The organism is Mucilaginibacter jinjuensis, from assembly GCF_028596025.1.
In the GTDB taxonomy this organism is placed as follows: Bacteria; Bacteroidota; Bacteroidia; order Sphingobacteriales; family Sphingobacteriaceae; genus Mucilaginibacter; species Mucilaginibacter jinjuensis.
This window is the reverse complement of the sequence record NZ_CP117167.1, coordinates 689,432-1,612,177: the sequence shown is the minus strand read 5'-3', so window position 1 is coordinate 1,612,177 and position 922,746 is coordinate 689,432. Positions and strand designations below refer to the sequence as shown.

Here is a 922,746-nt window from a genome sequence, read left to right as displayed (position 1 = left end):
GCCAGCGTAACAGCTGCGGCCTCCGCAAATGAAAGCGCTTCCGGTTTGTGGATAAGAATTTGCGCATCTGCTGCTGCATATTCTGCAAAACTTCCAGGATGAGAGATAGCGAGTGATCCCATCACTTCGTCACCGGCTTTAAATCCGGATACGTTTTCGCCTACCTTTTCAACAACGCCGGCGATATCATACCCCATGGTATAGGGAACGCTTAGACCGAGCATATCGAAAAAGCCATATTCTATGGTCTGCCAGTCGATAGGATTGATCCCGGCTGCCCTGATTTTTACCAAAACCTGGTCTGGATTTATCGTTGGCACCGGAACACAGGACAATACATAGGCTGCCGGTGCAATTTGCCCGGTAATGCTTAATGCTTTCATTATCGTTTGATTTATGGTAAGGATGAAGTAGCGGGATGAAACCGGCTACCTATTCAGTTTATTGAAGGCTTAATTATTCAATTTCAGCCTGAAAACTTTATATGGATATTGGGTTTTGTTTTCTCCGTTATTGAAGAATAACATTTCATGGATCTGTGAACAGGTGATGTACAGGTAACCGTCTTTGCTGATCGCATAGCTATCCGGCCAGATCAGGTTATCTTTATCTACTACAAGGGTAGTCATTGTTTTATCCGGGGAGATACGTACAATGCGGGAGTTCTCGATGTCACCCAGATAGAGGTTACCGGCCTTATCGAAAACCATGCCGTCAGAGGTTACAAAATCGCCAACCTTTTCTACCTGGCCCTCTACATCACTTTCAGTGCTGTTAAAGTTACGTAGTACTTTTGTGCTCACGCGATGTAGGTGGTTATCAGTTAAAGACTTGTAATAAACCCAGGCATTGTCAGGAGATAAAGCAATACCATCTGTATTAGCTTTAAAAGCACCTTGTGGGGTAGCCAATTCTTTGCCATTTAAGGTAAAGTGATAAGCCGGATCTGTAAATGCAGAAGCGTGGCCGCTTAAAACCGCCCTTGATTTGCCGGTGTTCAGGTCGATGATCACCAAACCACCCAGGGTGGTATTTGATAAATAAGCAAAGCCATGAGCATTGTCAACGCGTACATCGTTCAAAAAGCTTTTGCTTCCGGCAACGTCCGCAGAAAAACGGATAACCCGTTTAACCTTGTTTGTGCTTAAATCAACTTGTACCAATTTGTTGCTTTGCTGATAAACATCGCCAAAGCTGATATTTGCAGGGTCTAAAATCCAAAGGTTGTTTTTGTCATCGGCGTAAATAGCCTGTACACTCACGAATTTTTGACTGCCGTCATCGCCTTTTTTGAAACTATTCCAGGCTGCATTAGGAAATGGATGCGGTTTTTTGTCTGCACCAATTTCGACTACAGAATAACTATGCTTTTCAAGCCAGTAAGGATAACTAACAAACATTCTTCCTTTTGGAGAAATGGCTACACCTGCCAACTGATAATCGGCGTCTGTGTAAACTTCTTCTAATCCGGCAGCAGGTTTGGTTTTAACTATTTCTGAACTGTCTACGTTTGTTTTGCGTGATACGGTTAATGGATTTGCCTTTGTTAAATTAATCGTTGAGCCTGTCATTAAGAGCCCAAGGAATAGATATTTCATTTTCATTTTTTTAATTTTTTAAATCTTTTTGTTGTCGACGGTACAAACGTAGAAAAAGTAGTATTAAATCGATACTACTTTTCGATATTTTAACGATTTTTAACGCTTTCTTGACACAGCAGTTACAAAGTCAATAAGATTAAGCGGCAGCTTAAGTATTGACAATCAGCGAACAAATATTTAAAATGACTTTTGTAATTTTGCGGGATTAAAGTGGTGTGAACCTGAACGTAGGTATATGGAACATAGATCAGACTGTCCAATCAGTTACACATTGGACGTATTTGGAGATAAATGGTCATTCCTGATATTAAGGGATATGATTACGCATGGAAAATCATCTTTCCTGGAATGGAAGGCTTCTGACGAAAAGATCGCGCCATCCGTTTTGACGGCAAAGCTTGCATTATTGGTTCGTGAAGGTTTTCTTGTAAAAAAAGCTTCACCTCAAAATGCCTCTAAGTTCCTGTATTATTTGACCGAAAAAGGTATCGAAACCATTCCTATTATTTTAGATATGTTCGCTTTTGGCGGGAAATATATGAATCCGGAAGGCAACTCGTCATTTATCCAGCAATTGAGAACAAATCGGGAAAGTACTATAACCGGCATACAAGAAGCCATGAGGGCCAAACGGAAAGCAGCGTTAGGTGAAGTTAATTAATTATAAACGGCTTTCTGATCGGCAATTTTACACCGCGTTTCCCTAATGCGTTGGCTCAAATCAATATCTGGTTAAACGATGGTAAGTGTGATCGACATAATTCATATAACCCTTGATCGAAAACCAACCTGCCTCTATAATAGTTTTGTGGTATCTGTTATCAAGTTCAAGCGCTTTTCTAAAAAAGGCGTTTCCTTCTTCTAATCTGGAGATTCTGTTGAACTTGACCACTATGTTCTGGGACAAGCCGATTAAAAGCGACTGGCTAATTGTGCATAACGTTCTGTAAGTGACTCATAACGTTCTTCCGCCGATTGGTAAGATTGTTAATAATCCGGCATGTGTTCCTAAAAAGAAAGCCAATTTTAAAGACGAGGAAAAAGGAATTGCTTAAGTGAGGGAGATCTTAGTGAAATACGTCGACCTCAACCTTACCTATTAGTGCCGGTTACGATATAGAAGTTAGAAATTTTAGCAAGGGACATGCCTTTCTTGCTGATGAAAGCCGATTGCAGAAAAGCGGGGAGCACCGGATCGCTAACTCAATCGGGCTGAGGTTTTTATGTATGAATGAATCATTTCTAATACCCGTCATTTACCAGCGCAAAGAATACGAATTTAAGGCACGGTTTGAGCGCTGGGGTTATACCCACCGCATCGCTGTGCTGATTGATGAAATCACCTTCACCTTCGATCCCGACGAAGAAGGCGGTTACCGGGCATTAGTACACCCTAAATCAGCAATCTCGGCAGATCCGCCTTTTGCAGCCCTGCTTAACGCAGTTGCTGAAAAATTAGCCGGGTTAAGTTCCTGAGCAAGGCATCAAATATGTGTCAGCAACTTACAGGCAAACTGAATCGGGTAAAAATTTAATTTAACGGAGAACTTACGTTTTCCGTGTAAACGGATAGAGATCAGGTATAAATGACTTACCTTGTAAAATTAACTGGTCTTCAAGTTTTTACCTATACTCGCGGCTGTTTTTTTATTTAAATTACATCAACAATGTAAAAATTCAATCAGGTAAAAGCGGTCGTCGCCGCTACGAAAGCTGACTTTGTAGCATTCTTCGTGAAAGGCAACAAAGCAGCGGGAACAAGAGTACGTAACGCGATGCAACAATTGAAAACACTTGCGCAGGAAATCAGGACGGAAGTAACTGACAAAAAGAGCGAATCAAAATAATTCAAGTTAATAACTGCCTATGGTAAAAAGAAAGGGTTGTCTGAAGACAACCCTTTCTTTTTACCATACTGACTATTTACCTAACGCGTGTGTTCTTTGGTTCCGAACTGTCACGATGGATGTTTATGCCATCTCTTTTCAGGTATAGCACTAGTTTGTGAATGGATTTATAAACCGTTGGATCTTAAAGGGCTTTTTTATTGATTTCAATACAACATAGTCCTTTAAACAGAATTAAAAAACGTCTTTTTATATTAGTCCTGATTAGCGCGAACATAGATGTTGTGAAACCCGTCACTAACAAATAAATCATCTGTGTAGAGTGTGTCTTTATAGATCTTACCCGATTTCGCATTATCTGTCCTGAACCCAGAGATATAATAATTGTTGGTAAAGTTCGGTTGCAACACGACTAATGCGCAGCTTCGCGTACACATTATCACCAGCAGCTTCGCCTTTCATCGGACGCCAGAAGTAAGAAGTATAAACGTGCACACTTCCACCTCTGTTGTCTATGCAGGGCATGCCGGACTGTTCAAAACTATTCGTTTTGTTCTTCTTATACTTAAAATGGGGCATTGGCCGTAAGACGGTTACATTATATGTCACTGAGTTCAGAAAGATAGAAAAGTTTTATCCTGACAAATTGATGGACTTTGGTTTCTTTATGCCGGTACAAACCCCGGTTCACAGACCGACAGATCGTTATTTAGAATTTGAAAAAGTACTCCCCTATATACTAAGGGAGTATGAGGACCACCAGATTATTGCTACAGAAATCTGGAAGGAATACAAGCTCATTTATCCTGAAGGATACACACAAACCGTCTTTAAAGATCTTTTAATACAATATTGCCTGGATCATCATATCAACCGACAAGAGCGCGTTTATTTTCCGGAGGAAGAACAAATCATATTAACAGAATGGCGTAATGGAAATGACCATAGAAGATGGCAAATAGCCGTAGCGCTACAAGATGCAGCAGAATACATTCCTATTGATAAGACCCAGGCCAAGATCGAAGTGTGCAGGGAGACCTTGCTACGCTGGTATAAGACTTATAAAAAGTACGGTTTAGACGGATTTAAAAGAAAATGTTGCGTAGGTGAGGCAAAGAAATCAGCCATTAAAACTAAAACTGATAACCTGGTCGATCTGCTTCATCAATCACCACACATTTACCATATTAACCGCACTTCCTGGCGACTTGAAGATTTAGCTACTATTTACAAACAGGTATACCATGTTTCGATGGGAACGCATATGATCAGCAGGTATCTGAGGCAACGAGGATACCGTTATATCAGTTCCAAGACAAAACTCACCAGTCCCGACCCTTTGTACAAGGAAAAGTTCCAAGTCATTCAGGACATTCTTGCAAATCTTGGAACAAAAGAAAAGTTCTTCTCCATCGATGAATACGGGCCTTTTGCTATAAAAATGAAAGGAGGCCGAAAATTAATGAAACAAGGGACACGTAAAATCATCCCTCAAACTCAGAAAAGTAAGGGCTATATCATTTGCACAGCCGCAATAGAACTTTCCACTAACCAGGTGACGCACTTTTATTCACCCAACAAGAATACGGATGAAATGATTAAGCTCATCGATAAGCTATTAATTCAGTATATGGATCAAGATACTATTTATCTGTCCTGGGATGCTGCTAGTTGGCATACGTCGAAGCAACTTGTTGAGTATATTGATATACTCAACAGCGAAGCATTTCAAAAATTACAACGTTTGCCAAAGATCGTACTGGCAACATTACCCTGTCGTGCACAATTTTTAAATGTGATTGAATCGGTATTTAGTGGCCTTGCCCGCGCGGTCATACATAATAGCGATTATCCATCTGTAAAAGCCTGCAGACAAGCTATCGACCTTTATTTTCAAAGCAGGAACACCTATTACCAAATGAACCCCAAAAAGGCAGGCAAGAAAATATGGGGAAAAGAATTGGTTGCTCCGGTATTTGATAAGGCTAATCAATGTAAGCCCAGCTATCAAAGTTGACTATTAAACAGTTAGGCCAAAATCTGTTAAAAGCTGATTTTTAACAATGTTCATGTCTTCCTTCATTTTCTCATATACATTTTCGTAGTGAGCACACATGTCAAAAATAGCTATAGCATATTGCTGATATAACACCTCCGTTTCATCCCCATTTGCTTTTTTTATTTTATCCATCAGGTCTAATACACTGAGATAGTAAAGATGAGATTGTTCGTTAGCCTCCAACACCTCGCTGCTTGTGAAAGAGACATTATAGTACAAGCTTATGAGATTATATTTCCAGTTTTCTTCGTTCAACTTATCAATATAGGCTTTGAATGTGATCATCTCCTTTTTAAGATAATCCAAACTGGCTTCACTTCTCGAATTGTTCCAGTTCTTCCAATAGCCAATGTTCTTTTTAACAATAGTCATCTTTTCTCCAGTTATGTAATAAAAGTTCTCTCCAATCTCTATCTTTTTCGCCCGGTGTAAGTCGCGGACACCGTTATTATACTTTCGCCTCTCACTGAAATAAGCGAATAGCCCTGAGATCATTTGGGTTAACAGCGCACCTGCCAGTCCTGAAAATGCACTTATTGCAATTAATGTTGAGTTATCTGCCATATGATTTTAAATTCAAACATAGCAATATACTAATTAAATTAGCAATCAGGTTTGGCAATTGATTTCAAATGATATAATCCCTGCCAACGCCAGGCTGCATATTTTAATCCTGACGGATTGTTTTTCATACTTTTTAGGGTCCTTACATTTTCTTGCTAATACTAATCCTGCCTATTTGGCGGAGGACGACAACGAACTAAAACACTGACTTAAAGAGCACTAAATAAAAACCAAAATCTATTTAAGGGTCCGACCCAATTGGTGCAACGGCAGCTTCCAACCTTTGTATCGTTGGCCAGGCAAAGATTTAATCGTGCTTAAAACGATTAAATAATGCCGCGTATGGTACAAGCGGACTCCAGAAACCTGCGGCTCCTCTTGCTCCGCTAGCAGCGCCGGGCAAATCAACCAGGCTGACTGCTCTTTATCGTTCTGGGTTTTCTCCGGTGACGATTTTAACTTGAAGATCAGCGACCCTGAACAACCTTCTATCCTTATACTGGCTAATGATCCAAACACCCAAAACATTAATGCTGCCTGCTATTCTGTAGTTTTAAACCGCCTCACACGTCTGGTAAATACCAAGGGGAATTCACCTACAGGCCTAATTATCGACGAAGTACCTACGCTCTATGTTCACCGCGTGGAGAACCTGGTCGCTACGGCAAGAAGTAATCAGGTTGCCGTGCTGATGGGACTTCAGGAATTGCCGCAGTTCCAGCAGCAATATGGAAAGGATACCGCCAGTACAATCGCAGCGGTGGTTGGGAATATCCTCTCAGGATCCGTCCGGAATAAGGAGACACTCGACTGGCTGGAACGGCTATGCGGCAAGATTAAACAACCCAGTGAGAGTTTGTCGATTGACCGGAATAAGACTTCAGCTTCCCTGAGCGAGAAAATAGAACCCCTGATCCCTGCTGGTAAAATCGCTTCGCTGAAAGCGGGGGAACTCATTGGCGTATTGGCGACAGACGCCGTGACGAATTTTAACGGACAATTTGAAACGACCGCGGTGAATTGCAAAGTTAACCTTGATCTGGAAAATATCCGGAAAGAGGAAGCAGTCTACCCGGACCTGCCAATATACTATGACTTCAACCACAGGAAGGCCGAAATCTTACAGGATAACTTTCTTAAAATTAACTGGGAAGTCCAGCAATTGGTTAAAAGTTTTAAGAAAACAGTCGACGTACCTGCTATACCAATGAATAAAGGTTCAATGCGCGCAGGTTTTAAAAATTAACGGCCAAAAAAGGTCATCAATTACTTAACACCAATCAAATATGGAAGAATTAACAGGAACGGTTGTGCTGGTCAACCCGGCGCTGCCCTATGACCCCGCCCGGAGGCAAGGTCAGCTCGGTGTGATCGCCACTACAGACTTAAGCATCGATGAAATACAAGTCGGATTCGGCAATGGCCCAATCAGCGTTTATGCCCCCAACGCCTTATTGTCCCTAAAGCCGCATCACCAATTGTATCAGGATATTCTCACGCATGTTAAGGAAATGGATATCGCGGACTTTAAAAACCTGTTAAAAATAAGCATGTTGATTCAGGATGTGCCGGGCCCCAAGCAGCTTCGGGAAGCGTTCGAACTGTCATTGAGCTCTCCTGCGACATTGGCTTACAGCACTTTGCCATTGAATGAAAAGTTAGGCATCATCGCCGAGCAGCAACAGCAACTAAGGTTTTCTTTCGGCCGGTAATTCCGACATCAGCATTTGATTTATGGAAGAATTAAAAGAAAAGATGGTGATGGTACATCCTACGTTAGATCATGATCCTATCAGCAAACAAGGTGAATTAGGCACTATTTGTCATATCATTCCGGAGCTGGATGAAATTTATGTGCTTTTTCCAAATGGTCAGCTTGGCTTATATAGTTCCGATGCATTATTGATGCTAATACCTGCACCATTTATCGTAGATAAATTGCGAACCGAACATCAGCGACTACAGCCTGCAGATCTCCTGGCTATTCTGGAAATTTATCTGCTGCAGTCCACCGGTCAACTGAAGTATCAACGCGAGGCCATGCAGATCGCCTTTAGTAATGCCTCCCTATTTTTTGCCACAATCGTCAGTCTAAAGGATTGGATTGATCTCGGCATTGAAAATAAAAGAGATATAGAGCACCCTAACAGGACACGCTGAAAACCAAACCTTTTAACTACCTAACCAATCACAGCGATTGTCATTACTGCCCAAATCCTGATCGAAAGCCTAACCATCTTACGCTGTATTTTGTGGGTCTCTGCGTCTTTACCAGCGATTTGGCCATTTCTATTGTGTATAGACTGACCATCAGTACAGCCTATTAAATACGGGCTGCCGCCGGTATTTTGATATCCGTCTTCCCCATTCGACTGACACTTCATTTATTAACTCATGTAATTATTATGAATAACCAAACCAACAAACATCTGGCGGCGCTGGAAAATAAACTACAGCTACTGGCGCAGGGACAGGTCATCGGACTAACTCCGGAAGAGGCCGCCATTTACGGCGTAGAAGATGCAGATATCTACGATCAAGCCTTAACACAGACATGGGACGATGACTTTCCGGATGAATTAGAAATCTCCGATCCATTCACCACAAACTTTTAACAAATGCCCATTAATGAACATGGCAGAGCGCCTGCCAAAGCATTGCATACACTGGTTGCCGAAAAACTTATTGCGCAGTTAAAAAACGGCACGGCACCTTGGCTTAAGCCCTGGCGGGCCGGAGATCCGGATTCCTTCCAGCTTCCTTATAATGCAGTGACCGGCAACCGCTATAAAGGTATCAATACCCTGTCGCTGCTGACGTCCGACTATACTGATCCGAGGTGGGTTACTTTTAAGCAAGCTGCTGCTGTGGGATGGCAGGTAAAAAAGGGAGCTCAGGGTACACAGATTCAATTCGTGAAGTTTAAGGATTTTATAACAAAACGCGATGAAACCGGAAGGCCTGTTTTAAACGAAGCCTCGGAACCAGTACAAATGCTTGCCGCACTTCCGCGGCCGATCATTACTAACGCCTGGGTATTCAATGCTGCTCAAATATCCGGGATCCCTCCTCTTTTGCAGGTTCTGCCTAAATCACCGGAATGGGATCCTCATCATCGCGCTGAGTCTCTGATCCAACAATCAGGTGCACAAATTGAGCACACAGCTGGGGATCGTGCCGTTTATAACCCGGTCCGGGATCATATTACCATGCCTATGCGGCATCAGTTTGATACTGCGGACCAGTATTATGCCACGCTCTTACATGAACTCGGTCACTGGACCGGTCATCCAACCCGGCTGGACAGAAGCCTTTTTAACCAGTATGGCACGCCCGGGTACGCACGTGAAGAGCTTCGCGCAGAAATCGCCTCCTTGCTCATCGGAAGGGAACTGCATATCGGGCATGATCCTGGCCAGCACGCTTCCTATATCAACAGCTGGATCAGCTTACTGGAAAATTCCCCTTTTGAAATCCACGCTGCGGCAGCCGATGCGGAAAAAATTCTAAATTATCTGGTTGGCATGGAAAGAAAAATGGACTTAAATTTAACGCAGGATCAGACCGGTACATTAGGTCCCAACCCTGGAAAGCAAAAGAGTACTCACTTTTCAAACGGAGAAAAGATCCTTTATAATAACGTTGTATACCGGGTATTAAGCCATTTAAAAAGGGCCCGCTATCTCCTAGAAAATGAAAACACGGGCACGTCCTTCGTCCTTTCAAAAAGTGATGGTCTATACCAATCGTTAGTTGCCGCAAAATCAGCCCCCGTCCATGCAATTATTACCCCGGACAAATCATCTGAAATTCTCCCGGCCCGAAATTCAGCTGTCAGATAACGATAAAAACTGATATCAGCTTCAGGCACCTGTATTTCGGAATTAAACATCATCAGTTTTTTGAAACTTATAGATTATTAATGAGCAATATACTGCTGAATTTAGGTATCAGGCCCATCGTGCTGAATTACTTTCTACCCTATCTGGGAATACTCACCGAGAATTCAGCGGTTTTTCCGTATTACACTGGCGACGACGTTCAGGACCACGAAATCTTTCAGAAGGGAAAATACAGTATCCCAAACTGTCAGGCGATATGGACAGCATATCCAATATCTTCGCCCGCTGTACGTCAGCATTTCCTTTTTTATTCCGCATTGGAATCGCTTTGTTATTTCAGTCTGCATACCGAGTGGATGAGTTGTTCTGACAGTATTGGTGTATCTGCTGTTGGCTTATCCCCAGAACCCAGCCAGATCGTTCGCCTGTGCGCAACGTTTCCAAATGCGAAGCTCCATTTAGGATTTGGAAACGACTTAACCGGACAGGTCATGGATTGTCAGGTCCCTCTGTGGCTGAAACGGAAGTACTGGCAATTTTCCTACCATAAGGGTCTGCTGTATATTAATAGCGGACAGCGAACGTTTTCAATTGCTGCAGAAAAATTTTCATGTAAAACCCTTTTGGGAACCGGCAGTACACGCCATTTCAAAAAAGAGAAACCAAGAGGAGGATTCACGTCTTTTTACGAACAACTCAGGTATGGCAATTGAATATTGACACTGCACATTTACATTGTGACATCCGTTAAGAACAATAAGTTATAAAAGGCTACACATTCTTCAGGGCATATATACCGGGATTACTTTTTTCGCTCCCTTTAGCGAGGCGATAGAAAATTATAAATTAGCATTTCCATTAGAAAAAACATTAGAGGCCGTTGAGTAAAGCGTTATCAATCAAGTCGAAAAAAACTGCATTATCGCTAATTTTATTATTGCCCGCTTCTATTGCAAATAATTAAACTAAGAAACAGTAGTTTCTAAAAGACAATACATTTTTTTCAAATATCTTAGTGTAATATTTACACTAAGATGAAAAATTAACTCTAAATACACTTTATCTTTGTGCAGCAAAACGGGAAAGGATTTTATCCGCTTATCTGTCCGAAAGCCCCTAAGAAACCTGCCTGTTTGAGCTTGTATCTGAAAAACAACCAGATGCAAGTTTTAACATCACAATAAAATTAATCAAAATGAAAATCAAAATTTTATCCTTAATCACAATGCTTATTGTGTTAGGATCAACCTCAAAAACCTTTGCAAACAATAACGCTACGCTATTAAAAGAAAAAGCTGCCATCAGTAAAATTGAAGTTCGCGGTAATGTGGAACTTTATATCTCAGATGCACCGTCAGACCAGATTAAAGTTTACAACAAATATTATTCTGAAAGCGCATTGGTACAAAGCCAAAATGGTGTATTACGTATTGCCTCATACACTAACGAAAAACTAATTGTATGGGTAAGTTCTTCAGATCTGCGTTCGGTTTCTGCTTATGATAATTCGGTTGTAAAGTCATTTGGTCATCTTTCAAAAATCGAATTCAATGTTGATCTGCATAATCAGGCAGAAGCTAACCTGAACTTAGATACCTATGCAGCTACTTTAACTGTAAAGGATAATGCTAAGGTAAGCATGAGCGGATCTACACAAGATTTAAACCTGCATTATGACAATCAAACTAACGTAATAAGAAATGCTTTTATAGTACAACATTTGTACGAAGCCCGCCCTTCATTTACAGCCGCTGTAGAGAGCAACAATATTTTAAGCATGTAATACTGCTTAATAATAACCATCACAAACGAGAAAGCCCTCCCGATTTTATCAAGAGGGCTTTTTATTTTTATGAATACTTAGTTTCCTTTATGCAAACGTAGCATCACCACATCATGCGATGCTATGGTTTGTTTAAATGCTTTTTTAGTGGTGCCTAAATCTTTCTTAGCCCATAGGTCACGAACCTTATATTCCCCTTCAGTAAAATTGATGTTTAAGTGCGAAACAGCATCCTGCAACACATGTGCCTCCCAGGTATAATCTATATTTTGTGGGTGCGTGCTGCGATTCAAAAAGCATATAGCTACATCTTGTTTACTTAATGGCTTCACCCACATTTCTAAACCATCAAAGGCATAAAACCTAAATCCCTGGATGCCTAACGAGTCCTGATCTACAGCAATAGCTTCTTTGTTAGTCAAGATTTCATGCGTTTGCGGCGACATTTTACGCAGATCATTACCTGCCATTAACGGGGCAGCCAACATACACCATAACGAGAAATGCGCACGGTCTTCGCTTACGCTCATGCCATTACCAACCTCCAGCATATCGGGATCATTCCAGTGACCGGGGCCTGCATACTGGCGAATTTTATCCTGTTTATCCAAAATCGTCATCACACTTAAAGCCGTCCAGGCGCCAATGTTTTTATCTTTATCAAACTGGTTGCAAATATCACCGGTACTGCGCCAAAGCTGGCCAACACCTTTACCCCATAACCAGGGTTGGTGGTTGCCCCACTCACAAAGGCTAAACACAATTGGTCTGCCGGTTGCCTTTAAAGCTTTACTCATGGTAATATAAGCTTCGCGGGCATTCAGGCTATCGGTATTACACCAGTCGTATTTCAGGTAATCAACATCCCATGAGGCATATAAGTGTGCATCCTGATACTCATGACCACGTGTACCCGGGTAACCGGCGCAGGTACGGTCGCCTGCACAGTTGTAAATCCCAAACTTTAAGCCTTTTGAATGCACATAATCGGCAAAAGCCTTCATGCCATGAGGGAACTTTTTGGGGTCGGCCACCAAATCACCGTTGGCATCACGGTCCATGGTCATCCAACCATCATCCAGTACAAAGTAACGGTAACCCGCATCGCGCATGCCCGATGATACGTAGGTATCCACCATTTCCTTCAGCATCTGCTCATTAATATTGGTTTGGAAAGTATTCCAGGTATTAAAGCCCATTGGCGGGGTTAATGCCAGCTGGCTGTTATCGGCCTCTGCCTGCCTTATAACTTTTACAGGCGCGGCGGCGTCTTGCGCAACTGTAATATTAACAGTTATAAAACTGGCCGCAAAAAAAAGAACCAGGCTTTTTAGGTGGTTAAACTTCATGATAATTTATTAAGCAATACTATTAATTCGGTTTATAATTTCAATACAGGCGCGGGTATTATGGTACGGGCATTTCCACAAACCTGCTTTATCTTCATCAGGCATTACCTGGCCGTGTTGGTTTACGCCCCAGTGCCATTCGCCATTCTTCTCGTCCAAAATCTTGTCTTTAACGAAGTTCCAATTATTTAGGGATAATTGTGCAAACTTTTCATCATTGCTGATCTGGTAAGCATTGAGATAGCCTATCATGGCCTCTGCCTGCACCCACCAGTGCTTTTCTTTAATGAGGTGATCTTTTGCCGGTTCATACTCATACCACATACCACCATCTTTATCCAGGCCTTTTTCGGTGGTTTTTGCAATATCAACAGCAATGGCTTGCAGTTTAGAAACCAGTTCTTCATCCCCAATAATTTCTGCTGCGCGCAGAACGAGCCATGCAGCTTCTATATCATGACCGTAAGAAACCAGGTCTGACCGTAATTTCCAGTTTTCATCAAAAAACAAATTGAGCGTGTGTTTTCGAGTGTCGATGAAATGATCTATAAAATCGTAAAGTAAAGTGAGGATCTGTTTACGTAAACCACTATCGGGCCAAATGCGGTACAGGTTGGCATAACCTTCCAGTACATGTAAATGCGTGTTCATGGTCTTTTTCTCATTGGCATCTTTAGCGCTCAATCTCAAATCTGCAATGGGCTTCCATTCACGGTCGAAAGCTTCAAAATAGCCGGTATGTTCGGCATCAAAACTTTTCTCAACTAATAGATGGTAGAGCCTGATTGCCAAATTCTTTACATGCTCATCTTTCGATGCGATATAATATTCGCTTAAACCATAAATAGTGAAAGCGATGGCATAAACCTGCTTTTTGGTATCTAAAGGCTTACCCTGGTAATCAACCGTCCAGTAAACACCACCGTGTTCGTGATCGATAAAATGATCTACAATATATTCATAAGCCCGTTGCGCCAGGTCTAAATAATAAGGTGTTTGGTCCTGATTGTAAGCAGCAGAGAACGACCATAAAATACGTGCATTCAACACAGAGCCTTTAGGCGCATTCGGTGCGATGTTATTATGCTGATCTATCTTGCCAAAGAAACCGCCATTAGTATCATCAACCGTATATCTCGACCAGTAATCCATTATGCGGATCAGTTCAGTATTCAGTTCATCTTTATAAGTCTGCAGCGCTGCGGATAAATCAGTTGTCATAGGTTTAGTAAAAGGTTGACCCGAAACTACTTATTTAATTTTTTATTTTTATCGATGATGCTATACAAAGTCTGCACAGATGCAGCCGAACGCAGGCCATCTGCAGGTGTGTTTTTCACATAGTCAACCAGCTTATCAACCGTACTGGTAGCCACGTGCATGCGGGTATCTGACGATGCATAGTAGATAAACACCTTGCCATCATCATCCAAAATCCAACCATTACTGAAGGTTACGTTCGATACATCACCCACGCGTTCTTCGCCTTCAGGAGCAATAAAATAACCTGCCGGTTTGTAAATTACTTTGGTGAGATCGTGCAGATCCGTCATAAACATATATAACACATAACGTAAACCGGCCGCAGTATTACGCACACCATGCGCCAGGTGTAACCAACCTTCCGGGGTTTTTATCGGTGCAGGACCTTGTCCGTTTTTGGCTTCGTAAACGGTATGATATTGTTTGGTATCGATGATCTTCTCCTCGCCTATTTCGGCATTTTCCATACTCTCGGCCAAACCGAAACCTATACCGCCACCGGTACCGGCTTCAATAAAACTATCCTGCGGTCGGGTGTACATGGCATACTTACCTTCTACAAACTCAGGGTGTAATACCACATTACGTTGCTGTGCCGATGATGTTTTCAAGTCAGGCAAACGCTCCCAATTAATCAAATCTTTAGTTCGCGCAATGCCACAGGCAGCAACAGCCATTGATTGATCGTGAAGCGGAGCAGCCGGGTCGCGGCGCTCGGTACAGAACAAGCCATAAATCCAACCATCCTCGTGCTGGGTTAAGCGCATATCATAAACGTTGGTATCCGGGTCTTCTGTTTCGGGCAGATTGACAGGATAATCCCAGAATTGGAAATTATCTATCCCGTTAGGGCTTTCGGCAATCGCAAAAAATGATTTACGGTCGAGCCCTTCGGTACGCACAGCCATCACATATTTACCGTTCCACTTCATAGCACCGGCATTAAAAGCAGCATTGATACCGAAACGCTCCATCAGGTACGGATTAGTTTCGGGATCGAGATCATAACGCCAGAAAACAGGTGCATGCGCCGCTGTGATAACCGGGTTTGCATAACGGTCGTAAATACCATTACCGAGCTCAACTTTGTGATTAGGTTTCTCTACCAGTTGCTGCCAGGCTTGTGTTAATTGTGATAAGCGCAGGTTGAATTGTTCTGTCATCATATTATTAATAATCGCTCAGTTTGTTCCACCATGTTTTTTTGAGGATAGCCGCAATTACCGCCAAAATACCCACCGTAATAGCTAATGCCATTTTTTGCATCAGCACCAGGTACATAGGTAAAATGGTAAAGCAGAGTTGCGCTATAGTGCCCAAAACCACGTTAAACATATTAAGCTTGAAGTTTTTATTCCGTTGAAAATTGGGATCTTCGGCCATTACAGCATCATGCACCGGCCCCCAGAAACCCCATGGGCGCACATTGGAGTAGAAAGATTTAAGCACCTCCATATCTGTAGGCGGCGCGATATAAGTACCGATAATTGAACCCGCCAGCGATAAGGCAAACAACACCGGGAACCAGTAAAGTAATTGTGCATCATCAATAAGTTTTGAGAAAACCAGGGCGGTTAATATCCCGGTAAGCATCCCCCAAAAGAAACCGCTTGCATTAAAGCGCCACCAATGCCATTTCAGCACGTTAGATGCTACGTAACCGCCGTATAGGGCAGACACGATCCACAACAAAACAGCATTTACATCCTTGGCAAAAAAGCCGAGGAACACGCCGATGATCACCACCACAATACCTACCAGATAGTTCATGGAAATGATCTTTTTGGTTGATGCCGTTGGATCGATATATTTAAGGTATATGTCGTTTACGATATAAGCCTGCGCTGCATTTAACGTACCGCTAAAAGTACCCATAAATGCCCCCAGCAACCCGGTAAGCAGCAAACCTACCAAGCCAACCGGTAAAAAGTTATTGATTACCGCAGGCAAAATCCGTTCAAAATCGATAGTGCCGTTAGCATCTTTCAGGTTCATCTGGTTATAGTACAGCAACGCCAAAACGGTTAAACCAATGATAAGCGAATAACGAATGGGTAGCAAAATCACATTTACAAAACCACTCATCTTACTGGCTTCTTCGGGAGAGCGGGTGGAGAGGATCTTCTGCATATCATAGTTAGGTGCAGGCCCGGCCAAGGCAGCGAAGATACCTTTGAAAGTGATCATCATAAAAAAGATGCCGAACAGCGAGTAGCCATCGCTCTTTATCTTCTGGTTTACATCACTAATGATACCAGTCCAGTTCATGCCTAGTTTCCAGCCGAAAAATGGACTATACCAGCCATCGGGTACATTCAGATGATGACCTTGTAAACGGATAATAGCAATAATGGCCACCCAGATACAGGCCACCGTCATGATGCAATATTTGATCACATCGCCCAGTACAATACTATGCATCCCACCCAAAATAGAGTAGAACATGGCAAACAGGGTGAATATAATACCGTAGAAATGGGCAACATATTGAGGAGGAACATTAAAGGGAACGTAAGCTTTCACAGCATCCCAGGGCACAAAAATTTCGATGAATTTACCCAGACCGATAAAGCCGTAAGCGAGATAACCCAGGCAGCTTAACAGCGCAAAAGCGATAACTACTTTGTGCGAATTGCCAACGCTGGGTCCAGTTTTGCCAAAACGTGTTTCCAGCCATTCGGCACCGGTACCGGCGTTAGAGCGGCGTAGCCAGCGCGAAAGGTACATCATTAAAAAGATCTGGTTAAACACCGGCCAAAGCCAGGGTATCCAGATGCTTTTCATGCCGTAAGCAAAGCAGAGGCTCACCATCCACATGGTACCGCTGATATCGAACATATCCGAGGCATCACTTAAGCCCAGCTTATACCAGGGCAATGTACGGCCGCCCAACATGTAGCTATCCTTATTCTGGGTCGCCTTTTTACGGTACCATAAACCAATAAAAATGGTTGATATAAGGTAAATGATAATAATAAAAGCGTCCAGTAACGATAGTTTCATTGGTTATTCAGGCTTATAATGGGTCGATAATGTAAATAAATTATCAACTCAACCCTAATTATTGGCTGGGGTAAAACTATGTATTAAACGTACCGGTAACTAATACTTTTTTAACCAAACTAAGTACACAATTTTTAATCGATTGCTTAACTCAGTGTAAAAGCACTAAATAAATACCCGGTTACCTGCATAGGTTTCCCTGAACTCTTTAGGGATACAGAATTTTTTACGCTTAAATATGCGGTTAAAATTAGAGATATTATTGAAGCCGCACTTGTACGCAATTTCGGCAATGGTGTTAGTTGTATCAATGAGCATACGCGCTGCGTGACCCAAACGGATCTCATTCAGGGTATCAATAAACGTTTTACCAGTACGCTTTTTAATGAAGCGGCTAAACGATGCTTCGGGCATATTAGCCAGCTTAGATACCTCGGCCAGGGTTACCTGGCGGTTGTAATTATTGTTCATGTATTCAAACACGCGCTCAATCCTACGGCTATTGTACTGGAAACGATCGTTAGAAAAACTAAGATCAGACAGGGTTTTAAAGTTGCGCGAAACAGAAAGATCATGTAAAATAGAAAGTAGCTCTAACACAGAATCAAAGCCACTTTTTTTATCCAATGAAAGGATCCTATCTTTCAACAAAGCGATGGTTTCCGGCGAAAAAAGCACACCGCGCTGCGAATGATCGAGCATGTTTCGGACAAAATTCAGTTGGTTCCGTTTCAGGAAACGGTCATCGAAAAGGTCTTTATGAAACTGGATGGTAACCTCGGTAATGGCTTCGCTCTCGCACTGATGGGTAAACCAGGCATGGTATAAATTAGGGCCAATGAGCACTAGTTCTACTTCCTCAATAACATCAATATGGCCGCCTACTACACGTTTGGCACCTTTAGCATTTAATATCAGGTTAAGTTCGTACTCCTCGTGGTAATGGAGCGGAAAGTCGAACTTTTGCTTCGTTCTCGAAAAAATGGTAAAACAATCACTTGGAGTAAGCGGAGTGATCTCGCGCATCACATTCCCTGTCATAATAAATAGTTAAAATTGGTGGTACGAATTTAACCATTAGCACACAATATTTACTATCTTTTTACAAAAACGTTATTTATACTTAGTATTATTAGGAGTACGTTTGCCTGTATAACGTAAAAACTGCTTAATTTACACCGGCCGTTAAAACAACATCGGTTAGCATTTGTAAGTAAACATGGTTAGTTTAAACAACCATCAACCATAAAATGATTAATGGATATACCAGATAGCACAGCAGAACAAGTACCGGTTAAACGCAAGCATAAATTACTACAAAGCCTGTCCGGTGCTTTTACTGACCTATATAATGTAACCCGCTTCATCCTTCGATTTTTTAAGGAAGCTTTTACGCCTCCTTATGAAGCCAAAGAACTTTTAAGGCAATGCTATGAAGTGGGTGTGCGCTCATTAGCCTTAATTACCTTAACCGGGTTTATTGTCGGGTTAATTTTCACCAAACAATCACGCCCTTCCCTATCCGAGTTTGGGGCAACATCATGGCTGCCATCACTGGTATCTATTGCCATTATGCGCGCGTTGGCACCCTTAGTAACGGCGCTCATCACTGCCGGACGCGTGGGCTCGAGTATAGGCGCAGAGTTGGGCTCGATGCGGGTAACCGAGCAAATTGATGCCATGGAAGTTTCGGGCACCAACCCTTTTAAATATTTGGTATGTATCCGCGTATTGGCAACTACTATTACAGTGCCTATCCTGTCAACTTATGCTGCTTTTGTGGCCATTTTAGGTGGCTATTTAAACGTTCACCAAAACGAGGGCACCAGCTATAGCACTTTTATTGCGCAGGTTTTTGAACCTTTAAGCTTTCTTGATTTTGAATCATCACTGATTAAATCTATCGTTTTTGGATTTACCATAGGTTTAGTGGGCAGCTATAAAGGCTATAACTCATCGCGCGGAACAGAGGGTGTAGGTAAAGCAGCTAACTCGGCGGTAGTAACAGCTATGTTTTTGGTATTTATTGAAGAAATTGTGATTGTACAAATAGTGGGCTGGTTTAGATAATTTATGGCGAAACCAAATACAAATATAGATTATAACCAAACGGTGATTAACATCAGGGGATTGAAGAAATCCTTTGAAACCAACCACGTTTTGCGCGGTGTTGACCTCGACCTTTACCAGGGCGAAAACCTGGTAGTACTGGGTCGTTCAGGTACAGGTAAATCAGTGCTGATTAAAATTATATCTGGCTTGCTGAAAGCCGATGCCGGCGAAGTACTGGTTCTGGGTAAGGACATGAACAACCTGTCGGAAAAAGAGTTACGCGCCTTGCGTATCAAAGTAGGTTTCTCTTTTCAGAACAGTGCTTTGTATGATAGTATGACGGTGCGTAAAAACATCGAGTTTCCGCTGGTACGTAACAGCCCTAAATTAACCCGCAAGGAAATTGACATGCAGGTAGCAGAGGTATTGGATAATGTGGGCCTGCTGCAAACCATCAACCAGATGCCGTCAGAACTTTCGGGCGGACAAAGAAAACGGATAGGTATTGCACGCACTTTAATTTTAAAACCCGAAATTGTACTGTATGATGAGCCAACTGCAGGCCTGGACCCTATTACCTGTATAGAGATTAACGAACTGATAAACGAAGTACAGCAACTATACCATACTTCGGCAATTATAATAACCCACGATTTAACCTGCGCCAAAATGACCGGCGACCGCATTGTGATGCTGCTGGATGGTAAATTTGAACGTCAGGGAAGTTTCGAAGAGGTATTTGACACAAATGATGAACGAGTAAAAGCATTTTACGATTATAACTTTACACATTAATGGATAACGCAGACAACAAAAAAGCCGTTTGGGTAGGCATATTTATAGCCGTAGGATTGGTGATATTTATTGTTGCCGTTTTCACCTTCGGCAATTCGCGCAAAAGCTTTAGCAATGGTGTGCACATCAGCGCTGTATTTAACGACGTGAACGGGTTGATGAAGGGCAACAACATCTGGTTTTCAGGTGTACGGGTAGGCACTATTAGCAATATCAGATTTACCGGCATTTCGCAGGTTTATGTAACCATGAACATCGATAAAAATGCTCAGCAATATATTCACCGCAATGCAGGTGTAAGGGTAAGCTCAGAAGGTTTTATCGGTAACAAGATTTTGGTGATTGATGGCGGAAGCCCCAACGCGCCAGTTATTGAGGATGGCGACAGGTTAAAGGCGGAAGCCCTGATGAGCACCGATGACATTATGAAAACCCTGCAGCAAAACAACACCAACCTGTTGGCTATTACTACAGATTTTAAGGCGCTAAGCCATAATATAGTAACCGGTAAAGGTTTGGTTGGGCAATTAATTAGCGATTCTGTACTTTCTACCCGTTTCAGAACTATGGTTGATAACCTGAACCGCACCACCGCCAACACAGCAAAAATGGCCGATCAGCTAAATTTATATGGCATCAAATTGAATAGCAAAGATGGCTTAGCCAATAAATTTGCTACAGATACAGCTACGTTCAAACAATTTCAACGTGCGGTTGCAGAATTACAGCAAACCACCAAAACAGCCAGTGATTTTGCAGATAACCTAAATAAAGCAAGCAATAAGCTAAATACCACTGATAATGCCATTGGTGTTTTATTAAATGACCCAAAAGCGGCGGTTAAAGTTCAAAATACCATAGAACAGCTACAACAAAGCTCAGTAAAATTAAATGATGACCTCGAAGCAGCCCAACACAACTTCTTTTTAAAGGGATATTTCAAGAAAAAAGACAAACAGCAAAAGGAACTACAGAAACAACAGCAGGATTCGATAGAAAAAGCGAACAAAACACACTAATTGTATAAAAAAAGACAAAATATTAAGCTTTTTCTTATAAAATTTTGATTTAATTACAATAAACATTATAATTGTGTTCTATTAACGCATTAACTAACTAAACTAACAGCAACTCGAACGCTTATTAAGCTATTTATCCCTAATTAAACTAAACTATTGACTCGAGTTCCTGAAAGTCTCTCCCAAAAGGGGAGACTTTTTTATTTATGATTTTTGGAACACATTTTTATTTTATATCCTATCTTTCAGCCTTAAAATACCGCCACAATTTTAACAGCTTCTATTATGCATAGAAACACAAATTCATTGTATCCCTTAAGATTCTTAGCCGCATTAACCGTCGTTTTATATCACTATACTCCAAAATCAATACAGCACGACATAAATTTTATAATAAAGAATGGCAACGAAGCAGTAAACTTTTTCTTTTTCATCTCCGGTTTTGTAATGGTATTGGCCAATGGTAATTTCTTGAAAGACGGATCAGCAACTTTTTCAAAATGGGATTTCTATGTAAAACGTCTGGCCAGGATTTATCCATTATATTTATTCGCGATAATTGCTTTGGCTATTTTTCACTATCTAATCAGGCCGATTGATACCAATACTGTAAAATATAGGTTGATTTTTGAAACCTTAGGAATTCAACGGTGGTTATATGCAGGCTCCTTTAATTATCCCGGCTGGACACTTTCTTCCGAATTTTTCTTCTACGCGTTTTTCCCATTCACCTTTGTATTAATGAAGAAAGACTATCGTTATTATAAAAAACTGGTAATTGCCTATTTTGTCTTGGCACTAATCATCACGGGAATATTATTCAAAATCGAACATCATGAGGGGTTGTCTCCTGCTATAAAAAAGATCACCTCCATTCTATATTTGCACCCAATTTTTAAAATTTCAATATTTTTACTAGGAACTATTTGCGGAAAAGTATTTATTGATAATAAGATAAGTTTTTTTCAAAAGCCACTCAACAGCGTATTATGCGTGTGTTTTTGCTTTCTGATTATCTTTTTCACCAAACAGCTACTACCAATAGATCATTATCTGCTTAACGGAGGAATATTAGCTATTGCTTACTTTTTGTTAGTACTTGCAATTACCAGTTTTGACAAGACTAAAACTCCTTTCTTTAACAATAAATTCATTATCATGTCTGGTGAGATTAGTTACGGCATTTACATTCTTCAATATCCGGTATACATCTATTTTACAAGTTTCATTCGCCCAATAACAGACTCATTATCGCTAAGTATTTTTGTGGTGGTATTAATTTCTGTATCGATAATAACTTATTATTCAATTGAATTACCTGTTAAAAATCTGATTCTAAATCTTTACAAAAGAAACAAAGCAGCTAAAAACAGCCAATTTGTTCGATTATAAGCAGATAGGAGAATTTGAAAATTTAATTCTTTAACGCTCTAAACTTACGCCTACTAATTTACCTGCAATATCCAATGCAAATATTTAGCGAAAAAAAAACTATCCCCCATGTAATTGCTAATAAATCTTCTGTATATCAGCAATTGGATGCATGGCGAGCCCTTGCCGCCATTTGGGTTGTGATGGCCCATGCCTGTTCTACGGTTATAACAGACATTCGTGTTCTTCCAAATGGCATGGCACTACTATCCGGAAATTACCTCTACATGTTTAGCATGTCCGGACAGTTGGGAGTAGCAATGTTTTTCGTTATATCCGGATACTGTATCGTACTGGCCGCCGATAATGCTATAGCGAAACAAAAGTCGGCTATGAATTTTCTAAAGGCTCGTTTTCGACGCATTTTTCCGCCTTATTATGCGTCAATAGTACTTGCCATTGCGCTAACGTTAGTTTTTATATTAGCCGCTCATTTAAAGTTTATTCCAAAACCAAGCCATGGGCCAGAATTTATAAATAATTCGTTTCTTTATTACTTTTCAAACTTGACTCTCACGCAAGTCCCATTCAATATAAAACCGATTCAAGCCATATATTGGTCTCTTTGTTATGAAATAGCATTTTATATTATTATTGCGGCATGCATATTTTTACAAAAAAAACTCAATTACAGCCTGCACGGTATACTATTTATACTTACTCAGCTATCATTGATATGGTTAATACTTGCACCTGATACTTGTCCATTTCCACTTGATCTGTGGTATCTGTTTGGCATGGGGGCATTTGTTTATATAAGGATTAAAAATCCTGACAATTTCCAATCCAAACTCTTCTTTGACATAACATCTGTGCTTGTACTTCTTTTCGCAAGCTTACACGCGGGACATTACACACTTGGTCACCCGGCGAGCAGAACACAAGCTATATTTGGATTCGTCTTTTCACTTGTTCTATTACTTTTGTACCGGTTTGATAGCATCCTGATCAAGAATCGTTTCATTAAAATCTTATCTTTTTTGGGAACCATGTCTTACAGTATATATTTATCACATCCTACTGTAATAGCAATTCCACGACAATTAATGATTAAAATGGGCTTCATAGGTGATAAATACTGGATCACGCTTATCGTTCAGGTAATTATCGGAATTGGCGTTGGATATATATTCCATATCATCTGCGAGCGTCCATTCATGAGCTCATACGCCAAGCAAAGGGAAGCACGCGTGAAGGATATCATATAATATTAATTGATTTATTTGTAGACTAAAATCCTTATTGCTCCGTCAGCATAGTTTTCGTCAGGGTAACGACATGCCTATCAGGACGGCCAAACAGCGATAGCTCCCAAACAGTTTATCAACCTCAGGGTGGCTCTACTAGTTAAGGCGTTGTCCATTGCCGCAAAATGGAAAAGCTTGGTCCGTAAAAATTAAACGATTAATCAATAGCGAATCAAGGAACTACCGATCGACGAAATACAACTATAATTTTATTAGTGTGTTGCTAAATTAGCATGAAAACACATCTCTTATTCCTTCATTTAAAAAAGTTTACTTGTATTTAAGCGCATTGCCTGCAATTGTCGTTTTTCCTTTGCTTCTGCTAAGCAATTGATTTCCAGACCTGAATTTTATGACTACTGGGCTCTTAATGCGTATTAAAAAGATATTTATCAATTGAAAATCAAACACTTGCACAAAAAGAACCTTGTTTAATTGGTTTACATTTCTATAGATTTGCTTCATCAAACCTAAGAAGGACATAGTTATTTTCAACGCCAACGCGTAAAAACACCGGGATACATTTACAACACGTATCCACGCAGAGCTTGTCTGGCTTAGATTTTATTATTTACAAAACATCCGGTAGATGCCGGGCTTTAAAATTGGTTTTATGATAACAAGATTGCCTTTTATTTCTTTAATACTGCTATTCATTTTTACTTCTGCCAGCCAGGCGCAGACAAAAGAATGCGATGTAAAAAATGGCCGAATCGTTCTAAATTTCAGTAAAAACGCCGCTGATAAAAACTCAAAAGGCCCATATCTTATCAAAAGGGCAAAAGGCCGTTTTGGCAACTACGAAACAATAGGCACTACCGCTACCCCTTCTTTTACTGATAAAACAGCAAAGGGAAATCTATATGATTATTATTACCAGGTATCAGATAACAACCGCCCTGTTGCCCAAACAAGCTTGGAAACCGAACTCTTCGGCGAAAACACATACATCTATAACCCTACCGATAGCATGCAGGCCATTAGTCGCGAGATGAACGCTATTCATGATCAGATGTTCGGCAAGGAATTTAGCCCTAACCGGTATGCCATGTTCTTTAAACCGGGCGATTATAAAAACGCAGGATTGTTTAAAATCCCTTTCTACATGCATATAGCAGGTTTGGGAAGAACACCTTATGAAGTGCAGGTCTCTAACCTCCATACGCCACCACGCGGCAAAGATGGAAACGGCACCGTCACTTTCTGGCGGTCGGCAGAGAACCTTTCGGTTATTGGCCCGGAAACCTACAATGAGGATGAAACTTTCAAATGGGCAGTTTCTCAGGCCGCTCCATTACGCAGAATCTATTCTACCCGTGTGGTACGCTATCAATGGGGAAATGGATGGGTAAGCGGCGGCTATGCAGCCGACTGTGATTTCCAAAGTGCAGCAGGGTCAGATCATCAACAGCAATGGTATACCCGCAATTCTTTTCTGAATAAAGGACGTGGCCAGTTTCAGGAAATTAAATACAATTATTGTTTCCAGGGGGTTAATTTTGGGCCCGGTGCAGATATGAGCACCTACCAGAACAACTGGGACAAAGGCGGTAACGTAACCATTATACCTAACACACCGGTTATCCGCGAGAAACCCTTTTTATTTATAGACAAGGATCAGCGCTACAAGGTATTCCGCCCGGCGCTAAAACATGATCATAAAGGCCTATCATACACCAAGGATGAAATGGGTGAAGGAGAAGCCATAGATGTACTGAAGAGCTTCTTTGTGGCTAAACCGGGCGCTACTGCACAAGAAATGAACAAGCAGCTTAAAGCAGGTAAGCACTTGCTGATCACTCCCGGCATGTACAAGCTTTCGGAGCCGCTTCATGTAACCCAACCTAATACCATTATCCTCGGGCTGGGTTTCGCTACACTAATACCCGATCAGGAAAATTCAACCTCGGCTATTGTGGTTGATGATGTCGATGGTGTGACTATTGCATCATTACTTTTCGACGCGCATTACAGTTCACATAGTCTGATCCAGGTTGGGCAGGAAAAAAATAAAATAAGGCATAATGAGAACCCTACCCTGCTGGCCGATCTGTTTTTCAGGATCGGCGGCTTCCGACCGGGCAATGTGCATGTAGACCAGTCGGCTGTTGTTAACAGTAATGATGTTATCGGTGATCATTTCTGGATCTGGAGAGCCGATCATGGCGTAAAGGGCAGCGTAGGCTGGGATGTTAACACAGCAACAAACGGACTGGTTGTTAATGGCGATTATGTAACCATGTACGGGATGTTTGTGGAGCATTTCCAGCAATACCAGGTTTACTGGACAGGTGAATATGGCAAAACTTATTTCCTGCAGTGCGAAACCCCTTACGATGCCCCTAACCAGGCAGCATATATGAGCGAAGCCGGCACGCGCGATGGTTATGCAGCTTACAAGGTTGCAAATACCGTGAATAACCACGAGGCATGGGCATTTGGTATTTATGATGTATTGCATAACGAGATCAGGATAAATAGTTCGGTCGAGGTGCCGGATAAACAAGGTATCAGGCTTCATAATATCTGCAATAATAGCTTATCAAGCCCGCCAAACAGAGGCATTGGTTTTGTTATAAACGACATTCAAAAAAGCACCTATAACACGCATAGGGATAACCGCACTTATGTGGTAGACTTTGTGGGGAAAAACCCGGCTTCTAAATAAGCCGGGAGCCCTTGGTTTAGAAAGTTTGGTAAAAGCCTTTTATATTGCATTGTTTTTATAACAAAATCAATATAATCATGAAAACGCTGGCAGATTTTAAAGCATCATTAAAACTCGACCAGCCGGCCAAGGAGCTTTCTGTGCAGTTAAAAAGCCTTTGGTATGATGCTAAAGGAGACTGGCATAAGGCACATGCGCAAGTTGATCAGTTGAGCGATCTGTCATCGGCATGGGTACACGCCTATTTGCACCGCAAAGAAGGCGATATATGGAATGCCGATTACTGGTATAACAAAGCGCATAAAACCCGCCCCGAACTATCATTGGATGATGAGTGGGCGCAGTTGGTGCTACATTTTCTTAAATAGGATTCCCAAAAAAGGGCCGTCTATTAACGGCCCTTTTCTTTTACAAATACATTAGTTATTATACTTTATGGCATCCGCTTTTTCAAAAGGTGTAGAATCCTTGCCACCTGTAAAATCGAGCCCCAGGATTATCACTCCGTCTGCGCCAACGGCTTTCGCTTTCTCAACAATTTTTGCTTTTGCATCATTTTCACTTGTGCCGGTTGCTGCCGAAATATGCCCTATTACTTTATACTCACGTTTAACGTCGCGGGCAGCATAGTAAACATCGATCTTTTCTGATGGTGTTAGTGTATCGCCGATGTAAGAAGTAGTGGCGCATGAGGCCAACAGGACAACCGCAAACAGCCCCGCTGCGAATTGCATTTTTAAATTTTTCATAAGGTAGATTTTAAGTTAATGATAGTTTGATACTTAAATGCAGCAATGGTTTATCTGCAATAAAGTATCCATCAGTAACAATTCTGTGCATATACACATTCAATCTACCTCTTTCCGCCACCTCCTATGCTTTAACTCGAAGGTTGGCCATCAATCCATCCGGCATTGGTAACATTTGCTTTAATGGTGCCTACGCTGTTAAACGCCGTAACCAGTTCATCTCTTAAACTTGGGGTCTTATTCAAATCGCGCTGAAATTTACAGTCATCCATAATATATTCGGTCATTGCCTCACCTATGGCCTTCATCAAATCAAATTTGCTTACATCATCCATTTGCACGTTTAAATCATCGTCTGTTAAACTGTGCAGGCTATCGGCATTGGTAAAATGCAGGGCCGATATATCCAGGTTGGGCAGTTTTTGTATGGCTGCTGTATCAAATGAGATCTGAAACCTCCGGTAATCCAGTTTAATAATCCCTGCCCTGAATAAGTCTACCTGCATGGTACTGGCATCCTGGCTCGATTCGTCCATCACATAGTTCAGCCAGAAGTAAACATCCGGCCCATCTGGATGGGCTGCTTGCTGTGGCTGTACAGATTTAACCAGCTTGCCCGTCCCCAAACTAAACATGGTAATATTGGGCAGGCTGTATTTACCTGTACCGTCATAATTAACGGCTTCCATAATGGCAGCCAGCGATGGGTTGTTATAAGTTGTAGTACCGCCATCTACAAACCTTTCCAAGGGGCTAAAGTAGGTTGGCGCACTCATAGTGGCTTCCAAAACAGTTCTCAGTAGGGCATCCTGGTAAGTACCTTTTACCTCTGTTGTATTAAAACAGGTAAAATAGGTTTCTTCATTATCTGTCAGATCCTTAGAAGTTATAAAAACGTCGACATCATTTTTAATACACACATCCTTTAGGGTATCATCTCCCAAAACCAGCTTTAAGGCTTCGCGGTAATTCTTTTTATCATAAGCGGGCGGGTTTAAAAACCGGTTTCCTAAAAAGCCACGCTTCAGAAACACTTTAGATACCAGCTGAATATAAAGCTTCTCAATTTCTACCGCCGTATGGCCGCTGGCCAATAAACCCGCAATAATGCCCCCGGTTGAGGTACCGGCAAAAAGATCGCAAAATTGGTTTAAAGGTATTCCTGCAATTTCCTCTATTTTTTTAAGCAATTGCAAGGTCAGGATCCCCCTGATGCCACCACCATCTAAGCTAACGATGATTCGATTTTTAGGGTCGATGTTCAGGTTTTTATAGGCAGTTTTCTGTGCTGGGGTCAGTGTTTTTGTTGCCATAACTGTAAGGTCTATTTAATTGGTTAAACTCTTAATAAATTTACAAACAAATATCTCAATAAGAACAAGTTACCGCAGGGTGAAATGACCCATTTTTGATGTACATTCAAAGCAGAAAAATATGTTTACAGAAGCACAACTAAAGGCAGCCCACGCAAAGGTTAAAACCGGGGCCGATTTCCCAAAGTATGTACAGGAAATTAAAGAATTAGATTTATTAAGGTATGAGTACATTGTAGAAGATGGCCGTACCGTGTATTATGGCGCAAATGATTTTAAAATAGACTCGGGCGCCAGGTATGACCTGCTTCCCATCTCTCAAAAATCATCCCCTGCAGATCTTGAGCATACCATAAAAATACACCAGCAAGGCCAAACAGATTTTATGACTTTTTGCAGGCAGGCTGCGGCAGCAGGTGTAGAAAAATGGACCATCGATACTCAAAAAATGATGTGTACCTATTATGACCTGGCCGGAAATGAAATGGTAGCTGAACCTATACCACAGACCGGATATTAATTGGACAAATAATAGATAAAGGACAAAAGAAAAAGGATATTAAGATTCTGTTATATTTTACATTAAGCCAAACATCTTTCGTCCTTTGTCCTTAATCCATAAGTCTTTTAAGTCCCGATATGCACCCCAAACCCCTGTACGTTAATTTTATAGCAGAGTTTATTGGCACAGCCTTATTATTAGGCATTGGGTTAAGTTCTGTGATCCTGGATTGGGGTCAGGGATCAATCGTAGCGCATTATATTCCATCCGTGCAGGCCAGGCGTTTGCTTACCGGATTGCTATTTGGCTGTACGGGCTGTGCGGTTACTATATCGCCGGTGGGCAAAATTAGCGGCGCACATATTAACCCTGCGGTAAGCATAGCTTTCTGGCTTCGGCATAAAATGAAACCACATGCATTGGTTGGTTATATCGTTAGCCAGATGCTGGGAGCGGTGGTAGGTTGCATCCCTCTTTTATTATGGGGGCAACAAGGCAAAAGCGTTGGTTACGGAAATACCCTCCCCGGCATAGGCGGCAATATGGGTGCTTTCTTGGGTGAAGTGATTACGACAGCAGCCTTGATATTGGTGATATTTGTATTTGTAGGCAGCCCTAAACTACGTAATTACACACCTTTTACTATGCCTTTTTTATACAGCTTTATGGTTTGGGCAGAGACCGCCTACTCTGGCTGTAGTACCAACCCAGCACGAAGCTTTGGCCCGGCGGTTATCAGCAATAATTATACCGGGTATTGGATTTTTTGGGCTGGCCCGCTAACGGGCGTAATTGTACTTACCGCCATATTTAAGATCTGTCGCCTGCACAAATACTACCATATTGAAGCAGCAAGAATGAGCCACCATGACGAGCCTACGAATGCGAGTTTGAAATCGGCATAAAATACATTAAGCCTGTAGCCAGTCATTTTTTGATGCCGGCTACAGGCTTAAGGATTTTGTAGAAATTACTGAGGTAAATCGCAGGTAAATGTAACCGGGCTACTGCTTGAGAATGTTACACCCGGGAATGTAACATTTGAGCCTTGCTGGTTTGCATACCCTGTTACTTCGTAATAAACAGGCCCGCTTGATGAAAACTGAACATCATAAGTACCGGCCGGAACTGAATAAGTACCAGAACTGTAACCCGGAGGTATGTTAAGTACAGTTTGCGGGTGCCCGAATTGCATAAATAAAACAGTAATGGGGAAAGAGTTACTGTTAAAGTAACTGCCATTAACTTGGTCGAAAACAAGCTTAGATTTTTTAGTCTTCAGATGTTTTGCATTAATACTTTTTACTGAATTAGAAGCAGAAGAAACATTGGTTTCGCCAACCAGGCAAAGCGCAGCAATGCCAGAGAGAATAAGGATTTTTTTCATGTTGATAATAGGTTTATATCAACTAAGTTAAGCACCTTAAACTATCATTAAAAGCAAATTTTAACTATTGCGAAATTTTCAACAATCAAATTAGGACATTAACTAAATTTCAGTATGGCAAACTTTTATTGCATTTTACAAAACAGATTTAGTTTACCTAATCAATCATTATTGCTTCATCCTCATCGTCCGTTAAGCTTAACTGGATATTATCGCTACCGGCAATACCTTCTATCGAGCCTTTGATATGAGCTGCGCTTAACAACACTTTCTCCAGTTGTTTTTCACGGCTTTTCCAGAGTTTTTCCATCGCTTCGCGTTCTTTGAGGATCGACATACGCATGCTCATAAAACCTTCGCGAATGGCTTTCCATTGTTCAGAGAACTCATTGCTGGTCAGGAAATCATACAACAAATGCATTTTATCACCTTTGTTATCATGCTTGCGCACCTCATCCGAAAGCTTGATCACAAAATCGCGCAGAATATAAGCCACAGCTTTAACCTCGTCGAAAGAGCAAATCCAAACGCCGTCCTTTTCACCAAAGCAATCCATACCTTTAGGGTAGCATTGGGTCACAATTACAGCCACTTCTGCACCTGTGCTACGCTTATCTTTTTTCAGTTTTTCTATCCAGTCGCCGCCAAAATCTTTGGTACGCTTGCTCTCGTAAATAATACGACCGCACTCTTGTCCAAATTGGTTACGCACGGTTTGGATACAATCGGCACCACGTACGCCCTTGCCCACCTCTCCTATCATATCAAACGGAAAATGGGTACGCAATAATTCTTCCAATACCAGTTCCTGCGCTTCGCCCTGTAATTGCATAGAGCCTTGTTCGGCTTTACGCTTCATTTCTTCGGCCAGCTTTTTTTGTTGCTCCAGCTGCATTTCCAGTTCTTTCATACGCAACTGGGTTTCGGTATCTTTTATAGTATGCTTATCCGCCTCTTGCTTGCGGATCTGCTCTACCAAATCATTACGCTGCTCCTGCAACTTGCGCTGCATTTCCAGCTGCATATCTTCTTCTTTTTGCTTCAGGGCTTGTTCCTTCTGCAAAAACTCGAGTTCTTTTAAACGGCTGGCTTTTAGTTTCTCTTCAGTATCCTTGGCGTTGCTTTGCAGCATCAGCATCTGGTTTTCAAAATCGGCGGCAATGGTACGGCGCAGGTTTTCTTCGAGGGTTAATTGCAATTGCTTTTTCTCGTCCAGTAAACGCTGGTCGAATTTCAATTGCTGCTCGTGCTGGCGGGCATTAAAGTCTTCCTCCTTTTTACGGTATTCGTCTTCTTTTTGCCGGGTATATTCCTGCATTTTAACACGAAGCTGCTTTCTATACTCCTCGGTCATCACTTCCTCAATCGGAAATGGATGACCACAACTCGGACACTTTACTTCTGTTGCCATGATTTAAAATAAGCTTTTGGATACTGATATTTTACAGGTTTAAAGATAGCGGTTTTGTTAATATTTTTAGCAATTTTCATTTTGAGGTGTGTTGAATGGCTGTCAAAATAACCAATGAAAAACCTCAACTTGTGGTAATTTCATTGATACGTAAAGCTTTAAAAACCGGCCAACCGCCTTCAATAAAATAATTAGTTTCGGGGACTGGGTTCTGATTTTTATTTTAGGGGTTTAAAATCTTTCACGGCCTCAATCGTCATTACCAATAAAGTAATACCACATGCAAACAAGTACCCCTAAGCCAGCCGCCAAACCACCCGGTGTTTTTAGTATCCTGAAACCTTATATGGGCCTGGTTGTGCTGCTCCTGCTTTTTGCCTTGCTAAGTAATGGCATTAACCTTTGGCTGCCTAAAATTATTGCCGGAGGTATTGATGATTATACGAAGAAAGTATTTGTATTCGACACGCTGATCAAAAAGTTTTCGCTGGCCGTATTGCTCATCTTCATTTTCGGCTATCTGCAAACGGTGATCCAAACCTATGCCTCTGAACGAGTGGCACGAGATTTAAGACAGCGCTTATCCGACAAAATATCACGCCAAAGCCACGCTTTTATTGAGCAGGTTAACCCATCAAAACTGCTAACTAACTTAACTGCGGATGTAGATTCGATCAAGCTCTTCGTATCGCAGGCACTGGTATCTTTGGTATCGTCTTTCTTTATTATTATAGGCGGTAGCATCCTGCTGCTTACTATCAACTGGAAGTTAGGGCTGGCGGTAATTGCCATTATCCCTATCATAGGTGGTACATTTTTTTATGTTTTGAAGAATGTGCGCGCCCTGTTTATCAAGAGCCGCGGCGTTATCGACCAGCTAAACAAGGTAATTAACGAAAGTATTTTAGGTGCGGCACTCATCCGCGTAATCAACTCCCAACAACTAGAATATCATAAGTTTTTAGAGGCCAATACCGAAGCTAAAAGTTACGGGCTGCGTATTTTGGGCTTTTTCGCCGGGCTGATCCCTATTGTAACCTTTACTGCTAACATGGCGGCTTTAACCATTTTGGTAATGGGTGGGCACTTTGTAATTACCGGCAGCATGACGCTGGGTAGCTTTGCCGCCTTTAACAGTTATTTATCGCTCATTATCTTCCCAATTTTTGTGATTGGGTTTATGAGCAATATTATTGCCCAGGCTACCGCATCCTTCCAACGTATTAATGTGGTGTTAAACGCACCAGATGTAGCAGAGGGTGGAACATTAAAAGAAACCCTGCGTGGCGATGTGGAACTACAAAATGTATCGGTTAGTTACGGACAAAAACCGGCACTAAAAGATATATCACTAAAAGTATCGGCAGGATCAAAAATTGCCATTATAGGTCCAACCGCTGCAGGTAAAACACAGTTACTTTATTTATTAACCGGGTTAATTAATCCAGGTTCCGGTTCGATATTATTTGATGGGCAACCGATCAATTCTTACGATAGTGAGAACTTCCACAGCCAGGTTGGCTTTGTATTTCAGGATAGTATCATTTTCAACATGAGTATTCGGGAAAATATTGCTTTTAATGATAAGGTGACGGATGAATCGCTGGAAAAAGCCATTGATACGGCCGAACTGCGCGATTTTATCAATAACCTGCCGGATGGGTTGAGCACCATCGTATCTGAACGGGGCTCGAGCCTTTCAGGCGGGCAAAAGCAGCGCATTATGCTGGCACGTGCCTTAGCCGTTAATCCTAAAGTTTTATTACTGGACGATTTTACTGCCCGGGTTGATAACAATACCGAGAAAAAGATCCTCACCAATATCCAGAAAAACTACCCGGGTCTAACGCTGATCTCTGTTACCCAGAAGATAGCCTCGGTTGAACATTACGACCAGATCATCCTGCTGATGCAGGGCGAAATTGTAGCCAGCGGCCTGCATGATGAGCTGATGAAAACCAGTACAGATTACGTGCAGATCTTTAACTCGCAACAAAGTACCAGCAATTACGAAACCGGCGTTACCCACTAATTTACTGCTCAACACAAAATGAATTACGATTTAAACAAACTCAGCAAAGAGCAGCAAAAAACATCAACGTTTGCCGGGCTTAAAAAGCTGTTTCAACTTATAGCGCACGAGAAGCGCACCTTACTGATTGCACTTGGAGCCATATTAACCAACTCTACGCTCAACCTACTGGGCCCACTTATTATTGGGCATACCATTGATAAATATGTACAACATAAAGATTATACCGGGGTATTGCACAATGCCGCCATCCTGCTTTGTATGTACGTTGTAGCCTTGTTTACCAGTTATAAGCAAACCACATTGATGGGTGGCGTGGGCCAGCGTATGCTGTTTACACTCCGCAATTCTATCTTCAATAAGCTACAGCAATTGCCGGTAGGTTTCTTTAACCAGAACAAGGCAGGCGACCTGATTTCACGTGTAAACAACGATACCGATAAACTCAACCAGTTTTTCTCGCAATCACTGATGCAGTTTATCGGCAATATCTCTACCATGATTGGTGCGGGAATATTTTTGCTGTTGATCAATATTAAATTGGGTGCAGCAGCCCTATGCCCTGCCCTGGTGATCCTTTTCCTAACGCTGATCCTATCACCATGGATTAAACGCACCAATGCCCTCAACTTAAAAAGCGTGGGTGGCATGAGTGCCGAGATACAGGAAAGCCTCAATAACTTTAAGGTGATCATTGCCTTTAATCGCCGCGATTATTTCCGCAAGCGTTTTGATATAGCTAACCGCGAAAATTACAGAACCGCCATTGGCGCAGGGTTAGCCAATAACGTGTTTGTGCCTGTATATGGCTTGTTTGCCAGTATTGCGCAATTAATTGTGCTGTCGTTTGGTATTTACCTGATCTCGATCGGCGAGTTTTCTATCGGTTTACTGGTGAGTTATTTATCGTACGCCACCAACTTTTATAACCCACTGCGCCAGTTAGCAGCCCTGTGGACTAACTTCCAGGTAGCGATGGCAGGTTGGGACAGGATTTCGCAGATCTTATCCCTCGAAACTGATTTGCCTTTAATTGCTGAGGGCATCACAGAACCATCTGCCACATTATTGGAATTTAGGAATGTACACTTTGGTTATGACGAAAGCCGGGAGATCTTGCACAATATCAGCTTTAAGCTGGAGCAGGGTAAAACTTACGCATTGGTTGGCCCTACAGGTGGTGGTAAAACAACCACGGCATCGTTAATTGCCCGTTTGTACGATCCGTCAAAAGGCTTGGTATTGCTGGATGGCAAAGACATTCGCACTTATACTTCTGAAGAACGCAGCCAAAAGATCGGCTTTATTTTGCAGGAGCCTTTCTTGTTCACCGGTACCGTAAAAGACAATATTTTGTATGGCAACGACTTGTATAAAGACTATACCAACGAACAACTGGAAACGGTAATTAAAGATGCCAACCTCGGCAACCTGCTGGCTATATTTGAAAGCGGTCTCGAAACCCCGATCATTTCTGGTGGTGATAGCATCAGCCTGGGTCAGAAACAATTGATTGCCTTTATGCGTGCCGTATTGCGCAACCCGCAGATATTGATTTTGGATGAAGCAACGGCTAACATAGATACCATTACAGAAAAGCTATTGAGCGACATCCTGAATAACCTGCCCGCCACAACAACCCGCGTAATCATAGCCCACCGCTTGAACACCATTGAAAATGCGGATGAAATTTACTTTGTGAACTCGGGCGAGGTAATTAGGGCAGGATCCTTAAATGATGCGATGGATATGCTGTTGCAGGGGAAGAGGGCGAGTTGAATATTGACCTTATATGCTGGCGCAAGTTTAGCGCAGCGTAACTTGTGACGAATCTTGTGGAAGCTTTCAGCTTCCGATAAGGTGAAACCTTATCACTGTTTTACCATCCCGATGATAATCGGGACGGTAGCCAAGCGAGTTAATTATTTAATTAAAAACCAATGACGATTTGTAAGGATTATTATAATCATAAACGACCCTTACTTTAAAAGGCAGTTTTGACCGGTAAATTAAATTCAAGACCGGCCCGTCTATCAATGAATAATACAATACTTGCTTTTGGTTGTAAACCACATCTTTCACGGTATAGGTATAATAAACAGTGACACCGTTGGTTTTATATACATTCCCCTGCGATTTCGTTTGTACAAAATCTGTACTGGAGCTTCTATTGGTAACCAAGGCTGTTGTTATAACATTTTTACCCCGCTGCTGCAACAATAAGGCATAATGCCCCCTGTTAAACAGAAAGAAAAAAAGCAGGAAGACACCGATCAGAAAAATAGAAGTTTTGAGAATGGTTGCCCAATCATAATACTTAGTGTCTTGCCACTTAATCATAAGCGAATATAAGTTTTCGGCTATATAAGCGCAAGTACACGATTTTCGCTATCGCAAACCTACTTAGCTTTATCATCAGGCAAGTTTTCCTGCATCAACTTAATCTCCGTCTTTTCTTTTGAAATATCCTGACGGATAAGCCCAAACAAACTCATATAAACGTTGGCTATCCAAACCAGCGCAAACCCGGCAATAACGTAGCCGCGCCAGTCAACCATCAATAGCTTATAACCCGTAAGTATCAGAAACAGAACGGTAACATAATGGCTGAAACAATATTCGCAGGTAAAGAGGTAGAAGAACTTCCTTTCCGGCAAACTCTTCCCTGTTTTGCATCTTCGCACGCAATATTCTCTCGGCTCCCTGAATACCTCCTCGTGCGTAACTGTCCAGGCCACGCAGGCAATTGGCAGCGCCAGGAGAAAAAGCCATATAATTTGCAGGTAGATCGTCATTCTTACTTTTTAAATGAGTGTTACATCATCTAAACGCAGAAATGGGCTTTGTGTTCGAGATGGGCTTAATTGTCCGCTGTCGCAAGTTTAGCGCTGCGTAACTTGTGACTGTACATTGGGAAGCTTTCATCTTCCTATAAGGTGAACCTTATCAAAGATTTACCACAAGTTACGCTGCACTAAACTTGCGGCAGCAATGTGAATGTTATTATTATCAAATCCGAAATCGAACATCCGAATTCCGAAATCAATCACCCCACAAACACATTCAAAACCAACACCCCAACCAATCCTATCACAGCAACCAAAGTTTCCATCATGGTCCATGAACGGAGGGTGTCTTTAATGCTGAGGTTGAAGTATTCTTTGTAGAGCCAGAATCCTGAGTCGTTTACGTGCGAGAGTACCAGGCTGCCTGCACCGATAGATAATACCATTAAGTTAGGGTTGATATGGTACTTGGAGATCATCGGCGCAACAATAGCCGCAGCAGTTAACCCGGCTACCGTACTCGAGCCTAAGCTGATGCGGATAATGGCCGCAATCAACCAGCCCATAATCAATGGTGGGATATTAAGGGTTTGGATCTGGTCGGCAATAATACTGCTTACGCCGCTGTCGATCAAGACCTGTTTAAAGGCTCCCGAGGCTGCGATGATAAGCAGGATAACTGCAATATCTTTTAGTGCATCAACATACACATCGCTCAGGGCACTCATTTTTTTGCCCCTGGCGATACCCAGCGAAAACGTGCCGAAGATCAAAGCAATCAGCATTACAATGGCGGGATCGCCAACGAAAGCTACCAGTTTATTGGTGAATTCATCTTTTATGTTTAAATGCGGATAAGCAGCCGCCAGCATCAGTAATATTACGGGCAGTAATGCCGTAAAAAAGCTATTGAAAGCGTTGGGCATTTCGGCGGTAGATAACTCGGCGGCACGGAAGGTGGCTAATGGTTCTGATTTGATGTTCTTCAAAGTCCGTGCATAAAGCGGACCAGCCAGTATGATAGTCGGTATAGCGATGATGATACCATAAACCAGCGTCATCCCCATATCGGCATGGAACAGTTTTACCAACGCAGTTGGCGACGGATGCGGCGGCAAAAAGCCATGCGTAACCGACAAGGCTGCCAGCATAGGCAAGCCGATATACACTGCATTGATCTTATATTTATAGGAAATAGAAAATATCAGGGGAACAACCAGCACAAAGCCTATCCCATAAAACAATGGGATACCCACTATAAAACCAGCAAGTACCAATGCCCATTGAATGTTTTTTTCGCCGCCGGTTTTAACCAGTACATCGGCAATTTTTTGGGCGGCTCCGCTGGTTGCAATCAGCTTGCCCAGCATAGCACCGAGGCAAATGATAATAAGCAGCGAACCCATAGTATCGCCCATTCCTTTTTGTACCGATGCGCTCACCTTATCCAGCGGGATACCCAGGGCCAGACCGGCAATTACGGATACCAGCAATAAGGCCAGGAAAGGGTTAACTTTAGCCCAGCTCACTAAAAGCACAAGCAGTACAATGCAGATCAGGATGGTCAGTAAGGCCATTGAGGATAATAAAAGGTTAAAATGGTATCATAGGCAGCGTTTCTCATCTGCGCATTAGCTAAAGTAGCAAAATCCTTGTAATTAGTGTTGTTGTAACACCTTAGTTTCAATGATGATTTTGTATTATTGGCGAAATCAATGCAAGCCAATATGCAACCTGAAATTGTTTCTTTACGCACATTTATCGGCTCTAAGGACTTCGCCGTTTCTAAAGCATTTTATGCCGAATTAGGTTTTCAGGAGTTCCCGCTTTCTGATAACTTGTCGCTGCTCCGGTTCAATGAATTGGGTTTCTACTTGCAGGATGCTTATGTGGAAGATTGGCTCAACAACACCATGCTTTTCATCGAGGTTAAAAATGTAGAGGCTTGCTTTGAATGGCTCACACAATTGCAGCTCCCTCAAAAATATCCGGGCGCAAAATTACACCCAATAAAAAGAAACGATTGGGGTGATGAGTGTTTCGTGATCGACCCGGCCGGTGCATTATTGCACTTCGGACAGTTTCATAAATAGGTTGTTACAGGCAGACACCTTACGATAATCAAGGTAGCAAATTACTTGTAAAATTACCAGGTGCCACCCGCCCCGCCACCACCGGTATCACCACCGCCATAACTTCCCGAATCTGACGATGAACTACTCCCGCTATCAGATGATGAACTACTGTTCGATTGGGACAGGGTTGCAATTACTACCATTTTAATTAGCTCTTCATAATCGCATTGCTCGCAATGACGTACTTTTTTGCCCTCGCCCTCTTTAGTGTGGGTTGGGTGTACCAGCACTTCTGTTTCGGCCTTTTTTAATGTTTTAAAGCCGCATTGCGGGCAAACATCGTGACTGCCAAATGAAGAACCTTGATTCTGTATTACCTTAAACTCTTTATCGTTGCTGGCAGATACCCATATATCATAACAATACACGTCCAGTTTTTCTTCGGTTCTTTGTCCCGGGCTAAGGTATGGCTTACCTTCCCTATTAACGTCGCGATCAACCCTTATCATTGATTTACCAGCTGCATCAGCAATCGCAGTAAAGCGTTTTGCACTATTACGAAGCCTGATATACTCAATCAGCAATACTATAATTACAGGGGGAGAAAATACAATACACCACCAGGTTGCCTTCAGGTAACTTTTTTCGGCTTCATTAAAATTAAAATCGTCCTGGTGTTGCCTGCGGATAATGCCTAAATTACCGAGATACTTTGTTAGTATAATTAAAGCGCTAACATCATATACCAGCCAAGGCACATTCTGTACAGGAAGTGCCTTAAACCAGGCAAATTTATTAAGCCCCGAAATGATGACAATCGCAATTATCCCTAAAAAAAGAATTACACCTATAACCGTCGCTATAATATCGTATGCTGATAATTTTTTAGCCTGCTTTATTTTATGAGTAATGGCTTTGCGCTTATTGATGACACGCAGCACCCAAATTAGTATGATGATTAACAGGCCGGATATGGCCGCAGGTAATTGCCATGCTATCTTTTGCTTACTTTTTGCCAGTAAATCTGCCAGTTCTTTATGATTGGCCGGCTGATTAAGGTAGTTTGAAATAGTGGTTATGGCATTAACAACACCTTCGCCGTAATTGCCTTGCTTAAAGGCAGGTACCATTTGGTGTTCGCCAATCAATTTCAAATCGGCATCAGGCAAAAGCCCTTCCAGGCCGTAGCCTGTTATAAAACGGTAGGCCTTGCGGTCGGTAGCAACCAATAATAGTAAACCGTTATTGGCTTTCTTTCTACCTATTCCCCATAATTTAAACAGGTTTACAGCGAAGTTAAAATCGTCCTGATCGGTGTTAAAATTATGTATAACCACAACGGCAGTTTCAACACCCTGCTTTTGTTCCAGCTGCGTAAGCAACCGGTTAAGCGAATCGGTCTCGGGTTCACTAAGTATACCATCTGGGTTACTTACTGAGCCCGTTCTGTCAACTTTAGGATTGGGGATGTCATTTACTGTTTTATAGACGGTTTGTGCCCCTCCGTCATAAGCAAATAAACATAAGAGCACAATAAATGATAAGCGGATAAGCAGTTTGTTGATTATCATAAGGTGTTATAATAAATCCACAACACATTTATCTGCTTACAGTTTGGCAGAAAAAAAGCAATTTATTGCTTCACCGCCGTTACGCGCGAACCATCTTTATCCAGCGTTTCGAAAGTGATCTGTTTATCGCTAAGCGAAGAAACATAGAATGGAAAATCCCTGCTTTTACCATTGGGCAGTAACTCATGCACATTGAGGTTTTTGCCCGAGATTTTATAAGTGCCGTGCGATAAAAGCTTACCTCCCCAAAAGATATTGAGGTTACCATCAGGTTTAATTTCGATATAGGGCTTGTTCTCTTCCAGGTCGGCAGTGGTTACGGTATCGGGCGGGCTGCTGTTGGGTACGCCTACTTTAACATACTTCCATTTACCGTATAATTGTTGTGTATTCAAGCCGCCTGTACATGCGGTGGCGAATAAAATAATTGTAGCAGTAATAGTAAGCAGTGCCTTTTTCATGGTTGTGAAAATAGGAAAATATAGTTTAATCCTAAAAAACCGGATTACTCATCGCAAGCATCCGGTTTTAGTAAAGGTGCATATTGTTACTTTAGTTTCTCAACCAATACACTAAAATCAACCCCGGCTACTGGCGTATGCTTCCATGCATTATTTTCATAATTCCAGGTACCTCCGTTAAACAAACCGATGTGAAAAGATGGCTCTGTAACCTGCTGGGTATTTAACCATTCGATTGATACTAGGATGTTGCCATTTACCTCAATATCATAGGGCGACAGATCTACAATAACACGGCTATTTCCTTTAGGTATACCGCCTGTAATAATTTGTTTAACCAGGTTATCATCGGGCAGTGTTCCGTTAAAGCCATATACATTTACTTTAAACTTCAGGGTATCGTTACTGTGGTTTTCTACCCCGAAGTTTAATTTCAACAGCTTAACCATTTTCTTGCCGGCATTCATTTTAATGCCTACCTGCTGCCCTTTTATTACCGCAAATGTGCTATTGCTTGAACCCGTACGAGGTGTATTGCCAATAGTTGTAGTATGTTGTGCATGCACAGAAAAAACGGTAAGTAAGATGAGAGCAGTAAGCATCATCTTTATTTTTAAGGTTGATAATTTGTTGATCATAACAAGGCTAAAGTTTAATATAATACAGGCAAGATGCTTAATCTGCCACATTGGTTGCATCAAACTTAAATTCCTATCCGAGTTGCAATAAATATTCCTGAACGTTAATGTGTTAATAAATTTGTTAATAATTATTTCGTATAAAGCAAAACATAAACAAACGCGATAACGTATTAATCATTGTTTACAGCCGTTCATCTACCTATATGCAATCGTTGCTCCACCATAGAATGCAGGAAGAACAACTGATTTCGAAGATCAGAAACCAGGAGGCTTCTCTGCGCAAGAAAAGGGAGTACCATGAAACTGCCGCTGTTCTGGATAATATCAAGCAGCTGCAAATGGATTTGGCCGCAAAGCAATTGGAGATTGAACGTATACTAAACGCCGAATTGAAAAAGTTAGTAGACGCATTGAAAAACAGATCATAGTTTAATTGAATAAGAAATGACACAGTTAAAGAAGGATAAAGCGAAACTGGACAGTATTAAAAAAGCTGTTGAGTATTTATTAGATCAAAAAAACAATCTGCAAGTCGGCAAAAACAAAATAATGCGCACCCTGGCCATATTACAGGAAGAAGAACGCAAAACCGAACAAAGCCTTAATATGCACAGGCGTGCTACCAGTTAATTAAACCGGTAGCTCATATAAATAATACGGGCATTGGTAGCCTGCCTTTACCAGTATCGGTTTGGCCACATTATATACCTTAATACTTCCGTTAATATCCCCTTCTAAAGTACCTGCGTGCGCATGGCCGTGGAAACAGGCAGTTACCCCCTTACGGATCAGAGGCTCTACCAAACGCGAGGACCCCAGGAACGGATAAATAGCTTCAGGCTCTCCTACCACCGTTGCCTTAATTGGCGCGTAATGCAAAACTGCAATTTTATGCTCTACAAATGGATCTGCCTCCAGTTTACTAAGGGCACGTTCCAGGTGCAGGGCTTCGTCAACAGCTTCCTGTACAAAGGCTTTCATGGCATTTTCGCCAAACATGGTAAGCATGTGGTTATCAAAACCTCCTCCAAAACCTTTTATACCGGCAAAGCCAACATTACCAATGGTAATAGCTTCTCCATCCAGCACATGTACATTTTGGCTTTGGATAGTTTGGCGAATCAATTTTTGCCTGCCCTTTTCGTAATCGTGATTGCCCAGTACGCAAACAACGGGTATGGTGCAAGCACGCAGCTCTTCGGCTAATATGGTGGCTTCATCTTCATCGCCGGTATCGGTTAAATCGCCGCAAATCAGTAATACATCTGCTTTTGTTGATACTTCTTTAAAATAATCAGTCCATTTGCCTTTATCGATTTCGCGTACGTGAATATCGGCAACAGCAGCTATGCGGGTTACTTTGGTATCTTCCATAAAAAATTAAACAGTAATTATTGTGTACGATTTATAATCCCACTCCTTAATATCAACCGCGTATTGGGTTTGGTCAATCATCGGTCCACGGCAAACGCGCACCACGGGTTCGGGTAAATCATATTGTTCATTCGCTTTTCGCATCAGTTCGTCAAAAATCCACTTAGGGATAATTTCCCGGTATTCAGACGGGTATACAAACTGAAACTGCAGGATCTGCGCCAGCAACAAATGCCAGTGCTGCTCAACCCGGTTAAACAGGCGTTGCCAGTCGAAATCTTTCCCGGCTTTCAACAGTATGTGGTTCATATCTGCACCATCATACCGCTCGCGGTTCTGCACATAAATTTTGCACCAGAATAGTTCTTCGCCCGGGATGATCTTTACATCACAGTCAAAAAAATGGGCATTAGTGGCATGGTCAAACCAACTGTCATCAACCTTGCAGATATTATTAACGGTATCAAATATCACATCGATAAAATAATCGCCTTTAAAAATTTTGGCCAGCCAACGCACATCTGTGTATTCAACTGTATACCCTTTATCGGCAAAAAACTTCAAAATTTTGGTACAGTCGGCATAGCGGCAGTACACATCCAGGTCTTTGGTATCCCGAAACAGGCCGGTGTAATGAAACACAGCAAAAGCGCCGCCCAGCATATAATCTATGCCGCTTTCTGTAAGCGTTGTAAGGGCTTCTGCATAAAAGGCATGCGCTTGCTTATCGTCGTTAATGGTCATATTTCGGTTTATCAGTATTAACAGTTTGGTCTGTTAACTTATTGATAGAACCAAAACTTATGTGTTTGTGTTTGCCGATAGCTTATAAAACAAAAAGCGTGTGCGGCTGTCTCTCTCGGATAAGATAACGAGATAAGGCACATGGAGAATAATTATGAACCGATAGAAAATTACGGGGTAATAGGCAACCTCAACACCGTTGCGCTGGTATCAAACCGGGGTTCTATCGATTATATGTGCCTGCCCCAGTATGATTCGCCCACCGTTTTCGGTGCATTGTTGGATGCTGATAAAGGCGGCTATTTCTGTATCCGCCCACAATTAAGCAATCCGCGCAGCAAACAACTCTATCTTACCGATTCGGCCATTCTGGTAACCCGTTTTTTCTCTGAGGATGGCATTGCCGAGCTCACCGATTTTATGGCGATTGATAAAGAGCATAAGCGCATTACCCTGGTGCGTAAACTCAAAACCATTCGCGGAAAAATTAAATATACCATACAATGCCACCCGCGTTTTGATTATGCAAGGATTGAACACAAGGCTGAACAAGCCGAAAATAACCGCGTTGATTTTACAAGTGACGACGGACAAAAGCTCCACCTCTTTTCTGAAATTCCACTAACGATTAAGGATAACGACATCGACCATGACTTCGAGCTGAATCAGGACGAGATGTTATGTTTTGTGATGCAGGATAATATTGAGAACAGCAGTTTTCTGCACGAGCTGCACCCCTACTGTATTACCTGTTACGGGCAGACTTATGATTACTGGAAAGCCTGGATTAACCAGTGCAATTTTACCGGCCGTTGGATTGAGATTGTGCGGCGCTCTTGCATCACCCTAAAATTACTTACTTCTTTAAGGCATGGTTCGGTAATGGCTGCAGCAACTTTTGGCCTGCCCGAAACCATTGGCGGCAAACGCAACTGGGATTACCGCTACACCTGGATCCGTGATACGGCCTTTACCATGTTTGCCTTTTTGCGCTTAGGTTTTATGGACGATGCTGCCGCCTTTATGCACTGGGTACTGGAAAACTGCATCCCGAAAGACATGTTTGTGATGTACACCATGGAGGGCAAACGGTCACCCAATGAAACGGAGCTGAAGCACCTGTCGGGCTACCGCAACTCTAAACCGGTACTCATCGGCAATGATGCCATCAATCAAACACAACTGGATATTTATGGCGAATTGATGGATACCATTTACCTGTACAACAAATACGGCGGCGAAATTACCTACGAATTTTGGCAGATGCTGGTTACCCAGGTAGAATTTGTATGCACCCATTGGCACGAACCAGACCATGGTATGTGGGAAATTCGCGGTGTGAAGCGCGAGTTTCTGCACTCGAGACTAATGTGCTGGGTAGCTATCGACAGGGCTATTAAGATAGGTAACAGCCGCTCGTTCCCATTTCCGCATGAGCGGTGGATTGCTATAAGGGACGAGATCTTCGAAGACATCTATAACAACTTCTGGAACGAGGAAAAAGAGGCTTTTGTACAATACAAAGGATCGGACGAGTTGGATGCTTCTGTTCTGTTGATGCCGATGCTGCGGTTTATTAGTCCGCACGAACCCCGTTGGTTGAAAACCCTTGCCGCTGTAGAACGCGACCTGAAACTCGACGTGCTGATATACCGCTACCGCAACACCGAACTCAATGTAGATGGCCTGGGCAGCGAAGAAGGCACCTTTACCATGTGCTCTTTCTGGTATGCCGAATGCCTGGCCAAAAGCGGCGAAATGGATAAGGCTAACGAAGTATTTGCGAAGATACTGGGCTATGCCAACCCGCTGAGGTTATTTTCAGAACAGTTAAGCAAAAGCGGTGAACAAACAGGTAATTTCCCACAGGCTTTTACCCATTTGGCACTCATAAGCGCAGCGATAGAAATAAATCGCCTGAGCGAAAAAAAGAAACCGGAAGTAGTTTAAATATTTGATTTACTGCGTGCTAAACTATTACATTAGTAGCGGTGAAGAAACTAATTTTAATATACTGTTTGCTTGTTTTTCCGCTTTTTGCCATTGCGCAAACAGGGTTAGATTGCCAGCACCCTATAAGCCTCACAACCCTGTCAGACTATTGCTCTGCCAATGCACAATACAATAATAGCGACCCTCAACAGGCCGGCATTACCTGGTTTCAGTTTACTGCGTTTTATGGTTTGGTTAACGTTGTTATCAGCGGCGCCAATACAGGAGGTGGTACTTTAACATCGCCCAACGCTAAAATTTATACCGACTGTACTTCGGCAGCGCTTGCTTCAACCAACAGCACAACAGGTGGTGTTGCCACCTTGCATGCCGAAAATTTAACAAGCGGTGGCACCTATTATATTGCCGTTACCGGGCAAAACAACGGCACTTTTAAACTTTGCATTAATAACTACCTCGCCCCTTCTACAGATGGTAAAGACTGTGAAACCGCCAATTTTTTATATAATACCAATAACATTGGGATATCGCAATTTTATGGTGCAGGCTTAAAAAATACGGAAAGTGCGGGCACCTGCCTGGGCGGCGAATCAAACTCTACCTGGTATAAATGGAAAGCGGCCAATAACGGCACACTGGTTTTTACAATAACACCCGATAAGACAAGCGATGATGTTGACTTTGTACTGTATGACCTGGGCACAACCGGTGATTGCGCTAACGTTATGGCCGACAGTGCAATTAGATGCGCAGCCGGGCATGGTATATGTGCTATTGGCCCCAATTACTCACAAACAGGTCTCGATTTCCATTCGATAGATTTATATGAAGCCACTGGCTGCGACGGCACACAGGATGGTAAGCTTAAATATGTTAATATGATTGCGGGTAATAATTATGCCTTGCTGATCAACAATTTTACGAGCAGCGGTGGCATGACACTTAAGTTTACCGATCAAAATAACGTGGCTGGCACGGGTACATTTGGCGCACCCACTGTTACTATTAATGTAGTGCCGCCAACATGCGCATCAAATAAAACTTATGTTTTCAACAACTTTCAGACCAAAGACCACGCCTTTACCTGGGATTTTGGGCCTAATGCCAATATTATTAATGTAGATGCCGACTTTAATTTTACTGTACAATTTACCACGCCCGGCAACCATAATATTGCACTTACCGTTTATAACAGCATAGGCGCACCCTCATCAAATACCATATCGATAAATGTGCCCGATGTGCTTACACCTGCCCAACCGGTTATTAATGCTAATAAAACCATTTATTGCCCGGGCGATGTTATAATATTATCAACCACCCCTGTAGCCGGCCTAACTTACCAGTGGACCGGCCCCGGCGGTTTTATGGCAACCGGGCCAAGTATACAGGTACCCATTACTTCAACCTATACAAACGGCGCTTACATTGTAAACGCGGTTGATGGCACCTGTTTAAGTGCGCCCGGCACCTATTTACCGGTTATAAGTACCAACCCGGTTGCAGCCTTTACGGCTACCCCGGTTTTCCCTGCCGAATTACTAGTACCGGCCACAGCAACTTTCACCAACCTGTCAACCAATGCCGATACCTATCTTTGGGAGTTTGGCGACGGCAGCACCTCCACAGGTTTTAGCCCGCAGCACATTTATACCGTTGGCGGCACTTACCATGTAAAACTTACAGCAACTAACAGCACAAACGGTTGCGCCATCTCTGTTACCGAAGGCGATTATGTGATTAAGTATGGCAACGTTATTTTTATCCCCAATGCCTTTACGCCAAATAATGATGGGGTTAACGATAAGTTTGCGCCCAGCATCACCAACATTAAAGTTTACCATATCCAGATCTTTAACCGCAACGGCAACGTGGTATTTGACTCGCGCGACCCAATGCAACCCTGGGATGGCAATTACGGCACACAGCAAGTTCCTGTTGGCATCTATTACTACGTTATTGATGCTATAGGATTGGATAATAATACCATTAAACAAGCAGGGTATATTACATTACTCCGGTAAATTACCGATACGTTTTAAGGACTTAAAATGGAACGTTCCACTCTAAAAGTAGCAACTACAAACGTCATTGCGAGGTACGAAGCAATCGCGAACAATACAGAGCCACTCTGTAAGTCGGATGCTTCGACGGAGCTCAGCATGACAAACGCTTCGTTCCCCGCAATTACGGTATGATGGTTCTGTCTTTTGTCTTTCTTCCTTAATCCTTTATCCCTTCCCTACGCTGCTGTCACCGCCCCGGTAATCAAATTAACTTTATAATTAGTACCATTAAGCGTTAACTGGGCATAGTTGGTATTATTGAATGTAAGTGTACCGGTATAGCTATAGTTACCACTGGCTGTAGTGCTGGTGCTGTTTGTACCTGTAATGGTAAAGGTGGCTGTCCCTCCTACAATGCCCCGATAGGGTTTACTTACTAAGAGTTTATTAAGTACAATATCTGTACTGCTGGTTGTAGTGTTTTTAGCACCCGTATTGTATTGGTAATTACCCGTACGCTTGTACTCACCATCAACAGTATAATTGGTGGCAGCCGCCAGTATACCGCCAATATTAAAAGTAGAACTACCCGAATTTGACGAAGTTAAACTGGCATTGCTGAAAGTACCGGTGTAGGTAGCAACGTTTAAAGCGCTATCAGCCTGGTTGCTGCTATTACACAGTACAGTTAAATTACTTTTAGTAACGTAGTTGTAGGTTGTGCTTGCCCCGGCGGCACTTTGCTTGCTCGTACTGTCTGATTTAATGGTGCCGCAGGCCGAGTGTGCGCTCACCATCGATTGGGCATCGAGGGTAACATCGGCCACCAGGTTTACAATACCATTGGCATCTTTAGCAAGCGACGACCCCATGATAGTTGCTGCATTGCCGCCCGTCGATTGCATCGGGTCAACATCTGGTCGTCTGTAATCGTGGTCGTACTTGTTGCAGGCGCTCACCGCCGCGAGTAGAATTACTCCTGATAAAAGTCTTATATTTTTCATGATAATAGGGGTTATATTTTGCTATGACTGCGAAGGTTTGAGCAGGTTTAATTGAAAAGAAAAATTTTAACACTTTTTTGAGATGCTAATCTGATAAGCCTTAAAACTGTTATTCAGCCTTTTGTATACACCTTGCTTCACTAAATCTTCATTAAATTAATTATGGCCTAATACTTGCATGTGTCAACTTGTAATAAGAAACAACAACTATGAAAAAAATATTTTTTTGCTTTAGCTTAATATTTAGTGTACTGGCATTTAGTAATCCCAGCCAGGCACAGCATCATAAACTAAGCGACCAGGGTCGCGGGGCTATTATAGGCGGTGCCGGTGGCGCAGTTGCAGGTGGCTTAATTGGCCACGGCGTAGGTGGCGCCCTTGTTGGCGGTGCTATAGGCGCAGGCGGCGGTTATATTATTGGTAATGAGCACCGTAAAAATGTAGAAAGAAAACACCGTGCTAACTGGAGAGCCCATCACACCCTTGTACGCAGGGCTAAATACCGTTATCATAACTAATTTATTTTGCAGTATTTATAAGCCCCGGCCAATGGCCGGGGCTTTGTTTTTTTAAGTTCTTCTGAGTCGACTAAGATGTATCTCTGATGCCGTGTTCAAACTCCCGCAGAAAGAAACTAATAAATTTCACACTCAAACAAAAAACACCGTTTCCTTACAACTTTCTACTCCAAATTGGCGTTAAAATTCAGTGTAATATTTTTTGACATTTGGCTGACTTTTTGCAATAAGTTGCTAAATTACAATTCCAATTAACGCTTAAATGAAGATACTCGTATCGTGGCTTTTACTTGTGCTGCTTCCGGGCTTGCTGTTTGCACAAAGCAGCAACTCGTTTGGCTCGGCGCAAAAAGAAGTTGATACGGTTGGGCAAAAGGATCTTATCGGTCTCTTTAAAAATGTCTTCAAGATAAATACTGCCCCAAGTACCAGCATGGAGGATGCGCCAAGAAAATCTATCTATTTTTCTATTCTTCCTATATCATCGGCAGTACCGGGTGGCGGCCGTGCATTAATTACCTCTACTACAGCAGGTTTTTATGTTGGCGATAGAGAAACCACCAATATATCGAACGTAACGTTTACGCCCTATTTTAACTTTACAGGCCGCTTTGGCTTACCGTTGCGTTCTAACATCTGGCTTAATAATAACAACTGGTTTATACAGGGCGATACACGGTTCCTGATATACCCGCAAGATACCTGGGGCCTTGGTGGCGCAACCCGGCAAAACAACAAAATAAGTGTCGACTATAAGTACATCAGGTTTTACCAAAGTGCCCTTAAACGTATTACATCGTACTTTTTTGCAGGTATTGGTTATGCGATGGATTACCATGTTGATGTTGATGCCCAGCACGAAAACGTACAAAACCTGCAACAATTTACCGGCTATCAATACGGCACCAGTAATGCCAATTCGTTTTCATCGGGCGTAACATTTAATTTACTGTACGATACCCGCAATAACTCGCTAAATCCCCTACCAGGCTGCTACTCAAACCTGGTTTATCGTTATAACACACCGATGCTGGGTAGTAATGCCGCCTGGCAATCGCTGTATGTTGATGTGCGTAAGTACATTCACTTTACCCAAACCCGCCAGCAAAATATGCTGGCCTTGTGGACTTATTACTGGACAACTCTCGACAAAGGTGTACCATATCTTGATCTGCCAAGTATCGGGTGGGATTTTTATAACCGATCTGGCCGGGGAATTCAGCAAAATCGTTACCGTGGGCAAAGCCTTGCTTATATGGAAGCTGAGTACCGACGGGATATTTTACCAAGCGGGTTACTGGGCTTCGTATTATTTGCCAACAGTACTTCGGTTTCCGAACCTAATACCCACCAGTTTAAATACATTCACCCTGCTGGTGGTGGTGGTTTGCGGATAAAATTCAATAAAGGATCTAATACCAATATTGCTTTAGATTATGGTTTCAGCAAAGGCTACTCGGGTTTTGTGCTGGCTTTGGGCGAGGCATTTTAAATAAAACTTTATAAAAATTAACCAAAGGGAAAATACAGGCACGTACTTTGTTATAATACCAGTATTGAGGGGATGTAAGTGAGTGCAGACGCGCCACACTTTTTAGAAAGTGTGGCGCTATTTTTTATAAGGCTTTCGGTAAACGGAAATAAAAGGTTGAACCTTGCCCCGCTTCGCTTTTTACATCAATTTCGCCATGATGCAGAGCCATAATTTCGGCAGAGAGGTACAGCCCGATACCAAAGCCCGAGAAGCCACGGGTCTTCTCATCCTGTACACGGTAAAAGCGTTGAAATATTTTTTGCAGATCGTAGGTATTAATTCCGATACCCTGATCTTTCACAGCCACTTCAACCCAATTCCCAGTATCGAGTGTCGATAAAGTTATCGTAGTACCTTTGGGCGAATATTTAACCGCATTATTGATGAGGTTAACAGCCACCTGCATAATCTTTTCACGATCGGCATGTACAATCAGATCTTCTGTAGGTTCAAGCACAATCTGGTGGCTTTGTGTAATAGGCCTTACATCAACAACGGCTTCATTAATAGCATCGTTGATATTAAAATTACTGAGCTCAAGCTGTAACTTTCCCGATTCTATTTTCGACAGATCGAGAAAACCATAGATCAGCTTCGTCATTTTCTCAATCTGGTTATCTGCCTTTTCGAGCGAAGCACTGAAAAACTGGTTATCAGATTTTCGCGCACTCGAGAGCAGCATCTGGATATATGCTTTGAGCGAAGTAAGTGGTGTTTTAAGCTCATGACTGGCCATGGCTATAAAATCATTCTTACGGATCTCATCCTGCTTGCGGTCGGTAATATCAACCACTGTACCTACCAAACGCAAGGGGTTACCCTGCTCGTCAAACACAGCCTTACCCTTGGCCCTTATCCAGCGCAGTTTTTTCTCGTTGAAACTAATAATTCGGTAATCAACATCATAATCACCTTCGCTTAGTTGTTTATTGCAGGCATAATCAAGCGCTTCAATCACCCGCTCATGGTCATCAGGGTGGAGGCCTTTTAAAAACCTATCTAAGGTAATGGTATCGGTTAACGAGTACCCAAACAACTGTCTGTGGCGTTTGTCCCACTCCAGTTTATCTTCGGCTACATTCCAGTCAAAGGTGCCCAACTCTGCAGCCTGGGTTGCCATGCGCAGGTTTTCTTCACTTCGTTTTAGTTCGTTAATGATATGCCGTTGCGAGGTAACATCCACCACGGCCCCTACCATGCGGATAGGTTTACCATCGTCATCAAACAACAAGCTGCCCTGTGTGCGGAACCAGTGGATCGATCTATCAGGCCATATATTGCGCACTTCATAGAAGTACAATCCCCCGTTGGTTAATGCTTTTTGAAAAGCCTTTTGCACGGTACCCATATCCTCGGGATGTACATGCGATTGCAGATCTTTATGTGTGAATTGCTTTGTATTATCGTACCCGAAAATCTCAGCCAACCGTGGCGAATAAACGATACTGCCTTTAATAAGGTCAACATCAAACGTACCGAAACCTGTAGCCTCAGTAGCCAGTCGTAAGCTTTCTTCGGCCAGCTCCAGTTTATGGCGTGCCTCTACCTGCCCGGTAACATCATAGGCGGTAACCATAATGCCCCATACCCGGTGCCCAACATCAAAAAGCGGCCTGTATGAAAAAGTGATATATAATAGTACAAGCCCACTATTGGTTTCAATATAGGCAGGCACTTCATTGCCCTCAAAAGGCTCACCTGTTTCATATACCTGCTTAAGCAAGGCTGGATACTGCTGATCTTTTAGTTCGGGGAATACATCAATCAGCTTTTTACCTGTAACCTGCTGCCCGGTTTTATCCCATATTTTTAACAGCGCATCGTTATACAGATCAATCACCATATCGGGGCCGCGCATAATCCCCATCGCAACAGACGACTGTGAAATGAGGTTACGGAACTGCTTTTCGCTCTCTTCTATTACATGCCTGGCCTGCACCTGCTCGGTAACATCTGTGGCGATGATAATTACGCCGGTATATTCGTTATTTTCTTCTAAAGGGTAATAAACAAAGTTAAAGTAGAAGGTATCTTTAACGCCATTACGCATTAAAACAGCAGGGGTTTCTGTCCCATAATGCGGCTCACCGCTGGCCAATACATTTCTTAACAGTTGTACAAAGGGCTGGCCTTCCAGTTCGGGCACAGCTACAGCCAGGGGCTTCCCTAAAACAGCTTCAGATTTGCCCCAAAGTTCCAATATCTGTTTATTGGCTGTCTCAATAACTAACTCGTAGCCACTGCAAACACTAATGGCAAACGGCGCCTGCATAACCAGTTTACGGAACAAGGCATCGCCATGTAATTGTGCTTGTTTGGCAACCTCCTGGGTTATTTGTTCGGTAATATTAACGGGGGTGTGGATGATATAGGCCACCTTACCATCCTCATCTAATACAGGCTTATTGGTTACCGACCAGTAATGCTGGCCGCTCTGGTGTACAAATACATTTAAATGATCAGGGTATTGCAAATAAGCAATTTCGCGGGTTTTTATAACCTGCTGAAAAGAATTGCTTAGTGCATCGGCAACATAAAAATGTTCGGTGAGTTTGGTAAGTATTTCAAAAAAGCCATGCCCTACTATTTCTTCCCTGCTGATACTCGCCATTTGCAAATAAGCATCACTTACCGCAACAACTGTAAAAGCAGCATCGGCTTTAACCAGCAGTGCATTTGTTGATTTTTCAAAGATGCTTAGAAACAGATTGTCTGACAGCGTATTAGTTAACACAGGTGTAATTAGTATTTTACAAATTTAAAACAATATAGCTGTATATAATATTAGCCTTTAATATATATCTTTACTTATTAATTGATTAACTGATACGATTTTATTAGCCCGAACGTTTCATTAAGTGTAGCTATTCTGCTCATTACCCCGTATCCTTATTGTATCGTATCACAAGCATCCTCAATTAATTTTTAATATGGCAAAAAGAATTTTAATAATTGATGACAATCAGGATATTCTTGACATTGTGCAGGAAACCCTGGCCTACGAAAATTTCGAGGTAATGGCCAAATCCGATTCCAGCGATTATATTGCCGTAGTTAATGAGTTTAAACCCGATCTTATTATCCTAGATTACCGGCTGGGAAATATTAACGGCGGCGAAATATGCCGGCAGATTAAAGCTATCCCTGCTCTTAACGCAATACCTATCATTATTTTTTCGGCATACGTTAACCATAGCAACGATTTGTTTGCTTACGGTTGTGATGCCATTATCGACAAGCCCTTCGATCTGGTTGAACTGATTGAGAAGGTAAATAACCTGGTGGATGTTGAATGAGATTAATCTTGTCTTGAATCTGAATTAACAGAATTAGAGAATTGGCAGAATTATTTCATTATCCCTTGCCTTTATTAAGATAATTTAAGAATGACCAGTTTAAATCCATTAAGGCATTCTGATCATTCTTAAATTCTGAAAATCCTGATCCTTATTTCAACCCTAACGCATCACTATAAGCCTTATTAGGGCGTGCATTGGCAAACTTGCTATTCCATTAAGGCATTCTGATCATTCTTAAATTCTGAAAATTCTGATCCTTATTTCAACCCTAACGCATCACTATAAGCCTTATTAGGGCGTGCATTGGCAAACTTGCTATTCTCAATCATATCATATAATGCCTTTTTAATGGCAGCCCGGTCTGCAGGGGCAGCTTTACGGATATCTTCAAAGCTTTCGCGTTTCTTTTCGGTATATTCAACTATGGTATCATAACCATCAGGTTTATTAAAGGTCATGAAACTGCTTTCGGCATCCATTTTTTTGTATGGCCAGAAGTGCCAGCCCACATTATTTTTCTCCAGCATTTTGCGGAAGGCTTCATCCCAGTCGTTCTTATTCTCGCCGGTTTCGCCGCAATAAACCGGCACATTATATTTATCTCTAAAATCAAGATAATCCTGTATTACGTCCTGCGTGCTGGCCGTCCAGTATTTGTGAAACGTATACACTGCTTTGCTATCAAATGGTTTACCAAACACTTTAAAGTTACTATCCCATTGCGCTCCACCCAAAAACACGAGGTGATTTTTATCAACCGTACGAATGCCAGCTACAATTTCTTTGTACACAGGCTCCAGGTATGGGTTAATTTCTGCTGTGTTAAAATAATGCGCAATAGGTTCGTTCAGTAAATCATATCCTAAAACAATGGGCTCGTTATAGTAACGGGCAGCAATCTTAGTCCAGATATCCACAGTAAGCTTACGCGATGCCGCACTGGTGAAAAGGAAAGGGTACCCATCGCCATCATCAATATTATCGCCGGTTTGGCCGCCGGGTGCAGCGTGCATATCCAGTATCACATACAGGTTTTCTTTTTTACACCAGCCAATTAAGCGGTCTAAGATCCTGAACCCACGATTGGCATCGGTAGTACCCAAATAAGTTTCGTTAGTAAACAAACGATAGTTAAACGGTACCCGGATAGAGTTACAGCCAATGCTCTTTAAATAATGGATATCTCCTTCAGTAATATAGTTATCGAGATACTTAGTCCAGAAGGCTTTAGTCTCTTCAGGGCCAATGAGTTCATTAAAAGCCTCATTGATCAGTTTTGGCGAACTAATGTCTTTAAATTTAAACATATAGCCCTCTGGGATAAGCCAGTTACCCAAATTTGTGCCTTTGATTAAAAAAGGCTTATTATTAATATCAACAATTTCTTTGCCTTTTACACTGATGAATTTTTTCGGCTGACTGATAGCCGATGTGTAAATAAGCCCCATAAGGCATACAAATGCGGTAAATTTTTTCATAAATAATGTAACGTGATGGTATTGTATTTACAAAAATAACAACTTAATATAGCTGTGAATTAATTGATAGGTGCTTTTTACAACTATTTAAAAATATGGTACAGTAATTGCACATTTGTGTATAACTTACGCTTTGTAATATATGTCTATAAGAGTAGACGAAAGCTGATACAGACTGACCAGATCTGAACTAAAAAAGCAAATCTGAACGCAAATTGAAACGACACATGACAAGGATTTTAGCGGTTGACGACGATAAAGATATCTTAGATATACTACAATTTATTTTAGAGGATTCGGGCTACGAAGTAGATACGCTGGCTGATGGCCGTTTGCTTTTTGACAGGATAAACCAAAACGAACCCGATTTGATATTAATGGACATTATGCTTGGTACTGCCGATGGCCGCGACCTATGCCGCACCATTAAATCGCAAGATAAAACACGCACCATACCGGTAATCATGATCTCGGCCAGCCACAATATTGCCGATGTATTGAAACAAGATTGTGCCCCCGATGATTTCTTAGCTAAGCCTTTTGATATTAACGTATTACTGCAAAAAATACAAAGGCAGTTGCCAAACGCTGCGGCTTAATTTTTAAAAGCAGCCAGTTCTTTATCAATAAACTCATTCCACCTTTGTTGGGCCGATGCATTTACACCATGGTCGGTTTCGTTATCGTATTGCTTTTGCATGCGGTCCATTTCGCGCAATGCATCAAAATAAGCTGTATTAATACTGCCATCGTAGTTTAATACAGGTATAGTCTCTGCAAGCATTTGCCGCTTAAATTTCTCACTTACCAATTTTACAATATCAAAATGCCGCTGCTCGTGGTTAAGGTTATAGGCATTTTCGGCACCACTCTTTACCCAGCTTGCACTTTTAGGCAGATAAACCTTCATGGCTATATGAATAGTTATAATGCCCTTATTGATTGACGTTTGTTCGGTAAAACCCAAGCCCGGCATAACCGCTGCCGAATAACTACTGCTAATGTTTCGCTTATCTTTAAAATCATCCCATGTAATTGGCCGTTTGAGCGAGTAATAAATGGTATCCCCCTCGGGCTGCTCATCATGATAATCAGTGAATATCAGCTTTACATTTTTTGCCAATAGCGGGTTTACATCAGCCTGCTTTTCCATCCAGGTATTAAAATATATCACTGCATTTTCAATGGTGGTCCGCAAAGCAGAACTGGCAACATCTGCCTGGTTATTTGCGCGGATGTAATGCGCGCCTCCTGTATAGTTTACAAGGTGGGCTTCCATGTCCTCACCCGTTTTCAGATCGAATGACAGGGACAATTCAATTTTACCATCAACCCTTCCATCGGACAAAGCTGTTTCATTGATCAATAGCTTTTTCACCTTGATAATAACCGGTTTATAGTTATCCCGATAAGGCAGGTTCTCTTTCAAAAACCGTTCAATTGTAAGCAAACCACCGCCCTGCAATGCTACCGGTTCGGCTATATTTTTATTGTTTGAAGCAGTAACCGGGATTAAACGGGCAATTATTTTTTTATCCGTCCGCTCATCAATAACATTAGTAATATAAAAGTTAGCTGCCTTTATTTTCAGGGGCACATCGCGCCATACTAAAACACCTTCATCTTGATTTTGAGGCAATTGAAACGCACTGAAAATCAACCAAAACACAGCAACAGTTAATAAATTAACTAATATTGTAAACTTTCTCAATCTCAACTTTGTTCCCCTTAACACATCTTATAAACGTATGCTGTTTTTACATATTTCAATATCCTATATTTTCATATTTATCGCTTTTTTTCTGAGAAGCTATACCATCATTTTTTTACCTTCGTTATAGAAAAGTATTTTACCACCTTTGTGGAAATTTACCATGAAACGCATTTTATAGCTGTTTACAGCGCCGTTATTATCAATTATGATTAAACCCAAATACATTGCTTTACTGGCTCCGTTATGTTTAACACTCACTGCAACGCAGGCCCAGCAAAATCCATCGTTCCAGGTTTACCGCACATACCATACCGCTACCGAATTGCTTGACAAAGGCGAATATGTAGCTGCCGCAGAGCAATTTAGACAGGTAGAGAAACTGGGTTACAAAACCACCAATCAATCTAAATTCGAATCGGAACTAACGCTCGTTCAGGAAAACGCACAATACTACGAAGCCCTTTGCGCCCTCGAGCTAGGTAACGATGATGCAGAAAGCATGTTTCTGCGCTTTATTAAAGAGCATCCCGAAAACCCGTTTACTAAACTGGCTTACTTCCAGATGGGCCGCTCATACTTTAAACGTGCCAGCTATGCCGATGCCTTGCGCTGGTTTGATAAAGTAAAAGCCAGCGACCTAAGCGGCAAGGAAAACACCGAATATAAGTTCCGTAAGGCTTATGCCTACTTTGCCACCGGCGATTTAAAAAATGCGCAACCGCTGTTTGGCGATGTACGCAATACCCACTCGCCATATACCGAAGATGCTACCTATTACTTCGCCTACATCGCTTACTTAAATAAGGACTATCATGTTGCGCTGGTTAACTTCGAAAAACTAAAGAACTCTAAAAAATACGAGAGCAGCTATCCTTATTACATTACTGCCGTTTACTTTTTAGATAAACGTTACGATGATGTTTTAAGTTACGCCATCCCGATCATCAACAATACCCATCAGCAGCACGAAACTGAAATGCTGCGTATAATTGCCGCATCTTATTTCGCCAAGGCCGATTACCCTAACTCAGTTAAATACTACAGCCGTTTTAAAAGCCAAGACCAAGGCAAAACCCAGAACACACAGGATAGCTACCAAATGGGTTATGCTTATTACGAGGTTAAAGATTACCCCAAAGCTTCTGTTGAGCTGGAAAAACTGGTTGATGGTGGCGACATATACAGCCAGAATGGTAATTATACGCTGGGTGATGTTTTCTTAAAACTAAATAACAAGCAAAGTGCGCGTAACGCCTACTTTGTAGCCTCGAAATTAACCTTCGATAAGCAATTACAGGAAGATGCGCTTTTCCAATACGCCAAACTTTCATACGAACTCGATTTTAATACTCAAGCTTTGGATGCTACACGATTGTATCTGAAGAACTATCCGCGCAGTACCCGTACCGATGATGTAAAGATCTTACTGGGTGAAGAATTACTCAACTCCCGCAATTATCGCGAAGCTGTCGAGATCCTGGAACCTATTGCCAACAACTCAGAATCTGCTAAAATGGCTTACCAAAAGGTTACCTATTACCGTGGACTGGAGTTTATTAACGAACGTGCATTTGAGAATGCTATTGGTATTTTCATTCGTTCACTGCGTTACCCCGAGGATGATAAGATCACCGCGTTAACTACCTATTGGGAAGCAGAAGCCATGTATGAGGTGCGTAAGTACCCCGAATCGGTAGCTAAATTTGAGGCATTTTTGGATATGCCTGCTGCGCGCGAAACTGATGTAGCCAATTTCGCTAACTATGCGCTAGCTTATTCTGCCTTCAACGCCGAAGCTTATAGCAAAGCGGCTAACTATTTCGAGAAATTCTTAAACGGAACCGAGAAAGATAAAAACACAGAGAATGATGCCATTGCCCGCTTAGGTGACAGCTATTTTGTATTGAAAAGCTACAGCCGAGCGCTGGAATATTATAACCGCATTATTGAGCAACAAAGCAAGGGGCAGGATTACGCCTTATTTCAGCGTGGTATGATCCAGGGTTTAACAGGCGCACCGGATGCCAAGATTGCTACGCTGAATGATGTACTAACCCGTTTCCCAAATTCGGATTTTGCGGATGATGCCGATTTCGAGATTGCTTATACCAATTTCATCCAAAACAAAGGAGATTTGGCCAAAACGCAAATGCAGGCCATGATCCAGAAATACCCGCAAAGCAGCTATGTGCCGCGTGCGCTGGTATCTATCGGTCTGATCGATTACAATGCTAACCGCGATGATGAGGCTGTTACCTCATTTAAGCAAGTGGTACAGCAATACCCGCAAACAGATGAAGGTAAGCAGGCATTAAAACAGATTGAGAAGATCTATACCGATAAGGGCGATGCGCAAACCTTTATCAGCTATGCCACCACCACGCCTATCGGTAACTATACTACTTCGCAGCAGGAAGACATTATGTCGACTGCGGCCAATAACCTTTATTTAAAGGGCGACTGGCAAGGTACAGTATCAGCAGTTAACGCTTATTACGATAAGTTCCCTAAGCCGATCTACGAAAAGCAGATGCGATTTATCCGCGCCCAGGCATTGGTTAACTTAAACCGTGGCGACGAGGCGTTGATGGACTACAACGTGATTTTGAACGACTGGACCAGTCCTTATACCGAGAAGTCGCTCATCAGTATGGCTAACTACTACCTGAAACAGAAAAAGTATAACGAAGCTGTAGTGTTCCTGAAACGTCTGGAAACTAATTCAGAATACAAGGCCGATTACAACTTCGCGATCAACAACCTGGTAATTTGCTACTCGCAAATGGAAATGTCGGACGATGTGCTTAAGTATGTGAAGCTGATCCGCGAGAACGAAAAATCGTCAGATGAGGATAAATTTAAAACAGGTTTGTTCGCCGGTAAAGCTTACCTTGATAAAGCGGATACCAGCGCTGCCCTAAAAGAACTGAACTACACCGTAGCCAACACCAAAACCATAAGTGCTGCCGAGGCCAAGTACAATATTGCTTTGGTAGAGTATAATAAAGGCAAATACAAAGAGTCGCAAAAAACCTGCTTCGACCTCGTAAACAAGATGCCTAACTACGATTACTGGTTAGCCAAATCATTCATATTACTGGCAGATAACTATGTGAAGCTAAAAGATAACTTCCAGGCAAAGGCTACACTACAAAGTGTGCTCGATAACTACAAAGCCGACGATGACATTATCCCTACAGCTACAGAAAAATTGCAAAAACTTTCGCCTGCTATACCGGAGGGTAATTCAGATACCACAGCTACCAATCCTGCGGCAACAACTAAGAAAAACAAAAATAACTAAGGAGAAGAGAACGACTAATGAAGAACTCAAGATATATATTCAGCTTGCTTGTTTTAGGATCAGTTGCTTGCTTTTCCGCTGCTAACGCACAAACAACCACACAGAAGCCTAAGGCCAAAACTACAGCTAAACCGGCTGCAAAGAAACCTGCTGCTACTGTGCCTGCTAAAAATACCAACGCTAAAAAACTGGGCGATGTGGCTGCAAAATCAGCCGCCCGCGATACTTCTAAAAAAGGTGGCGCCAATAACCCCAATACCGACCCGAATAAGAACAACAGCTTATCGGAAGAAATTGTGATTACCACAACCTACAAACCGGTACTGGCCGATGCGGTAAAAATTCGCCGTAACCCCGATCTGGAAGAGAAGATCCCTTTCAAGGCGCCTCTCACTTACACCAGCATTGATAAACGCCTGGAGCAAAACACAGCTATTAAACAATTAGAAGCTGCCAAGCTTGCTGCCGAGCGCGATTCTATCAACTACAATAACTATGTTAAAGTAGGTGTTGGTAATTTAAAAACCACTTTTGCCGAAGCTTATGTTGATAACGGTAAAGACCAGGCTTTACAGTTTGGTGCCTGGGCCAAACACTTCGGTCAGCAAGGTTCTGATGCCGAGAAGCAGAACCAGAGCCGCGAAGAAGTTGGCGTTTTCGGTAAATCAATCGGCGATCAAAATACTTTAAGTGGTAAGCTTACCTACAACTATGGCAGCAACTATTTTTATGGTTTTGTACCGCAAACCCCGCCGGTAACTGTCGATCCTGCCCATCAACACTTTAGTACTATTGGCGCTGAAGGTGAACTGGTAAAGAATTATAAAGATACCGACCGCGTACTCGATTATGCTTTAAAAGCTAAAGGGTATATTTGGAGCAATGCATTCCAGGCTCGCGAAAATAATTTGGTGTTAACCGGTTTCTTAAACCAAACCATTAAACAGTTTTATGCCGGTTTGGGTGGAACGTTAGATCTGACGTCGCAAAAAGATAACGCTTATAGCATGGGTAATAACCTGCTGCGTTTAAACCCTTACTTAAAATTTCAGGGCGATAACTATAAGATTGATGCAGGCGTTAATATCGTAACAGAATTTGGTGCATCATCGCGTGTATCGGTATTCCCGGCTGCTAAGGCAGAGTTACAGGTAATCCCGGATTATGTGCGTTTATATGTGGAGGCCAAAGGCGATGTAAACAAAGCTTCATTGAAAAACTTTGCAGACGAAAACCCTTTCATCGGTCAGGATATCAATATCAAGAACAGTGTAGATCAGCTTGACCTTACCGCCGGTGTAAAAGGAACCTTAGCGCCAGGCTTAGGTTTCAAAGCCGAAGTTTTCCGTTACCAGATTAAAGACATGGCTTTATTTGTGAGCAACTTGTTGCCGGTAACAGGTAACAACCAGTTCCAGGTGGTTTATGATAATGGTAAATCGAAAGTAAGCGGATTTAAAGGTGAGCTGGATTATAAAGCATCAGACGATGTGGACATTTTCGGTAAAGGCGAATTTAAAAGCTACAGCATGAACAGCCAGCTTTACGCCTGGAATATGCCTAAGTTTAACATCAGCGCAGGTACTGTTTTACATATTACCAACCAGTTGAATATTACAGGAACTTTAGTAGTTCGAGGCGAAACTAAAGACTTGCCTTACGTAAGCAGCAGCACGCTTTCGCTGGCCGATCAGGAGAAAACAACACCATATACTATAAAATCATTCGCCGACGTAAGCGCTGGCGCTAATTACAAAATCAACCGTAAAATATCGGTATTTATACAGGCCAACAACCTGTTAAATGGCAATAATAAAACTTGGTTGTACTATCGTAATTACGGATTTAATATATTTGGAGGCGTTGGGTTTGGTTTCTGATACGCAGACTACCAGTTTACTGCCTGATATGGGGATGGATTTATCGAATTACGTAAGCAAATTATTACAGCAGCACGGCCATTTATATGTGCCCGGTTTAGGCTATTTTGTGCATTTGCGTAAAAGTAGTTACTATGATAAAGCCACAGAAACGCTGTATCCACCCTATTACGAAACCACGTTTGATGCCGACCATATCGAGTCGGAAGATCACAACCTGTTAAACTTTATTTCTTCGGAACGGAATATTTCGGCAGTATCAGCCCAATATTTTCTGGAGAAATATCCAGCGATGGTAAAGGCTAAAGCCGAAGCTGGCGAATTTGATTTTGAAGGCCTGGGTACATTCTTTATCGATGAGCAATCGAAACTGGTGTTCAAACCTAACCAATCGGGCACTAATTTTAACTCGCCATTGTATGGTTTGCCTCCGGTAAAAATTAAAAAACTGGCAGATGTTGGTCAGCCAATTCAGACTGAAGCAGAAGCGCCTGTTGCTGTTGTTCCTGACTTTGTTCCAGAACCGGCGATACCTGTTGCCTCTACTCCTGTTAAGGAAACTTTTGTACCACCTGTACCAATTTATAATACACCTCCTCCTCCGGTAGAAGAAGCAGAGGTTGAGCCAGAGATTGAGGAAGAACAACCAAAAAGCAAAACCATCTACTGGGTTGTATTAGTGGTGATAGTAGTTGCAGCGATAGCAGGCTTCCTGGTTTATCAATACAAATTGATAAACTTTGGTACTGCCCCGGTTGCTGTTAAAACTAAACCTGTTGTACAGCCAAAAGCTGATAGTGATTCTACTAAGAAAGATACTTCGGCTACTGCAACGGTTAAAGCAGATTCGACGGTTAAAACTGCGGCGCAACCTGCGGCAAGTACAACCCCGATACTTGGCGAAATCCCGAAAGATACCTGGCTTATTTTGGGAGGCAGCTTTAATAATTATGCAAATGCTACCCGCGCGGTGGCTAATTACCGGGCGCTGGGCCACCCCGAAGCCCGCCTGCTGGATTCTGTTCAGCATAAAGAATTTTTTGTTTATAAGATTGTGTTCGGGTATCAGCCTACTAAAAAACAGGCAGACTCTGTTAAAATGGAGATACTGAAACCAAGAACCATCAAAGCCAAATTTATATTCGTAGAACCCTATAAGTAAAAATACAAAATGACGCTATTACTGCTGATAACTGATACTGCTTCACATATTGTTGATTCAATTAGTCACGCTACTGCTGCACCAACCACCATCCCGCAGGAAGACCTGCGCTTTGGCGACCTGCTGGTAAAAGGTGGCTGGGTGATGATCCCTATCGCTATACTGGCAGTATTGGGCTTAGTTATATTTTTCGAACGCTTTTTTACTATCCGTAAAGCATCGAGGGACGAATCGAGCCTGATGGCACAGGTTCGTGATAATATCCATAACGGCCGGCTGGAATCAGCCATTGCCATCTGCAAAAACAGCAATACACCGCTTGGCCGTATGCTGCAAAAAGGTTTGTTACGTATCGGTCGCCCGATAAAAGATATTGAAGGCGCTATCGAGAACGTAGGTAAGATTGAAGTATCTAAACTGGAGAAAAACATTGGTATCATTGGCATTGTGGCTGGTATTGCACCCATGTTTGGTTTCCTCGGTACCATTGCGGGTGTAATTAAGATCTTTTACGATATTTCTAAAACAGATAACATCAGCATGGGTGTAATCTCAGGCGGTTTATATGTAAAGATGGTAACCTCGGCAGCGGGTCTGTTTGTGGGTATCGTGGCTTACGTTTGTTATCATACATTAACAATGATGGTTGATAAGGTAATCCTGAAACTGGAAACCGATGCCATTGAATTTATTGACCTGTTAGAAGAACCAAGCAAATAATGAATTTAAGGACAAGAGGTAAACGGGCATCTGCCGAGGTACACACCTCGGCCATGAACGATATTATGTTCTTCCTGCTGCTGTTTTTCTTAATTGCATCAACAGTAACCAACCCGAACGTAATTAAGCTGATGCTGCCCAAATCATCATCAGGCCAATCGGTATCTAAAAAAACAATTACTGTATCGGTAACTAAAGATCTGCGTTATTATGTAGATAAGAAAGAGGTGCTCGAAGCTGATCTTTCTACCACGCTGGCATCCTACAAAACCATGGCTACCGAGTTAACCATTGTATTATATGTCGACAAAACTGTTGCCATACAAAACGTGGTAAGTGTGATGGATACCGCGCAAAAATTAAATATAAAACTTGTTTTGGCTACCGAGCCTAAATAGTGGAGTGTGATGGATTACCGCAGCGAAGAAAATAACTACCCCAAAGCATTTTTGGCAACAGGCATTATCCTGGGGCTAATTATTGCTATGTGTTATTTTATGGTATTTAAAATGCCCGTAAAGCAGGAAGACGGTACAGGAGGCATACTGGTTAATTACGGCACTACCGACGAAGGTATGGGCAACGACTACATGAGTACAGAAGAACCATCGACTGCCGAGCATGCCAACCATACCAAACCTGATAAGGTAACCCCTGCCCCACCAACAGACCAGCCTACGCCGGTTGATAACAGCAGCAAACAAGTTGTAACCCAAAACAACGAAGATGCGCCAGAGGTAAGCAACGATAAAAAACCAAGCGAAACCGTAAAGGCCCAGCAAGAAGTAACAAAAACGCCACCTAAGCCTGCAGTAGTAAACCAAAATGCACTATACAAAGGCCCAACCAATAAGGGTACCGGCGAAGGTGATGGTAATGGTAGCACGCCGGGCAACCAGGGTAAACCTACTGGCAGTACCATGGCAGATAATTACGATGGCACAGGATCCGGAAACGGCGGAACAGGAATAGCGCAGCGCAGTTGGACCAACACGCCTGTAAAACCAGACGGTAAACGGCAGGTAGGCAAAATTGTGGTTGATTACCGCGTTGACAAAAACGGCAACGTAGTATATGCCAAAGCTGGCGGCCGTGGTACAACAATAACCGATTCTGATTTGCTGCAAAAATGTGAAGATGCGGTTAAAAATGCCAAATTAAATGCCCCCGACTCAGCGCCCGATCTGCAACAAGGTAAGGTGACTTTTATATTTAAAGCGCAATAGGTTTTGAGTAGCAGTGGCGGGTGGCAGTAGCAGTATGCTAATCTTACTTTAAAAATAAGTAGCAGTGGCGAGTGACAGTAGTACTGTATTAATCTTATTTTAAATTAAGTAACAGTGACGAACGGTATGAGTAGTTAAACCTAACCCACACAATATACTATACCATGACAGGTAGTTTTAAAGAACTTAAAGTTTACCAACTGGCTTTCGATGCTGCCAAAGCCATATTTATAATTAGCAAATCATTCCCGAAAGAAGAAACTTATTCATTAACAGATCAAATCAGGAGATCCTCGCGATCTGTATGTGCCAATATTGGTGAAGGCTACAGGAAACGTTTGTACCCAAAGCACTTCACTTCAAAAATGACAGATGCTGATGGCGAAGCTACTGAGACAAGTATATGGCTCGACTTTGCTTTAGAGTTTGGCTACATCAATACTGAAGATTACACTGCACTTCAAAAGAAATATGAAGACATAGGCCGAATGTTAAATTCGATGGCTAATAATCCCGAAAAGTTTCTTCCTAAACCAACTACTCACTAACTTTACCATTACTAATTGCATTGCTGAGAACTGACTGCTACTGCCACTCGACACTGCTACTTTTTACCATGAATTACCAGGAAACACTCGATTATCTATACGCCCAACTCCCTATGTTTACACGCGTGGGCTCTTCTGCCTTTAAAGCTGATTTGACTAACACTTTAGCTTTATGTGCACTTGTAGATAATCCTCAAAATAAATTTAAAAGTGTGCACGTAGGTGGCACTAACGGCAAGGGTTCAACCTCGCACATGCTGGCTGCGGTGTTGCAGACTGCGGGTTATAAAACCGGGTTATATACCTCACCCCACCTGCGTGATTTTCGAGAACGCATCCGCATTAATGGCGAGATGATCCCCCAACAGGATATTATTGATTTTGTGGCCTATCACAAAGCAGATTTTGAAAGTATCCAGCCTTCTTTTTTCGAGATGACGGTGGCTTTGGCTTTTGATCATTTTGCGAAGAATGAGGTTGATATTGCCATCATTGAGGTAGGTTTAGGCGGAAGATTGGATTCGACCAATATAATTACGCCACTGGTATCCGTAATTACCAATATCGGCTGGGACCACATGAATTTGCTGGGCGATACCCTACCCCTCATTGCAGGCGAAAAGGCTGGCATAATCAAACCCAACATCCCGGTTATCATTGGCGAATATCAAAAAATAGTTGCCCCGGTTTTTGAGCAGAAAGCAGAAAAAGAACACGCCCCTATCACCTTTGCATCAGAACGATGGGATATCGAAGTAAAAGATAAGGATAGCAAGTATCTAACCTTAGACGCCACCCCAAAACTGACAACTGACAGCCGGCAACAGACAACCGAATACCGACTGGATTTAACCGGAAGCTATCAGCTTAAAAATGTAAAAACAGTGCTAACCGCCGTGGCCGAGCTGCGCAAACAGGGTTTCGAAATTACTGACATTCATATTCGCGCCGCACTTAAAAACGTGCAGGGCATTACCGGCCTGCAAGGCCGCTGGCAAACCTTAAGCACTAACCCGCTTACCATTTGCGATACAGGCCATAACCCCGAAGGCATACAGGAAGTTTTGAAGAATATTGCCTCAGTAAAATATAACCACCTGCATTTTGTAATGGGTGTGGTGAATGATAAGGACGTGAGCAAGATTTTAAAAATGCTGCCGCAGGATGCTACCTATTATTTCTGCCGGCCGGATATTCCGCGAGGATTGGATGCGGCTTCTTTACAAGCCCAAGCTGTTGAAGCAGGTTTAAAAGGGAAAGTATATCCATCGGTAAAAGAAGCATTAGCTGCCGCACAATCAGCGGCACAAAATGGCGATCTGGTTTTTGTTGGCGGCAGTACTTTCGTGGTAGCAGAGGTAGTTTAATTAATGATAAAATGATTGCCTTCGCATCGGTCTGCAAACGGCCAGGCTACGGCATTTCGCACAATTTCCGAGAATATTTTAAACATTATCGGCTCCCATCTATTATATAAAATACTTTTTATTATCATATTTGAGCTAACAGAAATAATCACGCTGTAAAACATAAAACAATCACATAAATGCAGGCTTTAGATCCAACCATTCTTCAGAAAGTAAACTCATGGCTTCAAGGAAACTATGATGCTGATGTTAAACAACAAATTCAAAAATTACTTGATGAAAATGCCGTTACCGAGTTAACCGATTCATTTTACCGCGATCTGGAGTTTGGTACCGGCGGTCTGCGTGGCACCATGGGCCCAGGCTCAAACCGAATCAATAAATACACGATTGGTGCTGCCACACAGGGCCTGGCCAATTACCTGAAAAAGAAATATCCTAACGAGAAAGTTAAAGTTGCCATTGCCCACGATAGCCGTAACAATGCCGATTTGTTTTCTAATATCACTGCCGAAGTTTTTTCGGCCAATGGCATCCATGTTTACTTCTTCGAAGCCTTGCGCCCTACTCCTGAGCTTTCGTTCGCGGTTCGCCACTTAGGTTGCAAAAGCGGTGTAATGCTTACCGCATCGCACAACCCAAAAGAATATAACGGTTACAAAGCTTACGGCGCAGATGGCGGTCAGTTTGTATTCCCCGAAGACCAGGCTGTAATGGACGAAGTTGCTGCTGTAAAAAGCGTCGACGATATCAAATTCGACCGTGTTGATGAAAATATTGAACTGATTGGCGAAGAGATTGATCAGCTTTACCTGGATAAGATCACCGAACTATCGGTATCTAAAGATGCTATTAAACGCCAGAAAGATCTGAAAATCGTTTACTCTCCTATCCACGGAACCGGTATAACCCTGGTGCCTAAAGCATTAAAAATGTTCGGGTTCGAGAATGTGATCTTAGTTGATGAACAAACCACGCCAGATGGTAACTTCCCAACCGTTATTTATCCAAACCCCGAAGAAAAAGAAGCTTTAACCCTCGCTCTTAAAAAGGCTAAGGAAGTTGATGCAGACTTAGTACTCGCAACTGACCCTGATGCGGACCGTGTGGGTATCGCCATTAAAAATAACGATAACGAATTTATCCTGCTAAACGGTAACCAAACCGGTAGCATGCTGATCAACTACCTGCTTTCTGCATGGGAAGATGCAGGCAAGTTAACAGGTAAAGAATACATTGTTAAAACCATTGTGACCTCGAACCTGATTGAGGCTATTGCTAATGCTAAAGGCGTTAAATTTTTTAACACCTTAACCGGCTTTAAATACATCGGCGAACTGATGACCCAACTGGAAGGCAAAGAAACCTTCATCGGCGGCGGCGAAGAAAGCTATGGCTATCTGGTTGGCGAACTGGTACGTGATAAGGATGCCGTTGTATCGAGTGCGTTTATTTCTGAAATGACTGCTTATTATAAAGACAAAGGCAGTAGCTTGTTCCAGGCTTTAATTGACACTTACATCCAATATGGTTTCTACAAAGAAAAACTGATCTCAATCACCAAAAAAGGTAAGAGCGGTGCCGAAGACATCAAAGCCATGATGGAAAAATTCCGCACCAACCCTCCTGCTACCTTAGGCGGATCGAAAGTAATTACGCTGAAAGATTACGAAATGGGTACAGAAACAGACCTGAACAGCAATACCATCACCAAGCTTAACTTCCCTAAATCGGACGTATTGCAGTTTATCACCGAAGATGGCGCTGTTATTTCGGCCCGCCCATCTGGTACAGAACCTAAAATTAAATTCTATTGCAGTGTAAACGGCAAACTGGCCAGCAAAGAAGCTTACGAAGAAACCGACAAACAACTGGAAGCAAAAATTGACACCATCATCCAGGATTTAGGTGTATAAGCCTTATTTCTAAACAGATAATCAAAAGCCCGGCTTGCTATGGTAAGCCGGGCTTTTTTATTTTTTAATAAATGCCTCAAATAAGGCCAAAATGGGCTTTGTAAATTAAAACCTATTTCTATCTTTGCAGTCCCAAACGGGAGGAGTGGTAGTTCAGCTGGTTAGAATACATGCCTGTCACGCATGGGGTCGCGGGTTCGAGTCCCGTCCATTCCGCAAAAACAATATCAAATCTGTTTATAACCGCTTAAATCAATGATTTAAGCGGTTTTTTTATGTCATAACCGCTCATCTTAATCTGCCTTTTATGATTCAGCCGGTGACCTATTCGGTGACCTGTTTGAATTGGCTAATTTAGACACCGAATTAACTTATAATAGGTTGATTTTAAAGTGCTTGTATTGATTTTATCGAGCTTAAAACAGCTCATTTAAACTCAAAATTAATGTCATCAAGTAACTTAAAAATTAGTGTGTTATGAAAACAACCCAAAGGTTCTCAGTCTTAATCTGGACTGACAAAAGAAAAACAGATACCAGCGGCCTCGCCCCTCTTTATGCGCGGATCACCTATTTAGGGCAGCGCGCAGAAATTTCCCTAAAGAAAAAAGTAGACCCCGCCAAATGGGATGCCAAGACCGGCTTTGTAAAAGGCAGTAGTCCCGAATCAAAAAGGATCAACGCTGTGATTAACGAAACCTTGGACGGAATTGATGAAGCCTTCAAAACCTTAAAGCGCTCTGAAGAATTTATCACGGCTGAGAAGATCAAACTATTCTATTCAGGTGATGATCGCAGCCGGAAAATGCTGTTGGAGGTTTTCGACCAGCATAATGCAGACCTCGAAAAGCTGATTGATAAAGATTTTGTTAAAGCAACGTTGACCAAGTACAAAACAGTCCGGTCAAAGACTGCTAAGTACATTCAGCATAAATATAACAAACAGGATATACAACTGGAGTCTATAGATTATGCATTTGTATCCGGGTTTGAGATGTATTTAAAGACCGTAGATAACATTGAACACAATACAGCGATGAGGTACATCAAAAACCTTAAAAAGATCATTAACCTGGCTGTAAATAATAAATGGCTTATCCATAATCCTTTTAATGCATTTAAATGCACTTACCGTAAAGTGAACCGGGTGGAACTGGAATGGGAAGAAATTACAACATTGGCAGCGCATGAGTTTAAGATCAAACGATTGGAAGAAGTAAGGGACACCTTTCTGTTTTGTTGCTTTACCGGATATGCTTTTGTAGATGTAGAGAAGCTAACGCCACAACATATTGTTGCAGGCCGGGATAAAGTGCTTTGGATCAAAACCACGCGTACCAAAACAGAAATAGATTCCAATGTACCATTGATCCCGCAGGCTATTGCCATATTGGATAAGTATAAAGATCATACTTGCCGGGAAGTTGAGGATAAATTATTGCCTGTTAAAAGCAATCAGAAGATGAATGCTTATCTCAAAGAAATAGCAGATCTCGCTGGAATCACTAAAAACTTAACAACCCATATAGCCAGGCATACTTTTGCCACTACTGTAACCCTTAATAATGATGTGCCATTAGAGTCGGTCAGCAAAATGCTCGGGCACACTAAGCTGACCACTACACAAATCTATGCGAAGACAAAGGACAGGAAAGTTAACCGTGACATGACCGCGTTAAAGAAACGTTTGAAAGAACAGAAATCATTAGCAGGAGGAGAATTAGCATGAGCTTAAATGAATCAATTATAGCCGACATCCAATCGATTATAAAGACCGCAAGGGGTAAAGCCGTCCTTGTCGTTGACAATGAAAAGGGTGTTAATGTACTGGCAGATTGGTAAGCGAATTTTTGAGGAAGAGCAAGGCGGTAGAGAAAGAGCTATATACGGAGACAGGCTAATAAGCTACATATCGGAAGAATTGGCCCCCAAGTTTGGTAGTTCCTTTTCCCCGAGAAATCTTAACTACTTCCGGCACTTTTACAGATGTTTTCCAATTGTGAACGCAATGCGTTCACAATTGAGTTGGACGCATTATAGATCATTATGGAGTATTGATAGTGAGGAAAAAAGAGGCTTCTAAAGTGGAGAATTCGGAGCCGTTGATCACTGATTTGCGGAATCAGTAATCAACGGCTCCGTAACACTTTGACCATCTCAATTGATTGATTGATTGATTGATTGTAAGAAGCTCATTGAATTTTCCACAAACATTTCCCCTATAAGGCACAGAACAGGGTGGTCAATGGCCCCATATTCTCCACACATTGCTCGTCACACCTTCGCAACGACGATCACCCTCAATAACGGTGTGCTGATAGAAAGCGTAGCTCAGACGATGGGAGATACCAGCATCAAGACTGAGCAGATCTATGCAATAGTCATGGATCATAAAATAAGTGAGGATACGAGCTTGTTAAGGCAAAAACTTGCTAATTTATAATATCCAACGATGTTTGAAATCACTGATCGTGATTTCAAACATATTATAAGACATAACAATCAATTTCAAGTAAAGACGAACAATAAATCTATATGATTTATAACCAATATCTCGACAAATTCAAATTAACGATTACGATACTTAACTATATTTTTTATTTGACATATTTATTATTCGTAAAAACCACCCCAGTTTTCCGATTCCGGAAAGCTTAGTTTATATACTTTCGTGTCCGATAGATTAAATAATAACATGCCCAAATATTTATATAATTCTCTCCAAACCCCATACGCCAAAATTTGTCATGTTTATCAATCTGAGGAAAGGCGTACCAAGGAAGTAAAACCAATTTTGGGTTAGGGCCAATTTGTAACATTCTCCCGATCTTCCTTAATAATATTATAATTAACTCTTACCTCATTGGCTGCCGCAAATAGTCAAATCGTTCATTTGAATTTTATTGCAGACTATTTATTTACTTAAAAATAATGCCCAGCAGCTAGGTAATTATACCATTAACAAATATGCGAAAAGACTAAAAATTTGAAAACTTCATACGTTTCCGAAACTTATAAAGATTGTATTCATTAAAGCAATTAATATTTGATATCTTATGCTAAAGCTTTCTAAATAAAAGAACGACTACTTTTTAAATCTTTTAAAAATTCGTTGTTGATATTCTAATTTTTTCCATATGTGATCATAAGCGTCTAATTCATTGTTAAAAAACATTAAATCATGTCTCTCGCCCTTTTCATCTAAGAAAAAATATTCCCATATACTATGATTTCTATAAATGATGCATGCATCAGGTTTTAGCCCATCGTCTATTGAATACCAGCGATCAGGAATATTATTAACTTTAATCTTATTTTTTAACTCATCTAAGTCCATATATAAATTAAGGTATAAATTTTGTATAGCCAAAATCATCAAGATAATTTAGTCCAATAGGCAATTTAAATTGAGTTCCTAGTCCAATATCCCAAGCGGTGGGCGCGATCAAAGATTTTTGTATGGGGAATGGCTTTACCACTTCAAATTTCAAATAGTCATTAATATCAGTTGATGGAGAGAGTGCTCTCATGTTGAATGGTGTGCCTACCGGAGATGCGTAAGAACCATAAATAGATCCATATCTATCCATTACTTGTCCAGGCATTGCTATCTCATTGGTCCAATTTCCCAGTGCACCTCCATTTGGAGGCCAAAAATTGGCAACATCGGTAGAAGTGTTAGATATTTCTGCAGATTCTACCTGTAGTGCTTTCACTGATGATGATATTTCCGATTCACCCGTAAAAAATAGAGCTGTTGAAGCTAATCCTGCAATGGCACCGCCAACATCATTATTTTTCGCCGCATTAACAAAATCAACAACGCCTCCAAATGGTGTTATACTTACTAAAAACCCTCCAATCCCTCCATACCAACCCTGTGAGCTGGGGCCACTATTCAGTGCCCCCCAAAGTCCTCCGTCGTCGCTCGCGCTCGATCCCTTGCCTCTCCAATACACACTAAACATATCCATGGTATGACTACTCATCTGATTAATCATTGCGTTCCACGATGCATCATATCTAAGAGGTGGGTGCTCAGTTTGTCCAGATAAATATTCCATATATGCCCCATAGTCGGCAGCGTCATTCATTGCATTATTATATCCATTGTATTCGATTTTGCCCAATGAATAGGATGTTGCATTTGCAATCTCGGACGAATAATCATAACTGAAATTCCCATCCGGATCGATATTTCTAATTGGATTATTGTAGGCATAGGAGTATGGACTCCATCTACGGCTTTGCTCGGCAGCATTATCTACACCATTCCATCTTGCAGTTACCGGGTTGTAATACCTTGCACCATAATCATACGCCCCTAAGTCTGTAGAAAGTTCTTTACCATTGTACTTGTATTGGTAATTATTATTGATATAATTAATGTCCCGGCCAAAGCCATAGTAATCACTTGTCTGTACAATGTTATTGGTTGATAAGGAGCTACCTGAGCCGTCAAACATGACCCTGATGTTGCCGAGATGGTCTGCAATCTGATATTCCTGCACATAAGAACCGGGGCTTCCTGGTCTTGCGCGCCCCTCATCTGCATGTATAAAATCAATCGTATTACCCGCATATTCGATACCGTTAATATAGCTTCGGTCTTCTCCGGCACCTGCTACCTGAATGATTCTTTCCAGCTTTTGTCCAGAGGTGCTATAGAGAAATTTGATCGTTTTGCCACTACTAAAATTGACTTGATCGGGTAGGCTTAGTTCGTTGTAGGTAATCAATGATATGCCTTGTTGCGTATCGGTCTTTTGGCTTCCATTGGAAGTATAGGTATATGTAGGATGATAATTTTCAGATCCGCCGTTATCCTGAACATCCAATAGAACATTTCCCCTTTGGCTACCTGTTCCATAATCATAAACAAGTTTGTTAAGGTATGAAGTTGGCGAAGAATTACGACTTAATGAAAGGATATTTCCAAGCTCATCATAGGTGGCGGCCTCATTAAAATTATCGTTGTTTGCGGATGATTTATAAAATGAATTAGTCAGGCGGTTCAAGTTATCGTAACCCAATACGTAGCCTTGCGTGCCAATTGGAGATGAAGCCCCCGGCTTGTTCAGGGTCTGCCAACTCACCGTACTGATATTTCCGTTGTATTGCGCTTTAGTACCGGCGTAATTTCCATTGGGCTGATCAAAATCAATCTGTTCAGCAAACAAGTCTGTCTGTGCGGGATAGGTTTCGTCTGCCAAATTTCCCGAAGTGGGATTATTTATGCGGGTCAACCATCCCCTGGTGTTGTAACGGTAATCTATGTGCTGATAAAACTCTGAGGATTCGGGATTATTACTTGCACTTAAACTGTGCAGATGCTTAGTAACAAGCTGTCCCATTTCGTTATACTCATATTTAGCGAGATTGATAACGGGCCCGGTAACAGCAGGTGTTATATACTGCTCCTTAAGTAAAATTTTCCTGCCGCCTTCATCATAACTGATAAAACTGTTTGTAGTAAGTTGTAACGAGGAAGACAGATAATGGGTGCGAATAGTCCTTGTTGGTAAGCCATTGTAGCTAAATTGAAATTCGTACTGGTCATATTGTCCGGAAGAGGTTACCGAATTTTTTACAGATTGCGCAATAGTTTTAACCGTATTTCCATAATTATCAAAATGATTAATGCTTAATAAATAGGTAGGCGTTGTCAAGCCGATGACCTCCGTTTTTTGGCCTGTTAGAAGCCCTATTGGCGAATGCTCTAATGTATCTATCGCTGAATTAGGTGGTACAAACACGGAGGAATTAGGATTGATATTACTGTTATTTAAAAAATCATAATTGTCATAATAGCTGACAGTAAGTACTTTTTTATTGTTTCCCAGTGCGATAGCCGGGTAGCTATTGTCTGAATATCCAAAATTGGTTGAATTGTTAGTAAAGGTTTCCGTAAATGGACCTGTAAAACCATCAATAGCGGTTTGGAGTGCAGCACGTGAAGATGTAGTATAATAATCTCCGGTTACCACAGCTCTGCTCCGTGCGTCATATTTCACATAAGACCATATTCCAAGTTCTGCCTGTGCGGGATTTTGAGACAGTACCAGTTGATCTAACTTGTTATAAACTGAATACTCCCATCCTTTGCCAGGTATTCTTTTTTCAATTAACCTGTTCCTGCCATCGTAATGATAGGCGTAGAAAAAATTTATTGCTACAGCATCGGATTCTATAAAACTGGTTGGCAGATTTACGGCAACGGGAATTGTCGGCAACGGTGGTACAACGTAGCGCAGATTTCCGGCATCGTCATAAATATAATCTGTTGTCAGCATCGCCCCATTGTCTCCCTGCATTTTTCTGCATATGGTATGACCATTTAAATCCTGATATTGAATAACACTATGGTTGTTCTCATCAGTTGCAGTTGTAGAAAAAAGCGTACCAGCCGGATAGTAAGTGTAAGATGCTCCACTATTTGAGGTATTTACCCGCCATAGCTTAACATCCTGACTACCATTCGTTCCATAAGATGATTGCAGATCATGACCCGCACCAGTTTTCCAGGTCGTTCCTGGGTAACCCTGTTCCATAGGCCTGCCAAAAGAATTTTGCTCATAGATGCTCTCGCTGTATGGGTTTGTCGTATTCGCAACTTTTAAATCCGGTTGCTGAAAAAACTGGTATTGATCGCTATCAAAATAACTGGTTGGGCCGGTAAGCGCAGTATTTCGGTAACTACCGGAAATATTGTTGCCGTCTGTGTAAGCCTGATATTGTTTAGCCTGCCTACCCATTGCATCATACTCAACTGGCGAAATAACATCATTTAAATTTGGACTTGCCTTCGTATTAACTGTTTGTTGTAGCCGCCCGAACCCATCGAGATATTGAATCTGTTGACTGACCTCATTAATATTTTTACCCGGTATCTGACTTGCATCGGTTGTTGCGATTCTAGGAACATTAGTTACAACATAATTGTGATCGTTATTGGGCGTGCTGTTAAGGGGAATTACAGGCGAAATACCTAAGGTCATCGGACCATGGGAGCTAAAACCAGTCACTAGCCTGATACTTTGTGTTGCAACAATATTTCCTGTTGTATTGGGCTTACTCAATACAACATTCTTTTGCGCATTTACCTGTGCAGGTAAAAAAGAAAGTCCGCTAATAAAAGCAAAAATATATATTACGGAACATTGGAATATCTTTCTTTTCATCAGCTTATTGTTTACTCGTTAAAACGATGTTATTTTTCTTTTGTATTGCTATCCTGTCTTTTGCGCGTTTGTCAGAAATTGATTGATTAATTACTGAGTCCAACCTTATTCTTTCGCGTCTATCCAGTAAGCTGTCAGCAAAGGCTTCTCTTTCTTTGACTATTCCCTTAATGCGATTCTGCCTGTCATGAGGATCCATTGCCTGATCTTTAATAAGTGATTTTATTTGTTGTTGGCTTTTCTCCATTTCTACCGAAAGCAACATTGCCTTTCTTCTGCTTATCGACAAGGCCTTCTGAAGCTTGATAACCCTAATTGTATCTGGAAAACTAACCTGACACACTGCATTAGTAGAATTAAATGATAAAATCGTAAATATCATAATTAGAAAAACTTTGGTATTCATTGCGATTATTGTTTAGTAGGTAATGGGGTATAAATTGTTGTATAATCTGTAGACAAAGCATAACTATATGAATAAGTATCTGTTACGCTGCCATATCCGCTTTGAGGATCGGTATAACTGCTTGTGCTATATAAAACCTGATTGCCCACGAAGTAAGAATTTGAACCGGCCGGAACATTAACTGTGAAATTTGAAACTGGAATAGCAGGACTTCCATAAGCCAGTTGCTCATCGGTGGTTTGTGCGATCACCGCGTTAATAGGTAAGTTTAGTGACAAAGGAATTGTACAGTTCGCATCTGCGTAAAATCTCACATATATGTCCGCTGTAGTTTGATTCCCATAGTCGTATTGATCCTGCGTGTAACTTGTATAGTTGTAATTGTTATATTCTACTCGGGCATATATAATCGGTTGTAAGACACATCCACCCGAACTGTTTGCCAAATTTTGTGCATAAATGGTGGCTTGCAGATCAGCATCTGCCTGTGAATAAGGGGATGAGACCGTCCCAGCGGCTATATTATAGATAGTTTGAATACCTGCATACCCCGGACCGCAATTATCCGACGGTAGCGAGACTGATTGTGCCGTATTTGAATAAAGAGGATTAGGTGATACGTTATGATAAACATAATTTTTAAGAATATTTCCATACCGGTCTCTCACATTTACCAGCCGCGTAAAACCATCGTACTCATAAGACGAGGTTTGACCTTTGGCATCTATTAAGCTTAACATGCCTATAAACGGGTCGAACGTACTTGTTGAGAGAAGAGCGTCAGAAGGGCAGATACGGATATCGTCATACGCATCCCCGCCTGTCAGTGTAAATGAATTGGATGAAAATGTTTGTGGCGGCGAATATTTCCAGCTTCCACTTTGGTGGTACCAGAAAGATATAACATAACTTCGGCTATCCGGGATTGTCCAGTTTAATACATAAGAGCTGCCCGAATAATAACGCGTGCCGGTATGGGCTGCTCCGGTGGTTACTCCCGAATTGAAGTTTCCTTCAAAATCTTCGACAAAGACCTCATTTCCTGTCGCGTTTTTTATTTCAGCTAGAGGAAGCATACCATTATGTGACCACAAAAACCCGCTTGGTCCTTCGGCTGTAAATGCACTTGCCGATGTAATCAGGTTACCGTAGTTATCATAAGACAAAATTTTTGTAGCCTCCATGTGACTATCATTCGACATAGTTTCAGTTGAGCCGTTATTTGAAACAGTGGAGAATGTAAATGATTGAGGGTTGAAACTGGCATCTGCATTCAAGCGATAAACGCTGTACGGCTTAACAACATTACTATTAATAGCCTTATAACTGGTCAATGTAGCGTTGGTTATTTTTTCTACACCATTACTTACAATAGAGTTAACAACCTGCACTGGATCGGACACCATATTGTTTGATACCATATATGAAATTGGCATATTGGTATTTGCCGTACTGACATAATTTACCAATATATCATTAGGATGCCTATATCTTGTCCTCGCCACATCTCCATTACTCAAAGTTTTGTCAACTGTATTAGTTAAATTGGGGGCTAAAAGATTATAAGTGTAGCTTTCATTCTCGGTTACGGAGTTGACAAGTGTTGCTCCGGAGTAAATATTAGTTACAGTTGTCTTAGAGTTTAGCTGGAGGTCTTGAGTAAAAAAATCGTACTTACTGCGATAAAATCCCGAATTTACATTCAAAATATATTGAGGCAGTATGACTACTCCAACAACATCACCTGTTTTTCCTGAAAGAACATAATTATTCGTAACAGATTTTACGACTTGTTTATTACTATTAAGATATTCTTCAGATAGCACTTTTCCTCTTGCAAATGCATAAGACGTATTAACGACATCACCAATCGTCAAAGCGGAACTAGATGAAGGGCTATCTGTATTACCTGCAGTGTTATAATAATATGTAATCGTATTATAATCTTTATAAGTATTGGCGTCAGTAAACTTATAGCGAATAGCACTTCCGTCCGGTTTATTTATGGTGACATAGCTATAGCCAATTTGTACACCTGTTAAATCAAATAATGCCGATACCGGCTCTGAAGAGACGTAGTTAATGTAGTAATTATCAGTAACGTTATTATAACTCTGTAGTACGATACCACTTGATTGATTTGTGCTCGGGTCAGTATAATCATATGTTTCCGAATTAATTTCCGTACTGCCGTTCATTTGGCTGATCTTTTTTACACGCAACCCACTTTCTTTAACACCTCCGCTAATTTCATTTTGTTCATAGAAAAAATTAGTTGCACCGCCTAAATTATTGATAACAGATGTAAGTATGTTTGCCTGTGACCTAGCTAAGTCAGGGGATTTATCGCATCCCTGATATCCTTGAATATTAGATGTTCCCGGATTTGAATTATATAGCCCCAGATAGTCCGTTTGTATAGAATTTCTCGGCGGTAGATTAAGGCTATTATAATTAAAAGAATAGAGATAATTGATTGCATAATTTTTGTTGGATACCTGGCTGATTCCATCTAATCTTAACCTTAAATCACTTCCCCCCGATGAGGGAAAATAAGAATAATGAAAACCATAAATAGCTTTAACCTGGTTGCTTTCACGAGCATCAACTTCTGTTAATGCCAACGCATTGGGCAGATCTGTACGGCTCAAATTATATTTAAAATCTATTTCAAAATTTCCACTAGCTATTTTCGCTAGGTATAGCGGCTCAACGTAATCAGTAGAGTTTTCGTCGTAGGTCGTAATTATAGGGTCTATATTGTTATGTGAGTTATCTTTCTTCTCAACATTTACATAGTTAGTATAACTAACACTGCCACTTTTTAAATAATCAAAAGATATTACGAGATTATCTGATGTGATAATTTTTTTGATGTACCAGGCATTGATACTTTCAATATTTCTAATATTATTTTGTCCGTTTGTTCGCGTATAATTGTCCTCTACATATTCGTCTCCGAAATAATATTTATTTCCGGATTGATCCTGTATAATCCAATCTTCAGCACCGCCATACAGACGACCATTCGTATGATTGAAAGGGCTATATAACATTTTTAACCCGTAAGAAGATTGCAAAACGGGATTACCATTTGTATCTAATTCAAACATCCCGGAATAACCCAGAAAAGAAAAATAAAAGCGATCGGGGCGTGAATCGTAGGCACCACTCAACACATTTGTATAATAATCCAGATTTTGTGCTGAATAATTTTTTGCGCCAATATTATTGATTCCGCAATAACCATATGGTGCTTCATCCGGCAATCCAGCAACAAATCTTGTGATTGCTCCCCCCATTGACAAACTCCATCCCAAGCCCTCGGGCCCGGATATATCCTGAACACGAATACCGGAAGTAGAATAAGTTAGTCCCAATGACATATTGATCTTACCGATTGTAAAATCTTTCAACTTGGCATAATAGTTTAGCTTACCTGAATACAGGCTTACATTATAGCTACCCAACGCTGAAACGGTACTTGTTGCATTGGGAGATGGCGGAGTATAGTTGCTTAAATTATTTATGGTTTGCGCTTTTAATATGCTTGTTGCGGCTATTAGATAGACTATGCATAAGCTTTTTATGATTTGCCTCATTTCAGAGTAGTTTATTTATGTTTTATAAAGATTGTTGCTGAATGTTGGTTACCGTAATTTCCCAATTTATGAGATCATAGTGAGCAGAGTTTCTCATTCTTGTTATATCTTATTAAGCCTATGAATTTATTTCCTCTTAGTATGTTTGATTTTATTGATCTCATTTTTTAGGGTCTTAATTTGCTGATCAGTCGGTTGTTTTTCTTGTATTAAATAGAGTGTCAGCTCTTCAATTTTTTTAAGAAGCTTCGAATTCATCTCCCCCAAATCAATTCCATCTTTTTTAACCTGTTCTTCAGAAGGCACATCGGGCAGGTGATGATTTTGATCGATATAGGCTTTTACTGCCCTAAGTGGAACGAGTTTATAAGATCGGTTGAAAACATAATCTGACCAACCAACCATATCGACTTTAACGGCTTGAGAATGTATTACACCAGCTACAGCGAGGGATGCATCGGGATTCGCCGTTCCAATTCCTACTTTATTATTTATTATTGTCATTCGGAGATAACTATTCAAGTTGGCGTTACTAATTGTATAGTTAGATCCGCCAATACTGGTACCGCTATAAAAATTAATTGCCCCTGCGTTACCACCACTATTATCCATTCGGATGGCGCCAAAATAATTGCTTCCGCCGTCTCCTAATACGGTATAATTACCATCGCCGTTGTAACTGATCGCACCTCCTAAAAAAAGATTGGTATAGCTGTTCCGATAATCTCTCGCAGATGACAATCTACCGTAATATTGTACGGACGCATCACCATTTATATCGAGTTTAGCACCTGGCGTAGTAGTACCGATACCGACATTACCGCTTATAAAGGCGTTACCGGAACCAAAACTTCCGCCATTTCCAGAGGTGTATCCAACTAAAAGGCTTGAATTAATTATTTTGACAGGTTGATAGCTTGACCCAGTAATATTGATACCCCAGTTTTCCTGTATAGAGGTTGCATCACCAGCACTCAAAAATCTGATCCACGATCCTGGTGCAACCGGCCCGCCAGATGCATTCGGTATGTCAATTTGTGCGTAAGACAATGAACTAAACAGCAGACCCATCAAGATTAATAAATATTTTTTTTTCATTTTGAATTGTGATGTTCGGTTTTCAATTGCTTAACTTCCTTTTGCAGTCGCAGTATTTGCTTATTTTGTTTAAGCATATATTTGTTCTGATCAATCAAATACAGTGTGAGCTCTTCGATCTTTTTAAGGAGTTTGGAATTCATCTGTCCGAAATCAATACCGTCTTTTTTAACCTGTTCTTCTGAAGGAACATCGGGCAAGTGATGATTTTGATCGATATAATTTTTCACATCGGCAAGTGAAGTGAGTTTATAAGATGGCTCAAACACAAAATCAGACCATCCGGTCATATCCACATTAACTGCCTGCGCATGTACATTTCCAGCCACCGCAAGTTGATAATTTCCTGGGTTATAAGTGCCAATTCCAACATTGGAACCGAAATAACTGATCCCTCCTCCATTGAAAAATGCAGTTCCTCCACCGCTCAACCCATTAGGATTTACATATAGATCCACTCCTGTTTTGTAGCTTCTCGCAGGCCCGTTTGTTTCCTGATAAGGTAGGGCGTTCTGGACACCGTCATATACCACCGGCGTAATATTTACCGGGGAATTAAAATAATAATGGTTCGTACCACCTTTAAACCAGATAATAACTACCTGATCTCCATTGGAACTTGTCCCATCCGTCCATCCGCCAATCATCGGTCCCGAGTATGGGCTAAACTGGCGGATGTCAGCATCGATAAAATTTGATCCGTGGCCATAATTGGTTGTGTGGACGCGAAACTTTGCAATAAGGGAGCCGCGCCAGGAAGCGTCCGTGTGGACATTGGACCGTCCAACTTCAAATTCTGTGGCTTTATTATTACCCCACGAAAGATCCTGGAAAATGACAGGATAGAATTTGTCCAGATCTCCTGCCACATAAAACACCCCGGAGTACTGTGCAAGGGATTTTAATGTTGTTATGAATAAAAAAAGTGACAAAAGGATTAGGTATTTTTTCATTTAATTATCATTGATGCTTTTTAGGTTTTGGTTTAAGGTTGTCATTTGCCGCTTTAACCGATGAACATCGTTCTTAAGTTGGCTGTTAATCTTATTTTGTGCCTTAATTTCTTTGTCTTTTTCAATGAGGTATAGTGTTAATTCTTCTATTTTTTTAAAAGCTTTACATCCATTTCTGCAAGATTGATCCCCTCTTTAGCGACCTGTGCTGCAGATGGAATTTCAGGTAAATGATGGTTTTGGTCGATGTAGGTGCTTACCTTCTTTAAGGGCGCGAGGTCGTAATCCTTGTCGAAAACGTAGTCTGGTTGAGGGACATTTTGATCGATTAAAACCTCAGAAGCGTGAATGGTACCTTTTACGGTTAGTTCTTTATCCGGTTGCGTTGTGCCTATGCCAACATATCCCGCGAAATGATTATTTGACACGCCATCATAAAAGGCGCTTCCCGAACCTGTGAATCCATTTGTATTTACATGGGGGTTTATACTGGTCAAATAAGTGCGGATTGGACCATTTAACTCCTGAAATGGTAGCGCGTTCTGAACCCCATCGTACACTACAGGATTGATATTCGCTGATGAATTAAAGTAATAACTATTGCTACCTCCCTTAAACCATATAATTATGGCAAAACTGACGTTACTAGAACTGCCATCGGTCCAATCTGCAATAAATGAATTATTATATTCTCTGACATCTCCATCTATCAACATGGAACCATTTCCCCAATCATTGGTATGGGTTCGAAATTTGGCAATTAATGATCCTCTTCCGGTAGCATCTTCATGCACACTGGAACGGCCAATCTCAAAATCAGTTGTTTTATTACTATACCAATTAGCATCTGTGAAAATTACCGGGTAATATTTGTTGGCGTCTCCTTGTACAATAAAACTTCCACTGTATTGCGCGAAAGTCTTTGCGGACATAAAAAAACATAGTAAAATAACGTATACTAATCTTGTATTCATTTATTTAATCTTGTTTTGACTGTTAGTCGACTGATTCTTTAATTTATCGAGCTCTATCTGTTGTTCGCGGCTATCTTTTAATAGTTTTGCGATAACGGTATTTTGAGCATCCATTTGTTTATCCTTTTCGATTAGATACAGGGTCAATTCTTCAATCTTTTTCAGCAGTTTGGCATTCATCTCACCAAGGTTAATTCCTTCTTTCGCAACTTGGGCGGCAGATGGAATTTCGGGCAGGTGATGATTCTGATCGATATAAGATTTAACTTCAGCAAGTGATGCCAGGCTATAAGACGGTTTGAAAACATAGTCAGACCACCCTATCATATCCACCTGAACGGATTGCGAATGAATACCACCCGCTACAGCAAGTTGATAGTTTCCCGGGCTATTAAGCCCTGTTATATTCACTTTGCCATTAATATTAAGCTGTGAAACATCAATAGTTTGCGGCATATTCGGGACAAAGTCCTGAATGTTACTGATCAGACTCTGGTTAACGGGTTGGCTGTTAACCATATAATTGACCACTTTTAAACATTCACCACTTGAATTGGCCCAACCCGCAAATTGAAAGCCCCAATTTTGGTAGGCGGGAGAATAAGGTATATCAACGGCGAGGTATAACTTGCCATTATACATACAGGTTTTCAACTTCCAAATCGCGTCGCTGGTAATGGATTCAACGGTACCGTACGTTGCATTATAGGCAGATGATGTGTTTATAAGGGCAACGTTTGTTCTGTTAAAAGCTCCCTGGTGCCCTCTGAAAGCTGTAAGCGTGCCTACAGCATTGTTGAATGCTAATAAAGTTCCATTATAAGCCTCATGCAATAAGATAAGGGATTGTGTGTAATCACCATTATTATTGGTGCCGAGATCCACAACCCGATAGCCTTGGGGGCCGGAAACGGTTTGAGCAAAAGTAAAATTGACAATAACGAGCAACGGCAGAATTGCCGAAAGAATTTTTTTCATGAAATTGTGATACGGTTAAGCTTTAAAACTTAGCCCTAAGATAATTGTTAAAGACAGATTTGGCAGCGTTATTTTTTTTAAATTTTACTAAATAATCGACCTTTATTTAACAATAATTACAATATTGTTAAATTAGATATCGCATTATAGTATAGATTAATTATTTATCGACTGTTCGCAAACCACTCTTTTAATTTAGATGGTGACGATTTAACTTTTTATTGATCTCCGCCTGTTCTTTTTTCAAAGCATCATTTTCTTTTTTGAGGGCAATTAGATACAATGTCAATTCCTCAATTTTTTTGGTTTGTATTTCAGCGATTTTGCCGACATCTATTCCATTTTTAATAACCTCGCCTTCAGATGGCATATCGGATAGGCGATGATTTTGGTTGATATAATTCTCCACTTGTTTTAATGAGGCAAGTTTATACTTCGGAGCAAATACGTAATCTCCCCAGCCAGCCATATCAACATTTACGGCTTGCGTATGAATTGTACCCGCTACAGCAAGTTTATATCCTCCTGGGACAGCCGTACCTATGCCAACATTGCCTGTTGCACTGATATAAAAAGGGGCGTTGTTTAGATCCACACTAAAAATATAAAAATCATTAATGCCGTGTGCGCCGATATCATTACCGATTTCCCAGTTACTTTTGTACGCGTTACCATTTGCGTTCATACCATAAAAAAGGATCGCGCTGCTTCTTGTCCCTCCAGGTGTGGTAGTACTATTTCCTATCGTTAAGCGGGTTCGGTCAAAAGTTCCAAATAGATCCGCAATGGCAGGAGCTCCGGTATTTGACACTGTTCCGGTGCCTTGGATACTTAATTTTGCCGTGGGATTAATCATTCCAATGCCTATATTACCCGCCTCGGTTATCCTCATTCTTTCGTAAACACTTCCGCCAATAGCAGGGCTGGTATAGAATTGAAAATTACCGCCATTGGACGATGCTGACATTACAATTGCTGTGGAACCTTTTGTGCCGTCAACAACTGCTCCGGTCAGAGGATTTCTATTAGCAGCAAGTTGAGCGTTGTCAAGAAAGATACTTGGCCCGGTCCCGGCTATTTCAAGTTTAGCTCCTGGAGTTGTCGTGCCAATACCAACTTTGTCCGTTGTTACCGTCATGCCAGTTGAGGGGGTTGAAAACTGTGCGTATGCACATATAGTTGCAAATGATGATAAAATTAATAGTAATATTCGTTTCACGGTTTATAGTATTATTGTTTTTTGTAAAGGTTGAGCAATTGCTTTACCTGTGTTTTTAACTCATCAACTTCTCCTTTTAGACCCTCAATTTGTTTTGATTGCCCGTTCACTTGCCTATCTTTTTCAAGCAAGTACAAAGTCAGTTCTTCAATCTTCTTAAGCAGTTTAGTATTCATTTCACCGAGATTAATGCCTTCTTTAGCAACTTGTGCCGCCGAAGGAATTTCCGGTAAATGGTGGTTTTGATCGATATAGGTTTTTACATCTTTAAGAGATGTGAGATCATAATCCTTATCAAAAACATAGTCAGGAAAAATGTTGGTATCAACAATTACTTCGTTGGAATGCACGATACCCTTAACAGTAAGCATCTGGTCTGGCGTTGTTGTACCAATTCCCACATTACCAGCAATAGGCTGTAATAAAAGGTTTCCTCCATTTACAACGTTATGATCGCCTGTTTGTAAAGAATAACTTCGATTCGCAAGTACTGGCGCTCCGGTAACTAAAAATGTCAACTTAAATGGATTAATGGAAAATGCTTCATCTGTCTTAAATTCGGCAACCTTGGTTTGAGTAACCACAGTCTTGCTGCTATTTGATTGTACTGTCAATGGTGAAAAATACGTTTCCGAAGTTCCAATACCAACAGCGTTGTTAACAAAGATATTTCTTGCCGTAAAGTCACTGTTTGTATTATTTAAATTACCATTGTGCCATACTTCGTGCCATTGGTTCCAAATCGAAGCGTCGCCATTACGAGTTCTAAATGATAAATGATTGCCCCCGTTTAAATAATCTGTGCTTAACTGGCAGTCATAGTTATTAGTAAAACCACCGAAACTTATTAATGCGCCATTCCACGGACTGCCTGCCGTAGCATACGAAAATGTATACCCTCCGGTGAAAGAGTCAATCGCATTTGGAGTACTGATGGCTTGTGTGGGATTAAGCGTCTGCCCGGCGCATTGCTGCACGGCCAACAGGGATAGAATTTGCAGTAGAAGTTTTTTCATTAGGTTTAATAAGTAATTTATTTTATGAGACAGTAGAAACTTAATTGCACTTTAAGATGAGTAACCACGACACACGATTACTCAATAACAGCTTTATGCATTTGAGATTCCAGGTTCTTAAGTCGTTTTTTGAGTCGGATCAGTTCTCTCTGCTGGACTTCATCCTTTTTTTCTTTTTTAATTAAATAAAGAGTGAGCTCTTCTACCTTTTGCAGTAGTTCTTTATTCAATTCACCAATGTTCATCCCTTCCGATGTCATCTTTTCTGCGGATTTTATTCCTGGTAAGTGATGATTTTCAGTTATGAACTTATCCACTTTGGCAAGAGAGCTTAAATGATAATTCTTGTCAAATACAAAATCTGCACCGGTGCTGTTCACTACAACTTCGTTGGCCCTTACACTTCCGGCGACATCCAATTTATAACCTGGATTGGGTTGGGTTGATTGTCCGATTAGCAAACTACCAGTACTACTTATCCGCATTCTTTCGACCGGAAGACTATTATCTGCAGTCGCAAACACCATTTCTCCGGAAGCGTTATTCGTAACATCGCCTTTAGATAAGGCTGCTATATAAGCCAATCCCTGCGTACCTGTTGAACTCTTCGACATCCACGATATGGTTCCAGCGGAGCTATTTGACGCCAGAGATGCTGTACTTAAAATTAGATGAGATTGACTGTTTATAGATGTATTGGGGTTGAAAATTTCTAAAACCCTATTGTTCCCACCATGAAAGTAGGAACTTGGGCTAATTGTTCCGATGCCGACGTACCCGGTTGAATTAATTACCAATCTGCTCCCTGCCTGTGTATCATAAATAGCAAAATTACCTGCTGCGCCGGTTCCTGCGGCATCAAGAGCTCCCGAACTTACCAGCCCCCACATTCTGCCATTGTTTCCAGATAAGCCGTTCAAATATAGTATTGGCCCATAGATATTTCCACTTGCATTAGTGTTGATCTGCACACTCGGGTAGTCACTAGTAGCATTTGTTCCGCCCCTTACTATTTGCAATGCCGTAGTTGGACTAGTTGTTCCAATACCAACATTAGAGCCACTATTGGTAAATGTGTTTTGTGCGTAAGACTGTATTGAAACTAAGAAAGGCAGAAACGCCATTAGCGATTTTTTCATGAAATTGTGATACGGTTAAATCTAAAACTCGCCTCTAATATAATTAGGTTGAAGTGATTATATTCCACCTTTTAAATGAAATATTCCTAATAATAAATCAGTTTCATCTATCAAACTTCAACATTTTAAAAATTCTCACTTTAAAAGTATTTTTTGAGCAATGACTTAGTACTCATTGATCATCAGAGTCGCAAGAATCGTAATAAGTTTTCCTTCAAGACATTAATTATTACATAAAAATATCACAGTCTTTGGCATTCAACTGGCGTACTTATAATTCCGTTAATCTTTCAACCGATACAAGATAATTTAATATATCGCATCTCCGACTCGGATAAACTCGGAGTAATTTTCCATTTGCTTGAGTCAATTTTGTACCAAAGCATTGCATTCATTATACGTGATGCATCAGGTTAAGCCCATGTGATTGGGTATGTGCTTAACTGCTATCAAAAAATGGTTTAACAAAATTGAAGTTTATGGCAACAGAAATTATCACCAGAGAAGACCTGACAGAGTTCGGTGAGAAACTCGTTAACCAGATCAAGGCATTATTATCCGGTGAATCGGCCGAAGGACAACCGCCCAAATATCTCAAGAGTTACCAGGTCAAGAACCTGCTCAAGATCTCTAACAACACCCTCCAAACATTACGGGACAATGGCACCATTCCCTTTACCAAGATCGGCGGCATATTATACTACAGCTTCGAAGATATACAGAAAGTATTACGGGGAGAAGTGCAAAGCAAACGTATTCGTATCGCGAAATGAAAACTGTCTTTTCGATATGGAGCAAGCCATGTTTTCGCTACGCTTAAACGGCTTGCTCCTACGGAGTTCAGCACCATTTTGCACTGCGTTTAAAATCAAAAATCATGGGAAGACCAACATTGAACGAGGAGGAGAAAAGGGTCATTCAGGTCAACATCCGGTTAACAATAGACGAAAATAAGATAGCATGTAAGTATGCCGAAGCGTCCGGCTTAAGTTCCGCGAACTGGATTCGGATCAGGGCATTTACAGGCAGGTTCCCGGCTATTAAATTATCGCCAGTTGATGCCTCGCTTTATCAGGAACTGCATAAGATCGGTATTAATCTGAACCAGGCGGTAAAGCAGTTACATACCGGTAAGTTATCCCCCGCTTATCTTAACATCCTGACCGCGCTGATGAAGACGCAGGGAGAGATCTTAAACTGTTTATTGAAATGACAGCAGATCAGGTAAAGGGAAAAAGTTTTAAAGGGGCACTGGATTATAACCTTAAAAAGGTCGATAAAGGGGTTGCCAAAATTTTGGACTCGACTTTTACATCTAGCAATGAGCTTTCTACCCTGAGAGAAGTCGCTTTGGTCAAAATGTTAAGGCCAAACCTTAAAAAATACTTTTACCACACTTCTCTGAACTTCCCGCTTCATGAGAACCTGGGCGATGAACAAATGAACAAAATTGCAAATGAATATTTGAACAATATGGGATTTACCCAGCACCAGTATATCATCTTCCGGCATTTCGATGCAGATCATCCCCATCTGCATATTCTGGTCAACCGGATCGCGAACGGGCTATACAGATTAACATTCAGCTCGTCCGTATTTTCACCCGCCTAAGACAAATGTTTAATAGCCAAACAGAGCTAAGACTTGAAATAGAAAAGATCAAGCAAGAACTAAATAACCAGGGGCGAAATGTAGAAATCGTCTTCGCGTATTTGGATGAGCTGTCAAAAAAGATAGATCAACCCGAAACCAATGGTCCAAGAAAGCGAATTGGGTACAAACCGGAATCCGATTTACAATAAAAATTGCTTTGAGCCGATTAGGGGACTTAAGCGGCTCAAAAAACACAGATATCATGAGCCGATTAGCAAGATTAATTAAGACCAAAATAGATTTCTGAATGAATATTTGTTTCTTTCCATAGTTTGTTATTGATTTTCTGGTAATACTTTTACTTGGGGATGCATTATCTCACTCGTTTTCTGTTTAAGATATTCGTATCCAGCGGTATACAGGCTACCTGCTGCTGCCGCCGCATGATCTAAATGTACGGTTCCTTCAACGGTAGCAGGACCAACTTTCAGAGATCCGCCTAATTCAGATGAATTATTTACTGTTATCGATCCCTTAGAGACCGTAGCACTTGAATCTATTACTTTTATTTCACCTTTCATTGGCCCCTTGCCTAATGGGACTTCTGCTGTACCCTTTATAAAATCGACACCCGCAGACGCTTTTGCCCCACCTAATCCCAAATCCACTTTGGATGTGACTACAGATCCCTCAAATTTCAATGTGCTATTTTCCACTTTAGCCTTGGCGTTCCACACCCCGACGTCAATACCAGCTTTCAGAGGACCGGCCTTAACACTTCCTCCTAATCCTTCAACCCTCCATTCTAAGGAAGCTGAGCCTGACAATACTTGTTTCATTTCCGAAGTAAACTTCTTCATCGCCGCGGTAACCGGATCATCCTTATCCATTCCATCGGGATCAATATACCTGATTGGATTATTTTCAACATAGTTATATGGACTAAAGCGCCTATTCTTCTCCGACAATGGATCAACACTCGTCCCCCTACCAATTACCGGATCATAGAACCTTGCACCATAATCGTATTGCGTCAGCTCATCCTGTAACTCTTTCTTGTTATAAAGATAACGGTTACCGTTTGAGTTATCATATAACCCGTGCCGTAAGCCAAAGGCGTAATATTCATCTTCCTGTATTACTTCGGCTGCGCCGGTACTGGTATTTTTATCGAAGGTTACCCTAACGTTACCTAAATGATCTTTCAGGTCATAGGTGTATTTATATGTTCCGCTGTTATTCTTCGCTCTGCCCTCTTCCGTCGTGATAAAAGCGATTGTTCCATTATGATAGGTAATGCCGTTGATATAGTCCCAGGTGCCGTCCGCCGTGCCGGTGGCATGGTGCATTCAAAGAACGTTTGTACCTATCTGCTAAGATAGATAAAGTATTACTTACTGTCTGTCAGCTTAGCTAAAGCTGCCTTCAACTCATCTTGTCCCTTCTTTAGTAGTTCAATTTCTTTCTTTTGCTCCGACAACTGTATAGTTTGATCATTCACCTGGTTTTCCTTATCTATAAGGTACAGCGTCAACTCCTCTATCTTCTTGGTTTGAACTTTTACTATCTCACCTAAGTTGATACCATTCTTTGCCACTTCCTGTTCAGAGGGCATGTCAGGCAGATGTTGGTACTGATTGATGTAGGTTTTTATTTCTGACAGAGAAGGAAGTTTATAAATTGGTTTGAACACATAATCAGGCCATCCTGTCAAATCCACCTTTACTTCTTTCGTGTGAATGGTACCATTAACCGATAGTTTAGCGTCAGGCGCGCTGGTTCCAATACCTACGTTGCCATACCAATCTATCCTCATTCTTTCGGCCACCGTATTTGCTACTCCTACCTGGGTAGTAAAAAAAGCGAGTTGACTGCCCCAATTGGAATATAAATTACTGTAGCTTCTGATCTGTGAATAATTACCGGTTGCATTGCCGTAATCACCGTCGAAGGTCATAGCGATATAATGCTGGGCATTATCACTGTTGATGGTATTACCTTGCAGGATCAACCCTGTGGAATTTGGTGTGTTTTGATAGATATGCAATAAGCTTTGAGGTGTCTTTGTGTTTATACCTATGCTGCCATTACTCACAATATTAAAATAATCGCTATCTCCATAGCGTATGCCGAATAAGTAATTCGATGTTACTGGATACCTGACAAATGACCATTGACCGACACCTGAACCGGAGGTTCCTGCTATTGCTCCTAAGGCGATACTTGAGAAGCCAGCATTAGACGGAGGCAATCTTAAATTTTCGTTATAATTAGTTCCTCCTGGATTGGATAAAACTGTTAAACCAGATACCTGCAAATCTGAGACAGGGCTCGTTGTCCCAATTCCTACATTACCACTTGAAGGAAAGGTATTAGTTTGCGCATAAGAGCAATAGCCGACAACAGCTATAGTCAATGTTAAGAGAAATCGCTTCATTTTGATATGATCTAAGTTTGCCTCTAAGTTAATGGTTGGCTAATCAAACAGCAACACTAAAATAGCGAACCGTCCTACGCGAATAGAGGGTTAGGTCCTTATAGAGGTAGCGCAAGACGACTATAAGGAATGCATCACAAGGCATTGGCGCTGCATTTGAACAATGCGAGTAGCGTTGTAATGTCAAATGCTGTGAACGATGCTGATGCCTAACCCGAGACGTAGGTGAGCAAAATAGATATTCGCATCTGACCTTTTAAAGGATGAACCTTGCAAGCTTCACCTGGTCGATAGACCAAGTGCTGCGCAGCATTAGTGAAACTTATAAAAGGTAAGCGAGAGCGAATGTGGAGTTTGCTGCTTGCTACAGACCAACAACATGACAAGTCGGCTATAGCCGGTGAGTGACAATGTGGGTGAAACCCTTATTGGCATGAGCGTAACTTGGCGCGATGTTGGTAAGCATAAGGCAAACGTAACTCCTTATTTCCTGTGCGTAGGGCATGAGCGATGGGTTGAGGGCATAAGCATAGCTACCCTTTGCAATCCTAAGCAACAAGAGAGTAAAGGGTAGCGTGGGCTTATGTTAATTAGGGGACTTGATCGGCTCATTTTATTTATGATCTTAATTCTGATTGTTAAACGGTGTTTTTGTCAACTCCAGCCATCCACTCATCTTCGCAGTTTAAATTAGGATCAAGCCAGACTGCTTTGTGATTTGCCCAAGCAAGCCATTCATTATCTGAGGTCTGAATTGCGTTTAAATATTCCCTTAAAAGTTCAGCCTGTTTCCAACGTTTTGCAGCGTTCATAAGCGCTTTAAACTTTTTAACATCTTCCCTTTGTTTCGCTTCCCGTTCTGCTATAGCCTTGCGTTCCCGTTCCCAGCTTTCGCGTCTTATTTGAGCTTTTAAATTGTCATCCTCTTCCTGCTTTGCGAAACTTCCAGTTTTGCTAATATCCTGGGCAGTTGATCTTCCATTAACTGTAATTTAAGATCCTTCCAATCTCTCCGATAATTGCCGTCGAGTCGGAAGACCAGTTTGCCGTTAGGCCGCCAGTCGTAATCCCTGTAGGGCTTATTAATTTTGGACTTCGTTGTCAGTTCTCTAAACTTGACCTTTAGTTTGATACCGCGGATAACAACATAATTGCCTTTGATGTCTGTTTCATATTGGTGTCCACGCGCCCGAAGACATTTAATCAGCGTATCCATAAAACGAAGCGCTCGGCCAATGCTGGCAGGCGCAACACGGATATCTAATTGCTTCTTACCGGTTACCGCCATGCCGGGATAACTAATATCTTTCATCGTATTTAAGTTCTCCCTGGCTGCAATGATGAGTGGATCAGGACTGGTCAACCGGTCAGGAACTTTAAATGGTAATTTCTCAATAGCAATTTTCTTGGCCAATTTATGCTTAGCAGACGGGCTTTTAACCGGTTCGTCGGCTGCACGCTCTTCCAACTCAATAAACGCTTTGCCTTTCCAGGGCAAAGGCAGTTTGGGCTTAGGCACTTTCCTTCCTGAACGCACTTTCATCCAATGAGCAACAGCCGGTATCGGAATATTCATTCGTACACAAGCTTTTCTGAAACCTACATCAGATATTTTATACATCCTGGCAATCTCGGTCATCGGCTGTTCCCAGCCCAGCTTGTAAATCTCTTCGCGTGTAAGCTTTACCATAATTTCGGTGCTGCTGCTTCCAATTCTTCCGCATTGAACTCGGCTATGTTAAAACGCCCAAATGAACTGAATGAGCTTTCTGAAACAGATCGCGAAGGTATTTTATATGCTCTTGATGGTTTGCTGCGCGATGCTAAAGCGCGGAAAGCTTACGCTCATTAAACAAAAAGCCCCTTTTGGGGCTTCTTATTAATGGACTCGTTAAGTGTGACTAATACTTTTCTAAGTAATTTTTCCAATCATTTGGGTAGTTCTCTTGAGCTTTCTTTTTTATATAATCCGGTATAGGCGCATTTTTATAACTAACACCCTTACTTTCAAGAAAGGATATAATCTTCATCTTATTTTTATGGTCTTCTGTGTCTAAATCAACGAAAGCTTCCCGCAACACATCAACCAAATACATATCCTTACTTTCTTCTTCTCTGTAAAAGATGGGCGCTTTATAATCAGCTCCTCCTTCAAGTAAGCTTAGGGCAACATTATATTTGGCTGTTAGTATCGCAGTACTCAAAGCAGATTGTTTAAACTCGTTTACGTAATTGATATTAGCCCCATTTTTAACAAGTAGTTCTACCAATTCTACGCTACCCGTTTTTACAGCGGCCATTAATGGAGTAAGGCGAGTTGAATTGCCTGCTTTTCTTTTTCCGGTTTCTACATCATTAACATTTGCCCCACTTTTTAAAAGTAGTTCTGCGTATTTGATATCATAGTGTTTGGAAGAACAAGCTTCTATCAAAGCGGACGCACCGCTGAATGTATTATGTATGCTAACATCTGCTTTATTGTCAATTAATGCTTTAAATGGTTTCCATTGCTGATTCATTATGGTCATTTTCAACAGGGTATTTCCATATTTAGGTTCCTGGTAATTGATAAGCCTTGGATCTTTTTTTACTATTTGCTCTATACCCTTTACATTCTCATCCTTTACAAACATAGCTAATTCGGATGCTGGGGTTCCTTGAAAAAGTCGATAATCCTCGCCCGTCAAATTTGATTTATCCACGTTGTTATCGTGATTAGTGCCTGTACAAGAAATCAGCAACAAAGACATTATTATCGGTATTAATATTGTTTTCATGTTAGTCGTTACTTTATTGGAAAGTTCTTTAATATATTATCCATGCTATGGCCATTGTACACGGAAGGGATATCTTTTGGCCATAAGTAATGGCGATTCCCGTTTACATCAGGCATTATAGGGCTGTTGTTCTGAAGTGTGTTCAGAGGGTCTGTCCGTAATATAAAAGCGTCTATCCCACTTTCAGATTTAAATGGAGTTTTCCAGTTACCTTCAGCAATCTTAGTTATATCACCCACACCCGCCGCATTAAAAGTAATGGCCTTTCTATCTGTAACTAAAGCATTTAACGCCGCTTCCCCACCTCCTAGTGAGTGCCCAGTAAACGTCAACTCTGTCTTTCCTAGAATACCAGAGATTGTTTTTGCGTTGTTTGCTGCATCTTCATATTGTTTCGATAAACCCAATGGCTGTTTTACATCGGCTCCAACATCTTTCCAGTTAGGTTCTGTTCCGGCTGTGGCATACGAGTACTCAGTTACTTTGCCTTTAACCACCCGTTCATAAACTTGAGATTTTAAGCCATTTTCACTAGTAAGTGATATTCCAAAATCTCTATGAGACACTCGCCAGCCTCCTTTCAATATGTTATCCTTTTGATCACCATAAACATGTCGAGCCATTCGAGCTGCCTCCGCAGGTGTAGGCTCCATTCCATCTGGATCGACAAACCGCATTGGATTATCGAAAGCATAATTGTAAGGAGAGTACCGTCTCATCTTCTCCGCAAGCGGATCAGGTGTTGTCCAACGGCCTATTACAGGATCATAAAACCGCGCGCCATAATCATATTGGTTAGTTAAATCTGTTTGTATCTCCTTTCCATTATAAAGATAACGGTTATTGTTTGAGTAATCATAACCTCCAGGTTTGCGCAGGCCGAAACTATAGTATTCATCTTCCTGCACCACACGAGCAGCCCCATTGTAAATATCAAAGCTCACCCGGTTATTGCCTAAGTGGTCTTGCAGATTGTATTCGTAATTATAAGTACCGTTATTATTGGCAATGCGTCCTTCGTCGGTTTGGATAAACGCTACGGTTCCATTTTTGTAAACTACACCATTAATATAGTCCCAGGTACCATCGCTGCCCGTATTACGAAGCTTTTGTCCTGAGGCATCATAAGTGTAACGGGCCACAATGGCATTATTGCGTTTGGTATCCTGCGGTAAGTTAAGCATATTGTAATCAATCTGCTGGCCTTGTCCGTCAGAGGTAGCGTTACCATTGGCGTCATAAACATAGCTGCGCGGACTATACCCGGTTACGGTGTTAAGCTGGCTACCTGTATAGCTGGTATAGTTGAGTGTGCCTGCATTAGCCCTGCTTAACTGGGTAATGTTGCCCAGTTCATCATAACTGATGTTTTCATCGAGTGCATCGGTTGCCAGTCCACCCGAGAAAGCGGCAACTTTCAACCTGTTCAGGTTATCGTAAGTATAATTAAATGTACGATTGCCAGGTTGGGCTGTCTTTGTCGTTAAGTAGGTCATCTGGCTGATGTTGCCGTTCCATTGCGGTGCAGCTCCTGTATTGTAGTTGAGCTGCATAGCAAACAGTGGAGCACTGCTACCTGTTAACCAGCCCCGTTCGTTGTACGTATAAGCTACCTGTTGTGCATTATTACCCAGGTGCTTGGTCATCAGTTGCCCAACCTCGTTATAATCTTCCTGGCTCAGTAACACATTGGCTCCGCCGTTCAGTTGTTCATTCGTCTGGGTTTTACGGCCCATGTGGTCGTAAGTGTAAGCTGTACCTACGGTTAATGCCGGGCTGCTGGTATTGGCCTGGGTGTAATGGTGCCTGGTCGTTTGGGTTACCTGGTCGTTAAAGTTATAACTGAAGGCCGTTTCATCATAATCACTGTTACTTGTGCCACCATTAAGGTAATGCTGCTGGTAGGTTTGTGCCTGCCTGCCTTTGCTATCGTAAAAGTGAACCGTCCATAACATGGGCCCAAAGGTGCCGTCGGGCAATAAGACAGCTGTTTTACTTGCCGTTAGTAAACCGGTTGGCTGTGTTAAAGTATTGCTTACCGTAGTATTATATGGGTTATTAGGATAATTATAGTTATCATAAAAGTTGAGTGTAAATACCCAGCTTAATGCCGGGTAACTGTTTAAGGTATACCCTAAGCCTGTACCGGTATATGTTTCATATTGCGCTGCGGCGTAAATGTTGGTTTGCAGTTGTGCCTGGGTTAATGCAGGTGTTGCCGTGTCTTTAAACAAACCGGTTAAGATCACACGGCCTAAAGCGTCGTACTTCGTCAGTATCCATTGCTTATTAGCCCGGTGGGTACCGTCTTGGGTAAGCACCAATTGATCAAGCTGGTTATACACCATGTATTCCCAGTCCTTGCCCGGGATCTTCTTTTGCACTAACCGGTTCCGTTCATCATAGTGGTAACCGTAGATGTAGTTTTGGAACACGCCATCGGTTTCGGCAAAACTGGTTGGGTAGGCACCAGGCATCTGCGGAATCACATACCGCAGGTTGTTCAGGTCGTCATACACATAACAGGTCGACTGGAAAGTATTGGTTCCTGATTGTACCTTTTTGCAAACTACGTGGTTTTCCTTGTCTTTGAACTCGATGCTTTGGTTACCGTTTTCATCGGTGGTAGTTGTTTTATACAACTGACTAGGGTCGTATGGACCAGTGCCTGTTGCCCCATTACCGTTACTGTTAACAACCCATAGTACTACTTCACCGGTAGCATTACTCCCATAGCTAACCTTTACCGTATGGCCTGCACTTGCTGTGGTATTGGGTGTACCAGCCGGTTGCCAGTCGTTACCCGGTGCGCCTTGTTCCAAAGTCCTGTTGAGTGGCGATGCTTCGAAAACAGTTGTGGCCGAAGGGATGGTAATCGTGGGCACCCCTGACGGCGGGGCATTATAAAAACTATTCTGACCGGTGGTCAATGCATCTGCTTTATAACTGCCATCATTACTGGCTGTGGTATAGGGCAGGTATTTGGTAGCCTCACGTCCAAACTGATCGTATGCTACCGGCTGTACCACATCGCGTGTGGCATTGGGGTTGCCTTTCACCTGTACCGTTTGTAGGGGCCTGCCCAGGCCGTCGATATATTGTACCGTCTGCATTACATCGCAGGTACTATAACCCGTATTGCCAGGAACGTAGCCAGGTATACGCGGAACTACTGTACTAACATAGTTCTGCGTTGTGCTTAATGCCAGATTGTTTAAAGGCAGGCAGTCGCCTACGGTATAAATATGCACCCGCTGACCGGCTCCCGGATTAATATGGGCATTGGTGATATGGATGGACCCGCTGCTATAGTATTCGCCCGATGATATGGTACCGGTCATTGAACCGTTTACATTGGTTTGGGCATGCACGGCAAGTCCTGCGAATAATAACAGTGATAAAGCAAAATATCGCCGCTTTATCCTGTTTAAAATATGTTGTGTTTTCAATTGACTGATTTGATAGGTGATCGCTTAGGTTTATTGGTTCTGATAATGGTAATCGACGTGTTTCACGATGTTGCCATCTTTATCCTTGACGTTCATCAGCCGCAGGAAACTGTCGTATCCTTAAAAGTACGCACCGTCGTCTGGCCGTACCCGCTTATAGCGACGAGCAATAACGTAATTGTCCCGATGTGCTGTTTTAGGTTGAGTTTCATCTGTGATATGATTACTGGTTTTGGTAATGATAATCAATGTGCTTAATGATATTGCCGTCCTTATCTTTAATATTCATCAAGCGCATAAAGCCGTCGTACTCATAATAAGTCGTTATCCCTTTGGCATCGGTCATCGATGTCATACCAACAAGCGGACTATAAGTGTATGTCGTCACCTGTGCATTCGGTAAGGCGGTACGTAACACAGCCAACTGACTTCTGATTTGTGCATCTGTTCCGGGTGTATTATTCAATTGATTTATAACACCCTGGCCTAATACGTTTACTAAATCCTGATACGACGCATTTTTCACTGATGCAACGGGATACTGATGATGATATCCCCACAGATAGGTATCCGCGATTAAGCCTTCTTTCAAAACCGTAGCAATATTGGTAGCATCATCATAACTATAATTGAATCTGCTCTCATATTTTACAGGGTCAACGCCGGTACCATCATAGAAAGCCAAACCAGCGGGGTCGACAGGTTGCGGGGTCTTGAGCGTGTAGTAGGCGTCAGGAAATTCGCCTGGCTGGTTTTTGTAAGTAGTAATCGAACCATTAATGACACTACTGCCATTATTAACCATTAGCCGTTTCTCGATAACGGGGCTTGAATTGAAGGCAAAAGCCGGGTTAATATCTTTCGGGTATCGCAGCAAAACATTGTAATTATCGCCGTTGCTTTTGCTTACTTCTTCCCGGGTCAGCTCAATATGGGCAGCATTATCGTAATGATAATTTTCTGTAGTTATCAGTTGTTTGGTCGAATCAGCAGGGTCATAATCAGTCTGAATTTTTGATACCGGATAAAACCAGGGCGAGTCGAGATGATATTCCGTTACCACAAATTGGGGTGACCGAGGGCACGGATATATTGTGCAGGCGCCTAATTGGTTGATTACCCCCGGTATAAATAACCCGATCGCAAGTCCACGTACATTATGCCCGTTGGGGTAAATCAAAGGATCGCCGAAACCGTATTGATATTTGTTAACTACCTTTCTAACCGGGTTGTATTTCCCGGTTACATTGTTGTAGATATAGTCTGTTGTTTCAAGCGGAAGCCCTTCAAGCCAATCGTAAGATACTATTGGGGAATAGGGATACCCAAGTACACCAGATACATCACCTTGCGATAATACGTTCACGGTATATCCCATCCCTATAGAATCCCGGGTATAAACTTTAACGCGGGTATAAGCTACGTTTCCACCCTGTATCGTGCTCAATGGTGCAAGCGAATTGGATGATTGCGACGTGTAATAACATTCCTGGAAATAATTTCCTTTATTTACATCCTTATGTACCATATAGTTCATATACTGAGGTTTGTACCCCAGTACGCCTGATGATAAACCGTTGGTATTCTTATACTCGAAATATTTGGTCACTAAAGTATTCGAAGCCGGGCCCGAATAGTTCGTAATAGATTTGATCCTTAAACCACCTGCAAATTTGTTGAATGTTGCCGTTGTCGAGGGATCCGCGGGGTGCGTCCATTGCACCGTTAAGAATGGGCTGCCGAAGTCGCCGTTACAGACGATTTCGATATTGTAATTGCCGGGGGCCAGATCGGGTATGGTTAATCCTCCGTTGACGCTTTTGCCGTGATAAATAGCGCTGAAATTACTGGGCCCGGTTAAAGTAATTTGCGCCTCACTGTCACCTGTTGGTGGTATACCTCCCCCGGGGGTTTTGACAGGATTGCCAGAATCATAGGATAAGGTGAAATAGCTGGAATTAGCGGTCACCATAAATGATTGGTTGACTGTTTGATTGGCAAGGCCAGTTAATTGTGCGAATCCTTGGGTTGTTCCGGTACGTTCGGTTGTTACGTAATCATTCGCATCATAGTCAAATGAAGAGTATCCTCCGGTTGGATAAATGATCTTTTTTAAAATCCCCGCCTTCATAGCAGCCGTATCGGGTTCCCTGTTAGCTCCTGTGAAAAAACCATGGGTATCGTCCATTGGTAATAATGTACTATTTGTCTTGTTATTGAAATAGCCCCAGTGATCTTGTGATGGGCTGAAACGCGCAGGCAGGGTCGGGCCACCATATTCGAAACTATAAGGAGCGGCTCCACTTTCCTTTACCCCTGTCAACTTTAACCGGGTACCGGATGAAAAATAATCATAATTTAAGTCGAATGTTTTTAATGGCGAGTCCTGATTTTTATAATATAAGGCAATTTGTGTCAAAGCCTGCGTATTAGGTAAATCAGTTCGGTTGAGGTTATAGTTAAAAACCACATGGTCTCCAGTCGATGCGATAATCTCCCGGATCCGCCATGCAGTTATCGTAGTGGTACTGGTTTGAAGCCGGCTAAAACCAGGATCACAGGCATTATCAGCTACGGCTTTCCCATAACGTATTTCTGTAGGTTGGTTATCAAAGTTGTATTTTAAAGAATCATATAAGAAGCTGATTGTATCATGGTGAGCGGTAATTATCCTTGTCAAATACCAGGATGGCGTAGGATAAAATGGCCTGAAAAGCGAGCCTCCAGTACCAACGGACTCCGTTATTGCATCTTCTTCTTTGTTAAACTCGAAATAATTGTCATGCTCATCAGTCACGGTAAAAGCATTCCCCCCGGTGGCATAGGTCATTTTGATACGTTGGTAAGGTATCGTGTAAATATTTCTATCCTGATCAAAGAAAAACTTAATGTTTTTACCGGGCATGTTCAGGTAAAATAAATCCGGTTTGGTATCTATTGAGTCAGTCGCTGCTCCATACATAAACATGTATTGGGGATCGCGATTCCAGGTAAACGCGTCGAAGGAAGCTGGTAATGTGCCCGTTTGCGGTGTGCGGTCCTGCGGCCCCAGCCATCCAAATATATCGGGCAAGCCATTTACAGCACAGGTAATACCGCCTCCGGCCTGCAAACTCCATCCTAGCCCTACAGTGGTTGCAATATCGTTTACTTTATTTCCTGAAGAATGGTAATTCAAACTAATGGGGATTTCTATACCCTTAGCTTTGATGGTGTAAATTGGAACAGTAATATTAGGGACACCCGTGTATAAGCCCACCGGGATATCTCCAAATTTACCGAATGCAGTTGCCTCCGGGGATATCGAGTTGGGCGCTAGTTTAGGCGGCGTTGTTTCCAGAATGGTTTGGGCTTTAAGTGTATTCACAGTCAGGGCCAGTGCAAGACAGCAGCACACCTTTTTATAATTGCTCAGCATGATAAGAATTAGTAATTTTTGTTGTTTTAAGTGCAGAGATTTAGGGGTTATTTCAATTTCAGCATTTTCCTGATCGCGTCAAGCTCCTTTTGCTGGGCATCATTTCTTAACTTTTCCTTGCTTAGGTCTTTGTCTTTTTCTATCAGGTATAAGGTTAGCTCTTCTATTTTTTTCAGCAATTTGGTATTCATCTCTCCCAAATTCATACCCTCTTTGGCAACCTGGGCTGCGGAGGGAATTCCAGGTAAATGGTGATTTTGATCGATGTAGGTTTTTACATCTTTTAAACTGGCGAGATCGTAATTTTTGTCAAAAACATAATCCGGTATTGTTACATTAGGGTCTACTAAAACCTCCGTAGCATGAATGGTCCCGCCAACAGTTAGTTTGGAATTAGGGTCAGGGGCTGATGTCCCAATACCGACACTGCCGTTATTGTCAATCATCAATCTGTCCGTTAGATTTCCCCAATAAGATCCATCCGGATTGGGAGAATTTCCGATATAGAATTTTCCATTTAATGATTGCAAGTACCAGTTAGCACCGGAATGCGCCCAGTTTCCCTGGCTCACAACAAGTTGTGGGGAATCACCGGGATTACTCGCTTGTAGCCTAGCGACGGGGGACACTGTTCCAACACCAACATTCCCTAAAGTATCAATAGCAAATACGGTAGCTGTTGGGCGTTCAATAACAAATGTTTGCTTACCTGGGGTAGGATCATTGTCCAAACCTAAATACCATTGAATTTTCCCGTTGGTGGAATATAGCGTTCTTGCATACTGCCCAGTCATACGATTCAGTAAAATGTCAGTGGCATATGTACTGGTTAAGGAAAGTAAACTTGCTGGTCTCGCTGTCCCCGTTCCTATACCTACGTTTCCGTCTGGCGGGAAAGTATTTGTCTGCGCTCGGGCATAGCTTAAAGTTGAGACAAATAAAATGGTGATAAATAGTTTCTTCATGCTTATTTTGCTTTTGATATGTTCTTAATCTGGTTCTTCAATTCATCAATCTGTAGTTGCTGACTTTGAGAGTCTTCTGTTTGCTGCGTTTTAAGCGCTTCAATTTGCTTGTCCTTTTCTATTAAATAAAGCGTCAGTTCTTCTATCTTCTTCAAAAGCTTCGTATTCATTTCACCCAGGTTAATCCCACCTTTAGCAACCTGTGCAGCTGAAGGAATATCGGGTAAATGATGGTTCTGATCGATGTAGGTTTTTACATCTTTTAAAGTCGCGAGCTCATAGCCTTTGTCGAATACATAGTCCGGTATTTTTACGTTAGCGTCTACTAAAATCTCGGTAGCATGAATTAAACCGCTTACAGTTAATTTGGAATTAGGATCAGGATTCGAAGTACCTATACCTACATTTCCAGCGTGCTGTATCACGAGAACTGGATTACCAGAACTGTTGCTAAAATAAATGCCCGATGCCCCAGATGTCAGGTAGCCAGGTGTGATATCGCCGAACTTGATAACATTAGTGTAAGTTGAACTCTCCACTGAGACATCTAGTGTTGCACCCGGGCTATCCGTGCCGATACCAACTTTACCTGAGTTATCAATTTTAAAAAGCGTTTTTTCTAAATAAGTTGTGGAGGCTGAACGGCTTACATTAAAGTAATCTGTAGCACTTCCACTACCAATACACACTCTCCAAGCAGGCAAATTGGGGTTTACAAATCCCCATATGTTAGATGAATTTCTTAATATATTAGAGGTAAGGTTGATGGAAGAGTAACTCGCTGAATTCTCAGGCATCAGTGCATTTCCGTTAGGCATCCATAGTGCGTTATAATAATAATGGCCCGAAGGGACCACGGTATTTATAGCGGCATCACCGGATGAGCCAAATGTGTTTTGCGCCAAAGTGTATTGAATTGTCAATAATGATAGAATTAACGGAAGAAGTATTTTCATAAATGGAATTAGTTATTCGTTTTTAAAAGAGTTTTAATTTGTTTTTTTTACTCATCAATCTGTATTTGTTGATTTGTAAATTTAATTTCGGAATCCTCTTTCTGTTGAATTAAGTACAACGTCAGTTCCTCAATCTTCTTTAATAGTTTAGCATTCATCTCACCGAGGTTAATACCCTCTTTAGCAACTTGGGCAGCTGAAAGTATTTCAGGTAAGTGGTGATTTTGATCGATGTAGCTTTTTACATCTTTAAGTGACGTGAGATCATAGTCCTTGTCGAAAACATAATCAGGTGCGGGAACAAATTGGTCAACTAAAACTTCGGTGGTGTGAATAACGCCATTTGCGGTCAGGGTTTTATCTGGTTGTGTAGTACCTATACCTACGTTGCCTCCGTTTGGGTTAATTATGCTATTTCCCCAAGCACTACCAGAGGCAGATATACTTTGAATGATACCATAACCATTTGCATCAGTCGAAGTGTTCATTCTTATATAAGTCTTCCCCTCATCTGTTGAGCCGGCCCAAATAGTTGACTGTCCGGCAGGATTATACACCAGTGTGTTTCCCCGTACCTCCAGCTTAGCAATTGGAGCGTTGTCCCACTACCCATATTGCCGTATGCATCAATGAACATTTTCTCAGTCAGTGAGCCTTCATTAACGGTAGAGAATAAGCCCACCTGTTTCATTTCCTGTTCCTCCGTTACTAATTTGTAGACCTATGCGCACATACGTTGCTATTACTCCATTAGCTGCTGAAAAATCCATCCCAGTGTCATTTCCCGATCCTACTGCTACACCAGTAATATTTAATGCACTTCCAGTTGTTCCTTTATAAACATCAAGTTTATATTCAGGATTTGTTACCCCAATTCCCACATTACCGGTGTTCAAAAAAAGATTGCCATTAAGCGGTTGCCACGTTTGGGCATAAGAATAGCTTGCCGCTAAAATTGACAGAATTATCAAGAAAAGCTTCTTCACAGAATTGAGATAAGTAAAATTTATTTTGTATTGGACAGCTTTAATAAAGCAGTAACCTGAGCTTTTAGGTCGTTAATTTGTTGTTGCTGGCTATCAATTTGAGTTTGTTGTTTTTTAACTTCTTCATCCTTTTCGATTAAATAAAGGGTGAGTTCTTCAATTTTCTTAGTTTGTACCTTGCCGAGTTCGCCAAGATTAATTCCCTCACTAGCTACTTGTTTAGCAGCTGGCATTTCAGGAAGGTGATGGTTTTGGTCAATGAAACTTTTAAGCTCTGTTAAAGACCTTAAAGTGTAATGTTTATCAAAAACAAAGTCCGGCCATTCGCTTTGAAGCTGTACGGTGACAGATTCAGCAATCGCACTTCCGGCGACTGCAAATTTATAGCCTGCAGGATGCAATGTTGTTCCAATAGCTATATTACCACTAAGGTCTAAATGTAAACCGGTCTTATAATTCAAGCTTGCATAGTCACTTGTGGAAGGTGCATATTGCAAATTTAACCCTGGTGCCCCATGATCGATGTCTATTGAAAATCTAATACCATAAGAGTTTGTGTAACTTGTATGGTTAACAAATTCCAATGCGCTGTTACCGTTACTAATTTGGCCAAACCTTACCTGTTCGAAATTATAGGTCCCGGGAATAATTATTTGATTTGAATTGCTGGTTTGAAATGGACCTATTTGAAGTGCAGTTGTCGGGTTATTTACCTTAATACCTACATTACCTGTGTTGGGATCGGTTGTGACCTGAGCATAGCAATAGCTCATCGAGAATAGTGGCAGAATTGCCAAAAGAAGTTTTTTCATGAAATTGTGATACGATTAAATACTTAACGATGCGAATATAAGTTTAGGAAAGTACACTTAATAAAGCTGCGTAAAATTTAACTGACGGCTAATATTATTAATATATTGATGCCAACATTTACCTAACCTATCCGGAAAATTTAAAGCTTGTTTCAGCTCACCGGATTAACACCTTTACTTTATTCTTCTTTTGTAAGAACACGTTTGGATAGTGTTTTTATTTTAAGCGGTCTGATAACGATTCCACCTAAATATGCTTCCTCTGCTTTACTTGTTACTCCTTTGATAAAACATTTTGCCGAACGATATAACTTACCACTGTCAATATATTTTCCTTGGCAGCCATGTCCATCAAGCGTAATGTTGAAAAAATCTATTAAGTATCCTTGTTTATTAACAGCCAATTTTTCGCATCGGCTACAAACATAGTCCAGATAACGGCTAGAATATTTCACATATTGTTTGCAGGTAGGGCAATGTTGTTGTTTAATATGTTCCTGGGCATCATTTGTTTTAAAGTTTTTGCTCATAATTCTGTATAATCGATTCTAAGTGATAAAATATTGCCGGAGATAAACGAAAAGGAGCGAGCTGCCTATTTGCCCACCATAAGGATTGATCGCTGCGCTCCGGCAATAAAATGTCATGAAAAAGCCTGAACTTATTAAGTTCAGGCCGCATCTTTCTTCATCCATTCGTTTTTTCTTCAAGATAGAAGTAAACTGTTTTACCATTTTTGTGCCTTGGCATCCCGTCCGATATCCTACGATTTAGTGCAGCCTTGCTAATACTAAAAAGATCCATAACTTCTTCTCTTGTAAGTCATTCTTTACTTAGCCGTTTTTTGGCATCCTATATTACATCGAGCCTTTCTTTAATATCATCAACCGTCAGCCTTTCTGACGTATTCATTAGATATTCAATTGCTGCATTAATCCATTTGATAGGTTCGTAATGCTGTTGCTCAGTGATATCAGACATTTCTTCGTCAATCTCACCTTTAAATTAAAGCTGATTTAGTCTCTTCCCATAAAGATTGTAAAACTGAAAATAACGTATTGCAGTCTTTAGACTTAGATGCGTTAGGATTTTTCCTAATAAAATAATACCTTAGCGTAGCCTTATCAAATATGAAGTGTCTTCCCCTAAAAATAAAAAAGCATCACTACGTAAAAGCATTTACGCTTACAGAAGCGCTAGTTGTTTTGATCATCATTGGCATTATGATCTTATGGGCTTTGCCTAATTTTATGCCGGTACTTACTAAAGCGAAAGAAATGGAGGCCAAGATCCAATTGGAACACATTCAGACTTTAGAAAAAAGTTACTTCTACGAACACTCCAAATATACGAACGATCTTACTGAACTCGGTTTTATCCAGGAGAAACTATCCACAGAAGGCAAGGACGGTAGGGCAAATTACAAGATTGAAATCTCAAATTTCACTACTACTACTTTTACCGCTACTGCTACAGCAGTAGTAGATTTTAATGGGGACGGTAAATTTAGTGTATGGCAAATTGATCAAGACAAAACGTTAAAAGAGGTGACCCCTGACTAAAATGATATTTGCCAAGGTACTTGCATTAATTTTCTTGTTTATAATTTTTATACAGGATCATAAAAAGCATCGTGTTTATTTTCCGTTATTTCCGGCCGTATGCCTATTATTAATTTTTATTGAATTAAAGTCGGGTGGCAACTGGATTAATCTATGTATTGATTCCGGGGTCAATTTACTTTTTATTTTCATGCTGTATGCTTTAATGACCATCTTTCTCAGTATCACACGAAAGAAGTTGATCGATCTGAATAAGGGTTATTTTCATACAGGTGATTTGCTTTTATGGATCTCCGTATCCACTTATTTTCCACCGTTAAATTACTTTGTATTTTTGTTTTCCAGCTTGTTTATCGTCTCTTTATTTTGGTTTATTTACCAGTTACAATCCGTAGCAAAGCAAAAATATTTGCCGTTAGCCGGTTATCAGGCGTTGGTTTTTGCGATCATACTTGTGGTTGAGTGGATCAATCCTAACTTAAAATTGGGAAATGAGGAATGGTTCATTGATCAATTTATCTGATGATGGAAATGGGGATAGAGGAGATCATTTTAGGATCGGAGCAGATCCATCTTATTACGAAGGAGCAAGCCTGGCATTATAAGATCTTACCACTTGAAAAAAAAGACACATATCTGAGCTTATACTGTGAAGACAGTGCTAACCTGGAGAACCTGGCTTTTGAATTGGAGATCGTGACGGGCAGGCAAGTTAATCTGTTTCCAAGATCTACGCATCTGATCAACAAGTTATTGTCGAAATATTATCTAACGGAAGATTCTGGTCACAAAAGCAGCCAGCTCAGTTTGAACGATTCCGATGATTTTTTGACACGTCTGATTGGCGAGGCCAAAAATTTAAAAAGCAGCGATATTCACATTGAAAACTATGAGCAAAAATGTCGCGTAAGGATTCGTATTGATGGCCTGATGGTGGAAAGGTACCTGCTGGAACACAAGGACTATCCGGCTTTGATCAATAAAATCAAAATACTGGCCAATCTGGATATCGCAGAAAAACGCCTTCCTCAAGATGGGCGTATTAACTTTAAAACAGAAGAGCACAATTTTGATATTCGTGTGTCTATACTTCCTACGTTGCATGGCGAAAAAGTGGTTCTACGTTTATTGAATAATGATGCGACGGATATTGATCTTTATAAACTTGGCTTTTCGGAAGAAGATCTCGATAATTACCTGCAAGGGGTCAAACGGCCGAATGGAATATTGTTAATCAGCGGTCCGACAGGTTCGGGCAAGACGACCACCCTTTACGCCACACTAAAATTGCTGAACAAGGAAACCCGTAATATCCTGACGATTGAAGATCCGATTGAATATACCATGAGCGGTGTGAACCAGGTACAGTTAAAGGAAAATATCGGGTTGAGTTTTTCGGTTGCTTTGAAAACGTTTTTGAGGCAGGATCCGGATGTTATCATGGTGGGCGAGATCAGGGATAGTGAAACGGCCAATATGGCTATCCGCGCCGCCTTAACAGGACACCTCGTACTTTCCACCATCCATACGAATTCCGCCTGGGGAACGGTATCCCGCCTGATAGATATGGGAGTTCCTTCATTTTTGTTAGCTAACACCCTAAATACAACGGTAGCGCAAAGGTTGCTCCGGCTGTTGTGCCCTGTTTGTAAAAAACAGGCGCAATTTGATAGTAATTTATACCCCAGACAGTTCAAACCCTATCGTGAGGTGCTCCACCACTACCTTCCTACTGGTTGCGAAGCTTGTCATTATACCGGTTATAAAGGACGCAAGGCCGTATATGAAGTTATACCGATAGATCAGTCATTTTCATTGGCCATCAAAAATGCTGATACAAACGTAAGTGGGTTATTGACAGATCGTGGTATACAGACTCTTGCGGAAAATGCATTTAACCTCTTTTACGATGGTACGACTTCGTTAGAAGAAATCTATCCCCTATTATTTAACTATTGATTATTACACTTTATGCATAAAACCTTTACCTATTTATGGTTGGTTCTCTTTCTTACTTTAATGATGCCAATGCAATTAATGGCACAGCAGGCAAATCGCGTTGACCAAATCAAGCAAAGGCTTGATAGCCTGTCAGCTACTATGCCTGGATTAAATGAAAAAGTCCAGATTTCAGTTAGCGGAGTACCCGTAAAGGATTATTTGAACGCGATCGCCCGGGCAAATAATTTAAGTTTTCACATTGATCCTGCGCTGGATTTCAAAGTCAATAATACTTTCAGCAACGTTACTGCCGCAAATATATTGACGCTGATCGCACAGCAGTATAGCCTTGATATTGCCTCTGTGGGTTCAATAATTGTGGTCAGGCCGTATCCCAAGGAAAATATTAAACCTCCCGCAAAGGTGTTAGGCATAAAATATCGTGCCCCGGAAAATTTATTATCACTTGAGTTAACTAATGATAGTTTAACTGCGGTAACGCATAGGATTACCCAGCTTTCCGGCAAAAACATGATCGTTCCTGCTAGTCTTCAGGGTAAATTAGTCAATGCTTTTATTACGGCAGCACCTTTTGATGTGGCAGTTGAGAAACTCGCTTATGCTAATGAGGTGAAACTCGTTAAAACGAGCGATGGTTTTTATCTGTTTCAACCGCTGGAAGAGGGAGAACAGCTATATGTAAATGGTGATAATCGCACAGACGTGCGTAAAACCTTCAAAGCGCTTACCGCTACCGGTGCCAATGGAAGTACAGGGTTATTCAGCCGTACCATTAATGGCCAAAAGCTTTTGTCCGCAGAAGCGACAAATGCATCCATTCTGGACCTCATAAAAGCAGCTTCAAGGGAGTGTAACAAAAATTACTTCATTTATTCAGATATTAAAGGAACCATATCCATGCACGCCAACGATCTTTCGTACGATGATTTTGTGGATATGATCCTTAAAAGTACAGCTTATACTTACAGCCAGCAGAAAGGCGTATACATGTTTGGTGAGCGGAGCCTGGAGAATTTAAGGGACAATAAAGTTGTGCAGCTGCAAAACCGGGCTATTGATACAGTAATGGCTATGATCCCGGCAGATTGGAAAAAAGGTGTTGAAATTAAGGAATTCAGGGAACAAAATATGATTTTGCTATCCGGGTCCAAGCCACAGATTGCGGAAATAGAATCATTTATCAAGCAGATCGATTTGCTTATACCGATGATACTGGTCGAAGTTACGCTAATTGATTTTCACAATACCAGGACAGTTACAACGGGTATTGCAGCAGGAGTTTCAGATAGCGTCAAAACAGGCGGGAGTGTGTTACCCGGGCTGAATTTTACGATGAGTGCAAATTCCGTCAATAGTTTTCTAAATAAAATAAGTGGCGTCGCACATGTCAACCTCGGACATGTCGTCCCGAGCTTTTATGTGTCATTACAAGCTTCTGAAAATAAGGATAATGTAGATATCCGGTCTGTGCCTAAATTGTCTACATTAAATGGCCATTCTGCGGTGCTTAACATCGGTAATACCAGGTATTATAAGAATACGACTTCAAATTTTATCCCCTCTTCTGCAACAACCCAGACAGTACTCAATTCTACCTATACGGAAACGAAGGCAGATATGGTAATTGACATTAAACCAATTGTTTCCGGTGATGATCAGGTGACACTGCATATCAAAGTCAATATCTCCGATTTTACCTCAATTCCTACCGACGGTTCACCACCGCCTAAATCAAACAGCAATTTCGAATCTATTATACGAGCACGTAATGAAGACACCATTGTTCTTGGCGGGATTGAGCGTACAGAAAACGACGAATCCGGATCAGGTATACCAATCCTTTCCCGGATACCAATTTTAAAATATATTTTTAGCTCGCGGTCAAAAACCAAGGCTAAAGTAGTCACAGCTGTATTCATTAAGCCAACCATTATCCGTTAATTATGCTTGATAAATATTGTCGTTTTAGTAAGGTGGCGGGAGTTTCAATCGAAATCCAAATGAATGGAAATGCTCTTGCGCACATTTGTCTGTTAGCCATTAGTGGTAATCAGCTGACTATTGAGAAAAAAATGGTGAAGTTGACAGATATAAATGAGATCAAAAAGCTACTTCCAGAAAAAACGATCGTTGCTATCAACTTAACAGGTAAGGGGATTTTAATTAAACAAAGTGTTACCCCATTTCAGAATGAAACGGACCTCAGCACTATAATCCCTAATGCAAAAACAGAAGACTTTTACACACAGATATTTGATTCAGGGAAGGGATCATTTGTTTCTTTAATTAGAAAGGCGGAGGCAGATAGATGGGTTATTCAGTTACAAGAGTTAGGATTGGTGCCAGTTGCCTTAAGCTTGGGGCCATTTGTAGTCAATCAAATTATCCCTCAACTCAACGTATATGGCCAGGAGTTGATTTTTGACAGGCATGTTATCCTTCGCGACGAACAGAATGCCTGGCTCAGTTATAAATACGTAGCCACAGCAACCGCAGTATTTCCTTTTAAGTTGGAAAACGAGCAGATTGACGAATCATTACTGTTGCCTTATGCCTGCGCATTTCAACTCGCTTTATATCCAAACATTACGCTGACCCAAACAAATGCAGAGATCTTAAATAAGGAACTACTTAACAGAATAGATCACAACAAATTAAAGGTCAAGGGTATGGCCATACTGATCGGGCTTTTTACTCTGCTTTTAATTAATTTTTTGCTGTTTTCTTATTTCACTTCATCCAACATGAAATTGGCAACCCAAGTGGGGCAAAGTACGATATTAGCCAATAATGCGGCGTCTGTAGCTGATAGTGTCAGGATGAAGAAAAAACTTCTGGAGATGATCGGCTGGGAGCATAAGATTAATAAAAGTGCTTTAATAGATCAGATTGCTCAATTATTGCCTGAGGAGTTGTATTGGCAACAGGTGAGCGTAGATCCATCGGAAGTAAACCAGGACCATGGTGTCACCCAAAATACTTTTGCAGCAAGACAAATCAGGGTTACCGGTACTTCAGTGCGTTTAATACCGGTCAATGAATGGATTGCCCGGCTGAAAACTAAACCATGGATCAAGGATGTACAATTGCAAAGTTATAACTACAATAATGAACTGGATACCGGTGAATATGTCGTAGTAATTACCTATTGATTATGAAAGAAAAGCTTCGTCCATATCATAATAGTCTGCTTATTGTAGCATCGATATTATTGCTGGTGATCAGTTATCAGTTGTCGTTCAAAAAAACAATTGAAGCCTGGCAACTTAACCGGAAATTCAAAACCCAGGTTACAGGCATGACTTTGAATAGCCAACCGGCTTATCTGGAAAGACAAGACCGCATATTGAGATCGGTAATCCATACCTATCAAATTGATACTGTTAATTATAAAAACAGTATGGCTATGGAAGTAGCAGAGGTCGGAGACAAAGAGCATGTCCGTATTGTTGAAGTACCGATGAAATCTGGTATTTCGGATAACCATTATCTGGTGCAAAAGATTGTATTGAAGGGCGACTTTTTCGACCTGTTAAAAACACTTAACCATTTACATCAACTGAACAGAATTGGGTATATACGTTCTGTATCGTTGAAAAAACTTAGACAATTGGATAGATCAAAGACAAGCAATGACTTGAATTTGGAAATTTACACTGCAATAATTAAATAATAATACATTAACAGCATTCTGATGAACAGGAAATCTTTGTTCCCTTATTTTTTATTGTTTGGTGCTATTGCGGCAACGTTGATAAGCTCGTGTAAAGATATTATTGAACCCTCGATAACGGATAGAACAATTACTGCGGAAGCACCAGGGGATAAATTTCAAACCACAAGCTATAACATCAACTTTTGGTGGGATGATGTGGACGATGCCTTGCAATATAGACTACAGGTGGTGACTTCCAAATTTGATTCGGTGCCGGGTTTAGTATTGGATACGGTTGTTAAGGCTACCAAATTTTCGATCAACTTGAATCCAGGTAATTACCAATGGCGTGTAAGGGCTGAGAATGGCAGTACTAAAACAAATTATTCCCAAGCCAAATCTTTTACCATTTTACAATCTTCTATCAAACCCCAGACCGTACAGTTATATACCCCTGCCAATAATTTTTTAACCAATCAAAGCAGTATCGCTTTTAGCTGGGGAAGTTTGTATGGTGCCACTCAGTATCATCTTGAAATAGATACCGCGAACTTCGTGGATGAAAGCCATATTTATTATGATAAATCGATTCCTGGTCAGCAAATCAGCGTGAGCCTGACCAGGGACCAGGTTTATCAATGGCGGGTTAGGGCGGAGAATGACACGGCACAATCTAAATGGTCACCTGTTTATTCGTTCACATTCGATCACACGCCACCTGCTGTAGTAACTTTAGGTGCCCCTGCCGACAAACAGTCAGTTGGATCACCCGTAAGCCTGCAATGGAACAGTGCAAGTACTGCTATTAAATATCGTTTGTATCTCTACAAATCAGATGGTGTTACTTCCTATGCCGGTAATTTTCCCATTTCGCTTACAACGAACAGTTATAGTTTTACGACAGGTGTTTCAGGCGATACAGTTTATTGGAAAGTAACAGCCATCGATGCAGCAGGGAATGAAAGTGCAGCCAGTACTACCAGAAGTTTTATGATCCAATAATCCGGTCATGAAGAATAAGATGTTAAACTATTTTTTGATCCTGGCTGTTGCCGCAATATGGGGTTTGATCATCTATCGTATTGTGAATGCGTACAGCAATCAGGATGATCCGCCCATTAACGGACCAAGCGTTCAGGTGATTGACAAACTACCGGAGGACTATGGTAATTTAAAAGATACCACGACACTGATTTTAAAATACCGGAATCCATTTATCAGTGAACCAAAAAAGGTTGACCAGGAAGTACCTGTATCAGATTTGATCGGTAAAATGCCTGTCGTCCGTAATACTCCAGTTAAACCTGCGCCTGCTGCCATCAACTGGAATTTTATTCAATATTCCGGTTATATCAGGAATTCGAAAACAAAAAAATTACTAGCTATTGTCAGCATCAATGGTCATCAATATATGATGGACGAAGGGGAGACTGATGGGCAAGTGAAATTGCTTAAAAACTTGAAGGACTCGGTTAAGATTATCTTTGAGGGCAGGACTAAATTTATTACCATGGCTGTGAAATAATATGAAAAAAATCATACTGTTAATCATATTTCCTTTCTATTCGTTGGCGCAAAAAATGCCGGATTTAGGGATAACTAAGGTAAGAATTGTCAAGATGGAAGAGACCATTGTAGCGGAGCTGGGCCCTGTATCACATCATATCGATGTACAAAATGACAAGCTTTATTACTGGTACAGTAGCAATAACGTGCATGCGACACAGGGTGGTTACAGTGGAGATCTGCTTAATGGCCTTTACACCGTCTATTACAGCAATAAAGGATTAAAAGAACAGGGTGCGTTTAAAAATGGATTAAAGGAAGGTGTTTGGAAAACATGGAATGAATCGGGTACTTTAAGCAGGGAGCTGACCTGGAAAAAAGGATTGATTAATGGTGACTTCAGATCTTATAATGAACAAGGCAAACTGATACAGGAGGGTAATTATAAGGACAACCTGCTTGAAGGACGTTCTAAGTTATATCTTGGAAACGATTCGACCAGGGTAATTAAATACCATCATGGGCAAATTGATAACGCCAGGGATTTATCTATATGGCAGAGACTTTACCTGGTTAAAAGGAAGACTGATAGTACAGCAATTAAACCTGTTGAAAAGAAACATCCCAAACCAAATCCGGGCGATAAAACAAGCATTAATAAATCGTGATCAAAGCCTCTGCTTTATATATTGTTATTATTATAGCATTGGTTATAGCAGTGCTTTGTTCATCGCTTATTGTCGCGGGATATTTCTATAAAATTCAGTACCAGCGAAAATTCAGAGGTGATTTGCTGTACAGTAATGTGTGCTCAGGAACCAATATTTTATTGGCAGAAGATGAGCATAGCTATTCTTCCAGAAAAGTAAGCTTATTTGGTGGTGATCAGGATTCGGTTATCCTTAAAAGAATCAACTGGGGATTGTACGATGTAGCTGTCGCACAGGCTTTTATTCATAATGATACCTTGACAAAAATATTTTCAACCGGTTATCTGGCCGATTCGGCTAAATGGGCGGCGTTGTATCTCATTGATGAAGACAGGCCTATATCTGTCAGCGGAAAAACCCTGATTAAAGGCGAGGTCTTCATTCCTAAAGCCGGAATAAAAGAAGCATACGTCGATAACATGGCCTATCAGGGAGATAAAAAACTGGTGGACGGTTTAAAAAAAACGAGTGATAAAAAGCTACCTGTGTTAACGGAAAGCAGCTATGCAAATTTAAAAAAGCTCTTATCAGTTCAGGCGGATGCAGATAGTAGCCTGGCAATTGCTGATTCAATGTTTAGATCTTTCGATGCGCCTTTAAAACTGATTGGTTTAGGTAAACAGGCAATACATTTGCGTAAAAAAATGGATGGCTATATTTTAATCAGGTCTGACACGACCATTACGATAGACAACACATCAATATTGGATCACGTAATTATTTTTGCCAGGTCAGTTAATGTTGAATCAGGTTTCAAGGGTAATTGTCAATTGTTCGCTTCGGATTCCATTCATATCCAATCAAACTGCCATTTTAATTACCCCTCGGTTATCGGTTTGTTATCTCAAAATCAGTCAAAAAACAAAGAGCCTGGTAAAATTATTATAGATTCCGCAACAACCATTGATGGCACGGTCTTTAGTTATGATCCAAATGCTTCGGCTATAAGGCCGGTAATTATTTTAGGAAGTCAGACAACCGTTAATGGCCAAATTTATTCGCAGGGGATTTTAAGTTACAAAAAAAACGTTGCTGTCAATGGCAGTGTTATGACTAATCGGTTTATTTATCAAAGTGGTTACACGATGTATGAGAATTACCTTATCAATTTCAGGGTAAACAGTGTCCCGCTTTCTAAATATTATTTAACCAGTGAGTTGTTGCCTTTTGCATCAACTAAAAGAAGAGTATTAGAATGGTTAAAGTAGTCCGTTTCCTAATTAATAAAAAAGTGCAGGCTTCTACCATGATAGAAATGATCGTGGCGATGACGGTCATTATATTAGTTATTGGTTTAGGCCTGATGATACTTTCAAATGTGATGAGATTATCATTATCTGGCAAGCAGATTAAAGCTAATGCGTTGCTTCAGGAGGAGTTAATTAAAACAACAAATTCAGGACAGGTGACCAACGAAAGCCTGATAAAAAACGGCTGGCGCATTGATAAAACATTTAAGCCGAATATCTATGGCGAATCTTTACTCGAAGCCGATTTTATAATTTACGATCAGAATAATATAAAAATTGCTCATTTGGAAAGTATTATAGTTCATGAAATTAGATAGTTGGGTAAAAGCTTTCACGATCATGGAGGTTGTGATAGCTGCTTTAGTTGCAACACTGGTGATCACCATGGCTTACACCGCTTATTTGATGATGAACCATGCTTATTTAAATTTTACCAATAAAAATGATGATATGCAGGTATTATTGAGATTGGACCAATTATTAAAAAGGGATTTTAATCATAGCCAAAGGATAATGAGGGATAAACAGAACCTGTTATTTGAGGATTCTACGCAAACCGTAAGGTATGAAATCGGCCCCGAATTTATAATCAGGAGCGCGTTGATTTCAGATACGTTTAAAATTAAAACCACCATATTCAATACAGCTTTTGCGCATCACTTTGTACCTGAAGAAGGGGCGGCAATCGCTGAGGCCCAACCCATTGATGAGTTAGCATTGGACATTCTGTTTCGTTCCGATACAATATCTTATCACTACAATAAAAATTATAGCTCAAAAGACCTTATTAGAATCACACAATATGCCATCAATTGACCTGCGCAGATACGAGCGCAAAGAAATACCAAAACAGAAGGCAAAAGAATCTGGGGGGAGTGGTATTATAGAGTTATTAAACCGTGACATCACTTTTGGTAAGAATGAGTTAAGCGATAAAAAAAAAGAAAGTTTTTATCTTGAATTGGGCTCACTGCTACAGGCCGGTATAAATTTAAAAAGTAGCCTGGAGCTGATTACCGCCGACCAGACCAAGCAGCAAGATAAACAGCTATTAACGAATATACAGAAAGCCGTTTTAAATGGAGACGCATTGTCTGTAGCATTAAAGGCCAGCACCCGCTTTTCATTATATGAAACATTTAGTTTACAGATCGGTGAGGAAACAGGGAAGATCATTGAAGTATTGAATGATCTGGCTAAATATTATCAAACAAAAATTAAGCAGCGCCGGAAGATTATTTCCGCATTAACTTACCCCTGCATTGTCCTGGCCACCTCAGTGGGGGCTGTAACCTTTATGTTGAAATTCATTGTGCCGATGTTCAGTGAGATTTTTCATCGCTTCGGAGGTCAGTTGCCGTGGATTACCCAAAAAATAGTCGGCTTGTCGAATGCGTTGGAAAATAACTTTTACCAGGGATTGGTTTGTATTCTGATCATTATAGGCGTGGTGTTCAAAATACGGGACCGTCCACAGTTTAGAAAAATAGTTTCTTCAGTTGTATTGAAATTACCGGTTGTCGGCAACCTGGTACAAAAAACATACCTGGCACGTTTTTGTAACTCCATGCGCCTGTTGATTAATGCTAAACTCCCTTTGTTAAAGGCGATCGCGCTTATCCGGCAAATGATCAACTATTACCCGATCGAATCGGCGCTGCAAATCGTTGAAGATGACATCATGAAAGGAATGCCCTTACATCAAAGCCTTCAGCGCTTTACTATTTTCCCACCTAAAATGATACAACTGATTAAGGTGGGTGAAGAAACCAATCAGCTTGATTATTTCTTTGCCCGGATATCAGAGCAGTATATTGAAGAGGTAGAGTATAAGACATCAACACTGAGCAGCGCAATGGAGCCGCTGATTATCCTGTTTTTAGGCTTTGTGGTGGGTATTATTCTGCTGTCTATGTATTTGCCGCTATTTCAAATGAGTAATATTTTGCAATAAATACAGGCTATAAGTTCAGAACAAAATTTAAACGAGTACTGCCTAAATGATTTGAAAGCTCGCCATTTTATCTAATCACTAAAGATCGATATCATGACCCACTCATTCGTGTAAGAGAGATTACAACACTATCTGATGAAGATAAAAGGCAACTATACGCTGTGATAGATGCTTTGCTACAAGACTATAAAGCAAAGAGATAGGAAATAGAAAAGCCCAGCACGATGGTGCCTGTTGCACAACTCTGGGTTGATTAAAGAGCAAATGGCCATCCTGCCATTTGCTCTTTTTTGTTTTTGCAGAAGTTCCGCAAAACAGACCTATATTCAGATTGGCCGTTACGAAATGGGCAAGTCTGTACCATCTTCTGATGGCGTACAAAAACTGGCGCAGGCGTTGGATACGACAACCGATTATTTAATGAATGGCGATCACGATGAGGCTGTAGCGGCGCAATTAACTGACCGGGAACTCCTCAAACAATTCAAAGAAGTAGAGATGTTAAGTCCCGAAGATAAACACCTGGTTAAGACTTTTATTGATGCCTTTCTTACTAAAAGACATATTCAGGAGTTAGCTAAGTAAAGATATTATAAACGAATAAAGCCCTTCAATAGGGCTTTACTTTGTATTCACTTTTTCACCCTATCCAAGGTTAATGTTTCAATAACTTGGGAAGTGTCTTTGTTTTTTATTTTAACTACAAATATCGGAATTGAGTCTGGGAAGACTATTCCGTTATATTCTTTATAAACAAGATAGGTACCTGGCGCTTTGAATCCTTGTATCTTCCAGCTAATGCCATACCCGGTATATTCGGTAGAAAAAGGTTGAGTTGAGACTATAACTAATTGTGACTGGCAACAATTTATTTCTTTCTTTAGCCATATGTTATCCTCTCTCCAAAATTTCCTTTCTGCAAAAACCGTCTTTATGCCTACAGAATTAATAGAGTTACCTCTAACTTTATACTCACATATAAACGTTTCGTGTCCTTGAGATTCCTCTACAGACATACTCATTTGCGGCCCGGGCGATTATTAATATTAAAGTCGCAAGAGCACATAAAAAGTACTCCTGCCATTAAAAACCCACACATCCAGAATTTTCCATTCATCTCTATTTCCCTGGCTTTATTATTGTTCCTTTATTATTCTCCTTTATCCGCTTATATTTGTGATTAGGGCTAAGTGCTTGTGCTATAGCCACTAAGCCGAGAGCGTGTGGCATACCTGTAGTTAAACCAGCAGAACCATCATTGAATCCCGCTTTTTTCAATCCTGTTTGGCAGGCAGTAGCACAACTTGATGATATAACATCATAAGGTTGTTTTAGTACTTCTTTTTCCCCCTCAATATTCTTCTTATCCTGTTCCTTGGTTGCAGGTATAATATAGCCTTCTGAATATTCTCTTTCTCCCGTTTTCTTATTAATTACAGGATTTAAATCACTATTCATAAAATCTTTTGGAGTTTTAAAACTACCTACGCCAACTTGCTCACCTGGGGCCTGATCATTTGGCCCTTTCATGCCTGAGCTTTCATTCGTTCCATTTTTTGAATATAATCTGTAAATACCGTCTTCACCCTGAATCAATTGAGCCATATGACCCTCGCCAGCAGCTCCATGAGGGGCATTCAAAACCACTGATGTATCACCATTTATGTCTATACTTTTAATTGGATTATTTAAAACATATACATACGATGAATGGGCATGATATTTCTCCGCAAACCTATCGATTGATGTCCACCTCCCAATCACAGCATCATAAAACCGCGCGCCATAATCGTATTGCCCCTTGTAAGTTTTATGATTTTCCCTGGTTTTTCAACTTGCACGTTTTCGGTGCTATAAAGAACGTTTAGGCACGTAAAGTTAAGAGATATTTTTTTCCATACACCCCCCGGTGGTTAGTTGATTTTTACCACAGTGGGCCGCCGGGTTGGTTATTTTTCGAGGATTTTTCCAGCACAACAACGCAATTTTTTTATGATAAAGTTAGTGGATGATGCTTATTTAAGGCTTCTTTCAGGTCTTCCAGATTGGTGGTTTTATACCTTTCAGTTGAGCTTACGTATCGGTGCCCGGCCATATATTGAACAGTGCGCAGGTTCTTTTCTTTGAGCCATTCCGTGATCAGACTTTGCCTGATCTGCTTGGCATGCTTGTATTTTGGGTTTAGTTTCCGAAGCGCGTAGTTGAGGTGTAAAAGGCTGTTTTTGATGTCTTCCAGTGAGTTTATACTGATAAACAAGCGTTCAATTTCCTGTGCATCTTTATAGTGATCCGGCTTTCGCCCCGGTCTTTCGGCCAAGCGCTCGGCCAGTATTTTTGGACGGATAACCAGCAGGTATTCATGCAGTTCGAGGATTTGATGAGGCTGTAATGGAAGTAACCGGCCCAATTGCCTGCCGGTGGCGGGGATGTGGATTTTCCCCTCCCTTAGTTTGAGGTGTTCTGGGCGTAGATGGCTCAGTTCATCTCGTGTAACGCCCTGATAAACAAGCAAACCAATGATGATTTTATTTCGGTAAGTCCGATTGTCTGTAACCTGATAACTTTCATAAAGCGCCTCCATTTCAGGCATAGTCAGCAGGTCGTGCGGGAGGTTTCTGACCGTGCCTTTCAGTATGATATCAGCTGCCGGATTGATGCCGATCTCCTGTTCCTGTTGCGGGTGCGAGAAGTAATACCGCAAAGTACGCATGATCTGGTTGATCAGCTTGATACTAAAGCCTTTCTGCCTTAACTGGTCGGCAAACTCCATTACGTCGGCATGGGTGAGCTGCGCCAACACCAGGCTTTGGCCGGTGAGCCATTCCTGGAATGTAGCGGTATAGTTGATGGTTTGGTGTATGTAGCTGTGGCTGAACTGCTCTTGTTTCAGGTAAGCCCGGAAAGGTTCTAAAGCGGCTAAGGTAGCCGGAGCGAACTCATATTTTTTGTTCATGCTGTAGGTGGGCGTAGATCTGGGTACTTTCCATGCTGCCATGCCCTAAAAAGCGTTGTATTTGTTCAAGTTGCATTCCGGAATGTAGCAGATGGCTGGCAATGCTGTGCCGCAGGGTATGCAGGCCCACGGGTTTAGGGATAGCCGCCGCTGTTTTCAGCGTTTGTAAGCGGTCATAACAGGTTTGGCCGGTGAGCCGTTTACCACTGACATTAAGCAGTAACGCGTCTTCTTTTTTGTCACCTGCAAAGTGTGGCCGGGCATACAGGATGTAGTTCTCCAGGTCGGTTTTAGCGGTACCAGCCAACGGCACATAACGCTCTTTATAACCTTTGCCTTTGCGGACGTAAACCAGTTCTTTATCCGGCAGGATGTCGCGGACATTGATATTAACCGCCTCATTTTTCCGCAGGCCACACCCGTAATACAGGGCAAGCATCGCCCGATCCCGAAGCCCGTAGATATCATCTTTTACCACCTCATATAGCTTGCTGATCTCGGCCAGGGTGAGTATGCTTTTGATATTGGTGCTTTTGCCTTTGATGCGGAGTTTTACCGTAAAACTGGGTTGGCCGCTCTCCATCAGGTAGCGGCTGAACTTGCGGATCACCTGTAAGTGTTTGCGGATATAGTTCAGGCTGATCGCACCGGCAGCGGTCTGGCTGGGTCTTTCATGCAGGTGTTCCAGGTATTGTTTAAGATGCTCAGGCTGTATATCATGCGGATGGTCGCAGCCCTGCGCCTCAAGGTAAAGCAGGAACTCGGCCAGCATTTTAGGCATATCGCGGGGACTGGTAGGTTCAAAGTTGAGTATCCGGAGCCATTGAGTAAAGCCTGCATGCAGCCGGATATATAATGGATTTATTAAGGTGCCTTGCATTTTCTATTGTTGTTGGGCTACTGCGGTTTTCTTGCTGGTTTTCTGCACGTTATGTAACCCATCAGGGCTTTGGGCTACACCTGGGCTACCATGATTTACCTTACCTATCTCTGCAAGGATATTTTCCATCATTTCATGGGCATCATTGGTCAGGGTTTCCAGATCATCCCAGCTTTGCACTTTGTATTCAAAGCCCTTATACCGGCTGCCGCGAGCTATTTTGATATAACCCATGCGTTCCAGTTCATACAGATAACGGCTTACACTGCTCGGGCTAAGGCGAAAGACGGGGCGCACTTCCTTGCTGTAGAAGGTTTCGCTGTCGTTTTGCCTTAGCCAGGCTTTCAGCTTTTCAAAGAATGAACGGCAGGCATCGTTCAGCTCATCGCTCTTTTTAAGCAGGGTTGTTTCCAACAGTGAAAAGGCCACCTCAATATCTTCAATCGTGGTTTCTACGTACTGCTCACCGGTCGTGATATCGGTTTGCAGCTCCCGCTGATATTGATGATAGAACGTTATTGTTTCGGTAAACAACAATAGCAGTAGCATGGTGCGCCTGGGTTTAAAGATAGCCTCCGGCAGTTGCAGGTAAGTGGCGAACGGGTTTTTAACGCTGACCGGCTGCAGCAGGCGCTGCACGTTCTTCAATTGCTCACGCACGTTGCGCTCGGCCTGGTGATCAACCAGCCCCGCACTTTGCTTGCGCTGGTAGTCCATGATCTTTTTATCCTGCTCAGGGCTGTCGTCCGTGTACAGCAGGATGCAGCGGTTGGCGTTATCCTCATACAGTTGTTCGCGGGTGGTACACCCGCTGACACATACAGGCCCTTCAACATTAAGCGTTACCGTTTTCAGGTTACCCTTGCTGTCTTTCAGGGTGACGGTCTTGCTGATCCGGCGCTTGCTTTGCAGTTCCCGGAGCGGGTACAGCACGTTATCGGCACCATCCATATCCTCGATCAGCAACAGTTTGTTTTTAAGCTCATCTTTGCCGAAGTAGTAAAACGCATTCATGGAAAGCATGGTGATCTCCAGCTTATCTTCTTCCGGGATCAGTTCGCTGACACGTTCCTGAAGCCAGGTCTTGCCGGTGCCCGACGGCCCCAGGCACATCAGGTGCAAAGGCGTATTGCGCTTGCGCGAGGTGTAGACCAGGAAAGCGATCAGGCTGTTCACTTCTTCGCCGACAATGCCGCTGGCCGAGATGGCCTGCCTGGTTTTACCGAGCAGGCCTGGCGCTTTGAGGTATTGCAAGGCGATCTTGCGCTCGGCCTCGGTGAGCTGTTTCTTTTCGGCCTGTTTAGGCTTCATGGCTTCCAGCCGCTCAGTCCGGTAATCTTCCAGGGCGGTGGTCAGGCGGCTGATCACTCCGGCCAGTTCAGCGGCAGCCACATCCAGCGCATCACCGGCTTTCTCTATGAGCTGCTCGGTATGAATGCTGTTATACAGGTCGAGGTTGTGGCGAAAGGCTCTGTTAGTGTTGCTACCGCAGACTATCTTCAATGTGACTTTTTAAGCGGTCAAAGCCGATCAATTTGATACCGCCTAATACAGTAGTATGCAGTTAACCATCAATATACAAAAGCAGTTTAGGATTTTCTACAATAAGCTTAGGTACTATATTCATCGATATTTTTATTATATACTACTTTTTTATCCTGCAATAATAACTATGGCGTTCGCACAAACGCAAGTGATACTCATTTGTATTTTACCACGAACTTTATGTATCATTCTTAGTATTTTTGATGGAATAGGATTAAAGAATAATGAGTTTAGGAACCCGGATCAAGGACTTACGCATCCAAAAAAGACTGAAGCAGGCAGAGCTGGCTGAGATCGTCGGCCTGAACTCTTATGTGCAGATTGGCCGCTATGAAACAGGCAAGGCCAAGCCAGCAGCAGACATGCTTTCCAAGCTGGCAAAAGCATTAGATACCACTACTGATTACCTGGTGAATGATGATATGAACGATGCTTTCGTAACAGCGCAATTGACCGACCGGGAACTGCTTAAACAGTTTAAAGAAGTAGAACAGTTCAGTGCTGAGGATAAGCAGGTTGTAAAGATTTTTATTGATGCCTTTATCACTAAAAGGCATATTCAAGAATTGGCTAAGTAAAAGCTATATAACGAACAAAGCCCCAATCGGGGCTTTGTCATTTAGGATTATTTTGTTTTTTTCTTCAGCTTCTCAGCTGTTTTTTTTGCTTTCGAGCTATCAGCGAATGCGTAGGGATTATTCTGCTTCGGGTCTTTTTTTCGCATCATGTGATACGCTCGGTGAGCGCTATCTTGTTGCGTAGTTTGAGCGCCTACTGTATAACTTAGACTTAATAATATGAACAAACTCAAGATTTTCATGATCAATTTTTAGCTACTTTATAATCACCATTTTTATCAATAATCAAGGTGACACCCGAACCAATTTCTGACCCTGGAATAGAGATAGAGTAATCAAGGGCTACTTGATTTTTATCTCCTTTTGTTGATGATAAGTAAGGTTTCATTAAGATTCCATAGCTTTTAAGTTGATCAGTTATAACAGAGCTGAAATTACCTTTCTTAATGGTTTTATTGAAGATTATATTCCCATTTTGAGTTATTACAATGTCGGATGCAAAGTCGTGTGTGATGAAATCACGAGGTGATTTTTCGCCAAAAACATACTTTTTAGGTATTACTAAACTGCTATCTTTTATACAATAGTATTTCAATTTTAAGTGTAAACTGTCACTTCCTACCTTCAACACAGTATCAATTTTTTTGACTTCGTTATACGATTTTGACAACAGTTCTCTTTCTTCGGTTGGCGATGGGGATTCTTCCTCACTCTCTGGTCTTGCTCCTTCAGCCATTTGCGCATCAATCGCTTTTTGTTTAGCATCAGCAGCCTTTTTTGATGTATCGCTAACGTTTGATGAATCAGTAGATTTTACACTTGATTGGCTATTACAGCTTGTCAAGATACCGAATGCAATTAGGAGTAATATTGAAAATGATTTATTCATCTTTTTATGTTTAGATTATTACATGTTGTCCATTATGTAGTTAAAGGTGTTTGTAACGCTGGTTTTAATAGAATTCCATAACCCTTGACTTTGTTGAGGTTGAGCAGCTTTACTGTTAGTAGGCGTTGATGGCGCATCAGGTTTTGTATCCCATTTTCGATAACCATCAACTCTTTGCCCCCAGTAGTTCTCTTTTCCATTTGTTACAAGATTACTTACTCTTGGGCCTGATGTGCCACTCGATGGTTGTCCTCCAGAGTCTATCATCTGTTCATTTACAATATTACCATCTTTATCCCTTTGAACCAAAGTAATGATACCCGTATGTGTTGAACCGTGCAGAATAACAATATTTCCTGGTACTACGTCTTTAGGATCGACTGGAGTGGTGTTATCAGCTATGTTAGTTACCCCATTACTGGTTCCTTTATTTGGATCTTTTTCTCCCCCTGCTACAACAGATTTTGACACCAAATTTGAACAATCGCATGGTTCTCCTGGGTTACCCTTTGCACCCATTTTATAAGAATTACCCTTTCCGTTATCATTCTGTTTTACAAATTCCCTTGCTTTTGCCTGAGCTTGTGCTCTTTGAGTAGAATCTCTTCCATCAGGGTCCATCAATAATATAGGATTGTTATAAACATAAGCATACGGTGTCCAAGAATGATGATTGCTTTCAATTAATGGATCGATGGTTGTCCAGCGAGCAATTACAGGGTCGTAGAAACGTGCACCGTAATCATATTGGTTAGTTAAATCTGTTTGTATCTCCTTTCCATTATAAAGATAACGGTTATTGTTTGAGTAATCATAACCTCCAGGTTTGCGCAGGCCGAAACTATAGTATTCATCTTCCTGCACCACACGAGCAGCCCCATTGTAAATATCAAAGCTCACCCGGTTATTGCCTAAGTGGTCTTGCAGATTGTATTCGTAATTATAAGTACCGTTATTATTGGCAATGCGTCCTTCGTCGGTTTGGATAAACGCTACGGTTCCATTTTTGTAAACTACACCATTAATATAGTCCCAGGTACCATCGCTGCCCGTATTACGAAGCTTTTGTCCTGAGGCATCATAAGTGTAACGGGCCACAATGGCATTATTGCGTTTGGTATCCTGCGGTAAGTTAAGCATATTGTAATCAATCTGCTGGCCTTGTCCGTCAGAGGTAGCGTTACCATTGGCGTCATAAACATAGCTGCGCGGACTATACCCGGTTACGGTGTTAAGCTGGCTACCTGTATAGCTGGTATAGTTGAGTGTGCCTGCATTAGCCCTGCTTAACTGGGTAATGTTGCCCAGTTCATCATAACTGATGTTTTCATCGAGTGCATCGGTTGCCAGTCCACCCGAGAAAGCGGCAACTTTCAACCTGTTCAGGTTATCGTAAGTATAATTAAATGTACGATTGCCAGGTTGGGCTGTCTTTGTCGTTAAGTAGGTCATCTGGCTGATGTTGCCGTTCCATTGCGGTGCAGCTCCTGTATTGTAGTTGAGCTGCATAGCAAACAGTGGAGCACTGCTACCTGTTAACCAGCCCCGTTCGTTGTACGTATAAGCTACCTGTTGTGCATTATTACCCAGGTGCTTGGTCATCAGTTGCCCAACCTCGTTATAATCTTCCTGGCTCAGTAACACATTGGCTCCGCCGTTCAGTTGTTCATTCGTCTGGGTTTTACGGCCCATGTGGTCGTAAGTGTAAGCTGTACCTACGGTTAATGCCGGGCTGCTGGTATTGGCCTGGGTGTAATGGTGCCTGGTCGTTTGGGTTACCTGGTCGTTAAAGTTATAACTGAAGGCCGTTTCATCATAATCACTGTTACTTGTGCCACCATTAAGGTAATGCTGCTGGTAGGTTTGTGCCTGCCTGCCTTTGCTATCGTAAAAGTGAACCGTCCATAACATGGGCCCAAAGGTGCCGTCGGGCAATAAGACAGCTGTTTTACTTGCCGTTAGTAAACCGGTTGGCTGTGTTAAAGTATTGCTTACCGTAGTATTATATGGGTTATTAGGATAATTATAGTTATCATAAAAGTTGAGTGTAAATACCCAGCTTAATGCCGGGTAACTGTTTAAGGTATACCCTAAGCCTGTACCGGTATATGTTTCATATTGCGCTGCGGCGTAAATGTTGGTTTGCAGTTGTGCCTGGGTTAATGCAGGTGTTGCCGTGTCTTTAAACAAACCGGTTAAGATCACACGGCCTAAAGCGTCGTACTTCGTCAGTATCCATTGCTTATTAGCCCGGTGGGTACCGTCTTGGGTAAGCACCAATTGATCAAGCTGGTTATACACCATGTATTCCCAGTCCTTGCCCGGGATCTTCTTTTGCACTAACCGGTTCCGTTCATCATAGTGGTAACCGTAGATGTAGTTTTGGAACACGCCATCGGTTTCGGCAAAACTGGTTGGGTAGGCACCAGGCATCTGCGGAATCACATACCGCAGGTTGTTCAGGTCGTCATACACATAACAGGTCGACTGGAAAGTATTGGTTCCTGATTGTACCTTTTTGCAAACTACGTGGTTTTCCTTGTCTTTGAACTCGATGCTTTGGTTACCGTTTTCATCGGTGGTAGTTGTTTTATACAACTGACTAGGGTCGTATGGACCAGTGCCTGTTGCCCCATTACCGTTACTGTTAACAACCCATAGTACTACTTCACCGGTAGCATTACTCCCATAGCTAACCTTTACCGTATGGCCTGCACTTGCTGTGGTATTGGGTGTACCAGCCGGTTGCCAGTCGTTACCCGGTGCGCCTTGTTCCAAAGTCCTGTTGAGTGGCGATGCTTCGAAAACAGTTGTGGCCGAAGGGATGGTAATCGTGGGCACCCCTGACGGCGGGGCATTATAAAAACTATTCTGACCGGTGGTCAATGCATCTGCTTTATAACTGCCATCATTACTGGCTGTGGTATAGGGCAGGTATTTGGTAGCCTCACGTCCAAACTGATCGTATGCTACCGGCTGTACCACATCGCGTGTGGCATTGGGGTTGCCTTTCACCTGTACCGTTTGTAGGGGCCTGCCCAGGCCGTCGATATATTGTACCGTCTGCATTACATCGCAGGTACTATAACCCGTATTGCCAGGAACGTAGCCAGGTATACGCGGAACTACTGTACTAACATAGTTCTGCGTTGTGCTTAATGCCAGATTGTTTAAAGGCAGGCAGTCGCCTACGGTATAAATATGCACCCGCTGACCGGCTCCCGGATTAATATGGGCATTGGTGATATGGATGGACCCGCTGCTATAGTATTCGCCCGATGATATGGTACCGGTCATTGAACCGTTTACATTGGTTTGGGCATGCACGGCAAGTCCTGCGAATAATAACAGTGATAAAGCAAAATATCGCCGCTTTATCCTGTTTAAAATATGTTGTGTTTTCAATTGACTGATTTGATAGGTGATCGCTTAGGTTTATTGGTTCTGATAATGGTAATCGACGTGTTTCACGATGTTGCCATCTTTATCCTTAATATTCATCAGGCGCAGGAAACTGTCATATTCGTAATAGGTTGGTATCCCTTTGGCATCGGTCGTCGAGGTCATACCGATTAAAGGTGCGTAGGTGTAGATTGTTACCTGTGCATTGGGCAAAGCTGTCCGCAAAACCGCCAGCTGATTTCTGATGGCTGCATCTGTACCGGGTGAACTATTTAGTCCATCAATTATACTTTGCCCCAGTGCATTAACTACGGCTTGATAAGTGGCATTTTTGATTTCTGCGACGGGGTATTGGTTGTTATATCCCCACAGATAAGTAATTGGAGGCCCCGACACCTGTGACAAACTAAGCACATTTCCAATTTTGTCATATCCTGTATAACTTAAGCGTGGCTCAGAGCTATTACCGAGTACCTGCGATTCTATCGATTGCGGCTTGATGTTCTGATTCGTCCACTGATTTGAATAGTTTGTTTTAGTCTTTTCCGTAAATGAGGTGTTTTTATAAGCAATATCTTCAATAACAGGACTAAGCATGTTGGCATTTACCATAAGTGTATAAATCCCTGTAGGGTCATTGCCGTTAGCTACCATTTCTGAAGGATAATTGTACACATGTTTTATCGAATTGCCGATACTATTAATAAGTGTAGAGGTGGTTAGTTGCCTATGTACATTATTATCATACGTCATATTGGTCACTGTAACGGTCGAATCATTTCTCGTATAGGTTACATCCCGCTCGACTGAGTTAACGAACCATGTTGATAAATTATCGTAGAACCGGAACCAAAAAATGGGGTACTCAGAGGTAACAAAAGGTAAACCAAATGCTTTCACACCCTTAATTGAATTTGTTTCTTTAATTTCATAATCATATTCCTTTTTGTTAACCGGATTACCCAAATTATCATACGCTATACTTCTGATTAATTTGCCATTACGTATATCTCCGATGGTCGGAATATTGGGATAGGCATCTTTTGACTCTTCAATATTATAATAGTAATATTCAGTTTTTCCACCTTCTCCATTATTACCTATTAATTCGGTAACTTTATCATAGCCGATTACTGTACCTGAAGCGGACAACCCGGGTTGGTCAATAGAACTTGAAGAACGTACCACATAGTGACCAAGATAAGTGCAGTCGCCATTTGATTGTCCATCTGAAGCGTCTTGTTGATAGTCATACAATGGATGTGATAGCAACCGCCCCGAAGAAACGTTTCCATTAATTCCTTTAGTATATTGAAGCCGCTTAATAATGCTGTTTCCTGCATTGTCATAACTAATAATAGATTTAACACGAATACCTCCACCAATTTTTTGTGTCACCGGCGTATAAGTGTTATAATTTAGTGTTGCGCTTGTCGTATAGCCTGGTATGTTTTTAACCGTCAACGTATAGTGTCCTACATCGAGCCCGAGCGTCTTTACCCCTACATTTTGCAATGTACCATCACTATTCGCATTATATAACCCTGGTACAGCTTGCCCGTCCTTGTATAGTGCTGCAAAAATGTCTGTGACACCATTTGGATTGCAGGGTGCACAATTATACTCATCATATACATACGCGATTGTGGCTATTTGTTTCTTAGTGATGTCAAATTCAACTGATTTATAAAGCGTATTCGGGTCATTATTACTTACCGAAGCAAATTGAGCCGATGGCATGAATGCTTCGTCACCTATTAAGTTTGAATAATCATGCAACTCGTAGTCGAAGTCAGTATGGCCGCCGGTAGGGTATTTAATAGAAGACAACACCCCCGATTTTATATAATTGCCGGAAAGCTCCGGCTCTCGGCTACCACCGTCAAGAACTAAAGAATTCAATGAAATCGGCAATGTTTCTAAAGGTAAGAGACTTTGGTTACCGGCATTGTTATAAAACCCCCAATGATCTATATCTTTCGTAAGCTTAGGAGGCAGCCACCCGCCATTATAATCAAAATAACTGAATACATAAGGCTTATTAACGTTTCCATTGGGGTCTGATTCGACCATAGACTCCAGCTTAAGCCGCTTTGTATTATCCAGATCTGAGAAATAGTTGTAATTAAAATGAAAGACTTTTAACGGCTGGCCTGCTGTATTCTTAAGTGTAATTGTGCTTAGTTTTACCGGTTGTTGGTTAGCATCGGGAAATTCAATATCGTCACGGATAGTCGTGCCAAATTCGAGACTTCCGTTTGCAAACGAGATTTTTTTCAAAAAAATATCGTGAATAAGCTGTTTAGATGCTCCATAAGTCTTGTAATTTCCGGGCAATTGTGAAGAAACCGTACACCCCCCGCCTGCAAAGGCTGTTAAAAAATATTGCTGCTCGGATTTGTTCAGCAAGCCAAAGCTTTCTGAGGTGCTATATTCGAACTGAACCTTTTCTGAAGTTGGTGAAACAATATAATCTAAGTACCATGCGTTCGCTGACCTATAAGTTGAAAAGTCATTAGCTAAGCCTCCTAAACCTGCCTGAGCGGTGAATTCAATTGAAGTGCCAGGTGCGAACCAATCCTCAGAAATCTCCTGTGTAGCAAAATGATATTGATATCCCTTTGCGTCTGTAACGATCCATTCACCATTTGAATAAATAAATTTTAGGTTATTTTTGGCATCCATATAGATTGGGCTGCCATCAGTACTCTTACCAAGAACAAACTTACCGGCAAACTCCCCGAAATTATAATTAAAAATATCCGGCTCTCCATCTGCGGAACCACCATACAACGTGTGAAAGAAAGTGTAATCAACTGAAGGATTCGTAGCATGGGATAAATCGTAACTATTATCTTCTGCGGATGGGGGCAGAGGTCCATTGTTGTAATAACCCATGTTATTAATTGCAAAGTCGTCCTTTCCTCTCACCGTACGTGTAATTACACCACCACAAGAAAGAGACCAGCCCAATCCTACCCAACTGGCTTCAGTAGCTGGCTTTGTACCCGACGCATTATAATTTAAGGCGATATTGAGATTATGATTTGCTGTTTTGATGTTATAGATCGGAATATTAATATTCGGCGTTCCGCTATAGTATCCTACCGGAAAATCTCCGTAGACACCTAACGATGCTGCGGTAGGAGAAGGAGGAATAAATTTCCCAGGCTGATATTTTTCCTGGGCATGCAGGCCATAGCCCCCTAATATCAAAACAGGAAACAATGCACCCTTGATAAGGCTTTTTAGTATATTCATAATTTAGGTTTAGATAAATTGATTCGTTTAATTGTGAGAGGAGTTCGTTAATTGGCCTTTTAATTGATTAATTAACTTTTGTTGCTCTTTAAATTTCATGCTGGCTTTCTCAGCATTAGCTTGAATAAGCCTTTTTTGTTCTTTTAATTGTTTTTCATTTTCAATTAGATACAACGTCAGCTCTTCAATCTTTTTCAAAAGCTTAGCGTTCATCTCCCCGAGGTTAATTCCTTCTTTAGCCACCTGTGCAGCGGATGGAATTTCGGGCAGGTGATGGTTTTGATCGATGTAGTTTTTTACGTCTTTTAGTGAAGCGAGATTATATTCTTTATCGAATACATAGTCAGGTGTTGGGACGTTGGGGTCAACTAGGACTTCAGTAGCATGTATAGTACCTTGCACCGCCAATTTAGCATCAGGATTAAGTGTTCCAACGCCAATCTGGCCAGTACCATCAATTACCAAGTCGTCTCCATAATTCCAGGTATAGCCTGTCCCGGTCTTTTTGTCGAACGCCCTCCTTGTTCCTATAATCATTTTACCTGTTGCATTCCCATTATCAGCATTTCCCGCTACTGTAATAATTCTTCCCTGCCCCCAAGGATTACTTCCATCGGTGTTAGCAGGAATTACAAATTCTAAAGTTGCACCACTTGTAGAATTTCGGCCTCCAGAATTTCCTTGTATAACCATATTTCCATTGTATACCCCGGTTGAATTTGAAGACGTTCCAGAATCGGAAATATGAAGCTTTGCCATTGGGACAGCAACTCCGACCCCAATATTTCCGGAAGTTGTTAGATTTGCATCAACATGTAAGCGAGAGAAATAGCTATTAGGCCCTCCTCCGTATGCCAACGGGCTTCGGGAGGAATTAGCACCTGCACTTTCTAAATAAAGCACATTTGAACCATCTGCTGCTAATCTAAACTGCGGTCCACCGGACCCATATCTGTGAAAAACGAGTGTAGGAGACAGGTTGCTTACGGTTGCATTGTTATTGACAATTTCTATACTATTAGTAGTAAGGGCTGCATTCGTCCAGGAGTAGCCACTCATATTGTTGTTTCCGTAACTAAACCATGCCTGGCCATTGATATTACCAGTTCCGGCTACATCCAATTTGTAATTTGGTATTGATGTACCAACTCCTATGTTGCCATTCTGCTTTATAATCATCTGGACATTATCGGTAGTGCTGCCATTGAAGGTGGTAAATTTGAAATCACCAGTTGAATTTCTTATACCAAAGATCAGACTACCTGTATTGGATGATTGGCCAATACGGAGAACCGCATCGCCTTGTTGTGCAATATCCGAATAGTAGTATGGCGATGTTGCCAAACCTGCCTGGAATGAGAAAGAACCCGCATCTAAAAGTAAGCCGGGGCCACTGGTCCCTTTTATAAGAACCCCTCCTCCGGTAGCGCCTCCGGCATCGACAGTTAATTTACTCGCAGGAGATGTGGTTCCAATACCAACATTTCCGGTATTAGGATCTGTCGTAATTTGTGCATAGGAGTAATTTATTGCCAAAACAGGCAAAATTAAAATCAGAAGTTTTTTCATGAAACTGTATAGAATTATTTTTTATTTGAAGAGCTTAACAAGTCTTCTATTTGTGTCTTCAATTGAGCAATTTGCCTTTGTCCATCGTTAATTTGATTTTGCTGAGAGATAAGTAACTTATCTTTCACTTTATCGCCTTGATCCTTTTCAATCAAATACAAAGTCAGCTCTTCAATTTTTTTCAACAGTTTCGCATTCATCTCCCCCAGACTGATACCGTCTTTAGCGACTTGTGCAGCGGATGGTATTTCGGGTAAGTGGTGATTTTTGTCGATATATGTTTTTACATCTTTTAGTGAAGCGAGATTGTAATCTTTGTCAAAAACATAATCAGGATGAGGAACCGCTTGATCTACCAAGACTTCGGTGGCGTGTATAGTACCATTGACGGTGAGTGTCGCATCAGGGCTCGGAGATCCGATACCTACGCGACCATTTCTGCTCACTGTCAAAATATTTTTATTATCCAGATTACCAACAGTAAAAAGCTGACTGGTATCAAACTCTGTAGACGTATAGCCAGCGGGGATAAATCCGGGTGTCCAGCTCTCCAAATTCCAGTCGCCATTCGCAAACGGATGAATCAGATAGGCATTGAAAGATGAATTGTTATTATTATGCGGGTTAACATAAACTTCTACAAACTGATCATTATAAGTACCCTGAGTTAAAATTCTAATCCTGGTAAAGGTTGGTGCTGCCCAATAGCTGTGACTTGTTATGGTAAAAGATGAACCCGAATTACCGCCACCATAGCTAACGCCCAATTCGAAACGCAATGTTGAGTGGTCGGCATCTTCCCGCAATTCGAAGGTCGCATTACCACGTATTAGCGCAGCGGTTAATCCAGAGCCAGGTATGGAAGCAATGCGGTACCACCCAGCCGGGCGTTGGCTGAAATCCCAATTATAAATGGAGGCAAGTTGTACTAAAGGTTTACCGTCAGGCGATGTTTGTGCTTTGCACACAATAGAGAGGCTTATAAATAAACCTAAAAAGAAGCTTTTCATTAAAATACTTGTAGATTATTGATTTTTGTTTGCTGTAGCTAACAGTTTCTTTACCTGATTTTCCAGTCTGTTAATTTGTTGCTGCTGCCTGTCATCTTTCTTGTCTTTTTCAATTAAATACAAAGTCAACTCTTCGATTTTCTTAAGCAACCTGGCATTCATCTCACCGAGGTTAATACCATCTTTGGCAACTTGCGCAGCAGACGGTATTTCAGGTAAGTGATGATTTTTATCTATGTAGCTTTTTACATCCTTCAGTGAAGATAATTCGTAGTCTTGGTCGAAAACATAATCAGGTGTTGGGACTGTCTGATCTACTAACACCTCGGTAGCATGGATGGTCCCATTTACAGTTAACTTCTGGTCCGGTATATTAGTACCGATGCCAACCTTTCCTGATGCCAACACGGCTATCTGTTCGTTGCCGCCTGAAAATAAATACAGGTTATTTGGCGTAAATAAGGTAAAATCGGTAGCAGCACCGCCTCTCTTGGCCCAAGCATAACTCCCTACACCACCTGCAAAATTTTGGCCGTCATATACGCGGAACGCGCCGTATTCGTTGACGGATATATTATCTATAGGGCCGTTAACCAAAAGCCTTCCATTCGTCGGAAAAGTCGTAGTGCCGATGCCCACACTACCGGTCTGAGGCCAAGGAAAAGTATTTTGTGCATAAGATAATGAACATGCCAATAAAGGCACAATTACCGAGAGAAGTTTCTTCATAAAATTGTGATACAAGTTATTTTTTTTTTTTAAGTGATCAACAAATCCTTCATTTGCATTTTCAATTGATCAATTTGTTGCTGCTGAGTAGTGTTTTTTGATTGCTCCGTACGCAGCTGATCATCCTTTTCAATCAAATACAAAGTCAACTCTTCAATCTTTTTCAAAAGCTTAGCATTCATCTCACCTATATTAATGCCATCTTTAGCTACCTGTGCAGCGGATGGTAATTCTGGTAAGTGATGATTTTGATCGATATAGTTTTTTACATCTTTAAGAGAGGTGAGATCATAGTCTTTGTCGAAGACATAATCAGGCTGAGGTACATTGGTGTCAACCAACACCTCTGTTGCATGAATAGTTCCCTTCACCGCTAACTTGGCATCAGGCTGGATGGTACCAATTCCCACATTTCCAGCGAAGTATGCGCCTCCGGTTTGATCGATGTATGATTTTTCGATCCCTGTTAGTCTAAAGGACGCTATTTTATAGATGGCTGGAACTGTACTCCGATTATCATTATCTATAATAAGACCACCAGCAATACTGTTGCCCGGCCAGGACCTCATTATAGTTAGTGGTTGTTGATAGGCCATTATCTGGGCGTTATTATAAAATAATGCGTTACCGCTATTGAAGCCTGTATTCCCGTCAGTGCGTGTGCTAAAATTCTGACTTGAAAGTGCATAAATAGATGTATAACCAGTTTGGCCGTTGTAAATAATAGAATAATTTCCCTGTGCATTTCCAACCACAAATCCCGTGGCGGAAGATGAAATTATTCTTTGGGAGCCTAAAACGTCCAGTGCTACTGTGGGATTAGTAGTTCCAATGCCGACGTTTCCGGTTGACGGCCAGGGAGAAGTGTTTTGGCCAAAAGTGATCTGAGCAAAGACAATAGCGACAAAAAAAAGGAATATTTTTTTCATGAATTGTGATAGGTTTAAGTAAAACTGAGCTAATATAAGTTGAGGAGATAATACTTAATACAATCGCTGAAAATTTAACCAGAAGATAATATTATTAATATATTGTAATGGTAGAATTATACCGTTTTAAGATTTTTGGAATTGTATGGTCGCAGATTTTTCCCTTTATAAGGCAGATAAAAGATTTGATAGCATTCACCAAGTTGCCATAAAAAACCATCCTGGAAACTATCGAAATCCTGTTTTAAAACAGTAAGCTTGTTGTAGTCCTCGCTCAGCCAGTTCAATAGATATTCATCCTGAAGGTTGTCAATCAGGTGGAAATGGAAATTTGTCGGCGTTATGGGTTCAATGACGAATAGAGACACTTTGTAATAGTGCTCACTGATATCTTTTCCATTGGTTTTGATAACCGGCTTAAGCTGATAGTAGTCTCCCTGGTCGCTTAATATAAAGCTGATCTCCAAATCGTCCATGGTGACCCTGGTAGGTTTCGCATCCGCCTTTCTCGGACGGTCACGGTAGCAGGAACTACTATGGGAATAGATACTTTTTAAATGCTGCTCAAACCGCAATTTAGGGATGGCCTTTCTCCAAAGTTCGAGCATCAACGGCATGTATCTTTCGTTTCTGCTGAGTATTCTCCTTTGACTTTATTATGTTCGACTGAAGTTGCAATTTTCAAACATACCGTTAGATATTTCATTCAATATGATCTGGTCATTGGACAGCTTTAAACCATGATTGAACTGCTTCTCTTTAACGAGGTAATAATCGTAATAACCAATATCGTCCCCGCTTTTAGTTGTAGTTCCTACAAAAGGGAGTAGACAAGGTAGGTGATTCTTATAAAACGAATACCGGTTATATAATAGCTGATAACCTAATACCTGGTGAGCGCCTTCTTTTCTTTTTGCTGATTGAGGGAGTTTGTGGTCGAAGACAATCACACTTTGTTTTTTTAAGCCCAGGTCGCGTCTATAAAGGTTACCGAAATCAGTTCGGGGCGATATATAGGCCTCAAGCCTTGTGATATCCATGTCCAAATATTTGCCCACGCCATTGCTGTCGGATTCAAACACCGGCCAATAATAACGTTCAAGCTTGCAGTTTTGCCCATAGGTTATATTACTAATTCCTTTATAAGCATGCCCACATAGAATAGCTCCCGGCATACCGCAATAGCAGGCCACATATAAAGTATCCTTTTCAATGCCTAAGTAGATTTGCTCAAAACGGATATCATTCTGCTGCATGACGAGCGTAAATATCCCGTCGCGGTAATCGGTGAAGATGAAGTGCATTCCATTTTTTTCTTTTGGAGGCTTTTTATAGGCGGGATAGTGTTTATTGAGGATGGCCTTATTCAGTAACAAATCATTGTTTTCTAAGAGTATCTTAACGAGGGGGACAAGTTTGAGAACGCTGAAGAACGTCGTGTGTTCTACGTAGCTATTACCCGCGCGAGGCATAAAAATTATCTTTTGTACGACACCCTTAACCCTAGTAAATTCCTAACGGAGTTAATGCAAGCCCCAACCATCGGCAACCCCGGTTTTCAGAAATGCCCAGAATGTCAAGGAATTCTGGTAAAAAGAAAAGGCCACCATAATGAATTTTACGGATGCTCTAATTATCCCCAATGTAACGGAACACGGCCTCTTTTGACCTAAGATTATAATATTTAAAGTAGTAGATGCTCTCGTTAGAGATTTTAAAGCAAAGAGATAGGAAATAGTCAAGCCCAGCACGATGGCTGGGCTTGACTTTAAATACTATTTGTTAAATGGCACGAGCGACACGCTCAAACTAGTAGTGGGTATCAACGCTTAGTTTTAATAAAGTATAGGCCTTTTATATTCTCAGCATAATACAAGTCCCTTATAGAGTCCCCCTCCAGACAAATTTGTGTTTTATCATCATAAGAAAAACAGTTAACCAAGAGCGAATTTTGAGGCAATAATATTTTAGCTCCAATATGTCTGTTTAACAAACTTGAATGGAGTTTAAACTCATAACTCGTGTTTACTTTAATTTTATAATGAGATTTAACGCTATTTTTTTTTGAAACTATCTTAAAAAGTGTATCATGACCTCTGGCATAAATCAAATAATAAGTATTTATCGAATCAATCTTATAGACTTTATAAGATGTAGCAACATTCTTGGCTGGATGTTTTACGCCTTCTCTCTTGGATGAAGCACAAGCAACGAGCGCTATAGATATTAAAATTAGAGTGTATTTCATATTATGGTATTGTCATGATTACAACTGGTGGTTTATTCGCTGGCTGAACGGAATACTCTGCTCGAACAGCACCTGGATAAGTAGGTGGTCCAACGATGTTTCCTTGTTTATCGTAGGCTTTCTCATATATCGGCCCTGCTTGAGGTGTTGCAGCTGCGTGCGCCGCTGGATAAACTGTCCCCGGTGATTTCGAATCCCCAGAAGAAACACCAGTTGCTTGTGATAACTTTGCACCTTGATATGATTCAGTAACCTCATGTAAAGTATTCGCGCCAGCTTTTCCATAAGGTGCATCTGCAGCACCAAGCACTGTTGGATTAATTTCCTGCTTTGTACTCACCGTCGCAGTTCCTCCCGGCGATGAGGCGGCCGTAACTGTATTGCCAGAAAATGCGCCACCAATAAATAAACTATTACTGGATGTAGTTTTATTATTAGTCGCATCTACATTAACTGTAACTGAATGGTCATCTATAGCCGCCATTAATTGCTTAGCATCGGCCCCAATTAACAAATCTGGAGCAGACTTTGTATAACTAACATTACCTTTAGCATCAGTCGACAACGTGAGTTGACCTTGTACTGATTTTTGCAATTCTTGTACAGCCTTTTGCTGAGCAGGCCCTTGAATATCAACATCAAGCATACCATCTGGATCAATAAAGCGAATAGAATTATTTTTTCCGTATACATAAGGACTAATCCGTCTCCCCATCTCCGCCAATGGATCTACGCTCGTCCATCTACCAATTACAGGGTCGTAGAAACGTGCACCGTAATCGTACTGGGTGAGTTCTTCCTGTAGTTCCTTCTTATTGTAAAGATATTCATTTTTAGGGCTGCTTACTATGCCTCTCGATATTTCTAACCCGAATGGATAGTAATCTTCCACTTGTTTGTTGGTACCATTCTGGTCAAAGTTTAAACGGGTATTGCCCAAATGGTCTGAAAGAGTGTATTCGTAAGCATAAGTGCCACCACTGTTAATCGCACGCCCTTCTTCCGTTTGTACAAACGTGATGGTATTGTTATCATACTGTATGCCATCAATATAATTGGTGGTATTAGTCCCGCTTACCTTTCTCAGCTTTCTGCCTGTAACGTCATAGGTATAGCTTAAGTTCTTGGTTGCAATGTTTGCCGGTAAGTTCAGCATGTTGTAGGTAATGGTATTACCCTGCCCGTCACTAGTGGCATTGCCATTGGCATCATAACCATAAGTCCTGAAGCTACTGCCATTATTGGTTACGGATGTTAACTGATTACCATTGTAATTATAGCCAAGTACATAATTACCCTGCCCGCTTCTGTTCAGGCTGGTGATATTACCCAAAGGGTCATAGCCGATGTTATTTTCAGTATAACCTTCACTGGATGTTCCTGCTGTTAAGCGGTTTAACGGGTCATACGTATAGTCATAATGTTTACCCAGATTGTTAGGTGTACCCCAATACTGGCTGCTAATATTACCATTCCATTGCGGTGCAGTTCCTGTATTATAGTTGAGCTGCATAGCAAACAGTGGAGCACTGCTACCTGTTAACCAGCCCCGTTCGTTGTACGTATAAGCTACCTGTTGTGCATTATTACCCAGGTGCTTGGTCATCAGTTGCCCAACCTCGTTATAATCTTCCTGGCTCAGTAACACATTGGCTCCGCCGTTCAGTTGTTCATTCGTCTGGGTTTTACGGCCCATGTGGTCGTAAGTGTAAGCTGTACCTACGGTTAATGCCGGGCTGCTGGTATTGGCCTGGGTGTAATGGTGCCTGGTCGTTTGGGTTACCTGGTCGTTAAAGTTATAACTGAAGGCCGTTTCATCATAATCACTGTTACTTGTGCCACCATTAAGGTAATGCTGCTGGTAGGTTTGTGCCTGCCTGCCTTTGCTATCGTAAAAGTGAACCGTCCATAACATGGGCCCAAAGGTGCCGTCGGGCAATAAGACAGCTGTTTTACTTGCCGTTAGTAAACCGGTTGGCTGTGTTAAAGTATTGCTTACCGTAGTATTATATGGGTTATTAGGATAATTATAGTTATCATAAAAGTTGAGTGTAAATACCCAGCTTAATGCCGGGTAACTGTTTAAGGTATACCCTAAGCCTGTACCGGTATATGTTTCATATTGCGCTGCGGCGTAAATGTTGGTTTGCAGTTGTGCCTGGGTTAATGCAGGTGTTGCCGTGTCTTTAAACAAACCGGTTAAGATCACACGGCCTAAAGCGTCGTACTTCGTCAGTATCCATTGCTTATTAGCCCGGTGGGTACCGTCTTGGGTAAGCACCAATTGATCAAGCTGGTTATACACCATGTATTCCCAGTCCTTGCCCGGGATCTTCTTTTGCACTAACCGGTTCCGTTCATCATAGTGGTAACCGTAGATGTAGTTTTGGAACACGCCATCGGTTTCGGCAAAACTGGTTGGGTAGGCACCAGGCATCTGCGGAATCACATACCGCAGGTTGTTCAGGTCGTCATACACATAACAGGTCGACTGGAAAGTATTGGTTCCTGATTGTACCTTTTTGCAAACTACGTGGTTTTCCTTGTCTTTGAACTCGATGCTTTGGTTACCGTTTTCATCGGTGGTAGTTGTTTTATACAACTGACTAGGGTCGTATGGACCAGTGCCTGTTGCCCCATTACCGTTACTGTTAACAACCCATAGTACTACTTCACCGGTAGCATTACTCCCATAGCTAACCTTTACCGTATGGCCTGCACTTGCTGTGGTATTGGGTGTACCAGCCGGTTGCCAGTCGTTACCCGGTGCGCCTTGTTCCAAAGTCCTGTTGAGTGGCGATGCTTCGAAAACAGTTGTGGCCGAAGGGATGGTAATCGTGGGCACCCCTGACGGCGGGGCATTATAAAAACTATTCTGACCGGTGGTCAATGCATCTGCTTTATAACTGCCATCATTACTGGCTGTGGTATAGGGCAGGTATTTGGTAGCCTCACGTCCAAACTGATCGTATGCTACCGGCTGTACCACATCGCGTGTGGCATTGGGGTTGCCTTTCACCTGTACCGTTTGTAGGGGCCTGCCCAGGCCGTCGATATATTGTACCGTCTGCATTACATCGCAGGTACTATAACCCGTATTGCCAGGAACGTAGCCAGGTATACGCGGAACTACTGTACTAACATAGTTCTGCGTTGTGCTTAATGCCAGATTGTTTAAAGGCAGGCAGTCGCCTACGGTATAAATATGCACCCGCTGACCGGCTCCCGGATTAATATGGGCATTGGTGATATGGATGGACCCGCTGCTATAGTATTCGCCCGATGATATGGTACCGGTCATTGAACCGTTTACATTGGTTTGGGCATGCACGGCAAGTCCTGCGAATAATAACAGTGATAAAGCAAAATATCGCCGCTTTATCCTGTTTAAAATATGTTGTGTTTTCAATTGACTGATTTGATAGGTGATCGCTTAGGTTTATTGGTTCTGATAATGGTAATCGACGTGTTTCACGATGTTGCCATCTTTATCCTTAATATTCATCAGGCGCATAAAACTGTCATATTCGTAATAGGTTGGTATCCCTTTGGCATCGGTCGTCGAGGTCATACCGATTAAAGGTGCGTAGGTGTAGATTGTTACCTGTGCATTGGGCAAAGCTGATTTAATAGTAGCGAGGAAACTGTCTATTCGCCCCTTTGCAGGTATCTCCAGTCCGAAATTATCGACAACTGATTTTCCGCCTAGCGCGGCTTCTACTGCATCATAACTTGTATTTTTGATTTCAGCCACTGGATAAGTGTTATTAAATGACCACAGCAGCACTATAGGAGTACTTCTTTGTGTGTATTGACGAAGCGTTTTATCCGGTCCATACCTGTCAAATGTTACGTCGGTAAACATGGTCGCACCATTATAAGACCTTGTAATATCATTTTGTACAACCAGCCCACTCTCTACGCGATAACTCACTTTGTCTTTTGCTAATTCTGTATTATCATTCAATAACGTAGTTTGCTGTTGTAGGTTATTATATAAGCCGTTACTTATTAATGTTGCCGACATCGGGTCACCGGGATTATCAAGGGGATAAAGGTTGGATACAGACTTTTTACGTAACCTGCTGTCGTAGGTGTCCATTTTCACCATTTGCCCTTTCGTATTGTAAGCATAGGCTTCGGTGGTAATTACAGATTGCCCGTTATCAGTTTTCACAGTAGTTTTTCCGGATGGCAGGTACCAAAAAGAATTGAAAGGATAAGAACAGATCAGGAACTCATGTTCGTAATTGCGGGAAGGCTGGAAGGCGCTAAGTGAATAATCATAAGCATTGCCGCAGCCTGGAGTGCCTACAAATGTTAAAGCTTCTTTATAGCCTGTATACAACCAGGCATTGATATAATCATAACTGTAGGTGGTTTCCTGTAGTGGCACAACTGATCCATTACTATAAATTTGGTCTCTAAAAATCAGGCCATTTAAGGGATTTGGATTAGCAGGCGTATTTACATGCCATTCGCTTTCAGCATTGTTATAATTAAATACGTGCCTGCCGTTCAAAGACCCATCCTGTGCAACATCGTCTTCTTCCACACGTGTATAACCGATCATATTACCCTGGGCTGCATCTGAGAATGGCACAGCGCTTTCAGAAGATATAAACCAAACATCTGCTTTGGCTGCTGAATAATTGGGATTACCAGTCGAATTTGAACTATTTATCATGCCATACATTGTCCGCCTGTAAAGCGGTTTTACCGGAGACATCAACAAACCGGAAGATGTATTGTCTGCATTCTGGTATTTGATGACTTTTTTATTGGCTATTGCCCCCGATTGGGTGTAATTAGTGATAGAAGAAACACGTAAGCCTCCGCCATAGCTGATCTTAGATGCCGCCGGACTATCGAAATAAGAAAAGTTAACACTAACTGAAGCCGCATCGGTTGAAGTTCCCTGCGGGCCCAGGTTATCCGGCAAATTTGCTGTAATTGTGTAAACTGCCCCCGGTGTATAAGTGATAGATACAGGAGTAGTCCATTGCCGGGTACCGGTGGCATTGAAATTATCCAGATCACTGTTGTCCATTTGCCAGGTATATAACGTTGTATTTACACCCGAAACAGCTTGTGTAAGGGTAACGGTACTGGGCTGAAGTGCATAAAAACCATGTGAAGTATTTGGACCTTCAGTAATGATGACATTAAAAGGGATAACCTGGTCTTTGGATAAAGTAAAAGTGGTTGATTTGGTATCTGATGGTAAATTATAATCTGCAATGTAACCACTTTTCTGACTTTGGGTTATTTTGTTCATGTCAGGATAAGCGTGATTAGCGAAATCATGGGGTTCATAAGTAAAATCAGAATAGCCGCCTGTTGGGTAGGTGATACGTTTCAGCATCCCCACCTGCATATAGGCTACATTTGGTGAACGGTTAGCCCCTGCAAATAAAGTGGTCAGGTTAGCAGGCATTATATTGTAGTCAGGATCGTCCGACATGACGAAAAAGGATAAGTCAGGGATCAGTTTGGTATTACCTATGTTATTATAGTACCCCCAAAAATCTTTAGCATAAGAAGTTTTTAATGGCATCGATATAGACTCGTTATAAGCAAAACTATAAGGCTGATTCAGCAATTGTTGCCCATTAGTATTATACCCAGCCTCTTGAACAGACAATAGTTTTAGGCGCCTGGCGTCTGCTGAATAAACCGACGGATCAATTGTACCTACATGCCCGGTCAGAAAACTTCCACCTACGGGCGCACTTAAACTAACAAAGTAGTCGTAATTAAATAAAAAAGATTTGACTTTAGTGCCTGTATTGAGCGCTTTAACATCAACCGATTTTATTCTTTTAACAGGCAAAGTCGATCCGTTAAAAGATTCAACGGGCATATCATCCCTGCTTTCGAGATTAAAATCAACACTGACAAGATCTGTACTGATATTGGTCAGCATTTTTACAGTATGATCTGTTACGCTCATATTGGGCACAACAGTGTTAGTACTTCCATCATTAATGCTCAAGGGATAATCTGAGTGAAAAGATTCGCTATATTGAAATGAGGAGTAATAGCCATCCTGATAAGTAAAGTTTACCGTCTTTCCATCATGCAGCTGGATTTGTGATAGCTTAAATGTTTCACCTGATATATTAGGATAAACCCCTACGGTTTCTACCGCTGAAAAATGGAAAATGTTCCCATCCATGGTTTTTGCAGTCCAGCTATTACCATCTTTCGAAAAACTAATATCCTGTTGCCGCGGGTTTATTAAAACCACATTCCCAATTTCCGGGTTGATATAAAATTTCCCTGAGTAGCCTGGAAAATTAAATTGATAGATGTCGGGTTGCCCCATCCCCCGGTTTACAGCGTCCAAAGCCTGATAATCATCGGCACCCTCTGTGTCGGTAAAACTACAGCCACCAGCACCTGTGAAATAAGCATCGCCAAACTCATAGCGTTCTGTGTAAACCCCTTGCGGGCAATGTGCTTTTAAAAACCCATATCCATTTGTTGTCGTTAAGTTGTCGAGGTTATCAACGCTACCATTTACAATATGAACGATCGCGCCGCCGGGATCAAGGCTCCATCCAAGACCAACATTAGTGGCTTCGTCTTCTACTTTAATTCCAGATCCGTGATAACTTAGGACAATGGGGATTTCAATTCCGGATGCCTTAATGGTATAAATAGGGATCGAAACGTCGGCCGTTCCTGTATAATAGCCGATCGGGATATCCCCGAACCTGCCTAACATCGCGGCTTCCGGTGATGTCGCAAGCAAATTCTTAACATCAAATTTTGGCGCTGATGTCTGCGCTAAAGTGATAAATGGCACACCTATCGCGCATAGAGCTATAAATGCTTTTTTGAAAAACATGGTTATAATGGTTTAGTGAGGAAGTGAGGTAATTGTATTTAAAAAACTATATTTGTGACGCTTTCGCCAAAGCTTTTATCTGATGTTTTAATTGATTGATCTGACGTTGTTGTATCCTGTTTTGCCTTTGTGATTCTTCCTTTTGTTGAATCAAATACAAAGTGAGTTCTTCAATCTTTTTCAACAGCTTGGCATTCATTTCGCCCAGGTTAATGCCCTCTTTGGCAACCTGTGCAGCGGATGGAATTTCGGGTAGGTGATGATTTTGATCTATGTAGGTTTTTACATCTTTTAGTGAAGCGAGATCGTAGTCTTTGTCAAAAACATAATCGGGAGTGGGGACTGTTTGATCTACTAAAACCTCTGTGGCATGGACGGTACCCTGGACAGTTAATTTGGCATCAGGGTTATAAGTACCAATACCCACGTTAGAACCGAAATAGCTATTGCCGGTACCATTAAAGAATGCGGTGCCACCACTGCTAAATCCGTTCGAATTAACATAGGGCTGAATAGTGGTTATGTAGTTTCTGGCTGGTCCGTTAGTTTCCTGATAGGGTAACGGGTGTTGAACACCATCATAAACGGTTGCATTGATATCAGCCGGGGCATTAACAAAATAAGTGTTACCGCCGCCTTTTAACCATATAATGATCGTTTTGTCGCTATTTGACATACTTCCGTCTGACCACGCAGCAATAAACGCGGTATTGGTGACCGGATTAAATTGTCGGATATCAGCATCTATAAAATTGGAGCTGTTTCCCCAGTTGTATGTATGAAATCTGAACCTTGCAATTTCAGATCCACGCCATGTTCCATCAGTGTGGACGTTGGATCGGCCGATATCAAGTACCGTAGCCTTATTGTTATCGAAATCAACATCACTGAATACGACCGGATAAAATTTATCAGCGTCCCCCTGAACTACAAAGCTGCCATAATATTGCGCTGAAACTTTAAAAAAAACTGTTGATGATAGTAAAATTGTGAGGGTTAAAATTAGTTTACGCATTTGATTTGTGATTGTATTTGGTGGAGTTTTTTCGTGATAAGAACATCGTACTTTTGTTGGCTTCTTATGACTTTATTCTGCTTTAAAACCATTGTCTCTAAACCTTCTTGCTTTTTATCTTTCTCAATCAGGTACAAGGTCAGCTCTTCAATCTTCTTCAGCAGTTTGGCATTCATTTCACCGAGGTTGATGCCCTCTTTGGTAATTTCGGCGGCCGATGGTATTTCGGGTAAGTGATGGTTTTGATCGATATAGGTTTTTACATCTTTAAGTGTAGCCAGGTCGTAATCTTTGTCGAAAACATAGTCAGGGGTTTGGACTGTTTGATCTACTAATACTTCGGTAGCATGGATGGTGCCATTTACAGTTAACTTCTGGTCTGGCACTGTCGTTCCTATGCCAACCTTGCCAGAAGATGTAATTCGAAATCTTTCACCCCCTCCTGTATATATTCTGGTATCTCCTTGTGCTGAATAGAGTATGGCATCATTTGCATCGAAACTTCCAGATGCTTGTTTATAGAATTGAGTTTGATTACCTGCATCATTTTCGAGGGTGAGGCCAGCTCTGGCCGCAAAGTTATTAGCCGTATTTTTAAGCGTTAATGTCGCAGAATAGCTGGTATTTGCATTCTGAAGATATAGCGTGGTAAGCGGATTGCTTGTACCAATACCCACGTTTCCGTTATTAGCGATGCGCATTTTCTCTGTGTTACCAGTGTACAGTGCAAAATCATGATTAGAAGCAGTACCAACAATTCCCCACAAGGCACCACCAGCTCCCATGAATGTGCTTATCGTGTTGTTACCAGCTGAAATATAGGTATTGTTATTATTTGCCTGAAAGACGGAAAACGTTGTCCAAGGTGTATTTGTACCTATCCCAACTCTATCAGGCGTCCATGTGATACCGCTGACCGGAGACTGAAATTGCGCAAAAGAACTAAATGCAGCAAGTAGCGGCATAATTGTGAGTAGAATTTTTTTCATGAAACTATGATAAGTGGGGTCGTTTTATTTTTTTTTAATTGATAGAATTTGCTTCTTTAATTCATCAACCTGAGATTGTAAGTCCCGATCCTTTTTGTCCTTTTCAATCAGATACAAAGTCAGCTCCTCGATCTTCTTTAATAATTTAGCATTCATTTCACCAAGGTTAATACCTTCTTTAGCAACCTGTGCAGTGGATGGAATTTCGGGTAAGTGATGATTTTGATCGATATAGTACTTAACATCTTTGAGCGGGATGAGATCGTAATCTTTATCGAAAACATAATCGGGATGAGGGACACTTTGATCTACCAATACTTCCGTGGCGTGAATAGTGCCGTTTACGGTTAAAGGCGCATCTGTTTGTGTAGTGCCAATTCCAAGATTGCCATTTAGAAAAGTATTATTATTTATGACGTGCTCAAAGGGGACACTGTAACCTCCGGGAGCGGTTGTTGAGCTGCTTAAATTGGAAGTCCAAATGCCTGTAGGGTCTTCCACAGAGAAAAAGGTACTGCCTGGGTACGGCCCACAATATATAAATATACCGTAAGAGGTTGCATTAGTGCCACTGGCATTAGGGACAATTCTTATATCAGCAATAAAACGATTTCTTTCGTAGGATACTGCTGTTGCAGAAAAGCCATAACCGTTTTCATCCACAGATGCCCCATTACTGGTTCTCATGTGTAATTCAACATATCCCTGTTGAGATTTTAAGGCGTTGTACCCACTTCCGCCAACAATTCTCAGGAAGCAATCATTCCCTCCTTGTGGTAATGCTAAGTCTCCAAGCTTTATCCACAACTGGTTTCCTGTGTTCTGAGTAGTAAGCGTCTGAGCAAATGAACAATAACCAAAAAGAACAATGGCGAGGACAAGTATTATATTTTTCACGATTATAATGTGTAAGTGGTTTGAGTAATTACGGGCAAACGATATTTGTGTGTATAGTTATTTTTCTGATGCTTTTGTTAGCAATTCTTTGATTTGTATTTTCATTTGATCAATTTGCTGTTGTTGCGAAATATTTTGTGACTCTTGCTTATCAATCTGGGCATCCTTTTCAATTAAATACAGGGTAAGCTCTTCGATTTTCTTTAATAGCTTCGCATTCATCTCGCCCAGGTTAATACCATCTTTGGCAACTTGTGCAGCGGATGGAATTTCAGGTAAATGATGGTTTTTGTCGATGTAGGTTTTTACATCTTTTAAAGAAGTCAAATCGTAGTCTCTGTCAAAAACATAATCGGGATGAGGAACATTGGTATCCACTAATACTTCATTGGCATGAATAGTTCCATTTACAGTTAATTCTTTATCAGGCTGCGTTGTGCCAATCCCTACGTATCCGTTAGCCGTGATTCGCATTTTCTCAATTGAAGATCCAAATCCATACTGTGTATAGAACCTTAAGCCTGCAGTATTAAAAGTTTCCTTTTCGAAACCCATCCCCCCTCTTCCTCCACCAGAATCGAAAAGCAATTTGATCACCCCTGTTGTAGCGTTATATGCAATTCCAGGATCACTGATCGTAAGTTTTTCAGAAGGATTTGTTGTACCGATACCGACGTTCCCGCTACTATTGATTATCATATTGCTAACACTTCCATTTCGAAACAGGGTATTATTGTTATAATCTAAGATCATATTAGCCCGTAAACCATCCCGGATAACTCCTATGCCAATTTGTGGAACAAGCACACCTCCCCAGGAAGTCTCGATCGCACCTGTTGGTATACTTGAATTATTTTGATTGTCAACACCAAAATAAATCGCCCCGCCGTTATTATTTCCGGGAACAATTGCCGACATCGTACTCCTGAGTTGTATGACCGAATTGTTATCCCTTACATCGAGAGGCGCAAAACCTGGGTTTGATATCCCAATTCCTACATTTCCGCTTAATGGCCAGGGATTAGAATTCTGTGCATAACAATAGCTTGCTGTCAAAATCGATAGCATAAGCAATAAGACCTTTTTCATAAATTATAATAAACTAAAGCGTGATTTGATGAGATGTTATTTCTTCTGTGGTACCAACCCTGTACCTGTCGGTAACTGCTGCATTATTTGGCCGACCTGTTTTTGAAGATCATTTACCTGTTTGTCTTTCTCAATCAAATACAAGGTCAACTCTTCTATCTTCTTAAGCAATTTGTTATTCATTTCACCCAGGTTAATGCCGTCTTTAACTTGCTGGTTAGCTGAAGGGATTTCAGGAAGGTGATGGTTTTGGTCGATATACGTTTTGACATCTTTAAGTGTTACAAGGTTGTATTCTTTGTCAAAAACATAGTCGGCAGGCGCGACATTGGCATCAACCAAGACTTCGGTGGCATGAACAGTTCCACCGACAGTTAATTTGGAATCGGTATTGTTTGTCCCGATACTAACATTACCGTTCTCTATTGCTTTAATGGCCAAGTTTGCACCATTGCTTGTAAAGTCATTGCCGACATATAAATTCCATTCATTTGTCATTGGCAAGAACTTAGTGACGCTTAAATCATTTTCGGAAATATTCAACGGAGTCCACGAACTATTGAAATTTATAGAGTGCACCTTAATATTTACCGCTATGGGGTCAGTGCCTACGCCGTATGTATTAATAGCTCTTACCCTGAATCGGGCATATCCATATTGCGTATTGCAATCGATCGTAAAATTATATATCCCACTTCCTGTATAAGGATTGCCGTTTACTCTTCCAACCTCTCTCCATAGACTGGGATTAGAATGACTGATACTTGCCAGATGGGTAGCCGCAGCAGCTATATTTCCCCGTGTGTAAGAAATTGATATTTCATAATACCCGGAAGCTCCGGCATCTTGAGGTGCAACCAATACAAATTCATTGGAATCTCCAATTTGGTATCCGGCCGGAAAAGTAACACTCGTAGTATAATCCTGTGCAAATAGCTTATTTGCAGCGAATACTAATAAAAAAACATAGTAAAATTTTCTCATATTATTTTTTGTTTTCTAATTTTTGTACCCTTTGATTTAATGCGTCGTTTTCATTTTTAAGATCAATCAAATACAAAGTCAGTTCTTCAATCTTCTTTAAAAGTTTCGCATTCATCTCACCCAAGTTAACCCCGTCTTTAGCGACTTGTGCAGCAGAAGGAATTTCAGGCAAGTGGTGGTTTTGATCGATATAGGTTTTTATATCTTTTAAAGAAGCAAGACCATAGTCTTTATCAAATACATAGTCTGGAGTAGGGACTGTTTGATCTATTAGAACTTCGTTGCCGTGGATTGTACCTTGAACCGCTAATTTGGCATCGGGGTGACTTATTCCAATACCTACATTGCCGTTATTAGCTATAGTCATTGCGAGACCTGTTCCTGAAACTGTATTTCCACTAACCCCATTGTTATAAACAGAAAAAGTAATATTTCCGTTTGAGCCCATACCCAGAGATGATGCGTATCCATTTAGAATATATTTAGTTGCCCCATCAAAATATGTATTTTGCTCAATTGCAACTTGGGGAGTAACTTCATAATCTTGAATCATAAGCTCCCCCACCTGTAAAGACGACGACGCATAACCAGACCATTGGTTGGTAAAGTGTACCCTTTAACAGATAGATTTGATTGAGGATTTGTAATCCCAATACCGACGTTTCCATTATTAATTGTTAAATATGTTGCGCTATTAGTTCCCCAAGACTGAATGTTTGCATTTGGATCCCTTTCCCACCACGTTAACGTATTTATTTGAGGATTTAAGAATGAGTTATCTACGGAAATACCATCATGTACACGTGTACTATACCAATTATTGCCAGTTACATTTCTAACCAGCCAGGTATTATGGTAGACTGAATTCCCCGAACCTGAACTACCCCCTATCGTACTTAAAAGAGTAGTGCCTTGTTGCGCTGACGGTAGTGGAGCAGACTGATAGCTAATTAACTGCGCATAAGAATAACTTGCCGTTAATATTAGCAAAATTGCCAGAAGAAGTTTTTTCATGAAATTGTGATACGGTTAAGTATTTAACGATGCTAATATAGGTTGAGGAGATAACACTTAATAGAACCTCTGAAAATTTAACCGGAAGATAATATTATTAAATATATTGACTTGATAGATTTATTCCTTTTCAATACCTTTTTAAACTATATGCCCGCAGGTTTTCGCTTTATAGGGGAGATAAAAGATTTGATAGCATTCGCTAAGTTGTCTTAAAAAAACTCGTGGAATTTTCGAAACCCTGCTTTAAAACAGTCAGCTTGTTATAGTCCCCGCTTAACCAGTTTAATGGATGTTCGTCCTAAAAATTGCCGATCAAGGGTAAATTAAAATCCGTTGACGTCCAAGTTGTTGCTGTTCATATTCGCCTCAATATCATCCATGCCTTGGCGCATTTGCAAGTTAACTGGTCGAATGGCTAATCCAGCTATAATATACATGCCCTACTCAGTTTCGAGGTACGCTTAGCCAAGTCGGATGTTAAAGCGACCTATATTGAATACCCACTTTATTAATAGTTTTACAAAGTATGAAGATTTTAGGCATGTCGAAGAAGTAATTATCCGAACCGAAAAAAAATTATTTAGAAAATACTTAAATTATAGTTCTGCTCTCAATGAGCTTATTCGTATTAAGCAAAAAGAATAAGCTTAACCTGCTTTCGAGACTTAAAGCCTAATTAGCAATACTTGCATTCTAAAATTTGGTTGCTTATATTTACCATATATAAAGTTCTTTAAAGCAACTCATAATTATTAAAATTATACGGTGTCTGTTTAGATAGCTATATGATTTTCGCAATTGTAAACAACTGATAATTAAACACATAGCGCCATGGTTCGAGTCCCGTCCATTCCGCAAAAAGCTCATCAGGTAATGATGGGCTTTTATTGTTTTATGCCTTATTACGTTTGCCCGACTCCTATAAAAACTCAATCCTACTTAAACGTTCTTCACTACCTGGTTTCAACTCCCTGTTAAAGTAAAAAATAGGTGTTTTAACGTATTGATTTAAAATGATTTAATACTAAATTTAGCTAATAAATTAGCAGAGCTTAAATCATATCGCAGTTAATAGCTTACAATTTCATTTTCATCAACTACACACAACCCGGTGATTTTGAATTTCCCGATGGATTTGATGATTCCGCTGATTAAATGCTGCTAATCATTAAAATCAAATTCAATAAGGGTTATTGATAAGAAAGCACCATATCTAATACTTACACGAACTATCATTTTTATTGCAATGTGTGAATGATAAGCCGGGAAACCAACGAGGATTTTAATTAAATTAAATATTAACTGAACTAATAATTATGGAAAATTATGTTGAGTTTGATTTAGGAGAAGGTAAAAAAATATTCATTGAAACCGATGCCAGGCTTGCTCCGGTAGGTGGTGTTGTAAAGGCATCGAGGGCAGGTGACCAAATCGAAAACGCATCTAAAACTATCTCACAAGCATTTGAACCATTAAGATCAACAACAGAAAGTCTTTTTTCTGTGTTTGATGGAATCATTAACAGGCCCGACGAAATTGAGATCGAAATGTCTGTCAAAATCACTGCAGAAGCCGGAATGATTATAACCAAAGGATCTGTAGAAGGTAATTTTAAAGTTTCTTTAAAATGGACAAAATAAGTTAAAATGGACGGCTCAGTTGTTGCTATTTGGGAATTTGATGAAAGCAGGGACAGGATTGATTTTGCAAAAGAAGCTTGCTTAGGGGTAGGCTTACTGGTTGCTAATGATATAATACTAACTTGTACACATGTGGTTACATCACAAAACGGGGGCGTAATAAAAAATGTTACTGTCGTTTTTCCCTTATTAGGCGGGAATTTTAAAACTATTGAGGTTAAAGGAGAATATATTGATCATACGGAAGTTTCCGGAACTGATATTATTATATTCAGACTAAAAGAAATTGATAGTAAACTTAATAATGAAATAAAACCTGCTATCCTATCCACAGATGTACCCCAGGGTAGTGCAGTTTGGGCTTATGGGTATCCCAGAGAAAGAAGTATAGAAGGTATAAATGCAAAAGGCATTGTATTTGGAAAAACAGGCAGGGGCTTGGGGCAAATCCAGGGTGATACCCAATATGGATATTTTGTAAGGCCGGGGTTTAGCGGCGGGGGTGTTTATGATAAAGGTGCAAATGTTTTTTATGGGATATTTACGGAGTCTGATGCAAATGAGGAAACCAGACTTGCTTATTTTACTTTAGCTGAAACCATCGGACAAAAGTGGCCTCAATATATCAAACTAAAGTGGCCTCAGCCTATCAGGCAATTTTCCATACTAAAGAATTATAATGAGGCATTTATGTGCGACCGCGTCGAGTTTTCCGATAACTTCAGAGAGTACTATGATAGCAATAAACATACTATTCAAAATTATTTAATTGTTGGCGAGCAGCCAAATTCTACTGTCGGCCTGGCAAGAAAACTCATCTATGAGAATTTTATCAAAGAAAAACATGAATCGCAATATAAGTACCCGCTTGATCTGAATTTAAACATTAAACATTCAGATAACGAAGGTATCATACAAATACGAGAGAATACCACATTTACAAGGTTTGTTACTAAAATAGTTGAGGTATTAGGCCTTGAGAATGAGAATACAAAGGATTACAACACATATCAACACCTTGATAATATTATAGCCGAATTAAAAAAAGGAAAACCAAGCTTACTATTCTTTGAAATTGCTTATGGCAATGGCAGAATTGACAAAATCTTATCTGTATTTAAAGAATTTACAGATCTGGTAAATACACAGAATACAGGCACTAATAAGGTCTTATTTTTCTGGTGTGTATCATATCCCCCTTCAATGTTTAAAAAAGAGGCATTTATCATCCATCAATTTCTAAAAGTATTCAACAGCACAAGTAATAAAATCTCTGTGATCAATTCGCTCGCTTATTTTATTCCGTTTGTATCAAAATATAAGTTAAAAAAAATACTAACCACTATCGGCACTGAAAACTCGGGTAATATATTCCCGGTTAATAAAGAGCTTGTGCTTAAAGTACCTCCGATAGAGGACCGGTCAACATGGATGAACAGACTGGAAACAGACTGCAAGCATTACAAAGTACCTTTCACAATTGATGCTAATTATAAACAAACCGTACTTGATGAAAAAAGGGCCACCGAAATTGAAAGAATATTTGTAAACATCCTGATCGATTATAAAAACATTGTTGAACAGCACCCTTAATACTAATTAAGTTTTACTGCAAATTAAACCTAAGTAATTACAATGGAACCTGTTAAAAACCTGTATCACTTTTTACAAGAAGATCTTATCATTGGCAAAGAGCTCCTGGATGATGAATCATACATTATCGAACCCGGCCTTTATCAGGCCATTAAGGTGGCTATGATCCTTAAGCAGCCGCTATTGCTTACAGGCAAACCCGGAGCCGGTAAAACTACACTGGCTAAAAAATTAGCACGTGATTTTGCGCTGAATTTTCCGGGTAAATTTTTATCCCGGCCATTGGTATTTAACACTAAAACCACATCTGCTTATACAGATCTTTTTTATAATTACGATGCCTTAGGCCACTTTCACGCGGCTAACCACAATGGCAACCTGGATGTTACCGGCTACCTTCAACTCGCCGCTTTAGGGCAGGCAATTTTATTATCTATCGACAACTATGATCAACGTTATAAGTCGATGCCGAATTTACCCACAATTACTCCGGGTGCTGCAATAGGTTCTGTTGTATTAATTGATGAGGTTGACAAAGCTCCGCGCGATTTTACCAATGACTTGTTAAACGAGCTTGATAAAATGGAGTTTACTATTAAAGAAGATAAAAATGCAACTTACTGTAAGGGTTCTGCCAACATATTTGTTATCATGACAAGTAACTCGGAGAAAAATCTGCCCGATGCATTTTTACGGCGCTGCGTTTTTTACCACATCGATTTACCCGACGAAAGTATCCTGAAAGATATTGTTTTAAGCCGTCTTTTCAGCGACTCGGATGATAAAGATGATACGGGTTTTAAAACAACTATAGACAGCTACCTCAGTTTTTATAATACGTTAACTAAATCCACCAATTTATCAAAGCCCCCGTCAACTGCCGAGTTAATTAGCTGGGTGTACTATCTAAAACCCTATATTCTGCAAGGTGTACTATTCGAAAATCTTGACACCTCAATCAGAAACGCGAGCCTAAGTATCCTTATTAAAAACCAGGAAGATTTTAAGTTGAATCAGATTTCGTAGTTCAAAATGGACGAAGAGCTGTTGTTATACGTTGCTATACCTGTTGGCGAACTCATCAGGTGTCTGCAGATGGATAATTTTCCGGTCAGCTCGGATGCCTATATCCAAATTTTTAATTTATTAAATATTTACTATCCGTTAGGTTTGCCACTTAATGAAAGCGTTGACGGAGAAAGGATTATTTCGGGGCAAACAAAGGCAGAATTAATCAATGTGATTTGTCTGGTGCTGGCTAAGAATCAGGCCGATTCAGACCGGATGAAAACCACATTAACCCGGTTTGATGAATGGGTTCTCCCACAAAAAACAGTAAATCAGAAAGTCAAAGAAATACTGGATAACTATAGGCTTAAGATAGATAGCAAAATTTCTTACAGGCATGAACCTGTTAAATTAACACGCCTGTTTAAGCTAAATTATTTTATGTGGCCTCTTATCCTGCTTATTTATGTGGGGATAATGATCTGGTATACACAAGTATATATAAAAGAAGGTATTAGGATAAATACCCATCCGCTAAATAAAAATACGTTTTCAATAAAACTGCTGCCATCTCCTAACAACCCTAAAACAGTTACCTGGACTTTTTCTGATGGGCTAAAGCCCATTATAGCCGCAGGTATCGATTCCCCCAAAATAAGCTTTTCGAAGGATGGTATTTCCAAAATCTATGTTGAAGGTACTATCTACAACCAAAATATCTGGGACCAGCTTTGCCGCACACAAACCCGGGTTTACCGGGATTCGATCCCGGTAATTGTTAACGCTGGTGTTATAGTTACCCCGGGGCCTTATAATCCTGTTGAGATCCCCTTGATTGAAGACGGAACACTTACACCCGATTCAAATAGCGGGCTAAATTATTTTTATAGCGTTATTATTCTGTTTTTTGCCCTTTGTATTATTCTTTGGCTCTGGAAAAGATTTTTTCCAAAACTGCAGCTAAAAAATTTGCCCCCATTATTTTATTTATATCCCAATCAGGACCATCTCATTAACCGGGATAATTTTCTGTATTCCTGGTCGCAAAAATTATTTCTAAGGTTTGAGGGTGAGCGGCACCTATTGGATGTTAAGAGATCTGTTAAGGAAACGATCGATCGTTTGGGCATTCCATGGTTATCGTATAAAACTAATACGGTTAATGCAGGCTATCTGATTTTGATTGATGTAGCCGAAAACAACAATCAGCAAATAAACCTATTTAAGTTTGTAGCTAAATTTCTTTCACGTGATGATATTCCTGTAGAGATTTTTTATTTCAGATCTGACCCCCGGACATCCTGGAATAGCAAATACTCCGACACGGGCATAAAATATTTATCACAGGTTTATCAGGATTTTAAACTGATCATCTTCACTCCCGGCAACAGGCTTATTAATTATGATACCGGCCAGGTTGGCAATTGGGTTATTGACCTTTTTTCTGAATGGAAATATAAAATACTAATTACCCCTCATGATCAGGTTTCATGGGGAAGTGTTGAAAAAATCCTGTCTGAATACCTTATGGTTTTCCCTTTCACCGAGCAGGGGCTTTTGCAGGCTGCAGAGCACTTATGTTCAAATGCAGAAAACGACCGCAATGTGAAGAGGTACAAATCTAATTTAAAAAACATAGATCCTTCACGTTGGAACCTCACAACGCTTGATATTGAACAGATAAAACAATATTTCATATCTAATCATATTAACCCCAGTAAGGGGTTGTTACAATGGTGCCTTTCTACAGTACTTTATCCTGTACCATCATGGGAGGTTACACTTATTTTGGGAAAAGCTATTGAGGACAGGTTCCCGGAAACTGAAAAACTTTTAACCGTACGTAACCTCGCACTTATTACACGCCTCCCCTGGCTAAAAATGAAGCTTGTTCCGGATAACCTGCGTTATAGTTTATTGCACACAATGCTTCCCGATTATAAAGAAGTTTGCCTGGAAACGCTTGGTGATTTTCTGCAAAAAAATATTTTAGAAAAACTTAACACAGAGAGTGTTGCCTCAGAACAATTATCAGTTTCTATAGCAGAATTAAATGCTTTAAGTAAGGACAGCCAAAAGAAGAAAGATGCTATAAAAACATTAATGCCTTATATAGGCACAGGCCTGATTAAAGACGTATCACTTAAAAGCTTATTAATAAATAGAAATCGTAAAATTAGTTATTCTGTAATAGCACTTGCTGCCTGCTTATTGATGTTGGGTGGTTTATCTATAAACTTTTTAGGCCATATAGGGCCTAAAAAATATACTCTGTCCCAGGATAGCGCTGCATTTTATAACAATAACGCACAAAAAGAAGGCGCGGCTGATTATGGTTTTAACCGGCCCCACACTTATCAAAATGTGTTGTTAAACCTTAATAAAGCCATTCATTACAGAAACAGTTTCTATTCTTATTATAACCTGGGCGTTAATAATTATAATTATGGCAGCCATTTGTATAGAGATCAGAATAAAACGGGCGCTGCCAACCCCGTGTTAGATACTGAAACTAAGAAACAGTTTTTATTAATTATAAAACCCCTGTCTATAATTACTTCCGGCGACACTACTTTTCTGCCGGTAAAGGATGTGCTAACAAACTATCTAAAATTATTATACAGTAATAAAGGCACATCTCAACTTATCTGGGAATACGTCATCAGCCATTATAGGGATCAGGATTCTGTTTCTGCCAATTACTTTCGCAAAGTACTTTTATATAATAAGGGCTACGACGATCCAATTTTCCTGGCAGCCTTGGCGAGGGCAAGAAATGCAATTAATCTATTCACTATAAATGTTTATGATCCAAATAATAATAACTTCCGGCGGTTTACCTGGAATGGCGATAATTCTGATACATCTCACATCATAGACCTCTTAAAGTTAAAAGCATCGTCTATTTTATTGTTCAGGGATGGTTATCACAGCCCTTATTACCCGCCCCAATATAATTCTAATCCCAATAATGCTAACACTAACCCATTACCGGTTAACGGAAAAGGCTACACAAATACTAATACACCAACAGACACAACCAATACAAACGCAAATACTGATAATGAAATAGCATTAAATCGTATTGCCATACTGTTTAAGCCATTCCCGTTAATGGGTTCTTCTTTCAAAGATGTGCAACTAAGTGAACACGAAGACAGTATTAAAACATACAGGACGATACCGTATGACCAAGCTGTGGTTGCGCCTGAGTGCATTACAAGAGATACTGCCCGGGTTAAATACTGGTGGGAATATATGAACAGATCTAAGTATTCGGGATACGTAAATGAGGAATTAGCGTTTTTGAATTTAAACCAAAATGCGGGTAACTATTTTATCTTTTTTTTCCGGGCTGACAAATTATTCCGAATAGAAACACGCGCTTATCTAAGTGATCAACAATATGCCGCACTACTCGAAAAACTAAATATAAGTACATATATGGCCGATAAGCAAACTCGTTTTTACTATAAAGGCCAACTTTACTTTTGCGCAGTTGTAAAAACGGATTACTACAACCAGGTGAAAATTATATTTGGCCTTGCCGGGTCGGAGGGACTATGTTCTGATGATTGGTTTGCGCAAAACAAGCGATAAATATTAGGATCAGGTACTATTAACCAGCTTTTACTTACACACATCTAATAATTTGAGAACTTCTTCTATCTCATAAGGTTTACATCACCTCATGGATCAGCTTCAGTTTATCAAATAATTGTTTGGGTTGAAAAGGCTTGTGTACGTAATCCTGCATGCCAACCATCTTTATTTTTGCGTATAGCTGATCAGATACAGAGGCTGTTATCGCAATAATAGGCACATTTGCTTTCATCTGATCTGCCAGGTTCCTTATAGATGAGGTGGCAGTATACCCGTCCATAACCGGCATGTGGATATCCATTAAAATACAATCAAAATATTGAAGTTGTAACTGATCTATAGCTTCCTGGCCATTCCATGCTATAACGGTTTCAACTTCCCATTTACTTAACAGTTTTTGCAGGAGCAATACATTGATCCGGTTATCTTCAACTATCAATAATTTCAGGCCTTTTAAATAGGTAGTATCCGCCTTTTGTTCGGCCACGGCTTTCATTTGTGTCTGGCACAGCGGGAGCGTTAAATGGAATTTAAATACCGATCCTTTACCGCTATGGCTTTCTAACTCAATGGCACTGTCAAACAGGCTGAGCAATCTTTTTACAATGGCCAGCCCAAGGCCTGTACCTCCATATTTGCGGGTGGTATCTGATGATGCCTGCGTAAACGGATCGAAAATAGCTTGCTGGCGCTCTTCTGCAATTCCAATACCCGTATCACTAATGCAGAAATGGAAAGTAGCCCTATCACCAAGCAACTCACGTAGTGTAACCTTAATTTTCACCATCCCCTCATCGGTAAACTTTATAGCGTTGCCGGCCAGGTTATAAATAATTTGAGTTAACCGGGTAGGGTCTGTAATTACCCAAATGTTTTCCAGGCTTTCGTCTGTCTCCAGCACCAAATCCAGGTGTTTTTCAGAAGCCTTTAATTCAAGGCCCGAATGGATCTTCTTTAACAATTCGGGCAAACTTACCGGAACAGCTTCCAGTTCAATCTTCCCGAGTTCACTTTTATTATAATCCAGTACATCATTAATTACCGACAATAGGTTATTGGCCGAAAACTCAAGTATATTCAACTTATCCTTTTGTTCTTCCAGGGCCGAGTCTTTCAGCAGATAAGCCATACCGATAACCCCGTTTAAAGGCGTTCGCAACTCGTGCGACATGGTTGATAAGAATAACGATCTTGATTCGGCAAGGGCGTTTAGCTCTACCACGTTGTTTTGAAGCTGCAGGTTCAGCGCTTCTTTTTCCATCAGGTTTTTACGGAATGCCCGGTAATACAAATAATGGATAAGCAAGAACGACGCAAAATTGAGGATCACCACAGCATCAGACACTTCTGAATCTACTTCTTCTGAAGGCATGTTGATATGAACAAATCCGGCATGCCGTGCGATGAGGTAATATACAGCAGGCAGTATAGCCATCGCCGAATAACATGCCGCCTGCACACCACCAATAAGGTAATAGCTCACCAACGTTGTCAGAAAAATTAACTGGATAGTGAAGATATTGATAGCCTGCACGTAAGCAAACAGGTTTGACCAAATTGTTGCCAACGACATTACGAGCATAATGTGTGAGATAGCCAACAAACTTGCCGGTTTGTATAAGATTATTTTAGTAAGAACAAGAAGCGAAACAATGATGAAAATTAAACGTGCCAGTTGCAGGTGCTGCTCATATTTAATAACATAAGGCAGTACAATAAACGCCTTAAGCAACGAAAAAGTAAGAATGGTAAACACAATCTGGTACCTGGCTTTTTTAAAAGAGTCGGGCTCTAAATCAAGTACCTTTTTAAGGGAAAAATTAAAAATTGATAATTGTTCTTTCATTCAGCATTGGGCAAGTAGATAGATTTTAATAATCGGGCAATTATTTATCGATTTTATAAATATACAAGTTTGAACATCTTGTATAAAGAAAATAGCTGTTCATTTTTTCTAAAAAAATTTAGTTAAGGTTAGATGCTATTAATTACAGCAAGGCAGACCTAAAGCCATGCAACTATCTGTAGTTCAGAATATTAATTTTGATATTAATTATTTAATTCTTAGTTTTATTTTATCAACCTGAATTAAAAATAGTTCGGTAATAAACCTAAATTTTAACATTATGGCAATCACTCCACTTCCCGGCACTGTAAAGCCGGCTCCAGCAGGACTCACCGGTTTTGATGTTAACGGGCCTTTATCTCATGCCCAGGCCGCAAGTTTCAAAAATGCAGGTTATGCTTTTTGCGTTCGTTATTTACCACGTACAGCTGCCCTTGTTGCCGGTAACCTTACCAACCAGGAAGCTCTAGGTATTGTGCAGGCCGACCTTGCATTAATGGCCGTACAACACGTTGCACTACCTGGATGGGCACCAACCGCGGCATTAGGAACCGAGTACGGCACTTTTGCAGCCACTTATGCCCAACAAACCGTAGGCCTCCCTGCTGGTGTAAACATTTGGCTCGACCTGGAAGAACCTGCTGCAAGTACCCCAGCCGCCGATGTAATAGCTTATTGCCAGGCCTGGTATACTGCAGTACACAATGCCGGTTATGTGCCCGGTGTTTATGTGGGCTATGGCGCAATACTTACAGAAGAGCAATTGTACAGCAAGCTTTCTTTCCAGCATTACTGGCGGGCATACAATGGGCCACAGGTGGCAACACGTGGATACCAGATACTGCAGAAAACCCAAAAAGCCGTTAATGGATTTGAGATAGACCCTGATGTAACACAAAACGATAATTTGGGAGGCACAGCCCTCTGGCTTTCATTATAGATATTAATTATGGAATCTTCATAAACAGGGTTGTCGCTTAAAAACGGCAACCCTGTTTATTTCTGTTTAGATCTTCCTCAGCGTGTTCACATTTACGTGCGGCCATAAAATATCGCCCGGCAGGTTATGTTTTTTAATGAAGTTCAAGTCTGCTTGTTGCGAATATTGCAGTTGCATACAGCTAACACCATCAACACTTACCTCTTCTATCCAAAAGGTAGATTGGAAACGGCTTGGGTTTACATGCGCATCAACAAACGGGATATTTGATATACTACCGCCCTTGTTATGGGTATCAACAGTAATGGTAGTTACTTTACCAACAGTTTGCGCGGCAGCTGTAGCCTTTAGTGTGCTGTTTACGTCAGCTGTATCAAACTGTCCTGAAAACTGGTTTAGGGTATAAGGATCGGTATAGCCAAACACCGGAGGTAACCCCGGAGGTTGCGGAATGGCAGAAATAACCGGAAACTGGGGCATACCGCTTGAAACACTTGCATTACCCAAGGCAATTACCACATCGCCATGCGGGATGCTCGACATACGGGCTATACCAAACGGCTTAACCAATGTCGACTCCACAACAGGGCCATCGGGCTGGGCTTCAATATCTGTAAGGTTTAACCACATGCCGTTTTCAACGTGTAATATCCCGTTAGGGTATTTCATATCGGTTATGGTAAGCTCATACATTAACCCGGTAACAAATTGCTGCACGGCACCGCCACGATTAGGCACCGGGGCAGTTATAGGTGTAAATATTATAGTTTCATCATACTGCTGCATCAATAGCGTAAATGACGGATCGCCATCCCGGCGTGATGGCACAGCGATGAGGTTCCATCCCGAGTTACCTTTCCAGGTACCTTCCAGGTCGGCAAGTGGTCCTAATTTGTTGGCTACTTCTTCGGGCGAACCGCCTAAACGGATAAAGCCCTTCAATAATTCTTGAGGTTGAGATTCCATTGCGATAATTTAGTTTATTGGTCTGAATACTAAGTTACTACAAAAGAAAATACAAAAGCAAAAATTATTTAAAGCTTAATATTTCCCCTTTCCAGATACAATCATGGATGCCAAACGATCATCCAGGTTATAAATATCCTTGCGGAAATTTATCTTCCCATCCCGGTCAACAAACGAGGTTAGGTAGGCAATATAAACAGGCACTTTTTTAGTGAGCGTTACATACTGCTCGCGGCCCTGGTGCATGGCTTTGTTTATTTTATCGGGGGTCCACTGCTTATAATCCTGTAGCAGGAAATTAGCCAGTTTGGTAGGCTCCCCTACCCGGATACAGCCATGACTAAATGCCCGTGTGGTTTCACCAAATAATGATTTAGAAGGTGTATCGTGTAGGTAGATATTGTAACTATTAGGGAACAGAAACTTAACCAGCCCCAATGAATTTGCCGGGCCGGGCTTTTGCCGTACAACAGGCAGGCCGCCTTCGTAGCCGGTTAGCTCCATATTATGCTGCGCCAGATAATTCTTATTACGTTTCATACCGGGAATAATCTCATTCTTTAATATACCGGGCGGCACGTTCCAGTAAGGGCTAAATACCACGTATTTAACTTCACCATAAAACACAGTTGTTTGATGCACTGTTTGGCCTACCACTACATTGCAGCTCCATAACAGGCTGTCGGCATTGTAAACGTGCAATTTAAACTCGGGGATGTTAACCGCAAGGTAGTACGAATCCATGCTTACCGGCAGCCAGCGGCTACGCTCCATGTTTACCAGTATGGTGGTAATGCGGTTGCTTAACGGTACATTAAGCTCAGCAATAGTGGGTTTATTTAACAACCCAGTAACTGTAAGCCCGCGTGTTGACTGGAAGCTTTTTACTGCATCCTGTAGTTCAGTGTTAAATGTCTGGTTTGTGGTATCTCCCTTAAAATATTCCAGCAAAAACAATCGCCTTTTTATACCCGATATAACTGTTGACGAATCGCCAACCTTATAAATTTTAGCCGGAACAATAGGTGCCCAGGTTTCCTTTGTTTGCAGCGCACGGTATTTACGAAGGTAACTCCTCAGCAATTCGTACTGACGGTAAACCGGCTCATCAATTTTAGCCTGACCGGCTGGTGCGCTTAGAAGGCTGTCGAGGTATTGATCGTACGCCACTTTTTTACGTGGCAAATACCATTTGGCCGACTTACTGGCCGACTCATCCATACCCTGCCACACCAGTTGCGAAAAGGCAAAGTACTGGTAGGTAAGCATCAGCTCCAGTTTAATATCTGTCTGGTTTTTCTTTGTACCGATGCTGTTTAACAGCGAATCGAGTTTAGGCTGATAAGGCAATTCTTTATAAACCCCGTTTCGTTTTAAGTTACCCACGCGGTTAGCCAGGTTCGATGCCTGTTCAATCAGCTTACCTTTATCAAACCAGGCATAGGCGTATTTTCGCTTTTTGTAGAACTCGGTTACATCACCGGTATAGCTTTTAAGATCTGGGTAAAGCTTAATAAAGTTATCGATCTGGGCGCTGTCGAAAACAGAATTCACCTGCTCGCTGAAGTTTCCGGGAATGGTTTTATCCCACTCTTTAGACAAAGAGTCTTTTTTAGCCACTTTTTTTGGTGGCTGATTCTGACTACAGCTTGTTAACGAAAAACAACTGATCAGCGTAATAACCAATAAAAAATATTTGAATTGCCCGAACCTCATATCTGCATTATTAATTAAAGCTTTATGATACATTTCACAATAGCTGAATGTAGCTTTTTTTGCAGAAATACAAGAGACGTGCACACCTTTTAGGTGTAATGCTACAAAGTATTTTCTGTGAAACAGGTTTTCACAGCATAATAACGTAGCGAAGAAAGCGGTCGGTCTTAGATCCGGTACCGCAAAGAGATCATATTACCAATGGCGCTTATTAAACCCTGCTTAGGTTCATCGGCATTATCAACGCCCCATTTGCCTGCCATTTTTTGTAATTGATAGGTTTCACCTTCCAGCATAATATCTATTTTCTGGTTATTGAAAGATGGCTTCTTATTGAGGATGTAAAATACCACATCCGAATTTCTGTAAGTTAAACGTAAAGGCTGACTCATATAAATGTTGTTTTTGTATTTAGCTATAAGCCAATAGCATACCAAACCCTACAGTTAACCATAGCGCGATTTTAAATAACTATAAGTTTAAAATTTTGGAGATTACTTAGATAAGTAAGAAAACGCTGTATAATTTAATGTGCAGAGGGTGTAGCAAAAGCCCCCCAGCCCCCTAAAGGGGGAGCAGAAGAGAATCAAGAATCGAGAGACAAGAATCAAGACAGCTACACCCTGCACGTCATTGCGAGGTACGAAGCAATCGCGAACTTTACAGAGCTGTTCTTCAAGTCGGGGATTGCTTCGTACCTCGCAATGACGGTAACAGTTCAATAATGGAAAAGAAGTCTTGATTCTTGTCTCTCGATTCTTACCTCTCTCCTATTCCCCCTAAAGGGGGCGAGGGGGTTTTCAGTTCATCCAAAACACTAAACATCTTTCGCTTAATGCCCGAAGTAGAACCATTGTAGTTATTTACGATGATGGAAAAGCATAATTCTCGCCCATTATAAGTTTGATAACCTGCATAGGCCAACGTATTGTTAATGGTACCACTCTTCATGTGCATGTTGTTATACACAGGCAGGCTCTCATAAAAATCGGGGAACCAAGTTTCCTTTTTCGCGGTTTGCAGAATCTTGGCCATCGTCATAGTGGTAACGCGGTTGCCGGGCGACAGGCCGCTGCCATCGACAATATTCAGCGAATTAACATCAATGCCATGTGCCTTCCAATAGTTGCGGGTTACAGATGGATAGTCGGTAGTCTTCAATGAATCGGCCATAGCCAGCAGAATTTGCTCGGCGTAGAGGTTAATGCTTTTTTGATTAAGCCAGTAAATCACTTTTTTTAATGGCGGCGAGTAGTGCGTTGCGAAGATTTTACCCAGGGCAATATCAACTTTGCTCTTAGCTGTATTCAGCATAGTTTCAGAGGCTGCATTACCGCTTACAGTGATACCTGCACTTTCTAAAGTATCCTTTAGGCGGCGGGCAGCTTCATAAGCAGGATCAGGCAGGGCTGCGGCAATTTTCCCTTTAACCTGGTCAATCGCATAAGTACCTTGCAGAAAAACCTTGTTACTGTTAACCGGTAAAGTAGCATAAGCATTGTCGCCGGTACCGGTCGAGCCGGTAATCAGTTCATTAATAAACTGCAGATAAGGCATGGATGGGATTGTGCCTGCCATAGCAACAGGCTTATCAACCTGGGTTGTTCTCAATAAAATATCATAAGAGTTTTCGCGCCAGCATAAATTATTGGGGAAAGCGCCGTAGTAATTACCCATATCCTGCCAGATCCAGCCCTGCGGCGGGTGGTTTACGCCGGTGGCTATGATAGAGCCGTTGATCTTTCTAATACCAGCCTTCTTTAATCCTTCCACAAACTGATGCAATACAAAACTCTCCTTCGTTTCTTCCCAACGGAAAGATCCTAATGTTGGATCATCGCCACCATTGATGATGATATTGCCATTCCAAGTACCATCGGCGCTTAGTGATCCACCTGTACTACCTGCCAGCGTGGTTTTAAACCGGTAATCTGCCCCCAGCAAATTCATGGCTGTAATGGTGGTAACCGTTTTAAGGGTTGACGCTGGGGCTAATCCCATATTTGGATTGGCAGAGAAAACTACTTCCCCTGTTTTGGCATCAAGTACGGTTAGCGATATAGAGGCATAAGTGCTTTGTGCATCCTGCTGAAGATGACTTACTGCTGTTTGGAGTTTTTGGTTGAGGGTTTGAGCCTGTGAAAAACCAACTAACAATAAAAGCAAGGTTGCGAGGACACACCCCTTAATTAATGGCAGTGATAGTACCTCTGCCCTGCAATTCCCCTCTCGAGAGGGGAAAGTATTGTCACTGCAATTAACAGTAAACGTTGATTGGGGTGTGTTATTTAAACTAAAAATAATATATTTTCTTCTACCTCTTCTATTCATAACAAATTTCCAAACTACACCGAAGAACCATTAATAACTTAAACAATGTGGCCTCTTGATTTTCGGATAGCACAACACTGGCCTTAGCACTACCTTCAAAAGAAAATCGAGCAGCCACGACTTTTCTTTTTAGTTCTTTTTCTTTTGAGAGAAAAGAAAAAGAACATCCACTGACGATCATATTACTCACTCTACCCTCCCTAATGGAAAACGGATTGTGCAACATTCAGGTCTGTGCTAATCGGTCTGAGATTGCTTCGTACCTCGCAATGACGCGGTGGGAGAATCACTCCAATCTAAACCGGGCTTTCATAAACCTCTTCCTTTACATTCCTTTGCGAAATATAATAAATCGGGATACCAATCAATACAATAATAAAACCAGGCCAGGTAAACTCAGGTTTGTAGATGATCAATAACACACAAAACGTTAAACCCATTATCACATAAATGGCAGGCAAAATCGGATAGCCAAATGCTTTATATGGCCGTGGCGCATCGGGACGTTTTATGCGGAGGATATAGATACCGAGAATTGTCAGCACATAGAAAATTACCACTACAAATGAGATCATATCCAGCAGATCGCCATACCTGCCGCTGAGGCAAAGTAACGAGGCCACTAAACACTGAATCCACAGACCAAATTCTGGTACTGCGTTCTCGTTCAGCGTACCTGTCCGTTTAAAAAACAGGCCATCTTTAGCCATCGTATAGTATACACGTGCACCGGCGAGGATCAACCCGTTATTACAGCCGAAGGTGGATACCATAATCATCAATGCAATAACCACTGTACCCACATTACCGAATATTACATGCGAGGCTGCAACGGCAACACGGTCTTTCTCGGCATTGGCAATATCATGTAGTGGTAATACGGCGGTATACATTACGTTGGCCGAAACGTAGATCAACGTTACAATCAGAGTACCTAAAAATAAGCTTAAACCTACGTTGCGTTGCGGGTTTTTCATTTCGCCGGCAATAAAGGTTACGCTGTTCCAGGCATCACTACTGAAAATAGAACCCACCATTGATGCTGCAATAGCCCCCAGCGCCGCCGTAATACCTAAACCGGCAACTGTGCCCGTTGTGCTTAGCGAGTGGATATCCCATGCGTTAGTCCAGTTGGCATGCCATACATCGCCTTTAAACATAATAAAGCCGAAAATGATTAAGCCGAATAAACTCGCCAGCTTGGTTAGAGTGAATGTTGTTTGGATGATCTTGCCCGTTTTAACACCTCTTGTATTGATATAGGTAAGCAGGATAATCAACACGATAGATACAATCTGCGCTGCACTAATATGAAAGTTACCTGCCTGAAACAGAATATTATCCTCACTAACCGCAGGGATCAGGTAGGCCGTAAATTTCGAAAAAGCCACCCCTACTGCGGCAATAGTGCCAGTTTGTATTACGGCAAAAAAGCTCCAGCCGTATAAAAAAGCAATGAGTTTATTGTAAGCTTCTTTCAGGTACACATATTGCCCGCCTGCTTTGGGGAACATGGCGCTCAGTTCGCCATAACTTACGGCAGCAGTAAGTGTCATAAAACCGGTGAGCAGCCAGATAGCTATTAACCAGCCGGCCGAGCCTACGTGCCTGATAATGTCGGCACTTACAATAAAAATACCTGAGCCAATCATGGAGCCTGCTACCAGCATAGTGCCATCGAGCAAGCCCAGCTCGTGTTTCATTTCTTTCTTTTCGGGGGTATGTTCCATCAATAGTTTGTGAATTGGAGCCCTAAGCTATTTAAAAAATTTAACATGCCCATACAGGCACTACAAATTCAGTGTCAAATACTTGCAAGTCCCAAAAATTTTACGAACATTCGTTTTATACCAATTATATACCTGACTTTATGGATTTTTTGAACACTTACTTAATTTATCTGATCCCTGTTTTCGGGCTCATCAGTATTGCCGTCATGATCGGCAAGTCTGCCTGGGTAACCAAACAGGATGCCGGTGATGAGGGCATGCAAACCCTTGCCGGTTACATTGCCGATGGCGCTATGGCATTTTTACGTGCAGAATGGAAGGTAATGAGTTACTTCGCCGTTATTGCCGTTATTTTGTTGGCTTGGTCGGGCACCACTGTTGCCACCTCGAGCCCGGTTATTGCCGTTTCATTTATTATCGGGGCATTTTTATCGGCTTTCGCCGGTTTCCTCGGTATGCGTATTGCCACTAAGGCCAACGTACGCACCACACAGGCTGCCAAAACCAGCCTGGCCAAAGCACTTAAAGTATCTTTTACCGGCGGCACCGTGATGGGCCTTGGCGTTGCCGGTTTAGCTGTTTTAGGTATTGGTTCGTTATTCATTGTGTTTTACACCATTTATGTTAAAAACGTACATGGCAATGTAAACGGCGAAGAAATGCAGAAAGCCCTCGAGGTTCTGGCAGGCTTCTCTTTAGGGGCTGAGTCTATCGCCTTGTTTGCCCGTGTTGGTGGCGGGATCTACACCAAAGCTGCCGATGTTGGCGCCGACCTTGTGGGCAAGGTTGAAGCCGGTATCCCCGAAGATGACGTGCGTAACCCCGCTACCATTGCCGATAACGTAGGTGATAACGTGGGCGACGTAGCCGGTATGGGTGCCGATTTATTCGGATCATACGTGGCTACCATGTTGGCAACCATGGTTTTGGGACGTGAGATTGTATCGCATGATAACTTTGGCGGTATTGCACCTGTTTTATTACCGATGCTGATTGCCGGTATCGGTTTGATATTTTCGATCATCAGCGCCTCATTTGTCCGGATTACCAAAGAGACTGATAGCGTACAAAGCGCACTAAATATTGGCAACTGGATGGCAATTGTATTAACTGCCATTGCCACGTTCTTTGCCGTGAGATGGTTACTGCCCGAAGGTAATTTATACCTCACCCGCGATTTGGATATTAGCGGTAACATCAAAGCAGGATCACTGGTATTTACCAAGACAGGTGTGTTTCTGTCGATTGTTGTGGGATTGATTGTGGGTACACTGATGTCGATCATTACCGAATATTATACCGCTATGGGTAAACGCCCGGTGATGACTATTATTCGTCAATCATCAACCGGACATGCTACCAATATTATTGCAGGTTTGGCTGTTGGGATGGAATCAACCGTGTTACCTATTTTGGTATTAGCATCGGGTATCTATGGATCATATCACTTTGCCGGTTTATACGGTGTGGCTATTGCTGCCGCAGGTATGATGGCAACCACTGCTATGCAACTGGCCATCGATGCTTTCGGGCCAATTGCCGACAACGCAGGTGGTATTGCCGAAATGAACCAGTTACCCGAAGAAGTACGCCACCGTACAGACAACCTGGATGCTGTAGGTAACACTACTGCTGCCACAGGTAAGGGATTTGCCATTGCATCTGCAGCTTTAACTTCACTGGCTTTATTTGCGGCTTTTGTAGGTGTAGCGGGCATCGATCATATCGATATTTACAAGGCTGATGTACTGGCCGGACTGTTTGTAGGTGGGATGATTCCTTTCATTTTCTCGGCATTATGTATTGCGGCGGTAGGTCGTGCAGCGATGTCGATGGTAGAAGAGGTTCGCCGTCAGTTCCGCGAGATACCGGGTATTATGGAATACAAAGCCAAACCCGAGTATGAGAAATGCGTGGCAATCTCAACCCAGGCATCAATCCGCGAAATGATTGCGCCCGGAGCTATTGCATTGATCACTCCCATCATTATCGGTTTTGCATTCGGCCCCGAAGTATTGGGTGGTTTGCTGGCCGGTGTAACCGTATCGGGCGTGCTGATGGGTATGTTCCAGAGCAATGCCGGTGGTGCATGGGATAACGCCAAAAAATCATTCGAGAAAGGCGTAGAGATCAACGGTGAGATCTACTACAAAAAATCGGAACCACACAAAGCTTCAGTTACCGGTGATACCGTGGGCGATCCATTCAAGGACACCTCCGGTCCATCGATGAATATTTTGATTAAGCTGATGTCGATCGTGTCTTTGGTAATTGCACCGCATTTACATAAAGAGGTGAATACGAATAAGCATATTCAGAAAGAGATTAAGATACAATCGATGATTGTACATGTAGGGAAGGCGGAGAAAAAAGCATAAACAAAGAAGGGAGGAATCAAGCCTCCCTTCTTTGTTTATTACCAACTCGTCATTGCGAGGTACGAAGCAATCCCCGATATACAGAGCGGCTCTATAAAGTTCGCGATTGCTTCGTACCTCGCAATGACGTGCTTACGGTGGTTACCCGCACATTCCTAAACCCGATTGCAGCGGATACCGGCCTCGCGCTTAATGCCTCGTGCAGTATAAGCGCAAAGCGGGACTACTGGAACATCAATGCTATTGTACCTGCTTTCAAAAAGCTCATGCATAATTCTATAGAATATCTAAATTATCCTATAGAATTTATAGTCATTTAGCATTTATCAAGTTTATCTAAAACTACATTACCCGGCCAAACACCTTAACACTTACATTTTGGTGATTTTCAATGATAAATTTGTGTCAAAAGCACACTTTGAACCTTATTTACACCTTCAAAAAGCCGCAAATACATCTATTTAGGTTAATTGTTTTCTTATTCTTGATTGTTACAAGCACCCCTTTCCGTTTTTGGAGAAAATTAAGTACGTTTGGGACTGCTAAACATGATTAAATCCTTACAACTGAACAAAAACAATGAGTTTATTTATTAAGAAGTCCATTCAGTCGTTGTTGGCTGCGTCAGCCGAATCGGAGAAGACCTTAAAACGCACCCTTGGGCCAACTGCATTAATTGCATTGGGTATAGGTGCTATTATTGGTGCAGGCTTATTTGTACGTACAGCTGCTGCTGCTGGTGGTAACGCAGGCCCTGCGGTTACTATATCTTTTATAATTGCTGCCGTAGGGTGCGCCCTGGCCGGTTTATGCTATGCCGAATTTGCCAGTATGATACCTATTGCCGGTAGTGCTTACACCTACTCTTATGCCACTATGGGCGAATTTATTGCCTGGATAATTGGCTGGGATTTAGTACTCGAATACGCCCTGGGCGCGGCTACCGTGGCCATTGGCTGGTCGCAATACCTCAATGATTTACTCCAGACCTTCTTTGGGCTCTCCATACCTTACGAGTGGAGCCACTCGCCTTTCCAGGTATCTGATGCGGGAGTTCACGGCCTGGTTAACTTACCGGCTATCTTGATCATCTTTTTACTTACCTTATTGCTGATCCGCGGTACTGCAGAATCTGCAGCGGTAAATAACATTATCGTATTGGTAAAAGTAGCTATTGTATTACTGATCATCGGTTTCGGCTGGCAGTTTATTAACCCGTTAAATCACACACCTTACATGATCCCTGCTGATGCCGGAAGCATTAAATTAAACACCGGTGTAATGCACAACTACGCCGATTCGGGCAACCACGGCTGGTTTGGGGTTTTACGCGGTGCAAGTATCGTATTCTTTGCCTTTATTGGTTTCGATGCCGTATCAACAGCTGCGCAGGAAGCTAAAAACCCACAAAAAGATATGCCAATGGGTATCTTAATTTCGTTGGTTATCTGTACTGCTTTATACATCCTGTTCTCGCACGTATTAACCGGTATTGCTTCATACAAAGAGTTTTTAACACAAGGCAGCGAGGCTTCGGTTTCTTATGCAATCCGCCATCACATGCCGGGTTTCGAGTGGCTGGCTAAACTGGTTACCGTGGCAATTCTGGCAGGTTTCTCATCTGTGATCCTGGTGATGTTAATGGGCCAAACCCGTGTATTTTACACCATGAGTACTGATGGTTTAGTACCGGGCGTATTTTCTAAGCTGCACCCAAAATTCCGTACCCCATACAAATCACAATGGTTGTTCTTTGGTTTCGTATCTATTTTTGCGGGCTTTGTACCAGATAGCATTGTGGGCGATATGGTAAGTATCGGTACCCTGTTTGCTTTCGTATTGGTTTGCGTGGGTATCTTTATTTTGCGTAAAACAGACCCTAACATTAACCGCCCTTTCAAAACGCCTTTATATTACATTGTATGCCCTCTGGGTGCAATAGTTTGTTTGTTTATGATTGCGAGTGAAGGCTGGGAAAACTGGGCACGTTTAATTGTATGGTTAATTATCGGCTTTATTGTTTACTTTACTTACAGTATTAAAAACTCTAAAGTTCGCCATGGTATTGACGAGATCCCTAATGATCCGCCAAATCCAAAATATGTAGAATAACACATTTTTGTGACATTATTGAAGAAGGTTCTGTGCAAGCAGAACCTTTTTTTGTTGATATTGCCTAAGAATTATCACCTGTTATCATTCCAAATGAAAATAGCTTTAACCTCGCCCCCATTTCCAAAATCAATTAACGATGGTTTATTCTGGGTAGATAAACTGGCCAAAGAAGCAGCCGAAAAAGGAGCAGCCATTATCTGCTTCCCGGAATCGTACATCCCAGGTTACCCTCTCGCTGAATTTGAGGTAGAGCAGCCTTCTCAAGAAGAACTTACAATGGCTCTGAAGCAGGCTTGTAAAATTGCAAAGCAGCATCGTATAACGCTTATACTACCGATGGATTGGTACGATATGGGCTTCCTCAATGTTGCTTTCGTAATTTCTGATAAGGGCTCAGTAATGGGTTATCAAACCAAAAATCAGCTTGATCCATCAGAAGATAATCATTGGACACCGGGTACGGAACGACATATATTTGAGGTACAAGGCGTAAAATTTGGCATTGTAATTTGCCACGAAGGTTTTCGTTACCCCGAATCTGTGAGGCAACTGGCAAGGCGTGGTGCCAAAATAGTTTTCCACCCGCATTTTGCAGGCAGCAATAAGCAGGGCACTAAACCCGTTGTATGGGGACATCCTGATAACCCTTACTATGAAAAAGCCATGATGATGCGTTCGATAGAGAACACTATTTATTTTGCCAGCGTAAACAACGCGACAGAGTTCCCGGAATCGGCTACCTCATTAATTGCGCCTGATGGTAAATACATAGCCCACCAACCTTACGGCGAAGCGGGTGTACTGGTAGCCGAAATAAACCCCGACCTTGCAACCGGCTACTTAGCCAACAGATTAAAACCAGAGCTTTATCAACAATAATCCCAATAATTTTAAATGAAGGCCGATAAAAATCTGTGGGTACTGATCTGTGTTTGCGTAATTAACTCGCTGGGCTTCGGCATCATTGTTCCGTTAATTTATTCGTATGGTAAAACCTTTGGCATTAATCAGCAAACGGTGGGTTACCTCACGGCATCTTTTTCTATTGCACAGTTTTTTGCTACGCCGCTTTTAGGTGCAATCTCAGATAAATGGGGACGAAAGCCGGTATTGGCTATCAGTCTGGCCGGCACTTGCCTCTCCTTCCTCCTATTTGCCACAGCTCATAGCATAGTGATGCTTTTTGCCGCGCGCATACTGGATGGTATTACAGGCGGCAATATCTCGGTAGCTCAAGCCATGATATCTGATACGGCTACGCCTAAAGACAGGGCGAAGAAGTTCGGCTACCTTAGCTCGGCATTTGGTTTTGGCTTTATATGCGGGCCTGCGCTTGGTGGTTTGCTCAGCAGGTTTGGCATGCAGTTTCCGTTTTATTTTGCCGCGGGGATTGCTTTGCTGGGTACATTGGCAACCGTATTTCTGTTAAAGGAGACCTATACTAAAGATAAGCGTGTAAAGGGTGCAAAAAGCAAATTTACATTTGCCTCTTTAGCCACCGTCATGAAAAAGCCTGTTATCGGCACTGCGGTATTAACCGGTTTCTTTTTAACGATGGCGCAGTTTACCATGATCATCGGTTTCCAAACCTTTAGTGTTGATGTGCTGAAGATAAGCCCTACTAACATCGGCTTATTTTATGCAGGCTTTGCGGTAACGGGTATTATTATGCAGATGTGTGTATCGCTATTTACTAAAATATTCCCGTCTAAATCGGTGATCTTGTTACTCTCTACCATGTTGTGTATGGCGGCTATGTTTGCGGCGGGCTTTACCAAAACTTTTTTCTTTTTTGCGGTATGCCTGTTTGTTTATGGCTTGTTTAATGGTTTACGTAACCCTATGCTCAACGCCATTATTGCCGACCATAACGATCCGCGTAAGCAGGGCGAAATACTCGGCGTTAACCAATCGTACGCCTCTATTGGCCAAACGCTTGGGCCTGTTGGCGCAGGGCTGATCAGTGCTATCTCTATACATTCGGTATTTTTTCTGGCTTCATTTTATATTTTAATCGGGTTTTTGCTTACTTTCAGGTTGAAATCTAAAGAACAACAAAACTGCATCGAGTGACCTATTTCGACTTTAACCAAATACTATCTGTAACCATGATCCTTTTTGCCATCATTGATGTGCTGGGGACCATACCCGTTATCATCGAACTGCGAAGCCGCGTTGGGCATATCCAGTCAGAAAGGGCAAGTATTGCAGCATTGGTATTAATGGTTGGTTTTCTGTTCGCAGGCGAAGCTATCTTAAAGGTAATTGGCCTCGATATTGCATCATTCGCCATTGCAGGTTCGTTGGTGATCTTCATCATTGCCATGGAAATGATTATGGGTATTAACCTGTTTAAAGAGGAAATGCCTACCACTGTTTCTATCGTACCCATCGCCTTCCCGCTTATTGCAGGTGCCGGCACCATGACAACCCTGCTATCCCTTAAATCGCAATACCAAACCCAGAATATTGTTGTGGGTATTGTAGTAAACACCATTGTGGTTTACCTGGTGCTAAAAAACGTGCAATGGCTGGAGAAACTGCTCGGCCCAACCGGGGTAAATATTTTGCGTAAAGCATTCGGGGTAATTTTATTGGCTATTGCTATTAAGTTGTTTAGGAGCAATACGCATTTGTAGCCCCAGCCCCCTAAAGGGGGGAGTAACCTTAGCTACCGTCCCGATTATCATCGGAATGGTCAAACTATGGCAAGGTTTCACCTTGCGTAAGCTGGAAGCTTACAATAGTATAAGTCACAAGTTACGCTACGCTAAACTTGCGACAGCGTGATAAACCCAATCCTGCATTTTGCGCAACATAGTATTGTTGTATAATTGCAGCATGAAAATTATTTCTACCTTTCTACTGTTCCTTTTCATATCTTTTTCTGTTAAAAGCCAAACACCGGTTAATCTATCGGGGTCGGTTTACAATACGCAACATCATCCAATAACCGGAGCCACTGTCCGAATCTTAAATACCAACTACAATACTGCCACAGATAAAAACGGTCAATTCAATTTTAAACAAATTACTGCCGGTAAGTATACACTCAATATCAGCGCTATCGGTTATGCCGATAAAAATCAGCAGATCAATATTACCGGGCAAAATCAGCAAATCAATATCCAACTTAATCCATCCAACAAGCAATTGGATGAAGTAACAGTAACAGCACAAAAAACTGAACAAGATCAGCAAACTGTACCGACCGCCATTACTACACTCAACGCCAGACAAATTGCCAATTACAGGTTATGGGATTTAAAGGATCTAACTGCCATTGCACCTAACCTATACTCGGCCGGGCCGGGCGATAACCGTACAGTTACCGGAATTAGAGGCATTGTAACCACCTCTTACGATCCGGCGGTTGCTACTTATGTTGATGGCGTAAATCAATACAACCTGGATACTTACATCCCGCAATTATTGGATGTGGAACGAATTGAAATTCTAAGCGGGCCGCAATCTACACTTTATGGCCGCAATGCAACGGGCGGTGTAATTAACATCATTACCAAACAACCCTCTAATACATTAAGCGGCTTTGCGGGGATTGATTTTGGCAACTACGGCCAGCAGCGTTATACACTTGGCATTAAAGCGCCTTTAATAAAAGATAAACTATACCTCGGCATTGCCGGAGTTTATTCGGGCTTCAACGGTTTTTACACCAATACTTATAATAATAGCCATTTCGATAAGCAGCATTTCTTTCTCGGTAATTACTCGCTTAAGTTTCTGGCTAATTCAAAGCTTAATTTTAACCTGAACGTTAAGAATTATAACAACCGCAACAATGGCGCTTTCCCGCTGGCGGGCTCATCAGCAGATGCGTTGAGTAAGCCATACCATGTGGATCAAGATGCGACAACCAAAATGATTGATAATACCTTCTATTCATCTTTAGCTGTTAACTATACGGGCCGAAGTTTCAATTTCACATCCCTATCGTCGTACCAGGTAAACAACCGCTATTATACCACACCAATCGACGGCGATTTTTCGCCGCTTGATGCCGTGTCTATCGTAAATAATTATGGCGACGGCTGGAATAAGGTAAAAACCGGCATCCAGGAATTTCGTTTCACCTCCCCGGCCTCAGCCTCTAAATTAAAATGGACTGGCGGCTTGTATGGCTTTTACCATTATGCACCAAATAAACAAGGCACACATTACGGTGCGGATGCCGCAGCCTTGGGTTCGCCGGTGTCAGATTTTACCAGCATCAACACCAATACCGACCGTGACCTTGGCCTGGCAGCTTACGGACAGGCTACTTATACCATCACTCATCATCTGGATATTACAGCAGGTTTAAGGTATGATTACGAACATAAGAAAGAAAACGTAATTGGAGAATACCAGCCCGATGGGCAACCCGCCATCGTAACCCAGGCAGATACATCGGCCAAGGCTAATTTTAAGGCTTTCTCACCAAAGCTTAATATCGATTATCACCTTTCGGCCAATAATAATTTATATGGGGGTTACAGCCGTGGTTTCAGGGCTGGTGGCATAACAGAGTTATCGTCAGATCCATCACAGCCACCGCTTTATACATTTAACCCGGAGTATAGCAATAACTTTGAAATTGGTTCGAAAAATAATTTCTTCAATAACAAACTGCGCTTAAATGCCGATGTGTTTTATATCCACGTAAATAATGCACAGGTGCCCACGCTTATTTTGCCTGATGCCATAACCGTTACTAAAAGCGCAGGCAGGATGAACAGCAAGGGCGCAGAACTACAGCTTAATGCCCTGCCCATAAAATGGCTTAGCGTTGATTATAGCTTTGGCTATACCCATGCCCGTTATACTGATTTGGTAGTTGGCAATAATGGTGTGGCTGTTGATTTAAAAGGTAATCACCAGATCTTTACACCTGATGTTACCTCTATGCTGGCCGTTCAATATAATTATGAACTGGAAGGTACGCAATCGGCACGGCTTACTGCTCGCGGAGAATGGCGTTACCTTGGCGATCAATACTTTGATCTCGCTAACCAGATTGAGCAAAAAGCTTACAGCAAATTTAACGCGCGTTTAGGTTTGGAAACTAAAAGGTTTGGCCTGTTTTTATGGGAGCGTAACATAGCCAACAAAAAAGTAATTGATTATGCTTACGATTTTGGAGCATCACATTTGGCTAACCCGCGTACTTATGGGGTATCATTAAGTACTACTTTTTAAACAGAAATAATATAAGTAAGCTGAAAGCTTACTATAGTACGGGTCACAAGTTACGCTGCGCTAAACTTGCGACAGCATCTTCTTATTGTAATGTCATATTCATATCAAACGGGATAACTTCGGGCTCAGGAACCGGGCGCGGGTTCTGGATTAAGCGGGCAGCGAACATGGTGTCTGCTTTGTGCGTATAGCCTTGCAATACTTGCTGGTCTTCGAGTCTTAGGTTGAGATTTTTAACGAGGTAATCAACCACCTCTTCGTTCTCTGCTTTAAAGGCTGAGCAGGTGATGTAGATTAAGGGTTTACCTTCTTTAAGGTATTTGGTAACGTTTGGCGTAATAGTTTTCTGTAAACGCTGGAAAAACTCCATCCGATGATCTTCAAAGTGACTGATCATCTCCGGCGTTCGGCCCCAGGTGCCCGAACCACTACAAGGGGCATCAAGGATAATACCATCGAATTCATAGTTGGCCAGTTCGGGGTCAACATTGCCGGTTAGGTCAACCAGTTTCTTTTGATATTTGCGGATACCGGCCTGTTCGAAACGCTCGTCGAGGTTAGCCAAAATACTTTCACGAATGTCTGATACCACCAGTTTAACTGTAGGCTCCTGTTCGTACAATAAAAGCGATTTACCGCCCGATGCTGCGCAGGCATCCCACCAGTGCTCCCATTTCTGCGGTTGAAAGAATTGGGCTGTTTGCTGCGATGAACGGTCTTGCACCTCGAACAAATGTTGTTTCTGGAATATGTTTTCGAGGCGGGTTCCGTTAGGTAAAGAGAGGCAGTTATTGCCTTCATCCTTAAAAGTAACCTCGGCTTTGGTGAGTTCGCTTTTAACCTGATGCTCAAAGCCTTTACGTACCCGGATAAATAAATCGGGCTGGATAAAGAATGATTTGAGGAATGCTTCGCGATCTATCCCTGCCGAAAGCTTATCGCTCCAGGGGTAAACATCGGTTAGTTTAAAATCAGGATAAGTAGCTTTAACAATGGCAAGCTTTTCATCCAAAGTAAAGCCAATACAAGCAGCCCAATCGGGTTTAAAATGCTGAATAAAGGAGTTAAGCTGGTTATTGCATAAAAACTCGGCAACCATTAAACGGTCTTCATCAGGGTGATTGGCCAAAGCCCTGCCTAAACGAAAATAGTTATAGATGAGCCTGCTGGCTACCTTACGGTCGGTAGAACCCATTTGCTTGTTTTGCCTGAAAAAACCGGGTAGAAACTTGCCGAGAGGCACGTCAGCCGGGTATTCAGCCAAAATTCGTTGAAAGGTTTTAAGCTGGTTCAGAGCCTTCATTCTATCGCTTTTAACTCAAAGTTAACGTATTTCAAAATATAAACATGGGTGTTTACCCAACCTGTTCCAGGTTTTTTTACGAAATGGAAATCGTTATGCAAACCTTCAAAATCGTGCTGCTCTGGTTTTATCGCACCGGTTTCGTCTTCAGCCAATACACGGCCGAAATATAAGCCTTCATCAAAACCTTTAATCGCAAATTCGCTTGGCTCCAGGTGATAGGCTTTGCGATAGGCCTTAATAAAGGCAACCATGCTGCCTGATTTGTAATTAACATGATCACTTGAAGTAATCACTGTTTTCAACCGTTGCAACAGGTCTTCTTTCAGAAAAGAAAGCTTTTCCCAGCTCGGATGACCTATCAAAACTATCGGATAATTCTTCGCCAAAGTATCAAGCGAACGAAGTGTTACCTGCAAAAATGCCTGGTTAGTAGATGGCATCACAAACACGTTAGGTTCTGTTTTAGAAAGTTGCGGCAACAAAGCTGTTAAGCTACCCCGCACCACCACAAAAGGCACAACCTTGGTTTTCAGCTTGCTTAAACTATCCATTTGTTGCTTAAATGGCGTAATGTATTTATTCTCTTCAGAAAAGCCCGATTTCAGGATAAATACCTTTTTAGCCTTCAATCTTTCAAAAACATACTGCGCACTCCTACGGGCATGGTAAGCCAGCGGCGGAATAACAGTAATTAAGTCGGGGTTATGAAAGCCCGCGGGCGATGACGGTGACAGCGGCGATAATAAAGGCTTCCCTCCCACACCAAAAGCTTTGATCCCGTCTGGAAATATCGGCCCAACTATTAAATCGCTATTGCGAATTTTAGGGTTAAGCGACAGGTTATGCGCCTCGGCAGGGATGTCTTTCGAATCGAATAATTGCAAACGGTAGTTATAGCCATTAGCCGTTAATGAATCGAGTGCCAGTTTAAAGCCCTGGTAATACTCAACTCCCATATTAGCCTTTTGCATATCGGCTTTGCTGTACTTACCACCGGGATTTAAATTATCCAGGTTTAAAGGCAGCAGCATACTAATACTCGAAACTTTTTGCGATTGCAGTACCGGCGGCGGTAGTTTTGCTGTCGGTTTATTAACCGGCTTTTCAATAGCCTTTGCAGGCGGAACTACCGGCTGGGGTTTCGGGCTGGTGGCTACCGGATGTGTTTTAGGCGAACACGCTGCCGCCAAAAACACAACCGATAGTATCAGCAGCTTATATTTATTCCCACTCAATGGTAGCCGGTGGTTTCGAACTAATGTCATATACTACCCGGTTGATACCTTTTACGTTGTTAATGATTTCATTTGAAATTTTAGCCAGCAGGTCGTATGGCAAATGGCACCAGTCGGCTGTCATACCGTCTAATGATTCAACGGCACGTAAACATACTACATTTTCGTAAGTACGCTCATCGCCCATTACCCCTACCGACTGTACAGGCAAATAAATTGCGCCTGCCTGCCAAACTTTATCATAAACACCGGCCGAGCGTAAATTGTTGATGTAAATTGCATCGGCTTGTTGCAGTATGTCAACCTTCTCCGGTGTAATTTCACCCAAGATCCTGATAGCCAGACCCGGACCCGGGAAAGGGTGGCGGCCTAAAATATTATCATCAATACCTAACGCTTTACCCACTTTACGTACTTCGTCTTTAAACAAAGTGTTTAATGGCTCAACCACTTTAAGCTTCATAAAGTCGGGCAAACCGCCCACGTTATGGTGAGATTTAATAGTGGCAGATGGGCCTTTAACCGATACAGATTCGATCACATCAGGATAAATTGTACCCTGGCCTAACCATTTTACATCCTGTACCTGGTGTGCTTCATCATCAAACACTTCGATAAATACGCGGCCAATGGCTTTACGTTTTTTCTCAGGGTCTGATAAGCCGCTCAACGCATCATAGAAACGTTGTTTGGCATCAACACCTTTTATATTTAAGCCCATGTGTTTGTACGATTCGAGTACCGACTCAAATTCGTCTTTACGCAACAGGCCATTATCAACAAAAATACAATGCAGGTTTTTACCGATAGCGTGGTGCAGCAATACCGCAGCAACCGATGAATCCACCCCGCCTGATAATCCTAATACTACTTTATCATCACCCAGTTTTTCTTTCAGGGCAGCGATGGTAGTTTCAACGAATGAATCCGGGGTCCAGTCTTGTGCGCAACCGCAAATATCAACCAAAAAGTTTTGCAGCAATTGCTTGCCGTCAATACTATGGGTTACCTCTGGGTGAAATTGGATACCGTAAGTCTGCGTACCTTTAATCTGGTAAGCAGCAACCTCTACATTATCTGTACTGGCAATGATCTCGAAGTTATCGGCAATACGTTTAATGGTATCCGCGTGTGACATCCAAACCTGTGAATTGCCCGGTATATCTTTAAACAGTGGGTTTTGCTGATTAATGTAGTGCAAATTAGCACGGCCGTATTCGCGTGTGTTTGAAGCCATTACTTCGCCGCCATTAAAATGGGCAACGTATTGTGCGCCATAACAAACGCCCAGGATAGGCAGTTTGGTGTGGTGTTTGGCAAATTCGAAATGCGGTGCATCTTCCTGGCGTACAGAATACGGGCTACCCGAAAGGATAATACCTTTTACTGAACTGTCTACTTCCGGAAAATTATTGAATGGATGGATCTCGCAATAGATATTGAGCTCCCTAACCCGGCGCGCGATGAGTTGTGTAAACTGCGAACCAAAGTCAAGAATGAGGATTTTTTCTTGCATGGGCAAAGATAATATTTTGAGATGAGATTTGAGATGAGAGATTTGAGATTAGTAGTGAGGCAGTTTAATCATTTAGGTAAATTCTGGCGTCATCGTGAGGTACGAAGACAACCTCTTGCTCACAGAAGGTAATGCTTTGTCATGTCAGTAACCGGATTAAAGATTGGTGCTACTATTAAAGTCAGTCCCGCTCAATCGCCGCGGGTTGGGCTGTTACTTTTTCTTGATAAAAAGTAACCAAAAATCAAGAAAGAAAAAAGCTTCCCCGCTCAAGGCCTACGCATGGCCCGCTTTTCTTTCAGGCCACCGCTCACAAGGAGAATAATCCTCCACCCCGCGCGAACCCACCACTACCTTAACATAATCTCTTCTCATGCAGCATTGGCAATGTTGCGGCAACCACTGTCCTTGCCTAACCACTACACTCAGTAGCAACAGGGCCCGGCTGCGACTTTTCTTTTGGTTACTTTTCTTTTGAGAGAAAAAAAAAGTGACATCCACTGACGATTAATAAATTACCTTGCCCTTCCTAATGAAAAACGGATTCTGCGCTAACTAAGGAAGTGCTAATCGGTCCGAGATTGCTTCGTACCTCGCAATAACGGTTAAACAATTGACTATTTAAATAACCAATAAGGCTTCACCTTATTCAACGTAGCCTCATCCAAAATAGCTATATCCTTCATATCATCTAAATTATCATAATCACCATGCTCACTTCGGTATTGAATAATAGCATTAGCTTGTTTGTAACTGAGATATGGATAGCGGCGCAGATCATCAAATGTGGCTTTGTTGATATTGACTTTATGAATGGCAGATGGATTCAATTTAATAGCGTCTTTAATCAGCAGGTAATGTTCTTCATCTATACCGAACACTTCTTTCAATTGCTCTTTACTATAGAAGCCACCCAGTTTATCGCGGTAGCGGATTATCCGCATCGCATAAGCGGGGCCAATACCTTTAAGGGTTACCAACGAGGCAGAATCAGCATGGTTAATATCAATGATGCTTGCCGGGCCATCAGCAGGTAGTTGAATATAAGGTTCGAGGCGTTTATAATCATCCAGAGTGATGGAGTAGATCTTTTGTACATCGCTCTTTTTGTAGAAACGGCCGCCTTTATCTTCATAATGTTTCAATACATCAATCTGTTTCTGGCTCAAGCCAAGTTTAAGCCATTGTTCGGCAGGCAGGTGGTTGGGGTTAAAAGCAAATAGTGTGGGATGCAAAACCTTCGTATTTGCGGCATTACTGCTATCTTCGGCAGGCAATTGTGTTGCATCTGCATTAAAGTTGTTAAAATTTATTATCTTATCTTTGTGAAATAGCCGGTATGCATACGGCGTTAGCAAAACCAATACAACCAACGTAACCAATACAACCAGGCCATTCCACTCTTTTTTTGTGATGGAGAGGTAATTTTTGAGAGAAGATTTCATGTGATGGCTTTATTAGCCGTTAAATTAAATAAATTTGAAGTTACAAACATCAATATCTGTATAAACAATATATGAAGGTAATTACCACAGAGGAATTTGCAAAAGCCACTAAGTTAGATAAGCTGAAAATGCCCGGACTGGCGGCCCTGCTGATGGAAATTATGAAAATAAACCAGGTGAACGATTTGTTTGCCCAGGCACAACCCAAAGTAGGCCCCGATTTTGTTGACGCCATTCTGGAAGGATGCGGCGTTAAAATAGAGTTTGACGAAAGAGAACTAAAAAATATACCCGCGGATGGTGGGTTTATAGCTATAGCCAACCACCCTTATGGTGGTATAGAAGGCATGGTTTTGCTTAAAATATTATGCATGGCCAGGCCGGATGCCAAAGTAATGGCCAACTTTTTATTAAAAAAAATCCCCAACCTGAGCGATTATTTTGTTGCTGTAAATCCTTTCGAAAATATAGAGCACTCATCGAGCATCAGTGGTATAAAATCAACACTGGAGTTGCTTAATAACGGTACACCTATCGGTATTTTCCCGGCCGGAGAGGTATCAACATTTAAGATAGAACAGCAGCAGGTTACAGATCGTCTCTGGCACCCGGTTGTGGGTAAAATCATCCAGAAATCGAAAGTGCCGGTTGTTCCTATTTATTTCCATGGCAATAATGGTTTATTGTTTAACCTGCTAAGCATGATCCACCCGGCGCTGCGTACCGCCAAGCTGCCATCAGAACTGTTTAATAAACAAGGCCAAACCATTAAGCTGCGTATTGGCAAGCCAATTAACGTACAGGAAGTACCCGATAATAAAGACCCTGTTAAACTGCTTAATTTTTTGCGCGCCAAAACCTATGCTTTGGGTACCGGCCTGGAAGAAGAGAAAAAACTTTTCAACCCGCGTAACCTGTTTAAAATCAAAAAAAGGCCAGAGGAAATAGAAACGGCAATTAGCGCCGATATATTAAGCAAGGAAGTTGATCAGTTACGAGAGGATTATCTTGTAACCAAAGAAAAGGCCTACGAAGTATTTGTAGTCCCTACCTCGGTTATCCCTAATATCATCCGCGAAATTGGCCGCCTGCGTGAGATCACCTTCCGGGAAGTTGGCGAAGGCAGCAACAAGAGTATCGACCTGGATGAGTACGATATTTACTACAATCACCTGTTTATTTGGGACACCGAAGCTAAAATGGTGGTGGGTGCATACCGCATTGGTTTGGGCGATGAGATTTTTTACAGCATGGGTAAAAAAGGCTTCTATACCGCTACCCTGTTTAAAATAAAAACCCAGTTTACCCCGGTGCTCAAACGCAGCCTCGAACTGGGCCGCTCATGGATCCGTAAGGAATACCAGCAAAAACCATTACCCCTGTTTTTATTATGGAAAGGGATCCTGAAATTTTTGATCGATAACCCGCGTTACCGTTACCTGATTGGACCGGTAAGTATCAGTAACAGTTTTTCGAAATTCTCTAAATCACTTATTGTTGATTACATCACCCGCAACCATTTCGACCATGAAATGGCCGAGTATGTAAAGCCGCGTAAACAGTTTAAGGTTGATTTCTCAAGCATCGATGCAGACTTGCTTTTAACCGGTGAAGACAGCCTCAAGAACCTTGACAACCTGATCTCTGAATTGGAAGTACGAAACATGAAAGTGCCTGTACTGCTCCGTCAGTACATCTCATTAAATGCCAAAATTATCTGCTTCAACATCGACCCTAAGTTTGCGGATTGCCTGGATGGTTTCCTGGTACTCGACCTGCAAAAGGTGCCGCAAGAGATATTATTGAAGCTGGCGAAGAATCTGTAGACAATTTGCTAATTCGGCAATTTGTTGATTTGTCGATTAAGTATAAAAAAGCTCATCTCCTTTGGAGATGGGCTTTTTTTGTGTCCACCCCGTACGTCATTGCGAGGAACGAAGCAATCGCGAACTATACAGAGCCGCTCTGTAGATCGGGGATTGCTTCGTTCCTCGCAATGACGTTCTACGATTAAAAGTCGCACTTTTTCCTCCTCAAAAACAACAACTTACCCCTCTCTCCCATTATCCAATAGTTAAACACTTAAACCCTTCGGCACGATACTTGTCATATTACTATAACAACGATGCTGAAAAGCATCAATTATTGAGTAATAACATCTGATATGAAACGTATAACCTTTTTAGCAGTAATAGTTGCCTTGTTTACTATCAACGCAGCAAAAGCACAAGTTCGCGTACACGTAGGTTTAAATGTTGGCGCACCTGTATATTATGAACCAGCTCCACCTGTTTATCAACCTGCACCAGTAGTATATGAATCTGCCCCGGCAGTTTATTATGGACCGCGATACCGTTACTACCACAGGCCATATTATGTACACCGTTATTATGGACCACGCCGTGTAGTGTATGCCAGGTACCACCGCGGTTACAGAAGATGGTAATTAAGAGCTTAATACGCCAGCCTTATAGAAAGCCCTTTAGTGAAAGCTAAGGGGCTTTCAGGTTTAAAATAGAATCAGGAAACGAGAGTCAAGAACCAAGAATCGTTCCGATAAACACGTCATTGCGAGGAACGAAGCAATCCCCGACCTACAGAGCGGCTCTGTAAAGTTCGCGATTGCTTCGTTCCTCGCAATGACGAGCTTAATTAAATATTTCCATCACCTCACCAACCTCGCATCTACAGGCAACTCTTCAACAGCTATAATCTTCACCAGATCATGAAAACGGGGAAATAGCGGGTTCAGCAGATAATTATATTCTAAAGTATTAACAGCCGATTTTATTTTGATAGCAATAAACTCCTGTTCATCCATTAATTTATCACCTAAATTTTTGTTAGAAAGGTTGCCAATCTGCTGCCAGTTTTGCGGGTAGGCGTTGGGCGGAAGTGTATAAATCAGGCTATCATCAGCCTTAATATCAATAGTAATAATGTACAGGTTAGGTGGTGCGTTTTCGGGCTCGAAATGTACCAGGCTTTCGAGGTACGCCAGCGAACTGTTTTCGGCAGCGTATAGCATATAAGTACCGGGATTATTCCACCGGCCACCTTCTTTAAAAGCGCCCATGCCAGACAGATCGGTTGTACGCTTTTTAGTTTTTACAATACGGTAAACCAGCATCAGGAGTAAACGCCTTCTTCTATGCGGCCTAAAACATTATCAACCATGCCGAGGCCGGTAGGCATATAAAATAAATCGAGGGGTTTCATTTGGTTAAGTGCACGGTTAGGGGTGCTCAACCATTTTTGCACTTTTTCTTCGCTTTCAAAAACATCAAAAGCATGCTCAACCACCTTGGCTACTTCTATCACGTGCGAAGAGGTTTGCCTGTCGAGCAGGTCATCACTCTTTTTGCGTTCGAGTGTTTTTACAGAAAGGTTCAGAATATCTTCGGCAAAGTTTTTCTTGGTAACACCCATGTGCCCTGCCAAGGCATCTAACGATGCTTTTTTAATCCCTTTATTACTGAGCGTAATAAGGTCAAAAGCTGACCCGATTTTTTCGGTAATCAGATCCACGCCGCCCAGTAAACCAACCAGATTAATGGTGCGATATTCTTTTTGATGCAAAACAGCCATATACGACATTTTTACCAAATATAAGGAATATTTGTCGTATTTGTTTTTTTGATCAGATAATTTTACAAATGTTTATTTTAAGATTTTTTTGGACAGATAGATAAACGATGTTTTGTATTGAAGGAGTGATTAAGTTTATTTGAGAATATTAAGGAAAGCAATTGTAGTGCTGCTATTAATGTTTGTTCCCGCTCTTCGTTGCAAATCCTCGCCTGCCACCCCTATTGCCCTCGCACGCTGCGGGTTTTCCACTACGATCGGGTTTATCATGAAGGGTTCTGCAAGTTGATTTTAAAAGCACCTTCTATTGAAAAGAGGTAACAAAACATTCATGAAAGGGGAATTCACCAACGGGCATGAAAGTGTTAAATTGTAGGTACCAAACTTCAATTAACATGTCAACCCAGGTAGAATTCCCTTTATTATTTGATCGTTGCGCAGGAATAGATGTGCACAAGGAAAGCGTCGTAGTAACAGTTAAAGTTAATAAATCTTCGGATGAAACGCGCACATTCGGTACATTCACGGAAGACCTTATCGACCTTAAAGACTGGTTGTTAATGCTTAAGGTGGGTCATATTGCGATGGAAAGCACCGGTGTTTACTGGAAGCCTGTGTTTAATATTCTGGAAGAAGATTTTGAGATCATGCTGGTTAATGCCCGCCATATCAAATATGTTCCGGGTCACAAAACCGATTGCAAGGACAGCGCATGGATCGGCAAATTGTTAATGAGCGGTTTGTTGAAAGGAAGTTTCATTCCGCCGCAGCAGATCAGGGAAATGCGTGAACTTTATCGATATAAGAAGAAACTGATCAGTCAACGGGTGGCCGAGCGAAACCGTTTGCAGAAGGTGTTGGAAGATGCCAATCTTAAACTGGGAAACGTAGTTAGTGATGTTTTCGGAAAGACCGGCTGGGCGGTTATCTGTGCACTGATTGATGGGCAGACAGATGCTGTTTCGCTATCATCACTTGCAAAAGGAAGTTTACGGAAGAAGATACCTCAACTTATCTGTGCCTTAAACGGCAGAATAACAGAGCACCATCGCTTTATGCTACAGACCAGCAGACTGGCACTGGAAAATATCCAACAACAGATTGATCGCATAGATCGCAGGCTGAACGAATACCTCAGCCATCATACCACCGAGGTGGAATTGTTGGAAACCATTCCGGGTATCAGTCACGAAACAGTTAAAGGTATTGTAGCAGAGATTGGTTTCGATATGAGCGTTTTTCCTACTGCTAATCACTTAGCCTCATGGGCTGGTGTATGCCCTGGTAATAATGAAAGCGCAGGCAAGAAGATGAGCAGCCGGGTCACGCAGGGTAACAGATCGCTCAAAACAGCGCTCGTTGAGGCAGCATGGTCTGCTGTAAAAATGAAAAAGGGATGGCTCCGAAATAAATATTACGCGCTGTCTGTCAGGCGGGGTAAGAAACGGGCTTTAATGGCCGTCGCGCACAAAATACTGTTAGCTGTGTATCATGTTCTTTCAACCCATTCACCCTTCAAAGAACCTGTACTTAGAATAACATCCTGAAATCGAGCTTTTATTGATCCCTTAGAGGTCGGAAACAAAACTGATTTAATCCATCAGGAACCAACGGTTGTTGCCTAAGAGCACGTAGAAAAAATTCTTTTAACCATGGTGGATTATATGATTTGCTATTTACTTTCAGAAAAAAAAAGGCCTCCGATAAATCGGAGGCCTTCGTATTATAATTACTGTTTTGAAAAATTCGTTTAGAAGCTGTAACGAGCACCAAACTGCATTTGCCAGCGTGAAGCAAAGTAATCAACTGAATACGGTAAACCAGGGTTGGTAAATGTATAAGTTGGGTTAGTTGTTGCTGCATTAGCAAAAGATGGGGTTGTTTTTGGTGTTAAACCAATGCTTGATGTTGAGTTGTAAGTGTTTGGAGAGAAGTAGTATTGACCCCATTTCTTGTTCAACAGGTTGGTTAAGTTAACAATATCGTAAGTGAAAGTGATAACTTGTTTGTGTTTAGCACCGAATTTGAAGTCTTGTGCAAAACGGAAATCTAAGTTATTGTTCCATGGAGTAAACGCAGCGTTACGCTCTGTGAATTGACCACGACGAGATTTCAGGTATTTATTAGCATCGATAAAGGCATCAAATGCAGCAGCTTGTTGTGCAGCAGTTTGGCCACCAGCGATATCCTGGAAGAATTTAGCAGTTTCGCCAACTTTAGGGATGTAAGCTAAACTAACTTGCTGACCAGTACCGTCGATAGCGTTAGGGTAGAAACCATAAGTGTATGGGTTACCAGATTGTGCGCTAAAGAACAAGGTAAAGTTTGCAGTGTATTTTTTATCAGCATCCCAGTTAGTCATGAAGTTGAATGTTGATACAATACGGTTGCGGATATCAAAGTTTGAGTTAGCCAAGCCCGGGTTGTTTGGATTTAAGGCCTGGTTTAACTGCCAGTTAGACTCCATTGAGTTACGGATACCATTGGTAACATCTTTAGAGTGACCGTAGGTATAAGCTACTGTAGCATTAATATTGCTTAATGGGCTTAATGTAAACAGTTTAGCAATTTGTGCTGTAGCACTGTAACGGTAACCTAAGCTTGTGTTTGACAATAAATAAGCGTTAGTATATAACGGGTTGATTTTAGTGTTAACAAAGATTGGTTGTTGGTGCTGAGTATCGTAAGGATAATAAGTTACCTGATCGGTAGTATTAACCTGTTGGAATTTCAAGTCATGGATAGTTTTGGTGTAGATACCTTCAACAGTGAATTTCCACTGATCTGGGGTAGTAACATCCATAGCTAAACTGCTTCTCCAAACCTGTGGCATTTTGAAGTTGTTATCAATCATATCCACCTGGGTTGCGCCATTTGGAGTAGTGTTGAAACCTTGTTGGTTAACAAAACCTAAACCACCGTTTGCAGGTGCCTGTACAGGGTTTGTACCTGGTTTAATTGGAGCAGCAGTAGTTGGTTTAACATCATAAGCGCCATAAGTTACACCGTTGTTGTAGAATGCATAACCAAACCATGCAAATGGAACACGACCGGTAAACATACCGCTACCACCACGCAGAATAACGCTTTGATCGCCATTTACATCATAGTTAAATGATACACGTGGGTTAATCTCAACATTGTTCAGGTATTTGTTTTGGATGTTTTTTGGCAAAGTGTAAGTAAAGGTGTTACCGTAGTTAGGGTCAACCGGTGCACCTGTAGTTTTAGAGCTTAAAGGTTGTTTATCTGGTACACCAGCATAGTCAAAACGGATACCAGCGGTTAACTTAAAGTTATCAGTTAACTGCATCTCATCCTGCCCGTAAAAGCTTAACAGGTCAACTTTAAACTGAGCTGATGGGTTAGCCAGGATATAATCGCGGGTGTTATCAGTATAGTTAAAGTTAGCACGTGTACGAGAAGGAATGTTAGCCAGGAAGTTAGCAATGCTGCTGTAAGCAATACGGCCGTTCCATGCGTTAACAAAGTTATAAGTGATGTTATAAAATTCGTTGTGTGTACCGAAAGTAAATGTGTGTTTACCTTTAGTCCAGGTAAAGTTATCAGTTAACTCAGTGGTTTTTTGGTGCATATCAAAAATAGCAGCCTCGCGGTCGGTACCCATAAAAATAGTTGTACCAGGCGTATTACCGTTAATTTCGATCTGAGGTAAAGCAGGGTTCGAATTAGGGTCACGGTAATCGTGTACGTTTGAGTAACCCACCAATAAGCTGTTACTTGCGTTATTTGAGATTCTTGATTTTAACTCAGCAACTGTTGAAGATGAGTTGTTATGTGAAGTATAATCAATACCACTGAAACGGAAGTTAGTCTGGTCACGCTCTAAGTTAGTAGCCTGAGAAGAAATGGTATTGTTACGGATAGTTAACTGGTTTTTATCGTTGATATTCCAGTCTAAACGGTTGAAGAACTTGTTAGAGTTAGAGAAAATGGTAGTGTTACCATAAGTACCCGGATCTAAACCGCTGTATGATTTAAATGCGGCAGCCAGGTTTTGTGCATCTTGTAAGCTCAAAATTTTGGCAGAACCTGCAGTACCGGCAGCAGAAATAACCGGATCCTGACGGCGGTTGATCTCTTCGTTGGTAAAGAAGAATAATTTGTTTTTGATGATAGGGAAACCTAAACGGCCACCAACCTGGTAATCATGAAAATCACTTGGTTCTTTAGCACCATCGCCACCTGCTGCTGCAGAAGCGTTGTTATGACCTGTTAAGCTAGCGTTACGGCCATAAGTGTAAAGTGAACCGGTAACATCATTTGTACCGCTACGGGTTACCGCGTTGATACTACCACCTAATACGTTACCAATTTTAATATCGAAGGGAGCTACATAAACTTGTATATCCTGTACGGCATCCATCGGTACCGGGTTGGTACGTGTACTGCTACCAACCTGACCAGAGCTATTGTTTTGGCCACCTAATGAAGGGCTGAAACCAATCGCATCGTTGTTGATGGCACCATCTAACGTTACGTTATTATAACGGTAGTTAGTACCCTGGAAAGAGTTGTTGTTGCTTTGCGGGGTAGTACGGGTTAAATCGGCAAAGTTACGGTTGATAGATGGTAACGTTTTAATTGCGTTTTGACCGATACGTGTACCTGCACCAGTTTTAGTTGGGCCTGCTGTAGAACGTACAGTAACCTCTTTCAAAGCAGTAGCTTCTTCAGATAACATAAAATTGAACGTCATACCACCTAAATTGAAGGTAAGGTCCGGGCGTTCTTCTTTTTTGTAACCGATAAAAGTAACTGTGATGGTGTAAGGGCCACCTGGGTTAACGTTGGCGATGGTATACCGGCCATCTGCGTTAGTTTGCGCACCGTAACGTGTACCTGTGCTAGTGTTTACCGCCTGGATAGTTACACCCGGCATGGTAACGCCTTTCGAATCTACAACTTTACCACTTAACACCGTAGTAGTGATCTGCGCACTGGCAGGAATGGCAAAGGAGATTGTGAGAACGGATAAGAGAATTAAGTAGAGCTTCTTCATGTGTGTTCAATTTGAGCACAAAGGTTCAGCAATAATATTAAGCCAATGTTAACAAAGGATTATGTTTGAAACCAAAACAGAACTAATATTTAACAATAATTTGCCAATTCGGCAATTTGTCAATTTGATAATGTTAAAGACCGAATGTGTTATAGCTAAGGAAAATATTTTTCTAATTGCTGATTAAGGTTTTTCAGGCATTAACAAATTATCGAATTAGCAAATTGTCAAATTAAAATCGCGCACCGAGTTTTTTGGCGAGGAAACTTACCAACCACACAGGCAATTGCAAAATGGTGCTTACAAAAGCTGTTTGACGTTTACGGGAAATGACAAATAAACTAATCAATGATGCAATTAAAACAGGTGTACAAATAACCCATACCGGCGGGCCAACCAACGCGCCAATCTCGGCCAATTGCGATGCACAGTACGATAATGCAAATAATAGGATGAATAAAAAATAAGATAATACCGGCGACTGCTTGTACCAGTAAAAGCCCAAACCAGCCACATAAAACGAAGCCCAGGTAAAGTAACCTTTAAAACTACTCAGCCAGCTCAACTGTGGAAACGGGACAATCCACACCAATCCTAAAATAGAGAAATAAAAACCAAGCAAAAATATACTCAGTATCAGTTTATCGCCAACAGACGGGTAACGCTCATTATACAGCGCAAAATAAACATCAATGGGGCGCTGGGCCCCACTGATGTTTTTAGAAGTTTTTTTTGTATTTGGTTTCAATACGATTGAATCTCTTGTATCAAATATTGTAGCCCTCTCCGCCGTTAGGCGGAAGGGTTTGGGAGGGGCTTTTATTTAGCAAACGCTACCGAACGGGTTTCCCTGATTACGGTAACTTTGATCTGGCCCGGATAGGTCATCTCTGTTTGGATACGGTTTGAAATATCCGCCGCCAGTATTTCAGACTGTGCATCACTAATCTTTTCGCTCTCTACCACAACACGCAGTTCGCGGCCGGCTTGTATAGCGAAGGTTTTTTCAACGCCAGGGTATGACAGGGCTAACTCTTCCAGTTCTTTCAAACGTTTAATATAGCTTTCAACCACCTCGCGGCGTGCACCAGGGCGTGCGCCAGAAATAGCATCACAAGCCTGGATAATCGGCGAAATCATTGATGTCATCTCGATCTCGTCGTGGTGGGCACCGATAGCGTTGCACACTTCCGGGTGTTCTTTATATTTCTCGGCCAGTTGCATACCTAAAATTGCGTGTGGCAACTCAGGGTTATCATCTGGTACTTTACCAATATCGTGTAATAAGCCGGCGCGTTTAGCCAGTTTTACGTTTAAGCCCAGCTCTGCCGCCATAGTAGCACAGAAGTTAGCTACCTCGCGCGAGTGTTGCAGCAAGTTTTGACCGTAAGATGAACGGTAACGCATACGGCCAACCATACGGATCAGTTCCGGGTGTAAGCCGTGGATACCTAAATCGATCACGGTACGCTCACCGATCTCTACTATTTCTTCTTCAATTTGCTTTTTGGTTTTGGCAACCACCTCTTCGATACGTGCCGGGTGGATACGGCCATCCGTTACCAAACGGTGCATAGCCAAACGGGCAATCTCGCGGCGAACCGGGTCGAAACCAGAAAGGATAATAGCCTCGGGGGTGTCATCAACAATAATCTCGATACCGGTTGCTGCTTCCAGCGCACGGATGTTACGACCTTCGCGACCGATGATACGGCCTTTAATCTCGTCGTTCTCGATATTGAAGATAGATACAGTATTTTCGATAGCACTCTCTGTAGCGGTACGTTGGATGGTTTGGATAACCACCTTTTTAGCTTCTTTAGTAGCAGTCAATTTAGCCTCATCAACAATATCCTTGATCTGCATCATGGCTTTGGTACGGGCTTCTTCGCGCAGGTTATCTACCAGCTGGTTTTTAGCTTCTTCGGCGCTTATGCCTGCTATGGTTTCCAGTTGCTGTAAGTGCTGTTGCTTTAAATGCTCAACTTCTTCCTGCTTTTTAACGGCAAGTTCTGTTTGGCGCTCCAGGTTTTTACGTACGTTGTCAACTTCCGCATCGCGGCGGTTAGCGTTTTCGAGCTTAGAGTTTAATGATTGCTCCTTTTGTTTCAGCGAGTTTTCGCGCTGATTGAGGTTATTATTTTTTGAATTAACTTCCTGCTCATGCTCTGCTTTTAGCTGTAAAAATTTCTCTTTAGCTTCCAGCAGCTTGTTCTTTTTCAAAATCTCGGCATTGTTCTCTGCCTCTTTTAAGATCTTCTTAACTTTATTTTGAGCCGATGTTTCTTGTTCCTTAAATAGCTTCCGTAGAAGAAATCGACCGATGACGATACCGATAATGGCACCAATCAGAAGCCCGATAATTACATAGAGTGTGTTCATAATGGTTATATATGTATAAAAAAACCGCAAGTAAATTTCAAGTGTCATCGCTTTGGAAACAAATTCACAGAGGGACATCACAGCATTAAGCGCCTGCTATTAGTCCGCCCGATCACAGTATTTCCTGTTTTCAGTAGTGAAACTTAAAATTTAACCGCGGTTAAACTTTGCCCTTTGTATGTAAGAACGTTATTACTTCGAGAAAAAATCAGTCAATAATTGGTCTAATTTGTATACGCCGTCGGCTACTTCCGTATCCTCAACCGTAACCTTACGCTCTGCCTTTAATGATGCTGTTGCATAATGCAATACTGCCATCGAAAGCAGGTCCTGCTTGTCTCTAACGGCATAATTTTCCTGATATTCCTTCAGTCTGTCGCCGATGAGCTTTGCTGCCCTGCGTATTATTTCTTCCTCTTCCATGCTTACCTTTAAAGGGTAAACTCTGTCAGCAATATTTATTTTTATGGAGATTTCTCCCATTGAGCTTGTTCACTTTTTTGCGTTACTTCTTTAGTAACACAATACACTTATCAATTTCCTGCACAAATTCGTTAATTTTTTGCTTGATGTCAAGGCTTTTTTCACTCGTTTCCGAAAATGATTTAGCCAACTTCAATACACGAAGCTTCTCTTCCAACTCAACGTGCTTATTTTTGCTCTCTTTGATGGTGCTTGTAAGCGTTTCCCGTTCACGCTTCAACAAATCATTTTCCTGCTGCAATACAGTACAAAGCTCAATTAAGCGCTCCGTTTTCTCTGTAACTGCTGATAACTGCTCGGTTATTGAAGGCATGGTAAATTAGTTTTGAGTCGCGAGTGAGTGAATTAGTGAGTAACAGACTTTGTGAGATTACTCACTAACTCGCAACTCACTAACTCAAAATTATTTTCTTATCTCCGCTCCTGCTTCTTTTCCTAAGTTATGAATTAATTTCTGCATTATGCTGTCAATAGCCTTGTCTGTCAGGGTTTTCTCTTCATCCTGTAAAATAAAGCTTAAGGCATACGATTTTTTACCTGCAGGCAGTTTATCGCCCTGGTAAACGTCGAACACGTTAACTTCGGTTAGCAACTTACGCTCGGTCTTCTGAGCAATTAATTTCAGTTGGTTAAAGGTAACCGATTGGTCAACCAGCATCGATAAATCGCGCCTTACAGCCGGAAATTTAGATACATCCTTAAACGTGATCTTGTTTTTTTGCACCAGCTGCAATATCAGGTCGAAATTAAACAGGGCGAAGAATACTTCTTTCTCCACATCTGTTTTCTTTAATGCCGATCCTTGTACCGAACCAAACTTAACCAGCGTTTTACCGCCACGGTAGTTGTACTGCAAGCCGTAAGATAATTCATCGTCAGCCACATCTTCTACACTGTAATCATTCAGGTTCAGGCGATCGATTAACTCGTCAACCGCACCTTTTAAGTGGTAGAACGAAACCGTTTCTGATTTATGCCCCCATTGCTCGCCCTGGTTTGCACCGCTGATGAATAATGAAAGCTGACGGTTCTCAGTATATTTATCTTCCTTAACACCATACACCTTGCCAAACTCGTAAAGCTTAACATTCGCATTTTTACGATTTTGATTATATGCAATAGCCTCCAGGCCCGAATACAGCAAAGTTTGGCGCATAATGTCCAGATCATTGCTCAGCGGGTTCAGGATCTTAACGGCATGCTCCAGATCTGTAGCGTAACTTGAACTGGTTAACGAGTTAGCCAGCATTTCGTTAAAGCCATTCGCAGTCAGCAATTCAGAGATTATACGCTGAATAGTATCACGCTCTGGTTTAGCCGAAGTATTTAACGACGCACGGATCTGCGTTGGGATTTCGATGTTGTTGTATCCGTAAATACGCAATACCTCTTCAATCACGTCAACCTCGCGGGTAACATCCACACGATAGGCAGGCACGGCCAATAACAAGCCTTCTGCGCTCTCTTGTTCTACCTTAATGTCTAAAGCCTCGATAATGGCTTTAATCTCGGCAGCAGGGATATCTTTACCAATCAGACGAATCGCATTTTTATAGCTAAACTCAACCTGGAAGGCTTCGGCTTTAGCCGGATATATGTCTGATGTGTCGGATGAAATACTTCCGCCTGCAATTTCTTTAATTAACAGGGCTGCACGCTTCAATGCGAACACAGTCATATCCGGATCGGTACCTCTTTCGAAACGGAAAGAAGAATCGGTTTTCAACCCAAAACGTTTTGATGTTTTACGTACAGAAACCGGATTAAAGTAAGCGCTCTCTAAAAATATGTTAGTAGTAGCATCACTTACGCCCGAGGTTGCACCACCAAATACACCGGCAATACACATCGGTTCGTTAGTGTTGCAAATCATCAGATCATCCTGGTGCAGTTTGCGTTCAACGCCATCTAAAGTAACAAAAGGAGTTCCTTCAGCCACAGTTTTCACAATCACCTTGTTACCGGTAATTTTATCGGCATCAAAAGCATGCATCGGCTGACCCAAATCGTGCAGCACAAAATTGGTAATATCAACCACATTATTGATAGAACGTACGCCGATAACAGCCAAACGCTCTTTCAACCATTTTGGCGATTCGCCTACTGTAATGCCAGAAATAGTTAAGCTGCTGTAACGGATAGCCGCCTTGCTTTCCACTTCAACAGGGATCACCAAACTGTTATTATCTACCGCAAAGGCAGAAACATCGGGTTTGGTAATATGTGTACGCAGGTAAGCCGCAATATCGCGCGCAGTACCCAGGTGCGAAGTAGCATCGGCACGGTTTGGCGTTAAACCGATTTCGTACATGTAATCGTCGGGCAGGTTAAAATAGTCTTTAGCCAGGGTGCCAACTATAGCATCCGCAGGTAATTCCATAATCCCGGCATGCGATTCGCCCAATCCAATCTCGTCATCAGCGCAGATCATCCCTTCGGATACTTCGCCCCTGATCTTCGATTTTGCAATTTTAAACGGTTCGCCATGTGTTGGGTAAACGGTTGTACCAACTACAGCAACAACCACTTTTTGTCCGGCAGCCACATTGGGCGCACCGCAAACAATCTGCAGGTCTTCGCCGCTGCCAACGTCAACGTGGGTAACACGCAGGCGGTCGGCATTGGGGTGCTGGGCACAATCTTTAACGTAACCAATTACCAAACCTTCCAGTCCACCCGGAATTGCCTGTACTTTTTCCAGGCTCTCCACCTCTAAACCAGTGCTGGTCAGGATCTGTGAAATTTCAGCCGGGGTTTTATCTGTCTGTATAAATTCTTTAAGCCAATTATAAGATATCTTCATTCGATGTGATGATAATCGGCAAAGATAGAATTTTTTGTTTCGGATTGCGGATTTTCGATTTCGGATTTAACAATAAACGTTCACCCCGCGCGTCATTGCGAGCGATAGCGTGGCAATCCCCGACCTACAGAGATTATACTTACATAATGCACAATCCGTTTTTCATTAGGAATGGCAGTGTTGAATATGAATCGTCAGTGGAAGTTCATTTCTTTTTTCTCTCAAAAAAGAAACGAACCAAAGAAAAAAGTCGTGGCTGCTCAATTTTCTTTAAAAGGCAGTGATTAGGCCGGTGCTGTGCTGCCCGAAAATTAAGAGGCCACAATAATTAGGTTATTAAAGGTTCTGTGCTTTGTTGAATCTGAAATCTCCATTCCCCTCTTGAGAGGGGGCGCGGAGGGCTGTGCGCTGGCGGGGGTGTGTTTCTACGATATACTAACTGCAAAGACACACCCCTAACCCCTCTCAAGAGGGGAAGAAAAGCGAACAACCCCAATAAATCCGAAATCTAACATCCGACTTCCGAAATCAAAGAAGCCCTTCATCCGCAAAACTCAAAAACCCATCATCGGTAATAATTAAATGATCGAAGACATTAATGTCGAGAATCTTTCCGGCCTGATGGAGTTTACGGGTCAGATCAATATCCTGTTGACTGGGTTTTAAATTACCTGAAGGATGGTTATGCGCCAGAATAATAGATGATGCCTGGTGAAGCAGCGCGATGTTGAAGATGATCTTTGGATCGGCGACAGTACCTGATAAACCACCCTTGCTGATAAGCTCTTTACCGATCACTTTATTGTTGCGACTGAGTAACAATATCCAGAATTCTTCGTGATTGAGATCTACCAGGTGGCGGCGAAGAATTTGCCAGGCGCTATTGCTGCCGGTTATTACATCAGCCACTTTGGTTTCTGTATCGCTGCGTCGACGGCCGAGTTCGAGGGCAGCTATAATGGAGATTGCTTTGGCTTCGCCGATACCTTTAAAGCGCGAAAGTTCGCTGACAGAAACTTTACCCAGTTTATTAAGATCGTTACCGTAATGGTGTAAAATTCGTTTACTCAACTCGACAGCTGATTCATCCCGATTGCCCGAGCCAATGAGGATGGCAATGAGTTCGGCATCGCTTAGGGCGCGGCGGCCCTGGGCATTCAGCTTTTCGCGGGGGCGGTCTTCTTCGGCCCAGGCTTTAATACTGATCTTTGTTTCATAAGGTTCCACGATGGTAAGTTATTAAAAATCGCGGCAATAAAAAAAGGGACAATGCTTGTGGCACTATCCCTTTTGTATATTTTATTTGCTTAAGCTTATGCTAAGCCGTTAACAAATTTAGTAAGCTTTGATTTATTGTTCGAAGCTTTGTTTTTGTGGATCACGTTTTTCTTAGCTAAACGATCAAGCATAGAGATAACCTTGCTTAAAAGCGGAGTTGCATCTGCTTTAGTAGTAGAACCTCTTAATTTTTTAATAGCGGTTCTTGTAGTTTTAGCCTGATATCTGTTGCGTAAACGCTTAGTAGCGTTAGCTCTGATCCTTTTAATTGATGATTTATGATTTGCCATTTTAGCTAAGTATTCTTTTTATTTTTCGGACTGCAAATATATGGTGAATATTTTAAACTTCAAAGATGTTTTTAAATATTTTTCCACACTAAGTGCTTCTGTTTCTTTAACATCACAAAGATAAATAAATTTATTTAAAGCCCCGCACTTTCGGGCAAGCATGGGCAAGGTTGCTATATTTGAGCAATGAAACCTGCCTTACGGTTACTCGTAGCCCTTATCATCCTGTTCTCCTGCTCCTCGTGGGGATTTTTTGCACATTACCGTATCCACCACCTCGCCGTATTTACTTTACCCAAAGCGATGGCTACTTTTTATAAAAGCAACATCGATTATATTACCGAACACGCCGTCACGGCCGACAAACGCCGGTATACCGACAGCACCGAAGCACCTCGCCATTTCCTGGATGCCGATTATTACGGCAAAACGCCCTTTAAAACCATCCCCCATAAATGGAACGATGCAGTGGATTGTTACAGCAAAGATACCATCATTAAATACGGCACAGTCCCTTGGAGCATCCAATACGAATATTACCGCCTGGTGCGTGCCTTTAAAGCACATGATACTACAGACATACTGCACACCTCTGCCGATTTAGGTCATTATGTATCTGACGCGTGTGTACCGTTGCACACTACCATGAACTATGATGGCCAGCTCACCAACCAAAAAGGCTTGCATGCACTGTGGGAGAGCCGCCTGCCCGAGCAATTTGCTGACAAGTATCACTTATACATCGGTAAAGCCCGCTATATTGAAAACCCATTATCAGAAGCATTTATTTTGTGCCGAAGCTCATTTAAGGGTGTAGATTCTGTAGTTCGTTTCGAACAAATATTGAACAAAACCTTCCCTGCCGATAAAAAATATAGCAAGCAACAACGTGGTACCCGCAAGGTTACCGACTACTCGCCCGAGTATTGCGCAGCCTACCACAAACTGATGCACGGCATGGTAGAACGCCGCATGCGCACTGCCATACTCGCCGTTGGCAGTTACTGGTACTCGGCCTGGGTTGATGCCGGTCAGCCAGATTTAAATAAGCTGATAGCGGTTAAAATGAGTGAGGAGGAGAAGGTTAAGTTGGATAAGGAGGAGGTTGCGTTTAAAGCGGTTGTGGGTAGTAAGAGGAAGAAGAAATAAGACGTCCTTTAACAACGCGTCATTGCGAGGCACGAAGCTTTTGTCATACTGAGCTCCGTCGAAGTATCAGACCGATATGCAGAAACTTCAATACCGCAGAAGCTACTATGAATAGGTTGGGCTACTATTAATGTCAGTCCCGCTCAATCGCCGCGGGTGGGCTGTTACTTTGGGGCGCCAAAGTAACCAAAGCGCTCATCGGCAAAAGGCTTCTTTGCGCACAAGGGCCATACCGCACAAGCGGTCAGAACAACACATCCCGATAGCTATCGGGACGGGATATTTTGCCCGGCTGTCGCATCGCACAACCCAGCCCTTCTGCAAAATCTCCAATGCCTCTTTCCTGCGCACAAGGCCAGCATTGTTCTGCCCGCTTTGGCCGAAGCTGTTTGCCGACGGAAGAGAATCAAGAAACGAGAATCAGGATCAGGAATCAAGATTTAATTTAAAGGAAGTTGATATGCCGAAACAATCACTACCTTAACATAACCTCTTTTCATGCAGCATTGGCAATGTTGCGGCAACCACAGGTACTGCCCACCTACTGCAAGTTCATAGCAACAGGGCCCGGCTGCGAGCTTTCTTTTGGTTACTTTTCTTTGGCGATCAAAGAAAAGTGATATCCACTGACGATCATATTACCCACACTACCATTCCTAATGAAAAACGGATTATGCGGTATTGAAATTTCTGCTAATTCTGTTACCGAATTACTTAACCTTTACAGCAATGACGGGCCAATTTAAAGGCAATCTTGTTTCCTTGCTCTTGTTTCTTGCTTCTAAGCTCTTTCTCTTCTACTCTTAATAATGCCCCAGATAATCGGCACTACAGAAATCAGTACAATAGCAATAGTAACTACAGAGAAATGTGTTTTAAAGAAAGGCAGGTTACCAAACATATATCCGGCAAACAGGAATAGCAGGATCCATGCTGTACCGCCAATGATATTGTAGATACTATAACGCAGGAACGACATGCGCCCTACCCCCGCCACAAACGGCGCAATGGTACGGATGATGGGGATAAAACGGCTTAGTATTACCGCTATAGGCCCGTGCTTATCGAAGAAAGCCTGGGTTTTGATGTAATATTCGAGTTTGAGTACCTTATTTTCGGGTTTAAATACCTTTTCGCCAAGGTAATTACCCAGGAAATAATTTACGGTATTGCCTGTAAAGGCAGCAATAACCAGTATTAAGGCCAGCAAAGAAATATTAAGTCCTGTACCACCTGCTGCAATTAGTGCACCTGCTGCAAAAAGCAGTGAGTCGCCGGGAAGAAATGGGGTAACCACAAAGCCGGTTTCGGCAAATATGATAACGAAAAGAATTAAGTAAGTCCATCCCTGGTACTGGCTTATAACCGGGCTCAGGTGCTTATCAATATGCAGAACAAAATCTATGAGGCTTTTTATTACTTCCAAAACGTGTGGTATTTGGCACAAAAATAAAAATATAGCTCAATATCAGCTTACTTATTATTTATTAGTAATAACTCCCGAGTTAAAGGCCGCACTATCGGTACGCCCTACTATGCCGTAAGTGTAAATGGTGTACAGCTTACCATCACCAACCGTTTGCCTGAATGTATTTAATATGGTACTCATATCACCATTGGCATATACCGTAAAATTATAGTCGCCCACAGGTATATCTATAAACTTTGTGCAGCTATCGAGCTTTATGTTTTTAAATGCGATTGTACCGTTAGCATAAACATCCAACGGGCTCGATCTCGGTGAGGTATTAATAAAACGTATTCTTCCCCGGCCAACAACCGGTAAAACCGATGTATCTACAACAAAAACGTACCTAAGGTTACCATCATTTTTTATACCGGTAATAAACAAGGTGTATTTAGCATTTGCGCGGGGCACGCTGTCTGTGGTAAGCAAGGTAGGTTTAGTGCCGCCGTTTGATCTTATTTGTATGGGAGAACCAATCGTATTCAGATAAAAATAAGAACTTGCTATTGGATAGCGATAAGGCGTGGTTCCGTTCTGGATATTATTATTGATGTACAAATCAACCGGGCCTGCATCCTGGCTTAAATTGGCCATCACTAACTGCGAATTGTAACTGTTAACCGTACCATCTGAAGTTTTACCGCACGATGCCATAAAAGGAACAACCACTACTGCCAGTAACAACAGCATCAGGAAATTAAATATATACTGATCTCTCTTTTCTGCCATTTTATTGATTATTTACAAACACGCCAACTGTAAGCGCCGATTTGCCAACCCCATCCGGCACACCTTTTACATATAGGGTATAAGTTGTATTGCTTATCAGGGTAACTTTTTGCGTAGCTTTTACATCTGTACCACCTGCCAGGTAAACATTTATTATCTTATTAGCGCCCGCAACCTGAGATTTAAACTTACTCATACTGCCATAGGTTTGATTTTTAAAGTTGATGTCGCCAATGGATAAATCGAGTGCCGGTGCGTTAACAGCCGAGTGTACAAACCGAACCATTGAGCTATCAGTATTAACTTTTATGGTATCGAGCTTTAAAAAACTTTTATCGGCACCTTCGCCATTTACAAAAAGGGAGTATCCCCTTATTCTCGAAGTTATCAATGTTGTTGATCCGTTAGCATTTTTTATACTTACAGTATCAGCATACTTCGTATGGATAGTATCAAGGTTTAACGGCAAATTAAACAGTACCTCATTATGCCCGTTTTTCCTGAACTGATAGTTTTGCAGGGTTGACTGAACAGATAAATACCCGCTGGACCCACCACTATAAATGGCCGATTGACTATTTAACCTTGTACCATTAAGATAGTAATTAAGCGTATCTGCGGTAGTATTAATTATATTAAGAACCGTGGCAGGCGCGGTGGCAATTGGTGCATCGCTGGCTTTACCGCAGCCGTAAATACCGGCAACAGTTAATAATATGATGATCGATTTAAATTTCATGTAGTTTCTGCCTGCATTATAACAGTTGCAAACAGGTTTTAGTATCACTCAACAAAAAAGTCCGGCTTTTGACGTCCGGACTTGTTAAATATTTTCAATATAGCTTATGCGTAGCTGTTCAGCATTACCGGCATAACCAGCATTAAAACGTCTTCGTTTTCATCACCACCAACAGGCAACAATAAACCTGCACGGTTAGGGGTCGACATTTCGAGGTTAATTTCTTCGCAAGCCAGGTTTTTCAGCATCTCGATCAGGAAACGGGCATTGAAACCAATTTCCAGATCATCACCTTCGTACTGGCAGGTTAAACGCTCGTGAGCTTCGTTAGCAAAATCAATATCTTCTGATGAAATATTTAGTTCGCTGCCGCTGATCTTCAACCTTACCTGGTGGGTGGTTTTATTAGCGTAAATAGCTACACGGCTTAATGAACCTAAGAACGATAAACGATCGATAGTCAGTTTATTGGTATTATTCTGCGGAATAACAGCTTCGTAATCCGGGTAACGCTCGTCAATTAAACGGCAAACCAAATTGATATTACCGAATTTGAAGAAAGCGCTGGTATTGTTGTATTCAATAGCCACGTTAACATCATCAGCAGGTAGCGATGATTTTAACAGGTTTAAAGCTTTTTTAGGCAGGATGAATGATGTTGTGCTTTCGGCCTTGGCATCTTTACGGCGGTAACGTACCAGTTTGTGGGCATCGGTAGCTACGAAGGTAAAGTACTGGGTTGATAACTGTGCGTAAACACCAGTCATAGCCGGGCGAAGCTCATCATTACTAACCGCAAAAATGGTTTTGTTAATTGCCTCGGCCAATACAGATGCAGGCAGGTTTACCGAAGTTGCATTTTCAACAACCGGGATTTTAGGAAAATCCTCACCGTTCTCGCCGCTCAGTTTATATTTACCATCGCCTGCGTTAATCTCGATAGCGAAGGTCTTATCATCCACAGAAAAAGCCACCGGCTGCTCTGGCAATGATTTAAGGGTATCCAATAATATGCGCGACGGGATAGCGATACGTCCGTTCTCTTTGGCCTCTACAGTCAGCGATGTGGTCATGCTGGTTTGCAGGTCGGTTGCAGATATGGTAAGGTTGCCGTCTTTTATCTCAAATAAAAAGTTTTCCAGAATAGGCAATACGGTGCTGTTACTTAACGCGCCGCTTACCGACTGTAGTTGCTTTAGTAAAGTTGATGTAGAAACAATAAATCTCATTCCTGATGGGTTAATCAATCAAAAGTAAAAAAATTAATGCGCATACTTTCGTTTGCGGACATAATGTTGAAAAATAGCGAATATTAACACTAACGCCGGCGGGATTATATTATTGACCAGCTGCCAATATAATTTCTCGTTCCGTACGCGTGCTTTATTCAGCAATCTGATCTGGATTTCTTTGGCCCTAAGGGCTATTAATCTGGTATCGCCGGTAAGATAATCAACAATATTTAATAACAATGTTTTATTGCCTGATGTTTGTTGGGTATAATGATCGTAACCCAAAGGATAAGGCGAACCATCAGCCGCCAATTGGTTCCTGAATACGTCGCCATCGCTGATAACGATCATTTTGGCAGGCTCACTTTTTTGCAGCACATTTACCTGCTCTGTAAAACCTTCAGGCAACGGGCGGTTCATAAAGTCAGACTTGAAATTACCTTCCAGCAAAACCCCAACCGTTTTAGGCGCGCTTTGAAAAGCCTTCGGATCAGGCTGCTGCTCAATAGCCGCCAGCGACAACATGTGCGGAGCTGTAATTTTATTATTATATGGCGAAGTGGTTAACAGGATGGTTTTCTTCACCCCTTTTACGCCCAGAGTATCTATCGTACTGATAAATTGCGTGGTGATACCATCTACATTTTTCACAATCGGGTTGCGCGATACCGGTACCAGTATCGGGTTAAACAACCATGGCACCATTTGGATCTGCGGCTGACCGCCCACACTACCTGTGGCAACGGGGATTTGAGAACTATTCAGGTCGGCAATCAGATCATAATTGATACGTACACCGTAGGTAAATAATTGGTCGTCGAGGTTCAGTTGCTTGTTGAAAGCCAGCTCTTCGCCGCCGTGCCCACGCAGACTGTCCAGCTCGGCACTTACCTGGTCAATGGTCCACAGTACGCGGCCGCCGTGCATCAGGTATTGGTCTACCTTAAATTTCTCTATTTCGGTAAAAGGGGTTTCGGGCTTGGCTATTACTACCAGTTTAACTTTTAGCAAATCGGCCAATGAGATCTTTTTCAGATCAACCCTGCCCACCATAAAGCTACTCGAAAGTGTGTTGATGGCATCATGCAATTGCACATCATCCAATTCATGATGGCCTTCAATAATACCTACTTGCTGATTACCACCTGTAATAGCTTTTTTTATTCCTGATGCAAAAGCATACTCCAGGTTTTGGATCGAATTGTTAAGTACCTCATCCTCGCCCAAACCGATGCGTCTTTGCAGTAAGTTAACCGGCACCTGCTTATCGCCGGCTGTAATTACCGCAGCAGGAACAATCAGTTTCTGGATCAAACCATCATCTGTTTTAACCGAAAGATTAGTTGGTTCAATACCGCCGCCCATCATATTTTTAATGGTGCTATCCTGCTCGCTTTGGCTCTGTCCTTTCAGCGGGTCAACAAATTCGAATTGTAGTTTGCGGTGACTGTAAGCCTGCATATCGCTCAGCATATCGCGCGTGGCGCGTTGCAAACGTTTAAAGCCACCCGGTAAATTATCGCCCTGTAAATACACGGTAACCTTAACCGGTGTTGTAAGGCTATCCATCATGTTCTGGCTCACCGGCGAAAGGGTAAAACGCTTCTCTTTAGTGAAATCGATACGGGTAAATCCAAATTGAGCAATCACGATGGCTACCACAAATACACCGGCATAAACGTAAATATCGGTTTGCCATAATTTGCGCTGCATCTGTAGCTTCAATGCACCGAGTGCCAGTAATATAAATAAAGCTGTAAGGGCGATGAAATAAAACAGATCGCGCGTATCCAGCACACCCCGGCTTACCGAACTATAATGCGAGCTGATACCCAACTGCTCAATCCCAACGTTTTGCAGGCTCAGCAACTGACTCATTGAATCGAACCCGCTATACACAAAAAACGACAGGAACACCGCGATAGTAAATGCAATGATCTGGTTTTTGGTAATGGCCGAAGCAAACATCCCAATAGCCACAAACGAAGCACCCAGCAAAAACAACCCGATATACGAGCCAATTACAGCCCCGCTATCAATATTATTTTGCGGGTTACCCAGCACCGTAACCGAGTAGTAATAAACATAAGTTGGCAACAGTGCAAACAGCACCAGCAGCACACAGGCAAAGTACTTGCCCATAATAATTTGCCCGAAGGTAACCGGCCGGGTTGCCAGTAACTCAAATGTTCCCTCCCTCCGCTCCTCAGCCAGCGAACGCATGGTTATAGCCGGTATCAGGAACATAAACAGGTATGGCACCGTATTAAAAAGGCTCTCCAAACTGGCATACCCATAATCCAGTATACTGGTATCAGGGAACACCCATAAAAACAATCCGAGGACGATTAAAAACACGCCAATGGTGATGTATGCCACCATTGAGCTGAGGTATAGTACTATTTCTTTTTTTAGTATTGTGAACATTTATATGTTTTGTATAACTATTATCTTCTTCTAATTCCCATCCAGCGCGTTATTGCGAGCGACAGCGTGGCAATCCCTAACTATACAGAGCCGCTCTGTAAGTCGGGGATTGCTTCGTTCCTCGCAATGACGTGCGTGTTCGTTTGTCGTCGTTACACCAAGCGCGTCATTGCGAGCGATAGCGTGGCAATCCCTAACTATGCAGTTCAACTATACAGAGCCGCTCTGTAAGTCGGGGATTGCTTCGTCGTACCTCCTCGCAATGACGGTCTTATTTATATTTATTGACTCATCAACTCATCATACAAATCCTTCCATTCAGGATTCATACCATTTATTAACTGAATCTTTTTATCTCTGTTACTTCCTTTTATCGTCTTCTCTGCATTTATTGCCTCTTCAATATGGAAGTACATATAATGATAGACCAATTTATCACATCCATATTTAGCGGTAAAGCTTTTAGGATATGTTTTATTTTTATGTTGCCAAATCCTGCCAGGTAAATCGGATGTCACACCTGTGTATAAAACGCTGTGTGTTTTGTTGGTTAATATGTAAACGCTTCCGCCTCGTTCCATTGCGCTAAAATAGTAAAACTTAGTTCAAACCTATCCCGTCATTGCGAGCGATAGCGTGGCAATCCCCGACTGTGCAGATTGAACTTGCTTAGCGGCTCTGTAAGTCTGAGATTGCTTCGTACCTCGCAATGACGTGGGTTATCAACGTATTGCTTATCCACTACTTTACAGCAATACATCCCCTTATTAATTCGTCAACTTAATAAAAATACTCTCTAACGATTTCCCCCCATTATCAGCACGCAAATGCTCCAACGTATTATCGGCTACAATATTCCCTTTGTTGATAATGATTACCTGGTTACAAACCGCCTCTACTTCCTGCATAATGTGGGTAGAAAGGATAATGGTTTTGGTTTTACCCAGCTCGGTAATCAGCTGACGGATACCCACCAATTGATTTGGATCGAGACCTGATGTAGGTTCATCCAAAACCAAAACTTCGGGGTTATGGATAATAGCCTGTGCCAGGCCTACCCTTTGGCGGTAACCTTTTGAAAGCTGACCAACTTTTTTATGTTGTTCGGGGCCTAATCCGGTTTGCTCAATTACTTCGGCAATACGGGCTTCGGGCGAGGCGATGTTGTGGATACCTGCAATAAATGCCAGCGATTCTTTCACATACATATCCAGGTAAAGCGGGTTACTCTCGGGCAGGTATCCAATGTTTTTACGGACATCTAATGATTGTGTGCTGACATCAAAGCCAGCCACGGTAGCTTTGCCCGACGTTTGCGGAATAAAGCCCGTCAGGATTTTCATCGTGGTTGATTTCCCTGCCCCATTCGGACCCAGAAAACCTATTACACCTTTGCCTGCACTAAAGCTGATACCATCTACCGCCTTTTGCGTACCATAAATTTTGGTTAATGCTTCAACCCGGATACTCATGCCGTAAAAGTAGCAATTAGTACGGAAGTCCGAAAGTCGGTAGGTCCGTAAGATTAGGTCTCATTTTATAATATTTTTCTTGTCTTTCGGACTTCCGGACTCACGGACTTTCCGACTTCCGGACTAAATCATATCTTTACGCCCGTTATGAGCAAAAACACCGACGAACTATTTAAAAATGTAATTGCACATGCCAAAGAGTATGGCTTTGTATTCCCTTCAAGTGAGATATATGATGGTTTAAGCGCCGTTTATGACTACGGTCAGAATGGGGCTGAATTGAAAAACAACATTAAAACCTACTGGTGGAAAGCTATGGTGCAAATGAACCAGAACATCGTTGGTATTGATTCGGCTATTTTTATGCATCCTAAAATTTGGGAAGCCAGCGGCCACGTAGGCGGCTTTAGCGACCCGATGATTGACAACAAGGATTCGAAAAAACGCTACCGTGCCGACCAGTTATTAGAAGATAAAATTGCCCGTTACGGTAAAGACGGCAAAACAGATAAAGCAGAGCTGCTGCAAAAAGACCTGGACGATGCCTTGAATGCCGAGGATTTGACCCGCTTGCGCGATCTGATCATTGAGCATGAGATTGCAGATCCAATCAGCGGCACACGCAACTGGACAGATGTGCGCCAGTTTAACCTAATGTTCAGTACCCAAATGGGTGCCATTGCAGATGATGCCGATAAAGTTTACCTGCGCCCCGAAACGGCACAAGGGATCTTTGTTAACTATTTGAACGTGCAGAAATCGGGCCGGATGAAAATCCCGTTTGGTATTGCGCAAATTGGTAAGGCTTTCCGTAACGAGGTTATTGCCCGCCAGTTCATCATCCGCATGCGCGAGTTTGAGCAAATGGAGATGCAATTCTTTGTTCGCCCAGGCACACAAAAAGAATGGTTTGAACAATGGAAAACAGCGCGTTTAAAATGGCACCTGGCTTTAGGTACCGATGCTGCAAAATACCGCTACCACGAACATGCCAAACTGGCTCACTATGCCGATGCAGCTTTTGATATCGAGTTCGAATTCCCGTTTGGCTTTAAAGAGGTGGAAGGTATCCATAGCCGTGGTAATTTCGATTTAAGCCAGCATCAGGAATTTTCTGGTAAAAAGATGCAGTATTTTGATCCTGAACTGGGCGAAGATGGCAAGCCTTATGGTAACTACATCCCTTACGTAATTGAAACTTCAATTGGTTTGGACCGTATGTTCCTGCTGACGATGATCAATGCTTACGAGGAAGAAGACCTGAGCACCGAAGATAGACAAGACAGCCGTACCGTATTACGCTTACACCCTTGCCTGGCACCGGTTAAAGCTGCAATTTTCCCACTGACCAAAAAAGATGGCCTGCCAGAGAAAGCACGCGAAATTATGGAAACGCTTGAGCTTGATTTCAACCTGCAATACGAGGAGAAAGATGCCATTGGTAAACGCTACCGTCGCCAGGATGCTATCGGTACGCCTTTCTGTATCACGGTAGATCACCAGACGCTGGAAGACAATACCGTAACCCTGCGCCACCGCGACAGCATGCAGCAGGAACGCGTAGCCGTTGACCAACTAGATAAGATCATCGGTGATTTTGTAAGCTGGAAAAATTTATTGAAGAAATAAGGCGAAAGCTGAAAGATAAAAGCGAAAGGTTCTGCATTTGATGCAGAACCTTTTTTTGTTTTCGTAATACTCAAAGGAGCGTTGTCATGCTGAGGCACTCGAAGCATAAGGAGCCCCCCTGCACCATACTTCGACGGAGCTCAGCATGACACCTCACTCACCTTTAATTACGATTAGAAAAACATATTCCCTATTTTTTTATTCCCTATAGTACTACACCAATTACTATATGGCCATCAAAGAGTACCCGTTTTATTTAAAAACAACTGTAATCCTATTCGGGATTATATTACTGGTTTATATACTGGCAGCATTGGGCGATATTTTGGTGCCGCTGGCCTTTGCCATGTTGCTGGCTATATTGCTTAACCCTTTAGCCAGTTGGTTGCAACGCCATAAAGTACCGAAGGTACCTTCCATACTCATTTCGTTATTTAGCACGCTGTTGTTAACGAGTGCCATGATGTACTTCCTGTCATCACAGATTATGGCCTTCGGCGATTCATTGCCCGCCTTGAAGGAGAAATTCGGACATATTATCACTGATCTGGAAGCCTGGGTATATACGCATTTCGGTGTAAACACCCAGAAACAGGTAGCCTTCATTAAAAGCACATTAGATGGCAGCAAAGCATTAGTTGGCCGAACCCTCGATACCGTATTAGGTACATTAAGTGTTGTTTTCCTGATACCGGTTTACACCTTTATGTTGCTCTTCTATAAACAATTAATCCTCAATTTTTTATATGAGGTTTTTTCTGAAGAAAACTCAGCCCGTGTAGCCGAAGTTTTGAAAGAAACCAAATCTGCCGTGCAAAGCTATATTGTGGGGCTATTGTTAGAGATGGTTATTGTAGCCGTCATGAACTCTGTTGCCTTGCTGATACTCGGCGTTAAGTACGCCATATTACTGGGTGTTATCGGCGCTATTTTAAATATGCTGCCTTACATTGGCGGTATAATAGCCATAGCCTTGCCTATCCTGATGGCCACTATAACTAAAGACGGCTACTCTACCCAATTGGGTGTAATTATAGCCTACCTTATTATCCAGTTTATAGACAATAATGTAGTGTTCCCACGTGTGGTATCAGTTAAGGTGCAGATCAATGCGTTAATTTCTATCGTAATTGTATTGCTGGGTAATGCACTCTGGGGTATTTCGGGTATGTTTTTATCAGTACCGTTTGTGGCAGTGCTTAAGATCATCTTCGACCGGATAGACGGATTGAAACCCTGGGGTAAATTACTGGGCGATAATGTACCGACCCGCCACATCGGCGAAATCTGGCATCGGCGTCAAAATAGAAAAACGCTCTCCGAAGAAATTGTTGAACCGAAAAAGAAATAATAAAGGCGCCTTTACGGCGCCTTTATTATTTGGTATGCTTTTTTAATATTAATGGCTAACCGGATTATCAGGACCAGCAAGTCCATTGGTATACAGCAGCGGATTAACCTTTTTGGTATCGCCCTGGTAAACCCAAACAATATTGCCAATGTATTTGCGGAAGGCATCATTCACCTCGCCTGGCGTTAATTTCTTAACATCATCGGCCAGGGTTAAAGAGCGTTTCCAGTTATCATGGATCACTTCGTTTGATACGATTGAACTTGCCTGTGCACTATTGGTTTCCTGCTTGTAATAAAAACTGGTGAGGTAGGTGGTTTTCATGTTTTTCACTTCATCACCGGTAAAACCTTCCTGTTTAATTTTATCTACCAGTTTATCAAACACAGCAATGTATTTATCGGGCTGGGTGGTTGATACCGAGAATTTAGCGAACGAGGTACTGCCATTGCTAAACGTTGCACCCGGGGCATAAGACAGGCCGTTATTGGTACGTACATCTAAAAAGTGACGGTCGTAAAAAATACGCATAGCCACCTGGAAAGCATTATAATCTGGTGTGCCTGGTAGCGGCCCGCTGGTAATGCCCACCACATAATTGGTAGCCAGTTCGCGCGGTTGCGACGAGAAGGTGTTTTTATATACCCTGAAGAATGATTTCTTTAACTCAAAAGGCGCACCTGCTTTTACACCGGCCAGCAAACCTTTTACTTTGGTTTCAATTTCTTCCTTGCTCAAATCGGCCACAATTACAATAGTTAAGTGCGATTTTACAAATATCGATTTGTAATAAGCCTTAATCTCATCAGGTGTAAAGGTTTGCATAATATCTGCGGTCCCGGCCGGGTTCTTGGCGTAATCGCGATTGGCGAAAGCTACCTGGTTGGCATAATTGTTAATAGCCACATCCGGGTGCGAATCTGCATCTTTCAGAAAGTTAATCTGGTCTTGTTTAACCCGTGCAAACTCTTTGGCATCAAATGCGGGTTCTTTCAAAGCTTCTACATACAACGGCCAAACGGTTTCAAAATCAGTTTTAATACAGTTCATCCGCACTACCGAATAATCTTTAAAAGCAGAACCGTATACATTGGCGCTCACTTTATCCAGCTGGTTTTTAAAACTGTTTTTGTCGTGCTTTAAAGTACCACATTCGGTTAAGGCATTCATGGCTATTGCCTCGATGCCTTGTTTGTTTGCAGGGTAGTTTTGTACACCGCCTTTTATGGCAGTTTGTATTTCTACAATATCATTGCCGCTGGGCTGCACAATTACTTTAACACCATCAATAGTGGTTTCATAAGCCCCGCTTTGCGCGTAAACCGGCTTTATATTATATAGGGTTGCCGCTATAAGCAGCACAAAAATTCTTTTTTTCATAACGATCAAAATTATTTAGCTGCAAAAAAGGCTGCTGCGTTAGTTTCTTTACTCAGTTCGGGTTTAATAATCATACCGGCTACCATAGGTTTACCTGCAATATATTTTTGCACATAACGGGCAATATCATCGCGGGTTATTTTCTGGTAATTGCTATCGTTATCGGTAAAATACTCGAGCGAAGTACTGCACCACTGGTAGCTTAACTGGCTTGCCAATGACGATGGCTTTTCTTTACTACGCACTGCATTTCGCAATAAAATAGCCTTAGCATCTTTCAGCTGTTCATCGGTATAATAATCGGATTTTACCAACAGGGCTAATTGATTTTGCACCTCGGCATAACATTCTTTTAGTTTGGCGGGGTTAGGCATTACGTACAAATCAATCTCGCCGGTATAGCGCGTGGTTTGATAGCTTGCCTGTACAGCTGATGCTAATCCCTTATCAACCAAAGCCTGTTGTATTTTTGACGAGTTAAGCCCCAGGATGGTATTAAATACATCTGCTACTATAGTGCCGGCAGAATCTGCCTTAAAACCCGGCCCCTGCCACGAGAACAGCATATAAGGCGTTTGCGCTATTGATGATTCTTTAATATAATACTCCGTTTTATCCAACGGCTTAAACGGCGGGATAGGATATTTTACCTGTGGGTCTTCGCCGCTGCTTTCCCAGCTGCCAAAAATCTTTTCGGCCATGGCAAAGGCATCATCGTGTTTTACATCACCGCAAATGGTAAGCAGGCTGTTATTAGGTACATAATATTTGCCTTTGATGATCATCATTTTTTCGGGCGTGGCCGTATTAATGATCTCGTGGATACCGATTGCGTTTTTACGGGTGATCAGATCGCCCCAAAGATGTTTCTGTGTTTCGTACCAGATCTGGAAACCCGGATCACTTTCGGCACGCTGAAACTCACCATCAACAACAGGGCGTTCTTTCTTCATATCCTCTTCGCGATAAATTGGGAAACGGATAGCCGCATTCATAAAACGCAAACCTGCATTCAGACTGTCTTTATCGAAAGTGAAGAAGTAGTTTACGCGTTCTACATCAGTGGTGCCATTCCAGATAGCACCCAACTCCTGTGTACGTTTTAAAAACGAAGCCTGGTCAGGGTAATCTTTGTTGGCTTTAAAAAACATGTGTTCGAAAAGGTGCGAAAGTCCGCTATACTCGGGGCCTTCGGTATAAGCACCGTTTTTAACAGCAATTTCGATAGTGGTTAGCGGTACTTTGTTATTCTCAATAACAGCTACCTGCAGCCCGTTGGGCAGCTTTTTCCAGAAATAGCCCTGTGGCAGCCGGGGTTGGGCCTGCACCATAACAAGGCACAATACACCCGCAGCAGATAAGCTCAGGCGTTTGATAAGGTTTTGGATCATATTTTTCACAGCATTATAAGTTAATGCCCTAAGATAATACTTCCGAATATAATTGTAACTATATTGATACCTAATATTTTCTGAAAACTAACTTTTTAGGAATATGATTCGATATTTAATATTGGTAAGGATATGAGCATCGTCATAGTATCTCATACTTACCCTTCCGTTTGTCATTTCGAATCCTTGGAGGGAGGGCATTGGTAGAGGAAAGGTGAGAAATCTTCTACAATACGCATTAGTTACAAAGCTTAATCAAGGCGCAGAAGATTTCTCCTCGCCTCTTGCGCACAATCCCACCTGGCTCGTTCGAAATGACAAATTCGATTATTAAACGATGTTGGTACACTCTTGCGCGCGTTTGCAACGCGTGCTTAACACTTCCCGGCGTTTGCAACGCCTTTATCTAAACAAAAATCCAAAATCGAACACCATCCCACTTTGCACCAAATAAAATATTTTCCCAATTACAGAGTTATATTTCTCGACGTTACTGATAGAAATACTTTACATGCGGCTGCAAAGCCAATTTTTCTATTTTTGCTTCAAATTCCAAACTTTACAAATTAGGATAAACTATGAAACTAAAACTATTACTCGCTCTGGCAGCGGTTAGCTTTGCTATGCAGGTGCGGGCTCAAACCCAGGAGTTTTCGGGCTGGGGAGCCTGGTTCCACACGCAAAAATTTTCTGAACACTGGGGCATGATGTTCGACGCGCAATTTCGTTCTTCTGATAATTGGTCGTACCTCAAAAATCCGTTGATCCGCCCGGGCGTTAGCTACTATTTTAAGAAAAACAAAATTGCCACCGTTGGCTATCTGTATACCGGCACCCACAAAGTTACCGATATCGAAAATAGCTTTCGCCGCGAACAACGCATTTGGGAGCAGTACATTTACACGCACAAAATACAGCGCACCAGTGTAATGCACCGCTTTAGGTTAGAGCAACGCTTTGTAGACAGCCAGGGCGCTAAGGAAGAATTTTTCGCCCAGCGGATGCGTTACTTTATCCGTGGTGTAATACCTACCACCAAAGTGAATGAGTTTACCCAGGGTACTTTTGTAGCCCTGCAAAACGAGGTATTTGCCAACGTACAAAACAAGGATGCCACCAACGGCAGCGTGTTCGACCAGAACCGTGCTTACGTGGCCTTCGGGTACCGTTTCAGTAAATTTTTTGATATGGAAGCCGGTTACTTAAACCAATACATTAACCAGATTGAAACACAGGCCAATACGATGAATCACGTAGCGCAGCTTGCGTTGTATACGAGATTCTAAAAAAGTCTCATCCCTGAATTGGGTGCGAGATGAAGACATTGCTGCCCTCTCCTGAAGGAGAGGGCTTTTTTGTTGATTGAGTTTTTTATTAATTATTCCAGACTGTGCAGCTTGCATCTTTTTTACTACGCTGAAATATAACAAGTGCAATAACCTCAAGTGCAAGGCCTAAACCCATTATAACTCCTTTAACAAAATCCGGCAAAAAGAAATAACGGCCGGCAACGGGCATAACAGTTGAAATTAACAAACCACTAATAAAGATGATTAAAGCGGCTTTAGGGATATTGTTTCTTTTCATATTATTTAAGTTGATTTAAAATATTTTCTAATCGTTGCCGGGTGGCATTTAGCTTTGCCACACCTTTTTTAAATTTGCGGGGGCGTACATAAAACCACATGAATGACAGATAAATAAAGAGCGCGGCATAAGTACAAACAAGCAAAACCGGATACTGGCGAACAGCCTCATAAGGGTATAACATCACACCCAGAGTGCAAAATGCCATGATAATAACCATCGTTTTTTTATAGTATTTAATCTGGTTTTGCAGTGTTTGCTCTATAAAAAGCAGGAATTCCTGGTTACTGTAGTAGTCGAGCTGATAAAAACGTTTGAGCGACCTGATGTTGGTGGCAGCAAGTAACAAACCGGAAGTTGCTATCAATCCTCCGCCTATATAAGTTATCACCATTTTAAAATCTACAATAAATAATATAGAAATTATTAGAGACGATAACAGACTGGATGCCACAATGACCAGCCATTTATTTCGCAGCTTTTCATTGCGGAACTTACTGATCAATAACACCATCTCATCTGAAGTAGGCAGACTGTCTGTCTTTGCAGTATGCCAAATGGCTTTCAAATCATCTAATCTGTCCATACGCTTTTAAATTTTTGAGCCAGCTTTTCTTTTATCCGATGGATTTTCACCCGTACATTTCCATTGCTCAAACCAACAACTTCGGCTATTTCTGCCTGTGGCAGGCCCTCCAGCTCCAATGAAATGATAATACGGTCTGTTTCTTCCAGTTCGGCAATGCAGCGGTATAAAAAGTTCAGTTTATCTTCCTGCGGTTCCTCGAATGTTTCGGCTAAATTGACTGGTAATTCTGCACCTGGCATACGTTTGGAAACCTCTAAAGCACGCAGACAATGGTTTGTTGCGATCCGGAATATCCAGGTGCTGATTTGCGATTTACCCTTAAAGCCGGGCAGCCCTTTCCATACGGATATAAAAGTTTCCTGTACTAAATCCCTGGCCTGATCAGCATCATTGGTATAGCCCAAGCACACCCTAAATATTTGCGGTGCATAGCGGTTATAAATTTCCTCAAACATTGTCATCTCGACCAGGCTGATTTAAAGAGATTTTTCATTTATGCCGGGTTAGATACGACACTTTATAAAATGTTACAGCCGATTTTTCGCTCCGGAAAATATTAAGTATGCGTTGTAAACGCGCGCAAAAGAACGAATTACTAAAATATATCATATTGAAAATCAAGTATCTTTTAAGTTAATTGATATTTTTTTGTTTTAAAAAATGTCAATCAAATTAAAAGGCCTATATTTAAAAAGTATTTTTTTACCTAAAACTTTATTACACATGAAAAAAGTATTTTCAATTCTCGGAATCTTTTGGATGATTCTTTTCGTTTCAGAAGTTAAAGCACAAAATCTTCCCGACCATGCTTTTGGTGTTTACAATGCCGGCGCACTAATTTGCAAGTCAAATAATGGACAATACACATTTTGGTATCAAGGCGATGGCAATCTTGTTTTATATAATTCTGCTCATGTGGGATTATGGAATTCCGGGACTATAGTTAGTAACCCAGGAAGCGTTACTTTCGATATAATGGGCGAAATTACTTGCCGTACATCAACAGGGCAAGTTTATTGGAAAACCAGTTATAATTGGAATGGATTACCTTGTAATCCAACAGATCCGGGTAGTGTAAACGGCCCCGATCATTCATGTTTTCAATGGGTTCTGCAAGATGATGGCAACTTTGTAGGCTATTTTAATATCCCTAATTATGCCCCTAAAAGTGTAGATACCGATACAGGAGGCAACAGGGTTAGTAATCATAATACTAAAATCAAGTAACATAGTAATATAAGATTAAAAGTGATGACTTAATAATTCATCGCTTTTAATCTTATAAACATCTTACGCCAGCCTGCAATATATCTCGTTGCAAACGTGATTTGAATATTATTAATCACTTAAACTTTATCATTTATTATCATGAAAAAAACATTGTTTGTCTTAGTCCTGACATTTACCACATTTGTGGCTCGAAATGCTTTGGCTCAAAGCAAACAAATTGTGAATGGAACAGCTTTTTATCCAAATCAAGTATGTGCTAAGTCTAATAATGGCCTTTATAGGCTAGTTTATCAAGGCGACGGCAATCTTGTTTTATATAATTCAGCTAACGTTGGACTTTGGGCATCTGGGCCATTACAAAATGGCAATCTTAGTAGTTGTGATTTTGCCTACTTCAATATAGTAATACATAGAAACGGTGGTAGCGTACTTTGGTCATACTCTCCACCTCAGCATGATGCCACCACTGCGGGTAGTTGGGTATTGCAAGATGATGGAAATTTTGTTTTTTACGCAGTTCTTAATTACGCTGGCGGATCCTATTCGGTTTCTACAGGAACACAAGGAGGTAAAAAGAGTGGAAATTTCGGCACTTTTAAATAATTCAATTTATACGAGATAGATCGAAACCATCTTACTAAGATCGCTCAAAAAAAAAATTCTATTTATATGAACAAAAGCTCAGATTTCGAAAAAAAATCTGAGCTTTTGTTTTATTTGGATATTAAAAAGACCCTCCTAACTGGCACAACTATGCAGCGCAAGCCTACGTTGTTGGATATTTTTAGCTTTGAGCAGATAGACACAGTACTATTCCGCATCTCACTGGCGCGAGCGCACCACTCATGTTCTCATAACTAATTATAATAGCTACATTTTCTGCAAATGGCAGTGGTAATAGATTACTACCAGATCATAGAAATCATCACTCACGTACGTACTTTCTTTCTACTTAAACCTAATCACCACCACCTTACCCGACACATTCTCCAACATCGGCTTAAAAATTAACTGCGCATTCTCTTGTGCCTTGCTTACAATGTTCATATCGTTGGCGTTATCCAGCAGGCGCTTTTCGGCAACTTTATAAATATCTTCTACCATATTTTTGGCATTGCCGGGGAAGATGGCGCCGGTTATATCATACACCTTTGATTTTTGGTGGTCGAGCTTTACGTAGCAGATCTCTGCTTTGGGCAATAGTACGGTTACGGTATCATGGTTGACGGTTTGGGTAATATCAGTCTTTTTAATTTTGGTGAGATCGATACAGGCAGTCACCTCTCCTACTGCCAGAAACAGTACGCGCTCATCGGGCCAAAAGGTATGGATTTCTTTCTTTTCGATCACATCTTTCATCGAATATTTCACAAGTTCGAGCTTGCCCATGCTGGTTATTTTTTGCACCATTACATCTTCATTCACTTCGGTACGCACCGTGGTAAACTGATGTTTGAGATAGAAGAACAAGAATACAAGGAAGCCAACAATTACCAGGGATACAATGAGGCTATAAGATACGCGCGAACGTGAGGTAAAGGCCATAATGTTTAAATATAGTAATTAGACAAAAAAATAGCCGATAAGTTTATCGGCTATTTTTGTATATCGTTGCACGTCATTGCGAGGAACGAAGCAATCCCCTATTTACAGAGTGGCTCTGTATAGTTCGCGATTGCTTCGTTCCTCGCAATGACGTGGTAAAAGTTTTATGCGCCGTAAGTCACACTCAGTGTAATTGGCACGTTCAGTGCTTTTGATACAATACAACCCGCTTTAGCGCCTTCGGCAACTTGTTTAAATTGATCTTCAGATACACCGTCGATAGCTGATGCTTTAAGCTCCAGGTGAATGCCTTTAATTTCTAAAGCAACCATATCCAGGTCTAAGATAGCATCGGTGGTTAAATCGCCCGGAGTGATGCCTTGCTGGGTAAGTGCTGCGCCTACTGCCATGGTGAAGCAACCTGCGTGTGCAGCTGCAATCAGTTCTTCAGGGTTGGTACCAACACCATCTTCAAAACGGGTTTTGAAAGAATATTGTGTTTTGTTTAAGGTGGTGCTTTGGGTGGTTATTTCACCTTTACCATCTTTTAATGTGCCATTCCAATGTGCATTTGCTGTACGTTTCATAGTAATTTATTTATGTGATTTTAATTTAATTTGTCGATTTGTTAATTCGGCAATTTGTCAATGCCTTGTTTCAATTTGTTAATTTGTCGATTCGGCAATTTGTCAATGTCCTGCTTTCGGACTTACGGTCTTACCGACTTCTGGCCTCCTACTTATTTATGAAATTTTGCCCGTTCGTATTGTACCGGCCATTTAACTTCTGCTTCCAGTTCAAAGGCAGCACGGAGCGGGAAGTTAGGGTCGCGTAGTTCTTCGCGGGCTAAGAAAACCAGATCAGCCTGGCCGCTGCTGATGATCTCGTCAGCTTGTTTGCTTTCTACAATGAGGCCTACCGCTCCGGTTAATATCTCTGCTTCCCGTTTTACCTTTTCGGCAAACTCAACCTGGTAACCCAGTTTAAGGGGTATTTGTTGCAATGGAGAGTTACCACCAGAAGAGCAGTCGATCAAATCCACACCTTTTGTTTTGAGGATCTTAGCCAAAGCTACAGAATCATCCACAGTCCAGCCGCCGTCAACCCATTCTGTGGCCGAGATCCGAACGAAAAACAGTTTTTCTGCCGGCCAAACTTCGTGCACTGCATCTACAAGCTCTAACAACAATCGGATGCGGTTATCAAATGAGCCACCATATTCATCAGTACGTTTATTGCTGAGGGGTGATAAGAATTGGTTGATCAAGTACCCATGCGCACCATGCAATTCAATTAAATCGAAACCTGCTTTATCTGCACGGATGGCTGCGGCTTTAAAATCGGCTACTACTTTTTCGATGCCAGCTTTATCCAAAGCTGCGGGAGCTTCTTCACCATCAGTAAAAGGCAATGCACTTGCCGATACAGATACCCAACCATTTTCATGACCTGATGCAATCTGCGCACCACCCAGCCATGGCTTCTCATGACTGGCTTTGCGACCGGCATGTGCCAGCTGTGTGCCAATGTAAGCGCCCTGCTCGTGTACAAAATCGGTGATCTCTTTTAACTTTTCGATATGCTCATCTTTCCAGATGCCCAGGTCGGCGTAGGTGATACGGGCTTCGGGCGATACGGCGTTGGCTTCGGTAATTAATAATGCTGCGCCGCCTACTGCCCTTGCACCTAAATGCACCAGGTGCCAGTTGTTGGCAAAACCGTCTACGCTCGAATATTCGCACATAGGTGATACCACGATCCGGTTTTTAAGTTCTATATTTTTTATTGTAATTGGAGAGAATAAGTTTGCCATAGTGCCATCAAATGTAAAGGAATGAAAGTCTTTTTCATACCTCACATTTGTAATAATTAAATGAAATTAATGTGAACTTTCTGAGCAGAAAAATGCCGTTTTAAGCAAATTGAATTTAACAGAAAAGGCAGGCAAAATTTGCCTGCCTTTCAATTTCTTATTACTTATTTAAGGTATTCGCCGTCGTTCTTTGGGTAACCTTCTTCATCAAGGTCGTCGCGGTCATCTTCGGGTGTGCGGGCCAGCTCTTCATCAAGCGGGCTTAGCTCGGCAATCTTGCCATCGTCAATATGCATACCTAACGAATCAACATCAGTTTCTATCGAGCGGTTCCTGTCGTACTCGCCGCGGGTATCATACGGGTTAGATTCATCATAGTCCGAATTGGCATCGCTGCCACCCGGAGCTGCAGTATCAAACAACGCAGGTGGGTCGTAGTCCGGGTCGTCACCATCAACTTCTATTTCGTAACTATCGGTTTCGGGATCATATTTCAAATCCTGTGCTGCCGATTCTTCGCCAAGATCATCTTTTAATGTTTTATCTCTGTCCAGGTTTTCATCGTTAAACTCTGGGTCGAATTGGGTTTTGCTCATGATAGTAATTTTTAAAATTTAACTTAAACCTGTGGATATAAAACGCAATGGGTTGATGTTTGTGTTAGCAAGTTACGAAAAAAGAGAAGCAAGAAACAAGAGCCAGGAATCAAGACTGTTTTGCGTTAGGGATAGTAGCGGATACCGTCCGCCTATCGGCGGATAATGCCTGTGCAGTATGAGCGGATAGCCCGGCCCGCCGATAGCGGGAACGTCCTTTTTACAGAGAAACAAGAATCGAGAGACAAGATAAGCTCCGATCGCGAACCGTACAGAGCGCCTCTGTATAGTTAGCGATTGCTTCGTACCTCGCAATGACGAGCTGTTTTACATTCTCTCCTTCTATCATTCACTCCCTCACTCATTCAAAACTGATTCCGCTATGTATAAATGTATTTACAAAGTCATACATTTCGGTTTTAATTAATATTGATAAACTCAATTTTATATATTTGACACCACTAACCGAAAAAGTTATCAAAAATGTCAAAAATTAAAGTAGAAAATCCGGTTGTTGAACTGGACGGCGATGAAATGACCCGCATTATATGGAAGTTTATTAAAGATAAACTGATCCTGCCTTATCTTGACCTGGATATTAAATACTATGATCTGGGCATTGAGTACCGTGACGAAACTAACGATCAGGTAACTATCGACGCAGCTAACGCTATTAAACAATACGGTGTTGGTATTAAATGTGCTACCATTACACCGGATGAAGCCCGTGTAGAAGAGTTTGGTTTGAAACAAATGTGGAAATCGCCAAACGGAACTATCCGTAACATTCTGGATGGTACCGTATTCCGCGAGCCGATTGTAATGAACAACGTACCTCGTTTAGTGCCTAACTGGACTGCCCCTATCTGCATTGGCCGTCACGCTTTTGGCGATCAGTACCGCGCTACTGACTTTGTAACCAAAGGAAAAGGTAAACTAACTATTAAATTTACACCAGAGGATGGCGGCGAAGAGCAATCATTCGAGGTATTTAACTTTAAAGGTGATGGCGTTGCTTTGGCAATGTACAATACTGACGAGTCTATCAAGGGTTTCGCTCATGCTTGCTTTAACCAGGCATTAATGAAAGGCTGGCCTTTATACTTATCAACCAAAAACACCATCCTTAAAAAATATGATGGCCGTTTCAAAGATATCTTCGAAGAGATCTACCAAAACGATTACAAACAAAAATTCGCTGATGCTGGTATCACTTACGAGCACCGTTTGATCGATGACATGGTTGCATCGGCCCTTAAATGGAATGGTAACTTTGTTTGGGCTTGTAAAAACTATGATGGCGACGTACAGTCTGACACCGTAGCTCAAGGTTTTGGTTCATTAGGTTTAATGACATCTACCCTGGTTACCCCAGATGGTACTGTTATGGAAGCTGAAGCTGCACATGGTACAGTTACCCGCCACTACCGCGAGTATCAGGCCGGCCGCCAAACTTCTACCAACCCAATTGCATCTATTTTTGCATGGACCCGTGGTTTAGAGTTCCGTGGTATCCTGGATAACAATCAAGAATTGATCGACTTCTGTAAAGCATTAGAGGAAGTTTGTATCGAGACTGTAGAAAGTGGTAAAATGACCAAAGATTTGGCTATCACCATTAAACCTAAAGTTGAACACGGTACCGATTATCTGTACACCGAAGAGTTTTTAGAAGCTATTAACGAAAACTTAAAAGCTAAATTAGCTAAGTAATCAATTCGCAAAATACTTTATAAAAAATGCCCTGCCTTGTGCGGGGCTTTTTTTTGATCTGCTGTATCATTATACAAACTTGTGTCGTAATAATAGTTGAATGAATAAACTATTTCGGCCTGCTACCTTATTTATAATCATATTGATATGCTTATTTATTGCCTGTATGAAAGCAGGCGACAAAATGGTTAATAACAAGTGCGATATAGTAAGCATACAACAACAGAACAGCAGCCGTATTACTATAACCAATGGTGTTTGGGGTACGGTGTCATTACTGCAAGGCAATTGTATGCCTACAACTGATAAAAATTCAACTTGTTCGCAATGCCCTGTAGAACGCGAGGTAAGGATATATAACTATACAACCATACAAGATATTGTACCCGCCGATGATAACCCCGCTTTAGCCAAAAGTTTTAAAACCCAATTAATTAAGACCGTAATGGCAGACGAGCGCGGTTTTTATCAGGCTGATTTACCGGAAGGAAAATATACCATAGTTGTTGTTGAAGATGGGAAACTTTATGCACCCACATTTGACGGAAATGGAGGATTATCCAGCGTAGCTGTAAAGCCCGGTAGGGTTAATTTTAACTTAGTGCTTAACCACGCATTAGACTAGTTAAACTAAATTTTAATATTTATAAAGCCTGCTTAACATTAAGCAGGCTTTATTGTTATTATATATATTTGCTCAACGTAATTCACGTCAGTGCGAGGCACGAAGCAATCGCGAACTTTACAGAGCAATTCTGCTTATCGGGGATTGCTTCGTACCTCGCAATGACGTGTTGGACTAATCATTTTTTTTAAAAACATTTTACCATGTCATCATTATATCCATTAAAATTTAAGACCATTTACAAAGACAAAATCTGGGGCGGGCACAAAATTGAAACTTACCTGCACAAAGATTTTGGCGACCTGCCTAACTGCGGCGAAACCTGGGAAATATCGGGCGTTAAAAGCGATGTTTCCGTTGTTGACGGCGGCGCACTGGACGGCCAATCATTAGCCGACCTATTAGAGCAGTACAAAGACGAACTTGTAGGTAAAAAAGTATATGATCATTTCGGCAATATCTTCCCTTTACTGGTTAAGTTTATCGATGCCAATGATGACCTTTCTATCCAGGTACACCCTAATGATGAACTGGCAAAAAAACGCCACAACTCGTTCGGTAAAACTGAAATGTGGTATGTGATTGAAGCCGATCCGGGTTCGTCATTAATTACCGGTTTTAACCAGGAAGTTAACGAGCAGATCTATTTAGATAAACTGAACAGCGGCCATATCATGGATATTCTGAACCGTGAGCAGGTTACAGCAGGCGATGTTTTCTTTTTACCGGCAGGCCGTGTGCATACCATTGGTAAAGGTTTACTGATTGCAGAAATTCAGCAAACATCAGACATTACCTATCGTATCTATGATTTCGATCGTGTGGATGCTAATGGCAACAAACGCGAACTGCATACCGAAGAGGCTTTAGCAGCTATAGACTATAAATTTTACGACGAGTACAAAACCAAGTACCACGCAGAGAAAAATCAGGATGTACATTTGGTAACCTGCCCTTACTTTACCACCAATGTAATGGACTTTACCGAAAGCACTGCCAAAGATTACAGCAACCTGGATTCGTTCGTGATCCACGTGTGTGTTGAAGGCGCTTACGAGTTAACTTATGCAAATCAAAGCTACCATGTAAAAATGGGAGATTGCATTTTGCTGCCAAAAACCATTGATAAGGTTGAGTTAATTACCGAGAATGGGTTTAAGATTTTGGAGAGTTATATAGAATAACAAAACGGGTGTCATACTGAGCTACGTCGAAGTATGGTGCTGAGGGCCGACGCTTATGCTTCGAGTGCCTCAGCATGACAACGCTCACATTTTCTCTACCCCATACGTCATGCTGAACTTGTTTCAGCACCCCACAGGACAGGTGTACAACCTGCATAGTTCGCTTAGCAAGTGAGGTGCCGAAACAAGTTCGGCATGACGTTTTTATATAATATCACTGATACTTCCAATTCCTCGATTTCCCCTCACTAATCCATTCAACAGCCTGATTCATCCGTTTTAAACGGGTTGCTTCTGTTTTGGCGTCTGCAAACCACTCAAGATATTCCTTTCGTTTCGAATAGCTGAAGGCATCGAAAATATCTTTAGCTGTTGCATTGGTATCCAGCAAATCTTCAAAATCTTCGGGGACAGATAATGCTGTTTTAACTGCCGCTGCTTTAGGCGCTTTAGATGGTTTAATACCAGCTTTATTGTTTTCAACAGCATGGCGCATATACCACAATAATATTTCATCGGCAGGCAGATCGGTAAGGGTGCTTAGTTGGGTTAGCGGGCCACTATCGTCGCCGTGCCCTCTCAACAAACCTTCGGGATCTGGCAATAAGCCGCTATGCCAGAAACCAAAGCGGCAATGTTTTTTAAAAGCAGCCATATAACATACCGGGCTTTTGAGATCGAAATGCACATGGCCCCATTTCATGGTTTCTTTAATTTCGGGTTCGGCCTCATGAATTAGCTTGCGGATGTGCTGTAGTATCGGTTTTGCAAAATCTGCCGCCTTATCAATATAAGCATCAACCCGTGGATCTGTAGTTCCCATAATTTGTTGTTTTAACCGGTTAGTTTATAATCAAACTCAAGTTAGCAAAAACCTTATAAATTCAAAAACCCGCGATACGCGGGCTTTTACATTCTGCGATGATGTAGAAGAGGGCTCTTCTAATGGGTTTCTGATAAGGTTTAGGCTATTAAACAAATATGATATAAAGAGACACAAAATGAACAAAATGCGCAATCCGTATAATCACTCAATCTACTGGGTGAAAACACCCTATTTTAATCTAAATAGCTATAAAAAAGCCGGGGCTTGCGCCCCGGCTCCTGCCCTTTTCAGGGCGCTATCAATCACAAATTTCCTCTCAGTTCTTGCTCGCGTTCAATCGCTTCGAACAAAGCCTTAAAGTTACCGGCGCCAAATGAGCGGGCGCCTTTTCGCTGTATAATTTCAAAAAATACGGTTGGCCTGTCTTCTACCGGTTTGGTAAAAATCTGAAGCAGGTATCCTTCGTCGTCCCGGTCTACGAGGATACCCAATTTTTTCAGCGGCTCCAGATCTTCGTCAATATGGCCTACCCTATCCAGCAGGTCATCATAATAAGTAGTAGGTACGGTTAAAAATTCAACCCCACGGTTCTTTAACGCGGTTACCGTTTCCACAATATTGTGTGTAGCAAGCGCCATGTGCTGCACACCTTCGCCCTCGTAAAACTCCAGGTATTCTTCAATCTGAGATTTTCGTTTACCTTCAGCAGGCTCATTGATTGGAAATTTTACATAACCATTTCCATTGCTCATTACCTTGCTCATCAGGGCCGAGTACTCGGTCGAAATCATCTTATCGTCAAACGTCAGGATGTTACGGAAACCCATAGTGTCTTCATAAAAATTAACCCAGTCGTTCATTTTATGCCAGCCTACATTGCCAACGCAATGATCTACATACAATAAACCGGTAGGCTCCGGGTTGTAGTCCGATTTCCATTCCTTATAACCCGGTAAAAATGCCCCATGATAATTTTTACGTTCGATGAACAGGTGCACTGTTTCGCCATACAAAGCAATACCGCTGGTACGTACTTCGCCATGCTCGTCGGTTAATGTTTGAGGCTGTTGGCAAGCTACCGCACCACGCTTGGTGGTTTGCTCAAAGGCATCGTAAGCATCATCAACCCAAAGGGCTAAAGTTTTTACACCATCGCCATGCTTCTTGATATGTTCCGAGATCGGGTGATCCGAATGCAGCGGTGTGGTGAGCATAATTCTGATCTTATCCTGCTGCAAAACGTACGAAACCCGGTCACGCACCCCAGTCTCCGGCCCCGCATACGCCAGGCTCTGAAACCCGAAGGCCGTTTTATAAAAATGAGCCGCCTGTTTGGCATTACCCACATAAAATTCGATGTAATCCGTACCGTTCAACGGCAGGAAATCTTGTGTTTTTGCTGGTTGTTCTATTGTTAGTGTTTCCATAACCTCTCCCTAACCCCTCTCCGGGGGAGAGGGGCTTTTGATTTGATGTGTGTATATTGTTTAATATCTTTTACTCCTGATCAAAAATTCTGATCATTCTTTAATTCTGTAAATTCTGGTTCAGACCTTTACTCCGCCCAACTCTTATAATAATTCGGGTCCTCAATCTTAATCGCATCCTCCGTAAGCATCAGCGGGTGGAACGGATCAATCATCACCGCCAATTCCTCTGTACTCTCCTTCCCTATCGATTTCTCTACCGAACCCGGGTGCGGGCCATGCGGAATACCTCCAGGATGCAGGGTAATTTGGCCTTTTACTACATTTTTTCGGCTCATAAAATCGCCATCTACATAGTAAAGCAACTCGTCGCTATCCACATTACTGTGGTTGTAGGGTGCAGGTATTGATTGTGGGTGATAATCGAACTTACGCGGCACAAATGAGCAGATCACGAAATTGTTGCCCTCGAAAGTCTGGTGTACCGGTGGCGGTTGATGCAACCGGCCGGTTATTGGTTCAAAATCATGAATAGAGAACGCCCAGGGATAATGCAAGCCATCCCAACCAATGAAATCGAAAGGATGGGTGCCGTAGATGTATGGATAGATAAGCCCCTGCTTTTTGATGAGCACTTTAAAGTCGCCTTTCTCATCGTGTGTTTCCAGGTTTTGCGGGCGTTTAATATCACGCTCGCAATAAGGCGAATGCTCCATCAACTGACCGAAAGCGTTACGATAGCGTTTCGGTGTGCGGATGGGGCTAAAGCTTTCTACAATAAACAGGCGGTTATCGGTATCGTTAAAATGCAGCTGGTAAATAGTTCCGCGCGGAATAACCAGATAATCTCCGTACCCGAACTTGATATTGCCGAAACCGGTTTTTAATGTACCAGATCCTTTGTGGACAAACACCACTTCATCGGCCTGGCTATTTTTGTAGAAATAGTCCGTCATGCTTTGGCGTGGTGCCGCGAGGGATATATGCAAATCGCTGTTCACCAGTACAGGTTTACGGCTTTTCAAGTAATCGTCTTCGGGCTCAATATTGAAGCCGATTAAACTGGTATGTTTCAGATGTTTTTCACGCGCAATTTTAGGTTCAACACTGTAAGGCTCGCCCAACTCTTTAACAATAGTGGGTGGATAGCAGTGATATACCAGCGAATACATGCTCGAGAAACCTTCGGTCGAAACCAGTTCTTCGGCATACAGCGAACCATCCGGCTTACGGAAAATGGTATGACGCTTATGAGGGATCTCTCCCAGCGTATGGTAAAAAGGCATAATGATTACTAATTGGTTAATAGTAAAACGTTACAGCAAGTAAATGGTTGTATGTAAACAGATTGCAGCCTGATACCACGATGGTATGGCCTGCAAAAAACGGTTAAAGGGTAACCGAGTATTGAGCGAACACTATTTTCGACAGCATAGCGTAACGGATGGCAGCAACAATTCGCATCGAGATCAGCCTTTGTACGCGGTATGTCTGTTTAAACAGGTTCATGGGTGTTTTTGGTAGGGCTAAGTTAGCGCATAAAAATTAATATGCAAGCATAATATTAACGCAGCAAAATTTGTTTTAGTTTTGATTAACCACCAATATTATCAACCTTATGAAGTTAGTATCGTACAAAACCGAAGACCGGGAGCATTTGGGTATTTTTGTTAACGGACATATTTACAACCTCCACTCCTGCGATAAGCTGATCCCCGATAATATGAATGCCTTTTTAGCGGAAGGCGACGAACTGATGGAACATGCCCAGCGTGTACATCAGGCCATTAGCAGCGGCAAGCTTGAGGCTCGCGAAGAACTTTTCTTTGAGTTGATAGCTCCCGTTCCGCACCCAACTTCGTGCCGCGATGCTTACGCTTTCAGGCAACACGTAGAAACCTCGCGTCGTAACCGTAAGGTGCCAATGATACCTGAATTTGACCAATACCCTGTATTTTACTTTACCAACCATAATGCCATACAAGGCCCGGGCGAAATTGCCTGCATGCCCGATCATTTCGATAAGCTTGATTTTGAACTGGAAGTAGCCATCGTAATCAACAAAAAAGGCTGCAACATTAAAGCCTTTGAGGCCGACACGTATATAGCGGGTTACATGATTATGAACGATATGAGCGCCCGCACCCTGCAGATGGAAGAAATGCTGCTCAACCTCGGCCCCGCTAAAGGCAAGGATTTCTCTACCGTAATTGGCCCCTGGTTGGTTACCCCCGATGAATTGGAACCTTATAAAACAGCTACTAAACGCGGCCACACCGGCACCACTTACAACCTGCAAATGAATTGCCGTGTAAATGGCAAACAAGTATCCGCAGGCAACCTCGCAGATATGGACTGGACCTTTGCCGAGATCATAGAACGCTGCTCGTACGGCTGCGATTTATTGCCCGGCGATGTAATAGGTTCTGGCACAGTAGGCACAGGCTGTTTTTTAGAATTAAACGGCACGGGTTTATTAAACGATCCTAACTATCCCGTACAATGGCTGCAACCTGGTGATTTAATTGAGATGGATGTTACTGGTTTGGGAATGCTGGGCAATGTGATTACGAAGGTGGATAGTGATTGGAGTATTTTGGGGTTGAAGAAGTAACCGCCAAACGTCATCCCGTCCCGACTACTGTTGGGATCGGGGTCCCACAGGACAGGTAGACTTTTGATAAGTTGCCGACCTACATATCCGCTTAGCATGTGGGGTGCTGAAACAAGTTCAGCATGACGGGTTTATACTTTTAAAATTTGTCATTGCGAGCGATAGCGTGGCAATCTCGTCGCATACATATTCGATCTGTATAGCTACGAGATTATTAATGATGTGTTTGTTCTCATCGGTATTAATGAGCTCCCTTCGGTCGGTTGTCTTCGTACCTCGCAATGACAAGTTTTTTAGTTTCTATATTAAGGAAGCATAGTTCAATAAAACAACCAGCCTCTATCATTAGTATATCTATCATGATCGTTAACTACACCCAACAAGGCTGGGAAATTATTACCCAAAGAGCACACGGCTTGCTGGCAGCCCAGTTGGCTATGCACTGGCAAATAAAAACCAGACCGCAGCGCTGGACCGAAACCTTAATTGCTATAGCCGGCCATGATGATGCCCAAACCGAGCTGGAAGAAAACGACCTCCTCACCCCGCAAGGCGGACCGGTTAACTTCGCCATGAAATTATTTGAGCCGGAGCGTTGCCAGCGGCTATTGGATTTTTCTTTATCAAGGAGTAGGTATACCGCGCTTCTCGCTTCTATGCACATGTGCTTTTTGTATAAAAAAGAGATTGATACTAACCCACTGGTGAAACACTTTTTGAAAAATCATCATCAGCAACAAACCAAATGGTGCAAGGAACTAAAAATTACCAAAGCAGAAGCCGACCGTATTTATGGTTTGATGGAATGGTGCGATGCATTCTCACTTTTACTTTGCCAGCATGAAGTTCAGCCGGAGCATAGGGTTATAGAAATAAGTCGTGGATTTGACGATAAACAGTATACGTTGAACCGATCCGCCGATGGTTCACTCCATGTTTCGCCCTGGCCTTTTGAGGATAGGAGCTTTGAAGTGCATGTAGAAACGAGAGTTATTACGCAATTGCAGTTTAAGAGCGTTGAGGAGTTTAAGAAAGCGTTTTTGGAGGCGAAGGTTGTGGAGAAGAAGTGGGTTTTGTCTTGAACCAGAATTTACTGAATTAGAGAATTAACAGAATGTTAGGCTCTTTGCCGTCATCCCGAACTTGTTTCGGGATCCCACAGGACAGGTATACGTTTGCGAGGTAGTCGACATGCATATCCGCTTAGCATGTGGGGTGCTGAAACAAGTTCAGCATGACGGGTTTATAAAACCTACCAAGGCCTGTCATGTTGAGGCACTCGAAACATGGCGGGTAGGCCCTCTACCATACTTCGACGGAGCTCAGTATGACGCCCGTTTTAGCTACTTCTATTCCCCCTTTAGGGAGTTAGGGGCTTTATATCCCCAGTACCTGCTTCAACTTCACATAGCCCGATTTACTAACCGGGATTTTAGCGCCCGATTTAAGGATGGCTATATGCGAATCTTTCTCGTAAGGATCTATGCGGGTAATCTGGTCTATAGCTACAATATATGAGCGGTGTACGCGCACAAACTGGCGAACATCGAGCACCTTCTCGAAGAAACTCATGGTTTTGTTTTTCAGGAATGAGCCTTCGGCAGTGTGCACACTTACGTAGTCATCATCGGCTTCGAGATAGAGTACATCGTGTACCGGGATAATTTTAACTTTGGTACCGGTCTTCACCACAATACGATCGTGCTGCACAGGCGACTGGGTTGCAACTTCTTCCAACAAACTCTCTGTTTGTTTTTGCTGTTGAACCGGTGTACCGCTTTGTGCCAAATATTTCTCAACTGCTTTATGGAAACGTTCTTTACTGAAAGGTTTCAATAAATAATCTATCGCGTGGGCCTCAAAGGCTTTAATGGCAAACTCATCAAAAGCGGTGGTAAAAATTACAGCGGGTGGCTGCTCTAACAATTCGAGCATTTCAAAACCATTGATCTTGGGCATTTGCACATCCAGAAAAATCAGGTCGGGCTGAGATTGCATAATGGCTTTCATGCCTTCAAAGCCGTCGCCACATTCCTGCAGCACCTCTATCTGGTCTTTATAATCCTGCAAATATTCCAGAACCACCATGCGTGCCAGTGGTTCATCATCAATGAGTAATGCTCGTTTCATTTAGGGCTGAGGTATTTTTATAATAGTTGTAAATATATTATCATTTACATAGGTTTCAACCAAATCATTGCGGGTATATATTAAATATAAACGGCGCTGCATTCCGCTAAGGCCAAAGCCTGTGCCCTGGCGTGGTTTAGCAGTCTGTGGGTCATAAGGATTTTGTACGATGATTACCAGGTAACCCTCATCAACTTCACCCCTTAAACTTACTATTACTTCGCCGGTGGTATCGTATAAACCAAACTTAATGGCGTTTTCTACCACGGGTTGTAAGAGCAAAGGCGGCATTAAAGCACTACGGCATTGGTCATCACAACTAATCTCGGTTTGTAAACGGTGCCCAAAACGTACTTTCTCAATATCGAGATATAATTGCAGGTGCGCCAGTTCTTCGTTCAAAGTAACCTGCTGTTGATCGTCTTTTTTCAATGTCCCTCTTAAAAAATCCGATAACTGGTGGATCATTTTTCTCGCCTCTTCGGGTTTAAAACCTATCAGTGCATTGATAGAGTTTAAACTATTGAATAAAAAGTGTGGTTGTAATTGTTGGCGCAGGGTATAAAGCTCGGCCTCTTTTGCAAGTTTTTCGGCTTCGGCTTTGCGTTTTTCGTTTTCTTTATTGTCTTGCTGGGCGTACCATACCAAACTGATCATGGCCATCCAGCCTATGGCCATAAAATTGGTAAAGTAGCGTATAACAAGCGATTTGATGACGAATACAAAATACTCGCCATCTTTTATCATGGCTGGTAAGGCAAAGCGTGAAATGGCTAAACAAATACCGGCCAGTAATGCACACCAGATGAGTAAGTTTAAATAACTGCTTTTTGAGGGCTGATAGAAACGCAGCGTATTATCAATTAACCAGCAGGCACCAGCCAGGGCAACTGTACTAACACAGCTATCGGTAATAGCAATATACCAATCAAAGCCGTAGCTATGTATCAAATACAGCTGCAATGCAGTCCATATAGCGCCACAGGCTACAAAGCCCCAGCGAAGGTTTACAAAGGTTGATACAGGTGCGCTCAAAACGGTTTGGTTTAATATTCAGTTTCTACCAGGGAAATTATCCCTGGTATAGATGGTTGGCAATTTTTGCCTTGCGTATGTTAGGGTTTCGGCATTAAATCAGGCGCGGTTATTAAGCCGCGCCTGATGGGATTGTTTTAGTGTGATTGTGATTAGTAGCTTTTAATCTCAACCCCAGCGAATATTGATGTGCCTTTCAGGATCAATATTTTATCGGGGCTAAGCGGGATACCACCCGGGCGGCGTTTATCATCAATACCGGCAAATACTGCAGCCATGTCTGATGTTACCTGCCAGTGCGGTGGCACAATAATTTTGATACCGCCAAACAACTGGGTTACGTCTATATAAACCCGTCCATTAATATCGGCCTGGGTAAAGTTCAGTTCAGTTCCGCCGAAGATGTTTACTACCTCGCCACCTTTAAAATCTTTAGATAGGATTGATTTGTGCACGCTGCCAAATACCGATGTGGTATCTAAATGATCGTCACCAGCGGCAAACTTTGAACCATAATTAAAATTAGATTGTGGTTGTGGTTCTCCTTCAATCGGGTTACCGTTTTCATCTAAGTTTACTTTAGCATCCCACTCAGGTGCAGCGTATTTATAATTATAGTTGTAATCATAAGTGTTGGCTGCATCGCCCTGATGGCCCCATTTACGTGCGAAACTTTTTTTGAATTTATCTTTACCGAGGATAACCCAAAGGCCGAGCGTAATCAATATCAGCGGCCAGATAAAATGTGAAAGATCGAAACCGGGGAAGATATCATCGGCCAAAAACAGTGTACCGATTACAATCATGATAATTGAACCTGTATTTCTGAAGTTGTGTTTAGCACCGCTGTATACACCTACGATGATAAGGATTACCGGCCATCTGAATAACCACCATGGTGCAACTAAAAAGTTTAACTGTTGAAAAAGCAATATTGCTCCAAAAATCAACAGTACAAGTCCGGCGATGGCTTTTCCGTTGCCGGGCTTTTTAGGATATATTGTGTCGTTGTTCATTGTTCTGAATTAAAATCTGATTCAAAACTATAATAACAAAGCAGATATGCCAATTAATAACTGGCTGTTAGTAAAAAAAACTCGGTAAACGGGTATTATGGAGCGGTGAAAGTTGGTGAGTTAGTTATTGGTTATTGAGTTATTAGGTTAATGGGAATTAGTTATCGGTTATTGGGTCATTAATATATAAGCAGAAAAAGTTATTAAGTGCCTTGCCCAGGCACCTAATAACTCAATAACCAATAACTTAATAACTAAACTACAAGAACATCCCACCCGATGCCTCAATCCTTTGTGCAGTGATCCAGCGGGCGTCATCTGAACACAAGAAAGCTACCACGCCGCCAATATCATCCGGCTGACCGATACGGCCCAGTGCGGTTTGTGACGACAGGAATTCTACCACACCAGGATGCTCGCGGGCGGCAGCGGTAAAATCGGTTTCGATAATGCCGGGAGCCACCAGGTTAACGGCAATACCACGACTGCCTAACTCTTTAGCCAGATATTTGGTTAATACTTCGATAGCGCCTTTCATTGATGCGTAAGCCGAATATCCCGGCGTAGCAAAACGGGTTAAGCCGGTTGATGTGTTAATGATGCGGCCTCCATCGGCAATTACCGGCAGCAGAATTTGGGTTAAAAAGAAAACGCCTTTAAAGTGAATATTGAACAGGTTGTCGAAATCCTCTTCAGTAGCTTCGGCAAATGGTGCACGGGCATCAATGCCGGCATTATTGATCAGGAAGTTGAACTTATCGGTATTCCAAACCTTTTGCAGGGTTGCTATTAGTTCGGTTTTAAAAGCTGCGAAAGTTTTAACATCGCCGGTGTTAAGTTGTATAGCGGCGGCTTTGCGGCCTAAAGCCTCAATTTCGGCCACTACTTTGTCGGCCTCGTCTTTGCGGCTGTTGTAGGTGATAATTACATCGTTACCCTTTTTAGCCAGGGTAATGGCTTCGTTTTTACCTAGTCCACGGCTGCTGCCGGTTACCAGGGCTATTTTGTTTGTTGCTTCCATTTGATCTCTTTGATTGTTTAATTGAACAATACAAAGTTCCAAATAGTTGGTGCAGAAATTATGGTGACTGTTTCAGATTAAATGGTGACTGTTTCAGTTTTTTGATGCGCCTGGCGATACTTATTTGGTGTCATCCCCTCAAAATGCTTGAAGAACTTGGTGAAGTTGGAAGGGTCGTAGGTGAGATTGCGGGCAATTTCGGCAATGGGCATGTTGGTATTCACCAGCTGATCTCGTACAATATCCAGTATTCGATGTTCGATAAAATAACAGGGCGCTTTACCAGTAGTGAGTTTTATAGTATTACTTAAATGCGTGGGATGGATATGCAGCAATTCTGCAAAATCCCTGATCTCGTACATATCAACTGCAGCACCGCTCAAAATATCGTCGAGATGCTTATCAATCGCCTTCAGGTAATCGGCAGTAATTTCGTGTTGGCGGGCGAAGATCTTTTTCGGGATTTTGGCTGCAAGGGTTTCCATATAACGAAGTTAGTGAATTGTTGATGGAGTTGATTATGTGAAATAGTTAGCATCTGTTATATTCGGGTCATGAATACCTCTACAACCTTATTATATACCGAAAAAGAATATAATGTTAGTAGAGGTTCCAAAATATTGGCTTATGTATTCTCTGTTGGTTTGGGCGTTGGAGCTATTGCATGCTTTTATCTTGCATCTCAAAAGCATACAGACAGCTGGTATATCTGGTTGGGGGTTGGATTGTTAATTCTTGCTGTATCGCTATATATAGATTGCGCCAGGTCAAAAATTATCATATCTAACGAAAAAATCATCGTTACAGGCTTTTTTAAAACTAAAGAACTTCTGATAAAAGATATAGCAGGCTATAAAACAGATAAAAATCAGATCTTCATAAAACCAGCAGCAAAAGGTTTGCCTACACTCGCTGTTTCAGGGGTTACTCATTATAAAGACTACGAATTATTGCTTATGTGGATACATACCCACTTTAAGGATCTGGATAAGCAGGAATATAATAATCAAGTTGCTAAGATTCTTAACAGCCCTGATTTAGGAACTTCTACAAAGGATAGAAAAGCAAAATTAACACAAGCCCGAAAAACATGCAAATTGCTTAATATAGCTGGAGCGGTGTTACTTATAGCTCTGCTAATTTGCCCCATTTATCCAATTCTATACAAGCTTACTATACCAATTGCTATTGGGTTTCCCTTGCTCTGTATTATAATCTTATATGTTAACATCGATATTATTACGCTAAAGGATGATGATAAAACCAACGCCTATCCTACTTTAGACACCGCCTTCTATACATCCGGTGGAGGCCTTTTGATAAGATCATTATTTGATTTTAAGCTTATGAGCTATGTGGATTGTTTGTTGCCGGTGACTGGGTTTGTAGTTATTTTAAGCTTGATATTTTTCTTAATCTGCAAATCAAAAAACACATTCCGCTTTGGCGCTATTGCTATATTTTTTGTTTTAATATATAGCTATGGTAGTTGCATTGAAATCAACTGTAATTTTGATAATAATTCCCTTCAAATACTGTATGCAAAGGTTATGGATAAACGAACGTTTTCAGGCAAAAGTACGGAGTATGATTTGTACCTATCGCAATGGGGCTCCCAAACCGGCATTCAAGAAACAAGGGTATCTCACGCTTTATATGACAGAGTTGCCAAAGGCCAGCGGATAAACGTATATGTTAAACCCGGCCTTTTACGCATACCGTGGTTCTTTGTATCAGACTATTAAACTTTTATCCCCATTCTCCGCATACTTTTTAATTACAGCATTTCGATCGATCAGTAATTTTTTGAGATAAGCAGTCAGAATTAGTTTATCAGCAATAAACCCTAATACCCCAAACGGAGATTGAAAACAGAATACATCCGTCATCAATGTACCGCAACTCTGGGCTTCGAAAGTATGCGTGTGTTTGATTGATTTGAACGGCCCTTTCAGCATCTCATCTATAAAAGATTCGTTAGGTATAAGACTGGTGATTTCAGAAGTCATCTTAAACCAGATACCAAAGTGGCGGGCTCGCCAGGTTACATATTCGCCAAGTTTAATGAGGCCGATGGTAGTGCCTTCAATGGCTTCTTCGTTGGTATGGGCAGTGGAAATTTTATGCAGATCGATACTCAGGGAAAGATCAAAACAAACCTTTGCGGGTGCTGAAATAAAGGTTTGTAGGATGATCTCGGGCATGGTGGGTTCTATAAAAAAGAGCGTCATTGCGAGCGATAGCGTGGCAATCCCCAACATACAGAGCGGCTCTGTATAGTTCGCGATTGCTTCGTTCCTCGCAATGACGTGTATTTTTGATGGAGCCCGTCTTGTTTCTTGGCTCTTATTTCTTGATTCTATAGATGGACTCTCTTACAAAGCCGGTTCCTGCTGGCTCAAGCAATGGAAACTACCTAATCCCCAGATAATATCTGTAGAATCGATACCTACCACCTTACGGTCAGGAAAACAATTTTGCAGAATCTCTAATGCCAGCGCATCTTTATCGCAACGGTAAGTTGGTACCACTACGGCGCTATTGGCAATATAGAAGTTGGCGTAAGATGCCGGTAAACGCTGATCGTCATAGATCACCGCATCGGGCATCGGCAGCTCAACTATGTTTAATGGTCTGCCATCCAGCAAACGCATGGTTTTTAAAGTTTCCAGGTTTTCCTGCAGGATGTGATAGTTCTCATCTTCCGGCTTATCTTCTACTACGGTAACTACGGTATCCTCGTTAATAAAGCGGGTAATATCATCTATGTGGCCGTCGGTATCATCACCTATAATACCATCGCCCAGCCAAAGCACCTGTTTAACACCGTAGTAATTTTGCAGATATTCTTCAATCTGTTCTTTGGTTAAATGCGGGTTGCGGTTCTCATTCAGCAAACAGGCGGTAGTAGTTAACACCGTACCGGCACCGTTAAAATCAACCGAACCACCTTCCATCACAATACCGGGGTGGTAAACAGGCAAGCCAAACTGGTAAGCAATACGTGTTGGGATCACATCATCCAGATCAAACGGTGGATATTTGCCGCCCCAAGCGTTGTAGCCCCAGTCAACAATCACTTTCTCCTTCGTCTCTGCATTAATCAAAAACGCCGGACCGTGGTCGCGGCACCAGGCATCATTGGTAGGGAATTCGTAGAATTCAATCTTACTCAAATCAGCACCAACTGCTTGTAGTTGTTCTTTGGCAAAAGCCATCATCAGCTCATCTTTTACGTTGATGCGTACCAGCTCACCTTCGGCAACTACTTTGATAAACTCGCAGTATTTGCTGTAGATAAGCCCGATTTTACCTGGCCATGATTCTTCCTTGTGAGGCCAGCTTAACCAGGTAGCGGTGTGTGGCGCCCATTCGGCAGGAAATGCAAATCCGGCTTGGCCGGGAAGGTTTGGAGTTGATTGATCCATGATGTTTATAGTTCAAACGTCATTGCGAGGTACGAAGCAATCCCCGATCAACAGAGCGGCTCTGTATAATTTGGGATTGCTTCGTACCTCGCAATGACGTGTAAAGATATTAAGACTAAATTTAATCCTCGTCGATTAAACGTTTTGTTATCGGCTGATAAGAGTCAATTCTTCTGTCGCGTAAAAACGGCCAATGCGTTCTGTAATGATCTGTTTTATTCAAATCCAGTTCAACGATGGTAACCTCTTCTTCGCTGTGCGAAGCCTGATACATTACTTTGCCGAATGGATTCGACACAAATGAACCGCCCCAGAATTCAACACCTGCTTCTTCGCCAACGCGGTTTACACTTACTACGTGTACAGCATTGGCAATAGAGTGTGAGCGCTGAATGGTTTGCCAAGCATTGTATTGCTCGGTGTTAGTATCAGCATCTTGTGTGGTTGCCCAGCCAATAGCAGTTGGGTAAAACAAGATCTCAGCACCCATTAAGGCGGTGATACGTGCTGCTTCGGGGTACCATTGATCCCAGCAGATCAGCACGCCGATGGTGGCAAATTTGGTTTTGAAAACTTTATAGCCCAGGTCGCCCGGGGTGAAGTAGAATTTTTCGTAAAAGCCCGGATCATCAGGGATGTGCATCTTGCGATACTTGCCCAAATACTGGCCGTCGGCATCTAAAACAGCAGTAGTGTTATGGTAAAGGCCTTGCGCACGTTTCTCAAATAACGAGGCAATAATTACCACACCCAGTTCGGCAGCAAGCTTAGACAACTCGTCTGTCGACGGGCCAGGGATTGGCTCGGCCAGTTTAAAATTGTCGTAATCTTCTACGTCACAAAAATAAAGGGAGGTAAAAAGCTCCTGCAAACAAACGATCTGCGCACCCTTTTGGGCGGCTTCACGCACCTTTTCAATAGCCTTCTGCAAGTTCTGCTGCTTATCGGCAGTACAACTCATTTGCACCAGGCCCACTTGTACTTTACTCATCTGCTTAAATTTTGCGCAAAAATACGGATTAGTTGATTAAGTTGAATGGGTGAATGGTGAGTTGTTGTCTCCCATTTGTAAACGTTTGTTTATTAAGTGAGTGGTTGATTAGGTTCGGTTGGTTAAGTTTTTTACAAACTATTTAACTTAATCAACTGCTCACCCAATTAACTAATCAACCATCTTTAACTAAATTTAACATAATCAACAAATTAACCTATTCTAACCAATTAACCAAAAACACTATCTTTGCGCCCAAATGAGTGAAACGGAAGATTTTGTTGCCCCTAAAACACCCAAAACTACCAAGCAGAAGTTATGGGATGCCGCTAAACTAATTCTGAAAATAGTTGTAACCGCAGCTTTGCTGTGGTACGTGTTCAGCAAGGTGCCCCTTTGGGAGGTTAAAGACAGGCTGGTACATGCCAATTACTGGTGGATGGCCGCTGCTTTATGTACATTCATTATTTCCACATTTGTTTCCTCATGGCGCTTGTTAAGCTTTATTAAATCTATCGGCCTAAAGCTCGACTGGCGTTTTAACCTGCGCTTGTACCTATTAGGCATGTTCTACAACTTCCTGCTCCCGGGTGGTATCGGTGGCGATGGTTACAAGATTTGGCTATTGAACAAACGTTATAAGCTACCTGCTAAAAAAGTATTCTGGGCGCTATTGTTTGATAGATTAAGTGGCCTATGGGCAATCGGGTTGATTGTTTGTGCGCTCATCATTTTCATCCCACAAATTGATTTACACTTTGCCATACCAGGCAGCATATTTATTGTAGGCAGTATTATTTATTACGGCGTTGTCCATTTCTTTTTTAAAGATTACGGCCGTTACTTTTTCACTGCACACTTAAAAGCTGTGCTTGTACAGTCTTTACAGGTATTAACCATCCTATTGGTTATGATGGGTCAGAATTTCAACGGTAAATTTGCTCCCTACCTTTTATCGTTCCTGTTATCTGCATTGGCGGCAGTACTGCCAACTTTAGGAGGAGCAGGTGCCCGCGAAGCTATATTTACCCGCCTTGCCGGCGTATTTAACATGCAGGTTGGCTTGGCTGTTTATCTGAGCATTTCTTTTTATCTGATCTCTTTAATTGTGGCATTATTTGGCATTTACTATGTATTACGCCCAAGCCGTTTAGAAGAAGGTTTACCACCGATGGATCATGAAACGGCTCCGATAGAAGAAGAAAACCCTTTTAGCCCTTTATAGATTTTATCGGAGGACAACTCGAACATATTCCCGAATTCTACCCCTTATCAATGTTAGAAGTGGTAGCACTGTCATTGCATTCTCCTAATTTAGGGGCACACTATTGTCTGCGCAATTTGCTACAGCGCTAATAAGGGATATAATCAATATTGCCATTAATAATTTCGAAATCGAACATCCGAATTCCGAAATATTAAATCACTATTTGCCTATTTTTGCGTTTAATTGTAAACCCAATTATACGCAATGAGCGATTTTAATGATTTTAACAATCCGCAGGTAGCTAAACTGCCGCGGCACTTAAAGCAGTTTATTGTAGATCAGCATTATGAGCATTATACCCCGGTTGACCATGCTGTATGGCGTTATGTAATGCGCCAGAATTATGCCTACTTAAAAGACGTTGCCTACTACCCATATATTCCCGGATTACAAAAAGCAGGGTTAACCATCGAGAAAATTCCCGACCTGCAGGAGATGAACAACGCCCTTGCCCAAATTGGCTGGGGAGCGGTTACAGTTGATGGTTTTATCCCTCCCGCTGCCTTTATGGAGTACCAGGCTTACCGGGTTTTAGTTATCGCAGCCGATATCCGTCAGCTAAAACATATTGAGTATACGCCTGCGCCGGATATTATCCACGAATCTGCCGGCCACGCACCTATTATTGCTGATAAGGATTATCATGAATATCTGAGCTATTTTGGATCAATAGGTGCAAAAGCTATGTTCTCGGCGCAGGATTTTGAATTGTATGAAGCCATCCGTGCCTTATCAATCTTAAAAGAAATGCCGGATGCAAATCCTGATGAGATAGCTAAAGCAGAAGAACTCGTTACTTATCGCCAGGAAAACATCGGCGAGCCTTCTGAAATGGCTTTATTAAGCCGCCTGCATTGGTGGACGGTTGAATATGGTTTGATTGGCCCGCTTAACAATCCAAAGATCTATGGTGCAGGCTTGCTTTCATCAATCGGCGAAAGCGCAAGTTGCATGCAGGCTGATGTGGCCAAGTTGCCTTATACCATCGATGCCATTAACTATACTTACGATATTACCAAAACGCAGCCGCAGCTGTTTGTAACACCAACTTTCCAAAACCTGATTGATGTGCTGGAAGAGTTTGCCAACACCATGTCGTTCCGCCGGGGCGGGGTTTATGGTTTGCAAAAGGCTGTCGACAGTAAAAATACCTGCACAGCGGTTTACAGTTCGGGCTTGCAGGTGAGCGGTATATTTACCGGTTTTGCACAGCAAAACAATGTGCCTACGTTTATTAAAACTACCGGGCCAAGCAGTTTATCGGTTGATAATAAAGAGCTGAAAGGTCACGGAAAAGATTATCATAAAGATGGCTTTAGCTCACCTGTAGGTAAATTAAAAGGATCTGAGAAAGCACTGGAAGACTATAGGCTTGCCGATTTAGACAAAGCCGGAATTGAGGTCGGAGAAAATACCAACCTCACATTCGAAAGTGGCATTACCGTACAAGGCCGGGTTAAAGGCATGGTAATCAACAGTCATAAAATCCAGGTGATTTGCTTTACCAATTGCACGGTTAAAGATGCAGAAGGCAATATCTTGTTCGACCCAAGCTGGGGTGTTTATGATATGGCAGTAGGTGACCGGATAACTTCTGTTTTCTGCGGTGCAGCCGATAAGGAAGCTTTTGAGGAAATCGTCTATAAATCGAACACCAATACGGTGCATGCAGAGCATGATGCTAATACCTTAGAGCTGCACAAACTATATCAGCAGATAAGGAATTGCAGACAATCGCACACAGGTTACAGCAATCTGTCCGGTATCTGGCAAACCTTACAGCATAATCATGCTGATGACTGGCTTTGTGCTTTAGAACTTTTAGAAATCCTGGATCATGAAGAGATAGAAACCCACCTTGCCGACGAGATCCGAACTTTCTTAGAGGCAAAAGCTATAAATGAGCCCGAACTTAAAAAACTCATTAACGATGGTCTATATTTAATCAAACATCCGGTTGAGCAAAAACTGGTTGTATAAAATTTTGTTTGTAAATTAGGAGTATGGCTATTTTACGAGTTTCTGTGGATGACGAACATGAGGAAGCACTAAGAAATGTGCTAAATCAATTACCATATATTAAAGCCATTGAGAAGGAATCAGAATCCCAAACAGACAGTACATTAGAACGCATTAAACAAATTCAAGCCCGCTTAGGTAATAAGGAATTATTTAAAGATATTGAAGACCCATCCGAATGGCAACGCCAAATCAGGAGTGAATGGGAGCGAGATTTTGATCGCTGATAATAAACAACATATAAGTAATCAACTATTTAATTCCCCTCTTGGGAGGGGGCGTGTTAGATAGCAGGGGTGGGTTCTTTTATGATTGACACACCCCTAACCCCTATCAAGAGGGGAATTATACTATCGAACTATTCTAAAAAAATACATGAATATCATTATTACCGGAGCCAGCAGTGGCGTAGGCTTTGAGGCCGCTCTCGAACTCATATTAAAAGACCATTATAAAGTGATTGTGCTTGCGCGATCACAAAATAAACTAAGCCGCTTACAGGAAATTGCCAACAGCCTTAATCCCGGCTGTACCATTTACCCGGTGGCCTTTGATCTGGTGCACGATGATTACAACGATCTGAAATCATTTATCAATGCCCGATTTGATGGCCATGTTGATATCCTGATCAACAATGCCGGTGCGCTTATTAACAAACCATTTGACCAGTTGGATGAGATGGATTTTGTTGATATGATGCAAACCAACTTCCTCGCTCACGTGCGTATCACACAAGCATTATTGCCGATGATGAGCGCTGGTTCGCACATTGTAAATATTGGCAGCATGGGCGGCGTACAAGGCAGCGCTAAATTTAAAGGCTTATCTGCTTATTCAGCCAGTAAAGCTGCACTGCATAACTTTACCGAAACACTGGCACAGGAACTTGTGGATAGAAAAATCAGCGTAAACTGCCTGGCTTTAGGCTCGGCACAAACAGAAATGCTGGAGCAGGCTTTCCCGGGCTATGAGTCGCCGGTTATGGCGTTTGAAATGGGTAAGTATATTGCCGATTTTGCGATTACAGGAAGCAAGTTTTTCAATGGAAAGATATTGCCGGTAGCGGTTACAACACCTTAGGAAGAGAGTCAAGAATCGAGAGTCAGGAATCAAGATAAGCTCCACCCAGCCCGTCATTGCGAGGAACGAAGCAATCGCGAACTATACAGAGCGGCTCTGTAGATCGGGGATTGCTTCGTTCCTCGCAATGACGGGCTGGGTTAAAACAAGAAAGGCTTTCCATTTTGGAAAGCCTTTCTTAATTATATAAATCTGAAATCACAAAGCGTCTTGATTCCTGGTTCTCGATTCTTGACTCTCTTTCAAATTAATTGTTTCTCAAAAACTCCAGCGTTAAAGCCCATGATTCTTTCGAGGCCGATGGGTTAAAACTTGGGCGGTCTTCACAATCAAAAGCGTGATGGGCATCAGAGAAAACAACGTTAGCGTACTGCTTACCGGCGTATGTTAAAGCTTCGGTAATTTTATCAACGGTTTCTTTAGGGATGTGCGTATCCAGCCCTCCCCAGAAAAACAAGTGCTTGCCGCTCAACTGATCGGCCAGGTGAAGCAAACCATCCGTGCCACCGCCATAATAAGAAACCGCGGCAGCCAAAGGCACTGTAGCATTTGCTAAAAACGAAACACGGCCACCCAAACAATAACCTACGCTAAAAATTCTTGATTTATCACCCTCTTGCTTGTTTAGCCAATTGTATGCAGCGGTGATATCGGCTTGCAAACCTTCGTTTGTTAAGGCGCTGTAATGCGGCATTACACCGGCAAAATTGCTGTAATCACCCTCAAAACCCACAGGTGCGGTACGGTGAAATAATTCGGGACAGATGGCAATATAGCCTTCGCTGGCAAAGCGTTCGGTTACACGGCGCATGTGTCCGTTTACGCCAAAAGCTTCCTGAAAAACCAGGATGGCAGGTGTGCTTTCATTTACGTTTTTCGGTAAAACGGTGTAGGCTTGCATGGCTGTGCCATCAGCCACATTTAAAGTTACATAACTGTTATTCATAGTATTTTAGATAGATGTATTAACTAAGATCGAGATTAAAACGCTTATACAGCTCTGCTAATTGTGGGTTTTTAGCGTTCATGTGCTGAAACTTTTCAACATCTGTGTATGGCCGCCGCGCAGTTGTTATTTCTTCAATCCGGGCCTTTACCTCAATGCTGAAATTCTTTAGCTCGGTACGCAAAAAGTTCATCAGGGCAGGTTTCTCATCCCTGAAATCATTGTCCTGCGCTTTATTACTTACTACAACTTCAAACTCATTTAAGCCAACCATGGCAGGCGCAGCAGCGGTAAAAATGGTAAATAAGCCCATCTTTTTTTCATTCCGTAGCTTAACCGAATACTCGTTCCATTTCTGCAAAAAGGCATCCATGGTAAAAGGCATCTGGTCGGTACCTTTAATGTAAGGGTCGTCATCATCAACCACCGCTTCGGCAGTAGCCGTACCTATGGCATTGAGTGATGGAGTCATTGTCGACCGCATGGGCATCTGGATCTTAGGTTTTTCACCGTTGATAGATGGTGTTGCCGGTATAGAAGGCGTACTTGCAGTTGGCGCAGCAGCCGGAGGTGTTATTTTAGGGATACTTGTACTAACCGGAGGCGTTACCTGCGGGGCTGACACAACCTGCTGTTGTTGAGCAACTTGCGGTTGCGCAGCTTGATAACCCGCCTGCGGTTCGTTAGTTATTGGCGGCTGAACTGCTTCAGTTACTGGTTTTTTTTTTAGCTGGCTATCATTAGCCTGCCCGTTTTGTAATGGTGAAGTTGCCAGGTTAAAGGCCGAAGGCAGGTGGCACATTTTGAGTAGCGCCAGCTCAACCTGCAAGCGTTGGTTTTTACTCAACCGGTAGTTAATCTCGCACTGGTTGGCAATATTTAAAGCCGATAACAGGAACGAACCTGTTGCCTGCTGCGATTGCTGCAAGTAACGCTGCCGAACACCATCACTCACCTCCAGCAATTTCAATGTGGCCGGATCTTTACCCACCAGCAAGTTACGGAAGTGGTTGGATAGGCCATTGATGAAATGGCTGCCGTCGAATCCTTTAGACAAGATTTCATCAAAGATCAAAAGCGTCTTCGAGGTTTCTTCATTCATCAGGCCATCCGTCAAACTGAAATAGTAATCATAATCAAGGATGTTAAGGTTATCGATTACCGTTTTGTAAGTTACGTTACCTCCCGAGAAGCTTACGATTTGATCAAACATCGATAAGGCATCGCGCAAACCACCATCAGCCTTTTGGGCTATAATGTGCAGGCCATCATCCTCATAAGAAATACTTTCTTTTTGAGCGATTGATGCCAGATGCGAAGCCATATCTTCTACCCTGATGCGGTTAAAATCAAAGATCTGGCATCGCGATAAAATGGTAGGCAGGATTTTATGCTTCTCGGTAGTAGCTAAGATAAAAATAGCATAGTTGGGTGGTTCTTCCAGCGTTTTCAGGAAAGCGTTGAACGCTGCCTGCGAAAGCATGTGCACCTCATCTATAATATACACTTTATAGCGGCCGGCTTGTGGCGGTATACGCACCTGATCTATCAGGTTACGGATATCATCAACCGAGTTGTTTGATGCCGCATCCAGCTCATGTACGTTAAAAGAATTTCCGTTTTGAAATGCGCGGCACGAATCGCATGTACCACAAGCCTCGCCATTAGGCTGCAGGTTGGTACAATTGATGGTTTTTGCCAAGATACGCGCACATGTGGTTTTACCTACCCCACGTGGCCCGCAGAATAAAAATGCCTGCGCCAGCTGATTACTTTTAATCGCGTTTTTCAGGGTGTTTGTCACATGTTGCTGACCAACAACGGTTTCGAAAGTAGCCGGGCGGTATTTACGGGCCGAAACTATAAAATTATCCACAGCCCCTAAGTTAGCAAGAAAACAGGAAAGGGTAAAGAGCAAAAACGAAGTTTTGGATGGTAACTACAATAAAAACACAGGCAATACCAGCTGATGTAAACGTTCTAAATTTATCTTTAAAACCTGCTCTTAGCTATTATTTATAACTTTAGTACCATATATACCACCATGGAAAACGATTTTATTTTACAGGGCAAAGTATTATGGAGCTATGCTGATGAATATGCTCAAATTGACGATGGTATAAAATTCACAGCATCGCTTGTGTCTCTTGGCAGCCCGCTACATAACCATAGCGGCTATATTGCGGTAACAGAAAATCAACTGATTATAGAAGGTTTGGAAAGCGATCTTGACTTAACCATTCCGCTAAATGCTATCGAAGAAATATACTTGGGCTTTGATGATATTTTCACCGCTACATCTGTAAAAAACCTCGGTGCATTTTGGCAACCGTTAAGAATAAAATTCCATACCGGCCATTCGCTACAGCAAATCTACCTCATTATTGATCATAATGGTTTATTTACACACAACAAACGCTGGTATGATACACTTGTGAATATTTTACAAGCTTAAAAAACCACTAACTTTTTAATTAATGATAAATTTTATACAATTTTTTAATAACTATAATAAAAATAACACCAATAATCTATAAAATATCTATATAAAAAAAAATTTTAATCATATATTTCATTATTTTAGTAAAAAATGCAAGCACAATCTGCATATAATAATGAAATATAAGTTTTTAAAGCTTCTTTTTCTTTTCTCTATCATCCTCAGCACTCAAATCAAGAGCGATGATGACAGGTTATGCAATTTTGTATTTACAAAACATTCACATAGTACATATTTAGGCACAGCTAAAGGCAATCGCAGTCCCTACATCTATTTTTTAGGTTTAAATGGCACCTTTCAAATTTATCGCGCGCAAACACAACGCGGCGGTAACTTTATCAAGTCGCTGTTGCTTGGTACATTTTGGTTCTGTACCGGTTTTAAATCATTAAGCGTATCATTTTTACGCACGGGCGCAGGGCATATCAGCTCGCGTAAGCTCATTCTTTTTCCTTTCCACGATTTTTGGTAGTCGACCACCGCTTTGATTTACCGGAACATGTAGTTTAATTCATCTTGCCCATAAGGTTGGATATAGCTTTGCCTTATTATGTTTAAACACTAACATTGGCATCAACCTGCACCGGTATTTCAGCAACCTAGTCCCTCTAAACAATCAACCACTCTGCTTATGCAGTCCATCAAGCATGGATCTGCATAGGGACCACCATTTTCAAAAAAAATTGAATGAAAAAGATTTTACCTTTTATCATACTGGCACTTATTGTGGTGCTGGCACTCGTTTTCCCCTCTATTGATACCGTTACCGTTGCCGACAGCAAAATAGATTCGGGCGATACCGCCTGGTTGTTAACAGCCACTGCGCTTGTTTTATTGATGACTCCCGGCCTTGCTTTTTTTTACGGCGGTATGGTGAGCAAAAAGAACGTATTATCAACCATGATGCAAAGCTTTGTGTGTATGGGCGTTATTACTGTTATCTGGGTAATATTCGGTTTTAGTTTAGCCTTCGGCGATTCATTTCATGGCATTATAGGCAACCCTGCTACCTTTTTTATGATGAAGGGCATGCTGGGCAACGCCACCTGGAAACTGGCACCAACCATCCCATTGGTATTGTTCGCTATGTTTCAGCTCAAGTTTGCCGTAATTACACCGGCACTAATTACCGGTGCATTTGCCGAGCGCATCCGCTTTACCTCGTACCTTATTTTCATTTGCCTGTTTATTGTTATTATTTACGCTCCATTAGCACACTCGGCCTGGCACCCGGATGGCCTGATGTTTAAGGCCGGGGTGCTTGATTTTGCAGGCGGAACGGTAGTACACATGTCGGCAGGCTGGGCAGCACTGGCATCGGCATTATATTTAAAACAACGTAATGATAAAGCACACAACCCGGCGCGTATCAGCTACATCTTATTAGGAACTGGTTTACTATGGTTTGGCTGGTTTGGGTTTAACGCAGGTTCGGCACTGGGCTCGGGGCCGTTGGCTGCAACAGCCCTGGCTACCACCACAACAGCATCGGCAGCGGCAGCCATGGCCTGGATATTTTTTGAAATGATGCGCGGGCACAAGCCAACCGTAATGGGAGCATGTATTGGCGCAGTAGTGGGTTTAGTGGCTATAACCCCGGCAGCAGGTTTTGTAAGTATCCCGCACTCACTGGTTATTGGTATTGTAGCATCTATCATCAGCAGTTTAATGGTAATGTGGCGCAGCAAAACTTCTATCGATGATACGCTGGATGTTTTCCCTTGCCACGGTGTTGGCGGCATGGTGGGTATGCTGTTAACCGGCGTATTTGCGCACCAAAATGTAAACAGCGGTAACACAACAGGCAACGGCTTATTTTTTGGCGAAACGCATTTGTTTTTCACTCATACAGTGGCCTTGATCGCGGTTTCGGCCTTTGCCTTTTTCGGTTCGTTATTATTACTTAAGGTAACCGACCTGATAAGCCCGTTGCGTGTTAGTGCAGAAGAAGAAATTACCGGACTGGATATTACCCAGCACGGCGAAGAGCTTTAAACAAGTCTGATTGTTTAGAGCGTGTTTAATTGTTTGAGTTCAGTTAGAAGGGTCCCGAGTAGTGACGGGGCCCTTCATTTATATATTTATCAAACCGTTCCCCAGGCGGTTACTACCACACTGCGATTGCCGCCATGGTTACGGTGTTCGCATAAATAAATTCCCTGCCAGGTGCCCAAAGCCAGTCGGCCATTACGTACGGGGATCATTACCGAACTACCCAGCATAGCAGCTTTTAAATGCGCAGGCATATCGTCTGATCCTTCATAATCGTGCAGATAATCGGGATCATTCTCGGGTACAGCCTTATTAAAATACATTTCAAAATCAGCACGAACGGTTGGGTCGGCATTCTCATTAATGGTAAGCGAAGCCGAAGTATGCTGAATAAACACCTGGCACATCCCCGTTTTTAATTCGCGCAGTTGTGGCAAGGCTTGCAAAACCTCATCGGTAATTAAATGAAAGCCCCTTGGCCGGGCACGGAGTTGTATGGCTTGCTGATACATGTTCATGGTGCTAAAATATTTAATATTGGGGGATAGTTTGGATACTTATAAACATACTTCTCAAACATGGCAGATTATACTCAAGTTTTATCAGCCAATTATCAACCTATCACCCTCATAACATTCAGAATATCTATTTTGATTATCTTAGCTTAAATTAATCTGCCGCTCACATGTCTAACATTAATCTCATCATCGAAGAACGCCCGCGCGATATTGGTAATTTTATGGTTGGCCGCCTGCTGCCTTTTAAGGATAAGCGCATGGTTGGCCCCTTTATATTTATCGATCACATGGGCCCCGCCGCTTTAAAAGCTGAAGAGAATTTAGACATCGCACCGCATCCGCATATCGGCCTTTCAACCCTTACTTATTTGTTCGAGGGCAATATTATGCATAAGGACAGCCTGGGTACCGAAATGGAAATTAAACCCGGACAAGTGAACTGGATGACTGCCGGTAAAGGCATCACCCACTCGGAACGTGCACCCGAATACCTGCGCCACACCAACAAGATGCTGCACGGTTTACAGATCTGGGTGGCATTACCCAAAGAGCTGGAGCAAATGGAACCTTCATTTTACCATGCTGATGTGGAAGACCTGCCGCAATGGGAACAGGATGGTGTAAGCTACAGGCTGATTGCAGGGAGCTTCATGGATCATAAATCGCCGGTACCGGTATTTAGTCCGCTGTATTTTTTGGAGTTGAAGAATACAACTAAGCAAACCGTAAAAATTGGTAAAGACCTGTATGGAGAAGCCGGATTATACATTCTGGAAGGCAGCATCGAAAATGAAGGCACTACATTCGGCCCCAAAGAATTATTGGTAGCTAAAGACAGCCAGTTGTGCGAATTTACCATGAACGAAAACACCAGCATCTACTTCTTCGGCGGTGATGCCCTGCCCGAACCACGCTTTATTTACTGGAATTTCGTAGCTTCAGATCAAGCCCTCATTGATCAGGCCAAGCAAAACTGGAAGGATCAAAGGTTTCCGCAAGTACCGGGTGAAACTGAATTTATTCCGTTACCGGAGGAGCATATTAATTTGAAGCCAAGGGCGTAGATTCTCGCGCTAACAAAAAGGCCGTCATGCTGAGGTACTCGAAGTATGGTGTGGTGGCCTCTACATTTTAACCGAATTGAATATACTGCATTACCTTTAATTAGCATGGTACAGATGGCCCTCGCTTATGCTTCGAGTACCTCAGCATGACAACGCTCTCTGTTTAATTACTACCCCCTATTCTCTTTTTACCATTTGTTAAGTAGATCAGCCCCTATCGCCCCGACCTTTGATCTAACAAAAAGAATACAAATGAAAACACAAAATCAGAATTCAACATTAACAGGTAAAAAGGTAATTATATTGGGTGGCAGTACAGGTATTGGCCTGGCCACAGCACAGGCAGCAGCTGGCGAAGGTGCAAATGTGATTATTGTATCAAGCAGCCAGCAACGTATTAATGATGCATTAAAAACCCTGCCTCAAGGCAGCGAGGGTTACGCCATTGACCTGAGCCACGAGCAAAACATTAAAGATTTCTTCGACAAAACAGGCCAGTTCGATCACCTGATTTATACCGCAGGCGAAAATTTAACGCTCACTAATTTAAACGATTTACAGATTGATGATGCCCGTAAGTTTTGGGGATTACGTTATTGGGGGGCATTAGCCGCTGTAAAATATGCTTCACCATATATTAACGCAGGTGGCTCTATTAACCTAACAGGTGGTATCGCGGGCGCACGTCCGGGTGCAGGCTGGGGCGTTGCAGCCAGTATTTGCGGCGCAATGGAAGGCTTTACCCGCGCTATGGCGGTTGAACTGGCCCCCATTCGTGTAAACCAGGTTGCCCCTGGCGTTACCAGAACCAACCTATGGAACAGCATGAGCGAAACAGACCGCGAGCAGCTTTACACCAATGTAGGTAATGCCCTGCCCGTAAAACGCATTGGCGAGGCCGAAGATATTGCCCAAACTTTCATCTACATGATGAAACAACACTTCGCAACCGGGCAGGTTATTACCGTTGATGGCGGCGCGGTGCTAATTTAAGAGGCAAGAAATAAGAACCAAGAGACAAGATTCTTACAACACGTCATTGCGAGGAGGTACGACGAAGCAATCCCCGATTTGCAGAGTCGCTCTGTATAGTTCGCGATTGCTTTGTACCTCGCAATGACGTTCGGGGTGGCTTCTGACTTGTCTCTTGTTTCTTGCCTCTTGCCTCTATAAACTAAAACTTCAACTCCTCTCCTCCCGCATCTTCTTCAGCTTTTTGTTCAACCAGTTCTATTTTGGCTTCGGTGTCAATAAATAACCTGCGTTTTTCGGTAAAATTGGGCGGCACACCTGCAAGCGCAATACCGGCAACAGCCAGTGTCATATAGATAAGTAACCCACAAAGGCGGATTACTCTTTTAAGATTTTTCATGATCAGAATTTGAAAAATAAATGAGGTAGCTGACACGCGAAAGGCACCAGCACAATTAATAAAGAATCGCTTTGCGATTAAAATAAAATGGGGATTATCCTAAACGGATGGCAGGCTCGTCGCTGTTACTTTGCGGAATAGTTTTGGCCTGGTAAAAGAAGTTAAAATGCCAGCCGCTTGCAGGAGTAAAAGCGCAGCAGTTCTTTGCCTTACATTGCTGGGTATGCAGGGCACTTAAATCAATATCAAACAACAGCAAAAGCCAGTCTGATACCTTCCTAACCTCTACCTGGGCTACGGCTCTTTTGTAAGTGATACATTTTTTAATAGCCTTTGGCTTGCTTGCAGCTTTGGTGGTTTGCTGTGCAAAAAGCTGCGCCTGCCCTGGAATAGCCAAACCCGAAACACTCAATAACGTAAGCAGCAAAACGGCCAAGTACAGCCATTTCGAACTTGCTTTTTGAGTACTATTTTTTCGGACGCGGTTCATTTAAAACAAAAGTACATTTTTTATGAATACAAGCCCCCCGTGAAAACACTGGAAATTAATAGATTAAAACTCATTTCATAAACAGAGGATGCCATGCTGAGCCCAGTCGAAGCATGGTGCAAAGGGCCTGCGCTTGTCCTTCGACGTAGCTCAGGATGACATCCCGCAAAGATTTATCATGACTTTATTCTACATGTTCAAATATATCTTTTGAGAAAAATTTTTCTTGAACGAGTTCTTATTGAAAAAAATAATAACATTTTTTTCAATAATATCAACCACAAAAACTACTGAAAATAAATAAGTTAACTACGATACCAATAAAAAAATAAAGCCTCCGTAGGTCAACCGGAAGCATTATTTCGTTACAAGCAAATACTATTCGATATAGTTTACCGTTTTGGATTATAAGTAAGCACTCTTTGCTTACCTATTGTGATAAGGTTTAGGTTGAAAGCCCCCAGCAGCGAGTGCAAGGGGCTTTCTTTTTTATCCCTAATTATCTAATTATTGCTAACTTGTTGGAAACGGAGCCCCCCTATCCCAACACCATCGAAAGTACAGTATCCGAAAAATGCTGGCAATACTTGGAAACAGGTATTTTAATTGTCAAAAATACCTTATATTACTAATAGCTTATTTATATACGAATGCCTATACCAGGAATTGCAAAATACTCACCAGAAATACAAGCCCGCATCCAATCCATCCATGATATATCGCCCTACATTCCCGGTGTAATTGTAATACATGATATTGATTTTAATGTGGTATACCTGTCGCCCAATGGTTTGCAGGACATAGGCATTACTCTGGAGGCATTGCAGCAGCTCGGTTCAAAATACATTGATATTTATTATCCTCCAGAAGACATTGAAGAGTATCTACCCCGGTTGAAAGAACTAATAGAGCGTAATGACCCTGACGAAAAATTCTCATACTTTCAACAAGTGCACTATATAGAGAAAGGCGGCAACTGGGTTTGGAACATGGTTGATTTCAGGATCTTTGCCTGGGACGAAGCAGGTAAACCCATACTCACCATTGTAATTGGTACCCGCATTGACCAGGTACCCGATCTAATTATCCAGGCCGAAAAGATAAGGCAGGACAATAACTTTATCCGCGAAAAATATCAGGAATTTAGCAAACTGGGTAAACGTGAAAAAGAGGTGCTTAAACATGTGGCCCTGGGCTATAATACCAGCGAAATTGCCGGCATGCTGCACATTTCATACACCACTGCAGAAACCCACCGGCGCAACATCCGTAAGAAATTAAGTGTAGATACCAGCATGGAACTGGTACAATATGCTCGTGCATTTGGGTTGATGTAATTGATACATCTGCAATAAAACGTTATTTTGCGTTTTGTTAGATTATGAAGTACACGAAAGTAACCAAGGCATTTGCGGAATTGACCCCAACAGAGCTTTACGACATACTGCGCTTACGGAGCGAAATATTTGTGGTTGAACAAAACTGCGTGTTTTTAGACGCAGATAACAAAGACCAAAAATGCTACCACACCATGTTGTACACCGGCGACGAACTGGTGGCCTATGCGCGCCTGGTACCTGCAGGTTTATCATACAATGAAATTTCGATCGGTCGTATTGTTACCGGTGATTCTGTACGCGGAAAAGGCATGGGTAAAGTTTTAGTGCAGGCAGCTATTGATGATTGCGACTTATTTTTCGGCCCGCAACCTATCCGTATTGGGGCGCAGGCTTACGCCATTAAATTTTACGAGATCTTCGGCTTTAAAACCGATGGCGAGCATTATGACGAAGACGGGATTGACCATGTGGAAATGATCAGGGATTAAACTATTTCAACATAAAAGAAGCCCTTCGAATTGGTTTTCGAAAGGCTTCTTTATTTAATATCGATCTCCTCAAATAAAAGCTTTGTCATTTCGAACCCTTGAAGCGTAGGGATGTGTTAGGCAAGGGTGAGAAATCTTATACGATATATAGCTTTAAGCAGGAAGCAGAAGATTTCTCCTCGCGCCTGCGCACAATTTCCTTACCCGCTCGTTCGATTTCTATGATCTATGCAATTAATTTATGATAATTTTTTTCGTACGGCCTGTTTTGGTTTACGCAAGCGAAAATACGCAAGATGAGTTTGTTTCTGACCGCATTAATCACACTCATCTTATTCTTCTTTTCCTCTAATACCTTACGTTCATAAAACCGTTTTAGATCTGCGTTATATTGTATAGCAACGATGGCCGATAGGTGCAATAAAGTTTTCACCTTTTTATTTGCCATGTGCGATACCCTGGCTTTTTTGACAACCTTACCGGAATCCTCTTTGAATGGAGCTACACCACAGTAACACGCAAAGCTTTTAGGGTTATTAATGTCCTTGAATTCATTGGTCGTAATAATGGTCTGAAGCGCAGTCACTTTACCGATACCCACTACCGAGGTGACAAGACTGAATAAGCGACTAAGTTCTGTATCTCCCTGGATTATTTGCTCAATGGCTTTGTCTGCCCTTTTAATATCCTCATCGATCGCTTTTAATGAATGACTACAGATCTGCAGGCTTTGCCTTGCTATCTTACCGGAGTTAAACACGGCATGCTCGTTTAGCGGGACCTTGAGTTGTTTTTTGATCGTTATTAATCGCAAACGTGTGGCCGAAAGATGGGCCAGCTGTTGTACAACTTCGCGTTTTGGAACCCATAGGCTTAGCTTATTTCGTTTATCATAAGCGTAGCCAGCGATCCGTTTTGCATCTATCTTATCGTTCTTGCCCCGAATATTTCCTAATGAGTTCTTGATCTGGGTAGCTGCTTCCAGACAGATATGGGCTTTCTTTTTTTGTAGGCAAGCCAGCGAATGATTGTTGTAGATGCCGGTGTGCTCCATGCAAAACAAGGCCTTGTCCAGCTTGAAACCCGGAAGCTTATTCAACTCTTTGATAAAAGAGCCTATTGCCGATGGCTCATTAGCGATCTCTCTGTGAAGTAAGAATCGATCCCCTTGCTGAATTGCAAAATCCAGTTCATTTTTTGACACATCGATACCGATGAAAAACTCAAATTCCATAACTTTACACTGTTTATGTAAGTAAACAGTTAACATGTTTTAAACACCATCAATTCCTTACTAATGAGCCTCGTGAACTCTAATTTCTATTTGATGCCTTAGTTTAAAACAAGCGGTAAAGGAGTAAATCGAACGATAGGCCTCAATACCTGGAAATGACAATAATGCGCCTTTACCGCTGTTAACTTTATCCACAAAATTCGAGGTTATTAACAAAGAAAAAGAAGCAAAAAGAAACCTTTAACAATAATAACAACCTGTTTACTGTGTTGAAGCTAATCTAAAGGAAATGACAAACCTTTTATTTCTTATATAGAATCAGTTTTATTTTACCGGGTCCAACCCACCTCTTCTGATTGCTTTAACCGGCACAGGCCACTTAACGCCTTCGGCTTTAGTAGTTGTTGTTTTAGCCGGATCTTCGCTGGCTAAGTAAGCCATAATAGCGGCCAGCATGGCGTTATTTTTCAGATCGTCGAAGATCACCTTATCATAAGTATCGCGGTTAGTATGCCAGGTATATGAACCGTACGACCAGTTCAACGAACCCAGTGAAAAGCCCGGAGCGCCAGCAGCTACAAATGAAGCAAAGTCAGACCCGCCACCACCCGGCGTGCCTGGGAAGGTTGTTTTGATGCGATTTTTCAAGGTATCAGGAACAGAAGCCAACCAACGGCCCAGGTAATCTTTCGCGTCAGCAAAACCTTGTCCAGATAGGTTAACCACACGACCTGTACCGTTATCCTGGTTAAACAAAGCTTGCAGATTCTTTACAATTTCGGGGTGATCTTCCACAAAAGCGCGAGAACCGTTCAGGCCTTCTTCCTCACTACCCCAATGGCCAACCAGTATGGTACGTTTAGGGTGTGGGTAGAATTTCTTTAACAAGCGCATCGCCTCCATCATGGTCAAAGTACCTGTACCATTATCAGTTGCACCAGTACCACCATCCCACGAGTCGAAGTGAGCAGAAAGCATTACATACTCATCAGGTTTTTCGGTTCCCTTAATTTCGGCAATGGTGTTAAACGTTGGCACCACGCCTAATTCTTTCGATTCTGTATGGATGCTCAGTTTCGGGATCATGCCACCTTCTGTCAAACGAAAAAGCAGGGTGTAATCTTCCAGCCCAATATCAACCGTAGGTATAGTTTTGGTATAAGCGCTAAAGATTTTATCAACCCCAAACCCTGCAGACCAGGTATTAGTTAAAATACCAGCCGCACCTGCTTTCTCTAAAGCAAGTGGTAATGTTTTGGTGTTATACCCTGTTTTGGTGATGCGTTTTTTCCAGGCATCAGTCATGGCAGTACGCTCAGCCTTCATCTTGTCGAATGATTCCTTCAAGGCAAATTCCTGCCAGTTATAATCGGGCCTGCCGGTTGGCTGGTTCATGGAAATCATTACCAGTTTACCTTTTACACTCGGCATCCAGGCGGCATAAGCAGCAGAATCGGCCAGATCGGGTAAAATAATCACTTCGGCAGTAACCGTCTTTTTACCCATACCCGGGCTCCAGGCCAGCTGCGTACCCTCCAGCGATTTTACGCGAGGGTAAATCATATCAATGTGCGAAATGCCGCGTTCCCAGCCACGCCACTCGCCCCATTTTTCGTTATGTGCTTGTATATCCCAGCTTTTATATTTGTCTACAGCCCAGTCGTTCGCCTGTTTCATTTGCGGCGTGCCTACCAGGCGCGGCCCAATTTCATCAAACAGTTCGTGCGCCAGTTTGTGCACCTGCGAGTTATCGGTTTCTTCTTTTACAATGGCATCAATAACGCTTTTGTCAGGCGTTTGGGCAAAGCCTAAACTACTGCAAAGCATTAGTCCTAATACAACGGGCATGGTTTTGCGCCAGTTATTAAGATTTAAAGGGTGATGAGAAATTTTCATGAACCTAATTTAGAAAATCAGGCCGAGAAGTATCTTACAGGGAATGTATCATTTTAGTTTCCAAACGCAACCAATCGGGCATCAGGCGCGGAAAGCTATTGGAGTAAAGTTGGTTTGCTTTTTAAAGTATTTAGAGAAATGCGCCAGATCATCATAACCCAAAGCATAGGCAATTTCACTCACGCTCCAATGGGTTTGTTTGAGCAGGATCTTAGCTTCCTGGATCACCCTGTTACTAATAATCTCGGTTGTGGTATGCCCGGTAGCTTCTTTTAAAACTTTGTTCAGGTGGTTTACATGCACAGCCAGGCGGTCGGCATAATCTTTGGCGGTACGCAGGGTTAGCTTTTGATGAGGAGATTCGAGTGGAAACTGCCTTTCCAGCAATTCGACAAACAGGGACGAAATCCTTTCAGAAGCATTCTGCGTAGCACTCATGGCCGACATAGGCTGCAACTTTTGCCCGTAATGAATAAGTTCCAGAACAAGGTTGCGCAGCAGATCATATTTATACTGATAATCGGCCCCAATCTCGCGGATCATTTTACGGAAGATGTACTCGACTTCCTTAACCTCTTCACCCGAAAGCTGGAACACGGGCAATTGTCCCGGCTGAAATATCGGTAGTTCATCCAACAGCACCCCACTTTTACCCTGGGTTAAAAAGTCGGGCGTAAAAATGCAGAACATACCGTACTGATTGCTATCCGCAGGCAACCAGTGGTAGGGTATTTTCGGCGTGGCAAACAGCAAGGCACTTTGTTTAATATCTATTACCTTATCGGCGTATTCGGCCTTGCTTTTGCCCTGCAACCAACTGATTTTGTAGTACGCCCGCCTGCTGTAAGGCATTATGCGCGAGCCCGTTTTTTTATCGAACAACTTCTCGGCTTCAAATACATTGAAATGGCCAATCTCACGCGCTACACCTTCGGGCAGCGGGGCGCTGTTCCGTTGGTAAAAGTCATCAAGTGTGGTTTGGCCGATCATTGGGTTTTGTATAATTCAAATATAGGTATTCGTTCTTGCTAATTCCCCTCTCGAGAGGGGGCGGGCTGGATGGCGCGATGGCAGGGGTGTGTTCTTCTTTATTAAAGGACACACCCCTTGCCCCTCTCAAGAGGGGAATCCTAACGCACAAGCCTATATTACACGATATATCTATCCAACTTTACATTCCCCTCTTGAGAGGGGGCGGGCTGGATGGCGCGATGGCAGGGGTGTGTTCTTCTTTATTAAAGGACACACCCCTTGCCCCTCTCAAGAGGGGAATCTAACACACAGGCCAATCCCTGTAAATTTTATTTACACAAACATACCACCCGATGCTTCAATCCTTTGTGCGTTAACCCAGCGGGCATCTTCGGTACACAGGAAAGCAGCTACGCCGCCAATATCTTCAGCAACACCTACACGGCCTAATGCGGTAATGCTGCTTATTGCTTTTTGAGTATCTTCGCTGTTACGTACATGGGCACCGTTAAAATCGGTAGCTATAGCACCCGGCGCAATCGTATTAGCCCTGATGCCGCGCGGTCCAAGCTCTTTGGCCAGGTAACGGGTAAACACTTCTATAGCGCCCTTCATGCAAGCATAGGGCGATGAACCAGGAAAACTTACGCGGGTTAATCCTGATGATATATTGATGATACCACCACCATCGTTCAGCACCGGGATCAATTTCTGAGTAAAGAAATAAACACCTTTAAAGTGCACGTTCAATAGTTCATCAAACAGTTCCTCGGTTACATCTTTAATCGGTGCAATTGCACCAACCCCTGCATTGTTGATTAAGAAATCGAAATGATCGGTATTGAATTTATTAGTCAGCACCTCTTTCAGTTGACCGATAAATGCATCAAAACTTTTCAGGTCGCCGGTATTGAGTTGCAGGGCTGCGGCTTTTTGTCCGGCCTGTTCAACCTGGGCAACAACGTTCTGAGCATCATCTGCTTTGCTATGATAGGTTAGTATCACATCAAGTCCCTTTTTGGCAAGGCGCAACGCCATATCTTTGCCCAAACCCCGGCTTCCGCCGGTTACTAATGCAATTTTACTTTTACTTTCCATCTTGTTTGTTTTTGTAATACAAAGGTGGCAAGATTAACCATCAGGCTGTTTGTAACAATCAATCGGTTATTTGTATAATTCAAATATATTTCGGATTTCGAATGTTCTATTTCGGATTTGCTTTATCATCTGATATAATATCGGATGTTCAATTTCGAAAATGTCTAAACTTGACATAAATCCGAAATCGAACATCCGAAATCCGAAATCAATCTATCGTGCTCTAATATCCACCACCTCATAACTATTTGCCCCATTAACTACTACCGGCTGATAATAGGTATTGTTATAAACCAGGTAACGGTTGCCGCTGATTGTAGCTTCGGCAGCACCATCGGGCAGGTTAACTACAACTGCGCCAACAGGAGGGCCAACTACACGATAGCCACCGCTATACCGCGTATAATATGCACCGCCATAATAGTAATAGCTTACTCCCGAAACCGGCACTACGGTATAACCATCGGGCAGTACGGTAATTGAAGCGCCAACAGGTGCGGGTATTACGCGGTAACTGCTGTTATAAGGTTCGTAGTACACACCATTAACGTAGTGGTAATGCTGGTTATTAACCGCAATAGCAATAGCCGTAGTTGCCAGTGCCGCTACAACAAAGCCAAGCGGATGCCATGACGGGCCCCAGTAATATGGACGGTAAGGATGATAATAATAGCTATGATATGGCCTGCGGTATACATACACAGGGCGCGCAGGCCTGAACACAGGCGGCCTTGCTACCGGCGGACGATATCCATAACCTGGCCTGTTGGTAATAGGCCTGTGATTAACCGGCGGCCTGTGGTTGTTTACAGGTGGGCGATGATTATTAGCAGGAGGCCTGTGGTTATTACCTGGCGGACGGTGGTTATTTATCGGAGGACGGTGGTTATTGCTTGGCGGCCTGTGGTTGTTAGATGGCGGACGATGATTATTACCCGGATGACTACCTCCTGGTGGCCTGTGATTATTTGATGGCGGACGTTGACCACCACCAGGATGCCCTCCTCCACCCGGAGGACGCTGACCGCCGCCCGGATGACCGCCACCGCCAGGCGGACGTTGACCACCGCCTGGATGCCCTCCTCCTCCTGGGGGACGACCGCCGTCACCTGAATGTTGACCTCCGCCAGGATGCCCACCACCTCCGTGCCTTTGTGCAAAGGCAGGTACAATGGGATCAAGAATCATAATAAATGTGGCCGACAACAATACCGTTGCCATCCATTTTGGAGAATGTTTTTTCATAGGTTTTGAAGGGGTATTGGATTGATGTACTATGCTATCACATAGAATAGCTATAGTGAAGATAAAGTTTTATTTCCGTCTAAAATATAAGTGATGAACTTTATAAATGCGCTTATCCAACCTATACTCCATTTTCTACCCCTTATTAGTATTAGAAGTGGCAGCCCTGTCATTGCATTCCCCTAAATTAGGGGAACACTAAGCCGGTGCAATTTGCAGCAACGTTAATAAGGGGTAAACTTAGACTAATCAAACATACAATATCCGATCCCAACAATAGTCGGGACGGGATGACGTACTACTTTTGGGCAGCCCAAAAAATTGCGTTTGTAAACAGCGTTGTATAATCTTTACTACTAAACAATACGGGCGAATGGCCCATAAAAATATATATGTTACGGGCTTTGTATTTGGTGTTGGTCCACACCACGGGGTGGTCACCCATTTTAATGTCTGAGTTAGGTTCGTAGGTCGATTCATCAACCGATGCCAGTACATGCACATTGGGGCGCGGGTCTTTATCGTAGGTGTACCATTCTTCCTGCTGCACGATGAATGATGGCGAAACACCTTTCATAACCGGGTGCTTTTTATCTTCAATATTTACTTTGGCTTTGGCAAAGGTGGCGATGTAGTTTTTAAACCTAATGCCACCCATAAACCCGTGAAACCATTGCCACATCGGGTAACCATCAAACTCACCCAATAAGGTAGCGTGATGGAAGCCTATCCAGCCGCCTTTACCTTCATTAATATAGTTTTCGAAAGCCGTTACAGCCTTTTCTTTCCAGGCGTAAGGCGGGTAATCGAGCTGGATGAACAGTTGGTAATTAGCCAGAAAAGCATCATCAATTTTATCGGTATTCTGGATATAATCAATGCTGAAATTGCGGGCCGCAGCTAGCGAATCGAGCCAATGCCTGGCAGCTTTAGAGTATTCTACATGGTGACCGCCGTTTTCATAGAGCGCTATCACTTTAAACCGTGGTGCTTTGGTCTGTGCAAATAAATTACCGATACCAAACAGTACTGTAAATAATAATAAGACAATGTTTTTCATAAGTGAGGGATGTAGCACTAATTAACGCGATTTTTTAAAATCCTTGTTAATCTCGTTCAACAAATATTCTTTTTTATCTTCTACATACTCCCAGAACATCACACCGGCCATATCGCTCTTCTTCACATAATCGCATTTCTTTTGCACCGACCATTCATCGTCCATACTGATAAATTGTTTGGTTTCTGCATTATACAGGTACGCTGCTTTAGCGCCATTATCGCGGTAATATTTAAATCCGTTTTGGTTTAAGAGACTGTCTTTAATAAAAGTATAGCCACTGCCTCTCATACGTTCTACCGTTTTTACGCCTAAGCCGTGGTTAGTACTATCTGTTGCCACCCGGTACGATCGACCGTAAAAAGCAATGCCCATTACCAGTTTGTTGCGCGGTACCCCGGCGGCCACAAAATCTTTTACAGCATCATTGGCATCGTCACGGGTATAATATTTTTTTGATGCATACAGGTTGGTATGGTGTACAGTGATCCCCAGGCTATCCTGCAGGTAATCGTAGGTCATCAAGTTTATATAGTTAAGGTAATTGGCTACCTTATCCATTTCTGTATGCTGTAGAAAGCGCTTGAAACCTCCAACCGCGGCAGTGAGCAAAAGCTTTTTACCTGTTTCTTTTTCCAATGTATCCAGTTGTTGGCGCAGGGCTTTAAACATCAGCGTGTAGTTCTGCTTATCTTCGGCACGGAATATATTGCCGGCTCCTTTGTTATCGGGGTACTCCCAGTCAATATCAATCCCATCCAGTTTATATTGCCTGATGATGCCGACCGCGCTCTTCGCAAAGGCTAACCTGGAAGTATCGCTAAGCGCCATGTCCGAAAAATTATTGCTCCACGCCCATCCACCGATAGAGATAAGCACTTTCAGATCGGGGTTTATCTTTTTCAGCTTAACCAGGTTTTGTAAATTGGTGGTATCTGTACGGCGGTGCCTTAAGTAGGCCCGGTTATCCTGCAGGTCTACAAAGGCGTAGTTGATATGCGTTAGTTTACGGGCATCAACCATGGTGGTATCATACAAACCTTTATAGCCTCCAACGTAGCCAATTACTACGTACTTATTTTTAGCAGATTGGGCTTTTGATGTAAACACTATTGCGGTAACAAACAAGGCAACAAGTAGCAGCGGCAAAATCTTTTTAAGCATCATTTTAATTGTGATAATTGTTAAATTTTTAGTCGTAAGCGTTTCTTTTCCATCAACCCTACGAGCCATATTAATATAAACGACACAGCGAACGAACGTAGCAAGCCAACCATTCCATTTCTTAACAGATACGGAAATTTGATACCGAAAAGCTCCATCAAAAACACCTGGAAGTAAGGCATTAAATAACATGTTAATGTACTGGTACCTGCCGGGCGGATAGCTTTCAAAAAGTTTTTTTGCCCCCGCATATCCACAATGTAAATAAACAACTGAAACATGAGTATGGTAATACCGGCACAGATAAATATCCAGGCGGGGGTTGAGCGTATTTTAGAAATACCATCAGCATAAGGGCGGATCAGCAATCCAGCGGCGATGAGTAATACTCCAATTACAATAAATGTTACAGGGATCAACCGGGCTTTGCCCTGCTCTACCCATTTGGCATACAATCCCGAGATAATAATGCCACCCATAGTTAAGCTTACTGCCGATGCATCCCCTATTATCCATAGCTTTTCGGTTAAAATTCCGGTATGCTCTGCTATGTTGATGCCTACAAAAACAAGCACTGCAATAATCAACACACTTAACCGGCCTTTACATAGCCAATAGATACAGGCACAAACCAAATACGACCAGCCAATGATACCCAGTATCCCCCACCACGAAGTGCGCATCCAGGTTATATGATCGCCTTTGCCACCTTTGTAAATTACAGCCATGGCAATAAGCAATATAATGCCTAACCCCATCAAGGCATACTTGCGGGCCTTCTTCATGGTTTCGGGATAATCCAGCCAGATGAGGAAAAACGCAACCGTAATTATCAATGCCCAGGCGGCTTTGGGTATCAGTGCGGCCTTCGAATTATAACTTTCGAGATTAACATGATAAAACCCCATAATGAGCAGCGCTGCACTACGGGTTAAAATGTAAATGAGGATGTTTTTGGATGATTCGCCCTTTTTAATGCGGTTGTTGATGGCAAAGGGCAGCGACAAGCCCAATATGAAAAGGAAAGCCGGGAAAATGGTATCGGCAAAACCCATCGCGTCGGTATCACCGGCGGCGTGATCTATCCATTCGGGGATGTGTTTTACCCCGCTGGCATCGTTCACAAAAATCATTAAAAACATGGTAAGCGCCCGCAGTACATCTATCGATAACAGGCGCTTAGGTAAAGTTTGCATTGTGAGAGGCAATATTTCTTAAATATAGCGTATCAATTGGGTGGTGCAAATGGTTAAGGGGAATTTATTTTTTGAGATGCTGGGTTGACCGAAAGGCTAATCGCCATGTAAGGCCTCAAGCGATGAGGAGGTAGCTGTATTATTAAGGGGTTGTATGCTTATTGTCGGTAGTCCCGCTCAATCACCTCGGGTAGGCTGTTACTTTGGAGCGCCAAAGTAACCAAAGCGCCCATCGGCAAAAGGCTTCTTTGCGCACAAGGCCATGCTGCACAGCGTTCAGAACAACACATCCCGATAGCTATCGGGACGGGATCTTTTGCCCTACTTGCGTTCGCACAATTCAACCCTTCTGCAAAATCTCCAATGCCTCTTTCCGGCGCACGAGGCCAACATTGTTCTGCCCGCTTTTGGCCGAAGCTGTTTGCCAGAAGAAAGAATCAAGAATCGAGAGCCAAGAATCAAGACAATGAATAACAACAAAGCGGTATCAGGACAATCAAAAGAAGCGGTGGCCCAGACAGAAAAGCGGGGCCGAGGGTGAGCCTTGTGCGGTGGAGCTTTTTTCTGTCTTGATTTTTTGGTTACTTTTGGATCAAGCCAAAAGTAACAGCCTACCCGCGGCGATTGAGCGGGACTGACATTAATTATTCGCACAAACCATTTATAATAGTTTCTGCGTTATTGAAGTCAGTGTTAATCGGTCGGGGATTGCCACGCTATCGCTCGCAATGACGTGGTTTATTTAAGGTGTAACCACTCGGCTACTCTTCCTCTTTATCCTTCTTCCTATCCTTATTAAACCCGATTTTCACTTTACCGGTGCCGTCATCTTTGGCGGCGAGGTGTAGCACGATGCCCTTATAGCGTTTCTTTTTCAACTCTTCCTTATCGGTAATGGTGGTATCGTTTTTGGGATTACGGAGCGGTACATCCATAGTTATATCTGTACCCCTATCCAAGCCGTATACCCCGGCAACATCGGCATTAATTACGCTCGAGGTTAGTTTCATAGGTTTAATGGTGATCATCCTGCCGTTAATATCAAACTCGGCATCGAGGTTGGGGATCTGGATGTTATTGAGGTTACGGAACGGAAATGCAATTTTACCGGCCGTTTTTAGCGGGTTAAAATTAATTAAGGCACCATCTGTTAAATTGAGCAGTACCATACCTTTTAAAGATTGCGACAGGATACCTCCATGCCCGTTGAAAGTCCCTGCAAGCTGTGCTTTGGCTGATAACAGACCTTTCAAATTTTCATAAGTTGGGGCTGTGATGCCGAAATTGTTGAAGGCATAAAAGAAATCATGAATGTTAACGTGGCTTATCACCGTGCTTACATCGAAACGGTTGGCCACATCATCCTGCACTATGCGCCCCCTAATAGCCAACGTGCCGCCGGAAGTTTTCAGGGCGATGTCTTTAATTTCGATCCCATCTTCAGATAATTTCAGCTTCGCTTTGGCATCGGTAGCCAGAAACTTGTTGTAATGTACATTGGCAACCTGCATATTCAAATTCACCTGCGATTTGTTGATCACGTTGGTAAACTGATCTACCATATTGCTGCTGTTACCCTTTGCCGAACTTTTAACCGCAGCTTTTTTGCGCCTGTTTATAATACCCAGAAACTCGGCTAAATGGATCTGCGGACTGTTAACATTCCAATCAACCACAATCTTCTCAGGTGCATTGTAGTACAAGTTCATCAGGTTATCGGCCCTGCCGTTCATGGTTACAATGCTTTGGCCAACCTGTACCCTAATGTTGTTGAGCATCAGATTCCCATTTGTGAATTGCATAGAGAGGGAAGTTTTCTTTAAATTGAGGCTGTTGGGCAAATAAGTAAATTCGGCATTATTGATGTTGATGTTACCGGCAACATAAGGCTTGTTTAGTTGCAAGTTAATGATGTCTGCTCTAAAATGTAATAGCAAATCGGCGGTTCCCATGTTAAAGCGAAGAACTTTGGCGAACAGCTCGTTCATATCCGTAAGCGGAAAATTTGCCTGTAATACGCCGGTAGCAATTGGCGTTGTGAGGTTAATGACACTGGCAGTATCAACTTTAAAAGGTATGCCCTTGAAACTGCCGGAAAGTTTGGTGAAATGAATAATGGAGTTTTCGTCGCCCAGTCCCTTGCCTTTTACGTAGTTATTGGTAAATATCCCGTTAAAATTACAGTTGTCAATTACAGCACCCGGTACGGTAAGCCTGTTGTTTTTTACTGTTGCGGTGATGTAAAGCAATGGTTCGCCACCGCCAAAGTTGCCATCTATATTGGCGGTAACATCAATTGGTTTATCTAAATTAAACTTGTTAAGTGTTTTAGTAATATTAGCCGATACCAGCGATGCGGCATTGCGCCAAAGTATTTGATTAACTTTTAGATGGAAGGCAAAGTTCATCGATTTGGCAGCGGGTGCAAATAAGGCATTCAATGTAAAGTTATCGCCGGCTATGTTAAAATTGTCTGACTTTATGTTGATCTTTTTACTGGTTTCGTTATACCCGGCCACCATATCAGTTTCAATCAGTTTATCTTTAATAAAGCTGCCGTGCGATAAATTAAATGCCAGGCTGCGCGACATTACCTTCATGTGTACCTGTGCTGTCCAACCCGAATCCGGGAAATCCATCTTGCCGTTCAACTCGTTTACATCAAATTTAAACAGCTTGCCGCCGTGCTGGTTATCTATGGTGAGGCTAACATTGTGCAGATTAAACCGGCTCAGTTGTGCCGATGTGCTGCCTTTATCTTTGGGATTTTTCGGTTTGCTTTTATTTTTCTTAAAAACAGAAGTATTGCTATAGCCCGAGGTATCGGTGTAAATATCAATTGCGGCGTCATTAATATCCACATGGTTAATATCTATTGTACCATGCAAAAGCGCAGCGGCATTTACAGAAACATCAAAATCTTTCGAGTCTAAAAGTGTATGGCGGTGTTCGGTCCATTTCCTGTCGCGTACAATAACATTTTTTAAAGAAAGCGATACACCAGGAAAGCTTCTGAAAAACGAAGGGCTCATGTCACCTATCGACAGTGAACCATCGATATTCTTATTAAGCTCGGTATTAATGAGTGCAATAACCTTGGCTTTATGGCTATTGATGTAAAGAGTTGCTCCAACTAAAAGCAAAACAACCAGTAATATTAGTCCGCCTAATATACCGAGCACCCATTTTAACCAACTTGCCATAAATAAATTGAGGTAATAATTATATACAATATACAACCAAATAACCCAAATGTGTTTGAAAGCCAAATTATTGCTGTTGCAGATTGGCATTTGATACAATTTGGAGGAGCAGATTACCTACAAATTCAATCTACCTAAGTTCTACCCCTTATTAACGTTGCTGCAAATTGCACCAACTTCGTGTTCCCCTAATTTAGGGGAAGGCAATGACAGTGCCACCACTTCTAACTTTAATAAGGGGTATAATCTAAAGAATACAGGTAGTTTTATAAGGCAACTATAAAACCTCTATTTTCAACTTTCTGCTATTTCAATTTTGCTTACCTTCAACTGTATTCAAAACATCACCCCTATGACTAAAAACATCACCCCGAAAAGTCACCGAAGTACCTTAAAATCGGCCATAACATTAATTGCTGTAGCATTATTAAACCTAAATACGGCATCGGCACAAACCAAACTTCCGGCAGTGGGCACGTCGGCAGTTGTGGGCACAGTTGACCATATCGATATTACCACAACGGTGCAAAGCCCATCTAACCAGGATACACCACTGCAAATTATCTGTGTGTTCGAATATACCGAGGGCGATATCACCAGCACCCAGGCATTACCCGCCGCCGCAAACGGATTATTGCATGTAGACAAAGCCCTTAACGGCCTGCTTACCGACCTGCGCAAAAGTGGCAAGTTTGCGGGCCACGCGCTCGAAACATTATTGCTTACCCCACCTAAAGGCACCATAGCTGCACAGAAATTACTATTAATTGGCCTGGGCAACCGCAACAATTTTACGCCCGACCTGATGATAAACGTTGGCCGCGTGGGTATGCGCGAAGCCCTACGCCTTGGTGTAAGCAGTTACTCGCACGCCAGCGATTTAAAGGATGCAGGTATTGATTCGCCAACGGGTATTGTAGCCAGTAACGTAATAAAGGGTGCTTTAGAGGCTTATGAGACTGAACTGTACCTTAAAAGTAAGAACCTGAGCAATACTAAACCCATCACCAAAATTACACTACTAACAGGTCCGCCATTCTTTGCCCCATCCGGCGATGCCGTTAAGGCTTTTATTCAAACCTACCGCCCTGCTGTAAATTGATACAGCCTTAACAAATAAATCATTTGGCTTTAGCAAAACCATTTTTTAGTTTTAAGCATGAAAAACCTTCACAAATTATTATTACCCCTAATTGTGGCCTGTTGCATCCATTTATCAGCATCGGCACAAAATAATGCAGCTAACGATTTAATAAAACAAGGTATTGCCTTCCACAACCAGGGCAATTATACCGATGCTGTTACCAAATTTAACGAGGCCTTAAAAGTTGATCCGCAAAACGAATATGCCCATTATGAGCTGGCGTTTTCGTTATATGAATTAAAGAAACCTACTGATGCTATTCCGCATTTAGAGATCGCAGCCAAATCAGCCAATAAAGATCTTGTTGTAGCCTCTTACTCTTTGCTGGCCAGCATTTATGATCAGGATAATCAATCAGCCAAGGCGTTTGATATTTATAACGAAGCCATTAAAATAAACCCCGACTACCCCCAGATTTATTATAACCTGGGCATTGCCTACTCGCGCGCGCAGCGATATCCTGAAGCCGAGAATGCTGCCATTGAAGCTATTAAGCATAACCCCAAAAGTGCCAGCAGCCAGCGTTTATATGCCCTGGTGTGCTTTCACCAAAACAAAAGGGCTAACGCTTTGATGGGGCTTTGCAGCTTTATTTTGCTGGAGCCAACCGGTGCGCGGGCGGCCGAGGCTTACGGTAATATCCAGCATATTTTGCAGGGAGGTGTATTGAAAGATGCCAATGGCAAAACCACACTTCAGGTTTCGCTAAGCGATCAGCAAGAAATCAGCACGTTCAATATGGCTATCAGCATGGCTATGTTATCGGCACAAACCAAAGGGCTTGCCGGTTTAGCTTTGTTGGAGTATCAGCTTAAAACCACATTTGGCATAGTTGGCGAACTATCTGCAAAGAAAGCCGACAAATCGTTTTTCGATAAGTTCTTTGTTGATTATTTCTACAAGCTATCGCAAACTAACTACATGCCTGCCCTTACCCACACCATTGCCCTAACCGACCCTAAAGCCGACAACGCCAACTGGGGCAAACAAAACACAGACCAGATAAACGGCATGGCAACCTGGTTACAAAATACGCCGAGAGGCTATTGAGATATAAGATGTGAGATGTGAGACGAGGATGCGCTAATCTCACATCGCTTTAGATATGAGATGTGAGGTATGAGACAACGATGAGTTTTATCTCATATCTAATATCTCACATCTCCCCTACTGCATTTCATGATTTACATTCCAACCCTTTCGGCCGAATGTGAAGGTGGCCGTTACAGATGGGCCGTTATATCCCCATTTCAATTCGCCGTCCAGTTTTTCCCTGTCAACATCAACCTTGAAATTTAAACCGGTGTACCCTGCGGCAAAAGTTAAGTTTTTAATTGCCCTAAAGGTTACAGCAGCATTGTAGGCTATAATACGGCCGCTAATGTTATCTATCGTAACGTCTAAATAATCGGCTTCGGCATTAAAGGCCCAGCGTTTACCCATAGTCCAGCCGCCCCAGAGGCCAAAATCTGGCAGTGGTGCTGTTAAGCCAACATTGGTTGAGGCACTGCCGCTTATGTTATTGCCGGTAGCAGCAATACCTATCCCAAACCTAACCACGTGTGCACCTATTAAAAGCCCGGCTTCATAATCTGGCTTGCTTAAAATGGCGTAGCCATAAGATAAGCGGTAGATGTTAGAATTAAAGTAAGCATCAATCTGTGCACCTATGTTATAGGTATTGCCATTAAAATTAATATCTTTTTGGATTTGGTAGCTCGAGCTCCTGTCTAAGCGATAGTAACTAAAATCGAACCGTGAGCGGCTTGATGAACGCCATTGAAAATCGCCCAGAAAGGTGGAGGTATTTTTGTTGAAACCCAGGTCGTCTTCAAAATCAATATCGGTACCAATTTTACCATTGGTGCCATTAACCCTGATGTTGGTATTATTAACCGGGGCAAAAAAACCGGCGGTTAATTTAAACTTATCTACAAACCAGGGCACCGTGCGTACTGGTTTAACTTTTTTATAGGTAGTAATTGTGGTATCCGTATTTGCTGCCGCATCTGCAAAGGCCTTTGGCTGCCGGGAGCTTACCGTATTGTTTTGAGCATACAGGTTGCCTTGTGCGCTGCAAACTGAGGTTAACAATAAAAACAACAGGCTTGCAAGTGCTGCACTTTTTAAGCCGGCGGGGGTATACTTATTCATTTTTTAAATGTTTTATAAGGTATATCTCGATATGCGATTGAAAACCTAAAATTACGCAACAATAAACCTGTAAATATTTTATCAGGTTGTAGCAGGTGTTGCATATTTAAATTTGCAACTCAATTAATCCACGTTTCTTCAATCATCCATTATTTGATTTTTGCACATGAGAAATGTGTTAAGTGGGGCGAGGGATTTAAAGCGGTTGGATTGCGCCTAACAGAAAGGTAACACAGGCTTTAAATCATTTTATCACGCTTTCGTTATCATTACACTATAAAATCCAATGGCCCGAATTTCCTTTCCGATCAACTCTTTTAATCACTTCAAAAATTGTCTGCCGGATATACTGGAGGAAGAGATATCACGTACAAACATCAGGCTTAAACTAAGTAACGGCTCCCAGACTAACGAAGAACGCCAATTATACCAGGAAGAACTGGATAGACTTAGCGCCTTAAAGTATATCAGCCAGTTAAGAAAAGGGAAATTAACCAAAGAAGAGTTTAACCAGAAAGTGGAACTGGCTGCTTTATAGGTTAAGGCCCCAATGATGTAGCAAGCCAAGCTATACTACTAAAAGGCAATTGTTTTTAATCAAGAAACTATCAGAGTTTCCCGAATGGCTTTTTTGCCCTGCACAACCATCCTTGTACCTTGTAAGGTAGTTGCGATGGCACAGCCAACACCAACAATGGCAATAACTATAAAAACCGGAAGCTGGTGTTGGGTTAACAGCATACCTGCAAAAGCAACAAGGCACGTCCAGGCGCCCATAAAGTAATCGAATGATCTTTTGTATATGTAAGCCAATGGAAAGAAATGCAAGCCTACAATAAGCGCCATTGCCGGTACAAAGTAGTTAAAATACCCGGTGTTAATAAGCACATTGGCGGTTAGAAATATAGCCAGCCCTTCTAAACTACCAATGATCATAAACCATTTGTCTTGTTGTTTCTCTTCAACAGATTTGGTTGCAGGATAATTACCCTGCAAGGTTTTGGCTGCGCTATTAAACTTAAAATAGTGGCTTATAAACACTAAAATTATTGCCAGAAACACTACGCCTATCACTCCATAGTCTCTTCCCTTAAGGTTATACTCGGCCAAACCAATCCACCCGGCAGTAAAAATGCTCATTAGAAACAAGCCACCGGTCATGTTGTCGAGAGAAGTTTTTGTGTTGGTTGTCATGGATCTTTATCGTTATAAGTGTATACAGGAATTTGCGATTAACTCAGCAAATTACAATAAATCTTAAAACAAAAAAGTCTCTTAGTCTCACCAGGAGGCTTTCGTGGTATCAGCATCACTAAAACATAAATGTTATGTCAGTTAGTTAAAATAAATGAAGTATTTTGCCGTGCTTATTGCGGTTAGTAAATGCTTTTTAATTCGATAGAATTCCTCTTATTTTTCCTGGTTGTTACCACCTTATATTACCTTTTACCTTATAAATACAGGTGGGTTTTATTGTTACTGGCCAGTTGTTATTTCTACATGGCATTTGTGCCTGTGTATATTCTCATTTTAGGCTTCACCATTATTGTCGATTATTTTGCCGGCTTATACATAGAAAAAAATACTGGCAGAAAACGAAAACTATTATTGATAGTAAGCCTGGTTGCCAATATTGGCGTACTCTGTGTTTTTAAATATTATAATTTCTTAAACGCCAACCTAAGTTTCCTGCTGGCTGCCGGTGGGCACAAAGACCCCTTTCCTTTTTTAAGCATCCTTTTGCCGATAGGATTATCTTTCCACACCTTCCAGGCTATGAGTTACACCATCGAAGTATATCGTGGTAACCAGCCTGCCGAAAAAAGCTTTGGCATATACGCCTTATATGTGATGTTTTATCCGCAGCTGGTGGCAGGCCCTATTGAGCGACCGCAAAACTTGCTACACCAATTCAGGGAAAAACACGATTTTAACAGCTACAATGTTAGCAGCGGGCTTAAACAAATGCTTATTGGCTTTCTAAAAAAGCTGGTAATAGCAGATAGGATTTCTATTTATGTAGACACGGTTTATAATAATTCTGCCAGCCAGAATGGGAGGTCGCTGGCATGTGCTACTATATTTTTTGCATTCCAGATCTATTGCGATTTTTCTGCATACTCTGATATTGCAATCGGAGCAGCAAAAACGATGGGCTTTGACCTGATGAAAAATTTCAACCGGCCTTATTTAGCTACTTCCATCTCACAATTTTGGCGCAGGTGGCATATTTCACTCTCCACCTGGTTTAAAGATTATCTGTATATCCCGCTGGGTGGCAGCCGTGTAAAACATAAATATAGGCAATATCTTAACCTGCTTATTGTGTTTACCATTAGCGGCCTATGGCATGGCGCTAACTGGACTTACTTAGTATGGGGTGGCTTAAACGGGCTCTTTTTAATTGTCGAATCAGCCCTGCCAACTGTGCATATAGCTAAAAACTGGCTGTTAACTACTCTTAAAACGCTTATTACCTTTTTTGCGGTTTGCACTACATGGGTATTTTTCAGGGCCGAAAACGTTTCACAGGCATTTATCATTTTAAGAAAAATTATAAAGTTTGATGGCCCGCTTTATCCGGGGAACCCTAAAGATCATTTTTACTATGCCGCAGCTGCCATTTTCTTCCTAATATTTTTTGAATGGGTGGCCGAGTATAAGCCCCGCCTCTATCAATACATCCCCAATAATTATATAACCCGTTTAGGATACTACACATTTATTGTGGCGATTATTATGCTATTCGGTGTATTCGGTGGCGGTCAATTTATTTACTTTCAGTTTTAAGATCAGACCAGTATAGAAAATGGATTCACTAAAAACTTTCCTTTTAAAACTGCTGGCCTTGATTTGCCTTGTTGTAGTTGTTGATATAAGCATCGGTCTGCTGTTCAAAAACCTTTTTTATAAACAAAAAAGCGGTAAGTATTTCACCACTTCGCATGCTTTGAAAAATGCCGGCGAAGACATTGTGATATTCGGCAATTCACATGCGGCCCAACACTTTAATGCGCCGCTCATGCAAGCTAAAAGCGGTAAAACAGTATTCAATTTCGGAAACCAGGGACAGGGATTATTTTATATTTACCCTACTCTAAAATCGATGCTGGCCTATCATACACCTAAACTGATCATCATTAATTTAGATTACGAAGAACTTAGGTATGATGAAGCCGAATATCAGCGGCTGTTTGTTTTTTTACCCTACTACCACTTAAACCCAATAATAGATTCTGCTATAGCCATGAGTGGAAAGTATGAACAAGTGAAGGCGTGTTCTGCCATGTACCGTTATAATTCCTTGTTGGGTTATATGCTGTTAAACATCTACAAACCAACCTTTAATAAAAGCATGGCAAGCCTGGGTTATGACCCCAATGAAGGCGTTATATCCCCCTCGGCAATTAATGAGAGTGAAAAAAAATCGCTGCCTGAGCAATACGTTTTTGATAAAAATAAGATCAAGTACCTTATTAACCTGATCAACTACATCCAGGCAAAACACGTACAGCTTATGGTTACAACTGCCCCACTTTACCGATATAACGATAGCAAGAACTTATATAAGGATAAGTTGACAGCGCTTCTTAACCAAATGCAAGTTGCTTATTTCAACGATGGAGATGACGCAGCGTTCCGGAACAGGAACGATCTTTTTCATGATGATAGCCACCTTAATCCAAAAGGCGCAGATATCTGGACGCAAAAATGCCTTAACTATATACAGGGTAAGCATTTAATGAATTAATAACACCCAAAAAGGACATATCGCATTTTAAATCATAAATGATGTTTTTTTTACACCACAAAGCCTAATTTTACCAAAATTAGAAAGCGCCACCGCATACATGATCGCTATTTTTGTCCTGATATATCTTCTTTCTTTTATAATGGCCCTGTACAATATCTTATTAGATAACAGGCAGGGATTTATGCTGTTCCTCATTTTTGGCCTTTCTATTTATACAACGGCAATGTCCGTTGCCTTCATGCTCGGGTTAAAGCAGTTTATTCCGTTTTTTCAGGGGTTTAAAGAATTACTGGTATTTATTATGCTGCTCATCAATATTGCTGCTTTAAAAACCCGGCCCCGATGGCATGTTATTGATTATCTTATCCTGGCATTTTTAGGTTATACCACGCTTTACACCTTACTGCCTGTAGGCGGGCTAAGCTTTGTAGCCAGGCTTACCGCGTTAAAAAGCACTTCGTTTTTTCTATTAGTATATTTTACGGGCCGGTTATTTGATATTAAAAGTCTTTATATCAATAAATACTTCACTTATATAGCCATACTGGCCATTGCTGCCGGCGTAGTAGTTTCATTTGAGGCTGCTACCTATGAGCACCTGCAATCTCATACCGGTTATGCCGATTACGTTTATTACTACTTTAACATTGAGCCCGATGGGAGCTTTGGCCTAAGTACCACATTTGAATCAGAAGGTGGATATAAACGCTTTGGGAGCTTTTATACTAATCCTTTAGAACATGCTGCTGCAACACTAATTGCTCTGGCGGCTATTATGGCCCTATACACCCGCGACGACAATAAAATTGAATTTAAACCCATGGCTGTGTTGGCTTTCGGTGCAACATTATTGTCTATTATTTTTGCTTTTTCAAGAGCGCCTTTTGTCAGCTATTTTTTGATGATCTATATTTATGCGCTGGTTACGCATAAAAAATCCCTCGTCAAACTCATTCATTATGGTTTTGGGTTAGTGGCTTGTTATCTCATTTATCAAATCATATTGTTTGATAATAAAACTGATGGAATAATTGCGGTAGTAATCAGTACGCTTAATTTCAGCAACCCATCAAGCGTAGGGCACGTGGTTGCCTGGCTGGAGGGGATTACCGCCATTGTGAACCACCCTTTTGGTATGGGCATGGGTGCAACCGGTCGGGTAGGTGCCAGCTTAAATGATGAAGTTGTAGGCGGCGAAAACCAGTACCTTATTATTGGTGTACAGGCCGGCCTCATCGCATTGATTTTATATCTGTCTATTTACATTATGTTTATTAAACAGGGGCTTAAATGGGTTAAACTGTTAAAAGGTAAAGAACGTAAAATCTGTATTGCTGTACTGATGTTAAAGATCGGTTTCTTAATTCCGTCTTTTACTTCCGAGTTTGAAGGTTCATCTTATATTTCATATATGAACTGGTTTTTATCAGGTTTATTTATCGCAACTATTATGCAGCACACAGCCGATGAAGTTCCTGATACCAAAGCACTACCAGTTCCGGTAAATGCATAAAGGTTGTTATCGCAATACAAAAGCACGCTCAATTAAGCTTTTGGCTTAATGAGCGTGCTTGCTTTTAACTTATATAGAAGTTAACCTCATGCGCTTCCCATATAGCAGGCACTTCCAGCTTATAAATCAATTTATCCAAAACAGCCGCCGGTACAATGGCATCCCGACTTTTATTTTGACTGTGCAAATGTTGATAAGGTACTTCGATATAAACGATATTTACCTTTACCTTATACGTAGTGAACAGATCGATCAACTGCGTACGCATCTGGCTGGTGGTGTTGGTTGCGTTCCACACAAATGATTGTTGCTTGCGCAGGTAAACCCGTGCCTGCTCTTTCGCTTCCTGGATCACTTGCCCATTACCCGTTTTATCCGTTGGCGAAATACCGCGCTTTACCCGTATGGCATCTAATGAAATAACGGGACATCCGGCATAATGCCTTTTAATAAACGTGTCTTTACCGGCACCGGGCAAACCGCTCATTAAAACAATCTCCGCTTCAGGCTCTTCAAATGGTACATAATCCAGGTAGGCATCGTCGTGCTGCATGTAGTACATTTTTGCATTGCCTGATATAAATCCACGAGGTTCTCCCCAGCAATTATTTTCCTGGCAAAAAGCCTCGAAGCAGTCAATACGGTACAGCATTTCCTCCTGGTCGTCACAAATCCGGCCGAGCATGTCGGCTCTGGCAAGCAAGGCCAGCCATTGGGTGTTTACTTCCATACCGGCTTTAACTAGTGCTTTTAACGGGTCTGGTTTTTCAAACAACCATATTGGCAAACCATGGTACCGCACCAAACCCACAATTTGTTCGCGGATGGCAAAGGGTGCGGGTTCATTTACATACAACAATTGCCTTGTAAACTGAGCGCCTTTGCGGGCATGCCCGTTAGATGTAATGCTGCCATTAGCCTCCAAAACTGTGGTGCTGTATTTTTCAACATCGTGCAATAAAGCCGCAGCCCACAAAATCTCCTGATCCTGTGGGGATAAATCCTGAAAAGCCGTTTCATTCCCCAGCGCATTTAATACCATTTGCGTGTGGATGGCCACGTTACCTTCGGCATGATAACGTGTATCCTGCGGCACCTCATTCATGCGCTTTACCCAGTCGAAGCGTTCTTCCAGGTATTGCCAATCTTTATTTTCGCTAAATACCCACATACTTGCCTCCTTCGTTTATTAATGCTGCACGTTTCCAGTTACGGGTCCAGTGCTCATCGGTTTTAACGTGCCCTTTTCGTACATATTTAAATACATTTTGTGCGAATGTATCAACGCTGTAACGATCCGCATTTCTGCTCACGATGCCTTCCATCGTGGTCGCTGTTTTATCATGTACATCATACGGCTCAAACGCCCCGGCGCCGTTTACCAGCGCAAGCATTTCTGTTTCAAATTGCTGCTGCTCCTTTGGTGTTTCTTCCTTTTTTACTATCGGAACTGTAGGCAGATCGAGCATATCGGCATAAAACCGGGTTTCTTCCCAGCTTAGCCAACGATCATGCTCCCGGATCCCGAATACATAATAATGATGTTCCAGCTTACGATATTCAATGGAATGGATGGCATAAAGGTTCTCACCGAAGATTTCCAGATCGCCCAGGTCATGTTTTACCAGTTGCCAGAAACGCCGTAAACTTTCTGTCCACGCAGAGGTTGTTGGTGCAGCATGCGAACGGGCAAAAACGCCCAGTTTGGACAGGCAATTATTTTCGCCGTCCAGTTTTTCGGTATGTATTAAGTTTGGGATGTGTTGCAGATGCTCCCAATAGTCGTGCGCTATACGGTCGTCGCTGGTTGTGCCCGGCGAAAACGGATAATGATAGGTACGACCATATTTTTGTGATATAGCCATGTTTTCAAGAATTAAATTAGAAAATAGAAATCGCTTCCTCCCCTGGGATGGGAAAGACCATAAATAATTTTATGCGCTGGCGATTACATGGCTCAAAGACTTATAGCGTTTTTGTTGACGCAAATGTAAGAAACTAATTTATAATCTGTTAATGAAAATAATTACCCGGTTGCGTCTGCAACCGGGAATTATCAGTCTTGCTTAAAGTAATTCCGCTTTTATCGTTTTAACCGGGTTGCCACGCTCCAATGCATTGTGCTCACGCCATTGGCTTTGCTGTTGGGCCATCAGTTGCTCGGTTTGCCAAACCAGTATTTTAGCTTCGAGCCGGGCTAAACAGAGTTTCTTGTTTTCCAGCTGCGAGCGGGTATCCATAGCCATTACCTGTAACCCGGATGGCAAATGTGTTCCCCTCACGGCGGTTTCAACCTTGTTTACATTCTGCCCACCCGGACCGGCTGAACGGCAGGTTTCCAGTTTTACATCTTTCGGGTTCCACTGCATCAAATCCTTCACATCAAAAGCAGCAATGCCAACAAACCAGTTTTTACGTTTGTGAAATTTACGATAAGGGCTTTGCGCTATCCATTGTACGGTTCCGGCCCATTCTTTTATAAATGCATCCAGGTTACTACCTGTGGCCATCATGGTTGCAGAAAGTAAAGTATCTTTAATTTCACCCGGGATATTTTCCAATACCTCCAGCTCAATACCTTGTTGTTTGGCCTGTTTCGTCATCAGGTTTTGCACACAGGCTACAACCCGGCAGCATTCTGCCGGGCCTTTACCTGATGTAATTTGTATGATCATCTTTTTCATCACCTAATCCTTGTTCATTCTAACAATACGTGGATAAAACTTCCCCTGGATATCAACCAGATCGCTTTGCGCAGCAATAACAGACTCAATATCCTTGTAGGCCATAGGGTTCTCTTCAACCGTGCCGCCAATCAGGGTAACACCAGCATTGGTCAGCATCTTTTTCATGGCCGAAACCGTCATGCTATCCTTTGCCTTTTGCCTGCTCATCGCCCTGCCAGCTCCGTGCGAAGCAGAATATAAGGCATCGCCCGTTCCCTTGCCCGATACCAGGTAAGCGGGAGTGGTCATGCTGCCGGGGATAATGCCCAGCTCACCTTTGTGCGCCGGCGTGGCACCCTTGCGATGGATGATCACTTCGCGGCTATCAGCCAGTTTATCTTTCCAGGCAAAGTTGTGGTGGTTCTCTACCACGTGCAAAGCTTTTAAACCTAAAGCCTTTAGTAAGTTGGCATGGATACGCTCATGGCAGGCTTTGGCATAATCGCCGGCGAGGGTCATGGTAAGCCAGTACTCCTGCCCTGCTTCGCTGTTCAGATCCAGCCAGGCCAGTTGCTGGGCATGGCGTGGTAGCTTGCAAGTGTTCATGGCTATCTGCGTATAATGCCTTGCAATGGCCGAACCTAAACCCCTGCTGCCCGAATGCGTTAGCAATGCCGTGTACTTTTTAGCGGGTAAGCCTAAGGTATTATCGGCTAAAAGTTCAATTTCGCCAAACTCAACAAAGTGGTTGCCGTTGCCTGAAGTGCCCAGCTGCCTCACCGCCTTCCCGCGCAACGGTTTTAAAAATGGGATTTCATTAAATACCGGGCTATCCAGTATCTCATGTTCCTGCCTGGTATCCAGCCCGCCTTCCATACCGAAATGGGTATGGTTTTTAAGTGCTTGCTTAACCTGGTATTCAAACCGTTTCAGAAAGCCATCGTTCTCATCAATAATAGATAAGGCCATGCGGCAGCCAATATCCATACCTACTGCATAAGGGATCACCGCATTACCGGTAGCCAGCACACCGCCAATAGGCAAACCAAAGCCCATGTGAGCATCGGGCATTAAAGCGCCTTGTACACTTACAGGTAACAGGTTAGCCAGTTCCATTTGTTTTTTGGCAGATGACTCGATACCCTTGCCGCCATAGGTTTTGCAGAATATCGGCTCGTCCCTCAAATCATACGTTTTAAAAGATGGGCCTTCTACCTTGCCAATTACCTTTTCTGCTATTTTGGCTGTTAGTTCATCATCCAGAAATGCTTCCGGGTTGTTTTTAATATCCACCAGCAGATCAAGCAATTGCTGCTTACTGTGGTGCTTAAAATTTTTAGAGGCTATACCAATAACCAGGCTTCGCAGCTGATCATTATGATAACCTATTTTACTTAAATCTTTTGTTCTTAAATTGCCCATGTGGGTTATTATTCTAATTCCAGGTAAGTTGTTATTGAACTATACCTGGGTATGTTTTTTAATTTGTTAATGTATTTGGCCGGCTCGTTAAAACGATCTTTCCAGCGATAGCTCCGGCCACGGGTTAAGCAGTTGATACGTGGTGCCAGGTGATGGTTATCGATATGGTCATTGATGTACGATAGCTCCCTTTCAATATCCACATCCATTAGTTTAATATGCGTTACCATGTATGGGGCTACTTTTAGCAAATAGCGCCAGGGTTCGGTAATTACATATTTCACATCCAGCCTGCGGTACGGGTTAATAAATTCAACACGTGTAAAGCAAGCTTTTTCATCTTCGGTCAATTGCATCCGGTTAACCTGCCAGCTGTACTCACCAAATTCGCGCAGTAATTGTTGCTTGATCACGTAAACATTACGCCCTTTACGCCGCTTTTTGCGCTTGAATGATTTATCGTGATGATACTCAACCGTATTAATTTTAGTCAGCAAGGCCTCATAAAAATCAGCCTGTGGTCCGCGTTTAATATCATCGCGAAGCACAAAAAACCGTTTCCATCCACGCTGATAAGGATGTTCTAAAGGCACTTTCGGTAAAAGCTCTTTTTGTATCCAAAGCTTATCCCGCCGCTTGTCCAGCTGTATCAACTGCTTATCCCGGTCTGTTTTTACGAGCCGTTTTTTCCGGCGCGCCGATTTAATACAGCGCGGCCATTCATGTGTGTCCATCACACGTTTATTTATTCTTGTCTCGAAATGTTATTGGATCTCTATTTCGTCCTCGAGTAAGGATATACCCTTTTAAGAGCGCACAACAAGAGCCCAATAAATTAATTCGGCAGGCAAAAAATCATCAAGGCCAAAAGTGGCTTTAACTTATTCTTAATAAAAAAGCATGGTGTTTGCCTGCCTAATGGGCAATGAGCGAAAGGGGCGATATGTAGCGTAGCTCTGTCATGATTCCTTGATATTTAAAAGGTTAACAAATCAGGAATTGGATGCAAAGATAGAATTTTAATTGAATTCAACATAAAATATAGAATTACCTCAACTTGCCTGCTTGGGGCAGATTAATAACTTTGTAACATGCCGGCCATTCAAAATATTAAAGTAGCTGTTGATGCTGTGGTATTTGGATATACTTCCAAAGAGGGCTTGTCTGTGCTATTGATTAAACGTAACATCAAACCTTTTAAAGATAGCTGGGCCCTGCCCGGTGGTTTGGTTCGTGATGATGAGTCTTTGGAAGAAGCTATTCAGCGTGAATTGAAAGAAGAGACCGGCGTTAATATTAATTATTTAGAGCAACTGTATAGCTTTGGTAAACCAGGCCGCGATCCGCGTAACCGGGTAATCTCTATCACCTATTATGGCTTGGTTAAGCCCGATGCTTTTGAATTACAGGCCGATACCGACGCTGCAGATGTGGCCTGGTTTAATATTAAAAAACTCCCTCAACTGGCGTTTGACCACCACGAGATTTTAACCGCAGCGCATGAGCGATTGAAAAACAAAATGCTTTACCAGCCGGTAGGTTTCGAACTACTGGAAGAGAAATTCCCATTCTCTGAACTCGAAAAATTATACATGGCCGTACTGGACCGCCCTATCGACCGCCGCAATTTTAAAAAGAAGGTCATTAAATTTGGCTTCCTCGAAGAAACTACCGAAAAACAAGCGCTTGATGGCGCAGGCAGACCTGGCAATCTTTTTAAGTTTAATCCGCAGAAATACTACCAGTTACAAAAAGAAGGAATCAACTTCGAGATTTAATTGTTTCCTGAAAAATAAAAGCAAAAATAATTTGCGTATTTAAAACGCATATTTATATTTGCGTATAATTAACGCAAATTAATCATGAAAACAGCCGTAATTATAGCCCGCTTCCAAACCCCTTACCTGCACGAGGGGCATAAGCAATTAATCAGCATGGTACAAGAGAAACATGCCAAGCTAATTATTTTGTTAGGTGTAAGCCCAATAATGGGCAGCCGCAAAAACCCTTATGATTATTATACCCGCGAAAAGATGATCAAGAAGGATTATCCGGAAGTAGTGGTTTTACCAATTAGCGACCATCCGAGTGATAAAACATGGTCTGAGAGTATTGATAGCCTGCTGAAAAGCGTTTTTCAATCAGAAGATTTCTGTTTGTATGGTAGCCGGGACAGTTTCATCCCCTACTACTCTGGCCGGTTCGAAACCGTAGAGTTGCCGGAACATGGTGATTATAACGCTACCGAGTTGCGCAAGCAATATGCTGATAAGGTATTCGATTCTAATGATTTTAGGGCAGGTATCCTGTATGCTTATTATAACCAATACACTAAAGTTTATCCTACTGTTGATATTGCTTGTTTTAGAAATAACAAAACAGAAATACTGCTGGGTAAAAAAGCAACCAACAACAAATGGCGCTTTATAGGCGGCTTTGCCGACCCGGAAGACGATAGTTATGAAGCTGCTGCCAAACGCGAATTAACAGAAGAGTGCGGTGAGATGGAAATAAGCGAAATGACCTACGAAACATCGCGCAAAATAAACGACTGGCGTTATCGTAACGAGGCCGATAAAATTATCACCCTTTTATTCAGCTGTGATTATATCAGTGGTTCACCTGCTGCAAAGGATGATATTATTGACCTGGATTGGTTCCCGGTTGCTGATCTACCAAAGATGATTGAGAATGGAACCATCAGCGACGAACATGTGGAGATGTTCGAACTAATTATTACTAGGTACCTTAAAAACTAAATCCATGAAACGCGAAAATTTGATCCTGCTGGCTGATGCCTATAAATACGCTCACCATAAATTTTACTATCCCGGTACCACACAAATTTATAGTTACCTGGAAAGTCGCGGCGGAATGTTTGATGAAACGATATTCTTCGGTCTGCAATATTTTTTGAAAGAATACCTGCAAGGGCCTGCTTTTACCCAGCAAGACCTGGACGAAGCCGATGGCTTTCTGCAACAAGTATTTGGCCGTGATGATGTATTCGATAAATCTAAATTTCAATACATCCTTGATAAATACAACGGTAACCTGCCTGTGAAAATAAAAGCCGTTGCCGAAGGTACTGCTGTACCTACCCACCATGTGCTGATGACCATAGAAAATACCGACCCCGAATGTTACTGGCTTACCAATTTCTTGGAAACGCTGTTGATGCAGGTATGGTACCCATGCACAGTGGCAACCTTAAGCAACCAGATAAAAAAAGTGATTACCCAGTTTTACACCGAAACAGCAACCGAAGGTGCCGAAGCCGGGATTGATTTTGTACTGAACGATTTCGGTTTCCGTGGGGTAAGCAGTGTAGAGAGCGCTAAAATTGGCGGTACTGCCCATTTAATCAATTTCAGCGGCAGCGATAACCTGGCAGGCAGCGGCATGGCCATTAACTACTATGATGCCCAAAAGGTATATGGATTAAGCATCCCGGCAACTGAGCATAGTATTTGTACCCTATTAGGCCGCGATGGCGAACTGGAGATTTTTAAACACGTGCTGCGCAGTTTCCCAACCGGTACTATTGCCTGTGTATCTGATAGCTTTAACATTTTTAAAGCTTGTAGAGAGTACTGGGGTGGCGAGCTAAAAGAAGAGATCTTAAACCGGAAAGGTACCCTGGTGATCCGCCCCGATAGCGGCGATCCGATCATGACCTTGTTGGAGATATTCAAAATATTGTTCGAAACATTTGGTTTTACCACTAACAACAAAGGATACAAAGTATTACCACCGCAAGTAAGAGTGATCCAGGGGGATGGTGTAAACTACGGCGAGATCATCAACATATACAACGCATTAAAAACAAACGGCATTAGCGCAGAAAACTTAGTATTGGGCATGGGCGGCGCTTTGTTGCAAAAGGTTGACCGCGACACCCAAAAGTTTGCCCTGAAATGCAGCAGCGCGGTTATTAATGGCACCGAAGTAACAGTAGAGAAAAGCCCTACCGAAATGGATGCACAGGGTAATATTACCCCAAGTTTTAAAAAGAGTAAAGGCGGCCGTTTAAAACTGGTAAAAATAAATAGCATCTTTAAAACCGTAAACGAGCAGGAGCATTTAGAATTAGCCGATGAACTGCGCACCGTATTTGAAAATGGCAGACTGGTTAATCCCATTACATTTGAACAGGTGAAAGCTAATGCCAACCTTAACTAACAACAGCATGAAAAAGATATTATTCGCCATAAAAGGCTACGAATACCTGGCCGAAAAGGTAATGGCCTGCGGCGATTTTGAAAAAGGGGAATTGGAAGTAAGCCATTTTACCGACGGCGAACGCTATCAGCGCATCATCTCCCAGATAGAGAACAGAAATATTGTATTGATAGGCGGCACTGTAAATGACAGCGCTACTTTAGAGTTATATGATTTGGCATCTTCACTGGTAAGTTACGGGGTTAATTCGCTAACGCTGGTTATTCCATACTTTGGTTACTCTACCATGGAGCGTGCGGTATTGAGCGGTGAAATTGTAACAGCCAAAACCCGCGCCAGGTTACTGTCGGCTATTCCAAAATCAAACCAGGGGAACAAGGTTCTGTTGTTCGACCTGCACTCAGAAGGGATCCAGTATTATTTTGAGCACGATTTATATCCGGTACATGTATACTGCAAGGATATTGTGATTAAGGCTGCGCTTGAATATGGTGGCGATAATTTTGTAATGGCCAGTACTGATGCAGGCCGTGCCAAATGGGTAGAATCGTTGGCGAATGATTTAGGCGTAAACGCAGCCTTTATCCTGAAACGCCGCCTGAAAGGCGACCATACCGAGGTAAGCGCCATTAATGCTGATGTAGATGGCAAAACGGTTATTATTTATGATGACATGATCCGCTCGGGAGGCAGCATTATTAACGCGGCTAAAACTTATAAAAATGCCGGCGCAGGTGATATCTACGTAATCACTACACACGGCTTATTTGTAAATGATGGCATCAACAAATTAAAAAACAGCGGATTAATTAAGAAACTGATCTGTACAGATTCGCACGTAAATACGCAATATATCAACGATGAATTTGTGGAGGTAAGAAGCCTGGATAAGCTGATTTGCGAAAGCATGTAAGTACTTAATCCGCAATATCATCATATAGGTCGCATCGCCTAAACACCATAAATTGTTTAATGCCTCTGAATTCGTCAATCAAATTCCAACTCTTAGCATATTTGTAAATTTCGTGGTATCCGGCTTCCCATTGTACATTATTGAAAAGGCATTCACCTATAATTTCGCCATCTGCACGTTTAGAAACATAGATCTTTAACCAGTTTATTTTGTTGTTGGTTAACTGAGCAGGGATCTTATCTTTTAATAATTCGAAAAGATAATCGTATTGTGGGTATTCCTGCCATAATCCCTGGAAATGCATTTCCCCCGGTTTTGGGTGCCATAGCACTTCTTTACCATTGATCGATTTGGTAAAGTCCAAATCCGGGTTATGGGTATCTGATAAACTATCAATTAGTGTAAGGAATGTGGAATTGATGTAGTTGCTTAATGCAACATTTACCTGCTCTTCGAACGAAATGCCTACACCTGCTACACTCTCTATTATCCCGTCCGGGAAATATTGAGGATGAGCTGTAGCTACCATGAGATGTAATACCGAGGGATGCACACCCGGGTTTTCTACAATCGCGGTTGATACTTCCAGTTCAGTATTAATAATAAGCGTCAAATACTGCGGATGTTTTTCGACCCGGTACCCCATCTCAATCAATATGGATTTTAAAGCCCCTAGTAAATACAAATTTTTATCAGCAGGTATTGCTTCAGCTTTCTTTTGGTGCTGACTATTGTTTGCCGGTTTAGGTTTGAGGAAATCAAATAATCCCATTTTCGCTTTATTTATTTAAGGCTGCTAAACATCCGCTCTGCCAGGTCTTCAATATCATTTTTCCGGGCCAGTTGGGTTCGCCAGTCTTCGGGGATATTTTCATAACCGTACAGGAGCGCGGCAAGGCCGCCTGTTACTGCTGCAGTGGTATCTGTATCGCTGCCTAAATTAACCGCTTTTAAAACGGCATCCCTGTAATTATCTGTATTGAGCAAACACCAGATACTGGCCTCGAGGGTGTGCAATACATAACCGCTGCTTTGGATCTTAGCTTCCGGAATCAGGTCTACCCTATCAACTAATAAGCGCTCAAATATATCTCTTTCATACTGGCTCATTTCAATTGATACCAGGTAGTCGGCTACTTCCTTTTGCAGGTTGTTGTAGATGCTGAACTTTTCGCCCCCGTTTAGAATCGCCAAAGCAAATTCGAGGTAATAAAAGCAGGCGATAGCAGAACGAACGTGCCCGTGAGTAATAGACGAAACAGTTTTAACCAGCTGGTAACGTTCGGCTATGGGTTTATCGCTGATGTATACGAGCAATGGCAATATCCGCATTAATGAGCCATTACCATTACTATGGGCATCAAAATCTCCTGCTAAATCCGGTCTTGTACCTTTAACTAATGTGTCAATGGCATGCTGTGTGGTCATACCTACATCAAATACTTCGTTATCTGCAGTCCAGTAATTACCGTATCGCCAGTTAACAAAATTACGGGCAGTCCCCTCCAGGCTAAAGCCCGAAGCAATTGATTCGGCAAGGCAAAACGTTAAGGAGCTATCATCAGAAAATGTTCCGGGTGGCTTATTGTAGGTACCGTAACCAATCATATCCGTCACCGGCTGCCTGCTTATTTCTTGTCTGCTCTTAAACTCCACTGGTACACCCAAAGCATCGCCAACAGCTACACCAAACAGAATGGCCTTACAGGTATTTAAGTCGATTTTCATTCCCGGCATTTATTCGTCTAATCTTAAAAATTCAGCAGGTACATGATCGGTTAACCAAACCTTATTTTCTGACAGATAAAACACATATCCATTTTTATGCATTTCGCCTGCAAGCACGTTAAAAACTACCGGTTTACCGTGCCTGCTGCCAACCTGTACAGCGGTTTCTATATTTTTGCTTAAATGTACATGCTGGCGGCTTCGTTTTTCAAGGCCGCTTTCCTGAATGGCAGCAACCGATTTTTCCCCGGTCCCGTGATAAAGTATTTCGGGTGGTATTTGCGCCTGGTAACCTAAATCAACCTCAACCGAATGCCCCTGGCTGGCACGGATCTTCTGCCTGCTGTCGTCAAAAGCAAAACGTTTTTTACTGTTGGTTTCAACCACATCATTCAACAGGTCCCAATCTAAAGTATAACCATGTGCGTTGGCTTGCTTTAACAGCTCATCAACACTTACCCAGCCCTGTTCATCCAGTTCAATACCAATTACCTGGGGCTGGTGCCTTAGTACCAGGCTTAAAAATTTGCTGATATCCGTTGTATCTTTTTCTTTCATAATGTGGTTTGAAGTTAGGGTATTTGCAGGTGTCATGATATTATTTTTGCCATAATTCTCTATGGTTTTAGCCAACTGCGCTTTTATCTGCTTTACCAGTACCCTTGGCCCCAATACTCTCATTTTGGCGCCAAAACCCAGTAACTCGCGTTCCAGTTCAAAGTTTAAGATTACCCTGATACTAAATATCTTCCCGTTTTCATCTTCGCTTAGCAGTTTTTGCGTGTGGTGCAAAGGCTTGGTAACCACATAAGGCGCATTGGCAGCATCTATCCAAAATATCACCTCGCAATCGCGCTGACCGGGAGATTTGGTTACCCCTATACAATCATTATAATACGTTGCCAGGTCTAATGTCCGGTTCTCGCGGTAAGGTTCTTCATGCTCTGCCACGGCTTGTATCCTGTCTAAAGCCAGGTTCATGATATGGGCGTTGCGCTTGTGCTGCATCCCCAAAACAAACCAGCGGTTGCGATATTCTTTCAACAGATACCCGCTAAAACAAAAGGTGTTGGCTTCCCTGGCTTTAAAAGATTGATAGGTAATACATATCGTTTTCTTAGCCACAATAGCTTTGCGGATCACTTCTATCCACTCCAAGCCTTTCAGATTATCGTTCTTTTCGAAATCAATTACCGGGGTGCTTTGTGTTTTTTGCGAGTAGATCTTATCTTCCAGTTTACTCACCATCTCATTCAGATCGGTGAAATGGTTAAAGCCTTTAAACTGCTTTAACAAGCCCGATACTTCGCTCAGCACCTGCATATCCTGCTGGTTTAGCGGGCTATTGGTAATGCTGTAATTTTTATCGCTGTAGGTATAATATTTTTTATCAACCACCACAATCGGCGCTTCGTAGCCCAGCTTGTTGCTGCGCATCATTTCCATATCAGCCTGTACGGTACGGCGGCTTACACCTGAATCAATTCCCTGGTACTCGTAAATGGCATCGCTGCAGGCATCTATCAGGTCATCCAGTGTCCATTTCTTAAAGCGGTTTTGCAGGCATTGGTCAATGGTGCGGTAGCGGATCAGGGCGTTGCGGTTAACAGGCATAGTGTGATTTCGGATGTCGGATTTCGGATTTTTGATTTATTTCAGAAACACAAATCCGAAATCCACCCTCCGACATCCGAAATTTATAAAATTATTTTTTGCTGCGCAAATACGCTGCGCACTTGATGTTTCTCTTTGTACTGTAGAAAGGCTAAACCTGTTTACAAACGCCCCCCTCTCTCAATTTGGGGAGAGGGGTTTTAGCCCGGAGAATTAAAATTGTTAAATTACAAGCTCAGGTATATGAGAAAGCAAAATAGCACCGAAACATCCGCTCTTGAAAGCGCAGGGGCGCAAAAAGAAAAGATAGGTAACAACGAGTTAAAAGCGCTCGGTATTAACGACGTAGATATACTGGTAAACTTTAGCCGCGTAGCTAATGGATTGCTGAAACACAACGTAATGGCTAAGCCCGAGATACTGGCTAATCTGGAAGCCTTGATTGACGACCCCATCCCATACGCCTTAAAAAAAGGCGGTAAGTTTAAAAACCTGGCTGAAGATGTTATTGCCCTGCGTAAAGAAGGCAAATTTGTAAAGCAGCAACGCAGCAATTTTAAGCTGAAAGAAGAGATAGCCGAATTCCCGGTATGGGGGTTGGAGCATATTGAGGTGGGTGCTTTGGCACAGATGCGTACCGCAGTACAGTTACCCATTGCTGTTGCCGGCGCTTTAATGCCCGATGCGCACCAGGGTTACGGCCTGCCTATTGGCGGGGTGCTGGCTACTACCGCCAATACCATTATCCCCTTTGCTGTGGGTGTGGATATTGCCTGCCGTATGTGTTTAAGCATTTTTGATTTACCCGCCGAAGCTATTGATACCGAAACCGATAAGCTGAAGAATATATTGGTGGATAACACTTACTTCGGGATGGGGTGTACTACCAAATCGTACTTTGATAGTTCTTTGTTCGACAGCAAAAGCTGGGGCGAAACTAAGTTGATCCGCTCGTTAAAGGATAAGGCTTATGCGCAGCTGGGTACCAGCGGTACCGGCAACCACTTTGTAGAATGGGGCGAACTGGATATTGCCGAAGGTGCTTTAACCGGTATCCCTGCCGGTAAATACCTGGCTTTACTTTCGCACTCGGGTTCGCGTGGTTTTGGTGGTGCCGTAGCCGACTACTACAGCCGTATTGCCATGACCAAAACCAAACTGCCTGCCGAAGCCAAACATTTGGCCTGGTTAGATCTGGATAAAGACGAGGGCCAGGAGTACTGGATTGCCATGAACCTTGCCGGCGAATATGCCAGCGCCAACCACCACGAGATCCATAACAAAATTGCCCATGCTTTGGGTGTTAAACCCATTAGCATGATAGAGAACCACCACAACTTTGCCTGGAAAGAGCAGCTGGCTGATGGTACCGAAGTAATGGTGCACCGTAAAGGCGCAACACCTGCCGGTGAAGGCGTGCTGGGTATTATCCCCGGCAGTATGAGTACGCCCGGCTTTTTAGTCCGCGGGAAAGGTGATGCGGCAAGCATTAATTCCGCCAGTCACGGTGCGGGTAGGGCTATGAGCCGTAGTGCCGCTTTTAAAAGACTGGATAAAGCTGCCATTGCCGCCAATTTGGTAGAAAAACGCATCACCCTGATGGGTAGCGACATGGACGAAGCCCCAATGGCTTACAAAGACATCCACACCGTAATGGCTGCGCAAAATGACCTGGTAGAAGTACTGGCTAAGTTTGAACCGAGGATAGTACGTATGGCTGATGCGAGGGAGAAGCCGGAGGATTGAGAATTATAAATTAACGATTACCTTAACAACAATATGCAAGCGCCTAAACCAACCGACTTTCTGTTACTGCTCGAAGTATTTCGCAGGGGGCTGATACTTGATTTGGTGTCTAAAAGCGATGTAACATCATGGGCTGATGAGATCATACTGAATACAGATGAGCCGGATTACTTTTTTATCGAGCTATCGTTATGCTCTACCACAAACCATTTAATTGAGGTAATTGGTGCGTATGTTAAGGGAAATGATAGCCTTATCTGTACGAGAGTATTGATGGGGCTATTATATAAAAAACTGGTTGATGAAAACAACGCCTTTACTATTGATGATGCAATCAGAATACTTTGGAACATAGAATGGCGCAATACGCTTACAGATTTTGAACTGAGTTTTATCTACTCGTTTGACGACTACGGGTTTGTTGATTTTAGAGAATTACAAGAAGATGTGATCAGGTTTTTATCTGCTTATGCCCCATTTACGTTTAACAATTATACTAACTGGCCTGTAATTAATGACTTGGTAATAACAGTTTTAAATAAGATAGAAGCCGAGCAGGAAATAAGAATTGCTGCAATGGCAGAAGAATGGCGGGTTAAACGTGAAAGCTTGATGCAAGCTAAGCAACAAGCCTTCAAAAAAGCAATCCGCAAACAACGGCTAAAAAGACACTTAAATATCAGTATCCTCATTGCCGTTATTAGTGCCATAATATTATGTGCCTACTTCACACCCATCACCGAGATTAATTGGGGCTCTATTGTTGGAACCATTCTTATATGTGGTTTATTTATAGGGAAAGAGTATATGTTGAGGGGGAAGAGGAGGTAAGTTGGGTTAGGCATAAGGTCAACAGAAGAAGCGTTGTCATGCTGAGGTACTCGAAGCATAAGCGTCGGCCTTCTGCACCATACTTCGACGGAGCTCAGTAAGACACCCTTACCTCAAAGGCACAAGCACCTCATTGCACTGGCCTGCGCTGCATAATTGCGCAAGCTAAGGCATTTAATGTGTATAATCAAAGATTATTGTACTGATAATCAAGTACTTGAAATAAAAATGAAAATAAAAACAAAATTTAGCTCAATTTTTCTATATTTTTGTTAAATCAGTTCTGTCTGATACAAAATAATAGAAGTCCCGATAGCGCGGAACACCGATTGAGGCACTGAGTTCATCGGCGGGGTTTGAATCCCCCGGGATTAAAGAAGAAATCTAAAAGTTTTGTTTAAGGCCTCTGGAGTCGCAATCCAGGGGTCTTTTTTATTTATTAAACTTTTTGATCTGTTTGATTAACTAAAGTCATGTTGCTCCAAGACTAAAAGCTTTAACTGTAAAGCATCTACATCCGTTAACAACACTACAAATATATGTATTTGTTATTCTAAATAACAACTGTTTTCTTAAAAAATTTATAGATAACGAAAATGGCTTAAATTACTCATTGTCAATTATTTACAACTGTTTTGTTGGTGTTTATCAGCGCGAAGGTAATTATTCAATCTCATTTTTCTGCTTATTTCTTTAAATTCAAAAAAAGTTTTATTTAAAAAAACAAGATTTGTTGATAATATAACGCGTTATTGTTAACATAATTTTTACTGTTATAAAATGACGAGAGGATTGGTGTTTTCAGATAACCCCCACTCTGGCTGCCAACTCAAGGAATCCGTCCGTCCCTTTCCCTCCCGTACACTTTGTTACAACCCGGACGCTTTGCGACACACCTCCATCATCCAAGCACATCTGCCAGGTCTACACCATTTTGGCGGTCCTGGTCTGTGGCTAATTCTTCTAGCACGGGCGATACTGTTATGGTTGATCCCGGTAGCATTTGCTGCATCAGGCGGGCTTGCTTTTGCCACAGGGCATAGGCGTTTACATCTGGGAAAAGCATTATCTGCCTGCCTCTAAGTATGCGGCATTTAATGGGGTTTAGCCCGTTAAGGCTTCCGCAGGCCAGCCATATAAACTGGGGCATGGTGGCGCTGGCTATAATGGCGGTTTTCTCGCTTTCTACCAACGCTATCGGAGTGCCTTTTTTGCGTGGTGTTGGTTCTGGTAAATCTGCCAGCAGGTGTTCGCCAAACAAACATTGGTTAAGCTGAAAATCTATATCTGTTTTATGCTTCATTAACAGGCTGTGTGCCCATGTAATATGGTTAAAGGGTGCTTTTACCCGCTTGCCTGTTTCTTTATCATACAACATTATTTTGCCTGTGCGGGCATAATTTTCGGTATCTATCTGCCAAAATATAGTTGCACCGGGCCAGTGGTTACTGGTGCCTATGCGGTATTTGCCCACCAACTCGTTGGCTTTATCGTAGCCGAAGCGTTTAATGAGGTACTGCACAAAATTATTGTTATCGTAATTGTTGTAGCTGCTGTCCACATCGTGCCCATCTATATATTGTTGTATGGTTTTTACAGGTTTGGGGCTGGGCGGTGTGTACTCGAGTCGGTTATCTCTAAGCCATTGGCGGTGCTGCCTATCATTAGGGTGGCTTATGGCATCGAAGTTTCGGTTAAAAGTTACGCCATCGGCTGTCCAGGGTTTATAGCCGCTGTCGAGGTAATATTTGCGTGGGTTATAATGGTAACCACATTTATCGAAGCGATTGCACCGGCCTACATGCGTTGCCAGTTCGGCACCGGTTTCGATGTTTACGTAGCGCACAAAACTTTTGCTATGATGCTTGCATTGCGGGCAATGGTGGCGGGTTTGCATGCCACGGTAGGGTTGCAGGTGATAGTTCATTTTGTTGTTGATGGTTGGTTGTCGGTTGTCGGGAAGCTCAAACTCCCCTCTTGAGAGGGGGCGCGGTTGCTTGTGCGATGGCAGGGGTGTGTTTATGCGCACGCGCTATCGCTTGCAGAAAGAACACACCCCTAACCCCTCTCGAGAGGGGAATAAAAGCGCTAAGCTGTCCGCTTTGTAACGGGCTGTACGGGAGGGGAAAGCGACGGACGAAAAGATAGTTGCGAGTTTTGAGTTACGAATGAGTGAGTAGAAAAGTCCTTTATCATTTATTCACAACTCACCAATCACTCATTCACTACTCATAACTGTTGTGTATGCGCTTTAATTATCCTATCAGCTTTTTGGTGCGATATGCCCAGGGCCCTGCCAATTTCGCGCAGGCTGTAGTTTTTTTGTTTAAGCGCCATCACATCGGCAATCAGGCTTTCGTCGGCTTCGCCTTTTTTGCGTAATAGTTGTTGCCATTCTTCGCCAAAGCTTACAAACTCATATTGTAAAAAATTGAAAGGCTTATCTATCTGGCAAAGGCATACGTTGCTTTCGCCATAAACCTGCTCGGTGTTGCGTTGCTTAATTTGTTTAAGGTAACGCAGGCTGCTATCGGCATTGCTTTCGCCTATGGTAAATGCGCTATCGCAAAAGTTCATCAGCATTTTGCTGCCTTGTAAATCGTTGCGGGTAATGGCTTGGGTTAAGTCGCGCTTTGGGGTGTGAGCTAATACCAATATGCTCAGGTCGTGCTTGTTTTTAAGGGCTTTCAACTGTTTCATCAATGGTAAAGCATCTTTAGCCTGCTCGGTTTCGCTGCGCAGATAGGTTAGGTTATCAATAATTAAAACCCTGGCGTTGGTTTGCAGTACAGCACGTTCAAGCGCATAGTTAAGGTACTCATCAAAATCGGCAAAGCCCTCGGGTATCTCCAGCTCGGGGTTTAACTCGGCACGATAAAAGTTGGGGCTAAACTCGTAGTGGTTGGTAAAGTTTACCGAGTAGCGGGCTTCAAACTGCTTATCGGTCAATTCAAAATCGCAATATAAAACGGGTTGTGCGGGTGCTTCTACATCAAAGGGATAAACGCCTGTGCCCCGGCTAATGGCATCGGCAATTTGTACGGCAACAATACTTTTGCCCAGGTTGCTATCGGCATACAGGATGCATACTTCGCCCTGGTGCCAAAATTTGCCAAACAGCATCAGGGGGATTGATCTAAGGCTGGCTTGTTCCATCCAGTGGTTAACACGCCGTACCAGTAATACGTCGTCGTTGTTTTCGGGTTGTTGTTGTTCTGCTAACAGCTCAAGGCTTTGGCGTTGCAGTTCTTCGGCATTAATTTTCATGCGGGTTTTTAAATAATGAGTGAATGATAGAATGAGTGAATTTTGAATGATAGAATTTTGAATGAGTGAATGAGTGAATTTTGAATGATAGAATAGTGCTTTCCATTCACTCATTCTCTCCTTCACTCATTCTATCATTGATTTAAAATCCGAACGGATTTTTAAGAAATACCCCTCCATTAGCCTATTTATAGGCTTTCATCTGAAAACAGAGCTATAGGATATGTTTTAGTTGCGAATGAGTGAATTGCGAATGAGTGCGTATTAACTCAAAACTCGCGATTCAAAACTCATAACTGATTTTGTGCTGTCCGCGTCCCGGGGAGCCTATGCTACAGACAGAGCGGACGGTTTGTTACAGCGGTAAATAAGCCGGAGGATTATATTCACTGCAAGTATACAGAATATTATTTAAAATAAAGAATATTCTGTAATATTATTTAATTATTTTTTTGGAGGAATACTGTCCGCTTTGTAACAGCATGTACGGGAGGGGAAACAGACGGACAGTAGGACAGAACCATTAGATTAAATGATTTCCAAAAAAATATTTTTCATTTTTTTTCAATTATTTTCATCTGCGCAAATACACTGCGCAGTAGCCATCAATCTTTGTATCAACAAAACAAAAAAGGAGGTTCAAAATGAAATTCAACCTGTTAAGCAAATTCAACAAAACAACCACGGTAAACCATGCCGGCGAAAAGGCTTTTACCCTAAGCGCCGAAATGGAACTATACACCGCGGTGGTTACCTGGAGCTTAAACGATTCCTTTTACGAAAAAGACGAAAAGCGTATGGAACGCCTGCGCACATTGATAGCCAAATGCAGCCCCATATTTGTGGGTAAGCTGGCAGTATATGCACGCACCAAAATGTATTTGCGTTCGGCACCGTTGGTATTGGTTACCGAATTGGCTAAGCTGCACTCGGGCGACGATCTGGTTGCCCGGGTTACCGACGGCGTAATAGGCCGTGCTGATGAGATTACCGAATTGTTAGCCTGCTACCAGATGCTAAACCAACGCACCGGCACTAAAAAGCTGAACCGCCTGAGCAAGCAATTACAAAAAGGTTTGAGCACGGCATTTAACCGTTTCGACGAGTACCAGTTTGCCAAATACAACCGTGATGGCGCTATAAAACTGCGCGATGCCTTGTTCCTGGTTCACCCAAAAGCAAAGGACGAATTGCAGCAGGTGTTGTTCAACAAAATAGTAAACGGCGACCTGCAAACGCCTTATACCTGGGAAACCGAGCTATCGGCATTAGGGCAGCTTAATTTCGATAGCAATGAGGCTAAGGCCTTAGCGTTCCGTGCTAAATGGGAAGAGCTGATTGATGGCGGCAAACTGGGTTACATGGCCCTGCTGCGTAACCTGCGCAATATACAGGAAGCAGGCGTAAGCTACGCGCACTTCCAGAAAGTATGCGGGCGTTTGGCTGATGCTAATGAGGTTGCTAAGGCAAAACAGTTTCCGTTCCGTTACCTGGCAGCTTACCGCGAGCTGATAGTTGCGGGTACAGATTCGCCGCTAAAAGGTTTAACTCAAAAATTGAGCGCATTGCTGTCGGGCAACAAAGGCTACACCGGCGCATTGCTGGATGCTTTAGAACAAGCCGTACAGGCAAGTGCTGCCAACATTAAAGGTTTCGACTACAATACCCGTGTATTGTTGGCCTGCGATGTTTCGGGTTCGATGCAGACACCGGTATCTGCCAAAAGCAAGGTACTATTGTACGATGTGGGCCTGATGCTGGCTATGCTGCTGCAAAGCCGCTGTAAAAACGTGGAGGTGGGTATGTTTGGCGATAGATGGAAAACCATCACGGTGCCACGTAACAATATATTGGGTAACGTGCAGGAGTTTTATCGCCGCGAGGGCGAGGTGGGTTACAGCACCAATGGCTACCTGGTTATCAAAGACCTGTTACAGCGCCGTGTAAAAATGGATAAAGTGATGCTGTTTACCGACTGCCAGTTATGGAACAGTACGGACACCAGTGGCGAACATATCCATGCCTTGTGGGTACAATACAAAACCCAGGTTGCGCCAAATGCAAAGCTCTACCTGTTCGATCTGAAAGGTTACGGACAAGCGCCTTTGCAGCTATTGCACAACAATGTGTACCTGATAGCAGGCTGGAGCGATAAAGTTTTCGAGGTGTTAGCTGCCTTAGAAAACGGAGGCTCGGCGTTGGATGCTATTAATAATATCCCCCTAACCCCCTAAAAGGGGAAACAAGGGAAATGCCCACTCCCCCTTTAGGGGGCTGGGGGGGGGCTTAAGGATGCCGTAGAAACGGGATACTTCGCACCATTGGAGGGGGAGGTCAGTGCCATTAACGTGATACTGAGGGTTCGAGTCCCTAAGCGGTCCCCCATCCCGCGTTCGCCTGTTGCTCCTTATAAAAATAAAAAGAAGGTGTCGTAAATAAGCCTTACTTCGTTTGGGACGCTGGGGTTGGCGGTTCGAGTCCGTCCCCGAAAGGGTAGCTCAAATGGATAGAGCACAGTGCAGAATGGCTTATTGCTCGTTGCCCTTCTTTTAAAAGAGATTAAAAATAAAAGGTGTCGTAGATAAATGCTACTTCGATTCCAAGTCTGAGACGCCGGCTCGGATCCGGCCCTCCCGCAAAGAGGTAGTTTAATATGGATAGAACGCAGAAGAAAACACGCATTTATCACCTGTTACCCTTTTACTAAGAAGATGCCGTAGGCTCAGCGTTACTTCGCCTGTCACGCAAAACCGAACGCTGGTTAAATGTTGCTCTTCTTTCCCCCCCCAATCCCCTAAAGGAAGAATAAAAAAACAGATTATCCCTCTTAGGGGGTTAGTATTAATACCTAAACCTTAAAAGGTGCCGTAAACTGGTGATACTTCGGTAGGATGTTCCCTTCGGGGAAAGGTGCAGATTCGAATTCTGCCTGCAGGCAATTGCAGTAGTCTAATTATAAAAAACCTCACCGGTTGCTTTTTGCCCTTTTTTAAAACATAATGAAAGATGCCGTAAGTGTGTGATACTTCGCCGGTGAAACCGCGTAAGCGGGCAGGTTCGAATCCTGAAAGACATACGCTGACTATTGCTCTTTCATTTATAATTTAAACAATCGACGCTACCCGACAGACCGGATATTCAAATAGCAGAAAAACTGTTGGTACAAATAAGAGAATATTTTTATACCACCTGATTACTTGTAGCCTAATAAAAAAGCCTCTCAGATTTCTCTGAGAGGCTTTCGTGGTACCAACTGGGATCGAACCAGTGACACAAGGATTTTCAGGCTTTCTCTAAGCAATTTTCAGATGGTAAAAAACCGCTCTGTAAGCGTTTCTAAGGACAATTTACATTATAATTCTGAAACTACAAAATTCATTGTACCACATTTGTACCACGCTTTTTACTACATAAGGCAGAAATACAAAGCGTCGGCTACCTCTGTCATTATCGGCCATCGTAAATCTGTTTCTACAGAATTAGCTTCCGAACTAAAGCAGCAATAATGTTTAGTGTTCTGAATGACTACAGGTAAGCGCACTGTCTATTTTCTAATTCATTGTCACGTTACCCATGATTTGAATATAATATTAAAATGTTAGTTTGCTCAGGCAGCTAGTATTCTTACATGATTGCTAGATTATGGCCTGAAATGTCTTCCAATAATCATTGTAAAACCCAATTACATATTGACTGAATGAGGTCGATTGGGACATTGGCGGGGATATAATATTCTTGGGGACTCATAGCCTTCGTGCCTTCGACTAAAGCATGATTCAAATTGCTAAAAAAGAGAAAATTCGTGTTCCCTTTTTTTAATTTACTTTGCCAAATCCGGAGATTGTCGCTGTCCACCTGGTAGTCCAATCCTCCTTGTATAATAAGAAATCGTTCAGCCCTCAAACTATTAATAACTTTAAAAGGGTTGTACATTTTCAGGGATAACCAATATGAACCTTTTGCACCAAGTAATGTTAAGGAACTGTCACTAGCACTAATATGATTAAGTAAGTCAACATCTTTAGCTACTGCTTTAATTGTTGAGTCACTTGGCGTACCGTTTAAGGATTGCAAATGCCTTAATTGTTTTAAATAGATATGATGTAATGGTTCAGCATTTGCTTCAAGCATGATTCCCCCCTTGACATTTGGATTTGTTGCTATAAGCATTGGCACTAACGTTGCCCCAAGACTGTGACCAATGAGAAATATTCGCCGTTTATCGACTTCTGGTCTTGTTTCTAAATATGCCAGTGCCGATTTAAGGTCTGGCTCATATTCATCTTGGACAGTGTAATTCCTTTTGAATCTTTCCGGATAAACTTTTGATTGTTTATCGTATCTAAGCGATACAATTCCACAATTAGCCAAAGCGATTGAGATATCTTTAAAAGGTTTGATAATGCCTATTGTCTCATCATAATCAGTTGGTCCCGAGCCGCCGATAAACACAACTGCAGGATGTTTGACATTACTATCATTTGGAAGAGTTAAGATTGCTGGTAAATTTACAGTGTCAAGGACTAACTTTATCTCTTCGATCTTTTCTTTGCTTTTTATTTCATAGGTGGGGTAATGATAGGCTTGGTCAAGCGGTAACAGAAAAAAACCTTCAATGCCAGATTCAGAATTTGCGAATTGCATGATGAGGTCTGCTTTTTCAAAATGTACAACGAAGCGAAGAATATTTTTACTGTCAGAAATTGCAGTTGTATCGTAGGAGTTTAATTCGCCAATTTGCTTATTGATTTGAGTAGCTGCGTCCTTTAATCCGTTTATTCCTAATTGTTTGTTTAAATTAGCAGAAGTAAGTGTTTGCGCTGTCACGAAATCTTTTTTTTTCAAAGCTTCCAGGAAATTTTTATCTCTTTTAGTAAAGTCGCTCTGACCAAAAGCGCTTTGAAAAAATAATACAGCAAAAACGGGGAAATATACCAGTTTGGTAACTTTCCCTTTAAGGCACTTAGGCCGCACATTAGTAATCATTGTTATTTTTGTTGATCTATTTTGAATTATTATACCGAAGCACTTATGCCTTTGTAAAATTATTGGCGGATTTTGAAACTATAAAAATTAACTTTCGTACACTTGTTATAATTATGGATCCAGTTGATAATCCAAACTTTTACATTAAAGGAGTCTTCTATTTTAATCAGAATGATATCCGGTCGATTGTTCCAAAAAGAAACAGATTTTTTGGTTACACTCTTAATTTTGCTAATTGGCGAACTTATATTTTTGTTACCCTTTTCGTTGTCTTGATCTTGATATCAATTTTTTTTAAGATTTTTTAATATTGTTCCGAAAGAGTGCCAATTTCATCTTTTTTAGGTGCAGAGGAGTTTTGTTTCAAAGGCTTTGCAGGGAATGCCAATTTTGTTTTAAATTCATCATTCCAAGGTCTTAGGTATAAAATTAAAGCACCTGACATTGCGAAAAAGAAGCTAACCAGCCCATGAATCACGAGAATTACAAAGTGAAAGCCAATTCCTAATATAAGTAAATATGGGCGATAACCTTTTTTGATCGTTAAGCCAAGAAACAATAACAATTCAAATCCTACAGGAGTCCACGTCAAAAGAGTTACAAAAACCGGATTTTTTAATGCCGGTAAAAGCAGCGGTTTCCAAAATGAATTTAAACCTACTATTGGATCGTTAAACCAATACCATAATGCAGTTCCATTTACCCATTCAGTTATTTTGAATTTTTCAATTGCTGCATCAAAGTATAAAATCGCAACCTGAAGTCTGATTAAAATATAAACAAAGTACCTTATTAAGCCCAGATAAACGTTTTTTGTCAATAACGATCCCGCCGTCCAATGATTTTTTCTGTTGTCAAGGAGACAAATAGGAATTAAAAGAAATGTAAGCACAGAAGTTATCTGGTCGCCACCGTCCGCAACTTGCGTAAAAAGGTTAAAGCTAAATGCAACATACCAATGAAGGATGCATGTATACCTTGGCCGCCAACCCGATAAGGTTAGCGTTAAGATTGCTATCGAAACTATTTTTGCGTAAAAGATGTGGGCTTTTAGTACATAAAATAGACTGAAATTAGCCAGTCCTATTACTTTGTAGTTAAGGAATCCTTGACTATGTATGTCTCCAAAAAGAGTCACATCACTATTAAAAATTAATGTAATTAAAGTACCTATGGCCAGTACAGATCGCCCAACACCATAAGTATTGCTAATAATTCCACTATCAGCAAGCCGATAAGCCAGATTACTTACCTTGTTTACTGCAGTTAACATGGATTTTTGCGACATAAGACTGCATTCCTGTTGTCCCCCTTACGCTGGCTGCCCATGCCCAGGGGATTGGTTTGTACCGAACTAATATAAAAGTTTGACCACATAGCGTATGATTTTCACTAGCCGTGGTGATTTGAAGGCTTTTAATTTCCTGGCTCTTAAATCTTTGTGGATCAAAATCAGTTACTTCGACCCAATCCTTTTCTTCAATTTGCTTGTAAATAGAACCACATAAAATACCTAACGCACGCGCATTCCTCCGTAAGCCCCATAAATTTTCGCTGCTTGAGTTAGTTTGAGGTCTAAAATCGACCAATGGAGCTCTATCAGCTCGATACAATTTAAAAGAGTCCTCACGAGGATCCCTGGTAAAAAAACCCCATCCCTGGGGTATAACCATTTTAAGGTTCTTCTGCCGCGGGATGAAGTTTTTTATAGGACTAAAAGGCAACGCAAGCGTCAAGACAAGAATGCAAAATATTAGCGTTCCCATCGAGAGAAACGCAAAAAACGATGCCACCTTGATATTGCTTGTCTGGTTGATATTCTTCAATTTGGAGAGGGAAACTGTTAAGCAGCCAAGTTGTTAGCCACTGAGTTAACGATTTCTTCTTTTTGTAAGGTGTCTGAACTAGTTGTTGTTGCTTCAGTGGCAGGTGCAGCAATTACAATCACTATTACTGCCACGGCAAACGCCACTACAGCGACTCCAGCATACGCCCAATTAAGATTTATATTGATAGCATTTACTTGCTTATCTACAGAGTTAACTGCCTTATTTCCCAGAGCGTTAAGGATTTGTGTTTTGAAGTTTTCTCTTTTACTGTCAATTACGGATCTAATTGTCTTTCCATCTATTTTATCCGGCAATTGATCGCGGAGGCCCTTTAAAAATGAGTCACTTACGAGTGCTGGCGGAACGATATTAGCACTTGTTAAAGCTTGGATCAATACGTCATGAGAATTACTGAATGCCTGACTTATCAATGTCCTGTTACCACTTTCTATCTGTGATTTAAATGTTGTTAAAAAGTCAGGTTTGTTCACTTTTATTGTTGCAATAATTTGATCTTCTAAATCCGAAATAGCCTTCTGCTCTAAGGCGTCCGTTGCCACGTCTGAGGCGTGAACAGTAATTTCCGGAATGAGCGCAGCCACCTTTCCCTCTCCGAAGATTAAACCTCTGAAAAGCTCGTCTGATGTAAAATTTTTCGATTTAAGGACGCTTGTTGTCTGACGTTCTTTACTACAACTTGTGTATAGTAATGTCATAATACAAAGTGGAACAGTAATGTACCACTTATTCGCAATAATTCTGATTCTTGTAAGCATAGGTTTGATTTATTATAAATATTAAGTCGATTATATTTTGCAAGTTAACTTTAATGGTCACAGACCAACTATGGGTTTAAAATACGTTGCGAGCACCGTTAAAATCAATAATTTTACATGAACACTCGGATTAACAAGACAAACGTTAAATAACACCGCAAAAAAAGCGCTATACCTACTTTACTCTAAATATAGAGGCCATAACTAAATTCAATGTCTGTGACATTTTAGCAATTATTAAGTCTCTCTAAAAACAGGAGGGTAACAATTGAAATCCTTTTTTATGACTACAGTTAAGTGCATGTTTATCTTTTGATGTTGTTTACTTATAGTAAACACTCAAATTCAATAAACAAAAATCAAGAATTATAAATCTTCGAAAACTAAGGTCCACCTTTGTCAACTTAACCGGGATTTCAACTCTGCGTTCAACTTTCTTAATGCCTCATTATCTTTTTCCAGTTCATATATTCGGAAAACAGAATGATTCAATTCTACCTGTAAGGAAAGTGCTGTATTTCCAAGATTAACAATATGGAAAAGATGTTGCGGTGGCATATCATTCAATAAGCCACTTTGTTTAAAACTGGTTATCTCATCCATCGCAAATTTCACCAAACGATGTTCCCGCCCTTCAGTGTATATAAATAGTTCTGCGTCAATATTGAATAGCTTTGCAGCGCGCAAAGCTATTCCTGCTGTAACGTCAGTTAAAGATGCTTCCAGTTCCCGATATTCGCTTTCTTCTAATTGCAGGGCTTTTGCAACCTGCGCCTCTGTAAAGCCTTTGGCTTTACGCGCTACATAAAGTATCTTATTCATAATTAGCGTATAAATGTTTATACAGCTATACCGTTAGTTAACTATCTCTATAGACGTTTATACATTAGCTGCTTATACAAATTTCGGACAGGTAAGTGCGGTACTAAACTCATAGGATGGGTATTTTACACATGAATACGTTATTTTTACAAGCAATAAAATTTGTATTTTTGAGATATGGAAACATCAGCCAAACCTTCAAATTCCCACATCGGAAGAAAGATCAGCCGTATTCGCGAACTGCGAGGCATCAAACAGGAAACGCTTGCTTCTGAATTAGGTGTTAGTCAGCAGACTGTTTCGCGTATGGAACAGAGCGAGACAATTGAGGATGCTGTGTTAGAAAAAATTGCTGGCATATTGGGAGTTACATCCGAGGCAATTAAAAACTTCAGCGAGGAAGCTGTGATTTATAACATTCAAAATAATTATGAGGGTTCAAACAATCACGGTGCAAATGTTGGTCATCAATTTAATTTCAACCCAATTGAAAAAATTGTTGAATTATATGACGAGAAGGTAGCATTGTTAGAACGTTTGCTTCAAGCTGAAAAGGAAAAAAACGAGCTTATTCAAAACTCAAATAAGAAATAATAAACCTTACAGCAAATCCTTTAGAGAGGGCAATTGCTGATCTGAATTAAGCTTAACAGGCTTATAAAATTGTTCATGCAACCTTTTCTCTATTCTATCAATTGTCATTTCATTAGGGAAACTAAGATCGGTATCTTCCAAAGAACGAAAACCAGTTATTAAGTTCCTGAAACTCCCCATCTGATTGTAGCCCCATCATCCATTTTTGTGTCAGGTCGAGTAGGCGCTGGCTGTAACTGTAAGTATCCAAATCGCTCTAAAATTCAATCTAAAATAACAAAACCCGCTAAATTTAATTAACGGGTCTTGTTACTCAGGCCATTATTAAATTGAATCTTTGTCTATCTCGGACAACCATTCATCTTTAAAAATCATTTTGGGATCTATCCAGTCGGCTTTTCTATTTGCCCAATCAATCCATTCACCATCAGCTTCAGTATTGACAGCTATATAATTTCGGATAAGCTGGGCGGTCTGCCATCTTCGAGCATCTTTCACAAGCTTTTTAAAATCTTTTAATTCCTTCGCTTTGCGCATTTGCCGCTCAGCCTCTTCTTTTCTACGCAGCTCCCAGTTTTGTTGCCATAAACGTGTCTTTTCTTCCTCCTCTTCTTTTTGCCTGGCAGCTAATTCAAGTTTTGCCAGTACTTTGGGCAGCTGGTCTTCCAGTAACTGATTTTTCAGATCTTTCCATTCCGACCTTGGCCGGCCGTCAAGACGAAAAGCGATAACGCCATTTGGACGCCACTCAAAGTTTTGATAGGGCTGATTATTTACCTCATACTTTGTAGTTAATTCCCTAAAGCACACTCTTAATTTCACATCTCTTATAACCACGTAGTTTCCGTCATCAAGTGTTTCATACCGGTACCCCCGTGCACGAACGCATTTAATTAAGGTATCCATAAACCGAAGTGCCCTGCCTACAAAAACAGGAGAAACCCGGATATCTAACTGCCTTTTTCCAGTTACTGCCATGCCAGGATAATTAATATCTTTCTTCTTGCCGAGGCTTTCTTTTGCAGCAAGTATAAGGGGATCTGGATTTGTCAGTCGGTCAGGCACTTTGAATGGAAGCTTTTCAACCGACAGTTCTTTTGTGAGCTTAAGATATTTAGAGGCTTTTTTTACTGCCTGATCTGGTGGTCGCTCCTCCAAATAAATAAACGTTTCTCCTTTCGTTTTTAATGGCAGACCGGGACGTCTCTCTTTATACCCGGCCCGCATCTTAGCCCAATGCCCAACTCTGGGTATCGGGATATTCATTCGGAGGCAAATCTTTCGGAAGCCAACATCGGATACCACATATTTCTTGGCAATATCAATCATAGGCTGTTCCCAAACCATTTGATAGATTTCCTCACGGCTTAGTTTGATCATAAGGTTGGTGCTGCTTCTCTTAGTTCATCCGTATTGAATTCGCCCAGGCTTCGCAAATATTTGAGGGTGATTACTACCGAAGAATGCCCCATCATCTTCTGAACCATGTAAACGTCCTTTGTCCTTCGGAATACATCAATCGCTGCCGTGTGCCGGAAAGAATACATGGTTTGTTTGGGATATATAAGGCCATGGCTTAGTAACTTGACTTTTTCGCGCCCCCATTGTTTTGCAAAATAGGTGTTGTTAAAAGGCTCGGGAATCATGCTGAAGATGTTATCATCTCTTTTTAACTCAGCAAGTACCGGGTCAAGCTCGTGTCTTACATAATCAGGCACATAAACAACCCTCACCCGGCCGCCCTTGTTCTCTTTACCACCTAAATGAATTTCCGTGTTATTCAATTTAAAGTGCTTTTTAGTTAGTAACCGTATTTCCTCATGGGGACGTAGCAGGCAACCGTAAGTCATCAGGCAGCAGCGATAAAGATTGGTATGGTTCGCCTTAAGAAATTCAAATACAGATTGCAGCTGTTCCTTTTCATAGGCTAAATGTAATGTGGCCTTAATCCTCCGAACATCGGTCTTTTTCAGCGTCAGCAATGTTTCATCCGTAGCCTTGCAGGCCATATTAAACAGGACGTTCAGATCCCGTCTCTTATTCATGTAATTAGTGGCAGAGGAGTTGTAGCGATTGAGAAATTCCTCAATTTGCGAAGTCTTTAATTTCTTAAGCGTAACCGCGCGGCCTTCAGGTCCCAGAAATTCCATGAAATGGTTATACGTGTGCCGGAGATTATTTTTGTGTTGCCTGCTTATATCGGAGGTAAGTTTTTTGTCAAGGGCTTGCTGGAAAAGCAAACCGATGGATTTTTTATTCTTCGTATGGTTCATTCTGCAAAACTGAAATAAGTAATCGCCTAATCGGGTTCGAATCAGGGCAATTGTAATGCAGGCGCAAAGTAAGCGCGTAGGATTTGCAGGCACACAATCGCAGGGCTTGTAAATTACTCATAATTGAATTTTATGATAAAAAACGCGGCGTTACACATCGCAAAAACCCAATCCTTATCCCGCTTTACCATTAATATTCCATTTTAACGGCTAGAGTATTTTACTCATTCGGTCGTAAATCAAAGGATACCGAAACTTTCAATCACTTGTTTTTTTGTGATTTTAGCCGAAAACATCATGAGAAATAAGGTTAAAAAAACGATCATCATCAGGAAATGGAATGATTACAAATTCAAACTGTACCTTCCTGGATCTGCCAATAAAAACAATAAGCCTGTGCTCTACTTCTATCATCCTGATCCCGTAAAAGGAAAACCGGTGCGGCTCAGGACCTATAAGAATTTAAGTTATAATCATGATGCAGGAACGTTAAAGAAAAAAGCCAGGATACTGGTAGATGAAATCATTGAGAACATTAAAGCTGAACGACATCCTCTTTCTTTTTCAGGTTCCGATAAAGATGCCGAGCTGATTGGTCAATCGACGATTATTTTTTGGTTCGACCACTGGCTTGCCTACAGGAAAGAATGCTTTGAAATCGGGGCATTGAAAATGAAGGGATATTTGAGCAGTCAAAATATATGTTCCTATTTCATGGAATGGTTAAAAGATAAAGGGTTTGAGCGAAGGGCCGCTGGCTCATTTAATCATTTGGATATAGATCTATTCCTGCGCACCTGGGCAAAGAAAAGAGGCTGGAATAAAGTCAGCGTTAATACCTACAGAGGACACCTGATTACTTTTTTCAATTACCTGATTGCCTTAAAGGTGATTACAGACAATCCGGCGAAGCATACCCGGAAACTTAACCTTAAAAATGATTCGTCACGCTTTAAAATATATGAAGAAGGTGAATTGCGAAAGGTCGTAAATGCCCTGATTGAAGACGAGTCATTTCACGATTTATATATCGCTGCGAAATTGGTTTACAAATTCAATATCCGGCCAATTGAGTTAATACGTCTTCAGGTAAAAGACATTAATTTTAGAAAGCGATTATTAACCCTTCCACCGGATAAAACCAAGAATGGCAATGAGGCCAGGTTCTTGCTTGACGAAGAATCCTTATTTATGCTTGAAACCTTCCTGAAAGATCACGATCATACTCATTACATTTTTGGAAGAAGAACAAAGGTGTCTGATTATCAGGCTTGCGACGGCTACTTAGACCAGCGGTGGCGCGCATTCAGAAAAAAGCACGATATACCATCCCATTTAAAATTTTATGCCCTGAAACATTCCAGTAACTATTATGATCTGCAGGATGGCGCGAGCTTTGAGGAAATCAGACAGCGGAACAGGCATAGTAATTTACAGGTAACAACGCTTTACATTAAAGAGAGGCTGTTTAAAAATGTAATCAAAGCCTCGGGAAGCAGCAAGTTTGATCCAATAAAATAACCCAGTTACATCAATCATATTTAGATATGAAAGCCAGAAAATACGCATCGCCGGATCCCTACATGCCTAAAACAAAAGAATTATGGATTGCTTTGAAAACCGAATATCAATGGCTTGTTTTATTAAAAGACAACGGAAAGAATTATGAGCAGCTTATCGAAATGATCCAGGAGAACGGTCTGCAAGACCCTGAGGATTATGCGCCATCCCCGACAATTAAGCTAGTCGCTGAGCGAGTCAATCAAAAGCCCGCTCTCATTGCCAAATGGCTCCGGCTTTTATATGATGATTTATGGGAGTTAAATGAAACCCAACCGGATAAATTCGGAGCTGGCTGCTCAAATTTTAAACTGCGTTTTTCAAAGCCTGGGTATAGGAATACTGTATATTTTTCGATGCCGCTTGAAAGAGTTTTACTCAAAGGCGAAACTTTCCGATGGTATTTTATTCAGGCGAAAATGGGCGAAAATCACTTCTATGTCGACCATATTTATAACGATTTCCTTCAGGGTAAACATGTGACAACCATTGATCTAAAAGCAGGGTATTATAATGCTTACAGTGAACAATTACTCGAAAAAGGACTGTTTTTGAGACTGATCAATCAGCTGGAGATTTTTGGATTAACTGATTACCAGGTCGATCAACTGCTTGTTCACCGGGTTGTAAAAGAGCGCAGCGGTTATCCTGAAGAGCTCAAACACCTGGAGTCAAATAAAAATTATTTTTAACCGGCTTTAAGATTAATCGGCTCAGCAGTTTTTTTACGCCGTGATGCAATCATTTCAAGATCACCAAAAATTGCTGCAGGTGGAATGATAGGGGTGTATACACTTTTTAAAAATATCCTTTATGTAGCTATTTGCATAGCTGCATAAATAAATAGGTAAAAAGCTATTGGTTTCACTATATATTGATCTGCTTATTGATTAATGTGCATAGAGGAATAGTTCTGCATATATCTATCGGAATAGAGCGTTACCCAATTATTCTCTTATACCCATAATTGCATATACCGGCTACCGTCGGTTCGTTCTTGCCTGCTTTTTCCGGTGCCTGTTTCTCCCGTGAATAGCCTCATCGTCTACATCATCACTTATCTCGAAACCTCCAAAATCAAAATAGTTATGATGCTGATGGCTGCCGGTACCAATATCCAAAAGATCAGCATTCTGATCTGTCGTCCATGTTCTGTCGCTATTTTGGTAATCTCCCGCATCATCAGCTCCTGCTGCTGTTGCATTTCGGTCAATGCCTGCAGGTTGCTCCCGGTCATGGAATGGATCTCCGATATGGCTTTCAGTAAGTCCTGCGCTTCCTTCTCCAGCCGACCTTCCGCTTGGTTCTGCTGTCCCGGCTGCTGCTCCAAGGTGGCCGTAAATGGCTCTTGTACGGCTGTTTGCTTCGCTAATTGCCTTGCTGTCTCTAACTTGCTCATAATTTATTTCTTTTGCCAGTTCCGTCCATTTGAACTGCCTGCCCAATGCCTGGCCTTTAATCTTAAAATCATCATGGAAATAAGTAACACCCGATACCCTGCCGTTAACTGCCTGATTAAACAGGAAATGTATGCCTGCGTGTTCACCTGCTTTGATCAATGCAGGGACGGTAAGGTTTGACTGTCTGCATATGTTTTTTAATAATTCCTGTAAAACCATCTTTTGTGATGGCTTGCCTGTCCTGACCACCATTTCCAGTTCGTCCTTACTGGCCGCCTTTTGAGCCGCCTGATTACTGGAAATAACTGCGGTTAGGTAATACTGCTTTTCCAATTTTCTTAAAATGGCTTCGCTGCGTTTGTAGTTATTACTGTCTGAGATCACATCACCGTCAAAGGTGATCCGGTTTGCCAGTAAATGAATATGGGGATGGTCTGCATCATAATGCCGGAAGATCAGGTATTGATTATCGGTAAAACCCATGCCGTTTAAATACTCATGTGCTATGGCTAAAAGCTTTTCATTTGTCAGCGACGCTTCCTCTTCTTTTGTAAAGTTCAGGCTCGTATGGTACACATATCGGTTCAGGTTGGGACGAAGCTGCCGGATCAGTTCCACTTCCGCTTCGATTTGCTTCGCATCCAAGGAAATAAAATTACTGTCCAAGAGTTCCGCCCGTTTTTTCGGATTAGGATGGTCATTCTTTTTTAGGTTATAACCTAAAGCGCTCATAAAGCTTTTACCTATTTTCTGGTCTGCGATCATGAAGCAAAAGCTTTAAGATGATTTCCTGCTGCTGTAACAGCTTTAAAAGAAGCTGCTGCAAACCGATTGGGACGATCCGGGAATGAGCCAGTTTGGTGAGTTGATTGAGATTATTGCCTATGCGTTTGAGTTCTGTATAGGTAAAAAGGTCAAGCTTGGCGGCTTTCGCTTCGGGGAATTTACCTTTAAATAGTTTTTCGCGAACTAACGGCCCTGGCTGTTTTCCACAATTTTCAGCCGCTTTGTTAATGCGGTTCAATTCATCTTTGCTTAAACGAAAGATAAACCGCTCTGATAATTTTTTATCTTCTTCCAGTCGTGGCCTGCTCATAAACTCATCTTTAATTCCACATTTAGTTAACTTGACTTGTTAAAGGTGGAAAGAGAAAAAAGCAAGTTTCCCAAACTCCGGTGCCACACACCAACGATTTATTTAAGCCGGGAAAATTATGAGGTAATTGCGGATAGCAAATGAGACAAACCGTATATGCCGCTATCGGTATATACAGCTATTTATATATGCCATAACGTAGTGCGGCATAGGGTCCGGGTGTCCCGGCAAGCGTTTTGGTATGACCAAAACATGGCTTGCTTAAGCAACGTTATGACGATATATGTAAAGAAATGGACTATACGGATTCCTCTTCGTAGAAACTTTTTGGACTTGCTTAAGATATTGGCTTTACTTAAATTTCTTTATTTTGAAATAAATTACAGCAATCATTGGCCTTGGGGCTACATTACTTTATTTTTGCTTGATAACTGAAACAAATGATCAGCGAGACAAACGAGCGAGGATTGAAGCCTGGAAAAGTAAAAAAAGCTATTAAGCAAAAATCCATGGAGGAAACCCTTTGGGAATCAGCCAACAAATTGCGCGGAACGGTAGAGCCGTCAGAGTACAAACACGTTGTACTTAGCCTCATCTTTTTAAAATTTGCCAGTGATAAATTTGTTGAGCGCCGCCAGGAACTAATAGCCGAGCACAAAGAGAAGTTTATGGAAATGAAAGAGTTCTATAATCAAAAGAACGTTTTTTATCTACCAGAAGAATCACGTTGGACTTATATCATACAAAACTCTAAGCAGAACGACATATCGGTTAAAATTGATACTGCCTTAAATACCGTTGAGAAAAGTAATCCTTCGCTTAAGGGAGCCTTGCCGGACAATTACTTTTCACGTCTAAACATGGACGTGACTAAATTGGCTACACTGCTGGATACAATAAATAATATTGATACGCTTAAAGATAAAAAGCAGGATATTGTGGGCCGAGTTTACGAGTATTTCCTCAGTAAATTTGCTCTAGCTGAGGGAAAGGGTAAGGGGGAGTTTTATACCCCTAAAAGCATTGTCAACTTAATAGCTGAAATGATTGAACCTTATCGTGGAATAATTTATGATCCTGCTTGCGGATCTGGCGGTATGTTTGTTCAATCGGTAAAATTCATCGAAAATCATCATGGTAACAAAAAAGAAGTATCTATTTACGGACAGGAATCAATAACAACTACCTACAAGCTGGCTAAAATGAATTTGGCCGTCCGCGGAGTTTCTTCTAACTTGGGTGCAGTGGCTGCAGATACTTTTGGTAAAGATCAACATCCTGATCTAAAAGCTGATTTTATTATGGCCAATCCACCTTTTAATCAAAAAGACTGGCGTGGTAATAATGAATTAGTGGACGATCCGCGCTGGCGTGGTTATGATGTTCCTCCAACAAGTAATGCCAACTATGCTTGGATACTTAATATCGTTTCAAAATTATCATTCAATGGTGTGGCTGGTTTTATACTAGCAAACGGCGCATTATCTGGTGGCGGAGAAGAATATAAGATACGCCGGAAGTTGATTGAGAATGGTTTAGTTGAGGCAATAGTAATCTTACCAAGAAACTTGTTTTATACCACTGATATTAGTGTAACACTTTGGATTTTGAATAACAACAAAACTGAACGTACCATTGTGCTAAATGATGTAGTGAAAAACTATCGCGACAGACATAACGAAATACTGTTTATGGACTTGCGGCAAGTTGGAGAACCTTTTGAAAAGAAATTCACACAATTTTCCGAAGGCGATATTAACACAGTTGCCAAAACATATCATAACTGGCAACAAACAAATTTTGGAAAGACATACCAAAACGTTGCCGAATACTGTTATTCCGCAACAATTGAAGAAGTTGCCGCTAAAGACTTTTCTCTAGTGCCAAGTAAGTACATTGAGTTTATCAATAGGGATGAAAATATTGATTTTGATGAAAAGATGGCTTCGCTACAAGTTGAATTTTCAACCTTATTGAAAGCCGAAGAGCAATCGAAAAAAGATTTAATGAATGTGTTTAAAGAACTGGGGTATGAGATCGCATTATAAAAAGCTGGGACCATATATCCAAGAGGTTAATATTCGAAACTGTGAAGCGAGCGAAGAAAATCTTCTTGGTGTATCGACTCAAAAAATTTTTATTAAATCAAGATCAAATACTATAGGCACTGATTTTACTACATATAAAATAATTAAAAGGAACCAATTTACTTATATAGCAGATACATCAAGACGAGGAGATAAAATTGCTATCGCATTATTGACCTCGCAAGATGAAGCGATGGTTTCTCAAGCCTATACTGTATTTGAGATTACCGATCATAAAGAGTTGGAGCCTGAATATTTGATGATGTGGTTTCGTCGCCCTGAGTTTGACCGGTATGCACGTTTTAAATCGCATGGTAGTGCACGGGAAATTTTCGACTGGAATGATATGTGTGACATTGAATTACCAATCCCATCTATCGAAAAACAGTGGGAAATTGTTAAAGAATACCATACCATAGTTAACCGCATAGAACTGAGCGAAAAAATAAATAAAAAACTGGAAGAAACAGCGCAGGCTTTATACAAACAATGGTTTGTTGATTTTGAATTCCATAATGAAAATGGAAAGCCTTACAAATCCAATGGTGGAGAAATGATTTGGTGTGAGGAGTTGAAGCAATACGTACCCAATGGATGGACTGCTTCTCCAATTTCTTCATTTTGTGATATCACATCCAGCAAAAGAATTTTCGAAGATGAATATGTTGACTCTGGAGTGCCTTTTTATCGTGGCAAGGAAATAAGCTTAAAAAAATCGGGAACACCAATTAATGACCCAATATATATTTCCGAACACCGCTACATTGAACTCGCATCAAGATATGACATTCCAAAACCAGGTGATATATTGATGACCGCGGTAGGAACAATTGGTGTAAGCTATTTGGTTGAGGATGCAAAGTTTTACTTCAAAGATGGTAATGTAATTTGGTTTAAAAATTTTTCAACCGATGGATGTAATTACTTTTTGTATGACTTTATGCAAAGCGGACATTTTGTTTCACTTATAAACGAAATAACTATAGGTTCTACACAAAGTGCTATAACCATAACGACATTCGGACAACAAAAAATCATTCGTCCTCCTTTCAATATCATAAAAGAGTATAAAAGCTTAAGTTATATATTGCATCTTAATCTTCAAATATCTAAAGAGATAATTATAGGTTTACATTCACTTAAGGATGTATTATATTCCAAAATGTCTAAACCTGAATTACTCGAAACCGAACAACCAGCATGAAGTTTACTGAATCGCGATTAGAAAAAGCTATAATTGAGCTGTTAGGTCAGGAGGATATACCGCATCTGTTTGGCGCGACTATATTGCGCCAGCCTGATGAAGTGCTCATTAAAGAAGACTTAATCGCTTTTTTGTTAAACCAATACCGCGAACAAGAAATTACCTTGAGCGAGATCGAAGGCATTATTCGCGATTTGGAAAAATATCCATCGACTGATCTGTACGATAGTAACAAGGCCATTATGAAACGCATAAGCGATGGCTTTTTGTTGAAGCGTGAGGATAGCAGTAAGAAAGACTTTTATGTTCAGCTCATAGATTACACGGAACTTGATCAAAACACTTACAAGGTAGTTACCCAACTCGAAATTACAGGCTACGAAAAACGTATCCCCGATGGCATCCTTTACATCAACGGCCTGCCGCTGGTAGTATTAGAATTTAAAACAGCCATCCAGGAGGAAACTACCATACACGATGCTTATGTTCAGTTAACCGTTCGTTATAAACGGGACATCCCGGAGTTATTCAAATACAATGCCTTTTGTGTCATCAGCGATGGCGTTAATAACAAAGCAGGTTCGTTTTTCGCGCCATACGAGTTTTACTATGCCTGGCGAAAGATAGAAGGGTTTATTAAAGAGGTTGACGGAATTGATTCTTTGTACACGCTCATACACGGTATGTTCAACCGTTACAGGCTGCGCGATATCATTCAAAATTTTATTTACTTCCCGGATAGTTCTAAAAAGGACGAAAAGCTGGTCTGCCGTTATCCGCAGTACTACGCAGCAACCAAACTATACGATAACATTAAACTCCACCAACGCCCTAATGGCGATGGTAAGGGCGGTACATACTTCGGAGCAACTGGCTGCGGTAAAAGCTATACTATGCTTTTTTTAGCACGGTTGCTGATGAAGAGCGAATACTTTGCCAGCCCGACTATTGTGCTAATTACCGACAGGACAGACCTGGACGATCAGCTATCGGGACAATTCACCAATGCCAAGGGTTTTATTGGCGACAATACCGTAATAAGTGTACAAAGCCGTAACCAATTACGCGAATTGCTCCAAGGCCGAAACAGTGGGGGGGTGTTTTTAACAACCATCCATAAGTTTACTGAAGATACCAAACTGCTAACGGACAGAGCGAATGTGATCTGTATATCCGATGAGGCACATCGCAGTCAAACCAATTTAGACCAGAAACTTAGGATCACTGAAAAAGGAGTTACAAAGACATACGGCTTTGCAAAATACCTGCACGATAGTTTACCCAACGCTACGTATGTTGGCTTCACCGGCACACCGGTAGATTCTACTTTAGATGTGTTTGGCGAGGTAATAGATACTTACACGATGACAGAATCGGTAGAAGATGAAATTACCGTACGCATTGTCTATGAGGGTCGTGCTGCCAAAGTACTACTGAACAATCGTAAGCTACAAGAAATAGAGGACTATTATAACCGCTGTGCCGAAGAGGGTACCAATGAATACCAGATAGAAGAAAGTAAAAAAGCAGTTGCCCAGATGAACGCCATTATCGGCGATCCTGATAGACTGAAAGCCCTGGCAGAAGATTTTGTTAACCATTATGAAAAGCGTTTAACAGAAGGCGCTACCATAAAGGGCAAAGCTATTTTCGTATGCAGCAACCGTTTCATAGCCTACGAGCTGTATAAAAATGTGATAGCGTTACGTCCCGATTGGTCAAATGTAAAAGCCAGCGAAGATGGGGCACTGTTAACTGATAAAGAAAAAAAGGAAATTAAGCCTATGGCCCGCATCAAAATGGTGATGACGCGCGGCAAGGACGACCCAGCAGAATTATATAAACTTTTAGGTACTAAGGAATACAGGAAAGAGCTTGACAGGCAATTTAAAAATGAAAAGTCGAACTTTAAAATAGCCATGGTAGTTGATATGTGGCTTACAGGTTTCGACGTGCCTTTTTTGGATACCATTTATATTGATAAGCCTATCCAGCGCCACAACCTTATTCAAACTATATCAAGGGTAAACCGCAAATATGAGGGCAAGGATAAAGGCCTTGTGGTTGATTATATTGGTATAAAGAAACAAATGAATTTGGCTCTGAAGCAGTATAATCAGGTCGATACTCAAAACTTTGAAGATATACAGCAGTCAATAATAGTTACTAAAGATCATCTGGATCTGCTTGGAAAAATATTTCACAAGTTCGATTCAGAGAAATATTATAATGGATTACCACTGGAGCAGCTCCATACGTTGAATATGGCGGCTGAATTTGTACAGATAACCCACGAATTGGAACAACGGTTTATGTACTTGGTAAAACGCCTTAAAACCGCCTATGATATATGCGCAGGTAGCGATGCCTTTGCACAGGATCAACGCGATCAAATTCATTTTTATCTGGCGGTAAGGTCAATTGTATTTAAGCTAACGAAAGGTTCGGCACCGGATACTGCTCAGATGAACTCTCGGGTAAGGGAGATGATTAAAGATGCGATAGAAAGTACCGGAGTTGAAGAGATTTTTAAATTGGGCGATGAATCTACTACTCAGGTTGATATTTTTGATGAAGATTACCTAGCTAAAATTGATAAAATTAAGTTACCTAATACCAAAATTAAACTGCTCCAACAACTATTAGCAAAAGCTATTGAAGAGTTTAAAAAAGTTAATAAGGTAACCGGTATAGATTTTTCTAAAAAGATGCAAACGCTTGTTGAGAAGTACAATGAACGTAAAGAAGCAGATGTATTACGAAGCGAGGTACTTGAGGATTTTACAAATGAAATTATCGGGCTATATAATGCCCTCAGAGCAGAGAAAGATTCTTTTAAAGAAATGGGCATCGACCTTGAGGAAAAAGCCTTTTACGACATTCTAAAAGCCTTGATGATAAAGTATGATTTTAACTATCCAGAAGAGAAACTTTTACATTTGGCTCAAGAAGTTAAAACAGTAGTTGATGATAAAACTAAATACACGGACTGGAGTAGACGAGAAGATATTAAAGCAGAATTGAAAGCTGATCTAATTATGCTATTGGCCGAAAATGATTATCCACCAGTTGACCGAGACGAAGTATATAAGGAAATATTTGACCAAGCGGAAAACTATAAAAAGCATTCTATCACACGATACTAATTGTTCATAGAGCATTTACATGAAGATACACCATAGCAAAGATTACGGATGATACCATTTAAAAGGCAATTCTTTTTAAATCTTCGATAAGTAGTTCGAGAAATGATCAGTAAGAGCTTATTAGAACGATTATCCTGAAATTGGATCGAAATTTATTAATTAATTAAATAGCTTTAATCTGATAGTACTTGGGTCTGATTATTAACAGCGCGTTTGGTATCAACACTTGTAGGTTAAGTAAAATTGATTCGAAATAATTGACAAAATTATATCTTAACTTTAGGTCTGATTATAAATCTATGCAGTTAGTAAAACCTAAGTTTGTAGATCAGCAATTTCTAACAAAAATTCATTTAATTGTAATTTGAGTCGCAAATACGGATATTAATATGAGTTTTCTAGGTCGTAATCTCAAAATCGATAAAAAGTAATTTTAACTTCTTGTCATCTGAACCTAAACTCACGTTCCATCTCTTTTCCATAAAATGTAACATATCTAAACCTCGCTGGATAATATCTTCTCTTGTCCAATCTTTTTTATGAGAGACATCAACAGCATTAGCGTAGCTTGAATAGAAATCTTGTTTTTCCTCTAAACAGTTGTGTTCGTTATGTCCTTTACCAACCAAAACAAAATTCCCCAAGCTTCCAGATAAATATTTTCGTTGTTGTTGTGAAAAGTCCCTAAATGGAATTTTCCAACAGCTCATTTGTGGCTGATTTGGATAAATATGTTGGACTGTTGATAGTTCGCCCCAGGATTTTTTTATAGGATATTTATTCCTTAATGATAAATCGTATTCATACAGGAAATAACGTAAAAACTTCCAGTCAAAGTAGCCATTGGTATTGTCTCTCGCAAAAAGATCCTTAAGTTGCAATAGGAAACTATTGGCATCAAAATAACCAGTATAATCATTGTTACCGTAAATCCAATATTTGATATCGGTGATTATATCTTCTATGGAAATCTCATTATTATAAAGTTCGCTCGCTTTTGCGTTGAAATGATACGTACCTGTATTAGATCTTCTAAATGAAACATCGAATATCAAAAAAATGTAAGCCTCTACGGCTTGCAATAACTTCGATATTTTATCATCGTTGCGCTCGATTACCAGCGCCCCCATGACAAGTGGAGCGAACGACTTATACCCAAGTCGGTTTATTTTCCGTAACCAATTTCTTGTTGAAAAGGATTGAGCAAGTTCCATAGCGTGAGTATGGGATGGATTGTTCATCACAAACCATTGTGTTGCGCTCACTGATAAACTGGCAATATAAGCTTCAATTGTCTCGAAGGTTTCTTTTCCTTCTATAACGTTTTTGGATGTAAAATACCGATCAAATATATCGTTTGCATAAAATTCCGGTTCCCGTCTATCATAGCGTTTAAACATTATCCAGTGGGTTTGTAAAAACAGATCGTCTTCTAACCTGCGTTCTTTATTTAAACCGAGGTATTTATAGATTATTTTCCAGTGATAGTTAATCTGATCTCTCAGTTCCAACTTTCTTTCTATAGATTCGTCAGGTAATAGCGTAGAAATGTAAATAAGCCTGTTTTTTAATTTTTCGAGATTAGAAAGGGGTTTTCCCCGATTATTCATTGTTTCAAAAACAATGAATATATCAAGCTCTTTTTCCAACTCCTTAAAATCGAACTTCAGTTGTTTTGTAACTTTATCGAGCAAAACACCCAATTCAGCCTGGCTCATCTTTTTAGTTTTTTCCAGGAAAAAAATTTTCGCATTTAGCAGGTTATTTGTGTATACTGTCTCTTCCAGTGGTTCGGTGTCTTCGGGGCTCCTTTGCTCAAAAATTTCCTTTTTTAAAAAGTCATAACTTGGATTGTCTTTATGATATCCGAAAATGTATGACTTTTTACTAGCCATTTTATTTTCTGTGAAGATATACTTTTCGATCAGGTTCTCCTTAGTTGTATAACTAAGTTGGGTGCCCGGCGCCATTCTATCGGCAATTACCCAAATAAGAATAATGATAGTTGTAAGACGTTGTTGCCCGTCAACTATAAAATACGGAGTATCCTTTTTCCCCGTAATTAACCAAATGTCTTCAGTCCATGTTTCATATTCACTCTTCTCAACGGCCTCTACACTGATCATACCCGTGTAATGAACTTTATCGTTTTGAAGGTTGCTGAGATCCTGCCAAAAGTCATTCAAATGTGACTTTTCCCATGAATAACCACGTTGGTAATCCGGAATACGAAAAATTACACTATTGAATATATCTTTAATCGTTTTCATGTATAGACTTGTAATTTATCATTAAAAACTGATAAACATCAGCAGGAACGTTAATTTTAGGAGATAATAGGTCAAAGATATATGTTTCTATGATTTGTGCTCTCTTCCTTGGCATGGGATTCATTTGATCGCTAACCCGCTCTTCTATTTCGTAAATTCTCTCAATAGCTTTTTCAATAGAATTTATCATTCCCATTAAAAACCACATTGCATATTTTCCTCTAATGTAACAATGCGGATCATCACAGTTGTTTAACTGTGCGTCTTTTCTCATGATTTTTGAAAATGTAACTAAGCCCTCTTGACCACCACAATTCTTTACCATTATTTCACTTATAGTATCTTTTCGTAAGAGTGCTTTTACAGAACTGTTTACTGCAGGGTCTCTTATAAGTTTATTGTACTTGTATTCAGAAATTAATTCTTTTTCAAAGTATTCTAAATTATCAATCAACATAAACTCTGACATTTTGAATGAATCAAGTTCGAGATGACCGTCTTTTTCCCTATGGATCAAAATAATTCTCGTAAGTACTTTAAGTTTTTGTTGGAACAAATTATGTGCAATATTAAATTTAGTAACCAGCTTCTCTACGATATCATCGTCCATTCTAGTGAAAAGATACTCAAGTATCGCCCTGAAAGTAAATTCATTCACAAAATAGTTTTCTATGGAATAAAATTTAGTGTAAAAAAAATTACGTGCGGTAACCTGTTCTTTACCCAAAAAATCATCATAGTCCTTATCCGCAAGAAATAAAATCTTCGATCTCTTAAATCTTTTCCAATCAAACTCTCTATAAGAATCAGTTACATTAGTTTTTCCTTCCAACCTATAAAATTTAGGATTATGACCCTGATAAACAATTTTCACGGGCATGCTGTAGAAAGTGAAATCATCCAGATTTTCAACAAATAGGTGCACAGTATTAGGAAGGACCCAATAACATTGTAATAGCTTCAAATAGTTTGAAACAACAATTTTAGATTTTTCCTTTTGGAAAAAATTATTTTTAAATGAAATATTACCTTGCAAATTCATCGAGGCCATAGGTAATATTTTTGAAATTTTCCGATATTACAAATGGCGAGTGAGTGGCTACGACCAATCCACCAATTTTAAAATCTTCTATATCTGTCAAAATCATTTCTTGCCAACTCATCGATAGAGAAAGTTCTGGTTCATCGATAAATACTAGAAGTTTCTCGGGTTCATCCAATAAGTAACTGAATAAACTGATGATTTGCTTCTCACCAGAAGATAGGATATTCAGATCTCGGGAATCGAATTCCTTATACCTCAAGATTAGTTGTTTTCCGCTTTTTGAAAGTTCTAGGAACTTATTCCTTGATAAATATTTGTTGCATTTTTCTAGGAATAATTGAACTCTGGCTGGTTGTTTTTCTACTATTTGAGATATTCTGAATTGAACATCATCCATACCGAACTCAATCAGCTCCATATAAAAACTTCGTTCAGTTTTACCTTGCCACCTTTCAAAATCTCTATTTTGCCATAGAGTATCGAAGATCTTTAATAACTCATTTTCAAGCTCACTGGTTCCGCTCTCGCTTTCTTCCTTCTGCTTTTTGATACTTATATTTATTGATGGAATAGTTTGCCTCAACATTTGTTCAAGCCGTTTACTAATGTCTCCGTATAAAGAATTAAAATCTCTTTCGATCCTTCTGTAAGTCGGAAGATATAATAAGTTGCTCTGCCATTTATATCTGTCGTTATCAAACTCGTGCCGTGACAACTCAGCAATTAGAGAGTAAACAAGACTTAGCGGAACATCATACTTACTTTCGATTTCTTTCGCGACTAAATCATCGGTAAATAATTGTTGCGGGGTGTATGATACTAACTTGGTCTCAAGAAAATCCTTGTAAATAGGGTACTTTCTTACTGCTAAGTTTATAAATGATTGAGGTATCTTTTTGACATCATATTCGTCCTTGGTAAAAGAATAGGAAACATTGTCAATGGTGGCTGTTATAGCCTCAAAATCATATTCGATGAGCTTGCCCCATTGCTTCGATAGAAAGAGATACAAAAGTCTTAAAACTGTTGTTTTACCAGCGCCATTTTCCGCAACAATCACTAACCTGTTATTTTTGATTACAAGATCCCAATTCTTGGCGCCATAAAGTTTGATGATCTCAAATTTTTGTATTTCCATTTGCAATGATAGGAATAGGATGTTTTTACCGCAAGCGTTTTGATTTCATTTAATAGAAAAGTTAATAATACCATTCTCAGTTAAAATCTGTCAATTTTATGCAATTGTACAAATTACTGTTGACGTTAAGGTGTGAAAATAAACGTGCTATATTAAAACGCCCCGCATTTCTGGACATTCCGGAGCCATTGATCACCCCGTTCCTAAATAGCAAATAGTTAATTTCGTAACACTTTGAAGATATTATTTATTGATTATTAATTGCGACTTTTTTAATTGCTTAAAAACCCTGGCGCTCCAAAACGCACCGAATAGCCTAGTAAGATCTCGCGGAATATCAAAATTGATCGATAATCTATTTTGTAAACTACACTGGCTGGGGATATTTCCTTTAGAGATCGTCTTGTACTTTATAATTTTTTTGTTCCTCAAACTCATATAAATTCTACGCAATTGTCAAACGTAATAGATATAAAATCGAAAAAATAAGATTCACAAAATAGCTGCTAAATTGCTCAAGTTTTTAGAAAATTGATTCGGATCTATATCTTTTTGGGCTCCCGCTGTGAGCGAGTCCAAAGGGGAATCACCCCCCCCCCCCCCCGCAAATCAAACTACTTGCAATCCGTTTAATAGATGCAATTGCTGTATCAAGAGGTTCGAATTTTGTCCAGTCTGGGGACATGAAAATATATGGAAGCTGTTTGATTACCGTCCTGAGGCTGGGCTCGAACCAATTATTCAAAAGGCCATTTTACGCAAATCTTCAATGAAATAGTTCGAAAAATGACGAGTATGGGCTACTTGAGGGAAAAGGTTGTCTTTTCACAATCTTTTCCCTCTTTTTGTTCATAAATTGCTGTTTATCAGATGTATAATTGGAAAACATTCACTCAAAAAAAGAGTTCGATGTTGATCTCCGTCAAATGCGGTGATACTATAAAGCACATGAAGATGCGCCTTTCGGTCAAAAAGAAGTTATGTTCCATTCTCCTTGGTCATTTCCCTTTTACTTAACAGGTTTCTTTTTGGATGACCTGGCAATTTCTTTATCTGATTTTATAAGGCCCAGCCCGAAAGGATGATAGCTATATTTTATAAAATAAAAAGGCCTGATCTGTCAGGCCTTTTTATTATTAATCAATCTTCATTACTTTTATACAAAGCTATATTGATGTATAATTATTTTTTTTGTGCCAAGGCTCCATTGGCGGCTTCTATAATCAATGCGGCAACTTCAGTCGGTCTTGAAGCAAAAACAGAATGGCTGGCACCCTTTACTTCAACTTTGTGACTGTTCGCCCTTTTTGCATAAAACCGTTCCAGGTCTGGATTGATGATCCGGTCTGCATCGGCAACCATATACCAGCTTGGCTTTTTGCGCCATGCGGCATTCTGGATGACACCATGAAATACCTTGTCGCTGGTCGGTGGTTGAGAAACAGCCATGAATCGTGCCCAAGCGGGATTTAGATCTGCTGCAAAGTCCGCAGGGAAACTTGCTGGTAAAATGTAGTCGAATCCGTCAGAGCCCTTTTGTAAAGACTTATATGCTGATGGTATTTTTTTGCCCAGGTCAGCTTCATTCTCACCATTATCAGGGGCATGAGCGGCAATATACACCAGACCTGCAACATGAGGATTATTTCCCGCTTCAGTGATAATCGCCCCACCATAGCTGTGGCCGACAAGGATACAAGGGCCATCCTGCTGGTCCAAAATTCTGATCGTAGCAGCAACATCACCATCGAATGAGGTAAGCGTTTGCTGTACTACCGACACATGATAGCCTTTTTTAACCAGTATGTCGTAAACCGGTTTCCATCCTGATCCGTCGACGAAGGCACCATGGACTAAAACAATATTGTTGACTTTTTTTGTCTGTGCCTGTAATTTAGGCATTGCTGCTGTACTGATAACAAAGGCAACTAATGCTATTAGAAATTGATGTTTTGTTTTCATAGATGATTATTAACAAATCTGATTACTTTATTTTGGTTCTATATGAACCAACATTTATCTTGTAAGTTTAGTAAATTGATTCTTTACGAAAGAGCAATTCAACTGGTGGAGCATCCAAGAGACGAATTGATTTTTAGGGGTTTGAATGATTTTCATTGCTGGGGTGTTGAACTTTCTAATTTATGGTAAAGGGCGTATTCGTTACTTTTTCAGCGGCGGACCATATTTCAGCGGTAATATCGCTGTCAAGTGCCAACGGAAAGATTGTTTTACTGACCGGCGCGCCGCGCAAACCGCCGAAGCCGCCCGGTGCCCACAATTGTCCGCCTTTAACATCTGCTGATAGAGCTGCGTGAACAAAAGACCTGGCACCGTTTTTAGGAGATTGCCCCATCAACTTCATCCCGAACTTCATTAAAAAACGGGTTGTTGGAGATGGTATATTAGCGGCCAGATCAGTTCCCGCCAGACCTGGATGGGCTGTGAGGGATTTAATATTCGAACCGGAACGTTCCAGCTTTTTCTGTAATTCAATTGCGAACATGAGTACGTATAATTTGGTGATCCCGTACCATCGCATGGGGTCGGTCTTTTCTTTCCGTTCCAAAGGGTTGTGCATGTTTATATCCAGAGCTTTTACTTTTTCATATTCGTCAGAAGTAATGGTAATTATCCTGCCTGATTCATTATCCACGAATGGTAAAAGTAGATTAGTAAGGAGAAAAGGGCCAATGAAATTCGTTGCCAATTCAAAATCCCAACCATCACTGGTTCGCGACTCAGCTGCCGCCATTATACCGGCATTGTGCACCAGTATCTCTACTTTTTCGAAACGCCCGGCAACGGCCTCAGCAAATTCCCGGATCGAACGCGCATCCGAAAGATCTAATGGTAAAACATCTACTTCGGCATCGGTACTCGCCGATTTTAATTGTAAGGCAGCCTTTGCGCCCTTTATTACATCTCTGACACCAAGAACAACATGGTACCCACTGCCTACCAATTTTTGGGCTGCATAAAATCCAATCCCGGATGCGCCACCGGTCACTATAGCAGCCACTTTTTTAGTTTTCATAATGATATTTGATTATTAATTGATTTCTGCTTCTGCTTTTGCCTTAAGGCCTTCCAGCCAGATCTGGTGGTAGTTAAACATACGTTTGGGGAACAGGACCTTGCCAAGCCGGCAAAGCCAGCCGTGCTGTGTCTCTTCCGTAATGACCTTACAGCCCTCTTCATTAGGAATGATCAGCCAGGCATGATATGCTTTGATCCCGGTACCCAGTGCCAGCCAGGCGATGCGTTCATTCGGAATGTATTCTTTTACTTCCGACTGGAGTGTGTTGCCGAATGTTTTCCATTTGAATACGGAATCTTTGACCAGACGGTCACCCTTATGTCCGACCATTTCTACATTTGCAGCATTAAAGTACCAGTCTGGCCATGTAGGGGCATTGGTAAGCCAGTCCCATACTTCCTTGGGGGTAGCGTTGATCTGGATCTCGTTGTGTACGAATACCGGGCTGTTCGACGGCTCAAAACCGGCCGGAAATAGTATTTTATCGTTTTTCATTGCTTTATTTTTAAATTATTGTTGGTGTGAAATGGCTTAGTTAGAAAATTTACTGGTGATATCCTTGGCAAAAGCATATCCCTCTTTCCGAAGATGTTTTCTTAAAAAATAGCCGTTAAGGCCAACGAACCATGAGCCGATCCGCAGCAATGCATTAGGGAAATCTACGCCGATGAGGCATACCATCTCTGAGGTGCTGGCAGATATTGGCCTGATCTGCATTTCCCATGGAACCCCGACCACGGCCGGCAACCAGCGCCAGATGTAGGCCTTGGATCTTGCTGAGTAAAACTGAACGTGGGAAGGGGTATGATATTTAAGCTCGTAATGCTGTATGATCGTTTCGTTACCAATATTCTCGACGTTCACGGTGTAAAATACGCCGTCTTTAAAATGACTGCCCATCGCCTGGTGCGCATTGGAGTAAGATGCATAGTCCTGTTCAGTCATTTCGGTGACCCATTGATACAGGTCGATGCGGTTTGCCGGTAGCTCAATGGGAAAGCTGGCGGTATATCTTACGCTATTTTTCCTGTTGACGGTTTGCTGATTTGACAAGGTTGTTTTCATGATGTATTTTATGTGTTGAGTGAGTTAATAAGATTAAATGATACGGTGGTGAACAGAGATCAGTACACTGCATTCGCTGAGCTGCAGAAATTGCTTTTCGGATGGCCGGATCATTTTTATGTATTCATCCGATGTAAATACTCTGAACATCGCTTGTGCATCCCTGAACCATAGTTCTGCCGTTCCGTCAAAAGACGGTTCAGGGAGACCCGGCATGGCAACAGGTAAAGCGTGAAACTGGTCGTATTGTAAAACTTCATTCTGAACAACCGGCAATGAACTGAACAGCCGGGCATGTTCGTTCTTATAGAACCACAGGAAATCCTCGTGGCTTTGTTGCGGATTGCGTTTGAGTAAAATGGTTAACTTGATCATGCCGTTGTGCTTTGATGACACAAATGTGCGGCGGGGTCGGAAACCGGAACGTTGACTTTGGTTAAGAAATTATTTGCGCAGCAGGCGCTTGCGCAGGCGGCTTAGGGATTCGGGCTTCACGCCGAGATAAGAAGCAAGATGGAATTGGGAAACCTGGTTAAATAGTTGCGGAGATTTATTTAAGAGGAATTGGTAACGGTCCTCCGGTGAAAGGAAGAGGAGCATTTCGATGCGTTCGTTGACCTGCTTATATACGTGCTCAGCCATCAATCGTCCGAAGCGGTCCCAGACCGCCGACTTCGCGTAGATAGCTTGTACATCATCGTATTTAATAGTGAATACCTCAGAATCCTGCATGGCTTCCCAATAGTAACGAGATGGCTGCTGGCTAAGGAAACTATTGAAATCAACAAAAAATTGAGGTGCCTCTACGAACCGGCTATTGATCACGTTGCCTTCCAGGTCTACATAATACATCCGGAAGAAGCCCTTATTGAGGAAAAAAACGTGCCTGCAAACCTGACCTTCCTCTAACAGATGGGTCCGTTTTTTAACCTGTATGGTATTAAGCACCGGCTCCAGCAGACTCAGGTCCGCGTCAGACATTGGTGTGATCGATCGTATAGCGGCTTTTATGCTGTCCATCTGTCCGGTAAATTTAATAAAATTGAATTTATTAGGTCAATGACATTTCTTAACCAAAGTCAACGAATTGCGATAGGCATTGCCGTGACCTTTGGCTTATTAAAACACATAAAATCATGATCAAATTAAGTATCCTGCTAGCCAGGAAAAAAGAATTAAGCCACGAGGAGTTTGTTAATTATCACAAAACAAACCATGCGCAACTGTTTGCATCCATTCCTGTCGTAAAGGAAAACGTAAAAAAATATGTACAATGTCACTCGCTGCCGGAAAACCCTCCCGGTCTGCCAGCCCCGGTATATGACGGCATCACAGAGATCTGGCTGGACGATATGGATGCGCTTGGAAAAGTTTTCACTGATGAAAAGTACATGGAGATCATTCGCCCGGATGAAGAGAAATTCATCGATATCCATGGCTGTAGTTTCCTGATCTCTACAGAGAATGTGGTTATATAGTTATTTGCTACTTAAGGAAACAAACTATATAGTTTGTTTCCTTTTTTTTATCTATATTTTTTGATTGCCAAAACGTTACCGCTGGCGTTATGCGGTCCACTTCGGCTCCTGAGACAGGGTTCTAACCAATGAGTTAAAAAGCCATTCTTCGCATATCCTCCAAGAAATAGTTCGTAATTTGTTCATTGTGGACTACTTACATATTCAGCCTGAAACAGGATCGAACTAATTTTCGGCGTAGGACTCTACCGTTTAATGTGGATTGCCATTATTAGCAATTACGCTTTTAACGACAACAAAATTTAAAATCGGAGTAGCTGAGCTTTGGTTACACATTTTTGCTTCTTCAGCATTTGTCTTAGCAATAGAAGTCAATAATGTTAGCACCGCTTTCTGTACATCGTCAACTATACTCCAATCCTTTTCAATATAAATATCCGTAACCTTATTTGAACTGTCTATATGGTTTAACGCCATGGCAACATCATCCTTGGTCATCCTGCATTTATTACGGGCTAAACTTGCAAAACTATGCCTTGCCCAATAAAAGGTAATGGGTGACATTTTTAAGCTCTTACAAACGATTTTCATACCCTCATTAACTGCTCTGTCCAAATTTTCAAAATTTGAGTATCGCAACTTTAAAACACCAAGATATTTACTCATTAATAACTCAGCAGGTTTAATAAGTTTAATACTGATAAAAGCCCGGTCCTTTCTTCTGCCTTTTGTTTTAGCACGATTATATTCAACGCGCCCATTTACAATATTCCCTTTCTTTAAACTAAATAAATCGACCGCATTCATACCACACATATAAAAAGATAACATGAACAGATCTCTTGCCAGCTCCGATCTGCTACCGGGCACTGCTTTAAAGTCACGAATTCGAATTATCTGTTCAACAGACAAGTTTCTCTTTCTCGTTTCGGGAGCATCGACAATTCTGTAATTATCAAATGGACAGTACGGGATAGGATTATCGCCAATTCGAGGTTTATTATAAAATTTCATTGCAGCTTTAAACAATACCCTCAAATCACGGAGATGATTATGAATTCCAGCATCGCTCATTCCCTTAACCTTTCTTGTAACCGGCTTATTAAATTGATTTAATCGGGTAATTTCCCTGACGCCTCTTAAATATTTCTCATACCTTGTCAGCATTTGTTCGTCAATTTCCATTGGCGATAAAGCATCTCGCTGGAAGTAATCAATTAAACTCAAGACGACAGTTTGCATGGTCTTCGCAGACCCGTTCCGATTATCCTTAATTAGATCTTGAATATAACCCTTCGAAAATTTAATAAAATCAATGATTTGATTTTTGTCCCGCAGGTAATCTCTAAGCGAATCAGCAGTAAACAAATCAAGCTTTTCTCCTAAATGGCTAATTCTAAGCCGGTAGTCATCCAACAATTTATTCACAATCTTTCTTACAAAGGGATCTTTGATTGTAAGCTTAGTTGTCAATTGTCTTTCAGTTACAAAATGCGGGGTATCAAAATATTTCTTTTCCCGTTTGTGTGTAACTCTGATTTTCACATTGTAAGTACCATCTGCTTTTTTGTGGTGCTTTAAAATTTTAACATCAACAGTTGCCATAAATTCTACGTTACGACGAAAAGTTCTGTACCACATTTGTACCACACTTTACGTCAAGTTCAACAAATTATTATGGAAAAGCTGACAGAACAGAGTTGTACCTACCAGATGACTAAAGTCTAAAACGGCCTAATTTAATCTAAAAAGGCCTTTTCAGTTAAGAAAAAGCCTTTTTAATTTTGTGGTACCAACTGGGATCGAACCAGTGACACAAGGATTTTCAGTCGGATGCTAACCAATCACAAGTAACAGTAAATCAGCTACTTTGCAGCAAATTATTTTTGATTGACAATTATTGGTCAATTTTTTTTAAATATTTGCGAGCGACAATTTTTAAGAACGGACAACGACTTATTTCTAATTGAAGCTTATTCAAATGTCGGCAAAAAACGTAAAAATTGCAAGGCTGACGTTCAACAGATCGCTTAAGAATAAAAAATCTTAAAAAAAACAGATAATAAATAGTTATCTGTTGTTCGTTTAATATTAACATTACCGCGGCACTGCAAGATTATTGCTTGGTTGCCGCTTGGATGTTATATATCTGACTTTAATAAAACAGCATTCACACCATATTCGTCACATTGTGAATTATAATTATGATGCAAACTTTAAGACCATCGCGTTAATTGATTATAACCGAGTCCACAGCAACATCACGCTCAGGTTTTATGTACTAATCAGGATATTTGAAAGTTCAAAGAACCAATTAAAGTGACTAACTTTTAAGACTTTTTATTTTATCCAAAGTGTCAACCGAGAGTTTAGTCACCTCGAGTAATCCGGCAGAATACAACAGGGCGTCTCTGATATTTTTCCTGCCTATTCCGGAAGCTTGGATGGTGTTTTTACTAAAATCGTATTGGTCGATATTTGTGAAATATCGTCTGAATGTTGATTCGTCAGCATTGGGATTGACTTCCAAAATCCGCTTTAGAAAATCGAAGAGTGCTTGAACTCCCACGGTTTTAAATATATATGATTTGGAATCGAATTTGTTCCATACAGTTTTTTTTGCGACAACCAGAAAATCAAAAACTTTTTTAAAAATTTCATCATCGCTTTTGTCGAGATATAGTTGCCTAAGAGGTGACTTATCGCTTTTGAATTTTTCAACCATAGACCTCGACCTTTTACCCCAGATATTCTCCTGTGCCATTTCAACTCGATCTCTTTTCGGTTTTGAGCTTATTAAATTTAAGATGCCATCTACAACTGTCGCTGTAGAAACCATCCACTGGGATTGTTCGGTAAATATCTCTTTCTGTAAGTCTTGAGACATCTTGGGCGCGATTCGGATATGCCCTTTTAACGGACTATCTTTGAAATTTAACTGTCTTACAAAATACACCGCTAATTTTTCGGGTGTCCATGAATGCTGTGGTTCATCTTCTACATTAAAGCCAAATTGCTCTAAGGCTAAACTCTTGTCTACCTTTTTTTGGTTACCGTTTATCGTCGCAAATAAATACGCTTGATAAGAATTGGGTAAATCGAAAAAGATTGAACAGGGTAACTCAACTTGCAAACGTGTATTGTCGGTTATATAGTCAAAACCTTTAAGCCGGTGCTGACCATCAATTATTGCCGCCAACTTTTTGTCGGTCGGAACAATTATTTCATAATGATTACCTTCGATTTGATTGTAATACCATCTGTCATTACTATTTTCGATTAACTCCCCCTCTTCATTATAATTAACGGCTAAAATTATGGAGTTAGGAAAGGATAATTCTACTGAATCGATGTACCTACCGATTTCTTTTAAACGTCGATCATCGATCTTTCGTTGACTACCCTGAAGCTTTCCACTTTCATCATAGTATTGAAGTTCTTCTGAAAAAGCAATTATCCTTAGCGAGGCGGCATTTAACCCTGTTATAAAAAAATCACCCAGCGGTTGAGTAATTTTTATTGCATTTATTTTTAAAAAACTCATTTGATTTGTCCTCCCATAGCGGCAAATTGATCTTCATGCGGTGATCGTAGTTTAACGTATAACCAAGCTATCCAAGCGATAACAGCAACAATCTTCGCATAGTAAATCGCGTCGCACAATTGATTAAATTTTAAGAAATAAATGCTTTGATAAACAATATAACCACAACCGGCTATGACTATAATTATCAGCAGAAATTCAATTGAATGGTTTGAATATGACGAGCTATTTAAGAAATGTAGTATACGGTCGATAACAGCTATCATAAAAATACTCAAAGAGTATGTTAAAATGTTACCTGGAAGTGTGTGCCAAGTAGCAGCAGATGCAGCCCCTAAATCGTGCCTATCAATTGCAAATGGAAGCCAAATACCAATGGAACTTAACCCGACAATTGTTATAAGAAAGTACAACAACATTATTATAATTTTTCTCATTCTCCCTTCATTATTTCTTTCAAAATTATTATTCTTCTCCTTGAAGAATTAAATCTATTGCGTTAGTGTAAATCGGTAACTCTTCCACTTCTACACCAATCTTTTTCTCGATCATAAAATTGACGATCTCCATGCCGTCGATCAGGACGATCGGGACTTTCCCAACGAGGAAAGCTGCCTCTTTCGCGTCCTTTGTAAATGTAGAGGTCGTAAATAAAATCCCTTGCTGATAATCCCAGGGCATATTGCCCCGGAACTCCGCGACTTGCCCTCTGCGGATCGGCGTTTCGGCGTAGCGTTTACATTGGAATGCCACCTTCACATAGGACAAACCTATCTTAAAATTGCCATAGCCGTCGATGCCACCATCCCGGCTCTTCTTAGTTACCACAACATCGCTGAACCCATAAGCGACCAGGAGATGCCTGCAAAAGCTTTCAAAGGAATGAGACTCAATGGATTTAAGCGAGATCAGTAAATGTTGTTTAAAATCCGTTAGGTATTGGTTATGTATTCCCTTGAGATGTTCAAAGCTATTTACCTCCGATTCAACCGTTGCCCGCCCTTCAGTGCCGATTTCAATTTTGCCAATTAGCCAGTATCGACCGTCATCGAGGGTAACATACAATTTCTTGGGACTTGAGGTCGGAAAGTCGAGGGATTTGCTGTGCCGCCGAAGCGCCGTTCTTACAACCTGTTCCGGCGTGGCTGTATTGAATAGGTACAGTTTGTCCTCTTTTATCCGCAAGTAAACTTCCTTAACGCGCAGAGGTCTTCCTTCCCGCTTAAAAGCTTCTTTGATAGCCTCGTTAATGGTGGCTGGCTTTTTCATTATTTAGGTTAGGTAAATTATTCCAGCGTTTACCAGATTATCAAAATCGTCAGGTGTAAAACCGTTGTTCGATGTCGTAAATTCACAAATATAAAACTTGTAGTCTTTCCGAAGTTTATTACGATACATTTTTTGCTCATCGCGCTTTGATAACCTTATTTTATGCAAAAGCTCTTTTATCTCAAGAGCCTGCACAGCGATGAACGATCGCTTACCTTTTGTTTCCATCTTAACATCTATATTAGGTTGAATTGATTAAGCTTGAAAATACGCATTTAATTGAATAAGAAAATCTTCAAAAGAAATATTATCTCTCCAAATACGCCGGCTGACATAAACTGATTCCGATTTTTCTTCAAAGATTACTTTTACATCCGCCCCTGAATCCAAGCTTAAGATACCTGAATTCCATTTGTCGATCGAGTCACCTATGTCATAACCAATTGTTGCTACAAAGCGGGCATGCTGCATAAAATACTCGGTGGTAACTGGGCTGTCATCTTCTGGGCGGGAAAGGACACAAAGTGCATAACAATCCTTTTCCTTCACAGCAGTGCTTCCCTGGAGAATCGACATATTGACATTCTCTTTGCCCGCATCCACACTCTTAATCTCGATCGCATATTCCCTTCCATTCGCCAGGATCACAAAGTCCTTACCAATATCAGGATTGAGGATTTCAAAAGTCACGTCACTCACATCCAAGGCTTGTGTAAATGCTTTTTCCGCAGCTCTGCCAATCGTCTTCCAGCGAACAATCTGTTGACTGGCTGCAATCAGCTCTTTTGCTTTTGCCAATAGTTTTTGGGCACCGACTTCCGTTGCTGCGGCCTCTAATAGTTTTAGCTCGTCAACGGTCAGATTAATTTTGGCGATTTCCGCAATATCATCCATGCTTTTACCCGAAGCGCGTATATCCATGATCTGTTTACTAAATCCGTCGCCAAGCGCTAAAATGTATAAGGATGGTCGCTTGGCAGCAAAGGAGCGTAGATAGGTCCCGGAACGGTCGAATTGTTCAAACCACTCATCGAGCTTTAAAAACATTTCGTTTAGCTCACCATCTTTTTTGACTTTGCTCTCAATATTACTATCTGTAAATATGCGGTCGATTTCCTTGGCCAGCTCTTCCACATCTTTTTCCTTAATATCTTCTGAGCGCAACCTGGAGTCTACCAAAAACTCTCGCGGATCACCGTGCCCTGTATTTTCTTTATAAATATCTTTGATCGTATCGGTAAAGAATCGGGCGTCCAATTCCCTAAATATCGATTCTTGGTAAGGCTTAAACGCGTCTGACTGAACAGCGATGATTTTTCTCTTTAATATTGGCTCTTTCACATCCTCTCCAAGACCAAATACAAAGTCGATAAATTTTGTAAGCCATGCAAACCCAACTTTAAAATCACCATCAAAGTACTTGGTAATAAATGCACTTGGTTTCGCTTCCATTTCGATTAAAGCGCAAATATATTTCACCGCCCACACTTCCGCAGACCGCCAATAATTCTCATAATTAACGCTAACCGTTTTTTTTTCCGGCATCAAATCTGGTAATAACTGCTGAGCGATATCAAACCAGGTATCCCTACGAAAGGCCCGGTCGCTTCTAAAAAGGCAGCAGACGTGAAAGATAGATTTAACCTGATTGTCAGATGCCGTATCTATCACCAGCTCGCTGATCATGGTACTGTTTAAATCTTTAAAAAAGCCGTCCAAGTCAAAAGTCTTTATTCCGGTTACAATACCAACTCTTTCGTCTAGAAACTCCTTTTCCAATGGCCGGCCCAAACCAGCCGCCACTTTTTTGAATTCCTTATCGATTACTGGATGAATGACAACAGCTTCGCGTGTACAGAAGTCACTGGCCTCGTTCGGATAAATCGCAAACGTTTCGCCCATATAGCTCAGGCCACTGTTATCAAGAAAAGTATACAGTTTTTTTAACCACTCAAAGGAAGTATCATTTTTCAGATCAAGTGTTGCTGGTACAAGTTTTAGTAACTCCTCCACGGTAAATATAATACCGGCAGGCCACTGTTCAGTACTCTGCTCGATGATCTTTCCCCAGTGCATGCTACTACTTTTAATTGGAATAAATTCTGGAATTAAGGCTGACGCCAGGTCATAAAATTCTTCATGAAAATTAACATCATTTAAAATAAACTTGGCCTCAGCGATTTTTTTAGGTACTCCAGCGCAAGTGACAACCACCGGCTTTTCCAGAATCGCAGTGCGGATCTTTGTTTGGATTTCGTCTGCATACCATTGCGGATCATGGAAGATTTCCAAAAACTGCGGCAAACCACTTTTTGCAAATAAATAGGTACCGTCCATCTCCGCATTGATGATAGCCTCCATGAAAGCCAGGTATTTATTCAAAAAATCAGTCAGCGCGGTTCTGTTTTTTTCAGCGATGGGATCGGGTTCATCTTTGGCCGCCAGCCTTGTACGAATGGCATCTCTTAATTCGGTCGGCTGGAAATTCAAATGCTGAATAAAGACAGGTAGGTTAAAGCCCTCAGTACCTATCAATGGGAATTCTTTAAACAGGATCGCCTCGCCCTCTATCGGTAACAACCTAAATCCTTCAACTTTCTTTACGGCCGGAACACCGAAGATCACATGATCGTCTTTGGTATATAGCAAGCCATGATCCCCCTCCACTGAAACAAACCGCACATGATCAATCTCCGTTGCTTCATCAGACACTTTATACTTCCGTTCACCGGAAGGTGCGCCGATCGTAACACTGCTGATTTTTGGATTGATCAACAGTAAAAAGGCAAGATTTCGTTGCAAATGTAAAACGCCATTTTCGGCGTAAATGTAGGTTTCAGGTTTGAGTTGATACGTAAAGGAATGCCACCGGTCAGAGATTGCGACAGCTGGACTATTGGCAACGGCCGATATATCCAAAAAGGAATCCTGTAACGCTTGTTGCATAGCTCCAAGCGCCTGGCTTTCCTCGAGCCGGGCCGCCGTCCGGTCGATTGCAATCGTAAAATACCGTTCGCCTGCCGGGTTTTCATGCACGCCTGAAACGGTTAATTTCTTGTTCAATACATGTGTCGTTACAAAACCGGTCCCATACTTTCCCGTGGTTCCATCTTCGCCACCGAGGGATTTTGTCGAGGTCTTGTAAAGTATCGCCAGCAAATGCTTCGTTTTAAAAGAGGTACCGTTATGCTTAAACACCAGCTTATCAGGGGTCAAGATGATATGGATATCAATGCCTTCAGGACCAGCAACATCTCTTGCATTTTGTAAGAGCTCCCATATCCAGCGCGTCCGCTTTTCTTTGGGCACTGTGTAAATCTTTTGTACATCGTGGATAATATCTCTCGCTTCGCTTTCTGAGCGTTGCTGTTCACGGGCCGAAGTAGCCTCATCAAGGACTTGAAGTAGTGTATCTGTCATATCAGTTTAGGTTAGATAAATTGAATTTGAAGGTATGACATTTATTGGAGTTTTGCATAACTAGTTACGCCAATAGCATCATTAACTTTTCCTTTTATTTCAAAATTGCTTAATCATTTCCCGTAGGCTAACAGATAGTTATTTGTGGCAGTACTGCCACGATTTTTTTATCGCTTCAATAACAAATTGCAGTGGCTATGATCAGGGAAAAACATCAGGCTTATTTTAAGGCTTTAGGACTGCACTTACAGCAGATCAGAAAACAACAAAGGTTGAGTCAGCAGGAGCTGGCGAACCGCTGCGAAGTGGACCGGGCCAAGATAAGCTCGATCGAAACGGCTAGTGAGGACTTTGTATTGACCACGCTTCTGGAGCTTGCCGATGCACTTGAGGTTGATCCAAAAGAGCTGCTGGACTTTAATTTATAATTTTTTTCTCTTTCTCATTTCCAAATGCGGGTTTTCATGCCCGTATTATTTTGAAAGCAGGCTGATCGGCTTCAGGCTCATTAGCAACATGCTTCGGAACGTAAGTAAAAATCGGTTGTGTTCTTCGGACCACAGCAAAAATTGAAAATTTATGGAAAAAGAAAAAGTCCCGGACATTTACGTCCAAGAGGCTTCCCATCTGTATGATTGGGAAACCTATGCGATGCTGCAAAAGAAGTGCAGCGCAACTACAGACAACTTTACTGGCGAAACGATGGAATACGCGCTGGACAGGTTATTGAACCGTCCGCAGCGTAAGGCAACTGCTGAGCAATTAGCTAAAGACTTGGTTTCTGAAGGACGCAAACGTCTGAAAAAATTCCGCACACACATTTCCGTGCACCGTGAGGTCTTGCCGGATGAGGTGAGGAATTTGCGAGTGACTGAAGAGGTTCCGACAATGCGGCTCGGCGAGGTCTTGGTTATCATCCAAAGTTTTTTCAGCTCGCTTACCAGGAAACAGCTGACCACGCTCCAGCTATGGCTCGATGAAGAAGGCTTTAATGAGAACATCATCAGCCTGAGCCTTGGGGTCAGCCTCCGCCAGTTCTATAATATAAAGAAAAGCATCCATAACCGCATCATGAAGGATGAGCGCCTAAAGACGGCTTTTCAGCTGGCCATCGAGCATTTTATGTTCAGCAAGGCTGATTTTATGGCACTTATACCGGGAGGTAGCCTATGAACGCTGTCCGTCAATTATTTATCCAGGGGAAAACGAAGGTTTTCCCCTATAAAGAGGTGTTCCTGAATCTGATCCCGGCGCGCATGATCGGCGCTTACCTCTTATTTAATGAGGGTAAGGTGATTTATTGCGGGCGAAGCGATACTGATCTGCGCCGCCGCTTAAGGTACCATAACTACCGCCCAGCGGCAACACATTTTACGTTTTACCCGTGCCGGACACCTATACTAAGCTACCTATTGGAGAAACGCCTATATCAGCGGCACTTACCAGCACTCAATTTTAATTACCCGGCTTACCCGGGTGGCTACGGCCAACAGGACACGACTATTTTATTACCATTATTTAAAAAAAATTAAGCATATGAATACCAAAAGTAACAGCGCAGAACTGATTAAAGTAGATACCGCGCTAAATAGTTTCCGCGACAGCGGCTTTTCCATAGAAGACGCTGTAGGCGAATATTGTGATAACTCTATCCAAGCCTCGGCTACCGAGTTCCGGGTAATTATGAAAACGGACCAGCTGGGAAAAAAGAACTCGACCAAACGGGCTGAGTACATCGCCATAGCCGATAATGGCAGCGGTATACCCGAAACCTTGCTGCCGAGCACTTTGACGTTGGGTTTTGGTACGAGATTGGGAGACCGTAGCGGGATAGGAAAATATGGCGTGGGCTTTAAATTGGCCACGCTGAATCAAGGTAAGCGACTAACAGTCTATACCAAACCACGTTTTTTATCGGCCACATCACATACCGATGAGGATACGGGTAAAGTGACCTGGACATATGCCGACCCGAATACGGCGGGGGAGATATTTAAGACATATCTCGACCTGGAGGAGATTATGGCCGGGACACAGGAGAGCTACGAATCAGAAACGGTTGAAGAGTTCCCAGAAGAGTATCGTAATTTGATGAGGGATCAACAAGGTAATGTCTATGAAAGTGGCACTCTTTTTATTATCGAAAAGCTCGACAGGTTCAATGAAAAGAAGAGCTTTGCAGAGGATGTTGAAACCAAATTTAATGAACTAAATTATTTCCTGGCCCGCGCCTTCCGTTATTATATTGATAGCGGGCTCAAAATATATGTCGGAGAACGTCAAGACATATCACTTAGAGCTTATGACCCTTCTTTTCGTTTAGAAAACAATTACTGGGACTGGATTTTTGGCGGCCGAAATGAAGAAGAAAGGAAAAAGGCAGCAGACATATGCGCACGCTTAGGTGTTGATACTTCTTTTAAAGGTAAATTAGGCGAGGTCGGAGAATTTAATATTGACGGTCACAAAGTCGAATGGAGCGTTATTTTAACTCCTGAAATTACGCGATTGAAAAAGTATATGGCTGGTGAACATTTTTACGAAAAAGGTGATAAATATTTTATAGGTAAATTAAAGATTCCTGACAATGAAGGTAAGGTTGGCTTTTTAAGACAGAACCGGGAGATAAGTTATACAGGGGTACCTAAATTATTTCCAAGTGGAACACTGGATATTGATCGCTATATCGCTGTGACGGTTTCATTCCCCGCAGAACTGGATGAATATTTTCAAGTAAAACATATTAAGCGGGGTGCTGAACCTGTGGATAAGTTGCGCAATAAGATCAGAGAAAGTATTCAAAAACCTATTGCCGCGGCACGGAAAGAAATTCAAGAGCTTTGGTTAAAAACTAGTGAGAAAGATCAGACGGCCCCGAGTGCTGGAGGCGACTTCAGTGGTGGTCGCAAAGCAGCGATTGATGAGGCCAGAGATGCCGATAAAACCTTACCAAAAGGTTCCGCTGGCTCAACAGTATCTCCGGCTGAAGAATTGAATGAACTTAAAAAAATCGCTGAGGAAAAAGGGATTACCGATCCAAAAGAACAAGCAATCTTCGCAGAGGATGCACGTAAGTCTCCAATCATTGCGGTGGAAAGGAGCTGGCCGGGTAAGGGCTTAATTGACATTAAACACCTGACCAACACTGTAGTGGTATACCTGAACAGCAATCACCCTTTTATTAAAAAGGTTTATCTGCCTTTAAAAAATGCCGCAGCGAATAGTGAACTGCCCGCATCTATGCGGACGGCTTTATCCAACGCAGCAGACGGCATTGATTTGCTGTTCTTTGCATACGCCAAGGCAGAAAACCAAAGTATGGATCCCGATGAAGATTTCGGTATGCTGCGAGAAGACTGGGGTAAGTTTGCTTCGAGCTATCTTAAAAAGATGGCAGAGGTTGATGTAAGATAATGAAAGAAAAAGGGGCGATTACCGCCCCTTTTTCTTTATGCGTAAACGCTTAAGCCTTTATCAATAATACTGACCAGTGAGTCAATGCCGAGGGTCGTACTGAACTCTTTATCTAGCAATTCCAGTCCATCGTCGATATGCATTTTAACATAGCGGGGTATATCTTTATCGGTTTTATACAGATTATAATGCACACAGATCAGCGCGATATAGTAGTCGTAATTATCTCCGAACAATACTTTAAAGCTGTACTCTTTACCACCTGCATCAGCTATATTAGCCAATTCTAAACGACGGTCAAGGCCAAGCGAATGCGCCATCGAGATACGGGCAATCAGATTCTCCGTGCCGAGGTTGAGTTTGCTGGTCAACCGGGACACCAGCTCCTTATTACTTTTAGAGGTCTTGATATTACTGAACATACGCTTCGTGATAATGATTAAACAGCTCTTCCGGATTGGTTTTAGTAAATTTTGAATGATATTTTTCCACTTGCTGAATGAGGTAAGACTTGCCGACCGTCGGTAATAGCATGCGGTATTCCTCTTCATTCAGTTCGTTCTCCAGTAATGGGAACAGGATTAGTTGGGTCTGGATGGCCGGATAAAACTGTTGAATAATATTCTTAGCATGCGTCTTATCGAATTTCTGCAGCGGGCTGTCAATAAAAATCGGGAAGCGAATATGTGATTCTTCTACCAGGGCTTTCAGCAGGGCGGTCGCATACAGCTGCTGCTCTCCCTTAGATAGCAATTCCTTGTTGATCTGACGTTCATGCACATCATACAGTTCAATATCGATCAGGTCGCCATCGACCAGCACGCGTGCTTCTTTGACGAAATCCTTATGCATTAAGCGGTTCAATTCGTCGGTCAGGCTGCGCTCGAGCGATTCTTTTTTCTTCGTTTTTAACTGGTGAATAAACTTATCCAGCTTAGCGATCAGGCGTTCAGCAACCGCATCCTTCTGCTGGTCAATCTGCTCCATCTGTACCCGTTTGGTAAGTTCCGATAATTGCCGGGCCAACACCTGATTCTCCTGCTGTATGGAATAAATCCGTGCTTCCAGATTATTGAGATCTTCTTCGAGTTGAGTAATGCCCGCATCTACCCGGGCTTTATCTGCCCGATAGCCTTGGATCACCACATCCTTTTCCTTGGATTCGGCGTCCGCCAGTTTACGCTGTATGGTGGTCAGCAGGAACTGCACCCGCTTTTGCTCCATGGTCAGGCGTTTGAAGGCTTTGGAATATGCATCCTGTAGGTTATCGACAATGGCGTTAAAGCGGTTATGCTGTTCGGTCGTAAAATCAAGTAGTATCTTATGTTCCATCTGTAGGCCGGGCAGCAAAACATTTTTGAGCAGGCTAATCAGGGCGTCCTCTTGGCTGCCTGCCAGCCCCAGCAAGTCACGACCGCTTTCGATCGACAGCTTGACCTCGTTGAATTTGTTCTCTAGCAAGGAGGCCGATACTGAGCTATTGTTAAATTCCTGCTCCAACTGGTTTTTCACCGCAATCATTTTACTGCCTGCGATGGCAAAAGGCGCCAACTCCAGCAACTCGTTGAACTGGTGACGCAATTTGTTAAGGTCGCTACCGAGGCTTGCCTGGCGTTCTTTCAGTGATTTCACTTCTTCCACTGATAGATTGCTGCCCTCACGGATCAGCTGGATCTGCAAGTTATCGGACTGACTTTTACGGCTCAGTAATTCGTCCTGCCCAATCTGTATATCGGTACGGGCCTGTTCCAATTGTCTTTCGTTTTGCTGCAATTGTTTCTGCAAACGTTCGAGTTTGCTCCGGTCACTTTTTTCAGCGGATTTCTCCCGCAGGCGTAAACGCGTATTAACGAGGTTCGCCCGCAGGTCTGCGTATTTTTTGATCCCCAACACTTCAGCGTAAGCCTGGCTCAAGTAAATCTTCTCATCGGAGTTTTTGATCTCCGCTAGCGAAACGATCTTTTCCGCATCAAAAAAGAAGAATTTTGCAATTTCCTTCGGCAAGATAAAGTCGTTAATAAAGATTTCGGAACCCACCTGTTTGGTCAGCTCATTGGGTTTACCATCGATTAATAGCTCGACCTCTTCTAGTTGCTGTTTGAGCAAATAGGTCCTTTTTACCTGTACCAGGTTACAGGGTACCGAGGGAATCAGTATATCCGAGAAAGTAATGGTGACACTGAATGAATTATGGTCGGTGCCTTCCACAAATAAATCACCGTTGCCCGCCGGGTCTTCGGACGCAGCAAGACGGTTCATCAGTTTTTTACAGTACGCTTTATAGCCGCCTGATTCATGGATTTCCTGCCTGTATTTCGTATCCACATCTGACATCAGCTTGCCGTATAGGCACCAAACTAGCGCAGTCAGAAAAGAGGTTTTACCAAAACCATTGTTACCGGAAATGATGGTGATATTCCGGTCATTATCAGCAGCCAAGCGTACTTGGTTAGCACCGTAATAAACGCGGAAATTTCTTATAGTTATATCGTTGATAAACATCAGTTGCGGTTTTTGATGAAGCGTTCCAGGTGTACATCGAGGTCATTTTGCAGACCGTAATTATTCACGAGGATATATTTAGATTTCTGGATCTCCAGCAATTCATTGATCAGTTGAAAATCATCCTCATCCTGGCAAACGTCTTTAAGTATTTCGTTCTCAAAGATATCCTGGTCGTTGAAGTCCTCATTACGCATTTGTGTGCCATATACTTCGTTATAAATTTCCGCTACGCTTTGGTTAAAGATCGAATCGCGGTGCCAGATTACCTGTATGGCGACCAGTTCCTGGTAATTAACCAAGATCAGTTCGGGGTCATACAACTGGACCTCCTTTTGCACTTTCAGCAGCGAACGCAGTAATACAGCTCGTTTCTCCGGGTAATAAGGCCCCCAGACATCCTCACCCACCACATCGCTATTACGGCGTTGCATCTGCCGCCATTCCCGCTCGTTACGCGTTTCCTGCAACAGGTCGCGGAACTCGGAAAGCGGCTCCATCCAGTCCTCCCCGTTATCGATCAGTGCTTCCATCGATTTGTCCCGGTTGACCACCGTACAGACCCAGCAGCCAAAACGGCTGTTACCGCAGGAAGGAGTCGTCGTATCGATTACCAAGGGGCAATCCCCGCCATTAGCGTTCCGGTACAGGGTCACCAGCGGCCGGTTAGAACCGCCCCATGGTGGTTCCACCTGTAACAGGTATTGCCAGACCTCTTCGGTCTCCACATCCTTGATCAGCGCAAAAACATAGGCATTCGGCAGCACGTGCTTGCGCAGGCGTTCGCCTTTCACTTCGTATTTCTTGATACTGCGGGCACGGTTTGTACTTTCTGCACTGCGGGTACCTAGCAGGATTACTACTTCACCGGCTTCGTCGATCTTATTTTTGATAAAATCAGTGGTCGGATTGATCTTTAACCGCTCTGTACACCAGCGGAACATATTATTGGGCGCCGGATAACCTTTACCTAGTAAGTTGACCCAAAAGGTTTCCTCCAACCTTGGTGAGGTTTCATGTACGGTTAGCGGCATACTTTGCTGAGCGGCAGCCGTTTGTATATTTTGAAGCGTTACACGAATGAATTGCGCGATTTTGGGATTTTCCACCAGCGTGTCGTTACACACCACATGAATGTGTCGTCGCCTGAGTTCCGGCGGAAGCTTGCGTAGGGCCGACCAAACCAGTTGTAACAACATGGTAGAATCCTTACCCCCGCTAAAACCGATAATCCAAGGTCTTGGATTGTCATCATTCAGGTATTGATCGGTAATTTCCGACTCTAAAAATTTGATATCCAAAGACATAAAAAAATAAATTATTTTACAAAAATAATCACTAATATAACTTTCTTTAACCAATAGTTCAGACAAGTGGAAAAATACTCTAATGTTAACAATCAGATGAATATTCCTGTTGACGAAACGCTTCCTGTTAGCACTTTTGCCCAGTGCTTCAATTCGGTGACCAACGCCTATAAATACTATTGGTTCTGGGCTATACTCGATCATGTCACCCTGTCAACGGAGCTCTTTATTTCTTACTCGGAATTGTCAAGACGCATGCTCGCACTTGCCTGGTATCCCCTGGACTATTATAAATTGTCTTTCGGTCCGCAAGATAGCTTTATAAGGCTTGTCAAACGCATATCCGCACTGATGACTGTTGATAACCGTCCCGGCGCTGCACCACTGTTCCAACAAATGCAAAAACGGTTACCGCTAAACGATCTGCAAGTTATGGACGCCGAGATTACCGAAACATTAAAAAGATACGTCATCTATCGGTTCCTAAGCCCATTCTTTCCCGCTGAGCTGCGCGGGCAAAAGGATGCCGCTAAAAACAAGATAATTGAACGGCTTACTGCAAAATCGACGATAGTTCCCTATAAAATCGAAGCTGAGGGCATCCGTTTATCGGAAGACTGGATGCCTTATTTTCGCCGGCACCAATTTATGCTGCTGGGCTTTATGAAATGGCAACTGCTCAGGTTCCTGCAGAGAAACAATCCGAATGTAATCGGACTAGTAGAAAAACTCGAAAAGCCAGATAGGAGGGATTTAGCCTTTGCTAAAAGAGCATGGGAGTTGTACCTGGGAGATAATCCTTTTCATTGCATATATTCAGGTAAAATAATTACACTTGAAAATTACAGCCTGGATCATTTTTTGCCCTGGAGTTTTACTGCCCATGATCTGTTATGGAATCTGGTCCCAACCACAAAAAGCATTAACTCCATTAAAGGTAACAAGTTGCCAAATCTAGATAAGCTGTTAGAGCCGTTCTGCTGCGTCCAGTACCATTTCCACCGTTATCATCAACAACAAGGAAACAAAGCGGTGCAGTCTGACTATCAATACTTAGCTGAGAACTTATCTAAAAGGACATTCATTAAAAAACTGAGTATTGAACTTCGAAATCATCACCGAGTCGCCGAAAGCCTTGGCTTTGCCAGTCTACTTTCGTTTTGACAATTTTATTTATGCAACATGCTAAATATATATATATATCTGAGAAACTTGAAACCTTTGATGGGTACTTCATGACAGGACCACTTTCTAAAGTGGCACTTAGAATCTAATCAATAAAGGATTACTGAACATTATCTCTAAATAGGTGTAAGCGCACACCGAGACTTAGTACAGGGGCGATTGGTATGGTTTAACAACAAGACTAAATCATTTCTGCCTGATATGCATCTCCTTCCTCAACATAAATTAGAAACTCTGTAACAAGTACATCAAGAAACTTTGATGGTCTTGTCAATTTGCGCATTTTAATTTCGGCAAATCGGTGCGAGTAACGAGATAAACTCACCCGAAAAGTATTCTCAAGCCAATTAGCTAATTCTGCTATTGTCACCTTACTTCCCCGCTTACGCATGTAAATATATAACGCGTAAGCTAATTCTACTAAGTCCGATTTATCAGCGGGCCATCTGGTTTGAAACTTCTTCGTCGATTTTGCTTTAGGGTTACTCATTTCCGGTGAACTTCCTTCATAGAGGAAATGACCTGTATAACGATTTTGCTTCATTCGTTGATTCAACCACTTTAATTCTAATTTGAAATAACTTATCAATTGAACAAATAGTGGAGGAAAATCAGCACAAAGCCCAACTTTTTTGTAAAGACCGAGGTACTTGACGTAGCGCTCTTTATCCATCAAATAGCATTGCTTTTTAACAATCTCTTTCATCCCCTCCCCATCCGGCATTGATGTTCTATAAGTACCTATTATATAATCTGTTACAAAAGGATGATTAAAGTTAAAAGAAATGAGCTGGTCTAGTACAATTTCAGATTGCAATCCTACTTCATTTTTCTGAAGCCAGCGAACCAAGCCTGATAGGATATCCTGTGTCTGATTAGTATAGTTTATTTTCTGGACGATGTCTTTGAGCGCTTCGTTCAGCGCAAGTGACAGTTCTTTAGGTAGAGACAAACCCAGTAATAATCCTTCAATTTGCCTTCGAAGCCCCGCAATATTAACCTTAATCTGCATACTGGCAAAATTGGTAGGCACATCTCGTTCAGCGAGCAATTGTTCTATAGAATTCAATAATATATAATAGGCTGGTTTAGGCATTTTTCTATATCTTTCATATATCCGGTCGCTCAGTACCGCAAGAGTATTGAGCGATGATATTCTATCGGCAGGTGATAGAAGCCCATTCAACTCAACCTGCCAAAGGAGATTTCTCCAGTCATCCATATACCTTTTTAAAACCATATCATTGGCAGTTGACCCTATTATCTTCCAGAAAAGGAATAATTGATTTAATATTTCAACCATAACTAATCAGCTTAATTTAAACCTCATTTTAACTCAATTGAATTTCTGATTAAATTGAAAGATTGTAAAGTGGCAAACATGGCTGTCGTTGTTGTAACCAGATTAGTAATATGCGTTCATTTAGAATAAAAGCAGGAAATTCGTAGCAATCATAAAATAGTCGTTTTTTTTACTGATATAAAAAAACACTGCGGTAGTCATTTGAATGACATCTATAGCAGTCTAAACTATTGAAATTTAGGTTAATCATGAAGGGTCATGACTTATTGTAAGATTTCAATAAGCTTAACATAAATACTTACAAATTTGAGGTATTCAGCTTAAGCCAAAACCTGAAGCTCTTTCAAATTGAATAATAAAGATCTATATGAGCTATCATCTTAATCAACCACCCCCTTACATTTTGAACTACCCGATCAGGAAAAGGCTTATTATTAAAATGATTGCGCATGCTTTTCTTAGAAATATTCTCAGCTTTTGCGGTCCTGATATGATTTGATATAAACTCATATAAATACGAATTAAACTTTGTATAGATGACTTTTACCTCCAGCATTACTCTAAAGAAAAACATAAGCTCAGCCAAAGTGATTACGACGCTGAAATAAAACTTTGATGGATACTCTGGATTTGTAGCCTTAAGATTTTGCATATATACTTTTTCTTGTTGCTCCAAATAGGTTAGCTCAGCTTCAACACTTTCAATCACCGATAATTTTAATGGCTGGATTTGCGTATCAAAAGAACTTGGGGAATCAACCCTAACCTGCTTAAAGACTTTCAGCAGATAAAGTAACTCTTGCTGTTTTTCTTGAAAACTCTTTTCCCCCATAGTAAACTTCTCTATATATCTTATAAAATACCGATAAACGTATATACTGTTAAAATTAAGGTTTATAAAAACCTTGATCATTTCAAGTTCGACATCTGTAACATTTAAATTGTCCATCTGACTTGTTATTGTAATTATAGCAAATCTTAAGTAAATCCACTGCTTCCAGGTTTTAACTGTATATTTTTCCGAATCCTGGTCAGCACTTATGATATCTGTGATTAAGTTGATCAGATCATCTTGGGGAATATGCTCTTTAATTTTAAGAATTGTATGGTGATAAATACTGACGTTATTCATTTTATACCATCCAAGGTATCCATCCGGTAATTTTAATTGATAATCAAAGTAATTCCCGAAATGGTTTTGTAAATGGTCAATTAACTTGTAAAGTTCCTTTAGTATCCAATTAAAAGGGTTTGATAAAGCATTATTTGTCTCGTCGATTATTGCAAAGCCTTTAATTCGATCTGCCAAATAGGTTAACTTTGATTGAATATCTCCGATGTAAATGAGCTTCGAATTTTCATCTCTTGCTAAGTCAAAATCATTTTCAATTTCCCATTTGACTGCCTGAATCGCTACTGTCGCATAGCTCAATAATTCATCCAATTCAATTTCAGGCATCTGATCAAAATTGTAACCTTCATAAGTCTGAACTAATCCTTTAAGTTTAGTAAGCGCCGCTCCCATATTCTTTCAATTTTATTCCTAAAAACTCTACAAAAAACTTAGAATAGCCTTATTTATCAAGCAACTTAAGGTTTGTCAAAATCCATGCAATTTTATCAATTGTGATAAAATTGCATGGATTTTGACAAAAATCTGCATTTTATTAATGGATTACATTTTTTTAGTAATCTATAGTCACTTGACCTAAGCAGAGGTTTTTGGTAATTTGTTATCAAAACAAACTAAAATGACAGACACAGCCACGTTTATGCAGCGATTAAATAAAACGAAATTATTGCCTGTAAGAATGACCAATTTGATGATGGAAAGCCTACGGGTTAACAGGTTTGAAGCCCACGAGACATTTCTATCTCCGGGAAACTATGCGGGCTCCATTTACTTTATACAATCCGGTTTGGTAAGAGGCGCAATTGAAGGAAGTTCAGAAAAAATCACGACTTGGTTTAAACAAGAAGGCGACATTATTCTCCCATCAGGTATCTTTACTCAGCTTCCAAGTGAAGAATATATTGCCGCAGTGGCTAAAACAACGCTATTGGCATTACCGTTCAAGCACATACAAAATATTATAACTGCCAACGCAGAACTAATGGAACTATTTGTACTGTTATTATCAGAGAATAACAACGAAGCACATTCCCGGGAGAAACTCCTACGTTTACCATCCGCTAAAGATCGTTATAATTTTATATCTCAAAATCAGGATTTTGTTTTGAAGCGCGTTCCTCACTACCTCATTGCATCTTATTTAAATGTGACTAAAGAAACTTTCAGCAGGCTCCATAAGGGTCTTGATTATTGATTTCGAATAACATTGAGCTTAATATGCTTCAAAAAATTTTATATGGAATTACGGTAATTTCTTATTTTACATCAACTATAAACAAGGGCATCTTGCCTAATTTTAACACATTTGTTTTTTCTACACATCTAAAGCATTTTAGCTCTGGAGCCCCGGATATAAAGAGTACATTTCTTCTCCTAGCAAATTCAAGTCAAAAAGTAATTAATCTCTTTACCTAGACAGATTGAATTAACCAACAAAATTTTATATCGTATTCTGATTTTTTTATAAGGTACGTCAATTAAAGATAGTATTAAGTGCCTGTAGCTTTAACATACATTTTGTAGGCTATGGAAACACTTAGAAATATTGTCTCTCCATTAGAAAATATCCGAACAATTACCAGATCGGACTCAAAAGGAGATAGAAGGATAGCGGTCGATTACCGCCAATATTTACAGAACCATGAAATAAGTTTTAAAGTTGCTCCACCTCACTTAGTCGTCGGCACTTCTGAGGTTACTATAAACTGGATCATTCATGTATCAGTCACAACACAGGATTTCAATAAATTAATTGATAAATTATTACAATTTCTGCCAAAACAAAATATTTCTTTTGCCATACCAGAAAATAGTGGAATACACACTTATTTTTTGGATGGCTCCTATGGAAAGGATTTCATTGGAAAAGTAGTAACAATATTTTGTGCCTCCGATATTAATCTTGACCCGTTCGTACAACACCTGATTGACATCACTGCGCAATTACATGGGCCGGCTATTCCGTCTGCATATTATATAGGAGGATGTGTATACATTCAGTATTCAGGTAAAAACGAGAATTTAGATAGCTGGCCACTGTCGAATTTTAAAAAACCGAAACCAGAAAAGAAATTAAAGAAATTAAAAAAGTTCCTCCTAGTTGATTTGTTAAAGTCAGATGCCAAGGGTAATGTATATAAAGCATTGGATCTTAATAACTGGCTGGCGATCAGCTGGTGTGTTGTTAAGGAGGGAAAATTATTTCAATGTTCGGATGACTATGGAAGAACAATTAAAGACCGTTTAAAATGGCAATTCGAATTATTGGCTCGGTTATTTTCCCAAATCCCTGTTTCCAAACCACTTGGATTCTTTGAAATAGGCGGCAATTCTTATCTCGCTACAGAATTTGTAAGAGGCAAGATTCTCTATGAGCTTATAGCTGAAATCCAACAAGGGAAAATATGGTTTTCGTTGGAAAAAGACGACAAAAGGAAACTATTAAAATTTATACTCCAACTTATAAAGCTTGTCAACCTGTTTCATGTTAAGGGTGTTGTTCACCGGGATATTAATCCAGGAAATTTTATTATGACCGATGACCGTGGTATTGTCGCCATTGATATCGAATTAGCGTATGATTCTGATCGTAAGTACCCCAATCCACCATTTAGCTTCGGGACGCCCGGATATATTTCGCCTCAACAGCAGCGCTTTGAAACGCCAGATTTTTCTGACGACATCTATAGCATTGGTGCTTTAATTATCAAAATTATGACAGGCCTCTCTCCGGGAAAATTCGAAAATAAGCTTTCCCTTAATTATCAGCTTGAGTGGTTCATTAAAAACAATTCCATTAGCTCAATGATTACAGCATGTCTTAATAACGACCCAAAAGTCCGACCTTCTTTGCAATCCATCTGTCATACCCTAAAAGTTTATGATATCCTGCTATTAACCGATAATATCATAAAACTTGATGAGGCGCCTGATAGAGATAATAATTTTTTAAAATCTACAATACAAAATTGTCTGAATGCCTTCCTCAATATCATGCCACAGACTCCGGCTGGTTTATGGCTTTTTAGGGGTGTATCAAACGGAAGTTTATTGGCAAATGAATTCAGGGGGTTTCAAAATATATCGGGATTCGCTAACGGCTTAGCAGGAGTTTTGTATGTTATTGCCCTCTGTGAAAAATTCCATTTCAATACAGTTTTACTCCAGGGACACATTCAAAAAAGTTCTGAAGCTATTGAAAAAGCGTTTGATGAAAATAGTCAATACCCTGGATTATTAAAAGGCAGCATGGGACTTGGGGTAGCAATAAATCAGCTCATTTTATCCAATTTAGTTGAAAGCAGCCTGTTAAAACATGATCTGATTTATAGATGTCTGAACAATCTGGCATTTGAATTCAATGTTGCCGACGGCATTGCCGGCCGGGGCATTGCCTTTTTGCAATGCGAATCAAATAATCGGTTGCCTTCCTGCTATGATGAACTTTCAAATATTGCTTATCAGCTTTTAGAAGCACAAAATAATGATGGCTCATGGCTAATAAAAAAAGATAAATCACGCTCAAAAGGCATTAAGCTATATGGCTTCCTTTACGGCATTGCAGGTATAGTTTATTTTTTAATAGAATATATAGCAAGATATGAGGACGTGCGAATAACAGCCGCCATACAAAAAGGCCTGGCATTTCTCTTGAGGGGGAGAAAGCCTAATAACGGTAAACTTTGCTGGACAGTTAGTTCTATTAATGATAATTTTGATCCGTGGTTTGAATATGGGTTTTCCGGTATCGCATTAACATTTATTAAGGCCTATCAGGTGATCGGTGATGACAGTTATAAAGAGGCAGCAGAATCAGCATTATATTGTCACCCTGAATTTATTTCATCAAATTATCTGACTATTGGCAACGGATTAGCTGGTTTGGGAGAAATTTATCTCGAAGCCTACCGAATATTTAAAAATAATAAATGGCTTAAACGGGCCGACCATATTGCTGACCTGTTTGCCCATTCTTACCGGCAAGATGAAGATCAAAGCATTTATTGGCTAAATGGACACGCCACATCCCCCGAAGGCGGCTTCATGGAGGGAAATTCAGGAATTATTCACTTTCTGCTGCATTATTTAAACCCACAAGAAATCAGTTTCCCCTTTAACCTTAACTAGTTTAAAATGAAAAAAGCACTTCTTTCTGAAATTATTACTTCATTCTTGATTCTACTATTTGTTTATTCCAGCTTTAGTAAGCTTTTGGATTTTGCTGCATTCCAAAGAGCGATGCATAGCCAGCCTTTCCCCACATGGCTGGCCAGTTTGTTAACATGGTTAATTCCATCGTTAGAACTGATTGTTGTTGTTTTATTACTACTTAAAAGCACACGATTAGCAGGATTATCGGCTTTCTTAGTTCTCATGATTTTTTTTACTGGCTATATATTGGCAATTCTATTGGGTTTATTTAATACTGTGCCGTGCAGTTGCGGGGGTATTATTCAATCACTGAGCTGGGGACAGCATTTGGTCTTTAACTTAATTTTTATAGCTATGGCTTTTTTTGATATAAAATTATGGAATGATCTGAGCTGATTAAAGTCGTTCACAATTAGCCTAAAAATATTTCACGCGCGAAATCAGGTTAATGCCAGTCCTGAGGTAAAACTGGCCTTTATTACTCAAAATACATTTTATGAAAAAGATCAAAATCGGGCTTATGGCCTTCGCAGCATTGACTGGCATCGGCAGCGCCTTCGCCTTTAACAGAGCACCAAAATTGGCTGGAGGTGCAACCTATTACTCCTACTATGATGGTGACGATGTTAAATGGTCTACCACACGGCCAACTGGTGCAAATGCAAATTGTGTCGCAAGTAATTTAGCTTGCACTATTACATCAACCAGTGCCAACGTGACGAGCGATTACATTAACGAATTCCCGCCGCAGCATTCCGTACTTAATCAAAACGGAAAATCACATCCAGGCATGTAAATGCCTAAATATAAGTACCCAATCTTTTGAATTGGGTACTTATATCACTGGTTTTCACCTTCAATTATTGCACTGATGAGCGTGCCGCCATTATCTATTCTTGGATTATTTGGATTCTCCATTAAGCGACCATTTTTGTCTATAACTATAAAAGTAGGATATCCATCAATATCGTAGTGCCGAATGATGTCATGTTTATCACCCTGTCCCATCGTATAAAGATTAACTGCCAAATTAGACGTATATCTGCCAGTCCTCATGCTTTTTATCCAATTCCTTTTTTCTACGTCCTCACAAATACTAATAAAAACAACACATGTATCGTTTCTGAACTTTTCTTCCACCAGCTTAAAAAAAGGATACGCTGCAATGCATTCCCCGCAGCCTGAAAACCAAAGATCGAGTACGACAACCTTATTGTTGAATTGCGAGAGCGTATAAATTTTACCGGAAGTATCAGCAAGTGAAAAATTGTATGCTTTTACACCTTTGATTCTTTGATTAGCGAGTTTAATAAGAACAGGCTTAAAATCATTATTTGAAACTATTGCTATGGCATCTTTTACTATTACAGAGATGCCACTTCCAGCCCGGCTATTGTATATTAGATTAGTTAAAATACGGTCGCGGAGAAAACCGGAGAAGTTAGTTTTAATATATTGATAAACTTTAGTAATCTCGTAGGGTCTGTTTAAAACCAGACACGAATCAAATTCAAACTTCTCAAGTACAGCCAGCATATAAGATTGAGAGTATGGCAAATATGGGTTCCCCCCTGACTTTAACAAACTGAATTTTCCTACCATTAAATCCTTATAATGCCTGTAATCACTTTGCCAATTAGATCTTTCTTTACTACGAAGGTATGTTGTAATAAAACCATATTTTGCCATGTTATTACTCAATAGATTCGACCGGATAATAATGTACGCAGTCTGACTAATTCTATACTTATTTTCATCAAGGTATTTAAGTTGATCAATGGTTGAAGCGTCCCGGCTTTTCAAATATTGGTTAATATTTATTGAGGTGTCACTGGAGCCGTAAAGTCTGGAGTAGTAATGATCAATCTGTGATAATTGATATATAACATTTAATTTTTCTGCCCCATGGCCGGAGAAATGAGCATAATTAAAACTATTAATTTCATCTACTTTTACATCATCTCCATCTTCGAGAAAGTAATTACCGTAAAGAAACCTGCTTTCTTTACCAACAAGAAATGTGATGCTAAAATATTGCGGTGCATTGCCCGATTTGAGCATGAATTTAAAAGTATTGTGTTTAACTGGTGCAGTGTAAATTTGATTCAGCGGTGTCGTATTGAAACTTCTCACTCCATACTTACAGAGCTGCAGAACTACGGAATCAGCATCATTTAAAATTGGAAGACTGCCAGTTATTCTGATTTGACCGGGTGTAGCCATTGCTTTAATTCGGATCAGACAAATCAAGCATATTATGATATATCGTTTCATAAAATTAACGTTGATTTTGTTGTAAACCATCTAATTGAATTTCATCTTCCGGAAGAGGCATTGCATATCGGGCGTCATTCGGAGGCAATAAATAGGTGACCCCATTCATCGTTCTTGTCAGCGTAACGGCAAGATTCTGTTCCTGATTTAGCCTTCTCAAATCCGACCACCGAAGCCCTCTAAAAATCAGCTCCTTTCTGCGTTCCAGCAATATTTGGCTTAACGCATCTGTTGAAGAAGAGGCTGAAAATGGAATGAACGTACCTGCTTTCCATCTTTTAATAAGGAGTATGTTAAGATCAGTCATCGCTGCGGAAGTATTTCCTGTCCTGGCATAACACTCTGCCCGGTTCAAATAAATTTCATCAGTTGCTATGCCACTGTACGTGTAGCCGTTAAAATCGTAAGTTCCCCTAAATACAGGTAAGGCACTCTTGATAATAAAGAATACGGTTTTTCTGAGATCATTTGACGTATATAATTTATATAAAGTAGTATCCGCGTTACCCCGAAAATTAATGGCCAAAGAAATCGCGCCATCGAAACAGGTGTGATAAATGTCTTCATTTAAGTATGTGCTGCTTAAGTTATAGGTAGTCGGCTGAAGAGTATTGAAATCAGTAAGTGCATTATTCAACTTTAAACAAGCATCAGCATATACGAGCGCGTTCGCATAATCGCCCATTGAGAGATATATTCGCGACAATAATCCGTTCACAGCCGTTTGGGATGGCTGAGTCAAATAGGTTGCTTTCATAGGTAAAAGTTTTAGAGACTCTTTTAAATCCTCGATGACCTCTTCGTAACAAACCTGTTCGGTCGACCTGGTCACTTTCACATTGATATCTGATGTTAATCGCAAGACAATTCCGGGAGTGCTTGATGCATTAATTGGGTTATAAGGCAAGCTGAAATTTTGTAAAAGGTTATAAAAAGCAATAGAACGATAAAACAATGCAGAACCTTTAATTTGATTATATAATTTTTGTTGGGAACTGGGATACTTAATATTCGGCAACGCGTCCAGTACTACATTAGCCGAATAAACCTGACTATACGGTAGACTCCACGATCGGATAACTGCTCCGGGCTCGGCAATATTTTTGGCCCATATATAAGCATTCTGTTCCTGCGGGACATTAAAAGTAGTTAAACCAGCCCACCTTGCCGGAGTTAGGTAAAGGTCATCTGTTGATATCTCTCCAAGAGTCGGATCGTTTAAATTAATTAAAGCATCCGCTGATAATAAGGTCAGGCAGTCTTCAAGTGTCGAGATTACAGCTAATGCATCATTCGGTTTAGCATTTAAAAAATCGTCCTGCTTTTTACAGGCTGTCTGAAAAACAATGATCACCAATATGCTGATTGCTATAAAGCACTTTTCGAGGTAATTTTTCATAATTTAAAGATTAAAACTGGGTCTTGATACCCAGAGATATGGTTCGAGGTAGTGGATAAGATAGTGTCGAACTGGTATTAAGATCAGGGTCTAAATGATCTTTATTAGCGCGCCATAAAATTCCCACATTGTTGATATAACTGTAAAACTGAATGTTTTTGAAGGGCATTCTTCTCCACTTATGTTTATCCACATCATAGCTTAAAGAAATATCCTGTAACCTGATGTGATCACCCTTGTCAACTAATACCGAGGAATATTGATAAAACTTATCCCTGCTCGTATCATAAGGTGGAAATTGTATTGAGGGGACATGGGTGGTCAACTCGTCTCCTGGCTTCTGCCATCTGTTATAATAATCAGTTGTGGCTGAATACGGCAGATTGGAAGAAGTCATTGAAGCCTTTCTGAAATAATAATTCAGTTTATAAATAACATTTATGGATAGTGTAAAATTTTTATAACTCAGATTATTTCGGAAGGAACCATAGGTTGTCGGCCTGGACGGCCCGCTATAAACCATATCATCACTAGATGTATTAGCCAGGATACTGGCATAATCACGACTTACTTTATTATTTAGATACCCTTGAGGATCACCAGTCTGTCCATCTAACCCAGCCCAACGATAGCTATATATTGCATATAGCGGCCGATTAGTCAGAGGAGCGATAGTAGTTGCCGTACTCGAAATAATGTAGGAAGCTGAAGTCGTTTTAGTATCATATTTCGTAACTTTATCAAGCACATAGGTCAAAAGGAAATTGCTTGTCCATTTAAAACCGTCCGTAACTATATTCTTAGAGTTTAAGGTTATATCAAGACCATTCCCATTGATGTCTGCCGTATTTCCAAAAAAAGATGTAAATCCCGTTGACGACGCAATTGGCAAATAGCCAAAAAGGTCGGTTCCCTTTTTAGTATAATATTCTAAACTACCCGAAATAATATTGTTTTTAGAAGCAAAATCCAGTCCTAAATTGATGATCCTCACTTTTTCCCATCTGAGATCAGGATTTCCAGGGTTATCAATATAGCTTTCTACAAGTGGCGTATAATTAGATCCTGTTGCACTTTGCTTTCGGATTGTTGTAACAGCAGTTGCACTTTTATTAATATTTCCGTTATAACCATAAGTTGCACGGAACTTGAGATCTGGCAACCAGGACAGGTGATAAAAATTTTCCTTACTCAAATTCCAGGCAATGCCAGTGGAATAAAGCGGTACTGACTTCTGATTGGTATTAACGCCAAACAAATTTGATTTATCGATCCTGCCGCTCGCAGAAACAGTGTATTTGTTTAAGTATGTATAGGCACCATTACTGAAATATGATATATACCTGTCTGTTGTGCCACTAAAACCAAGAATCGTTGGAATGATGCCGGAGCCTGTAGGATTAAGTGAAAAGCTGCTCGAATAATCAACAGCTGGATAACTTGTTTGAGTTTCTTTATCGTAACCGTAAATAGTATTCGCATTACTTTCGTTTCTGACATTACTGATTTCAGCACCTGCTATAATATTTAGTTCTTGATTTTGGTGCCAATTATTACTGTAATTAAGCTGGGCTCTGCCACGTTGCGATAGTAAATACCCATTAATTTGCTGAAGAATGCCACCATTAGGTATTGGGGTGGTTACGGTACCATCAGCATTAATTTGAGTAAATTGGTTAATTAAATTTCTGGTATAATATGTGGCCTCACTATAATAATTTTTCGTTTCCGAACTGGCGTGTTCATATTGATATTTAAGGCTGCCCGTAAAATGTTTCAAAAAGTTATATTGAATCCCCAAATTGATCCGGTCATCAATTGAATTATTGACATTATCGGCACTATTTAACTCGTCCAAGGGTTTATAATCCCAATTCAAAAAGTTACTATTTACAAAATGTGTATAATTTGAACTATAATCCTTTTCAATAGCAAGTGCGTTACCAGCTGCATCAACCAATTGGGCATATGGATAAATTGGATGACCAGCCGCGGAAATACCGCCGTTGATAGAAATTGGATTATTATTTTGGATACGAGACTTAGCATAATTAACACCGGCTGAAATTTGAAGATTTTTAACGGGGTAGAAATTATATAAAGAATTAAGAGTAATTCGTCCGCTGCTATTCCCCTGATAATAACTTACTTCCTGATCATCGCCCAGTGAAAACAAATAGTCGCTATTGGTATTTCCCCCGTGGAGATTGAGGGAATATTGCTGATTGACAGATTTTCTATAAAAATATTTAAACTCCTGATCGCGGACGTCAATATTTCTTAGAGCACCAATTTGTGACAAGGCTGCGCCAGCTGAGATCTTCCCTGCGCGTTGATCCGCTAAAATCTGTACAACGGGAGTAACTGCAGTATAACCTGTGCTTAAATTTCCGTCATAATACCCTTGATTAAATAGAGTTTGCTCGATATTTATAAAATCTGTAGAACGAATATTAAACGGACCGTAATATAAGTCAGGTTTGTTGCCTACTGTAATATTTGCGTTTAATTCCGCTGATAACTGTTGGTTCTTTTTCCCCTTTTTAGTATTGATTACGATCACTCCGTTACCCGACCGAACGCCCCAGATACTCGCGGCAGATGCATCCTTTAGAACAGTTATATTTTCGATATCGTTAGGATTGATATTATTGATATCCCCATCATACGGAAAATTGTCGATGACAATTAATGGTTGACTATTAGTAAACAAGGTATTAGTTCCCCGGATACTAATATCAGGCTGTCCATTTGCTCCGCTGCCGGTATTTCGATTAAATAGTAAGCCGGAAGTTACCCCTTCCAAACGACTTAATATATCTGTACTAACTCTGCGATCAAACAGTTCGTTATTTACTTGTGCAAAAGATCCTGTAACCCTTTCTTTAGGAAGTATTTGATAACCAGTGGATACAACCACTTCTTTCAAAGTATTTTCTTCAGGAATTAAAGCAATTTTGAATGGGCCAGGATGCGAAGTACTATAAGTAACTGTTACAGAACGATATCCAACATAAGTAATTGTAATACTTCCTGTTGTGTCTGTAGAATTGAGTTGAAACTGGCCGTACGAATTAGTGACCGTTTGTATGTTATTGTTGTTATTTTTTACTGTAGCTTTCACAAGAGCTTCTGATGTTAAACCTGATACCACTGTCCCGTGAATGCTTATTAACGTTTTCTGCTGCGCAAAAAGCATTGACACATTAGCAATTAATCCAAGCATAATTGCTGTAAGCATTTTCTTTTTTGTTGGGCATAGCAAGCCCATGACGATTTTAGTCGTTAATTTTTTCATTGATTAGGGGAATACTGAAACGTTTATTAGGTTAATCAAAAAAGGTGACGGCAGCCGACAAAACTTTACTGGCAAATTAACTATTAACTGACATCAACTGCCGTCCACCTTTTTCATTCAGGATGGCATATTATATTCTTGATTGGATCTTGTAATGGATAACGAATGATCTGGCGAATGACATAGGCCACACCCAAAACTTTCCTGACAGCTAAAAAAATGATTCCTGATATATTAAATTGGTAATTATGCCTGAAATAATCTTCCGCAAAAAGGCGCTCAAAAACTTTTTGATGATGATGTCTCCTATTGATTATCTTGCACATATTTAATAACCGAAATAACTCAATTTTATCATAAGTGAGAAAATTGTATAGTTGATTATTATCATATCTCAGTTGATTTTTATAACTTTAAAACATAATTATATCTGATGGAAGAACAGCAATTCTCGAAGCAGCGGTTGTCGATGGGGCAAAAGGTTGAACGTATTAGAAACTTTAGGGGCATTAAACAGGAATACATGGCTAACAGGCTTGGAATATCTCAATCTCAGGTATCAAAAATCGAACAGGAAGAGGAAATTGGAGATGAACTGCTAAAGCAAATTGCAGAAATTTTGGGAGTTACTCCAGAAGCCATCAAAAACTTTGATGATGAAAAAATCACTTACAACATTAATAATTACTACGATATACATGATATTGAAATAAAAGATAATGCTTCAAGTAATTTTGTAGCCCAACAATTCAATCCACTTGAGAAAATAACTGAGTTGTATGAAAGACTTCTAACTAGTGAGCGAGAGAAGTTGGAACTGCTTAACGGTAAAACAAACGAATCATAATTGAAATTATGGAATCATCTACATTTAATAAACCATTACATATAGGAAAAAAAATAGAGCGAGTTCGAAAACTTAGAGGCATGACTCAAGATGATTTGGGCTCTGGCTTAAATATTTCTAAACAAGCCGTTTCTAAATTAGAACAAAGCGAGTCAATTGACGATCATCGATTGGAACAAATTGCAACTGTGCTAGGCGTTACTAAAGAAGGTTTGGCCAATTTCAATGAAGACAAGGTATTTAATATAAGTACTAATTTCAATGAAGGGTGTAACGTTACAACTAACTCTATTTACACGTTCGTAGAAAACGTAAATAATCCAGTTGAAAAGATTATTGAGCTATACGAAAATCTGCTCAAAACCGAACGTGAAAAAGTTGAAATTTTGTTGAATGCCCAGAAGGAATAATTATTTTTTTGTACATCACATTTAGATAGTAGAAGCTTCCACAAGCTAATCATTGTTTACAGCTATCTATTCGAGACATAAAATCTTAAAACATTTGCAAAACATGTATATTACGGTATCATAATTGTGAGCGACGTTTTAGCTTGCATAAAAGGCTGTAAAAAAAACAGGAATACCAGCATTGATGAACTCGTTGTTGGTAATAGCAGTCCCCGCTTAAATTACATAATCTCACTCTCTCTTACCCCACCTTTCATTCTTTCGACTCTACTGTTTGCATTTGTGATATTTCAGATGGATTTATAACCTTGGACTGCCATCCAGTCTGGGCCAACTGCCGATAAAGAATAAAACTACCACAGAATGTTTCGTTACGATAATCAACAGAAATAATCTTGAAATGCTAATTAAAGTAACCAATAAGTTTATCACTCTCTAAAGGAGTGTTGAACGTTTTATGCTCGAGTAGACCAGTCCTGACATCGACTGGCCATCTCTTTAGGAACATATAAACTTATAGTTTAATCAACCTTAATTTGATCATAATATGTATGACCCGGGTTCTGCCGGTAATTTCGGCTCCCTGTTGCCGATGGTTATCGGTGCTATGCCGGATTAAGATACGGCAATTTCGCTGGACTGTTGACTACTGACGATAACATATAGCAAGAACAGAACGCATTGAATCGTGATTCTTGGTGCCCGCTTTGGAGAGCTGGCCGGACGCATTGCGCGGTGACGATATAGACTTTCGAATATAACCGCGAGCAGGAACGGATTTACACGATCGATTGTGCGGACGATTTCCTCGCTATGGGATATCTGGATGGGCATCAAAACCAAAGTCCTGCTGCTGATTTTCGTGATGCTGACCATGCCGGCAAACAGCGTGATGTCTACGATCCGCTACCAAATACCCGCCATTTTAGAACGCGGGGATGTGAAGACCTGGACTAACGGCAGTTACGGTGTTGAGCCGCGTGTGGCTGGTTACGCCAACATCCCTGCCCGGCCGAAAACCTCGTGATTACTATTTACAAAGATCATCATACCGGTCACTGATCAAAATTTTTATTTTTTAAAGTATTTTGCGGTCTCCTTCGTCAACATCTTTATGGCGAACGTTTTATTTTTAGGAATGCCCTCCCACGGGCATGTGAATCCCACTTTAGGGCTGGTGGCCGAACTAAGCCTTCATGGTGAAAAGGTCTACTATTTTGCATCCGACTATTTTCGCACGAAGATCGAAGCGGCGGGCGCCATATTTTTGGCCTATAATGAAGATTTGGATATTTTTAAGGCAGCCGGCAAACCCGGGCAGGGCGGCGGACTAATGAGTGTCGCCAGCAAGGCACCTTCGGTAATAGCGGATATTTTAGCACAAACAGCCCCGCTGAAATTTGACTACCTGATCCATTCGGCTGCGTTTCCGTTTACCGGCGCTTTGGAGCAGTTGTTTAAAATTCCTTCGATTTCTTCACTGGCGGTGTTTGCCGGCCTCGACAGCTTTAAAAATATCGGCAGTTTTAAATTACCGGACGATATCATGCAGCAGTATCAGGAAACTGCCGCGCAGTTAACGGCTGCCTATGGCGTCACCATGCCCGGCCATCCGTTGGAACTAATGCTATATAACAGCCCGCTGAAACTGGTTTATACCTCGCGTTATTTTGCGCCGCCCTCTGATTACCTCGACGATAGCTGCCGCTTTGTCGGACCGCCAATCTATGATCGTCATGAAGACCTGGACTTTCCTTTTGAACGGCTGGCAGGCAAACGCGTGTTATATATTTCCCTCGGAACGGTCTTCGGAGTCTTTGATCCGAAACTATACGAGATGTTTGTTACTGCTTTTAAGGATTGGGACGGCATTGTGGTCATGGCAGCGCATGGCGTTAAGCTGAATGACAGCCAGTTCCCGGAACATTTTGTAGTGCGCGACTATGTGCCGCAGAATGCGCTCCTGAAATATGCCGACGTAGCAATTACCCATGCAGGCATGAACAGCATGAGCGACCTGATCAGTAACAAAGTGCCTTTTGTAAGCTTGCCGATGGGCGCCGATCAACCCTTGCTGGCAGCACGTGCCGAGGAGCTCGGGGCGACCATCAAATTAGATGTGCGGCAGCTGAACCCGGAACTGTTAAAGAATGCGATAGAGGTCGTCATGAATGACCCCGCCTACCTGACGGCTATCCGGCAGATCAATGTGTCTTTTAGAGAGGCCGGAGGTTATCCTAAAGCAGTGGATGAGATCTTCTTGTTCCTCGGGCGATGAATTGTGTTGACCCGCTAATTATCGCTGACGATCACTTTACGCTTCCGGCGCATATTCACGCTATGCTTCCGCAGGAAATTATAGGTAAAGGTAAATCCCATATACTGCTCATTACGGTGATCATTGGTGCCATCAAAGAATAGGTAACCCTGCTGCACGGCCACGGCGAAACTTCCGTTACGTTGAAATTGATGCTGTTACAGATCTCAGTCATCAAACCCTGTTTGGCTTTAAATACATAACCTCCTCCCAGGCACAGCGCTTCGGCGAAGCGCCCCTTGGAAAATACATTGATCGTTGGACGGAACTCGACAAAACGCGAAGTATCCGGGCCATGATCCATGGAACTCAGTCGGCCGGTCGCCAGGCCGATGTCAAAAATACCAAAAGTCCGGCCGAATTCCACGGCAGGGGAAAAACGCTGTTCAACACCACCTTTGGAATTCACGAAAATATTGGCGTTGAAGGACAAATAAAAATACTGCGGCTCCTGATTCTCTTTGGTCGTATCTTTTCCGTTACTGTATCGCGCTGAACACGGCCGACCAGCACCGGTTTTGCTGCGGCGGGGATGGTTTGCGCCCTTATCATTGTTGTACTACCGCAAAGTATTAATCCTATAAAAAAAAGTAAAATTGCTCTCATCTTGAAATTTCGGGGAATAACATTACTGGATATCAGATGTTTCAAACATTTTAAGAATAAAACACTTTATCATTAAATCCCTGTTAACATGACCAAGAAAAAAAATTTATTTGAACGCTTTTCAAACTGGGCGACCAATGCCACAGGAAGTTCCGCCGCTTTTATCATTGCCGCTTTGACCATCATCGTCTGGGCTGCGGCCGGCCCGGTCGCCCATTATTCCGAGACTTGGCAACTAATTATTAATACGGGCACCACCATCGTTACTTTCCTGATGGTGTTCCTGATCCAGAAATCACAGAACAAGGACTCCAAAGCGATCCACCTGAAGCTGAATGAGCTGATAGCCTCGCACGAAGGCAGCAGCAACAGAATGGTCAGCCTGGAAGATCTGAGCGAAGCTGAACTGGACCAGCTTCGGAAATTCTACATGACCTTATCCCGCCTGGCGACCAGCGAAGATGACATTACCTGTACCCACTCTATAGACGCAGCGGAAGAAAATCACCAGATCAAAGTAGGCCATTACCGGGGAAGGAAAAGTTATGCCGCCGGACGTTCTGGCCAGCCCAGTGAAAAGGATGTGCCGGCAAAACCGGCAACCAAAAAGGCCGTGGCTAAGGAGGTGGCCAAGACAAGATGAGATCAACCGCTTACCATAACGAGTTGAACGAAATAAAAACGGGCACCAAGGCTAACCGCAAATTAAAATGGACGCCTGACCGCACCACGTTAGCTATATCTAGCTAACATCTATGGATGAACTGAAAGGAACGGGGAAACCTTGCCTAGTTCTATTCGGCTTAGATGTCACCATTGTGCCGTCGGATAATTTCTGGGTTAAGATTAGCTAGCTATTTTCTGCTTATTTAATTGCGTGAGGACCACGCCGGCCATTACGAACCCTAAAGCAATCAGTTGTATCCGGGATAGAGACTCCGCCGCAAGCAACCAACCCATAAATATCGCAATAATAGGATTTACATAGGTATGAGTACTTACGACGGCGGGCGGTTGTACGGTGATCAGCCAGTTGAAAGACAGGTAGGCAATTAGCGATCCCATAATAATAAGGTATGTTAGCCCCAGCCACGCGCTTATCGGAATTGCAACTTCAAAAAGAGTGGAAAATTCACCTTTAACGCCAGCAATTATACCTGAAAACAATCCCGCAGCAATGAGTTGAATAGCGCTGTTACTTAAGTTCCGTGCACCCGATGTTAATCTATGGTTGGCATATAAAGCACCTGCTACCCAAGACACTGCGCTTAATAAAGTGATTATCGTTCCTAAAACAGGCCGTGCGTGGAGTCCCGCGGTGCGGTCTGGTGTAAAATACGTGAACAATACGATCCCGGCAAACCCCAAAAATAAACCCGCAATAATTCGTTTGCTGGAAAAATACAGATTCCAGCGATAACGGTCGAACAAAACAAAGAAAAGCGGTTCTGTAGCCACTATAATCGCAGCCGCCCCGGAACTAATATATTGTTCTCCTACGACGACCAGGCCTGAGCCCCCGCTTAGCATCAAAATGCCGCTGATGACCAAAACCTTTCTGTCGTTTCCACTAGGCCAACTGGCTTTTTGAATCCATATCCAAATGATCAGCAAAAGCCCAGCAGCCAAGTATCTAAAAGCTGAAATCGTAAAGGGTTTAAGCCCTTTCAGGGCATAAATGATAGCCAGATAACTTGTTCCCCATATGAAATAAATAGCTATAAAAGCGAATACCAATACTATAGGCGATGGATTATTACGGTTTTTCATTTTTATTACTGTTAAAATACATATTACTGGTGTTAAATATATAATTAACACTTGTAAAAATTGTTTTAGCAGTGTGAATTATTTAACTTTATTCCATGAACCAAATCAGCACGGTCACAACGATGACACTGGATGGCGGAGTAAGTTGCCTCGATTTTGTAAATTCAGGTTATGACCGGGAAAAGGACGTCGTTGCTGAAAGGCTTCATACCTACGACGATCTGTTAATTTTGTCAGCAAGGCTCGAACTTTTTGATGGAAGGACTGTGGCTCGTCTCAAAGCTGCGGCTAAGAACGAACCGGACACTGCGGAAAAGGCCCTTCAATCCGCCAAAGAAATCCGAGAAATGCTTTATCAGCTTCTTATAGGTCATGGCCGGAATATATCAAGCAAATCAGATCTGGAAATTTTAGACCAGGCCAACCATCTTTTTATACAGGCATTGCAATTCAGGGTATTAAGGCGTGACAATGGTGGAATTAAATTTGTGCTGCGCCTGGAAAACGCGGGCTTATATGCTCCGGTGTGGAAGCTTGTTCTATCCGCCTATGACCTGTTGAACTCCGGCAGTTTGCACCTCATTAAACAGTGCGGACGCTGCGCCTGGCTTTTTTTAGACCAAACAAAGAGCCACCGCAAGAAATGGTGCTCCATGGAATCTTGCGGTAACAGTCAGAAAACAAAACGCTATTATTTGAAAAAGAAAAATGAACAGAGAACACCTAACGCGTAACGCCATTTGGGCGTTGATTATCATATTAAGACCGGAAGCAACTTGAAATAATATCCTATCAAAAATACGCTCAGTTAAAGACTTAAGCCGTGATTAAAGCTTTACATTTCAAACAGCATGTAACTTTATTCATGCTGTTAAGTCATAAGGTTGTTCAAAGTCCTTTACAATGGCTTCCTTGTGACAGGTTTTATCTTCAGCCACCTGTCTTTGCAATTGAACCTGCCGTACCCAACCACCTTTGAGCCAGGCATCGTTCCTTTCTTGTTAGGTTAACAACCTAAAAGCGATCTGGTCCGCGCCGTATTTAAGTAGTCAGGAAAAAATGCTGCAATAACATGATGGTCTTGGCATCATGGAAGCTGCCGGCCAATAGCTTTTCTTTCGCTTCGCTGAAACTCATTTCGACCAGCTCGATGTCCTCGCCCTCGGATTCCAGGCCACCGCCTTTGCCGTACTGCACCCTGCAATCGCAGTCAGCGGCGAACAGGTACAGGTATTCCGTGATACCGCCAGCCGAGGAATAGGCAGAGCCGATCCGGGTGAGGCTGCTGATCGGATACCCCGTCTCTTCCTGAACTTACCTTCTCGCTGACTGTTCGGGGGTTTCGCCTTCATCGATCAAGCCTGCGCAGGTTTCGACCAGATAGCCGTTGTCATTGCCATTTAAAAAGGTCGGCAGCCGGAACTGCCGGGTCAGGATAAACTTTTTTTCTGCTCGATCGACCAGCAATACGGCGACCGCATCCGGCCGGTAGTAGATCTCATTCTTTTGCTTATGCAGTTCATCTTTTAGGTTAGGTTTCTGGTAGGTTACCTCTTCCAGCAGATATTTTCGGTTGGATAGAGTTTCCTTGTTGAGTATTTGTATCCTTGACATGTACTTATTCGTTTGTCCATCTTTTGGTAAGTTCACCAGCCGCTCCACTTAATGGATCGCTTTCGGGCAGGGGAATCGCAATAATATTGTCGTCGGCTTCTGGTCGCTCGCCTGGCTTGCCATACTTCATATCATAGTCACGGCCGTCTGGATAAGCCCCGATCACGCTAAGGGCGTTTTCATCGTCGAGATTCTTATGGGCCACACCCGCAGGAATAACCAGCACATCACCTTTTTCGAGTAAAAGTTTAGGGCCGTTATCGCCGCCCAACTGGATGTTCGCCCGACCGGAATAGATCCCCAATACTTCGTGCGTGATGCTGTGGTAATGGTGGTGAGTAAAAATGCCGGCATCCCAGCTGTTCGACCAGCCGTACTTCTTGAACAACTTGCTGACATATGTGGCCGGCAAAAGCAAGGGAACGTCCAACGCGCCTTTGTAATGCAGTGCCGGTAGGCTGTTGCCAGGAAACGTTCCATCGTCTTTGACCAGAATTTCTTGTACCATAGCCTGAAGTCTTTCCCTTAATAAACGCCGGCAGGATGATATGGTTTGCGACCGAATGGTTGACTTAGTCCGATTGCCGCCTTCTACGGCGCTTATGCTGGCCAGGTTGCTGCTTTTTATTTTTATCTTCCGCCAGCCGGACGCTGATCTGCCGTCCGGCCAACTGGTAGCCATTCAGCGCGGCAATGGCACGGCTGGCGCCGGCACTATCAGTCATGGTGACGAAACCGTAACACTTGCTTTCTCCGGTCTGCTGGTCGGTGATAATGGTCACCGTCTTCACCGTGCCGTGAAGCTGAACAGTTCCAGCAAGCCAATCGTGGACAAATCTTTAGGAAAACCGACGATGAATAATTTGGCCATGCTCTAATATACAGATTATCCTCTTACGCCACCTGCGTAAACTCGTAAAAGTCCTGAACCACATCGAACGGCTGACGATACTGAAAGCCGCATTTGGCTAATAACTTGCTGGCGGCGTAATTGTGCCGGTTGACCACCGCCGCAACATTGGGAATCCCCTGCTGTTCCAGCGTCTGCAGGATCTTTGGGAGCAGCGTGCTCATCAGCGTTTTGCCTTTGTATTCAGCTTTGAGATAAAACTCGATAAAGAACGGGTAATGGCCAAGGCGGTAATGCTCGCGGGCGACCCCAGGCGGGATAATGTCCACGATCCCGATCAAGCGGCCCGAGCTTTTATCGATGATCAGATGGATCACATTGCGGCCGGAATGTGATCCCAGAATAGCGGCCTTTAACCATTGATCAGCGTCGGCTAAATGATTTAGCTTCTTCTCGGGAATAAAATGCAAAGTCTCTGCATCGGAGAATAGCTCGAACACCTCGGTCACTAAGTCCGGGTAGCGCAACAATTCGGCAGCGCCGATGGGGTTCAGCCGCAGCTGACGGGTTTCAAGGTAGAGCGGCTCAAGCACGGGGCAAATGTAAGAAACCGTACCGTTTTAGTCAACTGTTGGCAAGTCAACCGGAGAACTGGTTAAACATTATATCAGGTAGTCCAGGTATTTTCCGCGTGCAATGCATCGGTGGGTGCCAACGCATGTTCCGTAGTGCGATGCCCGGACACCTACATCCTTTTCCGAATGAGATTAAAGCTTCGGTTAGGCTATAGAAATCTCCCAGGCAAAGCACTTCATATATTGGCGACGTCCCACATGGCCTGGTTAACGCCACCGCTTGAAAAAGGTGGCATGCGGTGCGTCGCACACGATCGCTATTCGTGATGTTGTAATAAGATATCCATATCATTTGCATTTACCCAGGTAGACGAATCAGCGGCGAAAATATTTTAAATCGATCCGATCTTCCGGTTCCACTCCGGCAGGACTTGGGTTTGACAATGCATAGCGCTATATTTGTTGGTTGACCTTGCCTAACCCTATTGGCCTTAATTACTTCCTATGGCACTAAAAAATACTCTATCAAAAAAATTGCACCAGGATATTGCCGTCTTGCTGGAGCGGATCTTACTGCAGGAAGCAACGGTAGGCTATCAGGATTCCATGATCAAGGTTGTAATCTCCAGCGAGGTTTTCCAGCACCGTTTCGGTGAGATTTTGCGCCGCATTCAGCACGCCATCGATGAACAGTTTCCCGTGCGTACCCTTGATGTTTCCGTCCTTGTCAGGGACCGGGGCAGCCGCTTTGAACACGTGTTCAAGATCTGGAAAACCACAGAACGCTGATCGAACAATTCCCGCAACTAAAACACCTATGGTTAATTGCCTGCAATACTGTATCTTCCCTGTTCAATTTTAAAAGATCACAATGAAAAAACTTACATTACTATTTGTTTGCCTTGGCATGGCGGGAGCCTTGTTTGACAGCTGTGAATCCAAATCAGTACACCCATCAGACTTTGACCTAGCCGTTGCTCGAAAGGAGATCGAAGCCACGAATAAGGAGTTTGCTAACCTTTTCATCAAAGGCGATTCCGTTGGCGTCGCCAATCTTTATACCACGGATGCCAAGTTCATGGATGCGGGTGCGCCCGCGGTGGTTGGCAAGCCGGCGATCCGATCTATAATGGCCGGGTTCATGAAATCCGGCCTGACCAGAGTGGACCTAAAAACGACCGGTCTTTTCGGTGACGCGAACTTGCTAGCCGAAGAAGGAGAACTAAAACTGTATGTTAAAGAACAACAAGTGGCCGATGAAAAGTACATTGTGCTCTGGAAAAAGGAGAACGCCAAATGGAAATTGTTTCGCGATATATCGAACAGCAACGTTTCGGAAAAGAAGTAGCTGTTCATTGTCAACCTGTGGTGGTAGGATTTGCAGTATGGCATGATGTTGGTAAAGTTTTTAATCTATCTATTAAAAAGAAAATATTATGGCAACTACAGGAAATCAGGCAGGCGTATTAAACGACCTGATCGAGATCAACAATGACCGCGTAGCCGGCTTTGAAAAAGCGATCGCGGACATTAAAGACGAAAACATGGACCTCAAGGAATTATTTCAGGGCTACGCGGAACAGAGCCGCAAAAATGGCCAGGAGCTGACCGCATTGGTAGGTTCCGCTGAGGAGGTGGAAACCGGTAACAGTATTGGCGGTACTTTGCACCGTGCCTGGATCGATATAAAATCGGTGTTCGGCGGCAGTGACCGCGCCAGCATCTTGTCAGAAGCCGAACGCGGTGAGGATGCGATCAAAAAAGCGTACCAGGATGAACTGAGCAGCGGCCAGTTGACGGGTGATGCTGTTTCGATCGTAGGCAACCAGGCCAGTGAAATTCATGCGGCCCACGATCAGATCAAAGCGTTACGGGATACAGCAAAATTATAAAGTTGAAATTTCAGGAATAACGGGCCGCTTCTTTAGAAGCGGCTTTTTTTTGCTACAAATACTTTCCGAAAAGATGATCGGCCACTTTTATAAACGCCGGCTCAGTGATCGCCAATCCTGATCCTAATAGGCCCTTTGATTTCATCGGGGTCGATCATCTTCCCTTTTTGCATCAGCAACACTTTTCCGGTTTTATGCAGCGCAATGGCGGCCTCCCGGATTTCACCCATATGATTACGCCAATCCTTTGGGAACATTTCGCGGGCTATCTCGGAAGGGCAAGTAGTTTTTAACACCCCGCGTTCCCGTGTTATTTGAAGTATAGTTTTACAAATACTCTCCTGATTAGTCATGATGCATATTGATTCGCTTTGAGTTCCTGATAGTTGAACAGGACAACAAATGCAAGGCAACTGTGTTTTAAGGTATTAAAAGCATGAAACTCTTCAAACCAAGTTATATCGATTTTGATATAGCCAGCTATTCCTGGAAGCCAGATATCGATTACCGCGAGCATCCGGAATTATACCGCGTAGGTAAAGGCGAGCAAGGCGTGCTGATCTGCGAGCCTTATAAAAGCGAGATAAGCCAGCATTGGCGGTTTAAAACACCGGCAATCGCTGAGGCCAGCAGCAAAAAGATACTTGAGCTCTTTAGGTGTTATCTAAAAGTAAACGACTTTGTGGGCGCAGATATGGCGCGCAAATACCTGCAGATGGGCTATACCCGCGCTAGGCGTTACGCCAACTACAAGGGCGGCAAAAAGTACGATAAGGATAAAGGCTATCAGCAGATGGAACGCTATACCGGCGATCCGGAAAAAGCGGAATCTGCGCGCATATTTTATGCCCGCTGGAAAACTGCCGAGGCAAATGAATTATACAGCCAGCTGAAAAAAGACTGGAAACAGGAAAGGGGCTAAAAAACCACCTGAATACCAATCAATTCACTCAAGAATGCGCAGGTAAAACGGATGCCTTTTTAAAAGAAAATTATGCGGTTACGATGCGTAAGGCTAAAGTGGTACACCGCTTCGAGGTGGGCGAATATTCCCCTCACGAAGAGGATAAAATGTAAGTACCATATTTATGAGAACTGTGCTCTGTCGCCACTATACGTCGGATAGTTATGACTTCCTGTAAGTTGCCAGAATCCCGGAAAGATGGATGAGGAAGTATTGCTTATCCTGACCGATAAGATCGGGAGCCCCATCTGTACGCATTAAGAATAACAATATAAGACTGAAACTATGAGAAGTATCTGGACAGGTTCGATCCGCTTCGGCATAGTAAGAATCCCTATTAAATTATTTCCGCAGTACGAGAAACCCGGCTAGTCCTGATGCTGGACAGATGTGACCATGCGCGTCTTAGGATCCAGCCGATGATTGAAAATACCTACGATAAGATCGTCAAGGGTTATAAATGCGATGATGCCTGTGTGATCATTGAAGATACCGACTTTGAGGCGGCCACACAGGAGAAACGAAAAATTATCGGAATCCAAAGTTTCGTCGATGTAGTTTCGGTGAACCGATTTATTACAGAACTTCCTACTATACCCAACCCGCGACCAAGAAAAAACAAAGCTTATGCATTATTGCTGGAAGCTTTGAAGAAATCCGGCAGAGCAGGTCTTGCCGCTTTGCCTCGTGCGGAGTACCAAAAACCTTGCACCGTGCATCCGGTGGACAAGGATATAGTCCTGATCCGATTCCAGGAGCAGATTCACGATCAGGAAGAAGCTAAATGCCCTCGCGTTGATCGAACAATATTCGGAGCAGCTGGATCACTTGTCGAAGTATAGGATGAACACCATGCCGGGCTGAGGAATATCGTCGGGCAGAAAGCAAAAGGTAAACGTCCGACCATCAGAAGCGGAAGCCTTAAGCTGCCCGGGATGATGATCTTTATGACCCGCTCATGAGTGACTTCGCTTGTTGCTTTAACAGACAATACATGCCAGCAAATTTTCTATCCTAGTCAGCATATTTCATTTTAGTCAAACAGCCTTAAGCAGCTATGGTTTGTATGTTTCATTAAGTCATACATTAATCAAAACACTCATCCTCGAGCTTGATGATATACTATTTCAGACAAGATCTGGTTTGAAAGTAAGGAGCATAAATGCTCAACCTTACATTTTGCTACTAAGTTTCATGCTAATGGCAGCGTGAAAGAGAACGTCGATCCGGCACCCTTTTTGCTTGCGGCGCGGATAGTTCCGCCATGACGTCCAATAATTTCTGCACTGAGGTATAAACCTACGCCGAAACCCGATATATGCTTGATTTGTTCACTGCCCGAGCGGTAATAGCGGTCGAATATACGCGAAAGGTCTTGCGGCCGGATGCCCATGCCCTCATCGTGAACACTAACGATCACTTCGCCATCGGTTACCTGGCATCCGATTTCTACCTGGTTGGCCTTCGGTGAATATTTCACCGCATTGGATAACAGGTTAGTGATCACCGATCCTATCTTTTCCCGGTCGGCAGTAACCATCACCTGTCCGGGCGCATCCAGCGTAAAAGTATGGCTGCTCACCGTCAGGCGCATTTCGTCCAGATCCTCCCTAATGAGCGCCACCAAGTCAAACTGACTTTTAGCGATCTCCAGCTTGCCCGATTCCAACCGCGATACATTCAGGAAACCGTTGATAAGACTGGTCATCTTCCGGGTCTGCCGGGTAGCTTTGTCCAGGGCCTGCGGCACAAAGGGGTCTGTGCTCGCTGCCAGCCTGCGTTGTAACACTTGTATGAGCGCATTCAGTGAAGTCAGCGGTGTTTTCAGCTCATGGCTGGCCATACCGATGAAATCATTTTTGCGCTGTTCGTCCTGCTTCTGCTCAGTGATATCCCGCGCGATCTTGGATACGCCGATAACCCGGCCTTCTTTATCGTGTATCGGCGATATCGTGAGGGCTACGTGGATCAGCCGGCCATCCTGCCTGCGGCGTACGGTCTCGTAATGATCGATCTTTTCGCCATTCCGCAGCTTGCCCAGGATCATCGGCTCCTCATGCTGCCGATCTTCCGGAATCAAGGTTAGTATAGACTTGCCGACAATCTCATGCTCGGTGTACCCAAAGATCTGCTCGGCTCCCCGGTTCCAGCTGGTGACGATGCCTTTCAGGTTCTTGCCGATGATGGCATCATCCGAAGATTCGACAATGGAAGCCAGCTTAACGCTATATTCATGGGCTACATTCAGCTCGTCCAGCATGACCTGCAACTGCTCTCTGCTTTCGGCCAACTCCTCATTGCTGGCCGTCAGTTCCTCATTCGTTGCCGCCATTTCTTCGTTCATAGCGGTCAGTTCTTCATTTAGCGCCTGGGCTTCCTGCTTGCTGTCCTGCAGCGCCCGGGTGCGTTCAGTGACTTTGCGCTCAAGCGAATCGTTCGTGTTTGAAAGATCTTCCCGCGCTTCGAGCAGTTCCTCATTGATGGCGATGAGCTCCTCATTGGCCGCAGTTATCTCTTCATTCGCTGCGCTCAGTTCTTCATTTAGGTCCTGCGCCAGCCTTTCTCTGATCTGTATTTCCCCGGTCAACCGCTCCCGGTCACGATAGTTGCTGACCACATTCCGGTAAGAATAGCAGGTAACAACAATGGCCGTCAGTGCAGCCAATAAAAGAAACAGCGGCGCAAGGGTAACGTAGTGGTTTAACGAACGCCTGCGCTGGGCCAGGATATCTTGTTCGTAATTTTCGGCTCTTGCAACGCTTTGGCGCAATGCATCCATCGCTGATTTCCCGGCATCCATATCGGCCGGCGTGATCGCTTCTCCACGTTGTTTCTTCGCAACCAGTTGGGCAAAGATTGGCAGCCGGTTCTGCAATAGGGCAAGTACCGCGCGAATCTGATCCTGCTCGACTTTATTACCTGCGGTTTGCTTTATTAAATCGCCGGTAAGCGACATAGCCTGCGTGTAAGCTCCATTGTAAGGCTCCAGAAAATTGCTGCGGCCGCTGAGGAGATACCCCCGTTGCCCGGTTTCGGCGTCTTTCATCACTGAAAGCACTTTTTCAAGTCTTTGCATGGACAGGGCACCTTGCTCCACCGCGCGGTCGGTTTGCAATAAGTTCTGCAGCATGAGATAGGACACCAGCATAACCACCAATACGATCAGGATGGAAATACCATAGCCCAGGCGGAGATCTCGGTTGAATTTCGTCATCATATAATAAGCAGCTTCCGATGTCAAAAATATGTGTTTAATACAAATTTTTCTTATAAGTTCATTTGCTTTCTAAAAGAAGTGCTCTTTTAGCGAGCCTATTGATATTCAGCGAACTTTACCTGTGTGTGTGTGTGTGTGTTGCCGCGCGGCTTGAGTTAGCAGTAGCTATTTCCCAAATTATTGGGTAAGGAAGGGCTCGGTCCGGCTGAGTTTAACATCTGTGACCTCGAGCGGCATCCCCGCGGCTACTATGCTGCCACCTTTCTCACCTACACCGGGTCCAAATATCAATGACTCAATCGCTGGCCGCAATAACGCTCGTGTTATGTTCTACCATAATGACCGTATTGCCCGCACCCACCAGCAGATTGAGCCGCAGCATCAGCCATTCTACATCCGAGGGAAGTAGAATGGTGGTGGGTCATCCAGGATATAGAGTGTTTATCCGTGCTGCGCACGCTGCAGTTCGGTGGTAAGCTTTACCTGCTGCGCTTTGCCTCCTGAAAGCTCGCCGCTGGCTACCCTAAGTGCAGATAACACAAGCTTACTTCGCAGACCACTTCCAGCACGCGGCTGAGTGCGGTTCGTCATTGAAGAAATCAGCGCATCTTCTACGGTCAAGCCTAACACCTCAGCGATATTTTTATCTTTATAAGCACGGTCAAGGTTTGGGGATTATAAGGCGGTCGGGCAATGGGAAGCTTTATCGTTTTGATGTTCTAACTTTCAGGGATGATGAAGAACAAAAATTATATTTCCTGATTGAGCTTACAACCGGCGGCTTCATGCTGACTGAAAATCAGCGTCGAAAAATGAGCTCAGGTTTCTGGTCACTCGTTTTCCTGGGAGTTACAGAATGCCATTACAAAAGTGATGGATAAACAACGATGAATGAATTGCTTGCAAATGCTTATCCATTTGATGAGTTACCGAATATATATAATCATTTTTAAAACCGAAAGAACAGCCTTAATTCCTCTTAAGTTGAAAGCAGATAAAACATTAATGCAGTTAATACGTATAATCTTTACAGCTATTTCTTGGAGCGTTTGTAGCTGAAAAGTTTCAGTGTGTATACAATGGTTTCATCCCCGGCTTTAGTCGGGGATTGTTATTTTATTTGCATTTCTAAGCGGTGAAATGAATTTCAAATTAGTCTACAGCTCATACCTTCCAAATATGCGACCAATGTTCTTCAGTCCCCACGAAAAAAATGTCGAGCTTCTCAATATCAGGTCAACCACATCTTCGAAATTCTTAAAAGTTTTAAATTTAAAAAAATCTCCGGCCTGGTATTTGCGTAAATTAAAGCACCTAAATTACAATAGCGTGCGGGAGATTTATATTAAAGGAAATCCGGCCTATGAGCTGGTTGTGTTGGCTAAAAAATCGGATGGTTTTAAGTTGGGTGATTATGTTCGGATAAGATCGAACCGGTATCCCGGTAAATTTTCAGATCGTGTGATTACATTTATTATATATTCGTTAGAAGATCAATGCGCACTTGAACTGGCTTAGCAATATTTATTCCTTTTAACTTGGTTTTGTTTATGAAGAAAGTAAGACGTGGAGTTTTACATTTACATCATAATTTAAAGCCCGATTAAATATTAATAAATACTTATTAATTATATAATATGATAACCGAAGAACAAATTATCTTGTTTGCTGCCAATAAAGTTGTTAAAATGAACGACAGAGTTTTATCAGCACTGCAAAGTTTAAAAATTCCCGTAACATATAAGGATGATAAGCAAACAAAGCATGCTTGGGTAAACTTTGAGAAAACACCACTTGCAGGTGGCGGTTATTCTTGGAATCCATCCGGAGTAGAGCGCATTTAATCACATGCCGACCCACTCCTAATAATGGTTAATACGCAATTTGAATTAGAAGCAAGTGAAATACCTTATCAAAACGCAACAAATTGAAATATAGAGTGCAGGATCAATCCGGAAAGCGAACCCGGCTCCGGGCTGTATAGTTGGGTTCAGCACCTGACACTTGGTCGTGTACACTGCTTGAAATTAAATTTGCTAATCTTATTCAATAATTATATATGGATTTAAAAACATTTGCCGATTTGATTTACCTTGCTAAATCAAGATGGCGTGTGTATTGCTCAGTCTCTTTGCGCTTGGCACTTTAGTGAAATATCGCCCCATGGAATATGAAGCGGATTACCATATTAGCTTCTGTACACTATTTTTGAAGAGCGCCTCCCGTTTTATTATTTTTTTTCTCCGGTAATATCGCTACATTTTCTTCATCCTCGGTTTGCTCCACATGTACTGCATAATCAGCCGGCTCGATCTTAACGCCATAAAAGTCTGCGTAAGCACGCGTAAATTCCGCGCCGAAGTAAAGAATGGCTGCAGTGTAATAAATCCAAAGTAAAATGATAATCAGTGAACCGGCGGCTCCGTAAGTAGAACTGGCTCCTGACTTTTCAATATAGATCCCGATCACGAGGCGGCCGATCATGAAAAATACGGCTGTAAAGATCGCGCCCGAACGTACATCACGCCAGCCGATCTTGGCATCCGGCAGTACCTTAAATATTACGCCGAATAAAACAGCGATAACGATAAAGCTGACCAGCGCATTTAGTGTGTTGAAAAACATTACGGTTACTGCCGGCAGGAAATGTTTTAGGTGATCGCTCAAGGCCAATAAGGCTCCGTTCAAAATTAGCGATACCAACAATAAAAAGCCGATGGTAACAATCATAGAGCCAGACAGTAAGCGGTTCTTCACAAGCTTAATCCACCCAACTTTGGGCTTAGGTTTGACCTGCCAGATGATATTGATCGATTCTTGGATTTCGCCGAATACAGTAGTGGCTCCTATGATCAGCGTCACCACGCCAATGATGACTGAGATGGTGGACTTACCTGACATTTCCAAGTTCTTGATCATATCCTGAATTTGCTTGGCGGCATCATTGCCTACCAATCCATTGATCTCGTAAAAAACCTTCCCCTGAGAGGCATCCTTGCCAAAGACTAATCCCGCGATAGAGATGACCAACAGCAGTAAAGGGGCAAGTGAAAAAATAGTATAATAAGCCAGTGAAGCGCTGTATTTCAGTGCCAGGTCATTTAAAAAGCCGTTAAAGGCAGCTTTTATGATCGTAAATCCATTTTTAACGGCTTGCTTGGTCAGGTAATTTTTTAAAACCATGGTTAAAATTGAACAAAGTTAAGTTTGCAAATACAGCGCGCAATCTAAGGCAAATGCGCTGGCGCGAGTCGACGTAGGTATGTATATTGTAAGCCCTATCATTCAGTAACAATTGCCGCGCCAATTATTTTATCAGTTACAGAAAAAGCATAATCTTTAGAATCGCCGCATTTCTGCCGGCGTTTCGGAACCGTCCTGAATAAGATAGCCCTTGTAAGTTTTAACCCTTTAATTTTATGCACAAAATAATTAATGTACACGCTTTAGTACAGCCGCAACACGAAATCATAACGATACCAATTGATGTCGTTGAATTGATAACTATGCAAGGATGGTCATAATGCGAATCTGTTTTTTCAGCGTGTGTTAAGCTGAAAAAAAGTCATTCCGAATAGTTCAACAGTTAGTATCAATCTTCAACGCAATCAAATATTATTGTATGGCAATAGGTACAACTATTTTATGATTCAATATTTGAACATAAGGTAACAATTGATCATGAGATCGATCAGGGCTAAGAAATCTTTTGGATAAACAATTCAAAACCGACGGTTATCCGGTATAGCAAAGAAATTTCTTACAAATAAAACTGAAGGATTAGCTGGTAAGCTGAACTTCAATTAAAATACATTATGTATTCGCAATCAACGAACAGAATGGGGCGATTGCTCCAAGGAAATGATATCTTCTTAACTAGCGCCTGATAAAAGCCTCTTTGTTGCTGTTTACTACCTGATAATCCATGGGCTGTTGCATACCATTGTAATGAACCATACCATAAATCTTTGACAATGCTCAACGCATATTATCCTGATTACAAGTATGCGATCAACTGGTTGGGTAAATATGGTAATAGTTTATAGCGGATTATAAGGTTGAACCTATAAGAGCTTAAAATAAATAACATTTGCCAGATTTTACTCCGCGTGCTTAATGTCGATTTTTACCGAGGATCAATCTGGTGATGAATTACGACAATTACCTTTTACAGCCTGTATATCCGTGATAAAATTCGACACTCTGCAAGTCGACCCTTCAAATCTGCAAACGATCCAAACCCAGACTTAAATCCGGCACGCCCGTTTTTGTTAGGACTTAATTAAAATGAGCAATGTAAAAAAGAGGAAAATTAAAAGATTTATGCTTTTAACTCTGTAATCAGTTTGACAACAGCATAATCCAGTCAGGAAAAAAGCGCTAACGCTAAAATAATGTCTATGAATCAAACATTGGAAAATTTTCCAATGTTTTGAATAATGGCTCGTCCTTTTTTCTTCCGTCATTTATAGCCCAGTTCGCCATGGCATATAATACCGGCCGCAGCGCCAGTCCTGCTGGTGTAAGGCTGTAAGTCACATGTGGCGGTACTACAGGAAGGGCTTTTCTTAACACCAACTCGTCCGCTTCAAGTTGTTTCAGATGCTGTGCCAACATCTTTTCAGTGATGTGGGGCATTGCTTTTTTCAGCTCTCCATAACGCTTCTTTCCGGATAGCAAATGGAACAAAATGATCGGCTTCCAATAGCTCCCTATCTTTTCCATTACATAAGTTACGGGACATAGTTTAAAAACAGTCTGCTTATTAAACTGTATCGTAGAGGTTTCTTTTACTTCATTCATTTGACACTTACTTTTCGGTACGTACTTGCACAAAGGTAAGTTCAAATTTACTTTTGTTAAAAAAAATACGGTCTAAATGAAAAAAATATTACTGTTCGGAGCCTCCGGGGGAACCGGAAAACAATTTGCTGAACAAGCTTTAAAAGCCGGACATTCAGTAACTGCCATTATTCGAAATCCTGATACCTTCGCTATGCGTCATCAAAATTTAAGAATCATTAAAGGAGATATATTGGAGCCGACCGGGCTAATTAAAGCATTTGAAGAGAGTGAAATAGTGATTTCCTGCCTGGGTATTCCCAAAATTCAGCCTACCACTTTGTATTCATCCGGAATGGCTAATATTATCAATGTCATGGAAAAATCAGGTTTGCAGCGCCTGATTTGTATCTCCTCAGGTGCTTTAGACATTCCCCAAAAAAGTTCTTTTATTATGAACTTTCTGTTAAAAAATATTTTACAAAAAATTTACCGGCCAATTTACGCTGACATGCGCCAGATGGAACAAAACCTGAAGGATTCGCGACTGAATTGGACAATTTTACGGGCGCCAAAACTAACCGATGGCAAGAAGACCGGAACATACAAAGACATTACAGGGCAGGCTTTAAGGGGTATCCCTAAAATTTCGCGTGCAGACTTAGCTGCGTATATGTTAGCTCACTTATCGGACGACAGCACTTTTAAAAAAACAATCGACATCGCTTATTAATATTATATATGAAAGGATATATTTTAATTACCGTGTGCCTACTGGCTATAACCAGATGATGTTAAGAAAGTAAATAAATCCTGGAAAGAGCCTATAGATGAATGGAAGGCCTATGGAATTAATTACCAGTTTCATTATTCCTACAACAGGCATAAAATTCACAGGCTGGACTAACCCGTAGATCACCAAAACGGTCGTTCGGTCATTTTTTTCCGCTCCGTAGATTCGCCACATTTCGAGCGGCAAAACCGAAGTTTTGAAGGGTATTGCAGCGGATAAAAGCTATACCCAATCGCACTCAATCTGTTCATCAGCAAAGAAACCGTACGCAGTCACATCAAAAATATTTATCAAAAACTGGTCGTCAGCGGCAAGGCCTATGCCCCGAAAATCGCAGGAACGAACAACTGGATCAACTGATCATCAGCATTAATCCCCCAGATTGGGGGATTGCAAGTAATTTTTAAACCCGGTATTTTTACAGAAAAGGGGCTTGCATGAAAATTGTATATTTTTTACTAATCAGCATAACACTGTCGACGTTTAGTTGTAAAAAGGATGGGAAGAAACCAGATCCAGACCCGGTAAGCGCGGTTTCGCTGCCGGATTCCTCTTTGTTTGTCAACACGCTAGACCCAACCGCCGGTACTACTGTGATCTATGTCATCAATGCTGCAACCGGTGCGTATGTTAACAAATATGCCTATCCCGCTGATGCTGGTACGACCTGGAGCTATCCGGTTGCGGGTAATAACCTGTTATACACCCTTCAAAACACTAAAATTAACGCCATTGATATTAATACCGGAAAAGTGGTATGGACCGATGCCGTTAATAATGTACTGACGCCAATTTTGCATCAGCAAACATTTTTTGGGGTCAAGAAAGATAACGCAGCAGTATATGAGGTGTATGCTCTGGACGCTACGAAGCAAACCAGTGATTTTTCATGGAAGTATGGACTGCCTGGCGCGCCGGTACAAATAAATTATTATAATGATGGGGTGTATATTGCTACTGACGCTACTCATCTCACCATGCTGGATGCCAAAACAGGCTCCGTTAAATGGAGTATTGCTACAGCCTCGCCCATTTCGTTCAATGCTATTAATGACGGCGTATTTATAGCGGGAAACGTTATATACAACGCGTCGACAGGCAAGCAGACGGGTACGGCAGGTACTGTAGATATCCCGCTATTTTACGGGCCCGGCACCATCGTAAAGTCGCAATTGTTATATGCAACCCCTACAGTTTGTTATATCAAGACCAGCCATTACCGGCCGGAAGTGTATGCGGGTTATGATTTTAACCAGGATTTTTTGAGTGAAGTAGACATTGCGTCCGGTACAGAAAAACAACGCAGCAAATTCAGCGATGGCTATATTCTCGTGCCCAATACCAACACTATAACGCAACGCTGGAACGATAAGCTAATTGTCAGTCAATACCATATGCAACCGGCCAAATTTGATGGAAGCTATATCAGCGACCGCTATGGCAGCATTCCGGCTGATTTGTCGGCTGAACCGTTTTTTTTTGAATCGGAATATTCAGGTCGAAGCTCCAATTACTTTATCGCCGGTAACATTATGTACTATTTTAAAGTTTTTTTGCCGGCCACGGGTATCAACCCATTTGCTCCGACAACGGCCAACCAGTTTTTGGCCATCAACTTACTAACGGGTAAAAAACAATGGAGTAACGATAAAAGTTTTGAAGGATATAAAGGTTGGCCTATGGCCGGTTGCGTGTACACCAGTGGCAGAGGGTATTCACCATTTATTCAATAACTCCGCTTCTGAACAGATTGCCTTGTGTTAAACGATTTAAATCAGCACCTCGATCTAGTCGATCTTGTGGATACGGAAATTAATAAAAAAGAATTCTTTGATCGACAGTTTCGGCCTGTGTTACGGATATCTGGTCGCGCATATCCTTCGCGTTGGACTCAAATTAACAGCTGTATGGACCCCAGTAGAGCGTAATCTTAAAGGCGGAACATGATACTGCCGCAAAGATCGACGCCAGAGTCGACAGCGGATTAAAAGATCTAAATGAAGATTTGAAAATCATAAAAGAAGCTAAAAAAATAGACCGTCACGTAACCTCCTATGTGGCTCGCCATTCCTTGCGACCAATTTGAAACATAAAAAAGTTGCCATCAGTATTATTCAGGAAGCGGGAGGACTCGATCCTATGACCATTGCGGTTAATACGAGCCCGACGAATTCCTCCAAACGCAAAAAAAGCCCCAGATTTTTATCTAAGGCTTTTTCTTGGGTACTTGAACAACTTTCCCCACAACTTAAATAACTCTTCGGGCAGAAAACTTGATTTTATCGAATATTCCCATTAGTTACATCATTCACTCCGTAAGCTGCGCACAGGGTTTGCCAGCGCCACTTTTATCGCCTGGAAACTGATGGTTAATAGGGTAATCATAAGGGCAACTATACCCGATGCAATAAAGACTTCTATACCGATGCTAACGCGGTAGGTATATTTTTGGAGCCAGTTATGTAAGTAATAAAAGGCCACCGGTGAGGCAATAACACAGCTGATGACTACCAGTACAATAAAGTCGCGAGAGAGCAACAGCCAGATCTGGGCAATAGATGCGCCCATTACTTTACGTATGCCTATCTCTTTGGTGCGTTGCTCGGCAACATAAGCCGCAAGACCGAACAAGCCAAGGCAGGAGATAAATATGGCCAACCCTGCAAACACACCAGCCAGTTTACCCACCAATACCTCCAGGTTAAACTTGTGCTCATATTCATCGTTCACAAATTTGTATTGGTAAGGGTAAGCCGGGTTATATTTATTAAATATTTTACCAATCTTATCTATTGCGTTATGCGTCTCCGCGTTTTTCGCCAACCGGTAAGTGATCACAAATCCGAATGGGTTATGCCCGAAAACAGCAGGCTCTACCGGGCTATAAGGCGAATCCATCAATGCATCTTTTACCACACCGATGATCCTTACCGGCTTTTTGTTGAAATTAATTATTACGGTCTGGTTAACCGGATCTTTTAAGCCGATACGCCTAACCATCGCTTCGTTCACAATCACATTCAGAGTGTCGCTTTTCCAGTCGCCCGTAAAATTATGCCCCGCGGCAAAGTTCATCCCCATGGTCTTAAAATATTCGTCAGATACCCATATCGCGCCGATGTTTACATTTTCTTCGCCTGCATTTTTTCCAGGCCATTGCTCCAATGTAAAATGGCTGTACACCCCTGTTGCCGGGGAGCTTGATGAAGCAACACTTTCCACCAATCCCGAAGCTAACAGATCGTTTTTAAGCGCCTCATTGTGTTTAGAAAGATCGCCGTTCATATCAGTCATCACTAGCCTGTCGGCGCTGTAACCTGTCGGCCGATCTTTAACATATTGTATTTGCTGGTAAATAATTACGGTACTGATGATCAAAGCGATGGAACAGGTAAACTGCACCACAACCAATACTTTTCTTGGTAACGAGGCCCACTTGCCCGCCTGCACAGGCCCTTTTAATACCCTAACCGGATTAAATGAGGAGAGGTAAAATGCCGGCCTGCTTCCGGCCAGTAAACCGGTAAACAGCACAAAAAGGATCATGATACCCCAAAATCCGATACTACCAAATGGAATGCTGATATACGAACCTGTTAACGCATTAAACGCCGGGATGGCCAGCAGTACAAAAACCAGACCCAACAGAAAGGATAAAAACGTAACCAGTACAGATTCAAGCAAAAACTGATAAACTAAATCAGCACGTGCAGAGCCGATAGCTTTGCGCACCCCAACTTCCCTTGCCCGTTTTTCTGATCGGGCGGTAGAGAGATTCATGAAATTGATGCAGGCTATGGCCAGTACCAATATACCAATGATACTAAACAGGCGAACATAATCCACAAAACCTCCTGCTACTTTACCATTCTTAAAGTCGTTGTATAAATGCCAGTCTTTTAACGGGTGTAAAAATACCTCGGGCTTAGAGGGCCGCATCTCGGGGCTCTTTTTGTAAACAATATCCCTGATCTTGGGGGCTATTTGCGCATAACTTACACCCGGCTCCAACGCCACGTATGCGAAGAACGAATTGTAGGTCCAATGTGTTCGCCCTTCTTTAATCCAGTCCTGAGTGGCTTCCTGGTAAGCAAAAGGCACTATATAATTAAACTGCAGTGTCGCATTCTTCGGGATATCGCGGATAACACCAGTAACCGTCATGTTCTGCGCGTTATCAAACCGCACACTTTTCCCTATTGGTTCAGCATCGCCAAATAAGGCTTTGGCGGTCGATTCAGTCAAAACAATTGAATAGAGATTGCTTAAGGCCGAATTACCATTACCTTTTATAAACGGATACTGAAATATTTTAAAGAAATCGCCTCCGGCAGCACCGCCTTGCAGGTATAGCTTTTTGTCGCCAACCAACAGACCGTGGTTTCTGCCGCTGATATTGTCGGCTTCAGCCACATACTTAATACCGGGAATCTCTTTCTTCAAAACATCTGTTAGTGGTAACGCTATCGATGTTTGCGTATGCGTACCATCGTGCTGGCTGCTGAGGTTCATTTCAACCTGGTATGATTGCTGATAACCGGGCAGGAAACGATCATAAGAATATTGGTTAACCACCCACAAACCAATAAGGAGAGCCACAGCCATACCGGTTGCCAGGCCGGTAATGTTAAGCACACTATAAATTTTGTTATGCAGCGTATTGCGCCACGCCATCTTCAAATAATTACGAAACATACGAGTGCGATTTAATTTTTTATAAGACCATACCGAAGTGGTATTGTGGCCCGAAGTTATCGCTGTATATGTTGTTACAAGTGCCAAATCATGATTTGGTCGCTCTTTTTTCTGCTGGCGTTTATATTCTATGGGGCTTTTCCCAATCAGTTGTTTGAAGGCACGGTTAAAAGTTGTTTTGGAGTTAAACCCGCACTCGTAGGCAATCCCTAAAAGCGTTAGGTGGTCATACGCAGGGTCCTTCATTTTACGGGTCACATCCTGGATCCGAAATTCGTTAACAAAATCGTTAAAGTTTTTGCGCAGGCCGGTATTGATGATCTTCGACAATTCGTGAATAGAAATATTGAGCTTTTTGGCAAGCGCATTTGCACTCAATTCCGAATCAAGGTAAAACTGGTTCGCCTTCATTTGATGCCGTAGCCAGTACCCTCTTTGTATAAGCCTGTCTTTCGAAGAGGGACTCACCCGCATAAAATACTTATCCGGCATGTTATTAGAATTTGCTACTGCCGGTTTCTGAACCAGCCGTGCACACCGATATAAATAAATAGCAATGGAAGCCAGGGTGAGTAGTTGCAATATCGGCTGCCATTGTTGATAGGCTGGGGTATTGTAAGTGGCGACACCCATACGTGTGCTCTGAATTACTGTTATTACGTGCACAGACAGTTCCAGTAAAACCGGGACGAAATTCAGTAAATCCTTCCGGATAAATTTTTGTTCCGGCCGTATGATACTGTGTACATAAAAAAACATTAACGGGCCGAGCGCCAGCAGAAACTGTAAAGGCACCCATCTCCATAGTGGAAAATAGTTTTCCAACCGGATATGGATACAAGCAGTTTTAATCAGCCACAATACCATCGTTATTAAGATAAGGCTAAGCAAACGATTAGTATACCCGGCAGACCTTTTAAACCATAACCGCGTGCAAAATATCAACCCGACGCATATCAAGGCAAATAATGCAATGTCATATAGGCCGGTATAGGATAGAGAAAGCTTCACGTTAATTTCTTAGTTCAATTGCTGTTCCAAAGATATATCATATTGATATGTAGCAACATAAGGATGTTTAGATTATGTACAGTGTAACAAAACCGGACGTTGATATGCACGTTTTTGAGGCATTTCTAATCAACTTACTTTTTGAATTCGATTGCAGTGGGAGTAGGATTCGAACCCAAGAAGTTAAAAACGCAAAAAAACCTCAGATTTTCATCTAAGGCTTTTCTTTCCTAGGTAGCGGGAGCAGGACTAAACTCGAACCGATTGTTGGATAGTATCAAACATTTATCTGCCATTACTTAAATAGGTCCGGGCCCATTAAGGGGATAAAAAAAACCGCTTGCAATATAGAACGATCGCTTGCGATTATTTTCGCATTAACGATGGCTTCCAAGAGCTTGTACACTTTGGCGTTAGCTAATTCCTTGTATTATAATTTTTATTAAAAGAGGGTCTTATTTTGAGATGACTACAGTTAATCACCTAACAACTAAACATCAGCATCTATACTTGACAGCTTGACTTCTTTGTTTCCACCTCAATTGTGGGATACTATTATAGAACTGATAAAAGTCGACAGGCATAAACTGCGCACTGTATCGACCACTGAAAGTGCAGCCTTTGCTGTTACTAAAGTTTCCAACCATATTTTATCACGATGATCAATTGAAGGGTTATTTGTTACCTCTATCACTCCGACACGAACCATATCACCACCATCGAAAATCTCAAAATATTCTAAAGGGCTGTTCATAGTTACAAAGTAAAGATGATTTACTTATATTTGGAATAGTAAGATTATACTTACTAATTGTGATAAGATCAGTGTATAAGACAAGTCTCTTGACAGCAAGTGTTGTGAGACTTTATTAGAATAGTTTATATACCCTTACCCAGTAGAAAGAAGTTAACAGGTAGTAAGTAGTCTCATATTAACACAAGCCATTATCATGAAATATTTTAACCTCACCCTCTTAGTCCTGGCTACCATTTTTGCTGCTTGTAGCAAACACGAATCTGATCCTAAACCGAACAATATATCTGTTTTGGATGGAACATTTTCGGTATTGTCTAAATCACAACTAGACACTGTAAACCTGTTAATGAACGCTTATACGATGACGGTTCCAAACTTTGTTCCGCAACAATTAAGTGTTTTTAACAGAATGCTACCTGTTACTCCTCCTCACAACATTTTTGTACCTACCTATGTGGTCAATGGCTACACTTTCTATAACAAGCTTCCATTGCTCAATTGGAGTACTTTTGAGTTTGATGTAGCAACGCATCAACTCATCTATACCTCGAAACCAGCGTACACAACCGTAAATCTGGATAATGTCGCGAAGTCTTCAGTAAATGCACTAAAAGCAGCTTTTGCAACAATAACTGATACACTTCAATATCCTTACAGGAACCCTGTACGTCCATATGCGGGCAAACATCTTGAGGATTCAATTTTGGTAGCAACCTTTGGTTATTATGATTTAAATTACGATCTAAACCACACCTATACCTCACCCAAAATTATTAAGGCGTGGAAAATCGGAACAAAAAGCGGGTCTATGTTTATCTTTATTAAAGATGAAGCAAATACTTTTGTAGGCCGCGACTATTGATTTGGGCAGTTAGCGGATTATTTTTAATCATACACCCTTTCTAATTCAACATTTATACAAGGTCTATAAATGAAATTTCTTCAATTTTGTGAATTATCGCACGTTCTCAATTCACATTTGAACAGGCTGTATAAAGATTATTTTCTTACAATGCTGAATTGATAAGTTGATTGGACATTTTCTTGTCAGGGTGACACCCTTAGCAAAAGAGTGTGACTTTACAAGGTAAAGCCGTACATCAGCATTAGAGTTCATCAAAATTATTTACACGGTAGACTGTTAGTACATAGATAGTACAAAAAGCTTTGGGAGATTTAAAACCTTTTTAAGAGATCATAGAGGTAAGATTCACCTTTTTCTATTAATCAATTGAAATTATAAGACCAGATCGAATTGCCGTTTCGGTATCTTCCGGTTCGTATGCCTTTTCTTTTTGCCAACTCATAAACAACTGTACACTTGGATCAGCCATTATCAATCTCGTGTTCGCAAGGAAGTGACTATTTTTGAATATTGCTTGCAACACACAATAACTGCATCTAAGGGTACCCCCATTAACAGCTCCTTTTGCTATTAGCAAAGGCTTTAGCCCTAATCACAAAGGCGGCATCTCCAAGCTTCTGACATACCTGTCCAGGGATTGAAAGAAGATTGCAGGTCAAGTGTACTAATGAGCCTGTCCATCGAAGCGGGAAGATCTCTGTCTGTTAGGAGAACTGCCTGTTGCAGCTGTTCATTCATCATATTGACATACCTTAAAGATTTCACATGGCTCTCCAGCCAGTTCTCCCGTTGCTCAGCTTCAGCCAGTGCCTCCTGTAACGTTTCATATAACCCTGTGCTGTCATTAACTTCCATTAGTTATGCTGTTTTTCCTTGTTAGTTGACGCTGCAAAGTTGCTGCAAAATATTACATATTTCGCTTTTACAAAGCCTATTTGGGGCCGGTCAGCTTTACAGTTAACTGCCTTAATCTCTCAAAACCGCATTGAAATTTGCCAAGGTCCAGTAGCAGTCCCGGTGTAATTTTCGATCAATAATTAAGTTTTACAGTATAGAAAAACTGCTTAAAATGAAACCTGCTTGCAATGACAGCTTGGAGGCTTCACTGCTTACCCGTCAAAGTTACAATGGATAAGTTGCTAATACAACAGAGAGCTGCTTAACAGGAGCTAATTAAACGAATAAGCCTCTCAACACCTATTGTCGAGAGGCTAAAATTTATTAACCGACTACACAAGTAATGGCTACTTGATATACGAATATAACTAATTGCATCAATATCATCACAAAGGAACAACCAAAATACTTTGAATTAATCAGTAATTGATGTCCTTAGGAAAGAATTTGGGGAATAAAAATATTCTATCAATGGGCCTGCACAAACTGAATGCACTGATTCTAATTATTAAATAATAAAAGGTTATTAGTTAGGAACAAATACATGATAGTATATGACTAATATTTATAGAATGCCATAGGTTATCGTCCAGCAATAAAATTTTTTTCATGAGACCGCTTTCGTATGGTGGTTAGCTTTAAATAGCTGAAAGCGATAAAGTCGCGCGGAAGAACGTTATAATGGACATCTTCGCAAATCGACCGGAATCAGATCCTCAAATCATACATTTTAAAGTTTAACATCCTAATCCATAAACGAAGTTCTATTTAAGATATTTTACTAATAATTAATTGCACTGCACTTCAGTCAATATAAATAACTCAACTATACAAGTGAAAGACCAGATTGAAAATGTCTCCCTTCTCGGTCAGCTTTGAAGCTGTTACATCCCGGGAATTTTTAAACCGGAATCTTTAATATCCTGTAAGATCGTTTCCTGCAAAGCCAGTTTGGTATCCTGGAAACCATGGGCATTCACCCATACGCTGACGCTGATCACATAACCGTCAGGCTGGATCTCCCCTATGCCGATCCTGCGTTCAGGATTCTTCAGGATATTTTCAGACTTGTCTATGGCTGCATTAATAATCTCTTTTGCCTGTTTAATATCAATATTATTGGGAAACTTAAGGTTGATATCCAATCGCCTGCTGCCATCGCGGCTGATATTGATGATAACTTCATTGGACAACTTACTATTCGGTACAATGACTACACGGTTATCAAAAGTCGTAACGATCGTATAAAATATCTCGATAGAAGTGACCGTCCCTTCTTCGCCTTGCGTGATAATGTTGTCGCCTACCGCAAAGGGTTTTAAAAGCAGGATCAAGATGCCGCTGGCAAAGTTCTGCAGGGTACCGGATAGAGCAAGTCCGACCGCCACGCCAAATGAAGCAATGACCGCGGTAAAAAGCGTAAGCTGGATACCTATGATCTGCATTACACCGATAATCAGCAGCACCCGTAAGGCTACCCCGATCAAGCTTTTTAAAAACGGTGTTACAGAGGGGTCGACTTCCTTGTTGTCCATCTTCTTATGGGATCGGTTCTGGATCCAGCGTATGAATCTTAATCCTGCAATAAGCACAAGCATCCCAATTAAAAAACGGGGACCATAGTTGATTACCCAGGCATAGGTGTGGTCATAAAATTTTTCAATGTTAAAAGTGTTCTTCATAAAAAGATTATTATTAAAATAAACGCGATTGAGTTGAAATCCGCAGCGTCAGAGGCAGAAACAACGCATTTACCGGAAAGTTTACAGATATCCAAAGGCATTGTTTTTTGCACAAACTTGTATCATAAAATAGCGGATCTAATATTCGGTAGATCGACAATAACTACCTATAAAGCTACGCTTGACAACACCGAATTAATAAGAAGGCTGGACAATGACGGCAGTTCGAGTTATACCGTTTAAGATTTTCCGAATTGTTTAGTCGCAGTTTTTTTCCTTTGTATGTGAGATAAAGCTTTGATAGCATTCGCCAAGTCGCCTTAGAAATACATACCGAAAGCTCTCGAAATACTGCTTTAAAATAGTGAGCTTGTTATAATCCTCGCTCAGCCAATTCAATAAATATCAGTCCTGTAAATTGCCAATCAGGTGGAAATGAAAGTCGGTTGGTGTTATGGGTTTGATTACGAAAAACGAGACTTTGTAATAGTGCTCAAATTTTCACAACCTTTGCGCAAAGTAGCTGGAAAGTTTTTAAGTTGTGATGTAAAATAAATCGAATGAAAGTAAGCGACAAAATCCGCGCAAACAAAGCATGGCAGAAGCCGGAGGTAGAAATTATTTCTCAAAATATTTGTGGCGGCGGTCCGGCTCCTTCATTTTATGAAGGGGTTGGCGGTACCATAAGAAGCCAAAACCCACCACATAATAGATATCTTCCAGTGGAAGGAGCTTATGTTAATTATGTGTCTTAATTTAAATAAAACCCCTTAAAGCTTAGGGCTCTAATATTATGCGGATGAAATAAAAATCTCGCTTATACAACCTGTGTGTGTGTGTAACTTTAGTCTTGATGGTTTGGACTTAATTCACATAGCTGAAAAATTGGCACGGGTGCTGAAACTTTTTCAGTCCGAAAATGAAAATTTTTCAGGATTGATATACTGGCACAGAGCTTGTTAGCTCTATTGCAGTTTAATTAATTATTGATCATTTATTTTTTAAAGTAAAACTTAAAGGAGAAAAGGACATGACCTTAGTTAAATTCAATCCTGAAAAAAGAAACGGCTCATTACTGCCAGGCTTTAGTGACGTTTTCGATTCTATTTTCAACGATACTTTTTTTAATGACCGCATGGTGACCCGCGTTCCCGCCGTGAACATCAGCGAGACCGAAAACAACTACCATGTCGAGTTGGCAGCGCCAGGTCTGAAAAAAGAAGATTTCAAAATGACCTTGGAACGTAACCAACTGACTGTCTCGGTAGAACAAAGCACCGATCACCAGGATAGCAAAAAGAACTATAGTAAACGTGAATACAGCTACAGTTCTTTCGTACGTTCCTTTACCTTGCCGGATAGCGCGGACGACAGTAAGATCGACGCCATTTACACCGACGGTGTTTTATGTATTGATATCGCTAAACGCGAAGAAGCGAAGACCGTGCGCAGGCAAATCGAAATTAAATAAGTGTTAATAGTTTGTTTAATACCAAAAGCTCCTGCTGGCAGGGGCTTTTTGAATTTCAACACTTTATGGAAACGCAATTTTACATTTTACTGAGCCTGAAAACGCCGCAGGGCTTTACGAATTACGGACAATATTTTTTAGGTGACTACAACGAGGGGGCGTATCAATTATTTGAGCAGCTTCAAGGCAGTAAGGAACTAAAGCCATCCTGCCTGTTGCATATCGACCTGATGGAAACCGTGAACAAGCTGCCGGTACAGATCAAAACCAAATGCTGTACGCTAGAGGAACTGGGGCTAAATTGTCAATTGATCGCGCGGGAAATCTTTCGTTTAAAGAACCTGGAGGAGATAGAGTGATGGCGAAGCTGGATTTATTCAGGACTTTGATAGTCGCTGGGACGTTAGTACTATTAGTTTGGGATGGTCTGCTATGGTTAACTCAACAAGTACCGCCGTTGACCCACCGTGACTTGTTGCTTACCGGATTCTTGTTATGGTTCGTTACCTTGCTCGTAAATCAAACCCGCGATGACGATTGGGCAGGGCAATGCTAAATCAACGCATTTTTGTATATTTGCAGTGCAGTCTTGCCGCTACCTTCCATCCAGCCTATCCGTGATTACTGCCCCCTATCTGTAACATTAATGGCGAAAACGATCCTCATCATAGAAGACGATAAAGACATTCTGGATATGATGACTTATATCCTTCAGGACGAAGGGCTTAACGTGGTCAGTTCTACGGAAACTGTGCCCGTTAGCTCTGTGCAGGAAATTGCCCCGTCGCTTATTCTGCTGGACAACCGACTGGCGGACGGCTTTGGCCGTGACCTTTGCCTGAAACTGAAAAAAGATCCCGCTACTGTCCAATTCCCTGTTGTTATCGTCTCCGCTGTTCATCAGCTGGCTCATCTCGCCGAAGAAAGCGGTGCCGATGCTTATCTCAAGAAACCATTTGACCTGGAAGATCTGGTCGCTATCGTACGTCGCTTCGTTTAGCTATTTTGCCAGAGCCCGGGATTATCCCGGTAATGGCTCAGTTGCTCCACGAGTTCCGTCACCTCACCGCCGTCCGGCGGATGGATTCCCTTGGGAAAATAATTGAATAATTTTTCCGGAATCTCAAATACCAGATGCCCAATGTAATCGGGATGGTCATTCTCATCTAGCCCGTGCATTTCCTCGTTTTCAAAAATTTCATGTTTCGGCGCCAGGCCGCTTTGCCGGTATATATGATAAGTATGGGTAATGGCCGCATGCCCGTTGAGATGGGCTTGGATATCAGGGATGATCATCAAGGGATGCAGCCCAATAGTTAAATAGATCGGTTGCATAACTTAGCGTGTTCATTTTTTGAGAATAACAGTAAGTGATAAGCTCGGTTTAAAAAATTTAAAAATATAGTCCGTCAGGCAGCCAGCTGCTGCTGCACCTTTTTGACCAGGTAATCGATATCGAAGGGTTTGGCGATAAAATCATTTGGTGCGCCTTCCTGCCGGAGCGACTGCGCCAGGTCGTGCGAAGCGGATATGAGTATCACCGGCAGCGCATGTGTCGCGGTATGTTGTTTCAGCTGGTTGCAGATCACGCGGCCATCCATGTTGCCCAGCATGACATCCATCAGCACCAAGTCCGGGTGAAACTGCTGTATGGTCTGAAAGATTTCTTCTCCTCCCGACAGCGTTGCCACATCATAACCCTTATCCGTTAAAATATACGAGATCACATCCAATATGTCTTCGTCATCATCCAGCACCAGTATTTTCTGCTTCATATCCTTCTCCGTTGGCTATCAGGCAATAAGCAGGCCAAACAACCTGATCCTGTCCCCTTTTAATAAATAAAAACTATGGGAAAGCAACACAAAACCTTGCCGGGTGAAAAACCGGAATTCGAACAGCCGAAAGAAACACCTGAAATAGCGCAGCCAAGCGATCCGAAAGAACCGGAAGTGCCGCAGGAAGACCCGCAGATCATGCAGACGAATACCCGCCTCCTATGGGTTAAGTTCTGATTAAACTAAGTGAGCCTGCCGGTGCCGAATTGGTATGAAGAGGAAAAGCACCCGGGTGCGGGCGATGGCAGCCTGGTTATGAAAAAGTTTGGCGTCGCGTGATCAAAGTTGATATGGCGCTGGCGGAGATTCATTATGGGTCGCCGAAGGAGCTGGAAAATTACCTGAAATGAAATTTAAGCGATATTAAAGAATTTAGGAAAACAGCAGTTAATAGCGCAAATCAAACAATTTGTGGTTCCAGGCGTAATGATAAAAGCATTTAATGATGCAGTATTCATGCACAGGTATAACCAGATCAATAATTTTTTAGAGACTTCGGATTTCTTCTATACCATAGCCATAGGCATGGATGGCGTCTATATTTACGTGAGCCCGAATTATGACCGCAATTTCAGTTTTGGCAAAGGTACGTTGAAAGGGCAGGATTTCTCCGTTACACTGCATCCGCAGGATATCAGGATTTGTGAGGAGGTTGGTCCGATGTGCTTCGGGCATCCCAACCGTTTATTCCCAGCGACTTTGCGTAAACACGATGGTAAAGGCGGATTCGTGGTCACGCAATGGGAAATGCAGGCCATGCTGGATGAACAGGGCCAGCCGCTGGGAATTTTTTGCATAGGTTATAATATCACCGAATTCATCGATACGCGTGAGAAACTTGACCAAGCCGAGACCTCCCTGGATGAGATCAGTTTCATACAATCGCACGGGGTACGTAAACCGCTAGCTAATATTATGGGTATTAGTAAGCTACTGCGCGTAGCGGACGACGATGCAGAAAGGGAGAAGTTAATGAACATGCTGGATACCAGCGCTAATGAGCTTGACCAGGTCATCAAAGAAATTTCGAATAAAGGCGAACATGATTAAGCTTTCTGCTCTAACGGAAGTGTAAAAGCAAAGATAGATCCTTTGCCTGACTCGCTTTCCACCCAAATCCTGCCACCATGTCTTTCAATGATCTCCGCGCTTAGGTATAAGCCTATACCGAAGCCGGAAATGTGCTTCATATCTTGGCTCTGAACACGGTAGTAGCGTTCAAAAATGTGCTTCGCATCTTCCTCGTCGATGCCCATCCCGTCATCCTTTACGCTGACCTGCACCTCGGTTGCTGTGGCTTGGCAGGTCACCTGTATTGTGGGGCTTTTCGAAGAATATTTTATAGCGTTGCTTAATAAGTTGCTAAGTACCGACGCGATCTTATCACGGTCAGCCCGCACTTCCAGTCGGTCACATTCATCAAACTCGATGACATCAGATGAACTGCTTAAATTCGTTTCATCAATTACTCCGCGGATTAGTTCATCGATAGCGAACCGTTGTTTATAGATTAGGATTTTCCCAGACTCCAACCTTGATATATTCAAGAAACCGTTGATCATGGTGCTCATGCGCTTGACGAGGACCCCAGCTCTGTTTATAGCAGTACCTAAGAAAATGTCCTCGTGGCCTTTCAACTTAAGGCCAGCGATCTGGATGATACCGGTCAGTGAGGTCAGCGGCGTTTTCAGTTCGTGGCTGACCATGCCGATAAAGTCGTTCTTGCGCTGTTCGTCTTTTTTTTGTTCGGTGATATCGATCACCACGCCGGAAAATATCGAATGGTTACCTTGTTCGTCCTCGCTGATACGGCCCAGTGATCTTAACCAAACTAGCTCATTGTCATTGAACCGCAGCTGCTGGTAGGTGAAGTCATAATCACCACCACTGGCGATAGCTTCTTCGATCGCATTTAAGATGGCGGACCGGTATTCGTCGGTTACCTGGCCGATCGCTTGCTCATAAGTCATCGGTGCGTTTCCTTTATAACCGAAGATCACCGCCAGGTTTTCGTTATAGGTAAGTGCTTTGGATTCCGGCTGAATAAACCAAGTGCCGATCTTAGCCGCCTCGACGGCGAGCCTTAACTGGTTAGACATCCGTTCGGTTTCCTGCCGCGCATTTACCTGTTCGGTCATTTCCTTCGTAACGCGCGTCAGCAAAGCTTTCGTGTCGCTATTCTGCTGTTCAACCACTTTCAAAGCCCTTGCCGTCAGCACCTGTTCGGTAACATTATTGGCCAGCTGAATAATAAACTCGATCTCGCCGTCTTCGTTTAATACCGGCGTATGGCTGGCATGCCAGTATTTCTCGATAAAGGCACCGGGCCTGTTCTGGTCAGGAACATCGTAGCGAATCACCGGGAGCTGGTGTATCTTTTTGGTGCGCAATACTTCCTGCAACGAAAAGTTAACATTATTCACGCCCTCGATATCGGCTATATTGGGATTATCAGGAAAAGCATCGAAAATATGCCGACCAACGATGGTCTCGCGGGTGGTTTCAGTAGCTTCCAGGTACAGTTCACTGGCGGTGAGAATAAAAAGGTCGACCGACAACACCAGATACTTGTTGGGAGCGCATTCTAAAACCCTTAAGGCATCTTTTGATGGAGACATCGAGATCAGGAATTAGCTGTAAAGGTATTTAAAAGAATCGTTATCTGTAGGGAACACGGAAAATCTAAGTTTTTCCTTTGTTATCCCAGTGATCTTTGATAACTTGGCCCGTCGCATCGATAACAAGGTGCCGGGCAAAACATCCGCCTTTGATCTTGCAGTTGTGGCTATGCTTGTAGAGGAATAATAATAACGGCCTGCCGAACGCATCGGTTTTAAAGTTCAGGTGATAACGGCCCACCTAGCGCTCAATCATGGTATCCGCCGCATAGGTCTGGTTAAGCAGTTCAATATTGCATCACCAAAGCTTCATCCGTTAATAACGAGGAAGTCCAGTGTCCGCTGGTCACGCTCTCCCCTATAAGATTCATCAAGCACCTGCCCGAATACCGGGAAAGTAGCCGGTACGGCATCAAACAAGGTCATGGAAGGCCTTATCCTCAGGTTGTCAGGACTGCCGAATACTTCGAAAGAATCCTTGGTCTCCAGCTGTAAAAGCGCATTACAAATATCCGTTAACAGCAGGCCAAGCGTTTGATCCATCAAAACGGTCGGTCGCCTTCTGTAGATCTTTGATGGCATTATGTTTCGAAATATCGGTCAAGCCTAGCCCGGCGATATACGGAAAGATATACCACATCCAATGACCTCGATTCTTGCCACTTTTGATATCTGCCAGCGCCGTAATCCGTGTTTCTTCATGCTTATTGGAATATTGTCTGAGCTTTTTTAATCGTGGCCGGCAGGTCAATACCTTCGCCAAAACCCTTTAAACAGATCACCTATCTCGTTCAAACGGGCAATGAAATTTTAAAATAATTTTCCAGTTCCCTAGTTGAATTACCCACCTCGCTGATAGCGGTCTTTAGTTCATCAACAGAAAGGTTGATGAACCATTTAGGCCACTTTGGCTTTATATTATCTTCCGTAAGTATATTTTTTTGAGACAATAAAGCCCCTTTCAGGGCTTCAATTGACAATTCATTGAACATTATTTCTTGCCTTCCAGTTTCTTTTCCACCGCAGCACGTTTGTTGCTTCCGGTCGCTTTCTTGGTGGCCTCTACCTTTTGGGGGCTAGTGTCCTCTTTCTTTGCTTCGTATTTAAGCTCGTGTGGTTGTTCTGATACGGAATTACGTTCCACTTTTACGCCTTTCTTTGCCATAGGTTTGATGATATTTAGATGTATCTGATTAACATGCTTTTCAGGAGATAGTTTTAACTCCTAACTAAAGAATTGTCTTTATTGAATATTTTCACAACTAAAAGCGCTGATACGTGTTGTACTACAAAACATCAGCTATGAAAAACCCATTTAACAAAGAAGATCATTCCGGCTTGGTTATCGGCGCTATCGTTGCAGGAGTTCTGGCGGCCGGCACCGGCATCTGGTTCTATTTGCGCGGCAAGAGCGCGGCCAAAGGAGATGCCTACCGCCTGGAACATACGCAGGATTACCTGAAAAAGAAACAGAAGAAAAAGAAAAAGCATAAAACGGGCCTGAACGAATTAGAAGATATCGTACAACATCAGCTGGAACATGATAAAGCATAAAAGTACCTGGAGCTGGCTGCGCAGTCTGGCGGTCGGATATAAGGTTTTGCTGGGTGTTATCATAGCGTTGATCATTTTCCGATTGCTCCTGCCGGGCATCGTCAAACATTATGTCAATACAAAGCTTAATGCGCTACCCGGGTACACCGGTCATGTCGTTGATATTGATATCAGCCTTTATCGCGGCGCTTATGTGATCAAAGGCCTGCTGTTAAAAAAGACAACCGATCCAGCAAAGTTTCCTTTTCTCGCTGTAGAGCGGGCAGACCTTTCCGTGGAATGGCGCGCGTTATTCAAGGGGCGCCTTGTTGGTGAGGTCATCCTCGACCGTCCGGCTGTTCATATCCTGGCTACGGAAGATATCAGCAAAGAGCCGTCGAAGGAAAGCTGGACCCAAACCGTCAAAGCGCTGATGCCCATGATGATCAACCGCCTACAGGTGAACAACGGGAAACTGGCCTATGTTGATCTGAGCAAGAAGCCGGTCGCCGATCTACATATCGATCATATGCAATTAACCGCGCTTAACCTGGCCAATGTGCAGAAAGAAGGTAAACGCCTGCCCTCGCACGTATCGCTGACCGGCACCTCCATCGGCGGCGGCCATTTAAAGGCGGATATGGATGTGAACGCTTTAAAGGACATTCCCGACCTTGACCTTGGCCTCTCGCTGACTGGCACGAACCTGCTCAGCCTAAACCAGTTCTTTGAGGCAAATGCTAAAATGGACGTGGAACGCGGCCGCATCGATATCTTTAGTAAGTTCACGCTAATGGATGGCGAAATGAACGGTTATGTCAAGCCCTTCATCAGTGACCTGAAGATATTGAACGTCAAAAAAGATATTAAGAAAAAAGGCGGCCTGCTGCGGGTTGTGAAAAAAGCCGTGGTTGGCTTGTTCGCTAAAGCTGTAACCAATCCAAAAACCAAGAAGATCGCCACAGTCATACCCATCAAAGGGAATATCAAAGATCCGAAGACCAGCGTTTGGGCTACTTTTGTCGGCATCCTGAAAAATGCTTTTGTGCATGCCTTCCATGAAAGCTTGAGCAACGAGCTGAAATTTCGTCAGCAGGATAATGAGAAAAATTAAGCGGAGCAAGTGGCATTAAGTGATATGTAAATCATCAAAAGGGCTGTCTTAGCATTATTTGCATCTATATCTATGACTTGATTGGACGCCGGTTCAGAAAATACAAAAACTGATCTGCACTGCCTTAATTGGAAGGATGGACTTTTTAGATGAGTATGTGTAATCCCTTCTTCATTGATGCAAACACTACTGTTTGCGACGAAAGCGTTGGACAAGTATTAGAAAGTCAAGACCTGGCGTTGCAAAACCTTTTTATTCCTTTTTCGGACATTTGATTTCATCTTGATACGTCAGGCATCGCCAGCCAGCAAGTGCGGGCCACTTTTCAAAATGGCCTCTACCTGCTCTCTCAATGGATCCGATCCCGATAGTAAAGCCCTGAGCTTTCTCCCGATTACCCGAGCACAAACCGATTTCAAATAATCATTCGGTCCGATATTATATATCGACATTGGTATCAAAATGGTTATCGTAGATATTCCCCCGTACAGGTCGAAATAAACTTGAATGATGTGCCCAATATTGGAAATATCAATTCTTCAAATTTTGCGATTAATGGACTTTTTACATCTACTATTTTTTGGTGTAACACGTCCATATTCCAGATAAAATTGAGTTTTATCATTATATGTATCAAGCTATTTATTAATCCGTTTATTATTCGGTTATTTTAACAAAAGCTGTAACAATTCAGAAGTAGGGTTTTGAAATGTAGATTATTATTGTTTTTTTACTCCTTTGTTCTCAATTGACATGGAAACTAACTCATTAGATTCCGTTGACATCGCGATTTTAATGCCCTTACAACGGAATGGCGAATTAACAAACAAAGAGATCGCGGTTAAAATTTACAAATCCGTCGCGACCATACATGAACGTGTAAGACGATTAAAAGAACAAGGATATATTGTGAAAACAGTGACTATCCTCGACCTGAGGAAAATCAACAAAAGCTCGATCGCTTACAGCCATGTTTTATTAAATGACCATGCCGCCGATACGCTTGACACATTTGAACAAGAAGTCGTTAAATTCCACAAGTCATGGAACGTTACCAAATGACGGGTACTTTCGATTTTATTCTGCGCATAGCAACCAGCGACATGGAAGCTTATCATCTTTGTATCGCAATAAGCTGGCTACGCTTCCCAACATCACTACAGTGCAAAGTTTTTTTGTTCTGTCTGAAACCGGGCATGATACTGCCTATCCGATTTAATAAAAATGATTATTGTGGGAAAAGCTCCAGCAACTTATTCTGAAGATCATTCCCTTTAATATTCACCGCTATGATTTTTCCTTCTTTATCCAGTAAAAAGTTCTGCGGTATAGCTTGGATCCCATACAACTTTGCGACTGCGTTATTCCAGAACTTCAGGTCTGAGACTTGTGTCCAAGTCAACTGATCATGATGTATAGCATTTAGCCAGGACTCTTTTTTTCCGGGCTGATCAAGTGACACGCTCAGTACCGTAAAACCTTTTTTATGAAAGCGACTATACGCTTTCACTACATTGGGATTTTCCTCACGACACGGTATGCACCAGCTGGCCCAAAAGTCGACCAACACGTACTGTCCCCTGAAATCGGAAAGTTTAACCATTTTTCCTGAAGTATCCGGCTGTTCAAAATCCGGCGCTAGTTTGCCGATGGCGGTAATGTTCTTCGCATCGATAGATTTTTGTATATTAAGCGCATAACTCGTTGTTTTGTAAGCTATTACGAGTTCATTATAATAGAGTTGCGCCTTATCTGCCGGCACAACCGTAATCATACTATTCAACAGGTATAGTGCAGTGAACGATTCCGGATGCAACTGGATAAATAAACCTAATCTTTCTACCTGGCCTTTGTTAAATTCAGCATTCAGATCATTATAGTACTGGTTGACCTCCCCATATAGCGGATCTTTCTGATTAAGGTGCTTTGAAAAGTCAGCACCGTATTTTGCAGACAATTTGTCAATAATCTGTTCCCTTGCAGGTGCACTCTCTTTAATAAAAGAAAGATAAAGGTCGTTTTCCTTGTTCCCCGGCACTGTGGAGTTGGTAAATGTTTCCATGTCTGCGTTCAGCTGCACGGTACCCGGTTTTGTTACAATAATGCCGAAAGGGGCATATCCGCCTTTTTTTCTCACTTCATATTTGCTATAAAACATATACCGGCTTGGTTCTTTGTAAGGAACGGTCATTTCAAACCGGCCATTGGCTACCAGGGTTGAATCATGATCGCCTGTAATTTTATTGTATAAAATCACCATCTTACCATTGTAAGCAGTATCTGTTTTACCGCTAAATACGATACTACTGCTTGTTTGAGCGAAGACTGATCCCGCGAATAGTGTAGCAACTGATGCTAATATTAAGTTTTTTGCTTTCATAATGATTAATGGTTAATGAATTACTTTTTCAAGGGTGTGTTCAAGGTCTTCACCGCGAATATTCCTCGCCAAGATGATCCCATCCGGGCCAATCAGATAGTTAGCAGGCACGGCATTGATGTCGTATAATTTGACGACATCATTACCCCGTATTTAAGATCACTGACATGTGTCCAAGTCAGCTGATCTTCATGGATCGTTTTAAGCCACGCGTACCGTTTCCCAGGCTGGTCAAGTGATACACTTAAGACAGTAAAGTCCCTATCTTTATATTTATTGAATGCTTTTACCACATTGAGGTTTTCCTTTCGGCATGGACCACACCAACTTGCCCAAAAATCGAGTAGCACGTATTTGCCACGAAAATCTGTCAGGGATACCGGTTTTCCAAGCGTATCGTTTTGGGTAAAATCTGGTGCTGTCTTCCCTATGCTGGCAATTTTATTCATATTAAAGGTGTATTCCATCGCAGCAGCTATTTTATTGTTTCTAGCTTCAGGCGTTATTTTGGCTAATAAGCCCTTTTTTTCCTCATTACTTAGCTTGCCCGTTAACGGTTCAAAAACATTGTGCATAATATAAACGGAGATCGGGCTATTCGGGTGCTCGTTTATCCAGCCAATTGACATTGCTCTTCTGATCGAGTCCAGTCCGCTTAATTCCGCCGACTTCGTCTTAAGTGTTAACGCATCATTTTTTGAGCGGGCCTTATACCTATCGTTTTTGACACTATCATAAGCAGCGAGCGCAGGTGTACTGTTAATGAGTTGATGGTATTGGTCTAATTCTCGCGCATAAAGACTACCACCAAGTCTGATATGGGTCAGTAAAGAATCTTTGGAATGTATTGTGATTCTTCCTTCGTCCACATACAGGAACATCAGTTTGCCAGACATGACTTTACTGCCCATCATCAACACCAGCTCATTACCACTCCCTTTATCGACATTGAGCCCTATGGTAAATTGTCGCCATCACTCTGCACAAAATTCTCACCTGCGAAATCTGCGGTTAAATGATCCTTATCGTACCAATGATAAAAAATGCGGGTGCCCGGCTTCATCTTTTCTATTTTGCCCTGAATAGTTACATTGTAGGTCTGGGTATATCCTGTCAGGAAAGACAAAAAAAACACAATGCTGACAAGCATCTTTTTAACATGACATTTTAAATAATTCATCAAGCAGGCCCTATTTTTGTCAAGGTGTTGGCTATCTGTTTTCATAGCTGATGTTTATTTGATTACAGAGGCCAGCATTGTGTCGAGTTCTTCTTCATTTCCGCTGAAACGGCCGATAATTTTACCAGCCGGATCAATTAATATCAAGGTTGGCAGGGCCCGGATACCATATCCTTCGTCCAAATCCCTTGGATTCGGGATACCCTTCCTGAACATTTCCATATTTACGCCGCGGAGCGTATGGTGAAACATACCGATGCCATCATGTTCGATAGCATCCATCCACTCTTTAACCCGGTTATCATCATCGCCTATACCGATAACATCAAAATTTTTCGCTTTATATTTTTGGTATAAACCTATCATATGGGGCATGCTTTTACGACAGGGAACACACCAGGTCGCCCAAAAATCCAGCAATACGTATTTACCTTTAAAATCAGCTAAAGCCAAGTCTTTGCCATCTTTATCTTTTACTGTAAACTGAAAGGCCATAGTACCGGGCAAGCCCGCCGTGCGACCTTTAATAGTAGCGGCGAGCCTTTTTCCATCAATACTTTCTTTTATTTCCGGTAAATAATTGTCGTAAAGGCGTTTTAAGGAATCCAGGCTATAACTAGACATAAAATACGTAACCTGGTTAGCCGCCACGTATGAGCCGGGATGGCCAATAAAATATGCGTAATTGATTTTCGCTAATTGTTCTCTTAGGAGAGCTGGTGCCTTCCTTGCATCACCATTCGATAAAGAATCGAGGGCCGATTGAATCGGCCTTGTTTTACTTTTTAAATCATTCCATTCTATTTGAGATTTGGAACCCTTTACGGTAACATAGCCTTGTCGATCTTCCTCTGCGTTAATGGTCATTTCTCCCGGCTCGATATAGACCTTGTTGGTTTTGATCTCCGCCTCTCTTTTGTTCAACTTTTCACCTTTATGCATAAACAACAAATAAGCCATAGTCGGCTGATTAATAGTCCCTGCGATATCAAATTTCCCGTTCTCTGCAGGAATAATTTGTCTGATTATTTTTCCCTGATCATTTATATACAGCATGGAAACTGAATCCAATTTGGGATTAGTAATTTGTCCATGAACTGAAAATGACTTTCCGGCCTGGCCAAAACAAATCGTGGAGAGGGCAGAAAAAAAGGTTATTAATAGATTTCTTATTTTCATGTTTTATTTATTAATGAAGTATTGGTGTTTTGATTAAATCTGCTATTACTTTGACCGCCTGATCCACATAAATATCAGCACTGATTTTGCTAAGCATTTGCTGGTTGCGTACGTTTAACCCGGTGCTGGCAATACCCGGGATTATTACTTCTAATTGTTTACTAACCTGCAGCTTCAGCAAGGCCTCATTCATTTTTGCGACTTGCTGACGCTTATTGTTTAACAATTTAAAACTGGCTATATCCAGTGGAAGGTCAACATCCCGGTTTTTTGTCAGCCAATTGATGTTCCTTTCAAGTGCCTTGAATACAGCGTCTTCTTTGATTCGGTCATCGGCCATCGCTTGTATTTTTTTCAATTCAAAAAATTTTTCCGGTACATACTTTGCTGCCGCTACCGTATCCCAGGGTAAGGCATCGGTATTATCCTCTTCACGGAGCTTCTGGTACCCATAGATATCAGGCAAAACGATGTCGGCTTTAACGCCTTTAAGCTGCGTTGCACCTCCACTCAAGCGATAAAATTTTTGCATTGTGATCTTTAATATACCATTCTGTGTGTTAGCGCCAATGGGAAAAGCGCCTTGTGACGAGCCTTTACCAAAAGTAGAAGCGCTTCCAATAATGACGCCGCGGTGGTCATCTTGTATGGCGGCCGCAAAAATTTCTGAGGCTGAGGCGCTGAGCTCATTAACCATAACAACCAGGGGACCTCTGTAAAGCTGTGATGTTCTTGGATCATCAACCGGAACGGCATTTTCATTTCGATCTTTGGTTTGCACCACCGGACCGGAGCTGACAAAAAGCTTAATCATGCTGACAGCTTCTCTGAAAGAACCCCCGCCATTGTTACGGAGATCCATAACCACCCCGGCAATATCGTTAGCAACTAAAGTTTTCAGCGCGGCCGCTACATCGCGAGCGCAATGCGGCCCGTTTGCGTCTTTAGGATCGTCGTAAAAGCCGGGCAACAGGATATAGCCTATTTTTTTTGTGCCGTCCTCTATTAAAGCGATCCGTACGCGTCCGTCTTCCGGTATGATTTCACCGCGTGTAATGAGCACTGTTTTTAAACTACCGTCCGCTTTTCTAAGCAGTAGTCTGACAGCTGTACCCTTCTCTCCGCGAACCAATTTTGCGATTTCAGCCGGAGGCATAGCGCCTACATCCACCATTTCGCCATTGGCACTTTGACCTACCGCGACGATAATATCACCGATTTGTATCTGGCCGCTCTTTAAGGCCGGACTTCCCGGTTCCATATCGTTAATGTAAACAAAGCCATCCTTTTCCAGCATCCGGGCACCTGTGCCAAAAAACTTATTACTCACCGATTCCTGATAACCCCTGGTATCGGCTGGTGGTAAGTATTCCGAATGCGGGTCCATATAGTTGACTAATGTGCTCACGAACACGGCAAACTGTTTTTCCTCACCCGCCATGGCTTTGAGCCTGGTTAACCTGAGCATTGCATTTTTTGCCGTGGCTTTCCTGGCAATATCCTCCAATTCCGCATTTGAACGCCCGTAAAGTGTATCGCCCTTTTTTGCAGAAGATTGTTGTTCTTGCAATGAAACAAACGCCTGTAAAGTCTGGTATTTCAGGCGCTCACGGCTTTTCTCAATTCTTGCTTTGTCGCTGGCTGGAAATGTCCGGTCAGGAATGGCCGAAAGAGGCTTTTCCTCTTTATTAAAATCAAAAGCAGCCATTAACAATCCGGCGTATTCCTGAATGCACAGGTCAATTTCCCGATTATATATCCGGTTGATACACGGGAGGAAAGAGACTGGCAATACACCATGGATTTCATCATCTATTGTTAACTCATATTTCTTTAAAGAGTCAATATCTTTTTGTAGAAAAAATTCCCTTTTTGCATCGAGCCTGTTGATATACCGCTCCCATACCGCCTTTGAAAAATCATCGTTAATGGTGCGCGGGCTATAATGCCTTATTGCGAGCATCGTGCTGACCTGAGTCAACAATTTTGATTGTGTCGCTAGTGCTACGTTGTCCACATTAGCTGTAACAGCCTGTGCGAAACCGCTAACGCGAAAAATAACTAATAGCAAAACACTCGTTAATCTATTCATGAATATTAACGTTAAATGGTGATCTATAGGCCCATTGTAAGTCTTTATACCTTTCCGCTGATAGACTCTTTATCCCAGAAATTCTATGGGTTATAAACTATACCTGATAAACAATCAGGTATAGCCTATCATAGTGCCGGAAAAGGAGATTAACTTTAATAGTTTTGGGTTAGATTTGGATTATATGCGGTACCACTTTGCGGAAACGGAAATATCCACAACGATGATTCAGGCTTAAGCTGATAGGTCTTACCATTCACTGTCCTCGTAACCGTTTCCTTATAAGCATCTTCCGTATTCCACCTTTTCATGTTCAAATAATTCTTGAATGTGAAAAGAAATTCGGAGTGGGTGGTTTTTTTCAGATATCCTATAGCCTGCGCCTCTGTAGCAGCTGTAAACGGCGTATAGGCACTGGCAATGATGCGCTTTTTCCGGATCATATTAATAATATCTATAGCTCCACTGACATTTTGTGTCCGCGCCAGGCACTCCGCCTTGATAAAATAAGTATCAAGCGTGGTAAGACCTGCGCTGTTATTAGCATAAGGCGCCGTATACCATAACGGGGCACCGGTCACACCGGAAATACCGAAGGACCCGGAAACCGAGGGATAATATGGTTTGACATAATCATTGATGATATTTCCTTTCTCAAAGTAATTTGCCAGCACGTCCGGACTGATGGTATTAAGCGTTGGGGTGCCTTTATAAGATGCATAAAACAAATTATCAGGTGATGTTAGGATTGGCCGGGCGAAGGTCGCTGTGCCAACTGGCGCGAACGTATTATTATCAATAACGGTGCTATTGATCGCTAAACTGGCATTTGCAGCTGCCAATGCGCCGGTATAATTGCGCATTGAAAGTAATACCTGGGCTCTCACCGCATAGGCAAAACCTTGTCCTACACGCATGTTGTTTACAGGAGTAGCAGGAAGGCTGTTTAAAGCAAAGGCTGCGTCAATATCGCCTACGATATTATTATATACGTCAGCCACTGTGCTTTTTTTATTGGGATCACTAATCACATTGTCCTCTTTTACATAGGGAATACCGCCATCAGTTGCTGCTGTCGCTGGATTATAGGCTTTGGAGTAAAAATTAACGAGCAGATAATGCATATATGCCCTGATGATGTACGCTTCTGCTTTCAATTGATTTGCTTTTGTCCGGTCACCACTCGCCACATCGGCGTTCTTAATGACCACATTGGCAACATTATTGATTATGAAATACAGTTTTTCGTACTTGGCATCGGAGGTCGCCAGATTTTTCCTGTCAATAGTTTCATCGTAGGTAATCAAAGCATAGTTGAGATCTTTAGTACCCCCACTTAATAAAGTGGTAACGTTAAGTGCTACCGGATACAAATCGTCAACAAGTTCTTCAGCATCCATCGGGTTAAAACCTTCACCAGCGCTGGTAGTACCCGCCAAACTGGTGGGCGTAGCATTGGAGTTATAACTGAAATTATAATTTAATATCAAATCAAGGTCAGATACCCTGTTCAGTATATTGCTGCCCTTCGGCGTAATTTCGGTGAACTTTGAACACCCTGTTAAGGATAACATTAAGCCACAGATTATAAAACAGCTATGTAATATCTTCTTCATGTTTACTTCTTTTATAAGTTAAAATTAAGACCAAGTACATAAGATGTAGGTACCCTTGCGCCTCCGACACCAGTCAACGGATTGATCGTTTCAGGATCGACACCCACATCATTTTTCACCCATAACGCTTTGGGGTTGTTAAGCTGGAAAGTAAGTCTGACATTTTTAGCACCTAATTTGCCGATCCATTGCTCCGGTAGCTGATAACCAAGAACCACGCTTCTGATTTTTATAAAATCTGCCGGCTTTACATAAGTGTCTGAATTGATCAGGTAACTCGAAGGCACAGTTGTAGTGCCTGCATAAGTACCGGGTGCATATTGTCCAAAACCAGGAATTTTCGTATTGGTATTGGCCGGTGTCCAGCTGCTGGAGAGATACGATGGCATGCTGCCGTAGGCTGCTCCACTACCGTAAACATCAGGAGCCGCAGTCCGCATGTAATTCCCTCCGTAATAAACGGCAAGCACATTAAGGCTAAACCCTTTATAGTAAACGGTATTTGTTAAACCAATCACATTGACCGGATCAGTCCCACCTGAATAGGCCACCGCACTCAGGTCACTTCCGGTTAGCGCAACGGATGTCAGGCTTCCATCTGCTTTTAACCACTGCGGCTGACCAACGTTATTAAGTCCTTTATACTGGTAAGAAAACAGTGAGTTGACCGGATACCCCACTTTATAGCCGCCGCCTACCAACTGAGTCGGCAGCACAGCAACGGCATCAACATAAGTGATTTTGTTTTTATTATGGCTCAAACTTACCATCGACGTCCACGAAAGACCGTTTTTAGTTGCAGGTTTTAGCCAGCTGTAATTCAGCGTCAATTCAATACCGTTGTTAACTAATCCACCATTATTGATGATCTGGCTGGTAAAGCCTTCAGATGGGTCGATGCGGGTAGTAAATAATAGATCGGTACTTTTCTTTCTGTAATAGTCTAAGCTACCGTTCAATCTGTTATTAAAGAAAGCAAAGTCAACACCGACGTTTGGCGTGGTGGTTTTTTCCCATCTCAATTCCGGATTGGCAGCACTGGTCACTACAGAAACAGGCGCATTAGTAAGCTGATTAGCCGGCAAGGTTGAATTGGCTGTCAGGAAACTGTTTACACCCGTGGCGATATTTCCGGTAATACCATAGCTCACCCGCAGCTTCAAAAAGTTCACCCAACTCACATCATGCATAAATGATTCATTAGATATATTCCAGGCAAGACCCGATGACCAAAGCGGCTTTCCTCTAAATTTTTTATCTAGTCCGAAAACATCGGCGTAATCCACACGATAGGAACCAAAAGCGGCATACCTGTTATCATAAACATAAGTAGCATTCGCATATCCGGAGTTATAACGATGGGTTGTTTCCGGGATCAGGCCTATCTGATTATTAAAATAGGTGTTGTATAAATTTGTGGTATTGAACCCTGGTTTAAAAGTTGTAGTTGTTGAATAAGCAAAAAGCGCTGGAAAGTTAACCGCTGTAGTCGATTGGTTTTGCAGTTGGTCATCATAACCTAGCAATAAACCATTGGTGCCCTTTGTATTGATCTGCCGGTATTCGGTACCCGCAATGACATCGATATTACTTTTCCCCAACTGCTTTTTATAGTCCAGTTGCCCCCTGGCAGTCCAGGAATTGCTGGTGCTGTTAACTGTAGCAAGTTTTCCGCCATTTAAAGGAAGCAGGTTCGCATATGTAACAGGGCTTGTGGCCTGTGGAACTTTGTAATAAATATTATCCAGATACCTCATGATATAACTTTGTTGTTCAGAGTAGGCGGACGTATTTGCAGTCGTGTTTTCGTATTGGAACTGCGGAGTAAAAATCAGGCCGGGTATGATCCTGGCATTCATGTTAACAAAATACCGACCGTTGATTTGATCAACTTTACTTGCGTCAAGGCCGAGTTCATCAAGATGGTTGATCAGCATGCTGTATTGCGGCTGACTTGCTGCGGTCGTATTGTACATGTTGTAGTCATTGGTCGTATAATAAACACGGTTCCCGTTTTTATCGAGCAATTGAAGGTATGGAGACACATTGGTGGCGCTGGTCGCAAAGGCGCTGTTGCTGGATTTCGTCTGACCCAATACTGTATTTACACCATAATTTACATCAAGCCATTTGGCCATATTATATGTGCCTTTGTAAAAAATATTCAACTGACGGTCGTAAGCATTAATGATTCCGGAGTTGCTGTTTTTGTAATCAATTACAAGGCTGGAATTATATTTATTACCGTCTGTTCTCACCGCCAGGTCATATTGCTGCAAGATTGTCTTTAACAGTGCGTTGTCCTTATACTGTTTGCGGAAATCATTCTGTTTAAAGGCTGCAAGTTGGGCGTCTAACTGCGCCTGCGTTATTTGTCCCTGAGCAAGTTGATAATAAGCATATTGTACGGGAGTTATCGGATTGCCGTTAGTAATATTAGTGGCTGTTAATGTGCTCGCGCCAGATACGTTTTTGTAATAGTAATTATAATAGCTGCTTTCGAGATCTACCTGCTGTGAAGGTGTTAGCAAATTAAAACTGATATTAGGCTTTTCTGTAACGGTAACATTACTGTTCACCTCAACGGTAGTACGATGATTTTTCGCCTTTTTAGTGGTAATAACGATAACGCCATTAGCAGCTCTTGCACCATAGATAGCCGCTGCCGCCGCGTCTTTCAGCACCGTTACGCTTTCCACATCATAAGGATTAACGTTGGCGACCGATCCGTCAATTGGAAGACCATCGACAACATACAGTGGCGTCCTGCTGGCGTTGATCGTACTTACCCCGCGTATCGTTGTATTGCCGTTATAATTTACCAATCCGGGCACCCGGCCTTCCAGGTTATTGATGATATTAGGCTGATAACGTTGCTCTAGTTCAGCGCTACCCACAGTAACCGCAGATCCGGTCATCTGTTCCTTTTTAAAGGTTTGGTAGCCTGTATTGATTTTAACCTCGCTTAGGGTAGTGCTGCTGACCTGTAGTTTAACTAACAGTTCGCGCTGGCTTCCTATGGCAACCTCGGTTGTCTGCATTCCAATAAAAGAAAATATAAGGACATCGGATGACGAGCTTACTTTAAGATTGAATTCGCCGCTTTGGTTTGTTGCAACACTGCGTTGTGTCCCCTTAACGACAACGGTTACCCCTGTCAATGGATTTCCAGCCGGGTCAGTGACTTTTCCATGCACTTCAATGTCAGCAACGGAGGAAAGATTTACTGCAGGTTCGACCTGACTGATTTCTGACTTTTTGGGTACGACAATAATCAGTTTTTCGGATATTGAATAGCCAAATGGTTGACCTTTAAAACAGCGGTTCAACACATCCAAAAGCTCCATATTCTTTACATCTATTGTAATCGCTTTGCTTTGTTTTATTTGCTCATCGTTAATCAGAAAATCGAAGCCACATTGTTTCCTGATATCTTTGAATACATCAGCCAGCGCGGCATTCTTTTTGGTTAACGAAATTTTTTGTGCAGATGCCGCAAAGCTGATCTGCAAAAAAGTGGTCAATATAATTAGACAAGTAAGGTTTATCCTCATGAGCCATTTTTTAGGAGATAAATTCCAAGTATGAATAGTTTGTTGCTGGGCTTTCAGCGGACGGCAGGTTATACCATCCCCATTTGTATAGTAAAATTTATACATTTGCACGTTCGGGTTAATAGTTGGAAATCAATGAATAGGGTTTGCTACAGGTTATCCGAAATTCGATCGGGGGCGGTCGTAACGCCTCCGATTATTTTGATTAACCATTAAATATGTCATGGCATTACTTCAATGGTCCTCCCTTCTATTTTAAAGTGAACATTCTGATTCATTTCAAGGGCCTCCAAAATATCAATAAGCTTTTTGGAGCGGGAAATTGTACCGAAAAATTTGCTGTTATTCGTTATTCCTTTATACGCTATATCTACATTATACCATCTGGCTATTTGCCGCATGATCGTCGGCAAATCTTCATTATTGAAAATAAAATCACCGTTTTTCCATCCCACTGCTTGATCTATATCCGCAGCTACGACCAAGATGCTATTTCCCGACACACTTGCCTGTTGTCCGGGCTTAAGTGTATTCGACCTTCCATTGGAAGTAATCAAAACACTGCCTTCCAACAAAGTAGTCTTAATTGATGGTTCATTATTGTAGGCATTGACGTCAAAGTGAGTTCCTAAAACCCTAATAGTTTGACCCATACTTTTTACTTCAAAAGGTTTTCTCAGATCATGGGCCACTTCGAAATATACCTCTCCCGTGATTTCAACCACACGTTTCCCTTTAGAAAATGAAGTTGGAAAGGTAACAGATGAAGATGCATTTAAAAAGGCATGCGTACCATCATCCAAGATCAAATGATACTGGCCTCCGGCAGGCGTGGTAATTTTATTCAGGACCGCAGGTTTTGCTGCCATTCCATGAGATTGATAGGCAAGGACGCCATTTTGCATCTGGGTGGCTTGTGCGTTTCCTTGGGTGGCTAGTTTACCGCTTGGATGATCGGTTAATGTAATTATTTGACCGTTGGCCAATGTCAGTAAGGCTTTATTGCTTCCAGGTAAAATAATCTGACTTTGCAATTTTGCAGTATTATTGTTCTCAGGGCGATCAATCAGCAAAATTCCGGTAATTGATAAAGCAATCAGAGAACAGGCGGCAACAGCAATCTTTGTCAAAACAGTATAACCCGTCCTCTTTTGGCCAACATTATCCAATGCTTTGATAATGCTGAAAATATCTTCTGCCAGTTCCATATCCGTTAAAGATTTAGGAGCGGCTGGAAAATGTTGATTATACCATCCCTCTAATAATGCTATTTCTTCGTCTAAACATTTTCCCTCGCGATACTTTTTTAGCAGATCACCTGCATTTGACTTTTGCATAATATAAGATTTACCTTAAATTAATACACAAGACAAATAATATGGCCTATGGGTGGGAGCTTTTTAAAAAAAATTTTTTAAAAAGATTAAGAAAATGACGTAATTGAAGAAACCTAGCTTTAGGCGCAGAATTTTCAGCGCATTATTGACGTGATCCTTTACAGTTTTCTCAGAAATTCCAAGTTTTTCAGCAATTTCCCTGTGAGATAAATGGTTTTTTCGCGATAATTCAAAAACCTCACGCATCCGAACCGGCATTTTTATAATTTCATCTTCTATAATAGACCTAAGCTGATTGGTTCTGGTTAAAAAGTCAGTGTCGGCACTTGCTTTATTCAAATAGCTTTGTAATGATGTCAAATATTCACTTTGAATCTTCTTACGCGCTATAATATTAAGAATTCTATTTCGCAATGTGATATACAGATAACCGGAAATATTTAATTGGAATTGAATTACCGATCTCTTTAACCATAATGTACTAAAAACCTCTTGAACAACATCCATCGCTTCGTCACGGTCTTGCAGCTTCGAGAAAGCATGAGCATAAAGAAGCCCTGTGTAACGATAATAAATTTCCCGATAAGCACCGTGATCATCCTCTCTCAGGAGGCTGACCAGTTCAAAATCGGTCATATCATCATATATAAGCATCATCCAGAATCCGAATATAACGAAATTAAAGGAAAATGTATTTTCCCGATAGCTAATTGAAAAACTCTGCAATAATAATTTAACGTACAGACCGGACGGAAGACACGTGGGCGCAAATGGCTGCTCATAAATATATTTTACTGATTTACTTATACATTTCACGGACCTCTGATTTTGAAAACAAATTATTATTCACGTGATACCTCATTCATTCGCATATCCGCATCATGATGATACTTTATTGAAATCCCAGTTTTTTTCTAAGTTATCTAATGCAGCCACTACCAGCATTGACGGCGTCAAAATCCTGAAAGTTCTTAAACATTCAATTTATGGAATACACCAGGGTGTTAAATGAATCAGCGGCAAGTGTTTGATTAATTATTCTACCACTTATTTTCAAACGAACAGTCCGAGGTTCCCGGCCGGAATTTCTAATCACAATAATGATGTTGCCATCTGGGTTTCTAAACGCTAACAAATCGTCATAAGATCCCTGGATCTTTAGTAAGGTGGCTCCTGGTTTTACGAAGTGACTTACATGCTTTAAAAGGTAATATTCGTAATTGTAAGAGTAGGACTTTTTGGCGCTGTCAATCGAAACAAGGGAGTTCTGTCGCCATCCCCAATGACTTACGCCGTCTCTAAATAGGGAGATATTCCAGTAATCATAGGCACACACACCGTTATTTAGATAATGCTTCATCAAATCCCAGGCGTAATTGCAATATTCCCAGGTATTACGACCGTCTCCACACTCCTGTTCTGTCTGATATAACGTCAGATCAGGATATTTCTCATGAACCTGTTGAACTGCCTTTTTACCGTCCCATTGAAATCCCGCGCCGTTAACAAATGCACCTGATTGACTTGCTTTTACTGTATCAAGTATATTGGGATTCGATCCGTTATCCGTACCGAAGAATATTTTTACACCAAGCTTATCCATTTCAGGGCCGAGATATGAGATGAATTTTGTCAGACCTGTGACGGTCCACGTGCAGCTTGGAAAAACCTGATTGGAGTAAAATTCATTTTGCGGCATTACCATGCCAATATTGATACGTTGTTTACGATATTCTTTTATGAAACGTGCAAAATAACAGGCATAAGTCTTGAAATAGCGATCCTCCTGTATAAACATATCCATACCTGGACGCCCAATCTGATCAGGTCTGATGCCGTTTTGATATTTAGACTTATTTTCAAACATAGCTTCTGCATAATGTTTATTGTATTTCATCCACTGCGGAGGGCTCCACGGCGAAGCCCATAACTTTAACTCCGGCTGGTATTGCTGAGCTGCATGAATAAAAGGTATCAGCGTAATTAAATCGTTATTAATACTGAAATGGTTAAGAGCGAAATCATGGTCGGTCTCATCATAAGAGTACCATTGCAAAGAAAAGTCATTTGCACCAATTGGCATTCTGCAAATAGTAAAATTGGCTCCTTCTGAAGAAAAAAGTTCGTGCATTACACTTGCACGGTCAGTAGGTTTGAGAGTCTTTAATGAGCTCCAGCCTAATTCGTTGAAACAGCCTCCAAACCCAGCTATCGTCTGTAAGGGAGTTTCTGTCTTTATTTCCACATCTGCTTGACTGCCATAATCAAAATTCTCGATAACAGCTGTGGTCACGAATTTTTTGCTTTGCGTTGTTTCAGTCCATTTCACATGTACCGTTTGTCCATAAAGCCACTGTCCAATTAAAATCAAGAGGCTGCAAATAAAATTTATTTTCATTTGATATTCTTTCGTATGTGACAATTTTAAGCTTGCATGATTAATAAACAGCTAATTTTTAATTAATCGCTAAATAAGAATATTACTGCTAAAAGTTTACTGAACAGGAAATCAACTTGCGTTTAAATATCTCAATCGTTCCGCAATAATGTAAGAACAAAATAAGTCTGCCTCTAACTGATTTCATACAATCTTTCATTGAGCCAAGCGTAATTAATTTCAGCCACCGGACCGCTTCCATAGAACCCTGTATCATGTTCGACATCTCATTCTTTGATTACTGGGCTTTAAAACACTTATCAGATTTTATTTAAATTTGATTAAAAATTCCTATGAAGCCCATAACGGTTGAAGATTTTTACAAAGAGGCATCCTCCTTTATACGTAGCGATATCAAAAATTTATTACCGGGAAATATTAATAAAGATATTGGACATTTTAATGTGTTCAACATAGAAGATCTTCTTAGACAGATGAAAGCGGAACCAGTTATGCCGTATAATAGGAGAACCTATTATAAGATTAGTTTAATTTGCGGAAAAAACAAGGCTGAATATGCTGATAAAGTGATCGATGTAGAAGATTTCGCCCTTGTATTTGCAACTCCTAAAATTCCATATCATTGGATTCCGCAGGATATGAATCAATCCGGTTATTTCTGTCTTTTCACCGAAGAATTTCTGTTACACACAAAAAGTGGCATTGTATTGGACAATATTGCCCTATTCAAAGCCGGTGGTTACCCCGTCTTTCAAATTGATAAGAATCAGGTAACCGAAATAAAAGCCATCTTCAGGAAAATGCATGAAGAAATCTCTTCCACCTACGTTTACAAGTATGATTTATTACGTAATTACATAATGGAATTGGTTCATTATGGCCAAAAACTTCAACCAATAACTCAAACATATTCCAACCATAGTTCGTCGGCACGCGTTTCGTCACTATTTATCGAACTACTCGAAAGACAATTTCCACTTGAACTCACACATCAGCAGTTTACTTTGAGAACAGCCAATGATTATGCCAAGAGGCTTGCTGTGCACGTCAATTATCTGAACAGGACGATCAAGGAACATACTGGAAAGACGACAACACAGCTCATCGCGGCACGAATAATTAAAGAAGCCAAGGTTTTATTAAAAGAAAAAGAACGTAATATTTCTGAAATTGCTTATTGCCTCGGATTCGAACAGGTAGCGCATTTCTCAAATTTTTTAAAAAACATACATCGCTTTCTCCAAATGGCTTTCGTTCAAAAATGCAGGTTTGAAATTTGCAAACACTAGTTTGATGTTTACAAACGACGAACCAATTGAACAGCGACCTTTGTTTCATTAATAGACATAAAATGGAACTAAAAGGCAATACGATTCTGATAACCGGAGGTACAAGCGGCTTTGGATTTCAGTTTGCATCCCGATTGATTGAACTTGGCAATACCGTCATCATTACCGGACGAAATTTGGAAAAATTAGAGCAGACTAAAAATCATTTGCCACTAATAAATATTTTCCAGAGTGATGTGAGCGATCCGAAAAATATTGAATTGCTCTTTAAAAAGGTGGTTGCACAATTTCCTGCTCTGAATATACTCATAAACAATGCAGGGGAGATGCGTAAAATTAATCTGCATGAGCAACGCACCCTTGATGACATTACACGGGAGATTGAGATCAATCTGATGGGACCGATTCGGATGGTACAGCAATTTTTGCCTCATTTAAAAAGCAGTGGTCAGGCTGCCATCCTTAACGTCACATCCGGAATCGCTTTGGCGCCACTACCATTGTCTCCTGTATACGGAGCATCAAAAGCAGGGCTGCGATCCTATACTCAATCTTTACGCATTCAGCTTAAAGACACTAAAGTTAAAGTTTTTGAGTTAGTCGCCCCTGGTGCTAGCACTCCCCTGAATGATAAATTTCTGGAAGTAGATGGTTTTGATCCTAAAATTCTGATGAGCCCGGAAAAACTTATCGAGCAAGCAATCAGGGGGATAGAAAAAGATTATTACGAGATTTACCCCGGTCTCGCCGGTATACTCAGGGTTATGAGCCGTATAGCGCCTAAGTTCTTGTTGATGCAAATGGGTAAGGTAGGCGCAAAAATGATGTCCGGCAGATAACCTCGTGAACTAATTGAACTTTTAAATTCTTAAATCAGGCTTCCTAGATGACCGTGCCTTAATGTTAAGGCATGCCCTATAAAGTTCACAGTTATTTAAGAGAATGGGGGTTCAATTTACTATTCCACCTATTAATTAAATTGAATTGCCAGGCAGGCTGAATTAATTCACCATATCAACCTTAGGTTTCTATAGTGGATAATACTTTAATACTTTGCCTCAATTGTTTTTACTGAGTACTCTATTTTGACAGTCAAAATCATCGCTTACCGATTTCTCTAACACGACAGCCAGTGAAAAATAGATATAAAAATTTAATATATTTGTTATCGCCTTTAATATGTACCTGTTTTTTATCTGGCATCATAAGGCTTGGCCGAAAAATATATTGGTCCTTGAACCCTGACAGGCCGAGTGCATTTTCAGTTTTGCCTTTAACACGAGCCCACATTGTTTTTCCTAGCTCTGAACTGTCCGTATGTCTCCTGAGACAAAATTAAAGACCATGTCTGGGTTTAACACAAGCAGGACTTTTGCAAAACTAAAGTAGTTGTACCCGTAACCTGGTAGTAAGTTTCTTCACACATTTCTACACTGCTCAGGCCTGCGCAACAAAACAGGTATCGCCGGATAAAATAGTTTCGTCATGCTTGATCGCTGTAAAGTCAGGAAGTATACTCATCCAATTTAGGGTGATATTTACCGCTTGACTTGCAGCCGACATATAGAATGTCCGTAACTTTCTTATTATTCATACATTCTATTAAAATGCCCTAGCCAACCATGGTTAGCCAGACGTGATATTTTTATTACTTAACATTATCGTAACAATAAAAGTTGAGTTTTGCACTTGCCTCAAATCCGGATTAGAAAATGCAGGAGCAAAAACGACAATTAATTGAAAACATTTATGGCAAGTTCTGGAAGGAGCTTTACATCGTTGCTTTTCGCCGTTTACGCTCCGAAGAAGACGTGGAAGATATACTGCAAGACCTTTTTCTTTCCTTACTTACCGGAAATGTGAACCTTGATAATGACGACTCCATACGTGCTTTTCTTCATCAGCGCCTCAAAAGCAGGATCATTAACTTTTATCGCAAACAGCTCATCCAGCGGGCATACGAAGAAAAAGAATCGGTGAAAAGCGAAATAGCTGATACCCACAGCGACACCCAATTGCTAAGCCGTGAACTGGAGGCCATAGTACAGCAAGAAATTAACCGCATGCCCGAGAAAATGAAAGAAATATTTCTGCTCAGTCGCAACGATTTAAAAACTACCGAAGAAATAGCCAACCAACTTCAACTCTCCAATCAAACAGTCAGAAACCAGATTAGCTCGGCCATTAAAAGAATCAGGACTGCGGTTAATGATTATAAGCAGGCTGACGTTTCGCCCACCTCACTTCACATTGCCATTACAATAGGCGCACTTTTGTTAATTAATCATTAACAGAAAATACCATATATATTAAATTTAAAAAGCGCATAGTACATCGCCTTTCTTCGATTGGTTATGTTGTAGATGGTCGCATTAAACAAATCAGAATTAAAGCAATTACTGCATAAGCAAGCGCAAAATACCCTTACACCCGATGAGCAGCAAAGGCTCGACGAATGGTATGAGGCATTTGATACTACGCAAAAAGATTTAACCGTGTTCAATGATACGGAACATGAAAATGAAATTAAACAGAGGCTTTTAAACCGGATACTCCAATCCGAAATTCTGGCAGAGCCAAATGATAGAAAGCGTGTAAGGTTCCTAAATATCTGGCAATGGTCGTCAGTTGCCGCGGTACTTTTAATGGTAATTGGCGCTGTGAGCTTTTGGAAATTTAACACAGCCGGTAACCACGAAAAACTACTATCCTTTCAAACCACGCAAGGGCAGTTAAGGCAGATCACATTGGATGATGGGAGCCAGATCTGGTTAAACGCAGGCAGTAAGTTAAGTTATCCCAAACATTTCGATGCTTCGCGCAGGGAAGTATATCTTGATGGCGAGGCTTACTTCGATGTAAAGCACAATGTTGAAAAACCCTTCGTAGTCCACACCGATCGTTTAACCACTAACGTGTTAGGTACGGCATTCTCTGTTACAGCCTATAAAAACATGCCTGTTGAGGCCGTTACCCTTATGCGTGGAAAGGTACAGGTAGCTCATGGCAAAGAAGTACTAGGCTTTTTAACCCCGGATAAGCGGATTGAATACGATATCAACACCGGTAAAAGCCGGTTAATGAATGTAGATGCAGCATCATTAATATCATGGAAAGAAGGGAAACTGCAATTTGAAGACCAGGATATGCAGGATATATCTGCCCGCTTAGGCCGGTGGTATGGCTACACCTTTAAATTTGAGAATAACCAGATCAAAAATTGCCGCTATACAGCAAGCTTCAATAACAGGATCCCGCTTAAAAACCTGCTTAAGGTAATGAAAGAGATCAGCCTTGTTAAATACAGGATAGACACTACCCAAAAAACGGTAACCCTTTTAGGTACCGGCTGTAATCAATAATCACTCCTTTAATTAATTCAACCATGAAAAGAACCCTTACATAACCACCTACGAAACACAAAAACCGCTTTGTGGTCGAGACAAAACGGTTTTAAAAGTGACTTTAACCATTAGCAATTAACAATTTAAAATCAAACGAATCTATGAAATTTCTTTTGAAAAAAAAGAAAACGGCACCGCTTTGCCCCGTTGGCAGTAAAATGTCTTCCATCGGGGTAAAACAACACATTAAACAAATCATGAGAATTTCGGCAACCATAATTTTCCTGATCGGCATTAGTACGCTCACATTAATGGCTGACGCCGGAAAAGCGCAAGAACTTGCTACAACAAAAATAAATCTTGTTGTAAAGAACGAGTCTTTGGCAAGTGTATTACGCAAAATTGAAAGGTTATCTAACCTGCATTTCGTATACCCAAGTGCAAAAATTAGCAGCCTCGAGGTAAGTAGTTTTTCTGCCAATAACCTAAGTCTTGATATTGCACTTGATAAACTACTATTACCCAAGCACCTAACTTACAAAGTAATTGGCGACAACATTTTAATTGATGCCATGAGAACTAAGGCATCAGATCAGGTAATGTCGGCCATTATTAAAGTTAGCGGCAAGGTAAATGACGAGCAAGGTCAACCCCTGCCGGGTGTAACCGTAAAGGTAAAAGGTGGGCAAGCATCCACTTCTACCGATAACCAGGGAAATTACAGCATCAAGGCAGATGAAAACGATGTGCTGGTTTTTACCTTTATTGGTTACGAACCTTTGGAACAAGCCGTAAATGCCAGGAAAACAATCAATATTGCGCTAAAGCCCACATCAAGCCAAATGAAAGAAGTGGTGGTTATCGGTTACGGCACACAAAATCGTAAAGATGTTACTACAGCCGTTTCATCACTGGGTTCGGCCGATATTAATAATTTTCCTGCTACCGGTGTAGATAAAGCCATGACGGGTAAACTGGCCGGTGTGCAGGTATTACAGCCTAACGGCGCCCCCGGTGCCGGGATATCTATACACGTACGTGGCACAGGTACCATCACCGCAGGCAGCGATCCGTTATACGTTGTGGATGGTGTACCATTATCTGATAATGACATTAGCGGCGCAGGCTTCCCCAACTCAGGCTTTAAAGTGAACCCGCTTAATGCAATTAATGTAAACGATATAGAAAGCGTTGACGTTTTAAAAGATGCATCGGCCGCTGCTATATATGGTTCAAGGGGGTCAAACGGTGTAGTGATCATTACAACCAAACGTGGCAAAAAGGATAAAATGGCTATTAATTTAAATAGCTATTATGGTATCCAGTCAACTACCAAAGAAATCCCGATGCTGAATGCCACGCAATATGCACAGTTGATTTATGATGCGCACAACAACACTTATTTCGATCAGTTGCAAGCCAAAGGTTTAACCGGTAGCGCAACAGACGATAATGCGACCCGTTTAAGCAAGTTAGGCGCGGCATCAACCAATACCAGCTTAGCTTACCTCTTGCCCCCGGAGATTTTCCCTTATCTGCAAGGCAAACCTGGTTTAACCGATACCAACTGGCAGGACGCTATTTTTCAACAGGCAGCTATGCAAAGCCATACCTTATCTGTAGCCGGTGGCTCTGATAATGTGCAGTATTATATTTCGGGTAACTACCTCGATCAGGACGGTATAGTTATTAACTCTGGTTATAAAAGATATGCCGGACGCGTTAACCTCGATGCACATTATAATCACTTAAAACTGGGTGCCAGTATCAATTATGATTATGGTATTTATAACTATCAGCAAACCGAGGGTGCATTTAATAATGGTAACCAAAACATTATAGAAGGCGCGCTGGTAGCATCTCCGTTTTTCCCGGTTACCAACCCCGATGGTACTTACAATTTCGATCAGTTTAAATGGCAGTATTCGCAATCAAACGGTATAAACCCTGTTGCGCTGGCTATGCTGAAGACCGACGTAACTTATGAAAAGAAATTGCTGAGCAACCTATATGCTGAATATGAAATTGTAAAAGATCTAAAATACAAGGTATCATTCGGAACCGATATCAGTGATTTTAACAGAAGCATTTTTAGCCCTTCTACCTTGCCAAGCCCGCTCACGCTCACCACACCATCTGTGCCGACAGCCACTTATGATGCCAACCAGATCACTAACTGGGTATTGGAGAACACGGTAAGCTACAAAAAACGATGGGGCGATCATTCCCTACAGGCACTGGCGGGCTATACCCTACAAAGAGAGCGAAGCAACAGCTCAGCCATCGGCGCAACAGGTTTCCCTAATGACCTGGTAAAAACACTGAATGGCGCAACTACGATAACCAGCTTCACTTCTGCCATTAACGAATGGTCTTTGTTATCGGGCTTAGCCAGGTTACAATATAGTTATAAAGACAGGTATCTATTGTCGGCTGCTGTGCGTGCCGATGGTTCATCGCGTTTTGGCCCTAATACCAAATATGGCTATTTCCCATCAGCTTCGGCTGGCTGGATTGTGAGCGATGAGGATTTCATGAAAAACATCACAGCCATCAGCTCTTTAAAATTAAGGGCAAGTTATGGTGTAACGGGTAACTTCCAGATCCCTAATTATGCCTACCTGTCTACCCTATCCCAATCTAATTACGTATTTGGATCAGGAAGCGGCACGCTCAATCCGGGCTTGTATCAATCAACCGCGTCAAACCCCAATTTAGGCTGGGAGAAAACATCAGCCATTAACCTGGGTACCGATATCAGTTTATTTAAAGGTATTTTAAATGCTACGGTTGATGTATATACCAATAACACCAGCCATTTATTACTAAACATACCTGTTCCGTTGGCTACAGGCTATACAACCAGTTTGGTTAATATTGGCAAGGTAAACAATAAGGGTATTGAGGTTACCTTATCCAACACCAGCACAGCAGGTAAATTCAGGTTTACCAATAGTATTAACTACTCTGCAAACCGTAACAAAGTGTTGGATCTGGGTGGCGTAAACTCCATTATCACCCAGGCCCAAAACGTAATTTATTTTATTACCGAAGTAGGCAAACCAATTGGTAACTATTATACGCTGGTTAAAACAGGTGTATTTAAAGATCAGGCCGATATTGATAATACCAAGGCCAAAGTACCAGGCGCTAAACCCGGCGATTTTAAGTTTGCCGATATTAACGGCGATGGCGTTATTGATGGTAATGATAAAACCATTACAGGTAATTATCAGCCTAAATTTACTTATGGTTATTCAGGCCAAGTTCAATACGGGATTTTCGACTTAAATGTGGCCGCCCAGGGTGTTTATGGTAATACCATTGCCAATATCGCCCAGCGTCACTACAACTCTACCGAAAGCTACGCGAATAATACTACCGACGCCTTAAACAGGTGGGTGTCGCCATCAGATCCGGGCAACGGTATTGTGGCCCGTGCCAACAGAAGTGAAACCGGTTTAAATGCGCAAATCTCAACCTATCACTTGTCTCCTGGATCTTATTTAAGAATCAGGGATTTAACATTCGGTGTTTCTTTACCACAACCAACTGCTAAAGCCATAGGCCTTGCCGGTGTTCGAATTTACTTCACAGCCGAAAATCCATTTACTATTACCAAGTACAACGGTTACAACCCGGAAGTAAGTGTAGACTCCAACCCACTGCAACAGGGCGTTGACTACGGAAGTTATCCTGTAGCAAAGAACTTTTTGCTTGGCCTAAACCTTAAATTTTAACTCTCTAAGAGATCAGCAATGAAAAAATATATATCAACCATACTCATTTGTTGCGTTAGCCTTTTATCGTGTAAAAAGAGCTTTTTAACGCTGGTTCCGCAATCTCAGGCTACAGATGTAGCTTATTATAAAACTACTGCCGATATTGGTAATGCCGTAACAGCAGCTTATGCATCGCTACAGAATATGTATTACGGAACGTTTGTAGATATGATGGAAGCCCGTGGCGACAATGTTGAAAACCTGAATCCCGGCGCAAATGCAGGTACAGAATACAACATCGACCAGTTTTTAGCTAAGGCTGATAATACGGATATCAAAGGGGCCTGGACTAACATCTACAACGGCATATCGCGCTGCAATAATACCATAGTACATTTAGATGTAGTAACCGACCCTAAACTAAAAGCGCAATATGAAGGGGAACTCAGGTTTCTGCGTGCACTTCATTATTTCAACATCGTACGTTTATGGGGAGCCGCACCGTTGGAATTAGCCCCTGTTACTGCAGACGATGCCAAAGCGCAAGGCAGAAGTTCTGTTCAGGATGTTTACAATGCTATTGAAACCGATCTTACAGCGGCTATAAACCTTTTGCCTGTTACTTATACCAACGCAACAGATTTGGGAAGGGCAACACAGGGAGCAGCCAAAGCACTTTTAGGAAAAGTTTATTTGACAGAAGCAAAATACACCTCCGCTGTTAACATATTAAAGGATCTGGTTTCGGCAAGCAATGTGTATGGTTATAAGTTGCTTCCTACCGTGGCATCCGTATTTGATGTGAACAACAAAATGAATGCAGAGATCATCTTTGCCGTTCGTTATAATAAAACCATAGCAGGCCAGGGCCATGGTTTGGCTGCTTACTTTAATCAACCGGGGTTAGACCCTAAATTGATTAGCAGTTATGGTTCAGGCGATCAACGATCCGATCTTTTAAACACCGTTACTTTGGATGCCAATGATAAGCCCGTTAAAAAATATTATGACACCTTCGACCCGAATAACAAAACACTGGGCAACGATTTCATTGTATTAAGATATGCCGATGTATTATTAATGTACGCCGAAGCATTAAACGAAACAGGCTATAATACAGATGCATTAACTTATTTAAATGCTGTACGTGCAAGGGCCGGTGCAGCCGTTTATACTACAGCCACGTTACCAGATCAAACAACATTTGGAACAGCTGTATTAAATGAACGCAGGTTAGAGTTACCATTGGAGCTACACCGTTGGTTCGATTTAATCCGTACCAATACGGCTATTGCTGCGTTAAAGAACTCTGGGTTAACACCTATTACTATTCAGGCTTACCAATACCTGTACCCTATTCCACAATCAGAAATTGATATCTCGACAAATAAATCGGGCTTTACACAAAATCCAGGTTATTAATTTCAAATACTCGGTGAAGGGCTTTAAAAAGCCCTTCACCATATTTAAACATCATTATGAAACACCTTTTTAAACAAATATTTTCAGGTACGCTATTACTTGTCGGCTTTAATGCCAATGCACAAGTTGACAAGCTTATCAAGCAGCTACACAACCCTAACGATAAAAATGTATTGGTTGCAGCCCATCGCGGCGACTGGCGCAATGCTCCCGAAAACTCATTGCAGGCTTACAAACTGGCTATTGATATGGGGGTAGATATTATTGAAGTAGACCTTAACAGAACCAGTGATGGTGTATTGATAATTATGCACGATGAAACCATTGACAGAACAACGAACGGAAAAGGTAAACCATCTGATTATACTTTGGAACAATTAAAAAAATTCCATCTCAGGAATGGTTTAGGTGTAGTTAGCAATCATAGCATTCCAACGCTTGAAGAAGTGATGTTACTCGCCAAAGGCAAAATACTGATTAACCTTGATAAAAGTTATCCTTATTATAATGAAGCTTACCGAGTGCTCAAGAAAACCGGAACGTTACAACAAGCTATCTTTAAAACAGATGCGCCCTATATAGATGTACGCGCTAAATACCCCACGATACTGGATAGCATAACGTTTATGCCTGTTGTTTACCTTGATAAGCCTACAGCCAAGCAAATTATCACTGAATATCAGAAAGAGATTAAACCCGTTGCTTTTGAATTGATCTTTGCAAAAGATACGTCAGGCATTATATCCAACAATGCTTTTATCCCTCAACATGGCTCTAAAATTTGGATTAACTCTTTGTGGGCGAGTTTAAATGCAGGCCATGATGATGATTTAGCAGTTGAGCGTGAAGACATTAAAAATAGTTGGGAATGGCTAATAAATCAACACGCCCGCATTATCCAGACCGACAGGCCCAAACAATTGCTGGAATACTTAAAAAGGTTATCGCTTCATCCCTAAGATTGTAATTGATACCGTTGCCAGCAATTTAACAATATGGTATCCCTTTTCATATTAAAATAAGATTACCTGCGTAATTGATAGAATTCATAGCAAGCAATATGAATGTTTATAGAACTCCTTTATCTCGTTCAAGTAATATTGGCGCACTTAGTAAGGTTGAGAGCAAGTTAAATCCAGGATATCAAGCGACAAAAAGACTGCCTTATCCACTATTCTTGTATAAGAACATGAAGGCTCAGGCTGTGTTTATAAGAGGTGATTTTTGTCGTTTTTTTATTATACTATTTGTATTAATCTCAAATCTCTCCCCGACTTTGAGATGTTTGACGTAATTCAAACACTCGTTGTTATTGATCAGTATAATCAGGTAGTTACAGACGTATAAGTGACTAACGTACCTTTCGCTCCAATATTTAAAAAAGCTTGCTGTGCTATTTGTTCCGCGCTGGATGTTCGTTTAAAATAGTGAAAGCATATCTGCTCAGCTCTACAAAGTGCTGCTTTATAGAACTGAGCAAATTTCAGGTTCCCCGGATTGAGGTAGTAACTCTATATGACAAATCGGTCGCATATCAATTTTAAACAACAGGGATGAACATTGTGAAAAAGCACTATGCTACGCTGTTAAATTGACGCTTAAGGTAATTTTAGAGGCAAACTATTTTTGATCCATCTGGGATGCTAAAATTTCGCTTAGCCAAGCCTCAACAGCTGTATCGAATGCAGCCGGCTGTTCGATCCAGGGACAGTGTCCGGAATCATTGAAAATTGCCATGTTGGCATGCGGCACATTCTGATAAATCCGTATAGCTTGTGAAATAGCGTCGCATACCACGTCATCATCGCCTGCCAGCACCAATACAGGTACGCTTATCCGCTTAAGATCTGGCAAAAGATTTTCGCTAAAAGTCTCTGCCTTGTTGGTATAATCCCAGGCCATGTCATTCAAGGTATAATTAGCCGGGAAAAGCTTCATCTTTGCGGGGTCGTGAAAATAAAACTCAAAAGTCTGCGACAGATCTTCCTGTAATGTTCTTTTTGTAGTGTCAAGCCCCAGCACCATGTCCGCCCGTTTCCAAGTAAAATATGGTTTGTTGACCCGTTTTAGCATTTGCTTATGTGCTTCCGCTAAATACATACTGTCGGCGACAGCCAAGGCATCAATGGCAATGATCCCATTTAAGTTGACGCTATAATGGATTCCATACCGCAGGACTTGGAAACCGCCGGCAGAGTGCCCGGCGACCCAGACTTTCGGCTGGCCAAGATAAATACGCAGTGCATCCATATCATCAGTGAAATATTTACCGGTATAGTGGCGGTAATCATCCGGGCCATTAGTTTTCCCGGAATGCCGCGTGTCATAAAACACTACTGTGAAATGCTTTTTAAGGACACTTATTGATCTGGCATAATCTACCGAAAGCCCCCAGCCCGGAGAAGGGAACAGACATACCGGTCCGGTCCCTTCTACATAGTAATGCATTTTCAAACCGTTCACCTCCGCAAAATGCTCACCCTGAGAAAGTTTACCTTGCGCTAATACTGTTTTAGTAAAGATAACAAGAATAATAAATGGAAATATTAACTTAGATTTCATAACAGATGTACTTTTAGGCAGTGTTTATCATTGATTTAACGCTTCGCGAACGACGCCCTTTCCTTGCCTACCTATTATTAATTTATTTATCTTTCTTAATCTTACTTAGTGTCGCTACTCAGGTTCGCTGCCCCCTGTTTTTTTGAAATGATGTAAGCTGCCGCTTCTTTTATCCAATCGCCGGAGGTCAGCTGTACGTCCGGAATAATACCGGTTCCCTCAAAAGATTTGCCGTTGAACGTAGCAATCTGGCAGACAGGAATATAAGCAACATATTTGTCAAATTCTATGCCGGCAACCGGGTTGGCCGCTCCGGCAGTTTTTTGCCCGAGAATCGTCGCCCTTTTTAACTGCTGAGCAACAAAGGCAAAATATTCCGCCGCAGACCCCGTATTTTTAGATGTCATGATGTAAACCGGAATATCCTGAAAATAATCCGTTATTGGCCGATGGTAAGTAATCTCAGTTTCTCCATTATGGCTGGAATCCCTGCATGTTTTTACCAACAGATGCTTATGTGCATCGCCTTTAAATAAAAAGTTATTGATAAATCCGCAACTTGACCCATTTCCTCCGGGGTTGTCTGTGATATCAAAAAGAATGGATGAACAACCTTTTAAAAAGTTCATCGCGTTCGCAATCTTTTCGAAAGCAGCCGAATCTGCAATGCAGCGCACGTATTTGATGTATCCGATATTATGCTGCAGTATTTTAACATCGACGAAGCCGCCGTTATAGTTTTCGGGTGTGCCTTCTTTCATTTCGCGCCGCCTCATAAAAGCTTGTGTGCCAACAAAGAAATGCAGGTCATGTGTCTCCCGACGAAGCAAGTTGGTTATCCTCCATGTTACAGAATCGGCGGGAAGATTATAGAATTTACCGGATTTCAGGTTTTCCAATAGTAACTGACTGAGCTGTTTCCCTTTTCCGATATCAAAATACACATCTTCAATTTTATGGCAAACCTCATTAACAAGCGACTCAGTTTCTTTTTTTGGCAGATTACTGACTTGAGTTACAGCCGTTGTTTGCGCGTTAACATCTATTACAATAACCATCATGGTTAATGACAGTACACTTTTTAAAAATTTCATGTTTTTTTATACCTTTTGCTGCGGCATTTACGCGGCATGTTAAATAATCGCGCAAGCTAACGAACAGCAACATCTGTAACTGTTAATAAAGCGTTAACGAAGCGTTAACGATTGCCCAATAGTTTCACTGAGAGTATAAACAGACAGTCACACCAATAATTTTTTATACCCTTGTGACAAACAGGTCAACGCTCAGCTTTGAAAAAATTTTATTTCCTCAGTAACTGCGAGATATGCTCTCTTCTAATGAGGGGCAGCTACAGCCTTACGTATACCGGACCAATAGCCTCCATTACTGTAAGAAATTCTACCTACAACTATCATTTGACCCCATGGGTAGCAGCCTCCTTTCAACATTCGTGTATAGACTCAATATATTGTACGCCTATAGCGTTTGTAATTAATATGTTAACGCAGGAGTCCACTAAGGATATCGTGAGTATACCTTCAAGACATTAAATCTTTAGCCAATTAAGATTTGCGAATAACAAACTTCATTTCAACTTTAGTCCTATTCTGTATTTAACCAATAATTTATACCTTATGCCAGTCAAAATTATCTATTATTATCCTTCCCTCGAACTGTTCCATAAGTCGAAGTAGTTCACAAAGTTGCGGAGAGCCATCGACGCAGAGCTTTAGTTAAATAACGCTCATACCACCGATAACTTAGTTCTGCAAAACCGGCAGCCAGCCCGATAATTAAAAAGGGAGCCAGACAGCTCAGTCCGCCCAACAGATGGTGAAAATGGTTGATCAACAACAGTCCGATTTCTTCATGTATAAGATACATACTATATGAAATAATGCCAATGCGGCGAAAAAAGAAGCTGCCCGGAACGCTTACTGGCGCGCGAAATATCATCCAAGAAAACACACCGCAAAACAATGCCAGCCCGGCACATAAAGGCCATGCGATTGTTGGGAAATAATTGAAGCTATCCTTTGTCACCCCCGCCAACACCAAAGCAAAGAAAAACCGCCAAAGCTTCGTCATTCCTATTTCATGTAAGGACCAGAATAAAGTACCCAACAGAAACCAGCCAATAAAAAAGCAAAGATTAAACAACTCGTCAGCGTAACGCCAGTTGCGCAGAAATCCATCTAGACCGGTACGTGCTGCCGCATCCGGATAGTTGTTCAGGAAGTAACCCGGCAGATACTTTAGCCAAGCCATGGTTATCCCCCCCAACAGCAAGTTTCTGAAAAATTGCCGCTTATTCAGGTAGTAGATTACCGAAGCGAAAAGGTAGAATTGTACCTCAGTCCATAGTGTCCAATAACTGCCGTTGATCCAGTGAAACTGATGGCCGCCGAGCATCCACCAAAGCTGCGGGTTAACAAACGTGAATCCCGGCAGTAGATTGCATAATTCATGTCCATAAGGAAATGTGGTCGGACGGTCTAACAAGCAAATACCACCATAGGTCAGCAAGGAACAGAACAACATTGCGGGAAACAACCGCGAAAACCGATTGAGACAAAAATTCCGAAAAGAGGGTGTACGCGCCAGCGTATAGCTGATGACGAATCCCGAGATCATAAAAAAAAATTGTACGCCGAGGTAGCCGTACCTGGAAATATGCAGGAAAAAATCCTTATGAGGATACCCGCGCGGTTAACGGGTTGGTGAGGTGAAGCAGCATGACAGCAATCACCGCCATCGCTCTGAAACTGTCCAACCAATCGATGCGGCCATCTTTCATAATTAATCAAGCATGCGAAGATTCTGCATTTATTAAGAATATTCTTTTAAGAAACGTAATCAGTTCCTTACCAAACAGGTTTTTACCTACGATAACACCTTTAGGATCGATGATAAAATTAGATGGGATTTCTTCGATCTGGTACCGCTTTTCGGCTGGCCCATCGAAACGTTGCTGGTCGGAAACCTGTGTCCATGTCAGCCGATCTGTAATAACAGCCTTTTGCCAAGCGTCGTGATCCGTATCCAACGATACTCCTAACAACTGCAAACCGTGCTCGTGGTAGCGCCGGTAAAGTTTCACGATATTGGGGTTTTCCTGACGACAGGGGGGACACCACGACGCCCAGAAATCTACCAAAACATATTTCCCTCTGAAATCGGAAAGCTTCACTATTTTTCCATCGAGGCTTGCGGCGGTAAACAAAGGTGCCGGCTGGCCGACGGAGGCAGGCTTGGCATTTTCCATTGCGGCGATAAACCCACGGACTGCTGAATTTTCTTTAAAGCGATCCCGGATCGCTTCCGCGTAGGCGATCAATTGCGGCTCGTATTTTCTTCTATCAAGTGAGTTAACCGCGTAAAAACCGGATAAGGAGTTTTCATGACTAAGAGCAAAATGCAAAGTCTTTTCAGCAAACTCGCCTGATAACCTTTGGTAAACCAATGAAAAGACATTTAACAATGAATCCTTATTCTTATCCACCTGTTGCAATTCAGCTCGGTAGCGATTCACCAGCTCCTGGTTTTTTCGTGTATATTGACGATTGAGGTTGTCCCAATCTCTTAACTGCATGGTGGCTTGTGAGCCGGTGATGTCAACAACATGTGTTGTATCCTGAAAATCCGTCTGGATTTTGATTATGTCACCATTTTCAACGATCAGATCAAAGATCCTATCTCCTATTCTTAATTTGTAAAGGTTGGGGCATGCTGTCATTCCCCGGAATTGAAATTCTCCATTCACGCTAAGATTTGTAGAATCGCTGGGCTGCATTCCCGCACTGTCAGCAGCCAGCAGGTAAACTTTTCTGGCCTTACCTGCGTTTAAGATCTTGCCATTAATTGTAAAGGAATCGCTGTTCCTGCACGAGAATCCTAACATGACGACTGAAACGGACAGCGCAAGTTTTAGAACCTGTTTCATCAGAAAATCTTTAAAAGTCTGCACGTCTATGACAAAGTCTTCACTAGTTCAACTTGTTTGATCACCCCATCCGCGCGCTGGTCATTAGTCAGATCAGAGTCATAGCCTACCAGTTTATATCTAATAATACCATTGCGATCCAGGATAAATTCAGTAGGGATGCCCCACATGCCAAAAATTTTATAATACTTATCCTGCTTGCCTTCTTTACCCGCTTCGTCGAACAGCACCTGGAAGTCATATTTGTTTTTGGCCATATCTTCTTTGGCTAGGCGAACATAGTCCGTCGATCTTTCCCTGGTATCAATGAACAGGAAGACCACGTCTTTATCTGACTTGTAATGATCGACTGCTTTTTTCATAGCCGGAAAATTTTCGTGACAAGGCACACACCAGGTAGCCCAAAAATCAAGTATGACCACTTTCCCTTTAAAGGTCGCTAAGGATACGTTTTTGCCGTTGATGTCTTTCAAGGTGAAGTCAGGCGCTGCCTGACCTAACGAGATCGTATCGGTCGGCATGGCGATTGTTGCTTGGCCTGAACTTTTAAGCGGAATGCTAAACGCTAATACAAGCGCGGTAAAGAGAAAATATTTCATATCGTGTTTTGATTGTTTTTCAGATCTGGCAAAATGGAATGGTTGCCCCATAAAATTACGATGGGATCGTAGCTGGCAAGCGTCCGATAACACATAGATAGATGCTTGCCAGTTGCTACCTTCATTTTACAATTCAATTAACTAATTAACTAACGGCAAACACAAACTATTAACTGACCGTTATTTTCAGGGCAAAACTACCGCCTGATTGCCAGACATTCAGTTAATAAAGCGTTAATGAAATGTTAATGATGGTTAGAATTTATTCGGGAATAGGAACCGGTAGCCGATACCACGGACACTTTCGATGGTAATGCCGGGATCCGCAGCTAAGTACTTTCGCAGGCGGGTAACAAAAACGTCCATGCTCCGGCCTTTAAAAAAATCGTTCTCTTTCCACAATTCCTGAAGGATCTGTTCCCGTTTGACCAGTTGACCGTCGCGTTGGTACAAATAAAGGAGCAGGTCGGATTCGCGTTGCGTCATTAGCTGCACCTGTTCGCCATTTTTCAGTTGCAATCCCTCCGGTTCAAATGAAAAACGGCCGATCTGCAATTGCTCAACTGGCTTAGAACTCAAGGCTGCCCGGTTCGTACGTTTCAGGATATTATTGATCCGCAGGATCAGTTCGTCCGCATCAAAAGGTTTAGTAATATAATCGTCCGCGCCCAGTTTCAGCCCGGCCAATACGTCTTCCCGGCTTTTCCTGGCAGTCACGAACAAAAACGGCAAGTTGGGATGAGCCTGCTTTAACGCTTCCGCCGCGGTCAAGCCATCTTCTTCCGGCATCATCACGTCCAGTACAACTATGTCAAATGCTTCAACAGCCAATCTTTCCCTGGCTTCCCTGCCGTTAAACACGCGTGTCGCGTCAAACCCGTTCAGTGCCAGGTATTGACGAAGCAGCTGGCCCAGGTCGTTATCATCCTCTGCAAGTAAGATCTTTATTTTCATGTGACAGGAAGATGAATGGTGAATGTGGCTCCTTTACCTTCGGCGCTTTCCACGCTTATAGATCCGTTCAAACGGGCGATCAGTTCGGTGCATAAAAATAACCCAAGTCCTAATCCTTTTACAGTATGTAGGTTTTGTTGCGGCACCCGGTAGAACTTTTCAAAAATATGCCGGTGGTAGGCTTTGGCAATGCCCGGCCCTTCATTTTGGATAGCGATCGTATAATGTTTTGCCGTAAGGCCGGTAGTGACCCGGATAGTCGTGCCGTCAGGACTATATTTGATTGCATTCTCTAAAATATTCCTCAATATACGCTCCAGCGCCTGCTTTCCGGTTTGGATCGTTACCGGCGTTCCCAACAGACCGATCTCAAATGCCCGGCCCGTTTTCTGATAATCGTCCAGATAGCTTTGTAGAAAATCCGGCATGATAATGGGTTCAAACGGGATATCATTCTTTTCCAGCATGGCGCTTTCCAATACCGACGCTACGCTGCTATGGAGCCGCTGCTGCTGACGGCCGAGAGCGGCTATGGTTTCGTCGAGTAAACGTTCGTCCGAGCGGACAGTCCCGGTTTTCAGTGTTTTAACGATAAGCGCAATAGTGCTGATCGGCGTTTGCAGTTCATGCGTGATGTTATTGGCAAAATCCGACCGGATATCGGCTATCTTCTTTTGCTGATAGATCGCTTTGAAATTCAGGAAAAGGGTGACGATCATCGCAACAAATAACGTCAGGGAAAGTAGAAAAACCAACAGCATCCGCATGAAAACCGCTTGGTCAGACCGGTAACCGATATGCCGGGAGGTCATGAAATTCACTTTATAATTACCGGCAGCACCGCTTTCTGAACTATCCTGGGAAATGATCGCTTCTTTGGGATCGTCAAAGTCTTGCCAGGTTTCGGTTCCAGTTTTTGATAACGATCCCAGTAGCGCTAAGGGTGCCGATTTACTGTAAAGCAGGCTATCGAGTTGCCCGCTCTTTCCAATAACGACCCTGTCGTAAGTCTCCAGGTACAGTATATCACTTAGCTGGGGATTACGGATGGCGAAATGCGTCCATGCACTGTCTGCTGAAAGTTTTTCCTTCCCGATGATCTGTTTAAATTTTTTAAGAAAAATAGCCTGGTCGATCTGACCGGCAGCATAATTTGCGGAGAGTGTCAATACACCCGACAATGCCTTTTCATGAACTTTTTTGATCGCGGGATCTTTTTGAAAAGTATCAATCTTGGAGGCTACTTCTTTAAAGTAATTTTCTCTTGTCAAATGATAGGTGTTACTGACCAGATAAAACTGGATGGCACCCAGCAACATTACCACGATAACGGATAAAGCTCTTAACCGAGCTATTTTACGCGAATGATTCACAGGAAGCCGCCTTGAACAGATCGTTCCTTAATTACTTCCTGATACCGGGAAGTATAGCTTCTTAATTCCTGTTCAGCGTTTGTTATGTATTCCATAAATCACATTCAGGCGCCAGTTTTTAAAGAATATGAGATACCCCACTGACCCTTATATGGAGGCAATATAATTAAAAGAATTAATCTGCCATTTCATTACCAAAATATTGATCCATCTCTAGTGCCGCATATCGCATCGCATTTACCGCAATAGATAAAGGCTGTAAATGTTCTTCATCCAAAAATTCTATTCCCCGTTCCTGTCCAAGTGCCCAACCGATAAACGGTGTTTGTGACATCGTTAATGTATCAATACTGGCATTAAGTTCAATAGTTGGTACAACTATGTTAGCCGTTAAATTGTGCTCCTTAATATGCATTGCCTTTGCTGAAATATGATTTGCACTTAAACCAAGTTTTTCAAATAATTCCCTAACCCTCATGCTACGTCAAATTAATTCTGATGATGTCATCGCTTATATTTTTCAGCCTTTGCATATGTATCCTTTAAGATTTGTTTGATGGCGTTCTTAATCCGTTCCAGGCCTTCCGGCGAATTAACATCTATCTGGCAAAAAAGACTATCATTAGATTTTGCATGCAATACCATGTAATAAATGCCGCCAACCAGTAGTCCGGCCACTGCTCTCAGGTCAACGTCGGTATTCGCAAAATAGGGATCGGCCGAGTTAAAGAAAGTTTCTCCCAATTTTTCCCTTTCTTCAGCAATTTCAAACATAATTTCACTGCGCTCACTCAGCTGCCAAAGTACAATCTTCTGCATTTCCTCCTCCTTGTGGAAATAACTTAGCTGGTTAATCAAAAGCGCTTCGAGAATTTCCCTCGTGTCTTTATTTTTCTTTTCTTCCATTAATTCCCTAGCGTTTCCGGCTGCTGCTACCCAATAATCTTTCCCACGCACATAAGTTTCAACCAGGTTATCAAGGCTGCCGAAATACATGTTAATTAGCATCCTGTTTAATCCGGCAGCTTTCCCAACATTGACAGAACTAAGCCCGGTATATCCTTTAGTCTTTATAATTGTACCAACGGCATCTAACAGCTTTTGCATAGATCGCTCTTTACTGTTTTTTTCACCATTATAAGTTGCTTTAGCCATAATCCAGTATTATCTACTGGAAATATGCAATTTTTGATTTATATATTCAAATGCGTTTAATGCCTTGTCAAGGTGTTCACGTGTATGTGTTGCCATCAGACTCGTCCTAATCCTGGCATTTTTTCTCGCAACTCCCGGATATACAATTGTATTTGCATAAATTCCGGCATCGAGCAATAACCTACCTGCGTCGCCTGTTTTATGAGGGTCGCCAATTTTAACAGGTATTATTGCTGACTCTGTATTACCAATATTTAATCCCAGATCAATTAAGCCTTTCTTAAAATAGCCAACGTTATCAGCCAGCATCTTACGCCACTGGGGTTCTTCATCAATCAGTTCTATTGCCTTAATTAACCCTGCTGCTGCCGGTGTCGAGGTGGACGAGAAAACCTGCTGCCTGGATTGAAACTTTAAAAAATTTATGATTTCCGGACTGGCAACAATGAATCCGCCAATATGGCCAAATGTTTTGCTTAGCGTACCCGATATAATATCTATCTTGTCCATTAAATTAAACTTTTCTATTGCGCCACGTCCATGTTCTCCGATTACCCCGATGCCATGGGCGTCATCAACCATCAGAAACCCGCCGTACTCTTTGGTAAGATCATATATTTCTTTCATTTTTGCCAAATCTCCGTCCTGAGAATTTACGCCGTCGATGATGACTAACTTGGTGCGGAATTTCTCCTGAGCATCCCTTAAAATTCTTTCCAGCGAGTCCAGGTCATTATGTAAAAACAATTTAAAATTAGTTTCTTTTACTCCCTCATATACACTTGCATGTACTGCCATATCTAGTATGGCAACATCCTCTTTTTTAAGGAGCGCAAGCAACGTTGCACTATTTGAAGTGTAACCAGTTGTAAATACTAGTGCCGAGTCAGGCGTTCGACCAAAAAATGCTGCTATTTTGGTTTGAAGCATTTCATGATATTCGTGGTGGCCACCGATAAGGGGCGAAGCTCCGGCACCTGTGCCATATTTTTGGATGCCTTTAATGGCTGCTAATTTGACGGCAGGGTGTTGTGTAAAATTTAAATAGTCATTTGATACCAGGCTGACACATTTTTTAGGAGTCTTATTAAAAGGAGATGTCACCCACATTTCAGGGCCGCAACCGTTTTGGCCGGTCATAAAGCGGAAATTCATTTGCCCGCTTTCCTCCATATAGCTGGTGAATTGCTGAAACACCAGGGCCCGCTGGAATATATTCAGTTCAGGAATGTTTTCAAAGTCCTTAAAGCTTGCTTTTTCAAAGTTGATGTTACTTTTCATACGTTTGCTATTTAGATAAGGGTAATTTATATCATTAAATTACAATTTTAGCAGACGTGATAAAATTAAAAAATTATAACTCAGAAGGTATTTACAATTTCATGACAGAGGGATTGAGGTAGATCAATTTAAAAATGCATGCACTTAAATGCGATATCGTAGAGATATTGCCATGCCAATTGCTTTAAATAATTCTTTGTTTTCTGTATCTGCTTCTTCTTTTGAACTCCAACCGTTCGTATCTCTTATCAATGTAGTGGTTACATCATTAATCAATACTTGAATTTCCTGATCTGTTTTACTTAACGGCTTTGGATTTAGAATTTGGAAGATATAATCTTTTTGATTGAAAGTGATTCTTAACAGCTGCCCCATAACAGCCCTAAGATAATTATATCATTGCTACTGTCAAATAAATCTTATTTTTCGGTATTAGAATTTTTATAATGCCAGGGATGACGGTTGAGTTGTTCATTGTTTTCACTAGTACTCAACTTATTATACAGTTGCTCATGCAAACGCCTTTCGACGAGATTTACCGTGGTTTCAATGGGACCGCCTAACTCTCTCCCTTCTAAAGCATAGAACCAAGTGCTTAACTCTTTATTTTCTGAGTCATTGAGAGTTTGCATTCGCCATTTCTGAACAAGGTCCAAGACACGCCGGCCCTGATCAGTGTTATCATGCTGATTCATAAAGTAAATAATGATTATTTGCGATAAAAGAAATCCCCTAACAATCGCTGCACGGGGATTTCACCTAAACCTTATCACAATTGGCAGCATTTGCAACCAACATAGGCCATAAAAATGCCTTTTATATTTCTATCTAACAAGTTGACAAATATTACAATCATTGACATTTATTACAATCCTATTTAACCATAATACTCAGATGTACAGATAGTACTGTTCTATGAAACTATTTCCGGGTTATACTCGCCTCAACCGAATTAGGCCCAACTTTGTCAATGCCAGCTACGATGAAATAAAATCAAGTTTCCCCATTTCGGAATTTGCGAATTGTTTATACCAGTTAAAAGAAACAGGAAATTATTCACTGGGTTTTAGGTGTAGGTATCGATTTGCAACTATCATAGAAAATAGGCGCAATCGATCTTTTGTTTAATGTTTTGGTTAAACTTATTTATACCTTCAGGTCAATAAAAGCCGTCTATAGAGATTTGGTAAGTGGGTTCGTCTACCGCATACGAATATCAGACATCCCAGGCAGTGTGAATATTAACAGAATTATAATCAGGATCCGGCTTAATCTGGGTGTGTTCATCATTCAATTTGTTTACTCTTTTTACTTCTACGATAGCCATCGGATAGATAGCTGCTATGCCTATATCAACAAATTACGACCGAAATTTGAACTCACCAACGGCACCCTTGCTCAGCAGGAGTTTTAGTGTAGCCCTGTATCCGAAAGATGTGTCCATTTGCGCAGAAACCGGCTGTCAGTGTTCAATGCCTGGTCGGTTATTTGCTGCCACTTGACGCAAACGCGACGGACATGGCGGGTTTGTAGTTACACACTGCGAAGCGTAGGCTTATTTTGATGAACAGGACCAGCCCGATGGAATATATTGTATTGGTTACTATGTCATTGATACGCGAAGCCGGCTGGATTCTGCGGAACATCAATAGCATGAAATCGGTTTTTATTAGTCTGATTTGGTGCGTAAGCCTTTAGCTAAGTTATCGGATCAAGTAATTTGATCCGTCAGGAATCTGAGAAAAGGGTCTGACAAATTTATGCAATATACTGAAGGCCAGTACAACCGTGCTGGAACAGGTCACCAAGGGTATTTCTAATAAAACCGACGAATAGCTAAACTATGGCATCAATTACTTGTTATCTTATAAATCAACTAATTATGAAAAATATAAATTTACTATTTGCAGCCTGCGTAACAGCAGTGACTTTCCAGGCCTGTTCCGGAAACAAAACCGTTTCGACAACAGACAGCACCACTGTGAAAACAGACAGTACTACAACGGTTAAGGCAGACTCATCCGTGGCGGCGTTGCCTGATACGACTTTTGCAAGCAAAGCCGCAGTTGGCGGTATGGCTGAAGTCGCACTAGGCAAAATGGCAGCGGCGAAAAGTGCAAGCAAGGAGGTTAAAGATTTCGGCACTATGATGGTCATGGACCACGGTAAAGCTAATGAAGAACTCAAAGCCATTGCCCAAAAAGAAAAACTTATGCTGCCGGCCGGGCTGGATGCCGAGCACCAGACTAAGAGTGACAGTCTGAGTAAACTGAGCGGTAAAGCTTTTGATAAAGCTTACGTTGCGGCGATGGTCGAAGGGCATAAAAAAACTTTAGCCCTGATGCAGAATGAAGCATCCGGCGGAAAAGATGCCGATTTAAAAGCCTTTGCCAGTAAAACAGCGCCGATAGTTCAACACCATTTAGATGAAATCATCAAGATTCAGGCCGGCTTAAAATAATGGTGTGTTTGTCTATAGTTTTAGTGGGCCGCTCTCCGAGCGGCCTTTTTGTTACTCCATAATTTCTTACATGACAGTATTTAACTGTAAAAAATGAAATCGGGTCAGACAACGTAACGATATTTCGGAAATGGTTTATTCATAAGCTCATGTCAAAGAAACTACATTTAAAAGACCAAGTTGAAAACAGCAGACACGTCAGTTATCTCGAAGTCGGTTAGGGACAAAAGTTTGGGTAACATCAGATATGAATTGATTAGCCGTAACGCATTAAGACTGGCAGCTATAACAGCTTTGCGAAATCGCTTTTTCCCAACTTTCGATGTTTATGGCTAAGGTTATAACTTCGATAGGATATATCTGAAAGCGTATTGCTAGAACACCAACCATAGCCCTGTTAAACTCATTGAAATGGAATTATGTTCTTCTACTATAGTAACATTATAACATAAACTCCTACCAATAAGTACTTACTACCGATGACCAGATTGAACATATTAAAGGAGACGTAGTAAGGACCGACATCTGGAATATACTCTTTGACTACTAATTGTTAAGTTCACCTGTTAACGCTAACAATGGTTTCAAAAAAAATAGGTTATAGAAAGTTAACTAAAATATTTGGAGAAGGAGAACAATTGAATACACTGCGAAAGCCCGGCTTGAATTCAGTTATTTTTATCAAAGCATTGGTTCTGATCAGAATGTCAGTTCTAAAGTCTTCTGCGTCGGGCCTACTGCTGCCAACATTATCACTATATCGCTTGATACTATATTAAGCCATCCATCACAGCGGCTTCTGATTTTAAAAATCCTGATTCTTGGAACGCGAATTGCGTTAGACTTTATATAGTAATTAAATCTACCATTAAGGCTAAAAAAACAAACAACAAAACGGCGGCAGCAGCTGCAAGTCGTTCAGCGGAAGCAGAGAGCGCTTTAAAGGAATTATTTATTGACGAGATCAAAGACATCTATTGGGCCGAAAAACATTTGGCATTAGCTTTGCCGAAACTTATCAAAGGAGCGACATCCGAAGATTTGAAACAAACTATTACAACCCACCTGGAGGAAACTAAAAATCAAATTCTTCGTCTTGAAAGCGTGTTTGACTCGATCGGGGAAAAACCTGCTGCAAAAAAATGCCTGGCCATGGAAGGCCTATTAAAGGAGGCTACCGAGCTATTGGAAGATACGGATAAAGGTACTGAAGTACGCGATGTAGCGATCATATCAGCTGCTCAAAAAGTGGAACATTATGAAATCGCGTCTTACGGTATATTACGCACGCTCGCCGGAACATTAGGTTACAGCGAAGCGCAAAGTTTGCTTGACGAAACATTGGCGGAAGAAAAAAATGCCGACTCACTACTCACGCGAGTTGCGGAGAACTATGTTAATGAGGCTGCTGCTGCAGAAGTTAAATAAACACCATATTAAAACAAGTAAGGGACTGTAATTACAGTTCCTTACTTGTTTTAATATTGAATGGCGAATATTCTAATATGAGGTAAAGCAATTGACAATCGAACTTTTTAAGGCAGGCAAACCGATTTAAACGGTCATAAACACATGCTGTTATATTTGACCATATTGCTATATTAATAGAGTAATATGGTCATCAGTAAACTTGTGGCATCTATATGCCAAAGGGATCACTGATTGCATCATTTTACGGTCTTTAACCGTGTGGCATTGGCTGTAGGGTTTCTGCCCGCCGGATTTGTTAAAATAGCTGGGGAGCGCTTTGCCAGCTGCTAGTTCAACACTCATCCAATGGGTCACAACCTTGAAGTTTTAAGGCTTACCGTTTGTTATTGTCCTTAATTGGCGTGATACAATCACTGTCTCCCTGATGTTGCTTATCCCACGAACTGCACGCTTGGCGCACTGCTTTATTTCACTATCATTGTAAATATCTTTATTCTTTCAATTGCAACCCGTTTTGACGGCTCGTTATGATCATCCCCGTTAATGGTACTGTCACTCTTTAACTTGTTGTGCTGCGATTACGATAAATTGAGATATTCCGTCCCTTTAAGCCATCTACCCTGCAAAGTTTCAGTTCTGTACAGCCGGTGAAAAGTGACAAATTTCCGTGGATGCAGTCACTTTTTTGCTGATGGCGCAGCCCTAACAAATATCTACTACATTATGTCGCGTAATACCTGGAACGGTTTTGAGAAACAATATTCTGGTAAAACTAACCCCCATGCCTGCGAGGTATTTTGTGATTGCATACATAACCCTTGGAAATTTATTATAAAAGCAGAAAATTGAAATGAATGATTGTTAACAGACTCTCATAAACTCAGGGCTGTTCGTGTCACTTTGTGATAGCGTGTAGTGATAATCCTGCTCATTTTATTCGATAATTCGTCCGTTAATGATCTGTAAAAGTCACTTTCGATTTTTTATACACGCAGATTCCGTGATCCTAACTCTCCCAGGCATCGATAACAATCAAGCGGCAGAAGTTAAACGAACTTATGAAGAATGTTGTACTTGTTATCATATTATTATTGTCGGTTAATATGCAGTTAAGCTTTAATTAATCTTCCCTCCTACTTTTGCAATTGTTGTTCGTCACTCGATTCGGCGCAGAAGTAGTCAAATTCTCAGCTGTCGTAAACGTGAATAGCGAATCGACAACTTGGAACATTATTAAAATAATATACATCATGAAACTAAATCGACCCGCTTATGACGAACAAAGTTTATAACCACTTGGCGCTCGTAATTTTAATTTTTCCATTACTGGCGGGCAATCACTTTAGATCAAAAATAAAAAGTAAAATCAAGGGTGATACAATCTCTCAGGTAAATCCGCTTCATCCCGACTATCAAAAATACCCGCTCAGGGAATGGGAAAGTGAATTTAGTGATTTCGCTTTTTTTACCTTTCAAAAACAACATCATATGCTGCCTTACCGCCTTCATAAACCAGCTTTGACGCAGCCCGGAAAAAAATACCCGCTAGTGCTATTTTTTCATGGCGCCGGGGAGCGCGGTAATGATAACCGAAAGCAACTTTTGCGCTTTACAACATTGCCATTCTGGCAAAAGCACGAATGTTATATACTAGCTCCACAATGCCCGGCAAAGCCTGAAAACGGCCCCGATGGCGAATCAGTATGGGTGCAAACAAATTTTGGTGCGACATCGCATAGAATGCGTGAGGTCCCTTCATGGCCGCTTCATTTGGCCATGGAACTATTAAATAAAGTCATATCGGAGAACAGCAATATCGACCCGCGGCGTATTTATGTAACCGGCTTATCGATGGGTGGCTACGCGACGTGGGAAATTCTACAGCGCGAAAATAATAAATTTGCAGCGGCAATGCCGGTCTGCGGGGGAGCCGATATCAGGTTTGCAAAGAAACTAAGCCGAATACCAATTTGGGTATTTCATGGCGACTCAGATAAAATTGTGCCGGTAAGCCGCTCCAGGGATATGGTAAAGGCGATCACAGAACATGGCGGTAAACCTGTTTATACAGAATTCCCTGGTGTCAGGCATGATGCTTGGACAGTAACTTATAATGATCAGAAAGTTTGGGACTGGCTGTTCGATCAACGCAAATAATTAACAATCCATATCTCCAATTAGATGAATATCAAGATTTCATTCTTTATAGGTTTATTTTTCGCCGTGGTCGGCTTGCATGTCCGCGCTTCGGCACATCTCCCCGCAATTTTCGGCGATAACATGATACTGCAGCGTAATATGAATATTCCCGTCTGGGGACGTGCGTTGCCTGGTGAACATGTTATTATCAATTTTCGGCAACACAGCTACCAAGCGGACGCTGATACTAATGGCAAATGGACGCTTAAGCTCGGATCCTACCAAGCCGGCGGCCCCTATGAAATGCATATCAGAGACCAAACAGGTGAAACCGTATTCAAAAATATCTGGATCGGGGACGTATGGGTGGCATCAGGGCAATCTAACATGGAGTTTGGCATACAGACCGAACAAAATGGTCAAGAAACAATTGCACGGGCAACCGACTCCCTCATTCATTTTTTCTATGTGCCAATGGCCTATTCGCTTATTCCCCAAGATGACATTTTGAACCCTGGCAGCGAATCGCTTAATGGTAAATGGGTAGTTTGTTCGCCAAAACTACTTGCGAGTTCCGGATGGGCCTGGCACGGATTTTCAGCTGCAGGATACTATTTTGCGCAGCAGATCAGGATTAAACTACATTGTCCGGTTGGTATGATCGGGGTTTACAAGGGCGGCACACCCGCTCAGGCATGGATCAGCGAGAACGGCCTTAGCCGCAAGCCTTCGTTTAACCGATATGTAGAGGCGCACCAAAAGCTTATTGATAACCTCGACCAGGCTAAAAAAACTTATCCGAATCAAGTAGCAGCATATCAATTAGCGGTGAAACAGTGGAATACCGATTTCGGCGATAACTTTAATCAACAAATAAAACAATGGGACTCCATTGCGGCACAGGCTAAGATCTTGGGGAAGCCCGCACCAGCCATGCCGGTACCTATACACCCCCGGCCAATAGCACCGACGCCCCCCGAAGGTGGCTTCGGCGCCCCCGCTAATTTATATAATGCCATGGTAGCTCCCGTAGTGCCCTATGGCATCAAAGGGGTTATTTGGTATCAGGGCGAGGGTAATGGCGACCGGCTTAGTGACGCGCTGGAGTATAAAGATCTTTTCCCAAGACTTATTGAAGACTGGCGCGACAAATGGCAGCAAAACAAATTACCTTTCCTGTATGTACAACTTGCTAATTACAGGGCACCGGCTAAAACTCCCGCAGAAGGCAACTGGCCCTGGGTACGGGAAGCACAGCTGAAAACATTGGCTTTGCCGCTGACGGGCATGGCTGTAACCACTGACATCGGCAACGCTGACAATATTCACCCGCTTAATAAAAAAGATGTTGGATTACGCTTAGCCTTAACCGCCCGCCAAGTCGCCTATGGTGAACACATTGTAGCCTCAGGGCCTATTTATGAGAGCATGAAAGCAGAAGGCCATACCCTAAGGTTAATTTTCAAGTCTACCGGCGGCGGGTTAATAGCCGATTCCGTCAGGCATCCCGGACAAAAAGTATTAACCGGTTTTGGAATTGCTGGTAATAATGGCAAATTTATTTGGGCCAGGGCAATAATAGATGGAAATTCTATCGTCGTATCGGCCGATGAAGTCCCCAATCCAGTAGCGGTCAGATATAATTGGGCGGACAATCCGACCGGTAATCTTTATAACAAAGAAGGCCTGCCGGCCTCGCCATTCAGAACGGACAACTGGGATGAGCAGTCCGCTCATATGAAAAGTCCATAATCTGTTCCCCGACTTATGGCATAACAGGATCTGTAGTAACCAGCGGAAATATGCAACTACTACCCTATCACTTAGCAGCCTTAGGTCCGGTCTTTACCCAAATGCCTCCGCAAAAAAGCTCTGCTGATTCCTGACATATAATTCATAATAATCGTGTTAGCAGAGTACACATTTACTACTTTTACCGCAATTACTTTATAACCTTGTGCCCGGATATTTGTCTGGTCGATGGCAATCAACTCCCTAGTTATTATTTAGTTATGCAAACTCTTTAGGAAAAGACATCGGCTATCCTGTATCCCTTTATGTTACAACAACTGTTTTAGCAAATAAACAACTTTCTTCTAACTCATTAATGAGGTAGGTTCGGTTATCAGCATATACACCTGATCGTGTACCCCAAAGTAATACAATGACCGCGGATCCGTGTGATCAAAATCCAACCTGTTTAATATCGGCATAACATTTTGTCCATAATCCTCTCCAATGACAAGTTTGATTTCTCCCATAAAAGCAACTGTTCCGCATTAGTACGAGCTACCCCGACGTTCCCTATTACGCGACAAATTTCTAAACAAATTTAGCGGTAATTCGATCCCAGCGATATCCAAAAACAGTATATCATCCCTTCAGGCCTGTTATCGGATCAAGTTCAGTGTAAAGTGTCTGAACGCAACTGCCCATAAGTTTTCGCTAATAAGCTGGCTCCTTGAAGCAGCTTTATTTCAGGCGCAGAATATAAAGGCCTTTTATTTGCAGATTGGCTCGCTCAACCAATCCGAATAGGCAGCCGTCCGGATTGCAGAAGACATTACATTGCCTAAGTATCCGGACTAAATAAAGATTTGCAAACATTTACAGCAGAACCCTAATTCCTGGCTAAGTCAGCAAGAATAACAGAGCCATAAAATGATGTCAAACTATCTTTATAGCAAATGCTGTGTAACAGTATTATCCGGATATCCCATAAATACTGTAGGATTTGAGCGGATTACTTCTAAATCAATATATATAATATTCTGATCGAATCTTCGCTTATCCCATTAAAGCACTTTAGTTATCCGCATATCAAATAGGTCATTACTTGTTTGGACGGTTAATATATTTACGCTTCTCCATAGTAAGTGTTAATTGACAGCTTATTCGTTTAGTTATTTCCAGCGACGTGACCTCCATTGCAATACAAATTTATCCATGTAACTTTGACGAGTGGGCAAGATGCCCGCGCTATTAATGTTTCGGGAGAAGCCTCTAAGCAATCACTGCAAGGAGGCTTCGTTTTAAACCGTTTTTTTTTGACAACTTTAACGCCCCTTCCGTCTTCGTGGTGCCGGATAACTAGCCAGCCGTTGAGTGCCATACCGGTTCATAGGTCGTTCAAGTAACATCCGTCGCAAAAGGCTGTAAATGAACAAAATATAGTAAATAACTATTATTTCAATTATTTAGCTTTTGCTTTACCCCCGGCAATTGGTAGACTAGTAAATATTTATTAGAAATTAAAATAATTTTTAACTACCTCCAAACAGGCCGATTTTTAATAATTGAAGCAACGACTTTAAAAGTAAACAACTCGAAACTACCGAAAGCAAACTTGCGTAGTTAAGATCTGTAAATAATTTTTTTCAATATATGTACAGTGATAAGGCCGCAGGCGAATATATACGTGGTGTCAGAGAGGCAAAGGGATATAAACAGGACTACGTCGCCCATAAGCTTAACTTATCTCAGAATGCCTACAGCAAAACTGAGTTGGGCAAATCAAATTTAACAGTGGGAAAGTTGTTTGCTTTATCTGACATACTTGAATTCGATGTGTCGGATATGATTAAATTTCTTCAAGCCAAAAAGCTATAGCAAAAGTTCAAATGGAACGCTGTAAAATATAATTAGGCTTATATTATTCTACCTTACGCTGGTCATGCAATGGCTGTGCAGTTATGTTATTAAATCCGAAGTAAGTTCTTTATCTGATACAGCTATATCCAAATTATGCATAAGTAGTCATTTGCCCCCCGGACCAGTTTGTCAGCTTAACAAGCGGGAAGCTTCAGAAAATTTTCATTAGCACCATCTTAGTACTTTATTGGATCGTTACCCGATACATTTTTAGGCAGTTCTATAAAAAGGTGCTTGCAACAAAAAAGCATATTGGGTCATTATATTTATGAATTAATTTCAGAGCAGGTATTATTAAAACAGATGCGAACCTTAACAGACCACGGTAAGCCCTATCGGCTAGAGATGTTCTTCCAAAATGGGCAATCGGCGAAAAATAGAACGTTAAGTTAGTTTACGTCTGGAATTATAAGTTCGTTAATGCATTCTTATATTTTAATAAAAGTTTTGGTTAGTTTAATTGGGCGCTGCCTGAATCTGGAGGTCTGCAAGCATGGTTTCCATATTTACCTTAAAGATTTGTTCCTGAAACTTTTCCAGCAGGCAAGGCTCATCTGATAAGTAGACTTCAACCATTTTCACAAGTTCGTTTACGAGTTCCTGTTTACAAACAGAGAGTTCCCATAAATGTATTTGATCATCGGTATTAGTATTTAATGGTATGATATTAAGTTCATCCAAACCCGCTATAACTGCCCGTATAGTTTGGATGGTGTGCCAGGTAAGTTTTTTATCCATGCAAATAATTATAGATTTAAATGGAACATCTTAAAATCCACGAATGTTTGAGATCACTTTAAACAGGAACGCTCAGCGTAAAGATGCTGCCTTTATTAACCGTACTTTCCAGTAAAATCTGTCCACCTAACAATTTGGCCAATTCCCGGCTGATAGACAAACCTAACCCGGTTCCGCCATAATGACGATTGGTAGCGCCGTCGGCCTGTTTAAATGCCTCAAATATAAGCCCGTGCTTATCGCTTGGTATGCCAATACCAGTGTCAGTAACGACAAATTCAATTGCACTTTCGTTAGCAGCATCACGCACAATTAAACTTACGGTACCCTGATTGGTAAATTTAATAGCATTACTGATCAGGTTCTTTAGGATTTGCTCAAGGCGAACCTGATCAGTTTCTAAATCTGTACGATTTTTAACATGGGTTTCCACTTTAAACTCCAATTTTTTCTCCCGGGATATGGGAAGGAACAGTGCTCCCATGTGATCCAGGATATCTTCAATACGTACCTGTTCATATTCCAGCTCCATCTTACCCGCTTCAATCTTAGAAAGGTCTAATAAATCATCAATTAGAACTAACAAGCCATTTCCAGCCTGATTAATGATCCCTGCCGACTCCAATTGTTCCGCATTCATATTTTGTTGCATGTTCTCTGACAGGTAACGCGACAATAGCAATATGGAATTTAAGGGTGTACGCAATTCATGTGACATATTGGCCATAAATTCCGATTTGTATTTTGTGCTCTGTTCAATCTCATCAGATTTCTGTTGAATTTCCGCATTTCGCAGATTAATCATACGATTACGTTCTTCAAGCTCCTCGTTGCTTTGTTGCAACTCTTCTTGCTGAACGCGAAGCTCCTCTTCAGATGCTTGTAATTGCTGACCATGGCCCACTAATTCTGCATTAATACCCTCCATTTCAGTGCGCTGTAATTGCAGCTCTTCGGTCTGCACCTGCAGCTCTTCCAGAAGCTCTTTTAACTGTTGCCTGTTTTGCGCACCAACCAGGCCGATGCCAACATTATGGGAAATTAGTTGGAGGAATTCCAGCTGTTTTTCCTTGAAACCATTAATTGTTAAAAGTTCCATTACACCCCTCACCTGTCTGTTTTCAAAAAGCGGAACTACAACCATACTACTAACATTGAGCCCCTCCAAAATATAGCTGGTCGTTACTAATTCAGGATCAATATTTTCTAACAGGCGGGTTTTACCATCCATTGCGCTTTGCCCAATCAGGCCTTCTCCCAGATCGAATTGTTGTTGAGCACTATTGCTTAAGGCGTAACTGTTTTGCAAATGTAGCTTACCGCCTTGTAAACTGTAAATGGCTCCGGCCTGACTATCGGTGTAAGCGAGACAATAACGTAATACTTCGCCGGAAAGATCCGATAAATTTTTTGTACCAACCATTTTGTCGTTTAGTCCGGCAATCCCGCTCTGCATCCAGGCACTGGCAGATAAACGGTCAAATACCATTTTGAGGTCAGCCGCCATTTTATTAAGCGGGAATGCAAATGCACCAAGCATCCCGCGTTCCTGTTCTGTAAATTGAATAGCATAATTTCCCGAAGCGATCTGATCTGCAACATTGGATAGCAGCGCGATACGCTTTTGGGTCATATCATCTTGCGCTTTCAAGTCCTGCAATAAGTGGTTGCGCCGGGAAAGATCGGCGGTTATTCTAATATAGAAGAAACCAGTTATCAGGAATGATAAAATCGCAGCTGCGATTATCAGCGCAGGCGTCAGGCTGGCAGAATTCCGAAGGCGTGCCGAACGAAGTACCATTAAACGGTTTTCTTCATTTTCCATGATACGAATAGCCTGTCGGAGCGCATCCATATTGGCTTTTCCTTGCCGCAGGTCATCGACAGTTACCGTTTTACCTCCATTCTTTTTATCGATCAGTGACTTCAGTATGGTCATCCGGTTCAATAAAATAGATTTCACAACTTTGACATTACGTTGCTGGCGCGGGTTGTCGACAGTAAGGTTTTGAACCTTGTTAATTTCGTTCAGGGCTTTATAATAAGATCCGTTATAAGGCTCCAGAAATTCCTGCCTGCCGGTCAGTAAATAACCACGTTGTCCAGTTTCTGCATCTTTCATCGTTGAGATCGTCTTTTCCAACGACTGCAGTACCTGCCCTGTATGATCGACCCAAAATGAGTTAAACAGGAGTTTCTGGATACTGGTATAAGATAAAACGGAACTAATGATGAGTAATAATAAGGACAATCCGAACCCGATTCGAAGGCTCAGTGTGACAGATTTTTTCATAGTTTATTTAGTAATGCCTATAAACCTTTCGGCCTGCTTGTCTTAATCTAAGATTAGGAAGCGGTATAAATATAGATGAAATAGCCAGTGAACGAAAGACAGCGAACCCAATGCTGATTAGTGTACGGTTGTCGTGATTAGTACCGGATATTCGTCATAGCGAGCAAACATGGGTATAGTCAACCGGCACATGCACTAATCTTGGTGGTGATATTGATTATCTTTAATACACTAACTGTTATGTACACTTAATCAAATTCAATTAAAAAAGTCGTCCCCACCCCTGGCTGACTTTCAGCAGTGATCGATCCGCCCATAGCCTCCACCTGGTTCTTTACCAGAAAAAGCCCCATCCCCCTGGCGTCGGGATGTTTATGAAAAGTCTTGTACATTCCGAATAACTTACTCCCGTATAATGCCATATCGATTCCAAGACCGTTGTCTTTTACCTGCAGGCTAACGCTACCATTTTTTTTCGTGGCGGAAATATTAATTTCCGGAGCACGATCGGGGTGCTTGTATTTGAGGCTATTGGTAATCAAGTTCATCAGTATGCTTTCCAAATATGCGGGACTGAATTCAACTGTTATATCAGTTTTAATTTCCAAGTTCACCACAGCCCCACTCTGTCTAATGGAGCCGGACAAAATGTTAATAACCCGATGAATTTCATTATTCAGGTTAAGGAAAACCCGGCCGGACTGCCCATTATCTTGTACTTTAACGACTTCGTTAAGATGCTCAAGCGTTTCCAATAGGTTATCGGCGTTAACATGCAGCATCTGCGTTAAATTAGCGCGCTCCTCCTCGTCGTTTTCAGATAGAATCATATCTGTAAGCATGCGGATGTTTCCGGTATGGGACCGGAGATTATGCGATACGATGTGCGCAAAGTTTAATAGCCTGTTGTTTTGTTCCTTTATGATTTCCATGCTTCTTCTGCGGTCGGAAATATCCTTGATTTGGGAAACAAAGTATAATGGGTTTTCTGCTTCATCCCTGACCAAGGAAACATTTAATAACGCATAAATAGTACGGCCTTCAGCATGAAAGTATCTCTTTTCCATACTATAAGATTCTATATCTCCGGCCAATAACTGATTAAGTTGGGAAAGGTCGCTTTCCAGGTCATCAGGATGCGTAAAGTCTTGAAATGTATGTTGTAAGAACTCATCCTCCTGATAACCCAGTAACTTACATAGGCTTTGATTAACCTTAATCCACCCGCCGTTCAATGATACCAGCGCCATCCCAATAGGTGCATAATCAAACGCGTTAGAAAATCTAACCTCCCGTTCGACCAGCGTATTCATCAATCTGACGTTTTCTGTGATGTCTTCAAGTGTGCCATAAATTTTTAGACACCTCCCATATTGACATTCTGCTTGTACTCTAACCCTGACCCATTTCAAATTGCTTCTTGCAGTAATCAATTCCAACTCCGCAACTTCGTAAGATCCGGATAAAATTGCCTGATCAATTAGTTGTCTGATTAATTCCGGCTTTCTGTAAAATTGTAGTGAGTGCTCAAGGGTCGTAGTAAAATCGTCCGCTATTTCGAGGATCTCGCGAATCACTTTATTCCAATAAAACTCTCCGGTTTCGAAATTTCGTTCCCAAATCCCCAGGCCGGCTAAGGGCACGACGCGCTGGTAAAGGTCAAGTTTGGTAGGCATTTATTTGGCATTATTTTTACTGCTAAATACGAAAAAGAAATTGGTAAGTTCATTTTATAATGTCAAAGTTTAGTTGTTATACCCACATCCCCCCCGCAACACTTAATACGAAACTTGTAAGGAAAAACGAAATGGCAATTGAGGACAGTAACACATAGGATTATAGTTACCGGTTAACTACCCGAGTGTAACCCGCAACTAAATTTCTGCAATCAATCTTACCCGTCTTTTGATCTTTATTCTTTGCACTTTGCGATATATCTGAAGTATTAAGAACTTTCATCTGCCAACCGAAGGCTTAGCTTTATCTTCGGTAGGCTACGAATCTGCAAAAGGATGCTTCATAGCACCATTGGACCGGATAGCTATTGAAATGCTGGTTGACAATATATAATTAGCTTATCAGGGTGAACTGGTATGCCAAATATCTTGTGCTCGAATAGATCAATACGGATACTGATGGACCAACTCAATTTAAAAAGGTCAATGCTGATAAATAAATGTATTTGCATAAGTTTAAAGTTTAGATTAAACAAAGCTTTTACATGGATGCGTACGCTTCCTGCTGGTGTTAACTTTGCACATGTGGTGCAACAGTGCCTTGATTTTTAAAAACGTGCGGAAGGAAATCAGGTTGTGAGGTACAACACTTTCTGCAGGCGCGAAAGCGACATGGTACCCGGCGCGAAGCGCGAGGTGAAATATTGCCGCTTGCAACAACCTGATGACCTTTACATTTTATGCCACTGGTTTAAACACTAAATTGCCTTATTGGCGTTCTCAATAATAGTAATGCCTTTGTATTAAGACAAATTCTGTCTGTTTTTGATAGTATTTGGTGCGGAGGATGAAGGCTGGCAAATGACATACGTTTTTGGTTACCGTCAAGCTCGACAGTTGTTTAATTGCACTACATTCAGCACCTACGATATTCATTGGTGATACATATTGAATCCACCTGAACACAAAATTGTATAAGTTAAAAACTCATTTAATTTATATTTTAACCATCGAAGAAAGGTTTAATTACAAGCTAAATACCTACTTAACAGAACTATACAAAAAAGACAACACCATAGCCATTTATATTTTTTAGTTGTAGTCATCAATCATACTGGTTTAAAAGAAAATCCTTTCCTCCTTTGCAACTAACGATCTATCGCTAAGCGCTCAATTTATAAACCAATTAAAAACCTAAAATTCATTTATGAGAAAGCTTACTATTTGCTTGCTTGTCGCCCTGGCATTCCTTGGCTGTAAGAAAAATGCTGTGGAACAAAATGGACACGATTTAATCGCGAACAAGACGTCTGTGCGTGCAATGACCAAAGTAACCAAATCAACCTCCAAAAAGATTTTCATGCACTGGATGCCTTGGTTTGAAACACCGGATTCTAAAGGTGCCTGGGGTTATCACTGGAAGATGAATACGCAGAATCCTGACATTATCGTTAATGGGAAGCGTCAGATTGCTGCCTACGCCTACCCCCAAACCGGTCCTTATGCCTCATCTGATCCCGATATCATAGAGTATCAATTACTCTTAATGAAGTACTCAGGTGTCGATGGTGTAATGATCGACTGGCCGGGCACCAGGGTCTTATATGATTATCCGGATAATCTGGCTAATTCCAATGCCTTAATAAGTAAACTGAACGCTTTAGGGCTTCAATTTGGTATTGTAGAGGAAGACCGGAACTGGGATGCGGGAATGGCTGCCAACGCCCATGCAGATTTCACCTACATGCAGAGTAACTACTTCAATCAGAGTAATTACCTGAAAGTAAACAATACACCTGTAGTGTTAAATTTTGGTCCTATCACTTTTCACCAGCCATCCGAATGGGACCAAATTTTGAACGGCATTACACCGAAGCCAAAGATCATCCCCCTATATGGCTATACCAGTCAGGTTGGTACCAACAACGCTGGTGGCGAATTCCCATGGATCTATCAAGACCATCCAAACGTCGTAAATAATTATTATGCACAGGCTGCCAGTTTCCCCATATCTGTTGGCGTAGTATACCCCGGCTTTAATCCGTTTTATCAGGCCGGCGGTGCTTCCGGCCCAACCTGGCAAATTGCTTATAACGGAACGTCTACGTTCTCCGGTATGTTAGATAAAGCGCTTGCCTCTAGTGTCGGTATTATACAATTCGCTACATGGAACGATTACGGCGAGGGAACCATGATTGAGCCCACGGCAGAGTTTGGTTACAGCTTCCTAACCACCATGCAGCAAAAATTGGGTGTTGGTTACACACAGCACGAACTGGAACTTATTTATCGTTTATATCAGTATCGTAAACAATACAAAACAGATAACAGTAAACAATCGCAGTTAAATCAGGTATTTACTTATTTCGCCAATCAACAAGTGAGTAATGCTGAAACGTTATTAAATACCATCGGTGGCGGTACAACTACCCCTCCAACACAACCACCTGCAACAGGCACCATCAACATTAAGAATAAATGGCTCAACACCTTCTTATACGAGGACAACGGTCAGGTGAAATACGGCAGTTCCAATACTGATGCCAGATCCAAGTGGGCTTTGGAACAGGTCAACGGACATACCCGGATCAAAAATGTAAGTACAGGTCATTACCTTAACATCGAACACTTGTACAGCTATGCAGAAAGTTCGGTTATACCAGACAGCTATTATAGCAGCTATTGGGTGCTGGAGGATTATAATGGCTTCAAAAGACTGAAAAATGAATGGAAAGGCACTTATCTTAATCTGGAAAACCAGAGCGGATTTGCCCAGTGCACAGCCGTACCAAATACATTTGACAGCAGTCAGTGGACATTGAACTAAGAACAAATCAAAGTAATGTCGCGAACCGGCGGCATTACTTCGATCATTTAAACGATTGTTTTAATCAGGTCTAGCGACAAATTGTGTTTACCTATGATTTAGCTCGTTAGACCACATATTGCAGCCACCACATTTATAACGCACCTGCTAATACCTATTTGATCAACTAAAGCCTAAAGACTTGACCGAAAAAGCAATATATGATAACTTGATGTGTTCTCAGTGTATAGCAGTCATTAAAAAATTCAGACTGTATGATGGGTCACTTACGTGGGACGATATTTAATCATGTCAACTGTTATTAACAAACATTACGGCTGAGTTTCGAGGTCATCGCCTCCATGACTTCCAATATCTCTTTATTTTTACTATTTCTGCTATCAACGCCGGTTTCTCCCGACATTTATTTTTTAGCGTCCCGCCTTCAGTTTAAAGTATTCACGTTAAGATCAATTTGGTTTTGCTTCCTTATGCAGTTAATTCAGGCATGAACACTGATAGGCCTGAAACAATTAGAAAAGTCTTTAACTAAGTATTGCTAATCATGAATTCGCCGGTAAGCACACACGACATAGTGGCCAGCTCTTCCCTTCTTTCTCTTTCGGGCCATAAGATCATTAACAGCAACGGGAACACCGAACATTTTACCGCATTATCTACTTACTTCCGAAATATTATCCAGAAGTACATCATCCGTCCGACGTTCACTTTTTCGTAAAGGTCATCTCTTTTTGTATACCCAGTTTCTTAATGCGCGCGTTAAGCGTGGACACGGGAACACCAAGCCAGGCGGCTGCCCCTTGAAGTCCGGCTACCTTTCCTTTGCAATAATTCAACACGTGGATAATATGATCGCGTTCATTCTCCCGGATGGTTTTAATATAAGGTAGGTCATCAGCGGGTGAGGAAGCAATAAGCTTTTCCGTGATCGGAAAAGGGATCTCGCTAATGGTCTTACTGCGTGAGAGCAGAACACACCGTTCCATCAAATGCTCCAGTTCCCTGACGTTTCCGGGCCAATGATAACTCGTCAGCTCGTTCAACGCCTTATCACTAATATGATGCACTTTCTTTCCTGTATTCCTGGCATACTTATTTATGAAATGAGTAACCAGTACAGGAATATCCTCCACACGTTCACGAAGTGGCGGAAGTGTTACCGGGAAAACGTTCAAACGATAAAAGAGGTCTCTTCGGAATCGCCCTTCTTTAACCTCTTGCGCCAGGTCACGATTAGTTGCCGCAATGATCCTGACATCAACTTTAATCGTTGTTTTTCCACCGACCCGTTCAATCTCTTTTTCCTGTAGCGCCCTTAAAAGTTTGGCCTGTAATTCCAATGGCATTTCGCCGATCTCATCCAGGAACAGTGTCCCTTTGTTGGCCAGCTCGAATTTTCCTAGCCTGCGTTCAAAAGCGCCTGTAAAACTGCCGCGCTCATGTCCAAACAACTCGCTATCAATGAGGCTGGCGGGCATAGTAGCGCAGTTGACCTTAATCATTAGTTTATCTTTACGAGGTGAGCCATCATGTATTGCCCTGGCTGCAAGCTCCTTACCTGTTCCCGTTTCTCCAAGTATCAGGACGGTACTGTTGGTAAAAGCAACATGGGAAAGAAGATGATAAATTTTTTGCATTTCCTGTGAATCCCCGACGAATTCCGTATGGTTATAAGCGTTTACGATTTCTTCCTGTAAATAGAGTTTCTCTTCCTCCAGCTGTTTTTTATAGGTATTAATCTCAGCTATGTGCTGGCTGATCCTTTCATTGGCGACAATATTGGAGATCGCGATCGCGATCTGGTTAGAAACGGCCTTCAGCAGTTCCCTGTTAATCTGATCGGGCTCCATCCAAAGGACACCAATATTTTCGTTGCCGACACTTAGCATTGCGCCCAGTATTTGTGGAATGCCTACAGAAAGCCAAAATGGGCCGCTCTCAAATTTGATCGTTTTAGACTCCAAAATAGATCTCACATCAAACAGTAAAGGCTCCCCTTCCTGGTATATGCGCTCCACGGGTCCTCCCGCTATCGCCATCTTAGCTGCCATCACATTTTGAAATCCAGGGGCATTGATAAAATGTGCGGATTCATCATAGAGATAGAAGCTGTGTGATATACCGTCAGCATTCCGCACTGAGATCATATACTCTTTAACAAGAAAAAAACTCTGAAGGCATTTGTTAATGACAGCGCCAAGCTGCTTTTTGTCTTTGGCAGCGGCCAGTTCATTGGCGAACGACAGCAGCAAAGCTTTTTCTGTTTCGCGCCTGCCGATTTCTTCGTTAGCTTTGATGTTAGCCACAGCTACTGCAATCTGACTGGCAAATGCCATTGTCAGGCTGAACGGTACATAGCGGCCGACATAGACCCACAATATACCGGTTGTTTGTCCGGCCGTACGTAATCTGGTACCCATTAAATGAAGACGGCCCATTTCCGTGCCGCCACGCAGATAATCTGCTTCTTCCGGCAATGCCATCATATCCTCCCTGAGCAGGCAAACCGGGTCATCGATCCCTAATATACGGTCATGCAAGCCTGATATCAGCGGCATTTCCCGCTCGTTCATAAAGCTGTAAGATCCTGAGTGTTCCATTAATGCTCGGTCTCCATCTACCATATAGGTCCGGAACGTCTTTCGACGGTCATCTATCAAGTCAATGGCGAAGCCTTTGGAATGGAACAGCCCGTTTACTTTGATATTGATTAGCGCAGATAAACCGGCTTTGTCCCGTACAGCAGACAAATCCTTACTCAGGGAAAGCAATAATGATTTTTCAAGTTCCCGCGCCTTCATGTCTTCATTGATAATAATATTATCAACGACAAGTGATGCCAGCCTGACCGTTTCCTGAACAATATGCAGAAGCTTCGCACTGACTTCACCTTTATCTTTCATAAAAAAAACCAGGTTACCAACCTTTTGATTATCGCTGTTCAGGCTTACAGCCACCATCTTGTCCACACCTGTAACATACCCGGATTTGAGATAGGTTGGTAGTTTTCCTTTTAATGAAAGCTCTTGAAAATGACAAATTACTGGTGTGTCAAAAGATAAAATTTGGTCATAAAAACCATCATTAACCGAATAGCTCTTATCTGAAATTATACCGGTTTCCGGTGTAGATTGGACAGGCGAGCCCGGTTTCAGCAAAAAGACCGAATATGAACGGCCATCTTTGTTAACTAAACTCACCATGCTGTGACTGAACGGATCTATTCCACCTAAACTTTTGTTGATCAGGTATATGAGATCGTATCTGTCACGGACGCTAAACAATTGTTCATAGATGTTCTTTAAATTCCTACAGAAGCCTTCTTCAGTTATTTTTTTTTCCATTTCTCGATCGCCAGCGGCAATTCCACATTTTACGTTCGTCCCTAGTAGTGTATAAATTTAATAAACATAATATACTTAATCTTAAATAAAAACGAGGCTGCATCTTATTGATAAGTCAGCCTCGTTCTGTACATTGGCATGATCAGCCGGATAAAGTTCTTCTTTTAAAGATACGGGCTATCATCGAAAAACATACTTCTTCTATTTAGCCGCGTTCGCTGCTTCTTTTATGATCTGCAAAACTTCCTTAGGATGAGATAACATGACCACATGACTCGCCTCTATCTCCGTAGTTTTGGCATTCATTCTTTTTGCCATGAAACGTTCGAGGTCCGGATGAATGGCTTTATCACTTTTAGACACGATATACCAGCTTGGTTTTTGCTTCCAAGCAGGTTCGCCGCTTTCTCCGCCGAATAAAGCTTTATTGGCCGGGATCTGCGTAGCATATAACAATCCTTGGTCTTTATGGCTGATATCAGCAGCAAATACCGTTTGTATACCCTCCCGTGATAAAAAGAAATAATCACCGGATGGCGTGAAATACTTACCTAATTCGGTTTGCGGCGCATTTTTCGACAACGAGGGTAAGGTTTCGCCTTTATCTGGTGCAAATGCAGCGACATAAACCAATCCAATAACTTTAGGGTCATTACCCGCCTGGGTAATGACAAAGCCTCCCCATGAATGACCTACAAGAATGACTTTACCCTTGACCTTGTCAATAACCGTCCTGGTTGCCGCAACATCATCTGTTAAGGATGTCAAAGGATTCTGCACGGAAAGGACATGATATCCTTCAGCCTGTAGTGCAGCAATCTGAGCGGTCCAGCATGATCCGTCCGCCCAGATGCCATGAACGAAAATAATCGTTGGTTTTTCGGCACTATTGTTTTGAGCATTGCAAAGACTTGTAGTTAAAATGGAAAAAAGCATAATGAAAGAAATTGTTAATGTTTTCATATTTATTAAGTTGTTTAGACACAGTATTCAATTATAATACCAAGGTCGATTTATCTAACAATCAACAATTTATCAAATTTAAATAACAATTTAAATAACTAAATATGGCTAATCAACCATATTATGTCCAAATATGGACACAATATGGTTGATTAGCCTCAGGCTTTTGAATAGCCAACGGGCTGAAAAACCGCTTTCGTTATGACTTTTGCGGCTTACCAGCATTTTAGCGTCTCGTCGTCTCGAGTGGAGATTTCATCACCCCATTTCTGTCTTTAACCGTCATTTACCGATCTCCACCAAAACTGGGTCTTACTAAATGGCATGCGAATATGCCGAGCCATGCGAATATTTAATTTCCTTTAATAACCAAGTTACTTCATTTCAATTAAACTCACCCGTCACGCTAAAAGGGCTTTAACTACGCATCATGCGAGAAATCCTTTTCTTCAGTTCCTATAATCTACCTGGCTTTTAAGTTGTGAACTGTCTGAACGCTTATTAGTCACCATTCCAGCATTCGCAATGATTGTATAAATCTTTGCATTAAAAACTGAATCGCTACTTATTGCATTACCCACTACTCTGCACTTTCTTTTAATCTATGCTCCGGAGCCCTTTTAACCAAACCTTGACAGGCATTTATCGTTAAAAGGTTAACCAATTATCGTATTAGGACGACACGAAATGAGCATGGACAGAAATTTAATACTTTACGAGAAAGTAATACCGCTCGCACATCTGGGAATTTGGGAAAGAAACCTGGTTACGGGAGAAATTTACTGGAACCAGGTCGCCCGGGAAATTTATGAAACAGGAGATGATTTCCATCCAACCCTGGATCAGACCTTTTCTTTTTACACCGACCAGGATGCCCTTAAGTCATTATTTGACAAGGCGATTGCCAGCGAAGAACCTGAACGCGGGGAATTTAGGCTGTGTACAGCTAAAGGAAATTTAAAATGGATCAAGCTGCGCCTGCAGGCCGGTCACCGGGATGGGGAGCGTATTGTGTATGGTACTATTAAAGACATTTCTAATCAAAGAAACATCCTGGACACCCTTGCAGAAAGAGAAGAGCAATTCCACCATGCTTTTGAATATGCTCCCATAGGAATGGCTCTGGTTGCAACGGATGGTAAATGGATCAGAGTAAATAAAAATCTTTGCGAAATGCTGGGTTATAAAAAGGAACACTTTATGCAAAAAACCTTCCAGGATATTACCCACCCCGATGATCTTGACCTCGACCTGCACCAAATGCATGCCCTTCTTGATGGTAAGACCCCCTCCTATAGTATGGAAAAAAGATATTATCATGCCAACGGCAGTATTATATGGGCGCTTCTAAGCGTAACGCTGGTCAGGGATAAGGAAAATGCCCCGCTTTACTTTGTTTCGCAGATCAAGGATATTACGGAGCGAAAAAAGATGGAGATTGAAAGGGACAATGCCCTAAAGATCATCAATGCACAAAACAGCCGTCTTTTAAACTTTGCACATATTATTTCGCACAACCTGCGTTCCCATGCCGGTAATATTAAAATGCTGACAGATATGATCGCAGAGGAAAATGACCACGCAGAAAGAGAAAACCTGATTAGTTTGCTAGGAATTAACTCTGTAAATTTAATGGAAACCCTGGAACATCTGAATGATGCGGTGGACATCAGAAGCGGAAAGAATCATGAGTTGAAAACATTAAATCTGCTCAGGGAAATTAAAAAGATAAGAAACGTTCTTACTGTTTCACTTCACCAGATTAATGCCGAACTGATCATTGATGTAGATCCGGAAATAGAAATTAGCGTCGATCAGGCTTATTTGGAAAGCATACTGCTCAACTTACTGACCAACTGTATTAAATACCGTAAAACAGACATTCCGTTATCAATCAGGATTTCAGCGAATGCAGAAAAAAACAAAGCTGTATTGGAAATAACCGACAATGGCATTGGCATAGACTTGTCGGTTTATGGTGATAAATTATTTGGCATGTATAACACTTTTCACGGCAACGAAGATGCCCATGGCATTGGTTTGTTTCTCGTAAAGAACCAGGTGGAATCGATGGGCGGAACTATCGGAGTGAGGAGTAGCCCGGGAAACGGTGCGACATTTATTGTGATCTTTCCAATCCAGCGGTTTATCGCATAGCGTTTGACCTTCCGTTCATCAGATACAACTTGACAGCAATAAAAACAATTACAGCAGCCAGCTATTAATTAGTAACCTCACAGGGATACGCAGTTGTGATCAGGAGATAAGATCCAATTACGTCAGTCGGCCTTCGGTCACATCAGCCCCTGTTTTAAAACGATGCGTGTCGCCGCACGATACGCATCGTTAATATTTCAGACTAATACTAATAATCAGCTGCCGCTATCCATTTTAGTTTCCAATGTAGCCCGCAACTGGGCATTGATCGTAGACAAAAGATTATAGCCTGTAGCATTTTCAATGCTTTTTACGGTGGTGATGTATTTCGTCCAGTCCGGAAGCACATCATCCGTGTTCGGTGTATCGATGGCGATTATACGGGTATTCGCGTCGATCCGGCTAATATCTCCGTTACCAACCGGCAATAATACCACCACTTTCCATACATTGGTAGGTACCGTAACATGGCCACCGTCGATTGTCTCTTTTGTACCATAACTACCCATTATGATATAGGCTTCCATGTTGTTGTTTTGCACGAAGCCGCGTACATAGGCTTCAAACCCTCCCCATGTTCCTCCATTATTCGCTGATGTTTGGGGGATCATATTGGTCATCAGGAAGGTGGCGCTGTTGGCATTGGTACTGCTGGTGCGATCTCCGCTCGGGCAATTGTGCCCGCGGTTATATTCCGTGCCGCTATAAGCGTCAGAACCTACCTGGAACCAATTAGAAGGGATGCCTGCCCATGCCGCGAAATTATCCAGGCGGTCTGTATTACCAAGATTTGTTTTGTCTAGGTGCCATGCAGTCCAGTTCGGCGTACCACGCGTGGCAGAATAAGATTCGATATAATAATGCTGATCGATCAGGTAATTGTCCTTACTGGCAAGGGTCGAATCTGCATTGGAAGGATTTCCCAGCAACAGGTTTGAATTATCTCCTGATACCGGCGGCGCATCAACACCTGCTGTCACCAGACGGCCCGCACCGGCCGGCGGCACGGTGCCTGTGCCACCGCCCGTCGGAGGTGGTGTTGTACTGGTCGTGTCGATCACGATACCTGATTTACCTGTACCCCTGAAAATTATATTATCAATATTTACACGGGTAGTACCGGTTTTCACAATACGTATGGCAACGGGCGCCGTGGAACTTACCGCAAAGGAATCCAATCGGAAAGTCTTGGAATTATCCGTTACCAGGCTACCTACTTGCGTGAACGTTGTACCGTCTGTGCTGGTTTGGAATTGCCAGGTAGATGCCGCATCATTACCGTAAGTGGCGGAGGAAACGTAAACCATTTTTAAACCGCTCACTTTGAAATTGCTGGTAATATTTCCGGTGCGCAGACGAACCGACCAGTTATCTATTCGGCTGTCGGAGCCTGTGTTCGCTATGAGCGCATCATCAAGCGACCATGCGCCGGTCTTTAAATTGACATTGGCGATGGCATAACCGCCTTTAGTACCTTTTTCGAAATCTTCCGTGATTTTGTAAACCGTATCCTGGGTCTTTGGCGGCGTAGCAGGGGAATTGGGGTAGGTTGGTGCGGTGTCATTTTTTTTGGAACAGGCTGCTAAAAAAACAATGCAGCCGAACATTGTAAGTTTGATTTTATTCATTTTTTATAGGTGTTTTTTACAGCGCAAATAACCAAACTTATGTTTCTTAATTATTAAACAATTGTTTCAGGAGTAAGTATAACAGGATTATTACCTAAAGAAATCAATCACTCAAGCAGAAATAGCATCGTTGGTGATCGCTTTTGCATTTTTCACGGATTGGCTTTCCTGGAAAAAGTTCGCGGATCTTACAAAGCGCTTAAGCCGCTTTCAACTGCACCCGGTGGCGTTTGTCGATCAGTAAATTCAAGCCAAAATTTACTACAAGGATAAAGAGGTATCGCCCTATTTCCGGCCCAACGGCAAAGTTCCCGATTCGGAAGAATGGCGAACGCTTGCGCAAAACAACTTCGCTGATTATAAACTGAAGGTCGGCGTCCTTAGTTGAAAAACTGGTGGAATTGTCTTTAAGCGAAATGACGGCCGTGGTCAAAGAGCGGCACATAACGATGCGTCATTAATCTCTAAACTACTGCTACCTAAATTTTGATAGATATGATCCCTTATCTGCCCAAATAATAGCGGAGATATGATATAACGATATAGAGTTGTTTTATTGGTCGTAAAGTTATATAAAAGCATTAGTAGTAGTTCATTCTCTGTATTGCTATACCTTGACAATGTAAAACACTAATGCACTATTCTTAAAGCGGTATTAGCACTGAATAACATTTGCTCAACGAAGTGGTTGCTATAAACATTCAGAATATCCGTTTTAAGTTCAATTGATAAATCCCATTCTGTTGTCCAGATTAGCCGACCGCAAAGGGCATCATTGGGCGCCGACTCGACTATTTCGTACAGATCAGAAACTGCCTCAATATCGTGAAGTTCAAGGAAAGCTGCATACTTCTTGTCCAATAGATCATGTTTGGGATCATTAAAGAACCTAAAAAGCCTTGCCTTGTACTGTAGTTCAGTTTTAAATTGATTCATCTGCCTTTGTTTTTAAGCAGTTCCACCTTTTCGAGTTCGCTTCGCAGTAATTTCTCATAAAGTTTTTTATTTTCTTAGATAACTCAATGTCAGTTTAAGCGAAGTTAACGAATTCCTACAACGCTAATAAAGGCGTTTTTTGCTTAATAAGCAAGAAGAATTTATGTTTTGTTATACTTTAATAGAATGCCATAGACTGGTTTGAAGGGTTACTGTGCCGTCATTTGACATAACAAGTTCAATAGCTCAAATCTCCAAAATGCTTGGTAAGACGGTGCCATTTAGCTAACAACCGTGTCTATATGGAAACGGATGTATTCCTCATGTATTTTATGGTGCCAGCACCATTCTTTGGTGGCTATTGCCAAATTCGTTAAAATTTAAAGTGAACTGAATAAAACCATAATATGACCGCCTACCGAGCAGATATTTGCTTCAATTTTTCAGTTCACAAATATACCCTAATCACGGTCATTCAAAATGAATGTGAAAACTTGCGATACTAGTGTCAGTATTTTCGCAAAAGTAAGAGTTATCTGCGCTGCACCATTCTGAAATCGCGCCCTCGCATGTTATTCGGTAATGTTGCCCCGATTTATTAATTTGTGCTTATATTTGAACGAATTCTACGATAACTCGAAAATAACTATTACAGAAGCCTCCGTAAAAAGAGGCTTTTTTATTTTCACATTTGTTCGAATTCTGTTGTGCTTTAATATTGGAAGGCATCCGTGCAATTCATCTAAATGCGGTAACTTGGTAATCAACACATAGATGGAAGGTAGAAATGAAACCGAGTAATGATCTTTCGTATATCTTAAACAATTCAGACGGGTTTAATCCCGAACTGCTGACGCTTGCGCTTAATTCCAGCGTTGTAAGCGTCCTTGTCACGGATAACAGGCTTTACGATAATCCGATCATTTATTGCAACAAGGCATTTGAAAATGTAACGGGCTACAACCGCGAAGAAGTTATCGGGCTGAACTGCCGCTTCTTACAGGGCCAGCAGCGGGACTTAGAAAACGTTATAGCAATTAGGCGCGGCTTGAGGGAAGGCACGGACGTGGAGGTTGTCATCAGGAACTTCAAAAAGGACGGCACCGCATTTTATAATGAGTTGCATATATCACCAGTGAGGAACTCCTCCGGTGCCATCACCCACTTCATCGGCATTCAGTTGGACGTGACGAATCGCGAAAGAAATATACAAGAGACAGGGTGCAAAACCCCGGTGCAAAAGGAGAAGCGCTTAAAAGGCTTCTTGTCAGTATTAAGGCTCTTACTACCCTTTAAATAATGAATGGTTTATAACTCGCAAATATTTAGTCACGGTGAGTGCTTTTTCAGGAGTAGCTAGAGCACTGTTAACCCAATCTATTTCCATACTGAGGCGTGGTCAAAATTGTGCTTGGTAATCGTTATAGAAGTGTCATCAAGTCTACTTAAAATTCACCGTTGTAATTACAGGGTCCGGATTAATCTTACCTGACTTTTTACATCCTATCATCAATAGGAATGAAAGGGTCGTAGTGCTGACCAGCTGCTTGGTCAGACTTAAATCTTCAAGCAGACGGAAAGTTGCGAAGTCGGAAAAAGTCCGCCAGCCTTATTCGGTTAACTTTAAAAGCCATTGCTAAAAGCCCTGCGCCACTCATTATTGCCTGTCAACTTCAAGTACCCAACAAAATGAAAATATCAGGCTATTGCATTTATGGCCGGAAGCATTAGATAACTATTCCCAGTTTTTCAGGAACATAGATTAAGTTGGTTTATCGGCTGTTATGATTAGCCTGATATTGAACCGGTCCGAAGATACCCGGCATAATGCGGTCGCGCCGGAGTTGTGAGTATCCCCCTAACAGACGATATCTGTTGCACTCTTTCCTATTGAGCAACTTGTGGTGCGCGGCCTGCAGGTACAATGAGCTGAACTTGACGGGAATAAAAGCTTTGTGCCTGCTACCATAAATCATCCACATGCCTGCAACGAAAATCAGTTCAATCATCATAGTGACAGCAAAAAATCGAAGAGCGACCCCTTTGATAGTATATTCGAGCATCCCGGTTTATACGGGCCATATTTATCGGGCGCAATAGAGGCCCCGCATTCCGGGCGGGGCCTCTCTCCTAACCATTAAATTATTAATTGACGCTGGTTGGTACATTATAATGGGTGAACTGCGTCCAGCTCAGGAACCCCAGGTCCCCGCCAGGCAGGCCATTGGAATTCGTGGCATAGTGACTGGCGATATAATTAGTCGCGGCTGTATTGTAATGCCGGTCGGCCGGAAATATGCCAGGCCAAATCGGGCTGGTTTTATTTCCGTTAGGCGTACAGGCGGCAGTCAGTGTACCCTGCATGAGTCCGGATTGCCAGGTAAAGCCCGCAAGCAAACGGCTTGAGGTCGCAGAATAAATGGAAAGATCCCCCTGAATCCCTGCGATATTAGCGGCGTATGCCATACCGGTCAGGGCGTACTGATAATGAACGTAGTCCTGATGGTTCACACAGACTTCACCAGACATATAGCCGGTGCTGTTCATTTCCAGCGGAATTACATTATTGATGATCGTCACGCCGTTATTATACGTGGTCCTGTCATCTTCAAACACGCCTATGGCCATGAGTGCGTATCCGGCAGAAGTGTACCAGTTATTATTATAGCCGGTACTTGTCGTGTTGCTGATGTAACCCTTTAAGCGATTTAAAAAAGCAACGAACTGTGTATTTTCAGCAGTTGTCCAACCGCCTGCGGCACCGGTTGCCGGCTGGTAATATTTGATGATCTCTGCAGCAGCCGCAAAAGTCGGCGCGGCCCAGGAAGCTTCCAGATCCACCTGGTTGGCCTGGCCACTGGTGACACTCAGCGTGCGAAAAGTACCCGCCCAGCCGTCCAGGATTTGCTTACAGCGGGTAGCATATTGCGCATCACCGGTCTTAGCCCATCGCAACGCAGTAGCGTAGGCCAGTAACGCATCCCCTTTAAAGTCAACTTCCTGCTGATTTACGGCACCGGGTTCTGTAGCAACATTAGCGACGTACGCATTTCGGCTTGTCCAGGTATTACACATGTTCAAAACATATTGATAAGCGGCCAGGCGGTTGGCATCACCACTGTTGGCCTGCTGACACGCATAGGCGAGCGAGTTTTGGGTATTTAAGATCCCGGGATGTGTAAATCCGGCGGCGGAAACAACCTGTGTGCTGTTTGTCGCCAAATTTGCAGTTCCTCCAGCTTTCACTGCGGGGTTTGAGGGGTTTTCGTTCTTGGTACATTTAGCCATCAAAAGCCCGGCTAACACCAGTGCCCCGGATAGAGACAGGTAGATCAATTTGTTTGTTCTCATAAAAACAGAATTAATTTTAAGTTAATAACACCACTATCTTTAAGCAACTCAACTTGTCAGAACTGCCGCAAAATAATTCTGTGCAAAGGCACCTGCTATAGAGGAAATGCGGTCTTAAGGTCTACAAATAAGCTCGCTAAAAAAAGCGGATTGGTCAGTTCAATTATAATTAAAAAATATAAATATTTAATAATCAGCGCTATAATTTAATTTCAATACGGCTGACCCGCAAATTCAAACAGCCCGTATTTTTAAATGCGTGCTGTAGATTTACATAATTACATTTTTAAAAAAAACCGGCAATACGGCTAAACCCCATTTTCATATAAAGAAAAAATGGGGTTTCTATCGTAAAACTCCACTCATAATTCCTTCATTATCGCTGAAAACGTAATATTCTTTTAGATTATTACGATATTGAATGCTACCACAACATTTATGAAAAACGGAGACGCAAGGGTTTTTAATACATTGCATGAGCAATACAGGCACATGGGGTTGCCTACCGACCTGATTGACGCACAGGCAGATTTTACCATTTTTAATTTGAACCATATCATTGGAGGTTTGCTCCCATTCAAATCCCCTGTACATCGCCTGAATTTTTTCGTTTTTAACTTTATTAAAAGAGGCAGTGGTCATTATACTATTGACGAACAGACATTCGAGCTTTATCCGGGTACAGTTTATTTCACTAACCCAGGCCATTACCGGTCTTACGAATGGCAAACGGCCGACGAGGTTTACCTGATTACGTTAAGTGAATCGTTTTTAAAAGAGAACGTCCATGCTGATATCTTTGAAGAGTTTCCTTTCTTACTGACCGAGACATTTCCGGGGCGGGTGCTGCCGCAGGAAGTATTTCTTGAATTTGAGCGTCTTTACCTGCTCATTCACCAGGAATATTTAAGCCCCTCCCCATTTCGTAAGCGAATCATAAGCAACCTTTTCGTGGTGTTGTTGATCAAAATCAAAGAAAATTTCTGGCTGGATTATAATCCCATTTATGAAGGCAACCGCAGTTCAGCCATCGTTAAGAATTTCAAGCGAATGCTGGAAAAACATTACCGCGAACTAAACGAGGGCAAGGTTGAGCGCGTCTTTCGGGTTCAGGAATACGCCGAAGCACAAAGCCTGCATCCCAATTACCTAAGCAACGTTATCAAAGCGAAAACAGGTAAAGCCATAGGCACCTGGATCATGGAGAAAACGATAGCCGAAGCCAAATCCCTTTTGCAGAATTCGTCAGTCTCCATCAAAGAGATTGCCTACCGGCTCGGGTTTGCCGAATCCGCCCACTTCAGCAATTATTTTAAAAAATATACGGATAGCACGCCGTTAGCCTACCGTAAAGCGCATTACATGAATACGCCCTGACGTGAATTTATTCCGGCGCAGCCCCTGGTCATCTGTTTACTATGTCCATAATTTTTAATAAGCATTGACAATATAGTTGTCAATGCTTATTAAGCTGAATTAAGCAGAATGTCCTTCCCACAGATCTACCTGTCCGAGGCGGTCAGCGCCCTGCGTGGCGAGCATCCAGCCCGGATATTCCGGTGGTAAGGTACTGACCTCATCCAATCGACGGATGTCTTCCGGTGAAAGGCGGAGTGCTATCGCAGCTAAGTTATCGGTCAATTGTTCCGGCCGTTTGGCACCGATGACGACCGAGGTCACTACTGGTTTGGACAACAGCCAGGCCAAAGCGACACGGGCAGCGCTGCAATTGTGCTCCTTTGCTATAGGAGCGATCACGTCCAAGATATTCCATGCACGTTCCTTGTCAACGATAGGAAAGTCAAATCCCGATCTGCGTGAGCCTTCGGGACTTTTGTTCTCCCTGCTGAATTTTCCGGATAACAAGCCACCAGCCAGCGGACTCCATACCATTAAACCTATCTTTTCTTCCTCCAGCAAGGGGACGATCTCCCGTTCCAGATCCCGTCCGGCAATAGAATAGTAGGCTTGCAGGGAATCAAAACGGACCAGGTTTTTTGATGACGATATGCCTAATGCCTTCGCCAGTTTCCAGGCCTGCCAGTTGGAGCATCCGATATAACGCACTTTGCCCTGCGTAACCAGGTCGTCCAGTGAGCGAAGAGTTTCATCGGTTGGCGTCAGGACGTCGTTGGCATGGATCTGATAGAGATCAATATAATCGGTTTGCAGGTTTTTCAGGCTGCCTTCGATACCATCCATGATGTGCTTGCGGGATGCGCCTACATCATTCCTGCCAGGCCCCATACGGGAGTATACTTTCGTAGCCAGTACAAAATCCTTTCTGGGAATCTTCAAATTTTTAAAAGCCTGGCCGAGGATCCGCTCACTTTCCCCACCGGAATAGACATCTGCGGTGTCGAAAAAGTTAATCCCGGCATCAAAAGACTTCCTGATGAGCTGATCTGCATCAGCCTGACCAACGCTGCCGATGTGCGCGTAAACGCCTGTTCCCGAGCCCATGGTCATCGTACCAAGACACAGTCGGGATACGAGCAGCCCGGTATTTCCTAATGTTTTGTATTCCATATTACAGTTGAATCGATTGATTTACAAAACAAAGTTAAGCCAGGCAAAAGCAGGAAAAGTTGCGTCAATGAATCGAATAACTGCAAAAATCAAACCTCATTCGTCCGCCGGAAGGATTTGGGCGTCAGGTGCTCGTTCTTTTTGAAAAAGTTGATAAAATGCGGCAATTCTTCGAAACCCAGGGACCAGGCTATTTCAGAGATGTTCCAGTCGGTATTTTTCAGTAAGCCCCGCGCCTCCTGGGTAATACGTTCCGCGATCAACTGGGAAGTAGTTTTGCCGGTGATCTCTTTGAGCGCCCGGTTCAAACTGTTCACATGTACCGAAAGCTGCTCTGCAAATTCGGCCGGGTAGCGGAAGTGCATCCTTTGCATCGGAGACTCGATCGGAAATTGTCTTTCGAGCAGCTCGGTAAACATGGAGGCGACCCTTAAGGTACCATTGGACGCATTGTATTGTTGCCCGACAGCCGGCTGCATTTTCAGCGCGCTATGGATCAGGTCCATAACCTGCCCACGCAATACATCATATTTGTAAGTATAATCTGAGGCGATCTCCCGGAGCATTTCCCCGAAAATAGTTGTAACGTGTTCTGCCTGCACCGGCGACAATTCAAACAAAGGGGAACTGCCCGGCTTGAAAACGGGATAATCCTTGATATGGCCGAAGTGGTCAAAAAACGTTTCGGTAAACACGCAGAAATAACCGGACTGGTTTTCGCCGACGTGCTCCCAGGCGTACGGAACGTTGGGATTGGTGAAGAGCAGCGCGCTTTCTTTAACCTCCAGGGATTTATCGGCATAATAGAGCCGGGTATGGCCGTTAAGAATGCTGATCTTATAATACCCCTTCCTGTCATAGGGCTGGCAGTTGATGACCGGCCCGTCGGGGTCTTTCAGCGGAAAAACATTGAACTGCCCGATATCCCTTTTCAGGTTCTCCGGCAGCCAGTTCAGTCTGGTCTGCTGCAATTCGGCATGCTGTGATTTTTCCATAAGATAAATTTACGTTTAAATCAGGGGAATTAAAAAGGCAGAGGGATCACCCGGCCTTAGGGTCACAGTTAAGGATTAATTTTGATGACGATCTTTCCGAAAGCACCTGCCGCCAGCTGACGGAAAGCAGCGGGCACATCATTAAAGTCATATACCTTGTCGATGACCGGCCTAATCTGGTGCTGCTGAATAAAAGCAACCATTGCCTCAAAGGAACGACGGTGTCCTACGGCAATCCCTTGCGTGCGGATCTGTTTATAAAGTATAGGGAAGATATTGACCTTCAGTTCAGGGTTGTCCAGAAAGCCGATCATGGCAATTATTCCCGTAGCTTTTAATACAGCGACGGATTGGTTCAGGTCGCCGCCAGCCATCTCCAGGACTTCATCTACGCCGACACCTCCCGTTAATTCCAAAACGGCCTCTGACCAGTTGGGTTCTTGATGATAGTTAATAAAATGGCTCGCGCCCAGGCCGATCGCTTTTTCGCCATTGACATCAGTGCCGGTAGTTACGATCACTGTGGCTCCGAGTGCTCTGGCGAACTGGATGGCAAATAAGGCGACGCCGCCTGTCCCCTGTATGACCACACTATCGCCCTGGCCTATCTGACCGGCGTTGACAATCGCAGACCAGGCCGTCAGCCCGGCGATGGGCAGGGTCGCCGCTTCTTCGTCTGAAAGGCTTTCAGGACAGGCTACTGCGCTGTTCTCATTCAGGATCATGTATTCCGCCAGGCCCCCGGGGAATGGCCCGCCATACGTAAACTCATTTTCGTTCGGTCTTGGCACGCCGTCCAGCCATTGGGAAAGGTAATGCGAGATGACCCGGTCGCCTGCTTTAAACCGGGTTACACCGCTGCCTGCCCTCACGACCTTGCCCACCGCATCCGAGGCCAGGATGAGCGGCCCCTTGTTCAGTATGTTAGGATCATAATAGCCTTGTAAAAGTGCGTTGTCCCTGAAGTTTAAGGAGGCTGCGCTCACGCGGATAAGTATTTCATTATTGCCGGGAACCGGAACCGGCAGGGCATCCGCGGTCAGGTATTCTAACCCGAAATCATGCAGCCGCCAGGCTTTCATTATTTGATTTTCCATATGAATCTTGTTATTATTTGTTTAAATGAACAGGATTGTTTAGCTGCGCTGGCCGCTGATCGTCAGGCCGCCGTCGACCAGAATGCTTTCACCCGTGATATAGGATGATGCAGGGCCCGAGAGCCAGACAACCAGTTCGGCAACTTCGCTTGCGTTTCCAAAGCGTTTAAGCGGAACCTGGGCTTCAAAAGGCACCTTTGATGCCGGATCGGGAAAGAACCGGTCAGACATGGGGGTGTCAATATAGCCCGGATTAACGTTGTTCACCCGGATACCTAATCCGCCGAGTTCGACGGCCATTACGCGTACCAAACTTTCCAATGCGGCTTTGCTGGCCGAATAGATGCCGGAGCCGCTAAAAGCGCCCCGGGCAAGCCACGAGGAGGTATTTACAATAGCGCCTCCGGTATTTTGCCGTTTAAATTGCGCTATCTCGTATTTGCAGGAGAGCCACACTCCTTTCAGATTGATCTCCATGAGCTGATCAAATTCTTCTTCCGTAGTTTCCTCCACTTTTGCAAATGCGCCTTCAATACCTGCATTATTGAATGCGATATCAAGCCTGCCAAATGTGTTGACCGTTTCGCTGACCAGTCGCTCGACTTCGGTGCTTTTGGATACGTCGGCTTTAATAAACCGGACATCGGGACTGATCTTTTTTAATTCGGCGGCCGCCCGGCTACCTTCTTCCTCCCTTCTGCCGGCTATGATCACTTTGGTGCCGTGTTTCAGAAATAAGGCGGCAGCTGCATAACCCATACCTGTCGTACCACCTGTAATGAGGGCAACTTTATCCTTTAATTGATGATCCATCTTTTTTCTATTGTTATGGTGAATTATTCGATTACGAAACCTTTATCACAATCTTACCAAACGGGCCTTTCGCCAGCTGCCCGAAAGCCTCCTTAGCCTCGTCAAAACTGTAAACGCGGTCGATCACCGGTTTAATCAGGTGCTTTTCCAGGAAGATGTTCATTGCTTCAAATGACCTGCGGTGGCCAATGGATAGCGCCTCGATCTTCGCATCTTTGGCAAATAAAGAGAATACATTTACCCTGAGTAGCGGATTGTTTAGAAAGCCGACGACAGCAATAGTGCCACCATACTTAATAGCTTGGACAGATCTGGTAATATCCCCGGCTACCAGTTCAATGACCTCATCTACGCCTTGACCCTCGGTCAATCGCAACACTTCCTTTTCCCAATCGGGCGTATGGGTGTAATTAATGAAATATCCCGCACCTAAAGCTTTGGCCTGCTCGCCTTTTTCGTCTTTACTGGTAGAAATGATCACTTTGGCACCAAGCGCAAAAGCGATCTGTGCGGCAAAAAGCGCAACCCCGCCTGTACCCTGGATAAAAACCGTTTGCCCTGCCTGAATGTTCCCCACTGCTTTTAGTGCATTCCAGGCGGTCAGCGCTGCGATCGGCAGCGTTGATGCTTCTTCATCACTTAGGTAGGCGGGCTTGGCAACAGCAGATTCTTCGTTGAGGACAATGTATTCTGATAATACACCGCTTAACGGCCAGCCCAGCAGGTAATTTGCGTCTTCAGGCATCCGCTGGCCATCAAGCCATTTGGTATAGACGTGCGTAACCACCTCATCACCTTCCTTAAACCGGGTCACTGCTGCGCCGATCCTAACCACTATTCCTACGGCATCAGAAGCCAGGGTAACCGGCCCCTCTTTCAAGATGTCTGATTTATAAGAGCCGTCAATAATGGCTTTATCCCGATAGTTGATCGATACGGCTTTGATCTGAATAAGCAGCTCATTTACTCCCGGCTCAGGGATCTCTATATCGTCCAGCTGCAGGTTTTCAATACCGAACCGGTGTAATCGCCAGGCTTTCATTATTTGCATTGTCATGTTATTTATTGGTTAAATGATACAGGACAAAATTCGGCCGCAGAGCAATGCCAAAACAGGTGAGAATCAAACCAAAAATTGCGAAAATCAAACCGGGATGTTCGTAACCGTGCTGATTAACATAGTACCTTACCAAATCTTAGGATTTTGCAACACCTGCTTTAACTCTTGCAATTCCCGGGCGGACGTAAACATGACCTTTGTATTGTCAATAAGGACGATAAAAACCACAGTCATGAAAACATTAAATGAAAAAGTAATCTTAGTAACCGGCGCCTCAAGAGGCATCGGTGCCGCAGTCGCTCAACAGTTAGCTGAAGCCGGCGCCAAAGTAATCGTTAATTATGCCGGTGGTTGGGAAGCAGCCGAAGCAACGGTAAATGCGATCAAAGCTAATGGTGGCGAAGCTATCGCCCTGCAGGCCGATGTTAGCAAAGCTCATGAGGTAGCTGCATTGTTCGATACTGCTATTACTCACTACGGCAGGATCGATGTACTGGTCAACAACGCTGGCGTAATGATCACCAAACTTTTAAAAGATACGACCGACGATGATTTCACCCGCCAGTTCGACATCAATGTCCGCGGCACCTTCAATACCCTGCGCGAGGCCGCAACCAAACTGGCCGATGGCGGCAGCATTATCAACTTTTCTTCAACAACCACCCGCGTGATGATGCCGACTTACAGCACCTATGTCGCTACCAAGGGCGCGGTGGAACAATTGACCAGGGTGTTCGCCAAGGAGGTAGGTGCCAGAGGTATCAATGTCAATGCTGTACTGCCAGGTCCCACCAATACTGAACTGTTCACCAAAGGCAAACCACAGGAAGTGATCGACCGGCTGGCTGGACTGAATGCGTTTAACCGTATCGGCCAGCCGGAAGATATCGCCAAAGTGGTGGCCTTCCTGGCAAGCGACGATGCCAAGTGGATCAGCGGGCAAACTATAGGACTGAACGGCGCTATGGCCTAATCAGCAATTCATCAAATCATTATCAATCAACAAAACCGAAAACACTTTAAATTTTTCAATTATGAACACATTAAATAACAAAGTAGCCGTTATAACCGGCTCAGCAAGAGGATTAGGTAAAGCTATCGCAGAACGTTATGCCGCTTTAGGGGCAGCCGTGGTGATCAATTACTCCCGTGATAAAGCGTCGGCCGATGAAGTGGTCAGCAATATAAAAGCGATGGGCGCCCGCGTGATCGCCGTACAGGCCGATGTCAGCAAAGTAGCCGAGATCGAAAAGCTGTTTGCGGCCGCTAAGGAAGCTTTTGGCAAGATCGACATCGTGGTGGCCAATGCCGGTATAGAGATGGTGGAAACCCCGGTAACTGACTTTACTGAAGAACAGTTCGACCGCCTGTTCGCCATCAATACCAAGGGCACCTACTTTACACTGCAGCAAGCAGCCAAACAGATCGAAGATAATGGACGTATTATTTACATTGCGTCTTCCACTACTTCATTCCCGGTACCCGGCATGGCGGTTTACGGCGGCAGCAAAACTACGCCTCGTTACCTGGTGGACATTCTTTCCAAAGAGATCGGCCATCGCGGCGTAACCGTGAATTCGATCATTCCGTTTGCCGTTGATCACTCGGGAATCTTCGCTGAAGAAGGTTCTTATCCACGCCTGCGACAGCAACTGCTGGACAGCTGTCCCATGGGCCGTCTGGCTGAAGTAGAAGATGTAGCCAATGTGGCGGAGTTCTTTGCCAGCGACCTCTCTTCTTTCGTTAACGGTCAGCATTTACTGGTTAATGGTGGCGCTACCAATTGATTGGAACCGGCGATAATTAAACCGGGCATCTTACCTCATGGGCCCGGCATGGTCATTTCAATATCAAAATATTCCGGACAGGTCCAAATTTTATTATTTCGGATTTTCCCGGAATATATTTGCCGCATGGAAATTTTAAACATTATAAAGGCGCTGGGTAATCCAACGCGCCTGCAAATATTGAAGTGGTTACAAGCACCCGAGGATTATTTCCCCGATCAGCAGGAACCACTCAGCACGGGTGTTTGCGTGGGTCAGATGCAAAAGGTTGGGAACCTGCCGGTATCTACCATATCAGAACATTTAATGGTACTTCAAAAAGCCGGGATACTGAGCTCCGAAAAGAAGGGTCAATGGGTGTACTATAAGCGGAACGATGACTTAATAGCCGAATTTTTAACCTGTTTAAACAAACATATTTAACCATGAAAACTAGTCTTCTACGACAAGGGGAATTGGCCGCCATGTCTTCCATAGACAAAGTCTTATATTTCTGGGACCATGTATGGAGTGCGCCTTATCACATCGATTTAATAGACGAATTGATGACCGATGACTTTATCATCACCAATGCCGGATCTGAAATCCAAGGCCGTGAAAATTTCAAACTGTGGGTGGCCTCATTACTTAGCGTTGTCCGGGAGAGCAATCTGGAAAATCTTGAGATATTCGAAAGCCAAGACGGGACGAGGGTCGTGTCCAGATGGATTTTCAGCGGACTGAATTATGGCATATTCAATCTGCCCGCTGCCGGCCAGCCAATCAGTTTTACCGGCACGGCAATATGGGAAATTAGGGACGGGAAACTCGCACACAACTGGGTAGAGCGAAGTGCGCTCGAGCTATATCAACAGCTTCAGGATCGTTCAGCTACATAACCCGAATAGATCGCATTTGCTCAGATATCTTACTCCCATGAGGTGAGTTCATGCAATTGTATTGAGGAAGCCGGATCGGGGCGGATATAAATTTATCGATTTTTGACAGACTTTTGGGAAACCTTCTATGCTAATATTGAAAGATAATTCCAGGCATTTCACGGAAAATGGGGCGGATTGTTTAAATGAGCCGGAAAAGACACTTCTTACCGAAAGGTTGCCAAAAGCTAAACGTTTCTAAAAAATGACGTTCCATGCGGGTGAATGTTGCTTTAGAAAAGCTGATAACTAAATGATTGTCTTGATTTACTATAACTTCTGAGCGGATTTTGCTGAGAACTGTATCGGTACAATCTTTAATTTTCAAAAAGACCTGTTTACGGGCGTGATTGGGTCAATCCTCGCCCTTCGTTAGCCTAGCAGACGGTTTAAACTTGACCATTTATAATAATAACAACTCTCATCAAATTTGTAATTTCCATGAACGTTCCCGTGATCTATCACTAAAATAAATATCAGGCGAGTCCTATTTAGGCAAATGGACAGGTCGCTTTTAACTATGCCCCATACGGCCTGTATGAAAAAAGAAAGTTGTTTCAGTAAAAAACGTAGATGGCGAACTAAGAATGTTTCCCCCGCTGATCAGCACTATTTCCGGCCTACACCATACTTTTTTCTTAAATACGGGCAATTCGTTTTCAGGCAAATTCATCAGCATTGAGCCTGCGTTTTGAGTTCGTTCATTTTTAGGTGTAACATGATCCGTCATACAACAGCCGTTTAATTTTTTTAAGGATTTCGGGAGAACCGCACCATAGTAGCCCTGTGATACGCAAAATTACAGTAAATGAAACTAAATATCCAAGTATTTGAATTAAGTTACCAGGTCAAATTACAGCAGATTTTAATTCCCCACCCAATCAACCTACACCACCGACGGACGAAAGAACGCCCGCCTATGGTTCTTCCCGTAATCTCACCTTTGCAGTCAGTTATATTTACACAACGACTTGATTAATAGGAACTTAGGCCTAAAAAAGAATGATGCTTTTTTTGACATGCCCTTGACCGTAGTGGTTAGTACCCAGAGTAATGTCCGATTATCAAACGTTCCAAAATGCCTCCTAAACCTTCTGCCGTATAAATTGCAATGGTTCACTTTTATATAACTAACATTTTCAGTTAACGCTCTTTTGATTTTAAATTCATGTTATAACTATTCCTCGTGCTCATTAAAAGAAAGTCAATTCAGTGGTTTCGCTTTCCCCCAGCATTCACAGCAACCTTTCCAGTCTTACTCATTTATGGAACAAGGAACACAGCCGGAAAAATACCTGCGTTATTTTTGGCGATCAATCAAATTCAGCGAAAAGTCATTGACCACCTGTAAACTAACAAGCATAAGAACTCGGACTGGGTGTTAAGCAAACCTGGAAGTGCGACTGGCAAAGTAGTCCGGGATATCCAAGCATTGAATCTGTCACCGGTGGAAATCAGTAGGCATTAAGTCGGGTTGTTTCTACTGGTTGCTGTTATTGCCGGGATATCGGTAAGCATTCCTGTCTCAGCATAGACTACCCTAACCTCCGCGACAGGTATAATGTGGTGTCCCTAAACTCAATATCATGGCCATAATACAATTTAAGCTGATTGTCGGCCTGAACTTAATCCTGAAAATAGATGCAGACGCACGTCGTCGGAATCGGAAAGGTTCCGGGTTTTACGATGCTATTTTTCAGCCAGCATTGGTGCTTTATGCACGTAGGTGTCACTGTATAATTCTTCGATGACGAATTTGGCCAGCACCTGACGGCTCATCTGAAATGGCTTAGGCGTACGATTGTAGCTGACCACCACGTCGCCAGCCGCCCTATTCTCATTTAACCCGACCGGCCGGACAATCGTCCAGTTGGTTCCGGATAGGCGGATAAGTTCTTCCTGCGCATTATGATCGTTAAAGATCACTTTGAAATTAGTGAGCCTTACTAAGAGTTTGACATACCAGGGTGCATATTGCCAAGAATCGCCGGCACCTACCGTGGACAGAACTATGATCCGTTTTACACCGAAATTGGGCATGACCTGTAACACATTTCGGATGCTGCTTTTCAACACCTGCGGACGATCGATTTTCCGAAGGGAAATAGCTTCGCTACGGTTTAATGGGCTTAATAAACTCAGCACTGCGTCGCACCCTTTTATGGCCTTACGGACATCACTAATGTTCGTAGGACTGCCTTCGATGATGGTAAGCCCCTCTTTGGCGCCAAGCTTGCCCGGGTTCCTCACCAGGGCAACAACCTGGTAATTTTTCGCTAGCGCCATCGCTATAGCATGTTGTCCCGTCCTGCCCGTTGCGCCCAATATCAACACTCTTTTTGCCATGCTTAAAAGGCCGAAATTACGCAATTCGCCGCAATTTACCATGCAGCATCAACTGAAATTCCAATTGGTGCTGCATGGTCCTGTTGTACGGTTTGCTGAAAGATGGGATTATTTGGCACCTTGGGGTTTTAATACTAATGCTCAATAGAATTCCAGTATTGCGTTTGATCCTAATCTCACATATTTCCTAAATCGCTGATCATTTGATAAATGCCGTAAACTCAGGGTCAGGTAATAATGATTGGTATTATAGTAGTGATTAAGTAATTGTTATCAAAAAACAAAAAAACAAATCTTACAACTATAGGTGATGTTGCTACGATTTTTATGGCGCTAGCCGACGTTCTCGGTGTAATAAGTTTTTGTTGGACATTAATTTTTTATTACAATGAATGCAACCTCAGCATGGCTATTGACAGCCAATTCCAATTTGAATGCCCCCAACCTGACCGCTATCATTGAGCAACAAACCGCTAGCTAATCTTTTAAAGTTCACATAACCGGGGACAGTTGCTGGCTGGTAGCTATATGGCGAAAGGCCATCGGATCGCTTTCCGGTTGGCTTATTCACCAAATGACCATCTGCAAGCCCAAAAATAACAGAGAAACCCGGCCAGATCAATTTCATGATCAGTTCCCTGATTGGGGCCTATGAGATGCCTATGAAGCATACGTGACCCTTCCTTCGGTAGATAACCCAGTTCTGCGTTTGACCACATCGCTAACACCAGACGCGCCGCTATTATTTCCTTTCTGGCCGCGGGACATTGTAGTACTTGGTACGAAAGGCAGTGATCTTTTGGTGGAAGGCGAAATCAAAGTTAACCAACTCGGCACCTGGTCCGGGCATTTATATTTTACTTTGACAAGGCCAAAGGCTGGATCGGTGCTGTATCTGCAGAACCTAACAGCGCTGGCAGATTATAATCAGGATACGGAAACATCCGAACTGTGGGCGGAATCTGGCCCGAGAGCGGTTTTTCCCTGCCGCCTACTTTAAATAATAAGCCGTTAGAAGGGGGCAAAAAATATGTGCTGAGTGAGGCTCTCATCGTTTTCAGTGAAGAGGTTCGGGCCGATGAGGCGACGATGGTACGGCAGTACCTGGACCTGACTGCGGCGGTTTATTTAAACCTGCCGAAGCCGGACACGAATTATCAAGATTGGCCCGATATCCTGCAAAAAGGGTATACTAATTCGTATTTTGGAACGTTATGCCTTCCGCGTACGGACGCCACTGAATAATATATCACCATTTTGTTGGGTGCGGTCATGAGCCGGGTCATTGTCTGCGCTCCGGATTTGTGTCAATAGTCGTTTGCTGTTTTTTGATTATACATCTGCACCGCCTGCCAGTGCTTCACGCCACACCAACGGTGCCGGGATGGCTGATCAAATCACGCCCCGGCAGGTAGGAGCATTACGTTAGACCGGTGTTTCAGTAACCAGTACTTTGAGCTTTTTGCTTTTATGATATATCTATACCCCCTTTGCCAGAGAATTATACAGGCACGACGGTCGATAGACAGGCAACATGTAGATCATTGCGCGGTGACAGCCGGGTCTGATAATATCTTTTTGAAAAATGATAAAGTGGTCAGTTTGATATTGGAATCTTCGATTATAGATGTATCTTGTGTCAATATTGATGCTTAAACGAATCCCAGAACATTGTATAAATATGTGCTGGATAAAATCGTTTGATCCCTGCCCCTTAATTAATGGAATAGCCTGGACAAAACCGGGCTATTCGTATTAAATGGCGAGCGGCTTTAAATATTGAATGAGAGTTGGTTTATATTCATGACCAGACCGGAATGGAGGTACCGTGTGATATTCAGGCTTTTTATGATGAAGGAATGAAATAATCATTCAACTGAGGTCGCCGGGCGCTTGGCTTCCGTAAAACGGGACAGGGATGCTGCCCTCAGCATAATCTAACCTGCGTAGTCTTACTGCTGATGTATTGTTTTAACAGTTTTATCTCGGCAGACGAAAGTATATCGCTTGTAACTTTATTCACATATTCAACACACCAGCTGGTGTGATAGTAATATAACGTTTTTTGATTGGCCAGGTAATAGATATCAGCCAATTTACCGGGTTTGGAACGAATATATGCCCCCGGTAAGATATCTGCCTCCGGCAAAAAGAACTCGCAATGTGAATCTCCATTAACGGTGGCCCACCCTACAGGACGTAAAGTCAAGTCCCCAGTCTGATAAGGTCCGTGCTTTTCCAGCAAATTAGGTTGTTTTGGCAAGATGCTCTTTTGGTAAAGGACGCTGTACATTTGCCTGTCCCCACCGCGGTAGAAATAAACAAATATACTGCCCGCCCCGCCGACGTATGGCATCGGTGAATTGCCTGAATTTGGGTTTAAAATATAGTTTCCAATATACCAACCCACCGTCTGTTCATGTAAGTCGGATATGCCGACTGAATTAATATTCCTGATATCCATATAGTTCACACCGAATCTAAAGATTAGACAAATTACGCTTACAATTACAACAGCCGCCCTCCTGATACCTCACCAAGCGAACAAGTATCCTGTCTATATTACTGGTTCTGAACGGGAAGCGATTAATACAGGGGGCGGCAAATTTGCCGGATCATAATCCCGCACCAGAAGATTACTATTCTTTTTGCATCCGGAACTACCTGACGCATTTAGTACGGCAGATATAGTTTTTTTCATGATCGGGAAATACAAGGCAATTTACGGGCAATGGCCAGGCTTGTCAATACCGCAAACGAGGGGATTTTACTTGATCTATGGTTCGCATCGGTCATTCTATAATTTCGCCATGCTGTTGACCGCCAATATCTGTTGTAAAATTTTTAACATGACTTCGCAGCGCCTGTTCGCTAATGAACAAGTCGAGGGCGATCTTGCTGTAGCTTTTGCCTCAGTATTTTTCAAGTTCGGTTCGTTGCCTTCAGCCGATCCTATATTTACAATTTCGATTGCTGATTATATAATCCTCGGCGGTCTTTTCCTGACCCCTTTATTGGCGTAGAGCGCCTGATAGGTTTTTTTAGCGGGTTAATTACAGAATCTTCCACGCTGCGGTGTTTGAGGCCGGACATTTGGCGAATCTATCATAGTTACTATATAAGGCATTAATAAAGCCCGTCATTTCTTCATGCTTTCGTACAAACGGTATTTTGAGCCGTTAATATGGCCAATGTAGCTATTGCTGATGCCAGGCATGTTCTCATAATAATACGTTGCATTAGACTAGCAATTGTCAGTCTGTTTGGGTAATAATGGTTCAGTGCAATAAATGTACTACTGCTTACCGAAAATAATATCAGAACCATAGATCTTACCCGATTTCGCATTATCTGCCCTGAACCCGGAGATATAATAATTGTTGGTAAGTTCGGTTGAAACACGACTCGTGCGCAGCTTCGCGTACACATTATCACCAGCAGCTTCACCTGTCATCGGGCGCGAGAAGTAAGAAGTATAAACGTGTACACTTCCACCTCTATTGTCTATGCCGGGCATGCCGGACTGTGTGAAGTTGGCCTGCTGGAAACGCACCGTACCGCCGTTGATAATGGCTCCTGTGGTGGGGCTTCCCCAAAATGCGCTGTTATACAGAACAAGTTGAGCATTGGGGTCAATTTTACCGTTGTTCGTTTCACCTCCCATCAAAACATATGACCTTACCGGCTCTGCTGTTTTTGTGGTAACCAGTTCGGAATTGACAGCGATTATTTTGGTGTTTTTATCGGCATCTTCTACAAATAAAGAATAAGAGCATCCATCTGATCCGTGACCGATAACGGTCATTTTTCCGGGGTATTTACCGGTTATGGCATCTTTCAGGAAGTGTATCCCATAGAATGACCCGAAAACGAAATTGTTGAATATTGTCTGGTCTTTGATATCAGCAAATTTTAGCGCACTACAGTTGGATTGTATGAAACGTGTCAAAGCTACTCCCGGATATCCCTGACCACCCTGGGGGAGCCGCGCTCCATAATGCGGGTTGAGCTGCATATTCCGGATAAATCCACCTATAGCACCTCCACCCACCCAAATGCCTGCTCTGGCCAATACGCCGGCAAAATAATCAACATAATGCCCGCTGGTATTGTAGGAAGCAAGATCTATTCCTTTATCGCCAACCACCGTTATGTTTACAATATATACGCCTGGGCCTTGTCCCTGTATCAGGAACGGGGTTACCCTGGGATGATCAGCGCTAAAACCGTCAGTTGCTATATTCAACTGTGCGATGGTTAAGCCGCTGATACCGGCGCGAGCCCCGAGTTGTATCAGCGAAGCGCCCTTTTCTCCGGCAGCACCGCCATCATAAGTAGTAAATATCCCAACACCACCGCTTTGCGTATGGTGCTGTACATCCCATGTGCCCCTTAGTTCAACCCCTGAAGGAATTTGGATAGGATTATTTACTAAATATCTTCCCGCAGGCAAATACACCGTGCCGCCGCCGGCAGCCTTAGCTTCGCTGAGTGCCATTTGCAACCGGGCAGATATATCTACCGTCGGCCGGTCGTCGTTAAAGCCTGTTGCTCTCGGCAAATCGGCTCTAAACACTTTACCTGATGCAGGCTTCGGATGTACTTGAATGTCTGTTATAAGGTTTTTAGGGATCGGATCAAACAAATACTCCTTGTTGTTTTTAATCTCAACCCTGGCGGCCTTGCTGTCATTTTTGATTTCCAGCTTGCCGTTATAACCGGAGTTCACCGATTTAAGTGTGTTGACATCTGCTCCCAGAAATACATGCCCGTCAGGTTTTTTAAACTCGGTTTGGGTGAGCAGCACATTCCCGTTGTTTACTTTAAGCGCGTAATCGCTGTAACCGCTAAACGCACAGCTTTCGAAAGCGATAACCCCATCGCTGCCATCGCTTACAACAGGGCCGGTAAAATCTACACCGTTAAATTGAACGGAAGTTTTAAAGTCGTTATAAAAATATACAGCCTTACCATCTTTTCCAGCCCCGAATGTAGAGTTGGAAATCAATAAGCCATAGGGATTAACCGCCTGAATATATAAACCGGTTCCGCAATCCTTGATATGGTTTTCGTATAACTGCGCATTAGGGCTATCGGAGAAACCCGGTTCCCGACCTACCCACATACCCGTTTTATAACCGGATACAGACAGCGCGGAAACATACTCCCAATCCGAGCGGTGCATGTTGAACCCTGTGCCGTTCGCTCTGGTATATCCGGCAACTTTTGCCAGTGCAGGGGAGCCAGGGAGCCCTGAATTAGCCCAGTATCCAGGATCTATTTTCACATGCTCAATCCGTCCGATGTCCGTGCATACATGCACCTCTATTCCAGTACTGAGGGCGGTCATATAGCTGTTCAAAACATAGTGCAGTTCACTTGGGGCTGAATAGAAACCGTTATAGGCATTTACGAGGGTTACATGCTCAATGGTCACACAGTCACCGCCTGGCTGAAATAATGTCCACGGATAAGGTTTAACATCGTTAATGTCCTGTTCTGGGTACCAGATGGACATGTTCGTTATGCCCGTCCCCGAATTCATATCTATAAACCGGTCTGCTATACTGGTATAGGTTGTGCGAAGTGCATTGCCTGCCTGAGCGTCGTTCCACCAGCTTTCAACCGTCCCATTGTAATTGGGTGCATTTTTGCCGGTGCGTACTTCAAGAATAGTCCCGAGCACTTTCCCATTATATAATTCGGGATCGGCCCAGTCACCGCGTAGCTGCACACCGGTTGGGATGTTTAGCACATATTGATACTTAAAGTCTTTCATGATTTGGTCAGTGCCCTGGCGCACTCTTACACTTTTAGTGGCAGTTTGCGTGCTGCGAAATTCATAATGCCCCGCCGGTACGTACACCACGCCTCCACCGTTTTTATAAGCTGCATCAATAGCGGCCTGAAAAGCCGCTCTGTTATCGAAGCCCGGCCTGGCTTTGGCTCCAAACTTTGGATCGGTCACTATAAAGTCTGATATCACCCAGTCTTTGGTGGGATAGACCGTTTTGATGGCTTGCCGGTTTATGTGCGGATTGTTTTTTCCCACCTGAGCATGAACCATATTTGCCATCAACAGGGCCATGATCATCACCGTTCCAATTATTTTTTTAATACTGAGGGTCGTACAAAAGACAGGACATTCCATGCTTACTCGGTTCTTGATATAGCTTTTCCAGGTTATCATTACGCTATTTAAATTATTTTGCTGCTCCATAAGGGCCCAAAATAACCGAACACGCAAACAAAACATTAATATTCAATTAACAGGCTCATAGCTACAATTTTTAATTAAGATTTCAGGTTCTGCGGGCTTCACGTACCATAAATATTTAAGGTACGGCAACAGGTATTACCAATCACATCAATCTATATCACGATCAACAGCATAGGGTATCATCAAGATGCCTGTAATATTCAAGGATTGGTTTTTATATCTCTTTTCTTAAACATTTCCTTTCTGTAACGAACGTAGTCTTTAGCGTCATCTTTTAGTGTCTAAATTGACAAGTAATTTTCATTAATCAGTTTGGATTTTGCGGACGTGTCTAAACGAGCGTAAGGTAAATGTCCAAAATCTTGTTAGTACTTAAATATGAACGAAAAGCCTCTACATCCCGTTTGCTTCCACATCCTGGGATTATTGTCAGAAACATTAGGGGCAGCAGATCCTCGTAGGAGTCAGAGATAGGATTCCAAGCCAAATATCGCCCCGACCTCATGACCAACAAACGATCAGTTAATTTCTGAGCTCATCGACAATGCCCTGAACATTTTCTTTATCCGAAAAAAAACACCGTAAAAATCTTTGGCAAACTGATAGCCCTGCCCGGGCATCCAATAATAGAGAGCGTACACCGGAGCTTTCAGTCACTAAAACCGAATACCCTACTCCTTGCAACCAACAAATTACCCCCAAGTAAATCGAGCTGTTATTTTACATTTGAAATATGAACGGGTCAATGCTCGTTTTCAGGAACCTTACACTCTATTAGTACAGTTAACGCTGCGAAAAACCAACCCTCCAAATTCGTCAGATAAACTCCCTAGTCCGTTAACTCAGCAGTATCATCAGGAAAAGTTGCATAACTATTCGAGCTAGATAATTGTCATCATCAGTCCGGTTTATTTTGCTTACCAATTGCCACTCACGATTATTTATACTTTGGGAACCTTCCCTGTTTCTAACATAAACAACTTTAATCTGATCACTTAAAACAGGACAAATGAGTTGCGAAGAATTTCTGCTTATGATCTATGAAAATAAATTAGCAGATGGCGAACAGTCTGTCTACCGTATTTCAACACTGAAAACTGATATTATTAAATTTAGGACGCAGCATTTATTCCGTTAGGTTAAGCATTTCCGGACCTATGACATCTTCATCATAATTATCTTCTCTATATGATTTCATACTTTTGTGTCTTCACAAACCGATGACACTAAGATCTTAGGCTTCACGACTGCCTGCCATGGTGATGACACAATAAATTAGTGACAATATCCCGCTATAATTGCAAAATTCAAACGCCAATATAAAGTCTAAAATAAGCTTTTCAGTCCAGGTAGCCATTTAGTTCTATTTATGATCCATTTATTTCTAAGGCAACACAACGATATCGTTTGAAAGGTAGCCAAAATAGAAAAACACGCATCAGCGCGTTTCTCTGTATTCTTTCCAGTCCTGATATATCCCCTTTTCCACAAGGACAAGGTTTTAGTTTGTCTGTCATTCGAGAATTGAATAATAGGTAAACTTAAGAACTTCTCGACGGTTTATGAATGGCAAACAAAAGTAAAAAACGATCGGTATTTTTAAGGATGAACGGTAATTTATTACCATTATATTTTCCGCTATTGTTATGTTTCAATGGTGAATTGATATAGAATTCTGCCGATAACACGCCTACTGAGACGAAGGGAGCGTACATTCATTGAACCCATCACAACAATTTGGAATAATGCTGGTTATATCAGTAATACACTATTACCTGTCGACATTTTCATGATTGATACAATCTTACTGGCTGAACAAAAGCAGGCTATGCTGGCTGCTATTGTCGCCACCTCGGACGATGCCATTATTAGCAAGACTTTGGAAGGCGTTATAACCAGCTGGAACCAGTCCGCAGAGCGAATATTTGGTTATACGGCACAGGAAGCAATAGGCAAACATATTTCTTTAATTATCCCTTTTGAACGGTTAGCGGAGGAAACCTATATCATAGGGCAAATTTCTAAAGGCCACCGTATCCATCATTTTGAAACGTTTAGATGTACCAAGTATGGTAAACTGATTCCAATATCCGTATCTGTTTCCCCTATCCTGGATAATGAAGGGGGTGTTATTGGTGCTTCCAAAATCGCACGCGATATTTCCGACCATACGATCGCCCGTGAAAGACAAGCTATTCTCGCAGCTATCGTTGATACTTCTGATGATTGTATCCTGAGCAAAACCCTGGACGGCATTATTACCAGTTGGAATAAGTCAGCGGAGCGCATGTTTGGTTATACCGAAGCCGAAGCTATCGGAAAGCATATCACATTGATTATCCCTGCCGACAGGCTTGCTGAAGAACAATATATCATCAGTGAAGTCCGGAAAGGCAATAAGGTGGATCATTTTGAGACTATTCGTCTGGCCAAGGATGGGCGACAAATTCCAATTTCGCTCTCCGTTTCTCCGATCGTAGATGACAAAGGGACCGTGATCGGGGCATCGAAAATTGCACGGGATATCAGCACGGACCTGGCAATAAAGGAAGAAAACAAACGGCTTTTTGAAGAAGTGAAAGCCTTAAATGAAAAGAAGGACGAATTCATCGGTCTGGCAAGCCACGAACTTAAAACGCCGTTAGCTAGTATCAGCGGTTATCTGCAGATTCTGAATACGATGGTTACTGAAGAAAAAGCCAGGAAATTCCTGGGGAAAGCAAGAGGACAGGTAAAAAAACTGAGCGCTTTGGTGGCCGATCTACTGGACGTTTCCAAAATTGAAGCCGGGAAACTGCAATTTAAGTCGGAGCTCGTTGACCTCAAAAAAATAGCTGAAGAAACGATTGAATTGGTTGCATTGACCAACAGGGATTATCATATCAAATTAGATACACCCGCATCCCTGATGTTAGTTCGCGGTGACGCACATCGCATTGAGCAAGTCATCACAAACCTTTTGACTAATGCCATCCGTTATTCGCCGGGACAAGACCAGGTAGAAGTTACAATTAAAGCTAATCTCCAAAACGTAACTCTGGCTGTGCGGGATCAGGGTATCGGCATTCCTGCCGACAAACTAAAGGATGTTTTTTCCAGGTTCTACCGGATCGACAATACCAACCCGTATATTTCCGGTCTGGGCATCGGTCTCTTCTTAGCTTACGAAATCATCGAGCGCCACCAGGGTCAAATCTGGGCGGAAAGCGAGCTGGGTAAAGGATCAAGCTTCTGCTTCAGTTTACCGTTAGCGACTACCGAATAGCATGGACTTATATTATATCATTTATTGCAGCATACCTGGAAAGGCTTTCTGCAAAGCAGATGTAAAAACCTTACTGGCTGCGGCGCGTGGAAACAATGAAAAATTTGGAATAACGGGTATGCTGATCTATCTGCCTGACTTGTTTATCCAAATGATCGAAGGGCCGAAAGCTGAAATATTAAGACTTTATCGGAATATTGAACAGGACAACCGCCACTACCGCGTTGTATTGCTTAAAGAAGGGCCTGTACATCATCGGCGTTTCCCTGACTGGAGCATGGGTGTAGACGACCATGAAGTTCCGCTGTCCGATCCCAGGCAGTCATTCCTGGTGTCAGACGATAAGGTATTTTCGCTTTTTAATCTTATGGATATGCCGGAAACACTGCACAACTGACCGATGAACTGTAACGCAAATTACTGGTTCTGGAAACCGCAAAGTCCGCTCCGAAGTACGTCCAACCTTTATTTTAATGGGCAAATTTACTTGAGACATTTTAAATATGTTCACTATATAAAGGCGATTATGTCAAAATTTGCAACTGGTCGACATCCCGAACCAAACTTTTCGTTATACTTATGCGATTACGGGTCAGAAGAGAACTTGGTAAACGGTCAATCGACACCGCCGGCGGTCGCACAGGTGAAATAGAATTTAGATTGATTCTTGTTGATATAACTTGACAATATAAATCACTAATACACTATTTTTAGCTGTATTAGTACTGTATAATATTTACTCAACGAATTGCTGCTATAAACAATTCCGCGTTTTTTAACTTATAAAAGGTATGGGAATCTTCTGGCAATACCTGAAACCGTACCGTGGATTGATCGCTCTGGCCTTGGTACTGGCCGCGGCTGCGCAGCTGTTGGCGCTGATCGACCCGGTGATCTTCGGGCATATCATCGATCAGTATGCCACCAATAGAAATCACCTATCCGAAAATGGATTGATCCGCGGCATCCTGTACTGGCTGGCCATCGCTTTAGGATTAGCAATATTCTCGAAGCTATTCAAATCACTGCAGGACTTTGTGACCCGTAAGACCGTCGCCCGCTTTGGCATGCAGGTGTTTAACGATGGCCTGAAGCAGACCCTGCGCCTGTCTTTTCAGGAATATGAGGAAAGCCGCAGCGGAACGACATTATCCGTATTGCAAAAGGTCAAGACCGATGCCGAGCGTTTTATCAATGCTTTTGTCACCGTGCTGTTCTCCTCGTTGGTGGGCGTAGCCTTTCTTTTGTATTACAGCCTGAGCAAGAACTGGCTGCTGGTGCCGGTATTTTTTGTCGGCATTATTGTGCTTGGGTCGCTGACGGGACTGTTATCCAAGCGTATCAAGACCGTGCAGCGGTCCATTAACCGTCAGACCGATGCACAGGCGGGTATCATCACCGAAAGCCTGCGGAACATCGAGCTGGTGAAAAGCCTTGGCCTGACCTTTTCCGAGATCCGGCGGCTGAATGCCCAGACCAAAACCATCTTCGATCTGGAAATGTACAAAGCGCGTAAAGTCGCCTTCTTATCCTTTTTGCAGGGCAATATGCTTAACCTGCTTAAACAATCCATTCTGTTTATATTGCTTTGGCTGATCTTCCGCAAGGTGCTGAGCACCGGCGAATTGATCGCAATGCAATTTATTTCGACCGCTATCTTTACGCCATTACAGGACTTGGGTAATCTCATTCTTCTTTACCGCGAAGCGGATGCGTCATTCAAAAGCTTTGATGTGCTGATGCACAAATCTATCGAGCGCCGCCCCGATGAACCCATCGAGATCGGCGAACTCGAAGAATTGCGCTTTGAAGATGTGGTCTTCCGGCATCGTACGGCGAATTACAACGCCATTGACGGCATCTCCTTTGATATTCGCCTTGGAAAAACGATCGCTTTCGTCGGTCCCTCGGGATCGGGTAAATCCACGCTGGTCAAACTGCTGGTTGGCTTGTACATTCCGGTTGCCGGGAAAATCTGTTTTAACGGCGTAAGCTCCACCGCCATCCGGTATAACCCTTTACGACGGCAGATCGGTTTTGTTACACAGGATACGCAATTGTATGCCGGTACGATCCGCGATAATTTACTGCTGGTGAATCCGACCGCTACGGACAAACAAATTACTGAAGCGTTGCGCAAGGCATCGGCAACAAAACTGATTGCAAAATCCGGGAATGGACTGGATACAGTGCTGGGAGAGAACGGCATGAAGCTCTCCGGCGGGGAGAAACAAAGGATATCCATCGCCCGTGCATTGCTTCGCAAACCCCGGCTGCTGATCTTTGACGAAGCTACCTCGGCTCTGGACTCTCTGACCGAGGAAGAAATCACCCAGACCATTCGTGAAATATCCGCCGGCCAAGAGCAGATGACCATCCTGATCGCGCACCGATTATCCACTGTTATGCATGCGGACATTATTTATGTCCTGGAGAAGGGACGTATTGCGGAGTCGGGCAACCACGACGAATTGCTCTCGTACAAAGGTTTGTATTATGCGCTGTGGCGTCAGCAGATCGGCGAAAGAAGGTTCGAACCGGAGATGCCAGTTAAGGAAAACCATTAAAATATTTAGCGGTCCTTAAAGTTAAATATAACGACCGGGAAAATAGCATTTGAGCCACCCAGACCGAAAGGACATACCTTTAGTGAGAACGAACGCTGCAGGAAGCAACTGGCGAAACAAAAGAGGTAGAAAAACTTAGATGTCGGTGAGTTAGGGGTACAGGCCGTTACCAAAGAATTCTGTCCGTAATTCGCGGAGTCCTGAGGATTCTTTAAGCACAGCAATATAGAATTGCTTATAATAACGGCAGGGAATTCAAAGAGTCTGTGCAAGCAGGATTCCCTTGGTTTAACAAATCTGTTAACTCTTATTTGATCCCGATCTGTCTGCACACGATCATCACTTCCTCGAGCAGCGATTCGCTCATAGCAGGCCTGATGTCCGCAACGAATTTTTAGGCACAGGAATCGGGCTGAACAGGTAAGACTTAAAATAACACAGGACATCATCATATAGCTCGTCGCGGAGATCCAGCGTTCATGTAGTCGTCCTAAATTTCGACACCTTCACTGCAAAGCATTACGATCTTCTTTTGATTTTCCCACTTGCAGTTGTCTACCCCATCACTGCATATTACAATTAACCTGCTACCCAATTATTTAATTTAAAATCATTGGTGCCCCCTGTGGTGCCTCTTGAAAGAAAAATTCCGCGTCCGGCAACCTTTGTCCTGTCATCCTGAGGATATGAAATCAAACGAACTGATCGGATTATTTACAGCGGCTGCGGTCGCCGGGGCCCATGAGGTCCTGGCGATGGAACACCTGCTCCCTGAAACGATCAGCAAATCGGAAGCTTACCGGCGCTACGGCCGCACCTGTGTGGACCGTTGGATCGCCGAAGGGCTTATCTCGCCTCAGGGTAAGACGATCAGCCGCAATAACCTGGAGACAGTTAGCGCCTCCAGCAACCGGCTGACCTACCTGCCCGTGGCAGAAAGGTAACGGACGTTATTTGACATCTGGGGACGAAACATTATCCGCCTGAAAAGCGGAAATCGGGCGAAGGTGAGCGTAAAGCCGCAACATGCTGAAAGCGCCCGGGCAGGCTGAGAGGCCCGTATTGTAGAATACGACGCGAGTATGTCCCGAATTTGTCTTGAAGGGGGTTCCGGTTGGAACCCCTTTTTTTATGCTATCACATTATGGAAATCGCCCTGAATAACCAACAACTGCGCACCATTGTCCACGAGGCTGCCGAGCTAGGCGCGATCGTCGCGCTGATCCACACCGGGAAATTGCCGCCATACCTAAAAAAACGTGAGGCTTACCGCCGCTACGGCAGGCGCTATATCGAGCAGTTGCTGGACCTGGGGCAACTGAGCATCCGTGGCGATGGCAACAATTCAGCTGCCTGGCGTATCGACCGCATAGAGATAGAGGCTATCGTCAGAGGCCTGGAAATCTGGCGCCAATTATAATTGAATTTTTATGGAAACGACAATGAACCCTGCCGCCATCCGGGAACAGGTATCTATCACCGGCCTGCTGGCCAGGCTGGGATATCAGCCCGCCTACAACTCCGGGCGCGAGATCATGTACCGAAATGTGCTGCACGAGGATGGCAAAAAACCCTCCCTTTGCGTAAACGATACCCTCGGCATGTGGTATGACCATGACACCGGCAAAGGCGGCAACGTGATCGATTTTGGTTTAGCCTTCTGGCCCGGATTGGAGATCAGGGAGGTATGCAGCAAACTGCATGAAATTATGGAACAGGCCATACCTGCCGCAGTATCGCTGATTAAATCAACACGACGTAAGCGGCATAAAGCTTTGATCCAACCTTATTATCATGTGGATAAGGTTTGTGACCTTGGAAAAACCCCATCGATCCACATATATCTGGAAAAACGCGGACTTTGGGAAGTAGCGCAGGGCATCCTGCAGGAAGTTCATTACCATAGCGTCCATGCCAAGCTAGAGCCCCGGCAATTTTTTGCTGCCGGTCACCGTAATGATTCCGGCAGCTGGCAGGTGCGGAACAAATACTTCAAAGGATGCCTGGGCAACAAAGGGCTTACCCTGCTGTCGGGCGACAGTCGGCGTATATGCGTGTTCAAGGATATCTTCGATTACCTGAGCTGGAAACATGATCATCCGGAACTGCCGGACACTGCATTGATCATCAACAGCTATAGCCTGCTGCCTGCCGCTATTAAGACTGCCATGCGGTACCCTTCCATTTCGGTGTATTTTGACCATTCCCCGGGAGGCCACCAGTCGCTTCACCAGTTTATGACCGAATTACCCTATGCGGCCGACGGTACGCCGGCATTCAGCGGGCATCACGATTATAGTGAAAAGCGCCGCACCGAAGCGCGCGCCGCCTTTGAGGCTCAAAAGCCGAAAGACCTCTTTAAGAACATCGAAATACCTTTTATACGTTGAGGCTTCTTTTCACAAAAAGTGCCGTTTTATTAATGCAGGGGGCCCTCTTGTTTTTTACCCTGCAAGATGTCTTTTTGTCCGACGGAAACCCTTCGGGATTTCCGGTCTGCCAAAAAGAATCTTGCCCGGCTGATGCCGGGGGGAAGAAATTTCGCAACTCAATTTCTTTGCTTATGACCAGGAACAAGGGCGGCAGGCCGCCAGCGGGTAATGACAGGCGATCTTTTAAGATCGACGTCCGGTTTACGGAAGCCGAATACCGGCAGGTGGAGCAACTGGAAAGGGAACTGGGTTTAAAGAAGACCGAACTGGTCAGGCAGAAGTTATTGTTTGAGGGAAAGGGGCTTGCCGTGAATGCCGCTGAGCTGATGGGCCGTCTGGACGCAATCAGCCTGGAATTATCGAGAAGCGGAAATAATATCAATCAACTGGCACGTTATGCGAACCGCTTGCAAAAACGAGGGCTTTTATCACCTCCCGTCGTTGACGAATATCTCCGGCTGCTTCGCCGTCATGAGGATGAACAAATGGAACTCGCTGTGTTATTCCGAAAACTGATCAGGTCTTTGATACCGTGATCGGCTGCTATCAGGCTCTGCTGCTCCGCAGCTACCAGGTATTATCGCTACATTAATATATCATTCTGTTGTGCTGCCGCTATATTGTTCCACAGTTTTATAGTTGGCCGGTTAGTCTGATCCCTAATTACAGGGCTCCTTAGCTCCGTCGTTAGCCGGTTACCTTGCACTTTCGTTCTGCTGGTCTGCCGCTATACTGATCGGCAGTTAGGATGTTGATCTGTTATCATGATCTATAGTGCTATTGTTGCACCGGTCGTTTGCTGCATCGTTATTCGGCTATGAAGTTACACGGCTGCAGTAATAGGCCGTTAACGTGTTCTTTTGTTACTTCGCTCATTTATTATGATCGTTAAAATTTTCCGGGCCAGCGCTTCGTTCAAGGCGATCACTTACAATTTTGATAAGATCGCAAAAGGACAGGCTACCTTAATGAAAGTTTCAGGGTTTGGAGCACTGCGGCAACTGCGCGAAGTAAGGCCGGAAGACTACCGTAACTACCTGGAAGCGTTGTCGGGCCTCAATCGAAACGTAAGGCTTCCTCAGTTCCATGCCATGATCTCCGCGCCGGATCATTCCTTTGACAAGGATAAATTGGCACAACTTGCCGGGCAGTGGCTGGACCGGATGGGCTACAAGGATCAGCCTTACCTTCTGGTGCATCACCGCGATACCGATCAGTCGCATGTGCACATGGTCAGTACGCGGGTTGACCGGCAGGGCAAAAAGATCGACAGCGCCTTCGAACACCGGCGTGCCGTAAACCAGCTTAATCAATTGCTGCAAAAGGATGAGGCGCACCAGGCGCAGCTGGATGCAGCCAAGGCATTGCAATACCAGTGTTCCACGAAGGCGCAGGTGCTGCTGTTGCTGGAAGGAATGGGCTACCAGGTCCGTGAAAAGGACAACGAGCTGTTGCTTTACAAATTTGGACGCCAGCTTTTTGCGGTCAGTGAGCAACGCGTGGAAGAACGGCTTTCTGCCTATGTGCCTGATAAGGCCCAGGCCATCCGTTGGAAAGCGATCTTCAGCAAATACCGGGAACAATTTAATGCGGTTCCCGAACGTGCCACCCTCAATTTACCCGGCGGGAGAACCTCGCAGACCGGTCCTTACCGTTCCGAGCTTGGGGATTTTCTCAGAAAAGAATTCGGCATCGAAATGATCTTTCATGCGTCCGGGGATAAACCGCCCTATGGCTATACGGTCATCGACCATGTGCAGCAGCGGGTGTTCAAGGGCAGCGAGATCATGAAGCTGGCGGTACTTACCGGTACCGAAGCCGGCCCTTCACAAAGTTCTTCTCTGCCGGAAAATAGCACCGAGGCGGCGGAAAAACAGTTAAAAAGCAACTATCTGACGTATTTCCGCCCTTATCTGAGCAACGATGTGGACGATCAGCAGATCCATGGCCCACGCAGGCGCAGGCAGAAAAAGGCGCGCACAAACACCCGTTAATTTTAATCTCAACTTCATGAACATTCTTATCGGCAACCAGAAAGGCGGGTGCGGAAAGAGCACGATCGCTCTTTTACTGGCCAACTACCTGACCCTGGTTAAACAACAAAAGGTGACGCTCATCGACATGGACTACCAGCAGTCTATTGCGCAAAAATTTGAAAAAGGCAAAGTGCTGGAAAACAAACCGCCATATGATGTCGTCGCCGCGCAATTAGCCCATTACCCTGTATTACAGAGCGCTATTATGCAAACCCCGACCGAAGCAGTCATCATTGATCTGCCGGGAAAGCTGGATGACGACGGCCTCCTGCCGGTCTTTGATTCGGCAGACCTGCTGATCTGCCCGTTTTCCTATGATGAATTCAGCTTCGACTCGACCATTTTATTCGCCATCGTGCTGCGTAAGATCAACCCGGCCATACCCATCATTTTTATTCCCAACCGGGTCAAAGCAAATGTGCGTTATGAAACGATGCAGGAAGTCAACAAGCAGCTTTCAAAATTGGGGGTCATGGCACCGCTGATACCGGACAGGATCGATTTTCAGCGGGTGACCACCTTCATGACACCGCTGCCCGTGATCCCGGTGATCATTCCGGTCTTCGACCAGATCTATACGGTCATAGCAGAAAAACTGGCAGCGCCCCCAAACGGCTGAAGCGATGACCAAGATCACCTCATTGGCCGACGAGATACGCAACCGTATCGCGCAGCCGCCACCTGAAAACGGGAAACCACCGAAGGTAACCAGGGAAAAAAAAGCCCTGTCTGAAGAAGCCGGGATCCTGGCGCTCATCAGGGCCTATGACAATTCGAACCACAAAAGCCTGGTACACGTCAGGTTCGACGAAAAAACGGTAAAGACGCTTAATCATTTTAAAATGGCAACGGGCGTCGATGTTACACGCCTGGTAGCCTTCGCCGTTAAACAGCTATTCGAGGGCAACCCCGAACTCAAAGCGATCATTAAACAATTCATTCAAAACATGACCTTATGACCTGGATCAAATTCATCTCCTGGTTAGCAGCATTGTATGGCTTTTATTACCTGCTGAACATTGCCTGGGACCTCCTTCGCGGGAAAGGGGCTGGCGATAAAGAGGCGGCCCCTGAGCTGCATTTTGACGAAACCGCAGCCCCGCAGCAGGTAAGCCCGGAAGTTACGGAAGAAAAAAATCAGCCGGCTTCCCCAAAAGCGCCCGTTGAGGTCGCAACCTCCGGCCTTGGCGGGTTAAGAGTAAAGGAGCTTTTCCAGCACGCCAAATTAGAGCTGATCGCCTACAACCAGTCGGTTACCTTTTAAAATGAAGAAGCTGCTGGTAATGCTCCTGTTTATTCCGTTCGCTGCCATCTGTCAGCCCGGTATAACCGAAATGCAGGAAGCCCGCTCAGACCTGACGCAGTCGTTCTTTTCAGCGCGTGACCTGTCGCTCGTCCTGGCCGCCATATTAGGCATCATCGGTGCTGTGCGCATTTACCACAACTTACAGATGGGCCGCGAGCGATTCACAGCTGAAGTAGCTGCCTGGTTCTTTTCCGCCTTGTTTATGGTTTTACTCGGCGCGTTCTGTCAGGCCGTTTTCGGTATCTAAAACCAGTATTTCCATGTTAGCCGCACGAATTCCTTAAGCCGGCTTCAAAAAATTCTCTTTTATGCTTTTTTCATGCTTAAAAACATCCGGCGCAAGCTGGCCTGGGTACTGGCGCTTATCGTCAGCCCAATCTTCGTATTTGCCCAAAGCGGCGTCAACGGCCTTAACGCCGCTACTTCTAACCTGAAGACCTATGTAGACCCGGTTACCGACATTACTTTGGTTATCGGCGGGATCGTCGGCATTGTCGGCGGTATCCGCGTGTATTCGAAATGGAACAGCGGTGACCAGGACATCAACAAAGAGCTGATGGGATGGGGAGGTTCCTGTCTCTTTCTGGTGCTATCCTCGCTGATAATCAAAGCCTTCTTCGGTTTATGACGCAGCGAAAATTTACAGTTTATAAGGGGCTTTCGCGGCCCCTTATTTACAAAGGTTTCCGGGGCAAATTCATTTACTGGGGAATAGGCGCCGTACTCACCGGCCTTGTCCTTGGCTCCGTCACGATGGCGGTGATCAACATGTGGCTCGGAACCATCGTATTGATCGGCTGCATCGTCGGCGGCCTGGTCTACATCGCCTCACGCCAGAAAAAGGGCCTGTATAACAAGACCCGGCACAAAGGTATTTTCATCGTCACTCCTTTGATCTATGAACGCCCGGAATTTTGAAACGCCCTATATCGGCGTGGATGCCGGTAAGGACTTTGATATCCTGTATAGTGCAAGCGGTGAGTTTTCTGTCGTGATCGCCATGAAAAATCCGGTCATCCAGTATTCGGCGGCAGCAGGCGATTATGACGAGTTTCAAAATCTGCTCACCGGCATTATCAAAATATTGGGTGACGGTTATCTGCTGCAAAAACAGGATATCCTGCATAAAGCGCCTTTCGACCCGCCGCCGGCGTCCGAATACCTGCAACAAAAATTCAATGCCCATTTTGCCGGTCGTGCGGCCCTGCGCATAGACACTTACCTGACCATCACCAGGCAAGTAAAAAAAGGGCGTTTCTATGTGTATGACCCGAAACAATTAAGGGACTTCCGCACATCGGTTGTCAAGGTTACCGATGTATTAAAAGCCGCCAGATGCGAACCCGTCATACTAAACGAAACCAAGATCAGCGGCCTTATCCGCCGGGTACTGGCCATGCGGTTTGGCGAGGCGCCATTTTCCCTCAATAATTTTAAACCTACGGACACCGAGATCCAAATGGGTGACCGCTCCATACGCTGCATTCCGCTGGTGAACAGCGAAAATGTAGATATGCCAGCAGAGATCGGGACATTTACCGAACTCAATGAAAATGAAGCGGTGCGCGGATTTCCGGTAGACATGCTTTCATTTTTGTATAAGGTACCTGCTTTTGAATCCATCCTGTATAACCAGGTGATCGAGATCCCCGCACAACAGTCACTTTTAAACAAACTGGAAGTAAAGCGCAAGCGCCATTCCGGTATTCCCGATCCGGCGAATTTATTGTGCGTGGAGGATATCGACCAATTGTTGAAGGATGTGGCACGCAACGGGCAGTTGCTCGTCAACGTCCACTACAGCATTGTCCTGTCCGCACCTGCCGCTGACATACAGCGCTCCGTGAATTTTATTGAAAGCGCCTTGTTTCAGCTGGGCATCATCCCAAATCAGAACGCCTATAACCAACTGGAATTGTTCCGGGCGGCACTGCCGGGCAACGGTGTGGAACTACGCAATTACGACTGGTTCCTGACGACCAGCGACGCCGCGCTTTCCCTTTTTTTCAAGGAACGGCCCATGGAAGATGAAGCGTCGTCCTTCCGCATCCGGCTGACCGACCATAAAGGTATCCCCGTAGCGATAGATCCTGCTGACCTGCCCATGCGCACCGGACGCATCAACAACAGGAACAAGTTCGTGTTAGGCCCAAGCGGCTCTGGTAAGTCGTTCTTTATGAACTCCTTAGTCGAACAATACCTGCTTTTTAACGTCGATGTGGTCATCGTCGATGTCGGCCATTCCTACTCCGGTCTGTGCGCGTATTACGGCGGAAAATACATCACCTGGTCGGATGACAGGCCGATCACCATGAACCCATTCCTGATCACCGAAGATGAATACAACCTGGAAAAGAAAGACAACCTCGTCACCCTGATCGCCCTGCTTTGGAAGGGTGCCGGCGGTTCGGTGTCCACGATCGAAAGGGACGTCCTGACAGCCACGGTAAGCGGTTACTATGCCATCGCTTTTTCCGAAGGTTCGGGCATTGATCTGTCCTTTAACAGTTTTTATGAATTTGCCCTGAAGAAAATACCCGAGATCAAAAGCGAAGAACGTATTCCTTTCGATCTCGATGAGTTTCGTTATGTACTGAAGAAGTTCTACCGGGGCGGTGAATATGAAAGTATCCTTAATGAAGCTGGTGACCAGTCGCTGCTGAGCGAGCCGTTTGTGGTCTATGAAATTGACGCTTTACAAGATAATGCGGTGTTGCTGCCAATAGTTACCCTGATCATCATGGATGTATTTATCCAGAAGATGCGTAACCGTAAGAATCAGCGAAAAGTGCTGATCCTCGAAGAAGCCTGGCGGGCGCTGATGTCACCGATCATGAGTTCATTTTTATTGTATCTCAACAAAACCGTCCGCAAGTTCTGGGGGGAGGTCATCGAAGTAACGCAGGAACTTTCCGATATTATAAGCAATCCCGTTGTTAAAGACAGTATCATCAACAACTCGGATACGGTTATCCTCCTCGACCAGCGCAAATTCCGGGATAATTACGCTGAGATCGCCAAAGTGCTGTCCATTTCTCCAACGGAGCAGCGTAAAATATTTACCATCAATCAACTGGATAACCGCGACGACCGGGCCCGGTTTAACGAGGTATATATACGACGCGGTTCTACCGGCGAGGTTTACGGTGTAGAAGTGAGCCGCCACCAATATTATGTCTATACCACGGAAAAGCCGGAAAAAAATGCGGTTCAGATCTATGTGCAGCATTATGGTTCCTATCCGGCCGCACTGGACGCATTCCTATCGGACATCGATAAGGCCGGAATACCAGCAGGTGACTTCGTTCAGCAGGTCAACCGGCAGAACAAACCTTTAACCCTTTTAACATGAAAACATGGCTGCTCTTTATAGCCGGGCTGTTGCTTTGCACGGCATCGCATGCCCAGGAACTGGTCGTTGACCCGGTCACCTCGGGGGCTATGCTGGCCAACAGCGCCATTATTAATAACCAGTTAAACAATACCAACAATAAATTAACGGCGATACAGACCGCGCAGCTTGCCGTCAGCGGGCAGCTGGTCATTGTCAATAATTTGCAAAACAAAATTTATAAGGGACTTTCCGAAGTGGCCTCTGTGATCAATAACCTTTACTCGATCAGGGATATCGCCGAAACGGGTTCCGATATCGTTAGTGATGTCGATAAGGCTGTTCAGACCGCGCGCGGTAACCCGGTGCTGCTTTTGTTCGCGCAGCAGGGCGCCCAGGATTTCGAAAAACGGGCAGTGGCGCTGGCAGCGGATGTTTCCGCCTATGTGCTGCGCGGTGGCAGCGATAACTTAATGGACAGCTCCGAACGCGGGAAATTGCTTAACCATATCGTTACCGAAATGCACGCCTTGCGCGGACTGGCCTATGGCATGCAGCGGGCGATGTACTGGGCGCAGCTGCGCGGCATCTGGGCGTCCCTCAACCCGTGGTCAACCTGGCAGAGCGAGGACGTACGCATTGCCAACTCCGTGATCAGTGAAGCTAAATACCTGCACCGCTGAGCCTTACGGGATATTGCTGATCGATCCGCCCTGGCCCAAGCGAAAGGGCGGCTTACGAAAGGTACGTCCTAATCAGGCCCGCGAACTGGATTACAGGACGTTACCGGTAGAAGCCATTTTCGAGTTGCTGGATAAAGAGATCTTTAGTCTCGCAGCACAACAACATTCCCTGTTCATGTGGACCATCGAAAGCTTTTTAGCGCCCTGTGAAACGATGCTGAGCGTTCGCGGCTATCAGCGTCATTGCCGGATGATATGGGATAAAGGAAACGGCGTGGCACCGTGCTTTACCATCCGTTTTGCGCACGAATACCTGCTCTGGTATTACAAGGGCGGGTTTATGCCGGTGGCTCCCGCTATTCGCGGCAAGTTCCTGTCGGTTTTTCATGAGACGTCAAGGGAACACAGCCGAAAACCTGAAATCGCTTACCGCCTGATCGAGCAGCTATACCCCGATGCCCGCCGCTTTGACGTCTTCAGCCGCCAGTCGCGGCAAGGCTGGGACCAGTATGGTGACCAGCCCGATTTATTTAACGCTTAGATTTTATGATCAAAAGATATTTGCTGCTAACCGCTTTAGGCTGTTTGCTTTCGGTTTTGTCCTACGGGCAGGGTAAAGTACTGGACATTCCGGAACTGTTACAACTGGTTTCCTATTCCAAATCGGAACACAGCCTACAAACCAACGCCCGCGATAAGCAGGCTACCGTCACGACCACGGAAACGGCCAACAAGACCCTGCTTGGCAAGATCAAGGATATGTACCGCACACTGCAAAACCGGTACGCTACTTTGGGTACGGCGATCACCGCTGCCAACGTCGGCATTGAAGCCGAACCGATGGTCAACAGCATTATTACTTCACAGTCGCAATTGATTCAGCTTGCCCAAAAGAACCCGGCGATCATCGCCCTCGCGTACCAAACAGAGATCGATTTTGCCGACCATTCCCAAATGCTGATACGCTATCTGGCCGGTTTGATCATCTCTATCGGGGATGTAAACCAAATGAAGTCTTCCGACCGCAAGCTGCTCTTTGATTATGTCATCACGGAACTCAGCAACATAGAAGATATGAGCAACCGCCTGGTGCGCAATGTACAGTTCGGCACGCTGGCTTCGCTTTTGCACCACGTTAACCCCTACGATGATTTCGTCTATGAAGATCAGCATATGATCAGCAACATCCTGGCCAATGCGAAGTACTTAAAGCAATGAAAGGCTTGCTCCTGATAATTTTAAGCTTTTTGTCCACGGTCGCGCTGGCGCAGGAGATGGTCGTTGATCCGCAGCATTTATTGGCGGTCCAGGAAAACCAGGCAGTCCGCATGGCTGCCGAAGGCACACACCAGGATTATCTTAAAAAGATCAACGACAATGTGAATACCATCAATGCCAACGAGTCATCCGTGGTTGCCGCACAGACGCTGATCTACAATTCGCTGGCCAATATGAATTCCGCATTAAAAGACGGCCTGATGGTGAAACAGATCTCCCGAACGACAAGCGACATCATTTATTACCTGAATGAAAGCATGATGCTGGCTAAAGATGACCCTTTACTGTTACTCGTCACCGTTAAAATTCAAAATGAGTTCGGGCCAAAGGTAACAGCAATGGTGAGTGACATCTCCGGGTTCATTCTCAAATCGGACGGCAATGTATTGGCCGATTACAACGGCCGTGACCAGTTACTGCGTAAGGTCGTTCAGCAATTACAGATACTGGACGGCATGGCCTACGGCACCTGGAAAGCCATGTATTGGGCAAAGGAACGCGGCGTTTTAAAAACGCTTAATCCTTTTGCCGGATATATTAATAAAGATCGCGCCTTTGCCGCGCAGATCATTCAAAACGCAAAGTTTTTGCGGCAATAATTCAACAATGCAAAATCCTTGAATGCCGATAAAAAACAATTAACTCATTCAAAATTTTAAACAAATGAGATTTATCCTATTAATGATCCTGTTCCCGTTGATCGCCCTGCGCGCCTGTGCACAGCGGGCCGTAAATGATGAAAGCGTGCGCTACCAGGAGGAACGTATGGTATACCTGCAATGGGACCAGAACAAGTTTACGCCCAAAGCAGGCTTCCTCAGCCTGAACCCTTATTACTGGCTGACCTGGGGGCTGTTCGAGCCCAACTATCATAAGACCGACTTTCGGCCCTTGTCGGCCACAGGCCCGCAGACGCAGCGCCTGGCGCTGGTGGGCACGATGAATTCTACTGATAACAGCTATAAACTAAATTCCGATACGATCAGGAATACGGCCCTGACCTCCATTGCCGAGCAATCCGGTCTGCTCTCCGATGCCGATCCGCTTTGGCTGTTATACTACAGCCAGGAACTGGCTCCCGTTCTCAACTATACAGACGCCTCGATCCTGGCCCCCTTGCCGGCACAGGTTAGGACGGCCGTTGTTGCCGAGGGACTGCTGCCCTGGTACGAAAATGAACTGGCCATGCTGAAAGAACGCATTAATGCCGCCCGGACAACAGATATGGACCGGGGTTCACGCATTATGGCCTATTACCGTTACCTGAAGGAATACCGGACACTGGCAGCGACCTGGGCAACACGCGTCGCCACCGCACAGAAAAATATCCGCATGGTCAGCCAGCAGGCGAAAGCCAAAAGCGCGCCCGTCATAACAACGGACTGGACGCCGGACACCGATGTGCAACTGGCTAAAAAAGTTTTAGCAGAAAGGCAGTATTGATGAAAAAGAAATTATTGCTGCTCGTTATCTTATGTGCAATAAGCGTTTGCTGTTTTGCGCAGGATAGCGACTATGGAAAGTCCCTGGAATTCTTACAGGGTGACGGCGTTTACGAGTCAGGAATGATGACCTTCCTGACCGGACTGAAAGACTCCATCTGGTCAAACTTTGACCTGTTTATCACCGATGCCAAGGCGCTGGCCGCCATTTTTATGATCATCTTTTTTGCAATCAAGAGCTATGAGATGATGGCCGGTGATAAGAAGCTGGAGATCATGCCCCTGCTCAGGCCGTTCGGCCTGGCGATGGTCATCCTGTGGTGGGGCGGCTTTGCAAAAATGGTCGCCTTTCCTACGGACCTGGTGGCTAATGAAACCCAGCAAATGTTTGCTTCGGAACAGGATAACGTCAACCAGCTTCGATTCCAGCGGGCCGACCTCATGAAACAGGTGGCTGATTCGCTTTATACCTTTCAGGCCCAGACCGAGGTAGCAGCCAAGGAATCGGATACCTGGTACGGTAAGGCCTGGGATGCCGTAACCTCGACGGTAAAAGAAGGTATCTCGACCGTGGTAGCTCCATTAATGGAACTAAAGGCCCGCCTGCAGATCAGCATTCAGTTGCTCATGACGCAGATACTGGAACTGGCGGGCATCTGGATACTGCGGATCGCGACCTATATTATATTCATGATCCAGATCATCTATTCCAGCATCCTGATCATCCTTGGGCCTTTTGCCGTCGCGGTCAGTATCCTGCCGGCATTCAGGGATAGTTTTTCCACCTGGGTGGCCCGGTTTGTGTCCGTCAATCTCTATACCGGCATTGCTTACCTGATCATGTACCTCTGCGCCTTGATGCAGAAATACGCACTTTCCTCCGAGATCAGTAAATATCAGGAACTGCTGCGCCCCGGCGCCAGCGGCCTGATGACCAAGTTTGCGGTATTCGCCGGAAACGGGGTGCTGTCATTCGGCGAAGTGATCGTCGTTTTCTTTATCGGTGCCGTCTGTATGTTCACGGTGCCGTCGATCTCAACCTGGATCATTTCTACGTCAGGGATCAGTTCAGCTTCTTCAGCATTTGGCCGCAACGCTTCGATGGTGGTCATGGCCGCCCGCAAGGCCGGCGGCGCCATGCTGTAAAAATCATTCCTATCTCATGCTTATTAAAAATATCGAGGCCAAGATCCGGCTTGCGACAGTGGTTGCCTTGGGCAGCCTGATCTGTTCGGTGGCTATCTGCGGAATTGTTTCCGTTTTCGCCTTTAAGCAGGTGGCGAACGCCCGCAGGAGCGTTTACATTTTGGATAACAATGTGCCCATATTGGCCAAGCAAACCGATATGCAGGTCAACAGGCCGGCCGAATACCGGGCGCATGTTGACCTGTTTCATTCCCTTTTCTTTTCGCTGACACCCGATGACAAGTACATCGAATACCAGTTAAAAAGAGCGATGTACCTGATCGACGAATCCGGTGCGCGGGAATATGACGACCTTAAAGAAAAAGGTTTTTTCACTTCAATTTTATCCTCCAGTTCGGTGCTGACGCTGCAAACGGACTCCATTTTGCTGGATATGCCCAGGCATTACTTCCGTTACTATGGCAAACTGAAGATCGACCGGCGCAGTTCCACGCTGACCCGTTCCCTGGTCACCGAAGGCTACCTGAAAGATATTCCGCGCAGCGACAACAATCCGCATGGTGTCCTGATCACCGGCTGGAAGACCCTGGAAAATAAAGACCTCTCCGATGTTCAAAAGAATTCATTCTAACAGAGATCCCGACGAAACGCTCTGGAAAGCGCTCAACCAGGAGTTCGGCACCTATTTCCGGCGCGCAGGTACACAATTCGGGCAGTTATGCTTAAACTATCCCAAGGCAATTTTTGGCGGCATGGTCGCCTTATTGCTGCTATCGGCAGCCCTTTCCTTCACGGGATTTTACTATCCCGCGAAAAAGCCGGCTTCCGGTTCGGCTGCGCCTCACCCCAACCCGGCAAGCGTAAAAAGCCCACATCCGCTGGATGACGGCTTTTCCCGGATACTGGAAACAGGAGCCGCCTTAAAACAGACCTTCGGGCTGAAACAGGAAGTGGAAAGCATTTTAGCGAAGGGGAAATTATCCAATGCGGACAGCCTGAGGCTTGAACAGGTACTGGATTCCCTCGCTGTCCTTCAACACCAAATTCAACATTAATTATGCAAATCAATTTTAAACAGCCGCGCTACATCGTGCCCCTGATATTGCTGCCTTTTTTATGCCTGTTCTTTTATGTATTCCATGGAAAGAACAAGGAAAAAGGGCCGGCAACACAGGCTGCGGATATACAAAGCAATGTGGGTAACGTTTCCAGCCATGTTAAAAAGAGCGCACTATCCGATAAGCTGGATGCTTTCCGGAACACTTATAAAGAGAGTGACGGACTGACGGCAGTAACGCCGGTCACCAATGACCAGGTAACCGCAGGGAAGCTATCAGCGGGATATTCTGATAAACAGCGCATGGAGCTGGACTCCATTGACCGCGCGATGAAAGCCCGCTTCAGCTCGGGCATGACAACGTCCGCCGGCAAACAAAGTACGTCCGCACAGGACCGGCAGGTGACTGCCGCACTGAATGCGCTTGCTACGCAGAGAAAAGCAAGAACCGCTTCTCCAAACTACACGGGCAACAGTGCTGCCGAGAAGGAGAAAGACCCGATGGCGGTTTTTAAACAGCAAATGGCCTATGTGGACAGCATGCAGAAAGCCAATGACCCTGCACTCAAAGCCGAGCGGGAAAAACAACAGGCGAAGGCCAAAGTGCTTGCCGGACAGCCTGTAGCGCTCGAAGTCCATAAGGCGCCTGACAGCGGTACGGAATTCAACACCATTCGTCCGGATGCCTGCAGTCAGCTGATCTCGGCGATCATAGATGAGGATGTGACCGCCTATGCCGGTTCGCGTATCCGCTTACGGCTGCTGGAAGATATCTGGGCCGGTAAAAACCTGATCAGCAAAGGAACCACGCTGTACGGACTGGTCAATGGCTTTACGCAGCAGCGGGTAACCTTCGTGATCAACTCGGTACTATCCGGCGGTCAGATCCTGCCGGTAAAATTATCGGTATACGACCAGGATGGAATTTTAGGCTTATACGTTCCTGCTTCCGCCTTCCGTGATTTCACCAAAGACCTGAGTGGTAATACCATGCAGGGCGTGAGCATAGAATCCGGCAGCGCCGGCAACCAATTGCTCATGAGCTCCGTGGATAAAATATTTCAGTCCACTTCCTCCGCGATCGCGGGCGCTATCCGCAAGAACAAGGCAAAGATCAAGTATGGCACCTATGTATACCTGGTCGATCCGCAAACCATTCAAAACAACCATTAACATGAAAAAATATTTGTTATTGCTTGCCGCCTTTATCGTGGCAGCAGGGCAAGCCTTTGCCCAGCTCAATAAACGCGACCTTCCGGTCGTATATCTTCCTGAAAACGTATCTGTACACTTCGTTTCACCGGAACCGATCCGTTTCGTAGATATATCCGTTAAAGGCATCTCCGGTGACCTTCCCATACCCAATATACTGCGCATCCACACCCGCGACTCCTTGGCCCGCTTTAATGATGCCGTGGTGACCATAACCGGTGAAAAGTTTATCGCCCAGTATCGCGTGGTTCCTTGTCCCGATGATCGTGACGGGACCGTACAGACCGAAATTGCAGTCGAACCATCTGCTTGCAGGCCGCTGGAAAATCCGGAAGTCGGTCTTTCCCAACTGGAACTGAAAGCCAACGCCCTGCGCTTACTGGCGATGAAACCCGGTCATCCGGACGAACAGGTAAAAGCCTTCGGTTTACAAGGCTTGCTGTATCATATTTATACCCTTGGAGATTATATTTTTTTAGACATCGGCTTTCGCAACCAAACCAGGCTGCCCTATACCATCGACCAGCTACATTTCAGCATTGAGGATAAAAAAGTGACCAAGGCCAGTACCGTACAATCGGTCGTGGTTACACCGCTTTTTGTTTTACAGGACATTCCGGCTTTTGATCAATATTACCGGAACATATTCGTGTTCAAAAAGCTGACGTTTCCGGGCAATAAGGTATTTTGTATCGGCCTCAGCGAAAAGCAACTGTCCGGACGCACCCTGACCCTGAAAGCGGATTATAAGGATCTCCTTCATGCCGATGTCTTCCCCAGGTAAGACAGCCTTAATGCATATCTATTATGGCAGAAACTACCTATCGCCTCGCGAATGCGCTGGTGCGTCTTGACCCTGCCTTGTATATCCGTCTGCAGGAAGAAAATGCCGTAGCAGCTTACCTGGAAGAATTTGACGAGATCGATAGCCTCGCCGAAGCTATGCCGGTTTCTCCGTTTGATTTTTTGGAAGATGTGTTGGAACAGGATTTTCGCGGGCATTGGCTTCGCTTTCATGAGGCGGGTATCATCAGGTATGAATTGCTGAATATCTGCGCAGTCTGCGAGGCCACTTTACAGGAGTTCGGCTGGCCCGAGGCCGATGACAGCCGCCTACTGCGCTATGCAGTGATCACCGCCATAGACGACTATTTACAGGAAGGAGGCAGCGATGGCCTATAACCCGCGTGAAAAGCTGGCAGCTAATATTGCCGCCCTGCGCATCGTCCTGGATTGGGATGGAAACCGGAGTTTTAATGAGGCTGAAGTTTCAGCGCTTAAGGCCTATTCCGGGTTTGGCGGTCTTAAGGCCGTGCTGTACCCGCCGGGCGAGCGCGAAGAATGGATAAAAATGAACGCCTCGGAAGCCGATTTGCGCCTTTATCCGCAGGTGATGGAGCTGCATAGCCTGTTAAAGGAAAAACTGAGCAGTTATGGCTATAAACGCGCCTTTGATGACCTCCAGGACAGTTCCCTTACCGCCTATTATACGCCGGACCTGGTACCAAGGGCGATCTATACAGCTTTAGGCGACCGCGGCCTGTTGCCAAAACGTCTTTATGAGCCGAGCGCCGGGGCTGGAATATTTATTTCGGAAGCGGTACGCCTGTTACCGGACCTGCAAAACGTGACCGCAGTAGAAAAGGATTCGCTGACCGGCAAAGTGCTTTCTGCTATATGTTCGGCGATGTCCTTGCCCACCGACGTGCAGGTCAAAGGTTTTGAGGAAACCGCTGCTACCGAAAAGGGGCAATTCGACCTCATCGCTTCCAATATCCCATTTGGAAACATCTCGGTTTTTGACCCTGCTTACCGTAATAACAGTATCACCGATCGCATCCATAACTATTTTTTCGCAAAAGGACTGGACAAGATCGGCCACGGCGGCTTACTGGCGTACCTGACGACAGACGCCTTTCTGAATACCCCCGGTAACGATCTGGCGCGCAAGCACCTTTTTACATCCGCTGATTTTGTCAGCCTGCTGATCCTGCCGGATAACCTGATGAAGGATCATGCCAATGTGGAAGCGCCGACACACCTGTTGCTCGTACAAAAGAATGACCACAAAGAAACCTTTTCGGAAGTGGAAGAATTGCTGCTGACGATCGTTGAACAGAGCGGTGAGAACGGCACCTATCCGCTGAACGCTTATGTGCACCGGCACCATGAGCTCATTATGGCAGACGAAGTGGCCGAAGGCACCAACCAGTATGGTAAACCCGCAAGGGTCATCTGGCATAACGGACATATGGAAGACCTTTTTCCCGCGATGGTGGAACAGATGGCTAATGACCTGGACGCCCGCTTTGATAAGTCACGCTTTGAAACTTTGCAGCAACAATTTGCTTTTGAAAAGGGCGAACGGGAACAAAAGAACGAGACGGTTAAAACGGACACCAAAAAGTTTACTTTCCTGGACGTCCCGGTGCCAAAGGCAACAAATGTGATCGCACAGCTTGGACTATTCGATACCGCACCGCAGCCAGCCGGCAAGGCACAGTCGTATTTATCCGACATGGATGAAGCCAGCATTGTTCCTTCCTCAGCACGCATCATCAGCACCATCCGGACAACTGAACGTCCTGAACATGATACCGTGGTTTTGCTTACAGCCCGGTCAAAATCCACCGGGCGATACCTGTATAAGCAATATGCCAATGTCGCTGAGCTGAAAGTATCCGCCAAATGGCTGACGGGCAATATGCTATCCGATGAGCTCAAGGTGCTGGCCGCCAAACTGAAAGGGTTTGGCTACGACTACAGCTACGAAGGCGACCGCAGCCTGGAACCTGCTTTCGGGCTCGTACCTGAACGGCCAAAAGGCTTTCGCAACCTTAAACCGTTTTATGTCAAGGACACCCTGGTCGTACATGGCGATAAAGCGGGGCTGATCGGTACGCCAGGCGAAACAGAAGCCGAATTCTTTCCCTTTGAGGAACAGGAGCAGCGTGCTTTTTACAAAGCCTATGTTCTCGTACGCGATGCGTACATAGAACTTTTCAATACCGAATCACAGACCCTGAGCGAACAACCGGGACTACGCGCGGCGCTAAATGAACATTACCGTTCATTCACGGAAACCTACGGCGACCTGAACCGGACCTACAACCGTTCCAGGATACTAAATGACCCGGCTTTTGGCTTTAGCACGCTCTATTCACTGGAAAAAAAGGAAGACGATCGTTTTGTAAAGGCCGATATCCTGAACGGCCCGGTATTCCCGCGCCGGGAAACGCTGAAAACGGACGATCCCGCAGAAGCTTTGGCCCGCTGCCTGAATGATAAAGGCTTCGTTGACCTCGGTTATATTTCCGGAGTGACCGGCCTGTCGGAACAGGAAGTGATCGCCGGACTGGAAAAACAGATCCTTTTTAACCCGGCGGTCCAGGCCTGGGAAACCAGTGACCGTTATTTATCCGGTAATGTGGTTCAAAAGCTGACCGAAGCCGAAGCAGCCTTTAAGGATAATCCTGAACATTTGCAGATCGCCCGTAGTCTTGCAGCTATGCAGCGGGCACAACCCGAACCGATCCCCTTCGAACTGCTGGAACTGGATTTTAACCTGGGTGAGCGCTGGATACCGGCAGATTATTATCAGCGGTTTGCGACCAGTTTATTTGGAATCAAAACAGAGGTTGAATATTTTTCGTCCCTCGATACCTTCAAAGTCGGTTATTCCGGCAGTAATGCCATTACCGACAGGGAATTTTCCGTCATGCCGAGATCGGGCCAGAAAATGAAAGCGCATACGCTTTTGGAACATGCCCTGGAAAATACCAATCCGACATTCAGCTACAAGGTCATGCGCGATGGTGAGGAAGTGCGCTTGCCGGACAACAACGCTATCCAGGCCGCGCATGAAAAAATAGAGATTATACGCGACCGTTTTGTCAGCTGGCTAAAGGAGTTGCCTGCCGAAGAAAAGTTATTCCTGGAAAAGCGGTATAACTCCATTTTTAATTGCTATGCCTTAAGGCAATATGACGGCAGCCACCTCACTTTTCCGGGGCTTGACCTGAAAGCTGTCGGCGTTCCTGCATTATATGACTCACAGCGCAATGCGGCCTGGCGTATTATACAGAACCGGGGTGCATTGATCGACCATGAAGTGGGTTTGGGAAAAACACTGACCATGATCGTTGCAGCGATCGAAATGAAACGCCTCGGCATTATTGCAAAACCATCGATACTGGCGCTAAAGGCCAATGTGATCCAGATCGCAGATACCTTCCGGCGTGCTTATCCAAATGCCAAAATACTGGCGCCAACGGAAGACGACTTTGTTCCCGGTAAAAGACAGCAACTCTTTTTACAGATCAAGAACAATAATTGGGATTGCGTGATCATGACGCATGAACAGTTCGGCAAGATCCCGCAGGACCCCGAAGTACAGCGTGAAATATTGCAGGAAGAACTGGATAATGTAGCGCGTGACCTGCAAACGCTGGAACTTTTAGGCGCCCAGATCACCCGGAAAATGCTGAAGGGCTTAAGGGTGCGGCAGGCCAACCTGCAGGCAGCTATGGCACAGGTGGTCTTTGATATCGAGAACAGGCAGGATAAAGGTATCACTTTCCAGGAAACCGGGATCGATCACCTGTTTGTCGATGAAAGCCATAAATTTAAGAACCTGACCTTCACCACCAGGCATAACCGTGTAGCCGGGCTCGGCAATCCCCAGGGAAGCCAGCGGGCGCTGAACATGCTGTTCGCGGTCAGGTCGCTGCAAAAAAAGTTTGATGCTGACCTCTGCGTTACGTTCCTGTCCGGTACGCCGATCTCCAATAGCTTAACGGAGATGTACCTCATCTTTAAATACCTGCGGCCTCGGGAACTGGAACGCCAGCGTATTGAAAACTTTGACGGATGGGCAGCGGTTTACGCGCGTAAAACGGTAGACTTTGAATTTTCGGTAACCAATGAGATCATCCAGAAGGAAAGGTTCAGGCACTTTGTCAAGGTTCCCGAACTGGCGCTGTTTTACAATGAGATCACCGATTACAAGACCGCCGACCAGATCAACCTGGATAAACCGGCGCTTGACGAGCAGCTCGTTAACATCAAACCCACGCCAGAGCAGGAAGATTTCATCCAGCGCCTGATGGATTTCGCCGCCACCGGGGACGCCGAGCTGATCGGACGGGAACCGCTGACTGCACAGGAAGATATGGCCCGGATGCTCATCGCGACGAACTACGCCAAAAAGATGGCCACCGATATGCGGCTGATTGATGCGGATGCCTACAGTGACCACCCGGATAACAAGATCAATACCTGCGCGCGTAAGGTGAATGAATTTTACCACTTAAGTAATGAATACCGGGGGACCCAACTGGTTTTCTGCGATATCGGCACGCCAAAAAGCGATGAATTCGATATCTATAACGCGCTGAAAGAAAAGCTGGTCCGCGACTTTAACATACCGGCTAACCAGATCTCCTTTATTCATGACTGGCCGGAAAAGAAAAGACCTAAAATGTTCCGGATGATGAACGCCGGTTATATCCGCATCATGATCGGCAGTACCGAAAAATTGGGTACCGGCACCAATGTGCAGGAACGTGGCGTAGCCATGCATGACCTGGACGTACCGTGGCGCCCTTCAGATCTCGACCAGCGCGGCGGAAGGTTCAGCCGGAAAGGCAACTGGCTGGCGAAGGAACATTTTGACAATAAAGTTCCCCGGTTCATTTATGCGACCGAAAAATCGCTGGACAATTACAAATTCAACCTGCTTCAGAATAAGCAAAGGTTTATCAGCCAGATCAAAAACAGCCAGTTAAGCGTACGTTCCATAGATGAAGGCGCCATGGATGAGCAGAGCGGCATGAGCTTTCCTGAATATATCGCGATCCTGTCAGGGGATACATCACTGCTGGACAAAACCCGCGTCGATAAAAAGATAGCCGTTTTGGAAGGTTCGCGCTCGGCACATTACAAGGAAGTGTCGCGCGCCCGCATGCGGCTGGAGACTGTGGAAACCGAGCGCAGCAAAACAGTGGTGACGCTGGAAAAACTCGCCCTGGATGAGGCTGACTATAAAGCTTTGCTGACCTTTGATGAAGAATGGACCAAACGGAACCCGATCCGGATCAACGGTTTGGAATCAGCCGACCCTGAAGTCATTGGCAAATACATCATCGACCAGTACCGAAACTGGCAACCTTCTAAGGGCGAGTCCGAAGATAAACAGCTGGGAACCTTATATGGCTTTGACCTGTATATCCGCCAGCAACGTGAAGGCATCGAAAACAACGGTTTGATGGAGTACAAATATTCCAACTCGCTTTATGCCGAGGGCCCGAAATCCGGCATTAAATATCTTTATAACGGCGGCTTGCCGAACGTAGACAATCCCAAACTGGCTGCCCGCTATTATATCAGCGCTATCGACCGTGTAGTCGCACTCAAAGAAAAGTACGAGAAAGAAGTCGCCGCGCTGGATAAGGAAGTGCCTGTTTTAAAAGGCATTATGGGGCGCGTTTTTGATAAGGAACAAGAATTGGCCGACCTGAAGGCGGAAGCATCGAGGCTACAGGAAAAGATCGCCGGAACACTTCGCGAAAACCAGATGAAAATCGTGGAATCCGAAGAAAGCGAGGAGATCGCGGAAATTGAGGACGAGGATAATATCCTGTCACTGAATACGGAACAGGAGCATGAGCCCCGGCGGGCACTCGGGAGGTAGCTATGGTACTGGAACATTACAGGTGCCCCTTGCACCGGTACACTTTTTCCGTACGCCCGATACGACAATGGCTAGAAGCGCAATGCGAAGGGCGCGTACTGAATCTTTTCGCCGGGCCCACGCTGCTGCAGGTGGATGAAGTACGCAACGATCTCGATGTCGATATGCCAGCGGACTATCATCTCGATGCAGCGGCTTTTTTGGAATCCTGGAATGGAGAGCCTTTCGGGACTATCCTGCTTGATCCCCCTTATGCGCTGAGAAAGAGCATGGAACTGTATAAGGGTATCATTTGCAGTCCCTTCCGTAGGATAAAGGATGCGATACCAGGCTGTCTTAAGCCCGGCGGTTTGGTCATCACATTTGGGTACCATTCCGTCGTTATGGGCCGCAGCCGCTTTTTCCGGCTCGAAAAAGTGGCCTTATTCAGCCATGGCGGCGCCATTCATGATACGATCGCCAGTGTCGAGCGGCTGATCAAATAGCTATCAAAGCGGCGTGGCCCATTAATGAGCAGGCAAACTGCGACTCCAATTCCTGAGATATGAATTGTTTATGGAAGAAACACGGGAACAGCAGAAGCTGCACGGCTTCCTGCAATGCCTGATCTATGTGATGGTTGCCCTGGAAGCCGCCATTTTTATTTATATCCGGGCGCCTATCTGGGGAATTTTTCACCATGCGCTGTACCGGATTAGCCTGCTTCCTTTCTACCAAAACCTGGTCTATAGTAAACTGGCCACCTTGGGGCTCATTTGCCTGGTCAGTATCGGTACGGTAGCCAAAAAGGAGGTGGATCTGGAGCCGAAGCGGCATATCGTTTACCCCTTATGTTTAGGGCTGCTGTTATTTTTCGGCAGCCTTTTTTGTTACGGGCGTGGCGGGCCCTTGGTATTTGCCTATACGCGCTGGTGGGACCTGCTCTATGTATTGTTGTCGGCGGCGGGCGCATTACTGACCAGTATCGCCATGGACAATATCTCCAAGCTGATCCGCTCAGGATTGGGCAAAGATGTCTGGAACGTGGAAGGTGAGAGCTTTCAGCAACCCGAAAAATTAATAGAGACGGATTATTCGGTGAACATCCCGATGCTGTTCTATTACAAACGCAAAGTCCGGCGGGGCTGGATCAACCTGACGAACCCTTTCCGGGCCACGCTTCTGATCGGTACCCCAGGTTCCGGTAAGAGCTTTTCCATCGTGAATCCTTTTATCCGGCAACTGACTGCCAAGGGTTTTTGCCTGGCGTTATATGATTTCAAATTTCCCGACCTCGGGCAGATCGCTTATTACCATTATCTGCTCGCCAAACAGCAAGGCAAACTGAAAGGCTTCAATTTTCATGTCGTCAACCTCAATGAGGTCGAAAAAAGCCGGCGGATCAACCCCTGGAAAAAGGAATATATCCGGACGCTGGCTGATGCGGGTGAAACAGCGGAAGCATTAGTGGAGGCCATGAAAAAAGGGGACAAATCCGGCGGCTCGGACCAGTTCTTTACCCAATCCGCCATCAACTTTCTTTCCGCCTGTATTTACTTTATGTGCCGGTACCAGGACGGTAAATATTCGTCTTTCCCGCATGTGCTGGCACTATTGAACCGTAGTTATGAAGAGATATTCCAAACCCTGTTCAAACAGGCAGAGCTCGCATCTTTATTGTCTCCCTTCGTTTCTGCCTTTAAAAACAAAGCCTTTGACCAGTTAGAGGGCCAGGTCGGCACGCTGAAGATATTTTTATCACGCCTGGCGACCAAGGAAACCTACTGGGTGTTTTCGGGCGACGACTTCGACCTGAAAATATCGGATAAGGACCATCCTGCTATGCTGGTGCTGGCCAATGATCCGGCTACGCAAAATATTAACTCCGCCTGTTATTCGGTGATCATCAACCGGCTTACCAAGCTGATCAACAGTAAAGGCAATAAGCCGTCCGCGCTGATCATAGACGAGTTGCCGACGCTTTTCGTCCATAAGATCGAAAATCTCATCGCAACCGCACGTTCGAACAAGGTAGCCGTACTGATGGGCCTGCAGGAGCTGCCGCAGTTTCAGCAGCAATACGGCAAAGAAACTGCCGCTACCATTACCTCGGTAACCGGCAATGTCTTATCCGGCGCTGTGCGCAGCAAGGATACGCTGGACTGGCTGGAAAAATTGTTAGGCCGGAACAAACAGATCAGCGAAGGGCTTTCCATTGACCGGAACAAGACATCCACCTCGCTCAACGAGAAACTGGAAACCCTGGTGCCTGCCGGAAAAATAGCCACCCTGAATGCTGGGGAACTGGTCGGCGTGATCGCCGCCGATGTGAAGGAGCAATATACCGGCGATTATGAAACGTCATCGATCAATTGCCGCGTCAACCTGGACCTGGACGAACTCAAAAAAGAAGAAGCCGGCTACAGGCCTTTACCCGTGTATTATGATTTTGGGAACAACAAAGAAACCGTTCTGAACGAAAACTTCAAACGAATCAACCGTGACATCGCCCAGATCATCCAGAAGCACCAGCCGCCGAAAGTGAACACCCCGAAGGCTACCATGAAAGAGCAACTAAAAAATAACAGAAAATGAATGAAAACGATGAGCTGACCGGTACGCTTGTACTGGTCCATCCCGAACTGCCTGAGGACCCGGTTAACAAACAGGGTCATATGGGCATGGTCATGTTCGCCGAACCGGAAAAGGACGACATCTATGTTACGTTCGGCAAAAATGAGCGGGCGCTCTATAGCAGCGATGCCCTGCTGGTTTTTAAAAAACCCAATGACATCTATCAAGAGATGATGACCAATACGAAGGATGTTCCGGTCCCGGAACTGAAGGCCCTTTACCGGATCGGTATGCTGTTGGATAACGGAACCAGCAAAAGCGCCAGGGAAGCCATGCAACTTGCCGTTGAAAATCCGGGCATCATCGGCAAAGCGATGGAAACTTTACAAAGCAAGCTCGGACTGGATATCGGAAACGCGGCCGAACAGGAGCGAACAAATACACACAGTTATGGCCGTTAAACTCTGGGGAATTTTACTCCTTTGCAGCCTTCCTTTACGACGGATCCGCCTGACCTCCGGCTTCGGTTATCGGTTGCATCCGATTTACCACCGGATAAAAATGCATGCCGGCATCGACCTTGCCGCTCACCACGACACCGTCTTTTCCATTCTTGACGGTGTTGTTCAAAACTGCTGCTACAGTGATAAACTTGGTCTTTTTGTAAGTGTTGATCACGGCGGCTCGCTATGCAGTATATACGGACATCTTTCGCAATGGCTTGTTTTGCCGGGTGATTCCATAACTGCCGGGGAGCCGATCGGCATTACCGGCTCAACCGGTGCGGTAACCGGCGAGCATTTACATTTCGCCGTTACCTATGGAAACGATTGGCTTAATCCGCTGAAGTTTCTTTACCAGACCATCCACCTGAACCGAACCTGAAAAGCCTTAATAATTGCTTAGGCAAAAGAACCGAAGGGGGGTGTTTGAACAAAATAAAAACAGTTCTTATCTAAAAGATCAGCCTTTAAACCTGATCAGCTATTGTCGCGCAAGGTTTGCGAACGAACAATCCATTTACAAACAATCCATACAAATTTATGAGTCAACAATCAAATCAACAGATTGCGGCCCGCCTGATCGAAAAAATGAACGACAGGCAGAGCCCGTTCGATCTTCCCGGCTTTGCAATGCCGGTGAATCCAACCACAGGCAAAGCCTATCGCGGCATGAATGCCCTTTGGCTGGCTATGCAGGGACCACGCGACCCGCGCTGGATGACCCTCAAACAGGCGTCCAACAAAAACGGCTGGAAAATACAGACCGGCTCCAAAGGAACGCTGATCAGCTTCCTGAAAACAACTGACCGCGTTCAGCTTTTGGATGACCAGGGCAAACCGCAGCTTAACAGCCGCCGAAATCCCAAAACGGAGCTCATCAAGCTGGCCAACCCCGTAGAAACGGACGCTTATGTATTCAACGCCACACAGATCGAAGGCATTCTTTCGTTAAAAGAATACGAAGAACGCAGAGGGGCGTCAACACCTGACCCCATGGAACAATTGGGCAAACTGGTGGAACTGAGCAATGCCAAGGTAGAAACAACTATCGGCGAACCGGGCTATGATGCGGCAGATCGCATCATCTACATGCCCGAGCCTGACAGCTTCGGAACGCCGCAGGAATACCAGGCTGCCTTACTTTATGAGGTCGTTAAATTCGCCGGCCAGGATAAGGAACTGTTTGATCCGATGGACGTTTCCGCAGCGGAACAGACTAAACCGGCGCTCGCAGCGCTTTTTATCGGCAGCGAGATCGGCGTTTATTCGCAACTGGCGCCACAAATGAATGTGGAAGATGTTTACGAGACCGCTTTAAATATGCCAGATGAATTGGAGAAAGCCGCCAACAACGCGCAATACATCACTGATTACCTGCATGGTCTGATCAATTCTCCCGAGCAGCGCCAGGCCGCACGTCAGGACCGGATACTCATTGTAGGCGATGTGATCGACTATAACGATAAACAATATGAGGTGATGGGCAAGTTGCGCGGGAAAGACCTCCAGGTGATGGATAAATCTACCGGCAACCGCTTTAAGGCAAGCCCCGGCGACGGCATTTACGCCTCACTGCTGAGCGCCAAAATTGAAGCCCTGAAAAGTCAGCGTGAGCAGAACAGGTCAGCAGCACCGGAACAGGGCGAAGGCATAGACCAGGAACAGGACAACACCATCCAATATGAGCATGAAAATGAACTGGAAAACGAAGCGGACAATGTGGTCAGTTTCAGTAAGCAGGAAGGAACCGGTTCAGAGGAGGATGAGAGCAATATCCTCGATTTCAGCGAGGAATATGAAGAAGCTCCCGAACTGAACCTGGACCAGGAAGCCGGTGAAAAACAAAAAAGCGGGAGGAAAAGGTGAGCCCAGAGATTTTTGATGAGGCCGATCTGCCACTGGAAGACCTGGCGGCCATCGGCCTTGTAGCTGATGGAAGGCTTAAGTTGGAAGAGGCCGACCTCAAGGCGCTGCTTTCCGGACGCCGTACGCAAATGCTTAGCTTGAAAAACCTGGAATATGCGGATATCAAGATCACCTCGTTAAATGCGAAAATATCGTTAGTTCCGGGAATTAATGGTAACCCGGAATTGATGATACACCCGACGTATCTGCGCAGTACAGCACCAAAGTATCTCACTGAAGAAGAATCATGGGCACTGGAAACCGGCGACGAACTGAGCCTTGAAAAGGACATTGTTGACGAGAACGGTCAGAAAAAGCGCGTGCTGATTGAATTTGACCGGGAAACGAACCAGTTCCTGGAAACCGACGAAGAGAAAGTGCAGGCACCGGATGAGATTAACGGTCACCCGCTGACGCCGGAGCAGAAAGCGAAATTCAAACGCGGTAAGGAAATCGAGGTCTCCGATGGCACCAAAGTGCAATATACCGCTACAAATCGTAACGGGATACGCGCGAACCGGCTATCGCTGATCGCCTCTATCGTATTTGACGGTGGCATCTCCTACCTATTATTCCATGGCATTAAGGCGCTGGTTGGTCAGAAACACAATGCGGCATCTTCAACGCAAAGTGAGGGTTACCAAGAAACCGTTCAGAAAATGCAGCAGCAACAGGAAGCAGCACCTGCGCCTGTGCTTGATCTGACGGGTGAGAAAAAATCCCGTACCCTTACCTGCCGTTCACGCTAAATGGCATCATTGTTAAATAAGCTGGGCGTTCCCCGGAACGTCCGGCTTTTTTTTGAACCCTATTACCAGGTGCAGACCGATGGCAGTATTTGTTTTGCTTTCGGTGACGAACTGGAGCATGTTGCCCTTGATTTTCACCGCGTGCCAACTTCCGTATGTCCCTGGACAACCGGCGAGGGGCCACTGATCTTTATCAGCTTTTCAGCAATGGAAGCTATCGCGTTTTTAAGCTGCTACGCCCATTCTTTTCCTGATCTCAGCAGGCTGCAATTCATAGCAGTGGGTAATCATTGGGGGAATTTTCCGGTAAGCAGCGGAAAGATCACTTTATTATTCGGTCAGGATATTCTCGGATGCCTTACAGATATCAAAGTCTCGACCGCATTGCAGAATAAGTCCGCCACGATCTGGTATCAAGGCAAAGACGGGTTTGATGTTGAAGGACACCGCTTTGCTGAAATGCAACTGACCCTCAATGCTTTTGAAAAAGCATTAGGGATACGCTCCGGGATCCGCACCGTTAAACCCAGAAGATTTAACACTTTTTTCGAACAATTAAAACATCAAAACTTATGACACTGCTCTCTTTTCAACATTCGATCAAATACATATACCTGCAATTAACGCCGTATGCGGCGCTTACCATCGCCGGCGGCTATCTGGCTTACGGATTGAATTTTTTGTGGTTCATGGCCTATCTTATACTTTCGGCTGTTTTAGTCTGGCGAATGATCGCCCTGACGTCTGTTCAGTATTATTTTGCCCATGACATGCTCATCGTCAGCAGGGGAATTATTTTTAAAAAGGTAGAGTGCCGTGCCTTGTGGCTGCTCAAAGTCATGGAAGTACCCCATAACCGTTTGCTGGGCTTTTTCCATATTTCCCCTATCCAATTCAGATTAGAAAGGCGGCCTGCTGACCGGATAGCCATTGTCGGCGTAGACAATCGCACGATGGTTAAAATATTTCAACATCTCAATGAAGCCATTGAAATCAATGTAGCGATATGGCGCAATCATTTTCATACAGCAAGTGTATGAACACGATCGACTTCAAGCTTCTGCGATCTACGCCTTGGTGATGGTCGTCCCGGTGATGTTGCTTGTCCTGATCTTTTTAGGCTTAATCTTTACATTTTTGTCTGCAAATTATTTATCGGTTAACATGCCCAGAAAGCTTTCAAGATCCGCTTTCACCTGCCTTATACTCATAATTTGTTTAAATATTTTCAATAATACTAATATTTTTAGTATTAAGTTTGTGGTTTTAAATTGAAGAGGATGCTGCGGATCAGGAAACAAGGGACAAAGAGAGATGTGCTGGGCTTCAGGCTGCCGATGCTAACACATGAGGAACCGACACTCGACATTACCGATATAACGGTCATTGACCCGGATAACACTTATTACATGCGGATGGGAAGCGAAGCAATGACGGGTTATCATATCGGCCTAAACCATGTGCTGGTCATTGACCGTTCCTTAGCACCTGTTCCGGGAAGCATTGTTGTTTTTTGCCATGAAGGTGATTTTTATACCCGGGAATATTGGCCGGAAAATAACCGGCTGCTCCTCCGGGCGGACTCTTTTAAAGAAACCCTGGTTATCGAAGATCTGCACCACTGGGTTTGCTGGGGTGTCGTAACTTTAACGCTTAACCCAGTTATTCACCCCAATCAACGCATCGGGAGGTACAGCCGTGTTTGCGCATGTTGATATCAACAACTGCTATGTCAGTTGCGAAACGCTTTTTCAGCCGTATTTAAAAGGCCGTGTCGTTGTCGTATTGTCCAATAATGATGGCTGCGTGATTGCGCGGAGCAATGAGGCCAAGGCTATCGGGATCAAAATGGCCGATGCGGAGTTCATTGTCCGGAAAAACCTGGCGGAGCACCATGCTGCCATTTTCAGCAGTAATTATGCCTTATATGCCGATATGAGCGCCCGTATGATGAATAATTTGGCGCGTTATACGTATATGCTGATGGTCTATAGTATTGATGAAGCGTTCATGGCTTTGGGCAATATGGCGGGTATTAATCTGGAAACGCATGCTGACATGATCAGTCGTAACGTGATGCACGATACCGGTTTGTCGATTACGCTGGGCATTGGTCCTACCCTTTCGCTGGCCAAACTTGCGAACAAAGCAGCGAAAAAGCATGGCAAAGCCGTCTTAGTGCTGGACACCAAAGAAAAGATCGATAACGAAACCAAAACTTTTCCGATCGAAGATGTCTGGGGTGTCGGGCAGGCTTATTACCAAAAACTACAGGAATTTCAAATCCAAACAGCTGAAGATTTCCGGCAAATGGATCCTGATTTTGTCCGTCAGCACATGACGGTACAAGGTTGGCGGCTGCACCAGGAATTATGGGGCATCCCCTGCAATGTGATCAAAGACATAGCCGAACGGTCCAAGGGTATTGAATCCAGCCAGAGCTTTAATACCTACCAGACTGAACTGGAAAAGATTGAGGAAGCAACAGCGATGCATGCAGCGACCATTGCGGTCAAACTGCGGCAACAAAACAGCATGGCTATGCTATTAACGATCTATCTGCGTACGAATAAACATAATGTGAAGCATGACCAACATTACCCTTCCATCACGGTTAAAGTGCCTTTTGCGGCCAATAGCACCCAGGAACTGACGAAGATCTGTGTCCAGGCGCTCCGGGCGATCTGGCAGCCGGGATATAATTACCTGAAGACCGGCATCCGTGCGACGGGTATCATCCCGGCCGGGGAAGTGCAGTACAATTTATTTAAGGATTATGATAATACGAAGCAGCAAAAATTAAGCGGGATCATCGACGAGATTAACGCGCGGTATGGTCGTGGCGCTTTACGGGTCGCAGCAGAAGGCTATCAAAAAAGCTGGGCGATGAAACAGGAGTTCCTGAGCAGACAGTATACAACTAACTGGAATGACATTATCGTCACAAAATAATAAATTACTAATTTTATTAGTAATTTTACATAATAATATTAGGTTATGTGCGGAAGAGTATTAGTAGGAGAAAATAAAGACCTGGTGATCACAGGCCGGAATGGGGCGCAATTCAAACCCAAAGCTAACAGTACCGGGAATCCCGGCTCCATGCTGCCGGTGGTTACGGATGCCATGCCGGATAAGGTGCAGCAGTTTCGCTGGGGCTTGCTGACCCCTGAAGATGACAAGATCCACAGCAAACACAAACATGCCCGGATCGAAAATCTGCATAACACCGGGCTCTGGAGGCAGCTGACGGGAAAGAAGCATTGTGTGATCCGTCTCCAGGCATTTTTCGAGTATAATAAAATGCATGAAAAATTATACCGGGTAGAACGGACGGACGGCAAACCGATGTACATCGCCGGTTTATGGGATATCTGGTTGGATATTGATACGAATGTCTTATTACCCACCTGCGCGCTGATCACCATGCCGCCTAACCGGGCCATAGCAGAAATTCATGACCGGATGCCGACCATTTTAGAGCGGGGCGATATCAAAACATGGCTGAACCCAAATTTGAGCGGTACCGAACGAACTGCTTTTTTGTTAAGCAGGCCATGCGGGTCTGAAACACTTAAAATAACGGTAGAAAAAGATTACAATTCCGGCTCCTAATCCTACGTGTAGCTTACTTTTTCAGTAAGGCATCACATATAAATAATCAGCTAGTCTTAACTCAAGTTTGTTAAGAAGCATTAGCCAAGACAGAGATTTCCGGCATTTGGCTAATAGTAGCCGTTTTTAAAGCGTCCAGAACAGCATATTTATCCCGCAGTTTTCTGATCATCTCAAAGCTAAAAGAGTCAGCTATTGGCATGTGATAGTCGCAAGCGGTTTTAACATGTAGTTTCAGCCAGTCTCCGGCTACTTTCAGGTTTCCGTGGTTGATGTGCGTAAGACCGGTATGCGTATCGGTATCAGCTATAACAAAAGTATCAATTTGGCGACCGGCTTCGTCTGTAAAGATCACCGATGAATCTGCTTTATAATGTTGCATCATTTAGGCGATGCTTTTTAAATGAATAATTTGTAAGTCTGCTAACAACAGCTTTTTTAATTCCAGGTCAATTGCTTTCAATAAGATGGTAGTGGTCAAATCTAAATTTTCCATAGTTCTGTAGCTATATAAAAGAAATACCTAAAATTATGCCATGTTACATTTCCGGCGTTTAAACTCTTAAAAGAGCTTATTGAATGCTAAAGACAGACTTATTTTTTGGGCAGCATGTCTTAGCATGTCTTTTATTTAGGACTAATCAACAATCCTGCTGTAGAAATCCAGGCTGCATCGGAATTGTTGTCTTTTTAGTGGAGGTCTTTCATTTACTCATCAATCCTACTTACGTGACATTTTAAAGGCAGCGTACTATTATAATTCGTCATGAGCGAGGGCAAATACCCAATACTGACAGTTCGTGAAGTACAAATTCGACAAGTATATTATTAGAATCATCCATCGTGATTTGCTTTTGTTCAATTTCGGAAATGATATGCATAAAAAACCCCCTGTATTAGCAGGGAGTTTTTATTAATCCAGATAGCCCTTTAAAACCCAGGCACGTGAGTTTTCTCGGAGCCGGGCAAGTGCCTTGTCTTTGATTTGCCTAACCCGTTCCCTGGTAAGGTGATACTTTTCCCCTATTTCCTCCAGGCTCTGTGCCTGGTGATCACCGAGGCCAAAAAATGCGGTTAATATATCTTTTTCCTTGTCCCCAAGTACCTGCATAGCATTCGATATCTCCACATACAAGGACTCTTTCATCAACCCCATATCTGTGCCCGGTTCCGTACTTGAAAGTACATCCAGTAAGGTATTATCTTCCTCAGTGGAAAAAGGAGTGTCATAAGAAATGTGCCTTCCTGAGTGCCCCAGGGTGTCGCTGACTTTATCCGATGTAATTTCCAGTGTATCCGCCAGTTCTTCCGGTGTCGGCTGGCGCTCAAATTGCTGTTCTAGCTGTGAGGCAGCTTTAGCGATCCTGGCGATATCTCCGATCTTATTTGCCGGTAGTCTGACCATTCGGGATTGCTGATTGATGGCCGCCAATATAGACTGGCGTATCCACCAGACTGCATAGGATATAAATTTAAAACCCTTGGTCTCATCAAACCGCTTTGCGGCCTTAACTAATCCTACATTGCCCTCATTGATCAGGTCACCTAATGTCAGGCCTGAACTCTGGTATTGCTTTGCTACGGAAACCACGAACCTTAAATTGGCAGTTGTTAATTTTTCCAATGCTGCCTGGTCGCCTTCCCTGATTTTTTGTGTCAATGTCACTTCTTCCTGCGGAGTAACCATCGGAATCTTTGCGATATCTGATAAGTATTGATTCAACGATGCTGTCTCACGATTGGTGATTGACTCACTAATTTTAAGTTGCCTCATTTATAAAAATATTTTAAGTGAAATGCTTAAGATCTGATGCCTTAGCATGCGCTGAAAGCAGCCTTGATTTTCTAATAGAATTGCAGTATGAACTGATGCCCCGCGGGAGAAAGGTAGTTGAGATCTTAAAGTACAAAGATACGTACAGCAATAAAAAATAGTGTTATCCGGATGTCAGGATGCAGCCGTAACCCGCCATTTGTTATCTAATCATAGACGCCTTTTAAGAATAATCGCCGGGGTTCATGTTACTGAATCGATGGACCGCATAAGCTTACGGTGTAAATATTGGTCACCATTAGTCATTATTTCTAATAAGGCCTTCTTCTTCCTTAAATATTTTTTAATGTGTTTAGTGTCAAAAGTCAACATCCAATCTAAATTATAAATCAAGTCGGCATATTTAACAGTCTGAGCAAGCGGGCTGATTGTTGCTAACCGTTCAGCCTCTTTCTTTTTACGGATAGGCTTTTTCCAACCCTGATACGCTTTTTTAGTATAAACGTTGGTGAGATCAACAACCCCATTGACGATGACCAACGCCTCAACTTCGCTGTAACCAAAGTTAAGCAGCGCAAGGTGCAATGCATCTATCGTAACAGTTGTATCCTCTAAAAGATCATGGCAAAGGCCTGTTTCATAGCCTGAAGGAGCTACATCAGCCATTTCCGCAACGGCTTTTAAATGATGACTATAAGGTAACTTTGTTTTTCTGATCAGCTGACCTTCATGTTGTTGTTCAATCCAGGCCAAGAGTTTTTCCCGCCCGGTCATCGGATTTTGTCCAGTTTGAAATATCCTAAATGGATTTTATCGTCAGGCAGACTGGTTCGGTTATCAAACACAATCCGGTATCTTGCTTTAAGGTGAGGGGAAATCAGATCTTCAATACGATGTACGCTGTCGACGTCAACTCCGTACTTTTCATCAATATGCGCAGTTGCAATGCCTTTTAAAGAGTTCGTTTTAAAGAAAAGATTATTTTTTGCTGCCTGGACCGCTCCTAACCGGCTCTCCTGAACGGTAAGCAAAGTATAATGCTGTTCTTCTAGCTTACCGGATGTATAACCGCCAAGATTTAAGAAGAAAAGTTTATGGGCCGATGATGCAACCAAGTCATCGTGTTTGATAACCCGTACCGCGTAGTCTTCCACTTTTGTAACTTCCCTCCAGCCATCAATATGCAGGCTTGCCCCAGCTTCCGGCCAAAATGCTTTTACATCCGGGATAAGCGCTGCCAAATTTTCGGCAATGCCAAAGAAATAATCATGCTGTTCCACAACTCTTCCCGGCGCTTCGGCACCTAACAATAACAAATAAAGCTTCATGCTGTCAGACATTCAATTATAATACCAGAAGTGTCATCGACGGTCAAATCATAAAATTCGTTTTCCATGTAGCTAACATTTGGCTAAATAAAGCCGATCTTTCAATAGCACTCATTGTAATCATAAACGTCACCACTACTTGAGATAGGCGACGTTGCCAAATCCGATAATAATTATTGTAACAATTTTCTAAATAAGCTTTTCGATGATCCGTGCGGATGCCGCTTCACCAAAATCCAGTCCTGAATAATCCGGGTTAAATCCTCCGATGAAGGGAACCGCCATCACGTATATTTTTTCATTAATCTCCCCGGAATTATTGACCACCCGAAAATGATCATCTATCGTAATACCAGGAACTTTTAAATAATAATCTCCGTTGGCATCACAATAAATATTTTTGTTGCCTCCGCTAAGATAAGCTTTGGCAATTTGGTAGTCGCTGAATTTTATTTTGGCTGCTGATACGGTTTGGTCAGCTATCAAACTGGGGAATGGTATTTCGTCGTAATTTAGATGGGGCTGGCCAATGCAATCGATAAATATATCATAGTGCAAAGACACTTTTTGTCCTGCCTCGTCCGTATAATGGTAGTTAATACCATCATCTTTGCTGGTCTCAATCTCGCTTTTGTCACCCACAGTGATCAAGTCCAAAAGTCCCGCCTCATAAAGCGCGATCATTTCTTCTACCGAATCCTGCGGAGCGAAGGCGATAATAATAGCAATCAGCGGCATCAGGGTCTTCTGTAAGCGCAGCATATCTTCTGCTGAGAAATATTTCGCCGGATAATTCATGGCGAAACTTAAAATAGCCAGCATCTCTTTCCAGTATACCGAACGCTTTAATGCAATCGACCGTTCAGCTTCTACATATTCTGCTTTTAATAGGTCAAAGGCAGGTATATCCTCACGCCTGATCATCATCAGTTCCACAAATTCTTCCAGACTAAGGTCTTTGATCAACTCGTAAAAATCAGGCCGGTTGTTTTTCAGCCCTTCTAAAAAATTTCGTTGATAAACATAATCAAGTGGTAAAAAACCATGATGCTTCGCCCGTACATGCGCCACTTCTTTTGGATCAAGTACTGAATTCTTTGCTAAATGGGAATCTTCCAGGTGAAAGCGCACGGCCGGTAGCAAACCATTTCTGGAATGGAGTATAATTTTGAATTTTGGGCAGTCCTTATTCAATCGGTAAATTTTCTTTCCATGCTCATCATGCGAGAATGAGCCGTTATTTAACGCCAACGTACGTAAGGCATCGATCGCGGTAAGCGAAGCGCCGCGAATAGCGACCGTTTGATTAACCAGATAAGTTAATTTATCAGGCGGGTAAGGCGAATCGAAATAGCCAGGCACAATACCTTCATGATGCTTAGGCCAGTAATGGCCGCTGCACACCACAACCTTGTCAAAGGAGAAGACGCGGTTATCTTCGGTAATGAGTTCCAACTTCTTATTTGACGTTAGATCCCTGATGTCTTTGATGTGCGTTTGATAGTGCACATTTACCTTCAAACCCATCCTTTCGGCTTTCGCTAAAATGAAATTAAACTGCTGAGAAAGATATTCGCCAAACAGCAGTCGTGGAAGAACTTTATATTCATTGAAATTTTTGACGGATATATCAAAACGACTGGCAACGCTGTAATTCATACCCACCCAATCTTCAACACTGGTGAGAAGGTCGGGAATTTCATTTCCGGAAACGTTAGTAATATGCTCTGCGCGTGCCCCCTCATCGCTGTAAGGCATCCCGGCGCCCAATTTGTTTTTTTTTTCAAAAATATCAACGCTAAAATCTGATCGTCCCGATTCGATAAACCGTTTCAAAACAAACATCGCACTCGGGCCTCCCCCGACTATACCGATATGCATAACTATGCCGCAATAAGATTTTTACCGTGTTTACGGGCCCTCAGTTTTTTTAGGTCAGCTTTTAAATCGATTAAGATTTTCAGATCGAATAATTGTATTTGACGTAATTTATCTTCAGTTTTCATAATATATAGATTGTAAACTTTACTACATATATCGTTCCGAACCTTAAAATTGCCCTTTAACAACATTTACATGAATAGAAAATAATTTTCTTATTAAGATATGCCTGTTATTAAATGCACTACGTACTGAATAAACGGCGGTGTGCGTTAATTAAACACTAGATAAGAAGGTCTTCCATCAACATTTTTTCATAATTCTCTTTTTGTTTTAGGCGGTCCCAAATATGACTATACGCCGTCAATTCTGATGTTAAATACTTTTGCTGGTTTTAAGTATAAGCCTGAAGATTGACCTCCAAAAATCCTGCAACTTGCGGTATTGTCAGAAATTTCTTAACGTTGTACATTTGTTGAAACCGCCCATTTCAAATTCATTAATACCTCATACGTAATTTATGAAGATTGTTTTCTACGAAAATCCAGGTACAAAAGCCTCAAATAACATCCAATACCTTAGACAATTTTCATCTGTTTATCAATTAATGCGAGAACTGTTTGATTTATAATTGGCGACATGGCAGCTTACGATACTTATGGATTTTTTGAAGATGATTTACCTGAGCAGCGTCTCTCCGCCGAAATCTTATTGGAAAAAATCTGCATTGCCGGCGCCATCGACCCTAATTTTACCGTCAAACACAAAGTATTGTTAAAATTGGGGTTTTCGCATTTTGGAACTGATATTGATCCAGGCAGCTGTGGTGAGTGCTCGTGCTGATCCTTTAAGTTAGATGGGGAAACCTTGTGGATTTACCTAAAGAAAAACTTATAGGGAATTGCCATGATATTTTGTTCAGTTTATCCACCTGTTATTACCGGCAATTTTAAGTGCTTCTGCCTTGCTGTTTACTGCCAATTTTTGATAAATATTTTTGATATGGGTGCGGACTGTCTGTTTGCTGATAAAAAGATCAGTAGCAATTTTGGTATAGCTTTTCCCATCTGAGATGCCCTTCAATACTTCTGTTTCCCTTTCAGAAAGTGGCGAACCGGGCTGCCTGTTGAAGGATTGTACCACCATTTTGGCAATATTCAAACTCATAGGGGCGCCACCGGAAAAGGCTTCGGCAATATTTTCGATAATACTTTCTGGCTTGGAATTTTTGACGATATATCCCCCGGCACCTGCGCATAACGAACGGAATACCTTATCGCCATCCTGCAAAACGGTAATGATGAGGATAATACAGTCCGGGGTACGCTTTTTAATCTTGAAGGTACCTTCGATGCCATCCATCCCAGGCAGATCTATGTCCATTAATACAAGATCGGGTGCATCCACAATAAAATTCTTAAGCGCGTCTTCACAATTGCCATACTGACCGCAGATGATATAATCCGGGCTGCCCGCAATCACCTCGGCAAAACCTTCCCTTATTTTAATATTGTCCTCAATGATGGCGATGCGCTTTTTCATAATATTTCATTAAGATTTTTAACTGATACCCTGATGATGATCTGTGTTCCGGTTTCCTGCCGTATAAGCGAAAACCCGAAGGTGTTTTTAAGGCAGCGACGCTCCATATTGCATAATCCGTAGTGTTCGCGGGTTTTATCAGATTCTTTCCAGTTGCCGTTGTCCATCAACGCAAAACTGACCACTTGATCCTCACAATGCATCTTAAATTCCACCTCATCCGCCCCCGAATGTTTGACCACATTGGTCATCGCTTCCTTAAAAATAAAGATCAGGTTCAACGCTGCAAAAGGTTCGAACTTCAGAGATCTGCATTCTTCTCCCGTTGATGAAAAAGCAATGTCAAACTGGTTATAATACAGCTGACCATACCCGGTAAGGTAGTTGAACAATTCATTAGGATTATCACTATCGTGATTTAGATGCCATAGAAAGTCTTGGCTGCTTTCATATAAGCTGTCGCTATTATTGATAATGCTATCAATTATCTGCTGCGTTTCAGGCTGGTCTGCAAATCTTGCTTTCAACAATGAAGCCTGACGGGTAATGGCCGACAGCATATTACCGGTTTGATCGTGAAAATCAGTTGCAATAGTTTCACGCATATTGTTTAATTGTTCCATCCCGTCGCGCAGGGACTGGGTCATTTTGTTAAAATTTTGAGATAAACGCCCGATTTCATCATTTATTTCGATATCAACATGCGCAATTAAGTCACCGGAAATTACAGATTGCACACCGGAAACTATTTTACTCAAGGGTTTTAAAATAGTTAACCTGAATAATAACGGCAGGGAAAAGGAGATAAGCAGGGTGCTAAGAGGTATAACAACTACAAATACTTTGGTATATATTTCAGATTCCGCGTTGCCTTTTACCCAATATACAATTAACGGAATAATACTGATGAGGCCTAATATGAAAAAAAGCGTAATACCAACAAGTTTTGCCTGAAACGAAGTTTGTTCACGGGCGTAATTGAAATAGGAAAATGAAACCGTTATGAGGATTGTAACTGATAGCAGGTACATTAAAAAATAAAAAAACGCTCCCCTGATGATCTGTAAGGCAAGCAATACAACTAAAAATTCTATCAGTATATAAGTAACAAGGCTTAAAGCAAATCCGCCGAATAAGGCAACCTCCCGGCTTGAGGGATGAACCAGTTCCTTGGTTAATGAAAAACTGTACTTGTTAACAGAGAAAGCCTTTATTTTTCTGAAGTAATTGATCGTTGCCAGCAACAAGGCCATGGTGTTAATTGCAGGTATGCTTAAAACGTGCAATAGCGATATATGACCATCAAATAAAGCGTAGTCACGCAACCAAAAGTAGGCTGCCGGAAAAAAAAGAGAACTATAGATTAAGATACTTACCAGGGACTCACGCGGGTAAATGTTTTGATAAACACAGTAAGAACACCAGATTATGGAGATGAATTGAAATCCATCAAATATTAACTGGAGAACCGCAATGCTCAAAATAGACCTGGTGGAAGATTCGACAATAAAGGCGAGGGATTCGTTTACGAATAATGTGGAATAGATAGCTATGATCAGGTAACAATCATTGGTCTTCTTTTTAAGCCTTAATAAATAGATCAGAAATACTAACCCTGTACACGTTATTGATAACTCTGTCAGTGTACCTGCCGTAGGTTGAAACCAATCCATATTATAAAATTTATTACCGGATATTATTTGCTAACCTGTGATTTGCCTTTCTTGCAACAGCGTCAGGAAAGCTTAAACACGAAATAAATGTAATACTTTGACAGGATGTGCCGATACCCTAATTTCAAAATACCGCATTTTGCAGTATTGATTTGCCGGATAACCCGCTGTAAAATTGCTTAATTATTAATGGGTTATGAAAAAAGCTTTATATCTTTTCCTGCTCCTCACCATATATTTATACAGTTGTAATAAAAAAGACGCACCTTCTATTGACCAGGCAGGCGCAACTACCACAGTTTCAGCGACAGGGTTTACGGTTATTAAAGGCACTATCAGCCCGGCCGATGCTGTTACCTCAATCGTCATTTATGATGCGCAAAGCCACAGCTTTAATTTGAAACCTGATCCCAGCGGGGCTTTCTCGATAACCGATCTTCCGGCAGGCACCTACTTCATCAACTATTATCAAAGTTTAGGTTATGTTTTTCAGTCGAGCAAAACTTTAAATCTCATAGCTGGCCAATCCCTCGACCTCGGAAAGATTATCTTCTCACCGGGATTTGGCACCATTGAAGGCACGATAGCCCCATTGGGTGCTGCAGCAAAAATAACGGCGACCGATAAATCGACTAAAGGTGCCTTCACCGTTATACCCGATGCATCTACCGGAAAATTCAAGTTTGACAATCTGCCCGGCGGCATATACACGATCAGTTATACAGCTAATGCGGCATCAACTGCGCCAAAGGATACAAGTGAACCCCTTGCTTCATCACAACACATCATCATCCCGCTTACCGTATTTAAAACACCCGGTGTAACGGGTACGATCAGCGGTAAATTTGACCCGGATAATTTGGCCAGTGTGCTGATTGCAAAAGCAGATAATAGTTATGGCTTAATTGTATACGCGGACACTGTAAGTGGAAAGTTCATATCGCCGGCTTTAACCCCGGGAACTTATAACGTAACCTTTGGCCATGACTGGACCCATAAATCACCCCCGGGTCAAACTGTGACCGTACCACCGGGACGAAATGTAGACATAGGCACCATTAAACCTATTCTTTATCTTCATCTCATTCCTTTTTCCGCTAACGACGTTAAAATGGTGGTGGGCGGGTGGTTGACCAATTGTTTTTATAATGCCCCTAGCCTTAAAATAACTGGAGTTAGTGGTGGTGGTGTTCCTGAAGAGCCAAGCACAGAAACTATACTTTCGATTAACCTGGATAATGTTACCGGCCCGGGAACCTACACGCTACAGGGTACGTCCACCTCAAATATATCTTACACAACAGGCCTGGCGATGAAGCCTCAAAAGTGGGATATGGCTAATGGCGGAAGCGCAACGGTGGTGATCAACTCCATAGATCCGGCGCAGCACCTCATCAGGGGTACATTTTCGGCCACCTTAAAACCAGCCAACGCTAATGCCAACGGAGACATGGTCATAACAAATGGCGTTATTTCACTAACTTATTAATAATAGATATGAAAAGTTTTACTATTCCTTTCCTTTTATTACTACTGGTTATCGGTGCTAAAGCGCAGGCGATAAAGAATGGCCTGGTTGTCATCGGTCAGATGGATAGCGTACAGTCTAAGATCCTCGGCGAAAAAAGACAGATCGGAGTTTATGTGCCGCCAGCCATGTATCCGGATCAAAGGTTTCCAGTGCTTTACCTGTTGGATGGCTATACCAATTTTGAACAGTTAGTCGCTCTGGTATTCCATTTGGGTATAGTGAATAGGACTTGCCCCCCTATGATCATCGTGGGGATCGACAATACGGATCGTACACGCGACCTGACGCCTACGCATTCAACTTTCTCGCTATCTCCGGGCCCTAATCCGGGGGCTGCTACCTCTGGCGGGGGAGAAAAGTTTTTGGCGTATATAGAGAAAGAGCTAATGCCGCATATTGATTCTCTTTATCCCACCACGCCATATAAAGCTTTTATCGGACATTCTTTAGGCGGGTTAATGGTAATGAATGCGCTGATCAATCATCCGCAGCTGTTTAATGATTATATAGCTATTGACCCAAGTATGTGGTGGGATAAACAAAACCTGTTGCAACAGGTTAATCCGGCATTTGCCCAAAAAAATTATGCAGGAAAGAACTTGTTTTTAGCGATGGCCAACACTATGCCGCCAGGAATGGATACTTTACAGGCACGTAAAGACAGCAGCAACACAACCCTGCATCCACGCTCTATCATGGCGTTATATGATCTTTTAAGAAGCAATCCGCGTAACCGGCTAAACTATGATTTTAATTACTATAAGAACGAAAGCCACGGCACAGTACCGCTAATTGCTGAATATGATGCCCTGCACTTTCTGTTCAGGGATTATGCACTTGCCTTTGCGCCAGAGCAAAATCCTGATTATACTACTAATGCAACTAAATTTGACGTCAGCGCACTTATAACAGTTCAATTTAAGCAGTTATCAACGCGGTTAGGCTGCACTGTTTTGCCGCCTGAATACTTGGTTAATGATATGGCAAACGATTTTCTCCATCACAAGAACGAGGCAAATGCTTACCGCCTGTTTGCTTTAAACATTGAAAATTACCCCGGAAGTTTTCACGCTTACGATAGCATGGGCGATTATTACAAGTTTAAACACGACAGGAAAAAAGCCGCGGAGTATTATGCGAAAAGCTTAAAAATTAACGAATCCCCGGAAACGCGCAGTAAAATAATCGCGTTAGGTAACAAAAATTAAACTCATATTCCAGCTGCCAGTTTTTCGATCTCACTATTGGTTATCATTTCCTTTCTTCGGAACAAGCTTTTGCTTTTTGTTATTGAGATCATCGCATTAGCGAGTACATTCACCCGGACGATGATAAACCCGATCAGAAAATGCCAACATTTGGCCGTCTTATCGGGTAGGATACCGCCCGGGCGGAAACTGTGTACACAGAAATAAGTATATCTAGCCTGCAAATGATTACGATCTTTTTCTGTCCGGCCTTTCAAATGGCGGGTCAATTTTTCCCATGGCAACCAGGCAGATTCGCTCGGATCTGCCCCCATCCCACTGAGGTAACAAAATGTAAATGGCTGTCGAATACGCGCTGCTAATCCTGTTGCGAGGGCCGTACCGATGCCAGTGCAAAGGTTGCAGATAAAAGCTTCCCAGGCAGGCTGATCTGGCCGGCACAGGGGAATGCCGAAAATATCCAGGCAGGAAAGTATTTTGATGATAAGACCGAGCGTTATTAACAGTAATGCCCATTTGGAAAGCATGCTGCTTAATTCAGGCAACCGCCGGAACACCTTCGTTTTTCCGGCTATCAGCCCAGTAGGAACATGATCTCAAAATGGATGACTGGTCAGTCCTTCCTGAATGTTCTGCATCCAGGCCATCAATATTCTTAATTTTTGGAAACCTACTACTTGTAAAAATGAGCCCTTCTTCCATGCATTCAGCACCTGCATAATCACGGCATCAAATTCACGATGGTTTTTAATGATGGATTGAGGTGTAACAGGCAGGAACAATACTTTGAACCGTTGAATAACAACCATGAGGACCAGAAATCCCGCGATCCAGCGAACTAACACCCGCACAGGGTTTGCTGTTGAAATACAAAAGGCTAAAACCCAACAGCGCGTATTTATGGCGTACATCGCCAAACCAGAACACAAGCCCGTGTATCAGTCCGAATAATAATAGCGCCCAAAGACGGCGCCTGAATATCCGGTCGGCATTCAAACCGGCGGCGTCGTTCTTTTGCTACATCAGGTAGAAGCCCAGGCTGTAGATTGTATAGAACTGGCCCTTAATCAGGATGTGCACCAGAAACTGAACCGGCGCACAGGTTGGCTGTCCAGACCCATATCATAAACCTATTCGGGACGATACCCCTGATCTGATCGACGGTATGTATCCTGGAATTGTGCGTTAAGGTCATGCTTTAAAAAGAGCTAAAAGTTTAAATTGAATCAGAAATTTTCTTAATTCCATAACTTATGTCAAGCATTCCAGGCAATAAATTTATCGTTACAAATTAAACGGCAAATGTTAAAAAAGTCAGATCATTATCGTTCTGAATACCGCATTTTATAAGAGATGAAGGTATAAATAACTTTCGAAGCCATTTAATGCAGCAGGTATTTTGTCGTTAAATGATGAATGAGTAATCAGGGATACCTATCACTCCGGCAATTGTGATAGATTTCTTTAGTCAGACAAATTTTATATTATTCGGACGACAATTATATAAAACGCTTTGCGTAAAAAACGGCTGAAATTCCAGCCGTTTTAGTATCTTAGTTAAGTTATTACTACTTTACTACGCTGTCGGATGCTTGATCTCAATCTGGCCGGACCCCCTGCCAAACAACATAGCTTGTGAAGCGGCGATTACCTCGTGCGGAGCACCCAAACTGATCTTGCCGGCTTCATCTAACTGGTTGATCTGATCTTTACTCAGCGTCAGATCGAGCGAAGTCAGGTTATCATTCAGTTGATGCAGGTTACGCGGGCCGATGAACGTCACTGTTGACAGGCTCGAATCATCATATTTTTGACGGATCCAGGCCAGGGCAACATCAATTACCTTGGTTCCGGTTTCTGAAGCTAAGGACTCTAACAAATCCAGAATACGGGTTTCGCGCTCGTCTTTGGAGTCTTTAGCAAGGAACCCGCCGGCAAGCGCCTTTCTTGAATTGGGGTCTGTTTCTTTGCGGTATTTACCCGTTAGTGTCCCCCCCGGCAAGCGGCGACCAAAATGCTACGCCAAGTCCCAGCGCTTCCGCCATGGGGATCAAATCTCTTTCCGGCGTACGTTCAATCAGGTTATATTCTACCTGTATACCTACGATGGGCGCCCAGCCTCTTAAATCGGCAAGCAAAGCCGCGTTGGCTATGCGCCAGGCGGGAAAGTTGGAAAAACCGGCATAATTGATCTTTCCGGCACTTACCAGGTCATCAAGTCCCCTGACAATTTCTTCTATCGGGGTTTGCTCATCCGACAGATGCACCCAATAAAGATCAAGCCTGTCCGTTTTGAGCCGTTTCAGGCTTTCTTCCACAGCGCGCATCATCGTCCGGCGGCTGTTGCCGGTCGTTTGCATTTCACGCGTACCCATGCTGTACTTCGATGCCAGGACGAAATTATCGCGCTCGCTAGCCAGGAACTCGCTTAAAAAAGACTCTGATTGACCACCCTGATACCCGTCTGCAGTATCGATAAACGTACCGCCAGCATCGGCATAGCGGTCGAAAACTTGTTTCGATTCCTCTTTTGTGGCACCAAACGGCCAGGCAGTTCCGAAATTGCCGGTACCTAATGCCAGCGTTGAAACTCTTAAACCGGACATTGTCCGAAAATCTGATACTTCATAATGAATTGATTAAAATGTTAAAAAATAATGGTCGTTATATTTTTGAATAGAGGATAGGAAAATGAATGGTATGTTCAAAAAAAATAATGATCGTTATATTTTGAGTCAAAAAAATTTAAGGATTTAGCATGATACTTTTTGCAACATCCATAGCCATATCAATGATCTCATCGGCTTGCTTTATACTCTTGGTAGCACTGTACATCAACGTTCCATACTCACATAATGCAACAATATGCGTTGCAATTTTGACCGCGTCCGTATCCGGTTTAAAACCTCCTTCGGTTATCCCCTGATCAATGATACTTACGAGCTCCCGCTTCCAGGCCAGCATGCCTTCTCCTGCTTTTTTTCGGAAACGTTCCAGGGTATCATCGGCTTCTTTAAGTGCATTCACCATCGGACACCCGCCAACAGGAAATGGTGACCTTGCTGAACTATGAAACGGCGTGATGAAACCCAGTAATTTGTCCCTGGTGTTTTTATGTTTGTTAACTTCTTTAAGCAGAACCCCGCAGAAACAAGTGATGTTATAATCCAGGGCCGCAAGGGCAACATCTTCCTTGTTCGCGAAATTACCGTAAATGCTGCCGCTGGTCAGTTTCGTGGCCTCCGTTATATCTTTTATAGAAGTTCCCGCGTATCCTTTTTTATTAAAAATGGCTGCGGTTGTTCGTATAATATGCGCCCTGGTGCGATCTGTCTTCGATTGTTTCACGCAGCAAATATAACGACCATTATATTTTATAGGTCATGCCATTGTAAATCATAAAGCATAAAAGTAAATTCCTTTTTTGTTTTTGGCCCCGCTTCTTCAAATTTCATACTGGTTCGGCGCATTAGAAGCATATCCGAAAATATCTTCGTCAGAATTGTACTTTTTTAAAGCTGTCTAAATATCAGCTGCTTCATTATCGAATGACTGATCAGCTGTTGGCAAGCTTAGTCCTTCATCTTCTCGTTTCTGTCAATTTAAAACATGGCCGTTCCGCGGAGGGGCGGCCGCGCTCTCCGCTCTATCTGCCGGGGACAGGCAGGATAATGCTTCCGATCGCTAACGGATTACTTCTCTGATATTTTCCTTGGGCAGGCGGCGGCGGGGCAGCCTTCGGCCGGAGCAACCACCGGCAGGACATGCCCCGCAGCCGCTTCCTGCCCAGGTACTTTTCTTTTTCCTGTTGCCGGTACCCCTGAGGTTTAGGAACCTCCGCGGGTTTTCCGCTTTTGACCTCTGCTTGAGGCAAATTTACCCCTCTTCAGCGCGCAAGGCCATGTAAATGCCGTCAAAAATTTTTGCGTTGGGCTGCGCAAAATTTTTTGTATGGCGGCAGCCTTGACGCGCTCTCCCCCCGCGCAAGTGATTTGCCTCTAACAGAGGCCAAAAGCTAAGGACTGCCAAAGACGCCTTTGAAAAAAAATTAAAGGAAAAAAAGCAAAAACAAAAAGCAACGAAATGGAAAAGCGATTCACGTACAGCATTCAACCGCTCCTTTCGCAAAAGGAAGGTAGTATTTCAGGGCCAATGTCCCCGATGGAGTTCGCCAAAAAGGTAGCCTTAAATGTGGGCTTTAAATTCAACCGCTTGGCAAGGCTGTGGTTTGCGGATGAACGCATCAACCAGAGCCATGAGGATGGGGGGCTGACAGGACACGACACGCTGATAATCGGCGCCGTCTACACCAATGATATTTGGCTGAGCCTGTGGGTAGAATCGGGCGTTCGCGCAGTAGCTATCGCAATGGCTTACCGTTCGGACGGCAGTATCGACTTTACCGACCTGTACCGTCAGCAGCACTACGTATGCAAGCTGAAAGAGCAGCACGTTAAGGACATCTTCCAGTCCGTATTTGACGACCCTACCCAGATCAACATCAAAACCGCTTAACCTTAACATTACAGCCATGACACGTTCAAATATGCACATCAAATTAACCAACGGCCACATCCTTCAATGCGTTGCCGACAGCAGCAGCGCACCCGAACAGGGATGGATAGTCGAAACCCTGATTATTCCCCTGCTTGCCCTGAATGATGCTGATAAGGAACTTGCCCTTATCACCGAATGGTGTACCCTGAATGAACAGCGGGTAAATGCGGTATACCGCTACATCATCAGCCTGCCAAGTAAGACCGTTCACTTCTTCGAGGAAAATTACAGTGACGGCGAGGACAAATTTTACTTAGGCGACAATATCACCCACCGCTATGATGCCTATATCGCAAGCCATAACGCATTAGGGGCTTTGCTCAGGGACATTAATGAAAACCCGCTTTAAACGCTGACCCATGAAAACGATACAGTTAAGATTATTCCAATTCGACGAATTGACTGAGCAAGGCAAGGCAAAAGCTATTGCCAATAACGCCGACTATAACGTGAGTTACAATTGGTGGGAGATGACCTACGAGGATGCCCGAAACATTGGGCTGAAAATTACAGGCTTCGACCTTGACAGGGCGCACTACTGTAATGCAGAGTTTATCAATGATGCCATATATACCGCAAGGCAGACACATCTTCAGCATGGTGAGCAGACCGACACTTACCGCATCGCCACCGATTTTCAGGAAAGCCGTGACCTGATCGTCACCACATGGCCTAAAGACGAGACAGGCGAATTTGAGCAGGCGGACGAACTGGATGAAGCCCTCGATAACTGCGAGGACAGGTTTTTGAAATCCCTTGCCCATGCCTACCTGCGCATTTTGGATGCCGAATACGACTTCCTGACCAGTGACGAGGCCATTGCCGAGGCACTGACAGCCAATGAGTATTGGTTTACCGCAAACGGCAAAATGGCGACCCACTTAGAAAAATTAGCATTAACCGCATAAACATTTGGAACATGAAAACGAACTTTTTTGAAAACATAGCGAACCTGAAAGCCCACGGTATGTGGACGATTGGCATCCAAAACGACGAGAACGGCAACTTTACCGTATCGGCTTTATACGCCCCGTTCAAATCGAACGAACCCGCCACCAAGATGATAACACCCCTTATCCACAGGGGAACAGCATCTGATATGGACGAGGGCTTTTTTGAAGCTACACTAACGCAGGTGGATTCCCTGAAAGGGCTGTACAGCAACCTCAAAGCCGTAACCGCCAGCGTAGATGCTGCAAAGAAGAGGTTGGGACAAGGCAGTAAACCCCAACCCGCCAAACCCAAAGCCGGGGGCGATTCCGAGGAAATTGAAGTGGGCGAGCCAAAAGCATCAGCCGAAGAAAAGCGCAAAGCCTACACCGATACCGTCCGAAAAGTGGTAGAACTGAACGACCTGTGCAAATACGAGGATGCACTGGCCATCCTGCCATCGGCAGAAGATTATCCTGATAAAAAAGAGGAACTGGAAAAAAGACGGGCGGATTTGGAGCGCAAAAAAACGCAGTACGCCCAAGCCCTCACCTTATTTAACGAAGCCTAAAAACACCCACCATGTTACAGACAACACAATTAAAAAGGATTTTTATCCATAAGGAGAACGGGCAGGAAGTCCGTCTGACCGACCCCAACGAAGCCATGAACCCCGACACGGTGCTAAACTTTTACACCGCTACTTATCCCATACTGACCAACGCCCGTATTGTTGGACCTGAGATCAAAAACGATGAGATACAATACCGCTTTGAAAGCACGATGGGCACGAAAGGCTAACCACAGACATCATGGAAACTAAAAAAATCAACAGGAAAGTAACCGTCATAGAAGATAACAAGCAATGGAAACTACATCAATTATTCGGGGAATTCGTCCAAACATTAGACCGCTTGCCCGATGCAAGAGAGGTACAGCAAAACCCGCTAAGAAGCGCACCAAAGGAACGCACCATAATGGTTTTCTGACCCATTCGTTTAAGCCGTTCCAAAGCCTGCCCTTTTCAGGCTTCGGGCAGGGCGAAAGGGAGTTTTTCCGGTCATTGGAGAACCTCTGCCAGTTATACGGATGGCAAGCCCCCGATACTTCGGGCTTGCCGTTCCCGCAGAACATTTCGGCGGTACTCGAAAAATTGTCGTCACAACGGTTTGACGGTGCTTCGGTAATGCTTTTACAGGACAAGGGAAACCCCGCAAGACTGGCCACCGTCAAAACTTTTGACACCAACTTCTGCCTGTATTACGTGCCTGTCCGCCCTTTGTGGCTGATGAAAAACAGGCCATGCAAACGGCCTTGCTATGAACTGACCCGAACGCTGTTCGCTTACCTGTACCAAACTATCGGTATTCCTTTTTTTCGGGAGCCGGGATATATCGACAATTCCTATGACAGCTTGGAGAACTGGATACGGGAGAATGACGACGAAAACTACGGGGACAATAAGGAAGAAGCGGAATACCGTAAACGCCAGTTCGCAGAACTGGACTTAATGCGCATGGCGGGTGATACGCTATTACCCGAAATCAAATCGCCTTATGAATTGGAAACGTGGGAACAGCAATTACAGCAAATCTCCCTAACGGACAAGCAAGGCAGGGAATTGAGAGAGGTCGCCAGCGAACTGCTGAAACTGGCTAAAGACTATCCCGAACGTGCCATTAAGGACACCATGCACTATGAATTGCACGAAGCCAGTGAGGACGATTACAGTATCTATTGGGAGAACTACATCTCCTTTTATTGGAGCGGAAACGACACCTTACAGCACATGCTGTTCGACATGGTGAACAGCGAATTTCAGGAAATGGGCTATCAGGAAGAACCCGTCGCCATCCAGTGGTTTGACACGCCACGGGAAAAGCCCCACCACGATTTTGATTTTGAAACACGACTATTTTTCCTGTTGGATGAACTGACAGGCGTACTGAACGATTTCGACGATGAAGAACCTAACGCATAATTTCACTGGCCTGTATCAGCCCGTAAAATCCCTGCTGATCTATACCAAGCAGACCGAAGAAGATAAAGACACGAGCAGCGTTTACGTGGAAAGCTACGACATCGGCAGGCTCGGCAACCCCATCAATGCCCATCCGCTGACCGTAAAGGAGATGCTTGCCCTGAGCAGTATCTTCCAGTCGGCACAGGAATTTAAAACAGGCTTCCTGCGCTGTAAAGGCGTTATGCCCAACAAAGTATTGTACGTCAATGCCGAGCAGGAAGGCTATGCCATTTGGTGCACCCCGCCACAGGAAGTTCCGCTTTATTTTTCCAATGCTTTAGGCATCCAATCGGGCAAGGGAAAAGTACCTGCAATGGTATGGAAAGCGGGCAGGGACAGTCTTTCGGTGTATGCCCTGAAAGGTTACCGCAAGCCTGTAGGCAATACCGCACTCTATCATGCCCCTTTCTTTAATGTTTCAACCGATGGCAAGGTGTGCATGGGTAACGTGCGTATCAATATCGGTAAAGCCATCCGCCTCGAAGATTTTATGGAGGAATGGGAGAAATACTTTTGGAACAGCTACTTCAGCCACCTGATGGGCGAGTTCAACCCCGTTACCGAAAACATCGTCCAGCTATGGCAGAAACAGGTCGCGACCGACCGTGTATTTCCCTGCGACAGCCTGAGACCCAATCAGCGTACCCTTAAAACCCTCTTTGTATGAAAACGCCAAAACTGAAAGCGGTAAAGACCGCCGTCCATATCGTAGAAAAAACTTTGCTGAACCCCTATAACCCCATCGTGGTTAACCTCATTGGTGCAGGGGGCACGGGAAGCCAGTTCTTAACGGCTTTGGGCAGGATAAACCATGCGCTTATCGCCCTGAACCATCCCGGCCTTGCGGTGCGGGTATTCGATGATGATAAAGTGGAAGAAGCCAACTTGGGCAGACAGCTATTTTCGACGGCTGAACTCGGCTTGCATAAAGCCGTTGCATTGGTAAACCGCATCAACCTCTTTTTCGGTACGAACTGGAAAGCCATACCCGAAAAGTATGACCTGCAAACACTGAAGGATAGTCCCGAACTGGCGATGGCGGAAATTACCATTAGCTGTGTAGATACCGTAAAGGCGAGGTTTGAGATCGCAGACCTGCTATCCAAAATCTATACCAGCAGGCGACATAGTTATCACCACCCGCTATACTGGATGGACATTGGCAACAGCAGGGACATCGGGCAGTGTATCATTTCTACCATCGCCGAGATAACGCAGCCTGCATCCCGCAAATTCGAGGTAGTCAGCCATTTGCCCTTAGTGACCGAGGAATTTAAGGAACTACTGGTAAACTCCGAAAACGGCGACCGCACGCCAAGCTGCTCCTTAGCCGAAGCCCTGACGCAACAGGATTTATTCATCAACTCCGCACTGGCGAACTTAGGCGCATCGCTGTTATGGCAGCTATTCAGCGAGGGCATGTTGTTCAACAGGGGATTTTTCCTGAACCTCAAAGACTTTAGGGCGACACCGATCAAAGTAAGCCCGGCTAAGGACAATTTAGTGAAAGTCCTGAAGCCGAAACGCCTGAAAACCCAAACCCCTAAAGCAGCCTGATAGGAAGATAGTCGATTTAAAGGGCAAGGTCATCGAGGTGGAAAACATCGACTTAGCCTTTCAGCAGCGGACGCCTGCCGTCATTACAGGCATTGCGACAGCGCATTCGCCAAATTGGATGAAGAACTGCAAAACTATTGGGAAGATATATACCAAAAGCTATTGAAACTAAAGAAAGAACAGCCATGAGAACATTCATTTATTTCATCGCCACCTGCTTTATCTCCACAGGCATCTGTTTCGCCGCTTCGAACAGCAGGCATCCCGAATATGGCAATGCCATAGCCATCGGGTTGTGGGCATGGTTCCTTTGGGGCTATGACCGCCGAATGAGGAAGGCCGGAGAAAAACGGAACAGATACCGCAGGTAATAGGGAACCTATTTTAACCCATTAACCGCTAAGCTATGGTAAAGATTAAAGGGGGCTGTGTCATGTCCCCACGCGAACGCGCGGAATTTGAACGGCAGGACGCCTTGCACCGAAAAAAAACCGGATTGGTCGCCTACTATTTCAAACCGCAGACCAAGTACCCGCCACGCTTCTATGCGTTTATCCATGCCGAAACATGGTGCGAACGTAACCGCAGGCCAATGGGATTGCATACGGCAATCCCATTCCTCACACGGCCCATGAGTACCGCCGAAATTGAATATCATCATTTTGACTGGCGGCTTTGCTATCACCAATATGAGGATTGGGACAAGCTCATGCGTGCCTCAGCGCAGGAAGCGGAAGAACTGGATACAGACGAGGAAGGAACAGGAAAGGATTTCTTAGATCAGTTGAGCGCCTTTCGTTCAAATTTTCCGCTGAAAGCGGATTTGGGCGGATGCCCGCCCGACCCGCCCGGATTACCGGCGGACGGGGAACCATTTATCTGCGGGAACTGATCGCTGCCGGGATGCGCTGAACGTTGAGGAGATAGCCAGAATGCCTGGTGACGTATGGAAGCAAGAGCCATAAAAGCTACTGCCAAACTGATAATGGCGATGAGGCCGTAAAGACTTCCGACAACCCAAGGTAACCGCTACAGCCGCGGTGTTTACAACAAGGTCTCCAAATCCTTATCGCCTTGATGAAGTGGCGACATGTCCTCAACCGTTTACTGTTCAGGCTAAATCATTTCATTGCAACAAGTAAGGTATTCATTTATTACGATAGTGCTTGGTATCTATGTTCTTTAAACCATGATGCGTCATCGACCGGGTGGGCATCGTGAATTTGATAACCCCCGTCACTGGTAAACAGGAGTGATAGAATAGTATAAATGAGCGTTAAACCGTTCCGGTAAAATATATTGCGACGAAAGCCGTTTTAAGCGGATAATAAATCTTAACAGCGATTGAAACGCTTTCTGAGGCATTAACAAGGAAAAAGCTGCCCTCCGTTGTAACCAGACCCTACATCACCATTGTGGTGCTCAGCTTTCTTTTTAACCAGTTTTTGCAATAACCATTACATGCGTTCAGGCTTAACGGCAAAGTCTGAATGACTGACAAACTTTATACCGCAAAAGGCCGCAACAGAACAGTCAATAAACCTAACGCATAGATGATTAACCTGATTACTTTGATATCTTTTATCCCGTAGCCTGATGTAAAAAATAACGCTTAAAATAAAGCTTATTACACGAAATAAAATATCAGGAAACATTTTCAACATACGCAATTGTGACAATATTTAACCAATCCATTTATTGTTACCTGCCACCCTCAAGGCTTCGGCTTTGCTGTTAACGGCGAGTTTCTGGTAGATATTCTTGATGTGACTACGGACGGTCTCTTTACTGATAAAAAGATCGAGCGCGATCCTGGTATAACTTTTGCCCTCGGAAATACCCTTCAGTACGGCTGTTTCGCGTTCGGACAGAGGTGAATTTTGCGGACGTGCAAATGATTGCACGACCATTTTAGCGATATTGAGGCTCATCGGTGCGCCACCTGCAAACGCCTCGGCCATATTTTGGATGATTTGGTCGGCATCCGAATTCTTAACGATATAACCGCCGGCCCCGGCACATAGCGAACGGAACACTTTATCACTGTCCTCGATAACTGTAATGATCAGGACAATACATTCCGGGCGCAGCTTTTTGATGCGCAAGGTGCCTTCGATGCCATCGATACCCGGCAGATCGATATCCATGAGCACCAGGTCAGGCGCGTCATTGCCCAAAGATTTTAATGCGCTTTCGCAACTTCCGTGCTGTCCCGCCACCCGGTAGCCCGGCGTACCCTCAATAACGGAGGCAAAGCCTTCCCTGATCTTACCGTTGTCTTCGATGATCATGATCCGCTTTTCCATTTATAGTTCGTTTAAGTTATTTACCGGTACGGTGATTGCGACCATCGTACCACTGGTTTGTTTGGACAAGGTGAAGCCAAAACCGTTTTTTTTACAGCGCCTTTCCATGTTAACCAAACCATAATGTTCGGTTTTTTCGTCGGCAGCTTTCCAGCTGCCGTTATCCGTAAGCGCATAAGTAACCGCTCCGGGCGTATAGGTCATCGTCAGCTCCACCTCAGTAGCCCCGGCATGCTTCACCACGTTGGTCATCGCTTCCTTGAAGATGAATAATATATTCAGTGCGGCGGTCGGGTCCAGCTGCTGCATGTGATCATCTTCCGCTTTGGAAGAGAAAGCAATATCAAACTGGTTATAATAACGTTGCCCGTAACTGGTCAGGTAACCGAAAAGTTCCTGCGAATCATCGCTGTCATGGTTCAGGTGCCATAAAAAATCCTTGCTGCTGGCGTATAACCCGTTGCTGTTCTGGATGATACTGGTAACGATGGGCTGTACTTCACTGTTCTGTTCAAGCTTCAATTTGAGCAGGGAAGCCTGCCGGGTAATGGCTGATAACATATTGCCCGTCTCGTCATGGAAATCCGTCGCGATCGTCTCCCGCATGCTGTTCAATTGTTCGGTCCGCTGTTTGACCGTCTTATCGAGCAAGCTGATCTTTTGATCCTGCAGGGCTTTAAGCTGGAGCCGGTTCTTCTCCTGATCGGCTTGCAGGTAAGCCAGGAAGCCGCCGAGGAAAAGCGTGATCAGGCCATTCATCCCTAAAGAATAAAGCGGGCCACCTGACACGGAGCTGACCGTTGCGGGTAATCCGGCATGTAAGGTTTGGTAATACAGGAAGCCGAGCAGCCCTAAATTGCCCAGAATTGCCAGCCAACCCCATTTTTTATTGACCCAGATCGTGATCAACAAGTACATGTGCAGAATGGCTACATTCGGCGAATAGATCAGTCCCGAATCGGCTACCAGGCCATACATGATCCAGTAGCAGGTCAAAGCCGATATCATCATAGGTATCCGGTAATGGCCCCAGAACCGGATGGTGATCAAGATGACCAGGTTGAGCAAATCATTGATTACGTAACCCGCGATCGGTTTGCCCAAATAACACACAAAAACAGGAAACAACAGCATGAGCGGCAACGCGATCAGCGCCGTGCTGACCAACACACGCAGCTCCTGATAGCGCGGGTTTGTTTTATCATCCCGGATATTTACGGGCATCAAATGATATATCGCATGTTCGAATGTCATACAGCTAAGATAAGACAACCGGGGGTTTAAATCCGCTTAAACCAACAAAATACCGCAGAATGTGGGATTGCAATCGCATCATCAGGCAGTTAGCTTTGCATGATTTTAATCTCATAAATTACTACCGACCCTCATCTCATCCACATGCAGAAAATTATACCTGCCTTATTTTTATGCTTGCTGGCATTCGCCGCCTGCAAAAAGGACAACACATTAACCGCCAAACCGGATGGCGATCACATTACTGCCCACTTATAACCAGAAATAATAATGGAAAATCAAGTAGATTTTCATTCAGATCGCAAACTTTTTACGGGGTTTGCTAACGCCGCCTTAATGCTATGATAACTAACCGTCAGCAAAGTGATCAGCACGGCACCTGCCCCGGTCAAAGCAAACACCCACCAGGACAATGCGGTACGGTAAGTATAATGCTGCAGCCACTGGTGCATAAAATACCAGGAAACAGGAACGGCGATGAACAAGGCGATAGCCACCAGGACAACAAAGTCCCTGGATAGCGATCCCCAGATACTGATTACCGATGCACCCAGCACTTTTCGGATACCGATCTCTTTAATACGCTGTTCCGCTACAAACGAGGCCACACCGAATAATCCCAGGCAGGAAATAAAGATTGCCAGCACCGCAAACACCGAGGCCAGTTTCCCCACACGTTCTTCCGCTAAAAATTTTTGTGCATATTCACTGTCTGCGAATTTGTAATTGAACGGCGCTTCCGGTGCAAATTTTTTAAAGACCGCTTCGATCCTGGCGAGTGCAGCAGACGCAGGCATACCGGCCCGGAGTTTCAGATTGATCACGTTGAAGGAGCGCTCATGGTCATTCATCAAAAACACGGTCGGGGTGATGGGGTCAAAAGGCGAGTTCATCACCATATCTTTCACCACACCCAGCACCTTCCAGTTTTTCCCGTGCCACTGGATCGTCTCACCTACAGGTTCCTTGAGCCCCATTTGCCTGATGGCCGCTTCATTGAACAAAAAGCCAGAAGAATCGCTCAGGAAAGTTTTGGAGAAGCTCCGGCCTTCTTTCATGTGCCAGCCTACGACACTGCCAAAATCAGGATCAGTCAGTACCGTACCGAATTCCTCCTGCCGGTTGGGATCTTTCCCCTTCCAGCTCAGGTTATCGGCGGATGACCAGATACCGGTCATGGGATTGGAGGAGGCTGATACGCCCGTTACCGCGCCGGTCCTCAACAGTTCTTCCCGGAAAGCGCTGTAGCCCTTTATAGCATTGTATGGGAGCGACACCAAATTATCCCGGTTATAGCCCACCGGCCTGTCCTTGGCAAATTCGATCTGCTTAAAAACAATAATGGTTCCAATGATCATCGTGACGGAAACGGAAAACTGAACGACCACGAGAATCTTCCGAGGCATGGCAGCGCCGGGACCGGCCTTGAAAGTACCCTTTAAGACTTTCACCGCCTGAAAGGACGACAAGTAAAGCGCCGGGTAACTACCCGCGAGCAGCCCGGTGAACAGGCAAAAACAAAAGCAGGTTACCCAGACCAGCGGGTTCGTCCAGACCAGGTGAAGGTCCTTGCCCGAAACGTCATTGAAAAACGGCAAAGCCAGCCAGGCCATCAGCACAGCGATCAGGAAGGATATAGCGACGATCAAAAAGGATTCGCTGAGGAACTGAGCGATAAGTTGTCCTCGGAGGGAGCCGATGGCTTTGCGGATGCCCACTTCTTTTGCGCGCTTTTCGCTCCGGGCGGTGCTTAAATTCATGAAGTTGATGCAGGCCAGTAACAACACGAACAGGCCGATGATCCCAAAGAGCCATACAAACTGAAGCCGTCCTGCAACGGCAACACCATTTTTAAATTCATACAAGTGCCACTGGTGCATCGGGAACAGGAAGAGCGCGGGTTTGGCGGCATCTTTCGAATGCTCATACAGAAAGTTCTGAATTTTATGAGAAAGCCGTTGCCGGTTGCTACCTTGGTTTAACAAACCGTATATCTGGAAGGAACTGTTGTACCAGTTATTCATATCCCCGCCATTTTGAAACAGTAGCGCAACAGGGGCAATAAAGCTCATGTTGGCGAACTGGGAGTTCTGCGGCAGATCCCGGTAAACACCGGTTATTTGCACAAGGTGCGTATCGTTGAGCTTGATCGTTTTATTGACCGGATCGGCGTTACCAAACATCGCCCGGGCCAGTGATTCATTGATCAATACGGTGCCCGGTGCTTTAAAAGAGTTTTTTGTTCCCCGGAGCATATCCAGGGTGATGATATTGGTGATCGAAGGTTCGGCATAACAGCCGGACCTAGAAAAGGCATGACTGTTGTAATTTATGTTCTGTTCCATGGCAATTAACGATGCCATCTGCTTGAAGTCGCTGCTATACTTGTCCCGCAGATCTGCTGATAAGGGTAGAGGAAGTGAGGCTTGCGTCACCAAGCCGCCGCCGGTATTGACATTGGCCAAAACCTGTACGATACGGTCATAGTTCTTATTAGATTTATCGTAGGACAATTCGTCCCGGATCCATAGGCCAATCAGCATAGCTACAGTCATACCCACGGCAAGGCCGCAAACATTGATCAACGAAGAAACTTTGTTCCTGGTCGTATTTCGCCAGGCGATCTTTAAATAATTTTTAAACATAGGATTGCGGTTTACCTGGCCCGAAATTACCGCGACAGACCTGGCTCCATATGTCAAATTATAAGATGACAGTTCTTTTTTATATTCCGCAGGAGTTTTCCCCGTCACTTGTTTGAATGCCCGGTGGAAGGTACTGGGCGAGTTAAAACCGGCCGTCGTAAGCAATTCCCTGCAGGGTAAGCTGATCAAAAGGCGGGTCTTTCATTTTGCGGGCTACATCAGCTACACGATATTGATTGATAAAATCATTAAAACTTTTTTTGAGCACCGTGTTAATGATGCGGGACAATTCGTGGGTCGTCAGCCCGAGCTTTCCAGCCAGTGAGGTCAGGCTGAGTTCTGGGTCGCTATAATAACCTTCATTCTTTACCCTTCTTTTCAGCCAGTCGGCTTTGTACTTCACATCATCGGGTGATGGCAACTTCAAAAAATATGGATCATCTGCGGGCGCGTTGATTTCAGGCCTTAAGATTGACATTCCGGCCGTGCCTATCGCCAGGGTGGTTAGAAGAAAATATACAGGATCAGGATATCCGATGATCGTAAAGGGTATCAGCGACAGCCATAAAATGGCGAAGACTTTCAACAGTTTTTTCAGCCACCGCAATTTAAGCCGGTAACGGTCGCTCCCATTAAATTTCAGCCCTCGTGAAAAGTCTTCTATTTGCTTATGGGCGGCATAGCCATAGATGAAATCCGAAATAAACACTATTAATCGGAACACCGGTGTAAGGCCGGGAAAACTTGGCGTATAAAGAACGTCTATAATTGCTGATAATAGCAAGGGACAGAAGTGAAGCAGGCTTCTGAAACGGAATTTAGGGTTCAGTCTGGTTATACTTCTGACATAAAAACGGATCAGCGGACCTAGGGCCAGCGAAAATATTGGTAGTTTCGGTTGAACGTCAATGTATAAAGCCCGGATCATTTCCATGACCATAACAATTAAAATCAATCCGAGGATGCGGTTTGCCGCCTCGTTACCTTTTTTCGTAAGTAATAGTAACACGCTGAAAGCGAGGCCTACGAACACTGTTCCCAGCAAAGCCAGCTCATAAAGACCGATATGCAAATTATATCCTTTCAAATTAAAGCCAAAATTAATCCAAGTTCTTATATTATAGGCAATTGATAAGCAGACGAATATATCAAAATGATCACACAACCTATAACACAACCGAACGTTAGCATGACTGCTTTTAGACGTTTATACGCCGTGCAAAATAATGCCTAGGCATAAAAATAGTATCTCTGAACCCCATAGTACATTCATGGCACACCTGCCATTGATGATGGCGCATGACTATAAAAGGCAGTCCGAAAATTTCAAAAGTAGAAGCCACCTGTAATCAATAATCATGGAAAACTGGTATGTCTTATTCCGATCGTAAACTTTTCACTGGTTGGCCGGTGCTGCTTTAATGGACTGGAAGCTAGCGGTTAACAGGGCAATGAATATAGAGACAAATCCGGCAAGGGCAAACACCAACCAGCTGATGGTAACCCGGTAGGCAAAGTCCTGCAACCATTGATGCATGGCAAACCGGGCTATAGGCGACGCGATCAGGATAGCGATGAATACCAGCTTAATGAATTTTACGGACAGCAAAGTGGTAATACCCTTTACACTGGCGCCTAACACTTTACGGATGCCAATCTCCTTGCTGCGCTGCTCGGCCATAAAAGCGGAGAGGGCAAATAAAACCAGGCAGGCTATATATAATGATAGCCAGTACGGCAAAGCAGGTACATAGTTGTCCTGTACGGGTGACATCGCATACATCCGGGCAAACTCTTCATCCAGGAAAGTATAGCGTATAGGTTGGTTGGGAATAGGTTTTCCATAAGGTCGATAGCCGCGTAACCGCCTGTTGCAGGTCGCCGTCGCGGAGCTTTACGGTCATCATAGCGGTGCTCAGGCTGAAATGCAATGCAACCGGGCTGATCTCCCCCGCGCATCGACTCAAGATTAAAATCCTGTACTACGCTGATAACCGTAAAAATACCACCGTTATAATATGTGCGCCTACAGGTTTTTTCAAACCCAGTGCCCAGGCCATTTTTTGATTGATGATAATGGATCTTCCGGCGGTATCATCAGCCAGCTCATAAGAGAAATTCCGGCCTTCAAGGAGCTTGATACCAAGGGTTTGCAGGTAGGTATCGCCTACCTGCCACATTTGCCCCAAAACGGCCGGGTCAAGCTTTTCACGCCTTTTCTTTGAAAAAAGGATTCCATTATGCGCGGCACCGTTTATGGGCAGATAATCGCTGATGGAGGCGCTTTTGACCGCTGCAATTTTAGTCAATTCTGTTTTAAAGGACTGAATGTGCTGTTTGTCCAGGGTGTTGGTGCCCTGTAATACCATTACCTGGTCTTTGTGAAACCCCGCCTTACGGTTTAAGATAAAATGCATCTGGTTATAGATCACCACCGTGCTGATGATCAATATAATAGAGGCTGCGAACTGGAAAACCACCAATCCATTGCGCGATACCGGGCTTTTGCAGCCGGTGCTGATGGCGCCCTTTAATACCTGTCCGGGTCTGAAACCTGAAAGATAAAAGGCCGGATAAAGACCGGCAAGCATACCCACGGTATGCGGTAGCAAGCAGTACGACCGGCATAAACCACCATTCGAGCCAGGGAATAGTCAGCGACCTTCCCGCGATGTTATTAAAAGCAGCTTCCATGCTTATTTTTTCAGCAGATAAATCCCCATTAATTAAGGAGTTGCTTTCCTTCCTAAAAGGGATGGCGATACTCTTTCCGGCTGCCGGCACTTGGTGGATACTTTTATTGATTTTGCTGGGTATTTGGAAACATGTATCTAAAAAGATCAGCATACCAATAAACGCGGTTGGTTACGATGCCAGCTACTGGTCATTGGTATTTTCTCTGGGAATGTGCACAGTTAGCACCATGCGGCTGGCGGAAGCATTGGCTTTAACATTTTTAAGCGTGATACCGAAATATTTTATTTTTTTCGAGCTATTAACTTGGATAGCAGTGTCAAATGGCTTTATCAGACAAACCTTTTCAAGTCTGATTAAGAAGAAAAGCAGCGTTATTTAACTTAAAATTTTTTGAGCCGAACAATAAACGGTTTACCGGACGTTCACCTAAGATAAATAGGGTTACATTAGATTTTGATGTTAGATATAAGCCGATTTTATAGATAAAAGAGCTTATATCTCCATTGGATATGACTCCAAAATCCTGAATCAAAAAGTCATGCTAACGACGGATATCCATCCTGCGATCTCGACGACAACAATACCCAAGCAAGTCAAAATCCTCTAATTGTAAGATTTAGGTTTTTCCATTTATTATTGACTTTCGTAACAAATGTGGCGTTAAATATTAAAATATAACTTTCGAATTGGTAATGCTTCTTCGTATCCTGCTCAATGATTGCGGCGTGATGCCTAAATACGATGCAATATCATTTAATGCAACCCGCTTAGCCACATCTGGCTGACGTTGCAAAAAATTTTGGTATTTATCGGATGCCTCTCCGAACATATAAACGTTTTTTATAGTGACCATCTCAGCCATAGAAAGCTGCGCAATTTCGTCGATCAACGCTCGTAGGTAAGGTAGTTGCCGATAGAGGTCAGTTAGCTGCTCGTAATTGATCATCATTACCTCGGCCACACAGGCGGCTTGCAATCCTTGCACCGCTGGCACATTACCATACATACTGTAAAGGAAGGTCATAAATTGATGTTCTTTAAGAAAAAAATAAACTACATCCTTATTGTGAGGATGTGGAAGAGTTATTTTTAAAACGCCATTGTTAATAAAAAACAATTGCCGGGCGATCGTCCCTGGCTTAATAAGCCAATCACTTGATTTAAATCTTTTTATAGAGAATGAATTCGCAATTAAGACTTGTTCATCTTTTGGTATAATTCGATGCTTAAGAATATTTTGAAGTAGATGGTCATACATAGGGAATCCTAACGACAGAATCTCTTTATAATTGTAGCAAAAGAAAAAATTGCCTTACTTCCATTTATTACCATATGTTAAGTCCATCCGGCCATACAACCAGTATGTTTGCATTCATAAAATTATAAAATGAATACGAAAACTTATTGGTTATTTGGTTCGCAACAACAGATTTTAAGTAGCGAACTAGATACAAATGCACATTACGATTTAATTGAAGGTCTTTTTCCTCCAGGTACACAATCTCCATTGCATGTTCATGCAAATTATACTGAGACAATTATAGTTTTAGAAGGCGAAGCGATTATTTTCACACCGGGAAATGAGCGAATTTTAAAACAAGGGCAATCATTCTTTATTCCCAGAAATGTTCCGCACGCAATCGTGAACAACTCTGCATCTGAATCCTTTAAGGCGTTAGCTATTGCGTCGCCAAGCGGATTTGCACATTTAATCCGGTCTGTTGGGATTCCTGATGCAGGGTTTAATGAATGTCCGGCACAAGCACATGATATGCAGGTGGCTATGCAGATCATGATTAATTTGGGGGACACTATCCTTGGTCCTCCGGGAGCACGCCCGTAATCAGATTGCGACCAGGCAATTTTATTATCTCAAAGCAAAAATCATAATTGACCGACTCTCAACATTGGTGAACGGAATAAAGGAGCCGAAGTCTTGTCTAGTATATTTTACCACGTTGGCTGGATTAATTTGGTTTAGCAAAATCTTAAATTATACCTGAAAAAGTCTATACCATTCATTCCGGCGTAGTCGTACTAGCAGTGGTCGGCGAACCAGCGTACAAGTTGCACTTACTGATAACAACATAGTTGATATATGTAGGCATAAGGAGTTCTTCTATACCCTTTACAGTGCGAACTGCTTAAGTTTCGTTGAAATATCCAGAGTATGCCCTCAACAATTATCTAATTGCCCTTTTGTGGTTAGGGTCTTGTGACTTATTTCCGTGGCTGGAATTTGCGGATGTATTATTTAAACGGTGTTTTCTTATCGCCGGATCGTATGGGGGGCTTTATTTATCAAACTCAAAAAGTGGGCTGTCTTATGCTGAGAATGACTTTTCTTGGGTCTGGCCTATCGACGTTTAGAATATTTTAGATATTTCTCTACCATAAGCTGGCCTTTATATGTGGCCGGGCTTTGTTTTGCCGTTAGATTATCGGATGATCAGGAACGACCGGACTTGAATATATATCTGGCAACAAAATCATCCGTCGCATTGCCGTTATCCCCTACTGCATCCACCTGATTCATGAGAAAATCGTTTGGCTCCTGATCAATTGTTTTTAGCACTTGCTGTGGTGCATTAGTATCCTACTTTATTTATTAGCAAATATTTCCTTCAGGACGGATTATCGCGCCTGAAAGAAATATCTATCAATGAAACTTCCAAGTAAAATCCAAATTTTACAGGTTTTAATGATCAATTGGCGTTGGGTAGACCGGCCTTCCACCTGCGAAGGTGTGTGCCGTTCTCATAAGGCATACCTTCGGGATAGGTAATAAACTCAACTGAAGTGCCCCAAGGAGTTCTTGCGTAGCAGAAATAATTTTGAGCACCCGTTTCCAGCGGGAATAACAACCGGGCAGGTTCTGACAGCACCTTCCCCCCGGCGGCAGCGAACTTTTCAAGGGCAGATTTAATGTTGTCCGTGTAAACAGCAAAATGCTGCAATCCAAGATCGCTGGACAGAATCGCTTGCTTTTGGCCATCAACATGCACCTCAAATAATTCGATATTTGGTCCATGCCCGATCTTGATCATCCGGCAGGCATACAACTTCGTGTGCAGAGCGACATTTAAAGTAGCCTCAACACCTTCGAATTCTAATGGGGACTGTTTTTTGCTGTAAGATTCATAAACAACTTCCGCACCAAAGGCTTTTTGCAGAAAGACGGTTGCCGCATCAATATCAGGCACGTTAATACCGATATGATCGATTCCCGCGACCGCCCCCTCATGGTGGTCCGATAAGTCAAAGGGAGCCATGCTTTTGGCCACCTGTGCCATATCCAGAGCTTCTCTCAATAGTTGGATCTTGCCATCTTTCGCAACAAGTCTGCCCATATAGGTTTGTTGGTAAGGCCGGCCTGTGGAAGCGGCTTTACAATCAACGCTATACTCAGCGAAAACCTGGTCCGGCGTGTCGATATGGATCTGTATATCTTTGAAGGCAAAACCGGGGAACATTTCCGGTATTTCCTTTAGAAATTCATGCAATACATCCTTGCCCCTCCATTGCCACGGCATCCCTAGGCTCTTCAGGTAAGGCAGTTCAATGACGGCATCATCGGCAAATAATTCAATGACTTTATCAGCGTCATTGATGTTTTCGAGGTAACCAAAGAGTAATTGTTTGGCTGTTATGTTGCTTTTCATTTGATTGATATTTGAATGGGCGAACACACTGCTAGCTTTGACAACCGGACTAAGCATGACCGCACCCGTGGATAATAGTTTTAAAAAAATTTCCCGTTTCATCGTATTATTGATATGGTATTATTGTTCCGCTTTTTGCTTGAATCTGTCGATCCTGACTTGGTCAGAGGAAGTGAAATCAGGATCTACATAGATGTAAAAACGGCTGATAAGATCACCCCGGAACTCGAATACACAGCAAAATCTACCGTGCGAAACTTTATTGTCGGGCCAAACCACTCCATCTTTCATCACGCCACTTTCCTGGCCTTCAACAACCACGTAATTATCTTCGCCGATGACCTTGAAATTTTGAATATCATGATGGATGCTTCGCATACTGCTGCCGACATCCCTGAAAAATTTACTAATCCCGCTTTTGCCTTTAACGTTACCGAATTTTGGAAAATAAAAATCCACGTCGTCCGTGAACTGATTGAAAAAAGTACTGTCTACAGCTCCTTTATCAATGGACCTGAAGTATTGGACGGCGATCCCCTTTCGTTTTTCGACCTCCTGCGTCGGTGTATTTGAGCCGGTAATTTCTTGACCTGTTTTTGCGCCCTGAGAAACCGTTGTTAAGGCTATCAGGCCAAATAACACGATGATATGTTTACAATTAGCTATCATGTCTGTGCTTGTTGTTTAGTTTTATAGCATTTTTTCTTGGGGGGGGGAGGATGCACGGATTAAACAGTGGTATTCCTTTGAAAAATATTGATCTTATTCCCGTCCACATCTTCGATCATGGAACAAAGCATACCGCCATCGGTCAGGTAGTGTTCGCGCCATACAAAGCCAATCCCCTTAGCCGCTAATTCTTCGGATGCCTTTTTCAGGTCTTCTACCTGAAATACGATGGCCTTGTTGCCGATAGGTATCAGGTGAAGGGGAACCGGCGCAAACATCGCTTCAATTCTTTTCCCACCGGGAATATGCAGTAATTCCAACCGGATACCTGCGCCCTCCATAATCGCCGCAGTAGCTTGCCCTGTAGGAATATCAAAAGCAGAAGTTTTGACCAGTTTGAAGTTCAATACGCTGGCATACCAGTTGGTAGCTTTGTTCAGGTCAGAAACGGTAAAAGCCACGTCGTATAATGACAGGGAAGCCAATCCTTCGGCCGCACCTGCTTGTTGTTCTATTTCGATTTTCATGATTTTTTATTTCGTGTATCAGATATGAGTTGGTGGCGCTACAGAATAGGTTTATCGAGCCTATCCCGCAGCGCCTTAGTTTTTATCGCGGCTATATCTGTGCCAGACCGCCGTCAACAAATATTTCACTACCGGTCATATAACTGCTGTCGTCTGATGCCAGGAACAAGGCTGCCGAAGCGATCTCTTCAGGGGCACCAACACGGCCAAGTGGAGCTGTATCGCTGAAACCTTGCAAGGCCTGGGTCTGGAAGCCTGTAGAATCCAGCAGGTCCAGCAAACCTGGTGTACTGGTCGCGCCAGGTGACAACACATTTACACGAATGCCTGATCCTTTCAGATCGACTGCCCAGCTACGGGCAAAGTTGCGTACCGCTGCTTTGGTGGCACTGTAAACGCTGAATGCCGCTGTTCCTTTGCTACCGGTGGTAGAACCCGTCAGGATAATTGAACTTCCTGACTTCAACAACGGGAGTCCTTTTTGAACAGTGAACAGTGTGCCTTTCACGTTAACGCCGAAGGTTTGGTCAAAGTCTGCCTCGGTGATCTTGCCCAGCGGTTCCAGATTACCCGAGCCCGCATTGGCGAATAGGATGTCTAAATGTTCATGTTTAGCTTTAATGACCGAATAAATATGGTCCAAGTCTGCGATTTTGCTGATGTCGCCACGAATCGCGGTCACATTTTCTCCGATCTCTGCCATAGCCTGATCTAATTGTTCTTGGCGGCGGCCGGTGATATAAACATACGCCCCCTCTGCCACGAAACGCTTGGCACTTGCCAGGCCGATACCGCTGTTGGCTCCGGTGATAAGCGCTACTTTACCCTGAAGTCTGTTCCCATTTTGTGTATTGCTCATGATCTAAATTTTTAAGATAAATAATAAATTAACTTGCTTTTTGCAAGTTTCAAAATTAGATACAAACTTGCTTTTTGCAAGTAAATTTAAAATGGTTTTCCTATTTTTACCGTGCAATGATAAAGCGGGCACCTCGGTAAGATACATTCGGTTACCTGAAAAACCGGTTCGCAGAAGACTGGGATCCAAGGGCAATTAAGTGATTTTCAGCTTTTTGCGAACCTATAAACAGATGTTTTACAGGTGCGTGACCGTAGTTTTATTCAATGACTTATTTTTGTGATCGTTATGAAAGCATTAAGATCTACACGTTGCCCGGTAAGTACCACACTTGATCTCATAGGTGATAAGTGGAGTCTATTGATCATTCGTGATATTATATTTCAGAAAAAGTATACCTATAACGAAATGCTGGAATCAGTGGAGGGTATAGCCACCAATATTCTGGCTAACCGTTTAAAGTTTTTGGAAAAAAATGAACTGATAATCAAAAGAGGTTTGGCTGCGAATAAACTAAAGAAAGAATATGTACTGACTGAGAAAGGGATTAGCATGTTGCCGATCATCGTAGAGATCATTCTTTGGGGTACCGAGCATTTGGTGGAGCAAGAACAGAGCGCTGTTTTTAAAGAAATAAAAAAGAACAAAGCGAAAACACTTAAAAAATATACAGCTTTATTAAAGGAACGACTACATGATGTGCAGCAAAGCAATTAAGACATAGCCGGATCAAACTTTAGTTATTTGAAGGGCATGAAAAGGATCTATGAAATACACCGCGTGCGATGGGACTACCCGGCTATCGCGGAGCCGAAAAAGGAAGATCTGTTCAATACCATTCGTCGTGATGCAAAAAAAAATAGCTATTTAAGGGTCTTATGTGTAATCGTAGTAATGATGCTGGGCGCGATCCAGTTTATCTGGTCAGTAATACTTATCACCTGACAAGGGAGAATTATTTTAAAGAAGTCGCACCCCGGATCGAAACGTTTCCAAAAAGAACCCGCTATCTTCGGTTTCATGAGCAAGTGTTATCGGGCATACTGATGCTCTCCGCCCATTATGCTGCCCGGCAAATTGACAAGACGCTTTTCCTGAAGAAACTGAGAACGCTAGCCATCCGCTCTGATGAACGCTTGCTGGATGAAACCATTGCAGTGCTCGACCGACAACAGCATCGGCTGTATACCAGTGTAAAATCGGTATCGGAAAGTGCTATGCTGGAAAAAAATGATAACGTCTTCAAACCACTCATCATGCCGGATTTCCTGCGCAGCTATCTTTTAATGATTATCCCAAAGCCGGCCGGAAATTTGAGACGAATCTGCGGGAAACACCAGTTACACTCCATATAGGTCGAAAGCCTTTGGAACGCATCCTACGGAACATTTTAGAGAATAGGGATTACGTCTGAAGAACGGAGCACAGGTGCAAATGTTGACACAGCGAATCCGACTTGCTTTTGTATTTATATCAGCACAGCGGTCAATTGATCAAAGAGAACAGATCATTCAGGAATTGTGGAAAGAAAATGATTTTTTTTGGCAGAAGCATGGATGTTTTTGTTACCCGCCTGCGAAAATACCTGGCTGCAGATCCGCGAATACGATCGAAAGTGTCTGTGTGGGTATCGACTATCAGTTCATCGCCGAATAGACAGGCATCTCAAACGACATTAAGCATGTCTTTGATCCCTGTAAGTCATTTATTGCAATACATTATAATACTATTTCATCAACACAATTTGACCTCGCCTGAATGTTCGATACTTTTATAACCCACCTCAAAAATAATATAAGCTTTTCTTACGACGAAATAGAAATGATACGAGCTGTCGCTGTACTTAAGAAAATGCAAAGGCATCAATATTTACTGCACAAGAATGAGGTCTGGAAATATAGCGCATCTATAGTATTCCAATACTTACAGTAAAAGATCCCGCGAAAACGCCGACAATATTAAACGATGAAGTAAGATCGATATTGAGTTGGTTGGAAAGTACGATGGTGGCATGTTCACCTAAGCATAAGGGAGATTTGTCGTCTAGATTGATTTAATTTCATATGGCTTTCCGTCAACAGAAGGAAATGAATGACTTCGTATAAAATCATCATCTAAAGAATTAAAGAAATTTCTTTCCTTTTAATATTTAATTTTACGCATGGATTTTTCAGATCAATTTCCGGTACTCAAGAAATGCACATACTTAAATACAGCTAATTCGGGAATACTTTCGAACGACTTATCTGCCTGGCGAACTGCACACGACGAGGACTTTTTATTAACAGGAAGTCTCTTTCGTTCAAATAAAGATGAATTCCTGCAAACGGGCCGAAATACTATTGCTGACTTTTTTAATTGCTATGTCGGCCGTACTTATCTTGTCCCTAATTTTTCACATGGATTTAATGTGCTACTGGCAGGCCTTGACCAGCCGAAACATTTTCTGTTATTAAAAGAAGATTATCCATCTATTAGCTATCCGGTCAGGAGTAGAGGACATCAGTATTCCTATATAGAGATCGATGCGCAATTAGAAGTAAATATATTAGATACTGTCGAACGTCTTAAGCCTGATATACTGGCGTTAAGCCTAGTACAGTACTCCAATGGAATAAAGATCGATCTCGATTTTTTAAGACTGTTAAAAGTGAAGTATCCCGAATTGATTATTGTTGCGGACGGGACACAATTTTGCGGTACCGCTCCTTTTGACTTCGAAAATTCGGGCATTGACGTACTGATAGCCAGCGGCTATAAATGGTTGTTGGGTGGATACGGTAACGGTTTCGTACTATTGACAAAACAAGCCAGCGAAAAACTTTATATAAATGAAAAAAGAGCTTCACTGCCTGCCGAAGGGTTTTTGAATAATCGAAATACATTATCATTGTATTTTGAACCAGGGCACCTTGATACCTTAAACTTTGGCTCGTTATTTAATGCGGTGACCTATTTACAAGATCTGGGAATTGAAAATGTCGCTAACAGAATCTGTCAGGTTGCTTTTAAAGCAAGGCAGGCATTCATAGATCGCGATTTATTATCAGCTGCAGTAAAAAACCGTAAAGACCATTCAAATATTTTTAATCTGATGCTGCCATCAAGTATTATCAGGGAACTGCAGGGCCAAAATATCATTTTCTCTTCCAGAGGAATGGGCATAAGAGTTTCTTTCCATTTTTACAATTCTGAACAGGATCTCAAAAAGCTATTAGAAATAATTGATCGTTAATGACTTATTTATAATTCATGAATTTGTCATCTACCGTTTTAGATCGGTACCTGCTGCGCGCTAAAGCGATCGGGAGATGGTTCAATGGTTTGTTCGGTTCTTATAATAAATGTGTATTAAAATGCCGCCGGCTATAATAAACACTTGTTACCGGATCGCACTTGATCATCATTAACATTTCATTAACGCTTCATTAACTTATTTCCCATCAATCAGCCAGTAGCTTTGGCTGAATATAACGGCCTGCTGATAGTGGTTATTGCCGTTGGTTAATTGATGTAAAAATGAAAATCTCAACTGGCAAGCATCTGTTTGCTATTTTATCAGTATTGAAGGTGGCCGGTGCGCAACCAAACAAGGCCCCCTGCTTTTGCTTAGATCACTTTCAAGACAATGACCGCTCGCGGGTCAGGATCTTCTCGTTTCATCTTCCAAATTTTTAATTTTCTTAATGAACACATCAGTTCAGGTAAAGCATTCAGAGTGGTTTATCTATAAATGCATCTTTTAAACCCGAGTTAAAACCTTCCTGTATTAATCGGTCTCTCAATCAAATAGATATTAAATAATCGAAATACAATATGAAATATCTTTTCTTTTATGGGTTTGTATTGGCGTCCAAAATTCTTTTTAGAAGGTCAGCTCACGCGCCTGTTATGCCAGCTGACACCATTCCGTTCAATCAGGCAGCCCCGGATTTCAGTTTGAAAGACTTCAATGGTAAAACAGTGTTTCTATCATCCTTTAAGGGCAAGGTCGTCATTCTTTATTTCTGGGCCACCTGGTGTGGCCCTTGTCACGAGAACTTTCTGGTCATGCAGAAAGCGGTCACCCATTATAAGTCTGATAAGAAAGTAGTTTTTTTGTTTATCGACACCAAGGAACGATCGGAAGAGTATGTTCGCCTGGCTAAGGAGGATATGGCAAAGCTCCAATACAATTTCCAAGTTTTATTTAATGAGAAAGGCGCAGATGGAAAGCAAAACAAGTACTCTAAAATTTTCGGCATATCAGGTATTCCTACAGAGTTCATCCTGGATAGTAAAGGTATAATCAAACATAGATCGGACGGATACGATCCGGAACTGAATAACGACCAACGTGCTGAAGAGTTGATCAAACAGATTGAATTGGTAAAAACCTCTCTATAAACACGAATTATACTGATCAAATAGCTCCCATGAAACGTATATTAAAACCTAGGCTTTGTATTTCGGTCTTCATGATTATGATCTCATGCAGTAACAGCGACATATTTTCGATCAAAGGCAGGATTGTAAACAGTGGTAAAATGAGAAAGGTTTACCTGCTGAAGGCTGACAGTACCGGCATTCAGATCACAGATTCCACTAATCTTAGTGAAAATAATGAGTTCATTTTTCGTGGGGCGACCATCTATCCGAATCTTTATAAAATAAGGGTAGGCGGTTTACTCTTTGACCTGATCGCTAAAAATGGCGACCAGATTCGGTTTCAAACAAATCTTAAAGATGTCGGACATCGCACGTCGATTGAGGGTTCACCCGAAAGTTTGCAGTTGCAGAAATGGGACCGCCTCAACGATCATTATGCCGGGCAAAATCAGGAACTGCTGGTTTACTATCAAGACGAATTGCGGCAACCAGATAAAAACAAAGATTCGCTATTAAAGTTCTATACGCCGGTTTATCAAAAAACAGCCAGCAAGTTTGCTGAAAAAACTTTGGAATTTGCGCTTAGCCACAAAACGTCTTTGGCGGGTTTTTATGCGGTTTTATCATTGAACCGCAAACAATACGAGTCACAACTCATCACCTATGCAGAAGCAATCAGACATAATTTTGACGGCAACCCAGCGGTGCGTGCTTTTGTCAAAGAAATGGAAGCCGTCAAGCCGGTGTCCATCGGTCAAAAAGCGCCGGAATTTACATCAGCAAGCATAGCTTCTGAACAGGTAAAGCTTTCTGGGTTTAAAAGTAAATACGTCATGGTAGATTTTTGGGCTTCCTGGTGTCCGCCCTGCCGGCATGAAAATCCTAACATAGTCAGACTCTACGGCCGCTATCACCCTAAAGGACTGCAGTTATTAGGTGTTTCATTGGATACTGCGGCCAAAGACTGGCAAAGAGCAATCAATTCGGATCACCTGGTGTGGACACAGGTCTCCGACCAGGCAAGATTTGATGGCCCAGCCGAAAATCTTTACCATATCGAAGAGATCCCGTCCAATTTCATTATTGATCCCCGGGGTGTCATCGTCGCCAAGAATTTATTCGGTAAGGAACTGGAAGTTTTTCTCCGTAAAACATTTGATACCTACTCCATTACCACTATTTTATAACAAAAAAAGCTAACCCATTAACCTTTTATGAAAATAATTTTTGTTACCCTGCTAATGATAATCGGCCTGAGCCCCGTTTTTGCCCAGAGCAATGCCAATTTTCAGGCCAGTCTTGCTTCAGACTTTGACGCACTGAAAAACGAATCCAATCCAAAGATTCTGCAGCAAAAGATCAATAGGTTAACGCACAGCAAAAATGAAAAAGATTGGATAACTGTCATTCATTATTATGATGCGACCGGTCAGCTCAACCGGAAGGAATCTCTGGAAAACGAATTATTCAAAAGGTTTCCCCACGGCAACTATGCGCTCTTTAACGCGTTGGTTCATATTAAATATGGGAAGAATGGCGACGCTATGGAAAAGATCCTGGCAAAAATGAAAACAAACTTTCCGCATATAGCCGTTAGCGACCTTGACGGCGCGGAAAATATGATCGCCATTCAATATGCAGAGGAACGAAATACGGTCAGGTCGCTGCTGCATTTAAACCGAATCAAAATTCATCCCAGCGTGCTTATTATCGCAAATGATTTGCTAAAATACGATGCAGCGGCAGCGGCAAAGGTCGTTAAGCAGGCAATGGATCGTAACGAAACGATGCCGGCAGACAGCGGCAATAAAGCCATGTATAACCAGTTCTGCTCCCTTTACAGTAAAATTCAAATCAAACTTGGCCATAATGAAGAGGCGCTACGCTATGCAAAGATAGCCTATGACGACCGTTCCGGCGATGACGTAAGCGACGGGGTTGCGTCCTATGCTTACCTCCTAAGTACGAACGGACAATACCGGGAAGCATTACCGATCCTAAGAAAATTATTTATAGCCGGCGAGTCAAATGAACAGTTGAATGATCGGCTCCGGCTCTCCTATGAAAAGCTAAATCCCGGCAAGGACGGTAAAGTCTATCTGGCAGGTATCCAGGATTCCTTAATCAATGCACTGGAGGAGGATCTGACAAAGACGATGTTAAATGATAAGGCACCGGATTTTTATGTAACCGATAGCTCGGGAAAAAAAGTTTCCTTGTCAGATTTTAAAGGGAAAACGGTTATTCTTGATTTTTGGGCAACCTGGTGTGCTCCTTGCAAGGCCTCATTTCCAGCTATGCAATTAGCAGTAAACAAATATAAAAACGATCCGCAGGTTAAGTTTTTATTTATCCATACCAGGGAAACCAGTACAACGCCATTGGCGGACGCTAAAAACTACCTGTTGGCCAATGACTACCATTTGCCGCTTTATATGGATATAAAAGCCCCCTTAACCCATACAAACCCGGCATTTTCCGCACTGAATCTACAATTCATACCGGCTAAATTAGTCATTGATGGTAACGGGGTGATTCGCTTTCAGCTAATTGGTTTTGGTGCCGAAAAAGACGAGGCACATGTAAATATACTTTCGGCTATGATAGAACTGGCTAAGAAAAGTTCTTAACCTCTTACGCTACCTACGTCAATCGCCAAGAAAGAAGCTAAAGGATCATTGATCCGTAAAACTTGTTTAAACATGTTTATCATCTCTTTGTTTTTTTCAAAAAAAATCTACTGGTACAGGGCAGATTTTCCGGGGGATAAATTTAACCTGGGAATATCGGCCAAGGCAACAATTTTTAGAGCAACGGGCGTCCGAAGTAAATTGACTGCTCTTGGCTGAATCAACCTATTTTGAATAAGAGCCGCCTTCAGCAGGCGCTCACCATAACTTGTATTTCGAGAATCGCGAAGGAAACAGAAGCCCGCCTGTTTCTCTTGAAATAACCTTAAAGTGAACATAAAATGAATCAAAACAAAGTACTTTTGTCTGTAATCGATATTACTCAGCAATCAATTTCCAATAATGAGAATGTTCCCGGAGCACGACCGGCACAAGACGGGCCCGCCGATCCTGAATATCGTGTAGTTTCCCTTGACATACTTCGGGGGGGTGCGGTATTGGGTATTTTACTTTTGAACATTTATGACTTTGCTTCGCCTTCACTTTTATTCGACGTTCCTGTCGGTTTGCTTAAGCCGGCCTTTACCGGTTGGCACGCAGGTGTAGATAACATTATTCTTTGGCTAACCTGGTTCTTTGCAGAAGGAAAAATGCGTAGCCTTTTCTCGATTCTTTTCGGTGCCGGCGTGATACTGCTCACGGAACGCTATGAAAAAAAGGGACGATCAGGCCAAGCTGCAATTATTTTCTACCGCCGTAATTTATGGCTTCTTATCATCGGCCTTTGTCACGGATTTCTTTTGTTTGCTGGTGATATATTGGTCGATTATTCCCTTTTGGCCATGTTGTTTCTTTTCTTCCTGCGAGGTCTGAAAGCGCGCACCCTTCTTATTACCGGCACAGTCGTTTGGCTTGCATTTGGAACGGCGGGACTCTTTAACTCATTTGGAATAGCTGGAACTCTGCGTGCTGGTACAGAACTGAAGGACGCGCAACAAGCTGGCTCTCATGCCACAGCTGAGCAAAGGGCGATGATCATCAAGGCTGCTAGGGACGACCAAACCGCAATCGAAGGTTTACGGCAACAGATCAAGGCCGGGCATGCGCGTTATTGGGAAGGACGAGTTGACCGGATCAATAATGAACTTGGTTTCCTTTTGCTGAAGAGCAGCGGACTGTTTGTATCTTATCTCGGAGCTATGATTTTTGGAATGGGACTTTATAAAACAGGATTTCTCAATAATCAGCTGCCACCCTCGCGGTATTTAGTGATCATGGTAATTGGATATGTCATTACATTCTCCATCACAGGACCCGGCTTATGGAAACTCCAACATACTGGTTATTCACCTGTGACTTTCGCACAATGGTTATGGATGCCTTATTGCCTACAGGTTGCCGCAGGCACATTGGCGAATCTTTCATTTGTGTTATTAATACTAAAGATTAAGTTCTTTAAAAAGTTCTTCTTTCCATTGGCGGCTGTAGGACGTATGGCGCTTAGCAATTATATACTTACCAGTATAATCTGTGGTTGGGTATTTTCATGGGGGCCGCTAAAATTATATGGTGACATAGAGTTTTATCAGTGGTATGTTATTGTTGCTGGAATATGGTGTATTAACCTGGTGTTTAGCTTAACCTGGCTAAAGTACTTTCGATTTGGGCCGATTGAATGGGTTTGGAGGTCATTAACTTATTGGGAACTTGAACGCATGAAAATTCATCGTCATTAAGTACTTTACTGATGACTGCGGTTTGCTCCTATTGGTTTTTGATGCGGTTTTAAAGAAAACATTTGCAGCTATTTATAATAATCCAATGTTTAAACTCCTGTTGACTTGTAGCCGTGGGCTAACTGAAGCGCCTTTGACCTTAATTGATTAAATGAAAAATACGATTGAATTATCTAAGCTTTCTCCATTACAAATCATCATTGTTTTTTTTGTACTGCAATTAGTTGTCACTCTACTCAGCAACGGCTTTGTTTTATCGTTCGATGAATCGGTATGGCATTACATCGGCAGAAATTGGTTTAGAAACGGATTAGTTCCATATTCGGGAGGAGCAGATAATAAGTCGCCATTTATATTTGTGATCTACGGTTTATCGGACCAGTTATTTGGGGTGAATTACTGGTTCGTGAGAATAACGGGTACTTTATGCCAATCTATTGGTATATATTATGTTTATAAAATTACAAAAACATTGTCCAGTCACGAGATTGGCCTGGTGGCTATTTCTTTTTATGGATTGTCTTTGTTATGGCATTCGACAGGCGGTGTGTATGTGGCGTTTACAGAAACATTTGAAGTGATGTTTTTAGTCATCGCTTTATACCAATTCTTGACTGCATGTTTAATAAAAGAGTTAATCATCAGCGGACTTGTAGGCGGAATTGCCATTGATTTTCGTTTGACCGCTGCATTTGGAATTCTTTCTATGTTCGTTGTGCTTATCAGGCGCAAGCAGTTAAACGAATGCTTTTACCTTTTGCTGGGCACATTAAGTGGCTTGTTCATCTTATTAGGCTTTTGCCTTCTCGCAGGAATAGATCTAAGCCAATTAGGAACTAATGCCTTGACAGACAACTTTGGGAAGGGGGGCGTCACATCACACTCACTTAAATATGAGACGGAAAATCTGCTTGACAAATTTATTTTCTCACCAATGTTTTTATTTTACCCGCTTACCCTGGTGTATGTATTGGTGATGAAACAACTTGATATTTTTGTATTGTGGTGTATTTCCACATTTGTTGCTATTTCGATTATCGGTCTTTTCGATGTTGTTCACCTAAAAGACATATTGCCTTCTTTGTCGATTATGAACGCTATTGCCGTAGCTAAGTTAATCGAAAGGTACAAGCACCGTGTTTCATTTAACTTCATTTTAGTGTCTGTTTGGGTAATTTTCTTTCCGATGTTAAAGGAGCCTTTTTACAACTTACAGCTACTATTGGGTCATGACGACAAAAAAATCGCATATAACGTAAAACCTTATGTTAACCCAAGTGAAAGTGACCGTAAATTACTTGGAGAATGGGTGAAGAAGAATACTAAGAGTACCGATTTTGTTTTTGTCCATGGCTATGGAACACAGATACAAGCCTATTCAGAAAGAATTTCACCAACCATCTATTTTTTTAGTGTAATCCAAACGCCACAGGCGAAAGCTCGGTTACGCAATGATCTGGCCCTAAACAAACCTGAAATGATTTTAATACCTATGTTCCCGCAATACGTAAGCCTTGTAAGTTCGGATACAAGAAAATTCGTAAATGAAATGTTGATCAGAGATTATTACCTTGAGAGGTCGCTTTATAATTACAAGATTTATCGACGGGTGCATCATTATAAACACCATTGATGATACAGCATCAACATATCATATTTGTACCTGAACGTTGATCTAAGGGCCAAACGTATTTGCCCTGTCCGGGATTGGGAAAGCCGGATAAAGTTTCAGATCAATGAACCGCTTAAATAAAATCTTAAATTAAAACATGTTGTCTCATACCGTATATTTTTTCAAATATCGTGCGTGATATTCTGATAGACCACAAAAACACAAACTCTGTATCCTTTATAATTTCTTAATATTGGTTTAATACCTTTATCGAATACTGCAGAAGCATATAACTTCAATTTTTCAGAAAATTGTGAAAGAAATCTCGGATGCCGAACTTATAACTTATTAAAGCGTCAAATCCTGATCCTTTTGTTGAGTTGCATCACCATTTATGGAATTCTTTGTACATGATTACCTATAAAAATTGGCAATAAGCGGCGTTCATATTTGGGGAGATATTATAACAACCGGCGAGCTCATTCAAATCCGGCAATTTGTTCCATGTCTGTTTACGTAACCTCACCGCTCGCGGATATCTAGCACATAGGCCGGAAGGCCCTCTATTTTAGTCAGCATATTAAACGACTTTAATAACGATTTTACCTCGTGTGTTGCCTTCAGCGCTTAACATTTCGGCTTTTCTGGCACCTTCCAGGCTAAGCACACTTGATACGACCGGATTAACGATGCCCTGATCGATCAGATCTGCAATTTGCTCCAGATCCTCAGGATAAGATTGCGCTGTAAAACCTGCCAGTTGGATCTGCTTTTTTTTAGCTTCATCTTTGAATTGCGGCATAATCGTGGTAATTAAACGACCACCGGGTTTGATCACCTGAAGGGAGCGCTGCTGTGTATCTTTTCCGATCAGATCAAATACCAGATCGATGTCGCTCACTTTTTCTTCAAAGCTTTCTTCCTTATAGTTGATGGCCTCATCGGCCCCTAACTGCTTAATAAAGCTAAGATTTTCACCTGAACCTGTTCCAATGACATAGGCACCTTTCCATTTAGCAAATTGCACGGCAAAGCTGCCAACGCCACCGGACGCCGCATGGATCAATACGCGTTGGCCTTTTTCCAGTTTGCCGAATTTAAAAAGCCCCTGCCAGGCCGTTAAGCCGGCCAGTGGAACCGCTGCGGCATTGACGTGATCAATGCTTTTAGGTTTTAATGCAATCTGATCGGCTTTAATAACTAAATACTCGGCAAATGCGCCATTGATGGTAGGGAAAGGTCTTCCGTAAACTTCGTCACCGATACTGAAATTGCGCACCTGGTTACCGGCCTGCTCAATTACGCCCGAAACGTCCCAGCCGATAGTCAATGGGAATTTAGTGGGGAACTTTTCCTGTGCCTCGCCTGCCACAATTTTTTGATCGACAGGGTTAACCGCACTTGCGTATACTTTGATCAAGACCTCATCGGCCGCCGGTTGCGGAATGGCTATATCTTCCAGCTCCAATACCTCGGGGCTGCCAAATTCATGAATTCTTACTGCTTTCATCGTCGTGTTGATTTAGTTTATTCGCCACGGTCTTTAAACAGGCAATATCCTCGCCTTTGTGAAGGTGCCGGTTGGGATGTTTTACGTCGACGTTGTCAGCCGGTTCACCAGTGGCTTCGTCTATATATTCAGACCTGATCTCGTTTTCCCTTTCCGGATCGGTACCGGCAAAGGCCTCGTTCAAACCTTCGCTCTCGCGGCCATTGCCTGATGGCTTACCTTTTCTTGGAAAATCATTTACTTTTTCCCGCTCTGCCATGATCGTTGTTTTAAAGTTGTTTGCTAATTGTTTTAATCTCCTCCAAATGATGCTTTAGCGTAGGAAGCATTTGCTGCGCCCAGGCCCTCACCGCCGGGTCTTTGCCATTGACGGCATAGTTCTGGAACACCTCTACTGCATTTTCATGGCCACTCACCATACCGTGTACATACAACTGATCAAAATTGCTCCCGGCATTTTTCAGGTTCAGGTCCGGCTGTAACCCACCCGTAGCTGCAGAAGGTAAGCTAATACCCCTGCTTTTGGCAAGCTGCAACAATTGTTGTTCTGCATCGCCATGATCTTTAACCATCATCCTTCCGAAAGCTTTTACATCGGGCCGGGACGCTTTTTGTATGGCAATCTGTCCCGAACTTACTTCCTGCAGGTTTTTAATACTGGCTACGATCAGAAAATGTTTCGCAGTCGTATCCGGGTCGGGTTGAGGGATCTGGGCTTTGGCAACCGCGCCAAAACCCAGCAGGATCAATAAAATCGCTTTTCTCATGGTTGTCCTACGCCTCCTGATGAACCGTAAACCTGCCCACTGGCAAAGCTTGCATCGGCAGCAGCCAGTTGTACATAAATCGATGCTAACTCAGCGGGTTGTCCCGGCCTGCCCAACATCGTCCAGCTGCCGAACATCTGCTGCTTTTCGGGCTGTGCCCCGCCGCTGATCTGCAAGGCCGTCCAGATCGGGCCTGGCGCTACGCCATTTACGCGGATGCCTTTTGGCCCTAACTGTTTGGCCAGCGATTTTACATAGTTCATCGTCGCGGCTTTGGTTTGTGCATAGGCATACAGATCGGGCGAAGGATCGTAGGCCTGTTCAGAAGTTGTGCCGATGATGGCTGATCCTGGCGGCAAATGCGGCAAGGCTTCGCGAATGATCCAAAACGGAGCGTAGATATTCGTTTTCATGGTCGAATCAAACTCTTCCGTCGTAACGTCCACTATCGAATTAATGGATTGCTGACGGCCTGCATTGTTTACGATAATATCCAGCCCACCTAAACCGGCAAGCGCTTTTTGAACCAATGACTTGCAAAAATTTTCGCTGCGCAGGTCGCCCGGAATGGCTATCGCTTTACGGCCTTCTTTTTTGATCAGCGCGATCACTTCCTGTGCATCCTGTTCCTCCGATGGATAATAATTAATCGCCACATCGGCACCTTCGCGGGCATAGGCAATGGCTGCTGCACGTCCCATGCCGGAGTCGCCGCCTGTAATGAGTGCTTTTCTACCCTGTAAACGGCCTGAGCCTTTATAACTTGTTTCACCACAATCCGGAACCGGGTCCATTTTGCTTTGCAATCCCGGCCAGGGTTGGGGCTGGCTTCTAAACGGTGGTTTAGGGTGCAGGGTGGTTGGATCGCTGATTTTTGCTTCCATACTGTTGTTATGATTGTTTGTCGGTGGTCCCGCCAAGACGGGTGATACTGCCGCTGCCGCAAGCGTCGCGCCTAAACCGGTCACCACCTGGCGCCGGGTCATTTTTTTATCGTCTTCCATCAGTCTTTCTTTTTGGGTGCTTTAGCGCCTGCCTTACGGGCTTCTGACAAACCGATGGCGATAGCCTGTTTCTTACTGGTTACTTTTTTTCCGCTTCCGCTTTTCAAGGTGCCTTCTTTTTCCTCGCGTAAAGCCTTATGGACCTTGTCCTGTGCTTTTTCTGAATATTTTGCCATCGTGATTTTAGTTGTGTTGTTGTCCTTGCTCTACCGGTTTTTGTTGTTCGTACATCTGGTGTGCTACGGCGCTGTCTGGCATCAAATTGGCAGCATTTACCTCCAGTTTATTTTTGAAACCTGCGATGACGCGGTCTTTGCCTGCCATCAGTGCTTCATAACCATCTTTGGCTACATCCGCTGCATTGGAAAGTGCATCTTTGTCCTGTACAACTTTACTTTCCTGCATACCCGCCTTGTTAAAGAAATCGGTATCTGTTGCACCTGGCATCAGGGCAGTCAGCGTTACGCCGCTGTCTTTTACCTCTTCACGGACCGCCGTGGTAAATGAAAGCACAAATGCTTTGGTGGCATGATACACCGCCTGCCACGGACCCGGAAGCTTCCCGGCTACTGATCCCAGGTTAAGGATTTTACCTTCACCACGGGATACCATTTCTTTTAGAAAGTGTTTAGTCAGGATGACGGTCGAGCAGATATTCAGGTGGATGATCCCCAGTTCGCGTTCCAGCTCGTTATCTGTAAATAATCCGTAAACTCCCTGACCGGCATCGTTTACCAATACATCTATCGGGAGGTTCACTTCATCGCAAAGCGCTTTCGCTTCTTCCATTTTAGAAAGATCTTTAGCAATAGTTTTGACCTGTGTTCCCGATGAACCAAGTTCAGCTGCGGTGCTGTCGAGCTCACCCTGATCACGTGCTACGATGAGCAGGTTGTAACCATCTTTTGCAAACAGCTTTGCCAGTTCTTTGCCGATACCGCTTGTCCCGCCGGTTATCAGCGCCCATTTTCCTGTGTTTTCCATGTTTGATGTTTTTATAGGTAGATTGTTTGTTTTAACCGTTTACTACTTCCCCACCGTTGACGTGAATAACCTGGCCTGTGATAAACGAGGCATCTTCAGAAGCCAGGAATACGTAGGCTGGCCCCAGTTCTGATGGTTGTCCTGCCCGCTTCATGGCCGTCTCGCTCCCAAAGCTTTTGATTTTTTCTTCGTCGAAGGAAGATACGATCAGCGGTGTCCACACCGGTCCTGGTGCTACCGCGTTGACACGGATTCCTTTGTCGGTAAGATTGGTTGCCAATGAGCGGGTAAAGGTGGTGATGGCACCTTTGGTCGATGAATAATCGATCAGGGATGGTGATGAGCGGTAAGCCGTTACCGAAGTCGTATTGATAATACAGTCTCCGGCCTTCAGGTATTCCAATGCGGCCTCTGCAAAATAGAAGTATGCGAATATATTCGTCTGAAAAGTGGTCTCCAGTTGTTCCTTGTCAATGGCCTTAACGTCCTTTTGCGGGAACTGCATTCCGGCATTGTTCACCAGGATATTCAGCTTACCAAATTCCTTTACTGCTTTTTCTACCGCATTCCTGCAGAATGAGTCCTTTTTAACGTCACCTTTGATGAGCAGGCATTTACCTCCGGCAGCTTCCACCAGGTTTTTGGTGGTTTCCGCATCCTGGTCTTCATCGAGGTAGACAATGGCGATATCTGCCCCCTCTTCAGCAAAGTGGATACTGACAGCCCGGCCGATGCCACTGTCGCCACCTGTGATCAGGGCAACCTTGCCGCTTAACTTTCCGGCTGCCTTGTAGCTTTCTTTGATATATTCCGGTGCCGGGTCCATTTCCGCTTCAATACCCGGCTGTTTATTTTGCTTTTTTGGTGTTTTTTCTTTGGTGATCATATTGATTTCCCTTCAAATTTTTCTTCAATCTGCTTCCAGTAAGGCAGATCTACGATGTTCATAAATTCGTCCATATTAATGGATGCGCTTTTTGTGGGTTTGCCGTGTTTTAAGTTTTCCAATGCACGCTGGAGCGTATACACGATCTGAAAGATCAAAGTAGTTGGATATAATACCATACTGAATCCTATATCCTTTAAGTCTTTTGGAGAAACCCAGGGCGTTTTGCCGCCATCTTCCAGTATGCTGGTTGCCAGAGGAACGCCGTTTAAAGCTTTACCGATCTGCTCCAGTTGGTCCAGGGTTTGCGGGCCTTCGAGATAGGCCCCGTCTGCACCCGCATCGAGATATGCTTTTGCGCGGTCAATGGCATTTTCCAAACCCTCGGGATCAATAGCGTCTGTCCGGGCCAGAATGAAAAAATCATAGCGTTCGCGGGCAGCTACGGCGGCCTTGATCTTTTGGATCATTTCTCGGGTTCTAATGACTTTCTTGTCGTCCATGTGCCCGCATTTTTTCGGCGGTTTTTGGTCTTCCATAAAAATGGCGGAAGCTCCCAGACTGATGTACTCCTGGACCGTGCGGGTAACATTTTTCACATCGCCATACCCATCGTCAATATCAACCAATACCGGAAGTGGCGATGCATTCATGATCCATTCAGCAGAAAACTTCTTCTCACCGAACTTTTCGAGATCAACGTCGGGGATGGCGTGTGTAGCGCCAGACAAAGCATATCCGCCGATCTGGTAAGCATCGAAACCGGCCAGTTCAATAAGCCTTGCCGTTAGCGCATCATGTGCCACAGGTAATTGTACTGGCTGATCAGCACCCGCCAGCATCGCTTTCCAGCTTTTCCGTTTGGTGAGGGTATGTTTCATGGCGATGATTACGCGTGAGGGTCCAAAACGATCTTGACACAATCCTCTTCTTTTTCGTCGAATATCTTATAGGCATGCTCGACCTGGCTGAGCGGCAGGCGATGAGTGATGATGTCATCCAGCTTCACCTTGTCATTTTTCACCAGCTCTATCAGGTGATCGACATAATTTAATACCGGTGCCTGGCCCATTTTCAGGGTTATACCTTTATCAAACAGTCGGTGCAGCGGGAAATTGTCATAAGGGGAACCGTAAACACCCATTATGGAAACGGTGCCCATGCGGCGCACGGCCTTGAAAGCCATTTCCAGCACTTTGATGCTTCCTTTTTCGAAATTCACGGTTGCCTTAACCTTATCAAAAAAGCTGCGTTCGGGCTCGAAGCCAACGGCATCCACGCAAACATCTGCCCCGCGACCATTGGTCATCGCACGGATTGCTTCTACCACATCCACTTCATGCGGATTCAGGGTGTCTACATTGTTTACCGCCTTTGCTTTTTCAAGCCGGTAGTTTAAGGGATCAATAGCAATTACACGTCCCGCACCATTCAGCCAGGCTGCTTTTTGCGCCATTAATCCCACCGGGCCAGAACCGAAAATCGCTACGATTTCGCCCCCTTTCAGCTGCGCCCAATCAATAGCCGACCATCCTGTAGGAAAAATGTCAGTCAGAAATAATACCTGTTCGTCGCTCAGGTTGTCCGGCACGATGCGCGGGCTGATATCCGCATAAGGGACACGTACATATTGTGCCTGCCCGCCGGAATAGCCACCATAGAGATCCGTATAACCAAACAAGGCAGCGCCCTTTCCGGTCATCAAATCGCCTTCGGGGCCATAGTTTTTGTAGTTGGAATTCTCGCAGGCTGGCGATGCGCCATGGGTACAAAAAAAGCAGTGTCCGCAAGCGATTGGAAAAGGTACTACTACACGGTCGCCGCGTTTCAGGCTTTTGACTTCCTTGCCCACTTCTTCCACGATACCCATAAACTCATGGCCCATGATCATCGGTTCTTTTTGTGGCACTGCGCCACTCAGGATATGCAGGTCTGATCCGCAGATCGCAGTAGCGGTGACTTTTAAAATGACATCAGTCGCCAGTTCAATACGCGGATCTTCCACGGTATCGCAGGTAATCTGGCCGGCTTTGTGAAATACTGCTGCTTTCATAGGTTTGAATTAATTTTGATGTCTATAATTAACTCCAAGTAAATATTATTGTTTAATAATATTGATAATTTCAAACACAGTCCGCCGGCTTTTTGTAATTAGTATATGGCGAAAAAAATGAAACTCCAAATCTTCCGTGATGGGGCCTTGGAAAGTCCCTGGCAAACTGGTATTAAAGAAACTGTTTCAGACAGGCAATCTGGCAATGTTTACGATGTGTTAGTAATTGGTGCAGGTATTACCGGCTTAACGGCTGCCTTACTATTGCAGCAATCGGGCAAAAAAGTATTGATTGCGGAAGCATATTATGTGGGTTTTGGCACAACGGGGGGCACGAGTGCGCACATTAATACCTTCGCAGATACGACTTTTGGGGAAGCAGAAAGCGCCTTCGGTGAAGATGGTGCAAAATTATTTGCGGAAGCAATACGTGAGGGTTACGACCTGATCAAGACCTCGCAAAAGGATTGTGATTTTGAAGTAAGGCCAGCCTATCTTTACGCCGAAAATGATGAGGAAGTCAAATTACTGGATGAGATCTATGAGGGGGCAGTCAAAGTCGGCGTAGCTGTCGCTTATACTGATAAAGTACCGACACCGGTGCCTTTTAAAAAAGCTTTGCTTTGGCCCGATCAGGCACAGTTCCATCCCTTAAAATATCTTAATCAACTGCAAGATGCCTTTGTGGCTGCCGGCGGCATCATTAAGGAAAATACTCGTGTTGAAAACATTGAAAGTAAGGATGGCCTACATATCGCAGGCGGTATCCGGGCAAAGCATATCATTTATGCCACCCACATGCCATCCAATATTAACCTGTTCAATTTTGAATGCGCGCCTTACCGCAGTTATGTGCTGGCCGTAAAGCTCAAAAGCGGTAAATATCCGGAAGCGCTGATCTATGATTCGCAGGAGCCTTATCATTATGTGCGCACACATATGATTGATGATGAGGAACTGTTGCTGGTCGGCGGGCTGGATCATAAGACTGGCCACGAGGATCCTGAAAAGGCATTTGGCGAATTGGAGAAATACGTTCGGGAATACTATAGTGTATCATCCGTCAAATATAAATGGTCTTCACAATACTATGTACCGGTTGACGGCTTGCCTTATATCGGGAAAATGCCCATGTCGGCTAATGGCATCTATTGCGCCACCGGCTATAATGGTAACGGAATGATGCTGGGTAGTGTGGCGGGGAAAATATTAAGTGACCTGATCCTGGAAAAGGAAAATAAATATGAAAAACTGTTCAGTCCTTCACGCGCCAAACCGGTAGATAGCTTTACCGAATTCATGAAAGAGAATGCTGACGTGGCTTATCATTTTGTAGCCGACCGTTTCGGTATCCATGAAAGCGATTCACTCAAACCCCTGACGCCCGGCACTGGCAAGGTGGTAGAAGTGGACGGGCAAAAGATCGCCGCCTATCGTGGCGAGGATGGGGAAATTCATGCTTTAAGTCCGGTTTGCACCCATGCGGCTTGTATTGTGAATTGGAATGGCGAGGAGAAAAGCTGGGACTGCCCTTGCCATGGGGCACGTTTTGATATCGACGGCAATGTATTGACCGGACCGGCGACAAAAAATTTATTGAAGATCGGTGAAATTGAAAAAACAGATCAAAAACGGTAGCGTAAAACTGCCATCGGGATTATAAGATTGCTCAGGCATGAGCAAGTTAATTATAGGCCTCGGGAATTTAGGCCCCCGTCAAAACTATAGCAAGGTTATGACCAGGAGTTAAAACATTTAAATTAAGCGCGGACCATGCAAGCTGAAACTATTACAGTTATGATTGAAAGCCCTAAGGGCGTTAACCAAAAGTTTGATTATGATGATAAGGAAGGCCGTTTTCGCCTGAACAAAATATTGCCGGCTGGGCTGGCTTTCCCCTTTGATTTCGGCATGATCCCCAATACCAGAGGCAAAGACGGTGACCCGCTGGATATTATCGTTATTGATGAACGTGGCACCTTTCCGGGTTGCCTGATCGATTGCCGGATAATCGGTGCTTTCCAGGCGGAGCAAACTGAACGAAACGGCAAAAAAATGCGGAACGACCGTTTCGTAGGCGTGCCCGATGTTTCGCAGCTGTTTTCAGAAGTGAATAGGCTGGACGAATTGCCGGAGGCTATATTAAATCAATTAGAATACTTTTTTAAAAACTATAATGAACAGGCCGGTAAGCAATTTCAGATCACCGCCAGGCTGAATGCTGAGCAGGCCCTAAAACTGATTGAAGATGGAACTATTACTTAAAATTTTTGGCGAAGGCAAAGAGCTGAACGCTTTGCAAATGAGCGCCCGTGGCATTGTGGTATTTTTTCTCGCTTTTATATTAATCCGTCTATCCGGCCGGCGAAGCTTTGGTATCCACACAGCACTGGATAATATCATTGTAATCTTGCTGGGTGCCACCCTCAGCCGGGGGATCGTAGGTGCCTCACCTTTTTTGGCAACCATTATTACTTGTACCATCATTACTGCTTTGCACAGATTGTTTGGCTGGTTAATGGCCCGGCGCCCAAAATTGGCCAATTTCATTGAAGGTGATAAAATTACCTTGTTTGAAAATGGAAAATTTGTGAAGAAAAATATGGACCGCGCATTGGTCAGCCAGGCCGATGTGTTGCAGGGGATCCGGCGTACCGCGGTAACAGATAAACTGGATCAAATAGAGGCAGCCTACTTAGAACGCAGCGGTGAGATTAGCGCAGTGAGAAAATAGCAAAAACTGCAAAAGGCCATCGCAGCACATGTAAGCGAATACCGGAACAAGAAAGCCCTTAAAAGAATTGTTCGTGGACAAATTAAAACAGCTATTGGGCTAAACCAAGAGCCCAATTAGTCAACTGGAAAATATATTAAACCCCAGGATAAAAAAGGCGCCGTTAATGGGTGCCTGGCATTGGAAAGTTTGCTGAAAGAGGCCATTGTACTGTTGGAAGATAAAGGCACCCAGGTGCACTTGCTACAATTTCTTTTAAATGCTATTATCTATAAAATTCATGCGAGAGGTAGGCCTTGTTCCACCAAAAAAATATCCTCCTAAGAGATTAAAGTTTTATTTGGCCAAATGTAAGTAAGAATGATTGGACGGCGAAAGCTGTTTAATTAACCTATCATCATTTAAACTGTTATGAACACATAAAATTACAATGTTTAGCTTTAATGATCGTTGAGTTAGGTATGTAAAATTATGACGGCAATTAAAGGCTGGTATAAGTTGACTTGAAATAAAATAATTAATGAGCTGGACCTGCCCCAAATGTGACCGCGAATTGCACTGGAAAGATTACTGGCATTATTGCCAGCGGGTGAGCCTGAACAGTTTGTCCGGAGGCGTTCGCCGGAGCGGATGTTAGCTTTTGATAAAATACTTTCCGAAGTGGCAGATTGGCCAAAGGCGCTTATCGGTGTAACACCGAATTGTATTTACCAGGCGCGTAGGATTCCTGATCTTTCGGCCCATGAAGAAAGAACTCGACCTGAAGTTCTGCTCCTAGGTTGTGTACCCGGAAAAACCGGCGATTAAGATTGTGGCTGCGGGTAACGAGTCCGAAAATCACATTCGGGTTTCTTCGATGGATGATATCCGGCCCGGTTTGTTTGTTTACCAGCGGAATCGCAGAGGCCTGAAGACGGCCACTGATTTAAACAGAAAAGGCGCATGAAGATGCGCTCCTTAATTTGGCGGTTACTAATCGTCAACGTGGTCATAGGTTGGATTGCGTACCTGCTGGCAGCGCTTTTCGGCGCTCAATTTAGATGGCTGGTTATTAGTAGGGTACTGATCTCCGCGGGAAATTTCATTACACATACCATTTTGTTTAATATCAGACAAAACATGGTATAACCCTGGCATGATGACTGCCATCCTGTTATTTGTACCGATCGCTATTGGGTATTATGATATTCTTACCGCTGACCCGCGCACCGGTATGACCGACTGGTTCATCGGTATTCCTTTAGGCATCGGGCTAAATTACCTGAGTATTGTCAAGCTGATCGATTAGATGGCCGACAGGAATACCACCTATGTTTTTGAGAACAGGCAGCTCAGACCGGCCGACCGGTCAATCAAGCTCCCCGGACTCAAAAAATAGCAGATGACCGCCGGAATGCGGACAGTGTTTGTTGCACCTTGGCGTTAAAAAATCTGCTGAAGGATTGCGAAGAAATAAACCCGTGCGCATAATTGTTCCCGGCTAATCGTGGTGTTTCCCGGTGAAACGCTTACTCAACCCAAGACTTAAAACCGAGACGCCCGCAAAAAACACGACCAATGTAACCGGATGACCAGTGTCCATGTGTCCGGATTTGAAAAATAGCGTTGCAACAAGCATATTGAACAGAGCCCAAGTCATATTTACCGTAGCGGACGAAAGGCCTTTACCCGGCGGTTTGGCAAAAGGGGTTGGAAATTTATTACCCTGGATGCCCGCAACAAAATGCGGTACAACGTTCGCGGAAAAAGCGCCTGCAAAAAAACAGGCGATGTACTGATACCACTCCATAATTGTGTTTTGTTTTTAATGTTTAAAATATTCTTTTACTAATTCTCACTGGTTGTTTCCCGGTTCTTCTCTAAAACAGGCATCGGTGTGCTCAGAAACCGGAAGAACACAGCCGCTATAATTAAACAAAGTATTCCCTGACCAAGCATACAGTTTTGGGGATGAATGGCCTTGGCCAGCCAGCCAATCACAAGGGCACCAATTGGAAGTGTACCGAAAGCTGCCATTGCAAAAAAGCCTACCACACGGCCGCGCATGTGCGCCTCTGAAACGGTTTGGATAATGGTATTGCAAATTGGTATTACAGACATGGTACCAAAACCACAAACAAAGGATAACAAAAGATAAACCAAAAGATATTTCATATGAGACATGAGTATCAATCCAAACCCTAATGCGATCAGGTTAACAAACAGCATTTGTTTTAACCTGCTGCTGTTTTTTTGTGCGGCAATAAAAAGCGTGCTAACCAACGCCCCCAGGCCGGTAGCTGCGGTAATAAATCCGTACATCGCCGCATTTCCCTTAAAAACATCACGGGCATAAAATGGCTGTAAGGTATTATAGGTGGCTACCAGCAGACAAACCAAGCCAATAAGACACAGTACCTTACTGATCTCGTTTTGGGAACGGGTATAAGCTAATCCTTCACGAAAGTCGGTCCATGCATTTTTTCGGTTACCCACGATTTGTTTTTTAGGAAACTTCATCAGGTTCAAACAAATAATCACCGCTACAAAGCTAACCGCGTTAGCTATAAAGCAACTTGTGGCTCCCAGTTTCGCCATCACCACGCCTGAAAGTGCCGGGCCTACCAGCCGCGACAAATTATTCAATGATGAATTCATGGCAATGGCTCCGGGCAGATCCTCCTGCTTGCTTACCATATCATTAACCATAGCCTGCCGTGCGGGTACATCAAAAGCATTGGCTACTCCCAGCAATGCACTTAAAGGCAGCAATCCCCAAAACGGGTTAACGCTATAATAATAAACAAGCGTAAGCGCCGCTGCCTGCAATGCCGAAACAATCTGGGTTACCATCAGCACCTTAAAGCGATCGTAACGGTCGGCGGCAATACCACCGGCAGGCGATAGCAGGAACGACGGAAACTGTTCCGCAAAGGTAGTTAGACCCACCAGGAACACAGAATGTGTTAGTGTATAAACAACCCAGATCACCGCGGTTCGCTGCATCCACATGCCAATACGGGAAATAAGCTGCCCGGTAAAGAACAAGCTGTAATTGCGGGATTCGAAAACACGAAAGGCATTGAATAATTTCATATTTTTAGACTATTATTTAGATTTGGTCGAAAAAAGATCAAAAAAATTACAAAAGTCCTTTATAAAAAATTTCACATAAAGCAGCCAGCCTGCCGGGGGCTTCGTCGGCTGTCCAGTGCAGCGTAATTTCCCTGTTAATGCCTCTCAGTGCGGCAAGAAAAACAAAAACGGCGTTATCAAGCGCCTCTCGGCTTAGCTCCCTGATCTCCTGTTCCGCACAAGCCGTAACAAAAAGCTGCTGCAATAAAATAGTTTCCTTTTGCAGGTACCGTTTATGTATCATTTTTTTTAAGGATTGGTAACGGGAAAGCGTTTCGGCGTCTATGCCGGCTTCCGTCGCCCGGTATAAAAATTTCCGTTTTCGGGCCATTTCAAATTTGACATTAGCAAAAGCGGACAATTTGGCGGACAAGCCATTTTTTCGGCTCATCTGCCTGATCGATTCCTGTAGAATCTCTCCGACTTCTGCCTCCAGCACCGCATCAAAGATCTCTTCTTGGCTCTTGAAATAATAATACAGAGAACTCTTGCCCATGCCGGCGGCTTTGGCCACATCTTCCATAGTGGACATTCCCAGGCCCTTTTCCTGGAAGAGCTGCCTTGCGGCTGATAAGATAAGTGTCTTTCTGTCTGAGCCCATGTTAAAAATGATCGGTGTAAAGATAATAAGTTTCGACTAAATTTTAAATTTGGTCTATTTATTTGACATTCGAATTAAAAAATTACCGGTTACCATGACCATGATTTGCCAAGATGATGCAAATACCTATCTTTGAGTTTCCAAGCGGTTTGATTTTTCACCTTAAAGACGTAGAAAATGACGCCTCCCGATCTATCTCAACTGGACCCTTTGACGACGGGCGTTGCCCGGCTCATCAAAAGCGAACTTGCTACGGATGGCGTTGTTAACGCGGTCGCTAATCAGATCGACATATCTGTTTCCCACTTCGAAGTGGAACACCGGCTGGGGAGCCTGCTACAGCAAATCTACCAAGTGGCCGATCAACATTTTCCTATGCGGAAAGAACACCTGTCCCTGACCGTCCGGGATGCCGGCGGTCATTACGAGAATACTTTTAAGATATGGAAATCAGCAACCTGAGGCATAAGATCGTTGTGGACGATGCCGCAACGATACGGGCATTAGCCACTGACGAACGGATAGATAGGCGCTTCGTTTTCTGGCCGCCGCTGAATGGCCTTTTGCTGGGCCGTTTGCTGCGCAATTTGTCTTATCAAGGTACTCACTTTCCTCATATGACGCCAAAGAATGATGCGGCGAGGATCACCCGCTATACACAGTTATGGGAGGAATTTAATACCCGTGCCGCTGCGATGGCCAATGGCGCGGAGGAACTGGAACCGCTGGCTGCCTGGATCAGACAGGAAACTGATGGCGAACCCGGCATACTGGTACAACAGGTGATAGGATCTGTCTTTAAGCCGGATTTTTGCGCTACGGCGGAAAGCTGGCAGGCCGCCATCGCCCTGCGTGAAGATGCAACCTCTAAAAATTTACCCAAATTATTCTGGTGGCAGCTGACTGGCAAAGCAAACCGCGCCAAAAAGCTGCTCGGTACTCTGCTGGATGACGATATAGTGGCCATGCATGGGGTGGCAGTAGCTGCACATAACCTTGTGGCTACTCTGCGTCAACTAAGAGCGCTCTATGCGACCGGAGAAAGGCTAACGCCGGAGGAGGCTGTGGAACAAACACTGAGCGCGCCGCCCGTAGTCTACCGACAAGCCCTCGCCGCCGGCGCGGTCGCCGGCTGCCCTTATTCACGATTCACTTTGTTCCTGCTTAAATTAAAAGATGCTAACAAGGGTCAGCAGGCAAAAGATATGGTCTTTATGAGCGGCACCTGGAGCCGATGCCCGGCAGAACGCTGGATACCTGCTGTCATATCGGGTATCTGGGTGAGGGCACAGCTCAAATCATTCCGCTGAAATTGCAGCCGGCTTGTATCGGGCAAAACCCAAACGAATTCGTTGATTTTTACGATATTTAGCTATGTTTCGACACACCGGAGAAAGAAGAAGTTTTGCGCATAACCTGCGCCTGGCTATATTACTTTGCCTGAACGCCGGTTTTATCAATGCGGCAGGTTTTATCGCCTTTGCCGTTTTGACCACCAATGTCACCGGGCATGCGGCCCTCTTAGCGATCAACCTGGCCACCGGGCAATGGCGGGCGGCACGGATGGTCGGGCTTTGGCTGCTGCTGTTTTTGGCAGGCGCATTCGCCTCCAGCCTGTATATCGGCAAGGTGGGCCGGGATAAGTCGTTTGCCTATACGGCACCGATCGTTGTAATTATCCTGATTTTATTGAGCGTGGCGGGGTTCGGCCATGACTACCAACATACCTTGCCGGAAACCGAATATTTCGCGGGCAGCTTACTATTTGCCATGGGGATGCAGAATGCGCTGGTATCGATGGTATCCGGCTCGGTGGTACGCACCACGCATCTAACAGGTATGTTCACCGACCTGGGCATTGACCTGTCGGCCGCGTTACTTTCCTATAAAAATTTAACCGCAGCCCACCAAAGGCGTATTTGGTTACGGCTTGCCATCATAACTTTCTTTTTGCTGGGCGGCCTCATCGGCGGGTTTGCATTTCTTAAATTACGATTTACAGCTTTTTATGTCCCGGTCGGTTTATTATTGATCACTCTTTTTTATGACTACTTCCGTATCCGGGTCAAGCGGGCGGTAACTCATCTCAAGGCTTAATGCTTGTCATTCAGCTTGTCTGCAATATGCCGGATGCTGCTGTCCAGGGCTTCGGCCGTTTTCAGCAAATGTGCCCCGGCTTCCAGGTAACCCTTGTGCTTATCTCCACTGTGACTGATCGTATCAATGATCCCTAAAATATTTGACAAATGCCGGCGTGCCTCGTGCGAGTTAATAAAAGACAACTCGTCGCGCTGGGAATCATATAACAATTTTTCGAAATATCGCTTTTGACGAATGCTACGGTATAAAATGGCAGCTACAATCAGTACCAGCCCGATCGTAACAACACTAAAGATCAACCAAAGCTGCTCCCACTTAAAACCTTCCTCGCGCAGAATGTAGCTGCTTTGCATATCATCCAGTTTCAACCGTGCTGCGATGGTATTCACTTCTACCAGCCGGGTCATCTGATTCTTAGCCTGCTGCAGCGCATTATCAAAGTATTAGATCGCGCCATTATTATTCGCTTTTATTACTGTAATACGTCTCAGCATCTCATAAGGCGGCAGTTTCGTCTCAGAGTGATTCTGTAGTGCCGGATCAGCGATCAGCCGCTCTGCAATGGCACGGCTGAATCTGGCTGGCCCTTCTGATAGTGCATTTGCCAGGTTCTGTTCATCCAATAGTTCATAAACGTAACGGGGCTCCCGTTTTAGTCTGGCTAACTGGCTTAAAGCGACACAAACGGTATTGTCCGTTAGCAATTCAAGTGTATACCGGCTTCGCTGCTGAAACGTATATAAACGTGGAGTTACCTGTAAGGCGAACGAACTAAGCCGGCAGGGTGATGCGGCTACTCATTACCTGCCCGCTTTTAAAGACAATTTGAAGCTGCCTGCACCTTTGAAATTTACAGGACGTGGCAAATTAACCCGGTGTCACGCCTACAATTTTTAGTATGTGCAATGCTCATATCTATAGTAAGTTCCCGTATTTTTATAAAATTTGAAAGACGATAACCGCATGTTCTTATAGTTGTTCAAACAGCATCAAATAACTCCTGACCTGTTTGATTTAAAAGGAAAAAAAAGTGCTTTTTAAGCACCATTTAGCATATAATATTTACCAACAGGATCACAAATTATCCCTACGGGAATCTTATGAGTTAAAATAAATACGGCAAGGTTAAACTGGCCTGCCGTGTTTCAAAGAGTTGTTTTCTGAAAGCCATTTTTAGCTGGCTTACCGCGTGTGTTTCAGCACCCTTCGCCAGGAGAACAATTGCGCCCATACCGAAAATCCGTGCGTAACGCCAACGTAGTTATTACTGTCCGTTTGTACTCCCTCGGCTTTTAATTTATCTGCCAATTGCTTTCCTTCACTTAGTAGCGGGCCGATCTCGTCTGTAATCACCGTAGTTGGCGGCAAGCCTTTTAGATTGTATGGTCGCTTTCCACCCTCTAGAACCGCTCAAAGATTGAGGTAAGTATTTGTTACCCGAAAGGAAAAAGGCAGTGGCTTCGGCCTGCTACTACAAAAGACTTTGTCAAGGCTAATCGCGGTTGCATCTGGATGGAATCAGAAGTGGCAAAAGCTCGGTCTTTTTTATGGCCATGCCGACTTGGGTAATTGCTTTCTGCCTGGCGCTCAGAACAAAAGAACAGATCAGTTGTAATGCTTTATAGCATTGCACACCTGATTAGCTGCTTTCCATGAAATACTTCTATATCCACTTTTATCGCCGGATACTTCGAATGGATGAGGGAATACTCAACAGGACACGGCTTCGCATCCTATTTGCCTGTATCTTCACCTTTCTGGCGCTGACCATCATCCTGACCGCTATTTATCTGGTATCCGCCGGCAACCTGCTCTTACACCGAATTCTTATTTTTATGATCGCCTATGCCACAGCTTTTTACTTATTTCTGAGCAAAAAACCATGGCGCTTTACTGCTCATTACTTTCTTTGCTGCCTGACCGTCATGATCTGGACTAATGTATTATTGGTTCGGCAGCCGCTCTATGTGGTCAACCTGCAATATTGTTTGCTGGTGATATCCGCTGCTTATTACCTGCTTGGGGCAAAAAATGGGTTAAAATACGCTTTCGCAGCCATGCTCCCGTTGCTGACAGACGTCGTTCTGAATGATTTTCTCGCCACTGGGCTATCGTTCCGTCGTGCGAATATCAACCTCCCGGCCTATGCGGTTACCATTGCCGTTAATTTTTCATTAATCTTGTATATCCATTATCTTTTTTTCAGGTCACTGACCAAATTCAAAATGCGGGAGCACAGTTTCAAGCGTCACCTGGAGGCTGCCGTGCTGGATGCAAAAGCGCAGGCCGCCGCTAAAACCAATTTTTTGAATACCATGTCACATGAGATCCGTACGCCGCTGAACGCGGTCGTGGGTATGAGCAACCTGTTGATGCAAGCTCCTAAACTGCCCGAGCAGGAGGAAAATCTGCAAGTGCTGCATTTCTCGGCGGCAAACCTGATGGCAACAATCAACGAGATCATCGATTTTAATAACATTGATAATGGGAAGGTAGCCCTACAGCGGTCAAATTTTTCCTTATACAGCACAGTTAACAGCGTATGCAATACATTTAAAGCACAGGCAGCAGAAAAAGCCCTTTCTTTTAGCTGCCGGATAGCGGAAGCTGCGCAGCCACTGGTGCTCATCGGCGATGAACTGCGCCTGACCCAGGTATTATTTCACCTCATCGGGAATGCCATCAAATTCACTGAAAAAGGATTTGTCAATATTTCGGTTGCTGTTCAGCCTGAAAGCGCAACCCGGGTCCAGATAGTCTTCAGTATCGAAGATTCCGGCATCGGCATCTCCAAGGCCAAACTCAAACAGGTCTTTGACCCCTTCAAAAAGAAGGCCCGACGAAACCAGCGGCAGTACCAGACTACTTTAGGGCTGACTATTGCTGTACAGTTGCTAAAGCTACACGGCAGCGAACTTTTGGTGAAGAGCGAAGAGGGAAAAGGCACCTTGTTCCGTTTTTTGATCAGTTATGATATAGCAGCGCCTGCTGCATCGTTATCATTGGACGGTGAGCCTAAAAAAGCCATTGATCTATCCCATCTGATAGTCCTGGCTGTAGACGATGAGAAATTAAATATCATGGTGGTCAAAAAGATATTAGCCGGCTGGAATATTAAAGCGGATGAAGCGCTGAACGGCCGACTCGCCGTAGATATGTGCAGCAAGCGACGGTATGACATCATATTAATGGATATTAATATGCCGGTCATGGATGGGTTCGAAGCTGCTAAGATCATTAAGAAGGCGGTTCATCCTGGTGAAGCGGTGCCATGGATCATTGCGCTCACTGCCTCGATCGGCGCTGCAATGGATGAGGTGGAGCGTTTCCCTTTTATTGATGACTGCCTATTAAAGCCATTTAAGCCGGAAGATTTAAAAAGGAAAATCATTACAGGCACCGATAAAGCTGTCATTCCTGTAGCAATATAACTGGGACTATGATCTACTTAGTAATCCCCCATGCATGCATTCGTTGATCAGTACTGATAATTGACATCATTCAAGTCATTGTCAAAAGATAGTTTCATGACACAGGCCGTTGCCTGATTACTGTTTCATAACGTGGCGCGTTCATCTTTACCCGTCCATCCAAGATTGGTATGGTTAAAACTATCAGGATATTTTAAGCCGAAACCCAGCATCCGGTCGAATGAAGAATGGGCAAATAACAGTATACCTGCTGCCATCACGATTTCCTGGTGTGTTAAAAATCCGGTAAACGCCATAGTCAAAGCTAGGGCGCGGTGATGAAACAGGTTATAAAGCCATCCCCCCGCTTTACTGCCCACCAGATAACCCAGCATAGAGATATCGGGACTGAAAAACAGTAGAATCCACCACCAAAACGATATCCCCAGTCCATGGAACGTCAGGAAATAAACGGCGATTGAAGTCATAGCGGCTTCTTCGATCTGTATACTCAGAAACATCCTGCGCGTGAATGGCATTAACGGCGTGCTTTGATCTCTCATCAATTTGTTTCTATTAAACCGCCTCACGGTTAAGATCAACCCAATAAGCAAGTCCAACGATCAGACCGATCATAACCATAAAAGAGAAGAACAACGAAACCAATGAGCCGTCCGGTGCGGGTGTCGGCCCGAAGGTATTGCCGGCGCTGATCACCAAGAGTAAGATCACTAAGCTCCATAGTAACCAGCTTCCGGTTTTGTTTTTGGCCCGGGTGCAGGCAGCATAGATATAAGTTCCCAGCAGAAATATGGCAGTTTCCACGATCAGCGCGGCTGCTAAATGATTCCACAGGCCAAAACCTGATTTGTAGTTTCCAAAGGGTGTGAGCGGCAGATCAGCGGTGTGTACAACCAGATCGAGAAACCAATGACTGACAACACAAAGCCCGATCACCACAGCGCCCCGCGTGTCCTTTTTGAACAACCGGTAAAGGCCCCCAGCCAGCACGCCCCAGATCACCCCCATCAGCAAACTGTGCGTATATGGGAAATAGAGAAATTCAAAGGCGTTCACTTTCGTGTAACCGGGTACAATAGCCATTTTTTCGATATGGAATACCAGTAAAAAAGGCCATAAGATATCTACGAACTGTGTCGCAATAAATAAAGTTCCTAATGAGACTTTTGGCGCGGCTTTTTTTGCAGCGAATGAGAGCCCGAAGTGTCCGATAAACATAGTGTAAGGTCTGAATGTTGACCTTACAAAGGTGAGTAAAAGGGAGCAATGGACCACTTGACAAAAATCAAGAAATTAAAAAGCTTGTTTTTTCCGGATACGACTGAATGTTTCCGGTGTCATACCGAGCATAGAAGCGAGATATTGCAGGGGCACTTGGTTAAAAAGTTCGCGGTTCTGCTCAAATAAACTTTTGTAGCGTTCTTCAGCAGAAAGAGAGATCAAATCGAAAACACGGCTTTCCATAAAAATGAAGCACTTACCGATGAATCGTTTTTCAAATTCGTTCCAGGCGGAAATCTTTTTACTAAGCGACTGGTATTGTTCGTAGCTGATTGTCAATAAACGAGAATCCGTCAGCGCCTGAACATTTCGCAACGACGGATTTTGATAAAAGAAAGCGTCGAAATCGGTCACAAAGGAGTTTTTTGTACTGATCCATTGTGTGACTTCCCTGCCGGGCCGGCTCACATAGATCCGTAGCATGCCTTCCTGTATAAAGCTGAGCCTCTTACCGGGCGAACCCGAGCGTAAAAAATATTCGCCTTTTTTAATGGTTTCGGCGCTGAAGGAACTGGCCAGTGTTTGGCAGTCATCGGTACTGATATCAAAATATTGATGGAGATAGTTTTTGAACTCGGTCATCTGGCACATGGTCGCTATTAAAATCTTAAAGGTGATTAAAGTATGTGAAAATATCACTTGACAAAAATCAAGAAAATATGGGCAGCTTATTTTTACTTTTGCCTTTTATAATTTTTCTGCCGAAATAACTTTGAGTCAGCAGTTTCACGAACATTCCTTTCAAAACGAGGATTTTTGTACTTTTTAAGCAAAAGACGAAAAGCCCGAATTGAAAATCCGGGCTTTTTAACAATTCACTTTAGCAATTGTTAGCAAGTTTTCTTTAACTATAGCCGTATAAATTAAATATGGAGACCCGGTCTTATTCTGGTTCCTGGATTAAATAGACCCGAATCGCCGCTTTCATCGTCGTAACAAAAGTACCTAACTGAAAAAATTAAAGGGTAGACAAGTTAATGACATTTCAGTAAATTTAAGCATAAGAATAGGCAGAACCCTGTTCAAATTCATTGAGTAAATGCCGCCTCAAGAAGAGCTTGGTAAACAACTCTCATTGAAACAGCTTTTACTCGTTTTGATTTCGATTGCCGGTTCATTCCCTAAACCATATTGAGCCTAAGGCGATAATGTAAGGATAGGTGACGCTTTCTAATCATGCATTGTCACAAAGCTACTACCGACAAACCACCCTTATCATTAGGTAAATAAATGTTCTTCACCGATAAATTCTAAAACTGCATTCGCAAAATTTCTGGTTTAACGGTAATTTCTGAAGGCACCTCAATTCTATCTCCGGTGATGCCAAGTGCTGTAGCTAGGTCGTAACAGGAGAGAAGGCCGATAACTTTAGATTGCACTTCATCAATAATATCCCAGTTCTTAGCGACATAAATATCGGTAACACGGTTCGACTGATCTTTGTGGTTCATCGAAAGGCCGACGTCATCCATACTGAAGCGGCATCTGTTTCTTGCAAAATCACCAAACGCGTGCCGCGCATCATAAAACTCAGGATCGCTATGGCCGAGCGCAGCACCTATCTTTTTAATACCGAAAGCAAGAGCATGATCCAAACCGCTATGGCTGGCGTAACGTTTTTGCAAGGTGCCAGCATATTTGGTATAAATGGGCCTTGCTTCTTCAGGAATCAAAATATTGATATATGCTTGATCACGCCTTCTGCTAGCTGTTTTTGAGCGATTGTAGCCGATCCGTATGTTTGAATCATCGGCAGGTGGGAGTTTATACATATCCACAGCATTCATTCCACATAGATAAAAGCTTAACATGAAAAGGTCGCGGGCAAGTTCGGCACGGGAGCCCGGTTCTGCTTTAAAATCCCTTATGGCTGCCACCTGTGCTATTGTCAGCTTTGGTTTTTCCTTTGGCAGTACCTGTGGTATTTTGTATTTCTTGAAAGGATAGTGTTTCACAACAATCACTTCCTCGTCTTCATCATTATAAAATTCCTTAATGTTGTTAAACAGTATTCGAAAATCGCGCATGTGATTATGCAGCCCGTTATTCGTCAAACCGTCTATCGCCCGCGTTTGAGGCCTCTGAAACTGATCGAGCCGTATCTGGACACGTGGCTTCCGAAGAAATGCCTCATATTTAAGAAGCATCTTAAATCGGATATCGTTGATCCGGATATCTTCCGTACCGAAAAAATCGATCAGGCTATTAACCACCGTTTGCATATTTTTTGCACTGCCCAAGCGGTTAGCCTGTGTTAGTTCCTCGATACGTTTCCGGCCGAAAGCAACAACATTAATATCTTCTGCTTTGATCTCCTTTTTACCGATCAAGTAATCGGCTAACTTTGCCGCGGAATAGGTATCGAGTTTGCTAGCTAGGTCCCCGATCTTTTTTCTGTATTGGGTCAATACCGGTTCAATCATCGCGAGAATGCCTGGATCTTTGATCTGATTCTTTTTCCAGATCTGTCTTGAATTTACGAAATGGGATGTTTCAATGTAAGATGAACTGCCGTCTTTGTTCACTCTGATCTTTACATTCCAAGTCCCATCTTTTCTTTTTTTTAATGGAAGGATAACCGCATGTACTGTAGCCATATTCTTGACTTTACAGGTCCTAAAAAAACGCACCCAATTCGCTGACAATTTTGGGACAATTTTTTTGGACCGAATTCGACATATTTTTTTGCTGAATTGCAAAGACACCCGATCGGGTTACCTGAGAAGTATTAGCACAAAATAGCTTTTTTAAACAAAAAAAGGCCATTTTCGATTGAAAATGACCTTTTTGATGTTGTGGTACCAACTGGGATCGAACCAGTGACACAAGGATTTTCAGTCCTTTGCTCTACCATCTGAGCTATGGTACCCTTCGTCCGTTTCGGGAATGCAAATGTAGTGTCTTTTTCTATTTTATAAAACTTTTTTTTCAAATAGCTCAAAACATCCTGTTTATCAGCTATAAAAGTTTTTCAGGCGGGTTACCGGGTCGGTTTAACAGCAGAACCGGCAGTCTTTTCCGCTTAAAAAATCTTTTAATTTTTCCCCTTAAAGTAAATTAAAGCATCATGCAAGCTATCCAAACGCTCGGCATCCATGTTTTTAACCTGGATATTGAGCGATGTAGCCATACTATCAATATCACCTTTGGGGTCATTATAGGTTTGTACAATAATATCGTCGGCAATGGTTTTAAGCTGTAAGGTACCTGCTGTGGTGGTGCCCAGGTAACCCATATCGTTAAAACGGTGCAGATGGAACGAGTAATACTCCTGCTTGCCATTGGTATATGTTTTACGCAGGCGGATAAAAGCATTGTCGGTAACGCTAAGTTCCCACTTCTTCAATTTGGCATCACCATCGGCATTATAGGCTTGTGTGAGGCATTTGTTACTCCAGGTAAGCCATTGCTGTTCGTCCATGGCATAAGTAAAGCACAAACTTGCAGAACCAAGTGCGGCGATAGAAACTATCAAAAAATGCTTTTTTAACCCCATCCGCACAAATTTCAACATGGCAACTATTTGACAACCCTAAGTTAATAAATTGATACCTTTGTGTATGCAATTTTCTGAAAATTCGAGAGTGTGGATCTACCAGGCCGACCGCAAACTTAGCGAAGCCGAAACCCAGCAGCTGCAACAGCAATTAAACAGCTTTACACAAAGTTGGACTGCACACAACAATGCATTGAAAGCCGGAGCCGAAATACGCTACAATCGCTTCATTGTACTTGTTGTTGACGAAAGCCAGGCCGGGGCCAGCGGATGCTCTATCGATAAATCGGTTAATTTTATGAAACAGGTAGAACAGCATTATAACATCAACCTGTTCGATCGTTTTAATCTGGCATACCGCGATGGCGCCGATGTACTATCTGCACCACGCGCACAATTCGAAGATCTGATTAAACAAGGTAGTATAAATCAAGACACTGTTGTTTTTAACAACCTGGTACAAACCCTTGCCGAGCTGGACACCAAATGGGAAGTACCCTTTAAAAACAGCTGGCACCCGCAATTATTCCGTGATTTAATTACGGTGTAAATTATCATGTTTATCATCGACCTTAAATACACCGCCCCGCTCGAACAATTGGATGAGTACATGGCGGAACATGTTAAATATCTTAACAAGTATTACAAGGCCGATGTGTTTATTGTATCGGGTCGTAAAGTGCCGCGCACAGGTGGCATTATCCTTGCCCAAGCCAATTCGAAAGAAATACTTGAAAAGATTATTGTTGACGATCCTTTTTATAAATACAAGTTGGCTGAATTTACGATAACGGAGTTTTTAGCTTCACAATCACATCCTGATTTAAAGCATCTAATCAGATAATAATACCTAATTAAACAACAAAGATGAGCTGGGACGTAGTACTTTTTAATTCGACAGAACAAATTGCAGATTTGGAAACGCTGAACAAGCAAGCCTTAAAACCGGCAGAATTCTGCAAAAAGCTGAAAGCCCATTTCCGTAATATTGAGGAAGAAGATGATTTTAGGGTAATTGAACTTAACGATGGCAATATCGAGTACGAGTACAACGCTACGCCATCAAACAATCTTTTGTTAAGCCTCGACAGTGAACCTGCCTTTTTCGCCCTCGCAGAGTTTGCCAAAAAGAATAAATACCAGATCTACGATGCCAGTTTAGACAGTATGATCAACCTCGATAAACCGCACGTTAATGGCTATAAAGATTATTTGGCTGAGGTGAAAGAGGATTTAAAGAAGAAGGATTAGAAAACAAACGAGAGCAGGGGCTGTCATACTGAGCTTCGTCGAAGGACGAGCGTCGGCCCTCTGCACCATACTTCGACGAAGCTCAGTATGACACCCGGACTTTTACGGTTCTATTCTACTGCACAAACCCACTCCCATGATTCCTAAAGTAAGCGATCTTACCTTCAAACATCTTCGCAATATTACCGGCACGCCATTTGGCTTCGTCAGCTTTTTCACCGGTAAATAATTCGTCGATAGTTTGGGTAAACAAGCTTAGCCAATGCTCAAAATGCTCATGCCCTACGGGTAGGTTCATGTGTGGCGGAAACGGGCGACCGTTGTAGGTATGCTCTTCCAGTAATAAGGTTTGCCAGAACGAATACATTTTTTCGAGGTGCTGCGGCCAGCGGTCTTGTATCCGCTCGTTAAATATCGGGCCCAGCAAAGCATCGCTTTTTATTTTGGTATAAAAAGTATCAACGAGGAGTTTAACGTCGTTGAGGGTGAGGATTTGATTGACGGGCATGGTGCAAAGGTACGGGGAGTACAGCAACAGGTGGTAATATGCAAGTCAAATAAAATTTGTCATTGCCTTTAGATTAGCTTCAACAAAATAGTATTAGTTATTATTATTGTTGAAGGTTTCTTTTTGCTTCTTTTTCTTTGTTAATAACTATGAATTTTGTGGATAAAGTTAACAACGGTAAGGGGGTATTAATGTCATTGCTAAGCTTGCAGGCTTATTCCTCGATTAAATCCCTTACCGTTCGTTTTAAACTGTGGCATCAAATAGAAATTAGAGTTAGATGGCTCATTAGTAAGGTATTGATGTGGTTTAAAACCTGTTAACTGTTTACTCATATAAACAGTACAAAGTTATGGAATTTGATTTTTTCATCGGCATTGATGTATCAAAAGATGAGCTGGACTTTGCAGTCCGCAACACAGGGGGGTTCTTGTACCATAGGGCAATAGCCAACCAACCGGAGGCGATAGGCACATTTATTAAAGAACTGTGTAAAATACCTGGTTTTGATTTGACAAGGGCAGTATTCTGTATGGAGCATACAGGTATTTACAACAACCATTCGCTGAGTTACCTGCATAAACGCAATGCTCATATTTGCCTGGAAGCTGCCACCCAGATTAAAAACTCGTTAGGCAATATCCGGGGAAAGAATGACAAGATTGATGCTAAACGTATCGCTCAATATGCTTTTGATCAACAAAAGAAACTGTCTTTATGGTCACCTAAGCGTGAAGTAATACAGGAGCTAAGCAGTCTTTCGGTAACAAGGTTAAGGTTGATCTCAGTAAAGAAACAACTGAAGACACCGCTTAAAGAGCATGGTCTGTTTAGTTCTAAAAAGATCGCCAAACAAAATGTAACGATTTGTGCGCATGCATTAAAAGCGATCGAGGCTGACCTTGCCAGAGCAGATAAAGCAATTGAAAAGATCATTGCAGCAGATCCGGAACTAAACCGTTTGTTCGATCTGATTACTTCGGTGAGCGGTATCGGTAAAGTCACAGCTACTCAGATCATCATCACAACAAATGAGTTCAAGGATATTAGGGATCCTAAAAAGTTTGCCTGCTATTCCGGGGTAGTACCATTTACGGATGATTCAGGAAAGCTTAAGAAGAAGCCGCGAATATCACATATGGCCAATAAAAAGGTAAAGACGCTATTACACATGTCGGCCTTGGTTGCTATCCAATATAATGCTGATCTAAAGAGATATTACGAAAGAATGGTAGATCTGGAAAAGAAGAACAAAATGAGTGTGATTAACGCTATAAGAAACAAACTCATTCTACGAATCTTCGCCTGCGTAAACCAAAATAGACCTTATGAAATTAATTATCAAAAAGCTCTTGCATAAACCATAGAAATCGAGGAGGAACGACGTGGCAATCTCGTAGCTGTGCAAATCAACTATGTATGCGACGAGATTGCTTCGTACCTCGCAATGACAAATTATACAAAAGATTAAAAATCCAAAGGTCCTAACCTCCTGATATTCTTCCGAATAAGATACTGATGATGCTTCAAATAATCGCTCGGATTGGTGGGCGACCAATGCAGCGGATTAGGGAATATCGATGCAATAGCAGCAGCCTGGTAAGTATTGAGTTGCGATGCATGTTTATGATAGTACTCTTGCGATGCAGCCTCTACCCCATAAATACCATCCCCCATTTCAATTACATTGAGATAAACCTCCATAATGCGGCGTTTACTCCAGAAGGTTTCTATCAGCAGGGTAAAGTAAGCCTCAAAGCCTTTACGGATGTAAGAGCGGCCCGGCCATAAGAAAACGTTTTTAGCTGTTTGCTGGGAGATTGTGCTCCCGCCCATCAGTTTATGGCTGTGCGCATTTTTATCAATGGCACGCTCCATCGCCTTAAAATCGAACCCGAAATGGTTTAAAAACTTCTGGTCTTCTGCGGCAACGGCGGCGCGTTTCATGGGGTCGGCAATACTGTCGAAGCTTACCCAGTGTTTATCAATTTTCCAATCCTTACCGTCGGCTTTACGCTCGAAGCCACGGGTAAACATCAACCAGGTAACCGGAGGGTTTACCCAGCGGTATAACACCACCCAAAAAACAGTAATGCCAATAAAAGCAATCACAAATATTTTAAGAATACGCAGTATCAGTCTAAATATGCCTCGCATTAGCGGATTGGAATAGGGGTTAAAAAAATAAGGTGCTCAGTAAATATACTAAACACCTTATTTCAATTTATATGTTCAAATCCGGAATCGAAACTCCGGAATCCGAAATCAATACAATTACTCAGCTACAACCTCGAAAGGAACTTTCACTTTCACTTCTTTATGCAGGTTTAAGTTTGCAGTGTATTCACCAACAAATTTAGGGTCCTGATCAAAAGTGATACGGCGACGGTCAACTTCAAAGCCTTGTTTTTTCAATGCATCAGCAACTTGAATTGTGTTGATAGCACCGAAAATTTTACCGGTTTCACCAGCTTTAGCGCCAATAGTTAACTTAACGTTCTCTAATTTGGTAGCCAGTTCATCAGCATCCTTACGGATTTTGTCTTGTTTAAACTGAGCTTGTTTTAAGTTTTCAGCTAATACTTTACGAGCCGACTCGGTAGCTAAGATAGCAACACCTTGTGGGATCAAAAAGTTACGGCCGTAACCTGGTTTTACTTTAACGATTTCGTCTTTCTCACCAAGGTTTTTAACATCCTGTTTTAAAATAATGTCCATTTCTTAAGCCTCCTGTGATTATTTCAACGAATCTGTTACGTAAGGTAATAAACCGATGTGGCGAGCACGTTTAACCGCTTGAGCCACTTTACGCTGAAACTTTAATGAAGTACCAGTTAAACGGCGAGGTAATACTTTACCCTGGTCGTTAACAAACTTCAAAAGGAAGTTAGCGTCTTTGTAATCGATGTATTTAATACCGTTCTTTTTGAAACGGCAATATTTTTTGCGGTTATCCTCCACTTTAGGAGCAGTAACATACTTAATTTGTTCTGTAGCCATTAGTTTGCTGCCTCCTCTGCTTTAGCTGATTTTTTGTTGAAAGCGCCGCTGCGTTTTTTGTCATTGTAAGCAATGGCGTGTTTATCAAGGGCGATAGTTAAGAAACGCAATACGCGCTCATCACGTCTAAATTCAACTTCCAGTTTGTTAATTAATTCACCCGGAGCCTTGTATTCAGTTAAGTGATAGTATCCAGTTGTTTTCTTTTGGATTGGATACGCTAATTTTCTCAAACCCCAATTATCCTCTTGGACAATTTCGGCTCCGTTATCTGTAAGAATCTTGCTGAATTTGGCAATTGCCTCTTTCGCAGCTTCGTCTGATAACAACGGGGTTAGAACGATCACGGTTTCGTACTGTTGCATTATTATACTTTGATTTTTAATGTTTTACCCGCTCTTAACGGGGACGCAAATGTAGGAATAATATTTTATTTAGCAAAGACAATTGTGAATTAGTGAGTTATGAGCAATTTTGAAGGAGTGAATGATAGAAGGAGTGAATTATCAGGCAGTTATAGAACTATAGTTATGATGCGTTTTTTAGCTGCTAAATTCTATTAAAAAACCTTTGTCATTCTGTTAATTTCTAAATTCTGAAAATTATGGTTCAAGACATTCTTAGCGAAGAGATTCTTCACTATCGTTCAGAATGACAAAATAACCTTAATAAATATTTCTGTAAATCAAATCCCTACTCGGGGAGGGGCGCAATTGGCTTGTGTATTGGCAGGGAGGGGTTCTTTCTGCAACTATAAATTCCTATTCACTCTTTCAAAATTCACTCCTTCTCTCATTATCATTATCCTTTGTAAAGCAAAGGCAGTACTAATATTAAAGCCAGCCCCGTTTTCCGCTCATACGCCTGCAGGCCTTAGCCACATGGCCGGTATCCGCTCCACCCGGGTTTAGGTAAATCAATGACAGAAGGAGAGAATGATAGAATGAGTGAATAATTAAACTACATTTTCACTATTCACCATTCATTCCTTCTATCATTCTCTCATTAAATCAATGAGTGAATTTTGAATGATAGAATGAGTGAATAAAAAACTACATCTTTCACTATTCGCTCATTCTCTCCTTCTATCATTCACTCATTAAATTACTCACTCCCTCACTAATTCAAAACTCACAACTAAATAGTTGGCACTAACATTGTACTACACATACCAAATAATTAAAAAATAACAATCATGAACCTATTAAAATATATTGCCATTGGCGCAGCAGTTGCGTACGGCATTAGTTATGTAGTTAAAAAGAACGAAAGCGAAGGCAAATCATTAATTGACGAACTAGCCGACAAAGCGCCCGATTTAGTAGACAAACTGAAAAGCTACGCTAAAGATGCCCTCGAACAAATAACGGATAAAGCCAAAGAAGCTAAGGCAAGCTTCTAAGAAGAGAGTCAAGGATATTCGGATTTCGAATGTTCGATTTCGGATTTAAATTTAAAACAAGAGAGGTTGCGATAGTTTCGTAACCTTTCTTGTTTATAATAGCGTCCTGTTAACGTCAGCAAACGGCTTCGGCTAAAAGCGGACAGAACAATGGTGGCCTGCGCGCAGGAAGAGGCATTGGAGATTTTGCAGAAGGGCTGGCCTGTGCGCTGCGTGAGCAGGGCAAAATATCCCGGCCTGTGGTTCTGTACGCTTGTGCGGAATGGCCTTGTGCGCAAAGAAGCCTTTTGCCGATGAGCCTTTTGATTACTTTTTGGCTAAAAAGTAATAGCTCTACCCGCGGCGATTGAGCGGGACTGACATTGATTAGAGTACAACCTGTTCATAATGTTTTGAAGTATTCAAGTCAGTAATAATCGGTCGGGGATTGCTTCGTTCCTCGCAATGACGAGATGGGTGGAGCTTTATCTCGATTCCTGGCTCTCGACTCTTGCCTCTCTCTTATTGCTTTATCTCCTCCAAAGTCCTGTTCAACAACTTCAGCATAAAATCCAACCGCTCCTTATCCAGTATCGTCTGCACTGATACTTTATCACCCAAAACAATTACCTGGTTAGTTTTCTCATTAAACTGAGGCCATTGCGGTAACCCTTTACCGTTAGGGTCGCCATTACGGGCGAAGTTAACCCAGTAGTCTGACATAGTTTTGCTCAACTGATGATCAACCGGCTGCCATGGGCGATCGAGGAACTTCAGGTCATCCAGCGCATAAGCTACCTCTGCCGTGTGGAACGATTTGTATTTAATGTACTCGCCCTCAGCCGGTGGCCTGCGGGTAAAATTGTAAACATACACCGGTTTATCCCTTCGGCTGCTTTGCAACTTGGCCCATTGGTAGCCCGATAAAGCAAAAGTAACATCGCGGTTTAATTGTACCTGAGAGTTGGCTGCCTCTTCATCTGTACCGGCAGGATAATATTTTAATACATCATTAGCACGGGCACCGTAATCGGCACGCAGTTGCTTAATATAATCTTCTTTATTTTTAAGGTTAGGCACAATACCCTCATCGGCGTTCCAGCCCACAATTACCGGGATCTTATTTTCCTTCTTTTCGGCAAAGATCTGGTAAACGGGTTCGGGCAATATATTATAAACATCGGCAATTGGCCCGAACTGGCCTTTTACCTTTTCTAACAGTTGTTGTGATGATAAGGCCCGCAGATCCTGCAGCGAAGTTACCTCTGCGCCTTTGGCCGCCACCACGCCTTGTGCTTCGGCTGTGTTGAGGTCTATCATTTTTTTGTTCTGGTTGCTGATCATCATCGAACCGCTTTCGGCAATAGCCTGCTGAAATAATCCTTTAGCCTTCGGCGAAGCCACCAAACAATTCACACTCATTGATCCTGCCGACTGCCCAGCAATGGTCACATTATCCGGGTCGCCGCCAAACGCTGCGATGTTTTTCTTCACCCATTTCAATGCAGCAATCTGGTCCATCAAACCATAATTACCCGAACTATGGATCAGCGACTCTTTACTCAATTCCGGGTGCGCAAAAAAGCCGAATACCCCTACCCTGTAATTGAATGATACAAATACCACGTCCTTACGTGCCATTGCCTCGCCATCATAAATGGGTACACCCGCACCACCGGTACCAAAACCACCACCGTAAATCCACACCAGCACAGGCTTTTTGTGCGTACTGGCCGTTTTGGTCCACACATTTAAATAAAGGCAATCCTCACTAATCGGTGCTTCGGGAATCAGGAACTCGTTCGTCCACACAAAAAACAGTTTAGGCGCAGGCTGCATTGGGCTTGGGCCAAAGTCATCACACTTACGTACACCTTCCCAATGTATGGCTGGTTGCGGTGCTTTCCACCGCAAATTACCAATTGGCGGCGCAGCGAAAGGGATTCCTTTAAAGGCCATCACATCCCCCGATGAGCTTTTTACCCCCGATACCAGGCCTTGTTCTGTCTTTACAGTTGGCGGCAAAGGCGAATCACTATTTCGCTTAAAAGCAATAAAAATACCGGCTAAAATAAATGCGAAGAACAGAGTAAAAAGTTTTTTCATTTGTGAGAGATTTAAATGGTAACTAAAGCTAATTAATAATGTTTTACCGGCAAGTAAAAGATAGCTTACAATTCACAGGTTTCATTTTGTAAACTGGAACAGAAGCAATTATGAATTGTATAAATATTTTACTCCCTTTGGTTAGCGTACAATTTTTATTCATTATAAAACCTCTTATCTATGAATCATCAATTACTACAAAAATCGGCCATCGTATTATTGTTCTTAATGATAGTTTCTCAAACTATCGACTCCGTTGCCTGTACCCGGGTAATGTATCAGGGCCCAAACGGCACGGTAATTACCGCGCGTTCAATGGACTGGAGCGATGATATAGCCAGCAACCTTTGGATCTTCCCACGGGGTATGGCACGCAGCGGCGAGGCCGGACCGAATTCTCTTAAATGGAAATCAAAATACGGTAGTGTAATTACATCGGGTTATGACATTTGCAGCACCGATGGCATGAACGAAAAAGGCCTGGTTGCCAATCTGCTCTGGCTGGCCGAATCGCAGTACGAAAAATACGACGGCAAAAAACCAGGGCTTGCTATATCTGCCTGGGTACAATATGTGCTGGATAACTTTCAAACGGTTAATGAGGCTGTTAACGAACTGGCCAAACAGCATTTCACTGTAGTTACAGCCAATGTGCCAGGAACCGACCGCATGGCCAATCTGCACCTCGCCATTTCAGATCCATCGGGCGATAATGCCATCTTCGAATACGTCAACGGCAAACTCGACATCCACCACAACAAGGCTTACCAGGTGATGACCAATTCGCCCATATTTGAAAAACAACTGGCCTTAAATGAATACTGGAAAGAAATTGGCGGCACTACCATGCTGCCTGGCACCAACCGCGCCGCCGACCGTTTTGTGCGTGCATCATTTTACGTTCATGCCATTCCGCAAACAGATAATATCCATATTGCAACAGCCAGCATGTTTAGCGTGATCAGGAATTGTTCTGTGCCTTATGGCATCACCACGCCCGGCCAGCCCAATATATCAAGTACCCGCTGGCGCACCGTATCTGATCAGAAAAATCTGGTCTATTACTTCGAAAACGTACTAAGCCCCAATACCTTTTGGGTTGATTTAAAAAAGGTTGATTTTGCAGCAACTGCCAGTGTAAAAAGGCTTGCTGTTTCTAAAGGGGAGATTTACGCCGGCGAAACGAGTAAGGATTTTAAGGTTACTAAGGCGTTTCAGTTTGCAGGGCTGTAGATTTAAGCATCTTTAATTTTTGTCATTGCGAGTCCCAACAGCTGTCGGGATGGCAATCTCGTCATATACATAGTCTATCTGATCTGTACAGCTACGAGATTATTAATGAAGTGTTTGTTTTCATCGGTATTAATAAGCTCCCTACGGTCGGTTGTCCACGTCGTTCCTCCTCGCAATGACAAAATTAATAGTTGCCGAACCAACCACTACCTTAACATAACCTCTTCTAATGCAGCATTGGTAATGTTGCGGTAACCACTGTCCCTGCCCAACCACTGCACTCGATAGCAACAGGACTCGGCTGCGACTTTTTCTTTGGTTCGTTTCTTTTTGAGAGAAAAAGAAATGAACATCCACTGACAATCATTACATACACCCGTTCCTAATGGAAAACGGATTGTGCGGTATTGATGGCAGTGCGAATCGGTTAGAGATTGCTTTCCCGAAATAAATCCGGGACAGGCTGTTCCTCGCAATGACGTGGTAGTATGAACGTTCTTTATGAAAGAAGGTCTTGTCGCTTGTTTCTTATCTCTTGCTTCTCCTCCTCACCCCCATTTACTAATAAATCCATTAAAAGCATCCTTATACTGCTCGCCAACACTGATGTTGATATCACCTATTTGCAGGGTATTTCGGGTAACAGAATTAATCTGATCAAGCGATACGATGAACGAGCGGTGTACGCGCATAAAGCGACGGGATGATAGTTTCTCTTCGAGGGCCTTGAGGCTAGTGAGCGATAACAAAGGCTTTGGTGCGCTTTTGAGCCAGATCTTTACATAATCTTTAAGGCCTTCTATATATAAAATATCATTCAACGCTACGCGGACTAACTGGTATTCTACCTTGATGAAAAGGTATTCATCTTCCTGCTTGGGTTCTTCGGCGGGTTTGTTAATCAGTTCTTTGTATTTGAGGGCTTTTTGGGCGGCTCGGAGAAATTCCTCGTAGTTAAAGGGTTTCAGCAGGTAATCCAAGGCATCAACCTTGTACCCTTCTAAAGCAAACTGGTTGTAGGCCGTGGTGAAAATAATGCGGGGTTTATTAACACGGCTATCCAGCACACGGGCCAGCTCAATGCCGTTGAGGTTAGGCATTTGTATATCAAGGAACAGCAGGTCTATATCTTCATCATTCAAAACCTTTAAAGCTTCTACCGCGCTCGAGAGGCGGCCTTTGAGATTAAGAAAAGGTGTTTGCTCAATAAACGAACTCACCAGGCCCAATGCCAGAGGTTCATCATCAACGGCGATGCAATTTAGTATCATGATAAGTTGAGCGTTAGTTTAACATTATATTGATCATCAGCAGTGCGTTCAATGATTAGGGTGTGATGATTGGGGTAGATCAGATCCAGCCTGCGGCGGGTATTGTTTAAACCTATGCCACTATCGCCTTCTACCTGTACCTGCGGGTCATCGAAAATAGTGTTGCTTACATTCATACTGAGCAGGCCATCGTTCTGCGTTATCACAATGGTAATATTGCTTGGATCGGTAGAGCTTATACCGTGTTTAAAAGCATTTTCAACAAAAGGTAAAAAAAGCATTGGGGCAATTTGCTCGTCCTTTAAGTTTTCGGGATAAATAAATTGCAGCGTTACCCTGTCGGTCAAACGTAGTTTCATCAGTTCGATGTAGTCTTTAATAAACCCGATTTCTTTACTTAAAAAAGTGGTATCCTGCTGCGTTTCATACAACAGGTAACGCATCATGCGCGACAGTTTATGGATAGCCTCGCGCGATGCTTCTACATCAACCACCGTAAGGGCATAAATATTATTCAGGGTATTAAAAAAGAAATGGGGATTGATTTGCGCTTTCAGGAACGATAGCTCGGATGTTGTTTTCTCCTGCTCCAGTTCCTGTCTGCGTTGCTGATCCGACTGCCATTTTTGGATGGCTGTAACACTGGTACTGATTCCCAGAACCAATGAAGTCATGGTAAGCATCAGTACAGAAAAATCCCGTTTATGATCACGCGGATGAGGCGGACCGTGCTGATGGAAAGCTTTATCCATTAACTGCGGGATATGTAGCCAGGGATCCATCCAGCTATTAATAAATAAAACAAAGCCTACAAGCAGTATTAACAGGATAAAAAAATCGCGGGTCCGGTTTTGCAGCAGAAACTTTGGTACAAACAGGTTGGCATTAACATAGTATGATATAATAAGCAATGCCAATACAATAGCCTGCTTTATCCATAATTGAATGGGGATGGCAATATTCCACGACAAGGGTTGATACACAAACAGCACCACCGCTATTACCGTCCATATTAAAATATGAATGAGCACCAGTACGGAGATAGACTTCTTGAATTTATGGGTCGATGGTTCTGACATGGACAAAAATTTAACGAATACTTAATCAATATAAGCCTTAATGGTTGTTAACCGCAATTAAAATCTATCAAATTGAGCCAAACACCGACGAAGGGCTAAGATTACCCGTTTAACACTACGTCAAACAATGATTATCTATCAAACAGGCACTTATAGAGTAAAACAAGGCCTCGGTCTACATTTATAAGCTCACTGTCTATCGCCTTTTTTAGTATGGCATGCAAGCCATTGTTTTGCAGCATTAATTAAACTAAAAATGAAGATACGATATGCTTTACTCATTATTATGCTGCTTGCCGGCATTGCCACAACCAAAGCCCAAACGGCAAGGCCGGTAAGCGGGATTGTTAAAGACTCGACAGGTTTAAGCGTTATTGGTGCTACCATCAAACTCAAAACCGGGAAAGACAGCGTGAGCACGGCTACCGATGCCAACGGCGCTTTCAACTTTAATAATGTACAGGGCAATACTTTCGACCTTACCTTGACCTCTATTGGTTTCCAACCTTTAAAACGCCATATAATTCTCCCGGCCGATGTAAAAACGGTTAACCTGGGTACCATTGTGATGAAGTTTGAATCGCACATGCTGAATGGCGTAACCATTACCGATATTAACCCGGTTAAGCTGAAGGAAGATACCATTGAGTTTAAGGCCGATGCCTACAAAGTGCGCGACAACGCCCCGGTTGAAGATGTACTGAAGAAACTGCCCGGTGTTGATGTGGATAAAGACGGTAATGTTACAGCACAGGGAAAAAGCGTGACCAAAGTGCGCGTAAACGGTAAAGACTTTTTTGGAGGAGACTTAAAAACTGCCACCAAGAACTTACCTGCCGATGTGGTTGAGAACATCCAGATCATTGATGATTACGGTGACCAGGCCAACATTACAGGCCTTAAAACCGGCGAGCCCGAAAAAGTACTAAACATTACTATTAAGCCAAGCAAAAACTACGGCTACTTTGGCCAGGCCTCGCTTGGTGATGGTGCAGATGCTATCCCACAGGAGAAAGATAATCGTTATGTGGCATCGGCTACGGCATTCAGCTTTAACGGCGACAGGCAGTTGGCTTTTTTGGGCAACTTAAATAATACCAACACTAACCTGTTTAGCTTTGGCGGCGGTGGTCCGCGTGGTGGCGGTCCGGGAGGGCCTCCGGGTGGTGGCAGTTCATCTAATACTAATGGCATTACTACAGCGCGTTCTATCGGTTTAAACTACCGCGACTCTTGGGGCAAACATATTACCGCTTATGGCAGCTACAGTTTTTCTGATAATACTACCAATACCATCAGCTCAACCATTCAGAATAACACTTCGCTCACCAACCCCATTGTTAATAATGTAGCGAGTAACCAAACCGACGAAAAGATTAACCATCGTTTTAACTTCAACATCGAATACAAGCCAGATACGGTTAACTATTTAAAATTTGTGCCCAGCATTTCTTATGCGGGTGTAAAAACCAATCAATCGGCATCGAGCTTATTTATGCAGAACGACCAAACGGTTTCTGATTATAACCTGCTCTCTACCCTCAACTCATCGGCACCTAATTATGGCGCTAATTTATTGTACAATCACAGGTTTAATCGCAAGGGACGTAACTTCAGCATCAATGTAAGTGCAGGCTCGGCTAAACTTGATCAGACACAGAACCCGGTTTATAGTTACCTGGTTGGTGTAGCTAACGCGCCTGTAAACCAATTGATCAATACTAATGTGCGTACCGATACCGTAGGTACTTCGCTCTCATACATGGAACCAATAAGCAAGCATGGGTATTTAGAACTGAACTATGCCTATCACCATGCTTACACCACATCTGATAAAGAGACCGATACTTTAACCACGCTCAATACCCGTAATAACTACGCGTTGTTGAGTAATGATTATAACTTCACTTTCATCACCAACCGTTTTGGTTTGAATTATCGCTTCATCCAAAAGAAATATAATTACACTTTAGGTATCGCTGCACAGCCATCTATATTGGATGGTAACTCATTAACCACCGGGACACAAACACACATTACCACCTTTAATATTGCACCTACTGCAAGGTTTATCTACAACTTTTCGCGCAGCCAAAGCTTGAGCTTAAATTATAACGGCGCAAGCAATCAGCCAACTTATAATGAGCTACAGCCGGTGGTGGATTTCTCAAATGCATCGTACCCGGTGCAAGGTAATGCCAACCTAAAGCCCGAGTTTAACAACAACTTCTCGGTAAAGTATAACCAGTTTAATTTTGCTACAGGCAATATTTTGTTCACCAATTTATCGTTCACGCAAACTGATAATAAAATTGTAGCCAATACCATTAGCTACCCTAAAGTTTATACACCGACCCCTAAACTGGCCGGTACTATTTTAACCAACTACTTAAATGCCGATGGTTACTATGGCGGCAATGCCAACTATGTTTTTGCCAAACCCTGGGAGAAACGCAAGTACACGCTGATGTTTAACGGTAACATTGCATATAACAACAACATCTCGTACATCAGCAACGTGGCCGACGATACTTACGCCATGACCACCGAGAAAAACATTGCCAAAAACCTGGTATTAACCCAGGGTACAAAATTCCGTGTGGATATTACCGATGTAATTGATGCCGAAGCAAGCGCCAGCTACAGCGTTAACCATACCACTAACTCTATCAGCCAGGCTAATGTTAACAACAACTTCCAGACGATAAACCTGGGGATAAACGGTAAAAACTATTTCTTTAAGGATTATACCCTGAGCTACGATTACAGCAAGGTGATTTATGAAGGTTTCACAGGATCAACCAACCCCAACATTTTAAATGTGTATGCGGAGAGACGCTTTCTGAAGAACAATGCAGCTACGATCCGCCTATCAGCTTTCGATCTGTTTAACCAGAATACCGGTTACACCACAACCAGCTCCAGCAGTTATGTAACCCAGACCCAGGCCAACCGTTTAGGCCGGTACTACCTGTTAAGCTTTACATTGAAACTGCAAAAATTTGCTGGTAAACGCCCAAGCCCTGGTGATGGCCCGCCGGGCGGCGGACCGGGTGGAGGCCGTTTCCCTGGCGGAGGCATGGGCGGCCCTCCCCCGGGTGGCGAATAATAATATAACGAATGGGGATGGGTTTAAACCCTGTCCCCATTCGTCGATAGATATGGCTTGTTCGCCGACACTTGTTTAGACATACATAACCGGTCTTTTATTTTTAACAACAACTATTGATTATGGCAACTGCGTTAATAAAGCTAACCTACAAACACGTTATAGATGCTAACGCGCAAACAGATTTTGAGCGTAATATTTTTAATGCCACATACCAGGAGTTCAGGATGAAATCTCAGGCTTACAACCTGGATGGCGAACTGAAAACTTTCACCGAAATGAAAGCCAGAGACAGCCGCGCCAACTCTATGCACTACAAAATGAGCGTTGCAGGCCTGCACTTTTTAATACCGTTGAATAACAAGATTCCCTTTTTGCAGGATACCCTTGGTAATGAGTTGAACTATGAGCAACCAGTTTTTGAACTAATAGAATCGGACATTACACAGATTAATGCCCATCGCCTAAGCATCAAATTTATCACCGGGACGTTGATGCTGCACCAGGTAATCGGCAATAACATGATCCTGTCGTTAGAAGATTTACTGCAAGACGACCGGGATTTCATAGACACCTTTACCCTGCCCATGCAACCCGGCCTTGCTATTACCAGTTATCGCGAACTAAGCAAACAAAGTGCACCGCCTGTCATGAACACTTCGTTTAAAAATAACTAAAGCGAATTTTAACAACGTCCAATACCCCATCTAAATAACTATATAAAAGCCGTTCCGAAAAGCTGCCGCAAGGCGGCTTTTTTTGTGGATGGATCTCTCCTTTTTTGTCATCTCGAACGATAGTGAGAGATCTTGTAATACGTGAAGTCCTGTCGTACAAGATTTCTCCTATCGTCGAAATGACAAATTTATTAAACTCAATTTTTATTGGCCTGTCACACTGAGCCCCGTCGAAGTGTCGCGCGCAGAGGCCTGCCCACCATGCTTCGACGAAGCTCAGCATGACAACCCCTTTCTTTTAAAAGCTTGCTTCCTCCCGACAACCGACAACTGATAACCGACAACCGACAACCAAATTCCAAACAATTAAACCAAATCCGTGTAAAATATGAACGCATTGTAACTTTTACACGCTAAATGTTACAAAGTTGCTATACAGATATGGATAATATTGCTTTAATATCGGTTATATTTGCCCGGGATGACTATTAAACAACAATCGGCTAAAATATTGGTGGCTTTTGTGCTGCTAATGACCTTTATACTGGGTCAGCTTATTGTTATTGCGCATAGTCACAAGCAAACTTACGCCAGTCACCAAAGCCAGTCTAAAAAAGGCGATACGGATGATAAGTGTAAAACCTGCGCACAAAACAGCCACGCACAATTATTCTACCAGCAACAGCAGGATCTTTTTAGCCTGGCTGTGGTTAACATTAAAAGCTATCAGGCGCCGCAGGATATTTATCAAAATATTACACGGCAGCAATTCGGCAATAAAGGTCCGCCAATAGGTTAATAAACTCCGGTCAGGCCGCCCCACCTGCATATTCAAGCTTATTAATTGTATAAAAGATTTTTTCTCCGATGACTATAAAATACTCATTCAGCGCAATGCTGATGTTTCTGATCCCTGTTTACCTTTTCGCCAACGGCAATGTTACCGGTAAGGTTACCGATGCCAAAACCCACGAAAGCGTACCGGGTGCCACCATAACCATTCCGCAATTGCGTATTACTACTATTACAGATGGGCAGGGCCAATTCACCATCAAATCACTACCCAACAAGGGTAAATATTTAGTACAGGTACAATCATTGGGTTACAAACCGATGGTTAAAACTGTAGATTTTTCTGTACCCGGATCACTTGACTTTGCCTTAGAATCGAGCAATATCGAAACCCACGAGGTTATTATTACCGGTACACCAATTACTTCAAACAATAAATACAACAGCACATCAGCTGCCGTGGTATCGCGCGAAGACCTGCTGGCTCCTTCATCAAACTTAATTGATGGTTTATCGCGCTCTGTACCGGGCGTAAGCCAAATCACTACCGGTCCGGGTATTTCTAAACCCATCATTCGTGGTTTGGGCTACAACCGTGTAGTTACGCTGATGGATGGTGTTAAACAGGAAGGCCAGCAATGGGGTGATGAGCACGGTGTAGAGATTGACCAAAACCAGGCCGACCGCGTAGAAGTACTACGCGGTGCTGCATCACTGATGTATGGCTCTGACGCTATCGGCGGGGTGATTAACGTACTGGAGCCTTTGGCGCCATCATCGGGCACTGTTAAGGGCGAAGTGTTATCGAGCTACTCTACTAATAACGGTTTAAGCAACAGCTCGGTAATGTTAACCGGTAACGAGAATGGCTTTGTTTGGCGCGGCCGTGGTTCGTACCAAAACGCTTACTCATTTAATACACCTGCGGGTTACTATATCAACAGTGGCTACAACAACACCAGCTTTAGCGGTATGCTGGGGCTAAATAAAGGCTGGGGCTATTCGCACTTAAACTTCTCTTATTTTAAAGATAATATCGGTTTCTATGATTCTGATCCAGGCGATCCATTATATACTAACGATGGCAAAAGCCGCACGCTGGATTTTCCACGTCAGGACATCCGCCAGTATAAAATCGCTTTAAATAATAACTTTTTAATTGGTACCGGTTCGTTGAAACTGGATCTGGGCTATCAGAAAAATCAGCGCCGTGAGTTGGACGATCCTATCCCTTCACTATTCTTTGATCTGAACACTTACTCCTTAGATGCTAAATATTATCTGCCTGAGAGCAATGGCTGGCAGCCTATTTTTGGTGTTGCTGCAAGTGATGCGCATAGCGTAAATAAAGGCACCGAGTTTTTGATCCCTGCTTATGACCAGACTACCGCCGGTGCATTTGGCTACATCAAAAAAACTTGGGGCACCAATACCTTTAACTTTGGTTTACGGTACGATTATGTGAACAATAACGGCAAGCAGTTATTTGTTGACGGCGAGCAAAAGTTCACCGGCTTTAAAAACAACTTTAGCAATGTGAGCGGTGCGGCAGGTTATACCCACGTGTTTAATGACATATTAAGCTTTAAAGCTAACGCCGGTACGGCATTCCGCGCACCAAACCCGGCCGAGCTGGGTTCGAACGGCGTTCATGAGGGAACTTCGCGTTACGAAGTTGGTAACCCTGACTTGAAACCAGAGCGCAGCTACCAGGCTGATGCGGCTTTAGAGTTCGGTAAAAATGTAATTACGGGTAGCATTGGTATCTACGAAAACTATATCCATAACTACATCTACGCATCAACCACCAAAGGCGACGAGATCACCATTACCAACGATGCCGGTGCACTGCAAACTTTTGATGTTTACCGCTACGGCCAGGTTAATGCTAATCTGTATGGCGTGGAGGGTAACCTGAACATCCACCCTACCTCATACCTGCACCTGGATAATACTTTCAGCTATACTCATGCGCAGAATGAGTCGTTCGACAGGCCGTTGCCATTAATCCCGGCTGGTGTAATACACAATACCTTGCGCTTTGAGCCTAAAGTAAAAGGATTGAAAGATTTTTATGTATCTGCAGGCTTGGATAACTATTTTAAACAAAGCCGCATTGATGCCACTTTCGAAACGCCAACCAACTCATACACCTTAATCAATGCGAGCATAGGCACTACTTTAAAATTGGGTGCACAACCGTTGAAACTGTATGTAACCGGCTCTAACCTTACCAACAAGAAATACTACGATGCCCTGAGCCGTTTACGCCCGGGCCGCTTATCGCAGGAAGATCCTACTTACGGGGTTTACAATCCGGGGCGCAATATTACGTTCGGGGTTTATCTGCCGTTCAATATTAAATAGACAAAAATCATATCAAAATAAAAAAGGGTTGTATTTAAATGCAACCCTTTTCTGTTTAAAACTATTCTCATTTATACTTCGGTCCTTACAATCTCATCAGTTTTCAGGTGAGGTTGACCTTTGCCTGTGGTTATCAGGTTTAACAAACTGTGTTGTAAAAAATAGTTCCAGCCCTGGAAACAATCCTTATAACACTCGCTTTCGGGCACTAAACCTACGTGGGTAAAATGCAAGACTGTTTTGCCATCCTGTTGCGAAATCTCGAAAACAATCTGGCTGTCCGTCCATTCGGTTTTATCTTCCAGAAAACTCAAATAACAATCGGTAACCAGCCAAACCACTTTTTCATTCGGGATTACCTGGGTTAATTTTTGTTTAGAGTAATGCATGTCTGCAAAGCGGACTTCAAACTCATCATCCAGCTTTTCTGACGCACCTTTAAAATCCTCCGACCACCAGGCCGGTACGTTGTTAATCGCGTGGAATACCTCTTCCGGCGATTGATCTACCAATAAGGTAGTGCTAAAATTTGTTGCTGCCATTTTTTTAGTTTTATGGTTAATAGATGTGTTACACGTATTAATTCGGCAATTTGCTGTTCAGCAGGTCCCCGAGGTTCTTGAGTTTCGATGCCCAGAACTGGTCGAAGTAGTTAAGCCAGGCCTGTAGTTCTTCAAAACCATCCTTTTTTAAGGTACAGTATCGCTCTCGGCCCATATCCTGGATGGAGATAAAACCGGCCACTTCCAATATTTTTACATGCTTGGATACCGCAGGGCGGCTCATGTCGAAGTTATCGGCCAGGCTGTTGATGGTGAGGCTATCCTGCGATAGCAGCATCAGCATCTTGCGCCTGCTGGGGTCGCCTATCACCTGGAAAGTATCAAGCGTTGGTATGGCCATGTTCGGTAGCGTTGATGAGTTTGGCAATCTTTTCAAATTTCTCTAACCAGCCTTGCAGTAAGCCATTGTACATGGTGAGGTTTTCTTCTTTCTCGAAACCGCTATGCTCCAGGTATACCACGGTGCCGTTGTCCTTAGGTTCCAGTTGCCATATCACAACCGATTCCAGATTGATCTCGCCATCACCCGGTCCGCTATTCCACGAATAGGAAAGCCTTTTGTGCGGTACGATCTCCAATACCTTGCAATAAAAAATACCGTCGAAATTGAGGTTTGGGATCGGGCCTGTTCTAAACTGAAAGTCGAACCCAACAATAGGCTGGAAATCATTTTTCATAAGCCACTGGCTCATCAGTTCAGAATTGGTGAGATACTCCCACACCAGTTCGGGCGCGTGAGGGTAGAAAAATTGATGCTTAATAACTTTTTTCATAATAAGTAACTTTGAGGCTACTCAAATATATAAGTAACTTTTGGGTTACGCAATATATTTATAAAAATAATTCTCAAATAGTTGGTTGGTCTATCTTTAATGGTATTTTTAGGCTCCTAAATCATTATCATTTATATGCCCATAAGCTATATACAACCTTTAGTTGTAACATTTACCATTATAAAAGCGCCGTTGCAAAGGCTTAACGCGTACAGATTTCGTATTTATCCTACTTCAAATACTGACAAGAATGTGTGCGATATGTAATAGAAATAATAAGTTTCAACACCGATTAATGCATTCTCCGAAAAAATCTTTATTTTGAGGACGGTTTTATGGCATTAATAAATAAGGTAATTGTAATTTTAGCTAACACACGTTTTGATAGCGCTATAAGGGCAACATCATTATTTGTGGCGCGCAACCTGGCTAAAAACAACAAGGTATATTTTGTTGATTACCCCTTTACGCTTAAAGATTACTTTACCCATAAAAATTCTATCGAGTTAAAAGTGCGTAAACCCAAGTTTTCACTTTTAGCCGATGGTGTGCTCGATACCGATATTGATAACTTTAAGGTGATCATAGCGCCACCCGTAGTCCCCATTAACTTTTTGCCCGAAGGTGTAATTTTCAGAACAGCTTTAAAGGCTAATGAAGCAATTATCAGCAAAAGGATAAAAAAGGTTTTAAAGAAAGCGGGGGTACAGAAGTTTATCCTCATTAACTCTTTTAACTTCCACTACCCTAATATTGCTAAAAGCATTAAACCCATTTTATCTGTTTACCAGTGTGTTGACCCGATGATTGTGCCTTATGATATGAAGCACGGCATTATATCAGAGAACATGCTGGTTAAAGAAAGTGATGTGGTGATATGTACCAGCAAGGCCCTTTATAACGAAAAGAAAAGCCAGAACCCTAACACCTATTTTGTACCCAATGCAGCTGATATTGAGCATTGCAGCAAGGCATTAAACGCTGGCTTGCCGGTTCATCCAAAAATCAAGGATCTGCCTAAACCTATAATTGGCTACCTGGGCACGCTTGAGCGGCGTATGGATTACAATTTATTGTTAGAAGTTGTAAAAGCCAATCCCGAAAAAACCTTTGTATTGGCCGGGCCGGTTTGGGACAACCATGTACCTGCCGAATTTTTTAAAACGCCAAATGTACATATCATTGGCACTATCCCCTACAGCGAAGTACCGCAGTTGGTTAAGGGTTTCGATGTAGCTATTATCCCTTTTAAAAAGGATGAGGTAAGTTCTACCATTTTCCCGCTCAAACTTTTCGAATATCTCTGTGCAGGCAAACCGGTTGTAGTGACAGATTTTAACCCCGACCTCAAAGACTACACGGCTGATACTGTTACTTACGCAGGTACCCCTGACCTGTTTACTATAGCCTTAAACGAGGCCATAGCCAACAATAACGAAGCAGAAATAGCTAAGCGTACAGCCATAGCCAAATTAAATACCTGGGAAAAACGCAGCGACGATATTGCGGAGATAATTAGTAAGCACCTGGACTAATTCGGCAATTTGACAATTTGTTAATTCGGCAATGAATTGTCTGAATCTGAATTTACAGAATTAAAGAATTAACAGAATTTCTTAATCCTGAATAAAAAGATGCCTAAATAAACAAATTACTGCATCTTGGAAATTCTTAAATTCTGTAAATTCTGATTATCATTGACAAATTGCCGAATCAACAAATTAGCAAATTATTCTAACCCGTACCATTCAAACTTCTTGGTCATTACACCTTTGGGGTGTTCGCGGCCAATGCGGAAACCCATCCAGTTTTTAGGGGCAATAACGCGGTTTGGTTTTTCGCACAGATAAGTGGCCCACCAGGCAAAGGTACTGTTTGAGATAATGGCGATATCGGCATTCATCAACACCTGGAAATCGGTGATCTCATCATTATCTGAGAAGATATAGTTAGGCTTTGCAGGGAAGTTTTCCTTTACGAAAGGCATATCATCACTACAGAAAATGATCTTGTACTCGTCTTGATTTTCAATAGCAGCCAGGCGTTGTTTAAAATATTCTATCGGAAGTGAAATATCGCGCTTACCGTAGTTGAGATAATCGGTACGGCGGATGTGCATCACAATGGTTTTTTCCTTGCGGAAGATCTCACCATATTGTTTCTCGAAATGATCGACGTATTTCTGTTTTATCTTAATCTTAATGGGATCCGGCGTATTGTTGAGATAGAAATCTGTTTGATGAAAACCGTGGTACAACGTACGGTCGGCCACTTTCAGCGGTTTCGGTACCTCGATGTTCTGAATATAGATCTCCTTAAACTTACCGAACTTATATAACACCTTACCCAACGCAGCATAAGCTTTGGTGCCCATGTAATTGTACGGCCCCAGATCAAAATACTTGTAGATAGAGGAATGCCGCGGATTAGGTATAAAGATCCATTTACCTTTATTGGCCGCTTTTACATATTGGTAAAAGTGAAACTGAAATAACTGGTTCCCCAGCCGACCGCAGTAAGTTACCCCCGTCATGCTTTAAGAAAAATTGGTTTAAGGTATTTTCTATACATCTCGGGATAAAAGCCAAAGGCATATACCCATGTATTTTTCAGGTTAATATTCAGTTCGCGTTTCAGCAAAATTTGTGCTATTATAAAACCCAGCACGTTTGATGCCAGTGTAGCCCAGGCCGCACCCATTACACCGTATCTTTTAATGAGCAGATAGTTTAAAATAGCATTGCTGGCACCGGTAATCAGCACAATATAAAAGGTAAGCTTAGGTTTGCCCATACTATCCAGTACGGTACCAAACTGGCGGCCGTATGGGATCAGCAGGCAATATAAAACCGTAACCCGCAATACCGGCACAGCATCGGCATAAGTTTGCCCGGCAATAATTTCGATAATGTAACCGGCAAAAAAGAAAAGGATAACTAAGCCCGGCAATAAAATAGCCAGCACCGCCCCTACCGATTTTTCGTACAAATATTTTACCGCTTCCTTACCATCGCTGGCCATCCGGCTAGCACTTTGAGGGAACACAATAGTGGCTACAGAACTGGTAGGTATCTCTACCAAATTAGTGATCCTTACAGCCACATTATACGCCCCGGCCGAGGCTGCGGAGATAATGCCACCCAGCATCATCTGGTCGATCGTGTTAGAAAGCATGGCACTGATGGTGGTACCAAAGGCATACTTACCGTAGTGGAACAATTTAAGCATCCACTCCTTTTGCCAGGCCCATGCAATGCTAAAACGGTCGCGCACGAAGATGTATGATATAATAGCGCTGATAAACGTACTGAAAACCTGCACATAAACGAGGTTGATGAGCGTTAGCTTAGCAAAACCAAGCCAGGCCAGCAGGATGTATACAAACAAGCCACCCTGCCTGATGAGGGTGCTCACAAAGATGCCCTGAAACTTAAAGCCGGATTGCTCTACAGACTGAAACTGCGTTAAAAAGCCCGAAAATACAAACACCAATATATACACCATCAGCATATTTACCAATTCGGGTAGTTTCCACAAATGCGATAAATACACAGCCAGGCTGTAATTAATAATGATAAACAGAATGGTTAACGCCCCGCTGATGGTAAACGATGCAGAGATGATCTTGGGTCGTTCTTCGTCGCTTGCACCGGATAAATATTTAATCAACGCACTTTGCACCAGTCCGTTGCGTATAAACTCTAAAATGGTGGTGGTGGAGAGAAACAGCGTCCATGCCCCATACTCATATTTGGTAAGCAGGCGCAGCAGCATATAAAAACTACCAAAGCCCAGCAGCACACCCGACATACTTTGCAGTACCGTTAACACGGCCGATTTAAGCCAGTACAGATCTTTCTTTTTCGCCTCCATTTAAACCGGCTTAACCATATAGTGTTGCTGTATATACTGCTTTACCTCATCGTCGGTTTTGGCATGTAATATTTTAGCCCCCGATAGTTTAGGGAACAGGGTATTGAAGCAATTGAAATGATGCTCGGGCCCTTTCTTAGAGATCACGAGGTTAACACCTTCAAAATAACTGGCCAGCGCAGCCGTACCGCCATGCACTGATATAAAGTGGTTGGCATTGGCATAAACCATTAATTGCAGGTGATTAAAATTGTTGGCCTTACCCTTGTTCTCTTTCCAGAGGTTTTCCATCAGTATTACTTCCGGGTGGGTTTCGGCAAGCCAGTCAAATTCGTTCAGGTCGTATATATCGCTGTTGTCCATCGTGATATTCTCCGGACGGGGGCGATTGTAGATGATGGTATAATCCTTTTTCAGGTTACTGATAATATAATCTAACGCCTCAATACTGTAGAAACTCACCGGCGGGCCATCCCACTCCATGTTATAGCGATTGGCTATAATGAGGATCGGCTTATCGTACACATACACATCATTTTTATAATGCGCTTTCATGGGCACAGGCAGCCATTTTTTCATGTCGTAATCCTGGCTGTATAAAATGCGTGGGGTTTCGAAGTTGTAGTTACCCTCATTAGTACGTACCTGGAAATCTTCGTGATGCTCTGGCGAAAAGAAATAAAGCTCTTTGGTAAACTTTGCTGAGTGCGTACTTCTTAACGTACCATTTTTATAATGCCAATAAGCAAAGGGCAGCACAAACTCCAGCTCTGGTGCAAACTCACCATCGAAAGAGATGTCCTTGTACCGTTTCTTAAAAACGTAATCTTTAAATACGTATTTAAGCTGCGCCATTTCGCAGTTATAGGTATCCCTGTAAAAGTACCTTAACTCGGGCGGTGCACCTGGGTAGCGCAGCCTTACGTACAGGCTGAAGAGCTTATTTGTTAGGGTGAAAGGCATATCCTGTAAAGTTAATTTTTTATGCCGAAGTACAAAATTCTATCAGGCCCAATTAATGCATAAAAGGCCTTTTTATCGCACAGGGAAACTTTTTCTTTAACTGCGGGTTAAATCCTGCATAAATTCTACCACTATGAAAATATCTAAATACCTGCACTCCTGCCTTGTTTTTGAGCAGGATGGCTTTAAGCTTTTGTTCGATCCCGGCACCTTTTCCTTTGCCGAGGGAATTGTTACTCCCGATATGTTTAAAGAAGTGGATGCGGTAATTATCACCCACATCCACCCCGATCATTTCGACCCCGAAAACCTGAAAAAGGTCATCGAACTCAGCGGAGCCAAACTGTATACCAACAAACAGGTAGCAGCCGAAACAGAGAAGCTTGGGCTACATGCCGAAGTGATTAGCGAAGGTGACTTAAGCGTCGGCCCGTTTAACCTAAAAGCTATTTCTGTTATTCACGAACCTTTGCTGGATAACCCAACCCCCGAAATGACTGCCTTTGTAATCAACGAGAAAGTTTTGCACCCGGTTGATTCGTTCGAAGAAAAGTTGCTTGAACACAAAGGCATCGAACTGGTGATATTACCTACCATGGCACCCTTTTGCACCGAGCTTAAAATAGCCGATTTTGCCGACCGTCTGCAACCTAAACGCATATTGCCTGTACACGATGGCTTTGCCAAAGAGTTTTTCCTGAATCAGCGTTATGAGAATTACGCCAGGCATTCCGATGCAAAGGGCATCAAATTCATCAACATAAAACCTATAGGTGAAACTGTTGATGTTTAATTGCAAAAAACAGCATTAAACTGTAATTATGCATTACTATGAGCAACACTAAATTAGGCTGGGCCGGCTTAGGCAACATGGGCACACCCATGGTTAAAAATTTACTGAAAGCCGGGTACCCGGTAACCGTATATAACCGCACCAAAGAGAAAGCGCAGGAAGTTATTGAAGCCGGTGCAACATCGGCAGATTCGCCAACAGAGCTTTCATCTGTAAGCGACATTGTACTGGTGATGGTATCGGATGATAATGCCGTTAAAGAGATTTTCAATAGCGAAAATGGCTTACTGCACGGCGATGTTGCCGGCAAACTCTTCATCAACATTAGTACCATAGCCCCTGCAACTTCTCAGTTTATCTACGAAAGCTGCAAAACCAAAGGCGCTGAATTTGTTGATGCCCCGGTATCGGGCAGTGTAAAACCCGCGCAGGATGGCACCCTTATTTTCCTGGCAGGCGGCGAACCCAACGATATTGAACGCGCCCAACCCCTGTTTGATGTGATGGGCAAGCTCACCGTAAACAACGGCGCAGCAGGTTCAGGCAGCGCAGCTAAACTGGCTATCAATTACTTTTTAGCCGTAACCCTGCAAGGCCTTGCCGAAACCGTTTTGTTTGCCAAGGCCAATGGCATCAGTACAGAAAACATGCTTACCATTGTTAACGAAGGCGCAGTTGGCAGCGGTATTACCAAATTAAAAACCGCTCCGATATTAAAGAACGAATTCCCGGCGGCATTTGCGCTTAAACATATCACTAAAGATTTGCGCCTGGCTACAGAGCAAGGCATTGATTCGCCATTAGCAGGTCCTGTTTACCAAACTTATAAAGCGGCTATGGATAGTGGTTTGGGTGAAGAAGATTTAATGGCGATTATTAAGTATCTGGAGAAGTAGATTGATTTCGGGGTTCGGAATTTCGATTTCGGATTTATTCACACATTACTGTCATTGCGAGGAACAAAGCAATCTCGTAGCTATACAGATCGGATATGCTAACGACGAGATTATTAATGATGTATTTGTTTTTCATCGATATTAATGAGCTCCCTATGGTCGGTTGTCCACGCTATCGCTCGCAATGACAAGATGTATAAAATTGTAAAACTGCTGTGATGAACCCCGAATACCCAACAATTGTGGCATCTTAATTTTCGGATAGTACAACATTAGCCTCACCACACCCTTTAATAGAAAATTGAGCAGCCACGAGTTTTCTTTTTGGTACTTTTTCTTTTGCGGAAAAAGAAAAAGTACATCCACTGACGATAAATATCGCACACTGCCTTTCCTAATGGAAAATGGATTTGCGTTATTGAAGATAGTGCGAATCGGTTTGAGATTGCTTCGTACCTCGCAATGACGTGAATTATCCACAACCTTTCTGCGCCCCTGTTGTTACCCTACTATTATGGCCGAATCTAAATCATCAGTATACGGGGCGCTGGCAGCAAACACGGGGATAGCAGTTTTAAAATTTGTGGCGGCGACCGTTAGCGGTAGTTCGGCTATGCTTTCGGAGGCGATCCATAGTACGGTTGATGCCGGGAACGGGCTGTTGATATTACTTGGCATTAGCCGCAGTAAACGTCCTGCGGATGATGAGCACCCCTTTGGGCATGGTAAAGAGGTTTACTTCTGGTCGCTTATTGTATCTATACTGATATTTGGGCTGGGTGGCGGCATGTCTATTTACGAAGGCATTGCCCACCTGCAGCACCCCGAGCCATTGGGCAACCCATTATGGAACTACGTAGTATTGGGTGGCGCATTTTTGTTCGAAGGTGCATCGTTTGTATTGGCGGTACGCAATTTCAACAAAGAAAAAGGAAATGGCAGTTTCTGGAAGGAGTTACGTAAAAGTAAAGACCCGGCATCATTTGCGGTGATTTATGAAGATGCGGCTGCTTTACTCGGCTTGATCATTGCGTTTTTGGGCGTGTTTTTGGGCCATTACCTTAATAACCCGTTGTTTGATGGCGCGGCCTCGCTCATCATTGGTTTGGTATTGGCCTTTGTAGCCATCATTATGGTGATAGAAAGCCGCGACCTGCTGATTGGCGAAAGTGCGCGATCTGAAATGGTTGACGGTATTTGCAACCTGGTGCTGGCCGACCCTGACGTACAGCACGTGCGCAGGCCATTAACCATGCAAATGGCGCCCAATGAAATCCTGCTTGCGTTGGATGTACAGTTCAGGGAAATATCGGGCAGCGAGGTAAGCCATGTTATCCGCCGGTTGGAGCGTAATATCCGTACCCAGTTTCCGGATATTAAACGCATTTATATCGAAGCGGGAAATATCGCCTCGGTTTAGTTAAGCAAGGTTATTAGCATCCGCAAAAGTTTTGAGCACAATAATGGCAGGGTGCTTTTCATCCTCAATCAGCAACCCATCGTTACGGATATCTATAAACCCTGTAAATTCTTCCGCAATTTTACGGTCAACTGCCTTAAAACCCATAGACCATTCGGGGAAATTTCGCTTCTCCAGTTTACCGCTAATGATCTGGATGATACTCTTATGGCGCGGGTCTGCTTTGATAATATCGTAGGTCGAATCAACCGTTTCGTCTTCACCTTCCAGCACTTGCACAAATGCACCTTCGCCGTAAAGCAGCATACCAGTCAGGTTTTTCTTCGTATTATTTTCGCGGCTCACTTTTAAAAGTTCCAGCAATTCGTCATTGCTCATTAATTGAGTCGCCGAACTCATATAGATTAAATATTTCATAGGGTCAGAATTGTATTATTAGTTTTTTACTACGAAAACAATTCACAGTCGGATTTGAAACCTTTTAATCTTAACAAAATAATTACATAATTGATTTTTCCATTACCAAAAGCTCAATTGGTGCTTTCGGGATACCAAACCTTGGGTCCACATGGAATGGCCTAAGTTCGCCGGTTTGTTGGTAGCCGTGCCTTTCATACCAGGCAATCAGTTCGTGGCGAGTGGTTATTACGGTAATGGTTATAGCTTCGAGGTTTTTATCGCGGGCATACTCATCAGCTTCGGCCAAAAGAAGTTTACCTATACCCTTACCCTGCTCTACCGGCGAAACGGTGAGCATACCGAGGTATAGCTTATCGCCTTTTGTTTCGAGGTATACACAGCCGGTAATCAGTTCCTCATCGTTAACGTGTTTCAGGATGGTTACATTTTCATCCTGCAGGTAACTCAGCATAAACTCATCGTCAATTCGGTTTCCATCCAGCAGGCTCGATTCGGTGGTCCAGCCTTGTTTAGAGCTTTCGCCGCGGTAAGCGCTGTTTACCAGCGCGGTTAGTTCTTCGGTATCGGTAACTGTAGCAATAGAAATAGACATGCGACAAAAATAAACAACTGGTTAAATTTTAACCGGCTGTTTAAAATAAAAATCCAACCTATTTAAAGTCTGGTCTACTTAAATTCTACCCCTTATTAACGCTTTTGCAAACTGCACAAGCAGTAGTGTTCCCCTAAATTAGGGGAATGCAATGACAGTGCTACCACGCCTAACATTAATAAGGGGTAGAAAAAGCTTGAAATACTTTGTCGCAGCAGGGTCTCTCGGAGAGGCCCCTGCGTTATACTTCCTGTTTAAGTAAAGTAGATTCAGATAATCGCAAACCTGTCCTTACGCGCAGGGTCCTCTCCGAGAGACCCTGCTGAAACGAGAATGACAGTACTACCACCTCTAACATTAATAAGGGGTAGAAAAAGCTTGAAATACCAATTATTTGCTTCAATCTGCTATTGCAACCGCTTCGAAATCTCGTCGCGGATCACAGCACATTTCTCGTATTCCTCCGTAATAATATACTGGTTAATAAGCGCCTGCAGTTCTGACATGGTTTTAGAAACGTATTCATAACCGGCAGTTGATAGTGCAGTTATAGGGTTAAACCCATCAGGACTAATAAATCTTATATGACACAAGTACGCTCCCCCGCATCCTACCGCTGCATACTTGCGCCAGGGTGAGCGTTATCCTGTTGAAGCGGTGATCTTTAGTATCAATGATAAGTCAAATCGAAACGCCCGTCAGTAACAGATACTTTTTCACCTTTGCTATCTACAGCATCAAAACTAAAAGTACCTGATAATATTTTGGCTAACTTATCTACCTTCGTAAAAGTAATTGTTCCGGTTAGCGGGGCAACTACGGTATAATCAGCTGTACTATAAACATATCTTGCAGAAATACCTCTTTTACTACCACCCGCCACTAATGGAAACTGATCGCCTGTCTTTAAATTAAGGCTATCACAATTAAAAATAATGCTTCCACCGATACTTTCTATATTTGATGCCCTTATATTTAATTGGTAATAGGTAAATACCGGGGCATAAACAGCTGAGAGCTTTTCGAACGTTGAAAATGATGGCCCGCCCGGAACAAATATTTGCCCGTTAACAAAGGCACCAAAAATATTACTGCCATTTTGAGTTGCGGTAGGTAGCCCATTGGGATCATCTTTTTTACACTTTGCGCTAAGCATCACTATACTTAGCAGCATTAAGATTAGAAATCTTTTAATCATGGTTTAGGCTTAGGTTAAAAAAATAAACTCAGGTTACAACTTTCTATAGTCTTCCCGCACCGGGCTAAAAACATCAATCAACTTACAATCGGTAATTGCCCTCCCACTATGCCATATATTGGATGGAATAACTGCATACATTCCTTTATCCAGCACCTGCACATTGCCATCGATTGTGAGTTCAAACTGCCCTTCCAGCACAAAAGATAATTGCTCGTGCACGTGCTGATGATTGCCCACTACACTATCGGTAGTTACATCAATAAAATTAATGGTATTGTTTGCCATGTGGATTAGTTTTGAGAAATAACCGGGTGCAATTTCCTTTACGGGAATATCGGCGAAGAGTTTAAAGAAGGTTGAGTCCATGCAGGCAAATTAGTTATTTGAATGCAAACATCAATCATTACACAAAACTCAATAAGCAGGCAATGGTCAAAATATTATATTAAATAATTTACACACAAGTATAATAAGCTATTTGATGTAGGAAAACTAAAGATTGGTGTAAAACATACACAGATGAAGTATTTTTCTTTATTTTAATAATATCAATATGAAAAAGATCAAATCACCTCTGCCTCAGCAGGGTTTCTCCGAGAGGTTCCGCTGAGACACTCTGATACTTATAAAAACAAACGTCAAGGCCATTTATGCTCGGGAATATGAAAAAACACCTTATCTTTTTAGTATTACTTACAAGTTTAGTAACTAATACATCGGCTCAATCCACAAATGATTTTACATCATTTATGTTTCGAAACTTTAAAGCGCCGGAAGAATTGAGGGACCAGTGCGATTGGATTTATGCTATTGTAAAAGTGAACCTCGACAAGCAGAACAAAATAACTTCATACGAGTGCGTGCACGATTATAACAATAGCTATGTACCGGGCTTTACATTTAATAAGTCGCTTAATTTTTTAGTGGGTTATCAGGTTCCGGGGTTGGCTAAAAATTATAAAACACTTCTATTTTATTTTTCTATCGCACACTCAGAAACATGCACAGTTAAACCATCTGATAGCGTGCCATCGCCTGATGATGTTGTTTCAATTCTGTCAACTTACATTACAGCAGCTAAACAAAAAGACCCCGAGATTGGGATTTATGATAAACCAATAACCATATTCCCTTTTCATCAGCACAAGTAATAATCTTTTTACAAAAAAAGGATCCCGCTAAAAACAGCGCTGGCTAACTCCTATCAAACTTTCAGGGCTTATTAAGGGTGTTTGGGCTTTAACCCTTAGTAAATATTTTAAACCTTATCATTAACATAAGGTTTAACAATATACAAATTGAAGTATTTACAACCATGAAAAACATTAAAAAACTATTAGCCGCAACCTCAATAGCATTTACCCTGCTGGTTGCCGCTGCCAGCACAACGCAGGCACAAAGCCTGGTAATTAGAACAGGCCATCCTGTACATCACAGGTATTACCATCGCCCGTATCATCATGCTCATTACTATCATCACCCTTATCATCGTCCATACCACAGATATTAATCTGTAGGCGGATTTAATAAAATAGAAAAGCCCTTCAAGTATTTTGAAGGGTTTTTCTATTTTATTCGGTATTTGTTCTACCGGCTGGTCAGTAATCTTTCTGTTGATGTTACGCGGCTAAACTTCATGCTCTTGCCTATAAACTTAAAGTGCCAGTAACCTGTTACTTTAAGCATGCCGTCTTTATCAATGCTGGCGCATGAGTTCCACTCGTGGCCGTTTTTGGCGTCATAAATAACACCATTTTCCCACGAGTTTGATGATTGGTTATACTCCAGGTTTTTAAGCACCTGCATGCCTAAAACTTTCCGGGTGCGTAAACTTTTATCGGGGTTTTTATAGTCGAGGCGTACATCCATTGGGCGGGTTTTATCATCACTGTCGTCAAACCATACAATCGAGGCTTTAAAACTGTCCCCATCCTTGTACACCTGTACTACAATATTTTTCTCGTTCGCCATCCACATACCAATAATCTGGTCGCAGTTTGTTGTGGTGGCGATGCCATTACCTGCGCACAGCATCAGCAACAGCATTATACTAAAGCCCCTGAATGTAAACACCTTCTCCATAATAAGCCCCCTTTACATTATTAGAGCAATTTGAGTGCCACACAGATGACACTAAAATGACTTTTAATAAAGCTATGACTTATTTTGGATTAACAATGAGGATGTTATAAAATATTTTTCAGTTCAACGAATTCGTTGATGGTAGCCACCTGATCTTCTTTCACCACACCGAAGCCATAAGCCGCAAAAATGAAAGGAACACCGGCTTTTACACTGGCTTCATAATCGCCCATGGTATCGCCTACGTAAACGGGGGCTTTCAGGTCGTAGTCATTCACCACATCTACAATGTTTTGCCATTTAGGCTGGGTTTTGGTGCCGTAACATTGGTGGCCGATGAACAAACCATCGAGGCCATCCATCTTTAAAAAAGTTTCGATATAACCGCTCTGGCAATTGCTCACAATAAATAGTTTGTAGCGCGTAGCCAGGTCTTTCAAGGTTTCCAGCAAATAAGGGTACCAAATGCCTCCTGTACGGTTCAGGGTTTCCAGTTCGCTTATGGCAGCGAGGCCTTTAAACTCATTACGTTGTTCGGTAGTCAGATATGGGAACAATTTTTCGAAAATGGCATCGTAAGTTAACCCTACAATAGAAGCTACGTGTGCAACAGTTACATCATCTTTAATATAATTTACCTGTTGTTTAACGGCCTGCCATGCTTCGGCCACATTAGCGGTCGAATCCCAAAGTGTGCCGTCGAGGTCAAATATGATGCTATCGTATTTATTTTTAAGTGTATCCATGAAGCGGCAAAAATAACATTTAATATTTCGATGCTTGATCAATGTTGTGCCATTTATTTATCTTGTGGTTTGTAACTTAAAACATTTAGGAGCTTGTGGCAATTTGATTTTAATTCCCCTCTGCCCCAATGAACATTGCGGAATAGAATGCGAATGATAATACCCCTTATTAATGTTAGAAGTGATAGCACTGTCATTGCCTTCCCCTAAATTAGGGGAATACTAAGCCGGTGCAATTTGCAGCAACGTTAATAAGGGGTAGAAATTAATAAATTAGGTGGGTTCCCCTCTCGAGAGGGGAACCCAACGCTCAGGCCCATATAAATAACACGGTAATAAAAATTTAAATACATCAATGCACAACAGCGGCTTTTTAACATTCTTTTTCATTATCGCAGGCATCAGCTTGCTGTTCGACTGGTACGTATTTTCGGGACTAAAAACCCTGAGCATCGGCTGGCCCCGCCCTGCACAGATTGCGGCAACTTATGGCTACCTGCTTATTTCTGTAGGTGTAATGTTTGTGTTTTTGCTAGGTATAAGTAGCCTGCGTACCGCCAAGGGAATGACACCCTTTCACGAGTGGATGCTGAGCTTGTTCCTCACTTTCTTTGTCACCAAACTGGTATTTATTATAGTGCTGTCTTTGGGCGATCTCGGCCGGTTTATAAGTGGCATTGTTACCAACAGTAGTAAACCGGTGGGGCAGCATACCCATCCTTACTTTCCCGATCGTCGTAAATTCATCAGCGAACTGGCCTTATTACTGGCAGCCTTTCCGTTCACCGGCTTTTTGTATGGCATGTTTAAGGGTAAGTATGATTATAAGGTACATCGCGAAACCATTTATTATGATGATTTACCTGATGCGTTCGATGGTTTTACCATTACGCAGTTATCGGACATCCATTCGGGAAGCTTTGATAATAAAGCAGCCGTGCAACGGGGCATTGATCTGGCTAAAGCCCAAAAATCTGATCTGTTTGTTTTTACCGGCGATTTGGTGAACAATGCCGCCTGGGAGATAGAACCTTATATGAACATGTTCAATCAGCTGAAAGCACCTTTTGGGCAGTACTCCATTTTGGGCAACCATGATTATGGCGACTATATACAATGGAACAGCGAAGCCGAAAAAGCCCAGAACCTCGAAACCCTGAAACAGCACCATAAAGCTTTAGGCTACCGTTTATTGCTGGATGAAAATGTGGTGCTAGAAAAAGGTGGACAAAAGCTTTCCCTCATCGGCGTGCAAAACTGGGGCAAAGGTTTTATCCAGATTGGCGACCTCGACAAGGCTCTACAGGGCGTAGATCCTAATGCCTTTAAGATTCTACTCTCGCATGATCCTACTCATTGGGAAGAGAAAGTACGCTACAACTCCAACAAAATACATTTAACCCTGGCCGGTCATACGCACGGCGCACAATTTGGCGTTGAGGTGGCAGGCATAAGATGGAGCCCCGTACAATACCGCTATGTAGACTGGGCCGGCCTGGCGCAAAACAACGGCCGCTACTTATATGTAAACCGGGGTTTCGGCTTCCTGGCGTTTTCGGGCAGGGTTGGTATTTGGCCAGAAGTTACGGTGATTACCTTGAAGAAGAAGGTGGTGTAAGTATCGGGCTATCAGCCTGCTTTTTGCTGCTCGCCGAACCCATGCCCGCGCAGTTCTTTCAGCTCCAGTTCGTAGGCACGCATACGGGCATGCAGAATATCGACCTCGGTACGCAGCATCTGGATTTCGGTAATCAGTTTGGCCGATTCTGGTTTGCTGATCTTTTTATCGCCTGTGCCCAGTATCAACCACTCGGGCGAATATTTAAGTTGGAAGCATAGCTTACGGATAAGGTAGTAGCTCATCTCCTGCTTCTGGTTTACAATTTTGCTGATAAAACCCTGATCAACCCCAATAGCGTTGGCTAAGGCCAGTTGCCCGCCGTGATCTTTTACAATCACTTTCATTCGCTTAACTATTGCATCGTCTGTCATATCCAGTAATGGGTTATTTTATCAGCGCTTTTTGAGCAGCCGTATTTGCAGGCAATATTATGATATTTTGGCTTATCAAGGTAATATTTAACAAGTATTAGATTTTGAAAAGAAAATACCTATCGCCAGGGCTTTATTTTTTAACAATATGATAATTTTTATCATAATAATATAATTACTATATTTGCGGGTCGCTAAATCAGTTAATTAGGCCCCATTTTGAAAATTTTAGTAATAGAGGACAATAAGGATATTTTAGAAGTGCTCAATATTATTTTGACCGATGACGGGTACGAAGTAATATCATGTGACGATGGAACATCAATTGATAATTTGAAAAATATTAACCCGGGCTTAATCCTGATGGATGAATTATTGCCCAGCGTAAAAGGCAGTGAACTTTGCCTGCGCGTAAAAAACGACGACGAACTTAAACACATCCCGGTAATCCTGATCTCGGCCGCCCAATCAATCGAGAGCATTGCAGGCAAATGTGGTGCCGATGCTTACGTTGCCAAACCCTTCGATATCGAACTGCTCAGCAACCTGGTGAAAAGCCTTATCGGTTAATAAATTACATCCTGATTTAATTTTTGGAGGATAATATCCAGCTTATGGTCATAAGCCTTAAGGGTAATTTTTTTGCCGCGGTAATTGGTGGTAAGCTCCTCCAGTTCTGCACCCAGGGCAATACGCGAATTATTGATTTTGGCAAGTTGCAGATCATCGCCCAAATCGCCGGTTACTGTTTGGCGCAGGGCATGCTGTATGGTACGCAGCTTATTATCTACCGTTCTTTGCAGAAACAAAGGAGGTGTATCCTTATTCTCCGCAATAACTTTATGGACTGCTTTGTTTCTGACAGAATTAATGATCAGCGCCAGTGCGCCAAGAAAAACGGCACAAATAAGTACAATGTTATAGTCCATTAATTAAACAATGTGGAAGTAAAAATTCAAACTCAAAACCAGGCAATTGGTACGTGTAATATTACTAATATTAGTAATATTTTCCATGCAAGTGAATTGTCAAATAATTACTCCCAAAAGTTTTAGTGATTGTGCTTTTTATGGATGTCCTTTACTAGGCACAACTTCTTAATCTCCGACTTTTTAATGACAAATGGAGCATACTTCAGGCGGCTGCCAATCATCTCGGTGGTATTGTCAGAGTGGGCAATCACCTCGTCGTCGCTGTCGCCAATCAGCAGGCGTTTGTACATGCGGTAGTCGCCCCATTCTATATAGTATACCTCACCGGGTAAAATCTTTTTATCGTGGATAATTTTGAGCGCAACCCAGCAGCCATTCTCGAGGTAAGGGTACATGGAGTGCCCCCAAACCGGCAAGGCAAAATCGCACTCCTCAATACCGGGGAAGTTCATGTAACCAACCGGGGCAGCATCATTCAAATCGTTATAAACCTCCACACCCGAGGCCGTTGCGGTAACCTCATACATCGGGATACCTTCAAAAACTTTGGCTTCAGCTTTCTTTTCCACTACGGCCGGCTTCTCCCCGCCTAAATATTCTTTAAAATATTCTTTAAAAGTTCTGAATTTTTCTGGATCTATATTTTGGCGGCTCTTTATTATTTCTGTAATTGAGCTTGGCGAGTTAAAGCCTAATATTTCGGCCAATTCGGCATTGCCATTAAATGCCTTTCCACGCACTTGATTATACATTATTATAAATTCAAGCGTCTCCGGGCGAACGTTCTTAATCTTGCTTGCTTTAGCCTCTTCCATAATGTTAATAAATATATTTACCTAATATTCTTTATTTACAGAAATATCTTTGTATTGTTTTGTAATATCATTTAAAGATGCATAAAATTATTGACGCTTATATAATTAAAATACAGAATAGCCATTATGCATATTGTACACTCAGTTTTTAGCGAAGCCGGTAACCAAAATCAAAGCAAAATTCAATCAAGCCCACAAAACCCTGATGAAGATTTTTACTTGCGCTTACTGGCCCATCAGCAAGTATGTAATAAATACCATGAGGAAATTATGGCTATCCGTAAATATCTGCCGGATTGGAAGCCCCTGTTTAATGAGTGAAGGAGTGGATGATAGAATGAGTAAATAAAAGGCCTCATTACCATTATTCCTACTCACTCATTCTATCATTCAAAATTGATTCTATTCACTCATTCTATCATTACTAAACTCAAAACTAAATTATATGAACCCCATTATCAGAATCCCGCAAAAGATGTGCAACGAGCTTTGTTGGCTCGATACCCAAATCGCGTTAACGATATTAGATAAAAATTCTGGAAGACCACGTTAATCCGCTACAACAGCAGATTGATGATCTGAAATATATTCAATCACAAAAAAAACAACACTGAGATCAAATGAGTTTAACATCATTTTTGTCCCGGATATGGGCCGATATAAAAAGTATTTTTGATAAACTACCTGCCGAATTATAGTTAGCTGCACAGGTTGCAGTTGCCATTACACAAAGTATTAAAACACTTACAGATTCGCCCATTGCAGGCATTATAACCACATTGATACCAGGTAATATTGATGATAAAATAAAGACATGGTTAAATCAAAAGCTTCCGGATATATTAACGAGTTTAAGATTAGTAAAGGTAATTTCTGAATCAAAAAACCCGGATGAAATTACAGCCTCTGCTATCAAGATTATTCAGAGCATGGATACAAATATCCAGAACGCATTTTTACATAACCTTGGGGTATTAATAGCTCAGGAGGTTGCCAAAGCCCAAAACAATATCTTAAACTGGAGCGACGGGGTATATATTATCGAGTGATATTATCAGCTTAAAATAAAAATTCAGGAGTAATGAATTTTTATTTTATACCAGTTGAATTTATAATCGTGCCCAGAACGAGATTCGAACTCGTACATCCTTGCGAATGCCACCCCCTCAAGATGGTGCGTCTACCAATTTCGCCACCTGGGCAGGGATTAACAAAAAAGGTTAATAAATTTATTAACCTTTTTGTTTTTTGTTTGTGCCCACGGAGAGACTCGAACTCTCAAGAGACAATTCTCAACGGCTTCTGAGACCGCAACGTTTACCAATTTCGCCACATGGGCCGATGTTAATATTTTAACTTCAGCGAGGTGCAAATATAGAAGTTTGGATTAATTGCCCAAACACCAAATTGAATTTAACAAAAAATAAAAAATTAACCTAAAAGAAAGTTCAATTTGTAACATTTTAGTTACAAAGTAAAAACAGCTGATTAAAATTAGAAACGGAGGTTTTTTCAGACAATACAAACTCAGCAAAGTGTAGATACTTTGTTTTTTTTAGTATTAACTTTGTAACAAATAAGTTATAGCTCATTTACTGAACTATACTATGCATAAGTGCTAAATATTTGTTTATGATCTTTATCGATCAGCTTTTTGGTTATAAATCACTAATCGTTTTTGATTTATACGATCCCCCAATCAGAAAGTTATAAAAAGATAAAATCAATTCTAAGAAAGGCAGAATGATATAGCGCTTATTCTATCAATTACATCTACGTAAACATATTTCCTGGGTTGGATTATAAGAACTTAAACTATTGTCTTATGGTCAAAACTTTTACGCGCCCTAATTTCTGTATTGTCTTCTTTATTGCAGTTGCAATGATGTCCGTTTATAGCGCACATGCTAATATTTTTTCGACACGCAATACGTTTGGCCTATCCATTGAAAATCCCTACCTGGCTACACCTACTATTAGCTTTAGCAATACATTAGCAGGCAAACCTTATGGTAGTGCCGATTTTGTGCCCGCCACATCCAATTCATCAGCACCTATAACTTTCAACAGCAGCGACGCGTCGGTAGCTACTATTGTTAATGGCAGAGTGCATATTATAGGTCTCGGTTCTTCTACTATTACTGTAACACAGGGTGCAAACAGCCAGTTTAGTGCTATTACAACAACCGCAACACTAACCGTAGTTCAGGCAAGCCCTGCTATTACCTTTATTAGCAATTTAAGTCCTCAAGCCTACACCACAACAGATTTTTTACCTGCCACGGCTACCCTTGGAGCATCAATTATTTACACCACAGACAATGCTAATGTGGCTACTATTATTAACAATAAAGTACACCTTATTAGTACCGGAACAGTTAATATTACCGCCTCAATTGCGCCAAGCCCGCAATATGCAGCTACAAGCGTTAGCACAGCGCTTGTTGTTCAAAAATCTACGCCGGCAATTGCTTTTATCACGGGGTTAAATGCTAAAGCATTTACTACTACAGACTTCGCACCAGCTACAATCACACCTGCTGTGCCCGTTATTTTTACCAGTGATAACCCTGCGGTTGCTACAATTATTAACAATAATGTACACTTGGTTAGTGCAGGTACGGCTAATATTACAGCTACAATAACAGGTACCGACCTATACAATGGCACAAGCCGGACTACCGCGCTTACCGTTGTTCCCTCGACTCCTGTTATCACCTTTTTAGATTTAAGTGCAAAACCATATACATCAACAGATATTATACCAGCGACAGTCTCGCCAGCGGTACCTGTTGTTTACAATTCCGACAATCCAGCTGTTGCCACTATCATCAATAATAGAGTACATCTTGTGGCTATTGGCTCAGCCACCATTACTGCTACTACTACCGGCACAGACCTTTATACCGGCGCAAACCAAACTGTAGTACTTAATGTGATTAAAGCTACACCAGCTATTACTTTCATTAGTGGTTTAAATGTCAAGCCATTTACAACGACTGATTTTGCACCGGCTACAATTACACCCGCAGTGCCTGTTATTTATACCAGCGACAATCCAGCAGTTGCTACCATCATTAATAATAATGTACACATCGTTGGTATCGGGGTGGCAAACATTACAGCCGTAGTTACCGGCACAGATTTATATAATGGCGCAACGCAAACAACAGCACTAAATGTAGTGCAGGCTACGCCGATTATTTCCTTTATTCCAGGGTTAAACAGCAAAGCTTTTTCGACAACCGATTTTAACCCGGCAACATCTAACCCGGTTGTGCCGATTACTTTTACCAGTAGCAATTTAGATGTAGCAACTATTATCAACAATAATGTACACCTTGTTGGCGCCGGAACTACTACAATAACGGCTACAATTACCGGGAATGCTTTATATACGGGAGCTACGTCAACGTCTGCCCTAACCGTAACTACCGCTACACCAATTATTTCATTTATTGCGGGGTTAAATACCAAGCCGTTTACCTCTGTTGATTTTGCACCAGCATCTTCAAACCCGGCAGTACCTATTATCTACACCAGTGATAACCCGGCGGTAGCTACCATCATTAATAACAATGTACACCTAGTGGGATTAGGGACAGCCAACATCACAGCTACCATAGCGGGTACCAGCTTATACAATAGCGTTACGCAAACAACGGCAATGAATGTGGTGCAGGCTACACCCGTTATTTCTTTTATTGCCGGCTTAAATGCTAAGCCATTTACAACTGTTGATTTTGTGCCGGCAACAACCTCACCTGTAATACCAATAATTTTTACCAGTGATAACCCGGCAGTGGCTACGATCATTAACAACAATGTACATCTGGTAGGCCTGGGTACGACTAACATTACAGCTAACATTGCAGGTACAAGTTTATATAGTGGGATTGTGCAATCTACAGCACTCAACGTCGTGCAGGCAACCCCAATTATTTCTTTTATTACTGGCTTAAATGCTAAACCATTTACAACAACCGATTTTGCACCGGCAACCACTTCGCCGGCTGTTCCGGTCATTTATACGAGCGATAATCCGACTGTAGCTACCATCATCAACAATAATGTGCATTTGATTGGTTTAGGTACAGCTAATATTACGACAACCATTGCCGGCACCAGCCTATATAGCGGTGTTGTACAATCTACGGCACTCAACGTAGTGCAGGCTACACCCGTTATTTCTTTTATTGCCGGGTTAAACGCCAAGCCATTTACCACATCCGATTTCACTGCTGCCTCCGCTACACCAGCTTTACCTATTATATTTACAAGCAGTAACCCGGCGGTAGCTACCATTATTAATAACAACGTGCATTTAGTGGGTACCGGTACTACTAACATTGCCGCAACTATTGCCGGCAGTGCTTTATACGGTGGTGCAACGGCAACAACTGCATTAAACGTAGTTACAGCAACGCCTATTATTTCCTTTATTGCAGGTTTAAATGCTAAATCATTTACCACAACAGATTTTGCGCCCGCTTCTTCGAGCCCTGCCCTGCCTATTATTTACACCAGCGACAACCCGGCAGTAGCAACCATTATTAACAACAATGTACATTTGGTGGGTTTAGGTACCGCCAATATTACGGCCACTATTGCCGGAACCGATTTATATAATGGCGTTACACAAACAACAGCAATCAACGTAGTGCAGGCAACGCCGATTATCTCTTTTATTGCCGGTTTAAATAACAAGCCATTTACAGCCACTGATTTTACAGCAGCAACGGCTTCACCCGCCGTTCCAATTATTTTTACCAGTGATAACCCGGCGGTAGCTACCATCATTAATAACAATGTACATTTGGTTGGCTTAGGTACCGCTAATATTACAGCTACCATTGCAGGCACCAGTTTATATAGTGGGGTTGTGCAATCTACAGCACTCAACGTAGTGCAGGCAATCCCAATTATTTCTTTTATTGCCGGGCTAAATGCCAAACCATTTACAACAACCGATTTTGCACCGGCAACCACTTCTCCGGCTGTTCCGGTCATTTTTACCAGCGATAACCCGGCGGTGGCTACCATCATCAACAACAATGTGCATGTGATTGGTTTAGGTACAGCTAATATTACGGCAACCATTGCCGGCACCAGCTTATATAGCGGTGTTGTACAATCTACGGCACTCAACGTAGTGCAGGCTACACCCGTTATTTCTTTTATTGCGGGTTTAAACGCCAAATCATTTACAACAGCAGATTTTACACCGGCAAGCGCAACGCCTGCACTGCCAATAATATTTACAAGCGATAACCCAGCTGTTGCTACTATAATTAACAACAACGTGCATTTAGTAGGTACCGGAACTGCTAATATTACAGCTACTATTGCCGGTAGCACTTTATATACAGGGGCTACTTCAACCACCGCATTAACAGTAACTACCGCTACACCCATCATTTCATTTGTTGCGGGGTTAAATGCCAAGCCGTTTACCTCGGCTGATTTTGCACCAGCTTCTTCAAACCCGGCGTTGCCTATTATTTATACCAGTGATAATCCTGCGGTGGCAACTATCATTAATAACAATGTGCACCTGGTTGGATTAGGTACGGCCAATATTACAGCTACTATAACGAACACAAGCTTGTATAACGGCGTTACACAAACCACTGCATTAACTGTAGTACAATCGGCACCGATTATTTCATTTATTGCAGGATTAAATGCTAAACCATTTACAACTGTTGATTTTGCACCGGCAACAACCTCACCTGCAGTACCGATAATATTTAACAGTGACAACCCGGCTGTTGCCACCATTATTAATAATAATGTACACCTGGTTAGTACCGGTACGGCCAATATTACAGCTACAGTTGCAGGTACGTCTGCATATCCGGGCTTTACAGCAACTACTCAGTTAAACGTAATAAAAGCGACCCCAATTATTTCATTTATTGCCGGGCTAAATGCTAAACCATTTACCGCTAATGATTTTGTAGCTGCAACATCTAACCCTGCACTACCTATTATATTTAGCAGCGATAACCCCGCCGTTGCAACCATTATTAACAACAATGTGCATTTAGTTGGCCTGGGTACGGCTAACATCACAGCAACTATGGATGGTAGCAGTAATACATTGTATAACGGCACATCGGCTACAATGCCACTAACTGTTACACAGGCCACGCCTATTATATCATTTATTGCCGGATTAAACGCCAGGCCATTTAGCACAACTGATTTTGTGCCAGCCACCGCTAACCCGGCGATACCAATAATTTTCACAAGTGACAACCCGGATGTAGCAACTATTATTAACAATTACATACACCTGATAGGTTTGGGTACGGCCAATATAACAGCCACTACAGATGCCAGCACTTTGTATACCGGCATTAATGCCAGTACACCATTAACTGTAGTTAAGGCTAACCCGGTTATTTCCTTTATTGCCGGGTTAAATGCAAAGCAATTCACAAGCACCGACTTCACACCGGCTTCATCAAACCCGGCAGTACCGATCACTTATACCAGTGACAACCCTGCAGTAGCCACTATTGTTAATAACCTCGTGCATCTTGTTGGTGTCGGAACTGCCAATATCACCGCAACTATAGCACCGGGAGATTTGTATAATGGTACAACAGCGTCAACACCGTTGGTAGTTACACAAGCCACACCTATCATTTCATTTATTGCGGGGTTAAATGCCAAACAGTATTCTACAACTAACTTTACACCAGCTACCGCCAATCCAGTGGTGCCAATTATTTTCACCAGCGATAATCCGGCTGTAGCTACTATTGTAAATAACCAGATACACCTGGTTGGTTTGGGTACAGCTAACATTACAGCTACTATTGATGGTAGTGGCAGTAATGGTTTGTATAATAGCGTTACGGCTACTACACCACTTATAGTAATCCAGGCTACACCGGTAATTTCTTTTATTGCAGGCTTAAATGCCAAACCCTATACATCTGTTAATTTTACCCCTGCCACTTCAAATCCATCTGAACCTATAACCTTTACAAGTGATAACCCTGCTGTGGCTACTATTGTCAACAATCAGGTACATATTGTAAACTTAGGTACAGCTAACATTACAGCTACTATTGATGGCAGTACCAGCAATGGTTTATACAACAGCGCAACCGCTGTTACACCGCTAAATGTAATTAAGGCAACTCCTATTATTTCTTTCATTGCCGGTTTAAATGCCAAAGCATTTACAATAACAGATTTTGCACCGGCCTCTTCAAACCCTGCTTTACCCATCACCTACTCGATAGATCCATCGCAGGCCTCGGTTGCAACTATTGTTAACAACCAGGTGCATTTAGTTGGGCTTGGTACAGCAACCATTACTGCAACTGTTGATGGCAGTTCTACCACTTTATATAACAGCACTTCATCAAGTTCGGCCCTGGTGGTTACAAAATCAGCTCCGGTAATAACTTTTATCCCGGGTCTAAGCCCTAAAGCTTATGGCACTGCAGACTTTGCACCAGCAACAGCAGCGCCCGCTGTACCTATCACTTATCAAAGCAGTAATTTATCGGTAGCCACAATTGTTAGCGGAAAAGTTCACATTGTAGGATTAGGCACCACCACCATTACGGCTACTATATCAGACAACAGCCAGTATTCGGGCACAACGGCATCAGCCACACTTACCATAAGCCAGGGTACTCCTGTTATTACTTTCGCCAGCAATTTAAGCCCACGATTTTATGGATCTGGCAACTTTACTCCTGCATCGGCAACGTTGGGTGCGCCAATTACCTATACACTCAGCAATAACAATGTTATATCTATAAGCAGCAGTAATGCGGCACAAATTATTGGTGTGGGCACAGTAACCATAACAGCTACTACACCAAGCAATAATCTATATGTCGGCACAACAGCATCTGCTACGGTCACTATAAACCAGGCCACACCTGTTATATCTTTTATTGCAGGCTTAAACCCCAAACCATATACTTCAATTAATTTCACACCTGCAACAGCCACATTCTCTGCTCCTATAACCTTTACAAGTGATAACCCCGCAGTAGCAACTATTGTAAGCAATCAGGTACATTTAGTAGGGCTCGGCACGGCAAATATTACCGCAACCACACCCAATAATGCTTTTTATGTAGGGCAAACACTTACAACTGCTATTAACGTAATAAAATCATCGCCGGTAATTACTTTCGTATCTAATTTTAGTCCGCGCGATTACGGGACTGCAAACTTTACCCCGGCAACAGCTACCCTGGGGGCGCCTGTTACACTTACCAGCGACAACCCTGCTGTAGCAACTATAGTAAGCGGGCAGGTACATATTGTTGCGCCGGGTACAGCCAATATTACGGCAACAACCCCAGATAACACACTTTTTAACGGCGCAACACTTACGGCCCAATTAGTAATAAATAAGGCTACACCTATTCTCACCTTCGCTGCCTTGCCGGCTAAAACTTATGGCGATAACCCAAGCGGCATAGTATTAAATGCCACAACTACTAATAGTACTATCCCGGTTACTTACAGCAGCGATAATACTGCCGTTGCCACCATTGGCGGCACCAGTAATAACACACTGTTTATTGTGGGTGCAGGTACTGCCAATATTATTGCAGCACAGGTTGGTAATAGTTTCTACAATCCGGTTTCGGTTACCAATAGCTTTAGTGTAAACAAGGTAGACCAAACAATTAGCTTTGCACCTTTAAATGCCAAAACTTATGGCGATGCCGACTTTAACCTAACAGCCAATGCATCATCGGGTGTGGTTACTTATACCAGTTCGGCACCATCGGTGGCTACGGTTAGCGGCAATACGGTACATATTTTAGGAACCGGTACTACCGTTATAACAGCATCACAGGCTGGTAGCAATAATTACAACGCTGCCACACCTATTCAGCAAACATTAACCGTAAACAAGGCTAACCAAACCATTACATTTAATACGCTTGCCGATAGAGCTTATGGCGATGCTGGTTTCGACCTCGCAGCTACAGCCTCATCAGGCCTGGGGGTAACATATACAAGTTCGAACCCGGCAGTTGCTGCCGTAACCGGCAATACAGTTACCATTATTGGCGTGGGTAGTACAACTATTACGGCTACACAAAATGGTAATGATAATTACAATGCGGCAACTGCGCTTCAACAAACATTAAACGTTGGCAAGGCTACCCAGGCTATAACTTTCAATACACTGCCAGGCAAATCTTATGGCGATGCCGATTTTGATCTTAATGCAAGCGCATCATCCGGTTTATCTGTCGAATACTTAAGTTCTAACCCTGCCGTAGCAAGCGTTAGCGGTAATACGGTAACCATAATTGGTGCAGGCAGTACTATCATTACGGCATCCCAAAGCGGTAATGATAACTATAGTGAAGCTACTCCGGTTCAGCAAACATTAAATGTGGGCGAAGCCGATCAAACAATTACTTTCAACACCTTACCAGGTAAAACTTTTGGCGATGCTGGCTTCAACCTTTCGGCCACAGCATCATCGGGTCTGTATGTGAATTACACCAGTTCTAATCTTAATGTCGCAACTGTAAGCGGAAATACTGTAACCATTGTCGGTGGTGGATCAGCTACTATTACTGCTTCACAAGGTGGCAACGATAATTACAACGCAGCCACAAATGTTCAGCAAACCTTAAATGTAGGCAAGGCTAACCAAACCATTGCATTTAATAGTTTAGCACCGAAGTTTGTGGGCGATGCCAATTTTGATCTAACCGCAACAACCTCATCCGGATTGGGTATTACTTACAGCAGCTCGGACAATAGTGTGGCAACTGTAACAGGCAACACTATTACTGTTGTTGGCGCGGGCTCTGCTACAATTACAGCCACACAGGCTGGTAACGATAATTATAGCGCTGCTACCCCGGTTCAGCAATTATTAACCGTAAATAAAGTATCCCAAACCATTACCTTCAATACTTTGCCGAATAAGTTTTTGGGCGATGCCAGCTTCGACCTTAATGCCTCGGCAACATCGGGATTAGCAGTTAGTTATGTAAGTTCTAATACAGCTGTAGCTACTATTACGGGCAATACGGTAACTATTTTAAGCAGTGGTTCTGCCAGTATTACAGCTTCACAACCCGGCGATGCTACTTACGGTGCAGCTACCCCGGTAACCCGGTCGCTCACTGTCGGCAAGCAAGATCAAACCATAACATTTACTACACTACCGGCTAAAACTCTGGGCGATGCCGATTTCAGCCTCACTGCTACAAGCACCAATGCTACCATCCCGGTTACTTACAGCAGTGGCAACACCGCAGTAGCTGTTATTATTGATGGCAACCTACACATTGTGGGTGCAGGAACAGCTACAATTACAGGCTCGCAAGCCGGTAGCGCTAATTATAATGCAGCTGCCGATGTGGTACAAACGCTTACGGTTAACAAAGCAGCACAAACCATTACTTTTAACACCCTTACCGATAAAGTATTTGGCGATGCCGACTTTGCACTGTTAGCCACTTCATCATCGGGATTGGCAGTTAGCTATGTCAGCTCTAATACAGCTGTTGCGACTATAAGCGGCAATACAGTACACATTATTGGCGTGGGCACAAGTACTATTACAGCCTCACAAAGCGGCAATGCCAGTTATAGTGCAGCTACAGCGGTTTTACAAACTTTAAATGTGGGCAAGGCAAGTCAAACTATAAGTTTTGATGCCTTAATTGCAAAAACCTACGGCAATGCTGACTTTAATTTATCAGCCACCAGCTCATCGGGATTACCGGTTAGTTACAGCAGTTCTAATACAGCAGTGGCTACAATTAGCGGCAATACGGTGCATATTGTTCGTGCAGGCACAACAAACATTATAGCATCACAAAGCGGTAATGGTTCTTATGCTGCTGCAACCAATGTACAGCAACAGTTAGCCATTAACACTGTGGCAATAGCGATTACTGCTGTGGCCAGCAGCAAAGCTTATGGAAGCGTTGATCCGCAGTTAACTTATACTTATACCGGCACTTTAGCCGCAGGCGATAACTTTACCGGCGCATTAACCCGGGCTGCAGGCGAAAACGTAAACACTTATGCCATTAACCAGGGTACATTAGCATTAAACGGCAACTATACGTTAACTTATAACGGTGCTGTGTTTAGCATTACCAAAAAAGTACTTACGGTTACTGCCGATAATCAGGCTAAAACCTACGGAACTGCCAACCCTGCATTTACTATTAAATACAGTGGCTTTGTTAATAATGAAACCACAAGCAATCTCACAAGCTTGCCAACTGTAAGTACCGATGCTACTGTTGCCTCAAACGCGGGTACTTATGTAATTACACCTGCGGGAGGATCAGCGGCTAATTATGATTTCAACTATGTTACCGGAACATTTACCATCAACAAAGCCACGTTGACTGCAACTGCGGGCAATAGCACAAGGGTATATGGTACAGCTAATCCAGATTTCACGGTTACTTATTCGGGCTTTGTAAATGGCGATACGCAAACTGCTATTTCAACCTTGGCTACGGCAAGTACAGCCGCTACAGTTAACACAGCAGTTGGTACATATACTATAAACCCTGTTGGTGGAGCAGCAGTTAATTACCAATTCACCTATGCCCCTGGTACCTTAACCATTACTAAGGCAACCCGAAGCATTACCTTTAGCAACCCATTGGTTAAAACTTATGGCGATGCTGATTTTGACGGTGGCGCTACTGCACCAGGTAATGATGCTATTACTTACACCAGCGATAATGCCGCAGTTGCAACCGTTGTTAACGGCAAACTTCATATTACAGGCGCAGGTAATGCAAATATTACAGCTTCGCTGCCAGACAATGCTAATTACTTTGCAACAGCAAGTGTAACCCAGCCATTGATTGTAAATAAGGCTAACCAAACTATCCGCTTTAATGCTATACCAGCTCTAAACCGCGGTGTAACTTACGATTTAAGCATTGTTACAGCAAGCTCTGGCCTGCCGGTAAATTTCACCAGCAGTGATGCTAAAATAGCCGCTATTAACAGCCAGTCATTAACCGCTGTGAGTATCGGTGTGGCAAATATCACAGCCAGCCAAACCGGTAACGCCAATTACAATGCTGCTACCAGTGTAATGCAAAGCGCCAATGTACAAGACCCAAGCGGGCAGGAAATTATTGTACACCAGGCTATGTCGCCTAATGGTGATGGCATAAACGATGTGCTGTTTATCGAAGGCATAAGCGAGCATCCTACCAACCATGTTACGCTAATTAACCGAAACGGTGTAAAGATTTACGAAATAAACAATTACGACAATTTATCGAGGGCATTCGACGGGCACTCTAATATAACAGGCGCTTTAATGCAGGCCGGTACTTATTTCTACCTGGTTGAATACACTGTTAATGGCGAAGGAAGGCACAAAACCGGATACTTTGTATTGAAATACTAATCACTATCTAAAAAACGAATGATGAAAAATATCACCCAATATATCGCCAAGGCACTAATGGTTTGCCTACTGAGCTTATGCTTTGGCTCTGTAGCCTTTGCACAGCAGGATTTTACCTATAGCCAGTATATGAATAACCAAACGCCCCTTAACCCGGCTTATTCATTACTGGATCAGAATGGCTCATTAAATGCTTTGCTGCGTAAACAGTGGACCGGGATACAGGGTTCACCAACTACCTTTATTTTTAACGGGAGTTTGCCGATCGAAGCTATCAATGGTTCGGCAGGGCTTGTTGTGATGAACGACCAGTTTGCTGTAGAACACTTAACTGAGATTAATGCGTTTTTTGCCAAGAGCATTAACCTGAGCGAGAAAACACATCTGGGCGTATCGCTTAATGCAGGTATCCGTAATTATGTGGCCAACTATTCATCATTGGACTCTAACGACCCGCTGTTTCGTGATGATGTGAGGCAGAATAAACCCAATATCGGTTTTGGGGTAATGCTTTATTCTGATGAATACTTTTTAGGTGTGGCAGTACCAGAGTTGACTTTCACCTCGCTGGGTACAGCATCTATTCAGAATAATACTTACTTCCGTAATCACTATAATTTCTCAGGTGCTTACCTGATTGATGGTGGTAAAGACTTTAAAGTAAAGCCTGCATTCCTGGCAACTTATACCAAGGGCATTCCATTTGTAGCCAATTTCTCTACCACCATGTACATTAAAAATGTATTCGGTTTGGGGGCCGACTATCGTACCAATAATGAGATGGCGGGTATTGTAAGCTTCATGTTTGCCAACTTCCGTTTAGGTTATAGCTACCAATTTGGTACAGCATCAAACAATATTGGCGGCTTTAACAACTCCACCAATGAAATCACTTTAACTTACCGTTTCGGACAGCATCTGGAAGATATTAATCTGTTGTAAATCAATCAGAACTCCACATGTATAAAGGATGTACCAAGCGCGGTACGTCCTTTTTTATTTGCCCGACCCCAGTGTCCAGAGCCAACCGATAATGAGGGCCAATAATGCGAAACAGCAATAAACTACTTTTTTCATGGTGATGATGTTTGTTTAATTAGCGAGTATCATTTAAACAGGTTAGCACGCTAAAGGCGTTATTACCAATCCCCGGAAAGCCCATTTAAATTCAACTATAATTAATTCTGTAGTAAAGTTGTGCAATTTGCTTTTCAATTTAAAAGTGTATCGCTGTACATGCTTTTTGTATCGACGAACAAAAATTTATTACATAAAAAAGCCGTATACATTTACATGTATACGGCCATACGTATTTGTTATTATTATGAAAAGCTATTTAAGATGCCATCATGTAACTAATTTGCGTAGCAAAATCTTTGTTATCAACAGGCTTTATAAACACAGTATTTTCTTCGCGTGTTTCATTATTAATAACGCGGTTATATAATTTAGAAACCACCACTACCGGTACATTTTTAAGTAAATCATTGCTTTTAAACAACTGGCAAATGGCCTCAAAATTTTCGTCGCCCAGCACAAAATCAAGTATAACCAGGTCGGGCCTGTAGTTTTTGGCTATTTTATATACATCGTCAGGATCAGAAGTAATATGCATATCCGAATAGCCGTAAAACATGATTTCATGTGCCATGCCAAGGATATCGTTATCCCTGTCGAGCAATAAAATTTTTTTATCCAGATTTTCCATAGCGCAAATGTTATACTTAAAAATTAATTTTTGATGAAGACAAGTTCAGCACACTTTACCCCTACTCCAATTATGTATCGGCGAATGAAACAGATGTATCGACAAATACATCACTCATCATGTCACCAAACAATCTCTTAACGGAGTAAGTAACAAACTTGATACACCAATTGTTAATTTTTATGAGTTATTTTTTCGCGAACCAATCCTCTGCCGTCATTTCAAACTTAGTTTCTTTAGTACCATGCAAGCCAACTTCGGTCCAGCCCTGCATACGGTAAAAGGTTTCGGCTTTGGTGTTAAAGCCTGTGCCTAACCAAATGGGATGATTGGTTTGCTCAAAATACCAATCGAGCATTAGGTTATGCAATTGCTTACCTATGCCCTGTCCTGCAAAATCAGGGTCTATAAATAATGCCCATACATTATGACCGCTAAATCGGCAATAGCAAAACCAACAATTTGTCCCTCCGTTTCGCAAACCCAACCTTTACCACGTATGGTTAAGTAGTTCTCGCAATCTTCATCAGTAACCAGGGCTGGATTCGATAAAACGTTCTCTTTTACCGCCAGCCTCACCTTCATTATTTGTGGTATATCACTTAAAATGGCTTCCCTGTAAATCATAGCGCGTGTTTATTTGTATCTGATATAAATAGAAAAATGAACAGAATTATTGTAATACCTGCATTTAGTTTGTAAGGTAATATTTGCATATTACACCAGATGCCTGCTGCTAAATTATCATTAAAAAAACAACTTGCATACGCCTGCGGAATGACGGGCTGGAGCATCATGACCAACATTATCATCGTGATGCTGCCGTTTTTTTATCTTCCGCCGGCCAACCGGGGGTTAATGCCTTTTATACCGCAATTGCTAATCTTCGGTGTGCTTAACATCATGTCGGTCATAGCCGCTTCAGGGCGGTTTTTTGATGCCATTTACGATCCTTTTATTGCTTCACTCAGCGATAAAAGCACTAACCCACACGGCCGCCGTACACCGTTCATGAAAAAGGCCATTATACCCACCGTTGTATTTTGCTGCCTCACTTTTTATCCGCTTGTTAAAGGCGAAAGTTTAGAAAATGCATGCTGGCTTGCCTTTACGCTTATATGCTTTTTTATGGGGGCTACTACCTATATTATCCCCTACAATGCGTTGCTGCCCGAACTTGCTGAGACAGCCGATGAAAAGATAAACCTTTCCTCCTTTCAACAAGTGGGCTTTGTCATCGGTATTATCCTATCGGCTATGGTTAACAATTTTGCCGATGGGATTCAGCTGGCGTTTAACGTACCCGATCGCGACAATGCCTTGCAATACACCATTTGGGGATTGGCCATATTTGGAGGCATTGTAATGCTGATACCGGTTATTGCGATTGATGAAACCAAACTTACAACCAGCACCCCATCACACTTACCTTTGCTGCCTGCTATCAGAAAAACATTTAGTAACCGCAATTTTAAGTACTACCTCATATCCGACTTCTCGTATTACATGGCGCTCAGTATTATCTCAAGCGGGTTATTATTTTTTGTAACCGTACTGCTTCATTTGCCCGAATCTATGGGCGGCGTACTGATGGGCACTATGGTTTTAATCTCGCTGATATTTTATCCGTTGGTAAACTATCTCTCTAAACGGATTGGCAAAAAGCCCATTGTGCTTTTTTCTTTCGGTTTATTAAGCGTCATCTTTGTGGCTATCTATTTCCTGGGGAAATTCCCATTATCGTCGGTAACTCAAATCTATATTTTGGTAATCGCCGCCGCATTTCCGCTGGCTTCGCTTGGCGTATTGCCTAATGCCATTTTAGCCGAAATTGCCCAGCACGATGCCCAGCGCACAGGCGAAAACCGTGAAGGCATGTTCTTCGCTGTTAAATACCTTTTTGTAAAACTGGGGCAAACGCTGGGCATAGCGTTATTCACATTCCTCACTGTTTATGGTAAAGATCCAGGCCATGATTATGGCTTGCGGCTTAACGGTATTTGTGGCTGTATACTTTGCCTGCTGGCTATTATTTTTTTCAGCCGGTTCCGGGAAATTATGCCGGCAAAGGCTACAAGTGCCTCGCCTGGTAATTCCGCACGGTAAAGGCTGTTGCTGCCAAAAGCACATTCAATCCTAATATAACGGTTATGTATAGGATATGGTTAGCATGCGGCACGGCGCCCATGTAATCCGCAATAAATCCTTTTTCTATCAATAAATAGGTGATCATAAAAAACAGGATTTCATACAACTTTTTACCTCCGCTTACAATACCCAGGCTTACGGCCAGTAACAAAATAAACACAGCGCCACTGATGATATTAAAAACAGCATAACCATCAGCAGCAATTGCATTTCGTACAATTACAGGTAAGGCCAAAGCAATAGCCAATATTACGCCTGCCAATATCTGAGCTGGCAACATCCGCTGTAAGGGTTTATATGAGGAATATGTAAAATAATGCAGTTGATTAGCCTTTTCCTTAGTAGCCAACTCCGACCAGCGGGTTACCTGCAAAAACCAGATCACGGGGAGCAAAATACCATAAGCAATATTCAATGGTGCAAATAGCATCCCTACCCAAACACCGGCAACAATTAGCCACAGCCATTTAGAACCTTTACGGGTTAGCAATAGTAGTTCTGTTTTGATGAATGGGATAATGCCGTAATCGGGCACCAGCTTCGGCATTTTCGAGAGGTTGATGGTTGCAGGTTCTCTGTAAACAATTTCTTGAGCCGATTCGCTCAATACTACTTTCTTCTTTTTGTTGCTGCGCGAGACTTGTTTAAAATCGAAGCGGTGGAAGAAGAAGGAAGAAACGTAAACTACCACAAACCCCATACAAATCCACAACAAGCGGCTCAGTATAAACACACCGCTAAAGCTAACGCCATTCCATACAAAGGTTTGATAAGCCTTTCTGTGGCTGTTGAATATAAAGCCCATCGAAATATCATGAATATTGGCATGGTATTGTGTGTTGATTTGATTACTAATGCTATTAGTTATTGTTTTTATACCAAATACATCCATCAAAACAACACCGTTATTATCAGGAGCCCCTTTTGAGCTACTGATAATAACCCCGAACAAAAATATAAAGGCTATGCATTGTAAGATCAGTTTATCGCGCAGGAACACCTCGGCAGCAATAGCTATTGATGATACCAAGAACAAGGATGGCAGCGCAAATAGAACATAAGGCAGTACGAAATCACTAACTATACGCGGAGAACCACTGGCACGCAAAAAGAACATACCAATACTTACCACAAACGTAAAACCCATAATAGTAAGTAACACCAGGAAATTACTTAAGAACTTGCTGAGCAGGTAACCCAGATTAGTTATGGGAGTTGTTGCTACGATCAATCCAACTTCGGTATCAATATCTTTTTTAATGCCGCTGTTTACCAGGAAAAATCCCCATAGTGATAACATAACGGTAGTCATCATGGCGGATACATAACCTACCCATGCCGAATTATACACGCCCTGAAAACCTGGAATAGTAAGCGTAGTATAGTTGGCGCTTGGCGGTGGCACAAAAGAATAAGCACCATAAATGGTAACCGCCAACGTGATCAGGAAAGCATAACTACGGGTGCGTTGGAGGTAGTCGGCCTTAATAATGCTGTAAATATATTTCACGATCCTTAAACGTTTTGGGTTAGAAATAAATAAGCATCTTCTAAAGTGGCAGTAACCGGGGTTGATGCAGCTTCGGATTCCTGATTTTTGGTAATGTACCGCACTTTAGTTTTATCCTTCTGCCGGGTTGTATTAATAATAATGTGTTTGGTCTTGATACTGTTTAATTCACTACTATCAATTAAAGTCTCAAACACCTTACCATCCACATGGCTGATAATTTCAGGTTGAATCGCTTTATCGAGCAATACACCATTTTTCATAATAGCTACCTCATCGGCAATGGTCTCAATATCAGATACAATGTGCGATGACAGGATAACAATGCAGTCATCAGCCAGATCAGAGATCAATTGGCGGAATCTCACGCGTTCTTCAGGGTCAAGACCAACGGTAGGTTCATCAAAAATCAGGATTTTGGGGTCGTTCAGTAAAGCCTGTGCAATACCAATGCGCTGTTTCATCCCGCCCGAGTAACTGCCTATTGGGCGTTTTGCATCGGCAGTCAAGTTCACGCCTTCCAGTAACATATCAATTCGTTGGCGTAAACCTGCACCGCCTACACCTTTCAGTGCAGCAATGTATTCCAGAAACTCATAAGCATTAAGGTTTGGGTAAACGCCAAAATCCTGCGGTAAATAGCCTAATATCCTGCGGATATAATCGGGGTTATCTACAATGTCTTGTCCATCCAGAAACAAAGTTCCTTTTGTGGGTTTGCTAATGGTGGCAATAATTTTCATTAAGGTTGATTTACCGGCACCGTTTGGCCCCAGTAAACCCAGAATTCCTTTTTCTATGGTGATGGAATAATCACTTAATCCGGTTTTCTGTTTATTATATTGCTTGGTAAGGTTTTTTATAACTAAAGACATTGTGATTGTTGATTTAGCCTTATGACAACCACCTGTATCACTAAGTTACAGCATTGAAATATTTTATATTAAACACGCTTTATTAAACTTATTTATAACTGTTTACAATACAGTTAGTGTTTATTTTACACTTTTTTCAAAAAAATTCAATTATGCTAAATCGCTTTAAATAATTGGAAACGCAACATTCTCTCTTCCTGTAAAATAAATTAATCGTTAACAGATTTTCGCCTATTGCAAATCATAGTAAAAGGTTATATGTTTGTTACAAACCAATTATAAACTCTCCGTTTATTGTACTCCCCAATTTTTAAATGCCTAACCAGCATAGGGGATTTGTACGTGCCAAATTTGCCACTTACTAAAACCAATGAATAAATTATGAAACCAAATCACAAGCTAAAACTGAGGGTACTCGCTGCAGTATTACTGCCAACCCTGCTTAATTTCTCCTGTAAAAAAGACACGGTGCAAAACAACACGCCCGATCTTAAAGCAAGTACTACCATTGCCCGCGCCGCTAACGAAACCGTTAACGTATGGCTAACCAAGGCCGATCAAAGCGCCCTGCTGGCGGCACAAACCAACATTAATTTTGCTGCCGATGCAGGCACCAATGCCACAACAGTAACCGTTGACGAAAACACGACCTACCAGGGCATCGATGGCTTCGGGTTCTGCTTAACCGGTGGTAGCGCCCAGCTTATTAACGGCATGGGGACAGCCCAAACCAATTTATTGAACGAGCTTTTTGCCACCGGAACCGGGCAAATCGGTATCAGTTACATCCGTCTAAGTATTGGCGCGTCTGATCTGAGTTCGTCCGACTTTACTTATGACGACATGCCATCCGGCCAAACCGATGTAAACCTTAACAACTTCAGCATCAGTAAAGAAATGACCGACCTGGTGCCTGTGTTGAAAAAGATCCTCGCCATTAACCCATCCATTAAAATATTAGCCACACCATGGACTGCACCCGTATGGATGAAAACAGGCACCAACGGCAATGGCGGGTTCACTGCTGGCAGCTTAAACACAGCCTACTACAGCGCTTACGCCAATTACTTTGTGAAGTATATACAGGCCATGAAGGCACAAGGCATTACCATTGATGCCATTACCCCGCAAAACGAACCGTTAAACCCCAATAATAACCCAAGCATGGTGATGCAGGCCAGCGAAGAAGCCAACTTCATCAAAAACAACCTCGGCCCGCAGTTACGCTCGGCCGGTTTATCTACCAAAATTATCTGCTATGATCACAATGCAGATCGTCCCGATTACCCGGAAGCAGTACTGGCCGATGCAAGTGCCAATAGTTATGTAGATGGTTCTGCATTTCACTTATATGCAGGTAACATTAGCGCATTGAGTGATGTACATAATGCATATCCTGCCAAAAACATTTACTTTACCGAGCAGTTCATAGGTGCACCAAGCAACTTCGGTGGTGATCTTTCATGGCATGTTAATACCCTCATCATCGGCGCAACCCGCAACTGGAGCCGCAACGTAATTGAGTGGAACCTGGCTGCCGATCCTAACAATAACCCGCATACTGCCGGTGGTTGCAGCACTTGTTTGGGTGGTATTACCATCAGCGGCTCGTCGGTTACGGCACGTAATGCCGGATACTATGTAATTGGCCATGCCTCTAAATTTGTAAGGCCGGGCGCTGTGCGTATCTCATCAAACCTATCGGGTAATATCCAAAACGTAGCCTTTAAAAATAGCGATGGCACTAAAGTATTAGTAGCTATTAACACAGGTACTGCCAGCCAAAGCTTCAAGGTTAAATGGGGTGCCGAATCTTTCACCTACACTCTGGCAGCAGGCGCTGTAGCTACCTTTAAATGGGCAGGCACGCAATCATCAGGTACAGGCGGCAGCACTACTGCACCAATAGGGCAAACCATCACGCTTAAAGGCTTTAACAACATGTATGTGAGCAGCGAAAACGGCACACAGGCCATGAACTGTAACCGCGCTACCGCATCGGCATGGGAGCAATTTTTAGTGGTTGATGCAGGTGCCGGTAAGGTGGCACTGCAAAGCATGGGTAAATATGTTTCTTCTGAAAACGGCACACAGGCCATTACCTGCAACCGTGCTACTTATGGCGACTGGGAGAAGTTCGACTGGGTACCTACGGCCGATGGCAAAGTTACCTTCCGCGGTAATAACGGCGATTTTATCAGCAGCGAGAACGGCACACAAGCCATGACCTGCACCCGCCCTACAGCATCAGGATGGGAAGCTTTTGCTGTGAACCAATAATCAACAAGAAATCAATTAAATCAAATACCTCAATCTCTGTATTATGAAAAAGTATCTGTTTAATTTTCTAAGCATTGCCGCACTGGCCGGTGCCTGCATGCTATCATCGTGCAAAAAGGACACAAACAATGTCAGTAAGACAAGTGATCTGGGAACAACAGCCCCAACCACTCCACGCGCTGCTACCTATCAACTGGTTTGGAGCGATGAGTTTAACGGAACCGGTGTGGATGGTACCAAGTGGAACATCGACAACGGCAACCCCAACGTTAATAACGAGAAAGAATACTACCAGGCAGCCAATGCTACGGTAACTGGTGGTAACCTGGTAATTACAGCGAAGAAACAAAGTGTAGGCGGCCAGCCTTATACTTCGGCCAAGCTCAACACTTCCGGTAAGTTCTCGGTGCAGTATGGCCGTATCGAAGCACGTATTAAACTACCGATGGTGCAGGGTACATGGCCGGCGTTCTGGATGCTGGGCAGTAATATTGGTTCGGTAGGCTGGCCACAATGTGGTGAAATTGACATTATGGAACATGTAAACACCACCAATACCATATTGGGTACCATGCACTGGAACAACAATGGCCACGTGCAATATGGCAGCAGCACCAACACCACGCCTGGCGATTACCACGTTTACGCTGTAGAATGGGATGCCAGCGGTATCCGTTGGTACGTGGATAATACATTGTATGTAACCGGTAACACACTAAACAACATCAATAATACCGGTGCATTCCAGCTGCCATTCTACATTATTCTTAATTTGGCTGTTGGAGGCGATCTGCCTGGCCAAACTATTAATGATGGTGCATTGCCAACCACTATGTCTTTTGATTATGTGCGTGTATACAAATTAACCAATACCAGCACAGCGCCTATCGGCCAAACCATCACCCTTAGAGGTTTTAACAACCTGTATGTAAGTGGCGAAAACGGCACACAGGCCATGAACTGTAACCGCCCTACCGCATCGGCTTGGGAGCAGTTTTTGGTGGTTGATGCAGGCGGAGGCAAAGTTGCGCTACAAAGCATGGGCAAATACGTATCATCTGAAAACGGAACCCAGCCTATAACCTGTAACCGTACAACCTACGGCGATTGGGAGAAATTTGATTGGGTACCAACTACCGATGGTAAGGTAACCCTGCGTGGCAATAACGGCGCTTACATCAGCAGCGAAAATGGCACCCAGGCCATGACCTGTAACCGAACTACGGCATCGGGATGGGAAGCTTTTGCAGTTAACCAATAAGGCTATACCAACATATCTGATTTAAAATAAACAAGACCGGCATTAACGCCGGTCTTGTTTTATATATTAGCTTTCATAAACCACTTATGAAACCAATTTTATACTGTTGCCTTTTTTGTATGGCTTTGCTATACACCCAATTTTCATTCGCCCAAAATAAAGAGAGAGTTCAAATTGATTTCGGCAGCGGGTATCAGCAAGAGAATTTTCACTGGTCGATAGCCGGCAACCTGCAGGGGCAAAATCCAAATGTATATTCTGAACTAAAATGGAAGGATCTCAAAGGCACTGTGCTTTCAACGCATCTTAACGCCAACATCTGGAGCGATCTTTTTATCAGCGGCGGATACTCCCGCAGCAATATTCATTCGGGCAAAGTAAATGATACTGATTATGGATCTGATAACCGTACCAACCCTGTTTACAACCAAAATTTTGATGATAATAAAGGTTATAGCGATATGTGGCATGCTGGGTTAGTCTGGCATTTTTTGAAAGGAAATATTGTTACGATCCGGCCTGAATTGGGATATGCACAGAGCAGACAAGATTTGTATTTAGTAGACCTGAGCGGGCAATTTGCCAACCTCAACAGCTCGTACGCAACCAAATGGAAAGGCCCGTATGTAAAGCTGAGTGCCATTTGGCACATCATTCCCAAACTCAATTTAAATGCCGATGTGCAATATACCCAGGCAAGTTATCAAGCCGATGCCGACTGGAACCTCATTACCCAGTTTCAGCACCCGGTGAGCTATACGCACAGCGCAGATGGATTCGGTATTAATACCAATGCAACACTCACTTATTCTATTACCCATCTCATTGGCATATACATAGGTGGTGGTTACTTTAACTGGCAAACAGGTAACGGTACAGACAGGTTATACCTTACCAACGGCCAAACCAACGACACCCAGATGAACGGAGCTTTTAGTAATGGTTATAAATTAGTGGCAGGCCTTAGTTTGAAATACTAAACCGATACTGCTTAGCCACATTTTTATGATATTTGAACCTATGAGCTGGAAAGAAATGGACTTTCGGGAACTAACTAAATATTTTTCGGGCGAATTATATTTCGACGATTCAACCGCGCACCAAACCATAAAAGCCGTATACGCTACCGATGCTTCTGTATACCAGGAAATGCCACTGGCTGTAGCTATGCCACGCAATACCGAAGATATTAAGCACCTCATTATTTTCGCCAATAAATATTCGCTAACGCTTATTCCACGCGCTGCCGGTACATCGCTGGCCGGCCAGGTAGTGGGTAATGGGTTGGTGGTTGATATTTCTAAGTACATGACCTCGGTTATCGAGGTTAATAAAGAAGAGAAATGGGTGCGCGTACAACCCGGCGTAATCCGTGATGATCTGAATGCTTATTTGAAACCATTTGGGCTGATGTTTGGCCCGGAGACATCTACCTCGAGCAGAGCTATGATCGGGGGGATGATCGGCAATAACTCATGCGGGCTGCACTCTATGATATGGGGCGCTACACGCGATAATTTACTGGAAGTTACAGCCCTGCTTTCTGACGCCAGCGAAGTATTTTTTAAGGAGATGGATAAACCAACCATCGACCAAAAACGAACTAAAGACAACCTCGAAGGTAAGATCTACGATCGCACCTTAACCATTGCAGAACTCGGGAATAACCAGAACGATATTATTAAAAACTTCCCAAAAAAAGAAGTTAAACGCCGTAACAGTGGCTATGCCCTGGATAGTTTGGTTAATATGGTTTTGCAACAGCAGGGTATCAACCTGAGCACTATTATTGCAGGTTCTGAAGGTACACTCTGTTTTGTTACGGAAGCTAAATTGAAGTTGCTTGACCTGCCACCTAAAGAAGTTGCCGTGGTGGCCGTTCACTGCACTACTTTACAAGAATCATTAAGGGCCAATCTCATAGCCGTTAACCATCATTGCGCAGCTTCTGAACTGGTTGACCATGTTATACTGGAACAGGCGATAAACAACGCTGGCCAGGCCGTAAACCGTTTCTTCTTAGAAGGCAAACCCGAAGCCATACTGATGGTGGAGTTTTTTAATAACGATAGAGACGAATTATTTAAGCAATGCAATACATTAATTGATGCCCTTAAAGAAGCTAAATTAGGTTATGCCTACCCCATACTGACCGGTGATGATACTAAGAAAGCCTGGGACTTGCGTAAAGCCGGCTTAGGCTTACTGCGCAACCTGAAAGGCGATGTACAACCCGTAAACCTGATTGAAGATTGTGCCGTCGCGGTTGAAGACCTGCCCGATTATATCCATGATCTTGAAAACCTGCTGCATAGCCTCAACATCCCCTACTCGGCTTATGCCCACGCGGGGGCAGGCGAGCTGCATGTGGAACCGATGATTAATTTAAAGACTGCAGAAGGTCAGCAATTATTTCAGCATGTACTGGCAGAAACGGCTACGCTGGTTAAAAAATACCGGGGGTCACTTTCTGGCGAGCACGGTGATGGCCGGTTACGCGGGCAGTACATTAGCTACGTAATGGGTGATAGGGTTTATGAACTTTTTAAACAGGTAAAGCTCATCTTCGACCCGAAAGGTATTTTCAATAAAGGCAAAATTACCGGTACGCCCGGCATGTTGGATAACCTGCGTTTTGTACCTGATAAAGTGCAAAAGCAACCCGATACACTTTTCGACTTTACGGCAGATGAAGGCATGCTGCGCCTCACCGAAAAATGCAGCGGATCTGGCGATTGCCGCAAGACCGAGGTAACAGGTGGTACCATGTGCCCCAGCTATATGGCAACCCGCAACGAGAAGGATACCACCCGTGCCCGTGCCAACATACTACGCCAATACTTAAATGAGGCTCCGGCACCCCTTGGCAAAGGCAAAGCTGCCGAAGAGGTAAAAGAAGTGTTAGACCTTTGCCTTGCCTGTAAAGGCTGCAAAATAGAATGCCCATCGTCTGTCGACATGACCAAGTTGAGGGCCGAATTCCTGTACCATTACCAGAAAGAGCATGGCATCAGCACCCGCTCAAAACTCATTGGTAATTTTAGCAAAAGCATGGGGTTGGCATCTTATGCACCGTTTGTATACAATACCGCTATTGGCATTCCTTTGGTTAAAAAGGCGATCAATAAATTCTCAGGTTTTCATCCCGACCGTTCATTACCCGAACTGGCGAAGCAAACCTTACAAGCCTGGTACAAAGCAAGAAAGAAACCTGCTACTCCATCAGCCAAAACGGTTTACCTTTTTTGCGATGAGTTTACTAATTATAACGATGCCGAAATAGGCAAGAAAGCCATCTTATTGTTAGAGCGATTAGGTTATAACGTAGTTATTCCTACACACGCCGATAGCGGCAGGGCCTATCTATCTAAAGGCATGCTGGACCAAGCTAAAGCCCTTGCCGAAAGTAACGTGAGCAGCCTGCAAGCTATAATTACTGCTGATACCCCGCTCATCGGCATCGAACCATCAGCTATTCTTTCTTTCCGGGATGAGTATCCATCACTGGTTGATAGTAGTTTAAAACCCGCCGCTACAGAGCTTAGCAAACACGTTTACCTGTTCGAAGAATGGTTTCACGCCGAAATAAAACGAGGTAACATTAAACAAGAAAGCTTTACACAAGCTGTTAAAAAAATCTCCCTTCATGGGCATTGTCATCAAAAGGCATTGTCATCAATGAGTGTTGCTGCGGAAGTTGCTGGTTTCCCCTCTAATTATGCTGTAGAAGTAATCCCATCCGGCTGCTGCGGCATGGCAGGCTCATTTGGCTACGAGAAAGAGCATTACGAAGTATCGATGAAGATAGGCAGCCTTGTGTTATTCCCCGCCGTTAATAAGGCCCCTGATAACATCATCGCTGCCGCAGGTACCAGTTGCAGGCACCAAATTAAAGATGGTACTAAAAGGATTGCGCTTCATCCTGCAGAGGTTTTGTTTGATGCATTAGTGTAAATGCTTAGCACCTGTTAGGTATTCCTCTTATCTATACTACCCGCACAATGCTTAACCATACCTGCTGCGTTGTGTGTTATAAAAGTTAGCGTCACTCGCTTGTTACTTTTATTGATATTTATTTAACTCCAATATCTTTCCATTTTTTGGATAAAGAATATTAAATAACTCCAATTTAATATTCTTTATCCAAAACATAAATATCTAAATAAGTGATACTTATGTATAAAAAAGCATGCGTTGTATATATTTATTATATAAATTTATACAACAAACCTTACACAATATGGACTTCAATAAAATATGGGAAAAACTCAGAGATGATTTCTTAGCAGTTATTATTGGCGTAATAGTAAGCTTACCTGCAATAGGTGTAATTGTCCCTAAAACCTTTGCTATTTTGGCTGAGCAAAACGGGATTGAGATGCCGGGCCTTTTCAAAATCTTCTCTATGGTATATTTTACCATGCCGCTTATTATACTCTTCGTATTATCATTTTTTCAATTCAGTAATGATGTGTTTGTGAAATTAAAAAAAATGATATTAGGGATTATCGGCCTCATATTTGTAGTTTTTGTTGTATTACTATTGCCAATATGGACCGATGAAACTACTATTAGCCGGTGGCTTAATATTACAGTTATAATCACATTGCTTTTATTAATAATTTACTGGTATTTTTTCAATAAAACACTTGGAGATTTATTAGAGATTATAACAACAGAAGAACAAAATATACACCGTACAGATTCGCGCATAAAGAAACTCAATAATAAGATAAAAGAAATCTCCAATAAGATCCTTGATATTAATATAAGCTTCACTGAAAAAGAACAAGCTAAAATTGATAAAAAGAAATATTATATAGAACTCGGTGAGATAAAAAAACAAAATGAAGCGGCTAAAATAAACCTAAGTGAAGCCTACGTATCTATAAAACTCAGTTTTTTTTATCTGTTTATAGCAGCACAATTAACGGTTGTTATTTTTATAACCCTATTCAATAAGATATTCGACAATAATATCTTTATCTTCTTGATATTGATTATATATGCTGCGGTAGTGGTATATTATATGTTTAATGGCAACTTAAGAAAGTTGCGTAGAAATGAAATATCTAATCCTTTCTTTAAATGGGTTTTAATTAGTGCAGTTATAAGTACCGGGTTGGTTTTTTATGTATCTAAGAATAAAGCGGATGATAATATATCCAGAAACAAACAAGATTCGACAGAAACTGCAACTTATCTAAATAAATTTCACGGAATTGATACCAACAGAATCTACAAGAAGAAAATTGAAGATCTTGATGTTGAGTATAGAGCAATCAGAACACAAAGCACTGAAGATAGTATTGATAATCTACCATTTAAGTTTCTTTCAAAATTACTATCAGGTAAAGTTACATCGGATAGTATTAATTCGTTTAATATTAAGGTTAAGTATTGTAATACGATAGCAGATAGCGCGGATAAGAAAGACCTCAATTTATGCATAAAAGAACTTTTAAGCAGCCCGCTTATTCACGATACACTTGCAAAAACTACTGATCCTAAGTTAATAAGCTCGATCATTAACAAAATCAAAAAAAGCCCTGCTTATATCAATACAAAGCAGCAAATATTACTAAACCAAAGTACGTCTGTTGCACAGCTGCACATCAACCGGGCCATTAGAAATCTTTGGTTTAATAAACAGAATATTTTAAATGACGATATAAAGAAAAACCAAATTAAACTTGTTAAAGACACCCAACATGCGGGGATAATTATTTTTATTACCACCCTAATTGTTATGCTCTCTTTTTTATTGATCCTATCTTATAAAAATGATAAATACGAATTAGATACCCTGGACGAGGTGCAACCAATTAAAAAGATAATACAGGGTATTTGTATTGTGATAGCCATTTTGTTAATCCCGCTTATTAAAATGACTCCGGAGGATCAGGTGGTATCAGGAAAACCATCCAGCATATTTCTGGTAGGCAATTGGAATCTCTCAAAGTCGATACCCGAAGATGAAGAAGGCGGTGAACCCAAGAAAACCAAAAAACAAGATCCTGGATCACTGGATCCTTACGGTAAAAGTTGCTGCTGTTGTACCGGAGGAGGAAAGGCTGCTGATAGTACAGGAAAAGCTATTGTAGAATCAATCAATACGCTTGCTCAATCGGTAGATAGTAATTCAAGTGAACTGGTTAAATTACTAGGAAAAAATAGAGGCCCAAATCCTATTAACATTACTCCCCCTGACAATCATTATAAAGAGTTAGCCGATAAACTCGAGAAGATTGGAGCTTTTATGGATAAAACAAATAAAGCACAGGATTTACTCAACCAAAATTTGAAAAACTTCACTGATTCAGCAGCAAAACTTAACAAAAATGCCACAAATAATTTGAGTGGTATAAAAAATTACATTCAACAGTCGCAGTTTAAAACTAAAAAACCATAACCGGCCATGAAACATTTTTTAAACTCTCTATTGGTACTCATAATAATATTAAATATTTGTTCCTGTAAAACACAGGCCGATTTAAAAAAGCGTATATATACTGAGATTGATGCGATAGACAATAACATTGACAATAAAATATTAAAGGATTTCAGTATGCGCGATAGCATTTTTGATATCGGCATACAAACAGATCTTAATTCATTAAACAATGATGCTGATCAGCTAAAAAATCATGATCTACGTAAAAAAATAAAAACGTATACGGCATTAGCCAACAAAATCGTCCTTTTACATGAGGATACACGTATGAATTATACAACGTTGGGACAAATTTTAGGCATTTATACACAAAGCGCAGTTGATGTAAAGGAGAAGTTAGCACCTTATAAAGTATCCAAATAAACATTCAGTATGTCTATTTATATCTTCTTTATCGGCGTTTACGCCAAGCCAATATTCGATCTTCCAATAATTACCAGATCAAAACTCTCTCATTCACTTATTACTTTGCAAAACTCACCTTCCCCATACTAACAGAAAGCAAATCGCCCCCATAATGAGTTTTGCCACCGGCGAGGGCTTCATTGGCGAGCAGGGCAAAAAGCACAGCTTCTTTTGCATCGGGGTTAATGCCCAGATCAGTGGTTGATTTTAGTTTGATGTTGAAATGGCTTTCAATATAGTTAACCAGCAGCGGGTTGTACATACCGCCTCCACTAATATAGATCTCGAATTTATCCACGCCCGAAACAGCACTTTCTATCGCAGCAATTATAGATTGTGCCGAGAACTTTGCCAAAGTTGCCATTATATCTTCCTTACTCACATTGGTTTGCCCTGAAGCTTGTATAGCTTTTTCCAGATAAACTAAACTAAACAACTCAGGCCCGGTTGTTTTGGGGAAAGGTGCTGCGAAGAACGGATCGTCCAACAATGCTTTTAATAATACATCGTTCACTTTTCCGGTACTGGCAACCTCTGCATTTTTATCGTAGTACTTGCCGGGGAATTGCTGTTGAATAAACTGATCCATTAACGTATTACCTGGCCCGACATCAGTAGAAAAACAGCCCGGAGCATAACCGGCAGGCAAATAAGTAAAATTGGCTATACCACCTACATTCAGCATAATGCGATTTTCTGATAGGCTACCGAAAAGCAGATAATCTCCGTACAAAGCAAGTGGTGCACCTTCTCCACCGGCAGCTATATGTTTCTGACGAAAATCGCTTAAAGTTATGATGCCCGTTTTAACGGCGACATGGTCGGCATCGCCAATTTGAAGGGTAGCGTTGCCGTATTTTTCTATTTGATGTAATCGTTTTGGGGCATGGAAAATGGTTTGCCCGTGGCTGGCTACGGCATCCACATCGGCAACGGGAATGTTCCATTCTTCGAGACATTGCAGAATGAGTTCGGCATAATAGGTGCCGATATAGGCATTGAGCAGGGTGATGCGCTCCAGATCCGCATTGCGTTTAGCGAAGATTGATTTGAGATCTTCTTTAAACGCAGCTTCATACTCTTTTGTGATAAAGTGCAGTACCTCTACTTTGGTATTAACACCGCTGCCTTCGAAACGGCACAAAGCCACATCCAACCCATCGAACGAAGTGCCCGACATGAGGCCAATAATGGTGCGTTGTTGCTTGCCGGCAATGCGGTATAGGTTTTCGATGTTGGTGTTCATAGTATGGATAGCCAAATTACGAAAAGAGAGCCAAGAAAGAGAGGTAAGAATCGAGAATCAAGAAACAAGAAGCTTAGCATGCGTTAGGGATAGCAGCGGATACCGGCCCTGTGACTAAGGCCTGTGCAGTATGAGCGGATAGCCCGGCCCGAAGGGAACGCCCTTGGGAAGAGAAGCAAGAAGTTAGAGACAAGAAACAAGATGCTTTTCTAAATCCCTTCGCAGTCTCTCTCATTCCCCTCTCGAGAGGGGCGCGGTTGGATGGTGTAGTGGCAGGGTGTGTTTCTACGACATGCAAGAAAATAAATGTTTTCTAAAGCCCCCCTAACCCCTTTCTCCCAAGGAGTCCTTTGGAAGAGAGGGGAATGTTAACCACTAACCTATCTTGTCTCTTGCTTCTCGGCTCTTGTCTCTCTATATTAACCCTCTATTAATTTTACAGCATCTGTAGGCCAGTAACTTATAAAAGCGTACCTTTGCAAAAAATTTGTTCTTGATAAAGGCGCTTAGCAAATGTTTGCTTTCTTCTTCAAAGACAATTAGATAACACGAATTAAGTATGAAAAAAATTGTCGATTACAGGAAGCTATTGGGTGTAACCGAAGCAGCAGAACTACAGGAGCTAAAATCGGTTTACCGCAACCTGATGAAAACCTGGCACCCGGATAAGTTTCAGGACGAGAGCCGTATTGAGGCCGAAGAAAAAAGCAAAACCATTATTGAGGCTTACCACTTTTTGGTAAGTATTGCTCCTGAAACCCGTGAGCAAACCCTTGCTGATTATACTACTACCACAACAACCTGTGGCATTGCCGATTTTGAATACAAACAACAGGTATTAACCATCAACTTTACCGATGGTACTACTTATGAGTATTTCGACGTACCGAAGGTTGCTTATGTGAAGTTTATCAACTCAGATTCGCCGGGCCGTTTTGCACGCCGCCACATCTTTAACGCTTACGTATACCGCAGCACCAGCAGGCTGGTTGCTTCTGCATAACGACAATTCGAACTATATAAATAAACAACCGAAGCCTTTCAGATTAAGTTCTGGAGGGCTTTTTGATTTATTTAGTTGTGAGGGAGTGAGTTGTGAGTTAGTGATTAATACACTCGAAACTCAATTTTTTTATAACTCGCTAACTCACTCATTCACTCCCTCACAACTATTACTCGAAACTCACTCATTCACTCCTCACAACTATTACTCGAAACTCACACATTCGCTCCCTCACAACTATCCAATCCTCACAATTAAACACTACCTTACCGAAATGCCCAAAGCCACATTTACGTGGTTTGCATTTTATTGGAAAAAATATTCAACACCCTCATCGATAGTTTTATTGATAACAAAGTAGGTATTACCGAAAACTTTTTAAGCGAGGCCTTAGCCGCAAACCTTAAAAGCAACCTGCTTACCCTGTACCAAAACAAGTTAATGAATAGCGCCGGGATAGGAAACGCCGTACTGCAAGACCACAATAAGCTCATCCGCAGCGACCAGATCTACTGGCTGGACCGCAAGCATAACGATGCCTTCGAGAACGACTTTTTCGACCTGATGGATAGCTTTGTGTTACATCTTAACAGCACCTGCTACACGGGTATTACAGGCTATGAGTTTCATTATGCGCTGTACGAGGAGGGTAGTTTCTACAAAAAGCACATCGACCAGTTTCAGAACAACGGAAGCCGTCAATACTCCATGATCATGTACCTTAACGTGGGCTGGGTTATTGCCGATGGCGGCGAACTGTGCATCCATCATCACGATCATTTGCAGAACATCTCGCCCATCAGTGGCAAAAGCATTTTCTTTAAAAGCAGCGAACTGGAGCACGAAGTGCTACTGGCCAATAAAGCAAGGATGAGTATTACGGGTTGGCTGAAAATTTAGTTGTGAGGGAGTGAATTAGTGAGTTTGAATATACTTTATTAAATACCTCTTCTAAAAATAAGCAAACAACCTGTAAATATAACTCAACTCATAAACCAGAAACGCTATGGCCAGCACCGCGTGAAACTTACGGTTGTTGCTGTTCATAGCTACCACACAAAGGGAAATGTGTGTTATATTACGTACGGGGTACTCCCAGCCGTAGTGTGTGAGGTAGTAGGCTTTGCCTTTGATAAGGGTATCGAAAAAATCGAGCACGAAGGTGAGCGCCAGGATACCAAAAATCCATTGCTTGCGCGAATAGTAGTATGTAAAGTAGTCTTTGTACTCTTCGAGATTATCGGGTATCAGCAACGAACACTCGAAATAGTAAACCGATATGTACACAAACAGGAAGAAATACTCTTCGAAACTCCAGTGGGTAATATCGCGCAGGTGGGCTTCCCACCACCAAAAGTGGATAATAAGCAGCAGCACATAAAAACACCATGTTAAATGCACCCAATAAGGCTTCGCCTGTTTGGGATGCTGAACAAATTTTATAATACCCTTTAACAAATGGGTTATACTGAGACCCAATATAATGCCCAGTATGGTTTTAACATGGTCGAACGCGCCCATAGCCAATATACATTTTTACTAAATTTAGTTTAAATATTTACTATCCGGCAAATTTGAACGCATTTTTTCGGCACAAAAACAATTATAAAGCCCTGTAGTTTAATGATATAGTGCGTAGCGATTTGTTGATTAAGTGAGTGGTTTCGTTAACTACAATAACAATTAACTTAATCAACTACTCACTATTCACTACAACTATCAACCATTCACTATTCAGCTAACTTTATGGCAGATCTTCTCAACTCTATCCAACGCGGTATGAAAAACTGGTGGCTACTTTTGTTAGCCGGTATCATACTCATTGTAGCAGGCGTAATTATCCTGGTGCACCCGTTAACCAGCTTTATTACAGCAGCGGTATTTTTTGGCCTTGCTATTTTAATAGGCGGTATTTTTAAAATCATTTTCGCCATCAGCAACCGGCACCACCACCAAAGCTGGGGATGGAACCTTGTTTCGGGCATATTAGCTGTTATTATAGGCCTTATACTGGCCAATAACCCAGCCATATCATTGGTAGTGCTACCTTTTATACTGGGCTTCTATGTGCTTTATGCAGGCGGCATGCTTATTAGCCTTGGCATACACGGGCAGCACATGCACATGAACGGCAGTGGCTGGATTGTTTTTGGTGGCATCATCACCCTATTGCTCGGCCTTTACATTTTATTTAGCCCCGCTTTAGGAGTTGTAATACTAACTACCATAGCTGGCCTCTCTTTTATTGCCGAAGGCTTTACCTATTGTATGATAGCCTTTAAAATAAACAAGGCAAGGCATAGGTTGAACTCTTTGATTGAATAGTGTTATTTAGAGACAAGATGGGGTTAACGAGTGGTTTCCCCTCTTGAGAGGGGTTAGGGGTGTGTTCTTTAGAAAATTTTACTTTCTTTCATGTTGTATAAACACACCCCTGCCATCGCTCAGTCAACCGCTCCCCCTCTCAAGAGGAGATGCATCATTAGCATACCGTCTCGACTCTTGATTCTTGATTCTTTTAAAGGGCGTTCCCTGCGGTCGGGCTATGCGCTTATACTGCACAAGGCATTAGCCACTGGCCGGTATCCGCTGCTATCCCTAACGCGGAAAAGCGGGTATCCACTTTTGTTCCCGCAATGCACGGTACCGGTAAATTGATGGACGGAGTATAGTTATGAGTTCCATTCACAACTCACCATTCACTCACTCACAACTAAAAAAGCCCCTCCAATAACTCGGAGAGGCTTCGGTCAAAAAAACTACTTACTTTTTATTAAACTAACCTGACTATTTTCCTTTTTTAGCCTGCATTTTTTCTTTCATAGCGGCTTGCATTTCTTCCTGGTGTTTCTCGTATATCGTGTATTGATCAGGCGAAAGCACCTTTTTAAGTTCTTTATTTTTATCTTTCATATCGCCTTTGAGCCCTTTGGCTGCTTTCATTTTACCAAATTTGCTGGTGGCAGCTTTTACCTTGTCCATGTCGCCCATCATTTCTACTGTTGCATCTCTGTTAATTTTGTACACCTGTGGTACCTGGCCTTCTGTAAGGTCTAACTGGGCGGTCATTATCTTGGTTTGCATATCGGCAATCTGTGAAATCTTATGATCCTGAAAAGCTTTTTGCTGGTCGGGCGTTAACACCTTTAATAAACCTGTATTACGCGTTTTCATAATACCTATTACCTGCTGCGCAAGGGCTTTGCCTCTAAAACTGGTATCAGCCTGCGCCTTTTTACCAGTTTGCACCAAAGCAGCTGCTGCGGTTTTGTTTAACCCTTCTGCTGTTGTTTTTTGCGTACTTGTTAACGACAAGTAGGCAAGGCTATCTGTCATAGCTTGGGCAATTTTGCCAACCGTTGCAGAACTTTGTGCCATAGCAACAGCACTCAATAACACAAATGAGGTGGCAATAAAAACACTTGCTGCCAGGTTTAATTTTTTGTGTAACATCATCATTATTATTGCTTTAAATGAATAATAGATTTAGTGTTACAAGTGTAGGTACTAAATAAGGCATAGCATAAAATTAACAGGCCTATGCGGTTTCAGTTTAGAAACTGAAACAAAATGACCGGTATTACAGGCAAAATTCGAGGTAAATTAGGTTTGTGATAAAAGGATTTATAGCTGTAACCATTTATCATCTTTTAAACAAATATTAACCTTAATCAACTCATTATGGCAAATCTTATTAGCGCGCTTGAGCGCAGTACCAGAAACTGGTGGTTATTATTGATTGCCGGCATTATTTTCGTGCTAGCAGGTCTTGTTACCCTTATGTACCCTATATCTACCTACATTACATTCGCCATGTTTTTCGGAATCGCGATTTTAATAGGAGGTATCCTTAAAATCTCATTTGCAATTAGCAATCGTGAAAGCCTTACTGGCTGGGGCTGGAACCTGGTGTCGGGTTTTGTATCGTTTATGATAGGTATAATGCTTATTAACAGCCCCGAAATATCTTTGTTATCCTTACCGTTTATTATTGGGTTTTATATACTTTATGCTGGCGGTATGCTTATTAGTGTGGGTATAGACGAGAGACATCTGCATGTTAATGGTTCGGGAATGGTTGTGGCCGGCGGTATTGTAACCCTGCTGTTGGGTATTGGCATTTTATTCAGGCCGGCATTTGCAGCAACGCTGCTTATTTCTTTTATTGGTATCTCTTTTATTGCAGAAGGAATCACCTATTGTTTTTTCTCCTTTAAAATTAACAGTGCAAGACATCACCTGCACGAGTTAAATAGTTAGGAATCGAAAATCAAACAGAGCCTCCGTAATTGTAAAATGCGGAGGCTTTGTTATATATAACCGGTCCGTTATCTACTGTTTACTTTTCGGCCAGCCTTTTCTCATAGTTTTTCTGCAAGGCATCCATTGATTCATCATAGCCTGCACGGTCTATAAAAACTTCGGGGTTGTAAGCGTCGCCCGGTTTGTGTTTCTTTTGCAAATCGAACTGGCTGGCGTGCGAGGCCAGGAAAATATCAAACTGCAGGTTCTTCATGGCATTTATAGTGTATCCATAATCTTTCCCCACATTAGGGTATCCGGGCATACCCGATAGTTTGGTTTCAGACAGTATTGTAGGCATATTAGCAATTAACACATGATAAGTGCGGTGTTCGTCCTTTACATCCAACATAAAGCTGCTGGCCCCTTTGGTATGGCCCGGATGATGCAAAGCGATAATTTGCATGCCGCCCAGTTTAATAGTATCATGATCGTGCAGCAGGCGGTCGGCTTTTACGGGCAGAAACATCATGCCTTTGCCACCCATTACATAGTCTGAGTTACCGCCATCGGCCAATACCGGGGCATCAAACTCATTAATCATCATCTTAGCACCGATTTCTTTCTTTATAGCCGCAGCAGCCCCCACATGATCAAAGTGAGCGTGCGCAGCCAATAGTATCTTTATATCAGTGAATTTGAAGCCCAATGCTTCCACATGACGGCGGATCATGGCATCTGAACCGGGCAGGCCTGTGTTAATTAAAATATTACCCTTCGGCGTTACTACAAGGTAGCTCGCCAAATCATAAGTACCTACATAATACAGGTTACCTACAATACGAAAGGGCTGGTAATCTTTACTCCACTCGGGCTGCTCCTCCATTTTGCGGAGTTGCTGGGCTTGTGAAACAGAGCAAGTTAAGATAATACCGGCAACCACCAACATGGCCCGAAGATGTTTCTTAAATGTTTTCATAGAGATATAAAAGGGATTTGAAGGTAAGATTTTTGCGGGAAGATGTAAAAGTATATCAAACAAAAAAGCCTCATATTTCTATGAAGCTTTTTTGTGATCCCATTGGGACTATCTTTATTTCTTTAGCCAGATTATATTATTAGCCGGATAAATATTGAAGCTATTTAGCAGCAAATGATGCGGCTGTAACAGCTAATCCTTTCCGGGATGTTAATGGTAAATCTTTACCTATAGCATGCTTAATTTTTTGATTGCTGGCTATGTAGCTTTCTGTTAATTTATCTAAACGTTCTGTTGTTAACGGCAAATGCAATACGTCCCCTAACCTGGCACCTGTTCTAATTAAACCGGGGGGAATTTTCCATAATTTTGGCTTTTTATTTATCGAATCTGATAAAATACCTACCACATCATTTGTTGACAAGGATTCATCATCAGCAATCTGATACACTCCTGAAGCGACATCATCCCGTTTAATCAGTTCTTTAATAATAAAGCACAAATTTTCAACGCTAAGGAAAGACCTTTTATTCTCAAAGCCGGCTAAAGGATACGGGATGCCTTTTTTTACAAATTGATACAATAAATTCAGATTACCTTTATTACCCGGGCCATGAATCATACACGGCCTTAAAATGTAATATGACTTACCAGCCGGTAATGGCTGGCCCTGGATGTATTGCTCTGCCATCAGCTTTGATTTCCCGTAATCAGTTTTAGGATTGGGGGTAGTATCTTCGGTAAGAATGCCGTTAACAGAATCCGCAGCTGCCTTTACAGAGCTTATAAAAATAAATTTTTGAGCATCCGACTTTAAAAAAGCATCATATAGCTTTTTTGTGAGTTCGAAATTAACCTGATAATACGCTTGTGGATCAGAAACCTTTTTAAGATCGTGAGCTTTACCGGCGAGGTGAATAACTGCTTCTGCATTTTTTAATGTAGAACTGCTTATTGTGGCTAAATCCGATCTCCCAATTGAACAAAGTTCAAAACCCTTGAGGTAGCTAATTAAATTTGTACCAACAAAGCCCGTAGCTCCTGAAATTGAAATCATACTTATGATATCTCTTTAAAATGATCCTTGACCTTTTTCAACGCCGACCCAACAATTTGATGCATATCGTAATATTTGTATTCTGCTAAACGCCCACCAAAAATGATCTTGTCTTCTTTATCGGCTAATGCTTTATATTTCTTATAAATTTCGTTGTTGGCGTCATTATTTATCGGATAATAAGGCTCTTTAGTTGAATCCCAATCTGCCGGATACTCTTTTGTAATAACCGTTTTGCTTTGTGTTCCAAACTCAAAATGCTTATGTTCAATTATACGGGTATATGGCACCTCTCTTTCCGTATAATTAACAACTGCATTTCCCTGATAGTTTTCCTGGTCAATTGTGGTGTGTTCAAAATCCAGGCTTCTATATTCTAACCGGCCAAATTGATAATCATAATATTGATCAATCTTCCCGGTAAATATAACATGCTGAGCACGGGCTTCCCATTGTTCCTTCTTTTCAAAGAAATCAACATCAAGTTCAACATCAATATCTTTAACCAAACCTTCTATCAATTTATTGTAGCCCCCTATCGGGATACCTTGATACTTGTCGTTAAAATAGTTATTGTCGAACGTAAACCTAACCGGCAACCGTTTTATAATAAATGCAGGAAGATTGGTAGCTGGCCGGCCCCATTGCTTTTCGGTATATCCCTTTATAAGCTTTTCATATATATCCGTCCCAATCAAAGAAAGCGCCTGTTCTTCAAGATTTGCCGGATTTTCAATATTAAGTTGATCAATTTGTGATTTGATCTTTTCCTTTGCTTCTTTTGGCGTTTTTACCTTCCATAGTTGATAGAAGGTATTCATATTAAAAGGTAAATTGTAAAGCTCGCCTTTGTAATTTGCCAATGGACTGTTAGTATACCGGTTGAATTCAACAAATGAATTTACGTAGTCCCATATTTCTTTATCACTTGTGTGGAAAATATGTGCACCATATTTATGCACGTTTATGCCTTCTACATTTTCGCAGTATAAATTGCCTCCTATATGATCTCGTTTTTCAACAATCAAACAGCTCTTTCCCCGTTTTTTTGCTTCATGAGCAAATACACAACCGAACAACCCCGAGCCAACTATCAAATAATCGTATTGCATTATTTTTTATATTTAAAATAGCTGATAACAGCCCAATTTGTTAAATAATATAGGCTTGGTAAAAGGCCCACTTTTTCTATTTTATACAACACCTTAAAGTGAGGTGCAATTACTTTCTTCTTTTTCCTACTTGCCGAAAAGCCTAAAATCCTGTAATTGGCTAACACCTCTTTATTACCGTATGCAGTTTTTACCTTTTTTATTATTTCGAGCCAATAAACGTAATCGTCTCTCAGGCTTTTCATATCTTCACGCAGGTACACCTTGCCAAACTTTTCAGTATCATACAAACCGGTTAAACAGGATATTGAACAAGTTTTTAGTAGATCTCTGTAATTTATCTTTTCGGGAACAATAAAAGGCCTTAAGATTTCTTTAGAATGTTCATCAATACGAGTGTGCGATGAATATACCAGTAAAGCGTTTTTTTCTTTCATCAGCTTTAACTGCTTTTCCAGAAAATCAGGGTTCCATGTATCGTCAGAATCGAGGAGCGCAATATATTGCCCCTGCGCCAATCTTATTCCATTATTCCTGGCGCTGGCCGAGCCTCCATTAGGCTGGCTTACCAATTTTATCCTGCTATCCTTTTGTATATATTCCCTAACTATTTCAGGCCCATTATCCTTAGAACCGTCGTCAATTACGATCATCTCCCATTTTGGATATGTTTGGTTTATAACTGAATCTATTGTTTGCCCTACAAAACGCCCACCATTATACATGGGTGTAACAATAGATACTAAGCCTCTTTCCATTTTTTATTAAATATTATTTTTTGTTAAAATATTGCTTGTGCCTTGTAAAGTCACCTTTAATACCATCTTTTACGCTTTTAAAGTAAAGGGAAAGCTTTTTGATATCTCTTTTTACCAATAGTAAATAATAGGTGTATATGATCCCTTTAAGAACGATATTAAATTTATTTGTGTAGTTCCAATAAATGTACGTGCTATTTCTGATAAGGCAAATAAACCTCCAATCAACATTTGTTACGGGAACGCGATAGAGACCAAACCAGATGGACTCAAAATCCAATTTATTAGCCGGGTGATAAAATGCTGCGTTTGCAATTGTTACAGGATTAAATCCAGCTTTTTTGCACCGCCAATAATGTTCATACTCGTCGCCCCACAAAAACAGTTCTTTTTTGGGGTATCCAACTTCGTCCACTATTTTTGTTGTAAGTAATGAGCCATTAAAAGGAAACACAAAATCTATAACTTCACCCCAGGATGCTTTAAGTTCAGCATAATTACGGGTTTCTTTTCCGCTTTTTAATTTTACAGGCCATGATAATCTTTCATGATCATCTATATCAACACTTACGGGCATTATATAATCGTACCCATTAACATATTTCATTTGCATTTCCAAACAATGATCAGAAGGATACCCATCATCATCCATCATCCAGAAAAGATCATATTCATTTAGTTCCCTTGCATTCTTTAAACCATTGTAAAAGCCCCCGGCCCCGCCTGTGTTTTCTGGTAATTTTAACAGATATAGCTTAACGTTATTAATGATTCCCCAGGTTAAATCACCTTCTTTACTTAACTCTATGCCAGTAAGTAAATTAGTCATCAAATAATCAAATGTTCCATCAGTGGAAGCATTATCTACTAAATAAATCGCATCAACTTTTCTTGACTGGGCAACTAATGCCTTTATACAACGTAATAAAAGCTCCTTTCGGTTATAAGTAACTACTACTGCACAAACCTTCATCTTAAAATATTTCCTTCATTAAATCCCTATTTTGTGTACTGAATGATGCAGCCCTTTCCTTAGCTAAAGCTTTAATTTTACCGATATTATCATCCCGGAGTATTTCTGAAATCCCGTTTTTTAGTTGTAAAACATCACCAACCTGTACAAGTTGGCCAAATTCACCATTTTTCAGTATCTCGCGGGGGCCAACTTCGCAATCAGTTGCTATAACCGGCACCTCGCAATACATAGCTTCTATTAATACCAAACCAAAACCTTCTGACTTTGAGCTAAAAATAAATATCGAAGCGTTTTTCATCCATTTATACGGATTGGTATCATTACCTTTTAAAATTATCCGATCTTCAAGTTGTAACTCTTTAATAAATGATTTTATAAACCCCTCATCTGGCCCTGCTCCGACAATATACATGCACGGAATATTTTTATCTTCCAGCCAAAGAAGATTATACGCTTTAATCACAGAAATAAAATCCTTTGATCTGTTATCTATCCGTGAAACCATCAAAATGAATTTCTCATCCTGGGTCTTTAATTCCTCATTCTTATATTTATCAATAACATTAGTGTCAATTGTATTATAAACCACTTTTGTAGACTTTTCATCAATCTTAAATAAATCTAAAAAGAGTTTTTTCTGATCATTGCAGATACAAATAATCTGATCACATTTCTTGTACAAGAAACTATATAAGAAGCCTAAACTGGAATTCTTTATAACCCGCGGATTGGAATGGATCCATGAAAATTTTTCTCCTTTCTGTACATAAGTCAATATTAAAGAAGAAAAAGTATCTGAAAAATTGATGGTTACATCTTGTTTCAAATTAAGTAAAAACTTACAGTATAATATTTGGATAACAAGTATTAAGGGGGCAAGTAAGGGGCTGAGAAATTGCAGGCTGCCATTTACCCGCCTCAGTGAATGAACTAAAAATAAATGATCAAAATCAATTATTTCAACATTGCCTGGAATTTGCTGGGCTATACCATCAAAATCTTTGTGTACAACTATTAAATAAACTTTCTCAGATCTTAATTGGTCAACTATGTTTATAAACATCTTTTCCACGCCGCCCGTTCGAAAACGGTGCATCACAAATACAACATTTTTCATTTAGCGGACGTGATAAGGAACAATATTCATCCCATCAAAATTAAGATTAGAATAGTATAAGGCTATTAAAATAAACAAGACAATAATACCGTAAATAATCTTACTTTTATAATTAAAAGAAGAAAAAGAGATCGGAATTATAAAAATCATTAGATCCGTAAGATATTCGGATATACGATTTAATATATCTACTCCTAAAAAAAAACAGTATAAAATAACCCCTATTGCAAACATATTATAGAGTATAATATGAGCGGTATTTTTTATCCATGTTTTGGAAAGCCCAACAAGTGATAGGCCTATTAAAATTCTTAAAATTACACCAAGCCCTGTTTTGGTATTGGCGCCACCGCTAAAGAGATCTTTGTACCCCATGTAATGGCCACCGGTGAAAAGATCGATAATATAGCCAAAAATCAATGCGGTTATCCCTACGCGCGCCAGTATCAAGCTAACAATAGAGCCGATAAAAATAAGATCTCTCCTAAATGGAACACTGGAAACCCAATATAAAGGAATAAAAAATAAAATGGATGTGTGAAACAATGATCCTAATAAAAGAAAGAAAAGATAATAAGTGAGCCTCCTTTCTATAATATACTTTATGGCAAATAAAAAGATAGATATAGTTACCCCTTGTCTTATACCGCTAAAATAGTAGACAAAAAAAACGCCTATGCTAATAAAAACAATATAACCGATCCCTTTCTCATCACGGTTAAGAAAAAAATTAATGGCTTTGAATAAGAAAGCCGCTGAAATAAATGCAGTGATTAAAGTAACCCAAAGAAAGTCGCCGTGAAAAAAAGCAACTAATTGGTTAATAAAGAAGTAGCCTGGTTCAACAGAATATGATGTATCCCCGAATGAAGAAATTTCGGTATAAATCTGCTCGTATGCCGGATAATCAGTCCCAACATCCTTTCTGAGCCCCACAAAAAGAACTAATATAAAAAACCAAATATATTCAGTTAGTTTAGCCGATGTTAAACTACCGTACTTTATTAAAACGGCGGTTAAGCAGGTAATAAAAAAGAAAATACAATAAATGATCATTTTTATGTGTTCCTGAAAACAGTGTCATCTAATTTGCCTAAAACATCTTTCCAACCATATATTTCAGTATAAACCTGGCTTGGCTGGGAAGGTTGATTCTTTTTTGATTTCAGCAAATCGAAGGCAACACTAAAAGTAGTTGATACAAGTTTAGTTACATGCTTAAAATAATTTATTTTAAGAGGCTTATGGATTTTTATACCTTCTGTAATTGATAGTCTGAAAAGAAATATCAAACGCCGGAAACTTGAAGTTTTAATATATTTTAAATTGGCCAATATAGCATAGGCGCTAAGTTTATATATATCAAATAATTCAACTAAGTCTGCCCGGCCTAACTCGTACAATGCCTTTACCCCTGTTTCTGCCCATATAGTTTCTACACTATAAAACCGGGGTACTTGTTTTTCCCAATTGTAGTTATCCGTTCTGTTTTTAAAATGCGGTGCGTCACTTAAATACCCTGAATGATCAGAAGATAAACTTGAAACTGATGTACTGCTTTGGCATGCCCCGGCAACGCTAAAAGGGTAATCTACGATATAATGAACTTTTGTTACATTGGATAATGCCACTGTAGAATACATATCCGGTGTAAGCCCCCCATAAAAATACCCTACCTTCTCAAATACAGTCTCTAACAAAGCCCTCTTTACTATTCCATGATAAATGCGGGGCAAATTATATCTCTGATAGTTAATAAACCCGCTTTTTATTAATGAAGTTAAATTATTTTCGATATTAATCTCCTCAATTTTATTACTATACCCAGGGATAATCAATCTGCCGTTTTTGCTTACAACATGAGCATTGTTTGGCCAAATAAAATCTATATAACTTTTGCAGCCAATAGATTCTATGTTATTTAACTTCATCCATTGTGTGGTTTCGATAATGTTAGGCAGCACCGTGTCATCGTCCCCTATCATAATCACATATTCACCGGTTGCAAGCGAAACACACTTATTAAAATTATCTATTGAAGAAAGAGGAGAACCATCGTAGGTATAAATGACCTGACTGTTTGGATTGGCTTCCAAATATTGTTGAATATCCGGAGTATCACTATTATCCGCAATGGCTATCTGTATTAAATCTGAAGAAATAGCTAAAATTGATTGAATAGCCTCAATACAGTACTTTTGTCGATTTTTAGTAGCAATAACTACGCTTAACAATGGAGGATTATTCATTTGTGTACATATTGGTTTAGGGTATTATTGAACAGAGTTATTTATATACAGTGTATATTTTATACACTGTTAAAACTAATTAAGCAAGCCCCTAAAAAACTTAGCTAATAGTAAAAACATGGCAGATAACATACCCCCAAGTAAAAAACCAATCACGCCCCCCTTTAGTTTTCCGATCCTGTCAACTTTTAACGGATAAATAGGTGAATCTACGATTTGAATTAATGGTGTTTCTTGTCTTAAAGAAATTTTCGCCAATTCTAAATTTTTTACAAGCTCAGTCAAAATTGCCTTGTTAGCTTCTGCATTAAATTGTGAATGTTGTGCTGGTGCTCTTAGTATTTGACGAGACGGATTTAAATTAGGTGTAGCATCTGCAACCTCAATCGCACTGTTGATAGCACCTTTTAATACCGATCTTACAGAATCAGTTTGATGTTGTAAAATGGAAACGTTTTGAAGCGTTTTCTTGGTTTTGGTTAAAATATAAAAATTGCTGACAGTATTAACAATCTGACTATTAAAAGCTGAGGCAAAATATTCGTCTTTGGCTCTAACTGTAACATTTATTATATTAAGTTTTTTATCTGGTTTACCAATCGAGAGAACCTCCTTATTTATTTTATCAATAACGTCACCTAAAACGCTATCCTGTAAACGGCTTTGGTTAGTGCCTGGGTTAAAATGAATATTACGTAAGTTGGGATTATCCCGCCACTTATTTCTTAAATCATTCATTCTAATATATGTATCAATCAGCAATTCTTCTTTGCCTTTGTGCATTGAATTAGTTAACAAAGCTTTCTGTATCATTGCACGCGATTTATATAGTTCAATGATATTATCTCCCTGAAAAATTCCGCCGCCACTGCCGCCCAGGTCTACCCCTACCATTGAAGCAATGCCTGCATATTGACTTAGCATGCCTCCACCTGATTTATTGTCTTCTAAAACAAACGTTGTTGTGGCATTAAATACCGGTTTAGTGTAAATAGATACACCTAACCCTAAAGCACCGCCAATAATGCCCCAAAGCAAAATTTTGATATATTTCGACAATAAAAAATTATAACATTCATTTAGTTTTACATATAAATCTTTAAATGAAACTTTTTCATCATGTCGTAGTTCATTATAAGTTTCTTTGGTATTCATATATTCAATAGGGATTTTCTAAACAAGTTAATTTTATAATAAGCTTTTTATAATACTTAAACAGTAAACCATTGTTTCTTTAGTTAGCTATCTTTGTTTTATAAAAAAAGCTTAGTGTTTTTTGCTCTTAGAAAAAGTAAAAAAATTGTAAGAGCAATTGTTATGGGTATTAGCAGCTTATGTAACATAATTTCAATTAATATTTTTTCAAAATCTGTCTCAATTTTTCTATTATGTTACTCATATATATATTTTTCAAAAATTCCTCGCTTTTAATCAAATAATTATCTGTTTCATCATTTATATGTTCAGTAAGAATTTTTTCAAAAATTTCGTATGACGTTATAGATTCAGCAATTGAAGATAAACCGAATGATCTTGTCTCTTCATTATCCGTATATCTCGCAACTATTCGGCAACCATTAACAATAAATTCAAAAAGACTCGGAGTAACATGATTAATAAATCTAGAATTTACCTCATCAGTGCCCGGTGTAGAATAAAAAGCAATTTTAGAGCTTCTTAATAAATTAATATACTCTTTTCGATCGGAAAATTCACCTAAAACCCCTTCTAAATTGGAAACATAAACATTGTTTCTATATATATTGTTATCAGACCATGTCCTAAAAACATAGTTAAAATTGGGGTGGGATAAAGCATAGCGCTCAGCATATTCTTGCAAAACTCTATTTTTCCTTACAAAAATTGCATCGTATTTTTTACCCTTATAATCTTTCCAAAGCTGATAGCTATTTGACAAACCAAGCGGCAAGTGTACAATATTTAGCGGACAGTTACCCTGCTTCAATAAATTGTAAGCATTTAGACTTGAGACTAAAATAAGTTTACAATTTTTATAAACTTTTGAGAAATTATCTATATCTATATTTTTATCAAAATCAATTAGATAAGGTACTTTATCAGAAAAAACCTTGTATCCGAACCCTGTTACAGGGAAAAGGTGATAAATGAGTGTGTAAGAATTAGGTTTGCTAATCAACCTGTTAACGGATTGAAGAAAACCCGATAGCCCAATCTTATATGCGATCCTATATGTAAAGTAAGATATTCTTTCATAAATCTTATTTGATGAAAAAATTGGAACCCCTAATTCTTGTGCAATACAATCTTCCCATTCATATATTAGATCGGAGTAAACTTCGCTATTACTCTTACGTGTTGAATAGATATTTTTAATTTGCATAAATTGCTAAACAGGATAGTTAGATATTTTTTTTAAAAATCTTATTTTTTATTGGCCCTAAAACCTCAAGAACAATCTTGTTTTTTAAAATAAAAACTTGTAAAAGTGTAAAATAAGCAACACAAATACATAAGGCAGAAATCAAAATAGTAAGCGGGACTGAAGACATTTTTCTACAAACTATTACAATACCCCAAAATGGGATGCAAAGCAATGTGAAGACGATCAACTGTTGATATGGGATTTTGATTTTGATTTTTTTTCGTACGTATAAATAGCAACAAATTAAAACAAATAATTCTGCAACCAGGTTAGAAATGGCTGCTCCATTTTGTTCAAAAATTGGGATAAGAATAAAGTTAAGTACCAAGCTTACAATAGTGCCTACAATAACTGCATACAAAAGTTCTTTATCCTGTCCCATTGGTATTAATAATTGTGTGCTGAAATTCGTTGTCATACCAATTATCAATATAACCGGACACATTATACGTAGGGTAGTGATAGAAGACGCAAATGCCTTACCCGAAAAAAGTGCAATAATTTCTGGTGCTAATAAGTATAGCCCCACCATGATTGGAACGCCCAAAAGAATAACAAACTGAAGCGTCTTCGTAATCAGTCGATTTATTTCGTCATGATTTTCATTTTTAAATTCAACGGCAATCCTTGGCAACATCACAGGTACTAAGACCATTATTAAAGAAAGTGGTATTTTATTTATTTTAGATGCAACAGTATAATAACCTATACTGGCATCCCCTGATATAAATCCAAGTATAGTAACATCGAGTAAATTATAGATACTTGTAAAGATCCCCACAGAAAATAACAAAAGCAAGGGCTTTACATGTGCTCTCATATTCAATTTAAGATAAAGAGCCTTAAAACTGATAAACCTGAGAATATACTTTGTATTAATTAATGTATTTAGAAGGCTGATTACTATTGGAATACAAAAATAAATTAATGTATCTTCTTTTGTTTTTATTAAAACGAAGGTTATTATTACAGAAACAATCTGAAAGAAGACTGTCCGCGTGGTAATGTATTTAAAGTCTTCCAATGCATAAAAAAAGTAATTAAGATCAAAGACCCCAATGATTATTGTTGCTATACCAAATAAGTAATATTGCAAACTGGCATGGAATTTACCGATGGAATAGATTAATATCAGATATAGTAAGATTCCAAAAAATGTACAGATGATTTTTATTAACAATAATTCAAATAATATTTTGCTTCTTAACCTTATTGAATCCTTTACTTTTGCTACTTCTCTTATCCCATATAATGGGATACCTAAGGAAGTAAGAATCACAAAGTATTGTATAAAAGAGTTTGCAAAATTGACATGGCCAATTCCTTCTGGAGCCAAAATTCTGGTAACATAAGGAAAAGTAAACAAGGGCAAAACTAAACTTGAGCCTGTAAGCAATATATTATAGAAAGCATTTTTTTTTAATTTCATTATTCTTAATTTAAGCTATCTTTCAAGAATAAGAATATTAAAAGTTAAGCCTTTTTAAATCCATTGCGGCCTCTATACATTTATCCATGTTGTAATATTCCCATTCTGCAAATCTTCCTAACAAAAAGATGCGATATGGCTTCAATAGTTTTTTCAACAATAATATCTTCTCTCTGGTTTCCTCTCCTTGTATAATGTATGAATTTGGTTCATAATTAAATGCAAGAGGCACTAAATTGCCCGGTAATAAAGCTAATTCTTTAATCATATCATCCTGATTCTGTTTACCTGAAAACTCAACCACGCATGTTTTACGAGCCGTGCCACCATTGTTCGAGTCACTAAAGTTACCTGTGTAGATAATTCGATGAGCTTTAAATCTTTCTTCTGGTAAATACAGCCACGAAATATCATCAGCATCTGTTTCACAAAGTATGTTTGAAGTACCATTAGAAACCAAATTGGAAATATCTATAAGAGCTTTTTGTAAAGCCGAGTCATTAATTTTAATTATATTATGTAGTTTCCTTACATCTCCACAGTAAACAATAGAATCAACAATCTTATCGCCATTATTAACAGAAAGTTTATATTCATCTAAATATTCTATCGACTGAACATCATACGACTTATTAATTGATAAACCTTCAGCTAATCGATCTACAATAAATTGCGATCCGTTTTTACAGGGGTAATAGAATGTGGAATGAACCATTGTAGTTTCTTCCTGCCTAACCACATTACTAAGTATTACTTCCCGTAACTTTGGCATAGGTAGTTTACCTTCAAGCCATTCAAGTGGGACCTTTGATAAATCAGTATTCCATATTTTAGTATTGTAAGGCCCGAAGTATATGTTGTAAAGCTCCTCACCGAAATTTCCTATAAGGAAATCTTTGAAATTTGCGTAATCACCTACATCTCTTACACCACTGGATAACTTATCAAGCAATTCATTTAATACAATAATTGCCTGTTGCTCAGGTAGCTGATATAAATAATTTTCAATAGGATAACCAATTACTGCATCCCCCATTAATATTTTAGCATTCCTATTCGCTTTAATGAATTCATTCTGCCTGTCAAAATGTTTCCAGAACCAATCCAAAACAGCTTGGTTTCGGCTATTAAAAACATGACCGCCAACAAGATGGAATAAATTACCGTCTATTCTTTTACATTTTATTAACCCACCATGCAATTCATCACGTTCTAAAATTTCGACTTCATTGTCTTCTGCCAACATTCTAGAAATACTTAATCCAGAAATACCAGATCCAATTACTATTACTTTTCTCATTATTGATTGTTTGTTTTAAGATAGTTTCACTATAACTATCGCCGATTAAAACCTCTCAACTTTATGCCAAACCTTTGAAGTTATATTTTGATAATGTATCGGTATGACAAGTGTCAATTATAGTCAAGAGGCCAGGTAATACCAGAGAGAAGCTTAATTACCGAATAATTTTTAGGCCAACGTAAATTGGTATAAAAAGGGTAATTGATAAATGATTCAAAACTTGCCTGCAATATTGGCAATGATGTTTTTGAACATATTAAGTGTTTCTCAAAAAAAGAGGATAGTTGCTCCCCATGAGTACCCTACACCGAAGCCAGCTAGCAGAACGTTGTCGCCTTTTTTAATTTTTCCCTCTATAGCATTTTTCAAAGCAATTGGTATAGTTGAAGATACAGTATTCCCGCATTCCTTTAAATAGATAAAAAAACGATCTCTATCTATTCCAATTTTTTTCATTAAGTGCTCAAGCATAAATTGATTAGCCTGATGAAAAATATGCAAGTCAATTTTAGCTAATGAAAGGTTATTTTTATTTAATGTATTATTAATTAATTCAGGAACAGCTCTTGACGTAAATGTAAAAATTTCAGGGCCATTCATATAAAGGCAGGCGGGCGCATGAACATTCCCAAAACTATCAATGGTTTCTGTATTTCCCCTTTCGGGATACCGGGTAGCACCTTCTTTTACTATTAAATTGTTAGCACCCGAACCATCAGTACCTAAATCAAATTCTCCTATTTCACATAACCCACTGTTACTTATCAATGTAGCGCTTGCGCCGTCACCAAAAATAGTCCGATTTGATTTATCCTTTTCATGGATAAATTTAGAGTATACTTCAGATGTAATTAACAATACATTTTTAGCAATATTGGAAACTATTAATCCTTTTGCTAAAGCTAACCCATATACATATCCAGAACACCCCAGATTAAAATCTAATGCTCCTGCGCTAGATGGGATATTAAGTTTGTTTTGTACTATACATGCTGTAGTTGGCAAAAAGTAATCAGGGCTTTGTGTACATAAAAGAATAAAATCAATCTCAGATCGATCAATATTATTATTTACTATTAGTTTTTCAGCAACTTTAATCGCCATATCAGAGGCAAATTCATCTGGAGCGGCAATATGTCTCTGATAAATGCCGGTCTTCGCCGAAATTTTATCAGCCGACCAAGATGGAAATTCCTCATTAAGAGTATTATTATCCAATATTGCATCAGGTAAATAATATTCTATATATTTTATATACGCTTTATTCATTTTATTTAAGCAAATAGCCGCCGTCAAGAACAAATTCAGACCCAGTCACCCACTTCGAGGCATCTGACAATAAATACATTATTTGATTTGAGACATCTTCAACAGTACCATATCCTAAAGGATAAGCATTTTCATCCTTATTAAACTCCTCAACGCTAATTACTCCCTTATTTGTAATTAATTCTGTTTTAATAACACCAGGAACTACTGTATTAACTCGTATTTTTTTTGATGACAACTCGCTTGACAAAACTTTCGCATAGGCGCTAATTGCCGCTTTTGAAGCCGCATAAAGCGCAGTTCCAGGAATCCCAAGTTTGTTTGATATAGAAGAAATGATAACTATAGATGCTGAATTATTTATCTTTTTTTTCAATAATAATTTTTGAATTAATAAAACGTTGGCCTCGAAATTTAAATCAAATACATTTCTTATTCTTTGTTTACTAATTAATTTTACCGGAGTATAATCAACTATACCTGCCGATAGAACTAACCCATCCAAAGGTTTAACATCTTTTACTAAATCATCAATAAATTCACTGTTCGTTAAATCACCAATAAAAGCATTGTATGAACCAGACTTAAGTTTCTCTTTCGTTTTTACAAATTTTTCCGAACTTCTGCCAGTTACTGATAACGTAGCATTAAATTTGTTTAAGTCCCAAGCGCACTGCTGTCCAATTCCAGAAGTACAGCCTGTAATCAATAAATGCTTTTCATTAAAATTGTAATCTATTGACATTTTACTGAGTTAATTGATATAAATCTTCCACAGTAACTGCTGATTCTATTTTTTCTAGATTTAATTTTACGTTGTAATTATCTTCAAATTGAACTATCAATGACAATACTATTAATGAGCTCCACTCATCCAGATCTCTGAAATGACTTTGAAAGGTTATTTGGTCAGGAGATGTCTCTTCAAATAATTCTTTGAAATTATCTAAGAAATTGCTTTTTTCTATCATTGTAATATTTAATTAATAGGTATAAATCGTGCTTTATTATTATAAATAAAGGCATAGAATTCCATTTCTAATATGCTCTTTTTCTTTTTGAAAGTTTTTGTTTGCATATTAAACACTGTAACCAAGGGGTCCAAATCCGTATCAAGATGATCGATACTTGTAAAAATTATCTTTTCTGATAGCTTGTTCGTGATTACAATCATTTCTGTAGATGTTCTTTCAACTGTTATATCTTGGTTGCTATTTGCAAATTCATTAGCCCAGTTATACATCATATTATATTTGTCAGCTATATCAACTTTTTTATAAAAATTGATTTTTTCCATAACTTTTGCAGGCGATCCTGAATATACCTTTCCTTCAATAGTATCTTTCGTCAAAAGAGAATTTATCAAACAAATGCTACGCTTTGCCAATACAATTCCGGAACCCACAATACAACTTCCCACTAACCATACATCGTCATGAATGATAGTGCCTCTTTGAGCATATAACACACAACCTTCTAATTGCTCTCCACTTGCCACATGAGTCCAGATTTGAGAATACATGCCGATGCGAACCCCATTTCCAATTGATAAACCTCCGCTTCCGTCTAATATCGTATGTTGACCAAACCATCCGTTATGACCAATCTCTACTTTACGCTCACCAATTATGAATATATTATTATGAATCACATTCCAATCCTTAATAAATACCCCTTCATCACCTACAAGTATTTTTACATTATCATTAATGATATTACAATCGCCGATAATAAGTTTGGGGTTTTTAGCGCCCTTAACAGCTTGAATAGTTACGTTTGCCCCTATTCTGTTAAAATCACCCATTTCAACAAAATTAGGAATTAATGTTGTTGCTGATATAGTATTATTTTTTCCGATATTCATTAATCAAACGATAAATCTTCTATCCACCATCCCGTTGGCAATGCCAAAAATTTGTTTTCAAAGTCACTTACACCAGCTAAATATTGCTGATCGCCAAAAACCGAGTAATGGTTATTACTAATGTGAACACCGGTAGCGTAATATCCAATATTTCTAAAATGTTTTAGTGATTCTTGCTTATTGTTACACAACAAACCTATTACCCAAAAATTAGGATCTATATCTTCACTAAAACCTATAATTTTGTCATTTGGATATTTAGCAGTTAAGTACGATTGCCATTTAACTGCATTTTCGCGTTGTTTGCTAATAAGCAACGGCAGGTCTCCCATCTGTTCATAGCCGATATAAGAATTGATTTCGGGCATTAGAGCTCCATATCCGCCTATTTCAATATCCGAATCGACACTTATTTCGTTATAACAATCTCTAAATGTGGCACGGTTAATACCATAATCACGAATACGCAGAGCGCGCTCAAACATTTTAGCACTTTTGAATGCGATAGCACCACCATCAACTGTATTTGGTAACCTTACGGTTTGAAATGAAAATACAGATGCATCTGTACCTACATTACCCATCATTTTACCTTTATATTTCGACCCGAAAGCTTCAATACAATCATCAACCACTACCAAGCCATGCTCAGAAGCTATTTTGTTGATCTCATCAATATAACCAGGTGTACCGCAAAAATGGTTATGAAAAATAGCCTTGCAATTACTATCAATTGCTTTTACAAGGCTATCAGGATCCATTGATCCGGTGGCCGGATCAATATCAACCCATTTTACTTTCAAATTTTGAGTTATAAATGGTTGATTAGAAGCCAAACAGCTCATAGGCGATGCTAATACAACGTCGCCTGGCGATAAGCCCAGTGTTGTAAGCATAATCAGCATTGCAGAGTTATAAGAGTTAGTTACCATTACGTACTCTGCACCTATATAGCTGCTCAGCTTGCTTTCAAATTGCTTACCCCATTTGCCGTAAGACAGATTTCCTGAATATAAAATATCATTCAACTCTGGTAAAGCCGGCGGCATATAGGGTTTAAAAATAGGTATCATATTACCAACCCTTTTTAATGAGATCTGTTATTTTTTCGCGATCTTCTTTGCTTACCCACCAACCACATGGAATGTGTACCATTTTTTTATAAAACTGTTCAAAAGCAGGTAAATCAGTTTTGGATTCTGCAAAAATTGAGTGCCTGTCATTACGTAAATGTAGTTCTGAAGCAGAAATGCCGTTCGCCGCTAACATCTTGATAAAGGCATCACGGTTTTCAACTTTAAGGGTATACAACCAGTATGAAGCCTCACTCTTTGGATAATAATGTAAAAGCTCTACTCCTGCTGTATTTGCTAACTCTTTGTCAAAATATAATCCGTTAGCTATGTGCTTATCAATAACATCCTGAATATATTTAAGCTGCACCAAACCAACAGTAGCATTTACATTATTCATGTGATATTTGTAACCCGGAAACTTGATATCATTTTCTAACCGGGGTTTCATCTTATCAAGCCCAAACCAACGTAAAAGTTTCGCATTGTGTTGTTGCTCTTCGGTTTTTAGCGTTAGCATTCCTCCATCAATGGTGGTAAGATGCTTTATGGCTTGAAAAGAGAATATGGTATAAGGCGATATAGATCCTACAACCTGCCCATTATATTTGGATCCAAGCGCGTGTGCAGCATCTTCAATAACAGGAATATTAAATTCCTCTGATAACTTTTTAAATTCATCCAGATCGGCCACCATACCAGCATAGTGAACAATCATTATTGCTTTGGTTTTTGCCGTAATTTTACTTCGAACAGAAACCGGGTCAAGCAATCCTGTATTTATATCTACATCAGCCCAAATAACTTTGGCGCCAACCAATTTAATGGCCACGTTAGTAGGTTCGGCAGTAAGTACAGTGCTAATTACTTCGTCACCAGAGCCAACCCCGGCAAGTAACAACGCAATGTGCAATGCTGCTGTGCCCGAATTGAGGGAAACAGTATGCGGATTGGATACAAAATTTGCGAAGTTTCTTTCAAACTCATACACAGCTTCGCCTTCGGCAATATAACCACTGTACAATATCTGCTCCAATTGAGGCATTAACACCTCTTTTGGTGGCAAAAAAGGCTTAACTAAGGGAAGCATAATTATAAATCTTTAAGTTCATTTTGTACATAATCAAGTGATAACAACAATTGTTTCGTTGCATCTAAATCCAATCTTTTCGTATTGTGAGAATTATATTCAAAATCAACTAAAGTTGGACCGTCTTCCTGTACATATTTTGTATAGTTAAGATCTCTATAATCTGCCGGGACTTTGTAAAAATCACCCATATCCAACGCTTTCGCCATTTCTTCTTTACCACAAAGCGTCTCATAAAGTTTCTCACCGTGGCGTGGGCCAATAATATTAATTTCATTATTGGCATTAAATAACTCCTTAAGTGCGGTAGCTAATGTTAAGATAGTGGTTGCCGGAGATTTCTGTACAAAAATATCCCCCGGTTGTGCATTTTCAAAAGCAAAAAGAACTAAGTCAACAGAATCTTCCAATGACATCATAAATCGCGTCATATTTGGATCTGTAACTGTCAATGGATTACCTTCTTTGATCTGTTTAATAAACAACGGGATGATTGATCCGCGTGAGCACATAACGTTTCCATAGCGTGTAGCACAAATAACAGAATCATTGGCTCTCACCTTTGGATCTCTTGCTTTAGAGACAGCAAGTTTTTCCATAAGAGCTTTACTCATTCCCATGGTGTTAATCGGATATACGGCTTTATCAGTACTAAGTACGACCACTCGTTTTACCTTATTAATGGCTGCAGCTTCCATCACATTTTCTGCACCAATAATATTGGTTTGAATTGCCTGCATAGGATAAAACTCGCAAGAGGGGACTTGCTTTAAAGCAGCAGCATGAAAAAGGAAATCCACGCCAGCCATTGCAGAATTAATGCTTTGAAAGTCTCTTATATCTCCGATAATGAAATTTAATTTGTTATTTTTATAGTGGATACGCATATCCTCTTGTTTTTTTTCATCGCGGCTAAAAATCCTTATTTCAGCCAAGTCCGATTGCAAAAATCTATTCAATACCGCGTTGCCAAATGAGCCTGTCCCGCCAGTTATCATTAGCGTCTTGCCTTTAAAAGTGGCCAAATTATTTTCCATATGTACGGCAAATATAATATAATGTGTTATTATGTTTGCAAGAGCCTAATTTTTATTAAAGATATATCATGTTGCGGCTCTAACCCCAACCACAAGCATTTTTCATCTTCGTTTCATTAAAAATTATAGCCCTTCATATTGCACCTTGTGATCTTATTACTTTTACAAATTTGCATTAAATACCATGCTAATTCCATTGTAACTAACCACTTCTTACTTGCCAAAAACATTGCATTACAGCAGATTACGCACTTCTAAATTGGCTTTGGATACTTTGTGTGGTTTTAATATTGACCCGGTAAATTTTGGGCTACTTTTTACTACCTGGCAATAGCTTACCTGTGCAATTCTTATGGGCATAAAAAAAGGGAACAATCAAAAATTGACTGTTCCCTTTTTGTGATCCCGCTGGGATTCGAACCCAGGACCACTACATTAAAAGTGTAATGCTCTACCAGCTGAGCTACGGAATCATTATCGTTTCCGATAAAGAGGTGCAAAGATAGAAAAATCATTGAAACTTTTAAAGCTTTTTGCAATAGTTTGTAAAACTCCCTGATTTAGTGGCAGAAAAAAGACACACAAACAAACAGATTAACCACCGATTAATTTTATAACAATATTATATGTACTTTAGGATAGCCTATTTCATTGTTTATGAATAAACCTTCGCCGCTCCAAATTGTGCTATTTGTTTTATTCACAATAGCCATGCTTACTATTTTAGGATACAGTACCCTCCACCAAACCTCACTCGAAAGAACTTTATTATTGTTAACCATTATCGCCTTCCTATTCGGTTTATCCATTAGATTTTACTTTAAAAGTGTACATATAGCAACCTCGAGCTACCAGAATCTTTTTAATGGCAGCCCGCTTGCTATTTATATTATGGCAAAGGGCAGCTTAAAAATTCTGAATGTAAACAAAGCAATGGTTAAACTTTATGGCTATACCGAAAAAGAGTTCTCGAAAATGACAGCTCTCGATATAAGGCCTGAAGAAGATCACGAGGAGTTTAAACGGTATGTAGTCAAAGAAAAAGAACCCGACGAATCAGGCATAGCTTTGCATCAAAAAAAGAATGGTGAAAAATTTTATGTAAGGTTTAACTTCCATAGCATCCCGCTGATAAAAGAAGATGCTGTACTGGTAATGATTACCGACATAGATGAAAACATTAAAAATGAGAAACGGATTGGCGAATTATTGCATTTGTACGAAGCCGTAAACCAGGCAACACACGATGTGATATGGGATTATGATCTGCTGGAGAACAAAATTACCTGGATGGAGGGGTTTGAAGAAATTTATGGTTACACTGAAGAAAACCGGCCGTATGATTTTAATGACATGACCGATGTTTACTATGCAGACAGGGACAAGGTTCAGCATTTTTTTGCTGACGTAATAGCCAATAAACAAAAAGACTGGATATTAGAATATCGCTTCAGGTGCGCAGACGGGACTATAAAATATGTTAGGGACCGGGGCCTTTCGGTTTTTAACAAAGCCGGTGAACCCATTCGCTTGATTGGCGCCATGCAGGATATTGACAAGCAGAAACGGTACGAGCAAGAACTGGTGAGCCGCAACGAACAGCTGGAAGAAATTGCGTGGATTAACTCGCACGAGGTAAGGCGCCCCCTCTCCAACATCCTGGCCCTGGCCCGTATGATTAAAGAATACCCCAACCCATCTGATGAGTTGAGCACCTTGATCGAGTACCTGTATGCATCATCGCAAGAATTGGACGACGCTGTTAATTTGATTAATAAAAGGACAAGGGCGGAGGTGTGAGAGAATACCTACAAATGTTTCCTATCTATTTAATTCATTAATGATTTTTACAATCAGTTAAATCAAAAAAAATGAATAGTGAGTTAAGAAAGGCTTTAGCGCTTGAGACCATTGTATGGACCGGCGATCTTTTGGATGATTGTACCGCAATATGGGCTGGATTAATGCTTAGAGCCGAGTGGATGGATGAAGATCAGTGGTGGTGGGCTGTTTATGATATGATGCGGAATGAAATAACAATTGACTATTCAAACGAGTATAAAGAAAACTTTTTTAGCGGGGAGGCGGCAAGAGAAAAAGCAGAATCTGTTGCTAAAGCATACATTATCAATACCACACATCAGCCGACAGCGAAATATATAATTGCCGATACCTTTAAAATTACCGGGAGAGGGCTCGTATTGGCCGGATATATAACTGATGGACTTGTTTCTACAGGTGACCAAATTGAAATTGTTGCATTTGAAACAATTAGATACAGAAAAATTATTAGTATAGAAAGTGTAGTAAAGCCACATTCTGGCAGAATAAATACCGGTCTTTTAATTGAATGTAAAGATGATTCTGAGATAGATGAACTCAGAAATTGGGTGCCAAATGATATAGTTGCCTTTATTATAAAGACTGAAAATTAAGCATCAGCTAATTTTTAAAACGACAAAAGCCCCTCATTTCTGAGAGGCTTTCTGTGATCCCGCTGGGATTCGAACCCAGGACCACTACATTAAAAGTGTAATGCTCTACCAGCTGAGCTACGGAATCATTTAACGTTTCCGTTAAAGTGGTGCAAATATAGGATTATTGAGTTTTTCCTGCAAGCTAAATTTGCAAATATTTTAAAGTTTTTATTAATTGCTAATTATGAGGCAAATACGGTTCGTACAATGCTATTTTACCCTTATCGCCTGCCAACAATACCAATTTACCGTGCTTCGCTTGTTGGCAAACATTAAAACTTTCATCGTTTATGCGGGCCCAGGTGTTACCACCATCAGTTGAAAGGTTGGTGCCGGAGGTGCCGGTTGATATGAAATTACTACCGCCCAACCAGTTTACACACGACTGAAAACCAGCAGGCGACCGCTGTGGAAAGCCTGCTTTTGTCACATCGCAACAAAAATTTGCCACATAAGCTACCGAATCTGCACGGTGATTATCTTGATAATCGCCTCCCACAAAAACCATTGTGCTACTCTCACCTGCAAATGAAAAAGCCCCTTGCGATTCCTTGCCATGCAATATCGGTAGGGCTTGATATACCCAGTCTTTATTATCCCAGCTTAATAAGCGGCTAACACTTCCGCCGGTAACAATTTGCAGTGTGTTTTTATCGGCTGCAATGCAAGTACCGCTGGCAGCGAAGCAAGCTTCATTGGGTAAAGCTGCCGGGGCATTGGCCATAGACTTCCAGTTATGCCCACCATCTTTAGTCTCCAGTAGCACAAACTTTCCGTTAATAGGGTCGCCGAGCGTGTAGCCATGTTTGTCATCAGCAAAAGCCATGGCATCTAAAAAGTAAGCCTTATCATCATTTCGATAATTTACCTGCCAGCTTTTCCCGCCGTTTGCAGTAGTCATAATCAATGCCGGTATACCCGAACTCATAATTACCGCCTTTTGATCAGAAAATGCTTCTATATCCCTAAAATCACTTTGCTCAAAACCCTTTACCTGTTGCCACTGCCAGGTTGTGCCGCCATCAACAGTTAAACCTATATAGCCTTTGCTCCCACTCACCCAGGCTACCTTATCGTTAACTACTGACAAGCCTCTGACGCTTGTGGACTGTGTTTGTTCCAGTATTTTAATGCCTTGTGCGCTGGAAGTATTGGCTGTTAAAATCACAGTAATCAATATAGCGGCGTATTTTAGAGCGGGATTCATGCGGTAATTAAATGTTGGTTCTCTAATCTACAATCAATTTATTTCATGGCGATACTTTAAGGCATAAAAAAGTCGCAAGCAAATGCTTGCGGCTTCTAAGATTTATAATTTGCCCGATAGCTATCGATGAGTAAAACCTATTGATCGGCCCCATCTGTTTTGGCGCGCTGAACGGCATAATTACCAACTGCTTTGCCGGTAACCAGGCCTACCTCGCAATCGGTACGGTAATGTATGGCACCGTACAAGCGCGACATGGCAGCCTGTTGCGCCATATCTGTAAACTTGGTGCCCCTGTTGGGCAGCAAATAAGTTAACAATGTTGCAGCTGCGCCACTAAAATTAGAGTGGCCCGATGTGTATGACGGGAAGTTGGGTATCCCCGTTAATGTTTTAATACTACCATCTGTTTGCGACGGACGTGGGTTAAAGTAAAAGTATTTGGCATCCCAACACACAATGGCAGCATCCATTTCGGCCATGTTTAACAAAGCCATATTACGCGCCCAGCGTACTTCGCTATAATTTTCTTTCACAAATTCTTCGGCAGCGATGGCATCCCAATGGCCCGGAGGCGCATAAGTGCCTGCACCATCGGCCCAGAAGGCTACGATAGCTTCGTTATCGCGGGTGGGGTTCTTGCTGTATGATAATACTTCGGCAGTTTCTTTCTTAAACTGTTCTGAATTGGTTGATGGCGGCGGAGACGGGCGCAATGTTGGCACGGTAGACGCCGGGAATAAGAATGGCAGCACCTTACCAAACAACGGCAGCATTGGCGGGCGTTTTGGATACTCTAAACTAATCCAAGGGGTTTCGCCGGTGGCAGCGGTTTGGGTTTCCAGTTGTTGCCAGTATGCGGGTGTACCAATGGCAGCACCGGTACCGTCCGTTCTTGCACGTGCAGCAAATACCCCTGCAACTTGTTTACCTAAAGCCTCGCCAGCATCCCACTCGGCACGGGTGTTGGCACCGGCAATCATACGGTATAACTTCTGGTTAGCTTCCTGTTGTTCGATATAAGCAATCTCGGTAGGGAAAAGTAATTTCAACATTTCAACAGCCGAGCCTGATACCACGGCATCCTCGCTCGGGTACGATGGCAGGTCTGATTTTGGCACTAATGCCTGTATTGAAGCATCGTTTTTATACGGCGCAGGCCTGTTGTATACATTTTTATAGTGCCAGGCTGCAAGCAATGCATCATATTGCACCGCGCTTACGTAAGCATAAGCACGTGCCGCATAAGGTGGATTAGAGAACGGAAACTGTGGATAAGCAAACGGATTGGCCGAACTTGGTGCCGGGTAAGTACCGTCATCATTTTGGTAAGGCGGTAAGTTGTGCTTGGCAACCAGGTCGCGCAGTATCTCATTCCAACGCAATACGGCACCTGCACTCCAGTAGGCAATTAGTGCTTTCTGGTCATCAGTGATACCACGCTGATAAGCTTTGATCTCATTCAGATCAGCCTGGTAAGCAGGTGAGCTGATGGCATCGGGCGCAGCAACCGGGAATTGGGTAACACTGGTTAACAACACCGGTTTCCAGGTATCCGCATTCAAGTCGAGCTTTGATGGTGAAAGTGCCTGGAACTGACTATTACGTTCCACTATAGTTTTATTGCATGACGATAGAGTTGCAACCGCAACCGCCAGTACAGGTAATAAGTAGTAAAAATTCTTCTTCATATCGCTATCCTAAAAAACCTGCAAAGGTTATTTTTTCTCTTTCTTTTGTTTTTTAATGCTGAACAGGTAATAAATGCCGCCATGAAAAGTAGTGCTTTGGCCAACGTTGCGTCCGCTAATTACGCGATCGCCGCCTGCTGTCAGTTCGAGACCAGATGGTTTGCTGAAGGTGTATTTAAAATTTACGCCCAGGCTGGTCCAGTTCATTTTATTGCTTGGGAAAGGCATATCGTTTTTACGGATATCGAAGCCGGCTAAACTGGTATAGTTTTCAGCAACGGCCTCTGCAATCCAGCTTTCACTGCGGTAGCCCATACGGCCGTTGTATATCATCACATTCGGCAGGTCAACCTGGTTGGTATAGTGCTCTTCTGTAGTATAATACGCTGTACGGTCAATAGTGATGTTGCTTCGATAGATATACTCTGCAGATGCCGTGGTAAAGAAATTACTCCGCTGATAATCTACCAGGAAACGGGCCATCGTATTTCTACTGTGCGCACCTATTGACATGGGTAAAAAATCGGCCTGGTAATTACTTGCCGGTATTGATACGCCTGCGATGCCGTAAAGTGAGATCACGCCTTTACCAACAGGTATTTCAAAAGGCATGTATTTTAAAAAGAGAGAGGCATCCTGCAAGCCATGTTGCCCTGCCAGTGTACCTGCCGAAGCATGGGTAGCCACATAAGGCAGGTTAACGAGGATGTTAAATTTGTCGGTAACACCATAATTGGCCATTATGCTACCCATTTGGGTACTTACATGACCTAAGTTGCCGTTGGTACGTTTAAAGTCACCTTCCCAGTAATGATCCCAGTCGCTGTGCCCGTACATGGCGCCGGCACAAAAGTAGTTTTTGGGGATCATTATCGCGTCTGCATCTGTTTGGGCCGAGGCTTGTTTGGCAAAAGCCAGCAGAAAAGTTAAAGCAATAAAGTACTTGCCTGTTTGTACAAGTAAAGGTTTAATCATATAGTTTGTTTATAATTGGGTAGTACCTGTCGCAACAAATACGTTACAATACAAACATATATAATTAAGAATTATTCTAAAAACATTTTTATCTAAAAATGTTTACATGACACTTTAAATCAACAAATTATCATAGAAGTGAATATGTGGATGTGCGAATATGCAGATGTGCAGATGTGTAAATGATACCGACATATATGCGATGTTTACAATGTGCTTTGATTTTTCATTTGCACATCTGCACACCGCACATCCATAATGTTATTCCACCCGGGTCCACTCTTCGGTACGGCCGAAAAGCGAGATACCTACATAGCCTCTAATTTTCAGTTTTTTACCGTTGATAGTCATTTTGCAGCTGTAAGTTTTGCCGCTTTTAGGGTCGTAGATGGTGCCGCCTTCGTAAACATCTTCGCCGTTAAAAGTGAAATCTTTTAAAAGCTCCAAACCTAATTCGGGGCGTGTTCTTAGTGCTTCGTCTGGATTTTTAACGTCTGTTTTTGGCTTACCGTTAGCATCATTAGGAAACTTGATCCAGGCCAGCTTGCCGAAATATTTATCGCCTTTTTTGTAGATCTCTACCTGGCCTTCGCCCGATGGATTGAGCCATTTGCCAATAATAGCATCTGCTTTTTGCGCACTTACAGATAGCACAAAAAATAAAAGCATGGTTATGCTTAAAGTAAATTTCTTCGTCATTGGGTTTTATAATAATTGGTTAACGAATATAAGTCTTAGTGTATGGACTTACAAATGCCCGAATAGTTTACTTGATAAACTTTTTTACCAACGCGTTCAAATCGTCCAATTCAAATGGTTTTTTAAGATAACCATCAGCCAGGCCGGCTTCGGCAATTTCTTTAATATTGCTCACTGCCGATATAATCAGGATAGGAATATGGCTGGTAGCAGCATTTGTTTTCAGCTCTTTGCTCAGTTGTTGCCCATTGGCATCACTTTTCCAGTCGGTAAGCCAGTTATCCAGTAAAAGCAGATCGGGCTTTATCTCGTTAATAGTTTTTAAGATCTTGGCATTTTCGGATGAAATAACTTCATACCCTTCGGCCTGTAAAGCATAGGTAATAGTATCCCTTATATCTTTATCATCTTCAATAACGAGTATCTTTTTAGGCATGGCGCTGATCTTATTATGGCATCAATAAAACTGTTTATTGCCTTAATACGGCGTAACAGTACATTTTGATAACAACCAGATATGGCTATTTTGTTTTAGTCTGTATAAAAATTATTTATAGCAACCTAAACCAGCCTCACCAGCTGCTTAATTTCGGCAGGTTTATTTTGCAAAACCGGGGCTATGCGTACAAAATGTTTGTAATGCGCCGAGTTTTGGTGCAGATCGAGCGCATCTTCAGTCTGCCACTCTTCTATCATCACATATTCGTTGGGTTGGTCTTTTGGTTGATAGATTTCGTATGAAATGCAACCATCTTCGGTTACAGAAGTATCAACCAACCTTTTTAATTCCTGTTCAAATGTCTCTTCGGTATCTGGCGTACATTGCCAAACATTTATCACCTTCACGCTGCTCATAATTTGGGTATTAAATTGTAATAATATAACACCACGGCTTGCAAATTTGTTCGCAAACCGGTATTACAAAGCAGCTTTACTAAATTTTATGAAATTGAAATGGCTTTACTTAGCGGCATTAAAGCAGGCACGGCAACGCGGCTCGTAGCTTTCTTTTTCGCCAAGTAATACACGGGCTCCATCAGGCACTAAACGATATGAGTACAGAGCAGGGCTACCGCATTGTACACACACGGCATACACCTTGGTAACAGACTCGGCCATGGCCATAATAGCGGGCATTGGGCCAAAGGGATTGCCTTTAAAATCCATATCCAACCCGGCTACAATAACGCGGATACCACGGTTGGCCAGTACGTTACACACGTTCGGTAATTCATCGTCGAAAAACTGGGCTTCGTCAACACCAATTACGTCAACATCATCAGTAACCATCAGTAATAAAACAGATGAATGATCTACCGGGATAGAGGGGATCATATTCTGATTATGCGATACCACGTTGGTTTCATCATACCGCACATCGGTTTTGGGCTTAAATATCTCTACCTTAAGCTTTGCAATCTGCGCACGTTTTAAACGCCTGATCAGTTCCTCGGTCTTACCCGAAAACATAGACCCGCAGATAACCTCTATGCTTCCGCCGAGCTCACTTTTTCTTCTAAAAACATCTTCACTGAACAGCATGTATAACTTTTTACAGCCTGCTAATATCAGAATTAAATCCTATTTTTGGATAGCATTTTCCTAACATAACACCAATGAGGCAACAGGACGTATTTAAAAAAATAGGCAATATTTTACAGGAATTAAACGAGCAATACGAATACCTTAAAACACAGGGTGATAGCATAGACGACCTTGAGCTCGAACTTTTTGCTGCCAATGCCAATTTCTTGTCAGACCATCTCGAGGTATTACGCAAGCTGAATGCTACCCTCGTAAAAAGCTTACCCGCACATGAGCAAGCGCCTGCAAGTATACCAGTTGCACAAACATTTGAACCGAAAGTTATTGAAGAACCAACCATTAGTTTTAATGAACCAGAAACTATAGTTGAACCTTCCGTTGCTTTTGTGGAAGAAATACCTGAGCAGGAAGTAAACGAGCAAGAAGAGGTAATTGAACTGCCTGCTTCTTATGCCGATGAAACTCCTGAAGAAGAAGACCCCACGTTGCAAGAATATTTCCATGTAGAAACGCCTGAAACCCACACCGAAAAAGAAGCTGAACCTGAAGCAGCACCTGAACCGGGTGGTGGTTTTCATTTCGATTTTGAAACTGCGGAACAGCCGCAGGAAGATGCCGACGAGTATACTTCAAACCAGTTTCAATATCAGCCGGAGGAAACTAAAGAAGAAACCGCCCAGCCAGTTATTGATGAGGAAACAGAAGAGGTTATTGAAACCGAAGAACATCTGGAAGAAACACTCACCCCTTCTTTTGAACCCGTTGAACAACCAATAGAAATAGCAGACGGACCTGCTCCTGAAATAGATATTAAACCGGATACCGGCCACGATACATTCTCATTTATGAGAACTACCGAACCCGAAACTATTCGCCATGAGCTAACGCTTGATGAAGCCGAAGCATGGGCATCAAATGATGAGGATGAAGCCGGATCTATCAACGCGAGCTACCATAAAGAGGAAGAACCAGGGCAACCAACCGTTGCCGAAGCTATGGCTGCAACCATTACGCCAGAGCCAAGCCCTGAGCCTCCTGTATTTACACCTCAGCCCGAACCTGCTCCTATCCCAACCTTCCAGCTTAATTATACACCGGCACCAACTCCCGAACCGGCACCTGTAGTTGAGCCAGAACGCCCGTTAACACTTAACGAACGATTATCTGCCCAGGCAGCCGCGAATGCCGGTACGCCCGTAACATCTGCAGCGCCAATAAAAGATCTTAAATCGGCCATTTCGCTTAATGATAAGATGCTGTTTGTACGCGATCTGTTTAACGGGTACAGCCTGGCCTACAGCGAAGCCATCGAAATACTGAACCGCTTCAATAACTTCGACGATGCCGAACGTTTCTTAAAAACTAACTACGTAGAAAAAAACCATTGGGCTGATAAACCGGCTACCAATGAGAAGTTTTTTGATTTGTTAAAGAGACGGTTTGCGTAAAGGATACTCCCGCACGTCATTGCGAGGTACAGCCTGTCCCGGATTTACTTCGGGAAAGCAATCTCAGACATATCAGCACTGTTAGTAAATAACGCAGAAACTATTATGAATGGTTTCTGCTAATAATCAACGTCAGTCCCGCTCAATCGCCGCGGGTTGGCTGTTACTTTTGGCTTGATCCAAAAGTAACCAAAAGATCAAGACGCAAAAAAGCTCCACCGCACATGTCCACTACACGGCCACGCTTTTGCGTCTGGGCCACCGCTTCTTTTGATTGTCCTACGGCTTTCTTTTCCTCATTTTATCTTGTTTCCTGACTCTCGGTTCTTGCTTCTCCTTTAAACGGCAAACAGCTTCGGCCAAAGCGAGCAGAACAATGATGGCCTTGTGCGTCGGAAAGAGGCATTGGAGATTTTGCAGAAGGGCTGGATTGAGCGAGCGTGAGCCGCCGGGCAAAAGATCCCGGCCTGTGTTGTTCTGAACACTGTGCGGCATGGCCTCGTGCGTAAAGAAGCCTTTTGCCGATGAGCGATTTGGTTACTTTGGCGCTCCAAAGTAAAAGCCAACCCGCGGCGATTGAGCGGGACTGACGTTGATTAAACGCACAACCCATTAATAATAGCTTCTACAATATGAAAGCTACTGCAAATCGGTCTGAGATTGCTTCGCTATCGCTCGCAATGACGTGATGGGATGAAGAAGTAAATTAATTCGGCACCAATGTCCCCATTCTATTCGAATCCAGTTTAATCATTACAAACAGTAGGATAGTAAAGCTCCACAATGATGATCCTCCATAGCTGATGAAAGGTAACGGGATACCGATAACCGGCACTATCCCCACCGTCATCCCAATATTGATGATAACGTGGAAAAAGAGAACAGAGGCAACACCATATCCGTAGATACGGGAGAAAGGCGACCGCTGTCGCTCGGCGAGCATGAGGAGCCGGAGTAACAGGAAAAGGTATAAGCTGATGAGTGCTACCGAACCTGCAAAACCCCATTCCTCGCCTACGGTGCAGAAAATAAAGTCGGTGCTTTGCTCGGGTACAAATGAGTATTTGGTTTGGGTGCCTTTTAAATACCCCTTGCCCCACATTTTTCCTGAACCGATGGCTATTTTAGACTGGTTGACGTTATAGCCTTTCTTGCGCAGATCAGAAGTCAAACCCAGTAAAATATCGATACGTTCTTTTTGATGCTGCTTAAGTACATGCAGATAAATGTATTTTACGCTGAAGATAAAGGTAACCGAGATGAGCATCCCGATAAATACCGTGAGCATTACCTGCCTAAAACGCCTGAATATCCAAATGATTAATAAGCCTACCGCCACTACCCCAATAGCCAAATATAGTTGATTCAATAGCAATGTGAGTACAAACAGTACAATCATCAACCCAATAATAACCAGAAAGTAGGGCGACAATCCCTCGCGGTAAAGTACAAATATCAGCGAGCAAAATACCAGGGTTGATCCAGTATCAGGCTGTAGCATAATCAACAACATGGGTAAGCCAATAATGGCTCCGGCTGTTAAGAACGATCTCCATTCGGTAATGCGGATATTGGTACCGCTCAGATATCTCGCCAGCAGTAATACCGTGGTTACCTTGGCAAATTCGGATGGCTGAAGCCTGAAGGTACCCAACGGGATCCAGGCCTGGTTACCACCTACATTTCGGCCGACGACGAGTACGGCTATCAGCAGTATAACTGTAATGATATAAAATACCGAGGCAAAGGTGATAAAAAAGCGGTTATCGAGCAGTAAGATAACTATCGACAACACAATAGACGACATGATGAAGATGAACTGTTTACCGTAATTGGTATCAAAATCAACAAAACCCGGATGTTTGGGATCATATACTGCCGAGTGGATGTTAAACCAGCCGATAGCGCACAGGCATAGATAGATGAGCACCGTTATCCAATCCACATTAAAAAAGAAACCGCGTTGTGTACTGCTATTGCTCATCGTCCTTCCGTTTTATTTGGGCGGCGGCTAACACACGCATTGATGAATCTTTCTTAGTTTTATTTTTTCGCGAAGCAGATTTTAATTGCTGCGGCTTAGCGCTGGTATCAACTTTTTGTTTGTTTAAACTATCAGCCTTGGGTACAATTTTTAGAGCAGGCTTTGCACCCGGAAGCTCAGGCATCAGGTTGGCGTTCATGATGCGGTTAAACTCTTCCTGCGGGCGCTCAATTTTGCCTTTCAGGTATTCTTCAATTACATAGCTGGCAATTGGCGCAGCCCACCATGCGCCCTGACCGGCGTTTTCTACAACCACAGCAACCGCGATCTTCGGATTCTCGCGCGGAGCGAAGGCCACAAATATCGAGTGATTTTTACCGTGCGGATTTTGCGCTGTACCCGTTTTACCACACATTACAATACCTGGTATTTTTGAACTATGGGCAGTACCCACTTCAACCACTTGTTGCATACCATCAATTACCGGTTCAAAGTACTGCGGATCGATGCCTACGTAGTTTTTCTTCGTAAATTCTTCCCGCACCACATTTCTGTCACCGATAGATTTAATTAAGTGTGGTTTATAATAAAAGCCGTGATTGGCAATGGTACATTCAATATTAGCCAGCTGTAAAGGTGTGGCCTCTAACTCGCCCTGGCCGATAGCCAACGAGATGATAGAAGTAGAATACCAACGGTTTTGGTGAAACTTGTTATCGTAATACAATGCGGTAGGTACAAAACCTTTTTTCTCGTTAGGTAAATCCACATCAAGCTTTACGCCAAAGCCAAATTTATTAACCTTCTCGCGCCAATCGGTATAAGTAGTCCTTATGTTTTTAGAACCATTGCGGTTCATTACATCGGTAAATACGTTACAGAAATAGGTGTTACATGATTCGGCAATACCGTGCGACAGGTTGGTATAACCATGACGTTCATCGCAATGCACCGGGTGGTTACCGGCCCAATAAGTGGCTGTACATTCAAAACCAGTTTGCGGGGTTATCAAACCTTCCTGCAATGCAATTAAAGCTGCCAATGGTTTAAAAGAAGAACCCGGTGGGTAATAAGCCTGTATAGGACGAATCAACAGCGGGTTATATGGATCTTCGTACATTTTGCTGATGTTGTTGCCACGCTCGCGCCCTACCATCAGGTTGGGATCGTAACCAGGGCTGCTCACAAAAGCCAGTATTTCACCGGTTGACGGTTCGATGGCTACAATACTGCCTACCTTATGATTCATCAGCTTCTCGCCAAGCTTTTGGATCTTGCTGTCAAGTGATGACATTAAACGTTCGCCCGCGATGGCAACCGTATCATAAGCGCCATTAGCAAAACGCCCCTTGCTTACGTTGCGCGAATCAACCATTACGTTTCTTACCCCTCTTTGTCCGCGCAGCAGATCTTCATAAGCTTTCTCTACACCGGTACGGCCGATATAATCGCCGGGGTGATAATAGCCGTGTGATTTTTCAATGTCACGATCTGTTACCTCACCAATGTAACCCAAAAAGTGGGCAGCGATTGAATCGGGATAAGTACGAATGGTACGTGGCTGTACATAAAAACCCGGAAATTCAGATAACTTCTCTTGCAAAGAAGCATACATGGTAGCAGGTAGCTGCTTTTCAAATATCGATGTACGGTAAGGAGAGTATTTATATGCTTTTGCAAAACGTTTATCAAAGCCATCTTTATCGATGCCTATCATTTTGCAAAACTCAAGGGTATCGAATGCCTTAACCTCGTGGGGTATTACGGTAACATCATAAACGGGTTCGTTCTGCACCAATATTTTGCCATTGCGGTCTAATATAGGGCCACGGGCCGGGTACTGGATAAGCTTACGGATAACGTTATTGTTCGAAGCCAGGAAGTACCTGTCCTCAACAATTTGCATATAGAAAAGCCTCACCAGCAGGGTAAGGCATAGGGTTACAAATATTGCGGTAACAACATACCGGCGCGCAAAAAAACTGTTCATTTACGTTCTCTACTCCTGAAAAATAAGAAGCCTGAAATCAGCATTAAAAATATGGTAAAAACCGAACTTAATATAAAACGTAATAAAGTATATTGTATTTCGGAGATGCGAAATACTTCGAGGTTGAATAAGAAAAAGTGATGACACAAAGTAAGTACCGATGCATACGCAAAAAACCACCTGAAACCCATTACGCTTAGCGTAGGTTCGGGCTCGTTATCAAAGCCATCTTTTTGCACCGTAATGCTGATAAACATTACCCGCACCATAGCCATTAGTACACAAGCCGCAGCGTGCAGGCCGGGTGTATCATAAAATGCATCAATAGTTAAGCCCAGTATAAATGATAATGCAAACAGTAGAATGTTTGGCGTTTCGAAAGGTAGTAACAGGATAAATATGATATAAGGGTACGGCGTAGAAAGGTTATACAGCGTTAAATTCTTCAACAGGAAAACCTGTAAGAACACCAGGGCTACAAAGCGTATAAGATTAATTATTAGTGTCCTGATCATCTTTCTTTTGCTGTGCTTCTAATGTAGCTTGTTCTACGGCCAGTTTATTAATTACCACATATACATATTCGAGGCGACTGAAATCGACAGATAAATTAACTTCCATATTTAAGAAGAAACCACCGCCTTTTGCATTAAGCTTACTGATTTTACCGATTGAGATTCCCGGAGGGAATAAAGAGAAACCCGATGTTACTACAGGTTCACCAAGTCGCGGTTTTACGTGGTTGGGTATATCGATCAGCAAGCCGGTGTGTGGGCCAAGATCATCGCTCCAGATCATGGAGCCAATGTCTTTAGTATCTGTTACCATAGCGCTGATCTTGGTATCCTTATGCAGGAAAGACCTTACCGTTGAGAAATGCGGTGTTGTATTTACCACAATACCCACCAAACCTGAACTGCAAATAACGCCCATATCTTTAGCTATACCTTCGTTACTGCCCCGATTTATGGTGATGTAATTATTAGCCCGGTTAACCGAATTGTTAATTACCTTGGCAGCAATGTAAGTGTATTGTTGATGATAAAGGGTATCTGTAACTGTATGCTTGGCAGCGGTATCGGCATAAAATGACGAAGGCAAGTTATTGCGTAAGCGTGCATTCTCTGCCATTAAGCTATCGTTGCTTTCCCGCAGCGCCAGATATTGGTTCAGCTTGTTTACACGGCCATAAATATTGCCGGTAACCATATTAGAGCTGTTGATAAATGTAGCCTTCTGAAAAGAATTGTACTTAATGTAAATAATCAGCGAACTTATCTCAAATATCAGGAACAGGAAAAATGCGTTGTACTTGCTGACGAAGATCAATAGGTTACGCATACCGCTGAATAGTTGTGAGTTTTGAAGGAGTGAATTAGTGAGTTAATGAACTTGGGAGAGCACTCACTCATTCACTAACTCACTCATTCACCACTAATATTATTGCATTAAAAACTTAAAGTTACCAATATTTTTAAGGGCGGTACCGGTACCACGTACTACGGCGCGCAGTGGGTCTTCGGCTACGTGCACTGGTAGTTTGGTTTTGGCAGCCACACGTTTATCTAAACCACGCAGCAATGCACCGCCCCCGGTTAAGTAAATACCGGTTTGGTAAATATCTGCCGAAAGCTCGGGTGGAGTAATCTCCAACGCTTTCAATATCGCTTCCTCAATCTTAGAGATTGATTTATCAAGGCAATGTGCAATTTCGGTATATGATACGGTGATCTGTTTTGGTACACCGGTCATCAGGTCACGGCCTTGTACGGCAAAATCAGCCGGCGGATCTGCCAACTCAGGCAAAGCAGCACCTACTTCAATTTTGATCTTCTCAGCAGTACGGTCACCAATCATGATGTTGTGCTGGCGACGGATGTACTGAACGATATCAGCATCAAAGTTATCACCCGCAACACGGATCGATTGATCGCAAACGATACCCGATAATGCGATAACCGCAATCTCGGTAGTACCACCACCGATATCGATGATCATGTTACCCATTGGCTCTTCTACGTCGATACCAATACCTACCGCAGCAGCCATTGGTTCGTAAATCAGGTAAACCTCTTTGGCACCTGCAATTTCGGCCGAGTCGCGCACGGCACGTTTTTCAACCTCGGTAATACCCGATGGGATACATATTACCATCCTTAACGACGGGAAAAACCAGCTCTTGCCTTTGTTGATCATTTTGATCATCCCGCGGATCATGTGCTCCGCAGCGTCAAAATCTGCAATTACGCCATCTTTCAACGGGCGTACGGTGCGGATCTTCTCGTGGGTTTTACCTTCCATTTGCATGGCCTGGCGCCCAATGGCAATCACTTTATTGGTTTGTCTGTCTAAGGCAACGATTGATGGTTCATCTACAACCACTTTATCGTTATGTATAATCAGGGTATTTGCTGTACCTAAGTCAATCGCAATCTCTTGCGTAAAAAAGTTGAATAAACCCATTTAATATGTGTTTCTAATAATCTGCAAATTTGAAAAAAAATTACTTAATAAGCTGTATCATTTGCTTGCTTTTTAAAGCGTTAAAAATCGCAGATTATTGTAATCGATCTAAATTTAGTGTTTAAAATGCCTAACTCCGGTAGTTACCATAACTATATTTTTCTGGTTAGCCATATCGATCGAATCCTGATCTTTAATAGAGCCTCCAGGCTGCAGAACGGCCACAATACCGGCATCGGCAGCAATTTCAACACAATCAGGGAATGGGAAGAAAGCATCCGATGTCATTACTGCACCATTCAAATCAAAACCGAAACTTTTTGCCTTTTCTATAGCCTGGCGCAAAGCATCAACACGCGAAGTCTGGCCAACACCGCTTGCCAGTAACTGATCGTTTTTAGCCAGTACTACGGTATTTGATTTAGTATGTTTTACAATTTTATTAGCGAAGAACAGATCTTTCAACTGTTGTTCGGTTGGTTGTGCGTTGGTAACCGGGGTCATTTGGCTTGGGCCTTCAATAACCGCATCTTTATCCTGCTCGATAACACCATTTAACAAAGTTTTAAATTGTTTAACCGGCAACTCAACCTGGTTACGGATCAGGATCACACGGTTCTTTTTGCTTTGTAAAACTTCAAGCGCCTCTTTGGTATAGGCCGGTGCGATCAACACTTCGTAAAACAACTTGCTGATCTCGATAGCAGTGTCCTCATTAATCTCGTCGTTAGCGATAATTACACCACCGAAAGCAGAAACCGGGTCGCAAGCCAAAGCATCGATCCAGGCTTCTTTAATAAAGCTGCGCGATGCAATACCGCAAGCGTTGGTATGTTTTAAAATGGCAACAGTTGGCTCGGTAAACTCATCAATCAGAGCAACGGCAGCATCAACATCAACTAAATTATTATATGATAACTCTTTGCCATGCAATTTCGTAAACATAGCATCTAACTGACCATAAAAAACGCCTTGTTGATGCGGGTTTTCGCCATAGCGTAAAACCTGGCTTTGCTGTATGCTCTGTTTAAACACAGGCATCTGCTCGTCCTGGTTAAAGTATTGGAAAATGGCGGTATCGTAATTTGATGATACGTTGAAAGCTTTCAGTGCGAAAGTTTTACGGTCTTCAATATCGGTTTCGCCATTTTTAGTTTTCAATAACTCTTCTAAAACAGGGTAATCGTCTTTTGATGAAACGATAACCACATCTTTATAATTTTTGGCAGCTGCGCGGATCAGGGAGATGCCGCCGATGTCGATCTTCTCGATCACATCATCGTGGCCTGCACCAGACTCTACTGTTTCTTCAAACGGATATAAGTCAACAATTACCAGATCAATTTCTGGGATCTCGTATTGCTCCAGTTGCTGCAGATCCTGCTCTAAGCTTCTGCGGCCTAAAATACCACCAAATACTTTAGGGTGCAGGGTTTTAACACGCCCGCCTAAGATTGACGGGTAAGAAGTAAGGTCTTCAACAGCAATAACATCGGCGCCTAAACTGCGAATAAAAGTTTCGGTACCACCTGTTGAATATATTTTAACGCCTAAGCGATTAAGTTCATGAATTACCGGTTCAAGATGATCTTTATAATAAACCGAAATTAGTGCGTTTTTTATTTTTACGGGCTGACTCATTGAGGGAAATTTTCGAGCCGCAAAAGTAATTATTTTGTATGATTAGTTAACTATAAGTTAGTCATTTATACGTATGAAAAATGATTCATCTTTTTTAATTCTGATGCAATAATTTGTACATTAGGATAATGAAGCAATTTTTTAAGTCCCCAATGTTTAATGTAGTGCTATTGGCAGTATATGTTGGCACATTGATCGGTAAGCTAAAAGGCATTAGCCAAGTGTATGCAACCAACGCTATTAACACACATAATTCTTTTGACATGGGCTATAACTGGGGATACCGCTCGGGCTATATGGCCAGCATTGCCGTGTGGATGATTGCCATTATACTAATGTCGATAAAACTGATGAAAGGCAAACCGGCATTTAGTTTTATTAAGCGATAACGGCATGAGACAAAAGGGTATAATAACAGGGTAGTTTTTTAACTTTGTGCAACGCAACATATTTGCTTTTGCATCGTCTTTAATCTAATATGAAAAAACTGTCTACCCTACTCCTTTTCAACTTCTGTTTTCTTTCATTAGCTTATGGCCAGTACAGTATCCGCAAGGTAATTACCGATGATGTTGATAATTTCTGGAACGCGTACGACAGTATCCGTACCACTAAAGACAGTGTTAAGCAACTCTATTATATTCAGAAGCTATACATAGCCCGCGGCACCGATGGTTTAAAGGCTTTTATGGAAGCCAAAAACTACACCGCCGAAGCCTACGTTTCGGCTATACGCCATTACCCAAAGTTCTGGAACTCAGTTAGGGATAACACCTTTAAATGTAAAGGCCTAACTACCGAATTTGATCCGGATATTAAAATATTCAATTCTATATACCCCCAGCTTAAACCTGCCGTAATTTATTTCACCATCGGTATATTGAATTCGGCGGGCACATCCGGCGATGGCAAGGTTTTGATTGGGACAGAACTGGCCACAGGCGATTCCACCGTTGATGTATCAGAACTGCCGCCTGCTTTAAAAAGTGGGTTAGCTCAATATTTTCATAGTAACCCGTTTGTAAACATAGTGCCGCTAAATATCCATGAGTATGTGCACACACAGGAAAGCGGCGAACCTTATAACCTGCTTTCACAATCCATCTATGAAGGCACTGCCGATTTTGTTACCGAGCTTGTTACCATTAAAACCCTGCCACTGCCCTACATGAGCTACGGCCCGGCACACGAACAAGAATTAAAAGCCCAGTTTGCCTCCGAAATGTTTTTAAACAACTATAAAAACTGGCTTTATAACGGCACCAATAATGGCAGGGTTGGCGATTTGGGTTACTATATGGGTTATGCCATTTGCCGATCATACTATAACAACTCGCGCAATAAAAAAACAGCCATTAAAGAAATGATAGAGCTGAACTATGCCGATACCGCAGCGGTAGAGAAATTCCTGGTTAACTCCAGGTATTTCCCCCAATCGCTTGTTCAGTTACACCAAACTTATGAGCTCAAACGTCCGGTTGTTAGCGGCGTATCTGTTTGGCCAAACAAACCCGTGAGCCCCTCCACTAAAGAAATTAAGATAGATTTTTCGGCTGTGATGGGCCGTGGGGTCGCGGTTGATTATGGCCCGGGCGGTCGCGACACGTACCCGGTTACCGGGCAGGTCGGATTCTCGCCCGATAAAAAATCGTTCACCTTTAAGGTAGACCTGCAACCCGATACCGACTATAACTTCATAGTAACCGGCGGTGGTTTTCGCTCGGCGGATGGTTATCCGCTGGTGAATTATACAGTGAGGTTTAGAACGGGAAAGTAAATTTAGTTGTGAGGGAGTGAATTTTGAGTTGCGAGTGATTTAACTACGTTACAAAAAAGCGCGTCATTGCGAGGAACGAAGCAATCGCGAACTTTACAAAACCGCCTTGCAAGTCGGGGATTGCTTCGTATCTCGCAATGACGTTCTGGTAGTTTACTCACTCATTCACAACTCACTCCCTCACTAACTATCTTCTCCCTTCCAGCCAAAAATGTGGCACGCCATCGTAATCAAAAGTCTCCAGGCAAGTAAAACCAGCTTTCTCCAGTACTTTACGCGAACCTACATTCCCAACATCTGTAATGGCATAAAGTACGGGTTGGTTCAATTCATTAAAGCCATAATCACGGCAGGCAATAGCCGATTCTGTAGCATATCCTTTACCCCAGTATTTTTTAATTAACCGGTAGCCGAGATCATAAAAATGAGTGTGGTTATTTACGGTATCGCGGATGAGTTTCAAGCCTGTCCAACCGATAAAATTACCGCTTGTTTTCTCTACCATAGCCCAGCGGCCAATACCATTGGTTATATATTGCTCGCGGATAAATGCGATTACATCCCTTGCTTCTTCAATATTTTTAATGGGAGATCTGCCTAAATATTCATGAACTTCAGGGTCTGAGTCGAGTTCGAAAATGCCTGCATCATCAGACGGTAACAACTCACGAATTATGAGACGGTCGGTTTCTATGAATATTTGCATAAAATAGAAGATGTTTATCAAATCCCTTTCCAAGAGGGATTCAATAGATAATAGCCACAGGTGGAGTTCAACTCCTTTGTCTTTCTGTCCTTTATCCCAAAGTCCAATATCAGCTCTTTATCTTAGTCAGCAACCCTTCTATTACTCTTGGGTAGTTATGATGCTCTAATTGCTGGCCTTTAAACTTTACGATCTCTAAAGTATCGGTGGGTTCTATCTTAAATTTAAACTGGTGGATCACCTCGCCTTCATCGAAATGCTCGTTTACAAAGTGGATCGTAATACCCGATTCTTCTTCGTGGTTATCCAATATGGCCTGGTGTACTTTATCGCCATACATACCCTTGCCGCCATATTTAGGCAACAACGATGGGTGGATATTGATAATGCGATTAGGGAAAGCTTTCAGCAATGATTGCGGTACCAGCCATAAAAAGCCTGCCAGCACAATCAGGTCAACCTCTAAATTCTTGAGGAGTTTAACTACACTGTCGGTATCAAAAAACTCGTGGCGTGTAAAGGCATGCGACGGGATCTCGAAGTTATCGGCCCGTTGTAACACGTAAGCTTGTGGGTTATTACTTAGTATCAGTACCACTTCGGCAACTGTACTGCGTTTAAAATGCTCCAAAATTTTTTGTGCATTTGAGCCCGATCCTGAAGCAAAAATGGCGATTCTCTTTTTCAAATTATCCCCTTTAATTTGTTAATGACTCAAATATAAAATTTTGAACCATAGTTTAAAGCCTAAGCCAATATTATGAGTTAATCCTGATGAATAAAACTCCACCTTTTGATCACCCTTTTAGTTGTAGATGTAAAATAGGCGTTAATATCGCCCGTTTGTAATACGAGCGAATAACCACCGAGGTTAATGATCTGCGAATTTTTAAAAGGCATATCAATAGTATCGCGCCGGCCAACATTGGTAGTATCATGGCATACCATGTTTGATTGCAGGGTTAACTTATCATCACTAAACTGCCATTGCCCTTTTGAGGTGGTATCCCTGCAAATAAAATTATCATACGAGCAGCTTTGATCCCCATTAAATGTAAATTTCTGCTTAAGCGTACAGGTAGTATTCAATGTATCAGTCTCTATTAACGACGAGCCTATATAGGTATACACCTGTATCGAGGCCAGCGTCCATGGCGAAACTGTAAGGTAATGGTTAAGCGAACTTTGGTCGTCCTTTTTGCACGAATTAACGCCCAATATCACCAACCCGGCAAGCACAAAAACAATTAAACTTTTCTTCATGAGTATCAGCGTGCAAAAATAACAAATCCCCGCTTAGTTAACGGCGGCTACGGGTTGTTATTTTGTTAAGTATTAAAAGCTCATTAACAGCGCTTAAAACCGCAGCTTTTAATTATGTTTTTAATATTACAAAAGTTTACAAAAACGAGCCTTATTTTTACGATAAACTAACACACATCTCATCAATATGATTGCAGCAAAAGCTTATGCAGCTCCAAAAGCGCATGCACATTTAGAACCCTTTAATTTCGAACGCCGTGAAGTAGGTCCTAAAGACGTACAAATCGAAATTGCCTATTGTGGCGTTTGCCACTCAGACATTCACCAGGTACGTGACGAATGGGGAAGCGGTATTTTCCCAATGGTACCTGGGCACGAAATTGTTGGCCGCATTACCAAAATTGGCAGCGAAGTAACCAAATTTAAAGTTGGCGACCTGGCTGGTATCGGTTGTTTTGTTGACTCGTGCCGCCATTGCCCTAACTGCCTGGCAGGCAATGAGCAGTATTGCGACTTAGGCATGATTGCTACTTACAATGGCCGCGATAAAGAAGGCACCCCAACTTACGGTGGCTACTCGAACCAAATTGTAACCGACGAGCAGTACACGCTAAGAATTTCAGAAAAACTGGATTTGGCGGCTGTTGCTCCTTTATTATGCGCAGGTATAACTACCTACTCGCCTATTATGCACTGGAAAATTGGCAAAGGCCATAAAGTTGGTGTTTTAGGTTTAGGCGGTTTAGGCCACATGGCTGTTAAACTGGCTGTATCAAAAGGCGCAGAAGTAACGGTATTAAGTACTTCGCCAAACAAAAAGGCAGATGCTGAAAAACTGGGTGCCCATCACTTTGTAGTAACCAGCGACGAAGCACAGGTTGCCGAAGCAGCAAACTCACTGGATTTTATCATCAACACTATCTCTGCACAACACGAGTACAACTTCTATTTACAGATGTTAAAGGTTGATGGTACCATGATTTTATTAGGTGTGCCACCAGAATCACCTACCCTGGCTGCGTTCCCATTAATTGGCCGTCGCAGAAGCATTGCCGGTTCAATGATTGGCGGTATTGCCGAAACCCAGGAAATGTTGGATTACTGCGCCGAGCATAACATTGTTTCTGACATCGAAATTATCCCGATTGATTACATCGACACTGCCTACGAACGCATGATTAAAGGCGACGTACGCTACCGTTTTGTAATTGATATGGCGACTATTTAATTTCGGATATCGGATTTTCGATTTCGGATTTAACTTGCACGTCATTGCGAGGTACGCAGCAACCCCGACCTATAGAGCGTCTCTGTATAGTTAGTGATTGCTTCGTTCCTCGCAATGACGTACTTTTTTGGTATCACTCACTCATTCACTCCCTCACTCATTCACAACTAAACAATGCGCATCCCTTTCCAACAAATGCAAGCCGAGTTTAACCGCATACTTTTAAAGTTAAACTTTACTCCTGCCAAAGCCGAAGCTATAGCCACCATTTTTGCCGAAAACAGTCGCGATGGGGTTTATACGCACGGGTTAAACCGTTTCCCGGTATTTGTAAAATTTGTGAAAGAAGGCCATGTAAAACCAGATGCTGAACCAACAGCCGAAACCGGCATAGGTTTAGTAGAACGCTGGAATGGCAATTACGGACCAGGCATGCTCAACGCCCGTTTCTGCATGGATAGGGCCATACAACTGGCACAACAACACGGCATAGGTTGCGTGGCTATTAAAGATACCAACCACTGGATGCGCGGCGGCACTTACGGCTGGCAAGCTGCCGAGGCTGGGTGCATAGGTATATGCTTTACCAATACCATTGCCAACCTGCCACCCTGGGGAGGTATTGACCCGCGCCTGGGCAACAATCCTATTATTATAGCTGTGCCCCGCAAAGGTGGCGATGTAGTACTGGACATGGCAGTTTCGCAATACTCATTTGGCAAATTGCAGCAATACCGTTCATCCGGCGAGGAATTACCACTGCCTGGTGGTTATGATAAAGCAGGAAATCTGTCTGTAAATGCAGCTGAAATTATCGAAACGCAACGTTTACTGCCCGTAGGATTTTGGAAGGGCTCGGGATTATCTTTAATGCTCGACCTGTTGGTTACTATTTTAAGCGGAGGTAACTCAACCGCCAAAGTTTCGGAAAATAAAGCTGAAAGCGGTGTATCGCAGGTATTTATCTGCATTAAACCCAATGATGATACTTTAACCGATAACCTGATTGAGCAAATTATAACTTATACCAAATCAAGCAGTTTAATTGATGCTGAAAACCCAATCCGCTTCCCTGGCGAAGGCACTTTAAAAACCCGTGAGCGAAATATGAAAAACGGGATCCCTGTTGATGAGGTGATTTGGAACAAGGTATTGGGATTGTAAATTGATTTCGGATTTTCTCCCTGAACGTCATTGCGAGGTACGAAGCAATCGCAAACTTTACAGAGCGGCTCTGTATGTAGGGGATTGCTTCGTACCTCGCAATGACGTACTTTTTTTAAAGTCTCGATTCTTTACTCTCTTAAAAGATTCTATTCTTCCCCCCTTATCACAGAATCATCATCACTATCATTCACCAAATGCGCAAACTTCTCCCAGAAACCATCTTTAGGTAACGGGGCTTTAATATCGATAGGTTCGTTTTTTACAGGGTGGATAAATTGCAGGCGACGCGCATGCAGACAAATACTCTTGCGCAGACTGCCGCGTGGATAACCATATTTATTATCCCCCACAATTGGGCTGTTTAATGATGCCAGTTGCACCCTAATCTGATGCGGGCGACCAGTGATCGGGTTTACTTGTATCAGGTAATAACCGTTCAGCTCGCCAACCATGCGGTAATGCAGTTCGGACCGCAAGCTGCCTTTTACTTCATGTCCATGTGCGGTGGTTACATTTTTCTTGGGGTTTTTAACCAGCCAGTGTACCAAATTACCATAAGGCGGGTTTGGGCGATTACGCACTACGGCATAATAGATCTTGCGCATTTGGCGGGTTTTAAACAACTCGTTCATGCGCTCTAATGCTTTGCTGGTTTTAGCGAAAAGGATCACACCACTTACCGGTCTATCTAACCTGTGCACCACACCCAGAAAAGCACCATTAGGCTTATTATATTTTTTGGCGATATACTTTTTAACCTTTTCATCCAGCGGTTCATCGCCGGTATCATCAACCTGTACAATATCGCCTGCGCGTTTGTTAACGGCAATCAGGTGGTTATCCTCGTACAGGATGTCGTTATCAGTTATATCGAAAGAGACGTTTGCCATAATTTTTTAGTCCGGAAGACGGGAAGTCCGAGGTCCGGAAGTATAACACTTATCGTGTGTTGTTTTGTTTTAAAATTCCCGTCATCCCGTCCCGACTATTGTTGGGATCGGGAACCCACGGGACAGGTAGCAAACGTTTATTGTTCGCAGACTTAGCGTGTGGGGTGCCGAAACAAGTTCAGCATGACGTTCTTATATTTATTCTTTTGTCCTTTGTCTTATATCTTTCAGTCCTTCTTCCGGACTTTCGGTCTTCCATACTTCCGGACTCTCTTCTAATACTGTTCCTTCTCGTTCGGGAAATCTTCAGCCTTAACGTCGCTCACGTAGCCTTTAATCGCCTCATTCATTACATCGTATAAACTGGCATACTGGCGAAGAAAGCGTGGGCGGAAACCTTTGTTCAAACCCAGCATATCATGGATCACCAATACCTGGCCCGAACAATGCTGACCGGCTCCGATACCTATAGTAGGTATTTGCAGGCTTTCGGTTACTTCTTTGGCTAAGGCAGCAGGGATTTTCTCCAGCACTACACCAAAGCAACCCAACTCCTGTAATTTCAAAGCGTCTTCTTTAAGTTTTTGGGCTTCGGCTTCTTCTTTAGCCCTTACAGTATAGGTGCCAAATTTATAGATAGACTGCGGCGTTAAACCCAGGTGCCCCATTACCGGGATACCTGCAGTAAGGATGCGGCTTACTGATTCGGCAATCTCAACACCACCTTCTATTTTAACAGCATGCGCACCCGCTTCTTTCATAATACGGATGGCCGAGTTCAGTGCTTCTTTAGAATTGCCCTGGTACGAACCAAAAGGCAAATCCACCACCACCAATGAGCGGCTTGCGCCACGTACTACAGATGAGGCATGATAGATCATCTGATCCAGCGTAATAGGTAAAGTAGTTTCATGACCGGCCATTACATTCGATGCCGAATCGCCAACCAGTATTACATCCATCCCTGCATCGTCAACAATCTTAGCCATCGAGTAATCGTAGGCGGTAAGCATGGCAATTTTCTCGCCACGGTTTTTCATCTCCTGCAGGGTATTAGTGGTAACGCGTTTGATCTCTTTATTTACAGACATGGCACTTATTTTTTAGATGCGAAGCAAAGGTAGAAACTACTTTTATAAATTATTTAAATTTTACTTAACATACAGATTTAAAAATCGTATTTTTGCAGCGTGAATCCAGAGGTCAACCACTTCATGTTTTCTACCCTGTTTCGAGGAGCTATTTCTTACGCTAAGCACCTCAGTATTAATCATTCAACTTTTTTTAATAATGACCAACTACACCAAGTTACCGGCTGTATTATTACTGGCTGACGGTACCGTTTTTCATGGTAAAGCTGCCGGGAAGATAGGCACCACCACCGGAGAGATCTGTTTTAACACAGGAATGACCGGTTACCAGGAGATTTTTACCGACCCTTCTTACTTCGGGCAAATTATGGTTACCACTAATGCCCACATCGGCAATTATGGTATTACGCACGAAGAAGTAGAGTCTGAAAAAATTCAGATTGCTGGTCTGGTTTGTAAGAACTACAACATTGCTTACAGCCGCAAACAGGCCGACGAATCTATCCAGGATTATTTTCAGGAGCAAAACCTGGTAAGTATTTCTGATATTGATACCCGTGAGCTGGTTCGCTACATCCGCGAAAAAGGAGCTATGAATGCCATCATCTCTTCAGAGATTTTGGATCTGGATGAGCTGAAAGAAAAACTGGCTGCCGTACCTTCAATGGACGGACTGGAACTTTCGTCACAAGTATCAACTACCGAAACTTATACCGTTGGCGATGCTGATGCACCTTATCGTGTTGCGGTTTTAGATTTAGGCGTGAAGAAAAACATCCTGCGTAACTTCTCTAAACGTAACGTTTTTGCCAAGGTATACCCGGCCAAAACTACATTTAAAGAAATGGAAGCCGATTTTGAGCCAAACGGTTACTTTATCTCAAACGGCCCCGGCGATCCATCGGCAATGCCTTACGCTGTTGACACTGTAAAAGATATTTTAGCATCAGAAAAACCAATGTTCGGCATTTGCTTAGGCCACCAATTACTGGCTTTGGCTAATGATATCCCGACTAAAAAGATGTTTAACGGCCACCGCGGATTAAACCACCCGGTTAAAAACATCATCAAAAACCATTGCGAGGTTACTTCGCAAAACCACGGTTTTGGTGTAGTGCCAGAAGCAGTTCGCGCATCAGAAAAGGTAGAAATTACCCACGTTAACTTAAACGACCAATCGATAGAAGGTATCCGTGTAAAAGGCAAAAACGCCTTCTCGGTACAATACCACCCTGAATCATCTCCAGGCCCGCACGATAGCAGGTACCTGTTTGATGATTTTATCGAAATGATGAAATAATTAAAGACACACTTTATACTAAAAAGCGATCAGGATTACCTGGTCGCTTTTTTTGTGCGAAAATTTCCCAGTAGATCCCCCTCTCGTTATCTTTCTCAAAAATTAATCGATTTTTCATTTAAAGAAATAAACATTCTGACAGATAGTTCGTTAGTCAATTACTAACAACCAATTCATAATCATAATACCCCTATGAACAGATTCACTTTTTTTGAGGATCAGGAAATTACTACTGAACCTAAACCGGCCATCATTTCACAGCCTGTAACTACTACCAATATGCCGGTACCAACCGAACAATTTCGCTACCGCTGCGAGCAAACCGTAGTGGTTAAACAAACCGGCGTGGTAAAAACACATGCCGAAACCAAACGAGAGTTTCTGGTAAGCAAGATCTATTCTGAGCCACACAACGGTTTTATATACGATGTAAATATTGTTGATAACATCATATCATTTTATCCATCATCTATGCAGGATATGATGAACCTGATGTGCAGCATTGATAACGTTAAGTGCAATGCGCTGATACAGCCAAATGCCGATACCGGCAAAATAAAATCCATTTTAAACCAGGATAAAATAGTAGAAAACTGGCAGACGTTGAAAAGTGAACTACAGGAAAAATATGCTTTCGTGCGCGATAAGAAAACGAAAAGTGAGATAGAACAATTTATGGAGGCACTCGATCATCAGTTTAAAAACCAGCAATCGCTGATCATCGACCTGGACACTAAAATGTTTTTCGACTTGTTTTTTGATAAGTACCTGGTAGGTAAGGACGATTTTGCCACACCTTATGTTTTGAATTTTAATTCGCAGCTGTTTAACGATGTGCCATTGCATATTAGCATGCAACCCATGATAACCGGCGAAAGTGCAGATAGCGTAGCAGTTACCAAACTAAGTAAAATAGAGAAAAGCGCCGACCTGATGCATGCCATTGAAGCCCGGTACAACCAGCGCATTAAACCAACCGTTGGATACAAGTTTTCGGCGTATGATTTCACCTACCGGGTAACTGCGAATATAGATACCCGGCAAAACATGATTAACGAAGCCGCCATCTCCATTCTCGAAGAAATTAAAAACAATGTGCAGTTGCTAACCAACTACACCCTTAAACGCGTAGACTTATGAGCCAGTCATATATACCGCATGGCACCAAGGTAATTTGCACCAACATGACTAATAATAGTCCGCAAACACTGGTAGCTCATCGCGGTAAAAAAACAGTAGAACACCCTAAAGGCATTTTACTTACCAAAGAAGACCTTAAAATAAGCGACACCTTTGTTTGTAAAAACACCTCGAAATTTTGGGGTGGCTTAACCACCATGTGCGCGGGTATAGCCATTGGCGCCCTGGCCGTACTGGTTGTAGCAGCCGCCACCGCTGCCGAAGTTGCCTCGGGCGGCCTTGCCACCCCGGTTATTATAGCACTGGTAGGTTTTGGGGCAGCATCTGCCGCAACAGTGGGTTCGGCACTTACGTTGGCTGTTAAAAGCCATGATTGCGATTACACCCTGGAGTCTGAATGGCTGCATTTTCATACCAAGGTACATTTTGATGAAGCTAACGCCATATTGCATAACTCCTTGCTAAAATGTAACAAGGGCGGCATGGTTTCCATTTTTCTGGATGATACCGTTGCACAGGAAGCTGCGGCCGACATATCAAAAAACAACAGCGAAGAAGTGAGCGAACACGAGAGCTCGCAATTTTTTGAAGGCCTTATTACCGGTGTAACCAGCTTAACCGGTGTTGGTGTATGTATAGGCCTTACATTTTCGGTATGGGATTACACAGGCGATGAAAACGAAATGGAAAAAGGCCAGGGAGAGTATGCCGAAAAACGCTATGAAGACGAAGAAAAGAGGCAAGAGCTTGAAAGTGAAAGCCTAGGCGAATCTGAGTTAAAACGCTCTGAAAAGTTTGGCTACCGGGAAGTACCTGCCGGCCCTGCGGCCGATATGGGTATGGCATTAAAAAATGAAGGAAAAGAAGGTGCAGAAAATTATTTCAAAGAAGCCTCTTTTAAATGGGAAAAAAGTGACGAGTTTTTTGGCAAAGGCTGGAAAGGTTCACTTACTGGGCTGGGCATTGGCTTTGCGGGCGCTGTTGCCAGTACATGGATAGATAACCGATCTAATAAGCAGGAAACTCATTCATTCAATGAAGTTATAAGAGAAGCACTTTCTGCAACAGATAAGGACAATAAAAGCAATTCAGGTATAAATGTATCTGCTGATCATTCTTAAAATTATGAAAAAACAAATTTGGATTGGTTTCGGTGTATTGGCGGGTATGATACTTGCTAAAATACTTTATCCTATAGTAGGAAATCTCACAGCAAATATGAGCGCCAATAAGGTTAGTACGACGCAAGTACAAGAATATATAAACCAGTCAAAACCTATACAATTAAAATACGATTCTTATAAATCTGGATATTCATCTTACGATAACTTAATGTACACTAAAGATGTAATGCGATCCTATTACACTTTCTATGACACCACTTATAAAAAATATTTCGCTATTCAAATGTTTGATACTTATGCCTTAGATGGCTTATTAGATGATTTGAAAAATAGTCCTTTAACATGCTTTGTAAATGAACAACAACTAAATAACCCTATTTATGGCGGCCTTAAAAATCCCGTACCAATTTTAAGGTTTGACGTTGAAATAAAAGATTCGTGGAAAAGCACTGATGTAAATGCTATAAGAGATTATAAAAAATTCACCTTAAATTACCAAAGTGCCGTTTCAAATAACCTAACCTATTTCACGCCCAAAGAAGAGTTTCGAAAGATGTTCTCTGAGCAAAAATGAGCAGACAATGGACCATCGGAATAATGGCTATCATAGGCATGGCTCTTGGCAAAATGTTATGGCCTATGCTGGGGGAATATATGCAGAAAAAAAGCATTAATGTGGTTGAAATGTCAGACGTAAAGAAATACTCTGACAACTCGAAGCCTATTGAACTTATGTTTAACAAATACAATTATAAACAAACATATTATAAAGGTAATTTATTCTATAGCGGTGACGGTGGCACATTTGCCCCATATAAGATTTGTAGTAACTATGTATTTTATGATACAGTATACAGGAATTTTTTTGCAATTCAGATGTTTAATTTCATAGGAGTATCATCATTTGACGAACTTTTAGAAATTGCAAATCATGTTAAAATTAGTTGCATAGTTAACAATTGGGAATTAGGAAACCCCAATTATGGTACAGCAGATAATCCCATTCCAATTTTCAAATGCATCGTACCCGATAATAATTCATGGAATGATTATGCGCAATCACGTGCAGATATTATAAAAAGAAACAATGAGCATTATCAAAAATCTATCTTTTATCATCTAACTTACTTCACGCCCAAAGAAGAGTTTCAAAAGATGTTCCCTGAGCAAAAATGAAAAAACAATATTGGATAACATTAGGTGTAGCAGCAGGTATGATTATTGGTCGCATTTTAGCTCCATATATTAATTCCTTTATAGGGAACCAAGTAAAAAAAGCCTCGAGTAATATTGTAACTGAAAACCACATAAATACCTTTATCAATGATTCTGTAGAAATAACCTTAACATTTGCCAGTTATAGTTTTAGAGAGGTTAGATTTAGTCACTTTTTAACAGACGACATCGCAAGTCATAACTACATATTCTACGATCCAGAGGACAAAAAATATATGTCAATCCAAATGACAACCATTTTTGGGCCTCTACGCTCAACTTTAGATATTGCAAAAAACGCCTTAATACAATGCACGGTTAACAAGAAACAACTCTCTGATCCCTATTATGGTACAAAAGAAAATCCCGTCTTAGTTTTTAAATGTATTATCCCTCCTAATAGCAAATGGGATCAATACGATAAACGAGATGCAGAACGAGTGATCCAGTATAATGATGACTATAAAAAGTCCATATTTAACTACTTGACCTATTTCACTCCCAAAGAAGAATTTCAAAAGATGTTCCCAGATCAAAAATGAGTAAACAATATTGGATTGGTTTCTGTGTATTGGCGGGTATGATACTTGCTAAAATACTTTATCCTATAATAGGAAATCTCACAGCAAATATGAGCGCCAATAAGGTTAGTACGACGCAAGTACAAGAATATATAAATCAGTCAAAACCTATACAATTAAAATACGATTCTTATAAATCCGGATATTCAACATATAGTAACGTTATGCATACCAAGCATCTGATGCGCTCATATTATGCATTTTATGACCCCTCACATAAAAAATACTATTCCATTCAAATGTTTGACACCTATGCTTTAGACGGACTTTTAGATGATCTTAAAAATTCCCTCTTCACATGCTTCATAAATGAGCAACAATTAGGTAACCCAGACTATGGTTCGGCCCAAAACCCAATACCTATTTTACGATGTGATATAAACATAAAAGATGCTTGGAAAAGCACTGATGTAAATGCTATAAGAGATTACAAAAAGTTTAAATCAGAGTACAAAAATGCTGTTTTTGATAATTTAACCTATTTCACTCCCAAAGAAGAGTTTCAAAAGATGTTCCCTGAGCAAAAATGAGCAGACAATGGACAATAGGAATAATGGCTGCCTTGGGGATGATCTTGGGTAAGCTACTACTGCCTGTTTTGGGCAATTATATTGAGAACCATAGTATTAATAAAGTAACTAACTCCCAATTAAAAGAATATATTGAAAACTCGTCGGAGCTAAATTTTCCTTTTAAAAGCTATCAACACAGCGAGAGTTATTACAAAGAAAACTTCATGTATAAGGGAGCTCCATTTGCGCCGTATAAAATTTGCAACAATTACACCTTTTATGATTCGGGTTACAAAAAATATTTTGCAATAAAAATGTTCAACTATACTGACTTTACCTCATTTAAAGACATTTTAGATATTGCCAAAAATGACACCATAAAATGCATGGTAAATAAACAAGAATTACAAAATAGTAATTACGGCACAAGCCTTAATCCTGTACCCGTATTTACGTGTGTTATTCCATACAGTAACTCATGGAAAGAAAGCGATAAAATAAATGCATTAAATATAAAAAGCTTTAACCACCATTACCAGGAATCTGTATTATATCACCTAACCTATTTCACTCCCAAAGAAGAGTTTCAAAAAATGTTCCCGGATCAAAAAACGAGCAAATAGAAACAGGGGTAGTTATTACACTACCCCTTTAATATTAAGCAACAGCTTTAGTACCGGTTTTCTTTTTCTTAAACAGATCTAAAGGATTTGGCGGTGCGGGTGGCGGAGGCGGCCCGGCCGGAGCTTTCTTCGCTGTTGTATCTGCTGGCTTGGGTTTCGTGACCGTTGTATCAGCTTTTTTCTTTTTCTTAAAAGGATTGATCTTATTAAAAACCTCTACAGGCGAGGGTGGCGGCTGAGGAGGTGGCGGCGGGGTTTGCCCATGCGCGCCCACAGTAACAGCTACGGTAACAGGGAGAATTAACAGATACTTCGCCCAAGCCTTTTTCTTCAGGTTGTTTTTAGTATTCATAAAAGATGTTTTAGTATGCGATACTTACAATATTAAAATAAATATCTTTTTTTTTTAAAAGCCCCTCAGATTGAGAGGCTTCTTTTATGCCATTACTGCACCGGCGGTTTTGGCGGTGGTGGCGGTGGTAATTTCTTAGTTACATGCAAAGGATCGGGCGGCGGGGGCGGCACCGATGATTTAGAGCTACTTTTTTTAGTAGACTTCTTTTTAGAAGAACTCTTTTGTTTGCTGCTCTTAAACGGATTGATACTATTTAATACCTCGCCCGGTGGCGGTGGTGCAGGTGGCGGCGGAGGCGGAACCTGAGCGGAGACCACTGCAAATACAAGCATTAACGGAGCAACGAGTAAATATCTCAACCGTGTTTTCTGCTGTTGATTATTGATAGCGTTCATGTTAATTTGATTAATAAACGGGGTATCAAAAGATGAACATCTCAGGGGGAATATTGTTGAGATAAATAAGATCATAGAATAAGAAGTTGTTTATTTTTAAATATGGATTTGAGCAAAAAAGATAAAAAAGCCGCTCGTGAAATTATTGCAAAAGGTATGCATGCTGAATTTCAACGTGGCATGCAACATTTTGATATCATTATGCAAAAATGGCGAGAGTCAAAAGATGAAGATCAAATACATTACGCCGAACTTTATGGCGAAGTAAGGCAATTCGACAAACGTATTGCCTTTAGATATGATAGACTTAGCGGTTCCATATATCTTGACACTATAATTATTCAGATAATTGAAAAATTGATCGACTTATCAGATCTAAACTTATTATCTACAGAAACTCAAGAATATATTATTCAAAGTCTTAAAAACAGAACTCTTTAAAACATCCACATCAATTACACAAATAATATCTCTATTATCCCACTAATGGCGCTTTAAACTCCGGTGCAATCCGTTTTTTACTGGCTTGTTCATAGGCATAAGCCATTTTTAATAACGGGCCTTCGTTGTATGCAGTGCTAAAAAATGAGATTCCAATCGGCAGTCCGCAGTAACTGCCCATGGGCAATGTAATGTGCGGATAACCCGCCATTGCAGCCGGTGATGAAAATGAAAATCCATTACCAGAATCGCCGTTTACCAGATCGATACAGATAGCAAAACCATTAGTTGGCCCTATAATGGCATCCAACTGGTTATCCTGGATTATCTTATCGATGATGGTACGCGATTGGCCGTTTGATTTTTTCAGTGCTTCAAGGTATTCCGGCGTATTGAGGTCGCCCTTGGTTTGGGCAAGTTCCAGCTCGTCTTGTTTAAAGTAAGGCATGGCTTTCGCCTCGTTCTCTTTATTGTAGGCAATCACATCTTCAAGCGTTTTCATTTTAGAATTTGCCTTACTGAGGTATTGGTTAACACCGTCTTTAAACTCGTATAGTAACACGGTATACGAGGCATTGCCTATCACTTTAAGTTCTTTATATAATTCGATCTCAATAATGGTAGCCCCTTTACTACGTAAGGTTACTATAGCTTCTTTCAGCAAAGCAACCATAGCCGGGTTACCTTGCAAGGCCGATTTTTCAACCCCAAGCCGTTTACCCTTTAAGCCATCGGCATCTAAAAAGGTGGTATAATCTTTTTCTATTTTGCCTTTGCTTGGTAAGGTATAACTATCCTGCTCATCAACACCGGCAAGTGCGCCTAATAATATGGCAGCATCTTTTACCGTGCGTGCCATTGGCCCGGCAGTGTCCTGCGTTTTTGAAATGGGGATAATACCACTCCTGCTCAATAAACCAACTGTTGGCTTAATACCCACTAACCCATTAACAGAAGATGGCGATACCACAGATCCATTAGTTTCTGTCCCTATGCCTACCACGCACAGACTGGCCGCAACCGCCGCCCCTGTACCCGCACTTGATCCGCTTGGGTTACGGTCAAGAATATATGGGTTCTTAGTTTGCCCACCCCTGCTGCTCCACCCGCTGGTAGAGCGCGACGAACGGAAATTAGCCCATTCGCTCAAATTGGTTTTACCTAATATTACCGCACCCGCAGCGCGCAGCTGTTTAATAATAAAAGCGTCTTCTTTGGCAAAGTTATCGCCCAGGGCTAAAGCGCCTGCGGTAGTATGCATTTTATCACCGGTGTTAATATTATCCTTTATTAAAACCGGGATGCCATGCATGGGGCCGCGCAGCTTACCGGCGGCACGTTCTTTATCCATGGCATCGGCAATGCTTAGGGCATCTTTATTAAGTTCGATAACGGCATTTAAGTGTGGCCCGGCTTTATCGATGTCGGCAATACGCTTTAAATAAAGTTCTGTAATGGCACGGGAGCTTAGCTGTTTGGTTTGCATTTTATGCTGCAAGTCGGCAATGGTAGCTTCGCTCAGTTCAAATGTATCGTTAATGTTGTTGTTATCGCCGAAGTGATGTTTCGGCGTACCTGCATAAGATAAACTTGTTAATGAACTGATGGCTAAACCGGCTAAGGAGCCTTTTTTCAGAAAACTTCTTCTTTGCATATTACTTAGGGATAAATATTTACTTAAGTAACAAAATTTTAAGCACTTACCGAAGCTGGAGATTCTAACAATTTTGTTGTGAACAAAAAGAGGGCTGCCTTATTGGGCAACCCTCTTGTATTTTATTACCTGCGGTAATAACAGCTTACGCTTTTGCTTTTGGAGCAAAAAACACTGGTGCTAAGATAGCAGCTATTAATACTGCAACGCCTAATACTACTGACATGATGATTTTGATTTAAATTAAACTATTAACGCTAAACTCTTTTAGAAGACAATCTTTACTCTCCATATAAATACTGTAATTCAACAGGTTACACATCAAATAAGATCATATTCTTATGCACATGCCGGCACTATAAACATGCCATAAAACATCCGGGGGATTTGGAAGGGTTCAGAAGTTAAAAATCCAATTTTTTGAAATTATTAAATCCGTAGAAGAACTTCAAAAAAACTGCAATCATCAAATAATCAGTTAGATTTTAGATTAACATGCGTTAAAAGCACTCATTATTGGGAAAAATTTGTCCATTATCAGAAAAAATTGAAACAATGGGGTGAAAACATCCTGCCATAAAGCTCTTTTCACCCAAAAGTAAAAAATTAGAAAACCAGTACATTTATTATAATATATCACACATTAGTATGCATGCATATTAAACGGCTTTTTATTTCGTTTATCAGTTTTTAAGCGTGTAAAATATGGCGTTAAGTTTTTGTAAAATATTTTACGCCAATTTGTCACCATACTGACAACAAACAACATTCATGACAAAAAGACTTGAAAAAATCTGCCAAAAGGCTGCAAATAGCTTCCCCAAAAGCGCATTTTTAGTCAAGAACCATTAAACAGCACTATGCCAACTTATAAACTTTAAAACTATATAGAATAAGAATGCCATTTCATCAAAAAAATTATTTAACAAGTTGACACTTATTATTATGCAATTCAGTTTCCTAATAATTAAGTTTGTACAGACCCAATGAACATCGCTAAGCTTATCTATACCGCATTATTATTAATGTATTGCAGTTTTGCCTATGGCCTTACTCCGATTAGCTCTGCCAACCCCTCTGCCGTTAACGGTATACTGGATCTGCGCGGTCAAACTTTTAGCAATCAGCTTCCACTTAATGGTCAATGGAAATTCTACTGGCACCAATTACTTAGTCCGCAGGATTCTGTTGTTAAAAATGGCACCATCGTAAACTTTCCATTTAAATGGGATGGCAAGGTGCTTAATGGTAAAGCATTGCCTGCCTTTGGTTATGCTACTTACCGGCTTACGGTACTGCTCCCTAAACGTACCGAGATTCTACGCATTGCCATGCCCGATACCTATTGCGCTTACAAACTCTTTTTTAATGGCAAGCAGGTAGCAGAAAACGGACAGGTGAGCACCAGTGCAGATGGTTTTACCGCTTACTGGCAGTACCGGGCAGTTGATATAGCACCCGAAACAGATACCTTAAAAATAAACCTGCAGATTGCCAACTTTGTACATAGCCAGGCCGGCATTAAGAAACCGTTGACTATAGGTACTAAAACCCTGGTAGAACTCGACAGGCGGCGTGCCGAAGCCATAGATTTGATGCTTACCGGCTGTTTGGTAATGGGCGGTATCTTCTTTATGGGCCTTTACCTACGTGGCAACCGGGATAAAGCTATCCTGCTCTTCTCTTTATATTCGATTGTATACGCCTACCGCATTATCGGTTCTGATAACTATGTACTGCACACTTTGCTGCCCAACATTAACTGGTATATAACAACCCGGCTGGAGTATACGAGTTTATTTATAGGCATTTGTTTGTTTGGCCTTTACACCCGGTATTTATATCCTAAAGATGTTAACATTAAACTACTGTACACCTTAAGCGGTATTTGTTTCGCGTTTGCTGCGGCTGCAATATGCTTGCCCCCTATTTATTTCACACAGCTAATCAACCCGTTTTTAGTGGTGATGCTTTTCTGCCTCGTGTATGTACCCGGTGTATACATGGTGGCTTATAAAAGGAAAAGGCCGGGCGCTACCTATGCAGTATTAAGCGCTTTTGCTTTGATGATTGTGTTTGCCATATCCTTGTTCCACTACTGGGGTTTTATACCACAATTACAGTTCATTAGTTTTTTGTGTTATATCAGTTTCTTCTTTTTACAATCGCTGGTATTATCGCACCGGGTTTCATTTGTACTTAAAAAGGCACGCGAGCAAGCCGAACAGGGCCTTAAAGCCAAAAGCGAATTTTTGAGCACAATGAGTCACGAGATTCGCACGCCATTGAACTCGGTTATCGGAATGAGCCATTTGCTGTTAAAAAACAATCCCCGGCCCGACCAGATTGAGCAGATTGATGTGATGCTGTTTTCGGCTAATAACCTGCTGGCCATTGTGAATGATATTTTAGATTATAATAAGATCGAGGCAGGCAAAATTGTGTTCGAGCACATCGAGATGGATATTGCCGCCATTATCCGCAATATTGTAAGCGGCTTGCAAACACCGGCTCAGGATAAAGGCATCGACCTGAAACTAAACCTGGACCGTGACCTACAGAATAAAGTACTGGGCGACCCAACCCGCCTGTTTCAGGTAATTTCAAACCTGGCGCATAATGCTATTAAGTTTACGCCCAAAGGTTTTGTAGAAATTGGTGTAGAAGTGCAGGGACAGACCGATAAAATGATCACCCTGCTTATCCGGGTTACGGATAGCGGCATCGGTATATCGCCCGAAAAAATCAAGATCATTTTCGACCGTTTTACCCAGGCCGATTCATCAACATCGAGAGGCTTTGGGGGTACCGGCTTGGGACTGGCTATTTGTAAAAAGATCCTTCAGTTACAACATACATCATTACAGGTAAGCAGCAAACCCGGCAAAGGCTCCACCTTCTATTTCATTCAGAGTTTTGAAAAAAGCATCAAAACTGTAGAACAACAACAACACGAAGACAATTTGCCAAAGCAGGAAGACAAGCCATTTACCGGTGTATCTATTTTACTGGTTGAAGATAACCCCATTAACGTGCTTGTTGCGCAAAAATTCTTAGAACGCTGGGGAGCACGTGCTGATGTGGCCCAAAACGGTGTTGAAGCTTTAGAAAAACTGGATACCGCCAAACACCAGCTTATTTTAATGGATTTACACATGCCCATAATGGATGGTTACGAAGCCACCCGCAAGATGCGTTTAAATGGTGTTACCCTACCCATAATTGCCCTCACAGCCAACCTGCTCAATGAAATTGAAGACCAGGTAAAGCTGGCCGGCATTACCGACATGATAGCCAAACCTTTTTTACCTGATGAATTATTTAGAAAGGTGTTGCACTATGTGCATAAAAACGCTTAGTTTTAATTGAGGATGCCCACGCCGGCAGGCAGTTGGAGGATAGCATTTACTTACTGGCCAACCGGGCTAATAATCCATAAATATTAGCATCAGATGGCCGGATGGCATCAATATTTATAAACTCTCCATCTTTACCAATAATGATATATCTTGGTATACTAATGAGGTTAAGCTTTTTTGATAAAGCATCTTTACCGGCATCCATTAATATAAAACTATTAGGCCCGCCAAGGTTCTTTTCGTTATCCATTCTGTACCAACTACCAAAATCCTTATCTATAGAGATATAAACCATTTGTATTTTACTATCAGTTTTTAAACGGTTACGAAGTTTTACCGAAAACGGCATTTCTTCTAAACAAGGGTGGCACCAGCTTGCCCAAAAATCGATATAGATTATTTGCCCTTTATATTTCCGTATCAAATCATCAAATGCTATTTGCGTTTTATCACTACTCATTAACATAGCCGTTCCTTTACTCAATGATTGCTTTGCAGATTTTAATGAGTAGTTATCAGCCACATTTTTTCTGTAAATAGGATTTGTACATAACTCATTATAAAGCGACATCAAATCGGATATATTTTTTGCATTGCTATCAAGCTGATCAGAAATATAGGCCGACAATAAAAAGTCTTTAGTACTCTCTTTTGTATTTCCGGCAATCGCTTTCAGATGTTCTGCCGGGGAAAGATCCTGGTACAAAAGATCAAAAACTTTTTTAGCGGCAGAGTTATACAAGGGTATATTTGAACAGTTTAAACAATCAAACTCTTCAGACCACTTTTTCACAGAATCTCTATAAAAAGCGTCCAGTTTTATTTTGTTAGCAGGCGATGTCGACGATACAAAAGACAGCTTAAATCTATAACGCATGCCCATAAAATTGTATAGGTAGAGCTTGCTTACAGAAGGATCAACATGCTTTTCAAGGCTATATTTATTTATATATCTAATAATTGGTACCGACATACTATCTATTAAATAGTCACGTCTTTTTAGTGAGATATTCTTTCCTTCAAGCGCTAAAATATTTTTCAAATTCAATGTATAAAAAGGCTTAACCGGTGTGCCGGCCATCAAATCATCCGCTATTCTCAGTTCATTGGTTCTCTTTAGATTATTTTGACAACTCAACTGCAAAACACCTTTTACATTATTTAGTATAATGGTATCATTGTCCTGTAGCAGGTAATACTTGCCTTCATTGGTACCCGAGCCGCCAGACTTATTCTCCATATATACATTATAAACTGCCGCATCGCGAGTTTGTAATGGAATGGACTGGATGTTGTTGTTTGGTTCAATAGTATATGGAAAAGATCCTTCCCCGAGAATGGTTACTTTGTTTATATAAACATTACGATTAGACTGATTAACAAAATGAATACTTTGCGAAAATGAAACACTTTGTAAGAAAGCAATCAGGAAAAGGCTGCCCCAAAATTTAAAATACTTCTTCATGCGATAGGTTTGGTTAATATTTACCAAGCTAATAATAATTAATGCATTAACAACAGAGGAAAATGCAGCAGCATTTTACATTAATAAGGCCAAGCCATATAAAGAGCTCAACGCACCAGAGAATAATTTTATATATTCAAATATTCATTTACACTCCCAATGCTAAAAAAAGGCGAACATATTGAAGGCACACCTGCCGAGTTACAGGTTTTACTGGATCAGGACCCCGAGGCTAACGAGTTTTTCGAAAGCCTGTCTAAATCATACAAACAGGGCTATTGCGATTGGGTAGGTTCGGCCAAGCAAGAAGAAACCCGCAAAGTACGCGCAGATAAGGCCATGATTATGCTGCGCAATAAACAAAAAACATTGAAAACCTAAATAGTGGTTTACTTTTAAGTATAAGTGCTAACCAGAAACAGAAACACAATTTCCGTGAAACTCAATTGGCTATCCAATTAAAATAATTGACAACCCCTTTTTATAGCTTTGGTTAATTAGCTTTATATCGATAACAGATTGATAAAGTGTGCTGTAGAAATTAGTAATTTTGCCATGCAGAATTAGTTTTTTGCCGAACCACCTTAATATCAATTTATGGCCGCAGCTGTTAAAAAGACTTTGCTAAAAACGCTTAAAATAAGCGGAATAGTTTTAGTGAGCCTTATCATCCTTATATTCTTACTCCCTACACTTTTCCCGCAAACAGTTACTAAGAAAATACAGGGTTGGGCCAATGCCAACATTAATGGTAACGTTACTTTTACCAGTACCGGGCTATCTTTCTTCAAACGTTTTCCCTCACTTACACTCACTTTATACAATGTTGATCTGAAAGGCAGTGCGCCTTTTCAAAATCAAACATTGGTAGCTGCTAAAGAAGTTTCACTGGGTATCGATCTGTCCTCATTATTTGAAAGTAAGATTAACATTGATAAAATTTATCTGGCTGATGCCTTCATCAATATTCAGGTTGATAGCAGCGGTAAAGCCAATTACAATATCTACAAAACAACCGAGCAAAAACAAAACACACCTGCCGATACCAGCGCGGCATCACTGGGCATTAAACAGATTTTGATTGAGAAAAGTCACCTGGTTTATAACGACCAATCACTGCCGATGAAGATCAACGCCAGCGGTGTATATTATTTAGGCAGCGGCGATTTAAGCAAAGATATTTTCGATCTGCGCACCCATACCGAAATCCAGTCGGTCGATTTTTATTATGGCAACAAGCCTTACATCATCGGCAAAAAGGTAAACGCCGACCTGCTCACCAAGATCAACACTAAATCACTGGCCTTTATTTTCCAGAAAAATGATCTGCATATTAACCAGTTGCCGGTACAGTTTATCGGCAAATTTGAGTTCCTGAAAGATGGCTATAATATGGATTTCAAGATTGACACGCACGATGCCAACCTGAATGATATGTTTACCGCACTGCCTGCCGAGTACCAGAAAATGCTGGCACAAACTTCGGTACAAGGTATAGGCAACATGCAGGTAGAACTCAATGGCAAGTACATCGCCAAAGATAAAATTGCCCCCAACCTAAGCATGAACTTTAAGGTGCGGAATGGTACTGTGGCCAACCCCAAAGCCCCATCGCCAATTAAAAACCTCTACCTTAATTTCCAGACCAAGGTACCGGGCTTAAACCCCGATAGTTTATATGTAAATGTTGATTCGATTTACTTCAACATCGATAAAGATTATTTCAGTTCGATCATCCGGGTAAAAGGTATCAAGGAGCCCGAGATCTACGCCAAAATAAACACCGAAATAGACCTCGAGAAGTGGGACAAAGCGTTCGGCGTAAAACCCATCGATGTAAAAGGCCGCTACACATTGCATTTATTGGCTGAGGGTAAATACGCTAAAGGTATACAGATAACCAAAGGCATCAGGAAAACAAAGGTTGATTCGGTTATTACCAGCATCCCTAAATTTACGGTTACGTCCACCTTCCGCAACGGATACTTTAAATATGCATCGCAGCCCGAAGCTTTAAGCAATATCAATTTTGATCTGGATGCCAGTTGCCCCGATAATAACTACAAGCATACTACACTCAAAATGGAAAACATCAATGCTACGTTGCTTGATAACTATATCAAAGGTTATTTCAGGATGGCCAACGCTGCCGATTTCCCGATTGATGCGCAGCTGAAAACCAAGTTCCACCTGGCCGATGTGAAGAAGTTTTACCCGATCGATAGCCTCGGCGTAAGTCTGAAAGGTGACCTGGATGCCGATATTACCAGCAAGGGTAATTATGTACCGGCTAAAAAGCAGTTCCCTAAAACGGTGGCTAACTTTCAACTGGCTAATGGCTCTATCCAAACCAAATACTATCCTCACCCTATCGAAAAGGTGAATGTAAATACCAACGTTATTAATACTACGGGTACGGTGGCAGGTACCAAGGTGATTATTAAACCTATCTCTTTCGAATTTGAGGGCGAACCTTTTATGCTGAAGGCAAGCCTGCAAAATTTTAACAACCTCGAGTATAACGTTTACTCAAAAGGCATTATCAACGTAGGCAATATTTATAAGGTATTTGCTATAAAAGGATACAGTGTAAATGGTACCGTTGCAGCCAATGTATCTTTAAAAGGTAAGCAAAGCGATGCGCTGGCGGGTCGATACGATCAGCTCTCGAACAAAGGAACTTTGCGCGTTAACAACATTGCGCTTACGTCTGAGTTGTTTCCTAAACCATTTATGATTAGCAAAGGTGTGTTCAGCTTTAACCAGGATAAGTTGCAGTTTGATGAGTTTACTGCCAAATACGGCAAATCGCAGATTGTGCTGAATGGTGCAGTATCAAACATTATCGATTATGCCCTTAAACCCAATGGTGTTTTAAAAGGCGACTTTAACTTTACCAGTAACCTCATTATTGCTGATGATTTTATGGCCTTCGCTCCTGCCCCTGGCGAAACTAAAACCAGCGGACCAAGCGGTGTAATTATGGTGCCTAAAAACCTGAACCTTAATTTTACTGCCGATGTAAAAACGGTAAAATATAATGGTCTGGTTATTAAAGATGCCAAAGGCCAGTTGGCTATTAACAACGGTAGCATTAACTTTAAACAAACCGGCTTTAATTTAATTGGCGCACCTGTAAGTATGGATGGTAGTTATGCTGCGGTCAGCCCACAAAAGGCTTACTTCAGCTATCATATCAACGCGCAAGACTTCGACATTAAGAAAGCTTATAACCAAATCAAACTATTCCATGATATGGCCACTGCTGCTGGTAGTGCCGAAGGTTTGGTATCGTTAGATTATAAATTAAGCGGTAGGCTTAACAACAATATGCAGCCGGTTTATCCTTCGCTTAAAGGCGGAGGCGTGCTATCGGCCAAACAGCTAAAAATGAAAGGCTTTAAGTTGTTTAACGCGATGGGCAAATCTACCGGTAAAGATAGCCTCACCAACAACCCTGATGTAAGCAAGGTTGAACTGAAAACTACAATCGCCAATAACATTATCACTATCGAACGCACCAAAATGCGCATGGCAGGTTTCCGCGCCAGGTTTGAAGGCCAGGTTGGCTTAGATAAATCGCTGAACCTTAAATTCAGGTTAGGTTTACCGCCATTGGGTATTATCGGCATCCCGATGAATATTACCGGCACACAGGATAAACCTAAAATTAAATTAGGCAACGGCAAAAAAGAAGACGAGTTGCAGGGGACAGCTGATGACAATTAATATCGAACACAGAATATCCAATATTGAATAATGAAGGAAAACTTCGATGTTGGATATTCAAAATTCATTATTCGGTATTACTCCTCTTGCTTATACGTCCAAAGCTTTACTACCTACCTCTGCAACAGGCAATGTAAAGTAAAAAGTACTGCCCTCGCCCGGTTCAGATCGAACACCAATATCGCCTCCATTCAGCTCGGCTAACTGGCGGCAAAGCAGCAAGCCTATGCCGGTACCTTTTTCGCCTTTGGTACCGGGTTTGGTAAAATGGGTTTGGGTAGAGAATAATTTGGAAGCTTCTTCGGCAGTCATACCACGTCCATTATCTTTTACATTGATCATTAAGCGGCTACCCCGTTTCTCTGCCGATAAGGTAATTTTACCATCCGGTTCAGTGAATTTAATGGCATTATTAATCAGGTTGCGTAGTATCGTTTTTACATGATTGGCATCGGCTAACACCGCCTGTCCTTCCTGGATCTCGATGTTCAGGCTAATGTTCTTCTGCGCCAGAGGGTGTTTAAATATCTGCCCGGTTTCTTCGGCAATGGCCTGTAGGTCTACTATCGTGGTTGTTTTTTGGTTACCCTGCAATTGGCTGCCTGCCCACTCAACCAGGTTCGATAAAGTTAGCTCTGCACCTTCTATTGCGGGCGACATATCCTTCATCAGCACCTGCACCTCTTCGGATGTAAAATAGCCCTGCTCAAACAGGTCCATCGTGTTACGTACATTGGCCAATGGCGATTTAAGGTCATGGCCGATAACGGCCAGTAACCTGTCTTTCAACTGATTTAACTCATCCAGGTTGCGCGACTGATTTTCGATCACATCGTTCTTGGCAACAACCTCCATATTTTGCACCTGCAACTGTTTAGAGAACTGTTTTTTCTGTTGATAAAAACGATATAAAATATACAAGGCTACCACAAGCACCAAAACAGTAATACCCAGGTTAATAATAGTTTCGCGCTGCGATTTAATCAGCACCCGGTTATTCTCCATCAGCTCCATATCGTGCAGCTTATTATTCAGTGAAAAATAATCCTGAATCAGCTGCACACTATTTTGCTTGTCGACACGGTTAAGGCTATCCTGTAACTGGATATATTTTTGCTGGTACAGTAAGGCGTTATCCTTATCGCCCATGGCCCCATAAGTACGGTATAACCAACGGGTAGCAAACGAATAAACATCCATTACACCCAGGCTATCTGCCAGCGCGGCTGCAATTTTTGCATTCTTAATAGCTTCAGGGTATTTTTTTTGATTATAGGCAATAGCTGTGCGCCCAACCCATACGGTAGATCTTAAGCGTTTATTGTTACTTTTAATACTTAACTGGTAGGCTGTATCGCAATACAACCTGGCCGTATCAAATTCTTTTTTATCTATGTACACACTGTACATACGGCCATATAAAATGGCTATTTCGCCAACATTGTGCAGGGTTCTGCTAATGGCTATTGCTGTATGAATATCCGCCAGGGCTTTGTCGGGCTGTTCGAGCCTTAAATAGGCAAATGAACGTTCGTTTAGTGCCCGCTCCCGTTCTTTCATCATGCTACCAGCTTCTTTTAAAGCCAGGTTAATATAGGTGAGGCCCTGCTGGTATTTCTTCAGGTCTACATAATCACGGCCAATACTGCGGTAGCAATCAGACCGCCATTCGTGGTTATTTTTATCAAAAGTACGTAAGGCAGCATTAAGGTAAAATAGGCTGATGGGGTAATAGGATTGTGCCCAATAAGTAATACCCATGTTTAAAAAACTTTGCGCTATACCGTCCTGGTAATTGTATTGTTTAGAAAGCAGCAGTGCGTTTTGGGCCATATCACGGGCTTTGCCGGGGTTAGCCAAATAGCTTAACCTCGCTGCCTTATTAATGCTGTCGATAGTTTTTTGCGGCGAAACGTAGTTGCCTGACTTAGACTTGTTTTTGGCATTTAACTGTATTACAAACACACTTTGCCACAAAAACAGTACAAAAATCAGCCAATACTTCTTCATCAATCGCGGGGGAACAATTCTATAACAATAATAACGATAAACCCCAACAAACAAAACCGCTGCATTACAAATACAGGTTGTAACACAATATATTTACGTTAAAAAATCACCTCCTTTATGAGTTTGTCATAGTCAATTCAATAAATCAATAAACTTAAATATATTGATTTATTAGCTTTAACATTGCGGCCATAAAAAACATCGCAATGGAAACTGATTTCACAGCACAAATTATAAAACAGGTTATTACCGCCTGGGCTGCAAACAGCAAGGTTATAAGCAACTTTTTCAGCAAGTATGAAGATGCTTATTATTTGAACGAAGTAGCACCGGGACGCAACAGGGCCATTTATTTACTGGGGCATTTAATTGCATCTAATGATAGCATGCTACCTATGTTTGATTTAGGCGAACCCCTTTATCCCGAATTGGTAACAACCTTTCTGAGAACACCAGACAAGACAGAGCCAGATACCTTAACCATTGCTGAACTAAAGCAACGCTGGGAAACGCTAAACACTACGCTTGCCGCACATTTCGACAAAATGCAAACACAAGACTGGATGAGCAGGCACACCCGGGTTTCGGAAGAAGACTTTGCACTGGAACCTACGCGTAATAAATTAAACGTTCTGATTGGTCGTACCAATCATCAGCAATACCACTATGGTCAGCTCACTTTATTAACTCAAAAAGTAGCGGTTGCATAATTCGCCGTTTCAGGCGTCCGCGCTTGAAACAAATCTTTAAGGGAGCGTCCATGCTCCAGACAGAAATTATATTTATCATTTTAACAGGAGCGTGGACGCTCCTGTTAAAATGATAGATTAAGCGTGGACGCTTAATCTGGCGGTAGGTAGCTTAATCTGGCGGTAAACGTAAAACGTCCCGCGTATAACGTACAACCTCTTGTAACAACTTTATAAAATACCACTCCCGCTTTCGGCCAGTTCGCCATAATATATTTATAATTGAAAAACGTTAATTTGCATAGCCTCATTAGCTTTTAAACAGATTGAACTTTTCAACGATGAATAAATTTTTATTGGCTGCCCTCTCATCGGCAGTAGTATTAACGGCACATGCCCAGCAGGGAGCCCCGTTAACGGCCGCAGACTATGCGCGTGCCGAAAGCATGCTTACTTACAACACCGAACCTTTGGTTAACAACGGCCCGGTGCGCCCTAACTGGTTGCCCGGCGATAAATTCTGGTACCGCAATTTAACCACACAAGGCAGCGAATTTATATTAATAAACCCGGCAAATGGCAGCCGCACTGCAGCATTTGATCAACAAAAACTGGCCGACGCATTATCGGCAGCAAGTGGTAAAAAATATACAGCTAACCTGCTGCCATTCCAAACCGTTACTTACGCGGCAGACGGGAAATCATTTGTTTTTACAGCAAATGGCAAGCAATGGAAATATGATACACAAAGCGGCACAGTTACCGCAGATAGCTCAAAACTGGCAAACGCAGGCGGTGGCCGTAGCGGCAGAGGCAAAACGCCTGAATCATTATCTCCCGATGGAAAGAAAGCAGCCTTTATTAAAGATTATAACCTTTGGGTACGCGATATAGTCACCAACAAACAAACGCAATTAACTACAGATGGTATTAAAAACTTCGGTTACGCTACTGATAATGCGGGCTGGCAATCAAGCGATGCGGCGATACTGTTATGGTCGCCGGATTCTAAGAAGATTGCCACTTTTAAACAAGATGAGCGTAACGTTGGCGACATGTATTTGGTGACTACTAACGTAGGCCACCCAACCCTTAAAGCATGGAAATATCCGCTACCGGGCGATAAAGAAATTGCCACCATTAAACGTGTTATTATTAATGTTGATGAGCCGAAGGTAATTGAGTTACAGGTTCCGGCCGATCCGCATAGAAGTACTTTGAGCGATGATATTTCGAGCGGCGGTGTTTTAAACGATGTGGATTGGAATACCGATGCCACACAACTGGCTTTTGTATCAACCTCACGCGATCATAAGCAGGAGAAAGTCCGCATTGCCGATGCTGCAACCGGTGCAGTGCGCGAAGTGTTCGAAGAAACCGTGTCCACACAGTTTGAATCTGGCCAGGGTGGTGTTAACTGGCGTTACCTGGCCAAAAGCAATGAAATTATCTGGTATTCTGAACGCGACAACTGGGGGCACCTGTATTTATACGATGCCAAAACCGGCAAGCTTAAAAACCAGATCACCAAAGGCGATTGGATGATTACCAAACTACTTAAAGTTGATGAGAAAAAACGCGAAGTATACTTTTTGGCAGACGGCCGCGAGGCTGTAAACCCATATTTTACCCAGCTTTGCAAAGCGAGCTTTGATGGTAAAAAAATTACAACCTTAACCCCTGAAGAAGGTAATCACCAGGTTACCTTATCACCATCAGGTAATTATTTTGTTGATAGCTACTCTAAACCGGATGTACCTGCGGTTAGCGTATTGCGCACCATTGACGGCAAATTGATCAGCACTTTAGAAAAGCAAGACATTAGCCGCCTGGTAGCCACTGGCTGGAAACCGGTTATGCCTTTCAGCATTAAAGCGCACGACGGCAAGACCGATCTTTACGGCTTAATGTTTACGCCAACACACCTCGATCCAAATAAGAAATACCCGGTTATCGACTATATATATCCCGGTCCGCAAGGCGGTAGCGTGGGTAGCTGGTCGTTTGCATCAGCACGCGGCGATAACCAGGCTTTGGCCGAATTAGGTTTTGTGGTTGTGGTATTAGAAGGCACAAGCAACCCATGGCGCTCAAAAGCATTCCACGATATGAGCTATGGTAACATGGCCGAAAATACGATCCCGGACCAAATCACCGGTATTAAACAACTGGCCGCTAAATATGGCTATATGGATACCACACGTGTGGGTATCTGGGGCCATTCGGGTGGTGGTTTTGCTACCGCTACTGCCATGTTTCGCTACCCTGATTTTTTTAAGGTTGGTATCTCAGAATCGGGCAACCACGATAACCGTAACTACGAGGACGATTGGGGCGAACGTTATGATGGCCTGCTGATTAACAATGCCGATGGTGTATCAAACTACGAAGCACAAGCCAACCAGAACTACGCTAAAAACCTGAAAGGTAAACTGATGCTGGCCCACGGTTTAATGGATAATAACGTGCCTCCGCAAAACACCTTATTGGTAGCCGAAGCACTGGAAAAAGCCAACAAAAGCTTCGACCTGGTAATATTCCCTAACAGCCCGCATGGTTACGGCACCTACGGCCCGTATATGATGCGCCGTCGCTGGGATTATTTTGTGAAAAACCTGATGGGTGTTGAGCCTCCTTATGATTACCTGCTGAAAACCAAACCCGATCCGCGGAATGGTGAAGAGCAGCGAGGCAGATAAATTAAAACACAAGGCGACACAAAGTATTGTGCCGCTACGGAAATATTAACAAGAAAGGGGTGATCAATAATCACCCCTTTCTTGTTTTCCTCTGTAGAGACACAATACCTTGTGTCTCTAATTTGTCTTTCAAAAACCCATACTTAACTTCAACGCAGGCACCGGGTAAGGCGTAGTATTTACTGCGTACATAGGTTGTGATATTACATCGGTACCAAGCCTGAAACTTAGGTTATTATCAACTGAATAAGAATGAATAAACTTAGCGCTGATATAGGCATCGATACAATTAAGCCCCCAAACACCGATGATACCGAATATGCTGATCTGCACGTTACGATTGCTGTTACTGGCGTATTGAAAAAAATCGTTAGCCGAGGCTGAATTACCTTTAAAAACAGGATTACCCTTTTTACCATCTCTGCGGGCAAAAGCCTCGTTCACGTATAAATTATAGTCGTTGTTGTTTACCACTATCGCCCTGCCCAACAATGCGAAACCTGCGTATATTAAGGGCACTTTCCAGTATTGCTTGTTGTAGATCTGCCCCCATCCCGGAATAATGGCCGACCTTACCCATGCCTTGCGTGGGTTATGGTCTGCATTTGGATGATCAATCTCATTAACCCCATTCTTCAGGATAAATATTTGGGATGATGCCGAATCGCCAATTGCAGTATTACTATTTGTGGGTTTAACAGGATGGGCAGGCTTTTGGGCAGGCGTATTTAACCAGGATAGGGCAAAGCAGCTTAGTAGCAATAAATGTTTACAATTAACTGTAAACATTGTATTTAATTGGGTTCTTAAAAACATTTAACAGAATGCATGATGAGAAATAGGTTGCACTAAAGCTTATTAACGGGTAATAAGGGGTATTCTATATGTATCCGTCAAAATATATCGCAAGTTGTTGTTTTGTTATTCTGCCATTGCCAACTATCAAACAAAACAATTTCCATTAACTTTATAACGTAGCATTAATTAAAACAGCAGGCATTGGCTTTTAAATACAACAACTTACTACGCTATATTATTAAATGCTTAATAGGCACTGCCATTGGTTTTTATTTATACCGGCTATTTCCCACGTTGGGTGCATGGTGCCTAATCTCCATTATACTGGTTCTGGCGCCTGACGAAAAAGATGCCATGAATTTGGCCACTAACCGCATCATAGCCAATTTAATAGGCGCAGCCATTGGGCTAACGCTATTTTATATTCACCCCATTAACTTATTCATGATTTGCCTGGGCATTACGATAGCAATAGTGGCCTGCGAACTGTTAAAATTACAAACGGCCACCCGCTCGGCCGGTGTTGCCTTGTTAATTATAACCATGCATCAGCCCGGCCAATATTTTTGGGATGTGGCTTTAGAACGGGCTGGTGGTGTGCTTTGTGGTTGTATTATCGGGATGATTATTACTTACGTATTCCATATCTCCCTGCTTAGATCAAAAATGACAAATAAGTAAAGCTTATTGTCAGTTCAATTACATGTTTTATTATTCTCCAAACTATAATTAGCCCGATGGTTTAGTTTAGTATCAATCAAAACATTATTACTATGGATTTACAATTGAAAAATAAAACTGTCCTTATAAGCGGTTCTACTGCAGGCATAGGCTTTGCCACTGCCAAACAGTTTGCTGCCGAAGGCGCTACTGTAATAATTAACGGCCGCACCAGCCAGCGTGTTGATGCCGCCGTTAAACAAATTATTGAAGAAACCGGCAACACAGCAGTTACCGGTGTAGTGGCCGATTTCAGCAAACCCAAAGAAATAGCCAGCCTGATTGCTCAGGTGCCCGAGGTTGATATTTTAATTAATAATGTAGCCATATTTGAGCCCAAGGCTTTTAGTGATATACCTGATGAAGACTGGCTAAGGTTTTACGAGATCAACGTGCTAAGCGGCATCCGTTTATCGCGTGCCTATTTCGATAAAATGCTGAAAAAAAACTGGGGCAGAATTATTTTTATCTCGAGCGAATCGGCCGTCCAGATCCCCGAAGAAATGATCCATTACGGCATGACCAAAACTGCCCAGATAGCCATTGCCCGCGGCCTGGCCGAACTGACCAAAGGCACCAATGTAACCGTAAATTCGGTACTGCCCGGCCCTACCCTATCCGAAGGTGTTGGTGGTTTTATAGACAATCTTGCCAAAGATCAGCAGAAAACCAAAAAACAGGTTGAGGATGATTTCTTTAAAACCGTGCGCCCAACATCACTCATCCAACGTTTTTTAAGTACTGATGAAGTAGCTAATATGGTAGTATATTTATCGAGCCCATTAGCATCAGCAACTAATGGCGCGGCTATCCGTGCAGAGGGTGGCTTGTTGAAGGGAGCGGTTTAAGAGAGAGTCAAGAAACAACTTACTTACCCCTCAACCGTCATTGAAATACATTTATACTTTGTCATCTCGACGATAGGAGAGATCTTCTACAGTCTGCTTATCTGCCGCAGAAGATTTCTCCTATCGTCGAAATGACAAGCGTTTTTAATAAATTCGAAGTTGAATATTTCGAGAGAACAATGGTGGTCCCGTTTCCTGACTCTCGATTCTTGATTCTCTTTTCCCTTATCTCGGCAGTTTCGCCAAAAAACTCAATATATCCTGCCCAATTTCATTCACATGGGTTTCTAAAGCGAAGTGGCCGGTATCATAAAATTTAACGGTTGCATTTGGATCATCTTTTTTGTAGCCTTCGGCACCGGCAGGTAAAAAGAATGGATCTTTATTGCCCCAAACAGCCAGTATCGGCGGCTTGCGATCGCGGAAATAAGCCTGGAATTTAGGATACAAAGCCACATTGGTTCTGTAATCCAGCATTAGGTCTAATTGGATTTCCACATTACCCGGGCGGTCTAAAAAGTGTTGATCCATGGTATAACTTTCGGGGGCAATCAGCGAGGTATCTGCCACACCGTGGAAGTATTGAAACTTAGTCATGTGCTCCAACACAAATTCCCTCAAAGCATCCCTGTTTTCTTTTGATTGATCTTTCCAATATTTCTGCATCCCACTCCAGGCATCGCTCAGGCCTTCTTCATAAGCATTACCATTTTGAGAGATGATGCCGGTAATTTTTTCGGGATTAGCCAAAGCCAAACGATAACCGGTAGGTGCTCCATAATCGAAAACATAGATGGCAAAACGTTTCAAGCCAAGCTCATCAATAAAGCCTTGCATAGTGTGCGCCAGGTTATCAAATGTATATTGAAATTGTGTATGATCGGGGGCATCGGTATAACCGTACCCCGGCAGGTCGGGAGCTATTACATGATACTGTTTACTTAAAATAGGGATCAAATTTCTAAACATGTGCGACGATGTTGGATAGCCGTGCAGTAATAAAACTGTGGGCGCATCTTTAGGCCCGGCTTCCCTGTAAAACACATTTAACCCGTTTACCTTAAGGTTACGATAGTGAACTTGATTGGTTTCCATGATTTGAGTTTTTGATTGTAATGATTGATGTGATTGCGCATGCGACATACTGGTAATTAACCCAATAGCTACCACCATGCTTAATCTTAATTGTTTTATCGTTTTCATTTATTCTATTTGTACAGATCAAAATTAATGTTGATATTTGATTATAAAAAATGATTAATAAAGATACAATAAATCATTTTTAGTGATTTATGAATACCAACGATTTTAAAATATTTGAAGCTGTAGCAGCAAATGGAAGTTTCACCAAAGCGGCAGAGGCGATGTTCACCGTACAATCAAACGTAACGGCGCGCATTAAAAACCTGGAAGAAGAATTTGGTGCCGAGCTGTTTACCCGTACCTCGCGCAAAGTAACGCTAACCTCGGCCGGCGAAACCTTAATGCAGTACTGCAAGCAGGTAAGCCACCTGATTGATGAAGCCAAGAAAGAAATTAAAAATGCCGACCAGGTTGTGGGCCACGTTAAAATTGGTTGCATTGATACCACCATGGCGTTGAGGGTGCCTCATATTTTAAACCGATTTGGAGAGCTTTACCCCGATATTGAACTGGAGTTTAAATCGGCCATGCGCCACGAATTGCTTAATGATGTATTGAATTATAAACTGGATGCTGCCTTTATATCTGCACCGGTTGTTAACCCCGAACTGGAATCGATACATGTTAAAGAAGAGCAACTGGTGATCTTAACTTCGGCCCAAACACCTAAACTGACCGATGTGCTAAAGCACGACCCGGTAAAAATTGTGGTGTTTGATCAGGGTTGTGTATTCAGGGCAAGGCTCGAATCGTGGCTGGGATCAAAAGGGATTACGCAGTATAAACGCACGATATTGAACTCGATAGAAGGTATTATCAATTTTGTAGAAGCAGGGCAAGGCATCAGCATTTTACCTGCCGAAATAATCAGTGAATACTACGCCGGCCGTAAGCTCAACACCTTTACTATTACCAAAGAACTGGGAATTATGAATGTAATGCTGGTGTACCGCAAAAACATCCCGCAATCACGGGCAGTTAAAGCATTTATTGATATGTATCAAAATACAGCCGAGGCAACTGCCATCATTTAACCGTCAAGATTAAATCAGTCCTTAATCGCCATACTTATAATTTGTTTATTTGTGGTGATGAACCACGTACTCGATAATCCTTTATATAACGCTCTGCTAAGCGGCAATAAACATTTTGCCAGCGGCACAGATGATGTAAAATATTTCCCTAAAGAAGTTTCACCTTTTGCCGGCACACGCGATTTTAATCCAACGTTAATAACTGCTTTATATGACCTGCTTCCAAATGGGCGCGTAGTAGTTTTCATCACGGCCCAACAATCGGACAGCCTTTCGCCGTGGGAAGTTGTTCATCAATCGGCAGTGTATCAGATGATGGGCGATCAGGTTGCGGTCTCCGATAATAGCCATAACGAAATTGTACCCCTAACCGTTGCCGATGTACCGCAAATGCTGAGCCTTACTAAACTCACCAACCCCGGTCCGTTCGAAGAGCGCACCATTGAGTTCGGTGATTACTTTGGTATTTTTAATGATGGACAATTAGTTGCCATGGCCGGCCAGCGCCTGCATGTTGGTGATTACATGGAAGTAAGCGCCGTTTGCACCCACCCTGACCACTTAGGTAAGGGCTATGCCCGCGCCCTGATATTACATACCATTAAGCAAATTGTAGCGTTGGGCAAAACCCCGTTTTTACATGTGCGCACCGATAACACCCGTGCTATTGAGGTTTATAAAAGCATGGGCTTTACTATAAGGCAGCAGTTGTGTGTGAATGTGTTGCTGAAAAAGTAATTCCCCCATCGTCATGCTGAACTTGTTTCAGCACCCCACATGCTAAGTAGGCGGATGCATGATTTTAGACCTGTCCTATGGGGTGCCGAAACAAGTTCGACATGACGTGAAGTAACAAAAAAGCCCGGCAGATTCTCTGCCGGGCTTTCATATATCAGGTCAATGTTATATCCCTGTCTTCTTAATAATATCTGCAGGTAAAGCTTTTTTGTTTAGCAACAAAGCGGTGGTTTTGTAACGTACAAATGCTTTAGTGACATACAGGTATCCTTTGTAATCGTTAGTTACGCCCCATGAGTTTTTAACGATGTAGTACTCTTTGCCGTTTTGGTCTTTAGCTAAACCTACAATGTGCATACCGTGGTCATCGGTGGTACTGTAATCATCAAATGCTTTTTGGCGAACTTCTGGTGTAATGGTCATTTCCGGTTTAGGGCCGTCAAACATTTCTTTTTTCTGCTCTGCGGTCATTACCTCGTAAGGCACCTCGGGTACATAAGCCACGCCATTTACCCAGCTAAAGCTTTTCTCACTTACATCTGTAGCCCAGGCTACGGTGTAACCGTTTTTCAGTGCGTTATCAATTACGGTGGTAACATCATCCAGTTGCAGGTTATAAACCTGGTCGTACGACCAGTTATCAGGAACCAGCAGCGTAAACTTTTTGTAATAAGGATGATCTGTGAATGATGAAAACTCAACGTAATCATCCGGGTTTAAACCTACTACCTGCTGTGCAAAAGTTTGCGGGGTGTATTTTTTACCGTTGTACTCAAAGCTCTCTGGCACTTTACCTAAATAGCTATCCAGTGTTGAGGTATAAGCAGCAAGCCAGTTTGGCGAAAGCTTACCGTTAGGGTTTTGCACTACGGCTTTTAATAAACCTTCTGTCATAGCGCCCATTTCGCCTAGTTTGTTAATGTTAGTACCGTAATTTAAGCCGGTGTATTGCTCGTAAGGCACTGCGCCATATTTGCGGTACATGTTAATTACGTCGTGCAGTTCGCCGCCATCACCTAATGAAAGCGAGCCGTGCATGCGCACATAGTTAATACCTTTTTCTACATAAGCACAACGGGCGGTATATAACTCAGACAGGTTAACCGGCTTTTTACCGGCCTTAATCATTTCAGACTCCAGGAATGAAGTGGTTGAGTAACTCCAGCAGGTACCAGATGATCCCTGGTTTTTAATCGAAGTATTTTCGATATTAATAACTTCAGTAAATTTAAATTTCTCTTTACTTGTAGCAGTTTGGTTATTTTTTAAAGAATTAACCAGGTTATCCTGCGCAAACACACCAATCGAGGCCAGGGCTAAACCGGTAGTAAAAATCAGATGTTTATAGTTCATTTATTAGGGATATAATTAGTTACACTGCTGCAGAGCCCCATAGCAAAGGGCTCGAAAGAGCAAATTAACTAAAAAGCAACGAAATTAAAGAATTAGATTTTGTAACGATTTGATGGGGGAAGAAATCAATTTTGTAAATTAATTTTTGATGAATGCGCAAATATTTTTGCGTAACATTGCAATTGTTATTCAAAATAACTTACAAACAAATACCTAATAAACAAGTAATTATAAAAAAAATTATGAATTGTTAATTTTAACAAGTTGAAATAATTTTATTAAAACAGAAAATAATGACATCAACTTTTCGCCATTCAGATCTAAATATAATAAAGCCAACGTTTGATTCCCCTGTTACTGACCTCGTAATTGATTTAGAGAAATTAAGAGAACGCAGATTGAGCGGCACAACTCATCCCCAAATCTTCTTTCAACTAAAACACATCTTTCATCTTTTAGAAAGCATAGGATCTGCCAGAATTGAAGGAAATAATACAACAATTGCTGAATACATTGAAATTAAGATAGAAGGGAACAATGATGTATCTGAGCAAATAAGGGAAATTCAGAATATCGAAAAAGCAATGATATTTATTGATGAGAACATAAAAGACAATTCGATTAATAGAGCCTTTATTAGCGAAGTTCATAAACTTATTGTAGAAGATTTAACCCCACCACCAAATGGAGAAGGAGACAAAACTCCGGGAGATTATCGAAAGCACGATTTAAGCATTACCAAATCTACCCACAAACCACCTTCATGGATGCTTGTTGAAAATTACATGAATGAATTAATAAATTTTATCAATACAGATCAAAGCCCTAAATATGATCTTCTAAAAGTAGCAATAGCTCATCATAGATTTGTATGGATACACCCTTTTGGAAATGGAAATGGCAGAACTGTGAGATTATTCACTTATGCGATGTTAGTAAAACTTGGCTTCAACGTTAATATTGGAAATAGAATTTTAAATCCTACTGCTATATTTTGCAGTGATAGAGAAGAGTATTATGAACATTTAAGCGCTGCTGATACTAACGAAGAAGCTGGCATACTTCAGTGGTGTGAATATGTTTTAAATGGTTTAAAAATTGAGATCGAAAAGATTGATAAATTATTAGATTATAATTATTTAAAACAAGAGATTCTTTTTCCAATGATTGATTTTTCTGCTGAACGAAGAATCATTACTGAAATTGAGGGCAAAATATTAAAAGTTGCGATTACAGAACAAATTATACAAGCGTCGGATATAAAACACATTTTTCCGGATAAATCACAATCCGAAATCTCTCGTCAGATTAAAAAATTAATTGACAAGAAGATGCTGATACCTGCTGGTGCTGAAAATGCAAGAAAATATGTGATAAGATTTGATAACAATTATTTATTAAGAGGCATTATAAAAGTTTTAGGCGAAAAAGGATTTTTGCCTATTGCAGAAACCAAAACTTCATAATTCCAATTCTTTCAAAAAACCACATTTCAATATTTTTTTCTATTTTACTATCGTAACCCGATTATATAGAGCCGGCGCGTCCCCAGCCAGCTGTTTACGTCATAAAAAAGATATGAAGTTGGTTTCTGTAAGTTTCACAAAGTATCTGATTGCTCTACTTATCACATTTGTAGGGTTCACTGCCGCTGCACAGCAAAAAAACGCTTTACAGCCTACCGATTCTGTGCCGAATGATTATGTTTCGCGGATCAACAAAATCCAGGAGGAGGAAGCCAAAAAAAGCATGGCCGATTACCGGCGCGAAAAGGAAGAAATAAAGCAGCAGCAGTTGATGGAGGACATGAAAAAGCTCACTCAAAAGGTGAAAATTTTCATTAAAACCGGTATTGATTCGGCAGCCATTGACCAGGAACTCGAACATATTAAATCAGTGGCCGATTTTGTTGGCGATGGCATTTTTACCCACAAGGGTACTGCACAAACCTATCGTAACCTTACAACTTCATCAAAAATATTAACAGAACTACTAAGCCAGGTTGATGCCCGTAAAAAGGAAATAGATGCATACGAAAGAAACCTGATCAATTTCAGGCTTAAAACAGACTCTATACAGGCCGACCCAGCCGTATACCATTTCCCGCAGGATTCTGTACAAATAGGCAATTATCTGCATAAACTCAGGTTGGTGGTTAAGGATATTGCCCCTACTGATACTGTTTTAAAATACGCTACCAATAACGTACACAAGCTACAGGAAAAGCTTAACCTGGTATCCAACCGGCTTAACAATAACCTGGCAGAAATTGAGGATTACCAAAAAACCCTCGCCTCAAAAACATTTGAGCGTGAGTTTCCAGATTTAGGTGCCGATGTGGGATACACCCGCCCGTTCGATCAAATCATTCACTTCTCGGTAATTAAAACCAATCTCATTTTACTGTTCTATGCCGAAGATAACGCAGCCCGTATTTTCCTGATCTTTATTTGCATCGCCATTTCTACATTCTTTCTGCGGTCGCTAAAGCAGATTATTAATCACGAGGACAGTGAAAATAAATCGCTCGCAGGTGAGTTGGTGCTGCATTACCCGTTTTTATCAGCTGTTGTTATTGTGCTTAATCTTGGTCAGTTTATTTTCCCAAGCCCTCCGTTTGCCTTTAATTGCTTGTTCTGGCTTATATCATCCGTATGCCTCACCTTCATTTTCAACCGCTTTATATTGAGGTTTTGGATGGTGGTTTGGCTTACCTTCCTGGCATTTTTTATACTAAGCTGCGGCGATAATATCATTTTACAGGCAACCCGCACCGAAAGATGGGGTATGCTTGCCCTGGCGATAATCGGTGCGCTATTTGCCCTGTTTGTATTAATAGCAGGCAGGAAAAAAGAATTGCGCGAAAAATTGATCCTCTATTTTATTGCACTGGTGTTAGTACTCGAAATACTGTCTGTTATCGCTAATATTTATGGCCGATATAATCTTGCCAAAAGCCTGTTAACCAGTGGGTATTTAAGTGTTATTATCGGCATTTTGTTCTTGTGGACTATCAGGCTTATTAATGAAGGCCTCTATATTGCATCAACCATCTACACCCAGCAAGACCGTAAGCTGTTTTACATCAACTTTAACCGGGTTGGCGAAAGGGTACCCGCCCTATTTTACGCCGCACTTATTTTGGGCTGGTTCATTTTATTCGGGCGCAATTTCTATGTGTTCAAATTTATATCAGATCCGTTAAAGCAACTCTTTTTTGATGAGCGCACGGTTGGCAGCTATACCTTCACCATCAATAACCTGCTGGTGTTTTTCGTTATTTTATCAGTGTCGATTCTGGCCTCGCGCATTGTTTCCTACTTCGTATCAGAACAAAACACAGGCCTGGTAACGGGCGATGGGCAGCGGAAAGCCGGTGTGGGTAGCTGGCTGTTATTAATACGCGTATTTATTATCAGCACGGGTTTGTTTTTGGCGCTTGCTGCGGCGGGTTTCCCTATCGAACGGATAACACTTATCATAGGTGCACTGGGTGTGGGTGTGGGCTTCGGCTTGCAAACACTGGTAAACAACCTGGTGAGCGGGCTTATTATAGCTTTCGAAAAGCCGGTAAACGTAGGCGATATTGTGGAGATAGCCGGACAGGGCGGCACCATTAAATCAATAGGTTTCCGCAGTAGTATTATTTCCAAATGGGATGGCCCGGATGTGGTGATCCCTAATGGCGATTTGCTCAATGCCCATTTAGTAAACTGGACTTTGGCCGGCAGTAAAAGGCAAATGGATATTGTAATTGGCGTTGCCTATGGTACCGATTTACAAAAACCACAGCAAATACTCTACGATTTGATGGATGCTCATGAACGGATCCACCATCATCCTAAGCCAGTGGTACTGTTCCTCAACTTCAACAGCAGCTCTATCGACCTGAAGGCTATTTTCTGGGTACGTGATTATAAAGAAGGCTCTACTGTAAAAAGTGAATTGATTAAGGCAATTGATGTGGCATTTAAACAGAACGATATTGCAATCCCCTTTCCGCAGCAGGATGTTTATATACACCCGGTTGATAATAATGAACCGGATGATGAAGCAAAGCCAAAAACAAACAAAACTAAATAGTAATTTTATGCTGATAAAGGATTGTGTTAAACTATGGCTTACATTAACCGGCAGCAGCTATTTGAACAGGTTGAGTACCCTTTACGGTATAAACCCGGCAACCTCGTTAAGGCCTCGGTAGTGCTGTTTAGTATTGCATTCTTTTTTCTGCTACTATTCGAACCATTCGGCGTGTACAGGCCCGAGCAAAAGTTTAACTACTTAATTATTTGCGGCCTGCATGCACTATCGCCTACATTAATTTTCTACATCTATTTTAGCGCACTTAATTATTCCAGGAAAAGAAATGCTGCATCCGAAACGTCATCATGGACTATGTTTCAGGAGTACGCCCACATTGCCGTTATTTTACTATTAGTAGGGATCGCCAGCTTCTTGATGCGCGATTTTATTTACGACAACCCTTACAACTGGTCGTTACGCTATTTCTGGGAAGAAATAAGGAACTGCTATCTGGTAGGGTGCCTGGTTTATATACTGCTCACATTTGCCAATTTCTATTTCCGGTCGAAAAGCAATTCTGCCCAGGCTCTCCTTTTCCCAATCTCCCGTGATACCGAAAACACAGCCGAAGCCATCACCGAGATCTTCATCAAGACCCAGGTTAAGCAAGACGATTTTAGTTTTATTGCTACCCAACTGCTTTTCGCCAAAGCAGAAGGCAATTATGTGGAACTCACGCTTTGCAGTAATAGCAGCGTAACAACAGAGCTCAAAAGAATTTCGCTCAAACAATTCGAATCTCAGATTGCAGCTCATCCATTCTTCTTCCGGTGCCACCGGGCCTACCTGGTTAATATGGCACAGATAGAAAAGGTGACCGGCAACTCGCAGGGGTACCTGTTATCCTTCAATGGCACTGCCGATAAAGTCCCGGTTTCGAGGGCTCAACTCAACAGCTTTAACGGGCTTTACCAGCAGCTTCGCGTAGCATAATATTGCCCGGCTTGTTGCTCGTCACAAAGTTTAGTTGCCGGTAACAAGTGGCTGCAATGGTGTTTAAAGATGCTGTAGGTTTGAAACATGATAGCAATTAAACCCATGTCAAACCCAACTGAAACATCAGCACCGGCACAGCCTCAGAAGCTATTCTACATTGATAATATCCGGATAATTTTAACCGCACTGGTAGTACTGCACCATGTTTTCGTCGCTTACGGTGCCCCAGGCGGCTGGTATTATTTAGAAAAAACGACTAACATGGGAGCGCTCATCCCCATGACTATGGTTGTAAGCATTAACCAGTCTTTCTTTATGGGCTTTTTCTTTCTGCTGGCGGCTTACTTCACCCAATCCTCGTACGACAGGAAAGGCGCAGCACGCTTTTTATCAGATCGCTTGTTACGGCTTGGGGTACCTTTACTCTTTTATTCCCTTATCTTTTCTCCGTTCTTAATTTACCTCGTTTATTATTTTGCCGAAGGCCACCATACACCCTACCTGCAATACCTGGGCGGGTTTGACGACTGGGTAGATTTTGGCGTACTTTGGTTTGTTGCCGCATTACTCCTGTTTACGTTTGTTTATATAATATGGCGAAGCATTACGCAAAAGGCCACAGCGCATACAAACTTGCCCGTACCTACCACAGGCCGTATTATTTTATTTGCGTTAACACTAGGCCTAATCAGTTTCCTGGTAAGGATTGTATTTCCTGTGGGATGGGTACTTAAGCCGCTGGGCTTTCAGCCGGGGCATTTTACGCAATACGTCGGGTTGTTTATTGTGGGGCTACTTGCCTACAAAAACAATTGGTTTAATGAGCTGCCTGCCCGCACCGGTAAACAGATGGGTTTGTTCGCCATATTGTTATTCCTGTTTTTCCCGGTTTTTTATATCATTAAGGCAAAGCTCAACATGCCTATTTCCTGGTTCTCGGGCGGCTTTCACTGGCAAACGCTGCTATATGCCGTGTGGGAACAGTGCATCGGCATCTCCATCATAACCGCCTTACTCACCCGCGGAAAAAGACTGTGGAATAAGTCGACGCCATTTCTTGCTAAACTGTCACGCTCTGCTTTTGCGGTTTATATATTTCATCCCTTAGCCATCATTTCCTTGTCGTTAATTGTACGGAGCTGGGCTGTTGATCCAGCGGTAAAATTATTAGTGGTAACCCCTTTAGCCGTGCTATGCAGCTTTTTAATAGGCAGATTGATTGTGTTGATTCCAGGAGTTAAGAAAATCATATAGCTTTTAAAAAGTAAAAGCCACCGGGCAACCCGATGGCTTTTACTTTTTGCGAATAACTTGAGTTTTATTTCTCTGTAACCTGGCAATCTTTAGCTTGCTTGGCTTTTGCCAGCAACGGTTCAGCCGAACTTTGTGTAATCTCCTGGCAAGTAATTTTATCTACGTAACCGGCTTCGGTACTTACCACACTAATATAGTTTGCCTTGCCTTCGGCCACTGTAAATTTTAACGGGGTCGATTTTTTACCGTTTGAAATACCACCGCTTACCACACTAATGGTATGGTCGCCAACGCTAATATCGTGTATAGAAAAGCTTTTATTTCCCAGTTTACAGATCAGTTTATCATCCAGGTAAAACCTGTAATTAACTGCCGAACCAGTATATCCGGTAACGCGGATCAAATAAACCTGCCCCGTTTTAGTCTGTGAAAATGCGCTTAGCGAAACTGTAATACAAAATAGTACTGCTAATAATTTAATTGCTTTCATAGAGTTAAGATATAAAGTGATCAATTCTATTAATTCGAATTAGCCTCAATATATCATTTTTCAACTTAAAACCGATCTTTCATAACACAATTATGGTTTCTGCCAAAACAAGAGATCATCATTAGTATGATAGTTTATCACCAGATAGTTGCGGTGTTTGTGCGTTTCAAAGCCATCTATTCCAGGTTCCTGGGCACCGTAAGGTAACAATTCAACGTATTCAAGGGTTTTGCCTTCTTCCCTGGTCTGCGAATCCCAGGCACTGTTTACAGGGCATATCATGCGGTATAAATGCTGGGCCATAAACTGGTAAAGGTAGACCTCTTTTTTATCCGGTACATGATGATAATTTGCTGTTGCGTTTAATACCAGTGGGCGGCCATCAATAAGCCGTTCCCTTACTTCTGTAATGCTTAAAAAGTTGCCTTTTTCGTCTTTTACATAGGCATTGTCTTGCGGGTCTACATAAATCCATTTATGTAAAGAATCAATATATACCGAATTAATAACATGGCCGCCTTCAGGCGTTGGATACTTCGCCGAGAAGCAGATAACGCTGCGCGATTTAATACCCATCGACAGAAATATCTCGTTCATGGCAATAGAAAGCGGGTAACACCCCGCAGCATATTTTGTACTGCGATAAGTTTCAATGATATTTTTGGCCGTCAGCACATCCAGGGGCTTAACATCATCATGCGGTACCTCATCATGAAACCATTGCAACAAACGGAGAACACGAGTTACTTCGCTGCCTTTACCGGCAATAGAATCCAGGTGATAGTTTTTACGAAGCTCGGTTAGATGAGGATCATCGGGAGATTGGTAAGTAAATGCCGGGAAACTTTGGGATTCGCCACGGTGATAGGGTTGGCTTTTTGCCAATATAGCCACATAGTTTGATGAATCTTTTTGTGCTGCATGCACTATCCCCGGGCACAGTACCAACAAATAAACAGCTACTCTGCTTAACTTTAAAACGGATCTGATTTTCATATTCAAATAATTAATTCTGATTTTTTGTGCAAATAAAGGCGGTGGTTATTTCAGTTTTTAGATTTTTAGATCAACAAACGTTTGGTTACCGTGGAAAGACTGTTTAGTACGACAATTGGAAAAAACAACATCTATCGTTAATTGACGGCGGGAAAACGGACGTTCGTCGAAAAAAGCACCTGATTATTAAAAGAATGTTCAATTTTGAATAATGAAGATCAAATGGCAGGCAAAATATAAAGCGGTTGTTCCACATCTGTTGTTTTGGTTGGCTTATATCTTTTACCAGGCTATTATATACGGCTGGGAAAATACGGATGCGCTTACCTTTCAGCCGGGCCAGGCATTGTTTACGGCAACTTTGCCCGTTAATATTTTGCTTACTTACCTTAACCTCTACGTTTTAATGCCCTTGTTTTATTACAGGCAAGAGTATGTGCGATATGCCATTTCACTGGTGCTGATATTACTGATCGGCGGTATTTTAGCCAGATTTTTAACGCACACCTTTATAGTGCCCTGGGAAAAACTGCATAACCCTGTACGGTACGGTCTGGAAAACAAGAACTTCTGGATCCCGGTCAGAATATTAAGGTTATCGTTAGAAACCTGCCCGCTCATTGCCGTAACGATGGTGATCCAGCTAATGCGTAATGCTTACGAGCGTGAAAAAAATCTCCGCGATTTGCAAAAGGAAAAGTTTGCAGCCGAAATGGCCTTATTAAAAACACAGATTAACCCTCATTTCTTTTTTAATACACTGAATACGCTCTATGGACTGATCCTGAAAAAATCAGAAAAGGCTGCAAAATTTGCTCTCCGGCTTTCTGATCTGATGCATTACCTGCTTTACGAAGCCAGTGCCGAGAAGGTGCTTTTGACAGACGAGATCAGCCACCTCGAAAATTACATCAATGTAGAGCAGATGCGGTTTGCCGACCGGTTGGAACTTTCCTTTCAATTTTCTGGCGAAATTACCGGTAAATTAATTGCGCCATTAATATTGCTACCATTTGTAGAAAACGCATTTAAACATGGTATCAGTAATAACAGCGGGTGGATTACTATCAATATTAACGTTGTACAAAACCGGCTCTTTTTAAATGTCGAGAACAGTTGCCCCATCAACTCGCAAATCAGCCGGGGTGGCCTGGGGCTTAATAATGTTAAACGAAGATTAGAATTAACTTATCCCGGCAAATATGACCTTCAAGTATCACCCCAAACTGAGGTATTTGAAGTAACCCTTAAACTTTATTTATGAAAAAAATAAATTGCCTGATAGCGGATGATGAGGAAATAGCCAGAGGTATTATTGAAAGCTATGTTAAACAGCTGGATAGCTTAAACCTGGTGGGTATGTGCTCAAACGGTGTAGAGGTTTATAATGCCTTAGAAAAACAGCCCGTGGATTTGCTTTTTCTTGATATTGCCATGCCCCATCTAACCGGCATCGATCTGCTACGCACGCTGAAAAATCCGCCTGCTGTGATATTAACCACCGCATTTCGTGAATTTGCACTGCAAGGGTATGAACTAAATGTGGTAGATTATTTATTGAAACCGGTGTCGTTCGAACGGTTCATCAAAGCGGTAGAGAAGGTTCAATCCAAAACGGGTTCTCAATTGACAGAAAACAACTCTATTCAAAATAAAGACAACGAGCTCGCATTTATTTATGTCAAGTCAGACAAAAAAATGGTAAGGCTTGCGTTAAAAGATATTTTATACATCGAAGGCTTGAAGGATTATGTGAAGATATATATGCCCGATCGTTCGATTATCACCTATCGCACTTTAACCTCTTTTGAAGAAAAGCTTTCTGCCAGCCAATTTTTAAGAGTACACCGCTCTTATATAGTTTCTTTAAATCATATCAGCGCTTACACTGCAACAGAGATTGAAATAGGCAAAGCTATTATTCCTATCGGCAAAGCTTATGCTAAAGAAGTTTTGAAATTATTAGAAGCATAAAGTATTGCATTCTTTCTGCACTGACAAAAACACGTCACTAATTCTTCTCAAAATCGCGCCCGCCAATGCCTTCTGCGCGTGCATAGCCTACCGTATCGCGATACATCTGGGGCGATACATCGGCATTGCTTTTAAAGAAACGGCTGAAATAAAATTCGTCGTTAAAGCCCAGTTCGTAGGCTATCACTTTTACAGGTTTTGAAGTAAGATAAAGTTCGCGCTTGGCCTCAATAATAATACGCTCGGCAATAAGGTTGGTGAGCGTACGGTTAAAGTGCATTTTACTTATGCGGTTAAGCGCACGGGCCGAAATATTCAGCAGATCGGCATATTCGCCGGGGCTGTGTTTGGTTTTGTAATGCTCTTCAATAGCATCCTGTAAAGTTTTAAGGATAAAGGGCTCCTTTTCTGTTTTAAATGCTTTGGGCAACTGGTTTTGGTTTACCTTAATACGCGATGCATTGATGAGGAATATTTTAAGATATGACACCATCAACTCATACTGCGCCAGTTCGGGGTTATGCATTTCGGCTTTCAGCTCAGACACGATGTTGAGTAGGGTCTGCGCTTCAGGCTCCGCCAACTGCACTAAAGGTGATTCGTAAATATTATTAAATAGTACCCCATTACACGATACCTCCTGCTGATGCCTATGGATACAGAAAAAATCGGGGTGGAAATTAATGAGCAAACCTTCAAACTCACCGTCGGCCTTAATCATAAAAGGTTGGTAAATGGCAAAGCACATCAGGCCTTTCTCAGTGAAGTCATATTCCGAAAAATCGACCCACAACTTACCCTTGCCTTTGGTAACCAGGATTATAGAATAGTAATTATAATTCTTCAGCGCCTCAAAGTAAGAGTCGTCATCAAAAGCATAGATCTGGAAAGCCAGGGCCTTGCTGTTGGGATTAATGAGCGTATGTGCAGTTTGGGCAGTCAAAAGGATGTGGTGCTAAAAAAAACCGAATTTAAAGAAGAATGGATAAATATGGCAAAAGATATTTATCCATTCTGCGGGCTAAAGTCATTATTAAATAGCGGCTGATTCAACCAGCTCGGCTTCAGGAAAATCTACTGTAATTTTTGCGGCATTGTTAAAATAGTTGGTCAGCAGGTTAAGGCCAACGTGGGCTATAATTTCGGCAATGGCGCCTTCGTTGTATCCGGCATCTTTCAGGGCGTTTACATCGGCATCATTAACACGGCCGCGTTTTTCAACAATAGTACGGGCGAAATTTAGGGCTGCTTCAATTTTAGCATCTGCCGATTTACCTTCACGGGCAGCGGCAATAGTATCAGCATCAATATGTACCAGTTTTTGGCCGATGAAGCTATGTGCAGCGTTACAGTATTCACAGCTGTTGGCATTGGCTACAGTAAGAGCAATCAGTTCGCCCAATTTACCGCCGATTGAACTTTCGGCCAGTGCGCCGTTAAAAGCTAAATAGCCGTTAAGCGCTGCAGGCGAATTACCTAAAGTGCGCATCATATTGGGTACCATACCCAGTTTGCCTTGAATGGCGTTAAATAAATCTTTTGATTTTCCGGTTGTGGTTTCTGGGTTAAGGGCGGTTAAGCGTTGCATTTTTTTATCGTTTTTGTTTGTCGTTATTGACATTACAAAGGTGCAAAGCCTGCCAACGCTGCAACATGGATAAAGGTAGCCAACGCATGGACAATTGTACACTTGCCGGGGAGATGGACAGAAAAACAAAGGATTTTTGGACGAAGGATTTTGGACAAAAGACCTGGAGACAAAAGACAATACCTTACTATGATGCATGAATTTATTTTTTTCAGACCCCATATCGATAATCTTGTCAAGATAAATTTAATTATCCACGCAGAAACTTTGTGAGAGGCACTGCGTGGATTAAGAAAACATATTTCTATTTCACTTTTACAACCGCAGGTGGTGTCCAGCTATCATTAAGGGCGCTTTCTTCTGGCCAGTAACATCTTACATATAATGAGAAAATTTCTTTAGGCGCAGGCAGCCAGTTGCTTAGTTTAGAAGCATCGGGTGGTGTGCTCTGCACATAAATAGTGAGCGAACCATCGGCATTGTATTGCAGGTTTTTATTTTTTGTGCCGAGCGAATAACGCTTTAACTGGTTAGGTGAAAAAAAGTGGTGTTGATTGTATAAGGTAAGCGACCAAAAACCTTTAACAGGTGGGGTTTCGCCCTTGGCAAAGGTTACCGTGTATTTGCTGTTTCCGCTTAATCTTGTACCTGCAGAATCAAGATCCTGGTAAAAATATTTGGTTTCAACGGGTTTGTTTACAAATATATTTGCTTTGGCGCAGGCTGATCTTGTTAAATAATCTGTACCAAATTGTGCGCCATTTCGCTGGGTAGTCCAGTTATATTTAACCGGGTACCCCACATTCACAAATTGAAACAACGGGTCGATCATGTTTTTATCCGCCTCTGCCGCAGCTTGTTTCATCACAGCCATAATGTGTGGGTTTTTCTTTGCTGCAGTCAGTATAGCTTGTATTTGTCCATACAACGCCTCTTCTCCAGGCCTTAGTGGCACTTCTTTCAATATAGCGGGCAGTTCATCAAAAAACACGTCCGGCTTTACCCATTTAGTTTCTGTCTCGCCAGTCGCACTTGCGTCTGCCGGAAATTTAGGGGCTTTGCTCCAGTCTTTTGTTTTCATTTTGCCATCAAACTGGCTTAAAGGGTACATCAACACCTGTTTAATTACGGGTTGTATCGCAGCCTTATCAGCAGGATCATCACTCTGAAAGGCGCGCGGGGCTACAACCCCTAAATCTGTACTGCATTTAAATACTTTTACAATACCATCCGGTACTTTACCTTTCCAGTGTGGCCCGGTTAATAAATAAAATCCGGGCTTACTCCCGTACATTTTGCCAAGCGACGCATAACCATCAGTACGTTGGTCACACATCTGATAAACCCAAAATCTATCCCCAAAATCGGGCACTTGTATTATAACTGCATCCTTTGTAAAATCGGTAAGGCCAAAACCATAAACTACATCCTGGTTTGGGCAAGCCACTGCCCGTTCTTCGGGCGCAACATAGTCTGTTAACATACAGATCTGGTTTGATGGCGCTGCGGGCACAATGCCTCCCACATAACCAGGCTCCGGCAGTTTTTCAAAAAGTGCCTTTCGGTTATGCAGATTGGTCATTGGCCATCCCCACAGATAAGCAATTGCGCCTATATGCCTAACATATTCGTCTGTCATTACGGTATTAGGCACCGGGCCAGGCAATACGTTTTTTACAGTTTTGGTAATCTGCACGCTGTCCGTAATGGTAGTTGTACTATCAGTTGTTTTAGTGTCGGTGCTTTGTTTTTGCCCACATGCCGCAAGCAATGAAACCGGAATAAGAAGAATCAGTAATTTTTTCATGATGTGTTAATAGAGTTGGTCATTCCAAAATTAAACGCACGGGAAATGAGGCGTGCACATTAGCACGGATTTGCAGTTGCAGTTTTCAATATGCAACCAAGTTGGGCAGACTTAATCCCGGCAAATCTTCGTTGGGTTTTAATTTTGTACACGGTGTTTTCCGAAACTAAACCAAGCCTAAAACTCATTAATTATGAAAAAACTTACCTTCAGTTTATTATCGGCTCTCGTCATTATGGGGATGCTACCGGTTGCCTGCACACAAAGTAATCAGCAGGCAACAAATAGTACAGCTACTATCGTTTCAGATTCATCTGGCACGGCATTTAAACCGGCTAATATGAAAGAACAAATGATTTACAGCCGGGCTATTGAAGCTGCTAACTGGGGTATGTCGGCCGTAAATTTCGACCTCATGGTTGAGGCTACGAAGAAAGCCGGGGGCAATTATAACCAGATTACAATTTGGCCGGGATTGCTCGACTGGATGAACCAAACCATTACACCAAACCCCGATGTGATTTATGTGATGCCATTTGTAAATACCGAAAAAGTGGGCCCAATGGTTCTGGAAATACCACCTGCCGATACCGGTACCGTTGTGGGCAGTATTATGGACCGCTGGCAAATGGCGATGGATGATGTTGGCCCTGCAGGGCTGGATAAAGGCAAAGGCGGCAAATACCTGATCCTCCCTCCCGGATATAAAGAACCGATACCTGCGGGATACATCCCCATGTATTCGGATACTTATTTAAGTTATTCATTGCTTAGGGTGGTACTTAAAAGCGGCGATAAAAAGGGTATTGATAATGCTGTTGCTTATGCGAAGCGTATCCAGTTATATCCACTTTCGCAAGCTAATGCTTCGTCAAAAACAATCTGGGTTGACGCATCGGGCAAAGAGTATAATTCATTGATCCCCTACGATCTCGATTTCTATAAATCATTAAACCGTGCTGTACAAGATGATATCTGGCTCACAAAAGATCAAGCCATGATAGACCCGTTGAAATACATCGGCATTGAAAAAGGAAAGCCTTTTAACCCCGATGCGCGTACGAAGGAAATTCTTACCTACGCCATCCGGGATGCGAAAATATGGTTTAAACAGCGTTTTGATAGTCTGTTCGATACACCTTTTTATGAAGGAACTAACTGGGCATTCCCTGTTACGGAAGAATTTGGCCGTGGCGTTAAATCCAACTTCGCCGATCCGAACAGTTACCCAACTGATATGCGCGGGCTGCTATATACCTTTATTTTTTTCAGCGCAAAGCATGCGGGCGAAGGCCAGTGGTACCTGATGGCTATTAAGGACAAGGATAACCAGATTTTGAATGGCAGCGACAATTATCGCCTCCATGTACCTGCCAATGTTCCTGTTAGGCAATACTGGTCTATTACAGTGTACGATGCAGCAGTGCATGCCTTTATCCGCAACTTTACCCGCTTTAACCGCTCATCACAAAGCCCCGGTCTTCAAAAAAACGCAGATGGTTCGGTAGATATTTATTTCGGCCCCAAAGCACCTGAAGGTAAAGAACCCAACTGGATCCCAACCAATCCGGGTGGCACCTTTGAGCTGATGGCCCGTTTTTATGGACCCGATAAAACTTTCTTTACCAAAGAGTGGAAGTTGGGAAATGTGGAGAAAGTGCAGTAAAAAACAGTGTCAGCAGGGTTCTGTTAAGAGAGCTTTTCATGCACATAGAAGTCTCGGTATTCTAAGTAATACTGAGACTTTTATGCAAATCAACTATGCTATCAAAAGTCCAACGATTCGTTTCTTTTATGTTTTTCTATTACTTCCTTGAGTTTTTCATTAAGTTCATCAGATGGATCGAGTAATTCATGTTTAAACTCATCCACAAAAGAGATTTCCTTTGGATTTCCGAAGCTCGTAAATGCCGAAACTTCCGTTAATTTCTTCATATCAAGTCTTCTTATCGTACCGTTATAACTGTTAGACAATACATTACTTAGTTCGTGCACGTCTTCCCATGCCTTAATATTCGAAATTTCGTTCGATTCCTGCCAACCTGTTCCTAATTTGAATTTATCTGTATCAATTATGTATTTTGCAAGTAGCAGTTCCTCATCTTTCAATTTATCGTTAATCAAGTCGGAATAAAATCGCGACCTATTTGGACTTACACTAATTATCCGATTTGTAATTGTTTCCTTTTTTATAATAGGTTGCATTTCAATATTTGCAATTGAAACCTGCTTTTCATTTACCTCGGAAGCATTTTTACTCAAAGACGTTTCAATTTGAAAAAACGGCTTAATTACTGAGATAAATTGCTTTACCTTTTGATTTATTAAAACAGAGTTATTTGTAATGCTAAAGGATGTTTTGAGCGACTCTATAAATGCAAGAAGTTTGTTTTCATTATTAATATAAAAACCTATTTCTCTTGGATCAAGGGCCCCATTTTGGAAATCATAACTCCTAAGATCAAAATTTGGCGTGAATATCATAGTGTGACTACTCTCTATAATCCAGGCAGCTCCCATTTCGTTTAAACAGGCTACACTCTTATAATATTCTGGTGATAGTAAATATAATACATAAGGCTTTTCGCTTATTTTAGTCCGTAACCAATTAAATATATTCTGACCAATAGGAATACCGAAGGCATCATTGCTGCTGAATATAATATCATCTGCACTTATTCCTATACCTATCAGAAGTTCCACAAGAGCGTTACCATAATTTGCATTTCTTGATGAGTGAGAGATAAAAAGGTTCATTTGTATTTTTTTGTACTGGTTGGTTGCCTCGAAGTTGATTGATAAATATACATATTTTACCAGTTGTCGTGCTAAACAGATATTAATGTCACACCAAGTACTTAACAACACATGGCCATCTTCGAGAAACCCTGTTCGGATAAAAATACGATCTGCTTAACTGACACACCTCTATTAGTGATTGTGCTGAAGGCATTTTACTACAGCTTCTACTCTCGGGAGGGAAAGCACTAATTTGCAAGCACGTTCATAGGAGTGTGTTCTTGTTTTATATTATAAATTCATTAAACATGTGGAACGTTCCACTCCAATTAGCCAATTTGTCGATTTGTCAATGCCAGGCAAATCATTGACAAATTATCGAATCAACAAATTGGCTAATTGCCTCCCTCATTGACAAATTACCGAATCAACAAATCCGCTAATTGAGTCCCTGCCACTGCTACTTTTCGAGCTTTTCGCACTTCGCGCTTAAATTCTTATCTTCACCGCCCGAAATCATTTTTTTAAATTATGAAACTGTTAGAAGGAAAAACCGCATTGGTTACCGGCGCTTCAAAAGGTATTGGCCGCATGATTGCTCAGAAATTTGCCGAGCATGGCGCCAATGTGGCATTCACCTACTTATCGTCTGTTGAAAAAGGCGAGGCTTTAGAAAAAGAACTACAAGCCTACGGTACCAAAGTAAAAGGTTACCGCTCTGATGCTTCGAAATTTGACGAAGCAGAGAAACTGATCTCTGATATTGTTGCCGAATTTGGCACCCTTAATATTGTTGTAAACAACGCCGGTATTACCAAAGACGGCCTGTTAATGCGCATGACCGAAGAGAACTGGGACGACGTGATGAACGTAAACCTGAAATCGATCTTCAACGTAACCAAAGCTGCTTCTAAAATTATGATGAAAAACCGTGCAGGCGTGTTCATCAACATCAGCTCTGTGGTTGGTGTGCAGGGTAACGCTGGTCAGGCCAATTATGCGGCTTCTAAGGCTGGTATCATCGGTTTCTCAAAATCTATCGCTAAAGAGCTTGGCTCACGTAATATCCGTACCAACGTGGTAGCTCCGGGCTTTATCCGCACTGAAATGACCGACGTTTTAGACCCTAAAGTGGTTGAAGGCTGGACAGCCGGCATCCCACTTAAACGTGGCGGCGAAAGTGCAGAAGTTGCAGATGCCTGCGTATTCCTTGCGTCAGACATGGCTACCTACATCACCGGCCAGGTATTGGCAGTTGATGGCGGGATGCTGTAATTCTGTTGTCGGTTATCAGTTGTCAGTTGTCGGGGGTATAATTATACAGCACAACAAGTCAACATACATTCTTTTTAAAAAATAAAAACAGCATATTTGAATTTACAGATATGCTGTTTTTGTTTTCGGTAACATGGGGTACAATTTCGGGATGGTGGGCGCTGCCCTGCCTCGCTGTTGGTATTTTATATGCCTGGTTGCTGTACAAACAACCTACTCATTTAAGTAATAGATTCCGGTACGGTTTAGCTGTTGTAAGGGCATTGGCCGTAACTATTATTGCCTTGTTATTGCTATCTCCGCTGGTAAAAACGGTGAGCTACCAGCCACAAAAGCCATTGGTGCTTATTGCGCAGGACAACTCCGCTTCCATAGCAAAATTTAACCCGGCAGGTACCAATCTCAAACAGGTAGTTGCCGACCTCGATAAACTCAAAGAAACACTCGGCGACAAATACGATGTGCGGGAATTTCATTTCGATAAAAATCTGCAGCCAGGTTTAAGCTCCGGTTTCAAGGGCAAGCAAACTGATGTATCATCTGCCCTGCACCAGTTGAATGAGCAATACGTAAACCAGAACATCGGTGCCCTAATATTGGCTACAGACGGCCTCTATAACCAGGGCAGCGACCCACAGTACGAAGCCCGTAACCTCAAAGCCAGCATTTACACCGTGGCACTGGGCGATACCACCATCCGCCGCGACTTGCGGATCAGCAATATTAATTACAACAAAACGGCTTTACTGGGCAATGATTTTGAGTTGGAGGTTGAAACCGAAGCCTACCTAAGTGCAGGTGAAACCATGCAGCTCAATGTAACCGAGGACGGAAAATCGGTTCAAACTAAAAACATACCGATTGATGTTAACAACTGGCATAAAACCATTCCACTGAAATTAAATGCGGATAAAAAAGGGCTGCATAAGTTTACTTTCAATCTGGCCCCGGTTAAGAATGAAGTATCGCTTCAAAACAATACGGAGACTATTTATATCGACGATTTGGATGCCCGGCAGAAAATTTTGCTGGTGTACAGCAGCCCGCATCCGGATATCAGCACAATTAAGCAATCGATAGAAAACAATCGTAATTATGAGTTGAAAACTGTAAGTGTTGATGATCTCTCCAAAGTAAAGCTGAGCGATTATAACCTGCTTATTCTACATCAGGTTACTTTATCAACTACCCCTACACTGCAGAAATACATTTCGAGTGGTACAACCCCAGTCTGGTACATGGCCGGTGCGCAGACCAATATTTTAGATTTCGACCTGCAACAAAAGCTGATTAAGATTACCGCTAACCGCCCAGACTTGCAGGAAGCCTTTGCCCTGCCACAAACCGATTTCAGCAGTTTTACACTGAGCGATTCGGTATTGAATAAACTCAAACAATTCCCGCCGTTGCTGGCACCATTCGGAAGTTATAATGCCGGATCAACCGCTGCTGTACTATTTAAACAGAAAATTGGCAATATAGTTACCCAATACCCGCTTTGGGCTTTTGAAGACGACCGTGGCCGCCGTACAGCCGTGCTGACAGGCGAAGGACTGTGGCGCTGGCAGTTGGCTGAATACCAGCTTTACGGCAACCATAACGCGCTGGATGAGCTGCTATCGCAAAGCATCCAATACCTAACCGCCAACGCCAACAGGCAACGTTTTAGGGTTTATACTGCCAAGAATGTTTTTGATGAAAGCGAGCATGTACTTATCAATGCCGAGCTTTATAACGAAGCCCTGGCCCTGGTTAATACACCTGACGTAAAACTGGACCTGAAAGACCAGAAAGGCAAAAATTACAGTTACCAATTTAGCCGTGCAGGTCAAAGTTACCAGTTAGATGCAGGCATCCTGGTACCGGGCGAATACACTTATACAGCCACTACACAAATTGGCAAGCAGAAGCTGTCGGCGAGTGGTCAGTTTAGTGTGAAGTCGATCGATTTGGAGGCGAGACAGAGTACAGCTAATCACCAGTTGTTAAGAAATCTGTCGAAACAATCGGGTGGGCAAATGTTACGACCTACAGAGATTGGGAAACTGACACAGCTAATCCGCCAGAATGAAAATATCAAAACCCTGGTGAATGAGGATAAACGCTACAACGACCTGATTGATATTAAATGGGTATTTGTGCTAATCCTGGCACTACTAAGTGCCGAGTGGTTTCTACGCAAACGTGAAGGAGAAATATAACATGACCTTGGATGTAAGTACCATTATCGAAATACTGGGCACCATTAGCTTCACCATTTCGGGCGTGTTCTCGGCCATGCAGAAACGGCTGGATATCATGGGCGTTATTATTATCGGCTTTGTTACGGCCATTGGCGGCGGTACAGTTCGCGATGTGCTAATTGGCAACACACCAGTGAGCTGGATGCGTAATATCGATATCCCGCTTATTATCCTTGTCACAGCTATTTGTACCATTATCTTCAAACATTATATCAAAACGTTTAAAGTCACGCTTTTTTTGTTTGATGCCTTGGGGCTTGGCCTGTTCACCATTATTGGTGTTCAAAAAGGCTTGAGTGCTGGCTTACACCCGGCAATATGCGTTGCATTAGGTACTATAACCGGATGCTTCGGCGGCGTGATCAGGGATATTTTATTGAATACTATCCCACTCATATTTCACAAAGAGATTTATGCTTCAGCCTGTATTATCGGCGGTAGTTTGTACCTGCTGATGTTGCATGTAATTGATCCTGCCCTGGCCAAGTTGATGGCTGTTGCCGTGGTTTGCGGGATCAGGATTGTAGCGGTGAGGTTTGGGTTGAAGTTACCGGTTAGTTGAAGAGAATCAGGAATCGAGAGTCAAGAATCGGGACTACTCGATTACACGTCATTGCGAGTGATAGCGTGGCAATCTCAGACCTATTAGCAGTAGCATTCATAGTGTAGAAACCATTATGAATGGATTGTACTTTATCAATGTCAGTCCCGCTCAATCGCCGCGGGTTGGCTTGTTACTTTTGGCTTGATCCAAAAGATTCTGTGTTAAGTATCAAATATATTTTACATTTGTTTTATTAAAGGCGGCTTATGTCAGCTTGTTTAGGGCGGTCAACTTTTTAGTTGTATCGCCCTAACTCTTTAAAATGGTATTATCAATTGCTTTGTGCAGGTATCCAATGTCATAAAATTGACCAGTCTTTGCAATGATATAAGTTAGCTCCAGCAGCTTTCTCTGTATGGCTACTATGGCTTTCATTTTGATCCCATGCTTAGCTATTAACCTGGCGAATACAGCCCTAAAGCGTTCATCGTTTCTTATAGCAGCCAATGCGGGCAAATGCATGGCCTTTCGCAAATGTTTGTTCCCTTTTTTAGATATCCTTGGTTTGCCCTTTACAGAAGTTCCGGATTGCTTTTCCTGGACATCGAGCCCGGCGTAACTGACCAATTGTTTTTTACTTCGGATGAGTTCAAAACCATTCGTTTCAGCAAGTACGGTTACTGCTGTGAGGGTTCCTATGCCGGGTATGGAAGTAATGGTCTTAACCTGCTTAACCAATTGCGGATCATTTTTTATTAATTCTGCCAGTTCTGCTTTGATGTCTTTCTCCTGTCTGTTGAGTAATGTTATCCGCTCATTAACCCTGCTAATACTTCTTTCATTAGGAAAAGCTTCTGCCAGTTCAGCGTGTAGCTGATTTTTAAGCATAGTACGTTCGCCTATCAATTGGTCCCGCTCACGGGTCAGCTGCCTTAAGTCTTTGAATACTTTTTTGGGCCGCTGCCAAATCTCCAGCTTCCTTTCCAGGCCAAACCTGGTTATCGCCTGAGACGCGCTTTTGTCCGTGATCGTCTTAACATCAAGTGTTCTTACATAATTACTGATCTTGTTCGGCAATATAATACTTACCAAGTCTCCCCGATCTGAAAGATAATAAGCCAGGGCTTCATGATAAACCCCGGTGGCTTCCATCGCATAAAGTATCTTTACCTGATCTGAAAATAGCTTCTCTGTCCATTGTATAAGTTGGGAAAAGCCTTTCTTATTGTTACTGAATGTTTTGCTGGCGATCAGTTCGATATTGGTATCCTGTCCATTTGACCAAGTGATACAACTAATTCATCCTTTGCCACGTCGATTCCGACTGTTTGTTTGAGTAGATTGATCATGTGTTCGCTAAGTTTAAACCTTAAGTGATAACCTTCCTTCGTCTTTTCTCCTGGTGGATATACTGGCTGTATAGATATACCATACGCCTTACATTCTGTTCAGACGCTAAAAGGCAAAAAAGAGGAGGCAGTATCTTTGTGTGAACATGCTTGTAATTGCTGTTTGTAACCAAACCTGCTCTCACTCTTCTTCACTTAATTAGAATACAAACATAGGAGTAACCAAAGGGCTCATCGGCAAAAAGGCTTCTTTGCGCACAGGGCCGCACAGCGTTCAGAACAACACAGGCCGGGATCTTTTGCCCCGCTAAAGCTTCCCACAGGCCTGCCCTTCTGCAAAATCTCCAATGCCTCTTTCCAGCACACAAGGCCGCCATTGTTCTGCCCGCTTTTGGCCGAAGCTGTTTGCCGATTAAACCAACTTGTCATTGCGAGGAGGTACGACGAAGCAATCTCGTAGCTATACAGATCGAATATGTATACGACGAGATTATTAATGAGTTGTTTGTTTTTATAGGCATTAATGAGCTCCCTCCGGTCGGTTGTCCACGCTATCGCTCGCAATGACAAATTATATATTTTCCGACACAATTACCAATGCTGCCTTAGAAAAGGTTATGTCAGGATAGCGGCGAGTCCGGTTATACGATATTCAAGAGCGGTGGCCCAGACGCAAAAGCGAGGCCGTGAAGTGAGATTGTGCGGTGGAACTTTTTTGCGTCTTGATGTTATTCACACTTTAATTGTTTTTTAAAGGTGTTCATGAAATCGCTGCGCTACGTATTGGTTACTTTTGGATCAAGCCAAAAATAACAGCCCAACCCGCGGCGATTGAGCGGGACTGACTTTCATTACTTGCACAAACCATTCATAATAGTTTCTACATTAAACAAGCAAGTGCTAATCGGTCTGAGATTGCTTCGTACCTCGCAATGACGTGCTTAGTTGATTTTCTAATGAAAAACGGATTACAACAACTTAACCAACATTATAACCGATATGTTGATTAATCTGGAACCTGATATCTTCAACCTCATACTCAGACTTCTTGCCGTCTCCGTATGAAAATATCTCAAACACTTTGAGATCATTTTTAAAGAAAGTAAGATTAAGGATATGCTCCCTTCCACCTAACCACTTCAGCTTCATTTGAAGTTCTTTTTTACTGATGGTAACCGTTTGAGGCTCATCTTTCAATAACAAGTGGATACGGAACATATCATCATCTGCTTCAACCTTAATGATTTGCCGCTTAGTCCATTTAAAAGAGTTTAGGAACGGAAAAACAAGAAAAACACAAAAAAAGAATATAATTATTGCTATACCGAAAAAATGCGTTTGCCACATGCCTGCAACAAGAAATATAAAAAACACCAATGCCAATAAAAGTCTGGTCTTAACAGATTGCCATAATCTTTTATAAAACGATATCGGTTCGGCTGTATAGATGATCTTCATTTCGGCACAAATAAGCGTAATGCTTATTTATCTTCTTTCTTCTCCTTCACTACCACAAAAACATCCTCATTATCTTTTTTCATGAGGTATTTTTCGCGGGCGAACTTTTCGAGCTGGGCTTTGTCGGAGGTTAGTTCATCAAGGTCTTTGGATACCTTGGCGGTTTCTTTCTGGTAAAATTCGCTTTCTGCTTTCAGTTTGCTAACCTGCTCATGATACTGGTATTGCGAGTAAATGTCGTTTTTATCGAAAAACAGCATCCACACCACAAAAGCCAAAGTAACCAGGAAGTATTTGTTGCGCAAAATATCGAGCAGGCGTTGCATTTTTACCGGTTGAATTTTCATTATAAAAGTACAGAAATATATTTAACCAATGCAACACATTTTATCCAATTATGTTGCTTTAAATTAATAAGACCATTATTAACAGCCATTTACAAAACAGCGGCTACTAATGGTCTTCAAAGAGTGTTTTATTAATTAGCGTCTGCCGCCGCTGTTGCGGTTACCGCCAGAGCTACGTCCGCTGCCACCACCGGCAGGGGCTTTATCGCCACCATGGTCGCGACTGCGACCAAAGCCGCGTCTTGATGCTCCGCGTTGTGCTGAGGCCTTCCTGGTTTCTTTTTGCTGCAAAGCAAGCTTAGCTTTTTCGGCCATAGAAAGTTCGCGCAATGGGTAAGGATGCTCGGTTTCAACCGGGATAGTTTTACCAATGATCTTGTGAATATCTTTCAGCAGCTCTTTTTCTTCCTCATCACAAAAAGCAAACGCAATACCACTTGCACCTGCACGGCCTGTACGGCCAATACGGTGTACGTAAGTTTCGGGCACTTCCGGCAATTCGTACTGGATAACGTGGGTTAGTTCATCCACATCAATACCGCGGGCGGCAATATCAGTAGCTACCAATACACGGGTACTGCTGTTTTTAAAGTTGGTTAATGCACGCTGACGGGCATTTTGTGATTTATTACCGTGAATGGCCTCGGCAGTAACATTGGTACGGATCAGGTCTTTTACTACCTTATCGGCACCATGCTTGGTACGGGTAAATACCAGCACACGTTTAATGTTTTTATCTTTCAGGATGTGTGATAACAATAAGCGTTTATCGCCTTTGTCAACAAAGAAAATCGACTGGTTAATGGTATCAGCAGTTGATGAAACCGGGGTAACTTCAACCTTCTCTGGTTTATTTAAAATGGTATCTGCCAAAGACTGGATCTCTTTAGGCATGGTAGCCGAGAAAAACAGGGTCTGTCTTTTAGCCGGGATCTTAGAAATGATCTTTTTAACATCGTGTACAAAACCCATATCCAGCATACGGTCGGCTTCGTCCAATACCAAAATCTTGATGTGTTCGAGGTTAACATATCGCTGGTTCACTAAGTCTAACAAACGGCCTGGTGTGGCAACTAAAATATCAACACCACGGCGCAGCGAATCAACCTGTGGGTTTTGTGTAACACCACCGAAAATTACCAAATGTTTTAAGCCTGTATGTTTACCATAAGCAGCAATGCTCTCGCCTATCTGGATAGCCAGCTCGCGGGTTGGCGTAAGGATAAGCGACTTAATTGTTTTTTGCTCCTTGTGCTGCAGGCGTTCTTCATGCAGTATTTGAAGAATTGGGATAGAGAAGGCCGCAGTTTTACCGGTACCGGTTTGCGCGCAGCCTAATAAATCCTTGCGTTGTAATATAATGGGGATTGATTGTTGCTGTATGGGCGTGGGGGTGGTATATCCCTCAGTTTTTAAAGCCTTGAGGATGGGCTCAATTAATTTTAAATCTTGAAATAGCATGTATTCTTTTTAAAGTAAGTATCTGGCTAAATGGGGAGTATATTTACTTTTAAAGATGCCAGATTATTGTGCAAAGGTACACATTAGTTTGCAAGTGGCGTGTCACAAAAAAAGCCCCGGTAAAACATTATCCGTTACTTAATTAAAGGGTGGGTAATTAATAATAGCTTTGAACAGAAAATCTATAAAACATGAGTACTACAGAACAGAATGAAATTTTCCCCAGGGGAAACCAGGGCCCGGCAGACTATTTTAACGGAACGGCCTGGGTAAATATACTAGTACCTAAAGACCAGACCGGCACTTATGCTGTTGGCAATGTTGTTTTTGAGCCGGGCTGCCGCAATAACTGGCATACCCATACCACAGGGCAAATATTATTAATACTCGACGGCAAAGGCTGGTACCAGGAACGGGGACAGGCTGCGAGACCGCTAAGCAAAGGTGATGTAGTAGTTATCCCGGTTAATGTAGAGCATTGGCATGGCGCTGCTAAAGACAGCAGCTTTACTCACATCGTAATTACCAACAATTCGCCCGAAGGCCCGGTAAACTGGCTGGATCGCGTTACGGACGAAGAATACAATGCGCTTTAATTGATTCTTAAACATAGGAATAAAACAGAAAAGCCTGCTTAATGCAGGCTTTTCTGTTTTATTCTGAAAGCTAACCGATTAACATAATCAACCGGCAAACCTATTCAACTCAAATTACTTCTTAATGAATTTGAAGTTTTTACCGATGAATTTTGCGTTCTCGCCCAGTTCTTCTTCGATACGTAACAGTTGGTTGTATTTAGCGATCCTGTCTGAACGTGATGCAGAACCGGTTTTGATCTGGCCGCAGTTTAAGGCAACAGCTAAGTCAGCAATAGTAGCATCCTCAGTTTCGCCAGAACGGTGGCTCATTACAGAAGTATAACCATTAGTTTGTGCTAAAGTTACCGCGTCGATAGTCTCGGTTAATGAACCAATTTGGTTTACTTTAACCAGGATAGAGTTTGCAGTATCTTCGTCGATACCTCTTTGTAAACGTTTAACGTTGGTTACAAACAAATCGTCACCTACTAACTGTACTTTATCACCAATTTTCTCGGTCAATAATTTCCAGCCAGCCCAGTCATCCTCAGCCATACCATCTTCGATAGAAACGATTGGGTATTTAGCAGCCAATGAAGCCAGGTAATCAGCTTGCTCTTCACTGGTGCGGATAGCGCCTTTATCACCTTCAAATTTAGTGTAATCGTATTTGCCGTCTTTGTAAAACTCAGAAGCAGCACAGTCAAACGCTAAGTAAATATCTTCACCTGGTTTGTAACCAGCTTTTTCAATCGCTTTTAAAATGGTTTCAACACCATCTTCAGTACCTTCAAAAGTTGGGGCAAAACCGCCTTCGTCACCTACTGCTGTAGATAAACCTCTGTCGTGTAAAATCTTTTTCAGGTTGTGGAATACTTCAGTACCCCATCTTAAAGCCTCAGAGAATGATGGCGCGCCGATAGGCATGATCATAAACTCCTGGAATGCGATAGGCGCATCAGAGTGTGAACCGCCATTAACGATGTTCATCATCGGGATTGGCAAAGTGTTAGCATTTACACCACCAATATAGCGGTATAAAGGCTGGCGGCTTTCTTGTGCAGCAGCTTTAGCCACAGCTAATGAAACACCTAATATAGCGTTAGCACCTAATTTACCTTTGTTTTCGGTACCGTCAAGGGCAATCATAATTTTGTCGATAGCGTTTTGTTCAAACACATCGATACCTTGTAATTCTTTAGCAATTACATCATTTACATTGGCAACAGCTTTTAAAACGCCTTTACCCATGTAAACATTTTTATCGTTATCGCGCAGCTCAACTGCCTCATGTATACCCGTTGAAGCACCAGAAGGTACTGCAGCGCGGCCAAGGGCGCCGTTTTCGGTTAATACTTCAACTTCAATTGTTGGGTTACCGCGAGAATCCAGAATCTGGCGGGCATGGACATCAATGATCAAGCTCATTTTTTATTACTTTTTTATGGTAAGTGTATACAATACAATAATTCGCGTGCTAAGATAAATCAAAAAGTTAAAAAGGAAAGGTTAAAATTAGGTTAAGTTAAAAACAGCGGTGTGTAAATTTCGTTTGCTAACACTAAATTAATCTTTGGTGGTAGGCAATTGCTCGTGCTGAGGGCCTTTTCTTCCTTGTATGGTGTACATAAAAACGGCCATCATATTGTTCTTGTCATTGGTTGATGCGGGCAGGTTATTGTACTGGTTTATCCACCCTACCTGCAGGCTGATGGCCTTGGTAAATTGGTACCCGGCAGTTGCCGAAATCCGGTTACGTTCGAAATTAGGGGCTTCGTTATTAAAAAAAATTTCGTCGAACACAGACACGAATGCGGTATTGGCTACAAATTTTGGATGATTGATAGGCACCAGCGCATTTAAGCGGTAGCGAAACCGGTTCCGGTAATCGCCATTCAACCAGCGCTGCTCAATACGTACCCTATTTTCAAATTTTATACGATCGAGGTATGCCAGATAGGTAAATTGCTCCCAAAGGCGGTTTTCTTTGGTGGTTGACCCGGCATCAACATCTTTATAATTATAGGTTGTGTAGCGCCCGGTGCCTATTAATGCCGAAAAATTATTGGTGAAATTATAGCTTACACCGCCCTTTACCTCGTAGTAATAAAATTGCTTGTACAGCATTTCATTGGTGCGGGTTTGCAGCTCAGTGTAACCGCCCCATTGATGCTCAACGCTGCCGGGTAAAACTACGGTGATTAATCCCCAGCTCCCGGCTTTGTCATACGATTGGGCAAAACCACTAATGGTAACTACCGAAAGAGCTATTATAAAGAAGAAACGTTTAAAACACATTTGCGCCAATGTTAATTCAGTATTAACAAAGGCGCAAATATAACAACAACGTTACGATTAGGAAATACTAAGTTAAGCTTCCCATTTAAAGGTTTTGATGGCTATAGCGTAGATCGCAATTCCCCAAACCAGTAGTATTAGGAGCTGATGGGTTACATCGCCCAGCCCCGCACCTTCAAAAGCCACTTTACGCATGGCGTTATTTAAGTGAGTTAAAGGCAGTGCATTACTGATAGGCTGCATCCATTTAGGAAATGCCGAAGTTGAGAAAAACGTACCCGACAACAGGAACTGCGGCAAGGTAATGATATTAGACAACGGCGGTATCGAACTCTCATTCTTAGCAATACCCGACACTGTAAACCCGAAGCCCATAAATATAATGAGCCCCACTAAGGCCAGTGCCAGCATATTGAGTACGGTTACCCAGCCATGTATCAACGTAAAGCCAAATGCATAATGACCAATGGCGATGATACAGACAGCGCCTGCCATGGCAAATATTACACGGGCAATCATTTCGCCCAGTACAATACTGTAGCGTTTAACCGGTGTGGCAAAAAAGCGTTTGATCACCAATGTTTGGCGCAGGCTCAGGAATACGAATGCTGTACCGAACACGCCTGTACTTAGCAGCGAAAAGCCCAACTGACCCGGCAAAATAAAATCGATGTATTTATACTCGCGGCCGGTTACGGTTGATTCTTTTAACTCAGCAACGGGTGGCGGCGCATCGCTACGATTGGTATTAACCTGGAAAAGCATGCTTTGCAAGAGCGATTTCAGGATGTTTCCCTTTTCGGCAGATGCGCGGGTGTATTTTACATTAACAGTAAACACAGGCGGAGCAATATTTTTACGGATCTCGATCATGGCATCGATCGAGCCCTTCTCGAGATTCTTCTGCATCTCATCGGCCGGTTGTTTGGTGATAAGGTTAACCACGCTTACTTTTTTAAGCGCCTGGTAAATAGGGTTAAGTGTATCGCTGTTTTTAGATACGCCAACATCTACCTTAACACCACCGCCGCCAATATTGGCAAACACGGTAATAAATATTAACGGAAAAAGCAGACTAAACACAACCGCCGAAGGGCTGCGGAATATGGAGCGCAAACTGGCCTTGGCAATAGCCATTGTTGCGTTAAAATTACTGTATGGTTTCATGTGTGATTGGTTATTGAGTTATTGATTACTGGTTATTGGCTGAAAGGTTATTACTATTAACTTAATAACCCAATAACTACTATCCTTCCCTCCACTCCTTACCTGTCAAATTAATAAATACGTCTTCGAGGTTGGCCTGCTTAACTGTTTTCTTGCGTTCGAAGCCGGAGGCTACCAGGGTGTCTATAAAATGATCTGGCGTATCAATGCCGATAATGTGGCCGCCATCTACAAAGGCAACGCGGTCGCAAAGCACTTCGGCCTCGTCCATATAGTGAGTGGTAATTACCACGGTGGTGCCAGCTTTTTGGATTTCTTTGATTAACTCCCAAAGGTTACGGCGGGCTTGCGGATCGAGGCCGGTTGTCGGCTCATCCAGAAAAACTACACGTGGGTTATTGATGAGTGTGGTGGCGATAGAGAAACGCTGTTTTTGTCCGCCAGAAAGGTCTTTGTATTTCGCTTTGGCCTTATCAGTGAGGTTCACTTTCTCCAGCATGGCCATCGGGCTTACTTTAATGCCGTAGAGGCCCGAGAAAAGATCAATCAGTTCGGCAAGGTTTAGGTTCGGGTAATAACCCGCGGCCTGCAATTGCACTCCAATGCGTTTTTTAATACTACTGGGGTCGGTATCTACATTAAAGCCATCAACAATTACCTCGCCTGATGTTTTGCTTCTTAAGGTTTCAATAATTTCCAGCGTAGTGGTTTTACCGGCACCATTGGGGCCAAGCAGTCCGAATATTTCGCCTTCAAAAACTTCAAAGCTGATGTCTTTAACCGCGGTAAAGTCATCATACTGCTTTACCAGGTTTTTAACGGTTATGATTGGGGTTTTTACCATAGCCTAAATATAAATCTTCGGCAGGCAATTACGGCATAGTTTTTCGGTGAATGGAGGGGAAAAAGCGGTGAGTAGCAGGTTTTAAGGTTTTTGTTATTTAACTATAGTATGGATAATAAAACAACAAATCTAACCCATGAAGGCCAGTGCCCAGATTGACGTAATAAAAACATTTAGGGGTTGTGCTCTAATCATTGTCAGTCCCGCTCAATCGCCGCGGGTTGGGCTGTTACTTTTGGCTTGATCCAAAAGTAACCAAAAAATCAAGACGCAAAAAAGCTCCACCGCACAAGCCCACTACACGGCCACGCTTTTGCGTCTGGGCCACCGCTCGAAAATTTCAGAACCAAGTTTGTTAATGTTAATATGGCCGAATCAGCTACTACCTTGACATAATCTCTTCTCATGCAGCATTGGCAATGTTGCGGTAACCACAGGTATTGCTAAAGCACTGCAACCACATAGCAACAGGGCCCGGCTGCGACTTTTCTTTTGGTTACTTTTCTTTGAGAGAAAAGAAAAGTGACATCCACTGACGTTTCATAAAGTACACTACCCTCCCTAATGAAAAACGAATAACTCTGCATAGCGACAAGATTGCTTCCCCGAAGTAAATTCGGGACAGGCCGTACCTCGCAATGACAAATTATTTACTTCTTCAATTCACTCTCCGATTTCAAAACCTTATCCCCTTTATCAGTCTTCACCTCATAAGCAGGTTCATCTTTGGTGGCATTACGTTTAATGGTTGCGCCTTTAATGTGTTTGGTAACCGGTTCTTCGTACTTCTTTTCAATTTTGCCTTCGGCCTGGCCTTTGCCCCAGCTCCAATGCACAGTATCTCCCTTTTTCATAAGCTATTGTTTATGAAATTAGTATATACAATTAAGATGCCTGAAATATTATTCTACCAGCAGGGTATCGGTAATAGGCTGGTCATCGGGGTTCCGGCCGGTTTTATAGAACTTAAGGTAGTAAGTACCAGCCTTAGTGGCTTTAAATTTATAGGTAGCCGGCTTATAACTTGTAGTGGCAATAGCACAAACTACACAACTATCGTGGGCAGCATAAGCTTTAATATCGATGGTATTTTCGGTAGTATCTTGTTTAAAACCAATAAACTGGTCGCAGCCGTTGGTGGCTTTCCAGCTGATATTGAAACTTATTTCCTGGTTTATCAGCGTTTTGGTGGTGCCGTTTACACTTACAATATCGTGCTGCAGGGTGTCTTTACACGGGATCATTGCAATAGGTTTTACGTCGCCTTTTTTACAGGCGGCTAAAAACAGCACAAGCAGTAATAAGTAGGTAAAGTTTCTCATATCAGCAATTTGCAATGTGGCTTGGTAGATTATTGCTTTTACTACGATAAAATTGCACTATTTGTTTGTAACAATCAATAGGTTATAGATAAATAATGCGATTGTATCGACTAATGTTACTTTGCGCTGTATTAATTAGCCAGTTCGCGCAAAACATGCATTAATATTTCGGCTCTTTCGAGGGCATAAACTATGAAGGTAATGAGTAGTGTTTTCATGACATTGTGTGTTGATTTACACTACAAAGGTGCTTCACAAGTCAATTTAACCACAGTTGTTTTAGGTGAGCAGGGCTATTTTTTCGGTGAATGGAGTTGGCCGAGGGGTTGATTGGTTCATTAGTTTACTGGTTCATTGGGTGAACGGAGAATGATCGTCGGTAAAAAATCCAACATCAAAAAAGATACTATTGAGAATTTCCGGAAAACGACATCTCGGCACGGTACTCATCGCGCAGAACGGTTAAACATGCTGCACATAAACAACCGTCATATTGTTCGCTAATGTATTGGGTTTCGTTGATATTGAGCTGCACCGTCATGCACTGGCATTTGGTAAAAGAGTTAGCCTTACACTCAAACGGCGAACGGCAACGTTCGCAGGCAACTATTTCGTGTTTGGTGTGGGCGTGCATGTTATCAATTTAATGATGTAAAAGTACAATTTATAAAATCCCGCTTATTCAGGCGCTTGTAAAACTGCACAAAAAATACAGCTATATTTGATTTACAGAACCAAACACATGAAAGCATCCTGGCTACTCTTTTCACTAATTGTAATTACCTCATTTAAAAGTTCGGCTCAAAATAAATTCGATTGGTTTACCCGACAATTTGTAAGCGGCTATCAATCACTCCACCTACCCGCTCTTCAACTTAGTTATGCAGACAATTTGCAATTGGTTAAATCACCTGATAGTATTAAGGCAGAAGTAACGTTTTTCAAAAACGTTCAGCGAGGGCTCAATAATTTCGCTTACCCTAATTTAACACCTGCCCAACAGCAGGATTATGAACAGATAAAATATGAAGCCGCACTTAATTTAGAACGCTTAGGGCTCGAAAAACAGTTATCGGAAGATGTACGAAAAAAGCCTTCGGCCAATGGTATTTATAACACACCTACCGGCAAACAGTGGTATGCCTATTTTTTAAAGAAATGGGTTGGCGACAATGTTACCCCCGACCAGATCTACGCCTTCGGCCTTAAAGAAGTAGAACGGGTGAAAAACCATATTAAAGATATACAGCTCCAAAGCGGCCTGAGCGAAGATGATTTCTACAAACATTTGAACGACTCCTCTTTCTTTATCAATGACCAGGCCCAGGTACAACAAGCTTTTGAGCGCGACGAACAGGTTATTAAAGAGCATTTGAGTGCATTGTTTAACCCCTATCCTATTCCTCCACTGGCCATTAAAAAAGGTACCATGGAAACAGTGGCCACAGCGCCCGGCTATTATACCGACGGCACCTTTTACTACAATCTTTTTGGTAAGCCATACAACAAACGCCAGGTAGACTGGCTGTTTATCCATGAAGCTATCCCCGGGCATCATTACCAGATCTCGATAGCGGCAAATGCAAAAACCACAACTTTACAAAAGCAATTTGATTATATGGGCTTTGTTGAAGGATGGGCTGCCTATACCGAAGATTACGGCAAGCAACTGGGCCTTTACCAAACCATTTACGACGAACTAGGCAAATGGGAATGGGACATTGTAAGATCAGTCCGTTTGCCTTTAGACGTTGGTATTAATTACTACGGTTGGACCGATGAGCAGGCATTAGCCTTCTGGAAGAAAAACATCCGCAACCAGGATGATATTGCCATGCGCGAAATTAACCGGGTTAAACGCTGGCCTGCACAGGTGGTAACTTACAAATATGGTGCGGCACAAATAGCAGCGTGGAAAACAGAATTACAAAAACGCGAAGGAGCTAAATTCAACATCAGAGATTTTCACGATCGGGTACTGAGTCATGGCTCTTTGCCTTTGTTTATGGTTAAGGCCAATGTTTTTAAAAAAAGCTAACCACTATTTCTAATTTAATAATGGTTAGCCTTTTTTAATTATTTCTCTAACGGTACAAACTTCATCGATACCGAGTTTACGCAGTGGCGGGTATTTTTAGGTGTAAACCTTTCGCCGGTAAATACGTGGCCCAGGTGGGCGCCGCAGTTGGCGCAAAGTATTTCGGTACGGCTGCCATCGGCATCGGTTTCGCGGCGTACGGCACCGGGTATTTCGTCATCGAAACTTGGCCATCCGCAAAACGATTCGAATTTGGTATCAGACGTGTAAAGCGGTGCATCACAACGGCGGCAAACATATATACCTTCTGCCTTATTGTTCAACAGCTCGCCGGTAAAAGGGCGCTCTGTGCCTTTGTATAATATTACCCTTTCTTCTTCGGGTGTTAGCTTGTTATATTCCATAAATTTAATGAGTGAATATCTCTTTTTCCTTATATAAATATACGCATAAAAAGCCACCTGGTTTGTACCGTATGGTATTATTTACACGGGTTTGACGGTGGGTATTTCCCCATGTCATTGCGAGGAGGAACGACGTGGACAATCGACCGGAGGGAGCTCATTAATACCTATGAAAACAAACACAGCATTAATAATCTCGTAGCTATACAGATCGAATAAACATTGGCGACGAGATTGCCACGCTATCGCTCGCAATGACAAAATGGGTATGGACAGTGTTAAACAAAAAAATCCCGATCCAACCGGACCGGGATTTCTCATATCTCAAATCTAATATCTCAGATCTATAATTAAGCTAATTTAGCCAGCTCTTCTGCCATAGCAGCGCCAATTTCAGCTGGAGATTGTACTACACGGATACCGCACTCGGCCATAATTTTCATTTTGGCAGCAGCAGTATCATCAGCACCACCAACGATAGCACCAGCGTGACCCATACGGCGGCCCGGAGGCGCAGTTTGGCCAGCGATGAAACCTACTACTGGCTTAGTACCGTTTTCTTTGATCCAACGGGCAGCATCAGCTTCCATACCACCACCAATTTCACCAATCATGATGATACCGTGAGTGTCTGGGTCGTTCATCAGTAACTCAACCGCTTCTTTGGTTGGTGTACCAATAATCGGGTCGCCACCAATACCGATAGCAGTAGTGATACCTAAACCGGCTTTAACAACCTGGTCAACCGCTTCGTAAGTTAAAGTTCCTGATTTTGAAACCACACCAACATTACCTTTTTTGAAGATAAAGCCTGGCATAATACCAATTTTAGCCTCATCAGCAGTAATAATACCCGGGCAGTTAGGGCCAATTAAACGGGTGTCTTTATCAGTTAAATATTCTTTAACCGCAATCATATCCTTAGTAGGTATGCCTTCGGTAATACAAACAATCACTTTAATGCCAGCCTCAGCAGCTTCCATAATGGCATCAGCTGCAAAAGCAGGAGGTACAAATATGATAGATACATCAGCACCGATTTCAACAACCGCATCTTTAACGGTATTGAAAACTGGTTTATCTAAGTGTTTCTGGCCACCTTTGCCTGGCGTAACACCGCCAACCAACTGGGTTCCGTACTCAATCATTTGCGAGGCATGGTAGGTACCTTCGTTACCGGTAAAACCCTGTACTATAACTTTTGAATCTTTATTTACGAGAACGCTCATGGTTTTTTTCTTTTACGATGGCAAAGCTAAAGTTATTGACTATAAAGTCAAATTATTTTTACGCCAGTTGGCGGTGTTGTTGTATAAAATTTACAAGGTAATGTTTGTGTTATAAAAAGGTTAAAATAAGGGAAAGTTTGGGTGGTGATTTTGCGAATATGGTAATAGGAATTATGGTGAATTGAGGTTAGTTGGATATATTGTTGGCTATGTATTATGAAATATAATGAGATGTTGATGATGAGAAGGTATAAAAAGATGAAGGTTGATATATTCTTGTTAACCGAGAACAGGGTGGCATTGTATTGTGGTTGATGTAATGGGATAAAAGAAGTATCTGCGATTTCCAAAACTCACTAATTCACCATTCACTCATTCAAAACTAAATCTGGGCATTACCTTCGGCCCGGGCTTTCCACTCATACGCCTGCAGGCATTGGGCGCGAGGCCGGTATCCGCTGCAATCCCTAATGCGGAGGAAAACATTAACGACAACATCAATCACATTTTTATTAAAAAAATGAGGTTATTAATTTTATGAATACAACAATTAAACTTGATATTACAAATATTGAGATTACTCTAACCTCGGGGTACAAGGCAGCTAAAATTGTTAATATTATAAATAATAAAGCTAATATACCCACTATTACAATTCTATTATTTTTAATTAAAGTAAGCTTATCAGTATTAGGTGTAGCGTTGCTTAACAACATAATAGTAATACCCAAAAACACAGTAATTAACCCGGCACTGCCTGATTCTATTTTGCCGTTAAAAATGGCCGACTTAATATCAACAGTACCGGTAGCATTAATTCTTTTGTAAAGCAAAAATATCCCACCAATTATTAAGATAATTCCTGTAGCAGTTGACATTGTTCTTCTTACTTCTTTTGGAGTCCAAACGTTACTGTTATTCATTACTATTTGATGCGTGTCAAAGTTAAGTTTATAATATCCCTAACTAATATAGCCTTTTCACTACACCTTTAGTGCACGTGTGCTTTCATTTTATTTCTTACCAAATCCGAAATCGAACATCCGAAATCCGAAATTATTCTCCCCCTTTAGGGTGCCGGGGGGCTTATCGCCAACCTATACTTCTCTTCATCAAAAGCTTTCTCACTTTTGGCAATAACCACACTGGCAATACCATTACCAATTACGTTGGTTAAGGCACGGGCGAGCGACATAAACCTGTCTACACCCAGCAGTATTGCCACGCTTTCGACCGGGATTACTTTAATTGCCGTCAATGTAGAAGCCAGTACAATAAAACCGCTGCCTGTAACACCTGCTGCACCTTTAGAGGTTACCATCAGTATACCGATAATAGTTAACTGTTGGCCCAGCGAAAGCGGGATATGAAATGCCTGCGCCAAAAAGATAACCGACATAGAAAGATAGATCGTGGTACCATCGAGGTTAAAGGAATAACCCGTCGGAATCACCAACCCTACCACAGATTTGGCGCAGCCGAATTGCTCCATCTTCACCATCATACTCGGCAATACCGGTTCTGAAGATGAGGTTCCGAACACGATCAAAATTTCCTGGCGGATAAATTTCAAATACTGCCACAGGCTGATCTTGTTGATCACACAAATGATATTCAACACTACAAAAATGAAAACTGCCATAGCCAGGTAAACTGCTCCCAATAATTTCAGCATAGGCAACAGTGTCGAAATGCCATAAGTACCCACCGTAAAAGCCATACCACCAAAAGCACCGATTGGGGCAAACTTCATCACCACGCCCATAATGTTGAAGAATACTTTCGAGAGTTTATCGATACCTTCTACCACAGATTTTCCGCTGTCGCCCATTTTGCTTAATCCGTAACCAAACAAAATGGCGAAGAACAGGATCTGCAGAATATCGCCTTTGGCAAAAGCTTCAATTACGTTTCCGGGTACAATGTGGGCAAAAAAATCGCCCCAGTGCATTTGGGCAGCCTGGGCTTCATAGCCCGCCAGTTTGGGGTCTACCTTGTGGGCTGCATTTACCACCATGCCGTCGCCTGGGCGTAACACATTAGCAAATACTACACCCAATACCAATGCAAATGTGGTTACTACTTCGAAGTATAAAATAGCCTTACCGCCTACCCTGCCTACTTTTTTCATATCGTTCATACCGGCTATACCGAGTACAATAACGAAGAAAATGATAGGTGCAATGAGCATGGTAATCATACTGATAAATACCTTGCTGATGGTCTGTGCCGTTGGCGCAAAGCCTTTAAAGTAAATGCCGACTACAACGCCGAGCACAATAGCGATAATAACCTGGAAGGTGAGGTTGGAGAATAAACGTTTCATGGTTAACAATTATACTTAATTAGGGGCTAATTAAACAATTAACACTTTGGTAAAAATGTAGTAATGCGTAAACTCTATTAGATAAGCCGTCATTTTTCTTAAATTCGCAATCGCATTTTTTATAGCGTTAGCAATAATGGATTATCAGTTTAAAGACATCGAGAAAAAGTGGCAGCAGTTTTGGGCTACCAATCAAACATTTAAAGCCGACAACCAATCGTCAAAACCAAAGTATTTTGTGCTGGATATGTTCCCTTATCCATCGGGGGCAGGTTTGCACGTTGGGCACCCGCTGGGTTACATCGCTTCTGATATTTTTGCACGCTATAAACGCCTCAAAGGCTTTAACGTTTTGCACCCAATGGGTTACGATTCGTTTGGCTTACCGGCCGAGCAATATGCCATACAAACCGGCCAGCACCCGGCCATTACTACCGAAGATAATATTGCCACTTACCGCCGCCAGTTAGACCAGATCGGGTTCTCGTTCGACTGGAGCCGCGAAGTACGCACCAGTTCGCCCGGCTATTACAAGTGGACGCAATGGATCTTTATGGAGCTGTTTAACTCGTGGTATAATAAGGTTGCCGAAAAAGCAGAATCTATTGCCTCATTGGTTGAGCATTTCGAAACCCAAGGATCAAAAGGCATCAACGCCGTGAGCGACGAAGAGGTATTAACCTTTACTGCCGATGAGTGGAAAGCGTTATCATCTGAAGAACAACAACAGGAATTATTAAAATATCGCCTTACCTACCTGCGCGAAAGCACCGTAAACTGGTGTGCCGCTTTAGGTACCGTATTGGCAAACGACGAGGTAAAAGACGGCTTCTCTGAGCGCGGCGGTTACCCTGTTGAGCAAAAGAAAATGATGCAGTGGAGCATGCGCATCACCGCATACGCTGAGCGTTTATTGCAAGGCCTCGACACCATTGACTGGCCGGAACCGCTAAAAGAAATGCAGCGCAACTGGATCGGCAAAAGTGTTGGGGCGAGTGTTAGGTTCCAGTTATCAGTTTCGGGGAGCCAGACTGAAAACTCGCAACTCACAACTCAAAACTTTATAGAGGTTTTCACCACCCGTGTTGATACCATTTTCGGCGTAACGTTTGTGGTATTGGCACCAGAGCATGAGTTGGCTGCACAACTAACCACGCCAGAGCAAAAAGCTACTGTTGAAGCATACATCGCCCAAACCAAAAAGAAATCGGAGCTTGACCGTATGGCCGATACCAAAACAGTATCGGGTGCATTTACCGGCAGCTATGTATTAAACCCGCTAAACGGCGAGAAGATCCAGTTATGGATTGCCGATTACGTGTTAGCTGGCTATGGTACTGGTGCAGTAATGGCCGTTCCATCGGGCGATCAGCGCGATTATTTGTTTGCCAAGCACTTCAATTTGCCGATTGTGCCTATTATGGACATTCAGAACATTGAAGTAGAAGCCGACCCGACTAAAGAAGGTAAATACATCAATTCTGACTTCATCAATGGCTTAGAATACAAAACAGCAACCGCTGCCGTAATTGCCAAATTGGAAGAAGTTGGAGCCGGTAAAGCCCGTGTTAACTTCCGTATGCGCGATGCCATTTTTGGCCGTCAACGTTATTGGGGCGAGCCTGTTCCGGTTTATTTTAAAGATAACCTGCCTCACTTAATCAGCGAAAGCGAATTGCCGCTTTTACTGCCCGAGGTTGATAAATATTTACCAACCGAAAGCGGCGAACCACCTTTGGCCCGCGCTGCAGATTGGAACTATAACGGCTTTGAATATGAGTTAAGCACCATGCCGGGTTGGGCTGGCAGCAGCTGGTACTGGTATCGCTACATGGATGCCCAAAACGATACCGAATTTGCATCGAAAGAAGCAATTGAGTACTGGAAAGATGTGGATTTGTATATCGGTGGTTCTGAGCATGCAACCGGTCACCTGTTGTACAGCCGTTTCTGGAACAAATTTTTGAAAGATATAGGTAAAGTTGTTGAAGAAGAACCTTTCAAGAAGCTGATTAACCAGGGGATGATCCAGGGTCGATCTAACTTTGTTTATCGTTTGGTAGATGAAGAAGGCCGCCCGACCAACACCTATGTATCTCATGGTTTGATAGATCAGCATAAAACAACGCCATTACATGTTGATGTTAACATTGTAACCAATGAAGTGCTTGACCTGGAGAAATTCAAAAAATGGCGTGCCGAATATGAGACTGCTGAGTTTATTTTAGAGAACGGCAAATACATCTGCGGTGTTGAAGTTGAAAAGATGTCGAAATCTAAATTCAACGTGGTTAACCCTGACGATATTATTGAGCGTTACGGTGCCGATACCCTGCGCATGTACGAAATGTTCTTAGGTCCGCTGGAGCAAAGCAAGCCATGGAACACCAATGGTATCGAAGGTGTGTTTAAATTTCTGCGTAAGTTCTGGAGGTTGTTTCATAACGATGCATGGGAATTTACCGTATCTGACGACGCACCGACTAAAGCAGAGCTAAAATCATTACACAAAATCATCCGTAAGGTTGAAGAAGATATCGAGCGTTTCTCGTTCAACACCTCTGTTTCCAGCTTCATGATCGCGGTTAACGAATTGACTGATCTCAAATGTAACAAACGCGCCATTCTGCAAGAGATGGTGATTATCCTTGAGCCTTATGCACCTCACATTTGTGAGGAGCTTTGGGTATTATTAGGCAACGAGGCAGGTACATTATCGTACGCCGCCTACCCTAAATTTAACCCTGAATATTTGGTTGAAGATGAGTTTGCTTATCCGATCTCTATCAACGGCAAAACTAAAATGAACCTCAACATCCCGCTTTCGCTTGATGTGAAAGATACCGAGGCTTTTGTTTTAGCCAACGCCGATGTGCAACGCTACCTCGATGGCAAAGCCCCTAAAAAGGTGATTGTTGTAAAGGGTAGGATTGTGAATATGGTAGTTTAAGCTGCGAGAAGCAAGAATCGAGAAACAAGAATCAAGATTTAAGCTAAACAAGTTTTACCGTCATTGCGAGGAACGAAGCGATCCCCGATCTACAGAGCAGCTCTGTAAAGTTCGCGATTGCTTCGTGCCTCGCAATGACAAATTTTATATCCATACAATAATCGCTGCCGCAAGTTTTCAACTTGTGGTAATAATGTTGTAAGGTTTCACCTTACGTAAGCTGGAAGCTTACATAAGTACAGTCACAAGTTACGCTATGCTAAACTTGCGACAGCCTATTAACTAATTTAACAACCTAAATCATTACAACTCAAACACCCTCAATGCGTTAAATAGACACATTTATTTGTAACAAACGTGTCATCCTTACCACATTTACTACTTTCTTCATTTTTGCCTGTAACATTTGAAGTAATTTCGCCTCTAATCCACAAAATCATTAATAAATGAAACGTATACTTTTACTTTTTGCAATATTCTGTACTGTACTATCGGCTAAGGCCCAGATGGGTGTGGGTGGCGGTGCAACCATCACCGGACGGATCTCTGGTACGGTGATCGACTCCCTATCCGGCAAACCGCTGGACTATGCTACTGTCAGCATTTTCCGTAGTGGTGGCAAGGTGCCGCTTAACGGGGTACTAACCGACTCGAAAGGAGTTTTTAAACTGGACATTAAGCCCGGCAACTATAAACTGGCCATCAGCTATATTGGCTACCCAACCAAGGTGATTGATCCTGTATTAACCACAGGTTCAAAGCCTGATAAAAACATTGGTTCTATCATGGTATCTCCAGGTGCCAAAGCTTTGAAAGAAGTTGTGGTAACCGGCAAAACCTCATTGGTTGAAAGCCGTATCGATAAAATCGTTTTCAATGCCGAGAAAGATATTACCTCAACCGGTGGTAACGCTACTGACGTATTACAGAAAGTACCATTGGTAGCTGTTGATATCAACGGTAACGTATCAGTACGCGGTGATCAAAACGTGCGTGTATTAATCAACGGTAAACCATCAGGCGCTATGTCGGCCAGCTTATCGGATGTATTGAAAACCATCCCTGCCGATCAGATTAAAAGCGTAGAAGTAATTACCTCACCTTCGGCAAAATATGATGCAGAAGGTTCGGCAGGTATCATCAACATCATCACCAAACAAAAAAACATGTCGGGCTTTAGTGGTTCGGTAAGTGGTGGTGTGGGTACACGCCAAAACAATGGTAACCTTAACTTAAACTACAACAAAAACCGTTTTAGCTTAAGCGCCAACATTGGTGGTAACTATACCTGGCCTCAAAAATCAACCACTACGTTTAACCAATCGTTTACAAACAGTGGTAACATCAACAGTAATTCAGAAAGTACTATTAAACGTTTTGCCTCTATCGGTTCGGTAACTGCCAGTTATGATGTAAATAACTATAACAGCTTTACTTCAACCATCCGTTTAAACAAAGGTGGTTTTAATAACAGCGGCCTTACACAAACCACACAAGCTGGTTTTGCCGATCCTACACAAAATGTTGCCTACTCATCGCCAACAAGCTCACACAACTCTTTTGGCGGTTTCGACTGGAGTGCCGACTATACTCACAAGTTTAAAAAAGAAGGCCATGAGTTAACTTTCTCTGGTCAGTGGAGCCACAGTATCATCAATACAGATTACAGTAACCAGTACCTTAATACCACCCTTAAAGAAAACCAAAAGGGCAAAAACGATGGTACAAACGATGAGTATACCTTCCAGGCCGACTATACTTTGCCTGTAACCAAAGCCTTTAAATTTGAGGCCGGTGGTAAAACCATTTTAAGAAGGTTAAGCAGCGATTACGAAGTTTATAACGACCCTACTTACAGTGGTAACTATATTTTCGACAATCTTAACTCAAACACTTATGGCTACAACCAGAATGTAGTTGCGGGTTATAGCGTATTTACGGTTACATTACCTAAAGGCTACTCATTAATTGGTGGCGCACGTGTTGAAAATACCGACATTAAAGGTAACCCGACCGACAATGCTACCCAATTAAACCTGGTACCGTTTACACAAAACTATACCACTTTTATACCAAGCTTTACGGTACAAAAAGCTTTAACGCCAACATCAACCATAAAGCTGAGCTATAGCAAACGTATACAGCGCCCGAGCTTAACTTACTTGAACCCGTTCATTAACAAAGCCAACTTCCAGAGCCAAAGCGAGGGTAGCCCAAGATTATCTCCGGAGATTTCACAAACTGTAGAGTTGAACTATAACACCTTTATCGGTTCATCAATTATCAACGCATCGGTTTACTACAAACACACCGGCGACATGATCGAGAACCTTTCTAATTCTGTTATAGATGTAAACCCTACCAATGGCGATTCGGTTAACGTTACCCGTAGTAAATATGTAAACGTGGGTGTAAATAACTCGTGGGGAGCCAGCATTTTTGGTTCGGTAAACCCGGTTAAAGCCATCACACTTCGTGGTAGTATCAATGCTTATACTTACAACCCAACTCCTTATGCTTTATACACCAGCCAGCTCAGCCAATCGGGCGTGTATGTACAATATACTGCTTTCGTAAGCGTATCTGCCGATTTGGGTAAAGGTTATGTGGCCGAAGGTTTTGGCTTTACCAACTCGCCTCGCCGTACCATACAAGGTACCAGCCCAACATTTAGTATGTACGCATTTGGTGCTAAAAAACAACTTTGGAACAAGAAAGCTTCTATCGGTTTAAACACAGTTACACCGTTTAGCAAAGACAAATATTTCAAACAAAATATTTCGAATGCCAACTTCTCACAAACCAGCAGCACAGCGTTTCCATTCCGTTCGTTCGGTGTAACGTTTAGCTACAACTTTGGTAAAGTAAGCTTCACTGCCGATAAGAAAAAGATCAACAACGACGACACCAAACAAGGTGACCAGGGCGGTGGTGGTATCCCTGCCGGTGGTAACAATTAATAAAGAACAATCCTTCACAATTTGTAATATGGCCATCCCGGTATTCGGGATGGCTTTTTTTGTGGAATCAATTTTAGCATCTTAATTTATACCCCTTATTAAGGGCAGTGATATAGCAATACCTTTGCTTTCCCCTAAATTAGGGGGACACTATTGTCGGTGCAATTTGCAACAGCGTAAATAAGGGGTATAATTTAGGCTTGACATTGGAAGCATATATGATTAACAGGCTAAGCCATCCCCCTAATTTATTATAACCCGTATATTTGCCCCATAATTAATTATGAAGATTACCCTGCTCACCGTTGGAAAAACCGAAGATGCCTACCTCAAAGAAGGCATCGATAAATATATTAAACGACTGAAGCATTATATTAAGCTGGACATTATTGATCTGCCCGAGCTGAAGAATACCAAAGCCCTCACCACTGATCAGCAGAAAACAAAAGAAGCAGAGTTGATTTTAAAGAAACTCAGTAATACTGATTATGTGATATTGCTGGATGAAAAAGGCATGGAGCTTACCTCCACACAATTTTCGGCTTATCTTGATAAAAAAGCGATTGGCTCGGTACAAAACCTGGTATTTATAATCGGCGGGCCTTATGGTTTCGATCAATCAGTTTACCAGCGGGCTAACGATAAAATGTCCCTTTCGCGGATGACGTTCTCGCATCAAATGGTTCGTTTGTTTTTTATTGAACAGTTGTACCGTGCCTATACGATATTAAAGGGTGAACCTTACCACCACGAGTAAGTCGTTTAATCCTGTATTCTTCTATTATACCTCTTAAAGTTAGAAGTGGTAGCACTGTCACTGCATTCCCCTAATTTAGGGGAACACCACAGTCTGAGAAACTTGCAGTAGCATTCCCAAGGGGTAAAACGTCGTACAATACCTCACCGTATTAAGTAATTATTTCGTCAAAATTAAAAATTCTGTAGTTTTTGGTATTGTGTTAAAAAATCCAATCAAATAAATTTGGGTAACACACTAATACCCTGCGTATGAACGACATTTTACACGAGCTGTTTTCGGTGAAATTCATCATTCTGTACAGCCTCATTATCGCCACCATTATTATTCATTACCGTGGTAAGGTACGTTACAAATTCTTCCGTCAATTAACAGATCATTCTACCTTTATGGCGCCTATCAATGTGCCCATGTATGCCTTATCAGCGGTAGAAAACAAACCTTATATTAATTCGGCACCATTCCCCGAATTGAATCTGCTTAAAGAAAACTGGCAAACTATAAGGGACGAAGCCATTTTGCTCGAACGTGAAGAACTCATTAAAGGATCAGATAAATACAACGATATTGGCTTCAACTCCTTTTTCCGCCGTGGATGGAAACGCTTTTATCTGAAATGGTACGGTAACTTTCACCCTTCTGCCGAAAAGTATTGTCCAAAGACAGTAGAGTTGCTTAGAAATACACCGAGCATTAAAGCTGCCATGTTTGCTGTATTACCTGCAGGCAGTCAGTTGATGCAGCACCGCGACCCTTATGCAGGATCGTTGCGTTATCATTTGGGGTTAATTACACCGAATTCTGAAGCCTGCCATATCGTAGTTGATGGCCAAACCTATGCCTGGAAAGATGGCGATGATGTGTTGTTTGATGAAACCTATATCCATCATGCCCAAAACCAGACTGACATGGACAGGCTCATTTTATTCTGCGATGTTGAGCGCCCGGTTAAAACCATGTTTGGCCGGGGCTGGAATAGGTTTTTCGGCTGGTTTGTAATGTCGGCAGCAACATCGCCCAATATGGGTGAGGATAAAACAGGCAACCTTAACAAGATCTTTAAATACGTTTACTCCATCAGGCTGGTGGGTAAAAAATTAAAAGCCTATAACGAGCTATTGTATTACGCGGTAAAATACACATTGATGCTATTGATATTGTACGCGCTGTTTTTGAGGCATGTAATCTAATTTTTATACAGCCCTGTGCAAATTTATAACTAGTTTTGCGCAATGGCACACGACCACGGACATTCGCATGGGCACGACCACTCACACGGGTTTGGACATCATCACGATCACGCTCCTAAGCTCGATCATTTAAATAAAGCTTTCATTTGGGGTATTATCCTTAATTCGGCATTTGTAATTATCGAAGTTGTTGTGGGCTTTATGCAAGGCTCACTTTCCCTGCTTACCGATGCAGGCCATAACGTAAGTGATATTGCCAGTTTAGCATTAGCCTTACTGGCTTTTAAGCTAACCAAGGTTAGCGCTAATGAGAAATATACTTACGGTTACAAACGCTCTACCATTATGGTTTCGTTGTTTAACGCCATTATCTTACTGGTTTCAATAGGCTTTATTGTTTACGAGGCTATAATCCGCTTTACGCACCCACACCCTTTAGAAGGTGGTACCATTGCCTGGGTTGCCCTAATTGGTATTGGCGTTAACGGTTTTACAGCCTACTTATTTGTACAGGATAAAGACAAAGATATTAATGTTAAAGGCGCTTACCTGCACATGGCTATGGATGCTATTGTATCGCTGGGTGTAGTTATCTCTGGTGTTATTATTTACTTTACCCACTGGTATGTGATAGATAGTATTGTAAGCTTAATTATTGCCGTTGTTATACTAGGCGGCACCTGGGGTTTGCTTAAACACAGTATCCGTTTAGAGATGGATGGTGTACCTGCAGAAATGGACATCAAAAAGATTAAGCAGGAGCTCATGAAAGCCAAAGGTGTAGCAGATATTCACCACATACACGTTTGGGCCTTAAGCACCACCGAAAACGCGCTTACCGCACACGTGGTGATTAACCCCGATGATATTTCGCTATTCGATAAAATTAAACATGATCTGCGCCACCGGTTGGAGCACTTAGATATTACCCACTCTACCTTCGAGGCCGAGTTTGTTAACGAGAAATGTCAGCAGCAGGAAGGGTGTTGACATTTCGGATTTAAATACTTTACAAAATTACGAATGTTCGATTTCGGATTTAAATACTTTAGATATAAACAGCAAAGAGAAAAGGGTCAATGAAACTAATTTCATTGACCCTTTTCTCTTTTTAGATAAATCCAAAATCGAACATCCGAAATCCGAAATAATAATTACTCGGCAGTTTCTTCCGTTGCAGGTGCAGCCGGCTCTTCGTTAAACTCTGGTCTTTCTTTTAGTAAGTGGAACCAGGTTAGTACTTTCTTAATGTCAGAACTATAAACACGTTGTTCGTCGTGGTCTGGCGCTATTTCATAAAAGTATTCGCGCAATTTTTTACCGTCGGCTTTAGCGTCAGGTGCTTCTGTTGCAGATGCTTTCATGGTATTCAAAACATCTGTAAGCTTAATATCTTCGTCTGTACCAAAAATGGTGATCTCGTCTAATGCAGCCAGTTTAGCTGTAGAAACGTTAACCACTAATTTGGTTTTCTGCGCATCAAGGCTTTCTAAAACAAAGCCGGTTTTGTTTTGAGCCAAAGCTTTCCACAATCCTGGTTTGCCCGATACGGCTACTATTCCGTGTAAATTCATATCTCTCTTTAGTTGTGAATGGTGAGTTAGTGAGTTGTGAATGGTTAGCAACTACTCACTAACTCACAACTTACTAATTCTCCACTAAATTTTATTCTTCAATTATTTCAATGCCGGTGATTTTATCGCCCTGGCGGATAGCGTCAACCACTTCAACGTTTTCAATTACTTTACCAAAAACGGTGTGGTTACGGTCTAAGTGTGCAGTATTATCGCGGCTGTGGCAGATAAAAAACTGAGAGCTGCCGGTGTTACGGCCAGCATGTGCCATTGATAAAACGCCACGATCGTGGTATTGGTTACCGCCTGTTAACTCGCAATCAATTCTTTTACCAGAACCACCTGCACCTGTACCGGTTGGGTCGCCACCCTGGATAACGAAGTTAGGGATCACACGGTGAAAAGTTACACCATCGTAAAATCCTGATTTTGCTAAACCTAAAAAGTTAGCTACTGTATTTGGTGCGTCCTGATCGTAAAACTGAACGGTCATATCACCTTTTTCGGTTTTGATTATTGCTTTGCTCATTTTTTATATTTTATAGAGGAGTGCAAAGGTAACAATTTGAGTGTTAATTTGTCGATTTGAAAATGACACTTCAATTTGTTGATTTGAAAATTTGTCAATTCGGCAATGACTCATCGATTTTTAAATTTGGCAATTTGTCGATTCGGCAATGCCTTAGCGATTTGATAATTTGAAGATTGAAAATAATCTGCGCTTGGATTAATTTTCAAATTAGCACATCCTCAAATTCTCTAATCAATCTTATTGCCAAATTAGCACATCGTCAAATTGTCGAATTCAAATTATTACATTTGAGAATATGCATCTGAAACGAATAAGCGTCCTTCTATCTTTCATCCTTGTTCTTTTATCCGCCGCGGGCAAGGCTGCATCTATCTTGATCCCGATGGATGAGGTACAGAAAGATCACTTGAAATCGTACGGTATCGCTTTCTGGGTATTGAAGAACAACCAGGAGGTGGACTGGCTGCTTAACTATCGCGGCGGCAGTTTTATGATGGTTTATAGTAAGGCTATTGAGGATGAATGCAAGGTTCGCGGCGTAAGCTTCGAAGTGCTGGCCGATGCAAAGGTGAACGCTATACTGAACGAGATCAGCGACCCATCTGTTAACATGGACATGGTGAAACTAGAAAAAGCACCTAAAATGGCCGTGTATTCGCCTAAAAATAAACTCCCCTGGGATGATGCCGTTACCCTTGTTTTAAAATATGCTGAGATCCCCTACGATGTGGTATATGATGAAGAAGTAATTCGCGGCGATTTACCTAAATACGACTGGCTGCACCTGCATCACGAAGATTTTACTGGTCAGTACAGCAAATTCTACGGTGCCTTTAGATATGCCCCCTGGTATGTAGATGACGTGAAAGGACAGGAAGCACTGGCGCATAAACTGGGTTTTAAAAAGGTATCACAAATGAAACTGGCCGTTGCACAGCATATCCGCGATTTCTGTTCTGGCGGTGGCTTTCTGTTCGCCATGTGCTCGGGCACCGATACTTTTGATATTGCTCTGGCTGCGGCTAATACCGACATCTGCGAATCCATGTTTGACGGTGACCCTGCCGATCCGCAGGCGCAAAGCAAACTGGATTTTACGCAAACTTTTGCCTTCAAAAACTTTACGCTGGATCAGAACCCTATTTCTCACTCTTTCAGTAATATCGATGTAACCCCTACCCGGCAGATAGACCGCACCAACGATTTTTTTACGCTGTTTGATTTCTCTGCCAAATGGGATGTGGTACCTAGTATGCTCACCCAGGATCATGACAAGGTGATTAAAGGCTTTATGGGCTTAACTACTGCCTTCAATAAAAACATGCTAAAACCCGGCGTTACCGTAATGGGCGAAATGAAAACCGCCAACGAAGCACGTTACATCCACGGCGAATACGGCAAAGGCCAATGGACTTTCTACGGCGGCCACGACCCCGAAGATTACCAGCACGCCGTAGGCGACCCGCCAACAGATCTTAAACTGCACCCCAACTCGCCGGGATACCGTTTGATATTAAATAATGTATTGTTCCCTGCGGCGAAGAAGAAGAAACAGAAAACATAGGGGGAAGAGAATCGGGAAACTCACCAATTTGTCATTGCGAGCGACAGCGTGGCAATCTCGTCGTATGCTTATCAATCGTGCAATTCTATTCGCTCTGTATAGCTACGAGATTGCCACGTCGTTACACTCCTCGCAATGACAAATAGTAAAAAGGCGCCAATTTTTATTGTCGCCTTTGCTTTTTGTCTTGTTTCTTGGTTCTTGTCTCTTGCTTCTAATTAATTATAGAACGTCCAACTCACACCAAACTTCAATTGGTGATTAAACATCGGGTAGCGGTTTACAGTATAAAAGCCTTTGCTGAATAAGCCCTGATCGGCATAATCATATTGTACATACAGGTTGGTACGGAACAGTGTGCCTTTGGCAAACACCGATACAACCGGGTATGAAGTAAATGTTACATCGGGGCCGTTATAAAACTGGCCTAAGCCAACCGCGTACGATGGCGCGGTGTATGGTGTGTTGTATCGTACATTAAAACCAATATTTGAATTAAGAACGTTAAACAATAAACGGGCATAATATATGCTGCTGTAGGTATACAGATCGGGCGTGCGCATTATAGTGGCGTTATCAGTTTTCTGGTACACCACATAGTTATCAAAATGCCACCTGCGCCAGGTTAAATTTTTGCCGATACTTAATTTCAATAAGCTGATAGGTGTGCCGGCCTGCATTGGGGTGGCATCAATGCCGCCGGGTTGGGCAGCAAAATACAGGTAATCATTAATCAGGAAATATTCGGCCTTAAAATCAAGGCGCAGCAGGTTATTAATGTAATTAAATGATACACTGGTAGTTTTTTGGTTGCTGAAACTATTGCCCGTAAATATATAATGGTTAGAGATCCAGTTGGTATAAACAAATGGTGCTTTATTACTTTGCGAATAAGCTTCGAGCACAATACGCCCCGCCTTTTTACCCCCAGACAGATTTAGCTTAACATCGTACAGAAAATCGCCAAAGTTATAACCTTCGGCCACTTGTTGAAAATCGGCATCCAGACCCATTTTATCGCTAAAGCGGTAACCCAGCTTGGCTTTCAATGTAGCATTCTGGAAGTTACCTTCTGACTTGGTTACCCCCTGCGTAATTTTAGCACCGAAGTTGTTAACTACCGAATCGAGCACGCTTTGGCTGTAATGATAATAATCATAAGCCAGGCCCAGATCTACCTTAAGCTCATTTTTCACAAAGCTGTTTGATTTACCTCTCAGATAAAAAGAGTAGGTAAATACGTTTTGCAGGTGCTGGATGTATAATGAATCGCGCGAGTTATGTGAACTAAAATAATAATCGGGAAACACGCGATAAGTATCCGGGTCGTTCTGCAAAAACTTATATTGCTGCGTACCATAATAAAAAGTATGCGATACCCGATTGGTAGGCAATACTTTAGAAGTATCAGAACCCTTGCGCATACTATCAATACGGCCGAGATAATAAAACTGCTTAATGTATAAACCTTTGGTTACCCAGGCGGTTGAAGTACCGTTTAACTTCACAGGGTCGTCACTACCGTCTAAGCCGGAAGGGCCGGTTATAAATATGTTATCATTCTGCAGCCCGCCATTTTCCTGTGCTTTAAGGGTATTAAACAGCAAATTGGCAAGCATATTATACCGCTTGCTTTTCGATTCGTACCAGCTAAAAAGGCCGGCATTTATATCACTTACCCCCTGCCGCAGGTAATATCCCTTAGATCCAATTGTATTAAACATTAAGCCCAGGTTCCAGTTGGGTTTAATGTTTTGGGTGTGAACCAGTTTAAACATTTGCCCTGCCCCGCCACCTGTGTACAAACTCAGGTTGGTATAAGCCACACGTGCCCGGTAATATTGTATATCGGCCGGGTTAAGCAAATAAGGATCGAGCGAGTGCTGCCCTACATCGAAACCTATGCTTTTAACGGGTTCGTAAAGTAAAGGGCGTTGCGCCAAACCTGTAATGCCCAACCCAATACGCGGGCTGCGCGGCTGGTATAGCGGGTTAGAGTTTTCGAAGTTTACCAGGCCGGTATCTAATGCAAAAACCTGGGTACTGTCTGATAACAAATGCTCATTAGTTACCTTAACATACTTCGAGCTAAAAATTACAGTATCCTTTTTATGATCTTCCTTTTTACGCAAGGTATCCATCATCTGCTCGTCTGTCAATTTCTTGGCAGGGGCCCTGGTACTGGTATCGCGTATATAGCCCTGTTGCTGCTGGCCGGGATAAGTAGGGTAAGTGCTAACCTGCGCCATTACCGATACCGCCTGCATACAGATGAGCAGCAATAAAAAATATTTCAGCTTTTTAAGCATCAAGGCCGGCAATCAGTTCTTTAAGTATTTGTGTCATTTTGGGTTCGGCCTCGTGTGCAACGGCCAGTATATCATCAATAGAAACCGGCTTTAATGTATCAGGGAAACCCTCATCAGTTAGTACAGACACGGCAAAAACAGGTAAACCCATGTGGTTTGCAGCAATAACTTCGGGCACGGTACTCATCCCAACAGCATCACCACCTATAATACGTAAGTATCTGTACTCGGCGCGGGTTTCCAAACTCGGGCCGGTTACGGCTACATAAACGCCTTTATGGCAGGTTATATTATTGGCTTTTGCAATATCAAGCGCCTTTTCTATCAGGTTTAATTTGTAAGGCTCGCTCATGTCAGGGAAACGCGAACCAATTTCCTCTTCATTAGCACCAATCAGCGGGTTATGCGGCTGCAGGTTAATGTGATCGTTAATGATCATCAGATCGCCTTTTCTATAATCGGGATTAAGCGCACCGCTGGCATTTGATACAAACAGGGTTTTAATACCCAGCCATTTCATCACCCTAACCGGGAAAATAATTTGCTGCATATTATAACCTTCGTAATAGTGTAAACGGCCCTGCATAGCCACTACCTTTTTACCAGATAGCGTACCGAATATCAATTTACCCGAATGGAATTCTAAGGTAGAGATCGGAAAATCGGGGATATTGGCATAAAGCAATTGCTTTTCTACCTCAATCTCGTTAACCAGGCCACCTAAACCGGTGCCTAAAATAATGCCTATTTCCGGCTCAAAATCGCCGATGCGGTTTTTAATGTACGCTGCTGTGCGTTCTATATTTTCTAACATAATTTGTTATCTGTTTATCAAATTCTTGTTGTCCGTTATTAAGAAAACTGATACTGATGGGTAACACCAGTATGGGTAGCTTGCTTAACAGCGGCAACAGCTCAGGTTGTTTTAAACGTTCTGCATCTTTTTCTGTTGTAACCACCACCTTATTTATTGATGGTTCTGCCGAAAATTCATCAGCAAGTTTAGTAATATTTTTTAAGCTGAACCGGTGGTGATCAGCATAATTATGATGAATTATATGTGGTGTAATTCCTTGTAAATATTGTTTCAATGGCGCTGCGCCTGCAATACCCGTAAGCAGAAAGATCCGGGTATCAGTATTGAGTTGATCTTTTACTTCAATGCCATCTAATGTTTTCAATCCGAGGTAATTGATCGAGGTAAAAAACAATTGCTGATACGGATATACCCCTATTTTTCCGATTATCTGCTCCTGCCCTTCTGCCGACAAACCCTCCGGGCATTTGCTCACCACTATAATATCAGCCCGCATCTTACCATTAAACGGTTCGCGCAGATCGCCCGCCGGGAGTAAAAAGTTGGGCTCGTTTAGCTTTTTATAATCGAACAATAAAATGCTCAAGCCCGGTTTAACCGCCCGATGCTGGTAGGCATCATCTAAAACAATTACATCATAATCGTTTTTAAGCTGATTAATCCCGTTAACCCTGTCCTCACAAACTGCAACGGCAACATCGGGGAACTTATGTTTAAACTGAGCAGGCTCGTCGCCAATATCGGCAGCAGTACTTTTATTATCTGCCAATAAGAAACCTTTGGTGCTCCGGCCATAACCGCGACTTAGCGTAGATAGCTTATAATCGTTTTTCAGCAATCGAACCAGGTACTCCGTCATGGGCGATTTACCAGCCCCGCCAACCGCCAGGTTACCGACAGATATTACCGGCAAATCAAACTTTGTACTTTTAAACCACCCCACATCGTAACACCAGTTGCGGATAACCACAATCAAGGCATACACCAACGAGAACGGTAATAAAAGCCAGCGAAGTTTCTTCATTTGTTTTAGAACCTGTAAAGATAAGGGAAAGTATTAAGAGTTATTTCTACTTAATTTATCAAGATATTGGTTCTTGCTTGTTATCCCAGAAGAATAATAAGTGAACAGAGGAATCTGTAACCCGATAAAATAATGAAGTTTGTTTAGTGATATAGCCAACTCTAACACTGATATCAATATCAGAAGCTTTAAACATAAAAGGCTGTTCAGCTATAAGCGAAATGGTTTTTTCTGCCTTAATCGAAAATTTCCGTGCTGATGATTCTCCGAATTATCAAGAATAAAATTATAAACCGATAAAAGTGTTTCCTTTGAACGAGGAGTGTAATAAATTGATAAACTCATTACAGGTTCAACATATCCGCAATTCCTGTATAAGGCGTAAGTTGACCTTGATCCGTTTCTTTTAAAGATTCCTTCACTCCTTCTACTACATGAGCCGGATAAACTTCACTCTTCTGTTCGAAAGATATTTTCATGGCTTTCATAACCGCCTTTAAAGCAGTTAATTGTTCTTTATTTTCTGGATAAACAATTAGAGCGTCCATATACAAATATAGTTATTTCCTTACTCTTTCTCTTCAAAAGTCAATCTATTCCCTACCGGGTCAATCACCGTCATGTTGATGGCTGATGGATCCCATTCTGGGACTTCCAATCCGGGGCGGTTATATTTATAGCGGGCGGCAATCAGGCTTTTATGGTAATCACGCAGGCCTTTAAAGTTTAATATCCGCACCCTGCCATTGGGCGAACCATCGCCATGATGTTCTGAAAGGTTGAGCACAATATCACCTTTTGATACCTGCATAAAAACCGGGGTATTGGGTTCGAAGCGGTGTTCCCAATCGACTTTAAAGCCGAGCCAGTTTACGTAAAACTCAATGGTTTTATCATAATCATAAATGCGGAGAATGGGGATGATTGTTGACATAAGGGTATGTTTCTTTATGAATATTTATATTTCATAATAGCGGCATCTAATTCGTCGAGCTGTTCCTTTGTGAAAAATTTTTCACTTTGAACAGCATCAACCTCAATACGATTTTTCAGATAGCTATTAAAAATCTGCAACCGCCAACGGGCCGCTCTTCTTCCTTCGGCAGTGTATTTATATTCGTAATGTAAGGGCTTGTTAAAATCTACTGTTTTAGTTTGATGAACGCCATAACCGTTTATATAATCGTAGGTAAGCGTACCCATTAAAGGCGAAAATACAATCCGGAGTGGCGTTTGTAAAATGAATACAAATAAACACCAGAGTAAAAACCAAACTGCTTCAATTATTGGGGGCGTGCTTTCATGCTTAAAATAACTTATCAATGGCCATATAGAAAACATAAACAAGGCCAATATTATGCCCGAGAATCTGAATCCTGATGGTTTTATGGGTTCTAAAACTAAATCATTCATGTAATCAAACTTATCAAATATCGCAATAACATAATAGGCAATCACCCGTTTACTCAAATTTACGCTTGCAAAACAAAATACCCAAACACAAGCATTATCTTTGCAGGCAACAAACAATCATATATGTTAAAAGGATTTTTTAATGTACCCACGCCTGCTAACGAGCCTGTTTTAAACTACGGCCCGCGCAGTGTTGAGCGTGCTGCTTTAACCAAAGCTTTACAGGAAGGCCGTGCCAAACAAATAGATATACCGATGTACATCGGCAGTGAGCAGGTGCGTACCGGCAAAACGCTGGAAATTCGCCCGCCGCATGATCATAAACACATATTGGCTACGTACCACGAGGGTGATGCCGAGCATGTACATGCAGCCATTAAAGCTGCCCTTGATGCTAAAGCTGCCTGGGAAAATATGCCTTGGGAAGACCGCGCTGCGATATTCCTGAAGGCTGCTGATTTATTAGCAGGCCCATATCGTGCTAAAATTAACGCAGCTACTATGCTGGGCCAATCTAAAAATGCATACCAGGCCGAAATTGATGCGGCTTGCGAGTTTATAGATTTCCTGCGTTTTAACGTTCACTACATGACCGAGATTTACGCCCAGCAACCACAAAGCGGCAAAGGCATCTGGAACCGTGTAGAGTTTCGCCCGTTAGAAGGCTTTATATTTGCCATTACCCCATTTAACTTTACCGCAATTGCCGGTAACCTGTGTGCTTCGGCCGCTATGATGGGTAACGTTGTGGTTTGGAAACCTGCCCCTACGCAGATCTATGCTGCTAACGTAATTATGGAAGTTTTCATCGAAGCGGGTTTACCTGCAGGTGTAATTAACCTGATTTATACTGACGGACCTGTTGCAGGTGATATCATCTTCAGTCACCCTGATTTTGCAGGTTTACATTTTACAGGATCGACCGGTGTATTCCAGAACCTTTGGAAAACTATTGGTACCAACATCCACCTGTACAAAACTTACCCGCGTATTGTGGGCGAAACTGGTGGTAAAGATTTTGTGCTCGCTCATCCAAGTGCTGATGTTGATGTATTAAACGTTGCCTTGTTACGCGGCGCCTTTGAATACCAGGGACAAAAATGTTCTGCCGCTTCACGCGCTTATATCCCTAAATCGCTTTGGCCTGCATTGAAAGAAAAACTGCGAGCCGAAATGGCCACCTTTAAAATTGGCCCGGTTGAAGATTTCGAAAACTTTATCAATGCCGTGATCGACGAGCGTTCGTTCGATAAACTGGCTAAATATATTGATGCTGCCGTTGCCGACCCTAAGGTTGAGGTAGTATCTGGCGGTACTTACGATAAATCGCAAGGCTGGTTCATCACCCCTACCGTTTTAAAGGTCGAAGACCCTTACTACGTGACCATGTGCGATGAATTATTCGGCCCGGTACTAACCCTGTTTGTTTATGAGGATGCTGAGTTTAGCAATGTAATGGACATCATCGACAATACGTCTAAATACGCCCTTACAGGTTCAATCATTTCGCAAGATCGTTACGCCATTGCCGAAGCAACCCATCGCTTACGCAACGCAGCCGGTAACTTCTACGTAAATGATAAACCTACAGGTGCCGTAGTTGGCCAGCAGCCATTTGGCGGTGCCCGCGGTTCTGGTACTAATGATAAAGCAGGTTCAATGCAAAACTTGCTGCGTTGGGTATCTCCACGTACCATCAAAGAAACCTTCGATCCACCGAAAGATTACAGGTACCCGTTTTTGAATAAAGAACTGTAAGAGAGTCAAGAATCGAGACTTTATAAAAGCACAAAAGGCGTCAATAATTATTGACGCCTTTTGTGCTTTTATAGGTTCACCCAACACGTCATTGCGAGGTACGAAGCAATCGCGAACTATACAGAGCGGCTCTGTAGATTGGGGATTGCTTCGTACCTTACAGCAATGACGCGCAGTAGGAAAATCTATTCAAACTTAAATACTCCACCCAAATGCTCATCATTTGAAGCACTTACGCCAAGGTCTGTAATAAAACCTGTGCTTAAGCTATATACCCAGCCATGCACACTCAATTCGTGGTCATTTTTCCAGGCATTTTGGATGATGGAAGTTTTGCAAAGGTTGTAAACGCCTTCAATCACGTTAAATTCAACTAAGCGATTGGCGCGTTCGGCTTCATCTTGTATGGCATCCAATTCATCGGCGTGGATACGGTAAACGTCTTTAATATGACGCAACCAGTTATCAATAAGGCCGAATTGTTTATGGCTCATGGCAGCAATTACACCACCGCAACCGTAGTGCCCGGTTACAATTACGTGTTTTACCTGCAATACGTTCACCGCATAATCCAGTACCGAAAGCATATTCATATCAGTATGCACAACCACGTTGGCAATGTTACGGTGTACAAATATTTCGCCCGGGTTGGTGTTGGTAATCTGGTTGGCAGGTACGCGGCTATCGGCACAACCAATCCAAAGTATGGGTGGTTTTTGTCCGCTGGCTAGTTTGTTAAAAAAGTCAGGGTCTTCCTGCAAAGCATCAGCAACAAATTGTTTATTGCCTTCCAGTAATGATTCGTAGCTGATATGGCTGGTATCGTGGGCGTGGTATTTTGTAGTTTTTGCGCACATAATGTTAATCGGTTAAGATGGTTGATAGATATTTACTTTCCTTGCCGCCCAAATATACGGGCCACTTTATGCAAAGCTATAGGCGAAAGATCATAATACAAAATAGTGATCAATATAAGGGGTACAAAATAAAACACAGCAAAGTTGTATTCGTCGAAAAAGTAACCGCCTGCCATGCCACCTATAAAGTAAAACGCCAGTATGGTAACACGTATGTAGATCTTATTTTTGATGATCTCGCTTTTACCGGTGCGTGGGTGCAGCCATTCGGAAACTTCACCACCCAGATCTGTAAATAAGCCGGTAAGGTGCGAAGTTTTTATTAACCCTCCCGACATAATAGACACCAGGCTATTCTGCAAACCAATGGCGAATAACAATGCTGCGATAACCAGTTCGCGTTCTGTACGGTCCCCATTATAAAAATGATCTCCATAAAAGGCAACTAATAGCAGAATAACTATCTCGATAACAATAGGCGTAGCATGCGCCCTGTAAAGGCTCTTGTGTTCAAGCGAACGAATGATAAAATTCGCCGTAAAAGCGCCCATAAAAAACATGAGCAGCCAAAGCATAAAAACAACTATCTCCCTAAAATTCTGCTGTACAAAATGGTTAGCCAGGTTAGCTACGTGCCCCGTTATGTTTGATGTAAATGCTAAAAAGGCAACCATACCTGCCACATTAATAACGCCCGATACAAATGCCGTAGATGAGGCCAGCATTAAATTTTCGCGAAGTGTCCTGTCGTCTTTTGATCGCCTTAGCATAATATTGATTATAATGCAAATTAGTATAAAAAAACAACTCCCGGCCACTATTGTGAAACCGGGAGTACAACTAAAAAAAACTAATTAAAACACTGGTAATCAACCATTATCTTTAATGGGCAGCAACAGGTGCATCGTTAAGCTCATACATATAGCCTAAATTTTGCGCACCTGTGCTGCTTACCTTCAAATCTTTAACCAAGCCTGTGCCCAGGTCAATCACCCAGCCGTGTACCTCCAGGTTTTGGCCGTTTCCCCATGCATTTTGCACAATGGTGGTTTTGCATAGGTTGTACACCTGCTCAATCACATTCAGTTCAACCAGGCGGTTCAGTTTGGCAGGCTCGTCGGTTATACGGTCAAGCTCGTGGCTGTGCAGGCGGTAAACATCTTTAATGTTACGCAACCAGTTATCAATCAGCCCGAATTGTTTGTGGCTCATCGCAGCAGCAACACCACCGCAACCATAATGACCGGCTACAATCACATGCTTTACCTTCAGCACGTTAACGGCATAATCCAACACACTCAGCATGTTCATGTCCGAGTGCACACACACGTTGGCAATGTTGCGGTGAACAAACACTTCGCCCGGTTTGGTGCCGGTAACTTCGTTAGCAGGTACGCGGCTGTCGGAGCAACCAATCCACAGCACTTCAGGGCTTTGTCCTTTAGCCAATGTTTTGAAATATTCAGGATCGTCTTTTAAACGGCGTTCCACCCATTCGGCATTACCTTTAAGCAGTGAATCGTAGCTGCTTTTTTGAACTAATTTTATGTTGTTGGTGTCGATAGCCACTTTATTTTCTTTGGTTTGATTCTCTTTTACTAACATGATTTCTATATTTTTTAGTTAGACTGAAATTTTAATTCTTGTAATTTGGGCACATCATAACGGTCTTTAATATCGACCAATGACACGATGATGCCCTTGGTATAAGCATTATGCTTATAGTTATGGATAATCTCCAGCACATCAGGATCGATATAGCGGGAATTCGATCCATCAATAATTACTTCACTTTCCTTAGGCAAACTGGTAAGCGTTACCTGTATGGCGGCCTTGTTTAAAAACGACACTTCTTCTGCCAGTTGAATGCGGATCACTTTTTTATCGCCATCCTTCACAATATGGTAGAAGTACGGGTTCCGCAAGTTGGTACGCAGGATGTAGAAGATCCCGATAAGCATACCAATACCCACGCCAATCAGCAAATCGGTTAACACAACCGCCAGTATAGTTACCGCAAACGGGATAAACTGGTTTAGCCCCTGGTGCCATATATGTTTAAACAATGCAGGTTTAGCCAGTTTATAACCCGTAGTTAACAGGATAGCTGCCAGGCACGAAAGCGGGATATAATTAATAAGCGATGGGATCAACAACAACGCCAGCAGCAGCATTACACCATGCGTTATAGCGCTCATTTTGGTACGCGCACCGGCATTAACATTGGCCGATGAACGTACGATAACCGCCGTCATGGGTAAGCCGCCCAACAGGCCGCTGATGATGTTACCTAAACCTTGCGCCATCAGTTCGCGGTTGGTTGGAGAGATGCGTTTGATAGGGTCAATCTTGTCAACCGCCTCCAAACTCAACAACGTTTCCAGACTGGCAACCACGGCAATAGTAAATGCCGAGACCCACACGGCCTTATTACCAATGGCGCTAAAGTTTGGCGATTTAAACAACCCGAAAAACTCGCTCGCACTGTTTACCAGTGGGATGTGTACAAATTGCTTATCGCGCAAGGCCAGCCCGCTGTGGGCGAATAATAAACTCAAACCTACACCGGCCAATACTACCATTAAAGGTGCAGGCACGGTAGCCAGCTTTTTAAAGCGCGGCCAGTAGATCATCAACAGTAAGGATACGCTTGCAATAATTACCGCACCAAAGTTTACCTTGTTGATAGCCCTTGCCATGCCCGAAAAGGTATTATTAGAATCAACCTGTAAAAAACCTTCGTCGCCCTCAAAATCGGCATCATAGCCAACCGCGTGCGAAAACTGTTTCATGATGAGAATAATACCTATCGCGGCCAGCATGCCCTCAATTACTGCCGAAGGAAAGTAGTTGGCAATAGTACCGGCCTTAACCAAACCCAGTATGATCTGGAATACACCGGCCATAACAACTGCTAGTAAAAAACTTTCGTACGAGCCCAAACCGGTTATGGCATTTAAAACAATAACGGTTAAACCTGCCGCCGGTCCGGCCACACTCAGCTGCGAGCCACTGAACGTGCCTACCACTATACCGCCAATAATACCGGTAAGTACACCGGCAAACAATGGTGCACCACTGGCCAGGGCTATACCCAAACACAGGGGTAGCGCCACCAAGAATACAACGATACTGGCCGGTAAGTCCTTCTTTAAATTTTTAGGCAGAAAATATTTTTTGAGGTTGAGATCGCCCGCAGCAAACCCACCTTGCTTAATTTGCATGGTAATGAAATATTAAATTTTAATTGAATAAGATTGATTTAGGCGGGATGCAGCAAGGCCATAAATTTCCAAAAGGAATTAGCCTGATCTTAAAAAGAACAGGTACGCCAAACTGATCCCGGTAAAGGGATTAAAATTTAATTAAGCGTTGGGAGGCGGGGTTGGCACCACAGGGTGATATACCTGGGTGTAAAGCGATTTCTCTAAGCGGTGCAGTATATTAATTTCTACTACAAGCGGCTTATAATCGTGGATGGTAAACACAAAATCTTCATCAAAAAATTTCTTTTCTTTCAAAGTCCCTTTATCAGGATCTTCTTTATCGTTTTTTGATTCGAGCTCTAACTGGGTAATTACAGCGTTAACAGTTTTGTTGTTGAGGCTCATAAATACAGGCGCAACAGAGATGAACATCTTCGTCATGAAGATACCCATAAACATAATGCATAAGCCTAATTTAAAATCCCGCAGTTTCATAGCTGTTAGGGCAAATATACAAAAAATAGGGTATAACAAATGAAATACATGAATGCTGTCGCAAGTTTAGCGATAGCGTAACTTGTGACTGTACTATGTTAAGCTTTCAGCTTAACGTTATATTAGTAAGCTGAAAGCTTACTTTAGTATTACCACAAGTTACGCTGCGCTAAACTTGCGGTAGCGTCCGTAGTTTAAATTAAATAAACGAAACCTAAATTATTATCCGATAAATGAGTACCAATTATAAATTCCATAATCAGGAAGGCCTTTACTTTATTACGTTTTCTACCGTTAGATGGATCGATGTTTTTACGCGAAGAATTTATAAAGACATTATTGTAGACAGCCTTAACTACTGCATTGCCAATAAGGGATTAGAATTATTTGCATGGGTAATTATGAGTAACCACGTACATCTGATTGCCCGGACTAACGACAAACCTCTTTCAACTATCATCCGTGATATTAAGCGACATACATCTAAACAGCTTCTTAAAGCCATCGAAGAAAACACTCAGGAAAGCAGAAAGGATTGGTTACTATATCTCTTTAATCGTGCCGGAGAATACAATCCGAATAACGAGTATTACCAATTTTGGCAACAGGATAATCATCCGATAGAATTGTGGACTAACGATGTTATGGATCAAAAATTAAATTATATCCACGATAACCCGGTTACCGCCGGTTGGCTTGATTTGCCAGAGCATTATTTATACAGCAGCGCACGTAGTTATGCCGGTGAACAAGGATTGATCAATATTAGTTTATTAGTATGAGCTACCGCAAGTTTAGCGCAGCGCAACTTGTGACTGTACTTGATTAAGCTTTCAGCTTAATTAGTAAGCTGAAAGCTTACAACAGAACCACCACAAGTTGCGCTTCGCTAAACTTGCGGTAGCGTAGTCTTGCATTTTTCAATCAACAATCACTACATTTAACCACTCACCCAATTTACTACCTGTATTGTGGATAAGAAGATAGAAACCCTGAATAAGAAACGCGAACAAGCCCTGGCCGGCGGCGGCGAGGCGCGTATAGCCAGTCAGCATAAAAAAGGAAAACTTACTGCGCGCGAACGCCTGCATTTTCTGATGGACGAAGGTTCGTTCCAGGAAATTGGCATGCTGGTGGTTCACCGCTCAACCGATTTCGGGATGGAGAAAGAAAACTATCCCGGCGACGGTGTAGTTACGGGCTATGGCACCATCAATGGCCGACCGGTTTACGTTTTCTCGCAAGACTTTACCATTTTCGGCGGCTCCCTATCCGAAACGCATGCCGAAAAGATCTGCAAGATCATGGATCTGGCCATGCAAAACGGTGTGCCGTTTATCGGCTTAAATGATTCTGGCGGTGCACGGATACAGGAAGGTGTAGTATCATTAGGTGGCTATGCCGATATATTTTACCGCAATACCAAAGCATCCGGTGTTATCCCGCAGCTTTCGGCCATTATGGGCCCATGCGCGGGTGGTGCGGTATACTCCCCTGCCATTACCGATTTTATTTTGATGGTTGAGCATACTTCGTACATGTTTGTAACCGGGCCAAATGTGGTTAAAACGGTTACGCATGAAGTGGTAACTTCCGAAGAACTGGGTGGTGCCAATACCCATGCCACCAAATCGGGCGTTACACATTTTGCTTGTGCCAATGAGATCGAAGCTATTCAGCATATCAAAAAGCTGTTGAGCTATATGCCGCAGAATTGTGAAGAAAAAGCACCCACCTTAGCTTATGAAAGCCGCGATGAAAAACGCCCGGCCCTTAATTCTATCATCCCCGAAAATTCATTGCAGCCTTACGACATCCGCGAGGTAATTGAAGAGGTGATTGATGAAGGTACTTTCCTGGAAGTGCATAAAGATTTTGCCGCCAATATTGTAGTGGGCTTTGCCCGTTTGGCTGGTAGAAGTATCGGCATTGTGGCCAATCAGCCAGCTTACCTGGCCGGTGTGCTCGATCGCCATTCATCAACCAAAGCTGCACGTTTTGTACGTTTTTGCGATAGTTTTAATATTCCGCTGCTGGTATTCGAAGATGTACCGGGATTTTTGCCGGGTACAGATCAGGAGTGGAATGCCATTATTACCAATGGCGCTAAATTGTTATATGCCTTTTGTGAAGCTACCGTTCCGCGCGTTACGGTAATTACCCGCAAGGCTTATGGTGGTGCTTATGATGTGATGAACTCCAAACACATCGGTGCCGATATCAATTACGCCTGGCCATCTGCCGAGATTGCCGTAATGGGTGCCAAAGGCGCTGCCGAAATCATCTTTAAAAGAGAGATCACCGCCGCCGCAGACCCCGAAGCCAAGTGGAAAGAAATGGAACAACTTTACTCCGACAAGTTTGCCAACCCTTACCGCGCTGCCGAACGTGGCTTTATTGATGAGGTAATTGAGCCATCTGAAACCCGCCTGAAATTGATCCATGCGTTTAAAATGCTGGAGAATAAAGTAGTGAACATGCCGAGGAAAAAGCATGGGAATATACCGTTGTAAGGTTTAGAAGCAGGAAACGAGAGACAAGAAACGAGACTACATATCAAAGAGGTGAAAGGAAGCGGAGGCCCGACAGAAACGCGGGCCATGCGCTGGCCTGCGGGTGGAAGCGTTTTTCTGTCTTGATTTTTTGGTTACTTTTGGATCAAGCCAAAAGTGACTAAGCCCCCGCGGCTATGAGCGGACTGGCGATAATTATAGCACTGCCTTTGTAGGTCGGGGATTGCTTCGTACCTCGCAATGACGCTTTTTTTATACCATGGACATCGAACAAATAACCCCACAACTTACCTGGCGTTTACGCCGCGATGAGCTTTATCCCGGCGAGTACATGTTTAACATGGAAATGGAAGAGGATAATCACGGCTGGCATTTCGGTGGGTTTATTGATAATAAGCTGATTGCTGTAGTATCCCTGTTTCAGAAAGGGACAGACTTTCAGTTTCGCAAGTTTGCGGTACAGAAAGATTACCAGGGCAAGGGAATCGGGCGTGAGTTATTGGAGTATGTGATAGCGTTTGCCAAATCAGAAGGTGGCAAGCGCATTTGGTGTAATGCCCGCGATACCGCTATTCAATTTTATATCAAAGCCGGGTTCCAACATACCGGCGAGCTTTTCGAACGCCAAGGTTACAATTTCGAAATACTCGAAAAAGAAATTTAATTAGTACGAGATTCCAACCATTTTAAGGCTTCTTTCGTTACTTATCTTTAAACTGCTTTATTATATTTGTTAACTGCTTTTGCAGTAACGCGTTTTACGAAATACTTATGTCTGAACAACAAAATGATAAAAAACAGCATGTAGCTGTTGTTACCGAAGAATCCTTATCCTTTTTAGCGAAATATATCAATAACCCCTCACCTACCGGTTTTGAGTGGAAAGGCCAGCAAATGTGGCTCGAATATATTAAGCCTTATATCGATACCCATTATGTAGATAACTATGGCACTACGGTTGGTATCATCAACCCCGATGCTCCTTACAAAGTAGTTATTGAAGCCCATGCCGATGAAATTTCGTGGTTTGTAAATTACATTACCAGTGATGGATTGATCTACGTGATCCGCAATGGCGGTTCAGATCATCAGATTGCACCATCGAAACGTGTAAACATCCATACCGATAATGGCGATGTGGTTAAAGCTGTTTTCGGCTGGCCAGCCATCCATACCCGTCTGGGCGGCGAGAAGGAAGAGGCCCCGACCCTGAAAAACATCTTTTTAGATTGCGGCGCTACCTCGAAAGAGGAAGTTGAAAAACTGGGCATCCACGTAGGTTGTGTAATTACTTACGAGGATGAGTTTATGGTTTTAAACGACCGCTACTATGTTGGCCGTGCCCTGGATAACCGCGCCGGCGGTTTTATGATTGCCGAAGTTGCCCGTTTACTGAAAGAAAATAACATAACCCTGCCATTCGGCCTTTACATTGTAAATGCTGTGCAGGAAGAAATTGGCCTTCGTGGTGCCGAAATGATAGCCCACCACATTAAACCAAACGTAGCTATTATTACCGATGTAACGCATGATACCCAAACCCCGATGATCAACAAAATTGTTCAGGGCGATTTGGCGTGTGGCCGCGGTCCGGTAGTATCTTATGCTCCCGCAGTTCAAAATAATTTGAATAAGTTATTGGTTGAGACTGCGCAGAAAGCAGAAATTCCGTTCCAACGCCAGGCATCATCACGTTCTACAGGTACAGATACCGATGCTTTTGCATACTCTAATGATGGCGTGCCATCAGCATTAATCTCTTTACCGTTGCGCTACATGCACACCACGGTTGAGATGATCCATAAAGAAGACGTGGACAATGTGATCCGCCTCATTTATGAAACCCTGTTAACCATCGAAAACGGTCAGGATTTTAAATACTTTAAATAAAACAAGACACTCTCAATTTCCGTATATACAATCATCTAATAACAGCTTTAGAAAAATATGAAACCTACTTTATTAATATTGGCCGCAGGGATGGCCAGCCGTTATGGCAGCATGAAACAAGTTGACGGCTTCGGCCCAAATGGCGAAACCATTATTGATTACTCTATCCATGACGCTATTAAAGCAGGTTTTGGTAAGATCAGCTTCATTATCCGCGAAGAATTTCTGGATAGTTTTAAAGCTATTTTCGAGCCTAAACTGGCAGGCAGGGTTGAAACAGATTACGTTTTCCAAAACTATGATCTAAAACCTTTTGGTATTGATATCGAGGTTGAACGTGCTAAACCATGGGGAACTGCCCACGCTGTATTATCTGCACGTAACCAGGTTAAAGAGCCTTTCTGCGTTATTAATGCTGATGACTATTACGGTTACGAAGCATTTGAAAAAATGGCTCAGTTCTTAACCAGCGAAGTTGCCGACGATAAATATTCATTAGTAGGTTACCAGATTGATAAAACTTTATCTGAGTACGGTTCAGTATCCCGCGGTGTTTGCAAAGTGAACGACGAAGGTAACATGGTTGAAATTAACGAGCGTACACAAGTATACTTTAAAGGCGACGGTGTTGTGTTTGAAGAAGGCGGCGTTGAAACCGAATTGCCTACAGATACCCGCGTATCTATGAACTTCTGGGGCTTTACCCCTGCTGTTTTTGAGCAAAGCTTACCCATGTTCCAACGTTTTGTTGAGAAAAACAAAGAAAACCCTAAGGCGGAGTTCTTTATCCCATTGGTTGCCGATGAACTGATTAAAACCGGCACGGCCTCTTTCAAAGTTATCCCAACTGCATCAAAATGGTTTGGTGTAACTTATAAAGAAGATAAACCAATCGTTCAAAAAAGCATTGCCGATTTAGTGGCTAACGGCACTTACCCGGCTAATCTTTGGAGTTAATATTGGACTAAGGATTGAAGGACAAAAGATAAAAGACAGATTCGCTTTATCCGATACGTCATGCTGTCCCGATAGCTATCGGGATTGTTTCAGCACCCCACATGCAAGGTGTACAACATTAATTGTTTTAGACCTGTTCTTGGGATCCCGATCCCAACGGTAGTCGGGACGGGATGATGGTTTCACATTATAAAATAAAAATCCCTGCCCCAAAGGCGGGGATTTTTATTTTATATCCATCTCAAACATTTTCCGGGAACGTTCCCGATAATTATTTACATTTGGCTCTGTAACCAATTATTAAATTTCTGATGAAACGATATTTGCTCTTAGTCGTTGTTTTGTTAACTACGTATACAAACTTATTTGCACAACATATGCAGGTCGAAATTTTAGGCAATACCCAAAGCGCTGCCAAACAAGCCAATGCTTTAGTGATAACAACCAAAGAAGCCGTTGCCCGTGTTTGGGTTTACAGCCCTACCGTTATCCGTGTTAACATCAGCAAAAACACCGACGTGGCCGATACCTCATTTGCGGTGATTCAAAAACCAGCCGATGCTATTGATTATAAAGAAACCGGCGACCATATTGAGGTTACCACTTCAGCTTTAAAACTGAGTATTCAGAAATCGCCGTTACGTTTTAATTTCTATACTGCTGATGGCAAGGAGTTAAGCCAGGACGATAACCGTTTTGGCGTTAACTGGCAGGGCACACGTGTGGTTAACTACCGCAAACTTTATAAAGACGAGCGCTTCATTGGTCTGGGCGAAAAAACCGGCGATTTAGACCGTCGCGGTAGTTCTTATACTAACTGGAACAGTGACGTACCCGATCATGGCCCTAAAAGCGACCCTCTATATGAAACCTTCCCATTTTTTGTGGGCATGCATAGCGGCCTTACTTACGGCTTGTTCTTCGACAATACGCACAAAAGCTACTTCGATTTTGGTGCCACTACAGACCATCAAATGAGTTGGTTTGGTGCCGATGCCGGTGATATGAACTATTATTTCTTCGGTGCGCAAAACGTAGCCGATATTATTAAAGATTATACCTGGCTTACCGGTCGTATGGAAATGCCACCACTGTGGACTTTAGGTTACCAGCAATGTCGCTGGAGTTATATGAGCGCACAGGAAATTCTGGATATTGCTAAAACCTTCCGCGACCATAACATCCCGGCTGATGTAATGTATTGTGATATTGATTACATGGATCATTACAAGATCTTCACCTGGAACCACCAGACCTTCCCCGACCCGAAATCATTTATTGATAAACTGAAATCAATGGGCTTTAGGTTGGTTACCATTGTTGACCCTGGTATTAAAGTTGAACCCGGTTATAAACAATACGATGAAGGCGTAGCCAAAAACTATTTTGCCACATACCCCAACGGCGAAAAATTTGTAGGCGAAGTTTGGCCCGGTCGCTGCCATTTCCCAGACTTTTTCAGGGATGATGTACGCCAATGGTGGGGAGCATCTTTCACTGCTCTTACCGAGCCCGGTGTTGAAGGTTTCTGGAACGACATGAACGAACCTGCCGCCTGGGGACAAAACATCCCCTGGATGGTTAAATTCGGCAATTATTATATCCCCGAAGTGCGCAATGTTTATGGCATGGAAATGGCCCGCGCTACTTATGAGGGCACTAAAAAGATTCTGGGCAATAAACGTCCGTTCGTATTAACCCGTGCGGCTTATTCGGGCACACAACGTTACTCTGCCGTGTGGACAGGTGATAACTCTGCTTACGATGCTCACATGCTGTTAGGTCAGCGCATGGTAAACAGCCTGGGTATTACCGGGATGAGCCTGGTAGGTGTAGATATTGGTGGCTTTAGCGGCGATCCTACACCAGAGCTGATGGTACGCTGGAACTCGCTGGGTGTGTATACCCCAATGTTCCGTAACCACGCCATGCAGGGCACCAAAATGCGCGAGCCATGGCGTTGGGGAGAGGTTAACGAAAAGATCATTAAAAAAGACATTGAGCAGCGTTATAAATTGCTTCCATACCTATACTCCAGTTTCTACCAATCGCATCAAACAGGGCTTCCTGTGAGCCGTACACTGGCTATTAACTATACACAGGATACCATGATTTATAATCCAAGCTATCAGAACCAGTTTCTGTTTGGCGATGGCTTGCTGGTTGCACCGGTTATCAGTACCGAGCATACCGTATCTGTTTACCTGCCGCAAGGCGAATGGTATCGCGTAAGCAGCAGCCAGCATTATGATGGCGGTCATACTTATACTGTTGATGCACCATTAAATGATCTGCCTGTATTTGCCAAAGGCGGTGCCATTATCCCGATGCAAAACGTGATACAAAACACCAACGAAAAAGGTGATGGTATTTTAGAAATTAACGTTTGGTACGGAAAAGAGGCCAGCCATTTTGTTTATTACGAAGATGATGGTTCATCTTATGATTATCAGCATGGTACTTACCATAAACGCGAAATCAGTTTCGATCCAAATCATGCGCATATTACGTTTGGCGCAGCAGAAGGTTCTATGACTTCGAAATACAGCCGCATCAAGTTAGTATTGCATGGCTTTAATGGTCGTATGAAAAACTTCAAAGTAAATGGTCATGCTGTTAGCGGTACTGATGCTGTTGAATTTGAGAATAGTGGTAAGGTGATTACTATTGCTTATTAAATTCATGTAAGGTACACAACCAACACGTCATTGCGAGCGATAGCGTGGCAATCCCCGACTTTGCAGTTCAACTATACAGAGCTGCTCTGTAAATCGGGGATTGCTTCGTTCCTCGCAATGACGTGTATGTTTGTCCATACTAAACCAGAAGTAATACACTCAAAAAGCATCCGCCCAAAACGGATGCTTTTTTATTTGTAGCAGATTTCCTATTTTAAGCCTATTCACAATTTATGAGCAAAGAACACTTTTTAGAACAACACGACCCCGAACGCAAAGATTTCCAGATAGACCGCATTATCCTTTTTAGTGATGCTGTTTTTGCTATCGCCATTACGCTACTGGTAATAGAAATTAAAGCCCCCGAAATATTAAAGGGCTTTACACCAGATCAGATCCTCGAGCAGCTTTATGAGTTAGTACCCAAGTTTTGGGGTTTCTTCCTCAGCTTCCTTGTTATTGCATTAAACTGGCGTAGTCATCATCGTACTTTTGGCTTTGTTAACCATTATACCAACAGGCTTATTTTGCTCAATTTCTTTTTCCTGTTCACATTAGTGTTGATGCCTTTTTCATCTGCCTATTACAGCGAGAATACGCGCTACAACGTTCCTTACTACTTCTATAACATCAACATCATATTAACCGGCATCACTAATTATGCCTTGATTAAATATGTTTTCAACCCTAAAAACGGCATTGTCGAACATCAGCCTACCATCATATTCAAGAAGCTATTTATGGCCCGTACCATTGCCATACCGATCATATTTTTGTTCGGCATTTTAATATGGCCGTTATCCAGAATGTACGCTCAAATGAGCCCTATTTTAATATGGCCGGTATTTGCTTTGCTGCGCTTGTTTTATAAGCGGAAGTATTTACGGGAGGTTAAGCAAGAAGAGGTTGTGGTTGAGGAGGGAGAGGAATCGGGGAATCCGTCGTAATATCCATCCGTCGTCCCGAACTTGTTTCGGGATCCCACATGCTAAGCCACCGTCAGCAAAGTCTGCGACCTGTCCTGTGGGGTGCTGAAACAAGTTCAGCATGACGGGTGGACAAGCATATACAAACAAAAAGGGCTCCCCGGATAAACCGGGGAGCCCTTTTCAAAAAAAACTATTATAATTATTTCACTTCTTCAAAGTCAACATCGGTTACAGTGTCGCCGCCTTGTGCGCCACCTGCTTCCGGACCGCCTGCGTTAGGCTGACCCTGACCGGCATCACCTGTTGCTTTGTACATATCTTCAGATGCAGTAGCCCAGGCAGCGTTAAGCTCGGTTTGTGCAGCTTCGATAGCGTCCAAATCTTTGGCAGAGAAAGCTGATTTCAGTTTTTCCAGAGATGACTCGATAGGTGCTTTTTTGTCAGCAGGTATTTTGTCACCATATTCTTTCAATTGTTTCTCAGTCGAGAAGATCAAAGCATCGGCACCGTTCAGTTTTTCAACTTCTTCTTTTGCCTTTCTGTCAGCATCAGCATTAGCTTCAGCTTCGTCTTTCATCTTTTTGATCTCAGCATCAGTTAAACCAGATGAAGCTTCGATACGGATTTTTTGCTCTTTACCGGTTGCTTTATCTTTAGCAGATACGTGCAGGATACCGTTAGCATCAATATCAAAGGTAACTTCTACCTGTGGTACACCACGTGGCGCTGGCGGAATGCTATCCAGGTGGAAGCGACCAAGCGTACGGTTTTGTGCTGCCATAGGGCGCTCACCTTGCAAAATGTGGATCTCTACCGATGGCTGGTTATCAGACGCGGTTGAGAAAGTCTCAGATTTTTTGCTTGGGATAGTAGTGTTAGATTCGATTAAGCGGGTCATTACACCACCCATAGTTTCGATACCTAATGAAAGTGGGGTAACGTCTAACAATAACACGTCTTTAACTTCGCCGGTTAATACACCACCTTGAATTGCAGCACCGATGGCCACAACCTCATCAGGGTTAACACCTTTTGAAGGCGCTTTACCGAAGAATTTTTGAACAGCCTCTTGAATAGCAGGGATACGGGTTGAACCACCAACCAGGATAATCTCATCGATATCTGAAGTGCTGTAACCAGCATTTTTCAATGCAGTACGGCAAGGCTCAATAGTACGTTTAATTAAGCTATCAGCCAGTTGCTCAAATTTAGCTTTGCTTAAAGATTTAACCAAGTGCTTAGGCATACCATCAACTGCAGTAATGTATGGCAGGTTGATTTCGCTTTGTGCAGTGCTTGATAATTCGATTTTAGCTTTCTCAGCAGCTTCTTTTAAGCGTTGTAAAGCCATAGGGTCTTTACGCAGGTCAATACCTTCGTCGCTTTTAAATTCGTCTGCCAACCAGTCAATAATAACCTGGTCAAAGTCATCACCACCCAGGTGAGTATCACCATCGGTTGATTTCACTTCGAAAACGCCATCACCTAACTCTAAAACAGAAACGTCATGAGTACCACCACCGCAGTCAAACACAACAATTTTCATGTCTTTGTGTGCTTTATCCAGGCCGTAAGCAAGGGCAGCAGCAGTAGGTTCGTTAATGATACGTTTTACAGTTAAGCCTGCAATTTCACCGGCTTCTTTAGTAGCCTGGCGTTGTGCATCATTAAAGTAAGCCGGTACGGTAATAACCGCTTCAGTAACTTCTTGTCCTAAAAAGTCTTCAGCAGTTTTCTTCATTTTTTGAAGAATCATAGCTGAGATCTCTTGCGGGGTATATTTACGGTCGCCAATTTCAACACGTGGTGTGTTGTTGTCGCCTTTAACAACTTTATATGGTACACGGCCAACTTCGGTAGTTACCTCGTTGAAAGAGTTACCCATAAAGCGTTTTATAGAGTAAATAGTTTTGGTTGGGTTGGTAATAGACTGGCGTTTGGCTGGGTCACCCACTTTACGCTCGCCATTATCAACAAAAGCAACTACAGATGGTGTAGTGCGTTTACCTTCGCTGTTGGCAATAACTACGGGTTCGTTACCTTCCATTACGGCCACGCAGGAATTTGTTGTTCCTAAGTCGATTCCAATGATTTTAGACATATGATTGATTTTTTCTTTTATTAATTAGTCAATTCCTACACCTATTTATCAATGGTTGTGCCAAGCTTTAATTGGCAGTAAATTAAATTAAATGCTGGCAGAAATAATACTTTTAGTCAGCCCCGGATGAGATTGCGATGACAGCTTGGCAGAAATGTAGTAGATTTAGGGTATGAAGATCAAAGCCCTTACCACGCTACTTTTGTTAATATTATGTACAAATTGCTTGTACAGCCAATCATTACCAACTAAAAAAGAGCAGTATGATTTTTTAAAATGGTATCTGGTTAAAAATTCTGTGCAGGCACTATCTGATACTTTAAAACATTTCAATTACCACGTTGACCTTAAGGATTTCTTTGAAATAAATAGTTACGACAAACAGCTTAAAATATCCCAGCAAGACAGCCTTTATATTATAAAACAGCTTAATTACACAGGTAAAGTATTGCTTGATAAAGAACAGTTTTCTGATATTGACTGGAAAGCCGGAGATGTGGCTAACCTGCCTGTAACTTACATTTCGTTACCTGTATTTTCAGAAGACAGAACTATAGCTTTTATTAACAGGGCGTTTCATTGTGGTGCACTTTGTGGGCATGGCGGTATAGAGATTTATAAAAAAACAGACGGCAAATGGAAAAGATACGACATCAAATTTTGGACAAACTGGATGAATTAAGTTTATATATACACCTATGCTGTCGCTTGGCTCTTCCGAGTGATCATGAGAGTAGCATTAGCTCTTGAAGAAACACTTCCCACCCTTCAATATACAATACATACACCCTTTCATATACCCTGCTTACACCCTATCCTACACAAAAATGTTGTGCCACTTTTGTGTTGTGATGGATATGGGAGCTTTAATACACTTCTATAAATCCTGATCAGGAGTATCTCGAAAATCCTTTTTAAAGAGTAGAGAATTAACCAAAATCCTAAAATCATTTTATCATGGCACTTTACAGCGAATTTTTTACCTCTCAGGAGATCATTAACATCCAGGTGGTAATTGACACAGACGCAATTACCAACGACTATCCCAATCCAAGTAAGGATCCGGCCCACCCTACCGGTTTACCACATAACTACATGTACATGGTAGCCACCAGGGCAAATGTTATAGTGGGTTCTGGTACCGGCGACCTATCAATTAAAGCTGATGTTGGCGACATTATCCGCTGGTACGGTACGTCAGAATATGGCAACTTTGATTCGTCGGTTGTATTATACAAAATGGAGAGATTTGCCGGAGACACCGTTTTTAACAACCTTACCTTTAGTGTTTATAAAAGACAAGGTGTTTTGCCTACCGATGGCAGCGTGTTTCCAATTAACTTCAGCGAACAAACCTATTGGTTTAACCAGGCTAACGTTGTGAATAAAGGAACTGAAAACTATAATATCCAGTTTGCACTTTACACCCGCCAAAGAGGCACTGCAAACCCGGTGTTATTTGGCTACTACTATTGGGATCCTACCATTGTTGTAAAAAGTTAATTATTGAGAGGTATGAACCGGTAAAGATCCTGTCTGTATAGCAGGATCTTTACTCCAGTTACACCCTATCTTACACAAAAATGGTGCGCCATATTTGTATCATGATGGAATACAATATTAAGTTTTGAACAATCTGGATGAATTAAATAGCATTAAGATCAATTCACCGGCGACACTTTCAATAAATCAATCCTAAAGTTCTCTTTCCCCATTCGGCCAATTAGCACTCTTTTATCAGGAGCGTTGCCGGGTAGCATCTTTGCAAACAAGGTATCGTGATTATTAAAAGGATAGCGCCATATAGCCGTAATTTCCCTTGTTTGCGGGTTGTATTTATATCCACCGATGTAGCGGCGTAAGTAGCTATTATATTCTAATACAAAATCGCCCCTGTCAATAAAGACTTTAGTAAGCACACTATCGGCGCAAGCATTATTACTTTTAACCGCATTATTTAAACTCCAATTTTTAACCAAATACTTTCCGGTTATCTCCTTGTAGTTTTTGGGAAATTTGAAATTAGCCAATAATACTATCGGAATAATAACTGTAGAAAAACGAACAGTATTCTTTACCCAGCTATTGCGAAAATAAAACCCGGGCAGTGGGCTTTGGGTATGGAAGAAAAACTCTGATAAGCGATCATATTTCAACAATATTAAATATACCACAGCCAGGGTTTCGCAGGTGATATAGATCTGAATAATAATATCGAGGTAAAAGTAATCGAGTAAAAGGATATTCAAGAGCAGAGGCAGTAATGTAATGGCTCCAAGCAGTCTGGTTCTACGAAAAAGAAGTAATACAGAGCCGGCAATCTGCATAACTGCAACAATATCAACCAGTAAACGAAAATGGCCATAAAAGGCCCACATTAAATCCTGCCTGGGGATACTGCTAAAGGGGTTATCCAACTCGCCCAGTGGTATGTTAAATTGCAAATGGCAAAGTTTCTCTATCCCGAACATAATTAAATCCAGCGCGATAAAATACCTCACTGCATTTTGCCAGAAACCGGTATATAAAGTAACATCAAGTTCGCCGCGCGATGCTTTACGTTGCCAAATTATACAGCATATCAGCATTATTAACCAGATGGCTAATCCGATAACCCATTCCAGTTTGGGGGCACGGCCAAATTGCATCATAACATTAGTAATGCGCAGGAGCACAAAAACGCCTATTACAGCTGCTATAGCACAAGCCCAGGCGAGTTGAGAGAAAGGTGTACGTTTCATAATTGTGTTATTTTTTTAACACAATATTAGGGAGGTATACTGTCCTTATCGTTCGGCTTTATCCAACCGAACACATTAGCCATCTATTTACCAAGCCTGATAAGAAACATTGGCGGCTATTTCTCCTTGTTTCATAAATTGGCTTGGCGATAAACCGGTTTGCTTTTTAAAGGCGGTGTTAAAAGTAGTTTTAGAGCTGAAACCTGCACTATAGGCAATACCTAAAATATTGAGATGCTTATGCTGATCAGACAGCATCAACAGCTTGGCCTCTTTTACCCTATAGGCATTAATAAACTGGAAGAAATTCATACCGACGCTGTCATTGAGTAAATACGACAAATCGTGAACCGAGACTTCCATACTTTGTGCCAATTGCGGCAGATTTAATTCACTGTCGAGGTATAGCTTGTCATGTACCATCAAGTGCTCGAGACGTAATTTAAGCCGATGGGATAGCTTATCATCCATGCGCGGTTTTATTTGTTTAGGCTGATGTTGAAACTCTTCAATCACCTGGCTAACCTCTGCAATTGCTGCTGGCTGATAAGGGAATATCTCTTTCTGTGCAATCAAATAGTAACAGATAACTAAACTACAAAACAGGTAAATAATTTGCCGGTATAATGATTGCGAATGTATCATCAAAAGATTGTTAGCAACGAAGATGAGCATCATAATGCCGATAATATACAGCAGGTAGTTTAGCCAGCGTAAATCAACCGGCGTAGTATTAGAAGCCACCAACTGAATATTCTTTTGGTGCTTGTAAAGCTTATACCAGGCAAGCGCCCAAAGTACCCACATTTGCAGGTTAGAGGTAAGAAATATGGTATATATGATGGTGTTGAGTACAAGCTTCGGAAAAGGATAGCCCTTAAATGCAGGCAACAAATTAAACGGCAGGATAAGGAGAAACACAATAGCGCCCGGCACAAAACTCAGATAGTACTTCCTATTAAACTTGCCGGGCGTTGCAAATTGTACCACGCTCAAATAAAATAAGGCAGGAGTGGCGCAATGAGAAAGATCAACAAAACGCAGCAACCAATCAAACTGATGTGCAGCATGATCTCCATCGACTACCGCTGCTGCAATTTTCAATCCCACATTTAAAAAGAATATGCCCAACCATCTATTAGCCATTATGTTTACCTTATTAGGGTTAACAATGGCTATGAACGCGAATAAAAAGAAGCTAACGCAGATAATGGTATTAAGCAGTTGTTCGGCAGTCATTTAGTTACAGGCTTTTTATAAAGCTAATAAAAACCACCTAAACAAGAAAGAGAAATGGTTTATACCCCAAACTGTTTTAAATGATGATCTAAATGCTTAGAAGCTAACAATAGACCTTGTTCCGCAGTCATCTTACCGAAGAAGGGATGAATGAAATTAACGGGTGATTGGGCATGTTCTTCCATCAATGTAATCAGGTTTTCTTTCTCCAATGACACGCTCCCGTCGCTGGTTATGATGAACGATGGTACCGATGGTAAATTTCGTTTTACAGGCTCATCTTTCAGCATCGATTTTAGTGCAATTTTACCGAAGAGCTTACCCATAAACGCTTGTTTATAGATCTGCCTACCTAGAGCCATTTCTTCCCACATGGCACAATGCCTTAACATTTGGTATACCGACATTTTGCCCCATGACGGAGTACTATGTTCGTCGAGTTTTTGGATGCGTTTGATGAAGTCTTCTCTCTCTTGTTTTTCGGCAAAGTTTATCATGCCTAAAAATAGCTATTGGCTTGGGCTTACCAAAGGGCGATAAAGGACAATAAAAAGGGGTGATTACGACATTTTAAACGCAAAAAAGCCTTACTCAAATGAGTAAGGCTTTTCAATATCGTTAGTAATTAAAATTACTCGCCTTTTTCTGCTTCGTCTTCTTTTGCAGAAGCTTCTTCAGCAGCAGGAGTAGCCGGAGCTTCTTCTACAGCTGGTGCAACAGTTTCAGCAACAACAGCCTCGTCAGCCGGGGTTACTTCAGCAGTAGCAGCTTTTGCTTTGCCAGTACCAGCACCACCACGACGGCGGGTAGCTTTCTTAGCAGGAGCAGCAGTTTCTGCACCGTAAACGGTGTTGTAATCTACTAATTCAATCAGTGCCATTTCTGCGTTGTCACCTAAACGGTTTTCCATTTTGATGATACGAGTGTAGCCACCTGGTCTGTCAGCAATTTTAACAGCGATGTCGCGGAACAGTTCAGTAACTGCATCTTTGCTTTGCAGGTAGCTAAATACTGTACGGCGTGAGTGTGTGTTATCACTTTTAGCTTTAGTTAAGATAGGCTCTACATAAACGCGTAAAGCTTTTGCTTTTGCTAAAGTAGTAGTGATACGCTTGTGCTGGATAAGCGATGAAGCCATATTTGCCAGCATAGCCTTTCTGTGGCTATCTGTACGGCCTAAGTGGTTGTGTTTTTTACCGTGTCTCATTTTGTTATTTACTTGTGCACGTGCATACCGTTGGGCGGCTATTAGTCAAGCCCGCGGAATTATGCCCTCGCTTATTGTTAGATTTGAGATATTAGATTTGAGATTTGAGATTAACTCCCTCAGCGCAGATCCTTTTACTCGTTTGTTAATTGCTTTTAAAAAATTCGAGATGTGAATATCTCAATACTCACATCTCAAATCTAATATCTAAACAAAGATTACTCTTCGTCCAGTTTGTATTTTGCCAGGTTCATACCAAAAGATAAACCTTTTGATTTAACCAGGTCCTGAATCTCGGTTAATGATTTTTTACCGAAGTTTCTGAATTTTAACATATCAGCTACGTCGTAAGAAACCAGATCAGCCAGGCTGCGGATGTCGGCAGCTTTCAGGCAGTTCAGTGCACGTACAGAAAGATCTAAGTCAACCAGTTCGGTTTTCAGGATCTTGCGCATGTGCAGGATTTCTTCATCAACTTCTTTAGTTTCTTCTTTAGCCTGGGCTTCAAGCATCATGTTCTCATCAGAGAACAACATGAAGTGCTGGATCAAAATCTTCGCAGCTTCTTTTAATGCATGCTCCGGGTGTACAGAACCATCGGTAACAATATCCAACACCAATTTCTCGTAGTCGGTTTTTTGTTCAACACGATAGTTTTCGATTGTATATTTCACATTCTTGATAGGTGTGTATATAGAATCGATAGCGATAACGCCTACTAAAGCATCCGGATTTTTATTTTCTTCACTTGCAACGTAACCACGGCCTTTGTTTACAGTAAGCTCAACTTCAAGCGTTACTGATGAGTCCATGTTACAGATAACCAGCTCAGGGTTTAATACGGTAAAGTTGTTTGAAAACTTGGTGATGTCACCAGCTTTAAAACTATCCTGACCGTTGATGATAACGAAGATTTTTTCTGAATCACCAGAAGTACCGGTTTTCTTAAAACGAACTTGTTTAAGGTTCAGGATAATTTCGGTAACATCTTCAACAACGCCTTTGATGGTTGAAAACTCATGCGATACTCCAGAGAAACGTACTGAAGTAATTGCATAACCTTCCAATGAAGAAAGTAAGATACGACGTAAAGCATTACCAATAGTAATACCGAAACCTGGCTCTAACGGACGAAATTCAAATGTACCATCAAAGTCAGTTGACTTCTGCATGATTACCTTATCTGGTTTTTGAAATGCTAAAATTGCCATTTATATCCTTTTGATTATTGTTTACTTAATTTATATATAACAGATATTGAGATACCAAAAATTGAGATATGAGAATAAACAAATTATCTCATATCTCAAATTTAATATCTCAAATCTAATTCTTACTTAGAGTACAACTCGACGATCAGGTTTTCCTTGATGTTTTCAGGAATCTCATCGCGGTTTGGTAAGTTTAACAGTTTACCTGTAAGGGCTGCTGCATCCCACTCAAACCAGCTGTATTTGTTTATTTTTCTGCCGGCTACAGAGTTGCTGATAGCTTCAAGAGATTTTGATTTCTCACGAACTGCGATCACATCACCTACTCTTACATTGTAAGAAGCAATGTTTACAACTTCACCGTTAACAGTAATGTGTTTGTGACCAACCAACTGGCGTGCACCAGAACGGGTTGGAGCGATACCTAAACGGTAAACAACGTTATCTAAACGTGCTTCTAATAATTGAAGCAAGTTTGTACCGGTGATACCTTCTTTAGCTACTGCGGTATGGAATAAGTTTTCGAACTGACGCTCTAATACACCGTAAGTGTATTTAACTTTTTGTTTTTCCATCAGCTGCACTGCATACTCTGATTGCTTGCCTCTTCTTTTAGAGACACCGTGCATGCCGGGAGGATAGTTTTTTCTTTCTAACACTTTATCCGGACCGAAGATCGGTTCACGGAATTTACGTGCGATTTTGCTTTTTGGGCCTGTATATCTTGCCATTGTTGTGTTTTTTAAAGTATCAAGCAGCCTTAAAACTGCCGAATCTTAGCTTTAAAATTGTGTTAATTAAACTCTTCTGCGTTTTGCAGGGCGACATCCGTTGTGTGGAAGCGGGGTAATATCTTTGATGGTTGTAACCTCGATACCAGTAGTTTGTAAAGTACGGATAGCCGACTCACGACCAGCACCCGGGCCTTTAACAAAAACTTCTACTTTACGTAAGCCCAAATCATAAGCTACCTTACCGCAATCGCCAGCAGCCTGACCAGCAGCATAAGGAGTGTTCTTTTTTGAACCTTTAAAACCCATTTTACCTGCAGAAGACCAAGAGATTGCCTGACCAGTACTGTTAGTAAGGGTGATAATGATGTTGTTGAAAGTAGCGTTAATGTGTGCCTGACCTACAGGTTCTACAATTACGATACGTTTTTTGGTTACTTTTTTAGCTTTAGCCATTACTTTTAGATTTTAGATATGAGACTTGAGATGTGAGACAATTACTCCAGCCCGGCACTCATAACTGATTTTTATCTTTTGTTATTCCAGATTTAAGATGCTCGAAAGATATTTCTCATATCTAAGATCCCGCATCTCATATCTATCTATTATTATTTAGTAGCTTTTTTCTTGTTAGCAACTGTTTTACGTTTTCCTTTACGGGTACGTGAGTTGTTTTTTGTACGCTGACCACGCAGAGGCAAACCTTTACGGTGACGGGTACCACGGTAACAACCGATATCCATTAAACGTTTGATGTTCAGTTGTACTTCAGAGCGCAATGCACCCTCTACTTTAATCTGATCATTGATGATACCACGAATGGCAGCTAATTGCTCATCGGTCCAATCCTGAACTTTAACATCATAACTGATGCCAGCTTCGTCCAAAATGTTTTGTGCGGTTGTACGACCAATACCGTAAATGTACGTTAGTCCGATCTCGCCTCTCTTATTTCTTGGTAAATCAATACCTGATATCCTTGCCATATTTGTAAGTTGTTTTAAATGAATACCGAACGGCGGGCAACCGTTGTACGACTATTCACAATTTTTTTTTTAATTATCCCTGACGTTGTTTGTACTTAGGATTCTTTTTGTTGATCACATAAAGTTTCCCGTTACGACGGATGATCTTGCAATCAGCACTACGTTTTTTAATGGATGCTCTAACTTTCATCTCTTTGATTATTTATATCTGTAGGTTATTCTGCCTTTACTCAAATCGTATGGGCTCATTTCCAACTTCACTCTGTCTCCAGGTAAAATCTTAATGTAGTGCATACGCATTTTTCCTGATATATGTGCAATTATCTCGTGGCCGTTTTCCAGTTCAACTCTAAACATTGCGTTTGACAATGCCTCCTTTATTGTTCCGTCTTGCTCAATCGAAGATTGTTTAGCCATATTTTATTGATAATTACTTATTTATCCACCCCTAAAGCGGGATGCAAAATTAAAAAAAATATTTGATATATTATTTTTTTCTTTCTAAAATTTCATTTATATATGAAAACGTAGAAAGAATATCCGGCTGGCCCTTTTTAACGGCCACCGTGTGCTCATAATGTGCCGAAGGCTTCCCATCACTGGTTGATACTGTCCAGCCATCATTCCAAAACTTCACATTGGCTTTACCGGCGTTAATCATTGGTTCAATTGCAATTACCATACCTTCTTCCAATTTGGTACCTGCACCGCGTTTACCATAATTAGGTACTTCGGGCTTTTCATGCAATGCCAGGCCAACACCGTGGCCTACCAATTCTTTAACTACACCAAAACCATGCTTCTCAGCATGCTCTTGTACGGCATAACCTATATCTCCTATACGCATGCCAACAACGGCTTTTTGTACACCAAGCTCTAAGCACTCCTGCGTAACACGCATCAGTTTCTTAGCCTCTTCGCTAACCTCGCCAATGGCAAAGGTATAAGCCGAGTCGCCGTAATATTTATTCAGGATCACGCCGCAATCTACAGAGATCAGGTCGCCTTCCTTTAACTCCTGCTGTCCCGGAAAACCATGCACAACCTGGTCGTTAGGCGAAATGCATAACGAGTAAGGGAAGCCATGATAATTAAGGAAAGCCGGAACCCCGCCATTATCGCGGATAAATTCTTCGGCAAGCTTGTTTAAAGCTATAGTTTTAACACCTGGAGCGATAACCTTAGCTACCTCTCCAAGTGTTTTTGAAACAAGTAAAGAACTTTCTCTTATGAGCTCTATCTCTTCGACAGACTTATAATGGATCTTTGCCATGTTAATTTATTCAGTACTAAATAGCCGGAGGCGTTGTGCCAGCGGCAGTAGGGATAGCTGTACGGCCTTTAATTCTGCCGGTTTTCATCAAACCGTCATAGTGGCGCATCAGCAAGTGACTTTCTATTTGTTGCAATGTATCTAACACAACACCTACTAAGATGATTAGTGAAGTACCACCGAAAAATCTTGCAAACTGGCTGTTAACATGGCCTAAGTTTGCCAATGCAGGCATAATTGCGATCATTGCTAAAAAGATTGATCCCGGTAAAGTGATCTTAGAGATCACATCATCGATAAAGCTAACTGTAGCATCGCCTGGTTTAACACCCGGTATAAAGCCACCGTTCTTCTTCATATCATCCGACATTTGTTTCGGATTTACAGTGATAGCTGTATAGAAGTAAGTAAACAGGATAATCAGTATCGCAAATACCAGGTTGTGCAACCATGAGGTATAGTTTGATAACAGGATTAAAACTGTGCTCGATGCCATTTTAGGGAAAAACGAAGCAATAGTAGTAGGGATAAACATTAAGGCTTGTGCAAAAATGATCGGCATTACACCGGCAGCATTAACCTTTAACGGGATGTACTGGCGCACACCACCATATTGTTTGTTACCCACAATGCGTTTTGCATACTGTACAGCAATTTTACGGGTACCTTGTACAACAAGGATGGTAAACATTACTACAGCAATAAGCGCTACAATTTCAACAATGAAAATCAATAAACCACCACTGTTGGTATCAGTTACACGTGAGCCAAACTCGGTTACGATAGCCGAAGGAAGCTGTGCGATAATACCCACCATGATGATTAAAGAGATACCATTACCAATACCTTTATCAGTGATTTTTTCACCTAACCACATTACAAATAATGTACCTGCAGTTAATACGAATACCGAAGTGATATTAAACATAGTAGCACCTAAAACAGGGCTGATAGCTTCTGGCGCTATTTGGGTACGGATGTAGCCAATAGCCTGCGCAGCAGTAATAGCAATGGTTAGGTAGCGGGTCCACTGGTTTAGTTTGTTGCGTCCGCTTTCGCCTTCCTTTTGTAACTTGGTAAAGTAAGGCACGGCGATACCCAATAACTGCACCACAATAGATGCCGAAATATAAGGCATTACACCTAATGCAAATATGGATGCATGCGCGAATGAACCGCCTGAAAACATATTTAATAAGCCTAACAAGCCTTCTTTAGCCTTTTGAGAGTTTAAAGAAGCCGGATCAACGCCAGGCAGTACAATAAATGATCCTACCCGGTATATTAAAAGAAATAAGAGTGTGTTAATAATACGCACTCTTAAATCTTCGATTTTCCAGATGTTTGATAATGTGGTGAAAAATCTTTTCATTGAAAATTATAACTTAACGATGGAACCACCGGCTGCTTCAATAGCTTTTTGTGCTGTAGCTGAAAACGCGTGAGCTGTTACATCCAACTTAGCTTTAAGTTCGCCACGGCCTAATATTTTGATCAGGTCGTTTTTCGAAGCTAAACCATGCTCTCTAAAAGTATCGAAATTAATAACATTTACAGCATGTTTCTCAGCTAATTGTTGTAAGGCATCTAAATTTACGCTTACATACTCTACACGGTTAGGGTTTTTAAAGCCCACCTTTGGTACACGACGTTGTAAAGGCATTTGACCACCTTCAAAACCAACCTTAGTTGATGTACCTGAACGTGAACCAGCACCTTTGTGACCACGTGTTGAAGTACCGCCTTTACCAGAACCGGTACCACGACCGATTCTCTTACTATCTTTTACGGAACCTTTTGCAGGTTTCAGATTACTTAAATTCATGATTAAATATTTTCGACTGCTACCAAATGATTAACTTTTCTAATCATGCCGATGATAGCATCATTAGCTTCAACCTCTACACTGTGGTTGATTTTTCTCAAACCTAAAGCGGCTACGGTTTTTTTCTGACGTTCGCTTCTGTCGATAACGCTTTTTATTTGTGTTATTTTGATCTTGGCCATGATAATTATCCGTTAAATACTTTACCTAAGTTAACACCGCGGTGTTGAGCTACGGTATAAGCGTCGCGCAGTTGCGCTAATGCGTATACAGTTGCTTTAACCACGTTGTGTGGATTTGATGAACCTTTTGATTTTGCAAGTACGTTGTGTACACCTGCAGATTCTAATACAGCACGCATTGCACCACCAGCAATTACACCGGTACCGTTTGCAGCTGGTTTTAAGAATACAAAACCGCCAGAATATTTACCAATTTGCTCGTGTGGTATAGTGTTATTAATAATAGGCACTTTTACCAGGTTTTTCTTAGCATCATCGATACCTTTAGCAATTGCTTCAGTTACCTCTTTTGCTTTACCTAAACCGTAACCAACTACACCATTTTCATCACCTACAACCACAATGGCTGAGAAGCTGAAAGTACGGCCACCTTTGGTTACTTTGGCAACACGTTGTATGCTAACCAGGCGATCTTTTAATTCGATCTCGCTGGTTTTTACTCTTTTAACATTTATTGTTGACATCTCTTTGCTTCAATTAAAAATTTAAACCGCCTTCACGTGCACCTTCAGCCAGTTGTTTAACACGGCCATGATACAGGTAACCATTTCTGTCAAACACTACGGCAGTGATACCTGCAGCGATTGCTTTCTGGGCTACCAGTTTACCTACAGCGGCTGATTGCTCGCCTTTAGTACCTGATGCAGAAAAATCTTTTGACAAAGATGATGCTGATACTATAGTTTTTCCGTTAACATCGTCAATAACCTGGGCATAAATACCCTTGTTGCTTCTGAATACAGACAAGCGCGGACGCTCTGCTGAACCTGAAAGATGCTTTCTGATCCCTTTTTTAATTCTGTCTCTTCTTGATAATTTAGCTGCCATGACGATTATTTTTTAGATGCTGATTTACCTGCTTTTCTTCTTAATACTTCACCTACAAACTTGATACCTTTACCTTTGTATGGCTCTGGTGCACGTAGTGAACGTATTTTAGCGGCTACCTGACCGATCAATTGTTTATCAATTGATTCGAGAATAATAGTTGGGTTTTTACCCTTCTCAGCAGTTGTTGATACTTTAATTTCTTTCGGTAATTCAAACACGTAGTGGTGAGAGTATCCCAACACTAAATCAAGTGTGTTACCGGTATTGGTTGCACGGTAACCCACACCTACAAGCTCTTGCTCAAGCTTGTAACCTGTTGTTACACCGATTACCATATTGTTTAATAAAGCGCGGTATAACCCGTGTAATGCTTTATGGCGTTTTTGATCAGAAGGGCGTGTTACCACGATGCTTCCGTCTTGCTGCTCGATTTTGATATCGGCATCAATCGCCTGTTGTAATTCACCTTTAGGGCCTTTAACAGTTACCAGGTTATCGCCTGATACTGCTACAGTAACGCCTGCAGGGATTGTTATAGGTGCTTTTCCTACTCTTGACATTGCTTAATTCCTCCTGTTATTAATAAACAAAGCATAAAACTTCACCACCTACATTCTGTGCGCGGGCCTCTTTGTCGGTCATAACGCCTTTTGAAGTTGATAGGATGGCAATACCCAAACCATTTAATACACGTGGCATATTAGCTGTGCCTGCATACTTTCTTAAACCTGGTTTGCTGATACGCGAAATAGTGCGGATAGCAGGGATTTTGGTTACCGGGTGATATTTCAAAGCAACTTTGATAATACCTTGAGGGCCGTTTTCCTCAAATTTGTAATTTGCAATGTAACCTTTGTCGAAAAGCACTTTAGTGATTTCCTTCTTCAGATTAGATGCAGGAATTTCAACAACCCTATGGTTGGCTTTAATAGCATTCCTTACTCTTGTAAGATAATCTGCGATTGGATCTGTATTCATTTTTTATAAAAGTATGATGGTGGTTTCCTTCCCGGCCTATCCGGGACGACCTTCCATCGGTTAAGTTCTTTAATTATGAGTAGTGAGTTTTGAGTAGCGAGTTCTGACTAACTCAAAACTTACCATTCAAAACTCACAACTATATTTTTACCAGCTTGCTTTTTTAACACCCGGGATTTTACCAGCTAAAGCCATTTCACGGAATGTTACACGTGAAATACCAAACTGGCGCATATAACCACGTGGGCGGCCGGTTAATTTGCAACGGTTGTGCAATTTTACCGGTGAAGCTGCTTTCGGTAATTTATCTAAAGCGATATAATCACCAGCTGCTTTAAGCGCTGCTCTTTTTTCAGCAAATTTTGCTACTAACTTAGCACGTTTTACTTCGCGTGCTTTTACACCTTCTTTAGCCATTGTTAACTGGAGTTTGATTTTTAAATGGTAAACCAAATTGTTTCAGCAACTCTAATGCTTCAACATCATTTGTAGCTGAGGTTACAAAGGTAATATCCATACCCATAATTTTATTGATCTTGTCAATGTTAATTTCCGGGAAAATGATTTGCTCAGTGATACCTAATGTATAGTTACCGCGTCCGTCAAAACCTTTATCGTTGATACCTTTGAAGTCACGGATACGTGGCAAAGCAACAGCAATTAAACGGTCTAAAAATTCGTACATGGTATTATCACGTAAAGTTACACGTACGCCTACCGGCATGTTTTTACGTAATTTAAAGTTAGAGATATCTTTCTTTGACTTAGAAGAAACCGCTTGCTGGCCAGTGATGGTAGTTAACTCGTTGATGGCAACATCAATAAGTTTCTTATCAGTAGTGGCAGCACCAACACCCTGGTTGATTGCAATTTTCTGAAGTTTAGGAACCTGCATTACGCTTTTGTACTGAAATTTATCTTTCAGTGCGGTGCGGATCTCTTCCTTGTATTTCGATTTTAATCTTGGTGTGTAGGTCATTACTTAATTTCCTCCCCTGATTTTTTTGAAACTCTAACTAATTTACCAGCATCGTTCTTTTTGCGGCCTACACGTGTAGTTTCGCCTGTTTTTGGATCAACCAAAGCCAGGTTAGAAATGTGGATAGCAGCTTCTTGTTTAACGATACCACCGTTAGGGTTGGCAGCATTTGGTTTAGTATGTTTAGATACTAAGTTAACACCTTCAACTTTAGCACGGCTTGTAGCTAAGTTAATTTCAGTGATTTTACCTTGTGATCCTTTTGAATCACCAGCTATTACCTTAACTGTATCGCCTTTGCGGATTTTCAGTTTCGGTTGTGAGTTTTTCTTTCTTTCCATTGTTACAATACCTCCGGTGCTAATGATACAATCTTCATAAATTGTTTTTCACGCAGCTCTCTTGCAACTGGGCCGAAGATACGTGTACCTCTTGGCTCATCCTGGTTGTTTAATAACACAGCTGCGTTATCGTCGAAACGGATATATGAACCATCTTTGCGGCGGATTTCCTTTTTGGTTCTAACCACTACGGCTTTAGATACGGTACCTTTTTTTACGTTACCAGAAGGTATCGCACTTTTAACGGTAACTACGATCTTATCGCCAATAGAAGCATATCTTTTGCCGGTACCACCTAACACACGGATCACTAAAACTTCTTTAGCGCCACTGTTATCGGCTACATTTAATCTTGATTCCTGTTGTACCATCTTATTTAGCCCTTTCTAAAATTTGAACTAATCTCCAGTTTTTGCTTTTGCTCAACGGGCGTGTTTCCATAATCAATACGGTATCACCAATACCACAGGTATTAGTCTCATCGTGAGCCATAAATTTGGTAGTTTTTTTCAGGAACTTACCGTAGATAGGGTGTTTCACCTTACGTTCCACAGCCACCACAATAGATTTTTCCATCTTATTGCTTACTACCAGCCCGGTACGTGTTTTTCTTAAATTTCTTTCCATTGTTGTCGACGCTGATTATTATTCTTTTCCAGAATTGGCTGCGGCTTTACGCTTGGTTAATTCTGTATTTAAACGAGCAACATCCTTGCGTACTTTTGTAATACGGGTTGGATTTTCAATAGCCGAAACAGCGTGAGCAAATTTCAACTTAGTGAGATTGTTCCTTTCCTCGCCAATTCTTGCGGTCAACTCTTCAGTTGACAGGCTTAAAATTTCTGAGTTTTTCATTTCTTTAATTTAATTGTAAGTTGTAAAGTATTAAGTTGTAGGTTGTAAGCGTACTTATACCATACAACTTAAAAACTTAAAACTCAATAATTATGCCTCTGCGTAATCTCTGCGCACTACAAAACGAGTTTGTATCGGCAATTTCTGTGCTGCCAGGCGCAGAGCTTCTTTGGCAACTTCTAAAGGCACACCTTCGGCCTCAAAAATGATACGTCCCGGGCGTACAACTGCTACCCAATATTCTGGGGCACCTTTACCTTTACCCATACGTACCTCTGCAGGTTTTTTAGTAACAGGCTTGTCAGGGAAAATCCTGATCCACACCTGGCCTTCACGTTTCATGAAACGTGTTACAGCAATACGTGCAGCCTCGATCTGGCGGCTGGTAATCCAGGCCGGCTCGAGTGATTTTATACCGAAAGATCCAAATGAAAGCTCAGCGCCGCGACTGGCGTTGCCTTTCATTTTGCCTTTTTGCATCTTTCTGAACTTCGTTCTTTTTGGCTGTAGCATTATCTTAAGCTTTTTATGTCGTTAAAACGATGTCTTATTGACTGATTATCTGTTACCAGCTGGACGGCTACCACCACCTTGACGGTTTTGGCCACCTGGGCGATTACCGCCTCCACGTTGGTTATTATTACCCGGACCTCCGCTGTTTCTGCGATCGCCGCCGCCTTGGCCACCTCTACGGTCGCCGCCGCCTCTGCGCTCACCACCACCGCGGTTATCTCTTTCACCACGTGCGCCAAAGTTTGCTGCACCTTCAGGACGACCGCCCTTACCGCTGCTGCTGCTTGCTGCACCAATGTTTGGAGAAAGATCACGTTTGCCATATACCTCGCCTTTGCAAATCCACACTTTGATACCTATTTTACCATAGGTAGTTAATGCTTCTGCCAATGCATAGTCAATATCAGCGCGGAAGGTATGTAACGGAATCCTTCCCTCTTTATATTGCTCGGTACGGGCCATCTCTGCACCGCCTAAACGGCCTGATGTCATTATCTTGATACCTTCAGCACCCATTCTCATGGTTGAAGCTATCGAAGTTTTCATGGCACGACGGAAAGAGATCCTTGCTTCTAATTGCTTAGCGATACCCTCTGCAACCAGTTGCGCGTCAAGCTCAGGACGTTTGATCTCGAAAATGTTAATTTGAACATCCTTTTTAGTCAGTTTCTTTAACTCTTCCTTGATCTTGTCAACTTCCTGGCCGCCTTTGCCAATAACAATACCCGGACGGGCAGTATGTATAGTAACGGTAATACGTTTTAATGTACGCTCAATAACTACTTTAGATACGCCGCCTTTAGCGATACGTACAGAAAGGTATTTGCGGATTTTTTCATCTTCAACTAATTTATCAGAGTAGTTGTCACCGCCGAACCAATTAGAATCCCATCCTCTGATGATCCCTAATCTGTTACCTATTGGATGTGCTTTTTGTCCCATTTTAATTAATTGATTTCTGTTTTACTGTCCACAATAAGTGTTACGTGATTTGAGCGCTTACGGATACGGTATCCACGGCCTTGTGGGGCCGGGCGAAGTCTTTTTAACTGACGGCCACCGCCTACAGAAACTTCTTTCACAAATAAATTGCTATCCTCAACACGTTTGCCTTCGTTTTTAGCTTCCCAGTTTTTGATAGCTGATAATAACAGTTTCTCAACACGGATAGCCGCTTCTTTATTTGTAAACTTTAATGTATATAAAGCTTTCTCTACATTCATACCGCGAATCAGATCAACTACTAAGCGCATTTTGCGCGGAGAAGTTGGGCAGTTTTGCAGTTTTGCGATAGAAGCGCCGCCTACAACAGCTTTTGCAGCTTCTTTCTGTTGTCTGATCAATACAGACTTTTTGATTTTAGTTGTTGCTTCCATGCCTTATTTTTTCTTTTCTGCGTGACCACGGAATGTACGGGTTGGTGCAAACTCTCCCAGCTTGTGACCAACCATGTTTTCTGTTACGTACACAGGGATAAACTTGTTACCGTTGTGTACTGCGAATGTATGACCAACGAAGTCAGGAGATATCATGGAACGTCTTGACCATGTTTTTACAACTGATTTTTTATTTGATTCATTCAGGACAAGAACTTTTCTTTCCAGGTTGAAATCAATATAAGGTCCTTTTTTAATTGAACGAGCCATTATTTTTTCCTTCTTTCAATGATATAACGATCCGATGTTTTCTTTTTGTCACGAGTTTTGTAGCCTTTAGCTAATAAACCTTTACGTGAACGAGGGTGACCTCCTGATGAACGGCCTTCACCACCACCCATAGGGTGATCGACAGGGTTCATAGCAACACCACGTACTCTTGGTCTGCGGCCCAACCAGCGTTTACGGCCGGCTTTACCTAACACTTCGTTTGCTTTCTCGGCATTCGAAACAGTACCGATGGTTGCAAGGCAGGTAGCCAGGATCATACGGGTTTCGCCAGAAGGCAATTTGATGATAGCATATTTGCCATCACGTGCAGACAGTTGTGCGTAAGTACCTGCAGAGCGTGCAATGGTGCCACCCTGACCAGGATTAAGTTCAATGTTGTGGATGATCGAACCAAGCGGGATAGCCTTTAGTGGTAACGTGTTACCAACTTCTGGTGCAACAGCTTCGCCTGATAATACAGTTTGTCCAACTTGTAATCCTTCAGGAGCGATCATGTAACGTTTCTCACCATCAACATAAGTTAACAGGGCGATACGTGCTGAACGGTTTGGATCGTACTCAATAGTGGTAACTTTCGCGGGAATGTCGAATTTGTTACGCTTGAAGTCGATCAATCGGTATGATTTCTTATGTCCCCCACCGATATAACGCATGGTCATTTTACCGGTATTGTTACGACCACCTGATTTCTTGTGCGATACAACCAGTGACTTTTCAGGCACATTGGTTGTTACGTCCGAATAATCGGCACCAACTCTGAAGCGGGTACCCGGCGTAACCGGTTTAAATCTTTTAACTGCCATTTCTCTTTTTATATTGTGCTATAAAAATCTATTGTTTCACCGTCTTTCAACGAAATAACCGCTTTCTTATAAGTAGCAGCGCGGCCAGATACGGCACCTGCTTTAGTGTTGCGGGTTTTAAGTTTTCCGACATATTTCATGGTGTTTACCGCTGTAACGTTAACACCATACATGTTCTCGATTGCAGATTTGATCTGGATCTTGTTAGCTCTGTGATCAACCTTGAAAACATAACGATTAAGTTTCTCAGTTAACTGAGCTACTTTTTCTGTAAGTAAGGGTTTCTTTAATACTTCCATATTACTTAGCGAAAGCTTCCTCCAAAGTTTTAACAGAACCTGAAGTCAAAATCAATTTACCAGCGTTTAACACATCATAAGTGTTTAACTGATCAGCTGTGATCACTTTGGTTTTTTTCAGATTTCTGCTTGATAAATAAACATTGTTATTTGCTGCAGGCAGTACTAACAAAGTTTTTTCGTTAGTTAACTGTAAATCAGCAAGTAATTGTACATAGTTTTTAGTTTTAACAGCGTCAAAGCTAAAGTCTTCTAATACAACCACATTGCTATCCTGTGCTTTGTATGATAAGGCTGATTTACGAGCCAGTGATTTAAGCTTTTTGTTTAATTTAAAGCTGTAATCACGAGGCTGAGGACCGAAAACACGACCACCACCATTAAATAATGGAGATTTGATGCTACCGGCACGTGCACCACCTGTACCTTTTTGTTTATGTAATTTGCGGGTTGAACCGGCAATTTCATTACGTTGTTTTGATTTGTGCGTACCCTGACGCTGATTAGCCAGATATTGTTTTACATCCAGGTAAATAGCGTGATCGTTGGGCTCGATACCGAATACCGAATCAGGAAGTTGCACCTTGGCACCTGTTTGCTTACCTGATACATTTAATACATTAACTTCCATCTTATTTATCAACGATTACGAATGAACCCTTAGCTCCGGGAATAGATCCCTTAACCACCAATAAATTTTGCTCTGGATAAACTTTAACCACTTCAAGGTTTTGAACCTTAACACGAACGTTACCAGTTTGACCAGCCATACGCATACCTTTAAATACGCGTGAAGGCCATGAAGATGCACCCAGTGAACCTGGCGCTCTTAAACGGTTGTGCTGTCCGTGAGTTTGCATACCCACACCGCCAAATCCGTGACGTTTTACAACGCCCTGAAAGCCTTTACCTTTTGAGGTACCTACTACATCCACAAAATCACCTGAGTTGAAGATCTCGACAGTAACGGTGTCGCCTAAATTCTTTTCGTCCTCAAATGTTTTGAATTCTACAAGCTTGCGCTTTGGTGTAGTACCGGCTTTTTGGAAGTGACCTTTCAAAGGAGCAGAAGTATTCTTCTCCTTTTTCTCATCATACGCTAACTGGATTGCAGCGTACCCGTCTGTTTCTACAGATCGTACTTGTGTTACTACACAAGGACCAGCTTCGATTACGGTACACGGAATGTTTTTTCCGGCCTCATCGAAAATACTGGTCATCCCTACTTTTTTACCAATAATTCCTGACATTTTGTTTTTTATTTTTTGTTTTGCCCATCGAAGCAGTAGGGCTTCGTTCAAGGCATAGTTCCCCCTAAAGGGACGGCAAAGATAGGAATTATTAATTAACTCTCAAACACTTAGGAAATTATTTTTTCAATAATTTTACACCTAACGTTTTGTAAGTCAAATAGCATTGGGGGTGCTATCGTTCATATTACCATGTGTAATAAGTTACACCAAGTAGCGCATGTTTGCTATTTTAACAACCAGGGGCACAAAACTATAATTGTTACGCTAATTTAATACAGTATTTTATTAAAATTGCGTAAAACTATTATCCCCCAGCTATGTACAAAAAATTGCTTTTAAATGCCTTTCTGTTCTTTATTATAAGCGCAGCATCGGCACAAACTTTATATATGCCGCGCGATATAAAACGTGCATATACAAACGCAACCCGCTCATTAGATGGGCGTCCCGGAAAAAACTACTGGCAAAACCATGGCCGCTACAACATCCATGTAACCGCCAATGTGCCCGACCGCAACATTAAAGGAAACGAGGAAATTACCTACATCAACAACAGCCCCGATACGCTGAAAAGCCTAAACATGAAGCTGATCATTAACATCCACCGCCCCGGTGCTGTAAGGTTAAGCCCGGTTGAGGCAGATTACCTCACAAGCGGCATCCAGATTGATACTTTTAACATAAATGGCACCGCTACTAAATGGAATAATGTAACCAATGCCGCCACTAACCAGGGCGTAAGGTTAACTCAACCTTTAGCCCCGCACGATTCTGTTAAGCTTAATATAACATGGCACTACCAGATTTCTTTAAAAAGCGAGCGCGAAGGGATGATAGATTCTACCACTTATTACCTTGCTTATTTCTATCCCCGCGTATCTGTCTATGACGACTATAATGGCTGGGACCGCCTGCCGTTTAACGATGCGTTAGAGTTTTACAACGATTTTAACGACTATAAGCTGAGCGTAACCGTACCTAAAAACTTTATTGTTTGGGCAACCGGTACATTACAAAATGCCAACCAGGTACTGCAACCCGAGTATGCAAAACGCCTGCAGGCATCATTCACCAGTGATTCTACCATACACGTGGCTACAGCCGAAGATCTGGCTAAGAAAAACATCACAGCTCAAAACGCCATGAATACCTGGGTCTGGACAGCCAATAACATTACAGACGTGGCCGTAGGTATAAGTGACCATTACGTATGGGATGCAGCAAGTACCGTGGTTGATGATGCTACCCACCGCCGCGCCAGTATGCAGGCTGCGTTTTTAAATAGCTCAGAAGATTTTCATCACTCGGTACAGTTTGGCCGTAACAGCTTAAGCTGGTTTTCGCATAACTGGCCGGGCGTACCCTACCCTTTCCCTAAAATGACTGCTTTTCAGGGATTTGCTGATATGGAGTACCCGATGATGGTGAACGATAGCCATACTAAAGACATCCGCTTTGCACAGTTTGTGCAGGATCATGAAATTGCGCATACCTACTTCCCATTCTATATGGGGATCAATGAAACCCGTTATGGTTATATGGACGAAGGTTGGGCCACTACTTACGAACTGTTAATAGGTACTGCCGAAGTTGGCAAAGAAGCTGCAGAGAAACTGTATAAAGGCTTCCGCGTAAACGGCTGGATCCACAATCGTGCTTCTGCCGAAGACCTGCCTGTTATTACCCCAACCAGCGAATTAAATGTTGGCATAGGTAATAACGAATACGGCAAACCATCATTAAGCTACCTGGCTTTAAAAGATATGCTGGGCGATGAGCTGTTTAAAAAAGCACTGCATACCTATATGGATAACTGGAACGGCAAGCACCCTATCCCATGGGATTACTTTAACTCGATGAGTACCGGTTCTGGCAAAAACCTCGATTGGTTCTTTAATAACTGGTTCTTCACCAATTATTATGATGACCTGGCTATTGATAAAGTGACTAACACCGCTAAAGGCGTGCAGGTTGATATTAAAAACGTTGGCGGTTTTGCCATCCCGTTTGATGTAGTTGCCACTTATGCTGATGGTACCACCAAAGCTTTCCACCAAACACCAATAGTTTGGCAGAACAACCAAAAAGCCGTAGTAATTACCTTAACCGGCACTAAAGAGATTACCGGTATTAAACTGGATAACGGCATTTTTATGGATGCCGACGAAAGCAATAATAGCTGGAAAAAATAGAATCAAGAATCCAGAGACAAGAAACAAGACTCATTCATTATAAAAGAAAAAGCGACCTGTTTACCGGGTCGCTTTTTTATTAATGCAATTTGCTTAGTGGCAATTACAAGTATTGGTTTCTTTTGCCAGTAATAACTGCAGGATAAGCTGATTGGTCAAATCAGCATCGCTTGGCTCGGCAGCTGCTTTAAGTAAATGACTGCCAGGGATGCTGAAATGGTAAGAGTAACCTGCGCATTTCCAACCTAAGAAAGGTACATCTATACAAACCTGGATACCGGCATCAAAGCTAAAGCTACCACCTTGCTCGCTAAAATTGTTGATAGAAATAACCACCTTAAATTTGCTGAACGGTTGCCATGTAAAGCTGCCGCCGCTACCAATCTGGAAGCTTTTTGTAACACCACCAAATGGGGTATTAACACTTACGGTAAGTACAACTGAACCACCTACTACGTTGGCTCCAATACAGGCACTACAACCAATAAAGGTTGGGGTACAAAATTGTGGCCCTGCAAGGCTATCATAACCTGTGTAAACCTGGCCATCTTTGGCTAATAATAATTCTGACATAATTTAATAAGATTTAGTTTTTTACCTACTCTGTTAAGGCTTTTCGGTATCCGCCTTGTGTTTTAATAATTGGTTATGGATACGATTTCCATACAGCCAAGGTAGATGATTGGCCAGGCCGGCGGCAGGGTATAATTATTGTATTGCGACAGGTAGTTTACCCTTTTTAATAAGGCAATAACAGACAGGCTATCAGGGTAATAAAACAAAAAAGACGACCCTTTTGAGATCGTCTTTTTTGTTTGAATTATATTAATGGCTCTAATCCATCATCAGCCTTCGAATTAGCTCGGCACTCTGCTTTTTGCCCTCATCTAACCTGTCGGCGAAAAAGGTTTGCACATCGTTGAAGTGTTTCTTATAACCTTCCATATCGCCGTATCCTATAATAGACGACCACTCGCGCACGGCCGAGTGAAATTCCAGATCATCACCACGGATAGTTTTATCGTATAGGGCTGTTTCTATCGATTCTTCCAGTAAAGCTTCGTTCTTAAACAGATATTCGGCAATACCCAAACGCAGGCGGAATGGCGGGGTTTGGGCAATCAGGTTATCATACGGGTTTACACCTAAATGGTACCAGGCATCAACCATACTTAATATACTCAAGTGCGAGTTTGGTTTTGGGTGGATGCCGCCATCGCCCAGGGAGAAATCTTTCATCACCTGGTCGTTAAACATAATGAGCTTGCGGCTTTCGTGGAAAACAAAATCGCGGGCCTTGTAAATACGCTCGCGGAAAGCTTTCTCTTCTTCCATGATCATCAGCTTAAATAATTCTGATTCAGATATAGCGTAACGCTTCACCTGCTGGCGGGCATAAGGGTTCAGAATAGCTAAACCGGCGTACACGTGTGCCTTATAACTAAAGATACGCAGCGTAGTAAGGATCTTCACATTATCGATACCTCCGTTATAAGAAGCATTATCCCAGGGGAAAAAACCGGCAGATTTCCATGCGGTTCCCATACTCTCGAAACCCACGTGCGTTACAGCCTGGGTATCGGCCACAATCTGATCGTGCTGATGGTAATCGGGTAGTTCCACAATATCCGTCCCTATCGCGTTAAACAGATCGAACATGCGCTGATAGCTTTCATCATCACTCCTGTGGCGGATCAGCATCAGCTTTTGTCCTTTGGGTTCAAAGCCCGGCCCGTGCATAGCATGGAAGGTGATGATATTAACACCGGCAGGCAGATACTTCTCGAAAATCTCAATCTCGATAGACTTAACAGAAGTTTGCCCGGCAACAATAGCATTGGGCTTAATAGAAAGATACGATTGGGCAACTACCTGCTCCAGGTATTCGGCCTCTACAGAATAGATCAGCAGATCACTTTGAGCTGCAACCTCCGTTCCCTTATCCAATACGGCTACCTGCTGGCCAGCCAGTTCTTCTTCTACTTTTTGCCTGTTCTGGGGCAGGTCGCAACCAAATACAGTGTAACCTGCATTGGCAAATGCCTTCGCATATAAGCGGCCCATATCGCCCAAACCAATAATCCCGATATTCATGCCGCTAATATAAGTACCTCAATGATAACCTTTAGCTTTTACATTAAATACAGAATTTTAATCCCGATTAAATAAGTTTTAATAACTTAGTGCAACTTGTGCGCCTGGTTTACGTTACACGTGATTATTGGGCACAATACATCTAATTATCATTAATTATGACTAACAAACTGTTTTTTAAAGGGTTAATTGCCGCGGCGCTAATCACCGTATCTTCACAATTCGCTTCTGCACAAGACAGTACTAAAAAAGAAGTACCTGTAAAACCACCGGTTGTGTATAAACCTAAAGCGGTTACCACACAGCCTGCCGGTACAACATACCCTGCCAAGCCAGTTACGCCACAAACCAGTACTCCTGGCACCAATGTTCCGCCCGCAAGTACTGTAGCCAAACCGTATGTACCATCAACGCCGGTTGAGCCTAACGACCGCAGCATAAACGGCCAATATCAATTTTTACTGAACAGAACTTATGGTTATCAGCGCCCCCTGCTCGCTGCCTTTTATAAAAGTGTTACAGACACCCTGAATTTACAACGCAAAAAAGTAAATCCTTTAACAACTACCGTTGCAGCGCTTAAAGACTCGGTTAAAACCCTGCACACCCAGCTATCATCAAAAGAACAAGTATTAACCGCATCGAGCAATAAGGTTGATAGCATTAGCCTGCTGGGTATAGATATGACAAAATCGGCCTATAACACTTTAATGTGGGGCCTGGTTATTGTGTGCGCCGCAGTTGCAGCATTTGTAGTTTTCCGTTCGGGCAGTTATAGCCGCGAAGCTAAATACCGTATCAGATTATATGAGGACCTGGACGAGGAATACAAAACCTACAAAGCCAAAGCCAACGAAAAAGAAAAGAAACTGGCCCGCGAACTGCAGACCGCCAGAAACAAACTGGAAGAGTTAACCGGTAACCCGGGTTATTAAGCTCGCCCCCAGCCCCTTCCATAGGAGTCCTATGGACTAAAGGAGGAGCAAAAGAATACTATTCAAACTTACTATTATGCCACAACTCGCTTTTTTATTTGGCTGGAACCCATTGAAGTGGCCATGGGAAGATCTGGAGGATGATATTAAAAAATTGGCTGCCGAAGGCGGACTTAAGGAAGACTGGAGCGCAGCGAGCCATAAATCTATCCAGGTAGGCGACCAAGCGTACATTGTTCGATTAGGTGTTGAGCCTAAAGGGATTTGCGCATCGGGCATTATAACTTCAGAACCATACCGGGCCTTTCGAAAAGGCAGGCATCATTTCCGCGTCGATATTACGCTTGATGTTTTATTGAACCCCGAAAAAGAGCAGATACTTTCACTTGATATTCTGAAAACCGGCAACCTCGCCGCTCAAACCTGGACTCCGCAGGCATCAGGTATCTCCATAAAACCACAACTGGTTGATGAGCTGGAAGGCCTTTGGTTAAATTTCCTCGAAACAAAAGGCTACGCTGACGACTTTTAGTTTCAACATTAAATCTTCAATTATGGAATTTAGAATCGGCGACCTGGTATCGACCCCAAACGGCAACGGATACATTAACGATATTATTGAAAACGAAGTAATCGTAGACTTGATTGACGGCGACGACCGCCGCGAAGTGTTTGATGTTTCGCAGATTGCGTTACTGGAGGAGTAACCCAACAATATACAAAAGGGTGTCATGCTGAGGCACCCGAAGCATGGTGGGCTGGCCTCTGCGCACTACACTTCGAGTGCCTCAGTGTGACACCCATATATTTCATTGACAAATTACCTCATTGACAAATTAGCTTTACTCCGATCTTAAACTCTTTACCGGATTAGCCACTGCTGCTTTAATAGATTGGAAGCTTACTGTAATAATGGTTATTACCATTGCACCAACGCTTGCAGCAATAAATACCCACCACGATATAGCCGTATGGTACTCATATACCTTTAGCCAGTTGTTTAAATAATACCAGGCAATTGGGATGGCAATGGCGCATGATATAATTACCAGGCCAAGAAAATCTTTTGAAAGCATACTCCAAAGGTTGTATACCGATGCACCAAGTACTTTGCGCACGCCAATTTCTTTAGTACGTTGCTCGGCCACAAACGAGGCCAGGCCAAATAAACCGAGCGAAGATATAAAGATGGCCAGTATAGCAAAGAAGGTGGCCAGGTTACCTATGCGCTCTTCGTCGGCGAATTTGTGGGCATACTCATCATCAATAAATTTATAGCTGAACGGGCTTGCCGGGTTGTATTTCTTAAACACAGGTTCGAGCCTTGTTAAGGCTGTAGCTACCGCCATGGTTGGCTTAATTTTCATGGTGATGATGTTTGTCCAGCCGTAATTCAGCGTAAATACGGTTGGCATCGCTTCCATGTATGGCGAGTTCATTACCATGTTGGTAATTATACCTCTTACAATGTAAGCTTTGCCGTTCCATTTAATGGTTTCGCCTACCGGGTTTTTAATACCAATTAATTTCACGGCGGCTTCATTCAATAATAAACTGCTGGTATCGGTAGCAAAGCTTCTGGAAAAATCGCGACCATCTTTAATTTTCCAGCCGATAGTTTTACCAAAATCATGCGTCACGGCAACAATACCAAATACAGGATTGGTAGATGGATTTTTACCTTTCCAATCAAACCCAATCTGATTACTCCAAATATCAGTTGACGGGCTCGATGACTCTGACATATTTTCTATTGCACCCGTTTTAAGCAGGTCGCCCCTTAAGGCATCGTAATGGCCCTGTAAATCGGGTGTATTAATATCAACAGTAACTAAACCTTCGCGTGTATAACCAATAGGTCTGTTCTTGGCAAATTGTATTTGTTTAAAAACGATAATAGTACCGATGATAAGCGTTACTGATACCGTAAATTGAATTACTACTAACACCTTGCGCGGCAAGGCGGCAAATCTGCCGGTTTTAAATGTCCCTTTTAATACCTTAACTGTATTAAAGCCCGACAGGTAAAAGGCCGGATAGCTGCCCGAAACTATACCCGTAAGTAAAGAAAACGCCAGGCTAAGTAACCAGAACGGTCCGCTTGTCCACGGAAAGTTCATTTGTTTATTGGCCAGGTTGTTAAATACAGGCAGAAATAAAATCACGATAATCATGGCGAAAACAAATGCAATTAAAGCCATCACGATAGATTCGCTCAAGAACTGCGCAATTAATTGCTGACGAACCGAACCGATAGCTTTGCGGATCCCTACTTCTTTGGCGCGCTTCTCTGACCGGGCTGTGCTGAGGTTCATAAAATTAATACAAGCTAAAAGCAATACGAAGACGCCTATAATACCAAACAACCACACGTATTGTATACGGCCGCCATCAATGTTGCCATCTTTAAAGTTGCTGTACAGGTGCCATTTATCCATTGGATGAACCAACAACCGTTCATTAGCTTCTTTAAAGTGATCGTGCGAAAGGCTTCTTATTTTTTTGCTTACCTTATCAAAATCGGCATTATCACTTAGCTGTACAAACAATTGGGTACTGTGGTCGCCCCAGTTAGTTTGTGCCGATTTGGTATACGGATCAGTAGCTACCAGCTTATCCCATGCAAGCAGTACCTGCATATCATTAAAAGTGGAATTATTGGGCAGGTCTTCATATACCCCACCTACTTTTAAATCCATTTTATTATTGATGCGTACGGTTTTACCCAAAGGCGCTTTATCACCAAATAAAGCTTTGGCGGCAGATTGCGCAAGTAACATCGATGATGGATCTTTCAGCGCGCTAATATCACCCTGTATCATTTTAAGCGTTAACATTTTAGGGAAGTCGGCTTCAACCCACATCCCTTTCTGCGAAACCTTGTTTTCGCCTGCACCCAATATGAAAGTATTATTCCATGAGGCGTGGCTTATATATTTAAAGTCGGCTGCATACTTGTTTTTCAATTCAGGTGCAACGGGCAATGCCATGGCAGTTTGAGTACTGGTATGCCCGTCGAAAGTTTGGGTAACCATTACCTGGCCAATTTTTGCATGGTTTTGATGATAATGATCGAACGACAGCTCGTCCCAGATCCACAAACCGATAAGCATAGCTACAGCCATACCTAAAGCCAAACCCAGAATATTGATAGATGAGTAAACCTTGTTTTTAATAAGATTACGCCAGGCAATTTTAAAATAGTTTTTCAGCATATTGAATAAGGTTAATTTGAAATTGGCTAATTAACTGCAGATCAAGAGCCAAGATAATGCCTTATTCTTTAAATACTGAATATCAATATGTTAAAAATGGTTAAGAATTAAAAGTTGTTCGGTTTCGATACAGTGAGCGTTCGGGGATGAACGGCGGGAGTAATATAAAAGAACTACTACATCGGCTCCTGTCTGTTATCCCAGAAAAACAATACAGTAATAGAGGTTTCACCAATTTTATAAAAGCAGGAGCAATTTTTATGAACAGAAGCTTTTCTTACATTTACATTAATGTTTGCGGCTTCATAGATAAATGGTGATACTGATATTATTTCTAATATCTTAAGAACGCGTTTTTCAAACTTAATAACCGACTTTTTGCCCCACTTATCTAAGATTTGCGATTGAATAGCAGTAAAGGTCTCGTGCGCTGCATCAGAAAAAACTATCTCAAATTTCATTAGACACAAAGAGCTTTTTCTTAAACTCTTCCAATGTAATAGTTCTACCTGCTGCCATATCTTCCAAACCTCTGTTTATACCAGCAATCACATGATCTGGCAATTGGGAATCATCAGTTCGTTTTTCAAACATAACATTTAAAGCTAAGAAGAATGCTTCTACTGCCTTTTCCTGCTCTTTTGTGGGATATGCTATATATGCTTCCATTTAAACAAACTTAACTAAAAATATGCAAAAGTAACAAAGTGACATTAGACAATAATATTTACACATCATTCAAATAATATACTATCTGCTTAAAGCACAAAAAAAGGCCACCTTTTACAAGGCAGCCTTTTCAAATATCGGATCTTCCGGTACTATCACACTTTGATCTCTACTTCAACACCACTTGGAAGCTCAAGTTTCATTAAAGCATCAACAGTTTTAGAGTTAGAACTGTAGATGTCTAATAAACGCTTGTATGAGCAAAGTTGAAATTGCTCACGAGCTTTTTTGTTTACGTGCGGAGAACGTAATACTGTAAAGATTTTCTTTTCAGTAGGTAAAGGAAGCGGACCGCTTACTACAGCGCCGGTTGGCTTTACTGTCTTAACGATTTTCTCAGCTGATTTATCAACCAGGTTGTAATCGTAAGATTTTAGTTTAATTCTGATTCTTTGGCTCATTTTGTTTGTTTTTATAACCGCCGGTAAGAGCTATTTATTACCGGTTGTTGTTAATTGTTATTGTGTTATTAAGTTACTGAGTTTCGATTAACTTAATAACCTAATAACTCAGTAACTAATATCTATTGTAACGTTATGCTACGCTGCCTTTAACTCTGCCTTTTGATTTAGCAACCACTTCTTCTTGTACGTTACGCGGTGCCTCAGCATAGTGATCAAACTCCATTGTTGAAGTTGCACGGCCAGAAGTGATAGTACGTAATTGAGTTACGTAACCAAACATTTCTGAAAGTGGTACAGTAGCTTTAATAACTTGTGCACCAGCGCGTGAATCCATACCTAACAGTTGGCCACGACGACGGTTCATGTCACCGATTACATCACCCATGTTTTCTTCTGGGGTAAGGATCTCGATTTTCATGATCGGCTCAAGCAATACTGGTTTACATTTTGGCAATGCCTCGCGGTATGCAGATTTAGCTGCGATCTCGAAAGATAACGCATCTGAATCGACTGCGTGGAATGAACCGTCAATTAACCTAACTTTTAAGCTGGTTAACGGATAGCCTGCCAATACACCATTTGCCATAGAAGCTGCAAAGCCTTTTTCAACAGATGGAATAAACTCACGAGGGATTGAACCACCGCTAATTTCGTTCACAAACTGTAAGCCTTCTTTACCTTCGTCATTTGGTGAAATGATAACCTGGATATCAGCAAATTTACCACGACCACCGGTTTGTTTCTTATATGTTTCGCGGTGTTGGATAGTACCTGTGATAGACTCTTTGTAAGCTACTTGTGGAGCACCCTGGTTAACCTCTACTTTAAACTCACGTTTTAAGCGGTCCATGATGATATCTAAGTGAAGCTCGCCCATACCTGAAATTACAGTTTGGCCGGTTTCCTCGTCAGAGTTTACACGGAAGGTTGGATCCTCTTCAGCCAGTTTACTTAAAGCCATACCCAATTTATCTACGTCTGCCTGAGTTTTAGGCTCGATAGCTAAACCGATAACCGGCTCAGGGAAGTTCATAGACTCAAGGATGATCGGGTGTTTCTCGTCGCAAAGGGTATCACCTGTCTTAATATCTTTAAAGCCTACTACCGCAGCAATATCACCAGCACCTACGTTAGGGATTGGGTTTTGCTTGTTAGCGTGCATTTGGAAGATACGAGAGATACGCTCTTTACTGTCAGAACGCATGTTGTGTACATACGAACCTGCATCTAAGTTACCAGAGTATACGCGGATAAAGCACAAACGACCAACGAATGGATCGGTTGCAATTTTAAACGCTAATGCTGCAAATGGTTCTTTAACATCAGGTTTACGTAAAATTTCTTCGCCGGTGTCTGGGTTGGTACCAATGATACCTTCAACATCCATAGGTGAAGGCAATAATTCCATCACGTAATCAAGCATGGTTTGTACACCTTTGTTTTTGAAAGATGAACCACAAACCATAGGAACAATTTTAGCATCTAAAACAGCCTGACGTAAAGCGTCTAATACTTCGCGCTCAGTAATGGTATCCGGTGCATCGAAGAATTTCTCCATTAACGACTCATCATACTCAGCTACAGATTCAAGCAATTTCTCTCTCCACTCAGTTGCTTCTTCGATCATATCCTCTGGGATAGGCACTTCAGTAAAGGTCATACCTTTATCATGCTCATTCCAAACGATACCTCTCCAGTTAATTAAATCAACCACACCTTTGAAGCTATCTTCAGCGCCGATTGGTAATTGCAATGGAACAGCGTTGCTGCCTAACATTGATTTTACTTGTTTAACAACCTTTAAGAAGTCGGCACCAGAGCGGTCCATTTTATTTACGAAACCGATACGGGCAACATTATAGTTGTTGGCAAGTCTCCAGTTAGTTTCTGATTGAGGCTCAACACCATCAACAGCAGAAAATAAGAAAACTAAACCATCAAGTACACGTAATGAACGGTTTACCTCAACGGTAAAATCCACGTGACCCGGGGTATCAATAATGTTGATGTGGTAAGTTTGGCCTCTGTATTTCCAGTTAACGGTAGTAGCAGCTGAGGTAATGGTAATACCACGCTCTTGCTCCTGCGCCATCCAGTCCATAGTAGCCGCACCTTCGTGTACTTCACCAATTTTGTGGCTTACACCAGCATAATAAAGTATACGCTCAGTGGTAGTGGTTTTACCAGCATCAATGTGCGCGGCAATACCGATGTTTCTTGTGTATCTTAGATCTCTTGACATGTATTTTTTATAATGAATGAATGATAGAATGAGTGAATGAGTGAGTTACACTCTATTCAATCCTTCTATCATTCATTAATTCACTAATTAGAATCTAAAGTGAGAGAACGCTTTGTTGGCTTCAGCCATTTTGTGCGTATCTTCTTTTTTCTTCACAGCAGCACCTTCACCTTTAGCAGCAGAGATGATCTCACCTGCTAATTTCTCCATCATGGTTTTTTCACCACGACGACGTGAGTAGCTGATCAGCCATTTCATACCTAAAGCGATTTTACGCTCTGGACGAACTTCTGTAGGAACCTGGAAGTTAGCACCACCAACACGGCGAGATTTAACCTCAACAGCTGGCATAACATTGTTTAACGCTTTTTTCCAAGTTTCTAAACCGTTTTCGTTAGTTTTTTTCTCAACTATCTCAACAGCGTTATAGAAAATGCTGTATGCGGTAGATTTTTTACCATCATACATCATGTTATTTACGAACCTGGTTACCAAAACATCATTAAATTTTGGATCAGGAAGAAGGATTCTCTTTTTTGGTTTTGACTTTCTCATTGTTACTATCCTCCTTTAATTATTTCTTTTTACCTTTTGCCGGTGCAGCAGCTGCCTGACCTGGTTTAGGGCGTTTAGTACCATATTTAGAACGACGTTGGTTACGGCCGTTTACACCTGATGTATCTAATGCACCACGGATGATGTGGTAACGTACACCTGGTAAATCTTTAACCCTGCCACCGCGGATTAACACGATTGAGTGCTCCTGTAAGTTGTGACCTTCACCTGGGATATAGGCATTCACCTCTTTACCATTGGTTAAACGTACACGCGCAACTTTACGCATTGCTGAGTTTGGTTTCTTAGGGGTAGTGGTGTATACACGGGTACACACGCCTCTTCGCTGTGGACAGCTGTCCAACGCTGGTGACTTACTCTTGTCAACCATAGCTACTCTACCTTTTCTAACTAATTGCTGAATAGTAGGCATTTCTTCCTTTTAATATTTACAGTTTTATCCTTATTTTAAGGACTGCAAAAGTACGCACTTATTTTCTGATTTTCAAGAGGTTCTTGAAAGTTTTTTCAGATAAGTAATTGACGCAGTGCAGAGGTAGGGTTTTATTGTTAAGTTATTGACGATAAATTGTTAAGGTTGTTAACGAGTAGTTCATAGCCGATAGCCCATAGTTCATGGTTCTTTTCTGTCTATTAAGGCACAAACTAATATTGAACACAGAACACCGGATTTCGAATAATGAAGTAAAAATTCGATGTTCGAAATTCAATATTCATTATTCGATATTAAGTTCGACAAACCAAAAAAAGCCACACAGTTTATAACTATGCGGCTTCCTTTTATCAAAACATCAAATTAACACTTACGATTTTTGTACATCACCACGGTGGGTTACCGCACCCTGATCGTGGCGACGATTTTTAAACGCTTCTTTAAGCTGGGCTTTTTGTTCATCACTTAAGGTAGATAAAAAAGCTTTGCGGTCGGCCTTGCGGGTTTCCTGGTTAGCAGCCATCATTTTTTGCTGATCGGCGGTTAAAGAACCTTTCAGTTTTTCCATTTTATCCTTACCATGCAATGCTTTATCTTTCAAAATAGCTTTTTGATCGGCAGTTAATGTTGCGCTGAAAGCTTCGTGTGCTGCCTTTTGCTTTTCACGGTTTTGTTTCAGCATAGCTTTCTGGTCAGGTGTCAACGTAGATTTCAAGGCTGCAAACTCTTTACCACCGCGATGGTTTCTGAATGCAGCTTTCAATTGTGCTTTCTGTGCATCAGTTAAAGTTGCCGCAAATGCCTTACGATTAGCCTCGCGGGTTTCTTTATTGGCAGCCATCAATTTTTGCTGATCTGCGGTTAAAGAACTCTTGAATTTCTCCATTTTATCCTTGCCATGCAAGCTCTTATCCTGCATAATCGCTTTCTGATCGGCAGTCAGTGTAGCTTTAAATGCTTCATGTGCTGCTTTTTGCTTTTCACGGTTTTTTTTCAGCATAGCTTTCTGGTCTGGAGTTAAGGTAGCCTTCAATGCACCAAACTCCTCACCACCACGATGATGATAGCGACCATAAACTTTATTACTATCAGCTTTGGCAACAGTTTGCGCCATAGCACCAGCGGTTGTAGCAGCTGCAAACAGCGCAACCAGCGAAATTGATCTTATTAGCTTTTTCATATCCTGTTTAAATTAATTGCTTTCTTAAATTATTTACTTGATAGATAGAATCTGCAACAAAAGGTTTAAGTAACATTTATATAGAAAGAAGAAGGAGAAAGGATTATGGGACAAAGGAGGAAGGACAGAAAAGACAAAGAACAGAGGAGAAAGAGCAAAGATTATTGACTATTGACTATTAACACCCTCCACACGGGAGGGGTGCGCAGAGAAAGCGCGATAGCAGGTCCAAAGGACTCCTTTGGAGGAGGGGTTTCTAAAAGCGAAAGGCATATTCTATCATTCACTCCCCCTATCATTCACTCATTAATTAAGTAAAGCAGGTACAGTGCTGCTATTAACGGCAGCCCCGTTTTCCGCTTATACGCCTGCAGGCCTTAGTCACAATGCCGGTATCCGCTGCAACCGGGTTTAGGTAGGTAGGCAATCATTTTGTTTTTTCCCTTCTGTCCTTTCTCCTCCATCAACTACTCACTAATTCACAACTCACCATTCACCAATTCACATTATATTTGTTCATGTCTCCACTTATAGAAATCAACGACCTGCTTTTAGCAGATAAAACTAATTTGGTTATACTCGATTCCCGCGGCTTTGCCGGAGCTCATGATCGTTATTTGGCCGGGCACCTGGATGGTGCTTTATTTGTAAACCTCGATCCAGATCTGGCAGCGCATACGGAAAATGCTGCTGAAGGCGGCCGCCATCCACTACCTACCCCCGAGGCTTTTGCCGAACTACTTACCCGTTTAGGCATTACGCCCGAAACCCGTGTTGTTGTTTATGACGACAAAGCCGGTGCCAACAGCGCTGCCCGTTTGTGGTGGATGCTCAAGGCTATTGGCCACCCGCAGGTACAGGTATTAAACGGCGGTGTACAGGCAGCCATTGATCATGGTGTAGCTTTAAGTACAGAAGAAACAGTTCCGACACCGGCCAGCACTCCTTATCCTGTTCCGGCTGGGTTTAATGGTACGGTAAATATTGATGAAGTAGGCAAAGCAGCCCATGACGACAGCCGCCTGGTGATTGACGTTCGCGAAAATGCCCGCTACCTTGGCCAAACCGAACCGCTCGATTTAATTGCAGGCCATATCCCAGGTGCCATTAATGCACCATATATGTTGTTTAACCTCGATGCCTCAGGTAAATACAAACCGGCAGAAGAATTACGTGCGGCTTACACAGATGCATTGGGTAATGTAAAACCACAGGATACCATTGTACATTGCGGATCTGGTGTTACCGCCTGCCATACCCTGCTCGCTTTAGAACATGCCGGCTTGCCGGGAGCAAAACTGTACGTAGGTTCATGGAGCGAATGGTCGCGCAGGGATTTACCGGTTGGGAAAGAGAATAGGTATTAGAAACATTCAGCACCAACCGTCATCCCGTCCCGACTACCGTTGGGATGGGGAACCCACGGGACAGATCGCAAACTTGGTCTACAGCATACTTAGCATGTGGGGTGCTGAAATAAATTCAGCATGACGGACGGAGAAGAAGAACCCACCCCTGCCCTCATACAATCCACCGCGCCCCTCCAAGCAGGGGATGTATAAATGCAAAACATACAAGAAAGGCTGCGATAATCGCAGCCTTTCTTGTATCCTGTATCCCGTAGTATGGGTTTTGCTTATAATTTGCTTAGTTGTATATCATAGCCTAATGGTATTAACACAGGTACCCAAACCGATGACAATAATTATTAAACCTGCTAAAAACCACGACCACCTACGTACTATTACGGCCTCGATACAACAAACCATAAAATGAATAACGGCAGCAATAAAAGAAAAGATAATATTATCGCCCTTTCCTAAAAAGCCCCAAATAGTATATACCGCAAATATTAAAAGGTTAATCCCTAATATTTTCAAATCGGATGGCGGCTTGTTATATTTATCTTGTTCGCTCATTATACAGGTATTTCGTTTCTTAACATTTCTAAATATTCAGCTTTATCGTCCCGGTAAAACATGTTCATGGTTTCGAAAGGGATAATGCTCAGATCCTTATTCACAATATGCACACAGGATTTTTTGATGGCCCTTACGTCAAAGTTCTGCGCATCAATAAAATTCATAATAATAACCCTGAACAAATTATCATAGCTTAAACCGGGTGCATCAATTTCGGGCAGGCAGCACATAATAGAATGCAGATGCTCTTTGGCTACATCAACCGAATTACCTGTACTAAACATGTGCAGTAAATGCTTTTTCAGCACTTCATCCTGTTCATAAACAATGGTATTTCTCGAGTTATCCAGCAAATCATTAGGGTCTATCATCCGCGTAAGCGGAAACACTTTGTTACCTAATTTAAGTGCGTACCCCATTACAAGGGCATCCGGGTTACAGGGTACAGGCAGCAGATCTTCGGGCGTAAAAATATTGGTTTGCTCTAAAATGGCGCTGCGCACCTCGGTCATGGTGTAGCGGTCTGTCGCCGGGTTAAAATTTTCAAGACGGCCTGCCTGTTGGGTAGGCTGCAACGTTACGCCCCTTACACACCGCTGTTCCAATCCGTATTCTATAATTTTGCCTATCTCATCAGTATTCAACCCCTTTTGGAGGGTAACAACCAGTGTGGTAGACAGGTTGTATTTATTAAGATTTTCAATGGCTTTCGTCCTCACATCGCGCAGATCTTCGCCCCTGAGTTTCTCGAGTGCCTCCTGTTTAAAAGAATCAAACTGCAGGTAGATTTCAAAATCGGGCATATATGAAGCCAGGCGTTTTACAAACTGCTCATCTTTAGCTATGCGGATACCGTTGGTATTCAGCATCAGGTGTTTAATGGGTTTGCGTTTGGCAATATCCAGTATCTCAAAAAACTGCGGATGTACCGTCGGCTCGCCGCCACTTATCTGAACCACATCCGGTTCGCCTTCGTTGGCAACTATTACATCCAGCATCTGCTCAATTTCTTCCAATGTGCGGTGCCGCCCATAATGCGGCGACGACATGGCATAACAGGTTGGGCAAGCCAGGTTACAACGGTCGGTAACTTCAACTACGGTCAGGCACGAGTGCTGTTCGTGGTCGCGGCAAAGGCCGCAATCATAAGGGCAGCCATAATGGGTTTCTCTATTAAATTTAAGCGGCATTTCGCTCCGCTTGGCATAATTACGGCAGTTTTTATAGTATTCTACATCGGTAGCTATAAGCACTTTCTCAAAACCGTGCAGCCTGCAGGTTTTAAGCATATATACCTTATCATCCTCAAACACAATTTTGGCATCAACACGCCTTAAACAGGTTGAACAAACGCTGATAGTAAAATCATAATAAATATACGGGCGTTCAGGCATAGGTGGTGGCTATTTTAGATGGATAGATAAACACTTTATAATAATACAAAATCCCGGCGATACAGGCTAATTGTATAGAAGATAATCCGAAACTGAAAAAGTAATCGGGTTTAATAAATTCATCAGCAAAACGGAACAGCAGGTAACTAACCATCAGTAGTTTAAATTTATATCCATCGGCAAATTGATGTTTGCGTTCTATAAGCAACAATACTATCCACAAACAAATCCAGAATAGTATTTCGTACAAATTAGTAGGATGCCGGTAGATACCATCACCAAAATTAACACCCCATGGTAACGATGTAGCTGTGCCATAAGTGCCATCTTTTAAGCCGGCTAAAAAGCAGCCGGTGCGGCCAATAATCATAGCCAATATTAATGGATAAACCATCAAATCGCCCGACGAGGTTGTAACCCCTATCTGCTTTTTAACTAACTCAACACCCAATAAGCCGCCAAGCAAGCCGCCTACTATTGTTGTGTTGCCCATAAAATATACCCAGCCCATTTCTGTAAACAGATCGGGTCGCTCTAACACGCCTAAAATATGTGAACCCAGAAAGCCTCCTAAAGCAGCACCAATAAAAATGATGATGCGGTTATGGTCACTAATATTATCCTGTTGGTGTTTGCGCAAATAAGTATAATAACGATAGCCAATAGCATAAGCCAATGTTTCGCATACAAAATGTACCGGGATATGGGCCTTACCAATGGTAATATCTACAGGGAAATGCAATGTGGTTATAAGTATAAGGTATGGTTAAATATAGAAATGATCCGTATAACAAAGGAGATATAAAACAAAAAGGCTGCGATATAATCGCAGCCTCCTCAATATCTTGATTCTTGTCTATGAACCGGAATTTTTAGAATTATTGAATTATCAGAATGCTTAGCATACTGATTCCGACTCCTATCTTGATTCTTGTCTCTCGATTCTTGACTCTCTTTTACTGTGTTACCACCGTATTTAAATGCTGTACTTTACGTTTCTCTGGGGGCAGGGCCATCCATTTTTTGTAGCTGTCGTTTACGTATATGGCCATTGATTCGCCCTGATTGTTACGCAGGAAAGCGTAGGTTGGGCGGTACATGGTCATAAAGTCTTCGAGCTCTTGCCCTTTTAGTGGCACAAGGCTGCCTACGTAGGCACGGCTAAAGGCCGAATCAACAGCACGCTCTTCGGCTTCGTGTTTGAAGTATTTTTTTAACCGGCGGGCATCTTTACCTGATTTTCCGAACCAACTGCTTGGCGACATTACGTATACCTTACTCTTCTCATACACTTCCGGGTACTCGGCACGTGGGTCGAATTTGGCGGTAGCTTTTACATTTACTTCGCGCAAGGCAATAGATTGTAAAGCCAGTTGTACATCCTTCGGCTTCATATCTATTACATATAAAGTATCAGATACATAACCGGGCGATGAGAAAATAAGCAGGTTACCCACTTCGGCAGGTATTTCAAATTTTCCGTTTTTATCAGAAAGCGCTAATTGTTTGTTGGCGGTGTTTTTCACAAATACATCCTGCAATTTTATGCGAGTACCGGTTTCTGATACCGTACCGCGTAAAGTTTGGGCATAAGATGCAGTGATGATAAAACAAAATAGTATTGCGAATAAGATGGTAAACTTCATGGTGGTAAATATACAGGTATAACTTTGTTTAAGGGTTTAAGGTTTCATGCATAATGCCAAAAATGCGTTACAAACTGCCTTAGCATTGTCAAAAAGTTTGTTTTTATCTCCTCCAGGTATTGTTATCGGTATTATAATCCGGGAAAACATGGTCTGGGTCGTAAGTTACAGTTGATATTTCTTCTGTCGACGGATACTTAAAAACCCAGTGGCTACCCGTAGCCCAAACCTCTACCGGCAATTTAATGCGACTGGTTTTACCGCTCTTGGTTTTTATTTCCAGTATTACCGGCAAGGCCATTTTATCCAGGTTATCAATGCTGATTAAAGCTCCCCTCGCCGGATTGCCATCTACATATTTCACATCGCTTACCGTTACATCCAGTTGCCAGTTATTTAAAAACCATTCGCGCCAAAACCAGTTTAAGTTTTCGCCCGATACATTTTCCATCGTACGGAAAAAGTCATCGGGGGTTGGGTGCTTGTAGGCCCAACGTTCAATATAAGTTTTAAAAGCCAGGTCAAATCTTTCTGTCCCCAATACCTGGTTACGCAAAATATTCAATGCTTCGGCAGGCTTTTCATATAATAAGGTACCGTTATGCATTTCGAGAATATTGTCGGGCGTGCTCATTACCGGCTCCATATTAGGGTTTAGGATATGTACGGCTTTGTTACTGGTCCAGTCTATCGGGGCAGCCATTTCAGCATATTCACCCTTATTAAAATCGCGGGTTGAGAGGCCGTTGATAAACGTATTAAACCCTTCATCCATCCAGCCGTACAAACGTTCGTTAGATCCCACGATCATCGGGAACCAGGTATGCCCAAACTCATGATCGTTAACCGACCATAATGAACCACCATTACTGTTCGATCCGCAGAAAACAATACCCGGGTACTCCATGCCACCAACAATACCCGCAACAGCAACAGCTGTAGGATAAGGATACGGGAACCATTTATTTGAATTATATTCTAACGAACCTTTAACATATTCGGTTGAGTTTTCCCAGCCGTTATTGCCCTTACTCTCTACCGGGTAGGCCGAGATAGCTAAAGCATGTTTGCCCTCGGGCAGGTTAATCTTAGCTGCATCAACAATAAATGCCGCCGAAGAAGCCCAGGCCACATCGCGTGCATTGCTCATTTTGTAATGCCAGGTTAGTTCCGGTTTACCCACCGGACGCGAGTTGGAACTCCTTACCTCGCTTGATGAACGGATGATCACCGTTTTATCGCTCATAGCTGCCTGCGCAAAACGTTGCTGCTGCAATGGGGTATAAACATCCTGCGGGTTTTGTAATTCTCCCGAGGCAAATACTATGTGACTGGCAGGCGCGGTAATGCTTACATCAAAATCGCCATACTCGAGGTAAAATTCGCTTGGGCCGTTGTAGGGAACGGTATTCCAGCCCATTACATCATCGTACACACACATACGCGGATACCACTGCCCTACTGTAAATATTTTACCATTACGGGTTTGCTGTACGCCGGTACGGTCCGATCCATAATCGGGCACAACAAATGAGTATTCTATCTTTACAGATACTTTGCCACCTTTGGCGGCCAGCGCGGAAGGCAGAAACAATTGCATGCGCGTATCAATTACCTGGTATTTAACCGGTACATCATTTACCGATACCGATTTAATATTGTAACCCTCATATACGCGGCCTTTAGAATGGTTACGGCTGCCCATCGCAGCTTCCATTGCCGAACCTCTCGAATCTGACTTATACAAATTTTGCTCGAGCTGCATCCACAAAAAGTCCATTTTTTGCGGGCTGTTATTGGTATAGGTAAGTATTTCTGTACCGCTTACTTCGTTTGTTTTATCATCCAAACGGGCGGCTAACTGGTAATCGGCACGGTTTTGCCAATACAGCGGGCCCGGCTCACCATCGGCTGCACGGTACTCGGTACCATTTTTAGTATAAAAAAGCGGGCTGAATAATTGGGTATTATCAAACTTAGATAACTCGGGCTGGTTAGTTGCCTGTTGCGCAAAACAAAGCTGGATACCAGCAAAAAAGACCAGTGATAAACTGGTCAGGGAAAAACATCTCATTAAATATGGTCAGCAGGTTATACAATTGCTTAAGCAATTATATAACGAAAAAATGGCTTTTTTAGTTCTGCTACTTTAAAAAGTGTTCTTTATAAACATTCTCATCAAAGCCAAAGTACAGAAAACCATTGTCTTCAATAACGGGGCGCTTAATCATGCTGGTTTTTTGTTGCAGTAAAGGCAATGCCTCTGCTTCGCCTTTTACGCTTTCTTTTACTGCCGGGTCAAGTTGTTTCCAGGTAAGGCCTTGCTTGTTCATAAACTTCTCGTAGCCTGCCTTTTGGTTCCACTCCTGTAGTTTTTCTGTGCTAACGCCCAGCTTCTTAAAGTCCTGAAATTCATAGTCAACATGATTAGCCTTTAACCAGTCTATCGCTTTTTTAACTGTATTACAATTGGTTATACCGTATACTTTCATGCCGCAAATTTAGTGATTTCCGCCACGGTTGCCACTACTATCGTCATTTTCAATACCGCGCTGGTTCTTTTTAATCTGGCTGTTTAAGCGGCCGAACTTATAAGTGAAGCTAAAGCCAATGTTGCGATAATAGTTCTGGTTAAAGTTAGTTTGCTCAAACTCATTGGTTCTGTTGTAACTATCGTTGGTACGGAATTTTTTCCAGGGGTTGCTAACATATATGCCAATATTAGCCTTCTCTTTCAGGAAATCTTTAGAAGCACTCAAAGAGCCACCCGCCCAATAATTATCCTTGCCCTGTAATAGCACGTAGCGACTATCCACACCACCATCAACACCTACGCGCCAGCCCTTTTCAAACTTATACCCGGCATTCCCGAAAATGTAGCCCTGTATACCTTTATTACTGTAGAAAATATTATTGGCTGTACCTTTTAACCAAACATAAACCAATTGCGAGTTAATGTTGAGGTTCAACTTTTTAGTAATTGGATAGTTGACGTTGAGGTTTGCACCCAGCCTTTTATTTTGCCCAACGTTTTGATAAGTGGTAACACTTACAGTATCCGGCCTAATGGTAGTTACACTTTGGATAGTATTGTTGGCATACGAGTAACTGATGCCCCCGGTAATAGAACCTTTGGCGAAATTGCTATAATTTAATTCGAAGCTATGGTTAACCACAGGGCGCAGGGCAGGGTTACCCACATTAATGTATTTAGGATTTGATGCATCGATAAAAGGATTCAACTGCCAGATATTGGGCCTCGAGATGCGGTTAGAAAAGCCGAAATTAATGCTGCTGCTTTTTAACTGGCGTTGTATAGATACCGACGGAATGAGGTTATTATAATCCTGCGTGGCCACGCTGCCTATTGAGGTAAAATGCGCATCTACATTGGTATGCTCTAAACGCAAGCCCCCTTTCAGCGTCCATTTAGTCCATTTAACCTGGTACGAATTGTAGCCGCTGTAAACATTCTGCTGATAATCAAAATTATTCGTTTGCAGGGTATTGTTTACGTATTGGTTGGTAATGGTATTTAGCGTATCGCTGGTAAAATCGCTGAAATTTTTTCTTAAAATAGCTTTACCTCCTGCTTCAATAGTTACCTTTTTTACGGGTTGCACATAATCAACCTGCACGGTATGCTCGCGCGTACCCGAATTATTGTACTGGTTATAATTAGGCAAGCCGTAGTTAAAGCGCTCGGTAAAAATGTTGGCAGCATCCTGCGTACTGCCGTTTGATGAGTATTTGTACGACATGGTTAGCAACTGCTCTTTATTATGTTTAAAGCCCAATTGGTAGTTCAACCCTAAATCTGTACCATGATAATTGCCGCTGCTGGCATTGGCTAAACGGTAACCTTGCTGAATAACATCATCCCCATCATACTGACCTGTATTTTGCTCGCTTCGTTGGTTAAACTTATAAGTATATGATTCAATATTACCTGTAAGGAGGTTTAGGGTATCTATCTCATAGCTTAGTTCGGCGCTGCCATAATTGTTACGGCCACCATCGCGGTAGTTGGTGCCCGTTTGCTGCAGCGATGATACAACCGGGATAAATGTATTAGTTGTATTGCCAAACTGGGTAGTTTGTTTGTTTTGCCTGTTGAAGCCGATGTAACCATTCAAACCAAATTTGCCTTGTTTAACCGTGGCATTTAAATTAGAACCTAAGCCCCAAACGGTATTGTAACGGGTTGTCCAGCTGCCGTTGTAGCCCTGGTCGGCATTCTTTTTGGTGATGATGTTGATGATACCGGCCAAACCTTCGGCTTCGTATTTTGCCGGTGGTGTGGTAATTACTTCAATTTTTTCGATGTTGCTGGCCGGCATCGCTTTCAATACATCCGAAGGATTCCGGGCCACGAGTGACGATGGTTTGCCGTTGATGAGAATCTTATAATCAGTGTTACCTTTTAGCTTGATATTGTCCGATGCATCGACAGAAACTAAAGGTACTTTGCGCATCATATCGAGCGCAGTTTCTACTTTGTTTGATGGGTCGGCCTGTACATCGTAGGCAATACGGTCAACCTCCTGTTTAACAATGGGGCGAACGGCTGTTACGCTCACCTCATTCAAACTACTTGTTGATGCTGCCAGCTGGATCTCGCCCAGGTTAATCACTTTTTTAGTGCTGTCGATATCAATAACCTTATTTTTAAAACCGACAGAAGCCAATACCAATTGGTACGATTTCATGGGCAGGCCTGTAAATTCAAAGCTGCCGTTATCTTTACTTAGCATGCTTTTTACCGGCAAATTGGTTTTGGTATGGCGAAGGGCTACGGTAACGTAACCCATGGGCTGTTTCTTTAATGAATCGAGGATTACACCCCTGATAGTCTGGGTTGATTGTGCAGAAGCGTAAAATCCAAGGCATAGCAATGCCAACAGTGATAAGTATGTTTTCATTAGGTTTTAGATTTGGTATGCGATTACCTGTTACAATAATAAAGCAAATTATTGCTACCTAATAAAGAATTAACACTATTTAACTAAATAAATAGTTAAGCTTTTGTTAGCTATTTATTAAACTTAGTCATGGTAAGCTCGGTACCGATGGTAGCAAAGGCTTTGATCATTTCGATAGAGCGATCAATCAATGCAGGTAGTTCTGGTTTCTCATCATCATCAAAACCACTCAGCACATAATCAACCTGGCGGCCTTTGGGGTAATTATCGCTCACACCAAAACGCAGTCGGGCGTAATTGTTATTGCCCAAAGTAAGTTCAATATGCTTTAAGCCGTTATGCCCGGCAGCGCTGCCCTTGGGCTTTAAGCGAAGGGTGCCTAATGGCAAAGCAATATCATCAACCAAAACCAATACGTTTTCCTGCGGGATCTTAAGCTCCTTCATCCAATGATTCAGTGCTTTTCCGCTGAGGTTCATGTAAGTGGTAGGTTTTATCAAATGAAGCATGCGGCCTTTGTATGAATATTCGGTATAATAGGCATGGCGCATGTTATAAAACTTCAGGCTTTCTTGTTTGGCCAGTTCGTCCAATATCATAAAACCGATGTTATGGCGCGTATCTGCATACTCCGGGCCAATGTTGCCTAAACCTACTATTAAATACTTCATACCCCCTATAATTTTAGAACGTCATTGCGAGGAACGAAGCAATCCCCGATATACAGAGCGGCTCTGTAAAGTTCGCGATTGCTTCGTACCTCGCAATGACGGTGTTATTTGTTATTCTGGTTCGATCTGTAGAGCTACGAGATTGCTTCGTCGTACCTCCTCGCAATGACAAATCTTTTATTTCTTCAAAAAACCAAAACTATAAAAAAACAGCGATAAGAAAATCTTATCGCTGTTCCAAAAATCAGTGCAATCACACCTAATTCGGTGTAATCAACATCAATTATTTCTTGCCAGCTTCTTGCTCTGCCTGACGTAATGCACGTGAAGTAGTTACAGATACGATAGTATCTTCAGCAGCATTAGTGATGGTTAAGTTAGCAACGCTAATTTCGCCTACACGTACTGATTTACCTACTTCTAAACCTTCGATGCTAACATCAATGTTGTTGATGTGATCTTTAGGTAAAGCTTTAACACGCAGTTTGCGCAGTTTTTGTACCAATTTACCACCCATTTTAACACCTGGTGAAGTACCGGTTAAACGGATTGGGATTTCGATAGTAACTGGTTTGTTTTGATCCAATTGCAGAAAATCAACGTGTAAAAGTTGTTCTGTTAATGGATGAAATTGCATGTCTTTGATGATAGCTGAAGTGGTAACACCACCAACAGTTAAATCAATAAAGTTAACCTCTGGAGTAAAAATTACCGGTTTTAAGTCAGCAATAGATACTGCAAGGTGAGTTTGTGTAGCACCTCCGTAAAGTACTGCAGGTACCAGACCCTGGTAGCGCAGCTCTTTGGCATCGCGTTTCCCTACGTTCTCTCTTGGAGAACCGCTAATAGCAACTGAATTCATTTTATTATTTATTTTAATTGTTATACTCAGACCATGGATAATAGCCCATGGACCATAGTTTCTTTATCTGTTCGTCTATGGACTATCGACCAAAGACTATTGACTTCTTACTCTCTCTTAAATAACAAACAACTGGCTTATCGAGCCGTGTTCGTTAACGTTTGCTATTGCTTTGGCAAATAAATCTGCAGTTGATAATACGCGGATCTTTTCGCTCTCGTGTTTCAACGGAATTGTATCTGTTACGATCAACTCTGTTAAAGCCGAATTTTCTATCGTTTCATAAGCTTTACCTGATAATACCGGGTGTGTACAAACAGCTCTTACACTGCGTGCGCCACGCTCCATAATTAATCCGGCTGCTTTTGCCAATGTACCTGCGGTATCGCAGATATCATCAATCAGCACGATATCCTGGCCTGTTACATCACCAATAATAGTCATCGACTCAATTTCATTGGCACGCTTACGGCGTTTATCACAAATTACAACCTCTGCATTAAAGAACTTTGCAAAACTGCGGGCCCTGTATGATCCGCCCATATCCGGCGAAGCAATGGTGAGGTTCTCTAAGCCGAGGCTCTTTATATAAGGTACAAATATGATCGATGCATCCAGGTGATCAACCGGGATATCGAAAAAGCCCTGAATTTGCGCTGCGTGCAAATCCATAGTCATAATACGGTTAATACCTGCTGCAACTAACAAGTTAGCTACCAATTTAGCACCGATGGCCACACGTGGTTTATCTTTACGATCCTGACGCGCCAACCCAAAATAAGGGATAACTGCGGTTACATAATGTGATGAAGCACGGCGCGCGGCATCAATCATCATCAATAATTCCATTAAGTTATCGGTAGGCTGGTTGGTAGACTGGATCAGGAACACATCGCATCCCCTTACAGATTCATTAAAGTGTGGTTGAAATTCGCCGTCGCTAAAACGTGATATAACTACATCACCTAATTCGCGACCGTAAGCATCAGCTATTTTATTAGACAGACTTACTGTGGCTGATCCTGAGAATAATTTAACCGGATTAAATTGTTGAGGCATCCTTTTTTGATTTCGGATTTCGAATGTTCAATTTCGAATTTACTTACAACTTAAAGTAACTCGGATTGAATATTCAATCTAATTTCTTCACAAACCTTATAAAACAACAATTCGGATTTCAATTTTCTATCAGTATTAGCCGATTTGAGAATTAAAATCCGAAATTGAAATTTCGAAATTCGAAATTTTCTTGTTGCCCGACCAGGATTCGAACCTAGACAAACGGTACCAAAAACCGTCGTACTACCATTATACTATCAGGCAATCCTTTTTCGTTAACACGTCGTCTCCGAAATGGAATGCAAATATAGGACGATATTTTAAAAGTCAAAAGTCTTTTTTGAAAAAATTTTAAAATTTTTCTCAGCCATTATTTAATGCGCTGGCACTTAGTTAAATTATGTTAAAGATTATCCGAATGATTAAAAAACATCGTAATAGTTTTGTTAATTTCGTCGGCTAATTATAGCTATACTGTATATTCAATCATGAATTATAATAAAATCAACAATCTGTTCGGCTGGATTGCCTTTGTCATAGCCTCATTAACTTACATTTTAACACTTGAGCCATCTGCAAGTTTTTGGGATTGCGGCGAGTTTATTGCCTGTATCTATCGTTTACAGGTAGCCCACCAACCGGGCGCTCCCTTATTTACCATGATAGGTAAAGCGTTTTCGCTGCTATCAATGGGCAATATACACCAGGTAGCCTACTGGACAAACGTTGGTTCTGCACTCGCCAGCGGTGCTACTATCCTGTTCCTTTTCTGGAGCATCACCGCCCTGGCCCGCAAAATATTAACCAAATACAACGAAGAAGTTAGCCCGCTTAATACGATATTAATTATAGGCGCAGGTTTAGTTGGCGCTTTAGCTTATACCTGGTCTGATACCTTCTGGTTCTCGGCTGTTGAGTCTGAGGTTTACGCACAATCATCATTATGTACCGCCATCGTATTTTGGGCTATCCTGAAATGGGACGCACATGCAGACGAGCAGGGTGCCGACAGATGGTTGGTATTCATCGCTTATGTAATGGGTTTATCAATCGGCGTTCACTTGTTGAACTTGCTGGTTATGCCTGCCATTGCACTGGTAATTTACTTCCGCCGTGCCGATAAGGTTACTGCAAAAGGTACTGTTTGGGCATTTATACTGGGTGTTGTAGCATTAGCATTAGTATTATGGGGTATTATCCAATACACAGTTAAAGGTGCAGCTTACGCCGATCTATTATTTGTAAACTCATTAGGCTTCGGTTTCGGCAGCGGTGCAGTAGTATTCTATATATTATTATTAGCCGGTATTGTATTAGGCATTTACTATACAGTTAAGCCTTCTACTCCAATCATTATCGCTTCTGCCATTTGCTTTATATTGTTACTGTCAATCAGTGCCGGTATTATTGGCTTTATAGCTTCGGTAGCGTTAATCGCTTTGTTAGAGTATGTGGTACATATCCGCAACAAGCGTTTTATCCTGAATACGGTATTAATATGTACGCTGTTTATTTTACTGGGTTATAGCTCTTTTGTGATGATCATCATCCGCGCTAAAGCAAGCACAAACTTAAACAACAGTGATCCGCAGGATGCCTTTGCTTTAAACAGCTACTTAAACCGCGACCAGTATGGTGATACACCTTTAATGTATGGCCAGTATTTTGACTCTAAACCGGTTGACCAAACCGAAGGTCAAACTTTATATCGCCGTGGTAAAACCAAATACGAGGTTGCCGGTAAAAAAATATCACAGGTTTACGATCGTAATACCATTTTCCCACGTGTATTCAGCCAGGCAAACGGCGACCCTGAGTTTTACCGCCAGTGGTTACACCTTGGTCAGCAGGAAAGCCCAACGCTGGTGCATAACCTGGCCTTCTTCTTCAGCTGGCAGATAAACCAGATGTATACCCGTTATTTTTTATGGAACTTTGTAGGCCGTACCAATGAAATGGACGGACAAAATGATAGCAACGGCACCGATGGTAACTGGATCAGCGGCTGGAACTTCGGCAAGAAATTACCTTATGCTGTTACCCATAGTAACTCATACAACCGCCTATTTGCCTTACCATTAATTATAGGTTTACTGGGTTTATGGTTCCACTTTAAACGCAACCAGCGCGATGCCGGTGTGGTTGCCGTATTATTCTTTATGACAGGTTTGGCCATTGTGCTTTACCTAAATCAGGATCCACTACAGCCACGTGAGCGTGATTATGCTTATGCAGGTTCGTTCTACGCCTTTGCCATCTGGATAGGTTTAGGCGTATTGGCTATTGCCCAGTTCCTGAGCAAAAAACTGAATGCTACCACCAGTGCTTACATTGCAACCGGTGCCTGCTTATTGGCAGCGCCAATATTAATGGCTAACCAGGAATGGAACGACCACGATCGCTCAACCAAATACACGCCGCGTGATATGGCGACCAACTACCTGGAATCGTGCGCGCCGAATGCGATTCTATTCACTTATGGTGATAACGATACTTACCCGCTGTGGTATGCACAGGAGGTTGAAAACATCCGCCCGGATGTACGTATCGTAAACTTAAGCTTACTGGGTACCGACTGGTATATCCGCCAGATGAAGCAAAAAATGAATGAATCGGCTCCATTGCCTATCACCATGCCGAATGAGAAATTTGAGGCTGGTGTGCGCGATGTGATCTATTTCAACGATAAAAACATCTCTACCCCGGTTGAGCTGAAAGAAGTATTCGACTTTATGACTTCTGATGATCCGCAAACCAAGGTTGAATACCAAAGCGGTGAATCTGCGAACTATCTGCCAACCAAAAACTTTAAGCTGACTATCAACGCTGATAGCCTGATTAAAACCGGTACTGCAACAGAAGCCGACAGGGCACGCATCCTACCGGAAATGGATTGGAAATACGCATCAAACTATGTGACCAAGGATAACCTGGCCATGATTGATATATTGGCGCACAACAACTGGAAACGCCCTGTATACTTCGCCATCACTGTAGGTAGCGAAAACCTGATGGGCTTAGATAAATACCTTTACAACGAAGGTTTTGCTAACCGCCTGTTACCGTTTAAAGCTGATACTACCGTTGCACCGGGCGAAGCTGCCAATACATTAAAAATGTACAACAACATGATGACCAAGTTTAAATGGGGTAACATGAAAAATGCCCGTTACCTGGATCATGAATCGTTAACGATGTTTTACCCTATTATCCTGAAACAGTTTATCATGTTAACAGATCATTTGGTACAGGATGGCCACCAGGAAATGGCTAAAAACGTATTGAAAAAATACGATGATGTAATGCCTAACCTTTATCCTTACACTGAGGTTGCTGCACGTAAGTATTACATTATTGAAGATGCTTACAAAATAGGCGAAGCTCAGTTAGGCAATAAATGGGCAAATGAAGTTGATGATTACATCCTCGATATTCTGTCGTACAATGCCAACCTGATACAAAATAATTCAGATGGTATCCAGTTCCATGATGTACAGTTATCAATGTCGATCCTGAACGGATTGGTATCCATGACCAAAGACTTCCATCAAACTGCACTAAGCGCCAAATACAGCGCCCAGTTAAAAGAGTACGAAGGCAAATTAGGCTCGATACTTAGGCAACAACAACAATAAGCATTAGCTTAAATAATATAGAAAAAGCCGTTCTGACTAATGTTGGGACGGCTTTTTTTATTTTAGACATATACAAGAGCGATATACTCGAACCAGTACATGGCTATTTTTTTGTCAATCAAATTATAAAATTGTATATTGATACATGAATTCCATTGATAGTTCATACAATCTATGTCCGTGTAATAGCGGTAAGAAAGCAACATATTGCTGTTGGGATGGTGGCAAATGGAACAAAAGACCAACTTTACTTCCCGAAACCAAGGCACTAACTGGTCACGCTCATAATAAGTGTTATGCAAATATTACAAATAATTGCTCTGATAAGATATCAAAAGAACATTTTGTATCTGAATATCTTTTAAACAATTTGAGTGATACAAAGGCAGTTAACGTACAAGGATTTCCATGGCAAAAAGAAGAAACTGTTAACCAAATAGCCAAAGCATCTTTAGCATCGAATATATTATGTACACATCATAACAATCTTCTTTCCCCATTTGACGCAGAAATGGGAAGATTGCATAGTACATTTAACAAATATGATCAGGACCTAGTTACTCCTATACCTACAAATGAACTATCTATATTTTGTGGTGAAAATATTGAAAGATGGATGTTAAAAACGGCATGCGCATTTATAGCTTCCGATCAAATTTATGCCGGAAAAGAAAAAATGACGTGTCAGATCAGAGATATTTATATTGATATACTTTTTAAAAATGATCCCTTTCCTGAAGGATGGGGGATGTATGTAGATGCATCTTCGGAACAAACAATTCAGCATTATAACCACCTTACATTTGATTCTGTAGTTATAGATGATACATTACATGTCTTTACAATTAAATTGAATGGATTATTTTTTCATTTAACTCTAAATAATCCATCACGTATTAAATTAGGAGTCATTTATAGACCGAGAGGTATTGAATTAAAAAAGGGAGACATAAAAAAAACAATGGAAATCTGTTGGCAAGATGATAAATACGATCAAGGAGTATTTTTGACTCATCAGAAAAACATTTCTCGAACCAAAGAAGAATGGGATAATCTAATCTTCAATAAAAACGCACCCGAAAATTAGTTGATAACAGAAGAGTTCGACCTGTGGTTAACCTGTTGCAAGGTTTCACATTGTGTAAGCTGAAAGCTTACATCATGTACAGTCACAAGTTACGCTATGCTAAACTTGCGACAGTGAAGATATTGGGGTGTCACACTGAGCCCCGTCGAAGTGTCGCGCGCAGAGGTCTTCTGCACCATGCTTCGACGGAGCTCAGCATGACAGCCGGCGCTTTTCTTTTGTCATTCTGAATGTAATGAAGAATCTTCTTCGATACACATAGCGGCTTTACAGGTTGAAGAAGATTCTTCGCTATCGCTCAGAATGACAAAAAATACGTATAACTTCTAAAACAACAACAGCCGTCCCAACATTACTTGGGACGGCTGTTGCCTTTATTTCTTTCGGACTTACCGACTCACGGTCTTTCGGACTTCCTTACGCCTCTGGCGTTGCTTCGCCTTCAATCACTACCCCCATTGAGCAGAATTTATCGATACGCTCTGTTACCAGCTCATCGATGTTTCTTTCCTGCAGGGCTTTCATGTCTTTTAGCAATTGCTTTTTCAGGGTCGATGCCATGGCAATCGGGTCCTGGTGTGCGCCGCCAAGTGGTTCTTTAATAATACCATCAATCAATTTGTTCTTCAACATTTCTGGTGATGCCAGTTTCAGGGCTTCGGCAGCACGCTCTTTGTAATCCCATGTTTTCCAAAGGATGGTTGAGCAGTTTTCTGGCGAAATTACCGAATACCATGAGTTCTCGAGCATCATCACCTTATCGCCAATACCAATACCCAATGCACCGCCCGATGCACCTTCGCCAATTACAACGCAGATAACAGGTACACGCAGTATCGACATCTCTAACAAGTTGCGGGCAATAGCCTCACCTTGGCCGCGTTCCTCAGCCTCAAGGCCTGGGAAAGCTCCCGGGGTATCGATCAACGTAATAACCGGCTTGTTAAACTTCTCGGCCATTTTCATCAGCCTTAAAGCTTTACGGTAACCTTCGGGGTTAGCCATACCGAAGTTACGGTACTGGCGCTCTTTGGTGTTACGGCCTTTCTGGTGGCCAATAAACATAGCGGTATGACCGCCGATAGAACCCCAGCCACCAATAATGGCTTTATCATCGCCTATGGTACGGTCGCCATGCAATTCGATAAAATCATCGCACATCAGCTCCAGGTACTGTAAGGTATACGGGCGCTCGGGGTGACGTGAGATTTGTACACGCTGCCAGCCGTTAAGGTTGCTATATATTTGTTTTTTAGTAGTCTCAAATTTCTCTTCCAGCTCAGTCAGCGTAGCCGACATATCCACCTGGGTTTTATCTTCAACCTGCTTTACTTTTTCAATCTGCCCTTGCAGGTCCGAAAGCGGTTTTTCAAAATCAAACGTAATCTTCATACACTATTAAATGGGGTGGCTAATTTACGTAAATCATATTGTAATCTTAATTATGATTTAGCAACTCATTAAACTGATTTAGTTGTACCGGGTTAAGCACCTTGCGGGTGTTGTAACAAGCTATTAATAAAGCACCGCGATACTCGCCCTGGTAAGCGCCGTACCTGTTGGTATAAAACACAATAACGCTCTCGTTGGCCCTATGGGTACGAAACAGGCTATCAATCACCCGTTCATTCTGCACTACAGAAAGGCCAACTTCGGTTTTCTTCATTTTCAGCGTAGCATTAATTTCATTCAATTTAGTTATTTGCTGTGCCGATAATTTCAAATGCGTTCTGTATTTCAAAACCTGATCCGGATATGGATAACGGTACATAACGGCAATGTGGGCTACATTATTTACATCATCGCCGTTTAAAATTGCGTTGTATTGTTCGTCGGTTAATGATCTAACGGTCGAATGTCTCACAGCCAAACTATCTAAGTGCTTAGCAGCAACACTATCCGCTTTCTGCGCCCACAACGCCTGTGTGCCCATCAACAAAAAAATAAAAAGAACTGACTTAAGTAATTTTGTAACCATAAGCTTTTAACAAAAATAGGGTTAAGGTGTTTCGAATCGCAAATTTGCCTAATATACTCAAGTATGGGCATTTTGATTATAGTTTATCAGAATTATAAATATTTGCTGACAAGTTTTTTTCAGTAAAAACCAACTTATAAGTTATAAAAATGGAACAGGGGTGTCAATCAAAAACAACCAAAATTTGACTTTAAATAATTGATTATAAAATAATTATAAATATACCAACTAGTACTATACTTACTTTTAAGTCTGTAACATGGAACATGTGGAACATTCCACTCTAATTAGCTAATTCGGCAATTTGTTAATGCCCGTGCAGTTTGTGGTAAACAAAAAAGGGAAGCCATAGCTCCCCTCTTTATCATAGAATAGGCTCTTTATTTAACCGTATACCGTACAACGGTACGGCCTATATTTCCGTCTTTATCAAAACCCTCAATAATGGCTTTGTAGGTACCGCGGCCATCGGCATTGTAAAAGTTAAGTACGGCATTACCGGCTTTATCGGTAAACACATTCGGGTTCCAGTAAATGGTGGTGCGTAAGTCGCTGGCTTTTTGTTGCTGGCTTACATCATACTTTGGCAAATAGAACTGGCGTACTTTGGCATAACCTTTAGGCGTAAAGTTAATTACGTTTTGATCGGGGAATAATTTTTTAAGTTCGTCAGCACTAATCTTTTGGCCTTTAGGTGCCTCTTTCATGTTAATGGATACAACACCATTGGTATTGTTCATTTTGTTGATGCCCGAAAAACCATCGCTGTTGAATATCTCAATCCCATCAACCTCTTTAGGGTTAATGCTGTTTAAGTAGCTCACATCAACCGGCATACCCTTAACATAAAACTGCACCGGGTTTTTATTGCCCTGGTTATAATCGCGCGTTATATAGAAGTTGTTATCGCGATAAGTGATACCTACAAGCGCAGTTGTTAAACACATTAAAAAGTTATTACATCCTGTTAGCTGTTCGGGGTTCACTTCGTGGTCTGCAAATGCACTTAAGCCCGAAAGTCCCGAATAATCCTGGTGGGTAACCTTTTTTACTGTCGAAGCCTTAATCACAACTTCTTTCAGCACCTGGTTAAACTGGTACTGTTTCCCGCTGTTTTTAACATAAGTATTTAAGGTACTGTCTATATTAATGATCTCGTCGGCATAATTCTCAGACTTACCAATGGTAGGGTAAAAACCCGTATTCATGGTAATCTTCATGTTCTTAGAATCCAAGTTATTACGTGCACTGATGGTAACCTGCGATGAATCTGCGAATACCACATTCTGAAACGCAAACTCGCCATCGGCATTGGTAGTGGTTTCTGCCGAATAATTTTTGTCGGGGATAATCAACCGCACTGCGCCCTTAAATACAGGCATACCATTAAACTTACGCAGCGTGCCCGACAGCACAATGCCCTGCTCGGCACCGAACCTGACAGGTTTGATTTTGCCGCTCAAAATATCGGTAAAATCAAACTGCCGGAAACCCTGGCTCATCATTAAAACGTCGAGGTCATCAACCTTTTTAATATCGGGTTTAATAAAATAATAGTTAGGCTGTTCAACGTAGCCGCTCACATCACTGGTAAGCAACATATTACTTAAAATAGTAGTAGCCGCATCTTCAGAGAAAGGGACTTTAGTTTCATCAACAACCGCAACAGAGAAACTGCCCTCGGCCGGTTTATCAGCTAGTTTAGCACCTACATTTAAGGTTACTTTCTGGCGGGTTAAATATGATGGCTTATCGGGTGTTAAAGCAATGTTCAGGTTATCATCGCGGTTAATAAATACCAGGCGCTCGCTTAACGGTTCGCCCGATGAGGATAGCAGGGTTACCTCTAACACGCCCGATTTAAATTTACTTTTAGGTATAGCGGCCGTAGTTGTTTGTTCTGTAAGGGCAGATTGCGCCGCAAAGGTTACAAAGCCACCATTTTTGGCTACTATATAAAACACCTTGTTCTTGTTTTTTTGGAAGAATGCCTGGCTCGACGCAATCTGCAAAATAAGCGTATGCGGGTTGGCATTATTTACGGCCAGGCTTATACCCTCTGCCGATACGCGGGGCAAGTTATAGGTTCCTTTGCTGCCATCAGCAAACTCTACTTTGGCTGTATAGGCCGTATTGTTTTGCGGGGTAAAGCTAAATTTACCCATACCTAAATGCTGCGAACTGAAATTCACGATCTCTTTTCCCTGCCCGTCAACAACGGTACCTTTAACATCAATACCAAGCCCGTTACCTTGTATGGCTTTAAATGCAATTTGCGATTGCATATCGGCCAGTAAAGATCCACCCTCGGGGAAAAACTGAACGTCCGAGGCGTTAAATGCATTTTTCAGCGGGAATACGCTTCCGGCCGTTTTTGTTTTTTCAGTCTCGATACTGGTAATCAGTAAGCCGCCGCTTATATCTTCGCGTTTGTTGGTTATAATAGCCAGGTTAAGGTATCCCTTAGCATCGGTTGTACCACGACCTTTTACTATAATATCGCCGTTCTTTTCTATCCGCCAGTCTACCTTTTTGTTGGGTAGTATAGCACCGTCGGTACCGCGATAAAGTACACGTGCCCCTAACTTCGAGTTTTTATCGCTTAGGTTTCCAGAAAAAGATACATCGGCATTTACATCCTTATTAAGTGCGCTACCCACGGTGATAACCTTATCAAACATGTACGATGTATTGAAGTTGAGCATCCACTGGGTGTAGGCACGCAAACGATAATTGCCTTGCTTGTAATTAACCCCCGATAATATAATGTTACCGAAGGCAGTGCCATTGGCAACAGGCAGTTTTAACTCTTCAACCACAGAGTCACGCGAGTTGACCAGCTCAACATTAAGCACCTTACTTATTTCTGATGGTGAATGAAAATCCATCGTTAAATAAGCCTTAAACAAAATCGTATCGCCCACAGCATAGTATGGTTTATCTAAATGCAGGTAAACCTTCTCAACGGGGTGCTCATTATTAACTTTGGCCGCCCTTTCAATAATGGTATTCAACGGAATACTATCATGTTGTGCAAAAACCGACAGGTGTGTAAGTACAAAAAACAGCAGCAGGTAGAAATATTTTTTCAACAGAGTAAAATTTTGATACGCCATATATAACGGGTAAAAATGCCTAAACATTATCACACCGCCTAACGATTTAACATTTTATAACTAAAAGCAATTATAATGATTCTTTAAAAGGATACAATTACCTATTAGTCACCCCAAAACTTTTTTTTAACACGGTAACTAAAGTGTTACCGGCGAACGATTTTAAACCTTCATTTTTGTACCTTAGCATACAAACTACCATGAAAAATAAATTTGTTACTATAGCTATTCTTTTTGCCTTTACGGTATCGTTAAGCGGTTGTTTTGTAAACCGCGACCCTTATGGCCGCAGCAGCGACAGGGGCAAGAGCTTCCCTCATGACGAGCATAAGGACGATGGCAAAACCAAGGACGACGGTAAAAAGAAAGACGATAAAAGCACACATTAATAAAAAGGGCATCGTTTTTGTATTTGTGTTTTATAATTTTAACAATACAACTACCATGAAAAAGATACTTTTTGGTTTAGCCCTATTATTTGCAATGAGCGCCTCATTGAGCAGCTGCGTTGTAAACCGCGATCACGGCCGTGATCATCATTATCCACACGACGATCATCATGATGACCACCATGACGGACATTACGACGATAGATATCATTAATTAAAAGGGGCCTGGACGGCTCCTTTTGCTTTACATTAATTGTAACAATACTGTCAATAATAGCCGATACGGTTAGTTATTTAACGCAACTATATCAACTCACAAAATAATAATGCCGATTTTTAGTTAGTAAGCAGAACCTTTAAACATGAGGTTCGGGATTTAGTTGATTAAAGTAGTTGTAGAGCTGCTTTACAGCATTCCGGGGTGAGAGCCGGAATGCTTTTTTTATTCTGTATTCCTTCGTACATTACACCGCAAACAAGCACCACAATATTCCTGTTAGCTTTGATATTACATTCTGGCCAGGTGATAGAATTGACTAAAACCCGAAGTAATTTATCATATTTGTTTAAATACTTAATTTATACGATGCCTGCTCATATTCCGGTTGATCTCAGTAATTGCGATAAAGAACCTATCCATATACCTGGCCAGATACAGTCACACGGTTTTTTAATTGTAGTAGATCAGGACTGTATTATCCGTTACCACAGCGACAATATACCTTTGTTTATTGAAAGTATAGACGAAAACCTGATTGGTAAACATGTCAATGATATCCATTCGCTAATAGGCCGTAATGAGCCTAAAGATTTTATTGTACAATTAATCACTTTCGGTAAAAACAACCGTAGTTTCGAGCAAACCAACCCCTTTGCAACTGATATACAGGGCAAGCCTTTTTACCTGATCATCTCTCCTACAGATAACTATTACCTTTTAGAGTTTGAACCTGCAGCATCAGACCTAACCATCGATCTTCAAAAAATAATAGGCAAGTCGGTATCCGAAATGCTGGCCGATAAAAAACCTGCAGCGTTTGCTCGACAATTCGGCGCGTCAGGTTAAACAGATCATCAATTACGACCGCGTAATGATTTACCGCTTTGCCGAAGACGGCCATGGCGAAGTAGTTGCAGAAGCAAAGAATGACAACCTTGGGTCGTGGCTGGGCCTGCATTACCCGGCATCTGATATCCCGAAGCAAGCCCGCGAACTATACAAGCACAACTTTACCCGCTTAATTGCTGATGTGCATTCAATACCAGCAAAAATATTAACAGCCGCAGATAATGAGCAACCTTTAGATCTTACCCCTTCGCAGTTGCGCGCCGTGTCGCCTATCCATATTCAGTACCTCAAGAATATGGGGGTTAGCTCGAGTTTCAGCATCTCACTTATTTATAAAAAAGAATTATGGGGCTTAATTGCCTGCCATAATTATTCGCCAAGGTTCATAGATTTTAAAGCGCGTGAGTCATCCAAACTTATCGGCCAGATCCTGTCATCGGCATTAGAATTTCGGCAGGACGAGGAAAACCATCAACAAACACAGACATTTAAATCTGCTGTTGATCAGCTATCCAAATACCTGCTCAAAACCTTTAGCATTGAGGATGCTTTAACTAAACAGGATGTAACCATACTAAACGCTGTTGATGCCGAAGGTGCGGTATTGGTTTACGAAAACAACATTATTAAATTAGGCAGCACACCTAATGATGAACAACTGGAGAAACTTATAGTATGGATAAATAGTACCCTGGGCGCAACATTTCATTATACTAATCACCTTTCGAGCGTTTACCCCGAATCGGCAGAGTATCAGGATGTAGCCAGTGGATTAATGATCTCTGTGCTATCGCGCGAAATGAATGAGTATGTGTTATGGTTTAAACCAGAGCGCATACAAACCATTAAATGGGCAGGTAACCCCGAAAAACCGGTTGAGTTAAACACAAACGGGATGATGATGATTTCGCCCAGAAATTCTTTTGAAGAATGGATTGAAACCGTATCGGGCACATCTGTAAACTGGAGCAACGAGGAAATTAAGTCGGCCGCGCGCTTACGCGAGGAAATCACCTATGCCATTAATCAAAAGGCAGGTGCTATCCGCCAGCTTAATGAAAAGCTGAAACTGGCTTACGAAGAACTGGACACTTTTAGCTTTACCATTTCGCACGATTTAAAGAACCCGCTCTCAACCATTAAAAGCTACTCGCAGATATTGAGCCGTAATGGTAACCTGGAACCCAAAGCCCAGCAAATTATGGACCGCATTATTGTGGGTGCCGATAAAATGAATGTGATGATTAATGAGGTATTGGGTTACTCGCGCCTTGGCCGGTCTGAAATTCAGGTTAGCAAAATTGAGATGCGCCCCATTATCGATGATCTGATCCGTGATTTATTAATAGCTTACAATTCGCCCGATGTAAAAATAACCATTGGTGATACCCCCGACATTTATGGCGACCCGGTAATGATAAACCAGGTGTTTGCCAACTTAATCAGTAATGCCATTAAATATTCTATCCCTTCAGGCCATCCTGAAATAAGCATACAAGGCGAGGCAACAGAAACCAGTGTAGTTTACAAGATCAGTGATAACGGTATCGGCATAGATATTCAATACCTACCAAAAGTTTTCGAACTTTTTAACCGGATGGATAATGCCCGCGATATTGAAGGATCGGGTGTTGGCCTCTCTATTGTAAAGCGTATCATAGACAAGCACAAAGGTAAAATCTGGGTGGATAGCAAATTAAATAAAGGCTCTACTTTTTATGTAGAATTTTTTAATGGATAAAGGACGAGAAGAGACAGCCATCTTAAATTGTCATTGCGAGGAACGAAGCAATCTCGTAGCTATACAGATCGGATAAGCAGTGGCTACGAGATTATTAATGACGTGTTTGTTTTTATTGGGATTAATGAGCTCCCTTCGGTCGGTTGTCCACGCTATCGCTCGCAATGACAAATTTAATATTCTAATATCAATAAAAACAGCTCTCACAAGCCATAAATAACCTAACAATTGTGGCATCTTAATTTTCGGACAGCACAATATTAGCCACAGCACACACTTTCAAAGAAAATTGAGCAGCCACGAGTTTTCTTTGGTTACTTTTTTGAGAGAAAAAAGAAAGTACATCCACTGACGATTCACTTTACTACCCCACCCCTTCCTAATGAAAAACGGATTCTGCGTTAACCAACGTTAATGCTAATCGGTCTGAGATTGCTTCGTACCTCGCAATGACGTGCCGGGTGTAGGCCTATGCCTTCTGTCCCATATCCATTTTATGCGCTGGTAACGAAAAGCAAAACATACTCCCCTCCCCAATCGCACTTTCAACCCAAATTTTCCCTTGTTGAGCCTCAATAAAATCCTTAGATATCGCCAATCCTAAGCCTGAACCCGATTTATTTTGACCATCAGTAGGCACCTGAAAATAGCGTTCAAAGAGGCGTTTCTGATATTGCTCATCAATACCCTTACCAAAGTCTTTTACCGAGAAGATCACTTGCTTGTTTTTTTCTGATACCTGGATCACCACTTTAGATTTTTCGGGACTGTAGCGTAAGGCATTCGACAAAAAGTTGACCAGTACCCAGGCGGTCTTTTCCATATCGGCATGTACTTTCGATAGGTTTGGATGGGCGATCACTTGCAAGTTAATACCCTTTTGTTCGGCATTAAACCTTACAGAATTAAGGGCATAATCCACAATTTCAACCGGGTCTGATACCACGAAATTGAGCTGGATATTACCGGTTTCTACCTGCGACAGATCTAACAACTCACTAGTGATTTTCAGCAGGCGGTCGCTGTCGTCTTTAATATGTTCCAGCAGTTCTATTTGCTGTGGGTTTGATACCCCTACCCGCTCATCGCTCAATAGCTTAAGGCTCATTTTAATGGATGAGATCGGCGTTTTCAACTCATGCGATATGGTAGCTATGAAATTGGTTTTAGCCTCGTCGCGCTCCTTAAACTCGGTAATATTACGCAATATATAAACCTTACCGGCCGACCTGCTGGCTACGCTCAGCACATCCGATGTTTGCGGGCTCAGGTTCGGGATCACAATCTCTCTACTCTCTAATTGAAAATAGGCTTCCTTGCCTGCCAGCGCAATTTTAAATGATTTAATACCTCCATTGCTGGCCAGTATAGATTTAAAGAGATCGTTGGTCGCCGTAAATTTCTCAGCAGGTTGTCCTACTATCTTCTGCTCGTTAATGTTGAGAATATTTTCGGCAACGGTATTGATAAACAAAATTTCCTGCTTCTCATTTAAACCGATAATGGCATCCTGCATTTGCTCAATAATGGTTTCGATCCGTTGCTTTTCAGACATAACCTTGGCCAGGTTGGTATTCTCCCATTCGTTCAGCCGGTCGGCCATATCGTTGAAAGCTGTGGCTACTTCGGCAAACTCATCGTTCTTATTAAAATTTAAATGCTGGTTATAATTCTTGTGGCTGATTTCGCGGATACCATCAATCAACTCTCTTAGTGGGTTAGCAATAAATCCCGGAAAGTTTACACTAAAGCTAAACAGCACCAAAAACGTAAACGAACCTACAAAACCCAGAAATAAAGTAGCCTCTTTTACAGATGCCTGCGCACGTTCGTTTTTATGCACAATAGCACGCATATTTACCTGCTCAATCTTGCGCAACTGGGCGCGGGCATCGTATTGCGCCTGGTATTGTGGTGCGGCAGCAGCTGTTGTAGATTGCAGCACATCATAGTCTTTCTCTAAAGCTTCAGTAGCCTCTTTCTCGCCAACTTCGGTAATATTGGCTTCCTGCAATTGCAATTGTTTGCCAAACTGTGCCTGTGCACCATTGGTCAACGGCAATTTGTTTTCATCCAGCACCGTGCGCATTTCGCGGGCAAAGCTTAGCGACTCATAATTATTTTTAAGGATAACCTTTGCGCTATCTGAGATCTGATGGATGTAGAATATGGACACTGCTCCGAAGAACATCACTACGACGAAAAGGAAGCCGAATCCGAGTCGAAGTTTATTTTTTATTTTCATGGCTATAATCGTTAAATATAAATGGTTTTATCAGGATAAGATCACTAAGTCGGTTTCTTTGGCTGCGATATGTTTTAACAGCTGATTAAATATTGCCGTTCGCAGTATCACCTGGAATAAATTGAGGTGTGGTTTGCCAATGCAAATAGTTGTAATCTCCCTTTCATCGGCCAATTGTATAATGGCTTGGGTTATCTGGTCGCTTTTAATTTTTACAACTTCGCCGCCCAGTTCGGTAGCCAGTTTGAAGTTATTAATGAGATGGCGTTGTTTATCCAGCTTAATTTTATCACCGCTCTCACCGCTGCTCTGTACATATAAAACTATCCAGGGCGAGCGATAATAAGATGCCAGCCTCGCCGTTTTACGGATCACCACCCTCGCCGTGTCATTATTGGATGATATACAAGCCAAAAACTTTTCGGGCCGAAGCTTAATTTGTTTTGGTACCTCAATATCAATCTTCCGCTCTACATGGTGGGCAACTTCTTTCAAAGCCAACTCCCGTAGCTGCAAAATTTTATCGGGCTGAAAGAAATTCTTCAACGCGATGTTCACTTTATCTTTGGTGTAGATCTTGCCATCCTTCAAGCGGTCAATCAGTTCATCGGCAGTTAAATCAATGTTTACGATCTCGTCCGTAAGCTCCAAAACCTTATCAGGGATCCGTTCAGTAATAGCAATACCTGTAATGGACTCAATCTCCTGGTTCATGCTTTCGAGGTGCTGGATATTCACTGCCGAAATCACGCTGATTCCTGCCTCTAAAATATCCAGTACATCCTGCCAGCGTTTGCTATTCTTGCTTCCCTCGATATTGGTATGGGCCAGTTCGTCAACAATAACAACTTCGGGATGCCGGTTCAGGATGGCGTGCAGATCCATCTCTTCCAGCTCCTTGCCTTTGTAAAATACATTACGGCGTGGTATTAATGGGATGCCCGCAACCAAAGCCTGCGTTTCGGCACGGTTATGCGTTTCAATATAACCGATCTGGATATCGATGCCGTTACGTAAAAGCGCATGGGCTTCCTGCAGCATACGGTAAGTTTTACCCACACCGGCACTCATGCCAATGTAAATCTTAAACTTACCACGCCTCGACTTTTTTACCAGTTCGATAAACGTTTTTACGGTGCTATCCTGCTCTGCCATCACTCACTGTTTAAAATGAAACCGCTAAACTTGTTGTAATAACCTGGTTGGCCGCCACCTGCATATTATCCTTCATAAAAATGGGATCTTTACTATTCAGAACTTTCCCCTCCAAACGGATCACCGCATTAGGGAAAGGACTATAATCTAAATTTACCGAATATCCTGTTGTTTTAAACCCGTTCGGTGTCCCGGTGCTTATAATCATTCCGTTCGGGTCGCGGTAATATTCAATCCGGCCTGCAACTGCCCATTGCTCTGCCAATTTATAACGGGCAATAAATACAGGCGATATAATATGGTTGCTACTTTTATCCGTTTTAGATTTTTGCTGGGTGCCATAATCAATAGCCGCAGTAATACCAAACTTAGGCGTAAGCTGTATAATGGTATAAAAATCATGGTAAAAGCGCCTTACCCCTACCGAATCTGCGCCTTCTGTACCCAGGTAATTACTATAATTAAATGTGATATTTTCTGTTGGCTGCCAGGTTAACTGTACTCCTCCCGCAGGTTTATTGTTGCCATCCTGCCGCTGAATGCGCTGCCAGCCGTTTAGGTATAAGGCAGATGCAGTCAGCTTACCATCAGCGGTAGTGTAAGTTAATTTAGCGCCAGCCTCATAATAAGGTGTATTATCAGACAAGATACCACGGGTTAAAACCCAGCAATCTTTACCAACTGCACTCTCAAAGCCAATGTGAGAAGCAAATACACCTGCATCAACCCACAGGTTTGCGCTTTTGGATAGTTTGATACCGGCATTTGCTTCGTACAAATTTTTAAGCACACCCGGCTCGGCAGCCAGGTTTGCGTTGGCATACGTACCCGCCATTAAAGCCAGGTTAGCCCTGATGTTATCGCTGGTATAATTAGCCTTTATAAAACCCAGGTTTAAATTAACCTCGTTAGTGCGGTTGTATGAGTATACAAACGGAGGCATGGTATGGTCTGCCGGTTTGTTAAACGCATAGCTGTAGTACAGTTCGGTATAGCCGCTAATGGTTAGTTTGCCGTTGCGGGTGATATCCTGTGCTTTTACGGTGGCTATGGTTAACATCAGCAGGGATATAATTAGTAATCTTCTCATTTTGTATTTTAACACTGCGGCACTGTTGGTGCAGCACCGCAGTGGTTAGACGTGTTATTTTAATTGGTCGAGCGCGATGTTCAATTTCAGCACATTTACTTTTGATGGACCGAATACGCCCCAAAGTGGTTTCTCGATATTGTTGCTTAATAAGGCAGCTACTTTATTTTCGTCGAGTTTGCGGTATTTGGCCACACGTTCTACCTGAATTTTGGCAGCATCAGGAGAAATATCCGGATCAAGGCCGCTTCCTGAAGCAGTAACCAGATCGGCAGGGATATCGCTGCGTTTTAGGTATGGATGATATTTAAGCAGGGTATCAATACGGTTGCTTACATCCTTTAAATAGTCCGGGTTACTTGGGCCTTTGTTTGAACCTGCCGAACCTGCTGCGTTATAAGCCACAGCAGATGGCCTTCCCCAGAAATATTGAGGTTTTGTAAAGCTTTGGCCGATGTTTGCATAACCAACCACTTTGCCATTTACTACAATAGTTTCGCCGTTGCCGGCCCCCTTTGATGCTTTGCCGATAAGCATAATGCCCAGTGGGTATATCACACATAACAGTACTGTAAGTACTAATGTTAACCTGATGGATTGTATAATGAACTTTTTCATGATTTCTATTCTTTAAACTTTATTAGAACATTAAGCCTACTACCAAATCAATTAATTTGATACCGATAAATGGTGCAATTACACCACCTACGCCATACAGGAGCAAGTTGCGGCGTAACAGCGCACTGGCCCCAATTGGTTTGTACTCTACACCTTTCAATGCCAATGGTATCAGCATCGGGATAATAATGGCGTTAAATATTACCGCTGATAATATAGCCGACTCGGGGCTGTGCAGTTTCATGATATTGATGCTTTGCAATGCCGGGATTGAAGCGATAAACAGTGCAGGCACGATGGCGAAGTATTTGGCCACATCATTCGCGATAGAGAACGTGGTGAGTGTACCGCGAGTGATCAGCAATTGCTTACCGATTTCAACAATTTCGATCAGCTTGGTTGGGTCGTTATCCAGATCCACCATGTTACCTGCTTCTTTAGCGGCCTGGGTACCGCTGTTCATGGCTACACCAACATCGGCCTGGGCCAATGCGGGGGCATCGTTTGTACCGTCGCCCATCATGGCTACCAGCTTGCCGGTATTTTGCTCGGCTTTAATGTAGTTCATTTTGTCTTCGGGCTTGGCCTCGGCAATAAAATCGTCCACACCCGCTTTTTCTGCAATAAATTTGGCAGTTAATGGGTTATCACCAGTCACCATTACCGTTTTCACACCCATTTTACGCAGGCGCTCAAAACGCTCAGAGATGCCGGTTTTAATAATATCCTGTAGTTCAATCACACCCAGAATCACTTCATTTTGCGATACCACCAGCGGCGTACCACCATTTGAAGAAATGATCTTCACACGTTCCTCCACTTCCTCAGGGAAAGGGTTGCCTGCCTTTTGGGCGATGTTACGGATAGAATCAAAAGCGCCTTTACGGATGCGTAAGCCTTGCGGCGTATTAATACCGCTTGAACGGGTCTCGGCAGTAAACTTCACGAACTCCGAACCTGCAGGTGCAGTCGGCAATTCAAAATGATGCGATGCCAGTTCGATGATCGATTTACCCTCTGGAGTTTCATCAGCCAGCGATGAGAGTACACAGGCAGTGATCAAATCATCCGGTCCAACAGACGCTGCAGGCCAAAACTGAGTAGCTTTACGGTTACCAATGGTGATGGTTCCGGTTTTATCCAGCAACAATACGTCGATGTCGCCTGCAGTTTCAACCGCTTTACCAGATTTGGTGATTACGTTGGCACGCAAAGCCCTGTCCATCCCGGCAATACCAATGGCTGATAGCAGACCGCCAATAGTTGTTGGGATTAGACATACGAACAAAGAGATCAATGCCGCGATAGTGATAGGCGTATTGGCATAATCTGCAAATGGTTTCAGGGTGATACATACGATGATGAACACCAGGGTGAAACTTGCCAGCAGGATAGTCAGCGCAATTTCGTTAGGTGTTTTCTGGCGAGATGCTCCTTCTACCAGGGCAATCATTTTATCCAGGAAGCTTTCGCCTGGTTGGGTGGTTACCAAAACTTTGATCTCGTCTGATAATACCTTGGTACCACCAGTAACCGATGATTTATCGCCACCCGATTCACGGATAACCGGGGCCGATTCACCTGTAATGGCCGATTCATCAATGGTAGCTATACCTTCAATGATCTCGCCATCGGTTGGGATGGTGTCACCTGTTTCGCACACAAACACATCACCTTTACGTAATTCGCTCGATGATTTGGTTACAATACTGCCATCGCTCATTACCACTTTGGCCGGTGTTTCCTCACGGGTTTTACGTAAACTGTCGGCCTGTGCTTTACCGCGTGCTTCGGCAATGGCCTCGGCAAAATTGGCGAACAGTACGGTTAAAAACAGGATCAGAAATATCGCGAAGTTATAAGCGAACGAACCCTGACCATGGTGTGAAAGGCTGTATATAGTAACCGGGATCATCACAATGGTACCAATCTCCACGGTAAACATTACCGGGTTGCGCACCATGGCGCGAGGATCAAGTTTTATGAAAGATTCTTTTAATGCAGTCTGCACCAGGGCAGGCTCAAATAATTTATTTGATTGATTTTTCATTGTTATTTAAGCATTGAGAAGTATTCTGCCAACGGGCCTAAAGCGAGTGCAGGGAAGTATGATAAGGCGTTTAATACGATGATTACGGCAAAGGTCATCAGTCCAAAAGTTTTGGTATCGATTTTTAAAGTACCGGCACTTTCAGGGATGTATTTCTTCTGAGCCAGTAACCCGGCAATGGCAACCGGACCGATAATCGGCAGAAACCTACCCATGATGAGCACTATACCTGTGGTTACATTCCAGAAGATATTACCATCGCCCAAGCCTTCAAAACCCGAACCGTTGTTGGCATTTGATGAAGTGTATTCATACAACATCTCTGAAAAACCGTGATAGCCTGGATTATTTAACCAGGTTGATGGCTTAACAGCCCAATCGCCACCCAGGTGGTTGGTGAACACATAGCTGGAAATTGCAGTACCAGCCAAAATCAAGAACGGACTTAGCAGGGTAATCAGCGCAGCGATCTTTACTTCACGAGCTTCAACCTTGTGGCCCAGAAACTCAGGTGTACGGCCAACCATCAGTCCAGAGATAAATACGGCGATGATTAGGTAGATGAAGTAGTTCAGCACCCCAACACCGCAACCACCATAAAGCGAGTTAATCATCATAGCCAGCAATTGCCATAAACCGGTTAGGGCCATGGTGCTATCATGCATCCCGTTTACAGAACCAGTAGAAATTACGGTGGTCATGGTGCTCCAGTAAGCGGTAGCTGTAGGGCCGAAACGTACTTCTTTGCCTTCCATCGCACCTGTAACCTGGCTTACACCCATTTTGGCGATGAGCGGGTTACCACCCAATTCGCTGGTTAGGGTTGGGATCATCAGCATAAATACACCAGTGGTCATTACCCCGAATATGATCCAGGCCAGTTTTTTACGGCGGATGTAGTAACCGAAAGCCAATACCATAGCAACCGGCAATATTACCTGCGCTATAACCTCAACCATGTTGGTTAAGTAGTTAGGGTTTTCGAGCGGGTGGGCAGAGTTGGCGCCAAACCAACCGCCACCATTCGTCCCGATGTGTTTTATGGCAATGAATGCAGCAGCAGGGCCGCGTGATACATTTACGGTATCGCCTTGCAGTGATATAAATTTGTCTTTACCTGCATAGCTGCTTGGCGTACCGTTAAAAGTTAATATAATGGCAACCACAATTGATAGTGGCAGCAACACACGGGTAATTGATTTTACAAAAAACTCCCAGAAGTTGCCCAGATCTGTAGTGGTTTTATCTTTAAATGCTTTGAATACGGCAACCGCAGTAGCCATACCTGTTGCAGCACTGGTAAAGTGCAGAAACATAAATATAAAGTGCTGGGTAAGGTAAGTAGCACCGGTTTCGCCAGAGTAATGCTGTAAGTTACAGTTTACCACGAAGCTGATAATGGTGTTAAAAGCCAGGTCGGCGCTTTGGCCGGGGTTACCATCGGGGTTAAGGGGCAGCTTATCCTGGTATATTAAAACAAAGAAACCGTAAACCAACCACAGGATGTTGATGGTCATCATGGCTTTTAAAAACTGTTTCCAGTTCATCGGTTCTTTAGGGTTGATGCCCGATAGCTTAAAAATTCCGGTTTCAATCGGTTTCAGAAAATCGGTCCAGACTTTTTCGCCGGCAAACATTTTTGCCAGGTACTTGCCCAGTGGAATGGCAATCACCAGGGTGATTACAAACGAGGCTACTATTCCAAATAGTTCAGTGTTCATTGCGGGTTAAGGGTTAAAATTTTTCGGGTTTAAGCAGCACGTATACCATGTATACAAAAACTGCGATGGAAACAACAAATAAGGCTATCATGATCTTTTAGATTTTTTCGAACCAGTCAATAGATTTAAAAATTAACCAGCTGCACAGCAGTATGGCCAGAAACAGGATGATCGTATTCATATCTTTTTAGTTTCTGACACATTGCCAAATGATGTACCACGTTGGTAGCTTTCAGTTATAAGTTATTAATTATTAGCTAATTGCATAATTTAAAAAAGAAAACAGCCTGGCCATAAACAAGAAAACCCTTCCATTTTGGAAGGGTTGTTTTTCATAAGAGTGCGCTGTTATGATAATTACGGCAGTGGTATACAAGCCATATTATACCAAATGATACTCTTCTATTTTGCGGTAAAGAGTAGTTAGGCCGATATTCATTAATCGTGCAGCCTCGGTTTTGTTGCCTTTGGTATAGTTAAGGATTTTACGGATATGATTTTTTTCGATCACAGCCATCTCAAATACGGCTTCTGATGATTCTTCTTCCAGGCGATGATCAAGCGGTAATAGATCGACTGTTAGTATATTGCCATCGCATAAAATTACAGCACGTTCTATCAGGTTCTTTAGCTCACGGATGTTTCCCTTCCAGCTGTAAGTTTCCAAGCGTGGAATAAAATTGGCATCGAAGCCGGTAATGTTACGGTTGGTTTTGTCCGAAAACTCTTTGAGATAATGCTCGGCCAACGGCTTGATATCCTCTTTACGCTGGTTAAGCGATGGCAGCTGAATAGTGAATACAGAAAGTCTATAGAAAAGATCCTCACGAAAATGACCTTTGTTTATCTCGCCTTGTAGTTCGCGGTTAGTGGCGGCTATAATGCGGGCATTTACCTTTTGAGTTTTGGTATCGCCCACCTTAATAAACTCGCCCGACTCGAGCACGCGCAGCAATTTGGCTTGTAAATCGATGCTCATTTCGCCGATCTCATCGAGGAAAAGCGTACCGCCGTCGGCTTCTTCAACAAGCCCTTTTTTATCCTTCAGCGCACCGGTAAAAGCACCCGCCTTATGCCCGAATAATTCGCTCTCCAGAATATCACGTGCAAAGGCGCTGCAGTTTACTGCTACAAAGCTTTTGTTTTTACGGTTGCTGTTATAGTGGATTGATTGTGCGAAAACTTCTTTACCTGTACCAGTTTCCCCGGTTAATAATACGGTAGTATCTGTTGTTGAAACCTTGCGGGCCAGGCTCACAGCATCTTTAATGCTGCGCGAAGTACCAATAATAGATTCGAAACTATGCTGACTGATAACCTTGTTTTCTATCTGATATAGTTTGTATTGCAGGTTGGCTTTTTCGGTTGCTTTGGCCAGCAGGGGTAAAATTTTGTCGTTATCGTCGCCTTTGGTTATGTAGTCAAAAGCTCCGTTTTTAATGGCTAAAACACCATCATGAATGGTGCCGTAAGCGGTGAGGCAGATTACCTCAACAAAGGGCTTTTTCTCTTTGATCTGTTTTACCAGTTCAACGCCATTAACATCGGGCAGTTTAACATCGCTTAGTACAACCTGTACGTTTTCGTTAGCCAGTATCTTGAGGCCTTCTTTACCGGTATAGGCTTGCAGGGCTTTGTAGCCCTCCAATTCAATAATCCGCGCAAGCAACCCGCACAACTTCTTTTCGTCATCAATAATTAATACTGTTTGTTGCATTGCTTTAAATATGGTGTAGGATTGATGTGATGAAGCACCGTTTTACGTGTTTAAACTCCGGTGCAAATATCCTAATTAAATAATATAAACGTAATGAAAAAAGCCCCTGATACAGAGGCTTTATAATTTGGTAATTTTTAATTAGCTAACCGGCTGTGCTTTAACCGAAGTATTGCTGAGGTAATGCATGTAACCATTCTCGGTTATAACTAAACGGCTTAACGCTGGTGCCGGGATGCGTATTTGTTTCTTTTTTGAGGGACCAATTAACGGCAATATCATAACCGCTAATAGAGCGCTTACTTTAAGCGCTATGTAAAATGCTATCATTACTAAAAAATTATGTGTCGGTGTAAAGTTTTTACGCTTTACGGTACACATAATCCAAAACACATGCCACAAATGCTGCGGGCTGTATTTTTAAGACATTGGCCTTAAACAAGCCCTATAATTAGACAAACACTTTACAAAGCCTGCGTTTTGTTTTTCATTTTGAAATAGTAGGATTATCAAAATGGAGTGCTTGTGTATAATTCTATCGAAAAATTATAACAGCAGCGCCTTAAATGTTTCTTTCGCATAATCGCCCCAATCTTTCAAGGCGGCTTCGAGCGTGGTTTTTAACTGCCTATTGTTCACAGGCTTCCCTTTTGTGGGTACCTTTAAAGCAGTTTCGGCAACGGGCATATCAGTTACTTTGGTGGCAATCCATGATACATTTTCGTGCGGTAAAGCCACCTCCAGTATCATACCCGGTAAGCCGGTAAAAGTCTCCGGCCCGCCCGATACAGGGATCTGATCGGTATAAAATGCAACCACATAAATAGAATCCATTACCAGTGCATTAGCACGGCGACAGGTGTATCCGGCTATCTCACGGGTTTCGCTGGTGAATTTCCAGTTTATTTTACGGGTGCTGTCTTTCACCAAAAAAGCCTGTTCAAATACTTCTTTATGCATTGTGCTGCTTTTGGTGGCTAAATCGGTAAAAATGGTATTGGGCTGGTTACTGTAGCTTCCCATAAAAGTGCCACCGGTTTCATCTTCTATGGGTGTAAACAATGTTTTATTTTGCGAGAAGCTGAGCGTGCTTTTTAAGATCTTAAATTGCGGATTTTTCTTTTTATAGCTTTCTATATATGGTGCATAAAAGCTTTCATTTTCTTTATTTACCCGCTTTTGCAGTATTGCGTACATATTTACTTTCTTTTCAAACTCAATAATGCCGGCAGTGGTAAAGCGCACGCCCTGGGCAATTAAAAGGTGGCTTATCAGCAAGCCTATAATGGTTAATGTAACTTTCATCTTGTAATTATTTTTGAGGTGCACCGCCACCCATTTTATTAAAATCATAGGTGATAGAGAACATGAAATATCTTTTAATAGTGGTATAGGTTGTTTGGGTAATCTGGTTACCAAAGGCCGAGCGGTTAAAGCCGGTATTTTGGTTTAGCAGATCATTCCCTGTTATAGAAAACTTCAAATTATCCTGTTTAAGAAAGGCCTTACTTATCGTGGCATTCAGCAGGGTACGGTGGTAATCATCACTAAAGGTTTCTGTTTTGGCCCTAAACTCGTAATTAACATTAGGTGAGATCTGAATTTTGCCGGGTAAATACAGATCTACATAACCATAAGATGTAAAGCCGCGGCCATTGTTATTGATCTGGCTCTGTAATGATGTTTTACTGATGGTATAATTGGGGCCTCCTCCAAAATAAAAACTATATTTTTTGGCCTTGTATTTACGAAAGTTAAGCGCTACCGAATAGGTTTGAGATTTTGATGCATTTAATATGTTATTCACATAATTATATGAGTCGTTGCCATTAAGATTAATGTTTATTCCCCCGTTAATACCAGCAAATAACGTGCGGCCATAATTACCGTATAAATAGTAGTTGGCCGGCCTTTTATTAGGCAGGTTTATGGCCTGATATGTGCTTTTACCGGCCGAGTCTGTAACCGTATTATTTACAATGGCGCTGGTAGTAAATGAGTAGTTACCGCCCAAATAAATATATTGATCGCTTAGTACTTTGTACGAGTTATAATTAGCACTAAAACTATGGCGGAATGATGGTTTAAGCAGCGGGTTACCCAGGGTAATGTTCAGCGGATCGGTATTAACCCTTAACGGGTTAATCTGATCGATGGTTGGCTGCGTGGTACGGCCGTTATAGTTTAAATAAATACCTGCCTGCTGCGAAAATTTGTATTGATAAAGCGCCTGGGGCAACCAGTTTACAAAGCTGCGTTTAAAGTTTATGCCATTGTACTCATTCAACTGGTTAAAGCTTACTGCGGCCACTTTGGTACCAAAGTTAAAGGTGGTTTTCTTTTTCTTATAGTTGAATACCGCACCACCCTGGTTAATGGTTTGGTTAAACTTGTAATGGTTACTGAGGGTTGAATCGAGGTCGGTATATAAACCATTGCCAGCCTGGTTGTATGATCTTCTGTCGGCATTGCTATTATTAAAGCCAATACCATAGTTAATAATAATGGATGTAAATTTCGAGAAAGGTTCGGTATAAGCTATATTACTGGTAAATGCCGAAGTTGTTACGTCGTTCTTTTTAAACTGGTTAACCTTTTGGGTACTGTCTTGCAGCCCCAGATCATTATAGTAATCAATTTCAGAATTAAGATAGCCGTGGGTATCGCTTTTGTTATAGGCCTCTGTTAAATTGATAGATAACGTGCGACTGGGCTTTTTAAACTTTTTGGTATAAAAGGCCGATGCATTAAGCACATCCTGATCGCCTTTATTGGTTAAGGACCTGATCTGCTTATTCAGCATCACATCATTACCCCTTAAGCTGGTGGCATCAAAATCGCTTTTATTATCAAGATCCTTCTTCGTGCCATCAACAGAGAGCTTTAAGTTTGATGTGGTATCAAGTGCAACCTGGTAAGTGGCATCCAGTTTTTGCCGCAAAGAGTTGTTGCTGAAGCGCTCATTGCTGTTTGTATTAATGGTACCTGTTGGCAGGCTGTTTTGCGTCTGAATGTTTTTAGTACCCTCAATATCTGTCGAACTCACCTTATAATTGGTGTTGATCGATTCCTTGTCCGCATTCCATTTATTATCAAAATGCAAACCTCCAGAGCGTGTCTTAGGTAAACCTTCGCCGTTATATCCCCCGCTGTTAAAATCATCATTGGTAACGTAAAACCCGCCATCAAAAGCCTCAACATTGTTTGATGCCCCAAGTTTCTGGCTATCGTCCCAGCTTAAACCTGTTTTACTGGTATTGGAGATTGTGCCATAAGCCGAAAACTTCAGTTTATTTTTAAAAGTATTGTACAATAATTGTCCCTGGTAATAACCATCTGTACCTACACCGGCATCTGCTTTACCAAAAGTTCCGTTCTTTTTATCGGCCTTTAATTTAATGTTGAGGGTCTTTGTCTTCTGCCCGTCATCAATACCGGTAAAGGTAGCCTGGTCGCTTTTCTTATCATAGAGTTGCACTTTATCAACCATATCGGCACGGATGTTTTTGGTAACGAGCGTTGGGTCGTCACCAAAAAACTCTTCGCCATCAACCAATACTTTGTTTACGGTCTGGCCCTGGGCGGTAATTTTTCCGTCTTTATCTACCTGTATACCGGGCAGCTGTTTCAACAGGTCTTCAACCTTCGAGTTAGGCTGAATTTCGTAACTCGAGGCATTAAATTCTGTCGTATCGCCTTTAATTTTAATGGCAGCTTTTTTGCCTTTTACAATAACATCGGCCAGTAGTTTTGACTTTAAAAGCAGATTGATATTACCGAAACTGTGCTCATGGTTTACAGAATCTAAAGCAAAGTTCTCTACATAATCTGCATAGTTGGGATAAGTAAGCAGCAAAATATATTTGCCTTTAGCAAGCCCGTTAACAGTAAAAGAACCATCAGTTCCTGCACGTGTAAATGCTTTTAAGGTAGAGTCCTTAGCGTTTAAAATTACTACAGATGTGTTATGTAATTTTAGGTTTGATGAACTATCTGCCGCGATGCCTTTAACCGCATAAGGCGTTTGGGCCATTATACTTAAGGAACACAGGAAGCAGAGAATCAGGGTGGAAATTGTGATTTTCATTAATAAGGTTTAGTCGCCACAATATATAACTAATTTCTTAGTGAGAGAAAAGACTTAACATTTCTTAACAAAAATTTATGTTATTTTAGTAAAAAACTACCTGCCATGAACGAAGTGTGCCAGCATATTAATGCCATTACCGAAGTAAAAACCACCGATACCCATGTATGTGCCGAGTGCATTAAAATAGGCAGCGACTGGGTACATCTGCGCGTATGCCAAACCTGTGGCGTTACTTTATGCTGCGACGATTCGCCCATGAAGCACATGACGGCGCATTATCATGCTGAGCATCACCCGGTGATCAGCTCGGCCCAACCTGGCGAAAAATGGCTTTGGTGCTATCCTGATGAGTCATTTGCCGAGTACGAATAAGTAGACTAACACATTATTTCGTTACACCTTTTTTACATTAGGGATTAGAAAATATTGCCTATAATCGTGGTTATAAAAAAGGGTTATAGCTATTTAAAAGGTTATAACCTATAACAAAATCTAATAAAAGCAATTTATATCCCATGCGTACTATTGCCATTGTTGGCGGCGGCTTTGCAGGCACCATGACTGCTGTACATTTGATGCAGCAGGCAGACTTTCCTCTGAATATCATCCTTATAAATAACCGCTTCCCGCTTATAAAAGGCATTGCCTACGCTACCCCCTACACCGAACATTTACTGAATGTACCGGTAAGCAGTATCAGTGCTTTTAGCCAGCATACTGATCACTTTTTTAACTGGCTACAGCAACATAATGATTTTAAGGATGTACCTGCTGAAACACTAAAAAATAGTTTCGCCCCCCGAAAAGTTTACGCCGAGTATCTGAATACCGTTTGGACAACAACGCTTGAAAATAAAAGCGAGCGGGTTATTTTCCAGTTGGTAGAAGACGAGGTAATAAACGTAATATCTAATAATAAGGGCTTCGATATCGAACTGAAAAACGCAGCATCCATAAAAGCCGATTACGTGGTTTTAGCTACGGGTAATGCCATACCCAAAAACATTCCTATAGCTGATAATTCATTTTACGACAGCAAACTTTATTTCAAAAACCCCTGGGATGATACCTGCATGCAGGATTTGAAATCGGAACGGGATATTCTGATCATCGGCAATAGCCTCACGATGATTGATGCGGTGATCTCGCTTCAGTCTAAAGGCTTTTCCAAAAAAATCTACACCATGTCGCCGCATGGCTTTGCCATTATGCCAGATGCAACCGTGCCGCCTTATGATGTGGATATACTGAGCGAAATTTCTCGTCCATATCGGTTATATGACCTGGTTAAGGTGATCAATAAACATATCAAACGTTGCGAACGCGAAGGCATCTCCAAAGTTGCCGTTGTAAACTCTATCAGATACCAATTGCAAAATATCTGGTTCGATTTTACGCTCGAAGACAAGCGCTACTTTCTGAAAAGGGTTAGCTCAATATGGAACGCCTGGCGGCACCGTACACCTGCCGGGATGTATGAAAGAATCAGTAAGCTCATTAACTCCGGAAAGCTTACTCCAATTACCGGCCGCCTTTTAAGCCTAATCGAGAAAGATGGTTATGTAGAAGCTACCATTAAGGATAAAAAAGCCAGCAAAGAAATAACGCTCGATGTAGAGCGCGTAATTAACTGCACCGGTTCGCAAATTGATGTAAACCTACCAGGCTCTCTACTGAACACACTATATATTAAAGGTTTAATTGATGCTGATCCTCTAAAAATTTCGCTTAATGCCGATGCCGTAACCAACCGGGTGATTGACCGTAGCGGCAACATCTCGCCCAACATGTACACACTCGGCAATAACATGAAAGGTATTTTGTGGGAAACTACCGGCGTGCCCGAAATACGTGCCCAGGCAGAAAATGTTGCTGTGAAATTATTAGCGCAGATTAAGGAAACTAACCCGCTTTCTTCACCGCACTATTCCTGATAAATACAAATGCCATCAAAGCTGCTAAAAAACCGAGACATGCGGCAATACGCAGTATCATAGCATAGGTACTGATGAAGCTTTCGTGATAGGCTTTTATCACCATAGATTTATGACTATCGTCGATACCCTTAGGTACTTTGGCATTGCCCAGGTTTACTGCCGATGCCATTACTGCTTGTTTATCTTTCTCTTTCAATGGCATCTGCTTTAGCTCTTTTTGCAAAGCACCCGAGAAAAGCAGCACCGCCAGTGCACCAAATATGGCATTGGCAAAAACATTAGCTATACGGCTTATAGCATTATTAACACCCGATGCCGTGCCCGAAAAATGATCGCTCACAGAACCCATTACAGCCGTGGTAAGCGGTGCCACGGTGAACGACATGCCGATAGCCAGCACCACCACACAGGGAAAAAAGGTTGTCCAATATTCATGCGGCCCGTTGGTTTGCTTTACTAATGAAAGCAGCAGGAAACCCAAACCTGCCGTAGCCGGGCCGCCGATAAGTAAGAAACGCGGACCATATTTATCAGACAGTGCACCGGCAAAGCGGGATACACTAACCATGAGTATTGTAAAAGGCAAAAAAGTAAGCCCCGATTGTAATTGATCGTACCCCTGCACCTGTACCAGGTTTAGGGATAAAAACAGCATCCCTGCCCCAAGACCGGCATACAGGAAAAGTGTAAGCAGGTTAGCACCACTGAATGTGAGGTTGCTGAATAGCTGCAAAGGCATCATCGGGTGTTTGCTTTTGGCTTCTATCATAATAAAAGTTGCCAAAAACAGTACGCCTAAAGTAATAGTCATATATACCTGCCAGTTAGCCCAGCCCATAGCAGGCACACGTAAAAAACCAAAAGTTAGCATAGCTAAACCCAGTGCAATGGTGACAACTCCTCCGTAATCAATACTGCGATTTTTATCTTCATCCCGGCTTTCTTTTACTTTGAAACCGAGGATGAGTAATGCAATCAGTCCGATAGGTATATTGATGAAGAAGATATAACGCCACAAGCCGGCATCGCCCAATGCACCACCCAGAATCGGGCCGCCAATGGTTACCATCGTGGTAATTGCCGACCAGGTGCCGATGGCCTTGCCCCGCTCCTTTACATCAATCGAAGCTGAAATGAGCGATAAGCTTCCCGGTATCATCAGCGCACCGCCAACACCCTGTATAATTCGGAACAAAATCAACAGCGTAACACTACCTGCGATACCGCAGGCACAAGAACCGGCTATAAAAATAAAGATGCCGATCATAAAGACCTTCTTGCGGCCTAACTGGTCGCCCAGTGAACCTCCGATCAATATCAGTGCAGCCAGCATTAACAGGTAAGCATTCAGGATCCAGAACAGATCTGCTCCGCTAGCATTAAGGCTTTGTTGCAGGGATGGCAATATTACATTTAAAGCAGTACCATCAATAAAAGCCATAGCCGAAGCCAGTATGGCCGAGCCCATAATCCACTTGCCCTCAGAACTGCGAAGCGCTACTGTTGCCATAAAGGTTACTTAAACTGGTATGCTTAAAGATACTTTTTACTCATTATAAAAGAAGCCCATTCATATTAATTCTTATTTATCATTTAAAACAAGAAGCGCCTTCATTATTAAAACGAAGGCGCTTCACTATTATCACACAATTAAAACTATACTTTATCCTTTGGCAACTGGTACTACCAATTCAATATCAACGTCGTCTGGTGTACCGGCTCTATCTATACCAAACTCTTTAGGATGGATTTGAAATTGGCCTTTAAATACGCCTTCACTGCCTTTATCTTCAAATGTAAAATGAATAACGGCTGGTTTAGTTGCTCCTTTAAGGGTAAGATTTCCCTTAGCCGCATAACCGTTACCATCTTTACTTACCGAGGTTGATACAAACTTAATAGTTGCATACTTATCGGCACCTATGGCATCTTTAGCGTGGTTAGTTTTGATAAAGAAGTTTGTTTTAAGGCTGGTAGCATCAATAGTAGCCGAAATTTTGGATTGCTCAGGCTGTGCCTTATCAAATTGGATCTCAGCTTTTAAGCCTGTAAATTGGCCATCGGCTTTACTGCTGGTAAACTTTACCGAGGCGGCATCACTCTTAACTTTCCAATCGCTTGCGAAATACGCAAATGCCGACAGGCTTACAACTACTGCAATAAGTGCAGGATAAATCAGTTTTTTCATACAATTCTTTTTAGTTTTTCATAGATAGACCTCGCGGTAAGAGGTATTTATATAAAATACGCTTACTATAACAAAGAGGTTGCCAGCCGGTAATATTTATTAACCAAAAAGATATTTACTAAAAGGCCAATATAAGTGGCAGTGTTTAGTAGCAGCAGCAGTCTCCACACGTCATGCCGTCCCGACTATCGTTGGGATCGGCATCCCACATGCTAAATATACGTAAAGCTAAGTCTGCGACCTGTCCTGTGGGGTGCCGATCCCAACGATAGTCGGGACGGCATGACGGGCAGGAAGAAAACTGCCACTGCTACTAACCTCTGCCACTCATTATAACTATTCTATCACCTTGGTGCGTTTCAATATAACCACCAGGTCTTCGAGGCGCATTGGTTTCGAGAGGTAGTCGTCCATACCGGCTTGCATACATATTTCGCGGTCTTCGGCCATGGCGTTGGCAGTCATGGCTACAATGTAGGGCTGGGTGCCTGGCAGGGTGCGGATAATTCCGGTTGTTTCCAAACCATCCATTTCGGGCATCTGGATATCCATCAATATAATATCGTAGGTCTGTTCTTTTAGCTTGTCCAACACCTCGATACCGTTTTGTACAATATCTGGTTTAAAGCCAAGCTTATTTAATACACGCTCTATTAGTTTTTGGTTAATGGTGTTATCCTCAGCAACCAATATCCGTAGTGGATGTTCCGTAGCAAAATCGGCCGAAAGTATATTGTTGCTCACCTTTGTGCTAACACCTGCCTGCTGCTTATTAAACGCTGCACTAATGCCCTGGCATAAGTGGTGCAGCTTAACCGGCTTAACCAAGATGGACGAAAATATCCCCGGAAATTTGCTCTTGGTTTCATCTCCTATTGAGCTTAGCATAATGATTGGCAACTCAGGATATTTCTCTTTTACCTCTTTAGCCAGGCCAACACCATCCATCAATGGCATTTCCATATCGGTGATCAATAGTTTAAAATTACTGTCGGTTTCCAGGATATGAAGCGCATTAATGGCAGATACTGCAGTAACCGGGGCAAGTTTCCAATGCTCCAACTGGGTTTTAAGGATAAACAGGTTGGTATTATTATCATCTACAATTAATACCCGTAAGCCTCTAAGCGCACTTAAATCGCAAATTAGCGGCGTACTCACCGGGTTTTTACTTCGGATGGTTTTAAAGGAGAAGCTAAATTCAGATCCTTGGCCAAACTGGCTTTTTGCCCAGATTTCGCCGCCCATCAACTGCACCAGGCGCTCGCAAATAGCCAAACCTAAACCGGTACCACCGTATTTACGCGTGGTTGATGAATCAACCTGAGAGAAGGCCTTAAACAGCTTCGATAGTTTTTCCTGGGGGATACCTATGCCGGTATCTTTTACATTAAAGCCAATTTGTACTTCTTCGCCAACCTGCTTAACAATAAATACTTTAATAAATATCTCGCCTTTTGAAGTAAACTTCATGGCGTTACTAATCAAATTGATCAACACCTGTTTAACACGCAGGCTATCCCCAACAATATGTACCGGTACATCCTCATCCAAATGATAGATCAGATCTATTTTTAGCTCAGCAGCTTTCGGGGCGAAGATATCCATCACCTCTTCCACGGTATTGCGCAGGTCGAAATCCTCATGCTCAATATCCATTTTGCCCGATTCTATCTTCGAGAAATCCAGAATATCGTTAATCACATTCAGCAAACCTTCGCCGCTATTGATAATAGTGTCGGTGTATTCACGTTGCTCCAGGTTCAGTTCTGTCTCTGCAAGCAGCGAAGCCATCCCGATCACACCATTCATCGGTGTCCTGATCTCGTGGCTCATTGTGGCTAAAAATATGCTCTTAGCCTGGTTGGCTTTTTCGGCTTCTTCTCGCGCCTCCTGTTCTTGTTTCCGCTGGATGTTTAATTCGTTATTCAGCTCGTGCAAATGCTCCGCCTGAGACATGAGCTCTTCTGATTGCGACAGCAACTCTTCTGATTGTACCTGCAATTCCTCATTGGCTGCCTGCAACTCGTCGGACTTGATCTCCAGTTCATGTGCTTTTTGCACAACCTCATGCGTACGCTCTTCTACCTGTTTCTCCAGTTCGGCCTTTTGTTTTTCAATGGCGTTAATGCGATAGGCGTAAATACTGTAAACAATAGCAACTATAGCCAGTATTACCAGCAGCCTGAACCACCATGTATCCCAGAAAGGCGGCGTAATTATAATGGTAATTGATGCGCCTTGCTCGTTCCAAACTCCATCGTTATTAGAGGCCCTTACCCTGAAGGTATAAGTCCCCGGGTCGAGGTTGGTGTAGCTGGCCTTGCGTTCCATACCGGCTCTTGTCCATTCATGGTCGAGGCCATCAAGCTTATAATCGTACAGATTATTGCGGCTGATGATATAGCTTAAGCCAATAAAGTTAAAAGAGAAAGAAGCCTGATCGTAATTAAGCCTGATGGTTTTGGCATAACTAACATCTGTTTTTAATATCGAATCAGGGTCGCCCGGAATCACGTTTTTATTATGGTCCTGAAAATCGGTAATATAAACCGGCGGCAAAAATTTGTTGGTTATAATTTCATTAGGATAAAACCGGTTGAAACCTTTAATGCCGCCAAAATACATTTCGCCATCACGGGTTTTCAGGTACGAGTTAGCTTCAAACTCCATCCCCTGCAAGCCATCATACGTATTAAACTGCTTAACCTCGCCCGTTGCCGGATTGAGGCGAGTGATACCGTTTGATGTTGAGATCCACAGATTATGGCGTTCATCTTCCGTTATACCTTTAATAAAATCGGTACCTAAGCCTGCTTTTTGAGTAAATATCTTAAAGTCGTTACGCGCTTTATCAAAACGGTATAAACCAGCCATGCCAATCCAAACCTGTCCTTTGCTATCGGTAAATATTACGCGCGAATCGGTACGTTTAGCTTCTTTATCAAAATAATGAGAAAACTGCTGCGTGTTTAGGTTATAACAATTCAGCCCGCCATCGTCAGTACCAAACCACACATTACCGGCTTTATCTTCATTTACAGATACTACGTTATTACCTTTAAAACTGGTTTTACCATCTGGGCTTTTAGTAATGCGTTTAAACTGATGCGTTTTGGCATCAAGTAAATTAATACCACCATAGTAGGTTGCTACCCAGAAATTGCCTTTACTGTCCAGCAGCATACTCTGCATAAAATCAGAACTCAAAGAATTTGGATCTGACTTATTATTCTTAAACCGGGTAAATTTTCCACTTGCCCTGTCCATCAGGTTTAAACCTGCTCCCCAGGTGCCCACCCACAAATTGCCGGATGCATCTTCGGCTATATCCTGTATGGCATCGCCGGATAAGCTTGATTTATCACCCGGTATATTTTTGTAATGTTTAAACAGGTTGGTTTTACGATCAAACAGGTTGAGGCCGCCGCCATCGGTACCAATCCACAAATTATCTTTGTGATCCTCAAAAAAACACTTTACGTCATTATAACTTAAGCTCTTATCATCGAGACTTTGTTTATAGAGCTTAAACTTGTCAGATTCTGCCGTATAAAGATTAATCCCTCCGCGATGCGTGCCTACCCAAAGGTCGCCCTGGTTATCCTCAAAAATAGCCGAAACCGTCATGTTCGATAGGCTGCCGGTATTATCAGGCTTGGGGCGGTATTTAAAGAAACTGTTGTTGGCAGGGTTAAACAGGTTCATGCCCTGGTTAATAGTGCCTATCCAAACGTTATCTTTTTTATCAACCAGTATTTGCAATATCAAATTACCAGACAGGCTACCCGGATCGTGTTCGTTATGGCTAAGCAGTTGGAGTTTTTTACTTTGCAGGTTATACACGCCTGCACCAATACCGCTAAGCCCCAGCCATAAATTATTTTTATGATCGGCGGCAATACTTACCACGCTGCAGTTATTTACGCTATCTATTAAATAAGGTTTAAAGCTTAAGTTATGGGCATCTAAAATATTCAACCCTTTTTGCGTGCCCACCCAAAGATTTTTATTCGCGTCTTCAAAAAAACAGTTAACACTGTCTGAACTTAGCGATGCATTATTTTTGTTATGATGGATAAAGTGCCTTACATTATTGGTGCGGGTATCCAGCAAATCAACGCCACCGCCCAGGGTACCCATCCAGATATGGTTACGATCGTACCCGCTCAACGCCGTTATGCTATCGCTAACGTGGATATTGATTTTAGTGAATGAATTGGTAAGTGGGTTAAACTTGTTGAGGCTGAAAGGTGTACCGATCCAGAGCTGGTGGTCACTGTCTTCGTAAATACAATTAATAAAATTATCGCTAATGCTGTTTTTGTTTTTGGGATCGTTTTTGTAGGTCACCACCTTAACACCATCGTATTTATTTAAACCATCGCGCGTGCCAAACCACATAAACCCCCGGCTATCCTGAAAAATACAGGTGATGGTACTGTTTGATAAGCCCTGCTCATTACTGATATGCCGAAACCTGACATCGGATATTTGTGCCGAAGAAAATAAGGGAATAAAAAACAGCAATAAAAGAAAATACCCTTTAACAAAAGATGGTATCAGACAACGGTATCGCAACGAACAGTGATAAGTCATTTAATATATAGGGGAAATATAGCAAATTATAAAAATAAGTAAATTATATACATAATTGGCTATTACGATGCTCCAATCGCACGTAATTACGTTATCGTGGCAGTAAACAGATTTAGGATATTTATATATTATTTAAAACTTTCGCTTAATGCACACTATTAACTTTTACGCAAACAAATTAGAAAGGTTGAGTTAATTGACCTTAAATTTTGACATAAAAAACGGCCCCGGATACATTAACCTGGGGCCGCTTCAAAAAAGTATTACAATTATTTAATGGTTACCTTAATTATCTTGCTGATATCGGGTAGCGTAGTAAACGGATTAGGGTTAGGCACAACCGCAATAGGCTGGCTTGTTTTAAGTGGCGTACCTGCCAAATTAAACTGGGTTATACCCGCACCCGGGAACTGGTTAATAGCCGTACCATCATCATATAATTTAATGGTTGATGATATGTCCCCCTTGGTGGTAGCATCAACACCATTATCGGCTGAAGCGAAAAACCAGTCGTTAGAGAAACCGTACATTGTAGCAATGGCCAATCGGTCGCCGCTCGAAACTGTGATGTCCTGCGAAACAATGCCGCCCGCTTGCGCGCCAATTACCGGCAATAATACTTTGGTGGTTGGGGCAGGTAATACGTAAACTGCCTTTATACCCGGTTTTCCTTTTAAATATGCAGCTAAAGTATCTGCATTACCTTGTTGTGCCAATGGTTTTAAACCCTGGCCACGATCGTTTTCGCCAACTTTATAAATAGGGTTATCAACGCCATTATAAACCACCACCAATATAGGTGATAGCGGTGTGAAGATGCCGGTTATGCCTTTTACATAAGCGCTCAGTTGGGTGTTATCGCCCATTTCCGCAATACCGGTAAGGCCGTTAGCCGTAACTTGTCCGCTGGTATACAATGGGGCCGGGTTTTGTAAAGTACCACCCACAATGTACGATACAGCCCAAACACCAGGGCTTAATGGCGTTGGGTTTGCCGTATTGCCAGATGTATTTTGCAGCGTTAATGTAAATACAGAATTACCATTGTATTTTAAGGTTGCCTTAACCAATGATGATGCCGGCAGATAGCTGTTGCCCTGTGCATCGGTTCCTTTTACTTCGGTTATAGGTTTGCTGTCTGCTACACCAGGGTGGTTAACATTAGCGCCGGGTGCCTGGTTAATGCGCGTGCCGTTATCCCAAAGTTTTACCTGGGCAGAAACATCACCTTCGATAGGGTTGCCATTGGCATCATAAACCAGGATACCCGGGTTGGCGGGTGCAAAGAATAAATCGTTAGACCAGCCGTACATGGTGGCAAATGAAATGGCTTCGCCCTTCGCTGCCGAGAACTGAATAGTGGTTGATTGACCGGGTTGAATCAAAGCTGGCGAGCCTGTGCCCTGAAACGTGCCCGACTCTACCAATGGTTGTGAGTTAAGCACATTCTCTACCGTAATGGTTGACTTGGTAGATGGCGCCGTTGAATTATTATTGTTATCCTTTTTGCAAGCTGCAAATGCTAATGACAGCAGGGCGATTACTGCCACACTTTTGTTGTTTTTCAAGTAGTTCATTTTATATATTTTCCCGGTTTGTCGCACTGAATTTCCATTCCTTACAACATTTTTCGTTTAAATAAATAGTCAGCTCTACTTCAACCAATTACAATTATGAATAATGCATAAAAAAAGCGGATAACCCTTTGGCTATCCGCTTTTAAATATTCTGCGGTTCTATTTACCAGGCCCAGGCATACTGAGACATCCTGCCCAGCAATTCCGGAAAGCTTGTTATGGCAGAAGCATCTTCTGACTGTTTGTTATTGAAGTTTCTGTTCACAACACTCTTAGGATCCTTTTCAACCATTGTACGCACATACTCGTGTATAGGCATTATGTTAAAGTAAAAATTATATACTATTACATGCTGTTGTGCCATTTGCTGCATAAAAAGCCCAATGCCTTTTGGGTATCCTTTAGCCCCTACTATAACATCAATATAAGGCCCATTCTGCACACCATGAAATGAGAGGCCGTTACCGCATATATGCATGTATTTATCGCCGCTCCACTTTTTGGCTCCTTCAATAAGGGCATCCACATCAAGGGGTGTTCCTAAAGGATTAAATGTAGCCAGTGAACCGCAATAAGCACCTTTTTTGTAAGGCGAGCAATAAACCGAATCGCCTACAATACTGGCACCTGCGGCACTGTAAAGCCCCCCTTTTGCTAAAACATTGCTTTGAACCTGGGTAAGTAAACTTTGCACCCAGGCGCGCGGTACAACGTCCAGATCATTCCAGATCCTTTGCGTGTTGTTTTGAAGCTGTGCATTATAATAAGTCGCAAAATCGCCATTGCCAGGAGTGGGGCCGGCTGTTGAAAGGCAATATACAGCTGTATTGCCTGCGTTCCAGGCTGCCGGATTATCTTTAAGGTATAAAGCCAATGACGGTGATAAAGCGCCTCCAAGGCTATGTCCGGTCACAATAACCTGCGCACCTGATTGTTGATTCAGTTTCTGCCCTTGCAGATATTGAACCGCCGATAAATGCGATGAATCATCCTGAAGAGAATCAAGCAGGGTATTTAAACCGATACTGGTACCTTTTGATACCACGGCAGTAGCCGGGGCTTTGGTTGCCGGGCTAAGTACGTTCCATGGTACGGTTGCGCGTACGTTACCGTCTTCAACCAGCCAATCGTAAGTACTGTTGGAATTGGTGGCCTGTATGCCAATAACATAAGTATTTCCATTCTTAAATATGCTCATGGCATTAGAGGCAACCAGTTCTTTATCCACTTGTTTAGAACCGGGTTTGGCAATAACAGCCGGCCCCCAAACCAGTTGCCAGCCGCTTAACTGCACACTATCAACACTTGGTGCCGAGGCAAGCGCTTGCTGAATTTTGGGTTTAGCATATTTTACAATTTGTTCACTGTTACCGGTGGTTGCTGCCGGGATGTTGGACAACATAGATAGTGCGAAGATTAACCGCACATTAATGGGAATTAAGCTGAGAAGCATGATTAATAAGGTTTAATTGTGAAAATGATGTTGGTTTATAACATAAATCTGCAAAAGATTTTAAATATATCCAGCAAAAAATAATTTTTAAACCTGATTAACAATTAATTACCTAAAGGTTTATTATTGTCATTCTAAGCCATTTAAAACAAAAAGCCACCGGAATTATACCGATGGCTTTTTATTATTTAATAAATTTTTTGATTATGCCACAGCTGTTTCTGCCGATTTTGCCTTAGCCTGCATAGCTACCAATGATAACAGCAGTAATAACCCGATCACAAAAAAACAATCGAGCACTAACGCCGAATCACGCATTTTATGGGTTACAGCCTCTACGAAACCGAAGGTAAATAGTCCGACAACGATCGACAGCTTTTCGGTTACATCATAAAAACTGAAGTAAGAAGCTGTATCAGGTATATTCTGTGGAATAAATTTAGAATAGGTTGACCGCGACAAAGATTGCACCCCGCCCATTACCAAACCTACTATCACTGCGGCTACATAAAATTGTTGTGCATTAGCCACAAAATAAACCGCAGCGCAGATAAGGCACCAGATACCAACTATAGTTGCTAGTACAGGCGTATTACCATATTTAGCTGACATTTTAGCCGTAATAGCCGCGCCAATAATAGCCACCACCTGGATAATTAGGATAATGGCGATGAGGTTTTCTTCCGGCATCTTTAATTCTTTGGCACCGAAATTGGCAGCCACCAGCAGGATGGTTTGTACCCCTACTGAGTAGAAGAAAAAGGCAGGCAAGAATCTTTTCAATAATGGCAGTTGTTTTACCTTTTTCCAAACCTTGGCCAGTTCCTTAAAACCTCCGGTTAAAACACTGTCGGTATGTGAGCCGGCATTGGGTTGCCCTTTGGGTAAAAGGTAGAATGGGATGAGCGAAAAGCCTATCCACCATATACCTACAATAAGGAATGACAAACGCGCGGCAACATCATCAGTAATACCAAAAGTAGCGGGCGAAAGCACGAACACAAAGCACAGTACCTGCACCACGATGCTGCCGGCAAAACCATAAATAAAACCTTTGGCACTCACGGCATCCTGCTGATCGAGCGTGGCAATCTGGGGCAGGTAGGAGTTATAAAATACAAAGCCGCCGCAATAACCAATTGAAGCCAAACCGAAACAAATCATGCTGAACTCAAAAGTTTTCATGGTGAAAAAGAATAGTCCCGCACAAGCCAGACTACCAAGCCAGGTAAACAATTGCATGTACAATTTTTTGTGCCCTTTGTAGTCGGCAATAGAAGTTAAAATAGGAAGTAGAACTACAATAATGAGGTATGATAAACCCAGGATATAGTTAGACAGCACCGTATTAACATACTGGTGCCCAAAGAAAGATACCATATCACCCGTTTGCTTATTGGCTGTAATAGCCACGTAATACGCAGGGAATATAGTTGAGGTGATCACCATATTGTACGACTGGTTTGCCCAATCGAACATAGCCCAGGCCCAGATGGTCTTTTTATCGTTTTTAGCTTGCATGGAGGGGAGTGAATGGTTGATTATGTGAGTAGTTGATTGAGTTATCTTTCTAAATTAGAAGTAATAACCTAATCAACTAATCACTCAATCAACTAATAACTTAATAACCAATAACTACTTTATCCCGTAATGATCGTTCATCAACTTCACAAATATCGAACCCGGCAATATGGCTTTCAATGTAGGTACAATGGTTTGGCCTAATGCACCAACAAGGTAATTATGCGCCGGTTTTGATTTGTTGATGATCTTAGAGATCTGTGCAGCCAGTTTAGATGGATCGGCACCAATGCTTTCATCTTTTTCCATGCTGGCAACGGCGGCTTCAAATTCGGCTTTCAATTGCTCGTTTGGTAAGGTGAATGGCAACTTTTCGCGGCTTGCGGTAAAGTCAGTTTTAAAGTCGCCTGGGTTTACTACAGATACTTTAACACCTGTGTTTTGGAGCTCCATACGTAAGCTTTGCGAATAACCTTCGATAGCAAATTTAGATGCACTGTATAAACCCTGGTAAGGCAATCCGAATAAACCTGCCAGTGAACCAATGTTGATGATTAAGCCCGATTTTTTCTCGATCATACCCGGCAATACGGCACTGCTTACACGCACTACACCGAAAAAGTTAACCTCAAATTGTTTCTTCGCAGCATCAACCGGCGTGGCATAAAGCGGGCCGGTAATACCGTTACCTGCGTTGTTAACCAGCACATCAATGCGGCCTTCTTTCTGGATAATTTGATCGATTGCTGCTTTTACAGAAGCATCATCGGTAACATCCATCTGCAAACGGTTAAAGTTTGCACCGCTTACTTTGTCAATGTTACGGCTTGCACCATAAACAATATGGCCTTCGCTGGTTAAACCATTGGCCGTAGCCAGCCCTAAACCAGACGATGCGCCGGTTACAAGAATTACTTTTTTCATATATATCGTTAATACAGGCCCATTTTACTAATTAACTGAGCCTTGCCAAGTTACATTGGTTACAGATTGAAATTATGGCGAAAATTACTCAAAACTTTCTAAAAACAAAGGTATCTTATTGATTCAGAAGATCAATAATTTATTAATAAGCGGATACTGACATAAGTTGACTCTGAATTAACGAGAGGTTAAAATCAGAATCGGCCTAAAACTGCAATAAATTGATATTTAAGGAAATAAACTTTATTTTTAGTTATCGCCATCAACTATTATCATGAAAAATACGCTAATATTATTTTTTTGCACCGTATTGTTAAGTGTTGCTTCCTTAAGTATAAAAGCACAACAAATTGATACCGCCAAAGAAAACCGGGCTATCCGCCAACTGGTTAAAAACTACGAAGATGCCTGGAACCGCCATGACCCAAAAGCGCTTGCTGCCAACTACCGAATTGATGCAACCTAGGTAAACTGGTTTGGTGCCTATTATATTGGCAGGCAGGATATTGAAGATCATTATCGTACCACGCACAACACCTACTTTAAACCAAGCCACTATTATACCCGTGCGGTAGAAGATATACAATACCTGAAACCCGATGTTGCCATTGCACATGTGCGGACTGGCTTAACGGATGATGCCCGCTACCCCGGTGAAACATTTGAGTTTCGCAGGATGATTGTGTTAACCAGAATAGATGGCGTGTGGCTTATCCAGGCAGGGCAAAATGCGAAACTGGAGAAAGGGATTAAATAATTTGCCAGAGAAAAATTAACTCCAAATATATAGCCCCGCAAATGCGGGGCTATATGTATCAATATCACTGATAAAATTTAATAAGATGGTATCAATCGCTCATTACGTAATTGTTCAAACAGATCGTAGAATGATTCATCAGTTTTCTGGAAAACATTAAATCCGAGTTTCCGGCTTTTCGACATATCAGTCATTACCTCAATTGGTCGGCCTAAATCCAAATCGGTATGCCATGCAGATGCCAGGCGGTTCAAATCTTTCTCTTTCAGATTATATTTTTCTGCTATTTGCTGCCACAATGCAGCATCGTTAGCAATCTCTTCCTCCAGCGGATGTATGGTGCCGTCAAAGCCTTTTACCTCTATTCCAAAATAGGCTGCTATTTGCTTCCACAACCAACTCCAACGAAACACATCGCCATTTACAATGTTAAAGGCTTCATTTCGGGCAGTATCTGTAGTCGATGCCCAAATCAATTGTTCCGCTAATACCCGTGCATCGGTAACATCCGAAAGGCCATTCCACTGCGCTGCCGAACCCGGCCAAATAAACGGCCGGCCGGTTTCTTTACAAATGGTAGCATACACGGCCAAGGTTGTACCCAAATTCATCATATTGCCTACAGCTTTACCAATAACGGTATGTGGCCTGTGGATGCTCCACGTAAAACCATCGCGGGCTGCGGCAGCATACACTTCATCTTCCTGGGCGTAATAAAAGTTTTCGATATCCAGTCTCGGATGCTCTTCACGCACGGGTGTTTCGGGTAAAAAGCCTTCCTGGGCGTAAGCTTCAAACGGGCCGAGATAATGTTTTAAACCGGTAACCAATGCAACGTGCTGAACTGATTTTTTGGCAGACAATACATCCAACAGGTTACGCACCATCAGGCTGTTTACCCTAATGTTTTCTGCTTCGGTATCGTTGCGCATCCAGCTGGTAATATAAACATGCGTTGGAGATATACCAGCCAGTGCAGATTTCAGGCTATCGACACTTAACAGATCTGCAGCTATTGGTTGAAGGTCTTTAATTTCTTGATTTGGGTTACGGGCTAAACCGTAGGTGGCCCAGCCTTTCGAGATTAGTTTTTCGGCCAGGTTACTGCCTGCTATGCCGCTTGCCCCAACTACTAATGCTATTTGATTCATGATGTTATTCGTTAGATTTTTTTGACAATGCAAAATTGGCTAACGCATAACTGACAACACAGGACATACCTCACAAAATGCATGTGCGGTAGATCACATCAATGATCAGACATACGACTTAATGTTTCTCTCGAAATACCTAAGTAAGAAGCGATCAGCGATTTTGGGAGGCGTTGTGAAAGTTGGGGATATAGCTGGATAAATTGATCGTACCGCTCTTTGGCGCTTAAGGTCATTAATGATTGAATGCGCTTTTGCAAGGCAATGTATCCGGCCTGTGTCTTTTTCCTGAAGAAGTATTCCATTTTGCGGGATTCGGCACAAAGTTTCTCCCGGTTATCCAAAGAAATTATATAAACCTGCGTATCTTCAAGACAATCAATATTCAAGGTTGCAGTAAGTGCGTTGTGATAAGCTTGCGGATCGGAGATCCACCAGTCTTCCATCGCAAATTGCAGAATATGGGTTTTGCCTGTTTCGTCCAAATAAAACGACTTAAGTAACCCTTTTACAACAAAATGGTCATTAGGGGCAGGGTTGCCCGCTTGTAAAACATACTGATGCTTCCTGAAGGTTTTGGTTGAAAAATGCGACAATACAAATTGAAACTCCTCGTCTGTTAGCTTTACAATCTTTTCTATTTGATTTCTCAGGATATCTTCCACTTCGCAAATTTAGAAGATAAAGCCGATATAAAATCAATAGCCTAATGCAGATGGATTATACCCAAACTGCTTTTTAAAAGCGAACGAGAAGTGCGACAAGTTCTCGAAGCCTACATCAAAATAAACCTCTGATGGCTTCCTGTTTTTTTCGACGATCTGGTAGTGTGCCAGTTGCAGGCGTTTTTGGGTAAGCCACTTGCCGGGCGTAATTTTGAATGCTTTTTTAAAATCCTTTTTAAATGTAGTGAGGCTTCGGCCGGTTAGGTAGCCAAATTTTTCGAGGGAGAGGTTGAACATGTAGTTCTTGTCCATAAAATCAACCAGGTCAATTTTGCCAGGCTCTTCAAATTGGCCAAGCATGCTATCAACATTTTCATCAACAGCACGCAGCACGCGGATGGCTTCTTCTACTTTAAAAACAGCGATATCTGGCGGTAATACATCGGCTAGTTTAAAGTAAGGTAAAAGGGAATCGAAAAGACTATCCAACAATGGATGCTCAGGCAATACCTTGAGCTTCGGAATATTTTCCTGTACAACGTTAATTTGATGGGTGCTGTAATACTGTTGAAGCTTTTCGCGACTAAAAACAATAGATATAGACTTAAATGGCTCCCCGTTTAAAGGCAGCTTACTTAACCTACCCAATTGGTTACGGGGCAGCAATATGGTATCACCCGCATAAAAAGTAAACACCCTATCGGCAGAGGCAATCCGCATTTCACCGGCATATACCCGCACCAATGCGGGTCGCGGCAAAATTACCTCCCGGCTGTAATGCTTCTCTTTCTTGCACGAAATAAAGATATCCCCAATATTAGCCGCGCCCGCTATTTCCATCAATGTAAATTTAAGTAATTATTTATTGAGGAGATCCAACCTGATCAGGCTCTCTGCTGTAGCCACAATTGCTTCTTCTCTCGAACGCGGTGACCAACCCAGTAAGCTGATTGCTTTGGCGCTGGTGGTGTTCATATTAATACCCAGTAAAGGAACGATGCTTTTTATCTTCGAATCTGTCATCGCCAGGGCACGTAGCAAGGTAGTAGGTAATTGTTTGGTGCTTACTTTGGCAGCCGCCTCACCAAGATTTGCTTTCAGGATCTTCGCCACATCAACCATCCAGATACTTTCGCCTGCCGTAGCAATAAAACGCTCTCCATTAGCTGCCGGGTTGGTCATGGCGCGCAGGTGCAGATCGGCCACATCACGCACATCAACAAAACAAGAATTAATTTTAGGGCAGCCCGTCATTTTACCGGTCAGCATATTTTTAATAATATCGATGGAGTGCGAATAATCAGCGCCCAGTACCGGCCCCATTACTGCTGTTGGATTTACAGCCGTTAACTCCATGCCATTTCCTTCCTGCTCAATGAATGCCCAGGCAGCTTTTTCGGCCAGTGTTTTAGATTTCTGGTAAGCCGGTGCATTCACAGTTTCCGTCCACCAGGTTTCATCATAAGGCGTTGTTTGGTTGGCGGCGTGTCCATAAATGATAGCTCCTATTGCCGATGTCAGCACCACGCGTTTAACACCTGCATCTCTCGCGGCACGCAAAACGCGTAAAACACCTTCCCGCGCCGGGATGATCATTTCGTCCTCATGTTTAAAATCTAATTTGGGTGTTGGCGAAGCTACGTGGATAACATAAGTACAGCCATCTACGGCTTCTTTCCAATTATCATCAGCCGAAAGATCGGCCTGTATAAAAGTGAGATTGTCTCCTGCGTTTACCCCGCCCTCTTTCAGCATAGCTATTACCTGTGGTTCGCGGGCTAACGAGCGCAGGGTTGCCCTTACCCGGTAACCGGCATTTAATAATTGCAGGATGCAATGCACCGCAATAAAACCGGCGCCGCCTGTTACGAGTACTAATTTTTCGGAATTTGAATTTGTTGTCATCTTAATAAAATTGATGCAACAAAATTCGGTCTAAAAACAAGCGGGTGTTTTGTTTAAAAGGCTAATTTGCTTTGTTTAAAAGGCACAATGTAATTGCGCCAGGATTGAATAATAACGAATTTTGAATTTCCAACATCGAAGGTATTGCCTTCATTATTCAATATTGGACATTCTGTGTTCGATATTAATTCTTAGCTTAATCATATCGCGTATGTTATTTCTGAAACTTCTCTCCCGCTCTCAATTCTTTATTCAATAATGATAGCCACACCTTTTCGCCATCAAAGGTCCAATGCGTATCAGAGTAGCTGTACAAATGCGCTTTAGAAGATTTGAACGGTGTATAAGCATCAATCACCTTACATTTTAGCGCTTTGTTATTCTGAATAAGCGGGATCAGCTCGTTATAAGTATTGCCCTTGTAATGTGGGTACAATATGGTAACCGGGTTAGGGATAATGGCTATATACACCTCGTCGAAACCTTTGGATTTGTAATAATCATAAGCCCTGTTCATGGTGTTTATAATGTCGTTTAGCTCGGGTTTCCCAATGGGTTTAAAGGCACTTTCGAGGTTTACGGTATCAATGGTTTTGGCAAACAGCAAATACTTTTGGTCGTCTGATACGTACACATCGTGATTGACCCGGTTAAACATACTGTATGACACCTGGGCCTTAAGTTCTTTAAATGGTGTTAAAAAGCGGTAATCCCAAATGTTAAATTCAATATTCGGGTCGATATCTTTCAGCTTAAATTTTAGTTTGATCTTTTTTGCCGGTTTAGCCCCACCTGCCTGATCGTTATTTTGCTCGCCGGAATTAAAATCCAGAAAATGGGTTAAGTAAGCCGTGTCTTTATACACAGGCCTCACGTTACGTTCGCTGGTCTCTAAAACCAGTATATTTCTTTTATGCGGATCCAGTTTTGCCGGTACAGTTTGCCTGTTGCTTAGCACCGCGAACTGTGTTTTATCAACATGATAAAACAAGGATGGCTCACTAAACAACTCCCCGGTATAGCTATCGCACATAGCGTATATATCAATATCCTTAAATTGTTGAGGTGTTTGGAAAGTAATAAAATTTCTTTTCCCTTTTTGGTCCTTCATCCTGAAATGAGGGAGATATGAAAACCCGTAAAGGTCGCCATAGATATACTTGTCCGACCCCCACCAGCCTTTGGATTCATACCGAAGATCGGCTATTGATTTGGTAACATCATCGATGGATGAGATGATCAATATAATCAGCGTTAGTATTACAACGGTTATGCCTACAATCTTTTTCATAGCTTAAAATTGAAAGTAGATAAACTGTTTATTATTAAATACCCCAAAGGCATAAGAGGCAACGAGCAATACAATGAGAAGCACGAAAAACTGAACATTGCTTTTTAAACGGATAGTGGGGAAGAAATACTCCTTCAACATCATCACGGCAATAAGCGCCACAGAAAAACCTATCTCAAAATTATTAATTGCAAAATGAAGCGGCCCGTTAAAGGCTGTCGAAAATATCCGTTGTACGATAAACCAGGCCGTATGCACATCACTGGCCCTGAAAAACACCCAGCCTAATGATACCAAACAAAACGTAATTACAATTTGCAGGGCGCTTTTCAGCAGGTTGGGCTTAAATGAATAATTCATTTTTTTGAGCCATAGGTTTTTGATGATCTCGATGATCATAAAAACAGCGTGCAATGCACCCCAGACTATAAAGGTCCAGTTGGCGCCATGCCACAGGCCGCTGAGCATAAATACGATGAACAAATTCAGAAACCAACGCGGCATCCCTACCCTGTTACCCCCCAGCGGGATGTAAACGTAATCGCGAAACCAGGTAGAAAGCGAGATGTGCCAGCGTGTCCAGAACTCGTTAACCGAGCGGGCTAAGTAAGGCGACCGGAAATTGGTCATCAAATCAATACCCATGGTGCGTGCTGCACCGATACCCATATCAGAGTATCCGGAGAAATCGCAGTAGATCTGAAAGCTGTACAAAAAGGTAGCGATTAACAATGCCTTGCCCGAATGATTTGCCGGATCGGCATAAACATTATCTACCAATAGGGCAATCCTATCGGCAATAACCACCTTTTTAAATAAACCGAAAGCCATTTGCAGCAGGCCCGATTTAAAGTTTTCCCAATCAAACTGATGCTCCTCTTTAAACTGGTGCAATACGTTCTGCGGCCTTTCTATCGGCCCGGCAACCAGTTGCGGGTAAAACATAATGTATAAGGCGTAAATGCCAAAATGCCTTTCGGCACGCTGGTTACCCCGGTATACTTCAATGGTATAGCTCATAGCCTGAAACGTATGGAACGAAAGGCCGATCGGCAGCAAGATCTTCAGATAAAAAAGCTGCCAGTGACTATCTGGCGAACCTATAGCCTGGTTAATGTTAGCGGCAAAGAAGTTATAATATTTAAATACCACCAGCACACCTACGTTAGCAATAATGCTGAGCAGCAGGTATCGTTTACGAATGATCGGATCTTTTGCCTGCTCGATATAAATACCGGCGAAATAATCTATTACAATGGTACCTCCCAACACCAGCATGTAAATGGGCAAAAACGCCATATAGAAATAGCAGCTTGCCACTAAGAGCAAGATCCAGCGCTGTTTATGGTTTAACAGGTAATACCCTAAAGTTACAATGATGTAGAAAAGGAGAAACTGGAGGGAAGTAAAGGTCATATTTTGAAACTGCGCTAAATTACTGCTTTTGCTCAATAAATAAAACCTGTTGTTTTATCAACAAAAAAGCCGACTATAAATAGCCGGCCTAAAAACGTATTAATAAACCTTTTGAGTTTCGTTGGAATTAATTATTTACCCCAAGCTACCCATGCAGCTTTGGTCCAATCTGCTGCAGATGGATCAAGTGCGCCAACATAATTAACTTTGGTAAAGAAAGCATCGGTTAATGAGCCTTCAAACTTAGCAGTTGTAGTAGCTGCTGCTGAACCCGATTTAGGTAATAAGTTTGGCGCTGCGTTGTTAAACGGATCTGTTAAACCGATATCAGCAGCAGAAGTGAATGATTTTGAACCATCACGGCCTTCGGCTAATGATTTTAAGGTAACATCGGTAAATACTACGGCAGATAATTTATCTGTTTTGTAAGTAGCAGTTACAGCATGTAATAAACTGTTTTTAAAGCCACTTTCGCCATTGATGTAATAAGTAGCAGTAGGGTCGTTATCTATATCTAAACCTGCTTTTTGGCCACCCATTACAATGGTGTTAGCTAAAATAAATTTAGAACCTCTTCTCCAGCGCATACCGTAACCATAATCGGCAGATGTACCTGCTGCGTTGTTAGGGCCAATTGCTGTAAAGTTTGATAATAACGGGAACGTAATTGGTGTTTTTAAATAACCATTAGCATCTGTAGTGTTATCAACCTCAAAGTTGTTTGAAATATCGCCTGTTGCACCTTTGTTGTCGGTAAATGCAGGGTCTTTTACTGATACTGCGAATTGAATTTTACCGTGGTATCCATCGTCCAAATCAAAATCGTCATCAGCACAGTTATAAGCTATAAGATATTTAGCGTTAAATGAACCACCGAAAAATTCGAAAGCATCATCCAAACCGCGTACAATCTCAATATGATCTACAGTAGTACCGCTACCTACAGCGTACATACTTAAACCGTTAATTTCATCGCCCGGGTTAACAGCTTTACCTCCATACTCAATGCGTACATATTGTAAATTACCAGAGTTATCAGCATCATTGGTACCACCAAATGTTTGGTGGGCTGCATCAACACCACCTTCTATTACAGCGTGGTTACCGTTGCCTATTGCCTGGCCAACAATTACTATACCACCTAAATCGCCTGGTTTTTTATCAGTTTCGTTAGATGTGAAAACAATCGGGTTATCGGCAGTACCTATAGCCTGAATTTTGCTGCCTTTGTAAATTACCAATACACCGGCCGAATCTTTGTTACTCACAATTTTAGTTCCGGCGTCGATAGTTAAGGTAGAGTTACCATCCACATAAACATAACCTCTTAAGCGGTAGGTTTTGTCTTTAGTCCAGTGCTGGCTGCTTTTAATTGTGCCCCTGATGTCGACGTTAGTACTTGTTGGAGGCGGAGTAGTGCCAGAGTCGTTGTTTTTACTGCAAGATGCCAGGCCTGTAACGGCCGCAAGTGACAATAAAAAGTAAAGTTGTTTTTTCATGTTTCCTAATCTGTAATTTGATTGATACAAAGATGCCCGAACCTTGTTAACCCTGTTTTAACATTCAGTTATTGTTAACTTTACTTATTGTATAGTTACAGTTATCAATGGTTACCTGGTTGAACCAAAATTGTATTTGAACGATATTGCCGTACCAAAACCCGCATAACGGTTCTGTATAATCTTATCCTCACCGGCCTTAAACGCCGTTTTATCAAGTGATCCGTAGTTATAGTACAATGAAGTTGCCTGGTGCAGCATATCAGACACAGTTAACTTTACTTCGGCGCGTTTATGCATAATTGTTTTACCGATCTGGAAGTCGATCACGTCTCTTGGCTTCTCATAAATATCAATAGCATCGCCCTGCCCCCTGAACGCCAAACGCTGACCAATCCTGTTATACAAGGCATTAAATGACAGACCACTATTGGTTAAATAAAATAACCCGCCATTAATAATATATGGCGACTGGCCCTGAAGCGGTGTAGAAACATTACGGTTTGGCAGACTAACCGATGCGTTGATGTATGAGGCGTTTACGTACAGGGTTAAATTCCGCAGGAAATTATTGTCGTTAATAAAGTTCAACTTCTTCCTGATCTCCATCTCCACACCAAAATCTCTCGAGCTGTTGGCATTGGCGAACGACAGGTTATCGTTACCCAGGTTAATCTGCTCTATCGGGTTGTTAAACTTTTTGTAGAATACCGAAGCCGAAATAATTTCACCGCCAGATGGATAATACTCGATCCTGAAATCGGCATTTGAAATAGTACTGCGGGTTAAATTGGGGTTACCCCTGATGTTGAAGTTATTCTGATAATCGTAATACTGGTAATCGGCCAGTTCCCTGAACTCGGGGCGGTTAACCGAACCATAATATGATAAGCGTAAGTTGGTTTTCTCTGTCAAATTATAAGTCAGGTTCGCAGATGGTAATACATCAGTATTGATATAATCCTGCTGCGCCTTACCTGCTGCTTTTAATTGCTGATTATAATATTCGAGCCTTGCACCCCAGGTGAGGTGTAATTTATTGCTGAAGTTATTTTCGAGCATCAAATAGCCGGCATCTAGGTTGGCTTTACCGGTGTAATCGGTCGAACTTAGGTCGAGGCGAGCAAGGGCGATACCATTTTGCTGGATACTGGTTGGGCTGAATACATTATCGATATTTACACCATTTGTAAACTGGATGGGTTTGTTACCAAAACCAATCTGGTCTACATAACCTAATGCATCTATCGAGAACGAGCGATCGCGATAGTTAAACAAACCACCAGCCTTAAACTGCTGCGATTGGTTTAGCCATTTAAACAGGTAAGTCACATTGGCAACTGCACCATAAATATTCTCGTGCAGTTTAGAGTAGATCCGGCCCAGGTCATTAGGCTTAGGACTGTTCTCACTCGATAACGAAATATATTCGGGCTGATTAAGCGGCGTGTAAATGGTTACGATCCGCTGATCAGGTTGGTTGCGGTACGAGAGGCCGTAAGAAGCATTCCAGTCTACAATTAAATTACTCTTGCTGCCCAAGGTATGCTTACCCTCCACAACTGATGAGTATAAACCATTCTGTGTGGTTTCGTTCGAGTAACCACGATACCTTAACGGGTCATCATTGCTGGCCTCGTAATTACGGCCGTTGCTGGTTTGTTCAAAATTAATGGTGAAATCGTTATTGTATAAGTTGCGCCAAACGATCTTGTTTTTGCCATAGATATAGGCAAGGTTCAGGATAGCTCCGAGGGTTTTAGTATTGATAAAATTACCGCGATCGTACTGGTAATTGATGAGGTTATTGGCCGGGCCTGTATTAGACGGATTGTATTCTGTACGGTTACCATCTGTTACCTGGTGAGCGGTGCGGTAATTAAACGCAAACAAGTAGCCCAGACGGTTATTGTTTTTGGTAGTTTTTGAATTACCGGCCGAAAGTTGCAAACCAATATTCGGCAAATTAAACTGGCCTGTTTGGTACCCGAATGTATTAGGGAACTGCTGCGCAATGGCAATCTTCTGTGCGTTGCTCTGTCCCGCAGTATAGTTCGATTTTACATTCGAGTAAGCATCGGGCAGTTTACGTGAGCCATCATCATAACCCAAAAAATCTAAACTACCATGTGGTTGCGGGTCGATAAAATTGCTTTTAAAAGTGGTTTTAGAATTATATCCCACACCTACTGTCGCATCAAAAAATTTGCTATCTGGCAAATCTTTAGTAATGGTGTTAATTGCACCACCTGCAAAATCGCCGGGTAGGTTTGGCGTAGCCGTTTTGTAAACCACAATATTATCCACAAAGGTTGAGGGGATAATGTCGAAAGCAAAAGCTTTTTTATCGGGTTCGGTACTTGGCAAAGTGGCGCTGTTAAGCAGGTTACTGTTATACCTGTCGGCCAAACCACGCACTACCACAAATTTACCATCCTGTATGGTTGTACCGCTCACACGTTTCAATACCTCACCCGTATTACGATCGGGCGAGCGACGGATCACATCTGCCGAAATACCATCGCTGATCTGCACGTTACTTTTTTGCTGGGCATAAAGTGCCGCTACAGATTCGCGTTTATAAGTAGCCGTTACTGTAACTTCATTAAGCGAATTACCGGCGCTGGCCTCTAAAACTACGCTAAGCGAAGTTACTTCGTTAGCCTTAACTTCAACCTCGCTGATTGATTTGGTATTGTAGCCCACATACCTTACCAGCAAAGTATAAGTGCCCGGTGCAAGGCCCGCTAATATGTAATTACCGTTAACATTAGTTGCTACTCCCTTAGTGCTTCCTTGTATCAAAACGGTTGCGCCAATTAATGTTTCGCCTGTTTTTTTATCGGTTATTTTACCGCTTATTTTGCCGGTTGATTGTGCTTTTACGTTGTTAATACTGGATATTACAATTAAAACAATTGCTAAAATGTGGGTTAATCTTTTCACGCTTAAATAGTTTGCCACAAAACTATTTCGCCCAAAACCGATTAACGATAAATTATCATTACTAATAAAACAAGTGTTTCTTAACCCACAGTTAGCAATGGTTCATTCAAACAACCAATTTCAAAGAGCGTATCATGTCTACTTTTTGCCGGGTAATTTCGAGCACACCTTCCGGGCAATTATGGATATAGATCTGCTCGGCAAAAACATCGCTGTAAAATTCTTTTTTAAGTTCGGCCAGATCAATTTTTAAAACCATTGCCAGGCTTTCCAGATTCTCAATCTTAAATTTCTTTTTGCCCGATTCTATCCTGCTTAGGTGCGCTCTTTCTATCCCCAATTTTTCTGCAAGCTCAGTTTGCGAAAGATAATTACGTTTGCGGCCCTGTTTTATAAACTCGCCGAAAGGGTACATATCTTTAGTCGCCATGGCTTGCTGTTAAAACAGGTACATTTCCGGCCAACCTATTTAGCAGATCAGGCTGGCGGTTTACCACGTGCAGGTTGTTGTTAATCAACTTTAAAACCCGCAGGCAGTTATACATTTCTTGCCAGGTAATTTCATGGGTAATATTGGCTTCAAAATGCTCAAAGGTTGCTTCCAGCCCCTCTATAACCTCGGTAGCTTTTGCGGTTAGTACAACCAACTTGCCCCGCCTGTCTTTATAATTTACCTCGCGGGTAACATAGCCTTTGGCCTCAAGCGAATCTATAATGGCAGCCATGTTCGATTTTTCGATGCTCAGGTGCTCGCAAAGCATTTTCTGTGTGGCTTTGCCATTAAACCGGGTTAGCAGCAAGATGATCTGGTAATGATGCTGCACATCTACCTGCTCCAGAAACTTGTATAAATATTGATGGTACGACTTATTAGCCAGCATAACCTGCAGGCTGAACTCTTCTCCGAAATTCATTAGTATATGAATAGACAGCCCTATTACCGCTTGGCAATACAGAGCATTGATTAAACAATAAAATAATACGCTTAGGGGTATTAAAAGTATTTATTGCTTAAAAATCAGATGAGAAGCGTTCGGGTTAGCAGGTATAAGGGAGGCGCATGTACGGATACGGAAAGCCTGTTGATAGCAACAACCCTTACAGTTTCTGAACTAATACTGAGAAGGAAAAATAAAAAGCCAGCTGCAAAGATCAGGTTAGCCATATCGCCCACTTTTTGAATATGTGGCGGGCTTATAAGCTGCCGGTTGGCGATGAGCCCCCAGTAGTTGTTATGAACATTTGCTTGTGCGAAATGATGCTGATGCCCGGTATTGCCTACATGGAGGTGACGGCTATTACCGGAAAATACCGACAAAACAGGGTTTACAATAAGTAAGAAAATACTTAATGTAAGAAACAGATATTTTATCAGTCCGGTTTTTTGCATCGATAGTTGAATGTTTAAACCATTTCGACCGTAAAGCTGCGATTTAATGAGGTAACATTTACAACACCGCAGAAAACTTAATTCTGATTTAACCTTTTCTAAACATGGCCTCGGGTAAAATGGGCATTCATCATTATAACTAAACCTCAAATAATCCCATCATTGCCGTTTATAATGCATTGTGGCGTGGATGTTGAGTGTGTTTATTTGCCTGTAGATATTTTAGTAATACAAACAGACATTTCACCTAGCAATTTTATATGCGAATAGTAACACTTGAGGAGCATCTTTCCTTTCCGGAAATGGCCAATAAGATACCGAAAGAAGCTTTAGGCGGTTTTGGCCAGTCTGAAAGGATGCAGCAGCTTACACCCAAACTTGCCGATATTACCGGCGAACGTTTAAAATCAATGGACGATAACGGCATTACCATGCAGGTGCTTTCTGTAGATAGTTCTGGGGCAAACCTGTTAGGCCATGAAGCAGGCCCGGATTTCGCCACGCAATACAATGACCTGATTGCCGAAAAGATTAAAGGTTTTGAAAACCGTTTTACAGCCTTTGCCCATCTGCCGATGACTGCCCCAACGGCCGCCGCTGATGAATTGGAACGTACCGTAAAAGAATACAACTTTCGCGGTGCCATGATCCGCGGGTTAACGCAGGACCAGTTTTTGGATCACCCCAAATTTGCCCCGATATTTGACCGTGCCGAAAAGCTGGGCGTACCCATTTATCTCCACCCCGGGTTACCGCCCAAAGGTGTAGCCGATATTTATTATAGCGGATTGCCCAATCATTCGGGCATGTCCGAAGCTTTGGCCTGTTATGGCTGGGGTTGGCATTCTGAAACCGCACTGCATGTTTTACGCCTGCTCTTCGCAGGGATCTTTGATCAGTATCCTAAACTGAATTTGATTATCGGCCACATGGGCGAAATGTTGCCGATGATGATGGTGAGATCAGAAAGGGCTTTTAAACCTGGGAACGGAGGTGCTAACCAGCGTACACTTACGGATACCTTTCATCAGCAGGTCCACATCACCACCAGTGGCTTTTTTACCCAGCCGCCATTAAAAATTGCTTTAGATACTTTCGGTATTGATAATATCATGTTCTCTGTCGATTATCCCTTCAGCACCAACGAAATGGGGATTGAATTTTTAAACGCCATTGATCTGCCGGAGGAGCAGGTAGCACAAATTGCGCATGGTAATGCAGATAAGTTATTGAAATTGAAGGCATAAACTTTGTAGACTTTACTTACTCCGCTTTCTTCCTTTCAATCCGTTTTCTAATCCGGCTTAATGAAGGGTTGGTGATGCCCAGGTATGATGAAATATGATAAGCAGGAATTCGCTCAATAATATCAGGATGTTCTTCCAGTAACCTAACATATCGTTCCTCATGCGAGAAAAAGATGAACTCTTCGGTGCGGGTTTGTGCGACAGAGAAAAATAGTTCGGCCAGCAGTCTGCCAAATTTCCCCCAGTTGGGGTGGGTTTCGTAAAGGCCATTAAGGTCCTGATACGAGATGAAGAAAATTTCTGAATCTTCCATCGCTTCAATAAAATACCAGCATGGGTTGCGTGATATGAAGCTTCTGAACGAAACCACAAACTGATTCTCTGAGAAAAAGTAGATGTTCTTATATTCTTCGGTATCGGGGTCCTGGTAATAAATCCGGAATATGCCTTTTACTACCAGGCCGAGGTCATTGCAAACCATCTTTTGCATATTGAAGAAATCGCCCTTACTCATTTTCCGTGCCTTCCAAAATGGCTGGCTGTCGTTAATATCCTTATCGGTTAATGGGGCAAAATTCCTCAGATGCTCAAAAACAATATCATTTTTATCATTCATGTAGTTGTGGTATAAATTGTTGCGGCAAACCCGGTACCGTTCAAATATAGCCCGAATACGATACAATCATTTTCACTTAAGTGAAAATTTATCTCAGACAAAAAAAGACTGTAATCGTAGCGTAATCTTCTATTCCCGTTTTCACTTAAGTGAAAAACGCATTGAGCCATACTATCCAACTTTGGCTCAACAAAAACAATAAATTAAAATTATGACATCAACTTCTTATTCTAATACAGTTACAGACGCACAAGCCGTTGATACTGCCAGATCATTACGTAAGCTCTATTTTACCCGTGCAACTTTCTCAGTGATTTGGGTTATCCTGGTGGCACTTCTTGCCAAAAAATCTACTGAACTTGCTACTGTTTTATTAATCATCTACCCGGCCTGGGATGTGGTGGGTACATTCCTCGATATCCGCGCCAATCGCAATAGCATTTCTAAAACACCGCAATATGTAAACGCTGTAATCAGTAGTATTACCACAATAGCTGTCGGCATCGCTTTACAAAAAGGCGTACCCGAAGCGCTAATCGTTTTTGGCACCTGGGCAATTGGAACAGGATTAATCCAATTAATTTTAGGCCTAAAACGCAGGAAAACCATAGGTGGCCAATGGCCTATGATCATCAGCGGTGCACAATCTATGATAGGCGGCAGCTCTTTCATTATCCTTGCACATGACCCTACCAAGGGAATTACAAGCCTGGCTGAGTACGCTGCTTTTGGCGCTTTCTATTATCTGCTTACCGCATTCCGCCTGTCTAAAACAATTAACCAGGTTGCTGCTGCATAAGTTAAGATCGTAACATTCTATAAACAACAGAAGCCCTGCAAATATGCGGGGCTTCTTGTTGTTCGTACCGGGCAAACAAACTGATTATAATGTTTTTACATCAAAACAGATATTATTAAAATTAAATAGTAATTTCCTCTGTTCATTTATAATTAACGTTAGGTTTACCTGGTTGGCCTTGCGTTTACTCAACCATACCTTAAATAATGCAGTACCGGCCATGATAATTACTTACGATCTCGCTTTTATAGGTAGCGGTATGGCTTGTGTTACCTCGCTCATCAGTACGTTTAGAGATCTGCTACAGCTTGATTTTCGTTTACAGGTACCGCTTCAAATTGCCGTTGTTGAGAAACAAGACCAACTATGGACAGGCTTGCCTTACGGCGAAAAGTCGTCTGTAAATTCGCTAACCATTACACCGCTCACTGAGTTTCTGACGGATACTGTAGAGCTGGAAGAATTTATCGCCTGGTTGTTAACGCATAAAGACTGGGTTACAGAGTACAAACAGTTAGGCGGAAGCATTGCGCTGGACTGGTGCAGACGTAACGAGCACCTGCTGAATTACCAACACTTGCGCACCATCCCGGTACCACGCTACATTTACGGCCGCTTTAAACGGGATCAGCTTACCCATTTATTGAAACAGGTAGAAGATAAGGGGCTGGTAACCTTAACCACTATTAAAGCGCAGGCTGCAACTTTAAAACAAGCCGGTAAAGGCTACCATGTTTTATTGGAAACCTGCGATGGAAATAAGGAATGGTTATCTGCCCACAAGTTGATCATCGCTACCGGTAGCCTGCCACATCGCAAACTGAATCTACTGCAAACCGTACCGGCAGACAGGTTGATAGAAACCGCTTACGAACCCGGTGTTGAACAGGCTTTAGCTAAGGTGCAGCTGTTACTTTCCCAAACTACAGATGTTGCTAATCGTAATATATTGGTGATAGGCAGCAGCGCCGGCACACTGGAGTTATTGTATCTGCTGTACTACCGGAACGAGATAAACCAACTATTAAACAAAGTTGTTGTGCTATCGCGCAGCGGTACCTTACCACTGCCAACCGTACCTGATGATGTTGAAGCCACATTTCCGTTTTTAGATCAACTGGTTAGCGCCGACCTGCCAGAACCTGAAGCTGTAGCCGAAGCCATGTTACGCGAATTTGAAACACAGTTTACCACAGAAATATCTGTTGTTAAGGTTGCCAAATTACTGGGCCGTACCAAACAACTATTGCCGCACATGAGCCCGCGCGAATACACTTACTTTTTAATGCGGCATGAGCATATTTTCTCTAAAAGGATCCGCCGGGCAGGAAAAGATTATCTGAGCGGTTCGTACAATTTACAGGCTGAAGGGAAACTCGAAGTTTTGCCGGGTAAACTGGAAAGTATAACGACTGGAGATAACAACGAGTTGACTTTGAATTACCTGAACAAGCAATCAACATCAACAGTGTATCCTTCAAAATTCCAGGCCGTATTATCATGCAGCGGGTTTGAAACTTTTGATGAATGTACCAATCCGCTCATTACCGATGCCCTGTCAAAAGGCTTATGCAGGATTAATATTTCGGGCAAAGGGATTTGGGTAAACAACCAGTTCGAAGCCTCGCCCAACCTCTATGTAATTGGCCCCTTACTGGCCGGCAACGTTAATGACATCCTGCGTTACTGGCACCTCGAAAGCGTGGCGCGCCTATCAGAACTGGCGCCGTTATTAAGCCAGTCGCTGCTTAGAGGGGTATTTAAGGAAGAGCAGATTATTGAGTAGACTGTAGTCTGCAACGCTGGAGCTATTTTCGATATAGATAAAGACTACATTGCCATTGGATGTGAACTACCTATTTAAACCAAAAACTTACCTTTATGCTGTAAAACAGCAACAATGCCCAGAAAAACCCAAGCCATACCTGTCAATCATTTCGGCGATGAATCCGGCGCTGGCATCAGCATTGAAAGGCTTTCTTTTGAAGACCTGCCTGATCTTGGGGATTGGCAACAACCTGAACGGCATGAACGGCACTCTTTCTTCTTACTGGAAAAAGGAAGCGTAACTATAGAAATTGATTTTGAAAGATACCACATTAAGTCGCCGGGTGCCATCTATATGCATCCCGACCAGGTACACCGTATCATTGGATTTGAAAATGTAACCGTAACCGCCTGGGCCATCACAAATGAATCACTAAGATCCGAATATCTGCAATTACTGGAAGATATCAGTCCCGCAGCCCCGGTTGTACTAAACCCAGAAACGTTCGGCTTATTGTATGAAGCTACTTCACTCTGTATAAAAATAACCGAAAGAAAAAGAGACGCAGTTTATCAATCACTACTCAAAGACCATGTTAACGTTCTGGTAGGCCTCATCATGGCAACATATATCGCACAAACCAAAACAACAGATAAATTAACCCGATCAGAACTCGTAACCAAAGCATTCAGGGAAAAGCTGGCACGTCATTTTACCCGGCACAAACGCCCCTCAGATTATGCGGAAAAACTACACCTTTCCGCTGCCTATCTGAATGAATGTGTAAAGTCCGTAACCGGCCAACCTGTTTCTTATCATATACAACAGCGCATAATTTTGGAAGCCAAACGTTTACTCTATCATTCTAACCAGTCGTTAAAAGAAATAGCTGCCGGGTTAGGCTATGATGATTATCCCTATTTCTCCAGGTTATTTATCAAAGTCGCAGGTATAGCCCCTTTAACCTTCCGTCATAAAAACCGCGATTAGTCCAAGTCTTACACCATTGTTGCCTATTCCTTTTTCCTTATGTGCGGTTCTTTTGTATTAAAAAAACGCATATTAAATGGAAACAACAAATCATAAAAGGGCACTTATATCTGGCGCCAGCTTCGCCGGGCTTTGTATGGCCTATTGGATGGATAAATTGAGTTATCAGGTCACGATCATTGAAATAGCTCCCAACCTCAAGAAAGGCGGTACACCTGTAAACATTTTAGAAAACACCATTGACATTGTGAAACGTATGGGCTTGTTGGAACAGATCCAGGCCAACAGGCTTCACATGGAATCGATGGCGTTTAAAAATTCGGATGATGAGACAGAAAGGATTGACAATAATCAGAAAAACCAGGCAGAACGCGGCGAGATTGAATACGAGGTCGAACGTGATTTCCTGTTGCAGTTGCTGTATGAAGTAGTTAAAGATCATACAACGTTTATTTTCGGAGACAGCATTACCGGCCTGAAAGAAACAGCTGACTATATGAAAGTCTGTTTTAAAAATGGGCCAACGCAGACCTTTGACCTGGTATTTGGCTGTGATGGCATTCATTCTGCTGTTCGAAAATACTGGTTTGGGGATGAATCTTTATTTTCACATTTTCTGCAAACCTACTTTTCTATCAGCATCGTAGATAAGTTGCTGATACCGGAAAACACTACCCAGATGTACAGCGAACCGGGTAAAACCATTATGCTAAATGCATACAATAACAAAACTGATATTTGCCTCGCCTTTTTCTCGGGGCAGGAGATTCCTTATGATTATCGCAACGAAGAGCAGATGCGTAACATCATTCTAAATCAATTCAAAGGAACCGGCTGGCGAACAGATGAACTACTGGAAGAAGTACAGCAAACCACAGGTTTTTACTTTGACAAGCTTTGCCAAATGAAAATGCCATCCTGGACCAAAGGCCGGGTAGCGCTGGTGGGCGATGCGGGTTATTGCGCCTCACCCGCGGCTGGTAGAGGCGGTTCATTGGCAATAGATGGGGCAGCAGCATTGGCAAATGCTTTTGAAAAATGTAATGGTGATTATGAATCAGCTTTCAATGATTATAATGAAAGCTTTCGCCCTTTTATAGAAGAAGTGCAGAAGCAGGTGGTAGATTTTGGGATGGATGCGCTCATTCCGAAAACTGAAGAAGCCATCCGTAAAAGAAATAAAGAGGGGTTTGGATTTTGAGAACCCTCGCTTCCTAATAGGTTACCGATCAGTTTCAAAACTTTCATCGAGCCATCAAAGGCCAAAAGTTGTGACAAATGTCAATTCCAAATTGTGTCATATTACTTCGTTATAGGTGCCCGGCCATAAGCAATTTTGTTCAGGCAATCGGTAGTACGATAGCTTGTAAAATAAGCAATAATTAATCCGAGCAATGAAAAATCAAAATGACCCAATCTATTACCAGGAAGCGTCAGCGCTTGCTGAGATGATCCGCAACAAAGAAATAACTTCTGTAGAAGTTGTTCAGGCACACCTTGATCGTGTAGCAGCTATTAACCCTCAAATAAACGGCGTTGTAACCCTGATGGGCGAGCAGGCCTTGAAAGATGCTGCGGCTGCCGATAAAGCAGTTGCAGCCGGCGAAAAACTTGGTCCGCTTCACGGCGTCCCATTTTCAATCAAGGATAGCATCGATACAGCCGGTGTACCAACGCAATATGGTTCAAAAATATTTGAAGGTAATATTCCTGACCAGGACGCAACGGTTGTGGCCCGTATGAAACAAGCAGGCGGTATACCTTTAATGAAGACAAATATCCCTGAATTTGCGGTGTATTGGGAATCGGAAAACCTAATTACCGGAAGAAGCTTAAACCCATGGAACCCCGACCGTACCCCGGGTGGTTCAAGCGGCGGCGAATCGGCTGTTATTGCAGCCGGTCTTTCCCCAATCGGTTTGGGAAGTGACATTTCTATCTCTGTTAGGGGCCCGGCAGCCTTTACCGGTATATCATCAATAAAAGCAACACATGGCCGCATACCGTATACCGGGCACTTTCCACGCGTATTAAGCAGGTGGTGGCATATTGGCCCTATGGCCCGTACCATGAAAGATGTAGCCCTGGCCTACTCCATTATTAACGGAGCAGATGGTAAAGATGGCTACGCTATTTATGGCAATGATATTAAACCGGCTAACTTCCGTATTCCGGGTTCACCATTGCGTATTGGATGGGCATCAGAACCAGCTTTCGCCCCGGTTGATCCTGAAATTACAGCGGCAGTTAAAAGTACTGCTGCCTTATTGAAAGATATGGGGCACCAGGTTGAAGAAGTAAGCCTTCCTTTTATGGATGGCCAGGGAATGGACTGGGTAAAACTATATTTTGCTGTAATTTACGGAGAACTGGTTCCTTATATGGAACAATTTACCAAAGGCCGCGAAAATGACATGCACTTTGTGGGCAAGTTTACCATGGGTGTTAAATTAATGGGCGAAAAAGAATACGCCAGGGCAGAAAATAAACTGGAAGAATTAAGGAGCCATTTTGCTAACTACTTTACCAAATATGACATTTTGTTACTGCCGGTTAACCCGATGACTGCAACACCGCACATGCTGGATGAAGTTGTGGTTAACGGCCAAAAGGTTTCTGCCTTACACGTAAATACAGCCACAGCACCATTTAACATTGCAGGTTTACCGGCTATTTCTGTTCCGGTTACTGCAAGTTCAGAAAACTTACCAATTAATGTTCAACTGGCAGCCAGATGGTTTGATGAAGCTACCCTGCTTGAACTGGGTGAAAAAATACAATTAGCAAGCCCGGCTTACGGTACTCATCCTATAGCATAAAGTTATATTGTGTTTGTTGAAAAGTCCCCGCAGCGAAAACCGGCGGGGGCTTTTTAATGATGTTTGGTATATTCTTTTCGTATCCTGCTTAACGTTTCTCTTGATATGCCTAAATACGAAGCAACCATGTGCAACGGTACGCGATTAAAAACACTTGGGTATGTTTTTTGAAATTCGTTGTATTTTTCTTCAGCCGAATAGCTGATTAATGAAAAGATCCTGCGCTGGCTTGCCTCGTAGCTTTTAGCAAGTAAAATCTCATTAAACTTTTTTAAAGCAGGGATTTCCTCCATTAATTCAGTCCATTTTTCTTTTGTCCAGATCAACACTGTACTTGCTGCGAGCGCTTCAATATTATAATCCGAAGGCTTTTCATTGTTGTAGCTTTCCTGGTCGCTAATCCACCAGCCATCCACACCAAACCGGAGTGTGTGGTCAGTACCATCCTCTCCGAACCGGTATAAGCGAAAACATCCGCTGGCGATAAAACAATTAATACGCCATACCTCACCATCCTGTAAAACGGGCTGCCACTTACGCATAGCCCGCTTAACACTACCCGCTCGTATAAGTTCCAGATCTTCATCTGAAATATCTACGTGACTTCGGAGGTGCTTTTCAAAAACGTCAAACATGGTAAACGCAAATCTAACAATGATCCATATCAAATTGCAATAGCAATGCAAACGTTAATAAACAACAAGTAGTGAAGAAAAAAGAAAGGAAAGTTTACCGTTTTAGTTTGTGGTGACTGTTATCAACCTGCCACATAATAAATAAAAGGTATAAAAAAAGCCCCGCGGACATGCGGGGCTTTGCTCCTGAGGCTGGGCTCGTCCCGATAGCTATCGGGACAGCGACCCTCTGATTAACTATATTTTTGTTTTAATTTTTCGGACATTTCTGGATAGGCATTAAGTGATTGAAAATATTTTACAGATTTCATACGCTTAATATGATCTTCGATTTTTAATGCCTGGGACATACTATTACGTGAAAAACTACCCATGGTATACCTGCTTTTGTTGACGAACCTGCAAATGTTCCTGAATTATGCAGTATTAATCGCTCATTTATATCTTGAGTCTGACCGATATAATACTTTGCAATTGACGCTGAATACAAGATGTAAACCGTAAATTTCATAAATAAAAAAAGCCCCGCGGACGTGCGGGGCTTTGCTCCTGAGGCTGGGCTCGAACCAGCGACCCTCTGATTAACAGTCAGATGCTCTAACCGGCTGAGCTACTCAGGAATCTTTTTCCGTTTGGAGTGGTGCAAAAGTATAATTTCTCCCGTAATTTCACAATATTTGCACAAAAAAAATTTAAAATAATTTTTCATGAGTCTGTTAGTTATTGGTACTGTGGCGTTTGACGCAATTGAAACTCCTTTTGGTAAAACTGATAAAATTGTTGGCGGCGCCGCCACTTATGCAAGCCTTGCTGCTTCTTATTTCTATGATAAGGTTAAAATTGTAGCCGTTGTTGGCGACGATTTCCCTGAGAATGAGATAGCTGACTTCGGAAGACACCATATCGATACCGAAGGTTTACAGGTTAAAGCCGGAGAAAAGTCTTTTTTCTGGAGTGGCAAGTATCATAACGATATGAACAGCCGCGATACATTAATTACTGAATTAAACGTTTTGGCTGATTTCGATCCGATTATCCCGGCAAATTACCAGGATTGCGAATACCTGATGTTAGGGAACTTAACACCACAGGTTCAGCAAACAGTGATCAAAAGATTAACCAATCGTCCTAAATTAATTGTAATGGACACCATGAATTTCTGGATGGACATTGCAATGGACGATTTACTGGCTACCATTAAGATGGTTGACGTGCTTACTATCAATGATGCAGAAGCCCGCCAATTATCAGGCGAATACTCTTTAGTAAAAGCTGCTAACAAAATTTTGGCGATGGGGCCTAAATACCTCATCATTAAAAAAGGCGAGCACGGTGCTTTATTATTCGGCGAAGGTAAAATATTTGCAGCCCCTGCCCTGCCGCTTGAGGAAGTTTTTGACCCAACCGGTGCTGGCGATACTTTTGCCGGTGGCTTTATTGGTTATATGGCCAAAGCTGGGGAAGTAAACTTCGAGAACATGAAAAATGCCATCATATACGGTTCGGCACTGGCTTCTTTCTGCGTTGAAAAATTCGGAACAGAGAAAATTAAGAACCTGACTGCTGACGAAGTTTCTGCCCGCGTGCAACAGTTTGTAAGCTTATCTAAATTTGAGATTACTGCATAAGCAATAATTGCTATAATTATGTCGTTTAAACGCCTGTTTACTGTAATTAGTAAACAGGCGTTAATTTTTAATATAACTTTGCAGGCATCGGCATTTTATCTATGACTTTAACTTACCCCAGTAAAGCTGCTAATCAGGAAAAACTCATCTGGTTCTTTCTTTTAGGCTGGACTGTATTAAATGCGCTGCAAGCTTATACCCTCGGCCTTCACTCGGACGAGGCTTACTACTGGATCTACTCGCGCCTGTTAGATTGGGGTTATTACGACCACCCACCTATGGTGGCCATTTTTATCCGCATCGGTTATTCCCTGTTTCAAAACGAGTTTGGGTTACGTTTAATCACTGTAATCAGCAGTACGCTTGCCATGCGTTTGTTGTGGCTTATCCTCCGCAATTATGGTGTTGATGCCCGGCAGTTTATACTAGTGGCGGGCAGTATGCTCATATTTCATGTATATGGCTTTATTACCACGCCTGATGCTCCTTTATTCTTTTTCACCGTACTGTTTTATTACCTCTATCAGCAATATTTAAAAACAGATAAATGGCAACTGGCTTTATTGCTTGCCTTAACCTTAGCCTGCCTGCTTTACAGTAAATATCACGCTGTACTGCTAATCGCATTTACACTGGCGGCCAATATTAAACTGCTTACGCGTAAATCATTTTGGCTGATTCCGGTACTGGCAACCCTGCTGTTCATTCCGCATATTTACTGGCAAGTAATTCATGATTATCCTTCGGTAAGGTATCACTTGTTCGAGCGCTCTTCCGAAGTTTACGATTTTGCACATACCTATCAATTTATACCAGGGCAATTGCTGATGGCTGGTCCGTTGGTGGGTTGGAATTTGTTTTACTATGCATTTAAGGTTCGCGTTAAGGATGCCTTCATCCGCACGCTGTTGGTTAATGCGATTGGTACATTTGTATTTTTCCTCATCAACACCCTCAAAGGCAACGTACAACCACACTGGACTTTAATTGCTTTTGCACCCTTAAGCATGTTGGCTCTCATTTACTTTACACAAGGTTTTAAGCCTCCGGCTTGGTTTAACAAACTGGCCGTTGTAAATATTGTGCTGATTGTTCTGCTTCGCTTGTCCCTCATTTTGCAAGTACCTTTTATCACCAAAATGGGTGCATTTAAAAGCTTTTTCGGTTACCCGGAATGGGCACAAAAAATTAAACAGCGGGCAGGCGATAGCTATGTAATATTTACCGCAGGTTTTCAGGAACCATCCAAGTATAATTTTTACACCAAAAGCCTCAAGGGTTTTGCTTACGATACCCGTTATTACCGACGCACCCAGTTTGATATCTGGCCGCTGGAAGACAGCCTGCAGCATAAACGCATCCTGCTAATTCTGAATGGCATTGATAAAAACATCGAGCTAACCACGCTGCACACAACACACGGCCGACTTTATACAGGGTGGATAGATGATACCCGCACTTATCAAAAGGTAGATATACAAAGTAATACCTATAAAGCAAGCGCAGCCCCCGGTCAGGAAACGGTATTTAATTTAACCATTACCAATCCGTATCCTTATGCTATTAATTTCAGCAATAGCGGGCAATCGCACGAGCTTATTTTAGGCGCGGCCTTTATACAGGGCGATACCCAGGTTTATGCACAACGCGCACCATCAACATTTTACAATATACAATTAGCACCCCATCAAAGCACAACCTATACTTTTGCTGTAAAGGCACCTATGCAGAAAGGGCATTACGATCTGATATTTTCGCTCAGAACAAGGCCTTTCCCTGGTGGCCGCAACAGCAGAATTATTAATTTCACCGTTCAATAACCTTTTAAATGAATAAAAAACTTTACCTCGTATTAAGCTTGTTCTTTTTATCTGTACTTGGCGCAAAGGCGCAAGGCAGCCTCGATATACACTTCAACGGTTTCAGCTTTTTTGATAACCGCGAATACAAGGCTTTTACAGAACGATCCCGCACTTACTCGGGCACACGTGCCGAATTGGACCTCGGCGTTAACCTCGACAGCACAAATCACTTTATTTTTGGTGCCAATGGTATCCACGAGTATGGTGCACAGCCTTTCTTTTTAAAAGTTGATCCGGTTGCTTATTACAGTCACGAAACGCACAAATGGTTATTTGATGCGGGTATGTTCCCGCGCGATGGTCTGGTAACGCAAATTCCAAGGGCTATGTTTAATGATACCCTGCTTTACTACCGCCCTAACATCGAAGGTTTGCTTACGCGATACCAAACCAAATATGGTTACCAGACTTTATTTATCGATTGGGTGAGCCGCCAAACCGCGGTAGACCGCGAGCAGTTTATCTTCGGTATGTTGGGTAAATACCTGCCAAACCCTACAGGCCCATTCTATATCATGAACTACTTTACCATGTTGCACGATGCAGGCCCCGCAGTATCAATCCCCGGCGACCATATTCGCGATAATGGTGCGGCGCAGATCCGAGGTGGTTTAAACTTTAAGCAAACCACTTTCGATTCGCTCTCTGTTGAAGCCGGTGGTATGATCTCGTTAGAAAGAACCCGTGTTAACGATGGCGGCGGCTTTAAAATACCGAAAGGCTTTGTAGCCAGCGTTTATGCAGGCTTACACCGTTTCGCTTTCTTCGATGAGTTTTATGCCGGCCAGGGTCACCACATTACTTATGGTGATGCTTTTTACGAAAAGAAAATGTATAACAGGTTGGATATTATCTACTCGCCATTCCTGTTTAAAGGCATAACTGGTCAGTTTATTGTGAGTTTGATGCAGTCGCCGGGACAATGGGGTGATAGCCAGCAGGCCTTCAGGCTCAAATATGATATCGGGCGAAAGAAGCTCGTGAAGTTTAAGACGGAGTAAAAATGCAGAAGGCCTCAATGAAATTGAGGCCTTCTGCATTTTTACAGTGAGTGGTTGATTGGGTGAGTAGTTGATTGAGTTCTCACTTATTTGAATAATTATAGTGGAAAGTTCCATATGTTCCACGTTACAGACTTAAAAGTATTTATTATACCAGTAGGTATAATTTTAACAAATTGATTATAACTAAATTAAAGCCAATTTTAGCCTAATTTCGATTGGCATCCATGTTCCACTTTTCATACTTAAAAGTTTTTTTAACATACTTTTAAGTCTTGTTTGTGACAGTAATTTGTCATGCTTTCGAAAACCCGTCATCCCGAACTTGTTTCGGGATCCCACAGGACAGGTTGTAAATTATGCAAAGTATACAACTAACATGTGGGGTGCTGAAACAAGTTTAGTATGACTTAAGAATTATTTAATATTTTTCATCCCGTGAAAGAATATCAACAAGTAAACAAAAAGTACGCAGTTGTCGCGATAATTATATTTACTATAGTGAGCGTTGTTATGTTATTTGATACAATCATACGTAATCGTGAAGAAGCTCGTAAAAATTTAAATGTAGATTTCGCTGGGAGAGTGACATTAAGCAATTCCCGACTATTACATTAAGAGGTAAAGCTTATTATATCGGCAGTGGTTATGATACAAATCATCAAATAGAAATAGGTGATTCCATAATCAAAAGAAAAGGGTCTGACGTTTACGTATTGATAAAACAAAAGACACACACAACAATTAATTTCACCAAATAGGATTCGCAGAGTCTCTCGAAGAGGGTCCCGAGTTGCAGGTCAGCTATCTGTCCTAAATCGCAGGGTTCCCTCCGAGAGACCCTGCTGAGACTAAAGAGGTTTGAATCTTGATCAATTTTATAGATATTAAAAGGCCTCTAAACTCTTTAGCCCATCGAATGGATGGCTAATTAGTACATCTTTTAATAATTCGTTCCTATGAATTTCCACATAAATCTTAAATGCTTTCAATATTTCTATAAGCAGAGTTTCCGGTCTATATGATAAATCAAACATAAAAATAGGTTTATCTCCGTAAAACTCCTTTAACTTAATTATATCCTGAGCAGAATAATTGTAGCTAAATTCCTCTTTTATATCATTAAGTTTATAATGGTAGAATAGTCTTTCTTTGTCATTATTAACACTAGTAAAATACACTGTATCACTATCTTTTCCCGTCAAATATAAAGTTTGATATGTGTGTATGAACTCATCGAATAAAGCACAGGTATCTTTAGAAGATGTAATAATTGTTGCTACTTCCATACTGTAAGATTAAAGCTAAGTCAACTTTTTCGTCGCCGCAGGGTCTCTCGAGGAGGCCCCTGCTATAATCAAATCCAGATCAACTACTACAGCTTAACTATAAACCTTGGACGATTTTCCTGATGGTATAATTCATGCTCCGATAATTCCTCATACTTTTTTCCCGATTTCAACTGTTCAATCTCATCTCTTAGCAAACGGTAATCTTGCTCATCAGGTTTAATATTGAGCATAAACTCATTTAA

General features: G+C 42.3%; 843 protein-coding genes, 8 tRNA genes and 1 pseudogene (2 of these 852 only partly in view). 358 read left to right on the top strand and 494 right to left on the bottom strand.

Translation table 11 applies throughout. From position 1 onward, the window contains the following. Positions 1–383: the 5' portion of an NADP-dependent oxidoreductase gene (locus PQO05_RS07390; protein ID WP_273632063.1), read on the bottom strand. Its footprint begins 538 nt before the window's first position; only the first 383 of its 921 coding nucleotides appear in the window; it begins with the start codon at positions 381–383; its stop codon lies off the left edge, out of view. A 69-nt stretch (positions 384–452) separates the two neighbouring features. Beyond that, positions 453–1,598, bottom strand: a complete 1,146-nt coding sequence (locus tag PQO05_RS07385; protein ID WP_273632062.1) for an L-dopachrome tautomerase-related protein — start codon at positions 1,596–1,598, stop codon at positions 453–455. A gap of 238 nt (positions 1,599–1,836) precedes the next feature. Here PQO05_RS07385 and PQO05_RS07380 point away from each other — a divergent pair, with 238 nt between their 5' ends. From PQO05_RS07380 to PQO05_RS26750, 3 genes are all read left to right on the top strand, one after another. Further along, positions 1,837–2,262: a winged helix-turn-helix transcriptional regulator gene (locus PQO05_RS07380; RefSeq protein WP_273632061.1), complete on the top strand. Its 426-nt coding sequence runs from the start codon at positions 1,837–1,839 to the stop codon at positions 2,260–2,262. Between the two features lie 566 nt (positions 2,263–2,828). After that, a complete protein-coding gene (locus tag PQO05_RS07375) occupies positions 2,829–3,077 on the top strand; it encodes a hypothetical protein (protein ID WP_273632060.1) in 249 nt (82 codons plus the stop codon). A 257-nt stretch (positions 3,078–3,334) separates the two neighbouring features. Further along, positions 3,335–3,448 carry a hypothetical protein gene (locus tag PQO05_RS26750; RefSeq protein WP_420490433.1) on the top strand — a complete coding sequence of 38 codons (114 nt, stop codon included), beginning with the start codon at positions 3,335–3,337 and terminating at the stop codon, positions 3,446–3,448. 354 nt (positions 3,449–3,802) lie between these two features. Here PQO05_RS26750 and PQO05_RS07365 read toward each other — a convergent pair whose 3' ends face one another. Next, positions 3,803–3,973: a hypothetical protein gene (locus tag PQO05_RS07365; protein ID WP_273632059.1), complete on the bottom strand. Its 171-nt coding sequence runs from the start codon at positions 3,971–3,973 to the stop codon at positions 3,803–3,805. A gap of 25 nt (positions 3,974–3,998) precedes the next feature. Between PQO05_RS07365 and PQO05_RS07360 the strand changes: the two genes are divergently transcribed. Next, positions 3,999–5,465: an IS630 family transposase gene (locus PQO05_RS07360; protein WP_273632058.1), complete on the top strand. Its 1,467-nt coding sequence runs from the start codon at positions 3,999–4,001 to the stop codon at positions 5,463–5,465. Between the two features lie 3 nt (positions 5,466–5,468). Here the strand turns inward: PQO05_RS07360 and PQO05_RS07355 are convergent, their stop codons facing one another. Then, on the bottom strand, positions 5,469–6,071 hold the full coding sequence (locus PQO05_RS07355) for a hypothetical protein (protein WP_273632057.1): 603 nt from the start codon (positions 6,069–6,071) through the stop codon (positions 5,469–5,471). Between the two features lie 460 nt (positions 6,072–6,531). Here PQO05_RS07355 and PQO05_RS07350 point away from each other — a divergent pair, with 460 nt between their 5' ends. The 7 genes from PQO05_RS07350 to PQO05_RS07320 all read left to right on the top strand — a co-directional run bounded on the left by PQO05_RS07350 (position 6,532) and on the right by PQO05_RS07320 (position 11,696). After that, on the top strand, positions 6,532–7,317 hold the full coding sequence (locus tag PQO05_RS07350; protein WP_273632056.1) for a type IV secretory system conjugative DNA transfer family protein: 786 nt from the start codon (positions 6,532–6,534) through the stop codon (positions 7,315–7,317). 40 nt (positions 7,318–7,357) lie between these two features. Beyond that, entirely contained in the window at positions 7,358–7,783 is a 426-nt protein-coding gene (locus PQO05_RS07345) for a hypothetical protein (RefSeq protein ID WP_273632055.1), read from the top strand. Between the two features lie 22 nt (positions 7,784–7,805). Beyond that, positions 7,806–8,231, top strand: coding sequence for a hypothetical protein (locus PQO05_RS07340; RefSeq protein ID WP_273632054.1), 426 nt, complete (start codon positions 7,806–7,808; stop codon positions 8,229–8,231). Positions 8,232–8,476: 245 nt separating this feature from the next. After that, positions 8,477–8,686 (top strand): hypothetical protein, encoded by a 210-nt coding sequence (locus tag PQO05_RS07335; protein WP_273632053.1) that lies wholly within the window; start codon positions 8,477–8,479, stop codon positions 8,684–8,686. Positions 8,687–8,689: 3 nt separating this feature from the next. Next, positions 8,690–9,913, top strand: a complete 1,224-nt coding sequence (locus PQO05_RS07330) for an ArdC family protein (RefSeq protein ID WP_273632052.1) — start codon at positions 8,690–8,692, stop codon at positions 9,911–9,913. 80 nt (positions 9,914–9,993) lie between these two features. Next, positions 9,994–10,626, top strand: coding sequence for a hypothetical protein (locus PQO05_RS07325; RefSeq protein WP_273632051.1), 633 nt, complete (start codon positions 9,994–9,996; stop codon positions 10,624–10,626). A gap of 482 nt (positions 10,627–11,108) precedes the next feature. After that, on the top strand, positions 11,109–11,696 hold the full coding sequence (locus PQO05_RS07320) for a GIN domain-containing protein (RefSeq protein WP_273632050.1): 588 nt from the start codon (positions 11,109–11,111) through the stop codon (positions 11,694–11,696). A 77-nt stretch (positions 11,697–11,773) separates the two neighbouring features. Here PQO05_RS07320 and PQO05_RS07315 read toward each other — a convergent pair whose 3' ends face one another. From PQO05_RS07315 to PQO05_RS07295, 5 genes are all read right to left on the bottom strand, one after another. Beyond that, on the bottom strand, positions 11,774–13,045 hold the full coding sequence (locus PQO05_RS07315; RefSeq protein WP_273632049.1) for a glycoside hydrolase family 27 protein: 1,272 nt from the start codon (positions 13,043–13,045) through the stop codon (positions 11,774–11,776). A 9-nt stretch (positions 13,046–13,054) separates the two neighbouring features. Further along, positions 13,055–14,266 carry an AGE family epimerase/isomerase gene (locus tag PQO05_RS07310; protein ID WP_273632048.1) on the bottom strand — a complete coding sequence of 404 codons (1,212 nt, stop codon included), beginning with the start codon at positions 14,264–14,266 and terminating at the stop codon, positions 13,055–13,057. A gap of 26 nt (positions 14,267–14,292) precedes the next feature. Beyond that, a complete protein-coding gene (locus PQO05_RS07305) occupies positions 14,293–15,471 on the bottom strand; it encodes a glycoside hydrolase family 130 protein (protein ID WP_273633577.1) in 1,179 nt (392 codons plus the stop codon). A gap of 7 nt (positions 15,472–15,478) precedes the next feature. Beyond that, on the bottom strand, positions 15,479–17,311 hold the full coding sequence (locus PQO05_RS07300) for a sodium:solute symporter family protein (protein WP_273632047.1): 1,833 nt from the start codon (positions 17,309–17,311) through the stop codon (positions 15,479–15,481). Between the two features lie 165 nt (positions 17,312–17,476). After that, a complete protein-coding gene (locus tag PQO05_RS07295) occupies positions 17,477–18,352 on the bottom strand; it encodes an AraC family transcriptional regulator (protein ID WP_273632046.1) in 876 nt (291 codons plus the stop codon). Positions 18,353–18,568: 216 nt separating this feature from the next. Between PQO05_RS07295 and PQO05_RS07290 the strand changes: the two genes are divergently transcribed. The 7 genes from PQO05_RS07290 (at position 18,569) to PQO05_RS07260 (ending at position 26,891) form a co-directional block, all read left to right on the top strand. Continuing rightward, a complete protein-coding gene (locus PQO05_RS07290) occupies positions 18,569–19,381 on the top strand; it encodes an MlaE family ABC transporter permease (protein ID WP_273632045.1) in 813 nt (270 codons plus the stop codon). A 3-nt stretch (positions 19,382–19,384) separates the two neighbouring features. Then, complete coding sequence (locus tag PQO05_RS07285; protein ID WP_273632044.1) at positions 19,385–20,158, top strand: ABC transporter ATP-binding protein; 774 nt, start codon at positions 19,385–19,387, stop codon at positions 20,156–20,158. Beyond that, positions 20,158–21,177 carry an MlaD family protein gene (locus PQO05_RS07280; RefSeq protein WP_273632043.1) on the top strand — a complete coding sequence of 340 codons (1,020 nt, stop codon included), beginning with the start codon at positions 20,158–20,160 and terminating at the stop codon, positions 21,175–21,177. Before PQO05_RS07285 ends, PQO05_RS07280 begins: the two co-directional genes overlap by 1 nt. Positions 21,178–21,462: 285 nt before the next feature. Beyond that, positions 21,463–22,569 (top strand): acyltransferase family protein, encoded by a 1,107-nt coding sequence (locus PQO05_RS07275; protein WP_273632042.1) that lies wholly within the window; start codon positions 21,463–21,465, stop codon positions 22,567–22,569. 74 nt (positions 22,570–22,643) lie between these two features. Continuing rightward, on the top strand, positions 22,644–23,816 hold the full coding sequence (locus PQO05_RS07270) for an acyltransferase family protein (protein ID WP_273632041.1): 1,173 nt from the start codon (positions 22,644–22,646) through the stop codon (positions 23,814–23,816). A gap of 652 nt (positions 23,817–24,468) precedes the next feature. Further along, positions 24,469–26,523 (top strand): hypothetical protein, encoded by a 2,055-nt coding sequence (locus PQO05_RS07265; RefSeq protein ID WP_273632040.1) that lies wholly within the window; start codon positions 24,469–24,471, stop codon positions 26,521–26,523. Positions 26,524–26,600: 77 nt separating this feature from the next. Further along, positions 26,601–26,891: a hypothetical protein gene (locus PQO05_RS07260; protein WP_273632039.1), complete on the top strand. Its 291-nt coding sequence runs from the start codon at positions 26,601–26,603 to the stop codon at positions 26,889–26,891. Between the two features lie 51 nt (positions 26,892–26,942). On the opposite strand, the gene PQO05_RS07255 is transcribed toward PQO05_RS07260, so the two are convergent. Together PQO05_RS07255 and PQO05_RS07250 are read right to left on the bottom strand one after the other, a co-directional pair. Continuing rightward, a complete protein-coding gene (locus PQO05_RS07255) occupies positions 26,943–27,272 on the bottom strand; it encodes a beta/alpha barrel domain-containing protein (RefSeq protein ID WP_273632038.1) in 330 nt (109 codons plus the stop codon). 131 nt (positions 27,273–27,403) lie between these two features. Next, complete coding sequence (locus PQO05_RS07250) at positions 27,404–28,585, bottom strand: patatin-like phospholipase family protein (protein WP_273632037.1); 1,182 nt, start codon at positions 28,583–28,585, stop codon at positions 27,404–27,406. Positions 28,586–28,706: 121 nt separating this feature from the next. On the opposite strand from PQO05_RS07250, the gene PQO05_RS07245 reads away from it, so the two are divergent. Both PQO05_RS07245 and PQO05_RS07240 read left to right on the top strand, forming a co-directional pair. Further along, the gene (locus tag PQO05_RS07245; RefSeq protein ID WP_273632036.1) at positions 28,707–29,105 is read left to right on the top strand and encodes a DUF1398 domain-containing protein; all 399 of its coding nucleotides are present in this window, start codon (positions 28,707–28,709) and stop codon (positions 29,103–29,105) included. 119 nt (positions 29,106–29,224) lie between these two features. After that, positions 29,225–29,992, top strand: coding sequence for an MIP/aquaporin family protein (locus PQO05_RS07240; RefSeq protein WP_273632035.1), 768 nt, complete (start codon positions 29,225–29,227; stop codon positions 29,990–29,992). 65 nt (positions 29,993–30,057) lie between these two features. Here the strand turns inward: PQO05_RS07240 and PQO05_RS07235 are convergent, their stop codons facing one another. Together PQO05_RS07235 and PQO05_RS07230 are read right to left on the bottom strand one after the other, a co-directional pair. Beyond that, positions 30,058–30,474, bottom strand: a complete 417-nt coding sequence (locus PQO05_RS07235) for a hypothetical protein (protein ID WP_273632034.1) — start codon at positions 30,472–30,474, stop codon at positions 30,058–30,060. 157 nt (positions 30,475–30,631) lie between these two features. After that, positions 30,632–31,885, bottom strand: coding sequence for a DUF2130 domain-containing protein (locus PQO05_RS07230; RefSeq protein ID WP_273632033.1), 1,254 nt, complete (start codon positions 31,883–31,885; stop codon positions 30,632–30,634). 280 nt (positions 31,886–32,165) lie between these two features. Between PQO05_RS07230 and PQO05_RS07225 the strand changes: the two genes are divergently transcribed. Together PQO05_RS07225 and PQO05_RS07220 are read left to right on the top strand one after the other, a co-directional pair. Beyond that, the gene (locus PQO05_RS07225) at positions 32,166–33,917 is read left to right on the top strand and encodes an ABC transporter ATP-binding protein (RefSeq protein ID WP_273632032.1); all 1,752 of its coding nucleotides are present in this window, start codon (positions 32,166–32,168) and stop codon (positions 33,915–33,917) included. A gap of 18 nt (positions 33,918–33,935) precedes the next feature. Next, positions 33,936–35,696, top strand: a complete 1,761-nt coding sequence (locus PQO05_RS07220) for an ABC transporter ATP-binding protein (RefSeq protein ID WP_273632031.1) — start codon at positions 33,936–33,938, stop codon at positions 35,694–35,696. A 147-nt stretch (positions 35,697–35,843) separates the two neighbouring features. Here the strand turns inward: PQO05_RS07220 and PQO05_RS07215 are convergent, their stop codons facing one another. From PQO05_RS07215 to PQO05_RS07205, 3 genes are all read right to left on the bottom strand, one after another. Further along, positions 35,844–36,257 (bottom strand): hypothetical protein, encoded by a 414-nt coding sequence (locus PQO05_RS07215; RefSeq protein ID WP_273632030.1) that lies wholly within the window; start codon positions 36,255–36,257, stop codon positions 35,844–35,846. A 59-nt stretch (positions 36,258–36,316) separates the two neighbouring features. Continuing rightward, the gene (locus tag PQO05_RS07210; RefSeq protein ID WP_273632029.1) at positions 36,317–36,712 is read right to left on the bottom strand and encodes a hypothetical protein; all 396 of its coding nucleotides are present in this window, start codon (positions 36,710–36,712) and stop codon (positions 36,317–36,319) included. Between the two features lie 251 nt (positions 36,713–36,963). Then, complete coding sequence (locus tag PQO05_RS07205; protein WP_273632028.1) at positions 36,964–38,280, bottom strand: GntT/GntP/DsdX family permease; 1,317 nt, start codon at positions 38,278–38,280, stop codon at positions 36,964–36,966. A 150-nt stretch (positions 38,281–38,430) separates the two neighbouring features. On the opposite strand from PQO05_RS07205, the gene PQO05_RS07200 reads away from it, so the two are divergent. Then, positions 38,431–38,796: a VOC family protein gene (locus PQO05_RS07200; RefSeq protein ID WP_273632027.1), complete on the top strand. Its 366-nt coding sequence runs from the start codon at positions 38,431–38,433 to the stop codon at positions 38,794–38,796. A 53-nt stretch (positions 38,797–38,849) separates the two neighbouring features. On the opposite strand, the gene PQO05_RS07195 is transcribed toward PQO05_RS07200, so the two are convergent. From PQO05_RS07195 to PQO05_RS07185, 3 genes are all read right to left on the bottom strand, one after another. Beyond that, on the bottom strand, positions 38,850–40,349 hold the full coding sequence (locus PQO05_RS07195) for a TPM domain-containing protein (RefSeq protein WP_273632026.1): 1,500 nt from the start codon (positions 40,347–40,349) through the stop codon (positions 38,850–38,852). A gap of 62 nt (positions 40,350–40,411) precedes the next feature. Beyond that, positions 40,412–40,810 (bottom strand): hypothetical protein, encoded by a 399-nt coding sequence (locus PQO05_RS07190; protein WP_273632025.1) that lies wholly within the window; start codon positions 40,808–40,810, stop codon positions 40,412–40,414. Positions 40,811–40,896: 86 nt separating this feature from the next. Further along, positions 40,897–41,448, bottom strand: coding sequence for a hypothetical protein (locus tag PQO05_RS07185; RefSeq protein ID WP_273632024.1), 552 nt, complete (start codon positions 41,446–41,448; stop codon positions 40,897–40,899). Positions 41,449–41,654: 206 nt separating this feature from the next. Here PQO05_RS07185 and PQO05_RS07180 point away from each other — a divergent pair, with 206 nt between their 5' ends. Beyond that, on the top strand, positions 41,655–41,879 hold the full coding sequence (locus PQO05_RS07180; RefSeq protein ID WP_273632023.1) for a hypothetical protein: 225 nt from the start codon (positions 41,655–41,657) through the stop codon (positions 41,877–41,879). A 16-nt stretch (positions 41,880–41,895) separates the two neighbouring features. After that, on the top strand, positions 41,896–42,081 hold the full coding sequence (locus PQO05_RS07175; RefSeq protein ID WP_273632022.1) for a hypothetical protein: 186 nt from the start codon (positions 41,896–41,898) through the stop codon (positions 42,079–42,081). Here the strand turns inward: PQO05_RS07175 and PQO05_RS07170 are convergent, their stop codons facing one another. Together PQO05_RS07170 and PQO05_RS07165 are read right to left on the bottom strand one after the other, a co-directional pair. Next, positions 42,082–42,825 carry a metallophosphoesterase family protein gene (locus tag PQO05_RS07170; RefSeq protein ID WP_273632021.1) on the bottom strand — a complete coding sequence of 248 codons (744 nt, stop codon included), beginning with the start codon at positions 42,823–42,825 and terminating at the stop codon, positions 42,082–42,084. A 6-nt stretch (positions 42,826–42,831) separates the two neighbouring features. Continuing rightward, a complete protein-coding gene (locus PQO05_RS07165) occupies positions 42,832–43,569 on the bottom strand; it encodes a nucleotidyltransferase (protein ID WP_273632020.1) in 738 nt (245 codons plus the stop codon). Between the two features lie 141 nt (positions 43,570–43,710). Here PQO05_RS07165 and PQO05_RS07160 point away from each other — a divergent pair, with 141 nt between their 5' ends. Together PQO05_RS07160 and PQO05_RS07155 are read left to right on the top strand one after the other, a co-directional pair. After that, the gene (locus tag PQO05_RS07160; RefSeq protein ID WP_273632019.1) at positions 43,711–45,519 is read left to right on the top strand and encodes a glycoside hydrolase family 15 protein; all 1,809 of its coding nucleotides are present in this window, start codon (positions 43,711–43,713) and stop codon (positions 45,517–45,519) included. 41 nt (positions 45,520–45,560) lie between these two features. After that, positions 45,561–47,546 (top strand): PKD domain-containing protein, encoded by a 1,986-nt coding sequence (locus tag PQO05_RS07155; protein ID WP_273632018.1) that lies wholly within the window; start codon positions 45,561–45,563, stop codon positions 47,544–47,546. Between the two features lie 218 nt (positions 47,547–47,764). Here the strand turns inward: PQO05_RS07155 and PQO05_RS07150 are convergent, their stop codons facing one another. Next, positions 47,765–48,532 (bottom strand): hypothetical protein, encoded by a 768-nt coding sequence (locus PQO05_RS07150; RefSeq protein WP_273632017.1) that lies wholly within the window; start codon positions 48,530–48,532, stop codon positions 47,765–47,767. A gap of 209 nt (positions 48,533–48,741) precedes the next feature. Here PQO05_RS07150 and PQO05_RS07145 point away from each other — a divergent pair, with 209 nt between their 5' ends. Both PQO05_RS07145 and PQO05_RS07140 read left to right on the top strand, forming a co-directional pair. Further along, positions 48,742–49,050, top strand: a complete 309-nt coding sequence (locus tag PQO05_RS07145; protein WP_273632016.1) for a hypothetical protein — start codon at positions 48,742–48,744, stop codon at positions 49,048–49,050. 262 nt (positions 49,051–49,312) lie between these two features. Further along, positions 49,313–50,542, top strand: a complete 1,230-nt coding sequence (locus PQO05_RS07140; protein ID WP_273632015.1) for a BamA/TamA family outer membrane protein — start codon at positions 49,313–49,315, stop codon at positions 50,540–50,542. Between the two features lie 124 nt (positions 50,543–50,666). Here PQO05_RS07140 and PQO05_RS07135 read toward each other — a convergent pair whose 3' ends face one another. Beyond that, positions 50,667–53,318, bottom strand: a complete 2,652-nt coding sequence (locus PQO05_RS07135) for a PAS domain-containing sensor histidine kinase (RefSeq protein ID WP_273632014.1) — start codon at positions 53,316–53,318, stop codon at positions 50,667–50,669. Between the two features lie 196 nt (positions 53,319–53,514). Between PQO05_RS07135 and PQO05_RS07130 the strand changes: the two genes are divergently transcribed. Further along, positions 53,515–53,880, top strand: a complete 366-nt coding sequence (locus PQO05_RS07130) for a response regulator (RefSeq protein ID WP_273632013.1) — start codon at positions 53,515–53,517, stop codon at positions 53,878–53,880. A gap of 260 nt (positions 53,881–54,140) precedes the next feature. On the opposite strand, the gene PQO05_RS07125 is transcribed toward PQO05_RS07130, so the two are convergent. Then, complete coding sequence (locus tag PQO05_RS07125) at positions 54,141–55,361, bottom strand: glycoside hydrolase family 5 protein (RefSeq protein WP_273632012.1); 1,221 nt, start codon at positions 55,359–55,361, stop codon at positions 54,141–54,143. A gap of 227 nt (positions 55,362–55,588) precedes the next feature. Here PQO05_RS07125 and PQO05_RS07120 point away from each other — a divergent pair, with 227 nt between their 5' ends. After that, positions 55,589–55,960 carry a response regulator gene (locus PQO05_RS07120; RefSeq protein WP_273632011.1) on the top strand — a complete coding sequence of 124 codons (372 nt, stop codon included), beginning with the start codon at positions 55,589–55,591 and terminating at the stop codon, positions 55,958–55,960. Here PQO05_RS07120 and PQO05_RS07115 read toward each other — a convergent pair. Continuing rightward, complete coding sequence (locus PQO05_RS07115; protein WP_273632010.1) at positions 55,957–57,000, bottom strand: hypothetical protein; 1,044 nt, start codon at positions 56,998–57,000, stop codon at positions 55,957–55,959. The genes PQO05_RS07120 and PQO05_RS07115 overlap by 4 nt on opposite strands. Before the next feature lie 280 nt (positions 57,001–57,280). On the opposite strand from PQO05_RS07115, the gene PQO05_RS07110 reads away from it, so the two are divergent. The 12 genes from PQO05_RS07110 (at position 57,281) to PQO05_RS07055 (ending at position 71,280) form a co-directional block, all read left to right on the top strand. After that, complete coding sequence (locus PQO05_RS07110) at positions 57,281–60,379, top strand: tetratricopeptide repeat protein (protein WP_273632009.1); 3,099 nt, start codon at positions 57,281–57,283, stop codon at positions 60,377–60,379. Between the two features lie 17 nt (positions 60,380–60,396). Continuing rightward, positions 60,397–62,259 (top strand): porin family protein, encoded by a 1,863-nt coding sequence (locus PQO05_RS07105; RefSeq protein WP_273632007.1) that lies wholly within the window; start codon positions 60,397–60,399, stop codon positions 62,257–62,259. Continuing rightward, positions 62,183–63,421 carry an HU domain-containing protein gene (locus PQO05_RS07100; RefSeq protein WP_273632006.1) on the top strand — a complete coding sequence of 413 codons (1,239 nt, stop codon included), beginning with the start codon at positions 62,183–62,185 and terminating at the stop codon, positions 63,419–63,421. The genes PQO05_RS07105 and PQO05_RS07100 overlap by 77 nt, the downstream gene beginning before the upstream one ends. Before the next feature lie 9 nt (positions 63,422–63,430). Further along, positions 63,431–64,141, top strand: a complete 711-nt coding sequence (locus PQO05_RS07095) for a MotA/TolQ/ExbB proton channel family protein (protein ID WP_273632005.1) — start codon at positions 63,431–63,433, stop codon at positions 64,139–64,141. After that, positions 64,141–64,539: an ExbD/TolR family protein gene (locus PQO05_RS07090; RefSeq protein ID WP_273632004.1), complete on the top strand. Its 399-nt coding sequence runs from the start codon at positions 64,141–64,143 to the stop codon at positions 64,537–64,539. Before PQO05_RS07095 ends, PQO05_RS07090 begins: the two co-directional genes overlap by 1 nt. A gap of 9 nt (positions 64,540–64,548) precedes the next feature. After that, entirely contained in the window at positions 64,549–65,367 is an 819-nt protein-coding gene (locus PQO05_RS07085) for an energy transducer TonB (protein ID WP_273632003.1), read from the top strand. A 164-nt stretch (positions 65,368–65,531) separates the two neighbouring features. After that, on the top strand, positions 65,532–65,915 hold the full coding sequence (locus PQO05_RS07080; protein ID WP_273632002.1) for a four helix bundle protein: 384 nt from the start codon (positions 65,532–65,534) through the stop codon (positions 65,913–65,915). A gap of 68 nt (positions 65,916–65,983) precedes the next feature. Then, positions 65,984–67,282 carry a bifunctional folylpolyglutamate synthase/dihydrofolate synthase gene (locus tag PQO05_RS07075; RefSeq protein WP_273632001.1) on the top strand — a complete coding sequence of 433 codons (1,299 nt, stop codon included), beginning with the start codon at positions 65,984–65,986 and terminating at the stop codon, positions 67,280–67,282. A gap of 179 nt (positions 67,283–67,461) precedes the next feature. After that, positions 67,462–69,198: a phospho-sugar mutase gene (locus PQO05_RS07070; protein WP_273632000.1), complete on the top strand. Its 1,737-nt coding sequence runs from the start codon at positions 67,462–67,464 to the stop codon at positions 69,196–69,198. A 142-nt stretch (positions 69,199–69,340) separates the two neighbouring features. After that, positions 69,341–69,414, top strand: a tRNA-Asp gene (locus PQO05_RS07065). Positions 69,415–69,675: 261 nt separating this feature from the next. Then, positions 69,676–70,926: a site-specific integrase gene (locus tag PQO05_RS07060; RefSeq protein ID WP_273631999.1), complete on the top strand. Its 1,251-nt coding sequence runs from the start codon at positions 69,676–69,678 to the stop codon at positions 70,924–70,926. 78 nt (positions 70,927–71,004) lie between these two features. After that, positions 71,005–71,280, top strand: a complete 276-nt coding sequence (locus tag PQO05_RS07055; protein ID WP_337942928.1) for a DUF1016 N-terminal domain-containing protein — start codon at positions 71,005–71,007, stop codon at positions 71,278–71,280. 1,002 nt (positions 71,281–72,282) lie between these two features. Here the strand turns inward: PQO05_RS07055 and PQO05_RS07050 are convergent. From PQO05_RS07050 to PQO05_RS07000, 11 genes are all read right to left on the bottom strand, one after another. Further along, entirely contained in the window at positions 72,283–72,534 is a 252-nt protein-coding gene (locus tag PQO05_RS07050; RefSeq protein ID WP_273631998.1) for a hypothetical protein, read from the bottom strand. A gap of 7 nt (positions 72,535–72,541) precedes the next feature. Then, positions 72,542–76,378 carry a DUF6443 domain-containing protein gene (locus tag PQO05_RS07045; RefSeq protein WP_273631997.1) on the bottom strand — a complete coding sequence of 1,279 codons (3,837 nt, stop codon included), beginning with the start codon at positions 76,376–76,378 and terminating at the stop codon, positions 72,542–72,544. Between the two features lie 4 nt (positions 76,379–76,382). Beyond that, complete coding sequence (locus PQO05_RS07040) at positions 76,383–76,784, bottom strand: hypothetical protein (protein ID WP_273631996.1); 402 nt, start codon at positions 76,782–76,784, stop codon at positions 76,383–76,385. A gap of 5 nt (positions 76,785–76,789) precedes the next feature. Next, positions 76,790–80,386, bottom strand: coding sequence for a DUF5977 domain-containing protein (locus PQO05_RS07035; RefSeq protein ID WP_273631995.1), 3,597 nt, complete (start codon positions 80,384–80,386; stop codon positions 76,790–76,792). Positions 80,387–80,512: 126 nt separating this feature from the next. Continuing rightward, a complete protein-coding gene (locus tag PQO05_RS07030) occupies positions 80,513–81,484 on the bottom strand; it encodes a hypothetical protein (RefSeq protein WP_273631994.1) in 972 nt (323 codons plus the stop codon). Next, entirely contained in the window at positions 81,481–82,437 is a 957-nt protein-coding gene (locus PQO05_RS07025) for a hypothetical protein (RefSeq protein WP_273631993.1), read from the bottom strand. The genes PQO05_RS07030 and PQO05_RS07025 overlap by 4 nt, the downstream gene beginning before the upstream one ends. A gap of 146 nt (positions 82,438–82,583) precedes the next feature. Then, positions 82,584–83,411 (bottom strand): tail fiber protein, encoded by an 828-nt coding sequence (locus PQO05_RS07020; RefSeq protein WP_273631992.1) that lies wholly within the window; start codon positions 83,409–83,411, stop codon positions 82,584–82,586. After that, a complete protein-coding gene (locus tag PQO05_RS07015; RefSeq protein WP_273631991.1) occupies positions 83,412–84,389 on the bottom strand; it encodes a hypothetical protein in 978 nt (325 codons plus the stop codon). A 190-nt stretch (positions 84,390–84,579) separates the two neighbouring features. Beyond that, the gene (locus tag PQO05_RS07010) at positions 84,580–85,608 is read right to left on the bottom strand and encodes a hypothetical protein (protein ID WP_273631990.1); all 1,029 of its coding nucleotides are present in this window, start codon (positions 85,606–85,608) and stop codon (positions 84,580–84,582) included. 11 nt (positions 85,609–85,619) lie between these two features. After that, positions 85,620–86,624 carry a hypothetical protein gene (locus PQO05_RS07005; RefSeq protein ID WP_273631989.1) on the bottom strand — a complete coding sequence of 335 codons (1,005 nt, stop codon included), beginning with the start codon at positions 86,622–86,624 and terminating at the stop codon, positions 85,620–85,622. A gap of 77 nt (positions 86,625–86,701) precedes the next feature. Further along, positions 86,702–87,763: a hypothetical protein gene (locus PQO05_RS07000; protein WP_273631988.1), complete on the bottom strand. Its 1,062-nt coding sequence runs from the start codon at positions 87,761–87,763 to the stop codon at positions 86,702–86,704. A gap of 479 nt (positions 87,764–88,242) precedes the next feature. Between PQO05_RS07000 and PQO05_RS06995 the strand changes: the two genes are divergently transcribed. From PQO05_RS06995 to PQO05_RS06985, 3 genes are all read left to right on the top strand, one after another. Beyond that, a complete protein-coding gene (locus PQO05_RS06995; protein ID WP_273631987.1) occupies positions 88,243–88,536 on the top strand; it encodes a helix-turn-helix domain-containing protein in 294 nt (97 codons plus the stop codon). 104 nt (positions 88,537–88,640) lie between these two features. Next, a complete protein-coding gene (locus PQO05_RS06990) occupies positions 88,641–88,976 on the top strand; it encodes a plasmid mobilization protein (protein ID WP_273631986.1) in 336 nt (111 codons plus the stop codon). Further along, on the top strand, positions 88,973–89,374 hold the full coding sequence (locus PQO05_RS06985) for a relaxase/mobilization nuclease domain-containing protein (RefSeq protein WP_273631985.1): 402 nt from the start codon (positions 88,973–88,975) through the stop codon (positions 89,372–89,374). Before PQO05_RS06990 ends, PQO05_RS06985 begins: the two co-directional genes overlap by 4 nt. Positions 89,375–89,691: 317 nt before the next feature. On the opposite strand, the gene PQO05_RS06980 is transcribed toward PQO05_RS06985, so the two are convergent. The 14 genes from PQO05_RS06980 to PQO05_RS06915 form a co-directional block, all read right to left on the bottom strand. Further along, positions 89,692–90,705 carry an RHS repeat domain-containing protein gene (locus PQO05_RS06980; RefSeq protein WP_273631984.1) on the bottom strand — a complete coding sequence of 338 codons (1,014 nt, stop codon included), beginning with the start codon at positions 90,703–90,705 and terminating at the stop codon, positions 89,692–89,694. Between the two features lie 41 nt (positions 90,706–90,746). Next, a complete protein-coding gene (locus PQO05_RS06975) occupies positions 90,747–91,793 on the bottom strand; it encodes a hypothetical protein (RefSeq protein ID WP_273631983.1) in 1,047 nt (348 codons plus the stop codon). 638 nt (positions 91,794–92,431) lie between these two features. Continuing rightward, positions 92,432–92,605 (bottom strand): hypothetical protein, encoded by a 174-nt coding sequence (locus tag PQO05_RS06970; protein ID WP_273631982.1) that lies wholly within the window; start codon positions 92,603–92,605, stop codon positions 92,432–92,434. 98 nt (positions 92,606–92,703) lie between these two features. After that, positions 92,704–93,483 carry a hypothetical protein gene (locus PQO05_RS06965; RefSeq protein WP_273631981.1) on the bottom strand — a complete coding sequence of 260 codons (780 nt, stop codon included), beginning with the start codon at positions 93,481–93,483 and terminating at the stop codon, positions 92,704–92,706. Between the two features lie 211 nt (positions 93,484–93,694). Further along, a complete protein-coding gene (locus PQO05_RS06960; protein ID WP_273631980.1) occupies positions 93,695–94,570 on the bottom strand; it encodes an ankyrin repeat domain-containing protein in 876 nt (291 codons plus the stop codon). 8 nt (positions 94,571–94,578) lie between these two features. Beyond that, a complete protein-coding gene (locus PQO05_RS06955) occupies positions 94,579–98,019 on the bottom strand; it encodes a DUF6443 domain-containing protein (RefSeq protein ID WP_273631979.1) in 3,441 nt (1,146 codons plus the stop codon). A gap of 223 nt (positions 98,020–98,242) precedes the next feature. Next, positions 98,243–101,386 (bottom strand): RHS repeat domain-containing protein, encoded by a 3,144-nt coding sequence (locus tag PQO05_RS06950; RefSeq protein ID WP_273631978.1) that lies wholly within the window; start codon positions 101,384–101,386, stop codon positions 98,243–98,245. Positions 101,387–101,484: 98 nt separating this feature from the next. Further along, positions 101,485–102,402: a hypothetical protein gene (locus tag PQO05_RS06945; protein ID WP_273631977.1), complete on the bottom strand. Its 918-nt coding sequence runs from the start codon at positions 102,400–102,402 to the stop codon at positions 101,485–101,487. 2 nt (positions 102,403–102,404) lie between these two features. Continuing rightward, positions 102,405–103,358, bottom strand: a complete 954-nt coding sequence (locus PQO05_RS06940; RefSeq protein WP_273631976.1) for a hypothetical protein — start codon at positions 103,356–103,358, stop codon at positions 102,405–102,407. A 47-nt stretch (positions 103,359–103,405) separates the two neighbouring features. Continuing rightward, complete coding sequence (locus PQO05_RS06935) at positions 103,406–103,846, bottom strand: hypothetical protein (RefSeq protein WP_273631975.1); 441 nt, start codon at positions 103,844–103,846, stop codon at positions 103,406–103,408. Positions 103,847–104,017: 171 nt separating this feature from the next. Further along, the gene (locus tag PQO05_RS06930) at positions 104,018–104,344 is read right to left on the bottom strand and encodes a hypothetical protein (RefSeq protein ID WP_273631974.1); all 327 of its coding nucleotides are present in this window, start codon (positions 104,342–104,344) and stop codon (positions 104,018–104,020) included. 20 nt (positions 104,345–104,364) lie between these two features. Beyond that, positions 104,365–105,156, bottom strand: coding sequence for a hypothetical protein (locus PQO05_RS06925; protein WP_273631973.1), 792 nt, complete (start codon positions 105,154–105,156; stop codon positions 104,365–104,367). A gap of 179 nt (positions 105,157–105,335) precedes the next feature. Further along, entirely contained in the window at positions 105,336–105,686 is a 351-nt protein-coding gene (locus tag PQO05_RS06920; protein ID WP_273631972.1) for a hypothetical protein, read from the bottom strand. A gap of 322 nt (positions 105,687–106,008) precedes the next feature. Next, entirely contained in the window at positions 106,009–106,137 is a 129-nt protein-coding gene (locus PQO05_RS06915) for a hypothetical protein (RefSeq protein WP_273631971.1), read from the bottom strand. A gap of 149 nt (positions 106,138–106,286) precedes the next feature. On the opposite strand from PQO05_RS06915, the gene PQO05_RS06910 reads away from it, so the two are divergent. The 13 genes from PQO05_RS06910 (at position 106,287) to PQO05_RS06850 (ending at position 118,340) form a co-directional block, all read left to right on the top strand. Continuing rightward, positions 106,287–106,718: a type IV pilin protein gene (locus PQO05_RS06910; protein ID WP_273631970.1), complete on the top strand. Its 432-nt coding sequence runs from the start codon at positions 106,287–106,289 to the stop codon at positions 106,716–106,718. Between the two features lie 522 nt (positions 106,719–107,240). Next, the gene (locus tag PQO05_RS06905; RefSeq protein ID WP_273631969.1) at positions 107,241–108,677 is read left to right on the top strand and encodes a GspE/PulE family protein; all 1,437 of its coding nucleotides are present in this window, start codon (positions 107,241–107,243) and stop codon (positions 108,675–108,677) included. 12 nt (positions 108,678–108,689) lie between these two features. After that, positions 108,690–110,621, top strand: a complete 1,932-nt coding sequence (locus tag PQO05_RS06900) for a type II secretion system protein GspD (protein ID WP_273631968.1) — start codon at positions 108,690–108,692, stop codon at positions 110,619–110,621. A 2-nt stretch (positions 110,622–110,623) separates the two neighbouring features. Continuing rightward, positions 110,624–111,832, top strand: a complete 1,209-nt coding sequence (locus PQO05_RS06895) for a PilN domain-containing protein (protein ID WP_273631967.1) — start codon at positions 110,624–110,626, stop codon at positions 111,830–111,832. A 2-nt stretch (positions 111,833–111,834) separates the two neighbouring features. Further along, positions 111,835–112,353 carry a hypothetical protein gene (locus PQO05_RS06890; protein WP_273631966.1) on the top strand — a complete coding sequence of 173 codons (519 nt, stop codon included), beginning with the start codon at positions 111,835–111,837 and terminating at the stop codon, positions 112,351–112,353. 21 nt (positions 112,354–112,374) lie between these two features. Next, positions 112,375–113,337: a fibronectin type III domain-containing protein gene (locus PQO05_RS06885; protein ID WP_273631965.1), complete on the top strand. Its 963-nt coding sequence runs from the start codon at positions 112,375–112,377 to the stop codon at positions 113,335–113,337. 7 nt (positions 113,338–113,344) lie between these two features. Continuing rightward, positions 113,345–113,860, top strand: coding sequence for a hypothetical protein (locus PQO05_RS06880; protein WP_273631964.1), 516 nt, complete (start codon positions 113,345–113,347; stop codon positions 113,858–113,860). Position 113,861: 1 nt separating this feature from the next. After that, positions 113,862–114,509, top strand: coding sequence for a toxin-antitoxin system YwqK family antitoxin (locus PQO05_RS06875; protein WP_273631963.1), 648 nt, complete (start codon positions 113,862–113,864; stop codon positions 114,507–114,509). Continuing rightward, complete coding sequence (locus PQO05_RS06870; RefSeq protein WP_273631962.1) at positions 114,506–115,759, top strand: hypothetical protein; 1,254 nt, start codon at positions 114,506–114,508, stop codon at positions 115,757–115,759. The genes PQO05_RS06875 and PQO05_RS06870 overlap by 4 nt, the downstream gene beginning before the upstream one ends. Further along, complete coding sequence (locus PQO05_RS06865) at positions 115,747–116,118, top strand: hypothetical protein (protein WP_273631961.1); 372 nt, start codon at positions 115,747–115,749, stop codon at positions 116,116–116,118. The genes PQO05_RS06870 and PQO05_RS06865 overlap by 13 nt, the downstream gene beginning before the upstream one ends. Beyond that, the gene (locus tag PQO05_RS06860) at positions 116,105–116,617 is read left to right on the top strand and encodes a PulJ/GspJ family protein (RefSeq protein ID WP_273631960.1); all 513 of its coding nucleotides are present in this window, start codon (positions 116,105–116,107) and stop codon (positions 116,615–116,617) included. Before PQO05_RS06865 ends, PQO05_RS06860 begins: the two co-directional genes overlap by 14 nt. Beyond that, complete coding sequence (locus PQO05_RS06855) at positions 116,604–117,755, top strand: type II secretion system F family protein (protein WP_273631959.1); 1,152 nt, start codon at positions 116,604–116,606, stop codon at positions 117,753–117,755. Before PQO05_RS06860 ends, PQO05_RS06855 begins: the two co-directional genes overlap by 14 nt. A gap of 264 nt (positions 117,756–118,019) precedes the next feature. Continuing rightward, complete coding sequence (locus PQO05_RS06850) at positions 118,020–118,340, top strand: helix-turn-helix domain-containing protein (protein ID WP_273631958.1); 321 nt, start codon at positions 118,020–118,022, stop codon at positions 118,338–118,340. A gap of 47 nt (positions 118,341–118,387) precedes the next feature. On the opposite strand, the gene PQO05_RS06845 is transcribed toward PQO05_RS06850, so the two are convergent. From PQO05_RS06845 to PQO05_RS06825, 5 genes are all read right to left on the bottom strand, one after another. Then, a complete protein-coding gene (locus PQO05_RS06845; RefSeq protein ID WP_273631957.1) occupies positions 118,388–118,771 on the bottom strand; it encodes a hypothetical protein in 384 nt (127 codons plus the stop codon). A gap of 103 nt (positions 118,772–118,874) precedes the next feature. Beyond that, the gene (locus PQO05_RS06840) at positions 118,875–119,519 is read right to left on the bottom strand and encodes a hypothetical protein (protein ID WP_273631956.1); all 645 of its coding nucleotides are present in this window, start codon (positions 119,517–119,519) and stop codon (positions 118,875–118,877) included. A gap of 226 nt (positions 119,520–119,745) precedes the next feature. Beyond that, positions 119,746–120,708 carry a tyrosine-type recombinase/integrase gene (locus tag PQO05_RS06835; protein WP_273631955.1) on the bottom strand — a complete coding sequence of 321 codons (963 nt, stop codon included), beginning with the start codon at positions 120,706–120,708 and terminating at the stop codon, positions 119,746–119,748. Next, entirely contained in the window at positions 120,692–121,588 is an 897-nt protein-coding gene (locus tag PQO05_RS06830) for a tyrosine-type recombinase/integrase (RefSeq protein ID WP_273631954.1), read from the bottom strand. Before PQO05_RS06830 ends, PQO05_RS06835 begins: the two co-directional genes overlap by 17 nt. Positions 121,589–121,591: 3 nt before the next feature. Then, on the bottom strand, positions 121,592–123,091 hold the full coding sequence (locus PQO05_RS06825; RefSeq protein WP_273631953.1) for a P-loop NTPase family protein: 1,500 nt from the start codon (positions 123,089–123,091) through the stop codon (positions 121,592–121,594). 266 nt (positions 123,092–123,357) lie between these two features. Here PQO05_RS06825 and PQO05_RS06820 point away from each other — a divergent pair, with 266 nt between their 5' ends. After that, the gene (locus tag PQO05_RS06820; RefSeq protein WP_273631952.1) at positions 123,358–123,711 is read left to right on the top strand and encodes a helix-turn-helix domain-containing protein; all 354 of its coding nucleotides are present in this window, start codon (positions 123,358–123,360) and stop codon (positions 123,709–123,711) included. A 244-nt stretch (positions 123,712–123,955) separates the two neighbouring features. Here the strand turns inward: PQO05_RS06820 and PQO05_RS06815 are convergent, their stop codons facing one another. From PQO05_RS06815 to PQO05_RS06775, 9 genes are all read right to left on the bottom strand, one after another. After that, on the bottom strand, positions 123,956–124,600 hold the full coding sequence (locus PQO05_RS06815) for a DUF4738 domain-containing protein (RefSeq protein ID WP_273631951.1): 645 nt from the start codon (positions 124,598–124,600) through the stop codon (positions 123,956–123,958). 18 nt (positions 124,601–124,618) lie between these two features. Further along, positions 124,619–128,005 (bottom strand): DUF6443 domain-containing protein, encoded by a 3,387-nt coding sequence (locus PQO05_RS06810; RefSeq protein WP_273631950.1) that lies wholly within the window; start codon positions 128,003–128,005, stop codon positions 124,619–124,621. A gap of 30 nt (positions 128,006–128,035) precedes the next feature. Further along, positions 128,036–131,263: a hypothetical protein gene (locus PQO05_RS06805; protein ID WP_273631949.1), complete on the bottom strand. Its 3,228-nt coding sequence runs from the start codon at positions 131,261–131,263 to the stop codon at positions 128,036–128,038. Positions 131,264–131,290: 27 nt separating this feature from the next. Further along, the gene (locus PQO05_RS06800) at positions 131,291–132,832 is read right to left on the bottom strand and encodes a hypothetical protein (RefSeq protein WP_273631948.1); all 1,542 of its coding nucleotides are present in this window, start codon (positions 132,830–132,832) and stop codon (positions 131,291–131,293) included. Positions 132,833–132,846: 14 nt separating this feature from the next. Further along, on the bottom strand, positions 132,847–133,842 hold the full coding sequence (locus PQO05_RS06795; protein WP_273631947.1) for a hypothetical protein: 996 nt from the start codon (positions 133,840–133,842) through the stop codon (positions 132,847–132,849). 15 nt (positions 133,843–133,857) lie between these two features. Continuing rightward, entirely contained in the window at positions 133,858–134,571 is a 714-nt protein-coding gene (locus tag PQO05_RS06790) for a tail fiber protein (protein ID WP_273631946.1), read from the bottom strand. A 29-nt stretch (positions 134,572–134,600) separates the two neighbouring features. Next, positions 134,601–135,500, bottom strand: a complete 900-nt coding sequence (locus tag PQO05_RS06785) for a tail fiber protein (protein ID WP_273631945.1) — start codon at positions 135,498–135,500, stop codon at positions 134,601–134,603. A 116-nt stretch (positions 135,501–135,616) separates the two neighbouring features. Next, a complete protein-coding gene (locus PQO05_RS06780) occupies positions 135,617–136,117 on the bottom strand; it encodes a hypothetical protein (protein ID WP_273631944.1) in 501 nt (166 codons plus the stop codon). A 39-nt stretch (positions 136,118–136,156) separates the two neighbouring features. Then, positions 136,157–136,972 (bottom strand): hypothetical protein, encoded by an 816-nt coding sequence (locus PQO05_RS06775; protein WP_273631943.1) that lies wholly within the window; start codon positions 136,970–136,972, stop codon positions 136,157–136,159. Between the two features lie 54 nt (positions 136,973–137,026). On the opposite strand from PQO05_RS06775, the gene PQO05_RS26785 reads away from it, so the two are divergent. Beyond that, positions 137,027–137,173, top strand: a complete 147-nt coding sequence (locus PQO05_RS26785; protein ID WP_475582067.1) for a topoisomerase DNA-binding C4 zinc finger domain-containing protein — start codon at positions 137,027–137,029, stop codon at positions 137,171–137,173. Between the two features lie 149 nt (positions 137,174–137,322). Here PQO05_RS26785 and PQO05_RS06770 read toward each other — a convergent pair whose 3' ends face one another. The 10 genes from PQO05_RS06770 to PQO05_RS06725 are packed head-to-tail and all read right to left on the bottom strand — an operon-like array spanning position 137,323 to position 150,589. Further along, complete coding sequence (locus PQO05_RS06770; protein ID WP_273631942.1) at positions 137,323–137,748, bottom strand: hypothetical protein; 426 nt, start codon at positions 137,746–137,748, stop codon at positions 137,323–137,325. Position 137,749: 1 nt separating this feature from the next. After that, positions 137,750–141,157: a DUF6443 domain-containing protein gene (locus PQO05_RS06765; RefSeq protein WP_273631941.1), complete on the bottom strand. Its 3,408-nt coding sequence runs from the start codon at positions 141,155–141,157 to the stop codon at positions 137,750–137,752. Between the two features lie 30 nt (positions 141,158–141,187). After that, entirely contained in the window at positions 141,188–144,601 is a 3,414-nt protein-coding gene (locus PQO05_RS06760) for an RHS repeat domain-containing protein (RefSeq protein WP_273631940.1), read from the bottom strand. 46 nt (positions 144,602–144,647) lie between these two features. Next, positions 144,648–145,616: a tail fiber protein gene (locus PQO05_RS06755; protein ID WP_273631939.1), complete on the bottom strand. Its 969-nt coding sequence runs from the start codon at positions 145,614–145,616 to the stop codon at positions 144,648–144,650. Beyond that, a complete protein-coding gene (locus PQO05_RS06750) occupies positions 145,604–146,605 on the bottom strand; it encodes a tail fiber protein (RefSeq protein ID WP_273631938.1) in 1,002 nt (333 codons plus the stop codon). The genes PQO05_RS06755 and PQO05_RS06750 overlap by 13 nt, the downstream gene beginning before the upstream one ends. A gap of 24 nt (positions 146,606–146,629) precedes the next feature. After that, positions 146,630–147,502, bottom strand: coding sequence for a hypothetical protein (locus tag PQO05_RS06745; protein ID WP_273631937.1), 873 nt, complete (start codon positions 147,500–147,502; stop codon positions 146,630–146,632). A gap of 57 nt (positions 147,503–147,559) precedes the next feature. Further along, the gene (locus tag PQO05_RS06740; RefSeq protein WP_273631936.1) at positions 147,560–148,591 is read right to left on the bottom strand and encodes a tail fiber protein; all 1,032 of its coding nucleotides are present in this window, start codon (positions 148,589–148,591) and stop codon (positions 147,560–147,562) included. Positions 148,592–148,627: 36 nt separating this feature from the next. Continuing rightward, entirely contained in the window at positions 148,628–149,575 is a 948-nt protein-coding gene (locus PQO05_RS06735; protein ID WP_273631935.1) for a hypothetical protein, read from the bottom strand. 1 nt (position 149,576) lies between these two features. Then, the gene (locus PQO05_RS06730; RefSeq protein WP_273631934.1) at positions 149,577–150,128 is read right to left on the bottom strand and encodes a hypothetical protein; all 552 of its coding nucleotides are present in this window, start codon (positions 150,126–150,128) and stop codon (positions 149,577–149,579) included. Further along, positions 150,125–150,589, bottom strand: coding sequence for a hypothetical protein (locus PQO05_RS06725; protein WP_273631933.1), 465 nt, complete (start codon positions 150,587–150,589; stop codon positions 150,125–150,127). Before PQO05_RS06725 ends, PQO05_RS06730 begins: the two co-directional genes overlap by 4 nt. Before the next feature lie 1,319 nt (positions 150,590–151,908). Between PQO05_RS06725 and PQO05_RS06720 the strand changes: the two genes are divergently transcribed. The 4 genes from PQO05_RS06720 to PQO05_RS06705 are packed head-to-tail and all read left to right on the top strand — an operon-like array spanning position 151,909 to position 158,433. Further along, complete coding sequence (locus tag PQO05_RS06720; RefSeq protein ID WP_273631932.1) at positions 151,909–152,232, top strand: CU044_2847 family protein; 324 nt, start codon at positions 151,909–151,911, stop codon at positions 152,230–152,232. A 6-nt stretch (positions 152,233–152,238) separates the two neighbouring features. Continuing rightward, on the top strand, positions 152,239–153,825 hold the full coding sequence (locus PQO05_RS06715) for a trypsin-like serine peptidase (protein ID WP_273631931.1): 1,587 nt from the start codon (positions 152,239–152,241) through the stop codon (positions 153,823–153,825). A gap of 42 nt (positions 153,826–153,867) precedes the next feature. Continuing rightward, a complete protein-coding gene (locus tag PQO05_RS06710) occupies positions 153,868–154,851 on the top strand; it encodes an AAA family ATPase (protein ID WP_273631930.1) in 984 nt (327 codons plus the stop codon). A gap of 6 nt (positions 154,852–154,857) precedes the next feature. Next, positions 154,858–158,433 (top strand): hypothetical protein, encoded by a 3,576-nt coding sequence (locus PQO05_RS06705; RefSeq protein WP_273631929.1) that lies wholly within the window; start codon positions 154,858–154,860, stop codon positions 158,431–158,433. A gap of 79 nt (positions 158,434–158,512) precedes the next feature. Here PQO05_RS06705 and PQO05_RS06700 read toward each other — a convergent pair whose 3' ends face one another. Next, positions 158,513–160,282 (bottom strand): ATP-binding protein, encoded by a 1,770-nt coding sequence (locus PQO05_RS06700; RefSeq protein WP_273631928.1) that lies wholly within the window; start codon positions 160,280–160,282, stop codon positions 158,513–158,515. 280 nt (positions 160,283–160,562) lie between these two features. Between PQO05_RS06700 and PQO05_RS06695 the strand changes: the two genes are divergently transcribed. Beyond that, the gene (locus PQO05_RS06695; RefSeq protein ID WP_273631927.1) at positions 160,563–161,222 is read left to right on the top strand and encodes a DUF1906 domain-containing protein; all 660 of its coding nucleotides are present in this window, start codon (positions 160,563–160,565) and stop codon (positions 161,220–161,222) included. 66 nt (positions 161,223–161,288) lie between these two features. Here the strand turns inward: PQO05_RS06695 and PQO05_RS06690 are convergent, their stop codons facing one another. The 5 genes from PQO05_RS06690 to PQO05_RS06670 form a co-directional block, all read right to left on the bottom strand. Beyond that, positions 161,289–162,188 carry a heme-binding protein gene (locus PQO05_RS06690; protein ID WP_273631926.1) on the bottom strand — a complete coding sequence of 300 codons (900 nt, stop codon included), beginning with the start codon at positions 162,186–162,188 and terminating at the stop codon, positions 161,289–161,291. Positions 162,189–162,263: 75 nt separating this feature from the next. Beyond that, on the bottom strand, positions 162,264–163,937 hold the full coding sequence (locus PQO05_RS06685) for a L,D-transpeptidase family protein (protein ID WP_273631925.1): 1,674 nt from the start codon (positions 163,935–163,937) through the stop codon (positions 162,264–162,266). Between the two features lie 134 nt (positions 163,938–164,071). After that, on the bottom strand, positions 164,072–164,296 hold the full coding sequence (locus PQO05_RS06680) for a hypothetical protein (protein ID WP_174314352.1): 225 nt from the start codon (positions 164,294–164,296) through the stop codon (positions 164,072–164,074). A 367-nt stretch (positions 164,297–164,663) separates the two neighbouring features. Continuing rightward, positions 164,664–166,070: a D-alanyl-D-alanine carboxypeptidase/D-alanyl-D-alanine endopeptidase gene (gene dacB / locus PQO05_RS06675; RefSeq protein ID WP_273631924.1), complete on the bottom strand. Its 1,407-nt coding sequence runs from the start codon at positions 166,068–166,070 to the stop codon at positions 164,664–164,666. A gap of 461 nt (positions 166,071–166,531) precedes the next feature. Further along, entirely contained in the window at positions 166,532–167,965 is a 1,434-nt protein-coding gene (locus PQO05_RS06670) for an APC family permease (protein WP_273631923.1), read from the bottom strand. 140 nt (positions 167,966–168,105) lie between these two features. On the opposite strand from PQO05_RS06670, the gene PQO05_RS06665 reads away from it, so the two are divergent. The 6 genes from PQO05_RS06665 (at position 168,106) to PQO05_RS06640 (ending at position 177,657) form a co-directional block, all read left to right on the top strand. After that, positions 168,106–170,343: a sodium-translocating pyrophosphatase gene (locus PQO05_RS06665; RefSeq protein ID WP_273631922.1), complete on the top strand. Its 2,238-nt coding sequence runs from the start codon at positions 168,106–168,108 to the stop codon at positions 170,341–170,343. Between the two features lie 579 nt (positions 170,344–170,922). Then, complete coding sequence (locus PQO05_RS06660; RefSeq protein ID WP_273631921.1) at positions 170,923–172,455, top strand: amino acid permease; 1,533 nt, start codon at positions 170,923–170,925, stop codon at positions 172,453–172,455. A 93-nt stretch (positions 172,456–172,548) separates the two neighbouring features. After that, positions 172,549–173,337, top strand: a complete 789-nt coding sequence (locus tag PQO05_RS06655) for a carbon-nitrogen hydrolase family protein (RefSeq protein ID WP_273631920.1) — start codon at positions 172,549–172,551, stop codon at positions 173,335–173,337. Positions 173,338–173,352: 15 nt separating this feature from the next. Further along, positions 173,353–174,531 carry an MFS transporter gene (locus tag PQO05_RS06650; RefSeq protein ID WP_273631919.1) on the top strand — a complete coding sequence of 393 codons (1,179 nt, stop codon included), beginning with the start codon at positions 173,353–173,355 and terminating at the stop codon, positions 174,529–174,531. A 35-nt stretch (positions 174,532–174,566) separates the two neighbouring features. Continuing rightward, on the top strand, positions 174,567–175,097 hold the full coding sequence (locus PQO05_RS06645) for a MarC family protein (protein ID WP_273633575.1): 531 nt from the start codon (positions 174,567–174,569) through the stop codon (positions 175,095–175,097). 202 nt (positions 175,098–175,299) lie between these two features. Continuing rightward, positions 175,300–177,657 (top strand): TonB-dependent receptor, encoded by a 2,358-nt coding sequence (locus PQO05_RS06640; protein WP_273631918.1) that lies wholly within the window; start codon positions 175,300–175,302, stop codon positions 177,655–177,657. A gap of 82 nt (positions 177,658–177,739) precedes the next feature. Here PQO05_RS06640 and PQO05_RS06635 read toward each other — a convergent pair whose 3' ends face one another. From PQO05_RS06635 to PQO05_RS06620, 4 genes are all read right to left on the bottom strand, one after another. Beyond that, the gene (locus PQO05_RS06635) at positions 177,740–178,960 is read right to left on the bottom strand and encodes an RsmB/NOP family class I SAM-dependent RNA methyltransferase (RefSeq protein WP_273631917.1); all 1,221 of its coding nucleotides are present in this window, start codon (positions 178,958–178,960) and stop codon (positions 177,740–177,742) included. After that, the gene (locus PQO05_RS06630) at positions 178,957–180,228 is read right to left on the bottom strand and encodes a type 1 periplasmic-binding domain-containing protein (protein WP_273631916.1); all 1,272 of its coding nucleotides are present in this window, start codon (positions 180,226–180,228) and stop codon (positions 178,957–178,959) included. Before PQO05_RS06630 ends, PQO05_RS06635 begins: the two co-directional genes overlap by 4 nt. Next, positions 180,185–181,714 (bottom strand): glutamine-hydrolyzing GMP synthase, encoded by a 1,530-nt coding sequence (gene guaA, locus PQO05_RS06625; protein WP_273631915.1) that lies wholly within the window; start codon positions 181,712–181,714, stop codon positions 180,185–180,187. Before guaA ends, PQO05_RS06630 begins: the two co-directional genes overlap by 44 nt. A gap of 617 nt (positions 181,715–182,331) precedes the next feature. Then, entirely contained in the window at positions 182,332–183,159 is an 828-nt protein-coding gene (locus tag PQO05_RS06620) for a ComEA family DNA-binding protein (RefSeq protein ID WP_273631914.1), read from the bottom strand. Positions 183,160–183,230: 71 nt separating this feature from the next. Here PQO05_RS06620 and PQO05_RS06615 point away from each other — a divergent pair, with 71 nt between their 5' ends. Together PQO05_RS06615 and PQO05_RS06610 are read left to right on the top strand one after the other, a co-directional pair. After that, on the top strand, positions 183,231–184,985 hold the full coding sequence (locus tag PQO05_RS06615; protein WP_273631913.1) for a lysophospholipid acyltransferase family protein: 1,755 nt from the start codon (positions 183,231–183,233) through the stop codon (positions 184,983–184,985). 338 nt (positions 184,986–185,323) lie between these two features. Further along, on the top strand, positions 185,324–185,605 hold the full coding sequence (locus tag PQO05_RS06610; RefSeq protein ID WP_273631912.1) for a hypothetical protein: 282 nt from the start codon (positions 185,324–185,326) through the stop codon (positions 185,603–185,605). A 219-nt stretch (positions 185,606–185,824) separates the two neighbouring features. Here PQO05_RS06610 and PQO05_RS06605 read toward each other — a convergent pair whose 3' ends face one another. Both PQO05_RS06605 and parS read right to left on the bottom strand, forming a co-directional pair. Next, entirely contained in the window at positions 185,825–186,289 is a 465-nt protein-coding gene (locus tag PQO05_RS06605; protein ID WP_273631911.1) for an RES family NAD+ phosphorylase, read from the bottom strand. After that, a complete protein-coding gene (gene parS, locus PQO05_RS06600; protein ID WP_273631910.1) occupies positions 186,289–186,747 on the bottom strand; it encodes a type II RES/Xre toxin-antitoxin system antitoxin in 459 nt (152 codons plus the stop codon). The genes PQO05_RS06605 and parS overlap by 1 nt, the downstream gene beginning before the upstream one ends. A gap of 395 nt (positions 186,748–187,142) precedes the next feature. On the opposite strand from parS, the gene PQO05_RS06595 reads away from it, so the two are divergent. Further along, on the top strand, positions 187,143–188,294 hold the full coding sequence (locus tag PQO05_RS06595) for an IS110 family RNA-guided transposase (RefSeq protein ID WP_273629810.1): 1,152 nt from the start codon (positions 187,143–187,145) through the stop codon (positions 188,292–188,294). 203 nt (positions 188,295–188,497) lie between these two features. Here the strand turns inward: PQO05_RS06595 and PQO05_RS06590 are convergent, their stop codons facing one another. The 8 genes from PQO05_RS06590 to rpsT form a co-directional block, all read right to left on the bottom strand. Continuing rightward, on the bottom strand, positions 188,498–191,770 hold the full coding sequence (locus PQO05_RS06590) for a TonB-dependent receptor (protein ID WP_273631909.1): 3,273 nt from the start codon (positions 191,768–191,770) through the stop codon (positions 188,498–188,500). Between the two features lie 232 nt (positions 191,771–192,002). Next, positions 192,003–192,518, bottom strand: a complete 516-nt coding sequence (locus tag PQO05_RS06585) for a hypothetical protein (protein ID WP_273631908.1) — start codon at positions 192,516–192,518, stop codon at positions 192,003–192,005. 71 nt (positions 192,519–192,589) lie between these two features. Further along, entirely contained in the window at positions 192,590–194,152 is a 1,563-nt protein-coding gene (gene rny, locus PQO05_RS06580; RefSeq protein WP_273631907.1) for a ribonuclease Y, read from the bottom strand. A gap of 192 nt (positions 194,153–194,344) precedes the next feature. Further along, a complete protein-coding gene (locus PQO05_RS06575) occupies positions 194,345–194,635 on the bottom strand; it encodes a cell division protein ZapA (RefSeq protein ID WP_174313324.1) in 291 nt (96 codons plus the stop codon). 22 nt (positions 194,636–194,657) lie between these two features. After that, positions 194,658–194,948, bottom strand: a complete 291-nt coding sequence (locus tag PQO05_RS06570; protein WP_273631906.1) for a hypothetical protein — start codon at positions 194,946–194,948, stop codon at positions 194,658–194,660. 90 nt (positions 194,949–195,038) lie between these two features. Next, positions 195,039–197,438 (bottom strand): phenylalanine--tRNA ligase subunit beta, encoded by a 2,400-nt coding sequence (gene pheT / locus PQO05_RS06565; RefSeq protein WP_273631905.1) that lies wholly within the window; start codon positions 197,436–197,438, stop codon positions 195,039–195,041. Between the two features lie 528 nt (positions 197,439–197,966). Beyond that, complete coding sequence (gene radC, locus PQO05_RS06560) at positions 197,967–198,665, bottom strand: RadC family protein (protein ID WP_273631904.1); 699 nt, start codon at positions 198,663–198,665, stop codon at positions 197,967–197,969. Between the two features lie 86 nt (positions 198,666–198,751). Next, the gene (rpsT, locus tag PQO05_RS06555) at positions 198,752–199,006 is read right to left on the bottom strand and encodes a 30S ribosomal protein S20 (protein WP_273631903.1); all 255 of its coding nucleotides are present in this window, start codon (positions 199,004–199,006) and stop codon (positions 198,752–198,754) included. A gap of 186 nt (positions 199,007–199,192) precedes the next feature. Here rpsT and PQO05_RS06550 point away from each other — a divergent pair, with 186 nt between their 5' ends. After that, entirely contained in the window at positions 199,193–200,155 is a 963-nt protein-coding gene (locus tag PQO05_RS06550) for a zinc dependent phospholipase C family protein (RefSeq protein ID WP_273631902.1), read from the top strand. Positions 200,156–200,936: 781 nt separating this feature from the next. Here the strand turns inward: PQO05_RS06550 and PQO05_RS06545 are convergent. The 7 genes from PQO05_RS06545 to PQO05_RS06510 form a co-directional block, all read right to left on the bottom strand. Then, entirely contained in the window at positions 200,937–201,581 is a 645-nt protein-coding gene (locus PQO05_RS06545) for a DedA family protein (protein WP_273631901.1), read from the bottom strand. Between the two features lie 54 nt (positions 201,582–201,635). After that, positions 201,636–202,352 carry a DUF4397 domain-containing protein gene (locus PQO05_RS06540; protein WP_273631900.1) on the bottom strand — a complete coding sequence of 239 codons (717 nt, stop codon included), beginning with the start codon at positions 202,350–202,352 and terminating at the stop codon, positions 201,636–201,638. Between the two features lies 1 nt (position 202,353). Next, positions 202,354–203,091 (bottom strand): hypothetical protein, encoded by a 738-nt coding sequence (locus tag PQO05_RS06535; RefSeq protein ID WP_273631899.1) that lies wholly within the window; start codon positions 203,089–203,091, stop codon positions 202,354–202,356. Between the two features lie 104 nt (positions 203,092–203,195). Continuing rightward, positions 203,196–204,320 (bottom strand): DNA polymerase III subunit beta, encoded by a 1,125-nt coding sequence (dnaN, locus tag PQO05_RS06530; protein WP_273631898.1) that lies wholly within the window; start codon positions 204,318–204,320, stop codon positions 203,196–203,198. Between the two features lie 33 nt (positions 204,321–204,353). Then, complete coding sequence (gene gldG, locus PQO05_RS06525; protein ID WP_337942881.1) at positions 204,354–206,750, bottom strand: gliding motility-associated ABC transporter substrate-binding protein GldG; 2,397 nt, start codon at positions 206,748–206,750, stop codon at positions 204,354–204,356. Positions 206,751–207,031: 281 nt separating this feature from the next. Further along, positions 207,032–207,331, bottom strand: a complete 300-nt coding sequence (locus PQO05_RS06515; RefSeq protein ID WP_273631897.1) for a GIY-YIG nuclease family protein — start codon at positions 207,329–207,331, stop codon at positions 207,032–207,034. 186 nt (positions 207,332–207,517) lie between these two features. Beyond that, the gene (locus PQO05_RS06510) at positions 207,518–208,222 is read right to left on the bottom strand and encodes an ATP-binding cassette domain-containing protein (RefSeq protein WP_273631896.1); all 705 of its coding nucleotides are present in this window, start codon (positions 208,220–208,222) and stop codon (positions 207,518–207,520) included. 147 nt (positions 208,223–208,369) lie between these two features. On the opposite strand from PQO05_RS06510, the gene PQO05_RS06505 reads away from it, so the two are divergent. Together PQO05_RS06505 and PQO05_RS06500 are read left to right on the top strand one after the other, a co-directional pair. After that, the gene (locus PQO05_RS06505) at positions 208,370–209,851 is read left to right on the top strand and encodes a glycine--tRNA ligase (RefSeq protein WP_273631895.1); all 1,482 of its coding nucleotides are present in this window, start codon (positions 208,370–208,372) and stop codon (positions 209,849–209,851) included. Positions 209,852–210,080: 229 nt separating this feature from the next. Next, the gene (locus tag PQO05_RS06500; RefSeq protein WP_273631894.1) at positions 210,081–211,202 is read left to right on the top strand and encodes an AI-2E family transporter; all 1,122 of its coding nucleotides are present in this window, start codon (positions 210,081–210,083) and stop codon (positions 211,200–211,202) included. A gap of 48 nt (positions 211,203–211,250) precedes the next feature. On the opposite strand, the gene PQO05_RS06495 is transcribed toward PQO05_RS06500, so the two are convergent. Next, positions 211,251–212,582 carry a M16 family metallopeptidase gene (locus PQO05_RS06495; RefSeq protein WP_273631893.1) on the bottom strand — a complete coding sequence of 444 codons (1,332 nt, stop codon included), beginning with the start codon at positions 212,580–212,582 and terminating at the stop codon, positions 211,251–211,253. An 11-nt stretch (positions 212,583–212,593) separates the two neighbouring features. Next, on the bottom strand, positions 212,594–213,973 hold the full coding sequence (locus PQO05_RS06490) for a M16 family metallopeptidase (RefSeq protein WP_273633573.1): 1,380 nt from the start codon (positions 213,971–213,973) through the stop codon (positions 212,594–212,596). A 578-nt stretch (positions 213,974–214,551) separates the two neighbouring features. On the opposite strand from PQO05_RS06490, the gene PQO05_RS06485 reads away from it, so the two are divergent. After that, positions 214,552–215,259, top strand: a complete 708-nt coding sequence (locus PQO05_RS06485) for a DUF2490 domain-containing protein (RefSeq protein WP_273631892.1) — start codon at positions 214,552–214,554, stop codon at positions 215,257–215,259. 88 nt (positions 215,260–215,347) lie between these two features. Here the strand turns inward: PQO05_RS06485 and PQO05_RS06480 are convergent, their stop codons facing one another. Genes PQO05_RS06480 through PQO05_RS06470 form a run of 3 tightly spaced genes read right to left on the bottom strand, consistent with a single transcriptional unit; the run spans position 215,348 to position 216,604 of the window. Continuing rightward, positions 215,348–215,560, bottom strand: a complete 213-nt coding sequence (locus PQO05_RS06480; protein WP_273631891.1) for a hypothetical protein — start codon at positions 215,558–215,560, stop codon at positions 215,348–215,350. Position 215,561: 1 nt separating this feature from the next. Further along, positions 215,562–216,146 carry a hypothetical protein gene (locus PQO05_RS06475; RefSeq protein ID WP_273631890.1) on the bottom strand — a complete coding sequence of 195 codons (585 nt, stop codon included), beginning with the start codon at positions 216,144–216,146 and terminating at the stop codon, positions 215,562–215,564. Further along, a complete protein-coding gene (locus PQO05_RS06470) occupies positions 216,134–216,604 on the bottom strand; it encodes an RNA polymerase sigma factor (RefSeq protein ID WP_273631889.1) in 471 nt (156 codons plus the stop codon). Before PQO05_RS06470 ends, PQO05_RS06475 begins: the two co-directional genes overlap by 13 nt. Before the next feature lie 268 nt (positions 216,605–216,872). On the opposite strand from PQO05_RS06470, the gene PQO05_RS06465 reads away from it, so the two are divergent. Together PQO05_RS06465 and PQO05_RS06460 are read left to right on the top strand one after the other, a co-directional pair. Continuing rightward, positions 216,873–217,376, top strand: coding sequence for a hypothetical protein (locus PQO05_RS06465; protein ID WP_273631888.1), 504 nt, complete (start codon positions 216,873–216,875; stop codon positions 217,374–217,376). A gap of 141 nt (positions 217,377–217,517) precedes the next feature. After that, positions 217,518–217,982, top strand: a complete 465-nt coding sequence (locus PQO05_RS06460; protein WP_273631887.1) for a hypothetical protein — start codon at positions 217,518–217,520, stop codon at positions 217,980–217,982. A 345-nt stretch (positions 217,983–218,327) separates the two neighbouring features. Here PQO05_RS06460 and PQO05_RS06455 read toward each other — a convergent pair whose 3' ends face one another. The 4 genes from PQO05_RS06455 to PQO05_RS06440 all read right to left on the bottom strand — a co-directional run bounded on the left by PQO05_RS06455 (position 218,328) and on the right by PQO05_RS06440 (position 221,333). Beyond that, positions 218,328–218,924: a DUF4230 domain-containing protein gene (locus PQO05_RS06455; RefSeq protein ID WP_273631886.1), complete on the bottom strand. Its 597-nt coding sequence runs from the start codon at positions 218,922–218,924 to the stop codon at positions 218,328–218,330. Between the two features lie 164 nt (positions 218,925–219,088). Beyond that, entirely contained in the window at positions 219,089–219,511 is a 423-nt protein-coding gene (locus tag PQO05_RS06450; RefSeq protein ID WP_273631885.1) for an OsmC family protein, read from the bottom strand. A gap of 152 nt (positions 219,512–219,663) precedes the next feature. Beyond that, entirely contained in the window at positions 219,664–220,737 is a 1,074-nt protein-coding gene (locus PQO05_RS06445; RefSeq protein ID WP_273631884.1) for an NADH:flavin oxidoreductase/NADH oxidase, read from the bottom strand. 164 nt (positions 220,738–220,901) lie between these two features. Further along, on the bottom strand, positions 220,902–221,333 hold the full coding sequence (locus PQO05_RS06440) for a hypothetical protein (protein WP_273631883.1): 432 nt from the start codon (positions 221,331–221,333) through the stop codon (positions 220,902–220,904). 483 nt (positions 221,334–221,816) lie between these two features. Between PQO05_RS06440 and PQO05_RS06435 the strand changes: the two genes are divergently transcribed. The 3 genes from PQO05_RS06435 to PQO05_RS06425 all read left to right on the top strand — a co-directional run bounded on the left by PQO05_RS06435 (position 221,817) and on the right by PQO05_RS06425 (position 224,855). Further along, a complete protein-coding gene (locus tag PQO05_RS06435; protein WP_273631882.1) occupies positions 221,817–223,046 on the top strand; it encodes an NADP-dependent isocitrate dehydrogenase in 1,230 nt (409 codons plus the stop codon). Positions 223,047–223,212: 166 nt separating this feature from the next. Beyond that, entirely contained in the window at positions 223,213–223,671 is a 459-nt protein-coding gene (locus PQO05_RS06430; RefSeq protein WP_273631881.1) for a hypothetical protein, read from the top strand. A gap of 203 nt (positions 223,672–223,874) precedes the next feature. Further along, positions 223,875–224,855 (top strand): type I phosphomannose isomerase catalytic subunit, encoded by a 981-nt coding sequence (locus PQO05_RS06425; protein ID WP_273631880.1) that lies wholly within the window; start codon positions 223,875–223,877, stop codon positions 224,853–224,855. A gap of 214 nt (positions 224,856–225,069) precedes the next feature. Here the strand turns inward: PQO05_RS06425 and PQO05_RS06420 are convergent, their stop codons facing one another. The 3 genes from PQO05_RS06420 to PQO05_RS06410 form a co-directional block, all read right to left on the bottom strand. Next, positions 225,070–225,678: a YdeI/OmpD-associated family protein gene (locus PQO05_RS06420; protein WP_273631879.1), complete on the bottom strand. Its 609-nt coding sequence runs from the start codon at positions 225,676–225,678 to the stop codon at positions 225,070–225,072. 305 nt (positions 225,679–225,983) lie between these two features. Then, entirely contained in the window at positions 225,984–227,108 is a 1,125-nt protein-coding gene (gene hppD / locus PQO05_RS06415) for a 4-hydroxyphenylpyruvate dioxygenase (protein ID WP_273631878.1), read from the bottom strand. Positions 227,109–227,236: 128 nt separating this feature from the next. Then, positions 227,237–228,394, bottom strand: a complete 1,158-nt coding sequence (locus tag PQO05_RS06410; RefSeq protein ID WP_273631877.1) for a homogentisate 1,2-dioxygenase — start codon at positions 228,392–228,394, stop codon at positions 227,237–227,239. A 332-nt stretch (positions 228,395–228,726) separates the two neighbouring features. Here PQO05_RS06410 and PQO05_RS06405 point away from each other — a divergent pair, with 332 nt between their 5' ends. Both PQO05_RS06405 and PQO05_RS06400 read left to right on the top strand, forming a co-directional pair. After that, complete coding sequence (locus tag PQO05_RS06405; RefSeq protein ID WP_273631876.1) at positions 228,727–229,722, top strand: fumarylacetoacetate hydrolase family protein; 996 nt, start codon at positions 228,727–228,729, stop codon at positions 229,720–229,722. A 359-nt stretch (positions 229,723–230,081) separates the two neighbouring features. Further along, positions 230,082–230,804 carry a DUF3891 family protein gene (locus tag PQO05_RS06400; RefSeq protein WP_273631875.1) on the top strand — a complete coding sequence of 241 codons (723 nt, stop codon included), beginning with the start codon at positions 230,082–230,084 and terminating at the stop codon, positions 230,802–230,804. 295 nt (positions 230,805–231,099) lie between these two features. Here PQO05_RS06400 and PQO05_RS06395 read toward each other — a convergent pair whose 3' ends face one another. The 5 genes from PQO05_RS06395 to PQO05_RS06375 form a co-directional block, all read right to left on the bottom strand. Beyond that, positions 231,100–231,852, bottom strand: coding sequence for a LytR/AlgR family response regulator transcription factor (locus PQO05_RS06395; protein ID WP_273631874.1), 753 nt, complete (start codon positions 231,850–231,852; stop codon positions 231,100–231,102). Continuing rightward, the gene (locus tag PQO05_RS06390) at positions 231,853–232,887 is read right to left on the bottom strand and encodes a sensor histidine kinase (RefSeq protein WP_273631873.1); all 1,035 of its coding nucleotides are present in this window, start codon (positions 232,885–232,887) and stop codon (positions 231,853–231,855) included. A 152-nt stretch (positions 232,888–233,039) separates the two neighbouring features. Continuing rightward, entirely contained in the window at positions 233,040–233,903 is an 864-nt protein-coding gene (locus PQO05_RS06385) for a LiaF transmembrane domain-containing protein (RefSeq protein WP_273631872.1), read from the bottom strand. Between the two features lie 259 nt (positions 233,904–234,162). Next, the gene (locus PQO05_RS06380; protein ID WP_273631871.1) at positions 234,163–234,924 is read right to left on the bottom strand and encodes an SDR family oxidoreductase; all 762 of its coding nucleotides are present in this window, start codon (positions 234,922–234,924) and stop codon (positions 234,163–234,165) included. Between the two features lie 77 nt (positions 234,925–235,001). Continuing rightward, the gene (locus tag PQO05_RS06375; RefSeq protein WP_273631870.1) at positions 235,002–235,409 is read right to left on the bottom strand and encodes a helix-turn-helix domain-containing protein; all 408 of its coding nucleotides are present in this window, start codon (positions 235,407–235,409) and stop codon (positions 235,002–235,004) included. Positions 235,410–235,478: 69 nt separating this feature from the next. Between PQO05_RS06375 and PQO05_RS06370 the strand changes: the two genes are divergently transcribed. Then, positions 235,479–236,669: a hypothetical protein gene (locus PQO05_RS06370; protein ID WP_273631869.1), complete on the top strand. Its 1,191-nt coding sequence runs from the start codon at positions 235,479–235,481 to the stop codon at positions 236,667–236,669. On the opposite strand, the gene PQO05_RS06365 is transcribed toward PQO05_RS06370, so the two are convergent. The 3 genes from PQO05_RS06365 to PQO05_RS06355 form a co-directional block, all read right to left on the bottom strand. Next, complete coding sequence (locus PQO05_RS06365; protein WP_273631868.1) at positions 236,658–237,128, bottom strand: SRPBCC family protein; 471 nt, start codon at positions 237,126–237,128, stop codon at positions 236,658–236,660. The two genes, PQO05_RS06370 and PQO05_RS06365, sit on opposite strands and share 12 nt — an antisense overlap. A 171-nt stretch (positions 237,129–237,299) precedes the next feature. After that, positions 237,300–238,352: an agmatine deiminase family protein gene (locus tag PQO05_RS06360; protein WP_273631867.1), complete on the bottom strand. Its 1,053-nt coding sequence runs from the start codon at positions 238,350–238,352 to the stop codon at positions 237,300–237,302. 121 nt (positions 238,353–238,473) lie between these two features. Beyond that, positions 238,474–239,343 (bottom strand): carbon-nitrogen hydrolase, encoded by an 870-nt coding sequence (locus tag PQO05_RS06355; RefSeq protein ID WP_273631866.1) that lies wholly within the window; start codon positions 239,341–239,343, stop codon positions 238,474–238,476. 259 nt (positions 239,344–239,602) lie between these two features. Between PQO05_RS06355 and PQO05_RS06350 the strand changes: the two genes are divergently transcribed. The 4 genes from PQO05_RS06350 to PQO05_RS06335 all read left to right on the top strand — a co-directional run bounded on the left by PQO05_RS06350 (position 239,603) and on the right by PQO05_RS06335 (position 243,709). After that, complete coding sequence (locus PQO05_RS06350; protein ID WP_273631865.1) at positions 239,603–240,568, top strand: lysylphosphatidylglycerol synthase transmembrane domain-containing protein; 966 nt, start codon at positions 239,603–239,605, stop codon at positions 240,566–240,568. A gap of 246 nt (positions 240,569–240,814) precedes the next feature. Beyond that, positions 240,815–242,590, top strand: coding sequence for an aromatic amino acid hydroxylase (locus PQO05_RS06345; protein ID WP_273631864.1), 1,776 nt, complete (start codon positions 240,815–240,817; stop codon positions 242,588–242,590). 23 nt (positions 242,591–242,613) lie between these two features. After that, entirely contained in the window at positions 242,614–242,856 is a 243-nt protein-coding gene (locus PQO05_RS06340; protein ID WP_273631863.1) for a hypothetical protein, read from the top strand. A gap of 148 nt (positions 242,857–243,004) precedes the next feature. After that, complete coding sequence (locus PQO05_RS06335) at positions 243,005–243,709, top strand: SDR family NAD(P)-dependent oxidoreductase (protein ID WP_273631862.1); 705 nt, start codon at positions 243,005–243,007, stop codon at positions 243,707–243,709. Between the two features lie 247 nt (positions 243,710–243,956). Here PQO05_RS06335 and PQO05_RS06330 read toward each other — a convergent pair whose 3' ends face one another. Both PQO05_RS06330 and PQO05_RS06325 read right to left on the bottom strand, forming a co-directional pair. Further along, positions 243,957–244,655 carry a dienelactone hydrolase family protein gene (locus PQO05_RS06330; RefSeq protein WP_273631861.1) on the bottom strand — a complete coding sequence of 233 codons (699 nt, stop codon included), beginning with the start codon at positions 244,653–244,655 and terminating at the stop codon, positions 243,957–243,959. Between the two features lie 19 nt (positions 244,656–244,674). After that, entirely contained in the window at positions 244,675–246,531 is a 1,857-nt protein-coding gene (locus tag PQO05_RS06325) for a DNA polymerase III subunit gamma/tau (RefSeq protein ID WP_273631860.1), read from the bottom strand. Between the two features lie 168 nt (positions 246,532–246,699). On the opposite strand from PQO05_RS06325, the gene PQO05_RS06320 reads away from it, so the two are divergent. From PQO05_RS06320 to PQO05_RS06310, 3 genes are all read left to right on the top strand, one after another. After that, on the top strand, positions 246,700–247,110 hold the full coding sequence (locus tag PQO05_RS06320; protein WP_273631859.1) for a hypothetical protein: 411 nt from the start codon (positions 246,700–246,702) through the stop codon (positions 247,108–247,110). A gap of 160 nt (positions 247,111–247,270) precedes the next feature. Then, positions 247,271–247,627 carry a hypothetical protein gene (locus PQO05_RS06315; RefSeq protein ID WP_273631858.1) on the top strand — a complete coding sequence of 119 codons (357 nt, stop codon included), beginning with the start codon at positions 247,271–247,273 and terminating at the stop codon, positions 247,625–247,627. 215 nt (positions 247,628–247,842) lie between these two features. Continuing rightward, the gene (locus PQO05_RS06310; RefSeq protein WP_273631857.1) at positions 247,843–249,150 is read left to right on the top strand and encodes an ammonium transporter; all 1,308 of its coding nucleotides are present in this window, start codon (positions 247,843–247,845) and stop codon (positions 249,148–249,150) included. A gap of 89 nt (positions 249,151–249,239) precedes the next feature. Here the strand turns inward: PQO05_RS06310 and PQO05_RS06305 are convergent, their stop codons facing one another. Continuing rightward, entirely contained in the window at positions 249,240–249,665 is a 426-nt protein-coding gene (locus PQO05_RS06305) for a secondary thiamine-phosphate synthase enzyme YjbQ (protein ID WP_273631856.1), read from the bottom strand. A gap of 167 nt (positions 249,666–249,832) precedes the next feature. Here PQO05_RS06305 and PQO05_RS06300 point away from each other — a divergent pair, with 167 nt between their 5' ends. Further along, positions 249,833–250,729 (top strand): pirin family protein, encoded by an 897-nt coding sequence (locus PQO05_RS06300; RefSeq protein WP_273631855.1) that lies wholly within the window; start codon positions 249,833–249,835, stop codon positions 250,727–250,729. A 252-nt stretch (positions 250,730–250,981) separates the two neighbouring features. Further along, on the top strand, positions 250,982–251,722 hold the full coding sequence (locus PQO05_RS06295) for an SDR family oxidoreductase (protein WP_273631854.1): 741 nt from the start codon (positions 250,982–250,984) through the stop codon (positions 251,720–251,722). Positions 251,723–251,903: 181 nt separating this feature from the next. Here PQO05_RS06295 and PQO05_RS06290 read toward each other — a convergent pair whose 3' ends face one another. Together PQO05_RS06290 and PQO05_RS06285 are read right to left on the bottom strand one after the other, a co-directional pair. After that, positions 251,904–252,101, bottom strand: a complete 198-nt coding sequence (locus PQO05_RS06290) for a hypothetical protein (protein WP_273631853.1) — start codon at positions 252,099–252,101, stop codon at positions 251,904–251,906. Positions 252,102–252,195: 94 nt separating this feature from the next. Continuing rightward, a complete protein-coding gene (locus PQO05_RS06285) occupies positions 252,196–252,591 on the bottom strand; it encodes a hypothetical protein (protein ID WP_273631852.1) in 396 nt (131 codons plus the stop codon). 650 nt (positions 252,592–253,241) lie between these two features. Here PQO05_RS06285 and PQO05_RS06280 point away from each other — a divergent pair. After that, the gene (locus tag PQO05_RS06280; protein ID WP_273631851.1) at positions 253,242–253,928 is read left to right on the top strand and encodes a PAS and helix-turn-helix domain-containing protein; all 687 of its coding nucleotides are present in this window, start codon (positions 253,242–253,244) and stop codon (positions 253,926–253,928) included. 44 nt (positions 253,929–253,972) lie between these two features. Then, the gene (locus PQO05_RS06275; protein ID WP_273631850.1) at positions 253,973–254,419 is read left to right on the top strand and encodes a GNAT family N-acetyltransferase; all 447 of its coding nucleotides are present in this window, start codon (positions 253,973–253,975) and stop codon (positions 254,417–254,419) included. A 226-nt stretch (positions 254,420–254,645) separates the two neighbouring features. Here the strand turns inward: PQO05_RS06275 and PQO05_RS06270 are convergent, their stop codons facing one another. From PQO05_RS06270 to PQO05_RS06230, 9 genes are all read right to left on the bottom strand, one after another. Next, complete coding sequence (locus PQO05_RS06270; protein WP_273630628.1) at positions 254,646–255,653, bottom strand: IS110 family RNA-guided transposase; 1,008 nt, start codon at positions 255,651–255,653, stop codon at positions 254,646–254,648. A 324-nt stretch (positions 255,654–255,977) separates the two neighbouring features. Beyond that, positions 255,978–257,549: a M20/M25/M40 family metallo-hydrolase gene (locus tag PQO05_RS06265; RefSeq protein WP_273631849.1), complete on the bottom strand. Its 1,572-nt coding sequence runs from the start codon at positions 257,547–257,549 to the stop codon at positions 255,978–255,980. Between the two features lie 81 nt (positions 257,550–257,630). Continuing rightward, positions 257,631–258,539 (bottom strand): helix-turn-helix domain-containing protein, encoded by a 909-nt coding sequence (locus tag PQO05_RS06260; RefSeq protein WP_273631848.1) that lies wholly within the window; start codon positions 258,537–258,539, stop codon positions 257,631–257,633. A gap of 315 nt (positions 258,540–258,854) precedes the next feature. Beyond that, positions 258,855–259,619, bottom strand: coding sequence for an SDR family NAD(P)-dependent oxidoreductase (locus tag PQO05_RS06255; RefSeq protein ID WP_273631847.1), 765 nt, complete (start codon positions 259,617–259,619; stop codon positions 258,855–258,857). A 213-nt stretch (positions 259,620–259,832) separates the two neighbouring features. Then, positions 259,833–260,864: a DUF6515 family protein gene (locus PQO05_RS06250; RefSeq protein WP_273631846.1), complete on the bottom strand. Its 1,032-nt coding sequence runs from the start codon at positions 260,862–260,864 to the stop codon at positions 259,833–259,835. Positions 260,865–261,162: 298 nt separating this feature from the next. Beyond that, the gene (locus PQO05_RS06245) at positions 261,163–261,924 is read right to left on the bottom strand and encodes a ThuA domain-containing protein (RefSeq protein WP_273631845.1); all 762 of its coding nucleotides are present in this window, start codon (positions 261,922–261,924) and stop codon (positions 261,163–261,165) included. 21 nt (positions 261,925–261,945) lie between these two features. After that, complete coding sequence (locus PQO05_RS06240) at positions 261,946–263,091, bottom strand: glycoside hydrolase family 18 protein (RefSeq protein WP_273631844.1); 1,146 nt, start codon at positions 263,089–263,091, stop codon at positions 261,946–261,948. Between the two features lie 17 nt (positions 263,092–263,108). Continuing rightward, the gene (locus tag PQO05_RS06235) at positions 263,109–264,284 is read right to left on the bottom strand and encodes a DUF5009 domain-containing protein (protein WP_273631843.1); all 1,176 of its coding nucleotides are present in this window, start codon (positions 264,282–264,284) and stop codon (positions 263,109–263,111) included. Positions 264,285–265,045: 761 nt separating this feature from the next. Further along, on the bottom strand, positions 265,046–267,487 hold the full coding sequence (locus PQO05_RS06230) for an AsmA family protein (protein WP_273631842.1): 2,442 nt from the start codon (positions 267,485–267,487) through the stop codon (positions 265,046–265,048). A gap of 352 nt (positions 267,488–267,839) precedes the next feature. Between PQO05_RS06230 and PQO05_RS06225 the strand changes: the two genes are divergently transcribed. Together PQO05_RS06225 and PQO05_RS06220 are read left to right on the top strand one after the other, a co-directional pair. Then, positions 267,840–268,589, top strand: coding sequence for a M17 family peptidase N-terminal domain-containing protein (locus PQO05_RS06225; RefSeq protein ID WP_273631841.1), 750 nt, complete (start codon positions 267,840–267,842; stop codon positions 268,587–268,589). Positions 268,590–268,646: 57 nt separating this feature from the next. Then, complete coding sequence (locus PQO05_RS06220) at positions 268,647–269,681, top strand: tetratricopeptide repeat protein (RefSeq protein WP_273631840.1); 1,035 nt, start codon at positions 268,647–268,649, stop codon at positions 269,679–269,681. Positions 269,682–269,798: 117 nt separating this feature from the next. On the opposite strand, the gene PQO05_RS06215 is transcribed toward PQO05_RS06220, so the two are convergent. Next, positions 269,799–270,785 (bottom strand): hypothetical protein, encoded by a 987-nt coding sequence (locus PQO05_RS06215; protein WP_273631839.1) that lies wholly within the window; start codon positions 270,783–270,785, stop codon positions 269,799–269,801. Positions 270,786–271,071: 286 nt separating this feature from the next. Between PQO05_RS06215 and PQO05_RS06210 the strand changes: the two genes are divergently transcribed. Beyond that, positions 271,072–271,323 carry a hypothetical protein gene (locus tag PQO05_RS06210; RefSeq protein ID WP_273631838.1) on the top strand — a complete coding sequence of 84 codons (252 nt, stop codon included), beginning with the start codon at positions 271,072–271,074 and terminating at the stop codon, positions 271,321–271,323. Between the two features lie 59 nt (positions 271,324–271,382). Here PQO05_RS06210 and PQO05_RS06205 read toward each other — a convergent pair whose 3' ends face one another. Continuing rightward, positions 271,383–271,979 carry a hypothetical protein gene (locus tag PQO05_RS06205; RefSeq protein WP_273631837.1) on the bottom strand — a complete coding sequence of 199 codons (597 nt, stop codon included), beginning with the start codon at positions 271,977–271,979 and terminating at the stop codon, positions 271,383–271,385. 189 nt (positions 271,980–272,168) lie between these two features. Here PQO05_RS06205 and PQO05_RS06200 point away from each other — a divergent pair, with 189 nt between their 5' ends. The 3 genes from PQO05_RS06200 (at position 272,169) to PQO05_RS06190 (ending at position 276,052) form a co-directional block, all read left to right on the top strand. After that, a complete protein-coding gene (locus tag PQO05_RS06200) occupies positions 272,169–273,575 on the top strand; it encodes an MBOAT family O-acyltransferase (protein WP_273631836.1) in 1,407 nt (468 codons plus the stop codon). A gap of 19 nt (positions 273,576–273,594) precedes the next feature. Beyond that, complete coding sequence (locus PQO05_RS06195) at positions 273,595–274,536, top strand: hypothetical protein (RefSeq protein ID WP_273631835.1); 942 nt, start codon at positions 273,595–273,597, stop codon at positions 274,534–274,536. 142 nt (positions 274,537–274,678) lie between these two features. Further along, positions 274,679–276,052 carry an O-antigen ligase family protein gene (locus PQO05_RS06190; RefSeq protein ID WP_273631834.1) on the top strand — a complete coding sequence of 458 codons (1,374 nt, stop codon included), beginning with the start codon at positions 274,679–274,681 and terminating at the stop codon, positions 276,050–276,052. A 64-nt stretch (positions 276,053–276,116) separates the two neighbouring features. On the opposite strand, the gene PQO05_RS06185 is transcribed toward PQO05_RS06190, so the two are convergent. From PQO05_RS06185 to PQO05_RS06165, 5 genes are all read right to left on the bottom strand, one after another. After that, the gene (locus PQO05_RS06185; protein WP_273631833.1) at positions 276,117–277,223 is read right to left on the bottom strand and encodes an AAA family ATPase; all 1,107 of its coding nucleotides are present in this window, start codon (positions 277,221–277,223) and stop codon (positions 276,117–276,119) included. After that, a complete protein-coding gene (locus PQO05_RS06180) occupies positions 277,210–277,917 on the bottom strand; it encodes an RNA ligase family protein (RefSeq protein WP_273631832.1) in 708 nt (235 codons plus the stop codon). The genes PQO05_RS06185 and PQO05_RS06180 overlap by 14 nt, the downstream gene beginning before the upstream one ends. 201 nt (positions 277,918–278,118) lie before the next feature. Then, complete coding sequence (gene prfH / locus PQO05_RS06175) at positions 278,119–278,736, bottom strand: peptide chain release factor H (protein ID WP_273631831.1); 618 nt, start codon at positions 278,734–278,736, stop codon at positions 278,119–278,121. A gap of 3 nt (positions 278,737–278,739) precedes the next feature. Continuing rightward, entirely contained in the window at positions 278,740–280,140 is a 1,401-nt protein-coding gene (locus PQO05_RS06170; protein ID WP_273631830.1) for an RtcB family protein, read from the bottom strand. Positions 280,141–280,148: 8 nt separating this feature from the next. Continuing rightward, positions 280,149–280,874, bottom strand: a complete 726-nt coding sequence (locus tag PQO05_RS06165; RefSeq protein WP_273631829.1) for a hypothetical protein — start codon at positions 280,872–280,874, stop codon at positions 280,149–280,151. Between the two features lie 357 nt (positions 280,875–281,231). On the opposite strand from PQO05_RS06165, the gene PQO05_RS06160 reads away from it, so the two are divergent. The 4 genes from PQO05_RS06160 (at position 281,232) to PQO05_RS06145 (ending at position 285,235) form a co-directional block, all read left to right on the top strand. Further along, positions 281,232–281,918: an NUDIX hydrolase gene (locus tag PQO05_RS06160; protein WP_273631828.1), complete on the top strand. Its 687-nt coding sequence runs from the start codon at positions 281,232–281,234 to the stop codon at positions 281,916–281,918. Between the two features lie 84 nt (positions 281,919–282,002). Then, positions 282,003–282,899: an NUDIX domain-containing protein gene (locus PQO05_RS06155; RefSeq protein WP_273631827.1), complete on the top strand. Its 897-nt coding sequence runs from the start codon at positions 282,003–282,005 to the stop codon at positions 282,897–282,899. A gap of 4 nt (positions 282,900–282,903) precedes the next feature. Further along, on the top strand, positions 282,904–284,322 hold the full coding sequence (locus PQO05_RS06150; RefSeq protein WP_273631826.1) for a nicotinate phosphoribosyltransferase: 1,419 nt from the start codon (positions 282,904–282,906) through the stop codon (positions 284,320–284,322). Positions 284,323–284,329: 7 nt separating this feature from the next. After that, positions 284,330–285,235, top strand: coding sequence for a ribose-phosphate diphosphokinase (locus PQO05_RS06145; protein ID WP_273631825.1), 906 nt, complete (start codon positions 284,330–284,332; stop codon positions 285,233–285,235). Positions 285,236–285,239: 4 nt separating this feature from the next. On the opposite strand, the gene PQO05_RS06140 is transcribed toward PQO05_RS06145, so the two are convergent. From PQO05_RS06140 to PQO05_RS06130, 3 genes are read right to left on the bottom strand one after another with little or no spacing between them, the layout of a single operon-like run. Then, positions 285,240–286,007: a DUF6348 family protein gene (locus PQO05_RS06140; protein WP_273631824.1), complete on the bottom strand. Its 768-nt coding sequence runs from the start codon at positions 286,005–286,007 to the stop codon at positions 285,240–285,242. A gap of 11 nt (positions 286,008–286,018) precedes the next feature. Then, positions 286,019–286,963, bottom strand: a complete 945-nt coding sequence (locus tag PQO05_RS06135) for an ADP-ribosylglycohydrolase family protein (RefSeq protein WP_273631823.1) — start codon at positions 286,961–286,963, stop codon at positions 286,019–286,021. Positions 286,964–286,972: 9 nt separating this feature from the next. Next, positions 286,973–288,577: an RNA 2'-phosphotransferase gene (locus PQO05_RS06130; protein ID WP_273631822.1), complete on the bottom strand. Its 1,605-nt coding sequence runs from the start codon at positions 288,575–288,577 to the stop codon at positions 286,973–286,975. Positions 288,578–288,820: 243 nt separating this feature from the next. Here PQO05_RS06130 and PQO05_RS06125 point away from each other — a divergent pair, with 243 nt between their 5' ends. Both PQO05_RS06125 and PQO05_RS06120 read left to right on the top strand, forming a co-directional pair. After that, positions 288,821–290,323 (top strand): RtcB family protein, encoded by a 1,503-nt coding sequence (locus tag PQO05_RS06125; RefSeq protein WP_273631821.1) that lies wholly within the window; start codon positions 288,821–288,823, stop codon positions 290,321–290,323. A 33-nt stretch (positions 290,324–290,356) separates the two neighbouring features. Beyond that, a complete protein-coding gene (locus PQO05_RS06120; protein WP_273631820.1) occupies positions 290,357–291,154 on the top strand; it encodes a hypothetical protein in 798 nt (265 codons plus the stop codon). Positions 291,155–292,055: 901 nt separating this feature from the next. On the opposite strand, the gene PQO05_RS06115 is transcribed toward PQO05_RS06120, so the two are convergent. Together PQO05_RS06115 and PQO05_RS06110 are read right to left on the bottom strand one after the other, a co-directional pair. Next, entirely contained in the window at positions 292,056–293,081 is a 1,026-nt protein-coding gene (locus PQO05_RS06115) for a DUF6371 domain-containing protein (protein WP_273631819.1), read from the bottom strand. A 302-nt stretch (positions 293,082–293,383) separates the two neighbouring features. Beyond that, on the bottom strand, positions 293,384–294,421 hold the full coding sequence (locus tag PQO05_RS06110; RefSeq protein ID WP_273631818.1) for an AAA family ATPase: 1,038 nt from the start codon (positions 294,419–294,421) through the stop codon (positions 293,384–293,386). 644 nt (positions 294,422–295,065) lie between these two features. On the opposite strand from PQO05_RS06110, the gene PQO05_RS06105 reads away from it, so the two are divergent. Beyond that, a complete protein-coding gene (locus PQO05_RS06105) occupies positions 295,066–296,655 on the top strand; it encodes a TROVE domain-containing protein (protein WP_273631817.1) in 1,590 nt (529 codons plus the stop codon). 1,432 nt (positions 296,656–298,087) lie between these two features. Here the strand turns inward: PQO05_RS06105 and PQO05_RS06100 are convergent. From PQO05_RS06100 to PQO05_RS06080, 5 genes are all read right to left on the bottom strand, one after another. After that, on the bottom strand, positions 298,088–299,407 hold the full coding sequence (locus tag PQO05_RS06100; protein ID WP_273631816.1) for an alpha/beta hydrolase: 1,320 nt from the start codon (positions 299,405–299,407) through the stop codon (positions 298,088–298,090). 304 nt (positions 299,408–299,711) lie between these two features. Beyond that, a complete protein-coding gene (locus PQO05_RS06095; RefSeq protein ID WP_273631815.1) occupies positions 299,712–300,680 on the bottom strand; it encodes a sporulation-delaying protein SdpB family protein in 969 nt (322 codons plus the stop codon). Beyond that, positions 300,652–301,233 (bottom strand): SdpA family antimicrobial peptide system protein, encoded by a 582-nt coding sequence (locus PQO05_RS06090; RefSeq protein WP_273631813.1) that lies wholly within the window; start codon positions 301,231–301,233, stop codon positions 300,652–300,654. Before PQO05_RS06090 ends, PQO05_RS06095 begins: the two co-directional genes overlap by 29 nt. Positions 301,234–301,250: 17 nt before the next feature. Next, positions 301,251–302,012, bottom strand: coding sequence for a sporulation delaying protein family toxin (locus tag PQO05_RS06085; RefSeq protein WP_273631812.1), 762 nt, complete (start codon positions 302,010–302,012; stop codon positions 301,251–301,253). Positions 302,013–302,411: 399 nt separating this feature from the next. Then, complete coding sequence (locus tag PQO05_RS06080; protein WP_273631811.1) at positions 302,412–302,834, bottom strand: helix-turn-helix domain-containing protein; 423 nt, start codon at positions 302,832–302,834, stop codon at positions 302,412–302,414. A gap of 177 nt (positions 302,835–303,011) precedes the next feature. On the opposite strand from PQO05_RS06080, the gene PQO05_RS06075 reads away from it, so the two are divergent. Beyond that, positions 303,012–303,428, top strand: coding sequence for a helix-turn-helix domain-containing protein (locus tag PQO05_RS06075; RefSeq protein WP_273631810.1), 417 nt, complete (start codon positions 303,012–303,014; stop codon positions 303,426–303,428). 324 nt (positions 303,429–303,752) lie between these two features. Here the strand turns inward: PQO05_RS06075 and PQO05_RS06070 are convergent, their stop codons facing one another. Both PQO05_RS06070 and PQO05_RS06065 read right to left on the bottom strand, forming a co-directional pair. Continuing rightward, positions 303,753–304,808, bottom strand: a complete 1,056-nt coding sequence (locus PQO05_RS06070; protein WP_273631809.1) for a hypothetical protein — start codon at positions 304,806–304,808, stop codon at positions 303,753–303,755. Continuing rightward, positions 304,805–305,701, bottom strand: coding sequence for a tyrosine-type recombinase/integrase (locus tag PQO05_RS06065; RefSeq protein ID WP_273631808.1), 897 nt, complete (start codon positions 305,699–305,701; stop codon positions 304,805–304,807). The genes PQO05_RS06070 and PQO05_RS06065 overlap by 4 nt, the downstream gene beginning before the upstream one ends. A gap of 396 nt (positions 305,702–306,097) precedes the next feature. Between PQO05_RS06065 and PQO05_RS06060 the strand changes: the two genes are divergently transcribed. After that, positions 306,098–307,222, top strand: coding sequence for a tyrosine-type recombinase/integrase (locus PQO05_RS06060; RefSeq protein ID WP_273631807.1), 1,125 nt, complete (start codon positions 306,098–306,100; stop codon positions 307,220–307,222). 26 nt (positions 307,223–307,248) lie between these two features. Then, on the top strand, positions 307,249–307,953 hold the full coding sequence (locus tag PQO05_RS06055; RefSeq protein WP_273631806.1) for a hypothetical protein: 705 nt from the start codon (positions 307,249–307,251) through the stop codon (positions 307,951–307,953). A 288-nt stretch (positions 307,954–308,241) separates the two neighbouring features. Here the strand turns inward: PQO05_RS06055 and PQO05_RS06050 are convergent, their stop codons facing one another. Then, the gene (locus PQO05_RS06050) at positions 308,242–309,426 is read right to left on the bottom strand and encodes a relaxase/mobilization nuclease domain-containing protein (protein WP_273631804.1); all 1,185 of its coding nucleotides are present in this window, start codon (positions 309,424–309,426) and stop codon (positions 308,242–308,244) included. Next, entirely contained in the window at positions 309,401–309,757 is a 357-nt protein-coding gene (locus tag PQO05_RS06045) for a plasmid mobilization protein (protein WP_273631802.1), read from the bottom strand. The genes PQO05_RS06050 and PQO05_RS06045 overlap by 26 nt, the downstream gene beginning before the upstream one ends. 440 nt (positions 309,758–310,197) lie before the next feature. Here PQO05_RS06045 and PQO05_RS06040 point away from each other — a divergent pair, with 440 nt between their 5' ends. The 3 genes from PQO05_RS06040 to PQO05_RS06030 are packed head-to-tail and all read left to right on the top strand — an operon-like array spanning position 310,198 to position 316,194. After that, a complete protein-coding gene (locus tag PQO05_RS06040; protein WP_273631801.1) occupies positions 310,198–311,805 on the top strand; it encodes a type I restriction-modification system subunit M in 1,608 nt (535 codons plus the stop codon). Continuing rightward, positions 311,789–313,048, top strand: a complete 1,260-nt coding sequence (locus PQO05_RS06035; RefSeq protein ID WP_273631799.1) for a restriction endonuclease subunit S — start codon at positions 311,789–311,791, stop codon at positions 313,046–313,048. The genes PQO05_RS06040 and PQO05_RS06035 overlap by 17 nt, the downstream gene beginning before the upstream one ends. Next, positions 313,045–316,194 carry a type I restriction endonuclease subunit R gene (locus tag PQO05_RS06030; protein ID WP_273631798.1) on the top strand — a complete coding sequence of 1,050 codons (3,150 nt, stop codon included), beginning with the start codon at positions 313,045–313,047 and terminating at the stop codon, positions 316,192–316,194. Before PQO05_RS06035 ends, PQO05_RS06030 begins: the two co-directional genes overlap by 4 nt. A gap of 398 nt (positions 316,195–316,592) precedes the next feature. Here the strand turns inward: PQO05_RS06030 and PQO05_RS06025 are convergent, their stop codons facing one another. From PQO05_RS06025 to PQO05_RS05985, 9 genes are all read right to left on the bottom strand, one after another. Continuing rightward, positions 316,593–318,464: a DUF262 domain-containing protein gene (locus tag PQO05_RS06025; RefSeq protein WP_273631795.1), complete on the bottom strand. Its 1,872-nt coding sequence runs from the start codon at positions 318,462–318,464 to the stop codon at positions 316,593–316,595. Beyond that, positions 318,451–319,515: a DUF4435 domain-containing protein gene (locus tag PQO05_RS06020; protein ID WP_273631793.1), complete on the bottom strand. Its 1,065-nt coding sequence runs from the start codon at positions 319,513–319,515 to the stop codon at positions 318,451–318,453. Before PQO05_RS06020 ends, PQO05_RS06025 begins: the two co-directional genes overlap by 14 nt. Continuing rightward, positions 319,490–320,647 carry an AAA family ATPase gene (locus tag PQO05_RS06015; RefSeq protein WP_273631791.1) on the bottom strand — a complete coding sequence of 386 codons (1,158 nt, stop codon included), beginning with the start codon at positions 320,645–320,647 and terminating at the stop codon, positions 319,490–319,492. The genes PQO05_RS06020 and PQO05_RS06015 overlap by 26 nt, the downstream gene beginning before the upstream one ends. 1,182 nt (positions 320,648–321,829) lie before the next feature. Then, positions 321,830–322,609, bottom strand: coding sequence for an alpha/beta fold hydrolase (locus PQO05_RS06010; protein WP_273631790.1), 780 nt, complete (start codon positions 322,607–322,609; stop codon positions 321,830–321,832). Between the two features lie 175 nt (positions 322,610–322,784). Beyond that, positions 322,785–323,684, bottom strand: coding sequence for an SDR family NAD(P)-dependent oxidoreductase (locus PQO05_RS06005; RefSeq protein ID WP_273631788.1), 900 nt, complete (start codon positions 323,682–323,684; stop codon positions 322,785–322,787). A gap of 15 nt (positions 323,685–323,699) precedes the next feature. Then, positions 323,700–324,182 carry an SRPBCC domain-containing protein gene (locus PQO05_RS06000; protein ID WP_273631786.1) on the bottom strand — a complete coding sequence of 161 codons (483 nt, stop codon included), beginning with the start codon at positions 324,180–324,182 and terminating at the stop codon, positions 323,700–323,702. A 36-nt stretch (positions 324,183–324,218) separates the two neighbouring features. Further along, a complete protein-coding gene (locus PQO05_RS05995) occupies positions 324,219–324,752 on the bottom strand; it encodes a hypothetical protein (protein WP_273631784.1) in 534 nt (177 codons plus the stop codon). Between the two features lie 33 nt (positions 324,753–324,785). After that, positions 324,786–325,127: an EthD domain-containing protein gene (locus PQO05_RS05990; RefSeq protein ID WP_273631782.1), complete on the bottom strand. Its 342-nt coding sequence runs from the start codon at positions 325,125–325,127 to the stop codon at positions 324,786–324,788. Between the two features lie 69 nt (positions 325,128–325,196). Next, positions 325,197–325,772 (bottom strand): Crp/Fnr family transcriptional regulator, encoded by a 576-nt coding sequence (locus PQO05_RS05985; protein ID WP_273631780.1) that lies wholly within the window; start codon positions 325,770–325,772, stop codon positions 325,197–325,199. A gap of 116 nt (positions 325,773–325,888) precedes the next feature. On the opposite strand from PQO05_RS05985, the gene PQO05_RS05980 reads away from it, so the two are divergent. Then, complete coding sequence (locus tag PQO05_RS05980) at positions 325,889–326,230, top strand: EthD domain-containing protein (protein WP_273631778.1); 342 nt, start codon at positions 325,889–325,891, stop codon at positions 326,228–326,230. A gap of 252 nt (positions 326,231–326,482) precedes the next feature. On the opposite strand, the gene PQO05_RS05975 is transcribed toward PQO05_RS05980, so the two are convergent. From PQO05_RS05975 to PQO05_RS05950, 6 genes are all read right to left on the bottom strand, one after another. Further along, the gene (locus PQO05_RS05975) at positions 326,483–327,835 is read right to left on the bottom strand and encodes a tyrosine-type recombinase/integrase (protein WP_273631777.1); all 1,353 of its coding nucleotides are present in this window, start codon (positions 327,833–327,835) and stop codon (positions 326,483–326,485) included. Between the two features lie 718 nt (positions 327,836–328,553). After that, the gene (locus PQO05_RS05970; protein ID WP_273631775.1) at positions 328,554–329,774 is read right to left on the bottom strand and encodes a DGQHR domain-containing protein; all 1,221 of its coding nucleotides are present in this window, start codon (positions 329,772–329,774) and stop codon (positions 328,554–328,556) included. Continuing rightward, positions 329,771–330,211, bottom strand: a complete 441-nt coding sequence (locus tag PQO05_RS05965) for a hypothetical protein (protein WP_273631773.1) — start codon at positions 330,209–330,211, stop codon at positions 329,771–329,773. The genes PQO05_RS05970 and PQO05_RS05965 overlap by 4 nt, the downstream gene beginning before the upstream one ends. A gap of 28 nt (positions 330,212–330,239) precedes the next feature. Continuing rightward, entirely contained in the window at positions 330,240–331,043 is an 804-nt protein-coding gene (locus tag PQO05_RS05960) for a restriction endonuclease (RefSeq protein WP_273631772.1), read from the bottom strand. Between the two features lie 3 nt (positions 331,044–331,046). Then, positions 331,047–331,271 carry a hypothetical protein gene (locus PQO05_RS05955; RefSeq protein ID WP_273631771.1) on the bottom strand — a complete coding sequence of 75 codons (225 nt, stop codon included), beginning with the start codon at positions 331,269–331,271 and terminating at the stop codon, positions 331,047–331,049. A gap of 27 nt (positions 331,272–331,298) precedes the next feature. Beyond that, complete coding sequence (locus PQO05_RS05950; RefSeq protein WP_273631769.1) at positions 331,299–334,463, bottom strand: sacsin N-terminal ATP-binding-like domain-containing protein; 3,165 nt, start codon at positions 334,461–334,463, stop codon at positions 331,299–331,301. Between the two features lie 197 nt (positions 334,464–334,660). On the opposite strand from PQO05_RS05950, the gene PQO05_RS05945 reads away from it, so the two are divergent. The 4 genes from PQO05_RS05945 (at position 334,661) to PQO05_RS05930 (ending at position 337,877) form a co-directional block, all read left to right on the top strand. Further along, positions 334,661–334,891, top strand: coding sequence for a helix-turn-helix domain-containing protein (locus tag PQO05_RS05945; protein ID WP_273631768.1), 231 nt, complete (start codon positions 334,661–334,663; stop codon positions 334,889–334,891). 151 nt (positions 334,892–335,042) lie between these two features. After that, positions 335,043–335,636, top strand: a complete 594-nt coding sequence (locus tag PQO05_RS05940; protein WP_273631767.1) for a hypothetical protein — start codon at positions 335,043–335,045, stop codon at positions 335,634–335,636. After that, the gene (locus PQO05_RS05935) at positions 335,633–335,995 is read left to right on the top strand and encodes a GIY-YIG nuclease family protein (protein WP_273631766.1); all 363 of its coding nucleotides are present in this window, start codon (positions 335,633–335,635) and stop codon (positions 335,993–335,995) included. The genes PQO05_RS05940 and PQO05_RS05935 overlap by 4 nt, the downstream gene beginning before the upstream one ends. A gap of 4 nt (positions 335,996–335,999) precedes the next feature. Next, positions 336,000–337,877, top strand: a complete 1,878-nt coding sequence (locus PQO05_RS05930; RefSeq protein WP_273631765.1) for an ATP-binding protein — start codon at positions 336,000–336,002, stop codon at positions 337,875–337,877. 35 nt (positions 337,878–337,912) lie between these two features. On the opposite strand, the gene PQO05_RS05925 is transcribed toward PQO05_RS05930, so the two are convergent. From PQO05_RS05925 to dndC, 3 genes are read right to left on the bottom strand one after another with little or no spacing between them, the layout of a single operon-like run. Next, positions 337,913–338,299: a DndE family protein gene (locus PQO05_RS05925; RefSeq protein ID WP_273631764.1), complete on the bottom strand. Its 387-nt coding sequence runs from the start codon at positions 338,297–338,299 to the stop codon at positions 337,913–337,915. Next, positions 338,289–340,379, bottom strand: a complete 2,091-nt coding sequence (locus PQO05_RS05920) for an AAA family ATPase (protein ID WP_273631763.1) — start codon at positions 340,377–340,379, stop codon at positions 338,289–338,291. The genes PQO05_RS05925 and PQO05_RS05920 overlap by 11 nt, the downstream gene beginning before the upstream one ends. Next, positions 340,379–341,686, bottom strand: a complete 1,308-nt coding sequence (dndC, locus tag PQO05_RS05915; protein ID WP_273631762.1) for a DNA phosphorothioation system sulfurtransferase DndC — start codon at positions 341,684–341,686, stop codon at positions 340,379–340,381. Before dndC ends, PQO05_RS05920 begins: the two co-directional genes overlap by 1 nt. Positions 341,687–341,752: 66 nt before the next feature. Between dndC and PQO05_RS05910 the strand changes: the two genes are divergently transcribed. Next, positions 341,753–342,850 (top strand): HNH endonuclease domain-containing protein, encoded by a 1,098-nt coding sequence (locus PQO05_RS05910; protein ID WP_273631760.1) that lies wholly within the window; start codon positions 341,753–341,755, stop codon positions 342,848–342,850. Positions 342,851–343,052: 202 nt separating this feature from the next. Here the strand turns inward: PQO05_RS05910 and PQO05_RS05905 are convergent, their stop codons facing one another. Continuing rightward, positions 343,053–344,174, bottom strand: coding sequence for an RteC domain-containing protein (locus tag PQO05_RS05905; RefSeq protein ID WP_273631759.1), 1,122 nt, complete (start codon positions 344,172–344,174; stop codon positions 343,053–343,055). 343 nt (positions 344,175–344,517) lie between these two features. Continuing rightward, a complete protein-coding gene (locus tag PQO05_RS05900; protein ID WP_273631758.1) occupies positions 344,518–345,699 on the bottom strand; it encodes a hypothetical protein in 1,182 nt (393 codons plus the stop codon). Positions 345,700–345,925: 226 nt separating this feature from the next. Between PQO05_RS05900 and PQO05_RS05895 the strand changes: the two genes are divergently transcribed. From PQO05_RS05895 to PQO05_RS05880, 4 genes are all read left to right on the top strand, one after another. Further along, positions 345,926–346,501, top strand: coding sequence for a Crp/Fnr family transcriptional regulator (locus PQO05_RS05895; RefSeq protein ID WP_273631756.1), 576 nt, complete (start codon positions 345,926–345,928; stop codon positions 346,499–346,501). Positions 346,502–346,833: 332 nt separating this feature from the next. Continuing rightward, entirely contained in the window at positions 346,834–349,434 is a 2,601-nt protein-coding gene (locus PQO05_RS05890) for a lanthionine synthetase LanC family protein (RefSeq protein ID WP_273631755.1), read from the top strand. Positions 349,435–349,440: 6 nt separating this feature from the next. Beyond that, the gene (locus PQO05_RS05885; protein WP_273631754.1) at positions 349,441–349,854 is read left to right on the top strand and encodes a MauE/DoxX family redox-associated membrane protein; all 414 of its coding nucleotides are present in this window, start codon (positions 349,441–349,443) and stop codon (positions 349,852–349,854) included. A 100-nt stretch (positions 349,855–349,954) separates the two neighbouring features. Continuing rightward, complete coding sequence (locus PQO05_RS05880) at positions 349,955–350,254, top strand: DUF6520 family protein (protein WP_273631753.1); 300 nt, start codon at positions 349,955–349,957, stop codon at positions 350,252–350,254. Positions 350,255–350,298: 44 nt separating this feature from the next. On the opposite strand, the gene PQO05_RS05875 is transcribed toward PQO05_RS05880, so the two are convergent. Genes PQO05_RS05875 through PQO05_RS05865 form a run of 3 tightly spaced genes read right to left on the bottom strand, consistent with a single transcriptional unit; the run spans position 350,299 to position 356,429 of the window. Beyond that, complete coding sequence (locus PQO05_RS05875) at positions 350,299–351,681, bottom strand: TlpA family protein disulfide reductase (RefSeq protein ID WP_273631752.1); 1,383 nt, start codon at positions 351,679–351,681, stop codon at positions 350,299–350,301. A gap of 55 nt (positions 351,682–351,736) precedes the next feature. After that, positions 351,737–353,131, bottom strand: a complete 1,395-nt coding sequence (locus PQO05_RS05870) for a RagB/SusD family nutrient uptake outer membrane protein (protein WP_273631751.1) — start codon at positions 353,129–353,131, stop codon at positions 351,737–351,739. Between the two features lie 10 nt (positions 353,132–353,141). Further along, entirely contained in the window at positions 353,142–356,429 is a 3,288-nt protein-coding gene (locus PQO05_RS05865) for a SusC/RagA family TonB-linked outer membrane protein (RefSeq protein ID WP_273631750.1), read from the bottom strand. A gap of 433 nt (positions 356,430–356,862) precedes the next feature. On the opposite strand from PQO05_RS05865, the gene PQO05_RS05860 reads away from it, so the two are divergent. From PQO05_RS05860 to PQO05_RS05845, 4 genes are all read left to right on the top strand, one after another. Further along, on the top strand, positions 356,863–357,276 hold the full coding sequence (locus PQO05_RS05860) for a helix-turn-helix domain-containing protein (protein ID WP_273631749.1): 414 nt from the start codon (positions 356,863–356,865) through the stop codon (positions 357,274–357,276). An 8-nt stretch (positions 357,277–357,284) separates the two neighbouring features. Then, positions 357,285–357,686 (top strand): helix-turn-helix domain-containing protein, encoded by a 402-nt coding sequence (locus tag PQO05_RS05855; protein WP_273631748.1) that lies wholly within the window; start codon positions 357,285–357,287, stop codon positions 357,684–357,686. 892 nt (positions 357,687–358,578) lie between these two features. Beyond that, positions 358,579–358,713 carry a hypothetical protein gene (locus PQO05_RS05850; protein ID WP_273631747.1) on the top strand — a complete coding sequence of 45 codons (135 nt, stop codon included), beginning with the start codon at positions 358,579–358,581 and terminating at the stop codon, positions 358,711–358,713. A gap of 87 nt (positions 358,714–358,800) precedes the next feature. Beyond that, positions 358,801–359,964, top strand: coding sequence for a macrolide family glycosyltransferase (locus tag PQO05_RS05845; RefSeq protein WP_273631746.1), 1,164 nt, complete (start codon positions 358,801–358,803; stop codon positions 359,962–359,964). 55 nt (positions 359,965–360,019) lie between these two features. On the opposite strand, the gene PQO05_RS05840 is transcribed toward PQO05_RS05845, so the two are convergent. Further along, positions 360,020–360,436 (bottom strand): hypothetical protein, encoded by a 417-nt coding sequence (locus tag PQO05_RS05840; RefSeq protein ID WP_273631745.1) that lies wholly within the window; start codon positions 360,434–360,436, stop codon positions 360,020–360,022. 261 nt (positions 360,437–360,697) lie between these two features. Between PQO05_RS05840 and PQO05_RS05835 the strand changes: the two genes are divergently transcribed. Then, entirely contained in the window at positions 360,698–361,252 is a 555-nt protein-coding gene (locus PQO05_RS05835) for a low affinity iron permease family protein (protein WP_273631744.1), read from the top strand. A gap of 203 nt (positions 361,253–361,455) precedes the next feature. Here the strand turns inward: PQO05_RS05835 and PQO05_RS05830 are convergent, their stop codons facing one another. Next, positions 361,456–362,379, bottom strand: a complete 924-nt coding sequence (locus PQO05_RS05830; protein WP_273631743.1) for an EamA family transporter — start codon at positions 362,377–362,379, stop codon at positions 361,456–361,458. 95 nt (positions 362,380–362,474) lie between these two features. On the opposite strand from PQO05_RS05830, the gene PQO05_RS05825 reads away from it, so the two are divergent. Then, on the top strand, positions 362,475–363,113 hold the full coding sequence (locus PQO05_RS05825) for a CGNR zinc finger domain-containing protein (protein WP_273631742.1): 639 nt from the start codon (positions 362,475–362,477) through the stop codon (positions 363,111–363,113). 307 nt (positions 363,114–363,420) lie between these two features. On the opposite strand, the gene PQO05_RS05820 is transcribed toward PQO05_RS05825, so the two are convergent. From PQO05_RS05820 to PQO05_RS05800, 5 genes are all read right to left on the bottom strand, one after another. After that, positions 363,421–363,576 carry an NUDIX hydrolase gene (locus PQO05_RS05820; protein WP_273631741.1) on the bottom strand — a complete coding sequence of 52 codons (156 nt, stop codon included), beginning with the start codon at positions 363,574–363,576 and terminating at the stop codon, positions 363,421–363,423. Between the two features lie 117 nt (positions 363,577–363,693). Next, complete coding sequence (locus PQO05_RS05815; RefSeq protein WP_273631740.1) at positions 363,694–363,993, bottom strand: NUDIX domain-containing protein; 300 nt, start codon at positions 363,991–363,993, stop codon at positions 363,694–363,696. Between the two features lie 4 nt (positions 363,994–363,997). Beyond that, complete coding sequence (locus PQO05_RS05810) at positions 363,998–364,501, bottom strand: hypothetical protein (protein WP_273631739.1); 504 nt, start codon at positions 364,499–364,501, stop codon at positions 363,998–364,000. A 64-nt stretch (positions 364,502–364,565) separates the two neighbouring features. Then, positions 364,566–364,775, bottom strand: coding sequence for an RNA recognition motif domain-containing protein (locus PQO05_RS26740; RefSeq protein ID WP_420490483.1), 210 nt, complete (start codon positions 364,773–364,775; stop codon positions 364,566–364,568). 112 nt (positions 364,776–364,887) lie between these two features. Next, the gene (locus PQO05_RS05800) at positions 364,888–365,436 is read right to left on the bottom strand and encodes a GNAT family N-acetyltransferase (protein WP_273631737.1); all 549 of its coding nucleotides are present in this window, start codon (positions 365,434–365,436) and stop codon (positions 364,888–364,890) included. A 486-nt stretch (positions 365,437–365,922) separates the two neighbouring features. Between PQO05_RS05800 and PQO05_RS05795 the strand changes: the two genes are divergently transcribed. The 3 genes from PQO05_RS05795 (at position 365,923) to PQO05_RS05785 (ending at position 367,310) form a co-directional block, all read left to right on the top strand. Next, positions 365,923–366,207 carry a hypothetical protein gene (locus tag PQO05_RS05795; RefSeq protein WP_273631735.1) on the top strand — a complete coding sequence of 95 codons (285 nt, stop codon included), beginning with the start codon at positions 365,923–365,925 and terminating at the stop codon, positions 366,205–366,207. Between the two features lie 82 nt (positions 366,208–366,289). Beyond that, a complete protein-coding gene (locus PQO05_RS05790; RefSeq protein WP_273631734.1) occupies positions 366,290–366,766 on the top strand; it encodes a YybH family protein in 477 nt (158 codons plus the stop codon). Positions 366,767–366,854: 88 nt separating this feature from the next. Beyond that, positions 366,855–367,310 (top strand): ferritin-like domain-containing protein, encoded by a 456-nt coding sequence (locus PQO05_RS05785; protein ID WP_273631733.1) that lies wholly within the window; start codon positions 366,855–366,857, stop codon positions 367,308–367,310. A gap of 101 nt (positions 367,311–367,411) precedes the next feature. Here PQO05_RS05785 and PQO05_RS05780 read toward each other — a convergent pair whose 3' ends face one another. Then, entirely contained in the window at positions 367,412–367,663 is a 252-nt protein-coding gene (locus tag PQO05_RS05780) for a DUF3253 domain-containing protein (RefSeq protein ID WP_273631732.1), read from the bottom strand. 83 nt (positions 367,664–367,746) lie between these two features. On the opposite strand from PQO05_RS05780, the gene PQO05_RS05775 reads away from it, so the two are divergent. Next, positions 367,747–368,232: a DUF4385 domain-containing protein gene (locus PQO05_RS05775; RefSeq protein WP_273631731.1), complete on the top strand. Its 486-nt coding sequence runs from the start codon at positions 367,747–367,749 to the stop codon at positions 368,230–368,232. 461 nt (positions 368,233–368,693) lie between these two features. After that, positions 368,694–369,116, top strand: coding sequence for a Ku protein (locus PQO05_RS05770; RefSeq protein ID WP_273631730.1), 423 nt, complete (start codon positions 368,694–368,696; stop codon positions 369,114–369,116). Positions 369,117–369,466: 350 nt separating this feature from the next. Here the strand turns inward: PQO05_RS05770 and PQO05_RS05765 are convergent, their stop codons facing one another. Continuing rightward, positions 369,467–371,491 (bottom strand): PAS domain S-box protein, encoded by a 2,025-nt coding sequence (locus tag PQO05_RS05765; RefSeq protein ID WP_273631729.1) that lies wholly within the window; start codon positions 371,489–371,491, stop codon positions 369,467–369,469. 220 nt (positions 371,492–371,711) lie between these two features. Here PQO05_RS05765 and PQO05_RS05760 point away from each other — a divergent pair, with 220 nt between their 5' ends. Further along, entirely contained in the window at positions 371,712–371,900 is a 189-nt protein-coding gene (locus PQO05_RS05760) for a hypothetical protein (protein WP_273631728.1), read from the top strand. Positions 371,901–371,932: 32 nt separating this feature from the next. Here the strand turns inward: PQO05_RS05760 and PQO05_RS05755 are convergent, their stop codons facing one another. Next, on the bottom strand, positions 371,933–372,082 hold the full coding sequence (locus PQO05_RS05755) for a hypothetical protein (RefSeq protein WP_273631727.1): 150 nt from the start codon (positions 372,080–372,082) through the stop codon (positions 371,933–371,935). 1,046 nt (positions 372,083–373,128) lie between these two features. On the opposite strand from PQO05_RS05755, the gene PQO05_RS05750 reads away from it, so the two are divergent. After that, positions 373,129–373,335: a hypothetical protein gene (locus PQO05_RS05750; protein ID WP_273631726.1), complete on the top strand. Its 207-nt coding sequence runs from the start codon at positions 373,129–373,131 to the stop codon at positions 373,333–373,335. Positions 373,336–373,693: 358 nt separating this feature from the next. On the opposite strand, the gene PQO05_RS05745 is transcribed toward PQO05_RS05750, so the two are convergent. After that, positions 373,694–374,674 (bottom strand): YihY/virulence factor BrkB family protein, encoded by a 981-nt coding sequence (locus PQO05_RS05745; RefSeq protein WP_273631725.1) that lies wholly within the window; start codon positions 374,672–374,674, stop codon positions 373,694–373,696. A gap of 1,215 nt (positions 374,675–375,889) precedes the next feature. Then, positions 375,890–376,294 carry a winged helix-turn-helix transcriptional regulator gene (locus PQO05_RS05740; RefSeq protein ID WP_273631724.1) on the bottom strand — a complete coding sequence of 135 codons (405 nt, stop codon included), beginning with the start codon at positions 376,292–376,294 and terminating at the stop codon, positions 375,890–375,892. 76 nt (positions 376,295–376,370) lie between these two features. Here PQO05_RS05740 and PQO05_RS05735 point away from each other — a divergent pair, with 76 nt between their 5' ends. The 3 genes from PQO05_RS05735 (at position 376,371) to PQO05_RS05725 (ending at position 378,799) form a co-directional block, all read left to right on the top strand. Continuing rightward, positions 376,371–377,006 carry an NAD(P)-dependent oxidoreductase gene (locus tag PQO05_RS05735; protein WP_273631723.1) on the top strand — a complete coding sequence of 212 codons (636 nt, stop codon included), beginning with the start codon at positions 376,371–376,373 and terminating at the stop codon, positions 377,004–377,006. 291 nt (positions 377,007–377,297) lie between these two features. Next, the gene (locus tag PQO05_RS05730; RefSeq protein WP_337943174.1) at positions 377,298–377,426 is read left to right on the top strand and encodes a LuxR C-terminal-related transcriptional regulator; all 129 of its coding nucleotides are present in this window, start codon (positions 377,298–377,300) and stop codon (positions 377,424–377,426) included. Positions 377,427–377,503: 77 nt separating this feature from the next. Continuing rightward, on the top strand, positions 377,504–378,799 hold the full coding sequence (locus PQO05_RS05725) for an outer membrane protein assembly factor BamB family protein (RefSeq protein ID WP_273631722.1): 1,296 nt from the start codon (positions 377,504–377,506) through the stop codon (positions 378,797–378,799). 571 nt (positions 378,800–379,370) lie between these two features. On the opposite strand, the gene PQO05_RS05720 is transcribed toward PQO05_RS05725, so the two are convergent. Further along, a complete protein-coding gene (locus PQO05_RS05720) occupies positions 379,371–382,628 on the bottom strand; it encodes an ABC transporter permease (protein ID WP_273631721.1) in 3,258 nt (1,085 codons plus the stop codon). Between the two features lie 682 nt (positions 382,629–383,310). Further along, positions 383,311–383,526 carry a hypothetical protein gene (locus PQO05_RS05715; RefSeq protein WP_273631720.1) on the bottom strand — a complete coding sequence of 72 codons (216 nt, stop codon included), beginning with the start codon at positions 383,524–383,526 and terminating at the stop codon, positions 383,311–383,313. A gap of 196 nt (positions 383,527–383,722) precedes the next feature. Here PQO05_RS05715 and PQO05_RS05710 point away from each other — a divergent pair, with 196 nt between their 5' ends. Then, a complete protein-coding gene (locus PQO05_RS05710; protein ID WP_273631719.1) occupies positions 383,723–384,391 on the top strand; it encodes a hypothetical protein in 669 nt (222 codons plus the stop codon). 591 nt (positions 384,392–384,982) lie between these two features. Here the strand turns inward: PQO05_RS05710 and PQO05_RS05705 are convergent. After that, positions 384,983–385,249 (bottom strand): hypothetical protein, encoded by a 267-nt coding sequence (locus PQO05_RS05705; RefSeq protein WP_273631718.1) that lies wholly within the window; start codon positions 385,247–385,249, stop codon positions 384,983–384,985. Positions 385,250–386,175: 926 nt separating this feature from the next. Further along, positions 386,176–386,973, bottom strand: a complete 798-nt coding sequence (locus tag PQO05_RS05700; RefSeq protein ID WP_273631717.1) for a mechanosensitive ion channel family protein — start codon at positions 386,971–386,973, stop codon at positions 386,176–386,178. 560 nt (positions 386,974–387,533) lie between these two features. Here PQO05_RS05700 and PQO05_RS05695 point away from each other — a divergent pair. The 4 genes from PQO05_RS05695 (at position 387,534) to PQO05_RS05680 (ending at position 389,444) form a co-directional block, all read left to right on the top strand. Further along, complete coding sequence (locus PQO05_RS05695; RefSeq protein WP_273631716.1) at positions 387,534–387,728, top strand: hypothetical protein; 195 nt, start codon at positions 387,534–387,536, stop codon at positions 387,726–387,728. A 275-nt stretch (positions 387,729–388,003) separates the two neighbouring features. Beyond that, complete coding sequence (locus PQO05_RS05690; protein ID WP_273631715.1) at positions 388,004–388,444, top strand: Hsp20/alpha crystallin family protein; 441 nt, start codon at positions 388,004–388,006, stop codon at positions 388,442–388,444. Positions 388,445–388,509: 65 nt separating this feature from the next. Further along, positions 388,510–388,803 carry a hypothetical protein gene (locus PQO05_RS05685; protein WP_273631714.1) on the top strand — a complete coding sequence of 98 codons (294 nt, stop codon included), beginning with the start codon at positions 388,510–388,512 and terminating at the stop codon, positions 388,801–388,803. 287 nt (positions 388,804–389,090) lie between these two features. Continuing rightward, positions 389,091–389,444 carry a response regulator transcription factor gene (locus PQO05_RS05680; RefSeq protein WP_273631713.1) on the top strand — a complete coding sequence of 118 codons (354 nt, stop codon included), beginning with the start codon at positions 389,091–389,093 and terminating at the stop codon, positions 389,442–389,444. Here PQO05_RS05680 and PQO05_RS05675 read toward each other — a convergent pair. Both PQO05_RS05675 and PQO05_RS05670 read right to left on the bottom strand, forming a co-directional pair. After that, positions 389,441–389,779, bottom strand: a complete 339-nt coding sequence (locus tag PQO05_RS05675; protein WP_273631712.1) for a hypothetical protein — start codon at positions 389,777–389,779, stop codon at positions 389,441–389,443. The genes PQO05_RS05680 and PQO05_RS05675 overlap by 4 nt on opposite strands. 74 nt (positions 389,780–389,853) lie before the next feature. Then, the gene (locus PQO05_RS05670) at positions 389,854–390,219 is read right to left on the bottom strand and encodes a response regulator (protein ID WP_273631711.1); all 366 of its coding nucleotides are present in this window, start codon (positions 390,217–390,219) and stop codon (positions 389,854–389,856) included. Between the two features lie 75 nt (positions 390,220–390,294). On the opposite strand from PQO05_RS05670, the gene PQO05_RS05665 reads away from it, so the two are divergent. Beyond that, the gene (locus PQO05_RS05665) at positions 390,295–390,459 is read left to right on the top strand and encodes a hypothetical protein (RefSeq protein ID WP_273631710.1); all 165 of its coding nucleotides are present in this window, start codon (positions 390,295–390,297) and stop codon (positions 390,457–390,459) included. A 279-nt stretch (positions 390,460–390,738) separates the two neighbouring features. Further along, entirely contained in the window at positions 390,739–391,332 is a 594-nt protein-coding gene (locus tag PQO05_RS05660) for a hypothetical protein (RefSeq protein ID WP_273631709.1), read from the top strand. Here PQO05_RS05660 and PQO05_RS05655 read toward each other — a convergent pair. The 4 genes from PQO05_RS05655 to PQO05_RS05645 form a co-directional block, all read right to left on the bottom strand. Beyond that, a complete protein-coding gene (locus tag PQO05_RS05655) occupies positions 391,329–392,900 on the bottom strand; it encodes a PAS domain-containing sensor histidine kinase (RefSeq protein ID WP_273631708.1) in 1,572 nt (523 codons plus the stop codon). The genes PQO05_RS05660 and PQO05_RS05655 overlap by 4 nt on opposite strands. 309 nt (positions 392,901–393,209) lie before the next feature. Next, the gene (locus PQO05_RS05650) at positions 393,210–393,482 is read right to left on the bottom strand and encodes a DUF1810 family protein (RefSeq protein WP_273631706.1); all 273 of its coding nucleotides are present in this window, start codon (positions 393,480–393,482) and stop codon (positions 393,210–393,212) included. After that, positions 393,403–393,651, bottom strand: coding sequence for a DUF1810 family protein (locus tag PQO05_RS26735; protein WP_420490482.1), 249 nt, complete (start codon positions 393,649–393,651; stop codon positions 393,403–393,405). The genes PQO05_RS05650 and PQO05_RS26735 overlap by 80 nt, the downstream gene beginning before the upstream one ends. 240 nt (positions 393,652–393,891) lie before the next feature. Beyond that, positions 393,892–394,065, bottom strand: a complete 174-nt coding sequence (locus PQO05_RS05645) for a hypothetical protein (RefSeq protein ID WP_273631705.1) — start codon at positions 394,063–394,065, stop codon at positions 393,892–393,894. 137 nt (positions 394,066–394,202) lie between these two features. Between PQO05_RS05645 and PQO05_RS05640 the strand changes: the two genes are divergently transcribed. The 4 genes from PQO05_RS05640 (at position 394,203) to PQO05_RS26730 (ending at position 396,809) form a co-directional block, all read left to right on the top strand. Next, positions 394,203–394,454, top strand: coding sequence for a hypothetical protein (locus tag PQO05_RS05640; protein ID WP_273631704.1), 252 nt, complete (start codon positions 394,203–394,205; stop codon positions 394,452–394,454). Continuing rightward, on the top strand, positions 394,441–395,547 hold the full coding sequence (locus PQO05_RS05635) for an AsmA family protein (RefSeq protein WP_273631703.1): 1,107 nt from the start codon (positions 394,441–394,443) through the stop codon (positions 395,545–395,547). Before PQO05_RS05640 ends, PQO05_RS05635 begins: the two co-directional genes overlap by 14 nt. A 753-nt stretch (positions 395,548–396,300) precedes the next feature. Next, positions 396,301–396,609, top strand: coding sequence for an Lrp/AsnC family transcriptional regulator (locus PQO05_RS05630; protein ID WP_337942806.1), 309 nt, complete (start codon positions 396,301–396,303; stop codon positions 396,607–396,609). Further along, positions 396,591–396,809 carry a hypothetical protein gene (locus PQO05_RS26730; protein WP_420490418.1) on the top strand — a complete coding sequence of 73 codons (219 nt, stop codon included), beginning with the start codon at positions 396,591–396,593 and terminating at the stop codon, positions 396,807–396,809. Before PQO05_RS05630 ends, PQO05_RS26730 begins: the two co-directional genes overlap by 19 nt. On the opposite strand, the gene PQO05_RS05625 is transcribed toward PQO05_RS26730, so the two are convergent. The 10 genes from PQO05_RS05625 to PQO05_RS05580 all read right to left on the bottom strand — a co-directional run bounded on the left by PQO05_RS05625 (position 396,776) and on the right by PQO05_RS05580 (position 411,283). Then, positions 396,776–397,927 (bottom strand): TlpA disulfide reductase family protein, encoded by a 1,152-nt coding sequence (locus tag PQO05_RS05625; RefSeq protein ID WP_273631701.1) that lies wholly within the window; start codon positions 397,925–397,927, stop codon positions 396,776–396,778. The genes PQO05_RS26730 and PQO05_RS05625 overlap by 34 nt on opposite strands. 92 nt (positions 397,928–398,019) lie before the next feature. Continuing rightward, a complete protein-coding gene (locus tag PQO05_RS05620; protein WP_273631699.1) occupies positions 398,020–398,841 on the bottom strand; it encodes a peroxiredoxin family protein in 822 nt (273 codons plus the stop codon). A gap of 41 nt (positions 398,842–398,882) precedes the next feature. Beyond that, on the bottom strand, positions 398,883–399,152 hold the full coding sequence (locus tag PQO05_RS05615) for a hypothetical protein (RefSeq protein WP_273631697.1): 270 nt from the start codon (positions 399,150–399,152) through the stop codon (positions 398,883–398,885). Between the two features lie 9 nt (positions 399,153–399,161). Further along, positions 399,162–400,286: a TlpA disulfide reductase family protein gene (locus tag PQO05_RS05610; RefSeq protein WP_273631696.1), complete on the bottom strand. Its 1,125-nt coding sequence runs from the start codon at positions 400,284–400,286 to the stop codon at positions 399,162–399,164. A 10-nt stretch (positions 400,287–400,296) separates the two neighbouring features. Next, positions 400,297–402,378, bottom strand: a complete 2,082-nt coding sequence (locus PQO05_RS05605) for a carboxy terminal-processing peptidase (protein WP_273631695.1) — start codon at positions 402,376–402,378, stop codon at positions 400,297–400,299. Between the two features lie 155 nt (positions 402,379–402,533). Further along, positions 402,534–403,994: a RagB/SusD family nutrient uptake outer membrane protein gene (locus tag PQO05_RS05600; RefSeq protein ID WP_273631694.1), complete on the bottom strand. Its 1,461-nt coding sequence runs from the start codon at positions 403,992–403,994 to the stop codon at positions 402,534–402,536. Between the two features lie 11 nt (positions 403,995–404,005). After that, positions 404,006–407,653, bottom strand: a complete 3,648-nt coding sequence (locus PQO05_RS05595) for a SusC/RagA family TonB-linked outer membrane protein (RefSeq protein WP_273631693.1) — start codon at positions 407,651–407,653, stop codon at positions 404,006–404,008. Between the two features lie 116 nt (positions 407,654–407,769). After that, positions 407,770–408,885 (bottom strand): FecR family protein, encoded by a 1,116-nt coding sequence (locus PQO05_RS05590; RefSeq protein WP_273631692.1) that lies wholly within the window; start codon positions 408,883–408,885, stop codon positions 407,770–407,772. Between the two features lie 63 nt (positions 408,886–408,948). Beyond that, complete coding sequence (locus tag PQO05_RS05585) at positions 408,949–409,521, bottom strand: RNA polymerase sigma factor (protein ID WP_273631690.1); 573 nt, start codon at positions 409,519–409,521, stop codon at positions 408,949–408,951. A 343-nt stretch (positions 409,522–409,864) separates the two neighbouring features. Beyond that, positions 409,865–411,283 (bottom strand): glycoside hydrolase family 30 protein, encoded by a 1,419-nt coding sequence (locus PQO05_RS05580; protein ID WP_273631689.1) that lies wholly within the window; start codon positions 411,281–411,283, stop codon positions 409,865–409,867. A gap of 332 nt (positions 411,284–411,615) precedes the next feature. On the opposite strand from PQO05_RS05580, the gene PQO05_RS05575 reads away from it, so the two are divergent. From PQO05_RS05575 to PQO05_RS05545, 7 genes are all read left to right on the top strand, one after another. Further along, complete coding sequence (locus tag PQO05_RS05575; RefSeq protein WP_273631688.1) at positions 411,616–412,572, top strand: helix-turn-helix domain-containing protein; 957 nt, start codon at positions 411,616–411,618, stop codon at positions 412,570–412,572. A 62-nt stretch (positions 412,573–412,634) separates the two neighbouring features. Beyond that, entirely contained in the window at positions 412,635–413,411 is a 777-nt protein-coding gene (locus tag PQO05_RS05570) for an SDR family oxidoreductase (RefSeq protein ID WP_273631687.1), read from the top strand. An 873-nt stretch (positions 413,412–414,284) separates the two neighbouring features. Further along, positions 414,285–414,863 (top strand): sigma-70 family RNA polymerase sigma factor, encoded by a 579-nt coding sequence (locus PQO05_RS05565; RefSeq protein WP_273631686.1) that lies wholly within the window; start codon positions 414,285–414,287, stop codon positions 414,861–414,863. 72 nt (positions 414,864–414,935) lie between these two features. Continuing rightward, on the top strand, positions 414,936–415,934 hold the full coding sequence (locus tag PQO05_RS05560) for a FecR family protein (protein ID WP_273631685.1): 999 nt from the start codon (positions 414,936–414,938) through the stop codon (positions 415,932–415,934). 143 nt (positions 415,935–416,077) lie between these two features. Next, a complete protein-coding gene (locus tag PQO05_RS05555; RefSeq protein ID WP_273631684.1) occupies positions 416,078–419,656 on the top strand; it encodes a SusC/RagA family TonB-linked outer membrane protein in 3,579 nt (1,192 codons plus the stop codon). An 18-nt stretch (positions 419,657–419,674) separates the two neighbouring features. Further along, a complete protein-coding gene (locus PQO05_RS05550; RefSeq protein ID WP_273631683.1) occupies positions 419,675–421,060 on the top strand; it encodes a RagB/SusD family nutrient uptake outer membrane protein in 1,386 nt (461 codons plus the stop codon). Between the two features lie 56 nt (positions 421,061–421,116). Beyond that, the gene (locus tag PQO05_RS05545; RefSeq protein ID WP_273631682.1) at positions 421,117–422,019 is read left to right on the top strand and encodes a glycerophosphodiester phosphodiesterase family protein; all 903 of its coding nucleotides are present in this window, start codon (positions 421,117–421,119) and stop codon (positions 422,017–422,019) included. 661 nt (positions 422,020–422,680) lie between these two features. Here the strand turns inward: PQO05_RS05545 and PQO05_RS05540 are convergent. The 12 genes from PQO05_RS05540 to PQO05_RS05485 all read right to left on the bottom strand — a co-directional run bounded on the left by PQO05_RS05540 (position 422,681) and on the right by PQO05_RS05485 (position 433,625). Further along, entirely contained in the window at positions 422,681–423,622 is a 942-nt protein-coding gene (locus PQO05_RS05540; RefSeq protein WP_273631681.1) for an alpha/beta fold hydrolase, read from the bottom strand. A 101-nt stretch (positions 423,623–423,723) separates the two neighbouring features. Then, positions 423,724–424,716 (bottom strand): S41 family peptidase, encoded by a 993-nt coding sequence (locus PQO05_RS05535; RefSeq protein WP_273631680.1) that lies wholly within the window; start codon positions 424,714–424,716, stop codon positions 423,724–423,726. 604 nt (positions 424,717–425,320) lie between these two features. Continuing rightward, positions 425,321–426,259, bottom strand: coding sequence for an acyltransferase family protein (locus tag PQO05_RS05530; RefSeq protein ID WP_273631679.1), 939 nt, complete (start codon positions 426,257–426,259; stop codon positions 425,321–425,323). Between the two features lie 169 nt (positions 426,260–426,428). Next, complete coding sequence (locus PQO05_RS05525; protein ID WP_273631678.1) at positions 426,429–427,568, bottom strand: TlpA disulfide reductase family protein; 1,140 nt, start codon at positions 427,566–427,568, stop codon at positions 426,429–426,431. Positions 427,569–427,594: 26 nt separating this feature from the next. Then, positions 427,595–428,167, bottom strand: coding sequence for a TlpA family protein disulfide reductase (locus tag PQO05_RS05520; protein ID WP_273631677.1), 573 nt, complete (start codon positions 428,165–428,167; stop codon positions 427,595–427,597). A gap of 255 nt (positions 428,168–428,422) precedes the next feature. Beyond that, positions 428,423–429,121 (bottom strand): response regulator transcription factor, encoded by a 699-nt coding sequence (locus PQO05_RS05515; RefSeq protein ID WP_273631676.1) that lies wholly within the window; start codon positions 429,119–429,121, stop codon positions 428,423–428,425. Next, complete coding sequence (locus tag PQO05_RS05510) at positions 429,118–430,440, bottom strand: sensor histidine kinase (RefSeq protein ID WP_273631675.1); 1,323 nt, start codon at positions 430,438–430,440, stop codon at positions 429,118–429,120. The genes PQO05_RS05515 and PQO05_RS05510 overlap by 4 nt, the downstream gene beginning before the upstream one ends. A 229-nt stretch (positions 430,441–430,669) precedes the next feature. Next, complete coding sequence (locus PQO05_RS05505) at positions 430,670–430,972, bottom strand: hypothetical protein (RefSeq protein ID WP_273631674.1); 303 nt, start codon at positions 430,970–430,972, stop codon at positions 430,670–430,672. Positions 430,973–430,998: 26 nt separating this feature from the next. After that, entirely contained in the window at positions 430,999–431,649 is a 651-nt protein-coding gene (locus tag PQO05_RS05500; protein ID WP_273631673.1) for a TetR/AcrR family transcriptional regulator, read from the bottom strand. 9 nt (positions 431,650–431,658) lie between these two features. Beyond that, positions 431,659–432,930: an aminotransferase class I/II-fold pyridoxal phosphate-dependent enzyme gene (locus tag PQO05_RS05495; RefSeq protein WP_273631672.1), complete on the bottom strand. Its 1,272-nt coding sequence runs from the start codon at positions 432,928–432,930 to the stop codon at positions 431,659–431,661. A gap of 144 nt (positions 432,931–433,074) precedes the next feature. Continuing rightward, a complete protein-coding gene (locus tag PQO05_RS05490; RefSeq protein ID WP_273631671.1) occupies positions 433,075–433,305 on the bottom strand; it encodes a hypothetical protein in 231 nt (76 codons plus the stop codon). 44 nt (positions 433,306–433,349) lie between these two features. Next, a complete protein-coding gene (locus PQO05_RS05485; RefSeq protein ID WP_273631670.1) occupies positions 433,350–433,625 on the bottom strand; it encodes a hypothetical protein in 276 nt (91 codons plus the stop codon). A 539-nt stretch (positions 433,626–434,164) separates the two neighbouring features. Between PQO05_RS05485 and PQO05_RS05480 the strand changes: the two genes are divergently transcribed. From PQO05_RS05480 to PQO05_RS26725, 7 genes are all read left to right on the top strand, one after another. Then, positions 434,165–434,344: a hypothetical protein gene (locus PQO05_RS05480; protein WP_273631669.1), complete on the top strand. Its 180-nt coding sequence runs from the start codon at positions 434,165–434,167 to the stop codon at positions 434,342–434,344. 468 nt (positions 434,345–434,812) lie between these two features. Next, positions 434,813–435,391, top strand: a complete 579-nt coding sequence (locus PQO05_RS05475) for a DUF4142 domain-containing protein (RefSeq protein ID WP_273631668.1) — start codon at positions 434,813–434,815, stop codon at positions 435,389–435,391. Positions 435,392–435,571: 180 nt separating this feature from the next. Beyond that, complete coding sequence (locus PQO05_RS05470; RefSeq protein WP_273631667.1) at positions 435,572–435,727, top strand: hypothetical protein; 156 nt, start codon at positions 435,572–435,574, stop codon at positions 435,725–435,727. Positions 435,728–436,384: 657 nt separating this feature from the next. After that, positions 436,385–436,819 (top strand): YciE/YciF ferroxidase family protein, encoded by a 435-nt coding sequence (locus tag PQO05_RS05465; RefSeq protein ID WP_273631666.1) that lies wholly within the window; start codon positions 436,385–436,387, stop codon positions 436,817–436,819. A gap of 1,275 nt (positions 436,820–438,094) precedes the next feature. Then, positions 438,095–438,979, top strand: coding sequence for a carboxylesterase family protein (locus PQO05_RS05460; RefSeq protein WP_273631665.1), 885 nt, complete (start codon positions 438,095–438,097; stop codon positions 438,977–438,979). Positions 438,980–439,003: 24 nt separating this feature from the next. After that, on the top strand, positions 439,004–440,713 hold the full coding sequence (locus PQO05_RS05455; RefSeq protein WP_273631664.1) for a sialate O-acetylesterase: 1,710 nt from the start codon (positions 439,004–439,006) through the stop codon (positions 440,711–440,713). Positions 440,714–442,345: 1,632 nt separating this feature from the next. After that, positions 442,346–442,570: a helix-turn-helix domain-containing protein gene (locus PQO05_RS26725; protein ID WP_420490416.1), complete on the top strand. Its 225-nt coding sequence runs from the start codon at positions 442,346–442,348 to the stop codon at positions 442,568–442,570. A 498-nt stretch (positions 442,571–443,068) separates the two neighbouring features. Here PQO05_RS26725 and PQO05_RS05450 read toward each other — a convergent pair whose 3' ends face one another. From PQO05_RS05450 to PQO05_RS05440, 3 genes are all read right to left on the bottom strand, one after another. After that, the gene (locus tag PQO05_RS05450) at positions 443,069–443,350 is read right to left on the bottom strand and encodes a hypothetical protein (protein ID WP_273631663.1); all 282 of its coding nucleotides are present in this window, start codon (positions 443,348–443,350) and stop codon (positions 443,069–443,071) included. 58 nt (positions 443,351–443,408) lie between these two features. Continuing rightward, entirely contained in the window at positions 443,409–445,643 is a 2,235-nt protein-coding gene (locus PQO05_RS05445) for a CHASE3 domain-containing protein (RefSeq protein WP_273631662.1), read from the bottom strand. Between the two features lie 248 nt (positions 445,644–445,891). Further along, on the bottom strand, positions 445,892–447,319 hold the full coding sequence (locus PQO05_RS05440) for a sensor histidine kinase (RefSeq protein ID WP_273631661.1): 1,428 nt from the start codon (positions 447,317–447,319) through the stop codon (positions 445,892–445,894). A gap of 1,207 nt (positions 447,320–448,526) precedes the next feature. Between PQO05_RS05440 and PQO05_RS05435 the strand changes: the two genes are divergently transcribed. Continuing rightward, the gene (locus PQO05_RS05435) at positions 448,527–450,146 is read left to right on the top strand and encodes a glycoside hydrolase family 99 protein (protein WP_273631660.1); all 1,620 of its coding nucleotides are present in this window, start codon (positions 448,527–448,529) and stop codon (positions 450,144–450,146) included. 544 nt (positions 450,147–450,690) lie between these two features. Then, positions 450,691–450,864, top strand: coding sequence for a hypothetical protein (locus tag PQO05_RS05430; protein WP_273631659.1), 174 nt, complete (start codon positions 450,691–450,693; stop codon positions 450,862–450,864). Here the strand turns inward: PQO05_RS05430 and PQO05_RS05425 are convergent. Together PQO05_RS05425 and PQO05_RS05420 are read right to left on the bottom strand one after the other, a co-directional pair. Further along, positions 450,851–453,490: a sigma-54-dependent Fis family transcriptional regulator gene (locus tag PQO05_RS05425; protein ID WP_273631658.1), complete on the bottom strand. Its 2,640-nt coding sequence runs from the start codon at positions 453,488–453,490 to the stop codon at positions 450,851–450,853. The genes PQO05_RS05430 and PQO05_RS05425 overlap by 14 nt on opposite strands. A 201-nt stretch (positions 453,491–453,691) precedes the next feature. Next, entirely contained in the window at positions 453,692–454,453 is a 762-nt protein-coding gene (locus PQO05_RS05420; protein WP_273631657.1) for an alpha/beta hydrolase, read from the bottom strand. A gap of 693 nt (positions 454,454–455,146) precedes the next feature. Here PQO05_RS05420 and PQO05_RS05415 point away from each other — a divergent pair. Beyond that, entirely contained in the window at positions 455,147–456,610 is a 1,464-nt protein-coding gene (locus tag PQO05_RS05415; protein ID WP_273631656.1) for a sensor histidine kinase, read from the top strand. Between the two features lie 215 nt (positions 456,611–456,825). Here the strand turns inward: PQO05_RS05415 and PQO05_RS05410 are convergent, their stop codons facing one another. Continuing rightward, on the bottom strand, positions 456,826–458,238 hold the full coding sequence (locus PQO05_RS05410; RefSeq protein ID WP_273631655.1) for a DNA/RNA non-specific endonuclease: 1,413 nt from the start codon (positions 458,236–458,238) through the stop codon (positions 456,826–456,828). Positions 458,239–458,868: 630 nt separating this feature from the next. Continuing rightward, positions 458,869–459,174 carry a hypothetical protein gene (locus tag PQO05_RS05405; protein WP_273631654.1) on the bottom strand — a complete coding sequence of 102 codons (306 nt, stop codon included), beginning with the start codon at positions 459,172–459,174 and terminating at the stop codon, positions 458,869–458,871. Positions 459,175–459,961: 787 nt separating this feature from the next. Here PQO05_RS05405 and PQO05_RS05400 point away from each other — a divergent pair. After that, positions 459,962–460,474, top strand: coding sequence for a PAS domain-containing protein (locus PQO05_RS05400; RefSeq protein WP_273631653.1), 513 nt, complete (start codon positions 459,962–459,964; stop codon positions 460,472–460,474). An 845-nt stretch (positions 460,475–461,319) separates the two neighbouring features. Here PQO05_RS05400 and PQO05_RS05395 read toward each other — a convergent pair. Further along, entirely contained in the window at positions 461,320–462,525 is a 1,206-nt protein-coding gene (locus PQO05_RS05395; RefSeq protein WP_273631652.1) for an alginate lyase family protein, read from the bottom strand. A gap of 438 nt (positions 462,526–462,963) precedes the next feature. Here PQO05_RS05395 and PQO05_RS05390 point away from each other — a divergent pair, with 438 nt between their 5' ends. After that, entirely contained in the window at positions 462,964–463,902 is a 939-nt protein-coding gene (locus PQO05_RS05390; protein ID WP_273631651.1) for an AraC family transcriptional regulator, read from the top strand. 99 nt (positions 463,903–464,001) lie between these two features. Here the strand turns inward: PQO05_RS05390 and PQO05_RS05385 are convergent, their stop codons facing one another. The 5 genes from PQO05_RS05385 to PQO05_RS05365 form a co-directional block, all read right to left on the bottom strand. Next, complete coding sequence (locus PQO05_RS05385; RefSeq protein ID WP_273631650.1) at positions 464,002–465,054, bottom strand: aldo/keto reductase; 1,053 nt, start codon at positions 465,052–465,054, stop codon at positions 464,002–464,004. 89 nt (positions 465,055–465,143) lie between these two features. Next, positions 465,144–466,049, bottom strand: a complete 906-nt coding sequence (locus tag PQO05_RS05380; protein WP_273631649.1) for a helix-turn-helix domain-containing protein — start codon at positions 466,047–466,049, stop codon at positions 465,144–465,146. Positions 466,050–466,117: 68 nt separating this feature from the next. Further along, a complete protein-coding gene (locus PQO05_RS05375) occupies positions 466,118–467,146 on the bottom strand; it encodes a zinc-dependent alcohol dehydrogenase family protein (protein WP_273631648.1) in 1,029 nt (342 codons plus the stop codon). A 39-nt stretch (positions 467,147–467,185) separates the two neighbouring features. Continuing rightward, a complete protein-coding gene (locus PQO05_RS05370) occupies positions 467,186–467,959 on the bottom strand; it encodes an SDR family NAD(P)-dependent oxidoreductase (RefSeq protein ID WP_273631647.1) in 774 nt (257 codons plus the stop codon). Between the two features lie 31 nt (positions 467,960–467,990). Further along, on the bottom strand, positions 467,991–469,016 hold the full coding sequence (locus PQO05_RS05365) for a zinc-dependent alcohol dehydrogenase family protein (RefSeq protein WP_273631646.1): 1,026 nt from the start codon (positions 469,014–469,016) through the stop codon (positions 467,991–467,993). A gap of 235 nt (positions 469,017–469,251) precedes the next feature. Here PQO05_RS05365 and PQO05_RS05360 point away from each other — a divergent pair, with 235 nt between their 5' ends. From PQO05_RS05360 to PQO05_RS05345, 4 genes are all read left to right on the top strand, one after another. Next, the gene (locus tag PQO05_RS05360) at positions 469,252–469,992 is read left to right on the top strand and encodes an SDR family oxidoreductase (protein ID WP_273631645.1); all 741 of its coding nucleotides are present in this window, start codon (positions 469,252–469,254) and stop codon (positions 469,990–469,992) included. Positions 469,993–470,053: 61 nt separating this feature from the next. Continuing rightward, the gene (locus tag PQO05_RS05355; RefSeq protein ID WP_273631644.1) at positions 470,054–470,806 is read left to right on the top strand and encodes an SDR family oxidoreductase; all 753 of its coding nucleotides are present in this window, start codon (positions 470,054–470,056) and stop codon (positions 470,804–470,806) included. Positions 470,807–470,932: 126 nt separating this feature from the next. After that, complete coding sequence (locus PQO05_RS05350) at positions 470,933–471,229, top strand: ArsR/SmtB family transcription factor (protein ID WP_273631643.1); 297 nt, start codon at positions 470,933–470,935, stop codon at positions 471,227–471,229. A 2-nt stretch (positions 471,230–471,231) separates the two neighbouring features. Next, a complete protein-coding gene (locus PQO05_RS05345; RefSeq protein ID WP_273631642.1) occupies positions 471,232–471,684 on the top strand; it encodes an ester cyclase in 453 nt (150 codons plus the stop codon). A 553-nt stretch (positions 471,685–472,237) separates the two neighbouring features. Here PQO05_RS05345 and PQO05_RS05340 read toward each other — a convergent pair. The 3 genes from PQO05_RS05340 to PQO05_RS05330 all read right to left on the bottom strand — a co-directional run bounded on the left by PQO05_RS05340 (position 472,238) and on the right by PQO05_RS05330 (position 474,697). Next, positions 472,238–472,453 carry a hypothetical protein gene (locus PQO05_RS05340; RefSeq protein WP_273631641.1) on the bottom strand — a complete coding sequence of 72 codons (216 nt, stop codon included), beginning with the start codon at positions 472,451–472,453 and terminating at the stop codon, positions 472,238–472,240. Positions 472,454–473,412: 959 nt separating this feature from the next. Further along, a complete protein-coding gene (locus tag PQO05_RS05335) occupies positions 473,413–474,069 on the bottom strand; it encodes an NAD(P)-dependent oxidoreductase (protein WP_273631640.1) in 657 nt (218 codons plus the stop codon). Positions 474,070–474,478: 409 nt separating this feature from the next. Further along, the gene (locus tag PQO05_RS05330; RefSeq protein WP_273631639.1) at positions 474,479–474,697 is read right to left on the bottom strand and encodes a hypothetical protein; all 219 of its coding nucleotides are present in this window, start codon (positions 474,695–474,697) and stop codon (positions 474,479–474,481) included. Positions 474,698–475,020: 323 nt separating this feature from the next. Between PQO05_RS05330 and PQO05_RS05325 the strand changes: the two genes are divergently transcribed. Then, positions 475,021–475,314, top strand: coding sequence for a hypothetical protein (locus PQO05_RS05325; protein ID WP_273631638.1), 294 nt, complete (start codon positions 475,021–475,023; stop codon positions 475,312–475,314). A 682-nt stretch (positions 475,315–475,996) separates the two neighbouring features. Here PQO05_RS05325 and PQO05_RS05320 read toward each other — a convergent pair. Continuing rightward, on the bottom strand, positions 475,997–476,533 hold the full coding sequence (locus PQO05_RS05320; RefSeq protein ID WP_273631637.1) for a hypothetical protein: 537 nt from the start codon (positions 476,531–476,533) through the stop codon (positions 475,997–475,999). A 235-nt stretch (positions 476,534–476,768) separates the two neighbouring features. On the opposite strand from PQO05_RS05320, the gene PQO05_RS05315 reads away from it, so the two are divergent. Further along, positions 476,769–477,092, top strand: a complete 324-nt coding sequence (locus PQO05_RS05315; RefSeq protein ID WP_273631636.1) for a hypothetical protein — start codon at positions 476,769–476,771, stop codon at positions 477,090–477,092. A gap of 272 nt (positions 477,093–477,364) precedes the next feature. Here PQO05_RS05315 and PQO05_RS05310 read toward each other — a convergent pair whose 3' ends face one another. After that, on the bottom strand, positions 477,365–480,145 hold the full coding sequence (locus PQO05_RS05310) for a glycosyl hydrolase family 28-related protein (RefSeq protein ID WP_273631635.1): 2,781 nt from the start codon (positions 480,143–480,145) through the stop codon (positions 477,365–477,367). Between the two features lie 1,933 nt (positions 480,146–482,078). On the opposite strand from PQO05_RS05310, the gene PQO05_RS05305 reads away from it, so the two are divergent. The 38 genes from PQO05_RS05305 to PQO05_RS05120 all read left to right on the top strand — a co-directional run bounded on the left by PQO05_RS05305 (position 482,079) and on the right by PQO05_RS05120 (position 518,060). After that, positions 482,079–483,554: a sensor histidine kinase gene (locus PQO05_RS05305; RefSeq protein WP_273631634.1), complete on the top strand. Its 1,476-nt coding sequence runs from the start codon at positions 482,079–482,081 to the stop codon at positions 483,552–483,554. Position 483,555: 1 nt separating this feature from the next. Continuing rightward, complete coding sequence (locus PQO05_RS05300) at positions 483,556–483,951, top strand: BLUF domain-containing protein (RefSeq protein ID WP_273631633.1); 396 nt, start codon at positions 483,556–483,558, stop codon at positions 483,949–483,951. A 394-nt stretch (positions 483,952–484,345) separates the two neighbouring features. Beyond that, a complete protein-coding gene (locus PQO05_RS05295; RefSeq protein ID WP_273631632.1) occupies positions 484,346–486,121 on the top strand; it encodes an ABC transporter ATP-binding protein in 1,776 nt (591 codons plus the stop codon). A gap of 686 nt (positions 486,122–486,807) precedes the next feature. Next, entirely contained in the window at positions 486,808–487,065 is a 258-nt protein-coding gene (locus tag PQO05_RS05290; RefSeq protein ID WP_273631631.1) for a hypothetical protein, read from the top strand. 200 nt (positions 487,066–487,265) lie between these two features. Then, positions 487,266–487,541, top strand: a complete 276-nt coding sequence (locus PQO05_RS05285; RefSeq protein ID WP_273631630.1) for a hypothetical protein — start codon at positions 487,266–487,268, stop codon at positions 487,539–487,541. Between the two features lie 10 nt (positions 487,542–487,551). After that, positions 487,552–488,511 carry a hypothetical protein gene (locus tag PQO05_RS05280; RefSeq protein ID WP_273631629.1) on the top strand — a complete coding sequence of 320 codons (960 nt, stop codon included), beginning with the start codon at positions 487,552–487,554 and terminating at the stop codon, positions 488,509–488,511. Continuing rightward, entirely contained in the window at positions 488,508–489,089 is a 582-nt protein-coding gene (gene mobC, locus PQO05_RS05275) for a plasmid mobilization relaxosome protein MobC (protein ID WP_273631628.1), read from the top strand. Before PQO05_RS05280 ends, mobC begins: the two co-directional genes overlap by 4 nt. A 345-nt stretch (positions 489,090–489,434) precedes the next feature. Continuing rightward, positions 489,435–490,547, top strand: a complete 1,113-nt coding sequence (locus tag PQO05_RS05270; protein ID WP_273631627.1) for a relaxase/mobilization nuclease domain-containing protein — start codon at positions 489,435–489,437, stop codon at positions 490,545–490,547. A 16-nt stretch (positions 490,548–490,563) separates the two neighbouring features. After that, positions 490,564–491,208, top strand: a complete 645-nt coding sequence (locus tag PQO05_RS05265) for a ParA family protein (protein WP_273631626.1) — start codon at positions 490,564–490,566, stop codon at positions 491,206–491,208. A 4-nt stretch (positions 491,209–491,212) separates the two neighbouring features. Then, positions 491,213–491,548 carry a hypothetical protein gene (locus PQO05_RS05260; RefSeq protein ID WP_273631624.1) on the top strand — a complete coding sequence of 112 codons (336 nt, stop codon included), beginning with the start codon at positions 491,213–491,215 and terminating at the stop codon, positions 491,546–491,548. After that, positions 491,545–491,853 carry a hypothetical protein gene (locus PQO05_RS05255; RefSeq protein ID WP_273631623.1) on the top strand — a complete coding sequence of 103 codons (309 nt, stop codon included), beginning with the start codon at positions 491,545–491,547 and terminating at the stop codon, positions 491,851–491,853. The genes PQO05_RS05260 and PQO05_RS05255 overlap by 4 nt, the downstream gene beginning before the upstream one ends. Before the next feature lies 1 nt (position 491,854). After that, positions 491,855–492,142, top strand: coding sequence for a DUF4134 domain-containing protein (locus tag PQO05_RS05250; RefSeq protein ID WP_273631622.1), 288 nt, complete (start codon positions 491,855–491,857; stop codon positions 492,140–492,142). Between the two features lie 72 nt (positions 492,143–492,214). Further along, entirely contained in the window at positions 492,215–492,523 is a 309-nt protein-coding gene (locus PQO05_RS05245) for a DUF4134 domain-containing protein (protein ID WP_112653903.1), read from the top strand. Next, positions 492,520–492,813, top strand: coding sequence for a plasmid transfer protein (locus PQO05_RS05240; protein WP_273631621.1), 294 nt, complete (start codon positions 492,520–492,522; stop codon positions 492,811–492,813). Before PQO05_RS05245 ends, PQO05_RS05240 begins: the two co-directional genes overlap by 4 nt. Then, entirely contained in the window at positions 492,794–495,247 is a 2,454-nt protein-coding gene (locus tag PQO05_RS05235) for a TraG family conjugative transposon ATPase (protein WP_273631620.1), read from the top strand. The genes PQO05_RS05240 and PQO05_RS05235 overlap by 20 nt, the downstream gene beginning before the upstream one ends. Further along, positions 495,244–495,909, top strand: a complete 666-nt coding sequence (locus tag PQO05_RS05230) for a hypothetical protein (RefSeq protein ID WP_273631619.1) — start codon at positions 495,244–495,246, stop codon at positions 495,907–495,909. The genes PQO05_RS05235 and PQO05_RS05230 overlap by 4 nt, the downstream gene beginning before the upstream one ends. Further along, positions 495,884–496,450: an MT-A70 family methyltransferase gene (locus PQO05_RS05225; RefSeq protein ID WP_273631618.1), complete on the top strand. Its 567-nt coding sequence runs from the start codon at positions 495,884–495,886 to the stop codon at positions 496,448–496,450. The genes PQO05_RS05230 and PQO05_RS05225 overlap by 26 nt, the downstream gene beginning before the upstream one ends. Positions 496,451–496,455: 5 nt before the next feature. Then, positions 496,456–497,127, top strand: coding sequence for a hypothetical protein (locus PQO05_RS05220; protein WP_273631617.1), 672 nt, complete (start codon positions 496,456–496,458; stop codon positions 497,125–497,127). Beyond that, positions 497,124–497,786 carry a hypothetical protein gene (locus PQO05_RS05215; RefSeq protein WP_273631616.1) on the top strand — a complete coding sequence of 221 codons (663 nt, stop codon included), beginning with the start codon at positions 497,124–497,126 and terminating at the stop codon, positions 497,784–497,786. The genes PQO05_RS05220 and PQO05_RS05215 overlap by 4 nt, the downstream gene beginning before the upstream one ends. A gap of 64 nt (positions 497,787–497,850) precedes the next feature. Further along, the gene (locus PQO05_RS05210) at positions 497,851–498,630 is read left to right on the top strand and encodes a hypothetical protein (RefSeq protein ID WP_273631615.1); all 780 of its coding nucleotides are present in this window, start codon (positions 497,851–497,853) and stop codon (positions 498,628–498,630) included. Continuing rightward, positions 498,630–499,775 (top strand): TraJ family protein, encoded by a 1,146-nt coding sequence (locus PQO05_RS05205; RefSeq protein ID WP_273631614.1) that lies wholly within the window; start codon positions 498,630–498,632, stop codon positions 499,773–499,775. Before PQO05_RS05210 ends, PQO05_RS05205 begins: the two co-directional genes overlap by 1 nt. A gap of 16 nt (positions 499,776–499,791) precedes the next feature. After that, the gene (gene traK, locus PQO05_RS05200; RefSeq protein ID WP_273631613.1) at positions 499,792–500,406 is read left to right on the top strand and encodes a conjugative transposon protein TraK; all 615 of its coding nucleotides are present in this window, start codon (positions 499,792–499,794) and stop codon (positions 500,404–500,406) included. After that, positions 500,384–500,830 (top strand): hypothetical protein, encoded by a 447-nt coding sequence (locus PQO05_RS05195; protein WP_273631612.1) that lies wholly within the window; start codon positions 500,384–500,386, stop codon positions 500,828–500,830. Before traK ends, PQO05_RS05195 begins: the two co-directional genes overlap by 23 nt. Positions 500,831–500,832: 2 nt before the next feature. Then, positions 500,833–502,005 carry a conjugative transposon protein TraM gene (locus tag PQO05_RS05190; RefSeq protein ID WP_273631611.1) on the top strand — a complete coding sequence of 391 codons (1,173 nt, stop codon included), beginning with the start codon at positions 500,833–500,835 and terminating at the stop codon, positions 502,003–502,005. Between the two features lies 1 nt (position 502,006). Beyond that, on the top strand, positions 502,007–502,828 hold the full coding sequence (locus PQO05_RS05185) for a DUF4138 domain-containing protein (RefSeq protein WP_273631610.1): 822 nt from the start codon (positions 502,007–502,009) through the stop codon (positions 502,826–502,828). A 59-nt stretch (positions 502,829–502,887) separates the two neighbouring features. Further along, complete coding sequence (locus tag PQO05_RS05180; RefSeq protein ID WP_273631609.1) at positions 502,888–503,226, top strand: hypothetical protein; 339 nt, start codon at positions 502,888–502,890, stop codon at positions 503,224–503,226. Beyond that, positions 503,216–508,735 (top strand): DNA methylase, encoded by a 5,520-nt coding sequence (locus PQO05_RS05175; RefSeq protein WP_273631608.1) that lies wholly within the window; start codon positions 503,216–503,218, stop codon positions 508,733–508,735. Before PQO05_RS05180 ends, PQO05_RS05175 begins: the two co-directional genes overlap by 11 nt. A gap of 2 nt (positions 508,736–508,737) precedes the next feature. Continuing rightward, positions 508,738–509,220, top strand: a complete 483-nt coding sequence (locus PQO05_RS05170) for an RsmD family RNA methyltransferase (RefSeq protein WP_273631607.1) — start codon at positions 508,738–508,740, stop codon at positions 509,218–509,220. 70 nt (positions 509,221–509,290) lie between these two features. Next, a complete protein-coding gene (locus tag PQO05_RS05165) occupies positions 509,291–511,309 on the top strand; it encodes a type IV secretion system DNA-binding domain-containing protein (protein WP_273631606.1) in 2,019 nt (672 codons plus the stop codon). After that, positions 511,306–511,749 carry a hypothetical protein gene (locus tag PQO05_RS05160; RefSeq protein ID WP_273631605.1) on the top strand — a complete coding sequence of 148 codons (444 nt, stop codon included), beginning with the start codon at positions 511,306–511,308 and terminating at the stop codon, positions 511,747–511,749. The genes PQO05_RS05165 and PQO05_RS05160 overlap by 4 nt, the downstream gene beginning before the upstream one ends. After that, positions 511,739–512,173 carry a M23 family metallopeptidase gene (locus PQO05_RS05155; RefSeq protein ID WP_273631604.1) on the top strand — a complete coding sequence of 145 codons (435 nt, stop codon included), beginning with the start codon at positions 511,739–511,741 and terminating at the stop codon, positions 512,171–512,173. The genes PQO05_RS05160 and PQO05_RS05155 overlap by 11 nt, the downstream gene beginning before the upstream one ends. Positions 512,174–512,331: 158 nt before the next feature. Continuing rightward, positions 512,332–513,657, top strand: a complete 1,326-nt coding sequence (locus tag PQO05_RS05150; protein ID WP_273631603.1) for an ArdC-like ssDNA-binding domain-containing protein — start codon at positions 512,332–512,334, stop codon at positions 513,655–513,657. Next, positions 513,654–514,445, top strand: coding sequence for a DUF4099 domain-containing protein (locus PQO05_RS05145; protein ID WP_273631602.1), 792 nt, complete (start codon positions 513,654–513,656; stop codon positions 514,443–514,445). The genes PQO05_RS05150 and PQO05_RS05145 overlap by 4 nt, the downstream gene beginning before the upstream one ends. After that, positions 514,446–515,021: a hypothetical protein gene (locus PQO05_RS05140; protein WP_273631601.1), complete on the top strand. Its 576-nt coding sequence runs from the start codon at positions 514,446–514,448 to the stop codon at positions 515,019–515,021. It begins immediately after the preceding gene. Continuing rightward, entirely contained in the window at positions 515,018–515,485 is a 468-nt protein-coding gene (locus PQO05_RS05135; protein ID WP_273631600.1) for a hypothetical protein, read from the top strand. The genes PQO05_RS05140 and PQO05_RS05135 overlap by 4 nt, the downstream gene beginning before the upstream one ends. A 240-nt stretch (positions 515,486–515,725) precedes the next feature. Further along, complete coding sequence (locus tag PQO05_RS05130) at positions 515,726–516,160, top strand: LexA family protein (RefSeq protein WP_273631599.1); 435 nt, start codon at positions 515,726–515,728, stop codon at positions 516,158–516,160. After that, positions 516,144–517,397 (top strand): Y-family DNA polymerase, encoded by a 1,254-nt coding sequence (locus PQO05_RS05125; RefSeq protein WP_273631598.1) that lies wholly within the window; start codon positions 516,144–516,146, stop codon positions 517,395–517,397. The genes PQO05_RS05130 and PQO05_RS05125 overlap by 17 nt, the downstream gene beginning before the upstream one ends. A gap of 45 nt (positions 517,398–517,442) precedes the next feature. Then, positions 517,443–518,060, top strand: a complete 618-nt coding sequence (locus PQO05_RS05120; protein ID WP_273631597.1) for an SOS response-associated peptidase family protein — start codon at positions 517,443–517,445, stop codon at positions 518,058–518,060. A 70-nt stretch (positions 518,061–518,130) separates the two neighbouring features. Here PQO05_RS05120 and PQO05_RS05115 read toward each other — a convergent pair whose 3' ends face one another. The 6 genes from PQO05_RS05115 to PQO05_RS05090 all read right to left on the bottom strand — a co-directional run bounded on the left by PQO05_RS05115 (position 518,131) and on the right by PQO05_RS05090 (position 523,168). Next, positions 518,131–518,445, bottom strand: coding sequence for a hypothetical protein (locus PQO05_RS05115; RefSeq protein WP_273631596.1), 315 nt, complete (start codon positions 518,443–518,445; stop codon positions 518,131–518,133). Positions 518,446–518,973: 528 nt separating this feature from the next. Continuing rightward, complete coding sequence (locus PQO05_RS05110) at positions 518,974–519,834, bottom strand: sigma-70 family RNA polymerase sigma factor (protein WP_273631595.1); 861 nt, start codon at positions 519,832–519,834, stop codon at positions 518,974–518,976. Positions 519,835–520,077: 243 nt separating this feature from the next. Next, positions 520,078–520,608, bottom strand: coding sequence for a hypothetical protein (locus PQO05_RS05105; protein WP_273631594.1), 531 nt, complete (start codon positions 520,606–520,608; stop codon positions 520,078–520,080). Further along, the gene (locus PQO05_RS05100) at positions 520,605–521,162 is read right to left on the bottom strand and encodes a DUF1543 domain-containing protein (RefSeq protein WP_273631593.1); all 558 of its coding nucleotides are present in this window, start codon (positions 521,160–521,162) and stop codon (positions 520,605–520,607) included. Before PQO05_RS05100 ends, PQO05_RS05105 begins: the two co-directional genes overlap by 4 nt. A 189-nt stretch (positions 521,163–521,351) precedes the next feature. Further along, positions 521,352–523,043 carry an FAD/NAD(P)-binding protein gene (locus PQO05_RS05095; protein ID WP_273631592.1) on the bottom strand — a complete coding sequence of 564 codons (1,692 nt, stop codon included), beginning with the start codon at positions 523,041–523,043 and terminating at the stop codon, positions 521,352–521,354. 2 nt (positions 523,044–523,045) lie between these two features. Further along, positions 523,046–523,168, bottom strand: coding sequence for a hypothetical protein (locus tag PQO05_RS05090; protein WP_273631591.1), 123 nt, complete (start codon positions 523,166–523,168; stop codon positions 523,046–523,048). Positions 523,169–523,682: 514 nt separating this feature from the next. On the opposite strand from PQO05_RS05090, the gene PQO05_RS05085 reads away from it, so the two are divergent. Next, the gene (locus PQO05_RS05085; RefSeq protein WP_273631590.1) at positions 523,683–523,886 is read left to right on the top strand and encodes a hypothetical protein; all 204 of its coding nucleotides are present in this window, start codon (positions 523,683–523,685) and stop codon (positions 523,884–523,886) included. Positions 523,887–523,961: 75 nt separating this feature from the next. Here PQO05_RS05085 and PQO05_RS05080 read toward each other — a convergent pair whose 3' ends face one another. Then, a complete protein-coding gene (locus tag PQO05_RS05080; RefSeq protein ID WP_273631589.1) occupies positions 523,962–524,585 on the bottom strand; it encodes a response regulator in 624 nt (207 codons plus the stop codon). Next, positions 524,582–525,838: a sensor histidine kinase gene (locus tag PQO05_RS05075; protein WP_273631588.1), complete on the bottom strand. Its 1,257-nt coding sequence runs from the start codon at positions 525,836–525,838 to the stop codon at positions 524,582–524,584. Before PQO05_RS05075 ends, PQO05_RS05080 begins: the two co-directional genes overlap by 4 nt. A gap of 616 nt (positions 525,839–526,454) precedes the next feature. On the opposite strand from PQO05_RS05075, the gene PQO05_RS05070 reads away from it, so the two are divergent. Both PQO05_RS05070 and PQO05_RS05065 read left to right on the top strand, forming a co-directional pair. Continuing rightward, positions 526,455–527,747 (top strand): carboxypeptidase-like regulatory domain-containing protein, encoded by a 1,293-nt coding sequence (locus PQO05_RS05070; RefSeq protein WP_273631587.1) that lies wholly within the window; start codon positions 526,455–526,457, stop codon positions 527,745–527,747. An 8-nt stretch (positions 527,748–527,755) separates the two neighbouring features. Beyond that, positions 527,756–528,997: an alpha/beta hydrolase gene (locus PQO05_RS05065; protein ID WP_273631586.1), complete on the top strand. Its 1,242-nt coding sequence runs from the start codon at positions 527,756–527,758 to the stop codon at positions 528,995–528,997. Between the two features lie 2 nt (positions 528,998–528,999). Here PQO05_RS05065 and PQO05_RS05060 read toward each other — a convergent pair whose 3' ends face one another. Next, on the bottom strand, positions 529,000–529,524 hold the full coding sequence (locus PQO05_RS05060) for a hypothetical protein (protein ID WP_273631585.1): 525 nt from the start codon (positions 529,522–529,524) through the stop codon (positions 529,000–529,002). A gap of 69 nt (positions 529,525–529,593) precedes the next feature. Next, the gene (locus PQO05_RS05055) at positions 529,594–529,806 is read right to left on the bottom strand and encodes a hypothetical protein (protein WP_273631584.1); all 213 of its coding nucleotides are present in this window, start codon (positions 529,804–529,806) and stop codon (positions 529,594–529,596) included. Here PQO05_RS05055 and PQO05_RS05050 point away from each other — a divergent pair. Further along, positions 529,805–529,948, top strand: a complete 144-nt coding sequence (locus PQO05_RS05050; RefSeq protein WP_273631583.1) for a hypothetical protein — start codon at positions 529,805–529,807, stop codon at positions 529,946–529,948. The two genes, PQO05_RS05055 and PQO05_RS05050, sit on opposite strands and share 2 nt — an antisense overlap. Before the next feature lie 625 nt (positions 529,949–530,573). Here PQO05_RS05050 and PQO05_RS05045 read toward each other — a convergent pair. The 3 genes from PQO05_RS05045 to PQO05_RS05035 form a co-directional block, all read right to left on the bottom strand. Next, positions 530,574–530,999 carry an aldo/keto reductase gene (locus tag PQO05_RS05045; protein ID WP_273631582.1) on the bottom strand — a complete coding sequence of 142 codons (426 nt, stop codon included), beginning with the start codon at positions 530,997–530,999 and terminating at the stop codon, positions 530,574–530,576. Continuing rightward, entirely contained in the window at positions 530,974–531,603 is a 630-nt protein-coding gene (locus tag PQO05_RS05040; RefSeq protein ID WP_273631581.1) for an aldo/keto reductase, read from the bottom strand. The genes PQO05_RS05045 and PQO05_RS05040 overlap by 26 nt, the downstream gene beginning before the upstream one ends. A 139-nt stretch (positions 531,604–531,742) precedes the next feature. Further along, complete coding sequence (locus PQO05_RS05035) at positions 531,743–532,345, bottom strand: TetR/AcrR family transcriptional regulator (protein WP_273631580.1); 603 nt, start codon at positions 532,343–532,345, stop codon at positions 531,743–531,745. Positions 532,346–533,080: 735 nt separating this feature from the next. Between PQO05_RS05035 and PQO05_RS05030 the strand changes: the two genes are divergently transcribed. The 10 genes from PQO05_RS05030 to PQO05_RS04985 all read left to right on the top strand — a co-directional run bounded on the left by PQO05_RS05030 (position 533,081) and on the right by PQO05_RS04985 (position 538,956). Beyond that, positions 533,081–533,512, top strand: coding sequence for a hypothetical protein (locus tag PQO05_RS05030; RefSeq protein ID WP_273631579.1), 432 nt, complete (start codon positions 533,081–533,083; stop codon positions 533,510–533,512). 16 nt (positions 533,513–533,528) lie between these two features. Next, complete coding sequence (locus PQO05_RS05025; protein ID WP_273631578.1) at positions 533,529–533,903, top strand: penicillin-binding protein; 375 nt, start codon at positions 533,529–533,531, stop codon at positions 533,901–533,903. A gap of 10 nt (positions 533,904–533,913) precedes the next feature. Then, complete coding sequence (locus tag PQO05_RS05020; RefSeq protein ID WP_273631577.1) at positions 533,914–534,462, top strand: hypothetical protein; 549 nt, start codon at positions 533,914–533,916, stop codon at positions 534,460–534,462. An 11-nt stretch (positions 534,463–534,473) separates the two neighbouring features. Next, complete coding sequence (locus tag PQO05_RS05015; protein ID WP_273631576.1) at positions 534,474–535,055, top strand: hypothetical protein; 582 nt, start codon at positions 534,474–534,476, stop codon at positions 535,053–535,055. 11 nt (positions 535,056–535,066) lie between these two features. Then, positions 535,067–535,285: a PRTRC system protein C gene (locus tag PQO05_RS05010; RefSeq protein ID WP_273631575.1), complete on the top strand. Its 219-nt coding sequence runs from the start codon at positions 535,067–535,069 to the stop codon at positions 535,283–535,285. Between the two features lie 64 nt (positions 535,286–535,349). After that, positions 535,350–536,465, top strand: coding sequence for a hypothetical protein (locus PQO05_RS05005; RefSeq protein ID WP_273631574.1), 1,116 nt, complete (start codon positions 535,350–535,352; stop codon positions 536,463–536,465). Beyond that, positions 536,446–537,174 (top strand): PRTRC system protein B, encoded by a 729-nt coding sequence (locus PQO05_RS05000; protein WP_273631573.1) that lies wholly within the window; start codon positions 536,446–536,448, stop codon positions 537,172–537,174. Before PQO05_RS05005 ends, PQO05_RS05000 begins: the two co-directional genes overlap by 20 nt. After that, positions 537,171–538,064: a PRTRC system ThiF family protein gene (locus PQO05_RS04995; RefSeq protein WP_273631572.1), complete on the top strand. Its 894-nt coding sequence runs from the start codon at positions 537,171–537,173 to the stop codon at positions 538,062–538,064. The genes PQO05_RS05000 and PQO05_RS04995 overlap by 4 nt, the downstream gene beginning before the upstream one ends. 185 nt (positions 538,065–538,249) lie before the next feature. Then, on the top strand, positions 538,250–538,435 hold the full coding sequence (locus PQO05_RS04990) for a hypothetical protein (RefSeq protein WP_273631571.1): 186 nt from the start codon (positions 538,250–538,252) through the stop codon (positions 538,433–538,435). A gap of 35 nt (positions 538,436–538,470) precedes the next feature. Continuing rightward, the gene (locus tag PQO05_RS04985; RefSeq protein ID WP_273631570.1) at positions 538,471–538,956 is read left to right on the top strand and encodes a hypothetical protein; all 486 of its coding nucleotides are present in this window, start codon (positions 538,471–538,473) and stop codon (positions 538,954–538,956) included. A 790-nt stretch (positions 538,957–539,746) separates the two neighbouring features. Here PQO05_RS04985 and PQO05_RS04980 read toward each other — a convergent pair. The 8 genes and pseudogenes from PQO05_RS04980 to PQO05_RS04950 form a co-directional block, all read right to left on the bottom strand. Further along, complete coding sequence (locus tag PQO05_RS04980) at positions 539,747–540,370, bottom strand: response regulator transcription factor (protein ID WP_273631569.1); 624 nt, start codon at positions 540,368–540,370, stop codon at positions 539,747–539,749. Further along, the gene (locus PQO05_RS04975) at positions 540,371–541,624 is read right to left on the bottom strand and encodes a sensor histidine kinase (RefSeq protein WP_273631568.1); all 1,254 of its coding nucleotides are present in this window, start codon (positions 541,622–541,624) and stop codon (positions 540,371–540,373) included. Between the two features lie 290 nt (positions 541,625–541,914). Beyond that, the gene (locus PQO05_RS04970; RefSeq protein ID WP_273631567.1) at positions 541,915–544,269 is read right to left on the bottom strand and encodes an ABC transporter permease; all 2,355 of its coding nucleotides are present in this window, start codon (positions 544,267–544,269) and stop codon (positions 541,915–541,917) included. Positions 544,270–544,383: 114 nt separating this feature from the next. Next, positions 544,384–544,434, bottom strand: a pseudogene (locus PQO05_RS26720) (hypothetical protein); the annotation flags it as partial. Continuing rightward, positions 544,412–545,341 (bottom strand): helix-turn-helix domain-containing protein, encoded by a 930-nt coding sequence (locus tag PQO05_RS04965; protein WP_273631566.1) that lies wholly within the window; start codon positions 545,339–545,341, stop codon positions 544,412–544,414. The gene PQO05_RS04965 and the pseudogene PQO05_RS26720, both read right to left, overlap by 23 nt. A gap of 324 nt (positions 545,342–545,665) precedes the next feature. Next, complete coding sequence (locus tag PQO05_RS04960; protein WP_273631565.1) at positions 545,666–546,043, bottom strand: ABC transporter permease; 378 nt, start codon at positions 546,041–546,043, stop codon at positions 545,666–545,668. Between the two features lie 22 nt (positions 546,044–546,065). Next, on the bottom strand, positions 546,066–546,236 hold the full coding sequence (locus PQO05_RS04955) for a hypothetical protein (RefSeq protein WP_273631564.1): 171 nt from the start codon (positions 546,234–546,236) through the stop codon (positions 546,066–546,068). A 15-nt stretch (positions 546,237–546,251) separates the two neighbouring features. Further along, positions 546,252–546,860 (bottom strand): ADOP family protein, encoded by a 609-nt coding sequence (locus PQO05_RS04950; RefSeq protein ID WP_273631563.1) that lies wholly within the window; start codon positions 546,858–546,860, stop codon positions 546,252–546,254. An 80-nt stretch (positions 546,861–546,940) separates the two neighbouring features. On the opposite strand from PQO05_RS04950, the gene PQO05_RS04945 reads away from it, so the two are divergent. Further along, the gene (locus PQO05_RS04945) at positions 546,941–547,345 is read left to right on the top strand and encodes an SLAC1 family transporter (RefSeq protein WP_273631561.1); all 405 of its coding nucleotides are present in this window, start codon (positions 546,941–546,943) and stop codon (positions 547,343–547,345) included. 288 nt (positions 547,346–547,633) lie between these two features. Here PQO05_RS04945 and PQO05_RS04940 read toward each other — a convergent pair whose 3' ends face one another. Continuing rightward, positions 547,634–548,224, bottom strand: coding sequence for a Crp/Fnr family transcriptional regulator (locus tag PQO05_RS04940; protein WP_273631560.1), 591 nt, complete (start codon positions 548,222–548,224; stop codon positions 547,634–547,636). Positions 548,225–548,353: 129 nt separating this feature from the next. On the opposite strand from PQO05_RS04940, the gene PQO05_RS04935 reads away from it, so the two are divergent. Then, positions 548,354–548,809 (top strand): cupin domain-containing protein, encoded by a 456-nt coding sequence (locus PQO05_RS04935; RefSeq protein ID WP_273631559.1) that lies wholly within the window; start codon positions 548,354–548,356, stop codon positions 548,807–548,809. Positions 548,810–549,671: 862 nt separating this feature from the next. On the opposite strand, the gene PQO05_RS04930 is transcribed toward PQO05_RS04935, so the two are convergent. The 4 genes from PQO05_RS04930 to PQO05_RS04915 all read right to left on the bottom strand — a co-directional run bounded on the left by PQO05_RS04930 (position 549,672) and on the right by PQO05_RS04915 (position 552,683). Next, complete coding sequence (locus tag PQO05_RS04930; RefSeq protein WP_273631558.1) at positions 549,672–550,730, bottom strand: nuclear transport factor 2 family protein; 1,059 nt, start codon at positions 550,728–550,730, stop codon at positions 549,672–549,674. Positions 550,731–550,748: 18 nt separating this feature from the next. Continuing rightward, the gene (locus PQO05_RS04925) at positions 550,749–551,297 is read right to left on the bottom strand and encodes a nuclear transport factor 2 family protein (protein ID WP_273631557.1); all 549 of its coding nucleotides are present in this window, start codon (positions 551,295–551,297) and stop codon (positions 550,749–550,751) included. Between the two features lie 59 nt (positions 551,298–551,356). Further along, positions 551,357–551,824, bottom strand: coding sequence for a VOC family protein (locus tag PQO05_RS04920; protein ID WP_273631556.1), 468 nt, complete (start codon positions 551,822–551,824; stop codon positions 551,357–551,359). Positions 551,825–551,915: 91 nt separating this feature from the next. Further along, on the bottom strand, positions 551,916–552,683 hold the full coding sequence (locus tag PQO05_RS04915) for an SDR family oxidoreductase (protein ID WP_273631555.1): 768 nt from the start codon (positions 552,681–552,683) through the stop codon (positions 551,916–551,918). A 288-nt stretch (positions 552,684–552,971) separates the two neighbouring features. Between PQO05_RS04915 and PQO05_RS04910 the strand changes: the two genes are divergently transcribed. The 8 genes from PQO05_RS04910 to PQO05_RS04875 all read left to right on the top strand — a co-directional run bounded on the left by PQO05_RS04910 (position 552,972) and on the right by PQO05_RS04875 (position 563,050). Next, on the top strand, positions 552,972–553,400 hold the full coding sequence (locus PQO05_RS04910; protein ID WP_273631554.1) for a winged helix-turn-helix transcriptional regulator: 429 nt from the start codon (positions 552,972–552,974) through the stop codon (positions 553,398–553,400). 161 nt (positions 553,401–553,561) lie between these two features. Further along, on the top strand, positions 553,562–554,038 hold the full coding sequence (locus PQO05_RS04905; protein WP_273631553.1) for a hypothetical protein: 477 nt from the start codon (positions 553,562–553,564) through the stop codon (positions 554,036–554,038). 806 nt (positions 554,039–554,844) lie between these two features. Continuing rightward, a complete protein-coding gene (locus tag PQO05_RS04900; RefSeq protein ID WP_273631552.1) occupies positions 554,845–555,918 on the top strand; it encodes an aminotransferase class V-fold PLP-dependent enzyme in 1,074 nt (357 codons plus the stop codon). A gap of 581 nt (positions 555,919–556,499) precedes the next feature. After that, positions 556,500–557,069, top strand: a complete 570-nt coding sequence (locus PQO05_RS04895) for a TlpA family protein disulfide reductase (RefSeq protein WP_273631550.1) — start codon at positions 556,500–556,502, stop codon at positions 557,067–557,069. 140 nt (positions 557,070–557,209) lie between these two features. After that, complete coding sequence (locus PQO05_RS04890) at positions 557,210–558,238, top strand: peroxiredoxin family protein (RefSeq protein ID WP_273631549.1); 1,029 nt, start codon at positions 557,210–557,212, stop codon at positions 558,236–558,238. Between the two features lie 27 nt (positions 558,239–558,265). Further along, positions 558,266–559,681: a TlpA family protein disulfide reductase gene (locus PQO05_RS04885; RefSeq protein WP_273631548.1), complete on the top strand. Its 1,416-nt coding sequence runs from the start codon at positions 558,266–558,268 to the stop codon at positions 559,679–559,681. 341 nt (positions 559,682–560,022) lie between these two features. Then, positions 560,023–561,417 carry a DUF418 domain-containing protein gene (locus PQO05_RS04880; RefSeq protein WP_273631546.1) on the top strand — a complete coding sequence of 465 codons (1,395 nt, stop codon included), beginning with the start codon at positions 560,023–560,025 and terminating at the stop codon, positions 561,415–561,417. Between the two features lie 151 nt (positions 561,418–561,568). Then, the gene (locus PQO05_RS04875) at positions 561,569–563,050 is read left to right on the top strand and encodes an ArnT family glycosyltransferase (protein WP_273631545.1); all 1,482 of its coding nucleotides are present in this window, start codon (positions 561,569–561,571) and stop codon (positions 563,048–563,050) included. 559 nt (positions 563,051–563,609) lie between these two features. Here the strand turns inward: PQO05_RS04875 and PQO05_RS04870 are convergent. The 9 genes from PQO05_RS04870 to PQO05_RS04830 are packed head-to-tail and all read right to left on the bottom strand — an operon-like array spanning position 563,610 to position 570,233. Continuing rightward, the gene (locus PQO05_RS04870) at positions 563,610–564,539 is read right to left on the bottom strand and encodes an NADP-dependent oxidoreductase (protein WP_273631544.1); all 930 of its coding nucleotides are present in this window, start codon (positions 564,537–564,539) and stop codon (positions 563,610–563,612) included. Further along, positions 564,517–564,798, bottom strand: coding sequence for a hypothetical protein (locus PQO05_RS04865; RefSeq protein WP_273631543.1), 282 nt, complete (start codon positions 564,796–564,798; stop codon positions 564,517–564,519). Before PQO05_RS04865 ends, PQO05_RS04870 begins: the two co-directional genes overlap by 23 nt. Before the next feature lie 10 nt (positions 564,799–564,808). Continuing rightward, positions 564,809–565,306 (bottom strand): DUF4142 domain-containing protein, encoded by a 498-nt coding sequence (locus PQO05_RS04860; RefSeq protein WP_273631542.1) that lies wholly within the window; start codon positions 565,304–565,306, stop codon positions 564,809–564,811. Beyond that, on the bottom strand, positions 565,303–566,310 hold the full coding sequence (locus PQO05_RS04855; protein WP_273631541.1) for an SDR family oxidoreductase: 1,008 nt from the start codon (positions 566,308–566,310) through the stop codon (positions 565,303–565,305). Before PQO05_RS04855 ends, PQO05_RS04860 begins: the two co-directional genes overlap by 4 nt. Next, the gene (locus PQO05_RS04850) at positions 566,310–566,486 is read right to left on the bottom strand and encodes a DUF6496 domain-containing protein (RefSeq protein WP_273631539.1); all 177 of its coding nucleotides are present in this window, start codon (positions 566,484–566,486) and stop codon (positions 566,310–566,312) included. The genes PQO05_RS04855 and PQO05_RS04850 overlap by 1 nt, the downstream gene beginning before the upstream one ends. Positions 566,487–566,493: 7 nt before the next feature. After that, on the bottom strand, positions 566,494–567,294 hold the full coding sequence (locus PQO05_RS04845) for an SDR family NAD(P)-dependent oxidoreductase (RefSeq protein ID WP_273631538.1): 801 nt from the start codon (positions 567,292–567,294) through the stop codon (positions 566,494–566,496). A 31-nt stretch (positions 567,295–567,325) separates the two neighbouring features. Next, positions 567,326–568,180, bottom strand: coding sequence for an SDR family oxidoreductase (locus PQO05_RS04840; protein WP_273631537.1), 855 nt, complete (start codon positions 568,178–568,180; stop codon positions 567,326–567,328). After that, complete coding sequence (locus PQO05_RS04835; RefSeq protein ID WP_273631536.1) at positions 568,177–569,061, bottom strand: isocitrate lyase/PEP mutase family protein; 885 nt, start codon at positions 569,059–569,061, stop codon at positions 568,177–568,179. The genes PQO05_RS04840 and PQO05_RS04835 overlap by 4 nt, the downstream gene beginning before the upstream one ends. An 8-nt stretch (positions 569,062–569,069) precedes the next feature. Continuing rightward, on the bottom strand, positions 569,070–570,233 hold the full coding sequence (locus PQO05_RS04830; protein ID WP_273631535.1) for a zinc-dependent alcohol dehydrogenase: 1,164 nt from the start codon (positions 570,231–570,233) through the stop codon (positions 569,070–569,072). A gap of 117 nt (positions 570,234–570,350) precedes the next feature. Here PQO05_RS04830 and PQO05_RS04825 point away from each other — a divergent pair, with 117 nt between their 5' ends. The 3 genes from PQO05_RS04825 (at position 570,351) to PQO05_RS04815 (ending at position 572,967) form a co-directional block, all read left to right on the top strand. Then, complete coding sequence (locus PQO05_RS04825) at positions 570,351–571,871, top strand: FAD-dependent oxidoreductase (protein WP_273631534.1); 1,521 nt, start codon at positions 570,351–570,353, stop codon at positions 571,869–571,871. Positions 571,872–572,006: 135 nt separating this feature from the next. Continuing rightward, on the top strand, positions 572,007–572,498 hold the full coding sequence (locus PQO05_RS04820; RefSeq protein ID WP_273631533.1) for an inorganic diphosphatase: 492 nt from the start codon (positions 572,007–572,009) through the stop codon (positions 572,496–572,498). After that, on the top strand, positions 572,482–572,967 hold the full coding sequence (locus PQO05_RS04815) for a DUF421 domain-containing protein (protein WP_273631532.1): 486 nt from the start codon (positions 572,482–572,484) through the stop codon (positions 572,965–572,967). Before PQO05_RS04820 ends, PQO05_RS04815 begins: the two co-directional genes overlap by 17 nt. Positions 572,968–573,939: 972 nt before the next feature. Here the strand turns inward: PQO05_RS04815 and PQO05_RS04810 are convergent. Further along, positions 573,940–574,104 (bottom strand): hypothetical protein, encoded by a 165-nt coding sequence (locus tag PQO05_RS04810; RefSeq protein WP_273631531.1) that lies wholly within the window; start codon positions 574,102–574,104, stop codon positions 573,940–573,942. Between PQO05_RS04810 and PQO05_RS04805 the strand changes: the two genes are divergently transcribed. Next, the gene (locus PQO05_RS04805; RefSeq protein WP_273631530.1) at positions 574,103–574,255 is read left to right on the top strand and encodes a hypothetical protein; all 153 of its coding nucleotides are present in this window, start codon (positions 574,103–574,105) and stop codon (positions 574,253–574,255) included. The genes PQO05_RS04810 and PQO05_RS04805 overlap by 2 nt on opposite strands. Positions 574,256–574,447: 192 nt before the next feature. Here the strand turns inward: PQO05_RS04805 and PQO05_RS04800 are convergent, their stop codons facing one another. Genes PQO05_RS04800 through PQO05_RS04790 form a run of 3 tightly spaced genes read right to left on the bottom strand, consistent with a single transcriptional unit; the run spans position 574,448 to position 576,682 of the window. Then, a complete protein-coding gene (locus PQO05_RS04800) occupies positions 574,448–574,756 on the bottom strand; it encodes a hypothetical protein (RefSeq protein ID WP_273631529.1) in 309 nt (102 codons plus the stop codon). A gap of 38 nt (positions 574,757–574,794) precedes the next feature. Beyond that, positions 574,795–576,042 carry an MFS transporter gene (locus tag PQO05_RS04795; RefSeq protein WP_273631528.1) on the bottom strand — a complete coding sequence of 416 codons (1,248 nt, stop codon included), beginning with the start codon at positions 576,040–576,042 and terminating at the stop codon, positions 574,795–574,797. A 46-nt stretch (positions 576,043–576,088) separates the two neighbouring features. Continuing rightward, positions 576,089–576,682, bottom strand: coding sequence for a TetR/AcrR family transcriptional regulator (locus PQO05_RS04790; RefSeq protein ID WP_273631527.1), 594 nt, complete (start codon positions 576,680–576,682; stop codon positions 576,089–576,091). Between the two features lie 177 nt (positions 576,683–576,859). On the opposite strand from PQO05_RS04790, the gene PQO05_RS04785 reads away from it, so the two are divergent. The 3 genes from PQO05_RS04785 to PQO05_RS04775 all read left to right on the top strand — a co-directional run bounded on the left by PQO05_RS04785 (position 576,860) and on the right by PQO05_RS04775 (position 578,779). Continuing rightward, complete coding sequence (locus tag PQO05_RS04785) at positions 576,860–577,144, top strand: hypothetical protein (protein WP_273631526.1); 285 nt, start codon at positions 576,860–576,862, stop codon at positions 577,142–577,144. Continuing rightward, the gene (locus PQO05_RS04780) at positions 577,126–577,992 is read left to right on the top strand and encodes a hypothetical protein (protein WP_273631525.1); all 867 of its coding nucleotides are present in this window, start codon (positions 577,126–577,128) and stop codon (positions 577,990–577,992) included. The genes PQO05_RS04785 and PQO05_RS04780 overlap by 19 nt, the downstream gene beginning before the upstream one ends. A 64-nt stretch (positions 577,993–578,056) precedes the next feature. Beyond that, on the top strand, positions 578,057–578,779 hold the full coding sequence (locus PQO05_RS04775) for a YoaK family protein (protein WP_273631524.1): 723 nt from the start codon (positions 578,057–578,059) through the stop codon (positions 578,777–578,779). Here PQO05_RS04775 and PQO05_RS04770 read toward each other — a convergent pair. Next, on the bottom strand, positions 578,776–579,189 hold the full coding sequence (locus tag PQO05_RS04770) for a hypothetical protein (RefSeq protein ID WP_273631523.1): 414 nt from the start codon (positions 579,187–579,189) through the stop codon (positions 578,776–578,778). The two genes, PQO05_RS04775 and PQO05_RS04770, sit on opposite strands and share 4 nt — an antisense overlap. Positions 579,190–579,964: 775 nt before the next feature. Further along, positions 579,965–580,150, bottom strand: a complete 186-nt coding sequence (locus PQO05_RS04765; protein ID WP_273631522.1) for an alpha/beta hydrolase fold domain-containing protein — start codon at positions 580,148–580,150, stop codon at positions 579,965–579,967. Positions 580,151–580,476: 326 nt separating this feature from the next. On the opposite strand from PQO05_RS04765, the gene PQO05_RS04760 reads away from it, so the two are divergent. Beyond that, the gene (locus PQO05_RS04760; RefSeq protein ID WP_273631521.1) at positions 580,477–582,213 is read left to right on the top strand and encodes an ATP-binding protein; all 1,737 of its coding nucleotides are present in this window, start codon (positions 580,477–580,479) and stop codon (positions 582,211–582,213) included. Positions 582,214–582,338: 125 nt separating this feature from the next. Here PQO05_RS04760 and PQO05_RS04755 read toward each other — a convergent pair whose 3' ends face one another. The 6 genes from PQO05_RS04755 to PQO05_RS04730 all read right to left on the bottom strand — a co-directional run bounded on the left by PQO05_RS04755 (position 582,339) and on the right by PQO05_RS04730 (position 587,008). Then, positions 582,339–582,731, bottom strand: coding sequence for a DUF4260 domain-containing protein (locus PQO05_RS04755; protein ID WP_273631520.1), 393 nt, complete (start codon positions 582,729–582,731; stop codon positions 582,339–582,341). Positions 582,732–582,768: 37 nt separating this feature from the next. After that, positions 582,769–583,431: a metal-dependent hydrolase gene (locus tag PQO05_RS04750; protein WP_273631519.1), complete on the bottom strand. Its 663-nt coding sequence runs from the start codon at positions 583,429–583,431 to the stop codon at positions 582,769–582,771. A 75-nt stretch (positions 583,432–583,506) separates the two neighbouring features. Further along, positions 583,507–584,076 carry a Crp/Fnr family transcriptional regulator gene (locus tag PQO05_RS04745; RefSeq protein ID WP_273631518.1) on the bottom strand — a complete coding sequence of 190 codons (570 nt, stop codon included), beginning with the start codon at positions 584,074–584,076 and terminating at the stop codon, positions 583,507–583,509. A gap of 668 nt (positions 584,077–584,744) precedes the next feature. Then, complete coding sequence (locus PQO05_RS04740) at positions 584,745–586,091, bottom strand: site-specific integrase (protein ID WP_273631517.1); 1,347 nt, start codon at positions 586,089–586,091, stop codon at positions 584,745–584,747. A 199-nt stretch (positions 586,092–586,290) separates the two neighbouring features. Next, positions 586,291–586,363: transfer RNA gene (locus tag PQO05_RS04735), tRNA-Phe, on the bottom strand. 165 nt (positions 586,364–586,528) lie between these two features. Further along, positions 586,529–587,008: a hypothetical protein gene (locus PQO05_RS04730; RefSeq protein ID WP_273631516.1), complete on the bottom strand. Its 480-nt coding sequence runs from the start codon at positions 587,006–587,008 to the stop codon at positions 586,529–586,531. 46 nt (positions 587,009–587,054) lie between these two features. On the opposite strand from PQO05_RS04730, the gene PQO05_RS04725 reads away from it, so the two are divergent. The 3 genes from PQO05_RS04725 to PQO05_RS04715 are packed head-to-tail and all read left to right on the top strand — an operon-like array spanning position 587,055 to position 588,241. Continuing rightward, a complete protein-coding gene (locus PQO05_RS04725; RefSeq protein ID WP_273631515.1) occupies positions 587,055–587,540 on the top strand; it encodes an ABC transporter ATPase in 486 nt (161 codons plus the stop codon). Between the two features lie 6 nt (positions 587,541–587,546). Continuing rightward, positions 587,547–587,834 (top strand): YciI family protein, encoded by a 288-nt coding sequence (locus PQO05_RS04720; protein WP_273631514.1) that lies wholly within the window; start codon positions 587,547–587,549, stop codon positions 587,832–587,834. A 23-nt stretch (positions 587,835–587,857) separates the two neighbouring features. After that, entirely contained in the window at positions 587,858–588,241 is a 384-nt protein-coding gene (locus PQO05_RS04715) for a hypothetical protein (RefSeq protein ID WP_273631513.1), read from the top strand. A 115-nt stretch (positions 588,242–588,356) separates the two neighbouring features. Here the strand turns inward: PQO05_RS04715 and PQO05_RS04710 are convergent, their stop codons facing one another. Then, a complete protein-coding gene (locus PQO05_RS04710) occupies positions 588,357–588,749 on the bottom strand; it encodes a group III truncated hemoglobin (RefSeq protein ID WP_273631512.1) in 393 nt (130 codons plus the stop codon). Positions 588,750–589,101: 352 nt separating this feature from the next. Here PQO05_RS04710 and PQO05_RS04705 point away from each other — a divergent pair, with 352 nt between their 5' ends. Further along, positions 589,102–590,109 carry an IS110 family RNA-guided transposase gene (locus PQO05_RS04705; protein WP_273631511.1) on the top strand — a complete coding sequence of 336 codons (1,008 nt, stop codon included), beginning with the start codon at positions 589,102–589,104 and terminating at the stop codon, positions 590,107–590,109. 107 nt (positions 590,110–590,216) lie between these two features. Here PQO05_RS04705 and mtgA read toward each other — a convergent pair whose 3' ends face one another. The 4 genes from mtgA to rpsF form a co-directional block, all read right to left on the bottom strand. Beyond that, the gene (gene mtgA / locus PQO05_RS04700; RefSeq protein WP_273631510.1) at positions 590,217–590,906 is read right to left on the bottom strand and encodes a monofunctional biosynthetic peptidoglycan transglycosylase; all 690 of its coding nucleotides are present in this window, start codon (positions 590,904–590,906) and stop codon (positions 590,217–590,219) included. A gap of 117 nt (positions 590,907–591,023) precedes the next feature. Next, a complete protein-coding gene (rplI, locus tag PQO05_RS04695) occupies positions 591,024–591,467 on the bottom strand; it encodes a 50S ribosomal protein L9 (protein WP_273631508.1) in 444 nt (147 codons plus the stop codon). Between the two features lie 18 nt (positions 591,468–591,485). Further along, positions 591,486–591,749, bottom strand: a complete 264-nt coding sequence (gene rpsR, locus PQO05_RS04690; RefSeq protein ID WP_074487626.1) for a 30S ribosomal protein S18 — start codon at positions 591,747–591,749, stop codon at positions 591,486–591,488. Beyond that, positions 591,749–592,114: a 30S ribosomal protein S6 gene (gene rpsF / locus PQO05_RS04685; RefSeq protein ID WP_273631506.1), complete on the bottom strand. Its 366-nt coding sequence runs from the start codon at positions 592,112–592,114 to the stop codon at positions 591,749–591,751. The genes rpsR and rpsF overlap by 1 nt, the downstream gene beginning before the upstream one ends. An 830-nt stretch (positions 592,115–592,944) precedes the next feature. On the opposite strand from rpsF, the gene PQO05_RS04680 reads away from it, so the two are divergent. Further along, positions 592,945–593,151 carry a YtxH domain-containing protein gene (locus PQO05_RS04680; protein WP_273631505.1) on the top strand — a complete coding sequence of 69 codons (207 nt, stop codon included), beginning with the start codon at positions 592,945–592,947 and terminating at the stop codon, positions 593,149–593,151. Positions 593,152–593,652: 501 nt separating this feature from the next. Here PQO05_RS04680 and PQO05_RS04675 read toward each other — a convergent pair. Then, complete coding sequence (locus PQO05_RS04675; protein ID WP_273631503.1) at positions 593,653–595,236, bottom strand: carboxylesterase/lipase family protein; 1,584 nt, start codon at positions 595,234–595,236, stop codon at positions 593,653–593,655. A gap of 180 nt (positions 595,237–595,416) precedes the next feature. Here PQO05_RS04675 and PQO05_RS04670 point away from each other — a divergent pair, with 180 nt between their 5' ends. After that, positions 595,417–596,469: a linear amide C-N hydrolase gene (locus PQO05_RS04670; RefSeq protein ID WP_273631502.1), complete on the top strand. Its 1,053-nt coding sequence runs from the start codon at positions 595,417–595,419 to the stop codon at positions 596,467–596,469. A 548-nt stretch (positions 596,470–597,017) separates the two neighbouring features. Here PQO05_RS04670 and PQO05_RS04665 read toward each other — a convergent pair. Then, positions 597,018–597,740: a LytR/AlgR family response regulator transcription factor gene (locus PQO05_RS04665; protein ID WP_273631501.1), complete on the bottom strand. Its 723-nt coding sequence runs from the start codon at positions 597,738–597,740 to the stop codon at positions 597,018–597,020. Further along, on the bottom strand, positions 597,737–598,819 hold the full coding sequence (locus tag PQO05_RS04660; protein ID WP_273631500.1) for a sensor histidine kinase: 1,083 nt from the start codon (positions 598,817–598,819) through the stop codon (positions 597,737–597,739). Before PQO05_RS04660 ends, PQO05_RS04665 begins: the two co-directional genes overlap by 4 nt. A gap of 256 nt (positions 598,820–599,075) precedes the next feature. Here PQO05_RS04660 and PQO05_RS04655 point away from each other — a divergent pair, with 256 nt between their 5' ends. From PQO05_RS04655 to PQO05_RS04640, 4 genes are all read left to right on the top strand, one after another. After that, the gene (locus PQO05_RS04655; protein WP_273631499.1) at positions 599,076–601,928 is read left to right on the top strand and encodes an outer membrane beta-barrel protein; all 2,853 of its coding nucleotides are present in this window, start codon (positions 599,076–599,078) and stop codon (positions 601,926–601,928) included. Positions 601,929–602,050: 122 nt separating this feature from the next. Beyond that, on the top strand, positions 602,051–602,605 hold the full coding sequence (locus tag PQO05_RS04650) for a hypothetical protein (protein ID WP_273631498.1): 555 nt from the start codon (positions 602,051–602,053) through the stop codon (positions 602,603–602,605). A 481-nt stretch (positions 602,606–603,086) separates the two neighbouring features. Next, complete coding sequence (locus PQO05_RS04645) at positions 603,087–603,404, top strand: hypothetical protein (protein WP_273631497.1); 318 nt, start codon at positions 603,087–603,089, stop codon at positions 603,402–603,404. A 68-nt stretch (positions 603,405–603,472) separates the two neighbouring features. Beyond that, on the top strand, positions 603,473–605,764 hold the full coding sequence (locus PQO05_RS04640; protein WP_273631495.1) for a TonB-dependent receptor: 2,292 nt from the start codon (positions 603,473–603,475) through the stop codon (positions 605,762–605,764). A 71-nt stretch (positions 605,765–605,835) separates the two neighbouring features. On the opposite strand, the gene PQO05_RS04635 is transcribed toward PQO05_RS04640, so the two are convergent. The 3 genes from PQO05_RS04635 to PQO05_RS04625 are packed head-to-tail and all read right to left on the bottom strand — an operon-like array spanning position 605,836 to position 607,100. Continuing rightward, complete coding sequence (locus PQO05_RS04635) at positions 605,836–606,306, bottom strand: SRPBCC family protein (RefSeq protein WP_273631494.1); 471 nt, start codon at positions 606,304–606,306, stop codon at positions 605,836–605,838. A 37-nt stretch (positions 606,307–606,343) separates the two neighbouring features. Further along, a complete protein-coding gene (locus PQO05_RS04630) occupies positions 606,344–606,667 on the bottom strand; it encodes an ArsR/SmtB family transcription factor (protein ID WP_273631493.1) in 324 nt (107 codons plus the stop codon). Continuing rightward, a complete protein-coding gene (locus PQO05_RS04625; RefSeq protein WP_273631492.1) occupies positions 606,648–607,100 on the bottom strand; it encodes an SRPBCC family protein in 453 nt (150 codons plus the stop codon). The genes PQO05_RS04630 and PQO05_RS04625 overlap by 20 nt, the downstream gene beginning before the upstream one ends. A 335-nt stretch (positions 607,101–607,435) precedes the next feature. Between PQO05_RS04625 and PQO05_RS04620 the strand changes: the two genes are divergently transcribed. After that, on the top strand, positions 607,436–608,635 hold the full coding sequence (locus PQO05_RS04620) for a glycosyltransferase (protein WP_273631490.1): 1,200 nt from the start codon (positions 607,436–607,438) through the stop codon (positions 608,633–608,635). A gap of 194 nt (positions 608,636–608,829) precedes the next feature. Here the strand turns inward: PQO05_RS04620 and PQO05_RS04615 are convergent, their stop codons facing one another. From PQO05_RS04615 to PQO05_RS04605, 3 genes are read right to left on the bottom strand one after another with little or no spacing between them, the layout of a single operon-like run. Continuing rightward, positions 608,830–609,633, bottom strand: coding sequence for an alpha-1,2-fucosyltransferase (locus tag PQO05_RS04615; protein WP_273631489.1), 804 nt, complete (start codon positions 609,631–609,633; stop codon positions 608,830–608,832). After that, positions 609,630–610,973, bottom strand: a complete 1,344-nt coding sequence (locus tag PQO05_RS04610; protein WP_273631488.1) for a flippase — start codon at positions 610,971–610,973, stop codon at positions 609,630–609,632. Before PQO05_RS04610 ends, PQO05_RS04615 begins: the two co-directional genes overlap by 4 nt. Beyond that, on the bottom strand, positions 610,974–611,936 hold the full coding sequence (locus PQO05_RS04605; protein ID WP_273631487.1) for a hypothetical protein: 963 nt from the start codon (positions 611,934–611,936) through the stop codon (positions 610,974–610,976). Between the two features lie 133 nt (positions 611,937–612,069). On the opposite strand from PQO05_RS04605, the gene PQO05_RS04600 reads away from it, so the two are divergent. The 3 genes from PQO05_RS04600 (at position 612,070) to PQO05_RS04590 (ending at position 615,045) form a co-directional block, all read left to right on the top strand. Continuing rightward, entirely contained in the window at positions 612,070–612,729 is a 660-nt protein-coding gene (locus PQO05_RS04600) for an MBL fold metallo-hydrolase (protein ID WP_273631486.1), read from the top strand. A 38-nt stretch (positions 612,730–612,767) separates the two neighbouring features. After that, positions 612,768–613,625: an NAD(P)-dependent oxidoreductase gene (locus PQO05_RS04595; RefSeq protein WP_273631485.1), complete on the top strand. Its 858-nt coding sequence runs from the start codon at positions 612,768–612,770 to the stop codon at positions 613,623–613,625. Positions 613,626–614,139: 514 nt separating this feature from the next. After that, complete coding sequence (locus PQO05_RS04590; protein WP_273631484.1) at positions 614,140–615,045, top strand: cation diffusion facilitator family transporter; 906 nt, start codon at positions 614,140–614,142, stop codon at positions 615,043–615,045. Here the strand turns inward: PQO05_RS04590 and PQO05_RS04585 are convergent, their stop codons facing one another. From PQO05_RS04585 to PQO05_RS04570, 4 genes are all read right to left on the bottom strand, one after another. Further along, on the bottom strand, positions 615,046–615,462 hold the full coding sequence (locus PQO05_RS04585; RefSeq protein ID WP_273631483.1) for a BLUF domain-containing protein: 417 nt from the start codon (positions 615,460–615,462) through the stop codon (positions 615,046–615,048). Positions 615,463–615,544: 82 nt separating this feature from the next. After that, positions 615,545–616,057, bottom strand: a complete 513-nt coding sequence (locus PQO05_RS04580; RefSeq protein WP_273631480.1) for a GNAT family N-acetyltransferase — start codon at positions 616,055–616,057, stop codon at positions 615,545–615,547. Positions 616,058–616,727: 670 nt separating this feature from the next. Next, entirely contained in the window at positions 616,728–617,255 is a 528-nt protein-coding gene (locus tag PQO05_RS04575; RefSeq protein WP_273631479.1) for a Riean_0653 family protein, read from the bottom strand. A gap of 33 nt (positions 617,256–617,288) precedes the next feature. Beyond that, a complete protein-coding gene (locus tag PQO05_RS04570; protein WP_273631477.1) occupies positions 617,289–617,624 on the bottom strand; it encodes a cupin domain-containing protein in 336 nt (111 codons plus the stop codon). 296 nt (positions 617,625–617,920) lie between these two features. On the opposite strand from PQO05_RS04570, the gene PQO05_RS04565 reads away from it, so the two are divergent. Together PQO05_RS04565 and PQO05_RS04560 are read left to right on the top strand one after the other, a co-directional pair. Then, complete coding sequence (locus PQO05_RS04565; protein ID WP_273631476.1) at positions 617,921–618,409, top strand: hypothetical protein; 489 nt, start codon at positions 617,921–617,923, stop codon at positions 618,407–618,409. Positions 618,410–618,573: 164 nt separating this feature from the next. Beyond that, positions 618,574–618,768 (top strand): hypothetical protein, encoded by a 195-nt coding sequence (locus tag PQO05_RS04560; RefSeq protein ID WP_273631475.1) that lies wholly within the window; start codon positions 618,574–618,576, stop codon positions 618,766–618,768. 77 nt (positions 618,769–618,845) lie between these two features. Here PQO05_RS04560 and PQO05_RS04555 read toward each other — a convergent pair whose 3' ends face one another. Beyond that, the gene (locus PQO05_RS04555; protein WP_273631474.1) at positions 618,846–619,340 is read right to left on the bottom strand and encodes a DUF2147 domain-containing protein; all 495 of its coding nucleotides are present in this window, start codon (positions 619,338–619,340) and stop codon (positions 618,846–618,848) included. Between the two features lie 104 nt (positions 619,341–619,444). After that, entirely contained in the window at positions 619,445–620,086 is a 642-nt protein-coding gene (locus tag PQO05_RS04550) for an HAD family hydrolase (protein ID WP_273631473.1), read from the bottom strand. 355 nt (positions 620,087–620,441) lie between these two features. On the opposite strand from PQO05_RS04550, the gene PQO05_RS04545 reads away from it, so the two are divergent. Continuing rightward, positions 620,442–621,704 (top strand): metallophosphoesterase, encoded by a 1,263-nt coding sequence (locus PQO05_RS04545; protein ID WP_273631472.1) that lies wholly within the window; start codon positions 620,442–620,444, stop codon positions 621,702–621,704. A gap of 11 nt (positions 621,705–621,715) precedes the next feature. On the opposite strand, the gene PQO05_RS04540 is transcribed toward PQO05_RS04545, so the two are convergent. Then, complete coding sequence (locus PQO05_RS04540) at positions 621,716–622,078, bottom strand: helix-turn-helix domain-containing protein (RefSeq protein WP_273631471.1); 363 nt, start codon at positions 622,076–622,078, stop codon at positions 621,716–621,718. 219 nt (positions 622,079–622,297) lie between these two features. Between PQO05_RS04540 and PQO05_RS04535 the strand changes: the two genes are divergently transcribed. Then, the gene (locus PQO05_RS04535; RefSeq protein ID WP_273631470.1) at positions 622,298–622,648 is read left to right on the top strand and encodes a response regulator; all 351 of its coding nucleotides are present in this window, start codon (positions 622,298–622,300) and stop codon (positions 622,646–622,648) included. Here the strand turns inward: PQO05_RS04535 and PQO05_RS04530 are convergent. Continuing rightward, the gene (locus PQO05_RS04530) at positions 622,645–623,007 is read right to left on the bottom strand and encodes a hypothetical protein (RefSeq protein ID WP_273631469.1); all 363 of its coding nucleotides are present in this window, start codon (positions 623,005–623,007) and stop codon (positions 622,645–622,647) included. The two genes, PQO05_RS04535 and PQO05_RS04530, sit on opposite strands and share 4 nt — an antisense overlap. 122 nt (positions 623,008–623,129) lie before the next feature. Next, positions 623,130–623,825: a S24 family peptidase gene (locus PQO05_RS04525; RefSeq protein WP_273631468.1), complete on the bottom strand. Its 696-nt coding sequence runs from the start codon at positions 623,823–623,825 to the stop codon at positions 623,130–623,132. Positions 623,826–623,951: 126 nt separating this feature from the next. On the opposite strand from PQO05_RS04525, the gene PQO05_RS04520 reads away from it, so the two are divergent. Beyond that, entirely contained in the window at positions 623,952–624,146 is a 195-nt protein-coding gene (locus tag PQO05_RS04520; RefSeq protein ID WP_273631467.1) for a hypothetical protein, read from the top strand. 797 nt (positions 624,147–624,943) lie between these two features. On the opposite strand, the gene PQO05_RS04515 is transcribed toward PQO05_RS04520, so the two are convergent. Beyond that, positions 624,944–625,027, bottom strand: a tRNA-Leu gene (locus tag PQO05_RS04515). A gap of 53 nt (positions 625,028–625,080) precedes the next feature. Next, positions 625,081–625,164: transfer RNA gene (locus PQO05_RS04510), tRNA-Leu, on the bottom strand. A 486-nt stretch (positions 625,165–625,650) separates the two neighbouring features. On the opposite strand from PQO05_RS04510, the gene PQO05_RS04505 reads away from it, so the two are divergent. Next, complete coding sequence (locus PQO05_RS04505; RefSeq protein ID WP_273631466.1) at positions 625,651–636,234, top strand: MBG domain-containing protein; 10,584 nt, start codon at positions 625,651–625,653, stop codon at positions 636,232–636,234. 18 nt (positions 636,235–636,252) lie between these two features. Further along, complete coding sequence (locus tag PQO05_RS04500) at positions 636,253–637,176, top strand: PorP/SprF family type IX secretion system membrane protein (RefSeq protein ID WP_273631465.1); 924 nt, start codon at positions 636,253–636,255, stop codon at positions 637,174–637,176. Positions 637,177–637,570: 394 nt separating this feature from the next. Here PQO05_RS04500 and PQO05_RS04495 read toward each other — a convergent pair whose 3' ends face one another. The 3 genes from PQO05_RS04495 to PQO05_RS04485 form a co-directional block, all read right to left on the bottom strand. After that, positions 637,571–637,942, bottom strand: coding sequence for a PleD family two-component system response regulator (locus PQO05_RS04495; protein WP_273631464.1), 372 nt, complete (start codon positions 637,940–637,942; stop codon positions 637,571–637,573). A gap of 187 nt (positions 637,943–638,129) precedes the next feature. Then, a complete protein-coding gene (locus PQO05_RS04490; RefSeq protein ID WP_273633571.1) occupies positions 638,130–638,423 on the bottom strand; it encodes a GNAT family N-acetyltransferase in 294 nt (97 codons plus the stop codon). After that, positions 638,348–638,569, bottom strand: coding sequence for a GNAT family N-acetyltransferase (locus tag PQO05_RS04485; protein ID WP_273633581.1), 222 nt, complete (start codon positions 638,567–638,569; stop codon positions 638,348–638,350). The genes PQO05_RS04490 and PQO05_RS04485 overlap by 76 nt, the downstream gene beginning before the upstream one ends. A gap of 99 nt (positions 638,570–638,668) precedes the next feature. Between PQO05_RS04485 and PQO05_RS04480 the strand changes: the two genes are divergently transcribed. Further along, positions 638,669–640,048, top strand: coding sequence for an MFS transporter (locus PQO05_RS04480; RefSeq protein WP_273631463.1), 1,380 nt, complete (start codon positions 638,669–638,671; stop codon positions 640,046–640,048). Here the strand turns inward: PQO05_RS04480 and PQO05_RS04475 are convergent. Both PQO05_RS04475 and PQO05_RS04470 read right to left on the bottom strand, forming a co-directional pair. Further along, positions 640,014–641,600, bottom strand: coding sequence for a hypothetical protein (locus PQO05_RS04475; protein ID WP_273631462.1), 1,587 nt, complete (start codon positions 641,598–641,600; stop codon positions 640,014–640,016). The genes PQO05_RS04480 and PQO05_RS04475 overlap by 35 nt on opposite strands. A 5-nt stretch (positions 641,601–641,605) precedes the next feature. Further along, complete coding sequence (locus PQO05_RS04470; protein ID WP_273631460.1) at positions 641,606–642,475, bottom strand: ABC transporter ATP-binding protein; 870 nt, start codon at positions 642,473–642,475, stop codon at positions 641,606–641,608. Positions 642,476–642,856: 381 nt separating this feature from the next. On the opposite strand from PQO05_RS04470, the gene PQO05_RS04465 reads away from it, so the two are divergent. The 6 genes from PQO05_RS04465 (at position 642,857) to PQO05_RS04440 (ending at position 652,833) form a co-directional block, all read left to right on the top strand. Continuing rightward, complete coding sequence (locus PQO05_RS04465) at positions 642,857–644,755, top strand: glycoside hydrolase family 30 beta sandwich domain-containing protein (RefSeq protein WP_273631459.1); 1,899 nt, start codon at positions 642,857–642,859, stop codon at positions 644,753–644,755. A 43-nt stretch (positions 644,756–644,798) separates the two neighbouring features. After that, positions 644,799–646,016: a family 16 glycosylhydrolase gene (locus tag PQO05_RS04460; RefSeq protein WP_273631458.1), complete on the top strand. Its 1,218-nt coding sequence runs from the start codon at positions 644,799–644,801 to the stop codon at positions 646,014–646,016. A 119-nt stretch (positions 646,017–646,135) separates the two neighbouring features. Next, complete coding sequence (locus PQO05_RS04455; protein ID WP_273631457.1) at positions 646,136–646,996, top strand: hypothetical protein; 861 nt, start codon at positions 646,136–646,138, stop codon at positions 646,994–646,996. A gap of 25 nt (positions 646,997–647,021) precedes the next feature. Beyond that, entirely contained in the window at positions 647,022–649,970 is a 2,949-nt protein-coding gene (locus PQO05_RS04450) for an FAD-binding and (Fe-S)-binding domain-containing protein (protein ID WP_273631456.1), read from the top strand. 286 nt (positions 649,971–650,256) lie between these two features. After that, positions 650,257–652,428 carry a cation:proton antiporter gene (locus tag PQO05_RS04445; RefSeq protein ID WP_273631455.1) on the top strand — a complete coding sequence of 724 codons (2,172 nt, stop codon included), beginning with the start codon at positions 650,257–650,259 and terminating at the stop codon, positions 652,426–652,428. A 6-nt stretch (positions 652,429–652,434) separates the two neighbouring features. Further along, a complete protein-coding gene (locus PQO05_RS04440) occupies positions 652,435–652,833 on the top strand; it encodes a hypothetical protein (RefSeq protein ID WP_273631454.1) in 399 nt (132 codons plus the stop codon). 100 nt (positions 652,834–652,933) lie between these two features. Here the strand turns inward: PQO05_RS04440 and PQO05_RS04435 are convergent, their stop codons facing one another. Next, positions 652,934–654,121 (bottom strand): anhydro-N-acetylmuramic acid kinase, encoded by a 1,188-nt coding sequence (locus PQO05_RS04435; protein WP_273631453.1) that lies wholly within the window; start codon positions 654,119–654,121, stop codon positions 652,934–652,936. Positions 654,122–654,680: 559 nt separating this feature from the next. On the opposite strand from PQO05_RS04435, the gene PQO05_RS04430 reads away from it, so the two are divergent. Further along, positions 654,681–655,124 (top strand): KTSC domain-containing protein, encoded by a 444-nt coding sequence (locus tag PQO05_RS04430; RefSeq protein ID WP_273631452.1) that lies wholly within the window; start codon positions 654,681–654,683, stop codon positions 655,122–655,124. A gap of 309 nt (positions 655,125–655,433) precedes the next feature. Beyond that, on the top strand, positions 655,434–656,024 hold the full coding sequence (locus PQO05_RS04425) for a 2OG-Fe(II) oxygenase (RefSeq protein ID WP_273631451.1): 591 nt from the start codon (positions 655,434–655,436) through the stop codon (positions 656,022–656,024). 51 nt (positions 656,025–656,075) lie between these two features. On the opposite strand, the gene PQO05_RS04420 is transcribed toward PQO05_RS04425, so the two are convergent. After that, positions 656,076–656,645, bottom strand: a complete 570-nt coding sequence (locus PQO05_RS04420; protein WP_273631450.1) for a hypothetical protein — start codon at positions 656,643–656,645, stop codon at positions 656,076–656,078. Positions 656,646–656,870: 225 nt separating this feature from the next. Between PQO05_RS04420 and PQO05_RS04415 the strand changes: the two genes are divergently transcribed. Beyond that, positions 656,871–657,449: an HdeD family acid-resistance protein gene (locus PQO05_RS04415; protein ID WP_273631449.1), complete on the top strand. Its 579-nt coding sequence runs from the start codon at positions 656,871–656,873 to the stop codon at positions 657,447–657,449. 462 nt (positions 657,450–657,911) lie between these two features. Here PQO05_RS04415 and PQO05_RS04410 read toward each other — a convergent pair whose 3' ends face one another. Next, on the bottom strand, positions 657,912–658,583 hold the full coding sequence (locus PQO05_RS04410; protein ID WP_273631448.1) for a hypothetical protein: 672 nt from the start codon (positions 658,581–658,583) through the stop codon (positions 657,912–657,914). A gap of 222 nt (positions 658,584–658,805) precedes the next feature. Here PQO05_RS04410 and PQO05_RS04405 point away from each other — a divergent pair, with 222 nt between their 5' ends. After that, positions 658,806–659,384, top strand: a complete 579-nt coding sequence (locus PQO05_RS04405) for an HdeD family acid-resistance protein (RefSeq protein WP_273631447.1) — start codon at positions 658,806–658,808, stop codon at positions 659,382–659,384. A gap of 79 nt (positions 659,385–659,463) precedes the next feature. On the opposite strand, the gene bla is transcribed toward PQO05_RS04405, so the two are convergent. From bla to PQO05_RS04305, 20 genes are all read right to left on the bottom strand, one after another. After that, a complete protein-coding gene (gene bla, locus PQO05_RS04400; RefSeq protein ID WP_420490481.1) occupies positions 659,464–660,315 on the bottom strand; it encodes a subclass B3 metallo-beta-lactamase in 852 nt (283 codons plus the stop codon). A 190-nt stretch (positions 660,316–660,505) separates the two neighbouring features. Then, the gene (locus tag PQO05_RS04395) at positions 660,506–661,402 is read right to left on the bottom strand and encodes an NAD-dependent epimerase/dehydratase family protein (RefSeq protein ID WP_273631445.1); all 897 of its coding nucleotides are present in this window, start codon (positions 661,400–661,402) and stop codon (positions 660,506–660,508) included. A 2-nt stretch (positions 661,403–661,404) separates the two neighbouring features. Then, a complete protein-coding gene (gene glf / locus PQO05_RS04390) occupies positions 661,405–662,514 on the bottom strand; it encodes a UDP-galactopyranose mutase (protein ID WP_273631444.1) in 1,110 nt (369 codons plus the stop codon). Beyond that, positions 662,514–663,272 carry a glycosyltransferase family 2 protein gene (locus tag PQO05_RS04385; RefSeq protein WP_273631443.1) on the bottom strand — a complete coding sequence of 253 codons (759 nt, stop codon included), beginning with the start codon at positions 663,270–663,272 and terminating at the stop codon, positions 662,514–662,516. The genes glf and PQO05_RS04385 overlap by 1 nt, the downstream gene beginning before the upstream one ends. 13 nt (positions 663,273–663,285) lie before the next feature. Continuing rightward, the gene (locus PQO05_RS04380; RefSeq protein ID WP_273631442.1) at positions 663,286–664,245 is read right to left on the bottom strand and encodes a glycosyltransferase; all 960 of its coding nucleotides are present in this window, start codon (positions 664,243–664,245) and stop codon (positions 663,286–663,288) included. A gap of 1 nt (position 664,246) precedes the next feature. After that, positions 664,247–665,365, bottom strand: a complete 1,119-nt coding sequence (locus PQO05_RS04375; protein WP_273631440.1) for a glycosyltransferase — start codon at positions 665,363–665,365, stop codon at positions 664,247–664,249. Next, on the bottom strand, positions 665,366–666,421 hold the full coding sequence (locus PQO05_RS04370) for an EpsG family protein (RefSeq protein WP_273631439.1): 1,056 nt from the start codon (positions 666,419–666,421) through the stop codon (positions 665,366–665,368). It lies immediately after the preceding gene. A gap of 2 nt (positions 666,422–666,423) precedes the next feature. After that, positions 666,424–667,614, bottom strand: a complete 1,191-nt coding sequence (locus PQO05_RS04365; protein WP_273631438.1) for a glycosyltransferase family 2 protein — start codon at positions 667,612–667,614, stop codon at positions 666,424–666,426. 75 nt (positions 667,615–667,689) lie between these two features. Then, positions 667,690–668,769, bottom strand: coding sequence for a lipopolysaccharide biosynthesis protein (locus tag PQO05_RS04360; protein ID WP_273631437.1), 1,080 nt, complete (start codon positions 668,767–668,769; stop codon positions 667,690–667,692). Positions 668,770–668,965: 196 nt separating this feature from the next. Continuing rightward, entirely contained in the window at positions 668,966–669,976 is a 1,011-nt protein-coding gene (locus tag PQO05_RS04355) for a hypothetical protein (protein ID WP_273631436.1), read from the bottom strand. 19 nt (positions 669,977–669,995) lie between these two features. Continuing rightward, positions 669,996–671,447, bottom strand: coding sequence for a flippase (locus PQO05_RS04350; RefSeq protein WP_273631435.1), 1,452 nt, complete (start codon positions 671,445–671,447; stop codon positions 669,996–669,998). Between the two features lie 37 nt (positions 671,448–671,484). Beyond that, complete coding sequence (locus tag PQO05_RS04345) at positions 671,485–672,747, bottom strand: protoporphyrinogen/coproporphyrinogen oxidase (RefSeq protein WP_273631434.1); 1,263 nt, start codon at positions 672,745–672,747, stop codon at positions 671,485–671,487. A gap of 270 nt (positions 672,748–673,017) precedes the next feature. Beyond that, entirely contained in the window at positions 673,018–674,019 is a 1,002-nt protein-coding gene (locus PQO05_RS04340) for a 3-oxoacyl-ACP synthase III family protein (protein ID WP_273631433.1), read from the bottom strand. A gap of 1 nt (position 674,020) precedes the next feature. Next, positions 674,021–674,764 (bottom strand): SDR family NAD(P)-dependent oxidoreductase, encoded by a 744-nt coding sequence (locus tag PQO05_RS04335; RefSeq protein ID WP_273631432.1) that lies wholly within the window; start codon positions 674,762–674,764, stop codon positions 674,021–674,023. Position 674,765: 1 nt separating this feature from the next. Further along, positions 674,766–674,990, bottom strand: a complete 225-nt coding sequence (locus PQO05_RS04330) for an acyl carrier protein (RefSeq protein WP_273631431.1) — start codon at positions 674,988–674,990, stop codon at positions 674,766–674,768. A gap of 8 nt (positions 674,991–674,998) precedes the next feature. Continuing rightward, positions 674,999–675,883 (bottom strand): LbetaH domain-containing protein, encoded by an 885-nt coding sequence (locus PQO05_RS04325; RefSeq protein ID WP_273631430.1) that lies wholly within the window; start codon positions 675,881–675,883, stop codon positions 674,999–675,001. Further along, a complete protein-coding gene (locus PQO05_RS04320; RefSeq protein WP_273631429.1) occupies positions 675,883–676,956 on the bottom strand; it encodes a DegT/DnrJ/EryC1/StrS family aminotransferase in 1,074 nt (357 codons plus the stop codon). Before PQO05_RS04320 ends, PQO05_RS04325 begins: the two co-directional genes overlap by 1 nt. A gap of 1 nt (position 676,957) precedes the next feature. Beyond that, a complete protein-coding gene (locus tag PQO05_RS04315) occupies positions 676,958–678,046 on the bottom strand; it encodes a DegT/DnrJ/EryC1/StrS family aminotransferase (protein WP_273631428.1) in 1,089 nt (362 codons plus the stop codon). 2 nt (positions 678,047–678,048) lie between these two features. Next, on the bottom strand, positions 678,049–679,083 hold the full coding sequence (locus tag PQO05_RS04310; RefSeq protein WP_273631427.1) for a polysaccharide biosynthesis protein: 1,035 nt from the start codon (positions 679,081–679,083) through the stop codon (positions 678,049–678,051). 400 nt (positions 679,084–679,483) lie between these two features. Further along, positions 679,484–679,556 (bottom strand) — tRNA-Lys (locus PQO05_RS04305). 184 nt (positions 679,557–679,740) lie between these two features. Here PQO05_RS04305 and PQO05_RS04300 point away from each other — a divergent pair. After that, on the top strand, positions 679,741–680,883 hold the full coding sequence (locus PQO05_RS04300; RefSeq protein WP_273631426.1) for a PAS domain S-box protein: 1,143 nt from the start codon (positions 679,741–679,743) through the stop codon (positions 680,881–680,883). 71 nt (positions 680,884–680,954) lie between these two features. Further along, a complete protein-coding gene (locus PQO05_RS04295) occupies positions 680,955–681,518 on the top strand; it encodes a hypothetical protein (RefSeq protein ID WP_273631425.1) in 564 nt (187 codons plus the stop codon). 54 nt (positions 681,519–681,572) lie between these two features. Here the strand turns inward: PQO05_RS04295 and PQO05_RS04290 are convergent. From PQO05_RS04290 to PQO05_RS04255, 8 genes are all read right to left on the bottom strand, one after another. Then, positions 681,573–681,645, bottom strand: a tRNA-Lys gene (locus PQO05_RS04290). A 93-nt stretch (positions 681,646–681,738) separates the two neighbouring features. Continuing rightward, the gene (locus tag PQO05_RS04285; protein WP_273631424.1) at positions 681,739–682,767 is read right to left on the bottom strand and encodes a WD40/YVTN/BNR-like repeat-containing protein; all 1,029 of its coding nucleotides are present in this window, start codon (positions 682,765–682,767) and stop codon (positions 681,739–681,741) included. 137 nt (positions 682,768–682,904) lie between these two features. Next, positions 682,905–684,458, bottom strand: a complete 1,554-nt coding sequence (locus PQO05_RS04280; RefSeq protein WP_273631423.1) for a vanadium-dependent haloperoxidase — start codon at positions 684,456–684,458, stop codon at positions 682,905–682,907. Between the two features lie 27 nt (positions 684,459–684,485). Continuing rightward, positions 684,486–685,433, bottom strand: a complete 948-nt coding sequence (locus tag PQO05_RS04275) for a hypothetical protein (RefSeq protein WP_273631421.1) — start codon at positions 685,431–685,433, stop codon at positions 684,486–684,488. A gap of 261 nt (positions 685,434–685,694) precedes the next feature. After that, complete coding sequence (locus PQO05_RS04270; RefSeq protein ID WP_273631420.1) at positions 685,695–686,132, bottom strand: DUF2147 domain-containing protein; 438 nt, start codon at positions 686,130–686,132, stop codon at positions 685,695–685,697. Positions 686,133–686,199: 67 nt separating this feature from the next. After that, a complete protein-coding gene (locus PQO05_RS04265) occupies positions 686,200–686,568 on the bottom strand; it encodes a response regulator (protein WP_273631419.1) in 369 nt (122 codons plus the stop codon). A 125-nt stretch (positions 686,569–686,693) separates the two neighbouring features. Continuing rightward, entirely contained in the window at positions 686,694–686,987 is a 294-nt protein-coding gene (locus PQO05_RS04260; RefSeq protein WP_273631418.1) for a putative quinol monooxygenase, read from the bottom strand. 105 nt (positions 686,988–687,092) lie between these two features. Continuing rightward, a complete protein-coding gene (locus tag PQO05_RS04255) occupies positions 687,093–687,674 on the bottom strand; it encodes a thymidine kinase (protein ID WP_273631417.1) in 582 nt (193 codons plus the stop codon). A gap of 74 nt (positions 687,675–687,748) precedes the next feature. Between PQO05_RS04255 and PQO05_RS04250 the strand changes: the two genes are divergently transcribed. After that, positions 687,749–689,125 carry a hypothetical protein gene (locus PQO05_RS04250; RefSeq protein ID WP_273631416.1) on the top strand — a complete coding sequence of 459 codons (1,377 nt, stop codon included), beginning with the start codon at positions 687,749–687,751 and terminating at the stop codon, positions 689,123–689,125. Positions 689,126–689,831: 706 nt separating this feature from the next. Here PQO05_RS04250 and rodA read toward each other — a convergent pair. The 6 genes from rodA to purH all read right to left on the bottom strand — a co-directional run bounded on the left by rodA (position 689,832) and on the right by purH (position 697,203). Continuing rightward, positions 689,832–691,109: a rod shape-determining protein RodA gene (gene rodA / locus PQO05_RS04245; protein ID WP_273631415.1), complete on the bottom strand. Its 1,278-nt coding sequence runs from the start codon at positions 691,107–691,109 to the stop codon at positions 689,832–689,834. After that, positions 691,099–693,099: a penicillin-binding protein 2 gene (gene mrdA, locus PQO05_RS04240; protein ID WP_273631414.1), complete on the bottom strand. Its 2,001-nt coding sequence runs from the start codon at positions 693,097–693,099 to the stop codon at positions 691,099–691,101. The genes rodA and mrdA overlap by 11 nt, the downstream gene beginning before the upstream one ends. Next, positions 693,096–693,614: a rod shape-determining protein MreD gene (locus PQO05_RS04235; protein WP_273631413.1), complete on the bottom strand. Its 519-nt coding sequence runs from the start codon at positions 693,612–693,614 to the stop codon at positions 693,096–693,098. The genes mrdA and PQO05_RS04235 overlap by 4 nt, the downstream gene beginning before the upstream one ends. Next, the gene (gene mreC / locus PQO05_RS04230) at positions 693,592–694,440 is read right to left on the bottom strand and encodes a rod shape-determining protein MreC (RefSeq protein WP_273631412.1); all 849 of its coding nucleotides are present in this window, start codon (positions 694,438–694,440) and stop codon (positions 693,592–693,594) included. Before mreC ends, PQO05_RS04235 begins: the two co-directional genes overlap by 23 nt. Positions 694,441–694,539: 99 nt before the next feature. Further along, complete coding sequence (locus PQO05_RS04225; protein ID WP_074487496.1) at positions 694,540–695,562, bottom strand: rod shape-determining protein; 1,023 nt, start codon at positions 695,560–695,562, stop codon at positions 694,540–694,542. 114 nt (positions 695,563–695,676) lie between these two features. Continuing rightward, entirely contained in the window at positions 695,677–697,203 is a 1,527-nt protein-coding gene (gene purH / locus PQO05_RS04220; protein ID WP_273631411.1) for a bifunctional phosphoribosylaminoimidazolecarboxamide formyltransferase/IMP cyclohydrolase, read from the bottom strand. A gap of 128 nt (positions 697,204–697,331) precedes the next feature. Between purH and PQO05_RS04215 the strand changes: the two genes are divergently transcribed. Together PQO05_RS04215 and PQO05_RS04210 are read left to right on the top strand one after the other, a co-directional pair. Further along, the gene (locus PQO05_RS04215; protein ID WP_273631410.1) at positions 697,332–697,592 is read left to right on the top strand and encodes a hypothetical protein; all 261 of its coding nucleotides are present in this window, start codon (positions 697,332–697,334) and stop codon (positions 697,590–697,592) included. Between the two features lie 89 nt (positions 697,593–697,681). Next, a complete protein-coding gene (locus PQO05_RS04210) occupies positions 697,682–698,980 on the top strand; it encodes a DUF2268 domain-containing putative Zn-dependent protease (RefSeq protein WP_273631409.1) in 1,299 nt (432 codons plus the stop codon). Positions 698,981–699,167: 187 nt separating this feature from the next. Here PQO05_RS04210 and PQO05_RS04205 read toward each other — a convergent pair whose 3' ends face one another. From PQO05_RS04205 to PQO05_RS04195, 3 genes are all read right to left on the bottom strand, one after another. After that, on the bottom strand, positions 699,168–699,686 hold the full coding sequence (locus PQO05_RS04205) for a GNAT family N-acetyltransferase (protein ID WP_273631408.1): 519 nt from the start codon (positions 699,684–699,686) through the stop codon (positions 699,168–699,170). Between the two features lie 109 nt (positions 699,687–699,795). Next, positions 699,796–700,374, bottom strand: a complete 579-nt coding sequence (purN, locus tag PQO05_RS04200; RefSeq protein ID WP_273631407.1) for a phosphoribosylglycinamide formyltransferase — start codon at positions 700,372–700,374, stop codon at positions 699,796–699,798. Between the two features lie 77 nt (positions 700,375–700,451). Continuing rightward, positions 700,452–700,949, bottom strand: coding sequence for a hypothetical protein (locus PQO05_RS04195; protein WP_273631406.1), 498 nt, complete (start codon positions 700,947–700,949; stop codon positions 700,452–700,454). Positions 700,950–701,136: 187 nt separating this feature from the next. On the opposite strand from PQO05_RS04195, the gene PQO05_RS04190 reads away from it, so the two are divergent. Both PQO05_RS04190 and yiaK read left to right on the top strand, forming a co-directional pair. Beyond that, positions 701,137–702,177 carry an NAD(P)-dependent alcohol dehydrogenase gene (locus PQO05_RS04190; protein ID WP_273631405.1) on the top strand — a complete coding sequence of 347 codons (1,041 nt, stop codon included), beginning with the start codon at positions 701,137–701,139 and terminating at the stop codon, positions 702,175–702,177. Positions 702,178–702,351: 174 nt separating this feature from the next. Next, positions 702,352–703,341, top strand: a complete 990-nt coding sequence (gene yiaK, locus PQO05_RS04185) for a 3-dehydro-L-gulonate 2-dehydrogenase (protein WP_273631404.1) — start codon at positions 702,352–702,354, stop codon at positions 703,339–703,341. Between the two features lie 149 nt (positions 703,342–703,490). Here the strand turns inward: yiaK and PQO05_RS04180 are convergent, their stop codons facing one another. Further along, complete coding sequence (locus PQO05_RS04180) at positions 703,491–704,234, bottom strand: RluA family pseudouridine synthase (RefSeq protein WP_273631403.1); 744 nt, start codon at positions 704,232–704,234, stop codon at positions 703,491–703,493. A gap of 275 nt (positions 704,235–704,509) precedes the next feature. Further along, entirely contained in the window at positions 704,510–705,325 is an 816-nt protein-coding gene (gene panB, locus PQO05_RS04175; protein ID WP_273631402.1) for a 3-methyl-2-oxobutanoate hydroxymethyltransferase, read from the bottom strand. A gap of 199 nt (positions 705,326–705,524) precedes the next feature. Here panB and carA point away from each other — a divergent pair, with 199 nt between their 5' ends. The 8 genes from carA to PQO05_RS04135 all read left to right on the top strand — a co-directional run bounded on the left by carA (position 705,525) and on the right by PQO05_RS04135 (position 711,820). Continuing rightward, on the top strand, positions 705,525–706,625 hold the full coding sequence (gene carA / locus PQO05_RS04170; RefSeq protein WP_273631401.1) for a glutamine-hydrolyzing carbamoyl-phosphate synthase small subunit: 1,101 nt from the start codon (positions 705,525–705,527) through the stop codon (positions 706,623–706,625). A 192-nt stretch (positions 706,626–706,817) separates the two neighbouring features. Next, on the top strand, positions 706,818–707,765 hold the full coding sequence (locus PQO05_RS04165) for a hypothetical protein (protein WP_273631400.1): 948 nt from the start codon (positions 706,818–706,820) through the stop codon (positions 707,763–707,765). Continuing rightward, positions 707,762–708,886, top strand: coding sequence for a PAAR-like protein (locus tag PQO05_RS04160; protein WP_273631399.1), 1,125 nt, complete (start codon positions 707,762–707,764; stop codon positions 708,884–708,886). The genes PQO05_RS04165 and PQO05_RS04160 overlap by 4 nt, the downstream gene beginning before the upstream one ends. 4 nt (positions 708,887–708,890) lie before the next feature. Further along, complete coding sequence (locus PQO05_RS04155) at positions 708,891–709,463, top strand: DUF8188 family protein (protein ID WP_273631398.1); 573 nt, start codon at positions 708,891–708,893, stop codon at positions 709,461–709,463. A gap of 23 nt (positions 709,464–709,486) precedes the next feature. Next, the gene (locus PQO05_RS04150; RefSeq protein WP_273631395.1) at positions 709,487–710,065 is read left to right on the top strand and encodes a DUF8188 family protein; all 579 of its coding nucleotides are present in this window, start codon (positions 709,487–709,489) and stop codon (positions 710,063–710,065) included. Beyond that, the gene (locus PQO05_RS04145) at positions 710,062–710,646 is read left to right on the top strand and encodes a DUF8188 family protein (RefSeq protein ID WP_273631394.1); all 585 of its coding nucleotides are present in this window, start codon (positions 710,062–710,064) and stop codon (positions 710,644–710,646) included. Before PQO05_RS04150 ends, PQO05_RS04145 begins: the two co-directional genes overlap by 4 nt. Further along, a complete protein-coding gene (locus tag PQO05_RS04140) occupies positions 710,643–711,215 on the top strand; it encodes a DUF8188 family protein (RefSeq protein WP_273631393.1) in 573 nt (190 codons plus the stop codon). The genes PQO05_RS04145 and PQO05_RS04140 overlap by 4 nt, the downstream gene beginning before the upstream one ends. Beyond that, positions 711,212–711,820, top strand: coding sequence for a DUF8188 family protein (locus tag PQO05_RS04135; protein ID WP_273631392.1), 609 nt, complete (start codon positions 711,212–711,214; stop codon positions 711,818–711,820). The genes PQO05_RS04140 and PQO05_RS04135 overlap by 4 nt, the downstream gene beginning before the upstream one ends. A 34-nt stretch (positions 711,821–711,854) precedes the next feature. Here PQO05_RS04135 and PQO05_RS04130 read toward each other — a convergent pair whose 3' ends face one another. Together PQO05_RS04130 and PQO05_RS04125 are read right to left on the bottom strand one after the other, a co-directional pair. Then, positions 711,855–712,172, bottom strand: a complete 318-nt coding sequence (locus PQO05_RS04130; protein WP_273631391.1) for a hypothetical protein — start codon at positions 712,170–712,172, stop codon at positions 711,855–711,857. A gap of 92 nt (positions 712,173–712,264) precedes the next feature. Next, positions 712,265–712,570 carry a hypothetical protein gene (locus tag PQO05_RS04125; protein ID WP_273631390.1) on the bottom strand — a complete coding sequence of 102 codons (306 nt, stop codon included), beginning with the start codon at positions 712,568–712,570 and terminating at the stop codon, positions 712,265–712,267. A gap of 102 nt (positions 712,571–712,672) precedes the next feature. On the opposite strand from PQO05_RS04125, the gene PQO05_RS04120 reads away from it, so the two are divergent. Continuing rightward, positions 712,673–713,011, top strand: a complete 339-nt coding sequence (locus tag PQO05_RS04120; protein WP_273631388.1) for a hypothetical protein — start codon at positions 712,673–712,675, stop codon at positions 713,009–713,011. 34 nt (positions 713,012–713,045) lie between these two features. Here PQO05_RS04120 and PQO05_RS04115 read toward each other — a convergent pair whose 3' ends face one another. After that, positions 713,046–714,665 carry an amidase gene (locus PQO05_RS04115; RefSeq protein ID WP_273631387.1) on the bottom strand — a complete coding sequence of 540 codons (1,620 nt, stop codon included), beginning with the start codon at positions 714,663–714,665 and terminating at the stop codon, positions 713,046–713,048. 986 nt (positions 714,666–715,651) lie between these two features. On the opposite strand from PQO05_RS04115, the gene PQO05_RS04110 reads away from it, so the two are divergent. After that, positions 715,652–718,024: an ATP-binding protein gene (locus PQO05_RS04110; RefSeq protein ID WP_273631386.1), complete on the top strand. Its 2,373-nt coding sequence runs from the start codon at positions 715,652–715,654 to the stop codon at positions 718,022–718,024. Between the two features lie 46 nt (positions 718,025–718,070). Here PQO05_RS04110 and PQO05_RS04105 read toward each other — a convergent pair whose 3' ends face one another. Then, positions 718,071–719,489 (bottom strand): TlpA family protein disulfide reductase, encoded by a 1,419-nt coding sequence (locus PQO05_RS04105; RefSeq protein WP_273631385.1) that lies wholly within the window; start codon positions 719,487–719,489, stop codon positions 718,071–718,073. 159 nt (positions 719,490–719,648) lie between these two features. On the opposite strand from PQO05_RS04105, the gene PQO05_RS04100 reads away from it, so the two are divergent. Next, complete coding sequence (locus tag PQO05_RS04100) at positions 719,649–719,870, top strand: YdeI/OmpD-associated family protein (protein ID WP_273631384.1); 222 nt, start codon at positions 719,649–719,651, stop codon at positions 719,868–719,870. 216 nt (positions 719,871–720,086) lie between these two features. Further along, positions 720,087–723,218, top strand: a complete 3,132-nt coding sequence (locus tag PQO05_RS04095; RefSeq protein ID WP_273631383.1) for an AsmA family protein — start codon at positions 720,087–720,089, stop codon at positions 723,216–723,218. A 90-nt stretch (positions 723,219–723,308) separates the two neighbouring features. Here PQO05_RS04095 and PQO05_RS04090 read toward each other — a convergent pair whose 3' ends face one another. Further along, positions 723,309–725,228, bottom strand: a complete 1,920-nt coding sequence (locus PQO05_RS04090) for a sensor histidine kinase (RefSeq protein ID WP_273631382.1) — start codon at positions 725,226–725,228, stop codon at positions 723,309–723,311. Between the two features lie 206 nt (positions 725,229–725,434). Here PQO05_RS04090 and PQO05_RS04085 point away from each other — a divergent pair, with 206 nt between their 5' ends. Next, on the top strand, positions 725,435–725,938 hold the full coding sequence (locus PQO05_RS04085; protein WP_273631381.1) for a DinB family protein: 504 nt from the start codon (positions 725,435–725,437) through the stop codon (positions 725,936–725,938). Positions 725,939–726,258: 320 nt separating this feature from the next. After that, positions 726,259–728,616, top strand: coding sequence for a S9 family peptidase (locus PQO05_RS04080; protein ID WP_273631380.1), 2,358 nt, complete (start codon positions 726,259–726,261; stop codon positions 728,614–728,616). Positions 728,617–728,745: 129 nt separating this feature from the next. Here the strand turns inward: PQO05_RS04080 and PQO05_RS04075 are convergent, their stop codons facing one another. Further along, positions 728,746–729,405 (bottom strand): DUF5683 domain-containing protein, encoded by a 660-nt coding sequence (locus PQO05_RS04075; RefSeq protein ID WP_273631379.1) that lies wholly within the window; start codon positions 729,403–729,405, stop codon positions 728,746–728,748. A gap of 210 nt (positions 729,406–729,615) precedes the next feature. Here PQO05_RS04075 and PQO05_RS04070 point away from each other — a divergent pair, with 210 nt between their 5' ends. Both PQO05_RS04070 and PQO05_RS04065 read left to right on the top strand, forming a co-directional pair. Further along, positions 729,616–730,095, top strand: a complete 480-nt coding sequence (locus tag PQO05_RS04070; protein WP_273631378.1) for an FUSC family protein — start codon at positions 729,616–729,618, stop codon at positions 730,093–730,095. Positions 730,096–730,187: 92 nt separating this feature from the next. Next, entirely contained in the window at positions 730,188–730,982 is a 795-nt protein-coding gene (locus tag PQO05_RS04065) for an SDR family NAD(P)-dependent oxidoreductase (protein WP_273631377.1), read from the top strand. Positions 730,983–731,207: 225 nt separating this feature from the next. Here the strand turns inward: PQO05_RS04065 and PQO05_RS04060 are convergent, their stop codons facing one another. Then, complete coding sequence (locus PQO05_RS04060; RefSeq protein WP_273631376.1) at positions 731,208–732,185, bottom strand: alpha/beta fold hydrolase; 978 nt, start codon at positions 732,183–732,185, stop codon at positions 731,208–731,210. An 89-nt stretch (positions 732,186–732,274) separates the two neighbouring features. On the opposite strand from PQO05_RS04060, the gene PQO05_RS04055 reads away from it, so the two are divergent. Next, positions 732,275–733,159 (top strand): LysR family transcriptional regulator, encoded by an 885-nt coding sequence (locus tag PQO05_RS04055; RefSeq protein WP_273631375.1) that lies wholly within the window; start codon positions 732,275–732,277, stop codon positions 733,157–733,159. Positions 733,160–733,216: 57 nt separating this feature from the next. Continuing rightward, a complete protein-coding gene (locus PQO05_RS04050) occupies positions 733,217–733,897 on the top strand; it encodes a GNAT family N-acetyltransferase (protein ID WP_273631374.1) in 681 nt (226 codons plus the stop codon). Positions 733,898–734,062: 165 nt separating this feature from the next. Here the strand turns inward: PQO05_RS04050 and PQO05_RS04045 are convergent, their stop codons facing one another. Next, a complete protein-coding gene (locus tag PQO05_RS04045; protein WP_273631373.1) occupies positions 734,063–735,250 on the bottom strand; it encodes a C1 family peptidase in 1,188 nt (395 codons plus the stop codon). 293 nt (positions 735,251–735,543) lie between these two features. Here PQO05_RS04045 and PQO05_RS04040 point away from each other — a divergent pair, with 293 nt between their 5' ends. The 4 genes from PQO05_RS04040 to PQO05_RS04025 all read left to right on the top strand — a co-directional run bounded on the left by PQO05_RS04040 (position 735,544) and on the right by PQO05_RS04025 (position 741,526). Further along, entirely contained in the window at positions 735,544–736,716 is a 1,173-nt protein-coding gene (locus tag PQO05_RS04040; protein WP_273631372.1) for a Fic family protein, read from the top strand. 112 nt (positions 736,717–736,828) lie between these two features. Then, complete coding sequence (locus PQO05_RS04035) at positions 736,829–739,333, top strand: mechanosensitive ion channel domain-containing protein (RefSeq protein WP_273631371.1); 2,505 nt, start codon at positions 736,829–736,831, stop codon at positions 739,331–739,333. Between the two features lie 33 nt (positions 739,334–739,366). Next, complete coding sequence (locus PQO05_RS04030; RefSeq protein ID WP_273631370.1) at positions 739,367–740,269, top strand: LytR/AlgR family response regulator transcription factor; 903 nt, start codon at positions 739,367–739,369, stop codon at positions 740,267–740,269. 105 nt (positions 740,270–740,374) lie between these two features. Continuing rightward, positions 740,375–741,526 (top strand): acyltransferase family protein, encoded by a 1,152-nt coding sequence (locus tag PQO05_RS04025; RefSeq protein WP_273631369.1) that lies wholly within the window; start codon positions 740,375–740,377, stop codon positions 741,524–741,526. A 64-nt stretch (positions 741,527–741,590) separates the two neighbouring features. Here PQO05_RS04025 and PQO05_RS04020 read toward each other — a convergent pair whose 3' ends face one another. Together PQO05_RS04020 and PQO05_RS04015 are read right to left on the bottom strand one after the other, a co-directional pair. Then, on the bottom strand, positions 741,591–742,016 hold the full coding sequence (locus PQO05_RS04020; RefSeq protein WP_273631368.1) for a hypothetical protein: 426 nt from the start codon (positions 742,014–742,016) through the stop codon (positions 741,591–741,593). A gap of 90 nt (positions 742,017–742,106) precedes the next feature. Beyond that, entirely contained in the window at positions 742,107–743,012 is a 906-nt protein-coding gene (locus PQO05_RS04015; RefSeq protein WP_273631367.1) for a transglutaminase domain-containing protein, read from the bottom strand. A 211-nt stretch (positions 743,013–743,223) separates the two neighbouring features. Between PQO05_RS04015 and PQO05_RS04010 the strand changes: the two genes are divergently transcribed. Next, positions 743,224–744,276, top strand: coding sequence for a sensor histidine kinase (locus PQO05_RS04010; RefSeq protein ID WP_273631366.1), 1,053 nt, complete (start codon positions 743,224–743,226; stop codon positions 744,274–744,276). Continuing rightward, positions 744,273–744,986, top strand: a complete 714-nt coding sequence (locus PQO05_RS04005) for a LytR/AlgR family response regulator transcription factor (RefSeq protein ID WP_273631365.1) — start codon at positions 744,273–744,275, stop codon at positions 744,984–744,986. Before PQO05_RS04010 ends, PQO05_RS04005 begins: the two co-directional genes overlap by 4 nt. A 37-nt stretch (positions 744,987–745,023) precedes the next feature. Here the strand turns inward: PQO05_RS04005 and PQO05_RS04000 are convergent, their stop codons facing one another. The 3 genes from PQO05_RS04000 to PQO05_RS03990 all read right to left on the bottom strand — a co-directional run bounded on the left by PQO05_RS04000 (position 745,024) and on the right by PQO05_RS03990 (position 748,381). Next, a complete protein-coding gene (locus tag PQO05_RS04000; RefSeq protein ID WP_273631364.1) occupies positions 745,024–745,929 on the bottom strand; it encodes a helix-turn-helix domain-containing protein in 906 nt (301 codons plus the stop codon). Between the two features lie 90 nt (positions 745,930–746,019). Then, on the bottom strand, positions 746,020–746,574 hold the full coding sequence (locus PQO05_RS03995; RefSeq protein ID WP_273631363.1) for a carboxymuconolactone decarboxylase family protein: 555 nt from the start codon (positions 746,572–746,574) through the stop codon (positions 746,020–746,022). Positions 746,575–746,878: 304 nt separating this feature from the next. Beyond that, positions 746,879–748,381, bottom strand: a complete 1,503-nt coding sequence (locus PQO05_RS03990) for a DUF1254 domain-containing protein (protein ID WP_273631362.1) — start codon at positions 748,379–748,381, stop codon at positions 746,879–746,881. A gap of 193 nt (positions 748,382–748,574) precedes the next feature. Here PQO05_RS03990 and PQO05_RS03985 point away from each other — a divergent pair, with 193 nt between their 5' ends. Next, a complete protein-coding gene (locus PQO05_RS03985) occupies positions 748,575–750,047 on the top strand; it encodes a DUF1254 domain-containing protein (protein WP_273631361.1) in 1,473 nt (490 codons plus the stop codon). A gap of 101 nt (positions 750,048–750,148) precedes the next feature. On the opposite strand, the gene PQO05_RS03980 is transcribed toward PQO05_RS03985, so the two are convergent. After that, positions 750,149–751,138, bottom strand: coding sequence for a toll/interleukin-1 receptor domain-containing protein (locus tag PQO05_RS03980; RefSeq protein ID WP_273631360.1), 990 nt, complete (start codon positions 751,136–751,138; stop codon positions 750,149–750,151). A gap of 513 nt (positions 751,139–751,651) precedes the next feature. On the opposite strand from PQO05_RS03980, the gene fabG reads away from it, so the two are divergent. The 3 genes from fabG to PQO05_RS03965 all read left to right on the top strand — a co-directional run bounded on the left by fabG (position 751,652) and on the right by PQO05_RS03965 (position 755,200). Continuing rightward, on the top strand, positions 751,652–752,395 hold the full coding sequence (gene fabG / locus PQO05_RS03975; protein WP_273631359.1) for a 3-oxoacyl-[acyl-carrier-protein] reductase: 744 nt from the start codon (positions 751,652–751,654) through the stop codon (positions 752,393–752,395). Between the two features lie 110 nt (positions 752,396–752,505). Next, on the top strand, positions 752,506–754,596 hold the full coding sequence (locus PQO05_RS03970; protein WP_273631358.1) for a hypothetical protein: 2,091 nt from the start codon (positions 752,506–752,508) through the stop codon (positions 754,594–754,596). Between the two features lies 1 nt (position 754,597). Beyond that, entirely contained in the window at positions 754,598–755,200 is a 603-nt protein-coding gene (locus PQO05_RS03965) for a trimeric intracellular cation channel family protein (RefSeq protein WP_273631357.1), read from the top strand. A gap of 291 nt (positions 755,201–755,491) precedes the next feature. Here PQO05_RS03965 and PQO05_RS03960 read toward each other — a convergent pair whose 3' ends face one another. The 4 genes from PQO05_RS03960 to PQO05_RS03945 form a co-directional block, all read right to left on the bottom strand. After that, positions 755,492–756,433, bottom strand: a complete 942-nt coding sequence (locus PQO05_RS03960; RefSeq protein ID WP_273633570.1) for an IS110 family RNA-guided transposase — start codon at positions 756,431–756,433, stop codon at positions 755,492–755,494. Between the two features lie 1,076 nt (positions 756,434–757,509). Next, a complete protein-coding gene (locus PQO05_RS03955) occupies positions 757,510–757,989 on the bottom strand; it encodes a hypothetical protein (protein ID WP_273631356.1) in 480 nt (159 codons plus the stop codon). A gap of 23 nt (positions 757,990–758,012) precedes the next feature. Beyond that, entirely contained in the window at positions 758,013–758,336 is a 324-nt protein-coding gene (locus PQO05_RS03950) for an FtsB family cell division protein (RefSeq protein ID WP_273631355.1), read from the bottom strand. Between the two features lie 135 nt (positions 758,337–758,471). Next, a complete protein-coding gene (locus PQO05_RS03945) occupies positions 758,472–759,797 on the bottom strand; it encodes a DEAD/DEAH box helicase (protein ID WP_273631354.1) in 1,326 nt (441 codons plus the stop codon). A gap of 191 nt (positions 759,798–759,988) precedes the next feature. Here PQO05_RS03945 and PQO05_RS03940 point away from each other — a divergent pair, with 191 nt between their 5' ends. Further along, complete coding sequence (locus PQO05_RS03940; RefSeq protein WP_273631353.1) at positions 759,989–760,393, top strand: cupin domain-containing protein; 405 nt, start codon at positions 759,989–759,991, stop codon at positions 760,391–760,393. Between the two features lie 114 nt (positions 760,394–760,507). On the opposite strand, the gene eno is transcribed toward PQO05_RS03940, so the two are convergent. The 7 genes from eno to PQO05_RS03905 form a co-directional block, all read right to left on the bottom strand. Beyond that, a complete protein-coding gene (gene eno / locus PQO05_RS03935; protein ID WP_273631352.1) occupies positions 760,508–761,803 on the bottom strand; it encodes a phosphopyruvate hydratase in 1,296 nt (431 codons plus the stop codon). Between the two features lie 138 nt (positions 761,804–761,941). Beyond that, on the bottom strand, positions 761,942–762,673 hold the full coding sequence (locus PQO05_RS03930; RefSeq protein WP_273631351.1) for a DUF2490 domain-containing protein: 732 nt from the start codon (positions 762,671–762,673) through the stop codon (positions 761,942–761,944). Positions 762,674–762,745: 72 nt separating this feature from the next. Further along, positions 762,746–763,840: an ABC transporter permease gene (locus tag PQO05_RS03925; RefSeq protein ID WP_273631350.1), complete on the bottom strand. Its 1,095-nt coding sequence runs from the start codon at positions 763,838–763,840 to the stop codon at positions 762,746–762,748. 79 nt (positions 763,841–763,919) lie between these two features. Then, positions 763,920–764,684 carry an ABC transporter ATP-binding protein gene (locus PQO05_RS03920; protein ID WP_273631349.1) on the bottom strand — a complete coding sequence of 255 codons (765 nt, stop codon included), beginning with the start codon at positions 764,682–764,684 and terminating at the stop codon, positions 763,920–763,922. 650 nt (positions 764,685–765,334) lie between these two features. Next, on the bottom strand, positions 765,335–765,538 hold the full coding sequence (locus PQO05_RS03915; RefSeq protein WP_273631348.1) for a hypervirulence associated TUDOR domain-containing protein: 204 nt from the start codon (positions 765,536–765,538) through the stop codon (positions 765,335–765,337). Between the two features lie 48 nt (positions 765,539–765,586). Then, positions 765,587–766,006 carry a hypothetical protein gene (locus tag PQO05_RS03910; RefSeq protein ID WP_273631347.1) on the bottom strand — a complete coding sequence of 140 codons (420 nt, stop codon included), beginning with the start codon at positions 766,004–766,006 and terminating at the stop codon, positions 765,587–765,589. 406 nt (positions 766,007–766,412) lie between these two features. Further along, positions 766,413–766,640 (bottom strand): cysteine-rich CWC family protein, encoded by a 228-nt coding sequence (locus tag PQO05_RS03905; protein WP_273631346.1) that lies wholly within the window; start codon positions 766,638–766,640, stop codon positions 766,413–766,415. Positions 766,641–766,748: 108 nt separating this feature from the next. Here PQO05_RS03905 and PQO05_RS03900 point away from each other — a divergent pair, with 108 nt between their 5' ends. Further along, on the top strand, positions 766,749–768,044 hold the full coding sequence (locus tag PQO05_RS03900; protein WP_273631345.1) for a DUF885 domain-containing protein: 1,296 nt from the start codon (positions 766,749–766,751) through the stop codon (positions 768,042–768,044). 38 nt (positions 768,045–768,082) lie between these two features. Here the strand turns inward: PQO05_RS03900 and PQO05_RS03895 are convergent, their stop codons facing one another. From PQO05_RS03895 to dctA, 4 genes are all read right to left on the bottom strand, one after another. Next, positions 768,083–768,448, bottom strand: a complete 366-nt coding sequence (locus PQO05_RS03895) for a methionine-R-sulfoxide reductase (RefSeq protein ID WP_273631344.1) — start codon at positions 768,446–768,448, stop codon at positions 768,083–768,085. Positions 768,449–768,798: 350 nt separating this feature from the next. Next, positions 768,799–769,677, bottom strand: coding sequence for a succinate--CoA ligase subunit alpha (gene sucD / locus PQO05_RS03890; protein ID WP_273631343.1), 879 nt, complete (start codon positions 769,675–769,677; stop codon positions 768,799–768,801). 512 nt (positions 769,678–770,189) lie between these two features. Beyond that, positions 770,190–770,600 carry a hypothetical protein gene (locus PQO05_RS03885; RefSeq protein WP_273631342.1) on the bottom strand — a complete coding sequence of 137 codons (411 nt, stop codon included), beginning with the start codon at positions 770,598–770,600 and terminating at the stop codon, positions 770,190–770,192. A gap of 146 nt (positions 770,601–770,746) precedes the next feature. Beyond that, on the bottom strand, positions 770,747–772,003 hold the full coding sequence (dctA, locus tag PQO05_RS03880; protein WP_273631341.1) for a C4-dicarboxylate transporter DctA: 1,257 nt from the start codon (positions 772,001–772,003) through the stop codon (positions 770,747–770,749). A 136-nt stretch (positions 772,004–772,139) separates the two neighbouring features. On the opposite strand from dctA, the gene leuS reads away from it, so the two are divergent. From leuS to PQO05_RS03855, 5 genes are all read left to right on the top strand, one after another. Then, positions 772,140–774,953, top strand: coding sequence for a leucine--tRNA ligase (gene leuS, locus PQO05_RS03875; RefSeq protein WP_273631340.1), 2,814 nt, complete (start codon positions 772,140–772,142; stop codon positions 774,951–774,953). Positions 774,954–775,399: 446 nt separating this feature from the next. Beyond that, positions 775,400–777,913: a TonB-dependent receptor gene (locus PQO05_RS03870; RefSeq protein ID WP_273631339.1), complete on the top strand. Its 2,514-nt coding sequence runs from the start codon at positions 775,400–775,402 to the stop codon at positions 777,911–777,913. 283 nt (positions 777,914–778,196) lie between these two features. Next, a complete protein-coding gene (gene rlmH, locus PQO05_RS03865; protein ID WP_273631338.1) occupies positions 778,197–778,670 on the top strand; it encodes a 23S rRNA (pseudouridine(1915)-N(3))-methyltransferase RlmH in 474 nt (157 codons plus the stop codon). Between the two features lie 251 nt (positions 778,671–778,921). Further along, on the top strand, positions 778,922–779,860 hold the full coding sequence (locus tag PQO05_RS03860; RefSeq protein WP_273631337.1) for an aspartyl/asparaginyl beta-hydroxylase domain-containing protein: 939 nt from the start codon (positions 778,922–778,924) through the stop codon (positions 779,858–779,860). A gap of 42 nt (positions 779,861–779,902) precedes the next feature. Beyond that, entirely contained in the window at positions 779,903–780,850 is a 948-nt protein-coding gene (locus PQO05_RS03855) for a cation diffusion facilitator family transporter (protein ID WP_273631336.1), read from the top strand. A 164-nt stretch (positions 780,851–781,014) separates the two neighbouring features. Here PQO05_RS03855 and PQO05_RS03850 read toward each other — a convergent pair whose 3' ends face one another. Next, complete coding sequence (locus PQO05_RS03850; RefSeq protein WP_273631335.1) at positions 781,015–781,434, bottom strand: DUF5606 family protein; 420 nt, start codon at positions 781,432–781,434, stop codon at positions 781,015–781,017. A gap of 91 nt (positions 781,435–781,525) precedes the next feature. Further along, the gene (locus PQO05_RS03845) at positions 781,526–781,963 is read right to left on the bottom strand and encodes a peptidylprolyl isomerase (protein WP_166586625.1); all 438 of its coding nucleotides are present in this window, start codon (positions 781,961–781,963) and stop codon (positions 781,526–781,528) included. A gap of 385 nt (positions 781,964–782,348) precedes the next feature. Here PQO05_RS03845 and PQO05_RS03840 point away from each other — a divergent pair, with 385 nt between their 5' ends. Then, entirely contained in the window at positions 782,349–783,530 is a 1,182-nt protein-coding gene (locus PQO05_RS03840) for an asparagine synthetase B (protein ID WP_273631334.1), read from the top strand. A gap of 218 nt (positions 783,531–783,748) precedes the next feature. On the opposite strand, the gene PQO05_RS03835 is transcribed toward PQO05_RS03840, so the two are convergent. The 6 genes from PQO05_RS03835 to PQO05_RS03810 form a co-directional block, all read right to left on the bottom strand. Continuing rightward, positions 783,749–785,839 (bottom strand): putative porin, encoded by a 2,091-nt coding sequence (locus PQO05_RS03835; RefSeq protein WP_273631333.1) that lies wholly within the window; start codon positions 785,837–785,839, stop codon positions 783,749–783,751. Further along, entirely contained in the window at positions 785,832–786,653 is an 822-nt protein-coding gene (locus PQO05_RS03830) for a purine-nucleoside phosphorylase (RefSeq protein WP_273631331.1), read from the bottom strand. The genes PQO05_RS03835 and PQO05_RS03830 overlap by 8 nt, the downstream gene beginning before the upstream one ends. Beyond that, on the bottom strand, positions 786,616–787,680 hold the full coding sequence (gene lpxK / locus PQO05_RS03825; RefSeq protein WP_273631330.1) for a tetraacyldisaccharide 4'-kinase: 1,065 nt from the start codon (positions 787,678–787,680) through the stop codon (positions 786,616–786,618). The genes PQO05_RS03830 and lpxK overlap by 38 nt, the downstream gene beginning before the upstream one ends. A 344-nt stretch (positions 787,681–788,024) precedes the next feature. After that, positions 788,025–788,228, bottom strand: a complete 204-nt coding sequence (locus PQO05_RS03820) for a DUF2683 family protein (protein ID WP_273631329.1) — start codon at positions 788,226–788,228, stop codon at positions 788,025–788,027. Between the two features lie 20 nt (positions 788,229–788,248). Next, positions 788,249–788,614, bottom strand: coding sequence for a glyoxalase superfamily protein (locus PQO05_RS03815; RefSeq protein ID WP_273631328.1), 366 nt, complete (start codon positions 788,612–788,614; stop codon positions 788,249–788,251). A gap of 14 nt (positions 788,615–788,628) precedes the next feature. Then, positions 788,629–788,883, bottom strand: a complete 255-nt coding sequence (locus PQO05_RS03810) for a hypothetical protein (protein WP_273631327.1) — start codon at positions 788,881–788,883, stop codon at positions 788,629–788,631. Between the two features lie 333 nt (positions 788,884–789,216). On the opposite strand from PQO05_RS03810, the gene pruA reads away from it, so the two are divergent. Continuing rightward, positions 789,217–790,851 (top strand): L-glutamate gamma-semialdehyde dehydrogenase, encoded by a 1,635-nt coding sequence (gene pruA, locus PQO05_RS03805; RefSeq protein WP_273631326.1) that lies wholly within the window; start codon positions 789,217–789,219, stop codon positions 790,849–790,851. Between the two features lie 185 nt (positions 790,852–791,036). Here the strand turns inward: pruA and can (PQO05_RS03800) are convergent, their stop codons facing one another. The 5 genes from can (PQO05_RS03800) to PQO05_RS03780 all read right to left on the bottom strand — a co-directional run bounded on the left by can (PQO05_RS03800) (position 791,037) and on the right by PQO05_RS03780 (position 795,409). Beyond that, entirely contained in the window at positions 791,037–791,708 is a 672-nt protein-coding gene (gene can / locus PQO05_RS03800) for a carbonate dehydratase (protein WP_273631325.1), read from the bottom strand. Positions 791,709–791,740: 32 nt separating this feature from the next. After that, positions 791,741–792,478 (bottom strand): YoaK family protein, encoded by a 738-nt coding sequence (locus tag PQO05_RS03795; protein ID WP_273631324.1) that lies wholly within the window; start codon positions 792,476–792,478, stop codon positions 791,741–791,743. Positions 792,479–792,590: 112 nt separating this feature from the next. Then, positions 792,591–793,313: a carbonate dehydratase gene (gene can, locus PQO05_RS03790; RefSeq protein ID WP_273631323.1), complete on the bottom strand. Its 723-nt coding sequence runs from the start codon at positions 793,311–793,313 to the stop codon at positions 792,591–792,593. A 14-nt stretch (positions 793,314–793,327) separates the two neighbouring features. Then, entirely contained in the window at positions 793,328–794,932 is a 1,605-nt protein-coding gene (locus PQO05_RS03785) for a SulP family inorganic anion transporter (protein ID WP_273631322.1), read from the bottom strand. 141 nt (positions 794,933–795,073) lie between these two features. Continuing rightward, entirely contained in the window at positions 795,074–795,409 is a 336-nt protein-coding gene (locus tag PQO05_RS03780; RefSeq protein WP_273631321.1) for a hypothetical protein, read from the bottom strand. 233 nt (positions 795,410–795,642) lie between these two features. Between PQO05_RS03780 and PQO05_RS03775 the strand changes: the two genes are divergently transcribed. The 7 genes from PQO05_RS03775 to PQO05_RS03745 all read left to right on the top strand — a co-directional run bounded on the left by PQO05_RS03775 (position 795,643) and on the right by PQO05_RS03745 (position 804,394). Next, the gene (locus PQO05_RS03775; RefSeq protein WP_273631320.1) at positions 795,643–796,191 is read left to right on the top strand and encodes an REP-associated tyrosine transposase; all 549 of its coding nucleotides are present in this window, start codon (positions 795,643–795,645) and stop codon (positions 796,189–796,191) included. A 189-nt stretch (positions 796,192–796,380) separates the two neighbouring features. Further along, on the top strand, positions 796,381–797,922 hold the full coding sequence (locus PQO05_RS03770) for an acyl-CoA carboxylase subunit beta (protein ID WP_273631319.1): 1,542 nt from the start codon (positions 796,381–796,383) through the stop codon (positions 797,920–797,922). A 259-nt stretch (positions 797,923–798,181) separates the two neighbouring features. Next, the gene (locus PQO05_RS03765; protein ID WP_273631318.1) at positions 798,182–798,586 is read left to right on the top strand and encodes a GNAT family N-acetyltransferase; all 405 of its coding nucleotides are present in this window, start codon (positions 798,182–798,184) and stop codon (positions 798,584–798,586) included. A 107-nt stretch (positions 798,587–798,693) separates the two neighbouring features. Then, positions 798,694–799,812 (top strand): M42 family metallopeptidase, encoded by a 1,119-nt coding sequence (locus tag PQO05_RS03760; RefSeq protein WP_273631317.1) that lies wholly within the window; start codon positions 798,694–798,696, stop codon positions 799,810–799,812. A gap of 57 nt (positions 799,813–799,869) precedes the next feature. Then, on the top strand, positions 799,870–800,769 hold the full coding sequence (locus tag PQO05_RS03755) for a nucleotidyltransferase family protein (RefSeq protein ID WP_273631316.1): 900 nt from the start codon (positions 799,870–799,872) through the stop codon (positions 800,767–800,769). A 377-nt stretch (positions 800,770–801,146) separates the two neighbouring features. Continuing rightward, on the top strand, positions 801,147–803,447 hold the full coding sequence (locus tag PQO05_RS03750; protein WP_273631315.1) for a glycoside hydrolase family 31 protein: 2,301 nt from the start codon (positions 801,147–801,149) through the stop codon (positions 803,445–803,447). A 233-nt stretch (positions 803,448–803,680) separates the two neighbouring features. Then, a complete protein-coding gene (locus PQO05_RS03745; protein ID WP_273631314.1) occupies positions 803,681–804,394 on the top strand; it encodes a TMEM175 family protein in 714 nt (237 codons plus the stop codon). A gap of 181 nt (positions 804,395–804,575) precedes the next feature. Here the strand turns inward: PQO05_RS03745 and dnaK are convergent, their stop codons facing one another. After that, positions 804,576–806,477, bottom strand: coding sequence for a molecular chaperone DnaK (gene dnaK, locus PQO05_RS03740; protein ID WP_273631313.1), 1,902 nt, complete (start codon positions 806,475–806,477; stop codon positions 804,576–804,578). A 172-nt stretch (positions 806,478–806,649) separates the two neighbouring features. Here dnaK and PQO05_RS03735 point away from each other — a divergent pair, with 172 nt between their 5' ends. After that, positions 806,650–807,159 carry a hypothetical protein gene (locus tag PQO05_RS03735; RefSeq protein WP_273631312.1) on the top strand — a complete coding sequence of 170 codons (510 nt, stop codon included), beginning with the start codon at positions 806,650–806,652 and terminating at the stop codon, positions 807,157–807,159. 275 nt (positions 807,160–807,434) lie between these two features. Beyond that, positions 807,435–807,980: an inclusion body family protein gene (locus tag PQO05_RS03730; RefSeq protein ID WP_273631311.1), complete on the top strand. Its 546-nt coding sequence runs from the start codon at positions 807,435–807,437 to the stop codon at positions 807,978–807,980. A gap of 158 nt (positions 807,981–808,138) precedes the next feature. Here the strand turns inward: PQO05_RS03730 and PQO05_RS03725 are convergent, their stop codons facing one another. The 32 genes from PQO05_RS03725 to rplC all read right to left on the bottom strand — a co-directional run bounded on the left by PQO05_RS03725 (position 808,139) and on the right by rplC (position 826,448). Further along, positions 808,139–809,218: a hypothetical protein gene (locus PQO05_RS03725; RefSeq protein WP_273631310.1), complete on the bottom strand. Its 1,080-nt coding sequence runs from the start codon at positions 809,216–809,218 to the stop codon at positions 808,139–808,141. 87 nt (positions 809,219–809,305) lie between these two features. Next, on the bottom strand, positions 809,306–810,457 hold the full coding sequence (locus PQO05_RS03720; protein WP_273631309.1) for a helix-turn-helix domain-containing protein: 1,152 nt from the start codon (positions 810,455–810,457) through the stop codon (positions 809,306–809,308). Between the two features lie 59 nt (positions 810,458–810,516). Continuing rightward, a complete protein-coding gene (locus PQO05_RS03715) occupies positions 810,517–810,954 on the bottom strand; it encodes a DinB family protein (RefSeq protein ID WP_273631308.1) in 438 nt (145 codons plus the stop codon). A gap of 134 nt (positions 810,955–811,088) precedes the next feature. Then, positions 811,089–811,664, bottom strand: coding sequence for a 50S ribosomal protein L17 (rplQ, locus tag PQO05_RS03710; protein WP_273631307.1), 576 nt, complete (start codon positions 811,662–811,664; stop codon positions 811,089–811,091). Between the two features lie 218 nt (positions 811,665–811,882). Next, entirely contained in the window at positions 811,883–812,875 is a 993-nt protein-coding gene (locus PQO05_RS03705) for a DNA-directed RNA polymerase subunit alpha (RefSeq protein ID WP_166586600.1), read from the bottom strand. 122 nt (positions 812,876–812,997) lie between these two features. Continuing rightward, entirely contained in the window at positions 812,998–813,606 is a 609-nt protein-coding gene (gene rpsD, locus PQO05_RS03700) for a 30S ribosomal protein S4 (RefSeq protein ID WP_273631305.1), read from the bottom strand. A gap of 66 nt (positions 813,607–813,672) precedes the next feature. After that, a complete protein-coding gene (gene rpsK, locus PQO05_RS03695) occupies positions 813,673–814,062 on the bottom strand; it encodes a 30S ribosomal protein S11 (RefSeq protein WP_273631304.1) in 390 nt (129 codons plus the stop codon). Positions 814,063–814,214: 152 nt separating this feature from the next. Next, complete coding sequence (gene rpsM / locus PQO05_RS03690) at positions 814,215–814,592, bottom strand: 30S ribosomal protein S13 (RefSeq protein WP_273631303.1); 378 nt, start codon at positions 814,590–814,592, stop codon at positions 814,215–814,217. A 73-nt stretch (positions 814,593–814,665) separates the two neighbouring features. Further along, on the bottom strand, positions 814,666–814,782 hold the full coding sequence (rpmJ, locus tag PQO05_RS03685; protein WP_074487407.1) for a 50S ribosomal protein L36: 117 nt from the start codon (positions 814,780–814,782) through the stop codon (positions 814,666–814,668). A gap of 8 nt (positions 814,783–814,790) precedes the next feature. Beyond that, positions 814,791–815,009, bottom strand: coding sequence for a translation initiation factor IF-1 (gene infA / locus PQO05_RS03680; RefSeq protein WP_174312840.1), 219 nt, complete (start codon positions 815,007–815,009; stop codon positions 814,791–814,793). 70 nt (positions 815,010–815,079) lie between these two features. Beyond that, positions 815,080–815,865, bottom strand: a complete 786-nt coding sequence (gene map, locus PQO05_RS03675; protein ID WP_273631302.1) for a type I methionyl aminopeptidase — start codon at positions 815,863–815,865, stop codon at positions 815,080–815,082. Between the two features lie 16 nt (positions 815,866–815,881). Continuing rightward, on the bottom strand, positions 815,882–817,237 hold the full coding sequence (gene secY, locus PQO05_RS03670) for a preprotein translocase subunit SecY (protein WP_273631301.1): 1,356 nt from the start codon (positions 817,235–817,237) through the stop codon (positions 815,882–815,884). 6 nt (positions 817,238–817,243) lie between these two features. Then, positions 817,244–817,690: a 50S ribosomal protein L15 gene (gene rplO, locus PQO05_RS03665; protein WP_273631300.1), complete on the bottom strand. Its 447-nt coding sequence runs from the start codon at positions 817,688–817,690 to the stop codon at positions 817,244–817,246. A gap of 2 nt (positions 817,691–817,692) precedes the next feature. Continuing rightward, complete coding sequence (gene rpmD / locus PQO05_RS03660) at positions 817,693–817,872, bottom strand: 50S ribosomal protein L30 (protein ID WP_273631299.1); 180 nt, start codon at positions 817,870–817,872, stop codon at positions 817,693–817,695. Between the two features lie 5 nt (positions 817,873–817,877). Beyond that, positions 817,878–818,396, bottom strand: a complete 519-nt coding sequence (gene rpsE / locus PQO05_RS03655; RefSeq protein WP_273631298.1) for a 30S ribosomal protein S5 — start codon at positions 818,394–818,396, stop codon at positions 817,878–817,880. Between the two features lie 13 nt (positions 818,397–818,409). Continuing rightward, a complete protein-coding gene (gene rplR / locus PQO05_RS03650) occupies positions 818,410–818,760 on the bottom strand; it encodes a 50S ribosomal protein L18 (protein ID WP_273631297.1) in 351 nt (116 codons plus the stop codon). Positions 818,761–818,765: 5 nt separating this feature from the next. After that, the gene (gene rplF / locus PQO05_RS03645) at positions 818,766–819,323 is read right to left on the bottom strand and encodes a 50S ribosomal protein L6 (protein ID WP_273631296.1); all 558 of its coding nucleotides are present in this window, start codon (positions 819,321–819,323) and stop codon (positions 818,766–818,768) included. 19 nt (positions 819,324–819,342) lie between these two features. Then, a complete protein-coding gene (gene rpsH, locus PQO05_RS03640) occupies positions 819,343–819,741 on the bottom strand; it encodes a 30S ribosomal protein S8 (RefSeq protein WP_273631295.1) in 399 nt (132 codons plus the stop codon). Positions 819,742–819,888: 147 nt separating this feature from the next. Continuing rightward, a complete protein-coding gene (rpsN, locus tag PQO05_RS03635) occupies positions 819,889–820,158 on the bottom strand; it encodes a 30S ribosomal protein S14 (protein WP_166586588.1) in 270 nt (89 codons plus the stop codon). Beyond that, positions 820,151–820,720, bottom strand: coding sequence for a 50S ribosomal protein L5 (rplE, locus tag PQO05_RS03630; protein WP_273631294.1), 570 nt, complete (start codon positions 820,718–820,720; stop codon positions 820,151–820,153). The genes rpsN and rplE overlap by 8 nt, the downstream gene beginning before the upstream one ends. Beyond that, complete coding sequence (rplX, locus tag PQO05_RS03625) at positions 820,720–821,061, bottom strand: 50S ribosomal protein L24 (RefSeq protein ID WP_337942572.1); 342 nt, start codon at positions 821,059–821,061, stop codon at positions 820,720–820,722. The genes rplE and rplX overlap by 1 nt, the downstream gene beginning before the upstream one ends. 2 nt (positions 821,062–821,063) lie before the next feature. After that, a complete protein-coding gene (gene rplN, locus PQO05_RS03620) occupies positions 821,064–821,432 on the bottom strand; it encodes a 50S ribosomal protein L14 (protein WP_067059744.1) in 369 nt (122 codons plus the stop codon). 1 nt (position 821,433) lies between these two features. Further along, positions 821,434–821,688: a 30S ribosomal protein S17 gene (gene rpsQ / locus PQO05_RS03615; protein ID WP_174312832.1), complete on the bottom strand. Its 255-nt coding sequence runs from the start codon at positions 821,686–821,688 to the stop codon at positions 821,434–821,436. A gap of 18 nt (positions 821,689–821,706) precedes the next feature. Continuing rightward, positions 821,707–821,916, bottom strand: coding sequence for a 50S ribosomal protein L29 (rpmC, locus tag PQO05_RS03610; protein WP_273631293.1), 210 nt, complete (start codon positions 821,914–821,916; stop codon positions 821,707–821,709). A 90-nt stretch (positions 821,917–822,006) separates the two neighbouring features. Next, on the bottom strand, positions 822,007–822,429 hold the full coding sequence (rplP, locus tag PQO05_RS03605; RefSeq protein WP_273631292.1) for a 50S ribosomal protein L16: 423 nt from the start codon (positions 822,427–822,429) through the stop codon (positions 822,007–822,009). Positions 822,430–822,474: 45 nt separating this feature from the next. Then, entirely contained in the window at positions 822,475–823,371 is an 897-nt protein-coding gene (gene rpsC / locus PQO05_RS03600; protein ID WP_273631291.1) for a 30S ribosomal protein S3, read from the bottom strand. 5 nt (positions 823,372–823,376) lie between these two features. Then, entirely contained in the window at positions 823,377–823,805 is a 429-nt protein-coding gene (rplV, locus tag PQO05_RS03595; protein ID WP_074487390.1) for a 50S ribosomal protein L22, read from the bottom strand. Between the two features lie 3 nt (positions 823,806–823,808). Next, positions 823,809–824,075, bottom strand: a complete 267-nt coding sequence (rpsS, locus tag PQO05_RS03590; protein ID WP_166586580.1) for a 30S ribosomal protein S19 — start codon at positions 824,073–824,075, stop codon at positions 823,809–823,811. Then, entirely contained in the window at positions 824,075–824,899 is an 825-nt protein-coding gene (rplB, locus tag PQO05_RS03585; protein WP_273631290.1) for a 50S ribosomal protein L2, read from the bottom strand. The genes rpsS and rplB overlap by 1 nt, the downstream gene beginning before the upstream one ends. 8 nt (positions 824,900–824,907) lie before the next feature. Continuing rightward, positions 824,908–825,198, bottom strand: a complete 291-nt coding sequence (rplW, locus tag PQO05_RS03580; protein ID WP_273631289.1) for a 50S ribosomal protein L23 — start codon at positions 825,196–825,198, stop codon at positions 824,908–824,910. A 1-nt stretch (position 825,199) separates the two neighbouring features. Continuing rightward, positions 825,200–825,829 (bottom strand): 50S ribosomal protein L4, encoded by a 630-nt coding sequence (rplD, locus tag PQO05_RS03575; RefSeq protein WP_273631288.1) that lies wholly within the window; start codon positions 825,827–825,829, stop codon positions 825,200–825,202. 1 nt (position 825,830) lies between these two features. Beyond that, entirely contained in the window at positions 825,831–826,448 is a 618-nt protein-coding gene (rplC, locus tag PQO05_RS03570) for a 50S ribosomal protein L3 (RefSeq protein ID WP_273631287.1), read from the bottom strand. A gap of 320 nt (positions 826,449–826,768) precedes the next feature. Here rplC and PQO05_RS03565 point away from each other — a divergent pair, with 320 nt between their 5' ends. Beyond that, entirely contained in the window at positions 826,769–828,643 is a 1,875-nt protein-coding gene (locus PQO05_RS03565) for a M1 family metallopeptidase (RefSeq protein WP_273631285.1), read from the top strand. A gap of 93 nt (positions 828,644–828,736) precedes the next feature. On the opposite strand, the gene PQO05_RS03560 is transcribed toward PQO05_RS03565, so the two are convergent. Further along, a complete protein-coding gene (locus PQO05_RS03560; protein WP_273631284.1) occupies positions 828,737–829,216 on the bottom strand; it encodes a hypothetical protein in 480 nt (159 codons plus the stop codon). A 261-nt stretch (positions 829,217–829,477) separates the two neighbouring features. After that, positions 829,478–830,737 (bottom strand): prephenate dehydrogenase, encoded by a 1,260-nt coding sequence (locus PQO05_RS03555; protein ID WP_273631283.1) that lies wholly within the window; start codon positions 830,735–830,737, stop codon positions 829,478–829,480. A gap of 158 nt (positions 830,738–830,895) precedes the next feature. Here PQO05_RS03555 and PQO05_RS03550 point away from each other — a divergent pair, with 158 nt between their 5' ends. The 3 genes from PQO05_RS03550 to PQO05_RS03540 all read left to right on the top strand — a co-directional run bounded on the left by PQO05_RS03550 (position 830,896) and on the right by PQO05_RS03540 (position 832,379). After that, positions 830,896–831,672 carry a superantigen-like protein SSL4 gene (locus PQO05_RS03550; protein WP_273631282.1) on the top strand — a complete coding sequence of 259 codons (777 nt, stop codon included), beginning with the start codon at positions 830,896–830,898 and terminating at the stop codon, positions 831,670–831,672. A 76-nt stretch (positions 831,673–831,748) separates the two neighbouring features. Further along, positions 831,749–832,204, top strand: coding sequence for a hypothetical protein (locus PQO05_RS03545; RefSeq protein ID WP_273631281.1), 456 nt, complete (start codon positions 831,749–831,751; stop codon positions 832,202–832,204). Between the two features lie 22 nt (positions 832,205–832,226). Next, positions 832,227–832,379 carry a hypothetical protein gene (locus PQO05_RS03540; RefSeq protein ID WP_273631280.1) on the top strand — a complete coding sequence of 51 codons (153 nt, stop codon included), beginning with the start codon at positions 832,227–832,229 and terminating at the stop codon, positions 832,377–832,379. A 135-nt stretch (positions 832,380–832,514) separates the two neighbouring features. On the opposite strand, the gene PQO05_RS03535 is transcribed toward PQO05_RS03540, so the two are convergent. From PQO05_RS03535 to PQO05_RS03500, 8 genes are all read right to left on the bottom strand, one after another. Then, positions 832,515–834,887 carry an ABC transporter permease gene (locus PQO05_RS03535; protein WP_273631279.1) on the bottom strand — a complete coding sequence of 791 codons (2,373 nt, stop codon included), beginning with the start codon at positions 834,885–834,887 and terminating at the stop codon, positions 832,515–832,517. A gap of 176 nt (positions 834,888–835,063) precedes the next feature. After that, complete coding sequence (locus PQO05_RS03530) at positions 835,064–835,348, bottom strand: type II toxin-antitoxin system RelE/ParE family toxin (RefSeq protein WP_273631278.1); 285 nt, start codon at positions 835,346–835,348, stop codon at positions 835,064–835,066. Beyond that, positions 835,338–835,556 (bottom strand): hypothetical protein, encoded by a 219-nt coding sequence (locus PQO05_RS03525; RefSeq protein WP_273631277.1) that lies wholly within the window; start codon positions 835,554–835,556, stop codon positions 835,338–835,340. Before PQO05_RS03525 ends, PQO05_RS03530 begins: the two co-directional genes overlap by 11 nt. A 155-nt stretch (positions 835,557–835,711) precedes the next feature. Then, positions 835,712–836,017, bottom strand: coding sequence for a 30S ribosomal protein S10 (gene rpsJ, locus PQO05_RS03520; protein ID WP_022830652.1), 306 nt, complete (start codon positions 836,015–836,017; stop codon positions 835,712–835,714). Between the two features lie 133 nt (positions 836,018–836,150). Then, complete coding sequence (gene fusA / locus PQO05_RS03515) at positions 836,151–838,262, bottom strand: elongation factor G (protein WP_273631273.1); 2,112 nt, start codon at positions 838,260–838,262, stop codon at positions 836,151–836,153. Positions 838,263–838,349: 87 nt separating this feature from the next. Then, positions 838,350–838,817 (bottom strand): 30S ribosomal protein S7, encoded by a 468-nt coding sequence (rpsG, locus tag PQO05_RS03510; RefSeq protein WP_074487377.1) that lies wholly within the window; start codon positions 838,815–838,817, stop codon positions 838,350–838,352. Between the two features lie 19 nt (positions 838,818–838,836). Beyond that, positions 838,837–839,250 carry a 30S ribosomal protein S12 gene (gene rpsL / locus PQO05_RS03505; RefSeq protein WP_273631272.1) on the bottom strand — a complete coding sequence of 138 codons (414 nt, stop codon included), beginning with the start codon at positions 839,248–839,250 and terminating at the stop codon, positions 838,837–838,839. Between the two features lie 391 nt (positions 839,251–839,641). Continuing rightward, positions 839,642–840,451, bottom strand: coding sequence for a hypothetical protein (locus PQO05_RS03500; RefSeq protein WP_273631271.1), 810 nt, complete (start codon positions 840,449–840,451; stop codon positions 839,642–839,644). A 518-nt stretch (positions 840,452–840,969) separates the two neighbouring features. On the opposite strand from PQO05_RS03500, the gene PQO05_RS03495 reads away from it, so the two are divergent. Beyond that, positions 840,970–841,818 (top strand): sulfurtransferase, encoded by an 849-nt coding sequence (locus tag PQO05_RS03495; RefSeq protein ID WP_273631270.1) that lies wholly within the window; start codon positions 840,970–840,972, stop codon positions 841,816–841,818. 291 nt (positions 841,819–842,109) lie between these two features. Here PQO05_RS03495 and PQO05_RS03490 read toward each other — a convergent pair whose 3' ends face one another. The 11 genes from PQO05_RS03490 to PQO05_RS03440 form a co-directional block, all read right to left on the bottom strand. Further along, positions 842,110–842,370, bottom strand: a complete 261-nt coding sequence (locus PQO05_RS03490) for a hypothetical protein (protein WP_273631269.1) — start codon at positions 842,368–842,370, stop codon at positions 842,110–842,112. After that, positions 842,370–843,767 (bottom strand): radical SAM protein, encoded by a 1,398-nt coding sequence (locus tag PQO05_RS03485; RefSeq protein WP_273631268.1) that lies wholly within the window; start codon positions 843,765–843,767, stop codon positions 842,370–842,372. Before PQO05_RS03485 ends, PQO05_RS03490 begins: the two co-directional genes overlap by 1 nt. After that, complete coding sequence (locus tag PQO05_RS03480; protein ID WP_273631267.1) at positions 843,760–844,509, bottom strand: prolipoprotein diacylglyceryl transferase; 750 nt, start codon at positions 844,507–844,509, stop codon at positions 843,760–843,762. Before PQO05_RS03480 ends, PQO05_RS03485 begins: the two co-directional genes overlap by 8 nt. Before the next feature lie 214 nt (positions 844,510–844,723). Then, positions 844,724–845,413: a hypothetical protein gene (locus PQO05_RS03475; RefSeq protein WP_273631266.1), complete on the bottom strand. Its 690-nt coding sequence runs from the start codon at positions 845,411–845,413 to the stop codon at positions 844,724–844,726. 103 nt (positions 845,414–845,516) lie between these two features. Next, a complete protein-coding gene (locus tag PQO05_RS03470) occupies positions 845,517–847,487 on the bottom strand; it encodes a M1 family metallopeptidase (protein ID WP_273631265.1) in 1,971 nt (656 codons plus the stop codon). Between the two features lie 70 nt (positions 847,488–847,557). After that, a complete protein-coding gene (locus tag PQO05_RS03465) occupies positions 847,558–847,905 on the bottom strand; it encodes a Spx/MgsR family RNA polymerase-binding regulatory protein (protein WP_273631264.1) in 348 nt (115 codons plus the stop codon). A 9-nt stretch (positions 847,906–847,914) separates the two neighbouring features. Then, positions 847,915–850,335, bottom strand: a complete 2,421-nt coding sequence (locus PQO05_RS03460; RefSeq protein ID WP_273631263.1) for a TonB-dependent receptor — start codon at positions 850,333–850,335, stop codon at positions 847,915–847,917. A gap of 110 nt (positions 850,336–850,445) precedes the next feature. Next, positions 850,446–851,006 carry an aminoacyl-tRNA hydrolase gene (gene pth, locus PQO05_RS03455; RefSeq protein WP_273631262.1) on the bottom strand — a complete coding sequence of 187 codons (561 nt, stop codon included), beginning with the start codon at positions 851,004–851,006 and terminating at the stop codon, positions 850,446–850,448. A gap of 283 nt (positions 851,007–851,289) precedes the next feature. Continuing rightward, positions 851,290–851,868: a 50S ribosomal protein L25/general stress protein Ctc gene (locus PQO05_RS03450; protein ID WP_273631261.1), complete on the bottom strand. Its 579-nt coding sequence runs from the start codon at positions 851,866–851,868 to the stop codon at positions 851,290–851,292. Between the two features lie 117 nt (positions 851,869–851,985). After that, positions 851,986–852,927, bottom strand: a complete 942-nt coding sequence (locus PQO05_RS03445; RefSeq protein ID WP_273631260.1) for a ribose-phosphate pyrophosphokinase — start codon at positions 852,925–852,927, stop codon at positions 851,986–851,988. A 193-nt stretch (positions 852,928–853,120) separates the two neighbouring features. Continuing rightward, positions 853,121–853,191, bottom strand: a tRNA-Gln gene (locus PQO05_RS03440). A gap of 224 nt (positions 853,192–853,415) precedes the next feature. On the opposite strand from PQO05_RS03440, the gene PQO05_RS03435 reads away from it, so the two are divergent. Continuing rightward, positions 853,416–856,562, top strand: a complete 3,147-nt coding sequence (locus tag PQO05_RS03435) for a glycosyltransferase family 117 protein (RefSeq protein ID WP_273631259.1) — start codon at positions 853,416–853,418, stop codon at positions 856,560–856,562. A 145-nt stretch (positions 856,563–856,707) separates the two neighbouring features. Beyond that, positions 856,708–857,649, top strand: coding sequence for a hypothetical protein (locus PQO05_RS03430; RefSeq protein ID WP_273631258.1), 942 nt, complete (start codon positions 856,708–856,710; stop codon positions 857,647–857,649). A gap of 417 nt (positions 857,650–858,066) precedes the next feature. Here PQO05_RS03430 and PQO05_RS03425 read toward each other — a convergent pair whose 3' ends face one another. The 3 genes from PQO05_RS03425 to PQO05_RS03415 all read right to left on the bottom strand — a co-directional run bounded on the left by PQO05_RS03425 (position 858,067) and on the right by PQO05_RS03415 (position 862,743). Further along, positions 858,067–859,041 (bottom strand): acetyl-CoA carboxylase carboxyltransferase subunit alpha, encoded by a 975-nt coding sequence (locus PQO05_RS03425; RefSeq protein WP_273631257.1) that lies wholly within the window; start codon positions 859,039–859,041, stop codon positions 858,067–858,069. Positions 859,042–859,087: 46 nt separating this feature from the next. Further along, positions 859,088–859,582 (bottom strand): hypothetical protein, encoded by a 495-nt coding sequence (locus PQO05_RS03420; protein ID WP_273631256.1) that lies wholly within the window; start codon positions 859,580–859,582, stop codon positions 859,088–859,090. 425 nt (positions 859,583–860,007) lie between these two features. Next, positions 860,008–862,743, bottom strand: a complete 2,736-nt coding sequence (locus tag PQO05_RS03415) for a carboxypeptidase regulatory-like domain-containing protein (protein ID WP_273631255.1) — start codon at positions 862,741–862,743, stop codon at positions 860,008–860,010. Between the two features lie 200 nt (positions 862,744–862,943). Between PQO05_RS03415 and PQO05_RS03410 the strand changes: the two genes are divergently transcribed. The 4 genes from PQO05_RS03410 (at position 862,944) to PQO05_RS03395 (ending at position 865,942) form a co-directional block, all read left to right on the top strand. After that, positions 862,944–863,132 (top strand): hypothetical protein, encoded by a 189-nt coding sequence (locus tag PQO05_RS03410; protein WP_273631254.1) that lies wholly within the window; start codon positions 862,944–862,946, stop codon positions 863,130–863,132. A gap of 55 nt (positions 863,133–863,187) precedes the next feature. Next, the gene (locus tag PQO05_RS03405) at positions 863,188–863,346 is read left to right on the top strand and encodes a hypothetical protein (RefSeq protein ID WP_273631253.1); all 159 of its coding nucleotides are present in this window, start codon (positions 863,188–863,190) and stop codon (positions 863,344–863,346) included. Between the two features lie 372 nt (positions 863,347–863,718). Further along, positions 863,719–864,198 carry a hypothetical protein gene (locus PQO05_RS03400; protein WP_273631252.1) on the top strand — a complete coding sequence of 160 codons (480 nt, stop codon included), beginning with the start codon at positions 863,719–863,721 and terminating at the stop codon, positions 864,196–864,198. Next, the gene (locus PQO05_RS03395; protein WP_273631251.1) at positions 864,170–865,942 is read left to right on the top strand and encodes an ATP-binding protein; all 1,773 of its coding nucleotides are present in this window, start codon (positions 864,170–864,172) and stop codon (positions 865,940–865,942) included. The genes PQO05_RS03400 and PQO05_RS03395 overlap by 29 nt, the downstream gene beginning before the upstream one ends. Positions 865,943–866,411: 469 nt before the next feature. Here PQO05_RS03395 and PQO05_RS03390 read toward each other — a convergent pair whose 3' ends face one another. The 11 genes from PQO05_RS03390 to PQO05_RS03345 all read right to left on the bottom strand — a co-directional run bounded on the left by PQO05_RS03390 (position 866,412) and on the right by PQO05_RS03345 (position 880,625). Further along, entirely contained in the window at positions 866,412–868,187 is a 1,776-nt protein-coding gene (locus PQO05_RS03390; protein WP_273631250.1) for a HAMP domain-containing sensor histidine kinase, read from the bottom strand. A 30-nt stretch (positions 868,188–868,217) separates the two neighbouring features. Next, positions 868,218–869,342 (bottom strand): sensor protein KdpD, encoded by a 1,125-nt coding sequence (locus PQO05_RS03385; RefSeq protein WP_273631249.1) that lies wholly within the window; start codon positions 869,340–869,342, stop codon positions 868,218–868,220. A 10-nt stretch (positions 869,343–869,352) separates the two neighbouring features. Continuing rightward, entirely contained in the window at positions 869,353–870,432 is a 1,080-nt protein-coding gene (locus PQO05_RS03380; protein ID WP_273631248.1) for a porin, read from the bottom strand. Positions 870,433–870,486: 54 nt separating this feature from the next. Then, positions 870,487–871,050: a K(+)-transporting ATPase subunit C gene (locus PQO05_RS03375; RefSeq protein WP_273631247.1), complete on the bottom strand. Its 564-nt coding sequence runs from the start codon at positions 871,048–871,050 to the stop codon at positions 870,487–870,489. A gap of 22 nt (positions 871,051–871,072) precedes the next feature. Next, the gene (kdpB, locus tag PQO05_RS03370; RefSeq protein ID WP_273631246.1) at positions 871,073–873,100 is read right to left on the bottom strand and encodes a potassium-transporting ATPase subunit KdpB; all 2,028 of its coding nucleotides are present in this window, start codon (positions 873,098–873,100) and stop codon (positions 871,073–871,075) included. A 2-nt stretch (positions 873,101–873,102) separates the two neighbouring features. Further along, the gene (gene kdpA, locus PQO05_RS03365) at positions 873,103–874,821 is read right to left on the bottom strand and encodes a potassium-transporting ATPase subunit KdpA (protein ID WP_273631245.1); all 1,719 of its coding nucleotides are present in this window, start codon (positions 874,819–874,821) and stop codon (positions 873,103–873,105) included. 13 nt (positions 874,822–874,834) lie between these two features. Then, a complete protein-coding gene (gene kdpF, locus PQO05_RS26715) occupies positions 874,835–874,912 on the bottom strand; it encodes a K(+)-transporting ATPase subunit F (protein ID WP_420490479.1) in 78 nt (25 codons plus the stop codon). A 291-nt stretch (positions 874,913–875,203) separates the two neighbouring features. Continuing rightward, entirely contained in the window at positions 875,204–876,538 is a 1,335-nt protein-coding gene (locus PQO05_RS03360) for a sigma-54-dependent transcriptional regulator (RefSeq protein WP_273631244.1), read from the bottom strand. 141 nt (positions 876,539–876,679) lie between these two features. After that, entirely contained in the window at positions 876,680–876,868 is a 189-nt protein-coding gene (locus PQO05_RS03355; protein ID WP_273631243.1) for a hypothetical protein, read from the bottom strand. Between the two features lie 216 nt (positions 876,869–877,084). Then, positions 877,085–877,843: a GLPGLI family protein gene (locus tag PQO05_RS03350; RefSeq protein ID WP_273631242.1), complete on the bottom strand. Its 759-nt coding sequence runs from the start codon at positions 877,841–877,843 to the stop codon at positions 877,085–877,087. A gap of 7 nt (positions 877,844–877,850) precedes the next feature. After that, positions 877,851–880,625, bottom strand: coding sequence for an outer membrane beta-barrel family protein (locus tag PQO05_RS03345; RefSeq protein ID WP_273631241.1), 2,775 nt, complete (start codon positions 880,623–880,625; stop codon positions 877,851–877,853). Between the two features lie 105 nt (positions 880,626–880,730). Between PQO05_RS03345 and PQO05_RS03340 the strand changes: the two genes are divergently transcribed. Together PQO05_RS03340 and PQO05_RS03335 are read left to right on the top strand one after the other, a co-directional pair. Beyond that, positions 880,731–881,000, top strand: a complete 270-nt coding sequence (locus PQO05_RS03340) for a UBP-type zinc finger domain-containing protein (protein ID WP_273631240.1) — start codon at positions 880,731–880,733, stop codon at positions 880,998–881,000. Positions 881,001–881,143: 143 nt separating this feature from the next. After that, positions 881,144–882,562, top strand: a complete 1,419-nt coding sequence (locus tag PQO05_RS03335; protein WP_273631239.1) for an FAD/NAD(P)-binding protein — start codon at positions 881,144–881,146, stop codon at positions 882,560–882,562. Here PQO05_RS03335 and PQO05_RS03330 read toward each other — a convergent pair. The 7 genes from PQO05_RS03330 to PQO05_RS03300 form a co-directional block, all read right to left on the bottom strand. Next, entirely contained in the window at positions 882,531–884,075 is a 1,545-nt protein-coding gene (locus PQO05_RS03330; protein ID WP_273631238.1) for an MFS transporter, read from the bottom strand. The genes PQO05_RS03335 and PQO05_RS03330 overlap by 32 nt on opposite strands. A 153-nt stretch (positions 884,076–884,228) precedes the next feature. Then, positions 884,229–884,753, bottom strand: coding sequence for a YceI family protein (locus PQO05_RS03325; protein WP_273631237.1), 525 nt, complete (start codon positions 884,751–884,753; stop codon positions 884,229–884,231). A gap of 336 nt (positions 884,754–885,089) precedes the next feature. Beyond that, complete coding sequence (locus PQO05_RS03320; protein ID WP_273631236.1) at positions 885,090–889,283, bottom strand: hybrid sensor histidine kinase/response regulator; 4,194 nt, start codon at positions 889,281–889,283, stop codon at positions 885,090–885,092. 338 nt (positions 889,284–889,621) lie between these two features. Beyond that, positions 889,622–890,929: a spondin domain-containing protein gene (locus PQO05_RS03315; RefSeq protein WP_273631235.1), complete on the bottom strand. Its 1,308-nt coding sequence runs from the start codon at positions 890,927–890,929 to the stop codon at positions 889,622–889,624. A 163-nt stretch (positions 890,930–891,092) separates the two neighbouring features. Then, positions 891,093–892,382 (bottom strand): lipase family protein, encoded by a 1,290-nt coding sequence (locus PQO05_RS03310; RefSeq protein WP_273631234.1) that lies wholly within the window; start codon positions 892,380–892,382, stop codon positions 891,093–891,095. A 204-nt stretch (positions 892,383–892,586) separates the two neighbouring features. Further along, the gene (locus tag PQO05_RS03305; protein ID WP_273631233.1) at positions 892,587–893,903 is read right to left on the bottom strand and encodes an MFS transporter; all 1,317 of its coding nucleotides are present in this window, start codon (positions 893,901–893,903) and stop codon (positions 892,587–892,589) included. Between the two features lie 114 nt (positions 893,904–894,017). Continuing rightward, positions 894,018–894,827 carry an SDR family oxidoreductase gene (locus PQO05_RS03300; protein WP_273631232.1) on the bottom strand — a complete coding sequence of 270 codons (810 nt, stop codon included), beginning with the start codon at positions 894,825–894,827 and terminating at the stop codon, positions 894,018–894,020. A gap of 274 nt (positions 894,828–895,101) precedes the next feature. Between PQO05_RS03300 and PQO05_RS03295 the strand changes: the two genes are divergently transcribed. Continuing rightward, on the top strand, positions 895,102–895,293 hold the full coding sequence (locus PQO05_RS03295) for a Cif family virulence factor (RefSeq protein WP_273631231.1): 192 nt from the start codon (positions 895,102–895,104) through the stop codon (positions 895,291–895,293). A gap of 150 nt (positions 895,294–895,443) precedes the next feature. Beyond that, positions 895,444–895,584 (top strand): hypothetical protein, encoded by a 141-nt coding sequence (locus PQO05_RS03290; RefSeq protein WP_273631230.1) that lies wholly within the window; start codon positions 895,444–895,446, stop codon positions 895,582–895,584. 77 nt (positions 895,585–895,661) lie between these two features. Here the strand turns inward: PQO05_RS03290 and PQO05_RS03285 are convergent, their stop codons facing one another. The 11 genes from PQO05_RS03285 to PQO05_RS03235 form a co-directional block, all read right to left on the bottom strand. Next, complete coding sequence (locus tag PQO05_RS03285; protein ID WP_273631229.1) at positions 895,662–896,735, bottom strand: SDR family oxidoreductase; 1,074 nt, start codon at positions 896,733–896,735, stop codon at positions 895,662–895,664. 98 nt (positions 896,736–896,833) lie between these two features. Next, positions 896,834–897,400 carry a Crp/Fnr family transcriptional regulator gene (locus PQO05_RS03280; protein WP_273631228.1) on the bottom strand — a complete coding sequence of 189 codons (567 nt, stop codon included), beginning with the start codon at positions 897,398–897,400 and terminating at the stop codon, positions 896,834–896,836. 33 nt (positions 897,401–897,433) lie between these two features. After that, positions 897,434–898,240, bottom strand: coding sequence for a helix-turn-helix domain-containing protein (locus PQO05_RS03275; protein ID WP_273631227.1), 807 nt, complete (start codon positions 898,238–898,240; stop codon positions 897,434–897,436). 18 nt (positions 898,241–898,258) lie between these two features. Further along, on the bottom strand, positions 898,259–899,305 hold the full coding sequence (locus tag PQO05_RS03270; RefSeq protein ID WP_273631226.1) for an SDR family oxidoreductase: 1,047 nt from the start codon (positions 899,303–899,305) through the stop codon (positions 898,259–898,261). Between the two features lie 214 nt (positions 899,306–899,519). Further along, positions 899,520–900,596, bottom strand: coding sequence for an alginate O-acetyltransferase AlgX-related protein (locus PQO05_RS03265; RefSeq protein WP_273631225.1), 1,077 nt, complete (start codon positions 900,594–900,596; stop codon positions 899,520–899,522). A 3-nt stretch (positions 900,597–900,599) separates the two neighbouring features. After that, the gene (locus tag PQO05_RS03260; protein ID WP_273631224.1) at positions 900,600–902,012 is read right to left on the bottom strand and encodes an MBOAT family O-acyltransferase; all 1,413 of its coding nucleotides are present in this window, start codon (positions 902,010–902,012) and stop codon (positions 900,600–900,602) included. A 131-nt stretch (positions 902,013–902,143) separates the two neighbouring features. Next, positions 902,144–903,511, bottom strand: a complete 1,368-nt coding sequence (locus PQO05_RS03255; protein ID WP_273631223.1) for a hypothetical protein — start codon at positions 903,509–903,511, stop codon at positions 902,144–902,146. A 111-nt stretch (positions 903,512–903,622) separates the two neighbouring features. Continuing rightward, positions 903,623–906,457, bottom strand: coding sequence for a TonB-dependent receptor (locus PQO05_RS03250; protein ID WP_273631222.1), 2,835 nt, complete (start codon positions 906,455–906,457; stop codon positions 903,623–903,625). Between the two features lie 106 nt (positions 906,458–906,563). Continuing rightward, positions 906,564–906,887: a helix-turn-helix domain-containing protein gene (locus PQO05_RS03245; protein ID WP_273631221.1), complete on the bottom strand. Its 324-nt coding sequence runs from the start codon at positions 906,885–906,887 to the stop codon at positions 906,564–906,566. Then, positions 906,877–907,371, bottom strand: a complete 495-nt coding sequence (locus PQO05_RS03240) for a MarR family winged helix-turn-helix transcriptional regulator (protein ID WP_273631220.1) — start codon at positions 907,369–907,371, stop codon at positions 906,877–906,879. The genes PQO05_RS03245 and PQO05_RS03240 overlap by 11 nt, the downstream gene beginning before the upstream one ends. 104 nt (positions 907,372–907,475) lie before the next feature. Further along, a complete protein-coding gene (locus PQO05_RS03235; protein WP_273631219.1) occupies positions 907,476–907,847 on the bottom strand; it encodes a hypothetical protein in 372 nt (123 codons plus the stop codon). A 260-nt stretch (positions 907,848–908,107) separates the two neighbouring features. On the opposite strand from PQO05_RS03235, the gene PQO05_RS03230 reads away from it, so the two are divergent. Next, positions 908,108–909,094, top strand: a complete 987-nt coding sequence (locus tag PQO05_RS03230) for an amidohydrolase family protein (protein WP_273631218.1) — start codon at positions 908,108–908,110, stop codon at positions 909,092–909,094. Positions 909,095–909,110: 16 nt separating this feature from the next. Here PQO05_RS03230 and PQO05_RS03225 read toward each other — a convergent pair whose 3' ends face one another. After that, on the bottom strand, positions 909,111–909,710 hold the full coding sequence (locus PQO05_RS03225) for a Crp/Fnr family transcriptional regulator (protein WP_273631217.1): 600 nt from the start codon (positions 909,708–909,710) through the stop codon (positions 909,111–909,113). Positions 909,711–909,921: 211 nt separating this feature from the next. On the opposite strand from PQO05_RS03225, the gene PQO05_RS03220 reads away from it, so the two are divergent. The 5 genes from PQO05_RS03220 (at position 909,922) to PQO05_RS03200 (ending at position 916,086) form a co-directional block, all read left to right on the top strand. Beyond that, the gene (locus PQO05_RS03220) at positions 909,922–910,509 is read left to right on the top strand and encodes a hypothetical protein (protein ID WP_273631216.1); all 588 of its coding nucleotides are present in this window, start codon (positions 909,922–909,924) and stop codon (positions 910,507–910,509) included. A 178-nt stretch (positions 910,510–910,687) separates the two neighbouring features. Beyond that, complete coding sequence (locus PQO05_RS03215; RefSeq protein WP_273631215.1) at positions 910,688–912,295, top strand: FAD/NAD(P)-binding protein; 1,608 nt, start codon at positions 910,688–910,690, stop codon at positions 912,293–912,295. Positions 912,296–912,409: 114 nt separating this feature from the next. Continuing rightward, on the top strand, positions 912,410–913,267 hold the full coding sequence (locus PQO05_RS03210) for a helix-turn-helix domain-containing protein (protein ID WP_273631214.1): 858 nt from the start codon (positions 912,410–912,412) through the stop codon (positions 913,265–913,267). A gap of 76 nt (positions 913,268–913,343) precedes the next feature. Further along, positions 913,344–914,468, top strand: a complete 1,125-nt coding sequence (locus PQO05_RS03205; protein ID WP_273631213.1) for an FAD-dependent monooxygenase — start codon at positions 913,344–913,346, stop codon at positions 914,466–914,468. 193 nt (positions 914,469–914,661) lie between these two features. Next, on the top strand, positions 914,662–916,086 hold the full coding sequence (locus PQO05_RS03200) for an amidase (RefSeq protein WP_273631212.1): 1,425 nt from the start codon (positions 914,662–914,664) through the stop codon (positions 916,084–916,086). A gap of 53 nt (positions 916,087–916,139) precedes the next feature. Here PQO05_RS03200 and PQO05_RS03195 read toward each other — a convergent pair whose 3' ends face one another. From PQO05_RS03195 to PQO05_RS03190, 3 genes are all read right to left on the bottom strand, one after another. Next, positions 916,140–916,721, bottom strand: a complete 582-nt coding sequence (locus PQO05_RS03195; protein ID WP_273631211.1) for a Crp/Fnr family transcriptional regulator — start codon at positions 916,719–916,721, stop codon at positions 916,140–916,142. A gap of 334 nt (positions 916,722–917,055) precedes the next feature. Beyond that, on the bottom strand, positions 917,056–917,232 hold the full coding sequence (locus tag PQO05_RS26710) for a GIY-YIG nuclease family protein (protein ID WP_420490402.1): 177 nt from the start codon (positions 917,230–917,232) through the stop codon (positions 917,056–917,058). A gap of 35 nt (positions 917,233–917,267) precedes the next feature. Further along, a tRNA-Asn gene (locus PQO05_RS03190) sits at positions 917,268–917,341 on the bottom strand. Between the two features lie 87 nt (positions 917,342–917,428). Between PQO05_RS03190 and PQO05_RS03185 the strand changes: the two genes are divergently transcribed. From PQO05_RS03185 to PQO05_RS03175, 3 genes are all read left to right on the top strand, one after another. Beyond that, positions 917,429–918,349, top strand: coding sequence for a PfkB family carbohydrate kinase (locus PQO05_RS03185; RefSeq protein WP_273631210.1), 921 nt, complete (start codon positions 917,429–917,431; stop codon positions 918,347–918,349). 101 nt (positions 918,350–918,450) lie between these two features. Further along, entirely contained in the window at positions 918,451–920,169 is a 1,719-nt protein-coding gene (locus PQO05_RS03180; RefSeq protein WP_273631209.1) for a glycosyltransferase family 39 protein, read from the top strand. Between the two features lie 8 nt (positions 920,170–920,177). Next, positions 920,178–921,212, top strand: a complete 1,035-nt coding sequence (locus tag PQO05_RS03175; RefSeq protein WP_273631208.1) for a hypothetical protein — start codon at positions 920,178–920,180, stop codon at positions 921,210–921,212. 887 nt (positions 921,213–922,099) lie between these two features. Here the strand turns inward: PQO05_RS03175 and PQO05_RS03170 are convergent. Together PQO05_RS03170 and PQO05_RS03165 are read right to left on the bottom strand one after the other, a co-directional pair. Next, on the bottom strand, positions 922,100–922,501 hold the full coding sequence (locus PQO05_RS03170; protein ID WP_273631207.1) for a hypothetical protein: 402 nt from the start codon (positions 922,499–922,501) through the stop codon (positions 922,100–922,102). Positions 922,502–922,587: 86 nt separating this feature from the next. Continuing rightward, positions 922,588–922,746, bottom strand: partial view of a hypothetical protein gene (locus tag PQO05_RS03165; protein WP_273631206.1) — the 3' portion only. The gene runs 333 nt beyond the window's last position; the window shows 159 of its 492 coding nt (coding positions 334–492); its start codon lies off the right edge, out of view; its stop codon occupies positions 922,588–922,590.

Coding starts and splice junctions, on each gene's coding strand:
- PQO05_RS07385 (WP_273632062.1), bottom strand. CDS start 1,598: ATGAAATATCTATTCCTTGGGCTCTTAATGACAGGCTCAACGATTAAT.
- PQO05_RS07380 (WP_273632061.1), top strand. CDS start 1,837: ATGGAACATAGATCAGACTGTCCAATCAGTTACACATTGGACGTATTT.
- PQO05_RS07375 (WP_273632060.1), top strand. CDS start 2,829: ATGAATGAATCATTTCTAATACCCGTCATTTACCAGCGCAAAGAATAC.
- PQO05_RS07365 (WP_273632059.1), bottom strand. CDS start 3,973: ATGCCCTGCATAGACAACAGAGGTGGAAGTGTGCACGTTTATACTTCT.
- PQO05_RS07355 (WP_273632057.1), bottom strand. CDS start 6,071: ATGGCAGATAACTCAACATTAATTGCAATAAGTGCATTTTCAGGACTG.
- PQO05_RS07345 (WP_273632055.1), top strand. CDS start 7,358: ATGGAAGAATTAACAGGAACGGTTGTGCTGGTCAACCCGGCGCTGCCC.
- PQO05_RS07340 (WP_273632054.1), top strand. CDS start 7,806: ATGGAAGAATTAAAAGAAAAGATGGTGATGGTACATCCTACGTTAGAT.
- PQO05_RS07335 (WP_273632053.1), top strand. CDS start 8,477: ATGAATAACCAAACCAACAAACATCTGGCGGCGCTGGAAAATAAACTA.
- PQO05_RS07330 (WP_273632052.1), top strand. CDS start 8,690: ATGCCCATTAATGAACATGGCAGAGCGCCTGCCAAAGCATTGCATACA.
- PQO05_RS07325 (WP_273632051.1), top strand. CDS start 9,994: ATGAGCAATATACTGCTGAATTTAGGTATCAGGCCCATCGTGCTGAAT.
- PQO05_RS07320 (WP_273632050.1), top strand. CDS start 11,109: ATGAAAATCAAAATTTTATCCTTAATCACAATGCTTATTGTGTTAGGA.
- PQO05_RS07315 (WP_273632049.1), bottom strand. CDS start 13,045: ATGAAGTTTAACCACCTAAAAAGCCTGGTTCTTTTTTTTGCGGCCAGT.
- PQO05_RS07310 (WP_273632048.1), bottom strand. CDS start 14,266: ATGACAACTGATTTATCCGCAGCGCTGCAGACTTATAAAGATGAACTG.
- PQO05_RS07305 (WP_273633577.1), bottom strand. CDS start 15,471: ATGACAGAACAATTCAACCTGCGCTTATCACAATTAACACAAGCCTGG.
- PQO05_RS07300 (WP_273632047.1), bottom strand. CDS start 17,311: ATGAAACTATCGTTACTGGACGCTTTTATTATTATCATTTACCTTATA.
- PQO05_RS07295 (WP_273632046.1), bottom strand. CDS start 18,352: ATGACAGGGAATGTGATGCGCGAGATCACTCCGCTTACTCCAAGTGAT.
- PQO05_RS07290 (WP_273632045.1), top strand. CDS start 18,569: ATGGATATACCAGATAGCACAGCAGAACAAGTACCGGTTAAACGCAAG.
- PQO05_RS07285 (WP_273632044.1), top strand. CDS start 19,385: ATGGCGAAACCAAATACAAATATAGATTATAACCAAACGGTGATTAAC.
- PQO05_RS07280 (WP_273632043.1), top strand. CDS start 20,158: ATGGATAACGCAGACAACAAAAAAGCCGTTTGGGTAGGCATATTTATA.
- PQO05_RS07275 (WP_273632042.1), top strand. CDS start 21,463: ATGCATAGAAACACAAATTCATTGTATCCCTTAAGATTCTTAGCCGCA.
- PQO05_RS07270 (WP_273632041.1), top strand. CDS start 22,644: ATGCAAATATTTAGCGAAAAAAAAACTATCCCCCATGTAATTGCTAAT.
- PQO05_RS07265 (WP_273632040.1), top strand. CDS start 24,469: ATGATAACAAGATTGCCTTTTATTTCTTTAATACTGCTATTCATTTTT.
- PQO05_RS07260 (WP_273632039.1), top strand. CDS start 26,601: ATGAAAACGCTGGCAGATTTTAAAGCATCATTAAAACTCGACCAGCCG.
- PQO05_RS07255 (WP_273632038.1), bottom strand. CDS start 27,272: ATGAAAAATTTAAAAATGCAATTCGCAGCGGGGCTGTTTGCGGTTGTC.
- PQO05_RS07250 (WP_273632037.1), bottom strand. CDS start 28,585: ATGGCAACAAAAACACTGACCCCAGCACAGAAAACTGCCTATAAAAAC.
- PQO05_RS07245 (WP_273632036.1), top strand. CDS start 28,707: ATGTTTACAGAAGCACAACTAAAGGCAGCCCACGCAAAGGTTAAAACC.
- PQO05_RS07240 (WP_273632035.1), top strand. CDS start 29,225: ATGCACCCCAAACCCCTGTACGTTAATTTTATAGCAGAGTTTATTGGC.
- PQO05_RS07235 (WP_273632034.1), bottom strand. CDS start 30,474: ATGAAAAAAATCCTTATTCTCTCTGGCATTGCTGCGCTTTGCCTGGTT.
- PQO05_RS07230 (WP_273632033.1), bottom strand. CDS start 31,885: ATGGCAACAGAAGTAAAGTGTCCGAGTTGTGGTCATCCATTTCCGATT.
- PQO05_RS07225 (WP_273632032.1), top strand. CDS start 32,166: ATGCAAACAAGTACCCCTAAGCCAGCCGCCAAACCACCCGGTGTTTTT.
- PQO05_RS07220 (WP_273632031.1), top strand. CDS start 33,936: ATGAATTACGATTTAAACAAACTCAGCAAAGAGCAGCAAAAAACATCA.
- PQO05_RS07215 (WP_273632030.1), bottom strand. CDS start 36,257: ATGATTAAGTGGCAAGACACTAAGTATTATGATTGGGCAACCATTCTC.
- PQO05_RS07210 (WP_273632029.1), bottom strand. CDS start 36,712: ATGACGATCTACCTGCAAATTATATGGCTTTTTCTCCTGGCGCTGCCA.
- PQO05_RS07205 (WP_273632028.1), bottom strand. CDS start 38,280: ATGGCCTTACTGACCATCCTGATCTGCATTGTACTGCTTGTGCTTTTA.
- PQO05_RS07200 (WP_273632027.1), top strand. CDS start 38,431: ATGCAACCTGAAATTGTTTCTTTACGCACATTTATCGGCTCTAAGGAC.
- PQO05_RS07195 (WP_273632026.1), bottom strand. CDS start 40,349: ATGATAATCAACAAACTGCTTATCCGCTTATCATTTATTGTGCTCTTA.
- PQO05_RS07190 (WP_273632025.1), bottom strand. CDS start 40,810: ATGAAAAAGGCACTGCTTACTATTACTGCTACAATTATTTTATTCGCC.
- PQO05_RS07185 (WP_273632024.1), bottom strand. CDS start 41,448: ATGATCAACAAATTATCAACCTTAAAAATAAAGATGATGCTTACTGCT.
- PQO05_RS07180 (WP_273632023.1), top strand. CDS start 41,655: ATGCAATCGTTGCTCCACCATAGAATGCAGGAAGAACAACTGATTTCG.
- PQO05_RS07175 (WP_273632022.1), top strand. CDS start 41,896: ATGACACAGTTAAAGAAGGATAAAGCGAAACTGGACAGTATTAAAAAA.
- PQO05_RS07170 (WP_273632021.1), bottom strand. CDS start 42,825: ATGGAAGATACCAAAGTAACCCGCATAGCTGCTGTTGCCGATATTCAC.
- PQO05_RS07165 (WP_273632020.1), bottom strand. CDS start 43,569: ATGACCATTAACGACGATAAGCAAGCGCATGCCTTTTATGCAGAAGCC.
- PQO05_RS07160 (WP_273632019.1), top strand. CDS start 43,711: ATGGAGAATAATTATGAACCGATAGAAAATTACGGGGTAATAGGCAAC.
- PQO05_RS07150 (WP_273632017.1), bottom strand. CDS start 48,532: ATGAAAAATATAAGACTTTTATCAGGAGTAATTCTACTCGCGGCGGTG.
- PQO05_RS07145 (WP_273632016.1), top strand. CDS start 48,742: ATGAAAAAAATATTTTTTTGCTTTAGCTTAATATTTAGTGTACTGGCA.
- PQO05_RS07140 (WP_273632015.1), top strand. CDS start 49,313: ATGAAGATACTCGTATCGTGGCTTTTACTTGTGCTGCTTCCGGGCTTG.
- PQO05_RS07130 (WP_273632013.1), top strand. CDS start 53,515: ATGGCAAAAAGAATTTTAATAATTGATGACAATCAGGATATTCTTGAC.
- PQO05_RS07125 (WP_273632012.1), bottom strand. CDS start 55,361: ATGAAAAAATTTACCGCATTTGTATGCCTTATGGGGCTTATTTACACA.
- PQO05_RS07120 (WP_273632011.1), top strand. CDS start 55,589: ATGACAAGGATTTTAGCGGTTGACGACGATAAAGATATCTTAGATATA.
- PQO05_RS07110 (WP_273632009.1), top strand. CDS start 57,281: ATGATTAAACCCAAATACATTGCTTTACTGGCTCCGTTATGTTTAACA.
- PQO05_RS07105 (WP_273632007.1), top strand. CDS start 60,397: ATGAAGAACTCAAGATATATATTCAGCTTGCTTGTTTTAGGATCAGTT.
- PQO05_RS07100 (WP_273632006.1), top strand. CDS start 62,183: ATGGCAATAATAAAACTTGGTTGTACTATCGTAATTACGGATTTAATA.
- PQO05_RS07095 (WP_273632005.1), top strand. CDS start 63,431: ATGACGCTATTACTGCTGATAACTGATACTGCTTCACATATTGTTGAT.
- PQO05_RS07090 (WP_273632004.1), top strand. CDS start 64,141: ATGAATTTAAGGACAAGAGGTAAACGGGCATCTGCCGAGGTACACACC.
- PQO05_RS07085 (WP_273632003.1), top strand. CDS start 64,549: ATGGATTACCGCAGCGAAGAAAATAACTACCCCAAAGCATTTTTGGCA.
- PQO05_RS07080 (WP_273632002.1), top strand. CDS start 65,532: ATGACAGGTAGTTTTAAAGAACTTAAAGTTTACCAACTGGCTTTCGAT.
- PQO05_RS07075 (WP_273632001.1), top strand. CDS start 65,984: ATGAATTACCAGGAAACACTCGATTATCTATACGCCCAACTCCCTATG.
- PQO05_RS07070 (WP_273632000.1), top strand. CDS start 67,462: ATGCAGGCTTTAGATCCAACCATTCTTCAGAAAGTAAACTCATGGCTT.
- PQO05_RS07060 (WP_273631999.1), top strand. CDS start 69,676: ATGAAAACAACCCAAAGGTTCTCAGTCTTAATCTGGACTGACAAAAGA.
- PQO05_RS07055 (WP_337942928.1), top strand. CDS start 71,005: ATGAAAAGGGTGTTAATGTACTGGCAGATTGGTAAGCGAATTTTTGAG.
- PQO05_RS07050 (WP_273631998.1), bottom strand. CDS start 72,534: ATGGACTTAGATGAGTTAAAAAATAAGATTAAAGTTAATAATATTCCT.
- PQO05_RS07045 (WP_273631997.1), bottom strand. CDS start 76,378: ATGAAAAGAAAGATATTCCAATGTTCCGTAATATATATTTTTGCTTTT.
- PQO05_RS07040 (WP_273631996.1), bottom strand. CDS start 76,784: ATGAATACCAAAGTTTTTCTAATTATGATATTTACGATTTTATCATTT.
- PQO05_RS07035 (WP_273631995.1), bottom strand. CDS start 80,386: ATGAGGCAAATCATAAAAAGCTTATGCATAGTCTATCTAATAGCCGCA.
- PQO05_RS07030 (WP_273631994.1), bottom strand. CDS start 81,484: ATGAAAAAAAAATATTTATTAATCTTGATGGGTCTGCTGTTTAGTTCA.
- PQO05_RS07025 (WP_273631993.1), bottom strand. CDS start 82,437: ATGAAAAAATACCTAATCCTTTTGTCACTTTTTTTATTCATAACAACA.
- PQO05_RS07020 (WP_273631992.1), bottom strand. CDS start 83,411: ATGAATACAAGATTAGTATACGTTATTTTACTATGTTTTTTTATGTCC.
- PQO05_RS07015 (WP_273631991.1), bottom strand. CDS start 84,389: ATGAAAAAAATTCTTTCGGCAATTCTGCCGTTGCTCGTTATTGTCAAT.
- PQO05_RS07005 (WP_273631989.1), bottom strand. CDS start 86,624: ATGAAAAAACTTCTACTGCAAATTCTATCCCTGTTGGCCGTGCAGCAA.
- PQO05_RS07000 (WP_273631988.1), bottom strand. CDS start 87,763: ATGAAAAAATCGCTAATGGCGTTTCTGCCTTTCTTAGTTTCAATACAG.
- PQO05_RS06995 (WP_273631987.1), top strand. CDS start 88,243: ATGGCAACAGAAATTATCACCAGAGAAGACCTGACAGAGTTCGGTGAG.
- PQO05_RS06990 (WP_273631986.1), top strand. CDS start 88,641: ATGGGAAGACCAACATTGAACGAGGAGGAGAAAAGGGTCATTCAGGTC.
- PQO05_RS06985 (WP_273631985.1), top strand. CDS start 88,973: ATGACAGCAGATCAGGTAAAGGGAAAAAGTTTTAAAGGGGCACTGGAT.
- PQO05_RS06980 (WP_273631984.1), bottom strand. CDS start 90,705: ATGCACCATGCCACCGGCACGGCGGACGGCACCTGGGACTATATCAAC.
- PQO05_RS06975 (WP_273631983.1), bottom strand. CDS start 91,793: ATGAAGCGATTTCTCTTAACATTGACTATAGCTGTTGTCGGCTATTGC.
- PQO05_RS06970 (WP_273631982.1), bottom strand. CDS start 92,605: ATGAACGCTGCAAAACGTTGGAAACAGGCTGAACTTTTAAGGGAATAT.
- PQO05_RS06965 (WP_273631981.1), bottom strand. CDS start 93,483: ATGGTAAAGCTTACACGCGAAGAGATTTACAAGCTGGGCTGGGAACAG.
- PQO05_RS06960 (WP_273631980.1), bottom strand. CDS start 94,570: ATGAAAACAATATTAATACCGATAATAATGTCTTTGTTGCTGATTTCT.
- PQO05_RS06945 (WP_273631977.1), bottom strand. CDS start 102,402: ATGAAGAAACTATTTATCACCATTTTATTTGTCTCAACTTTAAGCTAT.
- PQO05_RS06940 (WP_273631976.1), bottom strand. CDS start 103,358: ATGAAAATACTTCTTCCGTTAATTCTATCATTATTGACAATTCAATAC.
- PQO05_RS06935 (WP_273631975.1), bottom strand. CDS start 103,846: ATGAACACTTCGACTGATGCAAATGGTTATGGTATCATTCAAAGTATA.
- PQO05_RS06925 (WP_273631973.1), bottom strand. CDS start 105,156: ATGAAAAAACTTCTTTTGGCAATTCTGCCACTATTCTCGATGAGCTAT.
- PQO05_RS06920 (WP_273631972.1), bottom strand. CDS start 105,686: ATGAGCAAAAACTTTAAAACAAATGATGCCCAGGAACATATTAAACAA.
- PQO05_RS06915 (WP_273631971.1), bottom strand. CDS start 106,137: ATGTCTGATATCACTGAGCAACAGCATTACGAACCTATCAAATGGATT.
- PQO05_RS06910 (WP_273631970.1), top strand. CDS start 106,287: ATGAAGTGTCTTCCCCTAAAAATAAAAAAGCATCACTACGTAAAAGCA.
- PQO05_RS06905 (WP_273631969.1), top strand. CDS start 107,241: ATGATGGAAATGGGGATAGAGGAGATCATTTTAGGATCGGAGCAGATC.
- PQO05_RS06900 (WP_273631968.1), top strand. CDS start 108,690: ATGCATAAAACCTTTACCTATTTATGGTTGGTTCTCTTTCTTACTTTA.
- PQO05_RS06895 (WP_273631967.1), top strand. CDS start 110,624: ATGCTTGATAAATATTGTCGTTTTAGTAAGGTGGCGGGAGTTTCAATC.
- PQO05_RS06890 (WP_273631966.1), top strand. CDS start 111,835: ATGAAAGAAAAGCTTCGTCCATATCATAATAGTCTGCTTATTGTAGCA.
- PQO05_RS06885 (WP_273631965.1), top strand. CDS start 112,375: ATGAACAGGAAATCTTTGTTCCCTTATTTTTTATTGTTTGGTGCTATT.
- PQO05_RS06880 (WP_273631964.1), top strand. CDS start 113,345: ATGAAGAATAAGATGTTAAACTATTTTTTGATCCTGGCTGTTGCCGCA.
- PQO05_RS06875 (WP_273631963.1), top strand. CDS start 113,862: ATGAAAAAAATCATACTGTTAATCATATTTCCTTTCTATTCGTTGGCG.
- PQO05_RS06865 (WP_273631961.1), top strand. CDS start 115,747: ATGGTTAAAGTAGTCCGTTTCCTAATTAATAAAAAAGTGCAGGCTTCT.
- PQO05_RS06860 (WP_273631960.1), top strand. CDS start 116,105: ATGAAATTAGATAGTTGGGTAAAAGCTTTCACGATCATGGAGGTTGTG.
- PQO05_RS06855 (WP_273631959.1), top strand. CDS start 116,604: ATGCCATCAATTGACCTGCGCAGATACGAGCGCAAAGAAATACCAAAA.
- PQO05_RS06850 (WP_273631958.1), top strand. CDS start 118,020: ATGGCCATCCTGCCATTTGCTCTTTTTTGTTTTTGCAGAAGTTCCGCA.
- PQO05_RS06845 (WP_273631957.1), bottom strand. CDS start 118,771: ATGTCTGTAGAGGAATCTCAAGGACACGAAACGTTTATATGTGAGTAT.
- PQO05_RS06835 (WP_273631955.1), bottom strand. CDS start 120,708: ATGAACAAAAAATATGAGTTCGCTCCGGCTACCTTAGCCGCTTTAGAA.
- PQO05_RS06830 (WP_273631954.1), bottom strand. CDS start 121,588: ATGCAAGGCACCTTAATAAATCCATTATATATCCGGCTGCATGCAGGC.
- PQO05_RS06820 (WP_273631952.1), top strand. CDS start 123,358: ATGAGTTTAGGAACCCGGATCAAGGACTTACGCATCCAAAAAAGACTG.
- PQO05_RS06815 (WP_273631951.1), bottom strand. CDS start 124,600: ATGAATAAATCATTTTCAATATTACTCCTAATTGCATTCGGTATCTTG.
- PQO05_RS06805 (WP_273631949.1), bottom strand. CDS start 131,263: ATGAATATACTAAAAAGCCTTATCAAGGGTGCATTGTTTCCTGTTTTG.
- PQO05_RS06800 (WP_273631948.1), bottom strand. CDS start 132,832: ATGAAAAAACTTCTGATTTTAATTTTGCCTGTTTTGGCAATAAATTAC.
- PQO05_RS06795 (WP_273631947.1), bottom strand. CDS start 133,842: ATGAAAAGCTTCTTTTTAGGTTTATTTATAAGCCTCTCTATTGTGTGC.
- PQO05_RS06790 (WP_273631946.1), bottom strand. CDS start 134,571: ATGAAGAAACTTCTCTCGGTAATTGTGCCTTTATTGGCATGTTCATTA.
- PQO05_RS06785 (WP_273631945.1), bottom strand. CDS start 135,500: ATGAAAAAAATATTCCTTTTTTTTGTCGCTATTGTCTTTGCTCAGATC.
- PQO05_RS06780 (WP_273631944.1), bottom strand. CDS start 136,117: ATGCCGTTGATGCTCGAACTTTGGAGAAAGGCCATCCCTAAATTGCGG.
- PQO05_RS06775 (WP_273631943.1), bottom strand. CDS start 136,972: ATGCCTCGCGCGGGTAATAGCTACGTAGAACACACGACGTTCTTCAGC.
- PQO05_RS26785 (WP_475582067.1), top strand. CDS start 137,027: ATGCAAGCCCCAACCATCGGCAACCCCGGTTTTCAGAAATGCCCAGAA.
- PQO05_RS06770 (WP_273631942.1), bottom strand. CDS start 137,748: ATGAAATACACTCTAATTTTAATATCTATAGCGCTCGTTGCTTGTGCT.
- PQO05_RS06760 (WP_273631940.1), bottom strand. CDS start 144,601: ATGTTTTTCAAAAAAGCATTTATAGCTCTATGCGCGATAGGTGTGCCA.
- PQO05_RS06755 (WP_273631939.1), bottom strand. CDS start 145,616: ATGCGTAAACTAATTTTAACCCTCACAATTTTACTATCATCAACAGTT.
- PQO05_RS06750 (WP_273631938.1), bottom strand. CDS start 146,605: ATGAAAAAAATTCTACTCACAATTATGCCGCTACTTGCTGCATTTAGT.
- PQO05_RS06740 (WP_273631936.1), bottom strand. CDS start 148,591: ATGAAAAAGGTCTTATTGCTTATGCTATCGATTTTGACAGCAAGCTAT.
- PQO05_RS06735 (WP_273631935.1), bottom strand. CDS start 149,575: ATGAGAAAATTTTACTATGTTTTTTTATTAGTATTCGCTGCAAATAAG.
- PQO05_RS06730 (WP_273631934.1), bottom strand. CDS start 150,128: ATGATTCAAGATTATGAAGTTACTCCCCAAGTTGCAATTGAGCAAAAT.
- PQO05_RS06725 (WP_273631933.1), bottom strand. CDS start 150,589: ATGAAAAAACTTCTTCTGGCAATTTTGCTAATATTAACGGCAAGTTAT.
- PQO05_RS06720 (WP_273631932.1), top strand. CDS start 151,909: ATGGAAAATTATGTTGAGTTTGATTTAGGAGAAGGTAAAAAAATATTC.
- PQO05_RS06715 (WP_273631931.1), top strand. CDS start 152,239: ATGGACGGCTCAGTTGTTGCTATTTGGGAATTTGATGAAAGCAGGGAC.
- PQO05_RS06710 (WP_273631930.1), top strand. CDS start 153,868: ATGGAACCTGTTAAAAACCTGTATCACTTTTTACAAGAAGATCTTATC.
- PQO05_RS06705 (WP_273631929.1), top strand. CDS start 154,858: ATGGACGAAGAGCTGTTGTTATACGTTGCTATACCTGTTGGCGAACTC.
- PQO05_RS06700 (WP_273631928.1), bottom strand. CDS start 160,282: ATGAAAGAACAATTATCAATTTTTAATTTTTCCCTTAAAAAGGTACTT.
- PQO05_RS06695 (WP_273631927.1), top strand. CDS start 160,563: ATGGCAATCACTCCACTTCCCGGCACTGTAAAGCCGGCTCCAGCAGGA.
- PQO05_RS06690 (WP_273631926.1), bottom strand. CDS start 162,188: ATGGAATCTCAACCTCAAGAATTATTGAAGGGCTTTATCCGTTTAGGC.
- PQO05_RS06685 (WP_273631925.1), bottom strand. CDS start 163,937: ATGTATCATAAAGCTTTAATTAATAATGCAGATATGAGGTTCGGGCAA.
- PQO05_RS06680 (WP_174314352.1), bottom strand. CDS start 164,296: ATGAGTCAGCCTTTACGTTTAACTTACAGAAATTCGGATGTGGTATTT.
- PQO05_RS06670 (WP_273631923.1), bottom strand. CDS start 167,965: ATGGAACATACCCCCGAAAAGAAAGAAATGAAACACGAGCTGGGCTTG.
- PQO05_RS06665 (WP_273631922.1), top strand. CDS start 168,106: ATGGATTTTTTGAACACTTACTTAATTTATCTGATCCCTGTTTTCGGG.
- PQO05_RS06660 (WP_273631921.1), top strand. CDS start 170,923: ATGAGTTTATTTATTAAGAAGTCCATTCAGTCGTTGTTGGCTGCGTCA.
- PQO05_RS06655 (WP_273631920.1), top strand. CDS start 172,549: ATGAAAATAGCTTTAACCTCGCCCCCATTTCCAAAATCAATTAACGAT.
- PQO05_RS06650 (WP_273631919.1), top strand. CDS start 173,353: ATGAAGGCCGATAAAAATCTGTGGGTACTGATCTGTGTTTGCGTAATT.
- PQO05_RS06645 (WP_273633575.1), top strand. CDS start 174,567: ATGATCCTTTTTGCCATCATTGATGTGCTGGGGACCATACCCGTTATC.
- PQO05_RS06640 (WP_273631918.1), top strand. CDS start 175,300: ATGAAAATTATTTCTACCTTTCTACTGTTCCTTTTCATATCTTTTTCT.
- PQO05_RS06635 (WP_273631917.1), bottom strand. CDS start 178,960: ATGAAGGCTCTGAACCAGCTTAAAACCTTTCAACGAATTTTGGCTGAA.
- PQO05_RS06630 (WP_273631916.1), bottom strand. CDS start 180,228: ATGACATTAGTTCGAAACCACCGGCTACCATTGAGTGGGAATAAATAT.
- guaA (WP_273631915.1), bottom strand. CDS start 181,714: ATGCAAGAAAAAATCCTCATTCTTGACTTTGGTTCGCAGTTTACACAA.
- PQO05_RS06620 (WP_273631914.1), bottom strand. CDS start 183,159: ATGAAATCTTCTCTCAAAAATTACCTCTCCATCACAAAAAAAGAGTGG.
- PQO05_RS06615 (WP_273631913.1), top strand. CDS start 183,231: ATGAAGGTAATTACCACAGAGGAATTTGCAAAAGCCACTAAGTTAGAT.
- PQO05_RS06610 (WP_273631912.1), top strand. CDS start 185,324: ATGAAACGTATAACCTTTTTAGCAGTAATAGTTGCCTTGTTTACTATC.
- PQO05_RS06605 (WP_273631911.1), bottom strand. CDS start 186,289: ATGCTGGTTTACCGTATTGTAAAAACTAAAAAGCGTACAACCGATCTG.
- parS (WP_273631910.1), bottom strand. CDS start 186,747: ATGGCTGTTTTGCATCAAAAAGAATATCGCACCATTAATCTGGTTGGT.
- PQO05_RS06595 (WP_273629810.1), top strand. CDS start 187,143: ATGTCAACCCAGGTAGAATTCCCTTTATTATTTGATCGTTGCGCAGGA.
- PQO05_RS06590 (WP_273631909.1), bottom strand. CDS start 191,770: ATGAAGAAGCTCTACTTAATTCTCTTATCCGTTCTCACAATCTCCTTT.
- rny (WP_273631907.1), bottom strand. CDS start 194,152: ATGAACACACTCTATGTAATTATCGGGCTTCTGATTGGTGCCATTATC.
- PQO05_RS06575 (WP_174313324.1), bottom strand. CDS start 194,635: ATGGGAGAAATCTCCATAAAAATAAATATTGCTGACAGAGTTTACCCT.
- PQO05_RS06570 (WP_273631906.1), bottom strand. CDS start 194,948: ATGCCTTCAATAACCGAGCAGTTATCAGCAGTTACAGAGAAAACGGAG.
- pheT (WP_273631905.1), bottom strand. CDS start 197,438: ATGAAGATATCTTATAATTGGCTTAAAGAATTTATACAGACAGATAAA.
- rpsT (WP_273631903.1), bottom strand. CDS start 199,006: ATGGCAAATCATAAATCATCAATTAAAAGGATCAGAGCTAACGCTACT.
- PQO05_RS06550 (WP_273631902.1), top strand. CDS start 199,193: ATGAAACCTGCCTTACGGTTACTCGTAGCCCTTATCATCCTGTTCTCC.
- PQO05_RS06540 (WP_273631900.1), bottom strand. CDS start 202,352: ATGGCAGAAAAGAGAGATCAGTATATATTTAATTTCCTGATGCTGTTG.
- PQO05_RS06535 (WP_273631899.1), bottom strand. CDS start 203,091: ATGAAATTTAAATCGATCATCATATTATTAACTGTTGCCGGTATTTAC.
- dnaN (WP_273631898.1), bottom strand. CDS start 204,320: ATGAGATTTATTGTTTCTACATCAACTTTACTAAAGCAACTACAGTCG.
- gldG (WP_337942881.1), bottom strand. CDS start 206,750: ATGTTCACAATACTAAAAAAAGAAATAGTACTATACCTCAGCTCAATG.
- PQO05_RS06515 (WP_273631897.1), bottom strand. CDS start 207,331: ATGGAACGAGGCGGAAGCGTTTACATATTAACCAACAAAACACACAGC.
- PQO05_RS06510 (WP_273631896.1), bottom strand. CDS start 208,222: ATGAGTATCCGGGTTGAAGCATTAACCAAAATTTATGGTACGCAAAAG.
- PQO05_RS06505 (WP_273631895.1), top strand. CDS start 208,370: ATGAGCAAAAACACCGACGAACTATTTAAAAATGTAATTGCACATGCC.
- PQO05_RS06500 (WP_273631894.1), top strand. CDS start 210,081: ATGGCCATCAAAGAGTACCCGTTTTATTTAAAAACAACTGTAATCCTA.
- PQO05_RS06495 (WP_273631893.1), bottom strand. CDS start 212,582: ATGAAAAAAAGAATTTTTGTGCTGCTTATAGCGGCAACCCTATATAAT.
- PQO05_RS06490 (WP_273633573.1), bottom strand. CDS start 213,973: ATGATCCAAAACCTTATCAAACGCCTGAGCTTATCTGCTGCGGGTGTA.
- PQO05_RS06485 (WP_273631892.1), top strand. CDS start 214,552: ATGAAACTAAAACTATTACTCGCTCTGGCAGCGGTTAGCTTTGCTATG.
- PQO05_RS06480 (WP_273631891.1), bottom strand. CDS start 215,560: ATGAAAAGAAACAATATCCCTAAAGCCGCTTTAATCATCTTTATTAGT.
- PQO05_RS06475 (WP_273631890.1), bottom strand. CDS start 216,146: ATGGACAGATTAGATGATTTGAAAGCCATTTGGCATACTGCAAAGACA.
- PQO05_RS06470 (WP_273631889.1), bottom strand. CDS start 216,604: ATGTTTGAGGAAATTTATAACCGCTATGCACCGCAAATATTTAGGGTG.
- PQO05_RS06465 (WP_273631888.1), top strand. CDS start 216,873: ATGAAAAAAGTATTTTCAATTCTCGGAATCTTTTGGATGATTCTTTTC.
- PQO05_RS06460 (WP_273631887.1), top strand. CDS start 217,518: ATGAAAAAAACATTGTTTGTCTTAGTCCTGACATTTACCACATTTGTG.
- PQO05_RS06455 (WP_273631886.1), bottom strand. CDS start 218,924: ATGGCCTTTACCTCACGTTCGCGCGTATCTTATAGCCTCATTGTATCC.
- PQO05_RS06450 (WP_273631885.1), bottom strand. CDS start 219,511: ATGAAACGTACAGCAAATGCACATTGGAATGGCACATTAAAAGATGGT.
- PQO05_RS06445 (WP_273631884.1), bottom strand. CDS start 220,737: ATGGCAAACTTATTCTCTCCAATTACAATAAAAAATATAGAACTTAAA.
- PQO05_RS06440 (WP_273631883.1), bottom strand. CDS start 221,333: ATGAGCAAAACCCAATTCGACCCAGAGTTTAACGATGAAAACCTGGAC.
- PQO05_RS06435 (WP_273631882.1), top strand. CDS start 221,817: ATGTCAAAAATTAAAGTAGAAAATCCGGTTGTTGAACTGGACGGCGAT.
- PQO05_RS06430 (WP_273631881.1), top strand. CDS start 223,213: ATGAAAGCAGGCGACAAAATGGTTAATAACAAGTGCGATATAGTAAGC.
- PQO05_RS06425 (WP_273631880.1), top strand. CDS start 223,875: ATGTCATCATTATATCCATTAAAATTTAAGACCATTTACAAAGACAAA.
- PQO05_RS06420 (WP_273631879.1), bottom strand. CDS start 225,678: ATGGGAACTACAGATCCACGGGTTGATGCTTATATTGATAAGGCGGCA.
- hppD (WP_273631878.1), bottom strand. CDS start 227,108: ATGGAAACACTAACAATAGAACAACCAGCAAAAACACAAGATTTCCTG.
- PQO05_RS06410 (WP_273631877.1), bottom strand. CDS start 228,394: ATGCCTTTTTACCATACGCTGGGAGAGATCCCTCATAAGCGTCATACC.
- PQO05_RS06405 (WP_273631876.1), top strand. CDS start 228,727: ATGAAGTTAGTATCGTACAAAACCGAAGACCGGGAGCATTTGGGTATT.
- PQO05_RS06400 (WP_273631875.1), top strand. CDS start 230,082: ATGATCGTTAACTACACCCAACAAGGCTGGGAAATTATTACCCAAAGA.
- PQO05_RS06395 (WP_273631874.1), bottom strand. CDS start 231,852: ATGAAACGAGCATTACTCATTGATGATGAACCACTGGCACGCATGGTG.
- PQO05_RS06385 (WP_273631872.1), bottom strand. CDS start 233,903: ATGAACAACGACACAATATATCCTAAAAAGCCCGGCAACGGAAAAGCC.
- PQO05_RS06380 (WP_273631871.1), bottom strand. CDS start 234,924: ATGGAAGCAACAAACAAAATAGCCCTGGTAACCGGCAGCAGCCGTGGA.
- PQO05_RS06375 (WP_273631870.1), bottom strand. CDS start 235,409: ATGGAAACCCTTGCAGCCAAAATCCCGAAAAAGATCTTCGCCCGCCAA.
- PQO05_RS06370 (WP_273631869.1), top strand. CDS start 235,479: ATGAATACCTCTACAACCTTATTATATACCGAAAAAGAATATAATGTT.
- PQO05_RS06365 (WP_273631868.1), bottom strand. CDS start 237,128: ATGCCCGAGATCATCCTACAAACCTTTATTTCAGCACCCGCAAAGGTT.
- PQO05_RS06360 (WP_273631867.1), bottom strand. CDS start 238,352: ATGGATCAATCAACTCCAAACCTTCCCGGCCAAGCCGGATTTGCATTT.
- PQO05_RS06355 (WP_273631866.1), bottom strand. CDS start 239,343: ATGAGTAAAGTACAAGTGGGCCTGGTGCAAATGAGTTGTACTGCCGAT.
- PQO05_RS06350 (WP_273631865.1), top strand. CDS start 239,603: ATGAGTGAAACGGAAGATTTTGTTGCCCCTAAAACACCCAAAACTACC.
- PQO05_RS06345 (WP_273631864.1), top strand. CDS start 240,815: ATGAGCGATTTTAATGATTTTAACAATCCGCAGGTAGCTAAACTGCCG.
- PQO05_RS06340 (WP_273631863.1), top strand. CDS start 242,614: ATGGCTATTTTACGAGTTTCTGTGGATGACGAACATGAGGAAGCACTA.
- PQO05_RS06335 (WP_273631862.1), top strand. CDS start 243,005: ATGAATATCATTATTACCGGAGCCAGCAGTGGCGTAGGCTTTGAGGCC.
- PQO05_RS06330 (WP_273631861.1), bottom strand. CDS start 244,655: ATGAATAACAGTTATGTAACTTTAAATGTGGCTGATGGCACAGCCATG.
- PQO05_RS06320 (WP_273631859.1), top strand. CDS start 246,700: ATGGAAAACGATTTTATTTTACAGGGCAAAGTATTATGGAGCTATGCT.
- PQO05_RS06315 (WP_273631858.1), top strand. CDS start 247,271: ATGAAATATAAGTTTTTAAAGCTTCTTTTTCTTTTCTCTATCATCCTC.
- PQO05_RS06310 (WP_273631857.1), top strand. CDS start 247,843: ATGAAAAAGATTTTACCTTTTATCATACTGGCACTTATTGTGGTGCTG.
- PQO05_RS06305 (WP_273631856.1), bottom strand. CDS start 249,665: ATGAACATGTATCAGCAAGCCATACAACTCCGTGCCCGGCCAAGGGGC.
- PQO05_RS06300 (WP_273631855.1), top strand. CDS start 249,833: ATGTCTAACATTAATCTCATCATCGAAGAACGCCCGCGCGATATTGGT.
- PQO05_RS06295 (WP_273631854.1), top strand. CDS start 250,982: ATGAAAACACAAAATCAGAATTCAACATTAACAGGTAAAAAGGTAATT.
- PQO05_RS06290 (WP_273631853.1), bottom strand. CDS start 252,101: ATGAAAAATCTTAAAAGAGTAATCCGCCTTTGTGGGTTACTTATCTAT.
- PQO05_RS06285 (WP_273631852.1), bottom strand. CDS start 252,591: ATGAACCGCGTCCGAAAAAATAGTACTCAAAAAGCAAGTTCGAAATGG.
- PQO05_RS06280 (WP_273631851.1), top strand. CDS start 253,242: ATGCCTATACCAGGAATTGCAAAATACTCACCAGAAATACAAGCCCGC.
- PQO05_RS06275 (WP_273631850.1), top strand. CDS start 253,973: ATGAAGTACACGAAAGTAACCAAGGCATTTGCGGAATTGACCCCAACA.
- PQO05_RS06270 (WP_273630628.1), bottom strand. CDS start 255,653: ATGGAATTTGAGTTTTTCATCGGTATCGATGTGTCAAAAAATGAACTG.
- PQO05_RS06265 (WP_273631849.1), bottom strand. CDS start 257,549: ATGAAAATTTCTCATCACCCTTTAAATCTTAATAACTGGCGCAAAACC.
- PQO05_RS06260 (WP_273631848.1), bottom strand. CDS start 258,539: ATGATCGGCCAAACCACACTTGATGACTTTTACCAACGGAACAGCGCC.
- PQO05_RS06255 (WP_273631847.1), bottom strand. CDS start 259,619: ATGGAAAGTAAAAGTAAAATTGCATTAGTAACCGGCGGAAGCCGGGGT.
- PQO05_RS06250 (WP_273631846.1), bottom strand. CDS start 260,864: ATGAAAAAACATTCTCCAAAATGGATGGCAACGGTATTGTTGTCGGCC.
- PQO05_RS06245 (WP_273631845.1), bottom strand. CDS start 261,924: ATGAAAAACATTGTCTTATTATTATTTACAGTACTGTTTGGTATCGGT.
- PQO05_RS06240 (WP_273631844.1), bottom strand. CDS start 263,091: ATGATGCTTAAAAAGATTTTGCCGCTGCTACTTGTTGCCTTGTTTGTT.
- PQO05_RS06235 (WP_273631843.1), bottom strand. CDS start 264,284: ATGCAAACTTTACCTAAGCGCCTGTTATCGATAGATGTACTGCGGGCG.
- PQO05_RS06230 (WP_273631842.1), bottom strand. CDS start 267,487: ATGGCAAGTTGGTTAAAATGGGTGCTCGGTATATTAGGCGGACTAATA.
- PQO05_RS06225 (WP_273631841.1), top strand. CDS start 267,840: ATGACTAAAAACATCACCCCGAAAAGTCACCGAAGTACCTTAAAATCG.
- PQO05_RS06220 (WP_273631840.1), top strand. CDS start 268,647: ATGAAAAACCTTCACAAATTATTATTACCCCTAATTGTGGCCTGTTGC.
- PQO05_RS06215 (WP_273631839.1), bottom strand. CDS start 270,785: ATGAATAAGTATACCCCCGCCGGCTTAAAAAGTGCAGCACTTGCAAGC.
- PQO05_RS06210 (WP_273631838.1), top strand. CDS start 271,072: ATGGCCCGAATTTCCTTTCCGATCAACTCTTTTAATCACTTCAAAAAT.
- PQO05_RS06205 (WP_273631837.1), bottom strand. CDS start 271,979: ATGACAACCAACACAAAAACTTCTCTCGACAACATGACCGGTGGCTTG.
- PQO05_RS06200 (WP_273631836.1), top strand. CDS start 272,169: ATGCTTTTTAATTCGATAGAATTCCTCTTATTTTTCCTGGTTGTTACC.
- PQO05_RS06195 (WP_273631835.1), top strand. CDS start 273,595: ATGGATTCACTAAAAACTTTCCTTTTAAAACTGCTGGCCTTGATTTGC.
- PQO05_RS06190 (WP_273631834.1), top strand. CDS start 274,679: ATGGCCCTGTACAATATCTTATTAGATAACAGGCAGGGATTTATGCTG.
- PQO05_RS06185 (WP_273631833.1), bottom strand. CDS start 277,223: ATGTGGGTATTTAGCGAAAATAAAGATTGGCAATACCTGGAAGAACGC.
- PQO05_RS06180 (WP_273631832.1), bottom strand. CDS start 277,917: ATGGCTATATCACAAAAATATGGTCGTACCTATCATTATCCGTTTTCG.
- prfH (WP_273631831.1), bottom strand. CDS start 278,736: ATGAAAAAGATGATCATACAAATTACATCAGGTAAAGGCCCGGCAGAA.
- PQO05_RS06170 (WP_273631830.1), bottom strand. CDS start 280,140: ATGGGCAATTTAAGAACAAAAGATTTAAGTAAAATAGGTTATCATAAT.
- PQO05_RS06165 (WP_273631829.1), bottom strand. CDS start 280,874: ATGGACACACATGAATGGCCGCGCTGTATTAAATCGGCGCGCCGGAAA.
- PQO05_RS06160 (WP_273631828.1), top strand. CDS start 281,232: ATGCCGGCCATTCAAAATATTAAAGTAGCTGTTGATGCTGTGGTATTT.
- PQO05_RS06155 (WP_273631827.1), top strand. CDS start 282,003: ATGAAAACAGCCGTAATTATAGCCCGCTTCCAAACCCCTTACCTGCAC.
- PQO05_RS06150 (WP_273631826.1), top strand. CDS start 282,904: ATGAAACGCGAAAATTTGATCCTGCTGGCTGATGCCTATAAATACGCT.
- PQO05_RS06145 (WP_273631825.1), top strand. CDS start 284,330: ATGAAAAAGATATTATTCGCCATAAAAGGCTACGAATACCTGGCCGAA.
- PQO05_RS06140 (WP_273631824.1), bottom strand. CDS start 286,007: ATGGGATTATTTGATTTCCTCAAACCTAAACCGGCAAACAATAGTCAG.
- PQO05_RS06135 (WP_273631823.1), bottom strand. CDS start 286,963: ATGAAAATCGACTTAAATACCTGTAAGGCCATTCTGTTTGGTGTAGCT.
- PQO05_RS06130 (WP_273631822.1), bottom strand. CDS start 288,577: ATGCCTGTTAACCGCAACGCCCTGATCCGCTACCGCACCATTGACCAA.
- PQO05_RS06125 (WP_273631821.1), top strand. CDS start 288,821: ATGAGAAAGCAAAATAGCACCGAAACATCCGCTCTTGAAAGCGCAGGG.
- PQO05_RS06120 (WP_273631820.1), top strand. CDS start 290,357: ATGCAAGCGCCTAAACCAACCGACTTTCTGTTACTGCTCGAAGTATTT.
- PQO05_RS06115 (WP_273631819.1), bottom strand. CDS start 293,081: ATGAACTATCACCTGCAACCCTACCGTGGCATGCAAACCCGCCACCAT.
- PQO05_RS06110 (WP_273631818.1), bottom strand. CDS start 294,421: ATGAAAATTAATGCCGAAGAACTGCAACGCCAAAGCCTTGAGCTGTTA.
- PQO05_RS06105 (WP_273631817.1), top strand. CDS start 295,066: ATGAAATTCAACCTGTTAAGCAAATTCAACAAAACAACCACGGTAAAC.
- PQO05_RS06100 (WP_273631816.1), bottom strand. CDS start 299,407: ATGATTACTAATGTGCGGCCTAAGTGCCTTAAAGGGAAAGTTACCAAA.
- PQO05_RS06095 (WP_273631815.1), bottom strand. CDS start 300,680: ATGTTAACTGCAGTAAACAAGGTAAGTAATCTGGCTTATCGGCTTGCT.
- PQO05_RS06085 (WP_273631812.1), bottom strand. CDS start 302,012: ATGCTTACAAGAATCAGAATTATTGCGAATAAGTGGTACATTACTGTT.
- PQO05_RS06080 (WP_273631811.1), bottom strand. CDS start 302,834: ATGAATAAGATACTTTATGTAGCGCGTAAAGCCAAAGGCTTTACAGAG.
- PQO05_RS06075 (WP_273631810.1), top strand. CDS start 303,012: ATGGAAACATCAGCCAAACCTTCAAATTCCCACATCGGAAGAAAGATC.
- PQO05_RS06070 (WP_273631809.1), bottom strand. CDS start 304,808: ATGATCAAACTAAGCCGTGAGGAAATCTATCAAATGGTTTGGGAACAG.
- PQO05_RS06065 (WP_273631808.1), bottom strand. CDS start 305,701: ATGAACCATACGAAGAATAAAAAATCCATCGGTTTGCTTTTCCAGCAA.
- PQO05_RS06055 (WP_273631806.1), top strand. CDS start 307,249: ATGAAAGCCAGAAAATACGCATCGCCGGATCCCTACATGCCTAAAACA.
- PQO05_RS06050 (WP_273631804.1), bottom strand. CDS start 309,426: ATGATCGCAGACCAGAAAATAGGTAAAAGCTTTATGAGCGCTTTAGGT.
- PQO05_RS06045 (WP_273631802.1), bottom strand. CDS start 309,757: ATGAGCAGGCCACGACTGGAAGAAGATAAAAAATTATCAGAGCGGTTT.
- PQO05_RS06040 (WP_273631801.1), top strand. CDS start 310,198: ATGATCAGCGAGACAAACGAGCGAGGATTGAAGCCTGGAAAAGTAAAA.
- PQO05_RS06035 (WP_273631799.1), top strand. CDS start 311,789: ATGAGATCGCATTATAAAAAGCTGGGACCATATATCCAAGAGGTTAAT.
- PQO05_RS06030 (WP_273631798.1), top strand. CDS start 313,045: ATGAAGTTTACTGAATCGCGATTAGAAAAAGCTATAATTGAGCTGTTA.
- PQO05_RS06025 (WP_273631795.1), bottom strand. CDS start 318,464: ATGAAAACGATTAAAGATATATTCAATAGTGTAATTTTTCGTATTCCG.
- PQO05_RS06020 (WP_273631793.1), bottom strand. CDS start 319,515: ATGGCCTCGATGAATTTGCAAGGTAATATTTCATTTAAAAATAATTTT.
- PQO05_RS06015 (WP_273631791.1), bottom strand. CDS start 320,647: ATGGAAATACAAAAATTTGAGATCATCAAACTTTATGGCGCCAAGAAT.
- PQO05_RS06010 (WP_273631790.1), bottom strand. CDS start 322,609: ATGAAAACAAAACATCAATTTCTAATAGCATTAGTTGCCTTTGTTATC.
- PQO05_RS06005 (WP_273631788.1), bottom strand. CDS start 323,684: ATGAAAACTAAAAAAGTGGCTGCTATAGTGACCGGTGGCGCATCCGGG.
- PQO05_RS06000 (WP_273631786.1), bottom strand. CDS start 324,182: ATGAAAAACGATAAAATACTATTTCCGGCCGGTTTTGAGCCGTCGAAC.
- PQO05_RS05995 (WP_273631784.1), bottom strand. CDS start 324,752: ATGAAAACAACCTTGTCAAATCAGCAAACCGTCAACAGGAAAAATAGC.
- PQO05_RS05990 (WP_273631782.1), bottom strand. CDS start 325,127: ATGATCAAGTTAACCATTTTACTCAAACGCAATCCGCAACAAAGCCAC.
- PQO05_RS05985 (WP_273631780.1), bottom strand. CDS start 325,772: ATGGACAGCATAAAAGCCGCTATACGATCGATCACACCAATGTCTGAC.
- PQO05_RS05980 (WP_273631778.1), top strand. CDS start 325,889: ATGATCAAATTAAGTATCCTGCTAGCCAGGAAAAAAGAATTAAGCCAC.
- PQO05_RS05975 (WP_273631777.1), bottom strand. CDS start 327,835: ATGGCAACTGTTGATGTTAAAATTTTAAAGCACCACAAAAAAGCAGAT.
- PQO05_RS05970 (WP_273631775.1), bottom strand. CDS start 329,774: ATGAGTTTTTTAAAAATAAATGCAATAAAAATTACTCAACCGCTGGGT.
- PQO05_RS05965 (WP_273631773.1), bottom strand. CDS start 330,211: ATGAGAAAAATTATAATAATGTTGTTGTACTTTCTTATAACAATTGTC.
- PQO05_RS05960 (WP_273631772.1), bottom strand. CDS start 331,043: ATGAAAAAGCCAGCCACCATTAACGAGGCTATCAAAGAAGCTTTTAAG.
- PQO05_RS05955 (WP_273631771.1), bottom strand. CDS start 331,271: ATGGAAACAAAAGGTAAGCGATCGTTCATCGCTGTGCAGGCTCTTGAG.
- PQO05_RS05950 (WP_273631769.1), bottom strand. CDS start 334,463: ATGACAGATACACTACTTCAAGTCCTTGATGAGGCTACTTCGGCCCGT.
- PQO05_RS05945 (WP_273631768.1), top strand. CDS start 334,661: ATGATCAGGGAAAAACATCAGGCTTATTTTAAGGCTTTAGGACTGCAC.
- PQO05_RS05940 (WP_273631767.1), top strand. CDS start 335,043: ATGGAAAAAGAAAAAGTCCCGGACATTTACGTCCAAGAGGCTTCCCAT.
- PQO05_RS05935 (WP_273631766.1), top strand. CDS start 335,633: ATGAACGCTGTCCGTCAATTATTTATCCAGGGGAAAACGAAGGTTTTC.
- PQO05_RS05930 (WP_273631765.1), top strand. CDS start 336,000: ATGAATACCAAAAGTAACAGCGCAGAACTGATTAAAGTAGATACCGCG.
- PQO05_RS05925 (WP_273631764.1), bottom strand. CDS start 338,299: ATGTTCAGTAATATCAAGACCTCTAAAAGTAATAAGGAGCTGGTGTCC.
- PQO05_RS05920 (WP_273631763.1), bottom strand. CDS start 340,379: ATGTTTATCAACGATATAACTATAAGAAATTTCCGCGTTTATTACGGT.
- dndC (WP_273631762.1), bottom strand. CDS start 341,686: ATGTCTTTGGATATCAAATTTTTAGAGTCGGAAATTACCGATCAATAC.
- PQO05_RS05905 (WP_273631759.1), bottom strand. CDS start 344,174: ATGGTTGAAATATTAAATCAATTATTCCTTTTCTGGAAGATAATAGGG.
- PQO05_RS05900 (WP_273631758.1), bottom strand. CDS start 345,699: ATGGGAGCGGCGCTTACTAAACTTAAAGGATTAGTTCAGACTTATGAA.
- PQO05_RS05895 (WP_273631756.1), top strand. CDS start 345,926: ATGACAGACACAGCCACGTTTATGCAGCGATTAAATAAAACGAAATTA.
- PQO05_RS05890 (WP_273631755.1), top strand. CDS start 346,834: ATGGAAACACTTAGAAATATTGTCTCTCCATTAGAAAATATCCGAACA.
- PQO05_RS05885 (WP_273631754.1), top strand. CDS start 349,441: ATGAAAAAAGCACTTCTTTCTGAAATTATTACTTCATTCTTGATTCTA.
- PQO05_RS05880 (WP_273631753.1), top strand. CDS start 349,955: ATGAAAAAGATCAAAATCGGGCTTATGGCCTTCGCAGCATTGACTGGC.
- PQO05_RS05875 (WP_273631752.1), bottom strand. CDS start 351,681: ATGGCTACACCCGGTCAAATCAGAATAACTGGCAGTCTTCCAATTTTA.
- PQO05_RS05870 (WP_273631751.1), bottom strand. CDS start 353,131: ATGAAAAATTACCTCGAAAAGTGCTTTATAGCAATCAGCATATTGGTG.
- PQO05_RS05865 (WP_273631750.1), bottom strand. CDS start 356,429: ATGAAAAAATTAACGACTAAAATCGTCATGGGCTTGCTATGCCCAACA.
- PQO05_RS05860 (WP_273631749.1), top strand. CDS start 356,863: ATGGAAGAACAGCAATTCTCGAAGCAGCGGTTGTCGATGGGGCAAAAG.
- PQO05_RS05855 (WP_273631748.1), top strand. CDS start 357,285: ATGGAATCATCTACATTTAATAAACCATTACATATAGGAAAAAAAATA.
- PQO05_RS05850 (WP_273631747.1), top strand. CDS start 358,579: ATGTCTACGATCCGCTACCAAATACCCGCCATTTTAGAACGCGGGGAT.
- PQO05_RS05845 (WP_273631746.1), top strand. CDS start 358,801: ATGGCGAACGTTTTATTTTTAGGAATGCCCTCCCACGGGCATGTGAAT.
- PQO05_RS05835 (WP_273631744.1), top strand. CDS start 360,698: ATGACCAAGAAAAAAAATTTATTTGAACGCTTTTCAAACTGGGCGACC.
- PQO05_RS05830 (WP_273631743.1), bottom strand. CDS start 362,379: ATGAAAAACCGTAATAATCCATCGCCTATAGTATTGGTATTCGCTTTT.
- PQO05_RS05825 (WP_273631742.1), top strand. CDS start 362,475: ATGAACCAAATCAGCACGGTCACAACGATGACACTGGATGGCGGAGTA.
- PQO05_RS05815 (WP_273631740.1), bottom strand. CDS start 363,993: ATGTCAAGGATACAAATACTCAACAAGGAAACTCTATCCAACCGAAAA.
- PQO05_RS05810 (WP_273631739.1), bottom strand. CDS start 364,501: ATGGTACAAGAAATTCTGGTCAAAGACGATGGAACGTTTCCTGGCAAC.
- PQO05_RS05795 (WP_273631735.1), top strand. CDS start 365,923: ATGGCACTAAAAAATACTCTATCAAAAAAATTGCACCAGGATATTGCC.
- PQO05_RS05790 (WP_273631734.1), top strand. CDS start 366,290: ATGAAAAAACTTACATTACTATTTGTTTGCCTTGGCATGGCGGGAGCC.
- PQO05_RS05785 (WP_273631733.1), top strand. CDS start 366,855: ATGGCAACTACAGGAAATCAGGCAGGCGTATTAAACGACCTGATCGAG.
- PQO05_RS05780 (WP_273631732.1), bottom strand. CDS start 367,663: ATGACTAATCAGGAGAGTATTTGTAAAACTATACTTCAAATAACACGG.
- PQO05_RS05775 (WP_273631731.1), top strand. CDS start 367,747: ATGAAACTCTTCAAACCAAGTTATATCGATTTTGATATAGCCAGCTAT.
- PQO05_RS05770 (WP_273631730.1), top strand. CDS start 368,694: ATGATTGAAAATACCTACGATAAGATCGTCAAGGGTTATAAATGCGAT.
- PQO05_RS05765 (WP_273631729.1), bottom strand. CDS start 371,491: ATGATGACGAAATTCAACCGAGATCTCCGCCTGGGCTATGGTATTTCC.
- PQO05_RS05755 (WP_273631727.1), bottom strand. CDS start 372,082: ATGACGAACCGCACTCAGCCGCGTGCTGGAAGTGGTCTGCGAAGTAAG.
- PQO05_RS05750 (WP_273631726.1), top strand. CDS start 373,129: ATGATAACCGAAGAACAAATTATCTTGTTTGCTGCCAATAAAGTTGTT.
- PQO05_RS05745 (WP_273631725.1), bottom strand. CDS start 374,674: ATGGTTTTAAAAAATTACCTGACCAAGCAAGCCGTTAAAAATGGATTT.
- PQO05_RS05740 (WP_273631724.1), bottom strand. CDS start 376,294: ATGAATGAAGTAAAAGAAACCTCTACGATACAGTTTAATAAGCAGACT.
- PQO05_RS05735 (WP_273631723.1), top strand. CDS start 376,371: ATGAAAAAAATATTACTGTTCGGAGCCTCCGGGGGAACCGGAAAACAA.
- PQO05_RS05725 (WP_273631722.1), top strand. CDS start 377,504: ATGAAAATTGTATATTTTTTACTAATCAGCATAACACTGTCGACGTTT.
- PQO05_RS05720 (WP_273631721.1), bottom strand. CDS start 382,628: ATGGTATTGTGGCTGATTAAAACTGCTTGTATCCATATCCGGTTGGAA.
- PQO05_RS05715 (WP_273631720.1), bottom strand. CDS start 383,526: ATGAACAGCCCTTTAGAATATTTTGAGATTTTCGATGGTGGTGATATG.
- PQO05_RS05710 (WP_273631719.1), top strand. CDS start 383,723: ATGAAATATTTTAACCTCACCCTCTTAGTCCTGGCTACCATTTTTGCT.
- PQO05_RS05705 (WP_273631718.1), bottom strand. CDS start 385,249: ATGGAAGTTAATGACAGCACAGGGTTATATGAAACGTTACAGGAGGCA.
- PQO05_RS05700 (WP_273631717.1), bottom strand. CDS start 386,973: ATGAAGAACACTTTTAACATTGAAAAATTTTATGACCACACCTATGCC.
- PQO05_RS05695 (WP_273631716.1), top strand. CDS start 387,534: ATGAAAGTAAGCGACAAAATCCGCGCAAACAAAGCATGGCAGAAGCCG.
- PQO05_RS05690 (WP_273631715.1), top strand. CDS start 388,004: ATGACCTTAGTTAAATTCAATCCTGAAAAAAGAAACGGCTCATTACTG.
- PQO05_RS05685 (WP_273631714.1), top strand. CDS start 388,510: ATGGAAACGCAATTTTACATTTTACTGAGCCTGAAAACGCCGCAGGGC.
- PQO05_RS05680 (WP_273631713.1), top strand. CDS start 389,091: ATGGCGAAAACGATCCTCATCATAGAAGACGATAAAGACATTCTGGAT.
- PQO05_RS05675 (WP_273631712.1), bottom strand. CDS start 389,779: ATGCAACCGATCTATTTAACTATTGGGCTGCATCCCTTGATGATCATC.
- PQO05_RS05670 (WP_273631711.1), bottom strand. CDS start 390,219: ATGAAGCAGAAAATACTGGTGCTGGATGATGACGAAGACATATTGGAT.
- PQO05_RS05665 (WP_273631710.1), top strand. CDS start 390,295: ATGGGAAAGCAACACAAAACCTTGCCGGGTGAAAAACCGGAATTCGAA.
- PQO05_RS05660 (WP_273631709.1), top strand. CDS start 390,739: ATGCACAGGTATAACCAGATCAATAATTTTTTAGAGACTTCGGATTTC.
- PQO05_RS05655 (WP_273631708.1), bottom strand. CDS start 392,900: ATGTCTCCATCAAAAGATGCCTTAAGGGTTTTAGAATGCGCTCCCAAC.
- PQO05_RS05650 (WP_273631706.1), bottom strand. CDS start 393,482: ATGCCATCAAAGATCTACAGAAGGCGACCGACCGTTTTGATGGATCAA.
- PQO05_RS05645 (WP_273631705.1), bottom strand. CDS start 394,065: ATGGCAAAGAAAGGCGTAAAAGTGGAACGTAATTCCGTATCAGAACAA.
- PQO05_RS05640 (WP_273631704.1), top strand. CDS start 394,203: ATGAAAAACCCATTTAACAAAGAAGATCATTCCGGCTTGGTTATCGGC.
- PQO05_RS05635 (WP_273631703.1), top strand. CDS start 394,441: ATGATAAAGCATAAAAGTACCTGGAGCTGGCTGCGCAGTCTGGCGGTC.
- PQO05_RS05630 (WP_337942806.1), top strand. CDS start 396,301: ATGGAAACTAACTCATTAGATTCCGTTGACATCGCGATTTTAATGCCC.
- PQO05_RS26730 (WP_420490418.1), top strand. CDS start 396,591: ATGGAACGTTACCAAATGACGGGTACTTTCGATTTTATTCTGCGCATA.
- PQO05_RS05625 (WP_273631701.1), bottom strand. CDS start 397,927: ATGAAAGCAAAAAACTTAATATTAGCATCAGTTGCTACACTATTCGCG.
- PQO05_RS05620 (WP_273631699.1), bottom strand. CDS start 398,841: ATGATGGGCAGTAAAGTCATGTCTGGCAAACTGATGTTCCTGTATGTG.
- PQO05_RS05615 (WP_273631697.1), bottom strand. CDS start 399,152: ATGAAAACAGATAGCCAACACCTTGACAAAAATAGGGCCTGCTTGATG.
- PQO05_RS05610 (WP_273631696.1), bottom strand. CDS start 400,286: ATGAAAATAAGAAATCTATTAATAACCTTTTTTTCTGCCCTCTCCACG.
- PQO05_RS05605 (WP_273631695.1), bottom strand. CDS start 402,378: ATGAATAGATTAACGAGTGTTTTGCTATTAGTTATTTTTCGCGTTAGC.
- PQO05_RS05600 (WP_273631694.1), bottom strand. CDS start 403,994: ATGAAGAAGATATTACATAGCTGTTTTATAATCTGTGGCTTAATGTTA.
- PQO05_RS05595 (WP_273631693.1), bottom strand. CDS start 407,653: ATGTATAAATTTTACTATACAAATGGGGATGGTATAACCTGCCGTCCG.
- PQO05_RS05590 (WP_273631692.1), bottom strand. CDS start 408,885: ATGCAAAAGTCAAATGCAGGTGATCTGCTAAAAAAGTATCGCGAGGGA.
- PQO05_RS05585 (WP_273631690.1), bottom strand. CDS start 409,521: ATGACCGATTTTGAACTGGTCAGCCTCCTGAGAGAGGATGATCACGGT.
- PQO05_RS05580 (WP_273631689.1), bottom strand. CDS start 411,283: ATGAAAATAAATTTTATTTGCAGCCTCTTGATTTTAATTGGACAGTGG.
- PQO05_RS05575 (WP_273631688.1), top strand. CDS start 411,616: ATGAAGCCCATAACGGTTGAAGATTTTTACAAAGAGGCATCCTCCTTT.
- PQO05_RS05570 (WP_273631687.1), top strand. CDS start 412,635: ATGGAACTAAAAGGCAATACGATTCTGATAACCGGAGGTACAAGCGGC.
- PQO05_RS05565 (WP_273631686.1), top strand. CDS start 414,285: ATGCAGGAGCAAAAACGACAATTAATTGAAAACATTTATGGCAAGTTC.
- PQO05_RS05560 (WP_273631685.1), top strand. CDS start 414,936: ATGGTCGCATTAAACAAATCAGAATTAAAGCAATTACTGCATAAGCAA.
- PQO05_RS05555 (WP_273631684.1), top strand. CDS start 416,078: ATGAAATTTCTTTTGAAAAAAAAGAAAACGGCACCGCTTTGCCCCGTT.
- PQO05_RS05550 (WP_273631683.1), top strand. CDS start 419,675: ATGAAAAAATATATATCAACCATACTCATTTGTTGCGTTAGCCTTTTA.
- PQO05_RS05545 (WP_273631682.1), top strand. CDS start 421,117: ATGAAACACCTTTTTAAACAAATATTTTCAGGTACGCTATTACTTGTC.
- PQO05_RS05540 (WP_273631681.1), bottom strand. CDS start 423,622: ATGAAATCTAAGTTAATATTTCCATTTATTATTCTTGTTATCTTTACT.
- PQO05_RS05535 (WP_273631680.1), bottom strand. CDS start 424,716: ATGAAATTTTTAAAAAGTGTACTGTCATTAACCATGATGGTTATTGTA.
- PQO05_RS05530 (WP_273631679.1), bottom strand. CDS start 426,259: ATGATCTCGGGATTCGTCATCAGCTATACGCTGGCGCGTACACCCTCT.
- PQO05_RS05525 (WP_273631678.1), bottom strand. CDS start 427,568: ATGAAACAGGTTCTAAAACTTGCGCTGTCCGTTTCAGTCGTCATGTTA.
- PQO05_RS05520 (WP_273631677.1), bottom strand. CDS start 428,167: ATGAAATATTTTCTCTTTACCGCGCTTGTATTAGCGTTTAGCATTCCG.
- PQO05_RS05515 (WP_273631676.1), bottom strand. CDS start 429,121: ATGAAAATAAAGATCTTACTTGCAGAGGATGATAACGACCTGGGCCAG.
- PQO05_RS05510 (WP_273631675.1), bottom strand. CDS start 430,440: ATGTTGCTGGGTGCCATCCAGTTTTATCTGGTCAGTAACACCTATCAT.
- PQO05_RS05505 (WP_273631674.1), bottom strand. CDS start 430,972: ATGAGGGTTAGGGAATTATTTGAAAAACTTGGTTTAAGTGCAAATCAT.
- PQO05_RS05500 (WP_273631673.1), bottom strand. CDS start 431,649: ATGGCTAAAGCAACTTATAATGGTGAAAAAAACAGTAAAGAGCGATCT.
- PQO05_RS05495 (WP_273631672.1), bottom strand. CDS start 432,930: ATGAAAAGTAACATCAACTTTGAAAAAGCAAGCTTTAAGGACTTTGAA.
- PQO05_RS05490 (WP_273631671.1), bottom strand. CDS start 433,305: ATGGGGCAGCTGTTAAGAATCACTTTCAATCAAAAAGATTATATCTTC.
- PQO05_RS05485 (WP_273631670.1), bottom strand. CDS start 433,625: ATGAATCAGCATGATAACACTGATCAGGGCCGGCGTGTCTTGGACCTT.
- PQO05_RS05475 (WP_273631668.1), top strand. CDS start 434,813: ATGAAAAATATAAATTTACTATTTGCAGCCTGCGTAACAGCAGTGACT.
- PQO05_RS05460 (WP_273631665.1), top strand. CDS start 438,095: ATGACGAACAAAGTTTATAACCACTTGGCGCTCGTAATTTTAATTTTT.
- PQO05_RS05455 (WP_273631664.1), top strand. CDS start 439,004: ATGAATATCAAGATTTCATTCTTTATAGGTTTATTTTTCGCCGTGGTC.
- PQO05_RS26725 (WP_420490416.1), top strand. CDS start 442,346: ATGTACAGTGATAAGGCCGCAGGCGAATATATACGTGGTGTCAGAGAG.
- PQO05_RS05450 (WP_273631663.1), bottom strand. CDS start 443,350: ATGGATAAAAAACTTACCTGGCACACCATCCAAACTATACGGGCAGTT.
- PQO05_RS05445 (WP_273631662.1), bottom strand. CDS start 445,643: ATGAAAAAATCTGTCACACTGAGCCTTCGAATCGGGTTCGGATTGTCC.
- PQO05_RS05440 (WP_273631661.1), bottom strand. CDS start 447,319: ATGCCTACCAAACTTGACCTTTACCAGCGCGTCGTGCCCTTAGCCGGC.
- PQO05_RS05435 (WP_273631660.1), top strand. CDS start 448,527: ATGAGAAAGCTTACTATTTGCTTGCTTGTCGCCCTGGCATTCCTTGGC.
- PQO05_RS05430 (WP_273631659.1), top strand. CDS start 450,691: ATGAATTCGCCGGTAAGCACACACGACATAGTGGCCAGCTCTTCCCTT.
- PQO05_RS05425 (WP_273631658.1), bottom strand. CDS start 453,490: ATGGAAAAAAAAATAACTGAAGAAGGCTTCTGTAGGAATTTAAAGAAC.
- PQO05_RS05420 (WP_273631657.1), bottom strand. CDS start 454,453: ATGAAAACATTAACAATTTCTTTCATTATGCTTTTTTCCATTTTAACT.
- PQO05_RS05415 (WP_273631656.1), top strand. CDS start 455,147: ATGGACAGAAATTTAATACTTTACGAGAAAGTAATACCGCTCGCACAT.
- PQO05_RS05410 (WP_273631655.1), bottom strand. CDS start 458,238: ATGAATAAAATCAAACTTACAATGTTCGGCTGCATTGTTTTTTTAGCA.
- PQO05_RS05405 (WP_273631654.1), bottom strand. CDS start 459,174: ATGAATCAATTTAAAACTGAACTACAGTACAAGGCAAGGCTTTTTAGG.
- PQO05_RS05400 (WP_273631653.1), top strand. CDS start 459,962: ATGAAACCGAGTAATGATCTTTCGTATATCTTAAACAATTCAGACGGG.
- PQO05_RS05395 (WP_273631652.1), bottom strand. CDS start 462,525: ATGAGAACAAACAAATTGATCTACCTGTCTCTATCCGGGGCACTGGTG.
- PQO05_RS05390 (WP_273631651.1), top strand. CDS start 462,964: ATGAAAAACGGAGACGCAAGGGTTTTTAATACATTGCATGAGCAATAC.
- PQO05_RS05385 (WP_273631650.1), bottom strand. CDS start 465,054: ATGGAATACAAAACATTAGGAAATACCGGGCTGCTCGTATCCCGACTG.
- PQO05_RS05380 (WP_273631649.1), bottom strand. CDS start 466,049: ATGGAAAAATCACAGCATGCCGAATTGCAGCAGACCAGACTGAACTGG.
- PQO05_RS05375 (WP_273631648.1), bottom strand. CDS start 467,146: ATGGAAAATCAAATAATGAAAGCCTGGCGGCTGCATGATTTCGGGTTA.
- PQO05_RS05370 (WP_273631647.1), bottom strand. CDS start 467,959: ATGGATCATCAATTAAAGGATAAAGTTGCCCTCATTACAGGTGGTACG.
- PQO05_RS05365 (WP_273631646.1), bottom strand. CDS start 469,016: ATGACAATGCAAATAATGAAAGCCTGGCGATTACACCGGTTCGGTATT.
- PQO05_RS05360 (WP_273631645.1), top strand. CDS start 469,252: ATGAAAACATTAAATGAAAAAGTAATCTTAGTAACCGGCGCCTCAAGA.
- PQO05_RS05355 (WP_273631644.1), top strand. CDS start 470,054: ATGAACACATTAAATAACAAAGTAGCCGTTATAACCGGCTCAGCAAGA.
- PQO05_RS05350 (WP_273631643.1), top strand. CDS start 470,933: ATGGAAATTTTAAACATTATAAAGGCGCTGGGTAATCCAACGCGCCTG.
- PQO05_RS05345 (WP_273631642.1), top strand. CDS start 471,232: ATGAAAACTAGTCTTCTACGACAAGGGGAATTGGCCGCCATGTCTTCC.
- PQO05_RS05340 (WP_273631641.1), bottom strand. CDS start 472,453: ATGACGGATCATGTTACACCTAAAAATGAACGAACTCAAAACGCAGGC.
- PQO05_RS05335 (WP_273631640.1), bottom strand. CDS start 474,069: ATGGCAAAAAGAGTGTTGATATTGGGCGCAACGGGCAGGACGGGACAA.
- PQO05_RS05330 (WP_273631639.1), bottom strand. CDS start 474,697: ATGAAATTGATCTGGCCGGGTTTCTCTGTTATTTTTGGGCTTGCAGAT.
- PQO05_RS05320 (WP_273631637.1), bottom strand. CDS start 476,533: ATGGATATCAGGAATATTAATTCAGTCGGCATATCCGACTTACATGAA.
- PQO05_RS05315 (WP_273631636.1), top strand. CDS start 476,769: ATGATCGGGAAATACAAGGCAATTTACGGGCAATGGCCAGGCTTGTCA.
- PQO05_RS05310 (WP_273631635.1), bottom strand. CDS start 480,145: ATGGCAAATATGGTTCATGCTCAGGTGGGAAAAAACAATCCGCACATA.
- PQO05_RS05305 (WP_273631634.1), top strand. CDS start 482,079: ATGATTGATACAATCTTACTGGCTGAACAAAAGCAGGCTATGCTGGCT.
- PQO05_RS05300 (WP_273631633.1), top strand. CDS start 483,556: ATGGACTTATATTATATCATTTATTGCAGCATACCTGGAAAGGCTTTC.
- PQO05_RS05295 (WP_273631632.1), top strand. CDS start 484,346: ATGGGAATCTTCTGGCAATACCTGAAACCGTACCGTGGATTGATCGCT.
- PQO05_RS05290 (WP_273631631.1), top strand. CDS start 486,808: ATGAAATCAAACGAACTGATCGGATTATTTACAGCGGCTGCGGTCGCC.
- PQO05_RS05285 (WP_273631630.1), top strand. CDS start 487,266: ATGGAAATCGCCCTGAATAACCAACAACTGCGCACCATTGTCCACGAG.
- PQO05_RS05280 (WP_273631629.1), top strand. CDS start 487,552: ATGGAAACGACAATGAACCCTGCCGCCATCCGGGAACAGGTATCTATC.
- PQO05_RS05270 (WP_273631627.1), top strand. CDS start 489,435: ATGATCGTTAAAATTTTCCGGGCCAGCGCTTCGTTCAAGGCGATCACT.
- PQO05_RS05265 (WP_273631626.1), top strand. CDS start 490,564: ATGAACATTCTTATCGGCAACCAGAAAGGCGGGTGCGGAAAGAGCACG.
- PQO05_RS05260 (WP_273631624.1), top strand. CDS start 491,213: ATGACCAAGATCACCTCATTGGCCGACGAGATACGCAACCGTATCGCG.
- PQO05_RS05255 (WP_273631623.1), top strand. CDS start 491,545: ATGACCTGGATCAAATTCATCTCCTGGTTAGCAGCATTGTATGGCTTT.
- PQO05_RS05250 (WP_273631622.1), top strand. CDS start 491,855: ATGAAGAAGCTGCTGGTAATGCTCCTGTTTATTCCGTTCGCTGCCATC.
- PQO05_RS05245 (WP_112653903.1), top strand. CDS start 492,215: ATGCTTAAAAACATCCGGCGCAAGCTGGCCTGGGTACTGGCGCTTATC.
- PQO05_RS05240 (WP_273631621.1), top strand. CDS start 492,520: ATGACGCAGCGAAAATTTACAGTTTATAAGGGGCTTTCGCGGCCCCTT.
- PQO05_RS05235 (WP_273631620.1), top strand. CDS start 492,794: ATGAACGCCCGGAATTTTGAAACGCCCTATATCGGCGTGGATGCCGGT.
- PQO05_RS05230 (WP_273631619.1), top strand. CDS start 495,244: ATGAAAACATGGCTGCTCTTTATAGCCGGGCTGTTGCTTTGCACGGCA.
- PQO05_RS05220 (WP_273631617.1), top strand. CDS start 496,456: ATGATCAAAAGATATTTGCTGCTAACCGCTTTAGGCTGTTTGCTTTCG.
- PQO05_RS05215 (WP_273631616.1), top strand. CDS start 497,124: ATGAAAGGCTTGCTCCTGATAATTTTAAGCTTTTTGTCCACGGTCGCG.
- PQO05_RS05210 (WP_273631615.1), top strand. CDS start 497,851: ATGAGATTTATCCTATTAATGATCCTGTTCCCGTTGATCGCCCTGCGC.
- PQO05_RS05205 (WP_273631614.1), top strand. CDS start 498,630: ATGAAAAAGAAATTATTGCTGCTCGTTATCTTATGTGCAATAAGCGTT.
- traK (WP_273631613.1), top strand. CDS start 499,792: ATGCTTATTAAAAATATCGAGGCCAAGATCCGGCTTGCGACAGTGGTT.
- PQO05_RS05195 (WP_273631612.1), top strand. CDS start 500,384: ATGTTCAAAAGAATTCATTCTAACAGAGATCCCGACGAAACGCTCTGG.
- PQO05_RS05190 (WP_273631611.1), top strand. CDS start 500,833: ATGCAAATCAATTTTAAACAGCCGCGCTACATCGTGCCCCTGATATTG.
- PQO05_RS05185 (WP_273631610.1), top strand. CDS start 502,007: ATGAAAAAATATTTGTTATTGCTTGCCGCCTTTATCGTGGCAGCAGGG.
- PQO05_RS05175 (WP_273631608.1), top strand. CDS start 503,216: ATGGCCTATAACCCGCGTGAAAAGCTGGCAGCTAATATTGCCGCCCTG.
- PQO05_RS05170 (WP_273631607.1), top strand. CDS start 508,738: ATGGTACTGGAACATTACAGGTGCCCCTTGCACCGGTACACTTTTTCC.
- PQO05_RS05165 (WP_273631606.1), top strand. CDS start 509,291: ATGGAAGAAACACGGGAACAGCAGAAGCTGCACGGCTTCCTGCAATGC.
- PQO05_RS05160 (WP_273631605.1), top strand. CDS start 511,306: ATGAATGAAAACGATGAGCTGACCGGTACGCTTGTACTGGTCCATCCC.
- PQO05_RS05155 (WP_273631604.1), top strand. CDS start 511,739: ATGGCCGTTAAACTCTGGGGAATTTTACTCCTTTGCAGCCTTCCTTTA.
- PQO05_RS05150 (WP_273631603.1), top strand. CDS start 512,332: ATGAGTCAACAATCAAATCAACAGATTGCGGCCCGCCTGATCGAAAAA.
- PQO05_RS05140 (WP_273631601.1), top strand. CDS start 514,446: ATGGCATCATTGTTAAATAAGCTGGGCGTTCCCCGGAACGTCCGGCTT.
- PQO05_RS05135 (WP_273631600.1), top strand. CDS start 515,018: ATGACACTGCTCTCTTTTCAACATTCGATCAAATACATATACCTGCAA.
- PQO05_RS05130 (WP_273631599.1), top strand. CDS start 515,726: ATGCTGCGGATCAGGAAACAAGGGACAAAGAGAGATGTGCTGGGCTTC.
- PQO05_RS05120 (WP_273631597.1), top strand. CDS start 517,443: ATGTGCGGAAGAGTATTAGTAGGAGAAAATAAAGACCTGGTGATCACA.
- PQO05_RS05115 (WP_273631596.1), bottom strand. CDS start 518,445: ATGATGCAACATTATAAAGCAGATTCATCGGTGATCTTTACAGACGAA.
- PQO05_RS05110 (WP_273631595.1), bottom strand. CDS start 519,834: ATGAGGCAACTTAAAATTAGTGAGTCAATCACCAATCGTGAGACAGCA.
- PQO05_RS05105 (WP_273631594.1), bottom strand. CDS start 520,608: ATGACCGGGCGGGAAAAACTCTTGGCCTGGATTGAACAACAACATGAA.
- PQO05_RS05100 (WP_273631593.1), bottom strand. CDS start 521,162: ATGAAGCTTTATTTGTTATTGTTAGGTGCCGAAGCGCCGGGAAGAGTT.
- PQO05_RS05095 (WP_273631592.1), bottom strand. CDS start 523,043: ATGCATATCGGTATAGTCGGGGGAGGCCCGAGTGCGATGTTTGTTTTG.
- PQO05_RS05090 (WP_273631591.1), bottom strand. CDS start 523,168: ATGAAAACTGAAGATAAATTACGTCAAATACAATTATTCGATCTGAAA.
- PQO05_RS05085 (WP_273631590.1), top strand. CDS start 523,683: ATGGCAGCTTACGATACTTATGGATTTTTTGAAGATGATTTACCTGAG.
- PQO05_RS05080 (WP_273631589.1), bottom strand. CDS start 524,585: ATGAAAAAGCGCATCGCCATCATTGAGGACAATATTAAAATAAGGGAA.
- PQO05_RS05075 (WP_273631588.1), bottom strand. CDS start 525,838: ATGGCCTTGTTGCTGGCAACGATCAATTACTTCAGAAAAATAAAGGCT.
- PQO05_RS05070 (WP_273631587.1), top strand. CDS start 526,455: ATGAAAAAAGCTTTATATCTTTTCCTGCTCCTCACCATATATTTATAC.
- PQO05_RS05065 (WP_273631586.1), top strand. CDS start 527,756: ATGAAAAGTTTTACTATTCCTTTCCTTTTATTACTACTGGTTATCGGT.
- PQO05_RS05060 (WP_273631585.1), bottom strand. CDS start 529,524: ATGCTTTCCAAATGGGCATTACTGTTAATAACGCTCGGTCTTATCATC.
- PQO05_RS05050 (WP_273631583.1), top strand. CDS start 529,805: ATGAGGACCAGAAATCCCGCGATCCAGCGAACTAACACCCGCACAGGG.
- PQO05_RS05055 (WP_273631584.1), bottom strand. CDS start 529,806: ATGGTTGTTATTCAACGGTTCAAAGTATTGTTCCTGCCTGTTACACCT.
- PQO05_RS05040 (WP_273631581.1), bottom strand. CDS start 531,603: ATGTCCGGTTTAAGAGTTTCAACGCTGGCATTAGGTACCGGCAATTTC.
- PQO05_RS05030 (WP_273631579.1), top strand. CDS start 533,081: ATGGAAAAGCGATTCACGTACAGCATTCAACCGCTCCTTTCGCAAAAG.
- PQO05_RS05025 (WP_273631578.1), top strand. CDS start 533,529: ATGACACGTTCAAATATGCACATCAAATTAACCAACGGCCACATCCTT.
- PQO05_RS05020 (WP_273631577.1), top strand. CDS start 533,914: ATGAAAACGATACAGTTAAGATTATTCCAATTCGACGAATTGACTGAG.
- PQO05_RS05015 (WP_273631576.1), top strand. CDS start 534,474: ATGAAAACGAACTTTTTTGAAAACATAGCGAACCTGAAAGCCCACGGT.
- PQO05_RS05010 (WP_273631575.1), top strand. CDS start 535,067: ATGTTACAGACAACACAATTAAAAAGGATTTTTATCCATAAGGAGAAC.
- PQO05_RS05005 (WP_273631574.1), top strand. CDS start 535,350: ATGGAAACTACATCAATTATTCGGGGAATTCGTCCAAACATTAGACCG.
- PQO05_RS05000 (WP_273631573.1), top strand. CDS start 536,446: ATGAAGAACCTAACGCATAATTTCACTGGCCTGTATCAGCCCGTAAAA.
- PQO05_RS04995 (WP_273631572.1), top strand. CDS start 537,171: ATGAAAACGCCAAAACTGAAAGCGGTAAAGACCGCCGTCCATATCGTA.
- PQO05_RS04990 (WP_273631571.1), top strand. CDS start 538,250: ATGAGAACATTCATTTATTTCATCGCCACCTGCTTTATCTCCACAGGC.
- PQO05_RS04985 (WP_273631570.1), top strand. CDS start 538,471: ATGGTAAAGATTAAAGGGGGCTGTGTCATGTCCCCACGCGAACGCGCG.
- PQO05_RS04980 (WP_273631569.1), bottom strand. CDS start 540,370: ATGGAAAAGCGGATCATGATCATCGAAGACAACGGTAAGATCAGGGAA.
- PQO05_RS04975 (WP_273631568.1), bottom strand. CDS start 541,624: ATGACATTCGAACATGCGATATATCATTTGATGCCCGTAAATATCCGG.
- PQO05_RS04970 (WP_273631567.1), bottom strand. CDS start 544,269: ATGTTTAAAAATTATTTAAAGATCGCCTGGCGAAATACGACCAGGAAC.
- PQO05_RS04960 (WP_273631565.1), bottom strand. CDS start 546,043: ATGTCACCCGTACAGGACAACTATGTACCTGCTTTGCCGTACTGGCTA.
- PQO05_RS04950 (WP_273631563.1), bottom strand. CDS start 546,860: ATGCTTGCCGGTCTTTATCCGGCCTTTTATCTTTCAGGTTTCAGACCC.
- PQO05_RS04945 (WP_273631561.1), top strand. CDS start 546,941: ATGTTATTAAAAGCAGCTTCCATGCTTATTTTTTCAGCAGATAAATCC.
- PQO05_RS04940 (WP_273631560.1), bottom strand. CDS start 548,224: ATGTATGACCATCTACTTCAAAATATTCTTAAGCATCGAATTATACCA.
- PQO05_RS04935 (WP_273631559.1), top strand. CDS start 548,354: ATGAATACGAAAACTTATTGGTTATTTGGTTCGCAACAACAGATTTTA.
- PQO05_RS04930 (WP_273631558.1), bottom strand. CDS start 550,730: ATGAAACGGGAAATTTTTTTAAAACTATTATCCACGGGTGCGGTCATG.
- PQO05_RS04925 (WP_273631557.1), bottom strand. CDS start 551,297: ATGATAGCTAATTGTAAACATATCATCGTGTTATTTGGCCTGATAGCC.
- PQO05_RS04920 (WP_273631556.1), bottom strand. CDS start 551,824: ATGAAAATCGAAATAGAACAACAAGCAGGTGCGGCCGAAGGATTGGCT.
- PQO05_RS04915 (WP_273631555.1), bottom strand. CDS start 552,683: ATGAGCAATACACAAAATGGGAACAGACTTCAGGGTAAAGTAGCGCTT.
- PQO05_RS04910 (WP_273631554.1), top strand. CDS start 552,972: ATGAAAGCATTAAGATCTACACGTTGCCCGGTAAGTACCACACTTGAT.
- PQO05_RS04905 (WP_273631553.1), top strand. CDS start 553,562: ATGTGTAATCGTAGTAATGATGCTGGGCGCGATCCAGTTTATCTGGTC.
- PQO05_RS04900 (WP_273631552.1), top strand. CDS start 554,845: ATGGATTTTTCAGATCAATTTCCGGTACTCAAGAAATGCACATACTTA.
- PQO05_RS04895 (WP_273631550.1), top strand. CDS start 556,500: ATGAAATATCTTTTCTTTTATGGGTTTGTATTGGCGTCCAAAATTCTT.
- PQO05_RS04890 (WP_273631549.1), top strand. CDS start 557,210: ATGAGAAAGGTTTACCTGCTGAAGGCTGACAGTACCGGCATTCAGATC.
- PQO05_RS04885 (WP_273631548.1), top strand. CDS start 558,266: ATGAAAATAATTTTTGTTACCCTGCTAATGATAATCGGCCTGAGCCCC.
- PQO05_RS04880 (WP_273631546.1), top strand. CDS start 560,023: ATGAATCAAAACAAAGTACTTTTGTCTGTAATCGATATTACTCAGCAA.
- PQO05_RS04875 (WP_273631545.1), top strand. CDS start 561,569: ATGAAAAATACGATTGAATTATCTAAGCTTTCTCCATTACAAATCATC.
- PQO05_RS04870 (WP_273631544.1), bottom strand. CDS start 564,539: ATGAAAGCAGTAAGAATTCATGAATTTGGCAGCCCCGAGGTATTGGAG.
- PQO05_RS04865 (WP_273631543.1), bottom strand. CDS start 564,798: ATGGCAGAGCGGGAAAAAGTAAATGATTTTCCAAGAAAAGGTAAGCCA.
- PQO05_RS04860 (WP_273631542.1), bottom strand. CDS start 565,306: ATGAGAAAAGCGATTTTATTGATCCTGCTGGGTTTTGGCGCGGTTGCC.
- PQO05_RS04855 (WP_273631541.1), bottom strand. CDS start 566,310: ATGGAAGACGATAAAAAAATGACCCGGCGCCAGGTGGTGACCGGTTTA.
- PQO05_RS04850 (WP_273631539.1), bottom strand. CDS start 566,486: ATGGCAAAATATTCAGAAAAAGCACAGGACAAGGTCCATAAGGCTTTA.
- PQO05_RS04845 (WP_273631538.1), bottom strand. CDS start 567,294: ATGGAAAACACAGGAAAATGGGCGCTGATAACCGGCGGGACAAGCGGT.
- PQO05_RS04840 (WP_273631537.1), bottom strand. CDS start 568,180: ATGATCACCAAAGAAAAAACACCAAAAAAGCAAAATAAACAGCCGGGT.
- PQO05_RS04835 (WP_273631536.1), bottom strand. CDS start 569,061: ATGAAACATACCCTCACCAAACGGAAAAGCTGGAAAGCGATGCTGGCG.
- PQO05_RS04830 (WP_273631535.1), bottom strand. CDS start 570,233: ATGAAAGCAGCAGTATTTCACAAAGCCGGCCAGATTACCTGCGATACC.
- PQO05_RS04825 (WP_273631534.1), top strand. CDS start 570,351: ATGAAACTCCAAATCTTCCGTGATGGGGCCTTGGAAAGTCCCTGGCAA.
- PQO05_RS04820 (WP_273631533.1), top strand. CDS start 572,007: ATGCAAGCTGAAACTATTACAGTTATGATTGAAAGCCCTAAGGGCGTT.
- PQO05_RS04815 (WP_273631532.1), top strand. CDS start 572,482: ATGGAACTATTACTTAAAATTTTTGGCGAAGGCAAAGAGCTGAACGCT.
- PQO05_RS04805 (WP_273631530.1), top strand. CDS start 574,103: ATGATGACTGCCATCCTGTTATTTGTACCGATCGCTATTGGGTATTAT.
- PQO05_RS04810 (WP_273631531.1), bottom strand. CDS start 574,104: ATGCCAGGGTTATACCATGTTTTGTCTGATATTAAACAAAATGGTATG.
- PQO05_RS04800 (WP_273631529.1), bottom strand. CDS start 574,756: ATGGAGTGGTATCAGTACATCGCCTGTTTTTTTGCAGGCGCTTTTTCC.
- PQO05_RS04795 (WP_273631528.1), bottom strand. CDS start 576,042: ATGAAATTATTCAATGCCTTTCGTGTTTTCGAATCCCGCAATTACAGC.
- PQO05_RS04790 (WP_273631527.1), bottom strand. CDS start 576,682: ATGGGCTCAGACAGAAAGACACTTATCTTATCAGCCGCAAGGCAGCTC.
- PQO05_RS04785 (WP_273631526.1), top strand. CDS start 576,860: ATGACGCCTCCCGATCTATCTCAACTGGACCCTTTGACGACGGGCGTT.
- PQO05_RS04780 (WP_273631525.1), top strand. CDS start 577,126: ATGGAAATCAGCAACCTGAGGCATAAGATCGTTGTGGACGATGCCGCA.
- PQO05_RS04775 (WP_273631524.1), top strand. CDS start 578,057: ATGTTTCGACACACCGGAGAAAGAAGAAGTTTTGCGCATAACCTGCGC.
- PQO05_RS04770 (WP_273631523.1), bottom strand. CDS start 579,189: ATGACCCGGCTGGTAGAAGTGAATACCATCGCAGCACGGTTGAAACTG.
- PQO05_RS04760 (WP_273631521.1), top strand. CDS start 580,477: ATGGATGAGGGAATACTCAACAGGACACGGCTTCGCATCCTATTTGCC.
- PQO05_RS04755 (WP_273631520.1), bottom strand. CDS start 582,731: ATGCCATTCACGCGCAGGATGTTTCTGAGTATACAGATCGAAGAAGCC.
- PQO05_RS04750 (WP_273631519.1), bottom strand. CDS start 583,431: ATGTTTATCGGACACTTCGGGCTCTCATTCGCTGCAAAAAAAGCCGCG.
- PQO05_RS04745 (WP_273631518.1), bottom strand. CDS start 584,076: ATGACCGAGTTCAAAAACTATCTCCATCAATATTTTGATATCAGTACC.
- PQO05_RS04740 (WP_273631517.1), bottom strand. CDS start 586,091: ATGGCTACAGTACATGCGGTTATCCTTCCATTAAAAAAAAGAAAAGAT.
- PQO05_RS04730 (WP_273631516.1), bottom strand. CDS start 587,008: ATGTTGAAATTTGTGCGGATGGGGTTAAAAAAGCATTTTTTGATAGTT.
- PQO05_RS04725 (WP_273631515.1), top strand. CDS start 587,055: ATGCAATTTTCTGAAAATTCGAGAGTGTGGATCTACCAGGCCGACCGC.
- PQO05_RS04720 (WP_273631514.1), top strand. CDS start 587,547: ATGTTTATCATCGACCTTAAATACACCGCCCCGCTCGAACAATTGGAT.
- PQO05_RS04715 (WP_273631513.1), top strand. CDS start 587,858: ATGAGCTGGGACGTAGTACTTTTTAATTCGACAGAACAAATTGCAGAT.
- PQO05_RS04710 (WP_273631512.1), bottom strand. CDS start 588,749: ATGCCCGTCAATCAAATCCTCACCCTCAACGACGTTAAACTCCTCGTT.
- PQO05_RS04705 (WP_273631511.1), top strand. CDS start 589,102: ATGGAATTTGATTTTTTCATCGGCATTGATGTATCAAAAGATGAGCTG.
- mtgA (WP_273631510.1), bottom strand. CDS start 590,906: ATGCGAGGCATATTTAGACTGATACTGCGTATTCTTAAAATATTTGTG.
- rplI (WP_273631508.1), bottom strand. CDS start 591,467: ATGGACATTATTTTAAAACAGGATGTTAAAAACCTTGGTGAGAAAGAC.
- rpsR (WP_074487626.1), bottom strand. CDS start 591,749: ATGGCTACAGAACAAATTAAGTATGTTACTGCTCCTAAAGTGGAGGAT.
- rpsF (WP_273631506.1), bottom strand. CDS start 592,114: ATGCAACAGTACGAAACCGTGATCGTTCTAACCCCGTTGTTATCAGAC.
- PQO05_RS04680 (WP_273631505.1), top strand. CDS start 592,945: ATGAACCTATTAAAATATATTGCCATTGGCGCAGCAGTTGCGTACGGC.
- PQO05_RS04675 (WP_273631503.1), bottom strand. CDS start 595,236: ATGAAAAAACTTTTTACTCTGTTCTTCGCATTTATTTTAGCCGGTATT.
- PQO05_RS04670 (WP_273631502.1), top strand. CDS start 595,417: ATGAATCATCAATTACTACAAAAATCGGCCATCGTATTATTGTTCTTA.
- PQO05_RS04665 (WP_273631501.1), bottom strand. CDS start 597,740: ATGATACTAAATTGCATCGCCGTTGATGATGAACCTCTGGCATTGGGC.
- PQO05_RS04660 (WP_273631500.1), bottom strand. CDS start 598,819: ATGTCAGAACCATCGACCCATAAATTCAAGAAGTCTATCTCCGTACTG.
- PQO05_RS04655 (WP_273631499.1), top strand. CDS start 599,076: ATGAAGATACGATATGCTTTACTCATTATTATGCTGCTTGCCGGCATT.
- PQO05_RS04650 (WP_273631498.1), top strand. CDS start 602,051: ATGGCAACTGCGTTAATAAAGCTAACCTACAAACACGTTATAGATGCT.
- PQO05_RS04645 (WP_273631497.1), top strand. CDS start 603,087: ATGACTATTAAACAACAATCGGCTAAAATATTGGTGGCTTTTGTGCTG.
- PQO05_RS04640 (WP_273631495.1), top strand. CDS start 603,473: ATGACTATAAAATACTCATTCAGCGCAATGCTGATGTTTCTGATCCCT.
- PQO05_RS04635 (WP_273631494.1), bottom strand. CDS start 606,306: ATGGCAGCAACAAATTTTAGCACTACCTTATTGGTAGATCAATCGCCG.
- PQO05_RS04630 (WP_273631493.1), bottom strand. CDS start 606,667: ATGGCCATACCAACGCTTGATACTTTCCAGGTGATAGGCGACCCCAGC.
- PQO05_RS04625 (WP_273631492.1), bottom strand. CDS start 607,100: ATGAAAAAAGTTATTAAGCATCAATTTTTCTACCCTCACGCGCCCGAA.
- PQO05_RS04620 (WP_273631490.1), top strand. CDS start 607,436: ATGGCATTAATAAATAAGGTAATTGTAATTTTAGCTAACACACGTTTT.
- PQO05_RS04615 (WP_273631489.1), bottom strand. CDS start 609,633: ATGACGGGGGTAACTTACTGCGGTCGGCTGGGGAACCAGTTATTTCAG.
- PQO05_RS04610 (WP_273631488.1), bottom strand. CDS start 610,973: ATGGAGGCGAAAAAGAAAGATCTGTACTGGCTTAAATCGGCCGTGTTA.
- PQO05_RS04605 (WP_273631487.1), bottom strand. CDS start 611,936: ATGCCTTTCACCCTAACAAATAAGCTCTTCAGCCTGTACGTAAGGCTG.
- PQO05_RS04600 (WP_273631486.1), top strand. CDS start 612,070: ATGAAAATATCTAAATACCTGCACTCCTGCCTTGTTTTTGAGCAGGAT.
- PQO05_RS04595 (WP_273631485.1), top strand. CDS start 612,768: ATGAGCAACACTAAATTAGGCTGGGCCGGCTTAGGCAACATGGGCACA.
- PQO05_RS04590 (WP_273631484.1), top strand. CDS start 614,140: ATGGCCGAATCTAAATCATCAGTATACGGGGCGCTGGCAGCAAACACG.
- PQO05_RS04585 (WP_273631483.1), bottom strand. CDS start 615,462: ATGAAATATTTAATCTATATGAGTTCGGCGACTCAATTAATGAGCAAT.
- PQO05_RS04580 (WP_273631480.1), bottom strand. CDS start 616,057: ATGTCTATTTCTATTGCTACAGTTACCGATACCGAAGAACTAACCGCG.
- PQO05_RS04575 (WP_273631479.1), bottom strand. CDS start 617,255: ATGATTAAAAGATTTCTAATCTTAATGCTGCTAAGTATAGTGATGCTT.
- PQO05_RS04570 (WP_273631477.1), bottom strand. CDS start 617,624: ATGGACTCAACCTTCTTTAAACTCTTCGCCGATATTCCCGTAAAGGAA.
- PQO05_RS04565 (WP_273631476.1), top strand. CDS start 617,921: ATGAAAAAACACCTTATCTTTTTAGTATTACTTACAAGTTTAGTAACT.
- PQO05_RS04560 (WP_273631475.1), top strand. CDS start 618,574: ATGAAAAACATTAAAAAACTATTAGCCGCAACCTCAATAGCATTTACC.
- PQO05_RS04555 (WP_273631474.1), bottom strand. CDS start 619,340: ATGGAGAAGGTGTTTACATTCAGGGGCTTTAGTATAATGCTGTTGCTG.
- PQO05_RS04550 (WP_273631473.1), bottom strand. CDS start 620,086: ATGGATACACTTAAAAATAAATACGATAGCATCATATTTGACCTCGAC.
- PQO05_RS04545 (WP_273631472.1), top strand. CDS start 620,442: ATGCACAACAGCGGCTTTTTAACATTCTTTTTCATTATCGCAGGCATC.
- PQO05_RS04540 (WP_273631471.1), bottom strand. CDS start 622,078: ATGACAGACGATGCAATAGTTAAGCGAATGAAAGTGATTGTAAAAGAT.
- PQO05_RS04530 (WP_273631469.1), bottom strand. CDS start 623,007: ATGGACTATAACATTGTACTTATTTGTGCCGTTTTTCTTGGCGCACTG.
- PQO05_RS04525 (WP_273631468.1), bottom strand. CDS start 623,825: ATGGAAGAGGCTAAAGCAAGCAAGATTAAGAACGTTCGCCCGGAGACG.
- PQO05_RS04520 (WP_273631467.1), top strand. CDS start 623,952: ATGCATATTGTACACTCAGTTTTTAGCGAAGCCGGTAACCAAAATCAA.
- PQO05_RS04505 (WP_273631466.1), top strand. CDS start 625,651: ATGGTCAAAACTTTTACGCGCCCTAATTTCTGTATTGTCTTCTTTATT.
- PQO05_RS04500 (WP_273631465.1), top strand. CDS start 636,253: ATGATGAAAAATATCACCCAATATATCGCCAAGGCACTAATGGTTTGC.
- PQO05_RS04495 (WP_273631464.1), bottom strand. CDS start 637,942: ATGGAAAATCTGGATAAAAAAATTTTATTGCTCGACAGGGATAACGAT.
- PQO05_RS04485 (WP_273633581.1), bottom strand. CDS start 638,569: ATGATTTACAGGGAAGCCATTTTAAGTGATATACCACAAATAATGAAG.
- PQO05_RS04480 (WP_273631463.1), top strand. CDS start 638,669: ATGCCTGCTGCTAAATTATCATTAAAAAAACAACTTGCATACGCCTGC.
- PQO05_RS04470 (WP_273631460.1), bottom strand. CDS start 642,475: ATGTCTTTAGTTATAAAAAACCTTACCAAGCAATATAATAAACAGAAA.
- PQO05_RS04465 (WP_273631459.1), top strand. CDS start 642,857: ATGAAACCAAATCACAAGCTAAAACTGAGGGTACTCGCTGCAGTATTA.
- PQO05_RS04460 (WP_273631458.1), top strand. CDS start 644,799: ATGAAAAAGTATCTGTTTAATTTTCTAAGCATTGCCGCACTGGCCGGT.
- PQO05_RS04455 (WP_273631457.1), top strand. CDS start 646,136: ATGGCTTTGCTATACACCCAATTTTCATTCGCCCAAAATAAAGAGAGA.
- PQO05_RS04450 (WP_273631456.1), top strand. CDS start 647,022: ATGATATTTGAACCTATGAGCTGGAAAGAAATGGACTTTCGGGAACTA.
- PQO05_RS04445 (WP_273631455.1), top strand. CDS start 650,257: ATGGACTTCAATAAAATATGGGAAAAACTCAGAGATGATTTCTTAGCA.
- PQO05_RS04440 (WP_273631454.1), top strand. CDS start 652,435: ATGAAACATTTTTTAAACTCTCTATTGGTACTCATAATAATATTAAAT.
- PQO05_RS04435 (WP_273631453.1), bottom strand. CDS start 654,121: ATGAACACCAACATCGAAAACCTATACCGCATTGCCGGCAAGCAACAA.
- PQO05_RS04430 (WP_273631452.1), top strand. CDS start 654,681: ATGAAAAAAATTGTCGATTACAGGAAGCTATTGGGTGTAACCGAAGCA.
- PQO05_RS04420 (WP_273631450.1), bottom strand. CDS start 656,645: ATGGGCGCGTTCGACCATGTTAAAACCATACTGGGCATTATATTGGGT.
- PQO05_RS04415 (WP_273631449.1), top strand. CDS start 656,871: ATGGCAGATCTTCTCAACTCTATCCAACGCGGTATGAAAAACTGGTGG.
- PQO05_RS04410 (WP_273631448.1), bottom strand. CDS start 658,583: ATGATGATGTTACACAAAAAATTAAACCTGGCAGCAAGTGTTTTTATT.
- PQO05_RS04405 (WP_273631447.1), top strand. CDS start 658,806: ATGGCAAATCTTATTAGCGCGCTTGAGCGCAGTACCAGAAACTGGTGG.
- bla (WP_420490481.1), bottom strand. CDS start 660,315: ATGTTGGTGGTTGCCGGTATTATCTTAACTTGCTCTGTTTCACAAGCC.
- PQO05_RS04395 (WP_273631445.1), bottom strand. CDS start 661,402: ATGATTTCAATTTCAGGAGCTACGGGCTTTGTTGGTACAAATTTAATT.
- glf (WP_273631444.1), bottom strand. CDS start 662,514: ATGCAATACGATTATTTGATAGTTGGCTCGGGGTTGTTCGGTTGTGTA.
- PQO05_RS04385 (WP_273631443.1), bottom strand. CDS start 663,272: ATGGAAAGAGGCTTAGTATCTATTGTTACACCCATGTATAATGGTGGG.
- PQO05_RS04380 (WP_273631442.1), bottom strand. CDS start 664,245: ATGAAGGTTTGTGCAGTAGTAGTTACTTATAACCGAAAGGAGCTTTTA.
- PQO05_RS04375 (WP_273631440.1), bottom strand. CDS start 665,365: ATGAAAAATGTTGTATTTGTGATGCACCGTTTTCGAACGGGCGGCGTG.
- PQO05_RS04370 (WP_273631439.1), bottom strand. CDS start 666,421: ATGATCATTTATTGTATTTTCTTTTTTATTACCTGCTTAACCGCCGTT.
- PQO05_RS04365 (WP_273631438.1), bottom strand. CDS start 667,614: ATGAATAATCCTCCATTGTTAAGCGTAGTTATTGCTACTAAAAATCGA.
- PQO05_RS04360 (WP_273631437.1), bottom strand. CDS start 668,769: ATGAATACCAAAGAAACTTATAATGAACTACGACATGATGAAAAAGTT.
- PQO05_RS04355 (WP_273631436.1), bottom strand. CDS start 669,976: ATGCAAATTAAAAATATCTATTCAACACGTAAGAGTAATAGCGAAGTT.
- PQO05_RS04350 (WP_273631435.1), bottom strand. CDS start 671,447: ATGAAATTAAAAAAAAATGCTTTCTATAATATATTGCTTACAGGCTCA.
- PQO05_RS04345 (WP_273631434.1), bottom strand. CDS start 672,747: ATGAGAAAAGTAATAGTAATTGGATCTGGTATTTCTGGATTAAGTATT.
- PQO05_RS04340 (WP_273631433.1), bottom strand. CDS start 674,019: ATGAATAAAGCGTATATAAAATATATAGAATATTATTTACCTGATGCA.
- PQO05_RS04335 (WP_273631432.1), bottom strand. CDS start 674,764: ATGTCAATAGATTACAATTTTAATGAAAAGCATTTATTGATTACAGGC.
- PQO05_RS04330 (WP_273631431.1), bottom strand. CDS start 674,990: ATGATAGAAAAAAGCAATTTCTTAGATAATTTCAAAGAATTATTTGAA.
- PQO05_RS04325 (WP_273631430.1), bottom strand. CDS start 675,883: ATGAATATCGGAAAAAATAATACTATATCAGCAACAACATTAATTCCT.
- PQO05_RS04320 (WP_273631429.1), bottom strand. CDS start 676,956: ATGATACCTATTTTTAAACCCTATATGCCGCCGGCTTTACCAGAGTTG.
- PQO05_RS04315 (WP_273631428.1), bottom strand. CDS start 678,046: ATGCTTCCCTTAGTTAAGCCTTTTTTGCCACCAAAAGAGGTGTTAATG.
- PQO05_RS04310 (WP_273631427.1), bottom strand. CDS start 679,083: ATGGAAAATAATTTGGCCACTTTTAAAGGCAAGACGCTAATGATAACT.
- PQO05_RS04300 (WP_273631426.1), top strand. CDS start 679,741: ATGAATAAACCTTCGCCGCTCCAAATTGTGCTATTTGTTTTATTCACA.
- PQO05_RS04295 (WP_273631425.1), top strand. CDS start 680,955: ATGAATAGTGAGTTAAGAAAGGCTTTAGCGCTTGAGACCATTGTATGG.
- PQO05_RS04285 (WP_273631424.1), bottom strand. CDS start 682,767: ATGAATCCCGCTCTAAAATACGCCGCTATATTGATTACTGTGATTTTA.
- PQO05_RS04280 (WP_273631423.1), bottom strand. CDS start 684,458: ATGAAGAAGAATTTTTACTACTTATTACCTGTACTGGCGGTTGCGGTT.
- PQO05_RS04275 (WP_273631421.1), bottom strand. CDS start 685,433: ATGATTAAACCTTTACTTGTACAAACAGGCAAGTACTTTATTGCTTTA.
- PQO05_RS04270 (WP_273631420.1), bottom strand. CDS start 686,132: ATGACGAAGAAATTTACTTTAAGCATAACCATGCTTTTATTTTTTGTG.
- PQO05_RS04265 (WP_273631419.1), bottom strand. CDS start 686,568: ATGCCTAAAAAGATACTCGTTATTGAAGATGATAAAGATATAAGGGAT.
- PQO05_RS04260 (WP_273631418.1), bottom strand. CDS start 686,987: ATGAGCAGCGTGAAGGTGATAAATGTTTGGCAATGTACGCCAGATACC.
- PQO05_RS04255 (WP_273631417.1), bottom strand. CDS start 687,674: ATGCTGTTCAGTGAAGATGTTTTTAGAAGAAAAAGTGAGCTCGGCGGA.
- PQO05_RS04250 (WP_273631416.1), top strand. CDS start 687,749: ATGAGGCAACAGGACGTATTTAAAAAAATAGGCAATATTTTACAGGAA.
- rodA (WP_273631415.1), bottom strand. CDS start 691,109: ATGAGCAATAGCAGTACACAACGCGGTTTCTTTTTTAATGTGGATTGG.
- mrdA (WP_273631414.1), bottom strand. CDS start 693,099: ATGAACAGTTTTTTTGCGCGCCGGTATGTTGTTACCGCAATATTTGTA.
- PQO05_RS04235 (WP_273631413.1), bottom strand. CDS start 693,614: ATGATCAGGACACTAATAATTAATCTTATACGCTTTGTAGCCCTGGTG.
- mreC (WP_273631412.1), bottom strand. CDS start 694,440: ATGCGTAACCTATTGATCTTCGTCAGCAAGTACAACGCATTTTTCCTG.
- PQO05_RS04225 (WP_074487496.1), bottom strand. CDS start 695,562: ATGGGTTTATTCAACTTTTTTACGCAAGAGATTGCGATTGACTTAGGT.
- purH (WP_273631411.1), bottom strand. CDS start 697,203: ATGAGTCAGCCCGTAAAAATAAAAAACGCACTAATTTCGGTTTATTAT.
- PQO05_RS04215 (WP_273631410.1), top strand. CDS start 697,332: ATGAAGCAATTTTTTAAGTCCCCAATGTTTAATGTAGTGCTATTGGCA.
- PQO05_RS04210 (WP_273631409.1), top strand. CDS start 697,682: ATGAAAAAACTGTCTACCCTACTCCTTTTCAACTTCTGTTTTCTTTCA.
- PQO05_RS04205 (WP_273631408.1), bottom strand. CDS start 699,686: ATGCAAATATTCATAGAAACCGACCGTCTCATAATTCGTGAGTTGTTA.
- PQO05_RS04195 (WP_273631406.1), bottom strand. CDS start 700,949: ATGAAGAAAAGTTTAATTGTTTTTGTGCTTGCCGGGTTGGTGATATTG.
- PQO05_RS04190 (WP_273631405.1), top strand. CDS start 701,137: ATGATTGCAGCAAAAGCTTATGCAGCTCCAAAAGCGCATGCACATTTA.
- yiaK (WP_273631404.1), top strand. CDS start 702,352: ATGCGCATCCCTTTCCAACAAATGCAAGCCGAGTTTAACCGCATACTT.
- PQO05_RS04180 (WP_273631403.1), bottom strand. CDS start 704,234: ATGGCAAACGTCTCTTTCGATATAACTGATAACGACATCCTGTACGAG.
- panB (WP_273631402.1), bottom strand. CDS start 705,325: ATGTCTGTAAATAAAGAGATCAAACGCGTTACCACTAATACCCTGCAG.
- carA (WP_273631401.1), top strand. CDS start 705,525: ATGACCAACTACACCAAGTTACCGGCTGTATTATTACTGGCTGACGGT.
- PQO05_RS04165 (WP_273631400.1), top strand. CDS start 706,818: ATGAACAGATTCACTTTTTTTGAGGATCAGGAAATTACTACTGAACCT.
- PQO05_RS04160 (WP_273631399.1), top strand. CDS start 707,762: ATGAGCCAGTCATATATACCGCATGGCACCAAGGTAATTTGCACCAAC.
- PQO05_RS04155 (WP_273631398.1), top strand. CDS start 708,891: ATGAAAAAACAAATTTGGATTGGTTTCGGTGTATTGGCGGGTATGATA.
- PQO05_RS04150 (WP_273631395.1), top strand. CDS start 709,487: ATGGCTATCATAGGCATGGCTCTTGGCAAAATGTTATGGCCTATGCTG.
- PQO05_RS04145 (WP_273631394.1), top strand. CDS start 710,062: ATGAAAAAACAATATTGGATAACATTAGGTGTAGCAGCAGGTATGATT.
- PQO05_RS04140 (WP_273631393.1), top strand. CDS start 710,643: ATGAGTAAACAATATTGGATTGGTTTCTGTGTATTGGCGGGTATGATA.
- PQO05_RS04135 (WP_273631392.1), top strand. CDS start 711,212: ATGAGCAGACAATGGACAATAGGAATAATGGCTGCCTTGGGGATGATC.
- PQO05_RS04130 (WP_273631391.1), bottom strand. CDS start 712,172: ATGAATACTAAAAACAACCTGAAGAAAAAGGCTTGGGCGAAGTATCTG.
- PQO05_RS04125 (WP_273631390.1), bottom strand. CDS start 712,570: ATGAACGCTATCAATAATCAACAGCAGAAAACACGGTTGAGATATTTA.
- PQO05_RS04120 (WP_273631388.1), top strand. CDS start 712,673: ATGGATTTGAGCAAAAAAGATAAAAAAGCCGCTCGTGAAATTATTGCA.
- PQO05_RS04115 (WP_273631387.1), bottom strand. CDS start 714,665: ATGCAAAGAAGAAGTTTTCTGAAAAAAGGCTCCTTAGCCGGTTTAGCC.
- PQO05_RS04110 (WP_273631386.1), top strand. CDS start 715,652: ATGAACATCGCTAAGCTTATCTATACCGCATTATTATTAATGTATTGC.
- PQO05_RS04105 (WP_273631385.1), bottom strand. CDS start 719,489: ATGAAGAAGTATTTTAAATTTTGGGGCAGCCTTTTCCTGATTGCTTTC.
- PQO05_RS04100 (WP_273631384.1), top strand. CDS start 719,649: ATGCTAAAAAAAGGCGAACATATTGAAGGCACACCTGCCGAGTTACAG.
- PQO05_RS04095 (WP_273631383.1), top strand. CDS start 720,087: ATGGCCGCAGCTGTTAAAAAGACTTTGCTAAAAACGCTTAAAATAAGC.
- PQO05_RS04090 (WP_273631382.1), bottom strand. CDS start 725,228: ATGAAGAAGTATTGGCTGATTTTTGTACTGTTTTTGTGGCAAAGTGTG.
- PQO05_RS04085 (WP_273631381.1), top strand. CDS start 725,435: ATGGAAACTGATTTCACAGCACAAATTATAAAACAGGTTATTACCGCC.
- PQO05_RS04080 (WP_273631380.1), top strand. CDS start 726,259: ATGAATAAATTTTTATTGGCTGCCCTCTCATCGGCAGTAGTATTAACG.
- PQO05_RS04075 (WP_273631379.1), bottom strand. CDS start 729,405: ATGTTTACAGTTAATTGTAAACATTTATTGCTACTAAGCTGCTTTGCC.
- PQO05_RS04065 (WP_273631377.1), top strand. CDS start 730,188: ATGGATTTACAATTGAAAAATAAAACTGTCCTTATAAGCGGTTCTACT.
- PQO05_RS04060 (WP_273631376.1), bottom strand. CDS start 732,185: ATGAAAACGATAAAACAATTAAGATTAAGCATGGTGGTAGCTATTGGG.
- PQO05_RS04055 (WP_273631375.1), top strand. CDS start 732,275: ATGAATACCAACGATTTTAAAATATTTGAAGCTGTAGCAGCAAATGGA.
- PQO05_RS04050 (WP_273631374.1), top strand. CDS start 733,217: ATGAACCACGTACTCGATAATCCTTTATATAACGCTCTGCTAAGCGGC.
- PQO05_RS04045 (WP_273631373.1), bottom strand. CDS start 735,250: ATGAACTATAAACATCTGATTTTTACTACCGGTTTAGCCCTGGCCTCG.
- PQO05_RS04040 (WP_273631372.1), top strand. CDS start 735,544: ATGACATCAACTTTTCGCCATTCAGATCTAAATATAATAAAGCCAACG.
- PQO05_RS04035 (WP_273631371.1), top strand. CDS start 736,829: ATGAAGTTGGTTTCTGTAAGTTTCACAAAGTATCTGATTGCTCTACTT.
- PQO05_RS04030 (WP_273631370.1), top strand. CDS start 739,367: ATGGCTTACATTAACCGGCAGCAGCTATTTGAACAGGTTGAGTACCCT.
- PQO05_RS04025 (WP_273631369.1), top strand. CDS start 740,375: ATGTCAAACCCAACTGAAACATCAGCACCGGCACAGCCTCAGAAGCTA.
- PQO05_RS04020 (WP_273631368.1), bottom strand. CDS start 742,016: ATGAAAGCAATTAAATTATTAGCAGTACTATTTTGTATTACAGTTTCG.
- PQO05_RS04015 (WP_273631367.1), bottom strand. CDS start 743,012: ATGAAAATCAGATCCGTTTTAAAGTTAAGCAGAGTAGCTGTTTATTTG.
- PQO05_RS04010 (WP_273631366.1), top strand. CDS start 743,224: ATGAAGATCAAATGGCAGGCAAAATATAAAGCGGTTGTTCCACATCTG.
- PQO05_RS04005 (WP_273631365.1), top strand. CDS start 744,273: ATGAAAAAAATAAATTGCCTGATAGCGGATGATGAGGAAATAGCCAGA.
- PQO05_RS03995 (WP_273631363.1), bottom strand. CDS start 746,574: ATGCAACGCTTAACCGCCCTTAACCCAGAAACCACAACCGGAAAATCA.
- PQO05_RS03990 (WP_273631362.1), bottom strand. CDS start 748,381: ATGAAAAAATTACTGATTCTTCTTATTCCGGTTTCATTGCTTGCGGCA.
- PQO05_RS03985 (WP_273631361.1), top strand. CDS start 748,575: ATGAAAAAACTTACCTTCAGTTTATTATCGGCTCTCGTCATTATGGGG.
- PQO05_RS03980 (WP_273631360.1), bottom strand. CDS start 751,138: ATGAACCTTTTTATCTCTCACTCATCAAGAAATGCAAATTATGGTAAC.
- fabG (WP_273631359.1), top strand. CDS start 751,652: ATGAAACTGTTAGAAGGAAAAACCGCATTGGTTACCGGCGCTTCAAAA.
- PQO05_RS03970 (WP_273631358.1), top strand. CDS start 752,506: ATGCTGTTTTTGTTTTCGGTAACATGGGGTACAATTTCGGGATGGTGG.
- PQO05_RS03965 (WP_273631357.1), top strand. CDS start 754,598: ATGACCTTGGATGTAAGTACCATTATCGAAATACTGGGCACCATTAGC.
- PQO05_RS03955 (WP_273631356.1), bottom strand. CDS start 757,989: ATGAAGATCATCTATACAGCCGAACCGATATCGTTTTATAAAAGATTA.
- PQO05_RS03950 (WP_273631355.1), bottom strand. CDS start 758,336: ATGAAAATTCAACCGGTAAAAATGCAACGCCTGCTCGATATTTTGCGC.
- PQO05_RS03945 (WP_273631354.1), bottom strand. CDS start 759,797: ATGCTATTTCAAGATTTAAAATTAATTGAGCCCATCCTCAAGGCTTTA.
- PQO05_RS03940 (WP_273631353.1), top strand. CDS start 759,989: ATGAGTACTACAGAACAGAATGAAATTTTCCCCAGGGGAAACCAGGGC.
- eno (WP_273631352.1), bottom strand. CDS start 761,803: ATGAGCTTGATCATTGATGTCCATGCCCGCCAGATTCTGGATTCTCGC.
- PQO05_RS03930 (WP_273631351.1), bottom strand. CDS start 762,673: ATGTGTTTTAAACGTTTCTTCTTTATAATAGCTCTTTCGGTAGTTACC.
- PQO05_RS03925 (WP_273631350.1), bottom strand. CDS start 763,840: ATGAAACCATACAGTAATTTTAACGCAACAATGGCTATTGCCAAGGCC.
- PQO05_RS03920 (WP_273631349.1), bottom strand. CDS start 764,684: ATGGTAAAAACCCCAATCATAACCGTTAAAAACCTGGTAAAGCAGTAT.
- PQO05_RS03915 (WP_273631348.1), bottom strand. CDS start 765,538: ATGAAAAAGGGAGATACTGTGCATTGGAGCTGGGGCAAAGGCCAGGCC.
- PQO05_RS03910 (WP_273631347.1), bottom strand. CDS start 766,006: ATGAGAAACTTTACCTACTTATTACTGCTTGTGCTGTTTTTAGCCGCC.
- PQO05_RS03905 (WP_273631346.1), bottom strand. CDS start 766,640: ATGCACGCCCACACCAAACACGAAATAGTTGCCTGCGAACGTTGCCGT.
- PQO05_RS03900 (WP_273631345.1), top strand. CDS start 766,749: ATGAAAGCATCCTGGCTACTCTTTTCACTAATTGTAATTACCTCATTT.
- PQO05_RS03895 (WP_273631344.1), bottom strand. CDS start 768,448: ATGGAATATAACAAGCTAACACCCGAAGAAGAAAGGGTAATATTATAC.
- sucD (WP_273631343.1), bottom strand. CDS start 769,677: ATGAGCGTTCTCGTAAATAAAGATTCAAAAGTTATAGTACAGGGTTTT.
- PQO05_RS03885 (WP_273631342.1), bottom strand. CDS start 770,600: ATGAATAACAGTAACGTTTGGACTCCAAAAGAAGTAAGAAGAACAATG.
- dctA (WP_273631341.1), bottom strand. CDS start 772,003: ATGAAACGTTTATTCTCCAACCTCACCTTCCAGGTTATTATCGCTATT.
- leuS (WP_273631340.1), top strand. CDS start 772,140: ATGGATTATCAGTTTAAAGACATCGAGAAAAAGTGGCAGCAGTTTTGG.
- PQO05_RS03870 (WP_273631339.1), top strand. CDS start 775,400: ATGAAACGTATACTTTTACTTTTTGCAATATTCTGTACTGTACTATCG.
- rlmH (WP_273631338.1), top strand. CDS start 778,197: ATGAAGATTACCCTGCTCACCGTTGGAAAAACCGAAGATGCCTACCTC.
- PQO05_RS03860 (WP_273631337.1), top strand. CDS start 778,922: ATGAACGACATTTTACACGAGCTGTTTTCGGTGAAATTCATCATTCTG.
- PQO05_RS03855 (WP_273631336.1), top strand. CDS start 779,903: ATGGCACACGACCACGGACATTCGCATGGGCACGACCACTCACACGGG.
- PQO05_RS03850 (WP_273631335.1), bottom strand. CDS start 781,434: ATGAATTTACACGGAATAGTAGCCGTATCGGGCAAACCAGGATTGTGG.
- PQO05_RS03845 (WP_166586625.1), bottom strand. CDS start 781,963: ATGAGCAAAGCAATAATCAAAACCGAAAAAGGTGATATGACCGTTCAG.
- PQO05_RS03840 (WP_273631334.1), top strand. CDS start 782,349: ATGGATGAGGTACAGAAAGATCACTTGAAATCGTACGGTATCGCTTTC.
- PQO05_RS03835 (WP_273631333.1), bottom strand. CDS start 785,839: ATGCTTAAAAAGCTGAAATATTTTTTATTGCTGCTCATCTGTATGCAG.
- PQO05_RS03830 (WP_273631331.1), bottom strand. CDS start 786,653: ATGTTAGAAAATATAGAACGCACAGCAGCGTACATTAAAAACCGCATC.
- lpxK (WP_273631330.1), bottom strand. CDS start 787,680: ATGAAGAAACTTCGCTGGCTTTTATTACCGTTCTCGTTGGTGTATGCC.
- PQO05_RS03820 (WP_273631329.1), bottom strand. CDS start 788,228: ATGGACGCTCTAATTGTTTATCCAGAAAATAAAGAACAATTAACTGCT.
- PQO05_RS03815 (WP_273631328.1), bottom strand. CDS start 788,614: ATGTCAACAATCATCCCCATTCTCCGCATTTATGATTATGATAAAACC.
- PQO05_RS03810 (WP_273631327.1), bottom strand. CDS start 788,883: ATGGGTACGCTTACCTACGATTATATAAACGGTTATGGCGTTCATCAA.
- pruA (WP_273631326.1), top strand. CDS start 789,217: ATGTTAAAAGGATTTTTTAATGTACCCACGCCTGCTAACGAGCCTGTT.
- can (WP_273631325.1), bottom strand. CDS start 791,708: ATGTGCGCAAAAACTACAAAATACCACGCCCACGATACCAGCCATATC.
- PQO05_RS03795 (WP_273631324.1), bottom strand. CDS start 792,478: ATGCTAAGGCGATCAAAAGACGACAGGACACTTCGCGAAAATTTAATG.
- can (WP_273631323.1), bottom strand. CDS start 793,313: ATGTTAGTAAAAGAGAATCAAACCAAAGAAAATAAAGTGGCTATCGAC.
- PQO05_RS03785 (WP_273631322.1), bottom strand. CDS start 794,932: ATGCAAATTAAGCAAGGTGGGTTTGCTGCGGGCGATCTCAACCTCAAA.
- PQO05_RS03780 (WP_273631321.1), bottom strand. CDS start 795,409: ATGAAACTGCGGGATTTTAAATTAGGCTTATGCATTATGTTTATGGGT.
- PQO05_RS03775 (WP_273631320.1), top strand. CDS start 795,643: ATGAGTACCAATTATAAATTCCATAATCAGGAAGGCCTTTACTTTATT.
- PQO05_RS03765 (WP_273631318.1), top strand. CDS start 798,182: ATGGACATCGAACAAATAACCCCACAACTTACCTGGCGTTTACGCCGC.
- PQO05_RS03760 (WP_273631317.1), top strand. CDS start 798,694: ATGTCTGAACAACAAAATGATAAAAAACAGCATGTAGCTGTTGTTACC.
- PQO05_RS03755 (WP_273631316.1), top strand. CDS start 799,870: ATGAAACCTACTTTATTAATATTGGCCGCAGGGATGGCCAGCCGTTAT.
- PQO05_RS03750 (WP_273631315.1), top strand. CDS start 801,147: ATGCAGGTCGAAATTTTAGGCAATACCCAAAGCGCTGCCAAACAAGCC.
- PQO05_RS03745 (WP_273631314.1), top strand. CDS start 803,681: ATGAGCAAAGAACACTTTTTAGAACAACACGACCCCGAACGCAAAGAT.
- dnaK (WP_273631313.1), bottom strand. CDS start 806,477: ATGTCTAAAATCATTGGAATCGACTTAGGAACAACAAATTCCTGCGTG.
- PQO05_RS03735 (WP_273631312.1), top strand. CDS start 806,650: ATGAAGATCAAAGCCCTTACCACGCTACTTTTGTTAATATTATGTACA.
- PQO05_RS03730 (WP_273631311.1), top strand. CDS start 807,435: ATGGCACTTTACAGCGAATTTTTTACCTCTCAGGAGATCATTAACATC.
- PQO05_RS03725 (WP_273631310.1), bottom strand. CDS start 809,218: ATGAAACGTACACCTTTCTCTCAACTCGCCTGGGCTTGTGCTATAGCA.
- PQO05_RS03720 (WP_273631309.1), bottom strand. CDS start 810,457: ATGACTGCCGAACAACTGCTTAATACCATTATCTGCGTTAGCTTCTTT.
- PQO05_RS03715 (WP_273631308.1), bottom strand. CDS start 810,954: ATGATAAACTTTGCCGAAAAACAAGAGAGAGAAGACTTCATCAAACGC.
- rplQ (WP_273631307.1), bottom strand. CDS start 811,664: ATGAGACACGGTAAAAAACACAACCACTTAGGCCGTACAGATAGCCAC.
- PQO05_RS03705 (WP_166586600.1), bottom strand. CDS start 812,875: ATGGCAATTTTAGCATTTCAAAAACCAGATAAGGTAATCATGCAGAAG.
- rpsD (WP_273631305.1), bottom strand. CDS start 813,606: ATGGCAAGATATACAGGCCCAAAAAGCAAAATCGCACGTAAATTCCGT.
- rpsK (WP_273631304.1), bottom strand. CDS start 814,062: ATGGCTAAAGCTAAAAAAGTAACCAAAAAACGTATCGTAATTGTAGAA.
- rpsM (WP_273631303.1), bottom strand. CDS start 814,592: ATGGCAAGGATATCAGGTATTGATTTACCAAGAAATAAGAGAGGCGAG.
- rpmJ (WP_074487407.1), bottom strand. CDS start 814,782: ATGAAAGTTAGAGCATCCATTAAAAAACGTAGTGCTGATTGCAAGATC.
- infA (WP_174312840.1), bottom strand. CDS start 815,009: ATGGCTAAACAATCTTCGATTGAGCAAGACGGAACAATAAAGGAGGCA.
- map (WP_273631302.1), bottom strand. CDS start 815,865: ATGGCAAAGATCCATTATAAGTCTGTCGAAGAGATAGAGCTCATAAGA.
- secY (WP_273631301.1), bottom strand. CDS start 817,237: ATGAAAAGATTTTTCACCACATTATCAAACATCTGGAAAATCGAAGAT.
- rplO (WP_273631300.1), bottom strand. CDS start 817,690: ATGAATTTAAGTAATCTGAAACCTGCAAAAGGTTCCGTAAAAGATAGT.
- rpmD (WP_273631299.1), bottom strand. CDS start 817,872: ATGGCCAAGATCAAAATAACACAAATAAAAAGCGTTATCGACAGAAGC.
- rpsE (WP_273631298.1), bottom strand. CDS start 818,396: ATGTCAACAATAAATGTTAAAAGAGTAAAAACCAGCGAGATCGAATTA.
- rplR (WP_273631297.1), bottom strand. CDS start 818,760: ATGGCAGCTAAATTATCAAGAAGAGACAGAATTAAAAAAGGGATCAGA.
- rplF (WP_273631296.1), bottom strand. CDS start 819,323: ATGTCAAGAGTAGGAAAAGCACCTATAACAATCCCTGCAGGCGTTACT.
- rpsH (WP_273631295.1), bottom strand. CDS start 819,741: ATGAATACAGATCCAATCGCAGATTATCTTACAAGAGTAAGGAATGCT.
- rpsN (WP_166586588.1), bottom strand. CDS start 820,158: ATGGCTAAAGAAGGTGTAAAAGCACGCGAAGTAAAACGTGCTAAGTTA.
- rplE (WP_273631294.1), bottom strand. CDS start 820,720: ATGACCTACACACCAAGATTAAAATCGAAATACAAGGAAGAGATCCGC.
- rplX (WP_337942572.1), bottom strand. CDS start 821,061: ATGGAAAGAAAGAAAAACTCACAACCGAAACTGAAAATCCGCAAAGGC.
- rplN (WP_067059744.1), bottom strand. CDS start 821,432: ATGGTACAACAGGAATCAAGATTAAATGTAGCCGATAACAGTGGCGCT.
- rpsQ (WP_174312832.1), bottom strand. CDS start 821,688: ATGGAAAGAAATTTAAGAAAAACACGTACCGGGCTGGTAGTAAGCAAT.
- rpmC (WP_273631293.1), bottom strand. CDS start 821,916: ATGAAAAACTCAGAAATTTTAAGCCTGTCAACTGAAGAGTTGACCGCA.
- rplP (WP_273631292.1), bottom strand. CDS start 822,429: ATGCTACAGCCAAAAAGAACGAAGTTCAGAAAGATGCAAAAAGGCAAA.
- rpsC (WP_273631291.1), bottom strand. CDS start 823,371: ATGGGACAAAAAGCACATCCAATAGGTAACAGATTAGGGATCATCAGA.
- rplV (WP_074487390.1), bottom strand. CDS start 823,805: ATGGAAGCAACAACTAAAATCAAAAAGTCTGTATTGATCAGACAACAG.
- rpsS (WP_166586580.1), bottom strand. CDS start 824,075: ATGGCTCGTTCAATTAAAAAAGGACCTTATATTGATTTCAACCTGGAA.
- rplB (WP_273631290.1), bottom strand. CDS start 824,899: ATGGCAGTTAAAAGATTTAAACCGGTTACGCCGGGTACCCGCTTCAGA.
- rplW (WP_273631289.1), bottom strand. CDS start 825,198: ATGGAAGTATTAAAGAAACCCTTACTTACAGAAAAAGTAGCTCAGTTA.
- rplD (WP_273631288.1), bottom strand. CDS start 825,829: ATGGAAGTTAATGTATTAAATGTATCAGGTAAGCAAACAGGTGCCAAG.
- rplC (WP_273631287.1), bottom strand. CDS start 826,448: ATGTCAGGAATTATTGGTAAAAAAGTAGGGATGACCAGTATTTTCGAT.
- PQO05_RS03565 (WP_273631285.1), top strand. CDS start 826,769: ATGTACAAAAAATTGCTTTTAAATGCCTTTCTGTTCTTTATTATAAGC.
- PQO05_RS03560 (WP_273631284.1), bottom strand. CDS start 829,216: ATGTCAGAATTATTATTAGCCAAAGATGGCCAGGTTTACACAGGTTAT.
- PQO05_RS03555 (WP_273631283.1), bottom strand. CDS start 830,737: ATGAATATCGGGATTATTGGTTTGGGCGATATGGGCCGCTTATATGCG.
- PQO05_RS03550 (WP_273631282.1), top strand. CDS start 830,896: ATGACTAACAAACTGTTTTTTAAAGGGTTAATTGCCGCGGCGCTAATC.
- PQO05_RS03545 (WP_273631281.1), top strand. CDS start 831,749: ATGCCACAACTCGCTTTTTTATTTGGCTGGAACCCATTGAAGTGGCCA.
- PQO05_RS03540 (WP_273631280.1), top strand. CDS start 832,227: ATGGAATTTAGAATCGGCGACCTGGTATCGACCCCAAACGGCAACGGA.
- PQO05_RS03535 (WP_273631279.1), bottom strand. CDS start 834,887: ATGCTGAAAAACTATTTTAAAATTGCCTGGCGTAATCTTATTAAAAAC.
- PQO05_RS03530 (WP_273631278.1), bottom strand. CDS start 835,348: ATGAAATTTGAGATAGTTTTTTCTGATGCAGCGCACGAGACCTTTACT.
- PQO05_RS03525 (WP_273631277.1), bottom strand. CDS start 835,556: ATGGAAGCATATATAGCATATCCCACAAAAGAGCAGGAAAAGGCAGTA.
- rpsJ (WP_022830652.1), bottom strand. CDS start 836,017: ATGAGCCAAAGAATCAGAATTAAACTAAAATCTTACGATTACAACCTG.
- fusA (WP_273631273.1), bottom strand. CDS start 838,262: ATGTCAAGAGATCTAAGATACACAAGAAACATCGGTATTGCCGCGCAC.
- rpsG (WP_074487377.1), bottom strand. CDS start 838,817: ATGAGAAAGTCAAAACCAAAAAAGAGAATCCTTCTTCCTGATCCAAAA.
- rpsL (WP_273631272.1), bottom strand. CDS start 839,250: ATGCCTACTATTCAGCAATTAGTTAGAAAAGGTAGAGTAGCTATGGTT.
- PQO05_RS03500 (WP_273631271.1), bottom strand. CDS start 840,451: ATGAAAAAGCTAATAAGATCAATTTCGCTGGTTGCGCTGTTTGCAGCT.
- PQO05_RS03495 (WP_273631270.1), top strand. CDS start 840,970: ATGTCTCCACTTATAGAAATCAACGACCTGCTTTTAGCAGATAAAACT.
- PQO05_RS03490 (WP_273631269.1), bottom strand. CDS start 842,370: ATGAGCGAACAAGATAAATATAACAAGCCGCCATCCGATTTGAAAATA.
- PQO05_RS03485 (WP_273631268.1), bottom strand. CDS start 843,767: ATGCCTGAACGCCCGTATATTTATTATGATTTTACTATCAGCGTTTGT.
- PQO05_RS03475 (WP_273631266.1), bottom strand. CDS start 845,413: ATGAAGTTTACCATCTTATTCGCAATACTATTTTGTTTTATCATCACT.
- PQO05_RS03470 (WP_273631265.1), bottom strand. CDS start 847,487: ATGAGATGTTTTTCCCTGACCAGTTTATCACTGGTCTTTTTTGCTGGT.
- PQO05_RS03465 (WP_273631264.1), bottom strand. CDS start 847,905: ATGAAAGTATACGGTATAACCAATTGTAATACAGTTAAAAAAGCGATA.
- PQO05_RS03460 (WP_273631263.1), bottom strand. CDS start 850,335: ATGAAAACATACTTATCACTGTTGGCATTGCTATGCCTTGGATTTTAC.
- pth (WP_273631262.1), bottom strand. CDS start 851,006: ATGAAGTATTTAATAGTAGGTTTAGGCAACATTGGCCCGGAGTATGCA.
- PQO05_RS03450 (WP_273631261.1), bottom strand. CDS start 851,868: ATGAATTCAGTTGCTATTAGCGGTTCTCCAAGAGAGAACGTAGGGAAA.
- PQO05_RS03445 (WP_273631260.1), bottom strand. CDS start 852,927: ATGCCTCAACAATTTAATCCGGTTAAATTATTCTCAGGATCAGCCACA.
- PQO05_RS03435 (WP_273631259.1), top strand. CDS start 853,416: ATGAATTATAATAAAATCAACAATCTGTTCGGCTGGATTGCCTTTGTC.
- PQO05_RS03430 (WP_273631258.1), top strand. CDS start 856,708: ATGAATTCCATTGATAGTTCATACAATCTATGTCCGTGTAATAGCGGT.
- PQO05_RS03425 (WP_273631257.1), bottom strand. CDS start 859,041: ATGAAGATTACGTTTGATTTTGAAAAACCGCTTTCGGACCTGCAAGGG.
- PQO05_RS03420 (WP_273631256.1), bottom strand. CDS start 859,582: ATGGGCACACAGGCGTTGTGGGCGCAGAAAGCGGATAGTGTTGCTGCT.
- PQO05_RS03415 (WP_273631255.1), bottom strand. CDS start 862,743: ATGGCGTATCAAAATTTTACTCTGTTGAAAAAATATTTCTACCTGCTG.
- PQO05_RS03410 (WP_273631254.1), top strand. CDS start 862,944: ATGAAAAATAAATTTGTTACTATAGCTATTCTTTTTGCCTTTACGGTA.
- PQO05_RS03405 (WP_273631253.1), top strand. CDS start 863,188: ATGAAAAAGATACTTTTTGGTTTAGCCCTATTATTTGCAATGAGCGCC.
- PQO05_RS03400 (WP_273631252.1), top strand. CDS start 863,719: ATGCCTGCTCATATTCCGGTTGATCTCAGTAATTGCGATAAAGAACCT.
- PQO05_RS03390 (WP_273631250.1), bottom strand. CDS start 868,187: ATGAAAATAAAAAATAAACTTCGACTCGGATTCGGCTTCCTTTTCGTC.
- PQO05_RS03385 (WP_273631249.1), bottom strand. CDS start 869,342: ATGGCAGAGCAGGATAGCACCGTAAAAACGTTTATCGAACTGGTAAAA.
- PQO05_RS03380 (WP_273631248.1), bottom strand. CDS start 870,432: ATGAGAAGATTACTAATTATATCCCTGCTGATGTTAACCATAGCCACC.
- PQO05_RS03375 (WP_273631247.1), bottom strand. CDS start 871,050: ATGAAAAAGTTCATTATACAATCCATCAGGTTAACATTAGTACTTACA.
- kdpB (WP_273631246.1), bottom strand. CDS start 873,100: ATGAAAAATCAATCAAATAAATTATTTGAGCCTGCCCTGGTGCAGACT.
- kdpA (WP_273631245.1), bottom strand. CDS start 874,821: ATGAACACTGAACTATTTGGAATAGTAGCCTCGTTTGTAATCACCCTG.
- kdpF (WP_420490479.1), bottom strand. CDS start 874,912: ATGATAGCCTTATTTGTTGTTTCCATCGCAGTTTTTGTATACATGGTA.
- PQO05_RS03360 (WP_273631244.1), bottom strand. CDS start 876,538: ATGCAACAAACAGTATTAATTATTGATGACGAAAAGAAGTTGTGCGGG.
- PQO05_RS03355 (WP_273631243.1), bottom strand. CDS start 876,868: ATGATAGCATTTTACATAGCGCTTAAAGTAAGCGCTCTATTAGCGGTT.
- PQO05_RS03350 (WP_273631242.1), bottom strand. CDS start 877,843: ATGAAAGTTACATTAACCATTATAGGCTTGCTGATAAGCCACCTTTTA.
- PQO05_RS03345 (WP_273631241.1), bottom strand. CDS start 880,625: ATGAAAATCACAATTTCCACCCTGATTCTCTGCTTCCTGTGTTCCTTA.
- PQO05_RS03340 (WP_273631240.1), top strand. CDS start 880,731: ATGAACGAAGTGTGCCAGCATATTAATGCCATTACCGAAGTAAAAACC.
- PQO05_RS03335 (WP_273631239.1), top strand. CDS start 881,144: ATGCGTACTATTGCCATTGTTGGCGGCGGCTTTGCAGGCACCATGACT.
- PQO05_RS03330 (WP_273631238.1), bottom strand. CDS start 884,075: ATGGCAACAGTAGCGCTTCGCAGTTCTGAGGGCAAGTGGATTATGGGC.
- PQO05_RS03325 (WP_273631237.1), bottom strand. CDS start 884,753: ATGAAAAAACTGATTTATCCTGCACTTATTGCAGTAGTTGTAAGCCTG.
- PQO05_RS03315 (WP_273631235.1), bottom strand. CDS start 890,929: ATGAACTACTTGAAAAACAACAAAAGTGTGGCAGTAATCGCCCTGCTG.
- PQO05_RS03310 (WP_273631234.1), bottom strand. CDS start 892,382: ATGCTTCTCAGCTTAATTCCCATTAATGTGCGGTTAATCTTCGCACTA.
- PQO05_RS03305 (WP_273631233.1), bottom strand. CDS start 893,903: ATGCAAGCTAAAAACGATAAAAAGACCATCTGGGCCTGGGCTATGTTC.
- PQO05_RS03300 (WP_273631232.1), bottom strand. CDS start 894,827: ATGAAAAAAGTAATTCTTGTAACCGGCGCATCGTCTGGTTTAGGGCTG.
- PQO05_RS03295 (WP_273631231.1), top strand. CDS start 895,102: ATGAAAAATACGCTAATATTATTTTTTTGCACCGTATTGTTAAGTGTT.
- PQO05_RS03285 (WP_273631229.1), bottom strand. CDS start 896,735: ATGAATCAAATAGCATTAGTAGTTGGGGCAAGCGGCATAGCAGGCAGT.
- PQO05_RS03275 (WP_273631227.1), bottom strand. CDS start 898,240: ATGGAAATAGCGGGCGCGGCTAATATTGGGGATATCTTTATTTCGTGC.
- PQO05_RS03270 (WP_273631226.1), bottom strand. CDS start 899,305: ATGACAACAAATTCAAATTCCGAAAAATTAGTACTCGTAACAGGCGGC.
- PQO05_RS03265 (WP_273631225.1), bottom strand. CDS start 900,596: ATGAAAAAGATTGTAGGCATAACCGTTGTAATACTAACGCTGATTATA.
- PQO05_RS03260 (WP_273631224.1), bottom strand. CDS start 902,012: ATGACCTTTACTTCCCTCCAGTTTCTCCTTTTCTACATCATTGTAACT.
- PQO05_RS03255 (WP_273631223.1), bottom strand. CDS start 903,511: ATGAAAAAACAACTTTACTTTTTATTGTCACTTGCGGCCGTTACAGGC.
- PQO05_RS03245 (WP_273631221.1), bottom strand. CDS start 906,887: ATGGCGACTAAAGATATGTACCCTTTCGGCGAGTTTATAAAACAGGGC.
- PQO05_RS03240 (WP_273631220.1), bottom strand. CDS start 907,371: ATGAATTTCGGAGAAGAGTTCAGCCTGCAGGTTATGCTGGCTAATAAG.
- PQO05_RS03235 (WP_273631219.1), bottom strand. CDS start 907,847: ATGCAAAAAACCGGACTGATAAAATATCTGTTTCTTACATTAAGTATT.
- PQO05_RS03230 (WP_273631218.1), top strand. CDS start 908,108: ATGCGAATAGTAACACTTGAGGAGCATCTTTCCTTTCCGGAAATGGCC.
- PQO05_RS03225 (WP_273631217.1), bottom strand. CDS start 909,710: ATGAATGATAAAAATGATATTGTTTTTGAGCATCTGAGGAATTTTGCC.
- PQO05_RS03220 (WP_273631216.1), top strand. CDS start 909,922: ATGACATCAACTTCTTATTCTAATACAGTTACAGACGCACAAGCCGTT.
- PQO05_RS03210 (WP_273631214.1), top strand. CDS start 912,410: ATGCCCAGAAAAACCCAAGCCATACCTGTCAATCATTTCGGCGATGAA.
- PQO05_RS03205 (WP_273631213.1), top strand. CDS start 913,344: ATGGAAACAACAAATCATAAAAGGGCACTTATATCTGGCGCCAGCTTC.
- PQO05_RS03200 (WP_273631212.1), top strand. CDS start 914,662: ATGAAAAATCAAAATGACCCAATCTATTACCAGGAAGCGTCAGCGCTT.
- PQO05_RS03195 (WP_273631211.1), bottom strand. CDS start 916,721: ATGTTTGACGTTTTTGAAAAGCACCTCCGAAGTCACGTAGATATTTCA.
- PQO05_RS26710 (WP_420490402.1), bottom strand. CDS start 917,232: ATGAAATTTACGGTTTACATCTTGTATTCAGCGTCAATTGCAAAGTAT.
- PQO05_RS03185 (WP_273631210.1), top strand. CDS start 917,429: ATGAGTCTGTTAGTTATTGGTACTGTGGCGTTTGACGCAATTGAAACT.
- PQO05_RS03180 (WP_273631209.1), top strand. CDS start 918,451: ATGACTTTAACTTACCCCAGTAAAGCTGCTAATCAGGAAAAACTCATC.
- PQO05_RS03175 (WP_273631208.1), top strand. CDS start 920,178: ATGAATAAAAAACTTTACCTCGTATTAAGCTTGTTCTTTTTATCTGTA.
- PQO05_RS03170 (WP_273631207.1), bottom strand. CDS start 922,501: ATGGAAGTAGCAACAATTATTACATCTTCTAAAGATACCTGTGCTTTA.